The sequence below is a fragment of the Acinetobacter portensis genome, assembly GCF_010646905.1.
Taxonomy (GTDB): domain Bacteria; phylum Pseudomonadota; class Gammaproteobacteria; order Pseudomonadales; family Moraxellaceae; genus Acinetobacter; species Acinetobacter portensis.
In genome coordinates this window covers 2,076,175-2,998,920 of sequence record NZ_JAAARQ010000002.1, presented here as the reverse complement: position 1 = coordinate 2,998,920, position 922,746 = coordinate 2,076,175, and the positions used below count along the sequence as shown (strand labels likewise).

Below are 922,746 nucleotides of genomic sequence, written 5' to 3'. Positions count from 1 at the left end.
GGATATGGGTGCTTTAGAGCGTTTGGAAAGCCTTGAGCAATTACGTGTTTTGGAAAATGGACATAAAATTGCGATTGCCGTTGCAGAAGCGAATTTACCCCCTGGTGTTGATACTCAAGAAGATTTAGATCGTTTAAATGCGATGGATGTTTCTGCTTTTCTATAATTTAGGGATTTAACATGCAAGAACAGCGTGGGCAAGTGTATCCATGGCAACAACAAGTTTGGGAAAACTTAACATCACGCTTTCCTAAAATTGGTCATGGCTTGCTTTTTTATGGCAAAAAAGGCTGTGGTAAAGAAGCATTTGCGCAACAATTTCTTGCATGGGTTTTATGTCTGAATAGACATGAAAAAAATGAGCCGTGTGGAACATGTGGTAGCTGTTTATGGCTAAAAGCAGATACACATCCTAATTATGTCTATATTTCTACAGATGAAGACAATAAAAAGCAAAATGCCAAAATAAAAATTGAAAAGGTTCGAGACTTACAACCGTTTGTACAACAAACTGTAGATGGTTGGCGTGTGATTGTGATTGAGCCGGCAGAAGCACTTAATATGGCATCATCAAATGCGCTTCTAAAAACCTTAGAAGAGCCAGGTGAGCGAACAATTCTTATTTTGTTGGCAGATCATTACTTGAAGTTGCCTGCAACTATTCGAAGCAGATTGCAGCATTTTGCTTTAGATCGTATTGAAGAGAGTCAAACCACTCAATTTTTACTTGAAAATTTAGTAGAAGATTTACAACCCAAAATTCCATTACTAATGAATCTATCGAACCAAATGCCTTTATTTGCATTGGAATTGGCGGGAAAAGATTGGGTTGTTAAACGTGATTTATTTATTCAAGATTGGCAAAGATTGGTTATGCAAAAGAACATGCCTTTGGCCATTGCGAGTAAGTGGAATAAAGAGCTAAGTTTTACAGATTTTACGCAGATGTTTGAATATCTTTTAGCAGATTTAATTTGCGTTAAGTTGGATCAACAAATTAAAAATATTGATTTGAATTTTACTGTTTTAGCCGAGCAATATTCACTAGAAACACTATTTACGATATATTCAGAATTACAACAAGCAAAAAAACTCACCTTGCAGAATGTGCAAGGTAATTTAGTTATCGATCAACTTTGTATTAAATTAATGAATATTTAGGGGAACAAGATGCAACCACGTGGCGGTATTATCCAGGCAAATATTGTAGATAAAGACATGCTGTACCAGAGTTATATGCCTTACGTTGTAGGTGGTGGATTGTTTATTCCATCGAAACAAGCTGTAAAAATGGGAGAAGAAGTTTTTGTTTTGGCAACATTGCCTGAACAATCTCAGAAAATTCCACTTACAGGTAAGGTGATTTGGATTTCTCATAAGCAAAATGGCATCAAATTACAAGGTTTTGGTATTCAGTTAACAGGCGAAAAGGGTGTTTTTTATAAGTCTGAAGCAGAAAAAATGCTTGCAGGGTTTAAAGCTGTAGGTCGTAATAGTTACACTATGTAATTCAATTTATTTTAGGAAGTTATCGTGTTTGTAGATACTCATTGCCATTTAACGATGTTGGATTTAACACCTTATGATGGACAGTTAGATTTAGCTTTGGCACAAGCCCGTGAAGCGGGTGTATCCAAATTTATGGGTATCTCAGTCGATTTAGATGATCATATTGAGCTTGCTAAAATTGCAGCTCGTCATGATGATGTTGGTTATACGGTTGGTGTACATCCGTGTGAAGATCCTGCAGTAATGGCACGTGCAACAACAGAACACTTAATTGAGCTGGCACAAGCAGATAAAGTTTGGGCAATTGGTGAAACAGGTCTAGATTATTTTCATAGCACGGAATTTGTTGCAGAACAAAAAGAATGTTTTGCTCGACATATTCACGCATCGCAAAGTGTGAAAAAACCAGTAGTTGTGCATACTCGAGCTGCTAAGTCTGACACGATAGATATTATTCGCGCTGAAAAATCGACACATGGCATTTTGCATTGCTTTACGGAAGATTGGGAAACGGCAAAAGCGGTCTTAGATTGTGGATATTATATTTCATTTTCAGGCATTGTATCTTTTAAAAATGCTCAAGATTTACGTGATGTTGCGAAGCAAGTTCCATTAGATCGTGTACTTATCGAAACAGATAGTCCTTATTTGGCACCAATGCCCTATAGAGGAAAGTCTAATGAACCAAAGTACGTTCCCTATGTAGCCAAAGCCTTAAGTGATGTATATGATAAGTCTCTAGAGGAAATGGCTTTCATAACAATGAAAAATTTTGAAAACCTCCTAAATATGAAATAAATACCATCATTCGATGGCTAAAAGCAGAAGAGAGTTTATAGGGTGAAGATGGATCGTCAGGCTCAGTTTCGAGCAAGAGAAACCTTAATTTTCCAAGTTGCAGAACAATTGCTTCTAGAAAATGGCGAATCAGGCATGACGCTTGATGCTTTAGCCGCTGAATTGGATTTGGCAAAGGGAACGCTTTATAAACATTTTCAAAGTAAAGATGAGCTTTATATGATGCTCATTGTTCGCAATGAAAATATGTTGCTTGAAATGATTAAGGATGCTGAAAAAGCATTTTCTGAACATTTAGCATTTTTTATGTTGCATCACTTACATCATCCTGAAAGAACGGTTTTGTTTCACCAAATTGAAGAGCGTTTGTCGACTACGGGCGTGGGTGTAAATCATCTATTTACAGAGTTGTACCAAATTAGAAAACAGCGTTTACGAATTATCATTCGTATGACAGAAACATATTTGGAAACAATTGAAAGTGGAATGTCTGTCCGAGATTACTTGGCTTCAATTTGGGCATTAACATACGGTGCTGCGGCTATTTTAAACTCAAGTTTTTATCAGCGCTATTTAGGCTCGCGAGATACTTTACGTGTCGCTTATATCGACCAAGCATTAGCAATACCCAAACAAGGAAAATTATTAGATTTTGCAATCTGATTAATTTTTTATAAAAGGCGACGATTTATTTGGAAGAGATTATTTCAATAAATCGTCGTCTTTTATTTGTGCTAATTTTATCATGATGATTTTTATGTGAAATTTAAGGGGCGCATTTATTTAAATTTTCTAATTAAATTAGAGAGTAATTTTGAATTAGAAAAGCATAAAAATAATAGAACAACCTTTATTTTATAAAAGTAAAAATAATTTAATCAAAATTTAATTGTCGAGATAAGCACGATATGTTTTACCTATCATAATGAACTGTAAAATTAATGTGTGTAACTGATTTTTTGCATTATAATCAAATTAATCCATCCATATTTTACACGCCACGACATATGATTATTCGTAAGTTATTTAAGTTTGAAAACGCTCATGTTGTTCGCAATTGCACGTCAGACCGATGCAAGCGCTCTATACACGGCCATAGTTATAAGGTTGAGTTGTTGCTTAAAGCTACGAAATTAGATCATGGTCAAATGGTATATGACTTTGGTTTACTTAAAGGTGTAATTAAAGATTTAATCGATTCTTTTGATCATGCGATTTGTTTTTGGGGACATGATAGCCAAGAATATATTCAAGCATGTAAAACATTTAGTGCACGTTGGGTGTCTTTACCTGTATCTCCATCGGCAGAACAATTTTCACGTATTTTCTTTTATTTAGCTCAACAAGTTTTGGCTTCGACAGAAACTCAAAACGGAGAGGGTGATGTAGAAGTTTACTCTGTAATTGTGCATGAAACCGATACAGGATATGCACAAAGCTTTGCTGAAGATATTGATAATGAACAAATGGGTTTATTAACATTAGATCAAATTGAGTTTTCAGAGCAAATACAAGCAGAATGGGCAGATTCAGCGATGTATGATAAATTGAAGCAAGGGATTAAGTTTCAAAATCCAGTTGTAGATTTGCAAGTAAAACTTTAAATCGCTTTAGTAAAATTTTTGGACATTATTTTTAGGACTTAAGGAAAAGATATGCCTTTTACAGATCAACAGCTCACTAAATTAGAAAAAGTGCAGTTGGAGGCAAATTGGAAAGAGAGTTTAAGTGATTTTTTACTTAGCCCTAAAATGGATGAGCTGAAAGACTTTTTAAGACAAGAGAAAAAAGAAGATAAGGTTGTATATCCACCGAGTCATTTAATTTTCAATGCTTTAAATACAACACCTTTACCAAATGTAAAAGTCGTTATTTTGGGTCAAGATCCTTATCATGGGCCAAATCAAGCACACGGATTAAGCTTTTCTGTCCAAAGAGGGGTTGCATTACCACCATCTTTGCGTAATATTTTTCATGAATTACATAACGATTTAGAAGTCCCTATTTCAAAACATGGCGATCTAAGTCGTTGGGCGGAACAAGGTGTACTGCTTTTAAACAGTGTATTGACGGTGGAAGCAGGACAACCAACGTCGCATCAAAAACGTGGTTGGGAAGATTTTACAGATCACGTGATTGATGTTTTAAATGAACAGCGTGAGCATATTGTTTTCATTTTATGGGGAGCATATGCACAGCGTAAAGGACAACGAATCGATCAAAATAAACACATGGTGCTAAAAGCTGTGCATCCATCTCCATTGGCAGCAAACCGAGGCGGTTTTTTTGGTTGTAAAGTGTTTTCAAAAACAAATAATTATCTTAAACAAAATGGCATTGAGCCTATAGATTGGCAGCTGGACGCATGACTTATTCTCCCATATCAAAACAATATCATCCTGACTTAATTGTTGAGGAGGCAAATAATGGTTGGCGCATTGTTCGCTTAAATCGTCCAAAATCCTTGCATGCCTTAGATGAGTCTATTGTTTCTGCATTGTTGGAAGTTTTTCAAGATTTTCATGTCGATGATAGCGTTAAGGCAATTTGGTTAGATTCAACAACACCAAAAGCATTTTGTGCAGGTGGGGATGTTCGCAAACTACGCCAGCTTGTCATTAATAATGAAGTTGAAACTGCAAATCAATTTTTTGAGCAAGAGTATGCTTTAGATTTACTGCTACATAACTATGCAAAACCGGTACTTGTATGGGGTGAAGGTTATGTCATGGGTGGTGGTTTAGGTCTATTTATGGCTGCGCCATTCCGTTTGGTGACACCATATTCACGTTTAGCAATGCCTGAAATTAATATTGGTTTATATCCAGATGTTGGGGCAACTCGCTTTTTAGCTGATCGTGGTGCTATTGGGTTGTTCACAGGATTGACAGGTTCAATCATGACAGCAGCGGGTGCTTATGGTATTGGTTGGGCAACGCATATTTGTGATGCGCAGCGCGACTCAGTGTTAAGCAAAGTGATTAATATTGATTGGAATCATTATCCTGCAGGTGATTTTAGAGCAATTGATGATACTTTAAATAGTATGCATCGACCTGTTGGCCCTGGTCCACTGCAAAACTCTTTAGATGTCATTCAAAGTGTTTGTCGCGGTGTGAATTTTGAGCATGACTATGAATCTATTATTGGTTTGAGTGATGCGCGTAGTGATTGGTTACGTCAAGCAAGTGAAAATTTGCAAAAAGGTTCGCCAACGACAGCTGCTTTAACTTGGTTGTTATGGCAATGGGGTAAGCAAATTCATTCTTGGAATGAAGTTTTTGAACTTGAAAATCAAATTTCAAATTGGAAAATCCGTCACCCAGATTTTGTAGAAGGTGTTCGTGCGCGTTTGGTAGATAAAGACTTATCTCCAGAATGGCATAAGGGTCAGGATTTATCACTTAAAGGAATTTTAGGCGATCATCTTCCAGTAACAACAATTGAAAGCTGGAATATCTTGCTGAAACATTATGGTGTTATCAGTTAATTTATGGCAGAAAAGTTTACAGATGAATATTGGATGCAGCAGGCGATAGAACTTGCTGCTCAAGCTGCTTCAATGGGTGAAATTCCTGTGGGTGCAATTATTGTAAGTCGGAATCAAGTCATTGGTTCTGGCTTTAATGCACCAATATCTTCAAATGATCCTACTTCGCATGCAGAAATTGTTGCAATACGACAAGCATGTGCACAAATTGAAAATTATCGCTTACCTGAAGATGCCACACTTTATGTCACACTTGAGCCGTGTACCATGTGTGTTGGTGCGCTTATTCATTCTCGAATTAAACGTGTTGTATTTGCAACAACAGAGCCGAAAGCAGGTTCTTTGGTGAGTGCACGTCAATTATTAAATAGTGGTTATTACAATCATGTTTTTGAGTTTGAATCTGGTTGTTTAGCAGATGAATGTTCTGCGCAATTATCAGCATTTTTTAAAATGCGTAGAGAACAAAAGCGAAATTTAAAGAAGCAAGATTCATTATTGAATAATTTGAAATAATTAATATTCAGTCGACGTTGTCTACGAATCAATATTGCGAGGGATCATGTGAATTCAATACAAATTAGAAAAGATTTTAATGCGCCAATCGAGCAAGTATTTGAGTTGTTGTCTAAGCACGATACTTATAATGTAGCTTTCGCTCCCATGCAGGTTGAACGCATAAAAGATGCCTTAGATGTGAATCGACCAGATGGTGTGGGGTCTATACGTAAACTGGGTATTGGTAGGATAAAACCACTTCAAGAACAAATCACATTATTGTTGCCGAATGAGCGAATTGAATACAAAATTATTAAAAATCCGCTCGTTCAGCATCATATTGGCATCATTGAGTTCGAAGCTGTAGATGAAAAAACAACGCGCGTAACATATACCATTGAATTAAAGATGTATTTACCTTTTGTAAGTAAATTAATTCTTGCGCAGCTAAAATCTGGTATTAAACTAGGCTTCTCCAAACTCGCTAAAACTGTATAAGTTAAAACGGAAATGCAATGACAGTTCAAATTATTACGATTGATGGTCCAAGTGGTTCAGGCAAGGGAACACTCGCTGCAAAACTTGCAGAGCATTATCAATTCCATCTTCTAGATTCGGGTGCGCTTTATCGTTTACTTGGATTGTCATTAAAAAAGCAAGATTTACTGGAAAAATTAGAGACGCATTTAGAGCAATGCGTACACATTGCGTCACAATTAAACATTCAATTTTTAAGTAGCGAACAAGGTACAAAAGTTCTTTTAGATAATGAAGATGTATCACAGCAAATTCGTACAGAAGAAGTAGGAAGCTTTGCTTCAAAAGTTGCGGCAATTCCACAACTTAGAACTGCATTATTACAACGCCAACGCGATTTTGCACAAGCGCCTGGCTTAGTTGCAGATGGTCGAGATATGGCGACTTCTATTTTTCCACAAGCACAAGCGAAAATATATTTAACCGCTTCTGCTCAGTCTAGAGCCGAGCGACGAGTAAACCAGTTGCAGGCTATGGGGCTAGATGTTAAAATAAGCGACATTTTAGCTAATATCGAAGCTCGAGATAAGCGAGATATGGAGCGCGAAGTCGCTCCACTCAAGCCTGCAACTGATGCATACATGATTGATAGTTCAGCTTTGAACATCGATGAAGTATTCAAGTTAATGACAACTTATATCGACAAGAAATTAGTAAACTAAATAATTTTTTAGCAGAAGCATAGCTTGATCAGTCTTATACGGACTATGTGAACGCTCTATTAAACCGGCCTTGTCTGATCCAAGACCGCTGACTTTATCAGGTATATCATGACCGAATCTTTTGCAGCCCTCTTTGAAGAAAGCGAATTAAACCTCAACGTTGAAAAGGGTGCTGTCATCCAAGGCGTTGTAGTAAGCATTGACTCTGATTGGGTAACTGTTGACACTGGCCTTAAATCTGAAGGTGTTGTTGACCGTGCTGAATTCTTAAATGAACAACGTGAACTTGAAGTTCAAGTTGGCGACACTGTAGACGTTGTTGTTGAAGCTCTTGACAACGGTATGGGTCAAACAGTTCTTTCACGCGAAAAAGCTAAACGCGCTGAAACTTGGACTAAACTTGAAAAAATCTTTGAAGATGGCGAAATCGTTACTGGTGTTATTTCTGGTAAAGTTAAAGGCGGTTTCACTGTTGACATCGGTCCAGTACGTGCATTCTTACCGGGTTCTTTAGTAGATACACGTCCTATCCGTGATACTACTCACCTTGAAGGTAAAGAGTTAGAATTCAAAGTAATCAAACTTGATGCTAAACGTAACAACGTTGTTGTATCTCGTCGTGCTGTTATGGAAGCTGAATCTTCAGCTGACCGTGAAGCTCTTCTTGCTCAGCTTGAAGAAGGTCAAACAGTTACAGGTACTATCAAGAACCTTACTGATTACGGCGCATTTGTTGACCTTGGCGGTATCGATGGTCTTCTTCACATCACTGACATGGCTTGGAAACGTATCAAGCATCCATCAGAAGTTGTTGAAGTTGGTCAAGAAGTTACTGTTAAAGTACTTAAATTTGACAAAGAACGTAACCGCGTATCTTTAGGCCTTAAACAATTAGGCGAAGATCCATGGTTAGCGATCATGAACCGTTACCCTAAAGGTTCTATCGTTAAAGCTCGCGTAACTAACTTAACTGACTACGGCTGTTTCGCAGAAATCGCTGAAGGCGTTGAAGGTTTAGTACACGTTTCAGAAATGGATCACACTAACAAAAACATCCACCCATCTAAAGTAGTTCAGATTGGTGATGAAGTTGATGTTATGGTTCTTGAAGTTGATGAAGAACGTCGTCGTATTTCTCTTGGTATTAAACAAACTCGTGCTAACCCATGGGAAGAGTTCTCTAAAAACCATGATAAAGGCGAAAAAGTTTCAGGTACTATCAAGTCAATCACTGACTTCGGTATCTTCATCGGTTTACCTGGTGGTATCGATGGTCTAGTTCACTTGTCTGATATTTCTTGGAACGAACAAGGCGAAGAAGCTATTCGTCGTTACAAGAAAGGTGACACTGTTGAAGCAGTTATCTTATCTGTAGATGCTGATGGCAACCGTATTAGCCTTGGTATCAAACAAATGAACAACGATCCGTTCAATGATTTCTTAGCGACTAACGAACGTGGTGCTTTAGTTAAAGGTACTGTAACTGCAGTTGACGCTAAAGGCGCTACTATTAAGTTAGCTGACGAAGTTGAAGCGACTCTTAAAGCATCTGAAATCAACCGCGATCGCGTTGAAGATGCAACTAAGTTCCTTGAAGTTGGTCAAGAAGTTGAAGCTAAAATCATCAACGTTGATCGTAAGTCACGTGCTATCAACTTGTCTATCAAAGCGAAAGATGAAGCTGAAGAAAAAGAAGCTGTTGCAAACTTGAAAACTGCAGCAACTACTTCAGAAAATGGTCCTAAGACTATTGGTGATTTGATCAAAGCTCAAATGGGCAACTAAGTATTCGTTTTAAGGTATTGTTAATGTAAATTAACCAATACTTTTTACACAAATACAATAAACGGTAGCGTAGTATTAACTTATTACGCTACCGTTTTGTATTTAAACAGGTTATTATCATAGGTATTCTAAGGTAGCTTGATAATTAAAGAGGTCGTAGATGACTAGCGAAGCACTTAATAAGTCTGACTTAATAGAGCGAATTTCTCTAAAAAACCCACACTTGGCTGAACCCTTGGTGGAAGAAGCTGTTAAAATAATGATCGATCAAATGATTGCATCATTGTCTTCAGATGATCGAATTGAGATTCGTGGATTTGGTAGCTTTGCGCTACATCATCGTGAACCACGTGTTGGTCGTAATCCAAAAACTGGTAAATCAGTTGAAGTGGCAGCTAAAGCTGTACCTCACTTTAAACCGGGTAAGGCATTGCGCGACGCTGTGAACGAATCAGCAGAATAAATATATTTGAAGGAATATTTATGCGTTACGTCTTAGTCATAATTTTACTTGTACTTTTTGGGTATTCTCTTGCACTTGTTCTACAAAATAGTACGGAACTATCTGTAGACTTGTTATTTACACAAGTACCTGCAATGCGCTTAGGATTGTTGTTATTACTAACACTTTCTTTGGGTCTTGTTCTAGGATTGTTGCTTGGTGTTCAAATATTTAGAGTATTCCAAAAAAGTTGGGAAATTAAGCGCTTGCGTAAAGATATTGAATACCTTCGTAAAGAGCAAATTAAAACTGCTCAATCTGCAGCAGCGGAAGCGGCTGCGAATACACGACATGAGAAGACAGTTTTGGATATAAGTCCTGAGGATCGTTCAAGCAGTCTTTAAATATTGTGTGTCAAATATAATTTTTTGTTTCCTTTATTTAGGAAGCTTTTAATATAGTTGATAAAAAATTAAACACCCATAGAATTCTGATGGGTGTTTTTTTATGTCGATGAAAAGATGAAAAATGTAATTCAAACTAATTGCTTCATATTTCTTAACTTTTATTTCTTTTGTTCATGCAGGATTAAGCTTTATAATGTGCTTTCTTTTTGTCTGAACGATAGGTAAATCTCTTGAGTATCATTGTTGCATTAGATGCTAAAAGCCAATATGACGCATTAACAATGGCAGAGCAGTTAGATCCTGCATTATGTCGAGTAAAAGTTGGTAAAGAGTTATTTACACATGAAGGTTCAGCTGTTGTAAAAGCCTTACACGATCGTGGTTTCGAAGTTTTTCTTGATTTAAAATTCCATGATATTCCTAATACGACTGCACAAGCTGTATGTGCAGCAGCAGAAATGGGTGTGTGGATGGTGAATGTGCATGCTTCTGGTGGTCGTAAAATGATGGAAACATGCGTAGAACGTTTAAAAGCAGGTAATTACAATACACAATTAATCGCAGTAACTGTTTTAACGTCTATGGGCCGTGAAGATCTTCGAGATATTGGCTTAGATGTTGAGCCATTTGAACACGTAAAACGTTTGGCTGCTTTAACCAAAGATAGTGGTTTAGATGGTGTGGTTTGTTCTGCTCAAGAAGCGAAAATGTTGCGTGAAACATTAGGGAATGATTTTTCTTTAGTGACTCCGGGAATTCGTCCAGAGGGTTCAAATGCAGATGATCAAAAACGTATTGTTACGCCTAAACAAGCAATGTTAGATGGCTCTACTCACTTAGTGATTGGTCGACCAATTACAAAGTCTGAAAACCCAGGTCAGGCTTTAAAAGATATTTTAGCGACGCTTTAATAATCCCTGCCAACCCCCCTTTTGTAAGGGGGATTTTTTACTTTTAATCAAGAATAGAATTATAGATTTCTCTCTCCCATTGGGAGAGAGTTAGAGATAGGGCTATATGGCTGCCAATATACTCACCACAATGGGTGCGAGAATAGAGAGAATAAAACCGCTGACCATGGCATGCGGAATAAATTCATTACCGCATGCTTGTTTAACCATAGGTAATGTTGCATCCATTGATGTTGCACCCGCTGCTGCAATTGCAGATCTTGGGTATTTCCATCCCAGTATATACATGAGTAAAATTGCGATAATTTCTCTAAATAAATCATTCATTAAGGCAATACTTCCCAATTCAGCATTACGTAATTCTGTAATAACAATGCCTGTCATGGAATAAAATCCATATCCTTGTGAAAGCACAATCAGGTCTTTTAAGGCTATATTCTGAGTGATTAAAAGACTAAAACATGCACCCAATAAAGAACCAATAATTGCACCTACAGGAACAAGCAAAATTTTCCAATTGATCCAAGATTTATCGAGCGGTGAGTGGGCTAAATCTAGACCAATTAAGAACATAAAAATAAGAAGTAAATACCAAGAATTTAAATGTAGTGAATAATCTATAGATTGTAATAGTGATGCACTGAAATAACCTGCGGCAAGTGTGATAAGGGCGTAGCTAATATTAATTAATGATTTTAAAAATAAATCTAAAGAAACTTTACCGTGTGTTGATGAATATCCCACAGTTTTAAAAATGAGATAGCAACATATAAAAGTACCCAAAGTGGTACTTAATGAAAGTGCGAGGGCATTTTTAAGTATAAGTTGAGGGTGTGAAATCGTTTCAATGATTTGTGAAAATTCAAAAGCAATTGCGAATAGCAAAATATAAGAAAAATAGGGTAAAACTTTAAATGAAATTTTTTCTATAAATTTTGGAATGCGATGGGCACATAAAAAGCCCAATGCTAAACAAATAAGTAACTGAGTAATAAGCCAAATAGATTGCATATAAAAAAGTAGATTAAAAACACTCGGCTATTATGACTATTTTAATGTGTATTTGTTTTTATCATTTACATAAAGTTAAATTTTAACTCGATTATGGATATAAAAGACGATCATCATCAATTTTTAGCTTTCAGTTATTATTTGCATCTTTAGTCTGAATCAATTGATGACTTTATTGTATAGAATGAAAATTTCACATTGATGTTTTTTTGCTTTATCTTCTAGGGATGTCATGGATTAAGCATCGCCTACACCGAAATTTTTTGGTCTAAATGAAGGGGAATGTATATCTAATAGAACATCATGTATTTATTATTTTCTATATCGAATATTGATATAAATAGCTCATCACAGCAGTCATATGCTTCTATAGGCTTAAATATTGATAGTTTCGGCAATATGAAAGTTATATTAAATAGAGTAAAAAATACAAAAGCCTAAATATCGTTTTACATGAAAAGATCAATTCTGAGTTTATTGTATTTAATTCAAGGAATGCGTAAAGCAGGGATTGATGTCGACCAAAAATTAAAAAGAATAGGGTTGAGTGAAAGTGCGATAGACCCAAGCTCTATTATTCACCCAAGTTTGGAGCGAGATGTTTTAGAAATATTAGGTGAAGGACTTGAGCCAGAACAAGGATTAATAATTGGTCAGCATTATTCTTTAGTGGGTTATAGTTCATTGTTAATGTTGCTTGTTACAAGTGAAAATATTCAAAAAATGCTTGAAAAGGTTATGGAATATAGCTGTTTAACTCATTTAAGTGGGCAAATTCATGTTCAGTATTTGGACGATAAAGTTGCATTAATATTGAAACCTTTAGATTTGAAAACGCAGTTGGGGCAATTTTTGGCGCATTGTGAAGTTTCAGGTACTTATCGATTTATTCAAGACTTATACAATATGATGGATTTAAAATTTCCATCGTTAAGTGTGAATTTACCATTTAAATCTCCAGAAAAATCTTTTATAAAGCAAATGTATATAGATATATTTGGCGATAATATTAAATTTGATTCAGAGCATACCATCTTTTATTTTGACTCAGTGGTATTGAATGAGAAAGTAACATCTGCTGATCCAATTTCATTTAAAGTTTATGAGCAGAAATGTATCGCGGAGTTAATTCGTTTAAATGTACATTATTTGGAGCCATCACTTATACAGCGTGTTACAGATTATTTAGAGCTTCAAGTGGGATCAATGCCCACTATGGCTGAAACATCTAAGGTATTAAAAATACCTGAGCGAACATTGCGTCATCAGTTACAACAAATGCAAACGAGCTACACACAAATTCGTGAAGATATCATTAAATATAAAGCACTTAAATTAATAGAATATCAGGAATATTCTATTGAAAAAATTGCTGAATTACTGGGCTATTCAGAGCCAGCTGCGTTTAACCATGCATTTAAAAGATGGTTTGGACATAGCCCGCGGCAATATAAATAGCCTAAGCTTATTTATTCAAAAGTGTTATATAAAATGTATGAGAATCTTCGTTATAATCCATCAGCCCAAAATTAGTCTTGAAAAATATGCCAGATTTACACTCAATCAATACAGCGTTTAATCCGATGTCACCTGCAGACCGATATGCACAGGCAATATCTTCAGGACAATTTATGCCAGATGAGGCTCAAGCTCAGGCTGTGCATGAGTTAGATCGAGTATGGCAAGAATTAATTCAGCGCTATAAAGCATCTAAAAAAGCATTTCGTCGTTTTCGTAAACAAGTGCCGCCTAAAGGCGTTTATATGTGGGGTGGTGTAGGACGTGGAAAAACATGGTTGATGGATCAATTTTACGATTCAGTACCATTTCGTCGAAAAACACGCATGCATTTTCATCATTTTATGCAGCACGTACATAAAGAACTCAATAAACTTTCAGGGCAAAGAAATCCTTTAGATTTAGTTGCAGATCAAATTTATAAAGATGCTGTGGTGATTTGTTTTGATGAATTTTTTGTTTCTAACGTAACGGATGCAATGATTTTGAGTGATTTATTCCAAAAGCTTTTTGCTCGTGGAGTAACATTGGTTGCAACATCAAATATTGCGCCAGATGGATTATATAAAAATGGTATTCACCGCGATCGTTTTATTCCAACAATTGAGCTAGTTAAAACAAACTGTATCGTGCTAAATGTAGATGCTGGTGTGGATTATCGTTTGCGTGTTTTAAAGCAGGCACAATTGTTTAAATCGCCATTAACGCATGAACATAAATTGTGGATGTCTCAGCGTTATGCAGCATTAACGCAAACTCAAGTTCAGTCACAAGAGCCGATCATTATTAATAGTCGTATTGTGGAAACAATTAGCCATACTGAAGATGTTTTGTGGTGTGAATATTCAGAGCTTTGTTTAAAACCACGTAGTCCTGCAGATTTTATTGAAATTGCGAATGTTTATAATACTGTTTTGGTCAGTAATGTTCCGCATTTGAATGATTATTTATCTGAGGGGACGCGACGCTTTATTTATTTGGTCGATGAATTCTATGATAGAGGGGTAAAATTGCTTCTTACATCTGAAGATTCAATTATTGATCTTTACGAAGGTGAAAAATTAGCCTTTGAAATTGAACGCACGCGTTCACGGTTGCTCGAAATGCAGTCAGATGACTACTTAAATACTGAACATAAAAACATCTAAAGTCCTTAGGTTTTTAATTAAAAGCATCTAAATTTAGGTGCTTTTTTATTGTGTGTATTTTTGTTGATTGGGTCGACAAGTAGGGAATTTCATGGCTTAATCTTTGTCCATTTAGTTTAATGAACCCTAGGCTTTGTATAGTTTTAAAACAAAAATCTGAACTTAAGTCTAATTTCGTAATACAGAAAATTTATACATTATAAAAGAGTATTCAAGCGAATATTATTGTTGCATTTCTAGCTATAAATTTATTAAAAATATAGGTATCTATTTGATAATAAATGATGAATATTTAGCAATGTGATAATGCTATTCACTAAAGTATAAATGGGTATACTAGAAACTCTTGTATAAAAAGTAGCAATATCAGGAAAGACAATGACTGCACGTATTCAAAAAGGCAAGTTAGCAATTGCTAAAGAACTCTACGATTTTATCGAAAATGAAGCATTACCAGGTTCTGGTTTAAACAGTGACACTTACTGGAAAAACTTTGAACAAGTTGTCGTTGATCTTAGTCCTAAAAATAAAGCATTGCTTGCAAAGCGCGATGACATTCAAGCAAAAATTGATGAATGGCACCGTAATAACAAATTTGAATTGGGGGCTTACAAAGCTTTCTTAACAGAAATTGGCTACTTGCTACCAGAAGTAGAAGATTTTCAAATTACCACTGAAAATGTAGATGAAGAAATCGCACTTTTAGCAGGTTCACAATTGGTTGTACCAGTTCGTAACGCACGTTACTGCTTAAATGCAGCAAATGCACGTTGGGGGTCTTTGTACGATGCACTTTACGGTTTTGACGTAATTCCTGAAGATGGTGGTGCTGAAAAAGGCAAAGGTTATAACCCTGTACGTGGCGAAAAAGTTGTCGCATTTGCTAAAAACTTCTTAAATGAAACCTTCCCATTAGCATCAGGTTCGCATGCAGATGCTACAAAATATGCTGTTGATGGTAAAAAATTAGCTATAACGCTAAAAAATGGTTCGACAACGACTTTAGTAAAAGAAGCTCAATTTGTTGGTTTTAATGGTGATACATCTTCTCCAAAAGAAATCGTACTATTGAACAATGGTTTGCATGTCATTATTGAAATTGATGCGACAAGCCCAATTGGTCAAACAGATGCTGCTGGCGTAAAAGACCTTGTTCTTGAGTCTGCTGTAACAACTATTCAAGATTTAGAAGATTCAATTGCTGCTGTAGATGCAGAAGAAAAAGTAGAAGGCTACCGTAACTGGTTAGGCTTAATGAAAGGTACGTTGGCTGAATCTATTGAAAAAAATGGTAAAACAGTAACACGTACTTTAAATAAAGACCGTACATATAGCGATTTAAATGGTGGTGTTGCGAAACTTCATGGTCGTTCACTCATGTTACTTCGTAATGTTGGTCACTTAATGACGAATCCTGCAATTTTGGTAGATGGTGCTGAAATTTATGAAGGTATCATGGATGCCTTAATTACACCGTTACTTACTTTTGCAGACATTAAAGGCGAAAACGAAAATAGAAACTCACGTAAGGGTTCTATGTATATTGTTAAGCCAAAAATGCATGGTCCAGAAGAGGTTGCATTTGCTGTTGAATTATTTACTCGTTCAGAGCAAGCATTGGGCTTACCTGCAAAATCGCTAAAAATAGGTATTATGGATGAAGAGCGTCGTACATCTGTAAACTTGAAAAACTGTATTGCTCAAGCTAAAGATCGTACGATCTTTATCAATACAGGTTTCATGGATCGTACGGGTGATGAAATTCATACCTTTATGGAAGCAGGTCCATTTGTTCGTAAAACTGAAGTTAAATCGCAAATTTGGTTCCCAGCTTACGAAAACCGAAATGTAATGATTGGTTTGCAAACAGGTTTACGTGGTAAAGCACAAATTGGTAAAGGCATGTGGCCAAAACCAGATATGCTTTTAGATATGTACAAAACTAAAATTGAACATCCTGAAGCAGGTGCGAGCTGTGCATGGGTTCCATCTCCATCTGGTGCGGTAATTCACGCAATTCATTACCATCAATGTAATGTTTCTGAACGTCAAAAAGAGTTGCTACAAACCGAAGCACTTCCTTTAGATGATTTGTTAACACCGCCATTGGCTACAGATACAAACTGGACTGCTGAAGAAAAAACCAAAGAACTTGAAAACAATCTTCAAGGTATTTTAGGTTATGTTGTTCGTTGGGTCGATTTAGGCGTAGGTTGTTCTAAAGTTCCAGACATCAATAACGTTGGTTTAATGGAAGATCGTGCAACATTACGTATTTCTTCACAGCACGTTGCAAACTGGTTGCGTCATGGTGTTGTAAGCAAAGAGCAAGTTGAAGAAGTTATGCAACGTATGGCTAAAATTGTGGATGAGCAAAATGCGAATGATCCACTTTATACGCCAATGGCACCTGACTTTAATGGTTATGCTTATCAAGCGGCTTATGACTTAGTTTTTAAAGGGGCTGAACAGACATCTGGTTACACAGAGCCTCTATTGCATGCTGCACGTTTGAAGCTAAAAGGTTATACAGGTGATTAATTTCATCTGAGATCTAATTGTTAAATAAAAAAGCCTCTTTCGAGGCTTTTTTATGTTCAGTTGTTTTTAAAATTAAACCGTTAAATGGGGACTTTATTGTTGGAAATAATTTAATTTAAGGAGATATATTTTTTATTAAAAGAAATATTCCATACATTCTTATTGTATTTTAAAAGTATTAACGTGATAAGTTTTTGAAAATATGACGTAAAGTTTCAATCATTTTTTCAATTTGTAAAGGTGTTAATCCTTCGAAAGACTGTTCTAAAACAACGGCTGTTAGGTCGTTAATTTTGTTTGTCATTTCGTTTCCTTTATCGGTAAGAACAACACGAGTAATACGAGCATCATCTTCACAAGAATAAGTCTGTACTAGACCTTCATCCTTAAGGCGGTATACGATTTTAGTTGTTGTTGACATCTTAGATATAACCATATCTGATAAATCAGAAACACTAGCATCTGGCTTAGATTTTAATGCCATAAGAAGTCGACGGCGTGAATTATCTAGGCCATATTTCTTTAATGCATGATCAACTTGGTTGACTTGTTGAGAATAGACTTGAGAAATCCAATAATATGGAAATTGTTCTAATGAAAAGTTTTCTGAACTTGGTAGAAATTTTGTGTATTTTTTACTCATGGTTTTGCCTTTATATTTGAATTGTTTTCTAATTTTAGTTTCTGAACGGTTAATATTTTATGTGAAGTCGTTCACTATTTCAAGTATTTCTTAAAATTCTTTAATGTGGTCAAGGTATTTGTTTTTAATGGCTTAGGTAAATTGCTTCACATTATTGGTTAATTTAAATGTTATTTAATGTGTGTTAATGTTGTTTTATTGTATATTTTTATGAGGTGGTTAAATAAAAAAAATGGCTGCTATATGTGAAAATTACTCTAATTATAATATTTGAACTTAAAAAATTGTTGTGTTGTTTTTATTGTAAAAATATTATTAGTTATTAGTGGTTTATGAGATATTCTAAAAAAATAAATTACAAAATTAAAAGTTTATGCATAATAGTGTTAATTATTGTTGAATAGGTTTAAAACATGGATCCGTCGCAGCGCGCAGGTCTTTATACACAGTTTCCGACTAACCAAAATGGAGTAGTGGACTAATGGAGTTTTTATTAGATCCAGGAATTTGGGTTGGTTTAATAACACTAATAATTTTGGAAATTGTTCTTGGTATTGATAACTTAGTCTTTATTGCTATTTTAGCTGAAAAACTTCCTCCAGAACAACGAGATAAAGCACGTATTATTGGTCTTTCTTTAGCGTTATTTATGCGCTTAGGACTTCTCTCTGTTATTGCGTGGCTAGTCACTTTAACAAAACCCATCGTACAATTTGCAGATTTATCATTCTCTGGTCGAGACTTGATTCTATTATTTGGTGGTTTGTTTTTGGTGTACAAAGCCGTTACAGAACTACATGAAAAAATTGAAGGAAAGCCAGAAGTTCAATCAACCTCAGAAGTTGTATATGCTGGTTTTACCATGGTGGTTGCACAAATTGTTGTGCTTGATGCCGTATTTTCGCTAGATTCAGTTATTACTGCCATTGGTATGGTCGATAATATTTACGTGATGATGGCAGCTGTGACCATTGCTGTTATTGTGATGTTAATTGCATCTAAACCACTCACTGTATTTGTAAATAGACATCCTACAGTGGTCATTCTTTGTTTAAGCTTCCTTTTACTTATTGGTATTAGCTTAATTGCAGAAGGCTTTGGTTTCCATATTCCTAAGGGGTATATTTACTCAGGTATTGGCGTTGCAATTCTGATTGAAGCATTTAATCAATTTTCAAAGCGGAACGTGGTGAAACACGAGTCGAAAATTCCACTACGTCACCGTACTGCAGATTCGATATTAAAATTGATGGGCGGACAGCTTACAACTCAAGATGCTGATGGTCATGTTCGTGAGGCAAAAGAAACATTTGCTGATGAAGAACGTTACATGATTGGTGGCGTATTAACACTTGCTGAGCGTTCGGTTGCTTCTATTATGACGCCAAGAAGCCAAATTTCTTGGGTGGATTTAGACGATAGTCCAGAAGAAATCCGTGAAAAGATTTTATCTGTACCACACAGCTTATTTCCAGTGTGCCGAGGCAGCCTAGATAAAGTGATTAGTGTTGTTCGTGCCAAAGAATTACTGGATGTTGTAGATGATCAAGATCAGTTGAAAGATTTGATTAAGCGTCATCGTCCAATTTACATTTTCGAGAAAATGAAAGTGATTGATGCTATTAATACATTACGTACATCAAAAGGATCTTTAGTTTTGGTGAGTGATGAATTTGGCGCAGTTCAAGGTCTTGTTTCACCTTTAGATGTATTTGAAGCTATTGCGGGTGAATTCCCCGATGCAGATGAACAGCTTGATTTGGTGAAGCTAGATGAGACGACATGGAAGGCGAGTGGCATGCTTGATGTGTATCAGCTTGAGCTTGAACTTGGAATGTTAGATCTTGTTGAAGATGATGCAGGATATATTAGTGTTGCAGGTCTAATACTAGAAAAAATTGAAAGTGAAGTGCAGGTTGGTTCTACATTGAATTATCAAGGAATTAGCTTTGAAGTGACCGAAATGGATTCTAATAGAATCAAAACAGTTTTAATTCGTCACTAATTTTAAGCTGTAAATAAAAAGCCTCACGATTGTGAGGCTTTTTACATTTCGTAGTGCAGGGTTGGGTATTAATTTATGTGGAGCTCATTTTCAATAATTGACCATAAGTTTTGATGGGATTTCTTAAACATAAGCATATGCCCAATCGTTTTATGGTTATAAGCTTGAGGATTGAGTTCAATCATATGGGTTTGGCTGTTGGGGTATAAACGCAGTAAATCTTTTACATTGGCTTCGGTTGCAATTTTATCATCGGATGACCAAAGAGAAATGATAGGTGCGCTAATTTTTTCATGATAGTTGTCATTTACATGAACACTGTGCCCAATTGCATTGATGATATAGCCAGATTTACCGCAGAATTGAGCCCATTGTTTTGCAACATCTTTCGGTAGGTTTTCACCCATACCAATAGCATTTGTTGGGCCATAGCCAATACTGTGTCTTGCTAACGGGAAAACAGCTTTAAACATAAGAGGTGCAAGAATTTTTGTGCGACCTTTTAAGCCTTTCACATGTCCTGTAGAGCCTGATACAGCAACAACTTTAGCGACTTTTTCATAATTTGGCACAATCCCTAAAAGCTGTCCTCCAGCACTATGCCCTAAAATAATGACTTTCTCTGTGCCTGTTTTTGTTAATAGTGTTTCAATTGCCGCAGGAATATCGAGTTGACCCCATTGCACAATACTGGCTTTTGAGTCTTTAATTCGACCGTGAAGTGAATCTCCAATGCCTCTAAAGTCGAAACTTAATACGTTATAGCCTTGTTCACTTAACCATTCAGCAAATGAGTGATAGAAATTTTTTGTAATGCCTGTAGCAGGACAAATAAGAATGGGGTGGGAGTGTTTTGTATTTGATTTCGAAGGGTAGTATCGTCCTGATAATACATAATTATCGCGACATTGAATTTGGATATCTTCAAATGTGGTCATAGCGGGAATTCAGTCATTGAATGTAATTTATAGCCAATAATGTACACAAGTTCCCAAAAGAAACTGAATGATATTTTTGACTTGAAGGTCAGATGTTGAATGGAATGTGGATTCAAATATTGAAAATGCTGATAAGCTTTTCATGATTAGGTTGTATTTGTATTTGTATTTGTATTTGTATGATTTTGAAGATGGATGACGAGCATCCACCTTCTAATCAAATGTTTTACGCTTTAAGGTTTTACGACATTTGTGATCGATGATGTTCCACATAGCAAAAGCAAGTGAAACAACAAAAGCATATACAAAGAATTCAGGTTTTAAGTTGCCTTGAATGACGCCATGTATAGCTAAAATCATCATAAGAGCAAAAGTGGTGCTTAAATACGTCACCATGTGTTTGGTCTTTAGAGTGTTAATGAAGATTTCTTTGTTGAAATGTGTTGATAACATCTCCATCCCTCCTTAGGGTTTTACTAAATCATAGTATTTTGATCGGAAATTGATTTATTAGTTGTACGCTGTATTTGATTGTATTTCAATGGCTAATACTACCATTTACATAATAAATATTAATTGGTTACATAAATAAGGTGGCTTTAATATTTATCGAACAATGGATTTCATTAAAAATACATGAATAAAGTTAAAGCATAATGTATGCCAAATATATTGGATAAAAGTATTAAATTATTTTTATGTCAATTTTGTGCTTTGAATTGTGATCTATAAACAATAAAAGTCTGTTTGGGTAAAACTAGACAATTATTGATTATATGCAAAGTTATATTTGGGTAAAACATAACTTTAAAGAACAAAGGTTAATTTTGATTATTTTTTAACTTTGTCGATCACAATACAAATCACCAGTACGCATAAAGATGGGATAAGCCATGCTAAATTTTGTGAACTTAATGGTAAATGTGTGAGAGAAGCAGGTAGATATTGATCTAAACCAGCAACTTTTAAGCCATCTACAATACCAAAAAGAAATGCGATTGCTGTAACAGGTGTAATTACTCGAGATGGATTGTTGAAAAAATTCCAACAGAAACCAAGAAGAATCACGACAATAGCAGGTGGGTAAAGTGCGCTTAAAACAGGTACAGAGAATGCAATTAGTTTTGTTAAACCTAAATTAGAAATAACAAATGAGAAGCCAACTAAAATAAATACCCAGTATTTGTAGGCAAGTTTAGTAATCTGTGAGAAGTACTCAGCACATGCACAAGTAAGGCCAATAGCTGTAACCATGCATGCAATAAAAATCATCGCACTAAGGAAAATCGAGCCAAAGTCACCAAAAGCATGTTGTACGTAAGCATGTAAAATTACCGCACCATTTGCAGCATTTGCAGCAACTTCATGGCTACCTAAACCAAGTTTAAATAAACTTAAATAAACTAAAGTTAAGCCAACACCTGAAATTAAACTTGCAATAACAGCATAACGTGTTGTTAATTTTGCATCGGTTACACCACGTGAGCGAATTGCATTAATAATCACAATACCAAATACCAATGCACCTAAAGTGTCCATGGTTAAATAACCATTTACAAAACCTTCAGAAACTGGACTATTTACATAGTTACCAATGGCAGATGGTACAAAGCCCGATGGGATGAAACATGCAGCAACACCTAAAATAACCAAAGATAAGATTTTAAGTGGAGATAGGAAATATCCAATCGTATCTAAAATTTTATTTGGATATAAAGAAACAAGCGTTACAAGTGAAAAATAAATCGCACTGTAAATTAGTAAGCTTGAAGCAGATGTACCAAAATAAGAAGAGAAGCCAATTTCATAAGAAACGGTTGCAGTTCGTGGTGTTGCAAACAAAGGACCTACAGCAAGGTAACATGAGATCGTCAAAATAAGACTAGCCACTTTACCTAAAGGTGAACTGAGGTTTTGAATAGAACCTTCAACGCGTGAAAGAGCAATAATGGTAATTACAGGTAAGCCAACAGCCGTGATTAAAAAGCCAAAAGCTGCTAACCAAACGTGTTCACCTGCTTGCTGTGCCACGATAGGTGGAAAGATAATGTTGCCTGCACCGATAAATAGTGCAAAGGTCATAAAACCTAAGGCAATAATATCCCGTGTACGTAAATTCGTCATGGAGGAGATCGGTATTTAACAAAAATGGCGATTTTAGAGTAATAAGCTCTTATTTTCTAATCGAAATACAGTGAGATATGAGTGTTTTTAATATGCGAAATATAAAATTAAACTAAAATTAAAATATGATTTAAATTATACATATGATTTTAAAGTGTAAATTAAGAATAAATCATCATGGTTAAGCCAGTTTTGATAAATAAAGCATCTATTTAATTTTTTGTAAAAAATGGTTAAGTGTTTAAAAACCAACCTATGGTGGTGCTTGAGAATTTTGTACATTCGCTTACATGTAGGTTTAAAAGGACTATAATAAACATTCATGTAATTTCGGACATAAAGAGATGCGAGCTTCCGCTGTTAAAATTAAAACTGAGCAAGATATAGAAAAGTTGCGTATTTCTGGGCGACTGGCTGCGCAAGTTTTAGAGATGATAGGGGAATACGTAAAGCCTGGTGTCACGACTGAATACTTAGATGATATTTGTAATGATTTTATTGTTAATACATTAAAGGTAATTCCTGCCAATGTGGGTTATTACGGTTATACCAAAACCACATGTATTTCTGTGAATGAGGTGGTATGTCACGGTATTCCATCTCAGAAAACGGTATTGCAAGATGGCGATATTATTAATATTGATGTTGCAATTATAAAAGATGGATACTTTGGCGATACAAGTCGAATGTACTATGTAGGTGATGTTTCACCTGCTGCAAAAAAATTATGTGACACGACATATGAAGCCATGGTTGCGGGTATTCATGCGGTAAAACCAGGTGCAACATTGGGTGATATTGGTTTTGCTATTCAAAGTGTAGCACATAGAGATGGTTATACAGTGGTACGTGAATATTGCGGACATGGTATTGGCACGACTTATCATGAACAACCTAGTGTTTTACATTATGGTCAAGCGGGTCAAGGTATGGTGCTGAAAAAAGGCATGGTCTTTACCATTGAACCTATGATTAATGCAGGTAAATCTGGCGTGAAAGAGCTGAAAGATGGTTGGACTGTAGTTACAAAAGATAAATCTTTGTCTGCGCAGTGGGAACACATGGTTGTTGTGACAGATACTGGTTTTGAGTTGTTGACGCCATGGCCTGAAGGTGTAGGTTCATATCCTGAAATTTAAAAAGAACGAAATGCGTATATGAAAAAAGCCCATCCTATTTGATGGGCTTTTTATTGTCATTCATTTCTGAAAAACTTAGTGTTGGCTTAAGTGTTCAACAAGATAGTCAATAAAAACGCGAACAGCAGGTAGTAAACCACGTTTAGATGGATAAACCGCATGAGATATACCATGTTGTGATTTCCAGTCGGGTAAAACACGAACAAGTTGCCCATTTTGTACATAATCTTTTGCAATAGGGTCTGGAAGTAAAGCCACGCCACAGTTTTGACTTGTAAGCTGAGCAATCATGAGTAAATCTGATCCCATGATCGTAGGGTTTACTTTGATTTTTTTCTGCACATTTTGATTGTTATAAACGGTAATAAATTGATCTATATGCTCATCAGCCATACTTAATATTTGATGTTTTGTAAGATCTTCAGGTGTTTTGAGGTCGCCATGTTCATTTAAATAGGCTTGTGTTGCAAATAAATGTTGTTCAATATTTGCAAAACGACGAATGATTAGGCTTGGGTCATCATCTAGGCTTGAGCGAACACGTAAAGCAATATCAATCCCTTCATTGATAATGTCTACACGACGGTTTGTTACCATCATCTGTAGTTTAATTTCAGGGTATTTCTTGAGGAAGTCTGGCAAAATTTTTGCCATTTCATTTTGAGCAATTGATACAGGCAGGCTAATTTTAATTAAGCCACGAGGCTGGGTACTTAAATGATCCACTAATTCGTGTGCTGCTTGAGCTGCATTCAGCATAACTTGAGCATGGCGATAGATATTCATACCAATATCAGTCACAGCAAAATGGCGTGAACTGCGTTGAATTAAGCGAACACCTAAACGCTCTTCAAGATTATGTACGCGACGACTTAATTTTGATTTTGGTATGTCAGTTGCTCTTTCGGCTGCACTAAAGCCGCCATGTTCAACAACCATAGCAAAACAAGAAAAATCATCTAAATCTGTAAGCATTTTTATATTCTCTTTATGCAACAATATGCTCATTAAATTTTCATTGTTCTATAAAGTCAATTTTAATTTAGTAAAATTATCAATTTTTTTCGTGTATTTATAAGAGTTTAAATGTAGTGGAACTCAGGTTTTATGTTTTAAATAGTGTGATTTGAATTGTTTTATTTGTTGCTAATTTTACATTTCTCTAAGATTTGAAACTTCCACTTTTTGTAGTTCATATTATGCGTTATACGGCAGAACAAACCTTAGATATTTTAGTTGAAGGGAATCGTAAATTTAGCTCAGGTGAGATTGCTGTGCAACGTTTTGAAGATGCACATCAAATTATGATGGCGGATCAAAAGCCAATGGCTGTTATTTTGAGTTGTTCAGATTCACGGGTATTGCCCGAGCAAATATTTTCACAAGGTTTTGGTGATGTATTTGTGATTCGTGTGGCGGGGAATATCGCTAAGCCATCACAAATTGGAAGTATTGAATATGCCGTAAAGCAATACGAAATTCCCTTGGTGGTTGTTCTTGGGCATAGTGATTGCGGTGCAATTGCATCGACTATTAATGTGTGTCGTAATCCGAATAAAGTTTTACCTGAAAACTTACAGCAAATAGTTGATGATATTAAGCCAACGGTTATTGATGTTTATGAAAACAATAAAACCGCAGAATTAGCTGAAATTGCAAAATTAGCCATACAAGAAAATGCGAAGAATATTGTGATTGAGTTATGTGAGAATTCTTCATTCTTAAAGCAACGTGTTGAAGATGGGGAATTAAAAATTGTGGCGGCTAAATTCAGTATGGATACAGCAATTGTAGAATTCTTTGATTAATTTCTGCTGCATATTCTTTTATAATGTCGGATATTTAATTTTCTGTTGTGACTAAAATGGCTTATCAACTTATTCAAACCAATATGACTGCAACAGATAATATTCAATGTCCTCATTGTAAACATGCTGTAATTGACTGGACTGAGGAGCAATATGTTCAGCCGTGTGATCATGTTTTATTTATTGCGATGGACTTGGGTTTTGAATATATTTCAGATGAATTTGAACACAGTATGTCGCGTAGCGTAGATGAAATTCACGCACATGATGATCAGCTCAATATGTTTGAAGAATTGACCAATACAAATTATCCAAATTATGTGATTTATCAAAGCGATTTAGGTGCACAAAATCTTTCAAGATATGTCGGTTTTGTTCAAGCTTAAGTTTGATGAATAAATTGCTAAAAAGAATGTAATAAAAAAGCTCCATATTGGAGCTTTTTTATTTTAGATGTATTAAGTTAATTGGGAGTTTCTACTTCTTCTTCAACGTCATCATCTACAGTGTCCATACCTAATTCTTTTAGCTTACGTGTGAGTGTATTACGTCCCCAGCCAAGTAATTCGGCAGCATGACGTTTACGACCTCGAGTTTGTTGAAGCGCAGCATTAATGAGTGAGCGTTCAAACATTGGAATGGCGATATCTAAAATCTTCATTTCACCATTCTGAAGCTTTTGACCTGCCCATTGACCCAATAATTCATCCCAGTGATGAATCGTAATGCGCTCAATATTAGGTGGAATTTCACCTTCAGGCATTTTACTTAACGGAATTTGTTTAAGTTCCGATGGTAAATCTTCAGGATAAACTTCACGACCTGTAATCATCACCGTTAGCCAACGACACGTATTTTCAAGTTGTCGTACATTACCCGGCCAAGGTAGTTTTTGAATGTATTCTTGGGTTTCTTGACGTAAGATTTTAGGGCTAACACCAAGTTCTTTACCTGCGCGAGCAAGAAAATGCTGTGCAAGCATAGGAATATCTTCGCTACGATGTGCAAGTTTTGGAATATGAATACGAATCACATTTAAACGGTGATATAAATCTTCACGGAAACGTCCATCATGAACTAGCTTTTCTAAGTCTTGATGTGTTGCAGCAACAATTCGTACATCTACTTTTACAGGAATATGTCCGCCAACACGGTAGAACTCGCCATCTGCTAAAACACGAAGTAAGCGTGTTTGCGTTTCAAAGGGCATATCACCAATTTCATCTAAAAATAGCGTACCGCCATTGGCTTGTTCGAAACGACCTTGGCGCTGCGTATTTGCACCTGTAAAAGCGCCTTTTTCATGTCCAAATAATTCAGTTTCAATTAAATCTTTTGGAATGGCAGCCATATTCAGTGCGATGAATGGTTTGCTGCTACGTGGAGAATGGCGATGAAGCGCATGTGCAACAAGTTCTTTACCTGTACCAGATTCACCATTAATTAAAACAGTAATATGCGATTGAGATAAACGACCAATGGCGCGGAATACTTCCTGCATTGCAGGTGATTCGCCAATTATTTCTGTAGATTGAATTGGCGGTGCTGTTTTTGCAGATTCTTGTTGTTGTAGCTTAGTAATGTGCAAAATTGCACGATTTACCAAGGCAAGAGCTTCATCAATATCAAAAGGTTTCGGTAAATATTCAAAAGCACCTGTTTGATAACTTGAAACTGCAGATTCTAAATCTGAATGCGCCGTCATAATAATGACAGGAAGGTCGGGGAAGTTGGCTTTTACTTTTCCTAAGAATGTAAGACCATCAATTCCCGGCATACGAATGTCTGTTAAAATGACATCAGGTGCTTCTAATGTAAGTTGATCTAAAGCAGATTGAGCTTCTTCAAAACTTGTAACATCGAAACCTTCTTCTCTAAATGTTTTTTCTAATACCCAGCGCATGGCGCGATCGTCATCAATGACCCATATTTTATTTCTCGACATGATTCGACTCCCAAGGTAAATATAAGCTAAAGATTGTTTTTCCTGGAACTGATTGGCATTCAATCATTCCGTTATGTTGATGCATTATGTTTTGCGCGATACTTAAACCAAGTCCCGTTCCTTTAGCACGTCCTGTCACTAAAGGATAAAATACAGACTCTAAAATATCTTCTGGTACACCTGGGCCATTGTCTTCAATATCAATACGAACAGCAGAGCGGTTCAATACGCTATTAATGGTGACAAGGCGTTGAATTCTTGTTCTTAAAAATAGTTCTGGTTGATGGTCGACAAAGAACTCTTTATTTTCTGTCATGGCTTGTACGGCATTTGCGCCAATATTTAAAATGACTTGAATGAGTTGATCTCGATCGGCAAGGACATCGGGTAAAGAGAGGTCATAGTCACGTGTAATTTTGATTTTCTTTTTGGTTTGATTGCTAATCAGCGAACGTACACGTTCTAAAGGCTCATGAATATTCGTTGGTTCGTAACTTGGTAATTGTCTTGAACCTAGCATCGTATCTGCTAATACACGTAAACGATCAACTTCACTAATAATAATATCGGTAAATTCTGCGTATTGTGGATCGTTCAGGCTTCTTGCAAGTAGTTGGGTCGCACCTCGAATGCCTGCAAGAGGGTTTTTAATTTCATGCGCAACACCACGTATGAGTTGGCGTGCCACTTGATGTTGTTGAACGAATTTTTCTTCTTTTGATATTTTTAACATTCGATCAATCGGATTTAATTCGATCAACAGTAAAGGGTGATATGTTTTTGAGTAATTTAATAAAGAAACAGAGTAATCGACATGAATGTCTTTGAAGTTAACATTGATGGTTGCTTCACGACGTGTATAAGGTTGCCCCGTACGAATAGAATTATTTAAGGCTTCTTCTGTATTAAACTCATCGCTTGGAACGTGAAGTAAATTAAGAACAGGCTGACCCGCAGCACGTAATAAACTAATATCAAACAAGGTTTCGCAAGATGAGTTTAGATAAAAAATATTCAGATTACTGTCGACCAGTAGAATGGCAGTGGCCAAATTATCTACCAACAAACGATAGTCGATAGTCGAGTCTTGATCCATTTGTTATAAAGTCCTGTTTGCAAAATGCAGAAGCATCTTCGTAAAGCAATAATTCCGAAAAAAAGAACATAATTGATGCAAGTTACTGCAACATCTGAGCCAACTTGTTTAAATTGGGCAAAAATTGCTACTAAAAATTCAAAAATGCCCTTAAATTGTTCCGATCTACAAAGATATAGCGGATAGAGAAAACAATGTAAATAGTTTATGCACAATAATGGTGCGACTGTAATTATATGATTATTTTTATGGCTGTATTTTGGTGCGACATGTAAAGAGTGGGCTTTATAACTATTTTTATGTTTAGAAAAGACATACAATATGCGCATTATAGTGGAGCGCAGATTCATGAAATCCCCAAAGTCGGTTTTGTTTCTTTAGGTTGTCCTAAGGCATTGGTAGATTCCGAACGAATTTTAACTCAGTTGAAGACTGAAGGTTATGATGTAGCGTCAGATTATGACGGTGCGGATTTAGTTGTTGTAAATACCTGTGGTTTTATTGAATCTGCAGTACAAGAGTCTTTAGACGCAATTGGCGAAGCCATGAGCGCGAACGGTCGTGTTATTGTGACAGGCTGCCTCGGTAAAGACGAAGCAAAAATCCGTGAAATGCATCCAAATGTATTAAAGGTTACAGGTGCTGCGGCATATCAAGAAGTGATGGAAGCTGTGCACGAATATGTGCCTGAGCCACCAAAACACAATCCATTTATCGATTTAGTTCCAGCGCAAGGTATTCGCCTTACGCCTAAACATTATGCTTATTTGAAAATTTCAGAAGGTTGCAACCATCGTTGTACGTTCTGCATTATTCCAAGTATGCGTGGTGATTTAGTTTCTCGTCCTGTTGGTTCTGTATTAAGCGAAGCACAAGCATTGAAAAATGCAGGTGTGAAAGAAGTATTAGTGATCTCCCAAGATACTTCTGCTTATGGTTTAGATACTAAATACAAACTTGACTTCTGGAATGGTCAGCCGGTTAAGACTAAATTCTTCGACATGTGTGAAGCTTTAGGTCAGCTTGGTATTTGGGTTCGTTTACATTATGTATACCCATATCCACATGTAGATGCTGTTATTGATTTAATGGCACAAGGTAAAATCCTGCCATATTTAGACATTCCTTTTCAACATGCCAGTCCGCGCATCTTAAAACTGATGAAGCGACCAGCACATAGTGAAAATACTTTAGATCGTTTAACAGTATGGCGTGAAAAATGCCCTGATCTTGTTATTCGCTCTACATTTGTTGTTGGCTTCCCAGGTGAAACCGAAGAAGACTTCCAAATGTTGTTGGATTGGTTGAAAGAAGCTCAGTTAGATCGAGTGGGTTGTTTCACGTATTCACCAGTTGAAGGTGCAACAGCAAACGATTTACCAGATCATGTTCCTGAAGAAATCAAACAAGAGCGTTACGAGCGCTTCATGGAAGTCCAACAAGCCATTTCTGCTGCGAAATTACAAAAGCGTATTGGTAAAGTGATGACGGTGTTGGTTGATGACTTGGATGAAGAATTCCCAGTTGCAATTGCACGTTCATATGCGGATGCACCTGAAATTGATGGTAATGTTTTTGTTGAAGATATCGATAAGTCGTTAATTAAGTCTGGTGATTTACTTGAAGTCGAAATTACAGATGCAGATGAATACGATTTATATGCAAAACTGATCTCGATTAAATCTGCTTAAGATTTGAATACCTAATAATTTAAATTAGATAATTTGGAGTTTTTGATGATGGATTCTAAAAAGCCACGTTTTGGCCGCATTCTGTTAAAACTTTCAGGCGAAGCGCTTGCGGGTAATAAAGACATGGGGATCGATGCACAAGTACTCGATCAAATGTCTTTGGCAATTGCGCATTTAGTTGGTTTAGGTGTTCAAGTTGGTATTGTTGTTGGTGGTGGTAATTTATACCGTGGTAGCCAATTACAAAAAGATGGTTTGGTTGGTCGCGTAACGGGCGATCAAATGGGTATGCTTGCAACTGTGATGAACGGTTTGGCATTACGTGATGCTTTGGTGCGTCGTAATATCAAAACACGTTTATTGTCTGCATTGCCTATTGGTACTGTAGTTGAGTCTTACTCAAGCCGTGATGCGATTCGTCATTTAACACGTGGTGAAGTATGTGTATTTGTTGCGGGAACGGGTAATCCATTCTTTACAACCGATACAGCTGCATGCTTACGTGGTATCGAAATTGAATCTGATTTAATTTTGAAAGCAACAAAAGTAGATGGCGTTTACAACAAAGACCCAAGTAAATTTGATGATGCTGTTAAATATGACACATTAACTTTTGATCAAGTTCTTGACGAAAAATTAGGTGTGATGGATTTAACAGCAATTTGTTTATGTCGTGATCACAATGTGCCACTACAAGTATTCGATATGAATAAATCAGGCGCTTTACTTTCAGTCGTAATGGGTGAAAAAGAAGGAACTCACGTTACGAATTAATGTACGTGGGCCTGAAAGCTCTTTATACTACACGCTATTTTAGTAATTACATCTCAAAGAATTTAGTAAGGAAGATCATATGATTAACGATCTTAAGAAAGACGGCGAACAACGCATGCAAAAGACACTTGAGTCTTTAGACTTAGGTTTTCAAAAAGTACGTACAGGTCGCGCGCACCCATCAATTCTCAATGGTGTAATGGTGCCTTACTATGGTTCAGATGTGCCTTTGAACCAAGTTGCAAACGTAGGTGCTGAAGATTCACGCACATTACTTGTTCAACCTTTTGAACGTACAATGGTTGCTGCAATTGATAAAGCCATTCGTGAGTCTGACTTAGGTTTGAACCCTATTACAGCAGATGCAATTCGTGTTCCACTTCCAGCATTAACTGAAGAAACACGTCGTGACATGCAGAAAGTTGCGCGTTCTGAAGCAGAAAATGCAAAAGTTGCACTTCGTAATATTCGCCGTGATATTTTGGGTGATGTTAAAGCATTATTGAAAGAGAAAGAAATCTCTGAAGATGATGATCGTCGCGCAGGTGATGAAGTTCAAAAAATGACAGATAAATTCGTAGCTGAAGTAGATTCACGCTTGGCTGCGAAAGAAGCAGAATTAATGAAGGTCTAATTTAATGACCCAAGTTGAAGACTGTTTATATCTTCCGAAACATGTTGCCGTCATTATGGACGGCAACAATCGTTTTGCTAAAAAAAATCAATTGGATACAGGTAGTGGACACCGCGAAGGTAAAAATGTCCTAGATCCAATTGTTGAGCATTGCCGAAAAAGAAAAATTGAGGCACTGACTGTTTTTGCTTTTTCGAGTGAAAACTGGAATCGCCCTCAGTTCGAGGTTGATTTACTCATGCAATTGTTGGAAGACACAATTCTTGAGCAAATTCCACGCATGGAAGAGTTTAATATTGCTTTGCGTTTTATTGGGGATCGGACTCTGTTATCTTCAAAATTGCGTGACCTTATGTTGCAAGCTGAAGAAAGGACTGCTAAGTTCGACAGCATGACCTTAACTATTGCAATTAGTTATGGTGGTATGTGGGATATGGCGCAAGCTGCAAAACAAATTGCCTTAGATGTTAAAAATGATAAATTAAAACTTGATGACATCGATACAGAAGTATTTGGTCAATATGTTAGCTTGAGTGATTTACCAGCTGTGGATTTGTTGATCCGTACAGGTGGAGATTATCGTTTGTCTAATTTTTTATTATGGCAAGCAGCATATGCAGAGTTATATTTTAGCAAAACATTATGGCCTGAGTTTACTGTCGAAGAGTTCGATTTTGCGCTTGCAGAATTTGCAAATCGCGAACGTCGTTTTGGTAAAACTTCAGAGCAAATTCAACAAAAGAAATTTGAGAATTAATACATGTTAGAGCGGATTATTACCGCATTGGTTTTGGTGGCTGTGGTATTGAGTTGTATGTTTGCAACGCAATCAGACTATCCAATGCTGGTGTTGATGATTGTTGCTGCTGGGGTTGCTGGTTATGAGTGGTTTAAACTCATGCCTAAGACAACTGATAGTGTAATAAAACCAATGGCTTGGGGTTTTGGTGTAATTACAGTAGCACTTTCAGCGCTTGCTCTCTATTACAGTGATATTGCACTGTTGCTATGGATAGCATCTATATTTATCTGGTTCCTGAGTATTCGTTGGGTGAAGTCATACCCAGAATATGATGGTTGGTATAATATTTCCCTTCATTTTATTGGTTTTGTCCTCATTTCGGCAGCTATTACTGCAATTTTTTCCGTTTGGGATAGTTCTCCTTGGTGGTTAATGTACTTGTTCCTATTGGTTTGGGGCGCAGATAGTGGTGCATATTTTGTGGGGCGTAAACTAGGTAAACGTAAACTAGCACCTCATGTGAGCCCAAATAAATCGATTGAAGGCTTATTAGGTGGTGTGTTTGTAACTACAATTATTATTATTGTGGTTGAAGTGGTTTATCTAGATTTAACTCTGATTCAACATATTCTATTTTTGATTCTTTCAGTCATTACTGTATTTAGTTCAGTATTGGGTGACTTGTTAGAGTCAATGATCAAACGTCGTGCAGGCATTAAAGACTCAGGTCGAATTTTACCTGGTCATGGTGGCGTATTAGATCGTATTGATTCTTTACTTGCTGCAGCTCCAGTATTTGCAGTAGGTCTGTATGTTTTAAAACTTATTGGCGTAGATTTATAAATGTCTCAAACTGTTTGTATATTAGGTGTTACGGGTTCAATTGGTCAAAGTACCTTAAAAATACTAGAGCAACATCCAGATCAATATTCGGTATTTGCGGTTACAGCACATAGTCGAATTGATGAACTTGTTCAAATATGCAAACAGTTTCATCCTAAAGTTGCAGTTGTTCCTGCTCAAAAAGTAGATGAATTAAAGCAAAAATTAAATGCTGAAAAGCTTGTTGATATTGAAATCTTATCAGATGAGGCAGGATTAATAGCTGTTGCCGAACATTCATCTGTTGATATTGTGATGGCGGCAATTGTGGGTGCGGCTGGTTTGTTACCAACATTGGCTGCAGTGAAAGCAGGTAAGCGGGTATTGCTTGCAAACAAAGAAGCATTGGTGATGTCTGGTGATATCATGATGCAAACTGCACGTGAGTCAAACGCTTTACTCTTGCCTGTAGATTCAGAACACAACGCAATTTTCCAAAGTTTACCTCAAGATTATTTACAAACTGAGCGTAATGGAAAGCCAAAGCAAGGTGTTTCACAAATTTTGCTTACAGCTTCGGGTGGGCCATTTCTAAATCATTCGTTAGAGCAATTGGAAACGGTTACACCTGCACAAGCGTGTAAGCATCCAAATTGGTCAATGGGGCAGAAAATATCTGTCGATTCTGCGACACTAATGAATAAAGGTTTGGAGTTGATTGAAGCCTGTCATTTGTTTGCAGTAGAAGAACAATTTGTTACAGTTGTAATTCATCCACAAAGTATTATTCATTCTTTAGTTCAATATGTAGATGGTTCAACTTTGGCACAAATGGGCAATCCTGATATGTGTACACCTATCGCTCATGCTTTAGCGTGGCCTAAGCGCATTCAGACACATGTGCCACCGCTTAATTTATTTATGAATAATCAATTAGATTTTCAAGAACCTGATACAACACGTTTTCCTGCATTGGATTTAGCAAGACAAGCCATGAAAGTAGGTGGTTTAGCACCTGCAATTTTAAATGCTGCTAATGAAATTGCAGTTGCTGCATTTTTGAAGAATAAAATAAAATTTACAGATATCCCTAAAATTGTTGAAAAAACTTTAAATAGTATTGCAATTGCACCTGCTGAATCGATTGAAACAATTTTACAAGTCGATCAAGAAGCTCGTATAGTTGCTCAACAATTTGTGATTGGATGTTAACGGAGTAACAAAATGAATGCCATTTTTATGATAGTCGCAGCCATTTTATTGCTTGGTCCCTTAATTGCGATTCATGAATTTGGTCATTATTTTGTGGCACGTAAATTAGGCGTTAAAGTTCTTGTTTATTCCATTGGTTTTGGTCCAACACTTTTAAAATGGACATCTAAAAAATCGGGTATTCAATATCAATTATCTGCATTGCCTTTGGGTGGCTACGTCAAAATGTTAGACGAGCGCGAAGGTAATGTTTCAGAAGAAGATTTGCCAAAAGCATTTAATAGACAACATCCATGGAAACGAATTGCAATTGTTGCTGCGGGACCATTGATTAATTTAGCCTTTGCTGTGGTTCTATTTTGGATATTATTTCTTCCATCTCAAGAACAGCTAAATACACGAGTTGGTAGTATTGTTCCAAATTCACCTGCTGCAACTGTACAAATGCAAGTCGGTGATAAAATTACAGCAATTGATGGGACAGCTGTTTCATCTTGGGAAAAATTAAACTTTGCACTGGTTGATCGAGTAGGTGAAACAGGTGTGATTAGTGTTGATGCTGATCGTGCTGGCAAATCGGAAAACTTTAAACTTCCAATTCAAGATTTTCTAAAAGATCAAAGTCAATCACCATTAGAATCATTAGGTTTTACGCCATACCGTCCGCATATTTCAGCTTTTATTACCAAACTTAGTGATGATGGTGCTGCAATTCGTCAAGGGATGAAAGTAGGTGATAAAATTATTGCCATTGATAACATTAAAATGAATGATTGGTTTGATGTTGTTAAAGTGGTTCAATCTTCACCAGAAAAACTATTAAAAATAGATGTATTAAGACAAAATAAATTGGTTCATCTTGAGGTGATGCCTCAGGGTAAACGAGATAATATGGGTAATGTTTCTGGTGTTCTTGGTGTACAAAGTGATCCAGGAAAGGTTACAGTACCTGCTGAATATAAACAAATGATTCAATATTCACCTGTTGAAGCTTTGACTATGGCTGTTGATAAGACGGGTCAAATTTCAGGGATGATTTTAAATTCAATTGTTAAAATGTTTCGTGGTTTAATTGGCTTAGATAATTTATCTGGTCCAATTACCATTGCAAAAGTCGCTGGGCAAAGTGCAGAAATGGGATGGCAAACATTTATCTCATTTATGGCGCTTATGAGTGTAAGTCTTGGTATATTAAATTTATTGCCAATTCCTATGCTGGATGGTGGACATTTAGTTTATTATTTTATAGAACTAATACGTGGTAAACCAGTTTCTGAACAAATACAAATGGTTGGTTTGAAAATTGGTATGGTACTGCTTGGGAGCATGATGCTCTTGGCATTATTTAACGACTTTATGCGTTTATAAAAAAACGTGGATGATATAATTAACATTGGAAAATACTGGCATGCATCACAAAAACCTTTTTATGCCTTTAGCACTGATCAGTGCAATGGCAGCAGTACAACAAGTAAATGCAGCAAATGACTTTGTCGTACGAGATATAAAAATAGATGGACTTGTACGTTTAACGCCAGCCAATGTTTATGGTCTAATCCCCGTAGGTAGTGGTGATCGTGTAAATGATGCCACTATTTCCGATTCAATTCATGCTTTATACGCATCGGGTTTGTTTGATGATATTAAAGTGTCAAATGAAAATGATGTGCTTGTATATCGTGTTGTAGAACGCCCAATTATTTCTAAAGTGGAATTTAAAGGCAATAAACTCATTCCAAAAGAAGCTTTGCAAGAAGGCTTGAAGAAAATGGGTGTTGCTGAAGGTGAAGTTCTTAAAAAGTCTGCCATTCAAACACTTGAATCAGAACTTGCACAGCAATATATGCAACAAGGTCGCTATGAAGCAACTGTAAAAGTGATTTCAACACCTCGTCCAAATAACCGTGTAGATTTAACGGTAGAGTTTGCTGAAGGTAAAGCTGCAAAAGTTGTAGATATCAATATTATTGGTAATACAGTATTTAAAGACAGTGATATTAAACAAGCATTTGCGATTAAAGAAAGTGGTTGGAGCTCAATTGTTACACGTAACGACCGCTATGCACGTGAAAAAATGGCTGCAAGCTTAGAGTCATTACGTGCTTTGTATTTAAATAAAGGTTATATCAACTTTAACATCAATAATTCTAATTTAAATATTAGTGAAGATAAGAAAAATATCTTTGTTGAAGTATCTGTGGATGAGGGTGAGCAATTTAAGTTTGCTGAAACCAAGTTCTTGGGCGATGCTCTTTACTCATCTGATGAATTAAAAACGCTTCAAATCTATAAAGAAGGCGATATTTATTCACAAGAAAAAGTAAATAACGTTAAGCAATTACTACTGCGTAAATATGGTAATGCAGGTTATTACTATGCGGAAGTGAATGTTGTTCCTGAAATTGATAATGAAACAAAGCAAGTAGGATTAAACTACTACATCAATCCAGGTCAAAAAGTTACAGTACGTCGTATTAATTTCTCAGGTAATACAAAAACTGATGATCAAGTGCTTCGTCGTGAAATGCGCCAAATGGAAGGTGCATTAGCGAGCAACGAAAAAATTGATCTATCTAAAGTACGTTTAGAGCGTACAGGTTATTTTAAAACTGTTGATGTTAAGCCTGAGCGTGTGCCAGGTTCGCCAGACCAAGTCGATTTAAATGTTGCAGTTGAAGAACAGCATTCAGGTACAAGTACACTCGCTGTTGGCTTCTCACAAAGTGGTGGTATGACCTATCAAGCAGGTTTAAGTCAAACCAACTTCTTTGGTACTGGTAATAGTGTTGCAATTGATTTATCTCGTTCGCAAACTCAAGATTACTACAACCTTAGCGTTACAGATCCATACTTCACGATTGATGGTGTTCGTCGTGGATACAATATGTACTACCGTAAAACAAAACTAAACGACGATTACAACGTTAATAACTATGTAACAGATAGTTTGGGTGGTGGTTTAACCTTTGGTTATCCTATTGATGAAAATCAAAGCATTAGTATGGGTCTAAATATTGATAATACAGAAGTAACGACAGGCCCTTATGTATCTACATATATTCGCGATTACTTATTGTCACATGGCGGTAAAGTGACAGGGTATGGGGATTATTGCAATGCAACACCTGGTGGTGCTTCGTGTGGTGATTTTAAAGGGAATGAATTTAAGGGTGACTTCTTAACATTTAACCTGAATTTAGGTTGGTCATACAATACGTTAAACCGCCCAGTTTTCCCGACATCGGGTATGTCACATCGTGTGAATGCTGAAATTGCTGTTCCGGGTGGCGATGTTGAATATCAAAAATTAACTTATGATGCACAAGCGTTTTTCCCATTGGGTAAAGATTTTGTACTCCGTGGTTATGGTAAGTTAGGCTACGGTAACGATTTACCATTCTTTAAAAACTTCTATGCAGGTGGTTATGGTTCGGTACGTGGTTATGACAATAGTACTTTAGGTCCTAAATATCCAACTGTTAACTCTGAAAATGGTGGTGTAAGTACAGATTCGCGCTATTCGAATAATGAAGAAGTTGGTGGTAATGCTTTAGTGCAATTTGGTACTGAGCTTGCACTCCCTGTTCCATTTAAAGGTGATTGGGCACGTCAATTTAGACCAGTTATTTTTGCTGAAGGTGCACAAGTATTTGATACTAAATGTGATGTACCACAATCTGCGGAAAGTAAACAATTCTGTAAAGATAATAATGGTTTCGATATGGGGAATATGCGTTATAGCGTAGGTGTTGGCTTTACATGGATTACCATGATTGGTCCATTATCACTGAGCTATGCATATCCATTGAATGAAAAACCAGGTGATGAAACCAAAAATATTCAATTCGAAATTGGTCGTACTTTCTAAGTGCGGCTAAGTCTTTATATTAACTAGGAAACATATAACATGAAAAAAATATTATTAGCGTTGACTACAGGCTTGGCATTCACAGCAGTTCAAGCAGCAGATTATGGTATTGTTGATGTTGAAAAAGTGGTGCAAGGTAGCACTTACTTGAAACAACAGCAAAATACATTGCAACAATCTATTAAGTCACAAACAACTCAAATTGAACAGCTTCAAAAAGATTTAGCAGCGCTTCAACAAAAAGCGCAAACAGCTAAATTGACAGATGCTGAAAAGAAGAAAATGTCGACTGATTTCGAAGCGAAAGCGACTCAGTTGAATTCTTTACAGCAACAGGTTCAATCTAAAGTGCAAACCACAATGCAAGCAACGAACACAACATTTGAAACACGTGTGAAAACAGCTGCTGAACAAGTGCGCAAAGAAAATAAACTAGATGTGGTTTTAAATAAAAATTCAGTACTCGCTTCTGATGTTAGTGCTGATTTAACTGATAAAATTATTCAAAAGGTTAATGCAATTAAATAATATATGAAACATCAATTTTATCGCTTAGAAAGCCTTGCACAGAAAGTACAAGCGAAATATTCAGGGCAAGCCGATCTGCAATTAATGGGGTTGGCGAGTCTTGAGCATGCGAGTGAAAATCAACTTGCTTTTGTGAATGGCGAAAAGTATATCAATCAAGCGAAAGTGTCTAAAGCGGGTGCACTCATTGTCACACAAGCTTATAAAGACTTGCTTGAGGGATATCATTCAAACTTTTTAGTTGTGGATAGCCCATATTTGGCTTTTGCGATTTTAACCCATGTTTTTGAGCGTAAGCATTTAGAACGTGGTATTGAAAGTACAGCACAAATCCATCCTTCAGCAATTGTTTCAGAAACGGCATACGTTGGTCATTATGTCGTGATTGGTGAAAACTGTGTTGTGGGTGATGATTCTGTCATTCACTCGCATGTTAAAATTGATGATTTTGTTGAAGTTGGAAAAAATTGCTTTATTGACTCTCATGTTACGTTAACAGGCGAGTGTAAAGTAGGCGATCGAGTTCGTATTCATGCAAATACTGTTGTTGGGAGTGAAGGTTTTGGCTTTGCACCATATCAGGGAAAATGGCATAGAATTGTACAATTAGGTTCAGTACGTATTGGTAATGATGTGCGTCTTGGTTCAAATTGTAGTATCGATCGTGGTGCTTTAGACGACACGATTATAGAAGATGGTGTGGTAATTGATAACCTTGTGCAAATTGCGCATAACGTTAAAATTGGATCTAACACAGCAATTGCTGCAAAGTCAGCGATTGCTGGTAGTTCAATAATTGGCAAAAACTGTGTACTTGCAGGTGCTGTTGGTGTGGTTGGGCATATTCAAATCGTTGATAATGTAACGATTACGGCAATGTCAATGGTCACAAAAAGTATTTTAGAAGAAGGAACATATTCTTCTGGAACAGTAGTAATGCCAAATTCTCAATGGAAACGTGCAGCTGTAAGGTTGAAACAATTAGCAGATGTGCCATTGACCCAATTGGTCAAAAAAATTGATGATATGCAATCAAAAATTGAATCCCTTGAATCAACACTAAAATTGCGTAAATAATTATGATGACAGAGTCTACAGTTACAACGTTCACGAAACCAACGCTACCCATGAATATTAATGTAATTCGTGAGTATTTGCCGCATCGCTATCCTTTTTTACTCGTTGATCGTGTGACTGAGGTAACTGAAAATGCGATTGTTGGTTATAAAAATGTCACGATTAATGAAGAATTTTTTCAAGGACATTTTCCTGAATATCCAATTATGCCGGGTGTGTTAATTATTGAGGCTTTGGCGCAAGTTTCAGGCGTGCTTGGTTTTATTATGAATGATGAAAAGCCAACATCGGGTTCATTGTTCCTTTTTGCTGGCGCAGAAAAAGTTCGATTTAGAAAACAAGTCGTTGCTGGTGATCAACTTGTATTAAAATCTGAATTAGTAATGCAAAAACGTGGCATTTACAAGTATCATTGTACTGCTTCAGTTGATGGTATTGTTGCCGCAGCTGCAGAAATTATGATTTCACACCAAAGAACAGGGCAGGCATGAGTAATAACGAACTTATTCACCCAACGGCTATTATTGATTCATCAGCTGAAATTGCATCTGATGTACAGATCGGTCCATATTGTATTATTGGCCCTAAAGTAACCATTGGCTCAGGCACAAAGTTACACTCACACGTTGTTGTTGGTGGATATACTCGCATTGGTAAAAATAATGAAATTTTTCAATTTGCGAGCGTTGGTGAAGTTTGTCAGGATTTGAAATACGCTGGCGAAGAAACATGGCTTGAAATTGGTGACCATAACTCGATTCGCGAACACTGTAGTTTGCATCGAGGAACTGTGCAAGATAATAGCCTTACAAAAGTAGGTAGCCATAATTTACTTATGGTAAATACACATATTGCACATGACTGTATTGTGGGCGATCACAATATTTTTGCAAATAATGTGGGTGTTGCAGGGCATGTGCATGTAGGCGATTTTGTTGTTATTGGTGGTAACTCAGGTATTCATCAATTTTGTAAAATTGACTCTTATAGCATGATTGGTGGTGCATCTTTAATTTTAAAAGATGTTCCTGCTTATGTCATGGTGTCTGGTAATCCAGCGCATGCATCTGCAATGAATGTTGAGGGTATGCGACGTAAAGGCTGGTCGAAGGAAGTGATCCAAGGTCTTCGAGAAGCATTTAAACTTATTTATAAGGCTGGTTTAACAACAACCGAAGCGCTTGATAAAATTCGTAAAGAAATTTTGCCAGAAGTGCCAGAAGTTCAACGTTTAATTGACTCTGTTGAAGAATCTAAACGAGGTATCGTTCGTTAAGATTCTTTGTTTTAAGTCTAGAAAAAAGACACCTAAAGGTGTCTTTTTTTTATTTCTTCAAAAAGCCAGCTTCTTCAGATTTTGGATAATTTGTTAAGATTTGATTTTTATATTTATTGGCTAGAGCTGCATTCTTATCGACATTCAATGAAATACTATGGAGTCTATAGAGTGCGCTAGATGCTTTTGAAGAGTTTGGATACTTGTTGGCAACGATTTCAAAATTCTTTTTTGCATCTAAATAATTTGTAGGATCTGTCCCTAAATTAAACTCTGCTAACCAAAAATAGGCATTACTGATGTAAGCACTATTGGGATGGTTCTTAATAAATGCCTGCATCGGGGCAATGGCTTTTTTTGCTCCGCCTTGTTTATATGCTTCTAAAGCAACGGTATACGCTACTTTATCTGCTTCATCTTTATTCTTGCTTGGGTTGACTTGTGCAGATGGTGTACTTTGAGCTTTTACTGCTGTGGTGGTCGTATTTACAGCGGATTTTGTGTTTGTGCTGGGAGAAGTATCTTGTTGGTTATCCTCCTCTGGCTTAGCAACAGAATCTGGATCTACCTTTTCTTGTAGTAATTCTAAGCGTTGATCTAAATCTGTGTAGCGGTTTTGCAAATCGTGTTTAAGTTGAGCAATTTCATTGTCTTGCTCTTCCATTTTGCCTCTTAAACTACGAATATCATTTTCCAAACGTTCTGCTTTTTGCATTAATTGCCAGTTTAGATTGGTTGGTGTTGTCGTTACGCTATCATCTGCTGAATTTGAGGTGTTAATTGCAGTTGGTGTTGCTGCTACATAATTGCCTGCATCTTGGCTTAACCCTCTAGATTCAATTGGAATAGCGTATAGGGGAGCCGAGCAGAGCAAGGTAATTGTAAATAAAGTATGCTTTTTTAGCATAAGATAATTTCCATTTTAGATTAGTGTATAGGTCAAAACGTTATGACCAAAAATTATTTTGATCTTGATATTTAAAACGTCTAGACACTGAATTGCAATACGCTTTTACAATGTTGCCTTATTTTAAGCTAATAGATTGTAGCGAAGAAAATAGAAGATAAAATGTATATTTGATAGTTTTGTTTTTTTAATAATCAATTGGATGAATCATTACTGAAAATTAACTTTGTATGCTTGCAAGTTCATTAAAAATCTCTATACTCTGTCCTTGCAATGGTAGCCCTGCCGGTTACTTCGCAATTGTTCTCTGTGAACCCCGCCAGGACCGGAAGGTAGCAACGGTAACAGAATAGCGATGTGCCGAAGTCTTGCTGGTAGGGTTGCCACCAGTTTTAAAATAATAATATTCTATTGATCTTCTTTTTTAATTCCTACTTTAAGCTTTATTCAAAATCATTCGGTTTTCTTGTAATTGCTTTAATAATTGCATCCATTTCAAAACCTCGATACATCAAAAAGCGAATTTGCTTTGCTTTGATTTTTGGCTCTTTACTCACTTCTGTACCATATTTTTTGACTTTAAGTTCGTACGCTTGTTGCACCCAGTCTGTTTCTTTTAATTCTTCTGCAATTAATGCGCTATCAATTTTTTTATTTTTCAGTTTCATTTTAATTTGATTCGGGCCTTTGCCTTTACGCTTTTGACTTGAAAGCATAATTTCAGCGACACGTTGATCACTTTGATAATTTTCTTTTGAAAGCTCATCTACAAGTTCAAGAACCTCATTTCTTTGATCTGCGTATAAGGCGAGTTTTTCGATGAGTTCTGCTTTGGAGTATTCTTTACGTGTAAGTACGGCAAATGCGTAAGAACGCAAACGAGAGCCTGTTAGACCTGGTTTTTTATCTTCTTTGTGGTTATTTTCAAATAAACTTTCTTCGGGGTCAAACGCGAGTACAGAAGCATTGGTTGTGGGGGATGAAGGGGATTGATCTTCATCATCACCAAATTGCTTTTTTAAGCTTTCATAATCGAGCAGTTTATTAAACTTTGCGTCTGACATGATTCTCTCGGTTTAAATAACAAGAATATAGTAACAAAACGCCCCGTAGGGCGCTCTGTACTGATGCTTAAAGATTATTCATCTAACGTGCTATTTATTTAAAAAGCCTTATGCATCTAAAAGATCAGGTTCTTGCTCATCGGTATCTTCTTCAACCACTGTGCCGGTTGTAAGAAGTTGCTCGCGAAGTAGCTTTTCGATATTAATCGCTAATTCTTTATGCTCTTCTAAATGGCGGATGGTATTGTTTTTACCTTGACCAATTTTGTTACCTTCATATGAGTACCAAGCACCCGCTTTTTGCACAATTTCTTGTTGAACAGCAAGGTCAATTAACTCACCAAGATGGTTAACGCCTTTGCCGTAAAGAATTTGGAAGAATGCTTCACGGAATGGAGGAGCCATTTTGTTTTTTACAACTTTAACTTTGGTTTCAGAACCAATAATTTCATCGCCTTCTTTCACTTGACCGACACGACGGATATCAAGACGAACAGATGCATAGAATTTTAGAGCGTTACCGCCTGTTGTTGTTTCTGGGCTACCAAACATTACGCCAATTTTCATACGAATTTGGTTAATGAAAACAACCATACAGTTAGAGCGTTTTGCATTACCTGTAATTTTACGTAGTGCTTGGCTCATTAAACGTGCTTGAAGACCCATGTGCGAGTCGCCCATTTCACCTTCAATTTCAGCGCGTGGCGTAAGTGCTGCAACAGAATCGACAACGATCATGTCAATTGCACCAGAGCGTACAAGCATGTCGGCAATTTCAAGAGCTTGCTCACCGTTATCGGGTTGAGATACAAGTAAGTTGTCGATATCTACGCCAATTTTACGTGCATATTGTGGATCGAGCGCATGTTCAGCATCGATGAAAGCACAAGTACCACCCGCTTTTTGACATTCAGCAATTGCTTGTAATGTCATGGTTGTTTTACCTGATGATTCTGGACCGTAAATTTCAACGATACGACCTTTTGGTAAACCACCAATGCCGAGTGCAACATCAAGCGTTAATGAACCTGTTGAAATTGCTTCAACTGCTTGTACTGTGTTATCACCTAGACGCATTACTGTGTTTTTACCAAACTGTTTTTCAATTTGGCTTAGTGCAGCATTTAGCGCTTTACCTTTATTATCATCCATCTTATAGCCTCAATACGATGTCACTAAATTAATAATCAAGTGGATGTATTTCATTTAAACGTTTTCCACATGACTATAGTGACAGAAATTTTCCATATGTTCTATTGAAATCATATTGTGTACGACACAATATGACGCGTGTATCAATCATCATTATAAGACCAAGATTGGTCAAATTGTTGATCATTTTCTTGTTTAAACTTGCTGATATCTCTACGATCTTTTTTACTTGGGCGATGATCGGGTCGGGCTAAATTATGCATCTTTCTTTGGGTATTAATCAATTCTCGACGGGCAATACTCACTTCGGTTTCTTCGTAGAGTAATTGTGCAACAGGCGCAGGACCGCGAACATCAGACAGTGCTTTAATGATGACAGATTTTTTTTCTATGCCTTGTTGAATGGTGAGTTCCATGCCAACACGAACTTCTCTTGAGACTTTTACGCGTTCGCCATTTTGATGAACTTTACCGCCTTCAATGGCATGTTTTGAAATAGAGCGTGTTTTAAAGAAACGAGCAGCCCAAAGCCATTTATCAATACGCATGCCAACAGCGTCTGGCGCAAGATTCGATTTACGCATATTTTTCACGTTCCTCAGCTTGTTCTAAATATTGAATTAAATCGGTTAGGTTATTCAGCATTGGATATGTAAATTCCTTACGTGGTGCATTATCGGAAGAAGGTTGCTGAATGCTGAATAAGTTTTGAATTCCGAATTTTTTTGCACCATTGAGTACTTTTTCGGTGTCATCAATAAAATAGCAATGATTTGGGTCAAAAGGATGCTGATTTGCGAGTATTTGCCAAAATTCGATAAATTCTTTGGCGTGGCCAATGGTTTCAGAACTCACAATGACATCAAAATAATGTGCAAGATTTGTTTTTTCTAATTTAAATTTTAAGCCTGCTGCATCGGCATTTGTTGCTAACCAAATAGGATAATCATTTTCTTTTAAGTAGGTGAGTAGTTCTAAGCAACCTTCACGTTTTTTAACTTTATCTTTGTATTCAATTTGCATAGCTAAAACATCAACGCCAACTTTTGCTGTCCAAAAGCGTGAAGAGTACCAATTTAGCGTATGATTATGTTCTTGGTAAAATTGATAAAGTGTATTTTTACTTTGTTCGAGTGTGCATAGATGTGTTTCTGCATAACGAATAGGTAAAAGATAATTCCAAATAAAATCATCATAAGCAAGGTCGAGTAATGTCCCGTCCATGTCGAAAATGATTGTTGGTTTTTTAGATTGATTTGACATATTTAAAGGTAATCTATGTTTAAGCCTACAACAGCACCGCAAGACAGTTTGACTTTGCAGCTTGTGCCCATTTTGACACAAGCATGTGAAATTTTGCGAGAAGAATATCAACAATATTGTGCAGGTGGAACTTTTGATATTGAAAAGAAATTGGATAATTCACCTGTTACTCAAGCAGATTATCGGGTAAATACATTCTTAACTTCGGCATTGACAAAAATTTCAGATTTGCCATTACTTTCAGAGGAAGGTGATCATTTAACACGACAAAACTGGCAAAAGTTTTGGATGCTTGACCCTTTAGATGGTACGAAAGAGTTTTTACATAAGCGACCTGAATTCACCATTAATTTAAGTGTGATTGATGGTGAGAATACAAGTTTTGCTATTTTGGCAATTCCTTGTGAATACACCTTATATATAGCTCCTGAAACAGGCTTACCATTGAAATATGATGTTATAAATCAACAATGGTTTATTTATGCACACAGTGAGCAAGAGGAAGTTGTGAAAATTGGTTTAAGCCAAAGCAGTCAAAATAAGCCCCAATATTCTGAATACTTAGAAGCTATTGCACAATTATCATCATATTCAGTGTTTAAGGCAGGAAGTGCATACAAATTTTGTATGATGCTTGAAGATAAGGTGGATATCTATCCACGCTTTCATCCTACATGTGAGTGGGATACAAGCGCAGGTCAATGTTTACTTGAGCGGATTGGTGGTGGCTTGGTCGATTTTAAGGCGCGTACATTTCTGTATAACCAAAGAGAGACTTTTTTGAATGGTGGATTTATTGCATATCGAAATAAGCATATGAAGAATTTGGCATTTCAGGCACTAGAACTTATGGCTAGTAAGCATTGAGCAAATAATGCTTCATGCTATAGTGGAACAAATCTTTTCAATATTTTTATTATGGCATTAGATCTTCTTCCTGCAAGCATGTTAAAGGCTATCGATTTATTGCCCGATACAAAAATACCTGTCACATTATTTACACGTCATTCAATTCGGGAAGAAGTTGCAGGTAAGGGCTTAGCAGGATATGACTTGCAATTGACCAATCAAGGGCGAGATTTAGCAGAAGCTTGGGGTGGATACTTAATTTCTAATACAGATCGTTCCATTCAGCATTGTATTTCAAGTCCAATTCAACGTTGTATTGATACAGCTGCTTTAATGATTCAAGGCGCAGATGATATTGGTCAGGCATCACATACGCATCATATTGAAATTATTGAACAAGGTTTACTTGTAGAGCCGGGTAGCTTTGTACTGGATATTAAGCAAGCAGGTCCATATTTCAAAAAACAAGGTGCATTAGGTTTTATTAATAGCTTTGTGAACAATGCGCTTCCGGGGATGAAAAAGCCAATTAATGGTGCTGTAGATGTACTTGAGCTTATTTATAATACTCATCCTACACAAAATGGATTAAGTTTGGCTGTGAGCCATGACACCATTTTAGCGGCTATTTTGGCGGTTATATCAGGTCGATCGGTTATTACCAAAGAAGATTGGCCAAAAATGATGGAAGGCTTGTTTGTTTGGTTTGAGGGTGATGTATTTTTAGAATCTAAATTAAAATGGATTTGGCGTGGTGAATTGCATCAGTTGGATATTCGTGATTTTCAAAAATAAAAAATGAATCGAATTGAGTTTAAAAGACCAGTTAATTTTTAACTGGTCTTTTTATTTTAAATATTAGATTTTAATCATTTTTCAAATTTTAATAGGTTAATGGTAAAACCATCATCATTCAAAGGCCAAACATAGGTATTTACAGGAATACTTTGTTGATGGATGCGGTTGTATTTATCCGCAGCGATTAAGGTCGCAATATCATGATCTGGAATGGTATAGGCGCTTACAACATCTTTAGGGTATTGTGTGCGAGTATAGAACTCTTCTTCAGTCTCGCCTTCATGCAGGGCGAATATTCTTTCAATAGCGGGTAAGTAAACGCCATAGCCAAGCCAAGAGTCGACGCCTTGTGATGCTTGAATTTCAGCCGTACCTCTCATGTTGGAAATAACTTTGCCAACAATGTCGGTTTCACCTTTGGAATTGAAATATTCAATGTACTGATTTTCTGTTTCTTGGAATTTGTCGAGTGTTGGTAGAAATTTATTAATCATTGTGTTGTCCCAATTTAAGAAATTTTGCTTATATGGTATTTAACGACTAAAAAATAATACCATATTTTTTTTATGGGATTTGTTTAATCATGAGAAATATTTTTATATTGATTTTTGTTATAGATTAGATGTATTTATAAAACCGTAGGCAATAAAAAAAGCCCGAATAGGGCTCTTTTTATTGCAACAAATTAGTTAGCTAATGCTTTAATTTGTGCGTTCAAACGGCTCTTATGACGAGCAGCTTTGTTTTTATGGATGATACCTTTGTCAGCCATACGGTCGATCACAGGTACAGCAGTTTTGTACGCTTCTGATGCAACAGTATAGTCGCCAGCAGCAATAGCAGCTACTGTACGTTTGAGGTAAGTACGAACCATAGAACGCAAGCTTGCGTTGTGTTTACGTGCTTTAACGTTTTGACGAGCACGTTTTTTAGCTTGAGCAGAGTTTGCCACTCGTGCACTCCTTGAATTAGATTGGTCTGGGCGGGCTGAAATTGCATCTGAAAACCATCTCCAGAAGAATGATCACCAGCCCGTAAACAAGTGGCATATTTTGATTAAATTATGCAGTTAAGTCAAGTCTTGACTTGCTTTGACTCTATCTAAGATGCAGAAAAAACTGTAAGAAAGCGTTAGATTAATGAATATGAAGGGAGTTTGTTTTAAAAATGATCAATTCAATAAAAAGTGTAATAGTCATAGGTGCAACAGGTTTGGTGGGTAAGCATTTGTTGAATATGCTCAATGCATCGGAAAATTGTCACAAAATTACAGCAATTGTACGAAGTGAAAATTTAGAATTAAAAAATTTAAAAAAAGTGCATCAAATTGTGCTGAGTGACTTTTTTTCACTCGATCAGACACATCTTGATGAATATACACATGCATTTAGTTGTTTGGGAACGACCATTAAAAAAGCAGGATCAAAGGAAAATTTCTACAAAATTGATTATGAAATAAACTTTCACTTTGCAAAATTATTTCAAAATACAGAAACACACTATTTATTGATTAGTGCTTTGGGTGCGAATCCAAAATCTAAAATTTTTATAACCAAGTAAAAGGGCAATTAGAATTAGACATTCAAAAATTACAACTATCCAAAATATCGATCATTCAACCATCATTGTTATTGGGTGAGCGACATGAACAACGAGTTTTGGAAGATTTTACCCAAAAGTTATATTTAAAGTTTTCGCATTTAGTGCCCGATTCTTTTAAATATAAGCCTGTGACAGCGGAGCAAGTGGCTCATACTATGGTCGAGGCTGCCTGCAATCAAACTGAAAAAGTTAAAATTTATGATAATTTAGCTCTACATAAAACAAAATAGAGGGATTTTGCTGTGTCAAATGTAGCATTCGTAACTTGTGATTTATTAGATGATCATCCAGATTTAGATATTCAAGTGTTGATTCCATCTTTAGATGGTAAGTTTTTTAAAAGTTATGGCGCGCGTAAAAGTTTTAGCGGGCAAGTGGTTACTGTGAAATGCTTTGAAGATAATTCACGTGTAAAAGAGCTTTTAGCAACAGATGGAACAGGTAAAGTTTTGGTGGTGGATGGTGGTGCTTCAATGCGCTGTGCCTTAATGGGAGATATGATCGCTGAATCTGCGGTAAATAATCACTGGAATGGTGTGATTATTTATGGATGCATTCGAGATGTCGACGCGATTGCTGAACTGGATTTGGGGGTGCATGCTTTAGCTGCTATTCCTCAAAAGAGTAATCGTAAAGGCGTAGGTGAAACTGATATTGAAATTTCCTTTGGAAATGTTCAGTTTAATTCAGGTCATTATGTTTATGCAGACAATAACGGCATTATTGTTTCAAAAGAAAAATTAGTCGATTTGTAGTTTAAATATAAAGATAAAACATATAAGGATGGACTCGGATAGTTCATCTTTTTTTATATGTCATATAGATTCGCTTAAAAACAATTTGAGGAATAAAATACACAGCAAAATGCTGTATGAAGTTTGAATTGAAATGTTAAATAAAATTGTCGATTTCTTCAAAAGTGATAAAGAAACACCTGAACAAGTCTATTTAAAAGAAAATCACATTGAATATGATGTTGAGCGAGGTTTTATCATCAATGGTGTCATCGTTAATGAATGGTCGGAACGCTTGGAATATTTGTCGAATCGCAGACTGAAAAAATTTGATGACTTAAAAGCACTTTATGATGCGGGTATGATCATTAATGAAAAAATTGATTTAGAAATCTCAACGCAAAGATTTGTTGCGCGTTTAGAAAATACAAAAGAAAACTTAACTGAGTTTAAGCAGGTAGTGAAACTTTTGAATGATTATTATCGAAATTTTATTCGAGATAAAAAGTAAAAATTAAATTCTCTAGCTTGAAATGACAAGGATGTTATCTCAGCTTTGTTTATTTTCTATTATAAAAAGTAATCAATTCATAAAAATCATCGTGCTAATATATGAACCACGTTGTTTCCACTTTAAAAGCTAGATTAAATGTTCCAACAAGAAATATCTCAATTGAATTTGCAACGCCTTAAATCGGGCGAAAAACGCTGGATTGGTAATTTACAAGGTTCTGCGACAGCTTTGCTTTTTAAAGAAATCAGCAAGCAAAATAAGCAGCTATTTATTCTTGTCGCACGTAATAATCAGCATTTGGGGCAGCTTGAAAGCGAACTCGAGTTTTATGGTATAAAGCCGACTATTTTTCCCGATTGGGAAATTTTGCCATATGACCGATTATCTCCCCATCAAGATATCGTTTCAGAGCGTTTGTCTATTTTGTCTAATATGCCTCAGCAGGGTATTTTACTTATTTCAGCAACGACTTTAGCACAACGTGTCGCACCAACAACTTGGGTTTTAGGTGAGCATTTTGATATTGAAGTCGGGCAGAAATTTGACTTAGAAAAACAAAAAATCAGACTTATTCAAGCAGGATATCACCTTGTAGATACAGTCTATGATCATGGGGAATTCGCTGTTCGTGGCAGTATTATGGATATTTATGCGTCGGGGCAAAATGCGCCTATTCGTATAGATTTATTTGATGATGAAATTGAAAGCTTAAAGTTTTTTGATCCTGAAACACAGCGCACAACTGAAGCTTTAAAAGAATTTATTGTGTTGCCTGCAAAAGAGTTTCCTTTAAAAGAAGGTCGAGCAATATTTAGAGATCGTTATGCGGAAGTATTTCCATCTGCAAATCCTAAACGAAATCCTATTTATCAAGATGCTTTAGAAGGAATTGCATCACCAGGTTTGGAATATTATTTCCCATTGTTCTTTGAAGCAAAAGACATGGAAAGCCAAAGCACGCTAATATCTTACTTACCAAAGAATGGCATTGTCATTACAGATAAGCATTTAGATGATGAATTAACAAACTATTGGAAAGATATTGTTCGTCGCTATGAAGATCGTCGACACAATGTAGATCAGCCAATTTTGCCACCTGAACATTTGTTCTTACAACCGAATCAGGTGTTAGAACAAATCAATAGTTTTGGTCGAATTATTGCATCGTCTGAAGTTTTTGATGAAAAAGTGGGTGTTACCAATTTAAATACTGAAACTCCGCCTCGTTTAGCTGTAGATCCAAAACAAGAAAAACCATTTTTTGCCGTTAAAAAATATGTCGATGATGTGACTTATCCTGTCTTAATTGTGGCGGAAAGTGCAGGTCGACGTGAAACACTTAAAGATGCATTAAGAGCATCTTTGGGTGATATTCCGAATGTCGATACTTTTGATCAATTTCAAACATCTTTACATGCTATTGCAATTACAAGCGCACCTTTAGATCGTGGCTTGGTAATTTCAGGAAAGCTCAGTGTTATTTCTGAAAATCAATTGTATGAGCATCGTGTTGTTCAGCGTCGTCGTAAACGTCAACAGGAAGTCTCTGAAGAGTTTTTGGTTCGTAGCTTAACTGAACTGAGTATTGGTGCACCTGTGGTTCATATCGATTATGGCGTAGGGCGTTATGCAGGTTTAATTACCTTAAGTATTGATGATCAAGACCATGAGTTTTTACAGCTTGATTATGCCGATGCTGCCAAAGTGTATGTGCCTGTGACTAATTTGCATTTAATTAGCCGTTATAGTGGTGGTGACCCAGATTTAGCACCATTACATAAGCTAGGCACAGATGCATGGTCGAAAGCAAAACGTAAAGCCTTAGAACAAATTCATGATGTTGCAGCGGAACTTTTACATATTCAAGCACGTCGCCAAGCCAAGCCTGGTTTTGGTTTTGAACGTGATGAAAAACTTTATATGCAATTTGCTTCGGGCTTTGCTTATGAAGAAACATTAGATCAAGCAAATGCCATTGAAGCAACGCTTTACGATATGCAACTTGCAAAACCTATGGATCGTTTAGTCTGTGGTGATGTTGGATTTGGTAAAACAGAAGTGGCAATGCGTGCAGCATTTGTTGCCGTACAAAATAACAAACAAGTTGCGGTACTTGTTCCTACAACTTTACTTGCTCAGCAACATTATGAATCTTTTAAAGATCGCTTTGCAGATTGGCCTGTGCGTATTGAAGTGCTTTCACGCTTTGGTTCTACCAAAACACATAACAAAACCATTGAAGATTTAGCCGATGGTAAAGTTGATATTGTGATTGGTACGCACAAAATTCTTCAAGAAAACATTCAATTTAAAAACTTAGGTTTAATGATTGTCGATGAAGAGCATCGTTTTGGTGTGCGTGATAAAGAACGCATTAAAGCCATGCGTGCCGATGTCGATATGCTAACTCTAACCGCAACGCCAATTCCACGAACTTTGAATATGGCATTTAGTGGAATGCGTGATTTATCTATTATTGCGACACCACCTGCACGTCGTTTAGCGGTAAAAACCTTTGTACAAGAACACACGAATGATGCAGTTAAAGAAGCGATATTACGTGAGCTACTTCGTGGTGGTCAGGTTTATCTTTTACACAATGAAGTAGATACCATTGAACGTGCTGCTGAAAGTATTCGTAATTTAGTGCCTGAAGCCCGAGTTGCTGTAGCACATGGTCAAATGCGCGAGCGTGAACTAGAACAAGTTATGCAGCAGTTTTATCATAAAGAATATAACGTCTTGGTTTGCTCAACCATTATTGAAACAGGGATTGATGTTCCAAGTGCCAATACCATCTTAATTGAACGTGCAGATAAACTTGGTTTAGCGCAATTACATCAATTACGTGGTCGTGTAGGGCGTTCGCATCATCAGGCTTATGCCTATTTACTTGTGCCATCTATCAAGGGCTTAAAAGGCGATGCTGAGAAGCGTTTAGATGCTATTCAGCGTGCTTCTACCTTGGGTGCAGGTTTTATGCTTGCAACGGAAGATTTGGAAATTCGTGGTGCAGGTGAATTACTTGGTGAACAACAAAGTGGTTCTATGCAAGCGATTGGCTATAGTTTGTATATGGAAATGCTTGAAAAGGCGACTAAAGCGATTCAAAAAGGCAAAACACCAAACTTTGATGCACCGTTATCACTAACCGCCGAGATTAATTTACATATGCCAGCACTTATTCCAGATGATTATTTGGGTGATGTGCATCAACGCCTATTGTTCTATAAGCGTATTAGTAATACCGATACTCAAGAAAAGCTCGATAATATTCGTATGGAATTGATAGACCGTTTTGGTATTCCACCACAATCGGTTAAACAATTATTTGCAGTACATCAAATACGTTTAAAAGCAGAAATACTTGGAATGACGAAGGTTGATATAAGTGCAAATGGTGGATATGTTGAGTTTTCACCAGATACACCAGTTCAGGCGATGAGTATTATTCAAATGATGCAGAAACAGCCCACTTATTATCGAATGGATGGTGGGCAGCGTTTGAGAGTTATGGTGATGCTAGAGGATTATACGAAGCGTTTGCAGTTTATTAATGATTTGTTGAATCACTTAATTAAGGAACTCAAACCATCTTAAATGGATGGTTTGGAATAGGTCGTTGGTCATATTTTTTTAATATATTTCAGTAGATGCTTGTATTTTTCTAGAGAAAATATTACATATAAATGTATGACCAAGTTCAAAACAAATGATCAGTTATTTGTAATGAAACACGTTATATAGAATATTCACGTCCTTTGGGATGTGGTAGTATTAGCCATCATTCTAATTTGCATCATGAATAAAGATATGTTTAGTTTGCATCCACAACTTGCTCAAGACACTTTTTTTGTCGGCGACTTTCCGTTATCAACATGTCGTTTAATGAATGATATGCAATTTCCTTGGCTCATTTTGATTCCACGTGTGCCAGGAATTACTGAACTATATGAACTTAGTCAGGCGGACCAAGAACAATTTTTACGTGAATCTAGCTGGTTATCTAGTCAATTATCTCGCGTATTTCGTGCAGACAAAATGAATGTTGCAGCACTTGGGAATATGGTTCCTCAGTTGCATTTTCATCATGTTGTACGTTATCAAAATGATGTTGCTTGGCCTAAACCAGTTTGGGGAACACAAGCAGTTCCATATAGCAATGAAGTACTTGCGCATATGCGTCAGACTTTAATGCTTGCTCTACGTGGTCAAGGTGAAATGCCTTTTGACTGGAGAATGGACTGATCGATTCTATTAAGCCACGGGTAGTTTTCGTGGCTTTAATCCTTGGGGAGAAAGGATTTGTCATTAGACAGTTGGATGGACAGAGAGCCAAAGCAGTTTGAATATCTACATAGGATTGTAGGATATAGCAGCCTTGCGCTTATTTTGGTTGTTTATCACTTTACATATCCAGAAACTTCGTTCCAAATATATATTCCTGTTTTTCTTGTTCTTTTACTTATTTTTACACCAAAGTTAAGTCGTTGGCTTGATTATAAATATAATAATTCACGCATTAAGCGTAATGTATTTTTTATTATAGATATTGCAATTGTTGCAGTCATACTTTCTGCAATTCATTTGAATTTGGTGCTGACGTTTTTAGTTTTAATTGCACTTTTATATACTGTTATAAACGTTAAAGTTCCCTTTATTCTGATTGCGATATCAGGTCTTTTTGGTATTGTTGTTTTTTATTTTTCCAATATATTTTTATTTGGTTTTGGTCCTTATTTTGAACAAACGAGTAGTGAATTAACCATTCTTGCATTTTTATGCGTGATTGGTTTCTTTGGTATGGGCTCTATTTATCAAATTCGCCGTGTAAAAATGGCAACAGCAAAACAAGAATATTACTATTCACAGATGCATCGTTATATGGAATTTGCAAATCAGCTAAGTCGCTATGCGCCTTTACAGTTGTGGCAATCGATTATGAAAGGTGAGTCTGAAGCAAAAATTGAATACAAACGTAAGAAAATGACAATTTTCTTTTCAGATATTCAAGGCTTTACTGAATTATCTGAAACACTTATTCCAGATGATTTAGCATTTGTCTTAAATGACTATTTAAGTCATATGACTGAAATTGCAAAGCACTATGAGGCAACAGTCGATAAGTTTATGGGTGATGCCATTCTTATCTTCTTTGGCGATCCAAACTCTCAAGGTGCAGAGCAGGATGCTAAAATATGTGTGGAAATGGCTATTGCCATGCGTCAGCAAATGAAACTATTGCGCGAACGATGGATTAAGATGGGATATCCAGCCTTACATATTCGGATGGGTATTAGTACGGGATATTGCCACGTCGGGAACTATGGTGCGGCATATCGTATGGCTTATACTATTGTTGGACGTGATGCTAACTTAGCTGCTCGTTTGCAAAGTGCTGCTGAGGTCGATGAAATTTTAGTATCTGAAGGTACGTATAATTTAGTCAAAAGTAGTTTTTTATGTGCACCAAGAGCGCCAATTTCTTTGAAAGGTATTCAAGAGCCTGTGCAAACTTGGCAGGTGATGGAAAAGTACAAGTCAGATCTAGCCGAATATCAGCAATGGTTTGATTACGAATATAAAGGCTTCCATCTGCTATTAAATTTTGATGAAGTACAAAATTTTGAATATTCAAAGCTTATTCAAGTTTTAGAAAAAATGATTAAGCGTATTCAAACTCAACAAGAGCTTACCAATTCTCAAGGGATTGTGAAGCTTCGTTTAGCTGATGAAGTGATTGTTGAAGAAGATAGAGTTTAATATTTTATTGATGATATTTAAAATTTAAGTTGAGATATAAAAAAACCACGCTACTGCGTGGTTTTTTTATTTTGAAAATCGATTAGTGATTTTCAGAAGCATGATTAATGGTGTACTTCGGAATTTCAACTTCTAAGTCTTCATTAACTACTTTAACTTGGCATGATAGGCGAGAGTCAGGTTGTAAACCCCAAGCGCGATCGAGCAAGTCGGCTTCTACATCATTCATTTCTTCTAAGCCATCAAAGCCTTTACGCACAACAACGTGGCAAGTTGTACATGCAGCTGACATATCACAAGCATGCTCAATCTTAATGCCGTTTTTGAGTAAGCTTTCACAAAGATTGGCATTTTCTTCAACTTCAAACTCAGCACCTTCTGGGCAAATTTGCGCATGTGGAAGAACTTTAATACGTGGCATATTTTTTACCTTAAATTAGTTTGAGTTTGACCAGTCATCAAGCTTGGTGCCTTTTAAAGCGGCATCAATGTGTTGATTCATACGAGCAGCTGCAAATGCATCACTATATATTTTAAGCTGTTCAACCGAATCTTCAATAGCTTTGATTTCTGATGTTTCAAGTTGCGTTTCTAAATGTGTTTTTGCTTTTGAAAGTAGATTAAGCTTTTCACTATCTAAAAGATGAGCATCTACTTTTAAAGCTTGTTCAAGTGCTTCAAGTTCACGTTTTGCTTCAACTTTAGTTTCTTGTAAGTGACGAAGGTTTTTATCTTCTTCAGCAAATTTGAAACCATCAACAAGCAAGCGTTCCATATCGGTATCAGATAAACCATAAGATGGCTTAATATCGATTTGAGCTTGAACACCCGAAGTTGTTTCTTTTGCAGAGACACTTAATAAGCCATCTGCATCGACTTGATAAGTGACTTCAATACGTGCTTGACCCGCAACCATAGGCGGAATACCACGTAAAACAAAACGACCTAAACTACGACAGTTTTCAACCAAATCACGTTCACCTTGAACCACATGAATCAACATTGCTGTTTGACCATCTTGGTAAGTGGTGAATTCTTGACGACGTGCAACTGGAATGGCGGTATTACGTGAAATTAAACGTTCAACCAATCCACCCATAGTTTCTAAACCAAGTGATAGCGGTGTAACATCTAAAAGTAATGAGCCGTCTTTCGAGTTACCAATCAACTGATTTGCAGTGATGGATGCACCAATCGCAACAACTTCATCAGGATTAATTGTGCAAAGTGGTTCTTGATTAAAGACCTCACGTACCACTTTTTGAACAGCGTAAGAACGAGTCGATCCGCCCACTAAAACTACATTTTGAATATCATCTAATTCAAGTTTGGCATCACGCATTACACGTTTACAAACGCTAATGGTTTTGTCTAAAGCAACTTTAATAATATCTTCAAAGGTTGGGCGATCTAAAGTTAATAATTGATCGGCAAGTTTTAATTCGACTAATTCAATATCGGTTAAAGCTTCTTTTGCTTGGCGTGCCGATACAATTGCATGTGCGTATGCAACATCATCTAAAGTTTCAATGTTTAATTGTTTTTTAGCCCATTTCACAATTAAGCGATCTAGGTCATCACCACCAAGCGCAGTATGTCCACCAGTAGCTAAAACTTCAAATACGCCTTGTGAAAAACGTAAAATTGAAACGTCAAATGTACCGCCACCTAAATCATAAATCACATAGTTTTGGTCATGTTCTAAGTTTGCTTCTTGATCTAAACCATAAGCAACCGCAGCGGCGGTAGGTTCGTTTAGAAGGCGTAAAACATTTAAGCCTGCAAGTTGAGCAGCATCACGTGTTGCTTGACGTTGAGCTTCATCAAAATAAGCAGGAACAGTGATAACCGCGCCATTAATTTCATTTTTTAAGCTTGATTCTGCACGATCTTTTAATTGCTTTAAAATTTCAGCTGAAATTTCAACAGGTGTTTTATGACCTTGTGTAGTTTCAAAAGCAGGCATTTGATTATCTTCACCCACAAGTGTGTAGGGGTGTTGAAACTTAATATCAGCTTTTGAACGACCCATAAAACGTTTTACAGATGTAATTGTGTTTTTAGGATCTGTGGTAAGAAATGGTTTTGCATCATCGCCAAATTGCGTTTTTTGATTCGCATAATGCACGATAGATGGAAGTAACACACGGCCTTGTTCATCATTGAGCACTTTGGCTTTACCTGAAAGAACCGTTGCTACCAGGGAGTGAGTTGTACCTAAATCGATACCAATCGCAATTCTGTGTTCATGCGGTGCACTTGATTGACCTGGTTCTGCAATTTGCAAGAGAGCCATTGTGTTACATCCTTTGCACGTTAAAAGTTAAAAATTTAAAAAATGATTTAAGCTTAAAAGTCATCATCTAAGTCAAAGCTATCGTCATCTAAGAAACGATCTTCAGCTTTAAGGATGTCTGCTAAAACTTTTTGAAAGAAGCGAAGTTTACGAACAGTATCTCGGGCTTCTGCCCAATCTTCATCATCATAATCAATTTTGAATTCACGAACCAAGCCATCAATCCATTGTTGAACTTCTTTTTTAAGCGATTGAAGATCATCAGCAGAATTGGCTTCATCAAGTTGTTCACGAATTTCTAGCGCAGACTGAAGAAACTCAAAATCACCAATCGATTGATCAAGGTGATAATCTTGCTTTTTTAAGCTCAGTAAGTAAGCGGCACGGCTATCTACATTTGATAAGGCTTTATATGCTTGATTAATTTCACTTGATTTGATTAATGCTTGATCTTTATCTTCGGCTTTATCTGGGTGATATTGCTGTTGAAGTTTTAAAAACTCGGCTTTGAGTGTCGCTAAATTGATATCAAGTGCAACTGGAAGATTGAACAACTCAAAATGATTCATGGGGATTGGGTCCACGATAAATTTGAAAATCAGATACATTGAATACGATTAAAACAGTGTTGAACACTGTTTTAATTCGCAGAAAAGCTTATTAAATATTAAACTGTAAACGATTCGCCACAGCCACATTCGCCTTTCTTGTTTGGGTTGTTGAATTCGAAGCCTTCATTTAAGCCATTTTTTACGTAGTCCATCTCCATACCATCAAGATAAACTAAGCTTTTCGGGTCAATGAATACATTTACACCATGCTGAACAAACATTTGGTCATGTGTGTCGATTTCATCTACAAATTCTAGTACATAAGCCAAACCTGAACAGCCAGCAGTTTTCACGCCAATGCGAATGCCTTCACCCTTACCACGATTTTTCAGGTAATTGCTGATATGAGTTGCAGCATTTTCAGTTAAATTGATCATGAAAACTCCGTGATACTTTGTTCAATACGCAAAACAATTAAGCTTTCGCTTTTTTACTACGGTAGTCTTCTACAGCAGCTTTAATTGCATCTTCAGCTAAAACAGAGCAGTGTACTTTCACTGGTGGTAAAGCAAGTTCAGTTGCAATATCAATGTTCTTAATTTCTTGAGCTTGATCTAAAGTTTTACCTTTTAACCATTCTGTAACAAGAGAACTAGACGCAATTGCAGAACCGCAACCGTAAGTTTTGAAGCGAGCTTCTTCAATTACACCATTGCTATCTACTTGGATTTGTAAGCGCATTACATCGCCACAAGCTGGCGCGCCAACCATACCAGTACCAACATTTTCAGCGTTTTTATCTAAAACACCAACATTACGAGGGTTTTCATAATGATCAATTACTTTTTCGCTATAAGCCATGACGCTTCTCCAAAACTCGGGGTCAGCCTAGTATTAAATGGGGATGAAATTAAGTTTATCAACGAGACAAGTTCACTTGAATTTGTCTCGAGAGGGATGAATTAGTGCTCAGCCCATTCAACAGTTGAGAGGTCAACACCGTCTTTGTACATATCCCAAAGAGGTGAAAGATCACGCAATTTTTGAACTGCAGTTTTAGTCACTTCAAGAACATGATCAATATCTGCTTCAGTTGTATATTTACCAAAACTGAAACGAATTGAACTGTGTGCAAGTTCGTCTGAAAGACCCAATGCACGAAGTACATAAGATGGCTCTAATGTTGCAGATGTACATGCAGAACCAGAAGAAACCGCAGCATCTTTTAAAGCCATCATTAAAGATTCGCCTTCAACAAAGTTGAAGCTAGCATTTAAATAGTTTGCAACGCTTTGAGTTGGGTGACCATTTAAGAAAACTTGTTCTAAATCTTGAATGCCATTCCAAAGTCGATCGCGGAGTACACGAATACGGGCTTGCTCTGATGCTAAGTTCTTACCAGCAAGTTCAAATGCTTCACCCATACCCACGATTTGGTGAGTTGCTAAAGTACCTGAACGCATACCACGTTCATGACCGCCACCATGAATTTGAGCTTTTAGGCGTACACGAGGACTACGACGAACAAAGAGTGCGCCAATGCCTTTAGGGCCATAAATTTTGTGAGCAGAGAAGCTCATTAAATCAATTTTCATTGTAGAAAGATCGATTTCGATTTTACCAGCAGCTTGAGCAGCATCTACGTGGAAGAAAATTTTCTTAGCACGTGTGATTTCGCCAATTGCAGCAACATCAGTCACAGTACCAATTTCGTTGTTTACCATCATGAGTGAAACAAGAATTGTATCTGGACGAATCGCAGCTTCAACCATTTCAGGTGTAATTAAACCTGTCTTTGGTTGTGGCTCGATATAGGTAATTTCAAAACCTTCTTCTTCTAATTCACGGCAAGTATCTAAAATTGCTTTGTGTTCAATTTTACTTGTAATGATGTGTTTGCCTTTAGATGCGTAGAATTGAGCTACGCCTTTAAGTGCAAGGTTATCTGATTCAGTTGCGCCAGATGTCCATACGATTTCACGTGGATCTGCTTTAATTAAGTTAGCAACTTGTTCACGTGCATATTCAATTTTTTCTTCTGCTTGCCAACCGTAAGCATGAGAACGAGAAGCCGCATTACCAAAAGTGCCATCAAAAGTTAAGCACTCCATCATGCGCTCTGCAACTTGAGGGTCAACAGGAGTTGTTGCTGCGTAATCTAGATAAATTGGACGTTTCATGTCAAATACCTGTAACCGATAGTAAGTCTGAATCAAAAGAAGCTGAATTTTGGCGAATTGCAACGGTTTGTACGTTGTCTCGAGCTACAAGATCAGCAAGTGAGATCTTTCCTAAATAATCGGCGATGTGGTGGGAGAGTTCTTGCCATAAATCATGAGTTAAGCACATTGCACCATTTTGGCAGTTGCCTTTATGGTCGCAACGAGTCGCATCAACGGTTTCATTTACAGCTTCGATGATTTCTAACACAGTGATATCTTCGGCATTGCGTGCTAAGTGATAACCACCATTGGCACCACGAACACTCGAAACTAATCCATGACGTTTTAGTTTCGCGAATAATTGCTCAAGATAGGCTACAGAAATAGATTGACGAGATGCAATTTCAGCAAGAGTGATCGTTTGTTCAGTTGGCTGCAAAGCTAAATCAACTAGAGCAGTCACTGCGTAGCGACCGCGAGTGGTTAAGCGCATGATTCGATACACATGGTTAGACTAGATATGCTGATTTTATGAATCCTGACTAAAATAGTCAAGTTTTTTATGGTTGATTAATGTGTTTGGAAAGATTGAATTTTTTAGTAATAATTATGGGAGCATATTATATACTAAAAGTGTTGTTAAAAGCACAATTATTGAAATAAATAAAAAATTCATTTGTTTATGTTTGCGTTCAATACGACGTATTCTGTTTTTATATTGTTTAACTTCAACGTGTAATGAATTGATTTTTGAACGTTGTTGATCGATTTTTTCTAAAAGTGGTGCAATACGCTTTTTAGATGTAACAATATTTTGTTCATCGGTAGGTTCTTTTAACCACTGTTTCCAATCGGAAAGAATCTTGGGCGCATTAAATAGTAAAAGTAAATCTTTAAATTCATCTTTGAGCGTTAAATCACCATCAATGCGCATTGTTTTTATGCTGCGTTTATTTCCAAGTAAAAAGATCTTACAAAGATCCATTAGTGATGTGCGTACATCTAGATCTACCGCCTGAGCAGGAGCTTTGGCATCAAATAGAATGCCGTGTTCATTAAATTGAACATAAATGTCAAAAAATGGAATGTAACTATTTATTTTAATTGAAACTTTGTTGTCTACAAACTTTTTTGCTTGTAATGCAATTACACGGTCATGCTTTAGGATTAATGTAAAAATAGTTTCTAAAACAATTAGAACTGTGTTGAGCAACAAATGTGTATCATTTTGTTTTTGTTGCGATTCGCTCATGAAACTTAATCCCTTTAAAACAAGCGCGTCCTAAATTACGAATGTATGAAGGACGTTGAAAAAATACATAGAATGTTGCTTTGTAGAACAGTTTAGCAAAAGTCGCAAGCATTAGTTTTGCTATTATGGTGAAAATATGAGGATGTATATATCTGCTTAGGTATAAAACATTATGGAGAATTTTAAAGTGAAAAAAATATTAAATGCAGATAATGCGGAAGCACTTGATCAAGATTTGATGCATAAAAATAAATTAAAAACAAATAGTAATAAGAAATCTTCCTTGGATTTTAGAAAGTATACAAAGCAAATTTGGTTGGCTGGATTAGGTGCTTTTTCACGTGCAGAAGAAGAAGGAAATAAGTTGTTTGACTCATTAGTACAAGTTGGGGAGGAGCTTGAGTCTAAAACGATCGAAATGGCAGATTTGGCTGTTGAGCAAGTTTCGGTGAAAGTCAAAGATTCCGTTAGTGAAACTAAAAATCAATTGGAAAAGCGTTTAGACCAAAGTATTAGTCACTCTTTGAATAAAATTGGGTTAGTTTCGATAAAAGATCTTCACCATTTAGAGAAAATAGTATTAGAATTGAGCGGCAAAGTAGATTCTTTGTTAGAAGAAAATAAGGAAATAAAAAAACTCATTAAGGAAAAATGAAATATGTTGAATCATTTCACGATTTTTATCGGTTTTTTACAATTTATTTTGCATAAAAGGGTGGGGTAAGTATTGCTTTTACACTTAAACCATTGCTATAAAGGCATTACAGTAATTCAAATTAAACTTCTGTACTTTAAATAAACGAATTAAGAGGACTTAATCTTCATGAATAAATCAGAATTAATTGATGCGATTGCAGAAAAAGGGGGATTGTCTAAGACTGATGCAGGTAAAGCCTTAGACGCGACAATTGCTTCAATTTCAGAAGCTTTAAAGAAGGGTGATACTGTTACTCTAGTTGGTTTTGGTACTTTTGCTGTGAAAGAACGTGCAGCACGTACTGGTCGTAACCCACAAACTGGCGCTACGCTACAAATTAAAGCAAGCAAAGTACCAAGCTTCAAAGCTGGTAAAGGTTTAAAAGATTCTGTTGCTTAATCTTTTAAATTTATAAAAAGCGCGCTTCGGCGCGTTTTTTTATGAATAATGATAAATTACTGCTCGGATGCATTCTTTCATAGAGGGTTTTCGGTTAAAATCTCGCGTAAATAAAATTTGGAATACTTATGGAATCTTTTCGTAAAGTTATTAAAGGATGGTTGGGCAAAGCGTTGCTCGTTTTGTTTATGACCCCTTTAGCACTTGTAGGTATTGAAGGGTATTTTAGTGGTGGAAACTCTAAAGATTCAGTTCAATCGATAAATGGCCAAGATATTTCTGCAAAAGAATTAGAAGGGCTGACGAAATCGTTTCAACAGCAATACTTACAATATACAAATGGTGATGAGACGCTTTTAAATCAGTCTTTCATTAAAAATAAAGCTTTGGATATGCTTGTTGCGCGCACTTTATTATTACAACAAGCTGAAAAATTGGGCATTGCTTTAAGCGATACTCAAATTGAGCAAATGATTGCACAACAACCAAGTTTCCAAAAAGATGGTAAGTTTTCTGAAGAATTGTTTGCAAACTATTTAAGTTCTCAAGGCTTTCCAAATAGTCAGTCTTTTATTATGAATATTAGACAAGATCATGCTTTGAAAAACTTGACGACTTCTGTTTCTGATTTTGCTTTGGTCAGTAAAGTCGACCTTAAACAAATTGTCGATTTACAAACAGAAAAGCGTACCTTGCATTTGGCAAGTATTAAGCTTGATGACTATAAAAAGAACATCAAAGTAACACCTCAAGAAATTCAAGATTATTACAATAAGCATTCAAATACGTTCAAACAAATTGCAAGTGTAAATGCAGACTATATTCTTGTAACACCTGCATTGTTTGGTGCGAAAGAAGCTGTCATTTCTGATGCAGATTTGCAACAAGCATATCAAAAATTCATTGAAACTGAAAAAGCGAAAGTAGAACCTGTTATTAAGCATATTTTAGTGGCTACAGATGGTAAAACAGATGCTGATGCTAAAAAATTGATTGACACTGCTTATGCTGAATTGAATAAAGGTGAGTCATTTGCAACTGTTGCTCAAAAATTCTCAGATGATACAACGTCTAAGAATACAGGCGGTCAGTTAGCTGCCTACGATAAAGGTTTGTTTGGTGCTGAGTTTGATAAGGCAGTTGCAAGCTTAAAAGTAGGTGAGATTTCTAAACCATTAAAAACTCAATTTGGTTATGAAATTATTCAGACACAAACACCAAGCGTGAATGTCCCAAGTCTTGAAAGTCAAAAAGAACGTTTAACTGCTGAGCTGAAAAAAGCGAAAACAGAAAATGCTTTTGCTGATGCTGTGAATGGCTTAAATGAAATGGTGGTTGGCGCAGATTCTTTAGATGTGGTTACTCAGGAAGTAAAAGGCACTAAAGTTGAAGCGGTTAAAAACTTTTCATTAGGATCTCATCACGCAGTATTGAGTGATCCAACTGTTAAAGCGAAATTATTTAACGATGACGTTAAAAATGGCGATCGTAATGTAACAAGTAGCATTCAGCTAGCAAATGGCGATGTTGTTTGGGTTAAAGTTCGTGATTATCATGCTGCGGGTGTTCAAAGCTTAAAAGAAGCAACACCTCGTGTGAATGCTAAATTGATTGAACAAAAGGCATATTTAGCTGCTAAAGCTAAAATCCAAAAAGCATTAAATGATTTCAAAACAAAACCTGCTGCTGTGGTTGTATCTGAGAGTGGGATTAAATTTGAAAATGCAGGAACGTTTACTCGTGCTGATGGTTTGTTGAAGCGTCCAATTGAACGTGCTGCTTTTAGTGTAATGCCACCTAAAGCAGGTATGTGGTCTACAACTACAGCGGAGTTAGCAAACGAAATGGTTGTTGTTGCTGTATCTAAGGTTGAAGATCCATTGGAATCTGCATTACCAGAACAGCAAGTTCAAGAAGTGTCTAAGTTGTATCAACAGCTTCGCGCTCAGCAAGAGTTAGATGCTTATACAGCTTACTTAAAATCGAAAGCTAAAATTAAGTAATGTAGAAAATAATTTAAATGATGTAAAAAACTCGGATTTTAGAATCCGAGTTTTTTATGCAAGAAAGAAAATTAATTAAAACAATGTAATTGGAATATCTAGGAAGATACGCCATTCGTTGGTATTTGGCATGTAATTGTCACGATACGCCTCATCTGCACGATATATATAGTTTCTTGCGCGGAAGCTAACATCTTTAGCAAAACCAGATTGTACGGTGTATTTAATTTGGTTGAAAAATTCAGTTTCTTTGGCACTACTTGTAATTAGTTTTGTTCGATCTGCATTTGCGACATTAATATCCCAACCATAGACATAGGCTGATGTCCATGTTAGTCCTGGAATATTGAATGCACTAAAGTCAAAGGTATATTGAAGATTTACCGATTTTTCGCCTGCACCGGCAAAGTCAGATAAATATGAGTTCGGTAAGGCGATACTTGCGCCACCATCGCCATTATTGTTGTAGTCATAGCCTGTGTTACCAATATTTTGTTGGTAAGCCAACATCACATTATGTGGACCTGTGTTGTATGTAGCTGAAATTGACCAAATGGTGTTTGCACGATCATTTTTATCGTTTGTGGTTTCTGAATAGGTATTTCCGTCAGGATCCCATTTTGTGTGATAACCATTTAAATCGTAAGTGAGTGAGCGATCATTGCTTAAAGATTGTTTGAAGTTGGTATTTACATAATGACGTTTTAGGCGATCTTTAATATCTAAACCATAATATGAGGCATTGAGTTGCTCATTGATTTTATATTTAGCACCCCATGTAATGGCTTTATCAAGATTATTGGCATCTGATCCGACTTGACCAGAACGCACATTTTTTGTGTATTTACCTGCAGATAATTCAAGATTATTAATTTCATGACTGGTAATAGAAAGACCTTCGTAATATTCAGGTGCCAATCTACCTAAGTTGCTAGCAAATACTGGTGAATTTACAAGTTGTGTACCATAAACCAAGGTGGTATTAGATACTCGTGCTTTGATGTAACCACCACCACGAAGCCAATGATCTTTTGGTGTTACATGTCCAAACTCATCGGTTTTACCTTGATTTTCTGCAGGAATCATGTCTGGACCTGCGTTAAAATTGTTTCCAATTTTAAAGCCACCATCGGTAAGAATACCTGCACCAAAACCAATAGTTCCTTGAGTAAAGCCTGAATCTAATTTGAAGATTGCACTTTGACCTGCAGAATTTTGATCGGCTTTTCCATTTTTTTTATCTCGGGTATTTAATCCTGTACGAAAAAGAACAGAGCCATTTGCATCTTCTATAAAACCTTTTGCATCGCTTTGTTCGCTAGCATAAGTGTTTGAAACAAGTAGGGTGGGAATGAGTGTTGCAAAAAGAATTTTGGTTGATTTTTGCATTTAAAGAACCTTTTTTAATAGAGAAGACATTTGATAGATGCTTTCTAGGCAACATCCTGTTGCTTTGGAATTGATAGATCATTTTTTTTCATCGGCTTATTAGCAGATACAATATTTAATACCTGATTCGATTTTTTGAATATGTGTAGCATTAATGAGTATTTCGTATCGTTTCTTTATTTTTTATAATGTGATTGTAGCGGGGTATAAGTGTTTTTTTATGAATTAAATTGGAGTCTTATGAGTGGATTAGCAAATATATGAATATTTGTTATGATGTAAATTACTTATTCTTATCATTTAATTTTTCATTATATAAATATGTAAAATACTTATTTTATTAAGTTTATCCCGTATAAGCTTGAAAGATTGAATGTGGTTTTTTTGTAACAATAATCTATTAAATATAAAGTCATAACGCATTTATAAGATAAAAACTTAGTTTCAAAAAATTAAACCGATATCGCTAAAATGGTATATCGGTTTAAATTAATGTCATTATTCTATTCAGATCGAACTTTTAATTCGTAGCCTGTGTATTTACGAATGTTGATTACGCCTGTATCTAAAATGAGATATTGCCCTTTAATACCTTGAAGTTTCCCTCGAATAACGGGGGTTTTATCTAAATTATGTGATTTAACTTTTTCAGGATATTGGTTTACAGGGTAAATAAATTCGCGAGGGAGTTCATCTTCTAGAATTTCAACATTTTCGTTAAAATCTAAACTCATACTAAATTCATCACGAATTTCTTCAATTTGTGATTCAAACTCAATTAAAAGTTCATCTCTCAGTTGAATTAAATCTAAAGGCTCGGCTTCACCTTTTAGAAGTTTGCGCCAATCAGTTTTATCTGCGACCTGTGTGCCAAACATAGTTTCAAGCTGACCAGAGAGGCGACGTGAGCCTACTTTCATAATCGGCAGTGCTTGGGTAGCACCTTGATCTAACCAACGCGTAGGCATTTGCCCTAAGCGTGTAATGCCAACCTTTAATGCACTTGAATTTGCTAAATACACAATATGAGGCTGGAAGCATACTTCTTGCGCAAAACTTTCCTCTCGACACGTCCCTAAATGGTAGTGACAAGTTTCAGGTTTCATAATGCACATGTCGCAAGATGCTTTTGTTTTAAAGCATTTAAAACAGTGACCTTGAGAAAAAGATTTAGATGTTTTTGTACCACAAGAAATACAATAAATATTTCCTGAAGTTTCTAATTCAATTTCTTGACCTAAACTGAATGGAAGATCAAATTCTGTGCGATCTAAGATAAATTTATATTCTACATTTGCCTTGTGTGTCTGGTGATCGGTTACACTAATATCCTTGAGGCCTGCGTGCATTTTGTGGCAAATGCCTTGTAATTCCATGAAGATACTCACTTTTAAATAGGATGCAGTTATGGCTGAATTAAACGTCATCACTTCAATGCTAGACGATTTATCGAAAGAACAGCCCGTTCATACTGCAATTTGTATTGGTCAAAATTTAGAGCAATACGATCTTAATCAAACAATTCAATGGTGCTATTTTAACGTATCTGATTTTTTAAATCTGCCATTTACACAACGTTATGACTTAGCTTTTGTTTTATTTGATACAGATGAAACCTTAAATTTATCGATGCAAGATAAGTCAAAATTATTGGTTAAATTACGTGATTTGATGGCGAAAAGGTTAGTAGTTGTATCGAGGTTGGATGATGAAAAGCTACTTCGATCTTTAGGTTTCACGCAACTTATTGATAAAACAATGCATGACAATGACTTCGCTTTATGGCAATTTAATATTTTGACGTATAAGCATGTACCAGATTGGTTTAATTCTAAATTTTGGGCAAATCCTGAAAATTGGAATAAATTTAGATGGTAAGATAAATCATCAAAAATTTAAAAGATTGCAAATATTAACAATGTTAATGGCAAGATTTTAAATTTTTCATCGTATTCTTTTAACCTAAACAAACCATGGAATAAATAAAAATGACAAACTTAAATGATATTGTAGAAATTTTGGCAAAACAAGCACTTGGTAACAATCAACAGCAGGGGCAACAAGGCGGTTTAGGGGGAATCCTAGGGTCGGTTCTAGGTCAATTGGGTGGTCAATCTCAACAATCAAATACTGGTGGATTGGGTGGAGTACTTGGATCAGTTTTAGGTCAGTTGGGTGGTGGACAAACTCAGCAAAATTCAAATGCAGGTGGTGGTTCACAATTACTGATAGCTGTGCTTCCATTGGTACTTGCATGGATTCAAAAACAAGGCGGCTTACAAGGCGCTTTGGATAGTTTGAAAGGTCAAGGGCTTACAAGCCAAGTAGAAGATTGGGTTTCTACAGGACCTGGTGATAATGCGGCCGTAGATCCTCAGCATGTTCAAAACTTATTTTCAGATGCTGAAATTGAACAGGTTGCAGCGCAAGCTCAAGCACCTAAGCAAGATGTACTTAGCGCAATTTCAACTGTTCTTCCACAAATTATTGATTCTTTAACACCTAAAGGTGAGCAATCAAGTGGTACAGAAGCAAATGCAGATATTGCGAATGTGATGAATTTAGTTTCGGGTTTCTTGAAAAAGTAATATTTCATTAAATTTGAAGCATAAAAAAAACACGCTTATTGCGTGTTTTTTTTATGAAGCTTTAACTTAGAAGTCGTAACGTAAACCTAGAGATAGGGCGGTTGAATTTTCACCTTTTACGCCTGCTACAGAAGTACTTCGACCTTCTTTCCATGGCGTAATGTCTGAGTTGTCGCCATTCAGTGTAGTTGCCAAGTTGCTGTATACACGTAATGTTTTATCAATTTTATGCTCTACGCCAATTGCAATTAAGCTTGCATTTGCATCGTTAGCATCGACATCACGGTAGAAGTATTCACCACGAACAGATGTTTTTGGTGTGATTTTATATTCACCCGATACACCAAAGATTTGAACATCAGGATTGGCTTTGTCATCATCGTGTTGAGAGAATTGATACATTGCACCTAAATTAAATTGCTCTGTAAAATTATAAGCACCTGCAAGGCGGAAAGAGTCGCGTCCTGAACCTGCTTTATTTGATGCATTTTCTTCATATTTTTCATATGCAGCAGCGGCATCAATTGCGCCAGATTTATACGTTAAGGCGATGTCGTAAGCTTTATTGTTATTTTTGCCATCACCTGTATCGGTTTCTTTTTCAATTTGGGTTTTGTCATGCATTGAAAGTGCAGCAAGAACATTGAAACCATTACCAAAACTTGGTGATTTATATTCAATGGTGTTGGCATTACGCTCATCAAACTTCAAATTACCTTGACGTGTTACATTACGGACATCACCAACCATGTCGCCAAAATGGTTTACAGGGCTACGAGCAACTTTAAATGGGCTGTCGAAGCGACCTACGCGGACTTGACCATAGGCATTACTTTTTAAACCAACAAAAGTGTCGCGCGTGGCAAAATCAACACCTTTAGAATCGTTACCACCGCTTGCGAAGTTAATTTCTTGTTCAATTTGAGCAAATACATTTAAGTCATCATTTACTTTTTGATTTACTTTGAAGCCTAAACGTGAAGAATTTGATGATAGGTTGGCTTCACCATATTCCGCACCATCATTTAAATAATCTAGCGATACATGTGCGCGACCATAAATTTGTACGTCTGCTGCGGTTGCCATCATTGGTGTGAAAACTGTAGCCCCAATTGCTAATGCACAAAATGTCTTTTTCATGTGTAACTCCAATACAAGCTTTTTGTTAAATCGTCTTAAAAATAGTCAGCAGAAGTATTTTTATGTAACAACTGCACTTCATTTGAGCTTAGTATTGATGACAAATAAGTCAGTAAGATTAAGGATTTATTGCAGAAATATTAAAAGATAAGTATTGAAATTAAGCTCTAGAAGGGTTGTATTTAGGATAATTCCTTATTTATTTTAGGTATTTAGATGCAAAAAAAAGGAGCTAAAAAGCTCCTTTTTCAATTCGAAATTTAAAGTGCTGCTTTAATTTTTTCAGCCAAGACTTTAATTTTCTCTTGATCACCCATTTGTAATGCATGTTTACCAAGTTCATGAACTGAGCTTGGAATTAAATGGAAGTGAACATGCGGAACAGTTTGACCTGCAGCAGAACCAGAAAGTTGCATAAGAACAATGCCTTTCGCATCCAAACCTTTTTCAATTGCTTTTGCAACTTTTTGAACAATTTGGATGGTATATGCAGCCGCTTCTGGGTCTAAATCTAATAATGTTTCTGCTGGAGATTTAGGAATAACCAATGTGTGACCATCGGCTTGAGGCATGATGTCCATAAATGCAAGAACATATTCATCTTCATAAACCTTAATGGCAGGTAGTTCATCACGAAGAATTCTTGCAAAAATGTTTTGGTCATCGTAAGCCATTTTGACTCCTTGATTGAATATTGTGAATGTAATTAATTACATTTTAATTCTTTCTGACGATCCTTGATGGCGTCAAGCTTTTTTTGCTCTGCTTCAGAAAATTTTGGTTTATCTGTATAACAATCGGCATTGTCATTAAAGCGAGATTTTGCTTCAGGATCTTTAAAACAGAAACCTTTAGATGCATAAATCACATCTGAATCATTTTTCAGTTTTTTGCATTCTTGTTCAGAAGCAAAAGCAGTATTTACCCCAATTAAAGTTGTAAGGCTTGCAATGGCTGCAATGGTTAACTTCTTCATAAGAGTATCCTTGGTGATTGCTTATCGTTAATACACATCAAAGTAATACGTTTGATGCGTATTAATCAATGGCAGGACTTTAGCTAATTGTAATTTTGCTCCATGATTCATACAACTTTACAGCAGCGGAGAAGTCTGCATCTGCTTCAGCAGTTAGGTTTGCTGTTTGTATAAGGTTTTGAGTCAAACTCAAAAGAGGCGTAGGTAATTTAACTTCTTGGGCTAAATTTAAAGCAATTCCTGTGTCTTTTGCAAGCAGTGGTAGAGCAAAAGTTAAAGGAAAACTTCTATTTAACACACGTTGAGCCAATACATTTTCTGTTACGCCACTTTTACCACTTGATGCATTAATACAATCTAAGGCTTCCGTTAAATCTACACCATGGGCTTTTAGTGTGGTAAAACCTTCCGCTACTGACCATAAATTAACAGCAAGTAGCATATTATTGACGGCTTTTACGGCAAAACCAGCACCTGATGTTCCAACATGCTTAATAAGTTTTCCAAAAGCTTGTATTGCAGGTAATGCTTGCTCATACGCAGTTTCATCACCGCCAATCATTACGGTGAGCGTTGCATTTTCTGCACCAATGGTTTGTCCGCTAACAGGGGCATCTAAAAAGGCAACATGTTGTTCTTTTAATTGCTCTGCAAGTTGTTTGGCAGATTCAGGTACGCCACTTGTACAATCGACCCAAATTGCCCCTGCTTTTAATTGAACACCTGCAATTATGTTTTCAACATCTTTACTTGTAGGTAAGCATGAAAAAATAATATCGGCTTGTACCGCTTGTTGAAGTTCTACAGCTTGGGTGCCATATTCAATTGCATGTTGCTTGGCTTTTTCAAAGTTTCTGTTCCAAACATAAACTGTGTCGAAATGCTTAGGAAGATGTGCTGCCATTCTGTAGCCCATTGCGCCTAAACCAATAAATGCAACTGATTGAATCATGATGTTTCCCTATATCTGTGTAGATCTGAGTGCAAGCCAATTTGAAAGTTTTGGCCAAAATTGTTCAGCACTTTTTTGGCTCGACATTAAGCCTAAATGCCCGCCTGGAATGAGAGTAAACGTGACATCTTTACTATTTGTCAATTCAATTAAAGGCTTGGCTGCGGCTTCTGAAACAATTTGATCGTTATCTCCTGCGCCAATAAAGACAGAGCAGTCTATATTTTTTAATTCGATGAGCTTATCGACTAATTGTATATGACCATCTTTAAGTGGGTTTTTTAACCAAAGATTCAAAATCATGTCTTTGTTCACGCCACCTGGGTAATCAATCATATGATTTAAAAATTGCGACATTGTGGCATTTTCAGTTAAAAATTGGGCATCACCCAAATTTTTTAAAAGCTGTATTTTGCTGTCGAGCCAAGACTTTGGATTGATTAATTTGAAACCAATAGAATTAATGATTCCAGGAGTATGAATATATTGGGTTGCGATATTTTCTTTTAAAAATAGGCTTTGAAGTTTAGATTTTTTATTTAAAAATTGATGTGTAATATCGAAAAGTTTACCAATTTTACCAGATTTGTGAGCATTCATCGGGCTACCTAAAACAATTAAATTTTTAACATATTGAGGTCGATGAAGCGCCGTATAAAGCGTGACAAATACACCTCCCATACTCCATCCATGTATTGAAAGATCCTCGACTTGAGCATGCTTTTGAATGCGTTCAATACAGTTTGGAATTAAATCATCAATAAAATATAAAAAATTAAGTGAATGATGACTGTAATTGAAACGATCCCATTCAAGTAAATAAAGATCGAAACCCTGATTTTGAAAGTATTGAACTAAAGACCTGTGCGGATGTAAGTCGTAAATTGCTGTGCTAACCGCCAAAGGTGGAATAAAGACTAAAGGTTCTTTGTATTTTTTATTTGGAGATGCGTAATAGCGAATTTTGGTATTTTGATATTCATCAATGATTTCATAAGGCGTCTGTTCAGATTGAACCAAAGATTTTCGATTAAATACACGAATAGATAGATTCTTTAATTTTTCACTTTGATTATCGAGTATTAATTTTAATGCTTTCATATAAAAATCTATCAAATGAGATGCCGATTTGAACGAAGACTAAACAATATTTCAATATTATACCTTGACCATAAAGACCTTAGACGCTCAAAATGTTGGCAATTGTTTACAAAGGCAGTCTACAGACTGATTAATTGAAATGAGCCAACAAGACGACAGTCAATACCAATTAGAAACTTTAGCAATTCGCACAGGACATACGCGTAGTTTCGAGGGTGAACACGCAGAACCCATTTTCCTAACTTCATCTTTTGTTTATGAAAATGCGGCTGAAGCTGCGGCTAAATTTTCAGGACAAGAACCTGGAAATATCTATTCACGTTTTACCAATCCTACAGTAGCAATGTTTGAAAAACGTTTAGCTGCAATTGATGGTGCGGAACGTGCGGTAGCAACAAGTTCTGGTATGGCTGCAATTATGGCTGTTGCAATGTCATTCCTTAAAACAGGTGATCACGTGATTTGTTCACGTGCTGTATTTGGTTCAACAATAGCAATGTTTGAAAAATATGTTGCTAAGTTTGGCGTGGGAGTAACTTTTGTAGATTTAACAGATTTAAATGCATGGGAAAATGCAATTAAGCCTGAAACTAAATTGTTATTTGTAGAGTCTCCATCGAATCCATTGTCTGAAATTGCAGATATTCAAGCATTGTCAGATCTTGCGCATGCCAACGGTGCATTACTTGCGATTGATAATAGCTTCTGTACACCTGCATTACAGCAACCCATCAAATTTGGTGCTGACTTAGTGGTGTATTCAGCAACGAAATATTTAGACGGTCAAGGTCGTGCTTTAGGTGGTGCAGTTGTAGGAAATAACAAATTGCTTGAAGAAGTATTTGGTTATGTACGCACAACAGGGCCATCAATGAGTCCATTTAACGCATGGGTATTCTTAAAAGGTTTAGAAACTTTACGTTTACGTATGCGTGAACATTCTGCAAGTGCGCAAAAACTTGCTGAATTTTTAAATGCACATCCTAAAGTAGAAAAAGTATATTACGCAGGTTTGCCTGAGCATGTAGGTCATGAACTTGCAGCGAAACAGCAAACAGGTTTTGGCGGTATTGTATCTTTTGAAGCGAAAGGCGGTCGAGAAGGTGCTTGGAAAGTCATCGACAATACACAATTTATCTCTATTACAGGTAACTTGGGTGATGCAAAATCGACAATTACTCATCCTGCAACCACAACTCACGGTAAACTTTCACCTGAAGCAAAAGAAGCTGCGGGAATTCGTGAAGGTTTAATTCGCGTATCTGTTGGTTTAGAAGATATTGATGATATTATTGCCGACATCAGTCGTGGTTTAGATTTAATTTAAGATTTGTTCGGAGTTTTTTATGAACGTAAATATGTTAATGCAGCAAGCGCAGCGCATGCAAAAAGAAGTTGCGAACAACATGAAAAAGGCAAAAGAAGAACTTGCCCAAACTGAAGTTCATGCAGAAGCAGGCGGTGGCTTGGTTAAAGTAACAATGACTTGCCGCAATGTGGTAAAGCGTATCGAGATTAATCCTGAACTTCTTCAAGATGATGCTGACATGATTGAAGACTTAATTGCTGCTGCAATGAATGATGCTGCACGTCAAGCAGAAGCTGTTTCTGAAGAAAAAATGAAAGCTGCAAATTCTGGTATGGGTTTACCACCAGGTTTAGCTGGCTTGTTCTAAGGAATAGCCTCAGTGTTTAGTGATCGTTTTGATCAACTTGTACAAGCACTGCGTATTTTGCCAAGCGTTGGGCCAAAATCGGCTCAACGTATGGCATTACACCTCATTATGAAAAATAAAGAGGGCGCGGTGGGTTTGGCACATGCTTTGAATGAAGCTACAAGTTATATTCATGAATGCTCAATTTGTCATTCACTTACGGAAGATGAAATCTGTAATATCTGCGTATCTCATGAAAGAGATGAGCATTTGTTATGTGTAGTGGAATCGCCTGCAGATGTAATGGCAATTGAACAAAGTGGTAGCTTTAGAGGTAAATATCATGTTTTGGGCGGGCATTTATCACCGCTTGATGGCATTGGTCCAGACGAAATTGGTATTCCTTACTTGGTACAAAGACTCTGCGATGGTAAGGTTAAAGAAGTGATTCTTGCTACCAATGCAACCGTTGAAGGTCAAGCAACTGCGCATTATTTGGTAGAAGCGACAAAGCATTTACCTGTACATATGACACGTATTGCACAAGGCGTACCGCAAGGTGGCGAGCTTGAATATGTCGATAGTCATACACTCAGCCAAGCTGTTCATAATCGTATGCAAATGAAATAAGCTTTACGAAGTTTATTTCATTTAATTCAGAATATATCGATGGGTATAAAATATGTTTTGATTAAGAGCTTTTAAGTATAAATAGAAAATTAAAATGTGAATATTCACGGTAAATAACAATAAAAATACGATATTTTGTAATTATTCATATAGCTAAATTATATTTATTGTTTACAATACGATGAAGAGAATCGCTAATTAAATCTCGTCGTTATGTTTCAGTTTATTCAACAACAAAAAGACTTTGAAAATGTTTTAGCATTAATGAGTCAATGCAATACTTACGGACTTGATACCGAGTTTATTAAAGTAGATACCTTGTGGCCAAAACTTGGTGTTTTTCAAATAAATGTAAATGGTCAGGTTTATCTACTCGATGGAACAGCATTAGAACTGTCCGACTTTTGGAATAAATTATTTAACGCAAAACAAAACATTTTTCATGCATGTAGTGAAGATATCGACTTAATTTATCATTATGCGCAAAATAAAAATTTAACCAACGTTTTTGATACCCAAGTTGGCTTATCATTTTTAGGGCATGGCTTACAAGTAAGCTATCAAAATGCATTAAAAATGGTTTTGAATATTGATATTGATAAAGATCAAACGCGCTCCGATTGGTTAGCAAGACCATTGACGACGGAACAACTGAATTATGCAGCAAATGATGTGCTTTATATCATGCAGCTTTCAGATAAAATTCAGACCGAATTAACATCTAAGAATATTCTTTCTTTTGCTTTAGAAGATTGCCGTAATTTGACCCAAGAAATTGGTACAGAATTGCCCACAGAGCTTTTGTATACAGATATTGGTAATTACAGACATTCACGCCGTCAGCTTATGCAATTGCAACATTTGGCCGTGTGGCGCGAGCAAATGGCGAAAGCCTTGAATCAACCACGTAGTTTTATTTTAAAAAATGCAACGATGATTGATTTGGTGGAGAATAATCCTAAGAATAATTTTTTATTGGCGAATATAAAACAAATTCGTCCGAATATTATTCGTGAGCATGGTAAAACCATCATCGATTTATTGAAATTTTTACCACCTCAGGAAGAATGGCCGCTAAGAATGGCTCGACCTATTCGTCATTCCTCTAAAGAAGTTTCAGATAAGTTAGATGCTATTATTGACCGTGTTACCTTAGAAACAACGATTCCTAAAGAAGTGTTGTTGCGCAAAAAGTGGTTCAATGCTTTATATAAACACATTGTGTTTAAAAATGATGAACAAGATTTGCCATACTATTTGTTAGGATGGCGATACGATTTGTTAACCAAGCCATTAATTAATGCATTGCATAATGATGTGGATTATTTATCAACTCAAATGAAAGTTTCTGTATAAAACATACGCAAACTGTTCAAACTCTTTCTTTTTATACAAAATCTAGACTGATGCGTTAATAATCGTTAATGTATCGGTCTTTTTTTTGTTGTATGCTTTATCGTGCATTATATGGGTATTAATTCGAATATGTTGTGTTCAATCTACAAATCTAGCAAGAAAGATGAAATGTATCTTTACATTGCTCGTCCTGAAGTAAGCGAAAACCAAGCTGAAACAAATGATCCTTTAGAAGTTTTGCCTGAACCGATGCGTCCTGCATTTGGTCGTGCAACATTTGTAATGGATTTGGAGTTAAGTGAATCTCGTAAACTTGCACGTGTTAACGTTTTGCATGTAATGGATTCTATTAATACAAAAGGCTTTTTTATTCAAGTGCCGCCAGAAGGATTAATTGATCCAAATGCTGTTGCACCTGAAGGTTTACGTGGTGCTTAATTCAACTAGGGAGTTGTGCTGTGGATAGTTTTCTTTCAATGTTAGACGCAATTCCTGAAGGAATGATTGCAATTACCGTTTATTTATTGGGTAGTGTGATTGTTTTGGCATGTTGGTATGGTATTGCAATTCGACTGCCTAAGCTTTTAGGCGGTATGAGTTGGATTGTATTATTTGCTCTATTGCTTACACCAACAGCATCGGATGGTAATAATGCATCTATTGCACCTGCTGTTTTTGGTGTGCTTTTTGGTGTGCTAACTAAAGATTCACCACTTATTTGGTTGAATTTATCACTTATTCTGTTTGTGATTGGTTTAGGGGCAATTATTGGCTATTTATGGTCGAAATACACCTCAAACAAAACAGAAATCGAATTAAGTAAAAAAGATTTGCCACTGTAAATTAAAAAAAATAAGGTTCAGTCATGTCGGTCGATAAGCAACAATTTTCAGGTACAGATCAATATATTGCTACAGACAGCTTAAAGCTTGCAGTAAAAGCTGCGCGTAGTTTACAAAAACCACTTTTGGTTAAGGGTGAGCCGGGGACAGGTAAAACGTTGCTTGCAGAGCAGGTTGCATCGAGCCTTGGTTTAAAGCTGATGACATGGCACATTAAGTCTACAACCAAAGCACAGCAAGGTTTGTACGAGTACGATGCTGTTTCACGTTTACGTGATAGTCAGTTGGGGGATGATCGAGTTTATGATATTAAAAACTACATCAAACCCGGTAAGCTTTGGGAAGCTTTTACGAGTGAAGAGCGCTGTGTTTTATTAATTGATGAAATTGATAAAGCGGATATTGAGTTTCCAAACGATTTGTTGCACGAACTCGACAAAATGTCTTTTTATGTTTATGAAACAGGTGAAACGATTACTGCGACTCAGCGTCCCATTGTGATTATTACCTCAAACAATGAAAAAGAATTGCCTGATGCATTCTTGCGCCGTTGTTTCTTTCATTATATTGAGTTTCCAAATGAGGAAACTATGCGTGAAATTATTGATGTACATTTCAAGAATATTTCAGCGACATTGGTGAATGAAGCTTTACAAATTTTCTTTCAACTACGTAAAGTTCCAGGTTTAAAGAAACCACCTTCAACATCTGAATTAATAGATTGGTTAAGTTTGTTGATGGCTGATGATATGCCTGAAGATATTTTGCGTAATGCAGATAAAACCAAGTCTATTCCGCCGTTGTATGGTGCGTTAATTAAGAATGAGCAAGATGTTCAATTGCTTGAACGTTTGGCTTTTATGGCAAGACGTTAAGCATTTTGGTTGTGAAGAAACCCACGTTTATAGTGGGTTTCTTTGTTTAACAGCACAAGTAAGAGTTAAATATTATGTAAAAATTTAGCTATTTTTCGAATCTATGAGATGAAAGAGGTAAATAAATATCACAATTAATAAAGCTTAAATAGTTGGCAAGCATTGAGTTTAGTTCATCTGTTTTTTTAATTTTTATTTGGATATTTGTATTTTTGATTATTTCTAGATAAATGTTAGATATATTTCTTGAGTCTGTTTGTAGTCTTTCAATAACTTCAGAAATATTAATTTCATTAGGCACTTTATCTTCTAAACATAATAGATGCTTCCATATAATGTTTTTCCCCCACAAAAATGAAGAATGACTATCTTGAATGGGTAGTAATATATCGTCCAATCTTTTTGTGGGATTGAATAAATTTTTTTTTGTGAAGCTTTTTTGAAATTTTATTTCAAGTTGAAGTTTTTCTTTAAAAGATGCAATTTTTTCTATAGAGTTAAATATATTAGATTCATGTAAATTGCAGGAATTTAAAGCCTCTTCGATAAGGGTTTTTCTAATATTTGCATTATGGTTATCTCTCCAATCTGTAAATAAAAGTACAGCAGTATAGGCAGCAACTAATGTTGATATCCCACCAAAAAGGGAGCTAACAATACTCCAAGTGTCTTTTAAGGCATTGGCTGAATTTTGAAAATCAAAAATAATCCAAGTAAATGCGAATAGAAATAACAGAGAAATAAAGGCTATTGCAAAGCAATTGAGAATCTTATTTTTGATATCCATTTAATTTCCCCTGAATTTGAAAAAGAAGATAGTTATTATTTTCGAGACAATAAAAAGCCCCATGGTTAGGGGCTAGTCGTATTTAGAATCTAAGTCTAAATACTGTAAGAGGCTCATCTCATACTAAGTCTATTAAAACATAGAATGCTGAGAAAAGCATTAAGCAGACATGGCATCTATGCTCAATTCTTTTACAGTTGGTTTTGCTTTTTCAGCATTTATTCCTAACTTTTCAAATAAAATTTTATCTTTACCTTTACCTGCATTGGGTGTGGTTAAAAGTTTTTCACCTGAAAATAGCGAGTTTGCACCTGCCATAAATGCAAGTGCCTGATCTGAATCGGACATAGACTCACGACCTGCAGATAAGCGAATATAGCTTTTTGGCATAATAATACGCGCAACCGCAATGCTACGAATCCATTCGGTCACATCCAACTTTTCAACATTCGCTAAAGGTGTGCCTTCAATTGGCACTAACATATTGATAGGAACAGATTCTGGGTGAATAGGCAGGGTCGCAAGTTCATGTAACAAACCTACGCGGTCATTTTGATGCTCACCTAAGCCTAAAATACCGCCACTACATACTTTCATACCTGAATTACGTACAAAATCAATGGTGGTTAAGCGATCATCAAAAGTACGTGTACTAATAATATTTGAATAATATTCACGAGATGTATCTAAGTTATGATTGTAATAATCTAAGCCTGCATCTTTTAAACGTTCCGCCTGAGATTGATTAAGCATCCCAAGTGTCATACATGTTTCAAGTCCTAATGCTTTAACTTCTTTCACCATTTCTAAAACATAAGGCATATCACGTTCATGTGGGTTACGCCATGCAGCACCCATGCAAAAGCGAGTAGAGCCTGCATCTAAGGCTTGTTTGGCTTCTTCAATCACTTTGCTGACAGCAATGCGTTTTTCTGCTTCTAATTTTGAATCATAACGTGCAGATTGTGAGCAATACTTACAATCTTCTGGGCATTTACCTGTTTTTATGGAAAGTAATGTGCTGACCTGAACTGTATTTGCAGGAAAATTCTGGCGATGTACTTGTTGTGCTTGAAAAACCAAATCTAAAAAAGGTTGGTTGTATAATTCCTGAATTTCGTCGCGCGTCCAATCATTACGAATCGTCATAAAAATGTCCATGATTATTTTATCTTCATTTATCATACAGAAATAATAGTGAATCCAAAGGCATAAGATTTCAAAATTTCGCATCATTTTTGAAAATTAAATTTACTCTTTTAATAAATTTATGAATGTATATTTATCTGCAAAATTCAGCCTTATCCTACAAATATGCTCGCAAAGTTTTATTTTGTGTTTTTGTATATTGTTATGAATATGCAACTAAGATGAATCTATATTGCAAATTTTGCACTGAATAGGAATTTAAGATTTTACTGCGAAAATTGTTAGTACAAGTTAATAATTAAATTTCAAAATTGTTGTTTTAAGCGTTGTTCTTGAATTGCCCAATCAATATGGACTTGCACAATATCATCATGCAGTAATTTATTTTTTTCTAAATTGTCGATAATTGCCGAACTAAATGGCGCATTACCTAGTCCTATAGCAATATTCCGCATGAAACTTTGGTAGCCTGTTCTACGCAGTGGACTACCTTCGGTATTGGCTAAAAAGGTTGCTTCATCCCATTGCCATAAATCCAATAATGATGCTTGGTCTAAACCATGTCTAGGATGGAAATCTTCAATAGGGGTTGTTTTTGCAAAACTGTTCCAAGGGCAAATAAGCTGACAATCATCACAACCAAATACTCGATTGCCAATACCACGGCGTAAACTTTCAGGAATGATGCCTTGATATTCAATGGTTAAATATGCAATGCATTTTCGAGCATCGAGCATGTAGGGTTCAACAATGGCCTGAGTTGGGCAAATATCAATACATGCTGTACATGAGCCACAATGTTTGGTGGTTGGTGTATCAAAAGGCAATTCTAAAGATGTAAATAGTTCGCCTAAAACAAAAAAAGATCCTGATTTTTTATGGATAAGTAAGGTATGTTTTCCTGTCCAACCCATGCCTGCATTTTCAGCTAAAGATTTTTCAAACACAGGTGCAGAGTCTGCAAAAGGGCGAGATTCAAAATCGCCCACTTTTTCACGAATACGTGAAGCTAAAGTTTTTAAGCGTCCGCGCATAGTTTTGTGATAATCACGTCCACGTGCATAACGGGCAATAATGGCAGAATTGGGTTCATCTGGCACCAAACGCGCTTTGGGTGTTTCAACTAAATAATTCATGCGTACACAAATAATACTTTTTGTATTGGGTACTAAAAGTGTTGGATTGGCACGTTTTTCTAAATTCTCTGCCAAAAAATTCATATCTGCATGATAACCACGATCTAAATATTCTTGTAAACGTGGCAATTCCTCTTGAGCATCTGGACGCGCAATGACACAATCAGCAAAGCCTAATTCTAAAGCTTGAGCTTTAATCCACGCCTTGAGCGCTTCAGGATCCTGTTGATTCACAGAAATTTTTTGACTGGCTGTGGATGATGTCATAATGAAATAAAAAGGAAGAACAATGCATCAGCAAGTTTATCATAGCTACGATATTCAAGCATGGGAACAGCGTTGGTTTGCGCAACAAAATAGTTCATATGGCTTGATGCAACAGGTCGCTTGGTCAATTACACAGCGTCTTATTCCTTTATTAAAACAACGTGACATATCGACTATTACTGTATGTTGCGGGCAAGGGAACAACGCTGGAGATGGTTATCTTGTTGCGAAGTATCTAAAGCAAAATGGTTTTCAGGTAGATCTATATGCTGCAGAATTAGGTGAATCTTCAGATTTACAGCGCGCTTATCTTGAGGCAAAAGAAGTCGATCTTCCAATATTTACAGGATTTGATTTTCAAAAATCATATGGATGTATTGTTGATGCTTTATTTGGTATCGGCTTAAACCGCCAGTTAGATGAAAAGTGGCAAGATATTATTGCGAAGATGAATCAGCATTCAGCTTTAAAAGTTGCAATTGATATTCCTAGTGGTTTGCAAGCCAATACAGGACAGCCTTTACCATGTGCATTTAAAGCCGATTTTACATTTACAGTTTTAGGCTTAAAAGCAGGTTTATTTACAGGAAAAGCCAAAGAATATTCAGGTGAAATATCAGCAATATCTTTAATTCCATTAGATTCCGAAATTCACCCAATCGCACAACTTACACCATTAAAGATTTATTTGCCTAAACGACAGGCTTTTGGTCATAAAGGCAGTTATGGGCATGTGCTTGTTGTGGGTGGACATGAAGAAATGGGTGGTGCTGTGATTATGGCGGCTGAATCTGCTTTTGCAGCAGGTGCGGGAAAAGTGACGGTGATATGTCATGAACGGCATCATGTTGCAATACTTGCACGTGCGGCCAATATTATGTTGAAAGATATAAATAGCCTAAGCAAAGAGGATGTTCGGACTTTATTATCACAAATAGATGCAGTCTGTTTTGGTATGGGCTTAGGTCGAGATGAATGGGCTAAACAGCAATATAAAATGTGGTTTGATTTACTGATCAATTCAGATTTAGATATTGTATTAGATGCTGATGCTTTATGGTTCTTGGCTGAAAATCCACGAAAATTAAATCAAAAAACCTATTTAACGCCACATCCAGGTGAGGCTGCAAAACTTTTAAATTCTAGTGTTACAGATGTTGAGTCAGATCGAATTAAGGCAATTTATGAACTTAAAAATAGATATGATGGTCAATGGCTATTAAAAGGTTCGGGAAGTTTAATTTTAGAAAATGAGAAACTTTGGATGTGTACCGCAGGAAATGCAGGTATGGGAACGGGCGGTATGGGTGATGTTTTATCTGGGATGATTGCAAGCTTAAAAGCACAATTAAATGAGCAAATTGCTTTACATGAAATTGTGACTTTACATGCACTTGCAGGGGATGAACTAGCAAAAGAAGGGATGCGTGGTTTACAAGCTTTCGATATGCCAAAGGCAATTTACAAAATTATTAACGAGACATTGTAATTATTTGGTAATTACAATGAAATGCAAACTGTATTTAGTTTTAAATAGGGGAATGTTATGGATAAATATACAATTGTTTTAGTGGTTGTTCTGCTGTGCATTGCACTGATTATGTATACACAAATGGATGGAAGTTCATCTAAAAACAAATCATTCAAGCAAATTGTTCAAAGTGCTTTTCCAAAGTTTTCAGTAATTGAAAGAAATAGAACCATTATGATTTGCGAGATTAATCATCGAAATGAACCCGATGAGTTGGTCTTTATTCGTATTGATCCGAACCAGAAAAAGAATATTCGTTTTAGCGGAAGAATGCTGATAGCGACTTATCCTAAGCAACCGTCAGTAAGTGAAATGAAGAAAGATTTTACACACCATTTAAAGTTTTAGAGTTCGAGCCATTCACTCAATACCCATTTTTAATTTTTCGGAATTAACTTTAGATTTAAATACTTCTAATACTTCGCCTTGTTGGCTCATTTGACCTTGGCTTTTGATTAAAGCCTCAGCTTCTCCATTGGTGGTACGTATTTTTATAATTGCTTCTTGAGCACTTAAAATTCTGTCGATAATGTCATAATTTGCGTAGTGATTTTGCATGCTGAGTTTATTGCTTCCATCTAAATTTTCACTCCGTGTTGTACTATTTTCGGTATTTAAAATAATTTCCTGACCATCAATAAGTATAGATGCAGAGCGAATATTGACATGTAATTGTGCAATATGGCTTCTTAGTTGGAGTTTCTTAGGTTCGCCAGAATTCCATTTAGGTGTGACGACAGCACACATTTTTTGTGAACACGCATCTTTTTTAGGTTCTATAAATACAATGGTATTTACCCCATATTTTACAATTTGAGGTATTTCATAATTTTGGAGATATATTTCTGCATAAGTATGATTTGAATTGAACAATGATAAGGAAAATGAGGCTAATAAAAAGTGAAATTTCATTTTATCTATCCTTTGATGTTTAATATTATTTTTATCTTTAAGTAGCTATGCTATCAGGTTTTAAGATGTGCACATTATTACTTTATTATTCAATTAATTTAAGCCTTTATTTAAAATAAAGGCTCATGCAGAGCTAAATTTAGGTTCTATTATCTACGACGACTAGTACCTCTGCTTCGACCACGTGCCATACCAACGCCAAGTGCATTTAAAACAGCAAGTTTGCTCATACTACCTGAGGCATGTGCATGGCAAATGGCAGCGGCTAAAGCATCGGCAGCATCTTGTTGTGGCTTAACAGTTAAATTTAATAACTTCATGACCATCATTTGCACTTGTTCTTTGTCTGCAGCACCATAGCCAACCACTGATTGCTTAATTTGACGTGCAGTATATTCTGCTACATTTAAATCTAAATTGGTTAGTGCTGCAATTGCGGCACCACGTGCCTGACCAAGTTTTAAAGCTGAATCTGGGTTTTGCGCCATAAAAACTTGTTCAACAGCTGCTTCTGTTGGGCCGTGAAATTTTACAATGCGATCAATACCTGCAAAAATTCTTTTTAGGCGTTCGGGCATTTCAGTTGTTTCTGTTCGAATTGTTCCTGCATCGACAAAACGGAGTTTTGAGCCTTCATGTTCGATAATGCCATAACCTGTAAGACGAGAACCTGGATCAATTCCGATAATTAATGCCATGAATATTTTTATAAACAATATTAAAGTTAAACGGAATTTTATAATAAGTATGATACAGAAGATATGAATATTGAAAATATAGAACAATCAAAGATCAGGTTTTAACCTGTTCTTTGATTTGGGTTACTTAGCCTTATTATCCTCTGTGAATAATAGACTGATTCAGGGCAGAAACAACATCAGATATATAATTTAAATTTTGGCTAGACAATGCTTGAACTTCACCTGATGATGATTGTAATAATACTAATCCTGTAGGTTTGGCTGAATATGCAATCCAAACTCCAACTCCAAGTAAAAGTATTCCCCAAATTTTATTTCCACCATTTAGTGATAATAGAAGAATAAAACCAACAATAGCCATGATAATCCCTGCGGTTCTATTTGCAGGTTTTACTCCTTGTTTCACAGATGTAACACCATTCATTGCATATGTTTGATTTTCAACTATGAATCTTGCATTGGTGACTACTGTTTCATTTTGATTGAAAAATTCAATTTCATTTGATTGTGGTGAGTAAATACTCATTTATACTTCCCCTAAAAGATGAAAATTATGTAAAAAAATCAGCTTAAAGTATCATAATTTTATAAATATCAGGGGCTTTTATAGTTTTTTGTTAATAAAGTTGCTACTGTTTTATTAAAGCCCTTTAAAAATTGTAGAATGCCCATATTGTTACATAAGCGTATCAAAAAAAGCTTGATAGTGATTAAGCAGTTGATCAGCAGACCTTATTTATTTTATTGAGATCAGACTAATTTTCATGAAATTATTTCTTATTGTATTAGCAAGCTTAATTCTAGAAGTTTTTGTATGGATTGGCGTGGGCGACCTCGTGGGTAGCATGTGGTATGTATTCTTCTGGTATGTTGCTGCCTTCTTCATTGGCTTGAATATGATTCGTAAATATTCAGCAGGTGTTATGCCACAAATGCAGCAAATGCAAATGGGACAGATGGGTGCGAATCCAGCATTAACTGGAAATTTACCTAAAATTATTGCAGGCTTCTTACTTTTAATTCCAGGTCTAATTAGCGATGTTATTGCGTTACTTATCTTAATTCCAGGCGTTCAGAATGTCTTTAAGAAAGTGATGATGAACGCAATGATGAAACGTCAACAAGCCATGATGAATAAAATGATGGGCGGAATGATGGGTGGTATGGGCGGCATGGGTGGGGCGCAAGGTCAAAATCCATTTGCAGATATGATGCGTCAAATGCAAGATATGCAAAATCATCAAGGTGGACATGATTCAACCATTATTGATGGTGAAGCACGTGAAATTACACCTGATGCGAAAAAAATTGAAATGAAAGATGTAAATCCTAAATAAATAATTTAGATTTCAAAAATATTGAGCCGAGTATTTATACTCGGCCTTTTTATATAAAAGTTTAACTTTCCACCAAAGCCTTACAGATATTGCTTTTTTATGGCTGTATAATATTTAAAAGTTAAATTTATTCATTGCTAGAATTAGAAAATATGTCTTTGTTATTAACAATTTGTTTGCTTCATTTTGTGGCTCAGTTAAGTCCCGGTCCAGATGTTTTGATTATTGCAAAATGTTCAGCATCTACAACACGCACGAATACTTTAAAAATTGTTTTAGGTATTACAGCAGGAATTGTGGTTTGGGTTGTTCTTACACTCTTGGGTTTTACTGTACTGGTTGATCAATTTCCATGGATTCAACAAGTATTGATGTTTGTTGGTGGTTTGTTCCTCGCAAAAATGGGATGGGCAATGTTAAATGGTGGCTTAAAGTCATTAAAACAGAAGTTCAATTTGGAAAATGACATTGAATTAGACGTCCCAAAACAACAAAACTATTTTTTATTGGGTTTATTTACAAATTTAGCCAATCCTAAAGCATTGATTTATTTTAGTAGTGTCTTTTCTTTGGCATTGAGTGCAAATGCAGGTGAGTATTTAAAAACACAATTGGCTTTTATTATTCCAATACAAACATTTATTACCTTTGCATTGTTAATGTTGGTTTTATCTTTGCCTAAAATTAAACGTGCATATCAGCGTTCAGGTGGATATATCGATGTATTGTCAGGCTCTTTATTTCTAATCTTTGCAATTGTGCTGTGTTATGAAGCATTTGTCATGTTTTAAAGATTAGATGGTTTTATTTGCAATTCAGTTGATGATGGGGAAGTGGAAGCTTCCTCTTTTTTTTGCGCTTTTTCGTATGTGTTTGGCTTTAAAGTCGTTTCAGTATTTTCTGAACCTTGATATTTACGACTACGGTTGGCCCTTTCACGTAAGCCGCCTTTCTTAATTAATTGAACCATTTTCTACTCCATCTACATTTTTGATTGTACACATTTCTTAATGCGAGGGATATTTGTGTAATTGTGTAAGATTTAACAATAGTGACTTGATGGTCGATAAATAATCAAATATTGTTGATTGGCTGTATGAAATATGAGTAATTACGAATTTAAAATAAAAATAATAGGGAGGAACATGTAATGTTATCTATTCAATATCATTGTGGTTGCTGTAATCAGGTGGTGTCTTCAGCAGAAAAAGATTGCCCGAATTGCGGTTCACATAATATAAAAAGTCCTTATGGTTTTTGGATCTTTTGTTCATTAACCTGTTTGGCTCTTATTGTTGTGCTGAAATTAACACATTTATATTTCTCAGATCATCAGGAAGTACCTATTTCACAAAGTGTTTTACAAGTGATTAATGATAAGCATAAATAAATTGAGCACATTAAAAAAGCCTGCATCATGCAGGCTTTTTCATAGGTTAATCTAAAAAGATTATAGACCAGCAGATGCTTTAAGTGCTTCCACTTTGTCTGTTTTTTCCCATGTAAATGCAGTGTCAGAACCTTGACGACCAAAGTGACCATATGCAGCAGTTTGTTGATACATCGGTTGAATAAGGTCGAGCATACGTGTAATGCCGTATGGACGTAAGTCAAAGTGTTCACGTACAAGTGCAATAATCAAATCTTCAGATACTTTAGCAGTATTGAAAGTATTGACTGAAATTGAAGTTGGCTCTGCAACACCAATTGCATAAGAAACTTGAATTTCACATTTGTCAGCTAAGCCAGCAGCAACAATATTTTTTGCTACATAACGACCTGCATAAGCAGCAGAACGGTCAACTTTTGATGGATCTTTACCAGAGAATGCACCACCACCGTGACGTGCCATACCACCGTAAGTATCTACAATGATTTTACGACCTGTTAAACCACAGTCACCTACAGGGCCGCCAATCACGAACATACCTGTTGGGTTAATGTGGAATTTAGTGTCTGCATGGAACATTTCAGCAGGAATTACTTTTTTCACGATTTCTTCAATAACAGCTTCTTTCAACTGTGCTTGAGAAATAGACGGATCGTGTTGAGTTGAAAGTACAACTGCATCTAAACGAACAGGTTTGCCATTTTCATAAGCAAAAGTTACTTGGCTTTTTGCATCTGGACGTAACCAAGACAAAGTGCCTTGTTTACGAAGTTCTGCTTGCTTTTCCATTAAGCGGTGTGCGTATGAAATAGGGGCAGGCATTAAAACATCAGTTTCACGGCTTGCATAACCAAACATTAAACCTTGGTCACCCGCACCTTGATCTTCAGGTTTTTGACGGTCAACACCCTGAGCAATTTCAGGAGATTGTTTACCAATCATATTAATAATGGCACAAGTCGAACCATCAAAGCCAAGATCTGAATGATGGTAGCCAATACCATTTACGGTATTACGAACAATCGCTTCAAAGTCGACATTTGCAGTTGTTGTGATTTCACCGGCAAGTACAACCGCACCCGTTTTTACAAGCGTTTCACAAGCAACCCGCGCATATGGGTCTTCCTTTAAGATTGCATCCAAAATAGCATCACTGATTTGGTCAGCCATTTTATCAGGATGGCCTTCGCTTACAGATTCCGAGGTAAATACAGCGTACTCGCGCATAAGTCCTATCACAGTTAATAAATTAAAAGACGCAATATGGTACAACGACTTGCGATTTAGGACTAGTTCAAGTCATCGAAAATTGATGAAATTATTTCAATTTATGGACGTTTTATCTGATATTAACATCGGAAAAATTGATAATGGACTAAAATCTACATTTATAAGCTTGAAATTGAAATTATTGGGATTCATGAAGATGAAGCAAAAGGATGATTAAATTTACAATTGCTGTGTTTATATTGAAATAAATGGATGGTTTTTTAACCTTTTGTGTATCTAAGAGATAAATGTTGTCTATCGCACTTTACGGTGAGGTGTTTTTTTAAGACAATAAGGCTATCTTTGAATTTTTATTCATATCAACTTCTTTAAACGATTTATCTGGACACTGACCTATGACAACCCCGCTGAATGAACGTCGTATTGCAAATGCAATTCGTGTATTAGCAATGGATGCTGTGCAAAAAGCAAACTCAGGACATCCTGGTGCTCCAATGGGGATGGCAGATATCGCTGATGTCGTTTGGCGTGATTTTTTAAATCATAACCCGACAAACCCACAATGGGCGAACCGCGACCGTTTCGTATTATCAAATGGTCATGGTTCAATGCTTCATTATGCATTGTTACATTTGACTGGTTATGATCTTTCAATTGAAGATTTGAAATCTTTCCGTCAATTGCATTCTAAAACACCTGGTCACCCAGAATTAGGCTATGCGCCTGGTATTGAAACGACAACTGGTCCTTTAGGTCAGGGTATTGCAAACGCAATTGGTTTTGCACTTGCTGAAAAAACGTTAGCAGCGCAATTCAACAAAGATGACATTAAAGTTGTTGATCATTTCACTTATTGTTTCTTAGGTGATGGTTGCTTAATGGAAGGTGTTTCACACGAAGCATGTTCATTGGCTGGTACTTTGGGTCTAGGTAAACTTATTGCTTACTATGATGACAACGGTATTTCAATTGACGGTGAAGTAGAAGGTTGGTTCTCTGACGATACAGAACAACGTTTCTTGGCTTACGGTTGGCAAGTGATCAAAGTTGATGGTCACGATGCAGAAGCATTACGTGCAGCAACTTTAGAAGCGAAAGCTGAAACATCTAAACCAACGCTAGTAATGTGTAAAACTATTATTGGTTTAGGTTCACCAAACAAACAAGGTAAAGAAGATTGCCACGGTGCGCCACTAGGTAATGATGAAATTGCATTAACTCGTCAAGCTTTAGGTTGGACAGAAGAAGCATTTGTTATTCCTACTGACGTTTATAGCGCTTGGGATGCAAAAGATAAAGGTTCTAAATCTGAAGCTGCTTGGAATGAAACATTTGCTGCCTACGCTGCAAAATATCCTACAGAAGCGGCTGAACTTAAACGTCGTATGTCTGGCGATTTACCTGCTGACTTTGTTGCAAAAGCAGATGCTTATATTGCTGAAGTAAATGCAAAAGCAGAAACAATTGCATCTCGTAAAGCGAGCCAAAATGCGATTCAAGCATTTGCACCACAACTTCCAGAAATTTTAGGCGGTTCTGCCGATTTAGCAGGTTCAAACCTTACACTCTGGAAAGGTGCTAAAGGCGTTCAAGATGACGCTGCTGGTAACTACGTTCATTACGGCGTACGTGAATTTGGTATGACTGCAATCGCCAATGGTGTTGCACTTCACGGTGGTTTCATTCCTTACGTAGCGACATTCCTTATGTTTATGGAATATGCGCGTAATGCAGTACGTATGTCTGCACTGATGAAACAACGCGTAATTCATGTATACACACATGACTCAATTGGTCTTGGTGAAGATGGTCCTACACATCAACCTGTAGAACAAATTGCATCTTTACGTGGTACACCTAACTTAAATACTTGGCGTCCATGTGACACTGTAGAAGCTTCTATTTCTTGGAAATCTGCATTGTTACGTTCGGAAGGTCCAACTGCGTTAATTTTCTCTCGTCAAAACTTACCATTCCAAACACGTACAGATGCACAAATTGCTGATGTTGCGAAAGGTGGTTATGTTCTTGCGAAAGAAAAAGGCGAATTGAAAGCAATTATTATTGCAACGGGTTCTGAAGTTTCATTAGCAATGGAAGCTTATGCACAACTTGAAGGTGTGCGTGTAGTTTCTATGCCATGTGCTGAAGAATTTGTTAAGCAAGATGCTGCTTACCGTGAAGCTGTTTTACCTGCTGCCATTCGTGCACGTGTTGCAGTTGAAGCTGCACATGTAGACTACTGGTGGAAGTTTGTTGGTCTAGATGGTCGTGTTATTGGTATGACGACTTATGGCGAATCTGCACCTGCGAAAGATTTATATCAACACTTTGGTATTACCACTGAAGCTGTTGTTGCTGCTGTAAAAGAAATTACTGCTTAATTCTTTTTAGAATTGAATAAAAAACCGCCTCAATTGAGGCGGTTTTTTATTTTGGAATAGAATTCACAATTCTCTCGGCAAAATTTTGAACATCAATAATTTCATGTTCTGGCTTGCCTTTACCTGTTAAATCTCTAAATAACTTAGCATAAGAGCCATGATTACCTATACTGACATATTTGTCTGATTTGTAGCTTGCAAGTTCAATATTATTTGCTGTGATTGTGGAATTGTACTGAATTTCACTTGTTGAATAATTCCCGACAAGGACTTCTTTACCAACCCTAGAGAATCCTTCACCCATAAATACGCGCTTTTGATTAATTTCTAAATTTAAATTAATGGGTATAGCTGTATTTTCATCAGCAAGCATATTCTTTTCTTTTAATTTACTTTCAATTTGTTCTTTATAAAGTGTCGTCATACTTTCCTGATTTAAATATTCGGGTCTCTCCATACGACTTGTTAAATTCACTTTTAAGTCATTAATTTTATAAAGACGAGGTTGAATGTTTTCAACAGTTTCAGTGCTTTTATAAGGTTTGTAAAATTGAGTGGGTTTTGAAAAAGAGTATGTGCTAAGCATGGTTGTAATGATGAGAGTCGATGCTAAGCTAATATTCCGATAAAGGCTCATTTTAATCTTCTGTATTGTGAATAAAATTTTATGTTTGGTTAATTTTACAATTTTAGAATATAACGTGTTTTTTGACACTATCAAAAAAACTCAAAACGTAGAATGCATTGCAGTTTTTATTAATCAGTATATAGTATTGCGCTTCATTAAATATTCAGACAATTGGTAATCAATTTGCCAGAAGTGAGGGAAATATGAGCCTATATGATCAAATTAATGATGAAATTGTATTAATGGATGCTGGTGAGCAAAAGTGGATTGGGCAAGATTTAGCACTTGAGTCAATGATGGCAGTAGAATTAATGCTTCAAGACTTACAAGAAGATAAAGTGCTTAAAATTCGTCGTAAAAACCACGAAAAGCAAACAGGTAACAAGCATGTAGATCGAATTTTGGTTGAAAAACTGTAAAATTTGAAAAAATAAGGCCTCTTTTTAGAGGCTTTATTTTTATTTGGTGACAGCGCAGTCCAAGAAACATTCTTTACTCATTATCAGCAATTTAAGATAATGGTTTGAGTAAGCATAATGCTTTCATGCCTGATATTTAGATATATAGCGCATTGTTTTGAATTGAAAAAGGAATTGGCTCGCCATGTTTGTGCGATTATTTTATACATTAAGAAAATATGGTGTTCCAGTTTCAACTCGAGAGCTGATTGACTTAAATCAGGCTGTTGCAGAAGGTTTGTTTTTTGCAGATCAAGAAGAATTTTATCAGCTCGCAAAAACAATTATGGTCAAAGACGAACGATATTTCGATAAATTTGACCGTGCCATGAAAGACTATTTTGATGGTATTTCAACATTCGATTTAGATGATTTGTTAAATCAAGTTCATAAACTTCCTAAAGATTGGTTTGACCTAGAACTCATAGAAAAACATCTTAGCCCAGAGCAACGAGAAGAACTTAAAAAAGCAGGCTCACTTGAAGAGCTGATGAAAATGCTTGAAGAGCGTTTGCGCGAACAGCATAAAAAGCATCAAGGTGGAAATCGAATGATTGGTACAGGTGGCACATCGCCATTTGGTGCTTATGGTGATCATCCTGAAGGTGTGCGTATTGGTGGGCCAGGGCGTAAACGTTCTGCTGTAAAAGTATGGGAGCAACGTCAATATCGTAATTTAGATGATGAGCAAATTCTAGGAAGCCGCCAAATGCAAATGGCATTACGTCGTTTGCGTAAATTTGCACGTCAAGGTGCAGCAGAAGAACTTGATATAGATGGTACAATTCGTGAAACCGCCAAACAAGGCATTTTAGATGTGCAACTTGTACCCGAGCGCCGTAATCGTATTAAAGTTTTAATGTTGTTTGATATTGGCGGATCTATGGATGCACATATTGCGCAATGTGAAAAACTCTTTAGTGCAGCCAAAACAGAATTCAAAACCCTCGAATATTTTTATTTCCATAATTGCTTATACGATTACGTTTGGAAAGATAATCTCCGTCGCTCATCTTCAAGAATGAATACTTGGGATTTATTCAATACTTATGGTCGAGATTACCGCGTGATTGTTGTGGGGGATGCAAGTATGGCGCCTTATGAACTTCAATCTGTTGGTGGTTCTGTGGAATATATGAATGATGAAGCAGGGCATGTTTGGTTACAGCGTTTACGTCAACATTTTGAAAAAACAGCGTGGTTAAATCCTGAAGAAGAAAACTATTGGCATTACACGCATACTATCGGGCTAATAAAACAAATCTTTGAAGATAAAATGTATCCAATGACATTAAAAGGCATTGAAGATATGACCAAATATTTGGCACGTTAATTCTATTTATCTATAAGTCACTTTATTTATATTTATTAGTACTTTGAAAAAAATTGTCTTAGTATAAAGATTACTCATCTTTTATAGATTTTTATATTCAGGGATTACGATGAATCATCAAATTAATGGCATTGCTTTACCAAACGAAGAAGGCTTTTTTGGTACTTATGGTGGACAGTTTATTCCGCCAGATTTAAAACAAGCCATGGATGATATTAATATTGCTTATGAAGAAATTCGTAAAACCCCTGAATTTCAAACTGAACTTAATGAGTTATTTGCGCATTATGTGGGGCGTCCAAGTCCGTTATTTCATGCAAAGCGCTTATCTGAAAAGCTAGGTGGTGCACAAATTTATTTAAAACGTGAAGATCTAAATCATACAGGTGCACATAAAATTAACCATTGTTTGGGTGAAGCTTTACTTGCCAAATATATGGGTAAAACTAAAGTGATTGCTGAAACAGGTGCGGGTCAACATGGTGTGGCATTGGCAACAGCATGTGCGCTTGTAGGTATTCCATGTGAAATTCATATGGGGCAGGTTGATATTGAAAAAGAACATCCAAATGTTGTCAAAATGAAAATTTTGGGTGCAAACTTAATTGCTGTAACACGTGGTACGGCAACGCTAAAAGATGCGGTAGATAGTGCATTTGAAGAATATTTAAAAAATCCAAAAGATTATATTTATGCCATTGGCTCAGTTGTAGGACCACATCCATTTCCAATGATGGTTCGTGATTTTCAAGCCATTATTGGTGATGAAATTAAAGTTCAAACCAATGAACGTTTTGGTTCAAATCCTGATTATGTGGTTGCTTGTGTAGGTGGTGGTTCTAATGCAATTGGTGCATTTACGGCATTTTTAAATGAACCAAATGTGAAATTGGTTGGTGTTGAGCCAGCGGGTCATGGTCTGGATACAGACATGCATTCTGCGACTTTAACTTTGGGTAAGCCAAGCCAAATTCATGGTATGGCGTGTTATGTGCTTGAAGATGAAAATGGCGAGCCTTTGCCTGTTCATTCAATTGCATCAGGGTTAGATTATCCGGGTGTTGGACCTCAGCATAGTTTGTTGAAAGATTTAGGTCGTGTTGAATATACAACAGCAACAGATCAAGAGTGTTTAGATGCCTTTATGACGCTTTCTCGTGTAGAAGGTATTGTTCCTGCTTTGGAAAGTTCTCATGCTGTTGCTTGGGCTTTACGCGAAGCACCTAAATTGGGTAAAGATGTGAAAATTGTCGTAAACGTATCGGGGCGTGGTGATAAAGATGCTGATTATGTCGCTGAAAAATTAGGTTTGAATTAAGTTTTGAGATAAAAGAGCCCTGAAATTTTCGGGGCTCTTTTATTTTCTAGTATAAGTAATGATAATAATTTTATATTTGTAAAAGTGCTAAGGTAGGGGCGTTGTGGGGACAATAAATTGGGATGTATTTGGAAGTTTTGCGAGTGCTACAGCTACTTTTACAGGGGCAGGAGTTGCTTTATATATTGCGAATCTATGGCGAAAACAAAAAGGCAGTGAAGTATCGTCTGATATTTCAACAAAAATCTACTTTAAGCTTGATACGATAATATTGAAAATTGAAAAACTAGATGCATCTATTTATGTTTTTATGGATGATTTTTGCCAGAAAAATCAATTAAATATTAGTGATTTTAGGATTGGGTTTATAGATATTATGGATGATAGTAATTATATCAAAAGTTTAATTAATATTATTATTACGTATAAAAATAATACTTTATTGAAACAAAAAATGGATGATTATGATAAAAATGTTTCTGATTTATTTGAATTTATTGATAGCTTAGATCTGCTTTTCGAGGATTGGGATATCTCGGATGTGGTATTGAGGGAAAACTTTCTTAAAGAGCTACATGAAATAATAAAAGATTTAAATACATCTATTACTAGTATTAAAGAATCTTTATTACCATATATTTATCATAAATATTAATAAAAGAACGCATAGTGTATTTTATTTTTATATAAATGAATGCACAGTAAAAACAGCATGACTTATCTACTTTAAAAAATCATGCTGTTTAACTAAATCAATCAACCTGAAATATATTGCTGTAACTGATCAATTAATTTCTTTTGGTCATCCATTGCAGTTTTAACTAAATCGCCAATAGAAATCAAGCCTAATAACTCTTCATTTTCAACTACAGGTAAATGACGCAAATGCTTATCAGTCATCAACTTTAAACAATCTTTTACGGTAGATGTGGTGGTAACTGTAAGAACCTTTGCGGTCATGATTTCACTTACCGTTGTATCTTTAGATGTACGTTCCATCAAAACAATTTTACGTGTGTAATCACGCTCAGAAAGAATACCCGCCACTTTGTTGTTATCATCGGTCACAACAAGCGCACCAATTCCTTTTTCGGCCATGAGTTTAATGGCATCAAGTACAGTTGAATTCGGCTTTACGGTATATATAGCAGGGTTGCCTTTATCCTTTAAAACATGTGCTACATTGCTCATTAAAATTATCCTCTTCTCATTGTTCTTGTTGGTTCACTTTTAACTTAACGTGAAATTTTACAAATACAAAGACCTTTATGGTCAGATTTTGTGAATATGGAATACATCCCTGTATTGTTTATATAAGTATTTAATACTGCTAGGCAAGTAAATTGTCGGGTTTATTAAAGAAAAAGTATTTCATCATTTGTGATGAAAATTTAAACTTCTGTTGATTTGAATTATACAAAGTAGGTGTCACATTCAAACGAACAAGTGTGGGTAATAATGATTTTTGAAAATCTTCGGGCGTAATTTTACGTGGCGTATAATTGGGCCAATGCTTTTGTGCATGCTTTTCTGCTTGCGCGCAACTTAACCAAAAAGGGAAAATATGATGTTCTTGATCGGAAGTCATTGCCCAACCTTGACGGTATAAACCCCAAAGTACGCCACAATACATCATCGATTTTAAAATAGTAATTTTCAGAAAAAAATCTTTGGGTAGGAGGTGTAGCTCATTCACCTTATTCATAATCGTTCTAAGTGGTTTGTTTGATTCTATTGTACGGACTTATGATGACAGTATTGTTTAAGCTTTGCGTAGAATCGTAAAATTATATGAAAAAGGTCGTAAAAAAACGCCACCTGAGTGACGTTTTATTATGCTTGCATGGTGGCTAGGTTTTGCCAAAATTGTGCTTTAAGCGAATCGCGTTCTACACGGAAACCTTGATAATAAAGTTCTGCTAAGAACATTGCCGCTTTACCATGTCCAGCTCGTGCTGCACCTTCCAACTGTGAAACTGCATCTGAAAAGTTCATTTCGTATTGGATTGTATTTACTGCATCTGCGTAAACATGTTCTAAGTCTTGTTGAGAGAATTGTTGAATCATATATAACTCCTTATTGTAATTATGTTCAAACTATAAAGACCAATCTTGAGTCTTTAGATATTTTTAACACTCTATTATTAAACTATTATTACAATTTACTTGAAGTGTCAAACAAATTGGCTTAAAAATAGTATTTGAATGTGTTTAGATGATTAAATATTGATCGTGTGTGTAAAATACACGTCAATGATTAAAGAAAAGTTAAAAAGGGAGATAATAATGACAACGACAATAGATGGATTTTCTTTAGATTTACCACCAATAAAAGCTCAAATTATAGGTTTGGCTCAATTGCATCGAAAGCAATTAGATGAAGCGATTTATCATAATGAACTTCGATTGGGCGATTTTTGCCTAGCACAAAGAAAACGTGTTTATGATTACACACGTGAGTTGAATGAAGAGCAGCGTGCTGATTTTTATCAAACCTATAATAGTGAATTACAGCGTTTGGCTATAGATGAAAGTCCACATCAGCATGAAAATGAAAATCCAGCCAATGTAAAAGTGATGATAGGTGTTTTGGTTGTTATCGCAATTGTTTTATATTTTGTGTTTTTAGCGCCAGTTTTACATTAATTAAAATTTAAAGCTCAATTCTATGCATAAATATGGGTGGAATTGAGCTATATATCTTGTGAATAATTTTAGACACCCATAAACTACCTCTAATCGAGGTAAGTCATGTACAACGCAATTCAAAAAATGAGTCAATTTTATGCTCAGTTAAGACTTGAGCAAATTTATAATGCTTTCATTATTTTTATTATTACGGTGATTTTAGTTATTTCAACAGTTGCATTATACCGTCCAATAGATGCGAATAAATTTCAGCAAGTCAAAATTATTGCAAATCAGCCTATACATCCTGAAAGCCAAGAAATGGCGGAACATTTATTACAGAAGCAATCTATTTTATTTGGGCAGTATCTTCGCCTTATGCATGCGCATCAAGTAGAAATGAAAAAAGCAACCGAGCTTCCAGCATTGTCTATTGAAGACCAATAGGGCTTTATCTTCAAACTTATCTTGCTAAATCAATACAACGTAAAACGATATGGTTTATGCTAGACTTTCACTTTTATTTTAATGCAGTATTTTCAGGGATTCGGCATGCAACAACAATCTAATGGGCAGAGTAAATTTTTAATTGATGCTGACATCGGTGATGACGATGTTACCTTACCGAATTTACCTTCAGTTAACGTGCCTATTGTTGAAACAGCTCCAGTAGCAGGAAATGTTTCGGCAAAAGTTGCACAAGAAGAAACAAAATCCCAAGGTGGTTTCTTTAGCCGAATGAAAGATGGGTTAACGAAAACCCGTAAAAACCTTGCTGATGGGATGGTGAATATTCTCATTGGTGGTAAAGAAATTGATGATGAGTTATTAGAAGAAGTTGAAGAGCAGTTACTTGTTGCAGATATTGGTGTGGAAGCAACAAAAACAATTATTGCGAATTTAACTGAACGTACAAATCGTGGCGACTTAATTTATTCACATTCTTTATATAAAGCATTGCAAGAAGAACTTGTGGCTTTGTTAGAGCCACGTGTAAAACCTATGCATATAGACCCGAACAAATCACCTTATGTGATTTTGGTGGTAGGTGTAAATGGTGTAGGTAAAACAACAACCATTGGTAAACTTGCAAAACGCTTACAAGGCGAAGGTAAAAAAGTCATGCTTGCAGCGGGTGATACATTCCGTGCAGCAGCGACAGAACAGCTTCAAATTTGGGGTGAGCGTAATAATATTCCTGTGGTTTCACAAGGTCATGGTGCAGATAGTGCATCTGTGATTTATGATGCCTTTGAAAGTGCGCGAGCAAAAGGTATAGATGTTCTTATTGCAGATACAGCAGGGCGTTTGCACAACAAAAGCCATCTTATGCAAGAGTTAACCAAAGTTAAACGCGTTATGCAAAAAAGTGATGCGACTGCACCACATGAAGTGATGTTGGTTGTAGATGCAGGTACTGGTCAAAACGCAATTAATCAAGTTGAAATGTTTGATGAGGCTGTTGGTTTAACAGGTATTACTATTACCAAGCTTGATGGAACAGCAAAAGGCGGTGTTTTATTTAATATTGCAAGTCGTACACATGTGCCTATTCGCTTTATTGGCGTGGGTGAAAAAATTGACGATTTACGACCGTTCTCTGCAAAATCATTTGTTGCTGCACTTTTTGAAACAGATAAATAACAACTTATCTTTTCATCTTTAGAATATTCAGTACTGCACATAAACTCCGCGAAATGCGGAGTTTATTGTTTTTTGGCTAAGTGTTTGATTTAAAATACATCAAGAATAAGCCTTATAAGTAAATAATTGAAAATAAAACCATTACAATAATAAAGGGATTCATGCCAATTTTTGGGGAAAATTAAGGTAATGGCATTGTTAGATAAAATTGGTCATGTTTTAACGTCAGACATCACCAAAGATTTTCGATTTAAAAAGAGAAATATAAGTTTTGATGAAAATCTTACATTTATTGATCAGCTAAAGAAACGCAGAAATGTAAGCGATTTAGGTAATAAAATACGTTTTAGTCAAACCTATCTTACAGAGCTTATTCAAGAGTCTGTGCGGAGTTGTCCATCTGCTTATCATTCGCAAAGTACGCGTGTGGTTATTTTGTATGGAAATTCACATAAAAATTTTTGGGATATTGTGCGGGAAATGCAACGTAAAATTGTGCCTGCACATATATTTGAAGGTATTGAACTTAAGATGGATCAGTGTGTAAAAGCCTATGGGACGGTTTTGTTTTATGAAGATCAAAAAACCATTCAATATTTACAAAAGAAACGTCCTTTCGATGCCAAAGAATTTCCAATTTGGTCAGAGCAAACATCAGGAATGGCACAATTTGCAGTTTGGACAGCATTAGCAGATTCAGATATTGGCGCATCTCTTCAACATTACAATCCAATTATTGATGAAGAAATTGCCAAAAGTTTTGCTATAGATGAAAACTGGAAATTACGTGCGCAACTTGTTTTTGGTTCCATTGAGCAAGAAATAGGTGAAAAACCACATATAGATTACGCGCAACAATTTAAGGTTTTTTACTGATGAAGCTACGCATATAACGATTTTTGTTATATGCGTAAGTTTGATTTACTAGATTGTTCCATTAATAAAACACTATGTTATGAAATTGGGTGTTTATCTAAAAATTAAAAATAATAAGATGTATCTAACGAATTAAGCGTGATCGTGAGATCAAAGAGGAATCCTAATGTCATTTTTAAAACACTTAGAAAAACGCCGTACAATTTATGCAATTGGTAATAAAGTAGAACTTGCAAACGCAGAAATCGAAAAAACAATTCAACAAGCTGTACGTTTAAGCCCGTCATCATTTAACTCACAATCTTCTCGTGTTGTGACTTTACTTGGTGAATCGCATGCTAAATTTTGGAATATCACTTTAGAAACATTACGTAAAATTGTACCTGCAGAAGCATTTGCACCAACTGAAGCAAAAATTCAAAGTTTTGCGGCAGGTAAAGGCACAGTTTTATTTTATGAAGATCAATCTGTCATTAAAAATTTGCAAGATAATTTTGCATTGTATGCAGATAATTTCCCAGTTTGGTCTGAGCATTCAACAGCAATTGCGCAATTTGCAGTTTGGACAGCATTGGCGGAACAAAACATTGGCGCATCATTACAACATTACAATCCAATTGTAGATGTAGAAGTTGCAGAAACGTTCAATATTCCAGAAAGTTGGAAATTACGTGCACAGCTTGTGTTTGGTTCTATTGAAGCACCAGCTGGTGAAAAAACATTTATTGATGATGCGGAACGTTTTAAATCATTCAATTAATATTTAAATCATTGTAAAAAAGAGTGCGAATGCGCTCTTTTTTTTATATAAAAGAATGTGATGTTTGGTTGTAATGAAAGTGTCATCTCGTTCATTCATAGTTTCATCAAATTTAAAAAATGATGAGATAAGTATTGATGAATAAAAGATGGTCTTTAAGCTTAGCTTTATTGATGATGGCTTCGCCTGCATTTGCAGCAATTACATTAACAACACCAGAAGAAATTAAAGTTGCAGCTATTAATGGGCAAGAAGTAAATACAAGCTTATTTAGTTCTAAGAAAAATGCACATCAATTAAAAGCTGGTGAAAATGTTATCTCTGTGAGATATACACAATATTTTGAAGAAAATCGAAATATTGGCACGCATGAAATTGTTCGATCAAATATCGTTAATATTAAAACACCATTATTAGAAGATAATCAAAATTACGTTTTAGCATTAATTAATAACCCAAAAAACATAGATGTCGCTAGAGAATATGCTAAACAGCCCATATTTGGACTGTATGACAGTAAAAATCAACTACTTGTTAAACAGCAGGGTGCAAAATCGTCGAACTTGGGCATTGTGAGCAATTTATTTACTGAAGGTGAATCGGTAGATAAATCTCAAGTGAACATTCAACCATCGCCAGAATACACTTCACAAGCCAAATTGAACGCACCAATAGCAAAAACACAATCGAATATTGGTGTACAAAATGGCGAAGCTCAACAGTTGATTCACATTTGGAAAAACACAACAAAAGCTGAAAGACAGAAATTTATGACTTGGCTTGCAGAGCAATAAAACCAATATGTAAATTAAAGCCACCATAAAAGGTGGTTTTTTTATGAAGGTAGTGGTGATTAGTAATGTGTAAAATAGGTAAAACAAGCTGATTTTATAGTTTTTAAGGTTGTTTTGTATGAAAAATAATCATGCAAACGTAATTATTAGATTATTTAAGAAAAAGGGGTTGCGCTCGTGAGTAAACTCTATAGAATACGCAGCACACCAACGCAGTGAACGAAACGAATGGTTGAGTTTAGTGTGTTGTTCTTGCTACTGACGAAGTAGCAAGAAGATCATTAAGAGATTATGAAGAACAACTTGTGTGGATTTTTACTGGTTGATCGATCGAAATTATTTTCATTGATTGAATGGTAGAAATTACTCGAAGTTTATTTGAGAAATATTTGTCAGAAAATTGATGAGCCAAGATTGGTGCCCTTTAAGGCACTAAGCAATATTAAACTGAAGAGTTTGATCATGGCTCAGATTGAACGCTGGCGGCAGGCTTAACACATGCAAGTCGAGCGGGGAAAGGTAGCTTGCTACCTAACTTAGCGGCGGACGGGTGAGTAATGCTTAGGAATCTGCCTATTAGTGGGGGACAACAGTTGGAAACGGCTGCTAATACCGCATACGCCCTACGGGGGAAAGCAGGGGATCTTCGGACCTTGCGCTAATAGATGAGCCTAAGTCAGATTAGCTAGTTGGTGGGGTAAAGGCCTACCAAGGCGACGATCTGTAGCGGGTCTGAGAGGATGATCCGCCACACTGGGACTGAGACACGGCCCAGACTCCTACGGGAGGCAGCAGTGGGGAATATTGGACAATGGGGGGAACCCTGATCCAGCCATGCCGCGTGTGTGAAGAAGGCCTTTTGGTTGTAAAGCACTTTAAGCGAGGAGGAGGCTACTTAGATTAATACTCTAGGATAGTGGACGTTACTCGCAGAATAAGCACCGGCTAACTCTGTGCCAGCAGCCGCGGTAATACAGAGGGTGCGAGCGTTAATCGGATTTACTGGGCGTAAAGCGTGCGTAGGTGGTCTTTTAAGTCGGATGTGAAATCCCTGAGCTTAACTTAGGAATTGCATTCGATACTGGGAGACTAGAGTATGGGAGAGGATGGTAGAATTCCAGGTGTAGCGGTGAAATGCGTAGAGATCTGGAGGAATACCGATGGCGAAGGCAGCCATCTGGCCTAATACTGACACTGAGGCACGAAAGCATGGGGAGCAAACAGGATTAGATACCCTGGTAGTCCATGCCGTAAACGATGTCTACTAGCCGTTGGGGTCTTTGAGACTTTAGTGGCGCAGCTAACGCGATAAGTAGACCGCCTGGGGAGTACGGTCGCAAGACTAAAACTCAAATGAATTGACGGGGGCCCGCACAAGCGGTGGAGCATGTGGTTTAATTCGATGCAACGCGAAGAACCTTACCTGGTCTTGACATAGTAAGAACTTTCCAGAGATGGATTGGTGCCTTCGGGAGCTTACATACAGGTGCTGCATGGCTGTCGTCAGCTCGTGTCGTGAGATGTTGGGTTAAGTCCCGCAACGAGCGCAACCCTTTTCCTTATTTGCCAGCACTTCGGGTGGGAACTTTAAGGATACTGCCAGTGACAAACTGGAGGAAGGCGGGGACGACGTCAAGTCATCATGGCCCTTACGACCAGGGCTACACACGTGCTACAATGGTCGGTACAAAGGGTTGCTACCTCGCGAGAGGATGCTAATCTCAAAAAGCCGATCGTAGTCCGGATCGCAGTCTGCAACTCGACTGCGTGAAGTCGGAATCGCTAGTAATCGCGGATCAGAATGCCGCGGTGAATACGTTCCCGGGCCTTGTACACACCGCCCGTCACACCATGGGAGTTTGTTGCACCAGAAGTAGGTAGTCTAACCGTAAGGAGGACGCTTACCACGGTGTGGCCGACGACTGGGGTGAAGTCGTAACAAGGTAGCCGTAGGGGAACCTGCGGCTGGATCACCTCCTTAACGAAAGATTGACGATTGGTAAGAATCCACAACAAGTTGTTCTTCATGAAGATGTATCTGAGGGTCTGTAGCTCAGTTGGTTAGAGCACACGCTTGATAAGCGTGGGGTCACAAGTTCAAGTCTTGTCAGACCCACCAAATCTGACTAACGCAGTATGAGAGTACTGAGCAAACAGAAAGCAAAGATACATTGAATCTAATGATAAGCTGGGGACTTAGCTTAGTTGGTAGAGCGCCTGCTTTGCACGCAGGAGGTCAGGAGTTCGACTCTCCTAGTCTCCACCATCACATCATTGACTACTTGGTAGTCAAATGAATGTAAGATGAGCTAAGAAACATACAAACAGCTAGATAGCTTATAGAGATTAACAAGTATAAGCGTTAATATACGCGGACTTGGTAATCTCTGTGATTTATCACAGTTTCTAGACCTGACGAAGGCTAGAGCAATCATTAACAGATTAATTTGAGTTGAAATAAATTGTTTAAGGCTCAGAACTGAATTGAATTTAGCAGTAACTTGTTACTGTTGAGTGAAATGAAGAACTGAGAAACTAGCGATTAACTGAATCAAGCGTTTTGGTATATGAATCTAATAGAAGCTGTACTGTAGTTAAATCTACGGACAACAAACTGTATGAGTGTGTTGAAAGACACAATCTGTTGTTATCCTCCTTGTAGGGATTAACGACTGTTTGGGGTTGTATAGTCAAGTAATTAAGTGCATGTGGTGGATGCCTTGGCAGTCAGAGGCGATGAAAGACGTAATAGCCTGCGATAAGCTCCGGGGAGGCGGCAAATATCCTGTGATCCGGAGATTTCTGAATGGGGAAACCCACTTAGCATAAGCTAGGTATCATACACTGAATACATAGGTGTATGAGGCGAACGAGGGGAAGTGAAACATCTCAGTACCCTTAGGAAAAGAAATCAATTGAGATTCCCTCAGTAGCGGCGAGCGAACGGGGAACAGCCCATTAAGTCATATAAGCTTTAGTGGAACGCTCTGGGAAGTGCGACCGTAGTAGGTGATAGTCCTGTACACGAAAGGGCTTATATGATGATGACGAGTAGGGCGGGGCACGTGAAACCTTGTCTGAATATGGGGGGACCATCCTCCAAGGCTAAATACTCCTGACTGACCGATAGTGAACCAGTACCGTGAGGGAAAGGCGAAAAGAACCCCTGTGAGGGGAGTGAAATAGATCCTGAAACCGCATGCATACAAGCAGTGGGAGCCGGCATTGCGTCCGGTGACTGCGTACCTTTTGTATAATGGGTCAGCGACTTATGTTCAGTAGCGAGGTTAACCGAATAGGGGAGCCGTAGAGAAATCGAGTCTTAATAGGGCGAATTAGTTGCTGGGCATAGACCCGAAACCAGGTGATCTATCCATGAGCAGGTTGAAGGTTGGGTAACACTAACTGGAGGACCGAACCCACTGTCGTTGAAAAGCCAGGGGATGACTTGTGGATAGGGGTGAAAGGCTAATCAAACTTGGTGATAGCTGGTTCTCCCCGAAAGCTATTTAGGTAGCGCCTCGGACGAATACCATTGGGGGTAGAGCACTGTTTCGGCTAGGGGGTCATCCCGACTTACCAAACCGATGCAAACTCCGAATACCAATGAGTACTATCCGGGAGACAGACTGCGGGTGCTAACGTCCGTAGTCAAGAGGAAAACAATCCAGACCGCCAGCTAAGGCCCCAAAATTGTAGTTAAGTGGGAAACGATGTGGGAAGGCATAGACAGCTAGGAGGTTGGCTTAGAAGCAGCCACCCTTTAAAGAAAGCGTAATAGCTCACTAGTCGAGTCGGCCTGCGCGGAAGATGTAACGGGGCTAAAACTACATGCCGAAGCTGCGGATTTGCAATTTATTGCAAGTGGTAGGGGAGCGTTCTGTAAGCCGATGAAGGTGTATTGAGAAGTATGCTGGAGGTATCAGAAGTGCGAATGCTGACGTGAGTAACGACAAAGCGAGTGAAAAACTCGCTCGCTGAAAGACCAAGGGTTCCAGTCCAACGTTAATCGGGGCTGGGTGAGTCGACCCCTAAGGCGAGGCCGAGAGGCGTAGTCGATGGGAAATTGGTTAATATTCCAATACTTCTGTGTAATGCGATGAGAGGACGGAGAAAGTTAAGTCAGCCTGGCGTTGGTTGTCCAGGTGAAAGGTTGTAGGCATGTATCTTAGGCAAATCCGGGGTACTCTATGCTGAGAACTGATAGCAAGCTAATTTATTAGCGAAGTGGCTGATACTATACTTCCAGGAAAAGTCTCTAAGCTTCAGTTACACAGGAATCGTACCCGAAACCGACACAGGTGGTCAGGTCGAGTAGACCAAAGCGCTTGAGAGAACTCTGCTGAAGGAACTAGGCAAAATGGTACCGTAACTTCGGGAGAAGGTACGCTGTCGACGGTGACGGAATTTACTTCCTGAGCGGTTGACAGCCACAGAAACCAGGCCCCTGCAACTGTTTATTAAAAACATAGCACTCTGCAAACACGAAAGTGGACGTATAGGGTGTGATGCCTGCCCGGTGCTGGAAGGTTAATTGATGGGGTTAGCGTAAGCGAAGCTCTTGATCGAAGCCCCAGTAAACGGCGGCCGTAACTATAACGGTCCTAAGGTAGCGAAATTCCTTGTCGGGTAAGTTCCGACCTGCACGAATGGCATAATGATGGGGGCGCTGTCTCCAGCAGAGACTCAGTGAAATCGAATTCGCCGTGAAGATGCGGTGTACCCGCGGCTAGACGGAAAGACCCCGTGAACCTTTACTGCAGCTTGACATTGAACTTTGATCTTACTTGTGTAGGATAGGTGGGAGGCTTTGAAGTCGTGACGCTAGTTGCGATGGAGCCAATCTTGAAATACCACCCTGGTAATATTGAGGTTCTAACTCTGCTCCATAATCTGGAGCGAGGACCATGTCTGGTGGGTAGTTTGACTGGGGCGGTCTCCTCCTAAAGAGTAACGGAGGAGTACGAAGGTGCGCTCAGCGTGGTCGGAAATCACGCGTAGAGTATAAAGGCAAAAGCGCGCTTAACTGCGAGACCCACAAGTCGAGCAGGTACGAAAGTAGGTCTTAGTGATCCGGTGGTTCTGTATGGAAGGGCCATCGCTCAACGGATAAAAGGTACTCTGGGGATAACAGGCTGATACCGCCCAAGAGTTCATATCGACGGCGGTGTTTGGCACCTCGATGTCGGCTCATCTCATCCTGGGGCTGAAGCAGGTCCCAAGGGTATGGCTGTTCGCCATTTAAAGAGGTACGCGAGCTGGGTTTAGAACGTCGTGAGACAGTTCGGTCCCTATCTACCGTGGGCGTTGGAAATTTGAGAGGATCTGCTCCTAGTACGAGAGGACCAGAGTGGACGAACCTCTGGTGTACCGGTTGTGACGCCAGTCGCATCGCCGGGTAGCTATGTTCGGAAGGGATAACCGCTGAAAGCATCTAAGCGGGAAGCCTACCTCAAGATAAGATTTCCCAAGGACTTTATGTCCTCTAAAGAGCCGTTGAAGACTACGACGTTGATAGGTTGGATGTGGAAGTGCAGTGATGCATGAAGCTGACCAATACTAATTGCTCGTGAGGCTTGACTATACAACACCCAAACAGTTGTTGTTTCGAAAGATTTCAAAGCAAAATGCTTGATTTAGTGAACGCTAGAACTTAAACTTTAACTCAAATATCTGTTAATAACTCATTTGACGAAAGCTAGGCATGCGAAAGCAATTAAGACCATAGCGAGTAAGCATAAACAGTTGTGCTGGCGACAATAGCAAGAGTGAACCACCTGATCCCTTCCCGAACTCAGAAGTGAAACCTCTTAGCGCTGATGGTAGTGTGGGGTTACCCATGTGAGAGTAAGTCATCGCCAGCTCATTAATTCTAAAACACCCCCTGTCTTATGACAGGGGGTGTTTTTTTATGTATATAAAATTAGAAATATGAAAAATAATGGAATTATAGCTAGAGCCTTAAAATTAGAAAATCACCATAAAAAATCCCGAATAAATCGGGATTTATAATCAAACTTATAGGCTAAGCGTTATTTAACTGCCTTCTTGAATATTTAATAGTCAGGGGGGATGCAAGGGGGAAAGAAAAAGAAATTATTCACATAATATATAAATTTTTATTTAAAAGTAAAATTAATACTAGATTTTTCAACATAACTAGCATATTGATATATAAATGATTTAGAAAATTTAAAAAGGGGTAAAAATGAAAGATCTGAAAAAAAAGTTACTATTAACTGCTGGATTAATGCTTGTGGGAGAGTTATCAATGGCATGCACACGTGTTGTTTATTTAGGTGATGAACAGAATGTGATGACAGCACGTTCAATGGATTGGAAAGCAGATGTTGGCTCAAATATATGGGTATTGCCAAACAATGTTAGCCGAGATGGGGCAGCAGGGAAAAATCTATTAAATGGGTATCTAAATATGGCAGTGTGGTGACGACAGGTTATGATATTGCAACTACAGATGGGTTAAATGAAAAAGGTTTAGCTGCTAATTTATTGTGGTTAGTTGAGTCGGAATACCCAAATGTAGATAAGAATAATAAACCTACAATTAGTATTTCTTTATGGGCACAATATATTCTAGATAATTTCGCAACTGTAGATGAGGCAGTTCGTGCTTTAGAAAAAGAACCTTTCATTGTTGTTTCAGATGCTGTCCCTGGGGAAGCGAGATTAACCACGTTACATTTATCAATTTCAGATGCTTCTGGCGATAGTGCAATTATTGAATATGTCAAAGGTAAGCAAGTAATACATCATGACCGTAAATATCAAGTTATGACAAATTCTCCATTATTTGAAAAGCAACTTGCTTTAGATGAATATTGGAAACAAATTGGGGGAACTACAATGCTTCCTGGTACAAATAGAGCTGCAGATCGTTTTGCACGAGCATCTTTTTATATCAATGCCATCCCGAAAAAAGCGACACCAGAGCATTCGTTAGCAAGTGTGTTTAGCGTTATCAGAAATGTTTCAGTACCTTTTGGATTGAATACAGAGGAAGAACCGAATATATCTTCGACTCGTTGGAGAACAGTAGTAGATCATAAGCGTAAATTATACTTTTTCGAATCTGCAGTATCTCCTAATACATTTTGGATTGATTTGAAAGATATTAACTTTAGTGCAACCCAGCCACTAAAATTAGATTTAGGCAAAGATCAAACGATTACTTATGCAGGCAAAGCAAATAGTTCGTTAAAGGCAACGCCAGCATTTAAATTTTTAGGTATTAATTAAGATATTGGAATTTTGAATGAATAAAAATATATGGGTATTAGCTGGAATGGTATTTTTAGGTGCCTGTACAACATTGCCACAAGAGAATGTTGGAACAAAAGGGTTGCCATTGTGTACAGATAACGAGCTTTGTCCTTTAATGACAGTAAGTTGGAATGATCAGAGGAAAGATAATTTTCAAGTTAAAGTCAGTTTAGATAGTATTTATCAATATTATGACATTCAAAAAGTGACGTTTAGTAATGATGAGAAATCATATAGTTTCAATCCTGAAACTAAGACCACTCAAGAGTTAATTTTAAATTTACGTCATTCGAAAAACAGTATTGTTGTTCCTAAAAACTTAATGGCAGATCTAAAATCGGATCGTATTTCAATTAATATACATACAGACCAAGGTGTAATTTCAAGATTTGTTTATAAGGATGGTGTTGAATCTTCAATTTATAAACAATTTACAAGTGTATATAATCCCTAGATTAAATAGAGCACCTTCGGGTGCTTTTTTTAATAATTTGAATGGACTAGCAATAAAACCTATGGTTTTGGGGTTTAAATTATTGAGTGAATATTTAAATAATATATGTAATCGATGTTCATTATTTTAATTAATTTGAAGTGTGATATTGGAAAATTTTTAATTTAATATAAGCTAGGCAATATTCATTTTAATTGTTTATCTAAATTATGGCTAAAAATCCACAACAAACTTCAGCATTGGCTGAACTCATTGCAGAACAAAAGCTTCTATGTGAAGAATTTGGGTCTGCTTACATAGAAGTCAGTGGAGACGATGTCATTGCCGTTGCTGTTCAAACATTAAATAAAGATCCGTTGGTGGGCATTCGTAAAAAAACAGAAACTGAAGATAATGTTAGTTGGTATATTTACGGTGGAGAACTTGAAGACGGTACAGATCATTTTGAAACAATGACTGTTCGTGAATTACAAGAAATTGCACCAGACGTTCTTCCATATTTAGCTTTAGACGTTGGTTATCGCTTTATGATAGATGGTGATGACTATGAGGACGTTTGGAAAGAGGGTGATGAGGCTTAAGATATATGAAACTTTACTTTAAGTTTCTTATAATTGTGTTTAGTTTTTTTGCATCATTTACGTATGCAGAGAAACTGACGCAAGAAAAATACGATTTTTTATTGAATGAATACATGACTATTATTCAAAATTCAAAAGCGATTTTGGATGATGATATGAGTCAGGCAACATCAAAAGAAAAGAGTAAAGTATTTTGTGAACGTATTAAGGCGTATGAGAATATTAAAAAAATATCTGAGCAGAATAAACAATTAGAAAATGCTTCTAATATGTGGATTGCATCGAATTATTATTTAGATAGACAGAACAAAAGTCTGCAATTGACTGGAATTTCTGAGTCGACTTTTTGTAAAACCAAATAGCCTAAGTAAATTGTGGTAATTCAATCGTCACAAGATAACCGCTAAAATTATTTTATTTAAGCAGGTATCAAAATAAGAAAACTCATAATTAAGTTTTAAATCTAATCTTTAATAAAGCTATTTTAGTTATAAGTATACAAGGCAATATTGGGGCAAGATCTAAGCGCTTGCTTAGATCTTTTAATTCAAAAAAAAACACTAATTCGTTAAAGATAGCATGAAGTTTTTAATAATTTGATTTGCAGCAGGTTCAAGTTGCGGTGCAAAAGTTTGATTATCTTCCCGTAATTTTCCGATATTAATATCAGCATGTCTTAACTCACAGGTATGCCCAATGAGCCATTTTTCCATGCTATCTGCTGATGCTTCAATGTGAAACTGCAGGGCAAGAATGTGTTTACCAATTGAAAAAGCTTGGTTCGGATAAGCCTCTGTACTTGCGAGTAATTTTGCATTTTTAGGTAAATCGAATGTATCGCCATGCCAATGTAAAACATCTATATTTTGAAGTAGATTGAGTGGATTAGAAATTTCATTGGATAAGGTTAATTTACTCCAACCGATTTCCTTATTTGAACCTGCATAAACTTTTGCACTTAAAGCGTGTGCAATGAGTTGTGCACCTAAACAAATTCCAATTGTTGGTAAATTATTATTTAAACGAACTTTTAGTAAGTCTATTTCTTTTTGTATGAAAGGGTAGTCTTTAGTTTCATTTACCCCAATTGGACCGCCTAAAATAATGGTTAATCCCTTGTGCTCATATGCCTTTGTGAGATCATCAATACCTGCTTCAAAATAGCGAACACGGAATCCGAGTTGATAAAATGTATCTTCTAAAGAACCTAAATCCTCAAAAGCAACATGTTGAATGGCATAAATGGTATCTGGGAAATCACGCATAAAATTAGATATTTTGAATAATAGAAACGCTTTCAGATTATATGATCTAAAGTTATTTTTCTATGTGTGAATTAACTCAATTATTTAGATGCTTTATAATTTTTTTATAAATTTTAGTCAGAATATATTTCTAAGCACTAATATTCTTTTAAGATAAAATAAATGCTGTAAAGTGGTTTTAAAACAGCATCAATATACATCGAAGATGGATCTTAAAATGTTGAATCAAGTTCAAGTTAGAGCTGCAAAAATAGAAGATATAAATAGTATTGCTTCATTGCTTGCACAAATGGGATACCCGCAAGATTTGTCCATATTAGAACCTAAAATTAAGCGACTAATTGAGGATGGAAATGAGGTGTTATTAGTTGCTCATATTCAAAATCAAGTCTGTGCCTTTATTTCCATGCATTATGTACCCCAGTTGGCGGTTGAAGGTGATTATGCTCGTATTAGCTATTTCTGTGTTGATGAAAAATTCAGAAGTTTAAAAATAGGGAAAATATTATTAAGTCATGTGGAGCAACTCGCTCAAGCACGTAGATGTGATCGGGTAGAACTCAGAAGTGCAGATTATAGAAAAGATGCTCATCGTTTTTATTTAGCAAATGATTATCTAGATTCACCTAAGTTTTTTATTAAAAAATTTAATTATTCAGATGATTAATCACAAAAAAGCGAACCGTAGTCCGCTTTTAAAAATCTAAAATAACAGTTTTGGTTTTTCATGTATTTCTACACTTTCAATGATGTGATCGTCTTTTAGATGAACACCCGAAATGGAGTGTTTTTTTGAGTTTATCATGAGGCCCATTAAACGTTGAGTTGCAATTTCAATACTCAAGCCAGCAGGTCTTATATTTGAAATACAATTACGAGTTGAATCTAAATTTCCTTTTTTCGCACCCCATGTGTAGTAAATCCCCATACTATCAGGCGAGCTTAAGCCAGGTCTTTCGCCAATCATCATAACAAGCATGGGAATGTCTAAAAGTTCAACGACATGATCACCTAAAGCAACGCGACTTCCTGTTGCTATAATAATGGGGGCTAAACTCCATCCTTGTTTTTCAAATTGTTGTTTTAACGCTATAGCCATTGAAAATGCATTTTCCTCTATGGCTAGAGCAGATAACCCATCTCCAATCACAATACAAACATCAAACTTTTGCCGATTATCTCGTTTGTATTGTTTGCACTTTTCAACTGATTCATCATTCAAAATTCGACCTAAATCTGGGCGTTTAAGAAAGACTTCTTTGTTTTCTGCAAGGCTTTGTACTGTGAAGCTATCTATATTTTTTTCTCGAAACAAATGTTGAAGATGTGTTGTATCAAGGGGTTGAAATACGGCATCCCGCGCTTGAGCATGGGATAGTTGAAAGTCGAGCATCGGTTTTGTAGGAATGCTACAGCCAGCACGACCTAATGCAATACGAGCATCTGTATAATTTTTAAGTTGCTCCCAAGCATCTTTTTTAGTTGAAAGCTCAAATTTTTCTAGTGAGTCTAATTCAATTTTTGTCATGTTGAATATCCTCAAGTAAGTAAGCTTGCAAACTGAGAAGGCATTTTATCTGCCCATCGAATATGTTGATTAGATTGTTGCATAACACCTTGTTGTTCTAACCAAAGTTCAAATTCAGGTGCAGGTTTTAAACCTAATAATTGACGAAGATAGAGCGCATCATGAAAAGATGTTGTTTGATAATTCAACATGACATCATCTGAACCAGGTATTCCCATAATAAAATTGATACCAGCTGTACCAAATAATGTGAGGAGAACATCCATGTCATTTTGATCTGCTTCTGCGTGATTTGTATAGCAAATGTCACAGCCCATTGGCAAACCTAACAGTTTTCCGCAGAAGTGATCTTCTAAACCTGCTCGAATAATTTGTTTACCATCGTATAAGTATTCAGGCCCAATAAATCCAACGACGGTATTGACTAAAAATGGATTAAATTTTCGTGCAACAGCATAGGCTCGAGTTTCGATGGTTTGCTGATCTACACCATGATGAGCATTGCTAGATAATGCACTACCTTGTCCTGTTTCGAAGTACATGACATTGTTCCCAATAGTGCCACGGTTTAATGACAACGTTGCTTCATAACCTTCACGTAACATTTCTAGTGAAATGCCGAATCCTTCATTGGCAAGCTGTGTGCCTGCAATAGATTGGAACATGATATCGATAGGGACATTTTTTTCGGCAAGTTGAATGCCAGAGCTAATATGAGTGAGTACACAAGATTGTGTCGGTATTTCATATTTGTGAATAACATGATCTAAAAGTTTTAGTAGCTCTGATAGATTGTGTAGGTTGTCTGTTGCAGGGTTAATACCAATTACTGCATCGCCATTTCCGTACATCAATCCATCTAAAATACTTGCTGAAATTCCTAATAAATCATCGGTGGGATGGTTCGGTTGTAAACGTGTTGATAAATGTCCTTTAATACCAATGGTGTTTCTAAACTGTGTAATGACTTCACATTTATTTGCAACGTAGATTAAGTCTTGATTTCGCATAATCTTACTTACAGCTGCAACCATTTCAGGTGTAAGCCCTAAAGCTAATTTCTGCAATTTTTCAGGTGTTGCATCTGCACTTAAAAGCCAATTACGAAAATCACCCACGGTAAAATGTGAAATGGGAGCAAATAGGTCTGCGCGATGATCATCAATAATTAATCGAGTAATTTCATCTTTGTCGTAATCGACTAATGTTTCATTTAAAAAGTTTTTTAAAGGAACATCGGCAAGGGTAATTTGCGCAGCAACACGTTCAGTCGCATTTACTGCGGCAACGCCCGCGAGTTCATCACCTGAACGTAGCGGAGTTGCTTTTGCCATCAGTGTTTTTAAATCGGCAAAGACATAATTCTGATGGGAAATTAATGTTTTGTATGACATGAGTAATTCCTTTTATAACTCTGCTTCGGCTTTACGAATGTTTTCAAATTCTTCTTCAGGTGTCCCATTTACAAGGTTGTGGCGACTGAAAATGAGGAAATAAGCGATAAAGGCAACATAAATACCCGCAGCCATAAACCAAACTTTTGGATCTACTAAAAAGCCTGCAACAACAGCAATAGAAGCAAGAACCAAGGCAATCGATGAAGTCACAATACCACCTGGTGTTTTGTATGGTCTTACTAGTTCAGGGCGAGATAAACGTAATTTGATGTGCGATAGCATCATTAAAACATAAGAAATAGTGGCACCAAATACAGCCATTAAAATAAGTAAGTCACCTTCACCTGTGAGTGATAAAGCAAAACCAATAATGCCCGGAATAATGATGGCTAAATAAGGCGCTTTGTTTTTGTTGGTGAGTGATAATGAAGTTGGTAAGTAACCTGCACGAGATAATGCAAAAATTTGACGTGAATATGCGTAAATAATAGAGAAGAAGCTCGCAATTAAACCTGCCAAACCGACAAAGTTAACAAAGCTTGCTAACCAAGTATTTGTGCCATATACGGCAACCAATGCATCAACAAGTGGTGCTCCTGAGTCTTTTAATAAGTCTGCACCCGCAGCACCAACACCTAAGACTAAAATAAGTAGGGCAAAGGCAGCCAAAATAAGCATAGAGCCAATTAAGCCTCGTGGAAGAGATTTAGTTGGATCTTTTGCTTCTTCAGCAGCTAAAGGAACACCTTCAACAGCTAAGAAAAACCAAATTGCATAAGGAACAGCAGCCCAAATACCCATATAGCCAAAAGGTAAAAATGAACTTGCTCCTGCTTTATCTGTCGCTGCAATATTGAATAAGTTTGCACTGTTAAAATGAGGCACCATGGCAATAATGAATACGAATAAGGCAACAGCAGCAATAGCTGTAATGACAAAGATAATTTTTAAAGCTTCACCAGCACCTTTTAAATGAATGCCCATAAATACAAGATAGCAAATAAGATAAATAATCCATCCACCAATGCCAAATAAGGATTCACAATAGGCACCAATGAAACATGCAATGGCAGCAGGCGCGATTGAATATTCAATGAGAATCGCTGTTCCTGTTAAGTAACCGCCCAAAGGTCCGAAAGCTGTGCGTGCAAAGCTATATCCGCCACCTGCTGTAGGTAACATGGTTGCCATTTCAGACATAGATAAACACATACATAGATACATGAATGCGACAACAACTGTTGCAATAAACATTCCGCCCCAGCCACCTTGAGCAAGACCGAAATTCCAACCCGCAAAGTCACCTGAAATAACGTAAGCAACACCTAAGCCAACTAAAAGTAACCAACCAACGGCACCTTGTTTAAGTTGCCGTTTCGCGAAATATTCTTGTTGTGATTCTGCGGCAGGCACAGTTGTAGAATTGCCGATGTGGGAATCTGACATGATAAACTCCAATAAATTTGTTGATATGCGTGTTAATGCAATTTCAATACCAAGCCAGATAGACGTCCTGTCATATTTGGAAGATGTCGAGGCATCTCATTTTTGTTTTCAGATATCTGATAATGAAGCTTTGTTTGCGGGCAGTCTGTCCGCAAACAAAGAATTAAGATAATTTAGAAGAAACCAGCAGGTTTAGTTGAATAACTTACGAGTAAGTTTTTGGTTTGTTGATAATGATCGAGCATCATTTTATGATTTTCACGACCAATACCAGATTTTTTATAACCGCCAAAAGCAGCATGGGCAGGGTACATGTGATAACAGTTCGTCCATACTCGACCTGCTTGAATTGCACGTCCTGCACGGTATGACGTATGCGCTGAACGTGACCAAACACCTGCACCTAAACCATAAATGGTGTCATTGGCAATTTTAATTGCATCATCAAAGTCTTTAAATGTCGTGACTGCAAGTACGGGTCCAAAAATTTCTTCTTGGAAAGTACGCATGTTATTTGTACCTTTAAAAATAGTGGGTTCAATATAGAAGCCTTCACCAACTTCATGACGCGCTTCGCCACCTGTTAAAATTTGTGCACCTTCTTCACGACCTGTCGCAATACATCCTAAAATTTTATCTTGCTGTTCTTGCGATGCTTGTGCACCAATCATTGTGGTTGTATCTAAAGGATGACCTGTTTTAATACGCTTAACACGTTCAACCGCTTTTTCTAAAAATTGATCTGCAATGCTTTCTTGAACTAAAGCACGAGATGGACAAGTACAAATTTCACCTTGGTTTAAGGCAAACATTGCAAAGCCTTCTAATGCTTTATCAAGATAGTCATCTTCACGATCCATAATATCTTCAAAGAATAAGTTTGGTGATTTACCGCCAAGCTCTAAAGTGACAGGAATAATATTTTCTGTCGCATATTGCATGATCATTTGACCAACAGCGGTTGAACCTGTAAATGCAATTTTCGAAATACGTGGATTGGTTGCAAGTGGGCGACCAACTTCGACGCCATAACCATTAACAATGTTAAGCACACCAGGTGGTAAAATATCTTGAATGAGTTCAACAAGAATTAAAATACTGACAGGTGTTTGTTCTGCAGGTTTTAAAACAATACAGTTACCTGCTGCAAGTGCAGGTGCAAGTTTCCAAGCAGCCATTAAAATTGGGAAATTCCATGGAATAATTTGTCCAACAACACCTAAAGGTTCATGGAAGTGATAGGCAATGGTGTCTTCATCAATTTCAGAAATTCCGCCTTCTTGTGCACGAATACAACCTGCAAAATATCTAAAATGGTCAATACACAGTGGAATATCTGCCGCTAAGGTTTCACGGATAGGTTTACCATTATCCCAAGTTTCTGCAACTGCAAGTAGTTCTAGGTTCTCTTCTAAACGATCTGCAATTTTTAATAAAAGATTAGAGCGCGTTGTAGGTGATGCGGAATTCCATTTAATTTTTGCTTCATGGGCTGCATCTAAAGCCAGTTCAATGTCTTCCACAGAAGAGCGAGGTACCTTGGTAAAAACCTGCCCATTTACGGGTGAAATATTATCAAAGTATTGTCCTTTTACAGGTGCTACCCATTTCCCGCCAATAAAGTTTTCGTATTGAGATTTAAATTGTACTTTTGAGCCGTCTGTATTTGGATCTGCATAGCGCATAACAATTTCCTTTTTGTTTCTCGATGTACTATCGAAGTTATGATTAGATTTTTCCGTAGTTTTTGAGATTAGAACGGAAAAGGTTGGAAAAAGGTTGGATTCAAACTAAGTCAAAAATGCATTCGCATTTTAATTTAGTGTATGCCTACTACATGAACGTTATATTTAATTATGTTGACGAAATGTCACAATAAAATTGAAGACAAAAGTATAGAACTGTAGTTAATTATCTAAATGGGAAACTGTTCAAAAATAAAAAAAATAAACAATGAATGGAAATAATGACTGTCTATATGAAAGGAAAAGGCAGATGATCGGAATTCATAAATTAATTCAAAAGCGACAAGAAATTGAACGGTTAAGACAAAGTAGTACTTTGTCATTACAACATGCAAGTAGGCTTGAACAAAGTATTATCAGTTCATGGCATCGTTCTGAATCTGCATTCATTCCATCTGACCGCACTGCAGCGCCATTGACTAACGCCGTCCCCAATAAACAGAAAAAAATACCTTCTGCCAAATTAAAATGTGCACTTCAAATCTGTGAGGATGAGCTTAAACATATTGCTGATCAATCTTCGATGGTACTTGCCGTGGGTGATGTTGGAAGTACGATTATTTGGAGTGCTGCGAGCAAGCAAATGCGTTCGGCTGCTGAACAAGTTCATTTTATTGAAGGCGGTCAATGGCGTGAAGATTTAGTCGGTACAAATGCCTTAGCATTAACCTTAAAAACTCAACAATCGAGCTGTGTATTTTCCAATGAACATTATATGGAATCTATACAAGATTGGGTCTGCTATGCAGCACCTGTGGTCGATCCATCGACTCATCAAATATTAGGTGTTATCGATTTATCTACCGTGTGGAAAAAGCATAATAGTTTAGGTTTACTTGCTGCGGAACGCTGCGCATCTATTATTCAAAATGCATTATTAGATTTAGGTCAGCACAATATTTATATACGCGGTTTTTCATCGCCCCAAGTTTTAATAAATGGCAAAGTGATTGTTTTAACACCAAGACAAATTGAAATTTTATGTATTTTAGCTTTATGTCCTACAGGCTTAAATTTAGAGCAATTACATCAGGCATTATACGGTGAGCGAAAAATTAGTATGGGTACATTAAAAGCTGAAATGTCTCAAATTAAGGACATTTTGGGTGATTTAATTATTTCACGACCATATCGCTTTCAAGCAATTGTTGAGGCAGATTTTCTGCACGTTGAAAGTGCTTTAGATGCAGGTTATTTAGAAGCAGCATTAAAACAATTTAATGGAGCTTTTTTAGCAAAAACAGAAAGTCCATTTTTATGTACATGGCGTGATTGCATTGAATCTCGTTTAAGTGAAGCTATTTTTAATGCGCAAAATACAGATATTTTATTAAAGCATTTGGCTCATTATCCTGAAGCTGTGGATGCTTTAGAACGGTTATTAGAATTAGTGCCCAATGATCATCCTGCGCATCATAAAATTTTAAAGTATCAAAATTAATGTCATGTCGCAGGATTTTCTAGTTTATGGGGCTAATAAAAAAGAAGGATGCGTCTATTAATTTTAATGTTTAAGCCATTTTAAGATTCAACCACTTAAACAATTCTGTATATACTTTTTCGCGTACAGGAAGTGCAGATAACACTAAATCGTGTACGCCATTTTCAATTGAACATACTTGAATATTGCCTGACATTTTCAGTGCATATTTTTCAATGTCTTTTACGTCTAAAATAATATCACTACTTTGAGCATCAACACCCCAATTTTTAGGATTTGTTGTGCGATGAGAATACATAACTAAAGTGGGTACACTCATATACACACCCTTATGAATCTCTTTTTGTGCTTCATAAATAGCACGTACAAAACTAAGATGCGCATAAGGATAGCGTTCTTTTTTCCACTCTAAATTAAAGTTCCATTCACCATGTAAACTAATATGTAAGCTTGATGTATACCAACGATTTAAACCACTTGGAAATTTTAAGTTAGGCAAAAATTTTCCCAATAGACTTAGATTTGGAATCCCTAATTTTTTTTCGATAGTTGTTTTATTAAAATCATAGAATGGACTATTTGCCCATAATGCTTTAATGAGTGGATGATAAGGATGATGTGCAGCATAAAGCGTTGTGATTAGTCCACCTGTAGAGTGACCGCAAAGTAAAACAGAATCATGTTTTTCTGAGCCAATAATATCTAAAGCTTTGCTAATTTCGGCATCATATTCAGAAAGATGACGCACATTATAAAACTGTTGATGGGAAAGGTGAGAGCGTCCGTATTTTCTTAAATCTAAGCCATAAAAATCGAAGCCTTGTTCATTAAACTTTTCAGCCATTTCAGTCTGAAAAAAATAGTCGATAAAACCATGAATATATAGAACAGCTTTACTTGTTTGCTTTTTCGCTTTTTTCCGAACTAAAGTAGCAATAACTTTCCCTTCATAATCATCGGGAAATTCAAGATCTGTACATTCATAACCTGTACCTAAAATATCGGGTCTATATTCTATTTTTTGTACTGTTGCTGTCATATTTTGCTCGAATAAAATGTCATCATTAAAATGATATCTATTCAATATCAAAGAACTGTAAATACTTGTCAAATGAAGTTTATTATTTACGCTTAAATCATTTTATGATTATAGTTATTAAATATGAGGATTTCCTGAAAAGGGAGTGTGATGAAAAGAAATAAAGAACAGCAATCACATATTGTTCTGCAAGATTTAGCCAATCAAATGATAAAAATATCAAAAACGGCAGAAACTATTTATTTAGATCAACTTGATATTTTAGGGCGTTTAGATACGCATCATGTTTTTCAAATTGATCGTTCAAAACGAACGATTTATTTAATGAATCAACATTTTAAGGTTGGGTTTAGTGATGATTTTCTTGATGTTGATTTTACATTTAAAAATATGATGGCATCTCAAATAGAAATATTTGTTATGGAAGAATTACAATTTTTCACGCGTGACGTAGATAATCATAATCCAATTTTAATGAGAGAACAGGCTGAAAAACTTCGCCAATTAATATGTGAACAGCTTTATATTTGGGTAAATGGGCAGCAAAGAATAGCGCAATGGTTAAATAATTTATCTGTAGTACAAGCTGAAATTATTGATCATTTAATGATTAAAGCGGGCGTGTATAAAGGTAAATTATTTTCAAAAAAATGCACTAAATTAATTGAAATTCCGAATGAAATTTCTAGTATTTTTGCGCAGTTATTTCGTTTAGATGTTGTTTTAGGCGATAGTTTTTTAGCGATTCAACCCTTAATACAGAGCTTAATTGACTTGGGTTCTAGTGCAAAAGAGCTTTTGCCAAAAGCACATTTTCGAATCATGGGTATCATATTTCCCAGTTCTTTTAGTTTAAAAGATTATTTAAATAGTCAATCGGAAATACTAGCGCGATTAAAACATGCAGAACAGCATTCAAATCTTTTCGGTTTCACTCAATTAATGAATAAAGATCGGTGGTCTAAAACCGATATTTTTGCAAAGAAAAATTTTTATGGTGTTGAAAAAGAGCTTTGGCTTTCACATTTACAACAACCCTTATTTGAGTATCCTAAAGATGTAAATTGGCTATTTAAACAAGATCAGTCTGTTGTTGATTGGGTTGTTGAGTCCATTCAGCATACGAGTGTGAGAGTTACTATTAGTGCCATGAGCTTTATAGATTGCAGTCGTTTTCATTCAAGTATTATTTTGGCATGTTTACAGTATTTTCAATTTTCTTCTGCTCGGATGTTTATATTTAGTTGTGTTTTTTGTGATATTCAAGGGAAGTTTAATAAAAACCATCCATTAAAAAATAGTCAGCAAGCATCTTCTCAAAATTCTATTATTTCTCCTTCAATTTTATATTTAGATGAATGGATTAAGCTTTTAGCGAAGCAAGCCAAACAAGATGAATCAATTATTAAGCGTGTTTACGTGAATTTAAGTCGTGTAATGCAAGCTTATATGATGCATTTGCAACAGATCACAAGCCATTTACCAAGTGAACTTATGGCATATATATTGCCAGAAACGCAAAAAGGTGCCGATTTTATATATGCATTAAAACGGCATAATATTCAGATCAATGATTTTAGGCAGATTTTTTATTTAAGAAATCATCATGTAAGAGAATCTGTTTTTGATTCATATGTTCGTGATTATTTAATGCACTCTTTTAGTGAAAACTCGCAGATATCTAAAGGTGTTACGTGGGTTGGGTTATTTCATAAAGCTGTTGAGTGGCATCATCAAATTCATAAAAATGAAATTCTAGAAAAATTAAAGTCAGATTTTTCACAGTTCAATTGGACTTCATTTACGCAGCTAAAATCTATTACATTTAATCATTGGCAATTTGAGGAGTTAACAAATTTAGATCGTATTATCGAAGAATCTCAACGTTTTCATCACTGTTTAGCATCGAGTTATGCAGAGCAAATAATATATGGGGAATACGTGGCATTTCATATGTCATCTCCACATTATGAAGATCATTTAACGCTAGGTTGTCATCTTCGACATGGGATATTATATTTCGATCAGTTGGAATATCCCAATAATAAAAAGGCTGAACAACTACTAGTGAGTGTTGCAAAACAATTTATTGATGAATTAAATCAAAAGAAAAACAATTAAACAAAATTGAAAGACATGCTTTGTCGTTTATCCAATTTTTAACCTTAACTTTTTAGTCAAAAATCTGTAGGCTATAGCGGTTCATTTATGGTTATAGGTCTTATGAAACAAGAAACTGCACTGAAGTTATTAAAAGCCGGTGAGAACGTATTTTTAACAGGATCGGCTGGTGCGGGGAAAACCTATACGCTTAATCAATATATTAATTATTTGAAAGCTCGCAAAGTGACTGTGGCTATTACGGCTTCTACAGGTATTGCTGCGACACATATGAATGGTATGACCATTCATACATGGGCAGGGATTGGTATTAAAGATGCGATTTCAGAAGATGAGCTGAAACGTTTAAAAGAACGCAAATATTTAAAAGAGCATTTAGAAAATGCCCAAGTTTTAATTATTGATGAAATTTCCATGCTTCACGCCAAACAACTGAACTTGGTAAATAAAGTTCTAAAATTTTTTAAAGAAAGTGATGAAGCTTTTGGTGGAATTCAAGTGATTGTTGCGGGTGATTTTTTCCAGTTACCGCCTGTAGGTCGCAACGATGAACGTAACCGAGATAAATTTTGTTTTATGTCGGAAGCGTGGGTTGAAGCTAAGTTCCGAGTTTGCTATTTAACCGAGCAGCATCGTCAAGGCAACGACTATTTAAACGATATTTTAAATGCCATTCGTAGCCAATCCATCAGCCAAGAACACAAACAAGCTTTAATTAATACGCGCGATCAAGATATTGGCGATACGTTCACACGTTTATATACGCACAATATGGATGTCGACACCATCAACTTTAAGCATTTGAATGAAATTGAAAATGATGGTCGTCAGTTTGATGCGCAATGTGATGGCAACGACAAACTTATTGATACTTTAAAATCTTCCGTACGTGCGCCTGAGAATTTAACTTTAAAGAAAAATGCCAAAGTCATGTTCGTAAAGAACAATTTTGACATGGGCTACATTAACGGTAGTTTGGGTGAAGTTATTGGTTTTGAAGAAGATGATGAATATGGCTGTTTACCTAAAGTAAAACTAACAGATGGTACGACTTTATTGGTCGAGCCTGAAACATGGTCTGTAGATAACGATGCAGGCAAAACCATTGCCAGTTTTTCGCAAATTCCTTTACGTTTGGCTTGGGCAATTACCATTCATAAATCTCAAGGGATGACTTTAGAAGCCGCTGAAATTAATTTAAGTCATACCTTTGAAAATGGGCAAGGCTATGTTGCATTGTCTCGTTTAAAAAGCTTAGATGGCTTACGTTTGCTTGGTTTTAATGAACAGGCTTTAGAGTTAGATAGTTTAGCCATTAAAGCAGATCGACGTTTTCAAGAGCTTTCTGATGAAGCAGAAACACATTATCAAGAGATTGATTTAACTCCGCAACATAAGGCGTTTATTCGTCATTGTGGTGGTACGTTAAATGAAGTTGAAATTGAGCGTAATGAGAAAAAAATAGCGAAAACAGGGGGTAAAACCAATTACGCTGCTGCAACTTTAGATGAAACGAAAGCACTCTTTGTTGATGGTTATGAAATTCAAGATATTGCGGTTGAGCGTGGTTTAACGCCTGCAACCATTATTAATCATTTAGGGCGTTTGCATAAAGAGCAGGGGTTAGATATTTCTGTGGCAAGCCCAGGTGAAGAAGTCGTTGAGCAAGTGCGTAAAATTTATAAGCGTTTAATGAAGCGTAAAGATTCAAATCATTTTAATGATGATGGTTCTATTAAACTTCGTCCGATTGTAGATTTAACAAGTCCTAAATTGGGTTATGACCAAGTTCGTTTGGCATTGTTATTTGTTAAATAGCCTAAGTTTGGTATAGATGAATTAAGTACAATGAAACTTTATTAAAATCGTAAACGTGAAACATAGATAAAATATTTAAAAAGCCTAGAAAGATGTATCTAGGCTTTTTTATGTGATAGTGATTTGATTTAAAAGAAAATAAAAAAGTATTCCGTATGGCTGTATTAAGTTGATTTTAGAAAAGCTATCTCATTAAAAATTTAAATTTTGGCGAAAAAAAAATCGTGCATTTATATTCTCATTTAACTAATATGTTACATATTGTAACTCAAGCAGAAGACATGCTTCATGATCAACGTTGAGCAGATGGCCATTATTCTGGATACTTTGCCAGATCCTGCCTTTATTCTGACCCGAAGTGGAAAATATGTTGCGGTATTTGGTGGTCGTGATAAGCGCTATTACCATGATGGCTCCAGTCTCGTTGGTCGATATATATCGGATATGATAAAGCCTGATAAAGCCAACTTGTTTATGAAACTCATTAGCCAAGCGCTAGAGTCTAAAAAGCTTCTTATTGAAGAATATGAGTTGAGCAATAGGGATGTGAAAGGTCTACCCGATTATGGCCCTGAAGCACCAATTTGGTTTGAAGTACGCATCCAAGCCCTGAGTTTTTTGGTGGAAGACGAAGAAGTTGTACTCTGGGTTGCAAGTAATATTTCAAAACGACACGATTTGGAAATTAGACTGAGAGAACTGGGTCATACCGATCAATTAACGGGGCTTTTCAACCGTAGAAAACTTGAGCATGACTTGACACTACATTATGAGTCATACGTACGACATTTAGTGCCGACCTCCATCTTGATGTTCGATCTCGATAACCTAAAAAAAATTAATGATAGTCGGGGGCATCATGTGGGGGATGAAGCAATTCAAGCAGTAGCAGATGTTCTTCGTTTGACAATTCGAAAGACTGATTGTGCATGTCGCTTAGGTGGTGATGAGTTTGTGGTTATTTTGCCTAATACTGGGTATGAGCAGGCAATTCAGCTTGCCAAACGGATACATGACTGTACTAGAAAAGAGTTAAGCCAGTTTTCTGTAGATGATGAACTTGTTACAGCTAGCATAGGCGTGACCACTATATTGCCTGAAGATCGTTCATACAAAGATACGCTTAAACGTGCCGACATAGCTTTGTATGAAGCTAAAAACAAGGGGAAAGACAGGATTATTGCTGTTTAAATTGGTTCTATTAAACTTCGTCCGATTGTGTAATTAACAAGCCCTAAATTAGATTATGAGCAAGTTTGTTTGGCGCTTTTGTTTGTGGAGTAGTTAATAGGTTTAATTTAGTGAATGAAACATTGATTAAATATCAAATTTGAATTGTGAGCTAAAATATAAACTATTAAGAAATAATTTAAACTTATTAATTTGGAAACTAAATTGTGAACTTATTTGAAATTAATTGGAGAAATTTTAGAAAGCCACGTGGCACACTTTATTTTTTAGATAAGAATGTATTACAACTTATTCATACTTTACAGGAAGATAAGCAATTATCGAAGCCTAATGAAATTGAAATGCAAAGTAGATTAAAAAGTATTGATAAATCAACCAATATGGTTAGTTTGATGTTATCTATCATTGAAGGTAGAAGGGGGAGAAAAGAAACTTTAGTAGAGAAATCACAAACTATCATTGAAGAAATAAACATTTTAAAAGGTTTCTTTAAACATGCTAATACGGATATAGCTTTTTTTGAAAAAAGATCTGAGTTAAGTTCGGATGTTTTAAGTAGGGGGTATATTGAGTCAGACGAGGCTTTATACGTTAGTTATTTAAATATTTTTTTTAATTTATGGGGCTCTTATAATGAAAACTCAAGTATTCCCCCGAAAATTAGAGCTGAATTTACTGATAAGTTAATTGAATATGCAAAAACAATAAATATGCAACCTCAATATTTAGTTGTAATATTAACGATTGGAGCGGTTTACGGAAAGTCAGAAGCATTACAAATTTTGAAACCAAAAGATAAAAACTCACATAATGCTTATGCTGATATTGCAGTAATAACAAGACTAGGAAACCATATGGTACGCTTTTCAGAGACGTATAATTGTGATTTTCTAACCATGGATAAGGGATTATTAGCTTGTTTTAAAATTATCAAAATTACAAGTGTCTCTCTGATGGTTAATAAAGACGAAGGTGAAACAACTAAGCTAGAAATAAGCATAGATAAAAGTTTTTTACCTGATCATGTATTAAAAAAATTAAATATAAAACCATAATTTTTAATTAAGAGAGTTTATGTAATTGTTTTAAAATATGTTTATAAAGAAAAAAAGCCCCGAATTCGGGGCTTTTTTACAGCAATTTTTTAGTCTTTCTTTAAATTTTCATTTAATAAAAATTCAACTAAAGCTTTTTGAGCATGTAAGCGGTTTTCAGCTTCATCCCAAACCACAGCATTTTTATGCTCTAGCATATTTTCAGAAATTTCTTCACCACGGTGCGCAGGCAAGCAGTGCATGAATAAACAATCTGGGTGAGCCAAATCCATCAATTTTTCATTGACTTGGAAATCGGCAAATGCCTTTTCACGAATTTTTTGCTCTTCTTCTTGTCCCATGCTCGCCCAAACATCAGTCACGATTAGGTCAGCATTCACAGCAGCATCTTCAGCAGAATCTACAAGCTCTACACAATGTGCAAATTCAGCCAAGAATTTATCTTGAGGCTCGTAACCTTTAGGCGCAGCAATTTTTAACTTAAAGCCCCACATATGTGCAGCTTCAATATAAGAATTACACATGTTGTTGCCGTCACCAATCCAAGCAACCGTTTTACCTTCAATCGAACCACGATGTTCAACATAAGTTTGAACGTCAGCTAAAAGTTGGCAAGGGTGATGATCATCCGTTAAGGCATTAATGACTGGAACTTTTGAATAAGAAGCAAAACGTTCAACAATGTCATGACCAAAAGTACGAATCATTACAATATCAAGCATGCTTGAAATGACACGAGCAGAATCTTCAACAGGCTCACCACGACCCAATTGAGAGTCACGTGAAGAAAGGAAAATTGCGCTACCGCCAAATTGGCTCATACCTGCTTCAAAAGATACACGTGTACGAGTACTCGATTTTTCAAAAATCATGCCCATGACTTTACCAACAAAAGGTTGGAAAACTTCATTGTTATGCTGCTTTCGCTTGAGCTCAATACCACGCTGGATAATTTGGTTAAGTTCTAGAGTAGATAAGTCGCGTAAAGTAAGAAAGTGACGTAGAGCCATGGTTACTCCACAATAATTGCTGAATAGAAACAACAATTAGTTGTTGGTTGGTTGATGAAAAAAGGAGAATCGAACACTCTATACCATAAGCATACAAAAATGCAAAAAAACTAGCGCTTTTGATGACCGTCTAAGAAGCGATCTACAGCATAATTCACGTAGTTGAGTACTTCCTGATCATTTTGATCGAGTGGAACGCCAATAATAATACGCCATTCTAAATTACGTAAAATTCCAAAATACAATTGCGCTGAATAAATTGGGTTTTCACAAAACAATAGACCATTTTCATGCGCTTGTTTTAAGCTGTCTGCAACCACTTGTTGAATTTTAAGTGGACCATTTTCATGAATATGCCGTGCAATATCTGGGTTACGCTGACCTTGTTCCATAATCAGTTTCATGAAAGATGCATTTTCTGGTTTTTGGATGTGCTCATAAAAGTTGAGTAATGTAGTAATTAAATTGGTGCGTAAATCCATGGAATTTTGATCGCAAGTCCGACTAATATCTTTAAAAAATTGGATACGTCGATAATCACAAATCGCTTTAAACAAACCATCTTTATTGCCAAAAAATTTATAAATAGATGCTTTTGAACCACCCGCATGATTCACAATGTCGTCTAAAGAAACGGCGTCGTAGCCACGACTTAAAAACAATTCAGTTGCGCTTTCAAGAAGTGCGACACAACGTTCATGACCACGTTTTGTTTGTGGAACATCATGAACAGATTGTTGAAACTGAAAAGTATTGAGCATTAGCATCATCATTTAGCGAGTCTAAATAGAATTATACCAAATATTATATAAAGCATGGCTTTTCATATGGGGTATATATCGACAATATATTTGCATGAATATTCATCTATCTTGTGACTAAAGTTTTAGAGTATTTATTCCATAGTGGGATAGATCAAAAATTATTTATAGATATACTCAAGACTCGATAAATAATATTGATACTGTGGAAAGGACAATGACACAACAAAAGTCTGCAGGTTTAGCATTTAGACAAGCATTGGATGCAGAAAAACCATTACAAATTATGGGTACGGTAAATGCTTATGCCGCAATGATGGCAAAGCAAGTCGGGTATAAAGCAATCTATTTATCGGGTGCGGGAGTTGCAAACTACTCTTACGGTCTACCAGATTTAGGCATGACTAGTTTAGACAATGTTTTAGAAGATGTTCGTCGTATTACAGAACGTGTAGATACGCCATTATTGGTCGATATTGATACAGGATGGGGCGGTGCATTTAATATTGCACGTACTGTGAAGCAAATGATTGCTGCGGGTGCTGCTGCTGTTCATATTGAAGATCAAGTCGCACAAAAACGCTGTGGACATCGACCAAATAAAGAAATCGTGACGCAACAAGAAATGGTAGATCGTGTAAAAGCCGCGGTAGATGCCAAAACTGATTCAAATTTTGTGATTATGGCACGTACAGATGCTTTGCAAAAAGAAGGCTTAAATGCCGTGATTGACCGCGCTTGTGCCTGTGTCGAAGCAGGTGCAGATGCTATTTTTGCTGAAGCTATGACTGATATCACCATGTACAGAACGGTTTGTGATGCGGTGGGCGTACCTGTATTGGCAAATATCACAGAATTTGGTGATACGCCGTATTACACGGTAGATGAACTTGCAGAACAAGGTTTACGCATGGTGCTGTACCCACTTTCTGCAACACGTGCAATGCAAAAAGCAGCATTAGAAGTGATGCGTGCTGTTCGTGACCAAGGAACACAGGTCAACGTATTAGATAAAATGCAACAACGAAAAGAACTCTATGAATTTTTAGATTATCACACCTTTGAAAATACCTTAGATAAACTGTTTAAACAGGAGAATTAAAAAAATGGCTGAAGGAAAAGTACTTACAGGCGCAGGGTTGCGTGGTCAAGTTGCAGGAAAAACGGCTTTATCTACCGTAGGTAAAAGCGGTGCGGGTTTAACCTACCGTGGTTACGATGTGCAAGATCTTGCTGAAAACTGCCAATTTGAAGAAGTAGCCTATTTAATTTTCTTTGGTGAATTACCAAATAAAAAAGAACTAGAAGCTTATAAAGCAAAGTTAAAATCTTTACGTTCATTGCCACAAGCATTAAAAGAAGTTTTGGAGCGAATTCCTGCCAATTCACACCCAATGGATGTGATGCGCACAGGTGTTTCAATGCTAGGTAACTTGGAAACAGAAGCTTCTTTTTCAGACCAACAAGACGTTGCAGATCGTATTTTAGCGACTTTGCCTGCCATTATTTGTTATTGGTATCGTTATAGCCACGATGGTATTCGTGTAAATGAAAATACAGATGATGATTCAATTGGTGCACAATTTCTGCATTTATTACGTGGTGAAAAACCAAATGCATTACATGAACAAGTGATGAATGTTTCACTTATTCTGTATGCAGAACATGAATTTAATGCATCAACATTTACGGCACGTGTTTGTGCATCAACATTATCGGACATGCATTCATGTATTACAGGTGCAATTGGTTCGCTTCGTGGACCTTTACATGGTGGTGCGAACGAAGCTGCTATGGAAATGATTGAAAATTGGACATCTGCCGATGAAGCTGAACGTGAAATGTTAGGGAAGCTTGAACGTAAAGAAAAAATCATGGGCTTTGGTCATGCCATTTATAAAGACAATGATCCACGTAATGGCATCATTAAAATTTGGTCTGAAAAATTAGCCAAAGATGTAGGTGATACGGTTTTATATCCTGTTTCTGTGCGCTGTGAAGAAGTGATGTGGCGCGAGAAGAAATTATTCTGTAATGCAGATTTCTTCCATGCTTCTGCTTATCATTTTATGGATATTGCAACGAAACTGTTTACACCAATATTTGTAATGTCGCGCGTAACTGGTTGGGCGGCTCATGTCATGGAACAACGTGCAGATAACCGTATTATTCGTCCAAGTGCAGATTATACAGGACCAGAACTTCGCAAAGTTCCACCTATTGATGTACGATAATGTACTGAATCATTAACATCATAAAAGCTCCATAGGGAGCTTTTATTTATTCGGGATTTATACATTAGTTTGATTGGATAATTTTCTTCAATAAAATAATCACTTAAAAATGCTATTGTGTTTTAAGAACTATCTTTAAGATTAATGGGTAGACTTAGCAAGGCACTTTAACTCATATAAAAAGTAAATAGATCTCTATTTGATTATTGATTAAGCTATTTTTGAAATTAAAGGTTTCTTCATGGGCTAAACAGTGGTAAAAATAAAAATAAAGTGTTCAGTGAAAGTAGGTACATCTTATGAAAACCACAGTGAAGTATGTTGTATTAAAAAGTATGGATTACCAATTGGGAACACCATTATTTCAAGAAGAAATAGATGCCGATGCTCAGTATTTCGATCAAATTCCTGCTGTAATATCCTTTCAAAATCATCAATTCAAAGTAAAGTCGAAAGAGCAAAAGCGCGTCTATCTAGCGGAAGAGCAGGAAGACACGCAGACAATTATTGTTAGAGTGATTTCACAGGCTTAATTTTTGATTATTCAGATTTTATAAATTCAAAAATTTAGAATAAAAAAGCTCGCAAATTGCGAGCTTTTTTACATGAATGATTATTAGATTGTAACTTCTTCTGTTTTGCTAATCAGCACTGCGGTCAATATGGGTACACCAAAACTAGGAAGCATTAATAAAATCCAAAACTCAACGACATTATGGTCGCTGAAAGCTTTAATAAAAACGGTACCTAATACAAGTACAAGCGCTAAACAACTTGCAAATAAAACAAAGAATTTTTTAAGCATAAAAATTATTCCATAAATATTTTAAGGATTTAAATACTATACACTTAATATAAATAAAATACAGGTCAGGGATGATTGAAAAAAACACATGATTTTAATAAGGGAATCGTTTCTTTATTCTTAATTGCTTCAAATAAGTCGGTTTATTTTAAGGTGGTGAATGAGTGATTAAAGTCATCTCATTTATAGCTGTATCATTTCAGGTAATGATAATTTAAGGCGATGATGTATGATACTTCTAGCCTTATTTAGCATTCATTTGAATAATTTATATGAGATAAAACACAAAATCTCGCTTTCGAGGCGAGATCAAGGTTAGTTTAAAATATAAAGTGAACAACTGATTAAAAGAAGGCGTTACTTAGCTGGAGTAGCAACCTTGTCTGGTTGAGTGGGTTTGTCTGTTGTTGTTGCTGGCGTCTGACTTGGTTTTGAGTCTGTCTGCTTAACAGGTTGAGTGCTATTACTAAACTTGGTTGCTTTATTTGCAAAATCATTAAAATTAGACATTTTGAATACTTCTTCGTTAATTGCTGAATAGTTAATATGCGCCTTTAAAGCATTAACACTGTGGTAGTCCTAAGAGGAATCTGTGGTGATATGTAGGATCTAAATGTTTATATCTTATTTATATTTCAAGATTTTTCTTTTCTATGCTTCATGAGTATGATTTAACTCAATATGTAAAAAATATTATAAATATAGTGATTATGACCAGTTACATGATCATCACATAAGTCCAAATAGGCTAAAATTAGTTAGATGATTTAGTTGTTAATTTTTCTTTTATGAGGGTAATTGCTTGCGTTACTTTTGCCGATTGCGAATTTCGTTGTGGCATTACAGCCCAAACATTCATCATACCTATATCCCAATCAGGCAAGATTGAAATAAGTTTACCATCAATAACCGCTTGTTCTGCTTCAAATGTACTTAATGCGCAAACACCAAAAGCTTGTTCACACATTTCACGTAATACACTAATATTATTGATAATATATTTTGGTTTTATTTCCAATGGGTAATAAGTCTGTGATTCTTTATGGGTAAAATATTTTAGTATTGGTAATTTCAAATTCGTTGACTCTAGAAGAAGAATATCAACGTTAGCCAAATCTTTTGGATGATTTATAGGTGGGTGATTCTTAATCCAAAAAGGCGAGGCATAAAGTTTTAAATGCATTTCTGAAATTTTACTTGCAATATAAGATGAGTCAGGCATTTCGCCAACGCGTATAGCTAAGTCTATTCTATTTTCAATTAAATCTATATGTTGATCGAGTACGAGTAGGGTGATGGTTAAATCAGGTAGTCTTTGAGCCCAATCTTTAAGGCTACTTATAAAATAACTTGCTAAACCAACAGGAGCTGAAATTCGAAGCTCTCCAGAAGGTTCTTTAATTTCAGAATCTAAAAATGCTTGAGCGTTTTCTGCAGCATCACAAAGTTGCTTACAGTAGTAATAATATTGCTTTCCAGCTTCGCTTAAAGATAATTTTCTTGTTGAGCGATGAATTAACGTGACATTGTTGTCCTCTTCTAAATAACGAATTTGTTGACTTACGGCAGATGGCGACATATCTAATAATTTTGCAGCAGCGCTCATTGAGCCTAGTTCAATCACCTTTGTAAAAATTGCCATCCGTTTTAAATTTTTCATTTTTAACTACAGCTTCAAAATCTTTTATATTAAATCCTACTAGTTCCGAGTAATTCGATCAAATACTATTTAATCACTTTCAAGTACTTATTTATTTTTAATTTGATTTAAACAGGATGGGACGATATTGATTACGCTCTCTGAATCAAAACAGATTGTTGATTTTTCTTTAAAGCTTTGCGCGCAAAAACAATTGAACATTTGTGTCGCTATTTATGATCCCCATGCAAATTTAATTGCTTTTGAACGCATGGATAATTCGATGCTTGGCTCTATAGATTTAGCAATGCGCAAAGCTAAGACTGCCTGTTTATTTAAAGCTGCGACTCATGTTTTGAGAGAGCTTTCTCAACCTAATATGCCAATTTGGTCGATAGAATTGAGTAATGGCAAACTTACAACAATCGCAGGTGGTATCCCAATTTTTATACAGGATGAGCTATATGGTTCTATAGGGATATCAGGCGGAACAGCAGATGAAGATTATGAAATAGCAAAACGATGTGTGAATTTCTTTTTGAATAGTAAGGTTAAATAAAATGAATAAAATATTGGTTACAGGTGCAGGAACGGGTTTAGGAAAATTGATGGCTCTTGCTTTAGCAAACAAAGGTTATCAGGTTATTGCAACAGTTCACTCTTTGGAGCAGGTTGCATTATTAAAACAAACGGCTTTAGAAAATAAAGTTGAACTTACTGTTGAAAAGCTAGATATTTCGGATGTTTTAGATCGTGAGAAAGCTTTTAAATGGAATGTTGATGTATTAATCAACAATGCAGGTATTGCAGAAACAGGTCCATTGGCTGAAATTCCTATGGAGTATTTTAGAAGAAATTTCGAGGTTAATGTATTTTCCACATTAGCTCTTACTCAGGGCATTGTGCAGCAAATGGTACATCGAGGTATTGCAGGTAAAGTCATTTTTATATCATCTATAGCAGGTATTATCACCAAGCCGCTGACAGGTCCATATTGTGCGACTAAGCATGCGTTAGAAGCGATGGCTGAAGTTATGTCTGAAGAGTTAAAAGATCATAATATTCAAGTTTCTTTGGTTAACCCTGGTCCATATGACACAGGTTTTAATGATGCGCAAATGCAAGAAATGAAAAAATGGTATAACCCTCAAAAAAACTTTACTCGTTTAACAGAAGATAGCTTTAAGTTTCCATTGAAACAGTATCAGCCTGATGAACTCATTGAACGTATTGTTCAAATTGTTTCAGGTGAGGTTCAGTTATTTAGAAATTTATTGCCAGAAAGTTTTGTTGATGTCGTAAAGGACTACCAATCTAGTTTATGGACTAAAAATTCGTAAGCTGATTTAAATGTTATTAGAAAGCTCCCTGTGGGGAGTTTTTCTATTTAAAGTTAAGATAAAAGATAGGTATGTAACGAATAAGAAAATGGGAGAGACATGTTTATTCGTCCCTTAGAATATTTTAAAAATGATAACATTAGCGTCCTTATGAAATAGTCTAAAAGTGAAAAGCTCTTGTTAATTTATTTTTAGATTGTTGGATTGAAAACTAGGCAAATTCAATACAAGTTAAGCCAACTTGTTTGTTTTTAAGTTATTGAATTTGTATGGAACTAAGATTATATGCAAGCTCTTGCAATTCATCATCGTCTAAGTGGTTTTTACTTCTTCTACTATGCAATAGTTGGTACATTCATGCCATTTTGGAGCCTTTATCTAGAAGAGCAGGGCTTTAATTTTCAAGAAATAGGTCTGTTGTCATCCATAGCGATTATCACACGCTTTTTTGCACCTTTTATTTGGGGCTGGATAGCGGATAAATCTGGCAAAAGAATGTTGTTAGTACGTATAGCAACATGGATGGAAGCATGTGTATGGTTTTCAATTTTTATTATTCCAAATAACTTTCAATCTGTCGCATTGCTCATGCTTATTTTTAGTTTCTTTCAAAATGCAATTTTGGCACAGTTCGAAGGTGTAACTTTATTTTGGTTAGCAGAGAAACGTACAGAGTTGTACGGGAAGGTACGTAAATGGGGCTCTGTTGGTTTTATTGTTGGTGTATTTGGAATAGGCGCCTTATTGGAAATTATTCCAATTTCTATGTTGCCCATTTTATTATTATGTATAGCATTTTTAGCATTTATTTGGTCATTTACGATTAAAGAGCCAAATAAGGCACCCGCATCACAGAAAAAATTAGAACCTTTATTGCCAATACTCAAAAAACCAGTTGTGTATTCTTTCTTTATTATTGAATTTATTATGCTGTTTTCACATGCGCCGTTTTATAGTTTCTATAGCAATTATTTAAGCCATTCAGGCTTTCAAACATCATCAATCGGTTTTTTATGGTCTGTGGGAGTTGTTGCTGAAATTATCATGTTTGCTTATGCGCATGTATTTTTTAAACACTATTCTTGGCGATTTTTAGTGATACTTTGCTTATTATTTACAGGACTACGTTGGGGGATTGTTGGGGTGTTTTCAACGAGTTTTGTGGCACAATTTTCAGCACAAATGATCCATGCCTTTAGTTTTGGTTTATTCCATATGATTGCAATGCGAGTAATTTTTCAAAATTTTTCTATGGGACAACAAGGCAGAGGACAGGCAATATATAGCACAATGTGGGGGCTTGGCGTTGCAATAGGTAGTCTTTTAGCAGGGCATTATTGGGTGCAACTCACAGGTTCGGTTATCTTTATAGTTGCAGGTTTATCTACAATTATAGGGCTATTTTTTGTAAAAGGTTTGCCAAATCACATTATAAAAACGTAGTCTGAATTTATAAATAAAATGTGATGAGTATTTAGAATATCAAGCTAAAACGACATTATTTCGCCCATTGTTTTTAGCTTGATAAAGTGCTGTATCGGCTGAATTGATAAGTTGTTGTAAATCTAAAATTGTGGGTAAGTGAGTGTGAGAAATACCCATGCTCACGGTAATATGAATAGGCTGTTGTTGGTGGATATTAATGCTTGTTTGCGCAAGATGTATTCGAATACGTTCAGCAATCATAAAAGCTTCAGCTTTGTCTACATTGGCTAAAAGAACGACAAATTCCTCGCCACCATGTCGACAAAATAAGTCTTCATTTCTTAAGTTTTCTTTTACAAGCTCTGCAAATTTTTTAAGAACGATATCTCCAGCATAATGACCATAGCCATCATTGAGATTTTTGAAGTGATCTATATCTAACATAAGAAAGCATGCTTGTTTATATTTTTTATTGCTTAATAGTCGTTCACTGAGTTTAATAAAACTTCGACGATTCATGGTTTCAGTTAAAGTGTCATGATTTGCGAGATAATAAACTTCTTTAAAAAGTAATTTACGATTTTGACTAATAATACATAGAATAATAGTCGCTAAACCAAGAATGGCTAAACCTATACGAATAGATGTAATTTCTTTTAAAAATGAATTTGTTGTATCGTAAAAATATAAAAATGAAACACTGTGATATAAAGCTAAACAAACGAAACTATTAATAACTGCAATATTAAAAAGACTATAAACTGAAGCTGCCCATATTAATGTTGCTAATGGATACAGTAATGCACCAGGCCCATAATAAGTATGGGTTAATATCATGGATAGAATAACTGCGAAAAATGGGAATGTATCAAAAACATTTAATGATAATGAACGTTTATCTGTAAAAAAATTCTTAATTTCGATAAATTTCGGAAATGCTAATACCAACGGTAATACGATTACAGCATTTAGAAACTCGCCACTCCACCAATTTATAAAATCAACCATTAATTGTTTTGTTGACATAAATGTATGCGGTACATATGGAATTGTATTTATAGCAAATAGAGCACCTAAAAATGTGCCACAAATGAGTGCAAATATATATGGATAAACAATAACTGGGCCACCACTAAAGGACCTAAGTTTAGATTTTACATACAATAAAATGCTTAATGTAGTCAAAACAGCGATAAAATTTGTGATTGTTAATATAAATGTTAAAGCTAGTTCATTGCCTGTTAATAAGTCTGCTAGCATATATCCAGCAAATGCACCTAATAAGGCACTGCCATTGCGCATTTTAGGAAATCGAATAAGAAGCCCTAAAAATATGGGATTTGCAGGCCAAAAGAATGCAGAGTAAGCAAGTGGCCGTGTAAAAATACCAAGAAGTGCTGCAATAAAAATCGCAAATGTAAAAACAACAAACATGAATGAGAATTGCTGAATTTGTTTGTTGGTCAATTGGACTAATTTAGCTTGCAAATCAGATCTCTCTAGAAACTTATGTTAATTATTAAGTTAAATTTAAAGTATATGTTTATATTTTATATCAAAATTCTTTATATATATTGATATGTATAAAATACTACAAACAAAATTATTTTTAAATTAGGGATAAAATTGTTTGTATTTGTATTTGTAATATATCATTTTTTTTTAAATATGATAACTTTATTGTAAATGGAATATCTCTGAAAAGTTATGAAAAGAATAGCATTGTTAATGTTGATTAATTTATATGGTTCTACTATTTATGCTGAAACGACAAAGTCATCTGAAGTGCAACAAAAAACAGGCGCTGCACAAGCGATAAGTGAAAATACAATCCGTATTCAAACAAGACCTGAAATCGTTGGACTTTGGGGAATGGGGATTCAAAATAAAAAAAATAAATGTACTGAATATTATAATTTTAAAAGTAATAGCAATGTTGTAATCAAAAGTGGAGAAGAGTGGTCAACAGGTGTTTATGACTATCAGCCTACTCCTGATCCGGATTCAGATTTATCTGCTTTAACACTTCAAGTTCAATATGATAATAATCAAGTTGATTGTTCAGGAACTCAGGAAGATCAGTCTGGTGAAGTTACACAGTATTTTGTGAAATGGAAAAATGATCGCACATTAAGTTTATGCAGTAGTGAAAATTCTGAACAGTGTTTTGCAACATTACAGCGAGTTTTACCTTAATTAAAAAACCATCCAAGATATAAAAAAACCGCTTACTAGAAGCGGTTTTTTTATTCAATTTAGAAGATATTAATCTTGATGACCTTCTAACTGTTTTAATAAATGCTTTTCTAGATAATGAATATCCATCGCTTTTTCGCAAAAGTTTTTATCTTGCAAGATAAGATCTTTATGCAACGGAATATTGGTTTTAATTCCCGTTAAAATCATTTCATCTAAAGCTTGTTTCATACGTGCAATAGACGTTTCACGATCTTTACCATGTGCAATAAGTTTAGCAATCATTGAGTCATAGTAAGGAGGGATGCTATAACCTTGATAGATATGAGAATCTAGACGAATACCTGCACCGCCTGGTGTGTAAAAATGCTCAATTTTCCCTGGAGATGGTAGGAAAGTTGTTGGATCTTCTGCATTAATACGACATTCAATTGCATGCCCTTTAATTTGAACATCCTTTTGTTGAATGTTTAAACCGAGACCGCCTGCAATTCGAAGTTGTTGCTCAATAATGTCAATACCTGTCACCATTTCAGTCACAGGATGTTCAACTTGAACACGTGTATTCATTTCAATAAAGAAGAATTCATCATCTTCAAACAAGAACTCAAATGTACCAGCGCCACGGTACTGCATAAGTTCACAAGCTTTTACGCAAGCTTCTAAAATATCTGCACGAGCTTTTTCAGGTAAGTTTGGAGCAGGAGCTTCTTCTAATACTTTTTGATGGCGACGTTGTAATGAACAGTCACGGTCATATAAATGAATTGCATGACCATTACCATCTGCAAGAACTTGCACTTCTACATGACGTGGCTTTTGTAAAAAACGTTCCATATAGACAGTATCATCACTGAACCACATTTCAGCATCACGTTGAGCGGCTTGAACAGATTCGAGTAATGTATCTACGCTTTCAACAATACGCATACCACGCCCACCACCGCCAGAAGCGGCTTTCACGATCAATGGAAAGCCAATTTCTTTTGCTTCTGCCATTGCATTCGTTGGTGTTACTGCGTGAGCAGAACCAGGAACTGTAGGAACACCTGCTTTACGCATTGCCGTAATTGCCGAAACTTTATTCCCCATTAGGCGAATATGTTCAGGGCGAGGGCCAATGAAAGTAAAACCTGAGTTCTCTACAATTTCTGCAAATTCAGCATTTTCAGATAAGAAACCATAACCAGGGTGAATGGCATCAGCACCTGTAATTTCAGCAGCAGTAATAATCGCAGGGATGTTTAAATAGCTTTCACTACTTGCACCTGGACCAATACATACTGCTTCATCACAGAAACGAAGATGCATGAGATCTTTATCGGCATCGGAATAAATACCAACGGTTTTAATTCCTAAAGTTTTGCAAGCGCGTGTAATGCGTAAAGCAATTTCACCACGGTTTGCAATTAAAACTTTTTGCAACATTGTGAATCCCCGAGGTCTTAAGCGCGGTAGCGGAATAATGGTTGACCGAATTGAATCACTTCGCCATTTTTAACTAAAATTTCTTCAATCACGCCACTTTGAGTTGCTTCAATTGGGTTCATGATTTTCATTGCTTCGATAATACCCAAAGTATCACCCGCAGAAACGGTTTGACCTACTTTGATAAATGTTGGCTCACCAGGGCTAGCTGCTGTATAGAAAACACCAACCATAGGCGATGTTTCAACAGCACCGCGAGGTGACTTTTTAACAGGAGCAGCTTCTACAGAAGATGTAGGCATTGCTGGAACTGCTGCCGCGACAACCGGATTTCGACGAGTTAAAGCGATAGATTGATCACCTTCTTTAACTTCGATCGCCTGTAAGTCAGACTCAATCATCAAATCGATGAGTTTCTTGATTTTACGGATATCCATGAGACAGTATTCCTAATTTAAGATTGTGTAGAAGATTGAATTTTTTCGATGGCAAAGTCGAGAGCAGAGGCATAGCCTTTTGCACCTAAGCCACAAATGACGCCAACAGCTTTATCTGATAAATATGAGTGATGTCTGAATGCTTCACGTGCATGTACATTAGATAAATGAACTTCAACAAAAGGTATTGCTACACCCAATAGTGCATCTCTGAGCGCTACCGAGGTGTGTGTAAGTGCTGCTGGATTAATAATTATAAATTGTGTACCGTCTTGTTTCGCTTGATGAATGCGATCCACAATTGCACCTTCCCAATTACTTTGGAAAGTGTCTAAAGAAATAGAGGCTTTTTGTGCTTGGTTTGCGAGCTGTAAGTTGATATCTTCAAGAGTAAGATAACCATAAACTTCAGGTTCGCGCTTTCCCAATAAATTTAAATTCGGTCCATGAATGACCAAAATGGTCGCACTCATTCAGCTTGCTCCAATTATAAGTTGCAAAGTTACTTTGCAAGATCTCTGCAAAGTTTGCTAATTATGGCATAAAATTCTACATTTTTTTTATAATTTCTTTTAAATGACGCAGAAGTGTCGTGCCAAAACATGGCTATATAATGTAAATTTTGCAGATAAATGGCAATGTTAAAAAATGACAAATTATCTATTTGTTACTAATTTTTACATTGTAGGACAATTGGCGAAAATGATGAATTGAAATTATGTAGCCTAAATGTATTCAAATGAAGCAGATTAAAATTCAATGTGATCGTGATTTTGTTTTATTGGATTGCCTAATAATTTTACCCAGATTTACTCGATATATTTAAGAAAAATAAGTCTATTTTTTATCTTTTAACATTTGAAATAAAATTTTAAAATTAAGATTTTATTACATTGTTTTTGTAAATATAATCTTAAAAACAATGATTTATGTGTTTTATGTTGAGTGTTGGATTAAGTGATATAGTTGTGAATTAAGTGATAAATCAATGGTTCTGTTTCAATGTTGACATTTTATGAATATAAAATGGAGAACAACCAAAATAAGTCTGGGATATATCGATGTTCAAAATGCCATTTTTTGACTTCTTGATTTAAGAAAAAAGAACTGACGATTTATCTCAAATCTTGATTATTTTTAAGCTGAATTCGGATGATTTAATATTGATTGATTGGCAAAAGGTGCATATGTGTGGATTGAAAACTATTGAACTTATGATTGATCTCTCTGTTATATCTAATGATAAAGGCTGAACTTAAATATTCAGCCTTTATAAAATAAGTTATTGTATTATTTCAATATCTGCATAATCTTGAAGTTTTTTTGCATTCATTGTGTAAATTTCATCTATAAAAGCGACGTTAAAACCACCTACAGATTGTGTCTTCTCAAATGCTAGTTTACCTGCAACTGCAAAGTGAATATGCGCTGTAATAGCAGCAATACTCGGTTGCGTGATTGCTGAATAGGCTGCAATTAATGCACCTAAGGCACAACCTGTTGCAGTTACTTTAGGTTGTAAAAAAGAGCCGCCATTAATTTTCACTACAGCTTGAAGGTCTTTTGTAATAATAAAGTCCGATTCACCTGAAATGGCAACACATTCTGTTTGAGTGAGTAAACTTTTTGCTTGCGTATAAACATCAGCACTATTTAAGGTGCTATCGACACCTTTAGATTGATTTTGATTACCTGCAAGCGTACTTATTTCAGATGCATTGCCTCGAATAATGCTTGGCTTATATTTAACTAATTCATCCACGGTTTCAGAACGCCAAGCTAAAATTGCGCTATAGCCAACAGGGTCAAGCACCCACGGTTTATTGTTTTCAAAACAGGTTTTTGCCGCAATTTTCATGGCTTCTGTTTGTTCAGATGTGGGCGTTCCTGTATTAATGCTAATTGCACCTGAAATTTTAGCAAAACTTTCAGCCTCAAAAGGGTTGTCAATCATGGCGGGAGATGCGCCTGCGGCCAAAAGAATATTGGCAACATAATTTGCTGCAACGCTATTGGTGATGCAGTGTACTAGTGGTTGTTGAGCTTGTAATTGAGTCCAAGCTTCAATGACTTGATCTAAAATTTGTGCTTTAAGTTGGGCAGAAGCATTCATAACTTATCTATAGCTCGCAATAATTTCTATAAAACTGGGTGCTTAATGAGTGAAATAATGGTCTTGATGTTTGCAGTTACGGCAATACAAAGAAACGTAATCTTCAGCATCATAATCGACAGTTAATTCATTTGAACCACAGTACATACAACGTTTTAACGAATAGAATTTCAAACGTGGCTCGATTTTTTTCCATGAGCGCCAGAAGGGTTGGAAAAAGATTTTTTCGTCGTAGCCTAAAAATCTATAAAATAGAATTTCACTCATTCTACTCAGTGGAATGTTATGAGGGCGGGGTAATGTAGATGTTTCCCACTTTTCTGTCAGGGCACGTTCACGATACTGCTGTAAGGTTTTTTTCAATAAATTTGTATTAATGAAATTTTCATTTCGAGGCTGTAATGCTTTTTGTGTATGTAAGTATTCCAAAGCATTTTGAATTAAATAATAAATTTGCCCCACTGCAAGAGATTCCATTAGACGGAAGCAAAAAGCTTGGAAACTTAGATTTCCTGCAATTTGTACGCCCCAAGTTCTGCAATAGAATTGCATGAATTGTACAATTTCTTGGTAAAGTAAAAGGTGTAAAGTATCTTTCACTTCATCGGAAGATTTGAAGGGTACACCTAAAGCCAAATTTTGATAAAACCAATTTCTCAATTGTTGAGTAATACTGAAAAGGCTTGGTTCTGAATATCCATCTAAACGTATATTTATATAATATTGTTGGGCAGAATCACTGAACTCTTTAGCCACTAAAATATTATCTTTCACCAATTGTTTGACAAGGTGGCTTTGAAAAAAATAATTCGGACTGATTGGGCGGTATTTAAGTTGATCCCAATCTATAAACTCTTGATGTCCAGTGTGTTCATCGACTAACTCATCTAATAAACCAAGCAAAAATAACTTATTTAAAAAACTGAGATGGTTAAGGTCGTATTCAACAATATCTTTGCTTTTTTTCTTAATTTTTTGTTGTTCTTGTTGCATGGTTTCTTTCATGAGCTTTTTACGTTGCGATGTGCAGGTATCGCAATGGCAATTGGTTTTAGCGTCTTGAAAAACTTTATGTGAACAACTGATACATTCGTGATAATAAATTTCTTTATCGAACTCTTCTGCTTCAATCCAATTCATAGATGCACGACACAAAGGACATTGTGAACTTTCATCAAGTTGTTTTTGGAGAATTTGAAGCATAATAATCCATCTAAATAATCGTCTTATTTGATTATACACAGAAGCGATGAAGGATAAATTTGATTTGCGGTATTTAAGGTCTATTCATGGAGTTATGATTGAAAGATAGGCAATAAAAATACGGTATAAAACCGTATTTTTATCTGATTCATCTTAAATTACACAGGACATGGAAAGGTATCATCATCTTCACTGAGCTGTTTGGCTTTAAGTAAAGCTTGAACTTTTTTTGAAGGAATTTTTTTGCTACCCAAAGAATCAAAGCTATTTAAAATAGCACTTACCTCGAATTCTTTAAGCGGAATTCCTTCACAGGTCATAAACAGCGCAATGACTTTATGGTTAATATTTACTGCATCTAATGCATGCAGAGTTTTAATATTTTCTATGCGTACGATATGATCTTTAATATACATTTTATACCCCAGATTTTTTGTTTTAAAGGTTTGAGATGATGTGCATTTGCACTTGATTTTAAATAAGCAAAAATCGTGCACAAAATGATCAATTTTTAAAAATTATTAAAATAATTGGTTTTTGATTTAGGTGTATTTGTATCTAATCTGTTTCAAGGGGCTGTTCAATTTTAGAAATTAGAATTATAAATCGAATAAATTCAATTGTTTTATATTGAAAAATTGCGTCAAAGTCCCATATATAAAGGCAGATGAATTGCAAAGACAGATCTTGGAAGTTGACGTATGATCGTAAATCTTGACAAGAAAGTCTGAGCTAAAACAACAGTAGGATACAACATGAATATTGCGGCAAACCCAATGGTACAGGCAGATCAGACTGTCTATTTAAAAGATTATCAAAAACCATCTTTTCTGGTCGACTCTATTCATTTAGATATTCAAGTTTTTGCAGATCATACCAATGTAAATACAAAATTGGTGATGCAACGCCAAACAGCAGGCGATTTAGTACTTTTAGGTCGTGATCTAGAATTAAAATCTATTCTACTTAACGGTAAGCAACTTACGAGTAGTGAGTATAAGCTCGATTCTGAACAGCTTGTGATTGAAAATGCACCAAATGATGCCATTATTGAAACTCAAGTAATTATCCATCCTGAAACAAATACCATGCTTGAAGGATTGTATTTGGCAGGTTCAGATTTATTTGTGACCCAAAATGAACCAGAAGGTTTCCGTAAAATTACTTTCTATCCAGATCGTCCGGATGTTCTTTCATTATTTACCACACGTGTAGAAGCCGATAAAAAATATCCTGTCTTACTTGCCAATGGTAACTTAATTGAAGCAGGTGAAACGGGTGAAGGTCGTCATTATACAATTTGGCAAGATCCAACCAAAAAGCCTGCCTATTTATTTGCTTGCGTTATTGGTGATTTGGCGGTACTTAAAGATCGTTACGTGACATCTGAAGGTCGTGATGTTGCCTTGGAAATTTATGCAGAAGAAAAAGATATTCCAAAATGCCATATCGCAATGGAAGCTTTGAAGCATTCTATGCGTTGGGATGAAGAGCATTACGGTCTTCCATACGATTTAGATAACTACATGATTGTGGCAACAAGCGCATTCAACATGGGTGCAATGGAAAATAAAGGTTTAAACATCTTTAATACCTCATGTGTATTGGCTGATGAAGAATACACAACTGATGCAGCAATTATGCAGGTTCAAGCGGTGATTGCGCATGAGTATTTCCATAACTGGACAGGTAACCGTATTACTTGTCGTGATTGGTTCCAATTGTGCTTAAAAGAAGGCTTAACAGTTTTCCGTGATCAGTCGTTCTCAGAAGATTTACAATCTGCTGCGGTACAACGTATTGATGATGTGGCTGTTTTAAAAGGGCATCAGTTCCCTGAAGATTCAGGTCCATTGTCGCATCCGCCACGTCCAGATCACTTTGTGGAAATTAATAACTTCTATACAGCAACAGTTTATGAAAAAGGTGCGGAAATTAACCGCATGATGGCAACACTTTTAGGCAAAGAAAAATTCCGTAAAGGTACAGATGAATATTTCAAACGTCATGATGGTCAAGCCGTAACTGTTGAAGATTGGGTTGCTGCACTTACAGCAGGTTCGGGTGTCGATTTATCGAGCTTCTTAACTTGGTATAACCAACCAGGTACGCCAAAATTAGAAGCAAAAGGTGAGTATGATGCGACTACGCAGACATATCGTTTAAGCCTAAAACAAAGCTTAAAAGCACATGCAAAATATCCAAATTTAAAAGCAGTTCCAATTCCTGTCGCATTGGCTTTATTTGATGCGCAAACGGGTGAACAGCTTGTACTTGATTCTGAAGCACTATTTGAAAATGGTGTGAAAGATGGTGTGTATTTGTTTGAGCAAGATGAAGCGACGATAGAATTTAAAAATGTAATGACAAAACCAGTAGTGTCATTACTTCGTAATTTCTCTGCGCCTGTAAATCTTGAGTTTAACTATTCAGATGAAGATCTTGCGTTCTTATTGCAATATGAAACCAATGGTTTTAACCAATGGCAAGCAACCCAAACATTGTTAGAGCGTATTTTGTTGAATGGTCATGCATCTGATATTTATATTCAGGCAATGAAAAATACAGTGCCTGAAGTTATGCAAAAAGATCCTTTGCTCGCTTCACGTTTGTTTGATGTGCCAACAGAAGGTTATTTGGGTAGCCGTATTGATGCAAACTATAATCCTGTCGATATTCAAACGAAGCGTAATGATTTACTTGTGACTTTAGCGCAAGCTTTTGCTGACTTTAGCAAAGATGCATATTTAGCATTAGATCCAGATTCACAAAGTGAGTTTTCTCAAGCAATGGGTGTTCGTGCGCTTAAAAATATTCTTTTAGCCATGATTGCTCGTCAGGGCGATGAGTCTGCATTTGAGCTTGCAGATGCGCAATATAAATCGACTAAAAATATGTCTGAGCGTTTAGGTGCTTTGCGTGTGTTGGTTTGGAACGATGCACCTCAAGCGGAAGCAGCATTAATCGATTTCTACTTACGTTTTAAAGATGAAGCTTTATCTATGGACCAATGGTTTATGGTGCAAGCGGCACATCCTAAAGCAAATGCGGAAACTATTGAGTATTTAACTTCACATCCTGATTACGATTTAGGAACACCAAACAGAATTCGTTCTGTAACAGGTGGCTTAAACGCTAATCCTGTGAACACTTGGAGCTTTGGTGTTCAGCATTTTATTAATTTAGCGAAGTACTTAGATGAGAAAAACCCAATTGTGGGTTCTCGTTTACTTCAAGCTTTATCGCGTTGGTATACGCTTGCTGAACCACAACGTTCACAAGTGAAAGCTGAACTTGAAGCATTGAAGCCGTTAGTTAAATCTAAAAACGTATCTGAAACTTTAAATAGCATGCTAAATGTTTAAATTAAAAGCCGTTTAAATTTGAACTCTTTACTATTTCGGTAGTAAAGAGTTTTTTAATTGGATAAATCAATAAAGTTGTGTTATAATACCTACACAGACAATAAAAACATTCTATTTCTCCTCTCATTTATCGTTTTAGCGATATTTCTAGATGTCTAATTCTTCTGTTATAAATGTTCCAAAGTGAACGCGTAAATCTAAATTAAATTGGTGTAAATATTGAGTAATAGTAATCAATTGGTTGCGAAAGCAATTAATGGTAGTGAAATTGTAGTATCCCTAGTACCTTCAAAAAAAATGCAAAATACGCGCGAAGGTTTTATTTGGGTAAATGTTGGATTAAATATTTTATTAGAATCTGGTCGTGAAATTGAATTAAATCAAGACCGTCGTAGTTTTTATACAGCTTTAAACCAAATGTACTATCTACCACATCGCGTATAGTTCGTTAATCTATAAAAAGCCCGTTTAGACGGGCTTTTTTGTGTTTTAAGATATTTATTTTTCACTTAAACTTTAATAATGAGTACAGGAATAGGCGATTGGGTTAGTACATTTTGTGCAACGCTGCCCAAAACCATTTTCTTAAAACCTGTATGTCCGTGAGATCCCATAATAATTAAGTCTGCGCTCACTTCATCCGCTATGCCAATAATACCTTCAGAGGCTGAAACGCCACGAATGACTTTAGTATTGACAGAAATTCCATCCCGAATAAAAAGACGTTCAATATCTGTTAAACGTAGCTGAGCATTTTTTTCAGCTTGCATGAAGTAGTCCGTAATTGCAGGTGCAATTTTATAAAAGTCGATGCCAACCAAAGGGTCAATTGCAATTACACTCATGACAGTAACTTCACTATTCAATTCTTTTGCTAAGGATAGCGCTTGCTCAACAGCAGCATAAGAAATAGGAGACTCGTCGACAGGGACTAAAATATGCTTATAAGTTGTCATCATTATTTCCTTAATTTCTAATCAATAAAAATTTAAATTTGGATAATTTTTCACGTAAAAATTCTTGTAGTTTTTTGATGTTTTGAAATTAAGCCCAAGATTAATTGGGCTTAATGGTTTGTTCTAATTTTTTACAATAAGAACAGGAAGCTCAGTTTTATTTAAAACATCTTGAGCAAAACTACCTAACATTAACTTCTTAAAACCTTTACGGCCATGTGATCCCATGACAATGAGATCTACATTTTCATCTTTCGCTGCATTTGAAACACCTTCAGCACTCACTTGTCCTTTAATGATTTTTAATTCAGCTTCAACACCTTCAGCAGTTGCAAACTCACTTGCTTCTTTGAGTGCTGCTTCCGCATTTTGGTAAGCTTGTACAAAATAATCTCTCATAACCGCTGAAGAATAATAGAAGTCTGCATCTGTAAAGGGGTCTTCCGCAACAAGACTAATTAAACTCAGTTTGCCATTGAATGCCTTCGCAATTTGAGCAGCTTTTTTAACGGCTGAAAAAGAAATTTGTGAACCATCTACGGGAACTAAAATATGATTGTATGACATAAAAATGCTCCTGAAAGTTATCGTTATTTACCTTATTAATTCATTGATAACACATTGCTAGATTGGGTTCAAATGTTATGGAGATATAGTTGAAAATGCATTGAATTTTAAGGAATTATTGTTAACTGCTTGACAGAATAATTATATGGAAATAGTCGGGATTATGGTTCTGAAAAAGAAGGAAAATTTACATATTTATATAGGTGAAAATTTGAATATAAATTACACTCAAAGAAATTTATATATATGAATTAAGGGTGTAGCGGTGCAATTAAAATTTGCTGTCATGAGTTTGGTTTTATCTTTAGCAATAAGTGGCTGTCAAAGTACGCAAAATAATAGCAAGATTATTGCGGGTGCATTCAATGCATCAACCAATATTCAAAAGAAGCTTATAGATCGGCATGCCCCTGAAAATATTATTGTCACTCCTAATATTGAATATATGACAAGCCCAAATTTACATTTTGATTTGTATCAGCCTGAAAATATTAAGCAATTGAGTAAACGACCAGTCGTTGTTTGGATTCACGGTGGTGGTTGGATTTCAGGTTCAAAAGAACATGCACGAGGCTATTTTAAACGTTTAGCGGAGCAAGGTTATAACGTGATTTCGGTTGAATATCAATTTGCACCAACAGAAATCTATCCTCAACAATTGCAACAAATAGATAATGCTCTAGATTTTATTACGAAAAATGCGAGTAAATATCAAATTGATGCAAATCAAATTTACTTAGCAGGTGATTCTGCAGGCGCAAATATGGTAAGTCATTATGCAGCACTTATGGCGAATCCAAATTTTGCAGATGCATCATCGTTACATCCAAAAATTTCAATATATCAGTTAAAGGGTTTGATTCTTCATTGTGGTATTTATGATTTGGAAAGCTTCGTAAATAAAGGTTCAGATGAAATTAAATTACTTGAATGGGGCATTAATAATTTAGTTCAAGCATATACGGGTGGTAAAAAGGATGATGCTCAATTTTTAGCAAGTATTTCGCCAAATCAACATTTAACCGCAAATTATCCACCTGTATTTATTAGTGGTGGCAATAAAGACTTTTTAACTGAAAGTCAGTCTGTACCATTTATTCAGGCTTTAAAAGATAAGAATATTCAGGTTACCGAAGTTTTTTATCCAGACTCCAAGGAACTGCTTGTACATGAATATCAGTTCATGATGAGTAAAAAAGCAAGCCAAGAAACATTTGTTAAAACCATAGATTTTTTGGAACAAACTTCACATTAAAAATTACATTCTAAGCTTGCATATTTTTTTGCAAATGCATAACATACCGTTCGGTTGGTATCTTTTATATTGAGGTTTTATATGAGTCCTGTAATGTTTGCTTATGGCTTGCTGGCTTTAGCAATTGTGACTGAGGTTACGGGTTCGACATTTCTAGTTAAGTCAGAAGGTTTTACTAAGCTTTGGCCATCTTTAGCTGTTATTGTTCTATTTAGTATTGCTTTTTATTTGCTATCTCAAGTGATTAAAGTGATTCCATTAGGTATTGCTTATGCAATTTGGGCAGGTGTTGGTATTATTCTTACCGCAGTTGTAGGCTACTTTATTTTTAAACAAAGTTTAGATTTTGCTGCTCTTATCGGTATTGGTTTAATTGTTTCAGGTGTTGTGGTTATTAATATGTTTTCAACATCGGCAGGGCATTAATAGGTAAATGAATGGAAAATCCACATCAACGTAAAAAAGAACCTGAAGTTGTTCGTAAGAAAATTTTAGATACGGCAATTGAGCTTGCATCTCAAAAAGGTGTAATGGGCGTTTCAATTCAAGGTATTGCAGATTTGGTTGGAATCACCAAAGGTGGGGTTTTTCATCACTTTCCAAATAAGCAAAAACTGCTCGATGCGATGCTTGTTGTGTTATTCCAAAAGCTTGATGATGTTTTTGATGTGCATATTAAGAGTGATCCTGTGCAATATGGACAATTTACTCGTGCATATATTTCCATCACGTTAAGTAAAGAAGTTGAAGGCATGGGAAGTTTGTGGGATGCAATATCTATGACCATGCTCACAGATCATACCTTTAATGAACATTGGATTGATTGGTTGGATTCAAGAGTGCAAAGACATCATCATACAGATGGCGATTTAGACTTATCAATTTTACGCTATGCAGCAGATGGACTTTGGTTGACAACATTTACAGATGTGGAAAAGCCAGAAGAGGCAGTGAAACTGAAAGCTGAACTCATTCAGCGTACTTATCCAAAATAGCCTAAGCAATCTTAAGTAATTAAAAAGCAAACCTAGATTTGCTTTTTTTTATACTGATATTTTGATTTAAGATTTTTTCGCTTTAAACTTGAAAATCAGTGATACAGCAAAACCAAACAATAATCCCCAAAATGCAGAACCAATGCCAAAGAATTGAACACCTGAAGCGCTAAATAAGAAAGTGAGCAACGCTGCTTCACGTTCATCTACATTGTGAAAGGCGATTGCAATGTTATGTCCAATAGTGCCGAATAGCGCAATACCTGCAAGTGCTGTAATAAACACTAACGGGAATGCCATTAAAAAACTAGTTAAAGTGGCTGCAAAAACCCCCATGAGAATATAGAAAAATCCACAGCTCATGCCTGCAATATAACGTCTTTTTGCATCTGGATGTGCTTGATCATCTAAACTAATGGCAGCGCTAATTGCTGCAATATTTACACTAAAACAGCCAAAAGGCGCAAGTACAGTTTGTGCAAGACCTGTCACACCAATTAATGGATTCACATTAGGTTGATAGCCATAACTACGAATCATTGCCAAACCTGGTAAATATTGTGATGCCATGTTTATGACAAATAGGGGTAAAGCCAATCCTAAAAAGGCAGAAACGGAAAATTCAGGATTAATCCAAACAGGTTTTGCAAATGCCAATTGAATATGTGGAGTGGCGAATGTCATAAACATTGGGCATAAAATCACGCCTGCAATAACGGTAATGACAATGCTATAGCGTGGCCAAAGTCGTTTTGAAATCACGTAAGCTGCAAGTAATGAAAGAATAAATCCCCATTCTGTTTGCATGGTGGCGAAAATACCAATCCCAAATTTAAGAAGTACGCCTGCAAGCATGGCACTGGTTAAACTTTGCGGAATATATTCCAATGCTTTTTTAAATACACCAAAAAAGCCAAGAACTGCGGTAATGAGACCACAAATTAGAAAAGCACCAATGGCTTGATTAAGTGTGTAACCGCTGCCTGTGGCAATAATTAGTGCTAAACCTGCTGTAGACCAAGAGGTCGCAACAGGATATTTGTACTTCCAAGAAAGAAATAAACCACTGATCCCAATGCCAAGTCCTAAAGCCCAAAACCAAGAGGTAATTTGTTCAGAACTAGCACCCAAAAGTTGTGCTGCTTGAATGACGAGTACAGATGAAACGCTAATACCGACTAAGAAAGTAATAAAACCTGCAAATACGGCAGGAACGGAGAAATCTTCGAGTAGCTTTTGCATGAGTCCTTTGCAATCTTTATTTATAGTGGTTGAAATGTGCTCTAATCATACGCTTTTCATACTATTGATCAAAGAATAGTTTTGCTCATCTTTATTAAAAATGCGTATATGTTATAGGGTTGAAGTGGCTAGTTTTAGTCCAAATCCACAGAATAAAATTCCAACACTTGCAACGCAAATTGCCGTAAGTTTATAACGATTTGAAAAATAAGATGCTAATTTTGCACCTGAAAAAATTAAAATAGTTAAATAACTCATACTAATAATTTGTAAGATAATCGCAAGTGCGGTAAATGTAATTGCAGGGTATGAATACGCAGGGTCAACAAACTGCACAAAGAATGATAAATAAAATAAAATCGCTTTAGGATTGAGAATGCTAATGGTCAGCGCAGTACTAAAGGGTTTGACTTGTTCTAATGATTGTTTTTCTTCTATTTTTTCAGGACGATGTACAGCTTTCCATGTGTGATATGACGCAATTAAAAGTTTTATCCCTAAATAACTTAAATAGGTTGCACCAACCACTTTTAGTAAAATAAATAACCAAGGAAAAGCATGTAATAAAGATGCCGCACCTAAAGCCGTTAAAATAATTAAAATGAGGTCGCCTGTATAAACACCAAAAGCACCTTTATAACCTGCTTTAATACCAAATCTAGAGGCAACAGACATCACAAAGAGTGAGTTTGGCCCAGGAAGTACCACAATTAAAATTGTACCAATAATATAGGTTGTTAAATCTGTGATACCAAACACGAAACCGTACTCAAATAAAAAGCCGATGCGATTATAGCAACATCGGCTTTAAAAAATGTTTTAAAAAGGTGATTAAGCTAGTATTTCAGCATCAACACCAAAAGATTGGCGCAACAAAGTACTAAGTTGTTCACGCGCTTTAATAAAGCCATCAATACCGCCTTGCAATAATTGCGATGACATCAAATCATTTTCTAAGGCATGTTTAAAGCTTTCTTTATTTAAAACAACAAGGTCATGCTCGCAATGTGCGTGTGCATGATTTGCTGTTAATTGAGCTTCTACAACACGTGTATCTTTTTCAAGTTCAGCAAGTAAATTTGGCGCAACTGTGAGTAAATCACATCCTGCAAGTCCTAAAACTTGATCGATACTACGGAAGCTTGCACCCATAATTTCAGTTTTAATATTGTGTTGTTTGTAGAAGTGATAAATCTGTTTTACAGACAATACACCAGGATCTTTATCAATTGGGTAAGTATCTACATTTTCAGCTTTCTTGTACCAATCTAGAATACGACCAACAAATGGGGAGATTAGCGTGACTTTGGCATCTGCACATGCTTGCGCTTGGTGTAAACCAAATAAAAGTGTCAAATTACAATGAATCCCTTCGGCTTCTAAGGCTCTCGCTGCTTGAATACCTTCCCATGTCGATGCAATTTTAATTAAAATTCGATCTTGATTTACGCCGTATTTTTTATATAAAGCCAAAAGGTCTTTCGCTTTGGCAATCGTCGCTTTTGTGTCATAAGATAGGGCAGCATCGACTTCGGTAGATACACGACCTTCAATAAGCTTTAGAATTTCTACGCCAAATTTTACCGTTAAAATATCGATTGTACGTTCAATTAAGAAATCACCTTCATAATTTTCATTTTTGGCTTGGGCAAATGCGCTTTCAATCAGTTCCAAGTTTTCAGATTGATTTGCAGCAGCGGTAATTAATGATGGATTGGTTGTTGCATCCAAAGGACGGAATTTTTCAATTGCCGATAAATCGCTACTGTCTGCAACAATGGTGGTTAAATTTTTTAATTGGTTTAAGGCTGTAAGTGTCATTTCTACATATTCTTTAAAGTTGTTTACCCATCATTTATTTATAACACAAACTTTATTATGGCAAAGTATATTCCATAATTTAGATGAATTAATTCGTGTTTTTTCTATCATTTCTAATGTGATTAATCAAAAAACGAGCAGCTGCGCCCAATTGATTTTCTCTACTCCACACTAAATCGACAAAATACTCAAATTTAGGTGTGAAATCGGAAAAGTTTAAAATTTTCAATTTACGCTTAAGCTCAGGGTTTTCATTAAACATTTCAAGTGGTAAAACACCCCAAGCTAAATTTTGTAAGATAATAGAACATGCGGAATGATGGTTGTCTGTACGCCAATAAGATTTTGAATATAACAATTCAGGCTTAATGGTTCTGTCTCGGCTGGCAACCACAATTTGTCTGCTTTGTAGTATTTGTTCGAAACTCACATGATCAAATTTGGCAAGTTCAAAGTTTTTGGATGAAACAGGAACTAAAACTTCACGTTTTAATTCCACAAATTGCTCATGACCTTCTAATTGTTCGCGTTCAAACATTAAAGCCAATTGTGCATTACCATTGATTAACATTTTTGTGGCATCTTCTTGTGGAGCCGTGAATATATTAATTTGTAATTGTGGGAATTCTGATTCAAGTAAAGAAATATAGTCTGTCCAGTTGGTATGTAGAAGCTCAGAAACAACCACAATATTAAGTGAAGACTCAAGTCCATTACTCAGTGCAAAAGCGTGCTGTTTCCATTGTTTCATCTCAACTAAAAGCTGGTCTGTTTTTTCATATAGAACCAAGGCTTCTTCGGTAGGAACAGGTTCGCGCCCAACTCTTTGAAAGAGTTGTAAATTCAAATCTATTTCTAAATTGGCAATCGACATGCTTACTGCCGATGGAACTTTTCCTAGCTTTCTTGCCGCTGCGGAAAATGAACCTGTTTCTATGACAGTTTTAAAAATAAGCAGTTGATCTTGATTGATGTTCATAATTTGATTGTTGTTTATCTTTCAAAATATTTGATAGATTCTAACTCGATTGATCAATAAAGTGGAAATATAATTCACTCATCTTAAATAAAGAATGTTAGAGAGAATTAAAATGTTGATTTCCAAAAGAAGGATTATTCATGCATTAAGCTATGAAATAATCCTATTGGTGATCATTGCTATAGCTTTGAGTTTTATTTTCCGTATGCCATTAGAAGTTACAGGTTCCTTGGGTATTGCAATGGCGGTAACTTCTGTGATTTGGAACATGATTTTCAATCATTTTTTTGAAAAATTTGAAGCCAAGCGGAAGTTAAAAAGAACAGTTGGAGTTCGTATTCTGCATGCGATTGGTTTTGAAGGTGGTTTAATGCTCGCCACTATTCCAATGGTTGCCTATGCAATGAATATGACAATATGGCAAGCTATTTTGCTCGATTTTAGTTTGACCACTTGTATTTTGGTTTATACCTTTATATTCCAATGGTTTTACGATATTATTGAAGAACGTTTAGGGGCAAAACCTAAACACTTACAAGTTTAAAAAAAGCACCTTTCGGTGCTTTTTTTTTACATTTTGGTCATATAAATTTTATATTTTGTATTCAAAATATAGTCATAAAATTAATTGAATAATGAAGATTTTTTAAAATGATATTTTCTCAAAAAGTACGCGCGGAAAATTTTCCGAATAAAATTAGATGGCAGTATAGGGATACTTTTGCATTATTACTTGTACCTTTAATTTTTATAAATGCATGGTTAGCAGGATTAATTTTTACAGATCAAATAAATATTGCTATCGCTGATAGTTTTTTTAGAGGGATTTTATTTTTAATTTTATGTTTTATTTATAAAAACATGTTGGTCGATCATTGGTTATATTTTAATAAGGCAAAATGGAAATCTTGGGGATTAGTCATTGTTGGTGCTGTCTTATTACAAGTCGTGATTAGTTTAACTAGATCAATTTTACCTGTTTCATCTATAGGTGAAAGTGCCGAAAGTGATGTAGATCCACAATCTCTTGCATTTTTAACACTGTTGTTTATTTCTTTAGGGCCACTATTCATGGCACTAATTGAAGACATTGTATTTAGATATACTTTGCTTCATAAATTATTTATTCCAAATACATTTTTTAGAATTGTGGTTGTACTTTTAAACTCAATTTTATTTGGGTTGATTCATTATAATAATTTTGGTGGTGATATTGTTGCGACCACAAGCTTTATGGTTGCGGGATTATTCTTAAACCTTATTTATATTTGGACGCGAAATATTTGGCATGTGTTACTTATTCATTTTGTAAATAATGCTGTTTTATCTTTGGGTGGCGTCATTTTATTAAAAGTTGTGACCATACTGACTTAAAGTAAATAGAACTTAAAAATTCATATAAAAAAGCACCTCAAAAAGGTGCTTTTTTATTTTAAGTGTTCAATTATTTTTCAATAATTGCGGTAACACCCTGACCACCAGCAGCACAAATCGAAACTAAAACACGACCTGAACCTTTTTGGTTAATCAGTTTTGCAGCAGTTGCGATAATACGACCACCTGTTGCAGCAAATGGATGACCTGCCGCAAGTGAAGAACCTTTTACATTCAATTTAGTACGATCAATTGAACCGAGTGGTGCATCTAAACCTAAACGCTCTTTACAGAATTTAGGATCTTCCCACGCTTTTAATGTAGAAAGTACTTGAGATGCAAATGCTTCGTGAATTTCGTAATAATCGAAGTCTTGAAGCTTTAGACCAGCACGATCAAGCATACGTGGAACTGCATAAGCAGGTGCCATCAATAAGCCTTCTTTTTTATTTACAAAATCTACCGCAGCAGTTTCAGTAAATGTTAAGTAAGCTAGAACTTCATGACCATTTGCTTTAGCCCATTCTTCAGATGCTAAAAGTACGCAAGATGCGCCATCTGTAAGTGGAGTAGAGTTACCCGCAGTCATTGTGCGTGCATCGCCTTTACCAAAAGCAGGGCGAAGTTTTGCAAGTTTTTCTACAGTAGAATCTGCACGTAAGTTATTGTCACGTTCTAAACCTAAGAATGGCGTGATCAAATCATCAAAAAAGCCTTCTTCATAAGCAGCAGCCATTTTTTGATGTGAAGATGCAGCAAGTTCATCTTGTGCTTCACGTGAAATACCCCATTCAAGCGCAGTCAATGCCTGATGATCGCCCATTGAAAGACCTGTGCGTGGCTCACCATTTTTAGGTGCATCCATCAAATCTTTAACATTGATTTTTGCTAACGCTTTAAAACGATCTTTTGCAGTTTTTGCAATGTTAAGTTCAAGTAATGCTTTACGTAAGCCATCACCTAAAGCAATAGGGGCATCTGATGTTGTATCTACACCACCTGCAATACCCACTTCAATTTGACCAAGCGCAATTTTATTTGCAACTAAAAAGGCAGCTTGTAAACCTGTACCACACGCTTGTTGTAAATCGAAAGCAGGTGTTTCTGGTGCAAGTGTTGTATTTAAAACACATTCACGCGTCATGTTAAAGTCACGGCTATGCTTAAGAACAGCACCCGCAACCACTTCACCTAATCGTTGACCTTGAAGATTAAAGCGTTCGATCAGACCATTTAACGCAGCAGTAAACATGTCTGAGTTTGACGCTGAGAAATATGCACCGTTTGAACGAGCGAAAGGAATACGATTGCCGCCAATAATAGCAACGCGACGAACTGTGTTTTGACTCATGGATTGACCTTGTTGAACTTTAGGTTGGGTTTTTGGTTTAACTGTTTTTGTTGATGTTGCTTTTGTAGAAGCATTAGTACTTGCTCTACGTGTAGAAGTAGTACGTGTCGTTGTTGTTTTAGTCGTTGTGTTTGCTGCTTTAGCAGTTGTGCCAGTACTTTTAGCGCGAGTTGTACTTTTTGATGTATTTGACACAGGCTTTGCTGCAATATTTTCGACTGCTGGATTATCTTGAGTTGTCTTGCTCATAAGGCTTTTCCAAGCATATTGATCATCAATTTATAGTGTACATTATCATAATAGAGAAAAAGCTCAATTGACTAAAATGACGCGGGGGTATGCATTCAGGTCAAGACATCTAGACTTTAACTCAAGTATTATTCAAGAGAAACTGATGGATCTGTTGAAATATAAGTATTTGACATCATATTGACGTTAAAGGATGACGTTCAGATCCATCAAAAATTAATTTGCATGAGAGATAATAAACATGAGTGACCAATATCAAGCATTCGCAAAATCTACCATTGGTAAACTTGTCATTAAAAACCTAGGTTTACCATCGCCAACTTCTTTAGATCGTTTTGTATCGGTTACTCCTGTGGTTCAGGGTGCAGTTTTATTGGGTGCGGCATCTTCAAGTAGTTTGTCAGGTTCGATTGCTCAAGTATTGGCAAATGTTCATGCAAATGCTTATGCTGGTAATAATGCAGAATTGCAACAAGCTGCGGCTAAAGTTGGTTTAAATCTAAGTGCATTTAATGAAGGCGATAAAGAGTCTAAATTTAAAGTCGTTATTTTTGATGCTTCAGGTATCGAAAATTCAGAACAACTTCATGAGTTATATGCATTTTTCAACCCAATTTCACGTCAAGTTCAAGCTTCTGGTCGTGTTGTGATTGTGGGTATTAACCCTGAATCTGCAAAAACTGTAAAACAAGCAATTGCTCAACGTGCGCTTGAAGGTTTTGTAAAGTCTGTTGCTAAAGAGTTTAAAAAAGGCATTGCAGCAAACTTGGTCTATGTCGATCCAACTGCAAAAGATAATTTAGAGTCTGCGTTACGTTTTACGATTTCACCACGTTCTGCTTATGTTTCAGGTCAAGTCATTCGTGTGTCTAAAGCCAAAGCTGTAGATGTAGATTGGGCAAAACCACTTGCAGGTAAAACGGCGGTTGTAACAGGTGCAAGTCGTGGTATTGGTGAAGCAATTGCACATGTACTTTCACGTGATGGTGCACATGTTATTTGCTTAGATGTACCACAACAACAAGCAGATTTAGACCGTGTTGCAGGTGAAATTGGTGGTTCTACATTAGCCATTGATATTACCGCTGCTGATGCAGGCGAAAAAATTAAAGCGGCTGCAGCTGCACAAGGTGGTTTAGACATTATTGTGCATAATGCAGGTATTACACGTGATAAAACTTTGGCGAATATGAAGCCTGAGCTTTGGGATTTAGTAATTAACATTAACTTGTCTGCAATTGAGCGTGTTAACGATTACTTATTGTCAAACGATGGTATTAATGCCAATGGTCGTATTGTTTGCGTATCTTCAATTTCAGGTATTGCAGGTAATTTGGGTCAAACCAACTATGCGGCATCTAAAGCAGGTGTGATTGGTGTTGTGAAATTTACTGCGCCAATTTTGAAAAATGGCGTAACCATTAATGCTGTTGCACCTGGTTTTATTGAAACTCAAATGACTGCTGCAATTCCTTTTGCGATTCGTGAAGCAGGTCGTCGTATGAACTCAATGAGCCAAGGCGGTTTACCTGTAGACGTAGCTGAAACTATTGCGATGTTCGCATCTACTGCATCTTCAGGCTTAAATGGTAATGTTGTACGTGTATGTGGTCAAAGCTTATTAGGGGCTTGATAGAATCATGTGAAAGTTCCCTCTCTTTTAAGGAGAGGGCTAGGGAGAGGTAACTGATTTATGATGACCCTCATCCCAGCCTTCTCCTAGAGGGAGAAGGGGCTTTTTTATAATATGTAATAATAGAATTTCAAAGGCTCATTATGAATACACGCCATTTTAATCAACTTCCGAAGCCTTATTTGGCTTATCCAAAAGTCATCCAAGGCTTAATTTTTAAAAAGCCAAAAGGTGAAAAAGTACTACCGCAAGTTGAATATGTGGTGGATTCATTTAAAGTCGATGCAAAACATCTTAAAGCTTATAATGAAGTGACAGGCTTTAAAAATAACGGTTATATTCCTGCAATTTACTTGGCTGTTTTATCGCAAAGCTTACAAATGCATATGATGACGCAAGAAGCGTTTCCCTTTGCTATTTTAGGTTTGGTGCATATTCGTAATCAAGTGAAACAATTCCGTAAAGTAGGAGTGAATGAACAACTTTCTTTGTCATGTAAATTTGGTGAGTTAAAACCACATGATAAAGGTGTTCAATTTGACTTTATTACCACAGCAAAAGTAGATAATGATGTTGTGGTTGAATCTTTAACCACATATTTAGCACGTCAGAAAACCACAACAAGAACTTCAACTAAAGAAGTTGAAGCGAAAAAGCCTGAGTATCAAGTAGTAAGCGAATGGGATATATCTGAAAATACAGGTCGTCGTTATGCTTTAACGTCGGGCGATTTTAATTTAATTCATATTCATGCAATTACTGCAAAAGCCTTTGGTTTTAAGCAAGCAATTGCCCATGGTATGTGGAGTAAAGCAAAAGCTTTGTCTAATTTAAGTTTGCCAGATGCTTATGAAGCAGATGTTCAGTTTAAATTACCAATGTACTTGCCATCTAAAGTTGAGTTTTTAACTGCACAAGATGGAAAAGAAACAAGTTTCTTAATTCAAAATGCAAAAAATAAGAAACCACATGTGGCGGGAAGTTTAAAAGCACTTTAAGATAAAAAACCTAAATCAAGTGATTTAGGTTTTTTTTATAAGGCTCAATTTATGCAAAGGATTGTGTAGATGGAACGTATTCCACAATATTTATTCGCAAATCAAAAAAATTATAAGGGTTATGTGGATCCACGATTTAAAGATTTAGCGAAACAGTTCAGTCAAATGCAAGATGCACGGACAGGATTTGGTGGTGCGGCACTCGTGATTTATTTTCAATCTGAAAAAGTGGTCGATATTTTTACGGGGAAAAAATCACTCAGTGAAAATTGGCAATCGGATACATTGTCTGTCTGTTATTCAACAGGAAAAGGTGTACTTGCAACATTAGCGCATATTTTAGTGAGTGAAGGTTTTCTCGATTACGATACGCCTGTTGCACATTATTGGCCTGAATTTGTACAAAATGGTAAAAGTAAAATTACATTAAGGCATATGTTGTGTCACCAAAGTGGTTTATTTGATATTCGGTCAAATATTCATGATGCTTTAGAGATGGCTGATTGGTCACATATGCTTAGAGTGATTGAACAATCAACACCAAGGTTTAATGCAGGAGCTGATGCTGCATATCAACCATTTACATTTGGTTGGCAAGTGGGTGGTTTATTGGAAAAAGCCACCAATAAATCACTTACGGAATTAATGGAAAAATATTTGGTAAAACCGCTTCAATTAGATGGTGCATTTTATGGTGTTCCTGCTGATGAAATAAAGCGAGTTGCTAGACCATTAACGATAAATAAAGAAGAGATGAAGCCATTTAATCCGAATGCAAAGAAAATAAAGCGTAAAAAAACGCATTTAGATCGCTTGTTGGAATTTAGCGGACATAATCCATTAGATTTTCAAGATGCCATGATTCCCAAAGGTATGAGTAAGTTAAGCATGTTTGATGATCGTGCATTACAAGCTGTTATTCCTGCTGCAAATGGTGTATTTACTGCAAATAGTTTGGCAAAAGTATATGCGATGCTTGCCAATGAGGGTGAGTGGAATAATAAACAATTTATCAAACCAGAAATATTCCAAAATTTATCGACAATTCAATATATAAAACGTGATCGTGTGATGCCCATTGCTATGCATTGGCGTTTGGGATATCACCGTTTATTAACCTTGGGTAAAAAAGCACCGCAAGGTTTTGGTCATATTGGTTTTAATGGTTCAGGTGCTTGGTGTGATCCTCAAAGGAAATTAAGTTTTGCTTATACGCATAATTTTCAAACAGGTTCTATCACTGGAGATTATCGTTTATGGGGGCTGACACAAGAAGCTTTGCGCTGCGCAGATGCAGAATTGCAAGGCTATAAAGGTTGGTTTTAATTAAAACTTAATGTAAAGCTTATGTATCGACATGGGTTTTTATGCGATTCATGTTATATTATATCAATCAATTGATTGATCCTGTTTGTTCTTATTGAAATGAAAAATCGCATTCTTATTCCATTATTTGCATCGTCTGTTTTATTGGGTTGTCAGGAATCGAATCAGACAAAAAATGAAAGTGCAGATTCTAAAAATGTCAAAAATACGATTGAAGAAAAGCAAGTTCAGCCTTTATGGGTGGGAAATTATCAGGGAACTACGCCGTGTATGGGGTGTTCTTCTAGATGTGAAGATTGTCCAGGAATGGCGGTAGATTTAGAACTTAAAGGTGATATGACTTATGTACTTCAGCGTGAAAGTTTAAGTGGTCATAATGAAGTTGAAACCTTAAAAGGTAAGATCTTATTTAAAGATGCAGCACAAACAAAATTAGAACTATTGAATGTTAAAACACGGAATCAATTGTTTGTAGATGTAGAAAATCAGTTATTAGAGATTCGTGTTGATAAAACAGCAGAACCGTATCAAGCACAAACTGATTTTTTATTGGATCTAGTTTAGATCTATGCATAAAATATAAAAGATCACAGAAGTGATCTTTTATATTAACGGTCACCTAATATATTCATTGAACATTTTCGTTACTATCTTTTTTAAGATTTTCCTCATTCTGTTTATCTATAAGTCTTTTTATTAAATCATCAGTTTGAGTCTTAAATTGATTTGCGCATTCGGTAATAATTATTTCTCTTTCATCAGCAATAAGTTGATAATCGTTCGCTTGCCATTGTTCTAAAGGATAGGCTTTGCTTTGGTAAATACAGTTTTTTAAATAGTTCTTAGAATATTCCGCACCAAAAAAAAGAGCATATCCATTTTCTATAGTTTTATCACTTTTATCATAAATTAAAGACCAATATGGTCGTGTGGGTTTGATGTAGTATGATTTTATGTCTAAATCTTTAATGTTTTTATGTTTATTTACGACCTCGTCTGAGTATGCTTTTGTAAGAGGTCCTATATCAAATAATGGATTTTTTAACTTATCTCTACTTATCACATCCTCAATTTTACTTCCTTTAAGTTGGTCTTTGGATGTACCTTGAAAAGAGCCACCAGCAAGTAATATGAGCACTGTTCTAGCTGCTGTTGTTTTAACTGTGTCGGAGTATTTGACGATTTTTAGTTCAGTTGAGTTTCCGTAAATTTCTTCAGATTTATTAACGGTAGACCGATTAACCTCTTGTGATTGATAAGTAGGTAAAGAAGCAACGGCTTTATAAGAATTCGCAAAAGAAGCTGAATTGATTGCTAGAAGTAGAGTCGTTAAAAGTAGTTTCTGTTTCATATTAGGGATGGTTGTTATAAAATTTTGCTAAATATACTGAAATTTAAAATAAAATTCAAAACTACATAAGTCTTAATTTGGCTGATGATTTAATTGAAATTCCAAGGAAACAAATACACATTAGATTGATTGAAATTAATAAAGTCAAAAAAAATTGTGGCAGAAGTGAGCCCTAATCAATAGTTTTCATTCACTCTTTATTAAAAAAACAGTATCCTTAGACCTATAAAAAGGAGCATACATGTATCAAGTACTCGCACGAAAATACCGTCCTCGTAATTTCAATGAATTAGTTGGGCAAAACCATGTGTCACGTGCACTAACAAGCGCATTGGAACGTGGTCGTTTGCATCATGCTTATTTATTTACGGGTACGCGTGGTGTTGGTAAAACAACAATCGCACGTATTTTAGCTAAGTGCTTGAACTGTGAAACAGGTGTGACATCTACGCCGTGTGAAGTATGCCCAACATGTCAGTCGGTGAATGAAGGTCGTTTTATCGATTTAATTGAAATTGATGCGGCATCACGTACAAAAGTAGAAGATACACGTGAATTATTAGATAACGTACCGTATGCACCAACTCAAGGTCGTTTTAAAGTTTACTTGATTGATGAAGTACATATGCTTTCAACGCATTCTTTTAATGCTTTATTAAAAACATTAGAAGAACCACCTGAGCATGTGAAATTTCTTTTCGCAACAACAGATCCTCAAAAGTTGCCAATTACCGTAATTTCACGTTGTCTGCAATTTACGTTACGTCCTTTAGCTGTAGATGAAATTACGACACATTTAACAGATATTTTAGGTAAAGAAGATATTCAAGCAGAACAAGATGCGCTTTGGCAAATTGCCGAATCTGCTCAAGGTTCTTTGCGTGATGCATTATCTTTAACAGATCAAGCCATTGCTTATGGTCAAGGTGCAATTCAGCATCAAGACGTAAAAGAAATGCTGGGTTTAATTGATCGTACAATTATTTATGATCTAATTCTTGCAATTCATCAAAATCAAAAGCAACGTGTAAGTGATTTACTTATTCAATTTAGACAACAAGCTTTAGATGTATCGTTAGTACTTGATCAATTCATTTCGACTTTGCATGAACTTGCTTTATTGCAATATTTACCAGATTTAAGCCTTAAATATAGTGCTGAAATCAACCAAAAAATCATGCAATTATCGCAATTGGTTTCTGCACAAGATTTGCAGTTGTACTATCAAATTGCCTGTAAAGGTCGTGCAGATTTACAACTTGCGGTAACGCAAGAGCAAGGTTTTGAAATGTGCGTATTACGTTTACTCGCATTTAGACCATTACAGCCAAATGAAGTGGTTGTAACGCAACAACACGCGTCACCTCAACAAAATACTATAGGCGTTCAAGCACCTTTAAAGTCACAACAAGAAACGGTACATCAAGCGATACCTCCTCAACAAGTAACTCAGCCTTTAGCCGTTCAGCAAGATGTAGCTGAGTATGTTGCAGAAAAAATCATTGAGAATTCTGTTCAAATTGAAGCTCTACACACTGCGGAAACTAAAGATGAGCACCAAATAGAAGATCAAGTAGCAAATCTTCCACAAACGGAACAAATTGTATTTGATCCATCTACGGGTGATGCGTTATTTGGATTAGATGAATCTGAAGCTGAAGAATCTGCTGTACAAGTAGATGAGCCATCAAGTGATGACTTTTTAGAAGATGATTTTAGTCTTAGTAATTTTGATGATCATCCTGTTCAACAAGTTGTGAATACTGTAAATGAAATAGATCAGCATTCTGAAATGACGGTGGAAACATTAGAGCCATCTATAGCGCAAGTTGAAATTACAGAAGTAGTTGAAGAGTCTGAGTCTGTAGAAAAAACATCTTTAATGCCACAAGATATTCTACGTTTACAAGATCAAAGCTTGGACGGTGAATGGACTGTAGAAAAGTGGGAATTTTGGTTTAGAAATAGTGGTCTTTCACCTGCAGTTCAAGAGCTTGCTCAATATGGTGTGATGCAAGGTCATATTAATGGTGAATCTATATTTCATATTCCTGAACAGTATCAACACTTGTTGACTCAAATGCAGGGTAATTTAGAAAATGCATTGAAAGAGCAATGGTCAAATACGCTGTTTAAGGTTCAATATGGTGAAGTGAGTGGAATGACACCATTTACAATGCAACATGCTCGTAAAGATCGAGCTTTTCAGCGCACTGTAGAATTGTTGAATGAAGAACCTATTATTAAAGATTTAATGAAATCTTTTGATGGTGAATTGCAGAATATTCAAATTAAGTCTTAATGTTTTTTATAAAATTTGAAGCATAAAAAAACAGGCTAAATAGCCTGTTTTTTTTACATTTATAATCTAGTTAAAGATTAGAAACGGTAACCAAGACCAACGTAAGTTATGATTGGATTGATTTCAATTTCACTTTTACCTGTAACGAGTTTGCTGCCAGTAGAAGAATTAATTGTTAGTGTTGCATCAGTAGAAAGATGAGCATATGAAACAGATGCTGTAGCAAACCATTCTTTATTGATATTGTAATCAACACCAGCAACAACTACAGGCGCAATAGCATCATCTACAGAGACATTACCAATTGTTGCACCCATTGGCATAGCAATGTTTGGATCAGTTTTAATATCGCTGAAATGTGCATACATCAAACCACCACCAAGGTAAGGGCGGATTTTGCTGTTAACTGTGCCAAATTGGTATTTTGCTAAAACAGTAGGCGTGTATGCACGAGTAGTAGCAATGTTGTCATAGTCACCTAATTCAACACCAAGATTACCGATTAAGTTTACTCGTCCAACACCAGATAATTTCATTTTAGGTGGTGCACCCAAAACCATTTCTAATGATACATTGTCATTTACAAAGTAATCAAAAGCTAAACCAGCAGTATCTGCATCTTTTACTTTAAAGCCTGCATTATCTGTCATATTCCAATTGTTACCAAGCTGATTGTTAACACCTTGTTCAGAGCTTTGAGGCATTACATGTAACCAACCTGCAGAAACACCAAATGTTTTGCCATCTGAAGTTTCAGCATGAGTTGCAGTTACAGCAGTTAAACCTAAAAGTGCGATTGGAAGAATCGTTTTAATTGAAGTCTTCATATATATTCCCTTAATAGAAGTAGAAGATGATTTTGAATCTAATGCGCAGTGTATGTATTTAATTTTGAATTTGAATATTAAGTTAATAAAAATTACATAATAATGAGTATTTTAAGAAAACAAGCCTGATGAAAAATCTTATAAAAACAGATGTATATCATTTATTATAAATTCATATATTGATATAAGTTATTGTTATTATGATGTTTTGTTTTAGAGTGATTATTCGATTAAATTTTGCGCAGTTGTGTTATGTATTTGTAATTTATAAATAAGAATAAGAATCTATTAAGTATTTTTAATAAGTCGTCTAAGTAAGATAAGTAACGTTAATTTCAATTTTTTGCGTGTAACTTTCATTCCAAAATATAATATTTCTATGTGGTCGCTTAAAATTACTTTCGTTATTAAAGTAGTTTATTTCAAAATAAGTTTTTATAAAAATATACTGTTTAGAATAAAATCATCATCATTTTATTATGAAAAATAATACCAAAATCAACATTATTCTCTATATTCTATATAGGATTAAGCCTCTAAATCACTTAACATAAGACGCTTGAAATAAATGTTTCGTTGAGGTTGTTATGTCGTCCAAAACGCCATATAAGGTGTTATGTGTCTGTTTGGGAAATATCTGTCGCTCTCCTACGGCAGAGGTAGTTCTTAGATACTTTTGCGAACAACAACATTTAAATATCAGGGTCGATTCTGCGGGTACAAGTAATTATCATCCGAATAAAGCTCCCGATGAACGAAGTCAGAAACATGCATTAAAACGTGGTTATGATTTATCATCTTTAAGAGCAAGACAATTAAATGTGCAAGATTTTATCGAATTCGATTTGATTCTGGCGATGGATAATGAAAACTTAGACAATATTCAAACGCTTCAGCATCAAGCTGAATTAAAATTTGGTAAAAATAAACTTCGTGCAAAAATCGCATTAATGAGCGAGCATGATGAAATCTATAAGCAGCAAGCATTACCAGATCCATATTATGGCGGTGCAAATGGCTTCGAGCGAGTGCTTGATCAATGTGAATCGAGTAGCAGAGCTTGGGTAAATATTTTTAAAAATGAATTAGCTGTATAAGGTTTCAAGACATGAATATTCAAACACAAATTCAACTTAAACCTTTTAATACATTAAGTTTGGATGTCATTACATCGCACTACATGAAAGTTCAGTCGCAAAATGAGCTTATTGAAGCTTTGGCATTTGCAGAAGAAAATCAACTGAACGTGATGGTTCTATCGGGCGGTAGTAATATGTTATTGCCCAAAGAAATAAATGCACTTGTTATTCATATGGATATTCAAGGTTTTGAAGATATTACAGAAGATGCAGAATCTAAAACGATACGTGTCGGTGCAGGTCAAGTTTGGCATGATTTTGTTTTATGGACGACATCGCAAAACTTATATGGTTTACAAAATCTAGCGCTGATTCCTGGTTTGGTGGGTGCATCCCCAGTACAAAATATTGGTGCATATGGCGTAGAAGCAGGTGAATTTATAAATTCTGTGCAGGTTTATGATCGCTATTCAAAAGAATTTCGTTCGATTTTAGGTGCAGATTGTCATTTTTCATATCGTCATAGTATTTTTAAAGATGACCCAAACAAATATATAATTGTGAGTGTGGAATTTAAGCTTTTAAAACAGCCTCAATTAAAATTAAATTATGGTGATCTTAAAAATGCAGTAGCTGAAGACCAAACTGCGTTAAATTTACAAAACCAAGTCATTCAAATTCGTAAAGCGAAATTGCCAGATCCGAAAGAATTTCCAAATGTCGGAAGCTTTTTTAAAAATCCTGTTGTAGATTATTCTATTTATCTTCAATTGGCTGAAAAATTTCCAAACTTACCGCATTATCCGCAACCAAATAACCAAGTTAAAATTGCGGCAGGTTGGTTGATTGATCAATCGGGTTGGAAAGGTAAAAAGCTAGGTGTTGTAGGTATGTTCCAAAAACAAGCTTTGGTTTTGGTGAATTATGCAAATGCGAACTTAGAAGATGTTCAAAATACCTATAAAGCTGTACAACATGATGTTTATGCTAAATTTGGTGTATCTTTAGAGCCTGAGCCTGTTCTATATAACGAATTAGGCTTAATTCGAACACACCATGTCATTACAGAACATACAGGATAGTATATGGCTAGAAAGCATTTAATGGTCAAATTGGTACAAATAGCATCGTTGTTATTTGTATTTTTAGGTTGTCTAATGCTTTTTGTTTATTCACCTTATTATTCAAAGTTGGTGGTTAAAGCTTTGAATACATTTGTGCCTGTAGAGGTAAATGAATTGGCTGCTGAAAGTCAGAAAATGGCATCTTTAAGTGAAAATGATACTTTAGAGCCGGGTTCAGATTTGTGGATTGCACGCCAAGCATATTTAAAAGTCATGGAAAAAGAGCTTAATAAAAGTCAAATGACAGATTTAAGCACCATTCAAACACGTTATAAACTTTTGCAGAACTCAATTATTGAAGAACAACAAAAAGAGCAAAATAATGAACCCATTAAGCCATCTATTCCTTTGCTAGAGGTTTCTGCAAGCTCTGAAGTTCAAACGGAATCTACGCAAGCTGTACGTGAATTATTAGAGTTAAACAATGCTGATAATAAAGAAAGGATGGATAAATATATTCATTTTCTTTTAACGCATGAAATTGTCGAACCCATAATAGAACCTGTGAATACAGAAACTTTGCAAGATGTTCAACATATTCAGGATCAAAATACCGTTCAAAGTAGCGTAGAGAAGTCAAAACCTTATGCTATTGTGGTTTTAGGTGGTGGTTTAACTTTTGATAAAGATGCTAAAACCATTGTTGTGAATGATTACACAAGACTAAGATTAGAAAAAACCTTAGAAATAGAAAAGCAATATCAACTCCCAATTGTTCTTAGTGGTGTAGAAGCACCTTATATGCAAGCATGGCTGAAAGATCGTGGAATTGATGCAAAATTATTAGAAGATAGAAGTATGAATACTTGTGAAAATACTCGTTTTAGTTCACTACTTTTACAAAAAAAAGGTGGTGCTCCAACCGTTATTTTAGTGACGGATGAATACCATATGCCACGAACACGACGCTTATTTGCCTTAAATGGGATTGAAACGATTCCTGTGGAAGCACCGATGCCCACTCAACTGACACAATGGCGCCCTAGTGTTAAAAATTATGATCATAGTCGTAGAGCAAATTATGAAATGCTTGCATCTATTCGAGATGTTTTCTTGGGATCAAGTGATTGCAGGGAAGTTCCATAATGCCTGAAATTCCATTTTCAAATCCGAATGAACTAAAATTATTAGATTTACCTGTACCTAGTCGAGAGACAACGCCTCATCAACTAAATGCTTTAAATTTAAATCGTCAGTTTTCACCAAATGCAGAACTTCAAGCATATCGAAAATTATATGGCTTTGACCTTTTAGATTGTGAACATTGGCAAGGTTATGTGGAAATTCCCTTGTTCAAATTGCATGTTCAGGTTTTTCAACCCAATTTAAAATCATCGCGCTATAGTGAAATTCAAGGTACGGTATTTCTTTTACATGGCTATTTAGAACATAGCGGTATTTATCAACCCATTATTAAAGAGTTGATAGATCAGGGTTTTAGTGTAATTACATTCGACTTACCAGGTCATGGTCTAAGCGATGGTTCACCAGCGAATATTAAAGATTTTGACCATTATCAAGATGTTTTACATGCCGTTTATCAATATGTGAAGACAGCAGATCAATTACCAAAACCTTGGCTTGGTATTGGGCAAAGTACGGGTGCAGCTATACTCATGCATCATGTGTTAGATTTTGCTCAGCGTCGTGTAAATCCATATGTAGACCGAGTTTTATTATTGTCACCATTGGTTCGACCTGCAAAATCTGCTTGGTGGCATAACTCAGTAGGTTTAGGCATTATTCGTCGTATTAAAAAGCAAGTACCACGTCATTTCCGTAGAAATAATCATAATCCTGAGTTTTTACGATTTATTCGACTAAAAGATCCATTGCAGCCAAAAATGATGGGAATGGATTGGATTCTAGCCATGTCTAAATGGATGCAAGAAATGGAGCAACGACCATCTTGTCGTATTCCTGTTTGGCTAGCGCAAGGTGCGCAAGATCAAACGGTCGATTGGAAATATAATATAGAGTTTATTCGTAATAAATTTCGATTACAGACTTTACTGATGTTGGAAGAGGGTTCACATCAACTCATTAATGAACGTGCAGATATTCGTGCTGCATTAACGGGTTTAATTCCTGCATTTTTACATGCAAAGCAAAGTAAAGTTTATTATTAATGTAGTTCACTATGAAATTAGATTAAACATTAAAAAGCTCAAGTTGATGACTTGAGCTTTTTATTTTGCATAAATGATTTATTCAATAATCAGCATATCTTGCTCATCAAATTTCCAATCTGCTGAATAGGCAATTTCCCAATAATAACCATCTAAATCTTTGAAATATCCACTATAACCACCCCAAAAAACTTTTTGAGCAGGTTTTACAATGGTTCCGCCATGAGTTTGAACCAATTGTAGAATATCATCGACTTCTTTTTCAGACTTTGTATTGCAGGCAAAAGTGATACCACTAAATCCTTGATTGATAAGCGGTGGATTTTCAGCATTAATATCTTTAGCTAATTGTTCTAATGGATAAAGTTCAAGTTTTGATCCTTGATTATCAAAGAATACAATGGCTGGGCTTGCTTGAGTTTCGTATGTTTTAAAGCCTATATTTTTATAAAATGCTAAAGATAATTCAATGTTTTTTACACCTAAGCAAATTAAATTAATTCTGTTCATTATTTTAAAACTCCAATAGATGGAATATTGATGAGTTTATGTTAGATGAAAAATTCATCAAAATAATAGAGTGTTTACCAAATTCAACACAATAAAAAAGAGGCCGAAGCCTCTTTAATTTGCAATACTCAATTTTAAAATTTATTCACGTCTGCAACTTTCCACATACGGTAATAGAAATTATCCGTTTCTGATTGATCGCAATTTAGAAGTTCACCTTCTTTAAGCCAGAAGTGTAACTGCCCATAGTTGTTAATTTCACGATCATTTACACGCTGTGCTAAATGATGCGGTTTAATGTCTGATGGGTGCTCTAAGCCAGCAGATGCAAGTAATTCAGCTAAAGCGCGCATGGTGTTCTTATGGAAGCTGTAAACACGGTCAGCTTTGGTTGGAACATGAATTGCTTTTTGACGTTCTTTATCTTGCGTTGCAACGCCTACAGGGCATTGGTTGGTATGGCAGCTTTGCGCTTGAATACAACCAACTGCAAACATAAAGCCACGAGCTGAGTTTACCCAGTCTGCACCAATTGCAAGAGTACTTGCGATATCAAAGGCACTAATGAGTTTGCCACTTGCACCAATTTTCACTTGTTTTCTCAAACCCGCACCAATTAATGTGTTGTGAACTAAGCGTAAACCTTCACGCAAAGGGACACCCATATTGTCAATTAATTCGATAGGTGCAGCACCAGTACCACCTTCAGAACCATCTACCACAATAAAGTCAGGGACAATTTTCGTTTCAAGCATGGCTTTAACAATTGCCATAAATTGCCAAGGCTGACCAATACAGAGCTTAAAGCCGACAGGTTTACCATTCGATAATTCACGTAATTGCTGAATAAAATGCATCAACTCAATTGGGTTTGAAAATGCAGAGTGATTTGATGGTGAAATACAATCTTCTTCACGGCTGATTCCACGAATTTGTGCAATTTCTTCTGAAATCTTATCTTTAGGTAAAATACCACCATGACCAGGTTTTGCACCTTGAGAGAGTTTAATCTCGATCATTTTAACTTGTGGTAGTTGTGCCTGTTTTGCAAACATTTCAGGAGAAAATTGACCATCAATGGTACGGCAACCAAAGTAACCACTGCCAAGTTCCCAAACAATATCGCCATTATTTTCTAGATGATAAGGACTAATACTGCCTTCACCTGTGTCGTGGTAGAAATTACCAAGTTTAGCGCCTTTGTTTAATGCGCGAATGGCATTGGCACTTAAGCTACCAAAACTCATTGCTGAAATATTCATGATCGATGAGCTATACGGTTGTGTACATTGCTCATTACCAATAGAAATTCGGAATGTTGATGGATCGGCAGGTTTACATGGCGACATCGAATGCATAATAAAGCGATAATCTTGCTGATATACATTGATGATTGAACCAAAAGGTTTATCTGCATTTTCATTTTTTGAACGCTGATAAACCAAGCTACGTTGCATACGTGAAAACGGTAATGCATCTTGATCAGATTCAATGAAATATTGACGAATTTCAGGGCGAAAATCTTCAAATAAATAACGAAAATGCCCCATAATTGGGTAGTTTTTTAGAATTGCATGACGCTTTTGTAGAATGTCATATACACCTAAAAGACTGAGTGCGATGGTACTCAGCCAAATGGTATTTAATACAGTATCTGAGAAGAAATAGTGTAAATAATGAACTTCAGAGAATACTCTTAACCACGTAATTGAGACAGCAATAATAATGCTGACAAACCAAACCGAGTGTCTTGAGAAAAAAGTATTTAAAAACTTATGTCTTATGCTTTGAGATAGGCTGGACACTTTTTAATCCGAAAAATTAAATATGTGCTAACACTGCAACTTTTCGACATAATTTTCAAGTGCTCATTTGTCACTTTGTAGATAAGCTTAATAAGATATGTAGTTGAAATATCAACAAATAAATCGAGTCTAGTCAAGGTTGTTAGCTAGACTCGATTGTAGCTTTATTCAGCAGGTACAAGCATAAGAATGGAATCATTCAGTAATTGAGCGATATCTTCTAAAATGTCTGCATCATATAAATCTTGGTTCAAATTGACAATTTGTCCATCTGCCAATTGTTTTAAATGCGCTGTGAATGCTTCAGAAACACAAACTCCTTCGCCATTTGCCCAGAATAAAACATCATCATCTTGTTCTGTATAAAGTAGGCGAGAAGAGGGTTCTAAACAAAGTTTGTAGCCTTCTTCTAATGCTTCTTCTAAATCGCCTGCGCCAATTTCTTCAGCTTCAGGGATATTTTCAGGATATTTAGGTTCAGACATTAAAGTCATAATTGCATCTTCAAGTACATTTGAGTTTTGAAGTTGCTCCATAATTTTATCTTTAAGATATTCTAATTCGTTACTGCTCACCTCACCAATAGAACCGACTTGGTCACGAATAATATCTATTAATGGATTGCGTAGAAGTTCATTTTCAGAAAATTTATCGCCCACACGATCCATCATATCGCTGACATTTGGCATACGGAAACCAAAAGAGAAGGTTAAACAGTCATCTTCAGCAACGCCATAATGTGACAAACCCGGTGGTACATACAGTAAATCGCCTGGTGCTAAAACTTCATCAAAGTGAATATCCATTTCAGCTAATAATTTAAGCGGTTGTCCTGCAACAAAATCAGTTTCAGCATCACACATTTGCCCCAACTGCCAACGACGATGTCCATAACCTTGCACTAGAAACACATCGTAAAAATCGAAGTGCTTACCTACAGAACCGCCTTTAGGTGCATAAGACACCATGATGTCATCACGGCGCCATTGTGGAATAAATGGAAATTTCTTCCAAAGTTCTGCAAGGTCAAAAGAATAATGATCTACAGCTTGAACCAACAAAGTCCAAAGCTTAGGCATCTTTTGAAAATCTGCTTTTAATAGTGGAGATGATTTTACCGACCATTGATTTGGATCGCGGTCTTTTTGCTTAATTAAACGAGCTGTGACATTTTCGTCTAATGCAAGCTCCATAACATCTTTTGGCTCTAAAAGACTTGCAATTTCAGGCATTGCATTACGAACAAGGAGCGGTTTTTTTTGCCAATATTCGGCAAGAAATTGTTCAGCGGTAATTCCACCTAAAACATCAAGAGTTTGGGACATAAAGATAACTACATAAAATTTTCTATATTGTCCCTTGAGTTCTATATAAGCGCAAGTTCAATGCATTGAAGATATGATTTTTATTCTTTCAAAATTGTTATGTTCATCTACGTTAAAAATAGGGTAATAAATAATAGGAGATAAATTTAGCGGGTTCTACATTGTTCAGTTTGTGTAAATAATTCTCATTTACTAATATATTTATATATCATACATTCTTTTATTAAAAATGCATTATTTCTCACAGATTCAAATGTATTCATCCATTAGGGAATATCATGAAACCACGACAATTTAGACTTTCAATATTAACAATTTGTTTATTATCAACATCAATTTATGCAGCAGGCAACAATACCAATATACTTGCACCAATTACACTTCAAGCGACGGGCAATTGGCTTGAAGATGCCAATGCAAATAAAGTTCTTAATCATGCAGGCGCACGTACGATCTTAAATAAACAAGAATTAGATGCGAAGGGTACAACGTCGGTTAAAGAAGCTTTACGTCAAATTCCGGGTGTGCAAGCACCTGAAAATGCAGGAACAGCGGGAAGTGATGCATCATTGAGTATCGGTGTTCGTGGTTTAACCTCCAGATTTTCACCACGTTCACAAATTATGGTCGATGGTGTTCCTTTGGCATTTGCACCTTATGGTCAGTCCCAATTATCACTAGCGCCAACAACCTTAGGTAATATTGAATCTATAGATGTAGTACGTGGTGCAGGTTCTGTACGCTTTGGGCCGCAAAATGTAGGCGGTATTATGAACTTTAATACTCGCGCTATTCCTAAAGATTTTGCAGGTACTGTTGATATGACGACAGAAATTGCAAAAAACGGTAACGTGAAATTTAATCCAAACTTATTTATAGGCGGAACAACAGAACAAGGCTTAGGTTTGGCTTTACTTTACTCGGGTGCAAATGGCGAAGGCTTTCGTGATAGCAACGACAAATCTAAAATTAATGATATTCGCTTAAAGGCAGCGTATGACTTTAATGATTATGAAAAAATCGAAGCAAATATACATCGTTATGATGCCGATGTAGATATGCCAGGTGGTTTAACGCCATCGCAATATGCTCAAAACCCATATCAATCTTTACGTAATGATGATTATATGAAAGGACATCGAACAGATGGTTCTATTAAATATAGTTATAAAAAAGATGACAATGCTTTTGAAGTTTTAGCTTATCACACAGATACTTTCCGAGATGCAGGCATGGAAAGAAGTGGATCTGAACTTTATCAAACTGCTCCGCGTAATTATAAAGTCACCGCAATTGAGCCTCGCTATTCACATGCTTATCAACTTGGTCAATCTCAAAATGAAGTGTCTGTAGGTTATCGTTATTTACATGAAACCAGTGAAGAGGCGGTAGATCGTGCAAATTACGATTCTATTTCAGGACCTGCGGAAAGTTTTGGTTGGACTAAAGCTGACGGTAAAACAGATGCACATGCATTTTATGTAGATAACCGTACAGATATTGGTGCATGGTCATTTACCCCAGGTGTACGTTTTGAAAAAATCAAAACCACTGAGAATATGTACAAACTGAATAAAGATTATTCGGTTATGAATGGCGTTCATGCAGCTAAGTCATATGATTCTGTATTGCCAAGTTTTTCTGTGATGTATAAAGCAAATGATCAATGGAATGTATTTGCCAATTACGGAAAATCTTTTGCACCGTTTCAATATAGCCAAATGGTAAATAATGATAAAAATGGTGCCTTTCTCACTATGGATGGTTTACAGCCTGAAAAAGCCGATAACTATGAAATTGGAACACATTATTTAGATGATTATTTATCTTTAGAGTTCACACTTTTCTACATTGATTTTGCAGATGAATTAAAACGAAATGATGCGACACAAACCTATTCAAATTTAGGTGCAACCAAGCATAAAGGTGCAGAATTAGGTTTTAAATATAATTTTGCTGGTCTCAATGATGCTTTAGAAAATGTATCGATGTATGCAAATGCGACATATACAAAAGCAACAGCATCTGCAGGAGAAAATGCAGGAAAAGATTTAGACTTTTATTCGAACTGGGTGGGTAATTTAGGTCTCGATTATAAGATTAATCATTGGACATTAAATACCAATATGTATTTCCAATCGGGTCAAACTGCTTCAGGTAAAAATGATGATACAGGACGCTATGGAAATATTTCAGGTTATGGCGTAGCAGGTATCCGTGCAGCCTATGATTTTTCAGATACAAGCTTAAAAGGTTTGAAAGTTGGTGTAGGCGTTAAGAATTTATTTGACCGTGAATTTTATACGCGTTCAGCAGATCAGACTGGTGGTATGTACGTAGGTCCATCACGAACGTATTATTTGCAAACATCATATGATTTTTAATTTTATAATTTGAAATTATATGTTTGATTTTTGATAGAAAATCTAGGGTTTAAAACACGATCTTTATTCGTAAGCTCTAATGTTTTAAACCCTATTACAATGAATACATCATTAGGGAACTTGAATATTTAATTCACGTAATATTCCACATAGTTTAATCATTGGCATGCCCATGAGCGTCGTTTGGTCTTGACCAATCATTTCTTCAAAAAGGCTAATCCCCAAGCTTTCACACTTAAAACTACCTGCACAATGTAAAGGTTGTTCTACTTCTACATAGCGTTCAATTTCAGCAAGCCCAAGTTTACGAAATTTCACTTTGTAGTGTTCAACTAAGGTTCTTTCGAAGCCTGAAGATTTCTGTTGTACGCTTAAAGCTGTACTGAAATATACAATTTTGTCAGAGTTTGCTTGAAGTTGTTTAATGGCTTTTTCATTACTTAAAGGTTTTCCAATAAAAATATCAGGAGCACCTTCACGCCAAGCGACTTGGTCTGAACCAATCACAATTGCATCTGGATATTGATCTGAAATAAATTTTGCTTTTTCAAAAGCAAGGCGCATTGCTAAATCATCGGCATGGTTTTCACCACGTGGAGATTCATCAATATCGGGAACAATAGATTGATATTCTATGCGTAAACGATCCATTAATTCTTTACGAGTTTGGCTACTTGAAGCCAAAATAAGTTGCATATTGTTCATTACACTGCGTAGTCCATAAGAACATCAAGCGGAACATAAGCTAATGCCGCTTGGTGACATGCTTGAATTTTAATGGGGGGTGCGCAACCATCTTGGTAGGCATCTACCCAACGGGTCACACAAATACACCAAAAGTCGCCTGGTTTTAAACCTGGGAAGCCTGCCTCAGGAAAAGGGGTAATTAAATCGTTACCAACTTTTTGAGAATAATTGAGAAATTCAGATGTCATTTGCGCACAAACAGTATGTTGACCTAAGTCTGTTGTGGCTGTGTGACAAAAGCCATTGCGGAAATATCCAGTAATTGGATCGAAGCAACAACTTGAAAGTGGCTCGCCAAGAACATTTAAACGATTGATATTTGGGTCTGGATGAATAGACATAAGTGCATTTTAGTAGTGACCTTGTCCTATCATAATCAAAAGTTTGGCTTTCTACATCTTTTATGCAAAAGAAGCTAAGCATTTTTTTGCATAATCATTTAAAATCTTGGCGAATTTAATATCTATACAGTGAGCTATACATGAACTTTCAGCGTATGACTGACCTCGACTTAGCAGGCAAGCGTGTTTTAATCCGTGAAGATTTAAACGTACCTGTTAAAAATGGTGTGATTACAAGTGATGCACGTTTACGCGCAGCATTACCAACAATTAAAGCTGCCGTAGCGAAAGGCGCAGCAGTAATGGTTTATTCTCACCTTGGTCGTCCTGTTGAAGGTGAGCCAAAAGCTGAACAATCTCTTGCACCAGTTGCTGCTTACTTAACAGAAGCATTAGGTCAAGACGTTAAACTTTTCACAGATTACCTAGATGGTGTAGAAGTAGAAGCAGGACAAGTTGTTCTTTTAGAAAACTGTCGTTTCAATGTGGGTGAAAAGAAAAACAACCCTGAACTTGCACAAAAATATGCAGCGCTTTGTGATGTGTTTGTGATGGATGCATTTGGTACAGCGCATCGTGCAGAAGCATCTACTGAAGGTGTTGCACGTTTTGCTAAAGTTGCAGCAGCAGGACCTTTACTTGCTACAGAATTAGATGCTTTAGGTCGTGCGCTTAAAAATCCTGAAAAGCCAATGGTTGCCATTGTTGCAGGTTCTAAAGTTTCAACTAAGTTAGATGTACTCACTTCACTTTCAGATATTTGTGATCAAATTATTGTTGGTGGTGGTATTGCAAATACATTCTTAGCAGCTGCGGGCTTCAATGTTGGTAAATCACTTTGCGAAAATGATTTAATCGACACAGCAAAAGCAATTGCTGCAAAAGTTTCTGTACCACTTCCTACAGACGTTGTTGTTGCAGATGCATCTGAAATTGATTTTGCAGATTTCTTGGGTTCATTGGCTGCGGCTAAAGCAGTTGTGAAGAAAGTTGAAGATGTAGCAGACAACGACATGATTCTTGATGTTGGTCCTGAAACAGCAAAAGCATTTGCAGAAATTATTAAAAACTCAAAAACAATCCTTTGGAATGGTCCTGTAGGTGTATTTGAAGTTGATCAATTTGGCGAAGGTACAAAAGCACTTTCATTGGCAATTGCAGAATCTAATGGTTTCTCTATTGCAGGTGGTGGCGATACTTTAGCAGCAATTGATAAATACGAAGTGGCTGATAAAATTGGTTATATCTCTACAGGTGGCGGTGCATTCCTTGAATTTGTTGAAGGTAAAACACTTCCTGCTGTAGCTGCACTTTTAGAACGCGCTTAATCGTTCATTCAAAGTGAAAAAAGGTTGGCTTCGGTCAGCCTTTTTTTGTTTAGATAATCGTCATAAAAATGCAACATCACTGTCATATTATGCCTTTAATGAATTCAATCATTCGATATAAGGTATGTGTGATGAAACAACAATTAGCATTGGCTGCATTATTAGCAACATCTTTAACTTTAGCAGCATGTTCAAAACAAGAACAGGCACCTGCATCAGAAGCCGATGCATCTGCAGTAGTTACAGAGTCTGCCCAAGCTACACCAGAACAACAAGCCGCAATTGATGCAATTGATAAACCTGTGTTAGATGAGAAAAATACAGATGTTCCTGCTGAAATTGCAAATGCACCTGCAGATGCTGCAACAGCGCATGAAGAAAAATAAGCCATAAAACTCGCTCAATAGGGCGAGTTATGGTTATTTTTGTAAAAGTCCTCACGATATGAGGACTTTTTTTTTAAAAGATACGAATTGTTGCTGAATTGAAACAAATCCCAATGTAGAATATGGGACATTACCTGGGAGGATATTATGGCTCTTATTTCATTGCGCCAGCTCTTGGATCACGCCGGCGAACATGCTTACGGCGTACCAGCATTTAACGTAAACAACTTAGAACAAATGCGTGCAATTATGTTAGCTGCTGATGCAACTAATTCACCTGTTATCGTACAAGCATCTGCCGGTGCTCGTAAGTATGCAGGCGCACCATTTTTACGTCACCTAATTTTGGCTGCAATTGAAGAATGGCCGCATATTCCAGTGGTTATGCACCAAGATCATGGTACAGACCCTGATGTATGTCAGCGTTCTATCCAATTGGGCTTTTCATCTGTAATGATGGATGGTTCTTTGGGTGCAGATGGTAAAACACCAACAAGTTACGAATACAACGTAGATGTAACTCGTCGTACAGTTCAAATGGCGCATGCTTGTGGTGTGTCGGTTGAAGGTGAAATTGGTTGCTTAGGTAGCCTTGAAACTGGTATGGCTGGTGAAGAAGATGGCGTAGGCGCAGAAGGCGTTCTAGATCATTCTCAACTTCTTACTTCTGTTGAAGAAGCACGTAGCTTCGTTGCAGATACAAATGTAGATGCATTGGCGATTGCTGTAGGTACTTCACATGGTGCTTACAAGTTCACTCGTCCACCTACAGGCGATATCTTAGCGATTGACCGTATTAAAGAAATTCATGCTGCGTTACCAAATACGCATCTTGTAATGCACGGTTCAAGCTCTGTTCCTCAAGAATGGTTAGCTGTAATCAATGAATTTGGCGGTAATATCGGTGAAACTTACGGTGTTCCTGTTGAGCAATTGGTTGACGCAATCAAACACGGTGTTCGTAAAATCAACATCGATACAGACTTACGTTTAGCGTCTACAGGTGCTATGCGCCGTATGATGGCTGAAAAACCAAGCGAATTTGACCCACGTAAATTCTTCTCTGCAACTGTTGATGCAATGAAACAAATTTGTATCGATCGTTATGAAGCATTTGGTACTGCGGGCAATGCTGACAAAATTCGTCCAATTTCTTTAGAGAAAATGGTTGAACGCTATAAATAATTGCGAAAGTAAGTGTTTATAAAAATAAAAGCCCACAAATTGTGGGCTTTTATTTAACAAAAAGAATTCTATAAGCAAAAACATAAGTAGATGAAAATATGGAATTAATACTTGCAGCTGCATTGTGTAGCGTCTTTGTCTCAATTTTTCTAAAAGTTATGAAAAATAGGGGATTTGACTCTATTCAAATGATCACTTGGAATTATGCGATTGCGAGTGTTTTGTGCTTTTTATGGTTTAAGCCAGATTTACAACATATTTCTTTGGTGAAAACGCCGTGGTTACTTATTATCGCTTTGGGTATTCTTTTACCGAGTGTTTTCTTATTTTTGTCTAAATCCTTACAAACAGCAGGTATTCTAAAAACAGAAATTGCTCAGCGATTATCTGTTGTTTTATCGCTTTTAGCTGCGTATTTTATTTTTAATGAACAATTCAATAATTTAAAAATTGCGGGAATAGTCTTAGGAATATTCGCAGTATTACTCATTTTACTCTCAAATAAATCTAAAGGCAGTGGTAGTAATCAAAGCATTGTGTATTTGGCTTTGGTTTGGGTGGGTTATGCCTTAATAGATGTATTGCTAAAATACACAACAGGTTTGGGTTTGCAGTTTTCTGTGGCTTTAAATTTGATGTTTATTTGTGCGTTTGTCTTATCTTTAAGTTATATTTTTATTAAATTTAAAAGTATTGGTCAATTTAAAAATATAGGCGCTGGCGCACTACTGGGTTTTATGAATTTTGCCAATATTGCATTGTATGTAAAAGCACACATGTTGTTAAAAGATAGTCCTGCTGTGGTTTTTGCAGGAATGAATATTCTTGTTGTCGTGTTTGGTGTTTTAAGCGGTTTAATCTTCTTTAAAGAGAGATTAAAAACCGCTTCGGGTATTGGTTTAGTTCTAGCTATTACAAGTGTTGCTTGCTTGGCTTATTCAATGATTTAAAAATACTACAGACTAAATCATAAGGATGTTTCAGTAAGTCATCTGGTTCTGCTGTACCCATAAGTAAGCCATTTTTATGGCAATGAGGGCAGTTGGGATAATGCAGCTCAGAATCTTTGTAATGTTGATAATACTGATGCTGACATGCAGAACATTCAAATTTTAAAGGCATAAGTGCAAGAGCCATATTTATTCTCCAGTTTTTTATTTTGTATAAAAAATAAGCAATAGCTATGCCAAAAAATAGGGACATGAAGTCCCTATTTTTTAGATTCTATTTAAAGATGAGTGAAAATTTCTTCAGCACTTAAACGTGATTTTGGCAACTTTGCATTAAAGTCATTTTCGCTATGGAAACCTAAAGTCATAATGACAGAAGGAACTAAACCTTTTTCTGCTAAGCCTAGTTCTTCGGAAATGATTGCTTCATCGAAACCGCCAATTGGCGTTGCATCTAGGTTTTCAATACCTGCTGTAAGTAGCATCTGCCCAAGCGCAATAAATGTTTGGTTTTCTGCCCAACGTTGAATATCACCTTTTTCATTACGGTAATAGTCTACATATCCTGTACGAGCATCTTTCTGGGCTTGTTTCGCGGTTTCATCTTTAAAGCGACCGCTTAAATCATCACGATTAAGTAGGTTTGCTAGGTGTTCTTTTGTAATGTCTGCTTTTGTACAGAATAAAATAGTATGTGAAGAATCTAGTACTTTGGGTGCGTTATAGGCGTATTTACCAATGAGTGCTTTGGCAATACGCTGTTTTGCAGCTATGTTGTCTGCAATAAAATAGTGCCAAGGCTGAATATTGATTGAAGATGGTGCAAAACGTAAAATTTCTAATAAACGTTCAAATTGTTCTTGAGAGATTTTTTTGCTTGAATCGTATGCTTTTGTTGCATATCGAGTTTTTGAAACGTTTAACAAATCCATGGAGTTGAATCCTCTTGTGTAATATTTCATATTTTACGCAATATCATTTTGGAAGTAATAGTAGAAGAATTACTGTTGTATATATTTCTATGTCTATATGTCACAGAGCTGAAATTTAAAATATTAGAATTATAAAAACAAGAAAAATGTACTTTAGTCGAGATTAAGTTATGGGGATCTTAATTGTATGACCTCAGAATATTAATTTAATTATTAAGTAATTCTTAAAAATAAGAGGTGTTTAAAGTTGCACTTATTATTGTTATTTTGAATTGATTTTTAGTTTTTAATCGCCTATAAAGATTAAAAAAGAGAGCAATTAAAGTTCAGATTTGAGTCTGAGTGAGGAGCTTTTTATTCGTTGGTTTTGCCTATGTGAAAAAACTGATTTAAATTTGAACTGTAATATTATTGTGAGAAAAATACATTAAATACAACTCTTAAATTAGATTAAAAGGTTAATTTTAGATATAACGTATATATATGGTCAGGGAAAATATGAGTTTTTTTGTACCAGTGAAAGAGCTCAAGAATGATTTATATTTTTATATTAGAAAATTATGATTTTTCTAATACTGTATTTCTCACTAAAAATTTAACTAGGAATTAATTTTTTTTTTAAATATACTGCCTTCGAATTTTTAAAAGCGGAGACCCTCTGTGGGAAGTTGTCAAAGTTGTAGGTGTTTTAATAACACAGATTTATCCATCTAAACGCAACAGACTCCACAAAGGATGCTGTCTTGCAATGAGATGGCTTAAGTCCAATAAAAGCTTATACTTTAATGAAAATAATCATTTTATCATTTTGATAACGTGATTGTTTATCTCACTTGGTCATATTCCGCCTCAGTGATGGGGAGTATCGTGTGCCTTATATTTTCTTTACAGCATCATTTTATGTATCGCTTCTGTTTTTAGCCGTATTTGGGCAAAAAACGTGGGCGGCACCTTTGTTAATTACCGATGATGCGGGAATTGTAGATGTTAATCAGTGTCAAATTGAGCTATCACACAATTCACGAAATCATTCAAGTAATATTGAATTAACACCTGCATGTAATTTATTTAACCAATTGGAGTTTTCTGTACCATTATCTTCGGAAGATGGTTTAAATAGTTATGCATTTCAAATAAAAAAGCCTTTGATTATGCATGATTATTTTGCTGTCGCAGCGAGTGTACAATATCAACCAAAACAGAATGAGACTTTGGAACAGTGGCAATTTAATGTGCCATTATCACTATATCTTGCTGAAAGTTTACAGTTGGATGTGAACATGGGATGGACTCAATCTGATCATCATTTAGATAAGATGTGGAGTCTGGCATCTACATGTAACTTCAATGAACTCAATAAGTTGAGTTTGGAATTCTACAAGTCTGATTCAGACTCGGTTACATCTACACAGCTTGTATATCACTATCAAATCATACCAGAAAAACTATCTATCTATACCTCATATGGGCAAACGCTACAGTCTAAGCCTCCCTCATGGGTTGGTATTGGCCTAAGCTGGGCTTCTGCTTCCTTCTAAATTTAGTTTACATCCTTACATAAAAGTTGGTTTTACCTTTGGTAAAGCTAAGAGATTTCTATTGTCTAAAGTAGGAGAATCGACATGATTCGCAACCTCTGGCAACAAATATTTTTACGTTTTTTGAAAAAATTTCATCTAACACAACATTTTTTAAAAGCTACATCGCTACGTGAATTGCAACAATCTAGTTATGCGCAACAGGTTGGAGAACAACTTTCACAAAAATTGAAACATGATGCATTGAAAGACACAGAGGAACTTTTTATAGATTTAAAAACTCACTCTGATGGATTATATGAAGATGAAGTTGATAGTCGTCTTCAAAAATATGGCATTAATGAGCTGAATCATGAAAAGCCATTGCAATGGTGGCAACACCTTTGGTACTGCTATAAAAACCCTTTCAATATTTTGTTAACGATTTTAGCAATTATTGCAGCATTGACTGAAGACACAGAAGGTACAATCATTATTTCTATTATGGTGATTTTATCGACTTTACTACGTTTTTGGCAGGAAGCTAAATCTAATAAAGCTGCGGATACTTTACGGTCAATGGTGAGTAATAAGTCTCACGTAATACGCAGAAGAAAGGATACTAAATCAACACCATTAGCAACTGATGTTGATGATTTAGGACAATCTAAGACTATTGAAATTCCAACAAAATATTTGGTTCCTGGTGATATTATCAAACTTTCAGCAGGTGATATGGTTCCTGCAGATTGTCGAATTATATTTGCAAAAGACTTATTTGTTTCTCAAGCAACAATGACTGGCGAATCAATGCCTGTAGAAAAATTTGCAACGCATTTACAGCAAGATGTAAGTAATGCGATGTCTTTGGATAATATTGTTTTTATGGGAACCAATATTGTCTCTGGTACTGCAACCGCAGTTGTACTAACAACAGGAAATCAAACATATTTTGGTGCTATTGCTAAAAGAGTAACGAATAATGATCGTGTGACAACTTCATTTCAATTGGGGGTTAACCAAGTTAGTTGGCTGTTAATTCGCTTTATGTTGGTTATGGCACCCATTGTATTATTCATTAATGGATATACAAAAGGTGATTGGTCTGAAGCACTGTTATTTGCTTTGTCTGTAGCTGTTGGTTTGACACCTGAAATGTTACCCATGATTGTGACTTCAACCTTGGCTAAAGGTGCAGTCTTTCTGTCGCGTAAAAAAGTTATTGTAAAGCGGTTAGATGCAATTCAAAATTTTGGTGCAATGGATGTTCTTTGTACAGATAAAACAGGTACATTAACACAAGATAAAATTATTTTATCTAAGCATATTGATGTAATGGGAGATCATTCTGATCATGTACTTTTATTAGCATATATTAATAGTTACTATCAAACAGGATTGAAAAATTTACTTGATGTTGCAGTGCTAGAGCATGCTAATACAGAAATAAAAATGGAGAAGCTTCGCTATAGTAAATTAGATGAAATCCCTTTTGACTTTGAACGTCGACGGATGTCGGTTATTGTTAATACACCACAAAAGAACGTTAGAATTATTACGAAAGGCGCAGTTGAAGAAATGCTTCAAATTTGTAGCCAAGTAGAAATTAATCATAAAATTGTTGATTTAACTCCTGAGCTTATTCATAAAATCCAAAAGAATAGCCAAAGCTATAATAGTGATGGATTGCGTGTTATTGCCTTGGCATATCTTGATGTTGAGTCTCAAAAAACCGACTTTTCTGTTGCAGATGAAAGTAATCTAATATTGTGCGGGTTCTTAGCATTTTTAGACCCTCCAAAAGATAGTTCACGTCAGGCAATAAAAGCTTTAGATGATCATGGTGTAACAGTTAAAGTTTTAACTGGAGATAATGAATATGTTACACAAAAAGTTTGTGCGGATATTGGTCTAAAAAGCGACAAAGTTATACTTGGTGATCATATAGATGAGATGGATGATCAGGCTCTTAAAGAAGCTGTTCAAAAATATCATATTTTTGCTAAATTAAGTCCATTGCATAAAGAACGAATTGTCATACAGCTCAAGCAAAATGGACATGTTGTTGGATTCTTAGGTGATGGTATTAATGATGCTGCCGCGTTAAGAACAGCAGATATTGGTATTTCTGTAGATACAGCTGTAGATATTGCGAAAGAGTCAGCCGATCTTATTTTACTTGAAAAAAGCTTAATGGTATTAGAGCAAGGCGTTTTAGAAGGAAGACGAACATTTGCTAATATGTTGAAATACATAAAAATGACGGCAAGTTCAAACTTTGGTAACGTTTTTTCTGTATTGGTTGCTAGCGCATTCTTGCCTTTCTTACCTATGTTACCAATACACTTATTGCTACAAAACTTACTATATGATGTATCTCAAATTGCAATTCCATTTGATAATGTTGATGAAGAGCTTTTAAAAGAACCTCAACGTTGGCAACCAAAAGAAATTGGTCGTTTTATGATCTTTTTTGGTCCAATTAGTTCGATCTTTGATATATTGACTTTTGCTCTTATGTGGTATGTTTTTTCAGCAAATACAGTTGAGAATCAAACATTATTTCAATCGGGTTGGTTTGTTGTTGGTTTGCTCACCCAAACACTTATTGTACATATGATTCGTACATCAAAAATACCTTTCATTCAAAGTCGCGCTGCTTTGCCACTTATTGTAATGACGGTCATTATTATGTGTATTGGTATATTCTTACCAATGGGACCTTGGGCGGAATACGTTAAATTACAAGCATTACCACTTCAATACTTTATTTACTTACCACTCATTTTATTGGCTTATATGCTGTTAACTCAAATGATGAAGAGTTTCTATGTTAAGCGTTATGGTTGGCAATAAGACATATGAAGTTTCTAGAGTATATTCATATTGATAAAATCGCAGATACTTTTTTAAGTCTATTAACAGCCTTTATATTAGGTGGTTTAATCGGATTTGAAAGACAGTATCGGCAACGAACTGCAGGCCTGCGCACCAATGTTTTGGTTGCGTTAGGCGCTGCCATCTTCGTAGATATTGCAGTTTCGCTACATGGGAGCGATGGTGCTGTTCGTGTAATAGCTTATGTTGTATCTGGCATCGGTTTTTTAGGAGCTGGTGTCATTATGCGGGAAGAAGGTAATATTCATGGTTTAAATACTGCTGCAACTTTATGGTGTTCTGCTGCAATTGGTGCTGCTGCAGGTTCTGACTTAATTGCAGAAGCTATATTAGCGACTATATTTATTCTTGCTGCAAATATTTTATTGCGTCCAATTGGCCATGCAATTGACCGTAGACCTTTAGATGATGAATCTGAACTTCTAAATGTTATTTATATCATTTGTGATAGGAGATTTAGTAAGCAGGTGATGGATAGATTAAATGAAGCTTTAAATCGGTACAATTATCCACCACAAGATATTGAGGTTGATCTTTTTGGTGAGGAGGATGTGGAGATTGCAGCAACTTTAATTGCAACATCAACAAATGCTGAGGATATTACTCAAATTATTAAATGATATGCCAGAAGTGAGACATGCTTATTTAGACAAGAATAGTATAGCTTAATTAGGCATAATTTTAATCACGTTTATCAATACCTCCAAGTTGTTAATGTAACTTTAGAGGTATTGATAGGGGTTTGAACTTCTAATATTTGTGCTTCATGTTCGCGCCAATCACCTAAAACAATTCTTTTTTTCCCATTTACATCATGAATTTGGGGGCGGTGAGTATGACCGTGAATCAGTAAATCTACTTGCTTCAAAGCATCTTCTACAGCATGTTGATTCACATCCATAATGTCATAAGACTTTAATTCTTTAGTTTCGGAACTTTTTTTACGAAAGCCGTTGGCAAGTTTTTGTCTAAAACTTAAAGGCATACTTTTTAAAAAGCCTAAAAGTAGCGGATTGCGAATAACTTTACGAAACTTTTGATAAGAGATATCATCTGTGCAAAGTAAGTCGCCATGTTCTAGGCGAATTTTCACATGAGAAAGTTCTAAATAATCGACATCTTTTAATAAGTGACCATTAAATTTATTTAAAAATTTTTGACCAAGTGCAAAATCCCGATTACCAAATTGGAAATAAATTTCATTTCCAGATGCATTAAATTTTTGCAGTGCTAAAACAATTTCATCTAGCCATGGGGCGCTGTAATCATCGCCAATCCAAGCATTAAACCAATCACCAAGAATATAAAGTTGTGTGTTTTTATTTTCGTATTCTTTTAACAAATCCAAAAACCCTCTAACAAGTAGAGGGTGATCGGGTGACAAATGTAAATCTGAGATAAACAGATAGGTCACGAATCTTTTCCTTTTTAGAATCTCCCTAAATCCCTCTTTATAAAAGAGGGACTTTCTCCTCCCTTTAAAAAGGGAGGTCGGGAGGGATTCTTATTCAGAAATGATTTTAGCAGATTCGATTACAACGTTCTCTAAAGGAACATCTGCATGGTAACCGCGGTTGCCAGTACGAACGCCTTTAATTGCATTCACAACATCTAAACCTTCAGTTACTTTACCAAATACTGCATAACCCCAACCTTGAGCAGTTTTGCCAGAGTGGTTAAGGAAACCGTTGTTGCCAACGTTAATGAAGAATTGAGCAGAAGCAGAGTGAGGTGCTTGAGTACGCGCCATAGCGATTGTACCCAAATCGTTTGTTAAGCCGTTGTCAGCTTCGTTTTCGATTGCATCACGTGTTGCTTTTTCTTTGAAGTTTTCATCCATGCCACCGCCTTGGATCATGAAACCATCAATTACACGGTGGAAAATCACGCCATCATAGAAACCGTCACGAACGTATTCTAAGAAATTAGCAACTGTGATAGGTGCTTTTTCAGCATTCAGTTCAAGAACAATACGGCCTTTATTGGTGTTTAATTCAACTTGAGGAAAACTCATTGTGTAATCTCCTTTACATGGACATGAAAGCCATGGGTTTTTTGGTTGTGAGAAGCATAAGCAAACTGTAAACTACAAGGCAAGTAAAAACGTTATTTTCTTTGTTAAAAATACAGAAAAGCGTTTTAATTATCCAATTTTTTATTTTAAAAGTGATTTTACTACTATGAAGCCAAATGATGTTGTTTCATCTCTGCCGAACAATCCGACACCAAGTAACAATGCCTCTGTCGATGCTGTGCAGCAAGAACAACAGCCAGGCTTGGACTTTGTACGTCAAGTCATTACAGACGATTTAGATGCTGGCCGCGCACAACAAGTTGTAACACGTTTCCCGCCAGAACCAAATGGTTACTTGCATATTGGTCACGTGAAGGCAATTTGCTTAAACTTTGGTATCGCAAAAGAGTTCGAAGGTTTATGTAACCTTCGTTTTGACGATACAAACCCAGATGCCGAAGAACAAGAATATGTTGATGGTATTGCCAATGACGTGAAATGGTTAGGTTTTGAATGGAATGGCGAACCACGTTATGCATCTAGCTATTTCGATCAGCTTTATACATGGGCTGTTCAATTGATTCAGCAAGGCGATGCTTATGTAGATTTACAAACTGCTGAAGAAATTCGCTTAAACCGAGGTAACTTTGTAGATCTTGGTAAAAACTCTCCGCAACGCGATGCAACTATCGAAGAAAACTTAGCGCGTTTTGAACAAATGCGTAATGGTGAGTTAGGTGAAGGACAAGCTGTTCTACGTGCCAAAATTGATATGGCATCTCCAAACATCCATATGCGTGATCCTATTTTGTACCGCGTACTTCATTCTGAACATCATCAAACAGGTGATAAATGGAAGATGTACCCAATGTACGACTATGCGCATCCATTATCAGATGCCATTGAAGGTGTAACGCATTCACTTTGTACATTAGAGTTTGTCGATCATCGTCCATTTTATGACTGGGTTGTAGAGAAAGTTAAATCTCCTGCTGTTCCACATCAGTATGAATCTAGCCGTTTAAATGTCGATTACACCATTACTTCTAAACGTAAGCTTCGTAAGCTTGTAGAAGGTGGCTTTGTAACTGGTTGGGATGACCCTCGTATGCCTACAGTTGTTGGTATGCGTCGTCGTGGTTTTACGCCAGAAGGTTTACGTGATTTTTGTAAGCGTGTGGGTGTAACCAAAGTTGATGGCAGTATTGTAGATGTTGCAATGCTTGAATACTGCATTCGTCAATCTTTAGAAAATACCGCAGCGCGTGGTATGGCGGTGTTAAATCCACTTAAAGTGACTTTAACGAATTTGCCTGAAGCGATGGATTTGGTTCATTCACGTCATCCAAACGTAGATATGGGTGAACGTGTTATTCCGTTAACATCTGAAATTTATATCGATCGTAAAGACTTTGAAGAAGTCCCACCAAAAGGTTTTAAGCGTTTAACGACAGATGGTGAAGTACGTTTACGTCATGCTTATGTAATTAAGTGCGATGAAGTGATTAAAGATGAAAATGGTGAAGTTGTAGAACTTAAATGTTCAATTGATCCTGAAACTTTAGGTAAAAATCCTGAAGGCCGTAAAGTAAAAGGTGTTGTACATTGGGTTTCTGCTACTAAAGGTATTCCTGCAGAAGTTCGTATCTACGATCGTTTATTCACAGAGTCTGATCCTGAAGTGGGGGGTGACTTCCTTGCAAACTTAACGCCTGAATCACTTAAAGTGGTTCAAGCGGTAATTGAGCCTGCATTGGCACAAGCAAACCCTGAAGATCGTTTTCAGTTTGAACGTGAAGGTTACTTTGTAGCAGATCAACATGATCATACAAGCGGAAAACCTGTGTTTAACCGTATTTTAGATTTAAAAGATAGCTTTAAACCTGCGAAGTAATTTCGTGAAATAAAAAAACCGCCTAAATGGCGGTTTTTTTATTGAGAAAAAACTTAAAATTACCGATTTTTGTGGTCTTGTTCTTTTAACTGAAAATAAGCTGCAAGCTGTGCTTTTTGCGCTTTGGCTTTTTCACGTAACTTTTTCTTAATATATAAAACTAAGGCTAAGCATGTTGTGGTCACTGTAAGCATCATGCTGTTCATATAACTCATGACTGAACTAACGTAGCCAATAGTTGTTAAGCGATTCATCATCTTAATGACTTGTGGACTGCTTTCTACACCTGTAATTGCCCACGTACATAAGTGTTCGCAGTTATTAATAATAAGATGATAGTTATTTTCATGCATGCGGCTACGCATACGGCGTACCACTTTACGACCTGTGTATCTAGGGTTGTTGTATTTTTGGACTTTTATAGGTTTCCCGAAACTGAACTTGTCCATTGAGGTGATTTCAATAGGGTGTTTTTTAAAAAAATGGGCAAAACCTGAATAATGAATGACACGCCCACGACCAGCGTAAATCCCGTGATGGGTATAGCCAAAGTGGGTAACAATGAGATGAGACCCTAATGGAAATCGCTTTTTCTGCTGTTGCATTGACGTATTTACCAATAAAGTTACAAATGTATTTTAAGTTGATATTTTACAGCGTTTGATTTCAGATTACGATAGCGCTATGCGAATACAAACATCATGATACAAATGCCAAAACTCACAATAAAAAAGAAAATTCAGAAAATTGTATATGTCGTAATTTTAGCGACTTTGTCGAGTACATTACAAGCCGAGTTTCAGACATGGATGTTTAAGAATAACGATATTGATGCAGATGTGATTTTTCTATCAAATAGCAAAAATTTAAAATTATTTTTAAAAAAACCTGAAAATGGGTCAATGTATAAAACATTTCAAAATGTAGAAAATAGTCTAAGCAATTGTGAGAGAATTAATTTTTTGATGAACGCAGGAATGTTTCATTCAAATTATGAACCTGTAGGGTTGTATATAGAAAAAGCGGAAGAAAAATATTCAATCAATACACAAATTAAAGGATTTGGTAATTTTTTTATTCAACCCAATGGCATATTTGCATGGAATGAAAATAAATTTGATATCTTTACTACGCAAGAATTCTCTCAATCATTAGAAAAATATCAATATGCCACTCAGTCGGGTCCAATGTTGATAATGAATGGACAGATTAATACTCACTTTGTAAAAAACTCAAATTCTTTGAAAATTCGTAACGGTGTGGGAGTTAATGAGCAGGGTATCTACTTTGTGATTAGCAATAAGAAGATTAATTTTTATAATTTTGCAAATTTTTTCAAAACAGAATTAAACGTAAATAAAGCACTTTATTTAGATGGTTCAATATCTGCCGCCCTAATTCCTCAATTAGGACGATATACGCAATATCGCTATATAGGCCCAATGATTGCAGATATCGACGGGACTCAATGTTTAATAGGGAAATAGGGCTTATTTGCTGAGTTCTAGAATAGAGTTTTGAGAAGCGCAAAGTTGAGTCGCTGTTTTTGGATCCATCTGGCTAATTTTTTCTTCAAAATCCGTTTTTCTTTGTGCTAATTCCTCTTTGGGAACACCTAACTTTTTACCAAATTTCTCCATTTTGTTCCAAGACTCTTGGCACTCGCTTGGCATTTTGCTGCAAGCCGTTAAAGATGCAAGTGTAATCCCCATACCTAGTAAAATGAGATTTTTCATATTTATCCTTAGTCTTTTTTATGTGTTTATTTTAAGCACTTTAATTAAATCATAAAAAACGAAGATATGTAAATTATCTAAAACATGAGGATATGAATTCTGCAGATATCTTTAGATAGACCATAAAAAGAAGGTATTTAGTCTTAGACTAAATACCTTCTTGGTCATTCTTCACTACTATTGTAGTGGTAAATGCTGAAGTTCATTTAACTCTTTACGGCTATAACCTCGAGAGGCTAAAACCTTTTTAATGCCGACAATTACATCTTCATCTGTTGCTTTAGATAAAGCTTCAATTAATTGTTCATTTGTCTTACAAGAGCAATCATTTTCAACACAAGAAATTTGGTTCTTATGTTCGTTGTGTTGTTCATTCGAGAACAACTTTTGCCAAAAACTCATAGAGCCTTCATACGCAACCTAACATAGATCGAAATATAGCCAAATTAAAAAATAATGCAAGTCCTGTTGATAGATTATTTCACCACTTGAACGGGTTATTTTTGTAACATTGGCTTAAAGAGTAGACAGTTTTTATGTTTTTACGTATCTATAATTATAAGTTATTCATTTATATGAAATAAAAAAGAGGTGTGGATTTACACCTCTTTGATGACATTACTATTTCATGAAACAAATTGTTTAAATTTTTTCAAGTAATACGCCAGATTCTACGTGATGCGTATATGGGAATTGGTCGAACATTGCAAATTTAGTAATACGATGTGTTTGACTTAATAATGCAAGATTGTCATGTAAAGTATCGGGGTTACATGAAATGTAAATAATGCGTTCAAAGCGCTGTAATAGCTTTAAAGTGTCATCATCAATACCTGCACGTGGTGGATCTACAAACACAGTATTGAAGTCATAGCTTGAAATATTTATTTCAGCTTCTTCTAAGCGTCTAAATTCACGTTCGCCATTGTAGGCTTGAGTAAATTCTTCAGCAGATAAACGTGCCACTTGAATGTTGTCTATTGCATTCTTTTCAATATTCCACTGTGCTGCATATACAGAAGACTTTGCAAGTTCTGTCGCCAATACACGGTTAAACTTTAAAGAAAGCGGAAGGGTAAAGTTACCATTCCCACAATAGAGTTCTAATAAGTCTTTATCTGTTTTTTCTGCACAATTACATGCCCATTCAAGCATTTTTTGACACACTTGAGCATTTGGCTGAGTAAAGCTACTTTCAATTTGTTTGTATGCAAATTTGCGGTCAAAAACTTGTAGTTCTTCTACCACATAATCTTCAGTCAAAATAACTTTTTGACCACGGCTACGACCAAAAATTTTGATATTAAGCTGTTCTGATAATGCTTTTGCTGCAATTTCCCATTCTTCTTCAAGTTTGCAATGGTAAATAAGCGTGACAAGCATTTCACCGCTTAATGTCGCAAGAAAATCGACTTCAAATAAGCGTTTTGCAAGAATAGGTTCTGCTTTTAAAGCTTCGAGCAGTTTTGGCATTAATAGGTTAATGCTTAAGTCTGCAATTGGAAATTCATCAATACGGACAACTTGTTTTTGATTGTCTTCATCGCGCTCAAACATTGCATAAAACATATCATCATCTGTATGCCAAATACGGAATTCTGCACGCATACGGAAGTTTTGTTCAGGTGATGCAAATACTTCTAATGAGGGAGGATTAAATTCGGCAAATTGCGCTGAAATACGTTCAACTTTTGCTTCAAGTTGTTGCTGATAAGATGAAGTCATAATGCAGTAAAAATCACAGACATGTTCAAAACAGGGATGTTAACAAAGTTTGCAGTTGAACACTAAAGGAATTGGTAAAAATCTCGAAAAAACTGTATGTGCTGGGTGGTGTGAAAAAAATGTTTAATGATTAGAATAGTGATTTGAAGTCATTTAGCTTAATACTTGTTATGTGAAATCCATCAAAATTAGGATGAACGGACTTGTATATTGTACTTGATCGAATACAATAGGGTGAGAAGAAAAGGAAGCTTCATGATTGAAATTAAACGTCTACCTGAATTTGATGAATGGTTAGATGGAATTAAAGACAATATGACCCGTATTCGCTTGAACCGTAGATTGGATAAGGTTCAACGTGGAAATTGGGGAGATATTAAACCTCTCCAAAATGGTGTTTGGGAAATGAGAAAGTTCTTTGGTTCTGGTTGGCGGATGTACTATATCCAACATGGTGATGTTGTGATTGTAATGCTGGGTGGTGGTGATAAGTCTACACAGCAGCAAGATATCGATCGAGCAGTCAAACTTTCAAAAATATTGGAGAATTAAAATGGTTAAAGTTGCTGATTTACCAAGTTTTGACATGGCTGAGTCTCTCAAAACTGAAGAAGATATTGTCATGTATCTTAATATGGTTCTTGAAGAGAATGATCCTGCTGAGCTTGCTCATGCGCTTGGTGTAATTGCTAAAGCAAGAGGAATGACTCAAATTGCAAAAGAGGCAGGTATTGGGCGTGAAGCTCTTTATAAAGCACTTCGTCAGGATTCTGCACCACGTTTTGATACGATTAATCGTGTGGTGAATGCTTTAGGTTTAAAACTTACAGTACAACATTCTTAAAATGTGAGAAATAAGTACCAACTAGCATTGTTAAGGTAATAGAACAATCACATATTCCAAATAATATGCTAAAGGTAACCTTGCTAGCTGTATAAAATTAAAAGCTGGTTTTCGACTTGTATATCAGGTTAAAGATGATCAAGTTATTATTTTATTAATTACTGTTTGAAAACGAGTAAACAGTATGTAGCTCATATTATATTAATTTTAGAATTTATAATGATATTATGAAAAAATACCTTAAGTTATCACCAGAATTTATGTGCTATCCCATTTGGCTGGAACAAGATAATTTTTTCAGCCAATAAATCACTACGAATTAAATATATCCGCTGAATTAAAACAAAAAATTGAAAATTGGGATGATAAATATCAATCCATTTATGTAGATAATTATCCACCTGATTCAAAATTTCAAACAGCTATAGCTGAAAAAGAATTTATTAAAATAGGACATGAAATGAAAAAAGAATTACAACAAGAAATTGGAAATGATTACGAAATATTATATCGACCTTAAATTAATTTATTAAAAAATTCGATTACTGCAAATATTATTGTAAGTCCAAAAAGTTAAATGTAATAAAAAAGCCTATAACAATAAAGTTATAGGCTTTTCACTTTATATGAAATGAATTAATTCATAGTCATTAAGCTTGCATTACCACCCGCAGCAGCAGTGTTAATACTAATTGCACGTTCAATCACAAAACGTTCTAGTGGAATGTTGTAGTCACCTGAGTTTAAGTGAGTAATACCAACAATCGCACCTTTACGGCTTGCAATTTTCTTCTGTAATTCAAGTAATTCAGAAGCATCATTATGATGTAATACTGCTTCAAAATCGCCAGTTACAACGTCAGTTACAACCTTAATATTATCAATTACAGCTTTTGGCATACTAGACATATACTTCAAAATAAATGTATTTTCCGCAAGAACAACCGCTTGGCTACCTACAGCAAAAATAGAAAGTAACTGTTGAATTTGGTCTCGTTCATTCGTTGCTAAAGACAATACACGTTCACGTGGCACAACAACATATTGGTTGCTTTCACCAGTAGGGCCGTGTAATTCATAGCTATTGCCTACACAGAATGCTTGAGGCATTTGCAATTCATATTGTGGGAACGTTTTTTGCGCCCAAGTTTTGAATTGTTCCAATACAGAACTATTGTCTGTTAATGGTGTAATTTCGCCTGTTGCATATGGTGTAGCTAACTTTTTACGATCACAGTTTTCCATTAAGCGATATAGATAAATCGGGCCACCAGCTTTAGGGCCAGTACCAGACAAGCCTTCACCACCAAACGGTTGAACGCCAACTACAGCACCAACAATGTTACGGTTGATGTATAAGTTACCTACTTGAGCCTTAGCAACTACAGATTGAATTGTTTCATCAATACGAGTGTGCAAGCCCATAGTTAGGCCATAGCCTTTAGAATTAATATGATCTAAAAGTTGTTCTAATTGACCGTATTTATAGGTAATTAAGTGTAGAACAGGACCAAATACTTCACGTTCTAAGTCGTCAAGGTTTGGAAGCTCAATTAGTGTTGGTGGAACGAAAGTACCATTTGTAAGATCATCATGATTTGCATTACGCATAAGTTGATGAACTTTATGACCTTTAGCGCTCATTTTTTCAATGTGCTTGCTAATAATACCTTGAGCTTCAGCATCAATTACAGGGCCAATATCTGTTTTAAGTAAACCAGGATTGCCCACACGTAGTTGTTGCATTGCACCTTTAAGCATTGTAATTACGCTTTGAGCATTATCTTCTTGAACACACAATACACGTAAAGCTGAACAACGCTGACCAGCACTGTCATAAGCCGAGTTCACAACATCTAAAATAACCTGTTCAGTTAAAGCAGATGAGTCAACGATCATGGCATTTTGACCACCAGTTTCCGCAATTAACGGAATAGGCGTGCCATTTTTACTTAAACGGTTAGCAACAGTTTTTTGCAAGATTTTTGCAACTTCTGTAGAACCTGTGAACATGATGCCTTTAATGCGGTCATCTTGGCTAAGTTGTGAACCAACAGTTTCACCACGACCAGGAACAAGCTGTACAACAGATTGTGGTACGCCCGCTAACCATAAAATACGAATCGCTTCAGCTGCAATTAACGGTGTTTGTTCAGCAGGTTTTGCAATAACGGTATTACCCGCAACAAGTGCAGCGGCAATTTGACCCGAGAAAATCGCAAGCGGGAAGTTCCAAGGACTAATACATAACACTGTACCTAATGGTTCAATGTTTGTATTTTTGTCTAAATCGATGATTTGTGAAGCGTAATAACGTAGGAAATCTACAGCTTCACGTACTTCAGCAATCGCATTGGCAGATGTTTTACCACTTTCACGGCTAAGAAGGATCATGAGCTCTTGTAAGCGTGATTCCATGATGTCAGCAGCACGTAATAAACAACCTGCACGAACATCTTTATCTGTGTTAATCCAATCGCTTTGTGCATTTGCAGCAGTATTTAAAGCCACATCAACTTGAGCAGAAGTGGCTTCATGAACTGTACCTACAACATCATTATGATTTGCAGGGTTAATGATGTTAAGAGCAACAACCGATTCATCTGCAACAATTTCTTTGCCTAAAGGTGCGGCATTCCATTGATGAGATTGTAGTTTAGTTGCAGTCGCATTCAGTTCTAGCAAATCTTTATCGTTCGCAAGGTCTAAACCTGAAGAGTTTTTACGGTTAAAGCCGTATAAATCGATAGGGAAAGGGATGCTAAGATGTTTTTGACCAACTTTGCCTTCTTTACGCTGTGCTTCTGTAATCGTTTGGCGAGGATTTTCAATTAAATCTTCAACTTTAAGATTTTTATCTGCAATACGGTTTACGAAAGATGTGTTTGCACCATTTTCGAGTAAACGACGTACAAGGTATGCCAATAGTGTTTCGTGGTTACCTACAGGTGCGTAAATACGGCAAGGAACGCCTAATTTATTTTCGTTTTTAGGACCTACAACTTGTTCGTATAGTGGTTCACCCATACCGTGTAGGCATTGGAACTCATATTGACCAGGGTAGTATTTAGCAGGATCAGCCATTTGGTAAATGGTTGCCAAAGATTGCGCGTTGTGTGTCGCAAACTGAGGGTAAATATGCTCTGGTGCAGCAAGTAGTTTTTTAGCACACGCGATATAAGACAAGTCTGTATGCACTTTACGTGTGAAAACAGGGTAGTCTGACATACCTTCGATTTGCGCTTTTTTAATTTCGCTATCCCAGTAAGCACCTTTAACCAAACGAATCATTAAGCGTTTTTCGCTACGTTTCGCTAGATCGATAATATAATCTACAACGTAAAAACAACGTTTTTGGTAGGCTTGAATGACAAAGCCAATACCTTTCCAATCTTTAAGTTTTGGTTCGAAGCAAAGACGTTCCAAAAGCTCTAAAGAAATTTCTAAACGATCTGTTTCTTCAGCATCAATGTTTAAACCAATGTTGTATTGTTTTGCCAACAATGCAAGGTTATAAACTTTGCTATATAGCTCATCATGAACGCGGTCAATTTGCGCACGGACATAGCGAGGGTGTAAAGCAGAAAGCTTAATTGAGATACCTGCGCCATCATAAACATCTTTATCGGCAGCAGCTTTACCAATGGCATGAATTGCATTGGTATAGTCTTGGTAGTAACGTTCTGCATCGTGATCTGTTAATGCAGCTTCACCAAGCATATCGTATGAATAACGGAAACCTTTTGCTTCAAGTACTTCGGCATTTTGTAACGCTTCGCCAATGGTTTCGCCTGTCACGAATTGTTCGCCCATCATACGCATAGCAACATCGACTGCTTTACGGATAATGCCACGGCTTGAACGTGCAAGTAAGCCCGTTAAAACACTGCTTAAACTTGTTTGTTTTGGTGTTTCCATCAACTTGCCTGTAAGCATTAAGCCCCAAGCAGCAGCGTTTACAAACATGAGGTTACTATTGCCTAAATGTTCTTTCCAGCTGCCTTGATTGATTTTGTCACGAATAAGTAGGTCACGAGTTGCTGTATCTGGAATACGTAACAATGCTTCCGCAAGGCACATTAATGCAATGCCTTCTTGAGAAGAAAGAGAGAATTCTTGAAGTAGACCCTGAACGATACCAGCCTTGCCATTAGAACCTTTACGTTCACGTAATGCATGCGCAAGTTGGAAAGCAAGATCTTGAATATTGCCATTTAGTTCGTCTGAAAGTTCGCTATGTGCAAGTAAGTTTTCTACACAATCGCTTTCGTCAATACGCCAAGCAGCATTGATTTTTTCTTCGTACTCATTCTTTTCACGAAACTGAGAGATATATTCTAAATGGGGTTTTGAGCTATCAATTTGAAATTCGTTTTCAGTGATATTCATGTCAGCATCCTGTGACTACAAAAAATAATAGGTAAGAAACCAGATATAATTTATGATTACAGAAATTTTGACGAACAACTCACTATAATTTTTCTGTTTTTTAGAGAATAATTCTGATGACAAACCATGTTTCAACCCTAGATCGTATAGATATCAGGATGTTAGATATTCTACAAAACGATGGGAAAATTTCAAATATTAAGCTTGCTGAAGCTGTTAACTTGTCGCCTACCGCGGCTTTGGCTCGTGTGCAGAAGCTCAAAAAGGAAGGTTATATTATAGGGTATGGAGCTAAGCTCAATCCAGATAAATTGAATTGTAGCTTTGTGGTGTTTGTGGAAATTCTTCTCGATAAGACGACACCTAATGCACTGGATGGTTTTTCAGATGCTGTGGTTCATTATCCTGAAATTGTAGAATGCCACATGATTAGTGGTGGTTTTGACTTTCTTGTAAAAATTCGATGCTCAAATATGGAGGAGTTTCGGAAAATTTCAGGTCAGGTGCTATGGCAATTGCCAGGTGTAAAAGAAACCCGCAGTTATCCTGTGATGGAAGTGATTAAAGAATCGAGCCAAATTAAACTTAAAGTACAGCCAAAACCTGTGGTTTAGCTATTTTTTAAAGCAATAAAATAAGGGGCATATAGCCCTTATTTTATTTAATCAATAAGAATGAAATCTTATTTTTTGTCTGTTTTCATTTCGTGCATTGCTTGCGCATAAGTTTTTTCTGCAAGCTCAAAACGATCTGTAACATCTTTTGCAGGTGCTTTACCTAGTAAACTTACTACAACAATTGAAAGCGTAGAAAGAATGAATCCAGGAACGATTTCGTATAAGCCTGTATCTGCAAAATAAGTTTTCCATGCAATTACAGTCACAGCACCCACAATCATACCAACAATTGCACCATTTAACGTCATACGTTTCCAGAACAATGAAAGAATAATGAGTGGACCGAATGCAGCACCAAAACCAGCCCAAGCATAAGCAACTAAGCCTAAAACTTTACTATCTGGGTTCATACCTAGGCAAATTGCAACAATTGCAATTAGGATTACCATTAAACGACCAACCCAAACTAATTCACTTTGAGATGCATTTTTACGGAAAAAGCCTTTGTACAAATCTTCAGTTAATGTTGTAGAACATACAAGTAATTGACAGCTTAGCGTACTCATTACAGCAGCTAAAATTGCCGCTAAAATGACACCTGCAATCCATGGGTTAAATAGAACTTTAGTCACTTCCATGAATACGATTTCAGGATTTGCATCTACCACTGCACCAAATTGTGGATTCGCGTGGAAATATGCAATACCGATATAACCTACAGCTACAGCACCACCTAGGCAAAGAATCATCCACGTCATACCAATACGGCGAGCGGCAGGGATTACTTTTACAGAATCTGCAGCCATGAAACGTACAAGAATGTGTGGTTGACCAAAGTAACCCAAGCCCCAAGCCATTGACGATAAAATCGCAACTACGCTTAAGTTTGAAACGATGTTGTTTGCATGTGGACGTGCACTTTCAATAAGAACAGTAACGCTTTGTGCATGATCACCAATCGCAAGGTAAGTCACAATTGGAGCAAGTAATAATGCAAAAATCATCAAACCGGCTTGGAAGGTATCTGTCCAGCTAATTGCAAGGAAGCCACCAATACATACATAACTGATTGTTGCAATTGCGCCAATCCATAATGCAGTTGTGTAGTCCCAACCAAATAGGCTTTCAAATAATCGAGCGCCAGCAACCATGCCTGAAGCACAGTAAATTGCGAAGAATACTAGAATTACAACAGCAGAGATTAAACGTAATATTTTTTTCGTATCGCCAAAACGACTAGTGAAATAGTCAGGGAGGGTTAAGGCATTATTTTGAATTTCAGTGTGCGTACGTAGGCGTCCTGCAACAAGTAACCAGTTGAGCCAAGCACCAACGACTAAGCCAACTGCAATCCATGCTTCAGATAAACCTGAAAGATAAATTGCACCCGGTAAGCCCATCAATAGCCATCCGCTCATGTCGGATGCACCTGCAGATAGAGCTGTTACTACGCTACCTAAGCTTCGTCCACCTAAAATATAGTCATCAAAATTTGTTGTGGCTTTATAGGCATATAGCCCAATACCAATCATAGCCACGATATAGAACATAAATGTTACTAATGTGGGATTCAGTTGGCTCATCATTTTGCCATCCTTTGTCAGTCCTAAAAGAATCATCTATCCAAGATGAATTTTTATGCATTTTTAGCAAGTTGCTGATTCAAGCACAAAGTTGAAATTACGCTCTGTAACAATTGAGTGGCTCTTGTATATTGTTTGTGCAACGAAATGTAATTTTGGTTACAAAGTGGGGTCTACATGAATTTTATGATCTGAATAATTTTATTATGGTTTGATGTGAAATGATGGTGGAAAAGTAATAACATTCTTATAATGCGAATATGGAATTAAAAAAAATTAGCTGATCAAATATTTGTTTACGAAGAGTTTTACCTGGGGTAATAAAATTGAAAATTAAATTAATCTGCTTAACTGTTCTATTGATAAGTGGATGTCAGACAAAATATGAAAATTCACTTGCTAGTGCTAAAAAAACAATAAGCGAGTTTGATGGCTCTACTACTATCAATAGTCGGATTTCTCAGTCATGGAGTAAAAGTGGCTGGATGAGTGCAGGGGTCGGTTTTAATGGATTTGCAACTAAAGGAAATTTTCATTCTATGGTTGCCGAAGTTACCTTCATCAATTCGATTACAAACCTTAGTAAACTATATTTAAATATAGATGGAGTTTTTACTGAATATGAACCTGTGAGTACGCATACTAAAGTTACATATGGGCCGGCAACTAAAATTCCTATGAGTACTCGTGGATTTGTTATACCTGTTTTAACAGTGGTTAAAATTAAAGAAGCTAAATATGTCCGCTATCGAGTTACAACTTTATCTGATGGTTCTCGTGAAGGTGAGTTAGTTAGAGATGGAAAACTTTCACCTGCTGCTAAAAGTTTAATAAATGTAGCAGAAGCTATTAAGTAATAAAAAAGCCTCTATATAGAGGCTTTTTTATGTCAAAAGTTTAAAGAAAAAAAATACATGATCTAGTTCTGTAAAGCATAATTGATGTTTAGTTATTGGTTTATAAAATAATTTCATTGGCTTGCATAGAAACTCCTAAATTATAGTGACTTCACCTGATTCATTTTGTTCATAAAAAATACTTATTTTTATGGGTTAGGCGGTATAAAAAATTAAAATATATACAAGGAAGTTATTTAATTATGAATCCGTTAAAAAAGTATCAAACGATTACAGTCACATTCCTCTTATTAATAGGAATTATTAATTATTTAGACCGTAGTGCTTTATCTATAGCAAATACATCAATTCAAGCCGATATGCAGATAAGTCCATCAGAAATGGGGGTTTTATTGTCAGCCTTTTCTCTTGCATATGCCTTTGCACAACTTCCTTTAGGCTTAATTATTGATAGATTAGGCAGTAAAATCGCTTTAGGTGCTTCATTGGTTATTTGGTCTGTTGCACAAACAGCTACGGGGCTAGTGAACAGCTTTGCAGGATTTATGGGACTTCGTATTGCCTTAGGTTTAGGTGAAGCTCCGATGTTTCCATCTGCGGCAAAGGCTTTGTCAGAGTGGTTTGATGCGGAAAAACGAGGAACACCTACGGGTATCGTTTGGTCTTCTACCTGTATAGGGCCATGTTTGGCTCCACCTGTATTAACCATTTTAATGATTAATTTTGGTTGGAGAGGAATGTTTATTATTACAGGTGTGGTTGGCGTTCTAGTGGGTATATGTTGGTTTGCATTTTATAAGAGTAAAGCTGAATATTTAGCGCAATATCCAGAAGCTGGAACAAAGGCGATTACAGAATCTGTAAAAGTGAATGATGAATTAGCAAAACCGAGTGTATTTGCTAATTGGGTAGATTTATTCAAGCATAAAAGTACTTGGGGAGCAATTTTAGGATTCATGGGGGTCATTTATATGCTGTGGCTTCAATTGACTTGGTTGCCAGGTTATTTTGAACGTGAGCATGGTTTGAATCTTTATAAAACCGCATGGCTTGTATCTCTAGCTTATTTCTTTGGTGCAGTAGGTACATTAACGGCTGGACGATTATGTGATTGGTTGGTTTCAAAAGGTGTAAGTAATATTAATAGTCGTAAGAGTCTTGTGATTACAGGATTATTACTTGCAGCAATAGCAAGTTTACCTTTGGCGTTATCACCGAGTTTAACAACGTGTGTGGTTTTATTATGTATTGCTTTATTTAGTATCAATATGGCAAGTGCGACAGCATGGATGATTGTAAATACAATTGTTGAAACCAATCGTGTTGCCTCTTTTGGTTCTATACAAAACTTTGGTGGTTATATTGCTGGATCGATAGCACCTATTGTTACAGGGTATTGTATTGAATATACAGGATCATTCTCTATCGCATTTCTTATTTCATCTATTGTTGCTATTAGTTCTGCTTTAGCTTATTTCCTTCTGCTAAAGAATCCTATTCTGACACAATCTGCCTAATTTGCTTAAAAAAAAGCCTCCGCTATGGAGGCTTTTTTTATAAAAAGATAGAAAACTTATTTCAAGAAACGTTGATAACCTAAGTTATTGGTAATTTCATCATATGGATAAGTAATACTTTCTAATGTTTCAATTAAACCATCTGGATTTTGTTTCGCATCAGAAGCTTCTAAACCAACTAAAACACGACCTTCGGCTGCACCGTGGTTACGGTAATGGAAAAGAGTAATGTTATGTGTTGGTCCTAAACGCTCTAAGAAAGTGAGTAGTGCACCTGGACGTTCAGGGAACTCTACACGGAATAAACGTTCATTTTCTAAATCTGCATGACCGCCAATTAAATAACGAATATGTAGCTTAGCAACTTCATCATCAGATAAATCATCTACATCAAATTGAAGTTTTAATGCTTCATAAATATCTTGGCGTTCTTTTTCACCAGCTTTAAGACTAATACCCACAAACACTTGTGCCGCTGTTGCATGGCTTGCACGGTAGTTAAACTCGGTAATATTACGACCTTGTAAAGCACGGCAGAAATTCAGGAATGAGCCTTTTTCTTCAGGAATCGTCACTGCAAAAATGGCTTCTTTGCGTTCACCAAGCTCTGTACGTTCTGCAATATAGCGTAAACGGTCAAAGTTCATGTTTGCACCGCAAACAATAGAAACTAAGTTTTTGCCTTCTAAGCCATGTTCGGCTACGTATTTTTTAATACCTGCTAAAGCCATTGCACCTGATGGTTCAACAATGCTACGACATTCATCATAAGTATCTTTAATTGCAGCACAAATTTCATCTGTATTTACCAATACAACATTTGGCTCAACAATTGGCCCTGAGTTATCTGATTTTTGTAGGCGAATCACGTCAAATGGTTTTTCACCAATTTGTGCAACCGCTGTACCATCGGCAAATAAACCAACAGCAGGTAAAATTACACGCTCATTTGCTTCAAGTGCTGCTTTTAAACATGCAGATTCATCATATTCAACAGGAATGACTTTTACATGTGGTGCAACATCACCTAAGTAAGCTGCAACACCTGCAATTAAACCGCCACCGCCAACAGCAACGAATACATAATCTACATCACGCCATTGACGTAAAATTTCATTACCAATGGTGCCTTGTCCTGCCATAACGAGCTCATCGTCATACGGTGGAATAAAAGTCATACCATCTTCGGCTGCACGTGCAATTGCGTATTTATTGGCTACATCAAATGAATCGCCATGTAATACAACTTCACCACCTAAGCGTTTAACCGCTTGGACTTTAATGTCTGGTGTGGTTTTTGGCATCACGATAATGGCGCGAATTCCTAACTTTTGACCAGATAATGCCACGCCTTGTGCATGGTTACCTGCTGAAGCAGTAATAACGCCACGTTCTAACTGAGATTTCGGTAACTGACTAATACGGTTATAGGCACCGCGTAGCTTGAAAGAAAAGACAGGTTGTAAGTCTTCGCGCTTAAAGCGAATATTATTATTTAGCTTTTCACTAATTCGTGGCGCTGCTTCGAGTGGGGTTTCGATTGCAACATCGTATACGGTTGCTTGTAATATTTGTCGAACCAAACGAGACAGCATGTTAATTTTCCATCTAACAGTTTAAAATAGGCGCTTATTGTAACAAACCCAAATACATTTAGGCTGTAAAATCAGCAACAAATGTCGAAAATAGTTGAGTAATGTAATGAGTCTATATGCAACCCAAGATGAGAAAAAGCAAGCCGCGGCAAAAGCTGCTTTAAAACACTTACCAAAAGGTGGCATTTTAGGCGTTGGTACGGGTAGTACTGTTAATTTTTTAATTGATCTTTTACCTGAACTTCAATTAGAAGCAGCCGTTGCAAGTTCTGAAGCAACTGCACAACGTCTTAAAAAACTAGGTATTGAAGTTGTTGATATGAATAGCGTGGGCGGTTTAGATGCTTACGTAGATGGCGCAGATGAAATTGATCGTCACATGCATATGGTAAAAGGCGGTGGTGCTGCACTTACACGTGAAAAAATTGTGGCTTCAATTGCGAAGAAATTCGTGTGTATCGTAGATGATTCAAAATGGGTTGAACAATTAAGCCGTGAATTTCCACTTCCTGTAGAAGTAATTCCAATGGCGCGTTCTGCCGTAGCTCGCAAAATTGTTGCTTTAGGCGGTGACCCTGTATATCGCGAAGGCGTAGTGACAGATAACGGTAATGTTATTTTAGATGTTTATAATTTAAATATCTTAAATGCACTTGAGCTTGAAAGAACCTTAAACGATATTCCTGGTGTTGTATGTAATGGTATCTTTGCATTAAACAAAGCTGATATTGCGATTGTTGCAACAGATAACGGTATTGAAGAACGTACTGCGGTTTAAGAGAAATTTTCTACACCAAGAATCCCTCTAAATCTCCCTTTTAAAAAAGGGAGACTTTAAAACCGTTCTTATAGAAGAATGGAATTCCCCCTGAATAAAGGGGGTTAGGGGGATTTAAATAAGAAAAGAACAAAAATGACATTATCTGATTTACCTGAAATTCAAATTACACGCAATATTCGATCTACACGGCTAAGACTTCGTGTTGAACCCACACGTATTCGCTTAACTGCCCCAGTTTTTTGCACAAAAAAGCAAATCCAGAATTTTATAGATCAGTCTGAAACGTGGTTGCTTAAAACATGGCAAGCGCAACAACAAAATATTGTTCATGTGGATAGAACTCGACCTACAGAAATTCAATTATTTAATTTAACTCAGCCAATTCAAATTGAATATTTAACGCAGAAAAATAATTTTATTTTTGATGTTGAAAATATGATTTTAAAGATAAGTGATCGCACACCTGAAAAGTATTTAAAAGCTTTTGTTATTGAATATGCCAAAGAACAATTGCCTAAGTACTTAAATAGCGTAAGTGCGGAAATAGGGCTTAAATTTACTGAATGCAGTATTAGACAACCAAAGACAAGATGGGGAAGTTGTTCAGCACAACAAAAAATTATGCTGAACAGTGCTTTGGTTTTATATAACAAAGACGTTGTACGTTATGTCTGTGTTCATGAACTTGCGCATACGGTTCATTTTAACCATAGTGCGCATTTTTGGCAGTTGGTACATAAGCACGATGTAGATTTTCAACAAAATCAAAACGTATTGAAGAAAATGCCAACGCCGTATTGGTGGAATAGTATTTAAGTTTTATACATTCGTTAGATTTTTTACTCCTCTAACTTCTTTTCAACTTCTTCACTCGTAATCGCATCTTTAAATAAAAAGCCTTGTCCCTGAGGGCAACCCATTTTTATGAGCATATCGAGTTGTTTTTGGTTCTCAATGCCTTCAGCAATAACATTCATGCCTAAAAGAGGTCCTAATTTCACAATACCTTCGACAATTGCGGCAATAGGTTTTTTCTCAACAATTTTAGAAATAAAGCTATAGTCTATTTTAATACTGTCTACGGGTAGGTCACGTAAATGCGTTAAAGATGAATGACCTGTACCAAAATCATCAAGTGAAATACGAATTCCTGCTTCTTGCAGTTTTTTGAGTGCACGAATTACGTAACCTGCACTACGATCTGAAAATAAATGTTCTGTGATTTCTATTTCAATATGCTGAGGGGAAATGTCTGCATCTTGAATGCGTTGCAGTAGTGTTTCTGCGTAATTATCTCTAAAAAACTCCACAGGCGATGCATTAATAGCAACAGGAATAATTTTTTTACCTGATGATTGCCATTTTTTAATATCTGCAAAAATTTTATTTTGCATATTTGTGCTAATTTTGGTCGATAGCTCAAAATCATTAAAAGCTTCGGTAATTGTTTCGGGACTAAAGATTGTTTTTGTTTCGGGACAATACCAGCGTAGTAACGCTTCTAAGCCAATCACTTTTAACGTTGATAGCTCAATTTTAGGTTGATAATACGGTGTAATTGTATTTTCACGAAGAATACGCCGTGCTGTTTCTATTTGAATGGCTTTATTACGCGTGATATTAAACATATTTTCGTTAAAATATTGTATTCCGCCACGACCACGTGTTTTTAGGTCACTTAGTGCTGTATCTGCACATTGCAATAAGTTTGAAAAGTTATCTGCATCTTGTGGGAAAATGGCAGATCCAATACTCATGCTACTACTCAGCATTTTACCGTTATAGTCATAAGGTTCATTCATCAAATTGAGTATTTTGTTTCCAATATGGCTAAAAGTATCAATATCTTGTATGCCGTAATAAACAACTGCAAATTCGTCACTGCCTAGTCGAGCAAGAATGCTTTGATCTTGGAATTCTTTTTTTAATCTTTTAGCAAAACTTTTAAGGATAAAATCACCCGCTGTGTAACCTTGGGTATCATTAATATTTTTAAAATGATCTAAACCGATAAGAAATAATCCAATATGCCCATAGCTGTTTTTATTACTTTTAAAGAGACTTTGTACATTGGCTTTTAAACCATATCGATTGAGTAAACCTGTAAGTTCATCTGTCTCATTCGAAATGCGTAATGCATTTTTAACTTGGTTGCTCATTTCCTTTTGAGTCTTGAGCTGCATCAATACATCTTTATGAGATTGATAATGTTCTTGTACGTTAATTAGCGTAATAAACCAATCTAGCGTTTTAGAATCATTTAAGTTTGCTTTGGCTTGTATAAGAAACCATTGATATTCATTGTTGTTATTTTTAATTCGATATTGTTGTTGAATGCTTTCAGGTCGAGGTATTTTACTATTAAGTAATTCACTAAATTTAACAGCATCTTCAGGATGAAATGCTTCTAAAACATCTTGAAGCTTTAGGTCTGACTTTTCTTGCTTTAAAAATTTTCGAAATTCTTGATTTATATGGATATTATTGGATTTGATAATCAAGGCGAAATTAGGCATTTGATCTAATATATGCAAGCTTTGCTCTGAAGTAGAGTAATGAATAGGCGGTAGCGTTGTTTGGGGATCTGTGTTGCTGTGATCTATTGTTTTATTTGGTGTACGCACTATGTTTCGACCCTATTCGAAGTACTTGTGAAACTAAAGAGTTCCACGTATAAAATTTAGTATTTTTAATCATTAAGTTTATATTTAAATATGACTTGTTTAGCATTGTATAAGTCTTGAACTTATTCATAATCATGTAAAATAATGATGCTTAATATACACAAAATTTGTATATTTGGCTTTTAAATTCTCGTGAAAAATTATGTGAATCACATAAGGACAATGCTATAAAAGAGTTAAAAAATCAACAAACTCGTTCAAAATTGTTCAGAAAGTTTTTAAACCCTGCCATACTAAGCAACGGACATATCAATAATTTATTTAAATTGAGGTAGCTAGCGTGATTTCTGTCGGGATTGTTGGTGGAACAGGTTATACAGGCGTTGAATTATTACGTCTTTTATTGCGTCATCCAAATGTGCAGGTTACTGTTTTAACTTCTCGAACTGAAGCTGGTCGCCGTGTAGATGACATGTTCCCAAGTTTACGTGGGCAAACAGAGCTTAAATATTCAGATTTAGACATTCAAGAATTAAAAAAATGCGATGTTGTTTTTTTTGCAACGCCACATGGTGTAGCAATGAAATATGCAGAAGATCTTTTGGCTGCAAATACTAAGGTCATTGACCTTGCAGCAGACTTTAGATTGCAAGATTTAGCTCAATTTGAAAAATGGTATGGTTTAGAACATGCATGTCCAGATGTATTAAAAGCATCTGCCTATGGTTTATCTGAATTAAACCGTGAAAAAATTAAACAAGCGAATGTAATTGGTAACCCAGGTTGTTACCCAACAACGGTTCAATTGGGTTTAGCGCCTGTATTAAAAGCAACTGAAGCTTTAGTGAAACCTGAAAGTATTATTATTGATGCTAAATCGGGTGTGTCTGGTGCAGGGCGCAAAGCAAGCTTAGGCATGATTTATTCTGAAAATGCAGATAACTTTAAAGCCTACGGTGTAGCGGGTCATCGTCATCATCCTGAAATTGTAGAAGCTTTGGAAAATATTTCAGGGCAAAAAGGTGTTTTTGATCATATTCTTTTTGTTCCGCATTTAGTTCCAATGATTCGCGGAATGTTCAGTACCATTTATATTGATTTAACAGAAGCAGGTCAAACAGCAGATTTACAAAGTTTATATGAGCAGTTCTATGCGAATGAGCAATTTGTAGATGTAATGCCTGCAGGAAGCTCACCTGAAACTCGTTCTGTACGTGGTGCGAATCAATTGCGTATTGCACTATACAAACCTCAGCCACAAAAACTAGTGATTTTGGTTGTACAAGATAACTTAGTGAAAGGTGCAGCAGGTCAGGCTGTTCAAAATATGAACTTAATGTTTAACTTTGCTGAAAATGCAGGTTTAGATGTTATTGGGTTATTACCATAAGTAACGCTTTTCAACTACACAGACGGCATTTTTTCGAATTAAATCTGTGCTTTGAAAAACATTTTAAAAGAGATGACGATGAGCAACATTGAATCTAAGACTGAAGAAAAACAATTAAAGTCAAATAAACTGCATTTACAAGGCAATATGCCACTTGTTGTCGGTGCTGCGGTATTGATTTTAGGCAGTGGCTTTTTAGGCTATAGCGTTGGGCATCGTCAAGGTTTAACAGTGTCTGGTTATGATGCGGATGCTCAACAGCTTGTAGAAGTGGTAGGGTTACAAAAAGATCGCTTAGAAACCTTAAATAAATCATTGAATGCTGCTGTTCAGGAACGTGATGTTGCTGTGAGTAACTCAAATGATTTATTTGCTGCTGTTACTCAAGCAAAGGCCGATAAGGTTCAATCGGATGGTATGTTAACAATTTACCGTGAAGTATTAAGACAACGTGGTGGATTAAGCCTGACCGTTCAAAACTTAGGTGTTAAGCCATTGGCTGATAACTCATATGAATATCAGCTCGATTTAGTTCAAGTCAGCCCATCTAAAAGTATGACGTCTGGGAATGTAGAATTGCGTGTTATTCGAGGTTCTGAAGTGCTTGTGATTCCAATGGAAAAAGCAAACTTTAACTTTGATAACTTCGAGCGTTTAACAGGACGTTGGACATTACCTAAAGGTTTTACACCGCAGTTCATTGAAGCGCGTATTACTGGTACAGGGTTGGCACCTATTATTAAACGTTTTAGTTGGGTAAGAGGAAAACCTGTAGATGCTGTATCAACGTCTATAGCAGATATTCCACAAGTCAAAGCAACTGCTCAATAGTGTATTCAAATTAAATATGAGTAATTTAAAGCGTCAACTGTGTTTGACTGAAATTAAGAATGGATTCTCTCAATCGGGCTTAGTCGATTGGCACTTAGATATTCGTACGAATATGCAAGATGGGAATTATGAGGAAGAAGGCGATACAGTTGTACAAACTGCACCGCCCGAATTTAAACGTCCGCCAATGTATGTTGTACTTCTTTTGAATGACGATTACACACCAATGGACTTTGTTATTGAAATTTTACAAGAAAAATTCGCAATGAATCTTGACCAAGCTACTCAAGTAATGCTAACTGTACATTACGAAGGTAAAGGTGTTGCTGGCGTCTATCCAAGAGACATTGCGGAAACAAAAGCGAACCAAGTCAATAATTACGCTCGATCACAAGGTCATCCTTTACTTTGTCAGATAGAGCCTAAAAATTAAGGGGATCACATGCTAAGTCGACAACTAGAAGTATCATTACGTTTGGCTGTTAGCATGGCTCGTCAAAAGAGACATGAGTTTCTGACAGTTGAACATTTGTTATTGGCATTATTAGATAACGATTCTGCGGTAAATGCTCTAAAAGCATGTGGTGCAGATATTATTGTACTGCGTAAAGAACTAGAAGAATTTGCAGAACAAAACACGCCTAAATTATCTGAAGATAGTGACTTAGCACCGCATCCGACAGAAAGTTTTGATCGTATTTTGCAACGTGCAATTTTTCATGTTCAGTCGAGTGGTGGAGATCGTACCGTTGAGGGTGCCGATGTTCTTGTTGCTATGTACTCAGAACGCGATACTTTTGCGGTATATCTATTAAAACGTCATCAAATTAACCGTCTTACATTAACGCAGTATCTTTCTCATGGTGCACATAAACAAGAAGAGCATGCAGAGGAAGAAGTCGAAGATTTAGATGGTGAACAACTATCATCTTCTAATGCAGGGCCTTTAGAGCTATATACGGTTAACTTAAACCAAGAAGCGCAAAAGGGTAAAACTGATCCTTTAATTGGTCGTGAAAAGGAAATTGAACGTGCAGCGCAAATTTTATGTCGTCGCCGTAAGAACAATCCTTTGCTTGTTGGTGACCCAGGTGTAGGTAAAACTTCTATTGCAGAAGGTTTGGCTTGGTTAATTGTGAATGGTAAAGCACCAAAGCCTTTAGAAAATGCAGAAGTCTTTAGTTTAGATATTGGTGCATTGGTTGCAGGAACAAAATATCGTGGTGATTTTGAAAAGCGTTTAAAACAATTATTAAATGCTTTAAAGAAAAAACCAGAAGCAATTTTGTTTATTGATGAAATTCACATGATTATTGGTGCAGGCTCTAGTATGGGCAGCACAATGGATGCATCAAACTTAATTAAGCCTGCGCTATCTAATGGTAGTTTACGTTGCATTGGTTCAACAACATTCCAAGAATATCGCCAAGTTTTTGAAAAAGATCATGCATTGTCGCGTCGTTTCCAAAAAATTGATGTGAATGAACCTTCTATTTCAGAAACCATTGATATTCTACGTGGCTTGAAATCTAAGTTTGAAGAATTCCATCACGTTAAATATGATGATAGAGCATTAGTAACGGCTGTAGAGCTTTCTGCCAAATTCATCAATGATCGTTTCTTGCCTGATAAAGCCATTGATGTGATTGATGAAGCAGGTGCGCAACGTCGTTTAAAAGCAGAACAAGACGATACTTTAATTACTGTAGAAAACGTAGAAGATATTGTGTCTAAAATTGCACGTATCCCTGCAAAAACAGTATCTAAAGATGATAAGACTGTATTGGGTAATCTTGAGCGTGATCTTAAACGCGTTGTGTTTGGTCAAGATGATGCCATTGTTGCACTCGCATCTGCCATCAAGCTTTCTCGTGCGGGCTTAAAAGCACCAGATAAGCCTGTAGGTAGCTTTGTCTTTGCAGGCCCAACAGGTGTAGGTAAAACAGAAGTTACTAAACAGCTTGCGAAGTTGTTAGGTGTAGAGCTTGTACGTTTCGATATGTCTGAATATATGGAACGTCACGCCGTATCTCGTTTAATTGGTGCGCCTCCGGGTTATGTTGGATTTGACCAAGGTGGTTTGCTAACAGATGCGATTCATAAAAATCCGCATTGTGTATTATTGCTTGATGAAATTGAGAAAGCACATCCAGATGTGTTTAATCTATTACTGCAAATTATGGATCATGGCTCATTAACCGATAATAATGGTCGTAAGTCAGATTTCCGTAATGTTGTTCTTGTTTTAACAACAAATATTGGTGCAGAGAGTATTTCACGTACGAATATTGGTTTCATGGAACAAGACAATAGTAATGACAATCAAGATGCAATGAAAAAAGCATTCTCGCCTGAATTCCGTAACCGTTTAGACAGCGTTATTCAGTTTAAAGCATTGCCAACAACTGTTATTGAAAACGTAGTAGATAAATTCCTTACAGAGCTTCAAGCGCAACTTGATGAGAAAAAAGTGATACTTGAAGTTGGGAAAGCTGCACGTGCTTGGTTAGCTGAAAATGGTTATGACCGTTTAATGGGTGCAAGACCGATGCAACGTCTTATCCAAGAGCATTTGAAAAAGCCTTTAGCTGAAATGATTTTGTTTGGTGAATTGGCCGAAAATGGCGGTAATGTTTCAGTTACGGTTAAAAAAGAAAAAGGCAAAGCGGTTGGTTTAAAACTTGCTGTTTTTGAAGATGAAACAGCAGAACCTGCTTAAAATCTATAAATGATGAAAATAACTCGTGTCAGCACGGGTTATTTTTTTATTAGAACCTTAAAAGTCGTTGTTGTGAGTAGATTGATGGATATTCAGATCACAAAGATAATCACTACATTTTTTTTGTTTTTTATTACCGCTATTGCTGAAATACTCGGATGCTATTTCCCGTATTTAATTTTGAATCAAGGGAAAAGCCATTGGTTGTGGATTCCAACAGTATTCAGTCTCGCCGTGTTTGTTTGGTTGTTGACCTTACATCCTGCAGCTTCGGGTCGAATTTATGCCGCTTATGGTGGGATTTATATTTTTACCGCACTTATGTGGCTTAAATATATAGATCAAGTCAGTTTAAGCCGTTGGGATATAATGGGTGGATTAGTGGTGATGATTGGCGCTGCGATGATTATCTTACAGCCACAAGGGCTTATTCGCTAAATCTTAAGTCAATGAAGGATAAAAAAGGATGCATATATACATCCTTTTTTATCATCACACGAGCAAAATTAAAGTGCGTGTTTTAAGTCTTTTCTATGCTGTTTCACTTGTTTTGCGTAGCGTTTGCCTTGTTTCTTCATTTGTCGGTTGGTGTTATAGCCTGTTGGCCCAACATTATAATAAGCCAGAGCTTTAGGCATACTTCCTGCTGATGCTTCATATTTTTTTAGAATATAAGTACCACAATTTACATTGGCTGTTTCATCAAATAAATCACCTGGGCAAGTTTGTTGCCAAAAGCGAGGAATTATTTGAGTTAAACCCACTGCGCTTGCATTTGAAACCACAGTAGGACGATAAGAAGATTCTTGGCGAATAAGAGCCGCAATAAGGAGGGGATCCATATCGTAGCGATCTGCTGTAGCTACAATAATAGGAGATACACGATTTGCCGTAGTTGGATTTACAGAATATGCGCGTTGAATACCAGCAGATAATTTTGTGGCACGTTTTTCTACAGAGCCCATACCTAAAGATGAACACCCTGTAAATAAAAGCGCAGTAATAGAAATTCCCGCAATTTTGAAAATATCAGATTTTGTTATTTTACGAATAAAATTAACGCTTTTTAAAGTCAACAAAATACAAACCAACTCAGACAAAATATTGCATCGAATATAAGTAAAGCATGCATTAAGCGTCAAGAGTATATTCGCAACGATTTTATAGCGTTTGTTTACAGGAATTTTACTAAAATAGGATTCATACAAATTAACATCCTTTTTTAAAAGGCATATAATTCATATCATGATGATTTGTGATTGAATAACCGATGACACCTGCATGTAAGATCTTAAAATCAAACAAAATTGAATATAGTATTCATGAGTATGAGCATGACCAAAATGCTAAAAGTTTTGGTTTAGAAGCTGCCGAAAAATTGGGGCTAGATGTAAACGAAGTTTTTAAAACTTTAATGGTGACCGATGATAAAGCCTATTTTGTTGCGGTATTACCTGTGAATCATCAACTAAATTTAAAGAAAGTTGCGAGTGCATTGGGGTGTAAAAAACTGCATATGGCAGACCCGAAAGATGCAGAACGTTTAACAGGATATTTGGTCGGTGGGATTAGTCCCGTAGGGCAGAAAAAACGCTTAAAAACAGTGATTGATTCCACGGCAGAAACTTTAAATAAAATGTATGTAAGTGGCGGAAAGCGTGGTCTAGATATTGGTTTAAATCCGCAAGATTTAGCAAAAGTATTAGGTGCAACCTTTGCAGAAATTCTAGATGTATAACCAATGAAAGTAGGGGAATAAGGCTTAGTTTGATTGTAATCAATTAAGCCTTTTATTTGATTAAATATTAGCTCTTATTTAGTTGAACTTTAGAGTAATTTCAAGCTGATAGAAAATCCTCGGGATATATCTCGTGAAATTATGGTATTGGTTAGTTTTGTTACATAAAAAATCTATGGTTTACCCTTTAAAAGAGCACTTGTTATAATGAATTTAATAAAATAGCCTAAGCAAATTTATAAAATATAACCATCAACTTCCCAAAAAATAGAAAGATAGCAGCGGTTTTCAAAATGAAATATAGAGAGGGAGTAAGTTCTAAAAGAGGAACGGAAGTATTAATAGTGTTGTTATAAATAGCCTAAGTAAAAAATATTTTTTGAAAGAAATCACATCAAATATCAACTATAATCAAAATCAATTTAATTTTCTTCGACCTATTTAAATCATGATACTAAATTATGAATTTCATAAAAACCCAAAAACAAATGAGTCTGAAACAATTGTATTTATACATGGTTTATTTGGAAATTTAAGTAATTTGGGAATGCTAGCAAGGGCATTTTTAGAAACACATCATGTTGTTCAAATAGATGTTCGTAATCATGGTAAGTCTGAACATTCAAGTGAAATGAATTATGTCTTAATGGCTCAAGATGTTTTAGAAACATTAGATCATTTAGCCGTTCATAACTTTAATGTTGTAGGGCATTCTATGGGCGGAAAAATTGCCATGAAATTGGCAGATTTTGCAAAAGATCGTCTTCAAAAATTAATTGTGTTAGATATGACACCGTTCGCATATCAAGAAAGTCATCATGATTCTGTTTTTAAAGCTTTAATGGCTGTTGAAAATGCTCATATTTCTTCACGACAAGAAGCTTTAGTTATTATGCGTGAAATTTTATCTGAAGAAATGGTGATTCAATTTTTAATGAAATCTTTTAATAAGGGTAAATTCTTATTTAATGTAAATACATTATATGAGCATTATTCTGAAATTCTTGCATGGGAAAATATCTGCTGTGAAACTTCAGCTCTGTTTATTCGTGGTGGTGCATCACCTTATCTGAAAAAAGACATCCATGTTGAAGCTGTTCAGCAACAATTTCCAAATGCTAAAATTGAAACTGTTGACGGCGCAGGGCACTGGCTACACGCTGAAAAAACAGCTGAAGTTTTAGTTTTAATAAAATCATTCTTAAATTAAGAATGATTTTATTTTGCTATATATTTGAAATTACAAGCTTATAAGCTTTAATTAATATTTATGCATAACCCTAACGGTTATAAAAAGTGTAGTTATGGGTTTGTATATTGAGGCAATACTAGGTATTATTGATAATAATTATCATTTGCAATAATACCGTATGCCTAATTCCGTAGAATCTTTGTATAGACACCATCATGACTGGTTACATGGTTGGCTATCTCGTAGATTACAACAAGATGCTTTGGCTGCAGATTTAGCGCATGATACTTTTATCAAAATTATTCAACATTATGATCGTTACAGCTATGATCATCCTCGGGCATTACTCACTACAATTGCTAGAAATTTAGCGAATAAATGGTGGCAACGCAAAAATATAGAACAAGCCTATCAAGAAAGCCTTTCTTTAATGGATGTTGAAAGTCATCCATCTCCAGAACAAGAGTTAATTGTGATTCAAGCATTATTAGAGCTAACGCAGTTGCTCAATAACCTCGATGATAGAACAAAGAATGTTTTTATTTTATGGAAAATTGAGGGGCTAACGTATTCATCTATTGCTGAAAAACTTGATGTTTCATTAATTACAGTAAAACGAGATATTAAAAAAATATTACTCAATTGTATGCATATTTTTGAAGTCGATTAAGAGTTAAGTTTGGATTGTATTGAATGAACATTAAGGATAAAGATGATTCGATTATTCTCGAACAAGCCTTAGATTGGCTCTTATTGATGGATGAAAATGGTTTAAGTGAAACGCAAAAAATAGAATTCGAACAATGGAAAAATTTAAGTATTCAACATCAAAAAAATTGGCAAAAAATAGAAAATGTTCAAAATAAATTAAAACAAAATACAGAAAAAATTCCTAAAAGTATTGCAAGAGATCTATTAACTCATCAAAAAATAACTCAAATTTTACCGCTTAATTTAATGCTTATTATGATATGTAGTGTTGTTATAGCATCTATTTACTTTGCTCATGAACAAGCGTGGACATCTGATTATAGTACTACTTATGGCGAGCAAAAAGAGATTTTATTAAATGATGGAACGAAAATTCATTTAAATAGTAAAACAGCTATTGATGTTCAATACGGCGAAAAACAACGGAATATTATTTTAAAATTTGGTGAGATTTATGTGGAAACAGGCAAAGATGAGAAACATCGTCCATTTACTGTTTTGAATAAAGATGGTGCGATGTTAGCGCTTGGAACAGCATTTGATGTACGTCAAGAAAATGAGTTTACAACGCTTTCTGTGACTCAACATAGCGTAGAAGCGACAACACAAAGTACCAATCAAAAAATTAAGTTAGAGACTGGTTATTCCATGGATTTTAATAAAACACAGTTTTACCCAAAACAAAAAATAAATATAGAAAACATGTTGTGGCGTCATAGTTTGATGATGGTTGATCGAATGAATTTAGCCGAATTTAGTAAAGTTATTGAAAAAAATTATGGTCTAAAAGTAGAAGCGGATACGACATTAAGTCATCAAGCAGAACTCAAAATTTCAGGTACATATCCAATGAATGATTTAGAGCGATTAATTACGTTGTTAGAAGATACTTATGGGTTTGAGATTAAGAAAAATATTTTTGGAAATAAGCTTTTGATTAAAAAGACGATTTAACATTCAGGTTAAAATAAACGGAAAATAAATGATACTTTTTTTGTTTTCACGGATTAAGCCTTATAAGAGCAATAGATTTTTATATCAATTCTGCTATTGCGTTAATAACGAATAGGGTTCTAGAAAATGAAACAGTTCTTTGCACGTCCTTTGGCACTTGCAATACATCAGGCAATATTTTTAGGTGTTATAGCAACATCTAGTATTGCCATAACACAAACAGTCAATGCGAAAGAAACACTTACATATAACTATAATATTCCTGCAATGTCCTTAGATCGGGCAATTTCATTGTTTAGTGCACAATCTAGAATTGTATTTGCATTTGATCCTATACAAATTCAACATTTACAGAGCAAAGGCTTAAAAGGAAGTTTTAGTATAGATGCTGGGTTTAAAGCCTTACTTTTTCCGCATGGTTTATATATCCAAAAAACAACTCAAGGTTATGTCATCGCTAAAATAGCTCGCCCGCAAACAGATTTAAGCACAGGAAAAAAGGATATAAGTAACGTTGTATTACCGTCCATTCATACCAAGGCAAATTCTTCGACTCAGTCTGGAACACAAATATCTAGAGCAGAAATAGACCGTTACGGAAATATTTCCGCAGGTGATTTATTTAAAGGTGTTGCAGGTGTTCAAGTTGGGGATAGTCGTAATGGTGGTGGTGTAGATATTAATATTCGTGGTATTCAGGGACAAAGTCGAATTGCTGTGACGGTCGATGGATCTCAACAAGCCTTAGATACCTATAGAGGATATGGAGGAACGCAACAACGAAGCTATTTTGATCCAGATTTAATCAGCCAAGTTGATATTACCAAAGGTCCAAGTGGTGCTGCATCTCCTACAGGTGGTATTGGTGGAACAGTTGCAATGTCTACCTTAAAGGCAAAAGATATCTTATTAGCAGATCAAAAGTCTGGTGTTCGTATTACAGGAGAATTTTTAGATAATAGTGTCAATCCTGCATATAAAAATACAAACAAAGCAGATGGTGTTGAACTTACGGAAATACCGCATAGTGGACGAGGTAATTTTTTAAATAATAGTGCCAAAGCAGGTACAGCGGCATTTGCATGGACAAGCGATACACTCGATATTGTTGCGGCATATGCCAAACGTAAACAAGGTAACTATTTTACAGGTAAACATGGGCTTGAACGTTACCGTATTTTTGATGGAAGCTCTGAACAAAATTCAACTGCACAATCATATGCTGCTGGAGAAGAAGTTTTAAATACTTCGGCTGAAACTGAATCTTGGCTTTTAAAAGGTACATTAAGACCTAAAGAAGGACATGAACTAGAGTTAAGCTACCGACGTTTTGATGGAAAATATGGTGAAATTATGCCATCTGATATTTTCCGTAATGGTACAGCAGGTATTTATCAGTATCCATTAGGTGAAATTAAAATGGATACGCTTAGTGCACGCTATGTTTTAGAGCCAGAAAATAACGATCTTATTCATCTAAAAGCAAATGCATGGTGGAATCAAACCAAAAGCGATCAATTAAACGGCTCATTCTTTTCTCCAAGTTCTCAGGAATATATGAGTGATCGTTCATGGGTGCGAATGGACAATGAAAGAATAGGAGGAGATATTTCTAACCGTTTTGATTTTCCATCTAAATTGGGTTTATTTAGCTTGAGTGTTGGCAGCTCATTCCAACATGAAAATATAAGCCCACAAAAGAATGTGCTGATTTCAGAGTCAGATATCCAAATGAATAAAGTGATGCGAGATGGATCTCGAACAGCATTTAACATGAATGCTCAACTCAATTATAGCCCTGTAGATAAACTGAATATTTGGGCAGGTACAAAATTTTCGAAATTTAGCTCACAAGATAAAAATAAAGAATACAAAGCCATTCGTAAAAATATGAAAGCAAAGCAAGTGAGAGCTTATAAAAAAGAAGGTGAGTGGGGCGATTCTATGTATTGGTTCCCAGATGAAAATGGAAACTATACCGATGCAACAGATCCACGTTTAAATAATGCTATTGTTTTTAGTAATACAAATAATCCGTATGATGGCACACCATATAATGAATATGGCGCTGTTGGTTCTGTTGTATATGATGAGCAAACGACAAATATGGTCGTTGGTTTTAGTCATAAAGAAGCGCTGTCATCTAAAGATCATGGCTTTGCACCTGCGTTTGGTATTAATTATGAAATCTTGCCTCAAACCAATCTTTATGCAAGCTATACTGAAGGTCTGCGTATGCCTTCACTTTTTGAAACGACCTTTGGTACGCAACAAGTTTCACCTATTATTGGACTAAAACCAGAACGTTCACGGGTATGGGAAATTGGTGCAAATACAAGTATTGATAATGTCATTACACAAGATGATTCTGCATCTTTTAAAATTGCATATTTTGATACGAAAATTAAAAACTATATTACGCGTTATTATGACTCACAAACATTTGGTGCAATGTATATGACCAATGCAGACAGTTATTCAGCCAATGGGCTTGAGTTTCAGTCTAGCTACAATAGCAATCGATTCTTTACAGACTTATCTGCAACCTATTATTTGAAAACTGAAACCTGTGATGCAAAATTTGCACAACATTTGCGTTTAACCGCATCGGAATATCAAAAAACATATAACACGCCAAATTGCACAGCTGGAAGTTATATGGGTTCTTATACCAACACGCAAAACCCACCAAAATTTTCAGCAAATATCACTTTAGGACAACACTTTTTAGATCAAAAATTAACAGTGGGTGGGCGAGTGAGCTATATGTCTGGGCCTACAGAAGTCATTAATCAACCGTGGCAAACAGGTGCAACAACACCGCAAATTGAATATCAACCTGTAACGCTTTTAGATGCATTTGTTAGTTATAAACTCAACAAAAATATGACTTTAAATACGTCTTTGCAGAACATTACCAACCGCTATTACTTAGATGCTTTAGCGCAAAGCTTTATGCCAAGTCCAGGGCGTACATTTAAAACCGGTTTTACCGTGAAATTTTAAAGATTAGCGTTTTATTGTACGAAAAACAGAAATATACACTTAAAAATTGGATGGATTACAAATGAATAATCAACAAAATACAGCAACAGATTGTTCAATTTCAGCACGATTAAAAGCGGAAACATCGCATGAACATGATCGAATGGAAGTTTTAATGGCTCAAGCAAAAGTCTTTGATAGTAGAGAAAATTATATAAAATTCACCTTATCACAGTACTATTTCCAAAAAGATATTGAACATCTATATACATATCCTGAAGTTTCAAAGCTTATTCCTGACTTAGAAATTCGTGGCCGTTCTGAAGCTGCACTAAAAGATTTAAAGGATTTAGATGCGATTCCAAAAGGTAAAAGTGATTTAACTTCCATAAAATCAGTAGATTATTTACAGGCATTGGGTTGGATCTATGTTTCTGAAGGTTCTACATTGGGTGCTGCATTTTTGTTCAAGGAGGCACAAAGTAAACTAGGTTTATCTGAAACATTCGGTGCTAGTAATTTAGCTGCATATCCTGAAGGTCGTATGCGTGTATGGAAAAGATTTAAACAAGCATTAGATCAGGCAGATTTTACTCAAGATCAGCAGAATAAAATTGTTGATGGAGCATTACAAGGATTTGCACATTTTGGTCGTGCATTAGAAAACATTCAGCAACTTAGATAGAGCGATACAAGTTATAAGAAACTAAAGAATATTTCATTCGAAGTGTTCTTTAGTTTTTTCATTCTAAATAGGTTGTATTGGTTTGAAAATAAAACAACAACTTATGCGAACTGTGAGCACGGACATCTTATTTGCTTTAAACAGATATATTTGTGCAAGCAACAGAAAATAATGAACAATCGATAGTATTCAGTATGTAGAATTCTAAGGTTGATTTTGTTATTCACCAATTAAAATGTCTATGCGATAAACCATTTAAAATGTCCTGTTTTTAACCACAAGAGTCAAGCACAGGATTTAACTTTCTTTGTTCAATAATGGCTTTCTGAGCTTTACGACTCGGCATACTTTTCTTGGATCTAGAGCGTTTGTTTTGCTTATCCAGTTCTTCATGCTGTTGCTGAATATGGGCTAGAACTGAACCTAATCTTTTATTCTCCACCACTTCATTTTGTTGTAATCCAAGCAGTTTATTGAAGATGCTGTAGTTAAGCTTTCTTCCCTTATGCATCATGGCCACAGTCCCATCTGGGTATTCCAAGAATGCAATGTGCTGTCCTATGAGCGTTTGATTTAATTCTGTCGGCTCAAGTAGGTAAATACATTTGTCATAGCTAATCGTTAGGCTCTTCGTCACTTTACGTGGTTCTTGCCAGGTAAAAATATCATCTAGTTCAAGATTAGATTCCGTTAAGGGCCGATGTAAATTCTTCGGATTTCTCGCACACTTGGCAAACTTCTGATTGAACTGCTCAATAAAGCAGGGCAGCCATGTATTGGCTTCTGCAATGCTATTGATACCTTCAAGGCGCATCTCTTTAATCAGACGATCCTGAAGGGTTCTATTGGCGCGTTCTACGCGACCCTTGGCCTGTGGGGAGTTGGCGAAGATAATATCAATATTTAACTCATTCAGAATTCGACCAAACTGAGTCACCTTCGTTTGTTGTGTACTACTTTGATTCACCCTAAATACTGAATGTTTGTCGCTATAAAAGGCCAAAGGCTTGCCGTATTGTTCAATATAGGCTCGGGTTGAAAGCATATAGTCAAAGGTCGTTTCAGCCTGACAGAAGCGCAGATGTAACAGCTTGCCCGTCGCATCATCGATATAAACCAGCAAGCAGCATTTAGCAGCCCGACCTTCAAACCAGTCATGATATGAGCCATCAATTTGAATCAACTCACCGAGACAATCACGGTTATAGCGCGGTTGATATGGACGTTTCAGGCGTTTGGAGCGTGGAATCCATAGCTCATTAGCCGTCATCCAACGCCGAATCGTTTCTACTGGGATAGTCAGGTTAAACATACTGCTGAGCTTCTCATGCGCTAAGGTAGGACCAAAGCCCAGCAGATGTTCAGAAATAATGGAAAGACATTTTGATTTGACCAATTCATCATGGCGATGATGACCAGCTTGACCACGACTAGCATGGGCCATAGCTGAAACACCATCTTGATTGAGCTTCTGCAATAGTCGGGTAATTTGACGAGTTGATAGGTTCAGAATTTCAGCAGCACGGACTTGGGTAATACGATGATCTCGAACGTCTTGCAGGACTGCAAGACGTTGAATTTCTTTATTAGACATAGTGATTAGCATCTATATTTATATCCAGTCCATGATGATAAAAACCATCATAAACCAGACATTTTTATTGGTGAGAATATAGACACTTTAAATGGGTTTTAACAGATTTTGTTATTCCAAAGTAGAAATGTCCTACCTAATAACCAAATAGAAATGTCCTATAAGGACATTTCTAAGTCAAGCGCAGGATTTATATTTCGTTGTTGAATTACTGTTTTCTGTGCACGTCTGCTTGGCATTTTTTGAGAGCGATTACGTTTGTTTTGTTGTTCTAATTCCTCATGCTGTTGTTGAATATGCGCTAAGACAGACCCTAAACGCTTGTTCTCAACTACTTCTCGCTGATTCAGCTGACTTAATTTATCAAAGATGCTGTAATTGATCTTTCTTGCTTGATACTCAATGCCAACCGTACCATCTGGATATTCTAAGAACTCAATATATTTACCCATCAAAGTATGGTTTTGTTCAATATTTTCTAAAATATAAATGCACTTATCGTAGGTAATGGTGAGGCTTTTACTGACTTTACGTGGTTCCCGCCAAGTAAAAATACTATCTAATTCCTGAGGGGTTTCAGTGCTGCAGCGATGTAGGTCTTTGGGATTCGATGCCACTTTGGCAAACTTACGATTAAATTGCTCAATAAAGCAGGGCAACCAGGCGTTCGCCTCTGCAATGCTATTGATACCTTCTAGGCGCATCTCTTTAATCAGACGATCCTGAAGGGTTCTATTGGCGCGTTCTACACGACCCTTGGCCTGTGGGGAGTTGGCAAAGATAATATCAATATTCAATCTACTCAGCACACGTCCAAACTGCGTTATTTTAGTTTCTTGTTTACTGCTCTGATTCACTCTAAATACTGAATGTTTATCACTATAAAAAGCCAAAGGCTTGCCATGTTGTTCGATATAGCAGCGTGTCGAAAGCATATAATCAAAGGTTGATTCTGTTTCACAGAAACGTAAGTGCTGTAATTTACTGGTCGCATCATCAATATAAACCAGTAAACAGCATTTAGCGGCTCTTCCTTCAAACCAGTCATGATATGAGCCATCGATTTGAATGAGTTCACCCAAGCAATCACGGTTATAGCGGGGTTGATATGGGCGTTTCATGCGTTTGGAGCGTGGAATCCATAAGCCAGCTGCAATCATCCAGCAACGTAGCGTTTCCACTGAAATATCCAACCCATGTACAGTGCTAAGCTTTTCATGTGCTAGGGTCGGCCCGAAACCATAGAGTTGTTCTGCAATGATAGTCAGGCAGTGTAATCTTAGTTCTTCTGATCGCTTAGAATTACTCGATTGACCACGACCGGCATGAGCCAATGCTGCGGGACCGTGAGCTTTATAGGCTTGAATTAAGCGCCGGATCTGGCGTTCTGAGAGTTGTAAAAGCTCTGAAGCTTTAGATTGCGTTATGCGTCGATCACAGACTTCTTGTAAGACTGACAATCGTTTAAGTTCTTTATCCGACATAGACACCAACATATTAAATCGTCCGCTAAGAAAATCTCTAGTTGAGTATTCTAAAAGCGGACATTTCTACTTTGGAGAAACCGGACATTTCTATTTGGGACTTACAGATTTATTTCGTATAATGTATATTATGTTAAATAAAATATACTGGAAAATAGCTTCATATACCTACTGCTCGTCACGCGACAGATAAGTTGTCATTTGCGACAGATGTTATGTCATTCAAATGTATATTACACGTAACATACATAAATTTATTGGTCTGACTCTTAGACTCAACTTTTCTCCTATATTCCATAACGTCTCACCTAAGAAGGCTCCTAGCAATTCTTTTAGCTCTAATAAAATACTACTTGGCTACTGTTTTATTAAAAAAACTCCTGAATATTTCATATTTATAGGACTTACGCATTGACGGATTCAAAAAAGTATTAAAATACTTTATAAAGTATCTGTGATCAGACGAATTAAAAATGCTTCTACAGCAACTTGTACTCTACCCATTTATATGGGCTTTCTCATGACAGAACCGAACTCTATTAGCTGCACACAACTTGCCGAGACTTATAATATCTCGCATGATAGTGTAAATCGCTTTCTAGAGCGTGAAGACTACACACCTCACGACCTATATCAGGAAGCAATTCAACATATTGATAATAATAAACTTATAGTCAGTATTGATGATACTGTTTTAGATAAACCGTATAGTCAGCATATGGACTTAGTTAGCTATTTTTGGTCAGGCAAACACCACCGTTCCGTCAAGGGTATTAATCTCATTACCTTGTATGCGACAGATCAAAATGGTCAAAATATTCCAATTAATTTCCGAATTTATGACAAATCTGAAAGTAAAACCAAGAATGATTACTTTATGGATATGTTAAGTGAAGTACTCAGTTGGGGTGCAAAGATTCAATTTATTACAGGTGATAGTTGGTATTCATCGACTGGAAATCTAAAAACCATAAGAAAATATGGTATTCGATTTATGTTTGGTATCGACTGTAACCGTAAGGTTTCCCCAGAAAAAGGACAATGGTTTCAACTGCGCTTATTGCCAGATTTCCATCAGGGTCAAGTGGTCTGGCTCAAAGATTTTGGCTTTGTACAATTATTTAAGACTCAGTTAAAAGAACAGCAGAGGTTTTATATTGTGCATCAAGATGAAGATGATTTATTGTCCTTTGAAGGTTTTCATGAATTACATTCAAGTCATTGGAAAATAGAGCAATATCACCGGGTGATTAAACAGGTTTGTCATATTGAAAAGTTTCAAGTAAGACGATCTAAACTGATTTTGAATCATATTTTTTCAGCCTTGATGGCCTACGTTGAGATACAAAAGAACCAGTTTGAGCGGATCTTTGAAAATATATATCGTTGGCAGAAGAAATTATTTAGACCAATTATCAAAAACTTCATTGATGACTTTATTCTCGATAAAAATCATCTGCTACCACAGAGAATCTATAAATGATAGTGCGTAAGTCCTAATTTATAAAAAATATTTTAGGAAAATGTAATAAAATATTTCAATGTCTTAAAATACTTTTGTCCCTTTTCCTAGGCTTTTTAAAATATATTCATGAAGCGTTAAAAGTATCGTTGGGGTTTAATAAAAATATATTTAAATCCCTCTATCTTTATTAAGTATATAAAAATATTAGAAAATTAATTCTGCTTAAAACCTTAGTTATAAGTTAATAATAACTATTTAAAAAAAATTAAACTTAGCTCTTAAACTCTTAAGATATTTTAGACAAGATATTAAAGGCCTTTGACTTTTAATAATTCATATTTAGTTAATAAAAACAAAATCTTATGTGTAATTATTACTCTATTTTTTGATTTTTATGGAAAATTTTGGTCTTAAACAAGAAATATAGAAAATTGTAGTTTTTATAAAATTACTATATTTTTATAAAAAATTTAGGAGCTTTCGAGATGATAAAAAGTATCCAGCAAGTAAAAGAAGAATTTAATAGTTCTGGTATATCAATTGCGGAATGGTCAAGGGAAAATAATTTTCCTGCTCCATTGGTCTACCAAATATTAAATCACACACGCATTCCGCAAAGAGGAAAAAGCCATCTGATCGCTGTGAAGTTAGGTATAAAGCAATAGAAATTTATTCTTATAGGTTTCTATAAAAGAAAACGACTTATGTCGGCAAACATAAGTCGTTTGATTCCAATACAGAAGCACTGAAACACAGTAATTTAAGTATCTTCTGTATTGGGTAATTCGTCAAGCCCAACATTTTGTTTTTTACAAAGTGAATAAACAGGCTCGTTTCTGAATAGCAGCCCTGCTGTTTTATTTTTAGCGAGTTTGTTAAGGAAGATACTCAAAATGAAAAAATATAAAGATGATCCAAACTCAAATTTTCATGAGCAGATCGAACTTGCTTTTAAGCGTGGCTCTGATATTGCAGGTGTCTTGCGCGGCATCAGGAAAATTCATCAAGGTAGCGTAGGTAAACGTACATCATTATTTCCTAGTAAGAAAAATGCTGGAATGATACCTGTTGAAAGTAATTTGGAATTAGCATATGCAATTGAATTAGAGAGAGATCTTTCTGTTGTTTCCTATCGGACACAAGCATTAAAAATCCAATTAAGTCAAAGTGAATCAAATTATCCTGACTTTTTAGTTAAATACTCTGATGGCCGTGTTGAAGTCCATGAAGTAAAACCAGATAAACATAATTTGACAGAAAAAAAAGCTAAGAAACACCATCGAATTAAAAAAATAATAAATTACCATAACATACAATATAAGGTAGTCGATAAAAATGATGTTGTGTTGGGATTTAACCAAACTGCATTATTATATTTTTATCAACGCTTAGGAATACAATCGTGGACAGATCAGCTGATAGATAAAGCAATAAAAGTCATTCCTACTCATGGTCAATTACTATTCACAGAAATACAAAAAATACTTGAAAACAATAGTTTGCCTGTTGATATAGCATATTACTTAATATTTTATAAATATATTCCTATGCCAGTTTACATCCCAGCTCTAGTAGAAGCAGTTAGATCTCGGGGGCTACTATGAACTCACATTTGTTAATTCCAAAGATAGGGTTAAGATTTTTACTAACTGGAACCTCCTTTGAAGTTAGTTGGACAAGTCAAGGGATGGTACGTTACTCAGCAATCACTGGGGGAAAAATCTACTCAATTAGTATCGAAAAATTTACTGAAAAATATCATTCAGGTGAGATCAAATTAAATGGAGATTTATCTGACTCAGTATTAAGTAAGGAAAAAACTAGAGATCTATTGAGAAAACAAGAATACATTAAAACCGTGTTAAATTCAGTTAGTCATCCCTATTCACATTCTAATGTTTATAAGACAATTATCGATGTTTCAAGACGAATAAAGGACCATTCTCCTCCCTCACCCCGTTCAGTCATGAGGTGGATAAAACTGTATTTAGATAATGACAAGGATCTCTATGTTTTAAATAAAATCAAGCCGGGAAATAAATTCCTTCGCTTCAATATTGAAATTGAACAAATTATAACTCTTGCAATTAAAGAGTGCTATTTAGAACCGAAAGAACGTCGAAGTAGCATTGATGTTGTTTCATTTATCAAAGCAAAAATGCTTGAGCAAGATATAAATGTTAATCAATGTCCATCATTACGTACTATCCAACGAAGAATTAAGCAGTTGGATCCTTACCTCGTACTACGAGCAAAAAAAGGTACAAGAATTGCAAATACAACATTTAAAGCTGCTGGAATAAAAAAAGAAAGCCAATTTGTAATGGCAATAGTCGAAATTGACACTCATTATTTAGACATATTTATTATCGATGAAGAGTCAAAAGAAGTTATGGGGCGTCCTTTTCTAACGTGCGCTATTGATATCTTTACTCGTTGTATTGTTGGATGGTATCTAAGTATGTTACCAGTTAATGCTTCAAGTACTCTTGCAACCATTAAAGATATGTTAGACAGACCACATCAGGGTCTTCCTGGTGGTATTCCCAGTTTGATTATCCCTGATAATGGTGTGGAATTTAAAAACAATACAATGAGCAAAATATGCTGTGAATTAGGTATTACGATTCAGCCAGCTCAAAATAGAACCCCAGATGATAAAGCTAAAATTGAACGTTTTTTTGGGACAATAACTCATAATCTGATTCAGAAAATAAAGGGTACTACATTCTCAAATCCTCGAGAAAAAGCTGATTATGATCCAAAAAAAAATGCTAGCATTACTTTAGCCAATTTAAGATCCTATCTAACCGAATGGATCGACGAAATTTATCATAAAAGTATACATTCAAGTATAAGTCGAGCACCCATACTTGCATGGAAAGATGCGGTTAAAATAAGCCCTCCTATTTTGCTCTCAAAATATCAGATTGATGTCCTTACACGGAAAACTTTTAAAAGAAATATAAATCATGGTCAGGTTAAATTTCTGTATTTAACTTATAAATCTCATGTACTCGCAACATTGTCAGCTCAGGGGATACTTGAAGTTTTCCTTATGGTAGATGAATCAAATCTAGAATATATTTATTTTCAAGATCCATTAGATAGTAGTAATTATATTCGAGCTGATTCAACTGATCCAACCTATACAAGAGGATTGACATTGTATGAACATGAATTAGTTCTCGAAGAAAAAAAGAAAATATCAAAAGCAGATAAAGAAAAATTAGGTGAACATATAACAGATTTTGCACGATGGGCTTTACATCAGCGTATTCAATCAGATGTTAAGCTAAATAAAAAAGCGAAACAACTTAAGATTGAGCTGCCAAATCATTTAAAAGTTCTTTTGGAGGATCCAATAGAATTTAATCTAGATGAACAAAAAAAAGATTGTTTCAGTACTTTACCGCTGATGTCATCACAAGCCAAAGACTTAGTTTTAGATAGTTTATCTGATAAAAAAGATAACTATTCAGATTTTTTGACTTGGGAGTTTGATAATGAATAGTGATCAAATTATTTTAGATAAAATTAATAAAATCATGCAACTAGTTGTAGTTTCATCTGAATTTAATACAGCTTATAAAGGGATTTTACTTTGTGCAGAAAAAAATAAAACATACGCGCAGCCATTTGGTTGTTTGCTATTAGCAAAAGGTGGCTTAGGAAAAACAACTCTCTGCCAAACTATTGTGAAAAAGCATCCCCCTACTTATCGGACTGAGGAGGGATTTAAGAAGTCCATAGTCCCTGTGTTTTATATAGAAGTACCCTCACCAGCTACTGTAAAATCTGTTGCAAGTTGTATGTTAAATGCTTTGCATGATCCTGCTCCTTTTTCAGGAAGCACAGCGCAGATGAATCACAAACTTGTAGCACTGTTAAAAGTATGTGAAACAAGGCTGATATTTATTGATGAATTTCATCATTTGTTTGATCTTCAAACTTCGACTAAACGAATGAATACAGTGGTATGCAACTGGATAAAAACCTTGGTAAATGAAACTGGTATTTGCTTTTGCCTAGTAGGTCTACCTGAGTTTGAGTCGTTATTGAAGATTGACAGTCAGCTTGCACGAAGATTCTCACAAACCTTTAAGCTGAATCAGCTTAGAGTTACAAAAATAGATGAACCAGGGACATTACATGCTTTCCTTCATCAGATTTCATTAAATATAGAAAAATATTTACATATTAAATTTGAACCTTCTTTAACAAGTCAACTATTAGCTTTACAGATTTATATAGCTACAAATGGTCACCATGCCTACCTAATGCTTCTTTTAGAAAATTGTCTTTTCCAAGTCATGAAAAAAGATAAATATATAATAACGATTGAAGAGTTTATTAAAGCATGGGATGACGGTATTACTTCCTATGTAAGTAAAACTAAATCAAATCCATTTCGTCTAGATATGACTAGTATTTCTTCGAAAATAAGAAACTCTTAGCTCTGATTATATGTGTAATCATACTTTCATTAAGTAGAGTAAAAGCAATGGATAAGCCAAATTTTAATAGAAAATTTCTTGTCATCCCTATACCAGAAGAAGATGAATTTATTCTGAGTTTTTTAAACCGTATAAAAATAGCTAATGCTTACCCTTCACTAAATTCTGTTATAAAAACAATTTTTGATAAGAAGATAAATATTATTAATATAGTTAAAGGAAATTTTGACAAGTCGGTTTTTTACAAATTTACAGACTTAGCAGAAGATGATATAAATAAATTGTGTATAACTAATAAAAACAATTTTTATATAGTTAGTTGTCTATTAATTTGTCCATATTGTATTAAGCAGAACTGTTATGTCTCTCTTACTGGATATAAAAGAAATGCGATATGCCCCACCCACTCGATTCCATATATAAGTAGGTGTCCCCACTGTAATAAGTTGTTAGATTGGAATGCTGAAAAAATTGAAATCTGTAAATTCTGCAAGATTTCTGTTTATTCAAATATTAGTGATTATATCGTTGAATATGATGAAAAAATAAGCCAAAATGATATTTTTATAATTTATAATGATTTTTTAGATTTGAAAGGTATATCGCCTAGCAGGAGTGAGCAGTATAGTTTAAATAATTTATATAAAGGATTGAGAAAGTCTATTGATTTTTTAATGCAACCCGATCTGTTTATTATCAAAGAGTTTAGAGAGTTATTCATAAGAACTGATATTCGATTTCCTAATTGTAAAGCAGTTAGATATGAATTTTTCTTATTAGTGCTTAGAATAATTAGATTGATAAATAGCATTTCTTTAATTGGTTTGAAAATTAGAGAGAGTCTTTCGAATATTGTGGGATTTGAGTTGGTTGAAAATATTTCTAATAATTACGACAAAGAGTTATATAACTTTTTGAATTATTACAATATAAGTTTTGGTCAAAGGGAAGTTGATTTAAATATTAAAAAAATATTGAACACAACTGATGATGTTTCAGATTTGGTAATTAATAAGTATTTTGAAAAATATAATAAAGATAATAAGATTAAATTAGAAGATTTTATTCACTTTTGTAAAAGTTTATCTAAAAATTTAAGCTTTGAATATATTAAGGGTGAATATATTTTTCTTCATAATTTTCCACCAAGCAAACAATTAGAATTGCTTGATAAAATATTTTACAGTCCTATTTTTTTGTATAATTTTAATTATAACGAAGTTTTGATGGGAGTTAAAATTAAAAAAGTAGATTTAAACTTAGTTGAAAAAAACTTTTAGATTCATGATTATACACTACCCAAAACATACCTATATGACTGATTTTACATATTTTTAATTTAAGGTTGTAGTCGGCTTTGTTGCACAAACTTATTCATAGTGGCTTATAACACAAAGCAATGCCGTCATCTCATTGCAGATCGACAAGCAAATGCGGTGATTCCGCCAAGAAAAAATGCAAAGCCTTGGAAAGCTATAAAAGTTCATTCGCTAGAGCGAAATGAACTACTTCAAACAGTTAAACGTTTCGGCAGGATGCGATGGAAAAAATGGTCAGACTATCATCGGTGTAGTTTGGTTTAAACTAAGATGCACTGATCAAAACTAATTTTTGGCAATCAATCAACATAGCGCTGCAAGAGCACCTAACTTCTTGAAAAACAAGTGTTTATAAAAAATAGTATCAACATGATGATATAAAATACTCAAATATCCAAAAATTGGTCGTACAATTGATAAGCTGGTTGAGGGTAATGGTGTCTTCTACAAAAAAATTGATTTTGCGATGAAAATTTAAGACAAAGATGGATGATTTGGAAAATCACTTTTAATCTCTAGCATTAAACTATCAATACTAATATTTTCTCCACCACCGCCTTGTTTTAAGATTCGAAGCGCTGAAAACCATTGTGCACGCCCTGTACCATTTAATCTAAGCCGAGAAATATCCCCTCCGGCTCTTTGCCATATATCTTGGTCAATCGGTCCCGCTGGATACAGTTCAGCAATTATATCTTCTAATTTTTTATCTCTAATCAGACTAATTGATGTTTCGTTAGTTGATACTTGCTTTATGACACCTCCACACCGTAAAGCTACTGGGAAATTATTTTCCAAATTACTTTTAAATACTGGATGTTGTGGATGGTTTCTAGTTGCTGCTTCTACAGATACTGTTTTTTCCAAATAAGAAAAAATATCAAATACACGAACGACATCCTCATTAGAAGGCCCAGCTTCTCCTTTTAGAGCAGATAAAAAATGTTTCGTAAACAAACTATTCTTATCGCCAGGTAAAATTATGGATGTTTCTGAATCTCTTGATGAAGCTATTAACACTTTACCGCGTCCTTGTGATAACTTTTCTAAAGATTTATCTGAAAATCCTAAAGTTACATTAGGTGTAAAATTTTTAATAGTAGCCACACCAGCAGAATGACAGGCATCAATAATAAATAATAATCTTTCGGAGTTAATATTTGACAATAAGCTAGATAATTCGGTTGCGGATAGCATTCCTCCGTCAGGTTGATTAAAGTCTACAGGAACTAACGAACAATCTGGATTAGCTGCATCACTTTTATTGTAGCCATGACCAGAAAAATAGATAAAAACAGAATCATCTGAAGTAGCTTTTTGAGCTATTTTAATAATTTCATTTTTTATATTTTCTAGAGTAGCTTCAGAATTAAGAAGCATTTTAACTTTTGACGCTTCATAGCCACAGTAGTTTTCAGCCGTAAGTATACTCGCTACATCACAAGCATCTTTTGTTACTATTGAAGGTAATGCATTGACACCTTCATATTCAGCGATCGCAATGATAAGTGCATATGCTTGAGGAAATGTTTTGTATTGATTCATTTTTAACTCTTAGAATAAGTTGCCTAAAATAGAAACTTTTTCATTATTAGGAAAGTCGGACTTCATTTCACGGATTAAATTTGAAGGATGTGGCTTACTTCCGTTTCGAATTTTCCTTATAGCATCCCTCCAATTTTCACGACCAGATCCCAATACTCGAAGAAAAGAGGTTTTTCCTCCAGCTCTAGCCCATATATCTTGATCATCTGGACCTTTAGGATAAAGTGACTCTAGTAACACCCAAAAAGCCTCCCAGCGATCATTATCACTTACGTTGCCGAGTGTTAAACGATTCCAAATTGATAACAATCCTTTGCACGAGTTCAATATAGGATTCAAATTTAGAGTTAATAGTTTTGATTCGTTAAAAACCACAGTAGCGGCCTTATCCCATCTGTTTTGATTAATAATCTGACCAATCATCTTCATATCAGCTTCTATTTTTTGCGAAGATGAATTAAGCCAGAAAATTAACCAATCTATAAACTCAGATTCGGAGAAAAGATTGATAGAAGAAAAAATTGTAAGTACACCTTTAACATTATACAAGGAATCCTGTTTTAATCTCTCGTTTAAGCCAGGTATCTCACAAACTGATTTCTCCAATATACTATCTAAATCAATATGATTAGACTCTAATGCTCGACTATACCAACCAAGAGCCGTCTGTTTCAGAAAGTTATCACAAAGAGTCTTATCTTCTAGATTCCATATATGAATACGATTCAAAAAATCGCATAGATCTGCTACAGGGCTATTGGAAAGCAACCGTATTAGTTCAACATGATTTGACCCTCTTGAAGTCAAATATTCATTCAGCAATGAAAATAGAATCTCCTGAGAATTTTTTGGTGCATTCCAAACCTCTGGATTATTAATTAAAACCTTAGTCCAAATAAAAAGAGAGTTAGGTGATGAGAAATTAACATCCTTAAGTATATGTGGATTTTTAGCCGCTTGTCTTACCACAATATCATTGATACGTTCATCATTCATATCTAGGCAAGCTTGTAATAATTCTGATGCCTTTGCTCTGCTCGTAAGAGCCTCCAATCCAGTTGTAAATGATATATCTCTATCAATTAATAACTGCTGTCTAAAAGCCTCAAGAGTAGAATACTGAGTACCCACAATTAAGCCATGTAAGTGAAGCAAGTTACGATCACGCAAAAATGGAATTAAAAACTCTTCAATTTCCTTAGAAATATTCCTTGGAGCATGGACTACTAACTGATCTTCAATAACTGGCGATATAGTGATTGTATCTAACAATTGCAATATCAATTGAGGGTTGAGATTTAACCACCTCCAGGTGGACAAAAAAATTGATGTGTTTAGATTATTAAAGGCCAAGCTAAATCCCAATTGGACAGAATCTTTCCAATTATTTGAGGACCCATTTTCAGCATCTAAAGCATCCCCTAACACCTCAATGATAAAATGATCATCATCTGTTATGAATTGATCGTTCTCTATCTTAGATACTATTGCTTGCCAAACAACTTGAAAATTACTGAAACCATGACCTTTTAAATTTCTTAGTTTTAAGATATCTTCGATTTTAGATCCTTTTATTAAATTCTCAAATTGTCTTATGAGAAGTTGCTTACCAGCATATCCTGCTGTACTGCTTGGTGAAAGTACTTCAATAAATCGTACTAGATTTAAGAATTCAGAAAATTTATTAAAATTAGTTGTGTATTTCTCTTTAGCCTGCACTAATAAATTTAAGGATTGTGGGTTTTTTATTTGAATTCCGAATTTTTCAATAAAATCTTTATATTCATTGTACCCAGAGCACAAAGCCTGAGCTGCTGATGATGTCGACTCAATTTTGAAAGCCTGATTAATTCTTTTATAATCTTGATTCCAACGAGCAACTAAGGCTTCTGGTATACAAACTAAGTTTGGTAATGCTGGTTCAATACAGTCTCCAGGTCTCAAACTTAATCTGAAAATAAAGTTTTTACGCATACTTGGCCACAGTATTGCCCAAATTGAAATAACTGATTTATCAAAATCTAAGTGGCCAACATGAATAAAAGGTTCTTTCTTTCTACCAACTAATAGCTCTGCAAGCTGAATATTTGAATATCCATTAATTACATTGATATTTCGGGAGATATTAAAAACAAGAGCTTGATTTAGAAAATCATTTTCGTTAATAGGTTCATTAGGAAGTAAATCAATTAAATGATTAATTTCATTTAGATATACTATTTCTTCTAAAGGTATGGCTAATGTATAAACAATCACCATCCCAGCTCTCGACGCATTGACATCTAAAAATGTTTTTGCGATTACATAATAATTTTCTAAAGGAAACCCTGAAATATAGGGGAATGGGTTTACTCCAGAAGGAATAACATCTGGAAGATCAAGCAAAGGGCTAGCCTTGTTAAAAAAATCTTTATTTGAACTAAAACATCGCAAACCATGTCCTTGATTTACCTGACCAAAAATTGCTTTTTCTATTTTTATTGTATCCATTGTTCTACCTTTTAATTCATTCAATTAAGTAGTTAATAGGTAAGGTAAGATCAGAATTATGGACACCATCAATCTCTACAACATAACCGAATTTTTCAGGACCAGAAGTTTGGTAGTCACTGTCATTTATTTTTTTATCTAATGCTTTCCCTAGAGCAGATAACCCCATAATTAAAGGTTTTTCCCATTTAGAATGAATAAACTCTGATAGCATTGGTAAATGTTTTTGTAAAAACTCAAATGGTTTTTCTTTCACATTTAATTCATCCCAGCAACTTATCAAAAAACATACTTTAGGAGTTTTCGAGTTAGGATTAGATTTACTATATAGATATAAAAATATTTGTAGTAACTCTATGAAACGAGATTGATCAGAAAGCTCTCCTGTTTCAGTAGGAGAATTCAGTTCAGAATTATTTTCAGATGATTTGGAAAGCATATCCGCAGATATACGATACAAATGTGGTCGAATGATAATTATCCAGGATGAACTTTCTACAATGCGTTGATGCCATTCATTTGAAATATTATGTGATATAACAATATTAGATACATGTTCTCCAGCATAATCAGGCCAAATCAACTGACCTGTATAGCCATTCTTACTTTTTACAGGCCATACACTTTCAACATAGGTTTTCAATGGTGTATGCTCTGCTGTAACGCCTTCATTCAGGCGATCCATCGCCTCTATAAACGGTTCAAGATTGGTCGCTGCTCCATCCATACTTAATTGACCTAGATTTTGTTGTAACCGCATGAGTAACTGTGCACCAAAATGAGTTTTTCCTACTCCAGATTCACCAATAATTAGTATTGAGTTTTTCATATTAAAACCCTCGACCAAACATAAACAAAGGATCATTTCCTTCATATTCAAATGCTGGTAATTTACCTTTCTGCTTTTTTTGGACTAAGACCCAGTCTAGAAGATTTAGAATATTATTCTCAGGAGAAGAGCTTGGATTCTCATTCGCAAGTATCTGTGTTTCAAATTCAGTCGTTTGGGGCATTACAGAAAAAGTGCTTGTTCTAATACTATTTTCAATAATCTCGTCCTTAGGCATATCACTTTTAGACCATACTAATGCAATAGGACGATTTTGAAGTATCCCTCCTACTCTTTGAATTAAACGATTAAGTTCTGATCTAGCACGACCTTTCGCATCTCCTGATAGAGCTTGCCTATCAACTACAAGCAGAAACATATCAGCATTAGTTGATAGCCAACGGGCACCCTCCGCGTCTGGTGCTTCTGAATTTGCAGCCCATTTACTGAACCATTCTCCAGGCGCATCAGCAAATAAATAATCTTCAACTGTACCATCACTTTTGTTTTTAAAAGCCATATGCAATAAACCTGGTGCTCTTTTAATGCCGCTGGGTGTATGGGCAGGAAAGCAAGGGATATGTCCTGGTTCCCACCTTAAGTTAGCAGAGACAGCCTCCCAACCTGCTAAAGAGTAAGATCCTGCAAATTGACTTTGAATATTTAATGAAAGGCCTCTTGAAATCATCAAATACCAAGCAGCTAATAACGAAGTTTTACCAGCATTTTCGGCACCTAAAATACCAACAATCTTAGGTTTAGAGCATCCACTTAAGAATCCAACATCAGTTAATCCAAAAGCTGCTCCAGTCCAAGGTAGAAGTATATCTGTGGCTAGAACAAAATTTGACGCTTTATCTTCATTGATTTCACAATTCCAATGCTCACATTTGGATAAATCTGGCGTACCTAAGGAGCAACCAACATCTGGTGCATAACAATCAGGATTTGAGCATTTACTCATCCTCATCTTCTCCTGAGATTACTGCTCTTATAGCCTGTAATTCATTAAATACCCAACTAGCCCATTCTGCGTTAGAAAGTTGTATATCTGGTGTTAAACCCGTTAGTCCCCTAAATTGCTGATCATCTGGGTTTATGTTGGATCCAAGTAACTTTAATAATGGTCCACGCCCCTCAAGATCTTTATATTTCTGATTGATATATTTACGAAGAGGTTCGACATATTCCGATTGCTTTACATCTTTAATCCTCTGCCCTAATCCCATACTTTTTTCTTTTTGAGAATTTGTAATTAATGATATTGATTCAAATAAGAATGCTGAAACACTGGCTGGTGAGTGAAGTGGAATCATCTTGAAAAGATCGAAAGCCATTACTGTCGAGGCCACTGTAACTGGCATTTTTCTATAACTACAAAAAGTACTTTGAGAATAAAGAGATTCTTTCCACCAAATTAAGTTACTACGACGCTGTAAGCCAGCTGTTGCTCTACTTACTGCTTCTAAAGCAATGTCAAGATGAGTACCCACAGCAATAGATAGGTCTTTTAATGGTTTTGAAAGATCTATAGGTTCAATCTTTGCTTGTGCTAAAGCACTATCAACAACATCAGAAATAGCAGATACCATGAGCGGGCTAAATTCATTAACCCAATGAGTTGGGCTATTAGGCCAGTGAGGATTACCATTTGTTGTCTCATTCTTTTTGTTTTGAGGTCCAGCAGCTTTTTCAATTCCAATTTGAAGAGCATCACGATTTAATATCACATCTGCTGCTGATATCTTTATTTGTTTTGGTGGTGAGTATGAAAAAGTCTTAATGTAAATATTCTCGGGAGTCGCCCACTCTTTCTCTGCTGCTATGTTTAATTCAGACTCAAATCTAGCAACAAGCTTATGCCACATATCTATTTCATTACCAATTTCTATATGTGGTAAAACATTACGAGTAATTGATACAAAGGCTATTGCTACCTGTTTATTTTCTTCTGCACTAATAACTAATGCTTGTAGTAACAAGGCTCTAACAACCTGAATTGGCGTACTAGCGAATGTATTAAAGTAGGTAGTCCAATTTTCCTCAAGGATAGAAATTGTTTCTTGTACAACAGGATCATTTTCAGGAGCTTTAGGGTCAAGAGCAATTAATGTATAAGCTAGTGCTTTTGATGGACTAAGTTCTAAGATTTTTGCTAGTGAAATTGATGTTGTTTCAAGTTTATCTAGTTTTTCATCACTCCCTTGAAGATCTATAAGCCCTAATTTTAAAAACTTCATTAAAATTTCTGTAGACACCGTACAAATTCCTATTATGTTCAAAATTTAGTTCTTAGATTAATGTATATAAGCATTAGTCCTCACAAGAGAGAATATACCATGAAATATTAAAAATGTCTTTTTTTAAACATCAAATGATGCTATAAAAAAGACATTACTTATACCTTATTTGGGATAAAATATGAATCTTAACCTTCTTGACAAAGATTCTCTAAACGACTCAGAACCTACTCCCTGTGACTTTTTTTTTGGTGAGAGTGGTCGGTTAAAAGCTTTAGAACTAGGATTACCTGATCCAGAATTAATCAAACAAGCCATTATGATTGGCGATGCGAACTTTAGACTGGATACAATTTATCATAAGTCTAGATTTATCTCCCGCTGGGGGAAAATTGGTGAACAAATTGCGCTCTTACTAAGAAAAACAGACCTCGCGTGGGAGTTTCATAACGATAGTCAGCCGAGAATTGAAAATACAGCTAAAAATATCCAAATTATTTTTATGAGTGGTAACTTAGCATTAGGACTCCAGGATCAAGTCCTTTCTGCATCGTGTGTAAAAGGTTACATGACTTTAAAAAACATTAAAGAAAATCAATCTACTTATGATGATGGATCAAAGTTGCGTACATGGATTTTATATTTCCCATCTACTTCTCATCCAGCTTATAAAGCAACCGATATCCCAGCTATTCCTTTTGAAATTGCTTATCCTACCAGTTTTGTTCAAACACCAAATAAAACAAAAATCGACATTTTACCTAGCAATCACTCTTGCAGAATTGCTTGTGAAATAGATAATACACTCCCAATAAAAGTTGATACCAAGCCTGTGTTAGAACCATCTAATGAAATTAAGCCAGATGATTTTGATATTCAGCTTGTAGGATAGGTTTGAGGTTAAAGTGTTTAATAAGGATCGTTTACGTATTGCTAAAGAATTACGTGGTCTTAGCAACTCTGAATTTGCAGAAAAACTTGGTTGTTCTACATCTAAAGTAAAACAACTATTAGATGCAGATAAAGAAATTAATGAAAATGATCAAGCTTCAATTTGTGTTGCTTTGAATTTGCCAATGTCTTTTTTTATCACTGATGATGGATTACAACCTCAGCAAACTGAACATATTTTTTATCGTTCTGTTGCACGAATCAAAGCCCAACATAGAAAGTCCAATGAAGCCCATACTCTTTTAGCAATGAATATTAATAAATATTTGACTCAAAGAATGAAATTACCAGAGTTTCATCGACCGGATTTAGATATTACTGAGGCATTAGGTCAAAAAAATTATCCAGAAAAAATTGCTTCAGATCTAAGAGCCTTATGGGGATTAGGAAATCAACCTATTAACAATGTCATTTCTTTATGTGAATTAAAAGGAATTAGGGTTTTTAGATTGCCACTTGAAATTAAAGAGATTGACGCATTGTCGTTCTTTGATGACGAAAGCGGCAGTCCATTTATGTTTGTAAATAATTTTAAATCTGCCGAAAGGTCACGTTTTGATTGTGCCCATGAACTTGGGCATATTGTTATGCATACTCACAATAAAGATATTCGTTTCGAGAGAGACAACAGAATTCTTGAGACAGAAGCTGATCAATTTTCATCAGAATTCTTAATGCCAACAGATGCTTTTTTTGCCACCGCTCCGCGCTATCTATCTATTGATAACATGATCGAGTATAAAAAAACATGGCGAACATCTTTAAAAGCTATAAATTACAAGGCTCATAAGCTAAAACTAATTAGTGATTGGGTTAATCGAAGCAACTCGATGAAAATTACCTCAATGGGATATCACACAAATGAACCAGAAGAAACTCATCGTGATGAAAGTGTGATGTTACCAAAAATCATTGGCTTACTTGCATCACAACCTGGCTTTGATAAAAATAAAATGCTTGATGAGATAGGTATATCTGAAAATGATTTTAATCAACTTACATTCGACTCACTAGCTAAATTAGAGCTACCAAAGAAAAGACCTTTATTAAGAATTCTGGATTAAAGAGACAATCCTCTCAAGAATGTGAACCGTACCGGGTTTGTCGGAGACTTTTTATTTAAGTTAGGCCACCTGACCTAACGGGTTAATCTTATCATAGTACATTGCTTCAAAATCAAAAGGCGATACATAACCTAGTGCACTGTGTACACGCTTTTTGTTGAACCAATCTACCCAGTTTAGTGTCGCAAGTTGTACATCCGCTAAACCTTGCCAATCTGCTTTTAAATATTCAATCACCTCTGTTTTGTATAAGCCATTCACCGTTTCAGCCAAAGCATTATCGTATGAGTCACCCGTTGTACCGACTGAAGCTCGTAAATTTGCTGCTTCTAAACGATTGGTATAGCGAATGGAAAGATATTGAACACCTCTATCGGAATGATGAATCACATTCTTTGGCATGCCTCGGTCATGCAATGCTTGCTCCAATGCATCCAGGACCATGTCTGTATTCATACGTATTGATACTTTCCATCCAACAATTGCTCGTGAGAACACATCAATAATAAAGGCGGTATAGACCCAGCCTGAATGAGTTTGAATATACGGGTGAGTAGACCAAGGGAATTTCACCCTTAGCCCCTCGCAGAACCGGACGTGAACCTCTCAGCTCATCCGGCTCCCATTATCCAACCGATGGTAAACATCCCATTTTCCAGTGCACAAAGGCATTTGGAAAATCACGCGCAAGTCGCCCTAAGGCATATCTAGCCCGTCTTTTATGACGGGCCAAGTTTTTATACTTACGCCTCATCCAGCGTATAAGATAAGCATTCATGTGTTGCCAGATCGCTGACATTGCTGAACCATGGAATCGACCATAGTATTGCTGCCAAACTTGAAGAATTGGATTGAATATTGCAGATAAATCACTTAATTCGCGATTACACATCAGATGTAGATGCCATTTCCGAATAGTCTGTCGCATTGTTTTAAGTGCATCACGACTGACTGCAGGAGAGAAATTTACATAAACTCTTTTATACTTGTCCACAGCCTTACGGGGCCTAAACGTGTACCCGAGAAAAGTAAATTGAACATCGGGATATGCTTTACGACGATTAATATCTTGGCAATAAACAATCTTTGTCTTGTCTGGATGCAATTCGAGACCACATTCACGAAATCGTGCATCGATCTTTTGTAAAACAAGTTTGGCTTGAGATAAACTCCGACAATGAATTACGCCATCATCTGCATAACGGCAGAACCGTACACTTTGAAGATGTTTCGTAATCCACATATCAAAAGCATAATGCATAAATAAATTCGCCAATAAAGGACTCACAACACCACCTTGTGGTGTGCCGCGATTCCTTTCTAAAAGATGGCCATTTATGTGTTGCATTGGTGCTTTTAACCAACGTTGCACATATAAAAGAATCCATGGAATTTCACAGTGTTTCTTGAGTGCACGCATGAGTAAATCATGGTCGATGTTATCAAAGAGACCTTTGATATCAAATTCCACAACCCAGTCATAATCCCAACTTCGTCTCCTCACTATCGCAATTGCATCATGGGCAGAACGCCCCGGACGATATCCATATGAGTTTGGATGAAATAATGGATCAATTTTCGGCTCTAATAAGAGCTTAACTGCTGTTTGCGCGACTCGATCTGCAACTGTTGGAATACCTAGTATACGCACGCCACCTGACTTCTTTGGAATCGGAACAGCCTTAACTGGCGGTGGAAAATAACTGCCAGAACAAAGTCGATTCCATAGTTTGTATAGGTTGTTCTTTAAATGCTTTTCGAATTGCTCAATAGATTCATGATCAACGCCTGGAGCGCCACCATTCTCTTTGACTTTCTTAAATGCCTCCCAGATTAACGCTTTAGGAATGTTAAATGGTTTGGTCATAAAGTTTTGCTCCTCCTGCTTGCACAGTTGACAAATCCGTAGACCTGGATAATGCAACCCCTTCGCTCCATTACCATTACAGTAACTTCAACACTACTACGAGTTGCTCCGCCCCTTGGTGACGCATTGCTATTATCAGCCTTGCCTTTTGAGCTTGTGCCTTTCGCTTGACATCGCCACCGAAGGTTCCCGCAGTTCAACGTAAGAGCCTGAATTAGGATCGCGCTGCCTCTACGCCGGACACCGAATGGCCCGTAAGCAGGTAACGGCCAAACTAATCGCGGGGTAACTTCCATCCCCGGTTTTGATGTCATTTGAGTACTTTCGACACTTGAACGGCAGTTCACTGTTGTTCGCCTTCCTAATTCTTACCTGACATCTCTACGATGCCTTTTCCATAACGCTCACGACCGGGACTTTTGATCCAAGCCGCTTATGGTGGTTTGCTACCTGCTCCTGCAAGCCGATAGCGAGGGGCCATACCCTCATCTCTTACGCCGCTTGCTGCGGCACACTAAAGTCAGCGACCCACAGCTGATCTGGATGATCAGCACTAAAATTACGTTTCACTAAATCATCTGCTCTTTTTTGATCATCTCGGTTACGGGTGGTTTGTTTATTCTTACCACGCCAAACACCTTGTATACCTAGCTTTTGCATCAATCGAGCAACTGTACAGCGTGCAATAACATAGCCTTCACGTTTCAGTTGTTGCCAGACCTTACGCACACCATATCGACCTGAACTTTCTTTCCAAATTCGTTTAATTTGTTCAGCATGATGCAGGTCATGCAGATCCCGTTTCGCTCGATGTTCTGGATTTACTGTGAGATCTAAAGTCCGGTAATAGGTTGAAGGGGCAATCGGTAAAATCTTACAAATCGCCTCAACACCATATAGCGCCTTATTGCTATGGATGAAATCCACCATTATTTGTGTGGGCGGTCGAGCTCCGCCTGGGCGAAAAAAGCGGCTGCTTTACGTAGAATTTCATTGGCACGCTTTAATTCTTTAATTTCACGTTCCATTTGCTTCATTTTTTCTTGATCAGATATCTGTTGTACTTTAATAGGATTTTGCTGATCTAAATGCTTTTGATGCCAGGCACGAAGTGTTTCAGGAGTACAACCAATCTTAGGCGCAATTGCTGTGATTGCAGCCCAAGTAGAAGGATAATCTTTTTCAGATTCAATCAATAATTGAACCGCTCTTTCTCTGATTTCAGGGGCATATTTTAATTTTGTCATCGGGATAGTCTCTCAGAATATTGAGTCTCCGACAAACCCGGTACGGTTCAATGTTCTAGGAAAAAAGACTATCTATAACAAACATTATAGACTTTACACCGATCTATTCTTTCAAAGAATTCTTTGCAGGCTGAATCATTTATTAAGCTCTTGCCATTTTTTTAAGAGCTCTGATTCTTCTTCCTCTACAGTTTTTTCACCATTTAATATTCTTCTTAATCTTAAATTTGAATTTTTTCGACAAGCTTTGACTACTTCTTCTGGAAATGCTTGCCGAACATTCGCTTGCGCACTTAACCATGCACTTCTAATTTTCTTTTGTTCAAGAGTTAAGTTTTCAAATTTACATTTTGCTTGATATAACCATTCTTTTACATGATCGGATTGTTCTTGTGGTAAAAGCTTTATGGCTTTCTCAAGTAGTTCATAAACACGTTTTTTTTTATCAGTATCTTCTGGCATATAGTCATCAAAATCATGTAATGAAATATATCTAAATAGTTTACTGCCATTTAGTTCTATAGCCAAAAAAGCTTCTGCAATAATTTTATCGGCAATTGCTCTAGCATGTGTGGCAGCAAAAACTGTGGGTGAAAAAATTGGAATTCCCATTGTCCGTAAGATTTCGCTAGCTTCAAATACTCCCTCTTCACCTAAATATACATTTGTATCAAATAAAGCAATTTTTCCCTCTCCCATAATATGGAAGGAACTTAAATTAGAATCAGGATGCCATGTCTCATGTACATGCCAATCACCTGTTAAAAATTCATAGTCATTGATATTTAAAGCTCTCATACCACTTATGTAGAGTTGCTTTGAAAATTGTATTTTTGCTAGTTCGTCATAGAGCATATCCTTTCACCATTTTTAGTTTATATATTTAAAAACATACACATAGATCTAAGTTAACCCAAGAAATTTTCGTTTTTCACTTGTTAATTTACTTATATTAATATCTAACCCACTTGGCCCGAAGATATTTAAAAGTATTTTTTGTTGTAAATTCTCTAACTGATTTTCAAGTTCATTATAATTAGTAATACAGTCAGCGTAAGCTGCTTTATAGCCAGAAATCCGAGAATCTATAGCATTTCCTAAGTTTGCTAACTTTATATTATTATCTAAAAGCTGTTGAATTGAACCTAATTGCAGGAGCTCAGTTCTTATTGCATCTATCTGCTGCTTGGTTAGAATCAACTCATAATCTGCACCTGATCTTTTGGTACTTAATCCTAATCCCAAGAACTCAACTGTTTCATTCGGTTTATAAATAACAGTTTTTGAGTTTTTCTCTTCTAAATGTGGAATAGTTAAGTCTAATTTTTTCAATTTTTCACGACAAAAATTGTCTATTAATAGGCATTCCGCCTCTGTTTTTGCAAAAAAAAATTAAATCATCCGCATATCTAACTGCTTTAAGGCCTGTAGCTTTAATTTCATTATCGAATGATTCTAAAAATAAATTAGCAAAAAATGGAGATAACGGCATGCCTTGTCGAATACCAAGGCCTCTTTGAATACCAAGTTTTTTAATTCTTTTTTCTTGCGCCAGCGACGTTGTCTGTACTTCTCGACTTACAGCTAAGAATAAAAGTTTATGGAGAGAGCGATGTTTAATAAAAGACTTTATTTTCTCAATCAATTTTTCACGATCGATATTATCAAAAAAAGCTGAAATGTCTGTTTTATACACCCATTGATGTGTTTTTCTGAGCATACAGGCTTGAAGAGCTGCATCCTTAACAGTCTTTTGACTTATAAAACCATAACTAATCCCATTATCAAATTTTTTATGATAATACTGATTTAGTACAAGTAGTAAGGCACGTTGGACAATTCGATCTTCAATTGTTGGAACACAAATTAGTCTAAATTTTCCATTCGGTTTTGGAATCAAAAAAGGATGTAAGTTGTTAAAATTATAATTTCCCTCAACTAGTTTTCGGGAAATTGACCTTAATCTATTTTTCTTATCTAAATTGAAGTCATTTAAACTGAAGTTATCTAAATCTAAAGAGTTTTTAGATTGTCTTTTAGCATTTGCCCAAATATGGACCCATGCTTGTTCAAGATTTGAAAACTCAGCAACCTGAGCTAAACAAGTTTTATTTTTCTTAATCATTTTAACTCTTGTCGCAAACGTCTTAACCCTAGGGTTTGCGCTAAAAGGAAAGGAATGACCGCCCCACTCTCCACGTCATGCGCGAATGAATAGGCCAGAGACACGCCTGTGACACATGACCAACTAGTGACCTTGGTATCACATTGCCGCTTGGATACGTGCAGCGCAACTCGCAAAGATGGAAGTTGAAAGCTACATTTTGAATATTTTGAGTTACTTCTTTAATTTTCAAGGGTAAAAATAAATTTTATAAGAAATATGGCTATTAAATTTTACTGAAGATTACTACGTTCATGCTAAAGACTTGAAGAGTCATGCATATTATTAACTATTTGTTTTAAGTAATAAGATTTCGCTTTTTAATTTTATAAGTTCCCCCTATAGCAATTTTTGGGGCTGGATCTGGGTTGCGTCCAGACAAATGTTTAATTAAGTTGGGATTGCTATTGTGAATGATGCTGGGCCGATTTTTTGAAGTAATAGCCCGCCTAGCAAACCTCCTCCGGCAACAGCCAAATTAAAGACAGTAACTAACATGGATTGAGCAACATCAGCATCTTCACCGACAGTACCAGCAATTGCTGTTTGCACAAAGTTGGAGCACCACCTAATGCTATTAGAATAGCAACAACAGCAAAGCCTACTAAACTTAACAAAGTTAATTAGCGTAATGATCTCTCAACCCAAATCCCAATGATTGAGGATACGTCAGATAATAAAATACTGGGTCCACCCGGTCACCAAGACCTACTGAGGTGAAATAAAGGTATACAAAACATTATGTGCAAGTATCCATAAGAAGATTACTGCTAATACAGAGCGAACACCTCGATGTAAAAAAATCTCTTTGATTGACTGGCGTTTTTCTGCAATTTGTACAGGAATGTTTGGAATTGCAACTCTAATCCAGATTAATAGAAGTAAATCGAATAGAGAAATGATCCAAAATACACCTCTCCAATTCTTAAGTACTTCACTTTCTTAACTTAAGTATGTATCTTTAAAAGAACAATATATACAAATTTTTAGATAAATAATTTAGAAAATTGGGGTAATTGAATGCCAACTGTTTATTCACAAATCCAGAATGCAAGTAATGTTATTTCACAGAATATTGAAGTACTTACAGAACAAAGAGAAATACTTTCTCAAAATATTCTCTCCCAGCTACGGAACTTAATAGAAGGTGTAGCAGTTCTAATAGAGACACAATCACCAAATACAGAATTTAATTACCATGTTATTGAGTCTGGATTATCCTTTGTTAAAGGAAAATCAAAGTATAATTTTATTGGTAGGTTTCATAAATTAATCCAGATTAGTTCTTCTCATTATACATTGGATGGTGATTCATCTGAAAGATTAATGCTGAAGTATTATGAATATTTATATCGAATACGAAGTTTATTACTACATATTTTCAATATTTCAATATTACCCAATCTAGAATTATTCCCTGTTGATCTAGATCCATCTCTACATGAGTATCACGAAAAAATTGCAAATAAAATAAATAGTAAAGATCGAAAAAACTATAATAGTGAAAGATACTATATTCACAAGACCCGTCCTTTTTTTATGGGAGGTAATATTTATTATGAGGTCACATTCTTTCGAGCTATCAATAAAGTTAACAAACACGATCGAATAATTGCCTTTACAAGTATAGATATATCTAAAAATTACGCATGTCTTTTAACTCTACAAAACACCTCTATTGAAGTGCTAGGATATCATATGCCAATTATTATTATCCGAAACTGGCAAATAGCAATTAGACAATGTGAATTCAATAATTATGCAAAATTATTGGGGTTTCAAATACAAGTTAACACGAAATCAAATGAATATAAGTTCTTAATGAGTTGGCTCACTGAAAGATCATGTAGTTTACTAGAACTAATTGATAAAGAGGAGGAAATATATTCAAATATTAAATATTTTTCAGTAGACAACGATCTAAACAACATTCAAATATTTAAAATTTTAGATAGGATTAGATATTTAAGTGAGAATAAATTTTCAGGTCACAATGTTCTTAGATATCTGCTTTTAAAAATGAATAATCAAACTATCAAGGCACAATATGATTCTAGAGGCTGCTCACCTCTTTCTAATCTAAAGCTTTCATATAGTTGCATCCCGTTTGAAGAAATGCCTTTTTGCACATCATTAAAAGGACATAATCCTAAATTAAGAGATTTAATAGAATGTATTACCTCAGAGGAAAGAAATCAGGAGTTTTTAGCTAGACGCATAAAAAACAATATTGAACAAAATGGTATTCTTTATACATCCTTAGCAGAATTAGAACATTTTAAGTTACCCCAAGAACTAATTGATAAGTATAACAATCAGCTCTATCACTCACACAAAGAAAATAGAAAGTTAGTTTTTGATAAAGGGCACATATTCATCAATCAGTATGAGAGCGATACTTATAAGATTATAAGAAAACTACAAAGCTATTCTGATTCAGGCATAGCTGGATACTCTCATGCTGTAGGAATCTGGTTAAATTCACCTTTAATAACAATTGATGATCCACTTAAAATTAGTGCTATAAAACAATTATTTAGCGAATCTAGAGTAGCTATAATTTATGGGGCAGCAGGTACAGGTAAATCTACTATGGTTGACCATGTGGCACATTATTTTAATGACAAGCAAAAACTTTTTCTTGCTCATACAAATCCTGCTATAGATAACCTGAAACGAAAAATAAGTGCCCAAAACTCAGAATTTCGTACTATTAAAAGTCATATTAGCAGATATAACTCTACCGAATATGATCTTATGGTTATTGATGAATGTAGTACGGTAAGTAATACTGACATCTTAAATGTTTTAGAAAAAACCTCTTGTAAATTAATAGTTCTTGTTGGAGATACATATCAAATTAAATCAATACAATTTGGCAATTGGTTTAATATAATTAAGTCATTTATCCCTAAAAAATCTATATTTGAACTAACTACCCCTTATAGAACATCTAATCAAAATTTATTAAATTTTTGGAATAAAGTTAGGTATATTGAAGATGATATTGCTGAAACAATGGTACGTAATAACTATACGACAATATTAGATAATGCATTGTTTGAAAAAAAATTTGAAGATGAAATTATCCTCTGTCTTAACTATGATGGGTTGTATGGGATAAATAATATTAATCGTTTTCTTCAATGTAGTAATCAAGGGAAAGCCGTTACTTGGGGAGTGTCTACTTATAAAGTGGGTGACCCAATATTATTTTCAGAAACAGAAAGATTTAAACCAGTGATCTATAACAATCTTAAAGGAAAAATTATAGATATTATTGAAATTACTGGCGGCATTCAATTTGAAGTAGAACTAGATAGATCTCTAGATGAATCGAGTGTTTGGGGCACCGAACTGGTTTGGATAAGAGATTCAATTGTTAGCTTTTTTGTTCTCAATTCACTTTCTAGTGACGAAGATGATGATTCTTCGTATTCTACTATTCCCTTCCAAGTAGCTTATGCTGTTTCTATCCATAAAGCTCAAGGACTCGAATATGATTCAGTCAAGGTGGTAATTACTGATGCTAATGAAAATGAAATAAATCATAGTATTTTTTATACAGCTATTACCAGAGCTCGTGAACATTTGAAAATTTATTGGACTCCCGAAACTCAACAAAATATTTTAAAGGAACTTTCTATAAATTCTAATTCAAAAGACACCCATCTTCTTGCAAGTCGAAAAAATTTAAAACCTGTAAATTAAAGTAATGGACTTTACAAAAAAGCCTCCAGTTCTAAATTCCTAGTTAAATAACCTTAGCAATTAATGTAAATCGTAAAAGGCCAAAGATATTGTCTATGCAGACTTAGCAGGTGAGCATGAAGAACAAGCTAAAAATATTATCGCAGTATTAACAATCTAAGTTATATAAGAGGAAGTATTATGACATCGGTAATCCTCCCATAAATAACCGAAGTTAAAAGTAGAGGTTAAGCAGCCATTAGAGGTGGCCTTCCTTTGTTTGCTTGGTGTGGTCTTTCATAGTTGTAATGCCACAGCCAACTCGTTGCATAATCTTGTACTTCTTCCAGTGTGTCAAATAGATGCTTGCTTAGCTAGCTATAACGTATAGTCCGATTATAACGTTCAATATACGCATTCTGCTGTGGCTTACCTGGTTGAATATATTCAATACGAATACCTTGTTCAGTTGCCTAGCGTACAAATTCATGACTGATAAACTCCGGGCCTGAGCAACACTGTTGCGCAAGACACCGAATAACTAGAGCCTGTAAATTATTTATAGACTCAAAACTATCTTTCTCTTAAAGCCTCTTGCGCTTTATTCAATGGTTTTATTAGATAATCTAAAATCGTTTTCTCCCCTGTTTTAATATCGACTGTTGCAACCATGCCAGGAGTAATACTGAATTGTTTGCCTGCTTTATTCATCAATTTTCCTGAATCCGTTCGAATATACACTCGATAATAAAATTGATCTTGCTTAACTTCATCTCTCAATGTGTCTGGTGAAATAATTGAAACTTTTCCTTTCAACCCACCATAAATAGAATAATCATAGGCAGTGATCTTCACGAGTGCATCTTGCCCAGGATGAATAAAAGCAATATCTCGCGGTGAAATACGTGCCTCAACCAAAAGTTGTTCATCCAGCGGAACAATTGTCATCAACTTGCCATTTTGAGAAATCACTCCGCCAATAGTCATAACATCAATTTCTTTAATAATCCCTCGTACAGGTGATTTAAAAAGAGTACGATTTAAAGAGTCTGATTTACCTTTTACGACTTGTAATTGCGTTTCGATATCTGTGTTGGCTTTTGCCAACTCTTCTCGAGCTTTTACCAAATATTGATTTCTCACATCATTCATTTGATTGCGCAAATCTGTTGCTTGGCGCTTGAGCCGCAATACTTCGACCTCACTAGCTGCACCTTTCGCTACTAATGGTTCAGTCATTTGCAGCTCTTCTTCAACTAAAATAAGTGCTTGTTGTAAACCTGACAAAGATTCTTCTAGATTAGATCGTCGTGAATGATAGAGTGCTGTTTCTTCTTCAACTAAATCTCGCTCTTTAAGTACTTCACTCGGAAATTTTAAACTAGTTCCATTAACTTCTGCACGTAGTCGCGCTGCTGTTGCTTGTGATGCTAGTAGTAAGGATGCAGATTCACCAACATTTGATGCAAAGCGAGTTGGGTCAAGTTGAGCAAGTACCTGCCCTTCTTGTACGATTTGTCCTTCATGCACATAAAGCTTTGTTAAAATTCCACCTTCAAGAGACTGTACTACTTGCTCTTTAGAAGATGGAATAACTTTGCCAATTCCTGTTGAAACTTCTTCAAGTTTAAAAAGCCATGCCCAGATGAGTAATGACAAAAGACCAATACAAATAATCCAGATAAATAAGCTAGCTCTCGGTAATGCAGGTTCTAATTCTTTAGCCTTTACAGTATCACTTTTTATATATTTTCTAATCATGATGCTGTACTCGCTATATTGGTTTGAGTATTACCTAATACTTGCTCTTTAGGACCATCCATAACAATTTTTCCATCATGTACTACAATAATTCGATCCACCAACTCAAGTACTGCTCGACGATGCGTTGCAATGACCAAAGTTTTTTGTCCTAACCAGCCCTTAAGGTTCTCAATCAATTGTTTTTCAGAAACGTCATCTATCGCGGCTGTAGGCTCATCAAGCAATAAAATATTTGGTTGGCGAAGTAATAATCGAGACAAAAGTAAAGCTTGACGCTGGCCACCAGAAAAACCGACACCACCTTCTAAAATTTGATGATCTAAACCTTCTTTCTTATCTAATACAAAGCTTAATGCCCCTGTGAGCTTGAGCACATTTAAAAGCTCTTGGTCAGTCGCCAAAGGTGAACCTAATGTTAAATTTTCACGTACAGAACCAAAAAACAAATGTGCATTTTGATTGAGTAAGCCCATATCTCGACGTACATCCGTTGGATCAATTAACCCCAAGTCAACCCCTTCTAATTTGATTTTCCCTTGAACAGGTTCCTGCATCCCTGATAGCAACTGTAATAGCGTTGATTTACCTGCACCATTACGACCTAAAATCGCAATTTTCTCACCCGCTTGAATTTCAAGTTTAGGAATGATGAGAGTAGGTTTTGCATCGTTTTCACTATATTTGAAGACAATATTATTAAGTTCATAATGTCCATTCAAAACAGGTCTATGAATTAAATGTGCATTTGGTGCTTGGTCAACTGGTTTCTTCATAAGCTCATCTAAACTTGTCTTAGCAACTTTAGCTTGTTGAAAACGCCCTAGAACTCCTGAAATCTGTGCAATTGGTCCAAGCATGCGCGATGATAAAATTGAACAAGCAACTAATGCACCTGTAGTCATTTCCCCTTTCATCACAGCAAAACATCCAACAAGGACGACAAGCGCAAAAGTAAGCCCTTGCACTTTCTGAGTCCACGCCCCCATAATTCCAACTAATTTCCGCTGGCGCATTGAAATATCTGCAGCAGCTTCATTCATGTGATTCCATTGGTTCTGAAATCGAGATTCCGCTCGCAATAACTTAATATCTTCTATACCTTGAACAGCTTCCACCAGTGTTGCATTGCGAATAGCACCTTCACGCATTCCTTCAGATGCTAATTTTGCCAATGGCTTTTGAATCAAAATTCCAGGAATAATCATTAAAGGTACAACCAAAACCATTACCCAAAACAGATTGCCACCGATCAGCCAAAAAATTGCCAAAAACAAAAAGAAGAAAGGCAAATCTGCAATCGCTGAAATGGTTGTAGAAGTGACTAATTCACGAACACCTTCTAATTCACGTATTTGCGAAATAAACGTACCTGTGGATTTGGATCGCTCTTTATTTTTAATTCTTAAAGCATGACCAAATACCTTATCTGAGATTTTTAGATCTGCACGTTTTCCGATAATGTCTGATAAATAAATACGTGCGACTCGTAAACAAAATTCAAATATTGCTGCAATGAGTACACCACCGGCTAATACCCATAAAGTTGGAACAGACTGTGCAGGAATAACTCGATCATAAACATTCATTGAAAATAAAATTGTCGCCAAGGCAAGGATATTGGCCATTAATGATGCAAACATCACATCCAAATAGCGCTTCCAATCTCTTAGTACAATCGTCCAAAACCAGTTCTGCTCATATGGTTTAATATACTCATCAATACGGACATCAGGAATTGATTTCTCAGGTCTTAAAATATAAACATTGTTCACATTTTCTTTTAATAACTCTACAGTAAGTACTTGTGCTAATCCCTGATCACCACTGAACTGAATATTCGCATTCCCATTGGCATCGAGTTGATTCAATACGCCAACTTGCCCATCTCTCATTTGAATAAGAAGTGGTAAACGCCACGGATTCAAAATATCTTCACTAAATTCAGTTTTTCTTAGACTCATCCCGATCTGACGGCTCACCAAAATCAAAATATCATCAAGTGACTGGCTCGGATTCCAATCGAGTTGCAAGCGTAAACGCTCTTCAGATGGTTCGATACGATAATGTTTTGCAATTGCTAGAACGGCTTGAAGCCATGGCTGATAATTCATAGTTTTGCTCATGGTAAAATTTCAAACCCTTGAATAGAAGTATTATTTAGTTGATAAAATGCTCTTGAAGCACCAGTAACATAGATATACTGAATTAGGGCCGCGTAAATATCATATCTTGCATTTTCAATTTCCTGTGCGGCAGCATGAATTGCTTGTTCAGAATTCAATAAATCCACCACTGTGCGGGTGCCTAATTTATATTGTTCTTGATACAACTCTTTTGTCCGTGCCGTGGTTTCTTTTCTTAAAGCTAGAACATCCATTTGCTTTTGCTTATTTTCGACCTGCACACGAATGAGCTGTACCTGATCCAAAACATCTAAATAAACTGTGTTAACTGCTGCTTTTGCTGCTTCTTCCGCATAATTAGCAGAACGGAGTTTTGATCGGGTTGCCCCGCCTTGGAAAAAGTTGCTATTCGCTTCCAACATGACAGAGCTATAAAAACCATCATCTTCATTATTATTTGGGTTTTTCCCATTCAAAGCTTGATTTAAGCTACCTTTAATATTAATTGTTGGATATGTACTTAGTTTTGTTTGTTCTTTTTGAAATTTGGCAATTTGTACTGCTGCCTGAGCTGCTATCATCTTAGGAAGATGCGTAAATTCAGGGTCATTGTATAAACCTGCATTACGAATAATAGTATTTGGAATCCTCATCTTTAAATGGGACACATCATAGCCCAGCAGCATTTGTAACTTTTGCTGATACTGCTTTAACTGCGTTTCTTGTATGAGTAAATTTGACTGCGCCGCTTCTAAATTTGACTGTGCCTGAATCGGATCTGCCTGACTACTAATACCCGCTTTAGCCCGTAAATTAGCGATTTCTGCAATTCGAGCAATTCCTTTGATTTGTTGATTAGCAATACGAACGATTTCTTGATAACGGTTAATATTGACCATCGCATTCGCTGTTTGATATGCAATATCATCAATGCTATTTAATGTATTTGCTTGTTCTCGTAATAACTTCGCTTCTTCTATATTGATATCGCTTTTGATTTTTCCAAAATCATATAAAACCTGTGTCGCTGATAAACTGTAAAGCTGTCTTCCCCGTTCGCCAGTCGTTAAATCAGCTGTACTAATACCACCAGAGATTTGAGGAAAATATTGTGCTTTCGCCGCATCAATGTTTGCACCTTGGCCTGCAATAGTAGCAATACTCTGAGTGATTTCAGGTCGACGCTGTAGCGCTTGATGAATTGCATCAAAAAGTGTTAGCTCAGCTTCAGAGTTAATGCTTATATTTTCCATACCTTTAAGTTGTGGTTGAATACCACTCGATTTGATAACTGGCAAAGTATCTTGCGCTGTCTGCTCACCCCATGAGTATTTACTTAGTTCTTGAATACTCACTTGATTCAAATCTGCAGGTTGCGACGAAAAAAACTGTTCGATGTTTGCTTTAGCTGAGTCTAAATAATTTTTTGGTTTTGCTGCATAAATAGGCGTTATTGGTGCACAAAACGGAAGAAATAGCACAAGCCATATCTTTGATTTTATAAAATTCATGATTTAAGCATCTTGGTAAATTCATACCGTGGGAGTTTTCAAATGCTGTGTCATAGCATTAAATGAGTACTGTAATTGCAGCCATTTTCATTGCAAATTTTTATCTATCTTTGTCCAAAGTTAACTTAAGATAAATTCAAATTTAAAACGAATGAAAGGAGCGTTATGTTTGACATAACGCTCCTTGTGAAGGATTAGCCTAAAACCAATCCATCACTTAGCGATTAGCCAATGATGATTTGGTTATTAATTAAATCCTGTAATTCCGATGCGGTTTTACCTTCAATAATTAACAAATCTGCCCAATCATGGGTTGTACCACCAGTTGCATCAGCAGCACCATCACGGTCGACTTTCAATACTGCTTTGCCGTTTACATCTTCAACTTTAATGTATTCAGAAATATTCGACTTATCAGCAAGTAGACCTTCAAAGAAATCTGCACCAAACTCAATTTTGTCATTAGCTGCATAATCAACCCATGTATCTGTGCCATTTCCACCTTTTGCATCCGCAGCATTGAGAACATCATACATAATGGTGTCATCACCTCGTCCAGTTGAGATAATGTCATTGCCTGAACCACCATAAATAATGTCATTTCCAGCACCAGCAATAATAATGTCGTCGCCCGAACCACCATAAATGGTGTCATTACCACCTTTTGTTGCTGGATCAGCAGCATCAGCAGCAATAAAGTCTCGATAATTAGCTTTTACAAAATCATAGATTTGTTGCTGTGTTGGTTCTGCTCCACCTGTTTCTGTCGCTTTTAAATGTGCAATTAGTTTCGAATAACCTGAATACTTTGGATATTGCAGAGAATCTAGACCTGTAATCCAATCTGTATTCATGGCATCACCAAACAGAATGTCATCGCCCGCACCACCTTTGACAACATCATTTCCAACATCAGCTGGAATAAAGTTTTCAGATCCACCGATAAGATAAGCGATCAATTTGCTTGCATCAGCAATGGCTTGTGCCGAACCAAAATTACTATTACCATTCCATGTATCAGTAATTTTATCACCATTCACATTAGTGTTATCGTAACGTGAGACTGTCTCATTACTTACAGAAGAACTCACTCCGACAGCAAAAACTTTACTAGTTTCAGCTAATGGTTTGAATGCATTATCTAGTGTTGTCTGATCCGTATTTGGCTCCCCATCAGTAATGTAATAGGTCTGGTTTTCATAACCATTTGACTTAATATCAGTTGAATTAAACCAATCTGTAGCTTCTTTAAAGCTTAGCTCTGGATTAGTACCTCCACCTGCTGTTAATCCATCTCCAGCACCACCTTTACCACTACCAATATGCTCAAAAATTTCATCAATATTATCAGTAGTAATATTTAAGAAAACTTTATCCCATTGAGGGTCGTTACCCACGCCATTATTTGCGGAGAATGTAGATATCTGTAGATTAATCACCCCATCATGATCTGCCATTTGCGTTATAAAAGCTTTTAATCCAGCTTTAGCAATTTCCAAACGTGACAACATTCCATTTGGAAGCACCCCTGTCGGACTGTAATCATCCTGACCAGTTATTGGATTTTTAGGTCTTGTACCATCCATTCCAAAGTACATGCTTCCAGACAAATCTAGAACTATCGAAACATTATAATTAGCGCCTGCTACAAAGTTGGTTTTTAAACCTCCTGTATCACCTGCAAGTACATCATTACCAGAGGTTCCTATTAGACTATCATTACCATTTGTAGTTACTTCAGTAATTGGCTTTTTGGTATCCTCATTGTCACTAACTGGTTTACCATTGTTATCAAATGAATCAGCTTTTACATTAATTTGATCTGTCAGGCTTGTTAAATCCTCAGGTAATTGAGCTTCATAGCTACCATCTGGCTTAACTACTGTCGTTACTGTTACTGGTTTTCCTGTTACTGGGTCATTAATTTGACTACCGGTATGATCTTTGAAGGTCAGAACAACATCACTGCCTACTGGCACATCAGTAGTTTGGCCTTTTACCACTCCATCTTCATTAATTTCGGTAATCTCTAACAATCCATCAACGCGATCTAGGCCGCCTTGGTCTGGTGTGCTTGGATCATTGTCATGATCAGTCTTGCCTTCAACCGCATCTGTTGCTGGACCTACAGGCTTACCATTACGGTCTGTTGTATTCGCCTCAACATCAACGGATGAACCGTCTGCAATTTCTGCTGGCACATCTGCTTTATAGCTACCGTCTGGCTGAACAATTGCTTCAACATCTTTCGATACTGGCTGGCCGTCTTTGTCAAAGCCTTCAACAGTAATAATTACTTTCTCGCCAGGCTTAACATCTTCGGTTGTACCCGTGATCTTGCCTTTGTTGTCAACTTCAACCGTGATCTTGCCATCAACGCGATCTAGGCCGCCTTGGTCTGGTGTGCTTGGATCATTGTCATGATCAGTCTTGCCTTCAACCGCATCTGTTGCTGGACCTACAGGCTTACCATTACGGTCTGTTGTATTCGCCTCAACATCAACGGATGAACCGTCTGCAATTTCTGCTGGCACATCTGCTTTATAGCTACCGTCTGGCTGAACAATCGCTTCAACATCTTTCGATACTGGCTGGCCGTCTTTGTCAAAGCCTTCAACAGTAATAATTACTTTCTCGCCAGGCTTAACATCTTCGGTTGTACCCGTGATCTTGCCTTTGTTGTCAACTTCAACCGTGATCTTGCCATCAACGCGATCTAGGCCGCCTTGGTCTGGTGTGCTTGGATCATTGTCATGATCAGTCTTGCCTTCAACCGCATCTGTTGCTGGACCTACAGGCTTACCATTACGGTCTGTTGTATTCGCCTCAACATCAACGGATGAACCGTCTGCAATTTCTGCTGGCACATCTGCTTTATAGCTACCGTCTGGCTGAACAATCGCTTCAACATCTTTCGATACTGGCTGGCCGTCTTTGTCAAAGCCTTCAACAGTAATAATTACTTTCTCGCCAGGCTTAACATCTTCGGTTGTACCCGTGATCTTGCCTTTGTTGTCAACTTCAACCGTGATCTTGCCATCAACGCGATCTAGGCCGCCTTGGTCTGGTGTGCTTGGATCATTGTCATGATCAGTCTTGCCTTCAACCGCATCTGTTGCTGGACCTACAGGCTTACCATTACGGTCTGTTGTATTCGCCTCAACATCAACGGATGAACCGTCTGCAATTTCTGCTGGCACATCTGCTTTATAGCTACCGTCTGGCTGAACAATTGCTTCAACATCTTTCGATACTGGCTGGCCGTCTTTGTCAAAGCCTTCAACAGTAATAATTACTTTCTCGCCAGGCTTAACATCTTCGGTTGTACCCGTGATCTTGCCTTTGTTGTCAACTTCAACCGTGATCTTGCCATCAACGCGATCTAGGCCGCCTTGGTCTGGTGTGCTTGGATCATTGTCATGATCAGTCTTGCCTTCAACCGCATCTGTTGCTGGACCTACAGGCTTACCATTACGGTCTGTTGTATTCGCCTCAACATCAACGGATGAACCGTCTGCAATTTCTGCTGGCACATCTGCTTTATAGCTACCGTCTGGCTGAACAATCGCTTCAACATCTTTCGATACTGGCTGGCCGTCTTTGTCAAAGCCTTCAACAGTAATAATTACTTTCTCGCCAGGCTTAACATCTTCGGTTGTACCCGTGATCTTGCCTTTGTTGTCAACTTCAACCGTGATCTTGCCATCAACGCGATCTAGGCCGCCTTGGTCTGGTGTGCTTGGATCATTGTCATGATCAGTCTTGCCTTCAACCGCATCTGTTGCTGGACCTACAGGCTTACCATTACGGTCTGTTGTATTCGCCTCAACATCAACGGATGAACCGTCTGCAATTTCTGCTGGCACATCTGCTTTATAGCTACCGTCTGGCTGAACAATCGCTTCAACATCTTTCGATACTGGCTGGCCGTCTTTGTCAAAGCCTTCAACAGTAATAATTACTTTCTCGCCAGGCTTAACATCTTCGGTTGTACCCGTGATCTTGCCTTTGTTGTCAACTTCAACCGTGATCTTGCCATCAACGCGATCTAGGCCGCCTTGGTCTGGTGTGCTTGGATCATTGTCATGATCAGTCTTGCCTTCAACCGCATCTGTTGCTGGACCTACAGGCTTACCATTACGGTCTGTTGTATTCGCCTCAACATCAACGGATGAACCGTCTGCAATTTCTGCTGGCACATCTGCTTTATAGCTACCGTCTGGCTGAACAATTGCTTCAACATCTTTCGATACTGGCTGGCCGTCTTTGTCAAAGCCTTCAACAGTAATAATTACTTTCTCGCCAGGCTTAACATCTTCGGTTGTACCCGTGATCTTGCCTTTGTTGTCAACTTCAACCGTGATCTTGCCATCAACGCGATCTAGGCCGCCTTGGTCTGGTGTGCTTGGATCATTGTCATGATCAGTCTTGCCTTCAACCGCATCTGTTGCTGGACCTACAGGCTTACCATTACGGTCTGTTGTATTCGCCTCAACATCAACGGATGAACCGTCTGCAATTTCTGCTGGCACATCTGCTTTATAGCTACCGTCTGGCTGAACAATTGCTTCAACATCTTTCGATACTGGCTGGCCGTCTTTGTCAAAGCCTTCAACAGTAATAATTACTTTCTCGCCAGGCTTAACATCTTCGGTTGTACCCGTGATCTTGCCTTTGTTGTCAACTTCAACCGTGATCTTGCCATCAACGCGATCTAGGCCGCCTTGGTCTGGTGTGCTTGGATCATTGTCATGATCAGTCTTGCCTTCAACCGCATCTGTTGCTGGACCTACAGGCTTACCATTACGGTCTGTTGTATTCGCCTCAACATCAACGGATGAACCGTCTGCAATTTCTGCTGGCACATCTGCTTTATAGCTACCGTCTGGCTGAACAATCGCTTCAACATCTTTCGATACTGGCTGGCCGTCTTTGTCAAAGCCTTCAACAGTAATAATTACTTTCTCGCCAGGCTTAACATCTTCGGTTGTACCCGTGATCTTGCCTTTGTTGTCAACTTCAACCGTGATCTTGCCATCAACGCGATCTAGGCCGCCTTGGTCTGGTGTGCTTGGATCATTGTCATGATCAGTCTTGCCTTCAACCGCATCTGTTGCTGGACCTACAGGCTTACCATTACGGTCTGTTGTATTCGCCTCAACATCAACGGATGAACCGTCTGCAATTTCTGCTGGCACATCTGCTTTATAGCTACCGTCTGGCTGAACAATTGCTTCAACATCTTTCGATACTGGCTGGCCGTCTTTGTCAAAGCCTTCAACAGTAATAATTACTTTCTCGCCAGGCTTAACATCTTCGGTTGTACCCGTGATCTTGCCTTTGTTGTCAACTTCAACCGTGATCTTGCCATCAACGCGATCTAGGCCGCCTTGGTCTGGTGTGCTTGGATCATTGTCATGATCAGTCTTGCCTTCAACCGCATCTGTTGCTGGACCTACAGGCTTACCATTACGGTCTGTTGTATTCGCCTCAACATCAACGGATGAACCGTCTGCAATTTCTGCTGGCACATCTGCTTTATAGCTACCGTCTGGCTGAACAATTGCTTCAACATCTTTCGATACTGGCTGGCCGTCTTTGTCAAAGCCTTCAACAGTAATAATTACTTTCTCGCCAGGCTTAACATCTTCGGTTGTACCCGTGATCTTGCCTTTGTTGTCAACTTCAACCGTGATCTTGCCATCAACGCGATCTAGGCCGCCTTGGTCTGGTGTGCTTGGATCATTGTCATGATCAGTCTTGCCTTCAACCGCATCTGTTGCTGGACCTACAGGCTTACCATTACGGTCTGTTGTATTCGCCTCAACATCAACGGATGAACCGTCTGCAATTTCTGCTGGCACATCTGCTTTATAGCTACCGTCTGGCTGAACAATTGCTTCAACATCTTTCGATACTGGCTGGCCGTCTTTGTCAAAGCCTTCAACAGTAATAATTACTTTCTCGCCAGGCTTAACATCTTCGGTTGTACCCGTGATCTTGCCTTTGTTGTCAACTTCAACCGTGATCTTGCCATCAACGCGATCTAGGCCGCCTTGGTCTGGTGTGCTTGGATCATTGTCATGATCAGTCTTGCCTTCAACCGCATCTGTTGCTGGACCTACAGGCTTACCATTACGGTCTGTTGTATTCGCCTCAACATCAACGGATGAACCGTCTGCAATTTCTGCTGGCACATCTGCTTTATAGCTACCGTCTGGCTGAACAATCGCTTCAACATCTTTCGATACTGGCTGGCCGTCTTTGTCAAAGCCTTCAACAGTAATAATTACTTTCTCGCCAGGCTTAACATCTTCGGTTGTACCCGTGATCTTGCCTTTGTTGTCAACTTCAACCGTGATCTTGCCATCAACGCGATCTAGGCCGCCTTGGTCTGGTGTGCTTGGATCATTGTCATGATCAGTCTTGCCTTCAACCGCATCTGTTGCTGGACCTACAGGCTTACCATTACGGTCTGTTGTATTCGCCTCAACATCAACGGATGAACCGTCTGCAATTTCTGCTGGCACATCTGCTTTATAGCTACCGTCTGGCTGAACAATTGCTTCAACATCTTTCGATACTGGCTGGCCGTCTTTGTCAAAGCCTTCAACAGTAATAATTACTTTCTCGCCAGGCTTAACATCTTCGGTTGTACCCGTGATCTTGCCTTTGTTGTCAACTTCAACCGTGATCTTGCCATCAACGCGATCTAGGCCGCCTTGGTCTGGTGTGCTTGGATCATTGTCATGATCAGTCTTGCCTTCAACCGCATCTGTTGCTGGACCTACAGGCTTACCATTACGGTCTGTTGTATTCGCCTCAACATCAACGGATGAACCGTCTGCAATTTCTGCTGGCACATCTGCTTTATAGCTACCGTCTGGCTGAACAATCGCTTCAACATCTTTCGATACTGGCTGGCCGTCTTTGTCAAAGCCTTCAACAGTAATAATTACTTTCTCGCCAGGCTTAACATCTTCGGTTGTACCCGTGATCTTGCCTTTGTTGTCAACTTCAACCGTGATCTTGCCATCAACGCGATCTAGGCCGCCTTGGTCTGGTGTGCTTGGATCATTGTCATGATCAGTCTTGCCTTCAACCGCATCTGTTGCTGGACCTACAGGCTTACCATTACGGTCTGTTGTATTCGCCTCAACATCAACGGATGAACCGTCTGCAATTTCTGCTGGCACATCTGCTTTATAGCTACCGTCTGGCTGAACAATTGCTTCAACATCTTTCGATACTGGCTGGCCGTCTTTGTCAAAGCCTTCAACAGTAATAATTACTTTCTCGCCAGGCTTAACATCTTCGGTTGTACCCGTGATCTTGCCTTTGTTGTCAACTTCAACCGTGATCTTGCCATCAACGCGATCTAGGCCGCCTTGGTCTGGTGTGCTTGGATCATTGTCATGATCAGTCTTGCCTTCAACCGCATCTGTTGCTGGACCTACAGGCTTACCATTACGGTCTGTTGTATTCGCCTCAACATCAACGGATGAACCGTCTGCAATTTCTGCTGGCACATCTGCTTTATAGCTACCGTCTGGCTGAACAATTGCTTCAACATCTTTCGATACTGGCTGGCCGTCTTTGTCAAAGCCTTCAACAGTAATAATTACTTTCTCGCCAGGCTTAACATCTTCGGTTGTACCCGTGATCTTGCCTTTGTTGTCAACTTCAACCGTGATCTTGCCATCAACGCGATCTAGGCCGCCTTGGTCTGGTGTGCTTGGATCATTGTCATGATCAGTCTTGCCTTCAACCGCATCTGTTGCTGGACCTACAGGCTTACCATTACGGTCTGTTGTATTCGCCTCAACATCAACGGATGAACCGTCTGCAATTTCTGCTGGCACATCTGCTTTATAGCTACCGTCTGGCTGAACAATCGCTTCAACATCTTTCGATACTGGCTGGCCGTCTTTGTCAAAGCCTTCAACAGTAATAATTACTTTCTCGCCAGGCTTAACATCTTCGGTTGTACCCGTGATCTTGCCTTTGTTGTCAACTTCAACCGTGATCTTGCCATCAACGCGATCTAGGCCGCCTTGGTCTGGTGTGCTTGGATCATTGTCATGATCAGTCTTGCCTTCAACCGCATCTGTTGCTGGACCTACAGGCTTACCATTACGGTCTGTTGTATTCGCCTCAACATCAACGGATGAACCGTCTGCAATTTCTGCTGGCACATCTGCTTTATAGCTACCGTCTGGCTGAACAATTGCTTCAACATCTTTCGATACTGGCTGGCCGTCTTTGTCAAAGCCTTCAACAGTAATAATTACTTTCTCGCCAGGCTTAACATCTTCGGTTGTACCCGTGATCTTGCCTTTGTTGTCAACTTCAACCGTGATCTTGCCATCAACGCGATCTAGGCCGCCTTGGTCTGGTGTGCTTGGATCATTGTCATGATCAGTCTTGCCTTCAACCGCATCTGTTGCTGGACCTACAGGCTTACCATTACGGTCTGTTGTATTCGCCTCAACATCAACGGATGAACCGTCTGCAATTTCTGCTGGCACATCTGCTTTATAGCTACCGTCTGGCTGAACAATCGCTTCAACATCTTTCGATACTGGCTGGCCGTCTTTGTCAAAGCCTTCAACAGTAATAATTACTTTCTCGCCAGGCTTAACATCTTCGGTTGTACCCGTGATCTTGCCTTTGTTGTCAACTTCAACCGTGATCTTGCCATCAACGCGATCTAGGCCGCCTTGGTCTGGTGTGCTTGGATCATTGTCATGATCAGTCTTGCCTTCAACCGCATCTGTTGCTGGACCTACAGGCTTACCATTACGGTCTGTTGTATTCGCCTCAACATCAACGGATGAACCGTCTGCAATTTCTGCTGGCACATCTGCTTTATAGCTACCGTCTGGCTGAACAATTGCTTCAACATCTTTCGATACTGGCTGGCCGTCTTTGTCAAAGCCTTCAACAGTAATAATTACTTTCTCGCCAGGCTTAACATCTTCGGTTGTACCCGTGATCTTGCCTTTGTTGTCAACTTCAACCGTGATCTTGCCATCAACGCGATCTAGGCCGCCTTGGTCTGGTGTGCTTGGATCATTGTCATGATCAGTCTTGCCTTCAACCGCATCTGTTGCTGGACCTACAGGCTTACCATTACGGTCTGTTGTATTCGCCTCAACATCAACGGATGAACCGTCTGCAATTTCTGCTGGCACATCTGCTTTATAGCTACCGTCTGGCTGAACAATTGCTTCAACATCTTTCGATACTGGCTGGCCGTCTTTGTCAAAGCCTTCAACAGTAATAATTACTTTCTCGCCAGGCTTAACATCTTCGGTTGTACCCGTGATCTTGCCTTTGTTGTCAACTTCAACCGTGATCTTGCCATCAACGCGATCTAGGCCGCCTTGGTCTGGTGTGCTTGGATCATTGTCATGATCAGTCTTGCCTTCAACCGCATCTGTTGCTGGACCTACAGGCTTACCATTACGGTCTGTTGTATTCGCCTCAACATCAACGGATGAACCGTCTGCAATTTCTGCTGGCACATCTGCTTTATAGCTACCGTCTGGCTGAACAATCGCTTCAACATCTTTCGATACTGGCTGGCCGTCTTTGTCAAAGCCTTCAACAGTAATAATTACTTTCTCGCCAGGCTTAACATCTTCGGTTGTACCCGTGATCTTGCCTTTGTTGTCAACTTCAACCGTGATCTTGCCATCAACGCGATCTAGGCCGCCTTGGTCTGGTGTGCTTGGATCATTGTCATGATCAGTCTTGCCTTCAACCGCATCTGTTGCTGGACCTACAGGCTTACCATTACGGTCTGTTGTATTCGCCTCAACATCAACGGATGAACCGTCTGCAATTTCTGCTGGCACATCTGCTTTATAGCTACCGTCTGGCTGAACAATTGCTTCAACATCTTTCGATACTGGCTGGCCGTCTTTGTCAAAGCCTTCAACAGTAATAATTACTTTCTCGCCAGGCTTAACATCTTCGGTTGTACCCGTGATCTTGCCTTTGTTGTCAACTTCAACCGTGATCTTGCCATCAACGCGATCTAGGCCTTCGCTTTCATCACCTGGAGTTGCTGGATCATCAGTTTTGCCTGTGCCCAATTTGTCTTCTGCAGTGATCGTATTGCCATTGCGATCAATAACTTCAGACTCAACAACTAAGTCACCATCTGCAAAATTTGGTGGCACATCCGTTACGTAATTGCCATCCTTATCAACTTTAACAATATCTTGATATTCAATATTATTCCCATCTTTATCTTTGCCGCTAATAGTAATTTTAACGTCAGTACCTTCAGGGATATTCTCTGTTTTACCTGTAACTGTACCATCTGTATTTACTTTAAGCGTATTAGTGCCATTCGGGATCGAATCTGTCTTATCCTTGTCATTGTGGTCAATAATCGCCGCAGCACCACCAACTACAGCAGCGCCGACCAACCAAGGTAACAATCCAACAAGTTTACTGCCTTCAACAGCAGGCAATAATGCTTCTAATCCTGGAATGCCTTTAAAACCCGATACGCCATCAAACCAATATAGAACACACCCATCTTCTTCAAAAACCAAATCTGAAGCGACATCGTCATATGTTATAAAAAAATTCTCAATAACAACAACTTCACCATTTTTTAACTTAAGCACTAAGTTATTGCCATCACGGATAAATTCGTCGACGTCATCACGGCTCATTTTAGTATGAACAATAGAAGCTTCGGTTAATGTAATCTGTGTCGCATTTACTGTAGACTTATTTAATGAGTCTTTCTCAATTACAATAAAATTAGTCATATTTTTACCCAAAAAATTATATTCTTTTATCTTCTAAAACTTTAACTATTTAGTAATGCCTGTAATTTCGACAGTTACACGGCGGTCAGGCTGTAAACAAGCTTTGAGTTCTTCACGCTGTTTTACATCAAAACAACCATTCGTCACAGGCTGGCCTTTACCTGCGCTTGCAGTCGAAATAACATTCCCTGCCACACCATTTTGAACCAACAGGTTGCGTACTGTGTCTGCACGGTTTTGCCCCAATTGATTGTTATAGCTATCACTTCCCAAACGATCTGTGTGACCAACTAAATTAATGCGGCTTACAGAAACGAAGTTGTTATGAATTTGCGAAGCAACATTCAAGACCTCTTGACGCCCCTTTGGCAGTAAATCATTCAAGGAAGAACCGTTAAATTTAAATAAAGTGTCCGCAGCTAAATCCACTCGTATTATCTGTTCCTGAGCAGCAACCTGATGCTTCACCTCACAACTTAAAGGCTGACCATTATTGGAAATAAAAGGTTTACCGTCTGTATTGACAGAGAGTAAAAATTCATTGCTTGTTAGCTTTCCTACGTTTAAGTCAACATCACAACTTTGGCATGATTCTTCAGTACAGTTTTTTACTTTGAAATTATATGTTTCTGGTTTCAATGCATATTGAGCCGAATTATTTATATAAAAATTTCCAGCTTTAATACTGTCAATATAAAATTCAATCGGGCAATTTTGCTGTTCTGCTGTATCACCACCACACAGCTTCTCATCTCGCTTTAATACAATAGGTTGATTATTTTCTTGCGTTTTTTTCTGAAAACGTAAATCTGATGGCTTCGTATATGGGCTTGATGTGCAAGCCGCTACTCCCAATGAAGCTACAACAGCTAAAAGTGACAATCTCAACATAACTACCCCTTGTGGACTTAGAACAATTTAAGGAACAATTTCAAGCACATTTCCTACACAAATATCTTTCCATGAATCTACTGAAAAATTATTATTGTGACGCAGTGCACATTTCAACATCTTTATATCAAAATAAATGTGTATTTTGAACATTTATTTTTTGTGTCAACTGTATCACTTTATAGTTTTATTAGAAATACTTAACTAGATAGTCCTAATTAAACGAAGATTAAAAATCAAATATATCAACAAGATGCAACTAAATTCAAAAAGTTTCCACCTATTCACTTGATCAATATTGGTCGCCATAAAAAAAGCTCATCAAATTTCTATTTTGATGAGCATTACAAAAATCATACAGAGCACATGGTATAAAGAACGCTTCTTTACAGCAACCTTAACCTAAAAATTTCAGCTTATTAAAAGCTTTAATAGGCAGACGTGATGTTTACCTAGGTAGTTTATTACGGGAAAAGAATCTACTTAAAAGGCGCAGTCCACTCATATAAGCTAATAAATAACCATATAGACCAAAATTCCACATCGAAATAGGATTTGAAATTACTACAAACTATTTCTTCAATGGTGAACAATCAGACTTATTATTGTTGGGGTTATTTCATTCGTACAAGTTTAAAAAAGCAAGTTAAGCTGCTGCATATGTAGATTTGGTTCCAGTACATCAGCTGTTTGGCAGTTCGGCCAACAAGCAAAAGTCACTTATCAAAAGCAGATGACAGTAAAATACGCTCAGTATTGTATATGTCAACCTTAACAGCGATTCAATAGAATCCACACATTGAAGCTTTATATCAATAATTATTAAGTCAGGATAAAAATTAAAGGTGTGCTTTAGGTGTTGCAATGCGCAAGCTTATACGTCTGTGTTATGGCGTTTTAAAACATCAGACTGCCTATCAAAAAGATTATTTATTGGTCTAATAATCTCAAAACCTGATTGGTTACCAAGACGGCATCTTGTTTTTTACGGTGTTTTCTAAATAACTGAAAATTATGCACATTACTTTGTGCAATGGCTGTTGATATAATCTGGCTAGTTTTGTAGTGCATCGTCAGCTAGGCTTTGATCGTATGACGTTTTTTCTTGCCGCTATAGTAATTTTTCTATTTTTTTGGGACGTTCTATCGTCATTTCAGTGGCATCAATCACGATAACTTCCCAATCTACACCTTCACCTTTTGGTAACTTTTTAGGTAAATGAAATTTATCGGATTTAATTAAAAGGTTTTCAATCTTTTGAATAATGCGTGAAGCCCTTGATTCATGGATACCATAGGTCATCGCAACATGGAAAAGTGTGCGATATTCGTGCCAATAGCTTAAGGTCATCAACAGCTGATCTTCAAGCAAAAGTATTGAGGGTCTTCCTCGTCGACTATCACTTTGAGCGGCTCTCAATACTTCAAGCATTTCTGCAAAAGTTGAGGGTTGTATTCCGATAAGTCGTTTAAACTGCTGACTTAGCAGTGTTTTTACTTTTGAGTAGTTCATGCAACAACGATAACCGAATACGGCTTATTGATCGCTACAAAAAATTATCACTAGATTGGTCGTTTTTTGATTTATGCAAGAGATCTATTTTATAGTATAATCAAAAAATACAATCATTCTTTATTTTTAATATGTTTAACAAAGTATTAAAACAAATTACCGTAATTTCTGTTGTTTTGGTTACTGGTTGTGGTGAAGAAAATTATAGCGTTGGAGTAAGTGTTGGAGGTTCAGGCTCTGGGCAGAATACTGACTCTGGCCCGATATCTCCTCCCTTACCATCAAGACCACCAACAACCCCTCCGCGACTACCGGAGGATGAAAATGAAATGCAAGACAGGTTTGTTGTATGGACTCCTGTAAATAATATGCATTATTGTGCTCCCTTAGAAATTTCATTTCATCTTGTAAACAAGACAACTAACGAAATACTTCCTGATGGTTACGGAACTGATCTAAGTTATACGGAGTCGAATGATTTACATAATTTACATTTACAAGCACATATTAAGAATTCAAGCTCAGAAACTATTTACCAATATAATCAGGACTGTAAATCCGGCTTTACTTTACTAGATCAAAACCTGATTCCGTTCAATGAAAATATTGAAGTATCTTGTACTCAGAATCAGAGTTTACAGATATATAAACCGTATGAAGAAAAAATATTTGATCTTAAGTATGATTTGCCTTTTAAAGATCAAACATGGACTATCAATTATAGAACTTTTTTCAGCATAAATCGCGTTGTAGATCGACCAAACTCTCAAACTTGCGAGGCTAGGGAAATTTCATTAAAAATTGAAGAAATGTGATGTAAAGTTTTTTAAAATATAATATAAAAACTTTTTAGATGGGCTATAAAGGCACAATGGAAATGGGCTATAAAGGCACAATGGAAAGTAAATTTAATTTGAATGAATCTGATGTAGATGCTTATTTAGTTGATAAAAATAAAGTCCTCTCATCAGAATCAAAATCTACATTAGAATATACACTAAAAGTTATGGGAGAACTTACTCATTGGTTAGTCAAATCAGGAATTGGCTATAGTGAGTTTTCTAATGCGATTCGTCCCCTCTTCTATAATGAGGCTATTAAAGAATTAGAACATCTAGGTCAAAAAACAACTGACTCTTCAATTAGTTTACTTTCAGGTTTAAATAGACGGGATGTTAGTCAAATTAAGCAAGAGAATGGAGGTAAACATACTATAATCCCTCTGACTTATAGAAATACTATGCCAATCAGCGTGCCTGCTCGAGTCGTTGCATTATGGGTGCACCAAGATTTGCCGTATATATTACCCCTTACTGGTAATGAAAATAGTTTTGAAGGGTTAGTCAAACAAATTTCTAGAGACAAACATCCCCGATCTATTTTATTAGAGTTACAGAGGATTGGACTAGTAACAGAAGCAGGGGGAAAAGTAATTTTACATCAAGAAAGTTTTACACCTGCTTCTGAAGCTCATCAAGCAAAACAGATTCTGGCTGAAAATTTATCTGATCATATCGCTGCTGGCGTTCATAATTTGACTGAAAATCAAAACTATTTTTTAGAACAAGCAATTTTTGCAAATGAATTGACTGAAGAGTCTATTAACTATTTGAAAGAAAGGGTTGTTGAATTATGGGGGAAATTTTCCAAAAGTTTATTGGCCGAAGCAATAGAGCTTTGCCAAAAAGATGAAGGTCAAATTGATATACGCTGAATTATCAGGAGACTTTCCCTTGGGAGATTCTAGGCAGCCAACTTATAAAAGTCTTCGGCCATTTGATTTGGTGTCTTAAAACCCAAACCCTTTTGAATTCTTCGATGATTATAAAATAATTCAATGTATTTTATAATATCTGCTTTGGCTTCTTCTCTGGTTTGATAGTTGTAATGATGCACTAACTCATTTTTCAGTATTCCCCAAAAGCTTTCAATCGGTGCATTATCGTAACAGTCTCCGCGCTTGCTCATTGAACCTTGAAAACCATATTGCTCAAGTATATTTCGATATTCATGGCTGCAATATTGACTTCCTCTGTCTGAATGCACAATCAGTTCTTTGGTTGGTTTTTGATTGTGAATAGCCATATTTAGCGCATTACAAACAAGCTGTGTTGTCATGCGCTCATTTAAGCTATAGCCAACCACTTGCTTCGTGTAAAGGTCTTTTACCGCTGCTAAGTACAGCCATCCTTCAACAGTCCATATGTACGTAATATCACTTGACCATGCTTGATTTGGTCTAGTCATTGAGAATTGTTGCTCCAGCAGGTTTTCATAGATCGCTCGATTATGGTCACTATTCGTAGTCCTTTTAAAAAGCTTGTGTCGCTTACAATACAGGTGGTTCAGCGCTTTTATCTGACGTACAGCGTACATACTCATTTTTATGCCCTGAGCTTGTAAGTATTTGGTTAATCGAATATAACCATAACTCTGCTTTGTCTCCTCATGGGCTATTTTCACCAATATCGTCTGTTGATTTCGTTGAATCGTTCTTTTGCTCACGCCTCTCTTGAGCCAATCATAAAAACATGAAACTGAAACATGAAGTAATCGAGCCATTAAGGTAATTGGAAAAGAATATCTTTTTTGTTTCATATAGGCGTACCTTACTGACTTTCTTTGGCAAAGTACGCTGCTGCCTTTTTTAAAAATTCACGTTCCATTTCAGCTATTTTGAGCTGTTGTTTGAGTTTTTTATTTTCTTCGAGTAGAGCGTTTAGATCAGGTGAATACTGTTTTGTACCTGCTAAAGTTCCAGCCTTTGCTTTGGTATTCCAATTTGAAAGAGTTTGCATTGAAATGCTAAGTTGTCTGGCTGTTTCCGAGACATTGCCTTGATTGGCTTCAATTAATTTGATGGCTTCAGCTTTAAATTCTGTGGTGTAAGTCTTGTGTTTCTTGCTCATGGTAAACTCCTGATGAGTGTGTTTAGTTTACCAAGTTAAAACCTCCTGTTTTTTCAGCACACATCAAATTGATGCAAATCGTCGATTTAGAGTCGGAATTTTTGAGTATGATACAATGGATATAAATAAAAATTAATATCGTAGTCTTTTAATAAGACTTACGCATTATTATTTATAGATTCTCTGTGGTATTAGATGATTTTTATCAAGAATAAAGTCCTGAATGGGTTAGATCTGTATGCCTATTTAAGTTCTGTGCTCAAAAGGTGATCCTAGACAGTATCGTGGACAACAAATCCCTCTAAATTCTTAAAATATTTCTGTTCAAAGGCTTCTGGGCTTAACCAGCCGTTTGCGGAATGCCTTCTGACCCGATTGTAATAAATCTCAATATAGTCAAACAAGACTGTATTCCCAAATGATACGAAAATCACTTGCACACTTCATGATTTTAGTAATAAAGAGTATTTAATAATAGGCGACAGAAAAGACGAAATCGAAACCCAAATTGAAAACTTTAAAGAAAATATAGACAGTGATTTATTAAAGAGACGAGCACCCTTATATACTTTAGCTCAAGTAATTCATGAACATAATTATCTTACAATAGGTGGCTATCTTCAGTTAGTTAGATGTACAAAATTTGGTTGTAAAGTAATGGCCCTAATGAGAGAAGATAGTACAGCAACTTATATTGGTTATAAATTAAATAATTTTACTAACAATCAAATGGTAATCCCTAGTTATGGGAATTTTGCACTTAGCCCTTCAATCATGGTTTACCCTAATGAAAATGATGCTATGACGTACAGATAGAATTTATAAATTTAGGGGCTACTAGATAAACCTAAATATTTGTCCAAATGTGTAGTGTTTCTAACTATCCTTTTGGACTGCCATAGCTGTTAGGAGTAATTTTCCAGTTAATAATTTAAAAATGTATTGTTGTTTTGAAAATTCTATTTTTGCTAGTTCTTCATAAAGCATGTTGTTTTACCATTTTCTAAATTTATATAATTATGAATTACGTTATTTTTGTAGAGGTCTGCTTAGTATGAACTATTTGTTTTATGTACTAATATTCCGTTTTTTAATTTTATAAGTACCTGATCTAGCATTTTTTTTGGTTAGCTTAGGGTTGACTCCAAATATTTTTTAATTAAGACGGGAGGGCTATTAGGAGCCTTGCTCCATATTGCATCATTCTCCACATAAAGTACTGTGTTGATACGTGCATTCTCAATAAAACTTTTACAAAGTTCCCTAACTGCTGCGGTAGCTATATCACTTTCATCCTCTAAGCTGTTAATTTTCATATCTAAAACCTTATTTTGATTAAATTTGGTTAGGCTGGCGAATAACATAATAGCTATTTTAGCCTAATGTCTTATAAAAATAGTGAATTAAATAAAAATCTTTTTGGATAAAAGTAGTTTTGAAGAATATATATGAGTGCTTAATTGATTTTTTGAAATATTTACTTCAAGTAATTGAATACATTGAGTATAAAAATGACAACTTATGTGTCGTTGATTGCTGACATTCTTTGTCATTTAAAGCCTTAAGCTATTGATTATTAGACTGCAGAAATGGCAACTTATATGCCGCATGACGCTGCTACAATACATTGCAGATTTAAATCATGAATTCCATACATACATTAAAAAGCTTTCTAGTTATTAATTATTTTAAATACTTTATGCATCTTCCAAAGCTCTCATTTTCCAACTAGCTCAGGTTATAATAATGGTCTCCCACAATATGGTTGTCTACTATGAACACCTCCAATGACCCTTTACACGGCAAAAAACTTGCTGACATTTTAGAAGAATTATTAGATTACTACGGTGGCTTTGAAGGTTTAAGTCATAAAATTGAAATTAGATGTTTTTGCATAGATCCAAGTGTTAAATCATCATTGCGATTCTTACGTACCACACCATGGGCACGTGAAAAAGTAGAAAGCTTATATTTGTATGTCTTACGCCAAAAAGCCAAACAGAATTAGCCTGCACACTACACATCATCAGATATTTCTCCTTCAATATTGTTTCTTTCATTATTTATCTTTTTAGACGTTCTAACGCCTAGATGTAGATTAATCACGCTGTATTTATACAAACCTGCGTGTATGATGAAACACATATTATGAATCTTCCATTTTTGCATGAACAATCCATTTTTAGATAATCCTCAAATTAAAGTCGTGAATGACTTCCCTGAATTGGTTAATACAACATTTCAAGGATTAAATAATGCGATTTGCTGGCAAAGGAATTTGTTTGGAGATTTCGAAGAGATTGTTTGCAAACTTTCATTAGAAGAAAATATCACAGAGATTTCAATTGAAGATCTATTGGCGTTAAATCTGTCTGAAAATGGAAATTTAGCTCGAAAAATAATTTTAAGCGATATTCAGCTTTTAACCGATTTTGGAGCCTCTCCTTCTTTGAATTTGCTTAAATGTTACGAACGTGATGATGAACTCGATTTTATTTCAACAGATGTGTACTCATATCATGTTGATCGTTCGCCTATAGCAACAGATACTTTTTTATGTACATATTATGGTGCTGCAAGCGATATTATTGCGAATGATCAAGTTGAACAAAAAATATTAATTCCTGAAATTAGAAAAAAACTGAAAGACTTATATGATGGACAAAATGATCAAGATGCTGAATTTGATCAATTTTTAGAAGAGTATTTTTTTGATTTACACTATCAACCCAAACCAAATGCCAAACCTACAAATTTAGCGACAGGACATTTATGGCGTTTAGCGGTTGATCATCCTACACAACAAGTTTTACCTTGTGTTCATCGAGCGCCTATTGAAAATGATGGTGAGTATAGGTTGTTATTAATCTGTTAAATTTTTATTATTTTTATATTTAAATCAATTAATTATCTATTTTTTGAGTGATTAAAACCCATATTTTTATATGGGTTTTATGTTTTATTTAAGCATTTTCTAATTGACCAACTTGATGATAAGCGCGGTTAAAATAAACCAAAGCTTGCTCCTGCTGGCTTTGTTGTATGGCAACCACACGACACATAAAAATACTATGAGTTCCTATCTGTTGAATTTGATCAATTTCACAATCAAAACTTGCTAAAGCATTTTTTAAAACAGGCGAACCAGTTTCTAGTGTTGTCCATGAACCAAGTTTAAACCGCTGATCTGAAGTGAATTTACTCGATGCAAATGCATTAGAAATCTGCTCATGTTGTGCGCCCAAAACATTCACAGTCAGAATTTCATTTTCAATAAAATGCATGTGAGAACGTGATGATTGATTCATGCAGACCAATAATGTCGGTGGTGTATCGGTAACACTACATACTGCAGAAGCTGTAAATCCATGCATACCAGATGTACCTGCTGTAGTTACAACATTTACGGCACTTGTTAATAAAGACATTGCATTTTTAAAGTCTGTTGCTTGAATCATCACTTTGTTCCTAGGTTCTACATCTGAACCCTCGTTTTTTGGTTTCGCAACGCACCCAATTTGCTCATATGGGTGCATGTGCTGAAGGTGTTTTTTATATCTCATGTGCTATTGATAGCTAAAAATTTATTACTGAGCACCAAGTTCTTGACGAATAATTTCTGCGCCTGCACTTAAAGCATTGAGCTTGCCACGTGCAACTTGACGAGATAATGGCGCCATACCACAGTTTGTTGAAGGATAAAGTTTATCTGCATCTACAAATTGAAGTGCTTTACGTAAGGTATTTGCGACTTCTTCAGGTGTTTCAATAGTATTAGAAGCAACATCAATTGCGCCAACCATCACTTTTTTACCACGAATTAGCTCAATTAAATCCATTGGTACATGTGAGTTTTGGCATTCTAAAGATACGATATCAATTTTAGATTGTTGTAGTTTAGGAAATGCCTCTTCATATTGACGCCATTCAGAGCCTAAAGTCTTTTTCCAATCTGTATTTGCTTTAATACCGTAGCCATAGCAAATATGTACAGCAGTTTCACATTTCAGGCCTTCAAGTGCACGTTCTAATGTTGCAACACCCCAATCATTCACTTCATCGAAGAACACATTAAATGCAGGTTCATCGAACTGAATAATATCTACACCCGCAGCTTCTAATTCACGTGCTTCTTGATTAAGGATTTTTGCAAATTCCCAAGCCAATTTTTCACGACTTTTGTAGTGACCATCATATAGCGTATCAATCATAGTCATTGGGCCAGGCAACGCCCATTTAATTGGTTGATTGGTTTGGCTGCGTAAAAACTTAGCATCTTCAACAAATACAGGCTTTTGACGGCTTACCGCACCAACGACCGATGGCACACTTGCATCATAACGATTACGAATTCGAACCGTTTCACGCTTTTCAAAATCTACGCCATCTAAGTGTTCAATAAAGGTTGTCACAAAATGCTGACGAGTTTGTTCGCCATCACTCACAATATCAATGCCAGCATGTACTTGTTCTTGTAATGACAAACGCAATGCATCTTGCTTTGCTTCTAACAATTCATCGCCTTGTAATTTCCAAGGTGACCAAAGCTTTTCAGGTTCGGCAAGCCAAGATGGTTTTGGTAAGCTGCCTGCTGTTGATGTTGGTAATAAAATTGCCATGTCTAATCTTCTTTCTCTAAATTCGTAAATAACGGTGATGTATTAAGCAGCGTGATCTTGCTGAGCTGTTTTCACTTTAAAGTTTGCAGCCCATTTATTCAGGATGTCGTTATAAGGCTTGATGAAATTTTCCTCAGTCCACTTCCCTTGTTTAACTGCAAGTTGACCACGCTCTTCACGGTCATAGACAATTCGAGTCAATGAATAATCTTGATAGCTCAAACTTGGCTGATACACAACGCCTGCAACTGAATTGCTGTTATAAATTTCAGGACGATAAATTTTTTGAAAGCTTTCCATGGTACTGATCGCGCTGATTAATTCGAAATCGGTATAATCACGGAGTAAATCGCCTGCAAAGTAGAATGCTAAAGGTGCATTACCATTTTCAGGTTTGAAATAACGAACGCTTAAACCCATTTTTGCGAAATAGTCGTCTGTACGTGAATGTTCATCATTTTTATACTCCACACCTAATACAGGATGAAGATTTGCCGTACGGAAATAAGTTTTAGATGTTGAAACACTCAAACAAATCACAGGTTGTTTGCTAAATTCGGCTTTAAACACATCTGAATTTACTAAATGTTGATAAAGTTTCCCGTGTAAATCACCAAAGTTTTCAGGTTTTTCGCCTGTTTTGAAGCCATTTTCCAATAAAACGACGCTAAAATCGTAATCACGTACATAAGATGAAAAGCTATTACCAATCATGCCTTCAATACGTTCATTGGTTTTGTGATCTGTAATGGTACTTTTCAGCATTTCAATGAACGGAAACGTTTGACCATTACCTTCGATATCAATTTCAGCAGAAATGATGTCAATTTCAAGTGAATAACGATCGGCTTTAGGATTATCAACACTTGCCAAAGTATTGAAACGATTATTGATCATCGCTAATGTTCTACGAAGATTTTCTTGGCGACTTTCACCACGAGCCAAATTGGCAAAGTTAGTTGTTAAACGTGTATTATTTGCTGGCTCATAGTTTTCATCAAAGCGAATACGCTTAATTGAACACTCAAATTTCTTACTCATGAAGATTCACCCTAAATTTTTATAAAAAGCTAAATTTCTGTATGAGCTTATTTAAGCTTGAATCAAAAGATGAGTAAAACGATATAAATTCAATAAAAGATGAGTAATATTCATGTTTGTGGTTTTTAGATTTGATTAATCATCAATTTATAAAGCATAAAACTGAGTATTTGTATTTAGGTCCTATTTTATATGTATGGGTTTGGGGAGTTTTAATGATCAAACAATCATAAAATACTAGAATTGATTGATCATATTTGTATGTATTTTAAACCGAACGTGTAATGCCACCATCAACACGGATATTCTGTCCCGTAATATATCCTGCACCTTTAGATGCTAAAAAACTTACGGTTGCTGCAATTTCTTCACTGGTACCATATCTCTGTAATGGTACAGATATACGGCGATCTTCGGATTCAGGAAGACTATCAATCCAACCAGGTAAAATGTTATTCATTCGAATATTTTTTGCCGCATATTGATCTGCATATATTTTGGTAAATGAAGCTAAACCTGCGCGAAATACAGCAGATGTTGGGAACATATCACTTGGTTCAAAAGTCCAAGCACTTGAAATATTAATAATCACACCTGAATTTTGTTTTTCCATTATTGGAGTGACAATTCGAGTTGCTCGAATAATATTCATGAAGTAAGTATCTAATCCTAAATGCCACTGATCATCTGTAATCTCTAGAATTGGCGCACGTGGTCCGTGCCCTGCACTATTGACTAAAACATCAATACGTCCCCATTTTTGATATGCCAATTCAACAAGCTTTTTGATATCTTCTGTAGACTGATTTGAGCCTGTAATTCCAATACCATTTAACTCTTTTGCAAGTTTCTCTCCCTTTCCAGAAGATGAAAGAATACCTACATGAAAGCCATCTTGATGTAATTGACGCGCAGCAGCTGCACCCATGCCACTACCACCTGCTATAACTAACGCTACTTTTTCTACAGTCATGTGTGCTATCCTAAAATTCAATTAATGTTATATATTGCTCTATTTAAAACAGCATAGCATGTTAGTTTTTATTCTTTACCCAAGATTCTCTTTGTTTTAACTGTAGAAAAACTACTGTATATATTTATGAAAATACTAAAAAAACTCCCTTCATTAAATGCTTTAAAAGCATTTGAGTCAGCAAGTCGACATTTAAGTTTTAAATTGGCAGCGAATGAACTCAATGTGACACAAAGTGCTGTTGCACAACAAATTCGCAGTTTAGAAGAAGAGTTAGGTGTAAAACTATTCGAAAGGCATTCAAAAGGTGTTTCATTAACAGCGAATGGGCGAAATTATGCTTATAGTATCCATCAAGCTTTTGCTTTAATTCATGAAGCAACTCAATCTTTTGTCCATGAAAAGCAACATATCACCATTAGTGCGACACCTACTTTTGCTTCTAAATGGTTAATCCCAAGGCTTGCCGACTTCACGGCGATGCACCCTGATATTGAATTACAAATTTTGGCAACTGAAAAAATATCTCATTTTCAAAATGACGGTGTAGATTTAGCAATACGCTATGGTAGCCCTCCATTGGGAGGAGGTTTGAATACAGCATTACTTTTGCAAGATTCTTTTGTTATTGTTGCAAGTCCGCAATTAGTAAAGTTAGAAAATCAATACTTAAGTTTAGATAATTTATTCAACTATACCTTCTTACACGATGCACATAATTTATGGTCTATTTTTTTAGAAAAATCTAACGTGGAATTACCATTAAACACACTTAAGAATATTCGCTTTAATCAAACAACTCTTGCGATTGATGCCGCAATTTCCGCACAAGGAATTGCGTTGGTAAATCCAATTTTTATTCGTGAGGAATTACAAACTAAAAAGCTGATTCAAGTTGTTGAGCATACTTTAAAGATGGAAACGGGCTTTTATTTAGTTTCACCTCGTCATTCATCAAATACTGAAAACCTTATGAAAGTTTATAATTGGTTGGTTTCTCAATTTGTAGACAATCATAATGATTAAGATAAATATTATGCTGTACGATTTAACACTCTAAATTTTTTAACTGCTTACAAATTAGAGCCAACCAAAGAATATTGGGAAGCTCTAATAATCTAATCCTAAGATGTTAGTTAGTAGTTAATGGTATAACTTAGCGCAAATGTTCGACCTTCCGATGGAATACGCAATAAACCATTATCATTGGTCATTGCTGCCTGTTGTGCAAAAACAGATAGATACTGTTTATCCCAAACATTGTAAATACCAAAATCTACACGACCTTTTGCAATCGGAAAATGTGCGAGGATATCCATAGTGGTATACCCCCTAATTCTAGCTGCACTATTACTATCATTTTTTGCTAAACCTAATTCATCTAATTTTAAGTCATCGTTATACGCTTTGTCAGTGCCTTTAATTGCCTGCATTTGTGCACGAATACCAGAACCTTCTTTATTGTCCCATTCAGCAAAAATCGTTCCCTTTACAGGCGATACGACAAAAGAATTAAGTTCATGCCATTGTTTGGCTGCATCTTTGTATTGACCACGTGTATAACCTAAAGTTCCGCCTACTTTAAAGTTCTCAAGAAATGGATATGATGCTGTTGCTTCTAGCCCATAAATCCGTTGGTCGGTATCTACAACATTCACAGAGCGGTTAGAATTAAATTGAACGACTTTATCTGAGGTATTATAAAAACCTGTAAGCCCTAAATTAAGCCCTTTATTCTGGTCTAAACGCCAACCTAGTTCATAACTATTTACTGTAATGGGTTCTATACCCGATGTTGTTAGAGTATAAGCTGCGACATCACGTAATACACGTTGCACATCTGGATAGCTAAAGCCTTGTGAAAAATTGGCATATATTTGTTGTTCATCATTAATTTTATAAACAGACCCAATATTAAATAGGAATTTTCCTGAATCGGTTGAATCTGCAGGCATCCAAGTTGCAGGGTCACGTGCAGTTAAATAGCCTTTTGTATCTGCTTGCACATATTGATAACGTACACCTGCTTGAATATTGAGTTGATCATTTAAAGCAAAGTCACCTTGCACAAAAGTCCCAATATTTTGAATTTGTGTGTCTGGTCCCTGTCCTTGTTTTTGCCCTGTAGGGATATATTCTAAACCTTGATTATTAGCGATATATAAGTCAGCCCATTGATGATCTTTTTCCCAATCATAATCTAGACCGTAATTTAATGTTAAATCTCGATCTGCAATTTTAAAGTCAGATTGAATCGTACTGCGTATACCTGCAAAATCGACATTAGATTGACTTTGTTTGACTGTTTTACCATCTGCTAAATAACCATAAGGCACAAATCGAGATTTTTCATTTCGATAATATGCTTCTATATTCAGGTTTTGACCCAAGAAATCTTGGTTTTGATATTGTGAGTTAATCGCATAGCGCTTGGTAAAGGGTTGATTGGGTAAATTCCACCCTTTAATTGCTTGATGTGATGGTGGAGTTTTATCTGCAATATAACGATAATCTGGCCCGTAATCTGTATCTTGTTTATCTTGATAGTACTGAGCACCAACACTTAAAGTTTGTGTATCAGTTAAATTGAAATTCAAACGTCCATTTATATCAATTGTATCTGTATCCATAGTGCTGCCTTGCCAAGGACTTAATGAAATTCGATTAGCTTGAGCATCGAACTGAGAACCTCGACGAGTATAATCAATTCCGAAGAAGCCATCGACCTGATCTTGACTAAAGGACATGGTTTGACCCACGTTATACGCTAAACTATCGCCACGAAAATTATCAGCAGATGTAATTCCTAGTTTTGTTTCAAAACTAAGTGGTTTTTCTTTATTGGCACGTTTTGTAATAATATTAATAATACCGCCTGTCGCACCCGAACCATAAATACTTGTTGCACCTGAAACGACTTCAATATGATCAATCATATTTGGGCTAATACTATTTAATTGACGTGCAACATCACGTGAACCTGTTTGTGAAACACCATCAATCATAATTAAAACATTACGTCCTCGCATGGTTTGCCCATAATTACTTGTAGTTCCACTACTTGGTGCTAAAGATGGTACGAGTTGTGCTAAAACATCGGCAAGTTTACGCCCCGCAGCAGCTTGTTGACTAATTTCATCACCACGAATGTTCTGAACAGTGCCTGCAATTTCTGCAATGCTTTTTGGGGTTCTTGTTGCCGTCATAATAATGGGTGCTAGTGTTTTACTTTCGGACGAAGTATTTTTCACTTCGTCTGCATAACTCAGCATACTTGTCGTTGTCGCTAAAATACTGATGGTTAAATAAGACAAACGCATTTTTTTAATCCAAAGTTCAACTTTTTGTATGCGTATATTACGTGCTAATTCATCAATAATGATTATCATTATTATTTAAATTACAAAAAATATAACGGACTCCCGATGTTTAATTTTTTATAACAAAGCTTTTCAATTTTATAGATCTTCATTTACGCCACATCCATATCAGTACACAAGCCATACATGCAATTGCAGGATAAACAAACCAAGGATGTGGAATTGTCCAAATCATGAGTCCTGCCGCAACGCTCATACTCATTGTAGACATATACTTTGCTTTTTTAGGAATACGACGATGTTCTTTCCACTCGTGAATAATAGGTCCTATAAATCGATTTTTTAAAAACCATGCATGCAGTTTTTCTGAGCCTTTTGCAGAAAAAATAACAGCCAATAAAATAAAATCTACCGTGGGTAAACCAGGAATAAAAATGCCCAATACGCCTAAAAAAATACAGATCCAAGCAAGACAAATAAATATAATTCGCCAAAATAATGAACGAGCCAATTTGCTTTCTGGTTTTTGAGTTTGTGCGTTGATATTATTCAATGTATTTTCCATTTCAGACATTATTATTCCTAGTTTTATTTGCGATATCCTTTTATTTATTTCAGCTCTTTAAGTTGAATAAGCGCTTGTCCGAAATATTCAAAAGCATCTAGTGCACCTTGTACAACACGATTCTGTAGCTTTGGATCAAATCCTGAATCATCTAACGCTTCTACAAACCGTTTCCACACTTTTGCACGACCTTCAGGATATGCAGCTAAATTTCTCGCAGCATAGCTTTCAGACAAACCTAATTTTTTCTGAGCTTCTTTAAATAAAAATGCTGCGCCCAAAGTTGAACCTTCAGACACATAAATCCAGCCAAGCGCTTCGGGTAATTTGATGTGCTCAGTTTGCAAGCTCTGTCCTTGTGGCTGAATGTTTAAATCGCTTAAATCTTGCAAAGCTTTATCTGAACGCCCACGAATACCTAAGTCTGGAATAAGTTCTGCTATACCCTCTTTATCGAATAAATTTTCAATTTCTTTTTGGAAATAATATTGAGATAAAGTGAATTTTCCATATTGTTCTTGGCTTGAAAAAACATCTGCTTTTGCCATCAATTGATGCATACGCTCATGTTCTGAAGCCGTTTCATGCTTTAATCTGTAAGATAAGCTTTGTGTATTTTGTATATTTACTGATGTATTCATTATCATTCTCCTAAAATGAATTATTAATCAATCAAACTTAATTGTAGAAAATCATCAATTCACCTTAAAACCGATGTTCGAGTTTTAAACTAAGGTTTTGTTTGTCATAGGAATACAACCAATCAACATTGCTTTTATTGTGGTTATATCTATAGGTTAAGCTAGGTGTCATTCCATAAAATTTGAAGCGTGGCATTTGCAATACAAAAGTATAATTTTCTTCAAAATCATGACGGCGTGTGCCAAAAGTTGCGACATGTTCATCGAATTGTCGCCAGCGATACGAGCTAAAGAGTGTGGTGTTAAAACCAGTATTCCAAACTTTACTTAAACCTAAGCGCACACCTTGTTGTTGGTAAGATGCTAGAAATTTCTCTTTGGTATTGTGGTCAAGTACATCTACACCACTAAAGAGCGTCCACCGCTTAGGTAAGATTTTCCAAAAGGTAAATAATGCCGAAGTTTCTAAGCCATCTAAGTTTTTAAATCTTTGATAATCTAAATCTTTTGCTTCCGCCTCAAGCTTGAATGCCTTGTCATTGGAGATGAATCTCATCCATTCTGCACGCACGCCCCAAGCATTGTATAAACTGTTATTGCCATAATTTTTATGTTCAAACAAAGGACTGAACGTAATTTGGTTTTTCTGATCGAAATAACTATAGCCTGCGGCAATGTTTATAGTTGATTCGTTATATTGAACGTAATCATCATAAGATTGACCAAAAGCAAGCCCACGAATTGAAAGTCCATGATTCCCTTTAATTGAAAATCTTTTGATTAGGCTTGCATCAAAATCGACACCATTTGCAGATTCAGCCGCAGGGCTTCCTCGTGTAATTTGCTGAACTGGAACTACATTTTTATCTTGATCTAAGCCATATAAAGTCCAAGTTTTACTTTGTTCAGATGAACTATTTAAATTATTGGCATATGTAGGTCCTATAGCCATTGAACCTTGCCATGAATCTCGCTTTTCAATTGCCTTTTGAAAAATATCGATAGTCTTTAAAATTTCAGGCGGTATAACTCGCTGATCACTGATTGTAGATTTTTCTTGAATTTGGCTAAATAACAGAGAGGCATCTTTATTTTTTTGTTGTTCGAATAGAACGCGTGCCAATTCAAGTTCACAAATTAAGTTATTTGGCTGAATGGATAAACTGTTTCTAAATTTTTGTTCTGCTTGTTTTAACTTAGCCTGCGCGCGCAACATCGCACCTTCGGCAAATTCAGTCAGTGCTTTATCGTAATTCTCGAACTTTTTATAATTTTCTAAATAGATGGGTACATTAGCCCAGTTTTTTTGCATAACAGTAAGATAAAGTGCTTTTGCCAAATCATCTTCGCTTTGTTCTACATGATATTTTTGCCCATTAATTTGTATTTGTGGTAATTCATTTAAATTTTGAATAGATAGATCTTGTTTCAACGCTTGTTGCTGTTGTAAGAGTTTCTGATCTAAGTTTTGATTTAGACGTAATTGTGTTTCGTTATCTGCATGTATATGCGTATAACTGAATAAACTTAGACAACACAAAAAAGTACGCTTCATACGCAATGAACAACCAATTTAATTACATTGAAAAATAAAAAAGGAATCTACACATGTAGATTCCTTTTGTTAAAATTAATTCTTAGCACCACCAAATGAGGTGTTGTATGAGGCGTCATTAAATTGAGCAATACCTGCCAATGCTGCAGCATCGGCACCAAAGAATTGACCTGTTACAAGACCTGATTGATCCAAGCCCGCAGTGCCATTTGCATTTGCACCACCAGAAAATGCAGCACTTCCTGCATTAAATGTAACGCCATCTAATGTTAAATTAGACACCGTAGTCCCTGTTCCTGCAAGAGAACCTTCAAGTGTTCCCGCACCAAAATCTGCTGTGAAATTACCCGTTAATAAGTTTGTTGCAGAACCATTTATACCTGCAACAGAATACGTTGCCGTTCCAGCAGTTGGAACCGTCGTATTACTATTGTCTCCTGCATAATAAACAGTATGACTTGCGCTTTCTGGTGTATCACCTGCCTTCCACCAATCACCGAAAAAGACTTCTTGTGAACCAACTTGTGCAAAATTAAAATTACCTAATGCACTGTGTGTTGGTGGAACAGCAGTGACAGGAATATGAGAAACATTAAAGCTAGCAGAACCCGCTGTTACATTAGTATTACTTGTCCCTTGGTCAGAGAATCGTTGAGCCATGCCTTTTAATGCGTTAAAACCTGTGAATGCGTCATAAGGAGCACCCGCTGCTTTAACAGCTAAGGCAGCTGTACCACCTACATGATTCGAGCTTGTTGAAGTGCCAACTGCAATGTTATTTTCATTGCTTGTCGCGCCATCAATGCCTGCATGTGTTAAAAATGCAGAACAAGCAAATAGACCGACCAATACTTTAGAAACTTTCATTTTTGTTACTCCGTCTTTAATTGACTTATTTATTGATTAATTAAGTTTTCTTTATTGCGTTATAGAGCAAGCAAAGTGATAAATGCTTACTTTTATTTTGTAAATAATAATCATTAATCCTTTATTATTTACGCCCATCAATTTCAACTATTGTGTTGAAATTAAATTCTTTTAAATATTTTGCTAGAACTTCGTGGTCCAACTCATTTTTAGCGTTCGACCTGGTGCCGCCATTGCACTTCGCGTCAATGGGTCTATATAAAATTGATTGGTAACGTTATTTCCTACAAGCTCGAATGTGTTGTATTCATCAATTTGGTATCGTGCATAGGCATCAAAAATCCATGTATCATCCCAAGCCAATGGCACACTTAGGTAATAACCTTGGTTAATACTAGAATCACCACCTGTACGAATTGGACTTTCATAACCTTTGTAAAAAGTTGCACGTGCACCTAGCTCCAGTTTTTCATCGAAGAATCGAGCCCCAAATAATCCATGGAAGCTAATTTTGGGTGTAGCCATCGTGACTAAATATCCATTTGGAAAACCATCATCAACACAACGTTCGTATGGAAGGACAAATTGAACGCCTTGATCTGTTTGTACAGTACGACTATTAATGGTTCTTAAAATGGCACTATTGGTATCACAAACTTCATTTTTTAAGTTATATGACATGCTTAAGTCTGTGAAAAAACCGCCATTATCAAATCGACTTTGTAGTTCCAAGCCAGAAAGCTTTTGTTCTTCCATGTTGGTAAAAATTAAGTTTTGATTTCGTTCAATGACATTTTTAGTCTTGTTGTAGTAATACGCGAGTTTTAAGTCTGCATTTCTTGCACTTTTGAATAAATCACGCATGTCATACACATAACCAACTTCATAGTTAAAAGCATGTTCAGGTTTAATTCCTTCATAAGGAATAAGTGCTGAAAAGCCAACAGTACTTTCAAATAAACTTGGTAAACGATATTCTTCGGCATAGCGCGCATATATTCTATTATTTTGTGTGATTTGAACCGATGCGCTTAACTGTGGCGCCCAACCACTGTCTTTTACTTTTTCAACTGAAGTAATAGGAATAAGTTCATTTTTTATCGGTGAAAAACTTCCATTGATAAACTTTTCGCCAGAGGCATTAAGTTGATCAAGTGGATTATTTTCTAAAGAGAACTTTCCATTTTCATCTGCTTTCCAAACAATTGAATTTTTTTGGGTCCAAATTAAGCGTTGTAATAAATTTTCAGTTTTAGGTATAGATGCTAAATTGCCATCCCAATCAGGATTCTTCTTTGCATAATTTGGAATAAGTCGATCAAGTTGACGTTGTTGAGCTGGTGTGTACGAATCTGGCATTGTCATGTAGTCGTACGTATATTCTGTCGACCTTACTTTTTTAGTAAATAATGGATTTAGTTTAGGATCTACTTGACCATTTATAGATCTATTTTGGAAATCATCAAATGCCCAATAAGAACGATGACGCATTCCTGCATTCAAACTAAGCCAAGAAAATGGTCGATATCCTATATTAAAATCGAATGATGTTTCTTCCCTACGACCTGCTCGTGGTAATGCTTGAAATAAAGCAACATATTCACCAAAATTACCATAAACATCTTTAGAGCTAAGTTCTTCTTTTAAAAAACTGGCACCTAATGTTAAATCTAAATTATCTGAAAAATTAGATTTATTACTTACCGTAATACCTTGCCGTTTATTATCTGAATAACTAATAGCAGTGTTAATAAGCTTTTTAGTATCGTAATCAATTTCCGTTGGCCAACCACCACGTGTATATGTCTGACTTTCTGTATCTGTTTGCCATAAGTTTGCATAAAAATCGATCCACGGCGATGCTTCAGGATTATATTTATATTCCAAACTGTAAGCTTTTGAACGAACATGACTTAATGGCCACTGTGGAACGCCAATTTCAGGTGTTACTCCCCACGTAATGCGTGAAGGCATAATTTCACCAAACTGGTTTTTTGTATCTCTAAAAGTCAGCTTTAAAGTATGGTCATCGGTTGGTCGATATGTTCCTTTAAATAACCAAGACTCCATATGGCTTGATGTATTTGGGACTTCATCACCGGGTTTATATGCATACGCAAAATAAGGAATGAAGTCTAAACCACCACTTGGTTCTGCTCTTTTATAGTAGTCTGAATTTTTTTTACCAGAAAAATAATTACCACGTTCACGAACAGCATAAACAGCCAATAAATCAAATTTATCTTGTTTAGTTGCAAGTGCTAAACGACCCGCTAAATCATCACCTGAAAAAAATGAATTATCATCCGTTGTTCTATTTTTCTTGTAAATATCTGGGTCAAATGAAGCCCCATTTACTTTAATCCACGGAACAGTATCATCATAATTTTGCCCAATTTTATTCATATTAGGTAAAGATGGATCAATTGAATTAGAAGAACCTTCAACTTTTAGTTCTGCACCAAAACTTTTGCCAGGGCGTACAATATCTTCTGCTTCTAAGGTCTTCACGACCACACCACCACCAACCGATGTAGTCTTATTACGTTCTAGAGATGGACCTTTTACAACCTCAATATTGGCAATTAAGTTGGGATCAATATAGTTCCGATTATTCACCCCGTTATAGCCACGCCAAACAGCAATAGATTGTTCTGTACCGTCAATGGTCAAAGGAACACGACCAACGCCTTGAACCCCACGAATACTAGGATCTAATGCACCGCTATTACGCGCATCACCACTATAAACACCCACCATGCCTTGTAGCACATCTGCAGGGTTTGTGCCTTTGAAGCGCTCTACATATTCTTTACCTGCATAAACCGTAGAATGATTGGCTTCATAGACTTTGTTATAACCTGCAACATCTTTATTTTCTTGCCCCGAAACAACAATAGTTGAAAGTTTTACACTGGGTTTTTCTAAAGGATTAACAAGATTTGTTGTCGATATATTGCTTGATGATTCTTGTGATGGTATTGATGTATTTTTCTGAATGGGTTGAGCGGTGCTTTTAGTCAGCACATAACCTTGCCCCACTTTAACCACACTAAATTGTGTTGTACCTAAAAGATGCTTAAAACCTTGTTCTACCGAATAACGACCTTGTAGACCCGAGCTATTTAAGTCTTTTAATTGTGTCGCATCTATAGCAATTGAAGTATTCGATTGTGCTGCAAACTGATTCAGCACATTCGCCAATGTTCCCTTCGAAATATTATAAGATTTCACCGCAACCGCTTCTGCATGGGCTTTTTGCATAGGGATTATGATACTACCTAGGCATATTGTATTTATTGCCAATGCAAGCGCTGAAAATCGGAATAAATCCCGACGATTCATGGAGCTATGCTTTTTTATCTTCATTACATATTTTCCAATTAAAACGTAATAAGAATCATTCAATAATCGTAATTAAAATGAGTCAATTGTTTTGCTTCTACTTAATATGACGAATGAGATTTAAAAAAGTGGAACCAAAAATTAGAATTATTTCTAAATTATTTTATTAAAACATTCAAAAACTAATTTTTTAATGAAATAACAATAAGATAAGGCGTAATTTTTTTAATAGCTAAATTTGGGAAAACCGTATTAAGTAATTGAAGTGCATCTTGTGTCTGATCTAAAGGTAGAACTGCACTTACTTTTATGTTTTCTAGCTCTTGTTTATTAAATATGATTTTTCCTTGATAATTTTGATCTAACTCTTTCAATACTTTACTTAAAGACAAGTTTTCGACCAGTAATTTGTGTTTTTTCCATTTCTGAGTTTCGTTATAAACATTGATCTCTTGAATCGCTTGTATCCCTTGTTGATTCATTTCGACACCTTGCCCTGAACGAACTACCGTTGAATTTAAATGCCTATTCATCTCTTTATGTAAAGGTAAAGATTCAACACGAACTTTAGAATGCAACATTTTTAATTCGGTTGATGATGGCGAATAAGCCACACTAAATGCAGTCCCCAGTGCTGTTATCGATCCGTGAGATGTTTCAACAATAAAAGGTCTGGTTTTATCTTTGGCGACATCGACATACATTTGCCCTTGGACTAATTCAATACTTCTCTGCTCTTGATTAAATGTAATATTTACAGCGCTTTTTCCACGTAAAATCAGCTGAGATCCATCTTTAAGTGTGGTTGTTGTCCACGCATTAGAATTACTTTTTATATCTGCTGTTAAATAACCTATAGATGTATCGGTGAATTGCATATACCCATAACACGCAATAAAAAATACGCATGCTAAAGCTGTTGTGCTTAATATGTGCTTATATTGTTTCCCTGAATTTAGACCTGCATTTAATGCTGTTTTGGCAATTTTTTTATGTTGCGTTGTGCTGCCTAATTTTTGAATCGAATTCAAGCAATGTTCAATATCGGTACCAATTTTAAGATGATCTTTACTCTTTAATTTCCATTCATTAAATTTTAATTGTGCTTCTTGTTGTATATCTAAATCATCGGAACTTAATAAGACCAACCATTCCGCTGCTTCTTGAATAAGATGTTGATGAATAGATTCATGCTTATTTTCTATTGCCATTTAAAAATACAATCCATTTCTGAACGTACTTGATAGCAACGTACCAAACAAGCTGCCAAATATTTTTGAATCATTTTAGTCGAAACACCAATCTTTTCCGCAGTTTCTTTATGGGTATACCCTTCCAAATAATGCAGAATAAATGCATGTTGGGCTTTTTGTGAAACATCGTCTAAAGCCTTACACAATTGATTAATTGCTTGAATAATTTCTAATTGATCTTCAGGAGATGCTACCGTCTCAAGCATATATTCCAGTTGACTCAAACCATCTAAATAAGCTTGTTCAATTTTTTTACGGCGAACTTGATCGATAAGTAAGTTTTTTGCGATTGACGTTAGATATGCACGTGGTTCTTTCACTCCCAATAATTCATCACGAGTTTGTATAAGCTTAATAAAGGTGTCTTGAACAATATCGGCAGCTTGATCTGCATTTCCTAATTTATATTTTAGCCATTGATGAAGCCAACTTTGATGATTTCGATATAACTGATCTATATGTATTGTAAAATTGTTCACTTCGATCAGACTCTAAATAAATACCGATCAAATGATAATAATTATCATTAACAAAAGTCAAGAATCTTGCGGATCTTTGCTTTACACCAATGGTTTTTGTTTTTCATAGTCTAATACATTGTAATTTATATAAATTATATTGTTAATATTTTGAAATACTCATCTTACTTACACGGTATCATTTCATGCTGCACTTCAAGCAATTGATATATAGTCAGATATTATTTAGTAAATTTTTAGCTTTAATAACAATTAAAAAGTCTAAGCTCTGTGCGGAATCATGTTCTCTGTTCAATATTTATAAAAAGTTAAGAAAACAGAATAAAAAAGCCCTAATTTTTTAGGGCTTTTTATATCTAAAATTTCTATGTAAGCATTTTAGAATCAACTTGCTTTTTTGAAATACGGAATTGAACCATTTACCGTTGCACGGTGCATAATTCGATGTGCATCTCCATAATCAAATAAAGCCTTGTGTTGCGTACAGCGATTATCCCAAATTGCGACGTCGCCCTCTTGCCATGTCCAACGTAAATGAAATTCTTCTTTTACGGCATGTTCAAATAGGAAATTTAACAATTCATCACTTTCAGCTTCAGAAAGCTCGTTAATTCGAGTGCTAAACCCTTCATTGACAAACAGAATATCCTCACCAGTTTCAGGATGGCTTCGTACCACAGGATGCACTACAGGTGGATTTTTACGGAATGAGTTTTCTAAACGCTCGCGATCCTCAGGTGTTGTACCAAAGCGTTCTATTGGAAATGATTTACGAATGTCATGGGTCGCAGTTAAGCCACGAAGCTTATTTTGTAGATCACTCGTTAAAGCATTAAATGCAGCAGTACCACTTGCCCAAAGCGTATCACCGCCAAATTCAGGAATTTTAATGGCTTGAAGTACACAACCTAATGGTGGTGTTTGGCTGAATGTCACATCTGTATGCCAAAGATCATTATCACGTAAATCTTGTCGATGACTATCTAGAACAATCACTTCAGGCGCATCATCCATAGATGGATAAATAGGATGAATATGCAAAGTTCCAAAAGTTTTTGCTAATTGAACTTGTGATTGAGCAGTGAGTTGCTGCTTTCTAAAGAAAATCACTTGATGTTTCAATAAAGCACTATGAATATCTTGAATAGATTGATCATTGAGTTGGTTTAAATCTAAACCTTCAATAATTGCACCGATGTTTGGGTTAATTTCTTTAATTTGTAATGACATAACTAATCTTCTACAACTGTTGTCCATACCAAGGTGCTAACTGTTTTTGTAACCACCGAAGTAATATTTCAAAACTCACCGCCACAACCGCAATCACGATAATGCCGAGAATAACTGTATCTGTAATTAAAAACTGTGCCGCAGACTGCACCATAAAACCAATTCCACGATCTGCTGCGACTAACTCTGCAGCTACAAGTGTTGACCAACCTACGCCAAGCCCAATGCGAATACCCGTTAGAATATGAGGTAATGCTGTAGGTAAAATCACATACTGTAAAACTTGTAAGCGTGTTGCACCTAAAGACAAAGCTGCACGTTCACGGTTTTGTTGATGGCTAATCACGCCGTGTGTTGAACTAATAATGACTGGCGCTAGAATTGAAAAGAAAATTAAGAGAATTTTCGTAGTTTCACCAATACCAAACCAAATCACCAATAAAGGTAAATATGCCAAAGGTGGAATTGGACGCAATAATTCAACCAATGGATCTATTACAGCACGTACCCATTTATTTAGTCCCATCCACAAGCCGACAGGAACGCCAATTACAACTGCTGCAATTAATGCAGTGAAAACACGACCAATACTTTCCGCAAGATGTTGCCAAAGCGTCGCTTTCATAAAGCCATCTTGGCTAACGGTTATAAATTTTTTCCACACTGCTGCAGGGCTTGGTAAAAACAATTCAGGAACAATATGTAATGCAGTAATTAAGAACCAAAGTGCAAGAATGCTGAGTACACTTGAAATACTTAAAACTAAACTCAAATGCCCTTTCACATATTGCTGAATTTTACGAGAAAGCGTGACTTTTGCCTGCAGATGTTCTTCGTTTATAGTCGAGATAGATTTCTGAGCAATCTGTTGTGTTTGAATACTCATTTATATCTCCAATGCATGTAACTTTTGATTTTTTAAACGTTCAAATAGCTGTTCACGAAGTTGAATAAATTTCGCATCAGACTTAATTGAACGAATTGACTCACCATTTTTATATCGTTGAGCAAAATCTAAATGTAATGTTTCAACAATTGTTCCTGGTCGAGCCGTCATTAAAACCAATTGATTACTCAATAACAAAGCTTCTTCAATATCATGCGTAATGAGGAAAAAACCTTTGTTTTCCTTAATCCATAAATTTAGGACAAACTCTTGCATGTTTTCACGTGTAAACGCATCTAAAGCTGCAAATGGTTCATCTAATAAAATAAAGGGCGCATGACTAATTAAAGCGCGAGCAATACCAACGCGTTGCTTCATTCCACCAGAAAGCTCCCAAATATTTGAATTTGCAACGTGAGCTAAACCAACGGTATTTAGAATAGAATCGACTTGAGTTTTAATTTCATTCGCTTTTAAGCCTTTAAGCTTCAAGGAAAATGCGACATTATCTGCCACACTTAACCAAGGCAATAATGCGTGTTCTTGAAACACCACAGCACGGCGTGCATCAGGTGCGACAAGAACTTCATCATCAATTTTTACAGCGCCAGAGTTTACTTTCTGAAAACCTGCCAAAATATTTAACAAAGTGGTTTTACCGCAACCTGATTCTCCCAAAATCACCGTTAAAGATGATTCATGAATCTCTAAGTTAATATTTTTCAGTACAGAAACGTCCTGATTTGGGTACGTTAATGTAATGTTTTCAGCTTTTAAGATACTCATTTTTACATCCTTAAGGCTTAACAAACTCAGAAGTTACATTGTCTTTGTAGCTTACTTTTACTGCATCTACTTTGCCTTGAGTTTTTAAGAATGTTGCTGTATCAAAAATATTCTTCGCAAATTCACCATCAAAAATTTGCGCTTGTTGAGCTTGGTTTAAATAAATATTTCCCGATAACAACAATGGAATATCTTTGGCATCTGAACCTGTCAAATCTGCAATTTTTTTCAAATTCTCTGCATTCGCTTCAAATGCTTTAGAATCTTGATTGTATTCATCTATTTTCTTTAAAGATGTTTGAGCAAATGATTTTAAGAATTGTGGATTTTTCTGTGCAAAGTCTTTACGTACAACCCATACATCAAATGTTGGAGCGCCCCAATCACCGACTTGTTTAGAATCTGTTAAAACTTTACCTGTTGCAGATGCTTTACTTAGCGCAGGTTCCCAAACATAAGTTGCATCAATATCACCACGTTCCCACGCTGCTGAAATTTCAGGTGGACGTAAGTTCACAATTTTGACTTGAGATTCTGAAATATTCCAATGCTTTAACGCAGAAAGTAAGCTGTAATGTGCTGTAGATACAAAAGGTACAGCAATGGTTTTACCAATTAAGTCTTCAGGTTTTTGAATGCCTGATTTATTGCTCACAACTAAAGCTTCAGAGCCACCTAATTTTGCAGCAACAAAGAAAACTTCGATTGGTAACTCACGGCTTGCGGCAGCAGCAAGAGGGCTTGTTCCGATATTACCAATATCGACATCACCAGATGCAAGTGCATTTACAACATCGGCACCTGTATCAAATTTTTTCCATTGAATGGACTGTTGACTATCTTTTTCGTATTCACCATCAGCTTGAGCAACTTTTGATGGATCTACCCCTGTTTGATATGCAATAACAACTGCTTTTTCTGATTTATTAGATGTATTCGTTGTATTGTTTTCAGTGCCTTTATTTTGGAAATAGAGAAAAGCAGCAATTGCGATAACCGCAATGACCGTCACAATTAACGGTTTTGATTTATTCGTCATATCTTTTTCACTAAATGCGATAACTAGCACATATGCTAAACATTTGGCTTTATTATGAAAAATAACTTTATTTCCTTTGAATATATTTTTTTACTATTTAATAAATACAGATTTATATATCTCTAATATTCATAAGTTTTACATTCTTATATTGAATAATATGATGTTTGATTATTCTAAATGAGTATCTACAAATAAAATAAGCCTCATAAATGAGGCTTAAACTGAATGACGATTTTTTCAATCATTTTCTAAAGAGTGAAACTATTCAACTAAACTTTTCACATCAATAACGAATCGATACTTCACGTCACTTTTCAGCATGCGCTCATAAGCATCATTAATACTTTGCATATCAATCATCTCAACATCTGAAACAATATTATGCTTCCCACAAAAATCGAGTAATTCCTGAGTTTCTTCAATACCGCCAATTAAAGAACCTGCAACAGATTTACGCCCCATAATGAGTGGAACGGTATTTGTGCTGATTTCACCTAAATATCCGACAAGTACAATCGTTCCATTTAAAGACAATGTTGGGATATATGGTTTTAAATCGTGGTTATAAGGAACAGTATCAATAATCAAATCAAAATGATTACTCACATCTTTCATTTGGTTTTTATCTGTAGACAACACCACATGATGAGCACCTAAGATTTTCGCATCTTTTTCTTTATCGGCAGATCGGGTGAATAATGTAACTTCTGCACCTAAGGCATGTGCCAATTTAATTGCCATATGACCCAAACCACCTAAGCCCACCACAGCAACTTTAGAACCTGCCCCAATATTCCAATGGCGTAATGGCGACCATGTAGTAATTCCTGCGCATAATAATGGTGGAACGGCTTTGGTATCTAAGTTTTCAGGAACTTTTAATACAAAAGCTTCACTACATACAATCGTTTTTGAATATCCGCCATACGTGGTACGACCATCATGTCGATCGACACTGGCATAAGTGCCTGTATTTCCTTCTTCACAATATTGTTCAAGCCCTGCATCGCAAGATGAACAGGTACGGCAAGAATCGACCATACAGCCAATACCAACCAAATCACCGACCTTAAATTTTGTTGCTTTCACGCCAACTTGAGTTACACGACCAACAATTTCATGTCCAGGCACAATTGGATAGGTACTAAAACCCCAATCATTACGTGCTTGATGCAAATCTGAATGACACACACCACAATATTCAACATCAATAACAACGTCATCTTCTCGTGGGTCGCGACGCTCAAAGGTATAAGGTGCGAGTGGGCTTGTAGATGTTTCGGCTGCGTAACCCAATACTTGAATTGGCATGATTATTCTCCAAAGTATTTCTATTTTAATCAGTTTTAAGTTAATAAAATGATACTGTCTATCTTTATATCAGCTACTCATTCAATATACATGAACAATCAGGTGAATATTATTTTAAAGGTTAATCGAGTAAATCTTCATTAATCGCTTTAATCTAGCCTGTATTGTATGTATTTTATAGGCACAATAATTTTCTCAAATGGATTGGGATACATATATGTTCAAAAGAAGTTTAGGTTTAATTAGCTTATTTACTATATCTAGCTTGGCAATAGGCGCAGATCCATTACATGGAACAAAATGGAAAACTATTGATGATAAAGCGCAAAAAGCTGTTTCTGTTGTGCAATTTACCGAAACATCAAATGGTGTTCTTTCCGCTAAAATTATTGAAATTTTAAATCCTAATGATGTTGCGAAATGTGTAGACTGTACGGGTAAATTTCAAAATAAACAGCTACAAGGTCTGCAAATTGTTTCAGGTTTACAGAAAGTTGATAAGAATAGTTATGATAATGGAAAAATTATTGATCCTAAAAATGGTAAGACATATAGCTTCAATGCAAAATTATCTGCAGATGGTCAGACACTAAGTGGTCGTGGTTATATTGGAATTTCTGCTTTAGGACGTGGTCAGACTTGGGTTCGTACTCAATAATTCTAAATTGAATTTGGCTTAAAACCAAAACAATAAAATAGCTCCTTTTTGTTGAGCTATTTTATTTAGACATTTAAAAGAAAATCACTTGTGAAAGAAATATCATCATTATTTATTTACGCCCAAATGACTAAGGTCGCAGCAATTACAACCCAAAATAATCCCCAGTGATCTGTAGATACTAATTTTTCTTTAAATAAGTACACCGAAATAAGCAAACTAAACAAAATTTCTATTTGCCCAAGTGTCGTCACAATGGCAACAGATTGCATACTCATGGCGGTAAACCACCCCATTGATGCAACACAACTACTAAAACTAATTCTGAAGACAAGACCTAAGCGATTCCACAATGCCCATAATGTGGCACGTTTAAAAATCAATAAAAAAAACAGCAAAACAAAACATTGTATACCTGTAATGGTAAATAATACCCACGCTGCACGGTGCAATACAGGTAACATATCAAGCTGTAAACTTGCTTGACGTACCAATAACGATGTAATGGCAAAACATAAACCACTACCTGTGCCAATAATTAAGGTATTCCAAGAAAACTTCGTACTTTGAATTCCACCTTTGCTTAATAAAAAAATCGCAAATGCACCTAAAAAGACCCCTAACCAAGCCAATAGGCTTAAGTGTTCACCCAACAATGCAACACCAATAATTGCCGCAAGAATGGCTTCACTTTTTGCTAAACCAACACCAATCGCATAATTTTTTTGCTTAAATAGTTGTACGAGTAAAATAGTCGCTAAAATTTGACTAAGTGATGCAATGCCAACATATAACCAAAACTTAAAATGAAAACTTACGATATGACTCACAGGTTGCTGATAGTATAGAAATGATAAATACAAACCTGCCAATGGAAATGCAAAAATAAATCGTGCAAGTGTGACGCCATAAGCATCTACAGTGACACTAAGTTGTTTTTGAAATGCATTACGCCATGCCTGCATAAAGGCAGCCATTAATGTAAAAAGTATCCAGCTTATTGCCATGACAAATATGGGGTTCCTATAAAGTACGGCAAATGTACTCCCTTCACACTGTCATTTCTAATTGATTTTTAAAAATAAAGATTGAATGTGTAGGAATTATTCATTTGATTATTTTACTAAAATATCATGCAACATTTTACGCAACCATTGATGGCTGGTTTTATGATGACACGACATATGCCAATACTGTTTTACTGCGTATGTTGGAAATGAAATTGGCGCATTAAAAATTTGCAAATTACCACGCGATAAAAGTACTTCACTTAAATAATAAGGCACAGTGGCAATGGCATCAGTTTCTTGTACAACTAAGCCTACACCTAAATAACTGGGTAAACGCATTAAGATATTACGCTTTAAATCTAAATTTAAAAGCTCATTTTCAATATGGTAATGACCAATTCCTGCATCAATATCAATATGCGATTCTTTTAAATATTGCTCAGTTGTAATGTTTTCATCGGTTAAGCGAGGATGATTTTTTGATGCAATCACAACGTAATATTGCTCAAATAGTTTTTGTTGATAAAAACCATTTTCTAAATGTGGCAAAAATCCGAGTGCAAGATCAATTTCACCATTCGCCATTTGATACGTTGTTTCGGTAGTAATTTGACGTACATTTAAACGAATATGTGGGGCGTATTTTTTTAAGTATTGAGAAATTTTTGGTAATAAAACCAAATGCGAAACATCGGTCATTGCTAAGGTAAATTGCTGATGAGATGTGGTTTCATCAAATGCGACATTAAAATTATTAATGGTTTCGACTTTATTTAATGCTTCACTAATCAACGGAAATAATTGTTTAGATAACTCTGTTGGCATCATTTCATTGCCAATGCGTAAAAATAGAGGATCGTTATAGTGTTGGCGAATTCTATTTAAGATATTACTCACGGTCGGCTGAGTCATACCTAAGTGTTCTGCCGCAATAGACACACTCTTATACTTATAAATGTATAAAAATATATTGAGTACTTTGCAATCGAGATCGAACACTTAAATTAATTCCTTTTTATGTCAATACAGGTCTCTATCATCTGCTTTTTGGAGTCATTTTCAAGGTGAAAAATTGACAATATTCTTTGTTATTTTAATCTTATACTTATAAAAAAGTAAGAACCTATACTTGATAAGTTCTTACTTTAGGTTAAAAGGACTAATTCGTGTTATTAATCGGCTGAAATGTCTTCAAAAAGTACAGAAGATAAATAACGTTCGCCTGTATCAGGAAGAATAGCAACAATGGTTTTTCCTGCATTTTCAGGACGTGCCGCAAGTTTTGCAGCAGCAGCTAAAGCAGCACCACTTGAAATACCCACAAATAAACCTTCTTGCGTTGCAGATTTACGGGCAAATTCAATTGCTTCAGCACTTTCAATTGCAATGACTTCATCAACCAAGTCTAAATCTAGGTTTTTAGGAATGAAGTTTGCACCAATACCTTGAATTTTATGTGGTCCAGGGGTTAGGTCTTCGCCTTTTTTTGCTTGACCAATAATTGGAGATTCCGCAGGTTCAACAGCCACAGAATAAATCGCTTGTCCTTTTACTTTTTCAAAGTAACGTGAAATACCTGTAATGGTGCCGCCCGTACCTACGCCAGCGACAAGAATATCAACTTTACCTTCAGTCGCTGCCCAAATTTCAGGACCTGTTGTTTCTTCATGAATTTGTGGGTTTGCAGGATTGGCAAATTGTTGTGGTAAGAAATATAACTCAGGATTCTCAGCAACAAGACGTTCAGCCTCCTCTACTGCGCCTTTCATGCCTTTAGCAGGTTCTGTCAGCACTAAATTAGCACCTAAAGCTTTTAACACTTTACGGCGTTCAATACTCATACTTGCAGGCATGGTTAAAGTAATCGCATAACCTTTCGCAGCAGCAACAAAAGCCAAAGCAATACCTGTATTACCACTTGTAGGTTCTACAATGTGCATACCTGCTTTAAGTACACCACGTTTTTCGGCATCTGCAATAAGTGCTGCACCAATACGGTCTTTTACAGAAAATGCAGGATTACGACTTTCAACTTTTGCTAACACAGTTGCGCCATTTGTTAAGCGATTAATACGAACTAACGGCGTATTACCAATTGCTTCCGCGTTATTGCTATAAACTGCAATTCCAAGATTATCGGGAGTTTTGAATGCTGAATCGGTTGTCATTTTAGGTTCCTATATCATTATTGAATCTATAAGATAAAATTATCATACATCTTTATGAATATAGAAGGACTAACTTTATATAATAATAGTTACAAGAAAATATGATTAACTTTCAACAAAATATGAATAAGATTTAGATTTTTTACTCTATTAAATTTGAAAAATGTCTGCAAAAACCTCATATAGGGTTAAACTTATACCGTGATATCAAGATGATAATTAAATTCTGTTATTAAACTTCTTTCTATACGGTTTATATGCCCTGTTTATTTTCTATCGTATGTGAAAAAAATAGATATATAAAAGATAGTTTTTTAACATGATTTAAGACCTGCAACCATCTTCGGCAGCAATAATATTTAGGGAACATAATGTCTAACACACGCTATAGCAAAATTTATCGTAATCTCACAAAAAAAATTCTAGATAAAATTGTGTCGCCTCAAGTATTAGGAAATACAGCAGAACTTGAACAAAAAATTGCACAACAATCAGATAAAACAAAAGTTTGTTATGTCTTAGAAGATTCCTCTTTAAGCAACACCGTTCTTATTGATAAAGAAGCGTTAGAACGTGGTTTGCCTTCAGTATTTTCACAGTTAAACATTGCCGATATGAATGAAGCAGATTCAATATTAGCCTTAAATGAAACTGAGCAAAAAAATGAAAGTTACCATTATTCTGCAAAACTCATTCGTTTAATTGAAGCCTTAGAAAAAAATAACGAGTACGATATTGAACTTGTTCCTGTCACTGTACTTTGGGGGCGTTCTCCTGCCTATGAAAACTCATGGCTTAAAGCTTTATTTGCCGATGCTTGGGCAAAACCCAATAAAATCAAACAGACCATTAATGTCTCGTTATATGGACGCGATAATTACATTGAATTCCATAAAGCACTTTCTCTACGCGAATTAATTGAAAAAGCTAAAGCCGAACGTCCAAACTTCTCTCCTGCTCACCTCATTGTTCAAGAGCTAGATGAAAGCTTTCACAAGCATAAAGAAGCTATTTTAGGACCCGATTTATCGGATCGTCGAAACTTAATTAATAAATTAATGAAAACTGAAGCCGTTCAAACGGCTATTCGTAAAGAAAGCATCGATAAAAAAGTCAGCATGTTTGAAGCAGAAAACCGTGCTAAAGGTTACTTAACAGAAATTGTTTCTGACTTTTCATATTCAACTTTACGCTTCGCAGAATTGGCATTAACCAAACTTTGGACACAGCTTTATGATGGTATTGAAGTTCATAATTTTGATACTGTTCGCGAACTTGCCAAAGATTATGAAATTGTCTATACGCCGTGCCACCGTAGCCATATCGACTATTTATTATTATCTTATGTGATTTTTAACCGTGGTTTGATGGTTCCGCATATTGCCGCAGGCATTAATTTGAATTTGCCTGTCGTTGGGCAAATTATGCGTGGTGCGGGTGCTTACTTTATTCGTCGTACATTTAGTGGTAATGCGCTTTATTCATCGGTATTTAAAGAATATTTACATAGCCTTTTATTGCGTAATACACCACTTGAATACTTTATTGAAGGTGGACGTTCTCGCACTGGCTTATTGCTACCGCCTAAAAAAGGCATGCTCGCCATGACCATTGAAAGTCATTTACGTGGTTCAACGAAACCCATTGCTTTTATTCCAACCTATTTCGGCTATGAAAAGCTGATGGAAGGCACATCTTATTTAAATGAGTTAAATGGCAAACCGAAAGAAGCAGAATCTTTATGGGGTATTTTGAACTCTGCACGTAAAATTGAGAAAGTTTTTGGGCAAGTTTATGTGAATTTTGGCGAACCTATTCTTTTAAATGAAGTTCTAAAAGATAACGATGCTGAAAATGTAAAATTAAACTTGAATGATGATTTACCTGAGTCTGTTTCAAAAACAGTGGATCAAACTGCGAATGAAATTCTAGAAAATATTAATAAGGCGGTGGTGATTAATCCAATTTCAATTATTTCGCTTATTCTTCTTAATACAGAAAACCATACACTTTCACAAAGTAATCTTGTTGAACAAATTGGTATTTTCCGTGATGTTTTAAAATCATTACGCTATGACGATCGAATGATTATTACCGATTTATCTGATACCGAAATTATTGAATACGCGCATAAACTTAAACAAGTTGAAATTTTCACTGAAAATGAACAACAATTTGTTCGTGTTTCAGAAAGTCAAAAAATTCTACTGAGTTATTTTAGTAATAATATTCTGCACTGCTTTATTTTACCTTCGCTGATTTGTGCACTTATTGTGACTCAGCAATTTAATTCAGTTTCCTCTTTGAAAATGAAAATTCATCAACTTTATCCATTTTTTAAAGAAGAGTTTTTCTTAAAATGGAACGATGCAGAATTGAATGATGAAATTGATAGAATACTCAATAAATTGAGTTCATTGAATGCCGTTAAGCTTCAGCACGATATGATTGAGTTCTCATCATCAGGAAATCAGCAAATTGTAATGACATTCGCTGTACTTTCTCAGTTAAGTTTAAACAATATGGTACTCATTTCTCAGTTAATACCACGTTATAGTTCAAACATAGAATTAGATATCAAAGTACTCGAAAAAATGGCAAAAGTAGTCTTAAAGCGTCTATCTACACATCAGGACTTTAAGTCGGGTTATTATTTTGATAGTGCAACACTTAGAAGCTATATCAATACTCTAAAACATATGACTTTGGTTAATGTAGCAAAACAAGGAATTCAACCTAGCGCAGAATTTGAATTGATTACGAAAGCGCATTTGTCTTGGTACAATCCTGAACTTCAGCAATTAATTTATTCTTTTGGTGATTTCGCAGAGAAAGAGTTAAAACAGCTAAAAGATACGGTGAAGAAATAGTTTTTTATATATTAAGTTTAATGAATTTATTATATTTACTTATCATAAAAAGTTGTAAGCATATAATAAATACCCATTAAAAATACGACTAAATGCCCATGAACAAAGGGTTCTAGCATCATATACTAGAGCTCTTTTTTTAAGGGGAATAGTGATGAACAGTGGCTTTCAGATTCATTCTATACAGGATTCTTCCGAGCTTTTGGTTAATGTTCTAAAGTCAATTGCAAATACGGATCGTCTTCTCATTTTATGTCATGTTTCTAAAGCAGAACTTAATGTTTCTCAAATTGAAAAATTGACTAAAATTAGCCAACCAACGCTTTCTCAACAGCTCATGGTTTTAAGAAAAAATAATGTAGTGCAAACACGACGAGATGGTAAACAAATCTTTTATAGTATAAAAGACCATAAACTTGTCGAAGTTCTTAAAGTGATGCACCGTTTGTACTGCGCATAAGCCATTCAAACTATTCAACTTTAAAAAGTTAAGATATCTTTCAAGATTTCTTAGCTTTTTTTGTGCATAATATATATGAATTTATGATTTAAAGTTTTTTATGCAAAATAGCAAGCACTCACTTCTTAAAAAGATCCCTGCTTGGTTGTGGTTACATCATTACAATCAAAATGCTTTTAAGTCCGACTTGCTTTCATCTCTTATTGTAATTGCAATGTTAGTACCACAAGGTATGGCTTATGCAATGTTGGCAGGTTTACCACCTGTAATGGGACTATACGCAAGTATTGTCCCTATGATCATTTATGCATTGGTGGGCAGCAGTCCAACGTTGTCTATCGGGCCTGTTGCCATTATCTCAATGATGACTTTTGCCACCCTGAATCCACTGTTTGAAGTGGGTTCACCTGTTTATATTCAAGCAGCTTGTTTACTTGCACTTATGGTTGGAGTCATTTCTTTGCTTTTAGGAATGATGCGTTTTGGCTTTTTAATTCAGCTGATCAGCCATCCTGTCATTAAAAGTTTTATTATTGCATCAGCACTTTTAATTGCATTGGGACAATTAAAGTTTTTATTTGATGTTCCTTTACAAGCCAATAACATCCCCGAATTTTTAATAAGCATCTTTGAATATTTTTCCCTAATTCATTTGCAAAGTTTGTTCTTGGGCATTGCTGCAATTCTATTTTTAATTTTTATTCCAAAAGTTTTTAATCATCCAACAATTGCTGGTTTGTTTAAATCTAGTGCTTTTCTATCTCGTGCAGTACCCTTGTTTTTAGTTGTTATATCTATTGGTTTGGTTTATTTCTTAAATCTACAAAATATTGGCATTAAAACCGTAGGCGTTATCCCTTCTGGTTTCCCTCCGCTGAGTATGCCTTATTGGACTTGGGATTTAGTGATTACCTTGTTCCCTGGTGCAACCATGATTGCAATGATCAGTTTTGTCGAGTCTTTATCAATTGCTCAAGCAACAGCATTGCAACAACGTAGCCAATTGAATAGTAACCAAGAACTCATTGCCTTAGGTTTGGCGAATATTGGTGCCGGAATCACCTCTGCATTTCCTGTAACAGGCAGTTTATCTCGAACAGTTGTCAATGCCGATGCCGGTGCAAAAACACCCATGGCAGGTGTTTTATCTTCTTTATTTATTGTTATCGTTAGCTTATATTTTACAGGCTTTTTTAGTGACCTACCTTTAGCGGTATTGGCAGCCACCATTATTGTTTCTATCTGGAAGCTTGTAGATTTCAAGCCTTTTTTTGAAACTTGGCAATATTCGAAAGCCGATGGTATTGCCATGTGGGTGACTTTCTTTGGTGTGATCTGTATTGATATTTCTACAGGTTTGATCATTGGTATTATTTCAACTTTTATTTTGCTTTTATGGCGTATTAGTCGACCTCATATTGCTGTTATTGGTTTAATTGAGGGTACCCATCATTTTCGTAATGTACAAAGATATGATGTTGTGACCAATCCTCATATTTTATCTATTCGTGTAGATGAAAATTTAAGTTTTTTAAATGCAAATGCACTTAAAGGCTTTTTAATTAATGAAGTTAGTAAAAATCACGATTTAAAACATGTTGTTTTAAACTGCTCCAGTGTAAGTTCAATTGATTTAAGCGCTTTAGAAATGCTTGAAGACTTAAATTTAGAATTGGCTAAATTAAATATTTGCTTAAACCTATCCGAAATCAAAGGACCTGTTATGGATAAATTACAACAGTCGAAACTCTTGGCACAGTTGAAAGGTCAAATTTTCTTAACGCACTATAAATCGATACAAGTACTTTCCAAGGACTTAAATATCGAGTAGATTATTGCTCACAAAAACAACTAAATCTAAGAATTTAGTAAAAACTTTGGTGTTATATTTTTTTAAATATGATGTAAAACAATAAAATTTGACTGTAAAAATAAGAGCTTATTTTTTATATTGAAATTATTTTTTTAGCTATATCTATTTTCAGTATAAAATACGCAACTAATTTTATATATGTCCTCGTAGTTTCTGACAAGGCCCTCCTATGTTTTCTGCTTTTACGCGATTAAGTTTAGTACAACGAATTATTCTTGCCATCATTCTTGGTGTCGCAGTTGCAGTCGTTTTCCCCAATGCAGCACCATATTTAAGTTTACTTGGTGACTTATTCATTAAAGCGCTTAAATCTGTAGCACCTATTCTTGTTTTTGTTTTAGTTCTTGCATCTATCGCAAACTTCAAGGTTGGAAGTAGTAATGCTTACATTAAACCAATTATGGTGATGTATGCCGTTGGTATGTTTTTAGCGGCTTTAAGTGCAGTTATTGTCAGCATGATCTTCCCAAGTCAATTAATCTTAGATCTTGCTAAAGCAGATATGTCGCCTCCTGGTAGTTTGGCTGAAATCTTAAAAAACCTACTCTTAAGTTTTGTTGCAAACCCAGTAACTGCTATTAGTGAAGCAAACTTCATTGGTATTTTGGCTTGGGCTGTTGCACTTGGTGTTGCTTTTCGTCATGCATCTGAAACAACAAAATCATTCCTTACCGATGCCGCTGATGCTGTAAACCGTGTGATTCGTTTAGTTATTAGCCTTGCACCAATTGGTATTTTTGGTTTAGTTGCTGTGACTTTTGCAGATTCAGGTTTAAAAACACTTTCAAGCTACATGCACCTTCTTGCGGTACTACTCGGCACAATGTTCTTTGTTGCTTTAGTCATCAATCCAATTATGGTTGCAATGATGACGCGTTCTAATCCGTATCCGTTAGTTTTTCAATGCTTACGTGAAAGTGGTATTACCGCGTTCTTTACACGTAGTTCAGCTGCAAACATTCCTGTGAATTTAGACCTTGCAAAACGCTTAGGTGTTCCTGAATCAACAGCGAGTGTTGCAATTCCGCTTGGTGCTGCAATTAACATGGCAGGTGCTTCTGTAACAATTACTGTTTTAACATTAGCAACTGTTCATACTTTAGGTATTTCTGTTGATTTCACAACAATGTTAATTTTGTCTGTTGTTGCCACAATTTCTGCATGTGGTGCTTCTGGTGTTGCAGGTGGTTCATTACTACTTATTCCTGTTGCATGTGGTTTATTCGGTATTAGTTCGGATATCGCAATGCAAGTGGTTGCCGTTGGTATGGTCATCAGTGTTCTACAAGATTCAACCGAGACAGCATTAAACTCTTCGACTGATGTATTATTTACAGCAGCAGTAGATCGTGGTTTAAAATAAGTTAATAAAATGATTAACTTAGTATAGATGTCGCTATGCCATTTCAAACTTTGCCATATTGGCTACAATTTGGGACTTTTTTCCTCGCTATTAATGCAGGAATAGTGAATGTATTGGGTCTAGTGACCGTACTTCATCAATCTGTTTCACATATGACGGGTAACGTCAGTATGTTTGCAATGGCACTGCTCGATTGGAATCTATCACAGCTTCTCTATTTATTTCTTATTGTTGTTTGTTATGTTGTTGGCTCATTTTATAGTGGGCTGATTCTTGGAAATAGTCACTTCAGCTTAGGTCGCCGTTATGGTTTTCCGCTAAGCTTGGTGGCTTTTTTTATTTTATTATGTTGGATATTTCTACCCTATTTCCCGCAATATGCTTTACTTTGGGCAAGTGCTGCAATGGGTGTGCAAAATGCAATGATCAGCCATTACAAAGGCACCATCATTCGTACAACACACTTATCTGGCGTATTAACAGATTTAGGGCTCGCATTAGGTTATCGCCTGCGTGGTTTAGATATCGATCTAAAACGAGTTGTTCTACATTTACTCATTTTGATTGGTTTCTTAATTGGCGGTATTATTGCGGCATGTATTTATCCACGTTTACAATTAGATTCATTCCTCATACCTGCTAGTTTAAGCCTTGTATTAAGCTTCATTTATTGGGGCGTTTATTTCCATTATCGACACAAAGTATAGGTTTATAATTTCTTATGGTTAAAAATGCACTTCAAGCTCAGTTACTCAAAGCGGGTTTAGTCGATAATAAAAAAGCGAAAAAACTGTCTAAACAAGCTGTTCATGAAAAACGCACGGGCGATAGTCATGATGCTGAAATAAAAGCAAAGATTGAACAAGATAAGCAATCTAAACTTGCTAAAGATCAAGCAATTGAACTAGAGAAAAAAGCTATTCTGCAAGAAAAAGAGCTATATGCTTCTATCTTACAAATGATCAATCAACATAAAATTCGTAATACTGATGGCGATGTTTCGTATCAATTTATTGATGATAGTAAAATTAAAAAAGTTTATATCAATCAACAAATTTATAATGCCTTAGTTGCAGGTAGCCTTGTTATTGCAAAAGATGGTGAAAGCTATGCGTTTTTACCCAAAGCACTTGCTGACAGAATTAATAGTAAGTTAGAAGGCTTTATTATTGTGAATAATTCAGAGAAAAATGAAGCCATTACAGATGAAGAAGATCCGTACGCTGCTTATGTTATTCCAGATGATTTAATGTGGTAAAAAGCATTCACTGACCTCATTAAAAAAGCCCCAATTTTTAGGGGATTTTTTAATTCTTTTTAAATATTCAAGGCATTAAAAAGTGGAATAAGTGACCTTATTCCCAAGGAATTGAAAAACCTACAGACCCAGGTCCTTTAGGTTGATTGTACATTTTAAGATTTTGCACTTCTCTGTGATATTTTTTATTACTAATTTTTCCATCATCACGTGCTTTTTTAAGTGCATCAGCTCTTTGGATATTCACTTCATGATTCAAGGCAGAGTAATTACGTTGATTAAATAAATATTGCGATCTGTCGTGTTGGCTCATATTAACCGTATCTGAAGAATCCCAATTGGGTGTTGGTAGAGGTTGTTCGTTTTTTTTAGCCAACTCAAAAAAATCAACTTTATTATTGTCTTTAATTTCGTTACTAGTCTCATCGTTTTGTTGAATAAAAAGTTTACTTTTAACATTTGCATTCGCAGATGCATAAAATGGCAGAGTCATAGAACTCATTATTAGAAATGAAACAAATTTTTTCATAAAATTCTCAAATTAATTTAACAGTAAACCTTTTTATTGAGCATTATTTTAAAGAATTTCTACAATATCATTGTTGTATTTATATAAATTTCACAAAAAACATCATGTGAATATACGGTTTTTACAATTTAATTACATGTTTAGAACGGTCCCATTAAATCTAGAATTTCATGATAAACTTGCATTTAATAAATAAACTTAAATGAAATTCTAATAAAGAATGTAATTTAAGTATTTACAGCACATTAAAGTGAGTTTGAATATGTTGAAGTGGTTTGAAAAATTATTAAATCCTTATCCAAATGAAGGGCTTAATAAACCGCTTCCAACTCGCTTTTTTCCTTTTGTTTGGGAGGCCTCAAAAGGTGTTCGCCCCTATTTATTGATTCTTGTACTATGTACAGCAGGTGCAGCAAGCTTTGAAGCACTCTTTTATGCAAAAATTGGCGATTTAGTCAATTGGCTCAGTAAAAGTCAGCCTGAAACATTTTTAGCGGATCACAAAACAAATTTAACACTTCTAACGTGTATTTTAATTGCAAACATCTTCTTTGCTAATTTCCAATCAATTATCAAACATCAAATTCTTTATAGTACTTTTCCAATGCGTCTGCGCTGGAAATTTCATAATTTACTTCTACAACAAAGTTTAGATTTTTTTCATAATGATTTTGCTGGACGGTTATCGTCAAAAGTCATGCAAACAGCTTTAGCTATACGTGAATTTTGGGTCATTTTGGGTGATATCCTAGCCTATGTATTTATCTATTTCTTCACCATGATTTTAGTTTTAGGCTCAATATCACCTATTTTAATTATTCCACTTTTGGTTTGGTTTACACTTTTCATTTGTGCTGCACTTTATTTCATTCCACGTTTAAGCAAAATTTCACATGCTCAAGCAGATGCTCGCGCCGTAATGACAGGTCGCGTAACAGATGCATATACTAATATTCAAACAGTAAAACTTTTTGCACATGCGGGTCGTGAAAGTCAATACGCAAAAGACTCGATGAAAGAGTTCATGACCACTGTTTATAAGCAAATGCGTTTAGGCACAATGTATGAAATCAGCATTAATATGTTGAGCATTGTTTTATATGTTGGTGTTTTAGGTACTGCCATTTGGCTTTGGACAATTGGTAAGGCCGAGTTAGGTGTAATTGCCGCTGCAACAGCTATGATTTTAAAACTTAATAGTATTGCAGAATTTATTATGTGGCAGACCTCCGCATTATTTGAAAATGTAGGCACAATTCAAGATGGTATGAAAACATTAGGGCGCCCTATTAGTATTCAAGATAAAAAAGATGCTAAAGAGCTAACCGTTAATAAAGGCGAAATTTTATTTGAAAATGTAAATTTTGCTTATAACGATAAAAATGTGATTGAACAGTTGAATTTAACCATAAAGCCAGGAGAAAAAATTGGTGTTGTGGGACGTTCAGGAGCAGGAAAATCTACACTTATTCAGCTGCTTCTTCGCTTTTACACTTTAAACCAAGGCCGTATTCTCATTGATGGTCAAAATATTGAAGATGTCACACAAGATACATTAAGAAAAAGTATCGCACTTGTAACGCAAGATACATCTTTATTACATCGTACTGTATCTGAAAATATTAAATATGGTCGTCCAAATGCCACAGATGAAGAAATGTTTGAAGCTGTTCGCAAAGCCAAAGCTGAAGAGTTTATTCCATATTTAACCGATTTACGTGGCAAAAAAGGTTATGACGCTTATGTTGGTGAACGCGGTGTAAAACTTTCAGGTGGTCAACGCCAGCGTATTGCAATCGCTCGAGTTTTCTTAAAAGATGCCCCTATTCTAATTTTAGATGAAGCCACAAGTGCATTAGATTCTGAAGTTGAAGCAGCAATTCAAAGTAGCTTAAATGAATTAATGAAAGGAAAAACGGTCATTGCAATTGCACATCGTCTTTCGACTATTGCTCAAATGGATCGCTTAATTGTTCTTGATCAAGGTCATATTGTAGAACAAGGTACGCACGATGAATTGGTTGCTAAAAATGGTATTTATGCGAAGCTTTGGCAGCGTCAAACAGGCGGATTTTTAATAGATCAATAGCAACTAAAAGCAAAGGAACCTAATGAATGTTGTATCTAGAAGATTTAAATATTGGTGATAAATTTATTAGTCGCGACTATTTGGTAACTCTTGATGAAATTAAAGAATTTGCATGTAAATACGACCCTCAAGTTTTTCATTTAGATGAAGAAAGAGCTAAAGATCATCCAATATTTCAAGGGATTGCAGCAAGTGGTTGGCATACATCTTCTATCGTTATGCGGTTATGGACAGAATGTTTTCCACTTGCAGATGGTTTAATTGGTTCTGAAGTTAATATGCGTTGGCCAAGACCCACTCGACCAAATGATATTTTGCATGTTGAAGTTGAAATTACAGATATTATTCCATCTCAGTCAAAACCTGATCGTGGTATTGTGATTTACAACACTCAAGCTTTAAACCAACATGATGATGTATTACTTAACTCATCCACTAAAATTTTGGTTTTTAGAAAGCCCAAATAAGCCATTTTTATGCTGAATATCGTCCCATTCGCAATGCTGACATAGCCTATTTATATTTATTTGTTAGAGTGATTGAAGTCTAAACAGTTGATCTCTATATCTTTGCGAATTCAGCTTTTGTTTTGCTGTAAAAACATGTATAAATCATAACAAATGTTATTTTGCCGTATTTTAAGGAGTTACCACAATGAATCACCCTACAGAATTGAAGTATGCGACAACGCATGAATGGGTTCGTATTGAAGGTGATCTTGTTGTTACAGGTATCTCAGACCATGCACAAGATGCATTGGGCGATTTAGTTTATGTTGAAGCTCCTGATGTAGGTCAGCATATTACTGCGGGTGAACAAGCAGGTGTGGTCGAATCTGTAAAAACAGCTTCAGATATTCATGCACCTATTTCAGGTACAGTTGTAGAAGTAAATGCTGACTTAGAAGATGACCCAGATTTTGTAAATGATGCGCCATATAGCAAAGGTTGGATTTATAAAATTAAGCCTGACAATATTGTAGATGTTGAAGCATTACTTTCAGCTGAACAATACGAAGCTGGCTTATAATTTAAATATTTATAAAACAACATTCGTAAAAATAAATAAAAAGGCATCTTATTCGATGCCTTTTTTTATGATGATTCACTTTAATTTTAAAGTGTAGATTTATGAATCATCAGCTTTATGATTCATACTAAATGAAGATGATTTTGTTGGGATACTTGAATCTTGACGTGTCGATTTTAACTTAATTTGTAGACGCAATTCATTGAGTGAATCGGCATTACGTAATGCTTCTTCATATGAAATTTCACCATAATTATATAAATCGAATAATGCTTGATCAAAAGTTTGCATGCCCAATTCACGTGAACGTGACATCACTTCTTTTAACTCATGGAAATTACCTTTATGAATTAAATCTGCAACCAATGGCGTATTCAACATAATTTCAACAGCAGCTCGACGCCCCTTACCATCTTGGGTTCGAATTAACCGTTGTGAAATAATGCCTTTTAAATTACTCGATAAATCCATAAGCAATTGATTACGACGTTCTTCAGGGAAGAAGTTAATAATTCGATCAAGTGTTTGGTTTGCATTATTTGAGTGAAGCGTACCTAAACATAAATGCCCTGTTTCAGCGAAAGCAATAGCATGTTCCATTGTTTCAGTATCACGAATCTCACCAATTAAAATAACATCTGGTGCTTGGCGCAGCGTATTTTTTAAAGCATTGTGCCAAGAATGACAATCTACACCGACTTCACGATGTGTAATCATCGATTTTTTGTGTTTATGTACATACTCAACGGGGTCTTCTACGGTAATAATATGCCCTGCCGAGTTTTCATTGCGGTAATCAATCATCGCAGCTAAAGATGTCGATTTACCCGAACCTGTACCACCCACCACTAAAACTAAACCTCGTTTTTCCATAATCACGCTTTTTAGCGTTTCAGGAAGTTTTAGCTTTTCAAAATTTGGAATTTCAGCAGTAATGGTACGAATAACCATGCCTACATTTAATTGTTGCTGGAATACATTGACACGAAAACGAGAAACATTGGGAATGCTAATGGCAAAATTACATTCAAGTTCAGTTTCAAATTCTACTCTTTGACGTTCATTCATCAAACTATAGGCAAATAACTTTGTTTTTTCATATGTTAATTCTTGCTGACCGAATGCCTTCATTAAACCTTGATGTTTAATGCTAGGCGGAAAATCTGCGGTAATAAATAAGTCAGATCCGCCATACTCAACCACTTTGGTGAGCATGTGGAACATAAATTTACGCGCTTCGTCGAGCAATTCTGTGGTGTACATTTAATAAATTCACTTTAAAATTATATGAAATATTAAAAATATTGCTTTAATTAACAACATTTTATATTTTATCTAAAGTCATATTCTTATAATTTGTGTTGTGTTACGAGATGTAAAAACCTGAAGTATTTCACATATTTATATTTAAATGAAAATTAATCTAAACTTCATATTGTTTTTCATCTGAAATAATAAAAAAAACCTCTAAAAGTTAGAGGTTTTTTTTAAACAAATAACAACTTAGGCACTAAGCTTGATTTCACGGCATCTTAAAGTATCAGCAACATCGTTTAAAAGTTGTGCCGTTTTATCCCAACCTAAACAGCCATCGGTTATAGATTGACCGTAGGTCATTTCATCCGAAATTTTCTGATTTCCATCAACCAAATGGCTTTCAAGCATCACACCGCGAACATTCGTACTTAAGCGTTCTGCAACAATGGTTTTTAAAACTTCAGGCTGATTTAACGGATTTTTACTACTATTACCATGACTACAATCAATCACTAATGCAGGTAATTCACCTTTTGCTTTTTGTTTGATTTTTTCAATTTCAACCAAAGCAAAGTTTGCACCTGTATTTGAACCACGTAAAATTAAATGTGCATGTGGATTTCCATCCGATTCAATAATAGATGGTAAACCTGATTGGCTTAAACCTAAAAATTGATGCGAATTTGATGCCGATTGAATGGCATCTAAAGCAATTTGAATTGAACCATCTGTACCATTTTTGAAGCCAATACTAAACGGCATATGACTTGAAATTTCACGGTGAATTTGAGATTCACTTGTTCTTGCACCAATTGCACCCCAAGCCAATAAATCATCAAAATATGCTGTTGCCATAGGGCTTAAAATTTCAGAAGAAATGGGTAAACCCATTTCAATTATTTCTAAGTAAAGCTGACGCGATTTTTCTAAGCCTAATTGCATATTTGCAGATCCATCTAGGTTTGGATCGTATAAAAAGCCTTTCCAACCCACTGTTGTACGCGGTTTTTCTATGTATGCACGCATCACAAGGAAAATTTGGTCAGATACTTGTGCTTGTAATTTTAATAAATTTTCAGCGTATTCAAATGCAGAAATCGGGTCATGAATAGAACATGGACCTGTAATCACCATCAATCGTTTATCTTTTCCATTTAAGATATTTTGAATGGTTTGGCGTTGTTCAGAAATTTGATGTACTAATTTTGCAGATAATGGTAACGCTGCCTTTAATTCTGTTGGCAAACTTAAAGTCGTTTCTTTGTTGGTTGTTTTTTCTAATGTATTTACTAAAGCATTCATTTTTCATTCCTTTGGACTGTATTTTTTCAGTCCGATCATTTATTTGAGCATATTGGGTCTAGTGGATTGCGTCATAAGTTGATTAAAGTAAAACCAATAAGAGTTGCTAAAATATGACAAAGTTAATGTTTTCATGAAAATTCTCCAAAATATAAATTAAAAGACATAAAAAAACCTGATCGGGTTGCCGATCAGGTATAAACTGGTGGGCAACCTATTTATCTGCCCAAACGCGTTCAGGCAATTATCTAAATTGCCAGAAATAATAAGTTGCGTTTGAGATAACAGGTTGCTTTAACATCTTTTCATCTAATAAAAATAAGCTTTTAACCAAAATACCTGTAATGACTAGCTTTGACAAGATATTTTTTGTTTCATAGCAAAAAACCTACATTTCACAAAAACATATTATTGGTAAGCATGTCTTTTGCCAGATTTTCAGGTACTGCTTTACTAAATAGAAAGCCTTGCCCCACACAGCATCCAAAGGATTTTAGATTCTCTAACTGTTCTTTTGTTTCAATGCCTTCAGCAATAACATCGAGTGACAAAATAGGACCTAGTTTAGTAATGCCTTCTACAATGGCGCTTACGGATTTTTCCTTATTTAATCTATGAACAAAATTGTAATCAATTTTTAAACAATCGACGGGATAATCGGTTAAATGCGCCATAGAAGAATGCCCTGTTCCAAAATCATCTAAAGCAATACGTATTCCTGCATTTTTTAATTTAGTTAAAGCTCTAATGACGTACTCCGAACCTCTCGATTCAAGAACATGCTCAGTAATTTCTACTTCAATTAATTTGTGCGGTATTTTATATTTTTCTAAACGTTTCAAAATTAATTCTGCATAGTCATCCCGCATAAATTCAACAGGTGATGCATTAATTGCAATTGGAACAACGTTTAAACCTAGCTCAATCCACGTTGATAAATCTTGGAAAACTTGAGTTTGGATAATTTCGCTAATTTGACTCGCCAAATCATAATCATTAAAAGCATCAGCAATTGTTGAAGGAAATTGAATGCATCCTTTTTCATCTTTCCATCGTAAAAGTGCTTCAAATCCTACTAATTGTAATGTTTCTAGATTAACTTTGGCTTGGTAAAAGGGTTCAATATTATGATTGCGAATAATTTGACGTGCCGTGAATAATTGTTGCGCCTTTAAATGGACATCTTTCATCATTTTAGAGTCATACAATCTGAAACCACCTCGTCCTTGTGATTTTAAATCATTTAAAGCAGTATCTGCATATTTCAATAAATGCGTAATATCTTGGGCATCCTTCGGAAATAAAGAACAACCTATACTCATCCCTGCACTGAGTATTTTTCCTTTGTATTTAATGGGTAATTGAATTTGCTTTAAAATCACTTTAGATGTGTTGCTTAAATCACTTAAGTTTCGGACATTTTCAACAACAACTGCAAATTCATCTCCACCCAATCTTGAGATATAGGTATTTTCAGGTAATTTTTTAAGCAGTCTTTTAGATAATACTTTGAGTAAGTGATCGCCTGCATGATGCCCTAATGTGTCATTAATATGTTTAAAATGATCTAGATCAATAATCATCACCGCAAAAGATAAGTCTTTAGTTTTTGCATGTTTTAATGTTTTATAAATGCGTTTTTTTAATGCTCGTCGATTCATTAAGCTTGTAAGCTCATCGGTTTCACTTGCTAATCTTAATTTTTGTTCTGCTAGACGTTGTAATGTGATATCTCTCGAAACGGATAAAATACGTGTTGTCTGGTTTTTATCATTGAGCACAGGCGTTAAAATATTGTCCCAGTACATGATTTTTCCACCTGCTGTACTTTTTCCTGCAAATCGAGCATTTTTTCCATGCGCTGCTTTTTTAATTGCTTTACGACCTTCTTTTTTTGCTTCAGGTGGCAATAGACTCAACCATTCCATGCCAAATTTATCGACACGATCTTGACCTAGTAAAGCATTACATCCTGATCGATTCATGTGTGAAACATGACCTTCTGGTGTAATGACTTTAATACAATCAACACTTGCATCGAGCATACTTGTATTGGTATTTAAGGCTTCTGTAGTTTCACGTAATGCAATTGCGCTATTGTGAATATTGGTGCAACTGACGAACCAATCCAGTTGATTTTCAGAATTTTTCGTACTTTTTGCAATCAGTAAAAACCATTGATAAAGTCCGTTTGCATCTTTAATACGACATTCTTTTTTAAAACTTAAACCTGTTTTTTTTGCATCATTCCAAAACGTATAAATATATTCTGCATCTTTGGGATGAATTGCTTTTAGCGCATCTAGCACTTGAAGATCATGTGTAGGATGCCCAAAATAATTTCTCATTGCTGAATTGCAATAATTTTGCTCTGATTTATGCACCCAGATGAGTTGCGGTGTCATTTCTAATATTTGTTTAAGATCATCACTGAATATAATTTTTGAATCTTTATGACTCATGGATGTTTCTGCCAGATTCGTTTTGGAATCTTGAGAAATACGTAAATGAGTCATATAAAATCCTAATATTAAATAAAAAACCAAATAGAAACTATTCAGCAATAATAATATGAGATTTAAGGAAATCTATATATAGCAAGTTGTTATCCATTTTATTTTATTTATGTTAATTTTTTACATATTATCGATTACTTTATTTTATTAGAATTTCACTAGATTTCCTTCATAAATCACTTTTCTAATTACCAGAAAATTCATAACTGAAGTCCGCTCTCCTATAAAGATTAGCTTTTATCAAAAACCACCTTCATATTCTTACTGAATATATTCTTTAGCCTAGAGACGATAGAACTTTCATTCGTAAATTGAATATTAATGAATGATCATTATTTGATTCATGAAAGAATTTTGAGGCATATAAAAAGCCTAATGATTTAGGCTTTTTATAAACTCACGAAAAGGTTAAATTTTAAAAATGAACAACCGAGCGAATCGATTTACCTTCATGCATTAAATCGAAAGCTTCATTAATTTTTTCTAATCCCATTGTATGCGTTACAAAAGGCTCAAGCTTAATATCACCCTTCATTGCTTCTTCAACCATTTCTGGCAATTGTGAACGGCCTTTCACACCACCAAAAGCACTTCCTTTCCAAGTACGACCTGTAACCAATTGGAATGGACGTGTCGAAATTTCTTGTCCAGCACCTGCAACACCAATAATAATTGATTGTCCCCAACCACGGTGAGCAGACTCAAGTGCAGAACGCATTACATTGACATTACCAATACATTCGAATGAATGATCTACGCCCCAGCCTGTCATTTCTACAATAACTTCTTGAATAGGTTTATCGTAATCTTTTGGATTAATAAAATCTGTTGCACCAAACTCTTTTGCAAGTTTGAATTTGTCAGGGTTCATATCGATTGCAATAATTTTACCTGCTTTCGCTTTTTTTGCACCCTGAACAACGGCAAGACCAATACCACCTAAACCAAATACCGCAACAGAATCACCTTCTTGAACTTTTGCTGTATTTTTAACAGCGCCTAAGCCCGTTGTTACGCCACAACCAAGTAAGCAAACATGTTCAGGATTTGCTTCAGGATTAATTTTTGCCAATGAAACTTCTGCAACCACTGTATATTCAGAGAATGTAGAGCATCCCATGTAGTGATAAATAGGTTCGCCTTTATAAGAAAAACGCGTTGTGCCATCAGGCATTACGCCTTTACCTTGTGTAGCACGAACAGACACACAAAGATTGGTTTTCCCCGATTTACAGAATAAACATTCACCACATTCTGCTGTATAAAGTGGAATAACATGATCACCTGGCTTCACGCTTGTAACGCCTTCACCAACTTCTACAACAATACCTGCGCCTTCATGACCAAGCACAGCAGGAAAAACACCTTCAGGATCATCACCAGATAAAGTGAATGCGTCTGTATGGCATACGCCTGTATGGGTAATTTTTACCAATACTTCACCTGCTTTTGGTGGTGCGACATCAATTTCAACAATTTGTAATGGTTGACCTGGACCAAATGCGACAGCTGCACGAGATTTCATGGAATGCATTCCTTTATTTAATGACCGGCTTACAGTTAATTTACAGTATCGTTATTTTATTCGCAGTTTCAACCTTTAACATACGTTATATTAAAGAGAAATTAGATTTAATCATCCATATGAATATATTTTTAATGAAAAATGGAAAATTTCTTAAAATTACAACACTAATCATATTACTTACAGGATGTAGTTTGCCAATGAATGAAGCACAAAAACAAGCACAAGCTTCTGCCGATCTTAAAGAAAATAGCGCTTATTGGTTGCATGGCAAAAACTTTAATACGCAACTTGAACAAAATCTGACGGCATATTTAGCTTTAGATGATGCATTTTTAAGTATTGCATCTAGACTTCATATTATTAATAAAGCCAAACATAGTATTGATTTACAATATTATATTTGGGAAAACGATAGCATTGGACAACTTTTACTTTCAGAACTACTAAAAGCTGCGGATAGAGGTGTAAAAGTTCGACTATTGATTGATGATCAAAATGGTATACAACTCGATTCAACATTGAAACAGTTGGCACAACATCCAAATTTTGAAATTAAACTATTTAATCCTTACAAATTTAGAAAATTACGTGCAATAGACTATTTATTCAGATTTAAAAATGTAAACCATAGAATGCACAATAAACTAATCATTGGTGATGGTGTCATTGCAGTAACGGGTGGTCGTAACATTAGCCGTGAATACTTCGATGCTAGCGACCAATTTCAGTTTACTGACTTAGATATTATGTTTTATGGTCCATCTGTTTTACAGGCAAATCAGGTTTTTAGTACTTTCTGGAATGATGATTTGAGTTATTCGGTAAAGCAATTATTGGGCGCAGGTTCAGCTGAAGCTCTTAAAGAATTACGTGATAAATATGAATTAGATGATTTAAGAAAAACGCAACAAGAACAGAAAGTTTATAATGCCGAAAAAGTGATTCGTGACACCTTAAAAAGTAGTGCTATTCACTGGGCAAAAGCTCATTTTTTAGCAGACTCCCCAAATAAAATTAGAGCAAATGCAGCAGAACAAGAACTGATTCATACGCAAATATTCAAAATTATGGGACAACCTAAACAGCATATGGATCTTGTATCTGCATACTTTGTGCCACAAAAAAAAGGGTTAAAATACTTACAAAGCATTCAGAGTCAAAATGTCACGACTCGTGTTTTAACCAACTCCTATTTGGCAAATGATGTACCTGTTGTGCATGCTTTTTATCAAAAATATCGAAAAGATTTACTTCAATCTGGTGTACAACTGTATGAGTTTAAACCGTATATCGAACGTACAAAACGCACATGGTATGAAGTGGCAACAGGAAATGTCATACCTGCTAAAAATAAAAATGCATCTCGCTTACATGCTAAATTTTTCGATATAGATGGAATGGTCTTTATCGGCTCTTTTAATTTTGATCCAAGATCAGCATATTTAAATACTGAAGTCGGTTTAGTTGTTGAATCCCAAGACTTAGAAAATGAAATCAGTCAAACACTTAATGAATACCTTCCAGTAATTGCCTATGAACTAAAACTAGATGAAAAAGGTAATCTTATTTGGTTAGACCATAAATTTGATGGTTCTACTGTTATTCATAAAACAGAACCTGAAACGACGAAATTTCAACGTTTTGCCTTTAAAGCCGTATCCTACTTACCTATTGAATGGATGATGTAATGACAAAGGAATTACTTTTGCGCTTATATTTCTAAAAATGAATCCTAAATTTACTTATGTCGAACTTTGTATTTAATTAAGTGCATATTTAATTTAATATTCACACTTTATTTATCTCCCTTTTATTTGTAATGCAATTCTTTGATTTAAGTCGCCAATTTAATTTAAGTAATATTTTAACGCCCTTTCAGACTCTAGAAGATTTAAGCCAGCAAGAATGGTTTTTATCTAAAGTTCGTGTAGATGACGACTGTGAAAATGATAATGAAGTTTTGGAAGGACAAATTGTTTTAAAATCCAATCATAATATTCAAATTGAATTGGAATGGTTAATTCAAGATACAGGACACGAATTACAAGTATTATTCAAAGGCATTGAAACACCAGCTAACCATGAAACATTAGCTATTGTAAAAGGTGCACAATTAGTTGATGAAAATGAACAAAAGCTTTCAACACAAGCTTTAATTTTATGGATCGACGGCACACTTTTAACAATGATTCCAGACTTGCGTAAAGAAATTAAAGCCCGCTTAAACCTTTGGGATTATGTGGAATACGATCATTAATTTTGAGCTTAATTTTCTTGCTGTAATTCTTGAATAGCATTGGCAAGTACATCAAATATTTTCTTATCTATACATTGTGCAACGTTAAAACGCATATAATTTTCAGCCCCTTCAGATTGGCTAAACGCATTTCCAGGGGCAAGAATAATATTTTGTTTTAAGCATAATTGTGAAAGCTGAGAAGCATGAATACCTTCAGGTAATTTACACCAAACAAAAATCCCTGCTTTTGGAATAATCCATGGTTCAATGCCTAATTGTTCAAGTTTGATTAAGGTGTCTTTCGTGAGCTTAAGTAGCTGTTTTTTAAGCCAATCAATATGTTTAGGAAAACTTGTATCCATGAGAGATTGATAAATAATCTCTGCATTTAAATTACTATTACTAAAATTTGTTGAAATTCTTAAATCAATTAAAGAATCAACAAGTTTCAAATTAGAAATAATATACCCGCAACGTACAGCAGCAGATAATGTTTTTGTGTAGCTTCCTATTTGAATCACATGCTCAAAACCCGCTAAAGATGCGTATCTTGGTGCCGGTGTATATTCAAAATCTGCAAATATTTCATCTTCAATAATCATTAAATTTACTTGTTCAGCTAATTTTGCGATTTGATATGCTGTTTGTAATGAAAGAATCGCACCTGTAGGGTTATGTATACCTGTATTGGTTAAATAAATTTTAGGTTTCAAACTGAGTGCTTGCTTAAATTTTTCAATATTTGGACCATGTTCAGTAAATGGAATAGTTACCGCTTTTAAATGATGAGTTTTTATTAACGTTTGAAAGTTAAAATAACAAGGATCATCAATTAAAATGACATCACCTGCTTGTAATAAAAGCCTAAAAATCAGGTCGATGGATTGTGTTGCAGAATCTGAGATAAGAATTTGATTTGGATGAACTTTTAAATCATATACTTCTTTTTTTCGTGCGATAAGTTGTCTTAGCGGTAAATGACCATGTGGAACAGCATAATTCATTAATAAAGATGTTTCTGATTTTGCAACGAGTTTTAAAGCTTTTCGAATAGTTTGTTCAGGCATCCAATCTTCAGGTAGCCATCCACAACCAGGTTTTAAGGCATCATTAGATGCTTCCAAAGCTTGCCTTGAAATCCATAATGGATCAATTTCTCTTTGATAATTAAATTCTTGCTCAATGTAGTCATAGCTCGGTCTATGACCCAATACATAATAACCAGCACCAATTCTTGATTCTAAAATACCTTCGGCAACAAGACGTGCATAAACTTCAACAATTGTAGATACAGAACAATTCATTTGTTTTGCAAATTGACGTACAGATGGCAGCCTTGAGCCTGTAATCAAACTTTTATTGGCTATTTGTTGCTGAATAATTTCTGTAACAGATTCTATTTTCGTTTTAGTCATAGTTTGATTTCATGCTTTTTTAAAATTGTACTGTAATATCTACCATAACAGTTACTTTAAATTGTATTGGATTGTATATCCAAATAAGATGATCAATATCGTTTAATCAGCTTGTGATTAACGAGTATTGAACAATGAATAGTACTAATGACGGTTTTTTATATGGTTTTATTGGCGTTGTAATATTTGCAGGCTCACTACCTGCCACACGTATTGGTGTTATGGATTTTAGTCCTGAATTTATGACATTTGCTCGAGCATCTATTGCAGGAATTATTGGATTAATTTGTTTAATTGCGACAAAACAAATAAAACCTAATTATCGTCAATTTAAATCATTACTTATTGTTGCTTCGGGTGTTGTGATTGGTTTTCCCCTGCTTACTGCTTTGGCTTTACAAACCATTACCGCAGCAAGATCAATTGTTTTTGTAGGAATGCTACCGCTTTCAACTGCTATTTTTGCCGTGATTTGTGCAAATGAAAAGCCTAAACCTATATTTTGGCTATTTGCAATTTTAGGAAGCTCTTTTGTTGCAGGTTATATGCTGCTACATGATCAAGGGCAAATTTTACAAATAGGTGATTTGTACATGATTGCTGCGGTTTTAATTTGTGGTTTAGGATATGCAGAAGGTGGAAAACTTTCACGCGAATTAGGTGGTTGGCAAGTTATTTGTTGGGCTTTAACCATCATGCTCCCTATTATGCTTGTTCTCTCATATTTATATGCACCTATAGATTATTCAGTCGTTCAAATTGGACCAATATTAAGCCTTATTTATGTCGCATTATTTAGTACGCTAATAGGCTTTTTCTTTTGGTATAAAGGCTTAGCTATAGGTGGAATATCCAAAGTTGGGCAAATTCAGTTAATGCAACCTTTTATTGGTATGGTTTTATCGGCAGTAGTTTTACATGAAAATATTGACCTTGCCATGATTGTAGTGAGTATTGCTGTTGTTATATGTGTTGGTTTAGCGAAGAAATATGCTTAATAAAAAGAAATAGGCTTACTTATAGTAAGCCTATTTCTTTAAATAATACATTATATGCTTCAGCTTTCTTTTCTAAAGCCAATGGATAAGCACGAGATGAAGAAGGCATACGGTATAAATTTAAAGCTCTATTATTAAAAATGCATGTAGATGACTGACCAATTTGTGGTTTCAACACTCCTTCAGGCATAGACAACATTAGCGTGTCTGTTGCTTTATCACCTGTAGTAACAATAGAAAAACAGTTTGGCATTTCACTTAATAAAGCTTTTATATTCGTTACTGTTTCAATTTGCAGGAACTTATCAGCAGCATTCGCTTGTAAACGTCGTACCTGATACGCCGTATCAAAAATACCAATGCCTTTTTCATTTAAAAATTCAACAATTTTATCGAGATGGAAATTTTTATTTGGTAAATCTAAAAAATAATCTTTATTTTGAAAAAAACAAATTCCAAAAATACGCCACATATCATTTTGATAATTCGGATAATAAAAATCCATTTTCCAACGTGTTTTAGGTGGTGGAAAACTTCCGAGCATAAGAAGCTTACCGTTTTTTGGTAAAAATGGCGCTAAGGGATGTGTTTCAATTTCAATATTCTGCATATTTATGCAATCATCATTTTAAATAAGCACTCAGCTATATTAAAAGTTTTTACGGACTTTATCAGCGGCTTCTTTTGCCCAAATTTGATAAATTTCTTTACTTGGATGAAAACCATCATGTGCCATGGGTAAATTCAGATGCTGATATTTTACAATATCGTATTCAATCCATTCTAAATACGCTGTTTTTTCTACTAGTTTTTGTAGTTCTTCATTCATTTTTTTCGAATATTGACCAAATAACCATCCTAAAGGATTGGGTAATGCAGGAAATAGATTCATGGGTGGAACACCTGCTGCAATCACTAAACTTGGTTGAAATTTATTTTGAATAAGCGCATAGAGCTTTTCTTGTTTTTTTATCCATATATCTGAAGACATTAATTTAGTCACATCATTTACACCAACAGATGTAAGCACTACATCAAAATGCTGATTAGGTAAGGCTTCTGTTGCACGTATAATTTGAGATGTCGCATCACCAGATTTTGCATGAAGTTTCCATGTAATTTCATAATTATCTTTCAATTCTGAAAGCACACCACCAAGCAAAGCATCTTCTTGTGTTTTTACACCAACACCTGCTGCTGCAGAATCTCCCAAAATTAAAATCGAAAGCTTTTTCCCTTGTCCTGTTATACCCTCACGGACACCTTCAGGTTCAGGCAAACGTGGTGTATTTTTCTTCACTTTTTTACCTTGAATAATCAGCGCAGGGATTAAAGCGATGGTGGCAGCTTTTAAAAACATATCAGTTCTTTGGAGTGATTTTTATAGATAAATTGTATGATTTATCATGATTATAGACATTGACCGAAGTGTCCAAAAACCACAATAAATAGCTGATTATTCATTTATTTAAATAAAGCTCGTTATTCTTAATAAGAATCATTATCATACTTAAGTTTGCTTTATGAGTTGAATATATATGCTTAAAAAAATGAGAACAACCCTATTCACTAGTATATTAAGTATAGTGAGTTTAGAAATTTATGCGGAAAGTTCATCAACAAGTTTATTGCAATATGCTCAGCCATGTGAAGATGTAAAACCTCAAAGCAAACTTCTATTAAATTTACAGAATCAAATTAATATAAACTATTTAAATAAAGAAAAAATAATCGTTCAATTTTGGAAAAACATTGAAAAATACGGTGCACCAATGATTGAACGTATCGATTCAAAACATAGCCGTATTATTTATTTATGGAAAGGTGCTCAGCAAAATGTTCGTTTAATAGGTGGTCCTAGCAATGACCACGAATGGTTAACACGTTTAAAAGATACGGATGTTTGGTTTAAGGAAAGTATTGTAGATAATCGCTTTATTGGTAGTTATAGTTTTACTGTGGATTTACCTAATATTGATGGATATTTATCTCATTATTGCCCACATTTAAACGTAACTTTAAAAGAATCTAGAGCTCAACGCCGTGCTGTATTACAGGTTCAAAAACTAGATCCTTTCAATAACAAAACATTTTTAGCTGTAGATGATTCATCACAATTACGAAACGAAAATATTTTAGCTTTATCTAATGTTCCAAATTTTGTAGATCCGCAGAATTATCCTAAACATAAACAGCCCGAACTTGTAGCATATACAGTACATAGTCAAATATTAAAAAATGATAGAAAAGCCTACATCTATAAATCTAAAGCTATAAAAAATAAGGACTACATTACGGCTATTTTTTTCGATGGAGAAGAATATGCCAAACTTTTAAATGTTTCAAAAGCCCTTGATATTTTAGTACAACAAGGAAAGCTTCCTCCTATTCAAGCTATATTTGTTGCGCATCCGAGCAGCACTGAACGACCGAAAGAATTAACCCCAAATGCTGAGTATTCACAATTTTTCCGTGAAGAACTTATTCCTTGGGTAGATCAACAATTAAAAAATAGAAATAAGCAAAAAACCGTGATTTTAGGTTCAAGCTTAGGTGGATTAAGTTCTGCTTATTTAGGCTTACAAAATCCAAATGAAATTAGTCATATCGTACCTTTATCAGGTTCATTTTGGTGGCAAGAAAACTCGAATGATTTACCCAATGGTATGAGTAAAATTATTCGTGAACAAATAATTCAGCCACCACAACATTGGTATATTTCAGCAAATACATATGAATCATCACGTAATAATAATGAACTCAGCATTTTGGAAACTGCACCCATTGTTGCTCAAGACTTAAAAAGTAAAGGACATGATGTCACGTTTAAGTATTATGTGGGTGGTCATTCTTATGCAATTTGGCAAGTCATTTTACAAGATGCTTTAATTGACTTTTTTGCTGAAAATAAATGATATTTAGATAAATATGCAATAAAAAAATCCCGCTTTTATTACGGGATTCTTTATTTGAATATACTTAATTTTTAATTCCAACGATTCACTCGTTTAAATGTTCCAATATCATTAAAACGAACACCTACTTCTTTCATGACTTTATGTGCTGTTTTAGCTGTTAATTGACGTACATAAAATGGCTCTTTTACCACAAAATGATGAATTGCATGCGTAGATCCAAAATTACAGCAGAACAATTGGAATGGCATTAACCACCAAGGATTTAACACTTGAGTTTGCTTAATGACATCACGTGGGTCGATATCACCATAATAATGCATATTCGAGCTAATAAATTGCAAACTAAATGAGCGTATAAAATTAGGAATAACCCAAACAACAGCTAAGAAATTAATGACAGGCATGGCTTTAATTAGGCTTGTAGACCAAGTAATGCTCTGACCCAAAATTGGTGCAATACCATTTGCTACGTGATAAATAACAAAGATATACCACAAACCGTAGTAAATAACGCTTAATGGTATAAAACCTAATAATTGAGAAATGACTGCAGATTTACGTTCCTTTTCAGGCTGTTTTTCGATAAAAAGACCAATCATTTTATACATTTGAAATGGGCGTAAATATACCGTCATTAACTGGTCACTAATGACCAAAATACGACGAATGCCCCATGGCATGCCATTACTAATGCCACGTTCTTCTAAGTCGTATTCGGAACCTGAATATTTATGATGATGTAGATGTAAACGTCTACGTGTCCAAGGATTAACGGTATTTGGACGAGCCAACCAAACTAAAGCCATCATTAAATGATGTGCCCATGGTTTTTTCTTAAAATACATATAATGAATTAAATCATGTTCTAATTCATGTGTTAAAGATGCAAATATTGCAATTAAAGGAATACATGCCCATACAGGTAGATAATCATAAGCATAACCTACTGCACATAAAACCATACCTACAAGCGCAACAAATAAAATGCTCGCGCCAATAAAATTTTGATGTTTAAGAATAGGAAAACTTTGACGTAAATCTTCTCCTGCTTTCATCACAACAGATCTGACTTTCGAGATTTTTTGTTGATCTGTCATTTCTGAAGAAAAAGACATATGGGTGAACCTTAAATTAATGGACAGTTGTACATTAAAGTATTTTAATAAAAATGAAACGTGTTTTAATTAAATACATAATCATTTGATTATCTTTTCATCACATTGATTTTAAATTAGATTTTTTACTCTAATTTACTTCGTATATAAAAATGCCTGTAAAATTTACAGGCATTTAAAAACTTAGCGACGCATATTAGGCTTAAAGTTTATATCGCATTTTCCTGCAATATTTTTACCGTTCAACTTTGCAACAACTGCACTTCCTTTCGCTTTTGCTTTGCATGCATTTTGAATTGCTGGATCACGTGAAGCACTACGGTCTAAAGCATTTGGATTTGTTGCTTTAAAGCCAATTTGACAAGTTCCTTCAATCGTTCGATCGCCATGTTTAGCTGTAACTTTGCTATTAACAGCTTTACCCTGACATAAATTGCCAAAATCTGGACGTTTTCCTTGTGAATCTGGCGCTGCATTTGCAGTCGTCATTATCAATAATGCTGTAGTTATTACAAATATTGCTCTTTTCATTTCAAAATCCATTTTATATATGATATTGGTTATCATTTATTATAAAGTGGAAATGTGAAGATATTCGTAAGAAACTTATTTTTATGAAGGAATTAGCCTAATTTATTCACCAACTTCAAAGGCAGTATTTTCATCGCTAAACCAATAGGCAACCAAGGCCATTTAGGTACATAGGCTTTAACGGGTGCTTTTTCAATTTCAGCTGCTAATAAGCGAGAGCCTGTTTTTTCATCAACCTCAAAAGGTAATTTTTTAGCACCTTCATTAATTTCAGTACGGATATATCCAGGGAAAATGGTCGTAACTTTAATCGGTGTTTCAAGTAGTTCAGCACGAATTCCTTCAGCCAATGCAGCAACACCCGCTTTACTTGCACCATAAGCCGTTAAATGTTTTGGCATTCCACGAATAGCACTCATAGATGAAATAACCACTAAATGCCCTGCATTTTGTTCACGAAAAATTTCTACAGCAGCTTCGCATTGTGCTAATGCAGAAATAAAATTAGTTTCAACCGTAGCACGGTTTATTTCAAACCGACCTTTACCAATACGACGACCATCACCAATACCAGCATTCACGATGACACGATCAATATGTCCAAGTTCTTGTTTAAATGCGTGGAATACTTCAAAAACTTGCTCATAATTGGTCACATCAAGTACTTTTGTTGATACTTGAACGCCAAATTTGGACTCTAACTCTTGTTTTAATGCCTCTAAACGTTCTAAACGTCGCGCACAAATAGCCAAGTTATATCCTTTTTGTGCAAATTCACGTGCCATTCCTGCACCAATTCCTGAACTTGCACCTGTAATTAAAATTGTTTTTGTCATGGCGATATCATCATCCCTATATTTATATCAAAATGTTTATCAAACCCAAGTCAGCAATTGCGGATCTATTGCTTTTAAATACTGATGCTCATTCAAGCTCAAAAGTTGTGGTTCATTGCCCACTAAACGCAATGTTGTAATACTTGTATTGGCAATTGCCCAAGTCAATGCAAACGTTTTTTCTACAGATAAACCCAATAATTTTCCAATTAAAATCGAAATAACCCCTCCTGAAGTATAAACAACGGCATAGGGAGGTTTTGTTTCTATCAATTTCTCACAAAGACTATTTAGGGCATTTTCAACACGATTCTGAAATTCAGGCCAAGATTCATCATAATCTTGATGTTCATTTGCAGTCCAACGCTTAACTGCATGACCAAAAACTTCAGATAAAAACTGATGTGGATTTTCAGATTGAGCAAAGCTTTGTTTTAAAGCTTGAGGGTTTGAAAAGCTAGGATCATATCTTTCAAAAACTTGCTGATGATTAAATTCATTCCAAGCATCATTGGTTTCAATATTTACTTCAGGGAAATATTCAGCCAAAGAAATTTTTGCGGTTTGTTGATGTCTTTGCATAGAGCCCGCAACAACATAAGGCTCTTCTTTTAGTATTTTATCTAAATACTGCCCCAATACTTTTGCTTGAATTTCACCATTGGGTGATAACTTGTCGTAACTTTCAGCACCGAAAGAAGCTTGTCCATGGCGAACAAGGTAAATTGTAGTCATTTAGGCATTAACTCTTTAAATTTAGCGATATATTTTTGTGCAATTTCATTGGCTTCAATTTTTTGTAAACCAATGAGCTTCAACGCACGAATGTGTAAGGCATGAATAACAATCCAAAAATCTTTAAATGCAGGATTATTGGTTTGCTTATGATAATAACGGTAATAAATTTGCTGAGCGATCACGGCTAAACGGAATATCCCAAACACTTCATAGAATGTCCAATTATCCGTTTTTAAGCCTGTTTTATTTAAGTAATATTCAACAATTTCGGCACGCGTAAACATGCCTTTTAGATGTGTCGGTTGGCGACGTGTGGCTTTAAAAATAGCATTATCAGAATCTTCAACCCAATATGCCAATGCAGAGCCTAAATCCATTAAAGGATCACCCAAAGTTGCCATTTCCCAATCTAAAACACCAATAATTTTTGTAGGATCTTCAGGATCTAAAATAATATTGTCAAAACGCCAATCATTATGAATTACACACGTTTTTGAATCTTCAGGAATATGATCTTTCAACCAATTACGAACATATTTAAAAGATGGCACATTCAGGGTTTTGGCTTTCTTATAACGACTGTCCCAACCTTCAACTTGACGATGGCAATAACCATCCCCCTTGCCTAATTTTTCTAAATCTGTTCCTGCATAAGGCACTTGATGAAGTTCAATTAATTTATCAATGAAATTGCGACAAAGTTCTTGAATTTGGCTTTCATCAAAATTAATGTCTTTAGGCAAATTTGCGCGTGGAATAATTCCCTCAATTCGCTTCATGACATAAAAATCGCAACCAATGACAGAGTCATCCTGACAAAGTAAAAGCATTTCGGGTACAACGGGATAATATTCGGTAAGCGCGCGCTGTACGTGATATTCACGTGACATATCATGTGCAGATTTGGCTTTTGTTCCATTCGGCGGACGACGTAAGATTAAATCCGCATTTTCATATTTTAGGCGATAAGTCCAATTTGAAGCGCCACCTGAATATTGGGTAACTTCTACAGGACCTGATATTTCCTCACCATGTTCGATCAACCAATTACCGACAGCACGAGCATCAAGTTCTTCGCCATTTCGAACATTTCCACCAACATCAATTGCTGACATCTTTCTTTCCTAATACCCTAAAATTTCATTTTTTATGTTTAGTATCATTTGTTATAGCATGTTTTTTACCGCAAAGTCCTTTCAAAATCATGCTATATATCATCGTGCATTATTTTTTAGAACGTGTGCTGTATCCACGCTTAGCAAGCTCTAGTTTTGCAATCATGCCTTTATGTACTTCATCAGGCCCATCTGCTAAACGTAAAGAACGTGCTTGTGCAAAGAAACCTGTGAGTGGCGTATCTTGTGAAAGACCTGCGCCACCGTGAATTTGCATTGCCATATCCACCACTTTTTCTAAAACACTTGGCGCAACAACTTTAATGGCTGAGATCTCAGTCAGTGCAGCCATATTGCCCAAAGTATCCATTTTATAAGCAGCATAAAGGGTTAAAAGACGCGCTTGATCTATGGCAACTCGAGCTTCTGCAACACGTTCTAAATTACCACCAAGTTTTAAAATTTCTTTACCAAAAGCGGTACGACTCATGCCTCGATCAATCATCAATTCAAGTGATTTTTCCGCAGCGCCAATACAACGCATACAATGATGAATACGCCCTGGCCCTAAACGCCCTTGTGCTATTTCAAAGCCTTGTCCTGCACCGCCAATAAAGTTTTCTATAGGCACACGCACATTATTAAAACTGACTTCGCCGTGTCCATGAGGTGCATCATAATCACCAAAAACAGGCAGCATACGCTCTATTTTTACGCCCGTAGTTTCAATAGGAACTAAAACCATTGAATGTTGATGATGACGGTCTTTTGTTGCATCTGGTGTATGTGCCATAAAAATAATGATTTTTGCATTTGGATCTCCCAAACCTGAAGACCACCATTTACGACCATTGAGTACAATTTCATCACCATCAATAACGGCAGTCGCTTCCATATTTGTTGCATCACTTGAAGCAACAGCAGGTTCAGTCATACAAAAAACTGAACGAATTTTTCCATCTAATAAAGGCATTAACCATTGTTGTTTTTGTGCTTCGGAGCCATAACGCCAAAGTACTTCCATATTGCCACTGTCTGGTGCATTACAGTTAAAGACGATGGGTGCAATTAAGCTTCGACCTGAAAGTTCTGCAATATGTGCATATTCTTGAACAGATAAACCCTGACCCAATTCAGGACACGGTAAAAACATATTCCAAAGATTGGCTTGTTTGGCTTTTTCTTTCAGTATTTCTAATTGCTGTGGCCATTGCCATTTTGTCCAATCGGCACCAACATTTAGTGTATGAACCTCTTTCCAAAAGTCACTTTCAATGGGTTCAATTTCATCTTTTATAAATTTTTTTGTTCTTTCAAGATAATCTTGTGCACGAGCGGAAAGTTCAAACATCACAATATCCTTAAAAATATTTATATATATCCTTTACACACATTAACTCGAAACTTACTATGAATAAAATGATTTAACTAAATATATTGCTATGAATAATTTGCATAATAAAAGCGTCATTGATTTATCACTATTTCATAAAATAGATATCAATTTATATCCTTTATTTATTGCGATCTATGAACATAAAAACATCTCAAAAGTGGCTCAAATGTTGTGTATTAGTCAATCTGCCGCGAGTCATGCTCTACAAAGATTAAGACAACAATTAAATGATGATTTATTTGTACGTGCAAGTGGTCAAATGCTCCCGACGCCTTTTGCAGAACAAATTTATTCATCCATTAAAAAAGCGCTTTCGACCATTCAAAATATTTCAGTTCAGAAAAAAGTATTTGAACCGAATATGGTTCAAAGTTTAAAAATTGCGATACATGATGAAATTGAGCCGATGATTTTTCCCAAGCTCGTTCAACACTTTCAGCAACATAATTTAGACATTCAATTTTTAAGTAGTAAGTTAGATAGAAAGACTGTTTTAGCTGACCTTGCCTCTCAGCAAATTGATTTTGTCATCGATTTAGAACGTCATTTTGATGAAAAAATTCAGTTTACAGCGTTAATGTCAGATCATTTTGTTGCGTGTTCACAATTGAGTTTTATAGATCAAAATGTCTATTTGAACTCCCCTCATATTGGTGTTTCTTCACGACGCACAGGAATGTTGGTTGAAGATATTTATTTGTCTAAAAAGCAACATTCAAGACAAGTTTTTTTGCGCTGTCAGCATTATTCAACTGCCTTACAAATTTTGGAACAATATCCAAATGCAATTTTAACTATTCCTAAAAATGTACTGATGCACTTACAAGCTGCTGAAAATCTCAACTTTTTTGATGTTCCTGTAGACATGCCAGAATTGAATATTGGGATGTATTGGCATAAAGATTTAACTGAAAATAGTCGGCATATTTTTTTGAGGAAGGAAATCAATCAAATTTTTGCTTAGGCTATTTTAAGTCGACTTCTATACGCACAAAAAAAATCGAGTCTTAGACTCGATTTTTTAATTTAAAAGTTAAAACGTTCAAAGAATATTTAAAATTGCTTTCACCGGATCTTCACTATTTCCAGCCAATAACTTTTTATGCATCGTCAGATTTTGCATGACTTGTATTTGAGATTTTTCAACATCCATCAATTTTTCAATTTCAATTGCCAGTTTTTCAGGCGTGGCATCTTGCTGAATTAATTCCTTAATAATCCTCTTCCCTGCAATAATATTAGGTAAAGAATAATAAGGAATTTTTGCCAATAATTTAATAATAATATAGCTTAACCAATTCAGCTTATAAAATGTCACCATTGGTCTGTGTAATAACATTGCCTCTAACGTTGCAGTTCCTGAAGCTAAAGCAATGATGTCAGATGCATTCATCACCTGACGACCAATTTTAGATTCTGTATCCGTATTCTCCATCAATTTAACATTGGCTTTAAAATCATTAGGATATTTATTTAATAATGCTTCAATTTGCTGTTTACGTGCGTCATTAATTGCAGGAACAAGAAATATATATTCAGGATATTTTTTATAAATAATTTGTGCTGCGTCTAAAACTAAAGGTCCTAAGCGCTCAACTTCACCACGACGACTTCCTGGTAATAATGCAATATGCTTTTGTGCAATATCTAAATCTAATTCTTGTTTTGCAGAATTTAGTGGGTTTTCCAAAGGTAACTGGCTTGCAAGTGGATGACCAACAAACGCTGCAGGTACTTTAAACTTTTGATAAAAGGCTTTTTCAAAAGGAAATAAACATAAAACTAAATCAATATTGGCTTTAATGCCATGAACACGCCCCTGACGCCACGCCCAGACAGATGGACTCACATATTGCACTGTTTTAATGGGTAAATTCTTTTGCTTAAGGCTTTTAGATAAACGTAAATTAAAATCTGGTGCATCAATACCAATAAATACATCTACAGGATTTTTAGTCCATTTTTCAACTAAACCATCACGCACAGCAAATAATTTTTTAATATCTTTAAGTACTTCAACAATCCCCATTACAGACAGAATATCCATTGGGTAAGCGCTTTTAAAGCCTTCTGCAATCATTTGAGGACCACCAATACCTTCAAATTCGGCATCTATTCCTTGCTCACGAAAACTACGTATTAGTTTAGCCCCAAGCGTATCACCTGAGACTTCCCCAACCACAATTCCAATTTTAAGCTTTCGATTTTGCAAATCCAGTTCCTTATTTTATCTATGCAGATTGAATTGAATTTTAACATAGTCCTTAAAATTTAAACGAAATACAAATATTAGATTTAACCTATGCATAAAAAACACGCTCTTGTATGTCACACGAATCACATAAAAACATTGATATAGGAAAATAAAATTGCAAGTAGTAAGTTTAATTTACGTTAATAATAAACCTTCTATTCAAAAGATAATAATTATCATTTAAGATGATGCTGTTTAACATTACATGTATATAAGCGATGAAAACCCAATTAAAGCCTCTCATTTTGATGATGGCATGCATATCATCTACTACACTCATAGCTCACACAAATGCCTATGCAGATGATGAATTACCAAGTAAAACTAAACAAGATAATGATTCTGTTACCCTCCCAACAATTGTGGTTGGCGCAGCACAAAAAACAGGTGATAGTCTTCTTGATCAACCATTATCAGCAAATATTATTACTGAACAAAAAATTAAAGATGATGGTACAAAAAAACTAGATGCTGCTTTACGTTATGAGGCCGGTGTTTTATCGCAACCCTATGGTCTAGATAATAAATCTCAATGGTTTAAAATCCGCGGTTTTGATGCTAGTCAAACATTAGATGGTACAGCATTAGCGCCCAATGGCTTTTTTTTATGGGAGCCTGAAATTTATGGCTTAGAACGCTTAGAAGTTGTTAAAGGTTCTAATTCATTTAACTACGGTGCTACTGGTTCAGGGGGAAATGTTAACCTTGTATCAAAACGCCCAACGAAAACACCTCAAGGTGAGTTTAATCTAAGTGCTGGTAATTTAGATCAACGTGAAGCTAGTGCAGACTATAGTGGTTTACTCAATGAAGATGGCTCATTACGCTATCGTGTAGTCGGTTTATACCGTCAGGCAGACAGCCTTATGGATGGTGCTTATATGAAGCACTATTATTTTGCACCTAGTTTTGCATGGGATATTTCAGATAAAACTAATCTTACTGTTTTAACCAGTTATTTAAAGAAAGATGGTGTGCCTACCTCAGGCTTTCTCCCTATTTGGGGTACTTTAATTAATACGCCACACGGTACAATTAATCCTAAAGACAATTTAGGTGAACCAGATACAGATCGCTTAAAGCTAGAGCAAGTTTCTGCCGGTTATGAATTTTCACATGAGTTTGATAACGGATTAAGTTTTGCACAAAATTTCCGTTTTGGTCATATGAATAACTATTTAACTAGTACTTTCGTTTATGGCTCTGATAATGATCGCATCGGTAAGCGTGGTTATAGTCTTACAGATGGTACATCTGATACATATAGTATCGATAATCGACTCATTAAAGAATTTAACGCAGGAATTTTTACCAGTAAAATTATGGCGGGTATTGATTACCAAAAAAATAAAACAGATGGTGTAAATAATGGATTTGGGAGTGCTCCCGATATTGATCTATTTAACCCAGTTCATACACCTAATTTTGCTAGAACTGGTGATATTTATACCCAAGATACAAAACAACTCGGTTTCTATTTATCTAACCAAATGAATTGGAATGATTTAGTTGAAGTCAATGTCGGTGTACGCCACGATAAAGCTGAAGGTGAATCACAGCAAGGTGCTACACACGATAGTTATAAGGTAAATCACACTTCTTATAACACTGGTGTTATATACCATGCGCCATATGGTATTTCTCCATATATTAGCTATTCAACATCTTTCAGACCATTAACTGGGCAAGACGCTAATGGTCGTGGCTATAAACCATATGAAGGTGAACAATATGAAATTGGTTTAAAATACAAACCTACGTGGATTGATGGCGATATCACACTTGCTTACTTCGATTTAAAAGAAAAAAATGCACTTGTTGCTGATAGCTCGAACATTTCTGCTCAGGTTGGTAAGCGTACAAACAAAGGTGTAGAGTTACAAGCTAACTTAAATGTGACAGATAACCTATCTACACAATTTGCTTATACCCACAACAACTCTAAACAAGATTTATCAACTACAAGTACCATTCGCACTCCTGCTATCCCTAATGATCAATTCTCTGCAAAACTTCAATATTTATTCTTAGGGAATCATCCACTTGATGGATTACGTATTGGTGCAGGCGTACGTTATGTTGGTAGTACTGATGATCAACAATATTATGCGGGATATAAAGTAGATTCCTATACATTAGTCGATGCAATGGCAAGCTATCCTTTAAATGAACAGCTTAATATCCAACTCAATGCAACGAACTTAACCAATAAACAATATGTAAGTTCTTGTTCATTCTATTGTTACTATGGCACATCTCGTTCTGTAGATATGCGTGTAACGTATAAGTGGTAACTAAACTTTCTAAAATATACGGTCTGTAATTGCAGACTGTATATTTTTATTTCAATACTTCGCACCAATCACTATTCAAATGTTATAGAAGGTAAAATGATCAGTACAGACTCTAAGCATTGGCACGCTTTGACCATTTTTTATCGATTTTTCTTAGCATTTATCGTTGGTTGCCTATGTGCTAACTATTTTGCTTTTAATCTTACCTTGCTATTTCAATTCATCATGGGAAATGCTGAAGCAATTTATCTTGCCGCATTTATTACGATCTTCTTTTTTATTATTTTTGTTATTTATAGTTTTATTATTCAATCTCTAATGAAACTCACAATCTTCAGTCTCATTTTATTTAGCTTGCTATTTATTTTAAGCAAAACTTTAGGATAAATAATGAAAAGCTCTGCTCGTCAATCTATGGCATGGTTACATTCTTGGATCGGTCTTCTTTTGGGTTGGTTTTTATTTACTATTTTTTTAACTGGTTCTTTAACCTATTACCGCCATGAAATTAATTTATGGAGTCAGCCACAACTTGCCAATATGCAAGTCAAGCAAGAAGTAGCTGTTAATAGTGCATTAAATTATTTAGAAAAAAATGCATCAAATGCTAAAAGCTGGTACTTGCAAATTGCAAATGAAAATAACCCTGTAAATAAAATATTTTGGCAAACACAAGATGGACAATTTAATAGCAAAGTTTTAGATCCAAATACAGCAAAAGAATTAGAAGTCTCAAACAACCAAGCAGGTGAATTTTTATATTTATTTCACTTTCAGCTCTATGGCATGCCTATTTTACTTGCTCGCACAATCGTATCATTTGCTGCATTTATTATGCTCATCAGTTTAATTTCAGGGATTATCACACATAAAAAAATATTCACAGACTTCTTTACCCTTCGTGCTTTTAAAGGACAACGCTCTTATTTAGATGTACATAATGTTAGTTCTGTAATCGCTTTACCTTTTTTTCTGACCATTACATTTACAGGCTTAGCTATCTTGTTTTACCTATATTTCCCCTTAGGAATACAAAAGACTTATCCAGAAAATAATTTCCAATTTTTTGAAGAAATACGTAATGTAAAAACAATTGAAAACCCCAGTTTTCAAACAGAAAAAATGTTAAGTTCTATACAAATGCAAAATCTTGTACGGAAAAATATGGGCGATGTTTCTCTCAATATTATTACTATCAAAAATCCAAATACATCCGAAGCCATAGCAACATTCAGTGCATTAGAAGATCACACCATTACGCAGAATGTCGCACAAACTACATTCAATGCTGTCACAGGTGAAATTCGACCAAGCATTAAAAATCAAAGCGCTGTAGCTAAACTAAGTGCTGGTGTTTACGGCATTCATATGATGACCTTTGCACAACCCTTTTTACGAATCGCACTATTCATATCTGGGATTTTAGGCTGTGTGATGATTGCTTCAGGACTTTTGCTATGGAGCTTAAAAAGACAAATTCAGAAACACACTCAAGCATTTCATTTTGGGCATTATTTGGTTAATCGACTAAACATTACAGCTCTCATTGGCTTAGGAATTTCAATATTAAGTTTCCTTTTGACATATCGACTAAATTCAATATTTAAGCCTATATGCACAGAAACATTCGTATTCTTTAGCGCGTGGCTCGTATCATTTATTCTTTCATTATTTATTGCCAAACAGTATTTATGGAAAATATTTTTAAAAATATTCATTGTATTAGGTTTTACATTAATCATTGTAGATGCAATATACATATCAGAATTTTTAGTAAAAACAGCCCATTTCAGCTATTGGAAAATTGTTCGAATAGATATTTCTATTTTAATGTTTATCCTTTTTGCCATTTTTCTTTATAAGCGAATTGAGCCCATAAAATTCAAATCTCATGAAAAAATAAAAGCCAAAATTGCAAAAGATAAAGCGAATAATGGATATACAAAATGAAGATTTTTCTCCTCGTAATGAGTTTGTTTTTTATTCTTTTATCTACTTATGGCTTTTATTACTCAAGCGAAAAACAGTGTAAAAAAATATTAAATAGCCCATTAAAATATTTCTCTAAAAATACAAAAAGAACTAAAATTATATCAAGCTTATTTTTTATTTTAGCATTGATACTTTTAACATATGTATATGGTTTATCAATAGCTTTTTTAAGTATTTGGATTTTCACAACACCTATTTTAGCCATCTTTATTTTATTTAAAAACGATTTAAAACCTAAAATCAAAAATTAGGATATTGATCATCAATAAGATTCTTTAGCAATTTTTTGCATAAGCAAATCGTTAATCAAGACAACAGCTTATCTTTTAAAGTCATAAGATATGCACGTTTTTTCATAATTGGCGATTTTTCATGGCTGGCCCAATCGAGTTTATTTTAGCAGGTGTTTTAGTTGGTTTCTGTGTAGGAATAACGGGGGTTGGTGGTGGTTCGCTAATGACACCAATTTTGATTAGTCTTTATAAAATTGAACCGCATATTGCTATTGGTACAGACTTACTTTATGCCGCAATTTCTAAATTTTGCGGTTCTTTGGTTCATGCTAGAAAAATGAATATCGTATGGCCAATCGTTATTTGGTTAGCTGTTGGTAGTATTCCTGCATCATTTGCTACACATTGGGTCTTAGATAATTATCTAAGCCAATCTTCAAACTATAAATCAGTTTTAACAACTGTTTTAGGTTTCATGCTAACGCTTACAGGCATTTCAATTATATTCCGTGGTCATATTGAGCGATTTTTCAATAAATTGCGTAAGCAACATCAAACAGAATTAACCGATGATATTGAAATCATTAAACAACAAGCAAAATCAAAACGTCCTTATATTATTTTTATGGGTATCGTTTTAGGTGTCTTTGTCACGCTTTCTTCTGTAGGTGCTGGTGCTTTCGGCATTATGGCACTTATTTTAATGTTCCCGAATTTACCCATGATTCGTATTATTGGCTCAGACGTTGTACATGCAGTTTTACTGACCTTAGTTGCAGGTTTAGGTCATATGAGCTCGGGTAATGTAGATTTCACATTATTAGGATGGTTGCTTTGCGGTTCTATTCCAGCAATTGTTGTGGGTACTTTAATTAGTTCACGCATGCCTGAAAAACTGATTCGTAAAATATTAGGAATTACATTATTTGCACTGGGTATAAACTTCATGTTGAATCCTGTAAAAGCAAAACCTGTTGAAAAACCAACATCTGCAATGGTTTTAAATATTGAAAAAAATCAGCTCGGTTAAATTAAATACCCGATTCATCACTTTTTTTTCAAACTAGTATTCGTCTTTTTTATAACAAAGATGCATGGCATTCATGTTATATTCGGGCTATTAAGCAACCTTTTGTATAATCAAACCAGTGACGGCAATGAATACTCTACAGTCAAATCAAATTACACAGCCAGATATCGACGACGTGAATATTGAAAGTTTTCAACCACTCGTAACTCCAGCACAATTAAAAACAGAACTACCTTTGACTGAAACTGCTTATCAAACAGTACTTCATGGTCGTGAAATCATTCGTAATATTTTAGATGGTAATGACAAACGATTATTTGTTGTTATTGGCCCGTGTTCTATTCATGACCCTGTTGCGGCTCATGAATATGCAGATCACTTAAAAGTCTTAAGTGAAAAAGTTAAAGATACTTTATACATTGTTATGCGTGTTTATTTTGAAAAGCCACGTACAACAGTTGGTTGGAAAGGTTTAATTAACGATCCAGACATGAATGATTCTTTCAATATTGAAAAAGGCTTACGTATTGGTCGTAAACTTTTAGTTGAATTGAATGAAAAAGGTCTGCCTTGTGCAACTGAAGCACTTGACCCGAACTCACCGCAATATTACCAAGATTTAATTTCATGGTCTGCAATTGGCGCACGTACCACAGAAAGCCAAACTCACCGTGAAATGTCTTCAGGTCTATCATCTCCTGTTGGCTTTAAAAATGGTACAGATGGTGGTTTAACTGTTGCAACCAACGCAATGCAATCTGTTAAACACAGTCATAGCTTCCTTGGTTTGAACGAAAATGGACAAGTTTCCGTAATTCGTACAAGCGGCAATCCTTACGCACACGTTGTATTACGTGGTGGTAATGGTAAACCAAACTACGATGCAGGCTCTGTTGCAGACACTGAAGCAGCTTTAGCTAAAGCAAAAGTAAGTGGCAAAATTATGATTGATACAAGCCATGCAAACTCAAATAAAGACCCGTACTTACAATCTCTTGTGCTTCGAAACTTAACAGAACAGATTGTAGAAGGTAATAAGTCTATTGTTGGTGTTATGGTTGAAAGTCATTTAAAAGGTGGTCGTCAAGACATCCCTGCTAATCTATGTGACCTCGAATACGGCAAGTCTGTAACAGATGGCTGTATCGACTGGGAAACAACTGAAAAAGTGCTTCTAGAAATGGATGCAGCTTTAAAAGATGTATTACCTCATCGTTAATAGAAAGAAAATTCAAAAACGCCATCGATAAGATGGCGTTTTGCTTTATAGTAAGGTTCATATTGGTTTAAAAAGAAAGACGATATGAATGACATTGAAAATAAATTATCTGAAATATCTAATTTTCAGTTTATTCATGAACACTTATTTAGTTCTGGGCAACCATCAGAAGAACAGTTCAAAGCGATTAAAGAATATGGCATTACATCAGTCATTAATTTAGCTTTGGTGGATGCAGATCCACATTTAGAAAATGAAGATCGTATTTGTTTAGAATTAGGTTTAAATTATTTTCATGTGCCTATTCTTTGGGATACACCTTCAGATGATCAGTGCTTACTTATTCTAGACTTGATTGATCATCTTGTACAAAAACAAATGGTTTGGATTCACTGCGCTCAGAATCATCGCGTTGCTAGCCTTATGTACTTATATCGTCAATATTATATGAATATTGATATGCCAACTGCACAAGAACAGTTTCATCAAGTTTGGGAACCAAATGAAACGTGGACTGGCTTAATTCATGCTGTTGCCTTACAACTTCAAGGTCGTAAAGCAACACAAGATTTACAACAATCGTTAATTAGCCCCGATCATTTTGCGTGAGCAATAAGAACTGTTGCCGTAGATAGAATCCCTTCTTGACGACCTGTAAAACCTAGTTGTTCTGTGGTTGTGGCTTTAATACTAATTTGAGTCACATCTACATTTAAAACATTAGCGATACTTTGACGCATTTCTAAATTATGTTTTGCAAGTTTTGGGCGTTCACAAGCGACTGTAATATCTGCATTGTTTAAGCGATAACCACGATCTAGAATAAGCTGATATACATGTTTTAAAAGTACTTTACTGTCAGCACCTTTAAAATTGGGGTCTGTATCTGGAAAATGCTGTCCAATATCACCTAAAGCCAATGCACCCAATAAGGCATCGCATAAAGCATGTAACACAACATCACCATCTGAGTGTGCTTTTAGACCATGCGTATGTGGAATTTGAATGCCCGCAAGCGTAACAAAATCACCTTCCTCAAATGCGTGAACGTCAAGACCTTGTCCAATTCGAATTTGTGCAATCACATTCAGCTCCTTCATAAATAAATCATCGAAATCTTGTATTCATGCTTTCTATTTCGCTATAGTAAGCAAACAACGTAGTGAAAGTATAAGCGATCATGCTGTTGAAAACAGACATTAATCTTTTTAAATATTTAGGCTCAATATTCTTTTTGAGTTGCATGGCTTCGCCTTCAGCATTTGCCCAAGGCCTGAATTGTTCTAGTCAAAATAATTCTGCTCTAAAATTAGCATGTTCAGCTCAATATATAACTGAACGTAATGCAATTGAAGAAAAGACATTAACAGCAACTTTAATAACAGATGCCCCACTACGTTTAATTGAAGATACAGAGAAACTTTGGGTAAACCATTTAAAACAGTGCAAAAGTTTTAATTGTTATAAACAACAATTTGATAATCGCCTTGAGCAACTTAATTTTTATACATCAATGAATCAAAGTTTAACTCAGCATTATTTAAAATATGAAAATGGTGAAATAGCATTTCAACCTATTTATATTCAAATTCATCAACTCACTAAAAATAATATAAAAGTTGAAGGCATTGCATATCGTAATCCAAATAATAAGTTAGAAAAGCAAATTATTCCTTTTTTAGCCTACTCAACAACTGAGCAAAAAAATAATATTACAGACAATGAAAATGACTGTAAGTATCAATTTAATTACAGTAAAGCTTATTTATTGGTAAAAACTGAGCAAAAAAATTGCGAAAGATTTGTCGGAATTTATAGACTTTATGATTAATACTGATGTAGTAAAAAGCAGGTTCATTAATCTGCTTTTTTAGATTAATCACTTTCTTCATTAAAAAAGAAAATACAAAATAATAGGTAAACTAAGCGCAGCAAATACCGTTTGAATACTAATTATACTTGCCATTAAACGGCTATCACCACCTAAAACCTTGGTTAAAATATAAGAAGAAGATGCTGTTGGTAATGCAAAAAACAATACTAATATTTGTGTTTCTAATTTTGGGATATTAAATAGGTAACATAAAACAAATGCTAAACTTGGCATAATAAACATACGTGCCAATGTATTCGATGTTATTGGTAATATATCTCGCCCTAAACCTTTAAATTGTAGAGCGGCACCAACACACATTAGACCCAAAGGCAAACTACATAAGGCTAACTGCTTCAAAAAATTTTCAAAACCTACCCAAAGTGTTAATCCTGAAATATTAAATAAACCACCAACTATACAGCCCATAATTAATGGATTTTTTAATAAAGAAATAAACACCTTTAAGGGTTTCATCTGATCTGCACTTGTAAAAGCCAAAACAGATAAAATATTCACGATAGGAATGCAAAATACTAAAATAATTGCAAAAATTGTCATTCCTTTTTGCTGAAATAATGATGCAACAACAGCTAAACCAATATAAGTATTAAAACGAAGAATACTTTGAACATAAACACCAAAACGTCCAGATGATGTTTTGTTTATACTTTTTAATAAATAAAGTACGCTCATCGCTACTGCAAATGCAATACCAATGACTAACATGATTTGATGAATTGCATTCGCATTAATATCGGCAGATGCTAAATTCAGAAATAACATTGTGGGAAAAAATAGATAATAATTTACTTTTTCTGCACCTTTCCAAAATACATCATCAACAAATAGTTTTTGCTTAAGTACATACCCCATTACAATAAGTGCAATAAGCGGAAATAAAGATACAAAAATCAATAAAGACATGAATACAAATACTTTTTTATTTAGTGAAAATAGAAGTGTACATAAAAAATCATGTTTCTCAATCTGCAATTCTAAGTATTTTAAAATTGATTGAAAATAAATGAAGTATTCAAATTATTCGTTATTAAAAAAAGCATTAGCCTTTGATTAACCTAATATAAAGCTTTAGATTGGACTTGCTGTAAAAAATAAAGCCCGTGTTACACCAGCAACACAGGCATTTATTGATATTGCTTTACAAGTATTAAAAGACCCATAAAGCATTTAATATTTACACAGGATGTTTCGCGTGGATAATCTGACTAATCATTGCAGCGGTTACCGCAGACAAAGTCCAACCTAAATGACCATGACCTGTATTATAGAAGACGCGCTCACGCTTACCTTCACGAACAACAGGCATCATATTTGGCATCATTGGACGTAAACCTGACCAAGGAACTGCATGTTCCGTGCACACATCAAAGTTACGATTTACCCAATCGACCAAAGGCTGAATTCGGTCTGCGCGAATATCACGGTTATAACCATTATATTCCGCAGTTCCTGCAATACGGAAACGATCTTCGCCTAAACGTGAAGTAACAATTTTTGCACTTTCATCGAGTAAGCTAACCCAAGGTGCATTTTCAACACTTTTGGCATCGTTTAAATTTACCGTAATTGAATAACCTTTTACTGGATAAATATTGACACGATCACCCAACATATCTGCAAGCTGGTAACTTCCAACACCACCACAAACCAATATCGCATCTGCTTTCAAAGATGTAGATTCAAGATCTTCATCTTTCATGTTTTCATCACTTTTACTGTAAATGACTTCAACATGATCTGAATGATGTTTTACATCTGTCACATTGGTGCCGAATAAGTATTTAACACCTTTATTTTCAGTAACTTTCGCCAATCCTGTACTGAATTTATGAATATCGCCTGTCGCATCACCTGGGCAATAAAAACCACCGTAGTAGTCGCCTGTTAATGTTGGCTCAATTTCTTTAATTTCTTGATTTGTTACACCGTGTCGCTCAAGACCGCTTTTACACAGCATGTCATTCACTTTAATCGCAACATCATAATCATATTTATTATGATAAAAATGCAGAATCCCACGCTTTTCTAAATTGAAATCGATATTTTCTTCATCTGCAATTTCAAACAAGCGTTTACGCGCCAATAAAGCCAAACGCACTGTTTCATGTGTATTCGCTTCATAATGAGGAATATTCCCCATAAACTCAAATAACCAACTGTATTTATGTAGACTGAAAGATGGATTGAGTAAAAGTGGTGCCGACTTTTGCGACATCCATTTAATCCCTTTCAGAATTGTAGATTTCTGATTCCAAACTTCAGCATTACATGCTGATAGCTGACCACCATTTGCAAAAGATGTTTCCATTGCGGGATATAAATGTCGATCTAGAACTGTCACTTGATAACCAAGTAATGAAAGTTCATATGCAGATGTAACACCTGTAATACCAGCACCAATTACAATAATATGTGGCATAAGCACTCCTTTGGACGCTCTGTTCCTTGTGTATGCCCCATCTGTCATTTGTACCTGAGAGCTTCGATCTATCATTAAAAATGAATCAACCATCCCCTTCGGTGAGTGCCTTTATATGCACTTCTCTCCAGATTTTTTGATTATTACAGTCCTTTTGCCTGAGAGTTTCCTGGGGTGTTGCTCCTTCGGCGAGCACTTCTATGTGCTTCTCTCCTGCAATAATCTATTGTCTTAATACGAGCAATTCTTATACCAATTTAAAGTTTAAATTCTTTTAATTTCTAAGATGTCTAATTTACGCTCGGAATAAGCTTATAGATTAAACAATGTAAATACAATAGAGCTGCATTGAACTATTGTTACAACTTAAGTCGTATATTTTTATGCTTTTAACCGATCCATCTGACATAAAAAAAGCCCTTTTTCAGGGCTTTGATCATCTTATTAATTTTATTTATGAGTATGAATTGACATGACTATACCCATACTTGCAAGCAAGCTAATAACAGCCGTTCCACCATAACTCAACAATGGCAATGGATCACCGGTAACAGGTAAAATACCACTGACCATTCCAGAATTTAAAAATACAAAGAAAAAGAATGTCAGACCAATTGCACCTGCCATCAATCTGCCAAAATTATCGTAACTATTCATGCTGATATATAAGCAGCGAAAAATAATTGCGGCATATAAACTAAATAATAAAAATACACCAATAAAGCCAAATTCTTCTGAATAGGTCGATAAAATAAAGTCTGTATGATGTTCAGGCAAATAACCCAAATGAGATTGTGTTCCCTCTAAGAACCCTTTCCCCATTAAGCCACCAGAGCCAATTGCAATTTTTGACTGAATGATATTCCAACCTGCACCAAGTGCATCTGCTTCAGGATCGAAAAGCGTTAATATGCGCTTTTTTTGATATTCCTGTAAAACAAACATCCAAATGACAGGCATTGTTATAGCAAATGCTGTAAGCGCCCCACCAATCAAACGCCAAGACATTCCACTTAAAAAAAGAACGAAAATACCTGGAATAATCAGACCAATATTTAAATCGGGTTGTAAAAGAACCAGAATAAACGGAATCATCATTAAAACAAGCGCAATGATGATATGTACTAATTTCGGTGGGAAAGCACGTTTTGCAAAATACCAAGCCATCATCAGTGGCATTGCAAACTTCATGACCTCACTGGGTTGCATACTCCCAATGCCCGGCAAGGTAATCCAACGTTTTGCACCTAATCTTGTTTCACCAATCACGAAAACCAAGAGCAGCATAAATATGCCGAATATATAAAGATATGGGCTGACTGCTTGATAAACTTTAGGTGGAACTTGGGCGCATAAAAACATTATGACAAAGCCACTACCAAAGCTAATTGACTGCCTTAGCAACATACCCGAGTCTTCGGCAGTTGCACTGTACACAACCATTAAACCAAGAACTGCATTTAAAATTAAAAAGCACAACAACCATGGGTCTAAATGTAATTTAGTCCATTTTGATGATTTATCATTAATGCTTCTACCATCACGTAGTGCGTGACGTAAAAAACGATACTGCTGTGATGGTATCATTAGCTTTCAAGTTTATTTTAGGTTCCGAATACATCTAATTATATGAGCAATATCTAGGAGTTGGAATCGGAAATATGAGCGTTATGATTGATAATTGCTTTAATAAACATAAAATTTATTTTTGTGATTGTAAAATCAGCGATGCAAGCACTAAATCATCAGGATATGTAATTTTGAGATTATCCGCTCGCCCTTGCACAACCTTAACAGCATGACCCGCATATTCTAATGCACTGGCTTCATCTGTAATGACAATATTATCGAATAAAGCTTTTTCAATTGCCTTTTTTAAATCGCCTAAACGAGCAATTTGTGGCGTTTGCGCTTGCCATAAATGATCACGGCTGACCGTCTTATCAATTTGATGATGTTCAGCGACAGACTTAAGTGTGTCACGAACTGGTATTGCCAAAATAGCACAAGTATTTTGTGATACAGCTGTTTCTACGAGTTGAATTAAAGATGCTTCACTTACACAAGGACGTGCTGCATCATGCACAAAAACCCAATCATCTTCCGATGCAATTTCAATTAAATAATTGAGTGCATTTAATACAGAATGAACTCTTTCTTGTCCACCAATACAAAAATGTGCTTTATCTTTTTCTGCTAAATCTAAAGTTTTGGCAACATTATCCTGCTCACCTATGGCAAGTACATAACCTGACAATGGCAATTGATTTAAACGCTGAACAGAATGCTCAAGAACAGTTTTATCCAAAATACTTTGATATTGCTTCAATTCTGTTTTAGAAAATCGACTTCCCGAACCTGCAGCAGGAATGACAGCCCAAAGCTTATTGGTTTGGAGGAAGCTCTTCTTCTGATTCATTTGTTCTTAAGTCTGAGTTTTGATAAGGATTAACATATAAGGGTTTATATTGCGTACTAATTGTACTCATTTGAATAAACGTTTCATGTGGCTTAATTAAGCCTAAATCTAAGCGAGCATGTTCTTCAATGGCTTCTACACCATTTTTCAAATCATATACTTCTGCCGCTAAAATGCGATTACGTTCTTTTAAATCTACATTAAGTTCTGTTTGTTGTTGTATCTTTTGAGTCAGTTTTTGATGGTCTAACGCCCCACCTTCACCGAAATAATAGGCATACTGAAACCCCGCGATCAAAATGATCGCGAGGCCCAATAACACTTTACTCGAAATTGAGTCGAATAAACGTAGTATTAACATATAGTCGCTTAGTTTAAACCTTTAAACTCAGCTTTACCGCGATAAGCAGCTTTAGTCAACTCTTCAATACGAAGTAATTGATTATATTTCGCTACACGGTCAGAACGGCAAAGTGAACCAGTTTTAATTTGACCTGCGCCAGTACCCACAGCAAGATCTGCAATTGTAGAATCTTCTGTTTCGCCTGAACGGTGTGAAATTACAGTAGAGTAACCATTATCTTTCGCAAGATAGATTGCATCTAGAGTTTCAGTTAACGTACCAATTTGGTTGTATTTGATTAAAATCGAGTTACCAACTTTTTCATTGATACCACGTTGTAAAATCTTAGGATTTGTAACGAATAAATCATCACCAACCAATTGGATTTTGTCACCAAGAATTTCTGTTAGGTAAGACCAACCTTCCCAATCAGACTCGTCCAAACCATCTTCAATAGAGATAATTGGATATTGGTTTACAAGACCTGCAAGGTAATCAGAGAATTGATTGCTAGTGAATGCTTTGTTGCCTTCACCTGCAAGAATGTACTGACCATCTTTGTAGAATTCTGAAGATGCACAATCAAGCGCAAGCATAATATCAGAACCTGCTTTGTAGCCTGTTTGACCAATTGCTTCAAGAATAACAGTAATCGCTTCTTCGTTAGAACGAAGGTTTGGCGCAAAACCACCTTCATCACCAACTGCAGTATTTAAACCTTTTTTGTTTAAAACTGATTTTAAAGAATGGAAGATTTCAGCGCCTGCACGTAAAGCTTCAGCGAATGAAGTGAAGCCAACAGGCTCAATCATAAATTCTTGAATATCAACATTATTGTCCGCATGTGAACCACCATTAATGATGTTCATCATAGGTACAGGCATGATCAAGTTCGTATTGTTACGAAGATCTGCAATGTATTGGAACAATGGAATTTTCTTTTCATCAGCAGCAGCACGAGCAACAGCCAATGAAACAGCTAAAGTTGCATTAGCACCTAATTTTTCTTTATTTTCAGTACCATCTAACGCAATCATCGTATTATCGATGTCTTTTTGTTCGAAGACTGATTTACCTAATAAAGCATCACGGATTAAAGTGTTTACGTTATTAACCGCAGTTTTAACACCTTTACCCAAATAACGAGCTTTGTCGCCATCACGAAGTTCTAAAGCTTCACGAGAACCAGTTGAAGCACCAGATGGTGCACATGCACGGCCAACCACGCCAGATGCTAAGATTACGTCAGCTTCGATGGTTGGGTTACCACGAGAGTCTAAAATTTCACGTGCACGAATGTCAACGATTTGACTCATGAACAATTCCTCTGTTGATTAATAACGAGATGCTTTAGAAGGCATCAATGTGTCTATAATTAATGTGTATCGAGCTTTTTAAAGCCTTTTACCAAGGTATCTAATTCTTTAAGCTGAGCTAAGAATGGTTCAAGTTGCGACATACGCAATGCGCAAGGACCATCACACTTCGCTTTTTCAGGATCTGGATGAGCCTCTAAGAACAAACCAGCCAAACCTGTTGCCATACCCGCACGTGCCAATGTTGTAATTTGAGCACGACGACCACCCGCAGAGTCAGAACGTCCACCTGGAGTTTGAAGTGCATGTGTTACATCAAAGAACACAGGAACATTCATTTCTTTCATATGATCGAAGCCAAGCATATCTACAACAAGGTTGTTATAGCCAAATGCTGAACCACGTTCACAAAGAATAAGCTTGTCATTTCCAGCTTCTAAACATTTATTTAGAATATGACGCATTTCATGCGGTGCTAAAAACTGTGCTTTTTTGATGTTGATAATGGCATCTGTTTTTGCCATCGCTTCAACAAGGTCAGTTTGACGGCTTAAAAATGCTGGAAGTTGGATAATATCAGCAACTTCTGCAACAGGTGCAGCTTGATAAGGTTCATGTACATCAGTAATGATTGGTACATTGAAGTGTTTTTTAATGTCAGCTAACCACTCAAGTCCTTTTTCCAAGCCTGGGCCACGAAAAGAGGTTAAGCTTGAACGATTGGCTTTATCAAAACTTGCTTTGAACACGTAAGGAATACCTAAACGTGTACAAATATCGACATAAGTCTCAGCAATTTCAAAAGCTAAGTCTTTCGACTCAAGTACGTTCATTCCACCAAATAATACAAATGGTAAATGATTCGCCATTTGAATATCGCCAAGACTTACAATTTCTTGTGGTTTTAATGCTGACATTTAAATTTCCCTAGTTTGATCCTAAAAACCCATTATTTAGTTTTTTTTGTACTGCTGTTTAGCAGCGTCAATAAAGCTAGCAAATAATGGATGTCCATCACGTGGTGAACTTGTAAATTCTGGATGGAATTGTACAGCGATAAACCAAGGATGTGCAGGAATCTCAACAGTTTCTACTAAGTGTTGTACCGGTGAATAACCTGAAATTTTCATTCCTTTTTCTTCTAGAGCAGGAATAAAACGGTTGTTCATTTCGTAACGATGACGGTGACGTTCGATGATTTCAGCATGACCATAAACTTCACGTGTTTTAGTGCCTTCAACCAATTCAGATTTTTGAGCACCAAGACGCATTGTGCCGCCAAGGTCAGATTCAGCATTACGTTGTTGAACTTCACCACGCTCATCTAACCATTCTGTAATTAAGCCAATGAGTGGTGACTTAGTAGAACGGTTAAATTCTGTAGATGTCGCATCTGCAATGCCCGCAACATTACGTGCATATTCAATTACAGCCAACTGCATACCTAAGCAAATACCTAAGAACGGAACTTTGTTCTCACGAGCAAATTGAATTGCTTTCATTTTACCTTCAGTACCACGTTCACCAAAACCACCTGGAACTAAAATTGCATCAGCATCTTTTAACACTGTCGCAACATCTTGGCTTTCAAGCTCTTCAGCATTGACATAGTCAATTTGAACTTTAACGCGGTTTTTAACGCCAGCATGTAAAAGTGCTTCGTTTACAGATTTATAAGCATCTGGAAGTTCAACATATTTACCCACCATTGCAACACGAACCGTGTATTCAGGGTTTAATAATGCTTCAACAACATTATCCCAATCTGTAAGATCGGCTTCTGGTAAATCGTTATAACCAAAACGTTCACAAATTAAATCGTCAACATTTTGTTCATAGAACGTACGTGGAATTTGATAAATAGATTTTGCATCTTTACATACAACCACTGCACGTGCTTGTACGTTAGTGAATAATGCAATTTTACGAATTGTATCCGCATCTACATCGTATTCTGTACGACAGATTAAAATATCGGGTTGAATACCAATCGAAAGCAATTCTTTAACAGAATGCTGAGTTGGTTTTGTTTTAAGTTCTGCTGCAGACTTGATGTATGGAAGCAATGTTAAATGCATGAGCATAGTGCGGTTATGACCAAGCTCAACCATTAACTGACGTACAGATTCCATAAATGGAAGTGATTCGATATCACCTACTGTACCGCCAATTTCCACAATCGCAACGTCATAGCCTTCGCCTGCACGAATTACACGTTCTTTAATATTATCCGTAATATGCGGAATAACCTGAACTGTACCACCTAGGTAATCACCACGGCGCTCTTTGTTCAATACGTCTTGATATACACGACCAGATGTAAAGTTGTTTAACTTTGTCATCTTCGCGCGACGTAAGAAACGCTCGTAATAGCCCAAGTCTAAATCAGTTTCAGCACCATCCTCTGTGACAAAAACTTCACCGTGTTGGAATGGGCTCATTGTCCCTGGATCGACATTAATGTATGGATCCATTTTGACCATGGTTACTTTTAAACCACGAGCTTCTAAAAGTGCAGCAACTGAAGCAGCTGAAATACCTTTACCTAGTGATGATACAACACCACCAGTAACGAAAATAAAATGGGTCATTGGGTTTCTCATACAAACGAGCCTAAATCGGCTTACAATGTTGCGTGATTTTACTTTACCTTGTACCCATAAAGCAAAGTCATTCCGCATCTATTCTTCGAACATTCGACAATTGATCACTTTATAATCATTTTTGCTTTATGTCATTCCAATCATTTATAGGATTTTCATATTTTAATTTACTGCTATAATAGTAAAATCCATTCAAGCTACTATTTTTACCATTATGAATAAAAAACTTTTAATTTGTGCAGCAATTGCGACCGGCTTATTATTAACAGCATGCGTAAAAAAAGAAGCACCGAAAGAAGAAGAGCAAACTGATGTTGCCTCATCTGAACCTGTAAATCTTCAACCACTTGAACAGCCTGTTGAAGAAGCTCCTCAAGCTATCCCTGAGACTGTTCAGATTGAGCGTACTGAAACTCAAAATACAACAACTGAAATACGTCGCTCTGTTCAAGAAGCACAACCTACTGAAACAACAGAAAGCGTAACTCCTGCTCCTATTGCAGCAGTAACACCAAAAGTTGAAGAAAAGCCCGCTGTTCAGCCTAAAGCAAACCGTAGCACGAGCAATCAATCTGAAGATGATGCAGTCGCAGCAGCAATTGCAGCAGCAACACCTGCTTTAGAAAACTAAGTTATTATTTTTATAAGACCTAGCAAATTAGAAATAAAAAAAACCAGCTTTTGCTGGTTTTTTTTATTTCTGACACCTTTATTCAAATTTCTTTAAAAAATCACTTATTAATTTTGTCGCCCAAGAACGTGAATGAAGCCCTTCATAAAATCCACAATGACTGCCTTTTTTGGTTGTAATAACAGCTACATCATCCATAGATTCAATCGTTTGCTGATAGGGATAGAAATTTTTAATATGACAAACAGGATCATCTTCAGCATTTAAAATAAGTAAAGGGACTTTAATATTTTCAAAAACATAAATTGGATTTGTTGCTTGAGTATAACTTTCATAATTTTCAAAACCTGCCAAAGCAAAATAAGCTTTTTCAAATTCCACCAAGGTTTTAGTTTGTAATACTTCTGCGACAGACTCCGTCGAACTCCACGTTTGCCGATAAGGCACAATAAATCTTTTAAATAACTTCTGCGTCATGATTTTACTATAAACAGGATGAACATTTGCAAAGCCCAATTCGGTGTTATAACCCGGACATAGCGCAAAAGTTGCTTTCAATGGGGTTTTATCACCTTCCTCACCCAAATAACGGACAAGTAAACCCGTACCTGCAGACGAACCGACACCATACAAATTTGATTTCGGAAATTTATGTTGAATATAAGAAATTTGTTCTTTTAAATCTGCAGTTGACCCAAAAAGATTCATCTGAGGCACAGTTAAAGGTAAATCTGCATGACCACGGCGTAAACATAAAGCAATTCGCCATCCTGTGTAATCATGTAAATCACGCACCAACTCACGCATACTTTCAGGCGAACCTGTTATTGTATGCATGACCACAATTGTAGGTGTCTCAGAGGGTAAATGGAGACCGTACCAAGCAATACCCGTGATACCACCGTCTTGCATTTCAAGTTGCTCAATCAAATCATATTCAAGATGTACAAATCTTTTTTTGATTAAATCGAAATATAACAAATGTGCATGCGTATTACTTAACCATGGCGTTGGTCGATATTTTTGAGATAGCTGTGGCAATTGATCCAAAATGTCTTTCAAATACCCATCAGGCTTACAATAAAGTTTCGGCACTTCTGCGCCAGTGACTTTATCTAAGGTCATGGAAGATATTTTACGAACATTCTTAACACTCAATTTCATTTTATTGATCTACCAAAATTAACCCAATATTGACGTTCAAAAAACATGCCTATCTCAAAAACAATTCATTCAACACAGCTATTTCATATTTTGCATACGTTGCCCCATAAGGACAGCTAAAGCTTCTAATCCACTTTTTGGTCGAATCATCACTTCAAAATCTATAATTTTTCCTTGATGATTAAATTGAATCATATCGATGCCTTTTAATTTTTTCTCACCAATACTCGCGGAAAATTCAAGTACCACATTCAACCCATCTTCACTTAAAAATTCACGATGATATGTAAAATTTTCAAAGACCTGAATGACATTACTCAGAATAAAAAATACAACCTGCTTACCTGCATAAGGGTTATATGCCACAGGTGAACGAAATACAACATCATCGGCTAGCAATTCATTAAGGATGCTCATATCACGTGTTTCTAACATTTCATGCCAACGTGCAATGGCTTTTTCGGTGGTTTCTAACGTCATTTTAAATTCCTTTTTTTGTTATCTTCCATCTTTAATGAGCCCCCTTTAGCAAAGGGGGCTCATCAACCACAATCCCTCTTTAAAAAGGGAGGAATCTATTTACTTTTAAATTGTTGCAGCCAATTCTGCACCTTGACGAATAGCACGTTTGGCATCAAGTTCACCCGCCTCTTTTGCACCACCAATCAAGTGAACATTTTTACCCAAACTTTCAAGTTGTTCATACATTGCAGTATAAGATTCTTGTCCTGCACAAATCACAATATTGTCGACATCTAAAATAGTTGGATGATCATTTACCGTAATGTGTAAACCTTGATCATCAATTTTGTCGTAACTTGCACCTGCAATCATTTTGACATCACGGTGTTTTAAACCTGTGCGATGAATCCAACCTGTGGTTTTTCCTAATCCACCACCCACCGAACTCGCTTTACGTTGCAATAAATAAACTTCACGTGGTGATTCTTCAACTTTTGCCTGTTTTAAGCCACCAATATGTTCATAAGAAGTATCAATTCCCCATTCATCATAGAATTTTTCAGGATTTAAGCTACCACTATCTCCCTCATGAGAAAGATACTCCGCTGTATCAAAACCAATACCGCCTGCACCAATAACAGCAACACGTTGACCTACATCTTTCTTATGTTTCAATACATCAATATAAGAAAGAACTTTAGCGTTATCGATCCCTTCAATATTGAGCTTGCGTGGTGTTACCCCTGTCGCAACCACAATTTCATCATAATTTGAGTTTGCTAGTTCATCGTAAGTCGCAAGATGATTAAGCTTTAATTTAATATTCGGTTGTAATTCTATTTTGCGTTTGAAATAACGCAATGTTTCATAGAATTCTTCTTTTCCCGGAACCATTTTCGCAATATTAAACTGCCCACCAATTTGATTAGACGCTTCTAAAATTGTGACTTTATGCCCACGGTCTGCGGCATAAATTGCAAAACTCAAACCTGCAGGTCCTGCCCCAACAACCGCAATATTCTTAGCCACAGAAACATCTTTAAAAATAAGTTCAGTTTCATAACACGCACGTGGATTAACCAAACAAGATGCAACTTTCATTGAAAAAATATGATCTAAACAAGCCTGGTTACAACCAATACAAGTATTAATTTCATCACTACGTCCTTGTTCTGCTTTTTCTACAAAAAATGGATCTGCAAGCATTGGACGTGCCATAGACACCATATCTGCATGCCCCGAAGCCAATACATGTTCAGCCATTTCAGGCGTATTAATACGGTTAGATGTAATCAGTGGAACTTTGACTTGTCCTTTAAGCTTTTCAGTAACCCAGGTAAATGCAGCACGAGGAACTTTTGTTGCAATAGTTGGAATACGTGCTTCATGCCATCCAATGCCTGTATTGATAATCGTTGCACCTGCTTTTTCTATTTCTTTTGCAAGCTTAACCACTTCGTCAAAAGTAGAACCACCTTCCACCAAATCCAACATTGAAAGTCGATAAATAATAATAAAGTTTTCACCAACTTCTTCACGTGTTCTTTTTACAATTTCAATAGGAAAACGAATCCGATTTTCATAAGATCCACCCCACTCATCATCACGATGATTGGTACGTGCAGCAATGAATTCGTTAATTAAATAGCCTTCCGACCCCATAATTTCCACACCATCATAACCCGCATATTGTGCCAATTTTGCACAATTCACAAAATCTGCAATGGTTTGGTTCACTTCTGCTGAAGTTAAAGCATGTGGTTTCGTTGGATTAATAGGTGCTTGCATTGCAGATGGTGCAACGTTTTCAGCTTGATATGAATAGCGACCAGTATGCAAAATTTGCATGGCAATTTTACCGCCCGCGTCATGCACCGCTTGCGTAATAACCTTATGTTTTTCTGCTTCTGCTGTGGTATCGAGTTTTGATCCGCCTGCGAATGTAACACCTGCATCATTTGGGGAAATTCCTCCCGTCACAATTAAAGCCACACCACCTTTTGCTCGTTCTGCATAAAATGCCGCCATACGGTCGTATCCACCAGGTGCTTCTTCTAAGCCCACATGCATAGAACCCATCAACACACGGTTTTTAAGTGATGTAAAACCTAAATCTAAGGGTGCTAATAAATTTGGAAAATTCGACATACATACTCCTTGGCGAGCTTTGTGCTGGCTATTTTTATGTTTAATGCAACTTGTTGCATACTTTTATATTCGAGATTTGATTTTTATGCAACATGTTGCATAATAAAACCCATTAAAAATTACATGATGTACCTTTATGTCTTTAGCGCATGTGTTACTGACCAGCTTATTAGAAAAACCAAGTACAGGTATTGAGCTAGCAAGACGATTTGACCGATCAATGGGCTTCTTTTGGAATGCAACGCATCAACAAATATACCGCGAATTAAATGCAATGCTACAAAAAGGTTGGATTTCAACCCTTGAGGATTCTGACTATGCTGGTCGCACAAAAACCTATCAAGTTGAGTTATTAGGTCGAACCGAACTGGCACATTGGATGGTCAAACATAGCGAACCCGCTCAATTACGTGAAGAATTGATGGTGCGCCTACGTGCAGAAGCACAATTAGGTGGAAATACCGTTTTACCTGAACTTGAACAACATTTAATTCTACACAAAGAAAAATTACAGACTTATCAGCAAATTTTCGCTAAAGATTTTGATGATAAAGATGTACAAAGCCGCACGCTTTACATCCATAAAATGATTTTACAATTGGGTATAAATTTAGAAATTGGTTGGATTGAGTGGCTAGAAGAAGTTATTCCTGAACTTAAAAAGTTCAATGATTAATCACACAAATATTAGGACAATCTTATGCCTTATTACACCATGCAAGATAATGAAAAATTATATGTTCGTGAATTTGGGCAAGGTCAACCTGTTTTAGTGCTTTCTGGTTTAGGTATGCAAAGTTGGCAGTGGCTACCGTTTCTTTATGCTTTAAAAAATCAATTTCATTTTATTATTCCAGATTGGCGTGGTTTTGGACGCTCAAGCCAATGTGCAATTCCCCAACTCGATGCCATTTCAAGTCATTGGCAAGATTTAAGTACACTTATCGACAAAATGCAGCTTAAAGATTTTCAATTGATTGGCTATTCTATGGGTGCAACAACGGCAATGCACGGCATGCAATATGGCAATCTTTCAGAACATTTACGCAGTTATTTACATATCGATCAAACACCTAAAATCACAGTAGATGATTCATGGCAATATGGTCTGTTTGGTCAAGAACATCAGCAATTTAAATTATTATTAAAGAAAATTTCTACTTTTCTAAATCAGCATTCCACAACAGTTTTTATTGAAGATTTAAGTGAAAAAAGTCGGAATAAATTAGTCAAAATATGGGCTGAGTTTATTGCCTTTCAATCGAGCAATAAAATTAGTCCATTTCTATTCAAACTGGCAGAAAAGCAACCAAAACTGCAAAAATATGTTTTACCGATTCATCGCCTCGATTATTTAAAGTGGTATATCGATAACTACTTGTATCATAAGGAAGATTATCGTCAGACAATTTCACAGCTAAATTGCCCAACCACCTTTTTTAGTGGTGAAAAATCGACGTTATACCCCATTCAAGGGCAAAAGATCATTGCGAAAAGTGTGGCGAATTCACATCAAGTCATCTTTAAAAAATCTGGACATACTCCACTTATCAATGAACCAATAAAATTCACACGAGCATTACATCTATTTTTAACAAATCGATCTTCACCATGATTTTTAAATATCACTATCAAGATCTGTATTAATTCGATATATTTTTCATCTCAGCATATATAAAACAACATACTGAATTAACATGTTTCACCTATAGCAAGCAAAATAAACACGCTAAAATTCATGGCGATTTAAACATCACAAAACATTTGATTTAAGGAAAAACTATGGCGCAGTTTGCAGTCATTGGATTGGGTAGTTTTGGTGCAACTGTTGCAACAGAGCTAGTCGGTTTAAAACATGATGTGATTGGCATTGATATTGAAAAAAAGTATGTAGAAAATATTTCTGATGTACTAACACATTCTGTGATTGCCGATGCAACCGATGAACATGTTTTAGATGAACTTAATATCACGCAATGTGATGCTGTTGTTGTTGCCATTGGTGAAGATATCGAAGCCAGTATTTTGTGTGTTTTGCATCTTAAAAATTTGGGTGTAGAAAAAATTTGGGTAAAAGCTAAGTCTAAAGCGCATCACATGATTTTGACTCACTTAGGGATTTGTAAAATTATTCATCCCGAAGAAGATATGGGCGTTCGTATTGCACAATCTTTGAGTTATCCGATGGTTAGCCGTTATATGGCATTAAATGATGATCATTACTTAGTAAAAGTCGATATTACCGAAAATTTAAAAGGAACTCGTTTTCATCATGTGATGGATCATGTACCCGAAGTTCGTGCCATTTTGCATAAACGTGAACAAGAAATTAGCTATATCATCGATCCTAATTTAGTTTTACAAGAGGGTGATATTTTAGTGATTGAAGGTGCTTTAGAGCCTTTGCGTCGCTTATCTAAACACTTCACTGCGAAATAGGAACATCGCTATGAAGCAGCTTCGCAACAAAAATAATAATAGCGTTAATTTAAGCCCACCAAGTTTATTAGCACTTGGTTTCCTTAGTTTTATTATTATCGGAACACTACTATTAAAATTACCATTTTCAAATCATGGTGATTTGTCTTGGTTTAATGCTCTATTTACAGCCACATCAGCCGTGACCATTACAGGTCTGTCTGTGGTCAACGTAGGCGAAGCGTATACGGCCTTTGGTAAAGTCGTGATTATGTTGCTCATTCAATGTGGCGGTTTAGGCTTTATGACCTTTGCCATATTGGCTGCATTAAGTTTGTCACCTAAAATTGGTTTAAAACAGCAAGTCATGGCTCAAGATACTATTGGACAAACCAGTTTAACCAAAGTCTCTTTCACCATAAAAGGTGTCTTACTTTATTCCTTATTTTTTGAAGCAATTGGCACTGTTATTTTAACCATTGCATGGATGCAAGATTACGATTTTGCAAAAGCTTTTTTCTATGCCGCGTTCTATAGTGTTTCGGCATTTAATAATGGTGGATTCTCTTTATTTCCCAATAGCTTAATGAGCTTCCACGACAAGTATTTTATTACCTTTACCATTAGTATGCTCTACATTATTGGCGGTATTGGCTTTGTGGTACTGATGGATATTAGGCGTGCCAAACGCTGGAAAAAGCTTTCAGCCAATAGCAAACTGATTATTTCAACCATTGCAGGTTTAAATTTAGCAGCATTTATCATTTTATGGGCAATAGAAGCAAATAACCCGCTCACCTTAGCACCTATGAGTATGGGTGATCAGGCTTTAAATGCTTGGTTCCATGCCACAGTTCCTCGCTCTTCGGGCTTCAGTAGTTTAGAACTCAGCAATATGAGAGATGCTTCAACATTAGTCACCATGGTACTTATGTTTATTGGTGGTGGTTCTTTAAGTACCGCAGGTGGTATTAAAGTTGGCACATTTATTATTGTGGTTTTAAGCGTCATCACCTTTTTAAGACGCTCTGAAGAACTGCGTATATTTAACCATTCTGTTGCCAAAGCAACCTCATTTAAAGCACTTGCTGTTGTTTCAATTACAGGTATTTTGATCTTTATTGGATTGTTTAGCTTATTGCTTTTAGAACCCAATCATCACTTTTTAGATTTACTATTTGAAGCTGTTTCCGCTGCCTGTACCGTTGGTTTATCGCGTGGTATTACAGGTCAATTACAACCCGCAAGCTTGTTTATTTTGATGTTACTTATGTTCGCAGGGCGTTTAGGACCTTTAACCTTGGCATATTTAATTGCTACACCTAAGAAAAGTCGCATTAAACATCCCCAAACAGACATACAAATTGGTTAATCTTTTCTAAGTCATCAATTAGACATAAAAAAGCCACTTTTAAAAGTGGCTTTTTTTTGAAACTAAAACTTAGAACCAATCGAGTAAAGATACACCCAAACCGACATAAGTGGCTTTATGATTATAATCAATTAAGCTTTCACCATAGCCATGGAATAATTGAAACTTACCACGTAAACGACCACTAATTGGGAAGTTCCAATCGAACTGAGCAGCACCACGTGAGTCATCACCACCTTTTAAGCTATGACGTAACATCAAGGTAAAATCTTGCTCTTTATAACGGTAAAATGCAGTTAAATCACCACGACCAATATAGTCTTCAATATCTGGATTATTATCATCTTTTGCATTCTCCTCAATGCGATACCAAGGACGAATCATCAACGCAAAATTTTCACGTTCAAAACCTACATTGAAGATGACACGATTCCAACTACGTGACCAAGGATCTGAGCGACCATTCGATTGATGATTAAATGTCACTCCCAATAAACGACCATTTAAACCAAACATTTCGTAATTGGTACGGAACATTAAGCTTGCTTCAGGCTCGTAATTGGTTTCACGAAATGGACGAGATTCATCCGCATTGTACATTTGCCAACGAGATGATTGCGTATAGCCCAACCATAAATCACCGTTATCGCCAAAAATATTCTCAAAGGCCTTGGTTTTCAATGAAAGTTGATATTTCATTTCCATTGAATCTAGCGGCACGATTTCATCAGAAGCAACTACATTTTGAGGATTTTTACTTACAGGTTGTTCATTTTTTTTAGATGTCCAAAATGCAGGTAAAACATAAACAGGTTTGTACGCTCGAACTTGCCATGTGCCAAGTTTACTTTCGGGTGAAAGCTCCCAACGACTATCAAGTAAAGATGTATTTGGATCAAATTTTGGTGCATCAACAGCAACTACATTATTTTTAATTTTTTCTTTAAAACTTTCGGTTTCAGTTGAAATAGAACGTGCTGCTTCACGCTCCGAAACCAAAGAAGATGTTTCTGATGTTGGAGCTTTAAATAGCGCGTCATAACAAGCCAGTCGCTCTGGATTCGATTGTAATGCCACACATGCATCTGCACTTGCAGGTGAAACTGCATTAGCCGCATGAAGTTGCTCGATACACCCAGCACCAAACATAGCTGTGCTTAAACTCAATAAAATTGGTTTATGTTGAAACGCCATTTAAACTTCCCCGAAAAAATTAATTAACTTGCTTAATATCGAAACCAAGTTGTTGTAATTGCTCACGTTTAGCTACAGGTGCTACAACAGCTTTAGTTGGCTTTTTATTGCGCAAATATACATCAGCAACACGCTTCAAGTCATCTAAATTTACAGCCAATAAGCGTTCACGCAACAATGCTCTAAACGCAGGTGTACGTGCATGCAATAATGAATAACATGCTGTAATCGCTTCACCAGCAGGTGAACCTGGTTTATCCATGCCTGCAATTAAACCCAAAATGGCTTCTTCTAATTGATGCGGTAATTGTTCAGCATTAAACAACCAATCTACACTTGCTTCAAAGTCTTGGAATGTTTCAACTAATCGTGGATCACGATAGCTATAAAAACGGAAAGAACATGCATTGCCGTCATAGCTTGCTCCACCACCATAAGCACCACCTTTTTCACGAATAGCACTATGCAAGAAACCGTTACGTAAATAAGCAGCCAAAATCATTAAAGGCGCAGCATCGGGATGTGAAACTTCTACAGCTGCGTAAGCAGATGAACAGAACTGAACATTGGCTTGAATGAGCCAAGCTTCATCTTTATCGCTATTTTCAAAAGAAACTTGAGTCAGTTCAGCATCAATATTTGGAATTGACAACTTATCCCAAACATTTTGAACTTCTTCAATTAAACGATCTGACTGATGCTCTTCACAGACCAATAAGAACTGTTTTGGTGCTTTCAATAAACGATTATGAATGACTTTTAATTCTTGAATCAGTTGATCATAAGCAGCATCATCTTTTTCAATATTGCTAACCAATTCACCTAACCAATTTAAAGCACCTAAACCTGTTGTATTGTAATCACGCAACGCTAAGGCACTGTGGTTACGACCTGCGATTTGCATTGCATAACTATGACCAGAACCAGAAAGACGTGAAGACCAACGCGTTTTACGTTGTTGTAAAAGCTCAATAATGCGATCTTTTTCATCGAAACGTAATTGTTCAAAAGCAACTTTTAACAAACGAATTGCTTCAAAATTATTGACCAATGATTTAGTCGTAAGGGTTAACCATGCCGTAATTTTACCTTTATCGTCCACTTTTGAACGTAAAGATGCACCCATACCAATGCCACCACTTACAGCAGTTTGCAGTTGTTGCAACTCTAGATAATCGTATTCACCTGCGCCCACTTCACCCATCAAAATAGACAATAAACTAAAGTAAGGAGATTTTACGATGTCATCTGGAATTTGAATTAGTACTTGATTGTAATAAATACCATTAGTGCCTGCATGGTATAAATTTAAAGGCGTATCGGTTTGATTCGAAATAATTTCACGAAGTTGACCTTGCACAATTTGAATTTCAGCGGGCACATCTTCCAAGCCAACTTTTGGCAATAAGTTCAAATCATCTGGTGTATCTTGACGAACTTTTAAAGCTTCAGTTTGCGCAATAATTTCTGCTTTTTCAGCTTCTGTAAGTTTTGCACCAATTGCAGCTAAACGCGCTTTTTCTTCTTCCGCTTCTTTTGCAGATTTTGTTGCATCTGGCACTAAAGTCATTTGCACACGATGTGGATTATCAATTAAATGTTCTTTAATTAAGTTTGATAACCACATTGGGTCTTTCAATTCTTCTTTCACATTGGCAATTGCTGTATCTACATCCCAAACATCGACGGGGTCTGTATGATGAATTGCACTGCTTAAACCATTTAAAATCAGGCTTAAACCATAAGGCATACCATCGCCATTAATTTCACGTTGATGTAATTCAATTTGATGCAAAATTGCATCTACCATTTGTGAGTCAACAGGTTTAGACGCCACATCTTCTAAAATATTGAATACGCCATTTTTAAATTCTTCAGCATGTTCAGGATTAGAACCTTGAACGCCACAGAAGAATGTCATTTCATAATTAGAATCATCTACACCCATAATTGGACCTGTAGATTGTGCGTATCCGCACGTTTCTAAATAATGACGTAATGGCGATGCGGAATCTTCAAGTAAAATCCCTTCTACAAGACGCATACCTAAACGAATTTTAATATCGCTTGCTTGTGGCAATAGCCAAGAAATAATGTGATAAGTCTTATCATTTAAATCTTCAGCATCTACCGCATAAGTTTCTGTAACTTCAACAGGCGCAGTCAAACGTGTTTCAGGCTTAGATTCTAGCGTCTGACCTTTATCGAATTTTGCCAAAGCTAAAGTTTCGAATTGCTCTTGAAGCTTATATGCAGGCTCATTACCAAAAGTCATAAATACAGCATTACTTGGATGGTAATGTGATTTATAGAAATCAACTAACTCATCGTAAGTTAAATCTGGAATATCTTTAGGATCGCCACCTGAATTGTAGTGATACGTGGTTTCAGGGAATAAATGATGTGCTAATTGATGATATAGCTGATCTGATGGCGAACTCATCGCACCTTTCATTTCATTAAATACTACGCCTTTATAAACAGGCTCACCATTTTCAAGTTCAATGCGAATACCTTCTTGTGCAAAATCTAAAGGATTTAAATTTGCGGCAAAAGTTGCATCTAAATACACTGAAAGTAAGTTTTGAAAATCTTTTTTATTCTGTGTCGCAAATGGATACGCTGTCCAATCGGCAGACGTAAATGCATTCATAAAGGTATTAAGTGAACGACGAATCATTAAAAAGAATGGGTCGCGTACAGGAAACTTTTCTGAACCACAAAGTGCTGTATGTTCTAAAATATGCGCTTCGCCTTTTGAATCCATAGGCTGTGTGCGAAAGGCAACTAAAAACACGTTTTCATCGTGATTGGTTGCTAAGTGATAATGCACTGCACCCGTCACTTTATGTTTATATTCGCATACTAATATGTCTAAGGCTTCAACATGGTGTTGACGTACCAACTGAAACGCTGGATGAACAGTTTGAGAAATAGTTTCAGTGACATCTACAGTCATGTGATCTCCAAATTTAATGCTTTTTTAAGTGTGGCGATTATACCTTAAAAAAGCCTTGGAAATGTCACAATCTCTGTATTCCTAGTTTTTTAGTGCGTATTAGAATAAGTATTCTAAAAGACACAATTATTCAGATTAAACGTGATGAAATCATAACGTTTCGTTTATAAATTTAACCATCAAAAAGCATTACGAGCACACAACCCGTAATGCTATAAAAACTATATCAAATACTTAAAATAATTATAGTTTGGATGATTTTCCACAAATACATAATTCATTTTTTGGTAAAATTTTTCACCAGATTTTGTATCTGTGTTTAGACACAATGCAGAAAAATTAGAAATTGCCTTTTTCTCTAAATATTGCAGTAATTGCTTACCTACACCATGTTTACGATATTGGGGTAAAACATAAAAACGACGTACACGCCCAATACGCGTCTCAACATCTTGGTCATTCCATTGCAAGTTTAAGCCACCACATGCAATTAGTTGACCATCATCATAAGCCATAAGCAGAAACTCGTTCGGCTTATCAAATCTATTTTTTCCACTCTCAAACTCTTCAATCATTCGCACAACAAACTCAAACCCCTCTTTGTTTGCTTGTTGCGCTAGCTTAGAAATTTCTTCTGGTAGTTCCTTAACTTCTTTCACATCTATTGTCATATTAATTCCCTTAACCGTCATACAAATATGTATACCAACACACCCATTAAATGTTGAATTTTATTCATGAATCTATTGCTATTTTGAGCATTGGTGTAAACTCATCATTCTAAATTTTTACGTGACTGAAGAACATGGCAACTGTTGATCTTTTTGCAATTGGTAATGCGTTAATTGACCAAGAATTTAAAGTCTCTGATGACTTCCTTATTCAACAAAACTTGCAAAAAGGCACCATGCAATTAACAGATGGTGAAACACAAGCAAATTTATACAACAACTTACTCAAAACTCAAAGCTATAAAGGTCAAGCTTCTGGTGGTTCTGCTGCAAATACAACAGTTGCTTTTAGCGCATTAGGCGGTTCAGCTTTTTATGCTTGCCGCGTTGGTAATGATGATCTTGGCTCAATTTATCTAAATGGCTTAAATGACGCAGGCATCTTAACCTCTACAAAATCAATCAGTGAGGGTGTTACAGGGACTTGCATGGTACTGGTCAGCGAAGATTCTGAACGTACAATGCATACTTACCTTGGTATTACTGCCGAGCTTACAGATGCCCAAATCGACTTTACACCATTAAACACTGCAAAATGGTTATATCTTGAAGGTTATTTATCTACAAGTGATTCTGCACGTTTAGCCGTAAAACAAGCACGTGAAATTGCCAAGGCAAATGGCGTAAAAATTGCTTTAACTTTATCCGATCCCGCAATGGTTCAATATGCCCGCCAAGGCCTAGATGAACTCCTTGATGATGGTGTAGATTTACTATTCTGTAATGAACAAGAAGCTTTAATGTATACAGAAACTGACAACATTGATGCAGCATTAGCTAAATTAAAATTACTTAGTCAGTCCATTGTCATTACATTGGGTGCAAATGGCGCACTTATTTCAACTGCACAAGAAACATTTACAGTTGCAGGACGTAAAGTCGTAGCCGTAGATACCAATGGTGCTGGCGATGCATTTTCAGGATCATTCTTGTATGCTTTAAATGCTGGATTAAATGAAAAAACAGCAGCAGAAATTGCAATATTAATGTCGAGCCAAGTGGTTTCTCAATTTGGTCCTCGCCTTGCTGTAAACCAATATGCTGACCTACTTAATGGCTTTAATCAGGAATCTGCTTAAATGAATCGAATTTGCATGATGGAAGAAGTTCCAGAACGTGAGGCACGTTCTTTTGAACTCTCTGATGGAAATACTATTTTTGTGACTCAACGTGATGGTGCATTTTATGCCTATCAAAACTTATGTCCGCATTTACAAGTCGAACTTGAGTTTCTTGAAAATCAGTTTTTAGACCGTGATCAAGAATATATTGAATGTTCTAGCCATGGGGCTTTATTTGTTGTGGAAACAGGTGAGTGTATTTCTGGGCCATGCCAAGGCGAATCACTTGAAAAAGTAGGAATTTCAGTACATTCTGACGGTGGTATTTACTTAACCGAAGAATAATTTTTTATAGGTTTTCGCCATGCATGCATTCTTAACAGATGTTGACTTATTTCCTTTCCATTTAAGCTTAACCATCTTAATTGTGCTGAGTATGGCGGAAACTATTGGTTATTATATTCATATTAAGCCCAGCAACCTATTCAACCACCTTTTCCCTAAACGCCTGACAGACTCCCCCTTAATCAATGTTAAATTTTCCAAACTGCTTATTTTCATCTTTCTATTATTAAATTTCAGCGTTGCTGGCTATTTCATTCAGTTCTTTATTTTCGCTAAACATCATTCATTTGTGCCATCTTATTACATTATTCTACCTGCTTTAATTATTGCAGTATTTTTTACTGTATTTATGATTCACTGCTTAGACCAAGTCATTAAACCTAAAACACTTAAACAAAATATTAGCTTAATTGGTCGATTAGCCACCATTTCAAGCGGACATGCACGCCCAGGCTCTTCTGCCCAAGCGCGTGTTCGAGATCAATTTGGACAACTTCACTATGTACAAGTAGAGCCAGAATTTGGTGAGCTCGAGTTTCAGACTCAAATTATTATTGTGAGAAAAAAACAATCTCACTACATTGCTCAGAAAATCTCGAAGTCTAAAGACTTATTCAAATAAGTCATTCAATGAGGCAATTCGTTTAGAATCCTTTAGTTTCTAGAAACTCGCCTCATGCAACAAATCTATTGAAATTTTGATTTATCATCAGTTTTATTTTTCTAAAATTTCAGCCAAATCTCATACATAAAAATCAAAAAAATAAGACAATGAATTTTTCAACACTTTTTCTCCTTAAAAAATGCTAACACACCACACTGCCTAGTAAATTGACATCATATAGAAGTATTAAAATATAGACCAAGTCACATATATTTAAAACTTGCAATTTTAGTTTACACTTAAAACCAACCAATTTGGTTTGCTTTAAATCAACATAATATTAAATAATTTATTATCAAAGCATTTTAGTTGGTTTTAAATATATTAATTCAACCAAAATACTCGGATTTAATTAATAAAAAAAATTAGTATAATAAAAAACAGTGTGTTTATAAGTTATTGTTTATATTGATAATAATAAATTATTTTTATTTATACCGTTCAGTCTATTTATTTTACATATCAAATGTTTAATAATATAAATATTGTTTAATTTTAAGACTTAGTAAAATGAGCTTAGTCCCCAAAAATCTGAATAAAAGAATCACTCGAGAAATAGCAATCATATTAATTATTAAGATTGTTATTTTACTCATCATCAAAAATATTTGGTTTGACGCCCCAACTATCCCTAAAAATTTTGACAATCAAGTTGCCGAGCGTATTGCTGGCAGCACATCCCAATCTAAGGAGACACGTTGATGATTTCTGAAAGCGTGGTCGATTTATCGCGGTTCCAGTTTGCCATGACTGCGATGTATCACTTTATTTTTGTTCCACTGACTTTAGGTCTTGCATTTATTCTTGCCATTATGGAAACCACGTATGTGATTTCAGGTAAAGAAATTTACAAAGACATGACTAAGTTTTGGGGCAAACTATTCGGTATTAACTTCGCGCTTGGGGTAACTACTGGTTTAACTATGGAGTTCCAGTTCGGAACAAACTGGGCATATTACTCACATTATGTAGGTGATATTTTTGGTGCTCCACTTGCCATTGAAGGTTTAATGGCCTTCTTCCTCGAATCTACATTCATTGGCCTATTCTTCTTTGGATGGGATCGCCTATCTAAAGGACAACATTTAGCAGTAACTTGGCTTGTAGCGCTAGGCTCGAACATGTCTGCTCTATGGATCTTAGTTGCAAATGGTTGGATGCAAAACCCAGTCGGCTCAGCATTCAACTATGAAACTATGCGTATGGAGATGATGGACTTCGGTGCACTTATCTTTAACCCTGTTGCTCAGGTTAAATTTGTACACACAGTCTCAGCAGGTTATGTGACGGGTGCAATTTTCGTACTTGCCATTTCAAGCTACTATCTATTGAAAAAACGCGATCTACCATTTGCTCGTCGTTCTTTCGCAATTGCTGCAATCTTTGGTTTAGCATCTACATTTTCTGTCATTTTACTTGGTGATGAATCGGGTTACGAAATTGGCGATGTACAAAAAACTAAACTTGCTGCCATTGAAGCAGAATGGGAAACCGAACCTGCTCCAGCTGCATTTACTTTATTTGGTTTCCCGAATAAAGAAACAATGACAACAGATTACGCTGTGAAAATTCCATATGTCATGGGGATTATCGCGACACGTTCTACAGATACGCAAGTTACTGGTATTAAAGATCTGATTGCTCAACACGAAGTTCGTATCCGTAATGGTATGGTTGCTTATTCACAACTTGAAAAATTACGTGCAGGTGATCAATCTGAAGAGCTAAAAACTGCATTTGCTGAATCTCAAAAAGATTTAGGCTATGGCTTACTTCTTAAAAAATACACATCAAATGTTGTAGATGCTTCTGAAGAACAAATTAAATCTGCTGCAAAAGACACTATTCCGCACGTACCAAGCTTATTCTGGTCATTCCGTGCAATGGTTGCTTCAGGTTTCCTAATGCTCGTGTTATTTGCTTTCGCAACGTTCGCTGTCGCTAAACGTAATGCTGAAAACAAACCATGGTTATTAAAATTCGCCCTATTCTCTTTACCACTTCCTTGGATTGCTGCGCAAACAGGTTGGTATGTTGCAGAAGTTGGTCGTCAACCGTGGACAATTGGTGAAGTTCTTCCTACACACTTATCTGCATCTTCATTGAGCACAGGTGATGTTTGGGGTTCAATCATCGCATTAGCATCGTTCTACACTGTTCTACTTATCATTGAAATGTACTTAATGATTAAATTCTCTCGCCTAGGGCCAAGTTCGCTTCACACTGGTAAATACCATTTTGAAAAACTTGAAGCTGAACAAAAGGCAAAAGAGGAGTCTCAAGCATGATCGAATATGAACTACTCAAAATAATCTGGTGGGTATTGGTCGGTGTTTTACTGATTGGTTTCGCACTTACAGATGGTTTCGATATGGGCTCGATGGCACTTATGCCATTCGTAGGTAAAACAGATAATGAACGTCGTGCGGCAATTAATACCATTGCCCCACACTGGGACGGTAACCAAGTTTGGTTCATTACAGCAGGTGGTGCATTATTTGCTGCATGGCCAATGGTTTATGCAACAGCATTCTCTGGCATGTATTGGGCGCTGTTACTGGTTCTGTTTGCCCTGTTCTTGCGACCCGTCGGATTCGACTACCGATCTAAACTTGAAAATACTCAATGGCGTACGTCTTGGGATTGGGGTTTAGCTGTAGGTGGTGCTGTTCCTGCACTCGTATTTGGTGTTGCATTTGGTAATATGTTCTTAGGCGTACCGTTCACATTAGATGAAACTGTACGTTCTACATATACAGGTAGCTTCTTTGCCCTCCTTAACCCATTTGCGCTTGTTTGCGGTATCGTAAGTTTATCTATGCTGTGTGCACATGGCGGTGCATGGTTAATGCTTCGTACAGATGGTGATTTACGTGCACGTTCTGCAAAAGCAACTCAAATTATGGGTATTGTCTTCTTAGTTTGCTTCTTAGGCGCAGGCGCATGGTTATACTTTGGCAATATCCAAGGTTACACGCTTGTTCAACCTTTTGATACAAATGGTGTTGCGAACCCACTAGCTAAAGAAGTTCTTACAAATGCAAACCCTGGTTGGATGAATAACTACAGTACTTATCCTATTACTATTATTGCTCCTGTTCTTGCCATTTTAGGTGCATTAATTGTGATTCCTGCTGCTGGTAAAGCAAAAGCTGGTTTAAGCTTCTTGGGTACAAGTCTTGCTGTGATTGGTACAATCTTAACCGCTGGTTTTGCATTATTCCCATTCCTAATGCCATCAAGCATTAACCCAACTGTAAGCTTAACAATGTGGGATGCCGTATCAAGTAAAAATACACTCACTGTGATGACAGTTTCAGCATGCATTTTTGTGCCATTGATTCTGATCTACACAACTTGGTGCTACTACAAAATGTGGGGCGTTATTACAAACAAACACGTTCAAGACAATACGCATAGCCTGTACTAAGGCTATGTTTAGGAGAAGAAATTATGTGGTATTTTGCTTGGATTCTCGGTGTTTTGATGGCATGTTTTGCAGGTGTTTTAAGTGCCCTTTACATTGAACACAATCAAGATTTAGATGAGGAATAAGACATGACTGAAGTGACAGTGGCAACAACTGAAGAAAAAAAACCTAACAAATTTGTGATGGTCATTTCATTTTTGTTGGCATTGCCACTTGCGGCAGTTTTATTGGTGCATCCAGCAGCAATGTTGGATGCCAACGGTGAATATAGCCATCGCGCCATGATGTTTATTATGATTGGTATTTCTGGTGGTTTTATTCATGGTGTAGGTTTCACACCAATATTTTGGTTCTGGAAATGGCTTTTTAGCCCTTTTCTTTCATGGCCTTTAATGCTATGGGGTTACTACACTTGGTTCTTGGCTTAAGCCTTCCTCACCAATAAAAAGAGCGCTTTATGCGCTCTTTTTTACAAATTTTAATAAGCTTAATTAAAGTTTTTCTTTATGCACACCTGTAAAATCTTTATACTCCAAATTGAAATTTTCATCTATTCTTACATACTCATTTTTTCCAACAGCAATCTTTTTTTCCTCTATTTTTAGTTTTATTATTCCATTACCTAACCATTATATTCATATAAATAAAGTCATTTAAAAAATATTTAACTTAGCAAATTTCAAAGTAAGCTATCATTAAAAATAGTTTTACACCTCAAATAACAATCCAATCATTATATTTTTTTAAAAAAATCAGGCTGTTTTTTAGAGAAAATATAACATTGGTCTTCTACATTTATATCATTATCACCTTCATAAAATAATGTACCACTTAAACATACCTTATTACTGTCTTTTGAATATTTTATTAATGCTGGATCACTTAAATCTTCTTCCAACCTATTATTAACAAAATTCCCTACAACCTGATAAAAAGGATATATTCTTTCGCCTTCTGGATCATAAACAACAATAAAATTTAAACTTCTTGGCACACCATTATATAAAGTAGTATTTTTATTAATTACAATTAAAACCTTGTCCTTGTCAAAATTCAATCCTTTATTAATTTTATTTTGATAAATTTTAAGTTTTTCATCATCACAAAAATCTGTATTTTTTAATCCATCAAAAGTACATTTTACAACCTGCGAGGCTACAATATTGTCCTGATTCTTATTTAAGCTTATGGGTATATCTTTGGCATTTGAACACCCATTAAGCACAAAGAAAATTATTATATAAAAAGTTTTTTTTAACATATTATTCATCCGCTATTGTTCATGGATTTGCTTTATCTTTTCCAATATAGCTCTGACCTTTTTGGTAGAACTCATACTAGCTTTATTTGTAGCTGATTGATGATAACCAATAGTACCATCAGAAATTACACCAAATTTATTCTTATAACCTTTAGGTAAAGCGATTGAAGCCCACTCTCGCGCTGCACCCACCATTGCTTCATCAACACTCACACTATTGCTATCAAGAAATAGTTTCATATTTTTTTGTTTTCGTGCCAAGTATTCTCGAAAAACTCTTTCTTGCATTTCAGCATCATATAATTCATTACCACTCAATCCCATACTTTTCTTAGCTTCCATTAATGTAGCTGGAATTGTCTGATACTTTCCTGTTGCAAATCTACGTCTATTATCTTCCCATGTATATTCTTTTGAGGCTTTATCTAATTGATTGATTGTCTTAGCTGTAATGGTACCAGGAACATCATTCATTTTACCATACTTCACTCTTTTCCCTTCAGGAGCACCAGAATTCCAAGCTTCATAAGTTCCTTCACCACTAGAAATTGCATCACCTAATTCTACTAACAAATCATTTATTGATTTATTATCTTTAGTGGATCCTAGGATAACCCCACCACAACTTAATATTTTTTCAATTTTCTGTTCTTTAGCAATATCCGCTAGTTTCTTACCATTTAGTTTTTCAACACCTATTTGAAATAAATCATCACTCTTATATTTTGAATCCCACATATATACATCATAATGCACCCAGTTAGTCGCTCCTGATTTACCATCTTTAAAAATTCTTGGTTCCATATGAATTGTATTTTTATCAGTTCTTACTTCTGTAGCATTCATCTTTTTTGCCATTACATTTTTACGAACATATTCCATATCATCATGAGCTATAGTTCTAACTCCATTCTTATTAATATGAATATCTAATGCCATTCCCATATGATTTACTGTTGGTCTATCTGTTTGTTCATTACGTTCAATACACCTGTAGCCTGACTCTATATATGCTACTTCCATATTTTTCGCACTAAACTCTGTTTTTAAATAAAAATTCAATGCTTTCAGAATCCATATTACAGATCTATGCATTCCTGGATACTCATTTGCAATTCTTCCCTTAATGCTTACATTTCTTGTGTTATTCCCATAGCCTTTGCATTTTCCACATGGGCATGCAATATTCTTCATCAAAGAACTGACTGGATAGTCATAATAGAATTTGTCTAATGCAACCAATAATGAACCGCATATTTTACCTGTTTCTTCCACCCCCATATAATCTCGTTGGAACTGTTTAATACATTTTTCTGTTAATTCCGTAAATTCATCACTCGGTAGCGCCCCGCCAAAACCAGCTAAACGAATATTTATTTCACGTATTAACTCTCCCTTACCACTTGTAATACATTGAGCATTACTTTTACATAAATTTTTAACATCCGTTTTAGGCGAGGTCGATTGTTCACTTCGATCTTCAGTGGTTAAAATTTTTTGTTGCTCACTTACTACTACATCTACTTTTTGTTTTAAGTCTTCATAAACTTGTTCGAGTTTTTTCTTTGCTTGTTCTAAAAATCCATCATCATTATTTGTTTTTTTTGGCTTAGTTGCTGTTGAAGGCTTTTCACTTTTTTTACTTTCTATCGCTTTAGGTTTATCTTTGTATGTTTTATTACCTGTTGCTTGTATTTGAACTGGTAGCCTAATAACTTGTCCAATACTTATAGCATTTGGATTCTTTATATTATTCAAGTTTGCTAAAGCCCTAACTGTTGTATTATTTTTTGTTGCTATTTCCGATAATGCATCTCCTTTTTTTACAGTATACGTTTTTCGTTTATAGCTTCCATTAGCACCTTTATTTTCTAATGTCTTTATATCCAATAATATTTTTGGGCTTCTAAATTTCACAACCATTCGTTCTTTAGACATAGTAAAACTTTGAATTTTTACCATCTCATCTTTAAACATACTTTTTAAATATACATCTAGCGTAGTACCAATATCTCGACTAATTTCTACTATTTTTCCTGCCTTATTCGTATTTCCACTCGCGATTAATTGCCCAGTTTTTTGATTTTTTATCTGATACTGTGCATCGGAGATAGGATTACTCAGCATATCTACAATTTGAATTGTCACTAATGATTTTTTTGTCATCTTTATTCTCTAAGTTATTATTTATGATATATTATCGTCAATAAAATCTTCTACATCATACCCTTCCATATCAATCCCCCATTCATCATCTGTACCTATCAAAATTTTCATATTAGCTGACTCTGGCGTTATTATCTTCTGTGTTCTACCATGTTCATCCAATTGTCCTGTACCAAAACAATTATTATCCTCATTGATGACTTTATATTTATATTTACTGAAATCCATATTCCACAATAATTCATACAAATCTACCTTATTACTAAATAACGTAGCTTTAGGAAGTTCAGGTAACTGATACGGTACTTTAGCTTTATTTTCAAATACATGATTAGCCGCCTTAACCTCAAAAACACCTTCGGTTTTACCAAATATACCTTCTTGATTCAACACAAACTCGGTACCACCCGCATTAAAACTAATTTCCTTTGAGCTAATAATCTGTATTTTATTTTCTGTAGAAACAATCTGAATATCGCCTAAAGAGAATATTCCAATATTTCCCTTGTGTGCATGAATATCAATATCATCATTGGAAGCAAAAGTACGTATACCACCATCCATTGCATGCATTTGAATCCCATCATTCGCACTTACAGACAAACGCTCATCTATTGCCATAGACACATCTTTACCACTGGTTAAGGCAATATTTTCATTCGAATTAATATGAATATCATCTTTGGCTAAAAATGCCATACCCGCAGGTGTACTCGTCACAATATGTGGCTTTTCCAACTCTTCTAACTTTTTAGCCCCTTTAATTTGCTTTTCTTGTTTATCTAATTCTGGATGTGCTGTACTCGATAAAGGGCGAGTTTCTGTTTTACTCTTAATTAATGCTTCAATTTGACGCTTTTGTTGCTCTACCGCTTGTGCAAGTTGATTCACTGTTTCTTCTAAGAACTTAACATGATCTTTTGTCTTTTCTTGTTCATAAGTCGTTAAAACCAGTCCATCACCTGCCCGTACCACGCCATGCCCATCTGTTCTTAACTCAAAGCCTTCTCCTCGGAAGTCCTTTCTTCCGCTTGAATCGGGGATGCGGGTAATGTGTCCTAAGTTAAGTTCACTCGATTGATGATCACTCTTCAAGTGAAGTTGTAAGTTTCCTGGCGTGTCGTCCATCACCAATTGATTCGACTGATTACCTTTAAATTCTTTGGACTTAATTCCGCTAAGTGCTTGTTGTGACGGTAAGTTCCATACTGGCATGTTGTCTGGGTTGGTTAAGCGTCCTATTACAAAGGGCATGTCTGGGTCGCCATTAAAGAAGTCAATAACCACTTCATGTCCTATTCGTGGTAAGTGTATTGTTCCGTAGTTGTTGCCTGCCCATGCTGTGGATACGCGTAACCAACAGGTATTGGTTTTGTCATATTTTTCGGGTTTGCTGTTGTTGTAGGGGTTGTGTCTGTCATCTTTGTCTGTTCTGTCCCAGTGGAACTTAACTCTTACTCGTCCATATTTATCGGTATAAATTTCTTCGCCTTCTGGTCCAACAACAATTGCAGTTTGTGCTCTGCCTATGGGTTTGTTAATACTGCGTTCTGGGCGGAGTACTTGTTCATCGGGTTGTACTATAAATTCGACTTGGGAGTCGTAGTATTGGTTGCTGTTTTGTTCTTGGCTAATATCTTGGATGGTGGTTTGGGTTCCTAGTACAATCCAGCCGCCATTCGATTGGCTGTTGGGATGGTTATTCAGCTCAAACTTGAAGCCTGTTTGTAGACCTTTGAGGTGTCCTTTGCCTTGGGCTCTATAGCCGTGTTGATAAACGCGTTCTATGTATTGTCGTGCTTTGTCTTGTCCGCCTTCTTTGGCATCGAAATAGTCCCCTTGGTTCCATTCGTATATTTCGTTTTCTGCATGCAGGTGTTCCCACATAAATTGTTCTTCTGCAATTTGTTTGAGTTGTGGGGTTTTGAATTGGTAGTCGCCTAAGTAGACTTTGCCACTCACCAGTTGTTGGGCAGGTTCAAAAAACTCGATGTATTCGGCTTTATTGGGAAAGCGTTGGTTCGGTGGGTAAATGTCTAGCTGTTGGTAGCCTTCGGCTTGCATGGGTTTAAAGGAGGAGTTGTGGTCGGAAATCACGAGGGTGAGTTCGTTGTGGCTGTGTTCGAAGTGGTAGTTTATTCCGTGTTCTTGCATGAGTCGGCTAATGAAGTCAAAGTCGCTCTCTCCATATTGGACTTGGTAGTCAAGTCCTATGAAGTTGCCACTAATGCGGTATTCAACGGGGTATGGATATTTTTGTAATATGTCTTCAAGAATCGTGGTGACTGATTCATCTTGGTAAATACGGTAGTTCGTGGTTTTTGTCAGGAGCCACAGCCATGGTACGAGGGTGATTTTATAGCAGGCATGGCGGTTGCGGACTGGAAGTACTTCGACTTTATTCACCATACCTCTAAAGTATCTTGCCCCATTGATACTGTTTTGGTAGGTGTGGTCTTGGTTGAAGTTGTTAATTTGGCTCAGTTGGGAGATATCGAGTTTTAAGCCATCTAGGCGCATACAGATCGTAAGTTCTGTACCTATTAAACTTTGCAGGTTTAAGTCTGATGCGGGTGTGCCACTGTTTTTTGCTTGTTCTGGTGAAATATAGCCTTCTAATCCCATATATCCGTGGGCAGGATTACCGTATTCATCTCGTATTTTTACTATCAGTTGGTATTCAAAGAGTTCATTTAGTTTTTCTACGCCCGTTAAAGAGTCGAACCAAAAATATGGGGTGCCAAACATACTTACAGGCAAAGCTTCGCCTTTAATTGTGATTTGATGGGTCATTGTTATATGGGTTATTCTTATCCAATATTGTATTGAATTTTAACATGTAGTGCCCACATGTGTGACTTACATCACATTTCAATTATTTTTAGCATTCAACCTCCTCTTTATTAAATTCATTTAGATATCATTTACAACCTCAAAAAATGCCAATTATTTTTTCTAAATATCTAAATTACAACGGTATAACAATTTTAAAAATATATTATGCCTATAAAAGTACAATATATAATTCATAATTTTATGTAATATTCCTATATTAATTAGAAAATTTTTTTAACTTCTCATCACTAATTAAATTATAAATCTCAATAAAATGATCATATACATCAAAAAAAACCAGACACTAGGTCTGGTTTTCAATTCAAATTAATTTAAATCGGTTCAAATGGTGCAACCACATCGGCATTTTGTGCACGATGACGCATGAAATGATCCATTAATACAATTGCAAGCATGGCTTCCGCAATTGGTGTAGCACGAACACCAACACAAGGATCATGACGACCCTTAGTCAATACATCTGCATTTTCACGATCAATCGTAATGGTTTTACCTGGTGTAGTAATAGATGCTGTTGGTTTTAGAGCAATCGCAACACGAATGTCTTGACCACTTGAAATACCACCTAAAATACCACCTGCATGATTTGCCAAGAAACCATCTGTAGTAAGTTCATCTCGTGTTTCATGACCAAATTGTTCTGCAACAGCAAAACCATCACCAATTTCAACGCCTTTCACAGCATTAATTGACATCATGGCATGCGCGATATCTGCATCTAAACGATCAAATACAGGTTCACCCCAACCTACAGGAACTTGTGTTGCAACAATTTCAAGTTTCGCACCACAGCTTGTACCTTGTTCACGCAATGAAGTAACAAGCGCTTCAAAACGAGGAACTGCATCAGCATCACCACAGAAAAATGGATTGTTCGGAACTTCATTCCAATCGAGTTTTTCTGTTTTTTCTGTGCCAATTTGAGTGACATGACCACGAATTTCAATGCCGAATTTCTCAAACAAGAATTTCTTAGCAATTGCACCAGCTGCTACACGCATTGCTGTTTCACGTGCGCTTGAGCGACCACCACCACGGTAATCACGGAAACCATACTTCTGTGTATACGTATAATCTGCATGACCCGGACGGAACGTTTGTGCAATATTGCCATAATCTTTCGATTTTTGATCTGTATTGCGAATCAGCAAACCAATCGATGTACCTGTTGTTTTACCTTCAAATACACCCGAAATAATTTTTACTTCATCGGGTTCTTTACGCTGCGTTGCAAATTTAGATGTGCCCGGCTTACGGCGGTCTAAATCTTTTTGCAAATCTGCTTCAGAAAGTTCAATTCCTGGTGGAACCCCATCGACAATGGCCATCAAACCAACGCCATGAGATTCACCACAAGTCGTTACACGGAACAGTTGCCCTATACTATTACCTGCCATGCTTCACGACTCCTTATGAATTGATAGATTGAATAAATAATTCGCGATACTCACGACATTGTGCTGCTGTTAATGCAAAAATGCCTGAACCGCCTTTTTGGAACTGTAACCAGTAGAAATCAACTGTATTGAAATTTTGCTTCATTGCCCATTCAGAGTTACCCACTTCAATAACAATTAAGCCATCTTCAGTTAAGTAGTCTGCTGCTTGCGCTAACATTTTACGAACCAAATCTAAGCCGTCTTGACCTGCAGCAAGTGCCATTTCAGGCTCATGATGGAATTCATCTGGTAAATCTGCCATGTCTTCTGCATCTACATATGGCGGATTAGACACGATCAAATCGTATTGATTTTCAGCAGGAATTTTTGCAAACAAATCAGATTCAAGCAATGCAACATTGAACTGTTGATTGTGATGTTCACAGTTAATTTGTGCCACTTCTAAAGCATCTTTAGATAAATCTGTTGCATCAACTTCTGCTTCAGGGAATGCATATGCTAAAGCAATTGCGATACAGCCCGAACCTGTGCACATATCTAAAATACGGCGTGGCATTTTAGCATTTGTATTTTCAGGTAGATTATTCACGCCTTCACGAGGCTGATGATTTTCATCTAAACAATAAGGTGCAAAACGATTTTGAATAAGTTCTGCAATTGGTGAACGTGGAATAAGCACTCGTTCATCAACATAATACGGTTTGCCATCGAAGTACGCTAAATTCAACAAATAAGATGTTGGCATACGTTCGTTAATACGACGTTCAAGCAAACTCAAAACTTCTGCTTTCTCGCTTGGCAATAATTTTGAATCTAGGATTTCTGGATTTGCGCTCCAGTCCAAAGACAAGGTTTGCAATACCAATGCTGAACTTTCAGCAACATAATCTTCTGTACCTTGCCCTAAGTGCGCATCGTGTTGACGTAATGCTGTAACACCAAAACGGATAAAATCACGAATGGTTGTTAAATTTTCAGCGGCTTCCTGAATGTGTTCAGGGCTAATAGTCGGTCGATCCACTTTAAGGCGTCTCCAAAGTCATATTTTTTAAACGCCTTATGATACCCTGTTTTCACAGTTTTTTAATATTTTGATAACCGATTTTCCAAAATTATCTTCTTAAGTTTTTATTCGCCACTTGAACTTCCAGCATATCTGCACGTGAACTTGTGATTTGTAAGGCGCATCCTATACTTGCAGGGCTTAATGCTTTGATTTTTTTATTTTTCAAACCACAAGATAACTCACGTTGCGATGCCCATTGCATTTGAATACGGTTTAAATCTACTTTTTCTTGTGGATTTGAAAATGACATATTCTTTTTAAAGAGTTTTTTAAGGCGTTTATTTTGATATTTATACTCTTTAATTTGGCAAACTGAAGTTGTATTTGCTTGATTATTTGAAGATCTCATACATTCCACATAATCTTGTGAATACCCCATTGAATAGGTATTCATGGCATATCCGCCAGCTGTAATTATCAACAAAACTTTCAGCAACTTCATATGACCCCCAAAAAATTAAACCAATAATTTCAATTAATTATTAAAACTGTATATAACACTTTTTCAGCGCGCTTTCAAAAATATCATTGAATCTTTTTCAAGAAACCCTATATACATAAACCTACTTCAAAGTTTTTTATTTCTATGAGCTATAAACACAATAACTTAATGGCAATGCGTTTAAATTATTGGAATGATACCCAAACCCCTTCTGTGTTGGTTGAAAAAGAGTTCTTTCAACTCACTTTAGCCGAGTTAAATATTTATCCTGAACCATCTTTTGAAGATGCAAAATATCTCTTTTTTAATTTCCCGAGCATCATTATTGTGAAAGGTTATGCACTAGGTTTTATGAATGACAACGTAAAAACCATGATTCATCAATTTATTATTGAACATAAAACTGAACTACAAACAAAAGCTGAAATTAAAATGAAATATCGGATGTAAAATAAATGATCAACTTGCTTAGGCTATTTACTTATAACATAAACAGCCCTCGTAAATACACTTAACGCTCATACTCTTGAACACGAATATCCTCAAATTCAATTATTTTTTCACCTTGTTGAAAATATACCGCTGTATAGTCTTCATCAATAATTTCAACTACGATTTTAAATTTTGACCTAAAGTCAAGATATTCTTTAAAAAATTTATAAGGCTTGTTAAATATTATATTTAGTCTTTTCACCTTTTTATCGTGTACATAATCGAAAGCTATTTCTTTTGGTAATGACTTTATCATTTCTTGAGTAGGATTTTTTAATACATGCGTATTTTCACCGTTTAAGGTATCTGTCACATAAGCTAGCAATTCTTCATCGCCTTTCATCGAAAGTGACCAAGAAACTGGTCGGAAATAATCTTCATTATAAATATTTTTTAAATTATTTATTAATTCAACATCATCATCCGCCATTTTGACGTATTCATCACGTGGCTCTATGACATCTTGAGTTAACCACCATGTGTCCTTTGCATGTTGCTCCCAGTCATAATTAACAGCTTTGGCTTGGTAGGTTCCAATATGCTTTACTGCAAAGCCCCCTACATAAACATAAACTTCTCCTTGTGGTGCTACATTTACAATAATCTCATCATATTTATCGTGCATAACTCCTTGGCGAGTTGAGAATAAATCCAAAAGTTTTTCTTTATTTAATAAGCGAGTAAGCTCATCCTTTGGTAATTCAAACTCACCTCGCCAAAACTGATTTTCCGTAAATGAAAACCACATCACTTCTATTTTGGATGGAATTTCTGTTAATTCATTCGATGAATTTTGTACACCATGCCCTAACTGACCTGCAGTAGCATTACGCCCCCCAAAATGGGTAATAATTTCATTTTTTTCATTTAGCAACACTGAATGTGCATTGTTAAATTCAGAAATATATCCTGTTGGATAACCAATATAAACACCATATGTTTGAGTTTTCATTAAATCTTTTCCAAAACCATAAATTATGACTAAAAATAACAAAGGTAAAACTACATAATATTTTTTCATCTAATTATCGAAATCCTTTCGTAACTTTTGGTCTAGTTGGCTTTGAGTAATTCAAAGTACTATCTGCATTTTTAGTTTTATTTAATACTATCCCTTTATTATCTATAGCATTATAAGTTAGTGAGCTATGAATATATTCATTAAATATTTTTTTCATTTCCGCTTCTGCTAAAAATGGAACTTTATGACCACCTGTATTTTTTGTATAATTAGCCAATACATAATTTAAAGCACCATCATGAAACTTCTTTAAAAGACTTATATTTTTCATTTTTTTTAAGTTATCTAGATAATCAGATTTGTCTTTAAGCACATAATTCGCTTTTCTTTTGGCAATTTCATACATAATATTGCAAGGAATAAGCTGATAATGGAACTTAATGGTTCTATTGGCATATAACGCCATTTTAGGTACATATTTACCATTGATATCTAAATAGCTTCTTGTTTTCTCAATAATTTGTTTAGGTAAATAATACCCCTTATTGATAAACCAATCATAATCAATATATTCATTTCTTATTGGACTTAAATTTCCAATATTTAGTTGTTTTTCTTTAAACCCTAAAAATCTGTTTATTTCATCAGTGGTTTCAGAATATCCTCCTCCAATATCTGAATGTGCTCCAGGTAGGCTACATTCAAAACCTATACCATCCTTTATTGCACCATGTATAGGCGTGAGTGGAAAATGCTCTCTATAATCATTTTGTGCCGTAAGATGTGCAAGATAATTAATACCTTGTGGTTTACCAATATCAAGCCCCAATTCTTTTACATCATTATAATGCTCTAATGTGTCAGACGAAACTGTATCAAAAATACCCACAAAATTAATTTTGCATTTACTCCAATTCTTAAATGAAAAGTTTTTTAGAAGCCAACAAAAGTGTCTCGCCCAAGCTGCTCCTCGACTAAAGCCATAAACATTTAGAACAACTTTACTCTTATCTATTCTTCCTACAAGCTTATTTAAACTATTTATAGCTTCTTCAACTCTAGCAATACGACCTGTAGATGAACGAGCGAGACCTAACCCGAAACTATCATCTTTTTTTTCTTTCTCTGTCCCAGAGCCTTGAATATATATTTTTTTTACGTCGTTGAACTCTTGCATTGCCATAAAGAGCAATGCAACATTTGAATAATAATTTTCATAACTCACACTACCTTTGGGTGAGTTATTATTATTTACTCGGTGCGATGCTGTGTTGAATCTATTATTCCCCGTACCATCAAAAAACACATGAACGGTTAATTTTTCAAGTGTTGCTACTGTATAAGTTCCACCAGGGATAGTTGTTTTACTGGTTGCTAAAACTTGCTCACCAGGCTTCTTTTCATTCGTAATCAAACTTATATTCCTTTGAAGGCATATTTATTTTTGTGATATTCGTCACAATTTACAACATATGATTTAGGAATGAAAGTAATCCCCGCTTTTTAATACCATAATTGCTTAGGCTATTTTATAAAAACCTAAACTATTGACTCTTTTTAAGGACTTAAACTTTTTTAATACGTGAAGTCCTTGTAAAATTTAGTACAATCTAACCAAACTGCAAATTGCTTATTAAAGGTTTAATTTACATGTCGGATCAGCACGATAAGCTCAAAAATCTTAAAACCTCTTCTATGGATCGACGCTTATCCATAGCTAAAGCGTCCTTACTTGCTGGTACTCGTTGGGCTGCTTCAAATGCGACATCTATTTTTTCAAGTGAAGAAGAAAAAGAAAAAAAACGTAAAAAAGCAACCAAAGAACAAGCTGATTATTTGGTTGCTGAAATTGGAAAATTAAAAGGTTCAATTGTTAAAATTGGACAAATGATGGCTTTATATGGTGAGCATTTTCTACCAGAAGAAGTGACTCAAGCTCTAAATACATTAAACAACCAAACCGTTGCCCTTGCATGGCCTGCAATTCAAGAACAACTTCAAGCTCAGCTTGGCGCAAAATTAAATGATCTTACGATTGATCAAGAACCCATTGGCACAGCTTCACTTGCCCAAGTTCACCGTGCAATCCGTAAGTCCGATGGTTTAGAACTGGTACTAAAAGTTCAATATCCTGGTGTTGCCGATGCTATAGATTCTGACATGAATCTATTTAAAAACATGCTTAAACTTACTCGAATTGTGCCGCAAACACGCGAATTCGACCAATGGTTCGATGAAGTTCGTGAAATGATGCATCGCGAAGTAAGTTACGACATTGAAGCAGAAACAACGCGTAGATTTGGCGAACGCCTAAAGGATGATAAGCGTTATCGCGTTCCAGAAATTATAGATGATTATTCTACCAACCAAGTGTTATGCATGACATTTGAACGTGGTGTTCCAATCAATAGCCCTGTCATGCTGTCTTTACCACAAGATCGTCGTAATAAATTAGGTGAAGCATCACTTGAAATTGCTGTTCGTGAAATCTTCGAATGGGGTGAAATGCAAACCGATCCGAACTTTGGTAATTATCTTGTTCGTTTAGGAAACGGTATAGATATTGAAGATAAAATTGTTCTTTTAGATTTTGGTGCAATTCGTCAATTCGATGAACACTTACTTTCTGTCGCTAAAAGCCTCATTCAAGCAGGTTATCATCACGATCCATTAGAGATGGTGAATGCAATGACAGGTTATGAATTCTTCGATTCAATTCCGCAAAGCATTAAACCTGATATGGCGAAAGTTTTTTTATTGGCGACGGAAGCTTTTAGCAGCCCTGAAAATAATGACAACTTACCTGAAGGCGTAATGGATGAAAATTACCGTTACGATTGGAAGAAAAGTATGTTGCATAGCCGTGTAATGCAACGTGCATCTAAGTCTATGGCTTCACGTTATTTCAGCGTTCCACCTAAAGAATTTATGTTTATTAGCCGTAAATTTATTGGTGCATATACCTTTATGACCGTCATTGAAGCAAAAACCAATGTTCGCGCAATGGTTGCCAAATACATTTAAGTTTTAAACTCAAACATTCTCATTATTTTAAAGTAGCAAATTTATGGGATTTTTATTTTATAAAATGATATAAAAATCCCGTGTCTATAAACATTTAAGTCTATTTCCTTTATGTACACTCTACGTCCTATTCAAATTAAAGATAACGCTCAACTTGCACAAATTATTCGTGAAGTTTCCAAAGAATTTGGTTTAGCTCCTGAAGCAGGTTTTGCTGTTGCCGACCCAATTTTAGATGACTTATATAGCGTATATTCACAAGAAAATTCGCAATATTGGGTTGTAGAAAATGAACAAGGTCAAATTTTTGGTGGTGGTGGTGTTTCACCTTTAAAAGGTGATGAAACCATCTTAGAAATTCAAAAAATGTATTTTTTAGCTGAAGTTCGTGGTTTGGGCTTTGCTAAAAAAATTCTGGAAAATGCTTTCGAATTTACTCAAAAGCAAGGTTTCAAATCGTGCTATTTAGAAACAACAAAAGAGCTTTGGCAAGCGGTAAAATTGTATGAAAAATTAGGTTTTGAGCATTTAACAGAACCCAAAGGAAATACAGGTCATAGTCATGCCTGTGAAATTTGGATGAAAAAACAACTCTAAGCTCTTACCATCATCCATATGCTTTCATTCTTTGTTTGTATATGGATGAATAATCGAATCATACAAGACGATTCCCCATCATTTAAACGCACTTTAACCCTTAAAATTGCTCAAAAATTAGTTTATTAATTACATTTTAATTCATCTGCTTAATTATAAAACGCTCGTTTTTTTTATTTCAATTAGAATTCAACTCTTTTTTATGATGACCGTACTTATTCATTGTAATAAGGCGGATTTTTGCCTTTATGCTTTCAAATCTCTCAGCAGGTTGGTTACTTACGATTGGTGTAATCGTGGGTATCTTATGTATTTTTATTTTTCGAAAAATTTATAATTTTACAGTCGATTTCTTTAAACCATTTAAAAAGGGAAAAACCTATTGGTGCAGAGTCACTGCGGTCAGCGATGGCGATACACTCACCTGCTATCGACTGAATTTAAGACGCTCTAAAACCAAAATTCGTTTTGCTTATATTGATGCACCAGAATCCAATCAAGAATATGGTGATGAAAGCCAAAAACTAGTTAAAAAATTAGTTTATCGTAGATTAATTCGTGTGAATATTACCGATGTTGATCGTTATGGTCGCTGTGTTGCGGTGGTCTATCGTAGAACACGTAATGTAAATGAAGAATTGGTGAAACGTGGCGCAGCTTGGGTGTATGAAGAATACATTAAAAATGCCAATAAACGTCAGCATTGGATGGCATTGCAAAATCAAGCGCAAAAACAAAAGAAAGGTTTATGGAAAAGCTCAAAGCCTGTTCGCCCAAGTGTTTATCGTAAACAGCATAAGTAACGATTTATATTAAAATTATTTATTTTTATGAAATATACAGATAGCAACCATCTGCATATCTCTTGATTATTATCTTATTTAAGCGTAAATTTAGCTTAATTTAGTTAACCAAGCTAACCAAAATGAATTCACTTCCAAAATTCCGTGCATCACTATTACAAACGGCACGTTTAATGAATGATGAAATTAATAATCTACTTTTACCTCATCAACTGAATAGTTCATTTTGGCAGGCTTTATACGTGATTCATCAAAAAGGTGGCTGCACATCTATTGAAATTGCAGACTATTTGAATGTTTCAAAGCCCTCTATTGCAAAGCGTATGAATGCTTTAATCGATTTAGAATTATTAGAACAAATTCCGACTGAAGACAAACGTCAAAAAAAATTCGTACTTAGCCCAAATGGTAAAATATTGTTTAAAACCTGCTCTGCACTTATTGATGATTTTGAATCTGAACTATTACAAGATTTTGCTCAAGATGACATTGTAGTTGCCAAAAATTTATTAAATCAGTTAAGCGACAAACTTATTCGCTCAAAACAAGGTCTTTAATATGAGCGATTTAAAACAACCTTTATGGACTAAAAATTTCATATTAGTCAGCGCAATTAACTTTCAATTGGTACTGATCTTTTATCTTTTGGTGATTGTGATTGTTGGCTATTCCGTTGCTGAACTTGGCGCATCTACAGCACAAGCAGGTTTAGTTTCAGGTCTATTCATTATTGGTACGCTCATTGGGCGTTTTTTAGTGGGTAAGTTTCTCGCACGATTTGGTCAAAAACTTACATTACTTTCAGGTTTAACAGGATTTCTACTGTTTTCTGGGCTGTATTTTATAAAATTTGATTTAGGCATGCTTTTGCTTGTTCGCTTTATGCATGGCTTTATGATGGGCGTAGCATCTACCGTGTTGGGAACCATTATTGCGCAAATTATTCCTGCAACACGGCGTGGTGAAGGTATTGGTTATTACAGTTTAAGTAGTACTTTAGGTACTGCAATTGGTCCATTTTTAGCAATTTGGATGATGCTACATATTGGTTATGAAGCAATTTTTGCCATTTCAAGTGTAATTGCTTTCACATGCTTAATTGTGGCACTTGGCATTAATATTCCTACGCATATCACATCGAATAAAGCTGTTTCTGTTAAATCTTATAAAAAAGAAAGTTGGTTATCTCAATTTATTGAAATTAAAGCCTTACCTATTGCTATGATTATGTTTTTAGCATCTATTTGTTATTCAGGTGTTTTATCATTTATCAGCTTTTATGCAAAAGAAGTAAATTTGGTTGAAGCTGCCTCTTTATTTTTTCTGATGTACGCCATTGCTATTATGGCTTCTCGCCCATTTACAGGTCCATTGATGGATCGTAAAGGTGAAAACATCATCATGTATCCTGCTTTTATTATTATGGCTGTCGGACTTATTCTACTCAGCTTTAGCCATGAATCTTGGATGTTATTACTCAGTGCTGCTTTACTTGGTTTAGGTTACGGTAATATTCAATCTGTTTGCCAAACAGTCGCTGTAAAAAGTACTTCTGTAGAACGCATGGGATTTGCCACATCTACCTTCTTTATTTTCTTAGATGCAGGCTTAGGTTTTGGACCATATTTCTTAGGGATCGCACTGAATTCAATCAGCTTTGCAGAACTTTATTTGTATAGCAGTTTTGCAGTCTTTACTTGTATTGCGGTGTATTACCTTTTACACGGAAAAGCTTCAGCAAAAACAAGAAAAGCTTAAATTTATAAACTAAAAAGAGGTCAATAGACCTCTTTTTTATTTCACATTTCAATAAATTATTTATTTAAATACCTTAAAACGCTCAGCATCATCTAAATATTCTTTTGTACGAGCTTCTCCTTCCACAGAGCCAAATACCAATTGCGCACGTAGTTGCCAGCTTTTCGGAATATCCCACTCTGCATGAACTTGTTCATCTACAATTGGGTTGTAATGCTGTAGCGATGCGCCTAAACCTTCTGTACTTAATGCCGTCCAAGTTGCAAATTGAGCAATAGCGGTTGAATGCTCCGCCCAAATTGGGAAGTTTTCCGCATAAGATGGGAAGCCTTCTTGCAAACCTTTTACTGTATCTAGGTTCTCAAAGAATAAAACAGTACCTACGCCTGCAGCAAATGTGTCAATTTTAGCCGCAGATTTTTCAGCTGATGCTTCATCTTTAGCGCATGCTTTTAAAGTTTCTTTAACAAAATTCCAGAACTTTTCATGTTCTGTATTAAATAAAATCACTGCACGTGAAGATTGTGAATTGAATGATGATGGACTTTGCTTAATCGTATTTTGAATCAAGTCTGTTAAATATTCAGGAGATTGTTCTACATTCTTACCAATGGCATAAATAGAACGACGTTTTGAAATGAGGTCTAAAAACTGATTCGACATTATAAAATCCTTAAATACGCTATCTTTGTTAGATAATTTTTCACACATTCAACAATGAAAATTTCATTGAATCTTCAACTATAACAACATAAGCAAAAACGGTTCTTTTTACTATTTTATTTTCTTTATATGCTTATATTTCAGCTCAATAAGCGTATTTATTTAAAAAAAATCCTCCATTTAGGAGGATTTGATTATTCTAAATTAAAGAGTTAACTCATTTAGAATTTTGCGTTTAATACATTTTCTGAAACTTTGCTTTTCCAAAGATCACGTAATACGGGTAAATAGAATTTTTCACCTAAATCTACCAATTCTGCATCAATGAATGCATTCACTTCGTGCATAAATAAATAGTCTAAATCTACTGATGAAAGTTTCACTTGTGACTTTTTGTATTCTTTCACTTTTTGCTGTGCTTTTTTCACTAAGCTATCTGCAAAAGATTTATCTTTATATTGTGAAATTGCATTTAAGCGTAATTCGATTACACCCCAACCACTCAATAACATTTTGAATGTTTCAAAGTCAGCAGTAGTCGATTCCCAAGTCATTTCATCTAAGTTTTCACTTTCAGGTAAAACTGGAAGTAATAGTTCCATTACACTTGGGAAAATCTTTTTGAAACTTAAAACAAATTTAACAGGATGTTCACCTGGATAATCTTTAAATTGAACCTTTTTTTGAACATCTGTTAAATAAATATCGAGCATTGAAAATTTCCTAAATTGATTACTGTTGTAAGTAGACAGCAGTAATTTAAAACGAGGCGCATTTTAACAATTATGGCGTACGAATCAAAGTAAAAAAGTCCGAACTTGAGACTTTGTTTTCTTTCTCCCAATAATTGTCATATATAAAAAATTCGATAAGCTATTTTGACTCAACCCAAATATCAATTTAGCTCTGTTAAATAATTCTTACAAAACTTTGAAAATAGCTTGTATTAAATTTCCATCATGTACACACCCAATAGCTAACAATAATATTAAAGTGAATTTTAATGTTATTTTTTATTACTTTATCGAGAAATTACTACTCACCATTAAATACATAACGTAAAATCAAATTTAATGCTTTCAATTAAAATCATCAATATAACCAATAAGTTCCAAAAATATTTACTATACAACCATCAAGGAATAAATATGAAAAATATTATATGTACAACTATAGTAGCGCTATCTTTTTCAGGATTTGCAAATGCAAATAATGGTGTTTATACATCATTAAAAGCAGGAATTAGTGATACTAAATTAAAAAACAATGAAATTAATTATAATACTAGTACAGCAACTGGTAGCGAAACTCACCAAATTGAAAATCAAACTAAAGCTATATATCCAAATATTGCAGTCGCTGTAGGTTACGACTTTAGTGCAATAAGTCCTGTCAATGTTCGAGCTGAATTAGAATATACTTACAAAGATAAAACCACATTTGATACAAATGCATCTAGTATCCGTACACATAACTCTTATACAGAAAATGTATCAACACCATATACAAATACATTAACAACTCAATCATTAATGTTAAATGGTTATTATGATTTTAAAAATCAATCAAAATTCACACCCTATATAAGTGCAGGTGTTGGTATGACTCGAATTAAAAATAATTTAAAAAATACAAACTACCCTGATAATGAATATTCTTTCTCAAAATCTGACAATCAATTCACATGGGCAGCTGGTTTAGGTATTGCTTATAATCTTTCACAAAATGTAGCTCTAGATTTAAGCTATCGCTATATTGATGCTGGTAAATTTGAGTTTAAGCATGATCATTCCGCAGTTGAGAACACCTTAGTAAATTTCAAACAAACATCAAATGATTTCGCTGCAGGTATTCGATATAACTTTTAAAACTTAAAAATAAAAAGCCCTCACATCGAGGGCTTTTTATTTTATTCAATATCACTTCACATTGGGTGAAATCATTTGCTCTGGTCTTACCACCTCATGAATATCCATTTGGAACGATATTTTTAAAATAATCCTTTAATAAAAAAGAAAACTCGACTGGTTAGAAAACAACCGTGCCTAGCATTATCTGTGTTTCAATCGTACAAATTTATTTCTGTTTACTTGTATCAGGTGCGTGCATTGCTGAATTAAGCAAATCTCGCTCCTTATTCATTTCCACCTGATAACAAACATCTTTACTTATACCTTTAGCTTCACATTTAGCCATTCTTTCATCAAGTGTTGGAAAAATCGCACAAGATGTAACTGTTAATGAAACAACAACTAGAGCAAAAAAATTAATATTCATTAAGCTACCTTTATTTAATTGATAATAATTAAGCTCAATTATGAAAAACAATTAAGCATATATCCATACTAACTATATGGGTATTTTGTAATCATTAAAATAAGACATCTTCAATTCCTACAGGTGTAAAATATAAATTTTAAGTAGTTACAATTTTTAATAACTTAATTCAAGACCAATATCATTATTGAGTCAGTCATTATATGAAATTCGCCTTATTCTAAACGTAATAGAAAAGCCCTCACTTAGAGGGCTTTTCTATTTAATTCAAATCACTTCACATTGGGTGAAATCATTTGCTCTGGTCTTACCACCTCATCAAACTGCTCTGCGGTTACCAAATTAAGTTCTACAGCAACCTGCTTTAAAGTTTTATTTTCCTTATAAGCAGTTTTCGCTACTTTTGCCGCATTTTCATAACCAATTACAGGGTTTAAAGCCGTTACAAGCATTAAAGAATTATGTAAAAAATCATCAATTTTATCTTTGTTTGGCTCAATACCTACAGCACAATGATCATTAAAACTATTACACGCATCACCCAATAACTGAATTGATTGTAAAAGGTTAAATGCAATAACAGGCATAAATACGTTTAACTCAAAATTACCCGAAGCACCTGCAACATTAATGGTTGTATCATTACCCAAAACTTGAGCAACCACCATCGTCATCGCTTCACTTTGAGTTGGATTCACCTTACCTGGCATAATACTTGAACCAGGCTCATTTTCAGGAATACGAAGCTCACCAAAACCACAACGCGGACCACTTGCTAACCAACGAATATCATTGGCAATTTTATTTAAACTTACAGCCAAAGTTTTTAAAGCACCCGAAGCAAATACAGCGGCATCACGCCCTGCTAAAGCTTCAAATTTATTGGGCGCAGTCACAAAAGGTAAACCTGTTAAAGCTCCCAATTGATCTGCTGCTTTAACTGCATAATCTACATGTGCATTTAAACCTGTACCAACTGCTGTACCGCCTAAAGGTAATTCATATAAACCTGTTAAAGCTTGTTGTAAGCGTTTTAGCCCATGATCAAGTTGAGATACATATCCACTAAATTCCTGCCCCAAAGTTAAAGGCGTGGCATCTTGTAAATGCGTACGACCAATTTTCACAATATCTGAAAATTCTTTTGATTTTTGATCTAAAGTGTCACGTAAACGCGTAACCGCAGGAATTAAAAGCTCGTTAATTTGTAAACTTGCCGCCACATGAATAGCCGTTGGGAAAGAGTCATTTGTAGATTGCGCACGATTCACGTGATCATTAGGATGTACAGGCTTTTGCGCACCTAAAGGATTGCCCAATTTTTGATTGGCAATATTGGCAATAACTTCATTACAGTTCATATTACTTTGTGTACCTGAACCTGTTTGCCAAACCACTAAAGGAAATTGTGAATCCCACTTTCCTGCAATCACTTCATCCGCCGCACCCACAATATATTGTGCAAGTTCTTCAGGAATTTGATTAAGTTCTGCATTGGTGATTGCCGCTGCTTTTTTCACCAAACCCATGGCACGAATCATAGGACGTGGTAAACGCTCTTGACCAATTTTGAAATTCTGTAAGCTGCGTTGAGTTTGTGCCCCCCACATTGCTTCACTTGGAACTTCAACATCACCCATTGTGTCATGCTCAATACGTGTTTGCATTTACTACCCCTATATTCTTTTGTTTAATTGTTGCGTTGGCTACTTCAACAAATCTTGCTTACATTTGATCTTATTTAAAAAGCAACAAATTGTAAATGATAATTATTTACAATAACTCATTTATTAAGCATTTAACTGCTTTTGGAAAAATAGCCATTCATCTTCAATCATGTTTTGAATAGATTTTTGAGCTTGCCAGTTTAATATTCTTTTGGCTTTTTCAGAAGATGTTCCTATTTGAGATATCTCCTCACCATCATCTATATCAAGATCCACCGTTAGAATAGGCGTACCCGTAACCTTAGAAACATTATCTAAAAGCTGCTGAATTGAACTAAGTTCACCACCTACATTAAAAATTTCATAGACATTATTTTGATAATAAAGCCATTGCAAAGAAAGACTGACAATCGAGCACACATCCATCACATGTACAAAACTTCTTTCTACAGTTTGATCTTGAGTTTTGGCTTGTTTACGCAACTCAATATATTCGCGTTGTCCTGCTGCAACTTGCATTGCTAAAGGCAAAATATTTTTTGGAAATGGACGTATTAACTCACCTAAAACAGTATATTCAAAAGCCCCTGCTACATTACCCAACCGAAGATTGACAATTTTCCATTCAGGGTCTGTGATGTAAGTATCTTTTAGAATTTCCTCCGCCATTTGCTGAGATTTAACATAGGGATTATTAAAATGATAATTAAATGAATCTTCTTCTTTTAAGTCTAAACTAGATGTTCCATATACAGCCAAACTTGATAAATGAACCAAACTACGAACACCTGTACGCTGCATGGCGCGTAATAAGCTCATCATGCAACTTACATTGGCATTGTAATATTCAAGTGGTTTAAGTAAAGATTCTGTTAATGATTTAAAACCTGCTGCATGAACTACACTGTCTACGGCATATTGCTGAAAAACGCTCATTAAGGCAGGCGTGTTTCGTACATCAACTTTAGCAAAAGGAATGCTCATACCTGTAATCGATTCTAAGCGCTCTAAGTTACTCATATCGGTATTCGATAAATTATCGACAATAAGTACTTCTTGCCCTTGTGCCATTAGGCTTAAAGCAATATGAGAACCTATAAAGCCTAATCCACCTGTCACTAAAATCATTGTATACTACCTTTTTCTTATCAAGTCAGAATGTCTCCCTATCGTTGGAAACTGTTCATGTGTGAATTTCGATGAGTACTTTATTACTAATAACGTCTGCACCAACTTCTGTTCAAGCTTGGCATGCCTTAGGTTTAGCTCAAGCTTTACAAAGTAAAAATGAAGATTTTCGTGTTTTCTTCTATCAAGATGGCGTCTCTGTTGCCAATGAACTGCAATGGGTTCCAGATGACCAAAGAAACTTAAAAGCTGAATGGCAAAAGCTATCTATTCGTTTGCCTGTATGTGTCAGTGCTGCGCTTGCACGTGGAATTTGCGATGAAGAAAATGCAAAAAGACATCAACTTAGTCAGCACAATTTGGCACAAGGTTTCGAATTAGTAGGCTTAGGTGAGCTTGCCGATGCAGTTCAATCTACAGATCGTCTACTTCAATTCTAATCTTTTTTTAACCCAAACTTGTTGCATTTAAAAGGTAAATTGTGTGAAAAATGTACTCATAATTTTAACTCAAGCCAATTTAGCAAGCTCACAAACACATGAAAGTTTATCTGCAACAATGGTTCTAGCAACCTTTGGATGTGAAGTTAAAGTTGTTTTGCAAGATGCAGCGCTAAGCCTTCTTCAATCAGATTTACAGTTCGATCAACTAAAACATGTATTTAAAGTTGCATCTAATATGGTCGATAGTTTTGAGTTTTATGATTTAAGCCCTATTTTTGTAGAAAGTGAAAATCAGGATTCTTTTTTTGTAAAAAATAGCACTCAAAATATTGAATTTATTGAGCTAAATACTGAATATATTCAAAAATTTGATCATGTATTGTATTGGTGAAAAGGGACAATGTAATGACAAACAATACACTTTATTTAGTCCAATCAAGCTTCAATACAACCCCTGCCATGCTGAAAAAGCTTAAACAACTTTATGCTGAAAATGATGCTGTAGTTTTAATGGGTGAAGCTGTTTTACATCAAAATGCTGAATTTATTCAAAATTTAGATCATGTTTATGTTTTAGAAACTGAAGCTGAAAATTTAGCGCAAAGTGATTTAGCAAATATTCAAGTAATTTCATATGCACAATTTGCAGACGTGGTCTTAAATTTTAAGCGTAGTATTCGTTTACAATAACCCATCTATCACAATATTTTTTGACAAGTTTAAAGGCAATTTATGAGTTTAGAATTGGATCAAGATGGTCACTTAGTTGATTACACCATTTGGAATGAAGATGTTGCACAGGAACTTGCAAATTCACTAGATTTAGAACTCACAGCATGGCATTTTGAAATACTCAATGCGGTACGTCAGTTTTACGCACAATTTGGGCACTCTCCTGCAACACGCCCAATGATTAAGTTTTTAATGAAAACGGTTGGTCCCGAAACAGATAATGCGATGCTTCAGGACAAATTTAAAACAGGTTTAGTCGCGCGTCATTTAAGCCGTTTAGCAGGTATTCCAAAACCTGCAAATTGTTTATAAACAAAAAGTTTAAATTAAAAAAGCACCCAATTGGGTGCTTTTTATATGGCTTAGATTCAATACTTATCCAAAGAAACCAATGGAAAGTTGAATGACCACGGCATTTACGATATCAACAAAAAAAGCACCCGTGAGTGGAATCACCAAAAAGGCTCTATGCGATGGACCATAAGTATTGGTTACTGCTTGAATATTAGCAATTGCCGTTGGTGTTGCCCCTAAGTTCACACCACATTGCCCTGCGCAAAGTACCGCAGCATCGTAATTACTCCCCATCACCCTAAAGGTCACGAAGTAAAGATAGAGCGCCAATAAAATAGTCTGAGCAATAAGAATAATCACCAATGGACCTGCCAAATCTGCAAGCATCCAAAGCTGCAATGACATAAGAGCCATAGCTAAAAATAATGACAATGAACCGTTACCAAATACATCGATACAACGGTCAAACATCTCAATTTTGAAAATATGTTCAAAAATATTACGTAAAACCACACCGCACATTAAAGCCCAAACAAAGGTCGGAAGTTCAAACCATTGACCTTTTGCAAATGTAGCCATGAAATATGCAAAACAAATACAGGTCGCAAACATCCCCATTGTTTTCACTGCATCATCAGCAGTAATTAAACGTGTTTTTTCAGGATATTCGAATGGCGCTGTTTCAGATGCTGGTGGTGCTTCATTACGCCCTGTTTCAGAAACAATTTCTTCAGCAAGCTTGAAGCGACGAATCAGGAATTTTGCCACAGGCCCACCCATCATACCGCCAATGACTAAACCAAATGTTGCACTAGCCATACCTAAAACAACTGCGCCTTGTATGCCATGATCTTGCTCGAATACTGTTCCCCATGCACCTGCTGTACCATGTCCACCTGTTAAGGTTACCGAACCTGTAATTAAACCAATTAAAGGATCTAAGCCCAACATTTTGGCTAAACTAATACCCAATGCATTTTGCAGCAGTACAAAAATAACAACACAGACAAGAAAAACGACTAAGGTTTTTCCTCCCTCTTTTAATTTACCTAAACTCGCGCTCAAACCAACAGAGGTGAAAAACATCAGCATGAAGATTTGTTGAATTTGCGCATCAAAATTCACGGTAATATTAAATTGCTTAAATAAGATATAAGTCACTACAGCAGCGACCAAACCACCTGCAACTGGTTCTGGAATATTGTATTTCTTTAAAATGCTCAGTTTATGAACGCACACATACCCAATTAAAAGAACCAACACTGCAATGACAATCGTCATAAAGGCATCAAGTTGATAATCCATCTCATATCCTTCTTATATTTCCTATACTTATATACAAATAATGGATTTTTTTCTGCTTTAAAAATGTAACTTTCGATATAAAATTTAGTCAATTAATCTATTTTCTAATCATAAAGCATAAAAAAAGCACCGAATTCGGTGCTTTTTTTAGCTCAAATAACTTACTTTTTAGCAGGAACAGATGCTTCAGTCGTAATATTTACTGTGATCTTATCACCCACATTTGGCACATATGCACCTACACCAAATGCAGAACGATCGAACGATGTTGTTGCATTAAAGCCAATAGTTTCTAGCTTAGACATTGGATGTACAGCTTGTTTATTTAATACAGCATCTAGAACAACAGGCTTAGTCACATCTTTAATCGTTAAGTTACCTGTAATTTTGAAATTCTTTTTGTCTGTTGTTTCTACTTTTGTACTTTTAAAAGTAATGGTAGGATATTTTGCAGCATCAAAGAAATCTGCTGTTTTTAAATGATCATCTAAAGCTTTTACATTTGTATTTAAGCTAGCAAGTGGAATGGTCACATTTACAGATGATTTTTCTGGCTTCGCGTTATCGACATTAATTGTACCTTGAATGTCACTAAAGTTAGCAGATGGCGTAGAAAAACCAAAATGATTCCAATTAAATACAGTTGCTGTATGCGTTGGGTCAATTTGGTAAGCAACAGGTTTTGCCATTGAAAGTGTTGCAGCCGAAGCAAGTGCCAAACCTAAAGAAAGTGCTTTAAAATTCATTTTGTTAATCCCTCAATCGAATAATCATTAGTCTATAGATATTATTTACAAATACATTGATAAAGATAAAACGATTTGTTGCAACTATAGAACGATTAATCGTTGATTTTTTGTAAATAAATACCTGAATTCCATAATAAAAATATGTGATTATTACAACCCTTTATTTTCATGCGTTTCATGAAGCCATGCGTTATAAATACATTATTTTTTTATTAAACATTCAATATATAATTCACCTAATACTTACACAACTTCACGAAATACGCTCATTATCTTCTTTATCATTTACATATAAGTCAAATAAATATCAGGCGTATTATGAAGAAGTTTCTTAAATATCTAGTTATTCTGATCATTGTATTATTCATTATTGGGCTCATTTTCTTATTCAGACCTATTGCATCCAAATCTGTTAAATCTACAGCCAATGAAAAAGTTGTAGATGTTGTGCTTATTGGTGGCGGTATTATGAGCGCAACATTGGGTACTTACTTGAGTGAGCTTGAACCCGACTGGAATATTCAAATGTATGAACGTTTGGATGCAGTTGCTCAAGAAAGCTCAAAAGGTTTAAACAATGCAGGTACAGGTCACTCTGGTTTTATGGAGATGAACTATACTCCTGAAAAAGATGGCAAAATTGATATTAAAAAGGCAATTGATACAGCATCTCAATTTGAAGTGAGTAAGGAATTCTGGTCTTATCAAGTGAAAAATGGCGTACTTGGTCAACCAACAAGCTTTATTAATCCTGTTCCTCATATTGCTTTTGTGTGGGGCGATAGCGTTCCATATATGAAAAAACGCTATGAAGCGATGACTCAAAACCCAATGTTTGAAGGAATGAAATATTCAGATAATCCTGAAGAAATTAAGCAATGGGCGCCTTTGGTTATGCAAGGTCGTGATGCTTCACAAAAAGTTGCAGCAACACGCATGGATGTTGGTTCAGATGTGAACTATGGTTCTATTACGACTCAATTAGTGAATAACCTGAACAAACAGCCACAATTTAAACTTGAAACATCAACTGAAGTGACAGGTATTAGCCGTAACGATGACAATACTTGGACTGTTTCTGTTAAAAACTTGAAAACGAATACAACAAGTCATGTGAAATCTAAATTTGTATTTATTGGTGCAGGCGGTGCAGCAATTCGTTTGCTTCAAATGACAGGTTTAGAAGAAACTAAACAATATGCAGGCTTCCCTATTGGCGGTATTTTCTTAATGACCGACAACCCGAAAGTAACTGCAATGCACACAGCCAAAGTATATGGTAAGCCTGAATTGGGTGCGCCTCCTATGTCTGTTCCGCATATTGATACACGTTATATTGATGGTAAAAAATATGCGTTATTCGGTCCTTTTGCGACATATTCAAATAAGTTCTTAAAGCATGGTTCACAATTTGATTTAATGGATTCTGCGAATAAAAATAACGTGATTCCTATGGCAACCATTGGTTTAGAGAATTTAGATTTGGTTAAATATTTAATTAGCCAAGTTGCGATGTCTAAGGAAGATCAGTTTAACGAGCTTAAAAAGTATTATCCTGAAGCGAAAATTGAAGATTGGACATTAAACCAAGGTGGTCAGCGTGTTCAAATTATTAAGAAAGTGCCAGGTAAAGATGCAACATTGCAATTTGGTACTGAAATTTTTGCCTCTAAAGATGGTTCTGTAACAGCTTTATTGGGTGCTTCTCCGGGTGCTTCGACTTCTCCTTACATCATGTTAAGTTTGATGGAAAAGGCTTTCCCTGAACAAGTGAAAGGTAAATGGAATGGCAAGTTACATGAAATTGTTCGTTCTTATGGGCAAGATTTAAGTGCTAACCCTGCTCTTTTAGATCAAGTTCGTACTTATACAAGTTCAACTTTAGGTTTGAATTATACGCCTACGCGTCATGCGGCAAATGATTCTACTGCGGTTGTTCCTGCTGTTGCGAATGCGAAATAATTAATTTCCAATTCAACAAAAAAGATGAGCTTCGGCTCATCTTTTTTGTTGCTTTAAATAGTGTGATTATTCGATGTCATAGACCCACTTTTTGGCTTGTAGATCGGTTGTATCTTCACACACGTAGTAGTCATGATTCCATGAATCTGGATGGAAGATTTCAAGTTTTCGGTAAGTCACATTTTTAGACTTTTCGACACAGACAAAGCTGTCGCCTTGGTCTTTGACTTGGGTTCCATTGAGAAAACCACCAATACAGAGGAATCGAGATTGTTTTGCCATTGTTACATCAACTTGTTCAATCATTTTTCAATGTGAGGATTAAACGATTTATTAAGTGAGGTGTAAAGTACAAGGAATCCTTTATCACCCATATACCCACTTATATTAAGCTACTTCCCGTATATCAGCATACAACCTACTAATACTCTTATATAAATCAGCTAAATAATTAATAGACATATCGACAAGAGGCTCGAACATAAAAGAATTGATGTGAATATGTTCAGGTGTTATTAAATTAACTTTATTTATTGACTTTAATATCCTTTTATCCAATCCTTTATTTACACATAACTTATACAGTTGCGAAGTTTGATTTGTTTCAATGGAATTAACTTCTTCTGGATCAAGTTTTGAAAGCATAAACATTTCAGCTTTTAATCTGCAAGCAATTGCCAAAACTAATTTATCTTCTAAATCAATAGAATGCTCTGAAATATTATTTAGAATTAAATCACTTTCCTCAAAAACCATATCAAGATAATTCTTATCTTGAAAATCCAAAACAATATCAGATTTAGATCTCAATACTCTTATTAGATATTCGTGAATATCACATACTTTTATTTCACTTGTAGTAGACTTAATATGTAAACAGCTTGTTAAAAAAGTTTTACCTTCTTCATCAGATAAATAGTCAAATAGGTTTCGAATAAAAGGAATTAATCCTATAAAATTTTTACGAATTTTATATTTTTTTACGAAAACATTATTAAAGACATCTTTTGTATACTTACCTGCAAAAAGTTTAACTTTTCCTTCATTACATTTACTCGCCATAAATCCACGTTCTTGAATTAACAACCTACTATGTAATGTTCTGTAGAAATCAAAATTATGTGTAAGTATTAATGCATTAACGCTAGGATTTTCTAATAAATCCTTAATATATTCTATAATTGCATACTTATTTTTATAATCAAAAGAATCAGCAACATCATCAAAAATAAGCATAAGTTCTTGACCATCACTCAGACGAGACTCAATTTCAAACAAAAATTTCAAAATAAAATATGCTCTACTTTCCCCTCGGCTTAACAGATTCAGAAGGGTTGTTTCATTATTATCTTCTAACTTGCTTCCTTTATAAGTAAATGTCAATTTGGGTACTGCACTCTGAAGAATTATATCTGATTGATTTTCAAGACCAACTGTAAATGGAACGTAAAATCTTGAATTAAATAGCTCTATTGTTTCTTTCCATTTTTCAATTTCTGCATTTGCACTACTGATAATAGCTTTTAGTTCATTTTTTCTAATTTTATATAATTCTACTATTCGATTACTTTCATTTTTTATATCTGATATATAACTTAACCAGATATACTTCCTAAACCCCTCATAATTTTTTAATTCTATTAGCAAAGTTTGATCTTTTTCAATCACATTTTTAAAAGATCTCAATGCTGGATTTTTAGATAATGCATTATCAATTTTTGCAAACATTTTTAATAGTTTTTCATCTTTTAAAATTTGATCCATTTCATTTTTAATTAAAGTAGTGAAATCATCTTTTGAAGAAATAATTTCATCTGTACTTAAACTAATAGTATGACCTGCTTCAAAAAAAGAATTATCACTAACTGATTCAAGAAGACTATTGGCTTGCAAAGTACCAAAAGAATTATCTGATTTTCTAAAAAAATTAGATTTTGTAAGCAGTTCATTATAACGCTGAAAATAATCATCAAGTAGGGATTCATTGTCACTTATAAATACTTTTACCTTATTTGTCTTATCAAAAACATCATTATACTTAAAGTCATAGCTCTGATATTCCTTTCCTAAAAGAACGTCTATTCTCTCTAAATAATCAAAAATTGTTTCACCATCTTCAAATGCTGATTTCATCTCAGATTCACAATCAGTACTTCTAGACTGTTTTCTTAAAATAGTAATAAACCTATTTTTTTCTTCTGATAATTCATCATAAATTTCCTCATATCTCCTTTTTAGATCACTACTTGCTATAAATTTTGTTATCGATTTCACGGTATCTTTATTATTCGCATTTATAACTAATATGCTATTTTTATCAATAGGTTCATTATTTATTTGAATATCGACAACAGGAACTTTTTCTATAAACACTCTATCTTTTATCTCATTTTTTTTATCTGCTGACAAAAGCTCAAATACATTTGATAAGGACGTTTTCATTGTTCCATTAGGTGCATATATTAATTGAACATTTTTATCAGTTGAAAACTTAAAGTCATGTTTCAACTCCCCGATACCAAAACAATTTTCCAAATTTATTTTTAAAATTTTATTCATTTTTTATACTCAAAAAATAAGGGCTGATTAATCAGCCCTTATTTTTAACTCATATTACTTTAATTTTCAACAAATTAAGACAATTGAGCAGCAGCAATTTTCTTCGTATCAACATCTTTAGCAGCGTCTGTATAGTCGCCCATTTTGTCGAAGCTTAAATATTGGTAAATATCAGCAGACATGCTGTCAATTTGAGCAGCATATTCTTGATATTCAGCAGGTGTTGGTAATTTACCAAGTACCGCAGCAACAGAAGCAAGTTCAGCAGAAGCTAAGTAAACGTTAGCACCTTGACCTAAACGGTTCGGGAAGTTACGAGTAGAAGTCGAAACACAAGTTGTGTTCGGAGCTACACGTGCTTGGTTACCCATACATAATGAACAACCTGGCATTTCAGTACGCGCGCCAGCTTTACCATAAATGTTATAGAAACCTTCTTCCATCAATTGGTGTTCATCCATACGAGTTGGAGGAGCAATCCAAAGACGAGTATTCAACACGCCACCAGGAACTTTCTCAAGCAACTTACCAGTTGCACGGAAATGACCAATGTTTGTCATACATGAACCAACGAATACTTCGTCAATTTTCACGCCTTGAACGTCAGATAACAATTTCGCGTCATCTGGATCATTTGGACAGCAAAGAACAGGTTCAGTAATTGTAGCAAGGTCAATTTCATACACTTTAGTGTATTCAGCATCAGCATCAGCTTTAAGAAGTGATGGATTCGCTAACCATTTTTCCATGTTCTCAACACGACGAGCCATAGTACGCGCATCGCCATAACCTTCAGAAATCATCCACTTAAGCATAGTGATGTTTGAACGAAGGTATTCAGCAACTTTCTCTTCAGAAAGTGTGATAGAACAACCAGCAGCTGAACGTTCAGCAGAAGCATCAGAAAGTTCGAATGCTTGCTCAACAGTTAAGTCAGTTTCCATTTCTGTTAAGTCGATTTCTAGAATACGACCAGAGAAGATGTTTTTCTTACCTTTCTTCTCTACAGTTAAGTCACCTTGCTGAATCGCAACGTAAGGAATTGCATGTACTAGGTCACGTAGTGTGATACCAGGCTGCATTTTACCTTTGAACTTAACAAGAACAGATTCAGGCATGTCAAGTGGCATAACACCAGTTGCAGCAGCGAATGCTACAAGACCAGAACCCGCAGGGAATGAAATACCAATTGGGAAACGAGTATGCGAGTCACCACCAGTACCAACGGTATCTGGAAGAAGCATACGGTTTAACCAAGAGTGAATAATACCGTCACCTGGGCGTAAAGACACACCACCACGGTTCATGATGAAATCAGGAAGCGAGTGTTGCATTTGAACGTCAACTGGTTTTGGATAAGCAGCTGTATGACAGAAAGATTGCATAACAAGATCAGCAGAGAAGCCTAGGCAAGCCAAGTCTTTCAATTCGTCACGAGTCATAGGACCTGTAGTATCTTGCGAACCTACAGTTGTCATGCGTGGTTCGCAGTAAGTACCCGGAAGTACACCTTGACCTTCAGGAAGACCACAAGCGCGACCAACCATTTTCTGTGCTTGAGTAAAACCTTTGCCTGTAGCAGCAGGTTGAACAGGAACACGGAATAAAGTAGAAGGTGCAAGACCTAATTCTTCACGCGCTTTAGTTGTTAAACCACGACCAACGATTAAGTTGATACGACCACCCGCACGAACTTCATCAAGAAGAACTGGAGTTTTAAGTTCAGCTTCAGCAATTACCGCACCGTCTTTAGACGCAGAAACTTTTGCAGCAGCATGATCAATTTTAAGAACGATTTCATCGCCCATGTTCATGTTTGCAACATCAATTTCAATTGGTAACGCGCCTGCATCTTCCATAGTGTTAAAGAAGATTGGAGCGATTTTAGAACCTAGGCAGTAACCACCGTCTTTTTTGTTCGGGATGTGCGCAATGTCATCACCAAAGAACCAAAGAACAGAGTTAGTTGCAGATTTACGAGATGAACCTGTACCAACAACGTCACCAACGTAAGCAACTTGGTTGCCTTTCGCAACGAGTGCTTTGATTTGGTTTAATGGACCAACTTCACCTGGTTTTTCAGGGTTGATACCATCACGTTCGTTTTTCAACATTGCATTTGCATGTAATGGAATATCTGGACGGCTCCAAGCGTCTTGTGCAGGTGACAAGTCGTCTGTGTTAGTTTCGCCAGTTACTTTGAAAACTGTAAGTTTGATTTCTTCAGGAACGTCTTTACGGCTAGTGAACCATTCAGCATCAGCCCAAGATTGAAGAACTGCTTGAGCGTTTTTGTTACCCGCTTTTGCTTTATCTGCAACGTCATGGAACGCATCAAATACAAGAAGAGTTTTCTTCAATGCTTCAGCAGCTAATTCTGCAAGTTCTGCATCATCAAGAAGAGTTACTAAAGGCGCAACGTTATAACCACCAAGCATAGTACCTAGTAAGTAAACAGCGCGTTCTTTAGAAATTAAAGGAGATTTCGCTTCGCCCTTTGCCAATGCAGCCAAAAAAGCAGCTTTAACATAAGCAGCTTGGTCAACACCTGCAGGAATACGGTTTTCAAGCAAATCAACTAAAAATGCTTCTTCACCTGCTGGTGGATTTTTTACTAATTCAACTAATGCAGCTGTTTGAACATCATCAAGTGGCTTCGGTGGGACTCCGAGTGCGGCACGTTCTTCAACGTGTTGGCGGTAAGCTTCTAGCACGGTTTATTCCTCTTCTTTAAAAAATTATCTACAAATTCCAGCCATTCACAGGCTTCGTAAATAATATGGACGACTCGATTTTACTAAAATTCCAGTTAAAAGTTAATGCGCTACAAGTGTTTCTTCGTGATGCTCATTATTTATTAACTAAATGATGCTCATATTGATTATTCGATAAACGAATTGCGATAAATATGTACATCAAAGATATATGTTTAACACTTTTTAGTCAGAAATTAATCATTAAAAAGGCAACATGATGTTGCCCCTTTTGTAAAAAGAATCATATTCAACCTTAGTGTACAGTACTGGTTAAAATATATTGTTCTAAAGTTGCTCTACAACCTTCGAATTTAATCTGAATTTCATCTTCATGCATCATTTTATGCGCTGAACTTGCAAATGAAATTTTGACAGAAAAGAGTTTAGCTTGTTCATCTATAGCATTTTGAATATAGACTTTATCGCCTAAACTTAGCACGTAACTACTACCACAAATAATGGCAACGCCTTGCTCATCTTCTAAGAGCAAATCTGCATTGTGAAGATATTCAACCACTTCCATTCTGCGCTCCTTTTTTATTTGTTATTCACTCTAATATGACAAAAAAAGATAAGCTTTTCTATAAAATTAATTTAGATTTTGTAACTTAGAGCTTGCTTAGGCTATTTTATTATTTATATAAAAAAACCGTTCCTTAGAACGGTTTGTAATCTGGCATTTGATCATGCGGTGTCGCAATACATCTTTCTGTTACTTTTGCTTTAAGTTTATCACGTGAACCTTCAACATCATTTTTCATTTCTGCTACAGGTATTGCGTAAGCTTCATCAATAATTTTTAAAATAAAACCTTTGGTGGTTTCATCATCAATTTTATCTGCATGCTCAATTGCTTTGTCTTTTTCAATGCCGTTTTGACGGTCTAAAACAATAGAACGTGCTGCATTACCAACGCTTGTACAGTAACCGTGCCACTGCTCTTGCGGAGTTAAAGGTTTCTTTTCAGCACAGCCTGTTAATGCAACAAGAATGCTTAAAGCAAGTAACTTTTTCATTCAAAATCTCCTAATCCGCATATCATAATCAAATTTATGTGAAATAAGAAATTTCATGAGCTTTAAATACAAAAAAGCCCCAATTAGAGCTTTTTTAATACTTAAATTAACGTATTTAATCTTTTCACTGTTTACATTCACAATGGAATATTTACACGCTTGTTTTCAATAGATTTGAACAATTTAATCCAATATATAAACAACAAGCATAGAAAATACTAATTCGTGTTTGCTTCTGTTTTAAATAATGGATGTAACGCTCTATAAGCAGTTAAAAGCCTTTTTTCGGTATCTAGGAAGGCTTTATTTTCCTCAGTCCATGTTGATTTTCGCGTATCAAAATCTGAGTTTTTGAGAAACCAATCAGAAACAACGCCATAAATGAATGTGTTATCAGAAAATACAAATTTTGCTGTATTGCGAGCTTTAGCATTAAGAAAAATTTTATGAGTGGGTAAAGAGCCGAATACACCTAACTTTGTATACCGATACTCATACAAATCGACCATAAAAAAAGAATCCAATAACTAATTCTCTATAGTATCTTAATTCGCGAAATTAAACTTATTGGAGTCTTTTTAATACTGAAATAAATATCTTTAAAATTTTACCCGCACGATGCTGTTATAACTTTTTGAGTTATTGGATCAACCGTAACTGTAACACGATCTGAACGATAATCCATGGTGACAGGCTGACCTGGTTTTACAATACGAACTACTGAAGATTTGGTTTTTCCTTTAATTTGCTCTTCTGTTAAATTTTTAAGTCCAACCAGTTTTTTCGCTTCTTCAGATACGCATTCTGCTTGGCTTTTTCTAAAAAATTCCCACTCTTCAATTACTTGCCCGTTTGATAAATGGCAATAGCCAACTTGACCATTCGCTTCATTTTTTATAGACAGTTTCCCGCCTTGCTGTACACAATACTGACTAGCAGGATTAGGCATACCTAACTTAGGTGTGGTGTCTTGTTGAGTTTGTGCCGTTGAACATGCGGTAAGAGATGCAAATAATGCACCGATTAATAATGTTTTTTTCATGGCTTATTATCTACTCGTTAAAACTAAAATTTATCAGATTCCAAATATTTATGTACTGATTATTTGCAATTATTACAGTAAATATTTTTCCCATTATCTCAATATACGACTAAAGTAAATTTATAAATAATCTTAATTACAGTCGGCAAACTTTACTTTTTTAGATTTAGCTATAAAAAGGAATCAGGGAATTCTTTGAGATTTAAAAACCAAATCCAATTAAAGATCATGGCTCTTATGGACTTTTGAAGTGCTATGATGAAATTTTAACACGTCTCATTTCAACCATTAATCTATGAAGTAAAAACACATTATCTTTATTTTTAAAATAAAAACCATGCGTATCATCCTTTATATTTTGAAAAGTAACTCTTAAGTTAGGCTTCACCACTTCACGTAATTTTTTAATATTAGGAGCGTCCAATTGATTATCTCCGTACGCACAAAACCATTGCACATTTACATTCTGCATTAATGTAATTTTATCATTAATATTAACCCAATTTTTTTCTACTTTTCTTAAAGTATTTTGTAAATCAGACCATGCATTATCAAAACTACTTTTGAAATCAATCTGCGGGTTACTAACAATAGCATTTGTATTGAGTTCTAGACTGTGAAAAAGTGCTCCGTACCCAGACATAGAACTTCCAAATAAAGTTATATTTTCACACCCATATTTTTTTACAAATTTTTGTAAAAGTCTTTGGTATGATGCACCTTGATCCTCCTCAAGATAGTACGAGTTGATCGGATCAGTAATGAAAAGTAAACTGCATTCGCAACTCTCACATAATCCACGAAGCATATAATAGTTTTCACCAAAATTATGTGTACTCATGGCAACTATTAAAGTTCGATTAACTTCATTTGCTATATAAACATATTTTTTATTTTCAAATTCTCGCTCATGCCTTTTAACTAAATAATCAAGATCCATATTACACCGTGTACTTTTTCAAAATACCAATATCCACTGTATGTAGAATTACAATACAGTTAATGTGAAAATATTGCTTACATCTATATTTTAAATCTGAAATCACCAACGGGTTAAACGCAAATAACACACACTCAGACTTCAAATAAAAATAGATTTTTACAATCAATCATGTTTTTTTAAAATTAGAATCGCCAGTTATAGAAGAAATCGATTGCACGTTCTAATGACTGGCTTGCTTCCATATATAACCGTTGGTTCATTTGATAACGAAGTGTTAGTTTATTTACAGGTGTAAACACACCTACACCATAACGAATAAATAAATCTGGTGTAATGTAGCCCGTTAAGCTCACTTGCGTATCATCACCTGTACCTTGCGCATCTAAAGCCAAACCACTTAAACCTAACGTTCGACCAATTTGATTGGTCAGTGCACGTGTTCCACCCAAGCCCATACTAATACCTGCTGCTGCAATTGTATTATTTACATCAGACTTAAAGCCTTCTGTTTGGCTTAAACCACTTGCACCTTCATTAATACGACCTGTAATAATCGCATTTAATGCTTCTTGCTCAGATAGACCTGCATCGTTATACACTTGAATACTTGGGCTTGTTGCTGTTCCCGTAACCCGAATACCAACCAAACTTCCTTGAATATTTTTATTGGTATCTACATCTAACGTTGGATTAGACAATGCACCATTAAAACGAGCAATCGCACGGTTTAAATCTAAACTTTGTCCATAGGCTTCAATTTTAACGCGCTTACTCACACCAATTGCGCCATTAGCACGCATTGCCGTTTCAGAGCCACGTTGCGTTAAATACAATCGACCCACCAACGGAATACGGCTATCAAAGCCTTGGAAAACCACTTGATTCCCTAAACTCACATCTAAGTCAGCATTAATATCCCAAGGTTTTGCCGCTTTTAAAATGGCAAGTTGATCTTGCCCTTCATGCACAATGCGAACATCTGAAGATACATTCACAACACTTGCTGTAGATTCAGGCATAGAAATAAGTGCACGTGGTACATCAACTTTACCTTTCACAGACAACTTGCTGAGGAATGGATAAGCTTGCACAGAAACATCTGTATTCACAATTGCCGTAATTAATGGCGCTTGGCGAACCAGTAAATTATCACCTTTTAGATTCAAATTAATACGAGGCTCACCTTTCCAATCGAACTCACCCGTTAATCTGCCTACACCACGCCCACTATTAAATGCGCCATTAATTGCGGCATTATCTTGTCGAATAGATGAATACAACTGAATATTGGTCAAATTCACAGGCAATGAAATCATACTAATTACGCCATCTTTCAAACGCATTTCACCTGTTAATAATGGCTTAGAAAGTGAACCACTGACTTTTCCTGCAAATGACAAACTACCATCTAAACGGCGCACATCGGCAATAAATGGTTTTAACACCTTTAACTGTAATTCGTTAAATGCAATATCACCACGCATGGCTTTATTGGCAGAATATGGGTCGATCACAACATTGGCATAACCTGTACCAATTGCAGGCGTTTTCACATCTAAACGAAGCTGCAAACCTTGAGCTACGCTTTTCGCAATCAGAGAAATTTGGTCATATCTTAAGTTTGAACCAATTTCTTGAGGGTCATCACCTGTAATACCAATAATACCGTTACGTGTTAAAAGTTTTACATCAATTTTAGGTTTTTGATTTTGCGCCCAAGATGCTTTTGCATATCCATTGACCTTACCTGTAATTGCTAAGCCATCAGGCATAAATGCAGCAAAATCATTTAAGTCTAGGTTTTGGGTAACAAAGGAAACGTTACCTTTCGTTTTACTTGTACGAATAGGCTGATCGAAACATAATTGGCTTTGCTGACTCACCCAACAATGTGCACCAATAAAGAGTTCACTATTTTTAGAATGATAAATAACCGATGCATTTTCTTTTTGCACTAAGCGTGTTCTGAGCGAATCAAAATCACCTTTTTGAATTTGACCAAACCAATCATTATTCGCATTAAAACCACCGGCCAATTGCACATAGAACTGACTCAGTTTATTTTCCGCTTTCACTTTTAGAATATGTGCTTTACGTGTACCCGCAACAGAAACTTCACCTTGTTGAATTTCACGATCACCACTGCGCAATGAATTCAATTTCGCAGTTAAAATGGTTGGCGTGGTATCCGACGTTGGTAATTCACCTTGAATACGTAATTGCTTAACACTGAATAAATTATTAAAACTAAAACCATCTACAGCTAAATTCGCAGTTGCTTTTAATCTTGGCTGAGCTTGAACATTTAAATAGCCATAAGCCTTACCACGCAAACCACTATAAATTTCATAGAGCGCAGGTGCATTAATCTTAATTTTTAAGTTTTGTGCATTACCTGTCGCTTGAATTTGGTTTTGTGCATACGATAAAAATAGATCATTCGCTTCAAATTGCTGAGGCAATAAACCCTTTTGTTGGGAACTAAGCACCATCGCCAAATTACCCGTACCACGAATAGGCTTGTTGTTAATCCGACCTGCTAAGTTTAAACGCGATATATTAATACGTTTAATTTTATCTGACCAAAGCCCTTGAGTTTTAACAACACCTGAAACTTCACCTTGTACACTCGATACAAAATATTGTGGTTTAAAGCGAATAAGTGATGCGTTAACATCCCAACCAATGCCATGCGTTAAGTTCACAATACCATCAGCAGCGATTTGTCCTGCAACACCATTATGACTAAATTGATTAATCTTAATATATTGTGATGTGCCTGAAATTTTCGCTTTTAAATGACCTTCGCTACCTTCAATGCTACTGGCATTCAATGCACCATCATAATCTACAGCAAAGCTTTTAAAAGCACCGCCATGCTTTTCATCATGGAATAAAACTGCAGCTGTACTTTTACCCGTTAAACGAATCGTTTCGTTTTGATCTGCTAAACGACCCGTTAAATTAATTGGGTTTAAATGAATAATCTGTTGATTTGGCTTTGCATAGCCATTGGCTTTTACACGACCATTCAATAAATTAATTGGCGCAGCACTTGTCACCGTTTGCGGATTGAAATTATTTGCATCAAGTAATGCATTCCATTTAAGTTGACGCTTATCTGTTGGAAGTTCAACAAAAGCACTGCCTTTCAAACCACCTTGACCTGCACTAAAACTAAAACTTGGAACATTTAAATTATTATTTTTAATATTTAACTGCGCTACATATTGCCCCGCAGGTAATGATGATTTTTCATGTTGTTTTACCACTGTTGCAACATGAATATTTTGCTGATCTTCAATTAAAGTCAGATTTACATCACCTGAATCGCTTTTTAACCAACCAATGTACGGCATTTCACGATCTAAACCCTTCCATGCCACATTCATTAACATTGGTTCAGGTTTTTTGCTTTTTTCTTCTTTTTGATCGAGCTTTAAATTCCATGTTTCATATTTATCGAAGTCGACATTAGCCGTTAAATGCAAACCATCTTCCAATAAACCTGTAGATGCTAAATTGGCATCTAATGATGGTGGTAAGAAATCTCGCACCACTTGAGGAATAATTTTATCTGTTGGTTTAATTTTATCTAAGCGACCTTTCATATCCCAAGTCACATGATCTTTCCAACTAACAACACCTGCAACATTTACGGCACCATCTAGAATTTGTCCATTTAGATTTTCAATATCTAACTGATTAACTAAATCTGTATGCATTGATGCGGTATAACGACCTTCGGGAATATCTTGACCACTTAAATCTGTATTTAAATCGATATTTAAACGTTCAATATCACCATAGTATTTTGCTGTCCCTTTTTTTGCAAAAAGCTTTTGATCTGTGAGTAATGGAAGATGGTAATTTCTGAATTTTACTTCACCTTTCATTGGAACATGGTCACGAAGTGGATGTACAACTCCCCAACCTGTGAGTAAATCTGGCGTATTGGTTGCAAAACCTGCTTCAATGGTTTCTAAAGTACCATTAGCAACAACATGAATACCGTGAATATTCAAACTATCATTAAGTGACGGAATATTGACATCAGCTGTTGCTTTAATTGGATATTTACCTTGATCAAAGGTCATACCACCATTGGCATTTTTAACATTTAAATATCCCATATCCATACGAGTATTTTTAAATGTAAGTTTGGTATCCTTCCACAATGCCTTTTCTAGATGAATATCAAAAAAATCGACCTGTGTTGTACCTGTATGAATTTCTAATTTATCAACATCAGCTTTATCTACACGTAAAACAAATGGTAGTCGAATTTCGTTATATTTGAATGGTTCATCCGAAGATGGACCCTTTGTGGTAATTTGCAGATTTTGAACATCGGCATGCGTTAAATGAATTTCTTTATTTACAATTGCGCGCCAACCTAAAGACACATCGGCACGATCAATTTTCACATCAACAGATTCTAAAGTCACAAGCACATTTTTTAGAATAATGCCGTTAAGTAAGTTTCCATCTTCATATTCATAGTGAATAATTTTCTGGCTTTGTAGCACACTATCGAGTAGAAATTTACTCCCCCGATCTGTAGAAAACATAACTGCTAAAGCAGCAACAATAAATAGAATCACAAAAAGAAGTGACTTCAGTACACTTCTTATAATTTTCCGCTGTTTAGGCAAAGGTGTTGGTAATTCTGGTTGCTGTTCCACTTCAGCCATAAATCTTCTCTAGTATTAAATTATAGTTGTGAACCAATAAAGAAATGTAAACGAATGGGTTTACTTTCATCCGATAAACCACTTGCGACATCTAAACGAATTGGACCAATTGGAGATGCCCAACGAATACCTACACCCGCGCTATAAGCCGCAGGCGTTTTAAAATCTGCATCATAGGCATTACCAAAATCTGTAAATACCGCAGCGCGCCATCCTTCAGAGAATTGATAGTTATATTCTAAAGAACCAACAGCAAGCGCCTGACCACCGACTTTAAATCCGTCTTCTCTTGGTGAAAGGCTCTTATAGTCAAAACCACGCATGGTTTGATCACCACCAGTGACATACCGTAAATTATACGGTACACGGCTAAAATCATCTGTAAAGATATAACCTAAGTCAGCACGACCGACAAATTGATGATCAAAATTATCACCCACTGAATAAATAAAACGCCATGAAGCATTAGCAATTGCCATATTGACATCGGTCATGAGATTCTCACTACCAACTTCAATTTTATAGGTTTGTTTAAATCCACGAGATGGATTTACGCGTTTATCTGAATCTGTACGAGATATTTCATAACCAAATAATAAAGATTCTTGTTCTGTATTTCCTGTCCCTAAGAAACTATCAGGAATATCATTAACATCAAAGACACCTTGTCCTGTTAAACGATCTAAACGATAACGCACACCCATCACATGTTGCCAACTTCCGCGCGGGTTTTTAATCACTCGGTCTGCACCTAAAACAGCAGATTCAATAAGTAATCCACCTGTATCGGAAATATCTTTACGTTCTTCACGTTCGTAACCACCGACCAAAGAAATATAATCATTCAAAGGATGGTTATAAGGAATGTTATATCGACCATCAATAGATTGACGTTTTTGTGATAATTCGAAGTTTGCATCAAATGAATGACCACGTTTGTTCACAATTGCACGGCGATATTGACTACGTAAACGCACACCTGTATCTGTACCATAACCTAAACCAAGCTCGGCATTATTTAACTTATCTGCATTTAAAGTCACAATGACAGGCACTTTTTTATTTTCACGCGCTTGTGCTTTTAGGCGTTCAGTTTCTTGTTCTTTGGTTTCTTGCTGTATTTGTAATTTTTTAACTTTACTGTTGCTTTCTTCAACACCCGAACCTGCAAACTGATCTTCATTCACTACATTCTGCGTCACTTCAACTGAAGATGCTGCCGAAACTTGCTTTTGCTGAGGTTCGCTAGAAGTAGTACCATTTGCCAAATTATCTAAATCTATTAGGGCTTGAAGATCTGGTGCATATTCTAATTTCTTTTCAATTGGATCTGGACGTGCAGCATCAACCAATGTGTAGTTAAAATAACGCGAGTTGGTTAAGTTATTTGCCAATGTATTGACACGCCAAAATGCATAATCTTGACCGTCTGTCCAAGGCACTAATTTTTCTAAAATATCTCGGTCTAGAGGGAATTCCTTATTAGGATCACTCATTCGGAATTCAACAGCACCTAATTTATATCGGTCACCTGTTTCATATTTTAAATTAATATCTGCTGTATCTTGTGGCTGCGAAACTTTAACGTCATGCATGCGCCAATATGCATCAAAATAACCATTATTGGTTGCTGCATCTGTAATTCTTTGTTTGGTTTTGTCATATAAACCATGATTAAAAACATCATCTTCAGCAAGATCTGGCAAAATTCCAATGACCTGAAATTGAGCCTGATTTTCACCTGCACCACTAAATTCAACCGTATTACTTTTCACAAGCACAGGTTTATTCGGCACAACTAAAACTTTAACTTTTCCACTGCCAACTTTTTCAAACTTAAACTCTGCATTATAAAAACCAACAGCTTGAGCTGCTTGATTAGATAAGCTTCTGAGTTGTGATGTTGCAGAAATAAAATCTTCAAATGCCTCTACCGTATAACTAGATAGTTTGGCTTTTACATTTGCTTTTAATGCGGTAACGGCTAATTTTTCTTTATTTGTAAATGTGTCTAAACTACCATCTGCAACCACAACATCTGCGCTAATACGCTCAATCACTTGTGCATTTACAACTTGTTGAGGTCTAACTTTATAATAAAGTTTTTTAAAGAAACCTACTTTTTCTGGTTCAACAGTTTCAGAATCTAAATTAAGCGCACTTAAAGTCCGTCCGCTTTCATTCGCTTCTACAATAATTTTGCTGTCTGAACGAATACTTTCCATTAAGCCATCAACATTAATTGGCGCTTGATTAATTTCTGCCAATTCTTGCTGTGTTGCATCATTCACTAAAATTTCTTTAGATTGTTCAGCTCGATTTTTCTCAGCATCTTGCTTTGCCTGCTCCGCAACTTTAAAGATGTCATTCACCATCTGATCATCTGCTGAAATCTCAGGTAAATTTTCTAAGTCATCAATATCAATCGGTGCAAATTCTTCGACTGGAGCTGGTGATGAAACTTGATTCTGAAGCATCTGATAGCTGTCAAAATCTTCATCAATAGCGTACAAATTTTTATTGGGTTTCTGTTTTATCGCATTATTTGCCTTAAGCGCATTTGCTTTTATTTCTTCTTGATATTCTATAGGCAATTCAATTGGGCTTAAATTTGGCTTAGCCTGAACCTCAGCAAATCCATGCTGTGCCATGAAACTTAAAAAAAAGCCCATACATATATGCTTATGATTGATTCTTCCTGAAATGGAATGAATACTTAAACACAATGTCGATTTTTTAAACTTTAAATTTTCAGGCATAAAACTACGAACCAATTTAATATTTTTAATATGAAGTCTTTGTAAATATTATCACACGAGTAGAAATACTATATGACTTTCAATACATAATAGACTTAAAATATCATACATGAATTTTATAGTATTATAGACATCGCTCACATTTCTTAATAAAACTTTTAAATAAGTGCCAATATTATGGACAACAAAGAACATCTACTCGGTACACGTCGCTTCTTACCGATGTTTATCACGCAATTTTTTGGTGCATTAAACGATAACGTTTATAAACAAGCTCTTTTATTGGTCATTACCTACGGATGGATCCAACAACAAACTGCAGATGTAAGCACACTGAATAATTTTGCAGCACTTTTATTTATTTTGCCTTACTTTATTTTTTCTGCAACAGCAGGACAAATTGCAGACAAATATGAAAGATCACAACTCGTACGTTATTTAAAAGCAGCTGAAATTTTCATTATGATTCTTGCCACAGCAGGTTTCCTCATTGGAAATTTATGGCTGTTATTACTTGCATTATTTTTAATGGGTACACATTCAACATTTTTTGGCCCAATTAAATACGCAATTTTGCCTGAAATTTTAAAACCCAATGAACTTATGTCAGGAAATGCCTTATTTCAATCTGGCACGTCTATGGCAATTTTAATTGGGATGATTTTAGGCGGTGCTGTTATTTCCTTATCGCAAGGAAATTTAGTATGGATTAGCGCGACAGTCCTGATCATTGCAATTTTAGGTTATATCTCTAGTACATTTATCCTGAAACAGAAAGTAACAACAAATAACATTCAAGTCGATTGGAATTTTTTCAGAACCAGTTTTCAAACACTTAAATATGCTAAAAGCCTCCCTCTTATTTTTACCATTCTTTTAGGAAATTCTTGGTATTGGTTTTATGGGGCAACCTATCTCACTCAAATTCCACAACTCACACAAGAATATCTTTATGGCAATGAAAACGTAGTGAGCCTTTTACTGACTTTCTTCTCTGTGGGAATTGGTGTTGGTTCGCTACTTTGTAGAAAAATTGGCGGTTCTGAAGTAAATATTAAGATGGTTCCTATTGGTGCTATCGGTTTAACTATTTTTGCTTATTATTTAGCAATGAGCATATCTTTTGTACCTACACATACAGGTGAACTTCTTACACTGAGTGAAGTTTTCCAACAAGGTGCAAGCTATTATCACGTGATGATTGCTATTACTTTATTGGGTATTAGTGGTGGTTTTTACATTGTGCCGCTTTATGCCATGATGCAAGCCTATTCACCCCGATCACATCGTGCTCGAGTAGTTGCAGCAAACAACATATTAAACGCAATTTTTATGGTCAGTTCTGCTATATTTTCTATTATTGTATTAAGTATCTTAAAAATAGATATGAAAGTACTATTCTGTATTACAGCAACTTTAAGCGCAATATTTACAGTTTGGCTATTATTTAGACTAAAGCCATTACTCAAAACGGCACAGCTCTCGTTGGAGGATTAATTCATGCGTCAATTTACAGGTATCGATAAGCTTATCAATTCATTCGATCAAGCTTTACGCAGCTTAGTACCAGGTGCAACATCTGCACACCGTGAAAATCCTGCAAATGAAGTCGATACTCAACTTGCTGTAAGCGAAGCACGCCATGTTGCAGGACTAATGCGTGTCAATCATAGCGGTGAAGTATGTGCGCAAGCTTTGTATCACGGTCAAGCTTTAACAGCAAAGTTACCCAACGTACGTCGAGAAATGGAACATGCAGCAATTGAAGAACAAGATCATCTAGCATGGTGTGAAGATCGTTTAAAAGAATTAGACAGCCATACCAGCTTATTTAACCCTGTTTGGTATAGCCTTTCTTTTGGTATGGGTGCATTAGCAGGTATTGCTGGAGATAAATACAGTCTTGGTTTTGTTGCTGAAACTGAACGTCAAGTGAGCTTGCATTTAATTGATCATATCAACCAATTACCATCCCAAGATGAACGCTCACGTAAAATATTAACGCAAATGAACGAAGATGAATTGCAACATCGAGATACCGCATTAAATGCAGGCGGTGTAGATTTACCTTTACCTGTACGTATTGCGATGACAGGCATTTCCAAATTAATGACCAAAACAAGTTATTACATTTAAGACTGTTTGATTCACAAAAAACAAAAAAGGCTCAGAATTCTGAGCCTTTTAATTCATAATTAGAAACGATAGCCAATACTTGCATTCCAACCATTAACTTTAATACGCAGCTCATCAGCAAATTTCAAATTTGTACCTTCATAACCTAAATTAACAGTGAAGTTACGCGTTGGATTTACAATCAATCCTGCACCATAAGCTAATTCTGTCTTAGACGTTTTTGTAGGGTCTGCAGGCTCTGTAGTCCCACCTATGGTAAAATCAGTACTCTTAAGTTTAATATTAGAAATACCTGTAGTCGCATAAATACTTACATAATTATTAAAACGATAAGCTGGTCCCATCATATATGTAAAATATTTGACATCAGTCTTATATACATCTAGGCCATCTTGCTCTGATACATCACCTTTTAAATAAGAAACAGAAGAAATTAAACTAAAAGGTGAGTTCCACTCGTAACGGTATTGAGCATTTACACCTTTTAAATCTAAATCGCTAATTTTACTTTGAGCATATCCCAAACTAAAAGAGTGATTATCAGCAAATGTATATGAAGAAGCAGTCATAGCTATTAATAAAGAATATTTTAAGTATTTATTCATAATATTAAGTTCCGATTTTTAGTATTCGTAATGTCGATCAGGATGAATCGATTAATGCATATTCTACAACACATTTTTAAATATATAACTAATGTGTCACATTTCAAGTTTTTAAAAATTTTGCATATTTTATTTAATAATCAGATTGTAAATTTTTACACTAAACAAAAAAGGCTCAGAATTCTGAGCCTTTTTTTAGCAATCTTTAAAATTAAAAACGGTAACCAACACCAATGTTAAAGCCTTTTGCTTTAGCTCCGTCAACCTTGGTACCTTCATACCCTAAGTTCACAGATACATTATCTATTGGATTAATTTTTACACCCACACCATAAGCAAAATTAGTTTCTTTTAAAGAATCATTAAAATCCTTTGTATGACCTGTACTATTTACCCACGTCTGTTGACCTTCAATTTTAGAATGTGCAAAACCTGCAAGGGCATAAACACCTAAGAAATCATTAATCTTGTATTCTGGACCTGCCAATAATGAAAACTGTTTAACATTATATTCATCATGATACATATCATAACCATCAGTATATGATAATTTATTATCACCCTTTAGATATGAAGCTGAAACAACAAGATTTACAGGAGAATCCCATTCATAACGATACTGAGCATTTACACCCTTAAGCTTTACATCTTCTATTTTAGAATAAGCATAGCCTACAGACACTGTGCTTTCAGCAAATGCCGTTGATGATAAAGCAGCAGTAGCCAACAATAGGCTATATTTTAATGTTTTGTTTAACATACTATTTTCCATATTCAATTAAGGGTAGATATTTTTAGCCATAAATAGAGCGAATAAAATATGGACAAATCTTAACCCAATAAGCAAAATATGAGAAATACATCACACTTTTCAATTAATAAGCATTCAATTTTTTTTAATTTATACATTTACAACATTAAATTTTATTCCATTACTAATTAATAACTTATGACTCAATATCTCAGATAAAGGAATTTTCACATCTAAAGCCAATGGCATTTTTTTAGGATTAAATTGCATTTCATTTATGTGACATCCCCATGCAATTAGGTCTATATCTAGTGAAATCTGATGGGATGGGCGTACTCTCCCTGCCTCAGACTCCATATTTTTTACAATGAGTAATAATTCGTCAACAGAAAGACTACTCTTTAAAATACATGCAGAATTCCAATAATCTTCACCAATGCCATCACGACATGGAATTAAATATATATTTGAAAACTGCACATTACCCAAAGATTGGATTCTTTTATAGGCTTTTTCAAAATTAGATTCAGGCTCGAAATTACTCGCTAGTGCTAGCGCGAAAATCGTTTCGGTGTCGTTCAAGACGAATTCCTACAGAATTTGCTTGCGGGATAATGGCAGGCTTACGGATCGTGATGATAATTGATTCAATTGCTAAGAACTCTGTAAATAAAGCATTTATCACGAGTTTTGCAGCATGTTCAATCAATTTTGGTTGAGCATCTTGAATGACTTTTGCCGATATTTCACAAATTTCGGCATAGTTCATTGTATCTTCAAGTTCATCGGAATTTGAAGCTTGTTCAAGATTTGTTTGCAAGGTCAAATCTAACATTAAAGGTTGAATAATTTGACGTTCCCAATTGAAACATCCAACAACCGTATCAACTTTTAAGCCTTCAATGATGATTGCATCCATAACTCAACCTTGTTCTAAAAGTAGATCTTTATTAATGTTTTAATAAAAGATTTGGATCTATAGTTTGCACCATCTGCAAACGTTGGTCTGCATAAATATCGGTATATGGTGCTAGAATGCGCATAAAGCGATCAAAATACAGCATTTGCTTAAAGAGTAATGCAAAATCACGTGGGAATCGAATACCATGACGCTCACCCACTGCGACCATATCCATCATGATATCGTTTAAATCGGCAGGATTTGACGACAAAATCTCTTGTGGATCTGCAAGTAAAACGCCGCTAAATAGGCGTTCTAAATCTTCCGTCAAAACTTTGGTATCAATTTCACGATCAGTCATGCCCATTTTCAGCATATTTTCAGCCATTAATGGAAAATCTGTTTTTTGCAGCGCATCCATAAATGCAATACATGCTGTCCAAACTTCAGGTTTTAACTGACCTACAATACCAAAATCGATAAAGCCAACGCGACCATCTTCAAGCAACATAAGGTTTCCTGCATGTAAATCTGCATGGAAACTATTACACATCATTAAACTACCAAACCAAGTATTCATAGCTGTAATAAGCACTTGAGATGGATCTTTAGATAGTTTTTTTACCACATTGAAGTCTGTTAACGGCACGCCAAAAAAGCGTTGCATGGTCAGAACACGACGTGTTGAATATTGATGATAAACTTTGGGTGCTGTGGCTGCTTTATTTTGTGTGATTTCTAAATACTGTACAAAATCATCAATATTTTTTGCTTCTTCAATAAAGTCGACTTCACGAACCATACGGTTTTTAATTTCTTCGACAATATCGGCTAATGATGCAAATTTTACTTTTGGAACGACTTTTTCAAGTACTTTTGCAGACCAATGTAAGACATTTAAATCTGTATAAAGGATGGTTTCTACACCAGGTTTTTGCACTTTAATGACAACATCTTCGCCACTAACTAATTTAGCAGCATGAACCTGTGCAATTGAAGCAGATGCAAGCGGTGTTTCATCAATAGATGCAAAAATTTCACCTAAATCTCGCCCTGCAAATTCAGATGCTAAAACACTTTCAATATAGCTAAAGGGCAATTTTGGTGTTTGATCTAAACAGCCTTGAAATTCTTCGACATATTCACGTGGAAATAACGATGGCGTACTGGCAATAAATTGACCAAGCTTAATATAAGTTGAACCGAGTGATTCAAAAGTTTCACGCATAAGTTTTGCGTTACTTGGTTTTTCAGTTGCATATTTAATGCCTGCTTTTGCAGCAACAACCGCAGTTTCACCCATACGAGCAACTGACTTAAGTCCATCTAACCAAATTTTCTTTTTCATAATGTCTTAGGAAAAAATAATTGCACCGAGTGTAGCAAAATTTTAAGGTTTTGCAGGATTATATTGCCTGACAAAGAGAACAATTCGTATCAATTTGGAAATTAACAATGCGTTGTTTCATGCTTAAACCATCCCAAAGCAAGAGCTTTTGCTTTAAAGGCGTTAAAGCCAAACCCAAATATAATAAGGCATGATGTGCCTGCAAACTTGCCATGACATTTGGCGTGGTTGCCAATACCCCAGAATCTGCACATCTAAGGCTTTCATTGATATGATCTTCTTTTGGGAAAAGGCATTCATAACATGCTGAATCTCCTTCCACCATAAACATTTGACCTTGAAAGCCAATCGCAGAAGCGCTAATTAATGCAACATTGTGCTTTTTAACAGATTCATTGACTAAATAACGTGTGGTGAAATTATCACAACCATCTAAAACTAAGTCTTGTTGAACAATCAATTCATCTACATTCGATTCATCTAATTTTTCCACTTTTATAATGACATCTATATGTGGATTAATTGATTTTAATCTTTTAGCCAATACTTCTGCTTTATAAAAACCAACATCTTGAACCGTATAAGCAATTTGGCGTTGTAAATTACTCATTTCCACAGTATCTGCATCAATAAGTGTAATTTTCCCAACACCTGCACGTGCCAATAATTCTGCTGTTGTACAGCCAATACCACCACATCCCACAATTAAAACATTCGCAAGTTTTAACTTTTCTTGCGCTTCAATATCCCAACCATCAAGTAAAATTTGGCGTGAATATAAATGCATTTCTGCATCAGAAAGTTCTAAGTCTGTATCTAAGTTGTTGTCTAATACTTGTGTCAAAATAATTACCCAGCCAAGTTTGTGGAAGATGATACAAATAAAGCATCTAAAGTCTGTTCTATTTTTATAAATATTTCATCAAAATTAATTTTCTCACCCACCATTAAAGTATCTATAAATGGTTTGGCAATTGAAGCACCAAATAACATATCTGCCAGAATTTCAGCAGAGAGATGAATCTTGTAGTGATTTTTTTCAATTTTTTGAATGGCTTCAATTAAGTGATCACGACTTTTAGAAATACCAATTTCATAAAATGTATCACTTAAACCTTCTATACCAATGCTTTCAGAAATTGCCAAACGGCATAATTTAATATGACGATCTGATAACACATGTTCTGCACACACTTTTAACCGATATTTTAAAAGCTGAATTGCAGATAAATTTTGCTCAGGTAATGCACTTTCTTCCCAAATATAAGAAGATAGAATCAAGTCTTTAAGCAGTTCTTTTTTATCCTTAAAATAGACATATAAGGTTTTTTTAGACATCCCCGTTTCAGATGCAATTTCAGACATCGTGACATTTTCAAAACCTTTTTCACCAAAAAGCTGTTCAGCAATATTAAAGATTTCCTTACGGCGATCTTCAACTTTCATCGCCAATGGACGACCTAATTTAGCCATATCTTCAACTCTTGACTTAAGAAACCCATAAGTTTCATAATGCGCCACTCAAAAAAAATCATCAGGTAATTATGACAGCATCATCTAACCGTGCAATGCCTATTCTTATTGCATTACTCGCGGCAATCGGTCCTATGGGAATCGATATGTATCTTCCTAGTATTCCTGCTATGGCAACATCTTTAGGAAGTAGCGAAGGTGCTGTTCAACTCAGCTTAATGACTTTTTTTGTAGGCTTGATGCTTGGTCAATTGGTTTATGGACCATTATCTGACAAATTTGGTCGAAAACCACTCATTTACTTAGGTTTATCTATTTTTGTACTTGCTTCAATTGCATGTGCTTTTTCTCAAACGGTTCAACAACTTCAAACCCTTCGTTTTGTTCAAGGTTTAGGTGGATCAATTGGGATGGTCATTGCCTTTGCCATTATTAAAGACCAATTTCAAGGTCCTGAAATGGGTAAAATGATGTCGATGGTTTTGGCAATTTTAGGATTATCTCCTGTTGCTGCACCACTCATTGGTGATGGTTTACAAGCCTTAGGTTCATGGCGCAACATTTTCTTCTTTTTAGCAGTCTATTCTTCTATCGTGATGATTTTGGTTTTTGCGCTTTTGCCTGAAACGCGTAAAGTAGAAGATCGAGCAACATTTAAATTATCACAAACTTTTCATCATTATTTAAACATCATCACAAACCGTAAATTTATTATTTTTGCTTTAACACTTTGTATCGCACAAGCAGGTTTTTTTGCTTATATCGCAGGCTCTGCAAGTGTATTCATTAGTGAATATCAACTTTCTTCTACCCAATTTAGTCTTATTTTTGCGATTAATGCATTTGGCTTAATTGCTGCGGCAATTTTAAATCCTAAATTGCATGAAAAATTTGGTCCATTAAAAGCTTATAAAATCATTAATATTGGCTTTTTTGTGGTGATTGCAATTTTACTTGCATGTTTCTTAATGGGATTGAATCACTTAGTTGTACTTTGTATAGGTATGTTTATTGCAGTTGCACTCCTTGGATTTATTATGCCTACAGGTAGCCAACTGTCATTAATGTATCAGCATAAATTAGCAGGAACAGCTTCAGCATTATTAGGTTCTATGCAATTTTGTTTTGGCGCAATTATTACAGCAGTTACAGGCTCATTTGTTTCTTCTGGCAGTATTGGGCTCATTAGTATTATGACTATTTGTGCTTTAGTTTCAGCTTTAATGTGCTTATTGATATTCCCGAAAAAGCTATAACATAAACTCGAAACGAGCCTCGCTTTAAAATAAGATGCAAGCCGTGATTACCCATTATGAATCACGGCTTTTATTTTTAATGAAGTAAAATCTAAAGATATTGTTTTAATTTAACCACACCAAAACAACACACAAAGTAATTACATTTAATTGAAAATTCTGATTATTCCATATAATTGTAATTACAAAAAGTAAAATAAGTTTAATTACCATACAAATTTGTATTTTTTAATGAACTGAGCGTTCATCTTATCTTCCTTGTATATACACGCAAAATAGGTTAATTTTCAATCAACTTAAAGCATTTGCTTAACCCGATTTTTTATAAATCACCTTACCCTAGAGGTACTCCCATGTCTAAGATGATTGATTTATTCGAACAAAACCTTGTTCAAAACTTTGCTCAATTTTTCTTTTCTAAAGCAGATCATATTGAAGATCAGTTACATCAATATATTCAAAATACATCTGAAAATGATCTTAAATCGATGATTGCGAATTTCTTTGCACAACCTCAAGCACAAGAAACTGCCCTTGCTTTAGATTTACAAAAAAATGAAATTCAAGCTTTACTTGCAGGTGATGCTTTAACAAAAACTCACTTAAAAAGCACAGCTAAAATTGCGACTTATTATTTAGCAATGGAAACAGATGCTTTTTCAAAAGTAAATGTTTTTGATAGCTTAAAAGATTACCCAATGTAATTTTCCATAGCACATAAAAAAGCGACTTTAAAAGTCGCTTTTTTATTGGAAATAAAATTTGATGATTAAAACAAATTAATGCATCCAACAACCTAAAGTCACACGATCATTGCCGCCATAATCTTTTACCGTACGAACTTGCTTATAACCTGCTTGTCTAAACAAATGTTGCACTGCATCTGCTTGGTCATAACCATGCTCAAGTACCACCCAACCATTGACAGTTAAATGCTTTTTCGCTTGAACAATAATCTCTTCAATATCCGCCAAACCATTTTTTGCTGAAACTAAAGCACGTTCAGGTTCTGTTGCCAAATCCTTCATATGCACATCATTGGCATCAATATAAGGTGGATTCGATGCAATTACATCAAAAAACTGACGACCCAAAGGTTTTAGCCACGAACCCAATACAAACTCAACATTTTCAATATCATGCTGTTCTGCATTAAACTCAGCTACCTCTAAAGTTGGCGCATAAATATCTGAAGCAATAATTTTCCATTCAGCACGCTCAGAAGCAAGTGATAATGCAATTGCACCTGTTCCTGTGCCTAAATCTGCCACACGAGCATCTTCAGGTAAATCCAGTTTAAGAACAGTTTCAACCAAAACTTCCGTATCTGGACGTGGTACTAAAGTATCTTTCGTTACTTTTAAATCTAAAGTCCAAAAAGGTTGAGAGCCTGTGACATAAGCAAGTGGCTCACCTGCTTCAACACGTGACAAACCATCTTTATATGCTTTTTCTTGCTCAGAAGTTAACACTTGATCTTTTTTCATAATCAAGTCAAAAGAATCTATTTTCGTGATGTGTTCAAGTAGCCACGCATTTTCTTGGCGTTCGTAACTTTCTGCTTCACCACGTAAGGCTAATGCCTGTCCAATATTCAATTAACCACCATTCTGCTGTGCAAGCATTGCTAGCTGATCTGCTTGATATTCACGGTGTAAACTATCAAGAAGTTCTGTTAAATCACCTTCCATCACCGCATCTAACTTATATAAAGTTAAATTAATACGATGATCTGTCATACGACCTTGCGGATAATTATAAGTACGAATACGCTCTGAACGGTCACCCGAACCAACTAAGTCACGGCGCATTTCTGATGTCGCAGCATCAGCAGCAGCACGTTTGGCATTTTCTAAACGAGACACCAATAACGCCATCGCTTTTGCTTTGTTCTTATGTTGTGAACGCTCATCCTGACATTCAACCACTGTACCTGTTGGAAGATGCGTAATACGAACAGCAGAGTCAGTTTTGTTAATATGCTGACCACCCGCACCCGAAGCACGATACGTATCAATACGTAATTCAGATGAGTTAATTTCAACCGATGTATCTACATCAATTTCAGGCAAAATTGCGACCGTACATGCCGATGTATGAACACGACCTTGAGATTCTGTTGCAGGTACACGTTGTACACGATGCGCACCACTTTCGAATTTCAAACGACCATAAACACCATCGCCATTAATCAGGCAAATCACTTCTTTATAGCCACCATGTTCACCATGGTTTTCCGATAGAATTTCTAAACGCCAACCTTGCGATTCTGCATATTTACTATACATACGATACAAATCGCCAGAGAAAATCGCCGCTTCGTCACCGCCCGTTCCCGCACGTACTTCCAAATATGCCGAGTTTGCATCATTTGGATCTTTTGGAATCATCAAGATATTTAAATCAGCTTCAAGCGATTCAATTAAAGCTTTATTGTCTTTAATTTCTTCTTGCGCCATTTCTTTAAAATCTGGATCAGATAACATCGCTTCAGCAGTCGCTATATCTTCCTCAGCTTGTCTATACTTTCTCCAAACATCTGTAATTTCAGATAAATCACTATGTTCACGTGATAATTGGCGAAAGCGTTTGTTATCTGAAATTACTTCAAGATCTGCAAGTAATGCATTCAACTCTTCATGACGGTCAGTAAGCTGATCTAATCGTAAACGTAACGATTCTTTCATTTTAAAAAAGATCTCAATATAAAAGCCATTCCTTGTATTTCCACAAGATCGGCATAATAAAAAATTGGGCCTAGTTTAACGATTCTTTGATGTAAATGACATATTTAACTTGTATATAAGATTGGGTATAAGAAATTAATGACTGAATAAAACTTTATATTCAGTCTTCTTTATAAAATGAAAGGAGATCAATTGAGATACAAACTAAAATAGATATTTCAGTCCAATGCTAAGTCCCATATTTTCTTGTGAATGATTTGCTAATCTAGCATTCACCATAAACCATGAAGAAAAATTATTCCTTAATTGCGCATTGAGTCCTACATTCACATTGAACCAATCTTTTTCTGGTTTATAGCCACTCATTTCAAAACTACCATTCATTGTTTTTAAGCCCGCTTTCACGGCAAGAGCATCATCTTTAAATTCATGACTCCATGATGCTTCTAAGGCAGGTGATAATATGTAGTTATTTAACTTCCAGTCACTTTGAAATCGAACACCTAAACTTGAAGTGAGGGACTCTCTGTTTTGATCCTCAAACCACATTGCAGTACTATCAGCTTCTTTTTCTTCAAAACCATTTATTCTGACTTTTTGCCAATCTAATGAAGTAAATGGTGTAATTTTGATATTTGAATACACATCAAACACATGACCAAATTCTAAACCAACACCATATTGAGAACCTTTGGTTTCAGCAGTTTGTACTCTTTGCATTGGACCAATCTGAATTTGACGTGATATATCCTTGTAGTCTAAACGTCCAACATTCGCATATGAACTTAGATAATTTTTATTTTCTTTATAAATACCAAATAAAAATCCATTGATAGATCTTAAATCATAAGATCCTATTTGATGACCAAAATCACCTTTTTGCTGATTCAAACTGATACCAACTCCCCCCGAGACTTGTGAACTTAAACGATAATTTAGCCCCACGTTTAAATTCACATCATTTGTACTTAATTCAGGATTAGATGGTGTTGCTTTAATTTTTTGATGATTATAGTCCGTATTAATAAATACATGTGTATCTTCACGCTTTATATCTTTTAACATTTCTTGGCGTATGACACGCTTCTGAGAATCTCGTGCCATTAATGGAAGCTCTGCCAACAAAGACATTTGTTGAGGGGCAGCTAATGTAGACAAAACAACTTGTGCTAATAGTTGATGGGTTTCAGATGTTGGATGTACACCATCCGCAAACATATAGCCTTGCCCATTCGCGGTACAACCCAATGAACTGCCACCACATGCTGTATCCGAAATATTATTGATAATTCCATAGTTATATGGATTTTGGTTAATTTCACCCAGTAAACCATATACATTAACAGGTACAATATTCAAACCTTTTGTACTCATTTTCTCTAATTCAGCATTTAATTGAGTATTATAAGAATTAGAAAGTTGAGACATAAATCCAGCAACCATAGGACCACTAGCATTTGCATCTGGTGTTAACCCCATATCGGGTAAATTATAAACAACAACATAACGAGCACCAGCATTATATAAACTGTCTAAAATCAACACTTCTTTATTTGAAGTATCCATTAAAGATAATTGCAATTGTTGTAAATTTATAGAACCTGTTTGAAATTGTGAAACCAAATTAAAAATATCATTACCCCCTCCCCAGACTTGATACAGGGTATTTTCATTCGCCTGTCCTCCATTGCTTGATAAATATTGTCCGAGTTGTTGTTGTAAATTCGGTACCTTTTTTTCCAAATCTGAAACAGTTGCACCACCCCACGCATAGTTTTGACCACCCAATAATGATGCGGTGGTATGATGACCAATACGATCTGCCACAATTTCTGCTGTAGTCATACCTGGATTCGTTGTGAATTTAGTTGCTTGACCTAGTGTCGCAAGTCCAACATTTCCGCCATCACTCAAGCTATCACCAAATATTACGGAACCGTTAAAGTTAGATGCATTTACATATACTGCATTGCATAGAATTAATGATGTAAACATCCATTGTTTATGATTGAAAAACATTACCCTTCCTTTTGTGATGTACTACTTATTATTCTGTTTTATCTGTAAATTTAATCACAAAATATCATTAAATTCATTTTCAACACAAATTTAAAATCGTTTTCACACTATCTCATCAGAAAAAATGAATCATATGCTGAAACATTGAACACATCATTCATATTTACTTCACCTTTCACGTGTTAATTAACAAAGCGCAACAAAGCAAAAACCAAACTACTTAAAAGCCTTTGGATCTCTTCACATTGTGGAATAAACCCTTTGATAAATTAGCGATCAAGATAAATATTTAAAATCCATAAGGATTCGGAGATACCATGAAACTGAATGCCATTCTATTAAGCACAGCACTTGCAACAGCTTCAATGTTTGCAATGACCGCTCATGCAGACAACACAACTCGCGTTGCAGCAGCAAGTGCATTAGGAAGTGTTGCTGGAACAGCAATTGGTAAAAATATGGGTGGCAATACAGGCGCAACGATTGGTGCTGCCCTAGGTGGTGCTGGCGGTGCAGCTGTCGCAAGTGATAAACGCAACCGCACATCATCTGCAGTTGGTGGTGGTGCTGGTTATACCGTAGGTAAAAGCATGGGCGGTACAAATGGTGGATATATCGGTTCTGCACTTGGTGCAGCAGGCGGTGCTGCTTTAGGTAATAAAGTATCAAAAGATAAACAATACACCAGCAGCAAAAATAGCAAATGGAAAAAACACAACCGTAAGCGTCGTTAATAATTCCTCAATGTTATAGATTTACTCCATTCGCACCTTCGGGTGCTTTTTTTTGCTTAATAAACACTGAATAATCATGAAGAAATATAGAGGAAATATCATTTATTTTTTACCAATCGAAACAAAGCAATGAGCTTTTTCTCCATCGTTTATTCTCACTCTTTAACTACATTAGATGCAATAAACAACAGATACCTTGCTAGGGCTAAAAAATGAAAATTCAATCTATATTAATTGCTAGCATCATTACAGCATCTGCAATAACAATGACTACAGCACAAGCAAGTGATAGTACTCGTGTTGCTGTGACTTCTGGTTTAGGCGGTTTAGTGGGTGCAGCCATTGGTAATAAAATGGGTGGACAAACAGGTGCAATGATTGGTTCAGCTATTGGTGGTGGCGCAGGTGCTGCAGCATCTTCAAGCAAACGCGACCGTAATGGTGCAATCATTGGTGGCGCTTTAGGCGGTGCTGGCGGATATACCGTAGGTAATAGCATGGGTGGAAGTAATGGCGGATACATTGGTGCAGCAGCAGGTTCCGCAGGCGGATCAGTCTTAGGCAAAAAAGTAAGTGAAGATCGACGTTATGATGATCGATACGACCGTCGCAACAACAACTATCGAAATAATGATTACCGCTACAACAACCGTGGTCACCGTAATGACAATGGACGACATAATGGTTGGTATAAAAACGGCAAACGCTAATTATTTCAGAATCTAGTACAAATTAGCTATTCATCTAAAAAAGCATCTTCGGATGCTTTTTATATACATATTTTACCGATGCATAAACAATATATCGTTTTTTTTCGATATACAAACTTAAAATCAAGTCGTATGATGAAAATAGTTTTTAATTTCGGAATACATCATGCGTTCATTGCAAGAGACTAAATTTTCTATTCTTGAACTCGCCCCCGTTCGCGACGATCAATCTGTGCAATTTTCTTTACAACATTCTTTAGAACTTGCTCAACATGCTGAAAAGTTAGGTTATGACCGTTTATGGTTAGCAGAACATCACAATATGGATGGTATTGCGAGTTCAGCAACTGCGGTTTTATTGGGTTATATTCTTGCCAACACCAAGACCTTAAAAGTCGGATCTGGCGGAATTATGTTACCAAATCATGCACCACTCGTGGTTGCAGAACAGTTTGGTACGCTAGCAACTTTATATCCGAACCGTGTTGAACTTGGTTTAGGTCGTGCACCTGGTACAGATCAAGTGACCATGCGCGCTTTAAGACGCGGTCGCCAAGAAACTGAAGAACAATTTCCGCAAGATGTTTTAGAAATTCTCAGCTATTTTGCAGATCCTCAACCCAATCAAAAAATTGTAGCCACGCCAGGTCAAAGTACACATGTCCCCGTTTGGCTTTTAGGATCAAGCTTATTCAGCGCGCAACTTGCTGCACGTTTAGGACTTCCCTATTCATTTGCCTCACATTTTGCTCCACGCATGTTAGGTCAAGCGATTCAGCTTTATCGTGAGAACTTTCAACCTTCTGAATATCTAGATCGACCTTATGTTTCTATGGGCGTTCCAACTGTAGTCGCAAATAGCAATGAAGAAGCTCAATATTTAGCGACTAGTGCGTATCAACGCGTACTTGGACTCATGCGCGGTCAGAGCTTGAAACTCAAAGCCCCAGTAAAAAGCATGGATGAATTATGGTCTTCTGCAGATAAAATGGCGGTTAATAATTTTTATGCAATGGCACAAATTGGCGATCAACAAACCGTTAAAAATGGTTTAGAAAAGCTACTTTGCCAATTCGATGTTGATGAGTTTATCTTTACTTGTGATATTTATGACACAGATAAAAGATTAGAAAATTTTGATCATCTTATTCATCTAAAAAACCAATAATCATTGATTCCCCTACAAGGCTTATGGAAACCCATAGGTCTTTGTTTTTTATTTTCTTTATAACAATAAAAAAGTGATTTGCGATTAAAGAAAATAACTGTATAAATATTGTTCAAAATTAAAATTTCAAAAAATAAAAATCCTTGGGGAATGATCATGGCCATTAAAAGTCAACGGGAAATATTCGCATCTTTTCAAAACTTAAAGGAAGATTACTCAGAATTTCAAGGAAAAATAATATCGTCCGATGTCATTACACAACATAACTTTGAACATTTAAATGTTGCAATTATTGGCACAGACCAATTTATTGTGATGCACTTAGAGAATATTTGCTTAGCTGCAAAAAACATTAAAGTTTTTCAAATTTCGCCACAATATATTTTACCTAAAACAGATAAAGGCTTGCATCGCTTAATTAGTCATCCTTTACTGATTAAAAATCGTCGTTTATTTAGCAATAGAATTAAAGCCCTTTTGTCTTTACGTTTTTTAGAGTCTCAAGTAATTGACCCATGGTTAAGACGCTTACTTACACCCAATAGTGCAAATTTACCCAAAAACATTCTTAAATCGGATAGTTATTACGCAGCATTACAGCGTGAAAATTGCAGCTTAAATGCTTGGCCAATTCAAAAAGTTTCAACCTCTGCCATCCATAGTATTGATAGATTGGCTTATTTTCCCGATATCATCATCACGACATTCACACAAAAATGCTAGTTTTTTAATCACTTACAATCTTTTATTTATATTTTTTTATGATTACCTATTCATTATTTTTAATAAAAAAAAGAGCCACATTTTGACTCTTTTTTAAATATAAAAACTTATGTTTTAGCTAATACGACGTTTTAGTCCCGTCATCTGAAGTACACGTGTAGAAATTTCTTCAATCGACATTTCAGAGACATTTAAGTGCTTAATTCCTTCTGAAATATAAATACCTTCAATTGCACGAAGCTCCATCTGACATTGACTAAAACTTGCATAACGACTATTTGCTTTACGCTCTGAACGTATTGCTACTAAACGATCTGCGTCAATCATTAGACCAAATAATTTATGCTTATGTTCTTTTAAAACAGCAGGCAAACGGTTGTCATCTAAGTCTTCTTCAGTCAAAGGATAGTTTGCAACACGAATACCAAATTGTAATGACAAGTAAATAGATGTTGGCGTTTTACCCGAACGAGACACCCCAATTAAGATCAAATCTGCCTTGTCGTAATGACGTGTTCTTGCCCCATCATCGTTATCTAAAGCGAAATGAACCGCATCAATACGTGACTTATAAGACTCAGAATCTGTCACCGCATGGGTTTGTCCGACTAAAGTTGTAGGCGCAGTACCTAACTCTTCAGACAATTTACTAATAAGCCCTTCAAATACATCAAGATTTACTGCTTTTGCAGTATTAATAATGTCACGAACATAGGGGTCGACCAAAGTATCAAATACCAAAGGCTTTTGCCCATCCAATTTTGCTCTTGCATTAATTTCTGCTACGACATTAGTCGCAGCCTCTTCAGAGCTAATATAGGGAATAATATGAATGTCAAAATTAACATGTGGAAACTGCGCTAATAGCGAGTGGCCAAGGGTTTCAGCGGTAATTGCAGTACCATCTGAAACAAAGAAAACACTGCGCTTAATTTGTTTAGCTTCTGACATTAAAATTCTCCCGAAACATTTGTCTTAGTGTCATTAAATCTTTATAGTAAGCCATCTTACATGACTGTAACTTAGTTCAATAAAATTACTAAGTAATTTGTTATAATTTCATGCCAAGATAGTGATAAATACTGCAAAAGTGGAGTAACAACTTTGGAAGCGCGCGTAATTGGTCTAGAAAAATTAGGGAAACATGATGTTGAGCTTGTAGGTGGGAAAAACTCATCTCTAGGCGAAATGATCAGCCATCTTTCTAATGCTGGTGTATCTGTCCCTGGTGGTTTTGCAACAACCGCTCAAGCTTATCGTGAATTTCTCGAGCAAAGTGGCCTAAACGCTAAAATCAATGCAGAGCTAGCAGCACTCAATGTAGATGATGTTGTCGCTCTTGCTGAAACTGGCGCAAAAATTCGTCAATGGATTGTCGACACTCCACTGACTGCTGATCTTGAAAAAGAAGTTCGTACTGCATTTGAAGCGCTTTCAAACGGCAACCCAGACATCGCGGTTGCCGTTCGTTCATCTGCGACTGCAGAAGACTTACCTGATGCTTCATTTGCGGGTCAACAAGAAACATTCTTGAACATTCGCGGCATCGACAACGTACTTGTTGCAATTAAAGAAGTATTTGCATCGTTATATAACGACCGTGCTATTTCTTACCGTGTACACCAAAACTTCGCACATGACGTTGTTGCGTTGTCTGCGGGTATCCAACGCATGGTTCGCTCTGAAACTGGCGCTGCGGGCGTTATGTTCACACTCGATACTGAATCTGGCTTCCGTGATGTTGTTTTCATTACAGCATCTTATGGTTTGGGTGAAATGGTCGTTCAAGGTGCAGTAAACCCTGACGAATTCTATCTATCTAAACCATTACTAAACGCAGGTAAACATTCTATCTTGCGTCGTAACTTGGGTTCTAAACATCAAAAAATGATTTACAGCGAAGATGCTTCTGCGGGTAAATCAGTGTCTATCGTAGATGTTGAAAAAGCAGAACGTCAACAATTTGCGTTAAACGATCACGAATTACAAGAACTTGCTAAACAAGCGCTCATCATCGAAAAACATTACGGTTCTCCAATGGACATCGAATGGGCTAAAGATGGCGATGATGGTGAAATCTATATCGTTCAAGCACGTCCTGAAACTGTAAAAAGCCGTGAAAATGTCGGCACAATGGAACGCTACCTACTGAAACAAAAAGGTACTGTTGTTTGTGAAGGTCGTTCAATTGGTCAACGCATTGGTTCTGGTAAAGTTCGCATTGTGAGCTCAATCAAGGAAATGGATAAAGTACAAGACGGTGACGTGCTTGTATCTGACATGACAGATCCAGATTGGGAACCAGTAATGAAACGCGCTGCTGCGATTATTACAAACCGTGGTGGTCGTACTTGTCACGCTGCAATTATTGCGCGTGAACTTGGCGTTCCTGCAATTGTAGGTTGTGGCAATGCAACTGAAATTCTAACCGATGGTCAAGAAGTTACGGTTTCTTGTGCCGAAGGTGATACAGGCTTTATTTACGAAGGTGCGTTAGATTTCGAAATTCAACGCAACTCTATCGAATCTATGCCTAAACTTCCGTTCAAAGTAATGATGAACGTAGGTAACCCTGACCGCGCATTCGATTTCGCAACTATTCCTAACGAAGGTATTGGTCTTGCACGTTTAGAATTCATCATCAACCGTATGATTGGTGTGCATCCTAAAGCATTATTGAATATTGAAAGCTTACCGCGTGAAACACGTGCTGCTGTAATGGCTCGTACTGCAGGTTACTCTTCTCCTATCGATTTCTATGTAGAGAAATTAGTAGAAGGTATTTCAACACTTGCCGCTGCGTTTGCAGACAAACCTGTTATTGTTCGTATGTCTGACTTTAAGTCAAACGAATACGCAAACTTAATTGGTGGTAAGTTATACGAGCCAGAAGAAGAAAACCCAATGCTTGGTTTCCGTGGTGCAAGTCGCTACGTTTCTGACAATTTCCGTGACTGCTTCGAACTTGAATGTCGTGCATTGAAAAAAGCACGCGATGAAATGGGTCTTACAAACATCCAAATCATGATTCCTTTCGTACGTACAGTTGCAGAAGCGAAACGTGTTATTGAATTGTTAGCACTTAACGGTTTAAAACGTGGTGAAAATGGTCTTAAAGTGATCATGATGTGTGAGCTTCCAACAAACGCATTATTGGCTGAACAATTCCTTGAACATTTCGATGGTTTCTCTATCGGTTCAAATGACTTAACTCAGTTAACACTTGGTCTAGATCGTGACTCAGGTATTGTGTCTCACCTATTTGATGAGCGTGATGCTGCTGTGAAAGTACTTCTTTCAATGGCAATTCAAGCATGTCGTAAAGCAGGTAAATACGTGGGTATTTGTGGTCAAGGTCCTTCTGATCATCCTGATCTTGCAAAATGGCTCATGGAACAAGGTATTGAATCTGTATCTTTAAATCCAGACTCAGTATTAGAAACTTGGTTCTTCTTAGCTGAAGAAGAAAAGTCTCAACAAGCATAAGAAACTGTGTTAAAAAAGACCCTAATTAGGGTCTTTTTTCATTTATACTCTTTGTTCGTTTTTCGAGATTTAAAATTTATGCAGATTTACTTGGCGCGAAATAATCAACAAGCTGGTCCATATACAATTGAGCAAGTTAACCAAATGCTTGCAAGCCAACAAATCCTACTTACAGATTTAGCTTGGCACCAAGGCATGGTGGAATGGAAAGCTTTAGGTGAACTTACACAAGGAAAACTCATATACGAACCTGCAGGTTATATAACACCTTCACTTTCTACATCTGCACAAACACCAAATCAACAAACGCAAACAACGTTTAATCCAAGCATTCAGAACAACCGTTCTCATAGTAAAGTAGAACCTGAACTTGCATCTCTGGGTTCACGTGCTTTTGCAAAAGTTTTAGATATTCTACTTTGGATTCCTGCTGCAATTATTCCATCATTTTTCTTGAATCAAAATCAAATTACAGATCTTGCTTCAATACAACAAAAAATGCAGACAGCAACAACTTCAGAGCAAGCGCTTCAAGTTCAGTCAGAATTATTTCACCTTATTCCACAAGAAGCTTGGATTGCTGTAGGGCTTTACATCTTAATTATGCTTGCAATTCAAGCGGTGATGCTTGCAAAGCATGGACAAAGCATGGGCAAACGTTTAGCTAAAATTCAAATTGTAGATGCAAATACCAACGCTAAAGTTCCATTAATGCGTAGCTTCACATTACGCAGTGTTTTGTTTGTTTTACCTACAATTTATTTATTCCCCTTATTTTCCATTATCGACTGGGCATTTAGTTTTGGCAAAAAACGTCAAACTTTGCACGATAAACTAGCAAAAACTAAAGTCACTAAGCAATAAATTACCTAAAATACACAAGGGCATAAACATGTCCTTGTTACTACACACTTCATTGATATTACGAATAAATTTTTATAAAAATAATCAATCCCGACCAACAAAATTGGTTTTTATTACAGTCATTTAAAGCATCTTTACATATAGCTTAGTTCTTAGATATAAGGCATAATGCCCTACAACGTAGCGGTGTCTAATGATTAGAAGCTATTTCATGTTTTTATCAAACATCAAAGCGCTCAGTTATACGGCACTTTAATCGCTATCCCATATTTAATTTAGGGAATGGGACTCTTCACCGAGGTTGTAAAATGAGACAAACGACTTTAGCTGTATTGTCTTTATCAATGATGGCCGCACTCTTAACAGGTTGCGGTGGTGATCTAGTACTTCTAAACTCAAAAGGTCCAGTAGCAGCAGGTCAAAGTGGCTTGATGATGACTGCGATTTGGCTAATGCTTTTGGTGGTAATTCCATCAATTGTTATGGCTTTATGGTTTGGTTGGAAATATCGCGCGTCAAATAAAGATGCAGACTACAAACCGACATGGGCACACTCAACTGCAATTGAAATTGTAGTATGGGGTATCCCCGTGATTATTATTGGTATTCTAGCGGTTCTAACTTGGGTTGGTTCACATAAATATGACCCTTACAAGCCTCTTGAATCTGATAAAGCTCCAGTAACTGTTCAGGTTATTGCTGAACAATTCAAATGGATCTTCATCTACCCAGAGCAACAAATTGCGACTGTTAACGAACTTCGTTTCCCGGAAAAAACACCTGTAAACCTTCGTTTAACTTCTAACTTCACGATGAACTCTTTCTTCATCCCATCGTTAGGCGGTCAAATTTATGCTATGGCGGGTATGCAAACTCATCTTCACTTGTTAGCAAATGAAACTAGCCCAGCCGAAGGCTTCCGCGGTTTCTCTTCTAACTATTCAGGCTATGGCTTCTCACAAATGCGTTTCCGCGCTCACTCTGTGACTGATGCTCAATTTGCTGAATGGGTAGCAGCTGTTAAAGCAGGTAAAGGCACTTCAGTAAATCCAGAAGCGGTTCAAAAAACTGTTTTAGACAAAACTGAATTTGCAACTTTACGTGACGGTAACCGCTCTGCGCACCAAATTGAAGTGATGGATGCCAATGCAACTACTGATCTAGAGAAGAAACTTGCTGCGACTGCTAAAGCAGAAGGTCCTTACCCGACTAAGCCACATCCTGTGACTTACTATTCTTCTGTAGAGCAAGGTTTGTTTGAATCTGTAATCAATACTTACATGTCAAACTATCATGGCGCTGATCATTCAGCTTCTGAAGCACATGCAACTGCTTCTCAAGGGGAATAACACATGAGCTTATTAGGTAAGTTAGGTCCTGATGCAATCCCTCACGATCCGATCGTGTTGGTGACGATTGCATTCATGGTTCTAGGTGGTATTGCTGTAATTGGTGGTATTACTTATTTCAAAAAATGGACTTATTTGTGGAACGAATGGTTCACATCTGTAGACCATAAAAAAATTGGTATCATGTATCTTCTCGTATCTATCATCATGCTACTTCGTGGCTTTGCTGATGCGATTATGATGCGCCTTCAACTGTTCCTCGCTCGTGGTGGCGGTGAAGGTTACTTACACCCTGAGCATTACGATCAAATCTTTACAGCCCATGGCGTAATTATGATCTTCTTCGTAGCAATGGGTCTTGTAGTTGGTTTAATGAACATCTCAGTACCACTTCAAATTGGTGCTCGTGACGTTGCATTCCCATTATTAAACTCTTTAAGCTTCTGGTTATTCGCTGGTGCTGCTGGTTTGATGATGGCTTCTCTTGTTCTAGGTGAATTTGCTGCGACTGGTTGGATGGCTTACCCTCCACTTTCAGGCATTCAATATTCTCCTGGCGTAGGTATGGACTACTACATCTGGGCATTGCAGGTTTCTGGTCTTGGTACATTGTTAACTGGTGTTAACTTCTTCGTTACCATTATCAAAATGCGTGCGCCTGGCATGGGTCTTATGGATATGCCGATTTTCACGTGGACATCTTTATGTACTGCTGTGTTAATCATTGCATCATTCCCTGTGTTAACTGCAACGATTGCAATGTTAACGCTTGACCGTTACTTCGATTTCCACTTCTTCACTAACGACTTAGGCGGTAGCCCAATGTTGTACGTGAACTTGATTTGGACTTGGGGTCACCCAGAAGTTTATATCTTAGTATTACCTGCTTTTGGTATTTACTCTGAAGTTGTTTCAACGTTCTCTCGTAAAACGTTATTCGGCTACAAATCTATGGTGTATGCAACAATCGCGATCACAGTACTTGCGTTCGTGGTATGGGTTCACCACTTCTTTACGATGGGTGCTGGTGCCAACGTTAACGCGTTCTTCGGTATCATGACCATGGTTATTGCGATTCCTACAGGTGTGAAAATCTTCTCTTGGTTATTCACAATGTATAAGGGTCGTATTACCTATACAACACCAATGCTTTGGACACTTGGCTTCCTTGTGACTTTTGGTATCGGTGGTTTAACTGGTGTATTAATGGCTGTTCCGCCTGCGGACTTCCTTGTACACAACTCTTTATTCCTTATCGCTCACTTCCATAACGTAATTATTGGTGGTGTAGTATTCGCAATGTTTGCGGGTATCATTTTCTACTGGCCAAAAATGTTTGGTTGGAGATTAAATGAAACTTGGGGTAAAGCATCTTTCTGGTTCTGGTTCTTCGGTTTCTACTTTGCATTCATGCCGCTTTATATCCTTGGTTTCATGGGTATGACTCGTCGTTTGAATACATATGACAACCCAGAATGGGATCCGTACTTAGCAATCGCTTTATTTGGTTCAGTACTAATCTTGATTGGTATTCTGTGCTTCGTTATGCAAATTGTTGTTGGTTTCTTACAACGCAATCAACGTATCGATTACACAGGCGATGCTTGGGATGGTCGTACACCTGAATGGTCTACTTCTTCACCTGCTCCGTTCTATAACTTTGCTCATCTTCCAAAAATCAATGGTATTGATACTTTCTGGACTGACAAAGAAAACGGTGTTGCATACGTTAAACCAACTCAATACGAAGACATCCACATGCCTACTAACCGTGCCGCTGGTATCGTTATTGGTCTAATCATCACAACTATGGGCTTTGCTTTAATTTGGCACATTTGGTGGTTAGCGGTTGTTTCTTTCGTTGCTGCAATTATTAGTTTCATCGTTTCTTCATTCACGAAGAAAGTTGATTACTACGTACCTGCTGCCGAAGTTGAGCGTATTGAAAACGAACGCTATGCGATTCTTGAAAAACATTTGAAGAAGGACTAAGACAATGGCTGACGTACTTCATCACGAAAACCATGGACACGATGAGCATCATCACCACGATGATACTGACATCACTGTCTTTGGTTTTTGGACATACTTGATGAGTGACTTGATCCTTTTCGGTACACTCTTCATTGCATTCGCTGTTTTAAGTAGCCATATCCCTGTTGGCACTCCAAGTGCAAAAGATTTATTTGGCGATTCTTTAAGTTTCGTTTTAACTGAAACTTTCGCTCTTTTAATCTCTTCAGTAACATTTGGTTTTGCGGTTCTTGCTGCATACAAAAAGAATGTTACTCAAGTATTAACTTGGTTAGCTGTAACTTGGGTATTTGGTGCATCGTTTATCGGTATGGAACTTTATGAATTTCATCATTTAGTTCACGCTGGTCATGGTCCAAGCACTTCTGCTTTCTTATCTGCGTTCTTTACGCTGGTAGGTACGCATGGTATCCACGTAACTTCAGGTTTAGTGTGGATGATCGTGTTGATGGTTCAAATCAAGAAAAATGGTTTGACTCTTCCAAACACGCGTCGTCTTGCTTGCCTAAGCTTATTCTGGCATTTCCTTGATATCGTTTGGATTTGTGTATTCAGCGTAGTTTACTTATTAGGAGTACTATAATGAGTCACGAACATAACGCTGCTGGTGCTGCACACGGTAACGCTAAACAATACACAATTGGCTTCATCCTTTCAGTTATCCTAACCTTAATTCCTTTTGGTATGGTAATGGCTGGTGGTTTTAGCCGTGGTTTATTGGTTGCGGTTATTGCAATTACAGCAATTGCACAGGTACTTATTCAATTAGTTTACTTCTTGCACATGAACTCATCTTCTGAGCAACGTTGGAACGTAATTGCTTTTGTTTATACAATTCTTTGTATTGCTGTGTTATTGATTGGTTCTGTGTGGATCATGAACTACTTACACCTCAACATGATGATCTAAACTGATTGTCATGCTGAAAAAGTATTTATTCCTGACTAAACCAGGAATTCTCTTTGGTAACTTTGTTACCACTTTGGGCGGCTTCTTCTTAGCCGCCCAAGGTTCTGTAGATTTCCTTCTCCTACTCACCACCCTCATTGGTACAACACTTGTTGTTGCCTCTGGCTGTGTGATCAATAACGTCATTGATCAAGACATTGACCAAAAAATGCAACGCACAAAAAATCGTGCACTTGTTCAAAAAACCATTTCTGTTCCTGTCGCATTGGTATATGCATTTGTTTTAGGTCTTATTGGTTTTAGTATCTTATGGTTTGCTATTAATGGTTATGCCTTTTTATTTGCTGTTATTGGTTTTGTAGTTTATGTGTTCTTTTATAGTCTTTGGACAAAAAGAACCACAATTCATCAAACAGTTATTGGAAGTATTTCAGGCGCAAGCCCTCCTGTTATTGGTTACACGGCTGTTGTAGCTCAATTTGACTTAGGTGCTTTAATACTCTTTATTGCTTATGCGCTTTGGCAAATGCCTCATTCTTGGGGAATTGCAATTTATCGCTTTGATGACTACAAAAATGCAGGTGTTCCAATTTTACCTGTAGCACGCACAATATTACGCACCAAAATCGAATCTTTGATTTATGTTGTTTTATTCACCATTACAATGAATCTTCTATTTGTATTTGGTTATGCAAATTGGATATACCTTGTAATCTTAAATGCGCTTTGCATTTATTGGTTGTATATTGCTGTTATTGGCTTTAGAACACAAAATGATCAACTATGGGCAAAACGTTTTTTCCTATTTTCGGTTATTTTAATTACTGTTGTTAGTATTTGCTTCAGTTTTAGCTCCATTGCCCCAACAACAAATATCGTACTTTTTTAAAAGATAGAGCCCTCTCTATCTTTTAATAGGGTATTTTTCCATTCAACAATTAAAATTAAAATTAAAATTAATACTTAAATTTGGCTATTTCTTTCCACCTTTTATCTCCAAATCCTATTTATTAGTTTATTGCCTTCATCTCTTGTATTTTCTAGCTAAAAGCACTAAAATTACGCTTCGCAATTTAGCGACACAACTTTGGTTGTGACTCCTTGCCTTTAACTTTAGTTATAGGCTGCATAATCCGTAAGGAGCTGACAATGCGTCACTACGAAATCGTACTTTTAGTACACCCTGATCAAAGCGATCAAGTAGTGGGTATGGTAGAACGTTACCTAACTCACATCAAAGAAGCTGAAGGTCAAATTCACCGTCTAGAAGATTGGGGCCGTCGTCAATTGGCTTACCCAATTAACAAGATCCATAAAGCTCACTACATTCTTATGAATGTTGAGTGTGGTCAAACGACTCTTGATGAGCTTGAAGAATTGTTCCGTTATAATGACGCGATCCTTCGTAACCTTATCATCCGTCGTGAAAACGCAATTACTGAAGAGTCATTATTGGCTAAGAGTGCTGAAGAAAAACGTGCGCGTAAAGCTCAACGTGAAGAAGCACAACAAGTTAATCAAGACTCTGCTGAAGCTTAAGGAGAACATTCAATGGCACGTTTTTACCGTCGTCGCAAGTTCTGCCGCTTTACAGCAGAAAAAGTTGTGTATATCGACTACAAAGATATCGATACATTAAAACAGTACATTACTGAAAACGGCAAAATTGTTCCTAGCCGTATTACAGGTACTAAAGCTCGTTACCAACGTCAATTAGCGCTTGCTATTAAACAAGCTCGCTACTTGTCTTTGATCCCTTACACTGACAATCATAAGTGAGGTTGAGCTGTGGATATTATCTTATTACAACGCATTAAAAACCTTGGTAAATTAGGCGATAAAGTTTCAGTTAAAGCTGGTTACGGCCGCAACTACCTTATCCCTCAAGGTCAAGCAGTAGCAGCGACTGAGTCGAATACTGCTGCTTTTGAAGCTCGTCGTGCAGATCTTGAAAAAGCTGAAGCTGAAGTTTTAGCTGCTGCTCAAGCACGTGCTGACCAATTAGACGAAGTTAACATCGTTATCACTGCGAAAGCTGGTGATGAAGGTAAACTATTCGGTTCTATCGGTACTCGTGATATTGCTGACGCTTTAACAAACGCTGGTCTTGTTGTTGACCGTGCAGAAGTTCGTTTACCGAACGGTGCACTTCGTCACACTGGCGAATTTAACATCGCAATCCAATTGCATCATGATGTTACTGCTGAAGTTCTCGTTACTATCGTATCTGAGTAATTTCTTGCAAAAAAAAGAGCATGCTTTCGCATGCTCTTTTTTTATCTTTTAAATACCCTTCTCTATTATTTTTTATATTTCACGTTATTTACAACTGCTAAAAAACTGAAATTCAATTCGCATTTTTTATGTAGAACACGTATGATTTAAATTCAATATTGATAATTTAATGATTATTCAAACATTAATAATTCTGCATATACTGTTTTAAAAAATCAGGGATTTATATGTCACAGGCGAATGCCACTGCTAAGCAAAATTCAGCGAAAACAAACACTTTGAGCAATGAAAATAGTCAACTTAAAGAGTTTCGTACGCCACCACATAATTTGGCAATTGAACAAGCAGTACTTGCCGCATTAATGACGGTTGCCGAGTCTTTTGAACAAGTCGGTGATGTAATACAAGAGTCTGATTTTTATGCAACGCGCCATAAATATATTTTTAGAGCAATTGATACTTTAACCAAAGAAAACTCACCTTACGATGCTGTTTTGGTGAATGATTGGCTCATTAAGCAGAACCTATTAGATGCAGCTGGCGGTGAAGAATATTTAATGCAGTTGATGGCAGACTCCCCATCAAGCTTCTATAACATTGAAACCTACGCAACCAAAATTAAAGAATTTGCAACTTTAAGAAACATGATTAAAGTCAGTTCTGAAATTCTACAAAATGCATATGATACAAAAGGTCGAAATGTTAGTGAAATTTTAGATCTTGCAGAAACTAATATTTTCCAAATTGCAGAGCAACATAATAACAATAAGAAAAATGTCGGCCCTAAAGCAATTAATACCATTGTTGCAGATGTTTTCGATAAGCTAAATGAATTATCGCAACAAGAAGGTAGCATTACAGGTTTAACAACTGGTTTCGTTGAACTCGATAATAAAACATCTGGTATGCAAGCAGGTGATTTAATTATTGTTGCTGCTCGTCCATCTATGGGTAAAACTACTTTTGCGATGAACTTAGTTGAAAGTGTATTATTTAACAACAACTTACCAGCTCTTGTTTACTCAATGGAGATGCCCGCAGATTCAATTGCAATGCGTTTAATTTCTTCATTTGGACGTGTGCATCAGGGACATTTACGCGCAGGTAAAATGGATAGCGATGAATGGTCTAAAGTAACCAGTACCATCGTCCATTTACAAGAAAAAAATCTGTATATCGATGACTCATCAGCATTACCACCAACAGAATTACGCTCTCGTGCTCGTCGTATTGCCAAGCAGCATGGCGGTAAGTTGGGATGCATCATGGTCGATTATCTTCAATTGATGAAAGTACCAGGTATGGGCGATAACCGTGTTGGTGAGATTTCGGAAATTTCCCGAAGCCTAAAAGCACTCGCTAAAGAAATGCAATGCCCTGTTATTGCTCTTTCACAGCTTAACCGTGCGCTAGAGAATCGACCAAATAAACGCCCTGTAATGTCCGATTTACGTGAATCTGGTGCAATCGAGCAGGATGCCGATTTGATTATGTTTATTTACCGTGATGAGGTTTATAACAAAGAATCAAAAGAAGCAGGTACTGCCGAAATTATTATCGGTAAGCAACGTAATGGCCCTATTGGTACTGTTCGCCTTGCTTTCGAAGGTCAATATACGCGTTTTAGTAACTTATCTCCTGAGTTCTATTCGCAATACGATGATGAGGAATAAGTTTTTCATCTGTCATTATTGTATATATTATTAGGTCTCAAAATAACTTAGGATGAATAGCTCACCAATTCAATTGATTTTCTATTCATCCTAAAACTATAACGAAGAGCTAATATTATGAATAAGTTTTTATTTTCCATCTTTATTCTTCTTAATTTCAACAGTACAAGTATGGCAAACTCAAACTTTACTGGTGAAAGTGCTTCTGACCAAATTCTTAAACAAGACATTAAAAAAGTAATTTCAAAAACTTTAACAACTTGGTTTGGATCAAGCTGTAGAAAAATTGATTCAATTCAAACTCAAATTTTCAAAATTGACCAAACACCAGAAGGACAAATTAAAGAAGTCATTGAGTATTGGACTGTAAGTGCATGTAATAATAGTAAAACCTACTATATTAGTTTACGTCCAGATACAAATGGAGAAGTAGATTTTTCCGTACGCTTACCACCCAAATAACTTTTTAACCATTTAGAAAAAATACACAACAATAATGACTAAATATTCAAAAATATTAGATATAGGCATACAATAACAATTGCATTTATAACGATTGTTTATTTAATTTCAATTGTATGAAATGCCTAAGATTCTCACTGTAATTTACATCACCTCATCAAGTGATACCAAATTCAGCATGTTTTATTCCGCATTGGTCATTGAATAAAATTTCACTTACCTTTTTCCTATTTAAAGGAGTTCTTCGGGTGCGCCAAGCAACTGTTTATATTGATAGTGAAGCACTGCAATATAATTTAAACCGCGTTAAACAACTTTCCCCAACCGCTAAAATTGTCAGCATGGTCAAAGCCAATGCTTATGGACATGGCGTTAAAGACTGTTTAGCAGCCTTAGCAAATACAGATGCTTTTGGTGTCGCTTGTTTAGCAGAAGCCATTGAAATACGTGAATTAGGCTACCAACAGCCCATTACACTTATTGAAGGTATTTTTTCTGCAGAAGAAATGCAAATTGTGATAGATCAGAATATTGAGTTGATTGTTCACCACCAACAACAACTTGATTGGTTGCTTACACATAAAGATGCTTATATTGCTAAAAATTTAAAAGTTTGGGTAAAACTCAATAGCGGCATGAACCGCTTAGGTTTTAAAGTCGACGACATTATAAGTGTCATTCATACGCTAAAAGCCGAAGGATTTACCTGTGTTTTAGCTATGCACTTTGCAAATGCCGATGCAGAAAACCACCCATTAAATGAACAACAAAAATCACAATTTTTACGAGTAAAAGAAGCCTGTGAACCTATTATGGCATCTTGCTGTAATTCCGCAGCTATTTTCAAATGGCCTGAACTTAATTTTGACTTTGTTCGTCCTGGAATCATGTTATATGGTGCAAGCCCTTTTGCCGATAAAACTGCACATGATTTAGATATTAAACCTGTCATGACTTTCACTGCTGAAATTATTGCTTTAAATACCATTCAAGCTGGTGAATCTGTAGGTTATGGTTCTACCTTTATTGCAGAAAAAGAAACTGAGCTGGCTATTGTATCTATTGGTTATGGAGATGGTTACCCACGTGCTTTTCCAAAACAAAACCATGTTGCAATCAATGGGCGGAAAGTAGCTGTTATTGGTCGTGTTGCAATGGATATGATTGCAATTGATGTGACAGGCATAAATGCACCCATTGGTACAGAAGTCGAACTTTGGGGCAAAAATCGCTTAGTTGATGATGTTGCTGAAGCGAATGGTACCATTGGCTATGAATTATTATGCCGATTAAGTCATCGCCCTATTCGAAAAAAAATCTAAATACATAAAAGCCCAAGTGATCTTGGGCTTTTATCTGTCTAATACAGTTTTTCATAAAACAGGTTTTAATTTATAAAAAAAGATCCAACAATGCTTTCTCTAATCTTTTATATCTGCTAATAATAAAACCAATTCATCGACCTGATTTAGTTGTAATAATTTTGGTCTAAATAACTCAAAGCCATGATCACGCATATATTGCTGAATCACACTATTTCTTTTCACGTATTTCATAGACCAATCTACAAAATGCTGCTTTTCAATCGGCTTATATTCAAAAAGTGTAAAGCCTTTATGGCGATTATCCTTTTTAATCATTTCACATAAAACATCTAAATCAGCCTTATCCCCTTCCAAACATTGAAAAAAATAACCGTCTGCAAAATAAAGAACACCTGTAATTTGATGTCTAACATTAAAATCACGCGCTTCTTTCAATGTATTCCTAAGATCTTCTAATAATTTTTCACCATCCGATGTTGCACAACTGGCATAACATAATTGGTACATTTATGCTCCTCTTATTATTGTAAAAAATTACAATACTTTATCTAACCAACGTCATTACTTTAACAAAAAATACAGAAATTAATCGAAATAATCATGGGTTGGCTTAGGCAAATCTTGTAACCCCTTTTTCAATGTTTCAGACCATTGCTTGCTAATTTTTTCAAAATATTCATCTGATTCATTAATTCGCTTACCTTCTGGAAGGTTTAAGCTATCTTTTTTATAAACCAAAACATCAAGCGGCATTCCAACAGATACATTTGATCTGAGCGTTGAATCAAATGAAATAAGAGCGCATCGTAAAGCTTCATCTATTGGCATATCATAACTAAGTGCACGATCTAAAATTGGCTTACCATATTTACTTTCTCCAATTTGGAAAAATGGCGTGTCTTTGGTTGCGCTAATGAAGTTACCTTGCGGATAAATGTTATAAAGTTGCATAGGTTCTTCGCCTATTTGCCCACCCACAAGTAAACTACAATAATAATTACTTTGCTCTAACGTATCGGCTGTCACATCTGCAATGACTTTTCTAAGTGTGTGACCGACCAATTCAGCCACTTCAAACATCGTATTTACGCTATATAAATTAGGCTCTTGATTTAATGTTAACTGATTTTTTAAATAACCAATCACCGCTTGCGTTGTTGCCAAATTACCTGAAGTTTGAATGGTGAAAAAGCGTTTTCCCTCTATACCAAAGATATATAGTTTTCGAAAAACAGAAATATGATCTACACCCGCATTTGTACGCGTATCGCTGATAAAAACCAATCCATCTTTTAAACGTAGCGCACAACAATAAGTCATAACATCCTCTTTTTTATTTTTAACATGCTAAAACTTGCACAATAGAATGCATTGTTTCTAGCCCGCCCTTTTCGCGCATTCCACGAACAGGAGCAACATCCCAATAATCACGCCCAACAGCAACATAAATATGTGAACTAGGTGTAAATAATTGATTACTAATGTCGAAACAATACCATAAATCATTTAAAAAAACTTCTGCCCATGCATGACTCGCTAGGTGAGAAGTATTTGGTACAAATAAATAGCCAGATACATAACGTGCAGCAAGCCCTAAAGACTTACACATTGCAATAAAAACATGACTATGATCTTGGCAAACACCTTGTTGATGCTCAAAAGCATCTACTGCAGTCGTATTTACATTCGTCGTATAAGAGATATAAGGAATTCTTTCAAGAATTGCAGCAGCCAAATGCATCAAATTTTCACGGCTTACAACAGGCACATAACGGTGTGCAAATTCTTTCATTTCAGGATTACATAGAGTACTTGGCGTCGGTTGCATGAACAAATAAGGATTCATCTGATCATCTAAACCATTTTCAGATGTTAAATTTAGCTCTACGATTCCTTGTGCCATAATGGTCATTTGCTGATATGCAAAACGCTGTGAACTTGTAATCCAAATATTATTAAAAGCATCTCGCTTCATTTGCATTTCACCAGGAACACTAATATCCCAAGATTTCACGTTCTGATGGCTATTATTAAATGGCATCATTTTAATATATTGAATACTATTCGACGCTTCTTCACTATAACTATAATGCGTTTGATGATTTACCATGAGTCTCATGCATTCACCTCGAACATTTGATGAACTTGATCACTGAACCGATAAAAATTTTCCGAACTTGAAGAGTTTTGTAAGTCTCTCCAAGTATCTGCTAATGAATCCCAACCTAGTTCTTCCAGCAATTTAACGACAATGCTTAACGCCTGTAAAGCTGCACTTAAATTTTGATTTAAACGTATTTGCCTATCAATTTGCTCGATGCTTTGCCCTAATTTAAAAAATAGAAATACATCATGTGACTCAGCTTCTAAAACATCTAAACACTCACCCACCACATCACAAATGTATCCCGGATTTTCACTTGCCGTTTTAATCAGCTGATTTAATTCTGCATAGCCATACGCTGTAAGCACACCACGTAATTCGTGAATATTATCTTTTGCGTAAAGAAACTGCTGTTTAAATGAAACAGCATGACTTTCGTTTAAAACAAGTTCATTTAAAGACATTGCATCAAATGCAGGTAAACAAAAAGCTTTTGCATATTCTGCTGCTTCAGCATCTTCTTTAAATGGAAATTGATGACACAAATATTGAATACGTGAAATATAACGTCCCAACCAAAAAATATATTCTGCACTAGAATTTAATAAAATCATTCTTATCTCCTCAGTATCGCAAACTTATGAATGTAAAGAATCGACAACCCATGTGTCTTTAATACCGCCACCTTGAGATGAGTTCACCACCAAAGAACCTTCTTCCATTGCGACACGTGTTAAGCCACCTGGAACAATTTCAGTCCTATACGGAGAACTCAACACAAATGGACGTAAATCAATATGGCGTTCCGCAATACCTTTTTCAGTTAAAGTTGGAGATACAGAAAGTTCTAACGTAGGCTGTGCAATATATAAATGCGGCGTTGCTATGAGTTTATCTCTAAAAATAGCCAATTCTTTTTCACAGGCATGCGGTCCAATCAACATGCCGTAACCACCCGAACCTTGCGCTTCTTTTACCACTAATTTTTCAAGATTTTCCAAAACATAATCTAAATCTTGTTGTTCACGGCATTGATACGTTGGTACATTTTTAAGAACAGGTTCTTCGCCCAAATAAAAATGAATCATTTTATCGACATAAGGATAAATAGATTTATCATCTGCTACACCTGTTCCCGGTGCATTTGCAATCACCACATTGTTTTGCAAATACGCAGACATTAATCCCGGAACACCGAGCGTACTATCAGGCTTAAAGCAAAGCGGATCGATAAAAGCATCATCCAAACGGCGATAAATCACATGAACTTGCTGACGACCACGAACAGTTTTGACATAAACCTTATCATTTTCAACAAATAAGTCTTTTGATGTCACCAATGGCACATCCATTTCTCGTGCTAAAAATGCGTGTTCATAATAAGCACTGTTATATCTACCCGGAGTCAACACCACTATCATCGGGCGATCGACATAAGCATTTTCCGCAAGAATCTCTCTGAGTAATTGCGGATATTGCTCTATGGCTGAAATATTGTTTTGCTTACACAACTCAGGCATCAGCTTTTGACTAATTTTTCGCCCTTCTAGCATATAAGACACGCCTGATGGTGTTCTTAAATTATCCTCAAGCACATAAAAGTCACCTACTTTGTCTCGAATAATATCAATACCACTAATTTGACTATATATTTTCCCTTTTAAGTCATGTGCATACATATGTGGTTGATATGCCTCATGTGTAAGCACTTGAAGCTCAGGAACAATTCCTGCTTTTAGAATTTCTTGTTGATGATAAATATCATGTAAAAATAAATTAAGTGCACGAACCCGTTGCGAGCAACCTAAAGCAATTGTATTCCATTGTTTTTTAGCAATAATTCTTGGAATCACATCAAATGGAATGGTTCTCTCTGAACCATCTTGCTCTCCATATACCGAAAATGTAATACCTTCATATAAAAAATGTGATTTTGCAGCATCATTTAATGACTGCAAATCTGTAAGACTATGTTGAGATAGCCAGTTTTCTATTTTCTCACCAGCATTTCCCGACATCGTTTTATCATCAAACAATTCATTGAAAAATTGCTTTTTAATTTGTTCAAATAAGCCATGCGTATTTTTTCTAGTACTTGAATCTAACGTAGACCCAACATTCATTTGATTTGTAGCTACATCATCTAAAACTGTAGTAACAGCATGATCTTCTTTAAGCATACAAACCTCTTCATTGTAATTTTATGTAATTATGTGTAAGCAATTTAAATGCCAATTATTTTTCATATTGAATAAAACTTATTTAGTTTTTAAGGAAATTGCAAATTTAGAGTAAAAATTGATTGAATAGGATTTTGTTAAATTTACTTGCTAAAAGTAAGTAGTTTTCTTATTGTGTCCTGTATTCAAGCAATACTTTTTTCTCAATTCATCGTACTTTGATCTATTATGCAAGCACAAGAAAAAGAAACATCGAATACCTTATATCGCCAATGGCAAATTCTTTCACGCTTATCTACAGGAAAATGGATGGGTACGCGTGAGCTACAAGAAATTTTGCAACGCGAAGGCATTGATATTAGTTTGCGTACTATCCAACGTGACTTGAACCAAATATCGCAACGCTTTCCTATTGAAAATAACGGCACTGTGCCACAAGGTTGGCGTTGGCGAGCAGATGCACCTATTCAAAGTTTACCGCATATGACCAGCTCACAAGCGGTGACATTTATGATGGTTGAAGAGCATTTAAAGCATTTACTTCCGCCTAGTTTAGTTGAAGAAATGAATCCTTGGTTTGACCTCGCACGTCGTAGCCTTTCAACACAAAACAATGTACGCCAATGGATTAATCGTGTTCGTATTGTTCCTGCAAACCAACCACTTATTCCACCATTGGTTGAACGGGGTTCTCAGCAAGCCATTTATGAAGGCTTATTACAAGATAAGCAGCTTGAATGTGTTTATCATGCGCGTACTGTCGGTGCAGAAGAAAAAACTTATGTTCTCAATCCTTTAGCATTGGTTCAAAAAGGTGCGGTTATTTATTTAATATGCACTCGTTTAGACAAAACCGATATTCAAACTTTTGCGTTGCACCGTTTCAAGACAGCAAAAGTGCTAAATTCTCGTGCATTGCATCCTGTTGATTTTGATATAGATAAATATATTGAATCTGGTGCATTAGGCTTCCGTGTCGATTATTCTAAGCCCACAGATCTCATTGAGTTAAAACTAATAATGACAGATGTAAATGCTGCATATTTTGAAGAAAGCCAACTCAGTAAAGATCAGGTTTTAGAAGATTTAGGCAATGGTCTTGTTCAAGTTCAGGCTTCAGTTCCTTTTACATCTCAATTGGTTTGGTGGTTGCGTAGTTTTGGTAGTCGTATTCAAGATATTCAACCTATAGATGTTTATAACGCAGTTCATGAAATCGAAGATTAAAAAAAAGCCCCTTTCAAGGGGCTTTTATAGTTTTATATTTATATTGTTATCGTTCTTTGCGCTGTTGGTTTATAGAAATCGAAGCTTGTAAACAAGACAACCGACATTACAAACTTCATTGTTCTTTATATTTGTTATTTTACAGTTCAGTTTTAACATTGGCAGGCTAAATCTGAATTGTTATAACGAATACGCTTCATAGTCATGGTATTTACCTCGTGTTTTGAACATGAAGCTAATTTAAACTTTCCTATAATTTTTGTGAAATAAGTTGATGTGAAACTTAAATCACTTTTTATCTTTAAGAACTAATGTGTACTTTTTATACAAAAAATAGATAAGCCTTTTTACTTTTTCAATCAGATACTTAAATTCACCAATATTTCTCAGATAAAAATTCATTCATTAAAAAAGCCCGCATTATGCGGGCTTTTTATCACTTCAAAATCTTATGCAGATTTTTTAGCTTGGTTATTTTTACGAATTGTAATCATCACCAATTGAACCGCAGCAGGTGTAACACCCGGAATACGACTTGCTTGCGCTAAAGTTTCAGGACGAATATCTTTCAATTTCAAAGTAATTTCACGAGATAAACCAGAAACAACGTCATAATCAAAATCGGCAGGAATACTTGTTTCCTCAAGACGCTTCATTTGAGCAACATCTTCTTGCTGACGGTTAATATAACCTGCATATTTCACAGCAATTTCAATTTGCTCGCCCACAAATGGCGTAACTTCAGAACCCGTTAATTCTGCAATTTGAGCAAAGTTAATATTTGGACGTTTCAACAAATCAATTGCTGAACATTCTTTAGATAAATCTGCACCCGTCATTTCAACGAACTTTTTACCCATTGGGTTATTTGGCGCAGCCCAAAGGTGTTGCAAACGACCTGTTTCTTTCTCTACTGCTTCCATTTTGTCACAGTAAGAAGCCCAACGCTCATCATCTACAAGACCCATTTCACGACCAATCGCTGTTAAACGCTGATCGGCATTGTCTTCACGAAGCATCAAACGGTATTCAGCACGTGATGTGAACATACGGTACGGTTCTTTAGTACCTAAAGTAATGAGGTCATCAACCAATACACCCATATACGCTTCATCACGTTTTGGTGTCCATTGCTCTTGATCCCATGCACGACGCGCAGCATTCAAGCCTGCAAGTAAACCTTGTGCACCAGCCTCTTCATAACCAGTTGTACCGTTAATTTGACCTGCAAAATACAAGTTATTAATGGCTTTAGTTTCTAAAGAGAATTTCAACGCTTGTGGGTTGAAGTAATCGTATTCAATAGCATAACCCGGACGCATAATATGCGCGTTTTCCATACCACGAATTGAGCGAACCAATTCAAACTGAACATCGAATGGTAAAGATGTAGAAATACCATTTGGATAAAGCTCATGCGTGTCTAAACCTTCAGGTTCAATGAACACTTGATGCGAATCTTTATCTGCAAATTTATGAATTTTATCTTCAATCGATGGGCAGTAACGTGGACCAACACCTTCAATAACGCCTGTGTACATAGGTGAACGGTCTAAACCGCCACGAATAATGTCATGAGTGCGTTCATTGGTATGCGTAATATAGCAATTCACCTGTTCAGGATGCATAGATGCATCACCCATAAATGACATGGTCGGAGATGGGAAATCACCCGGCTGTGCTGTCATCACAGAAAAATCGACCGAACGTGCATCAATACGTGGAGGCGTACCTGTTTTTAAACGACCTACAGGTAAGTTCAATTCACGAAGGCGCGCAGCCAAAGAAATTGAAGGAGGATCACCCGCACGACCGCCAGAAGCGTTGTTTAGACCAATGTGAATCACACCGCCTAAGAATGTGCCTGTGGTTAATACAACCGTTTTCGCATCGAAGCGAACGCCCATTTGCGTTACAACACCTTTAACGGTATCGCCTTCAACAATTAAGTCGTCTGCTGCTTGTTGGAAAATATCTAAGTTGGCTTGGTTTTCTAATGTTTCACGAATCGCAGCTTTAAAACGCACACGGTCAGCTTGGGCACGAGTTGCTCGAACCGCTGCACCTTTACGTGAGTTTAGAATACGGAATTGAATACCGCCTTTATCGGCAGCAAGTGCCATTGCACCGCCCAAGGCATCAATTTCACGCACAAGATGCGATTTACCAATACCACCGATGGCTGGATTACAGCTCATCTGCCCTAAAGTCTCAATGTTATGAGTTAAGAGTAAGGTTTGTCGACCCATACGTGCCGCAGCCAATGCCGCTTCTGTACCTGCGTGACCACCGCCGATAACAATGACATCGTAAACTTTAGGATAATGCATAATGGTAAATGAGAGATAAAAATAATGACTGCAGATTGTAGCAAAAAATAGTGTCTAAGTTGACAATTTAAGTCGAATTTATCGTAATAAAAAAATACGTGATTCATACAATACTTTAAAAAAAGAATATTTCTCAAAACCGACCATTGCAGAGCAGTCACTTTTTAGTATTTACAAGCCCTATATAAGTATGGTTAATATCTATTTATATTCAAATAATTAAAAATTTATAAGCGACAAGCAAAGCATCTGGATGATGCGAAAACGATAAAATTAAAAGGAGTTTTATATGAATATGGGAATAATTACCGTTCTTCTACCTTTAGCACTTGCCATTATTATGATTGGCTTGGGTTTAGAACTCACCCTCAACGATTTCAAACGTGTATCTAAACATCCTAAAGCTGTACTCATTGCCCTATTCTGCCAATTAGTCATATTGGTGGCGCTTGCCTTTATTCTTTGTAAAGTGCTTTCCTTACCACCATTACTTTCCGTGGGCTTAATGTTGTTAGCAGCATCCCCTGGTGGTAGTACCGCAAACTTATTTAGCTATTTATTTAAAGGTGATATTGCACTGAATATTAGCCTAACAGCAATTAATTCAGTGATTGCAGCATTTACACTACCTTTAATAATGAATTTTGCAATTTTGCACTTTATGCAAGAAAGTCAGCAAATCTCTTTACAGTTTTCTAAAATCCTTCAAGTTTTTGCAATCATTATTATTCCTGTGGGCATTGGAATGTTGATTCGTCATTACGCACCAAAACTCACCGAGAAATTAAATAAACCATTACGAATATTTGCGGTGATCTTTTTAATTTCAATTATCGCCCTTGCTATTTTTGCAGAGCGTACAAACATCGCCACTTATTTAACCCAAGTTGGACTTGCAACAGCAATATTCTGTGCATGTAGTTTAGCCATTGGTTACTTTGTACCACGTGTTTTAGGTATTAGTAGTACTCAAGCACGTGCATGTGCCTTTGAAATTGGTATTCATAACAGTACATTAGCCATGACCATTGCATTAACTGTTATGGCGAATACAACGATTGCAATGCCTGCCGCAGTCTATTCAATTTTTATGTATGTTTTTGCTGCAATATTCGGCTTTATGATTACACGCACAAAAGAATCAACCAACGATATGACGTGATTAAATGAAATAAATTTAAAATCGGTGCAGTATCTTCTATTCACTGTGCCGATTTTCAAGCAGTCATCATGCAGATCGGCTACAATATGCAAGATATAAAATTTTTTAGGTTATTCCCGTGAAGTGGTTACAAATTCATATTACCGTTGATCAAGCACAAGTTGATTTTACAGAAACGCTTTTAGAATCTCTTGGCGCAGTAAGCGTGACTTTAGATGATGCTGAAAATCAAGACTTACTTGAACCACTTCCAGGCGAAACGCCACTTTGGAATAAAGTGATTGTTACAGGTATTTATGCTCAAGAAGATGATGAAGAAATAGATGTTGCTGCTTTAGAAACATTTATTCGCACTCAACTTCCTACAGAGCCTATGCGTAGCGAATTCATGGAAGACCAAGAATGGGAACGCACTTGGATGGATGCATACGAGCCAATCCAAATTGGTGAGAAATATTGGATTGTTCCTGAATGGATGCAACCACCCGAAGCAGATGCTGTAAATATTAAGTTAGATCCAGGTTTGGCATTTGGTACAGGTAACCATGCAAGTACATTCCTTTGCTTACAATGGCTTGGACAAACCGACGTAAAAGATAAAATTGTGATTGATTATGGCTGTGGTTCAGGTATTTTAGGTGTAGCAGCACTATTATTAGGTGCTAAAAAAGTATATGCGACCGATATTGACCCTCAAGCTGTTTTAGCAACAAAACAAAATGCTGAACTCAATGGCGTATTAGATAACTTATTTGTTGGTTTACCCGACGAGTTTAATGAAACACTAAAAGATCAAAAAGCAGATGTGTTTGTGGCAAATATTCTTGCTGGCCCACTCATGATGCTTGCACCACAATTTGCGACACTTGTAAAATCTGAAAGTGAATTTGCACTTGCAGGTGTTATTCAGGAACAAGTTGATGATGTTTCTAGCGTTTATTCTGAATTTTTTGATATATTGCAAGTTGAAACGCGCGACGAATACTGGTGCAGAATTTCCGGGAAACGTCATTCATTCTAATACCACTATTAGTATAAATTATGAGTGAAAAACAAACTAAATGTCCTGAGTGCTTATCTACTTATAAAGTAACTGTTCCGCAGCTTACTGCGGCTCAGGGCATGGTTTGTTGCCCTAAATGTGAAGCAACCTTTAATGCCATTTCATATTTAACATCTACTCTCTCAGATTCAAACGAGACAATCTCATATCAAGAAAATCGACCTGATCAGCACATTAACAATGAAGACATTTCATACACCCCGCTATTAGCAAAGAATGTTCTCAATATTTTTGAGCAAAAAGTTGAAAACTCTAATATCAATTTAAAAACATATCTTAATAATTTGAATGCGTTCAACCCTGAACCTATTAGTGCATTTCCCACTTTAAATTTAGCAAAAGATGCAGACTTTAATCCTGAAAAGAAAAACACGACGCGTTATTACACCATCTGGGGAATCATTAATTTTTCTTTAATCGCTATATTTGTACTTCAAATTGTAATGATTAACCCTAAAATGCTAAATAACAACTCTCTTATTAATAGTGCTTACACAAAAATATGTGGCATGTTCCAATGTGAAAGTTTAATTGAGCAATATAAGTTAGTAGATTTTGTAAATGTAAAAGTCACCCCTATTCATAAAACATCATCAAATGTTTCAGGTTACATTATTAACCACAATGAACACAGTTTAGCGCTACCTTTAGTAAGTATTACTTTCTTTAAGAATAATGTTGCAGTTCATTCTCAAACCTACCGCCCAAAAGAATACTTAATTAAAAGTCTTATTAATATTGAACGAATTCCTCAGAACAGCCCATTTAACTTCAATATTATTGCGCCTATAGACAAAAAAGACTTCGATAATTACCACTTGGAAATTATTCGCCCCTGAACATTGAAAAAAACTATTAAAAATTGCAAAAAAAAGTAAAAAAAATGCAGTTTTCTTGCTCACTTTTCCTTATACAATGGTATTATACGCGCCACGAAAGCTTTGTGCTGCAAACTCCTCGCAAAATTCACAACAAATACTGATCAACAAAATGCGCCTTATCAACCATAATGCGTATGAGTAGATTTTTTTGTTTTGATATTGGTCTGTAACAAATCTTTAACTATTGTTACGCTTAAATTTCGACCAAAGCCCTGAGTTGTGGCAAGCTATATACCAGTTTTAAAATATTCTGTTTTAGGATCTAAGACAGAATATTCGTTAAATTTTATAGACCATATTTATATATCACTTTACCCAAGTGATATTTGTTTCGGATTAATTCGCATGAATAGCAAATCTCCTATTTTTACTGCTCAATCTGATGTTGCTCTTCGTATTCACGTAGATCGCGCAGTTCGCCACTACTTTGCACAATTGCAAGGTGAGCAACCATCACAAGTTTACGACATGGTGTTGGCAGAAATGGAGAAACCTCTTTTATCTGTGGTTCTAGAATATACGCGAGGGAATCAAACCCGCGCTGCTGAGATTCTAGGACTTAACCGTGGTACTCTACGTAAAAAGTTGAAAGCTCACGGTTTAATGAGTGAATAAATGATAAAATGCTTGCGGCTTCCGCGGGCATTTTTTTTATCTGTATATTGGCTAATTTGTTTTAATCTGTTCCTTAAAGACTGTGACGAAGATCATGACTATGAAACGCGCTTTAATCTCTGTTTCCGACAAAACTGGTATTGTTGAATTTGCACAAGAACTTGCTGCTCTAGGGGTAGAAATTTTATCTACTGGTGGTACATACAAATTGTTGAAAGACAATAATGTTGCCGTAGTTGAAGTTTCAGAGCACACAGGTTTCCCAGAGATGATGGATGGTCGTGTTAAAACACTACATCCTAAAATTCATGGGGGTATCTTAGCTCGTCGTGGTCTAGACGAAGCTGTGATGGCTGAACATAACATTGATGCAATCGATTTAGTTGTTGTTAACCTTTATCCATTTGCTGCAACTGTTGCTAAACCAAACTGTTCACTTGCAGATGCGATTGAAAATATCGACATCGGCGGTCCTACAATGGTTCGTGCTGCTGCGAAAAACCATGCATCTGTAGGTATTGTTGTAAATGCATCTGACTATTCAACTGTAGTTGCTGAACTTAAAGCTGAGGGTGCTTTATCTCATGCGACACGTTTTGACTTAGCAGTTAAAGCATTTGAACATACAGCACAATACGATGGCATGATTGCTTCTTACTTAGGCGCTCGCGTAGGTAAAGAAGAAGGTCAAGCTGACAAATTTGCACGTACTTTCAATACTCAATTAAATAAAGTACAAGATCTTCGTTATGGCGAAAATCCACATCAATCTGCTGCTTTCTATGTAGAAGACACAGCTTCAGAAGCTTCTGTTTCAACAGCAACGCAGTTACAAGGTAAAGAATTATCTTATAACAACATTGCAGATACAGATGCTGCACTTGAATGTGTTAAATCTTTTGTAAAACCAGCCTGTGTTATTGTTAAACATGCAAACCCGTGTGGCGTTGCAGTTTCTCTAGATGGTATTCACGCGGCTTACGATCTTGCTTATGCAACAGATCCTGAATCTGCATTTGGTGGCATCATTGCATTCAACCGTGAATTAGACGTTGCAACTGCTCAAGCAATTGTTGACCGTCAATTCGTTGAAGTAATTATTGCACCTAGCATTGCTGAAGGCGTTCTTGAAGTAACAGGTGCGAAGAAAAACGTACGTGTACTTGTATGTGGCGAACTACCGAACATTGATGAACGTGCTGCACAACTTGACTACAAACGCGTAAATGGCGGCTTATTAGTTCAAGACCAAGACTTAGGCATGATCAAAGCGTCTGATCTTAAAGTTGTAACTAAACGCGCACCAACAGAAGCTGAAATTGATGACATGATTTTTGCTTGGAAAGTTGCGAAATACGTTAAATCTAATGCGATTGTTTATGCAAAAGGTCGTCAAACGATTGGTGTTGGCGCAGGTCAAATGAGCCGTGTAAACTCTGCTCGTATTGCTGCAATTAAAGCTGAACATGCAGGTTTAGTGGTTGAAGGTGCTGTAATGGCGTCTGATGCATTCTTCCCATTCCGTGATGGTATTGATAACGCTGCGAAAGCAGGTATCAAATGCATTATTCAACCGGGTGGTTCTATGCGTGATGAAGAAACAATTGCAGCTGCTGATGAAGCAGGTATTGCAATGGTATTCACAGGCATGCGTCATTTCCGCCACTAATTAATTATAAGTCGTATTTATAAATCCCCCTAAATCCCCCTTTTCAAAAAAGGGGGACTTTTCACGAAATAGAGTGTACTTTAACTTCGTGATACTCCTCCCTTTTTAAAGGGTGAGAATCCTCAGAATATATTCTGAGTTCGCAAGGGGGATTATCATTTTCGAGGGATTTTTTAAATGAATATTTTAGTATTGGGTAATGGCGGTCGTGAACACGCCCTCGCTTGGAAAATCGCACAAGACGATCAAGTAACAAAAGTATTTGTTGCACCAGGCAATGCAGGTACAGCAACTGAAAATAAATGTGAAAACGTAAACTTAAGCATTTTAGACAATGCTGCGATTATCGAATTTGCAAAAAATAATACTGTTGAAATGATTATTGTTGGTCCTGAAGCTCCCCTTGTAAATGGTGTTGTCGATGCTTGTCGCGCGGCAGGTGTTAAAGTTTGGGGTCCAACTCAATTTGCTGCACAACTTGAAGGCTCTAAAGCTTTCGCTAAACATTTCTTAAAACGCCACAATATTCCAACAGCTTTTTATGACGTATTTACAGAAGTAGATGCTGCTAAAGCCTTTGTTGAAAAAAATGGCGCGCCAATTGTGATTAAGGCGGATGGTCTTGCTGCGGGTAAAGGCGTCATTGTTGCCATGACCAATCAAGAAGCATTCGATGCGATTGATGACATGCTTTCAGGCAACAAATTTGGCGATGCAGGTTCTCGTGTTGTGATTGAAGAGTTCCTTGCAGGTGAAGAAGCATCTTTCATTTGCATGATTGATGGCGACAACATCTTGCCAATGGCAACATCCCAAGATCACAAACGTATTTTTGAAGGCGACCAAGGTCCAAACACAGGTGGTATGGGTGCTTACTCTCCTGCTCCTGTTGTAACTTCAGACGTGTTTGAAAAAGCAATGAATGAAGTGATGCGTCCAACTGTTGAAGGCATGAAAAAAGATGGTCATGTTTACACAGGTTTCTTATACGCAGGCTTGATGATTGATGAACAAGGTCAACCAAAAGTCATCGAATTCAACTGTCGTTTTGGCGATCCTGAAACTCAACCAATCATGATGCGCTTAAAATCATCTTTGGTTGATTTAGTTCAAGCAGGTTTAGACGGTAACTTACCTGCGGAAGCACAATGGGATGAGCGTAAGACTGTAGGTATCGTTTTAGCATCTAAAGGCTACCCTGAAACTTCAAGCAATGGCGATGTCATTACAGGTTTAGATACAGTTATGACTGATGCTAAAGTTTTCCATGCAGGTACTAAAGCCAATGATAATGGCGATATCTTAACTGCGGGTGGTCGTGTACTTTGCGTAACTGCGTTAGGTAATACGATTGGCGAAGCACAAGCAAAAGCTTTGGAACTTTGCGAAAAAGTAACGTTTGATGGTGTTCAATACCGTAAAGATATTGGTTACCGCGCAATTGCTCGTGAAAATGCTTAATCTAAATTTAGATTAAATAAAAACCCCGCTTAGTGCGGGGTTTTTTATGCCACAATTAAATCAACAATTTTATTTAAAAATTTAAAAAATGAATGATGAAGAAAAATTTTGTTTAAAAATAAGATTGATTGTAGGACTATGTACAGCAAAAGACATTCAATATTGGGCAGAAGCAACCCTTCTAAAAGACGTCCATAACGAATTTGCGCTTAATCTCTGTTTTATGGAATCAGCAGATAAAATTCAAAAATATTTTATCGAGATCAATCCGCAACTTTTAAAAATCGATACAGGAAAAATCGCTCTGTCCGTTTTAGAAGAATATGTACAAAAAAAGTTGCCACACAATTTAGATCATCAATATGAATATCATCTTGATAATTTAGTGTTTCTCTCCGAATACTTACATGAATTTAGCGACAAATTACATGAAGGCAATTTATATACCCACATCATTATCTATGATGATCAAATACAATTAGTTTCTAACACGACAGCTCAACATATATATAGAGAATTATATAAATTTCTACTTAAATGGCTTCAAAATGTACATACAATTTAATTTCAAAGTGACTAAAAATGATTAATTCATTAGAAAATGCTTTTCCTTTACATTGTAGGAATGACATCAATTCCATAAAAAATTATTTAGTTTTAGACGATATCGATGCATGTCGTAATATTACTTTGAATCAAAATTTCCTTCAAATTCCTTATCGAATTTATAATAAACCCTTAACGATGGCTCAACTCGATTCATTCACATGTCACCAACAACTCATAATAAATTGTATTTTTACGCGTCATCACAATGGATTTATCCGTCATGAAGTTATTAAAAATATTATGCAAATTCATCCCCTATTAGAAGAGGACGATTTTGTTATTCCTTATATTTTTATGCTCTTAGGCGAGTATGTTGTGGAAATTTGTGAGGATCTCTACCCGTATATAAAAGCAAATAAATCTGTTATTAATAAATTTATTCAGCAAAATAAAGAATTCTGTTATCTGACTTATCAAAGATCTGTAAGTTACTGGAATGAATATTATCGCCTATCTACATATAAATATTTACGTGACTATCCTGTTAGAAAAATTTTTGATCTCTTTCCTTTTGCATATAAAAGAAAGTCTTAAGTTTCCAAGCAACAAAACCCTCTTTCCCTCTTAAATAATAAGCAAAATGAAAATATATAGAGTTGCGATTGAACATAGAATACATATTTCTTTTACACAAGCATTTTATAAGGCTTCATTCATTCAACATTTTCATTTATAAGTTTACTTCTATATTCATTTTTCATCTTTATATCAGATAAAATCTTATAAAGATGAATAAAGACATTACTATTAAGCTAAATTAAATTAATATTTAGATAATTTATTGTTTTTAAATAAATTTAATAGAATAAATTACAACCCTTATTCAATAATTAAGCTAAGTATTCTGTTTTTCATCACTATATCGAATATTTATTTATTGTTATGATATTGCCAAGTTATGAACTGTTCCAAAGAAAACAAAATTTGCCTTTATTTAGTTCAATCTATAAAGTCATTGTTTAGTATGGAAACTGCCATATAAGTAATTGATTATTAAATAACGCTCACGTTAGCTTCAACACGCTAAGGCTTTATTTAACCTATAATCTCTCCAACATTGGTTATCGTAAATTTATCACTTATAAATTTACTTAGGACGAAGAAATGAAAAAAATTCTTGGACTTATTTTAGGTCTTACAGTTGGCTTAACAGCTTGTTCAAAGCCTGAAGCACCTGCAACTGAAGCAGCGCAAAAAGAAACAACAGAATTACAAAAAGTTGTTATGGCTTCTACAGGTTCAGATGCTGATATTTGGAACTTTATTGCAAAATTACCTGAAACGAAAGAAGCAGGTATTGATCTTCAAGTGAAAAGCTTTACAGATTACGTTGCAATGAATACCGCTGTTGCAAACAAAGAAATTGATATCAATGCATTCCAATCTTATGCATATCTTGTTGCATTCAATGCATCAAACAAAGATAAAATTGCACCTGTATCTACAACTTACTTAGAGCCAATGGGTATTTACTCAAGCAAAGTTAAAAAAGTTGAAGAGTTTGCAAATGGCGCAACAATTGCTATTCCAAACGATGCAGCAAATGAAGCACGTGCTTTACTTCTTCTTCAATCTGCGGGTTTATTGAAATTAAAAGCTGACTTTGACCCTGCAACTGGTACACCAAACGACATCACTGAAAATGCTAAAGCAATTGTGATTAAACCTATTCAAATGGCAACTGCTGTACGTGTTAAAGACGAAGTAGATGCAATTGTTTTAGGTAATACACTTGCACTTGAAGGTGGTTTAAACGTTCTTAAAGATTCTGTTTTTTATGAGCCAGTTGACCAAAGTACAAAACTTAACGTGAATGTTCTAGCTGTTGTTGCAGATCGTGCAAATGATCCTGTATTACAAAAAGTTGGTGCTTTATATCATACTGAAGCCGCTCAAAAGTTCATTAAAGAGAAATTTGAAGGTACTAAAGTTGACGTAAATAAACCAATCAGCTATTTAACTGAAACTAAATAGTAATATAATTAATAATAACTAAAACAGGCAAATCTCTTTGCCTGTTTTTCATTCCAGATTAATTTTGACGATATGATTGAATTTAAAAATATTTCCAAGCATTACACGCTCAATGGCCAAACTATTCGTGCCTTAGATCAGATCAACCTTCAAATTCCAGATGGCAGTATTTTTGGCATCATTGGCTATAGCGGAGCTGGTAAAAGTACTTTAATCCGTCTGATTAATCTTTTAGAACGTCCAAATGACGGTCAAGTGATTATCAATCAAACCGATTTCACCGCTTTAAGCGCTTCTGAACTTCGTAGCGAACGTGCCAATATTGGCATGATTTTTCAGCACTTCAATTTACTGCAAACCAAAACGGTTTCTGCAAATATTGAAATGCCAATGAAACTGTTGGGCTACAGCAAAGCTGAGCGTGAAAAACGTTTAAATGAATTATTAGAATTTATTGACCTTAAACATAAAGCCAATGCCTACCCAGATGAACTTTCGGGTGGTCAAAAGCAACGTGTTGGTATTGCCCGTGCCCTTGCCAATCATCCTAAAATTTTACTTTGCGATGAAGCAACAAGTGCACTAGATCCTCAAACAACTAAATCTGTTTTAGCTTTATTGAAAAAAATCAATAAAGAGCACGGTATTACCATCGTAATGGTTACCCATGAAATGGACGTAATTGAAACTGTTTGTGACTATGTGGCTGTAATGGAACAAGGTAAGGTCATTGAATCAGGTTCAACTTTAGAAATTTTTAGTCAACCGAAACATCCTACAACCAAAAATTTCATTCAAACAGTTTTACAGCAACAATTACCTGTAAATATTTTGAGTAATTTAGAAAATCAAAATCATAACAGTGTGTATTGCCTTAAATTCTTAGGTAGTTCTGCACAAGAAACAGTTATTCAGGCAGTTATTAAACAGTTTGATATTAGTTTGAATATTCTTTTTGCCAATATGACCGAAATTAACGGTACTGTGATTGGACAAATGTTTATTCAACTTCTAGGTGATGATGCACTTATTCAACAAGCCATCGATTTCTTAAGATCTCACGGCGTAGAAGTTGAACAATCAGGAGTAATCGCATGAGAGAGCTCATTGTTCAATTACTGACACAAATGACAGCACCGTTTTGGACTAGTTCAGTTTCAATGGATCAGTTTGTTACCGCATTACAAGAAACATTTAGCATGGTGTTTTTTGCAATGATTTTTGGAACAATCTGGGGCTTCATTCAAGGGATTATTCTTGTTATGACGCGTGCAGACGGTATTTTGCCCAACTCTAAAATTTATTATGGCTTAAACCCAATTATTAATGCATTGCGTTCATTACCTTTCATTATTTTAATGATTGCGGTTTATCCTTTAACAAAATTTATTACAGGTACAACCATTGGTACTTGGGCTGCAATTGTGCCTTTAACCATTTATGTCGGGCCATATATTGGTCGCTTGGTTGAATCTTCTTTGCTTGAAGTGAATAGCGGTATTGTTGAATCTGCTCAAGCAATGGGTGCAACACCATTACAAATCGTGTTTAAGTTTATTGTTCCTGAAGCACGTAGCTCGCTTATTTTAAACTTAACCACTGCCCTCATTAGTTTAATTGGCGCAACTGCAATGGCTGGTGCAATTGGTGCAGGCGGTATTGGTGACCTTGCTATTTCATATGGTTATCAACGCTTTGATGATAGCGTGATTTATTTAACCGTAATTGTGCTGATTATTCTGGTTCAAATTGTTCAGTCTTTAGGTGAATGGTTATCTCGTTTAAGATAATACCTATTGCAGATTTTTTTCTTGATGAAATTTGAAAAATAAAAGCCCTCAATTGAGGGCTTTTATTTTAGCTCATCTATTTTATCGTTTAGAAAAACCATCAAGATCTCCCGCCTTTTTAGATAAAACATCCAAATTCTATAGTTTTTCATTTGTTAATGTTTTGATCATGTTATATTTCTATAAAATATTAGATAAAACTTCATCAATTCAATTCAATTACACTCAGAATAACAATAGAGCGTGCTAAAATAGCGGGTGTTTTTGCAGGGACTCATTTATGCACTTTGTACATCTTGGTATTCAAACAGAATTTTCAATTACGGAATCTATTGTTCGTATACCTGAACTTGTTAAAGTTGCAGCAGATGATCAAATGCCTGCACTTGCCATTACCGATTTATCAAATTTACATGCTGCGGTAAAGTTTTATCAGAAATGCTTGGGCAAAGGCATTAAACCTATTTTAGGTGCAACATTACGTTTAAATGATGCAGAGCATCGTGTTGCTTTATTGTCTATGACCAATAAAGGCTGGCGCAACCTCACTGAACTTGTCTCTGAAGGTTATATTTCAGGACAACAACTCGATATTCCTTGTGTAAAAAAAGAATTAATTTTAGAACAAAACCAAGACTTAATTGTTCTTTTAGGCATGCAAAGTGATGTCGGCAAAATGCTATGTACATCTAATCCGCAAAAAGCCGAACCACTATTAGAAGAATGGGTTGAAAAATTTGGTAATCGAGTTTACTTCGCGCTCTCTCGTACAAATCATTCTGGTGAAGAAGATTTCATTCACGAAGCGGTAAAACTCGCAAAAAAATATAATATTGGTGTTGTTGCACATAATGATGTTCACTTTATTAAAAGTGAAGATTTTGAAGCACATGAAGCACGTGTATGTATTGCAGATGGTTATGTGCTTGGCGATAATCGCAGACCAAAAAGTTACACCCCAGAGCAATATTTCAAAACATCTGAGCAAATGATTGAGCTGTTTTCGGATATTCCTACAGCAATTGAAAATACGTATCACATCGCAAAACGTTGTAACGTAACATTACGTTTAGGTTTTAACGACTTACCCGATTATCCAATTCCTGAAGGTCATACCATTGGCTCATTCTTCGCACATTTATCGGAAGAAGGCTTAGAGGAACGCTTAGATTTCCTTTATCCACCTGAAAAGCGTGGAGATGATTGGGCTGAAATTCGCAAACCTTACGATGAACGTTTAGCTTTTGAAGTTAAAATCATTCTAGATATGGGCTTCCCCGGCTACTTCCTTATTGTCATGGACTTTATTCAATGGTCTAAAGGCAATGGCGTACCTGTAGGCCCAGGTCGTGGTTCGGGTGCAGGTTCACTTGTAGCTTATAGCTTAAAAATTACCGATCTTGATCCATTACGTTATGACTTACTTTTCGAACGTTTCTTAAACCCAGAACGTGTATCCATGCCCGATTTCGACGTCGATTTCTGTATCGCAGGTCGTGACCGTGTTATTGACTATGTTGCACGTACCTATGGTCGAGATGCTGTATCGCAAATTGCAACTTTTGGTACTATGGCTGCCAAAGGTGCAATTCGAGATGTTGCCCGTGTATTGGGTAAATCTTATGGTTTAGCCGACCGTATTTCAAAAATGATTCCAACCAAACCTTTAGGTTTGAGTTTAGAAGAATCAATTGAAGCAGAACCTCAACTTAAAGATATTGTGACTAACCCATCTAACCCAGATAACGATGATGCATCTGAAATTTGGGAAATGGCACTCAAGCTTGAAGGTATTACCCGTAATACAGGTAAACACGCAGGTGGTGTTGTCATTGCACCTACCAAGCTAACTGACTATTCGGCTGTCATGTGTGATGCAGATGGTACAGGACGTGTTGCACAATTCGATAAAGACGACGTGGAAGCCGCAGGCTTAGTGAAGTTCGACTTCTTGGGTTTGCGTAACTTAACTGTTATTGAAGATGCGATTAAGCATATTAATGCACGCACAGACGTAACAGAACCTGTGAATATTTCATATATTCCATTAGACGATAAACCTGCATACGAAATTTTTGCAAAGGCAAACACAACAGCGGTATTCCAGTTTGAATCCGTGGGCATGAAAAAAATGCTCAAGGAAGCACGCCCAAGTAAATTCGAAGAAATTATTGCCTTTGTATCGTTATATCGTCCAGGTCCAATGGATCTTATTCCAGACTTTATTCACCGTATGCATGGTGGCGATTTTGAATACTTACATCCACTGTTAGAAAAAGTACTCGAACCGACTTACGGTATTATGGTTTACCAAGAACAGGTTATGCAGGCAGCACAGTTCTGTGCAGGCTATAGCTTGGGTGGTGCAGACTTACTTCGTCGTGCCATGGGTAAGAAAAAACCTGAAGAAATGGTGAAACAACGCCAAATCTTTATTAAAGGTGCTGCTGAAAAAGATATTGATGAAGCAACAGCGAACCATATTTTCGACTATATGGAAAAATTCGCAGGCTATGGTTTTAACAAATCACATGCTGCCGCTTATGCCCTCGTCGCTTATCAAACAGCGTGGTTAAAAGCGCATTATCCTGCTGAATTCATGTCAGCCGTTTTAACCTCTGAAATGCAGAACACAGACAGTATTGTGTTCTTAATTGATGACTGTCGTATTAATAAGTTAGAAGTGCTTCCACCTTCTATCAACATGTCTATATACCAATTCCATGCAAGTAGCCCATCAACCATTGTTTATGGTTTAGGTGCAATTAAAGGCGTTGGTGAGGCTGCAATGCAGTCTGTCATCGATTCACGTATTCAAGATGGTCCATATAAGGATTTATTCGATTTCTGCCATCGTGTAGACATGAAAAAAATCAATAAACGTACCTTAGAAGCGCTGATTCGTGCAGGTGCAATGGATTGTTTAGGCATTGAACGTGCAAGTCTAATGGCACAACTTCCAGAAGCTGTTCAAGCAGCAGATCAGGCTCGTTCGAATCGTGAAACAGGTATTATGGATTTATTTGGTGAGGTTGAAGAAGTTCAACGTAAACCTGCAAAACCCGTAAAACCTTGGTCAGATGAAGTTCGCCTAAAAGGTGAAAAAGACACTTTAGGATTGTACTTAACAGGACATCCTATAGATGTTTACAGAACAGAACTTAAATCTTTTGTATCGAATAAAATTAATGAATTAACACCAACACGTCGTGGCGTAACCACAGTATTTGCAGGTTTAGTGGTAGATATTGCCAACTTCCCTAACCGCATGATGGTCACACTTGACGATGGCACAGCACGTATTGAAATTTCAGCCAATCACGAACGTTTCCAACGTTTTAAAGATGTGATTGTGAATGAAAAAGTTGTGGTGATTGAAGGTGAAATTTACGAGCGTGAAGGCTTTGACCGCCCTATGGGTCGTTTAACCAAAGCATTTAACCTCAATGAAATTCGCCAAAAACGTGCCAATAGTATTCAAATTAAATTAGCACCTGAACATATCAGCAAAACTTTAAATAAAGATCTGCAAAATATGCTTCTTCCGTACTGTAATGTCGATATGCATACGCACATTCCTGTACAGTTAAAACTTGATTTTGCATATGCTTCAACCGAATTGCATCTGGGAATAAACTGGAAAGTTGCACCTTTAGATGAACTTCTCAGTAAAGTAAGAGACTATTTCGGTAAAGAAGCCTTACACATTGAATATCAAGTGAAATCGAAAGCTGCAAAAGTCGTAAGCTACGAAGCTACAAAACCTACTCAAATTGCACCTCCACCAGATGGTATGTCTATGGATGATGCAATGGAACAATATCAGGCTGAAGCCGAACAATTTTCTTAAAATTAAGACTGTCAAATTGGAATTATTATGAGTCATATTGACAATGCTGCTGTTTCAGCACATCTCTCCCATGTGCGTATTGTCATGGTAAACACCACACTACCTGCAAATATTGGGAGTGCTTTACGTGCAATGAAAACCATGGGCTTATCTAAGCTTGTTTTGGTTGCACCAAAAACATATCCGCATCCAGATATCAATGCACTTGCAGCAGGCGCAACCGATTTAATCGACAATATTGAAATAGTAGACACTTTAGAAGATGCCATTAAAGATTGTCACATTGTATTTGGTACAAGCGCACGTAGCCGCACAATTCCTTGGCCACTTTTAGATGCACGCCCTGCGGCTGAAAAATCATTAAAAGCCGTAATAAATGACAAACAAGAAGTTGCTGTTGTTTTTGGTCGTGAAGATCGTGGTTTAACCAATGATGAACTTGCTCTTGCAAACTTTCATGTGACCATTCCTGTAAATACAGATTATGGCGTTTTAAATGTTGCACAAGCCATTCAAGTCATTTGCTATGAAATGCGTATGGCAGCCATGGACACAATGGGCAAAGAAGTTGATCTTGAAGCGACCATGCATGTAACAGATACCGAAGATATGCAATGGGATGAACCACTTGTAACACATGAACAAATGGAACAGTTTTATCCGCATATTGAAAAAATGTTAGCTGAAATTGAGTTTTTAGACCCTAAAAACCCACGATTACTTCCTTTACGCTTGCGTCGTCTATTTGGTCGTATACAATTAGATCGTATGGAATATCATTTACTTCGTGGCATATTTAGCCGTGTTCAGGCATTAAATAATGGCACATGGAAACAGTCGAAGTCTGAAAAATAATGGGGATCAATCCAATGCTAAAACAGCTTAAAGAAGATATAAACGCTGTCTTCGCGCGCGATCCTGCCGCACGAAACACACTTGAAGTCTTAACCACATATCCTGGCATTCATGCATTAATCATGCATCGTGTTGCACATGAATTATGGAAAAAAGACTGTAAAGGATCAGCACGTTTACTTTCTTCATTTAGCCGTTTTTCAACTGGTATTGAAATCCACCCTGGCGCTAAAATTGGTCGTCGCTTTTTTATCGATCATGGCATGGGTGTTGTGATTGGTGAAACTGCTGAAATTGGCGATGATGTGACGCTTTATCATGGCGTGACATTGGGCGGCACAACGTGGAACAAAGGTAAACGCCATCCGACACTTGAAGATGGTGTGGTTGTAGGCGCAGGTGCAAAAATTTTAGGGCCTTTTACTGTGGGTAAAAACTCTAAAGTCGGTTCAAATGCTGTGGTAACAAAGGAAGTTCCTGAAAATACCACGGCTGTTGGAAATCCTGCGCGTTTTATCACGAAAAACAAACCCAGTGAAGAAGAAGCACGTCGTCGTGATTATGCAGAAAGCATTGGCTTCCAACCCTATGCTGCAACACAAGACCAATCTGACCCAATTCTTGATGGTATGCGTGTTTTATTGGATCGGATTCAACAAAATGAAAAACGGATGAATACATTATGTCAACGTTTATCCTTACTTGACCCTACATTCAAAAAGCAACATGTAAAAGAACAACCTTTTAGCGCGGAAGAATTGAAAATAATTGAAGATGTTAGACGTGAATGTGAAGCTCAAAGTAGCCAATCTAAAGCATAAGCGTTTGACTTCACAAATTAACAAGCCGTAACTTGCATATTTTTTTTCGTTTTTCTAGACTGATGAAACGAATAGATATGCTCCAAATCACACTTTAAAATAAATGAATGGATGAATCATGATGATGCTTAAGCCGTTGGCATGTACAGTACTATCAGCTGCACTTTTATCTGCTTGCTCAGTTCTACCAACAAGTAACGAACCAATCGTTTTCAAAGAACCATCCCTTTCTGCTCCATTTTATGCACTTAATCCATTTAATTATAATGAACCACCTGCATTTGAATTAGAGTTGAAAAAAGTAGGCTCAAGTAAAAATCGTTTAATTGTTCCTGCAACAAACAGTAAAACGCGTCAAGTTTCTTATGCAACATCGGCATCTAGCAACCAAATAGATGTGACTGAAATTGATGATTTTTTACAGTTAGTTGAGGGTAAAGCTCGTCATTACCCACCTCGCTTTACAGAACGCCAAGAACGTAAAGGCTTTGAAGCAAAACTAAAACAAGTCAATCAACAACTTGAAACTTTAACAGCAAATAACAATGCATCTTTTGATGTACTGATTCGCGCATTTAAAGCAAGTGTTATGGCACGCAACCTAGACTTAGGTTCTGCATATACCACTAAATCTATGGATTATGCACAACGTCTTCAAAAGTTAAATAAAGAAGATCCTGAACTTAACTTCTGGTTTGGTTTTGCACTATCTGAAGGTGGTGGTCAACGTGAAGCTATTCCATATCTAGATAAAGCAATGAAAGCTGGTGTTCAAGAAGCGTATCTTTCTGCAACAAACAATTATTTAGCAATGGAACAGAAGAAGAATGCTGTTCAAATTCTAAAAAATTATAAATTACAGTACTCACAAGAAGCACATGTAGCGGATCAACTTATTCAAGAAATTGAGAAGAAAGGTCGTTGGAATGTATGGCAAGTGATGAATCCATCTAAGTAATTTACTCTGTTAACAAATTAAGACCGTTTAGACGGTCTTTTTTTATATTTGTAGATTGAAATAATAACGAAAAATCGTATGATGAAATTTGCACATTTAATATATTAAGTCCATGACTCCACTTATAAAAAAAATAACATTCCTTGCAGCCTTTAGTACCTTGTTACTTTCAGGCTGTCAGGTTGTCAGTGTTAAAACCGTCTCTCTCAATGCCACGATTGCAACAGAACGTGACAGTATTTTATCACGCAACAAACTCAGTGAAGCCAGTTTAAATGTGCTTTCCATGACAGGTCGTGAAGCTAAAATTTGCTCAGATGATCCTGATCATTGTGTAAAAGAACTCAAAGAAATTGCTCAAATTCAAGATGAACAATTATTTTCCACCGCAAGTGAGCTGTATTTAGCCAAAGCACTTGCTTATGAAAACTCATCAAATTGCAAAACAAGTATTTTAACGAGCCATCGTTCAGAAGAGAAACAAAAAACTATTCAGCAAGCTTATGACACCTGTTTAGATAATCAGCTTCACATGCTTGATCAAAGTATTCGTTATAGCTATGCATATATGTTTAAAACAAAACGTAATGTAAATGATCGAATTTTTGACAACAGACAAGTTCAAATACGAGACTTTTACAACCAAGCCATTGCAAAACTTTCAAATGCGCATGCTTTAAAATATAAATACACAACATTTCAACCAAGTATGACTGTTGGCAATAGTATTTACAAAATCAATTTCGATAACTACCCCTTACTTAAATCACAAAAAATTGAAAATGTAATGTCGACCTACAACATGAACTTTTCAGGGTTAAGATCTATTACACGTCGAGATGGTTTTGGTTCTGAATTTTTAATGGTGTTACAAGATCCTAATGAAAATTCAATGAATACAAAAACCGAATACATTACAGATCCTTTACACCACAAATACCCTAATGGTAGCAACCCCAATATTCACAATGCACGCTACTTAGCTGTTACTGTTACAGTTGAACCAGAAAAGGTATCTTCGATAGATGATATTCTCTATGGCAAAGTTTTAAACCTAAAAGTCTATGATCCTTATAATCATGATAGTGTAAAAATTTCAGGAAACTCATATCCTTTAGCAGCAAACTTTTCAGCGCCTTATGGATTATGGCTTGCTCAAAATAATTTATTACGTTCAGCATATTTATCACTTATCGATCGTGATGATAATTTAACCATGCCACATCTATTCATGCTAGAACCCTATAATCCGAACAAAAAAGTGATTGTTTTGGTTCATGGTCTCGCAAGTAGCCCTGAAGCATGGGTACGCTTAACCAATGACATGATGGGCGACCCTGTCCTTCGCGACAACTATCAAGTTTGGCAAGTATTTTATTCAACCAATATGCCAATTTTGGAAAGTCGTTTCCAAATTCATGCACTCATCACACAAACATTCAACCAAGTTGCACCTTCAGCATCTGCCAAAAAAGATGCTGTATTAATTGGTCATAGCATGGGTGGTATTATTTCTAGATTATTAGTCAGTGATGCAGATTTAGTAAAACCTGCACTGACATTATTAAACAATAGTCGCGCAAATAAATATGCCAATGATCCATTATTCAAAGCACGTTTAGAAATGCATCATATACCTAATTTCAGTCGTGCAATTTTTCTGGCAGCACCCCATAGAGGAACTGCATTTGCAGATCGTTGGTTTACACTTGCGGCACGAAAAATCATTCGTTTACCTGTAGCCTTTTTAGGAGCACTTGCAAATTCAATGCAAGATGGTAATGCGAATATGAAAAACTTTGCCAAAGAAATTGGACATGGACTAATTCAAAATGGTCCAAGTGATTTAAGTAACAATTCGAAATTCACTGAAATCACCAAAAATGTAATGCCTTATAAAGGATTTAAATACCACAGCATTATTGGTAATAATACAGCGAGTGATGATATAAATATTATCTCTGATGATATTGTTCCCTATAAAAGTGCACATTTAGATGGTGCTCTTTCAGAAAAAATTATTAAAGGTGGGCACTCAATTCAAGAAACACCAGAAGCAGTTTTAGAACTTCGGCGAATTCTAAAATTACACTTGGTTGATTTAGGCTTACATAAACCCTAAGAATTCAATTCATAAAAACCAATCTAAATATAGATTGGTTTTTTTAATACTTGCATATTCCAAATTAAATATGCTATTTCTTTAACTATAGAACTTAAGCATAAATATTAATCTAACTATAAGTAATTCAATATGAAACTACACGGTACAAAAAACTTAAATCGTGATCAAATTGATGCACTCATTGCGAGCCGATTAAATATTTTACACTTTTCAAAACCTATAGAGAAAATGTACCGCAAGCAATATCGATCGGCTGCTGCTTACGAATTCCGATATCGCGCACCGATGGTTTTGTTTTTATATACCTTCTTGACAGTTGGTGTTTATAATAATATTTCAGACTTATATATACGTTCCGAATGGCTGTCTTTGTATAAGTGGGTCGGTATTATTGTTTCTATTGCTTGGTTCTGCTCATTTAAAAAATCTTGGTCAAAGTATTTTGATTTATATACCTCTCTTGGCGCTATTGGTGCTGTTTCTATCACCTTTGTGATTATCAATTTATTAGCAACAGCATATAACACAGCCCTGCTTCATGCCGCGATGATGTACGCAGTTGTTATTATTTATAGCTTTATTGGTATGCGTTTCTATACCGCAATTATTGCAGGTTGGCTGGGTGGAATAATTGGCATCATATTCTCTAATTATTATAATTTATATATAGATTGGACATACTTAAATCACACTTATATTTTTAGTAGTTTTTTAGGGATGTCTTTATGTTACGTCATAGACCGACAGCATAGAGAAAACTATTTACAAAATTGCATTATTGAAGCAACACAACAAGAAATCACTGAGCAATCAAAATTACTTGAAGAGTTATCATTACTCGATCCACTCACAGGTTTAGCCAATAGACGATATTTAAATCGTATTTTAGAAGCGGAATGGACTTTAGCACTCAAGCAACAAACCCCCATGTCTATGATTATGCTAGATATCGATTATTTTAAAAACTATAACGATACATTAGGACATATTTCAGGAGATCACTGTTTACAAGCAATTGCATTGGTCTTAAAAGCCATTACAAATAGTGGTTCCGAAATTGCAGCCCGATATGGTGGAGAAGAATTCATCTTGGTTTTCCCTCAGACGAACTCTGCCAAGGCAAAAGAAATTGCAAATTCAATTATGGATCAAATTCATAAATTAGAGATTCAGCATCCTGATAGCCCAATTCACCCATATATCACGGTAAGTTTAGGTATTGTTACTGCAGTTCCACAAAAAGATGATCTACTTAGTGATTACATTGAACTAGCCGATAAAAAATTATATGAAGCAAAGAAATCAGGGCGTAATTGCTATCAAATTGCGCATAACTCTGACACCATCATTTGATTGTTTTTAAATCGCATTAAACGCTATCTAAGGGTAATTTTCCCTTGAAAGGTTGCTAAAATCGAATGGATAAACTATTCAATTAATATGATGAAGAATCTTTCTAACCATACACACGGCCCATACTGCTTTCAAGATTGTGATGCTTGAGATATGTCTGCCATTCATGATGGTGTATTGGCTATCTTGATCAGAATGAATCAGGACTTTGTTCTTTGGGCTTCGTCGCTACAAAGCCATCAGTAAAGCATCTAAAACCAAATCTGTTGTGATTCTCGACTTCATAGACCAGCCAACGACTAACCGTGAGAATAGGTCGATTGCTACTACAAGATACAATTATCTTTCATGAGTACGAATATAATGGTCTCAAGTCACAGTGATGAATATCTAAAGTTAATCATAAACGTCGAATCGGCAATATATGCTGGTTGTCCTGAATAAAGGCATACCTCACATAATTTATACACCAAGCGTTGCCCCACCATCCACCACGATTTCTTGCATAGTAATTTGTGCTGCATTTTCTGAGAGCAAAAAACAGACTGAATTTGCGATATCACTAGGTTCAGCCATTTTTTTAAGTGGAATACCAGTACGAAATTGTGCCAAATCACCTTCTAAAACAGCCAAAGGTGGTCTATCGTCACTCCAAAGTTGCTTTTGCATTTGTGTCAAAGTTGAGCCTGGTGAAACGATATTGACTCGAACATAAGGTGCAACCTCTAAGCCCAAGTTTCGACAAAAATGACTCAAAGCTGCCTTCGTTGTTGCATACAAACCCAATTGTGTTCGCGGCATACGAGCGCTGTTTGAGCTGACTGTCACAATAGCGCCTTGCTTATTTGCATAAAAATGTCGTGCAACTTGCTGACTCAGCATAATTGGTGCTAGCAAATTAACGTGTAAACTGTCTTGCCATTGTTTAAGTGTTGCATCAAACAACGAAGTCATCGTTAAGATCCCAGCGACATTCACCAAAGCAACCACATGATATTGTTCGAGCACTTGCTCTATAAGCTTTTCAGTATCTTCAAATGCAGTAATATCTTGAGAAAAAGCATGCCAATTTTCTCGATATTGCTCCATGATCATTTGATTGACTTCCCAATGTTTAATATCTGGATGCCGATCTAAACCTATAACACTATAACCTTCTTTTAATAATTGAATCACTACAGCAGCACCAATACCTTGCGCTGCACCTGTCACGATAATACTATTTTGCATGTTGTATATGTTCCGTTTTTAAGATTTGTTTTGATTAATGCAATTGAAATACATTTAACATGGTCTGCATCTTAGCTTCTGTCTCAAACCATTCTTTATCTGCCTCTGAGCCTTTAACAATGCCTGCTCCTGCATAGAGACGCATTTTGTTTTCACTTAAAAGTCCACAGCGGATTGTCACCACCCATTCACCATTGCCTTCAGCATCCATCCAACCGACCAAGCCTGTGTAGTAATCTCGATCATATCCTTCGTGATCTAAAATAAATTGCTTCGCCGCTTCTGTCGGCGTACCACAAACTGCCGGTGTAGGATGTAATTCAAGAGCAAGATTGAGAACATTAGGTGCCGTTTTTTTTAGGATGCCTTGAAAATTTGACGATAAATGCAGCATTGTCGAAGTTTCTAATATGTCTGGACTTTCAGAAACTTTGAGCTCAATGCAGTAAGTCACCAAATTTTTCAGAATATTCTCCACCACGATCTGATGCTCATGTTGATCTTTTTCTGATGCCTGCAATTCTTGCTTCGCTATCGCATCTTTTTCAAAAATAAAACTGCGAGGTCTAGAACCCGCCAATGGATTGCTGCATACCAAACGATCTTGCTTGGATAAAAGTAATTCTGGGCTAGCACCAAAAATATAGCGATTTTGTTCCACAGGAATTACAAAATTATAAGCATAAGGATTTTGTCTAGATAAAGTTTGTGATAAATGTTCAGGTTGTTGCTTTTGATCAAACTCATATTCAATTGCTTGCGAAAGTACAACTTTTTTAACTTGCTCTCGATCAAATGCATCTAGTGCCATTTGCACTGTATTTTCAAATTTCTGTCGTTGGATTAGAGTTTTCTTCTGAATAATATCTATCCCATCAATAGACTTTGCAGAAACTGGTGCTTGTTGTGTCACACTTTCTTTTAAAGTCTTTTCTGTTTTTTGGAAATCTGCATAAAAATTCAAAGTACAGTTTTGGGAAATATCAAAGGGAATCGCACCAATCAAAATTGGATTTTCACAACCAGATTGTTTCAATTGTTTAAAATATTCAGCAACTTCTGCATTAAATTGAGTCGTTTTCTCAACAGGTGTATGTAGCGTCTTGAGCAATCGATTAGCCGTTATATGATAATTTTTCGTGGAAAAACAAGAAAATTTTTCTTGAGATGTTATTGCAAGCTGTTGTTCTTCTGATAATTCTGTAGATATCATTTTTTTCACCTCTATTCATTAATAAATTTCAAGCGGATTGAATGATGTGATTATTCTAAATACGCAGTGCAATCATATTAATGCAAATGATTATTATTATCAATTAGTATATCTGGTTTAAATGCAAGCTATTGTGATGAGCTGTTGATGATTTTGAAAATACGTTACTTTTGCAATAAAAAAGTGTAAATCGTCTTCGTTTATTTTGACTTTAAAATGCAGCTCATGCTTTAAAAATTGCTGAAGCTGAATGGATTTAAAATTAATTATTGTTTTATATTTATTGAAAACTGCCTTGATAATACTTTCTTTGGCTGAGAATATAACAAGCTCCTTTGTCTTCTCATTATCACGATATCGTGATTTTAATATTTGTATTTTTAATTGCTCTTCTTTATCTAAAAATACATCGATAACCTCGGCTTGATTAATCAATAAATTTTGATGTTTATAAAGCTCTATATCTATCCCAATATAAGCCTGATTTCCGCTAAAATTTTGTATAGCACAAATAGCAATATAATCATGTCTATCATTTACATGGCTAATACTGCCTTGAATATGCTCAGGGAAAATCGGTTCTCCATATTCTCCTTTTACAATATTAAAACTTGCTAGATTGTATTTTTTTAATGCAAATCTAGCAGCCAATCTTCCCATAAAATAATCTAACTTTCGAGAAAAATGACTTTGTATAACATCATCTGGTTGTAGGATATCAAACGCTTGATATAAATCATCAAGTTCACATTTTTTTATAAAACTCGCTAAATGTACCTTATGTATTTCAATATTACTCAGCATAATCACTGTATGCTCAAGCTTTATAGAGTGGGTATTTTCAAGTAACATTTAAGATGTTTTTCTCTACATTATTTTCAATATGTTCAATAAGTTGATCCAATATCTCTTTGTTTAAAAAATAAAAGTGATCACCTTCTAGCTCTATACTTCCCAACCATTGTTCAGTATGTTGCTGCCAAGCTTTCATCGCTTTTTGATCAGGTATATCAGGATCATCTTTTCCATGAAATGTCAAAACTGGAATCGATGTTTTTAAAATGTTTTCACTGAGTAATTGATCACTCAGCAAAAAGTCATTACGGATAATTTTTAGAAAAAATGCTAAAGCATCTGCATGCTTTAATATTTCATCAGGAAAATGATTATAGCGTTTTAAATTACTAATTATCTCTTGATCAGAAAATTGCCTTTTATCTTTAATATGCTGAATATATTGATGTTCTGGGCGACTACTAATCACCATCATTTTAAGTAAATACAGCTTATTTATATTTTCAAGCTGATCTTTAACTTTCCAAATTAATCCCCCACCAACACTATGCCCAAATAATATAAAAGGCTTTTCTTGATAAGTTAAAATTTCATCAACTATGTTTTTTGCCAAAATATCAGAATTATTGATTAATGCTTGCTGCATTTTCATACCATGCCCAGCATATTCAATCGGAATTATATCGAAATACTGACTCTTCATTTTTTTCCATGGGTAGTAAATACTGGCACTACTTCCTGCTGGTGGCAAACAAAACATATGATACGGTTGTTGCTGCATATTTCCCTCCCAATTAACGTATTTTCCATTTTAAAATACGTTAATTTACATCGCCCAAATCTATATTTTGTGTTGCCTGCCAAAGCACGGTATCTCTATGACTCACAAAAATAAGTGTTTGACTCATTGCTAAAATACTGTGTATGACTGCTTTTTCAGTCGCTTCATCCAAAGCTGAGGTCGCTTCATCCATGATGAGTATCGATGACTTTTTTATCAAAGCTCGCGCGATGGCAAGACGTTGACGTTCTCCGCCTGACAATGTTGCGCCTTGTTGTCCTACGCTTTGATGAATTCCCTCAGGCTTACGCTCGATGACATTTCCTAGCTCACAACGTCTCGCAATCTCTTCAATCTCTGCATCACTTGCATCTGATTTTCCTAAACGTATATTATCAGCCAGAGTGCCTGTAAAAATAATCGCTTCTTGGGATACATAAGCAATATGCTTAATTAAATCTTGATATTGAATATGCGAAAGTGGAACGCCACCAAGCTTAATTTCACCCTGTTCTGGATCATCAAAACGCATTAACAGCTCAAGTAATGTACTCTTCCCACTACCACTTCTGCCTCGAACATTTACTCGAGCTCCAAATGGAATAACGATATTGAGCTTTTTAAGTGCAGGCATATAACTGACCTGATCAAGCGTAAAATCATATTGATTTGGAGCTTCTGATACATCAGGTTCACTCAACACTGGTGCATGGGTGACTTGATAGAAATCTCGTAGTGAATTTACAACATCATTAATACTCAAACCTGCTGTAGCCAACTCAGCCAAAGGTGCGGAGGCACGACCGATGAGTACAATCAATGCCAATAAAAGTGCAGCATTATCCTGCTCAAAGTAAAGCCAATAAACAGCAAGTCCAACGATTGGAAATACGCCCGCATATGTCGCTATCGCAGTTGCCCAAGCTGCACTTAAATTGATTTTTTTAAAAACATTTTCTTGAGATAACCAACGATGTTCTATTCGCTCTAGTATTTTTTCAGGTCCTGCAGCGCTTTGTAAAAGCTCAAGATGGTCTACCAATTCGATCGTTGCTGCCGCTGTTTCCAATTCTGTTTGATGTCTATTTTTATCAGACTTCATTAGGCTAAGCTGTGCCAAAACTTGTGAAAAAAACGCAATCAACACTAGTAGCAATGCCACTACCATGACCTTCCATCCAGCTAAAAATGCCATCCCTATCAAAATAAAAATAGGTAAACACGGTGCATGTAAAAATGTTTGAAATTGATGCGCAGGAATACTCATAAAACCAGGAATCACCTGACCAGCTATCTTACCGATCTGCGCACGTTTTTCCTGACTAAACCAAGACAACTTTGCACCAGTCAAAGATTTGCCCAAATCTGCAAATAAATCACCTGCTAAACGCACACCAGTTAAATAGCCCGCACGTGTAACAATGATAGTCATCAAAATTGCTACCAATGCGCTGAGTAGAACCCATTGTGGTTGCCAATGCCCCACAATCGAAAAAGCTAAAATGATATAAGCAACGGCTTCAAAAAGTGCGATACCAATCCAACCCACTGCCACCCCCAAAAGCCTGTATTTTGAAGCTTGAGGCAACATTGAAATGATAAAATTATTTTTGGAAATGCTCTTATTCATGATGGATTCCTTGCCCCTCGCAAAACTAAAGTGGACTGAGTATTTGCTAGAAGCGACGGGTCATGCGACACAATTAACAAGGTTTTATGTTCTATTTGTGCAAGTTCTTGCAAAGCTTGAATTAACTTTTCAGCATGCATTTGATCCAAAGCACTAGTCGGTTCATCCAATAAAATAATATTAGCTTGAGTTAAAAATACTCGAGCAATATTCAAACGTTGTTTTTCACCTCCAGAGAGTAAAACAGCATCTGTATCGAGCATTACATCCAGCTGAGCTTTTGTTAAAGCTTGGAGTAGCTGTTGATCTGTCGCATCAGGAGCACTCAATGCAAGATTGGAACGCACAGAACTAGCCAGAACATCCATTCCCTGAGGAATCAATAAAATATTTTGATGCCGTGCGTGTGCATTTAAATCAGCTAAATCACTATCACCGACTTTAATCTTGCCAGATTTTAATGGCTCTAAACCTGCGATAAGTCTTAATAAAGTACTTTTACCAACACCGCTTATTCCAGAAACCATGGTGATGCTATGTTGAGGAAATACAAAATTTAAATTTTGTAAAATATTGCGATCTTCAGTCGCATAAGTCACATCCACCAAGCTAAGCGCAGCTTTATGATCTGGTAAATCTTTCATCTGCCCAGAAGTTAAAATAGGTTGCTGTAAAAACACTTCTAAACGACCAGCTGCAGCCCGACCTGCTGCCACATAATCCAGACCATGTCCCAAACGTAAGGCAGGTGTGACAATTGCCAAACTAAACAATAATGTCGTAGCCAAAGTCATTGTGTCATATTGAAAAGCAAGCCAATAAGCAATGGCAAAAGTTGCAACTGCCTGCAACAATGCCACAGCAATTGCAGCGAATATCGCCACTTTAGCGACCCACATCACCATCGTTTTAGTAAAGTATTCTGTTGCTTTGTTATACGCTGCCAATGCCCCGGATTGCTGACCATAGATACGATTGATCCTGATTCCTCGCACATAGTCGTCAGCTTTAGCGATAATATCGAACATGACTTGCATACGCGCTACACCATCACGCTTACTGATATAAGGTACGACAATCAGATAATAAAGTGCAGCAAGACATCCTGGCAGTAATACCCAAAGTGCAGATACACCAACTGTGGCGATCAATATCCCGATAGAAAGCAAGGGAATGACAGTGAAAATTGCAATTTCACTCGGTAAATGCGCCACCATGTGATGCAATGTTGCAATATCGTCCGATACCAAACGCTTAAGTGCATGATCATCTTGTTTATGACGTGCACTAGTAGGTAACCGAACCAAATGCTGAGCGATTTTTCGACGTAACTTTCCAGAAAAACGTGCTTCAGCATCATGAACCCACCATGACGAACACGCTGCGAATAGCGCGGCAACGATCCAAAGCAAAACTGAAAATAAAAGCCATTGTCCCGAAAAATCCCCGATGAATCGTACTAAAGACCACAGTGCTGCTAGCATGGCTACACTTGATATTACAGCTGCAAAAGTTCCTGCAAATAATTTTGGAAACGCTACATGAAGTGCTGGGCTTAATACCGAACCTGTAAACAAAGTGCGTAAATTTGGATCACTCATGTTTCATTTCCTGAACAAAAGTTGTGAATATTTATTGGGATATATTTAAGAATCAAACTGTAAATAAAACTTATCTTAAAGAAAAAATAGTGGATTAGTTTGTTAAGATTAATACTTTAAAATTAACCACCTAACCTCAATTTGTATAAAAATAAGTTATGCTATTCGCTGAGTTTTCCCGCTTAAATCTTCGATCACATCATCAATCAACAAATCAATTTTCTGGGTATCTTTGTGATGTGCTGTGGTAATCAGATGTGCCATATTTTCTGAAGTTGCCAAATAGTGTTTTTTCCAGACAGCTTCCGAAGGACAAGGAAAAACGACTGTGATGGAGTTTGGATTACGCCATGCATTAATTCCATTTGCTTGGAAACGCTCTACAGCATATTGCGCCATTTTCAGACAATGCATTACGCGTTGTTTCTTTTGTAAAAAAGTTTGACTACGTATCGCTGCCCACATCAAAAGTACGGTATGCCCATTTCTCGAACCGCTAATGGTTTGATCTCGTGCAGAAATATAATCAACATTGACTGAAATTCTTTCGACATTTTCACGTTTTGCCAACACAATGCCGCATGGAATCGGAGAACCAATCATCTTGTGCCCTGACACACAAATCGAATCAATACCATCAGCAAATGAAAATGCTTGAGGCTGATCAACAAAAGGTAAAATCATGCCACTAAGTGCTGCATCTGCATGTAAATAATATTGATCTCGTGTAATCCCAAGCTGTGCTATACCTGTTTGGATTTGAGCTATGTTGTCAATTGCACCAGACATCGTGGTTCCAATATTGGCAAAAATAATCGGATTTTTTTCGTGATTGTTCTGTATTTTTCTAAGCAAATCCGCAACATCAACTTCACCATTTTCTAAGCAATCCACCACACAAGATTTCATTTGTAGAAGCTTGGCTATTTTCAATACTGAATAATGTGTTGCTTTTGAATAATATAAAGTGCCTTGTGCAAATAACTCTCGGGCTAAATAGCAAGCAAACATATTACCTTCCGTCCCACCATTGGTCACATAACCCCAACTGTCATCGAACGGAATCCGAAAATATTCTGCAAAGTAACGCATCACATCTTTCTCAAAATCAAAAGAATTCAGCGCATAGTTACTGGGTTCTTTCCAGTCGCCACAATTATTGATAGAAAAATCAAAGAATCGATACAAAGAGGAATAATCAAAATCTGCTGATTCAGGATAACCGATATTAAAATATTGATGCTTTTGACAATAAGCCCAAAAATTTTCAATTCGTTCGTAATCTGACGCTGATAAAATCATGTTTTTCTCCGTTTTATTCTGATGATTGAGTGCCAGCATATATTTCAATCTAAGCGACTTTTGCAGCTTGCTTAGACTGGATTAAATTCCACCAATGCTCTATCGATGGTTCTTGTCCCAATTCTTCAAAATAAATATCCAAACCATATTGTTTGAGTTCTGCGGAAAACTGCATGATGCGTAATGAATCTAGACCGTACAAAATCAAATTTTCGGCAGGATCAAGCTCTTCTTCCTCAACCAACTTCTGTACTTTTTCGTATAACCATTGCTCGGTTAACTTTGGCATAGTAGATGCCGTAATGGCTTGAGTATTGGTCACTTGACCGCAGCGTGAAGACACATATTTCAGCGCATCTAAATGCTCATGCTCTGAAAAATCTGCCAGTGCATCTGCAACAAAAAATGCCTGAATATCATTCATAAAGGCATCAATCGCAGTTACCATACAGCCGATATGCGCATAAACACCACCGATAATCAGCTGATCACGTTGCCAATTTTGCATGCGTTCTTGCAAATTAGATCGTTGAAATGCGCTATAGCGCCATTTGGTCAGGACAACATCACCCTCTTTCGGTGTTAATACTGAAATAATGGCTTGCTGATCAGGTGTTGAAGCAGGCAAACCAGCTCCCCACATGGCATTCAGCAAGGCACGATCTTCTGCAGATTGTTCATAAGGCTGTGCGGTGTAAACCACAGGTACGCCATGTTGGTCTGCCCATTGACGTAACTGTTCTAAATTTTGAGTCATCGTCTTAATTAAACGACTGTCAGCATCATAGAAATTAATAAAATAACGCTGCATATCATGTATGAGTAATACTGCTCGATCAGGATCAAGTTGCCAGTTGGTTTTATTTTTTGGATAACGACTTGGGTCTGGCATTGAATATTCAGAAATCTTTGCAATGGTCATATTTTTCTCGATATTTTTTACTGAGCCGCTTAAGCGATTTGGAAATTACTTAAATTTTCACGTAATTGTTTTTTATCCACTTTACCGACAGCAGTCAGTGGTAAAGCATCTATAAAGAGTATTTGATCGGGCAATTTGTATTGAGCAATACCCAAATCTAAAAGATGGCGCTTCAAATGTATTGCTTTTAATTGAGGATTATTCGATATGATAAAAGCACAGCTTTTTTCACCAAAATGCGTATCAAAAATTGCAACCAATGCTGCATTAACCACATCTGAGTGTAAAATCAGCAATTTCTCAATTTCTTCAGATGCAATTTTTTCACCACCACGATTGATTTGATCTTTGATACGTCCAACCACTTTTAAATTGCCTACTTGGTTGCGCACCACCAAATCACCTGAGTAGTAAAATCCTTCAGAATCGAAAACTTGAGTATTATGTTCAGGGCTTTCGTAATAACCACAAAATGTATAAGGTCCGCGTACTTTCAACATGCCAACTTGGCCATCGGCAAGTTCGTTACCCTGTTCATCCACAATAAAAACTTCATCATCCTCACTAATCGGACGACCTTGAGTACTAACAATTTGTTCTTCTGGATCATCTAAACGGGTGTAATTTACCAAACCCTCAGCCATACCAAAGACTTGTTGTAACTGACAACCTAAACCTATCGAAACTTGTCTTGCCAAAGACTCTGGAAAACTTGCACCACCAACTTGAAGTAACTTTAAAGATTGAATTTGTGTTAAATGTTGTGGTGCTTGTTGCAACCACATAATGACAGCACTTGGAACCAATGAAGCCATATTGACTTGATTCCGTTCGATCAATGCAAAACATTGGAGGGGTTCTGGTGTAGCAGCCATGACAATAGAGCCACCCGAATGAAACACCCCCAATGCTCCCGGAGAACTGAGCATAAAATTGTGCGCTATCGGTATAGCACAAAGTAACCGCGTGTCTGAGCTTAACTGGCAAATTTCAGCACTAGCCCGCACACTATAATAATAGTCATTGTGCGTCCGAGGAATCAGCTTCGGTGTACCTGTGCTACCACCCGATAATTGAAAAAATGCGACCTCATTAGCTGGAGTAGATTGATATTCAACTTGTTCCGAACTAGCTCTTTTATAAGATGCTGTCAAATCCAAATCATGCTCATTTGCACCCAGCATGACAAATAATTCTGGACTTAAACCTAAACCTTTTAGATCATTTTCAAAATGATCTGTAGCAAAAACTTCATGTGCACGAGATGCGATCACAAGTTTGGGACGAATTTGCTGAATAAAAGCCTTTAACTCAAGTTGCCTATGACTATACAAGGCATTTAGAGGAGCAATACCAACTTTCAATAAAGCAAAAAATACAATATAAAACTCAGCAATATTAGGTAATTGCACCAGTGCTGTATCACCAATGCCATATCCTCTTGCGACAAAATGTGATGCTAAATGATCTGAAAATTGATTGAGATCTGCATAACTGAATCGCCTTTCACCACAAATAATCGCAGTGGAATGCGGTGTTTTTTCATTTGCTTCGGCTAAAATCCTCGTCAGAGGTTGATCGATCCAATAACCTTTTGCCCTGTATTTTTGCGCCAAATCCTCTGGCCAATGCGTATATTTAATCATTTGATTCTTCATTTTTGAAATACTGAACGGGAGTTTGTGCCGTAAAAGCACTCCTATTTCCGCTTTAAAATTTCCATCTAGAAATAAAACAACATAGAAGTTAGAGCATGCTTTTTCATTTCAGATTGACGATATTTAATTATAGTAAGTAACAACATATTTGGTAATGATTCTTAAATACAACTAGTAATCATTCTCATTTATATTTATAGTGCTCAACAATTATTCATTTGTCAACTGAGCAATTAAGCAATGCGTGAACTCACTCCGATGCAAGCGGCCTGTTGGTTTGGACGCTCAAGTGAAGCAACCTTAGGTGGGGTTTCAGCTCATCTTTATAGCGAATTTGATGGTCAAGATATTGATCTAAAAAAACTAAATCTAGCCATTAAACGCCTCTATCAACGACATGAAATGCTACGATTACGGCTCGCCCCTGATGCTATCCCAAGTATCATTTCAGTTGATCGGGACTTAGAAATAGAAGTTAATGATTTTTCAAAACTCACAAAAAACCAACAAAAGCAAAACCTCGAAACCAAAAGACAGTGCTGGACGCATCAAAAACTAGATTTGACCCAAGCAGAGACTGTGAAATTTTCGATCAGCCTTTTAGATGAACAACATTTTCGACTACATGTTGATGCTGACATGATCGCCATTGATCCCTCTAGTTTTCGTATATTAATGGAGGATCTTGCACTTTTTTATGAAGATGCAGATGCTGTATTACTGCATACAGCTGATTTTTTCTCATGGAATACCCAACTAAAATACGATCCAATTTGCCAAAACAACGAAATCGTGACCGTGTGTGGTGGAAATCACGTATAGCTGACATTGCTCCCCCCCACCATTCCACTTAAACAACCAACTTCAGCTGTAATACAAAGTCATCGGCTAAGTACCACCTTAAATACACAGCAACGGCAAGCTTTACAAGCGATCGCCAAACAGCATCGGCTGACTTTTTCTGCATTATTGATGGGGATTTTTGCCTATTGTTTAGGAACAAAGACGCAAGATCCAAGTTACCGTCTCAATGTTCCAACTTTTTGGCGTGAGCCTGTGATGCAAGATATTGAAGTAACCATTGGTGATTTTGCCAATGTTTCAATTTTAAATATTGATATGTCTATAACTGAAAATCTCGCTCAGTTTTGTAAAAATCTCGCTAAGACATGGATTGAAACACTTGGGCATTATCAATATTCAGGTGTGCAAGTAATGCGTGATCTTTCCCGTTATCACGGCACTGCCCAAACTGCGCCAATTGTGTTTACCGCAGCGGTAGATCTTACAGGAGGAGAACTATTTTCAAAAAGAGTGCATCAAATCTTTGGTCAGATGAATTGGACAATCTCACAAGGTCCTCAAGTGGCTCTAGATGTTCAAGTGGTCAATGTAGCCAATGAACTTCTGATCAATTGGGATATCCGTCTTGATGCATTACCTGAATCATGGATTAACCCACTATTTGAAAATTATATAGATTTGCTCAAAAAAATAGCATCAAGTCCAGACATATTCACCCAAGATCTACAGTCACTTTCATTCAAGTTCCCAAACCAATTGATCAATAAAAGACATAGTGAAACACCGCTCAATGATCTACAAAAAGCATATTTATTAGGTCGAACTACAGCTTTTCCCCTTGGCGGCATTGCCATGCAAGAATATCGGGAATATGAGGGAATACTAGATCTTGAGAAGTTTAAGCTGCAATTAACCGACATGGTCAGCCATCATCCAAGCCTTAGAACCTATATTGATGAAAAAAAACTGTCGCAATATATCAGTGATGAAATCGTCGTCAATCTCAACATTATTGATTTAATCAACTTTGAGAAAACTATAGCAAATGAACATCTTTCCTCATTTCGAGATCAATACCGACAAACATTATTTGATTTAAATCAATCACCATGGGATGTTACAGTATTTAAATTGTCAGATAATCAATTTAAAATATTTGTTCGTTTCGATGCACAAATTTTAGATGGTCGTGCGATTGCTTCATTAATGATAGAGTTATTTTCAGCTCAAATACCGACGCAGACTAGTCAAGATTCAAAACCCAACACCATCACAGCACAAAATCGTACTAATGACCAAAAATATTGGCAAAATAAACTCACCAATAATGTTCACATCCCGAAATTGCCGTGGTGTAAACCATTAGACAATATCGCCACTTCGCTCTATCGTCGCCAAAGCTTGCACATCAATTGTGAAAAGTTTAAACAATTGAGTAAACTCGGAGCATGTAAAGGCTTATTTAAAAATTCGTTGATCATGGCATTGGTCTTGGAAATACTCTCTCAACGAACAACTGATCAAACTCTAGCAGTTGGTATCCCTGTCCTGCCTCTATATGACAGTGCTTTTTCCAATCAATCTACGTTTATCGTTACAACATGGCAACAAGCTACTGACTTCGTTCAGCATGCTCAGCAATTACAAAAAAATGTACTCGAATCCCTACAACATTTAGCATTTTCAGGCGTAGATTTGTCGAGAATGTTGTTCGAAAAATACAAGTCGTCCCCTGTACTCCCTATAGTCATTACCAATGGTCTGTCTTGGCCAAGTTTGCCGGAATCAAATCCAATCAAACATATTGATGGGCTAACGCAAACACCTCAAGTCGCGATTGATGTACGCTTTAAACTGCAGAATGATGGCGCACTCATTTTTGATATTGATTATGCACAAGCCGCTATTTCAGATCAGTTTATCGCTGACTTTCTGTTGCAACTTGAAAAAAGCATAGAACAGTTATTAAAGTTTGGTCTGGAAAACGTAGATCTTAAACTGCATTTTGAAAACAATCAGAATCAGATCAATCAAGCTAATATTCAACGTGATCAAATCCTGAAAATTTATTTGAATCACTTAAATTTACAGCCTTCAGATGTATCGCATCATGACATGCAATTTAGCCATATGGGACTACGTCCTTCACATCTCAAAATGATTACTAAACAAATCAATGAAACCTTTGAAATAAGTTTAACGCCTCTGCAATTAATCCATTGCCAAAATGTTGTAGCTGTCGAAAAACTCATTTCTACACATACAACGCAATCCATTCATTAAATATTGAATTAATAAATGAATTTTTTCACTCCTTATATATCAATAGATCTGGAATAATAGAAATATGAAAAATATAGATATCTTGGGTATCGGTATTGGTCCGTTCAATCTTGGGCTTGCCTCATTACTTTCTCATCATCAAGAAATTAAAGCCGTTTTTTTAGACAAGAAACAACAATTTCACTGGCATGAAGGGTTGCTTTTAGAAGGCACAACCTTGCAAATTCCATTTTTTGCGGATCTGGTGACGATTGCCGATCCTTGTCATCCTTTGAGTTATATTAATTTTTTACATCAACATGATCGTTTACATCAGTTTTATTATTATGATCATCTTTTGATCCCTCGACGAGAATATGATCATTACTGTCGCTGGGCATCCAAACAATTGCCTGATTGTCATTTTGGTGAAAATGTCCTTGATGTTACTTATGATGAAAAGCGTGACAAATTTATTATCGAAAGCCAGTCGAGTAACGAACAGAATCATTTTTATCTCAGCCAAGATTTGGTGATTGGTATCGGTACACAGCCACATTATCCAAAATGGTTAAGCGCTTGTGTTCATCCTTTAGTCAAACATGCAGCCGAGTTTGCCACGTTGCAAAAAGAATTAAACCAATGCAAACAAGTGACTGTCGTTGGTTCAGGTCAAAGTGCTGCAGAATGTGTTCTTGCCTTATATCGCACACTTAGTCCCGAAAAAATTCAGGCAGGCGCATCGATCCGTTGGATCACTCGTTCAGCAGGTTTTCATCCAATGGAGTTTTCTAAGTTAGGGCAAGAATGTTTCACCCCTTCTTATATGCAATACTTTCAGAGCATTCCTAGAGAGAAAAGAAGAGAAATCGCTGCAGGCCAAGGATTGATTTATAAAGGCATCAGCTTTTCAACTATTGGTGAAATCTATGATCTACTCTATGAAAGAACGGTGGCAGGAGCCGATGCAGGCTTAACTTTGTATTCAAATTGTGAAGTTGAAGATTTGCAAGTTTCATCATCGGGTCAGATCAATCTAAGCTGCTTGCATACGCAACTTGATCAACGGCAAACCATACAAAGCGATGCTGTAATAGCCGCTACAGGTTATCGCCACCATTGGCCGAAATGGTTTGAAAAACTTAAAAATAAAGTGCTTAAAACCGATGAGTATAATGACTGTTTAGTACAGGAAGATTTCACTGCTGAACGCTGTGATCAAGGCAAAGGACGCATTTTTATACAAAATGCAGAAATTTTTCAGCAAGGCGTGGGATCACCAGACTTGGGAATTGGAGCCACTCGAAATTCAGTGATTATCAATCAATTGCTTGGACGTGAAGCTTATCGTATTCCGAAACGCTCAGCATTTCAGCATTATGGTTTGGTCGAATAAACCAATATTTTATATATAAACTAACATTAAAAAAAATCGCCATATTTGGCGATTTTTTTTAATATCAAACGTCTAAAATCAAAAATCGTATGATGCTGAAAGCATAAATGTACGTGGTGCACCTAAAGCTAAATTAGATAATTGTGGCATCCCCCAATAGGCTTTATTGGTCAGATTATAAATATTCCCACGAATTGTAACAGGACGATCAGCAATTTTAGTGCTATAACGTGCGCCTACATCATACAAAGTTCGCCCAGCGACAGATAAAGTATTTTCCTGATTGATATATTGTTTTGAAACAGCAGTAGCATTTGCTGATAAGGTTAATATGCCATCTCCAACATTATTATCCCATTCAGCTCCTAATTTGACTTGAGTTTTAGGTACTCCTGTCGCCATATTTCCTTGATTTGCTTTATTCGCTACTTTAGTTAACTCAGGTTCGATATAAGATGCACCTCCCATCATGCGTACATTTTCTATCGGTGAACCAAAGAAATTCCACTCTATTCCTCTATTTCGTTGCTCACCACCCGATGTAAAAATATTTGTTACAGGATCTGTATAACTATTTGGCTTTTCGATTTGAAACACACTGAAACTATTGGTAAATGTACCCAAATCTAACTTAGTACCAATTTCACTTTGTTTAGTTTTATATGGTGAAAATGTTGTTGGGTAGTTTGCCGCAGTCAATGGAGCAGATTCTCCTTTTGTTAAACCTTCAATATAATTGGCATATACTGAAACTTTATCATTTACTTTAAATAGTATCGCTGCGCCTGGAGTTATTGCACTTTCTTCATATTTTGTTAGCGCTGGTGGTGTTGACAAAAGGCTCAAACTAGTACTTTTCACTTCTTGATAACGAGTCCCAAGTGTAAGTTGTAAGCGATCCTCAATGAAAGATAAAGTATCCGCGACACCATAACTATTCAATTCAAGAGTTGAATGTGAAATCTGTGGCGCATTAAATGGAACAGGTTTACCCCAAACTGGATCATAAATATTAGTTGTCCAATTCGCTCCTGCAACACTTCTAACTCCATAATCATCTTGTTCATGTCTATAATAAGTACCATTGACCACCCATTGATGCTTAATCGATCCCGTTTCAAATGTTCCTTTTACACCAACATCCGCAGATTTCTTATCTACATCAAAAGCTAACTGACCAATCACAGTCTGAAATGTCCCTTTATTGTCTAGAACGGTTGCAGACATTGCACCATTGTATTTATATTCAGTTTTGCTTTGGCCATAAGTTGCATAAGCTGTAGTCTTATCAGTTAAGTCATACTCACCCTTAAGAATAGCCCCTTTATCTTTGTTCTCTACATAAGACCAATCCGGGTTCAGTAATAGCTCAGCTTTGGGTGGTTTGGGTATGGCAACGCCTGCTGCCAGATTCAACCCACGTGTTACGCCATCAACACGATCATCTGCAGTGTATAAGTCTGCCGAAATTCTGGCGCGCTCACCACGCCAATCGAGCCCTAAAGAAAATTGATCAGTCTTTTTATATTGATTATTTACAGCACCCTCACCATCACGGTATACACCATTGAACCGTACTCCAAACTCCTTGTTTTCACCAAATCTACGACCTAGGTCAATATGTCCTCCAAACTGAGAATCAGACATATAAGTCGTCGTAAATCTCGCAAGAGGTTCATCTCCTGCTTTTTTAGTTACCAAATTGACCGTACCACCCACTGAACCTGCAGGTGGCATGCCATTAAGCAATGCTGATGGCCCTTTAAGTACTTCAACACGTTCAAACATTTCAGGAGATGTTCGATAAAATGGTGTAATACCAAATAAACCATTCATTGACATATCACTAGTATTCGAGGCAAAACCACGAATGTAATAGTTTTCGCTCCACCCCCCACTAGCACCATTGGTAAATACAGATGGATCTGTCGCAGCAATGATGCTCGTAATGTCCTTAGCTTGCTTATCCTCTATATATTTATCTGTATAACTAATAGTATTAAATGGAGTTTCCATAAATTTCTTATTGCCTAAAAAGCCTAACTGGCTACTTTTAGCTACTTGCCCACCCGCATAAATTGTGTCCTCCGTTGCAACTACACTGATCCTTGGAAGCTGTGAATTGGGCTGTATTTCATTTTGGTTTTTCTTCAGTGTCTCAATGCTATCAATCGTCGTATTTGCATAAGTAGAAGGTACACAAATAAAAACTGTCCCTACACTCACGCCCATCAATAACGCCATTTGTGAGGATGCAATATGATTTAACACAAATGATTTTGTTGACTGCATCATTGTTTGTGCAGCTTTTTTTCTATTACTGCGAACATCATTTCTCATCAGAGTTTCCTTATATTTTTCAATCAGGTTTTACTTATTAAAATTTTGTTGGTTTGAAACTTTGTTGTTTGGCATAAGTACTTATTTTTGATAGCCTTTGAGCACATCACTGATTAGTATTTTCAATGATGTCGGACTTGCCCCAGTGATATACCAAGCATCTGCATCAACAAAAATCACACGACCGTTTTTCCAAGCCTTAGTTTCTCGAAGCAAAGGATTGCTAACATTCTCAGCATTGATAATTGGACGATGCTCCATGACGGCAGTACGATCGATGATATATAAAACATCTGGATCAGCTTTTTTAATAAATTCACTTGAAATCGGTTGACCATGCAGACTCGTATCAACAACCGTACTGGCAGGTTTCACCCCTAAGTCATGAAAAATAAAACCATAACGTGACTGCACACCAAAGTTGCTAAATGCACCATTGTTATGTAAAACCACTAAAGCTTTTTCTGGTCGATTTGATGTGACCTCTTGAACCTTCTTCACTTCAGCATCTAACTCAGCCACTTTTGCACGCGCCAAATCATTACGATTAAAAATCTCACCCAACGTGATCAAATGATTTTTCACCATTTCAATATGATTCTTTTGGCTGTTTTTAAAGTTGATGTCGTAATGTAACGTCGGTGCGATCACTGACAATTCTTTATATTTATCCTCCTGAATAGGTGTCATTAAAATTAAATCTGGTTTTAATGCATGGATACGCTCCATATTGGGCTGTACGATTGATCCCAAATCTGAAATATTTCCATCATTTTTATATTTATCTAAAAAATGGGGAATAAAATCTTTTGGCATTCCTGCGATTGGGATATTTAACTGATCAAGAAAGTCAGCCTCATTCATATCTAAAACCGCGATACGTTGAGGAATATGATCGATAGTAGTTATACCAAGCCCATGTTTAATGCTGATTGGAGCATTTAATTTTTCAGCCACTTGGGTCTGATTTTCAGTTTTTTTATCACAGCCTGATATCGAGATGGCAACTGCTGTTGCAATAGTTATTACCCATTTTTTATGTTTCCAGTTCATGTTCAAGCTCCAGATGAGTTGAAGTAGTTGCACATATAACCTTGTTCGTTAGATGTGATTTTGAAATCAAGCTCGTATAAATCACGCAAAAGTGATTCGGTTAAAACTTGCGCTTTTGCACCGCTAAAACAAAGTTCCCCTTGTTTCAGTGCAACTATGTGATCCGAATAATTCGCAACAAAATTAATATCATGCATCACTAAAATCACAGTGCGACCTTGTTCATCACATAAACGGCGCATGGCATGCATGATCTGAACTGCATGTTTCATATCCAGATTGTTTAGCGGTTCATCGAGTAAAAGAATTTCGGTCTGCTGTGCGATGCTCATTGCCAACAAAGCCATTTGTCTTTGTCCACCACTGAGCTCATCGACATAAGCATCACGGAGTGAATCCAAAGATAGAAAATCCAACGATTCATCAATCACCTTGTGATCATTGGCAGTTAAGGCTCCTCGGCTATAAGGAAAACGCCCAAAAGACACTAATTCTTCAACCGTCAGACGTAAATTAAAGTTTGTTGATTGCCTGAGGGTCGCAACAGTTTTGGCATAATCGGCAATACTGATCTCGGCAATATTTTGTTGATTGAAAAAAATATCGCCTTGGGTTGGACTAAGCAGCCTTGCTAACATCATTAACAAAGTCGATTTCCCAGCCCCATTGGGTCCAATCAAAGAAATTACTTGTTGCATCGGCAGTTCGAGATTCAGCTCAGAAATTACGTTTTTGCTACCATAGGACTTGGAAATATTTTCAATACGAATCATGTGATACCTCGAGCACGCACCATCAATATAAGGAAATAAACACCACAGACTAAATTAATCAAAATGCTGACCGCGGTTTTATAATTGAAAATGTGCTCTACCAAAATTTGAGCAAAAAGGAAGACTAAGATGGAAATCATGCTTGCGAAAAATAATGTAAATTTATGTCGATAGTTGCCTGAAAATGCATAAGCGATATTGGCAATAAATACCCCCATAAATGCAGTAGGTCCGACTAAACTGGTTGAAACGGCAACTAAAATTGCAATCAAAGCAAAGCAGATACGTAAATATTTCTGATGATCGACACCCAGAGAAATAGCTTGTTCACGCCCCAGAGACATCAAATCCAAGATCGGTAAATATTTACGACCGATCCAACAGACAGCAAGTACAGCGATCAATGCATAAAATAGTGTTTCAGGTTGAGAACGATTGAAAGAGGCATAATTAAAGCCTTGAAAAACAGAAAATTCACCGGGACTAATTTTAAGTTGAATAAACTGGGTCAAGGTCAAAATGACCATGCTGAGTACCAATCCGAACAACAACAATATAAACAGATCATGTCGTGCTCTTGGTAACAACCAACGATGAATCAACCACGAATACAGCAACATTAAAATGATTGACACAAAAAAGTTGCCATTTAGACCGAGCATATTTAGCCCATGTGTTCCTACGAAATACAACAACAGCACCTGCCAAAGCAGAAAAACTGATTCATAGCCCATTATCGCAGGCGTCAAAATTCGATTAGAGACCAAGGTCTGAAAAACAACTGAAGAAAAGGCAATACAAACACTTGCCAAAATAATCGTCCCCAAACGCAATAAGCGTTTCGGGATCACATATTCGAGATCTAATCCCGAATCAAACAATACAAAAAAGATTGCCAAGCACAGGACAGTGCCACATAAAATCCAAAGTTTAGTTTGCATTATCGAAGCCCCCTCAAAATTAAAATGAGGAATATTACGCCTCCAACAACACCAGCAGTCAGCCCGATTGGAACTTCAAATGGATATATAATTAACCGCCCAACAATGTCACAAATCAGCAGCAAACATGCCCCACCGAGTGCAATAATCGGTAATGTTTTAGATAGATTTTCACCATATTTAAGTGCAACCAAATTGGGGATAACCAAACCAACAAAAGGAATTGCACCTACAGTAATCACTGTTGCTGAAACTGTTACAGAAACCAAAATCAAACCTAGTGCCGCCATTCGTTTAAAGCTCAACCCTAAACTTGAAGCTGCTTCTTCACCCATACCGAGCAAAGTAAAACGATAGGCAAAAACATAAGTCAAAATAATTGAGGGCACTATGAAATAGATCATTTCATAGTGCCCTTGAATGATTCTGGAGAAATCACCCAACAACCAACCTTGAACACTTTGTAAGAGATTATTTTTATAAGCATAAAACTCAGCAATGGCACTCAATACACCGCCATACATTAGCCCGATCACAGGGATCAAGACTGTATTACGAAAACGAATCCGTGCAATAATTACGATATAAATTAAACTTGCTATGAAGCAAAAAAACATTGCAAACAAGGCTTTACTAAAAACACCAACAGAGGGAATCATCGTCAACGAGACCATAATTCCCAGTTTTGCGGCATCTAAACCTCCTGAGGTACCTGGCTCAACAAATTTATTTCGAACAATGTGCTGTAAAATCACCCCACAAGTAGATAACCCAACCCCTGTCAAAACAATCGCAATCAAACGGGGAATACGACTTACAGTCAAAGTCAGCCAACTATCCCCCGAAAAATTGATCAGTTCAGCCCACGATAAAGGCATTGCACCAAGCAGTAACGAGATCAAACAAAGTACAATAAATATACTCAACAGCCCCAAACGCATCAGGTACACACTCCATAAAAACACTGGCTAAGCCATCTATTGATAGAAGAATTGATGCCTCGATCATGGATATAACCTAGCCACAGGAACTGTATTCTCAGTTCTGGCTTCTGCTGAAATGGGTCGCAGATACCAACGCCTCTATTTCTTTCCATTGATCAGCTCTACTTGTTATATTCCTGGTAAATATTGCATTTGACCTATATAAAAATCTGAGAAATTACCTAATATCAGTTACTTCTAGAAAGGTTAAAAAAACAACTTTTTCTAAGTTATTATTTTTACTTCGGAATAAAAATGATAATCTTATTGCAAATGATTATCATTATAATAATATACTTTGGACAAAATGTAACCCTCACATATTTGAATAACGAATAACTCAAGTAATTTACAGTGGCATAAAGCCTGCGATTGTGAACGAGATAAAACTAAATAAATGAAATGTTTTGTCTTTCAATAGATTTCAAAAAATGAAAAAAAAGCTCATCAAAATCAGCTTTATAAAATAGGATTTATTCAATGTTAGAACAGTATTATGAAGCATCACCCCTAGCGGTCAGTGAACACGAGGAATATATCTGGATGCTACAATTGCAACAACCTGAACAGGTTGTTCAACATTTTTATTTGTTTAAATTTGTTACCGAGCCTGAGCTTTCTTTGCTCAAACTGAGTATTAGAAATGTCATCGAGCATCATCCCGATCTCAATAGTCGCTTCATATTCAGTCAAGATGGAGAACTAAACAAAAAGATTGATCTTTCTTTTGATCTTGGTATCCATACATTAGAACTGAATGTCGATCAGCTCGAACAGACCGCATCCGATTTTAAAAATAAATCATGGAATGCAGAAACTGACCCACCATTTAGTGCCCTCATTATACAAACTGAACAAGATACTCTACTGGCGCTGCGTCTTCATCCGATCTTAGAAGAAACCCACCAACTAAATGATATTATTAATGAAATAGAATTTCATTATAATAAAAAGCAAAACCATAATAAATTACAAACTATCGTACTTGAGACTTCAGAACAGACACCGAATAGTCAAACTCCAACAATCAATGATCAAAATCACGATTATCAACTGGGCAATAAAATTAGTCAAAACGAGATCAGTCAGATTATTTTAACGGAGTTTAGAAAAATACTTGCTGAACCGGAGATGACAGCAGAAAATGATTTCTTTGATTTTGGTGGCCATTCTCTTTTAGCTACACGTGTGATTGGATATTTACAAAACCGTCATGGCATTGAGCTCAGTTTTAACGATTTTTTTAAATCGCCAACTGCATCAGCTTTAGCCGAATATGCCTCAGTAAAAAATACAACGATTCAAAAAAATTCACATGAAAAACTTGAGCAAGCCCCCTTAACATTTACACAAGATTTCTTATGGCAAGCTTATTCTGCTTTTGGTTTTAGTCCAATTTATAACCTACCTTTTGCAATAGAATTTCATGATCAAATTGATGAAAAGATATTCTTCGAAGCCTTTTATGATCTCGTTATCCGCCATGTCGGCTTACGGACTTTATTTAAAATAGAAAATACAAAAGTTACCCAATCTATAGTTCCCCTTGCATCGCTCGATCAATACAAATGGTTTTGGAGCAGTAGTGAAAGTCAAGGCATTACACTCGCTAAAGAAGCAGCTTATAAATTTGATCTTTCGCGTGAACTTCCAATCAGAATTTGTTTTCTCAAAAATGCAAATGAGCAACAGACATTATCCTTTTTAGTACACCATATGGTGATTGATGAATGGTCTCTCAACAGCATCATGTCTGATCTTGAAACAGCATATTATGCACGTTCAAATCAACGAACACCGCTCTGGAGCATACCTGCAAATAGCATTCATGAATTGGCGATCTCACAACAAAAGAATGGCTTAAATCCTGAACATATCCAGTATTGGAGAAAGATGTTAGAAGGTGCGACGTATGGTTTAGATCTAAAAAAACCAGCAACTTCAACTGCCAAATCAATGCTTAAACCGAAAGTCGAATGGCTAGAGTTGAAATTTAGTCCAGAGACTTATCAAAGCATTTCAGCATTTTCTAGGTTGCATCATTCCTCTATTTTTAGTGTGATTTACACTGCAATTATCAGCGCACTACAAAAGGCTGGCGATCTAAAAGAGATTGTGATCGGAACATCCGCTTCTGGTCGTACAGATCCATATTTCTTTGATACTGTCGGTTATTTAACCACAATGGTGGCGCATCGTACTCTGTTCTCTCCTGAACAAAACTTTGCACAGCTTCTTGAAAAAACCAGTCAGATGTTGAATGAATCGATGGCTTATGCAGATATCCCAATCAATTACATTCAAAAAGCTTTGGGCTTGGCTGATGACTATGGATTAATCTTTGATGTTTATATCCATATTCACTCAAATAATGCACTCAATGGAGCATTTAAAACACCTCAAGGTGATATTCAATATCGACAAATTTTGCCTGAGCGTAATGAATCTATGTTTGGACTACATTTTGAAATCATGGACAATCTCATCAACGATCAACATCAATTAAGTCTCATTGTGACTTATCAAACGCATCGTTATCCAACAGCGCTTGTTGAGCAAATTAGCAAAACCATTCAAAAAATCTTGAATGAATTAAATATCAAATAAACGGTTTAGATCGTTTATCCATTTAATAAAAAGACCAAACATCCTTCTCTCTGATCAAGAATCAAAGCACTGCTTTAATCGCAATGCAAGATACAGTCAGAAGAAGGCTTACCCTTTAACAAAATAGGTATCCACACAAACGAATTAACTGTGAGAATTCTTTAATCCCCCCTTACGAAGTAGCTCTTCCCCCTAAAGGGAAAGGACTAAACGATTTGAATTAAATTAAGCGAATATAAAATAAATTGAATAGGTTTCTTATTGAAATGAAATTCTAAATTTAACTTGCGATATCAACTACTCAAATCCGAATTCACGATAGAATCTACTACCGTGACAAAGTAAAATTCCGTTCGTTGGACAGGGATTACAAGAACGTAGTCCATCTGCCCAACAGAGATTTTTTGCAGCCTCATCCTTAAAAGTTAGGTAGATTACCTACACAAACCACTCATAATCAAAAAGACAAAATAATGGCTGTGTAATCATCATTTTTTATTTAATGTTATTAAAGTAATATTCCGCATCTACAGAAAATTTATTCTATATTTCTAATAAATTAACTAAATCTCTCAACGATCAATTTAATCTCTTTCTTTGTACTTGATTGACCACGTCTTGTACGGTCTTACAACTGGCAAGTGCGTAAAAGTCCAAACGAATATCATATTTTTCAGAGATTTTTTCAGCGATTTGTTTTAATTGTTTAGTACGGATTCCGAGTCGAAGAATTTCAGTTTGATAAAAAATATTAGATGAAAATTCATGTTTAACAATTTCCCGAAAAATATCCATAACCGTATCTGAAATATGCTCTAAAGCAATGTGCTTATTTTTTAAATTTTGAGCTTGAGGATACAGTTGTTCCTGAGCTATTTTTTGCAATAACTTTCGATCAATTTTGGCATTTTGCGTTAAAGGTAAATGATCTACACAATACCATTTTGTGGGAATATGTGAATGAGGTAGATAATTTTTTAACTGGCATTTCAAATCTTGAATATCTATTTTTTTTTGGACATTTGTCAAACTAAACATCGCAACCAATTCAGTAATCTCAGTTTGAGGATGAGTGCAGCAAACTATCACGATTTCTTGAATCGGTGTATATTTCATCAAAGCCATTTCTACTTCAGTTGCTGAGATACGCACCCCCTTAACCTTGAGATACCCTTCCTCTCGTCCAGCAAAAATGATATTTCCATCTGTTCGAACATAACCTAGATCACTCATTCTAAATGCAATCTCAGTTGTGCCAACTGAAATGCTGATAGGTACGAAATCTTTTTGGCTGATTTTTCCATCTAAAAGATAACCGTTAGATAAATTTGTCCCGATCATATACATACGACCAACTTCACCCACCTGACAAACTTTCATTTTTTCATTTAAAATAAAATATTGATTATGTTTCAGTGCTTTACCATAAGGGATAATATCCTGATCAGCATTTTTTATCTCATGCCAAATACTCCAAATCGTAGTTTCGGTCGGTCCACCTAAGGAAAATAATCGAGCATTGGGTAAATGTAAGCGTAATTTTTCAATCAAATTTACTTTGATATAGTCCCCACCTTGCGCAATCAAACGCAAAGACTGCAATTGAGCTGGATAGGCGACACTACACAACATATCTACAATTGCAGGTACACTAACCCATATCGAGATCTGGTTTTTTTCTACTAACGTTGCCCATGCCAGCGCATTTTTACTTTGTTCTGCCGTTGGAATCACTAAAGTTGCTCCCAATGACATAGATGCAAAAACATCAAATACAGACATATCATGATGAAATGGCGTGACAGCCATAATCACATCATCCGCAGTCATCTGCCATTTTTCAATACTTTGCTCAATCACATTGGCAGTTGCTCGATTATTAAGAACTACACATTTAGGTGTACCTGTACTGCCTGAGGTATATAGATAATAAGCTGCATCACGACTCATGCTATAAGTCATCAGAGACGTTGGATTAACTTTTTCAGTACTTAACTGTGAAAAATTATGCGTATTTTCACTAAATATTTCATCTGTCAACACATAACAATAATTTTCAATCGACTGCTTCGAAACGACCAAATCAACTCGGCTATTTGCCAATAAATATTCACGTCGTAGTGCTGGTGAATCCATGTCTATCGGTAACCAGATCAAACCTTTTAAAGCACAAGCTAAAACACTATAAATATATTCGGGGCTTTTACCTAATTGAATAGCTACCACTGCGCCTTTTTTGAGTTGAAGTCGATCCAATGCCAACATCATCTGATTAACTTGATGTGCTAACTCAGTATAGCTAATACATTTTTCATCATAAATTAGTGCGGTTTTACTCAAGGGCTGAAAAAACAAATGCTGTTGAATGCAATGTAGATAATCTAAAACACCAGCAAGGTCATGATCATTTTCTATAATTTCAAGCTGTGATTTAACCGTATTTTTATATGAATTATTCATTTCAAACATGTGATCAATATCTACTTTCATCAGTAAATTTCCTCTATCTTTTTTATTTAATACTGTAATTGAGAGAGACTAAAGCCTACTAGGAACAATGATTAGGATCTGTGTCTAAGTCTGCCTTTTGCCTAATCGAAATATATTAAACCGTTTTAAGCACCTTTTAAATGATAATAATTATTATTTACATTTATACCATCTTACTTTATCTTAGTGAACTGAATGGCTCAAATAAAAGATCACCAACTTGCGTGTTTTCGATCTTCAAAAGGTTATTAGCATGAGTACAGTAACATCTAAACAAAATTCAAAATCATTAACAGATAAAAATGCTGCGCGTCATGATATGCAACAAATTGAAATGTCCATCGTCTCAATCACTCAACCCTTTTCATCTATCTCAAGAATTAGGGGTAAAATTGACACTTCTCAAGCTGAATTATGGCTACTTCCCAACGTTGCTTTAAGACTGCTCTTTACCAATAATGACGGTCATCAGCCTATTTCTCGTGTTTATACTGTAAGAGCATTTGATGCAGAAAAATCTGAAATAGAAATTGATTTAGTCAAACATGCAGACTTTAGCCCTGCTATGCAGTGGTTAAATACAGTTCAGGTTGGCGATAGTATTAATATCATTGGACCACGCCCACATTTTTCCCCTAATTTCTCCCCAGATAAACACGTCGTGATGTTTGCTGATGATACGGCGATCCCAGCGATTTATTCTATTTTGCAACATTGGCAGCATGGCGTCAGTGCTGATCTTTATATTGAAAGTTTTGAAGAAAATATTATTCAGCAATTAGTTATATTCGATCAAATCCAAATTCATTTTCATCATAAGACCAATCATCATCAAAAGGGCTGGTTATTTGCTTCAGCATTACAAATAAATGATTATACAAATAAAACGATTTGGGCAGCTTGCGAACGGAGTGAAGCTCGAGCATTACGTGATTTCTTTTTAGAAAATCAAAAAATGGATAAAAATGATGTGAAGATTTCAGGATATTGGAAAGCAGGTGTATCAAGCTCAGTGTTGGATAAAGTCCGTGAAAACCATTATTTACAACATACTCAACAAGGTAAAAATTTGGCGGAATATGATGATTTAGATATGCCGAATTAAGAAATGTAACGATGTTCTAAAAAATATAACAGAATTTAATGCAAATAAAGGAATGGTCAGGCAAAAAGTCCTTACTCCTACTTTACTATAATGCACTCTTAACCTTATATACTATCCAATATCTGATTTATCTGTATTACCTACTTTCATTTTTTCAATAGCTTTCACTAAAAGTACTTTTTTTATTGTATTTGGATGATCTTTTGCACGATCTATTCTAACACTCAGAGAAATATTGACTTTTTTTGTTATCCTTTTTCAAACTGCCGATTTTCCAAGATTGATCAGGAATGGTCGGTAGTTTAAACTAAAAAAATCTATACTAAAGCCGCCTACACTAATGTTTTAGTTTAGATCGAATTTCATCAAATTCACTAACACACCTTCGGATATTATTTTTATGTTAAAAACTATCAAACACATTGTAAATAAAGGGTTTTATAGCAATGAAAGATAATAATAGCATAATAAATATTGAAAACCACACACCCATGATGCAGCAATACCTTAAAATAAAAATGCAGCATCCTCACTCATTAATGTTTTATCGCATGGGCGATTTTTACGAATTATTTTTTGATGATGCAAAAAAAGCAGCCAAATTATTAGGTATTACACTTACCCATCGTGGAAAAGCCAATGGTGACCCAATTCCTATGGCTGGTGTACCCTATCATGCAGCTGAAGGGTATTTGGCTCGTTTAGTGAAAAAAGGCGAGACCGTTGTAATTTGTGAACAAATTGGTGAAGTAACAGGAAAAGCACCTGTAGAACGTGGCGTTGTACGAATTATTACACCAGGCACGCTCACCGATGATGCGCTTCTTACGGCACACCAATCTTCAAATCTTGTTTCTATCTGTATTCAACAAAATGAAATTGGTATCGCTTTACTTGATATCAGCGCAGGTATTTTTAAAGTCCAACAACAAGCGCTTCAAATAGATCAACTTAACATCGAACTTTCACGTTTAATGCCAAGTGAAATTTTGGTTGATGAGAATATTGTAGATCCAAATATTATTGAAAATATTAAACAACTTTTAGACTGCCCTATTACCAAGCGTCCAAATGTTGATTTTAATTTTAACAATGCTCAGAAAACCTTATGCGATCAACTTGGTGTATCTACGCTTTCTGGTTTTGGTATAGACCATTTACCGCTTGCGAAAGCTGCTGCAGCTGCATTAATTCACTACGCCAAAGAAACTCAAAAAACAGCCTTACCACATATTCGTTCTATTAAGCTCGAACAAAGTAGCGATTTTATTGCATTAGACCCTGTGACCCGTCGTAATTTAGAGTTAGTTGAACCTTTATTCGAACATGGCACATCATTATTCCAGCTCATTAATGATTGCCAAACTGCAATGGGTGGTCGCTTATTGAGCCGCACACTGATGCAACCGCTACGTGATACCGCTATTTTAGATGAGCGCTTAGACGGAACTTCAGTATTACTTAAAGGCTATCACGAAGCACCTGTACGTTTAGTTTTAAAAGAAATTGGGGATGTTGAGCGAGTTTTAAGCCGTATTGCTTTAGGCAGCGCGCGTCCACGTGATTTAGTACAACTACGTCAAACATGTGCTCAAATTCCCTTTTTAAGACATGCACTTCAACCGATTATTTCAGCAAATCAATCTAAATTACTTCAACAATTAAATGAAGAGTTAGGCGATTTTCATGGATTACATACACGCTTAATATCTGCAATTGTTGAGAATCCACCAGTTTTACTTCGTGATGGAAATGTCATTGCAGAAGGCTTTGACAGCGAACTTGATGAACTCCGTAAAATCCGAGATCATGCAGGTCAATTCCTTATTGATTTAGAAATTCAAGAGCGTGAAAACACAGGTATTTCTACTCTAAAAATTGGCTATAACCGTGTAAGCGGCTATTACATCGAATTAACACGTTCGCAAGCCGAGCAAGCTCCCGATCATTATATTCGTCGTCAAACGCTCAAGAATGCAGAGCGATATATCACACCAGAATTAAAATCATTTGAAGATAAAGTCTTATCAAGTGAATCACGCGCACTTGCACGTGAAAAAATGCTTTTCGAAATGCTATTAGAAGAATTACGTACCGATATTGGTCATTTACAAATGATGAGCAGTGCAATTGCTCAAATTGATATGATTGCCAATTTTGCTCATCAAGCGCGTTTACGTCGTTGGAATAGACCTGAATTTAGCCCTGAAATTGGTTTCAAAATTGTTGCAGGTCGTCATCCTGTTGTTGAAGAGTTAAGTAAATCTGCCTTTACACCAAATGACACCACTTTAGATTTTAGTCATCGCATGGCAATTGTGACTGGGCCAAATATGGGTGGTAAATCTACCTTTATGCGTCAAACTGCTTTAATTGCCCTACTTGCATACTGTGGAAGCTATGTTCCTGCTCAATCGGCAATATTAGGTCCTATTGATCGTGTCTTTACACGTATTGGATCTGCTGATGATTTATCTACGGGCAAATCAACTTTTATGGTTGAAATGACTGAAACCTCGCAAATTCTTCATCATGCCACCAACCAATCTTTAGTGCTTATGGATGAAGTAGGTCGTGGAACAAGTACATATGATGGTTTATCTTTGGCGTGGGCATGTGTTCTAGATCTCACAAAACGTATTAAATGTTTATGTCTTTTCGCTACGCACTATTTCGAATTAACTGAACTCAGTAAAGAAATAGGAATAGACAACTACCATGTAACAGCCAAAGAATTAAATGGAAATTTGATTTTATTGCATAAAGTTCAGCAAGGTCCTGCAAGTCAGAGTCATGGTTTACAAGTAGCAAAATTAGCAGGCATACCTGCAAATGTCATTAAGGATGCACAAAGCCGATTAAAAATTCTAGAAAAACAACAGCACAAAAATGTAAATACATCGGTGCAAAATGATTTATTTACGATAGAACCCGAAGTTGAAGTTGTGGAGCGTATTATTGAAATTGAGAAGCAATCTCCTGCTTTAGAATATCTTCAGTCTATTGATGTCGATAATTTAACGCCAAGACAAGCGCTTGAACAATTATATGCATTGAAAGAAAAACTTTAATTTACACTTCCCTTCAAGTAAAAAATAAGGACTTGTATCATTATTACAGGTCTTTATTTTTTATATTTGTACACAAAAACAACAAATTAATAATTAAAAACGTAAAGTTAATCACATTATTTTAATATAAAGTATATTTTTATTCATAAATTATAGGCTTTATATAATGAAAAAAAGTCAAGCTGCTTTGCTAATTGTTATTAGCTTAGCGATTGGTTCAATTGCTGGTTATGTTTCTTATTCACAATTAACAGCTCGATATGTTGCTGCAACAACTGCATGTACAATTATCACCCAAGCTGTTGACAACAAATTACTTACAGCTGAACAAGTAAAAGAACTTGGTACTTTAACAGGTCAAGAACTGAATAAAAGCTATGCTTCAGTTGCATCAAAATTGGCGCTAACTAAGGCACAAGTTGATGCTGCTTCACCTGATTCTACATGCAGTCAATTCTTAGTTGGCATTAACCAAGCTAAGTAATATCGATTTAAGATACGTAATCGATATTACTCGATTACGTATCTTTGCATTAATAATAAAAACAATTAGTCTCTATTTTATTTTTATAACTTAGATTATAAAAAAATTTTGCTTAGTACTTCATTATTCCTTAAAGTACTGCACTTTCAGACAATCCTATATCACTTATGAACTTCAAATTTTTTGCCTTTGGAATGAGCATGTTATTTGCCATGGTGATTTGTGTTGTCATACTAACCATGATTGGCAATTTGTTCCTGACAAAAGATCAGCTTTCACAATTTATTGAACCTATATTCTTTTTAGGTTTTGTCTTTGTTGGATATTTTATTTATCAAAAAGCAATACCCAATAAATATATTCATGCATCTGCTTTATCTTTGGTACTTATTGCATTCATAGCATTATTTCTAGATGTGATGAAACAAGTCCCTACCCATTTATGGAAGTTTTTAGGTTTCAGCTTTATTCTTTTACAGCTTGGAATTTGTATAAATTTAACCATTTCTTATTTTAAAAAATCTTAATTTAAGATGAAAAAAAGCTCATTTTTATGAGCTTTTTTTAATTTAATGATGAACAAACTTAGAAATAAACATTATTCGGCAAATCAGTACCATTCACCCATAAATTTCCCACTGCATACGCTTTAAATTGAGCAGGATTATGCGAAGCCAGCGTTCGAATATTGCGCCAATGACGGTCTAAATCATATTTTAAGCGTGTAGATGAAGCACCAGTAACATCAAATAATAAACTTGCTGCTTTTAATGCCAATGGTTCAATTGATATTTTAACCAATGATGCCTCCAATGCAGCTTGATGACTGAGTTGATAATCTGTAATACCATCCTTCGTTGTTTTAAATGCTCGATCTTGTGCATGTGCTGCACTTAATACGGCATTTTCAACAATATATGAAGATGCAACAATTTCACCAACTTTTTCCAACAACAAAGGATCTTGTTTTGGGTCTTGATGAACCGCATAAACAAAAGTCCGTTGACGGCTTTTAACTAAATCTGTTGCTTCACGTGCAATGGCTTTCACAATTCCTGCAATCACAGAATGTAATAACAATTGGGTAAATGGTTTAAATTTGACTTGTTCAGCCTCAATAGGATGAATTTCGTCTGAATTGACAATTACTCTATCGAATTTTGTTGTTCCACTTGCCGTAAATTTTTGCCCTATTCCATCCCAATCATCTAAACGTAAAACACCTTTTCTATTTGTTGGAACAATGACAGATAAACCTAAATTATTTTCATCACTTACACGAATAGATACATAGTCTGCATAAAGTGTACCTGTAGAAAATATTTTAGTGCCCGTTACTTCGTAGTGATTTTCTACTTTTACTAGTCTTGTTTGATACTCTCCACTACCAACAACAGCCGAACTGACAGGCTCAGTAAATGCATTACCAATGACTTTTCCTTTAAGAATCTCTTCAATCCAATGTGCTTGAAATTTTGCATGATTCGATTTTAATAAATCTTCAACAAATTGAAAATGTGAGCGTAATATTTGTGGAATATCATTATCAAACTGAGCAATTTCAATAAAAATTTTAAATAGTTCCTCAATACTTACGCCTTTTCCGCCAAGTTCAATCGGTAGTCTTAACGCACCTAATTTAAGTTCTTTTATTTTCTCAATAGCTTTATAGGGTGCAGCCCCACCCAATATTTGACGTTCATTGGCATCTTGTTCTAAAAAGTTTAAAAAGTCTTTAAATTCCTGACTCTCAATATAGTCATATTTTCTATTTATTTTATTTTGACTCGGGTCAATAAATACAGTCATCCATATTCTCCAAAATTTAAAACGCTCTATTTTGTTCAAGGTTATTTTTAAAATGAGAAAATACCAACCAAGCAAATGTGATTAAGAATGACGTTTTTTAGATATATTTTTAATCGATTTCCATTACAATAAAAATGGTAAAACCATCCGTTTCATTTTTTTAAAACCATATAAATGATCCTTTTATTCAAAAATATATAAGTAGATGTGAGCTATATTTTAAAAATTAAAATTTCAAAATAAAAAAGAGGCATTAAGCCTCTTTTTTATTTATAAGATTCTCTGATGAAGTTTAACTAAGCCTGATTCGGATTTGTTAATTCCGTCATTGGCCAACGTGGTGTAGTGGTTACAGATAAACCATCCGTTTGCCCGTTTTTCAAACGTTGATAACCTGCAAATGCAATCATCGCACCATTATCAGTACATAAAGCAGGTTCTGCATAATAAACCTGTGCTTTAATTTTTGATAAACCTGCTTCTAAACGTTCACGCAAACGCTTGTTCGCACTTACACCACCAGCAATCACTAATCGCTTTAAACCTGTTTGCTTTAAGGCTTTTACAGATTTTTTCACCAAAGTATCTACAAGTGCTTCTTGGAAACTTGCTGCAATGTCTGCATCATGCTCTTCACCATTAAGCTTTTTAAGCTGTACGGAAACTGCTGTTTTTAAGCCGCTAAATGAAAAGTTTAACCCTTGATGCAACATTGGTCGTGGAAACTCAAACGCTTCTTTATTCCCTTGTTCTGCAAGCTTGGAAATGTTTGGACCACCTGGATATGGCAATTTCAACATTTTCGCTACTTTATCAAATGCTTCACCTGCTGCATCATCAATAGACTCACCGAGTAGCTCATATTGCCCAATTCCATATGCAGCCATCAATTGTGTATGCCCACCAGAGACCAATAAAGCGACAAACGGAAATTCTGGAGGAGTTTCAGACAATAATGGCGCAAGCATATGACCTTCCATATGATGAACGCCAATTGCAGGTTTATTTAAAGCAAAAGCTAAGGTTCGACCAAATAAAGCTCCTGTCATTAATGCGCCCATTAAGCCTGGACCACGAGTATAAGCAATCGCATCAATTTCAGATTTCTTTAAATTACTTTCTTCAAGCAATTGATTTATTAATGGAATTAACTTTCTAACATGATCACGAGATGCAAGCTCTGGTACAACACCACCATATTCAGCATGCAATTTAATTTGGCTGTAAAGTACCTGCCCTCGTAACCCTAACTCGCTGTCATACAACGCAAGTCCTGTTTCATCACAAGACGTTTCTAAGCCCAAAACGATCATTAAATTGCCTATAAATTGTATCAAATCAAATGCGAGACCTATTATAGACTTGTGGTATGAGATGTAAATGAGTAAAATACTGCACTTCACTTGTGATCTAAGACAATCCAGTCTAGATCTTATCCATAACTTAATGAGGATTCTTCATGCCACAAGTTAAATTGAAAGAAGGCGAACCAGTAGACGTAGCTATCCGTCGCTTCAAACGTTCATGCGAAAAAGCTGGTGTTTTAGCTGACGTTCGTAAACGCGAATTCTACGAGAAACCAACTCAAGAACGTAAACGTAAAAAAGCTGCTGCTGTTAAACGCTACCAAAAGAAATTGGCGCGTGAATCAGTACGTACTACTCGCCTTTACTAAGATTAATTTGTGATTGACTGCCTGGATAACTAAATGACTACTTTAAAAAACCAAATAACAGACGTTTTGAAAGCAACAATGCGTGCTAAAGAAATGTCAACGTTAACGGTAATTCGTGGTCTGCAGGCGGCAATTAAGCAAATCGAAGTCGATGATCGTGTTGAACTTGACGACGCTCAAGTTCTTGCGGTCATTGAAAAGCAAATAAAACAACGTAAAGAATCGATTAAAGCCTTTCTAGGTGCTAATCGAGATGATTTAGCTAGTAAAGAACAAGCCGAACTTGAGGTTTTATCTCAATTTCTACCAGAAGCTATGACTGAGGAAGAACTTGATTCTATCATTGCGCAAACTATCTCTGCGCAAGAAGCTACTAGCATGAAAGATATGGGTAAGGTGATGAACTCTCTGCGTCCGCTCATAGCCGGGCGCGCCGATCCTTCTCTAGTTTCTAGCAAAATTAAAGCGAAACTGGCTTAATATCTTAAATCAGTGAAATTACGTTGAACTGTCTTTGTAGAAAGTCAGTTCATAACGTCAAATTTAAAATACCACTAAAATAAAATAATTACCCCCTTTAAACTCATTACCGTTTCTTTTTATACCCTATACTGCCTTTCTTTTTGCATTTCAGTTAAACGCTTTTTAATTGTCTCCGACATGGCTAAATTTTCCTTAGATAAACGCTGCGCATGTAATAAAGATTTAATCGCGTCATCCTCCCAACCTGTCCAATACTGCACTTCTGCCCTATATCTCAATACATTAACGGTTCGTAAAGGATTTGTCTTATCTGCATTAGCAGATTGCTGCATCAACAACCATGCTGCCGAATCGATTGGATTCTTTCTTATAAATCTTTGAATTGCTGCCTGAGCTTCCGATTGCATATTTTTTCGAATCAATACTTCTGCAAGCTTAAAATTTAATGCACGATTTTCTGGAGTGACATTCGCTAAAGATTGAATTTCATTCAATGCTAAATCAATCTTATTTTGACCCAAGTAAATATCCGTTTGAATTAACGTTAATAAGTTATGAGATTTATTGTGTTTTTTAGCTTCATTTAATGCATTTTGTGCAGCAACATATTCACCTGAATTTAAATAATACGCAGCAAGTGCAATATAACTTGCCACACTATTTGTAGATACCAAATTTTTAAGCTGTTGTTCAGTACGTTGATTCGATAGCACTGCCGTATATTGTTTTAATATTTCAAAATCAGTCTGATCTAGCTTTTGTCGTACTTTGGGTAATTGCCTCGCCCGTAAACGTGCCTCACTCATTCGTTCTGTTGTAAGTGGATGTGTAAACCAAAAATCAGGTAAATAACTTACACGAGCAGTGGCACGGTTCATCACCTCAAAAAAGTCCGCCATACCCTCAGGGTTATATCCTGCAGCATACATATATTGCATACCAATACGGTCAGCTTCACGCTCTTGATTACGACTATAAGAAAGCTGTTTATCAATAAGCGCAGCCTGCGAACCCAACATAACAGCAGCACCTGCATTGGAGTCTGATTGCGTAGCAACCAAAGCCCCCACCAGAATACCTGCAAGCGCTAATAATCCTTGTCCTTTGAATGCTTCTTGCGAACGACTGTAATGACGTTGTGTAACATGTGCAATTTCATGCGACATCACCCCTACCACTTCGTCCATTGTTTTTGCAGATGTAATAAGACCTGTATTTAATGCGAATAAACCACCAGGTACCGCAAAAGCATTAATTTGATTATCATTAACCACAACCAAACCCACCGGTTTAGAAAGCTGAGTTTGACTTAAAATTTGAGTAAATATGGAAAATAACTGATCTTCCAACCATGGATTGTGAAGTACAGGCATTTGACGCTGTACTTCACGGTAAACTTTTTCGCCAATAAATTTTTCTTTTTGTTGATCTAAAAGTCCAACACCACTCCCAATTTCAGGAACATCAAATTGAGTTTTTTGATTAAATGAATGATCATCTGCACATGTCATTACCGAACTTAAACCAAGTCCAATTGCACATATAATTTTTTTCAAAATTAATCTCTATCCATGATGTCTACCTATTAAAATATAGCATTCAAATATGAATAGATATGCAATGATGTGTTATTTCATTGATAACAATGAAGCATTCACAACATATTGTGGTTGCTTCCCATCTAAAACATCCACCAAGTTTTGGTAAGCAAGTTCTGCCATTTTTTTACGTGTGCTTGCGGTTGCTGAGCCAATATGCGGTAGCGTAACCACATTATCGAGTTCAAATAACTCAGAGCTTTGTAATGGTTCTGTTTGATAAACATCCAGACCTGCTGCAAATATTTTTCTATTTTTCAAAGCTTGAATTAATGCATTTTCATCAATAACAGCACCACGAGAAATATTAATAATGACGGCATGTTTCTGCATTAAGTTGAGTTCTTTTTCACCAATTAATGCTTGAGATTCTGCATTTGAATCTACCACCACAACAACATAATCGGAACGCTGCAACAATTCAGTCAAACTACAATATTGCGCACTTAAAGAATGTGCAATCTCTGGTTTTGGCTTACGGTTATGATATAAAACATTCATATTAAAGCCATAAAACCCCCGTCTCGCAATTGCTGCACCAATATGCCCTAAACCAATAATACCCAATGCTTTGCCATGAATATCCTGACCAAACTCATCAGCTCCGATTGTACGTGTCCATTCACCATTTTTCACCCAACGATCAAGTGATGGGACTTTTCTTGCAGCACTCATCAGTAATGTAAATGCCAAGTCAGCGGTACTTTCAGTTAGAACATGCTGGGTATTACACAGCAGAATATTTTTATCATTCAAATAATTTAGGTCGTAATTATCATAACCAACACTTACGCTAGAAATCACTTTTAGCTTTGTTGCAGAATGTAGGTTACTTTCATTTAGTAAGCGACCTGCACCAATTAAGGCATCTGCATGCGTAACTTCTTTTAATATTTGTTCATTTAAATCACCCAGTTTAGGGTTGATTACACTTACATCATATTTTTCTTTAAGTTTTTCTAATACTTCTAAATCTATTTGGCTAAATACCACGACTTTTTTACGCATTGCTTTCCCTTTCATCCCGTTTTAGTTTGTATAAATTTCCATAACCTTTTTTTCAATAGAGGCTCATCTAACATTTCTTGCAAACTTGCCAAATGTGTAATGTTCGATTTTTGATAATGGGGAATTTCCCCCAAAGTTAAGATATTTTTATCCATGGAAATAACATCCAAGAAACCTTGGATATAACTTTCAACAGCATAACCATCTTGTAAATCTGGTAGCGCAAATGGCCAATTTAATTCAGAAAATTCAGCATGAATGCCACGCTGTATATTTGCCCACAAAAGTTGTTGGTCAGCAGTAATATTCGACCCTTCCATTAAAATAACCAAATAAGGTAAAACCAAAGCCTGAATATTAAATGACTCTATTTTCAGTGCAGGACGAACATCTTGCTCAATAATAGGCTCAAGTGGTTTTTCTTTTGATTGCTCAAGAACTTTTTCAGACTCAAAAGATACAATTGGATCTGGTAAAAGTGGAACTTTTTCAATAATCGGCTGGTGATGAGGAATTTGTTCCATCACAAGCTCTACAGTATTTTGATCGCGCCAAATACTTGGGTTTGATAATTCTTGGCACACAGCTCCTCTAGAAATCCAAACATCAATTCCTAAGCTTGCTAATACTTCACGTGAATGCCCAATCATCAAATTTTCTACACTAAATTATCTATTAAATTTCTATGCCTATTCTAACGACAATACGTTTAATTTTCTCTTATATTTAAACCACTAAATTAAATAATGATCAAACTGTTTTTCTTATGCATCAATTCCACAATTTCATCGCTTTCAAAACCTAGTCGCCAATATAAAAGTTCTAAAACATCAAGCTCATCTTGCGTGATAATTCGATCATTCCATAAACAAACTTCAGCAATACTTAGAATATTTAAGCGTTCTCGCAATAATAAACCCGACATATCTTGTAATATATCCGCTAAATCTATCGGCTCGTCCGAAATATCTTCATAAAAAACCACTTCCTCTGGAGTTAGAATTCGACTTAATATTCTCTCTCGAACTTCTAACTGACTTTCACTATTAATTTGTTGAACATGTAAAAGTGCATCAATTAAGCGGACGATATGAAGTTTTACTTCTGCTAAAGATGTTGGAATATGGGTTGGTAAAAGGTTTAACTCATATTTTACACGCTCTAATAGCAAAGCATCTAATAAGCCAATTTCACCATCTTCTTGAATGATTTTTGCCAGTTTTGTTAAAAATTGACGCGCAACACTCAAAGGCATTCGACCAATATTGCCACAAGCCTCATGAAAAATAGCGACATGAATACGTCCATCTTCATTTAATAATGCATCAACAATTGCACGACTTACTTCTGCATCTGCAGGAATAAATTCACGATATTGGCGAATCATGAGAATGGCAACCATCACTTCACGTGAGCCTGTAGAAGTTTGTAGCGCACGTTGAATTAACTCTGGGCGAGTCATGTTCGCACGAACCTCAGGATTCAAAGGCTTAATGGCATCTTTCAATGCAAAACTAATGGGAGACAAGCGCAGCAATGGCAGTGGCTGTGGTGATTCCCATGGCGTGGCATAATCTGCACTCAACTCTTCTAAAGAGCGAAATAAACTAAACCAAGGTAAATAACGAATTTTTTTTAAATTTTCGAGCTGTAAATCTTTAACCAAAGCTGGATCTAATTCAAAAATCCTCGCTTCAATACTTGGATGAATATTCATCCAACTTTGTGGGCTTAAAGAGTTTGCAAAACACATATGTGAGATAGATTCTGAAAATTCACTATGTATTTGCGAGCCTGCATGATGCACATAAATACGCAATAAAATTTGAATATTGGCATTATTTTTAATCAGTTTTTTTGTATTTAAATCATTTTCAAATGTACGCCCGCTTAATGTGATGTATTTAACCAATCGATTAATCAAAACACCTAAGCTACCCACCAACCAAATTACACCACCCAATGCAATAAAAGCCGTTGAAAGCTTATGCGGATCTTGCATATAGTTCCGATTAAACCCTCTTTTCGCCAATTTACTTCCCAACTGGCTAAACGAGGTCAAACTACTATATAAAATTTTAATTTTTGTATTTTTTGCAGTTTCGCCAGATAAAATACGATTAAATTCATGACTTAACAGACCATATAACTCTTGTTGATCTAAATTTTGTAATGCCCCCCACGTTAAGATAATCACGATATCTTTAGGATGAAAACCCGCTGTTAAGGCATTCACACCCACTTCATCTGGCAAGACATATACAGCAGGTGTTTCTATTTTAAATTTTTTCGCTAAGTTTGAAACAATTGTTAATGCTGCATATTCTTCTGGCGTACTTTCTAAAAAATTCAAAGATCGTGCTTTTAATTTTTTTGCTAAAGAATGTCCACCCGACCGATGGATATAGCATTCAATGGCTATAGACACACACATAATAGAAAAAATAATAATGACAGAACACAGACTAAATTCATTCAATAAGATGGCTTGGCTCTGATCAAAATAATGAACAACAACCCCAAGAAGAATATTAAATATCCCAAGCGTTAAAATGACCGCAATAGCCCAAATACAGGTTGTTAAAACCATATTTTTATTTTTTATAAAATAATAACTTACATCCTTCAATGTAAATTTTCCCAATATTTTTGCTGTCTATAGGAACATCATAAATTAAAAAAGCGGGAATTTCCCGCTTTTCTATGAACAAGAAAAAATTTATTCTTCTTGCAAACCTGTCAAATCTACAGATGCCGCATCAACATTTACGTCAATATAACCATCTTTACGTTTTTTTGCGCTTTCGTTACGTTGATTTTGCAAATTATCTAAATATGCTTCATCAATACCGCCCGCAACATAAACACCATTAAATACCGAGCAATCAAAGTCTTTAACTTCAGGTACTTTTGTGGTTCTTACTGCATCTTTTAAATCTTCCAAATCTTGGAAAATTAAGCGATCTGCACCAATAATTTCACGAATTTCTTCAACGCTACGACCTGATGCAATAAGCTCAGTTCTTGCTGGCATATCAATACCATAAACGTTTGGATATTTTACCATTGGCGCTGCTGAAGCAAAAAATACTTTTTTTGCACCTGCATCACGCGCCATTTGGATAATCTCATTACACGTTGTACCACGCACAATGGAGTCATCCACAAGTAAAACATTTTTGTTTTGGAACTCAAGCTCAACAGGGTTCAGCTTTTGACGAACCGATTTTTCACGTTGTTGTTGACCAGGCATAATAAATGTACGACCGATATAACGGTTTTTCATAAAGCCTTCACGGAATTTCACACCCAAGAAGTTTGCAAGTTCTAAGGCTGAAGTACGCGATGTATCTGGAATTGGGATAACAACATCAATATCATGTTCTTCACCCCACTCACGCGAGATTTTTTGCGCAAGTTTTTCGCCCATTTTCAAACGCGCTTTGTAAACTGAAATACCATCAATAGTTGCATCTGGACGTGCGAAATAGACATATTCAAAAATACATGGACGATATTCAGAGTTTTCAGCACATTGTTTTGTGAATAATTGACCATCTGCATCAATAAAAATTGCTTCACCAGGAACAACATCACGTTCTGTTTTAAAACCTAAAGACGTTAATGCAACAGATTCAGAGGCCAAGATATATTCTTTACCCAATTCTGTGTCACGTGAACCTAAAATTAATGGACGAATACCATTTGGATCACGGAAACCAATAATGCCATGACCTGTGATCATTGCAACAACTGCATATCCACCTTTACAACGCTCATGTACACGCGTTACAACATGGAAAATATCTTCTGCTGTTGGGTTTAACTTACCACGATTTTGCAGCTCATGTGCCAATACGTTTAGCAACACTTCAGAGTCTGAATCTGTATTCATATGACGTAAGTCAGTTTTGAATAAGTCATCATGTATTTCTTTTGCGTTGGTTAAATTACCATTGTGTGCCAAGGTAATACCGTACGGAGAGTTTACGTAAAAAGGTTGTGCTTCAGCACTGCTTGAAGAACCTGCAGTAGGATAGCGTACATGACCAATGCCGTAATTACCTTGTAATGCACGCATGTGACGTGTATGAAACACATCACGAACCATACCATTGTCTTTACGAAGGAATAAACGCCCTTCATGACATGTCACGATACCCGCCGCATCTTGTCCACGATGTTGTAACATCGTCAAAGCATCAAACAACATTTGGTTAACAGGCGATTTACCAGCTATACCAACAATTCCACACATAACAACCTCGCAGACAAGCTAGGATTAATAAAAAGGATTATTTGTTGATTCATCTGATTTTTCACTACTTTTTTGTGAATGTTCAGATGATAAACCCGAAGATTTCGGAGCATCTTCAGGTTTCATGTGCTTTAAAGCTTCATTTGCAGCTTCTTTAGACAATTCAGTTGCCCAAGGTGCATACGGAAGTAAATGTTGTATGAATTTAGATTGTTTCCAATGCGGTGAGCTTTCAACCCAAGGTCCAATCCCTTGCATTGTGACAAGCACAACCAATAATCCTTTCAATGTACCAAATGCACCGCCAGCCAATCTATTTAATGGCCCAAGCTTAAGCGATTTCAGTATTCCATTTAAAAGGGATGTCACAATCCATGTTGATACAATAATCACTAAAACAATGAAAGCAAACGCAGATATCTTTTGAACGACTGGATCTGAGCTCAGTGGAATCATGAGAGGCGCTAGGCTTGAAGAGTATTTTGCAGCAATAATGAGTGCAAAAATCCATCCAACCAAGTTCGCAAAGGCTTTAATGAATCCTTGTCGCAAACCGTTTAGCCCTCCAATGAGCAGAATGATCAATATAAAGACATCTAATGTATTCATATTACAGCGCGTTAATACAATCTTTAATTAAGTCTGGACCTGTATAGATTAAACCACTATACACCTGAACAAGACTTGCACCCGCTTCACGCTTCGCAACAGCTTGTTCACCAGACAGGATTCCACCCACACCAATGAGTGGAACTTGACCATTTAATGCTTTGGAAAAAGCAGACAAACATGCCGTACTCTTTTCAAATACAGGCGCACCAGATAAACCACCCGCTTCTTCGCCAAAAGGTAAACCTTCTACACCTTCACGAGATAAAGTGGTATTTGTAACGATCAATCCGTCAATCTTAAACTCAATCAACTGTTTCGAAATAAATTGAATGTCTTCAGCTTCTAAATCTGGCGCAACTTTTAAAACCAAAGGAACGTAATGTTGATGTTCTTCAGCCAATTCAAGCTGACGATCTTTCAAAGTTGAAAGCAATTCTGTTAAAGCATCGCCACTTTGTAAGCTTCTCAGGTTTTTCGTATTAGGCGAAGAAATATTTACCGTAATATACGATGCATAGTTATAAACTTTTTCTAAGCAAATGAGATAGTCATCTACTGCATTTTCAACAGGCGTATCCGCATTTTTACCAATATTAATCCCCAAAATTCCTTTGAATTTTGATGCCTTAACATTTTCAATGAGTTGATCCACCCCATCATTATTAAAACCCATACGGTTAATAATGGCTTTCGCTTTTGGTAAACGGAATAAACGAGGGTGTGGATTACCTGCTTGTGGACGTGGTGTGATGGTACCAATTTCAATAAAGCCAAAGCCTAAATCTGCTAATGCATCTATATATGCACCGTTTTTATCTAGACCTGCAGCCAAACCAACAGGGTTTGGAAATTGAATTCCCATACACATTACAGGTTTTGAGGGAACATTTTTTCGCATCAAGCCCATTTTATGGGTTGATTTCAATAAAGATAATGTCAGCTCATGTGCACGCTCTGGTGCTAAAGAAAACAACAAAGGGCGAGCAAGAGAATACAACATATCGGTAAAAGTCTACTGCTTTTTAAGTCGACACATTATAGGCATAGGTCGTAGAAAACACCATGCTTTGCAGTGTTTTATTTTTACCAGTTGATGCCCTATTGCCGATAATTCATACGATCAACTTTAAGAAATTAACACATATCAACACTTAATTTTTATTGTGTTATTTATGTAATAAATATCAATACAACATAGCATTTTTACATTTCACAAAATTTCGATACTAAGACTGAGGAATAAAGGCTTTTAATTGTGTAGATAACCCTGCCGCAATAACAGCTTGATCATAAATTCGTGCCTCAGCTAAAGAAAATGGCTGAAATGAATCTGACGTTAAAATTGAAGAAATATACGCAATGACATTCATATGACAAACCACTGCAATCGATTCATAAGGCAATTGTGACAACCACTCTACTGCAACTTTTGCATCGTCTTCAGGTTTAATGGTATTGCAAATTACCACAGGTACATCTTGAAAATGTTTTTGCAAATGAGCGAGTGTTTCTTGTGCTCTTAATAAAGGACTAACGACAAAAACTTCAGGTTTTATTATGTTTTTTAAATAATCTGCAGTTTCTTCTGCTTGTATATGACCACGAGGCGTTAATGGTCTTTTTTCATCATTACCAAAAATTGCAGGAATCGCTTCGCCATGGCGAACTAGTGTGAGCTGCATAAAAATATCCCTATCTGAATATACAAAGAGTATAACCTGCAGATGATGACAATTTGATATCATAAATTATCATCATCTTATTCATTTTTTAGCTACGTTGATGTGGCAGTACAAATTCAACATCACTTCGATGCCCTGTTTTCATCATAGAAAATGCGATAGATATTGGTGGCGCACCTTCAAAAACAATTTCATATAAAGCACAGGTAATTGGCATATATACACCAAGCGCTTCAGAACGTGTTCGAACTTGAGCAATAGTATTAATACCTTCTGCCGTTTGCCCCAATTCAGTGGTTGCTTGTTCTAAAGTTTTCCCTTTACCGAGTGAAAAACCCACTTGATAGTTCCGACTGAGTGGACTATTACAGGTTGCAAATAAATCACCCACACCAGATAAACCTAAGAAAGTCAGTGGATTCGCACCTAATTCAACAGCAAATCGGCTCATTTCCGCCAAAGCACGTGTCAAAATCATACTTTTGGTGTTTTCACCCACTTCAAATGCGGCAGCCATCCCCATTGCTACAGCATAAATATTTTTAAGCGCACCACCTAACTCGACACCATTTACATCATCACTTGCGAATACGCGAAATAAAGCACTATGCAAGGCTTGCTGAACTGCGCTGCGCACAAGCTCTGAATCACTTGCAATAACAGTTCCCGCAGGTTGTCCCGCTACAATTTCTTTGGCTAAGTTTGGCCCTGAAAGCACCCCAAAAGGAACTTCAGGAAGTTCTTCTTGAATAATGTCACTCATAAAACTAAAAGTATCGGCTTCAATACCTTTTGTTAAAGATACAATTGCTTGTGAACTAATAAATGGTTTAATTTGACGTAAAACATCGCGGAAAGAATGACTCGGAATTGCCACTAAAATAATATCGCGATCGCGTACCGCCACTTCAATATCAGAAACCGCTTTTAAATTTTTCTCTAATGGAAAATCTGGCAAATAACGTTTATTGATATGTGTTTCGTTTATTTCTTTTGCTGTTGCTTCATCACGAATCCAAATGATCGTATCGCAACCATTACGCACAGCCGTATTTGCCATTGCCGTTCCGAAACTACCACCACCTAAAATCGTTACACGCAACCCTGTTTGCTTATTCAGATTTTCTGTACCCGCTAAGCTCGCAAAATCCAATTCAGACATTTATTTACATCCTAAAATTTATAATTTATTTATTCCAAAAACGAACAAAATCATGCGTATTTATTTCTGTACGTGGCGGAATTGCTTTAACTGCCGTGCCAATATAAATAATGCCCGAAATTAAATCATTCTCACCCAACTTCAAAGCTTGTTTGAAATGTTTAGATTCAACAACAGCTCCACTACGCCACATGGTCGAAAAACCTTGTGATTGTAAAGAAAGTAAAAAGTTTTGAATGGCAGCACCCGTACTTAAGGTTTGCTCAAAATAAGGTACTTTTGCATGATCAACAAATTGAGTTAAAGCCAAAACCAATAAAGGCGCACGATATGGATGATGCTTAACACGCTCTAATTGTGCAACTTCAGTCTGTCCCATATCTGCCAAAGCTTGTGACAACAACTCACCAAAAGCATCTCGCTGATCTTCTGGAATAATGACAAATCTGGTTGGTTTGAGTCTATGATGATCTGGTGCTGTAAGTGCCGCAAGAAATGCTTTTTCTAATTGTTCTGAATTTGGTGCTGGCTCAACCAAGTGACCAATAGACTGACGTTGATGAATATTTTGATGAATGATATCGACCGCTGTATCCGTCATTGACTTCTTAATCTGCTTAAAAATTTAATTAAGATTAGCATAAACTCATCCATACGCCACATGAGTTAATTTTTATTTGATCACCCAATAATGCATTAAAATAAATGTAAATTTAACTCAACCACAGTTTTCTACCATAATGTTTATAATTTCATACAATTACTTCACTATAAACACTAAAATCTATGTTCAAATAAATGAATAACACCACTTCGAGATAAAACAAAATGAAAAAAATACTTACAATCAGCTCAGCATTTTTAGCCACTTTAGTATTAAGTGCTTGTAGCTCAAACCCAACAATGAACACGCTTGCGATACAAAAAGCAGATAATCAATACGAAGTGACAGGTTTAGGTAAGTCTGAAGTCCTTGCTAAAAATAATGCTGTTATTGCTGCAAATAAAACCTGCGGAAAATTAACCGCTATTATTTCAGATCAGAAAACAACATATAACGGTGCTTTAAAAAGCATCGTCGATGAGCAAACAGGTAAAATGATTCAAGCTGCTGCAAGCGTACTTGGCACAATTGCAGGTAAAAGCGCAGATATTTCTAAAGATGATGATTACCAAACAACGCTAACCTTTAAATGTGAAGCAAAATAACTTAGCCACATAAATTACAAACATAAAAAAACCGCTTATTAAAGCGGTTTTTTAAAGCTAATAATTCGAAATTAACAATAACCATCTAAACGAGTAAGTGGCAATTTTTGACCAATTGCTTTTTCAATTTCAGGAAGATAGAACGCATCATCTTCAGATAAGAAACTAATACTTACACCACTTGTTCCCGCACGACCTGTACGACCAATACGATGTACATAATCATCAGACTGTTCAGGTAAAGTAAAATTAATGACATGTGAAACACCATCAACATGAATACCACGCCCTGCAACATCTGTTGCAATCATAATATTATGCTGACCATTTTTAAATTGATCGAGCATTTTCAAGCGTTTGTCTTGTGCAATTTCACCCGACAACATCACCACTTTATAGCCATCACGCTTTAAATGATCATACAATTTACGCACTTGATCACGTCGATTTGCAAAAATCATGACTTTTTCAATGGGTTCATCACGTAGAATTTCCTCTAACAGTTTATATTTATCTGTTTTAGCAACCATATATACACGTTGTTCTACGTCTGCATTGGTTTTCTTTTCAGGTTCAATTTCAACCGTTACAGGATCACATAGCCATTGCTGTGCAAGATTTAAAACATCATAGCTAAATGTTGCAGAGAACATGAGTGTTTGACGTTGCTCTTTACGTGGCGAATAACGAACAATACGTTTTACCGATGGAATAAAGCCCATATCAAGTAAACGGTCTGCTTCATCAATCACCAAAAATTCAATCTGATCTAACCAAACTTCTTTTTGTTCAACAAAATCGATTAAACGACCTGGTGTGGCTACAATAATATCGACAAAGTTTTTACTTAATTCTGCTTTTTGCTTTTCAAAATCTACACCACCCAATAAAGTGACTAAATGTAGATCTGTATATTTTGTTAATTCTTTCGCATCACTTTCAATTTGCAATGCCAATTCACGTGTAGGCGCTAAAATAAGTGCACGTGTTTCACCACGAAATCGTTGTTCTTTAATCGGGTTATTTAATAAGTCATTAATTACACTTACAAGAAAGGCAGCAGTTTTACCCGTGCCTGTTTGTGCACGACCAATTGCGTCATGTCCTGCTAACGTGAATTTTAAAACCTTTTCTTGAATTGATGTCATTTTAGTGAAGCCTAATGCATCAATTGCCTTTTTCAAATTTGGATGTAAATTTAAGGTTTCAAAACCAGCTGACATATTAATGTGCACTCACTCATAAATAGAAATATTTTAATCATTATAAACAAAAAAACGCTCCAATAAACATTGGAGCGTTTTTTATTAGTCTAATTTTTCAATTAGTCTAACGGCTGAACTTCTTCAGCTTGGAAGCCTTTTTGGCCTTTAACAACACTGAATTCTACGCGTTGGCCGTCACGAAGTGAACGGTGGCCATCGCCTTGAATAGCGCGGAAATGAACGAATACGTCATCACCGCCATTGCGTTGAATAAAACCAAAACCTTTAGTGTCATTAAACCACTTAACTACGCCTTGTTCGCGAGCAGCTGTCATAAGTTAATCCTCATAGACTTAATTGAAGGACCACCCGGTGTTGCAAGCAGCAGACCAACAAAGCCTAAAAATTTCATTCTTTCTAAACTTATAATCATTCTGTGAAACTATTAACAAAATCCGGTTACATCCATTTCTAACTAGGTTGCCCAATAACTTTATAGTTACCGTAACCCCTAATTCATTTCGAGCTTATCATGGGTTTCTGACAAATAATAGAGTTTTTTCATATATCTTATTCAGATTTAAGCCTATTTATTTATCATGAATTAATTTAAGCATTTAATCTTGTTCAGAATAAATAAAAAAATCACACTTTCGCTTTTTTATGCCATTTATTAGTATAATTGAAGCGTTTTTAAACGGTTTTAAAACTTAATGGAAGATGTAAAACAAGCAATAGATATCATTGATGCCATGGGGAAACCCTGCCCAATGCCACTATTAATGCTAAAACGTGCCTTAAAAAGTGCTTCGAGTCAGCAGTTTTTACTCAAATCATCTGACCCACATAGCCAACAAGATGTTCTACGTTATTGCCAAATTAACAATCTAAAATGTGATATACAGTGTATTTCAAAGCACGAATTTCATTATATAATTACGCGTTAATTGCATTTTTTGATCTATTGGCATAAAAAATTACATTTCTTCACCATTTCCACTTAATTTAGTCGGTTATTCGCATTAATATGAATGTCATTGATATTTCATCGACACATCCTAAAGGAGTTCCTATGAGTGACAGCAGCAATCAGTTGATGCCCCTGTCATTATCAGCGCCAGGTTCAAACCTTGGGGCTTATATTAGTACTGTCAATCAAATTCCAATTTTAACTGCCGAACAAGAAAAAGAGTTGGCTGATCGCTATTTTTACGATCAAGATTTAGACGCAGCAAAAATGTTAGTGATGTCTCACTTACGTTTCGTGGTTCATATTGCCCGTAGTTATGCAGGTTATGGCTTACCACAAGGCGATTTAATTCAAGAAGGTAACTTAGGTTTAATGAAAGCTGTAAAACGTTTTGACCCAACTATGGGCGTGCGTTTGGTTTCATTTGCTGTGCATTGGATTAAAGCCGAGATTCATGAATATGTAATTCGTAACTGGCGTATTGTCAAAATTGCGACCACAAAAGCACAACGTAAATTATTCTTTAATTTACGCAGCTTAAAAAAATCGAGTAAAAAACTTACTTTAGCTGAAGCACAATCTATTGCGAAAGACTTAAATGTGACCGCAGAGCAAGTGCTAGAAATGGAAGGTCGTTTAACTGCCTACGATGCTGCATTTGAAGCATCTGGCGATGATGACGATGAAGGTTCTACTTATGTAGCCCCTGCACTTTATTTGGAAGATAACCGTTACGATCCTGCAAATTTAGTTGAAAATGAAGATTATGAAGAACAAAGTACTGCCGCGCTTCATGATGCCATGGGACAACTTGATGATCGCTCACGCACTATCCTACAACGTCGTTGGTTAGATGATGATAAATCTACCCTACATGAACTTGCTGCCGAATATAATGTATCAGCAGAACGTATTCGCCAATTAGAAAAAAATGCCATGGAAAAAATTAAAGTTGCAATGTCTTCGAATTAATTTTCTTCAAAATAAAAATGGGCTTCGTGCCCTTTTTTATTGTTTAAAATTTGTTTTGAGCATCTATACCATTTAATCAAATAAGAAAATTATGCTAAGGTTAAGCGCAAATTTTGTATAAGTGAGATGACTTATGTGGCTTGCTATTTCCGCTTTAAATTTAGCATTTGCAGTCATACTTGGGGCATTTGGGGCGCACGGACTAAAAGCACATGCAACAGAAGCTCAATTAAGTTGGTGGCAAACAGCAACTGACTATTTTTTCTATCATGCTTTAGGGTTGTTGGCTTTAGCGATTATTGCGAAAGTTGTGCCAAACTTACCTATTAAAACCAGTTTTCTACTCATCCAAATAGGTATTTTCTTTTTCTGTGGTTCTTTATACATCATGGCTTTAGGCTTACCACGTGGTTTAGGTGCAATTACCCCTATTGGTGGCGCGTTGATGATTGCAGGATGGTTAATTCTTGCATGGAATGCATTTAAATACGCCAAATAATGGCAAATTAGGGAAACCAAAGTGCAAATTTACTTAAATGGCGAACTTCAAAATACTGCATGTTCCAACTTATTAGAACTTATTCAGGAACTTGCTCTAGAGGGCAAACGCTTTGCTGTTGAACATAATGAAATGATTATTGCGAAAAGCAAATTACAGCAAAGTATCATTAACGATAAAGATCAAATAGAAATTATACATGCCGTCGGTGGCGGCTAAATTGGAGCTTCCATGGAAGATACCCCCCTTATTATTGGTTCACGTACGTTTAATTCTCGCCTGCTTGTAGGGACAGGTAAATACAAAGATTTAAACGAAACCGATCTTGCTATTCAAGCAAGTGGTGCAGAAATTGTGACTGTGGCAATTCGACGCGTGAATATTGGTCAACATCCAGATCAACCCAATTTACTTTCTGTTGTGCCTCCTGAAAAGTATACAATTCTCCCAAATACTGCAGGTTGTTTCGATGCAAATAGCGCTGTGCGTACTTGTATGCTTGCTCGTGAATTGTTAGATGGTCATAACTTAGTAAAACTTGAAGTTTTGGGTGATGAAAAAACCTTATATCCAAACATCACAGAAACCCTAAAAGCAGCGCGTACTTTAATTGACGATGGCTTCGAGATTATGGTGTATACCTCGGATGACCCGATTGTTGCGCAAGAACTTGAAAGCATGGGCTGTGTTGCGATTATGCCACTTGGTAGTTTAATTGGTTCTGGTTTAGGTATTTTAAACCCACATACTCTTTCTATTATTAAAGAAAATGCGAAAGTTCCTGTACTTGTAGATGCAGGTGTAGGTACAGCAAGTGATGCAGCTATTGCTATGGAGCTTGGTTGCGATGGCGTATTAATGAATACTGCTATTGCTGCTGCGAAAAACCCTATTTTAATGGCTTCTGCCATGAAAAAAGCGGTTGAAGCAGGTCGTGAAGCATTTTTAGCAGGTCGTATGCCACGTAAACGTATGGCAAATGCAAGCTCGCCTGAAACAGGTTATTTTTTTAAATAGCTTTTTTAAATAATCATTTGAATATTTAAATGAAGAATAAATAAAAAAGGACTCATCTGAGTCCTTTTTTATTTCACAATATTCAATAGATTTCTTTCGCAAGAAAATGAAAGATCTTGAATAGATTAAGGAATTAAACCTTCATCTCGCATTGCAATTTGCACAGACTGACGTGCAGCCACTTTATTACGCAGCGCAACAACATTTTGGTATGGCGTTAAATCATGATGAATTAAGTTTGACCAATTGGTAATCACAAATAAATACGCATCTGCAGGGCCAAAATTATCATCAACTAAATATTCATTGTCAGATTTCGCAATCGTGTCATCGATATATTTCAACAAACGATCAATTTCAGCATAGGCTTTTTGCTTCGCTTCATCATCTAATGTTGCACCAAAAAATACGGCATAAGCATCATGTAATTCTGAGTTTAGGTAGCCTAGCCACTCTAAAACTTTTGCTCGCCCCAAACCCGATGGTGGAATAAGGTCTTGTTTAGGATCATGTTGTGCTAAAAAAGGAAGAATTGCGACATTTTCAGTTAAAATTAAACCCGGATTAATTTCCAATGCAGGCACATAACCTTTCGGGTTAATGGTGTAATAATCTGTGCCTTTTTCTGTGATATGTGTTTTTGTATTAACGCGCTCTAAATCAAAATCTACATTAATTTCATTTAAAATAATATGTGATGCAAGTGAACATGCACCCGGTGAATAATAAAGTTTCATTCTTGATCCTTGTTATATCTCTATACTCTGTTTTAAATTGCTTCTGTCAAACTTTCAAGTGAAGAAACTTACTTATTTTTAGAAAATCGTAACTGTTAACTGCACATTTACATCTTCAATATTGTTCAATTGAATGAATTAATCAAGTCGAATATTCATACTTTTTTAAACAAAGTTGATTTAACATAAGCGACTTTAAAGTTTATTGAATATTGCACGTGATTAGCTTAAAAAAAGATGAATGGTTTTCCAACATACGCACCGATGTTTTGGCAGGTTTGGTGGTTGGCTTAGCTTTAATTCCTGAATCAATTGCATTTTCTGCTATTGCAGGCGTAGATCCTCAAGTCGGTTTATACGCATCTTTTTGTATTGCTGTTTCTATTGCATTTTTTGGCGGACGCCCTGCCATGATTTCAGCAGCAACAGGTGCGCTTGCCTTGTTGATGATTACACTTGTAAAAGAACATGGTTTGCAATATTTACTTGCCGCAACCGTACTTACAGGCATTATTCAAGTGATTGCAGGTTATTTTAGAGTTGCCAAACTCATGCGTTTTGTTTCGCAATCTGTGGTGTATGGTTTTTTAAATGCTTTGGCGATTTTAATTTTTGTCGCTCAACTTCCTGAAATCAGTAAAATGGATACCACAGCATATCTATTTGTGGGCTTAGGTTTAGCCATTATTTATTTATTCCCCTACCTGCCTAAAATTGGAAAAACTATTCCATCACCGCTGATTTGTATTGTAGTTTTAAGCTGTTTAGCACTTTTTTTAGGCGCAGATATGCGTACAGTAAGCGATTTAGGTACATTCCCAGATACTTTACCTATTTTCCTCATTCCGCAAATTCCACTCAACTTTGAAACACTCAGCATTATTTTTCCGTATTCCATAACTTTAGCAACTGTTGGCTTACTTGAAACCATGATGACAACAACAGTGGTGGATGAAGTTACCCAAACCGAAAGTGACAAACATAAAGAATGTCGTGGTCAAGGTTTTGCCAATATTGTCAGTGGCTTTATGGGCGGTATGGCAGGTTGTGCCATGATTGGTCAATCGATTATTAACGTGAGTTCGGGCGCACGTACACGTCTTTCTACACTTGTTGCAGGTATATTCCTACTTTGTTTGGTTGTATTTTTAAAAGATTGGCTTGCTTATATTCCTATGGCTGCACTTGTTGCCATTATGATTATGGTGTCATTTACCACTTTCCAATGGCATTCAATTCAGCAATTTAAAAACCATCCATTGTCTTTTAATGTGGTGATGATTGCTGTGATTATTGTAGTCATTGCGACACATAATTTGGCACTTGGTGTATTTGTTGGTGTTCTACTGTCTGCATTATTCATCATTAATAAGCTAGAAAGTTCGGTAAAAGTTGAATCTACACTTCGTAACAATGAACGTAAATATATTGTTTCAGGACAGATTTTCTTTAGCAGTTCAGATAAATTTTTCCAATTTTTCGACTTTAAAGAAAATGTTAAATCTGTAGAACTTGATTTAACCCATGCACATATTTGGGATGTAACTTCTGTGAACATGTTTAACAGCGTGGTGAAGAAATTCAATGAGAAAAATATTGAAGTGAATATTGTTGGATTAAATGAAGCAAGTAGCACCTTAATAGATAAATATAATTAGTTTGAAAGAAGAAAAGAGCCTATTTGGCTCTTTTCTTGTATTTTTTGTTCAATTTTTAGATAAAGCCATATAAAAGTTTGACTTGTCAGGCTCAGCACTTAAAATATCGCATTCGTAGTTTTTAACATTGCCAAAATTATGTCGAACGATCAATTAGACCAGCAAGTCGTAGAGCTGGAAAACCTGAATGAGAACCGTGAAATCGTAACTTTCATGCGTCGTTCATCTCCACTAAATACTTCTCAACGTACTGCGCTTGAACAATACGGTCAGCTAATTTTGGAATACCCAGTGGGTGATTTACGCCAACACTTTGAACATCCAGAACGCCCGCTAACTGTGGAAATTGGTTTTGGTATGGGACGTTCATTGGTACTTATGGCAAAAGCCAACCCTGAACGCAACTATGTGGGTATTGAAGTACACATTCCTGGTATTGCACAGTGCGTATATGAAGCAGGTATGGCAGGCTTAACAAATTTACGCTTACTTGATGCAGATGCAATTCAAGTATTACGTGAAATGCCTGATAACAGTATTAATGCTATTCAATTGTACTTCCCTGACCCTTGGCAAAAGAAACGTCATTTCAAACGTCGTTTTGTTTCACATGACCGCATGCCATTGGTTGAGCAAAAGTTAGAGATGGGTGGTACATTCCATTCTGCAACTGACTGGGAACCATATGCTGAATGGATGTTAGATGTTTTAGACAACCGTCCAAATCTTGAAAATATGGCAGGAAAAGGCAACAGCTACCCTCGTCCAGATTGGCGCCCACAAACGAAATTTGAGCGTCGTGGTTTAGAAGAAGGTCATAAAATTAACGACTTCCTCTTCAAGAAAATCAAATAAGATTTAAGGGCTCAATAAGAGCCCTTTTTCTTGGATAAATTTTGCTACAACACAACTAAAAGCAATCTAATCTCTATTGATGTCGTTGTAAAATTTGCTGACTGAGCAATTGATACACCGCTTTTAAATCTTCTCGTTGATCTTGCTTTAACATATTTGTATGCATGTGAATGATATTTTCATCGCCACGCATTGCAGGCCCTGTTTGCATATCTTTAGGGTCATTGACCAATGCTTTATGGGCTGTTTCTTCAATTAAGGGATACAACAAACTGAAATCGACATGTTTATCATCTACAATTTGTTTTGCCATGTCACAACAATAATTACTAAAGTTACAAGCAAAGACAGCGGCTAAATGTAAACTTAACCGTTGCTCTGAACTGTAAGAATACACTCTATTGCTTAGGCTATTTGCTAAATCAAGCAAACATGCTAAATCTTGCTCATTCATAGCTTCCACAAATAATGGTGTATTTTTCCAATCTATTTCACGTTCCAAACTAAAGGTTTGTAGCGGATAAAAAACACCTGATTTTTCATGTTTTTCACCCAATATGTTTAAATGCGTACTTCCTGAAGTATGCACAATACAGACATCTTTCAAATATGGGCTAATTTGTCCAATGACATCTGCAATCGATTGATCACTTACCGCAATAATCATTAAATCAATATTGGCATGGATCGATTTAAAATCTGCAATGGCCTCTGCCTGAACTTGGTTCGCAAGCCACTGTGCTTTCTCTAAGTTTCGACTAAAAATTTGCACAATTTGATGATGCTCACTTAAAACTTTCGCTAAATGATTTGCAACACGTCCTGCACCAATAAAACTAATTTTCATAATTTCTACACAACATTCCTTTGTTACAGCATGCCAATAAAAAAAGGCCGAATCAATTCGTCCTTTTTTTTATGTTTAAATATTAACTTGCAAATATTAATTAGAAATTTCATCCAATACATCTGCACGTTCACTGGTACGCTCAATAAAGCATTTGTTGTACTGCATTTGCGTGTTTTGAGCTTCTAAAGCTTCATCCCAATAACGTGAATGTTTCTGATAAGTTTCTTTTTCAGAATCTGATAATTGATATACAGACTTTTGTGAAATCACTTTACAGTCTACATCTCGTTTTTCAAACCAAGTTACTTGCTCTTGTTTATACTTTGCTTTTAATTCAACACTTAAATTATCCCAAGATTGATTTAATCGCTCAACTCCAGATAATTTCTCTTTATCTAATTCTTTTTTACGAATTTCGAGTGCTTTCTTGGCTAAATCTTTTTGTTCAGCTTGCTCTTTTTGGCTCTTTTCAATTTCACGGTTTCCTTCAGCATTTTCTTTTACATAAGCTTCATACTGAGCTGCAGTTTTCGCAACAAACGCAATTGCATTAATTACCGCACTTTGAGATGGAACCGTTAAACTCAAACCGTCTTTGTCTGTTTTGGTAATGCTATATTTTAAACTACCCACCAGTTGATCATTTGCAAGACTTAAATCATTTTCTCTATCTTCAAGATAATCATGAAGGTTTGTATAGCCATCCCCTTCATATCGACCACCACAATATTCACCCTCATCTGCACATGGCATTTCTTTATATGCATTTTCAGAGCGCTTTTGTAAACCTTTGGGCAAATGAACAACCAACTGACTTGAGCACTCTAAAATATTGGTATTTTTAATATCTTGAGTAAGCGTGGTCACACCTTTTAGTTCAAATTTAATACCCTTTTGAATCGTCGCTAAAATATCTTGATTGGCTTCGTAATGAGAGTTTCGAAGACTACGATCTAATTCTTTTAAATAATCTTCTTTTAAACGGTTTTGAATTTGATCGATATTCGCCTGAGCTGTACAACTCCAATCTGAAACTTCTTCTTTTACCTCACTTGCAGCAACTTCCTTTTCTTTTGGTGTCGATTTATTACAACCCACCATTAAACTTGTTGAAATAGCTAAGCTATAAATTAAAAATTTATTCATTTTGATTTTCAACCATGATTGTCATTATTTTCATGCGCATTTAAGCAAACAATTGATTAAAAAACGAGTCATAGATATCAATAATTAACAAACTTTATTAAGATGCATTAATCAAAATTCAATAAGTCATTCTATTCTATAATTTTTTCTATTTCAGAACTTGATGCAGGTTGAACCGCTTTTTCTATTTCAGGTAATGGATTTTTAACCAATACTGTTGAAGCTGCTTGCTCATCTATTTTAGGTGCATATGGTTGAGATAAAACCTCAGATGCAACATCGTTATTTTTAAGCTCTGAACTTTCAGAATTATGCTGAAAAAGTGACTTAATCACCAAAATCAAAAGTGCAATGACAATGAACAGCACTACATATTGCAATGGAAATGGTTTTTTCTTTTTATTCGAACTTGTTGAAACAAAGGCTTCAGGCTTTTTCAATTCTTCCCGAATATTTTCTAATGAATTTTTTATACCTGCCATAGCAAGCAAATCGACAGACCAATGTGGTAATGCATTTAACACCAATGGCATTTGCCCTTTAATTAAATGTTCAATCACTTGAATATCACCCGATCCTGCTTCACTTACCAACAAATTCAGAACAGGTGCAAGAGATGCATTGAGATGATGATTAACCTCTTCTGTAGATGCCTCACCACTAATATAATTTAAGATCTGCTGTGTAATATCTGAGTTTTCATCAAAAATATCAGTGATATCTGGCTCAAGTTGATTACGTAGTTTTTCAAACAATTCAGGTTTAGAATTAATAGCTGCCAATAAAATTGGATAAAAGCTAGTGAGTGCTTGTTTTTTAAATAATAAATCATCTGTTTCTTTTACAAGAACGATAGGTGTAACGTGTTGTTGTAATAGATTAATTATATTAAAAGACATCTCGCCCCCACGATTTTTAAATGTCATTACATTGTAGTTATAGGATATTTTTTAATCTATGTAAAATATTTTATTAAGCTCCTTTTATATTTCTGTAACAAAAAAGTCAGCCGAAGCTGACTTTTCATTAAATCATTTCAAAATTACGCAGTAAAAGTACGCACTGCTTTTGCTTGAACAGTTTGATTAATTAACGGCGTATTTTTACCTTGAGAGATAATTGAATCTTTATTCAGTGTCAATTCAAGTTCAGGATCAATTAATACTAAACCAGATTCAGCCACCCAACGATCATACATATTGGCCACTTTTGCAGGTGCAACAGTCACTTTTTCAACCCACTCTAAAGGCTCGAACAAACCCTCTTTCACAAGTTGAATGCCAAATGGAATATAAGTATCAAATGCTGTAAAGCCCGGAAGTGTTTCAGCAAATGGCGCCATTTTCGCAGAGCTACTTAAAGGTTCATGATGTGTACAAATCGCATCAATTACACCATCTTTTACGCCTTGGCGAAGCAACTCTTTGTCTTTTTCAGAACGAAGTGGCGGACGTACATGTGCAAGTGAATTGAAGCCATCAATCAATTGATCGGTTAAATGCAATTGGTGCATTGCCACATCACAGGTGATATTTAAGCCTTTGTCTTTTGCAATTTTAATAAGCTCTACAGATGCGCCACATGACAATAAGCCAAAGTGAGCACGTACGCCTGTAGCTTCAATCATCAACAAGTATTTTGCAATTGCAATGGTTTCTGCCAAAGCAGGAATTGTTGGTAAACCTTGACGAGATGCAACAAAACCTTCATGTACACAACCATCCTTGGCAATTTGATGTTCTTCTGCATAGAACACGACAGTCATGTCTAAACCAGCCGCATATTCTAAAGTACGAAGTACAACATCATCATCTTCAAATGTTGCATAAGCATTTGAAACAGACGTACAACCGCCCTTTTTCAAACCTGCCATATTTGCAGGTTGCTTGCCTAATAAACCTTGAGTTTGTGCACCAATCACTTGTAAATAAATGCCACCATCCAACATTGCTTTTTCAACTAAGCCGTGGATTAAAGCACCATTATCTTGAACAATTGGTTTTGAATCTGGTGGAGTAAATACGTGCAAAATACCGTTTTCACGTGCCGCTTTACCTTCAGATTTTAACGTACCATGTTGTTGCTGACCCGGTTCACGTAAACGCGCACACAAATCTAACATGGTTGGCATTAACCATTTGCCTTCACCATTAATGGTTTCTGCAACATTGCTTGATTCAGCAACCAATTTACCATTTTCGATATATACAGTTTGTACGCTGTCCGTTTTAGCAATTGGGTCTAAGACACGTACATTTTCAATTTTAACAATACTCATGACTATCCCTTATACCGCAATCGCTTCTAATAAACCTTTTTCTTGCAATTGACCTTGCATAGACAACGCCAATACTGCCATACGAACAGCAATACCGTTTGTTACCTGATTCAAAATCACCGATTGCGTACCATCTGCAATGCTTGAATCGATTTCTACGCCACGGTTCATAGGTCCTGGATGCATCACGATGCAATCTGGTTTTGCTAATGCAAGACGTTCTTTATTTAAGCCGTACATTTTGTAGAATTCAGATTGTGACGCCAATGCAGGAGAATCGATACGTTCGTTTTGAATCCGTAAAGTAATAATCACGTCGCAATTTTGAATACCGTCTTCCATATTATTGAATAAACGAACACCTTCGCCATATTCACTAAAACCATAAGGAAGTAATGTATTTGGTGCAATCACACGAATGTCTTTACAGCCCAATGTTTGCAATGCTGCAACATCCGAACGTGCAACGCGTGAATGCTTAATATCACCAATAATGGCAATAGAGATATCTTCAAAGTTTTTCTTGGTTTCACGGCGAATGGTGAGCATATCTAACATTGCTTGCGTAGGATGTGCATGACGTCCATCGCCCGCATTAATAATGGCGATGTTTGGACATACATCTTTTGCAATGAAATGTGCTGCACCAGAAGATGAATGACGCACCACGAAGATGTCTGCCGCCATTGCTTCTAAATTCCAAAGCGTGTCACGTAAAGTTTCACCTTTAGATGTACTTGAACGTGCGATATCAATATTTAAAACATTGGCAGAAAGACGTTTTGCAGCGGCTTCGAAAGTGGTACGTGTACGGGTAGAATTTTCAAAGAAGAGATTCATTACCGTACGACCTTCCAGAAGATTGTTGGTAATAAGCTGATTTTGGTCATTAAAAAAGGACTGTGCAGTGTCCAATATTTTTGTAAGAGTTTCTTTAGATAGACCTTCAATGGTCAAAAAGTGCTTTAGGTTTCCGTTTTGGTTGAGCTGAATCTGGCTCGGGGTATGCAGTGCCGCCAAATACATGGTGGATTCCTTATATGCTAAGTCAACATATTATACAGACATTCACGCTAACTTTGCAGTGAAATAAGGCACCGAATGATCAAAATACATTTAACAATTACAATTAAAAACCCAATATCCAATAATAATTTCAATTAGATAGTTTTATCAAAATTTATAAGTATCGAATTTCAAACATGAATTTAAGTATACAGAGAATTTTGAGATAGGCTTATTTTGAATAAGGGTTCTGTTCAACATATTTTGCATCGTAAATCAAAAAATATGAACTTATAATCTTTTTACAATAAATCCGTTTTAATAGACCTCCACAATTTAATTGCCTAAATCGCCCCTATTTTATTGCTATTTATCGGATCTAAGCCGAATAATGAAGGAACTTTGAAAAAAAATTGGCGATATACAATACTTTCAAGCCATCTTAAAGCATAATAGCGTTATCCATATTTTGTATTTTTAAGATTTAATGAGAAATCATGTTATTTCTCCATCGAATAAATCTTAAGCATTTCTGTATTTATCCTTATTAAAGAAGCATTTTTATGAAAATCGTCATTCTTAATAAACCTTATGACGTTCTCTCTCAATTCCGTGCTGACGAAAAACATCAAACGATGGCAGATTTCGTTAACGATCCTGACTTGCGTCTTGCAGGTCGTTTGGACATGGACTCTGAAGGTTTAGTATTTTTAACCGATCACGGTGGTTTAAACCAATATATTACTAATCCTGAAAATAAGAAATTTAAAACTTATTTGGTTCAGGTTGAAGGTGATGTAACTGAAGAAGCGCTTGAGCAACTTCGTAAAGGTATCGAACTTAAAGATGGTATGACTTTACCTGCGAAAGCGGAAAAAGTTGAAGAGCCTGAATGGTTATGGGAACGTGTTCCTCCTGTCCGTTTCCGTGCTTCTGTGCCTACGTCTTGGGTTGAAATTTCTATTTGTGAAGGTCGTAATCGTCAAGTTCGTCGTATGACTTCTGCGGTTGGTTTCCCTACTTTACGTTTAATTCGTACTAAAATTGGTCAAATCGATTTAGTTCAAATGGCGTTAAAACCAGGTGAAACGAAAGAAATTGAGCCTTTGTTATATCCTGATTTTCAAAATGTTCCTGCGGAAGAGCCGTACCGTTCACGTTCTTATGTGAAGAAACCAGGTGGTACTGGTGGTAAGCCTATGGTTCGTAAGAATAAAGATGGTTCTGTGAAGAAGTCTTCTGGTACGAAGCGTATTTGGCAGATGGATGATAGCGAGAAACCGAAGCGTAGAACCAATGGTACGACTCGTCCAAATACGAAAGCGCCACGTGGTCGCGGACGTAATGCTCGTTAAGATTTAAAAATTTGTTATAAATTAAACCCCTCAATTGAGGGGTTTAATTTGAGTATATGAAATATCAATTTGATCACCATTTGGATTTTTCTGAATACTCATTTGCCAATATTTATTATAGTTTTTGCCATACCTATTCTTATAATTAAAGTTCAATTTCACACAAACACTTTGATAGTTTGAAATTCTCACTCTATCTTCATCTGATAAATCAATCGCTACCAGCTTAATCTCACCGCCCTCCCAAACTTCAGCTATAAAATGCTGACTGCCATTATTATCCTTAATTTTAGCTTTTCTCGCTTCTTTTCCTTTATTCATAATATCTAAATACACAATAAAACGTTCTTTGTGACCTATTAAGTCTATAGAATTTCCAAACTCATCATATTCATAAATATCATCTACAGTTTCTTCATAATGATAACCCTTGATTTCCCAACAAGGCTCTACACTTATATTCATTGCTTCATATTGCTTATTTTGTACATCCACCATTTCTCTCTGCTGTTGAACACTCTCTTTCATTTCCATGATTTGCAAATTCAGTGCTTCAGCTTGTTGTTTTAAAGAATCCGCTTGCTGATTAATCGCAATGGAATTTTACTCTAACTGCTTACTTTGTTGTAAATAACCTAAAATCAGCCAAAAAAATGCTATCGGCGCAACTATTCCTGCTAATGCATCGCCTAACTCATTTAAAGAGTTTGGTAACTCATAACCCTTTAGAACAGCAAATAGAAAAATAAGAAGCAACCAAGTAACTGTTCCAACCATTCCCCAAATCAAACTTTTAGAATTCACTTTATTTTTCTACTCATAAATAATTAATTTTAGGCAATAAAAAACCCATACCTAAGTATGGGTTTTACATGAACCTTCAACTATATGCAACTAAGCTTTAAGCCATTTTTCAGCTTTTGTCGCATCTTCAACTTTAAGTTCAACTTCTGTTAAAACAGAACCCGAAGCATTCACTTCAAACTGCATAAACTCATCACGGCGGAACGCATAAACAGTAAATACACCTTGTTCTTTCGCATATTGCTCAAGTAATTTTGCAGATGCTTTCACACCATCAATAGCAATAATCACATCTTGAGCAGAAAGACCTGCTTTCGCCCCCACACCATCACGACGCGCAGACTGAACCACAACACCTTCAGGCTTATCGGCAAGTTTCAAACCAAATGGCAAAGTCTTATCATTTTTTAAAGTATAAGAAACACCAAATTCAGGGAATAACTGATCTAAAGGCAATTCATCTGTTGTATTAATCAAGTGATTAATCTGCTCAGCCCAATCATCACCTGTAAGCGCATTGCACAATTCATAAATGGTACCTTCATTCACTTGAATACCATTTTGTGCATTTTCATACAATTTACGCATTAAGGCATCTAAGCTAGAACCACGTAAACGCAAGCCCAAATCTAAACAAAGCGCAACCAAACAACCTTTGTTGTAATAGCTTGTACCTGCATTATTCGAGTTTTCATCTTGACGATAAAACTTCACCCAAGCATCAAAACTACTTTCTGCAACCGTTTGAACTTCACGACCTGGGTTTTGTAAATAACGATCAATTTGTGCTTTTAACAATTTAATGTATGAATCTTGGTTAATTACACCGCTACGAAGCAAAATTAAATCATCGTAATACGAAGTGAAACCTTCAAAAATCCACAATAAAGACGTATAGCCTTCACGGTTTAAATCGTAATTCACAAAGTTTTCAGGACGGATAAATTTCACCAACCACGAATGAAAATATTCATGGCTACATAAACCTAAAAAGCGTTGATAATTTTCAGATGGTTCTACAGGCTCATTAGCTTTTGGCAAATCATCACGCGGGCTAATTAAGCTTGTACTGTTCGGATGCTCTAAGCCACCATAACTATTGGCTGTTGCCATGGTCATAAAAGTATAGTTTTCGAATGGCGCAGAACCAAACATTGAAATTTCAGTTGAACAGATTTTTTCAATATCTTGTTTCATACGTTCAGCATTCATTTTATGCTGACCCGAAACAACAAATTCGTGTGCAATACCATTTGTGTCAAAACTAAAACGCGTTTGATCTGCCAATTCAAATGGAGAATCGATCAATTGAGCGTAGTTTTTCGCTTTTAAAGTATAACGACCTTTCACCAAGCTTTTAGACTCTAAGCCCGTTGCCAATTGGAAATGTTTTAACTCAGGTGGTAAGAACACTTCAACTTCAACAGGTTTATCTTCCTGACCTTCTAAACCAATACATGCACAAGCAGGATTAATATATAAACGGTTTTGATCTACATATGCGCCACGTACAGATAAGTCATACGCATATACCTCATATTCAACCGTAATTAGCTCATGATCTGTATTAAACAAACGCCATTTGTTCTTTTCAAATTTGCTAATTTTTAAAAGGCGACCATCTTCATCCGATGCTTTTACAGATTCGATATGCTTAGAAAATTCGCGAATTAAATAGCTACCCGGAATCCAAGTCGGTAAAGTCAGAACTTGTGTCGGATCTGCCAAAAAGCGAAGTGTTACGTGTACAAGATGTTGACGATAATCGTCAAATTCGATTTGATAATGAAGCATAATAGGCAATTCGAAAAATATTTTACAAAACTTATATCTAGCTTATCATTTTTTTCAAATACAGTGCTGAACTGTATTAAATGTCTACATTTTTGACTAGTCAGCTTGAAAAAAAAAGCATAGCATTTACCCTCTTTTGCGCTACTACAGTCACGGCCTGACTTGACTAAGGATTTTCATTGAAAGCTGTTATTTACGTGCTCACAATTTTGAGCTTATTGTGTTCAACTTTAACCCAAGCTGGGTTAATAAATATCGTTCCACAAAGTGTGGAAGCCGAGGCTTGGACCATTTTAGACCCACAATCAGGTCAAGTGATTGCAGAACATAACAGCCATGTGCAAAGAGCACCCGCATCTATGACCAAAATGATGGTCGCTTATATTGCATTTAAAGAAATTGAAGCAGGTCGTTTGTCTAAAGATGAAATTATCACGGCAACACCTGTAGTGAATATGGTGCAATGGGATGAGTCTCAAATGTACCTCAAGCCGACTGAAACGATTTCTGTAGATCAGTTACTTGCAGGTTTAATTGTAATGTCTGCAAATGATGCTGCGGTAACACTTGCAGAACGTATTTCAGGTTCTGTTCCTGCATTTGTTCAGCGCATGAATAAAGAAGCACAAGCTTTGGGCATGAAAGATACGCATTTTTCAAACCCTGCGGGCATTACTATGGATGATCACTTTTCATCTGCATACGATATGGCGCTTTTAGGTCAAGCCGTAACAAAACAAACGCCTGAATATTTACATTATTCAGTAATGCCAAGTTTTAGCTATAACCAACGCTTTCATCGTGCAACAAACTTAGCTTTAAAAACTGACCCAAGTGTAGATGGTTTAAAAACAGGTTTTACCCGTGCAGCAGGTTATAACTTAACTTTAACTGCACATCGTCCAACCGGTGATTTAAATGCGCCTGAACGTCGTTTAATTGTGGTGGTGATGGGGGCTAAAAGTGCCGTAAAACGTGCCGAAGTTGCGCAAACTTTATTAAACCTCGCTTATACCTACACACGTAACGAAGTTGTGGTAAAAGAAAAACAAACTATTGCAGATATCCCAGTGGTTAAATCGACATTAAAAATGTTTAAAGTGACTGCAAATCAACCGAAATTAGTTACAACATCTTTATATAACCAAACTTATGCCATCGATCTTCAAACTTACGACAAAGTAAATCAACGTGTGATGTTAAATACAGGCAATGGAACAATCCAACAAATTGACCCTTTAACTGAAACCAATACTCGTGCTGAAGTTCAAGTCAAAGAAAATCAAATCATTGCGCCTATTGCAAAAGTCATGCAACTTGCAACAGTTCAGGTTTATCAAAATAACGTACTGATTAATACGCTTCATTTAGATCAAAATGTTCAAGTTGAAGAAGCCAATATTTTCCAAAAAGTGATGATGTGGTTCTCTAGTCTATTTTCTAGCAATGCCAGTAAAGCAACAGTTTATCCAATTCAACTTTAAATGCTCATCTAATCATTCAAAAAAAACTCAAGTAACTGTCTAAGGTTACTTGAGTGGCTTAAACTTTAATTTGTATTTATTTTTCTTTTGTTTTTTATCGTTATTTATCTATTTCACTTCATTTAAAATTCATCTAAACATAAAGAGTTTAGTATTAACGTAAGCTTCCAATATAGTGATGTGATACTTGTGCTTGATACACCTCTTCTTCCGTGGCTTGATAACTTGGTTCAAGTTCCTGCGCCTCTGTTAACGGAGATTTTTTTTGCGTAGACAATACGTTTTGCTCTTCAACAAAATCATCACCAAAACCTAAGGCATGTTTTAATTTTTCAATATACTTCAATAATTCTGCATCACCACTTGATTGAATAAGTGCATCAACATGTTGAGCATATTGAATATTTTCAGATAAATATGATGCATCGACCACACGACCTGTAACGCGTCTTAAACGTGTATAAATTAAAATTGCTGTATTAAATGCACTATTTTTAGCGACTAATCCACCCAATAAATCATCTTCCATTTATATCCCCCGAAAACAAATAACGCTTTAAAATATTTATGTTTTTAATGAAGCAAAAGCTATACCAATTTATGAATTTTCATAAAATTTTTAGCATTAATAGAAGTAAATTTAAAAAATATTTTTATCTTCATTTCATCATTTGCATAACAAGATTTGAATTTTCATACATATCTTCGAAACTTCATCAGCCCAAAAGCCCTAAAATACGTTAAAATAGTCGATTGCTTTTTTGCTTTTGGAAATTTACATGAATTCGAAACCCCGTCTCTCTACATATTGGGTTACCTGTGCAGATGGACTTGAAACCTTACTCCAAGAAGAAATGGAAGGTTTAGGTATTCAAAATATAGAACGTCTACCTGGTCGTTTAATTTTCCAAGGCAATCAAGAAAACGCATATCGTATTTGTATGTGGTCACGATTGGCTTCTCGTGTGCTTATGCCTGTTCATAAACATGAACTTGATTTCACTCACGATGCTCGTGATGTTGCAGAAGAGCTTTATGAAGGTGCAATGAACTTTGATTGGTCGCTTCTTTTTGCACCACAAAGTACCTTTGCTATTCGCTTACACGTTGAACGTGATATTAAAGTGAATACTCAATTTGCTACGCTTCGCACCAAAGATGGCGTGGTCGATTCATTTATGGAAGCGGTTGGTCGTCGTCCTAGCATCGATACAAAACAACCAGAAATTACTTTATTCGTTTTAGCAGGTAAAACTGAGCATACTTACTGCCTAGATTTATCGGGTGATTCTTTGCATAAGCGCGGCTACCGTCAATACATGACAGATGCGCCTATTAAAGAAAACTTAGCTGCTGCAATCTTACAAAAAGCAAAATTAAGCGAAAAAAACCCAGATATCATTCTTGATCCAATGTGTGGTTCAGGCACATTTATTATTGAATCATTATTTATTTTCACAGACCGCGCACCTGGTTTAGTTCGTCGTTTTGGTTTCAATGGCTGGAATGGTCATAACCATGACTTGTGGATGTCTATTAAAAATGAAGCTGCTGAACGTCATGCTGCTGCATTAGAAAAGCCTCTTCCAAAATTTTATGCATACGATGCAGATTGGGAAGCAGTTAAAGCAACCAAACAAAATATTATTGCGGCTGGTTTTGAATCAATTCTAGATCAAATTCGAATTGAAGAACGTACGCTTGCAGATTGGCCAAACTTTGAAAATGAAGGTAAAACGTCATTCATCGTTACCAATCCTCCTTATGGTGAGCGCTTAGGTGAAAAATCATCGAATCGTGCATTATATTTAGGTTTATCTGCTTTATTACAAAAGCATTTCCCAAATCAAACTGCGGCAGTTATTGCATCGCAAGTTGAACAAGCCGATGTTCTTGCTTTCAGTGATCCACAACTTTTACGCTTGATGAATGGTAAATTACCAATTTACATTCGTTTTGGCACAATTAAGCCTGCACCTGTAGCGAAACCATTCCTTGAAGAATGGCAGCCACAACAATTTGAAGAAATTGAAGGTGCAATGGAGTTTGCAAACCGTTTAACCAAGAACATGCAAAACCTTAAAAAATGGGCTGTAAAAGAAGGCATTTACTGCTTACGTTTATACGATGCAGATTTACCTGACTTTAACGTTGCAGTCGATTTATACGGCGATCGTTTACACGTTCAAGAATATGCGCCACCAAAAATTATCGATCCTGAAAAAGCAAAACGTCGTTTTAACCTTGCATTACAAGCAATTCGTTCTGTAACAGGTTTAGGTCGTGATGCAATTTTCATCAAAACACGTGCGCGCCAAGAAGGTAAAAACCAGTACACGAAACAAAGTACTGCATCTAAGCGCTTTATTGTGCAAGAAGGCAAAGCTAAAATTTTAGTGAACTTAACAGACTATTTAGATACAGGCTTATTCCTCGATCATCGTCAAATGCGTTTACGTATTGCCGCAGAAGCGAAAGGTAAGCATGTTCTTAACCTTTATAGCTACACATCTACTGCAAGCTTACACGCTGCTTTAGGTGGTGCTGCAAGTACAACAAGTGTCGACTTATCAAACACGTACTTAAACTGGTCTAAAGAAAACTTTGTATTGAATGGTTTAACTGTAGATCATGCAGATCAACAGCATCAATTCTTTGCTAGTGACTGTTTTGAATGGTTAAAAGAAGGTCATGAACAATATGAATTAATTTTCATCGACCCTCCTACATTCTCAAACTCTAAAAAGTTCTACGGTACTTTCGATATTCAACGTGACCATTTGTCATTGCTCAAACGTGCAATGAACCGCTTAACCACAGAAGGTACACTGTACTTCTCGAATAACTATCGTGGTTTTGAAATGGATGAAGAAATTTTGGCATTCTACGATGTAGAAGAAATTTCTAGCGAAACCATTGGTCCTGACTTTAAACGTAATACAAAAATTCACCGTGCGTGGAAAATTTCACATCCACAAAATGAGCAGAACAAATAATAAAGTTTAGCTTTGCATAAAAAAACCGAGCCAAGGCTCGGTTTTTTTATCTTTTAAATTTAAGTAAACAGAAGCAAGCTATAAATAAGTTAATTACTTACTATTTAATAGTTACTTTCTAAATTAATTTAGTTTTAACTTCTGAAAACTTAAATGACCATCTTCAGATTGAACCAAAATTGTATCTCCTGCAATAAAGTCAGCAGCTAATATTTTCTGAGCCAATGGATTTTCAATTTGCTGTTGAATTGCACGTTTTAACGGACGCGCACCATAAACAGGATCAAATCCAGCATCAATCAATAAATCAAATGCAGAATCATCTACAGTTAAACTTAAATCACGTTCGGCTAAACGCGCACGTAATCGATCTAACTGAATATCAGCAATGCCGCGAATTTGTGATTTTTTCAACGAATGGAAAATCACCAGTTCATCAATACGGTTAATAAACTCTGGACGGAAGTGTTGATTTACAGCACCTATTACAACAGTACGCACTTCATCCTCAGATGCACCCTCGCCCAATTCACGAACATCTTGTGAACCTAAGTTCGATGTCATCACAATCACCGTGTTTCTAAAATCGACCACACGACCTTGCGAATCTGTTAAACGACCATCATCCAATACTTGAAGCAAAATATTAAATACGTCTGGATGTGCTTTTTCCACTTCGTCAAATAACACCACGCTATATGGTTTACGACGTACAGCTTCAGTTAACACTCCACCTTCTTCATAACCGACATAACCCGGAGGTGCACCTACTAAACGACTTACACTGTGCTTTTCCATAAACTCTGACATGTCAATACGAATCATCGCATCATCACTATCGAATAAGAAATTCGCAAGTGCTTTAGTCAGCTCAGTTTTACCCACACCTGTTGGGCCAAGGAATAGGAATGAACCACTTGGACGGTTCGGATCAGACAAGCCTGCACGTGAACGACGCACTGCATTCGACACTGCAACCACAGCTTCACTTTGACCAACCACACGTTTATGTAAAAAGTCTTCCATTTGAAGCAGTTTTTCACGTTCACCCTGCATCATTTTTGCCACAGGAATACCTGTTGCAGCACTCACTACTTCTGCAATTTCGTTGTCTGTGACTTTATTACGTAAAAGTTTTGGTTCAGGTTTATCTTCAACAACTTCTTCTTCACTTAAACGTTTTTCAAGCTCAGGAATCACACCATATTGCAAACGTGCCATTTCAGATAAATCGTTTTCACGTTGTGACTTTTGTAGTGCAACTCGTGCTTGATCTAGTTCTGCTTGGGTTTGCTGATCACCTTGAACCAAACGCTTTTCAGCAATCCAAATTTCTTCTAAATCGCTATATTCTTTTTGCACTTCATCAATCTGATTTTGAAGATGCGTTATTTCAGCTTTACTGCCTGCATCTTCATCTTTTTTCACTGCTTCAAGTTGAAGCTTCAATTGAATAAGACGACGTTCAAGCTTGTCTAATGGCTCAGGTTTTGAATCCAATTCCATTTTAATACGTGAAGCCGCTTCATCAATTAAGTCGATGGCTTTGTCAGGTAATTGACGATCTGTAATATAACGATGCGACATTTTCGCAGCAGCAATAATCGCTGAGTCTAAAATTTTTACACCATGATGCACTTCATAGCGCTCTTTTAAGCCACGTAAAATTGCCACTGTATCTTCTACAGAAGGTTCATCGACCTGAACTTTCTGGAAACGACGTTCAAGTGCAGCATCTTTTTCAATGTATTGACGATATTCATCAAGCGTTGTTGCGCCCACACAGCGAAGCTCACCACGTGCCAATGCAGGTTTAAGCATATTACCTGCATCCATTGCGCCATCGCCTTTACCTGCGCCTACAAGCGTATGTAGTTCATCAATAAAGAGGATAACTTCGCCATCTTGTTTCGCCAGATCACTCAAAACTGCTTTTAATCGTTCTTCAAATTCACCACGGAATTTTGCACCCGCAAGCAATGAGCCTAAATCTAAAGATAAGACGCGCATCCCTTGTAAACTTTCAGGCACTTCACGATTAATAATACGTTGCGCCAAACCTTCAACAATGGCTGTTTTACCTACACCCGGCTCACCAATAAGAACTGGGTTGTTTTTTGTACGACGTGATAAAACCTGAATGGTACGACGAATTTCATCATCACGACCAATAACAGGATCAAGTTTGCCTGCCGCTGCACGCTCAGTTAAATCTATGGTGTATTTACTAAGTGAGTCACGCTGATCTTCATGATTATTACTCATCACTTTGTCATTACCTCTCATTTTTTCAATTGTACTGCGTAAGTTGTCTTTGCTTACACCAACGCTTATTAACAATGATTTCGTTATACTCACTTCAATAAATGCAAGCATGACCCAATCTGTCGAAACAAATTCATCACCTGCTTTTTGTGCATAGCGATCTGCTAAATTTAAGATTTTTACAGCATCTGGGCTTAAATGTAGATCACCTGTTGGATTTGCCAAGGTCGGTGCATCGGCAATCGCTTGTTGAAGCTTTTTTTGCAATTCTGGGAGATTTGCACCTGCTTGCTGCAACATGCTTAGGTTAGATGCTTCTTCTAATAAGATGGTGAGAATATGAATTCCATCTATAGAAGTATGGTCTTTACCCATCGCAAGAGATTGAGCATCTGATAGAGATTGCTGCAGGCGGTTTGTAAATTTTTCAAAACGCATTTTTGTTTTACCTCACAACAAATTTTCACTTGAATCTTATATGGAGGTACTTTTAAAAATTTCAAATCCATTAAACTTAATTTAAATTATTTTTTATTTATATTTTTCAAATATTTATTTTATAAATTTAGGCAAATAATACAGTTTTAATATGGGTATTCAATTTATTAATTTCAAGGCTCATTATTATTTTTATTATTGCATCATCTAACTTTATTTAATTATCTTGACGACTACTTAGCCAATTTCCTTAGAATAATCCATCATATAGCCTAAAAAAAGACCGATTAAAAACCGATCTTTTGCAATTATTACAAACTGTTACAATTTCTATTATTCAACATCAATAATTTCAAAATCATGTGTAATTTCAACACCACCATCTGATAACATTTTGCTAGCAGAACAGTATTTTTCTGCCGAAAGCTCAACTGCTTTTGCGACCTGCTTCTCTTTAACAGCACGACCTGACACAACAAAATGCAAATGAATTTTAGTGAATACAGCAGGAATGGTATCAGCACGATCAGCCTTCAGTTGACATACAACATCCGTCACATCTTGGCGAGATTTCTTTAAAATAGTCACGATATCGAATGAAGCACAACCACCAAGACCCATTAATATAAGTTCCATGGGACGTGGTCCTCGGTTTTCACCACCATATTCAGGCGAACCATCCATAGTAATTGTATGACCGCTATCCGATTTTGCCTCGAAAGCAACATTCTCTAACCAATGAACGCTTGTTTGCATTGCAAGTCCCTAAAAAAAGCTATAAATTTACAGTGTACTGTACACTAACATAATTTGGGTTGATACGGAATTTCAGCCCATGTGTGACACGCGTTCATACTAGGTCTTGTGCGATCTACTATTTATCCATTTTCGGAACTGTTAGCATGACTTCAAATTTTTCACAACTAAGCACCGATGCCCTCTCACCAGGTCAATTGCCTGACTCAGTTAAAGCATTACTAAAGCGTGCATATATTAACCGTTATCCAAAGCGTACAACCATTATCGATTCGGGGTCAGAATCTAAATCTTTATATTTAATTCTTAAAGGTTCTGTGTCTATCATTCTTCGTGAAGATGATGATCGTGAAATTGTTGTTGCTTACTTGAATCCGGGGGACTTTTTTGGGGAAATGGGTCTATTCGAATCGAATCCACAACGTACTGCAGAAGTTCGCACTCGAGACGTATGTGAAATTGCCGAAGTGACTTATGAAAACTTTCATGAACTAAGCAAGCAATATCCAGATTTAAGCTATGCGGTATTTGCTCAACTTGTTCGTCGTTTAAAAAATACAACACGCAAAGTAACAGACTTAGCATTTATTGATGTTTCTGGTCGTATTGCACGTTGCTTGATTGACCTTTCATCTCAGCCTGAAGCTATGATTTTACCGAATGGTCGTCAAATTCGTATCACGCGTCAAGAAATTGGTCGTATTGTGGGTTGTTCTCGCGAAATGGTTGGTCGCGTTCTTAAAACATTAGAAGAACAAGGCATGATCGAAACTGATGGCAAAGCAATCTTAATCTTTGATGCTTCTTTAGAAGCCGTTGAAGATGCGTATGCAGATGCTGAGAAATAAGCGATAAACGCTATATAATTCTCTAAGTAAAAAAAGCAAATCAAATGATTTGCTTTTTTTACACCCATCATTGTTCAGCTATTTTTTTCACAAACTTTTAACAATTTATGATTTCAATATATACATTGACTCCATTAGCCTAGAACATCAAAAATACATCTAAATTAAGAGCCATATCACATGCAATTTCGACCACTTGCTAATACAGGTATCCTTTTACCTGAAATCTGTTTAGGTACCATGACTTTCGGTGAACAAAATACACAAGCTGAAGCATTTCAACAACTTGATTATGCTTTAGATCGTGGATTGTATTTTTGGGATACTGCAGAAATGTACCCTGTTCCCCCAAAACCTGAAACACAAGGTTCAACTGAAAGCATCATTGGAAATTGGATTCAGCAACATGGTGGTCGTGAAAAATTATTTTTAGCTTCAAAAATTGCAGGGCCATCACAAGGTGGTAGTCATATTCGTGATGGTCAAACACGCTTTAATGCTTCAGACATCTCTTCTGCTTTAGATGGTAACTTGAAACGCCTACAAACAGATTATATCGATCTTTATCAATTGCATTGGCCACAACGCCCCACTAATTTTTTCGGAAAATTAGGTTATGACAATCAAGAAGCTGAAAATACAAAAGAAGTCACATCTTTGGAAGAAACGCTCAGTGCTTTAAGCGATGAAATTAAAAAAGGTCGTATTCGCTATATTGGTCTTTCCAACGAAACACCTTGGGGTACGATGAAGTTTTTGCATTTGGCTGAAAAATTAGGCTTAGAAAAATTTGTCAGTGTACAAAATCCATATAACCTATTAAACCGAACTTATGAAGTAGGCATGTCTGAAATTGCGAAATATGAAGGTGTGGGCTTACTTGCTTATTCCCCCCTTGCATTTGGCTACTTAACAGGAAAATTCCGTAATGGTGCTCGCCCTGAGAATGCACGTGTAACACGTTTTTCTCGTTTTAGCCGTTACAGCAACCCAGAAAGCGAATTGGCAACTGAACAGTACGCACAGCTCGCTGAACAGCATGGTTTAAGCCTAACGCAACTTTCACTCGCATTTATCAAACAACAGTTCTTTGTAACATCAACCATTATTGGTGCAACAAATTTAGACCAACTAAAAGAAAACATTGATGCATTTGATGTCAATTTATCTGAAGAGGTTCTAAAAGGCATTGAAGCCATTCACAAGCAACAACCAAACCCCGCTCCCTAATTTAAATTTGAGGACTCCTTCAAATTTAAATTAGAAATACAAAAAGTACTGCTTTAATTTATTTTAGAAACACACGAAAGCTGTTTTAAATTTAAGTTAGCAATAAAAAAAGGATGCCATGGCATCCTTTTTTTATCATCAAAATAGACTTATTTTTTAACGTTTAATTGCGCTTTTGCTATATAAAGCTTGTGCAGCTGGCAAATTCTCACGCATTGCTTGAATACGTTGTGAATTTGATGGATGCGTCGACAAGAATGATGAATTACCACCACCCGATTGTTTTTGCATTTTTTCCCAAAGTGTAATGGCTGCTTGTGGATTATAACCTGCTCGCGCCATCAACATTAAACCGCCTTGGTCTGCGCGGCTTTCTAAATTACGTGAATACGGTAAACCCACACCAATTTGGCTACCCAATTGCGCTGCAGCTGCTGCACCCTGACCCGCACCCGCAGCACTTAAACCAACGCCTAATGCGATATTTGTAAGTGCATCAGCACCAATTTTTTGCTTAGAATGCTCTTCTAAAGCATGCACCATTTCATGCCCCATTACAGCAGCAATTTCAGCATCGGTAAGATTCAGCTTATTCACAATACCTGTATAGAATACAACCTTACCGCCTGGTGCAACATAAGCATTCACTTGATCAGACTTTAATACAGCCAATTGCCAATTAAACTTCACCCCAGTTTGATTCAACTGATCTGCATAAGGTTTCAAATTTAAAAATACAGCATTAATACGCTTATAAACAGCAGATGAAGTATCTAAAGTATTTGCTGAACGCGCCTCTGTTAAAGTTTTATTAAAACCTTCTGTTGCAACCGCATTTAATGTTGTTGTATCTGCACCTGCCATTTCAGCAAAAGTAGCACACCCCGAAATTGTTACTACACCCGATGCACACAGCGCCATCCACAGTTTCTTATTCATTGTATTTTTCTCCACAATATCAAACTTATTTTTAAATTATAGTCAATTAATCATATACAAAATAGGATATTCAACAAGTATTTATTATATTTCAGTATCATATTTGTGCTTAGATTAGAGCATAAATTGAATTACCAACCAAAACACCAAACACAATGCATTTAACACAAAATAAAACTGTGAAAATGGCTTAATTTTTTGCTCTAAATTTTGATCTTTTCGCTTAAATAATAAATAGGCATTTTGAATTAAAACTAAAGGAACAAGGATACAAGCAATCATCACTGTCAATCCAATAAAAACCTGATAAAACACATTTGGATCGACTTGTTGAGTTTTAATCATCAACATTGCGATGGTTGGCGCACCGCCCATTGCAAACAATAATGAATAGAAAATTGTGCTCGCGATATTGTTCTGCATCCTGCATATCTCAATATTTATTTAAATTATAGAAGATGCCTATTGTAGCAACTGTTCATGTTTTGCATAGCCGAAGAACTTGCAACTTTAGTCGGCTTGCTCAAACTATTCACATAAAAAAGCCCCACAATTGTGAGGCTTTTAATGTCTTACATTCTTTGCAAATTATGCATCAAATGGATGACGTAATACGATAGTTTCATCACGATCAGGACCAGTAGAAACGATATCGATTGGACATTCGATTAACTGCTCAATACGTTTGATGTAATTGATTGCTGCTTCAGGCAATTGGTCTAAAGATTTAGCACCAAAAGTAGACTCAGACCAACCTGGCATAGATTCGTAAATTGGTTTTAAAGTTTCGAATGCAAGCGCATCAGAAGAACCAACACAACCAGAATCTGCAGCTTCATAACCTACACAGATTTTCACTTCTTCTAAACCATCAAGAACGTCAAGTTTAGTTAAGCAAATACCTGAAAGTGAGTTAACTTCTACAGAACGACGTAGAATTTCAGCATCAAACCAACCACAACGGCGTTGACGACCAGTAGACGCACCAAACTCAGAACCAACAGTACCAAGGTGTTTACCAATTGCATCACCAACATCGTTAGCAGCATCGTAAACAAGTTCAGTTGGGAATGGACCTGCACCTACACGCGTTGTGTATGCTTTAGTAATACCCAATACATAGTCAAGGTGCAATGGACCAAGACCAGAACCTGAGCTTACGCCACCCGCTGTTGTATTCGATGAAGTTACATACGGATAAGTACCGTGGTCAACATCAAGAAGTGAGCCTTGAGCCCCTTCAAACATGATGTTTTCACCCGATTTACGGTATTTATGAAGCTCACCTGTTACATCAATAACTAATGGAGCAACCACTTCACGCCATTGGTCGCAAAGTGCAAGTACGTCTTCTAATTTAACCGCTTCTACACCGTAGAATTGAGTCAATTGGAAGTTATGGTATTCAAGAAGCTCTTCTAATTGAGCTTTAAGATGATCACCACCACGAACCAAGTCAGCAACACGAACAGCGCGACGAGCAACTTTATCTTCGTACGCTGGACCAATACCACGACCAGTTGTACCAATTTTCGCGTTACCACGTTTTTTCTCACGCGCTTGGTCAAGTGCGATGTGGTTCGGCAAAATTAAAGGACAGTTCGGTGAAATACGTAGACGTTCTTTAACAGGTACGCCTTCTTTTTCAAGAACAGCCATCTCTTTAATTAGCGCTTCAGGTGATAAAACAACACCGTTACCAATTAAGCAAAGTACGTTTTCACGTAAAATACCAGATGGAATGAGGTGTAATACAGTTTTCTTACCACCAACTACGAGAGTATGACCTGCATTATGTCCGCCTTGATAACGAACTACCGCAGTCGCTTGATCCGTGAGCAGGTCGACGATTTTACCTTTACCTTCGTCGCCCCATTGGGTACCAAGTACCACAACATTCTTGCCCATAATAGCCTCATTACATCATGCTGTTAAAATTGAAAACTCAACTGAATGACAGAAACATTCAGTAAAGTGATTAAATTACCGTGATTGTCCACTCGTCATTTACACTCACCAATTGATGAGTAGCATATGGAATAGAGTTTAAATCATCATTACCTAATAATTGAATTACACTTAAGCCTTGTGCACGAGCATTTTGAATTGCATTTTGTAATGCTTCATCTAGGCCTCTAGGTGCAACAACAACTTGAACTTGATCGAACTTACCCACACTTAGTGCATACAAGTCACAAGAGAAACCTGTTGCTGGACGCGCACGACCAAAGTGTTCACCAATACCATCGTATCGACCACCTTGTGCTACAGGTGCCGCACGATTTGGTGCATATACTGCATACATTAAACCAGTGTGATAATGATATGAACGAAGTTCAACAACATCTATACCAATATCTAAATCTGGCCAACGTGATTGAATTTCTAGTTTCGTCGTAAGTAGCGCATTAAATGCTTGTTTAAATGCTTCATCTGCAAGAAGTTCAGCACTTAAATTTGCTTGTAAAGCATCTAAATCACTAGAGAAGCGACCTAACGTATAGAAATCTGAACCGAATTTAAGATCTTGAGTGAATTCTGCAAGTTCTGGTAAAGCTTTACGTTGGTATAAATCTGACAATTGATTTTCAGTCGACTTACTTAAACCCGCATGCTTAACCAAGCTACGGAACAAACCAACATGACCTACATCTAGATGGATGCCGTGATCAAAACCAGCTGTTTTAAGTAAATTCAGCATTACGTCGATCATTTCTACATCGGCATCAATACTGTCTGAACCAAAAAGTTCTGCACCCAATTGTAATGGCGCACGTGTGGTATTAAACCCTTGAGGTTTCGTATGTAAAACCGTTCCTGCATAGCAGTAACGAGCAACACCTTGAACTTGATGTACATGTGCATCAATACGAGCCACTTGTGGTGTCATATCGGCACGCACACCAAGTAAGCGACCAGACAACTGATCGATCACTTTAAAAGTGGCTAAGTCTAAATCTTGATTCGATTCTGAAAGAGAAGATAGAGATTCTATGTATTCGATGAAAGGCGTGTACACCAATTGATAACCTCGAGATGCGAGGAAATCCAATGCGTCACGTCGCAAAGTTTCGATAACTTGCGCTTGCTCTGGTAATACATCAGCTACACCATCAGGTAATAACCATGTCTCTGAAATGGGCATGTTGTAAACCTAAATCCTGTCAGTGCGGAACTAATCCGCATAAAAAAATCGGGAACACACCCGATTCCTCTAAGTCTAGCACGATAGTTTTAGCTCTGCACCGACTTTTTAAAAATTCCACAAGATTTAACCAAAGTTTAATCAACCCTGATATTTAATGAATTAAACATTTAATTCATAATCATTTTATGACATAAAAATCAAATAAATATCTCTTATTTTACGTGTCTTTTGAATATCAAAATTGAATGGATGTTTGAGTTTTCAATTAATAAAGGGGCAGCTCTGTTGTTTTTTTAATACCTTGCAATGGAATTTCTGTTTTAACATTTTGAATACTCGTAATTTTATTTAAATTGTTAATTTGAAATGTTCTATAAGCATCTAAATCAGCAACAACAATTCTTAAAAAAAAGTCACAGTCCCCTGCCATTAACTGACATTCCACAACCTCAGGCATATCATGAATAGCTTCTACGAATTGATCGACTGTTTTTGCATCTTGTTCTTTTAACCAAATACGGGCAAATACTGTTAGTCCCAAATTAATTTTATTGGCATCTAACAAAGCAACATATTGTTGAATGACTCCGCTATCTTCTAGTTGCTTCACGCGCCTTAAACATGGTGATGGAGATAAGCCAACTAAGTGAGCCAAGTCATTATTTTGGAGTTTGCCATTGCGTTGAAGCTCTTTCAGTATTTTTTTATCAATTAAATCCATTTTCTCAAACCAGTGAAGCATAATATATTAACAATGTAATATTTTATAAAATAAAGTTCCAATAATAACAATATATAAACCCAACAAAGACCACACATTTCAACTTTAAAACAATATAATTCTCACACCCCAAACCCAAGTTTCTTAAACCCATGCAAACTTTAAAGAATCTAACTCAAACACAACTTTCTATCGTTGAATTCTCAAACTTTAAACGTGGCATAAGAACATCTATTCCCATGCTTCTTGGCATTATTCCTTTTGCTTTAGTACTTGGTGCACAAGCCACAAATAAAGGTTTTAACTTAATTGAAGTCCCGCTATTTACGGGTTTAAATTTTGCAGGGGGTTCTGAGTTTGCAATTTTGGAAATATGGACAAATCCACCGAATATTTTAATGCTGATGTTTATTACCTTCTTAGTGAATAGTCGGCATTTATTAATGGGCGCAAGTCTAGTGCCTTATTTAAAACATCTTCCAAACAAGAAAGTCTTTCCTGCTTTATTCTTTATGTGCGATGAAAGTTGGGCTGTTTCATTAGCAGATGCACAAATTAAACAACCACACAAAGGTTTCGAACACGCATTTTCACTACCATTTTATGCAGGATTATGCTTCGCACTTTATATCATGTGGGTCAGCTTCACGACACTTGGCGCTGCCATAGGACCAATACTGGGTGACATTAGCCGTTTTGGCTTCGATATGGCATTTCCTGCCGTTTTTTTAGTCTTGCTACGTGGTATGTGGAAAGGTGCTCGTGCTGCACGACCATGGCTTGTTAGTTTAATTTGCGCAGCTTTGGCTTATTTATATTTACCTTCAGGATGGTATGTTCCAATTGGCGCAATCAGTGGAATTATTTCAGCTTTTTTCTTTTTAGGTGATGACAACACATGATCCACACACCCACCTTAGTTGCCATTTTATTTATTGCAGGCACAACCTATTTGACGCGAGTTTTAGGCTATATTTTATTGAAAAATAAAACTTTAAATAACAAGCAAAGACAAATTTTGGAAGTGATTCCCGGATGTGTGCTTATTTCAGTTATTACACCCTATTTTGTAAAAGATAATCCTGCCGATTTAATCGCTATATTTATCACCGTGCTTGTAGCAACACGCTTTTCACTTTTACCAACGGTAGTTATCAGTATGGCTTCTGCAGCGCTATTAAGAATGTTTTTAATATTTTAGATATTCAAACGAAGTATAAAAAAATGCCCTCATCTTTTAGGGCATTTTTTATCTAAAATATTCAATGAAGATTCTTGAAAAATTCATTTAACTATTAAAAGACTCACACAAATCAAGTAAACGATTCGCATAACCCCACTCGTTGTCATACCAAGCAAATACTTTTGCTTGTTTGCCTACCACCATGGTTTGCGTTAAATCGACAATTAAAGAATAGGGAGAGTGATTAAAATCGCTTGAAACCAATGCTTCATCGGTCACTTGCATAATTTCAGCATAATCATGTCGTGCAGCAGCAACCAATGCATCATTCACCGTTTGTGAGTTTATGTCCGATTGGGCAATAAAAGTTAAATCAATTGCTGCCACATTAATGGTGGGTACACGAATTGAATAACCATCTATTCTATTTTCCATTTTAGGCATAACACGCTTAAGCGCGCCCAAAGCTGAAGAAGTGGTTGGAATAATATTTTGCCCTGATGCGCGCGCACGTCTTAAATCTCGATGTGCGTGATCAAGCACAGATTGATCGGCCGTTACCGCATGAATTTCGGTCATAAGTGCGGTATCAATACCAAATGCATCATCTAAAATTTTAACAAGTGGTACCAAGGCTTGAGTTGTACACGAAACGCCTGAAATGATTTGATCAGTCGCCTTTACTTCATGATGATTTACACCATACACAATCGCAGCATCTACCGTATCGAATGGCGCAGCACCAATAATTACACGTTTTGCACCTGCAGTAAGATGCTTGGTTGCTGCTTCACGTGAACGAAACAAGCCTGTACATTCCAAAACCACATCGACCTGAAGCTTTTTCCACGGAAGCTGTTCAGGATCTTGGCAGTTATATACCTGAACATTTAACGTTAAAGATCCTGCGGAAATTTTCAAATAAGCTTGCTGATCGATATAACAAAGCTCTACATCACCTTGAAATCGACCATGCGTTGTATCGTATTTAAATAAATGAATTAAAGTTTCTACATCTGCAACATCATTAATCGCAACAATTTCAAAAGCAAAATTTTTCGGATTTTCAAACCATGCGCGTAAAACATTACGCCCAATTCGACCAAATCCATTTATCGCCACGTGTTGCATGAAGAGACCCTTTAACCATGTGAAGTATTACAGCTACAACTATATGTTAATAGATTTCGTCTGAATACAGATATAAATTCTGAGTTTAATACAAGTCAGTAAAATTGATTTAACGCATTAATTCTTATCAACACATTGTATTTGTAGAAAGTATGGCAAATTTTAAGCGCCATGTTCACTTTAAAAACAATATTTCTTTGCTAAATAACGGGAATGTTAAACAAATTAAAGACTTTTATTCATTCTTGTCTTTATCAATTTTACCAAACATTGTATAAAACTATGCGTTAAATAGAAAAGTCATCAAAAGACCTTAAAATCATTGGTGAGACGTATATTTTCCGTTATAATTTGGCGTTTTAAAATTTTTAAGCCCCCGTGTGCTGTGGTGAATCATTTTTAAGATGACTTTACACAGTTACGCATTAGCCAATACAGAATCTATGGAGTGACTTGGTTGTGAGTACTCGTTTTATGACATCAGCTGAAATTCGTGAAGCATTTTTGCGTTACTTTGAATCGCAAGGGCATACACGTGTCGCGTCGAGTTCACTAGTACCCGCCAACGACCCGACCTTATTATTTACAAACGCAGGGATGAACCAGTTTAAAGACTGCTTCCTTGGTTTGGAAAAACGTGACTATGTTCGCGCAACATCTTCACAAAAATGTGTACGTGCAGGCGGTAAACACAACGACTTAGATAACGTTGGTTATACAGCACGTCACCATACTTTCTTTGAAATGTTAGGTAACTTCTCGTTTGGCGATTACTTCAAACGTGATGCAATTACTTTCGCTTGGGATTTCCTTACAGGCGACAACTGGTTAGCGCTTCCTAAAGACAAACTTTATGTCACTGTTTATCACACAGATGACGAAGCTTTTGATATTTGGAACAAAGAAGTTGGTTTAGATGCAAGCCGTATCATCCGCATTGGTGATAACAAAGGCGAAAAATACGCATCAGATAACTTCTGGGCAATGGGCGATACTGGTCCTTGCGGTCCTTGTTCTGAAATCTTCTTTGACCATGGCGACCACATTTGGGGCGGTCTACCAGGCACACCTGAAGAAGATGGCGACCGTTTCATTGAAATTTGGAACAACGTATTCATGCAGTTTAACCGTACTGCTGATGGTGTGTTACACCCTCTTCCTGCTCCATCTGTAGATACAGGCATGGGCTTAGAACGTATTTCTGCTGTTTTACAACATGTAAACTCAAACTACGAAATCGACCTATTCCAAAACTTATTAAAATCCGCTGCTGAAATTATTAGTTTAGATACCTCTGCAATTGAAGCTGAAGCTGCTGCAAACAACAAACCTGTTGAATATCCAGCATCTTTAAAAGTGGTTGCAGATCATGCACGTTCATGCTGTTTCCTTATTGCAGATGGCGTAAACCCTTCAAATGAAGGCCGTGGTTATGTACTGCGTCGTATTATTCGTCGTGCAGTTCGTCACGGTAACAAATTGGGCGCAACAGGTTCATTCTTCCACAAAATGCTTCAACCATTAATTGATGTAATGGGTGCAGCATATCCTGAACTTGAAGCTCAAAAAACACGTATTGAAGCGCAACTCCTTAAAGAAGAAGAGCAATTCGCAAAAACTTTAGAGCAAGGTTTGAAATTGCTTGAAGGCGAACTTGCGAACCTTAAAGGTTCTGTGATTCCAGGTGAAACAGTATTTAAACTATACGATACTTATGGTTTCCCAACAGACTTAACTGCCGACATCGCACGTGAACGTGATTTAACCATTGACGAAGCTGGTTTTGAAGTTGAAATGGCTGCACAACGCCAACGTGCACGTGATGCGGGTAAATTTGCAATCGATTACAACTCAATTGTAAATGTAGATAGCGAAACTCAATTTGATGGCTACGATGCAACTCAAGGTCAAGGTCAAATTATTGCAATCTATAAAGATGGCGAGCAAGTTGATGAAGTAAATGAAGGCGACGAAGCCCTCATCGTATTGAACCAAACACCTTTCTACGCAGAAAGCGGTGGTCAAATTGGTGATACAGGTATCTTCAAAAACGAAACAGGCATTTTTGAAGTTCAAGACACGAAAAAATCTGGTGGTGCATTTGTACACCAAGGTATCGTGACGATGGGTAGCTTAAAAGCGACTCAATCTGTTGAAGCAATTGTTAAAGCAGATTTACGTGATGCAACTGCACGCAACCACTCTGCAACTCACTTGTTACATGCTGCCCTTCGTCAAGTATTAGGCTCGCATGTTCAACAAAAAGGTTCATTGGTTGCATCTGATATTTTACGTTTCGATTTTGCAAACGATCAACCTGTAAGCTTTGAACAACTTCAAGAAATTGAACGTATTGTTAACCGCGAAGTGATTGCAAATACCGCTGTTTCAACTGAACTTTTAGATATCGAATCTGCGAAATCTAAAGGTGCGATGATGTTGTTCGGTGAAAAATACGGTGAAGAAGTTCGCGTACTTTCTATGGGTTCTATCAGCGATGATAAAAACTTCTCGATTGAACTTTGTGGTGGTATTCACGTAAAACGTACAGGTGATATTGGTTTATTCAAAATTACCTCTGAAGGCGGTGTTGCTGCTGGTGTACGTCGTATTGAAGCAGTTACAGGCACTAAAGCAATTGAAGTAGCTCAAAAAGCAGATCGCGACATTCACGCAATTAACGATTTACTTAAAGCGCAAAAAGATCAAACTTTAGAAAAAGTTGAAAACCTTGCATCTACAGCATCTAGTTTGCAAAAACAAATCGAACAATTGAATCAAAAGCTTGCAAACTTCCAAGCATCTGAACTTTTAAGCCAAGTTCAAACAATTGCTGGTCGTTCAACATTAATCACTACCGTTCAAAATACAGATGCGAAATCACTTCGTAACTTGCATGACGGTGTGAAATCTAAATTAGACAATGCAGTCATCGTACTTGCAGGTGTAGATGGCGATAAAGTAAGCCTAATTGCATCTGTAGCGAAGGAATTTACTGCGTCTATTAAAGCGGGTGACATCATCAAACACTTAGGTCAAGAACTAGGTGGTAAAGGTGGTGGTAAACCCGACTTGGCACAAGGTGGCGCGCCACTTAACGAGAAGTTAGAACCTGTTATGGCAAGCTTAGTTGCTTGGCTTGAAGCAAAATAACTTCACCTTTTGTGTAACTGACCCTGATAGGTAAATCAGGGTCATGGCTTTTATGGAACAACTATGGCACTAATCGTTCAAAAATATGGCGGTACCTCAATGGGTACTCCCGAGCGCATTTTAAATGTTGCTCGTCGTGTGAAGCGCTGGCACGATCATGGTCACAAGGTAGTGGTTGTGGTATCAGCAATGAGTGGCGAAACCAATCGTCTACTTGCTTTAGCGAAAGCCATAACCGAAACCCCCGACCCACGTGAATTAGACCAAATGGTGTCTACAGGTGAACAGGTAACGATTTCCATGTTAGCGATGGCACTTAATACCATTGGTGTTAAAGCAACATCGCTTACTGGTCGCCAAGTCGGTATTCAAACAGACAGCGCTTTTACAAAAGCACGTATTGAATCCATTGATACAGATGTCATGACAAGCTACTTAGATGCTGGTCAAGTCATTGTAGTTGCAGGCTTCCAAGGTTTCGATGCAAATGGCAACACGACAACTTTAGGTCGTGGTGGTTCGGATACTTCAGGTGTCGCACTTGCTGCCGCACTTAAAGCAGACGAATGCCAAATTTACACAGATGTTGATGGTGTTTATACCACCGACCCACGTGTAGCACCAAAAGCTAAAAAAATTGATCGTATCTCTTTTGAAGAAATGCTTGAAATGGCATCTCTTGGCTCTAAAGTTCTTCAAATTCGCTCGGTAGAATTTGCAGGCAAATACCAAGTGCCTTTACGCGTATTATCTAGTTTTGATAATGACAATGATGGCGCATTCGACGAAGACTTCAAACAAAATGTCGGAACACTAATCACTACTGAAGCGGAAGACAACATGGAACAACCAATTATCTCAGGTATCGCGTTTAACCGTGACGAAGCAAAATTAACGATTCTTGGTGTACCAGACGAACCTGGTATTGCTGCGAATATTTTGTGCCCAATTGGCGATGCTAATATTGAAATCGACATGATCATACAAAATGTTGAAGAAGATGGCACAACTGATTTCACGTTTACCGTAAACCGTGGTGAGTTAAACAAAGCGAAAGCAATTCTTGAAGCAACAGCACAAGAAATTGGCGCTCGTGAAGTTGCAACACGTTCAGATATCGTAAAAGTATCTATCGTTGGTGTTGGTATGCGTTCACATGCAGGTGTTGCAAGCAAAATGTTTACTGCACTAGCAAAAGAAGGTATTAATATTCTGATGATATCGACTTCTGAAATAAAGATTTCAGTCATCATTGATGAAAAATACTTAGAACTTGCTGTTCGTGCACTTCATACAGCTTTCGATTTAGATCGTGAGAGCGGTGAATCAAGCGTTCGCGCTTAAACATAATAGTATTTAACACTACTATGTAACATTTTATATATAAAACCAACAGAGCCTCTAGTATTTATATTCGTGGCTCTGTTATATTCAATTATAGCTTTATAAAAAATTTAAGCAGTTTTGTATCAGACACCATGTTTGCGACAGGATTTCTGTTAAAATTTAATCGTTTTAGGGTTGTGTAATTTCCTATTTTAAATATTTGCACGTTTAGCACATTGCAAGGAGATAAACATGCTGATTCTTACCCGACGTGTCGGTGAAACATTAATGATTGGGGATCAAGTCAGTGTTACTGTTCTTGGTGTTAAGGGCAATCAAGTCCGTATCGGTGTAAATGCTCCCAAAGAAGTATCGGTTCATCGTGAAGAAATTTATCAACGCATTCAACATGAACGCGCTATGCATGAACATCTTCAACATATCGACCAAGATTATCAACCTTCTGTAGAAGATGATAATATCCAACAAAATGATTTTAATCGTTAAGATAATTTTATTTTGTGAGTATAAAGCGGCTATATTGCCGCTTTAAATTTGCCTAAAATTTACAGAACTATCTATTTTCCATTGCTTCCAATACTTTACGCACTGGTCCAAAGCTTCTACGGTGTTCATCAATCACACCATGTTCAGCAATTGCTTCAAAGTGTGCTTTGGTCGGATAGCCTTTATGTTTAGCAAAACCAAATTGCGGATATTTTTTATCTAACTCAACCATATCATGATCGCGTGTGACTTTTGCTAAAATACTTGCAGCAGAAATTTCAGCATGAATTGCATCTCCACCAACCACAGCTTCACAACTCATCTGTAAACCTTTCGGTTCTTTATTGCCATCGACCAATACATGATCTGGTTGAATTTGCAGTTTTTCAATAGCACGACGCATTGCCAATAATGATGCTTGTAAGATATTCAATTCATCAATTTCTTGCGCACTCGATTCTGCAATTGCCCATGCTAAAGCTTTTTCTTTAATTTCAATAAATAGTTTTTCACGTTTTTTTTCCGTGAGTTTTTTTGAGTCGTTTAATCCTTCAATTGGATTATTAGGATCTAGAATAACAGCTGCCGCGACCACTGAACCAACCAATGGTCCACGCCCCGCTTCATCTGTTCCTGCAATTTTACGCATAATTTATAACCTTAAAAAAAATAGGCTGAACATGTCAGCCTATCTTATAACAATAATAAAATTTTAATTATTTTACAGATTCAGCAACACATGCATTTATTGTTTTAGTTACTGCATTTGAAACAATTGTAGTACGTGCAGCAGGATCTAATGCAGCTGTTGCTAAATCCACAGCAGTTACACTTTGTGGTGCTTTTTCGCTAACACAACCACAAATTTCAGATTCAATGCTTTCCTTTTTCTCAGCAGTCATTAAAACAGTCGCTGCTTTCCACGCTTGGATATTATTAAGTTCAGTTGTACATTTTGCATTTACTGCAATTTTAAGTGCAGCTGTACCCAATTGTTGAGTTGCTGATGTAGTGCCCGTTGTATCCGTTGTCGCACATGCAGATAAAATAAGTGCCATTGGAGCAAGTACAGCAATTAACTTTTTCACAGAATTATCCTTTTTATACAAAATAAATGTAATGCCATTTTGCCCAAATTATACCAATTAAGGAATAAGTAAATTCAGCTTTTGAATCGTCTGAATAATTTCCCAACAAGTTTAATCGTTTCAGAATATTAACGATGCGTTGCATAAATACTATTTTTAAGACAATCTAAATTCATTAGCATACAGAATGCGCATCAAACAACTTAATATTATGAAAAACAATTCTGAATACTACACTCGAACAGCTCAACTTTTGCATTGGTTAATGGCCATTATTTTTATTGTTGCATGGATTATTGGCTTTTACAGTGGTAATTTTTTAAGCTATGACATAGATGGCAGCTTTAAAGGCAGTGTGATTACACTGCATAAAAACATTGCAACCACGATTATCTTTTTAGTCATGATTCGTATTTTTTGGCGATATACACACCCAGCACCCGAACTACCCAATACAATGTCACCAATAATGAAACGTTTTGCTCATTTAGGGCATTTAGCACTGTATTTCATGCTTTTAGCATTGCCTATTACAGGTTGTTTATTTAGCTGGAGCGCAGGACATCCTGCACCTGTTTTGTATTTATTTAACCTACCAACACTCGTTGCAGAAAACCCAGCAATTACCGCTATTGTTAAGCCTTTACATGTTTATATTTCATGGGCAGCAGGCTTATTACTTGCAGGTCACATTCTTGCAGCCTTAAAACATCACTTTGTAGATAAAGACAATGTTTTAAATAGCATGACCAAACAACCCAAATAAATGTTTACTCACGTAATTTAGAACAATAAAAAAGCCACATTCAATGTGGCTTTTTTTGATTTAATTTTTATCTAATGCTTGTACAACACATCCACGAATACTATTCACAATGGCTTTAGATACAAGTTGATCTTTGGCTTTTTCATCAATTAATGCATTGAATAATTCTTTAATCGACACATCATCGGACGCGTGTTCCGACACACACCCACATACCTGAGATAATGTTTGATTACGATCATCTTCAGTCATAAAGATTGAGGCAGTTTTCCAAATTTTGGTTGTCTGTAATTCCGCCTTACATTGATATTCAACCACGGGCTTAAGTGCTGTTTTGGTCATAACTGTAGGATGAGCTATTGCCAAATATGCAATTACAGCGACAATTAAAAATATTATCATCAATAAAAATTTAAGAATTTTTTTCATATCTATTTATACAACCAAAAAAGGCAGCAAGAAAACCGACTGCCTGAAATACCAAATAATTAAACCACTAAGTTTTGGATTTTACTTATCCACTTTTCTTTATCTTCACGTGAAATAAAAGATGCTTCAAAAGAATTAATTGAAAGTTGCTTTAATTCATCTGTAGTTAAATCTAATGCTTCTGTAATCGCAATAAAGTTATCATTCATGTAGCCACCAAAGTACGATGGATCATCTGAATTTACTGTTACATGCACACCTTGCTGTAATAAACGACGAATATTGTGTTTCGCCATATCATCTACAACACAAAGCTTTAAATTACTTAGTGGGCAAACAGTTAAAGGCATTTTTTCTGCAACCAAACGTGCCATTAATTTTGGATCTTCCTCAGAGCGAACACCATGATCAATGCGATTTACTTTAAGTAAATCTAAGGCTTCCCACACATATGCGGCAGGACCTTCTTCGCCTGCATGAGCAACAATCAAGAATCCTTCTTCACGTGCTTGAGCAAAAACACGCTCAAACTTAGATGGTGGATGTCCTAATTCACTTGAATCTAATCCGACACCAATAATTTGCTCTTTATATGGTAATGCTTGTTCAAGTGTTTTAAATGCAGCCTCTTCGCTTAAATGACGCAAGAAACACATAATCAAATGCGATGTAATCCCTAGTTTTACTTTCGCTGCATCACAAGCACGTTGTAAACCATTGATGACTGTTGCAAATTCAATCCCACGATCTGTATGTGTTTGGGGATCGAAAAACATTTCTGTATGCACCACTTTATCTTCTGCACATTTTTCAAAATATGCCCAAGCAAGATCATAAAAATCTTGCTCATGAATAAGTACATTTGCACCTGCATAATAAATGTCTAAAAAAGACTGTAAATTATGAAAATTATAAGCTTGTTTTACTTCTTCTACAGATTTATACGGGATTTCAATTTGATTACGTTGCGCAATTGCAAACATAAGTTCTGGTTCAAATGTCCCTTCTATATGCACGTGCAACTCAGCTTTTGGCAATGCACGGATAAAATCTAATTGACTCATTTATATCCCTCAAAAATAAAAAAGGGTGCAAACAAAGTTTACACCCTTTGCATTCATTGGTGTATTTAGCCACCAAATAATGCGAACTTCAATGTCCAAAGTAGCGCAACAATCCAAACCATATATGGAACAGATTTCGCTTTACCTGTGAACAATTTAATTAATGCATAGCTAATAAAGCCCATCGCAATACCATCTGCAATTGAATATGCAAAAGGCATGAAAATGATGGTTAAGAATGCTGGAACAGCTTCTGTAACATCATCCCAATCGATGTTGGTAATGCCTTGAATCATCAAAACACCAACAAATAATAATGCTGGTGCAGTTGCAAAACCAGGAACAGATTGAGCCAATGGTGCCAAGAATAAGCATAAAACAAATAGAACACCAACAACAACCGCAGTTAAGCCTGTACGACCACCTGCCGCAACACCCGCTGAAGATTCAATATATGGTGTTGTTGAAGAAGTACCTAAAGCAGCACCCGCAACAATAGCTGTTGAATCGGCAAATAATGCTTTTTTCAAACGTGGTAATTTACCATCTTTAAGCAAGCCTGCACGATGAGAAACCCCAACTAAAGTACCCGTTGAATCAAATAAATCGACCAAGAAGAATACAAAAATCACACCTACTAAACTTGCTGTAAAGAGTCCTTCAAAGTTCATTTGCATAAATGTCGGCATAATTGATGGAATTTCACCAACCACGCCTTGGAACTCGTTATAACCCATGATTGTTGAAATGGCTGTAATTGCAAGGATACTAATTACTATTGCCCCACGCACTTTAAAATTATGCATGATTACAACAAGAAGGAATCCTAAAAGGGCAAGTAAAACAGAAGGTTGCTTCAAGTCACCCAAACCAACCAAAGTCGCTGGATTATCAACAATAATTCCTGCATTCTTTAGCGCAACCAATGCAAGGAATAAACCAATACCACCACCAATTGCAAGTTTCAAAGACATTGGAATCGCATTTACAATGGCTTCACGAATCTTAAACATGCTGATTGCAATAAAGACAATCCCTGACACAAAAACTGCTGCTAAAGCCGTTTGCCATGGCACTCCCATACCCAAACAGACTGAATACGTAAAATACGCATTTAAGCCCATACCTGGTGCAAGAGCGATAGGATAATTTGCAACAATACCCATAACTAAGCAGCCAATTGCAGCTGCAAGACATGTTGCTACAAAGACAGCCCCATGATCCATCCCTGTTTCGGATAAAATCATCGGATTGACAATGATAATGTAACTCATTGCTAAAAATGTCGTTACACCTGCTAGAACTTCTGTACGAAAATTTGTTTTATTCTCGCTGAGCTTAAATAAGCGCTCTAGCATACTCTCTGAAGACGGATTAGGAGTCGTCATGACCTAGCCCCTGTTTAATGAATAAACTTAATGCCAAGAATTTAGGCAAATATGCATCTAAATGAATATTGCGTGAAATACTTACTGCAATGGTTATGCCAAATATTTAAAAAATGAAGTATCGATTAACCTAGGAACAAGTTTTTATCAATAAAACCAAAAACTATTGATTTACCAACAAGGTTTCACTTAAAAAAGCGAACAAAAAAGCTGCATATAAATTATGCAGCTTCACCTACCTTCATGAAATCAAATACTTAATTTTTGAAATATTTTGATTGAACCATCCTATATATAAATTATATCACATTGATTTTTTAAAGTTTCTAAAATTTTAAAATTCATGTTTTTGATATTTTCACTCAACAAATATTCCACTCTTATCAATAAGGTTCAACAACTCTATCCCTTTGCTTATTTGGAATATAATAATGCTTATTTTTTTCAATGTTATTAATTGAATACTTAGCACTGTCAATAAGTTGCTTTATCTCTTGATGACGTTTTTCTTCAATGTCTCGATAGACCAAAAAACCCAAGACAAAAACAATAGAAAGAATGCCTATTATATAATATTTCAACGCAACCCCCTAGATAGCACCAATTATTACTATCCTTAATTACATAACTATTCTTTTAATTAAGTTTAAATTTATAGTTTTCAAAAAATTAATTTATTGTGTTTTATATCACAAATATCAAATATTTCAAAACCCATTCATCTTAATAATTATTTTATCTCAATATAAATATGATTCGTTTTCACATAAAAAAGCCGATGCGAATGCACCGGCTTTTCAACATCATCAACTTAAGCGTTAATAATGAATATATGCTTACTTAAACTGCAGCAAGAATCGCGTTAAGTGTAGCACTTGGACGCATTACAGCATCTACTTTCACTTGATCTACAGCGTAATAACCACCAATATCTGCAGCTTTACCTTGAACAGCAGCAAGCTCAGCAACGATTTTATCTTCATTTTCAGCAAGTGCTTTTGCAAGTGGAGCAAATTTTGCTTTCAATTCAGCATTTTCGTCTTGAGCAGCAAGTTCTTCAGCCCAGAATTTTGCTAGGTAGAAATGACTGCCACGGTTATCAAGCTCACCTGTACGACGTGATGGAGACTTATCGTTATCAAGAAGTTTGCCTGTTGCTTGGTCTAAAGTTTTAGCCAATAACTTCGTAGCAGCATTGTCTTCTTTAATACCCATTTCTTCTAAAGAAACAGCCAAAGCCATGAACTCACCTAAAGAATCCCAACGTAAGTGGTTTTCTTCAACAAGCTGTTGTACGTGTTTAGGAGCTGAACCGCCTGCACCTGTTTCGTACATACCACCGCCCGCCATTAATGGCACGATAGACAACATTTTCGCAGAAGTACCTAATTCCATGATTGGGAATAAATCTGTTAAGTAGTCACGCAGAATGTTACCAGTTACAGAAATCGTATCTAAACCACGAGCAACACGTTCAAGCGTATAACGCATTGCACGTACTTGTGACATGATTTGAATATCTAAACCGTCAGTGTCATGATCTTTCAAGTATTCTTCAACTTTCTTGATCAATTCATTTTCGTGTGGACGGTACGGGTCAAGCCAGAAGATTGCAGGCATGCCTGAGTTACGCGCGCGAGTTACCGCAAGTTTTACCCAGTCACGAATCGGAGCATCTTTAACCTGACACATACGCCAGATATCGCCTTCCTCAACGTTTTGCGACATCAATACTTCACCTGTTTCTAAGTCAACGATGTTTGCAACACCATCTTCAGAAATTTCGAAAGTTTTGTCATGAGAACCGTATTCTTCAGCTTTTTGCGCCATCAAACCAACGTTAGGTACAGTACCCATAGTACGTGGATCGAAGTTGCCATTCCATTTACAGAAATTGATCATTTCTTGGTAAATACGTGCGAAAGTTGATTCTGGCATTACTGCTTTACAATCGTAAGGTTTGCCGTCAGCACCCCACATTTTACCGCCACCACGGATCATTGCAGGCATTGAAGCATCTACAATCACGTCGTTTGGTGAGTGGAAGTTTGTGATGCCTTTTGCTGAGTCAACCATCGCTAAAGCAGGACGGTGTTCTTGGCAAGCGTGTAAATCTGCAATGATTTCTTCACGTACAGATGTTGGTAAAGTTGCGATTTTCTCGTAAAGACCAGCCATACCGTTATTTACGTTAACGCCTAGCTCATCAAACAATTTACCGTGTTTTTCGAACGCTTCTTTGTAGTAAATTTTCACACAGTGACCGAATACGATCGGGTGTGAAACTTTCATCATGGTTGCTTTAACGTGTAAAGAGAACAAAATGCCCGCTTCACGACAATCTTCAAGTTCTTTCTCGTAGAAATCGCAAAGTGCTTTTTTGCTCATGAACATTGAATCGATGATTTCGCCATCTTTCAATGCAACTTTTTGTTTAAGAACGATTGTTTCACCATTCTTAGTAACAAGTTCCATCTTCACATTACGTGCACGATCAAGTGTCATAGACTTCTCACCATGGTAGAAGTCACCTTCATCCATATGTGAAACGTGAGTCTGTGACCATTGCTTCCACTCGCTCATAGAATGCGGATGTTTTTTCACGTAGTTTTTAACTGCAGCAGGTGCACGACGGTCTGAGTTACCTTCACGTAAAACAGGGTTTACAGCAGAACCTAAACATTTGCTGTAACGCACTTTAATTGCTTTTTCTTCTTCAGTTGTTGGATTTTCTGGATAGTCCGGAATCGCAAAACCTTTAGATTGAAGTTCTTTAATACATGCCGTTAATTGGCCAACAGAAGCACTAATATTAGGAAGTTTGATAATGTTAGTATCTGGGTCTTGTGTAAGACGACCTAGCTCTGCAAGAGTATCAGGTACTTTTTGTTCGTCTGTTAAATAGTCTGCAAATTCTGCGAGTACACGTACAGCTACAGAAATGTCACTTTTGACAATCTCTACGCCAGCTGGCTTAGTAAAGGTCTCAATGATCGGCAGTAGTGAGTAAGTTGCCAATAATGGCGCCTCGTCGGTCAGTGTATAAATGATTTTTGACTTTCCACCAGCCATATATAGCCCCTTGAGATAGATTAAGTTTTTTAGAAGCGAGCTTTTGACTCAGCTTCCGTGAACCGGTTTGCTTGAATAAAACATAAAGAGTATCGATGCTCAAAGCATATCAGTCAACGAAATATCATTTCATATTGTGATGTAACTTGTTGTTTATTTGCATCTGTACCACTTTCTTGTACCCATATTCTACTCGATTCCTTACCCTTTTCGAAGTGCAAAATGTTAGGTATTCTCAAATGTGATAGCACTAAAAATTTAAACACTTATAAAGCAAGTTGTTAATTAATATAACAATATAATTAAAACTTTTATTCAGCGCACAACATACGCTGTACATAAAATGAACAATCTAAATGCTTATTTTTATCACCCTAAAGTCTATATAGACTAAAGTTCTTCAATTTTTTAACAAAAACTAGCATTCACCAAATAAATGTTTGCACAGATTTAAAACATATTTTTTAAATTAATAGAAAAAGTATCTTATAAATAGATGTTTATTCTTCATTTTTTCTTGCATCTGACAAAGCGTCAGAAATTGGATATTCATTAATCATTACTTAATTTAAAAATGAAAGACTTTTTATGACCTTTAACTGAAGAATAGATTCAGCAAAAGAATGAGGCATTTTTTAGATACCCTCTTCCGATTCTTGCAGGTAAAATACCCGCCGTCTTTGTCAATTTATTCATGCTCAAAAAAATATAAAAATAAAAAATAAAAAAACTAATTAAGGGTTCATAAAATATATTTAAACCAACTTATTTACTACAGTATTAGCAATAATTATAACAACAAATAAAATATTTTTTTAAAAGATATAAATACATATATTTAAAAAACAAATAATATTAACAATGTATTATTTAAGTATAAATAATAAAATTTTAATAAAATTTATATTAATATTGAGTCACAAACAATCAAGAGGGTTTTAAAATGAAAAAATTATTATTTTTATCGATAATTATGAGCTTTAGTTGTGTTACTTTTGCTGGGCAAAGTAAACAGAATAATTGTGTAGCAACAGGTGTACCAAGTAAAGGGTGTATCTGCTGGCCAGATGGCGTATGCGTTGATGTTGGTGATATTGGCACGCACCCTTAATATATTAAACATATAAAATTTAAATGATAAGTGAGTAAAAGAAATTTATATGCTTTTACTCACAACCATTATTTACTCAATTAAAATCTCTATTTAAAATATTCCTACAAAATAAAAATAATCAAAATTATTTTAAATTCTAAGTAAAATCTAAAACCAACAATATTATTAAAAATACAAATCAACATTAAATTTTAAAATAATATTATTAAGTTTATTTATCAACCAAAAACACTTTGAAAATTAATATTTATTATCACATTCCTATTTATATTGATATTTTAATTGGTCATTCTCAACGTAAATTGATACTACATTAATTTTAACATCACAAGCCATATTAGATAATAATGTCAAACTTATTTCAGGAAGAATACTATTGGTTAATAATGAATCGATCATACTCCCACCAGACTCCAACTCTGTACAACGCGCGACTATATAACTCAACACATCCAAACTATATTCCAGTTTAATTTCATGGTTGTTTTTAATGCGTTTGACAACTCTATTTAGCTGTATATCAACTATTTTTTCTAACATTTCAGTTGAAAGTGGATAGTACGGAATTGTTTGAATACGTCCCAATAAGGCTGCTGGGAAAACTTCAAGCAAAGGCTCTCTTAATGGTTTTTGTAAGCCTTCAACTGTTGGTTTTAACTCATCATCTTGACATAAATCCATGATCAATTCTGAACCAACATTCGTAGTCAGAATAATCACCGTATTTTTAAAATCGATATAACGCCCTTCTCCATCTTCCATCCAACCTTTTCCATCACCAGATTCAACATATTCATAAAACCATTGCTTAATAATTGCTGGGTTCACTTAAACCTCATTCATTTCAATTTTCGTATATACGACAAAAACGTGCCCAAGCATGAGCACGTTTAAATTTTTAAGCTTCTTTCTTCGCCCGTTTTTTTCACAGGCTTACTCGCTTCCAGTTCCACCTGAATTTTAGTAAGCAAGCTTTCCGCACTGTTTACCCCTGTAATCATGCTATTCACGCCATTCGGCAGTAAGTTCACCGCTAAAGGCTTTTGCTAAAATAGATTGAGTTAGTAAGTTCACTCGTTTTTGGGCTGATTAAACTGTTTGTTCAACAGCATCCATATCATTAGTTGCCTCTACACTAGTCAACAGTGCCTGCATCAATGGATCTACGCCCTTTAAAAATCTAACTGCAATACCAGCCAAAACCATCATATTCTTCGCAACTATCTGTATTTTGTTATGCTTTTATAAAAAGCTACCCTTTGAAGTAGCATAACAGTTTGCGTTATTTTCATTAAGAAAAATCTTTTGTACATAAATCAGTATTAAGAACTTTGTATATGTTGTGGTATATACAAGTGAAGAAACCTAAATCACGACGTAGTCTCCAAAAGACTAAACTGCTCCCGCATAAGTTTGTAAGCTATGTCTCAATATCTTAGCTCAAAACCAAATTAGGTTTTCCAAATTTTATAACTCAATCAAAAATCAACACACTTTTTATTTGAAACTCATTTTTTAGGTCAAATTTGTTTATTTTTTACACATATCTACCGTTACACGATATTTGTAATGGTGTTACACCATATTTAGGGGGCATTACACTATGTTTTTTTTGGGTGTTACACTATATTTTGAAGGGTATTACACTATATTTAGAGGGGTGTTACACCATATTTTGAATAGCATTACACTATTATGGGCAAATCATTACACTATACTTTGAATACCATTACACTATTATGAGCAAACCATTACACTATATTTGTATAAAACCACAATTTAAGATCACAATATTAGTTCTATTTTTACCTTAAAATGGCATCAAAACTCTCTAATTTGGCACTAAAAGCACTGTGAATGGCAGTAAAAATAACATTAATACCAATAATTGGATCAACGTACCACTTTATGCCACATAAATTACGATACATACCTTTAAATATCATTCAAAAACCAATATAAACCACTTGTATGGCACAGATTGGCTGAACATGGCAAAACATGGCTTGGAAATGAGAAAAATTGGTTGCGTATAGCTTTAAGTGGCAGATTAATTTAGAAAATATAGAAGTTAAAACTCATATTATGCGATCTCAAAAAATTTAAACTCCATTCTCTCAGAAGAAGAAAATATTGCATTTCTATATTCTTTAATTCATAGCACTTTCGCTATGCAAACGAAGAATTATCCCCATGCACATTCAATATAACCGCCCACCATCAACTCATCCTGGCCCTGGTGGCAATTGGCCAAGTACAACAGGTCGCCCATCAGGTGGCGGGCGTGGTAATGCCAAATAAGCATTAAGGGGAGCAATCCCCTTAATCCAGGATTACCGATGAAAAAGTACAGTAATGACAAAGAGCTGAACAAGTTTATTCGGCAACTTATTAAGGATGGTATTGCATCTTTTAGACCTGGCAAAAAACATGATTTTTTGCTTGTAAATCAGATACAAAAAATTACGATACCAGGCACGCCTAGTGACCGAAAAGCCTATTTAAACTTTAAGACAGATATACGCAGAGCTTTACAATGCCAAAGAATACCTTTCCAACAACTATAGAAATTGTTCGTGATTTATTTAGCCACATGGATACCAAGAGCCAACTCTCAGAGACGGACTCTAAACACTTAGATGGTTCATCAAACAAACTATTCACATCGCACTATGATACTGACTTATTTTTAGATCAATTATGCCCAAAAGAGTTTTCTGATCGTACAGATTTACAGTTCATAACATTGCTTAAACGCAATGTGTTAGAGCGTTATAATGCAATGCTATTACATGCTCGCTTAACTGCCTTGATGAATGTTGATTCTATCCGAACTTCACTATGGTCGAATTACTTAGTTCCATCTCTTCATCAACTCATAAGCTTTTGCATTACACAAATGGGTATTACTAAGCACTGGAAAGGTGAAAATTTTATTCAAGAAAGCTTAAGTTATCTAAAAAATAATGATGAAAACTTTGCTAATTTTTGGAAAAGTGATGATTTAGATCCTGATGAGAAAAATTACATCAGCAAATTTGGTCGCCCAGATGCATTACCTACGCCGTCGACCTTAAAACGCCTATTTTTGACCAATACGGAATCATCGCAGACGCATTATGAATTGTTGTGTTTTGCACGCTTGCTACAAGCCTTAAAAATTAAATATGGGTTCTCATTGCAACATGGAAACTTTATCCAGTTTTTGGCCGAACAACACAACCAAAAATTGAAGTCTCATCGTATTTCGCAACATGATACCCAAGCTCTTACATTTAGAGTGATGGCTATTGCCAATGCACAAACGCATTTTCCTTTTTTAATGGAAATCCCTCTTTCATATCAAAAACTAACTCAAGTATTTTTTGATAAAACGCATGTTAAACGTATTGATCAAACCGATGCCCGTTTAGCATCAATTGTCTATAGCTCAACAGGTGAGACAACTTTTCAACTCAATACATTGATGATAAACCAAATAGATAAATACCTTACTGAGCACCAAGAAGTCGGTCATCTTCTTCCATATATACATTGGGCTAAAGCAATTAATTTGGTATATCAATATCAATTTAAGGAAGCACTCGCTGAATATGAACTATGCTTGGATGGTTTGTTATATCGTGATATGCGTTACTTAGAAGTACTGCTGAATGAGATGCTTTGCATTGCTTCAGTTGTAGAAAGCCAAAATAAACTCATTGGAAAGATCTCAAATTTAGCGATCCAATTCGAGCTTAAGGTTGGAATATTTGATCCAATTGCACGCCCTGACCGCTTTAAAACTGACTTTGTTTTTGAAGAATGGGAAAAAGAAGCAACCCTAGTTGGATTCTTTAAATATTTTACTGCCGAGACGTTTAGCGACAAAGGTATTGAAATTAAAAAATTAATTCCAAAAATCGGCAACCTTGTAGTTCCTATGGATATTAGCCCTGACTTTAAAAAAGTGAATGCAAGCATTTACATTGATATTGAACGAAGACGTAAATGGCCTCAACTTCAGTACTTTGTCGCTATCGGAGATTTTTCTACAGCTAGAAAGCTTATTGAAGCTGGCGCCAACATAAATGCTTTAACTTCGAATAACGAAAGTATTGTGCTGTTGGCATTAAACCACATTACAGCCAAATCCGATGAAACATACGCATTCATCCAATATGTATTCAAATGTGGTTTTGATAAAGAGCTTTTAAATAAGCGTACAGCGAAAAAGCAGACTTGCCCTTTAAACCTCGCTGTTGAAGAAAATCTACCAAAACTGGTAAATCTCTTATTGGAGAATGGGGCTAATCCTAATATTACAGGTCTTTATGGTATTTCCATGCTTTACCAGAATTTAGGTGTGATTGGCATATTGAATGGTCATAAAGTTGAACAAGCCAATGATAAATATCTTACTGATTCAATTAGACGCCATTCTAACGGAGGTAGTGATATAGATAGCTACAAACAAATTCAGAGCCTACCAAACCATGATCCGAGAAAGGTATTATTTGAAGAGGTGAAAAAATTCTCTCTTGGAGACAAAAAAGTTTGCGATGCCTACGAGATTTTTGAATTGCTTTTACAATATGGTGCCGATCCAAATCAAAATACAGCTCAGTATCCAATCAAAGGCTATACACCCTTCATGCTAGTCGTTGAGAAAGATAATGCTTATGCTGTCGATCTGATGCTAAAGCACGGCGCACAATTGGAACAAAGCTATGTAAAGGCTGACGAAGGACGCCGTATTTTTTTGCATGAAATAGCTGACTTCTTCAAAGCGAATCAAGCTAAAACATTAATTGGAATAGCATGATTTATATCCCCCTCTTTTATCTCATCCAAAGAGGGGGATGCTTTATTTAGAAAAATTAGCACTTAACCTATTTAAGGTATCAAGATTCAAGAATTTCATTGACACCAAAATCTGTCTAATTTTAGCACGCTTATAAGCAATTACTTCTTGATATTCAAAGATATTATTTTTTTTAAATAATTCTTGCTTCAACTGTGTTGAGTAAAACAAAGTGTCATACAATCTTCTTATAATATAGTAAATGTTTGTTGATCTTACTTCTTTTAAAGACTGTTGTCTTGAAGTGACTATTTTTCTAGTCGAGTTAGTATCACCTAAAATCCTATTATTTATTTTCACACCACTATAGGCCAACCAAATAAAGATTAAATTTACTAAATTTTTATTTTCAAGTGAACCATGAATTTTTTCAAAATCTGGACCAATTTTAGTTTGACGTTGAAACTTAAAATATGCCTCTAAGAAATCTTCTACCTGACATCTTATTTTTTCTTTAGAATAATTTTCTCCCATTAAAAGATTATTAAATATTTTTTCTACAAAACATCTTCAGGTAAAGAGAAGTTTAAATCAAAATTAATATCATTAAACATTTCTTCAATTAAACTATTTACTTCACAACCTATTCTATAAAGTTCGTCAAACTCAATTATTGAGCGATTTATAGAAGAATTTATCATGATTTTCTCCCATATAGAATCCTCACTATTAATGACTTTATTCTTCTCGATATAGTTAAATAAAGCTGTGTAGGCTCTATCTACTACCTGCATTATTTGATTCAAATCTAATATTAAATTTTCAGCATCTGGGTTCTGATATTCCATATAATCCATTTCATCGGATTCATATTGATGGTATAAAAAATTAAATTGATTTTCGATTTGCAATGTTAATTTATAAACTCCATTTTCGAATGTAGGAGCAATTGTTTCATCTTCTATTATTTTAAGAAGTTTTTCTTTTTTATGAATCTTTTCTTCAATTTTTTTTAAAATATTAAGTCTTTTTTTATAATTACTTCGTGCAATATCTGAAAAATTATTTGGGTTTAATGAGTTATCAAATTGAGCACTAGCATTTTCCAATGATGGCTGATCTAAACAATCTGCTTTTAGCTCAAAGCTTAAGGTTCTACGCAATTTATCACTAAACCCCTCATTCAATAAGTCATTTAATACTTTTTTGACTTCTTGAAAAGATTCAGATTGTACTGGAAGCATATCATTTACTTGTGTTGATTGAAGACTAAGTATAGATGCCATAGCATTCGTTATACTTCTATTTTCCAACTCAATATCACTAAAATTTTCTTTTGACATTTTAATATTCCCATAATTCTAGGTGGAGGGTAATTCCCCCACCTATCTGTATTATTCCTCAGCCTGCAGGTTGAAAGTTGAGCCCATCATCAGATTGTTGTTGTAACTGATAACGTGCATTTCTATTTGGCAAGTAATTACTTTGTAAATATAAATGGTAGTGATATATAGCTGTAGCTTTTTGCATAGCGTCAACATATGCTAAACTCTCATGAGTCATAATATCAGTTGCTAATGCATGCAAATGATCTTGTTCTGAGTATGTCTGACGTATTTGATTGAAATGGTAAACCTCTTTCGCTGCATTCCAGGTAGCACTCATGCGTGTCTCCAAAATAACTCTAACGAATTGTTAGCCATTAAACATTAACAAGAGCTTAATTAAACGCATAAGTCCAAACTTATATTTTTCTTTGTTCTGAATGCAAATAATTGATTAGTGCATCGCACATCCCAACTTCCCAATAATTTACGAAAGGTGCATCTTCAATATCCGGTTGAATAACATCATCAATAATTTCCTCAATACTGACACCTCTATCTAATTCCCTTTTAATTGATCTTAATTTAGATTTCAGAGAGGATGTAGCTCGTTTAGCATATCTATTAGCTATATTAAAATCCTTAAAATACTTCTCAGCCCTTTGCTTATCTACATCACTCCAATGACTTGGTGTATTCACGTGATATCTAAACTCACCAGGCTCATCTAAACTTGAATCAGCAATGTAATCCGCTGTGATCCACTGCTCTTCAAAAAAGATAGCTTTATCCAAATATGGATGTATCGTTTGCTCTTCAGCAGATTTTGCATAACCAACTTTCTTTTCCCCCATATTACAATCACGACAAGAAGGTACTAAATTTGAAGGATAAATACTAAATTGAGGAAACTCCGCTTTTGGTAAAAAATGATCCAAATTTGAAGGATCACCTAAACCACCGCAAAAAGGACACTCACCTTTCGCTGATGTTAAAATTGCATCGTAGATCACTCTAGTTTTTTTGGCTTTAGGTACGAAGTATTGCGTGTATAGCTTTTCATAATCGTCTTTAGTACTTTTAATGCACATTGCGTCATGAAATCTAATTAATGGAGTATATGTATAAATTTCCCCCTGATTAATTTTAGTATCGTATATACTAGCATCTAAAATTAGATTTTTTCTATTTGCAACAATTCTAGGCTTCATAGCTTGAGTATCAGCAATGCCTTCAATACATAAATCAATCAAATCACTATAGTTATGATTAGGTGTAGTTAACCTTTTCATTGTTGAACATCCCTATCTCTTTCACTAATCATTACCTTTAGTAATGCTCGACCTTCAAAACCAATTTGGTGATTAAATTCTTCTAAAATCTCTTTATAGTTTTTGCCTTCATTTACAGATTCCTGTAGTAAATTATGGAATCCGGAATGAGTAACCTCCAATCCAAAAATTTCAGTAGTTAAATCACTTACACTTTCTGCAAAAGTTTCAATTTTGGGTCTTGAAAAATCCATTTTTTTCCCACTTCTAAATAATTTCCAGACGCAGTTACTTGGAACTTCTTGAAGCACTACAGGTGAGTGAGTTGCAATAATCGATACAGCATTACAATTAACTAGTAAATCCGATAGTGCTCTAATTAATGCTGACAATAAGGGTGGGTGTAAATGTGTCTCTGGTTCATCAAATAGAATTAAAGTTTTCTCATCCACTTTTTCAACCAGTCGCGTAATTGTCATAAAAACTATTGCATGGCCAGAACTCATTCTTGAGAGATAAGGAATGAAAAAAATCTTAAATTTATTCTTTATATATTCACTTTTCTTTTTATTGGCTTCTAAATCATTCGAATTAATTTCAAATGATTCAGAAAACTCTCTCACTGTATTTCTATATATTGATAACAATTCTTTTAGGTTCATCATAAAAAAATTTGAGTCAGAACCAAGTTTATCAATTGCATTGATCCATCTTCTTCTCTTTTTTTTATTATTAAAGCAATTAATTAAGGAATCTAAACAGTTTTCTCTAAGCTCACCAAAGCTTTTTAAGCTGTCATTTTCATCAAGATTCTTCAAACCTAGATAATAAAAACACGTTCCTTTAGCCGGATCATTTTGTTCAAGAGGTGGCCTAAATGTGTCAAATGCACTAAATGAAACTAAAAATAATGCACTAAAATAATCTTTACTAATGACTTTTTCACTATAGCGACTCAGATCGTAGAAAGTAGCTGAATCATCAGAGCTATTATTCATTATACTAGCTATCATACTATTGATAAGAGTCGTTTTACCAACACCATTCCTACCAATAATTGCATGTAGATTACTAGATGGCTTAGAACCAACTTCTACATCAAACTCTAATTGAACGCCTCCAATTCTTTCTGTATCAATACTTTTAAATTTGAAATTAAAAGGTGTTAATTCATTACCACCTTCTAGTACATTTTTAAATTGACCTTTTATTGAAGTTAAACTGATATCTCGAATTAGTGAATACCCAAACACTTCCTCTTTTGAAATAGCATCAATCAAATTTGGTTGATGAACCAAATCATTAAGTGCATCCAAATATTCTTTTCTACTAGATTCAGAAACATCGTAAAGCTTTTGGTAGTATTCAACACTTTGACCTAATGAGAAAAAACTATCGTCTAAATATTTAAAATGATTATCTAGCTTTTTATAAGTAGGAAAATTAGCGTCCCTAGGCTGACCTTTATATCCAATTTTAACTTCCCCTAGCTCAACCCCAACACCTTTATCATCAAATAGCTTCACAGAAAATTGAGTACAAAAATCATAATCATCCCAATGATCAATTTTTAAGTATGCAATATTTTTACCTTCTAACTTAAACCACTCTCGGTTTCCTATGACTATAAAATCCATCTTAATAATGCTCCTTGATATACCCATAAGCCTTTTCAAAAAGCTCTTTATCTTTCCCTAAACCAAACTTATTCAGGGTAATAATCAAGGCTTTTTGCACCTCACGCGGACCACTTACCGAAGTCTGCCATCCATCAAAACGAGTGACTTTCACAATCTCATCAATCTGCTCAACAATCTGACGGATAATATCTGGTGTTTTTTCAGGTCGGGTTTCAATAAACAGCTTGGTTAGAGCCTCTTTGTTATCAAGCTCAGTGACTGGTGCATCCCCTGTTTCACGTTCTGCTTGAACAGCTTCTTTTGCAGTTTCGAGCAAGCCTTTTAACCAATCAATGGCTTTGATCACCCCTGCTTCATAGTCTTGACGGAGCTTTTCTAAACGCTCACCGAGTTTTACAAAGCGTGGATCATCATGACCACGTAAGCGACCAAGCAAATTGATTTCAAGCTGTCTTGCTTTACGCTCTTGCTCTTTTTCCGTAAGGGTAAAGATTGCATGTTCATCCATGGTCAGTGAGCTAATATCATCACGAATACGGTTTACATCCGTATTCTCGTGAATCATCTGAATCACTTGAGGACCAAGTGCTGCCCAGATTAACGAACCTGTACCTGTTGCAGGACGAATGCTTTCATAAATTTGTGCAAGCCATTTAAAGTCTTGTCGATACGGATTCAAGAAGTTATCTGGATAAATCGCTGTCCAAAGTTTATTCACCACACCAAACGCACGAGCAAAGTTATCTCGTTTTTCATTGTTTGGCAGACATTCCTGTGCAGCCATAATGCCTTCAAAACCCTCAACGGTGCGATCTACACCCGGGAAGAAATCAAAACACTTTTTTAACGCAGGCTGAAATAGCTCTTTAAAGCTCTCGATTGCCTCAACCACCTTATCAATATCTTCAGGGTCATAAGCGAGCGCCGTGCGTAAGTTTTCAAACACACCAAGATAATCAACAATTAAGCCCATCTCTTTTTTAAATCCGTCCTTTTCATACAGACGGTTGGTTCGACACATCGCTTGAAGTAAGGTGTGATCTCGCAGTGGTTTATCCAAATACATGCAATAGCAAATCGGCGCATCAAAACCTGTCAGCAACTTCGCTGTCACGATAATAATCTGTAATGGATTTTCAGCGTCTTTATAGCCTTCTAGAATATCTTTCTGTGTTTGGCTATCTGCATCAATTTTTTGCCAACGCTCGAAGTCATCTTTTTCTACAGGTAATTTGAGCTCTTCTGTCCAACGGCGCCAGTCTTTATTAAGCTTTCCTTTCTTATCACCATCAGTCACTTCAATTGGCGCACGGTCCACATTCATAATGACTTCAATACTGTCCTTACCGAGTTTTTCTTTCAGTAAATAGTACATTTGCACACAAGCGTCACGATCATAAACCACCACCATCGCTTTTAGTTTTTTAGGCTTTACGTGTGCATTAAAGTGCTTAACAATATCTTCACTGATACGTGCCATACGCTTAGGTGCTTTCAGCATGAGAGCCAACTTACCTGCACGACGTGAAAGCTGTGCTTTTTGTTCATCAGTAAGCTCATTTTCTTGTGCGAGTTTTTCAAATTCAGCATCAATCGTTTCACGATCTACACGTAGCTCAGCCAAACGAGGCTCAAACTTCACAGGATTGGTTGCAGCATCACGAATAGACTGTTTATAGCTATATTTATTCATATAGCGACCTTCATCTTCTTCTGCACCAAAAAGCTTAAAGGTATTCTTTTCTAGTCCTGAAATTGGTGTGCCCGTTAAACCAAAGAAGAACGCATTTGGTAAAGCCCAACGCATTTTCTCACCCAGTGAGCCTTCCTGAGTACGGTGTGCTTCATCCACAAGTACAATGATATTACTTCGCTCATTTAAGCCTTTGGCATTGTCTTGTTCAATCTCAACATCTTGGAATTTAAAGATGGTGGTAATGAGAATGCCACGACTGTCCTGTTCAATATGCTGACCTAGTTTTTTACAGCTTTGTACCGGTACAAGATTCTTAATATCTGCACCACCAAAGGTGTCATTGATCTGACCATCTAAGTCTTTACGGTCTACTACAACCAATACAGTTGGATTCTTGAGCTGTGCATCGGCACGTAGCATTTGCGCTGCATACAGCATGAGTAAAGATTTACCTGAACCTTGGAAATGCCAAATTAAACCTTTCTTTGGATAGCCTGCTTTTACACGGTCTACAATTTGTGAGGCAGCTTCAAACTGTGGGTAACGAGGCAGAATCTTAATTTTTGTCGGCGCTAAGTTCTTTCCGATTTTCACCGATGAATATAGCGTGAATGATTGCAGTAGTTTTAAAAGTGTATTCGGATTGAGTAAGCCTGCTGCGCTTTCAAGTACTGATGCCAATCCCGGTAAAATTTCATCTCGCTGTTCAGTTTTATGCCAAGGCCCCCAATCTTTTAGGCGTGCGTTGATTGCGCCGTAGGCGAATGTTTTACCTTCTGATGCAAAACACAGTAAGTTAGGCACAAAAAAAGGAGCAACATTACTCCAATAATTTTTTGTTCCACCACAGAAATCAGCAGCGCCATCTTCCCAGCTTATTGCAGGACGGGTTGCAGTCTTCATTTCACCGACGACTAACGGTATACCGTTTACGTATAGGACAATATCGAAATACGCTTCCGTGGTTGCAATAAAGTGGACTTGTTTGGATACCACATAATGGTTGTTTGCAAGATTATTGTAGTCAATCATGTGAATGGTGACATGCTCACCATGCTCACCAAACGGTAATGACTTCTCTGCTTTTAACCATTCGTAGAAGTTTTCATTGGCTTTGACCAAACCTGTATGTTTGGCATCTATAAATACCGCACGCAGCTTATAGATCACTTCATCCGCATAGTCTGGATTGGCTTGGATGGCAGGGTTGAGTTTAATCAACGCCTGCTTAAGCCAAGTACCCACCAACACATCCTGCGGAGATTTAGGAATTGCATCCCCCGATACAAATTCCCACTTTACCTCATCTAAATTTTGTAGTTTTTGGACAATTGCTTCTTCTGGTCCATTTGCTTCATTAAACATCTTAATTTCTCTAAATGATTTGTTTCTTAAATCTTATTAAGTTTTCAATTTTTTTACTCAATTCTGAACCTATATTGAATAAAGACTTATATTGACCTACTACAATTTTTTGTTCCTCGATATTTGGAACCTTAAGTGTTAATTTAGCTATTTGTTGCGCATTAATATTTGGCTGAGCTCCACCCCTTGCAGTAGCTTCAACCCAATCCCAATAATAATTTGATTTTGTAAATACATCTAAATATTCTGGCAATAACACTTCTGGATTAGGTGTGACCTTTATTAAATAGCCGGCGAAAATACACTCACCAAAATCTTCTGTATATAGCAATGTTTTCCCTACCGTATTACCACTACGAGCAAATAAGAAATCATCTTTTTTTAACAAATAATCTAGGGAAATACTTTTACTGACACCTTTTAAGTCATCATTAGATAAAGTCCCTAGATCAGTAATATCTGTAATACGGATATAACGATATTTAGTATCATCATATTCTTCACCTTTTTCTGGTGCACCATATTGTGGATTATTTTTAATACACGAACTCAAATCTCTAATTGGAGCAGTTGTTTTTTCATAGAAATTCCCAAACCAACTATTTAACAACTTCTTCAACTTATTCAAAGCATCAAAACTAAAATTTAAAATTACATCTAATTTTTGATAAATTTCTAAGATAATTTTTTGACCGTCAATCGTAGGTATTTTGAATATTTGCTGTTCTAATATTTTCCACTTAATGGTTGGTGATAACGATCCTTCTGAAATTTCAACTGCTCTTTCCATAAACTGGTTAGACTGCATAAAGAACGGTAAAAACTCAGGTAGAATTTTTCCTGGAATGGCTTCAAGTACCATTGCATGTGCTGAACAAATACAATCCCAATCCGATACAGCAACCTTACGCTGATACGCACGGCGCTTACCAAAAATAATCTGCCCTTTTTTAACCAATAATTTTTGACCAGCCACATCACTCGGTACGCCGTGGCGAGTAATCTTCAAACTATCAGGATCAAGGTGTTCCAAGCCTACATATACATCTAAGGTCGTTTCACTAGGCTCAACACGTTTGGAAATATGCTTGGCAATCTCACCAAACTTTACTTCTTGATATTCCATATTCAAATCAGTACTCATACATCTTGCTCCACTGATTGAACATCTAAACTTTTTAAATCTTTCATCAAATCTGTAACTAAATCTTTTAACTGTTTACGGTTATCTACCCAATCATCCAAAAGCTGATCCATAGATACCGTTTCTTGTTCTTTCTTTAAAGACACATATAAGGGAATAGAAAGGTTATGGTTGTTTTGACGAACTTCATCTAAATCCACCAAACGTGCAATTTCACTTTCTTCAGGTTTAAAGTAAGCATTGACCAATACGTCTAAGTCTTTTTCAGAAAGACGACTATGCGCACGCTCTCGTGTCACATGCTCGACACCATTGATAAAGAGAATCTTATTTTTGCGTTCTTCAGGCTTATTGGTCCCCAAAACAACAATACAAGACTCCATTGGCGAGTTATAGAACAGGTTTGGACCTAAACCAATGACGGCATCAATAATGTCTGATTCAATCACTTGCTTACGAATTTCAAACTCTGAATCACGGAACAATACGCCGTGCGGCCATAACATCGCACCACGACCTGTATCCGGTTTTAAACTCTTAATGATGTGCGTATAGAAACCATAATCGGCACAGCCCTGTGGCGGTACACCATACATATTGCGATGGAAAGGATCTGCTGAGAATTTCTTACGATCCCATTTTTTAATCGAATATGGCGGGTTCGCTAAAATCACATCAAACTGTTTAAGCTGATCGTTTTCAATAAACTTAGGCTCACCTAAAGTATCACCACGGCGTATATCAAACTCTTCAATGTCATGTAAGAACATATTCATACGTGCAATGGCAGAGGTGAGTAAATTCACCTCTTGACCATAGAGCTTCACGCTACGCCACTCTTCACCTTTCTCACGAAGGTCCATCACTGCATTGAGCAACATCCCACCCGTACCGCAAGTTGGATCGTAAGCGGTTTCACCTGGTTTTAATTCCATGATCCGTGTCATGAAATGAACCACAGTACGGTTGGTATAGAATTCCGCCGCCGTATGGCCTGAGTCATCGGCAAATTTCTTAATCAAGTATTCATAAGCCTGGCCAAGATCGTCTTGCTTGACCTTATGTAAACCCAAATCAATCTTACTAAAGTGCCCAATCAAGTCTTTGAGCAAATGATCTGGTAGACGTTCTTTATTGGTCCACTGCGCATCACCAAATACGCCAGCTAAACGCTCATTTTTAGCTTCAATCGTGCGTAATGCTGTTTGAATAACTTTACCAATATCTTGAGTGGTTTCTTTAACGGTTTTCCAACTTGCTTCACTCGGAATCTCGAAACGATGAAATTGTAAGAAGCCAAACAGGTCATCTGTACCCATTTCTTTTTTGGCATCTTCAAGTTCATCATCATACACATCCGACAAACGCTTAAAGAACAGAAGCGGAAAGACATATTGTTTATAGTCAGAAGCATCAATTTGCCCACGTAGGAACTCAGCTGCACCCCACAGTAGGTCTTCTAATTTTGCATTTTCATTCGCCATTTGACTTAACCTACATCCTTAATTTTAAAACCTTGGGCTTTTAACAATGTTTCCAACTCTAGCTCAGCTTTTTCTAAATCTGCCATTTTAGTCGTGAAGTCACTTAAAGCCTGCTCTAAAGTCATAGTCTCTTGCTCTAAAGGCTTCTGAACATAACGTGCAATATTTAAGTTAAATTCGTTTTCTTCAATTTCAGAAAATGGCACCCAACGAGACTGACCAATAATTTCCTGTCCTTCGTCTTTTGCTTTGATGTAAATATCATAAATTGCATCAGATTGCTCATTGCTCAATGTGTTTTGCGCACGACCTTTGGTAAAGATCTCTTCAGCATTAATAAAGAGTACAGGTTCATTGACTAATGTCCCATCTTTCTTTTGATAAGGTGTTCTATCTTTACGCAGGACCAAAATACAAGCTGCAATCCCTGTTCCATAGAAAAGGTTTTGTGCCACACCAATCACTGCTTCAAGCTGATTCGACAATAAAAGCTGTTTACGAATTTCAAGCTCTGAACCACCTCGGAATAATACGCCGTGGGGCAATACTACCGCCATGCGACCATTATCTTTGACTGAAGCCAACATATGTTGAATCCAAGCAAAATCGCCGTTGGTTTTTGGTGCTAAGAACGTCTTACGTACCAATTTGGTTTTTTCAGGGTCTTCACTGCTTTCGTCAGGCTCTTCTACCATATAGACATTGCGTGCATATGGGTCTGATGACCATTTGTTATACCCCCATTCTTTTAAACTAAATGGCGGATTGGCAATCACACAGTCAAATTGCTCAAGCTGATCATTTTGCAGAAATTTAGGCTCTAGTAGCGTATCACCACGTACAATTTGGAAGTCTTCTTGTCCATGTAAGAACAAGTTCATACGTGCGATGGCTTCTGTTGTCAGGTTCTTCTCTTGGCCTTTCAATGTCAAAGAACGTGGATCACCACCATTTTCTGTAACATGATGAATGGTTTCTAATAACATACCACCTGTACCGCAAGCTGGGTCGTATATACTCTCGCCCGCTTTTGGATCGAGAATATTCACTAGCAAGCGCACAATAGAGCGTGGCGTATAGAATTCCCCTGCTTTTTTATTGGCTTTATCGGCAAAGCGTTTAATCAGGTATTCGTACGCACGACCCATATCATCATTACGTACCTTACTCACACCAAGATGATATTTATTGAAATGACCTAACAAAGTAATTAATAGCTCGTCAGATAGACGATCTTTATTGGTCCAGCTCGCATCACCGAAAATGCCATATAAGTTTTCATTGGCCTGTTCGATTTTGTTGAAAGCTTCTTTTAAATGCTGACCTACATCTTGCGTATGGGCGATGACATCATTCCAATGACACCCTTCAGGAATATCAATACGGTGAAACATGGGACCACGAGCAAGCTCTTCATCGCCTATTTCTTTAATCGCATCTGCTAATTCTTCATCATAAACATCACAAATACGCTTGAAGAACAGAATTGGGAAAATATAGGTCTTATAGTCTGACGCATCAATCGGACCAGTAATAATATGCGCCGCTTCCCACAAATGGGTTTCTAAGTCTTTTAAATCAAGAAGAGTCATAGGTTTACTACATTTAATTTATATGAATATGGATAGGTTACTTTTGCAAAGACAGGATGAATTTCTGAATCATCTCTCTTTCGGTCTCTGGTAACGCTTGAATCGATTTAGCAATTGGGTCTGTACCTAAATCTGAATACTGATCAGTACGCCCTAATAGATAATCAGCAGAAACATTCAAAACAACCACAAGCTTGTAAAAATTCTCTAAAGATGGCTTTCGAGAGCCTGCTTCAATATGTGAAATAGATGTTGAAGGAATACCCGTTTTTTCAGCAATATCCTGCTGTGTCATTTTTCTTTGTGTTCTTATTTCTTTAAGCCGTGCACAAAACAGCTCAGAATCCATCTCAATCAACATAAAACACCATAAATCGACAATAAAAACTTGACTATATCGACAAGTTTTCATATATATATTGTCAGTATTTTATTGTCTATTTCGACAAAAAGACATCATCAAAAGAAATTAAAAGAGGAAATTTAATATGAAGCATAGTGTATGTGCATGAGTGTCTTATCTCGACAATAAAACACTCATGCTTTTCATCTCAAGTTACTGAAATGAAAGATGTAAAATTTCGACGTTTTACTACTACATTCTTTCATAACAGACGATTTAAGTAAAATTATCTTGGAGTCTATTATGAGCAGTTCACTAAGCCATATACCTACCGCAATCCACCCGGTAATTAAAAATCTAAATGTACGTCAAATTTCTAAAATAATAGCTACAAAGATTATTGAAACTACGGCGTTACAACTTCAGTTTAATAGCTCTTTTTGTCAAGAGCTTGGAGTTGCTGAACACCTTAATACCTATCAAGCTGTTGCATACTTCACAGACAATCAATATTTTGAAAAATATGGATTTAGCCCCAAAACGCTGCTCAATTACCAAGAGCTATACGAGGATTTATTGTCAATTTTTTATACATTTTTACAATCTGAGTAAATCATATTTTCTGAAAGAAAAGGCACCTTAAATTTATATTTAAAATTACAGTACTCATTAAAAAACCACCCAAAGGTGGTTTACAACCTCATTGTATTTTAATCTACTGCCATCAATCCAAGTACGTCCCTCACACTATAAGATCTAAATTTTCATCCAAGCTTTAGCAAAATTTTATCGTCCGTAGTTCTTGTTGCTCATCGTCAGTTAATTCTTTTTTGCCGTATATCTGTTCTACGATTTCATCCAATCTGACGTATTTAAGATGCATGTACATACACAACGCCGTATAGCCACAAAATAGATACGTCTCCTTGTTCATCTCAATCCAAAATCCCTCTTGTAATAAGATTGGCTTTTTTTGTTTATTTTCTAATATGTCATCAATATCAATTTGATTAACGGTCATATTGATATAGGGCTGATACATTTTGGTAACGACTGCATATTCCTTAGTTATCTGACATTTACCATTTTTTTTGGCCACTGCAAAAATCCTCTTAAGCTTCTTAAATTGTCTCATTTTGACCTCGGCACCTTTTTTTAAAATCTTGATACCAAGATTCAATTTCCTCGCGATCAAAATAAACAGCAGCTTGACGTGATTGCCCCATTTTCAACGGTACTGGAAAGCTATCATCCTTCTTCATTAAGTTTCTCAATGTATTTCGTTCTATACAGAGAAGCGCACATACAGTGTTGTAACTTAGTAAGAAAGGCTTTATCTGAACAATGTTGAATACTTCAGTCTGTTCAGTATTTTCACTGAAATCTGATTCGTTTCTATCAATCACACAATCCATTTCGAATCTCAAATAAAGATATTAAATTGAGCGTATCAGAGACCAAAATTTGAAAATTGTTTTGATATAAAACTCGAAAAAAAGTCACCACATGGGGGTGACTCTTAAATTTTCTCAGGAATTGATTAACTCAATGAATAAACATAGTCTGCCCACCACTGCATAAGCTCAGCTCTTTCCTCAAAGTGCTCCGCTTTGTCGTATATACCTTTTGTTCCCTTTTTGATATGTGCTAGAGCTGCTTCAATTATTTGAGATTTACTGCTTAAAGCTTCATTAAGTGCCGTAGAGGCAAGATGTCTAAAACCATGGGGATCTTGTTTCCCTCCATAACCTAAAGAGCGTAGAGCATGATTAAATGCGCCATCCGAAAGCGGTTGTATTCGTGTACCTCTTCCTGGGAATAAATAATCCGATTCTCGTTGAATTTGTTTTAACCGTTTTATGAGATGTACCGCCTGTTCAGACAACGGTACTTTATGAGTTTTTCTATTTTTTGTAAGCTCTGCGGGCTTCATCCAAACCCTGTGATCTAAATCAAAATGCTCCCATTTAGCTAACCTCAATTCACTAGGTCTAGGAAACAAAATTAACATCAGCTCAAGTGCTATAGAAACTGTTTCCTTTGAATATGATCTGATACTTTGTATTAAATTTGGTAGCTCTCTAATTTCAATAAACTTAAAATGATTACACTCAAATTTATCTAAACGTTTTTTTAAATTTTCAACTGGATTTTCTTTAAATCCATGACTAATGCTCGCCCAATCATAAGCATCCTTCACGTAATAAAATAGTTTTTCTACTTGGCTAGTAATACCATTATATCTCTGCAAATTCTGAAAAAAATCGAACCATTCTTTAGCAGTTATATATCTAAAATCACGCTCTGCAAAGTTACAGTAAATATGTTTTTGAATAGATGCCTGTGCCTTTTGGAAGGTTTTATTTTCCCAGTTGATTCGCTTGGTGTTAAGCCAACTTTCCATTAAATTTCTCAGAGAATAAGTTTGAGCTTCCTCTTCTCTATTTTTGAAAAAAACACCATCTGCTATTTCATTTAAAAAAGTACGTACAATTTTTCGAGCTTGGCTAGACTTCACTTTTGGATATTGACCGAGTCCTTTCCAAGTCCATCCCCCAATTTCATTCTTATATCTAAATTGCCAACTTTTGTTACCAGTTTTTCTGACATAAAAATATAGTCCGTCACAATCTTTCAACCTGTAGTCTTTCTCTTCCACTTCTAGTGCCGTTAAAACAGTATCTGGAAAATTTCCTAATTTCTTTAAATCTACTCGTTTCATTACAACTTTTTATCACAACATATTAATAACAGTTGATCACAGCACTTTATTTCTTTAGAAATTCTTTTATCAAAGTTCAAGAAAAAGGTTTACTTTTTAGGTCGTCATTTCATCTAAATAATCAGCCCACCATTGCATCAGCACACGGCGCTCATCCAAATGCTGTGATTTATCACAAACACCCTTTACACCTTTTTTCTTATGTGCCAAGCATACTTCAATCACTTGTTCTTGGTGACTAAACTGATCATTCAAAACCGTACTAGCAAGATGTCTAAAACCATGTGGGTCCTGCTTACCTTGATAGCCCAAACGGCGTAATGCCAAGTTAAAAGTCATATCACTAATTGTTTTATGAACTGAAAGACGACTTGGAAATAAGAACTCTGACTCTGGTTGAATTGACCTCAACTCATGAAGTAATACAATTACTTGCTTTGATAATGGGACTTGATGTTCCTGACGTGTTTTGGTCACCTCTGCAGGTTTAGTCCATAATGCTTTTTTAAAATCGAACTGTTCCCACTTTGCCATCCTAAGTTCACCAGGGCGTGGAAATAGCATAATAAGCAATTCAAGGCCTATTCCGATCGAACGCTTTGCATTACCACGAATTTTCTTCAACATCACTGGCAGTTCTTCAATATTCACAAAATCCATGTTCCCAGATTCATAGACATCTAGATGCTTACTCATTCCTTCAATTGGATTTGAATTTATCTTACCTTGAAACTTTGCCCAATCGTAACACCCACGCACATATGAAACTAATTTCTCAGTTTGTGTATGAATACCTAAATTACGTTGTAGGCTTTGGAAAAAGTCAAACCACTCTTTTGGTGTAATCTCTTTGTAATCACGTTTACCAAATATTGGAAGAATATGCTTTTCAATGGATTTCTGAGCTTTTGTATATGTGGCCACACCCCATTTACTTGATTTAGTATCCAGCCATTCTCTCATCAGATTTTCAAAGTAAAAGCTCTCTCGCTCTTTTCGTTCTGCAACTAATTCTTTATTGGATTTAAGGCTTTCACCTTTAGAAAGTGCTGTACTAAATTCTCGTGCTTTTTGACGTGCAAGTTGAGCACTCACTTGAGGATAAGCACCTAAGCCCATCCAAGCCCATTTACCTTCAGAATTCTTGTAACGATACTGCCAATTTTTAACACCTGATTTTTTGACTAAAAAATATAAGCCAGCACCGTCCAATTCACGATAGTCTTTTTCTTCAGATTCTAAAGATGCTAAGGTTTTTTCACTAAGCGGTCTTTTTTTTTATATCTTTCCGTAACATGTACTAAACCTTGTATCACCGAGTTAGATTATTAAACAGTGATACACGCGGTGATACAAATAGGGCTGTACTATACAGATCCATATAAATACATATAACATAAAAAAAGCTCCTAAATTATTGAATTTAGGAGCTTTTAGTGACCATATATGTACTTATAAATACATCTTTAATCATATCTTGGTAGGTATATCCAGATTCGAACTGGAGACCTCTACGATGTCAACGTAGTATCTTTCCAACATAATCAATAATTTAATTTAATATGACGTAATATTGACGTAAACACAAGATTATCCACAGTCTGTAATTAGCTGTGTAACAACATTATAACATGTCTAATCAAACTAGCTAATCTTCCTCTTTCAAACTTTTCACACCATTAACAGATGTTTTAAAACCAACGCTCTTGTCAATATTATGTGTACATTGCTCAACAATCCAATCACCAGCAATGCCCTCTCTAAAATTCATAAGTGTTATTGGCATCTCTGCTGAAATTTGCGGGTTACCAGGTAGATTTAAACTTAGACTTTCTTCACCACGGCGTGACTGGTCAAGTGATGCTTGAGCTGCTGCATATGCGCTTTTCTCATCTTGATAACTATGTCTTAATCTTTTTACAGGCTCACCATCCCCAACTTTTACTTCCTTTTTCTTTGCGCCTTTTTTATCATGCCAATAAGCAATGACAGTACCTGCACTATCACTTGTACCTGATGTCATCTCCCAATCGCTCACTTGTTCCTTAGCCAAAACTAAATTTGGTAAATCAATCTCACCACGTTTTACAAAAAGCAACTTCCCACCTGCAGGTTTGCAGATCACATCGTACCTTTTAGCGATACGTAATAAAAAATTTAAATCCGATTCATCAGACTGATCAAAATGTGGGAGTTTAATTTTAGCAATCGCGTCGCTTACAAATGGATCTAAACCATGCTCTCGTGCAATTTTAGTGACTACTGCCGATACGCTTGTATCTTTTGGCCATGATCTTGTTTTTTGAGATGCTAATGAAGTAATTCCATTTTTACTTGTAAGTTGCGGTACCGCACGACCACGAATAATCATTTTTTCAGGTGGTCCAGATAACGAAACTTCACTAACAATAAAAAGCCCCATATCCACCATTGCCAAGTCATACCCCATAGAGATTCTTAACTCAGCACCTTTTTTAGGTAATTCAATAGGGCGAATGGGATCATCAATTAAAGATATTTCACAAGTATCTGATTCATAACCTGTACCATCAGTAATAGAGATATATTCGTATAAATCTGAAATGATGCCTGTAATGTCTTGTTCATTCGCAATGACAGAGAAGCACGGCTTTAATCCCATAATTTCACCTTCTGCTTTTCAGTTGATTGCTTTACTTCAGGCAATTCAATCAAGATACCAGCTGGCAATATTGATGGATGATCTGTAATGCCAAAATTTGCTTCAATGATGTTTTCCACGACTTTATTATTCGTGTTTCCATAATAGCGATAAGCGACTTCATCTAAAGTATCACCATCTTTCGTTGAATATTGAGCCATTTATATACCTATTGCATTCATTACTGTGCCAAGTAAACCTAAGCGCTCAGGACTATCAGAGTATTTACGCATATTCACCGTAAATTCTTGACGCCGAGGAACACCAAAAGCAGCAAATTTGGTTTGACCTTCGGTAATACTTCCAATCGCCCAATATCCAAGAATTTTACCAGTACCGCTCACAAGTAATTGAGGTTGTCCAGTTGCAGCTAATGCTCTTAGATCGTCAATTTGCCCTGTTCCACCTTTAAACTCTGGATAAACTACACCAGTTAATGAAATTGCATCCTCACCTGGTCCCAAATACTGTAAGTTGTCCCATCCACCAAAGACTGCTTGCTCTCCCCACTTATAATTTGTGGTGCGGTTTAATTCTTGATATGCCGCGGTATAAATACAGAATTTAAAAGTACCAAGGCGCATCATTGATAAATATGTACCGTAAATTTGACCATCCATTATTGTGCATACCCCGCATCTAACATTGAACCGCGCTGAGCCACACCATTTGCTCTATTAATTTTTTGCATCACAATATTGGCAATTTCATTTGGATTTTGCCCTGGTGCAGCATTAATTGTGAATGACTGAGTAATATTTGGTTGTGACACAATGCTTTTGGTATTGGCTCCGCGAATTTGTGGTGCTAGTGTTGATCTGTGCGGAATAGGAGTTGATGGTGCTTTGGATGGCGCACTATTTCCTCCAGTGAAGAATGCTTTTGTTTTTTCATACGCCTTTCCAACAGCTCCACCAATGCCACCCAAAATGGCAGCTCCACTATCTTTTATCCATTTAAACATATCAATGACGGGTTGAATTTTTGCTTTTATAGAGTCCCATACAGCCCCCATAGCTTTGCCGAAATCCGCAAATTTAGCTTTTGTTTTATCAACAAATTCAGCAAAAAAGACTTTTATTTTATCCCAGTGTTTATAAATAAGATAAGCAGCACCCACCACGACAACAACGATGGCTGTAATTGCTAAAATCATCGGATTGGCAAGCATTGCTTTACCAACTATAGCGAATACAGTACCAATCATCTTAATGGCGGAAACCATTTTAAACAGCAAACCAACACCAAACTTACCCACAAAGCCCAGCACCGTACCAATCATTTTAATTGGGGCAATCATCTTGGTCAGCATTCCAATAGCCACCCCTGCACTTCCACCCAACACAGAAAAGCTACTTATCGCTAGTGCAATTGGCCCAATAACTGTTGTCACACCAAGAGCCACCGCAGCAATACCACCAACAACCGCAACAGCCCCTACGGCAACTTTCGTTAAAGTCGATGATAGCTCTGGGTTCGCTTTAGACCATGCTGATACTTTGTCTACAACTGTTCCCATTTTCCCAAGAAAAATATTTAATGGTGGGAGTAAAACTGATCCGATACTTATACCTAGTTCAGCTATTTTATTTTTAAAAAGAATAATATTGTTGGCTGTCGTTTCAGCTCTTGCTTTATATTCATCATTCATAGATCCAGCATATTTAGTAGCATCACCAACTTTTTTTAAGTTTTCCTCTAAGGCGCCCATATTAGTGAGCAGAGGTGCAATTGCACTTAAAGATTCCTTGCCAAATAAAGTTGCAAGCATTGCGCCTTGCTTTTCTTTTGGCAAAGCTTTAATTAATTCCAGAATTTTTAACGTGGTTCCTTCGGCATCTTTTTGCATTGACTTAGCGACTTCTTCTGAATCTAATCCCAAATCAATCATTGCACTACGTTGTGATTTCGTTGCAGATTCACCTGCTATTAACGCAAGCATCATATTTTTAATGCCTGTAGCTGCGATTTCTTCTTGCACCCCCATACCGCGCATAGTTGCACCAAGAGCCGCAATTGATCCAGATGCAAAACCACCAACCTCTCCTAATGGCCCAATACGCTGAACAATCTCCATGATTCCTTTTGCAGCAGCAGGTGTGCTATTGCCTAAAAAATTTATTTTATCGGCTAAAGTTATTACCTCATCTTGTGACATTTTAAATGCTGTACGCATCTCAGCCATGCTTTGACCGGCCTCCTCAGCGGATACATCAAATGCCACCCCCATTTTTACAGCAGATTCGGCAAACTTCGTTAATTCATTTGCTGCAATTCCTGATTGCGCTCCAGATGCTACAATTTTTGCAATGTCTGTTGCTGCCATTGGCAATACTGTTGACATTTTCAAAACTTCATTTGTAATTGTTTTAAATTGTGCATCAGTACCACTAAATACTTTTTTTACATCTGCCATTGAGCTTTCAAAATCAATTGCTAACTTTACAGGTACTATCATTGTTGCAGATGCAGCCATAGCTCCGCCCAATACTTTTGCTGATCCATTGCGAATAGCGGTATTTTGTTGACGTAGTTTTTCAACTCGATTAAGTCTTTCTTGCGCTTTAGTAAGCCTATTGAGTTCATCCGTTACAGATGAATATCGTGCACGCAGATTATCAACATTCTTACCCATGCTTCCAAAAGTACGAATGGATTCACCCAGCATAGATTGTTGTTTTTTAACGCGCTGAATCTCTGACCCAATCTTTCCTAATTGAGACGTGGTACTACCTATTGCAGTGCGTAAAGAGCCTGCAATTTCACCACCAATCGTGATAATGGCATTTAATTTCTTATTTGACATTTCATCTGACACAATTAAACCAATGTGCCATTTTGTTATTTTTAATGCCTTTTATTCATTATTCACTTATGCAAAGAAAAACCGCATTTAAGCGGTTTCTCTTGGTAATCCCTCACACCACCAAATCAATCGTGAAATTGGTAACTTCTCAATTTCAGTCAATGACCATGATGTAAATGATGATAGTGCAATTACATGCTGACGAATGTTATTTGCACTTAAGATGTAAAAAGTCGATATGAATCCTGAATGCGACCATAATCACGTAAACCCAAACCTTTAATAAAATCAGGCTCAATTTCGCAAAGATTTGCAAACATCGTAATTTCTTGTTCAGCACTGGACTTACCTTTGCTTTGTAATTCAGCTGTCAGTAAATCTTGCACTGTTGGCTCACGCATATCTACAAATTGAATGCCACCATAAGGGCGACTTAATTCAATTTTGTTTTTGCCTTCCCCTTCCTTAATATAAGCTTTTTCCTGATTTTCCATCTTTTACATTCCTAATGCTGAGCGAATATCTGCAAGCACATCTGTACCGTTAATAATACGAACCATGTTAATCACATCAACTTCATGGATAACCTGACCACCAATCGTTTGCTTGTAATATGTCAAAGACAAGTCATATTTATCTTTAGGTGCTTCACCAGCTTTTGAGGTGCCTTGGTTAATTTTGACAATTTTACCCGTCAAATTATGAACCACGGCTGTTACTGTGCCGTCAAATGACTCCATTGCCTCACGTACTGTAAATGAAGTTTGACTACCTTCTTTCACACCAAACAAAGACAAGACATCACGATCATGTGCATTCAAAGTAAAGTCAGCAACTAACTTTTCCATCCCCATTGTGATATCAATCGGGGCATCCATACCACCAGCGCGGTATTCTTCAGTTTGTAAAGACAATTCAGGCATATTGGCTTCATCTGTGTTACCAGCATAGCCACGACCATCAACAAATAAATTAAAATTCTTACGAATATCCTTTGCTACACCCATCTCAAATACTCCTTAAGAAAAAATCTCTTTGATATAGTCATTAACCAAGTGAGAACGGAAAATAATATGCTCAGCTGGATACACTGGAGTAAAGTCAAAATCGAAATAGATTTTCCCTTGTGCAATTTGATCTGCTGAATTTAGATCAGGGTCTGCCCAACAAGAACCACCCAAAATAGCACCGATGTTTGTGAGGTAACGCAAGTAAGCATTCACACCCTCAATCACATCATCTACATAAGTTTTTGTAATGCCACGATCTACAGCCCAAAGATGTGAAGCTTTTAAAGATTCATCAATCATATCGGCTGTACGTACTACACATAAAAATGCCCACTTCGGATCAGTGGAAAGTGTACGGTTACCCCAAAGACGATAGCCTTGCTGACGAATAATTGTTGTGATGTTATTTTCATTGAGCAAATTAGCGCGACAGTTTGCATCACCCATTGCAAAATCAATTGCACGGGCTGTACCAATAATACCATTAATTTCTTGGTTAGACGGAGACCACCACCAGCCGCGATCATTATCTGATTTAGCAATTAAACCAGCAACACATGCACTTGCCCATTCTTGAGAAGTTTCACCAGTAACTGATTTTAAAACTTTAGGATCAACAAGGAATACGCGTTTAGAACCAAAGTCTTTTGAGTATGCAATTGCATCAGCATCATTAGTGTTAGGACCATCGGCAACAATGACTGCTTTTAAGCGCTCAGCAATACCAATTAATTCCGCAACAACTGGGTTTGATGTAGCTGGTGTTTCGCCAACTGCTTCTGTACGTGTATGAGTAAAGCCAGGTGCAATCAAAATTTTAGGCACAAAACCCGTGATGTTTTCAGATGCTAGGAATGCATGTACACCTTCATATGTACCAGTGTTTGCATCTACACCACCAATTACATTTGCTAATGTAGCTGGAGCTGTTTCTTCCTCATCAATACGCACAACAATAACCACGGCGCCAATTTGATCAAAAATAGAATCAAGCGCTTGTGGCAATGTTCCTTCTACACCAAGCTTTGCTGCAAGCGTGCGTGACCCCGCAATTAAAACAGGTTTGTTCAGTGGAAAAATTAAAGGATCGGCCTCTGGTGCAGATCCAATCAAACCAATAGTGGAACTACGTACAGTAGTAATGGGACGCGCACCATCATCTACCGTGACGTTTTGAATCCCATGTAAAAATAAATCGCTCATTAACCGCAATCTCAGTTGAAGATTTTAGTTAATTTTTACGCTTTAGCCTGTAATTTTCATTATTCACAATTGCGCTAATAACCTTAAAAATTCTGTGCAATTAAAGCTTTATTTTTCTAGTTGCTATAAAATAGCCAAGATTTCGTCATTCAACATTTTAATAAGTTGTCATAAATGAATTTTAGATACGATATAAATGGACTTAGAGCAATAGCCGTACTGGCTGTTGTTATTTTTCACTTTAATCCACAATGGTTACCTGGTGGATTTGCAGGGGTAGATGTTTTCTTTGTCATTTCTGGTTTTTTAATGACATCAATTATTTTCAGTGGTGTAGAAAAAAATACTTTTAATTTATTCAAATTCTATAATGCTAGAGCAAACAGAATTGTTCCCGTACTAGCTGCAATGTCTGCCGTATTACTTGTATTTGGTTGGTTTTACCTGCAACCAACTGACTATCGTGATTTAGGCCGGCAAGTAGAAAAAAGCTCTCTATTTATTTCGAATCTACTATTCGCAAAAGGTGGTGGTTACTTTGATACTGCAGAGCATACCAAATGGCTTCTTCATACTTGGTCTTTATCTGTTGAATGGCAATTTTATATTTTCTTCCCAATCATAATTATTGCTCTAAAGAGATTTTTAAGCTTTAGTAATTTAAAACGTGTAGTTTTAGGCTTATTTTTAGCAAGTTTCATTTACTGTATTTATGCAACTTACAAAGATAGTAAAACTGCTTACTTTTTACTTACAAGCCGTGCATGGGAGATGCTTCTTGGTGGATTAGCATTCTTATATCCTTGGTCACTCAAAAGCAAATTTTATCAAATTCTTACCCAATGTTCAGGTTTAATATTAATTATTGCCTCATATTTTTTAATTTCAAAAGATACGCCTTGGCCTGGCTACATGGCACTTATTCCTGTACTTGGCGCATATTTAATAGTGGTTGCTAACTATCAAAATAACTTTTTAATAAATAACCCTATTTCAAACTATATTGGTAAATGGTCTTATTCTATTTATGTTTGGCATTGGCCGCTTGTGGTTTTAGGTTTCTATTTCGCATTTGAAAATTGGTGGGTATACGGTATTCCACTCTCCATCTTACTTGGATTCTTAAGTTATCAATTCATTGAAAAGATTAATTTCTCACGATATTCATCATGGAAAGAAATATATAAAGTTAAACCTTTTTATATATTTTTAGTTATTTTAGCCTGTGGTCATACTATAAAAACAACTGATGGAATAGCTTCACGACTTTCAGAAATAGCTCAAATTGCTGAAAAAGAAAAACGTAATTCAAACCCTTATAAATGCGATAAGCAAGAACTCTATGAGTGTATTATAGGGAAATCTTCTAATATTAAAGCTATTATTATCGGCGATAGTCACGCTGACTCATTAACAACATCACTATCTTCTATTTTTGATTTAAAATTGGAAGGGGTAGTTTCTTTATCTACATCTTCATGTCCTTTAATTTTAAATTTACAATATTATAATAAAAAGAATCTTTGTCCTGAAATTAATAAACAACGATTAGCATTAATTCAATCTCAAAAATACAAAAATATTCCTATTATTTTAGCAGGAAGATACCCAAGCTATTTAATAGGAGAGAATGATCCTGACCGCATACCTGCCGAAGGATCTAAGCCATTAATTTATTTTGAAAATAATCCAAGAATTTCTCAAAATAATAGATTGGCTGCATTTGAAAAAAACTTAGAGCAAACTTTATGTAAGATTGCCACAAACAATCCAATTTATATTATTCAACCTATCCCAGAACTAGGTTTTAATGCTCCACAAAAGATTATTAAAAATTCTTTTTATGGAGAGAATGAAAAAACATCAATTTCATATGATAGCTATTTGAATCGATCAGAAGAAATACGACAAATTATTAATAGAAGTGCCAATAAATGTAATGTGGAAGTTTTAGATGCATCTAAAATATTATGTAAAAATAATGAATGTATTTCCACATACAAGAATAGACCTATTTATCGTGATGGAGATCATTTAAGTGAATATGGAAATAAACTCTTAACCCCTATGTTCAAGAATATATTAAATCCATAATAATTAAGCCCTCAATGAGGGCTTAATTTATAAGTTTAAAGCGAACTCCCAAAACTCATCAATTTCTTCATCTGTTCTTTTCAACATATCACGCATAACATCAATACTTGGGTCTGTACGGACAAAGTTAGTCGCGTCTTTAAAACCGATCATGGTCAATTCACGTGTGTATTCATCTTCAATGAGCATGATTTTAGCTTCAATGTCTGAAGGCTTATAACCATATTCAAGCATGCCACGCATGAATTGGTAGCGTTTGAGCTTTGGATACTGTGATCGCTTGAATATGAGTTTTTCTTCTTCTGTGCGTGGATCTATCCAATTTCCACCATCCCAATTGTGATGCGCGGTTGGTCGAGGTGATGTTGCTGTTAGATCGGGTAAAATGATGCAGCCACTATTTAGTGCGTTTAATATATTTTGGTGTTCATCAAATGATATTTCAACATCATCATCATGTAGTTTTTCATTGATTCGTAATTCTTGAGCTTCTAAATTAAAATAACATTTCATTAAAATATCCCCACAACTTCTAAATAACCGTCAACTTCCTCACGCGCAGACCCACGCCACCCTGTCAAATGTACACCGACTTTTGATTCGGTTACACCATTGGAACCAATTGGGTCACATTGAACAAGCCATTCGCCAGCCTCATTGATCCAAGACGCACTGCCACTTGCAGCTGCAAGCAAAAAATCAGCAGAAATTCTTTTCTGAAGTGTGATTGGGAGTGTGATTAGAGCTTTGTAATAACCACCGGCTTCGTCAACAGTAAAAACACCACTACCATCAACGGTCTTGTTTGTAAAAACACGCATTCTTATAATTGCAATTCTGTTCGAATCATTATAGGTGATTGTGTAATTTGAACCAGTAACTTCACGAATAGCGCTATTGGCAAGTTTTAATCCAGTAGCAACCCCTGATACACTATTAAGCTTATTGTCGCTCAATTCTTTGCCCTGAGCAGCGGTTAATGCTTCACTCATGCTTGTGCTTGTTAGTGTGTTATTGAGTTTTACTACGCCTTTTTGCTCCGTGCTTGCATCTTTTAAATCGGTTTTATCAAGCTTATTATCTTGCAGTTCTTTTACTGTTCCTGCAGAAGCAACTTTGTTTGCATCATTGGTTGTTAAGTTGTCTACGATTTCACTTCGATTAATGAAATTTTCTTGAGTCCAACTTTCAGTTGCATTAATTAAGTCACTTTCAATTTCAACAACTTTAAGTCGATCTGATTCAACATTAATGTAAGGCTTCAGACGATATGTATTCACAGTATCATCAGATGCTTCTTTAAAAGTTGGGGCTAATGAACCATTGCAGATTAAAACACCATCGAAATAAATACCAAACTCACGAATCCAAAACCCACCCACATTATTAGGTATAACCACATCAACAATAATACTATTTGTTAAAGTTGGATGTTTTTGTAATTTGTTGGCAGGTCTGCGATGTACTTCATTTACTAGTGCTGTACGTGCAGGGTTCGGTGTTGGGACTGAACCATTACCATCACCAAATGCAATTTGAATGTTTTCAAGTGCAGTATCAGATGTGATTAAGTCTGTAATCTTAGAACGCCCAAGATTGGTTAAAATATTGTAGTAATCGCTCATATTGATCTCGTATAACTAGATACCGTCACTGCTCGTTGATAACCAGTGGCAATATAAACTGGAACAGGTGAATTGGTCGTAAATTGAATGTCAGTAACATGCCTTGATGCAGCTTTAGTCTCACCAACAAGACGATTGATTTCTGCTGTAGTATCAGAGTTGAGAGGTTTCCCAATTAAATCGATTTCTAATTTAAAAGTACCTGGTACTAAATTAGGCTCTACTTCAAACCATTCAATAATATTGACTTCATATCCAAACGGTTCTAAGGCTTTTTTAATTGCTGCAGGTGTGCCTTTTAATCGGTGCAAATCTCTCGATTCTTTAATGACTTTCCGCTTTAATTCTTCTTGCCAGTTATCATCCCAATAATCGACTGATTTTTGCCAAGCAATAAAAGGTAAAAATTGCGATGGCACATGATCAATATCTTTGATTATTCGAATCGATGGTAAATCAAAAGCATCTTTACCGACTTCAGCAAGTTTTCGTTCTAGTTCTGTGGAATTTGGAGGAAGTAAACTTGTCAAATTACACCTCCAACCGTAATACTTTTAGCTGTGCAATATGGATGGTGATAACTGTCCATTACCAAATCCGAAGCTGGTGCAATAATTTCGACTCTCTCAATACCGTCTACATGCAATGCAGCATAAATTGCAGATAAATAAATGCTTTCACCGTTTTTTTGAGCATTTTTAATGTATTTATCTAAACGAATATTTGCTGCTTCAAGTAACAATGCATCCTCAGCATTTTTACCCACATATAAAACTGCTTCAACTTGGTAATTTGTTGCGATACTTGATTTAACTGTTGGTCTATCACCAACTGGACGCACTGTATCAGGATCTAAGGCGGTTTGAATAATTTGAATTAATTCTGCTGATGCTTCACCATTTTCACTATCGACTTGTGTAATCACAATATCTAAAAAACACGGTGTTTCTTCATCTGATTTGACTTTAATTCCATCCACTCGACCGTCTGCTGATAATGTGAAATAGCGATATGCATTAGCAGAGCCTGCTGTATTCATACCATCAAATGATAAAATACAACGTTCACGTAATCGCTCATCAGATTCATTAACAGCTTCAACTGGTGGAATTACTGTGTTATCTGCAGGTGTGACGACTAAGCGTGTTAGTCCATATTCTGTTAAAGCCAGATGATCTAAATCTGATTTTTCTGCATAAGCAAGTAATAAAGATCTAGCATCAGCATTGCATTTTGCTTGATATAGCATTTCCAGATATGCATTTTCTTGTAGTAACTTCACTACTGGTTCAGATTCACGTTGTAATAACTCTCGTACTGCTTGTTGTTCAGATGCATCATATAGAGATATAAAACTTTCTTTTCTTTTTGTAAAAATGGCTTCGTAGCTTAATTCAGTGATTAAGCTAGGCGGTAAAAGCTGTGAAAAATCGACTGTACTCATTTGCCCACCACAATGCCGTCCAATTGAACAGTTTTTCCATCAAGTTTGTATTTACCAGTAATTCTCAGAACAATTTGCCCCACCACTGCTCCAGTCACATCTACAGCACTCACTACAAGGCGATCTTCCCACTTCATCAGTGCTTCTGCAGTTTCTGCAACAATATCAACCACTGTACTTCTATTAATTGGTGCATCAATTAACTCAAATAATCGAGAGCCATAATCACGACGCATGATTCGTGAACCAATCGGAGTATTTAGAATATCGGCTATGGATTGTTTAAGATGTTCTAGCCCTGTCAATTCTCGACCTGTCTGAGCATTCATTCCCATTAGTTCACGCCTCCTGAGTTGCCACCACCAGTTTGAACACCTTTATGCGTATGTGATTCACCAATATTTTTCCCGTCATGGGTTAATGAACCACCACTAAAGGAGACATCTCCTTTCAACGTCGCAGCTCCACCGCTAGCACCCATGCTTAAGGATTTCTCTACAGTCAAATTTCCAGTACAAATCGTATTTGGTGCATCCATAGTGATTGTTGATTCAGCTTGAATTTGAGCACTATTACATTGAATAACCACATGACCACCAGAAGCTGATGCATCAATTAATAGCGTGCTACTGGTTTTGTCGTACTCAATAACGGTTCCATCTTCAAAAATCCGTTTTGGGTTTTTATCATTGCCAGCATGAGGAAATGCATCTTGTGAGATTGATCCAGTAATAAAGCCCTGCGATAAATCACCAGATGGAGATAGCACTAAAACTTGCTCACCTTTGCTATAACCGCCATTCCATGAACGATCTGTGCCAGCACGTGACTTAGCCCATTCAATACCAGCAACCAATTCACCATCAAAATCTACTGTTGCTGTACCAGCATCAAAATCAATGCTATCTACACGACCTATTTTTATAAGGTTTGCAAGGATGCGATCCATCTGTGCTAATGCATAACTCATGGCAGTATCTCCTGATAAGCACTTGAATGAGCGCTACCAATTTCAGGTGACCAACTAAACCATGCAGTAGGCGTTACACCTTCAGATTTCCAAATACTCTCACCAATATGAATAGGTATGGAAAAATCCACACGCCAAACATCGTAGCGATCTAGTCCAGGATAAAATGCATCTTCAGTCACATCTAAAAGAGTTAATGGACCTGTTTTTAATTCGTGAAAATGTTTATTTTTAAAAAGGTATTGCGCGAGTTTTAAGGCAAGTGTTCTTACCTTTAATTTTGCAAAAGTTGGATTGTCTTGTTCTTTTTCCATCGCATCAATGACAACTCGTGCTTCAATGCGAGCAAACATAGCCAATTGCTCTGTACCCGCATCTGCTTCCAAATTCAATTCAAAGTCAGGAACCTCAAGCAACAATGCTGGTAAATTTTCTTTTTTTAATGGCTTACGATCATTTTCACTTCGATAAAATTCAATCAGCTTGAAATCATCTTTAAATTGATCTGAAAGTTTTTTTACAATGTTGTCATGCATTGCAACAATATCTGTTCCTTCTATCGCATCTGCCATTTCAATTCATGCTCCAAAACTTTAAAAAATTGCTCCTGGTACCCATTAGAAAAAGCTTGGCCATCTAAATATGAATCTGCTTTTTCTTTAATTTCTAACGTTTGCTTTTCAAGTGGCAAACGCCCTTTTCCTTGTCTTTTAAAAACTTGACCTTTGGCAATAAAAGCACTGTCTCGCTTATGTCTACCAGCAGTCACACCGCGTTTAGTTTCACGCGCATTTAAATGAATGAGTGATATTTCGTTTAAGCCATACCAGAGGTTGATCGTCCAACCTGTGTTTGTTTTTTGAATCGTCGTCTTACGCATTCTTCTGCGTAAAACCTTCTGCATAACTTGAAGCTCTGCACTCAAACCTTTTACAGTTCTCGTTTGAATCCACCTGGCCATCTTATTTAAAGTACGGCTTAATGCAGCATTAACTTGTTTTTCCGTAGGCTCTAACTCGGCAATAATTGATTCAATGCCTTGAGCACTAATATCAAGTGAAATCATTCATTCACTTCAAGCTTAAGGATTGACATTCCAGTGCCATCTTGCTGTGGATACGTCATCACATGAAATTTTCGACCATCAGAAAGTAACAAACCATCACCGCGTGCAACACCTTTAACGTCACTTGATTTGCATGTAAAGCGTGGCTGAGCATCATCAACTTCATATTCACCGAGCTGAGCATTTAAATACGGCTCATCAAATATGCCTGTTACTGGCTTATCATCAGATCCATTTGCAAGCTGAACCGTTGCAGTAATAGCAAAACCACCTACGGCATCAGTTTGTAGAAAAACGTCTAAATTTTCCCAGCTCGGCGCAGTCATTATTCGTCTGCCGCAGCTGTTTGAATTGCTTCGATCAATGCATCTTTGTTAAGTGATGCATCAAGTTCAATTTCATATTCATGCAGTGCAAATTCAACTAATTGGGCTTTTGTCATTTTAGACAAATCAATTTCGTCATCTGCCGCCTGGGTAGTATCAGAGGCTTCAACCAACACCCCACGACCACGAGTCAATAAATCTTTTGCAAGATCTTGATCAACTTCAACTTCATCACCAGCAACACGAATTTCACCATCAATTGCAACAGCGGAAGTTAAAGCGATAACTACAGTAATTTTCTTAACCATTTTTATATGCCTATATAGAGTCTAAAGACAGGTTAGAAACCAGCTTTAAGCTGGTTTCTTGCCGTAACAGATTGATGCGGTATTACGCAGCACAAAGTCAACGTCTTGGAATGCAACAATTCGCAAACCACCCGATGAACTTAAAGAGCTTGAGTCAACAATAATGTCGAGACCGCCCCACAGCGCAATGATCAAGTCAGCAAAGTTACCAAAGAATACGTCTCCAGTTGCAATTTGATTTGACACTTCTGCACGGTAACCATTCACTGTATTACCTGGTTCCCAAATTGTGCTTTCTGTACCAGATCCAAAACGTGCTGTTGTTTTTGCATGACCACGCATTGCTGAGTTAAATACATAAGCCATGCGATCCGCTTCAGCATTGTCGGCAGCAATTTCCGATTCCATTTGCACCAATTCAGCAAAAGTAGGATTATCCGCAGCAAAATTCACGGCGTTAATGCCTGAAATATTTTTTAATCCGAGTGGCTGATTCGTTGCACCTGTACCATAATAAGCAGCATGATCAAGCTTTAATGCAATTGAGCGGTTTAAGTCGCTCCATACCAAGTTTTCAGCATCTGGTGATGACTGCTGAAGCAAGCGACGAGTAATATCCACTTTACCCGCAACGGTTTTTGGCGATGCTTTCAGTTGCCCCACTGTCGGTTGTGATCCTGTTGCGTCAGCACCTTCACCAACCCAGTACGCTTCAGACGCCCCTGTTTGCTTTGGAATATCAATGTCACCAACCAAACCACCCATAACTTGGCCTAATTGCATGATGGTTGTATTATTTTTCAACATCTCAATAAACAGGTCAGCACGGTGATCTTCTGCAACTGCCCCAACACCTGAACTGGTGGTGCCACCTTTCTCAAAAGCGCGACCTAATACATCCGCCGGTACTAAAATGCCTTGAGCGCTACGACCATACGCCTGTTGTGCAGCACGACTACATTCAAGCTCAAATGCAGCAGCTTCACGATCAGCATTGGTTGCATTCGGCAACATGGCACGAATTGCACGCGCTAAGCTAAAACGCTGAACTTCTGAATCAGACAAACCAAGGTTACTATCACGCGTCTGTTCTCGTAACGGTTTACTTTGTTTTTCATGGGTTCGTTCTAAAATTGCAGCTTGCAAATCTGCTGCTGTTTTATTTTCATCAATAAATTGACGAACTAAATCACCTGCACCAAAACGCTCACCTAAAGCAATAATATCGCTTACACGTTTACGCTCTGCTTGCGCGCCCTGCTCTGCTGTATCACCAACAGCACGAACCATTACAATTGCACCAAAACGCTTACCATCTGCATCTACTTGTTGACGTACTTGGTTGCCCTTTTCGTCAGTAAAATATTCCCAATTCATAATATGTGTTCTCTGTTGATGAGGAATTTGAATATTGTTTATTTTTTCATTTTGCAAATTCGCAGGTACGTTTTCATTATTCACAATTGCAGAACGACCCACGCCTACTGCTGTGTCTGCTGGTATAGAAACTAGTGAAATCTCATAAGGTTGCCACTCTGTAATTAAATACACGTCTTCATTTTCACGTTGTTCTTTTAAAATGGCTTTTTTAATGCTGTACCCAACACTGATGTTTGTACGAATCATGTCATTAATATCTTGTAGAATTTCCTCACCACGAGCAGACCTACTTAGTCTGACTAATGCACGACCTTTACGCTGAGATTGATCCAGCCATGCATTTTCGACAACGCCCGTTTGATCACGATCATTATGATCCATTAAAAATGGTGCTCGACTATGCAAACGAGTGAAATCAATAGCACCAGGACTATGATCTAGAATTTCAGTACCAAACCAGCGCCCTACCTCTGTTTCACTTGAAAAAGAAAGCTCAACAGTTCTCTTTTCCATATCCACTTTAAAATCATCTACAACATAATTACGAAGCAAAGTTTCTTTGTTAAAGTCTGGTAGAGGCTTCGTTTGTGATGCATCACGTGTCAATGATGTACCCACTAATGCTAAAGCCATATTCATGCGTTTAAGTTTCATTAAATACCTTCCTTCGGACGACCAACCGCCCCTGATTGTTTGCGCCCCATGCTGGCAAGCACCATTTCTTCTGCGGTTTCAGCAGAAAAACCTTGATTAATGTATTCGTCTTTCATTGTTTTTAAATCACGCGCGGATTCAGCCCAAACAGTCTGTGGATCTTTACCTTGTTCACGAATGACCGCACCAGGTGAAGTCAGCATGTTATTTTTTGCTTTTTCAGCTGCAGCAACTTCACTAGATGGATCAATCCAAGACCAACGACGTGGTTGCCATGAAACTTTGCTTAAGCGATCAAACTCCATTGCAGAATAAGGTGTGCCGTTTTTCTTTTTGATATAACCTCTCAATAATGAGTATTTCAGCCATTCCATAAAAACAGGCTCAATAAGAGATTCAATTAACCACTGTTGAAGTTCTTTCCAATGCTCTCTCTCATCCAATGTTCCTTGGCGAATACTTGAGAAATTTACGTTTTCCAAATCTGAAGCAAGGTTGTTGTATAAAACCCCCATACCTGCCGCCATCGATCTAAGCATTGCTTTGTGAAAAGGTAAGAACTCACCCGTCGGATAATTTGGAGACCATTCTTTTAGTTCTGCACCTTCTGGTAATACAGGAAACTCACCAGCTTGTGACTCAATTTGAATTTCATCTTCTTCCTTATCAAACTCAGGACCAAATCCTTCTTTCCATTGAATAAAGCCCATTTTGTTAGCAGAAACACGTGCATTCACAATGGCTGAGTCTTCAAATTCTGAAATTTGATGTAAGCGAAATAAACTTGTAGAAGTCCAAGGCAAGCCACGCTTTTGACCTGTCATTTCTTCTAAAAAACCATGTATAACGTCTGCTGCTTCAACTCGCGTATAGTTATTTGTGGCCGTGCGATAATGAACATCATCTCCATTTGTGGCACTGAAGTAATAAGCAATAGGTTTCCCATATTCATTAAACTCAATGCCCTGACGAATAAAACGACCATTATTCAACTTTGCGTTGTAATCAACAGGACAACGCTGAGCATCAATAAGCTGTAAAGAGAATCCCCACTCGCTTGCTAAATCGCCCCGAATGATTCTTGCAAAAAATTCACCGTCTTTAGCTGCGGAAACAACACATGAACGTTGAATGGAACGCCATGTTTGAAGATTTCGAATGTCACAGTTTTTCTTTTTATTCCATTCCAACCATGCAAACTCAATCGCGTCATTTGCATGAGAATCGAGCTTCCCATCTGTTTTTTTAACTTGTGCCTGTAAAGTTACGCCTGTTGGACCAACAACGTTTTGATGAACCATTCGTACGAAGTTTTTTGCATAATCATTGTTTGAACATTGCTCACGACTACGTGCCACTAATATTCTTTGACTACGCTCAACAACATGATCTGCATTAATAGGCGTGGATGGCCACTTACTATTTAAACGACTTGTTGCTGCCGCCTTAAATGTACGAACCATATTTCGGTAAAGTTTTCTAGGTTTACTTATTACCGTATCGCTAAGCTCTGCCACATGTGGTGTTCTAAGCTGCTCTTCTTTTTTAAATCCAAACATAACCTACCCCAAACGCACACGTAATGATTTACCAAACATACTTTTGCCAGCAAGTTTTGCTTCTTCACGGCTGACTTCTGCTCGATACTGATCACGTAGTTTCTTTAAAGTTTCTAGTGGTGTTCGATATAGTTCACGGTTGTTAATTCTGTATCGTTCTTGGTCAAGACTTGCACGCCCTTCGATGGTTGCTTCAATTGCATCTAATGTTTTACGTGCATGGCTTCTTAAATCTTGGCTCGTAGATACCGTTGCTAAATCTGCTTTAATCTCAACAGCACCAGCTTCAAGTTCATCAACTTCACCAGATTCAGTTTGAATTGCTCGAAGTGAATAGCCGTAATGACCCGCTTTGTATTCTTTAGTAACCAAAGCTGAAATATTGAAAATATGCATATTGCCCTGTGGTTCTGCCTGCATATCAATTGCATCAGCACCACGTAAATAGGCGTGAATTATCCAATTGGAGGCGGGGTAAGCAGTCAAATTCAAACTAAATTTAAACGTGGTACCTGCTTTGATTTGGTTTGGAAATTGCTGACCACTCATGTATTTTTAACCAAAAATGCGTGTTTTCTTGGTTTTATCATCATTTTTTAAGTGGTTTTTTTCATTATTCACAATTGTAAAAGCCGCCTAAAAAGGCGGCTTTTTCTAAGAAAAATCTAATTTAAGAGCAAGCACCTGCTTGTTGGGCTCCATAAGTTGCTTGATCCTTTGTATATTTATCACCAGCACTCGATGAAAGTTGATCAATCAATCCCTTACAAGAGAAACCTGTCATTTCTAAATAACGCTTTGCAGAAAGGGCAGCTTGTTCATCCCAATCAACGCTTAGACTATCTACAGCAATTGTTGCATCGGCTTTATCATAACCATCACCAGCACTAGATGATAATTGATCAATTAAGCCATTACGTGAAAAGCTAGAAAATGAAAGGTACTGCTTTGCAGATCTAATTGCATTTAATTGTGGGCTTGTAAAGCTTTGTTCTGCCTCAGCCACCTTTTTTGGCTCAACAGCTTCAATAGTCTCTGTTACTTGTTCAGTTTTCACAGGTATTACTTGCTCAACTCCTTTATTCTCAACAACGCTTACTGATTGTTGTTTTTGCTCATCTGACATTGTTATATTAAAAAGCAACCCTGAAATAATCATTGCAGAAAAAAATATTAAAAAAACTTTCCCTCTTGTTTTTAATTTAACAATACTAGGTTTAATCAAGCCTATAATCAGTAAAATAAAAAAAATAACATTTAATAGCGCAAAAACCCCATTTAAAATAGCCATACATTCCCTATTCAGTACAGTTTAAAAATAAACCAATACTGTAACAAAATTTAATCACTTTTTATTACCAAATATCCTCTTTTTCTTAATAACCGTATTCTTGATAGCTGGCATGACTATTTTTGCTTGTGGCTTTTTAACAACCTTACGTTTAACAACAGTTTTAGGCTTAGATTCGGTATTCTCTTTATTTTCAATCACAGGTTGATCTGACACATCTATTGATACACGCTCAGCTACACGCTTTAAATTCGGCTGCATAATTTTTAAAGCAGCCAAAGCATATACACGACAATCCAGTGCTTCATTTCGTGCACGATCAGGTTTGTGCCACTCACGAATTGGCTGACCTTTTACATAACGAATAACCAGTTTTTCAGCAGTTAATTGTCTGTACCACTCGCTTTCTCGATCATGTGGGAAATGACAATAACCTGGTCCTTTCTTTTCTAGATCTAAACGGCGCATTACAGTAAGTTTCGCCTCATCCACACCCACAATAAATAAATCAACTTTTCGCTTATCTTTACCCGATTGCTTACGCTGTGGACTTTGCACTATTGGCATGCCCCAACCTGCACGCCCTTTAATTGCAAACAACTTTCTATTTCTACGACTTTTTACATATTCATAAGCACGTTGTGTATAACCAGCTGTACCACCGGTATCTAAACATGCGGCAGAAATACTCAGTTGTGCACCAGATTCATGTAAATATGTAGCTTCAAGTATATCGTCTAACTCTTCCCAAATTTCGTCACCAAGGGGATCACCCCAAAGTACACGGTAATCAATAGACCAACTTTCCTCACCAACTCCCCAAGCAACAATCTCAAGCTCTAAACGATCCATCTGCATATCAATACCGCACGTTAAATACACACCTGCGTTAGGCACACGTGCGACATATTCTTCGGCACGTAATTGGAGTACTTCAGGATCTGCCTTATCACCATTTTCTTCGTACGTTTCACCTAGTGATACGTTTACAAATACTTGCAAATCATCAAGTGCCAACTTATCCAAATAAGACTGCACAATGTCACGCATTTTACGAAATGTAGAAAGCATCTCTGGTGCATGAAAACTAACATGACCCTTAAATGGTTTTTCTGCTTTCCAACCATGGCCAAGCTTTTCAGCATTACGAATTGAAACAATACGTTCACCATCTGACCATACTTCACCACAGCATTCACATTTATAACCTGCTGTCTCAACATCATGCTCTTGATCTAAATCTTCTTTAGCATCTTGAATATTGGTAGATTTACGCCCCTGCCAAGTGACATTTTCCCATCGCAAGAATTGAGCTTCACCGCAATGTGGACAAGGTACATAATAACGGCGCATATCGCCTTGCCTATATGCATTTTCAATGCGACTTGCACCTGCGATTGTAGGAGTACTTGATTCAGTTCTTAGTGCTTGATCTCCAAATGTCGCAGCACGTTGAGCTAACAATTCATTAGCGTCACCTTCAGGTGTTGTTTCCATACCATCTATTTCATCAGCATGAGTAACTGGTGCCGATCTACCTCTTAAAGTTTTCGGTGATCCAGCCCATGAAAACATGAGCCAGCCACCCACGTATGAAATCATACGACTGTTATTCACACCGTCACGACTTCGTGGCTTGGCCATCTTTTGAGAAATAGATTTGTTCGCTTCAATCATTGGTCGAAGCTTTGTTTCTAAGAATGTTTGTACATCACCTTGCGTTGGTTGTACAAAAATTTGTGACTTCGGCTCATAAGCAATAAAATAACTGGTAGCACATTGCTGAATAGTAGTTTTACCAAGCTGTGCGCCTGTCATGTAAGTTACACGACGTACCCCATATTCTTTAATGGCATCAATCATTCCTCTTTGATAAGGTGCATTATCAAAATTAATAGGACCTGGTATCGCATTACCCACAGGAATTTTAATATTTTTTTCTGCCCACTTACTTGGCAGAATATCTGGTGGCGGTACCAGATGATGCATAGAGCGTTTTACAGCATCAAGAACAGATCCATAATTACTGAATATAGAAAGATCACTCAATCTCTTCCTCCTCCAGCTCTTCTTCAGCTGAAGTTTCAAGTGCTAAGATCAGCTCAGCTTTTAATTTTTCTTTAAATGTACGCTCGTCCGTTTCACCTAATAATTGTAAAACGGCACGTTGTGGCACATTCATAATATTTGCACGTATAGCAGCGAATACCATAGATTGAGCACGTTCAAATTCCGCAATTAAAGCCACTTCACCTTTTTTTTCAGCAAGCTCCAATTCAGCAAGTTCAGTTTCTGCTTTTTGTTTCCGAAGCTTAAGCTCATCCATATCATCTGGAATATCACCTGTTGCGCGATCAACTGCTTCGTCTTGTAGCCATGATGAAATTTGGGCTGTATTAAACTTCCATTCTTGCCCTTTTCCATGACCACGGACTACTACTGGACAACCTTTTTTCACCCATGAATCTACTGTTGTTAAGGCAACACCAAAAACATCTGCAAGCCCTGCTCTACTTACGTTTTGACCCTTTACAGCATTCGTCATGACAAGACATCATCCAAACCTATTTATATTTGAGAAGTAGTAGTATGTTGTGATTTTGAAATTCACGCAGATATGAAAACCTGCGAGGTCTTTGCCCCCGCTTGGGGTGCCCCTCTGGAAGTACCTTTGGAAACTATTTTATTTGGGATATTAGATATATCGGTCTGACCGTTACAAAGCTCTCTGTCTTGCTTGATGAGAGCTTGAGCACTCTTGAGTTGCTCTGCTACGGCGTCTGCTCTTGTGGCATACCGAATAAGAAACTCGACATCTCTGTCGTGAAGTCCGCCTGTTGTGGTTGCATGATTGCCGCTGGTGCTGTTGGCAGTGCTGGACACATCGGGACATTGCTTGGCTTTAAGTGAGTCGCGCAACCTGAGGTTGTTAGCGTGATACTCATTAATAAGATTCGTTTCATTGTCCTTCATTTCCTTAAGTTTTTCAAGATACTTAGACTCAAGACCCTCTTGTATTTTGTAACTTTGTCGCTCTCTATCAAGCGCTGTGCTAACTTGAGTTTCCAGCGTACGAATTGTTTCTTCATAAGCTTCAATTTTATTATTCTCAGCGCTGTTATAACCATAGTCATAACAACACCAGCCAATAAAGGTAGCCAGTAGTACAAAGCCAATAACGATAATGAGTCTGATATTCATCACATCCCCGACTTAAATTGCCATACACCTGTACGCATTTGTTCTGACATTCGTTTTGCACGTGCTGGTGTTTGCTTCGCCCATAATGAATTCAGCATACCTTTCGCAGCATCCGAATAACGACCAGACTGAATCATATTTAATGTGTTTTTAAAACCTAATAATCCGTCTACACCCATCTGAAATGCCATGTTTACCAACACCCCACGGCGTGCTTCATCGAGTGTCTCCCACCACGAAATACGCTTATCCAATTGTTCAACGATCTTATCGATATCGTTATTCAGTAAATAAGCGGACTCTTCTTTAGTGATGCCCCCACCTTTACGTTTATCTATTAAACGACCAACACCAATCGTTGAGTAACCCAAATGATCTTTGTATTCTGTAAGTACTTCACCTTCTTCACCACGTAACGAACGAATTAAATTTCCTTTCATTTTTTACTACCTCCCTTCCATTTTTTAAGCATGTCGATAAAGAAGTCTTTAAAGCTAACCTCCTTATAAGCACCCGATTTAATCCAAGCGAAAAGCTCTTGAAAGATCAAACCACCTAAAGCACCGGTTAAGAAACCAATACCTCCAGCATGTGTTGGAGCCAAATCAAAATAATGCATGATTAGAGAAGTAAGGTAATGAGCTGAAAAAGCACCTGATAACAAGAAGAAGAGGTAATCACCAAGTGTTTTAAGTTGTTCTTTGTTATATCTAGTAGCCACTGTTGCCCCCACCAAACCCGCAATCCAATACTGCATCACACTTATAGAGTCACTTAGGAATTTAAGTATAGCGACCCACCATTCGTTTCCACCCATTACACAAATACCTGCGATAATTTTTTTTATTGTTCAGTATCACTATGAAGTTTTCATTATTCACAAGTTAAAAGTCATTTGATGACTACATAATTCAGCTTCATAAATTCTTGAAACAACCCGCTCAGACGCGTTAAAAATATTTACAAGGTCATTGACATTAAAACCAACTCTAATCATTTCTCTAATGCCATTATCACGAGCTCTTAAAATAATCTGCTTACATTGAGCCAATACGAGTAATTCACCACCAAATTCTTTAGAAAGTTTTTCTGCATCTGGATAACCAAGAGTTTTTACAAGAAAGTGATTCATTTCGAGTCTTTTCAGTGTTGGCACATAAAGAAACAATTGTCCCTGTCCTGCACGTTTCTCTGTTTTGTATCGTGGGCATTGACTGACAAGATAAAGCGCATTATGTCGACCAATGACCTCAGCAATACTTCTTAAATCTCCATTCAAATCATCAATACTTTCCATATCAAACCCTATCTAGTGTTTAGCTATACGGTGAAAAACCAGCATTGCTGCATCACGAGCATGCTCGTTTGTACGACCCAGCCACCCTGTTCTTTTTTTAAATACATCTGCTTTTGTTTTTGTTGCGTTTGCTTTTGGATGGATCATGATGTAATTCAAATCTTGTTCTTTACACCAAGATTCCCAAATTTGAGCATCACGCTTAACAGATCCAACCCCTTGCGCCTTTTCTCGCCCACCTGTAAACCAAGTTCGTAAACGTGCATCTTCGATATAAAGTTTTATGTTTTCTTTTCCATGCTCAATTACCAACTCATTAATGTTGGCCATAGCTTGAGTAATGGATACAGATTCAACTTTTTGCAGGTCTCCACCGTTGCCACTATCGATAGCAACGGCAAAACCTGTGTTTACTCCTGTATCAATACCGATGAGTATTTTTTTATTCACGATTCACCTCGCAAAGCTCTTCTTATTCTTTCCAATACTGTGTAGAGATTATTTGCTGGTAAAAAAATATTTGTGTTAAGTGCTATATCAAAAGCACCGTCCACACATTTCTTTAGATGATCACGCTCGGATTTAAGCGAATCCACCATAGTGTTTTTTTTATGAAGTAATATTTGAGCTCTTTCATTCGCACCTGCTAGATCAACCTTCAAACACTCAACTTGTGATTTATACTGACCCAACAAATTAAAATCAGGTCGATCACCCAATGGTGGTTTCATTAATTCACCACCTTGATCCGAGTATCCCAATTTTGTTAACTGTTCTTTCAGTTTCAATACTTGTGTTTGTCGTTCGTCACGTTCTTTTTTTATTTGGATATAACACTGTTCCATGTTGTCCAAAGATTTAGTTCGACTTATCCAAACTTGGTATGCCATCTGCACTGGCAATACTCGATAAACATCACCATCTTTACTAAACAAGTTATCACCATGAATGAAGCGCATATTTGTGTAGAAGTCTTGGTTAATAAACCAATGCTCAAAATCCAAGCTTGGATTGATTAATAATTCACAATCACTTTCAAGGCACATGAAAGGCTTACCACACTCTAATCGACCAAATACATATCCATCTTCACAGCGATCTACTACACCAAAACCTTTAATTTCATCACCTGAAAAATGCGTTGTTGACTCAGATGTAAATTCAACTTTTACTCTGTTTCCTTTTTCAATCTTCATTCGCTTCCCACCCCTGCTCCAACAACAATTCTTCTTCTAAATCCCTGTTCATACCGCCACCCAAAATAATTGTTTTGCTTTGTCTGTCGCTTTAAATCCCAATGGCTTACACCCATCGGAAATCAAATAACCCTCTTCAACCAACTGTCTTGAAATCACGTTTGCAGAAAATCTTGATAAACCTGTCCATTCAGCAATATCCATCGTGCTAAATCGCCCTTTGCTTTGAATCGCATTCTTAAGAACCAATACAATTTTTTCTGTTTGCTTTACGGCGCTGAATTGCTTTTTCATGCTTCACCCGCTCCTTTCTCATACGCTCAGACCTGCGTAGTGCTGACGCCTTATTGCATGAAAAACAACTTGCAGTACTTGTATATTTAAGTGTTGAGCCACAAGCTCGACATGGTTCACCGTGATAGTGTTTTAAGTCTTTTTCTCTCGCCTCATTTCGTGCGATTACGTTTGGTTTGTTATTTCTAGCGTGGGCACTTGCAACCGATACAGACATGATTGATCGCATTTTTTGAGTTGGTTTAAGCTCATCGCTTAATCCTGAATAACCACGCGGTAGAGTCTCCACCTTTCCGCCATTTTTTAAGAAAGCCTCAAGATCACTATCTAGTTGCTCACGTAGACTTCGTTTAGCTTCAATCTGAGCATGAGTTATATTTCGACCCGCTTGCACGGATTCGATACGTTGTTGTAGTAATTCGTTCATGCGGCACCATCCTTGGCACAACCTTCGTCGTAAATCCAAAGAGTTGGCTTACTTCCAAGGCGCATGCTAATCACGCCAGTTCCTTTGGTACGAATAATCACACTTAAGTCATAAGAGCATTGGCGCTCAGTTATGTCATACCCTTTGGCTTTCATTCGATTTACCACGCCTCTGGTGTAAGGTCTTTTGCCTTGTGCTTTTGCATCCTTAACACATTGCAGTACTTGGTATTGACGATCAGTAAGATCTAATTTCACACCCCACCCCCAACTCTTGAATCTTCTTGAATACCCACAAAACGACAAATATCTAAACGATCTGCAACTCGTGCAATTCCCTTTTTACCGTGACGGTTTTTCCCAACAATGATTTCAGTAATGCCTGTAGGCTCATCGTCATTAGGATTTACTACTGGGTGCACTAATAAAATCTGGTCTGCATCCTGCTCAATCTGACCTGATTCTTTTAAATCGCTTGGCTTTGGACGCTTACCCTTTTCCGATTCACGGTTAAGCTGTGCAAGTGCAATCACAGGACAATCAAATTCTTTCGCCATAGCTTTCAAATCACGACTGATTGAACTCACTTCCTGATAGCGGTCTTTCTTACTTGGATCACGTACAAGCTGTAAGTAATCAACGATGATGCAACCTAATTTTTTATAATTGCGCTTTGCTTTACGTGCATACGAGTGAATTTCAGAGATTGTTGGCTTTTGCTTATCTTCAACATGAATCTTTAATTTCCCTAATCGCTCTTGAGCATCCACGAACAAATGTGTTTCGTTTTCAAGTTCAGCATTATGAATATGCGAAAAAGGAATCTGTGATACAGCAGAGATACAACGGTTAGTGAATGTCTCAACATCCATTTCAGCAGATACAACCAATACAGCCTCTTGGAACTGCATAGCTGTTTGAATCGCTACCATTTGAGCCAAAGTAGATTTACCCGAGCCAGGACGACCACCTATCACACAAAAATGGCCTTTCTGGATCGTTCCGACCAAGTTATCTAAGTGAGGAAGGTTGAACTTCACTCCTACAAATTGCTTAGTTGCTTTCGCTTGTGCTTTTTGAATCAGTTGCTCACCTGAACGCTTCACTGCTTCTTCAAATGTAAAGCTTGTTTTTTCAGCCTTATCGCTTGTTGATCCTTGGCTTAGAATGTTTTCAGCAGCGTTATGAATATCAGTAACCGATAAATCTTTAGCTACCTCCTGAATACTGCGACCCATCACTTCAACTTCACGATGGTTTTTAAACTTCACCAACTCAGCAACATAGCTTTCAAGGTTGTAAAAACTTGATGGAGCCTCTGCCATCATCTGCATAAGGTATTCAGTTGCATCAAATAACGTATTTTCTTGATTGAGTTGTTGCTCAACCATCAAAACGTCATACGGCTTGTTTTTATCAGCAAGGCTTACTATTGCTTTGTAAATATCCTGATGCTTGTTTGCATGAAAACAATCTGTTGTTAAGTCGCCCATTACAGTTTCATAAGAATTTTGAACTGTCATCAGTGCTGCTAATACACATTGTTCGATTGAGATATTGTGAATATTGCTCATTACCAATCTCCCATGTCAGCAGTGAAGTTTTGAGGGATGTTTGGTTGATTGGCCTGTGGATTCTCCAATTGCTCAATCTGATTGTTTGCTTCTGACCAATTCCAAGTAGCGTTAAAAGACTCCCAGCCTTTAAATACGATTATTTGGAATACACGCTCATTGGTCAGTTTCGCTTCTGCAGCTTGATTGAAGATGATTTTCAAAGAACGCTCAGTAATGGTTTTACGTTTCTTGTTTTTAAGATCAATAAACTCTTGAGCTGTTTGTTCAGATACATCATTTTCAATTAAGAATTTCTTAGGAGAGAATTTGTGTGCTTTAGGAGCGTCAGCACCTAAATTAATATCTGTAGTATTCTCTGTAGTATTCTCTGTATTAGATTGCAGGTTTTGTGCATTCTTGTTTGCAGGTTTAGCACATTCTAGTTTGTAGGTTTCCTGCATTCTAGTTTGTAGGTTTCCTGCAAACTGTGAAGAATCAAGGCTTTCAGAGTATTCAATCAATGCTTTATATAGGTTTTCACGTTCAACGCAAAAGAAAACTCGACACGGAACACCCTGCTTTTTCTCTTTAATGAAATTAAGCTCTAGTAGTTTTTTACGAGCATTTTCTTGCTCGGTTCTTGTTAGCCCTGTTTCCTGAGTCCACTCAGTTTGGGTCTTATAAATCCACCCATCTGCATCTTTAGTGCGAGCAGTCCAGTACACCAACTGAGAAAGCATTAGTGCACCATTGATTCCACAACCAATAAATACATAATGTTTATTAAAAGCGATTGGTTGATCGTTCATAGCTTCAATTAATCTGATCATTGAAATTGATTGATTCATGCATCACCTCGCATGAAAACAAGTAAGTCGTGCTTTGCTTTCGCAGTATTCGACATGTTTTCCAAATTAGGAGCTTTAATGCTCGCTCTAAGAGCTATTTCCAAAAGTTGGATTTTTTGAGCAAGTAATCGCTCTTGATATGTAGGCTTTTTCAAGCTTCCTCCAAGTTGTTCACTTGGTTTTATTTGTGTTAGAGTATTCATGTTCATTCCCTCATAAGTTTGAATTAAAAAGCCTGATCCCCAAGATCAGGCTTTTTCTTTTTCTACACATGCACGTACTTGTGCATCAAGTTTGGCAAGCACTTCATAAAGCGCATGAATTACTTTTGACATATCTGTTGCTTCACCTTCTGTAATACGACCATCCGCCATCATTTCTTTGAAGACAGATTGAATATCACCACCACCAATGCCCATACTTAAAACAAGTTCTGTTAAAGCCATGTCTTGGCATTCAGGAATCTTTGGTAAATCAATTGCGATCTTTCCGTGTTCAGCATTAAGGTTTTGCAAAACACGATAATCACCAGTAATCGCCATTATTTTCGATGCTTCTAACAGCGTTAAATGATGAGTGTCAGTATTTGGATTCACCTTGCTGTTGAGTACGGCGGGGCTTTTAATTCCTATGCGTGGTGCAAGTGCATTAGCCCCACCAGGAAAATCATGCACTGTGTTGTATGCGGCATCTAATATGTTCATTGCATGTTCCTTTGAACGTTTTTATCTAAATTTGATTGAGCAATAATTCGTTTTAAGTAGTTAAAGCATCCAGATCGGCCTTTAATTTGCCTTGGGATAAAACTTCAAAAGTCGCTTGTGTGCGTGGTGGAATTCCATTCTTCTCCCACTTCCACAAAGTGACTTCAGAAAATCCTGTTTTTTTGGACAGCTCACGTCTTGTTTTGCAACCAAAATGGCTCATTAGGTCACTGGGTTTCATTAAAGCCTCAACTTAACTATAGTTAATTAACCAAAGTTACCACATGATAACCACTGTTTCAACTTAATGTATTAACATTAGTTAAGATTATTTCTTGGATTTGATTATGTCTTTCCATCTACGCCTACAAGAAAAACTCAAAGAAAAAGGTTTTAAGCCTGCTGACTTAGCTCGAGCTGCTGACGTATCTGGTGTAGCAGCTGGAAAGTGGATTCATGGTGAAAGCCAACCTAAGGCGGGAAAGCTAAAACTAATTGCCAGATTTTTAGGTGTTAGTGACGACTGGCTCCTTACAGGTAAAGAAGCACCTCCTAGGCTTGACAACAATATTAATTTAACCCAAAAGATTGCTCTTGAAGGTCGCCCTGTCCCTGTTATTTCTTGGGTAGCGGCAGGTTCATTCACAGCTATTGAAACTGTAATTAAAGACGCAGAAATAGACGAATGGCTTCCACCAAATAAGGACTGTGGGAAAAATGGGTATGGCTTAATTGTTACAGGCGTTTCAATGTCGCCTAAATTTGAAATTGGAGATCGTATTTATGTCAATCCAGATGTTCAGACTTTCGATCTACAGTCAGATGATTTAGTTATTGTTTCTTGTTCTGGTGATACAGAGGCTACATTTAAGCAATTGATTACTGAAGGTGGTTCACAATACCTAAAACCATTAAACCCTAACTGGCCTGAGCAAATTATTAAATTAAGCGAAGATTGCCGTTTAGTTGGAAAAGTTGTTGGGTTGTATAGAAAAATATAAATTTGAATTAAGTAAAAAGGATTAGTAATGGATAACGCATATATCATTATTATTGAAAACAAAGATGCTAAAAATCTAAGCAAAGTAACCAATTATTTAACTGAAGAAAATGTCGACTTTTGTATTTTGTTTGATGGTATTTATGTGATAGATATAATTCCCGACCTATTTAAAGAATTCACTAAAAATATCAACACTCTCATGGATGATAATGGTGTTATTTTCTTTGCTCCAATATCTATTATTGAGGAACAATGGGAGGCTTTCCGTATTAGCTCTCCCGTATTAGAAAAACTTATTGAATTTCAAATCACTTCATCAAGGGATCATGAATGAACTGATTTTTGAGCGAGGTTCAATTAAGTTGTTAATTTCATCAATAGATTTTCCTTTGACTTTTTCTATTAGATGATTAAGCAAATATGGTTTTGAGCTTTCAATAACTTCAATAATTTTTTTCACATCATTACAACCAGATCTCAAGTGAATGCCTGTCATTCGAACCTTGTGAATTGTTTCAATATGTTCTTCAGGGCTTTGTGGTGTGTAATTAGCATACTCACCATTAAAAAAATAATGCTCGAGTTGTTCAGCTCTTTTTACAAGTTCATTAAGGTCCCATAGCCCTGTATTGCTAAGTCTAACTAACAACTTAGATCTCCAGTCGCTATTAAGCAGAAGCCAAAGGTCTGCATGATCATTATTCATATTTTAAATTCCTTATTTAAATGTACGTATTAAATTAATTGACAATTAAATCTCTATAAAAATTATTTCACCAGTATCTGAATTAAAATCATACCCAGTATAACGAGCATCTTTATCCATTGGGATTAGATACGGAAAGCACTTAGTTGATCCATTTTCATCAAGAATTGTGGATATATAGAAACCATGTTTGAGGGTTAATATATTTAATTCATCTAGAAACTGCATTATTTTTTCTTTTCCAGTATTAGTAATTATTTCATGCATTTGCTTTTCAGCCTCATCAAATGTTTTACCACTCATAACAAACTCCATCTAACCCATCCAGTGTGGGTTTTCTTTTGTCTAATATAAACCAATAAATAATTAAAGTTAATTATAGAATTAACTAATGTTAATTTTATTGTTGACAGAAATATTAACCTTAGTTAACATTTATCTCACACACCAACCCAATGTGAGTAAATAAAATGGAATTAAAAAGTCATCTAATAAAGTGCTCATTGGCTTTAGCTTTAATTTTCATATTAGCAAGCGCTTATGCTCTTGCCCCAGCTAAAACACAAACAGAATTGCTACCAGAACCTAGTGAAGAAATCGAAATTCACGCTGACAAATACCAGGTAGTTAAATCAAATCCTCATTGTCTTGGTTGGTGCAACGCAACACTTAAAGCTGGTGAATACCAAATAGAACTCGATTACAACATTGTTGATGGTGAAGTTGAGCAAATTGACGAAGTTAAAGCATCTATCCACGGCGCTCCTATCGCTAATGTGTACATAGACCGTAATGAATACACAAAAATCAGTAACGCCGTGAGTAATCAGTCATGAGCTATCAATATTCATCCATAACACGTGTCTTACTCGTACAGCACAATGGCCGTGAAAAGCTTTACAAGAATATCGATCTTTTCGGCATTGAAGATTGCATTAAAGACTTTGTTAATAGTTGGGGCTTTCGTCATGGCTAAACTCGCAAACTCAATATCAGGTGCATTCCTAGAATGGCTTGAGCGTGGTGGACATAAATTGACTGTTAAAAAGCACTTAATGATTGCAGTCAAGGGTGATAAGCGCGGTGTTATTCCTTTTGAGCATCACAAAATTCAAGAACTCTACGAACTGGATGAATACCTTTCTGAGCGTTATGAATTGTTCTTAAAGCAATGGCTCAACAATGGAAAGAGCTTCATTTACGAGTTACAGAATGCGATTGCTGGCAAATATTTCAGGGCACAGCATCAAAACAAATTAATGAAATTGGCGAAGGTGGCGTGATGAGTACATTAAAAGATTTAAATAAGCATTTGTTTGATCAGTTGGGTCGTTTAGCTAAGGCTGATAAGGATAGCCTGGATTCTGAAGTTAAGCGCGCCCAAGTCATTTCACAAGTGAGTGAGCAGATTGTGGATGCACACAAAACTCAATTGGAAGCTGTGAAACTGGTGGCTCAATACAAAGGCCTTAACTCGAATCAGGAAGCACCACAGATTGCAGTTGGTGATATGAATCTGGAGGTGTGATATGTCGAAAGGTAAACCGATCAAATACACCGAAGAAATGCTGATGTTTTTACGTCAGCATGAGGAAACGCCACGTGCTGAGCTAACTTGCAAATTTAATGAGAAATTTGGCTACAGCCTTTCAGTGGACAGCATAAAAGCAAAGTGTTTACGCATGGGGTTAAAGACTGGCCGAAACGGTTGTTTTTCACCTGGTCAGGAATCCTGGAACAAAGGTAAAACTGGCTATATGAGTGCAAACAAAACTTCATTTAAAAAGGGTCACACTCCGCACAACCACAAGCCTGTTGGTTTTGAGCGAATCACTGTTGATGGTTATGTCGAGATTAAAACGGCTGAGCCGAATGTTTTTGAGTTGAAGCACAGGTGGATCTGGGGGCAACAACATGGACCAGTCCCTGACAACCATGTCCTTGTTTTTAAGAGTATGAACAAGCAGGACTGTCGGTTAGATAATCTGATGCTGATCACCAGAGCTGAACTTGCTCGATTGAATCAATCTTTTTCAAAGCTCGCCACGCCAGACACAAATGAGACGTGCATCCTGATGGCAAAACTTAAAGATAAAACACATAAATTGAAGGTGGCGTGATGGATATTCAAAGAAAAGAATTTGAAAAATGGTATTTCAATGAAAATTACAAAGACACGACAGCGTGTAAGTTAAAAGTATTTGAAGTTCTTAGTGGTTTGGTTGGTGTGGAATCACCGTACAACGGCACGTACCTAAACTACAATGTTCAGACTTCTTGGAAAGTATGGCAACAAGCCCAAAAGTCGGCTGTGCATGATGTGTTGGAAAATGACTGCATGATTAGCCAGACTTGGTTCATGAAAGGATCACCTGTTTCAGCACTAATTAAGCATGCAGAAAATGTGTATAAAGCTGAAGTGATTGCTCAAAGCTCAAAAATCAAATTCGGCACAGATGATAATGAGCACTGGTTTGCTCATGATGTTCCTTTTTATGGAAGGGTTCAAATTGATCGCATTGAAGAACATGGCTTAGTTGAGTGGGACATTTTCTTCAATGAATGCTGGCAAGGGCCATTCAATACTAAATCTGAATGTATTCGTCATTTAGAAGAATGTATTAAAGAAATGCGTGAAGAAGCACAGGAGCCAACCAATGACTGAAATTGAATTTGCACAGGTTGGCGACTTTTCTGCCGTGAGTGCGGCTGAAAACTGGTTACGTGAACATGGTTTTAGTTACGGCTCTATGTGTATGGATATGCCTATCGGTATTTTAAAGGGTGATTGGTGTATTGCGAAGTGGCGCAACTTAACAGCAAAAGAACGAAATCAGCTTGATGGAAAGCTTCTTTCAAGTGATTTCCGTTCAGGTCCTGTAGTTCTGCAACTTAAAGAACCTGCAACAACTGAAGAACTTATATCTGGTCTTCGAATTAACCAGGAAAAGACCCATGACTGAAATTCAAAAAAACATTGCTGTAGCGAATTTAGTCATCGATGAGCTTCATAAAGATAAGCCGTTTGTTTTGAAGCTAAATATTGAAGAGCGTAAGCATTTCTTATTGGTTTTAGGTGGTGCAAAAATTGATTTTAAGATCATCCATCACGCTAATGGGTGTGACATTTTAATAGAAGAATCTATTGTGCATCCGCTTTATGAAGTCATGGCTACTTATATTGCTGAGCATGAAAAGCCTAACGATATTGGTGAATTTATTCAAAGCGGTGAATTTGATAAAGCTTTTAAAAATGTGTTTGGGTTATCAGAGAGTGTGGTTAAGAGTTTGAAGGAGGTAAGTTGATATGGCTGTTTTTCAAATTACAGCAACTGGTGATGAGCTTCAACTCTTCATTGGTGCAGTTCTTGAAGGTGGTGCAAAGGTTGTTGAAATTAAAGACGTCAGCCCTGTATTTGTATCACCACAAGAATTAGCACTTAAGTATGGAATTAGTGAAGATACAGTTCGAGCAAAACTTGCATCAATCAATAAAGGGGTTGGTCGTAAATGTAAATATGTACCTAAAGAAGCAGATTTGATTTTAGGACAAAAAGCCTCAAAAAATAGACGACCAAGAATAAACTAAACCAAATGCCCTCTAGTGAGGGCTTTTTTACGCATCTAGCATATCAGCAATATCATTTACATCTGGATTGTAATAAGTATTCACAAGCATTTTTATATTCTTATGTCCTGTTACTTTAGCCAATACCTCAACTGGTAACTTCTGATTATTTACAAAGCGTGTAATTGCTTCATGGCGTGCATCATGAAAATGAATATCTTCTAATCCAACTTTCGCCTTTCTTCTTTCCCACATTAATCTAAATGCATTTTCTGACTGCGGAATAAGTTTAGATCCATCATGCTCAATCAGATCTAATAGCGCCAAAGCTTTTTTAGTTAACGGCACGTTACGAGAATCGCCATTTTTTGTTTTTGGTAAATGTACATGACGATCAAAAATATCTGTCATCTGAATACCAAGTATTTCACCACGGCGCATTGCTGTCTCAAGTGCAAATAAGAATGCCCAAGCAACGTAGTGTTCAGGAAGTGTTGGTGTTTGCCCCTCACGATAATTTAAAGACTCAAGAATAAGCTGTATTTCATTATCACGAATACGACGATGACGTGCCTTTGGCTTTACAGGCTTTTTAACATTGGTCCAAGGATTCACATCAAGTAAAAATAGTTCTTTTACTGCATAACTAAATACAGAACTATATAAAGCCATTTCGCGAAGCAATGTGTTTGCCCCTACTTCTTTTGCTCGTTTATTTCGCCACGCTGTTAAATGTTTTGGCGTGATGTCATGAATCGACATTTCAGCCAGTGCACCAAACTTTTCTTCAAATGGTTTTAATTGTTCTTTGACGTAAATTGAACCACGAAGTTTTTTACCCACTTCTTCATAGTATTTATAAAAAAGAGTCTTGAATGGATAGTGTTGTTTTATTCCATTATCTTCGGCAAGTTTATTTGCCTTCGCTTCAAGAAGTTTTTGAGCCGCCCACTGTTCACATTCTCTTGCAGTATCACGAGTTGCAGATGAGCGTTTTCCATCGATCATAATTTCAATGTAATAAGCTTCACCGCGTTTTCTAGGTTTTGGAATCTTCATGACGTAAAGCTCAAAATTCTTGACGTAAATTTGACGTAAATTTTACGGCTAACTAGGTATATTTCACCCTTTTAACCGACTGTGCAGATATTAGCATATATTATTATAGACATAAAAAAAGGGCTTTAAGCTACTGATTTGGCTTAAAACCCTTACTATTTCTAGCTTTGAATTTTGGTAGGTATAAGCAGACTCGAACTGCTGACCTCTACGATGTCAACGTAGCGCTCTAACCAACTGAGCTATACACCTAAAGTGGCTGAAATCATATTCATTTTTATTTTTTAAGACAAGCTTTTTTTATATTGAGCAAATACATTCGAACAACGATTAATCAACTTTAATAAAACTTGAATATCTTTTTCATCTTTTAAAAAGCCATACATATAATTTTGATGCTTTTCAATAATTTCATTAACCAAATCTTGATCATCAATATTCATATTAAGCTCAGCAACCACATGATTTAACCACCCAACAATGGACTCATATGATTTTTTTTGTAGATGATCAGGTAATTGCCTCAACAACTGATTTAAAGCCCATTTCACCCGATCTCTACGCTTAAAATTTAAATAGCATATCCAAGATAAATAAATACAAATGACAATCAAAGTACCAAAAAATAACACTAAAATTGCAGTATAAGTACCATTAAAACCTAAACGATCAAACCATCTTTTTTGACTTTCAACATCATAACCAACAACTTTACTTTGCCACTGATAAGTAACGTAATCGCTCCACACTCTAAGCTTATTTAAAAGGCTAAACTGCTGATATTTCCATTCAGACCGACCCTCACCAAAAACACGTTGATTATTCGCAATTAAACTTTGCATTCCATTACCAATTCGATCGGGTGCTATCATCGATGTGGGATCATATCTCACCCAATTTTCAGCTATTAAAACCTCTGTCCATGCATGTGCATCGAGTTGACGAACTTCCCAACTTTCCCCATCAGGAGATAAATGACCTCCTTGATAACCGACAACCACACGTGCAGGAATACCAACATAACGCATCAGCATGACAAAGCTTGAAGCATAATGTTCACAAAACCCCTGTTTTGATTTAAATAAAAATTCATCTATTCGGTTATGCCCTAATAATGCAGGATTTAATGTATAAGTAAACTTATTTTCTTTATACCATTTCAGTAAATTTTGAATATATAAGCGTGGATCTTCTTTGCTTTTTTCAAATAATTCACGTGCAAATTTCTGTGCTTGTAAATCCACTTGATTTGGAAAGTGAGTATTACTACTTTTTATCCAATTAGGTACAGAATCAGTTTTTGAATGAAATGCTGCATCACCAATCCACTGCATTTTTACAGGTTGTATCCGTCCATTTGGACGTACAGGCACCACACCCCAATCAGTCCTCAATATATATTTTTCTTGAATAGGAATAGATTTTTCTAAAGACATCACCCATTTTGTACGTACATCCGCAGCTAAATATTGATATTCAAAATGTGAATTATTCTTGTGAAATTTATTATTTAATGAAGCTTGTTGATTGATGAAATTACTTGTCCATTGTTGACCATCATATTGATCTAAAACCAAGCCACGCCAATACAACTCAGACTGATTTGGTAAATCTTTCATATTGCCAATTATGCGAAATGCGAGCGCTGAAGATTGTGACAACTGCGCAATATCTCCGGGAGACATCGTTTCGCTTATTCCCGTAACACCCTGAGTATTGTCTGGAATAGGAATATGCCAAAGTGGTGGTAGTCGTGGAAAAAACAGGAATAGTAAAATAAAAAATGGCAGTGAAGAAATGATAAATTTTGCGACATGGCGTACATCGCTAAGCACACTAACTTCAAGTGAACTTTCTTTAATAAATTCTGATATTTGTAAACGATATAAACCCACCAAACAACTCATTAAACATAGAACAACTAGTACCGTCATCCATAAAGTTTGGCTATATAAAAAACTACTCGCACTAACAAATAATGCAAAATTCAAAAGAATAATCACATCACGTTTGGCTTTAATTTCCATAGCCTTAGCAAATAAAAATGTTGTTAATACTGCAACACCTGCCTCAACACCAATAAAGCTTTTATATGAAACATAAATGACAGCCAATATTGAAACAACAAATGCAAATGTAATTACTTTGGATGTACGTTTTTCTGGCTTTAGTAAACTAAAATAGAGTATAAATATGATCAAAAAAAACAGAGCAGAAACAACTAAAGGAAGAAAAAAGCTTTGTGTTATTAATATGATAGTAAGGGTTAAAATGATTGAATTTTTAATTGATTTATTCATTGTCATTACGCCTTTGCCAACAAAAGCTTAGCTTTGAGTAATTGCGTCTCTCCTACACCTTTTTCCAGTTCGCAATGAGGTAAAATCAAGCTATATTCATGTTTGAATTGTTCACAATGTTCAACTAACCCCATCATTAAACCAAGTCGTTCTTCATGTGAATTTGCAGGCATTTGCTCATAAACAATATTCACGTGATGTTGATCTTCGAATTGCTCAAATATTTTAACATATAAGCCTTGACCACGTGCAGCCTGCTTCCATGAAACCGCATGTAATGAATCCCCCGATTGGTAATCTCGAAGCTCCCTAAAATCATCGACATCTTGTGAAAAATTCTGCTGAACATATTTATTCTCTGTTTGGAATTCTAGTGATTTCGGTGCAATCCAAACATGATTTTTTAAATACAAATATGTCCAAGCACGTACTAATCCAAATGGATAAACCGCATATATTTGTACATTCGGAAACTGAAATTTACCGCGTTCATTGGTATAGAAATTTAGTGTAATTTTCTCTTTTGAATTTTGAATTAATATTTTTTCTAAATGCTGATCTGTTTTAATCCAAAGATAACGATTTTGCTTAACATTTTGTTGAAAATATAATGTGAGCTGTACAGAATTTCCCACTTGTCCAACTTCAGACATCGCAGATGTAATTTCTAATCCATGAAGCTGTTTAAATGTTAAATAAAAGCTAATACACAAAATAGAACCAATTAAAAAGCAAAAACCTAAAATAAGATTATTCGCGTAATTCACACCTGCAATAAAGGTAATAAAAATAAGAATAAGATATAAATAGCCCTGCTGGTAAATGAAGACCAGAATATCCTTTTGCGTCATTTTCTTAGATTTTTCAAATCTAAATCTTTTATTTGCCCAATTTTGCCAATATTGCTTCAGCATCCCCCATTAACTCACACGTACTTGTTTCATTAAATGCAATGTTTCCGATTCTGAAAGCCCTAAACGATGTGAGGCAACCGCTGTAAATACTTCTTGAATATCATCGGCTGTAACAAAAGCACGTTGCATGATTAATGCATGAGCTTGGGCAGCTTTTTTCAAGGCTAGAACGCCGCGTGTCGATAATCCATGCTGTCTTTTTCGTGACTCCTCAACCAAATCTAGAAGATAATCTAACGCCGCATTTGAAATAAAAATGTCTTTTACCTTTGCTTGAAGCTCTACTATTTCAGATTCTGTAAATACATTTTGCAAGGTTGAAATTAAGCTCTGTCTTGAGCTCTGTTGAAGAAGTTGCTTTTCTGCCTGTCGTGATGGGTATCCCAAAGATAAACGCATCAGAAAACGATCTAGCTGAGATTCTGGCAAGGCATAAGTTCCACTTTGAAAAAGTGGGTTTTGTGTTGCCATCACCCAAAATGGTTGCGGAAGTTCGTAACGTGTACCATCAATGGTGACCAAGCCCTCTTCCATTGCTTCAAGCAAAGCACTTTGGGTTTTTGGACTACAGCGATTAATTTCATCTGCAAGTAATATTTGTGTGAAAATTGGACCTTGTTTAAACTCAAACTGATGTTCTTTTTGATTAAACATATTTACCCCAATTACATCGCTTGCAAGCATGTCATTGGTAAATTGAATACGTTGAAACTGTAGTCCTGCAAGTTTAGCTAATGCGCTTGAAAGTGTTGTTTTACCTAAACCTGGTAAATCTTCAAAAAGCACATGCCCACCAGCAAGTAAACAACAGAGCGCAAGCTTAGTTTGCTGTTCTTTGTCTAAAATAATTTGATTTATTTGCTTTAGAAATAATGTGATTTTTGGAAAGAATTTTTGTATAGAAATAGCCAAATCTTGATAATTGGCATCAGAAACATCTTCATTTATTTTTTTCATTCCCCAAATCACATTTATTCCCCAATAAAATCAGTGCATGATTAACATACATGTTTTCATATTTTTTTGAAAGATAATTATTTATATATCAACCTATTAGAATTAAATCACTTATTTACCAACTTACTTAACTGACTCTTCAAATCTTTTGCTAAAATTACGTCGATAGAATTAGATTTTTCTTTTTGCTTGATACATTTTAATAAATATTCATTAACTGGCGCTTCTTTACCAATCTTGTTTGCTAATTTAATTATTTCACCATTAATCCAATCAACTTCAGTTGGTTTACCTGATAACAAATCATCTTGCATTGAAGAACGCGCTAAAGGATCTATTTTAAGTGTTTTATGACTTATTATTTTGAATAAAGAATTTGGTAAGCTCAGTATATAAGGAATAATATCCGGAGAAATTACTGTTAATTTTGCAGGCTTTATTTGATATATTTTTAATAAATTAAGCGCTTCTTTATTCGCCATCGCTAGGCATTGTCTATACGCTCTTATTGATAATTGCTGTTTTAATGGAAGACCTGAAATTGCATTAATTGAATTATTTAAATTCAATAACAATTTTGCCCATTGAATTTCAAGCATCGCATCTGAAAATTGAATATCTAAATTTGCTTTTTTAAACTCTTCAATTAGACCTTGATTTAATTCAGATGATTTTACAATAAGTTGTCCTTCCGTACCTCGATGGAAATGCATCTCACTTTGCATGGAAATATTATATGGAACCATGCCTTCTAATATTTTATATTCCTTTAGAATATCTTTGAGCATTGGGACATTACTTACTCCATTTTGAAAACTAATCAATATAGGTCGATGAGAAATGAACTCCTTTTAAATTTCATAAGCGACTTCTTCCGTTGATGCAGATTTTACACAAATAAGTACAACATCCATTTTAGACATCTCTGAAATATCTGTCGTCAACTGCAATGCAGATGATTCTATTTTTTCTAAGAATCCATGTAAGTCAGATATTATTAATCCTTTTTTACTTAGAATATTATAAACTTTTGGTCGACATAAAAATGTCACATCACAACCTGAAGCAGCTAATATTCCACCTAAAAAGCAGCCTATTGCGCCTGAACCATAAATTCCAATTTTCATAACCTATCCATCTCTTTTTTATTATTCAGTATAGTTAAATCCTATATTTATATTTGTCGGCTAACAGACAAATTAAATGATCATTTCTTTTGATGTAAAAAAACGGCATATTAAATGCCGTTTTTTTACATTCCTATCAACAAGGACATTTCTTCATATCACCACCAGCACTTGGATAACGAGCATCCACGCAATAGCGATAAAAAGTTTTCGCATCCATAGCTTCCAAATCTGGATGATGTTTTGCCATGTGTTCCAAATAGTTTTGGTAGTCAGGCACACCCACCATCAAGCGGAAACTTTGCTGTAAACGCTGCCAAAGTGTCGCAATTCTCGACCAACTCTTAGGATTAAGAATCAGCTCTTTTTGTGACATAATGGTCATCTTGATGATTTTATAAATCACCGTTTTACCACTTTTAGCAAACTTCAGGTTCATTTAAAGCTCCCCCTTAATGTGCAGATTTTGATGGCTCAATTTCAGCAGGATCGCGGTAAATAGCTTCCGATTCATTCACTGTTGGTACTGGACTTGCCAATGCACGGCGAATCACACGTATTGCAGCAAATAACATTACGAATGCAACAATCATAAAGAACGCACATAACGCTGCGTTAATTTGATTCGACAGTACAATCGTTTGCATTTCTTCAAGCGTTTTTGCAGGTTTTAGAATTTCACCACGTGCAATTGCATCAGAGAAACGATTCGATTGAGCTAAGAAACCAATTTTTGGATTTTCGTGGAAAATTTTCTGCCAACCAGCGGTCATTGAAGTAATGAATAAGAAAACTGTTGGAACAATAGTGACCCAAACATATTTTTCTTTCTTCATCTTGAACAGAATTACCGTACCTAACATAAGTGCCATTGCTGCAAGTATTTGGTTACCAATACCAAAGAGTGGCCATAAGCTATTAATACCACCTAAAGGATCAATTACGCCTTGGTATACAAAGAAACCCCATCCTGAAACAGCAACTGCGGTACCCAACAAATTACCAAAGAAGTTACGTGAGTTTTTCACTGCGGGAATAACAATACCAACGGTATCTTGAACCATGAAGCGACAAGCACGCGTACCCGCATCTACCGCAGTTAAAATAAATAATGCTTCAAACAAAATGGCAAAGTGATACCAGAAAGACATCATTTCACGGCTGTTAAAAATTTCAGTGATGATATGTGCCATACCAATTGCAAATGTTGGCGCACCACCTGTACGAGAAAGAATTGAGTTTTCACCTACTTCTTGTGCAAGCAACGTTAATGCTTCAGGCGTTACAACAAAACCTAAGTTACGAACAGCTTCAGATGCTGTTTCAACCGTTGTGCCTAAAACAGCAGCTGGCGAGTTAATTGCAAAATACACACCTGGTTCAAGTACAGTTGCACAAACCAAAGCCATAATTGCAACAAAAGACTCCATCAACATGCCACCATAACCAATCATACGAATATCACGTTCGTTATTGACTAGTTTTGGTGTTGTACCCGATGAAACTAAAGCATGGAAACCTGAAATTGCACCGCAGGCAATAGTAATAAATAAGAATGGGAACATTGAACCTGCAAATACAGGACCTGTACCATCAATAAACTGGGTGATCGCTGGCATTTTCATTTCTGGCATCGCAAAAATAATACCTACTGCCAAACCTGCAATTACACCAATTTTCAAGAATGTAGATAAATAATCACGAGGCGCCAATAACAACCAAACAGGTAAAACCGATGCAATGAAGCCATAAGCAATTAAGCACCACGTTAACTCAGTACCTGTTAGTGTAAATAATTGTCCCCAATAAGGATGTTGTGCAACATTCTCACCATAGATAATCCCCGCCATCATCAGTACAAAGCCAATGATTGACACTTCTGCAATTTTACCCGGACGGATAAAACGCATGTAGATTCCCATGAACAAGGCAATTGGAATAGTTGCCGCAATACTGAACACGCCCCAAGGACTATTCGTTAATGCTTTAACAACTACCAAAGCCAACACAGCAAGAATAATGACCATTACGCCTAAGGCGCCAAGCATTACGATGACACCGGCAAAAGAACCTAGTTCTTGCTTTGCCATTTCACCCAATGAACGCCCATCTCTACGCGTAGAAATAAAGAGAACTAAAAAGTCTTGTACAGCACCTGCAAGTACCACCCCGACCAATAGCCAAATTGTACCTGGCAAATAACCCATTTGTGCTGCAAGGATTGGACCTACAAGCGGACCTGCACCTGCAATAGCAGCAAAATGGTGTCCAAACAATACGCTTTTATTGGTTGGAACGTAGTCTAAACCATCGGCTAAGCGATGCGCAGGAGTTAAGCGTCTTTCATTTAACTCAAAAACTTTATTGGCGATAAATAAACTATAGAAACGGTATGCAATGCTATATACACAGATGGCTGCAAGAATAAGCCAAACTGCATTCACATGCTCTCCACGACTTACTGCGAGTATTCCAAAAGATACCGCACCTAATATGGCAACAAGTAACCATATTATTTTCGAAGTTGTTGTCAACTTTGGTTGAACTGATTCCATGTAAATCCCTCATAAATGTATGTACTAAATCAGCTTAATTATTTTTTTAGAGATACAGCTGTTTCGTCCTGCACAACTGTACTCTTCACATCCTTTTTTTTATCTAAGACTTTGGCATAAAAAAAGGGATGATTTTCATCATCCCTTTCGATAATAGTATATTTCTATACCATTATGCACGCTCTAAATAATCACCCGTACGAGTGTCTACACGAACGCTTTCTTCTTGCTGTACAAATAATGGAACACGTACAACTGCACCTGTTTCAAGCTTAGCAGGTTTACCGCCACCGCCTGAAGTATCACCACGTACACCTGGATCAGTTTCAACGATTTTTAATACAACGAAGTTTGGTGCAGTTACGTTTAATGGCACGCCATTAAATAACATAATTGTACATTTTTCGTTAGAATCGTCTTTTAACCATTTAGCAGCATCGCTCATTGCTGTTTTATCAGCAGCGATCTGTTCAAATGTTACAGGATCCATGAAGTTCCAAAGTTCACCGTCGTTGTACAAATATTCCATTTCTACTTCAACAATATCAGCCGCTTCTAAGTTTTCGCCTGATTTAAATGTTTTCTCTAGAACTTTGCCACTGCGAAGGTTACGCAATTTAACACGGTTGAATGCTTGACCTTTACCAGGTTTAACATATTCGTTTTCCATGATTGAACATGGGTTACCATCAAGCATAACCTTAAGGCCTGACTTGAAATCATTCGTAGAATAATAGGCCATGAATGGCACTCCAAACTTACTAACTTTAATCTTTAGTGCTATGGGCTATACGAAGTCATTTAGCAAGCTAACTCGCACTTTTTTGCCACACGCACATTAATGTGATGTGACGTATTCTAAATGACCAATACACCATGCCGCAATGAAAAATTCCTGATTAACCGACTTAAGCTGTTTAAGTTCTGTTCAGACATCAAATAGAATTGTTTATACGGTGACTATAAAGAGGTAATATTCATGAAATTCAAATTCAATTTTCATAATGTGATGCCCCGTCTCTCACTTATATCTTTTAAATTTTCTCTTTTTTAATTGGGTTTTGAATAGACCTTTGGCTTTGAACCTAAAATCTCCTTTATCTTAAATTAAGCACGAACATGACAAATTATCTGTATCAAGAGCAAAATTGGCAATCGCAAATGAGCGATTTAATAACCGATCCTAAAGAATTGTTAGATATATTAAAGTTATCATCCGATCAACTTTTATCGGGTGCAATTTTAGCTTCTCAAACTTTTAAACTTCGTGTTCCTCGTGCTTTTGCTGAAAAAATTGAAGTGGGTAATCCACTCGATCCACTTTTACTTCAAGTTTTGCCACATCATTTAGAGTTAGAAGATTTTGAGGGTTTTGTGACAGATCCTTTAGGTGAAGAAGATGCAAATCAACAGCCAGGTGTTTTGCACAAATACAAATCTCGGTTTTTACTCACTCTTACCGGTGCTTGTGCCGTTCATTGTCGATATTGTTTTAGACGACATTTCCCCTATCAAGAAAACCTACCTAAAAATGATGATTGGGTGAACATTAAAAACTATATTGAGTCTAAACCCGATATTAATGAAGTGATTTTGAGTGGTGGTGATCCACTAACGCTTTCGAACAGAAAGCTACAATTGTGGATTGAGCGATTATCATCAATTGAACAATTAAAATACTTGAGAATTCACACTCGTGTGCCTGTTGTTATTCCTAGTAGAGTTGATGAAGAGTTTATTTCTATCTTAAAAAACAGTAGGCTACGTGTTATTCTAGTGATACACTCAAATCATGCTTCAGAATTAGATGAATTTACTTGTTCAAAATTAAGTGAACTTGTACATAATAAAGTAACCGTATTAAACCAAGCTGTTTTATTAAAAGGGGTAAATGATTCAGCTGAAATTTTAACTCATTTGAGTTATAAGTTATTCGATACAGGCGTAATCCCTTACTATTTACATGTCTTAGACAAGGTAAAAGGGGCTCATCATTTCGATTTAGATACTAATGAGATTAATCGAATATATACTGAACTACTTGCAAATTTACCGGGTTATTTAGTCCCAAAACTTGTAAGAGAAATTGCCGGAGAAAAAAACAAAACCCCGCTTTTTGGAACTGAAACTTTTTGAGTTAGATAAGAACTATGGATATAAATAAACCTGATATATTTCAAACAACCAATGAACTAAAATTGGATCAGCTTAGTTTTTGCCAAAATTCTGTAAAAAGTATCCAACAATGGTCAGCAACCTTAGAAATTCACCATTTAGGTGATTCTGCTCGGTCTTTATTTAATGCGATTATCGAAATAGCTGAACTCAAATGCCAAGAAACGCTGCGTTTTGACTTAATTCAAACCATTCATCCTCTTATTGACAATATTTTAAATAGCTTAGAAAAACATTTTTTTAATCAATCTTTAATTTCTGACAATAGAAATAAGCAAATTATTGAGTTAGCTTTCTCGCTTAGAATTCATTTATCTAAAATTTATATTGATATCGCTCAACGTAGTAATCAGCAATTAGAAAATCAAAGTTTTTCTTTATTTTCATTTAAGTTAAAGAAGAATTTACAAACGGCTCGAATTGTTTCGACATATTATGCATTACAGCAATTATCTTTATTACTCTATCACCAGCAAATGCTTTATAACACTGTATTGCCTGGTCAATGGTTGATTGCACATAAACTTTTAGATTGTGCAATGAAACATAATTTTAATATTGATAATATTAATCAAATTTTAGGTACAACCCATCAAATTAAAAATATTAATCAAGCCTATGCGCAATTGATTTTACTTGATATTTTTAACACACATCAAATTCGTCCTGCCGAAATTCAAGGTTTATATTTATGCAGTTTTGAGTGGGCTAAGCTTATTCATATTTTACCTAAAGAATCTACCTTATCTCGCTATGTTGTGGATTCTACAAAAGACCACCCTCCTATTTACAATACAACGTCAGGAAATAACTGTAATCCGAGTATTTATATTGCAACACAGGCGCTTCTTAATTATTTAAATGAAAATCAAGGTCGGAAAAATGAAAAACTTACAGCAAATGAAAAATTATTTTTAACGCCTGCGCTGCATTTCCATATTCATAATATTTTAACCAATACAGCAGAACGGCGTCATGAACGCTATGAATATAATGCACGTATTAAAATATGCTTTGGTTTGAGCGTCGCACACTTTTATTTAGCTAAAGCTAAAAACTTTAAAGAAACTTTAGAATTGGGTGCAAATTACCAATTAAAAAGTGAAAGTGTTTTTGTAGATTCACATGAAAATACACCTCATTTCGATTTAAGCTCAATTAAAACCATTGATCGTGAATCTAGAAAAATACATCAAGTCGATGTTCTTGATATTAGTGTCAGTGGTTATCGTATTAAGTGGACGGGAGAAACACCTGCAAATTTAAAAACAGGTGAGTTTATTCTGGTTCAAGAAAATTCACGTAGCCCTTGGCGTGGTGGTGTTATCCGATGGATTAAACAATCCACTGAGCAAAGCTTAGAAATTGGTCTAGAAATATTAGCTCAAGAAATTGCACCTTGTGCCTGCTACCTACAAATAGACAGAAATACGGGACATTACCACCCTGCTCTAATTATGCAAAATGCTCAGTTAGATGAAGTATCAACCACACTTATTTTACCCGGCATTGGCATATTAAAAGATAAGCAGTCTATTCAATTACGATTAGGGCAGGATGAATTAAAAGTCTTTTTAATGAAGCCATTATTAATTACCCAAAGCTTCATGCGCTTTGATTTTGAATTATTAAATGAGCAACAAAGACCAGTTTTGGATAATTTTATTCATAAGCAATTTAATGAAGTAAAACATCATGATTTATGGGAAACATTAAAGTGAGAAATCCACTATTTTCAAAAAAGCTTAAACGTTCTGAAGCACGTTTACTCATTATTGATGACAATCAAATTAGATTTAATCAAATTTGTAATCAATTAAAGGAAAACAATCTTACTGTTGCTGCAACCTTATTAGATGATGTTAAAAACTTTGAAAAACAACTAAATTTCACTTGGGATATTGTTATTTTTGGTCGTGCATACGATTTAAAAGTAGATCAAGCAATTGCTTTGATTCGCTCATCAACACAACCAAATCTTCCCTTATTGTTATTAAACCCAGATGATTATGAATATGACCAATACACCAGCTATATTCATAAAGGTCTATATGATGTATTAAACATAGACTACCCTGAACGCTTCTATTACGGTGTAATCCGCACACTCGCTTTTAGCCGTATGCAACAACAACAAGAAAGATTAGTAGATGAACTTGAAACTGCTCAAACCCAAGCACAATCTTTAGTTGAAGATAGCAATAAAGCTTTAGCCATTATTCAAGAAGGTATTCACGTTCAAGCGAACCCTGAATATTTAGAACTTTTCGGCTTTCAATCTGAAGATGAAATTATTGGCTTACCGTTACTTGATTTACTTCAGCCTAAACATTTAGCTGAATTAAAAACGCGTATTAAAAAAGCATCACAAGGACAACTGGATGCTGGCACTTTTAGCTTAGATTCTTTAAATAGCAAAATTGCATCAAAGAATCCGCTTACAGTCGAGTTCTTAAAAGCCACAGAAGAAGATGCTATTCAAATTACAATTGATACTGAATCATCAACTACTGCCATTTCACCAAACACAGCAACAGAAAATTCTGCACCAAAACCAAATATTTTTCAGCAGATCAATCGAAGCTTACACAAAAATCCTGCATCATCGAATGCACTTGTTACATTTTCGTTATCAGCTTGTCCTGAACAAATTTTTCAAGCAGATTGGCTCACATCTAAAACATACTTCCAAAATATCCGTAGCTTTTTAAAAGAACAAACACAAGTTCCATTATTTAAAGTAGATACACTGGTATATGTCGCACTGTTCCAAGCAGAATCTCAAGCTGTTTTAGATTCTAAACTTACAGGTTTAAGTGCATTAACTAAACCACAATTAATTGATGTAAATGGCTCATCTTATCCTTTAAATTTGCGCATGGGTTATAGCGTACTTAATGGTGATATTAAAGATGAGACACATCTAGATCATTATATTTCGCAAGCATTTGCGACTAAACTCCCTATTCCATGCGAACAAACATCTATTCCTTTAGGTTTGGATTTAGATTTAGACTTTTCACCGAAAATTGAAACACCATCATTAACCACGGATGCACCCGTTGTATCTATTCAATCGACAAATACAGAAACAAATGTACCTGTACTCCTTACGTCATTAGACAATAGTACACTCAGTCGTATTTCTGAATGTTTAGACAAAGGTGAAATTCACCTAAAATATCAACAGCTTTACGATAAAGAAGATTCTAATCTTTATACCTATGAAGTGACCAGTAACTATATCGATGGTTCTTCATGGAAAAGTTGTTCTGATATTTTAGATCTTTCTGAAGACCCTGAACTTTCTATTAAGTTGGATCGTTGGATTTTAGTAGAAGCCTGCAAACAATTGCATAACTTTATTACTCAATATCCAGATGCAAAACTTATTATTAATTTGAATAAACATATTTTATTGAAAGACAAAAACTTTCCTGAATTTGTTTCGAAGCTTATTACGATTATTGGTAGCACAATAGAACACCCTCTTATTCTTCAGTTTGCAGAAGAAGATTTACATCAGCATTTAACAGAAGTACAAAAGAAAATTGCAGAATTACAGCTACACGGTGTACAAATTGCCATCCGTAATTTTGGACGCTCTATGTACAGTGAAACCTTATTAAAGCAAATTAATGTTCAATGTGTTGCATTGCACCCAGAGTTAACTCAAATGCTCAATGATGAAAATACAGCACAAGAGCTCACTGAAAAATTAACAGCATTCCAAGAAACTCGTTCACTTCAAATTTTATTGCGCGAGCTAAATGACATGACTTTATTTGCAAATGCATGGAACGTTGAAGCCCGCTTCATTCAAGGCGATTACTTCCAGAAAAAACTCGATCATCTTATTGATGTACAAGACCAATAATAAGGTTTTGTACACTTGTATCTGTCACTTACTTGGTAATTTAAATAATCCACAAGTAAAGTGACAGGCACAAAAAAACGGGCATAAAGCCCGTTTTTTTCGTTTCAGTATTAATCGCGTTTGATAGAACGTGACATACCAGAGAAACGTTGTTTGAACTTGTCGATACGACCGCCAGTGTCAACATTCTTCTGTTTACCAGTATAGAATGGGTGGCAAGCTGAACATACGTCTAGGTAAACAGTTTCTTTACCAATTGCAGAACGAGTTTCGATAACGTTACCACATGAACAAGTAGCAACTAATTTTTCGTATTTTGGGTGAATATCGGCGCGCATCGTCGATTCTCCTAAGATTAAAGAAGGTTTTGCTGTCATCGCAATTGATCACTCTCACCGAAATGAGGAAAGAAAAATAATTAAATTATTTAACAGATCAACACCACAACAGACCATTCTTTTGGCCCACCGAGACGGATACCGTCAGAGCTAAGCACAACAAGTGGGCGTTATTATACTTTAAATTTGATATAAAGCGAACTATTCTTTTTCTTCGACTTTCACTTGTTTAGACCAGTAATTTGCAATTACACCGCATACCATGAGTTGAATTTGATGGAAAATCATAATCGGTAAAACAATCATGCCAAGTGGTTGTCCTATAAATAAAATTTGCGCCATAGGCACACCGCTCGCCAAGGTTTTTTTCGAACCACAGAAAAAAATTGCAATCTGATCTTCTTTATTAAAGCCCAACCATTTAGGAATATATAACGCTAAAAGCATAACAATCGTCAGTAGCACCGAACATGCCAATATCAACAATATAAGCGTATTCAAGCTCACCACTTTCCAAAGGCCTGCAACCACTGCCCCACTAAAAGCACCATATACCACCATCAAAATTGAACCTTGGTCAAATGCTTTCACAAGACTTGGCACTTTTTGCATTTTTGGAAAAATCCAAGGTCGTAAAATTTGCCCTAAAACAAATGGCACAAATAATAATAAAGTAATTTGAATAATAGATGCTGTAGGATTGAAGTCGTGCTTCACCTGCCCTAATATAAAAATACTCACCAATACGGGCGTAATAAACATCCCAATAATATTGGAAAAAGATGCACTACATACGGCGCTTGCAACATTGCCTTTAGCCACAGAAGTAAAAGCAATTGAAGATTGTACGGTTGATGGCAAGAAACACATGAACAAAAAGCCCCAATACAATTCTCGCCCAAGCATGGGTTCAAGTATGGGTTTTGCCATTAAACCAAATATTGGAAACAAAGCAAAAGTCAGTGCAAATACAAGTGCATGAAGCTTCCAATGCATAATGCCTTGTACTACGGCTTCGCGTGATAACTTCGCACCATGTAAAAAGAATAAAATTGCGATTGCCACTGTAGTTAAAATACCAAAGTAATATGCGGCTTGACCTGAAACTGGTATGACTGATGCCAATATCACCATCATTACCAATAAAACTGTAAAACGGTCTAAAGCCAATAATTTCAACATTACTCTTTCCTTGTATTGATCTACTGCCACTCAAAGTTACTGCCAACAAAAAGCTCAGTATGAAAATTTACCATGCGATAAACCATCTTACTGAGCTTTTAAATTTTTGCGACCACTTCATGTGAAATGTTCACTATTTTATTTTACTATAGTGTCGAACTTAGTTGTTCTGAGCATTTACATCTTGTTGAATTAGCTCAATTTTATAGCCATCAGGATCTTCAACAAAAGCAATAACCGTTACACCGCCTTTCATAGGCCCTGCTTCACGTACAACATTACCGCCACGTGCTTTAATGTCTTCACACGCTTTGTAAGCATCTTCTACACCAAGTGCAATATGACCATAGCCATTGCCTAAGTCATAACTAGATGTATCCCAGTTATGCGTTAATTCTATAACCGTATTATTTGCTTCATCACCATAGCCAACAAAAGCCAAAGTGAAACGACCTTCTTCATAATCACGTTTACGAAGCAAAGTCATACCCAGCACTTCAGTATAGAACGCTAACGATTGTTCTAAATTGCCTACGCGTAACATGGTATGCAGCATTCGCATATTATTCACCTTCATTTGCAGTAAGTTTTTGATGATTTTTCAATAGAACTCCAACCCAAACAACCAAAACTAAAATAGGAATACCAATTAAAGTGGTCATAAAGAAGAAGTTTGGATAACCAATATTGGTGACTATAGTACCTGAATAACCACCTAAAATCTTAGGTGTAAGCGTCATTAATGAGCTGAAAATCGCATATTGAACTGCTGTAAATGACACGCTAGTTAAACTTGATAAGAATGCAATAAATGCAGCACCCGCCAAACCTGAAGCCAAGTTATCAACAATAATGGCAAAGTAGAGCCAACCGCTACTATATGGCTTAATCACTTTTCCTGAAACTTCAACACTATCATTTGAGCTGGCATTAATGACAGGAAGTGGCTGTAAATCGACATCTAAACCATTTTTCTGTGTAGATGTATCTACATCATAACGATGCTGAACTTGCGATAAAGCTTTACCGTTTTCATCAATAAATGCTGTGATGTTTTTAGAAGGTGACTGAACTAGTTTTTTTGCATCAATTGCTGTGCTAAACATGCCATCTTTATCTAACTTAGCATCAAATTTTTCGCCATCTAAAGTCACAACAATTTTTTGTTGATCATTTAAGGACTGTCCAAAATATTGCCCACGAACAACCAAACTACCATTTTTTTCTTTTTCAGAAATACTGTTATTACTTGTCACAGGCAATAACTGCATAACCGCATTTTGGTTACTTTGCACTAAGTAAGGTAAGCTTGCAATCACAGACTCATTCGATTTTGCATAACTTGCTTTCACATCTAATTGATGACTTTGCGCTAAAACCTGACTTGGAATATTAGCTTTCCAATAACCGACTTCATCAACTTGAGCAGTATATTTTTGCGCACCAACTTGAATTTGAACATCATTCAGTTGCTCACCCGACTTCACCAAACCAATAAAAATTAGATTGGTCGATGATGCTAAAATTGCGCCCACAAACATCAATTTCATAATGTTCATGCGCTGTGCAAGCAAACCTCCTAAAAAGCCACCTACTAAACTAAAAATCACACCATAAATTTTAACAGCTTCAGCAATTTGTTCTTTGGTGAAGTTTAAATCTTGATAGAAAACGTTAGAAATAACACCTGCAATAATGTCTGAAATTCGGTAAAAACCAATCAACAACAGCAAAACTAAAGCAAGTTTTACCCCATAGCGTTTAAAGAAATCTGCAATTGGATTCACCCAAGTTTCAAATGCCATTTTTTTATTTACAGCACCCGCTTTAACCAAGGCAGCACCCATAAATACAGCAACGGCACCTGAACCTATAAAGCGCAAAGCTTCAAAACAAAACAGTAAAAATGAATCTTTTATTTCAAATTGTGCTTTTAAACTTTCTGTTAAATTACCTGAGAAGATATAACTAAAAACAAAACTCATCACAGCAATGAAAAATACAGCCACTAAGCGATAATAATCACTACGTTTATAATCTTTAGATGCTCGATTAACTTGAGACTCACGAATACATAATGTGGTGATAATACCAACCAACATAACCGCAGCCATCGCCAAATAAGTAATTTTCCACGCACTGTAAATGTAATTACCTTTTGCCGTACCTAAAGATGCTGCTAAAAATAATGCACCTGCACCTGCAACAATCATCCCAATTCGGTAACCTGCATTATAAGTCGATGCCAAAACCGTTTGCATTTTGGTTTCTGCAAGCTCAATACGATAAGCATCGATCACAATATCTTGCGTGGCAGCAGAAAAGCCCAGTAATACAGCCCCCACCGCCATTTGGTAAATATAGCTTTGACCTAAAGATGGGTCGGAAAATGCCATAATACAAATAGCGAGAATAATTAAGCATTGTGCAACCAATAGCCATGCTCTACGCCTACCCAAAGCTTTGGTTAAAAATGGCAGCGGAAGTTCATCGACTAAAGGTGCCCAAACGAATTTGAATGAATAACCTAAAGCAGCCCAACTGAAAAATGTAATTGCGCTTTTATCTATACCTGCTTCACCTAACCATAAAGATAAGCTAGAAAAGATCAGTAAGATTGGAATACCTGCTGAAAAACCCAAGAACAACATGATTAATGCACGTCGATCTAAAAATGCTGTAAACGCAGATTTCCATCCTGTGGTTTGTGTTGTCATTACTTAATTATTTTCTGCAAAATGAATAATTGCTATTCAAACGCTTAATACAAATAGATTCAACATCATTTATGAAAACATTCTTATTTTTATAGAGAAAAATATTCGGTTTGCTTGAATTTTTTCATTAAACCTGTATATCTTAAACTTCTCATGTTTAATTTTGTTTTGGATCTCAACTGTGCCCAAAAAACTCGATCAAGTTAATTCTGCTGTATCTGCTAACACAACAAACCTAAATCAAGACACGACACAAACTAGCCTTTTATCAGCATTTGATCAAAACGAAATTCAGAATACGCTTGTACAAACCAAACTTGAAGATAAACAGCTTACACATAGCCCAGACATGGAAAAAATTCCATCGTCTACAAAAAGAATAAAGCCTTTAAATAATTTTCTAGGTCAAGACCGCGCTCGTGCATCTGTTGAAGCAGGTATTGCCCTGCCATATTCAGGCTACAATATTTTTGCTGTAGGTACGGCGGGTTTAGGTAAACGCACAATGATCAAGCGTTTACTTCAACAACATGCCAAAACAATGCCTACACCCAATGACTGGGTTTATGTCTATAACTTTCAACATCCACGCCAACCTATTGCCCTACAAATGCCTGCGGGACAAGCACCAAAATTTCAAACACAATTACATCAAACTTGGCAAACCGTACTGAAACAGCTTGAACGACGTTTTACAGCTGAAACTTATCACAACCGTATTGAGATGATTCGCCAACAAACAGGCGATGAACAACAACTTGCATTGATTGAACTAACTAAAGAAGGCGAAGAATTAGATTTAAAACTCATTTCAAGCAATGAAGAACATTGCTTTGTTCCAATGCATTTAAAAGACAATAAAATGCAGGAAATGACGCAAGCCGAAATTAATGCATTAAATACGAAAGATCGTGCTGAAATTTCAGCAAACATGCGCTATATGGATAAAAAGCTTGAGCGTTTAGGCATGCATTTGGGTGATTTAGAAGATCATGCACGTGATAAAGTTCAAGTTCTAAACCGAGATATTGCAAAAAAAGTAGTTGTTCCACGCATTGAGTCGATGCTGAATAAATTTAAATATATCAATGATTTAGCCGACTACCTTAAACATTATGCAGAAGACATTATTAACAATGTTGAAGTGGTACTTGAACAAGAGGAAGATGATTTTACCGCGGGCTTATTCAGTCGTGTTCCTGCCCGCTATCAAGCCAATATCGTGGTTACACACAAACCTAATTCTGGCATGCCTGTTATATTTGAAGACTTCCCAACCCACTACAACTTATTGGGTCACGTAGAACAACTCACTCAACAAGGTACAATTACCACAGATTTCACATTAATTCGACCAGGTTCATTACATAAAGCCAATGGCGGATTTTTAATTCTAGAAGTCGAGCAATTGCTTGAACAACCTTATGCATGGCAAGGTTTAAAACGTGCTTTAAAATCTGGGCAACTCAAGCTTTCATCTTTAGAACATATGATTACCCTAACAGGTAGCATTTCTATAGAACCTGCGGCAATTCCTTTAAATATTAAAGTGATTTTACTTGCTGAACCTGAAATTTATTATGAAATTTTAGAACTTGAGCCTGAACTTGGCAGTATTTTCAAAATTCGTGCAGATTTCACCGATACTTTGCAACGTAATGAATTAAACGAACAAGCCTATATGCAGCTCATTGCAGACTATGTTCAATCAGACAAGTTACTTCCATTTGACCGTAGTGCATTGGCCGCTTTACTCACAGATTCAAGCCGTCAAGCAGAAGATCAAAGCTCATTGTCATTACATGCTTTAACGCTTGGTGATTTAATTCGTGAAGCACATCATCATGCTGCTAAAGCTGAAGATAAAATGGTGACTGAAGCACATATCAATACCGCACTCGATCATCGTAAATATCGCTTAGGTTATTTACGTGAATTGTATTGGCAAGATTTATCACGTGGCACACAACTTATTGAAACGCGTGGACATCGTCTAGGACAAATTAATGCCCTTTCTGTTATTCAATATGCAGATGTAGAATTTGGCTTACCATCACGCTTAACAGCATCTGTTTATCAAGGTGGCGGAGATATTCTAGATATTGAACGAAGTGTAGAACTTGGTGGTTCGTTACATGCCAAAGGCGTGTTACTCATGTCTAGTTTCTTAAAAGCACATTTTGGTCGTGAACAAATTCTTCACTTCTCAGCAGCACTCGCATTTGAACAAAGCTATGGTCAAGTCGATGGTGATAGCGCAACCGTTGCCGAGTTATCAGCGCTTATTTCCGCAATTAGCCAATTACCAATCGATCAATCTTGGGCAATCACAGGTTCTATGAACCAATTGGGTCAAGTACAGCCAATTGGTGGTGTAAACGCTAAAATTGAAGGTTTCTTCGATGCATGTAAACTACAAGGTTTAACAGGCAAACAAGGTGTGATTATTCCACGTCAAAACATGGAACATTTAATGTTGCGTAAAGATGTGATTGAAGCCGTACAAGAAGGTCAATTCCATATTCATGCCATTGATACCATCGACCAAGCGCTTGAAATACTGATGGCGCGCCCTGTTGGAAAACTCGATAAAAAAGGTCGCTATACCAAAGGTTCTATTTACGCAGCTGTTATGGCTCAACTTGAGTATTGGCAAGCCATTGAAGATGGTGCCGTGCTTGAAGAAGTTAAGCCAAAGAAAAAGAAGAAAAAAAATAAAGATAAGAAAAAGGATAAAGCGAAGTCGAAAGAAGCTGAAACTAAAGATGTTGAGCAGAAATCAGAACCTTTAGATTCAAAATCTGATGAAAATTAAATAAGCCCCATAAAAAAAGCGCCATCTAGGCGCTTTTTTTTCGATTCAACAACTGAATTAAGCTTCAGGTGCTGCGCTATATTGTTCAACTAGGGTTTTTAATTCACCTGTTTGGAACATTTCTAGCATGATATCGCTACCGCCAATCAACTCACCATTGATCCACAATTGTGGAAATGTAGGCCAATTTGCAATTTGTGGCAACATTGCGCGAATATCTTGGTTTTCCAAAATATTTACATAAGCAAATGGACGACCAATTTGACTAAGCGCTTCTACCGCACGTGCAGAGAAACCACATTGTGGAAATTGTGGAGTGCCTTTCATGTAAAGAAGAACGGCATGTTTAGCAATTTGGTCACGAATTAACACTTCGGTATCGCGTGCTTGTTCAGTCATTGATAAATCCTCAATAATTCTGTTTCGCATTATACCCAAATCTACACAAAACAATATGTCAAAAGTAATAAATCCATTTTTATTTACAATCGGGCTTTAATTTTTAGGTAGATTTTGCTTATATAGAACATCTTAATGCCTTTGATCTATCTGGCATTAATATCCAAATTTCCCAATCAACTAACAGATAAGAGTTAGCCATGAATAACGTTACCTTTGCTCCCGTGAAAACTGATCAACCATCACATTTGATGCCTGTATTTGGCCGTCAGCAGATCAGCTTTGTCCGAGGACAAGGTTCTTATCTATATACCGCAGATGGTACTGAATATTTCGATGCACTTACAGGTATTGCTGTTTGTGGTTTAGGTCATTCACACCCTGCTGTAACAGAAGCAATTGTTGATCAAGCATCAACTTTACTTCATACAAGTAACCTATTTGAAGTACCTTGGCAAACTGCAGCTGCGCAAAAACTTGCAGAAGTTTCAGGTATGGAAGAAATCTTCTTCTCGAACAGCGGTGCAGAATCGAATGAAGGTGCAATTAAAATTGCACGTAAATTTGGTCATCTACAAGGTATTTCAAACCCTAAAATTATTGTTGCCGATCATTCATTCCATGGTCGTACTATGGCAACGCTTTCTGCAACAGGCAATAAAAAAGTTCAAGATGGTTTTGGACCATTGGTTGAAGGCTTTATTCGTGTGCCATTTGGCGACATTGAAGCGATTGAAGAAGCAGCCATTAATCATCCAGATATCGTTGCGATTTTAGTTGAACCTATTCAAGGTGAAGGCGGTGTAAATACTGCACCACAAGGTTTTAGCTACCTTGAAGATATTCGTCAAATTTGCAATCAGCACAATTGGTTAATGATGCTTGATGAAGTTCAAACAGGGAATGGTCGTACGGGTAAATACTTTGCGTACCAACACACCAACATCATTCCTGATGTAATGACGACAGCTAAAGGCTTAGGTAATGGCTTCCCTATTGGTGCTGTGATGACTCAAGGTCGTGGCGTTGGTGTTTTAACTGCAGGGAATCACGGTTCTACTTATAGCGGTACACCACTTGGTTCACGTGTTGTTTATACCGTTATTGATACTATTCAAAAAGATAATTTAGTAGAAAATGCAGCAAACATGGGTACATATATTGTTGAGCAGTTTAAACAACAGCTTGACGGTCAAAACGTCACTGTTCGTGGTTTTGGTTTAATGATTGGTCTTGAACTACCAAAACCATGTGCCCAACTTGTAGATGTTGCTCGTGATGAATATAAGCTTATTCTTAACGTTACAGCAGGTTCTGTCATCCGCCTACTTCCTGCTTTAAATATTGATAAAGCTCAGGCAGATCAACTGATTGAACGAATTGTGAAAATGGTTAAAGCATTTTTAGCTTAAATCTAAATCACATAAAAAAAGCCGCATATGCGGCTTTTTTTATGTATCAGTATTATTTCAAACTACGGTAAATCTTGAAAAGTTCTTCCACCAGGTAGCTGACTAAAATATTGTTTTAGCGCATCTAAGCAACGGTGAATTTTCATGGGCTGTTGATCATGTTTAGATGTAATTGCATTTAAGGTAAAAGCAGGCAATTTCCATTCAGGTAAAACTTCAATCAAAGCGCCAGTTTGCAGCTCTTTTTGTACATCAAGGCAAGATAATCTTGCGATACCTAGCCCTTGTAAACATAAAGATTTAGCAACCATGACATTATTCGTTGTAAAACGAGAATCCATTTCTAAACTTACAGTTTCGGCATTAGAAATATGCTTAAAATCAAAATTTTGAGCATTCTTCGTTAAACTCACAGGTATTAAATCGTGATTACGAAAATCTTCTGGACGAGAAACAAGTGTAGATTGATTTAAATAACTTGGTGAAGCAACTAAAACTTGCTCAACTCGTACTAGTGGAAAAACTTGTAAATTAGTATCTTCGTTTTTTAGACTCATACGAAGTGCAATATCAATGCGCCCTTCTATTAAATCTATACATTGATTATCTGCTTCAATATGAATTGATAAACCACGATGAGCTGACATCCACTGCGACAATGCAGGAATAACATGATTTGCTCCGAGTTCTGGTGTTGTTGCAATACGCAACCCCCCCACCAAATCATCACGCAATTCATTAATTCGAATTTTCCCACGTTCAGCTGCCGCAAGCATTTCTTTACAACTGTGGAAAAAAGCTTGCCCTGTTTCAGTTAAACTCAATTTTCGGGTAGAACGATGCAGAAGCGTGACTTCCATATCATTTTCCAAAGAACGAATTTGCTGACTTACCGCACTCGTCGTAATTCCTAACTGACGAGCTGCGCCACTAAACGAACTTTTTTCAACAACGCACGCGAATACGCCCATTGCACGAAGTTGATCTAACATAAATTTCCCTCTGAAATCATGAGAAACTTCCATCTTCCAATAAAAGCAACTCATTGTATTATACGGTGAAATTTATGCTTTGTATTACAAAAAATTAATTAATTGGTAAAATTTTTGCAGGGTCAATTGGCTTACCATCAAGGCGCACTTGAAACTCTAACATTGTGCGTGTAGTTCCTGTAGAACCCATCTCTGCAATTTTTTGCCCAGCTGTCACATTTTGACCACTTTTCACTAGCATTTTACTGTTATGTGCATAAGCCGTAATGTACCCATTAACATGCTTCACCAACACTAAATTACCATATTCCTTTAAACCATCTGCGGCATAAACCACTTGTCCATCGGCAGCAGCAAAAATAGGATCGCCCACGTTTCCGCTATAACGAATTCCCTTCACATTTGGTGCAGAGTCAAATCTAGAAATAATTGCACCATTGGTTGGTTTTACCCAACGTAAAGAAGATGATGAAGATGTTGCAACAGCTGTCGGTGCAGTAACAGGTGCTACAGTTTTTGCAGGTTGATTTGTGGGAAGATCAATTTTTTGACGTTGAATAGGTGCAACTTGTGTCATCGCCTGAGTATTTGTTGTACGTGGTGCACTACCCTTTTTCAAACGTAATGACTGTCCAACATAAATTCGGTAAGGCGCTGCAATGTCATTCATTTCAGCAACGCTGATATAACTTAAACCATAACGTGCAGCAACACCACTTAATGTATCGCCCGTACGCACAGTATAATAATTTGGTGCTGCTGCATAACGCGTAGCATTATTTATCTGTGGTTTAGACGCACAACCGCTTAATACGACTGTCGCAATCACCGCTGTTGATATAACGATCGTTTTTAATAATTTAAATGGCATAGCTTTTCCACGATAATTTGACACCAAAGGCATTCATCTTCCCCACTAATTTTTAAATTAATTCCACGTATTAGCACTAAGAGTAGCAAAAAAAAGTACATAAAAATTCGAGATAAAGTACTTTTTCACAAAGTTATAACATTCCAGTCCATCAATCGTTCATATTTTATTTTAATGTACAAATAAAATATTTAAATACAGATTCCCAAATACATTACTTATTTAAAGCAAAGTCTAATTCACTTAACACTGAATAATTGGTTGCATCCATTTGAATTGGCGTAACGCTCACGTAGCCATTTTCAATAGCGAAAAAGTCAGATTCAATACCATTCAAACCTTTTTTCTGTTCTGTGACAGACTCACCTGAAAGTCCAATCCAAAAAACTTGACGTCCACGAGGGTCAACATGACTGGTAATAGGCTTTGACTGACTTCTCTGCCCTTGATACGTCACTTTCGCACCTTTTAACTCGGCAACATCTGGAATATTAATATTTAAAATATGACGTGATGGTAATTCAGGTAAACCTTTGGCAATAAAATCATGAATCCATTGTGCCGCAACCGCATAGTCTTTTGGTTCGTTATATGAACGTACATTTGCACCTGCCAACGAAACTGCAATTGCAAGTTGTTTCATTAAACGCCCTTCAAATGCCGCACCAACCGTTCCTGAATATAAAACATCATCACCCAAATTTGCACCGCTATTAATACCACTAACAACCAAGTCAAATTCAAAATCGAATAAACCATTCATAGACAAATAAACACAGTCTGCAGGTGTGCCATTTACAGCCCAAACATCGTATGAAATTTGAATAGGTCTCAATGGTCTATCTAAAGTTAATGCGCTTGAAAACCACTTCTTTCACTTTCTGGCGCAACAACGACTACTCGACCTAAAGGTTTTAATGCTTGTGCCAAAGCTTGTATGCCTGGCGCAAAAACACCATCATCATTTGATATGAGAATATTCACGTAAAACTCTTTCACTTAATTGAATGACCAATCAGGTCAATTTATTGAAATATAATAAATATTATATATATTGTTGCGTCAACATCTACCTAAATATTGAGATAAAATGCAACTTCCTATAAAATTAGGCTATTCATTCTATTTGGCTATAACACTTGCAATGACTCAATCTATTTATGCAACAACAGATCTAAGCCTAGCAGAAAAAAATAGTATAATTAAAGAAGATGTTGCCTCAGCTCAAATCATGCAAGAAGTGTGTCCGACACTAATCGGTAAAAATGCCAAATTCGATCAAAATATTAAAAACCTCATTTCTGAATACTTAGCCGATTATTCAGATAAAAACATTTCCTTAGAAAAATTAAAATTAGACGCTGAGTATAAAATTTTACTTCAAGAGGCACGCGAAGCACTGAAAGACGCATCGCAAGAAGAAAATCAATTTGCGTGTACTGAAGTTTCAACAATAGAGATGTAATTGCTTTGGGTTGGATACAACATCATTCAACCCAATTTCCATCATTCATCCTTATTTCTGACAAAATCTTTGCACTTTCAACATCTTTTATACATTCAGTATCTTTTCATTTGCATAAAAATATACAATCATCATAACCTTAAAAATATAAACAAATTTTTAGGCAATCCAAAGTTATGAAATCTCAAATTGTAAAAACACTCACTGCAATTGCATTTGGTTTAAGCTTAAGCCAAGTTTCAAATGCAAAAGATGAAAATATTGAAGTTACCCCTATTCAAGATATCACTCATCAAGAACTTGCTGCAATTTATGTTTTATCTGAAATATGCCCGAGCCAAATTTCAGATCAGAAAAAATTTGAAACAGGCTATAAAAAATTAGTGACGGAATATTTACCTAAAGAAAAAGACCCTGTTGCAGCTTTAAATTTATTGTCTAAACAGTCAAGTTTTGCACCTATTTTAGATGAAGCAAAAGCAGATGCGAAAAAAGCGGGCGATGAAAAAAACAAAGCAATTTGTGAAGATGTAGCCACTTACAGCAATTAATTTATTTTCGTTACAATACTTTTGAAAATTAGCTGATTTTTCCCGTAGAAGTCAGCTTGCATTTGCCCTAGAATGCATGAACGTTGTGCTTATATCAGAATATTGGAACCACCTAAAAATGACCGGAAAAAGCGCCCTTGCTGCATTAATATTACTACCTAGTCTTTCATATGCAGCGACTGTTTTACCAACGCCACCAGAACTAAATAATAAATCTTATGTTTTGATGGATTATGAAACAGGGCAAATCCTAGCTGCAAAAAATGAAAATGAAAAATTAGCACCTGCTTCAATGACAAAAATGATGACAAGTTTCATCATTGAACAAAAGTTATTGAGCGGTGAACTCACGGAAGATGAAAAAGTACGCATGAATGAATCTGCATGGTGCCGTGGCAGTAGCTCGGAATCTTGCATGTATGTTCCACTTAACGGTACTGCAACTGCTTTAGAAATGCTCCGTGGTATTATCATTCAATCGGGTAACGATGCCTCAAAAGCAATGGCTGAACACATTGCTGGTAATGAAGGCACTTTCGTTCATATTATGAATGAAGAAGCCAAAAAAATTGGTATGACGAATACACAGTTTATGAACTCTACAGGTATGCCTGCGGAAGGTCATTATTCAACAGCAAAAGACATGGCAACGCTTGCAAAACACATTATTCATGACAGTTCAAAATACTATCCACTATATTCAGAAAAAGAATTTTCGTTTAACGGTATTAAGCAAGGTAACCGTAACGCACTTCTTTACACTGACCCAAGTGTTGATGGTTTAAAAACAGGTCATACCAATGAAGCCGGTTATTGCTTAACCACTTCTGCTAAACGTGGGCCAATGCGCTTAATTTCTGTGATTTTTGGTACACAGAGCATGAATGAACGCGCATCTCAAACACGTGAGTTATTGGCTTGGGGCTATGCAAACTTTGAAACTGTAAAAGTTCAACCTGCAAATCAAGTTTTAGCAAAATCTAAAATTTGGTACGGTAAAGACAGCGACGTTCAAATTGGTCTAGCTGAAAACTTTAATGTGACTATGCCTAAAGGCAAAGCAAATGCCATTAAAACTCAGCTTGTAGTACAGCCTAAATTGACTGCACCCCTTCAAAAAGGTCAAGTTGTTGGTAAATTCGTAGCAACTTTAGATGGTAAAGTAATTGCAGAAAAACCGCTTGTCGCTTTACAAGCAGTTGAAGAAGCTGGTTTCTTCTCTCGCATGATCGATCATATTAAGCAATTCTTTGCTAACTTATTCTAAGAACTTATCTTTTAAGATATTGTCATCTTAGACTTAAGATAAAGCATCTATATTTCGATATAGATGCTTTTTTATTTATACTACATTCATTCTAAACATTTGATTTTAACCATGACTAAAAACATTCGTCCTTATTTAGACACTGCCCCACAAATTGATGCTTCTTGTTATATCGATGATTTATCTGTTGTTATTGGTGATGTCATTTTGGCAGAAAATGTTTCCGTTTGGCCTTTTGCTGTGATTCGTGGTGATGTAAACCATATTCATATTGGTAAAAATTCGAATGTTCAAGATCATTCTATGCTTCACGTAAGCCATAAAAAAGCAGATAAACCTGAGGGTTCGCCTTTAATTATTGGTGAAGATGTTACGGTTGGTCATCATGTTAAATTGCATGGTTGTACAATTGGAAACCGTGTGCTTGTGGGTATTGGTACTATTATTTTAGATGATGTGATTGTTGAAGATGATGTGATGATTGGCGCAGGTTCTCTTGTTCCACCCAATAAGCGTTTGGAAAGTGGTTATTTGTATGTGGGAAGCCCTGTTAAGCAAGTGCGTAAATTGACTGAAAAAGAACTCGCTTTTTTACCTTATTCTGCACAAAATTATGTGAAAGTTTCAGGGAATTATAAATAATTTACTAGTTGGATAAATATATTTTAACTTTAATAACGAGTAACAATTCATGAAATTAAAGTCAGCTCTATACAGCATACCATTCATTTTATTAACAACAATAAGCCATGCAGGTCCTTATCAACATAATCTTGAACAATGTTTAGACAACAATATATCTAAAAATGATAAATCACAATTAGCTAAATATATCTTTTTCTCCATAGCTTCTAATCCTGATTTTTCAAAATATGTCAGTATACCCGCAAATGAGTTAATCAGTTCAGATAAGAAAATAGCTAAAATTTATGAACGAATTCTAATTGAAAATTGTAGTACAGAAATTCGTGATGTTATTAAAAATGAAGGGACTAATGCTTTAGAAAGTGCATTTGAATTTTTGGGTCGTACATCCATGGTAAATATCATGTCCAATGAAACCGTACAAAATAGAATGCTAGGACCAAGTCAACACATGAATGACAAAAAAATCTCAAAAACAATTAAAGAACAATAACCTTTCTCATCAAAGCCTGATTAATATTTATTGGGCTTTTCATTTCAAATTAACCACCTTCTACTACAGAGATAATCACATACAAAAACATTCCATTATTTTATAGTTTAAGATCTCTACTTTCAAAAAATAAGGTTCATGTTTTGAAAAAAATATTACTTTTACTCGCAAATGGCTTTGAATCTTATGAAGCAAGTGTGTTTACAGACGTATTTGGTTGGAACTCATTTGAAGGCGATGGCTCTGTTCAGCTAGATTCTGTCGGACTACATCCCATTCTTGAATGCACATGGGGCTACAAATGCATACCGCATTTCACCTTGGATAATATCAATTTAGAAGATTACGACGCTTTAGCCATTCCTGGTGGATTTGAAGAAACAGGCTTTTATATAGATGCCTTTGATGAAAGATTCTTAGATGTGATTCGATACTTCGACCAAGAAAACAAATTAATTGCCTCTATTTGTGTTGCAGCTTTAAGCATCGCCAAAAGCGGTGTTTTAAATGATCGCAATGCCACAACATATAACTTTGAAGGAAGCGTAAGAAGAAAACAATTACAAGACTTTGGCGTAATATTAAATGATGAAAGAATTGTTCAAGATAGAAATATCATTACATCATCTTCACCTGAAACAGCATTAGACGTTGCATTTATGACACTTGAACAACTCACATCAAAAGAAAACATGTTGAACATTAAAAACCGAATGGGTTTTAAAATGCTCAACACATAAAGATTTAGAGTTTAGCTTAAATTATTTTAAAACAGCTTCAATTTCTTCTGCTGTTTCCAAACCATTCATATGTGCACCATGTACTGTGCCTGCATATTCCAAACTACAATGCTCACCAGTAAAGAAAATACGGTTACCAATCGCTTCATTCAAAGTAGCGACCAAACTTTCATTATGATAAATAGAAGGAAAACTAAATGAGCCATAACTAAATTCATCTACGCCCCAACGGGTAATGAATATTCTTTTTGGCTTATTCGGCAATTTTTTAAGACTTGTATTTAAGTTTTTATAAATAAAATCCCAAACCTCTTTATTCGTCGCATTATCTACAAACTCAGACAGCTTTCCGCCAAATAACATTAAATAAACAGGCTTTTTATATATTTTAGATAAATCTAAAACGTTATACCAAGTATTACCAACCCAATAATAAAAGCTATTTGCATCAGAGTTCTTTTGTAAATCAAGTGATTCATCTAATTCAAAAAATATTTTATTAAAAGACCCAAAACCTACAGCATCAATTGCATATTGATGCTGTTCTGGTAATTGAGGACTAAATTCAATACTTTTATTTTTCAAAACACCTAAAGGTACACTCACCACCACTTTAGATGCTAAATATTCTGTATTGTTATGATCGACAACTTTGACAACATCTTTATCATAAAGAATTTTCTTTACGGCAGAATTGGTTTTGATATTAATATCAATATCACTCGATACATCATTTAAAATTTGTGAATAACCGTGTGGAAATATGACTTCATCACCTTCAAAGTATCCTTCATATTTTTGATATTGTGAAAACAGCCCATACAAATCTGTCGCATATGGGTCATTGGCATATTTTTCAAAAAACGAAAAGATTAAATGCTTTAAATGATCAGGCGAAAAACTTTCACTTTCTATTTCTAAGTTATTCAAAATTTCACGTAATGAAACCAAAGCAGAAACATCCGTCGCTTCTGTAAGTTTCTCTTCAATTTGCTCTATATAAGACTCAAACTCTTTCTTTTCTTGAATAGTAAATGGTTGACCATTCTCATGAAAGAAATCTGAATCTACATAATTAAAGACAGCTGTTTCAATATTATTTTTTTGGGCAATATCCCAAATTGGATTATTTTCAATACCATGAATCCAAGATGCACCTAGATCAAACACATCATCCTTATTTTTCATAGAATGCAAACGACCACCTATTCGGTCTTTTGCCTCTAAAACAATGACATTTTTTCCTGCTTCTTGAAGTTTTTTTGCACATGAAAGGCCAGAGATACCTGCACCAATCACAATGATAGGTAATAAATTTCCTTGTGTTTTTAACATAAAAATAGAATTTCTAATTTAAAATAAATACTTAATTTAGAATATAAATAAAATATTTAAACCGTGTGTTAGAGTTTCGTTCTAAGTCCGAATCTTGCTTTTAAAATTAAAAAATAGCTTTAAAGAAAAAACCCACTGCCATAGCCACACACCTCAAAATTTTATACAATAGTACATCCTTATCCATGGTGTTTTTTAATGACCGCTTGGACAGCTCACGTGACTGTTGCTACCGTTATCGAAAAAAACGGGAAATTTCTGTTTGTTGAAGAACATACAGAAGGTGTAACGCATACTGTATTCAATCAACCTGCGGGTCAGGTTGAATGCGATGAAACGCTTATTCAAGCTGCCATTCGTGAAACTTTAGAAGAAACTGGGCATGATGTCGAAATCGAATCATTGCTTGGTATTTATACTTATACACCTCCTATGTTTCCAGACCGCACGTACTATCGTTTTTGCTTTTTAGCTAAAGATGTTCATCATCATGAAAATGCGAAATTAGATACAGATATCGTCGGTGCTGTATGGATGACATTGGATGAACTTAAAGAATCTGCACGCGCTCGTAGTCCTTTGGTGATTAAAGCCGTTGAAGATGCTTTAACAGGTCAAAAATATCCTTTATCGCTCATTTATGAGCACCAAAATTCTCCCCTATTTACAAATTTGGATGCCTAGTCCTATGCAACAACGTGTCATCGTCGGTATGTCTGGTGGTGTAGATTCATCTGTTTCTGCTGCACTACTTCTTCAACAAGGTTATCAAGTTGAAGGTCTTTTCATGAAAAACTGGGAGGAAGATGACGGCACGGAATACTGTACGGCAATGGAAGATTTAGCCGATGCACAAGCCGTTTGTGACAAAATTGGCATCAAACTTCATACTGCTAACTTTGCTATGGAATATTGGGATCGTGTATTCGAACATTTCTTAGCAGAATATGCAGCTGGTCGTACGCCAAACCCAGATATTTTATGTAATAAAGAAATTAAATTCCGCGCATTTTTAGATCATGCAATTAACCTTGGTGCAGACTTTATTGCAACAGGTCATTATTGCCGTCGTGGTGAAACTTTAAAAAATTCACGTGGTGAAGAATATGCGCCTTTACTTCGTGGTTTTGACCAAAATAAAGATCAAACTTATTTCTTACATGCGGTTCATGGTCGTGAAATTAACAAAACCTTGTTCCCTGTAGGTGAAATTGAAAAACCTGAAGTGCGTCGTATTGCAGAAGAATTAGGTTTAGCAACAGCCAAGAAAAAAGATTCAACAGGTATTTGTTTTATTGGTGAACGTCGCTTTAATGACTTCTTAAAACAATACTTACCTGCTCAAGCAGGAAAAATTGTATTAGATGATGGCAAAGAGGTTGGTGAACATCACGGCTTAATGTACTATACGCTCGGTCAGCGTGGCGGTATTGGCTTAGGCGGCTTAAAAGGTGCTGCTGAAGGCGCATGGTTTGTTTTATACAAAGATATTGAAAATAACCGCTTAGTGATTGGTCAAGGTCATGAACATCCTCTTATGCAAAGTTCTATACTTTGGAGCGAGGAAATTGATTGGGTTGCAGGCGAACAAGAGATTCCTGAAACAGGTTTCCGCTGTACAGCGAAAACGCGTTATCGTCAGCCTGACCAAGGTTGTGTGATTTACAAAGATGCCGACATGCCAAATGGCGTTCGTGTTGAATTTGATGAACCACAACGTGCTGTAACCCCAGGACAAAGTGTAGTGTTCTACGCAGATGAAGTTTGTTTAGGTGGCGGTGTGATTCATCATACCAATGCCCCGAAACCTGATTTTATTTAAAGGAATATTTGGCATGACAGAGTTACCGTTTCAACCGCTTCAAACTCTGAATGTACGTCAAAATAGAGCGTTGGCGTTGGCTGCTGTTTTTCAATCTGCGCAGCTTACCCATATGACAGCACTATCTGGACGACAGAGCACAGGCGAAAACGGTAACTTTTATTTGGAACAGTTGATTAAAGCCAGTTTAAATATTCGACCACAAACCAAACCGTGTTCGCAAACTTTAGATTATTTTAATCAACTTGCCGATATTTCATTAGGTTTAAAAACTTTAGAAAGTAGCATCACCCAACCCTTCAATCCATCGCCAAAATCTAAAATTCCAAAATTTTCTCAAACCAAATTACCCATGTCCTATGCAATGTCACTTCTCCATTTAGAAAAGAAGGTTTATAGCAATCCTAAATTTGTAGAAATTATTGAAAAATCACAACAAAAAATTCTGAAACAACTTTCATTTTTCGATAATAATTACTTACACCCAAGCATCCTTGCCAATTTAGCCCAAACTTATGTCGATACCGCAGGTCAAATTAACCCGCGTATTATGGTCAAAGGCAATGCTGAGGCATTTAAAGATAGCTCGCATACCAATCGTATTCGAGCATCCCTATTTACTGGCTTACAAATGGCGCATTTGTGGCGTCAATCTGGTGGAAGCTCATGGACGATGATCTTCACCAAACGTAAGCTTTTAAAAGATATTCAGGATCTGGCTCGATTACAGTTTCAGGTGGTTTAACTGATGCAAATCGAGTTTTTGTTTTTTCGTTTAGTTCCAAAGTTTAAGGAATCGCTATGAACGCTTTAACCGCACTTTCTCCATTAGATGGACGCTACGCTAGCAAATGTGATGCTTTGCGCCCTTTCCTCTCTGAGTTTGGTTTAATCCATGCTCGTGTGACTGTTGAAGTACGCTGGTTACAAGCACTTGCAAACCGTCCTGAAATTACTGAAGTTCCTGCTTTTAGTGCAGAAACAAATGCAGCGCTTGATGCAATTGTTGCGAACTTTTCAGAAGACAATGCAAACCGCATTAAAGAAATTGAACGTACAACAAACCACGATGTTAAAGCGGTTGAATACTTCCTTAAAGAACAAATTGCAAATATCGCAGAATTAAAAGATGCAGGTGAGTTCATTCACTTTGCATGTACTTCTGAAGACATTAACAACTTGTCTCATGCATTAATGCTTAAAAATGGTCGTGACGTTTTAGTCACTGCGATGCAACAAATCATCGATTCAATTGTTGCGCTTTCTGAAAAACATGCAGAACAACCAATGTTGTCTCGTACACATGGTCAAACTGCTAGCCCAACAACGTTGGGTAAAGAAATGGCGAACGTGGCTTACCGTCTTGCACGTCAAATCAAACAATTCAAACAAGTTGAATTATTGGGTAAAATTAACGGTGCTGTAGGTAACTACAACGCGCACTACTCTGCTTACCCAGAAATTAACTGGCCTGCACATTCACAAGCATTTGTTGAATCTTTAGGTTTAGCATTCAACCCGTACACAACTCAAATTGAACCACATGATTACATGGCGGAACTTTTTGATGCGCTTCGTCGTTTTAACACTATCTTAATCGACTTTAACCGTGACGTTTGGGGCTACATCTCACTTGGTTTCTTCAAACAACGTTTGAAAGAAGGCGAAGTTGGCTCTTCAACAATGCCACATAAAGTAAACCCAATTGATTTCGAAAACTCTGAAGGTAACCTAGGTCTTGCAAATGCAGTATTGGGTCACTTAGGTGAGAAACTTCCTGTATCTCGCTGGCAGCGTGACTTAACTGACTCTACTGTTCTTCGTAACATGGGTGTTGGTTTTGCACAAAGCTTAATTGCTTTTGAAGCTTGCTCTAAAGGTATTGGTAAACTTGAATTGAATGCTACGCGTATTCTTGAAGATCTTGATCATGCTCAAGAAGTTCTTGCAGAACCAATTCAAACAGTTATGCGTCGTTATGCAGTTGAAAAACCATACGAAAAATTAAAAGCCCTTACTCGTGGTCAAGCAATGACACGTGAGATGATGGTTGATTTCGTAAATGGTAACGAACTTTCTGCTGTTCCTGCTGAAGATCGTGCGCGTTTAGCAGAAATGACACCTGCATCTTATACAGGTAATGCTGCTGAACAAGCTCGCAATGTTGCTGATCTTATCTCTAAGATCTAAGTCTAAAATCTAATTTTAGATGATATAAAAAAGCGAAGCTTAGGCTTCGCTTTTTTATTTATACTTCCCTAACTTTTTGATGTTGCATCGTACCCTCTCTCCCTTTGGAAGATGAGTAGCACTGCTTCGTAGGGAATGAAGGCATTAACATCTCCCTAACCCTCTCCTACTAGGAGAGGGAAATTTAGGCCAAAAAGTTATTCCAAAGGACAGTAGTTAGCAAAATCATCTTTCATACGTTGCAATTCACAACCTGTCAAAATATCACTGTAATAAATATAATATGTCGCTTCGGGATATTGAATTTCATGTCGGAACATCATGCCACGTAAAGAAATAGAAAGCTCTTCAGGAAAATCCCCATCCAACTGATTCAATTCCTCAAATTCATAATTAAAATAACAATTTTGAGTTGCGATAAATGCTTCCATTCCCGCCATGTCGTATACCCCCAAATTTAAAAATAGAGTTTAACGGATTCAATAAATTTCGGTAATGCGTGATAGCGAAAATTGCTTCATTCGAATATTTCTTTCCGTTTCACATTTGAATATACTAGCCAAAATTTTCCACTTATAAAAAGAAAACAATAACTATGATTTATCACCAACTCACTTCAAAGCATTGGCTAAGCTTAGCTATTCTTGCCACGTGTATCGTCATTGCATCGATTCAACATTTAGAATTTTCATCTTACCTGCTCCATCAAATCGGTACGGTGTTAATGATCATTGCCCTTTTCATTTGCTTGAAAAAAATTGGATTAACTTTATCAAGTTTTGTACTTTACTTAGGCTTTTTGGTGATTCATGTTTTAGGTGCTCATTATCTGTATTCTTATGTGCCATATAACGAATGGTTGATTCAATATCTAAATTTTGACTTGAATCAAGCGATGGGATGGACACGCAACATGTACGATCGTTTGGTGCATTTTGCTTATGGGCTATTGCTCTACCCTTTCTTTTTAAGACTATTCCAAATTTGGTTTCCAACGCTTTCAGCCAAAGTCCTATTCTTCCTCACAGTACAGTTCGTCATGGCAACCAGTTTGATTTATGAATGGATTGAGTGGCTACTATCTATAGGCTTATCGCCTGAAGAAGCTGAAAACTACAATGGTCAGCAAGGCGACATGTGGGATGCACACAAAGATATGTTGATTGCTACACTCGGTGCAATCATTACGGGGCTCATCATGCTGTTTAGTCGCTGCGACAAAAGATAAAAAACGCATTAAAAAAGCCCACTAAAGTGAGCTTTTATACGGTTTAAATCGAGATAATATTAAAGTTTTGGATCACGAATTTGCACCAGACTTGAACTTGCTTTGCTTAAAGTTTCCATCACTTTATTCAAAACTGTAGGAATAAGCGAATCTGCAATTTGTGCTGCCTGAAGACCTAATTTCTCACCTAATGTCGGTTTTTTACGTGTTTCAATGACATAAACATCATGTTTAGCCAATAAACCTAAAATGTATTCATCTGAAGTTTTTAAGCTATCCACCAAGTTTAAATCTAAAGCATCTTGACCGTACCAATGCTCGCCTGTTGCTACTTTTTCAACATTTAATTGTGGACGATACTTTTCAACAAAGTGCTTAAATAAGTTATGCGTTTGCTGTAACTCTTCTTCAAACTTCGCTTTGCCTTCTTCAGTATTTTCTCCAAACATAGTCACAGTACGTTTAAATTGACCTGCAGTATAAAGTTCAAAGTCAATTTTATTGTCTTTTAGCAAACGGTTAAAGTTTGGTACTTGTGCAACCACACCAATTGAACCAACGATAGCAAATGGCGCAGAAACAATTTCAGATGCAATACATGCCATCATATAACCACCACTTGCAGCGACTTTATCGACACAAATACTCAGTTTAAAGCCTGCATCACGTAAACGAACCAATTGTGCAGCAGCAAGTCCATAACCATGAACCATTCCACCTGGGCTTTCCAAACGTAAAACAACACGGTCACGCCCTGCTTTTGCAGTAGCTAAAACCAATGTGATTTCTTCACGTAATTGTTCTACAGCAGAGGCAGCTGTATCGCCTTTAAAGTCGAGTATATAAATTTTTTCATTGGTTTTTTTACGTACTCGTGCTTCTTTAATCAGTTGCTGACTTAATTGTAAAAGTTCAAATTTTGATGCTGTTGTTTGAGCTATTTTTTTCCGTTGTTCATTCACTCGAGCATTTAAGTGATGCACACGAATTTCAGCAGGAAGTTTGGTCGCGTGAAATAACATATAATTTAAGCTCATCAAATACATATTTATGATTTATAAGATGTGGTCTTTAACACTAAAAATCAATGCCTATTTGAAAATAATTCTCATTGGTTATTCTTATTCTTATATTCGTAAAAAAAGGAGCCTTTCGGCTCCTTTAATTTCAGCAATATATTAACCAAAGCGCCCTGTAATATATGCTTCTGTTAGTTGATGATCTGGCTGAGTAAATACTTTTTCAGTTGCATTTACTTCAATTAAATCACCTAAATGGAAGTATGCTGTACGGTCTGAAACACGTGCTGCTTGTTGCATCGAGTGCGTTACAATTGCAATGGTATATTGTGTAGAAAGCTCAGAAATAAGTTCTTCAATTTTTGCAGTTGCAATTGGGTCTAACGCAGAACAAGGCTCATCCATTAGAATAACTTCTGGCGAAACAGCAATTGTACGCGCAATACATAAACGTTGTTGCTGACCGCCAGACAAACCTGTTCCCGGCTGACTTAAACGATCTTTCACTTCATTCCAAAGACCTGCTTTATTTAAGCTATTTTCTACAATTTCTTCTAAATCGTATTTATCACGTGCTAATCCATGTAATTTTGGACCATAAGCGACATTATCGAAAATTGACTTTGGAAATGGATTCGGCTTTTGGAATACCATTCCAACTTGCGCACGAAGCAATACAACATCAAGATTAGGATCGTAGATATCTTGATTATCCAACAGCACCTTACCCGTAACACGACATGAATCAATCGTGTCATTCATGCGGTTTAAAGTACGTAAAAATGTAGATTTACCGCAACCTGATGGTCCAATAAATGCAATCACTTCATTTTCGTAGATATTAAGGTCAATGCCTTTAATCGCCTCAGATTCACCGTAGTAAACATGTACATCTGAAGTACTCAATTTCACATTGGTAGACTTTGGCGTTTTCTTTGCCGAAGCCTGTGTATCAAACTGAGATACAAAAGAAGTTGATGGTTTTTGATCTACATTTTGCGATGTAAATTGTGTATGTTCTGAATTCACCGATTTATCCTGTTCTAAGGAATTTGTTTTTGTAGCATTTACTGTATTCATCATCATGCCCCGAATTACCAACGAACTTCAAACTTTTTACGTAACCAAATAGCAAGACCGTTTAAGCCAATCATTAATGCTAAAAGTACGATAATTGCAGCAGCTGTACGCCCTTCAAAGAAGTTACGAAGCTCATTCCCTTGCCATAAGAAAATTTGCACAGGTAATGCTGTAGATTGATCAAATGGAGTTGCAGGTACACTTGCAACGAATGCACTCATACCAATAAGAAGTAGCGGTGCCGTTTCACCCAGTGCTTGCGCAACACCAATAATTGCACCAGTTAAAATACCTGGTAATGCCAATGGCAATACGTGATGAAACACCGTTTGCAAATTAGAAGCACCTAAACCCAAAGCTGCCTGACGAATAGAGGGTGGCACAGCTTTTAAAGATGCGCGTGTGGTAATAATAATTGTTGGTAAAGTCATTAAACTCAGCACTAAACCACCTACTAACGGCGCAGAAAGTGGCATGTGCATCCATCCAATAAAGATGGCAGCACCAAGCAAACCAAACACAATTGATGGTACAGCAGCTAAGTTATTAATATTGACTTCAATAATGTCAGTAATCAGATTTTTAGGTGCAAACTCTTCTAAATAAACCGCAGATGCAACACCAATTGGAATTGAGATCAGAATCACGATAAACATCATGAATAATGAGCCCATAAATGCACCAGCTAAACCTGATGTTGCAGGTGAACTACGTGAATCTGGACTAAAGAAAATATTAGTATTGAAAGTATTCTTAATAATACCTGCTGCCTTTAAACCATCTGCTAACTGTCGTACTTCTGGGCTAAGTTGTTGCTGATCATCAGGTAAAGATCGATCAATATTTCCTGCTAACCAAACATCAATATTGGCATCAGCAAGTACTTTTACGTCTTTCTTTTGACCAATAAGAGCTGGGTTTTCAAGTACCATATCTCTTAAACGATATGCTTCTGAGCTGGTGTATAGTGACGCAACTTCATCTCGCTTAGATTCCAATTTAGGATCTTCTGCAATAATGCCGTTCACCAATAACAAGTCCCAATCAGCCATTCCCATTTGGGTTTGCCATGCAATTAAACGTTCCTGATATTTCGCAGGTGCTTCATTGACCTGTTGTTTTGGTTTCGGTCCAGCATTAATCACACTTGGGTCGAAATACACAGGCACTGTTAAACTACTTTGCCAAAATGATGGTAAACCTTTTGCAAGAATACTACCGAACAACAGCGCGACAAAAAATAATCCTGCAACAACAGCCGAGAAGCCCAAAACACGAAACGTTTTTTCTTTACGGTGACGTTTTGATAATGATTTTGCAATCGTATTCTTACGCTTTTCTCTAAGCTCAGCGGCCCTTTGGGGATCGCTTGTAGCCAATGTATTTGTATTCGTATTGCTCATTAGTCGTATTGCTCGCGATATTTACGCACGATGTAAAGTGCAACAATGTTTAAACCTAAGGTAATTACAAATAATGTCAGACCTAAAGCAAAGGCAACCAATGCTTGTGGACTTGCAAAATCTGTATCTCCCGTTAATTGATTCACAATGGTAATCGTGACTGTTGAAACAGCTTCTAGCGGATTAATATGTAGTAGTGGACTATTACCTGCGGCCAATACCACAATCATGGTTTCACCAATTGCACGTGAAGCGGCAAGTAAAAATGCACCTATAATTCCTGGTAGTGCAGCAGGTAAAACCACCTGACGAATAGTTTCAGACTTTGTCGCACCTAAACCCAATGAACCATCACGTAATGAGCGTGGTACTTGAGTAATGATGTCATCTGAAAGTGATGATACAAATGGGATAATCATAATTCCCATGACAAAACCTGCAGTTAAAGCACTCGTGGCATTTATGTCTAAGCCAATATAAGCACCCGCTTGTTTTGCAAAAGGACCAATAATCATTAAGGCAAAAACACCGTACACAATAGTTGGAATACCTGCCAAAACTTCAATGGCAGGTTTTGCCCATGAACGGAAACTTGAAGATGCATATTCAGCAAGATAAATGGCAATCATTAAGCCAACAGGCACTGCAACTAAAAGTGCAATACCACTCACCATAAGTGTGCCCCATAACAATGGAAGCAAACCATAACTACCTTCTGCATGACCTGATGTACTAAAACCAGGGTTCCATTCTGTACCAAAGAAGAAATCAAATGGATTAACAAAATGGAAGAATCTTAAAGCTTCACTAAACATCGACATTACAATGCCAACAGTCGTTAAAATTGCAACGCCTGAACATAATGCAAGCGCGAGATTCATAATTTTTTCGACTTGGTTTCGCGCGCGGAATTGTTCTGAAATTCTCTTCTTCGCCCAAACCAAACCTAAAAGTGCAGCACAAATCACCAAAGCCATTTTTGCAAATGTACCTATGGTTTGAAATTTTGCTAATTGTTCTGCTGCTGCAACTTCATAACTTGCTGGAATATCACTTACCCCAAAACCTGAAGCAATGGCTTGAACACGATCGACCAAAACACCCGTGGTTGCAGGATCTAAATTTGCTGCAATATTTGCAGGAACATTATTTAATACAACATGCGTTAAAATACTTGGTTCAACAATATTCCAAACCAATAAAATCAAGAATGCAGGAATACCACACCATAAAGCGACTAGTGCGCCATAATAGCCCGGACGCGAATGCAACTGCGCAGAGTTATTTCCCTTACCTGCTAGTGTGCGGCTTTTGGATAATCCAATTTGATAAGCGATAGCAATAACTGCTAACAACACACCAATAAGTAGCAGATTCATTTATTTTCCACCAATTTCCAATTATTTTTTGAATATTGTGACACTAAATAGAAAGCTGATGATCAGTTGTACCAATCATCAGCTTAATTATATTATTTTACAGCTTTACCCGCTTTAAAGTTCGCAAGCACTTGCGCACGTTCTTTATCTGACATTGAAATCAGACCTGCTTTATCTAACTTAGAGCCCTTACCAGACACTTTTTTACTTAAGAAGTATTCAGTAAATTCTGGTAAACCTTTAATTGACTTAAGATGCTCACCTTTCACGTAGAAGAATAACGGACGTGATACAGGATAAGATCCATTTAAAATTGTTTGTTCAGATGGTGAAACATTATTGACTGTAGCAACACGAAGTTTGTCACGGTTTTGTTCATAGAAACCTAAACCGAATACACCAACGGCACTTGGAGATGTTTTAAGTCGTGCCAATGTTTCTGTGTAATCACCTGAAATTTCAATTACTTTTCCATCTTTACGGAAAGTTGAACACACTTTCTTTTGCGCATCTTTATCTAAAGCTTTAATTGCTGAATATGTTTCACAACCTGCATCTACCATTTTTTCTTGGAACACTTCACGCGTACCGTGGTTTGATGCTGGAATAACTAAAGTAATCGGTTCATTTGGAAGCGATTTATCAATTTGATTCCAACGTGTATAAGGGTTTGCAACCATTTTACCATTTGATGGTAATTCTGCAGCTAAGGCAGCGAATACATGTTGTGGACGTAATTTGTAAGATGCTTTCTTAGAGTTCGATGCAAAAACAATACCGTCATAACCAATCTTAATTTCTAAAACTTGGTTCACACCTGCTTTTTTACAAGCAGCTAATTCTGAATCTTTTATTTTACGAGATGCATTACCAATATCAATGGTGTTATCACCCACGCCATTACAAAACTGTTTTAAACCACCAGATGTACCACCTGAACCAACTACAGGTGCTTTAAACTGTGGAAATGTATTACCAAACTCTTCTGCGACAATACTTGCGTATGGCAAAACAGTTGAAGATCCTGCGATTTGAATTGTGTCACGAGCTGCATTTGCTGTTGTTGCTACAGCTGCCCCTGAAACTGCTAATGCAAGTGCAATATGTGTATAGCGCATTTGAATCTCTCTTTTATGCAAATTTGGAGTACGCCACTTTTTTATTCAGTTTTGTACTTGTTCTGTGTTATTGCATTTTGAGCAGATAATATGACAGATAAGTTACAGCTATATTACGTTTTTATGATACTTAAAAATTTTGAACTTTATAGAAACTTGTAATACTTAAATAAGTAAAATTCAATTGTGTAATATTTAAATGATTTATAAAATTTTGACAAAAAAATTCGACGAGCTGAAACAAATCCAGACTCGTCGAATTGTGTTAAGCGATTACTTAATCGGTTGATTCAGCCAATCTACTTTCACAGGTTTAGTCTTTTGGTTTAAGTGATTTGTTACAACCACACCATCCTTCACAACCAATTCAATATTTTGTAGCGCAGAGATATCTTGAATTGGATTACCATCAATCATAATTAAATCGGCAATTTTACCCTTTTCAAGCGTACCCAAATTCTTTTGACCTAATGCCTTTGCTGCTTCACTTGTTGCTGACAAAAGAATAGTTTTATTATCAATCCCCTCACCTTTCATAACATGTGTTACCAAAGGAACCACTTGTTGTGGTGGTATTCCAGGAATATCAGAGGTAAACAACGGTACAGCACCTGATTTCAGCATCACCTTAACGTTGTTTTCTAGAATATTGTAATCATTCTTATCTTTATCAGATGCATAACCAAGCTTGATATATCGCTCCAAGAAACCTAGCGTAACTGCAATTGGCGTACGTTGCTCACCAAGTCGTTTCAGCATAGTCCCATCAACATCTTTAGTGACTGTTGGCGGATGAATAAACCCATCAACACCTGCATCTAACATTGTATTTACATCTTTTGCATTTGTATTATGCACAAGAACTTTAAGATTATTTTTATGCGCTTCATCTACAATTGTTTTGATAACTTCTTTATTGATGACTGTTTGATTGGTGACACCATCAAATACAACCACATCTGATTTATTTTTTTACCAATTCTTGTACAGAAGCACGAGCTTGTGCCGGTGTATCCATAGGTAAGCGTACATGGTCATTACACCATTTTAGCTCCTCATCTTTTAGATCACCACAAGCATAATAGCTACCTGCATTTAAAAGAACAGGACCCGCCACAAATATACGTGGACCAATAATCTCACCTTTCTTTATTTTATCTCTTACTTGATAAATATAAGGTTGAAAATCGATAGGTGAAAACGTAGATGTAAAACCATTTTCTAAATGCCCACGTAATCTAGTGGTCAAATCTCCATTAATGAAAGCTTGTGCTGTTACCTCACTTCTTGCCGGCATTTGCGGAGGCATATCATAAAAATCCCAAAACAAATGTAAATGCGCGTTAATTAAACCCGGCATAACTGTTTTGCCTTTAGCATCGATAATTTGCTTTGCTTTTTCCTTTATTTTTCCTGTTTCAATGGCCTTAACTTTGCCATTTTCAATAATGACATTTGCATTTTTAATTAGGTCTGAACCCGTACCATCGAATATCGTTGCATTTTTAATAATAAGATCCGCTGCATTGACATGCCCGCAAACCATTGCAGAAAGTAAAAGGGTTTTTGTGATTATTTTATTCAATTTCATTTTTATCTCCAATCTTATAGATTGTTTACAACTTCATAGTTTTAGTTTTAATAAATGATTTATTAACTCATTAATTATTGATGAATAATACAACAAAAATATATAAATTACATACTACATCACATTTAATCTATTTACATTGACACCCCTTATTCTTTTTTCTATTTAAGCTATCAATTAAAAAAGGCGCTCTATAGAGCGCCTTTTTTACACAAGCAAATGATTAATCAATTGCAGGTGTATATGTACCGTCTGCGATTGCATCTTTAATACGATCCGCTTCTGCAAGCACAAGTGCAAGCAAGTTCTTCACGTTATCTAAAGTTGCAACTGGGCTTAAAGTCGTCATTTTCAATGATTGATTTTGACCGACTTTAGTCACACCAATATTCGCTTCACCACGCGCAAACAATTCGTCTGCCACGTTTTGGTTCAGTGTATCGAGTAATTCTGTAGGATAACCTTCAGGAATCACACGGAACAATACAGAGGCGAATTGTGGATCAACCAACATTTCTAGACCATCCGTTGCATCGATGTACGCTGCAACATCACGTGTAAGACCTACACCGTGATCGATCATCGAACCGTAAAGCTCTTCACCCAATGCTTCAACTGTCATCCACAATTTCAACGCATCAAAACGACGAGTTGTTTGTAGTGACTTCGATACAAGGTTAGGAACACCGTGCTCTTCATCATACGCAGAGTTTAAATACTCAGCTTCATAATGCATGAAACGATAGTTCGCTTCATCTTTCAGTAAGAATGCGCCACAAGAAATCGTTTGGAAATAATGCTTATGGAAATCAAGCGTGATTGAGTCAGAAAGCTCGATGCCATCTAACATACCACGGTAATCATTCGATAAGATTAAAGCACCACCCCATGCCGCATCGATATGCATCCACGCGCCAAATTTGTTGGTGATTTCACGAATTTCTTTCAGTGGATCAATCGCACCCGCGTCAGTTGTACCCGCAGTTGCAACCACACATGCCACGATTTTGCCTTCCACTTGAAGGTGCGCCATGGTTTGCTCTAAAGCAACCACATCCATCTGCGCGTTGTCGTTCACAGGAACAGTCACCACAGATTGGAAGCCCATGCCCATCATTGCCATGTTCTTTTGCACAGAGAAGTGTGCATTTTCAGAACAGATGACTTTAACGTTACGCATAGCCTCATTAGGTACGCCATCACGCTGAACAGACCACGGATTGCCGTTTTCGTCTTTCCAGTTTTTCGCGATGCACGCATCACGCGCAAGCAAAACGCCCATCAAGTTAGACTGCGTACCGCCAGAGGTGAACACACCTGCTTGACCTGCACCGTAGCCCACTTTTTGGCGAAGCCAGTCGATTAACTGAACTTCCATCAAAGAACCAGCCGGGCTTTGATCCCATGAGTCCATTGATTGGTTGGTCGCGTTAATCAACACTTCTGCGATTTGGCTAGTGACCATTGTTGGGCAATGCAAATGCGCTAACGAGTGTGGATGATGTACTTTTAAGCTTTTATTTAAGAAAAGCTCAACCATACGATCAAGAGACTTCTGTACCCCATACCTGCTTTAGAAGGATTGAACGCGATTGCAGAGCGAAGCTCTTTGATGCTACCGCCTGTGTACATTTTGTCATTTTGCAACCATGCAGAAACGGCTTTCACCGCCTCGCCCATTACTGACTGATAGTCAGCAATGGATTGTGCATCATTGCAGAATAACGCTTTACGATGTTCTGCAAAATCAACCATGTCTTACGCGCCTCGAGTTGCAACAAGCGCTTCAGCGATTGCTTTCTTAAAGCGAGCAACAGCTTCAACACATTCGTCATGCGTGATAATCAGTGGGCAAAGTAGACGAATCACAGTACCGTTACGACCGCCTTTTTCTAACAATAATTTATTGTCGAAGCATGCCGCTTGAATTGCTGCTGCCAATTGACCATCACCTGGCAATGAGCCCATGTGATCCGCCGCTTGACGTTCATCAACAATTTCAACACCAAGCATCAAACCACGACCACGTACGTTGCCGATACATGGGAATTCTACTGCTAATTTTTTAAATTCAGCTTGTAAGAAATCACCACGCTCTTGCGCATTTTGAGCCAAGTTTTGTTCTTTAATGGTTTTGATTGTTGCAAGACCAGTACCCATAGCCAATTGGTTACCACGGAATGTACCCGTGTGACCCGCTGGCTGCCAAGCATCAAACTTACGTTTAATACCAAGCACTGCTAGAGGTAAGCTACCACCTACCGCTTTAGACATCACCACAACATCAGGTTCAATACCTGCATGTTCAAAGGCAAACATTTTACCTGAACGTGCAAAGCCCGCTTGAACTTCATCAAGAATCAACACGATGTTGTGCTTTTCAGTCACTTCACGGATTTTCTTCAACCATTTAACCGGTGCTGTTACCACACCGCCTTCACCTTGAATTGCTTCAAGAATTACAGCTGCTGGTTTAGTTACACCGCTTTCAACGTCTTCAATGAAGTTTTCGAAGAAATAAGTTAATGCATCAACACCCGCTTCACCACCAATACCCAATGGGCAACGGTATTCATGCGGATACGGCATAAATTGAACACCCGGCATTAAGCCATTCACAGCATTTTTAGCAGACAAGTTACCTGTCATTGCTAAAGAGCCGTGAGTCATACCATGGTAACCACCTGAGAAGCTGATTACAGAACTACGACCAGTGTAAGTTTTTGCTAATTTAATTGCTGCTTCTGTACCATCTGCACCAGACGGGCCACAGAACTGTAGGCAATACTCAGCCTTACCACCAGGTAATTGCTCAAGCAGTGCTTCAGTGAAAGCATCTTTTAAAGGTGTTGTTAAATCCAAAGTATGCAACGGTAAACCGCTTGCAAGTGTGTCTTGGATACTTTGAATGACCGCAGGGTGATTATGGCCTAATGCCAATGTCCCTGCCCCAGCTAAACAATCGAGGTACTCTGTACCTTCAACATCGGTAACCCAGCAGCCTAAGGCTTTTGCTATCGCAAGTGGAAGTTTACGTGGATAGCTACGAACATTAGATTCCATTTGACTTTGGCGAGTTAAATAGTATTCGTTAGTAGACTTAGGGGCAGGATTTACTGAAGAAACGCTCATATCGAATTACCATCTCTGATATGGGTTAAAAGAAATAAGTCGGGTGACTTGCGGTCTTTTGACTCGGTGCTTTATGGTTCTAGTTCGTACGTTTTTTTGTGCATCGTAACTAGAGGGCGGATAATACCTAATTTTTCTAAAAAATAAACACTTTTAAGAAATAAAGTTATCCTAATTTTATCGGAAAGTTATCTTAGTCTAACCGATAGAGTGAATTATCATCTTAGCCTATGACAAATGAAAGAAAAGCCTATTTTTTGTTATATATTTCCAATACGAACAATCAATTTTAAATAACTCTCTAAGATACTAAAATTTAATGCTTTTATTAAATGGAATTTACGAGCAATAAAAATACTTTTTACATACAAACTACAGTTTATGCATAAATCAAACATAAAAAAAATTTATGCTATAAACCATATAACTACAGCTAAAAATTAGGAATAAATATGCGTTATTTTTACACCACTTTAGCACTTGCATTAACTACTGCCATTTCTGCACCTGCATTTGCACAAGATAATAATGCTTTAAACTACAATGTACTCAATATTCAAGCAGAAGCATCTCGTGAAATTTCAAACGATGAAATGACCGCTGTTTTATATATAGAAAAATCAAATAAACAACCTGCTCAACTTGCATCTGAAATTAATCAGCTGATGACGCAAGCAATAAATACTGCTAAAAAGTATTCTCAAATAAAGTTTGAAACAGGTTCACAAAGCACCTATCCAGTTTACGATAATGATAATCGCAAAGTAAAAGAATGGCGCGGACGTGCTGAAATTCGTTTGGAAAGTAAAGACTTTAAAGCTACAAGCCAACTCATTAGTGAACTACAACAAAACTTCCAAACGCAATCGATCAATTTTAATGTTTCAGATAGTCAGCGTAAAAAAGTAGAAAATGAACTGATGGTTGAGGCATCGAAGAACTTCCAACAACGTGCACAATCTTTAGCTCAAGCATGGAATAAATCAAGCTATCAACTTATCAATATTAATTTAAATACAAATAGTTATAGCAATAGACCTGTGCCTCTTATGGCAATAATGAAAGCTGCAAGCGCAGATGTTATTCCTGAACAGGAAGTGGCGAGTGGTGAATCTCAAATTACTGTCAATGCGAACGGATCTATTCAATTAAAGTAATCAATGTTGTATCAAAACTGCATGAGTCACTTGCAGTTTTGATCTAATTTTATATGAATATTATTAAAACAACTCCAACAATAACTCTATTTAATTTTAATTTTAAAACAACTAAAGTAGCACTTCGAGTTTGACCTTACTCTTTATAACCAATGCTTATACAAAATCTAAATCTCTATTTATTTCATATTTTTAATGTTCCTGAAAATGCATCTAATTTCATGATGTCATATGCAACTTTTATTGCACATGACTTGATATATATTCTATTTATCATGTTTATTCTTGCTTGGTTTATTGGCAATAATAAAATTAAAAAGAATATTTTAAAGGCTTTTATTTTCACAACGATTACATTATTTATTAGTGAACTTTTATCTTATGTTTTAAATACGCCAAGACCATTTGTCATGGATATTGGTGAAACTATTCTAGTACACGCTCCTACAGGCTCATTTCCTAGTAATCATATGAGTATTTTGAGCGGACTCGCTTTCTCATACTATTTTTCATCACAACGACAATTTGGTAAATTACTGATTGCAGTTGCTTGGCTTGTGGCATGGGCGCGTGTTTATGTAGGTGTTCATTTCCCTATAGATATGTTTGGTGCCTTCTTCTTTGCTTTTATTGTTAATATTTCAGGTTTGAAGCTTTGGAATATATATAAAGATCGCCTTATGGAATGGGTGATGATAGTTCACCGCAAAGTATTCGCCTTTTTAATTAATAAAGGTTTAATCCAATAAGAGAAAGTAATCAATCAGCATATATTTAGATTATGGCTAATCACCTAATTACAGTGATTGATCACCCCTATTCCTAAAAAAAAGCTCCCTAAGGAGCTTTTTATTCATTAGTCATCTTTGGTTTCAAAGCCATTTTTAAATAAGTGGTTCGGCACCTTTACAATCAATGAATCCACTTTGGTATGCATATTCAAATCTTTATTTGGATAATCTAATTGCTGTAAAAAATAACGAATACAATTCAAACGTGCACGTTTTTTATCATCAGATTTAATAATTGTCCAAGGTGCATCGGCTGTATGCGTATGAAAGAACATTTGATTTTTGGCTTCAGTATATTCATCCCAACGATCAAGAGACTGAATATCAATGGGTGACAATTTCCAATGCTTCAACGGATCATCACGACGTGCAATAAATCGTCTTAATTGCTCTTCACGACTCACCGAAAACCAAAATTTAAACAAATGAATACCTGAATTTACCAACATACGTTCAACTTCAGGAGTTTGTCTCATGAATTGAAGATATTCATGTGGCTCACAAAACCCCATAACACGTTCAACGCCTGCTCGGTTATACCAAGAGCGGTCAAAGAAAACCATTTCACCCGCTGTTGGTAACTCTTTCAGATAGCGTTGGAAATACCACTGACCTTTTTCTAAATTATTGGGCTTATCTAAAGCAACAACGCGAGCTCCACGCGGATTTAAATGTTCCATGTAACGCTTAATTGTGCCACCCTTACCTGCAGCATCACGCCCCTCGAATAAACACACAATTTTTTGTCCAGTTTCTTTAACCCAACTTTGAACTTTCAATAACTCTATTTGTAATAATTTTTTTTGAGCTTCATACGTTTGCCGCGTCATTCTTGTTTTATATGGGTAATTTTCTGGTAAATCATTTCTTGAACCATCCTCAGACTCTTGCTTCCCCTTGTAGGCTAAAACCGTATTTTCAAAAATAGGTAAATGCTTATTATCTTGACTTTCAATGACTTCAAATGGTCCTAATTGATGTTGATTCATCTAATTTCCCTTATCCACACTCCTAAGTTTTAATTAACTATCTGGCTTTAATATAAGTTCTTTTTACATGAATAATTCACTAAAAAGGATGCCATATGACACGATTATTAGTAAAAAAATTTGATATTTTTATGCTATAATTTAGTGAAGAGTGTATAGGCTTATTCTATTTCAATCTCCGTAAATAAATTAAAAACCAGACAACCATAAGCACATAACTACTTAATTTTAAACACAATATCTAATAAAAAATTTAATTCATTATGAACAATATAAAATTAAAGAAGAAGCTAAAGCAGAAATTACAAACACATCTCGTTGTTTTATTATCAACATAGAAATACAGATTCGAATTTAAAATCCCACAACCAAGTGGCATAGTCATTTCATAAGAAATTATTTAGAATATATTCATTTAATTTTTATAAGATTTAATTTGAGATGTAGTTTTACTAAAATTGACCAATAACAAAAAAGGCTTAACTCTTTACAGAATTAAGCCTTTCAGTATTTATCAAAAAACTAATTAATAAATTGCCATATGATTTCGATGAATCATCTCAAGAGAACGTGCTTCACCTAAAACCTGATGAACTTTATCTGAAGATAAGCCTTTTACGATTTCAGCTGAACGTGAACTAAAATTCACACGACCAACCGCAACGCGCCCACCATCGACATCTACACATTCAACCACATCACCACGCTCAAAGTGCCCCTCAACCGCTTTTACACCCACAGGCAACAAACTACGATGGTTCTCTTTAATGGCTTTTACAGCGCCATGATCAATCACCAAACGACCTGCTGTTTGTAAGTGCGCAGCAAGCCATTGTTGATGTGCTGTCATACGGTCATTATCTGCAATAAATAATGTTCCTAATAGCTCACCAGACATTAACCGTGAAAGCACACGCTCACTTTCGCCACTTGCAATGAGTGTTGGACAACCCGATTTTGCAGCTAAACGTGCAGCACGAACTTTGGTCAACATACCACCACGACCAAACTTACCGCCACCACCTGCCATATCGAACAGACTTTCATCTAAGGCGCGAACTGTGTCAAAAAGTTTAGCATTAGGATTCGAGCGTGGATCTGAATCAAACATACCTTGTTGGTCAGTTAAAATGATGAGTAAATCACCATGCACCTGACCTGCCACCATTGCAGCCAAAGTATCGTTATCACCAAAGCGAATTTCATCTGTAGATACTGTGTCATTTTCATTGATCACAGGAATCACACGCCAATCAATTAAGTGTTGCAATGCATCACAAGAATTTAAATAGCGTCGACGATCTGCCAAGTCATCATGGGTTAAAAGCACTTGTGCAGTTTGAATATTCAATTGCGCAAGGATGCTAGACCAAGTTTGGATTAAACCCATTTGACCAATGGCAGCACACGCCTGAAGACTGGGTAGATCGGTGGGTCGATTCTCAAGTTTCATTCGAACCATACCTTCAGCCACAGCACCCGATGACACAAGAATGATCTCGTGTCCTGCATTGTGTAGATCTGCAATTTGTTTCGCCCAATGCGAAATTGCATTTATATCTAGACCTTGCCCGTTTGCTGTGAGTAAAGATGATCCGATTTTAACAACGATTCTTTTACAACCCTTAAGCTGACGCTGCCCATCTACCACTTCTATCATCGTGTCCTCATTAACTCTTTAGAGCTTAACGTACGTAATGCACTTCTACATCGTTATCGTCGTCTTCATCATCTTCATCGTCATCACCCAAAATACCGGCAAGACGTTGTTGACGACGCATTTCGCGATACGCTTCTTTAGCAGCAAGCGTTTGTTCACGTGTTTCAGCTTCAAGCTGATCACGGAATGCTTTCATTTCTGCTGCATATTCTGGATCTTCAACTTCGCGTTCACATTGTTCTTCAATCTGATCCATTAAGTAGTAAACCACGTCTTTCGTGCCTTCAGCCGTTAAGCCAGAAGTCTTAAAGACAGGGCCATCCCACTGTAATTCTTCAAGAATGTGATTACACCACTCTTCACGCGTTTCTTCAGCCAATTGATCGACTTTATTCAAGACCAATACCACTTGTAGTTTTGCAAGTGTTGGTGAGAAGTTTGTTAACTCTTTCAAAATTGCTTTTGCGTTATAAGCTGGGTCTGAACCATCAATTGGTTGAACATCAACAATGTGCAACAAGATACGAGTACGTGCCAAATGTTTAAGGAAACGAATACCTAAACCTGCACCTTCAGATGCACCTTCGATTAGACCTGGAATATCCGCCATTACAAATGAGCGATAACGGTCAGCATCTACCACACCAAGATTTGGAACCATTGTGGTAAATGGATAATCTGCAACTTTTGGTTTTGCAGCAGAAACTGCACGAATAAAGGTAGATTTACCTGCATTAGGCATACCCAACAAGCCAACATCCGCCAATACTTTAAGTTCTAAACGCACTTCACGGAATTCACCTTTTGTTCCGTGTGTACACTTACGTGGTGAACGGTTTGTTGATGATTTGAAGTGTGTATTACCTAAACCACCATCTCCGCCCAATGCAACCATTACGCTTTGACCGTTTTCGACCAAATCGCCAATAATATCACCAGACTCTACATCAACAATAGTTGTTCCAATTGGAACTTTTAGAAATACTGATTCACCACCACGGCCTGCACAGTTTGCGCCACGACCATTTTTACCACGTTCTGCGCGGTATCTACGGGTATAACGATAATCTACAAGGGTAGTTGTGTCGTCGCCAGCTTGAATATGAATGCTGCCGCCACGACCACCATCACCACCATCTGGACCACCAAATGGTACGAACTTTTCACGGCGAAAACTGGCTACGCCATTGCCACCGTCGCCAGCCTCTACGGTAATGACTGCTTCATCAACAAAGCGCATATTGCCAATCCTCTAAAAACTTTAAAACCCCATATTCTGCCACATTTTAAAGAATTTCTCGAATAATAATTTTCATCTATTCACTAAATATTACTCATTTTAAATGGTTCATTTATATTTTAAGTCATTAAGATTTAATACTGCTTCCATATAAAGCCGACAAGTACCTTTAATCTCAACTCGATCATTGTCTAATAATCGGCAATACAACACCCCGCCACGACTAGAAGCCTGATAAGCAATAATTTCATTTCTACCTGTTTTAGTAGCCCATAATGGTATTAATGACGTATGTAAAGATCCTGTTACAGGATCTTCATCAACCCCCATCGAAGGGGTAAAATATCTTGAAACAATATCATAATCTTTTAAATTTTCATGCTTATGATCGTTCAAGGCCGTAATTGCTACACGTTTTCCACCTAAAGCCTTAATCAAGTTAAAGTTTGGAATTTCATTTAATATACAATCTGTATCTCTATAAATAACAATGTAAGCCTGTGGATTCTCATACACTTCCAAAATCTCAGAATTCAATGCTTCTATAAGTAATTCTGGTGGTTGTTCTAGTTTTTGGGGAATTTGGACAGGAAAGTTCAGTGATATTTTTTCATTACTTAGTTTTTCGACAAAAAACTGCCCAATATCTTTCACATGAAAGGTTAAAGAACTGATATGTGGGAAATTTCTAAAAATAATAAAACTCGTCGCAAGCGTTCCATACCCACAGAATTGGACTTCTTTTACAGGTGAAAACCAACGTATTTCATAATTTAGATCATCTATTCTTTTAGCAAAACTCGTTTCTGAAAGATTATTCTCTAAAGCAGTATTTTGCATTAAAGCATCTTCTAACCACTCATCTAATAATAAAACGGCAGCAGGATTACCCTTAAAAAGCTCATGACTAAACGCATCGACTTGGTACATTTTCATTTAAATTACCTCTTTACGTCAGTTTAGTTTTTGCCATTCACACGCGCTTTATTTTCAATAATTTCAGGTAAACTTTTCTCAATCCAATCAATCAAATAATTCACTTTACTTGCTGCATCTGAACCTAAAATTGTTAGTTGATATTCCACTTTTGGTGGCACAACAGGATAAACCGTACGTAAAATAAAACCATCTTGCTCTAACATTTTTAAAGTTTGAGAAAGCATCTTTTCACTAATACCTTCTATACGCTGTTTTAATTCACTAAAACGATGCACACCACCACTTAAACAACGCAAAACTAAAACAGACCACTTATTAGTAAGATGTTCTAATATTTCTCTAGCAGGACAATCTGTAGATAAAACTTGTCCTAAAACTTTACTTGTTTCATAACTTGACATAAAAATCCTTCCATTTAGTAATAGACTTACTTTTTAGTACGTACTTTCTTTTAGTAAGTTAACAGATTATGATTTAACCATCAAGTTTATTTATTCATCAGAAAAAAGCGAGATTAAAATGAAAATTGCAATTACAGGTGCAACGGGTCAACTCGGTCAATTCGTTATTCAACATTTATTAAATAAAACCCAAGCAGAAAATATTGTTGCTCTAGTCCGTAATGTAGACAAGGCAGAAAATCTAACAGCAAAAGGAATCGAAGTTCGTCATTTCGATTACGACACACCCACTACGCTTGTTCCCGCTCTACAAGGTATTGATAAAATTTTACTTATTTCAGCGAATGAAATTGGTCGTCGTACACCACAGCACAAAGCTGTTATAGATGCGGCAGTTGAAGCTAAAGTTCCATATATTGCTTATACAAGCCTACTGCGTGCCGATAGTTCCCCACTAGGGCTAGCTCAAGAACACCGTGAAACTGAACAATTAATTAAAGAAAGTGGATTAAGTTATACCTTCTTAAGAAACAACTGGTATAGCGAAAACTATTTAGCAGGTTTAGCTCACAACATTGAAACTGGCATTTTATATGGCGCAGCACAAGATGCCTTGATTAGTGCAGCTCCACGCACAGATTACGCAGAAGCAGCGGTAAATGTTTTACTGAGTGATGGGCATAAAAATAAAACTTATGAATTAGCAAGTTCCACCTCGTTCACTTTAGAAACTTTAGCAAAAACCATTTCTGACCTAAGTAATAAAACTGTGGTTTATACCAATTTATCTGCGGAAGATTATACACAAGGTCTTTTACAAGCAGGTTTACCTGAAGGTTTAGTCAATGTTGTAGTGGAAGCAGATGTAGAAGCAGTAAATGGTGCACTACTAAGCGACCGTAAAGATTTAGAAACTTTATTAAATCGTCCAACCACATCACTTGAAAATACGATTAAATTTTTGCTTTAATTATTTACTCTTCATAAAAAAAAGAGCCTCAAATGAGGCTCTTTTTTTAACTTAAAACAAATTATGCATTTGTTTCAGCAGGAACTTTAAGGTAGCTTACGCCGCCCATTTGTTCAGCAATACGTAATACTTGGCAGCTATAACCTACTTCGTTATCGTACCAAACATAAGCAGTTAAACGGTTACCTGAAGTGATTGTTGCTTGCGCATCAAATACACCTGCAGTACGTGAACCGATAAAGTCAGAAGATACAACTTCTGTAGAGTTTGTATAACCAATTTGACCTTGTAGCTTAGAATTGATTGAAATTTGACGAATATATTCGTTCACTTCATCACGATCTACATCTTGACCTAAAGTAAGGTTAAGAATAGCCAAAGATACGTTTGGTGTAGGAACACGTACAGAGTTACCTGTTAATTTACCTTGAAGAACAGGAAGCGCTTTAGCAACAGCTTTAGCAGCACCAGTTTCAGTAATAACCATGTTCAACGTTGCAGCACGACCACGACGGTCAGCTTTATGGTAGTTGTCGATTAAGTTTTGGTCGTTTGTGAACGAGTGAACTGTTTCAACGTGACCATTAATCACTGTGTATTTGTCGTTTAACACTTTAAGTGTTGGTGTAATTGCGTTTGTAGTACAGCTCGCAGCAGAGATGATTGTATCTTCATCTAAGATGTCAGTTTGGTTAACACCGTACACAACGTTCTTCATTTCACCTTTACCAGGTGCAGTTAAAATAACACGTGCAGCGCCTGGGCATTTAAGGTGTTGAGCAAGACCTTCTGAATCACGCCATTTACCCGTATTATCAATTACTAATGCATTGTTAATACCATAAGTCGTGTAATCAACTTCAGATGGGTTAGATGCATAGATCACTTTAATGAAGTTACCGTTCGCAATAATTGCTTCGTTTTCTTCATCTACAGAAATTGTACCTGCAAATGGGCCATGAATTGAGTCACGACGAAGAAGTGAAGCACGTTTTTCTAAATCACCATCAGATGATTTACGAACAACAATTGCTTTAAGGTTTAAACCACGACCCAAACCAGATTGGCTGATGATTAAACGCGCTAAGATACGACCAATACGACCGAAACCATAAAGAATAACATCTCTATGTTCTACAGCTGAATCATTACCTTCTAAAGGTTTAACAGCATCTGCAACAAATGCATTGATGTCGCCACCTTTCGCATTGAATTCAACTGCAAGTTTACCTAAGTCAACTTCTGCTGAACCAATATTTTCAATTTTAGCCAAAGCTTCAAGAATTGGATAAGTATGAACTGCAGAAAGCTCTACATCTAATACACGAGTACGACGATGCGCTTTTAAAATCTGGATTACAGAACGGTTAATTAAAGAACGACCGTAAACTGTAACTACGATATTTTTTTCACGATATAACTGACCTACTAGGGCAATCATACGTTCCGCAAGTTCTTCACGGTTTTTCCAGCGACCTTGGTGCTCTGCATGTAGGGCAATGATACTGTCTTTGCTCACAGATACGTCCTCTAATTAATGGTAAATCATAAATTTCAAAACCCCATAATTGTAATGGAATTAGAGGCAACTTTGTATCAAAAGCTGAATAAGACTGTACTATTTTCTTGTATATTCACTATAAAATTATGAAATAGTTGTAATTATTTTTATGATTTCAAAAATAAAACCGCAAAATCTGATAGATAGCGGTTTAAAAAGGTTATTTTTCAAATGTTGATTTTACACTCAATTTTGAACATCAAGTGCTGTATGAAATAGGTGAATGATCGTCTAAATTAATTTTTTCTGCTCTTGAAGATGCCGAAAAGTTCAAATCGTATTGAATAATGGCATTAAATTCTTCAACATCAAATTCTGTATAGGTATCTGGCACACCCAATAAAACAGGTAAACGCGTTAAACCATTATCGCCACACGGAAATGCATAATGACGTTGTTTATCGGTAAAATTATGCATACTTTCAAATTCTATAAATACACTCGCATTTGGATATGATCGAGGGATTTCTAGAATATTCATGAAAATTTTACGTTTTAATTCTATTGCAGATTTTTGTGCATCTAATAAATCATTTTCTGCCTGATCTGACTTCAATATTCGTTTTAACAAAGAAGTCTGTTTTGTCGCTTGTTCTCGTTTTAACTTATTCATAAACATTGTAAGTTCACGATAATCGACTAAATTCTGACTAATAGTTGCTTGTAATACTTTAATTGGTTGCATAGAACGTTCATGCATAAAGTTCCAATCATTTTCATTCAGCGGAACAAAACATTCTTGTTTGCGTTTTTCGAGCAATTTCACATAGGCAAATAATTTATATTCAAACATTTGCACATAATGGTTAAAAACCAAAGAAGGCTGCGCTTTAAATTCACGATAATAAGCCAGTAATTCTGACAACAATCTATGTCCATTTAAATATAAGTAATCAAACTCTTCTATATGTGATAAATGTTTTTTAGAAGCCACATGCATTAATGCAAAAAATTCACCTGTGAGTACATTTTCAAATTTCTTTAAGTGCATTTGCGCAACGACATCGGCATTTTTCGCAACAAACTGAACAGGTTCAATTAATAAAGGAATCAGTTTATCTTCGTAAATTTCTTCTAATTGATGAACCACATCAATCACATCTAAGTTAATTTGGCTTTGAATGGTCACCATTCGCTTAATCAAATCTTTTAGATGTTCTATATATTCAATTTCATCTGTTTGAGATAAATCCAACACAATAGCATTTAAGAATATTTGATCTGGAAGTGCACCCTGCTCTTCTATTAAAAAGCGTCGAATTGAGTATGGGTTATGCTCTGCATGCATAACGGGTGCAACCAAGTAAATCAGCTCAGATGTTTTTACAATATGAAAATGTCGAACTTTCTGTTCACGTAAAATCAAATACCTAAAAACAGGAAGTTTATTCAGCTTAGAATCTTTTTTTTAATAAGGGCTTATGCCAATAATCTAGTAATTGTTGTTTGATATAAACTTCAACAATAAAACCTTTAATTTCATCTTCTGTCAGCTTTCTTAAACCGCGTGGTTCATCTATTTTTATTCTTCTAATAATTTTGGCAGCATTGAGTAAAAATGTACGATGAATCAGTATTTTTTCACGCTGAAGCACAAAATCTTCTTCAACTTGTATTTGATTAATCTGCTCAATTGCATTTTCTAAATAATCCGCAATTTGCAGACTATCGCTAAGCTCTTTTAAACTCTCTAAAGACTCACTTAATGTTTTAGCAAACTCGCCCATTTTAGGATGAGTTAAACGATGACGTAAAATTGCTAAACTCGTATTGGCTTTATACTCAAAAGTATTCGCAACCCTATTCCAATAAATTTCTTTCGGTTTTAATATTTGATTATCAATATCATCACAAAGTTGTAAATCTGCATCTTGAAGCACTTCAAGTAATGCAAGATGCCAATCTACATCTAGACTTGGTTCTAATTGCAAAAGTTTTGCACGTATTTGATATGGAATAGCATTCGCTTGCATACCAAGTCCCCTGATTTTGTAGATAACTGATTTAAATATATTATTTTAATGAATAATAACTTATTTTTGATATGTTTTTTATATTTCACATAAAAAATATCTGATTAAATAGAATTAATTCGGTTTAATTTAAAGCAATTTTCAGGCTAAATTATTTGCAATAAAATATTTACTTACATTTTTAACTATTCATCTCGACCTATTCTTTTTTCTAAGTTATTTGCATTTATTTTCAGTTCGTCTTGCTTATTCTTTTGTTTCATTAAATGCAATGTACCCTCGATAACAAGTAACAATACAGCGCACCAAATTGGAATATATGTGAACCACTCCGTAGCACTCACACGCTCACCTAGCAGTATAGATGCAAAAGCGAGAAGAACTGGTTCCAAATAACTCAATAATCCAAAAATAACAAAAGGTAAATAACGACTTGCAAGGATATAACTCCCCAAACCTAATGCACTTAAAAAACCCAACCCAATTACTGCCAAAATAAGATGTGGAAACACTGCAATAAGTGAAACTGTATCACTATAAATAAATGCAAGATAAATTGAAACTGGGATTATTAATGCTAAATCCCACCAAAAACCGCCTAAATTATCGGTTTTAAATACACGGCGTAAAAAGAAATATAATGGATAAGCGAGAGCAACATAAGCTGTTTCCCAAGCTATAGATCCTATACGCCATATTTCATGTCCAACACCTAAAACAGCAAGTACAATTGCTGCAATCTGCCATTTTGATAGTTTTTCTTTATATAAAACACAGCCTATAAGCACCATCACCAAAGGCAAAAGAAAATAACCTAAAGAGACCTGTAAGCCTCGTCCATTAATTGGTCCCCATAAAAAGAGCCATAACTGGGTGGTACATAATATGGAACTTAAAATAAGCCAAAGAATAAATGTAGGTTGTTTTAAAGCACGTTTTAGAATGTCCGCAATAAGTTTTAAATCACCCATCGACCACATTAACAAAGTTAAAAATGGGATCGTTGCGAGCATGCGCCATGCGAATGTTTCTTCGCTATTCAGAGGTTTTAAAAATTCTGTATAAAAATACAATATGCCAAAAGTGATAGATGCCAAAACAGACAATGCTACGCCTTTGTACATATCACACCCCTATTCACTTAATATTATGATCTAAATTCCTTTCTTAGTCAGTATATCTATTTCAATGGACTAAATCTTTATCATCACTATAAATAATTTAAACATCCAATAAAAAAAGCCATGTAAAAACATGGCTTTTTCATATAAAGACTTAATCTTTTTTAGTATGTGGTGTTTGAATCAAGTCTGATAAATCATAACCTACAGATTTTGCATAATCTAAATATTCATTTAATACTTCTGGCTTAACTTCCGTATCACGTGAAAGTACCCACATATATTTACGGTTTGGCTCACCAACAAGTACAGTTTTGTAGTCTTCATCTAATTTTAGAATCCAATAATCACCACGGCCTACAGGTAACCAACGGATTGCTTCTGGTAAGAAACTTACTTTTAATTTCGAATTAAAAGGTGCATTTTGCACATAAGCCTCACCTAAAGATTTACTTAATTGACCTTCTTTGTCGTAACAACGGTTATCTACAACAACATTACCATTTTCATTTAAGGTATAACGCGCTGAAATATCACGTGCACATTTTTTCTGGAAAGATAAAGGTTTTCGAGCAACCTCATACCAAACACCTAAATACTTATCTAACTCAACCTTTTCTACAGTGCTTAATGGCTTTGGTTGCGCATATGCCATTGTTGCCATACCCAAACCTATTAAAACAGCACCACCAAGTGCAATTTTCGCAAGTTTATAACTTGCGTTTGTAACGCTTCCTTTTGTCATAAATACACCTTTGGTTAAATTCAAAATGAGATCATTATTAAGATAGCTTGTTTTTTAAACAATAAATGTTGCGAAATGTAATAGAAAATTCAATCATTTACATGACCTGCAACATATTTGCTTTTAACCTCAATATCTCATCACGCAAACGAGCAGCTTGCTCAAACTGTAACTCTTTCGATGCTTTAATCATTTCTTTTTCAAGTTTGGTTAGATGTTTTGCAAAAAGTTTCGGATCTGACATTAAATGTCTTTCATCTGCTGAAATTGCTTTATCTTCATCTGAAATTTGACGTTCTATTTGATCATCATCAAGCACTTCACCTGTATCAATTTCTTTGATGACTTGGCGAACAGCGCTCCGTGGTGTGATTCCATGTTCTTTGTTAAATTCTTCTTGCTTCGCACGACGTCGATCCGTTTCATCAATGGCTTTTTGCATTGAATCGGTAATACGGTCTGCATATAAAATTGCTTTACCTTTCAAATTACGCGCGGCACGACCAATGGTTTGAATTAAAGATCTTTCTGAGCGTAAGAAACCTTCTTTATCTGCATCTAAAATAGCCACTAAAGAAACTTCAGGCATATCTAGACCTTCACGCAAAAGATTAATACCAATCAGTACATCATGCACGCCCATGCGTAGATCATGAATAATTTTTACCCGTTCAACCGTATCAATATCTGAATGAAGATATGCCACTTTTACACCATATTCTTTTAAATAAGATGTTAAATCTTCTGCCATTCTTTTTGTCAATGTCGTGACAAGAACACGTTCATTTAAAGCTGCACGAATATTAATTTCAGAAAGTACATCATCAACTTGGGTTAAAACAGGTCTAATTTCAATTATGGGGTCTAACAAACCTGTTGGACGCACAACCTGCTCAACAATTTGCTCAGACTTTTCTAGCTCATAACGTGCAGGCGTTGCACTCACAAAAATAGTCGTTGGAATAATGCGTTCCCATTCCTCAAATTGCATTGGACGGTTATCCAAAGCACTTGGCAAACGAAAGCCATAATTTACCAAGTTCTCTTTACGTGAACGGTCACCTTTATACATGGCACCAATTTGTGGAACAGTCACGTGAGATTCATCAATGATGAGTAATGCATCATCGGGAATATAATCAAATAATGTAGGTGGTGCTTCGCCCGATGGTCGACCTGAAAGATGACGTGAATAGTTTTCAATGCCGTTGGTATAACCCAATTGCTGCATCATTTCTAGATCATAACGGGTACGTTGCTCAATACGCTGTGCTTCAAGCAACTTGTCATTTTCACGGAAAAAAACTAAGCGCTCTTTGAGTTCCGTCTTAATCGTTCCAATGGCACGTTCTAAGTTATCTTTTGGTGTTACATAATGACTTTTTGGATAAATGGTTACGCGTGGCACTTTCCGTACCATTTTTCCTGTAATTGGATCAAACCAACGAATTGAATCGACCTCATCATCAAACAGTTCAATACGAATGGCGTGTTGTTCAGATTCCGCAGGGAAAATATCTATAATTTCCCCACGAATACGGTAAGTACCACGTAAAAATTCAAGTTCATTTCTTGAATATTGCATTTCAACCAAACGACGAATAATGTCATCTCGATTCAAAAAATCGCCCTGCACTACATGCAATAACATACTCATATAAGCATTCGGATCACCCAAACCGTAAATTGCAGAAACCGATGCAATAATAATGGCATCACGACGTTCTAATAATGAACGTGTCGCAGAAAGACGCATTTGATCAATATGATCATTAATAGATGAATCTTTTTCAATGAACGTATCTGAAGATGGCACATACGCTTCAGGTTGATAATAATCGTAATAACTCACGAAATATTCAACCGCATTATTGGGGAAAAATGCTTTAAATTCGCCATAAAGTTGTGCAGCTAACGTTTTGTTATGCGCCATGACAATAGTCGGTCGTTGCGTTTGAGCAATCACATTTGCCATGGTATAGGTTTTACCCGAGCCTGTAACACCTAGTAGCAATTGATCATGAAGACCTTGCTCAACACCACGGACTAGCTTTTCAATCGCTTGCGGCTGATCACCTGCAGGCGCATAGTTGGTTACTAATTCGAAAGGTTGATGGTCACTCACTTGATCTATTACCCATATATTTTTAAAGAAAAGATTTTAGCAGATTCAAACCAAGAACATTGAATAATCCTTATTTTTTCATCATTTTCACATCGATAAATAACATTCACATTTCACAAAATTTAAAGTTTTTTATTCTAATCATTCCACCAATTTTTTCTTGACCACTCCGCTATTCAAAGGCAACATGAAGTGAAGAATCTAGATACAGTAGCATGCCATGACTTACCAATATCACGATGAAAGCATTGTCAAAAACTTAGCGGAACATACGACGTTTGTATTCGGTAGCAATATGGCAGGTGAACATAGCTCTGGCGCTGCAAAAATAGCTTTGGAAAATTTTGGCGCACTAAAAGGCGTTGGTCGTGGATGGTCGGGACAAAGTTTTGCTATTCCAACCATGAATGAGCATTTACAGCAAATGCCACTGTCACAAATTCAACACTATATTGATGATTTTAAAATCTACTGTAAAAATCATCCTAAAAATAAATACTTCTTAACTTCTATTGGATGCGGTACTGCAGGCTATACCGTTGAAGAAATTGCACCTATGTTTAAAGGCATTAGCCACAACGTAATTTTCCCTGCATCTTTTCGACCATTTGTAGAAAAAACACTCCCAAAGCTTAATCAAAAATTCTTACATACGCTTTTTAATGAAGAACGTATTTTTTCAGCACAAGAAGATAACTCGATGCTTGATCAGTTAGATTTATCTGACAATGAAATCAGCCTAGCGAAAATTATCGTGAATACGCAAATGTACCCAAATGACAGTAATGGTCGTGATCGTAGCTTTGAAATTGAAGATATTTTGCATAATCTAAAGGCAAAAGCGATTCAATTCCCTGACGCTCTAGAAGCACGTTTTATTATTGGTGGCGCTGTATTGGCAACGCTTGAACTTTATAATATCAATGAATCTGATTTTATTGATGCTTGGACGGGTATTCACGAAATTGCACCTCCACGCCCAGCTCATAAAGCAAAAAAATAATTTTTAATTTACATAAAAATAAAATACCAAGACAAACTGCATACCACCTTATAATAGGTATGCAGTTTAAAAATCGATTAAGACAATAAAAATCATAGATATTTTATAGAGTCCATATCATTATTCATTTGTTCTTTTTAATTTTTTAGTGATATATTTCACGTTATTAAAACGTATAAAAATATTAGGTATTTATAAATGGAGATTCTCGATTCTTCAATTTTTGATTTATCACCAATTCCTTTTTGGCTTGAAGATTTTAGCGAAGTCAAAAATCAATTTGATATTTGGAAAAATGATGGGGTAGAAAACTTAGAAGACTTCTTAAGAGAAGATATGTCTAGAGTTTTACACTGTGCAAATTTAATCAAAGTCCTTAAAGTAAATCATAAAACTTTAGAGCTTTTTGAAGCAAAAAATGTAGATCATCTTCGTGAAAATTTAAGTCAAATTTTTAGCAATGATATGGCAGAAAGCCACATACACGACTTACTAGCTTTGTGGAATAATCAATCACATTTTTCCAATACAGCGGTCAATTATTCACTAACAGGAAAGCGCCTTGATATTCATTTAAGAGGAACTGTTTTACCAGGTCACGAAGATAATTTATCTCTGATTTTACTGAGTACAGAAAACATTACCTCTTATCAGGATGCTTGTCGTTTAGAAGCTCACAGTCGTTCGATTGCAGAAGCACGTTTCACCTATTCGCCAACATCTTTATGGGTAGAAGATTTTAGCCGTATCAAAACCCGTCTTGATCATTTAAAAGCAATTGGTATAGAAGACTTTGTAACGTTTTTAGATGTACACAATGATTTTATTATTGAATGTCTACGTGATATTTCAATTATTGATGTAAACCAAGCGACACTTAATTTATTTGGTGCTTCATCTAAAGATCATTTACTACAAAATATTTATACCGTATTTGGTCATGAAACATTAAACACCTTCCGTGGGCAACTCATTGAATTATGGAAAGGTAATATTCACCACCAATGTGAAGCTGTAAATTATGCGCTAGATGGAAGTATTAGACACGTTCTACTGCAATTTACCATTTTCCCAGGTTTTGAAGATAATTGGAGTATGGCGCAACTTGCGCTTACTGATATTACTGCACGTAAAAAAGCTGAAAATTATCTAGAATATTTAGGCAAACATGATGTGCTCACCAAACTTTATAATCGCTCATTTTATAGTTCTGAAATAAACCGAATTGAACGCAGTACGCTTCGACCTGTTTCTTGTATTTATATTGATATGAATGGGTTAAAAGAAATAAATGATACTCAAGGACACGATGTTGGTGATGACTTATTAAGACGTACAGGCGCAATCTTAACTCAACTCATTCACAATACACTTTATAGCGCATCACGTATTGGTGGTGATGAGTTTGTTGTACTTCTACCCGGTGCTGATGAAGCGGCATTACAAAGTAGTCTAGATGCGTTATATGAACTCATTCATATAGATAATCAATTTTACTCAACCCAAAAGATTAATTTTGCAATTGGTTCAGCGTCATCTCAGAACAATGAACGCATAGAAGATATGCTAAAACGTGCAGACAAAGCGATGTACTTACAGAAAAGAGCATTTTACCTCTCTCTGAAACATGAAAAAGAAAGTGTTTGAAAATTGAATATAAAAATAGGTGCTTATAGCACCTATTTTTAATTAGCGTTTACCCATTGAACGACGTGTCCCACGCGGAGGCATCCACGTACGATCTGCATAAGGTTGCGGTTTTGGACGTAAATCCTCTACTTCTTCATCTGCATTTTTAGCGTCATTCGCTTCTTTGATAGGAAAAGGTAGCTTTACCATGGGCTTTTTCTTGGGAGTATTTTGGGTGCTCATTAGATTCACTCAATTATAACTGTACATATTGTACGGAATTTTTAAAAACTGTGCGACCCCTTCCCCCTAAAAGCCACAATCATTTCCTTAGACTTCAACGAAGTTCATCATATTTTTAATTTTTTTATGATTTTGTAAAAATTATGTACGCCTAATGGCTTCATTTTAGGATAAGATAATATGCTTTTTATTTTTTAAACCCCATAAGAAGGAATACTGCCGTGGACGTACGTCTCTCTGATCGTGTAAATGCCATCAAACCGTCCCCTACACTAGCTGTTACCAATAAAGCTGCTGAATTAAAAGCTGCGGGTAAAAATGTTATTGGCTTAGGTGCGGGTGAACCGGATTTCGATACACCGCAACACATCAAAGATGCAGCAATTGCAGCAATCAATAATGGTTTCACAAAATACACGGCTGTTGACGGTACGCCAGGTCTTAAAAAAGCAATTATTGCTAAATTTAAACGTGACAATAACCTTGACTATGCTGCAAACCAAATTTTGGTTTCTTGTGGTGGTAAACAATCATTCTTTAACTTAGCTTTGGCTTTGTTAAACAAAGGTGATGAAGTTATTATCCCAGCTCCATTCTGGGTAAGCTATCCAGATATGGTAATCATCGCTGAAGGCGTGCCTGTTATTGTAAAATGTGGTGAAGAACAACGTTTCAAAATCACACCAGCTCAATTAGAAGCTGCAATTACTGACAAAACACGTTTGGTTGTTTTAAACAGCCCTTCTAACCCGACTGGTATGATCTACACGAAAGCTGAATTAGAAGCTTTGGCTGAAGTTCTTCGTAAATACCCAGAAGTTTATATCGCTTCTGATGATATGTACGAACCAATCCGTTGGGATGATGAATTCTACAACATCGCAACTGTTGCACCAGACCTTTACGACCGTACAATCGTTCTTAACGGTGTATCAAAAGCCTATGCAATGACTGGCTGGCGTATTGGCTATGCAGCGGGTCCTGCAAAACTTATTGGTGCAATGAAAAAAATCCAATCTCAATCTACTTCAAACCCAACTTCAATTTCGCAAGTTGCTGCTGAAGCTGCATTGAATGGTCCCCAAGATGTTCTTGAGCCAATGATTGAAGCATTCAAACGTCGTCATGACTTAGTTGTAAATGGCTTAAATACAATCAACGGTATTTCTTGCTTACCTGCTGATGGTGCATTCTATGCATACGCAAATATCCGTCCGTTAATTCGTGCGAAAGGTTTAAAATCTTGCACAGAATTCTCTGAATGGTTATTGGAAGAAACTGGTGTTGCTGTAGTTCCTGGCGATGCATTTGGTTTAGGCGGTTTCATGCGTATTTCTTATGCAACTGCTGACGAAGTTCTTGTTGATGCACTTGCTCGTATCAAAAAAGCTGCTGATTCAATTGAAGGCGTAGACGCTGCGATTGCTTCAATTGCTGCTGAAAAATAATCTGGATTAACAACAGATTTAAAAAAACCCGCGTTCTTCGCGGGTTTTTTATTACATATATGAATCAGATAAACATGTGCTGAATTACATTTTCACAACTCAGTGTCATCACTCATATTCTATAATTCTAAGAACAGTAAACCTCTTTTATCAATCATAAAATGAAAAAACCTTAATAAATAACATTAAATAAGAAGGATATAACAATGATCTTAAATAAAAATAATCTTAAAATTTTAATACTTGGCACATTAATTGGCGGAATTATAAGTTCATTGGTGAAATGGGGTAGCGAAGTTAATATGCCCCCTCGTATGCAAGGTGATATTTCCCCTCCTGCTGCACATATAGATGCTTGGCTTGGTCCCTTAGGTTTCCATTCAAATAGCTTAGATTATATCTATCAAGGACATACTATTTCTGGTGCAGTCACTTTATATCATTGGTTATTTAGCTTTGCCTTTGTGTTTATATATATTTTAATTTCAGCTTATTGGCCTAAAATTCGTATGGCTTATGGTGCGCTATACGGTCTTATTATTACTGTTGTCATGCATGGCTTTCTTATTCCTGCTCTAGGTTTTCGAAATCCTATTTATGCAAATGGTGAAAAAGGTTGGCTATGGAATTTAAACTCAGCTGAATTATGGAGCGAAATTATTGGACATATTTACTGGGCTGTATCGATTGAGATCTGCCTCGTTTTTGTATTAGCTTTGGCTGCAAAACCGATTCGTGGTTATTGGACATAATTTATACTTTTCAATAAAAAAGCACCCGAAGGTGCTTTTTTTAAACTCTTTATTTTACTTATGGTTTTACAACAACCATCACTTGAATAGCTTCTGGTGTTACCGCTAAACCATCTAACAAGCTAATTCCTTCTTTTTGGAATTTTTGTAGACGTGCAATTTCATCTTCACGAATGCTTGGATTAAATTGTTTTAAGTAAGTTAAACGGTCAATTTCATATTGCCATTTATTACCATACACTTCTTTCGCTTGTTGCTTGAAGTTCGGCAAAGCTGATTTTGCAATTTCTAATGCTTGAGCATAGCGTGTTTCAATAATTTCATGACGCGCTTTCACAACTTGACGGCAGCTATTACCATCTAAATGATGTAAATAAGGTTTTAAAATTTCAGGTGCAATTTTTTGCGATAAATCCTGACCTTTTTCACTTAATAATACACGTACCAATTGTTGCGGTAAGCTTGATGGCAAATTCAATGCTTTTGGCGCAACAACATCTACCTTGAACCATACTTCAATAAGTACCGAACCTTGCGGTAAAGCCGCAGATTTAAGTACAGCAACGTTTGTACTACCAAAACCTTGTGTGCTGATCATTTCCATTACACTTTCAGTAAATGGATGTTCTAGCGTTAAGTATTGTGCATCTTCACGAATTTGCGCTTGATCACGGTAGAACGTAGCCGTCATACCTTCTTCATCAAGTGTAATTCCTTGAACTTGCATTTGGTCTGTTGGTTTGATGATAACCGTACCGTTGCTTTGCTCATCAAAATCGATATTTGTAGACGCCATAAAGCGTTTCATAAACATCGGCAAAGTTGTATTGTCATCATAGTCTTCAAGTGCAGTCACAATTTCTTGTGCAACAATTGGACGGCAAGAGTTATATTCAAGCAAACGGTCACGACCGTTTTGAAGTTCAGCTTCTAACGCTTCACGCTGAACCACAACCGCTTCAAGTAACTCTTCAAACTTTTGCCCCATATCTGCAAGCAAACAATCTTTTAAATCTACAATAAAGTTTTCTTGTAGTGTTTGCGCCGTTGGTGAAATATTACCAAAGATGTTTAAAGCTTCGTTGTACCAACGGAACATACGTTCTTGCGCGGTACCTAACAAATAAGGCACATGAATTTGAATACGGTTTTCTTGACCAATACGGTCTAAACGACCAATACGTTGTTCAAGTACATCTGGGTTTGCAGGTAAGTCGAATAAAATTAAGTCAGATGCAAATTGGAAGTTACGACCTTCTGAACCAATTTCTGAACATAATAAAATTTGTGCACCATACGAATCTTCTGCGAAATATGCAGCAGCTTGGTCACGCTCTAAAAGGCTCATGCCTTCATGGAACATTGCAGTACGAATACCCGCATGAATACGAAGTGCATTTTCTAAAGCTTCAACGACTGGGCCACTACGTGCAATAAGCAACACTTTTTTGTGTTTCAACTGCGTACGAAGCATTTCCATAACCCACGAAACACGTGGATCAGTTTCCATCCAAGCACCGTCTAGTTGTGCTTCTTCAGGCCACATTTGTTCACGCAATTTACCATCTTTAGACCATTTTTCTGGTGCAGGTAAAGGTGCAGGCTGACAATCACGCCCTGGGAAGCCTTGAATTGCTTCACGTGTATTGCGGAATAAAACACGACCTGTGCCATGACGATCTAATAATTCATGAATCGCACGGAAACGTTGTTCAGGGTTATCTTCAATGCGACGACCCAATAATGCTTCAAGTGCAACCAAATGTGCTTCTTCTAAAGCAAGATCAGACATCAACACTTCAGCAATTTTCGCTGTTTGTTGATATTGCTCTTCTTCATCTAAGAAGCGATCTAGAGAATTAAAACGTTGCGGATCGAGTAAACGTAAACGAGCAAAGTGTGATTCCACACCAAGTTGTTCAGGTGTTGCAGTAAGAAGTAATACACCCGCAGTTTGTTGAGCAAGTTCTTCAACTAAGTCGTAACGATCGTTACCACCATCTTCTTCGCTCCACATCAAATGATGTGCTTCATCGACAACAAGAAGGTCAAAACCTGCTTCCATTGCTTGCTCACGCAAATCATCATGGTCAATCATTAAATCGACACTTGCGATAATGCATTGTTCTGTCAAGAATGGGTTTAAATCTGGATCATGTTCTTTAATAGACGCAGTACGTGTTAAATCGAACAATGAAAATTGAAGATTGAAACGACGACGCATTTCAATCATCCACTGATATTGCAGTGAATCTGGCACTAAAATCAGGATACGTTCAGAACGACCTGTTTTAAGTTGTTGATGAATGATTAGACCTGCTTCAATGGTTTTACCCAAGCCTACTTCATCTGCAAGTAAAACACGTGGTGCAAAACGCTGACCCACTTCATGTGCAATATAAAGTTGATGCGGAATAAGACCAACACGTGAACCAATCATGCCGCGTAATGGGCTAGATTTCATGTTCGCTTGCATCAATAAAGATTCAATTCGTAAGTCGTACCATTCTTTATAATCGATTTGGCTTGCAAGTAAGCGCTCTAAAGGCTTAGATAACTGAATGCTTGCACCAATACGTGTTTCATTTAAAGACTTACGTTCTTCCGTTCCATCTTCAAGCGTACGATTCACATTATAACGAATGACACCATTACGATCTTCAAGAGAATCCACAATCCACGTTGTGCCTTCTTGATCCATCACTTCATCTTTAGCTTTAAAGATAATACGAGATAAAGGCGCATTGCTCCGTGCATACACACGAGTTTCATCACTTTTGGGGAATAAAATGCTGACCGATCGCTCATCTACATCAATAAGAACTCCTAAACCAAGTTCTGTTTCTGTGTCTGAAAGCCAACGTTGACCAATAGCAAACTGCTGCAATTTTTTCCACCTTTATCTAAGAAGTTAGGATGTGTTTTTCATTCAATACCATTGATTAGCATTTGACCAAAAAACAACACCTTTAAGCAATATATTTTGACATAAAGCCCACCAAAAAGTGAGCTAAATTAAATCTCTTGAAACACTTTCACCCTAAAAAGGGACTGCACAATAAAACTCAACAGATTGTTCTGTTTTAGGATGATGAAAGCTTAATTTTTCCGCATGTAAACATAAACGTGGCGAAAGCTGTTGTTGCTCTGGCGTTGCATATAAGGTATCTCCAATAATTGGATGACCTAAATATTGCATATGTACACGGAGTTGATGAGAACGACCTGTAATTGGCGTAAGTTGAACGCGCGTTACATCTTGTCCTTGAATTTGAAAATGTTCAGTTGCCTGCCAATGTGTTAAAGCAGGTTTATTATGAGATGGTTCTGCAATATGCAATGGCGGTCTAGATGGATCATAAATGACTGGAACATCTACCGTTCCCTCATCTTCTAAATGACCTGCAACAATGGCTTGATAAATTTTTGAAGTTTGACGTTCTTGAAATTGGCGTGAAATGCGGTTTTGTCCGAATTTCGATAAACCAAAGACTAAAATACCTGAAGTATCTCGATCTAAACGATGAATAAGCAAAGTATTCGGTTCTACTGCAAGTAAACGATTGATCACACAATCTTGTAAATCTGGTGTTTTCCCAGGAACAGTGAGTATCCCTTCTGGCTTATGAATCACCATGAAATCTTCATCACGATGAATCAGGTGTTCGGTTAGAAAATTACTCAAGTTTCAATTCCAAGCTGATCACGAAAACAAGCGAGCAATGATAAGAATCTTAACTATAAAATACAATGTTCAAAGCGTTAATAACCGACGAAATTTCCGATTTAGCCAAATTAAATTTTCAATTTGTGTTTTTTTAATGCGGATTCACTAAATAATTCATTAGGCTTGCAAGCGTTAAGTCAGGTTTAAAATCTTCGTAACGAATATTTGAACCATTTACGCGCCACAATTCAACCAAACTGACTATAGAAACAGAGTTTAACCCATAACTGCTTAAATATTGATTCGGATCTATTTCTAAAGGCTCTATATCTAAGGCTTCGGCAATTACCAATAAAATACCTTTGCTCGACAGAATAAATTCTTTAGGCGCACTTAATGACCACAAACGCAATAAATTATACGTGTTTATATGATGGATTTTTTGCTTTGAAATGCTTTCAATCCATTGAATATGTTGTTCAATATTCGTAAGCAAAATTGCATCATCTATTACACAAATATTTTCAGTGACTGAATTTAGATATTCGAGTAATTGTTTGGCTTGCGCTGAAATTTTACCTGTCACGATAAGCTGTTTTCTTAGACTAAGTTGTTCGCCCAACAACATCATGCCTTGCATCATTTCATTTGCGCTTAAAGATACGACTGGAATATCTAAAGCTTTGGCTTTTTTCATCAACACATTGAAATGCTGATTTAATTCTGAATTTTGAAAATCATTTTCTTGCTGTAATTCATTTAAACCCAAAAGAAGTAAAACACTTTCTGTAGATGATAATGCCCATTTGGCTTGGCTCGCGTCGAGTTGAATTTTCTTTGGGAGTGGATAGAACATTGAAGAGCAATTTCATGTGATTTAAAGAATTATACAAATGAAAGATTTTTTGAGGTAGTTTTCAACCATAAAAATATGATCAAACAAAAAAATATTTATTTCGCTCAATTTAATCACATGATTTTATTAAGGCTGTATAAATTGATCTTTATTAATCTTTTCAGGTGTCTGACCTGTCATAGTATTTAAAGTGATTCCCGTACTATAAGTGGTATAGCCATTTCCATGATCCGTTCTATAAATAACATGTTGATGATTACTTTTATAAAATTGCGTTGAATACCCCCAAAATCTATCTAAACCCTGCCACTCCCCATCACCCGTTGCATATTCAATTGTATACTCACCTAAAGGAGCAAGTGTTTCCGCTTTACTATATTTGGGTAGTTGAACCACAACATGTAATGTATTTGTCATCTTATCTCTTACTAGAAAAACAGCATCTTTGTCTTTAGTTGTGAAAGTGAGAGAACCTTTTACAGAACCATCTAAAGGAAAGTTGTTCATGGTGTTTTGTACAAACGGTCGTGCATATTGGCTTTCTAATATTTTTTGTTGCTGACTAAAATCTTCGATTTCTTTCAAACCATTAACATTTGTATTTTCAATACTTTGTTGATTGGGAATTTGCTGATGATTTTCTTTAATTCTTTTTAAATCATCTTTATAGAATAAAAGCACCATGACACCAACAGCAATGATCATTCCACCAAATTGACTAAAGAATGAATTTTTATTATTCGCCCCCATATTTCCCCCAGAAATTGAAAAACAAAAAAAATTATCTAAGTTATTATTTTATATAAAATTTAAGCGATAGATAGATGTAATTTATAATAAATTTCTACTTTTCTATCTATCGCTTTTTTGAATTAATTCACTTGAGCTAAAAATTTCTCAATGGCATGTTGAGCAATTTCTGCATCTTGGAATGCTTGAACACCTGAAACACCCACAGCGCCAACCACTTGTCCCTCATAAACAATTGGCAAACCACCTTCTAACAAACCCACAAAGTTTGAAATTGAAAGGAAACCACCACGACCATTTTTAATCATATCTTCAAATGCTTTTGAAGGTTTATGACTAATAGCAGAACACTTTGCTTTCTCTAAACTTACTGTCGCACTAATGGGTGCTGCGCCATCCATACGTTTGAATGTCAATAAACTACCCGTCGCATCAACAACAGCAATACTGACATTAAATGAATGCTCAATAGCATATTTTTGTGCTTGATCTAATAAGAATTCTGCATCTGCTAAAGTTAAATAATGTGTAGTTTTCATAAAATGTCCTTAATTTATTCTAAAATTTGCTCAATAAAAAAGCCCGTAGCATATCAACTACGGGCTTTAGTTTAGCTAATTTCTAGCCTATTTGTTGTTTATTTCTGCAAAAACTTCTTTCGCCATTTGAATAGTATATTCAATATCTTCATCTGAATGTGCTGCTGAGAAGAAGCCTGCTTCAAAGGCAGATGGGGCAAGGTTTACACCACGTGACAACATCCCGTGGAAGAATTGACGGAATGCTTCAACATCACATTTCAACATTGAATCAAAGCTTGTGATGTCTTCTTGGTCGGTGAAGTACATACCAAACATACCACCCACTTGTTGAGTCTTAAATGGTACACCTGCATCTTTTGCTGCTGCTTCTAAGCCTGCAAGTAATGTTGCAAGTTTAGCGGTTAAGTTTTCATAGAAACCTTCAGCACGTAGATGTTTAAACATCTCAATACCCGCACGCATTGCAAGTGGATTACCCGACAATGTCCCTGCTTGATACACTTTACCAAGCGGCGCGATACATTCCATCACTTCACGTTTACCACCAAATGCACCCACAGGTAAGCCTGCACCAATGATTTTACCTAAAGTCGTTAAATCAGGTGTTACGCCGTAATGAGCCTGCGCACCACCTAGCCCCACACGGAAACCTGTCATTACTTCATCAATAATGAAGACTGAACCATGTTCATCACATACATCGCGAATAGCTTGTAAGAAACCATCAATTGGTTTTACAAGATTCATGTTGCCTGCAACAGGTTCAACAATGACCCCTGCAATTTCAGAACCAAATTTAGCAAAACATTCTTTTAAAGTTGCAATATCGTTGTACGGAAGCGTAAGCGTATGTTTTGCAAAATCGGCAGGAACACCTGCTGAAGTCGCTTCGCCCTCACCACTTGTCAATAGACCAGAACCTGCTTTCACAAGTAACGAGTCTGAATGACCGTGATAGCATCCTTCAAACTTAACAATTTTGTCACGCCCCGTATAACCACGTGCAAGACGAATTGCTGTCATTGTTGCTTCTGTGCCTGAGTTGGTCATACGAACCAATTCAATAGACGGCATAATTTCACAAATAATGTCCGCTAAAGTTGTTTCGTGTACCGTTGGCGCACCAAAACTTAAACCATCTACAGCAGCAGTTTGAACGGCTTTAATAATTTCAGGATGTGCATGACCCAAAATCATTGGACCCCATGAACCGACATAATCTACATAGCGTTTGCCATCTACATCGTACAAATAAGCGCCTTGCGCTTTTTCAATAAATACTGGCGTACCACCTACACCATTAAATGCACGTACAGGTGAATTCACACCACCTGGAATATGTTTGCTTGCTTGTTTGAACAATTGTTCTTGCTTTGGAGATAAACTCATGAAAATCACTCAACTCAAAAAATAAAAAAATTAAGCTTGTTCAGCAAATAGTTCTGACCAATCATATACACGTTGACCAACCGTAGACATTGAACGACCTAAAACATCACTAATCACCGCACATAAATCTGCACCCGCAGCAATCACTTCAGCACCGTTTTCAACGGTCAAACCACCAATTGCACAAATAGGCACATTCAACTTCGCTTTTGCTTGTTTTAAAGTTTCAAGACCGATATTACCCGCTTCAGGTTTTGTATCAGTGGCATAAATTGCACCAAAAGCAACATAGTTTGCTCCATCGGCAATGGCTTGTTCTGCCAATTCAATAGAATTATTACAGCTACGACCAATCAGAACATTTTTTGGTAAACGTGCTACTGCTTCTGCAATTGAGCCATCATCTTGCCCTAAATGTACCCCTACGCCATATTCAACTGCAGTATCTAAATCATCATTGATGACAAAAGGTACTTTGTATTGGGCACATAAATGCTTCATATAGCCAATTTCATAGGCTTGTGCTTCTTTTTGAACATTCTTACGACGATACTGTAAGACAGCCACTTCATAAGTTGCCATTGCACCTTCAAGCTTTGCTAACAAAAGCTCAATTGGATCATCGTTAGTAATTAAATATAAACCGCGCATCACATCTGCCGAAATTTGTCTTATGCCGAATTATCTCACAACCCTATGAGATAAATCATTTAAACATGTAGTAATTCATTATTTTTCTATTGAATTATTGATGCTTTATAAGCTTTTGGCATAAAAAAAACCTAGAGAGGTCGCTCTAGGTTTGGAAACTGGATATTTAACATTAAAAATAAATTAGTGTTTCAACACTCTACCCTATTTTTTAAAAATATTAGAGCTTTTATTTCAATTTTTTCATACTAATCATAAAAATAAATATAATTATTGCTATATTTTTCGAATATTTACATTAACTCTTAATTTTATCAAATGCTCTATCTCTTAAACTTAAGTTACCTCTTAATACATCCGAGAACATTTTCCAGTCTGAAATAAAGCTATAAATAGGTTGTTTAAAACTTGCAGGTTTATTTTTTTCAAAAACAAAATGCCCAATCCAAGCGCAGGCATAACCTGAAACTAAACCATAAACAAAATATTTAGCCTGACGCTGTCGAATGGCTTTGCTAAAAAAATACAACCCAATGCAACTACCTGCAACGTGTAAACGTCGACTCATGATATTTCGATGCTCGGTTAAGTAGAAGCGATAAAATTCATGATAATTATGAATGGGTAATTTCAATTCTGGCTGAATATTGACATTAAAATTTTGATCCATCTTTATATTCACTGATATCTTCCTGATACGTTTTAATCACGTTAAACCATTTTTCGCTTAAATTAAAGCCACTTCTTTGTAATCTAGATTCGTCAAGCCTTACATCAAAATAGATTTTCGATACAATCAAGGTTGAACATATACAACATTATTTTTGCGCTATACATAACTTTAATAACGCATATTCACGTGAACTGACTCATCTCACACATTGAGATTAAAACTAGGACAAAACTTATGACCGAAGTTGAATTAAAATTTCAAATTCATGAATCAAGACGAAATGCTTTACTTAAAGCTTTAGATCCTAAAAAGTCAGAAATCATTCAATTAAAAGCAAAATATTTTGATACGGAAGATCGTTTACTTGCACAAAATCATGCAGCATTACGTCTTCGCCTAGAAGGTACGTGTTGGATTCAAACTCTAAAAGCTGCGGGAAAAAGCCATATTCAACGCTTTGAACATAATTATGATTTAGGCGAATCTGAGATTCCACCTGAATTGAATTTAGACATTTATAAAGATGATGCTGAAGCAACACAAATTTTAACCAATGCTTTAGGACAAAATTTTGATGCGCTTAAACTGCAATTTGAAACGGATATTGAACGAACTTCACGTGTAATTCCATTTGAAGATACGCATATTGAAGTCAGTCTGGACATTGGTACAATTCGTGCTGAACATGGGGAATCTCCCGTTCATGAAGTTGAATTTGAACTGAAAGATGGTTCTATTAAAAGCTTACTTGCTTTTAGTTTTGAGTGGGTTAAGAAATATCAACTTTGGTTAGATGTACGTAGCAAAGCCGAAATTGGCAATTTACTTGCACAACAACAAATTGTTAGCCCTGCACAATACGCTAAAGAATTTCAACTCAGTAAAAAAGACAGTGCTGATATAAATCTACGCTTGTTAATTTCTCAACAACTTCAACATTTACTACCAAACATTGCCGCTATTTCTGCATTACTTGCGGAAAAGTCACATATTGAGCAAGCGCAAACTGCGTTAAATCATTTGTATTTAAGTTTGCATATTTTTAAAGATTGGAGCCCTTCTCTTTCAAATAAATGGACAAATCAGCTGAATGCTTTTAAACAGCAATTTGAAAATTTACAGCATTTACAACATATGCAAGATACTTTGGGCACATTTCTACAAAATCCAAATACATCTTCAAATTTGGAAAAAGATATTCTTTATGCCAAAGAAAAGCTGAATAATTTAGTTAAATCGACACAAAATGTTCATCACTTTCTTGAGCTTTTAACCTTTAGTTTAGAAACAAGTGAAGTATCTCAAAAGCAAGATTTAAAAGCTTTTGCACAAAATACGTTGCAACATCAGTATAAAATTTTGCAAGAAAGTTTGAGTCAGGCGGAGATTAGTAATTTTGAAAGCTTAGATTTACTTGCAACGCATATTAGTGAATTGAAATTTAGCTTTCCAATTTTAACCCATATTTATGATGTTAAAAATTTGCAAAAATACAGCAAAGCTTTAAATGATGCCCAACTGGCAGCACATGAATATTTGGTTCTATCTTCTTCGGCTTTATACATTCAACAAACAGAATTAGAAGCAAGCGATTGGTTTGTTTTAGGTTGGCTTACAGCCAAGCAAGAAGTTTATGCAGAGCGTTTACTAGAAGCAACAGAACAATTTATGGTGAGCCGTAAATTCTTGAAATAATTGATTTAGAATAAAAAAGCGAGGATGAATTCCTCGCTTTCTTTTAAATTTAGATTTTGTATAAGATGTTTTATGTTACATAGGAATAATTTAGTAGAAATTTTATAGTTAATATAATGTACTTTCCAAAACATATTTTCTAAGAGATTCATGAATACATGATGCATACTAATCAAATCTATTTAGATACGAAAATTGTTGCTCGTTTAGTTAAGGATCAATTTCCTGAATATCAAGAAATGGAAATTAAGCAATTAAATACCCAAGGAACAACTAATGCAATTTTCAGAATAGGCGTAGATCTAGTTGCTAAATTTCCTTTACAAAAAATAGATGAAAGAGAAAACGGTAAAATTATTCAAAAAGAAGCCTTGGCGATTGAAGAATTTTCAATACATTCAGATTTTCCTTGTTCAAAGATTATAAGTCTTGGCAGACCAAGCTCAATTTACCCAATGTCATGGATGTTACAAAGTTGGTTAGAGGGTGATATTGCAACACCTAATGATTTTTCTTCGTCTATATCTTTAGCCCAAGATATTTCAGCCCTTATAAAGTCATTAAGATCTATAAATGTAAATGATCGTATTTTTGATGGACAAGGACGAGGGGGAAATCTTCTTGATCATGATCAATGGATAGCTACGTGTTTAGAAAACAGTAAAAAACTACTAAATACCTCAATATTAAGCTCCTTATGGGAAAAATTTAGAATACTTCCAAAACTTGATAATGATGTTATGAGTCATAAAGATCTTATACCTGCCAACATACTTGTTAAAAATAATAGACTTATTGGGGTACTTGATTGCGGTAGTTTTGGTGTAGCAGATCCAGCTTTAGATTTAGTTTCGGTATGGCATCTTTTTGATAAAGAAAGAAGAGAGCTTATAAAAAATAATTTAGATTCAAATGACCTTGAATGGGAGCGTGGTGCGGCATGGGCATTTCAACAAGCAATTGGATTAGTTTGGTACTATGAGAAAACTAATCCAAGTATGAGTGAGTTAGGAAGATCTACTCTAAAAAGGATCCTTGATGACTTTAAAATATAATTAATAAATTTTAAAATTAACATAATACACCCATACAAAATCATTTTAATTATTTCTTTTAAATCAAAATCTTACCATACACCTAAAAGCCCAAGTACACACACTTGGGCTTTTCCGTTAATTATTCACGTTCCGCACCTACTACCTACTTTTAAGCAATGTTTTACAGTTTTATTTAGTCTCATTAAACACTCAATCAGAAAAAAAATATCCATATAAAATAAGCATAGATGACCAAGTCATTATTAATTTTACACTTAACGATATTTCCCAAATACTTTCCACGTATTGTTATCTGCCAATGGGTCGTTATAACTATCACTACGTTGCTTACGTGGCTTCTCTCGAGCATCGACCAATTCAAAGTCATTTTCTATACTAAGAACAATACCATTCACATAAAACCGTGTGCGTGTGTAATCACTTTGCCCATGTTGAAACACATAAGTTCTTAAATCAATAAACTCACGATGTGCAACTAAAGCAGCAGTATCATCACTGTCCAACCATTGCGACATTGCTTGTATTTGTTCTGGTTCAAATTGCCCACACTTTTCAATAAGGCTTGCAATACCACGAAAAGTTTTCGACTCTTTTGCACGTGTTTTATTAATACGAATTCGGTCTACATGAAAATAAAACAATGGCAAATTTAAATGACTCGGCAAATGAATTTCATCAAGCACTTCATCTTCCATAAACGGCTGAAATAAATCTTGCGCCCTTTCAATTAAGCCCGTCCATTGTTTGTAATATTCGTCTACTTCCGACTTTGTGCCGTAATAAATGGGTAAGCCTTCTACATTGGCTAAATTTGTAGGTGGCCAAGTATTTTGGCGCAATAAAGCGATATCACTTTTTAAACGTTGAACCGCAATGGCATCTTGCATTGAATATTCCATAATAATGCTTAGGCTATTTTTAGATTAAGCGAAAGGTTCCGTTTCTACAAGCCTTTGCCTATAATGCAGCATTAGATTTTTATACTAGGAAAAGCTCATGGTTCAAAAGATCGAAGCGACGGATGTTACTGAAGAAGAAGCTTTGAATGCTATTTTCTTTGAACGTGCTGATGAATTTATCAAACAAGCAAATGAGTTTTGCCGTGTAGAAAAAGGAACTCAAGAAAAGCCAACTGAAAAGCGCGGTCAAGTGAGTGCTGCAATGCTTTTTGGTACAGCTCGTTTTAACACTTGGGTTGCTGCCAACAATTTCAAAGATGGCAACGAAATGCGCGATGCCAAAGACCAAGTGATGTCTTATATTCTTCAGCAATTCCAAATGATGTTGGAAGATAACTACGATGAATATTGTGAACAGTTTGAAAACTACTTACGTTTCCGTCATAACGAAGAGTTTCATGCCAATAAGCACAATCACGAACATGATCACAAGCATTAATATTTAAATGCTATGTCATAAAAAAAGCCCTTTCGGGCTTTTTTTTTATTTGTTTCTAGAATGATCGATGAACAATTTATTTTGCTGCTTTACCATATTGGTCGGACATCACTTCAACAAATTGATCGAGCTTAATATATTTTTTAATAACAGCATCTACATCTGCTTTAGTCACTTGAGCAAAACCTTGATCTTGCTTTTCACGCGCATATAAATCGCGTCCACGCTCTAATTGTGAAGTAAGCATGCCATGAATACGACGTTCATCTTCCAACGCTGTAACACGTTTTTTAAAGATATCTGCTTTGGCTGCTTCAACCTCTTGTTCCGTTACACCATTTTTCAATAAATCATTGAGAACTTTATGAACAGCTTGTGAAACTTGTGTCGCCTTTCCTGCTGTGTAATTTGCACTGATGCCTAATGCACCACTTTCAATTTGGTCACTGAAGTTCAAAGTGCTGCCAAAACCATAAACAAGTGCATTTTTTTCACGTAATTCTTGAGCTAAACGAGAAGATAATTGCGATACACCTAAAATATTTCCAAACACAACAAGCGCAGGTCGATCAGGATTATCAGCGCCTACAGGAAATGGCATTACGCTGACATAACTGCCAAATTTACGTTGCTCTGCAAGCATATGATGTTTTTGTGCAGGATAGGTGGAATACGGACTCTGCAATTTTTCATAAGCTTCTTTACCATTCCACTTAGAAAATTCAGACTTTAATAATTTCTTGATTTTCTTCGCATCAAAATCACCAGTAATTGCAATTTGTGAATGATTCATCGCAAAAAACTGTTGATACAATGCTTTTACTTGCTCATTGCTTGCTTCTTGTAATTGCTTTTTAGCAAACTCAGGTTCGAAATGATAACGTAAATCACCGGGTTGGTTCTTCTCTACAATTCTTGTGATTGTTAAAGCAGAAACCATATCAGGTTCTGTATATGGACGGTCTAAACTTGAAAGCGATTGCGATTTAATTAAATCGAATTGGGTTTGTTCAAACTTAGGAGCTTTCATCAATTCAATTGCAAATTTAAAGAACTCTTCAAATTTCTCTTTCTTCGCAACAATTTGAATGTTTACACCATTACCACTCCCCGATGCTGAAACACCACCACCTGCTTCAATCGATTTATCAGCAATATCTTGTAAGCTATACTTATCCGATCCTCGTAGCATGAGATATGCCATTAAATCGATAACTTGACCTTTATTAAATAGAGATTCTGCCGTACCGAAATCTACATTAATGCTGGCATAAGTTTTATCGTCACGAGTAGATGTAGAATAAAGTGCATATTTCACACCATTTTTAAACTCACCACGCTCAATTTTCTTTTCTGTACTTTCAATATGTTTTTTAGATGAATCAACAAAAGCACTTACTTCTTTTTTATAGGTTGATATATCTTTTAATGGTTCTGGCTTTTCGTTAGAAGCATCTAAAGTTTTTGTATCTGTTTCATTTACATCTAAAGTGAGTGCTTTTTTCTGATCTTCTGGTGTCGGTTGAATATCACCAATAATTCGATTTTTAGGTGACAAGAATCCTTTATACACCTGATTAACATCATTTACTTTTAAGTTTTGAACATCTGTCAAATCTTTAAAATATCGAGTCCAATCACCATCATAAGCAATGGCATAATCACCTAAACGTGAACCTAATGCAGATGCGTTATTTTTAACGCTCTCTGCTTGGTTAATCGTCATTTTTTTAATACGATTTAACTCAGCCTCTGTAAATGGCTTATTCTGTTCAACACCTGTATTTAATGAGTTTTGAACTGTTTTTTCATTATGGTTAGGTGCATAAACTGCCCCCATAAACACCATATTAAAATCTTTATCTAACCATGTTGTAGATTGCGCAGCTGTCGCAATGCCAGTTTCTACAATACTTTGATATAAATGCCCACTTGGTTGTAAAGTATATAAAGTTGGAGACATTGCCAATGCTGTTTTCACATTTTCATTTGCTCCTGTTAAATAAATATTAAATTTTGCAAGGTCACTGCCTTTTTGAACCTTAAATACTTTATTTTGAATTTTTGTGCTGTCTAATGCAGGCACGGTCGCTTGTTTTGGAATTTTTCGAGTTTGAATTGAACTAAAACTTTGATCAATTTGCTTTAAAACTTCAGCTTTATCAAATTTACCTGAAATGACCATAATGGCATTATTTGGCGCATACCAATTTCTATAAAAAGTATTCAACTCGCTCATTTTAATCGACTGTAATTCATTTAAATCACCAATAGGTAAACGCCCTAAATGTTGATTTCCATAAGCAGTTTTAAACACTTGATCTAGTAAAACAGAAAATGGTTGATCTAAACGCACTTCACGTTCACGTTTTACAATCGCAATTTCTGAAGGGACAAACTTTTCTTGTAGAACAAGTTTATCCATGCGCTCAGCTTCAAGATGAATAATTTCGTTTATTGCTTTTTGTTCTGGACGAATAATATTGATATATTGAGTTGCATAATAATCTGTACTTGCATTATTCGATAAAGTGTACTGATTTAAACGACGTTGAAATTCTTCGCCTTTTATATTTTGCGTGCCTTTAAAAGCTAAATGCTCTAATAAATGTGCTAAACCACCCTTACCTTTAGGATCATTCAAAGAACCAGTGCGATAAATCGTGTTCATATACACTTTATTTTCTTTATCATTTTGTGCAAGGATGACACGAAAACCATTATCTAAGGTGTATTCTTCAATTTTCTGTTCTGCTTTAAACAATACAGGTTGAGCAAAAACAGATGAACCTACTCCCAAAAGAAAAAATGAAACAACACATTGGTTAAAGCGAAAAAGCATAATCACTCCAAAAGATTAATCTCTTTTTAAATACGTCATTCAAGACACAATTAAAATGCAATCTTTTTTATTTTATTAAAAAACAATAATTTAAATCAATAATCAAATTTAAACTGTAAAAATGGTCAGAATCGAAAATAGAGACCTAATTCCAATCTGACCAATATTTTAATTGTAAACAATTCTCAGTTAACAATCTTTATTTTTCACAGTTTAACAACCAATAAAAACATGAAATTTATTCTTTTTATTTCACATCTTTACCATATTGATCTGCCATAACCTCGACTAACTGATCAAGCTTAATGTATTTTTGAATAACAGCATCAACATCGGCTTTAGTCACTTTAGCAATATGTTGATATTTGCTTTGCAAATAAGACATATTACGATTGTGCTTGAGTTGAGGCGCTAATAATTCATGAATATTCGATGCATTTTCTAAACCTGTAGCACTTTGTTTTAATAAATCGGCTTTTGCTGCTTCAACTTCTTGTTCGGTGACACCATTCTTCAACAAATCATTTAGAACTTTATGAACGGCACGTGAAACCAATTCAGATTTACCAGCAGTATAATTCGCTGAAATTTCAAGATAACCCGAGTCTTCATAATCACTAACAGTCACAGATTCATTAAACCCATACACCAAGGTATTTTTTTCACGCAACTCTTGACCTAAACGTGAAGATAATTGTGATTCTCCCAAAATATAGCTCAATACATACATTGCCTGTGTGTCAGGACTATCAGCCCCCATCGCTATAGCTAGATTTGCTTTGTAATGACCAAACTCTCGTTGCTCTGCAAGTAAATGATGTTTTTGTGCCTTTACTGGCTGATATATTGCACCAATTGGGGCATAGTCTTCTTGTCCATTCCAGCTTGAAAGCTCTGTTTCTAACAAGGCTTTAATTTGTTGAGGATTAATTTCACCTGTTACTGCAATTTGAGCATGATGCATATTAAAATATTTCTTATAGAAACTTTTTATTTGTTCATTTGTGACTTTATTAATAGATTTTTTACTAAATTCTGGGCTAGAAAAGCCACGTAAATCGCCTTCAGGATATTGATTTACCAATTTACTCATAGCAAATGTAGCGACAGTTTCAGGCTCTGTATAAGAACGATCTAATCGATTTAATGATTTAGTTTTAATCTGATTAAATTGTGATTTATCGAATGTTGGAGTTTTAATTAGCTCTAGAACAAATTTTAAATAATCAGAAAAATGTGCTTTATCAGCCGAAACTCTAAACTCGATAGAATTACCATTGGGTACAACTAGAACCTCCCCATCGGCTTCAATAGATTTATCCGTAATGTCTTGTAATGAATAACGATCAGAACCACGCATCATTAAATATGCGGTTAAATCAATCACTTCACCTTTATTGAATAAACTTTCAGCCGTACCAAAATTTACGACCAAATTTGCATAGCTCTGATCATCTAATGTACTTGTTGAATAAAGTGCATATTGCAAACCATTATTTAACTTCCCTCGTACAATCTCAGATTCTGCCTCTTTGGAATGTTCAATAACGTCTTGTAAATAATGAGCACTTTCTTTTTTATAAACTGTCACATTTTTCAATGGTTGAGGCTTTTCATCAGCATTATTCATTAATGTATCTAATACTGTATGTGCATCTGCTTGCATTACTTTTTTTCGGATTTTGAAGTTGGGGTGATTTCTGAGCTAATACGATGATCAGGCTTGAAATAAACTCTTAATTGTTGATTAATCGTATTTACATCTAATTTTTGTGTTACTTCTCTATCTTGAAAATACTGAATCCAATTTCCCTTATTCAAAGCCACACTATCACTTAGTAATTCACCTATTTTTGTTGCATCTTTAAAATCAGCATCTGCACTATTTTTGAAAACAGTTTTAACACGGCTCAAATCTACATCATTAAATAATTGAAATTGCTCTACACTTGTAATTAATGATTTATCAATTTTTTTCACATTTTGTGATGGTGCATAATCAGCACTTACAATCATCAAATTAAAATCAGGTGTTATCCATGGAGACATCGTAGCATCATCCACAATCCCTGTATCCACCATATTTTTATATAATTGCCCACTAGGCTCAATGTTGAACAATAATGGTGTAATGCTCAAAATAGGTTCAATTTCAGGTTTTCTAGGTGTGATATAGATATTCATTTTCTGGTAGCTACTACCTTTTTGAACACTAAAATACTGATCTTTTATCTTTGTCAGATCAACCACTGGAACTACTGTTTGGTCTGGAATTTTTCTAGCAGGAATAGTACTAAACTTTTGATCTAAAACATTTAGTAAAGATGTTTTATCAAAATTACCTGTAATCACCATTACCGCATTATTTGGTGCATACCATTTCCGATAAAATTGATTTAACTCCGTCATATTAATTGATTGTAATTCACCTAAATCACCTATAGGTTCACGTCCTAAATCTTTATTGCCATAAATTGCTTTAAATACTTTATCGATTAGCAAAGAAAATGGTTGATCCGAGGTCAACTCACGCTCACGTTTAACAATCTCAATTTCAGAAGGCACAAATTTTTGTTGAAGTACAAGCTTATCCATTCTTTCAGCTTCTAAATAAATCACTTCATCAATGGCTTTTTGGTCTGCCCGAACCTCGTTGGTATATTGAGTCACGTAATAATCTGTACTAGCATTATTAGACAACGTGTATTGATCAAGTCGTTTTTGAAAATCGTCACCTTTAATATTCTGCGTACCTTTAAAAGCTAAATGTTCTAATAAGTGCGCCATGCCTCCCTTACCATTCGGATCATTTAGAGAACCTGTTTGGTAAATCATGTTTATAAAGGCTTTACGTTCTTTATTATTTTCAAACAGTATAACTTTAAGACCATTATCAAGTTTATATTCTTCAATTTGTTTATATGATTGCTGTAAAACAGGTTTTGCAAATATTGCAGTACTTAAACCTAGAGCCAATAAAGAAACCGTTAATGTTTTGAGTTTTAATTGCATGGAATAACCTATTTAAAAAATGATGTTTTATTTTTATCAGGCTTCAGAATATATCTTTCAGTCAAATAAACTCTGTTAAGTTTTACAAAAAAAACCACCTTAAAGGTGGTTAACTGAAGAATTCTAAAATTAAATATAAATGTCCGCTTTCATAAATAATGTTCCATATCCCGAAATTTCTATACGATCATTTTCGAGTATTTCGCAATAAAGCTCGCCACCTCTTTTTGAAGCTTGATATGCCAAAATTTTACTTTTACCTAGTTTCTCAGCCCAAATAGGTGCAATTCCCGTATGAATTGAGCCTGTAACAGGATCTTCATCTATGCCATTTGCAGGTGCAAAATAACGTGAGACACAATCGTATTTGCTTGAATTTGCGGTGATTGCAACATCTAAATCAGATGCATCTGCTGTGATTGCTGTTCTTAATTTTCCAAGATTTTTTAATAATTCTAAGTTTGGCTTTTCATTTAATATGTCTTGTACATTTTCATATTCAATTATGTAGGCTTGCGCATTTAAATAAACATTTTTAAATGGCTTCGAAAATGCCTGATCTAGTAATTCAGGATACTTTTCTAGCTTTTCTGCACGTCTAATAGGAAAGTTCATCATGATTTTCCCGTCATCCGCCTGTGTAACAATAAAAATACCTAAATGTTTAACATGGAACTTTATTTGCTTTTTTAATGTGTAATCTTTAAATAAAACAAAGCTACTTGCTAAAGTGGCATGCCCACAAAAATCGACTTCTGTGGTCGGTGTAAACCAACGAATTTCATAATTTTCATCATCAATTACTTTTACAAATGCTGTTTCTGCCAAATTATTCTCTAAGGCAATATTTTGCATAAGAGCTTCATCTAACCAAGAATCTAAAACTAAAACAGCAGCAGGATTTCCTTTAAAAAGCTCTGTGGTAAAAGCATCGACTTGATACATTTTCATGATGAGTGCCTGATATTAATCGTGTTATAACCAAACAATAAGCTAGATTATTCTTCACTTAAAGTAAAAGATCACAGTAATTTGTCAGTTATTCATTGAAATGACATTGAATTTGTTTAAACTGCCCATATAAATATCAAAACATCACAAAAATGTAGAATTTTGCTCAATTCTATTCTACATAATTAGCTTTTCGCTTTATGATGTACCCTTAAAATTTGACTGGATCAATAACATGACTGCTATTGCAAACAATCTTGTGGTTTCTTTCCACTACACATTGACTAACGCAGAGGGTGAAACTCTGGACCAATCTCAAGGTGAGCCACTTGCCTATTTGCACGGTGCAGGTAACATCATTCCTGGTCTTGAAAATGCTCTTTTAGGCAAAACTGTTGGTGAAAAATTCACTGTAAACGTTCCTGCTGCTGAAGGTTATGGCGAATACAACCCAGACCTAGTTCAAGAAGTTCCTGCTCAAATGTTCCAAGGTGTTGATAACATCCAAGCGGGCATGCAGTTCCAAGCTCAAACTGATGACGGTGTTCAAATCGTTACTGTTAAATCTGTTGAAGGCGACAACATCATTGTTGATGCTAACTTCCCACTTGCTGGTCAAGATTTAACTTTCGAAGTTGAAATCGTTGAAATCCGTGAAGCTTCTGCTGAAGAATTAGAACACGGTCACGTTCATGGCGTTGGCGGTCACCACCACTAAGTTGTCATTGAATAAAAAAAGGCAAAGTTTTCACTTTGCCTTTTTTTGTTTTCTTTGATTGATGAATTGAGCATTTCTTATCAAAGTAAACTTACTAAATTTAATTTAGCATTGGTTTCAAACTTCTCTTGAAAAAAAGGTGTTTTATAAATCATTTCCATGGAATAAAAATGCTCTAAAACTTTAGCCCTTTTCAATACATAGACTTCTTTTTTAACAGCTATATATTCATCCCCAATCTGCTTTTCATATTCCAAAAAACGCTTTTCATTCGATCCTAAAATAGCAAGGTCAATATCTAGAAAATAACTTAAATCTGAATCTTTAGAAGATTCATGCTTTTGGCTTGCAAGAATCCATTTAAAAATTTGATCAATTGCACACTCAGGAAGAAAATTAGAAAAAAATGCTTTCATTTTTTCTGCACTTTGTAATTCATTATCTTTAGCTAAAGGATCATAAACAACATCATGAAACCAAATAGCAAGTTCAACCAACAAAGGGCTATTTAAATTAGCCTTTATTTCCTGAAAATGGTCTAAGCATTCAATAATATGCTGTACCGTATGGTAATGACGATGTGGTTCCGTATACGCATTTAGAAGATATTCATAAATTGTACAGCTTCTGTCTTTTTCTATGTTAAAACGATGTGCAAAATCATCCCAATACAACTGAAATTGATGAAGCTGATCAATCATGAAAACATTCCTACACATATAAAATCAGGCAACTTGCTCATCACGTTTAAATACAAGTTCACCTTTTAATGAACTATCCGCATCAAAATAATAACCATCCGTATTAAATGATTTTAAATCATCAGCTTTTTCAATTTTATTTTCAATAATATAGCGCGCCATTAAGCCACGTGCTTTTTTGGCATAGAAACTAATTACCTTATATTTTCCATTTTTTTGATCCAGGAAAACAGGTTTAATAATTTCTGCATTAATTTTGCTTTCTTTCACCGATTTATAATATTCATCGGATGCGATATTCACCAAAATTTCAGATTCAGTTTTCGCTAAATCGTTATTAATTAAATTGGTGATGGTCTGTCCCCAAAATTCATACAGGTTATGACCACGCGCATTTGCAAGCTTCGTTCCCATTTCTAAGCGATATGGCATCATTAAATCAAGCGGGCGTAATAAACCATACAAACCAGATAACATTCGCAAATGATTTTGTGCAAATTCAATATTCTGATCCGTTAATTGATAGGCATCTAAACCTGTATATACATCACCTTTAAAGGCAAAAATTGCTTGGCGAGCATTTGAAAAATTAAAATCAGATTGCCAATCTTGAAAACGATCAACATTTAATTTTGCAATTTTTTCACTCACACTCATTAAGCTTGCAATATCGGTTGCAGATAATTTTTGACAATCTTGAATTAATAATTCTGAATGATCTAAAAGCCTTGGAATTGTATATTGATCTGTTGGCAAGGTTGTTTCGTAATCTAATGTTTTTGCGGGTGATATTAAGGCTAGCATAAAAGACCTGGTCAAAAAGTAACTAATCAGACTATAACAGTCGGTTTATTTTAATGCCAATTTGTGTTTTTTATAAACATAATCGGTAAAATATCGCCTTTCTCCTGCTATACACTCCCTATCCTATGTCCGAACAAATTTTCATTCAAGGTTCTGTGGGTAAAATCGAAGTTTTTGTTGATTATCCCCAAGGTGAAGTGAAAGGATTCGCAGTTGTTTGTCACCCGCACCCATTACAAGGTGGAACGCCACACCATAAAGTTCCTGCTCTTTTAGCACAAATGTATCTTGAACGCGGTTGTGTTGTTTATCGTCCTAGTTTCCGTGATTCTGGTTTAAGTGAAGGTAATCACGATGAAGGTCATGGTGAAACGGAAGATACATTATACGTCATTCAATATGCACGCTTAAAACATGTAGGTAAACCATTTTATGCGGGTGGTTTTAGCTTTGGCGCGCATGTTATGGCAAAAGCTTATGCTACTTTACCTGTTGAATTACAAGCAAAACAGATGATTTTATGTGGTTTACCTACTTCAACAGTTGCAGGTGTACGCCACTATGTAACCCCTGCAATTAAAGGTGACATCTTATTTATTCATGGTGAGGCAGATGATGTCACGTTGCTTGCAGACATGGTTGAATGGGCAAAGCCTCAACGTCATTTAGTGACTGTGTTACCAGGTGCTAATCATTTCTTTACAGGATATTTAAAGCAATTGCGTATTGCAATGTCACGTTTTTTAGCTTTGGGCTAATCAAGTTTAATTAAAAAAACCTCGCTTATTGCGAGGTTTTTTTATGGATTCATTTATTCAAAATAAACCCTGCTAAATCATCTTTATTCTTTTGCTTATATGCCTCTGCGACATTCAATCGATCAATTACACCTCTGTTTTGGCTGAGTTTAAACTTACCCACTAAACTTGAGATTTCAACACGTATAGCAGCAATTTTGCTTAATTGATCTTGAATGTAATCTTTCGGTGCATCTGACATTTTCCAAGGTTTCGGCTGATTACTTTCATGTTCCCGAGTTAACCTTGCCAAAATACCTCTTAATGTTTTTTCATCCTCAATAACTTCTGCTATCCCTTTGACATGTATCACTACATAATTCCATGTAGGAACAGCTCGATGATGTTCTAATTTTCCAGCATACCAATTTGGCGATACATAAGCATGATCTATACTAAAAACAACCAATACATTCTGAGACTGTTTTAATTGGACATACAATGGATTTTCTTTTGCTATATGGGCAAATAATGAATGTGACTTTTCATCGTATTCAAAAGGAAGATGGTTTGCATCTAATTCACCATCTGCATATAAAACCAAACATCCTAAAGCATGTTTTTGAATTAAATTCGTTAGAATTTCAGTCCTTGTTTCTTCAAAAACTTTCGGCAGATACATTCCGTTTAGTACTCACGTTTATATTGCTTTAAAGAATTACGTATTTTTCCATTCAAATTCACTCAAAGATTCGTGATCTTTCAATGTACTTTCTACTGCTTGTGCCAATTGGTTTAATAAACTTTGTTCTGTAATACGGTCTAACCAATCTTGATTTTCATCTGGATAAGATGAAATTTCACAAACCAAATGACCATCTTCACTACGTGATTCACAGCTCACTGAAAGCGGTAAAGCATGATCATCTACACTTACAGCCACTTGTGCCCCACTTTGTGACAATGTCTCAAACCCATGATTCACCAATTCATGTGCAAGTAAATCGGCAACATAGGTTTGAACTTCGCTAAAATCTTTTAATTGATTTTTGATTTCACGATTAGCCACAAATTTTAGTTTACGCATCACATTATCCAAAGGCTTTATTGTTGTATGGTTTTAGCATAAGCAATAAATGCAAAACAGCCAAGCATTAGCTTGGCTGTTTTGTTTCAAATTGAATGTTTTTTACGATGATATTTTATTCAGTGACTTGAATTGCAAGTCCTGCTTGGGTAGTAAGCTCAGTAAATGTAGGGAAACTTGTTGCAACCGTTTCTGTACCTACAATTTTAATTTCACCTGAAGTACGCAAACCTGCCATAGAGAAGCTCATCGCAATACGGTGGTCATGATGCGATTCAATTTCACCACCTGTGAAAATAGCATCCCACTCACCTGACTTACCTTTACCTTCAATGATGATACCGTCATCGGTAGGTGTGCAATCAATACCCATAATTTTCAAGCCATCTGCCATCACTTGAATACGGTCAGATTCTTTTACGCGAAGTTCAGCAGCACCAGTCAGTACTGTTTGACCTTCTGCGCATGCAGCAGCAACAAATAATGCAGGAAATTCATCAATCGCTAAAGGCACTTGATCTTCAGGCATATGAATGCCTTTTAACGTACGAGAACCTTTAATACGAATGTCTGCAATTGGCTCACCACCTGCAATACGTTCATTTTCAACTGAAATATCTGCACCCATTTGTTTCAGAATTTCGATGATACCTGTACGTGTTGGGTTAATGCCCACCGCTTCAAGTGTTACATCTGAACCTTCTGTAATTGCAGCGCCAACCATAAAGAATGCAGCAGATGAAATATCTGATGGAACTTGAATTTCAGTTGCCGTTAACTTGCCACCACCTTGCAGTGAAATACGGTTGCCTTCAGTTTTGACATCGTAACCAAATGCACGAAGCATACGTTCTGAATGGTCACGTGTTGGCTCTGGCTCTGTGACAACAGTTTCGCCCTCTGCCCATAAACCTGCCAACAAAATACCTGATTTCACTTGCGCGGAAGCCATCGGTAAATTGTAGTGAATACCCTTTAACTGCTGACCACCTGTAATTGAAACAGGCGGTGTCCCACGATCACCCGTGGTTTGTAATAAAGCACCCATCTCACGTAATGGTTTTGCAATACGCTCCATTGGACGTTTAGTCAGTGATGCATCACCCGTCATTACAGAATCAAATTTTTGTGCAGACAACATCCCTGAAAGTAAACGCATAGATGTGCCTGAGTTACCCATATACAGTGCGCCTACAGGAGCTTTTAAGCCTTGCATGCCCACACCATGAATGGTCACTTCACCATTTTTAGGACCTTCGATACTCACACCCATCGCACGGAATGCTTGAAGTGTTGCAAGTGCATCTTCACCTTCAAGAAAACCTGTGACATGCGTTGTGCCTTCTGCAATAGCACCAAACATGATAGAACGATGTGACACAGATTTGTCGCCTGGCACGCTAAATTTACCTTGGAAATTTTTCTTGCCTGGTAATATTGTAAATTGCTGTGTCGTCACTTTCTTTTTCTCCATCAATGGTCTATTTGCGAGCATATGATTAAAATGCTGTCGCGCGGCCTGCGCATGCCCTAACAAGCCCATCAGTGCTTGCGAGTCTTCATCTTCAATAAGTTTACGTATGGTTGCCAATTGTTTTTCAAAGCCATCTACGGCATTTAAAATGGCTTTTTTATTGGCAAAAAATATGTCATGCCACATTTGTGGATCACTTGCCGCAATTCGAGAAAAATCACGGAATCCACCTGCGGCATAACGGAAAATATCTAGGTTATCTTCTCTATTAGCAAGCTGTTCTACTAAGTTAAATGCCATCAAATGCGGAAGATGACTGGTATGCGCAAGCACTTCATCGTGCTTTTCAACATCCATGCAAATCACTTCTGCTTTTGAGGCTTGCCACAGCGTTACAAGTTTATCAATTGCCCAATTTGCGCTGCTTGGTAAAGGCGTTAAAATGACTTTATGGTTGGCAAATAAATCGACTTTACCTGCATGTACACCTGTATGTTCCGAACCTGCAATAGGATGCCCCGGAACAAAACCTTCAGGCAATTCATCACCATAAACTGCTTTTGCAGCTTCAACCACATTTGCCTTGGTACTACCGACATCGGTAATAATGGTTTTTGCAGACAAATACGGCTGAATAATTTCAAGCACTTTTTGTGTTGCACGTACAGGCAAAGCTAAAACGACTAAATCTGCACCTTGAACGGCATCAATTGGGTTGGTATAGCCCTCTTGAATTAAACCAAGGGCTTTTGCATCATCTAAGGTTTTTTGCGAACGTGTAGACGCAACAATTTGATTCGCTAATTTTTCAGCAACAATCACACGAGCAAGACTTGAGCCAATTAACCCAAGTCCAATAAACGCAACTTTTTCAAACAGTGGCAAAGACATATTTTACGCTGTAGCCTCTAAACTGAGTACTTTCGCCAATGCTGTTAAGAATTTTGCATTTTCAGCTTCTGTACCAATAGATACACGAAGATGATTTGCAATTCCAACAGGGCGAACAATGACACCTTGTTTTAATAAGGCATTAAACGTTTGTGCAGGATCTGCCTGAACATCAACTAAAATAAAGTTGGCACGTGATGGCACATAACTTAGACCTAAACCTTTAAAGCCTGCTTCAAGTTGCGCCATACCTGCTTTATTCACTACACGTGATTTTTCAATGAAATCTTCATCTTTTAGTGCAGCAACTGCAGCAACCATTGCAAGATGATTCACGTTAAATGGCTGACGAATACGGTTTAAAAAATCTGTCACTTCTACAGAAGCCAAAGCAAAACCAACACGAAGTGCTGCCAAACCAAAGCATTTAGACATGGTACGGCTAACAATTAAGTTTGGATATTTCGCTAAGAATTTTAAGCTATTGAAGTTTTCAGGAAAATATTCCACATAAGCTTCATCTAGCACAACAATGACATTTGCAGGAACTTTTTGCATGAATGCTTCAAATTCTGCTTCTTCAAACCAAGTTCCTGTTGGGTTATTTGGATTTGCAATAAAGATCAATTTTGTATTGTCTTTAATTGCTGTGACCATTGCATCTAAGTCATGTGAAAAACCTTTTGCAGGTACTTCAATGGCTTCTGCATTAATGGCTTGAGTCACTAAACCATACACAGCAAATGCATGTTGGCTATACACCACAGAATCGTTTGAAGATACAAATGCACGTGCAAAAATTTCAAGTAAATCGTTTGAGCCATTACCCAAAGTAATTTGGTTATGCGCAACACCAAATTGCTTTTGAACTTGGTCTTTTAAAATAAAACCACCACCATCTGGATAACGTCCAATTTCCGACAATTCAGCAGCAACAGCTTCTTTCACTTTATCAGAGCAACCTAAAGGGTTTTCATTTGACGCTAATTTGACAATATCTGTTAAACCTAACTCACGTTCAAGCTCGCTAATTGGCTTACCTGGTTGATACGGATTTAACTTTGCAATGCCTTCATTGGCTGGAACAAACGTCATTTTACACTTCCAAATATTTCAGGTGATGGTTGTGGCTAATCTCCCCTAGACATTAACCACAGATGTAATCTTATAAAACTGCAATTGGATAAGAACCTAAAACACGCACTTCTTTCACCAATGGACGAATTTCTTCAATTGCCGCTTTTACATTGTCTTGTTCAATATGACCTTCTAAGTCAATAAAGAATACATAAGCCCATTTTTCAGGGAGTGCAGGACGTGTTTCAATACTGGTTAAGCTAAGATTATGCTTCGCAAATGGAGCAAGAATTTCAAGTAAAGCACCTGCACGGTCATGAGCCGACACCAATAATGATGTTTTATCATTACCACTTTGTGGCACTTTTTCACGACCAATCACCAAGAAACGTGTTGTATTTTCTGGGTTATCTTCAATATTGCTGTGCAAGGTTTCTAAATTATAAATATTTGCAGCAATTTCAGATGCAATTGCTGCCGAATGCCATTCGTTACGAATACGGCGCGCAGCCTCTGCATTCGAACTTAAAGCAACACGTTCAACACCAGGGTAATGCGCATCTAACCAGCCACGACATTGCGCCAAAGTTTGTTGATGTGCATAAATTTGTTTGATGCTGTCTTTACGTGTATTTTCAGACACTAAAAATTGATGATGAATACGAAGTTCAACTTCACCAATCACATTTAAATGAGAAGATTTGAAACAATCTAAAGTATGGTTAACCACACCTTCAGATGAGTTTTCTACAGGCACTAAACCATAATGAGCACTTCCCGCTTCTACCTCACGGAATACTTCATCAATTGTTGGTAATGGACGAACCACAGCATCTTGACCAAAATGCTTAAGAACCGCTGAATGCGTATAAGTTCCTACAGGTCCTAAAAATGCAATGCTTTGCGGTGCTTCTAAAGCCAAACATGCAGACATAATTTCGCGGAATAAACGCGCCATTGTCGCATCAGATAAAGGTCCTTCATTACGCTCCATAACATTACGCAAAACTTGCGCTTCACGTTCAGGACGGTAAAACAAAGGTTTCTCTTCAGATGCAAATTTTGCTTTAGCAACGGCTTCAGCTAATTTTGCACGACGATTAATGAGTTGTTGAAGCTGTTGGTCTACAGAATCAATATCCTCACGAATTTTGCCTAAATCAAGAGAAGTAGTTGTGTTTTGATCGTCGTTGATCATTGTTATGATGCCCTTAAAAACAAGTTTTCGACAGTATAACAATAGTTAGCTTTCAATTGTTGTGCAATAAGACTTTGCTTTATTCAGCCTTAAATTTACACAGTTGAAGTTTTCACCAATTATTGTCTTTTTAGCTCTCAATATCATTCATTAAATCAAGCTGTTTGTATATTGAAAAGGTTTTATGAATATTAGAAGTTTAAGTGATAACTCTATCTAAATTATGACGATTTCATGTGATAAAAAATATATTCAACATATTGACTAAAACTTAGATTTAAGCCAACTTATAAAAATTAATTTATTGAAAAATAATTATAATTTTTACATTAAACACTTTAATCACGTATTTACTACAAAAGCATTCCCATTTTTTGCTAAAAATAGATTCAACGTGTTTAGCACTAAGCAATTCGAGGAATAATAATGTCAAAAAGAATCGCTGTTTTAGTCAGCCATCAATTTGCAGATGATGAATATTCTGAGCCTGTAGAAGCATTTAGAGCGGCACATCACACTATTACCAATATTAATACGCACGCAGGTCATGTGATTTATGGGAAAAAATACAAACATAGTATGACGATAGATAAAAGTATTGATGATGTTTCTGCACACGATTTTGATGCATTACTGATTCCTGGTGGGCAATCACCATCACACCTTCGTTTAGATGAAAGATTTATTAATTTCGTTCGTCATTTTGCCAATTTATATAAGCCCATTTTTTGTATTTGTCATGGACCACTTTTACTTATAGATGCCAATGTCATTAAAGGTCGCAGGCTCACCACACATGAACAGATTTCATCTGAGGTGATTGAGGCAGGTGCAGTTTATTTAGATCAAGCTGTCGTGAATGACAATAATTTATATATTACCTCTCGCTCACAAGCCGACTTGAATGCATTCATTAAAGAAAGCCTAAACGTACTTCGTCTATAAAATAAAAAGAGCGAAAGCTATTTTTATGGATAAAATCCTGAATCTGTAAAATTAGACTAATTTTCAGTTTTCTTAAAAAGGAAGCACATGCTTCCTTTTTTTATTTCTAAAATATGGCATATTGAGCATGCTTTTTTGAATGATAGTGAGTGACATGAATACCAAACGCAATCTTTACAAAGACTTTGAACATCCATTTGCACAATTTGTTCGTATTATTGGTAAAGGTAAAAATGGTGCACGTTCGCTGACTTATGATGAAGCCTATCAAGCTTTCTCAATGATTCTAAAAGATGAAGTTTTAGATGTTCAACTTGGCGCATTTTTAATGTTGCTTCGGGTAAAAGAAGAATCTGTCGATGAACTTACAGGCTTTGTGCAAGCCACTAAAGATCAGCTTAACTTCAAACCTTTGGATGTCGATTTAGATTGGTCATCTTATGCAGGTAAACGTAAGCACTACCCTTGGTTTTTACTTGCAGCACTCACACTTGCAAAACATGGCTATAAAGTAGTGATGCATGGTGCTTCTGGGCACACAATAAATCGTTTATATACAGAACAAGTTTTAGAATTCTTAGAATTTCCTATTTGCCAGAATTCCGATGATGTTGAAACACAACTTCAAGAAAAAAACTTTGCTTATTTACCACTCGAGGTTATTTCGCCTATTTTAAGTGATTTAATTAACCTGAGAAATGTAATGGGACTTCGCTCACCTATTCATACGCTTGCACGCTTAATTAATCCATTTAATGCAAAAGCGACTATGCAAGCAATTTTTCATCCTGCTTATAGAAGTTCACATCAACAAGCTGCATTTCAATTAGGCTATAAAAATAGCGCAGTGATTAAAGGTGAAGGTGGTGAGTTTGAGCGTAATCCAGATGCGAAAACTTTAATTTGTGGCATTCATAATGGTGAATTATACGAATACGAATTACCAAAATTAACAGATAACCGTAGCCCAACCGAAGAAGAGCTGAATTTAGATATCTTTAAAGCGGTTTGGGATGGTAAACAACATCATGAATATGGCGAAATTGCTGTTGTAGAAACCATGGGCATTGCTTTATATACCATGCAAGCTTGTTCAAATTTTGGAGATGCAATGGATAAAGCAAAAGAACTTTGGAATAGTCGTTTTATTAAGTAATGAATACATTATTTGAATGACTGAATCATAAAAGGATTGAAAATCACTCAAATTAAATGCAAATGATTTTCAATCTCCTTAATGGAAAGTGCATGATTTTTCAACGATCATTATGTTTGTTTAATTTTTTAAATTGTAGAAACCGGCCATCAATATCACTATGAAATTCACATAACATTTAAAATAATTAACGAAACTCATAAAAACGTATTTATATATTTAAAATGAAATTAATTACTTTATTCAGCTTCATTCTTTTACTTAGCGGTTGTTCAGCAATGAGTATTGAGGAATGTAAGGTTGCTCACTGGGAAGATGTTGGTTATAACGATGCTTCACGCGGATACGATAAATTAAGATTTGCACGTTATACCAAAGCATGTGCCAAAGGAAATATTGTCCCAAATCAGAGCCGTTATGACACAGGTTATGATGCAGGATTAAAACTCTACTGCACCCCTCAAAATATTTTTGATCGAGGTCTTTACGGAAGTGGCAATTACACCATTTGCCCTGCCGACGAACATTCATATTTAAAACCATATTCTGATGTTAGTTATGCTTACTACAAAGCAAAGGATGAAAAAAAATCATTACTTAAAGAAATTGATCGTTATGAAAAATTACTAGAAAACAAAGATATTAAAGAAGATCTTAAAAAGTCCTATAAAAGTAGCTTGAGTAGTTTAGAAAACAAACGTGGCCGTATTATGAGAAATTTCTATGATGCAGAAGATAGAATGGAACGCTTTAAAAGAGCAAAAAATCTGGACTCTTGGTAACTTACTTTTCTAATTAAAATCACTTTTTAAATCCATCATTCACAAAAAAGCCCGATTAAATATCGGGCTTTTTTGCTTAATTGAATCATCAATTCAAAGATTTTGATTAAACAAAACGAATCGGTTTAAACTCTTCTTCAACATGTGAATCGCAATGTTCATCTTCTTCTTTCGTACCACGATCAATATAACCACTACGCTCTGTTTCAGGAAGATTTTTCATTTCCCATGCGTAAACTGCTTGCATACAAATTTGACGTTGTTCTTTCGTTAATACAACACCATTTGGCCATTTACCAATTTCAATTGCAGTTTTTAAACGACCAACAATTTCAGGATCGAGTACCGCTAGCATTTGTTCAATATTCATGATTCATCCTGTTGTTGCAAAGATTCAAAATCTTGATTCCATCCTAACTTGGTACGACAAGCCATATAAAAGTCGTATCCTGGTGGATGGAGTAAATTTAATTTATAAGGATGTTTACGGATATGTAACGTATCACCTACACCCAATGAAACACTTTGTTGACCATCGGCACTGACCATTGGCATCACACGGTTTTCACGAACTTCAATTTTAATTTCGCTTTGTCCACCCACTACAATGGGCCGAGAAGACAATGTATGCGGATGCATAGGTACAAGTGCAATTGCATCCATACTCGGATGTAAAATTGGTCCACCGCCCGATAAAGCATATGCGGTTGAACCTGTTGGCGTAGAAACAATTAAACCATCGCTATGCTGACGATACACATGCTGACCATCAATACTTAAATCGAAATCAATCATATGTACGGTTTTACCGTGCAAAACAACATCATTCAGTGCAATGGCTTCATAAATAATTTCACCCTTTGAACGCACTTCCATTTCAAAAAGGAAACGACGATCTAACTGAAATTGACCCTTTAAAACCTGATCGAGTTTAAAGATCACTTCAGTAGGTTTGATGTCGGTTAGAAAGCCTAAACGACCACGGTTTACGCCTATCACAGGCGTATTAAATTTTACTAAAGCACGTGCAGCATGTAGTAATGAACCATCACCACCAACCACAATCACCAAATCGACCACTTCACCAAGTAAAGCACGACTCACAGTTTGCGTATTTTTATACGGTACAAGCTCGGCAGTTTCCGAGTCAAAAACTGGATGTAGACCAATACTAATTAAATGGTCATGAATAAGACTAATAGTTTCTACAACTGAAGATTTATCGGGACGTCCAATTAAACCAATGTTACGAAAATTCTTATGTGAAATTTGCACCAGCGATATCGCTCCACTACGATTCGTTATCTATAATATCACTATCACAGAAGATTTAAAAAAAATTAGGACGAGAAATTTATCTCAGTAATACATGAGTTTTTTGTGTTTATAAACATATTAATCATTGCAAATTGATTAAAAGCTTCGCATGATTAGCGTAATTTACTAATATTTAATTCTGATATATGAAGTCTGAACGTGGCATTGGCATATTTGCCCTTCTTTTTTGTATTGTTGTTATCGGCTTATTTGTAGCTTTCAGTATCTACTTGATTCGTATGGATAACATTGTTCGTGACAAATTCGAAGGAAATCGATGGGATATTCCTGCAAAGGTTTTTGCTCGTCCTTTAGAAATTTATAGCAATGCCCCCGTTAGCCAGCAAGACCTTCTTCAAGAATTAAATTTCTTGGGTTATAAAAACTCAGATAACTATACAAAAACAGGTAATTACACAAATTCAGGTAATTCTGTTTATGTACATACGCGTGGCTTCGATTTTGGCGATAGTGTTGAACCTGAGCAAATTTTAAAAATTTCATTTAATGAAAATAATATTTCTGAAGTGAGTGCAACAAAACCCTCTTCAACAGGTATTGCACGTTTAGAGCCTATGCTCATTGGTGGTATTTACCCTCAGCACAATGAAGATCGTGTACTTACAAAATTAGACAAAGTACCAAAACCACTGATTCAAGCATTAATTGCAACAGAAGATCGCAATTTCTATAGCCATCACGGTATTTCTATTCGTGGTACAGCTCGCGCACTTGTGAGTAATGTGACGGGTGGTAAACGTCAGGGCGGATCAACGCTCACTCAGCAATTGGTTAAAAACTTCTATTTATCTCCTGAAAGAACTTTAAAGCGTAAAGTAAATGAAGCTTTAATGGCTATTCTCATTGAGCTTCACTACGATAAAAATGAAATTTTAGAAGCCTACTTAAATGAAGTGAATTTAGGTCAAAATGGTAGCTATTCTATTAATGGTTATGGTTTGGCAGCACAATTTTACTTTGGTATGCCCCTTCGTGAATTGAATATTGCCCAACAAGCGTATTTAGTCGGTTTAGTTCAGGGACCAAGTTTATTTAACCCATGGAAAAACCCTGAAGGTGCGCTTAAACGTCGTAATATTGTTCTAAATAATATGCTAGTGATGGGCTATTTAACAGAAACTCAATATGACACTGAAGTTGCTCGCCCACTCAATGTCATTGATAAGCCAACTTTAGGGCCTTCACGCTTCCCAGATTTCATGGACATCGTGCGTCGCCAATTACGTGCAGAATACCAAGAAAGCGATTTAACCAATCAAGGTCTTCGTATTTTCACCACGCTAGACCCTGTTGCTCAGACCAATGTTCAAAATGCGTTTAAATCTTCTGTTGCTCGTTTAGCAAACGGAAATCCTAAACGCTTAAAAGATCTTCAAGGTGCTGTTGTCATTACACATCCTGAAAATGGAGAACTTGTTGCTGCTGTAGGTTCAACTCAAGACTTTACTGGCTTTAACCGTGCATTAGATGCGAAACGCCAAGTTGGCTCATTATTAAAGCCTATTATTTACCTCAATGCTTTAGACTCGGGTCGTTATAATTGGGCAAGTCAAATTGAAGACAGCTACATTAGCATTCCTTCAAATGGTAAAAATTGGACACCGAAAAACTATAGTGGTGGTGAACATGGCGTAGTTCCTATGGTTCAAGCGCTTGCAAACTCTTATAACCTTTCTGCGGTTCGTTTAGGTCAAGAATTTGGTGTAAGTAGTTTCCGCAACCAACTCATGAAATTTGGTATCGATGGTAATAAAATTCCAAGTTATCCATCAACTTTCTTAGGTGCTGTAGATTTATCACCTTTAGAAGTTCTTGGTATTTATAACAACTTCGCAACTGGCGGTTTCCAATATCCTGTGAAGTCTATTCGTACGGTTGTGGATGCAAAAGGTCGTTTACTAGATCGTTACAGCTTAACGGTTCAACAAACCATGAATCCATCTTCTGCATATATGTTGAATTACGGTTTACAACAAGTTATTGCCTCAGGTACGGGCCGTTCTGCAAATGCATCTTTATCGCCTGCTTTAAAACTTGCAGGTAAATCTGGCACAACAAACGATACCCGCGACTCTTGGTTTGCAGGCTATTCAGGTAATTATGCCACTGTCGTTTGGCTAGGTTTAGATGACAATGCAGTTACAGGGTTAACAGGCTCTACAGGCGCACTTCCTGTGTGGTCAAATGTAATGAAACAGCTTCGTCAAAAACCTGTGAATTTACGCCAACCAGATGATGTTCAATGGTTATGGTTAGATCGCTATTCGGGTTATTTATCTGCACCAAATTGCGAAGGTGCAATGCATGTTCCTGTTCTACGAAATAAAGCGCCAAGTCAGGCAACTGAATGTGGATTGCCTTATTATGATACTGGCGCATCTTACAACTCTAATACGCAAATGAACGATGAAAATACTGAAGAATCTGACAGTATTGAAAATCTCATTCGCGAGAGTGATAGCACGGATGAAAATGGTGGACGTGTTATTTCTAGCGGTGGATTTTTAAATTAAAGGTTGTTCAATGTATAAATTTTCGATTGCTACATGTGTTGTTCTAGGTTTAGTCGGTTGTCAAAATTTACCGTCTAAACCTGAGCCTAAAAAAGCTGAATCTGCATCTAAGCCTCAGGTCAAAGAATACCGAAATGAGCATGGCGTCGTTATTAAAACGTATGAGCTAGATGAAATTAAACGGGAGAAATTACATACAGCCCCTCCCTCATCGAATAACAAACAAAAGTTGGAAGATGGTGAGTCATTACCTGCTTATAAAAGTTTAATGAGCCAAGCCAAAACAAGCTATAACGCAGGTCAGTTCAATAAAGCTGAAGGTCTTATTCTTCAAGCTCAACGCCTTGCCCCACAATCTGCCGATACTTATTTGTATTTATCGCTCATTTCTTTAGAAAAAAATAATACGAAAAATGCAGAATCTTTGGCAAGACGTGGTCTGAGCTTTGCGCAAACCAACACAATGAAGCGCCAACTTTGGTTGACTATTAAACGTGCTGCGCAAAAGCAAAATAATACAAAAGCCGTTTTAGAGGCAAAAAATGCATTAAAGTCACTTTAGACTTTAATGCATTTTCAATCTTCGAATAATAAAAATACAGATTAAAAGCTTCTAATTCCCGCAACACCATAAGCATGATGTTTGATGGCTTCATCTAAATGATTTGGTGATAATCCACCTAACGCATATACCACCATATTCACTTGAGACGCCATATCAGCGAAAGTTTGCCATCCTAAGCCTTGTACATCAGGATGTGTTTGGGTTGCCAATACAGGGCTTAAAAATGCAGCATCGGAACCAATTTGCGCTGCATGTTGTAAAGCTTCTAAATTATGACAGGCCACAATATATCTTTTTGAGCGAATTAAATCTTTCTGATGTAACTGTAAAAGTTGATTTTGCTTGAGATGAATAGTCTGAATGGCATTTTGATGTAGATCTGTCAATTTATTCCAAACTTCAATATTCACGATGAGTTTAGCCAGTTTTTCCACGCTATATTCAGCCAAAACCTCATTCATATTTTCTGTTGTATTGGTACGCCAATACAATAAACGATCACTCGCCAAATCATTTAAAACAGATAAATCTTCACTAATTTTAATAAAGCGTTGCCAATAAAGGCGCTTTACAATGGTCGCATTGGCTTTAGGGAAATTTAATTCAACTAATTTTTCACGTGATACCCACATCCACGGCGCTGCAATTTTTTGGCTTTGTTCTGTAGATACATCACTAATAAAAAAATGTAGCTGCACGATCACATCATCATATTCATGACGAATAAAATCGAATTGGCTCCAACTTTTTATATTTAAGCCCACTTCTTCAAAAATTTCACGACGACACGCTTCCACAGGCGTTTCCCCTGCTTCAACCTTTCCACCAGGAAATTCATGTTTATTTCCTTGATGCTGATTTGCGGCTCTCCATCCAACCAAAATTTGGTTTTGATGCACCAGAATACCAATTGCAACATCAAGATTAGGCTTTGACATGAATTTATCCTTTCCTATATTTCAGGTAATGAAGTGTAAGCGATTTAAAGTATTTCATAAATTTTTTAAATATACATTGACAGGCCTATTCGATAATGATTATCATTTAAATCGTTCACCACACACCACGGAGTTGACAAAATGAACGCACCATTTAGCCTATTCACTCGTAACGAAACAGCTCATTCACTACCAATGTTACATTCAAATAATTTATTTTCTTTAGGCCGTGAAATTAGAATTATGCATGCTGGGGAAGAATACCGCTTACGCTTAACACGTAATAATCGTCTAATTCTCACAAAATAATAAACACCAAAATAATAATAAGCGTGGGAACAAGCAGTATGTATCAGCGCATACTGCTTTTTTAATTTATACATACTCAAAATAATGATTGATACAACAAAGTCATAAATTATAAATATTTAGTGAAATTACTCATGAAGTCGATAAGTAAATTTTCACCGTTAAGCCACAATGTTCATTTTTAATAAACTCAATATCACCTTGATGCAACTCTATAATTTTCTGACAAATTGAAAGCCCCAAACCTGAGCCAGTGGTTTTTGTTCCCAATGCGCGATAAAACCGTTCACCTAAACGCTGAATTGTTTCATCGGTAACGCTATTTCCATTGTCTATAATGATAATTTCAACTTGATGACTAAGCTCGTTCACTTGAATATTAATTTCACCATTCACAGGAATATAACGAATAGCATTGTCTACAACATTTCGAACACATGTAAAAATAAGTTCTTTGTTCATGTTCGGCTGAATATTAGATGAAATATCCGCGTGAATTTTTATCTGTTTTTCATCTATAAATGGTTTTAACGCATGAATGACATCTTCAATGAGTGTCTTTAAATTTGTCTTCGATTTTGGTAAATCATTGGTCTTGCTCGGATCTAAACGTGCAAGCAATAACAAGTTTTCTAAAACCAAAGTCCCTCGACTTACATCTTGCTGAATTTGTTTTAAGTCTTTTTGAATGACTTCATCTGCTGCATATTTTCGATTTAAAAGCTGCAAGCGCATTTGAATGGCAGATAAGGGTGAACGTAACTCATGTGAAGCATCTGCGGTAAAGCGTTGCTCTGCTGCTAAAGATTGTTGCAAGCGCGCCAACAATTGATTCAATTGATGAATCATCGGCTGTAGTTCTTGAAATTCAACAGGTCTATGCTGAATAGGTGCTAAATCATCTGCACTTTTTTCAGAAATCTGCTTGGTCAGTAAGTTAAAACTTTTAAACTGATGCTTGAGAGTAAAATGAATAAAAATCCACTGAATAGCCCATAACAACAAAAGAATTGCTAAATAAATAACGAAAGTATTCAGTAAATCTTTCAGGCGATATTTTATAGGCTGAATAACAAAGCTCACCATATCATGATCGGACTGAATATACGTACGCCACAATTGATGGTCATGCCAAATAAAATCGTAATCTTTATTTTTATTGCTTTGCGATAAATTAGAAAATGCCGAATTAAAATCTTCAGATTGTGTAAGCAATTGATTTTGATGTTTCAATTGATATTGAATTTCAAATTCTTCACTTAGTTCATCAAGCTGAGAACCTGAAACATTGGAAATATCTGTAATTAAAAGCATATCTGAGATTTCATCCATAATCTCATCTTGTACGCTCATGGTTTGATAAATGGATATACCAAGCAATAATAAGAACGCAATAAGTCCCGCAATAACTGAGCCTAAAATTGAGCTTTTGACTAATTTTTTTTGCAAAGAAACGGTGCGCTGTACTGTTGCCATGCTTATACGTCCTGACTCATTCTGTAGCCCAAACCACGTACAGTTTTAATGTAATGACTGCCTATTTTTTTACGAATTTGGTAGATAAATACTTCAATTGCATTACTTTCTATTTCATCTCCCCATGCATATAAAGATTCTTCTAATTGTTCACGAGTGACAATATGAGTTGGGTTCTGCATGAGTTTATTTAATATTTGAAATTCTTTCGCGGTTAAATCGATGACACAACCATCTTGTTTTAACTGCTTAGCTTGTACATCGAGTTCCAAATTTGCAAATTGAATAGTCGATGTTGCAACTGTTTGCTTTTGACGTAATTGGCTTCTTACTCGTGCGGACAATTCTTCAAGGCTAAAAGGTTTAACCAAATAATCATTTGCACCTAAATCTAATCCATCTACACGGTCTTGAATACTGTCTTTAGCTGTTAAAAAAATCACAGGAATATTCGACTTTTTCTGCCGCGTTACTTTTAAAATTTCATCGCCCGTTGCTTGAGGTAAACCTCGATCTAATAACAAACAATCATATTCATGTTGTTCTATTGCCAAAATTGCATAATCACCACGCTCTACCCAATCGACAGTATAACCATCCATCTCTAACCATGTTTTTATGCTTTCAGCTTGTGAATGATCATCTTCCGCCAATAAAATTCGCATAAACCACCCTATAAAATTTTAAATGTGCCGTGTTTGAGTAGATGTCTTTATGGTTAGAGCTTATATGAAAAAACCACATGCGTTCATGTGGTTTTTATTGTAAATATGAAATTAAAATTTCACAGCATCTACATCAATTTCAACGCGTTTCATCGGTTTGTAGTCAATATCTACCTCACCGATAATAACAACAGGTGTTTTCGCAGAAATTGCTTTACCCATCCAAAGTTCATCATCAATATCGACTGTAATTGAACCTGTTTGATCGCGAAATTCGTATTTTTCATCACCAACAGATTTAACCACATAACCTTTCAATTGCACTTTTGCATCATCTTCCATGCTTAATGCTTGTTTTACGGTTACGGCTTTATTAAATGCTTGCTGATTAACTGCTGTATTCGCCATTGCAACAGATGCACCGCTCATTGCAGCAACCATTAAAATTGTTTTCGCTAATGTTTTCATCTTCAGCCTCATATGTTGTTGTGTCTTTTCAATGAAGTCATTAAAACAAACGAATATGAGGTGAATCTTAAGATGAAAAATATTTTAATTTAAGGGTACAACGCGAAGTACTTCTTCTAATGTGGTTAAACCCGCCATCACTTTTCTAGCACCTGCAACACGTAAAGGTTCGATTCCCTCTTTTTTCGCTTGGGCACGAACATCATTTAAGGTGGCATTTGTACCAATTAAATGCTTCATATCTAAGCTTAAAGGCAAGAACTCATAAATACCTACTCGTCCTTTATAGCCGGTATGACGACATTCTTCACAGCCTACAGCTTTAAAAACAAATTCAGGCATAGCAATTGGATAATCTGCAACAAGATGCTTCCATTCCTGATCATTGATAAAAGTTTCAGTTTTACAATGTGGACAAAGTGTTCGCACTAAACGCTGTGCTAAAACGCCTAGAATAGTTGCAGCTGTTAAAAAGGGCTGAACACCTAAATCGTGCAAACGCGTTAAGCTTGATGGCGCATCGTTTGTATGTAATGTAGATAAAACCAAATGACCTGTTAATGCCGCCTGAATTGCCATATTCGCAGTATCTTGGTCGCGTATTTCCCCAACCATAATAATGTCAGGATCTTGACGCATTAAAGCACGCACACCATCTGCGAAGCCTAAATCGATTCCTGTATTCACCTGCATTTGATTGAAACTTGGTTCTAACATTTCAATGGGATCTTCAATAGTACATACATTGACTTGATCGGTTGCAAGCTGTTTTAAGGTCGAATATAAGGTGGTGGTTTTACCCGAACCTGTAGGTCCTGTGACTAAAATAATACCGTGACTATGTGTGGTTAACGCTTTCCAACTTTCAAGCAAATGCCCTTCAAAACCAAGCTGTTTGAAATTACGCACCAAAACATCTGGGTCAAAAATACGCATAACAAGCTTTTCACCAAATGCAGTGGGTAAAGTTGCTAAACGTAATTCTGTTTCTTGCCCTTTTGGGGTACGAGTTTTTAGGCGTCCATCTTGCGGTTTACGCTTTTCCGCAACATTCATTCGACCTAAAATTTTAATCCGAGAAATAACTGCCATAAGCGTATTTGCAGGCATGTTATAAACCGTATGTAACACGCCATCTATACGAAAACGAATTTTCCCCTCGCCTTTACGTGGCTCCAAATGAATATCGCTTGCACCTTGTTCAAAAGCAAACTGTAAAACCCAATCGACCAATTTCACAATGTGTTGATCATTTGCATCGGGATTTTGTGTATCGCCCAATTGTAAAAGTGCTTCTACGCCTTTGTTATCACGTTCATAAGCTGATGATTTTTGTGAACCTGAAACAGCACGGCTCACTTGATAATATTCAATAATGTAGCGTTGTAGTTGTTCTGGGTTTAATAAAACACGTTTGATTTTTTTGGGTGATAAACTGCTTTCTAAATTGGAAATCCATTCTTTTTGATAAGGCTGATCGGTTGCAATTAAGACTTCATTTGCACTCACTTCAACCGCAAGAATACGATTTCGTAATGCAAACTCTTGCGACATCACTGCTGTTAATGCTGTTACATCTGCTTTAAGCGGATCGATAATATAAAAAGGCAGTGCAGATTTTTCCGAAAGCCACTGACATAAACGATTCAGCGTTAAAGTTGATTGGGGATGCACCTGATCGTTCAAATTAAAATTGGCAATCCATTGTAAAGCATGCCACTTCAACTGATTTCTTTGACGATGTGTGGTTTGAATTAAGCCACGATCACGCTCTGTAATCCGTCCATCTTTTAATAATTGTTCTAAGCACCAAGTGGTATCAATTTCAAAGTTAAATGTCATAACGTTTTCCCCAAAACTGCGACCACTATAGCAAATTCTTAAACTCTACAGATGCTTTTCATTTGTTTTACGTCGACTCACAATCAATTTTTAAGACCATGATGTGCTCATCATTGACTTGAAAAGACACATCAAATGTTGCAAAACGCATTTTATAAATTCGAGTTGGATCTTCCTGATATGCAGGTCGTGGGTCTAAACTTAGAACTTGTTCTAACTCATTGATCAATTGCAGTGTAATTTTGTTTTGTTTTAACGCATTTTCTTGCTGATTTTTTGCATCAGCACTCCAAATTACAGTTTTACGTTGAGGCTCATCTTGCGCATAACCACTTTTTGCATCTAAAACCGCATCTGAATATTGAATATAAGGTTTAATATCTATAATAGGTGTGTCATTGAGTAAATCACTTCCTGTGACATATACACGAACGGACTTCCCTACTTTTTCTACTTTATTCAGTTTGACTACAGACAGTCCCATAGGTGAAGGTCTGTACATACTCCGCGTTGCAAACACGCCAATTTTCTTATTTCCGCCTAAGCGTGGTGGACGCACTTGTGGTCTAAATTTTTCGCTATCTTGTTGATTTTTATTATCATGAAACTGCCAAATGAGCCAAAGATGACTAAATTCTTCAATCCCCTCAAACGCCAATAAATCATTATAAGGCGCGATCATTTCTACATAAGATTCGATTTGAACCAAATTTGGCTGACGTGGAATACCAAATTTTTCTGTGTAGGGAGACTTCATATAACCAATTATTGGCATTTTTAGACCAGTCATAATCACTTTTTCTGATAAGCTCAATTAAATATATTCAGTTTATCGAGAATGATTTTAGATTAGAATAGCAAGCTGTTCTAATTTGATAATTATTGAGACCTTTAATGGCTGCTTTCAACGTCGAAAAGATTACTCACGTCCACCACTGGAATGACACTTTATTCTCTTTTAAAACGACTCGTGATGTTGCATTGCGTTTTAAAAACGGACAATTTGTAATGATTGGTCTTGAAGTAAATGGCAAGCCTTTAATGCGTGCTTATTCTATTGCTAGTGCCAACTATGAAGAAGAACTCGAATTCTTCTCTATTAAAGTGCCAGATGGTCCTTTAACTTCTATTTTACAAAAAGTTAAAGTGGGCGATGAAATCTTAGTTTCTAAAAAACCTACAGGTACTTTGGTTCTAGATGACTTAAACCCAGGTAAAAACTTGTACCTTCTTTCTTCAGGTACTGGTCTTGCGCCTTTCCTTTCTACAATTCGTGACCCTGAAACCTATGAACGCTTTGAAAAAATCATTGTTGTTCACGGTACGCGTTTTGTTTCAGAATTGGCTTATCAAGATTTAATTGAAAATGAAATCCCAAATCACGAATTCTTTGGTGAATTGGGCGCTAAAGAAAAATTAGTGTACTACCCAACGGTTACCCGTGAAGATTTCCATACGCAAGGACGTGTAACAACGGCTATTGAAACAGGTGATTTATTCGAGAAAATTGGTTTACCTCGTTTTAACCCTGAAACTGACCGTGCAATGCTTTGTGGTAGCCCTGCTTTCCTTGATGACGTTGCTGCGCTTCTTGACCAACACGGTCTTAAAGAATCACCGAAGATGGGTGTTCTAGGCGATTACGTGATTGAACGTGCATTCGTTGAAAAATAAAATTCTTTAGAATCTGAAAACCGAGCTGAATTGCTCGGTTTTTTATTGGACGATATTTTTGTTTTTGCATAGAATGAAAAATACACAAATAGAAAGAATATAAGACATCATGACATTTCCAACGCTTAGTTTTGAACATTACTTACATCCTCGTCCAAAACCTAAGGGCATAGATGTGAATTGTAGCCTTCAACATTTTGCTTTAATTACTTATGCCATTGATCCTCTTCGTTTTGAAAATATTATTCCTAAACGCTTTAAATTAGACACTATTGAATACCAAGGTAAAACTTGTGCGCTCATGTCTGTTGTACCCTTTATAGATATTGATTTTACTTCGGCAGTTTATCCTTTTCCCAATTTTACAATGGGACAAACAAATTATCGTGTTTATGTGATAGATCAAACAACACAGGAACGGTGTGTTTGGTTTATTGGCACAACTTTAGATTCATGGACAGTTGCTGTCCCTCGATATATATGGCAATTGCCCTGGTATAAAGCATCTATTAAGTTCGACTGTATTCAAAATAAAGAAGGTCTTTATTCACAATACAAAATGAAAACGTTATGCGATTGGGCTACATCCGAAGTTCATTTAGAACAAGCTGAAACAGATCCATGGCAATTCGAAGGCTTTCCAAATCAAGAAACCTATCAAGTGTTTTTAACTCATCCCCTTGCAGGATTTTATCATCGCTTAGATGGCAAATTAGGAACTTATAGAGTCTGGCACGATCGTTTAAAACCAAAACCTGCAAAACTTATACATGCAAAATTTGAGCTATTGGAACGTTTAGGCTTAGTCAGTTTTGAAGATCAACTCGAACCTTATAGTGTACTTATTGAGCCGATAAATGAATTCACAATTTATCTTCCGCCTACAGTTTTATAACTAAAAACCGAGCGTTTTAGCTCGGTTTTTTATTTCTTAGATCATCAAATATAAATTTAATTTACTTCTAAGCGCTGATTCATTTTTCTTTCATTTTGCGCTCGTGTAATCACCTGATAACCACCAACCAAACCAAGTCCTGCCATAATGACCGCAACAATTAAATCGGGCAACATGCTACCTGTACCAAATACACCAACAGCCGCTAAAATAACTGCGACATTACCAATAGCATCGTTACGGCTACACAACCAAACTGACTGCATATTCGAGTCGCCATCTCTGAACGCATATAAAACAATAGCTGAAATCACGTTTGCAACTAAGGCTAAAATACCAATTGCACCCATAGTAATTGCTTCAGGTGGAATTCCAAGCACGTAGGCGTAAATTACTTTACCAATAACAACAAAACCAAAAGTCGCCATCACAATGCCTTTTACCAAAGCCACTGTTGCGCGCCAATACAAGCTTGCACTCAATACAGCAAGCGATACACCATAATTCACAGCATCACCAAAGAAATCTAAGGAATCTGCCCAAAGTGAAGATGAATGTGCATATGCCCCACCCGCCAACTCAACAAAGAACATTGCTGCATTAATAATAAGAGCAATCCATAATGCGGTACGGAATTTACTATTTGGCTTTTGCGGTGCTGGCTCACAACTGCAAGAACATGCCATTTACACAACCTCTATAAATATTCAGATATTTTGTATTATGCTGATTCAAAACTATGGAGTAACTCCAAGGTCAAGCCTATGAACACAATAAATTCTGCGAATGAATATTTAATGAAAGATTTAGTCCAAAAAACAGGACTAAGTGCAGATACTATTCGCTTTTATGAAAAGAAAAATTTAGTTCAGCCTAGTTTTCGTGGCGACAATAATTATCGCTATTATCATGATGATGCCCTAAAACGACTTGTTTTTATTAAACGCTGTCGCGCCTTAGATATGACATTAAAAGAAATAGATTATTTAATAGAACTTGAGCAAAATCCAAAACAAGATTGCTGCGTAGTGAATAATTTAATTGATGAACATCTACATCATGTAGAAAGCAAAATTGCTGAATTACAAAAATTTCAAATGCAACTACAACAACTCAGACAATCTTGCTCTACACAAACCACCGTAGATGATTGTCAAATTTTAAAGCAACTTGAAGCAGACACTTCAAATGCCTAAATACGACAAATAACGATATGCTTGAATTCGTTAGATCGATTTCTGATTAACACGCTTCGATAACTCTTCAGCAGATTCCTTACGCTCAGAATAACGATTTGTTAAATAATCTGTTTGACCACGTGTCAGCAAAGTAAACTTATATAACTCTTCCATCACATCAACAATCCGATCATAAAAGCTAGATGCTTTCATTCGTCCATCTTCCTCAAACTCTAAAAATGCTTTTGGAATAGATGATTGATTGGGGATGGTGATCATCCGCATCCAACGTCCTAAAACACGCATCTGATTTAAACTATTAAACGATTGAGAGCCACCACACACCTGCATAAGTGCTAATGTTTTCCCTTGTGTCGCACGAATTGCACCTGCGGCTAATGGAATCCAATCTATTTGTGCTTTAAAGATGGAACTCATTGCACCATGACGTTCTGGAGAACACCAGACCATCCCCTCTGCCCAAGCCAATAATTCATGTAACTCTTGAACTTTTGGATGTGTTATTTCCGCATCTTCAGGTAAAGGCAAACCTTTAGGATGGAAAATTTTCACTTCTGCGCCAAAATGCTCAAGAATTTTTCCTGCCTCAAGTACTGCTAAACGACTATATGAACGCTCTCGGTTTGAACCATAAAGCAATAATATTCGAGGAGGATGTTCCAACACTTTCGCTTGAATTTGTTCAAATTTTGGTGTTTCAAGCAAATCTAAGTCTATATTTTCAAATGACATTTAAACCTCAGAAAAATATTTCTTTTTTAATAACAAAGACACGCTTACCAATAAAATAAGCACAGGAACTTCAACCAATGGTCCAATAATTGTGGTAAATGCAACAGGCGATGCAATGCCAAATGTAGCAATGGCAACAGCTAATGCCAGCTCGAAATTATTTCCTGCGGCAGTAAATGAAATAGCAGTGGTTTTTGCATAATTATTCCCCATCCACCGACTCATAAAGAAACTCATTAAGAACATAATGACAAAGTAGAGTGTTAAGGGAATTGCAATGCGCATTACATCAAAAGGCAAGCCAATTACATCTGCACCCTTTAAACTAAACATCGCAACAATAGTAAATAACAATGCAATTAAACTGATGGGACTAATTTTAGGAATAAAGCTGTCTTGGTACCATTGAAGCCCTTTTTCTTTTACAAGAATGAATCGTGTAATAAAACCAAGTAAAAATGGAATCCCTAAATAGATTAAAACTGCATTAGAAATTGTCCAAAAATTAATGCGAATAATTTGACCATCAACACCAAAATACGGGGGTAAAAAACTTAAGAAGAGCCATGCATAACTACTAAAAAATAGAATTTGAAAGATACTATTAAATGCGACTAAGGCTGCAACATATTGATTATCTCCACATGCCAAATCATTCCACACCAATACCATTGCAATACAGCGTGCAAGACCAATAAGAATTAGTCCTGTCATATATTCAGGATAGTTTTGTAGAAAGATAAGTGCTAAAGCAAACATTAAACAAGGTGCAATAAGCCAATTTTGCACCAGTGAAAGTATTAATGTTCTTTTATCTTCGAAGACTTTTGGCAAAGATTTATAATCTACTTTTGCAAGTGGCGGATACATCATGAGTATCAAACCAATCGCTATTGGCAAATTGACCGATCCTGCATGCATATTTTGCATTTGCCCAGATATTTTTGGAAAGAAAACAGCAATAGCGACACCAACTGCCATCGCAATAAAAATCCAAAGTGTTAAATACCGATCTAAGAACGAAAGCTTTTTTGTAGTCATCATATTTTTAATTTTAAGTTAAATCATTTCTGCAATTTTCTGCATTTCTTTACTCAATTCTTCACGAGATAATTTTGCTAAATCTAGGGCAAAAAAAGCATTAAAACGTCGTTGAATATGAGCAACCGTCATTTGAAATGCTTGTAGTTTTTCTTGCTCAGGCAAATCTAAATGTGAAGGATCATCCAATCCCCAATGCACTTTTAACGCTTTCCCTAAATACAAAGGACAAGCCTCTTGAGCAGCAGAACTACATACTGTAATCACAATTTCAGGATTAAATGGCTCACAATCCTGCATACTTTTACTCCTTAAATTTTGAGTATTTATATGCAAATTTTCTAAAGTTTTAATCGTAAGAGGATGTACTTTTCCAGAAGGCTGACTCCCTGCACTACATGCGCAATACCCTACAGGTGCTTGAGCATTAAATAGCGCTTCAGACAAAATACTTCGACAACTATTTCCTGTACATAAAAACAATATATTCATGTATTTACCTCACTTAATTACAGCAACTATTTACATTCGATTTAAATAAATCTGCATTATTAAATTGCAGATTCTGTGCTGAAATAATGTTTAAAATTTCAAAACACCATGTCGATAAATTGTCATGTAAACGATAGTAAACCCACTGTCCTTCTCGTCGATCTTGCAAAATTTTCGTACTTCTTAATAGTGCAAGATGCCGCGAAATTTTAGGTTGGCTTAAATCTAAAGCTGCGGTCAAATCACACACACATCTTTCCCCTTGCTTAATGATGAGCAAAAGAATATGTAACCGTGTTTCATCTGACAGACACTTAAAAAATTCTATTTGAGTCATGAGTAACATATATGAATATCCGTATATTCACATATGTTACATTGAATCATTTTAATTTTCTATAAATAAAAACTTAAACTAAATTAAGAATATGATTTAAAAAGATATAAATCCGAGCTTTTTACTAGGTTGAATCTTTTTTCTAAATTCATACAATTAAGCCATATTACTTATATGCCTTTTTTAGACATGACCATTTCCCACGTAACTGAACTACTTTCTCCTGCTGGCTCACTTAAAAATATGCGCTACGCTTTTGCCTATGGAGCAGATGCTGTTTATGCAGGACAACCCCGTTACAGCCTACGTGTTCGAAATAATGCTTTTGACCATGACAATTTAGCCATTGGTATTAAAGAGGCACATGAATTAGGTAAAAAATTCTATGTTGTTGTCAATATTCAGCCACATAATTCAAAATTAAAAAACTTCATTCGTGACTTAGAACCTGTTGTGGCTATGCAACCCGATGCATTAATTATGTCCGATCCAGGCTTAATTATGATGGCTCGTGAAAATTTTCCAGATGTTGATATTCACCTTTCTGTACAAGCCAATGCCGTAAACTGGGCAACAGTAAAGTTTTGGAAAAATATGGGGTTAACTCGCGTTATTTTGTCACGTGAATTATCTATCGAAGAAATTGAAGAAATTAAAAATAATGTACCCGATATGGAAATTGAAGTTTTCGTACATGGCGCATTATGTATGGCATATTCAGGTCGTTGCCTACTTTCAGGCTACATGAATAAACGTGATGCTAACCAAGGCGCATGTACAAATGCATGCCGTTGGGAGTATCAAATTCACGATGCTAAAGAAGATGAAACAGGTGATGTGATTCCTGTAAAACAAATTGAAGAAAATTCAAGTTGTGGATGTTCGGGTTCTCAAGCAGATGCCGATGAACAACACATGATGGCACAAAATCAATTTAATGAACCTGTGCTTTTACAACGTAATGAAGAAGATATGTTTGCCGCAGAAGAAGATGAACACGGCACATATTTCATGAACTCAAAAGATTTACGTGCAGTTCAACATGTTGATCGCTTAGCAAAAATGGGCATTCATTCATTAAAAATTGAAGGTCGCACAAAGTCATATTTCTACTGCGCTCGTACCGCTCAAATTTATCGCAAAGCAATTGATGATGCACTATCAGGCAAAGCATTTGATCCTGCGCTTATGACACAACTTGAAGGTTTGGCAAATCGTGGTTATACCGAAGGTTTCTTGCGTCGCCATGTGCATACTGAATATCAAAACTATGAAAATGGTTCTTCAAGTTTCGATCATCAAATATTTTGTGGTGAAGTTTTAGAACGCAATGGTAATTACATCAAAATTGATGTGAAGAACCGCTTTGTTGTGGGTGATTCTTTAGAGCTAATGACCACATCAGGCAATATTACATTTACTCTTACTGAGATTTTAGACAAGAAAGGCAACTCCATTGAAGATGCAAAAGGTTCAGGTCATATCGTAGATATTCCTGTACCTGCAGATGTTGATATGAACTTCGCCCTTCTTATTCGCAACCTACCAAATTCTACTGCTGATATTTCAGCATCGTCTTTGGCTTATCAAGCGGTTTAGGATTTTAACATGGCGTTGCTCATAACTGACAAATGTATCAATTGCGACATGTGCTTACCCGAATGTCCCAATGATGCCATTTATGAAGGTTCAAAGGTCTATGAAATTGATGTAGATCGTTGCACTGAATGTGTTGGTTTTTATGATCATCAAACTTGTGTTTCTGTATGTCCAATTGAGTGCATTATTCCTCATCCTGAGCATATAGAAACACAAGAACAGTTAGAAATTAAGTTTAAGGCATTGAATTTATTCAGTACACCATAAATTTAATGCATGGCATATATATTGCTTTAAAAGATAATAACCAGAGGGAAAACAACTAAAAGCAAAAGAACAAAAAGATATAAGGGATAAATTCAAGGTGTTTGGGGAACACCTTGAATTTCTAACTTAAAATAAAAAAAGGGAACTTTGGTGTTAGCATCCAAAGTTCCCAAAACAGAAAAATATGTTTAAGCAGTTAAGAGGTCAAAGTGTTTGGGGACGCTTTGACCTCTCCTATTTCAAAACTTAAAGACCACTACGAATAATGTAATCAAAAGCAGATAACGATGCTTTCGCGCCTTCACCTGTTGCAATGATGATTTGTTTGTACGGAACTGTTGTACAGTCACCTGCAGCAAACACACCTTGTACATTGGTTTCGTTGCGTTCGTTAATTACAATCTCACCACGGTTTGAAAGTTCAACAGCTGTTTCTTTTAAGAAATCGGTGTTTGGTAACAAACCAATTTGTACAAAGATACCAGCAAGTTCAACCGTTTTAATTTCATCTGTTGCACGGTCTTTGTATTTCAGTGCAGTCACTTGTGAACCATCACCAACCACTTCTGTAGATAACGCATTTTTGATTACAGTGGTGTTTGGCAAGCTGTTTAATTTATCTTGAAGCACTTGGTCAGCACGAAGTTTTGTATCAAACTCAACAAGTGTTACATGTTCAACAATACCTGCAAGGTCAATCGCAGCTTCTACACCTGAATTACCACCACCAATCACAGCAACACGTTTACCTTTGAACAATGGACCATCACAGTGTGGGCAGTAAGCTACACCACGTGTACGATATTCTTGTTCACCCGGAACGTTCATTTCTCTCCAACGTGCACCTGTCGAAAGAATCACAGTTTTAGATTCAAGTTTGGCACCGTTTTCTAAAGTGACTTCAACTAAACCATTGGCTGTTTGATCTGCACCTTTAATGTCAGATACACGTTGTAGGTTCATGATGTCTACACCATATTCACGAACGTGTGCTTCCATTTCAGCAGCAAACTTAGGACCTTGTGTTTTTTGAACTGACGTGAAGTTTTCGATGTCCATCGTATCCATCACTTGACCGCCCATACGTTCAGCCACGATACCAGTACGAATGCCTTTACGAGCAGCATAGATTGCAGATGTGTTACCTGCAGGGCCACCACCAATCACCAATACATCAAATGCTTCTTTGGCATTTAATTTTTCAGCATCTTTTGCAGCAGAGTTTGTATCTAATTTTGCAATGATCTCTTCTAAAGTCATACGACCTTGACCAATGTGTTCACCGTTTTGGAATAACATTGGAACCGCCATGATTTTGCGTTCTTCAACTTCATCTTGGAAGAATGCACCATCAATCATGGTTGCTGTTGTACCTGGGTTGTTAATTGCGATTAAGTTAAGCGCTTGAACAACATCAGGGCAGTTATGGCAGCTTAAAGATACAAATACATCAAAGTCAGCTGTTAAGTTTAAAGCTTTGATAGAAGCTAAAACATCGTCAGATACTTTTGGTGCATAACCTGAAACTTGTAACAATGCCAAGATCAAAGATGTGAACTCATGACCCATCGGTAAACCTGCAAAGTTTACACGTGGTTGTTCACCTACTTTTGCAATACCAAAACTTGGCGCACGAGCATTCGTACCGTCAAAACGAGCAGTCACTTGATCAGAAAGCGCAGCGATTTCTGAAACCAATTCTTTAATTTTGTCTGATTTGTCAGAGCCATTTAAAGTAGCGACAATTTCGATAGGGCTTTCAAGGCGTTCAAGAAGTGTTTTTAATTGAGCTGAAGTATTTTGATCTAACATTGCTAACGTCTCCAAAGGAGTAAATGTTTATTTGATGAGAGAATCATAGAACAAACCATTAAATAGGTGAAACAGTTTGTTTTTATGCTAATAATCGGTTTTTTGGATAGTAAATTTAAATCATCTATTTTCACTCAGTATCTTTTTTGCAACAGTCCTTTGCATTGCTGAACCTGTCTTTCAGCAAAGGTAAAAGCTAAAGTAAATTTAAATCCTTGAGTGAAAAAATAAAATGAAAGCAATACAATTCAGCCAATATGGCGCAGCAGATGTTCTACAAATTCAAGATGTTGATCAGCCTAAAATTCAAGCAGGACAAGTGCTTGTACAAGTGAAAGCATTTGGTATTAACCCAATCGATTGGAAATTACGTAGCGGTGCAATGAAAGCATTTATTCCCCTACCACTTCCTTTCATTTTAGGTTCAGAACTTTCGGGCATTGTGACTGAAGTAGCCAATGACGTTAAACATTTAAAAGTTGGCGATAAAGTATATGGTCGAACACAACATGCATATGCAGAATATGCCCTAATAGATGCAGACAACGCACAAATCATTCCTGAGTTTTTAAACTTTAGAGAAGCAGCAAGTTTACCAAGTGGTTCTCAAGTTGCTTATTCCGCTTTAAAAACTGTAGGTAATATTCAAAATAATCAAAAAGTTTTAATACATGCAGGTGCTGGTGGTGTGGGTACAGCAGCCATACAAATTGCAAAAAGCTTTGGTGCGCATGTCACCACAACGGTATCTACACGTAATGTTGAATTAGCAAAACAATTAGGCGCAGATGAAGTTGTTGATTACAGCAAAACAGCACTGACAACATTAACAAAAGATTTTGACCTGATTCTTGACAGCATTGGCGGACAAACTCAAATTGATTCTTGGGATTTATTAAAATCTGACGGTACATTAGTTTCGCTTGTTTCAGATGAAAGTGCTCAATTTCAAAGTGCAATGCAAAATCGAACATTTAATTTTATGCGTGGCGTTCAAAAAAACTCAACGAATGAAGTACATCAACTCATTGAAGCAGGAAAAATTAAAGCCGTAATTGACCAAGTCTATGATTTTCAAAATGTCGCTGATGCACATGTAAAAAGTGAATCGGGACGTTTATCTGGCAAATTAGTTGTGATTATTTCATAAGGAGCATGAACATCATGAAAATTGAATTTGTATTTGATGTCGTCTACCCTTTTAGCTATATCGCATTTCAACAACTGAAAAAAACATGGGATCAACCAAATTTACATCAAGTTGAATTGCTACCTGTAAAAATGCTTCCAGAAATTTCAAATGATGGCTTAGATATTCTTAAATATTTGAAAGATAAATATGGTACTGATGCAAGTTCCAAAAAATTTGATGAAGTGAAATTTGCGGCATATGAGCAAGATTTAGTGATTGATTTAGAACATATGAAACATATGCCAAATAGCACACTTGCTCATCAGGCAATTTTAGCCGTTGACCATCGCTTCGATCAATTTGCACTCACTCAAGCGATATTTCACGCAAATTTCGTCCGTGGTTTAGATATATCTAAACCTGAAATTATGAAAGAAATCATTGATGGTGCAGGCTTAGATGCAACTAAAATTTTGCGCAACATTCATACCAAAGATACCGTGCAACAACTGCAAGATATTCAACAGCGCATCGCCCTTTTACCCAGTCATCCTACGCCTTATTATTTAGTCGATGATGAAATTTATGAACTTGATGGCTCAACATCAGCCTTACAAAATTTACTCAAAATTAGCTAAGAAAAAGCCCCTTTCGGGGCTTTTTTAATACTTAGATTAAAACATTCTATGTTCAATTCTAAGGGTACGTTTTTTTAATCTAGATGCCAAAGCATATAAAATTAAACTAACAATAAATGAAAGACTCATAATGACATATATAAAAATTTGAGCATATTTAGAAAAAATTTCAGCCTTATGCGCTTCTTGATCTACACTTTTTGCAAGTGGTGTTATCGTTTTTCCATACAGCTGATTTTGCAATGTCCACAGTTGTTCTGGCTTAAAACCATATTCTAAAAATTTGCTATCACTTTTTTCAGCATTCACTAATCTTTGCGTATGAACCATCGCCAATGCTTTATCGGCAGGTTTATGTAATAAAGCAGTTTGCGCCAATAAATAATCATTCACAGCTTGAGGAAGTTCAGCATTTTTTAAATATTGTGCAATCTCACTTTCTTGAATATGACTTTCATATTTAACCATTTTTTCGATAGCATTTGCTTGTTGATTGCCACCATCGTATTGCACATAAGTCAAACTTGACCAAAGTAAAATGAATGCAATGAGCCATCCTACAAACTTCAAAATAAAAGATTGAAAGCGAACATAAAAAAATCTAATTTTTTTCAAAAAATGAATAACGAAAAAAGATCCAATAAACGAAACAAAAACTTTAAGTACAAACCAACCAAACCAAGACAATAAACTCAAGAAATAATCTGTTGAATGGTCAGTATTTACGTTCAAACTAGGTACAAGATGAAGTTGCTTTATTTCACTCGATAAGCCCAAAAAACCATACACTAAATCGTGTTGCACAAATACTGAAAGAACAGATGCAATAAAAATGGTCGATGAAACCATGGTAAGTAACATCAAGTTTCTTTGACGTTTTTTGAGTACAGCAACACCTTGTTCAATCTGTTGAGGATTTAAAGCATATTCATCTAAGGGAGGCAAATTAAACTCCTAAAGTGACCTATAAAACATCAAGCTAAAAACATTCTAAAACTGATCCCTAAAGAACCACTGAAACTCAATTTTAGAAGATACAGTTTTAAGACTTTTTAGAGTCACTTGAACTCGATTCAAGAACCAATTGATTCAAATTATTCTGCAAAGTACGTAAACGATCACTTGCTTCCTCACGTTTTTGCACACCTTCTTTCTGAATTTGAATCACGTCATTTACGGTTTTAATCAGCGTATTTTGTACATGTTCAAGCGTTTCAATATCAATAACTGAACGTTGATTCGCTTTTGCGGTATCTACAGAATTTTGATGTAATAAGTCTGCATTACGTTTTAGTAAATCATTAGTCGCATCATCAATTGTATTGGCAAGTTGTACGCTATTTTTTTGCTCTTGCAATGAAATTGCCAAACTAATTTGGTTTTTCCATGCAGGTAAAGTAATGTTTTTTATTGCATAAAACTTGTCGACCAACATTAAGTTATTCGACTGAATAATACGAATCATCGGCAAAGTTTGCATTGCAGATTGCTGTAAAATTTGTAAATCGCTGACACGCTTTTCTAAATTATTCGCAATATGATTGAGGTCGTAAATTTTTTGCGTGGTGGTTTGATTTTGAGTTTGATTGGTTAACGTTGCAATTTCCTGTTGAAGTTCTTGTTCCTTTAATTTACCCGCAGCAACATAAATACCAAGTTGCTTATATTCATCTTGAACACCATCAAACATTTTATCCAAAGTGCTTACACGTGCTTTCAAACCATTTTGTGAAGTTTCAATTTCCTTGACCAAAGCATCAATTTGTTCTTTGGTACTATTAAAATGATGATCGAAATTTTGTTTAGCACCTTTCAATTTATTAAAGATACTGCCTAAAAAGCCTGAACTTTTAGCTTTATTTAGAATGCTCGATGTATTTAATTGCTGTGCAACTTGAACCACTTGATTCAACTTTTGCCCTGTTGCATCTAAATCTTTATTTTGCACAAGATTGAGTAATTCATCTGTATATGTTGATGTTTTAGTTGCAATATTCTTCCCATATTCAGCAACAGAATTGTGACTTAAATCTGAAAGTTCTTTTTGTGCTGCAAGTACCTCGTTGAAATCTGTAACTTGTAAACCAATTTCTTGCAAATTCAATTGCTGAAATTTTTGTTCAACTTGTTCAATTGGCATTTCGACAGCAACAACTTTATTTTCAGAATTTGTCATATTTCACCTAATAACATTATGAATTAGAGGGTTTCTCTAATGATTTTTTTAAGTTTTTAATTAAAATTTCTCGACTATTATCAAGCTTTTCTAGTTCAATTGTCGAGTTACTTTGTTGGCTTTGTTTGACATGATATTGCCAAGCAGGAATTAAGACTTGCTGTGCTTCTTTAAAACGATCTAATAAACCAAATGAAAGCTGTTGTGATAATTGCATTTGTGTAATTGCAATATCATTACTAACTTGAAGTGTTTGCAAGGTATTAATTTTCTTAGATAACCGTTCAGAAAAATTATCTAAAGGATGTACATGAGTCACAAAACTAGGATATTCCACTAGAAATTCTTCGGCAGCAACAATATATTTCGACATTTGCTCACGTAAACCAATCAACTGCTGAAAACGTGCTTGTGATTTTTGAATTTCAAGTTGTAATTTTTGACTTAAATGATTTGCTCGATCCAGCAATGAATCGAGATTTTTATAATATTCAATTTGGCTTGAACCATACTCTATATCTATACCCAACCATTTTTGCAATGCATTAAATTTACGTTTATTTAAATGCTTTTTAGAACTCGCTAAAATCTGAATTAATTGTTCAATCGTTTGGCTCAGTTGATAGGTTAACTCTGGATCCACACCGTTTAATAGTACAGATTGAGCTTGAATAATCGAGTCTGCATAATGATTCAGTTTATATTGATCATTTAAAAGTGGCACTAAATCATTGCGCTTAATTAATAACACATCATTTCGATCAACCCTAATTTCTTTTATTGGAACTAAGATATCAATTTGCGACATGATTCAAAATGCTCATAAATACATCACTTTATAGTACTGAATCTATCATATGAGTTTGTGGCGTTTTTGCAATTAAATATTCTATTTAACTTCATACTTTTATTACATATATTCTTTGCATAAAAAAGCCATGTTTATACATGGCTTTTTCTTCTAAACCTTAAATGATGATTATAAATAATCACCTTCACGCTCAGGTTGATAAAGAATTTTTTCAATTTTTACTTTCATAATGTGACCATCTGGTTGAGGCCATTCTATTTCTTGACCTTCCGATAATCCTAAAATTGCAGCACCTACAGGTGCAACAACATTCAACTGACCTTTTTCACCGTTAAAGTCATGTGGGTAAACCAAAGTAACTTCGGTTGCTTCTATTGATGGTGCAAGCGTAATCAAAACCTTAGCATTCATACTCACCACATTGGCAGGTACATCTTTTGGTGCAACAACTTCAGCACGTGCTAATTCATCTTCTAGATGTTTCATTGTTGGCGTTAATTCATTTTGATGTTCCAACATGGTTTCTAAACGATGTAAGTCTTGTTCTGAAAGAATAATATTGGGTTTTGACATTGAATATGTTCCTATAATTTTATAAAGCTAAATTCATAACAGCCAATAAATTTATTGTTATCTCTCATTCTTTTATATCAGAAATAACAAAGATGAGTTAACTTTTCATTTTTTAATAGCAATAAAAAAAGCCCCCTTGAGGGGGCTTTTCTCAAGTAGAAATTAGTTAGCGTAAACTGGGAATTTAGCGCAAACAGTTTCAACTTTCGCTTTAACAGCGTTAATTACAGCTTCATCGCCTTTCGCATCTAAGATGTCAGCGATCCAACCTGCAAGGTCACGTACTTCTGCTTCACCAAAACCACGAGTTGTCACAGCAGGTGTACCAATACGGATACCTGAAGTCACAAACGGAGAACGTGGATCGTTTGGTACAGAGTTTTTGTTCACAGTGATGTGAGCAGCACCTAACCAAGCATCAGCTTCTTTACCTGTAATGTCTTGTTTAATTAAAGACAATAAGAATAAATGGTTTTTCGTACCACCAGAAACAACTTCATAACCACGTGCAATTAATACTTCAGCCATCGCTTGAGCATTAATAACAACTTGTTGTTGGTAAGCTTTATATTCAGGTGCCATTGCTTCTTTGAAGCAAATAGCTTTAGCAGCAACAGCGTGTACTAATGGACCGCCTTGGTTACCTGGGAATACAGCAGACTGTAATTTTTTCTCGATTTCTTCGTTTGCTTTCGCAAGGATTAAACCAGAACGTGGACCACGAAGCGTTTTATGCGTTGTCGTTGTCGTTACGTCAGCAATTTGAACTGGGCTTGGGTAAACGCCAGCAGCAACTAGACCAGCTACGTGAGCCATATCTACAAATAGGTAAGCGCCAACTTTGTCCGCGATATCACGGAAACGTTGCCAATCAACAATTTGGCTGTACGCAGAGAAACCTGCAACAATCATACGTGGCTTGTGTTCTACAGCTAAACGTTCAACTTCTTCATAATCGATTTCACCTGTTTCTGGGTTTAAACCGTATTGAATTGCGTTGTAAGTTTTACCAGAGAAGCTTACTTTTGCACCGTGAGTCAAGTGACCACCGTGAGCAAGGCTCATACCCAAAACTGTGTCGCCTGGGTTAAGAAGTGCTAAGTAAACTGCTGAGTTCGCTTGTGAACCTGCATGTGGTTGAACGTTAGCGTAATCTGCACCAAAGAGTTCTTTAGCACGGTCAATTGCCAATTGTTCGATAACGTCTACGTATTCACAACCGCCATAGTAGCGTTTGCCTGGGTAGCCTTCTGCGTATTTGTTTGTAAGTTTTGATCCTTGAGCTTCCATTACTGCTGGTGAGCAATAGTTTTCTGAAGCAATTAACTCGATGTGCGCTTCTTGGCGAGCATCTTCTTGAGTAATAGCTTTCGCGATTTCTGGATCAAATTCAGCAACTGAGATATTGGCAAACATTAGCGAGGTCCTATTAAATTAGGGCTTTTAAGCCGTGCTAAGATTGGCGCATAGTGTAGCATGAAGTTTATAAATTTTGAGAATGAACTTTGCTCACTTTTACATAAAATTTACGTATGTTTTCAAAAAAAATCTCATTTTAAGTAAAAACAACTTATTGAAATGATATTGAAGTTTTGAAATATTGATTTAAATCATCAAAATATAATTTTGCAAAAAAACATAATGATGAGCAATCACCCAAACGGCTTTATTCTGTTTAGATATTTATTAAACAAATTCAATTTTAAGACAAAAATTCTAGTTTAGACCAAAGATTCAAACATAAAATTGAAGTCATTGTTTTCATAAGCTATATTCTAATTTTTACTTTGATTAAAAAATCATGTATGCGCTTATTCTGTTAATACTCGGTTTTATATTGGGCTTTTTCACAAGAGGCTTAATCAGCAAACCTACCTATCAGCAAAAGAAGCGCTCATATTATCGCCCACTAACTCATCAACAAAAATTACAACTCAAAAGTTTTCACCAAACAGATAGCGATAGAATTCGTGAATTAAATTTACTCAGCACCAATGAAAGTTCATTCCTAAGATTACTTAAACAAACTTTTATAGATTTTGATGTCGCGATTAAACAAAAAAGATTCATTATTTTAGACAAAGACAAAATGCCATGTGCCATTTTTGAATATAGAGATGGTACTCAAGCCATTAAATTGGTCGATAAAGAAGATGGTATTCCGCTACATCTATATAAAGGTTTAATCTCTAGTTCAGAATTAAAAATAGACTATCAAAACATTATTTCAGCATATAAATAAAAAATCGTTTCAATGTTCCCTCATTCAATTGTCACTGAACAAACGATAATGTTAAATTCAACAGAATTACTAATTCTTTTGGAATGCGATATGCAAGCCATTATCCTCGATACAGAAACACACACATTAAATGGTCAACCCATTGAAATTGCATACGCACCTATTCAAATAGAAGATGGTAAACTGACTTTAGATAAATCTAAACTTTTTGATCAGCTGTATTCTGTAGATGAACCAATTTCATTTGCGGCAATGGCAGTTCATCATATTTTAGAATCTGACTTAGTCAATCAGCCACATTACACCACGTTTAAACTACCTGCCGACACCACTTACATTATTGGTCACAATATTGATTACGATATTCGCGCCTTAGAAAAATGTGGTGTCGATAGTTCAAATATTAAAGCCATTTGCACACTTGCTTTAGCTCGAAAAGTTTGGCCAGATGCTGAAGCACATAATATTTCTGCACTTATTTATATGATTACCAAAGGCAGTGAAAAAGCCCGCGATATGATTAAAAAAGCGCATCGTGCAGATATGGATATTATTTTAACTGCGAATATTTTAATGCATGTGGTTCATCAATTAAAAATTAACAGCATGGAAGAATTATTTGAAATTTCTGAAGATGCTCGTATTCCACGTACCATCAATTTTGGTAAGCATCGTGGAACGCAAATTTCCGATTTACCTGCCGATTATATTCAATGGCTCATGCGTCAAGATGACCTAGATCCTTATCTTCGAAAAGCTTTAGAAAATAAAGCTATTTCAACACCTTAATAGATTTAAATCTACTTAAAGACCGTTATTACTTACAAGAGAATTTTTCATTTAAAGCAAATAAACGGTTCTCTTGTAAAAATTGCTAACAAATAATTTAGAGCTTTTATATTTAAGCCGATTCATAATGATAATTAAAATAATAGAAGTAGATCCTCCTCCAGTCTACTTCTATATTTTTATGTATTTAACAATAAAACTAACGCGTACATTCATCATCGACCTAATTTTAAAGTTAACTTCTGTTGTATTTCATTTGAGAATCTAAGAAATAAAAAAGCTCGCATTTCTGCGAGCTTTAGGTTGGAAGGCTAGTGCTGATTTCTTGTTTAAATTAATTAAACGCAATGAGCTGTCAATGATCCGTCCAACTTCTTTGTAGCGTCTATACACGACCTACTGTAAGTTCAATATAAAACCTGATGCTTAAATCGACAAGTCTTCAACACATTTCTAAACATCATCCCTCATAGAATCATCTTGAGTTTTTCTAGAAAAAGTTCAGAATATTACGTGGAATATTTATACAAATTTAAATTTCTTTATATTTTAAGTACTTTGTTTTTAATTCTATCTGTATTTGTTCTAAAATTGGCAAACTTTCCATAGGTATTCAAAAAGTACCTGCCCTTTTTCGGAAAACTTAATGATCTTCCAATATATTCTTAGTGATCTTTATAGATACTGCGGTAACACATCACTTCAATCTTTTATTAAAAATTACTTCTTTAATCGAGGTTTTAATTTCAGTTTTTGGTTGCGTATTGCGAGTTCTAAATCGTGGATGGGGAAATTAGCTTATCCAATTTTTTATTATAAAAAGAAAAAATACGGTATTGATATTCATTGCTCAACTCAAATTGGCTATGGCTTATATATTGGTCATGGTGGCCCTTTGGTCGTGAATCCAACAACTATTATTGGTAACAATGTGAACTTATCTCAATTCACAACCATTGGTGCAAATGGTGGAAAACAAGCCGCTGTAATTGGCGATAATGTTTATATTGGTCCAAATGTTTGTATTATTGATCATGTGAATATTGGTAATAATGCAACCATTGGTGCTGGCAGCGTTGTAACCAAAGATATTCCTGAAAATGCAACTGCTGTTGGAAATTATGCAAAAGTCATTAATTACAATAATGCAGGCGAATCTGTAAATAGACGTTGGACTATTCAATAATATTTCCAAATAAAAAAAACCGCCTAATTGGCGGTTTTTTTATTAAAGCAATAAATTAGAATGCTACACGAACACCAAAACCATAAGATACGCCATTGATATCAGCAGAACCTTCTTTTCCATCAACTAATTTCACACCATTTTCATAATATTCAACATCACGGTTATAGAACCATTTATAGCCAAGCGAAGCATATGCGCCTATATTATTTGTAAACATATAACCAGCTTCAACACTTACAGGAATAAATAAGTAATCTGCATCAAACTTATAGCTCACTGCATTATCAACACCAGATTCTTTTATATTTGCATAACCTAGACCGGCTGCACCTAAAACATATACATTATTTTGGTTATAAAATTTGTATTGAGCACCTGCAGAATATTGATCTGTATCTACAGCACCATCATCTTGGTTTTCATATTTAGCCCAAATACCAAAATCATTGAAGTCATATGCACCTGCAATTTCAAAACCATTTAGACGTGCTTTGCCTAAATTTGAAGAATCAAGTTTAGTTCCTGCATAACCTAGTTTTACCGAAAACTTGTTTTCATCTACTTGAGATTGGCTAGATACATAATTTGGAGAAGTACCTAAAGTCGCAGGTGTGCTGCTTTGAATGATTAATGGCTTGTCTGCAAATGCTGTTGCTGAAACCAAACCAACTACCCCAGCTAAAACTAACTTTTTCATATAATTACCAAATATTATTAAACAAAAAAAAGAGCTATCAAGATACAGTAAATACTTATAAAATATATAGTTAATTATACCAAAGTTTAAATATTTCATGCCCAATCTAAAATATTAGTTTAATCATAATATTTCATTGACCACCTAATCTAGTAATACAGAAAAATTACGTCCACTCTCAGCCCATTGAATAAGCATTTGTGTTGAATGTGCAGTGCCGAATTTATTTAGGTTGGATATTTGCAATGCCACATTCAGGCAAAGGTCGCTCGGCATACAGCAATTCAATATTTTGTTAATTTCATTCATCAATAGTAACTATGGGGAACTTTACTCATATTTAGCTTGGTTTTATTCAACATAAAAAAACCAGCCGAAGCTGGTTTTTCAATATGCTTAAATCAAAAAATTTACCATGTGTATTCAAGACCAAAATTCACATGATCTGTTTTTGAGCTTGATGAAGAGAACTTGCCATTGTATTGACCAAACAGCGATACATTGGCTTTTGTATTCATCTTAAAGCCTAAGTTCACATCTACACTTGTTTTTTGTGGCTCACCACCATTTATCGTAAATAAGTAACCTGGTGCAGAAACAAAATTTGCTTCAACTTCACGATCTGTCGATAAATCATGATTTAGACTGAAACGTGCATACGGTTGTAATACCCCCATATTCAATTCGTAATTCTTATCGAACTGAACACCTACAAATAATGGAGCAGAATAGTTACGGTTACGTTCATATTTCAAACCAATATCAGTACTCGCACCTGTTGTTTCTTTTTCTGTTGTTCCATCGTATTGCGTCATAGCAAATTGTGCACCCACAAATGGTGTCACATTTATGCCATCTACAAGGTATTTGTAACCAGCCTCTAAACGCGTCGTCAGCATTCCACCTTTGAAATCTGCTTCCACTCTATTTTGAATGTCTGCTACAGGAGGAGTTGCTTGATCATTCCCTTTTAGATAAATGTCACGCGTTGTGGTTGCTTTTAACCAGTCATATCCCAACATACCTTTAACGTAGTATTGTTCAAAGTCTTTAATACCAAAGAACGTTACACCCGTACTTTCTACCGTACCCGTTGATGCTCGATCTTTAATTTCATAACGTGCTTTACCATCAACAAATGCCGCACCAATTAAAGTGCTTGGATCTATTTCATAGTCTAATGCGACCATTAAACGATTTGAATTTGAGGTTACATCTGCAATTCCATCTCTTGATTTCCCACTCAGTGTTTGGTGCCCATCATTACCAGCTACCCATAAACGCCATTTGTTGCTATCTTGGCAATTTTTCACATCTGCACGAGATGAACCTGAAGCATCTTCACTAGAACAAGTTAATGCCACTGAACTATTGGTTTTCACTAAGTTAGACTTAGAACGCCAAAAATCCATTTGAGTTGAAATATCATTGACAGAATCATTTACTAATGTAAATGCTGATTGATGGATTGCAGCAGAACCTTCACCAGATATTGCATTATAATTAGCTTGTAGTGTTTCTAAATCTGGGCTGTAGTAAATCACATTAGCAATGCTTTCAAATGCAGGTGTATTTTGCACCGTTTGAATTCTATTAATAACATCGCCCATACGAACACCATTCGGTGTTAAACCATCTTGAATGTAATTATAGTTAGATAGTAGCGACATGCCACCATTACCATTATTCTGCAAGTTGTAGCGAGAAATTGCAGATGGTAAGAACACCAATTGCAAGCTATTTGATAGATTCAATTCATTAGCATTAATGAAACCCAGATTAAAATCACCTGGTGTAACCAAACCAGAATTCATCACATTAATCGCAATTGTTCCGTCCAAATTCACTGAACCAGACACATCCATCGTATCGTATGTTCCAATAGTTGAATTTGTACTCGACATCGTCATCATACGACCTAAATCGCCAGCATTACCGCTATTACGATCTGCATTATAATCAAGATAGAATACCCCTGAAGATAACTGCGTAAAATCACCAACCACATGGGTTGAACTGATTTCATCCACCCCTCCAATTGACCAGTTTGCATCATTAATAACTTGACCAACTTGTGGTGTAGTATTTCTAAACATCATACGTGACGTTGGATTTGGTTCATTTGAAAACTGCATAAGTTGTCCAGTAAGCACCCAACCATTATTTTGATTGATCAACGTACTCGAACCATCAGGTAAATAGATGCTTCCTGTAATAAAACCACCATCATTGGTAATGGTATTGCTACTGTTATCACCAATAATTGCAAATGAATCTGAATAGCCTACTCGCTCTAAACGAATATCATCATTTACATAATGGCTGTTAATTGTTCCTGTACCTGTCAGATAACCTTTATTAAGAACTGTATTGTCTTTACCATCATATAATGCCAAGGCAGCACCATTACCACTACCACCAATAATGACAGTATCTTTCGCAATATCTATTTCAATATTACCATTTTGACTACCAGCACTTTGAGCTAAGACGCCTATTGAGCCTTCACCCGATGTAATGATACGACCATCAAGTGCTATAGAAACATTTCCTGCTTCACCTTGACCGCCCACTGTACCCGAGAAAAAGCCACTAATATTGCCATCACTATCTATTAAGTTCGCATAACCACCACCGCCAGCAAGCGATTGCGCAATAATACCGTGAGCATAATTACCCGCTGTATAAATAGAGGCTACTTTTTTAATTGGCGTAATTGCAACAGAGTCATCATCTGGATCGTTGTTTGGTTGAGTTTGCTGAGATAGTGCCACTACTGGCATTGGTCCAAGCTTGATAATCACATCACCAGCATCGCCTTTCGCAGTATTACTTACATTATTATTTGGAGAGTTGTCTTGATCCACACCAGCAGCATAACCTCCACCTCCGCCAATCGATTGCGCAACGATTGCGACTGCACCATCACCTTCAGTGGTTATAAATCCTGTGCTAATTGCTTCAACATCATTCGCTTGTCCAGCATCATTTATGCTTGCATCAACCACATTACCAAATTCGAGATAATGACTTAAACCTATAATACCGCCACCGCCAGTAATAGATTGCGCAACAATAGCAGATGATAATTTGCCCGCTGTATACAAAATATTGTCATTGTTTACTTTGACTTTACCGCTCTGGCCTGAAGCACCTTCCCCACCTAAAACAGCATATGATGAAATATTATCTAAACCGCTAGTTAGGCCACCACCGCCAGAAATTGATTGTGCAACAATGGCAGAAGAATGCTCCCCCTCTGTAAGTAATATTCCACTATTAGATGCAGTAATTAAGTCTGAATCACCTGCACCACCATTATAAGCACCCGACACTAACAATCCTTTTGCACTGCCCGTTGTACCACCACCACCTGCGATAGACTGAGCAGCCATTGCTTCAGAACCATTTCCAGAGGTACGGATAATACTGTTAGCAGCATTCGTTAGTACGACTTTACCTGATGAACCACCATTTGAAGGCGAAGCTAAATTCTTATAATACAATTCTAAAGGTGTTGAAAGTACACCAATAATTGTATTTGCCGCACTACTCAAACCTGATGCTAATTTATTCGATAAATTATGCACACTGTAAATAGCACCATTACCTAAGCCCGCTGCTGCTGCACCTTGATCAAAGGTTGCTAAAACATTTTGAGTATTGTCATTAATAATATCTGATACATCAATACCATTAGCTTCTCCACCCATACCACCGCCACCAGCGATCGATTGAGCAACAATACCTTTCGATTGATGATCATTAGTCACGATATAGTCTGCAGTGTTATTGACTTTCACGTCGCCTGCATCACCTGCACCTGCTCCATTTCCACCAATAGCAACATATGCACTTTCAATGGTTGTAGTATTGGCTTCTTTAGTTACAACACCACCATCGCTAGAACCACCCTTACCGCCACCACCTGAAATCGATTGTGCAACAATTGCAGATGCATTTCTTCCTTTGGTGAATAGATTACCGGCATTTTGTACATTTACATTGCCACTATCTGCACCATCTCCACCAAATCCACCAATAGCAACGGAAGCTGAAGCTCCACCACCTAAACCACCACCACCAGCAATAGACTGGGCTAGTATAGCTGTTGAATCAACTTTTGAAGTCGAAATTTGACCCGAGTTCTGTACGGTTACGACACCCGATTTACCACCTAAACTACCAAAGCCACCAATGCCTAATGTTCCAGATGCATGTCCACCAATACCACCACCACCACCTATCGATTGAGCGATAATACCTGCTGAGTTTGTACCTTTAGTTTTTAAATTTGCTTCATTGGTCACGAAAACTTCGCCACTTTCGCCAGCATTTGAACCAAAACCACCTAATGATAGTGTCCCTGTAGCATTACCACCTTTACCACCACCACCAGAAATCGATTGTGCAACAATCGCTGCGGAATCATTCGATTCAGTCTGAATTACAGCATTTTCTAAATTATTTACAGTAACCTTGTCACTATGACCACCATTCGCTGTAAATGTTGGAACACCAATTCGATTCAAAATATTTTCAAGTGCACCACCACCAATTGCGACAGTAGCTTGTTCTACACTTCCACCAATACCACCACCGCCACCAATAGACTGTGCCAAAATCCCTTCTGATCCATATCCTTTTGTGACTATGATGGCATCATTAATAACCTTAACTGTTCCACCATGACCTGCACTACTACCAGAACCACCAATACCTACCGTTGATTCACCAGTAACGTTACCTCCAGCACCACCACCACCACCAATTGATTGGGCAATAATGCCTCGTGAGCTTTCGCCTAAGGTCATTAAATCAATTTGGTTATTGATAGTGACAGCTTTAGCATCACCTCCAGCTCCAGCTCCACCACCTATTGCTAATTTTCCTGAAGCACTCCCGCCAATACCACCACCGCCACCAATAGACTGAGCAAAGATGGCATCTGAATATGCTCCTTTGGTGATAATGCTAAAAATTTCATCTGCTAATACGCTACGTCGAGTCGTAATTTCTACCGTGCCAGCATCACCTGCTGAGCCTGTTATCCCCGAGGTATCAACAGTTTCACCTAATAACCCAGCAATAGCACTCACACCTACTGCAATCTCTTGCTGTAAAGCACCACCACCAACACCAACCGTAGCACCGAATGCATTACCACCATTACCACCGCCACCACCAATCGATTGCGCTAAAATACCTTTTGCATTAAGACCTTCAGTGTAAATAGATGCCGAATTGGTAATTTTCACTTCATCTGCATTTGCAGCTGTTCCCTTATAGCCCCCCACAGCCAATGTCATTGAATGTGAATTAGATTCGCGACTATTGATATTGAAAGAACTTGCATCTACAAGTGCATTACCTCCATCTCCACCACCACCACCAATGGATTGCGCATAAATACCATTCGAACCATCCCCTTTGGTTCGTAACTCTGAAGAGTTCGTAACTTCTACTTTATTACCTATATTGGCATTACCACCAAAACCACCAACACTAAGTGAAATATTTGTATCAGACTCAGCATTAGGATCATCAATATCACAACCACTGTCGCATTGGAGAGAAAGTGCTTTAGTTGTTGAATTCCCACCGTTACCACCACCACCGCCTATCGACTGTGCTTGGATTGCACTCGAAAATTCACCTAAGGTGTAAATATACTCACCTGTACTTTCAACCTTCACAACTCCTGAATTATTTCCAGAACCACCAAATCCACCTACAGAGGCTGCTAATGTGGTTGCAGAACTTTCATTATTTAAGAAACCACCTGGATTAAATGTCCCTGAATAACTCGAACCACCATTACCACCACCACCACCAATCGATTGTGCCAATATGCCTTGGGAACCATACCCTTTGGTAAATAGGTTAGCTTGGTTTTTTACATCAACGAGTTTAGATAGGTTGCCTGTTCCACCAAAACCACCGACGCTTGCTGCTACATTAGTTGCCGAGTCTTTTGTGAATGCAGTCGCACTAATAGCAACCGATGAACCACCGTTACCACCACCGCCACCAATAGACTGTGCTTTGATTGCTTGCGCTTGGTCACCCAATGTATAAATATTTGATTTATTTAATACATTAACTTCACCAGCTTCATTTCCTCTACCACCAGATCCACCTAATGCAAATGCAACCGATGTTGTATCTAAAAGTGATCCTGTTAATGAAATAGCACTACCACCATTACCACCACCACCACCAATAGACTGTGCTGTTATACCTGTTGCAGAATCGCCAAATGTATATATTTCACCTTCGGCTTCACGTAAAACAGTCACTGTATTCGCCATTCCACCGACACCACCTTTTCCACCAATTGCAACACTCGCTTGCATTGATGAATCTCTACTTGCAGTAAGTGTTGCAGCAATACTCATACCACCATTACCGCCACCACCACCAATAGACTGTGCCAATACACCATGTGATGAATCACCAAATGTGATTAGTGTTCCTAAAGAATCAACATTCACGGTGCCTGCTGAGTTTCCTGAACCACCTTGACCACCTAAGCTTACATTGGCGCTGTATGCACCACCTTCAGCACCGGCACTCACAGTCAAGGTACCAGCTACAGCAGTACCTCCATTACCACCACCACCACCAATCGATTGCGCTAAAATTGCATTTGAATCTTGCCCTAATGTAGTGATGTTGTCAGAACTTTCGACTTTCACATTACTCGCCGATCCACCAGAACCACCAGAACCACCAATTGCAACCGCAGCTGTTACAGCATTATTAAGCGATCCAGCAATAGAAAAACTTCCAGCTAAACCACCATTACCACCACCACCACCAATCGATTGGGCATTAATACCGTTAGATGAGTCATTTTGAGTCAATATCGAAGATATATACTTTGCTGTTAAATCTTTTTCATGTTCCGCAATAGAAACGCTATTTTGAACATGTTTTATATTGTCTGAAATAACTGTAACGTCTGAAGCTTTATTCCCAGAACCTCCAGAACCACCGACACTTGCACTTAATGCTGCCGCTGTGTCTTTTGAAATGGCAATGCTACCCGCAACAGCTAAACCACCATTGCCACCATTACCACCAATCGATTGAGCATTGATACCATGTGATGACGTACCTACTGTCTGTATAAGTGCATTTATATTCTGGACAGTTACAGTGCCTGCAACTCCGCCAGTACCACCTTCTCCGCCAAGACCAACAGCAATACCTGCTGCCATATTGGCGCTACCCGCTGCTGCAGCGCCAACAGTTAGACCACCGACACCGCCATTACCACCTATTGACTGTGCACTAATACCATCTGAAAAATTACCTGTTGTTTTAATACTATTATTTGAATTATTTACCGTTACTTTATTTTTATATTCTGTTTGAGAAGCAATATCACCACCTTTACCACCTAAAGTTACAGTTGCTGCAAGCGCCTTATCTCCAGATCCCGCAATAGAAGCACCTACAGAAATACCACCAGCACCACCATTACCATTGATAGACTGAGCTAAAATACCATGTGCAAAGTCACCTTGTGTTGTAATATCACCGAAATTATCTACCGTTACAGAATCTGCAACGTTTGCTGTACCACCATCACCACCAACAGCGGAAGACAATGCAACAGCACCTGTCGCCCCGCCTGCAACACTTGCACCAATTGCTAAACCACCATTACCGCCATTACCTCCAATGGACTGTGCAACAATACCTTTAGAATGATCCCCCTGCGTAAATAAATCACCATAGTTTGTTACACTTACAGTATTTGCAATCGCACCTGCACCTGCTTGCCCACCTATAGCAATTGAAGCACTCACAGATACTGGGCCTGAAGAACCTGATGCAGCTGCTGCAACTGAAGTCCCACCATTTCCCCCTGAACCACCAATCGATTGTGCAACAATTGCTGACGAGCTTTGTCCTAGGGTCTGAATTTTGTGATCAGAAATTAAATTAACTTTCCCTGCAGTTCCTCCAGTACCACCTTTTCCACCAAATGCAAGACTCAGTGCGCCACCACCTGTAATATTACCATTTGCTGAAGCAGCAATTGATGTACCTCCATTCCCTCCAGAACCCCCTATAGATTGTGCAAGCACACCTGAAGAGTTATCTCCAATGGTAGTAATTAACTTCGGATTCACCAACTGAGCGATAGACTGATTAGTTGTTGTAATCAAACGCTTCTTATCTGCTTCGGATAAGTTATTACTTTCAGTTAATATCCTTGTATTTTCTTCAATTAGTGCTCGACTTTCATCTGATAACAATGTCACATCTACTGTACTAGATGAACCACCGCCCCCGCCTTTTCCACCTAATGCCAAAGAAGCTCCAGCAATACCAGAAGCAGATGCAGCTACACTAAAACCACCATTACCACCTGCCCCACCAATCGACTGAGCAATTACAGCTGTTGCATTATGACCTCGGGTTTCTAAATTTGCTTTTGAGTCGATGATGACATTCCCAGCGTTGCCACCAACACCACCAAGTGCCCCAGGCCCAAGTGCCAAACTAATACCACCAATACTGCCCGCTATTGAACCACCAGCATTACCACCCTCACCACCAATAGATTGACTCACAATTGCAGAAGAACCATCACCTTTTGTCAAAATGCCAGCAGTATTCGTAATCTTCGCTTCTTTACTTGTTCCACCTACAGCACCATTGCCACCTAATGCAAATGATGCACTCGTTGCTCCAGCACCTATAGCCACAGACAGTCCACCTGTACCACCACTACCGCCAATGGATTGCGCTAAGATACCTGTGGAATCTAGACCTTCTGTTGTAATAATTGCATCATTCTTTACTTCCACATTGCCTGATTTCGCACCGCTACCACCAGAACCACCTAAACCTATATTTATCGCAGTCCCTACAGATACACCCGCAGCAATTGCCATTCCACCATCACCACCAGCACCACCTATAGATTGAGCTGTAATACCCGTAGAACGGTCACCATGAGTAGAAATAATTGTATTCTTAGAGGTTGTCACATTTACTTTACTTGATTCAGCCCCTGTGCCACCGCTACCACCCAATGCAATTGAAGCGCCAACCCCAGTCACACCTATATTTGCAGAGATAGCTACACCACCATTACCACCTCCGCCACCAATCGATTGAGCTTTAATTGCTGAAGAGTTATTTCCCCAAGTTGTAAGTTCAGTTTTATGTTCAGTAGTCGCATTTTTACCAACTTCGACTTCAACGACTCCAGCTTTTCCACCGCCGGCACCACTACCACCGACTGCTAAGCTGAAACCAGCTCCCCCACTTATTGCTAGACTTCCGTTACCACCACCGCCACCAATTGATTGAGCTAAAATAGCTACGGAATTATCTGACAGAGTCTTATTGTTTTCTTTGCCTGTTGTAATGTTCGCATCATTTTCAACTTTAACCTTATCTGAATCATTCCCAGCCCCACCATCACCACCAATAGCTACACCAACTAAACCAGCACCAATAGTTAAACCACCATTACCACCACCACCACCAATTGATTGTGCAACAATGCCATGCCCATTTTTGCCTAAAGTTGTAATGTCACCAGAAGAAGTATTTCTAACCTCAACTTCTCCCGCTGTTCCACCACTTCCACCGCGTCCACCAATCCCAACTAAACCTGCACTTAAACCTGCATTACCACCACCACCACCAATCGATTGAGCTAAAATTCCGTAAGAGCTATCCCCTTTGATTTGTAATTTACCCTGATTTACAACAGTTACAGTACTACCATCTCCACCAGCTTTACCTGCTGCACCAAGGCTAACAGCACCAACCGTCGAACCACCATTACCACCACCACCACCAATCGATTGTGCTGTTATAGCGTACGAGTTATTACCTGTAATAATAATTTCAGCTTCAGAATTTACAGTTGATGTATTTGCATTCCCCCCCATACCACCATTACCACCAAGTGCAGCAAGTCCAATACTTGATCCACCATTACCACCAGCACCAGCAACTGACTGAGCCAAAATACCATTCGAGTTATGACCAACAATTTCAATACGTGTTGCATTGTCTGTTGTAACGGAAACAGCACCAGCTTGCCCTGCTGTATTGCCTCGTCCCCCACTAGAAACAATGCCACCAGCATTACCGCCATTACCGCCATTACCCGCCGCACTTATTGCGGCAATACCTGAAGAATTATTATCTTTAATATAAATATCTGTTGTTTTTACATCTGCATATGCATTTTTACCTAAACCACCACCACCACCGTTTCCACCACCAGCAGCAATCGTATATGAACCTCCACCTTTACCACCATTCCCACCTTGTGATAAAGCTAAAACACCAATGCTTCCTTTATTTTGAGTAGATTCAATATTAATTTTTAAATGATTAACTTGAATCTCTGCATCTGATGCATCTCCACCTTTACCACCTTTTTTTCCATCTCCACCTAAGTAATAACTACCACCACGTCCACCATCCCCCCCTTTACTAATTGAATAAACCGCTGCTTTATTAGCTGTGCTTGTTGTACTTGAATTAAAGGTTATTTCCTTACCATTACCATTAACAATCGTTGTAAATGGAGCACTTACACCATTACCCGTATCAACAGTAATGCTATCACCAGAAGCTGCATCTACATCATTTGAAAAATCACCCTGAATACTCCAACCATATTTATCAGATGAAATTATTACTGCAGCAGAACCTGAGTCAGGATTTGACTCAACGATATTTACAACAATACTTTCGCTTATCGCTGGATCACTATTCGCAGTAAAAACTCCATTCTCATATTTGCCATATTGTTTACTTACAGCCATAGTTTTTGTAAGTCCCAAATAGAAATGTCCGGTTTCTCCAAAGTAGAAATGTCCGCTTTTAGAATACTCAACTAGAGATTTTCTTAGCGGACGATTTAATATGTTGGTGTCTATGTCGGATAAAGAACTTAAACGATTGTCAGTCTTACAAGAAGTCTGTGATCGACGCATAACGCAATCTAAAGCTTCAGAGCTTTTACAACTCTCAGAACGCCAGATCCGGCGCTTAATTCAAGCCTATAAAGCTCACGGTCCCGCAGCATTGGCTCATGCCGGTCGTGGTCAATCGAGTAATTCTAAGCGATCAGAAGAACTAAGATTACACTGCCTGACTATCATTGCAGAACAACTCTATGGTTTCGGGCCGACCCTAGCACATGAAAAGCTTAGCACTGTACATGGGTTGGATATTTCAGTGGAAACGCTACGTTGCTGGATGATTGCAGCTGGCTTATGGATTCCACGCTCCAAACGCATGAAACGCCCATATCAACCCCGCTATAACCGTGATTGCTTGGGTGAACTCATTCAAATCGATGGCTCATATCATGACTGGTTTGAAGGAAGAGCCGCTAAATGCTGTTTACTGGTTTATATTGATGATGCGACCAGTAAATTACAGCACTTACGTTTCTGTGAAACAGAATCAACCTTTGATTATATGCTTTCGACACGCTGCTATATCGAACAACATGGCAAGCCTTTGGCTTTTTATAGTGATAAACATTCAGTATTTAGAGTGAATCAGAGCAGTAAACAAGAAACTAAAATAACGCAGTTTGGACGTGTGCTGAGTAGATTGAATATTGATATTATCTTTGCCAACTCCCCACAGGCCAAGGGTCGTGTAGAACGCGCCAATAGAACCCTTCAGGATCGTCTGATTAAAGAGATGCGCCTAGAAGGTATCAATAGCATTGCAGAGGCGAACGCCTGGTTGCCCTGCTTTATTGAGCAATTTAATCGTAAGTTTGCCAAAGTGGCATCGAATCCCAAAGACCTACATCGCTGCAGCACTGAAACCCCTCAGGAATTAGATAGTATTTTTACTTGGCGGGAACCACGTAAAGTCAGTAAAAGCCTCACCATTACCTACGATAAGTGCATTTATATTTTAGAAAATATTGAACAAAACCATACTTTGATGGGTAAATATATTGAGTTCTTAGAATATCCAGATGGTACGGTTGGCATTGAGTATCAAGCAAGAAAGATCAATTACAGCATCTTTGATAAATTAAGTCAGCTGAATCAGCGAGAAGTAGTTGAGAACAAGCGTTTAGGGTCTGTCTTAGCGCATATTCAACAACAGCATGAGGAATTAGAACAACAAAACAAACGTAATCGCTCTCAAAAAATGCCAAGCAGACGTGCACAGAAAACAGTAATTCAACAACGAAATATAAATCCTGCGCTTGACTTAGAAATGTCCTTATAGGACATTTCTATTTGGTTATTAGGTAGGACATTTCTACTTTGGAATAACAGTTTTCGAAGAGTCAAAAATATAAGATGTATCACCTGATGTATTAATAGGTGTAAATGTAACCTCATATGCATCTGTTGAGTTTGAAGCCTTATAAGTCACTTTTAAAATATTTGTATCTGGATCAAAGTCAGGTTTTTCAATATTATATTCAACCCCATTAATAGATTCACCCTTACCACCACCACCAGGTGGCACAAATAAAGCTCCATTACTACCATTACTACCATTTGAACCTGAAATAATAGCGCCTACAGATTTATTATTAAGTACACCTGTATTAATCGAAATAGTACGAGTAAATCCATTTGAATTTGATTGACATGAAACACCATTACCATTTGTACAGTCGACTCCAGCATTTACAGAAAATAAACTTTGAACTGTCGCAATTAGAACCCCACCCATTACGAGCTTAGAGCTACGCTTTCCTTTACGTTTTACATTTTCAGCAACTGCAACCCAAGTCCCTAGAGTTTCACTCCAAATAATACGATAAATGTGATTCATGTCCTTACCTCAAGTAAGAGCGCTTGTCCCGTATCCAATAAAAAACTAGTAATATATAAACAATTATTTATATTGAAAAATTTAACGAGATAGCAACGTATTCCTAATTAACTAAACCAATACTTTATCTACAAAAGCACATGGTTTTCCCTAGTTTGAATTACACTACAGACATATAAATTTACATATCACTACAATTTGGTATTTTTAATACCTAATCACATAATTTTTTAATTGGTTATTCACATTAAAATTTATGAATTTAATATTAAATACAACATCTTATATAAAATAAATTAAGTTTATTTTTGCAAATTAAAGTTTTTCAAATCTTTTTTTATTTCTTAAAAACTGTAACTATATGTTGAAATATCGTGTATAAACTCACAAATAGATCCTTATAAATATGATTTGTCTTTTTATAAGTAACTGAGCTACAGTGAAAAATAAAACACACTAATACTTAGTCTCTACTATCTGATTTTCTCTTAAATAAACTACAGGAAAAGGAATATATTTTATGGAACAACATGAAATGATCTTACCAACACCTGTCTTAGTCTTAGAAGATGATATTTCCATGCAACAACGCGCGGAAAATCTATTGATTGAATTGGGTTATAAAAAAAAGGACTTTATTTTCTCTCAGTCAATTCAAGATGCTAAATACCAAATTTCACAGCATCAAATTGGACTCGCCTTAATAGATTTGGGGTTACCAGATGGATCTGGTCTAGAAATTATTAGTCTACTCAACCAACTTAATCCTGATATTCCATCTTTAATTATATCAACATGCAATACTCAAGAAACGATTTTGCACGCAATCAAAAATGGTGCTACAGGCTATTTTTTAAAAGAGCGTGATGACTTTGAAATTTTACTCTCTATCCGTAGTGTAATTCGTGGTGGAGCACCAATAGATCCATTTATTGCTCAACGAATTTTAGAAAAAATTTCTTTTCAATCAATAGAAAAAGATACTAATACGGTTCAGAATGATTTACTCTCTAAAAGAGAAAAAGAAATTTTAAATTTAGTATCCTTGGGGATGAGTAATAGAGAAATTGCCGAATCGCTATTTCTCTCAAAATATACAATCGAATGCCATATAAAGAATATTTATCGAAAATTGTCTGTAAGCAACAGATCAAAAGCCATTCATACTGCACGCAATTTAGGCTTATTAGCTTAGTAATACTGTGTCTAATATCTTTTAGTTGCCAAATACATGCAAATACAAAAAATATTAAACAAATTTGCAAACCTCAAATCACCTCAGTTCAAACAGCTAAAGCGCTTCCACAAAATCAAGATATACGCCCTTCAACTGGATGGGTAAATGTACACAAATTTCCAGATTTCACAAAGTTTCATTGGCCAAATTATAAAGGTGATATTTGGTATCAAATACACTGGTCTGATCAATGTCCAGATGCAAAAGAACCTCTTGGTCTGGTTATTAGTCACATCAATATGGCTGGCAAAGTATATTTAAATAATGACTTACTTTGGCAAGATCAATCTTTAATTGAACCTTTATCTCGCAGTTGGAATGTACCTCGTATTTGGTCACTTCCTCGATCAGAAATACAACAGAAAAATAATACGCTTTGGATTTATGTTGCAAGCTCTCCTATTCAAGAAGCGAATCTAGGTCGAATTCATCTTGACACCTATAATCAAGTGTTACCTCTTTTTAATAAATATCAATTTAATCAACGGACATTAATTACTATTGGTTTTCTCATCAATATTATTGTCGGTATTTTTTACATTATGGTCTGGATTATTTACCGTAAAGAATCAGCATATTTATGGATTAGCATTAGCGTACTATTTTGGGTTTCTTATTCATCATTTTTTATTATTACTTCTCCATCACTAACTACATTCCAACTTGAAAGATTTTTAGCATGGTTATTTTCAACCTATACCATAGTTTCTTGTATTTCAATTTGGAGATTTGCCAATTTAAAATTTCCTAAAATTGAAAAACTACTATTCGCTATATTTCTTATTGCAACAATTGTATTTATTTCGACTCCCGATCTATACCTTAAACAAGCCATTCAAGCCTTTTTTATAATAAATATGATTGTTTTTTTATTAGAAAATTCCACTTATCCATTTTTAATTTATAAATCTAAGCAAATTGAAATTTATTTAATGGCTGCTTTACATGCTTTCTTTGTGCCTGTTGCATTACATGATGCTTATATAATATTGACGTATCAAAATGAGTTTTGGTCGCCATTTATTACACCATTTACTGCTATATTTTTAGGATTATTATTAGGACTCAGATTGTATCGCAATAATAATGTGATTTCTAAATTCAACCAAACACTGACTGAAGAAATTAATCATGTAACACTTAAATTAAGTACATCATTAAATTCTCAATATAAACTCGCTTTAGATAATATTCTACTACAAGAAAGAATTAACTTATCAAGAGATCTTCATGATGGAATTGGTGGTTCACTTGTACGTTCAATTGAATTTGTGAATAGAAATGAGCATCTAGAAAAAGATAAATTTTTATCAATTCTAAAGCTACTTCGTAATGATCTACGACAAATTATTGATCAAGGCTCTAGTTTAGATGCTCAGACACCTGAAAACCCAATTTTATGGGCGGCTTCTACCCGATACAGATTCATGGAAATCTTTGATGAACTTTGTATTGTTGCACATTGGAATTTACCACTGGAATGGATTTATCCACCAACCTCTTTGCAATGTTTAACCTTAACTCGCGTACTTGAAGAAGCACTAACTAATATTTTAAAACATAGCCATGCAAAAATTATCCATATATCTCTCATTCAAACCCAAAATGATTTAACGCTAAATATAGTAGATGATGGTATTGGATTCGATACCGATTTGGTCTCAAATGCTGCACATGTAGGATTACATAGTATGAAAATGCGAGTGATCCGCCTTGAGGGTCTATTTGAAGTTAAATCTTCAAGTAATGGAACAATCATTAAAGTAAGATTTAAAAAATCATAAAAACTATATTGTAATAAAGCTTATTATTCATTTTTATTAAAGAAATGGTGCGCTCAGCGGGACTCGAACCCACGCCACAGGCTTCGGAGACCTGTACTCTATCCAGTTGAGCTATGAGCGCGCGACGCACATCATAACAAAAAAAACCAGAAGGTAAAGCATCTATATATAAGTAACTATTTTTAGTGCTTATACTTTATACAACGTTCTAAATTTACAACAGAGTATTTCTCTTTATTGGCTTGGTTTCTGAACCAAGATCACTCACAATATGCCTATTATTCACCTAGCGAGAAATACATGACTGATGCACTAGTGCTAAAAGATCTGTCTAAGACCTATAAAAATGGTTTTCAAGCTTTGAAAGGCGTAAGTTTAACTGTACCAGAAGGCGAATTTTATGCACTTCTAGGACCAAATGGTGCAGGAAAATCAACGACCATTAGCATCATCAGCTCATTGACTAAAAAAACTTCGGGTTCTGTAGAAATCTTTGGTCATAATTTAGATACCCATCCATCGCAAGCAAAACAATGCCTTGGTATTGTGCCTCAAGAATTTAACTTTGGTCACTTCGAAAAAACATTCGATATTTTAGTGACTCAAGCAGGTTATTACGGCATTCCTAAGAAAGTTGCAGAACAACGTGCAGAACAATATTTAGAAAAATTGGGGCTTTGGGATAAACGAGCAGTTCAAGCTCGCATGCTTTCAGGCGGTATGAAACGTCGCTTAATGATTGCCCGTGCCATGATGCATAATCCTAAACTTCTTATTCTAGATGAACCAACAGCAGGTGTAGATATTGAACTTCGACGTTCTATGTGGGATTTCCTCACAGAAATGAATGATCAAGGCACATCTATTATTCTTACGACACATTATTTAGAAGAAGCAGAAATGCTGTGTCGTCGAATTGCAATAATTGACCGTGGTGTAATTAAAGAAGACACCTCAATGAAGAACTTCTTAAATCAACTTAATGAAGAATCTTTTATTTTTGATTTAGCACAACCGATTCAAGCTCCTGCTTTAGACATTATTGGTGTGCATTTCAATTTAATCGATGCTGTAACTTTAGAAGTTACTATGGATAAAGCCCATAGCTTAAATGAACTCTTCCAATTACTTGAAGCTCAAGGAATACAAGTTCGTAGTATGCGTAATAAGTCGAATCGTCTTGAAGAGTTATTTGTCAAAATGGTCGAAAAGAACCTAGATGGAGCAGCGCAATAATGAATTTCACTCAACTTAGAGTTGCGCTTTATACCCTTGTTCATAAAGAAATCCGTCGTTTTATGCGCATTTGGCCGCAAACATTATTACCGCCTGCCATCACCATGAGCCTTTATTTCGTGATTTTCGGTAATTTAGTCGGGTCACGCATTGGACAAATGGGTGGCTTTAGCTATATGCAATTTATTGTGCCTGGTTTAATTATGATGGCGGTTATCACCAATAGCTATTCCAACGTATCTTCAAGTTTCTTTAGTGCTAAATTTCAAAAAAGCATTGAAGAATTGATTATGAGCCCTGTACCTCTGCATGCCATTTTATGGGGTTATGTTTTAGGTGGTGTTGCTCGAGGTGTGCTTGTTGGTATTATTGTTACAGCAATGAGCTTATTTTTTACAGACCTTTATATTACCAATTGGTTTGTGACTATATATACAGTACTTATCACCTCTTTCTTATTTTCATTGGGTGGCTTTATTAATGCTGTTTATGCAAAGTCATTTGATGATATTTCAATTATTCCAACCTTTGTACTTACACCACTCACCTATTTAGGTGGCGTATTTTATGCCATTTCAGCATTAAGCCCATTTTGGCAAAATCTATCTTTAGTTAACCCTATTGTTTATATGGTCAATGCTTTCCGTTATGGCATTTTAGGTCATAGCGATGTGAATGTTGCTCTATCTTTAACAGTCATTACATTATGTTGTGCTGTGCTTTATGGCATAGCGTACTATTTACTTTCTCGTGGTTCAGGAATGCGTGAATAATGAGCGTAGAAAAATCTTTATTGGGTAAAGACACCCATTACCCAACACAATATCAACCCGATATTTTATTTCCCATCTCTCGTGAACAAGCACGTGAGTCTTATAGTCATATCAATCATATTCGTCAGGGTAAGGATTGGTGGCATGTTTTTGAAATTTCATGGTTAAATGCACATGGAATTCCTCAAGTGGCGATTGGTCGTTTGACACTTCCAGCATCATCACCCAATCTCATCGAATCGAAATCTTTAAAGCTGTACTTTAATAGTATGAACTTTACCAAGTTCGACTCTAAAGAAGCTTTTATTGCTACTGTAGAAAAAGATTTATCTGCGGCTGCCGAAGCTGAAGTGACAATTGACTTATTTGATGCAAATGATTTAGACATTGCACAGCCTGAAGGCATTTGTATTGATGATCTTCTACCTGAGCGTTTGGAAAATCATCCAGATTCATCTTTATTAAAACTTGATGATTCAAATGAAGATGTTGAAGTTCAGCTTTATTCACATTTATTAAGAAGTAACTGTCCAGTCACTGGACAACCCGATTGGGGTACTGTATTTATACGATTTAAAGGTAAAAAGCCTTGTTACAGAAGTATCTTGGCTTATATCATTTCGTATCGTCAACATAACGGTTTCCACGAACAATGTGTGGAACAAATGTTTGCCGATATTTGGCAAAACCTTAAACCTGAAAAGTTAATGGTTTATGCAACTTATACACGTCGTGGCGGTTTAGATATTAATCCATGCCGTGTATCTGACTTAACATGGATGCCTCGCCCAATTCGATTGGCACGACAGTAAAATAAACAACATTGAGGTTGAACAACTATGCCATTTTTTGGATTTATTCCATCTAAAGAACTTTTAGACAGCATTGAAATAGCACAGCAAAAGAAAAATTCAAGTGAGCCACTTTATCCACTACGTGATAAAACAGCTTTACTCATTAATGATGAGATTATTGATGCAATTTTGACTGAGCTTGTTCGTCATTTTCCACCAAGTGATAAACGAGATACCGCTGAAAAATTGGCAGGTTATGTGAAATCTACTGTTGCAGTTTTACTTAAACAGCTCATGAGCAAAGCTTCTAATGATGTTGTGAAACAATCTATTGAATTTTCAAAAAGTAGCTTATTTAAAGATGCTGATGGAAATTTACGTGTTGGTGAGAATCTAGATGCAAGTTTGGTGACAAACTTAAAGATGACTTTCGCTGAAATTAAAGCTGGAAATGATGTGAATAAAGCAGCTTTGTCAGAATTGTATAAACAATTTGCTGAAGCAACTGTTCGTCACTTTATGATCGACTTTAATAAAACACTCGATTTAGGCATGATTAAACGCAAAGCTGCCGATCTTGGTGCTTCTGCCGTAACAAAAGCCGTGCATATTGCAACCGACAAAATCTTTCTTAATTTAACTAAAGATGAATTACTGACTGTTGCTGAATATCATGACAGTTTGTTTCACAACTAAACACCTTTATTCTCTTATCTCCATTAAAACCTAGCATTGCTAGGTTTTTTTGTATCAATATTTTTAGATTCATTATCACTCTATAATTTCCTGTGATAGCATCCAAAACATTACAATTAATCCTATATTTAGCTATGTCTTCAGACATCCAGTATAAATTTTTGCGCTATTCGCCTCGAAACGGTTTAGGCAAATCAAATAAAATGTCTTTTTTCCAACGTCTACATTTAGACCCTTGGCTGTGTTTGTATATTTCACTTACTGCTTTACTTGGATTTGTCACGCTATATAGTGCATCTGGTGAAAATGTACTCATGCTATCTAAGCAAATCATGAGCTTTGGCATTGGTTTTATTGTGATGTTTATGCTTGCACAAATACAGCCTAAAATTTATGAATCTTTTACACCGTTTTTTTATGGTTTTGGTTTACTTGCATTAGCAGCTGTCTTTGTTATTGGTGAAGTGCGTATGGGGGCACAGCGCTGGATCGACATTCCTGGTTTTGGTAGCGTTCAACCCAGTGAGTTTATGAAAATTGCTATGCCAATGATGGCTGCATGGCATTTATCGAGAAGAAGCTTACCACCGTCTTTCTTTCGTATTACTACTACTTTAGCTCTCACCGTTTTACCGTTCCTGATGATTGCAAAGCAACCCGATTTAGGCACATCTGCATTAGTACTTGCCAGCGGGATTTTTGTTCTTTTCCTAGCTGGCTTATCCTGGCGTTTAATTGCTGTTGCAAGCACGGCTGTTGCAATTGTTGTTCCCTTTCTTTGGGAGTTTTTACTACACGATTATCAAAAGAAACGGGTCATGACTTTATTCAATCCTGAAGCAGATGCATTAGGATCGGGTTGGAATATTATTCAATCTAAAATTGCCATTGGTTCTGGCGGTATTTCAGGTAAAGGTTTTTTATCAGGTACACAATCACATCTACATTATTTACCCGAAGGTCATACAGACTTTATTATTGCGGCATTTTCTGAAGAGTTTGGTTTTATTGGTATTCTTATCTTAATGCTACTTTATTTTGCAATTATCATGAGAACTATGCAAATTAGCATGTGTTCTCCAGATAATTACGGTAAATTGCTTTCAGGTGGCTTAGGACTCGCCTTTTTTGTCTATGTTTTTGTGAATGCAGGCATGGTTAGCGGTATATTACCTGTTACGGGAATCCCTTTACCGTTTATGAGTTATGGCGGTACGGCAATTATTACGTTAATGGCATCTTTTGGCATCGTTATGTCAATCCACACACACAGATAATATGTTTGGAAATTTGTATTTATGTTTACTCAAAAATTTTATAAAAAAATAATGCATTTACCTTTAATACTCGGGGCTTTTTCACTAACGAGTTTTTGTCATGCCAATGACTTTAAATCAAACCCTGAGTACCAAAACTTTAAACAAAAAACCATGCAAACTTACGGTTTAAGTGATGTTCAAATAGATTGGGCAATGAATGGCGCCAAGAATCTTCCCAATATTATTAATATCATGAATCGTCCAGGTGAAAGTAAACCTTGGTATTCATACAAAACTAATTTTCTATCCGAAGGTACGATTCGTCGTGGTGTTACATTTAAAAGCCAATATGCAGATACATTAAACCGTGCTGAACAGCAATTTGGTGTGCCTCAATCCGTTATTTTGGGAATTTTAGGCGTAGAAACAGGTTATGGCTCAAATAAAGGATCTTTTATTACCCGAGATGCTTTGGCAACTTTAGGCTTTGGCTATGAACGTCGCGCACAATACTTCCAAGATGAACTCGCTGCACTCATTGCTTGGTCTTATAAAGATGGCGTTGCTGCAAACTCAATAGTCGGTTCTTATGCAGGTGCTGTTGGTTATCCTCAATTTATGCCAAGTAACATTCCAAGATTTGGTTTGGACTATGACAACAACGGACATGTCGATTTAAGAAACTCCGCGGTTGATGCGATTGGTTCTATTGCAAATTATTTAGCACAAAATGGTTGGCAACGTGATCAACCAATTGCCTTCCAAGCGCGTTACACAGGTAACAATCCTGATTCCATTATTTCTCAAGATTTAAAACAACCGATCCCTTATGGTGTTTTAAAAACACAAGGAATTACCCCACTTAACCCACTAGTCAAAATTGACGACCTAGATTTAGTGAATGTAATTCAACTTCAAGAAAGCTACGGACCTGTTTATTACATTACTTATCCAAACTTTCAGGTCATCACGACATATAACAAAAGTCGCATGTATGCCACAGCACTATGGCTTTTAGGTACCGAAGTTACTGGTCGTTAAGGCCAGTTTTTTAATCCATACAAATAAAGTCAAGAATTTTATTTGGTTTATTGATTATTTTTTAAGCATAATATATACTCTGTTACATATTTGTTTATTTTTTAATCAAACAAACTACGCTTTTGATACTTTTTACAACTATTTGTAGATTCAGACTAGACACCTTTGTATCTGGATGAATATTATCCTACTCGTCAAATGTAGTTGCAAAAGTGAAAAATTTGGCATCACCTCTACTTTTCAATATCACAAATTATTGAAAATTTAGAAAAAAATGCCTAGGAGTTTAATCAATAATGCATTCTTCGCTGAAATATTTAATAGCCACATCTACTGTCTTATTTAGCTTAAGTCAGTCGCAAGCAGAAATGGTGCAATCTTCATCATTTATTCATGAATCTGAAAATTCAGGTTTAGCTGCTCGTGTGCTTAATAAAGATGCTCAGAATTTTAATTCTCATCTTTCTAATCTTAATAGCCTTTCAATCACCGAACGTTCTGCCGACAAAATTCGTCGTCAAACTATTGCTGCGAAAATTGAAATTCCAGCAGAAGAGCCTTCTGTGATTGAAAAGTTAAACTCTGTTGCTTCAAATACAGTTCGTAAGTTTAGCCAAACAGGTGTTGCTTCTTGGTATGGTCGTCAGTTCCATGGCCGTAAAACAGCAAGTGGCGAAACATTCGATATGAATGCAATGACTGCTGCTCACCGCACATTACCTTTAAACTGCTACATTCGTGTAACAAATAACGCAACAGGTAAAAGTGTCGTTGTAAAAGTAAATGACCGTGGCCCATTCCATGGTAACCGTGTTCTAGATTTATCTTATGGTGCAGCGAAGCAACTTGGCTTTACAAGTGCAGGTCAAACTAAAGTAAGTATTGAGCGCGTAGCAGGTCCAAACTCTTAAATTTCACTTAAAACTATATTTGACAAAAAGCCACGAAAACGTGGCTTTTTTTTAAACTTACAATTACAAGTCAAGATATCTACAACAAAACCCATTAAATTTCGCTCTCTATTCTCACCTACGGTGGTTTTTGATTTTTTTGCTACCTAACTAGCTCTTTTAAAAAATAGAGCTTAAATTTCGCAAAATACAGACTTTTGGTTTTTTAAATTTATTTAATGGTTTTGCCATTATGTTTTAACCATCCATCTGGGTGTTTTTTTCGTGGATCATGATGCGTCCAATGCACAACGCCACCTTTTGCAGAATATTCATATTCGCCAAAAAATTGAACCATATCACCCTTACTCAAATGCTGAAGACGTGATGCCAAATCAATATTATGTGCAATCAAAATAGTCTGCCCACTCTCTAATTCTAAAATAAATTTTTGATGTCTCGAACCCTCATTATCATCGGGTAATATTGCTACAACTTTTCCAACACCTTCAACCTGAACATTACTCAGTTTATTTTTAAACGCATTTTCAATAATGCGCGTTCCACTCTTTTGCGCAGACGAAGTGACTTGTACTACTTTTCGTTCAGAAGGTTTATTTTCGTTGGACAGTTGATCAACAGTATTGTTTTGCTGGATATCGTTTTGCTGAACATCCATACCAAAATATGCAGCAACCAATACTGCAACAACCCCACCTATTGTTAAATTTGCTTTATTCGCCATAAGATTTTCCTATTTTTATTTATTTTAATCATAAAAAAAGCCCCGTATGGGGCTTTTTTTAAATAATTTACTTATTCAGTAAAATTATTTAGCAGCAGCTTGAGCAGCAGCAACTTCTTCTGCAAAGCTCATTTCAACTTTCTTCTCAATGCCTTCGCCTACTTCAAAGCGAACGAATTGAGCAACTGTAGTACCAGTTGATTTAAGAATTTCTGAAACTTTCTTATCGTTGTCAATTACGTACATTTGACGCTCAAGAACAACTTCGTTCAAGTATTTCTCAACTGAACCAGTTACCATTTTCTCTACGATGTTAGCAGGCTTACCTGATTCAATCGCTTTAGCTTCAGCAATTTCTTTTTCTTTCGCGATAAGCTCAGCAGAAACACCTTCAGCATTAACAGCAACTGGGTTGAATGCAGCAATGTGCATAGCCAAACCTTTACCAGTAGCGTCATCACCAGCGTAAGAAACAACAACACCGATACGAAGACCGTGTTTGTAAACTGCAAGGTTGTCGCCTTCAACGATAGTTGCGCGACGCACTTGGATGTTTTCACCGATTTTTTGAACAAGAGCAATACGCGCTTCTTCAACAGTTGCGCCATCTTCAAGTTTCAATTCAGCAATTTGAGCAGCATCAGTTACGTTAGCAGCAAGAGCAGCAGCAGCAACTTTAGCAGAGAAACCAGCAAAGTTTTCGTCTTTAGCAACGAAGTCAGTTTGACAGTTAACTTCTAAAATTAGTGCTTTATTACCCGCTTGAGCAATTGTGATTGCGCCATCAGCAGCAATGTTACCTGCTTTTTTAGCTGCTTTTGCTTGACCAGATTTACGAAGGTTATCAATCGCTAATTCGATGTCACCACCAGCTTCTGTCAAAGCTTTTTTACATTCCATCATTGCAAGACCAGTACGATCGCGCAATTCTTTAACCATGCTTGCTGTAACTGCAGTCATGAGAATCTCCTAAATTCGGTAGAAAATGAATTCTTTTTAGAACAGAAACGGCCCAAAGGTATCCAATGGGCCGTCTGCATACATAACGCTTAGTTTGCCACGATCACATGTCGCAAAAATGACAAGCCTGCGTCAAACGCATTAAGCCTCAGAAGCAGGAGCTTCTTGAGTTTTAGCTTGTGCATTTGCTTGTGATTGAGCATATTCTTTACCAGCAAGAATAGCATCAGCCATAGCAGAAGCATAAAGTGTTACTGCACGGATCGCATCATCGTTACCAGGAATAACGTAGTCTACGTTGTCTGGGTTAGAGTTTGTATCAACGATACCGATTACAGGAATACCAAGGTTTTTAGCTTCTTTGATTGCAATTGCTTCGTGATCAACGTCGATTACGAATAATGCATCAGGTAAACCACCCATGTTTTTAACGCCGCCAAGACCACGTTCAAGTTTTTCCATTTCACGAGTACGTTCTAAAGCTTCACGTTTAGTAAGCTTAAGGAAAGTACCATCTTCAGATTGAGCTTGAAGGTCTTTTAGACGGTTGATTGACTGACGAAGAGTTTTCCAGTTAGTCAACATACCACCTAACCAACGGTGATCAACATATGGTTGACCAGCGCGTTGAGCTTGTTCACGAATGATCGCAGAAGCAGCACGCTTAGTACCAACGAACAATACTTTGTTCTTTTTGCTAGCTAAGTTGTTAACAAAGTTCAAAGCATCGTTTAACGCAGGAACAGTGTGCTCAAGGTTAATGATGTGAATTTTGTTACGTGCACCAAAGATGTATTCACGCATTTTTGGATTCCAAAAACGTGTTTGGTGACCAAAGTGCGCGCCTGCTTGAAGAAGGTCACGCATACCTACGTTGTAATCTGCCATTTTCTTTACCTTAAATGTTTGGGTTAGGCCTCCATATATCCGCATTCTCCACCTTTATAAAAAGGCACCCAGAGATATGTGTCGATATATGTGCGGATTTTATTGCCCCATCGCACAAAGCCCGTGAAATTAATTCACGAAAAAGCATTTGATAAAATGGGCGACTATTTATACCATAGTCACATATAAATTTCCAAAAGTTTTTAAAGATCATGAGCAATACTTACGAAGCACCCCGTCGTTTAATTAAATCTGCGGAAGATATCGAGAAGATGCGTGTTGCAGGTCGACTGGCTGCAGAAGTCTTGGATATGATCAAACCGCATATTGTTCCGGGTGTAAGCACACTTGAACTTGATACGATTTGTCATGACTACATTGTCAATAAACAAGATGCCATTCCTGCATGCTTAGGCTATGGCGCAGCCCCTGGTCGTCCTGCATTCCAACATGTAATTTGCACATCTGTGAACCATGTTGTATGTCACGGTATTCCATCGGAAAGTAAAATTTTGAAAAAAGGCGACATCTTAAATATTGATGTAACCGTGATTAAAGATGGCTTCCACGGCGATACCAATATGATGTACATCATTGGTGGTGAAACATCTATTCTTGCAAACCGTTTATGTAATGTTGCGCAAGAAGCAATGTACCGTGGTATGGCAGTGGTTAAGCCGGGTGCAACAATGGGTGATATTGGTCATGCCATTCAAAAATATGTTGAATCTGAACGTTTCAGTGTAGTGCGCGAATACTGTGGTCATGGTATTGGAACAACTTTCCATGATGAACCACAAGTACTTCATTATGGTCAACCAAACACAGGTATGATTTTAGAAGAAGGCATGACATTTACCATTGAACCTATGGTGAATGCAGGTGTTTGGCAAACTAAACTTTTAGGCGATAAATGGACTGTAGTTACTAAAGACCATAAGTTATCTGCGCAATATGAACACACACTTCTTGTAACAAAAACAGGTGTAGAGGTTTTAACAGCTCGTCCTGAAGAAGATTTATCTCGTTTTAATGTTTAATTTAGAATATTAAATGACAGAAAAATGGTTACTTAGGTAGCCATTTTTTATAACTAAATTTTATTGATTGATCAAATATAATTGATCGTTATTACATCTCGAATCGAATACTATAATTAAAAGCAAAAAATATTCACGGAAGAAATATGTCGAATACTCAATTCTCCAAGCCATTAATCTATATGTTAATTGGTAGTGCCATAATTTTGGCGCTTTCATTGGGTGTACGACATGCTTTTGGTTTGTATCTTGTTCCAATGAGTCATGAATTTGGTTGGGGGCACAATGTTTTTAGCTTAGCCATTGCCATGCAAAACTTAATTTGGGGTGCAGCTCAACCATTTACAGGTGCATTGGCAGATAAATACGGCAGTAAAATTGTTGTGGCTATAGGTGGTTTTCTTTATGCGGTTGGCTTATTACTTATGGCGGTCAGCTCAACAGGATTACTACTCAATTTAAGCGCAGGTTTAATTTTAGGTTTAGCACTTTCTGCAACCTCTTTTTCTGTTTTACTTTCTGCTGTTGGTCGCGCTGCACCACCTGAAAAACGTAGCTTAGCAATGGGTATTGCAAGTGCAGCAGGTTCGTTTGGACAATTTATAATGTTGCCATCGACCCTACTCCTTTTACAAAATATTGGATGGTCTGCTGCATTGGTTGTAAGCGCCATTCTGATTGCATTCATTGTGCCTTTAGCATTCATGCTCAAAGCCCCTGCATATCAAGATCCAACTGCTCAAACATCTGCAAATACTAAACCTGCACTTAGCTTTAAACAAATTTTGGTCATTGCTAAAAATCACAAACCGTTTTGGTTCTTGGCTTTAGGCTTTTTAGTGTGCGGTTTCCAAGTGGTCTTTATTGGTATTCACTTACCCGGTTATTTAATAGATCACGGCTTTAATGCAACAACAGGAACAGTTTTCTTAGCACTTGTTGGTTTATTTAATATTGTCGGAACATATAGCGCAGGTTGGCTTGGTGGAAAATACTCAAAACCTATGCTTTTAATGTGGCTTTACGGATTGCGTGGTGTTGCCATTATCGCTTTTTTATTGCTTCCACTTAGCGTATGGACAGTTTATGCCTTTGGTATCATTATGGGCTTATTGTGGCTATCTACTGTGCCTTTAACCAATGGTATTGTGGCAAATATGTTTGGTATTAAATACCTTTCAATGCTCAGCGGTATTGTATTTTTTACCCATCAAATTGGTTCATTCTTTGGAGGATGGCTAGGTGGCGTAAACCATGATATGACAGGCAATTACAATATGATTTGGATGTTCTCTATTGTATTAAGCATAGTCGGTGTTATCGTACATTTTTGGGTGAACGAGGAAAGTATTGTTCATGACTGATTCATTATTTTGGATGAAATTTCTCATTCGCTGTGGCATTGTTATTCTCTTTGCCATAGCGCTTTCTTTGTGGCTTAAAACCCCTCAATTATTTGAATATTTCAATCAAGCTTTTTGTGCACATTAAGCTTGAATATTCAGTTTTAAATATAAAAACGACATATCTTTAAAATTTCCAAACTTAGCATTTCTTTTAATTTCATATTTCCCATGAATTTGCATACATTCTAAGCAAGATAAAAATGTGAAAAAATAAAATGACCGCTTTAACACAACTTTCTCAAGCAATTAAAGATGCGCCCCGTTGGCATCAAGAAGATCAATTTCAAAACTCAAATGAAATTAAAATTGTGCCACTTGAAAATGAAGCATTAGGTGCTGAAGTGTGGGGACTCGATGCGCGCAAAGCACAATCAGGTGAAACCATTTATAAACTAAAACAAGCGTTGGCTGAACACTTAATTCTCATCTTTAAAAACCAAGTTTTAGATGACGCGCAATACTTGTCTTTCGCAAGTTATTTTGGCCCAATTTTCCGCCCAACAGCAGACAACCCTGTTTTAGGTTATCAAGCAGATACAGGCACACCACCTGATGTTGTTCCAGTTTCCAATGGTGTCGATCAAGGTGATTACACGGGTCATTCTGAGCTTTCGCCACATGCAGATCATCAATGGACACCACAGCCCTCTTTTGGTTCTTTGCTGTATGCCATTCAGCTTCCGCAAGATGGTGGTCAAACCACGTGGTATAACACCATTAAAGCTTATGATGCGTTGGATGATGAAACCAAACAACATATCGATCAGCTTCAACTTATTACGTATAACCCATTTGTACGCGCGCAAAACAATAAAGGCTGGAATAGTAATAAAACAGAAATGCCACATTATCGCTTTAAAGATCAACCAATCATTGGTCATGCGTATGCACATCCGCTTGTACGTACTCATCCTGAAACAGGTCGTAAAGCACTTTGGCTCAATACACGTACTGAAGTTGAATTGGTTAATTATGATGATTTAGCAGGAAGTGAGCTTATTGCTAAATTACGTGAACATTTACTTAAACCCGAATTTCAATATGAACATCATTGGCAAGCGGGAGATATTGTATTTTGGGATAATCAAGTCACGCTACACTCTCGCAAAGCTTTTCCACCTGAACAAAAACGATTATTAAAACGTATTAGCCTTGCAGGTGGTCGACCTTTCTAATAAGTAAGAATCACCCATTAAAATAAAAAAAGGGAGCTAAATACTCCCTTTTTTTGATTAATTCATATCTAAAGTTTTAAATTTTTCTAATAAGAAATTAAGCAATTCCCTTACTGCAGGCAACATTCCTTGTCTAGATGCATAGGCAACATGTATCACACCTTCAGGAAGTTTCCATTCAGGACACAATTCAACAAGCTCACCCGATTTTAGTTCATCTTTCACAAATATTTTGGGTAAAGATGCGATACCAATACTCGCCAATGTTGCAGATTTCATTGCAGAAAAACTATCTGTTTTTAAGCGAGGTTCAAATGGAACTTGTTTAATAACATCGTCTGTTTCATGTCTAAAATCCCAATAATGCTTTGGTCGGTTAAAACCAATCTTTGGTAAAGTCGACAAGTCATCTAAAGTTTTAGGTATTCCAAATTGATTTAATAATGACTGAGATGCAACAAGCACATGTTCCCATGCATCCAAACCTCGTACAACTAAATCACTATCTTCTAAAGGTAGATGACGTACCCGAATCGCTAAATCAATGCCTTGCTCAATAATGTCTATGCGTTCATTGGTTGCAATTAGTTTCACATGTACATCTAAATGCTGTTGCATAAATTCAACAACCATTTTCCCAACAGGAAATTCCACCAAAGCAACAGGACAGGAAATATTGACTGTTCCACAAAGCTCATCTTGTAATGTACTGTGAATAAAATTTTCAGCATCGCTCACATTTTCTAGAATTTTCAAGCAATGTTCATAGAACTGTTGCCCAATTTCAGTCACCGCAAATTTACGCGTATTTCGCTGAATTAAGCGCACAGATAAACGCTCCTCTAAACCACTGATGTGTCTAGAAAGCTTTGATTTTGTAATAGATAAAGCTTCACTTGCCTTACTAAAACCTTGGTATTTTACTACCTGAACAAAATAGTAATAGTCGTTTAAATTTTGCATAATTGTTGCATTTTTGGAATTATCTGTTGAATTAATCGCCCTGTCATTCTTGAACTATACCGCAATAATAAGAGCATAACGATATAAAAATTTAAGGTATTAATATGAATACAATTCAACGTGTATATAGCAGTGATAGAAGCACATGGGTTGGTGATGGCTTTCCAACAAATTCGATGTTACCTATGCATGAAATGGGCAACGCAACAAGTCCATTTCTAGTCATGGGCTATACAGGTGAATACCAATTTTCGCCAACAGATCACCAACGTGGTGTTGGCATGCATCCTCACCGTGGCTTTGAAACAGTAACCATTGTTTATGATGGTGAAGTTGAACATTTCGACTCTAAAGGTAATAAAGGTCAAATTGGCAAAAATGAAGTGCAATGGATGACTGCAGGTAAAGGAATTTTACATGCAGAACATCACTCAAAAGCATTTGCTAAAACTGGCGGTACATTAGACATGGTTCAGCTTTGGGTGAATTTACCTAGTACTGCAAAAATGACCGAACCACGTTATCAAGAGTTAACCGAAGCCAATATTCCTGAAGTTAAGCTTGATGATGAGCACGGTATAGTTCGTGTCATTGCGGGTGAATATACTCAAAATGATCAAACACTCTCAGGCCCTGCTCTAACATTTAGCCCTATGAATGTTTTAGATGTTCGTTTAAATGCTAATACTGAACACAGTTTTGACTTAAATCCAAACTGGAACACAATGATCTTTATTTTAAGTGGTGAAATCAGTGTCGATGGAAAAACATACCATTCCATGCAAACACTTTATGTCAATGCCAATACATCAGCCGTTAAGGTAAATACATTATCTAATGCTAAATTACTCATTTTAAGTGGTGAGCCTTTGAATGAACCTGTTGTTGCACATGGCCCATTTGTCATGAATACAGAGGAAGAAATTCAAAAAGCATTTACTGACTTTAGAAATGGTGATTTTTAATACCATAAAAAGCTCCTCATTTTTAGGAGCTTTTTTATTTCTTAGGTTAAAATTTAATCATTTAGTGATATTGCTTGTTATATCAACCGCGTTACAATTATTAAAATTGCACTGGCATACATAATCAATGGTAAAAATAAAAACCACAATAATGCATATTTATTTGCATTAAATACATTTTTTACCGCAACATAACTCACCCAGCATGAATAAATATTAAAAAATATTAAAATAAGTGCCGAATACATTTCAGGTGATAAAAATGCCTGTTCATAATTTGGATATACAGCTGTTTGCACCAATGTAATTATAACTACAGGAATTGCCATAATAGACAATTGCATAATATTTACTTGACGAATGAGGGTCGATGACTGATTTTCTACACCCGACCATTTCAAGCGCATTTCATACCACCAGCCATAAACAAACCAAATAAAGAATGCAAAAAATATCGCAATAATTGCAGTAAAGCCCCAATATTTAATCCACGTATGAATCAACCAATCATACTTTTCTAGGCTTCCACCATTTAAAACATCATTTTTAATTAATTGACTATCCACCCTATCCATAAAAACGGACATAGCGACAATATATGCAAAGATATATGAAGATTCTCGATTTAAGTGTTTAAAATCACTAAAAAATTGCTTAGGACGAATAAATAATTGAACCAACCGTTTTATACTTGATATAGATTCAGTTGATCTTGGTTCATCAACATTCATTAAGCATCTCCTATTTTTAAATTATAAATTTTCACTTTTATTTAATTCATTATATTCTATATGGGATTAATATTCAGCAATAAAAAACCGCATATTTAATGCGGTTTTTTATTCATCATTTATGCAAATTAGAATAAACGATTCATACCATTTAAAGTTGCTACACGGTACGCTTCTGCCATTGTTGGGTAGTTAAATGTGGTTTCAACAAAATACTTAATCGTATTGTTTCCACTTTGCATTACTGCCTGACCAATATGCACAATTTCAGATGAGTTATTACCAAAGCAATGCACACCTAAAAGCTCTAAAGTATCACGATGGAACAATAATTTAAGCTCGCCTACAGTATCACCCGTAATTTGCGCACGCGCCAAATGACGGAAAGATGCTTGACCTACTTCATACGGAATTTTTTCTTCAGTTAACTGCTGCTCAGTTTTACCAAAGAACGAAATTTCGGGAATCGTATAAATACCTGTTGGAATATCTTTAACAGGTTTAACATTTTCTTCACCGCTCATGTTCGAACCTGCGCAACGACCTTGGTCATATGCAGCAGAAGCAAGCGAAGGCCAACCAATCACATCACCAGCAGCAAAAATATTTTCAACTTCTGTTTGATATTGATCATTCACAGCCAACTGACCACGGCTATTTGGTGTAATACCTACATTCTCTAAGCCTAGACCATCGGTATTACCCGAACGTCCGTTACACCATAAAATGGCATCGGCTTTAATTTTCTTACCGCTTTGCAAATGCAACACAACATGATCATCAAAAGTTTCAAGATGATTAATCTGTTCGTTATGACGAATCAATACACCTTGTTCACGTAAGTGATATGACAATGCATCTGCAATTTCATCATCTAGATAACTCAATAGCTTTTGCTGCGTATTGATTAAATCAACTTTATGATCTAGACCAATAAAGATCGATGCATATTCACAGCCAATAACACCTGCGCCATAAATAATAATTTTACGAATCGAGTAATCTAAATCTAAAATTTTGTCTGAATCAAATACACGTGGATGATTAAAATCTAGACCCTGTGGATGATATGGGCGTGAACCTGTCGCAATAACAAGCTGTTTAAAAATAATAGTTTCAGTGATGCCTTCTTGGCTAAATACCAATACTGTATTTTTATCTTGGATATAAGCACGACCATGAAAAACATCAATTTTATTACGGTCATAAAAGCGTGAATGCGTATCTACTTGTTGTTGAATCACTTTGTGTGCATTACGCAGCACCTGTTTCATGGTGAATTGCTTCCACTCACCAACTTTTTGGAACATCGGGTCACGTTGATAACGAATGATACTAGACACAGTTTGACGTAATGCTTTACTTGGGATAGTCCCTACATGTGTACAGTTACCACCTAGTTGTTCACGTATATCGATAATTGCAACACGCTTGCCTGACTTGGCAAGTTTCATCGCAGCACCTTCACCGGCAGGGCCTGAACCAAGGACTACAGCATCGTATTTCACGAAATTCCCACTCACGACCTCTTTTTTACGCGCCATTCAATGCTCCTTAATCAAATTCATCTTTAATCATTGCCATATTATGACTGATATTATTTCAAATTGGTGTATTTAGCTCACACATATTATGTGATAACAACATTTATTAAATGAATACCGTTTTCCCCCTATTTAAAACGAACTTCGCTATAATAAAGCTATATTTTTGTATATCTCCTCATATTAAAACAGTGGAAAAGTTGCATATGTCAGAAAACCGTAAACCAGAACAGGGTGTCAAACTTCGTGGTGCAGAAAAAGTCGCTCGCATACCTGTAAAAGTTATTCCTACGGTTGAAACACCGCGTAAGCCAGATTGGATTCGTGTAAAAATGGCTGCGCCTGATGAAGTTCAGCGTATTAAAACGACTTTACGTGCTCAAAAACTTCATACCGTTTGCGAAGAAGCAGCTTGCCCAAACTTACCTGAGTGTTTTGGTGGTGGTACTGCAACCTTTATGATTATGGGTGATATTTGTACACGTCGTTGCCCTTTCTGTGATGTTGCACATGGTCGTCCAAATGCCTTAGATCCAGATGAACCACGCCATATGGCAGAAACCATTTCAAATCTTGGTTTAAAATATGCAGTGATTACTTCTGTAGACCGTGATGATTTATTGGATGGCGGTGCTCAGCATTTTGTTGACTGTATTAAAGAAGCTCGCGATCTTAGTCCAAAAACACTATTAGAAATTTTAGTTCCAGACTTCCGTGGTCGTATGGATATTGCACTTCGTATTATGACGGAATGCCCTCCTGATGTATTCAACCACAACATTGAAACTGTGCCACGTTTGTACAAAGCAATGCGCCCAGGTTCTGACTATCAACATTCATTAAACCTATTAAAAATGTTTAAAGAATACTGCCCAGATGTTCCAACAAAATGCGGTTTGATGGTCGGTATTGGTGAAACAGAAGAAGAAGTGATTGCACTACTTGATGATTTACACGCACATGGTGTGGACTACATCACGATTGGTCAATACTTACAACCATCAAAAGAACATGCACCTATTGATCGCTTTGTAACACCAGAAGAATTTGAACGCTACACAGCACATGGTCAAAAATTAGGTTTCCGTAATATTTGGGCAGCACCTATGGTTCGTTCAAGCTACTTTGCAGATCGTCAATATTATGGCGAACCTGTTCCTGTTGTACGTCGTAAAGCTGATCCTGCTAAAAAAATTGCAGTTCAAACAATTGAAGCTTAAAACAAAGAAATAAAAAAAGCCCTCACTTGAGGGCTTTTTTTATTTAAACGAATTTAGAGCATGAACCAACTCTTCATTAAATTAATTCCAATGCACATTAAAATTATAATAAAGCTCTTTAACTTCAAATCGAACGATATACCCCAATTCAGTCAAATTCGAAGTCAAACAACGGATTTCACTTAAAGTTAAATGTTTAGGTAAAACAGTAAAAACAGCCGTATTTCCACTTTCAGCATTATCTTCAATTAACTGCGCTAAATGTTGCTTATATATACTTATATCGTAACTTATATTTTGTGCAAAATTTTTTTCTTTATCAACATTCAAAAAAACCGACATATTCTTAAATTCATAACATACTAATTAATAAGAAGAATAATTTTTGATTAAATTCCATACAAGTTAGTAACTGTAAGGTTCTGTTACTTTATGCATCTGATATATTTTTAGCATTTACTCAAGTAAACTTTCATTTTACACACATTTCATTATCATTTTCAGCTGTAAAAAGCCGTTATAGCGGTCTTTTAACCAAATGATATAATCGAGTACTAGCCCAATAAACAATTTATTCTAATATTTATATTATCAATATGAAGATTAGCCCATATTATTCATCAATAATAACATACAAAAACCTCTAAAAAGTTTACTCTAAATTACACTCTAAATCACAACCCCTTCTACTTAATAGATATTGGACTATTAAGAATAAAGAAATAATTAAGTTATACGCTCTTAATCTCTTGTTTTTTAAAATAACTAATTGCTTATTTACTGTTTTAACTTTTAATAATAATTGTTATCATTATCGTTACCAATTTTCACATTCACCTACATCCGATATTCCACTTATGAATAGCTCACAAATAGATGCCATCTCTACAATGCCTGTTTCTAGCTCATCGTTAGCAAAAACCAAGGCAAAGCCATCCATTTTTACGTATCGATTAATGATTTTTTACCGCTTTGCACTCGCACTTGTGGGTGGATACGCTCTTGCTACGCTCTCAGCTATTGTCATTGCACAAACTTTTTCTGAAGACCGAGGTAATGCAGCCATGAGTGCAACATTAGTTGCCTTTACGCTTTGGGCATGTGCATTTATTTGGGTGTTTATGGTGAATAAAACACTAAAAGCGAGCTTAGGCATCATTATTCCAAGCATTTTATTGTTTACAGTTTATTATTTTTTAGGGAATTAACATGCGTGTAGATGCAAAACAGGAAGGTCCTCGCCAATCTATGGCTTGGCTACACACATGGGCAAGTCTAATTTTAGGTTGGTTGCTTTATGCAATTTTCCTTACAGGAACATTAAGTTTTTTTCAAAATGAAATTACTGTTTGGATGAAACCAGAACTTCATCAATCTGTCCCGCAAGAATCTCAAATTCAACAAACTCAAGTCGCTTTAAATTACTTACAAAAAAATCACCCAGATGCGGGTAGTTGGAGCATTCAACTTCCAAACTCACGCCAAAACACCACACAAATTACAATTCGGGAACAAGGTGAAGACCCACGTGCACGTCGTGGTGGAACTCGAATTGCAATTGATAGTGCAACAGGTGAACGCTTAGAAGCTCGAGAAACTCGTGGTGGCAGTTTTCTTTATCGTTTCCATTTTGAACTTTATGGCATGCCTCGTATTTGGACACGCTGGTTTATTGGAATAGCAACCATGTTTATGTTGGTTGCTATTATTAGCGGTATTATCACCCATAAAAAAATCTTTAAAGATTTCTTCACATTTCGCTCAGGCAAAGGACAACGTTCTTGGCTAGATGCGCATAATGCAACGGCTGTTTTTGCCCTACCCTTTCATATTATGATTACCTTTAGTGGTTTGCTTTTACTACTATTCACAATTATGCCTTGGGGAATAGAGCGCATATATGAAAATCGTGGTGCATTTTTACAAGAACAAAACCGTGCCCTCATTGAAGAAAATAAACCGCGTTCTGAAAAATCTGAAAGATCTCATTCAGAGAATACTCAACGAGATGGGCGTTCGGCAGATCAGCAACAAGTGCGTGGCGACGGTGATAAAGCAGCTCAAAATAACCGCGAAAACATGAGTGAACCACGCGGTGAATCTAGAATGAATCGTGGTGAATCTGCTAGAAATGGTGGTGAGGTAAGAAACAATCATGGTGAATCTGGTGAAAGTCGTGGTGAGCGACGTCGTGGACGTGAAAAAGCAGAATTAAAACCTGCTGAACTTGTCAATATTGCACCTATTGTGAGTGAAACTCAAAAACAATGGGGTTCTAATCCTATTGGAACCATTAATATTATTGCGCCAAATACCAATCAAGCCAAAATTGAACTTCGTGCATTAAATGGTAAAAGTGTTGCTTATCGTAATGTTTATGAAAGTTTAGAGTTTGACGGCGTTACAGGTAAAAACATATCGGATGAAAATACTCGCTTAAAAAATCCTTCTGTTCCTATGGGCATTTATAATGTTGTCACAACATTACACGAAGCTCGTGGCGTAGATTTAGCTCTACGTTGGCTTTTATTCTTATCAGGTATTGTTGGCACAATGATGGTGGCAACAGGTTTAATCTTATGGTGTGTAAAACGTGCCCCTCAACAGCAAAAGCAAGGTTACAAATCTTTTGGATATCGTGTTGTTGAAGTAACAAACATTGCCGCAATTATTGGTTTACCTATTGCATGTGCTGCATATTTTTACGCCAATCGTTTTATTCCTGCCGATATGGAAATGCGTTTAAATTGGGAAATCCGTACATTCTTTATCGTGTGGTTAATCACTCTAATTTATCCAATATTCCGTACACATCGCCAAGCTTGGTTAGAACTTTTAGTTCTTGCAACTGCCCTTTTTGCCTTATTACCTATTCTTAACTTTTTGACAGGTGGTCAAGCAATTTGGAACACCATTGCAAATGGTCAGTGGGTCATTGCAAGTTTTGATTTAGCAATGTGGGTTTTGGCAATTTTGTTTTTCTTTTCTTATCAAAAAGTTAAAAAGCATCAAGGTATAGGAAAGAAAAAAACGAATAAGACTGCAACATCAGTGGAGTCTAAAGCATGATGAGTTTTCTCTTGATTTGGTCTTTAAGCAGTTTAGGTTTTGTTTCTTTGGCTGCATCGATGTCTAAACATCAAAAGCAAATTTTTGCTCAAGAACTTGACGCATCTAAAGGTCATTTAGCACAAGTTTGTGGTTGGATTTTACTTGCAATCTCACTGGTATTGAGTGTAAGTCCAAGTACTTTAAGTAATGGCATCAGTTATTGGATGGGTGTTTTAACATTCTCAGCTCTAGCTGTTGGACTTTGCTTGAGTTATTACAGCCATAAAATGAAATTATTCACGTTAATTCTAGGATTTATTGTGATTTTGAGCGGAGTATTCCACCTCATTTAGAAAGCACGCTATAATGTGAAAGCCAATCTTCGGATTGGCTTTTTTATTGATCTTGAGTATTTACAAATACTGCCGTGGAATTCATATGTCAGAACCTATTTCAATCCCTTCTGCTCTTGCTAATTTAGCCTTAGCAGGTCATGCAAAAGCACAATTTGAACTTGCAGAATTGTATATGGAAAGTGAGCATGACGATGACATCATTCTTGCGGAAGAATGGGCTTTAAAAGCTGCTGAAAATGGTCATGTGGAAGCCATGTATTGGTTGGGTGAAGGCTATACCGTTTATGCAAAAGACCTTTCTGAAGAAGATCCTGAAGAATCAAAAGCACATTTTGAATTGGGCTATTACTGGTTAAGTAAAGCCAATATGCAAAAACATCCTGCTGCAACTTTAGAATTGGCAGGATATTACCGTCGTGGTGATGTCATTGAAAAAGATGTCGAAAAATCAGTAAAACTAGTTAAACAAGCCGCTGAACTTGGTGAAGTACAAGCAATGCGAGATTTAGCATTTATTTATGAAAATGCTTTAGGTGTAGATGCTGACGAAGAAAAAGCAGATTATTGGCATCAAAAAGTCCAAGACGCTGAAAAATAATATTGAAATAAAAAGCCCAATTTATATTGGGCTTTTTTAGAGAAATATATAAACAGATTAGATATGATTTGCATCTACAACAATGGCTTGTCGACAAATACCTTCCACTTTTCGTTGTTGCTCAAAAACTTCTTTTGCCATCGCATCAAAACTATCAAAGAAACAAATTTCAGATTGGTTAACATCGTACACAAGCGAATGATTGCCTAGTCCTTCTAAAGTATCGTAATACACAATCACAAATTTATTTTGCTCAAATGCTTTTTGAATGTCTGAATATTCAATTACAGGCAACACAGGTAAATCAAGTGCTTTTGCTTCAGCATAGTTCAGTTTTTCTTGTTCCTGCATATCAGGATCTTCTTCTGTATAAAACTGAACATTGAAACCAAATTTCTTTAAACCAACAGCTAAACCAATGGTTGTAGAACCATATTCAATATCATGCCCACAGACTTGAATGAGTTGTGAAATTTCAGCATCGATACCTAAATGTTGGAGCAACATCCAGACCGCATAAATTCCGCCATTCGCTTCAAGATTTGCTAACTCTTCAGGTATTTCTAATGACATGTCTTCCCCTTTAAATACAAGCAATCATACAGCTAAGTGCTATTTATCGCATTTAATATCGATAACGCAAACCTAAAGAAAGGAGTGAATCTCTATTGTCGCCTTCATCTGCTTGCACATTTTTAATACTATAACTGGCTACAGCAGAGATTTTCTTTGTTAAATCTGCACTTAATGCACTACGGGAACGCAGTACTTTGGAATCTTTCCCGAGCTCAAATGAAATGTCCTGATTAAATTGTATATCTTGAGAAATTTGATAGGTATAAAAGCCTGCCAACGTTCCCGTTCCTTCATGCATTGCTTTACCATCTTCCGATTCTTGCAACTGACTATATCGATAACCACCGCCCATTTCTAAAGACAAACTCACTTTATCACTTTTTAAAACATCAACTCCCCACCCAATTGATGTTGTAATTTGATGATCAAAAATGCTTGTTAAGTCTTTTTCAGCCGTTATTTTCCCAAATCGGTAAACGACATTTGAACTCCGATGCAAAATCTTTCCTGAAAGATAATAGCGTTCTATATTTTGAGCAGAACTATTCCCATGCGTACTCACGGCATCTGCAATAAACTCTTGCCCCCAATCATCTGATTTTTTTTGGAATAAGATATGAGCTGTCAAGTTATCTTGCTTTGAACTTCCATTTTTAGAACTACTGTTATTCACTAAGTATCCTAAATCTGTTTCTAAGCGAAAATCTTTATCTACTGTAATTGCACCAGGATCTGTTCGTTTAGGTTCTAAAACACCTGCATAAGCACTATGCATAACAAAAATACTTGCAACTAAAATCAATATTTTTTGCATGTCATCATGCCTGCATTGAATAAAAACGCGCAAAAATATCACAGCTTCATAGTGAGAATAAAATAAACTCACTTAAATCTACAAATGTGTACTCAATCATTGTCTAGCCTTACAAACCTTCACTTAATTTTTAACTGCCTTTTATTCACTGTTGCGTTGAAAAACATACTTTATTGTTATTTTTTGATCTGCTATTGGTTAATCTAAGATTGGAACTCAATCATTTTCCAAGTAGAATAGTTCACTAGTCGAGGGGTGCTGCGACTTTTTCACAAGCTAATTTTTTTCAAAAAAAGCAACGTGAAATCGCTAGGCTCGACCATCGGTTTATTCATTTTAAGAAAAACCAACAACGGCATCCGCGAACATCATGATCCTATCTATTTTTATTGTTATTTAATAACAAGGAGATCCTAATGAACGCGGTTAATGCTTCATTTACAGATTATAAAGTTGCCGATATCAATTTAGCTGACTACGGTCGCAAAGAAATTAAACTTGCTGAAGCTGAAATGCCTGCACTTATGGGTTTGCGTAAACGCTATTCAGCAGCTAAACCCCTTGCAGGCGCGAAAATTCTCGGCTGTATCCACATGACCATTCAGACTGCTGTTTTAATTGAAACATTAGTTGAATTAGGCGCAGAAGTTCGTTGGACTTCATGTAACATCTTCTCTACTCAAGACCACGCTGCTGCTGCAATTGCGGCTTCTGGTGTTCCTGTTTTTGCTTGGAAAGGCGAAACTGAAGAAGAATACATGTGGTGTCTTGAACAACAAATTAATGTGAATGGTACACCTTGGGATGCCAACATGATTTTGGATGATGGCGGTGACTTAACTGCTGTTGTTCACGAAAAATATCCAGAGCTAATTGCTAAAATCCACGGTATTACTGAAGAAACAACAACAGGTGTTCAACGTCTTCTAGAAATGTGGAAAGACGGTTCACTTAAAGTTCCAGCAATCAACGTAAACGATTCTGTAACTAAATCTAAAAATGACAACAAATACGGTTGCCGTCACTCATTAAACGATGCAATTAAACGCGGTACAGATATGCTTTTATCTGGTCGTCGTGCGCTTGTAATTGGTTATGGTGATGTGGGTAAAGGTTCTGCTCAATCTCTTCGTCAAGAAGGCATGATTGTTCGTGTAACTGAAATCGATCCAATTTGTGCTATGCAAGCTTGCATGGACGGTTATGAAGTTGTATCTCCATACAAAAATGGCGTTCAAACAGGTAAAAAAGAAGATGTAAATGTTGATCTTCTTAAAAATACCGACTTAATCGTAACAACAACGGGTAACTACCACGTTTGCGATTCAGCAATGCTTGATACATTAAAAGCAGGCGCAGTTGTTTGTAACATCGGTCACTTCGATACTGAAATCGACACAAACTACTTACGTGGTTATAAGTGGGTTGAAGTTAAGCCTCAAGTTCACCAAGTTTACCGTTCAGAAAATGACAGCGATTATTTAATCCTTTTATCTGAAGGTCGTTTGGTTAACCTTGGTAATGCAACTGGTCACCCATCACGTGTAATGGATGGTTCTTTTGCCAACCAAGTATTGGGTCAAATGCATTTATTTGCTGAAAAATTTGCAGATCTTCCTGAAGATCAAAAACAAGCAGCTATTCGTGTAGAACTCCTTCCTAAGAAATTAGATGAAGAAGTTGCTGCGGCAATGGTTGTAGGTTTTGGTGGTGTGTTAACTCAATTAACTCAAGTTCAAGCAGATTATTTAGGCGTTCCTGTTGAAGGTCCGTTTAAATCTGAGACTTATAAATACTAAGTTTTAATTTTACCCTTATCCTAGCCTTCTCCCAAAGGGAGAAGGAACACATCCTATTTTAATCTAGGTGTAAAGTTCCCTCTCCTATCAGGAGAGGGTTAGGGAGAGGTTAAATCAAATCAGTATTTATAAATAGGATTTAAAATGTCTAAACGTGTTCCAATTTCATTTGAATTTTTCCCATCTAAAACTGATGCAGGTGCGGAAAAATTACGTACAGTTCATAAAGAACTTCAGTTACTGAATCCTGAATTTTTCTCTGTAACATATGGTGCAGGTGGCTCAACTCGCGAGCGCACTTTATCTACATTGAACGATTTTAATGGTAAAGGTACACCTGTCGCTCCTCACCTTTCTTGTATTGGTGACGACAAAGCTCGAATTACTGAATTATTAGATATCTATAAATCACAAGGTATCGACCGTATTGTGGCACTTCGTGGGGATTTGCCATCTGGTCAAGTGGGCTTAGGTGAATTACCTTACGCACAAGATCTTGTTCGCTTTATTCGTGAACATTCTGGGGACTACTTCAATATTGAAGTTGCTGCTTATCCTGAAATGCACCCTCAAGCAGATAGCTTCGATGCAGACATCAAACGTTTCTGTGAAAAAGCCAATGCAGGTGCAAATTCAGCTATTACACAGTTCTTCTTTAATCCAGATGCTTATTTCTACTTTGTAGAACGCATTCAAAAAGAAGGTGTAAATATTCCTGTTGCCCCAGGCATTATGCCAATTACCAATGCAAGCAATTTAATTCGCTTTGCCGATGGTACAGGCGCTGAAATTCCACGTTGGATTCGTAAGCAACTTGCAGCTTATGGTGATGATGTCGAAAGTATTAAAGCATTTGGTCATGAAGTGAACTTAAAACTCTGTGAACGCCTGATTGAAGGTGGTGCACCTAGTCTACATTTCTATACAATGAACCAAACTGAACCAAACCGTCAGCTTGTTCTAGACTTAGGTTTAGCATAAAGCTACCACCCATTTGAGAGAGATTAAATGCCTCGTTTTTTTATTGAAGCAGACCTAAATGTAGAAACAACTGTAGAACTTACAGAAACAGTTTTTCACCATTGGGTTAAAGTCTTACGCGCTCAAGTGGGTGAAACTGCCACTTTGTTCAATGGACAAGGTGGTGAATATGAAGTTGAACTCACCGAGGTTGCGAAAAAATCTGCTTCTGTTTTTGTCAAAAGTTTTAATTCAGATAATCGTACGCCTAAATTTACCGCCCTACTTGGTCAGGTGATGAGTAAAGGTGACCGCATGGATTATGCCATTCAAAAAGCCGTTGAATTAGGTGTATCTGAAATCCAGTTACTCACTTCTGAACGTTGCGAAATGCGCTTGAAATATGATCGCGATCAAAAAAAATTAGATCATTGGCAAGGTATTGCAATTGCAGCGTGTGAACAATGTGGCTTAAACACTGTGCCAAAAATTCTTGCACCATTAAGCCTAGAAAAATGGCTAGATACTCAACTACCCACCACAAAATTAGTCCTTGCACCCAATAAAGATGAAGTGAATGTACTTCAAAATGCATCTAAAGATATCGCCTTACTGATTGGTCCTGAGGGCGGTTTAAGTGAAGCTGAAATTGCATTATCAAACAGCAAAGGATTCATCAATTGGTGTATTGGCGAGCGTGTTTTAAGAACTGAAACTGCACCTATTGTTGCCCTGTCTATTTTGAACTTTAATTTAAATTAATTTTTAGGTTAAAATCGTCATATTAGTGATTGATTTTTCAAGTAATTCAAATTAACCTGAGATGCTTGATTAAAATAAATATACATATCACCGATCAATACAAATACGAAAATATTTTACGAAGTTTCGTAGGTAAATAAGGTTTATTTCATGGCAGAAATACAAGATCAGTCATTTGATCAATACCTTTATGCGACTCAAATATCAGATACGCTACACGTATTTCGGTACTTTTTAGCAAGTATTTTTGCAATATCTTTATTTATTCACGTTATTTACACCTTTTTTTATTATTCTTCATATCACCTCAATATTTGGATGATATTAACAGCTTCTTTTATAGGTGTTAATCTACTCTTATTATTTCAATACTTTAAACCCGATCAATACAACTTAAAAATTGCAAATTATTGGATTCACTTTATTTGTTTTAGCAGCGGTGTTTTAATCGCATTAGGTATTTATCTCCTTTATGCGCATCTTCCTCATCTAACTCAAGGATTTAATTTATTTGAAGCAGTTGCATTAGTCACGCTTTTGGTGATTGTTTGTTTATTATTTGCAATTACTTTTTTAACGCAACGAATTCGTTATTTCTTACTTTTCTTTTTCCCAATTATAACGCCACTGACAATTTTAGAATCTGTATTAACTTTAGATAAATACCCACTGTTTTTATTTACCATCAATTTCGCGCTCATTATGTTAGTCATTTGCGCCTACATATCTACAACTTTTCAGCAACATCTCACCAGATTTAATTTTAAGAACCAACAACTTGCTAAAGATGCCGAGCTACAAGTTGATATAACTAAACAGTTAAATGAACAGATCAATATTGAAATGAAGAAATCACAAGAAGCTGGTTTCAAATTACAAAACTATTCCCAGACACTGGAAGAAAAAATCAAAGAACGTACAAAAGATTTAGAAAACATTCATCGGGATTTAAAAAATAAACAAACTAACCTTGTTCTTGCCCATGACATTGCAGGTTTAATCCCATGGGATTGGAATATCACAGATCAAAAAATTACATTTACAGATAAATTAAACAAAACGCATCTTAAAGATTCAGATGTGCACCGTGCTAAATTAATGAGCCTCATCCACCCCGATGATATAGAACATTTTAAAACGGAAATGCGCTTACATTTACGGGGTATTACAGAACGTTTTGAAGCGACATATCGGGTAAAAAGATCCGATGACAAATGGTTTTGGGTACATGACATTGGTAGTGTTATTTTACGTGCCCCCGATTCAAATCACCCTTTACACATGGTCGGAATTCGACGTGACATTCATCAAGAACGCCAAGATCAAGAACGTTTAAAACTCACAGCAAGTGTTCTACAACAAGCGGCTGAAGGTATTATTGTTTTAGATGAAGATTTTAACTACATTGAAATTAACCCATTCTTTGAAAATATGGTGGGCTTTCAACGTGAACAAATTATTGGTAAGCATATTTTTGATATTTCAGAAAATTATAAAGCACACCAACGTAGCAACCACAATAAAATCATCGCTGAAATTATGCAGCACGGTATATATGATGGTGAAGTCACTGAAAAGTTTTTATCTGGAAAAAAAGTTTCTATTCGATTTCATATCAATGCAGTAAAAGATGATCAAAATAGAACCATTAACTATATTGGTATTATTTCAGATCTGACAGAGCATAAACGCCAAGAACAACGTCTATCTTATTTAGAAAACTACGACAAACTAACTGATCTCCCAAATCGTCTTTATTATCACGAACAATTACACCAATATTTAATGAATCAGCAAGATTCTATTCAACAGCTGGCAATTATTCGTTTAAATATCGATAGATTCCGCCCAATCAATGATTATTTAAACAACAGTGGTGGAGATGAATTACTACGTCAATTTGCACAACGTTTAAGATTAGCGACAGCTGAAGCTCTTATTGTTGCGCATTTAAATAGTGATAATTTCGCAATTGTATATGAAGTTTCACACATTCGACCATCCATAAAAGAACACTGCGATCGCATTATAAAATCCCTTCACACCCCTTTTATTTTAAATGATGAAGAGCATCTTATTACTGCTTCTATGGGAATTGCACTTTACCCTGAACATGGTCGACAAATTGATTATTTAAACAACTGCGCAGAACAAGCTTTATTTGAAGCAAAACGTTTAGGCGGCAATACAATTAAAACCTATTCAACTGGAATGAGTAAATTAGTCGATAATAATGTTCAACTCGAACGTGAATTAAGACATGCCATTCATAATGATGAACTTATTGTTTATTATCAGCCAAAAGTTTATTTTTCAGATCATCATATTCAAGGTTTTGAAGCACTTGTTAGATGGCAACATCCAACCAAAGGCATTATTCCACCCAATATATTTATTCCTATTGCGGAACAAACTAGTCTCATCTCTGAAATTGGTCAAATTGTCATTGCTAAAACAGCTAAACAAATTCAAATTTGGAAAACAATGGGATATGACAATATTCGCGTATCTTTCAATGTTGCTGCACAACAATTACATCGAGGTAACTTATTAAGCACTATTGATGAGGTAATGAATAAATATCAAATCTCTGGTCAAAACCTAGAACTAGAACTGACAGAGTCATCTTTACTTGAAAATTCATGTGCAATAAGAACGACCCTTAATGCCATTAGAGAGCGTAATATTCAAATTTCGCTTGATGATTTTGGAACAGGATATTCATCTTTATCTTATTTAACCGACTTTCCAATTGATATTTTAAAAATTGATAAAAGCTTTGTCTCTAAAATTGGTGAGCAAAAACAAGAAGCGGTCATTAGTGCTATTGTTGCCATGGGGAAAGCCATGGGAATGACTATTGTTGCTGAAGGAATTGAAACTCGTGAGCAACTGAATTTTTTAAATAAATTAGATTGTCATCTTGCGCAAGGTTACTTATTTTCTAAACCTTTAGCAGAAAATAATGCAACAGAATTTTTAAAATCAAACAGTACGTTAATACACCCCTCTATCTGATACAAACGCATACATGAAGCACTCAAGAATGCAGGAATTTTGAGCTTCTTTGTCTGTCCGAATAGATCAACTAATGGTATATTCCTAAAGGAAAGCACGTATCCGCTAGATGTACTAGCAATAATGTAACAAAAGAGATAAAGATGGACGATCAATCATTAAAGCAGCAGGCTTTGTATTACCACGAATTTCCTACTCCGGGAAAAATCAGCGTTACTCCAAGCAAACAACTCATTAACCAGCATGATTTAGCACTTGCTTATTCACCTGGTGTTGCTGCACCTTGCTTAGAAATCGAAAAAGATCCATCAAAAGCAGCTTTGTATACAGCTCGCGGAAACCTTGTAGCCGTTGTGAGTAACGGTACTGCAGTTTTAGGCTTAGGTAACATTGGACCTTTAGCATCTAAACCTGTTATGGAAGGTAAAGGTGTACTTTTCAAAAAATTCGCAGGTGTAGATGTATTTGACATCGAAATTGCTGAAAATGATCCTGACAAAATTGTCGATATTGTTGCGGCATTAGAACCTACTTTTGGTGGTATTAACCTTGAAGATATCAAGGCACCAGAATGTTTCTATATTGAGCAAAAACTACGTGAACGCATGAATATTCCTGTGTTCCATGATGACCAACACGGTACATCTATTATTGTTGGTTCAGCATTATTAAATGCATTGCAATTGAATGGCAAAAAAATTGATGAAATCAAAATTGTTGCTTCAGGTGCAGGTGCTGCTGCCCTTTCTTGCTTGAACTTACTTTGTGCACTTGGTGCGAAGAAAGAGAACATCGTTGTTGCTGATTCACGTGGTCTATTAACGACTCAACGTCAAGGTCTTGATGAATCTAAAAAAGCATATGTACAAGATATTGAAGGCACACAACTTGCCGATGTAATGTCAGGTGCAGACATGTTCTTAGGTCTTTCTGCTGCGGGTATCTTGACGCAAGATATGGTGAAGCAAATGGCGAAAGATCCAATCATCTTCGCTTTAGCAAACCCAGATCCTGAAATTTTACCTGAGCATGCACATGAAGCACGTTCTGATGTCATCATGGCAACAGGTCGTTCGGACTATCCAAACCAAGTAAACAACGCACTTTGTTTCCCATATATTTTCCGTGGTGCTTTAGATGTTGGCGCAACGACAATTAATGAAGAAATGAAAATTGCCTGTGTACATGCAATTGCCCGTATGGCACATGTTGAAGCAGATGCTGCATCTTATGGTGAAAAATCTGCATCATTTGGTCGTGATTACTTAATTCCACGCCCACTTGATCAACGCTTAATTCTTGAAATTGCACCTGCAATTGCACAAGCAGCAATGGATTCTGGTGTTGCAACACGTCCTATTGAAGACTTTGCACATTATCGTCAACGTTTGTCTGAGTTTGTTTATAACTCTGCATTCATGATGAAACCTATTTTTGCTCAAGCAAAAACAGATCCTAAGCGTATTGCTTATGCTGAAGGTGAAGATTTACGTGTTCTTCGTGCCGTTCAAATTGCTGTAGATGAAGGCTTAGCAACACCTATTCTTGTTGGTCGTACTGCGGTAATTGAAGCAAATATTAAGAAATTAGGCTTACGTCTTGAACATGGTGTGAACATCACTATCGTTGATCAAGAAAAAAATCCTGATTACGAAAAATTTGCAGATGATTACTACAGCATCATGCAACGCAAAGGTGTTACACCTGAATATGCACAGCGTGAAACTCGTCGTCGTTCTACACTTATTGCGGCAATGCTTGTTAAACACGGTTTAGCAGATGGTATGTTATGTGGTACTTATTCTAGCTATGACATTCACCTAGACTTCGTGCGTAACATTATTGGCTTAAAAGAAGGTCGTAATAACTTCTTCACGCTGAATGCATTAATGCTTGAAGATCGTAATTTATTCATTGCAGATACTTATGTAAATACAAATCCTACTGCTGAACAACTTGCTGAAATGACTATTTTAGCGGCTGAAGAAGTACGTCGTTTTGGTATTACGCCACGTATCGCATTACTTTCGCATTCTAGCTTCGGTTCAGATCAAACTGATCCTAGCGCACAAAAAATGCGTAAAGTATTTGAAATTTTACAAGAAATTGCACCTGAACTTAATGTTGAAGGTGAAATGCACGGTGATGCTGCACTTGATGAAAATATTCGTCATTTTGCATTCCCGAACTCACGTTTCAAAGGTTCTGCAAACTTATTAATTATGCCTAACCTTGATGCAGCCAACATTTCATTCAACTTGTTGAAAGCAACTTCTGGTAATAATGTAACAATTGGCCCTATTCTTTTAGGTGCTGCAAAACCAGCGCATATTTTAACGCCAACAGCGACAACGCGTCGTGTGGTGAATATGACTGCTTTGACTGTTGCAGAAATTCAAGAAAACGAAAAAGAAGCACTATAATCTGTCTGTAAAGACAGCTTTTTAGACTTGAGAAAACCTCTATTCTGTTGCATGATGGCTTCAAGAATAGAGGTTTTTTCATGCAAGTTTATTTAGTAGGCGGTGCTGTTCGAGATCATTTACTCGGTTACCCCTATCACGAAAAAGATTATGTCGTTGTTGGTGCAACGCCTGAACAACTTATCGCCTCGGGCTATCAACCTGTAGGTAAAGATTTTCCTGTTTTTTTACATCCAGATACTAAAGATGAATATGCCTTAGCCCGTACAGAACGCAAGTCTGGACATGGTTATCATGGCTTTTCTTTTTATACAGACCCAAGTGTCACACTCGAAGAAGATTTAATTCGTCGTGATTTAACCATTAATGCGATTGCAATGGATGATGACGGTAAAATCTACGATCCTTATAATGGTCAAAAAGATTTAGACCATAAAATTTTACGCCATGTATCGAATGCATTTATTGAAGATCCTTTGCGTGTACTTCGTATTGCGCGTTTTGCTGCACGTTATAAAGCCTTAGGTTTTAGCGTTGCACCTGAAACATTAGCACTGATGCAACAACTTGCAGAATCGGGTGAGTTAGAGGCATTAACCACTGAACGTGTGTGGAAAGAAACTTCTCGCGCGCTTATGGAAAATCATGCAGATGAGTACTTTGAAGTATTGCGTAAATGTGGTGCTTTAAAGGTTTTATTTCCCGAAATAGATGCGCTTTACGGTATTCCGCAGCGCCCTGAATATCATCCTGAAATTGATTGTGGTATTCACACCATGATGTCTTTACAGCAAGCGTGTAAAGCGAATTATAGTTTAGATGTTCGCTTTGCTGTTTTGGTTCACGACTTAGGTAAAGCTCTTACACCTAAAGATGAATTACCACGTCATATCATGCATGAAGAACGTGGCGTTAAACCTGTCACCGAAGTCTGTGATCGTTTAAAAGTTCCAACAAATACCAAGCAACTTGCACTTGCTGTTTGCAAAGAGCACTTGAAGTGCCATCAGGCTTTAACTTTAAAACCTGGGACTTTGTGGCGTTTACTACAGCGTTTAGATGTTCTTCGTAGACCTGAACGTGTTGAAGCTTTTGTTCAAGCATGTGAATGTGATTCACGAGGTCGTTTAGGTTTAGAAAACCGTGAATATCCGCAATCTAAATATATTTTCGATGCCATTCAAGTGGTTCGTAATATTAAAGCACAAGACTTACCTGCCGATGTTAAAGGTCAAGAAATTGGTGAGATGTTGATTGAACGTCGTATTCAAGCCATTGCTGAACTTAAACATCAATATGAATAAATTGAACTTTTCCTAAACAAAAACTCCTCAAAAAATTTGAGGAGTTTTACTAAAAAAGCATTAATATTATGATAAAAAGAACACCAAAATTTAAAGAATTTCAAGTAGTCCAATTAATTTTCGATTTCAGGTATATCCCTATTGGAACAAAAGGAACTATTTTACACATTTATGAAAATGAATTTGATTTCGCCTATGAAGTCGAATTTATCGACAAGTCTGGAAAATTTATAGAGGAAACTTTTGCGATCAAAGAATCTTTTCTCACCTTTTGTACAGAATTTTAAAAATAAATACAATAAAATTTTAAGTGCCTAGTTAAATTACCTAGACACTTCAAAATTAAGACATATCCGCTGGAAACGTAATTACTTTTTCAAGCTTCATTTGCTCAGTTGCAACCATCAATAACCGATCCACCCCTAAAGCAATACCTGAACATTCAGACATATTCGGCAATGCTGCAAGTAGATATTCATCAATTGGCATGACATGTAAACCTAGCTTCGCTCTCTCTTCGTTATCCGCCACAAAACGCGAACGAAGCACATCTGCATCAATGAGTTCATCATAAGCATTGGCAAGCTCTAAACCTTCAATATAAAGCTCAAAACGTGCTGCAACCAATTCACCATCTTCATCTACTTTAGTTTTTGCAAGTGATGCAAGTTCAGGCGGAAAATCAGTTAAAAAAACAGGCGTATCAAAACCTAAACTTGGTTCTACAAAATGCGAGAAAAGTAAATCGATATAACCTAATCGATCATCACCTAAATCTAGATTTAATCCCACACGATTACAGCAATCTTTCAGTTCTTTCAAACTGGCTTGCAATGGGTTTAAATCTAGACGATCCATAAAAGCATGCTTATAACTTAAGATGGTTGGACGAACTTCACCAAAGCGCTGTTTCAAAGTCACGTTTAACAAATCGGTTACTTCGAACATCAGCTCTTTTAAGCTCATATTCGGACGGTACCATTCCAACATGGTAAATTCGCTATTATGTTTACGCCCATGTTCATCATCACGGAAAACTTTGCAAATTTGGTAAATTGAACCCACGCCACTTGCCAATAAACGCTTCATGGCAAATTCAGGCGAAGTTTGTAAATAATGCGTTTGCTTTTTGCCATTTACATGACGCTGTGCTTGCACAGAAGACAAATAAACATCGGTCACACCTGCTTGCGATAAAATAGGGGTTTCCACTTCCAAAACTTCACGTTCATCAAAAAATTGGCGAATTTGTGAATACATTTTTGCACGCGCACGAATTGCCTGAATATCACAAGTCGGTTGATATTGAAGGTTTAACTGACTCATGCTTTTGGTCCTCCATGTGCCGCCCATTCACGGCGTAGCGGATACGTTTTTCTTAAATAATCAAATGCTTTTTGCTCAACCTTTCCATCTTTTAAACATGCACGTAAATTTTTATCATCACGTGAAATATCATAAATTTCTGTAAGATGTTGAATCAGCACTTCTTTCAAATTTTCATCTTTAAAGAATTGCTCACACGCAGGAAGCTGTGTTTCAAACTTTTTATTTGGCGTATATTGAAGTTCTTCACAAAAAGCATCGTAAATCATTTGCGTACCACGCGCCTTACCTTCCAAGCTATAGCCTGCAATATGCGGTGTAACCAAAGTAATTAAATCTAATAATTCTTCTGAAATTTCAGGTTCATGTTCAAATACATCTAACACCACTTTTCGTTGTGTATTTTGAATATCTTCAATTAATGCAGTTTCTTCAACCACAGACCCACGTGCAGAATTAATTAAAATCGTGCTCGATTTCATCTGCGACAAAGCATATTTATTAATTAAATGATAGGTTGAATGTTCACCATATTGAGTCAAAGGCACGTGAATAGAAATGGCATCAGCTTGTGTTAATAAGGTGTTTAAATCGACTTGATTAACATGATCACGGTTCACAAAAGGGTCTGAACCAATTACATTCCAACCCAATAATTTTGCCATAACAGCCAAACGCGAGCCAACATTGCCTAATCCAATAATCCCTAAAGTAAAGGTTTCATTGGCATGAATAAGTTCAGGTTGTAATTTTAATAATGCGGTAATGACATATTCAGCGACAGCTTGAGCATTGCACCCTGCTGCATTTGACCATGTAATGCCTTGTTGTTCGATTAGCGGAATATCGAGATGATCTGTACCAATAGTCGCACTTCCAACGAATTTCAGTGCTGTATTGTAAATAAGGTCTTGATTCACTTGAGTGACTGAACGCACCAATAAAGCTTCTGCATCTTTCACATCAGCATGTGTCAAAGTACGTCCAGCTTTGTGTTGAATATCACCAAACTCTGAAAAGAAATATTCGGTGAATGCCAGATTTTCATCTGCAACGATTTTCATAATGCATTCCAATTCTGTAATGCCATTATGATAACGCTTGGATATTACATTGACCATGCCATACCCAAGCATTCAATAAAATTACTCGACTAATAAATCTTTCGGATTAATAGTGTCGCCATAAACAGGTTTTAAAGTTTTTTCATAAGCTTGCTGAATAACACCCTCTTTTGAAAGTTTCTCTAAATCTTTGTTTAACCAATCTAGCAATTCTTTATTACCCTTTTTAACCGCAGGTGCAATTAAATCGTGCTCACCAAGGCTTGTAATACCTACAGTATAGTTAGGATTTTCTTTCGCCCAAGCCAATACAAGTAAGTTGTCATGCGCTAAAGCAACACCACGTTTATCTTTTAAAGCATCAAAAGTTTCGGTGTTTTGCTCATATTTTTGTAGATTGATTTCTTTATGCTGTTTGCTAAAGAATGAATCTGCTGTTGTACCTTTATTGACCAATAAAACTTTATCTTTCAACTGAGCAATATCGGTAATTGGTGCATCTTTAGGTGAAACCACACCCAAAGCTACTTTTAAATATGGCTTAGAAAAATCGACCACTTCTTTACGTTCTGGCGTTACCGTAAAGTTAGCGAAAATAATATCGACTTTATTGGCTTTAAGATATTCAACACGGTTTGCGGCTTCTGTTAAAACAAATTCAACCTTGTTTTCATCACCCAATAAATCTTTGGCAACATGTTTCGCAATTTCAACATCGAAACCTTGGTTTTTACCTTTTTCATCTAAATAGCCAAATGGTGGTTTATCGCTAAATACACCAATTCGTACTACGCCATTCTTTTTAATCTGCTCAATACTTGATGTTGCAGATTGATCTTGTGCAGTTTCTTTTTTTGTTTCTGAGTTTTGACCACAAGCTGCCAAACCTAAACCTAAGAGTGAAACTGCAAATAATTTTTTTACATGAGCAAATGTTGTCATTGTTATCCCCTCTGGATATTTTTATTACAGCGTTAATTATTTTCCTTCTACATCTAAGAAAATTTTCGAATCAACTTTTCCACCATAAATTGGCTTTAAAGTTTCATCATAAATTTTCTGAATTTCACCGCTCTTACGAAGTTGTTTAATTTCAGTATTCAACCAATTTAGCAATTCAACATTACCTTTGCGTACAGCTGGTGCAATGAAGTCTTCATTACCAATTTGTGGAATACCTACAATGTAGCCCGGGTTTTGTGCAGCCCATGCAAGTGCATAAGTGCTGTCTTGTGAGATTGCATCGCCACGACCATCTTTTAGCGCATTGAATGCATCTGTATTTTGTTCAAATTTAAGGAGCTTAACTTTTGGATAATTCTTTGTGAAATAACTGTCAGAACTTGAACCTTTATTCACAATGAGTGTTTTATTTTCTAAGTCTGCAACAGAGTTAATAGGATTTTTTTGAGATGATGCAACCCCTAAAGATGCTTTTAGATACGGTTCAGCAAAATCAACCACTTCTTTACGTTCTGGCGTAACAGAAAAACTCGCAAGCACAACATCAACTTTATCTGACTTTAAAAACTCAACACGGTTCGCTGCTTCAGTCACCACATATTCAATTTTGTTTTCATCACCCAAAAGATCTTTGGCAATATGTTTTGCTATAGCAATATCAAAACCTTGGTTTTTACCCTGACTATCGACATAACCAAATGGAGGATTATCGGCAAATACACCAACACGAATCACATCGTTCTTTTTAATTTGTTCAATAGAAGATGTTTGATCATTTTGCGAATTTGTCTTGTCACCACAAGCCGTTAGACCAATGGCAGAAAGCGTTAAACCTGTAGCCAAAATGAGAGATTTTTTAGAAATCATTTTGTTTTCCTATTTTATTAATAACTTAAGATGTTTAAGAAAGCCTTTGCACGTTCCGTTTGAGGCTGTTTAAAAAATACGTCTGGTGTTGCTTCTTCAATAATGTTGCCTTTATCCATAAAGATAATTCGGTCTGCAACTTTTTGAGCAAAGCCCATTTCATGCGTTACAATCAACATGGTCATACCTTCATTGGCAAGCCCTAGAACTACATCTAACACTTCACGTACCATTTCAGGGTCAAGTGCTGCGGTAATTTCATCCATCAACATGACTTTGGGTTGCATCACCAATGAACGAACAATAGCAATACGTTGCTTTTGCCCACCCGATAAATTACGTGGATAATCTAGCTTTCGATCAAACAAGCCCACACGTTTCAATAATGCATCGGCAACTTTTTCTGCTTCTGCTCTCTCACGTTTTTGTGCTTTTAGTGGCCCAAGTAAAATGTTATCAATCACGTTCATATGACCAAATAATTCGTAGTTCTGAAACACCATGCCTACATCTTGACGAACTTTAGTCCATTCAACATCTTGACCTAAAACACCTCGACCTTCTAAACGGATTTCACCTGCTTGAATCTCTTCCAAACCATTAATACAGCGCAATAAAGTACTTTTACCGCAACCTGATGGCCCAAGAATCACCACCACTTCACCTTGCGCTACATTGAGGTTAATGCCTTTTAAAATTTGGGTATCAGCAAAGGATTTTTTTAAATCTTTAATTTCTAATAACGACATGGCTTATTCCCAAACTTTTTCTAAATAACGTGATGCAAGAGATAACGGATAACAAATAATGAAATATAGAATAAAAATTAATCCATAAATCCAAAGTGATGCATTTGGTACCGTAAGTAACGAGTTTTCAATAATCTGCTGACCCACTTTTAAAACTTCAACTACACCAATTAATACCGCTAAAGAACTGGTTTTCACCATACGGGTAAACAAGTTAATAACCCCAGGTGTAATGCGTTTTAAACTTTGTGGAAAAACCACTTGAGTCAATACTTGAACTTCGTTTAAACCTAAAGCAAAAGCTGAATCTCTCTGGTGCTTGTCGATAGAGCTAATACCTGCGCGGACTAAATCGCCCATTTCTGCTGTGCCCCAAAGCACAAAAACAAAAATACAAACCCAAAAAGATGAGAACTGCCAGTTAAACCATGTTGCAAAACCAAAATAGAAAACAAACAGTAAAACCAAAATTGGAATTACACGAATGGCTTCTAAATAAATACGGCATAACACTTTAATAAATGGATTTTTTGACGTCATGATGACACCAAAAATTGCACCCAGTATTGCCGATAAAACCACAGAAATAATGGCAATTTGAATGGTTTGCCAAAGTCCTAAAAATAAGCGCTCTAGATGGCTAGGCTGAAATAAATACTCAATTCCCATGGCTCACCTTTCTACTTCTATATTCCAAATAGCTTGTGAGTGCAGACACAGGTAAAAGAATAATTAAATATGCACAAATCAATAAAAATAAGGCTTCTGTGGTTTTGTAATCCATACCAATTAAATCTTTGGTCACGAAAAGCAATTCAACAATAGCAATGGCACTGAGTACTGAACTTTCTTTAATTAAAAACAAACAGTTCGCACCAATTGCAGGAATAGAAACTGCCATTGCCTGAGGTAAACTTACATAACGGAAAATTTGGATTGGGTTTAAACCAACACTTTTTGCTGAATCTATTTGCCCTTTAGAAACGGACTGTAAACCTGCGCGAAATACTTCAGCCATATAACTTCCACCTAAGAAAGTAAGACCGATAATCCCACAAGTAAAACCATCTATTTTAATGCCAATTTTAGGTAAGCCATAATAGAGAAAGAAAAGCTGAATCAGCAGTGGAGTATTTCTCGACAATTCGATATAACAAGCAACAAGCTTGTCTAAAATAAAAAATTTATAGGTCAAAATAATGCTAGAAATAAGACCTACAATAATGGAGAGAAAAATACTGATAACAGAAATTTCTAGCGTAGTTAGGGTTGCCGCATAAAATTGGGGCCAAACGCTTTGTATATAAAGCCAGTCCAAAGAAAACATCCACAAATCGATTTAAAGTAGTGTTCAACCTTGATTAAACGCTTTTATTTTATTTTGATAACAACATCACTAAAACCATTTTTTATTAATAAGCTTTTCTAAATTTCCTATTTAGAATGGCTAATTTTTGACAATTAAAAATATAAACCTCGATGTATTTATAAACTATTATTTTTTACACTTATTAAAAAAATTATTTTTATTCTTTTTAAACAAATATTTAAGAAAAATAAGGGCAGTATAAGACACAAGAATATTGTCAAGTAATCTTATGTTTTCCTGTTTTTCAACATAACTAACTCTATGATCCTTATGCAATGAATTGAATAAGAACCTTCAGTAATCTCCTTCAACTTTTTATGTGGCTTCTAATTAAGACAAAATTAAAATCAAAAAAAAGACCCTTGATTTCTCAAGGGTCTTTTCGAATTTGGCGGAAGCGGTGAGATTCGAACTCACGGAGGGGGTAAACCCTCGTCGGTTTTCAAGACCGGTGCATTAAACCGCTCTGCCACGCTTCCATGTGCGCCATAATACGGAGCTTTTCGTATTATGACAAGAGAAAAAACCATCTAAAGCATTCAAATGAATATTGTTTCGCCAAAAATGCTAAAAAAACTATAATTTGGCTACTAATTCAGCACCTTCACGTATTGCACGCTTCGCATCTAACTCGCCTGCAAGCTTTGCACCGCCAATAATATGGTACTTCGCTAAAGTATTTTCACCCTCTAAAGGCATCAATTCTTTAACAGATTCTTGTCCTGCACAAACAACAACCGTATCTACACGTAAAAGTTGATCTTGCCCTGCTGTTTCAATCCATAAACCTTCATCTGTGACTACTTTATACTGCACGCCACGTAACATACGAACATTATGCTTTTTCAATTGCGCACGATGCACCCAACCCGATGTTTTACCTAAGCCCGCACCTAATGGTGTGGTTTTACGTTGCAATAAATAAATTTCGCGAATCGGTGCTTCAATTTCAGCGCGGACCGTACCACCTTCAGTAATATAGTTAGGATTTGAATCTACCCCCCATTCACGCTTCCATTCATCTAAAGCTTGAGGTTGTTGTTGATGTGGTGGTTTAAGCAAGAATTCTGAAACATCAAAACCAATGCCACCCGCACCAATCACCGCAACTTTATGCCCAACTTCGGCACCTCGCAAAACTTCGGCATAAGATAGAACTTGAGGTGCATCACTTCCTTCAATTTTTAAAGCACGCGGAACAACACCTGTCGCAATCACAACATCATCAAAACCTTCACGTTCTAATTGCTCACGGTTCACTTTGGTATTTAAGCGAAGTTCAACCCCAGTTTTTTCAATTTGAACTTTGAAATAACGAATGGTTTCGTGAAACTCTTCTTTACCGGGTACAACTTTGGCTAAATTAAATTGTCCACCGACTTCATTACTTGCTTCAAATAATGTGACGTTGTGACCTCTGCTTGCTGCAATTGTTGCAGCCGACATACCTGCAACACCACCGCCTACAACTGCAATTCGTTTTGGTTTTTTTGTTTTTAAATAAAGTAATTCCGTTTCATAAGCCGCACGTGGATTCACCAAACAACTGACACGCTGATTTTTAAAAGTATGATCTAAACACGCTTGGTTACATGCAATACAAGTATTAATTTCATCGACACGGTTTGTTGCAGTTTTATTTACCCAATATGGATCTGCTAAAAATGGACGTGCCATTTGAATCATATCTGCTCTGCCTGACGCTAAAATCTCCTCAGCTGTTTCAGGCATATTAATTCGATTCGATGCAATCACAGGAATCGTTACATGCTTTTTCACTTCTGCCGTGTAATCGACAAATGCTGCACGTGGTACAGATGTCACGATAGTTGGGATACGTGCTTCATGCCAACCAATACCTGTATTTAACAAAGTCACGCCCGCTTGTTCTAATGCTTTTGCAACGGTGATGACTTCATCCATGGTATTACCATCGTGAACTAAATCGAGCAATGACAAGCGAAAACAGATAATAAATTTTTCACCAACTTCTTGGCGAATAGCTTTTACAATTTCCACAGCAAAGCGCATACGGTTTTCAATTGAACCGCCCCACGCATCTTCACGTTGATTGACATGTCGACTTAAAAATTGATTGAGTAAATAGCCTTCTGAACCCATGATTTCTACACCATCGTAACCTGCTTTTTTGGCTAAGTTTGCAGAGTGTGCATAGTCTTTAATGGTATTTAGGATGGTTCTTTCACTCATTTTTCTAGGTTTAAATGGTGAAATTGGAGATTTTATTGCGCTTGATGACACCACAAATGGCTGATAGCCGTAACGCCCTGCATGGAGTATTTGTAGTAAGATTTTTGCGCCATGTTTATGTACGGCACGGGTAACTAGTCTATGAGGTACGATGTCGCCCAAAGTATTCATGGTTCCGCCTGCAGGCAACAACCAACCTTGTCTATTTGGGGAAATACCACCTGTAATGATTAAGCCTACGCCACCTTTTGCGCGTTCGCCAAAGTATGCCGCAAGTTTTGGATAATGATAAAATCGATCTTCTAGACCTGAGTGCATTGAACCCATCACAACGCGGTTTTTAATTTTGGTAAAACCTAAATCTAGTGGTTTTAAAATATTTGCATAGCTAGTCGTCATGTGGAATTCCTTTTAATTTTGGCTTTGCAACTTGTTGCATAATACTTTAGCTGATTTTACTTTTTTGTTTATGGCATTTTTATGCAAATCTGTGAATGTTTGGTCAATACAGATTGATCTTTTTTTGATTCATGAAAAGGTGCATTAAAAATTTTAAATATTTATTATGTCGAAACCAAATTATAAGAATAAGAAAATATCATCTAAATCACTATAAAAACCCGAATAACATCATCTCAATAAATACCCATCCTATAATTTAAGTTTGAAACCTTGTGCCATAGGACAAAAAAGTGATTATGATAAAATTCTCAGCCTGCAAAACACGGCTTTTATCTAATATTTTCTTTATTTATATAAACAAAATTTGAGTAAAAAGCTTTCATAGCACTTTGAAATAATGAAATGGAATACCAAAATGGCGAATAAATTCGAATTCAACATTCGTGTATATATTGAAGATACAGATGCAGGTGGCATTGTTTACCATGCAAATCATATTCGCTTTATGGAACGCACACGCACAGAATGGCTTCGTGCTTCAGGTATAGATCATTATTGGCATCAAAAAGACTATAATTTTGTTGTACATAAAATTAATCTTAAATATTCACGCCCTATCCTTATGGATGATCTAATAACAGTCACTGCAAGTGTTGTTTCTTGTAAAGCATCATCTTTTGTGTTGCAACAGAATATTTATCGTGGTGAAATTATGTTGGCATCTGGCGAAGTCGAATTAGCATGTATAAATGCAGATATGCGACCATGCAGACTCCCAGAAGAAATTCGTGAACTGATTCTAAAAGAATTGGAACAAGACTAAAAAAAATTAATTGGCTCAATGTAATTATGGCAACACAACTAGAATCTACCCTGCACGTTTCTGATCTTATTCTTCAAGCAAGTCCAGTCGTACAAATAATTATGCTTATTCTACTTTTAGCATCTTTATTTAGCTGGTACTTAATTGCCAAATTACATATGAGCTATAAAAAAGCGCAGGCAGATGATGACCATTTCCAAAAAATATTTTGGTCTGGTGCAGAATTAAATACGCTTTATAACAATGCTCAGCTTAATTCTAAACGTATTGGCTTAGAAGATATTTTCTATCAAGGTTTAGGTGAATTCCTAAAACTTAAAAAACGTAATGCCTCACCCGACCAAGCTATTGAAGGTACTGAACGTATTTTACGTGTGGGTTTAAGCCGCGATCAAGGTCATTTAGAACAAGGTATTGGCGTACTTGCAAGCATTGGCTCAGTTGCGCCTTATATTGGTTTATTTGGTACAGTTTGGGGCATTATGAATGCCTTTATTGGTCTTGCAGATGTCGATCAAGTTACTTTAGCAACTGTAGCACCAGGTATTGCCGAAGCACTTATTGCAACAGCTATTGGTCTTTTTGCTGCAATCCCTGCTGTATTGGCATTTAACCATTTCACAGCTAAAGGTGAAACAATCTATTCAGATCGTGCTTTATTTGCTGAAGAAATGATTGCTTTATTACAACGTCAATCTTTAGATTCAAATCAGGATCAAAATTAATGGCGATTCAACGTTCAGGACGCTTCGAGCGTATAAAAAAACCACTGAAAAGTGACATGAACGTCGTGCCATATATTGACGTTATGCTTGTACTTTTAGTGATTTTCATGGTGACCGCGCCAATGATCACAAGTGGTATTAAAGTTGACTTACCTCAAGCCAATAGCACGCCTATCGAATCGAAAGATGCGCCTGCTATTGTCAGCTTAGACAAAGATGGACAATACTTCTTACAATATAAAGATCAAAAAGCAGATCAACCATTAGCATTACAAGAACTCACCGCTATCTTAAGTGAAGCTCAACAAACAGCTCAAACTGAAAACAAAGAACTAAACGTGGTGATTGAAGGTGAAAAAACACGTTCATATGGTGAAGTTATGTCACTGATGAATAGCCTTCAAGAAGCAGGATTAACTCAAGTAGGTTTACTTACAGAGCCTTTAAAATAATTTATGAAAGATTTCAACAAGCCTCCTTTCAAACAAAATTCAATTGCAATTGGCTTCACACTTGGTGTGCATGTCATTGCAATTGTTGGCTTGCTTTATTTAGGCATGAGTAAAGCTCCTGAACCTCCAAAGCAAATCAAAACTGTTTTAATTAAGCCTGAAGATTTAAAACCTGTTACCCGTGAAGTAACCGAATTTGAAGAAACAGCACACACCAATGTAAAAGAAGAAATTACACAGACGGCTGAACCTAGTGTTGAAGCTCCTGTTATACCAACAACTCCCCCTATAGACACTCAAAAAGCCAAGCAAGAAGCACAAAAAGCTGAAGCCAAGGCTACTGAAGATGCAAAAGTTGCAAACGCGAAAGCCAAAGCCGCTACTGAGGCAAAAGCTATTGCAGAGGCACAAGCAAAATCGGCAAATGATGCCAAATCAAAAGCTGCTGCCGAAGCGAAAGTAAAAGCCGCAAATGATGCCAAAGCTGCTGCCGAAGCGAAAGTAAAAGCTGCGAATGACGCCAAAGCAAAAGCTACTGCCGATGCGAAACTCAAAGCTGCTAATGACGCCAAAGCAAAAGCTGCTGCCGATGCGAAACTCAAAGCTACTAATGACGCCAAGGCGAAAGCTGATGCAAAAGCCAAAGCTACTGCAGATGCTAAGGCGAAAGCTGCAAATGATGCTAAAGCAAAAGCTGCGAATGATGCCAAAGCGAAAGCTGATGCAGATGCTAAGGCAAAAGCTGCAAATGATGCTAAAACAAAAGCTGCCGCAGATGCTAAGGCAAAAGCTGCGAATGATGCCAAGGCGAAAGCTGATGCTGACGCAAAAGCCAAAGCTGCAGAAGAGGCCAAAGCATCATCTGCAAAAAAAGCAGCTGAAGAAGCTGCAACTAAAAAGGCTGAAGCAAAACGTATTGCATCATCTGCGAAACAAGATTTTGAAAACAAAATTAAACGTGCTTGGGATACACCTTCAGGTTCATCGGGTAAGCGAGCAACTGCCCGTGTCACATTAAGTGATAGTGGTGCTGTACAATCTGTAGTTGTGAATTCAAGTGACCCAGATATGAAAGCAAGTATTGAAGCTGCCGTTCGCTCTGCTGCTCCATATCCTATGCCTTCAGACCCAGATGCAAGACGTGAGGCAAGATCATTTACCTCAAGTTTCACATCAAAATAGTACGTTCACTCACATAAAATAAAGCCATAGGCTAGAACTATGGCTTTATTCAATAAATAATTTTGAAAATTTTTGCTACTTTTTCAAGCATTTTCATACTGTTTTAACAGTTCTTAATAATCATGTACTTTAAATATAATAAATTCGTGCCATTATGTAGAACAAACACAATAAACCATTTGATTTGAGTTAATAACGAATGATGGAAAAAACTCGGAAACATCTGCTCTGCCTAGCTATTCTTACTTCTCTAGGGGCAACAATTTCAATTAATGCTCAAGCACAGCTACATTTAGAAATTGCCAAAGCACCTGAAGAAGCTCCCAAAATTGCGATTGTTCCATTTGCTAACGATTCTAGTCTTTACCCGATTATTGAAACTGATTTGAATCGTTCTGGTAAATTCTCAAGCGCATCGCAAAATTTACCAGCTACAGCAAGCATGAATAATCCAAATGCAGCAGCGTGGCAAAGTGCGGGTGTACCTTATGTTGTGACAGGCACAACAAAGCAAAATGCTGAAGGTGCATATGAAATTCAATACCAACTGTATGATGTACAAAAACAGCAATATTTATTGAATGAATTACTCACTGTTCCTGCATCTCGTATTCGCTCTGCAGCACATATGATTAGTGACACAATTTACGAAGCACTTACGGGCATTAAAGGTGACTTTAGTGGACGAATAGCTTATGTGTTACGCAATCCTGCAACACCGCAAGAACGCTATACACTACAAATTGCAGATTCAGATGGTGCACAACCTCGTACAGTACTTACATCTCGAGATCCAATCCTTTCCCCAGCTTGGACACCCGATGCAAAGAAAATTGCTTATGTGTCATTTGAAACCAAACGACCTGCAATTTATGTACAAGACTTAGCAACAGGTCAGCGTGAAAAATTGGCAAGCTTCCGTGGTTTAAATGGCGCTCCAAGCTTCTCACCAGATGGTCAAAGCATGCTATTTACAGCATCTATGCATGGTAACCCTGAAGTTTACCAAATGAATTTGCAATCTCGCGAACTCAAACGCATGACCAACGACAGCGCCATTGATACAGAAGCGCGTTATGCTCCAGATGGAAAATCATTTATTTTCACATCCGACCGCGGTGGTTCTGCACAAATTTATACTTATGATTTAAATTCAGGTTCAACTAAACGCTTAACATTCCGTGGGGCATTTAATGCACGTGGGACATTAAGTGCAGATGGTAAAAAATTAGCTTTAGTTCACCGCCCAAGTGGCAGTAACTACAAAGTGGCGATTCAAGACCTCAACTCGGGTATTACCAATATTTTAACCCCAACAAGTTTAGATGAGTCTCCAAGCTTCTCGCCTAATGGTCAAATGGTTGTGTATGCAACACGCGAAGGTAATCGTGGTTTACTTTCTATTATGTCTTTAGATGGTCGCTTCCGCATGAATTTACCAAGTGAACAAGGTGAAGTTCGCGAACCTGCTTGGGCACCTAAATAATTTTAAAATTTCAAACTAACTTTTATAGAGATGAATAATATGAAAACACTTAAACTTTTAGCTTTACCGCTTTTAGCAACAGCTTTAGTGATGACAGGTTGTGCAAGTCGCAAACCTGCAAATGTCATTGATGCTACACAAAACCCAAATGGTGCAGGCACTGTAAACACTCAAGGTCTAAGTGAAGATGCTGCTTTAAATGCTCAAAATTTGGCAGGTGCTTCATCTAAAGGCGTAACTGCTGAAAATAAAGCATTTTTAGCAAAACGCGTTGTACATTTTGATTACGACAGCAGCGACTTAACAGCTCAAGATTATCAAACACTTCAAGCACATGCTCAATTCTTAATGGCAAATGCAAATTCACGTGTTGCTTTAACAGGTCATACAGATGAACGTGGCACACGTGAATACAATATGGCTTTGGGTGAACGTCGTGCTAAAGCAGTTGAAAGCTTTTTAGTAACAACTGGTGTAAGCGCTAATCAGCTTGAAGCTGTAAGCTATGGCAAAGAAATGCCAATTAATTCAGCTAATAATGAAAGTGCTTGGAAAGAAAACCGTCGCGTAGAAATTAACTACGAAGCAGTTCCACCGCTTTTAAAATAATACCGTATTGAAAAATATTTCAATTATAAAAAAAGCACTTCATCTTTGAGGTGCTTTTTTATATCTGTAACTTTAAAAAATATTTAAGAATGCGACTCTTCTTCCGAGCTTTGCATGGCTTCAATTAAATCATGTTTATTTACTTTTTTATACTCAGGTTTAGCATCGTAATCTTTCCATGCTGCTTTCACGCTATCTGTGGAAATACCGTCGAGTTTAATTGCCTCGTTGGGCGTTGGAGTCTTATCAAACTTTAACGTTGTCATTTTTTCACTCTCCAATATTTATTCATTATTTATATCAACATAGCATTTTCTAAAAGAGTTGCAAGGGTAAAATCACGTCAAATAGTGTAGTTTAATTTTTCTTTTAGCGCGTTCTGCTCTAAAATAGCCCCAATGTTGTTTTTGATAAGTCTTATCAAACCTATTTGCGGAGTTTCCCAACCATGTCATACCTCACCCTCGCCCAATTCTTACAAAAACAAAGTGGTAATTTAACACCTGAACTTTCTCAAGTGATTGAAAAAATTGCTAATACTTGTAAAGATATTGATCAGCTTTTACAAAAGGGTGCTTTAGCTGGTGTACTTGGAAGTGCGCAACACGAAAATGTACAAGGCGAAGAACAAAAGAAACTCGATGTCATTTCAAATGATTATTTAATCGATGCACTTAAAGTTCATCCACATGTAGGCGGTTTGGCTTCTGAAGAATTAGATGAATTCACTCCTGCTCAAGAAAATGGTGAATATCTTGTTTTATTCGATCCATTAGATGGTTCAAGCAACATTGACATCAACATGTGCGTAGGGACAATTTTCTCTATTCTTCCTGCAAAAAATGCAAAAACTCAAGCTGAAGATTTCATGCAAGCTGGTGTAAACCAAGCAGCTGCAGGTTATGTACTTTATGGTCCATCTACAATGATGGCATTAACCGTAGGTGCAGGTACTGTATTCTTTACATTCGATCCAGAAACAAAAGAGTTTTTACTGACTTCAGAAAATATTCAAGTTGCTGCAGATACCAAAGAATATGCAATTAATGCATCGAACCAACGTCATTGGGAAGCACCTGTAAAACGTTATATCGATGAATTACTTGCAGGTAAAACTGGTCCTCGTGAAAAAGACTTTAATATGCGTTGGGTTGCATGTATGGTGGGTGATATTCACCGTATTCTTTGCCGTACAGGCATCTTCATGTATCCGTACGATACTAAAGATCCGAAAAAAGCAGGTCGCCTACGTTTAATGTACGAAGCAAACCCTATGAGCATGCTCATGGAACAAGCTGGTGGTGCATCTACAACAGGTCGTGTTCGTATTTTAGATATTCAGCCAACAGAACTACATCAACGTGTTCCTGTTGTGATTGGTTCTAAAAATGAAGTCGATCTTGTAACGCAATACCATAACTAATTTCAAAAAATGAAAGTAAGCGATTTATCTAATCTGCTTACTTTCATGGATAAATCTCCCATGCCAGCTTTTTTTCTAGATTCAAAAGACAATCCTAAAATTAAACATTTACGTGGTCTAATCGATCAAAGTTCATATCGTAAAAAGAATCGCCAAACTGTACTTGAAGGTACGCATTTAAGTCTTGCTTGGTTAGAGCAAAAACGTGCAATTACTTCTATTTTTACCACTGAAGCTGCATATAGCCACCCAGATTTAGAAAAAATTGTATCGCTTTATGATGGTAATGTTTTTGTGCTCAGCGAATCTTTATATAAAGATTTAAGTACTTTAGGCACATCTTTGGCTTGTCTTGCAATTGTAGACTTACCTACATCTCGCGAAGCGCTTAATTTTGAAGAAGACACTTTAATTCTAGATAACATTCAAGACCCAGGCAATGTAGGAACTTTATTACGTTCTGCTGCTGCTGCAGGTATTGAGCAAGTTGTTTGTACTAAAGGTTCAGCTTCTATTTGGTCTCCGCGTGTTTTACGTGCAGGTATGGGCGCACATTTTTCATTACATACATATGAAAATGTTGAACTTGAAGACATTATCAACCAATTCACTATTCCTGTTTATGTAACAAGCTCTCATCAATCAGAAAGCTTATATACAAAAAACTTAAGAAAACAATGTGTTTGGATTCTTGGAAATGAAGGTCAAGGTGCTTCAAACTACGCTTTAAAAAATGCAGAAGCTGTTGCCATTCCACAACCTGGTGGACAAGAATCATTGAATGTTGCAATTGCAGGTTCTATTTGCTTCTTTGAAATGGTACGTCAACGCATCTAATAAGCGAATCTTATTGTAAATAGGCTCGCGCTTATTTAAAAATAGATTACACTAGAAAAATAATAACTTGTAATGTCAACCTAACCATTATTTTCAACGTTATATAGTATATAAACTTGTTAATAATGGTGGGTATCCAATGACAGGATTTTCCATCTCTATGGATTCAGCACCTGAACAGTCTCGGACACAAACAACAAGTACTCCAAAGAGTACTGCCGAACTGCGCCTAAAAAACTTCATGAATGAAGTTACAGGTCGTGCTTTAGTCATGATGGAAAGTGCAACCCAAGGTCATCATGGTATTGCAATGGATTTAGTACAAGAGGCGTTTATCTCTTTACATAAATCTTATTCAGACAAAACCACAGATGAATGGTATCCCCTGTTTTACACCATTTTAAATAACAAATTACAAGATTGGCGTCGAAAAGAAGCACGTCGTGTTCAACCATTTTCTTTCTTTAAAAAAGTAAATTTGGATGATGACGATGCAGAACAAATCGATATTGTCGATGAAAGTACGCCTAATCCTTTCGACTTTTTAGATCAAGCAGTGACTGCTGAAGAAATACAAGAAGCGATTGCTCAGCTTCCCACGCGTCAGCAACAAGCTTTTATGCTTCGCGCTTGGGAAGGCTTTGATACGAAAACCACTGCACAAGTCATGAATTGCACAGAAGGTAGTGTAAAAACACATTATCACCGCGCAATACAAGCTTTGCGCTTAAGTTTGTCACATATGAATCCATATACAGGAGGATCATCCGAATGAAACAAGATGATTTCTTAAAACAAGTTTCTTCTAAACTTGATGGACTCGCACAGCATCATCAAAATAAGCCAGCTGTGATGAACCATGTTTTGGAAAAAATCCAAGCTAAAAAGTCATCTAGATATAGCTTTTTCAAAATGTCTGGATATGCCTTAGCAGCCGCTATTACAGGTTTTGTTATTATTCCAAATGCATTGGATATCTCAGCACAACCTGAAAATCAGGTTATTGTAAATCCAAAACTTTCACCGCAAATGGTAGAAGATTTGGAAATGTTAATGGTGATGGGTGAGGACAAAGCTCCACATGATAGCTAAAAGATTAGTGCTTACTTTTTGCATACTTGGCTTTTTACAAACAAGCTTTGCTGGTTTCGATCGTTTTTGGATTTTTTCTAAAGATGCAGATACACAGGTCGGTGATGCTTGGGATAGTATGAGTGATGAAGAACAGCAAGCACTCATTAAACGCTATCAATCATTAAATAAAGAACTTCCCGAATCTGCACGTAATTCATTACAACAACGCATGGATTGGTTCACTCAATTACCTGAAGCTGAAAAACAGCAAATGCGTGAAGCTTGGCAAAAAATGAGTACCCAAGAACGTAAAGATCTAAGTCAACGCCTACAAAAAGCTACGCCTGAAAACCGTGCTGTTATTCGTGAAGAATATATCCACAAATATAAAACGATTTATAATAATTAAGCTTTTTTTAAGCTTCTAAACATCAAAAAAGGTCTCATATGAGACCTTTTTATTTTTTAGTAATGATTAATTTTAATCATACTCATCAATAAGTGCATATATTTGTCGAATATTTGAACCGCTTAATTTGGTTTTCTCACCTTTTAGCAATTGAATCAATTTTTCAATTAGTTGCAATAATAGTGAGGTTTGATGTGGGCCATGAGCAAGCAAATAATCTACAATTTGTGGATCCATATGAACGCCTCTACGTTCTAGGACAGAATTAACCAAAGCAATTCGATCTGCAAATAAACTGCCACTCGGGACTTTACCACTAACCGCTTGCGTGAGACGTGATTGTAAATCTGGAAGTTCTAGCTTTAACTCAATAGGGACAAAACGTGATGAAAAAACAAGTTGACCGCCCATTTCATCATTATAATTAATTAAATGGAATACAGCACGCTGCCAATGTGGAACACCACTAATAGCTTCAATGTCATCTAATGCGACTAAATCGTACTGTTCTAATGAAGTAATGGCTTCGGTTGGCGCATCGAGCAATTCAAGAAGCGAAACGTGAATTGCTGTTTTACCCACTTCTAAATAAGAATCGCAAATAGCAGAAAGCAGATGACTTTTTCCAGTACCTGCCCCGCCATAAACATAAAATCGATTCAAAAGACCTGCGTGTAATTGTCTTACAGCATCTACAACATGCCCCCAACTCGGCCCCGAAAAATCACTAATTCGGGCATCAAGTTGTGGTTCTATGTCTAGTTGCAATTGACGCATAAATATATTTTTGCCTTAGGAATCTTTATTATCTGAAGCTTCAATCTTACCTGAATTTTCAGTCTCTTGCAGTGCTTTTACATCTTGCTTTTTAAGTTCAATATCAACATCAATATCTTGTGTTTGAATGCTAATTGAGCCTGTGCTTGCATCTTGTGAAACAGCCACATGTCGTTGATACATTTGACTCTGCTCGTAAAAATCTCTGAGATGTTTAAGTAGTACCACAATAACTGCAGCAACAGGTAAAGCAAGCAACATACCTAAGAAACCAGCAAGTTGTGCACCCGCCAATACAGCAAATACAACAGCAACTGGTGACAAGCCAATTTTATCACCCAATAAAAATGGCTGTAAAATATACCCTTCTACCGCCTGACCAATCATAAAGACCACGCCAACCAATAAAAGTTGCATCCAATCTAGACCAAATTGGAAGAATGTTGCAATAGCTGCTGCAATAATCCCAACAGCAAAACCAAGATAAGGAATAATACTAGCAAGCCCTGCAATCATGCCAATAATCAGACCAACTTCCAACCCTATCAGTTGCAAACCAACAGCATAAATCACGCCTAATAAGAACATGACAAGGAACTGACCTTTAACAAAAGCCCCTAAAATGCTATGACATTCACCTACAATTTGAAGGGTCGTTTTTTCATAAGGACGAGGAATGAGGCGACGCAAACTATCCAACATTTTTTCCCAATCGAGTAAAAAATAGAAGGAAATAATTGGGATAAGAACAACCACCCCACCCACTTGAATAAAGCTCAAGCCAGATTGTGCTAATCTGGCAATAACACTTTGAATACTGTCTGCACTATAGTTTGTTTGAATATACTCCATGACCGCAGCTGAAATTTGATCTACATCTAATTCCATAGGAACTAAGTCAAAGGTATGCGATGACCATGGTAAAAAGGTATAATTAACCCAATGAATTCCAGCAGGAATACTCGATTTTGCATACATTAGCTGTTGCCAAACGAGCGGTGCTAAATACCACATTGCCCAAGTAACAACTAAACCTATGCCAATAAAAACAATACTAATGGCAACCCAACGCGGCAAACCAATTTTATGAATTTTATCAACTAAAGGGCTAAATAAATAAGCAATGAGAAATGCGCCTACAAATGGAATAAGCACTGGCTTTAATAAGTATAAAATCCAAAGAAATAATCCAATTCCAACCAGGACAAAAATTCGACCTAAGGTGCGATCTACCATAAGAACTCGCCTTTTTTAAGTATATTCATTATAGAAAATAAAATATTTAAACAAAGATAACATTTTAGTATAGAAATTACATAAGAGTTTCGTATATTCAGGTTATAATCCCCGCGCGAATGCGGAGACTTCAATATGAGCAACTCAACTTCTACCCCAAACACTGGTTTAAGCTACAAAGATGCAGGTGTCGACATTGAGGCGGGCGACGCGTTAGTCGATCGTATCAAATCTGTCGCTAAGCGCACTGCACGTCCCGAAGTAATGGGCGGTCTAGGTGGCTTTGGCGCACTTTGTAAAATTCCTAAAGGTTATGAAGAACCTGTTCTCGTATCTGGCACGGATGGTGTTGGTACAAAATTACGTTTAGCATTGAACTTAAACCGTCATGACACAATTGGTCAAGACTTGGTTGCAATGTGCGTAAACGATCTTCTTGTGTGTGGTGCAGAACCATTATTCTTCCTCGATTACTACGCAACTGGTCACTTAAATGTAGACGTTGCAGCAAATGTAGTAACAGGTATTGGTAAAGGTTGTGAACTTTCAGGCTGTGCGTTGGTTGGCGGTGAAACTGCTGAAATGCCAGGCATGTATGAAGGTGAAGACTATGACCTTGCAGGTTTCTGTGTAGGTGTAGTTGAACAAAGCAAAATTATTGATGGTTCAAAAGTTAAAGCGGGTGACGTTTTAATTGGTGTTGCATCATCTGGTGCTCATTCAAACGGTTACTCACTTCTCCGTAAAATTTTAGATGTTAAAAATGTTGATTTAACTCAAATCGTAGATGGTCGTCCGCTTGCAGATGTTGCAATGGAACCAACACGCATTTACGTTAAACCAATTCTAGAACTTCTTAAACACGTTGATGTTCATGCAATGGCACACATCACGGGTGGTGGCTTACCGGGCAACCTTCCACGTGTATTACCAAATGGCGCACAAGCAATTGTGAATGAGTCATCTTGGGAGTGGCCTTCACTATTCCAACTTCTACAAAAAGAAGGTGGTGTTGAACAATTCGAAATGTACCGCACATTTAACTGTGGCGTAGGTATGGTTCTAGTTGTTGATGCAGCAGATGCAGATAAAACTGTTGAAATGCTAAATAGTCTTGGTGAAAAAGCATGGACAATGGGTCATATTACTGACAATGCAGAATCTGTTTCAGGTGCTGACGAAAAAATCCGTGTGATTTTCGCGTAATAGACATCCCATGATTAAAATTGCTGTACTTGTTTCAGGCAGTGGTAGCAACCTACAAGCCTTGATTGATGCAAATCTTTCGGGGCAAATTGTAGGTGTTATTTCCAATAAACCTGATGCATATGCTTTAGAACGTGCAAAAAATGCAGGCATTCAAACAGCAGCCATTGAACACAAGCAATATCCTACTCGTGAAGCCTTCGATGCAGTTATGCATCAACAACTTCTAGATTGGGATGTTGATTTAGTGATTCTTGCTGGTTTCATGCGAATTTTAAGTGCTCAATTTGTGCAATCTTGGAAAGGGAAAATGGTCAACATCCACCCTTCTTTATTGCCAAATTACAAAGGTATGCATACGCATAAACGTGTTTTGAACACAGGTGATGTTTTTCACGGATGTACTGTGCATTACGTGACAGCTGAACTTGATGCAGGTCAAGCACTGGCTCAAGGTGTGGTAAAAGTATCGAACCAAGATACCGAAACATCTTTAGCAAATCGTGTTCATGAGCTTGAGCATATTATTTATCCTCAAGTTGTTGAATGGATTTGTACTGGCGCGTTAAAACATACTTCAAATGGTGTGATCTATAGAGATCACCCAATGAAAGCACCCGTTCAGTTTTGTAAGTTCTAAAATTTAAATCATAAAAAAACGCATCCGAGGATGCGTTTTTTTATTGTCAAAATTTAAGTATTTTGCTTGATGAGATCTTTCAACATTTGTGCAATTTCGATTGGGCGTTCTAAAGGAAACATATGCCCGCCCTCTTCTACACTAAATGGAATACCAAATTTCTTTTGTGTAATTTGCGGGAATTTACGTGCTAAAAATGGACCATCTTTCGCAACAACCAATTGCACAGGAACTTTGGGTTTTGCCTGAGGCAACCACCATAAAGATGGATTGGTACGGAAAATTTCAACTTCATCATCACGTGAAATGGTGAGTTCAACACCACCACGAACAGAATCATCCTTCAAAGCATATTGAATATAATCATTAAAACAATCTATATCAAAATGCTGATAGAAACCTTTTGGACGCAATAACTCAGCTGCTTGTTCACGAGAATCCCAATGATCACGACGACGTTTCGATAAACCTGCGGGCGACATTTTATCAAGTGCCTTTAAGCGCAGTAATTTAGCAATATGAAATGCAAAACCATCCTTACCTACAATTAATGGTGGATCGAGCATAATCACTTGCTCAAACAGTTCTGGGCGTTGTAATGCTGCCTGAAAAGTCAGAACTGAACCCAATGAATGCCCTAAACCAATTACTTTACGTCCATTTGCTTGACGTACAATGCTATCAATCACTTGCTGAGTTAAGCTTTTCCAATGATTATCAATTGGGTATCGCTTATCTGGACCAAGCAATGGCACATAAATAATGTCAAAATCATCCTTAAGTGCATCAAATAACTTTTGATATACCTTCGATGGCACGCCATTGGCGTGCGCAAAATGAATTAATGGCTTCATTGAATTTTCGCACTTTGTTCAGTTTGAACTTGCTTAGAAAGTGAAGTCGCAAAACCCTCACCAACTGAAGCCCCCATACGATCCAAAATAGAATCAAATGGACTATATTCAACTGTATAATTTACAGCAGTGTCTAACTTAAGCTCACGTTTAAGTGTATTTAAGCTACCTGTTTTATCTGCAATACCCAATTTAACCGCTTGTTCACCTGTCCAGAATAAACCAGAAAAAATTGCTGGATCTTGAGATTTTAATTTTGCACCACGACCTTCTTTTACTGCATGAATAAAGTGATCATGAACATTATCTAACACTCCTTGAACATGCGCTTTCTGTGCTGCATCTACAGGTTGTGTCATCGACAACAATGCTTTGTTTTCACCTGATGTCATGGTTCTATCTTCAACACCCAATTTGTGCATTAAATTGTTCACGCCATAATTCGGCATAATGACACCAATCGAGCCAACAAGACTTGATGGATTAACAATAATTTCATCTGTAGCTGAAGCAATATAGTAAGCACCTGATGCACCTGTATCGCCAATAATTGCATAGATTTTTTTATCTTTATGCTGTTTTTTCAGATACTGAATTTCTTGCCAAATTTCATCAGACTGAACAGGTGAACCACCTGGTGAATTAATATTTAACACCACAGCTTTACTACTGGTATTTTCAAAAGCTTTGCGTAATGACTTAATGGTATCGCTACTATTCACGCTTTGTTTGTCAGCAGCAATGGTACCTATGATATTTACAACGGCAATATGTGGCTCTGAGGCAGGAGAAGATGCATTATTACTACAGCCTTTACCCATAATCACGAGTAATAAAAAAATATAACCAAAGGTTAAAAATTTGAAAAATATTCCCCATTTACGTGCTTTTCGCTGTTCATCCACAGACACCAAAATAACTTTTTCTAACAACTTCCATTCTTCGCCAGTAGGCTGTTGTTGAATTTTTTGACTATTTTGATCTTTATCTTGTGGGTTTGGCGGCCAATCCGACATAAAAATATTCCAAAATTTATTAATATTGCCAACATTATATACAATGATGGTGCGTTCTATATTTATACATCACAAATTACCTTATAATAAATTGAATTATTTCTCACGCCCCTAAGCTTTCTACAAAATTTAAGACAATGACTCAAAAAAATTCAAATTTTACACGTTTAATAAATTTTGTAAGTCGCCAACCTCTTACTGTTGCTCGCTTTACTGCAAAGTTTCTTGCGTTATTGGTGAATACTTTAAAGTTAACCAAAACATCTCATGTTATTCGTTTGAATTTAGCAATTGCATTACCACACTTGAGTCAGGCTGAAAGAAATCGAATTGGGCAAAATGCCATACAAAATGAATTGATTTCTTATTTTGAGTTTTTTCATATTTGGGGCGCAGAAAGTCATAAAAATGTTGTGCGAATTCATCAAGTTCATCATGAGCATTTATTCCATAATGCACTTGCCCAAAATAAAGGTGTGGTTTTAATCATGCCGCATTTTGGTACTTGGGAAATTATGAATGCATGGCTGGCACAGCACACTCAAATGACCATCATGTATAAACCCATTAAGAACCAATCTGCCGATGATTTTGTTCGTAACGCACGAAGCCGTGAACAAGCGAATTTAGTACCTACAGATGAATCTGGCGTTCGTCAAATTTTTAGAGCGCTTAAACAAGGTGGTACAACCGTCATTTTGCCAGATCATTCACCCGATTCTATTGGCGAACTCGTTCCTTATTTTGGTATTCCACTTTTTTCAAGTAATTTAAGTGCGAAGCTTATTCAAAAAACCAAAGCTGCTGCATTATTTATGTACGCACTACGCAATGAAAATAGTTCTTTCGATATTTTTATAGAAGAAATCGACCCTTCTATTTATTCACAAACAGCCGAACAAGGCACAGAAATTATTCATAAAGCCATCGAAACTTTAATACTTAAAAATCCAGAAAATTACCATTGGAGCTATAAACGTTTTAGTGCAAATCCTGAGCTTTTTACAATTTATGATATTCCTACAGAGAATGCTTTAACATTGGTTGAAAAAGTACGTCAGCAAGACCCTATGATCTAAGATTATTTCTTTTTAACCAAAGCCTTTGATCACGTTCTTTATTAATGTATATATCGCCTTTTTTATTCTGTGAAAATTGTATCGTTCCATTTTCAATCGTGCTTAAAAATGGAATATTCAATTCATTCAAACGAGTCTCTACAATTGCGCTAGGATGCCCATAACGATTATTGAAACCTGCCGAAACAATTGCCATTTTAGGTCGAATTTTTTCTAGAAATGCATAAGAAGAACTATGCTGACTTCCATGATGACCAAGTACCAATACATCTACCTTTAGATTTGGATATGCCTGCAAAATCTCATATTCAGTTTGCCAGCCTGCATCACCCATTAATAAATAATTTTGATAGTTTTTGGCATTCAATACCTGAACATACAACACACAAGAATTTTCATTTTTATCAAATTTTGCAACAGCTAATTGCTCCGCCTTTGGCGAGAGTACTTCAATTTTTATATGAGGATTAATATGAAAAACTTGTCCTTTTTGACAATACTCAAACTTAAAAGATGGTGAAATATCAAGTTGTTCATTTGAATAAACTTGCTCAAAATTCAACTTATTTTTCAAATATGAAAATGCCCCACTATGATCTTGATCTAAATGCGTAAGAAATAAATGACTCACTGTACGGAAGCCTTTTACAGATAAAAATGGCTGAATAATTTGCTGACCCACACTAAATTTTTCTTCATCATAATATCCACCTGTATCCACCATAACAGTGTGATTTTGAGCTTGGATAAATATAGATTGCCCTTGCCCTACATCTAAAATAGAAAGTTCAAATGGATGCTTAGTATTTTCACTCAAAATAAAGGGTAACAAACAAATAGCAGCCCAAAATTTTGGCACAAGTCCTTGAGGTAAAAATAGAATAATAAATGATAAAATCACACATAACATCATCCAAAAATTCATTGCTATAGGAATCAGCTGTGGAGATAAAATAGCATAAATGCCATTCATTATAGAAAGAAGCAAAGCAATACACAGATTATTAATTTGAAAAAATAACTGACTTAAAGGCTCAAATAAAAAGTAACTCATTCCCGCTAAAACATCTAAAGGCACAATAATTAAACCAATAAAAGGAATAGCAAACAAATTACTTAATGGTGTAATCCAAGCGATCTGTTTAAAGAAAATGATCATTAATGGAAATAATGCAACGAAAATTTTCCACTGAGATTCCACTAAAATTTTTAATGCTTGAATCACTTTTTCAGTAATATTTCGACTTTCAAAATTTTGTTCTTGTATGGTTTGATAAATTCTTAATAATACAAAACACGCGCCATAAGACAGCCAAAATGCTGCGGATAGAATACTAAAAGGATCGAATATTAATAATAATGATGCACTTAAGAGCAATAAAGTTAGGGCTTTAATAGGAAATTTAAATAGAATCCATACACTCGCTAACAACGTTACCAACAAAGTTCTTAATGCAGGAATTTCAAAACCCACATAAGCACAATATAAAAATACACAGCTTAAAAATGGAAAAATCAATAAATATTGCTTGGGAATTTTTAAATAAATTTGCGGGCAATATTTTTGAATTATTTGATGAATAAGCCAACACATCATACAAGCAAAAATTAAGACATGAGGCCCTGAAATTGCGAGTAAATGACTCATTCCAAAGCGTTGAAATTGCGCTTCTATCTGTTTATTGAGAAAGCTTTCATCGCCTGTTAATAATGCAAGTGTAAGACCTTTATGTTGTATGGGTTGTTTCTGAATAAAATGACGAATATCTAAACGCTGAAGCTCTACCCACCGTTTAAACTTTGCCAAGAAGCTTTGGTTTTGCTTCACATAAGCGGTGTAACCAAGCGTTTTTATATCTTGCTCAGAGAGCTTTTCAACCGCTTTAATTTGAAAATTCCCCATCCAGTTTTGCTGTATATACCACTGCTCAATGTCAAATACACCTAGCGTTGCATAACTATGAATGGGTGAAACTTTTCCTTGTAAGCGATAATATTGCCCAATTTCTAGCGCTTCATGCTGCTCAATTTTAAGTGAACTGTTCCAAATAATAGGTTTTTCAAATTGATTTAAAACCACCAATTGCTGTTGAATTGTTTCAGGTTTCAATTGATTTAAGGAGTTTACTGCAACAACAATCTCTACATCATCTGTTTTTTCTACTCTATATTTCAGTCGCTCTAGTAATTGATGGTTTGAAAAACTCATCCCTAAAACTGTTGCAATTGCACATGCAAAAAGTGCATTCATCAGCCTTAAATAGTTATTACTGATACGTAGATGAATTACAAATTCAACCACAAGCAAGGTAGCAAAAAGATAAAAACTAATCGTTGATAACTGAAAAAATGGATGAATATTTTTACCTAAAAAACTGATGCCGAAGATCCATCCTGCACAGATGATTTGAATCATTATTGTTATCTAAATTTTAATTATTGGACGCAATAATAAAGCCCACCTAAGTGAGCTTCAAGGTTACTTGTCGTATTTTTGGATTTATTCGTTTACCCAAACACCATCTTGCATATGCAAAATTTTATCGGCAGATTGTGCAAGTGCTTCATCGTGCGTGACAATCAGCATTGCCATATTAAACTCATTACGTAAATCGCTTAATAATTCGAAAATTTTAATTGCTGTTTTACGGTCTAAGTTACCTGTTGGTTCATCTGCAAGCATAACCGCAGGTCTAGCAACTAAGGCACGTGCCATTGCGACACGTTGACGCTCACCACCCGAAAGTTCACCTGGCTTATGTGTTAAACGGTGTGATAATCCTACACGATCTAACAAATATTCCGCCTGTTCTTTCACTTTCTTGTAGCTTGTTCCATCACGTAGCATTAAAGGCATTGCGACATTTTCTAGCGCTGTAAATTCAGGCAACAAATGGTGGAATTGGTAAACAAAACCTAAGTGTAAATTACGCTGAAAACCACGTTCAGATTCACCTAAATTATCGAAGCGTTGTCCGTTTAAAAACACCATACCTTCTGTTGGACGTTCTAAACCACCCAACACATGCAATAAAGTACTTTTGCCCGAACCACTTGAACCAACAATAGAAACAAACTGCCCTTCTTGTACTTGTAAATCTAGGCCACGAATCACTTCTACCGTTGTTTTACCATCTGTAAAATGCTTCGATACATTTTTTGCTTCAAGGACGACTTTACTCATAACGTAATGCCTCCGCAGGTTGAATTTTCGCAGCACGTAAAGCAGGATAAATTGTTGCTAAGAAACTTAAAATTAAAGATAAGCTCACAATAACTACAACATCTTGCCATCTTAAATAAGACGGTAAGTAATTAATAAAGTAGGCATCAAATAGATTTAAACCAAATACACTGCTGATCCAACCCACTGCACTACTAATGCTTGAAGCCAAAATGACTCCTAAAATTGCACCCGAAACTGTACCAATAACACCAATCACAGTTCCTTGAACCATAAAGATTTTAGTAATGGTTGCAGGTGAAGCACCTAAAGTTCTTAAAATGGCAATATCCGCTTTTTTATCGGTGACCACCATCACTAAAGAAGACACAATATTGAATGCCGCAACCAATACAATAAGGAATAACAGCAAGCTTACCATTGCCTTTTCCATTTGAATTGCACTGAACAAATTACCGTGGGTAAATGTCCAATCTGATGCATAAAAATTAGATGGTAATTCACGTACAATTTCATTCGAAACAATTGGTGCTTGGAAGATATCATCCAACTTCATTCGAACACCTTGCGCGCCATCTGGAAGGCGTAGAAGTGTTGAAGCATCATTTAAAGCGATATAGCCCATCATTGAATCGACTTCGGCACCAATACTGAAAATACCCACAATTTTAAATCGTTTAAAACGTGGCACAACACCCGCTGGCGATGGCGTTGCTTCAGGTAAAACCAAAGTCACATTATCATTTAGGCCTAAACCTAAGGCATCGGTCAGCTGTTTGCCTAAAACAATACCAAACTCACCTTTTTTCAGGCTATCAATACTGCCTTCAACCATATGATTTTGTATGATAGAAACCTTCTTTTCATACTTTGGTTCTATACCCGTAACCATAATGCCAGAAACTTGCCCTTGAGCTGTTAACATCCCCTGTAATTGTGTGAAAGGTGCTGCACCTGTCACATGTGGATGTTGCTCAATTTTTTTTGCAAGTTCAGGCCAATCTGTTAATATTTGAGTTGAAGAAACAGTGGCTTGTGGCACCATCCCAAGAACACGATTCTTAAGTTCGCGATCAAAACCATTCATTACAGAAAGGACAGTAATGAGTACAGCAACACCAAGGGTGAGGCCGATCATAGAAACCAAAGCAATAAAAGAAATAAAATGGTTACTGCGCCTAGCGCGAGTGTATCTCAACCCTATATATAGCGAGATTGGTTTAAACATACCATCTAGTCCGAGGTAATATTATGGAAAAATTTCAGCATCAAAGTGGTCAAAATGACCGCAGAGTGATGTCACGCATAGATGCTGCCTTGAGAATCAACTATCAGGTCATTTCTGAAGAAGTTGCGCTAAACGACCCGTATGATTCAAATTTTGTGTTGCCACGTTATTTTCTTCTACTTGCAGAGTTAGATCAATTCGATCTTGCTTTAGACCACGAAATAGAACAAATATCTGAAAAAGATCAACAGATTGCACGCATCTTATCGCTATTCAATCAAAAGTTAAACCTCATCACAGGTACTTTGTACGATGCAATTGTACAATCCTTGTTACCAGTACCAGCAAATGTGAATATATCTGAAAGTGGTATTAGCTTTTATTCAGACCAAGCACTTGCCGATAATTCTTACATTCACATTACACTAAGCCATCCAGAAAACTTCTTTCATATTGCCGCCATTGCACAAATTGTTCATTGCCGCCAAGAAGAAAATGGGACATATCGTACTGGTGCTTATTTTATTAGTTTACTTCCACAAGATCGTAGCAAATTAAGCCAAGCTTTAGAACTTATAAAATCTCAGCAAAGCTGATCTATTCAATAGATTCAGCTTTTTTGACAGACTTACTTTGAATAAAATCTTTATAAAAGTAAATAAACAAACCAAACAATAAAATGCTTGTTCCAAAGAAAATCATGCCTGTTAATTTCTCATTGTTTAATAAATCACCAAATAACATTGCAAGCATCGGTGTCATCACCGTAGTTAATGACAATGTTGTGGCTTTAATATTTTGTACCAATTTGAAGTAACAGAACATCGCAAGTAAAGAAGCCATAATCACGGCATAAAACAAGCCAATTAAAGACTTTGTACTTGGAAGATGCGTCGGTGCATACTGCCAAATGAAGGGCAACAAGCACAGTGCGAAAATACTAGAAACAATAATTGAACCCGAAGCTTGTGCCATTGGCTCTAGCGGAGCATTGACTTTTTTGACCCAAAAAATTGACATGCAATACACAAAAACGCTAATCAGCATTAAAACAATACCGAGTGGCTGAACATGATGATCACTACCACCAATACAAATCACACCTAAGCCAATAACAGCAACAAACATGCCTAGCCATTGCAATCGATGTAAATGAATATTAAAAACAAAACGACCAATCAGCCCTGTCATAATAGGTGCTAAGCCAAACATTAAAGCAATAATGCCCGAGCTTAAATATGATGTTGCTAAATAAGTGAAAATTTGCGAACCAATAAAACTAAAAGCACCCGCAATATAACTATGAATTGAAATTGTATTTAATTTTAACTTCACTTTTAACAGTACAAGCAAAGCTAAAGATAACGGTAATGCAATAAAAAATCGTAATGCCAATGCCCACAAGTTATGAATGTCAGCAACACTCCAAACAATGGCAAGAGGTGTTGTCGACCAAATGAATATGAGTAACACATAGGTCGACATTAAGTTCGCTTTAGACGGCATCTTAAACTCTTAGGCTGTTTTTCTTTTTTGTTTTTGAATCGTTTGATCTAATGCACTTGAAAACTCGCGTTTATCTCGCTCTACAAGCGGTGGAGGCCCACCTGTTTGCACACCTGCGCCACGTAACGTATCCATAAAATCGCGTAAATGTAAGCGAGCTTTAATATTTGAAGTCGTATATATTTCACCTCGAGGATTAATTGCGACTCCCCCCTTTTCAATGACTTGAGCCGCCAAAGGAATATCTTGAGTAATCACAATATCGTGCTCCTTCATTCGATCTACAATTTCTTGATCGGCTACATCTGCCCCACTCATGACCTGAATAGAGTTAATACGAATTGAAGGTGTAATGCCCACACTTTGGTTTGCCACAAATGTCACTTCCATTTGATAACGATCCGATGCACGAATAATCACATCTCTTAAAATACGTGGTAAAGCATCGGCATCAACCCAAAGTTTAAATGGCAGCACAAGTTAATCCTGAAATGAGTGTGGGATAAGTTTAACAAATTTGATTAGGCTATATGATAGATAATCTCTTTTAAACTCATCTAAGTAGATTTGTATTTACACTTGCCATCTATTTAGAATTTGATTAGCTTTAAATGAGTCTTTTGTAACTTAAAAGATATAATTTCAGTTTATTCGATGCTTCGACTTGAAAATTCTGAATAACCCTCGATCTAATAGATAAATACAACCCGAAATCAATTGTGCATATGAAAAATCAAAATAGTCCTGAACGGATCACCATTGAAGAACAAAGCTTCGGTAGCCATGTAGAACATTGGAATCTGTTAACAGATAATCCTGCAACAGATGTACCAAAATGGCTTGGTTTGGCACTTGATGCGCCAATTATGCCAATGGGGTTGTGTAAAGAAGAGTGTGAAATGGATGCACAATCTTGGTTAATTCAAGGCCCAAATAAAGCGGCTATTTTACTAAATCAAGTCATTGATGTTGAAGATAATAAACCCAAAGCGGTCAAAACTGCTTTTCCAACCTTTGAAAGCCCTTACAAGGTTGATGCAAAAATTGAACGTATTATTTGTGGAAAATCGAATACACAAGCCGTACTTCAATTAAACGTAGGTGCTGGCGTTGCCTATGCATTTGACAACTTATACAGTGTCAATCACCTGAAATACAACAAAGACCAAACTTATACAGTGCAATTCAATGGTTGGGCTTATGAATTAGAAGCCGTTTCAGATCATGAACAAATTGTTGTCGATGATCCTGCTTCAATTAAGCATCATCGCGCACTCAATGATATTTTGGCTGAAAATGGCGGTGTTGCACCTGAAAATCTTCAAGCGTTATTAGATGCTTGGGAGCCTAAATCTGATGATGATAAAGAACCTGTTACCGTAAATTTTACAAAAATGGTGGCATATCTTTATGGCGAAACCATGGGACAAGAAGATGAAGCTTGGTTCCAAAGTAAAATTGTAGGCAAAACATCAATGAATTTCATGGATAATGAATATACATTATACGATGTCACACTTTTCTTAGAAGAAAATCAACCTGCAATTCTTGCGCGTATTGCCACAAAGAATCCTGAATATAGTCGCTTTGAAATTGGACAATACATTCGCGGAAACATCTGGCTACAAGTAAGTATTTTTAATATAAAACAATAATTTAAGTACAACCAAAACCTCGATTATTTTTTTGCTTTTGCATCATAAATTTCGAGGTTTTGTTTATTTTAGATATTTATATTTCATTGTCACTATTTAAATTTTGATTATTTTATCCACAATTAAAGACTGTTTTTTAATCAATTTAAATTCAAAAAATAATCAGTTACCCACAGTTTTAAATTCAACATCTCATTTTTAAATTCAAATAACTGTGGATAATTTTTATTCTAAACCAATTTTATAAACATAATCTGAAAGCCTGAATTTACGCGGTTTTTTATAATAATGAGCAATTCAATGACTAAAATAAAAACTTTATTAAGTTAATTTGAAATAGTACTTTATTTAATCAATTTTTTATGTTAAAAATATGACAAACCTATGAATCAACGATAAATAGATCATCGGAAATAATATCTATGAGAATCGTGCAAGAAGAAAATTTACAGCAAGTGGAACATCGAATTGGAAATCGCTACCAATTAGATTTTATGTCATGCCTATTTTTTGTATTGGGGATGCTTGCTTCTGCTTATTTATTACATACTTTCGTTTTCTAAGACCTTATTATTCTCGTTTAGATTCGACCAAATATAAAAAAGCCCATCATTTGATGGGCTTTTTGTAATTCTGCTTAAATAAACTTATGCATTACGTTTCGCAAAATCATCCATGAAGTTTACAAGAGCTTGTACGCCTTCTAATGGAACTGCGTTATAAATACTTGCGCGCATACCACCCACAGAACGGTGACCTGCTAAGTTAAGAAGATGATTTTCTTCTGCTTCTTTCAAGAATTGTTTTTCAAGTTCAGGATTTGCCAAAGTAAATGGCACATTCATAATTGAACGGTTTGCTTTGGCAATTGGATTTGCATAGAAATCGCTTGCATCGATATAACCATAAAGCAGTTCTGCTTTTGCAGTATTGGCTTTATGAATTGCTTCAACACCACCCTGCTCAAGTAACCATTCAAATACCAAACCAGATAAATACCATGCATAAGTAGATGGCGTATTCACCATTGAATCATTTTTCGCTTGTGCTGAATATTTCAAAATACTTGGAATTTCAGGTTTTGCTTGATCGAGTAAATCTTCACGAACAATGACAATAGTTAAACCTGCAGGCCCAATATTTTTTTGCGCACCTGCATAAATTAAACCAAATTTAGTGACATCAATGGGCGCAGATAAAATACTTGAAGATAAATCTGCAACTAACGGCTTGTCAGTTTCTGGAATACTTGCAAACTGAATACCACCAATAGTTTCATTTTCAGCATAATGAACATAAGCTGCATCTGCAGATAAGTTCCAAGTGCTTTGTTCTGTAATTGCAAGTTTACCATCAATTGTTGTACCTGCTTCAACCACATTGATATCGCCATAACGCTGCGCTTCTTTCAATGCTTTTTCAGACCAGATACCAGTATGAATGTAATCTGCTTTATTATTTTTACCTAAAAGGTTTAATGGAATTGCAGAGAACTGTAATGATGCACCACCCTGTAAGAACAATACTTTATAGTTCTCAGGAATATTCATGAGTTTACGTAGGTCTGCTTCAGCCTTTTCAGCAACCGCAACATAGTCTTTACTACGATGGCTCATTTCCATGATCGAAAGACCTTTACCTTGCCAGTCCAGCATTTCAGCTTGAGCTTTTTCTAAAACAGCAGTAGGTAATGCAGCAGGACCAGCACAGAAGTTGTACGCGCGCATGATTTTTCCTTTCAGAGTGAAACACAATAAAATGATGGCATTTAACCACATATAGGCTATATGTGCAGTATTTAAAGCTGAAGAAATTTCAATCTTGTCGGACATTTACAATCAAAATCTCAATCGTTCTGATACATCTGCATTGGAATGATCCAAAAAAACTATTTAATTCAATAAATTGAAAAATCCAAATTATTTTAAAGAGTTAATTTTTCCAATTTATCACCACCCTCTCCAATGCATACCTTTAAGATAGCTAAAATGTTATATAAATGTATTTTCTTTATTGTTCGCCAAATATTGTTAAACACCAATTCAAATGAATACTTTATACTGCTGTTTTTATTCTATTTCTAAGAGTAGAAATGATGTTAAGCCAATTTGAACAATGCTTTAAAACAACGAAAATGCATATATCTATAAAAAGTATGGTGCAAGTTAGCTTTGTTTCATTCGCATCTTTAATATCTTGTGAACTTTATGCTCAACAAAGCATAAGTTATATGCAAGCAGAACAAGCTGTATTAAAAGAATCATTTACAACGCAAGCCAATACAGCACTTGAGCAAGCCGCAAAATTAGAAGCGGAAGCCGTCAAAAATATCGCTTTACCTCGTGTAGATTTAAACGTTCGTGCCTATGCCTTACATAAAGAAATTGATATTCCTTTAGGCGCATTAAAAAATCATCTAGATCAATCACTCACTCAAGGTGTCGATTCACAAATCAATCAGTGGCAACAAGGTTCTGGGGCAAATATTTCAGGTTTGCAAGATGGAATAAACCAAGGAATACATGACGGTATTGGTCTGATTCCAAATCAATATCAAGTCAGTTTGGATGATGAGGTAATCCGTCCAACGGTGTCATTCATGATGCCCATTTATACAGGTGGATTAACCACAAGCGCCAAAGAAGTTGCCAATATTAATGCTGAAAGAAGCCAACTCAATACACGCCAACAACAAGATACTCAACGCTTCGAAATTATTCAGGCGTATTTTAATGCACAATTACAAAAGCAACTTGTTGAGAGTAGCCAATACAACTTCAATGCGATGCAAACGCACTACAACAATGCTTTAAAACTCGAAAAACAAGGTTTTATTAGCAAAGGTCAGCGCATGCAATTTGAAGTTGCAAAAAACAATGCACAGCGAACTTACCAAAATTCAGATGCATCATATAAAGCAAGTTTATTTCGCTTGAATAATCTTTTACAAAGTAGTGATGTCACTGCTTTAACCACACCATTGTTCGTAAATACCACACAAAATCAATCTTTAAATAACTTGCTCAAAAGCTTTCCTGAACAATCTGCATTAATTCAAAAAATGCAAAAAGATACCCAACTTGCAAAAGCCAATGTCAAAGTTCAAAGCGCTGCGAAAAAACCCAACGTTTTTGCTTTTGGCGAATATAGCCTAGATAATAAACAAGATTGGATTGTCGGTATTGCTGCAAGATATAACCTTTTTTCAGGAATCGACAGCAATAAAAATGTGCAAGCAGCAGAATTACAAAGATATGCAACCGAACTACTTACCTCTCGCACCAAACAAGAAATTGAAAATATTATTTATACCTCTCATAGCGAAGCTATAACCGCACAGCAAAGTGATACTTTACTTCAACAAAACTTGAAAGCTGCTCAAGAAAATTTACGTATTCAAGAACTTTCTTTTAAAGAAGATATGGGCACAGCAACTCAAGTGATTGATGCACAAAATAGTTTAAGTGCATTAAAAGCAGAAACAGCGTTAAATGCTTATAAATATGTGATGTCTTTAGCGACATTATTACAAAGTCATGGCTCGATAGATCAGTTCCAAAGCTATATTAATCAACCTAATACACGTTATATCCGTTAATTTGGAGAGGAAAATAAAATGACTCAAGATCAAAATTTGAATGATCCTGCGAATGAAATCATTTCATCTCCAGATGCAACTACGGATAAACTACCTGAACCTGAGAAAAATACTGAAAATCAAAAGAAAAAAATTCTTCTTCTTGCGCTCATTCCTATTGTTTTAGGCATTATTGCGTTTGGACTTTGGAAAGCATATCAACCGAAAGCAGTTGAAATTCAGGGTCGCGTTGAAGCCGAAACTGTACATATCAGTACAAAAGTGCCAAGTCGTATTGAAGATATCTATGTACAAGAAGGTCAAGCTGTCAAAAAAGGGCAAATGCTTGTTCGTTTGCATAGCCCAGAAGTGGACGCAAAAAAACAACAAGCACTTGCCTCTTTACAATCAGCATTAGCACTTCAATCGACTACTAATCGTGGTTCACAAGAAGAAAATATTGCAAGCTTATATGCAAATTGGCAATCTTTAAAAGCACAAGAATCTTTGGCTAAAACGACTGATCAACGTGGTGCGAACTTATATAAAGAGGGTGTGATTTCACGCCAACGTAAAGATGAAATGCATGCTGCGGCAATTTCAGCATCTGAAATGACAGAAGCAGCATATCAACAATATTCACGTGCCCAACGTGGCAGTACACCTCAACAAAAAACCACCGCAGATGCACAAGTGGATATTGCCAAAGCCGCTGTTGCCGAAGTCAATGCTTTAGAAGCAGAAACTCAATTACTCTCGCCTATTGATGGTATTGTCTCAAAAACCTATGGCAAAGTATCTGAACTGGTTGCTATGGGCGTGCCTGTTGTAAGTTTGATTGATCAAAACTTTTGGGTGAGTTTAAATATTCGTGAAGATCAATATGCAAATGTTTATAAAACGAAACAGCTTGAAGGATATGTTCCTGCACTCGATAAACAGGTGCAATTTAAAATTAAACACATTGATGCCGAAGGTGACTTTGCAACCATAAAAACCACACGTCAAACAGGTGGTTATGACATTCGCAGTTTTAAAGTTCATTTAGTCCCGACTCAAGCACTCCCCGACTTAAAAGTAGGCATGAGTGTGCTGTTTAAAGTCCAAGAGTCAAAATAATGTTTACTGGCATTTGGCGTGAACTCAATTATTTAATTCAACATAAATGGGATTTGTGTCTAGTCACGCTTGCGCCTTTATTTATTGTGGTTTTATTCAGTTGCATGTTCGCCCAAGGCAAGCCTGAACATTTACCTATTGCGATTATTGATCAAGACCAAAGCACTTTAAGCCGAAATATTGAAAGATACATTGCGCTTAACCACACCCTACATATTAAAGATCAAACACAAAGCCAAGATGAAGCTGAACACTTACTCAACCAAAATAAAATTTGGGGTTATGTTCATATTCCAAGTGGTGCAGAGCAACGTTTAGTTCAGGCAAAAGATGCTGAAATTAGCATTGTTTTTAATCAAAGTTATTTTAGTATTGGCAATGCTATTTCATCGGCAATGCTGGTCAGCACCTTAGAAGCTTTAGCCAATTTCATGGGCAAAGATTATTTAGAAAATGATATTCCTTATTTAGATGTTCCAACGCCAAATGTAAAAATATCTCCGCTTTATAACCCAGAATTAAATTATGAATTGTATTTAGAGCCTTATATGATTCCTGCCATTCTGCATTTATTGATGTGCTGTTGTGTCGCATTTTCTGTAGGTCAGGAACTTAAATATAAAACCACAAAACAATGGTTGAATGATCAGACATTTGCTCAAGCAATTTTGTCTAAAAATTTGGTTTATATTTTAATCTTTAGTGCATGGACTTGGCTTTGGATGATTTGGCTTGTCGGAATTCGTGGTTGGTTTGTCGCAGGACATTTGTGGCTGATTTTATTGGGTCAGGTTTTCTTTTATTCAGCCTATGCATTTATTAGTACCGTCATTGTTTTAATCACAAAAGATTTAAGTAAAACCTTTGGCTTAATTGCGGTTTATGGTGGTTCATCTTTGAGCTTTGCTGGGGTAACTTTACCTTTGAATAATGCCCCACTTTTCACCAAATTTTGGGCGCATATTATTCCATATACACCTTATGCCAAATTACAAACAGAACAATGGGTTATTGGTAGTCCAGTTGCTTCGTCCATTACACCTCTTATTGTTCTATTGATTTATGTCATTTTCTATTTTTCTTTGGCAGTTTTCCTTTTTAAAAAATATATAAAAGGAATGCAAGCATGAAAGACTTTTTGAAATATTATTTTAAGACGTTTAAAGATATTGCATCAAATCAGTCTATTCTGACCACGCTTATTCTATCGGTCGTATTTTATAGTTTCTTTTATCCTACAGCGTATAAAGCTCAACAAGCAGAGTTTTTGCCTATTGTCATTGTCGATGAAGAGCAAAGCGTAACCACTGCAACCATTGTGAATCATGTTGCTAGTAGCCCAAATGTCGATATAAAAGCAATTACCAGTAATTTTGCAGAAGCTGAACAAATGCTGAAAGAGCAAAAAGCCGATGGAATTTTACTTTTACCTGAAAATTTATCGAATAGTTTAAGGCGTGGTGAAGTTGGTGGTGTTGGATTATATTTAAGTGCTGCCAATTTTTTAAAAACAAAGCAAATAGGTTTAGGACTTGCTACAGCAATTGAAAATACATTAGCGACTCAAGCAGAAAAATTTGGCAATGTGTCACATTTTTCCCCTGCAATGTCCATCCATCAAATTCCTTTATTTAACACACGTTCAGGCTATGGCAGTTATGTATTCCCTGCAATTGCGCCTTTAATTGTGCATCAAACGCTTGTTCTAGGACTTTGTATGCTTATTGCAGGTTATAGACAATTTAAATGGCAACCTCAACACAGTGAATTTTGGGGTATATTTTTTGCCATTTTCACTATTGGATGTTTAAGCGCGTTTTATTTATTTGGTTTTACCTTTTGGCTTTATGATTATCCGCATGGCGGTAATTTCTGGGGAATGTTGCTTGCTGTACCTATTTATGTAAGCTGTGTTACTGCCATAGGTTTATTGCTTGCTAGCTTTTTAGATATACCTGAGCGCGCAGGACACTTAATTGTATTTACTTCTATACCACTCTTTCTGCTTTCAGGCACAGCTTGGCCACATGCGGCTATGCCAATTTGGATGCAGTATTTAGGAAATGCTTTTCCATCTACTCAAGGGATTCAAATGTTTATTCAATTGAATCAAATGGGTACTCCCACCGCAATTGTAATTCCCAAATTAATTTACTTATTTAGTTTCTCTATAGGCTGTTTAATACTGGCTTGGTATCGTTTAAAAAACAAACACATCGATTAAAACAAAGCGAACAACTATCCAAAAAACCAATTAAACCCTACAATTAGATTGAATTACCAACTAAAACTGTTAAATAATTAACCAAACGATCCATGATTTACTAAAAACAACAGCCTATTTATTAGATTAACTGCAAAAATAAGCCCCATCCGAATTCGCTTACAAATTTCACATAATATCTTCTTATTTTATAGGAATTCATTATGTGAATTTGCCAATGAATTCTTTTAACTAATCTATATTTTCAGAGCTGAGTATGAAAAAAATTAAGATTAGCCTTGCTTGGCAGATCGTAATTGCCCTTATTGTTGGTGTACTGGTAGGCTCTATCCTGCACTATTCTCCTGAATATCGCGATGATTTAGTAACGAATTTCTTGAATCCTTTAGGTTCAATTTTCATTACGCTAATTAAAATGATTGTTGTGCCACTTGTGGTATCTATGTTAATTCTAGGTATTGCAAATAGTCACGGTCAGAGTCTTGGTAAGCTCGGTTTCAAAACAATTTTATATTTTGAAATTATTACAACAATTGCAATTGTTGTTGGTCTTGTTGCCGCAAACGTATTCCAGCCTGGTACTGGTATCGATATGTCTACGCTTACACAAGTCGACATTTCTAAATATGCTGAAACGACACACCAAGTAAGTGAAGCACACCATGGTTTAATACAAACCATTCTTTCGGTTATACCATCAAACTTCTTTGCTGCTTTAAATAGCGGTCAAATGCTTCCGATTATTTTCTTCTCGGTAATGTTTGGTATTGGTTTAGGTGCGCTTGATCAAGAAGTTAAACGACCATTACTTAATGTATTAAACGCTGTTTCTGAAACAATGTTTAAAGTTGTTCACATGATCATGAAGTTTGCACCAATTGGTGTATTTGGTCTAATTGCAGCAACTGTTGCTAACTTTGGTTTCGCATCGCTACTACCATTGTTAAAACTTGCACTTCTTGTATATGGCGCAATTTTCTTCTTTATTTTTGTTGTCTTAGGTGTTGTTGCTAAAATTTGTGGCTTCAGTATTTGGACTATCATCAAAATTCTTAAAGATGAATTGATTCTTGCCTATTCAACTGCAAGCTCTGAAACTGTTTTACCGCGAATCATGGAAAAAATGGAAGCTTATGGTGCGCCAAAACCAGTTACAAGTTTCGTGATTCCGCTTGGTTATTCTTTTAACCTTGATGGTTCGACTTTATATCAAAGTATTGCGGCAATCTTCATTGCTCAGCTTTATGGTATTGATTTAACGTTAACTCAAGAAATTACGCTTGTTTTAACTTTAATGATTACCTCTAAAGGTATTGCAGGCGTTCCTGGCGTTTCTTTTGTTGTGTTATTGGCAACTTTAGGCAGCGTGGGTATTCCACTTGAAGGTCTTGCTTTCATTGCTGGTATTGACCGTATTCTTGATATGGCGCGTACTGCATTGAACGTTGTTGGTAATGCTTTGGCAGTACTGGTAATTAGTAAATGGGAAGGCGTATTTGACCAAGATAAACGTAAAGAATATGAGCTTGAGTTAAACAGCAAATAATTCTTTATGATTAAAAAAAAGGATGCTTCGGCATCCTTTTTATTTTATAAAAATAACGCTATATTGTTTAAATATTAAGCATTTTATTTGCTGGGGATTTAAATGGATAACTTTATAAGTAAATTAAATAATCATATAGAACATGTAAAAAGAGTGGGAACACATTGCTCTACAGAAGAAACAACAAAACAAGCCTTAATTTTACCTTTATTAGAAATATTAGGTTTCAACCCCTATGACCCTACAAAAGTTCTAGCAGAGTTTGCCGCAGACTTCCCTGGTGTTAAAGCAACAGAGCGCGTTGATTATGCTTTATATTGTAATAACCAACCTGTAATGTTTATAGAAGCTAAGGCTTATTCAGCCAATTTAACCAATCATGCGCCACAACTCTCTAGATATTTTAATAGCAGTTTAGGTGTCACCATTGGTGCAATTACCAATGGACGTGAATGGCGTTTTTTTACAGACTTAATTAATCCAAATGTTATGGATGAGAAACCCTTCTTAACGATTGATTTTACGAAACACAAAGCTGAAGAACTTACTCAATTAGCAGAGTTTAAACATGATAACTTTCATGTAGAAAAATTACGTTTTTTCGCTGAAGAAAACCAATATATCCAACAATTCAAATCGGTTATAAAACGCAGTATCAATGAAGTAGATTTAGACTTTGTTCGCTATATTGCTCAGCAAGCTAATATTCAACGCCAATTAAATGCAAAATTCTTAGAAACCATACAACCCTTCGTCAAACAAGCCGTTGAACAAGCTATTAGTGATACCGTTGTTAAAGGATTATCTTCCCCCACTATTATTACAGCACAACCGATTGAGCAGAATCCAACGATCAATGAACACATGGAAAATTGCCCTGAAGATACACTTAGCGATCAAGTAAATAATGAGAATGATAAAATCATTACAACGGTGAATGAACAACTTCTTTTTCAAATTGTCCAAGAACTTTTGCCAGACATTGAATTAACCCCCAAAGATACTGAAAGTTATTTTTCTGTTTTATATCAAAATAAAAATAACAGATGGTTGTTTAGATATGATGTAAATCGCAAACGACCAACCATTCAATTTATTGTACCTGTAGATGAAAAGAGAAAAGCCGAACTTATTCGTTCGGGCTTAGATGTTCAATCCAATGGCTTAATATTTATAGATAAGCCTGAATATCTGTATCGTATGGTGGGTATCTTGAATGACTCAATTTCATTTTGTATAAGTGATGAAAACTTTAAACGCTCATCATAAAAAAAGGACGCTTCAGCGTCCTTTTTTACAATCAATATTTCATAATTAGTTGGTAGATTCACCAAATACCGAAACATTGAGGTCACGAATTTTGGTGCTACCATTCGGCTTATCGAAGCTTACATCGTACTGAACCAAGTTTTTATCATAGTTATATTCATAAGTGACCGTGTATAAACTTGGCTTATTGGTCGATTTTTCAATTTGCTTAGACACAATTTTCTTATGCTTTAGCTCCGACTTTGGTAAAGCAGATGCAAACTTATGCAAAGTTTTCGTATTTTTATTAAATTCAGCCTGTAATTCAGGTTCTAAATAAGTAAGAAATTGATCGAATTTTTTATCACGTAAATCATTATAAGCATCTACAGCAACCTGTTCCTGTGCAGGACTTGGGTTTGGAATAGAATCCATTGCCTTTTGACCAAGCTTGTCACAACCTGTTAAAGCAAACAGACTACTTAAAAGCAATATTTTTACTTTCATCATTTACACTTTCATTAAAATCTTAGATGCTCAGTATATAAAAAAAGGACGCCTAAGCGTCCTTTTTTACACAATAAAACTTAATCTTCTTCTGATGGATTTACATCAGATTCAACTTCAGTTTCATCTACATTTGTTGTTTCAACGTCAGAAGTTTCACCTTCAATTTCTTCAATAAAGTCATCTTCTTCTACAGCTTCAACAGAAACCACACCAACAAGAATCTCTTCATTACCTAAACGAATTAAGCGAACACCTTGAGCATTACGACCCGTTGTTGCAACTTCAGATGCACGAGTACGAACCAAAGTACCACCATCTGAAATAAGCATTAATTCTTTCGTTTCATCAATAGAAACCGCACCAACCAATTCACCGTTACGTTCAGATGTTTTAATTGCAATAACACCTTTACCACCACGTTTTTTGGTTGGGAAATCGCCTACTGGTGTACGTTTACCATAACCATTTGCACAAGCACAAAGTACTTCGCCAGTTTCTGGTACAACAACCAATGAAACAATACGACTAACAAATGCCGAATCTGAAGTATCTTCATCATCTGAATCTACATCTGTTTCAACATCATCTTCTACAACAGATGCTGCAAATGTTACGCGCATACCACGTACACCTTTTGCAGAACGACCCATTGAACGTACGTCAGTTTCAGCGAAGCGAATAGCTTTACCTTCGTTAGAGAACAACATAATTTGCTGTTCGCCATCGGTAATTGCAACACCAATTAAGGTATCTTCTTCTTTCAACTCAATTGCACGTAAACCATTTGAACGAACATTACTAAATTGTTCTAATTCAACACGTTTAATTGTTCCTGAAGCTGTTGCCATGAAGACATAGAAGTTCTTACGAACCGCTTCTGCTTGCTGAGCAAAATCATTGATGATGTCATCATCAAGATCAGTTGTAGATAACTCTAAACCAAGCTGTTTTAACTGAATACGCAATGCATCAGAAATATCATCTGCACCATCTTCTGACTCAGTTAATGCCGCTTCAAGCTCTACATAATGACTGTTGATCACTTCATTGGTTTGAAGTGTTGCAGCATTGGCTTTCACAAATGCTTTGAAGTCTGCCAAACGTTCTTTGAATTTCTTAGGTGCATCAATTACAGGTAAAATTGCTGTAATTGTCTCGTTTTCATCCAGTGGCAATAAGTTCACCATTGGACGACCTTTCGATCCGCGAGAAGCTTGTGGCACATCATACACTTTCAGACGGTAAACTTTACCAACGTTGGTAAAGCAAAGAACCGTTGCATGATTCGATGTTACAATTAGATGCTGAATGTAATCATCTGATTTCATTGAAGTTGCAGACTTACCACGACCACCACGACGCTGCGCAGCATAATCAGACAATGGCTGAGTTTTTGCATAACCTGTTTGAGAAACAGTTAACACCATTTGCTCTTCAGGAATCAAATCTTCACGAGAGAAGTCGATACGTGATTCAACAATTGAAGTTTTACGCGCATCGCCATATTGCTGAAGAATTAGTGCAAGTTCTTCACGAATAACATCCATCAATAAATTGAAGTCATTCAAAATTGCAGTTAATTCAGCAATTGTTGCCAAAATTTCGCTATATTCTGCATGCAACTTGTCTTGTTCAAGACCCGTTAAACGATGCAGACGAAGTTCCATAATCGCATTCACTTGCGTTGGAGATAAACGGTAAATATCACCAGCCAAACCAAATGGACGGCTTGGATCTTCACCTTCAATTTCATCTGGACGAACTGAAACAGAACCTGCTTTTTCAAGTAATGCGACAACGCCACCACCTGCCCACTCACCCGCTTGTAAACGCTCGCGTGCTTCTTGTGGATTTGCAGATGTTTTAATGGTTTCAATAATTGCATCGATATTTGCTAAAGCAACAGTCAAACCTTCTAAAATATGACCACGCTCACGTGCTTTACGTAATTCGAACATCGTACGACGCGTTACCACTTCTTGACGATGACGAATAAATGCAGCAATGATGTCTTTCAAATTCATCAATTTTGGTTGACCGTTGTCTAGGCAAACCATGTTGATGCTGAATGAATTTTCTAACTGAGTGTTTTGGAACAAGTTGTTCACAATCACTTCAGCATTTTCACCACGTTTTAAGTCAATGGCAATACGCATACCATCTTTATCAGACTCATCACGAAGCTCTGAAATACCTTCAAGTTTTTTCTCTTTCACTAACTCAGCAATACGTTCAATCGTTTTTGCTTTGTTCACTTGATAAGGAATTTCAGTGAAGACAATGGTAGTACGACCTGTTTTTTGATCTTCTTCAAAATGGTATTTACCACGAATATGTAAACGACCTTTACCTGTGCGGTAAGCATCTACAATTCCTGATTTACCATAAATAATACCGCCAGTCGGGAAATCAGGACCAGAGATATACTCCATCAAACCTTCAATGCTGATATTTGGATTATTGGCATAAGCTAGACACGCATTCACAACCTCAGTCATGTTATGCGGCGCCATATTTGTTGCCATACCAACAGCAATACCCGTTACACCATTAATCAATAAGTTGGGTACACGCGTAGGCATGACTTTAGGAATACGTTCCGAACCGTCGTAGTTATCTTCCCATTCAACTGTATCTTTTTCTAAATCAGCTAAAAGTTCATGAGTTAACTTACGCATACGGACTTCGGTATAACGCATTGCTGCTGCACTGTCACCATCGACAGAACCGAAGTTACCTTGACCATCAACCAATTGGTAACGCAAACTAAAGTTTTGCGCCATACGAACAATCGTTTCATAAACAGCAAAATCACCATGAGGGTGATATTTACCAATTACGTCACCGACCACACGGGCAGACTTTTTGTACGCTTTGTTGTAGTCATTGCCCAATTCGTGCATTGCGAAAAGCACACGACGATGAACTGGTTTTAGACCATCTCGTACATCAGGCAAGGCACGTGATACAATCACGCTCATTGCATAATCTAGATACGAGTTTTTGAGTTCATCCTCAATGGCAATCGGTCTAATTTCCGATACGCTCATGCATACTCCTTGTTATACAAGCAGAATTCTGCCCGCATTTATATATCGTCAAATCAGTGAAAAGTTAGTCAAAAATGACCTAACTAAAAATAAAACATAGTTAAATATTATAGCATAAAAGCCAATGTCTTTGTGCCAAACAAAATTAACTATAACCATGATTTTTTGCAGTTATTTTAATCAATTTACCTAATTTTTAGCTAAAAAAAACCTCCAAGAATGGAGGTTTAAATTTTTATATATGATTCTTTTTACATTCAAGAATAATTTAGCCAACTAGACAAAATTTTATTAAATAATGACTTAGCTTATTCGCTTATCTTGTTTCATTATTGGTAAAGCAATTAAAAACAATCCAATAATAAGTGGAAATTCGTATAACTCTTCCATGAAATCTTGATACTTCAAGTTATGTAAGAATACTGGCGCAATCATTCGCCCATGCTCAATGCTATCTGCAATAATCAAACCTAAAACAGCAATGACAATTGCCCAAGCCGATAACTTTGCTGTTCTCAGCTTATTTACAATTTCATGTCGCAAATATGGTGAAAAAAGCATGAATACAACGGGTGCTATTACAAAAATAGAAATTACTCGAAAGTAAGATCTTGGAACATCAGGAAAATAATCACGCCCCCAACTTGTACTACGACCAAATAAAAGCACCCACCAAAAAATAGCCCACAACCAAAATTGTTTTTGACCATTTTTAAGTTGCAAAGGCTTCATATAAACATATGTAAAAATGGCAAAAAATAGTAATAGTAAAGCTTGGACGGCTTCTATAGATGTAACCAACATTCCATTAAATAATGGTATATGTAGATCGGCTAAGAATGGGAAGATAAAAATTAATACAGCAAATACAATAACGGGCCACGTTATACGATATTCAACTAACAAGGGAGTCACTCCACATCTTATGAGAATATTCATAAGAAATGTTTTAAGATAATCGAGAATATTAACATAAATTAACAAAAGCCATAAGTGCAAAAAGGAAGATCAAAAAGACAAGGTTTGATTTTTTATTTTTAAATATCAATATGATACATAAAATATGTAGATTTTACAATCAGCTTAATATTGGTATATCACTCTAACAATACGCTTACTATTAAAAATACTTAAATAAATTAACAACATACAAATTATTCTTTTTTTAGAATTGCATGTTCTATTTTTAGTGTTGAATTTAATCTAATTTTCATAGCAATAAAAAAGCACTCATTAATGAGTGCTTTTTTAAGTCATTCAGAATTAGATTTTAGAAACCAATTCAGGAACAACAGTATTTAAATCGCCTACTAACCAGTAATCAGCAACTGCATTAATCGGTGCTTCTTCGTCTTTGTTAATCGCAACGATCACTTTAGACTCTTTCATACCTGCCAAATGCTGAATCGCACCTGAAATACCAACAGCGATGTACAAGTCAGGTGCAACGATTTTACCAGTTTGACCTACTTGCATATCATTTGGTACGAAGCCTGCATCTACCGCAGCACGTGATGCACCTTGAGCAGCACCAAGCTTGTCAGCTAATGGATCAAGTACAGTGTGATAGTTTTCACCTGAACCTACACCACGACCACCTGAAACAACAATACGAGCCGCTGTTAATTCAGGACGTTCTGATTTCACAATTTCTTCAGAAATAAACTTAGAAATACCTGCATCACCTTGCGATGCAGCAGCTTCTACAGATGCAGAACCACCTTCTGTAGCAACAGGATCAAATGCTGTACCACGAATAGTTGCTACAACAATCGCTTCACCAGATTCTACAGTTGCAATTGCATTACCTGCGTAAATTGGGCGTTTAAACGTTTTAGCACTATCAACAGCAATAACATCAGTAATCATGCTTACATCTAACAATGCAGCCGCACGAGGAAGAACGTTTTTACCTGTTGTTGTAGAAGCAGCAAGGATATGTGTATAACCTTTACCTAATTCAGCAACTAATTTAGCAACGTTTTCAGCCAATTGATTTGCATAAGCAGCATCATCAGCAAGTAATACTTTGCTTACGCCTGCAACTTTAGCTGCTTGGTCAGCAACTGCTTGAGCGCCAGAACCAGCTACTAATACAGTGATATCACCACCAATTTTTTGCGCAGCAGCAACAACATTTAAAGTTGCACCATTAAGTGCTTTGTTGTCGTGCTCAGCGATAACTAAAATACTCATGATTTTTATCCTTCTGTATTAGATCACTTTCGCTTCATTTTTCAATTTTTCAACAAGCTCATCTACAGATTTCACTTGTACGCCAGCTTTACGTTCAGCAGGAGCTTCAACTTTAACTGTTTTAAGTTTAGTTGTTGAAGTAACGCCAAAATCAGCAGGTGACTTAGTTTCAAGCGGTTTTTTACGCGCTTTCATAATGTTTGGAAGCGCAGCATAACGTGGCTCATTCAAACGTAAGTCAGTTGTGATAATAGCTGGAAGCGCAAGCTCAACAGTTTGCAAACCACCGTCGATTTCACGAGTTACTTGTACCTTGTCGCCTTCAACTTTAACTTCTGAAGCGAATGTACCTTGACCTGCACCAAGAAGTGCACCAAGCATTTGACCTACTTGGTTAGAGTCATCATCAATTGCTTGCTTACCAAGAAGGACAAGTTGAGGCTGTTCAGCATCTACAACGCCTTTAAGGATTTTTGCAATTTCAAGAGCACCCAGTTGGCTGTCATCAGCTTCAACTAAAATACCGCGGTCAGCACCAAGTGCCATAGCCGAACGGATTTGTTCTTGAGCTTCTTTAGGACCAATAGAAACAACAATGATTTCTGAAACAGTTCCTTTTTCTTTTAAACGAACCGCTTCTTCCACTGCGATTTCACAGAATGGGTTAATTGACATTTTAACGTTAGTAAGGTCAACCCCACTATTGTCCGGTTTAACGCGAACTTTAACGTTGGCATCAACCACACGTTTTACAGCAACAAGAGCCTTCATGTAATCCTCGGCTGTTTTAGCAAATGTAAATGTTGAGAAGAATATTAGAACTCTTCACTTAAATTTTTTAGGTGTCCTATCTTGCAATGCGTATGGCATTTCGGTCAAGTCACAATTCAATAAAGACCTGTAAAAATGCGTAAAAATAGCTGAACGATGCGTTCACATTTTTTTATTGGAGAAACATCAGCAATAAATACCTAAAAATAAGTTATTTTTTAACCATTGATTTATATTATATTTTTATTTGATTTATATCATCAAAAGTATTGATTTCTATGAAGCGATAAACATTGCAAATTAAGTACACTTTTAAACTAAAGTATGGTCTAAAAAACAAGAACATGTCATTTAAGTGAAACTTCCAAGCAACGTATGTATGTTTATTGAGAACAAATTTTTAAATAAAACATTTCAAAAAAAAGCATATCAACTTGATATGCTTTTTATCGTATTTAAATTAATTAATCATGAGCCATGTTGCAGCAGCTGCCAATAAGCCACCAGAAGTCCCATCTATTATTTTTTGTTTACGTTCATCTATATGTGTTTTTTGCGTAACTTTCGCAAAGACAATACTTAGTGCGCAATACACAATAAATATTAAACCAATGAAAATAAAAGATAAAACTAAACCTTGGCTTACAGTATTTCCTGTTTTATCGATAAACTGAGGCAATATTGCAAAATAAATCAACATGCCTTTTGGGTTCAATAATGCTGTAAAAAAGCCTTTCTTGATTGGATTAGACGTACTTTTTTTCTCAATTTTGAGCTTTTTAGTCCCAAATAAAGACTTCAATAAACTCGCAGATAAATACAACAAATATGCAATCCCTAGCCATTTTATGGTTTCAAATAAAATAGGGAATGAAACAATAATTGCTGCAATACCTAAAGCAACAAGAATTGAATGAACCAAATATCCTGAACACACGCCTAATGTCGCCATCATGCCCGCTTTTGCATCCTTACCCATCACTTGTGACAGGATAAAAAGCATATCTGGTCCTGGTGTGAAAATAAGAGGAATTACCGTTAAGGCAAACAATGCAAATACAGACATATCCTTTTCCATTTCTCTAGCGTCTGAAAGTGAAATAGTATCTGTGAAAAGCTTTAAAATAGGATTTCAAATATTCTATAATTGATCTTATTTTTCGAATTAAATTCTAATTTATGAAAATTATATCTAAGTCTATTTCAGTAAAACTAGATCGCATTGATAAAAGTATCATTTTTGAACTACAGAAAAATGGTCGTATTCAAAACAATGACCTAGCCAAAGAAATTGGTCTATCTCCATCATCATGTTTACGTCGTGTGAAACTTTTAGAGGAAGCAGGTGTCATCCAGCGCTATACAACTATTGTAGATCAACATAAAATTGGCTTTAAATTGATTTTATTTTCACGTATTTGGCTAGTAGGACAAGATGCTGAAACCATTGACACCTTTATTGAAGCAATGAAAGAGCTTCCTCAAGTTATGGAGTGCTACATTATTTTAGGTGAATGCGATGCAATGTTAAAAGTTGTCGTGCCCGACTTAGAACACTACAGAAAATTTCAATCTATACATTTAACAAAGAAAAATGGCATTACCAGTGTAAAAACAGATTTACCAAGTCAAATTATTAAACAAAGTACACAATTGCCTTTAGATGATTTATAAAATTTGGCATTTAAAACAATCAATAAAGTGCTTTTATAAATCACTTTTTGAAAGAGATCTAAAAAAAGCATAGGCTAAGCTATGCTTTTTTAGTTTGAGATACATGCTCATTCAAGCAGAAAGAGATTCTAAAAAATCTCGATGTACATGGCTCAAATCGATTAATTCGTATGATTTTAAATTAAAAATTTTCCAAACCTCAATAACATCTTCTTTTAAGTCTATGTTTTCATTTGCAATAGGATGTTCTTGCCACTGTGAATCTGAAATCCATATATATGTTTGATGTGTTTTTACATTAATTGCTTGTACTTTCCCATCTGCATTAATACCTTGAACATAAGCGCCTTCAGGTAATACTGCCTCAATTTTAGGCAAACTAATTTCAACAAAATGCTTTACTTGACGTAAGCCATATCCAGCAAAAATATCTTTTTGTGCAGAAGATAATTGATCATACTTTTCTTGAACGTCTAAAATCATTTTTATACCTTGTTTTAACAACAATTATTTATCAATACATCCAGTGGAACGAAAAAATCATCTATTTTCATGAAGCCACTTTCATTTATACACTAATCTTATACCGCAAAAATTGACTTCTTTTTATTCTACGTTAGTTCAAAAAGTCATCTTTATGCACATCAAACATAGCATTAAAATGCTAAAAACAGCAGTTCAAAGATTACTTTTATTTGTTACTGCTTTTTACTTGAGCTCGAGGGTGTGCTTGATCATAAACTTGCGCCAAATGATCAAAATCGACATGCGTATATATTTGTGTTGTTGTTAAATTGCTATGTCCAAGCATTTCTTGAACGGCACGTAAATCTCCGCTATTCGACAACATATGGCTTGCAAAACAATGTCTGAGTAAATGTGGATGTAAATCTACATTCACCCCTGCTCTTTGCGCTTGAAATTTCACTCTATTTTCAATTTGACGCGCACCTAAAGGATTTCCCTTTTGTGTGATGAAAATATTGGCTTCAGGCACAAAATCGCCATGCCATGATGGATAAATCTGCAACCATTTCATCACTGCATCTTTTGCTTTCCCACCAAATGGAACAACACGGGTTTTATTACCTTTACCTGTAATTCTGAGTAACTGCCGATTAAAATCGACATCTTTAATTCTTAAACCTTGTACTTCTGCCAAACGTAAGCCACTTGAATAAAGCAATTCGAGTATTGCTTTATCTCTCACCCACATTTGTTTTTGAGCATCTAGTTCAGGTTCAGGCTGATCTAATATTTGATGAATAGTTTCAATATCAATCATACCAGGTAAAGGTCGAGGCTGACGCTTTAGCTGAAAATCATCCGTTGCATTAAATTCTAAATATTGTCCTTGTTCTGCCCATTTCATAAACTGCCGAACAGATGAAAGCATGCGCTGCAAACTACTTGAGCTTAATTGATGACGTTCAACTTTATTGGCTAAATATCCACGTAAATCTGATGTTTCTATATTATTTAATTCTAATTTTTGATGTTCACAATACGTTAAAAAATCAGACACATCTCGAAAATATGCCTGTAAAGTATGTTTAGACTGACTTTGAATTTCTCGTTCTTTTAACCACATGGAGAGTAGTTGCATGGGTTGTTGTTGCACCTGAGCATCCTCCATTAACATTTCCCTTTTCTATAAAAGTCAGTGTAACAAATTTATATTTAATCTTCTTTTTTATTCTAAAAACAATTTAAATAAGAAAAAAAAGCCCCGACGAATCAGGGCTTTTAAAACATCTTTTATTAAGATTGGAAATAGCGTAAGTCTAATCGACCCTCAAAAACAGTTGCTGTTGGACCTGTCATCCAAACAACATCGCCTTCTTTCCATTCAATTAAAAGTTTACCACCCGCCAATTCAATTTCGACTGAACTTGCAAGCAAACCACGGCGCATCCCTGAAATAGCGGCTGCACACGCGCCTGTACCACAAGCAAGTGTTTCACCTACACCACGTTCAAATACTCGCAAACGCGCATGTTTTTCATCAACAATTTGCATAAAGCCTGCATTTACACGCTGAGGGAAACGCTCATGAGACTCGACTTGTGGGCCAATTCTAGCGACATCTGCTGTTAGCACGTTGGGTACAACAGTTACCGCATGCGGATTACCCATGTTCACAACATCAATCGTTAACTTTTCATCATTTGCTAAATTAATGTCGTATAAAATTTCAGGTTCTTCCGCAATGAATGGAATTTCTTGTGGTAAGAATTTTGGATAGCCCATGTTTACACGAACCCAGCCATTTTGACCAAGTTCAGGCTCTACTATACCTGCTTTAGTTTGAACTTTAATTTTAGTTTTATTCGTCAGTTTACGTTCATGAACAAAACGTGCAAAACAACGTACACCATTACCACATTGTTCAACTTCTGAACCATCTGCATTAAAAATACGATATTTAAAATCTGCATTTGGAACATCGGGTGGTTCAACAATAAGGAGTTGGTCGAAGCCAATACCAAAATGACGATCTGCTAAACGCTGAATAGTCAAAGTATCTAAAAATGCTTTTTGGCTAATAAGGTCAACCACCATAAAGTCATTGCCTAAACCATGCATTTTAGTAAATTCTAATAACATCTAAAATTACTCCTTAAGGCAATAAACGCTCATTTTCCCATAATGATTCAATCGTTTCACGCTCACGAATTAAATGAGCTTGATCACCACTGACCATGACTTCTGCTGCACGACCACGACTATTATAGTTCGAGCTCATAACAAAACCGTAAGCACCTGCACCTAAAACAGCCAGCACATCATTTTCTTGAATCGCAAGCTTGCGCTCTTTCCCTAAGAAATCGCCAGTTTCACAAATTGCACCGACTACATCCCATTCTTTTGTTTCCACATCTGTACGAGGTGTTACTTCTTGAATGTCCATCCATGCTTCATACAAAGCAGGACGGATTAAATCATTCATCGCTGCATCAATAATGGCAAAGTTACGGTGATTGGTTGGTTTTAATAAATCCACTTTCGTCAATAACACCCCTGCATTTGCAGAAATGCTTCGACCAGGTTCCATATACACTTTTAAGCCTAATTTTTCTAAAGCAGGTTTAAGTGCATTGGCATATTCTTCAACTGTTGGCGGTACTTCATCTTTATAAGTCACACCTAAACCACCGCCAATATCGATGTGTTTTAGATTAATACCTAATTTTTTCAGCTCATCAATCATCACAATGACACGATCTAAAGCATCGACAAAAGGTTGAGTTTCTGTCAACTGAGAACCGATATGACAATCGATACCCACAACATCTAAATTTTCTAAAGATGCAGCATATTGGTAGGTTTCATACACAGTATCTGAAGGAATACCAAACTTATTTTCTTTTAAACCTGTCGAAATATAAGGATGTGTTTTTGCATCTACATCTGGGTTTACACGCAATGAAATAGGTGCTTTTTTACCTAATTCAGCAGCAACTTTTTGTATACGATCGAGTTCCGAATAAGATTCAACATTAAAACAAGCAATACCCACTTCTAATGCTTTTTTAATATCTGCTTCTGTTTTACCTAAACCTGAAAATACAATTTTAGAAGCATTGCCGCCTGCTTTTAATACGCGTGCAAGTTCGCCACCTGTCACAATATCAAAACCAGCGCCAAGCTTGGCTAATACATTCAATACCGCAATATTAGAGTTTGACTTTACCGCAAAACAAATTTGATGATCGATAAAGCTAAAAGCACGATCCATATCTAAAAAATGCTTTTCAAATGTTCCTTTTGAATAAACATAAAGTGGTGTGCCAAATTGCTGCGCGAGCGTTTGTAATGAACATTGCTCTGCGTGCAATACCCCATTAATGCGGGTGAAACTCATGAATGTATCCTTGCGTTGATCGAGTTAAGGTGTAGTCGGTGTATCAGAACTTGATGGTGCAGCAAATTGTTGCTGTATAGGTGCTTCCACTTGTTCTTTTTTCTGTTCCGTAGAATTAGAATCTGAATAAAGTAAATATTTCGCTCGCTTATCATAATTTTGATCTTTGGCTAATTGTAATGTGCCAGATTGACCACAACCCACGAGTGCGTAACTTGTAACTAAAATACCGATACCGCAAATGACTAAACGCATCTGACCACCTATCCATTAATTTTGGTAAAGTATACCGTGATCATGTGCTTGACCAAAGTACTAAACGCAAGAGATTATCTTTAGAAATAAAAAAACGCCAGTTTTAAACTGACGTTTTTTTAATAATAATTGATTATTTATGTTTTGGCTTATAAAAACCAAAGTAACCAATCGCTAATATAACCAGCCAAATTGGACTGACCATAAGGGCTTTCATTGTGTCAGCTTCAAGTGACAATACATAAATTACGCCAACAAAGAAAATAATTACAACCCAACAAGTAAATAAACCACCCGGTAATTTAAATGTCGATTTTGCATGAAGTTCAGGGCGTGTTTTGTAATACACCATGTAACTCCAAATAATCATCAACCATACACAAATGAATAAAATTGTTGATAATGTTGTTGCAAGCGTAAATGCCAATACTGTATTTGGTACAAAATACTGTAATGCAGCGCCAAGCAATAAACATACGGTAGAGAAATACAATGCATTTGCAGGAACAGCACGTTTATTCAATTTACCAAAAGCTTTTGGACCTTGTTCTTCACGAGATAAACCAAACAACATACGGCTTGTAGAGAATACACCACTGTTCATTGAAGACATTACAGATGACAGAACCACAAAGTTCATAATAATCGCAGCGGCAGCAATACCTGCTTGGCTGAACAAATTAACAAATGGACTAATGGTTGGATCAATTTTATTCCACGGCGTAACTGACATTACAATAACCAATGCCAATACATAGAAAATAATGATACGAATTGGAATCGAGTTCACTGCTTTTGGTAAGTTCTTTTCAGGATCTTTCGTTTCTGCAGCCGTTGTACCTACAAGTTCAACACCCACAAATGCAAAGATTGCAATTTGGAAGCCTGCTAAGAAACCTGTTAAGCCTGTTGGGAACATCCCGTTGTGGCTCCAAAGATGTGAAAAAGATGCAACCTGACCAGAAGTTGATGTAAAACCTGTAAAGATCATCCATCCACCAACAGCAATTAGCACCAAAATTGCAATAATTTTCACCATTGCAAACCAGAACTCCATCTCACCGAACAATTTTACGGTCGCTAAGTTCAAGCACATAATGAATGAAATAGATGCAATACTAATAAGTACGCCCTCTAATGGTGAGAATGATACCCCTCCATTAAAGAACTGTAAGTAATAAATAATGGCTGATAAGTCTGCAATACCAATGGTGATCCAGCATAACCAATAGGTCCACCCTACAAAATAACCAGCCCAAGGACCAATTAAATCGGTTGAAAAATCAATAAAAGATTTGTACTCAAGATTTGATAACAGCAATTCTCCCAATGCACGCATTACAAGAAAAACCATGAAACCAATAATCATGTAAATAAATAGAATGGAAGGTCCAGCTAGACTAATTGTTTTCCCTGAGCCCATGAAAAGCCCTGTTCCTATGGCTCCGCCAATCGCAATCAACTGTAAATGTCGATTTGATAAGCTTCTTTTTAAATCGCCTTCTTCTTCGGCAGGCGAATTTATTTTTTGCTCTGACATTTTTTAATTCACCTTCAATGTATAACAAGCTCAAATTAACTTACTTTTTAAATAATGCAAAAGAAAACATCCTACGATCAGTATTTCCTTATTAATCGTAAATCTTGATTTATTTTACTTATCTGCTTTTTTTAGTGATTAATACATCTATTCTGTATGTTTTTTAATAAATTTTGTTCTTGTAAAAACCCCCTTTATGTGTGAAAAATATACAAATATAGAGCAACTAATCACCACCCTATATTACATAAATTAATAAGAAAAGAAATGGCATAGCAATTGCTTAATGTAAACAACAAATAATTAGGATGAGAAAAAATATATATGCAAAATTTACAATCAATCATGGAAACATTAAGTGGATGGGTATGGGGCCCATACATGTTAGTACTGATCGTAGGTACTGGTGTATTTTTAACTTTCCGATTACTTTTCTGGCAATTCAGAATGTTACCACTTGCGTTTAAACAAGTATTTGGTAAACACCCTAACAATAAAGATTCAGGTGATATTTCACAGTTTGCGTCACTAATGACAGCACTTTCAGCAACCATTGGTACGGGTAATATCGCAGGTGTTGCTACCGCCTGCGTTTTAGGGGGACCTGGTGCTGTTTTCTGGATGTGGATGACTGCGCTATTTGGTATGGCTACTAAATATGGTGAAGGTGTACTTGCTGTCAAATATCGCCATAAAAATGAAAACGGCGAAATGAATGGTGGTCCAATGTATTACATCGAGCGTGGTCTTGGTACAAAATGGAAATGGCTCGCTGTATTATTTGCATTATTTGGTACGCTTGCTTCATTTGGTATTGGTAGCTCGGTTCAATCAAACACTGTAGCACTTGCTGTTGAAAACAGCATGGGGATTGAAACTTGGATTACAGGTGTTGTCATTACTGCTTTTTCAGCTTTGGTTATTTTAGGTGGGATCAAGACTATTTCTAAGGCATCCACCGTCATTGTTCCTTTAATGGCAATTGGTTATGTTGCTGGTGGTTTAGTGATTATTCTAAATAACTTAGAACTTGTTATTCCTGCACTAAAAATGATCTTTAGCTACGCATTTACTGGTGAAGCTGCTGCTGGTGGTGCTATTGGTGCAGCAATTCGTTACGGTGTTGCACGTGGTGTATTCTCTAATGAAGCTGGTATGGGTTCTGCTCCTATTGCTGCTGCTGCTGCAAAAACAGATCACCCTGTGCGTCAAGGCTTAGTCTCTATGACAGGTACTTTCATCGACACTATTATTGTTTGTTCTATTACAGGTATTGTACTTGTAATGGGCTTCATTATGGCTGGGAATTCATTTGGCGGTGAAACAGGTGCCGTACTTACAATCAAAGCATTCGACCAATTACTACCTGGTGTTGGTGGCTGGGTTGTGACTTTCGGTATTATTTTCTTCGCTTATTCAACTATTTTAGGTTGGAGCTACTATGGCGAAAAATGCTGTACTTATCTACTAGGTGAAAAGTACGTCTTGATATATCGTATTATCTACATTGCATCTGTATTTGTAGGATGTGTGGCAACACTTGACCTTGTATGGCTATTTGCAGATACATTCAACGGCTTAATGGCTGCACCAAACTGTATCGCATTATTATTACTTTCAGGCATTATTGCCAAGGAATCGAAAGACTTTATTGCAAAACGCAAATCTGGCGAATTGTACTAAGTTTAAAAACCAATCTAAGAATTAAAAAAGCCACCTCAGGGTGGCTTTTCTTTAATATCCATTTTTATTTTAAGATGGCGTACCGTTCCAAGTATCATCTTCAAAATCAGGTTCAAAATCAGACTCAAACCCCATTACACGTTCTGCTTCTAGCTCAATAGCAGTTTCTAAATACAAAACAAAGAAGAAAACACCTTCAATTTTCATCTCGCCTTGTTCATCTTCCAAATAATCACTCAAAAGTAAATATTGCTGATTCTCTAAATCAAATGGAATATCAATATAAATATCACCTAAATAACTGTCGACCAAGCCTTCTTCTTCAAGTCCCATACAAGAAACATAAGGAATGCTATTTTGCTCTAACCAAGTCAGTACTTTCTGGCGATTTGAATCTGGATTTTGATCATCTTTTTCATAATTTTCAAAATGTACAAAAAGCACATCACGGTTCTTTTCGCGTGAGATCGCATCAATATGTTGCAATAATTGCGGCATGATGTATTTCCATTTCAAAATAATGAGAGCCATATTATAGAACGCGATCACAACTTAATGTCAGATAATTCTATTCAGGCGTCAAAGCTTGTCGTAAAACGATAATTTTTCATACGAAACACTTGGTTTTGCACTACATTCACCGCTATGCTGTTCAATAATTTCGAACAATAACATCAACATCATTATGGCAAAAGCGAAAAGTGTTTATCGTTGTGAGCAATGCGGTACAGATCACCTAAAATGGGCGGGTCAATGTTCTGATTGTGGCGAATGGAATAGCTTAACCGAAGTCAGTATTGCACCAACTGTCACACATCGAGCGCAATCTAAAATGGGCGGAGGTGGCTATGCAGGTCAAGCGGCCAATGTCACGACATTAAACCAAATTACGGTTTCTCATGAATCACGCCTAGCCACAGGTATTAGCGAATTTGATCGTGTGTTGGGTGGCGGCTTGGTTACAGGTTCTGTCGTTCTGATTGGTGGTGACCCTGGCATTGGTAAATCGACTATTCTTCTACAAACTGCCACATATATGGCAGCCGCAAAAAACTCGGCTTTATATATCACAGGTGAAGAATCACTTTCTCAAGTTGCTTTACGAGCGAATCGCTTAGACCTACCTACAGATAAACTTCGAGTGATGGCAGAAACTTGTGTAGAACGTATTTGTGATGTTCTTGCTCAAGAACGCCCTGCTGTTGCCATTCTCGATTCGATTCAAACATTATATACAGAAAGTTTACAATCTGCGCCTGGTGGTGTATCTCAAATTCGTGAATCTGCTGCAATTTTAACGCGCTTTGCAAAGAATAGTGGTACGGCTTTATTTATTGTCGGTCATGTAACCAAAGAAGGCTCACTAGCAGGTCCACGTGTTTTAGAACATATGGTCGATTGTGTTTTGTATTTTGAAGGTCAATCTGACTCACGTTACCGCATGATTCGTGCCGTAAAAAACCGTTTTGGTGCAGTCAATGAACTTGGTGTTTTTGGCATGACCGATAAAGGTCTTAAAGAGGTAGCAAATCCATCTGCTATTTTTTTGAGCCGTTATGATGAAGCAATTCCCGGTTCTATTGTAATGATTAGCCGTGAAGGTACTCGCCCACTTTTGGTCGAAGTACAAGCTTTAGTTGATGATGCTCATGGTCAACCTAGACGTGTTGCACTTGGTTTAGAACAAAACCGTTTAAATATGCTACTTGCCGTTATGCATAGACATGGTGGTGTACAAACTTCTGGGCAAGATGTCTATGTAAACGTTGTTGGTGGCTTAAAAATTACTGAAACAGGTTCTGACTTAGCGGTTCTTTTAGCATGTGCTTCAAGTTTGCGTGGCAAAGCATTACCTCAACAGCTTGCCGTTTTTGGCGAAGTTGGTCTATCTGGTGAAATTCGTCCTGTTCCAAATGGTCAAGAACGCTTAAAAGAAGCCGTAAAACACGGTTTTAAATATATTATCTTACCAAGGGGAAATGCACCGCAAAAAGCCATTCCCGGTGTTAAGGTCATTGCCGTTGCTCGCCTACATGAAGCATTAACTGAAGCCATTAATTTGGATTAACTTAAACATAAGGTAAAATATCAATTTGATTATTTTATGTTCAATCTAAAATATATTCTTCTTTTGTCATTGAAAAACATTTGAAATGACTGCATAAATAGACTGTTATTTTTTATTTTTTTTATTAGGAAACTTTAATGGAAGTTCGACAGCGTGGTTTGATTGCTGGTCTTTTGACAGCAGCATTATTGGTAGCACCTTTAGCAGCAGAAGCAAAACGTGCAGGTGGCGGTAAAAGTCATGGCATGAGCCGTTCTTCAGCTCCATCTCAGTCTTACCAACAACCTCGTCAAGCGACTCCTGCTCAACAACCTGCTGCTCCTGCTAAATCAGGTCCAGGTGTGGGTGGCATGGTTGCTGCTGGTGTTGCTGGTGCTGCAATTGGTGCAGTTGCTGCAAATGCTTTAGCAGATGACAAAGCGCCTGCATCTTCTGAAGCTCAAGCTGCTCCTCAACAGCAAGAGGAAAAAGGTGGTTTACCTAGTTGGATTTGGATCTTACTTGCTGCAGCTGCTGCCTTCTTCGTTTTTCGTAAGATGGGCGCAAAAAAAAAATTAGCAACAAATAATCCTTTCTCTCCAAATAGCGGTGCGAATAATGCACCGTTTGGTCAAGCACCATCTACGGGTCGTCCTTCAAATGACAACAGCAATATTTTTGGTCAAAACGTAGGTGGTTCTGCTCCTGTAAACAATGCACCTTTTGGAGCTGCATACACAAACAGTGGTAGCCAATTACCAGATGGTACTGAACCTGCAACTTTCTTACGTGTTGCTCGTCAGCGTTTTAACCATATTCAGTCTATGAATACAGCAAGTAACATTGCCGAAATTCAGCGTTACTTAACACCAGATCTTTACCAGTCGATGTATAACGACATCATGGCGAATCAAGACCAAGACGTTGCTGAGTTTTCTAACTTAAATGCAATGGTTTCAGATTCTGCAAATGAAAATGGTCAATATGTTGTAAGCGTTCGTTTTACAGGTACTGTAAGCGAAGACTTAAACAGCTTGCCACAGCCTTTTGCTGAGGTTTGGCATTTTGTTAAACCTGCTGGTTCAACTCAAGATTGGCTAGTTGCTGGTATTCAGCAAGAAAGCTAATATTCTAAATTTTAAAAGCGAGCTCTAGAGCTCGCTTTTTTACTTATCATCAATAATGAAATCTACTATTTTATTCACATGAATTTCTGTTGAATCAAATATCGGTACAGAAATATCCTCATTTGACAGCAACATACCAATTTCAGTGCATCCGAAAACAACACCTTGCACCCCTTCTTGAACAAACTCATTAATAATTGAAATATAATCTTGTTTAGATTTTTCCAATACACGTCCTAAACATAATTCATCATAGATAATGGTATGTACAACTTCTTGTTGATCAATATTTGGGACAACAACTTCAATTCCTTTTGAATTGAGCTTATTTTTATAGAACTCTTTTTGCATTGTAAATTTTGTGCCTAACAGCAAAACCCTATTTTTTTCATTTTTAACTATTTGATCTGCAACAGCATCTGCAATATGAAAAAATGGAACAGAAATTTGATCTGTAATTTGATTTGCCACTAAATGCATCGTATTCGTACACAATACAACAACATCCGCACCAATCAACTCAAGCTTTTTAGCCACTTCGCTCAAGTATATTCCTGCGTCATCCCAACGATTTTCCGATTGCATTTGTTCAATTTTTTGAAAGTTCACACTATACAAAATCAAGTTTGCCGAATTTAGCTGACCCAGCTTTTCATTCACGAGCTTATTTATTTTTTGATAATACAAATCGGATGATTCCCAACTCATCCCACCAATTAAACCGATTGTTTTCATGGAGTATCCTTCCTCTTGCATTCATTTATGGTAATAAAAAAGCCCCTTTTTAGGAGCTTTTTTCTGTATCAATTTATTGTTTTGGAAGCGGAATAAACTGTTTATCTTTATTGTTTTGAGCTTTTCTTTCCCCAATCACAACAGATAAAGTCAGCTTTTCATCTCCACGCTGAACAACCAAAGTCACCGTGCTTGATGGTACTTGTAAAGCAACATAATTAATAAGATGCGATGGTGTAGTAATTGTTTCACCGTCAACACTTAAAATAATATCACCGCGTTTTAATCCAGCTTGAGCCGCAGGACCCTCTTTTAAAACATCGGCAACAGACACACCTTTTTGTTCAGAAATTAAAATATCATCTTGCTGAGTTGGCAATAAACTAATTCCTAACCAACCTCGTACAACTCGTCCATCTTTTAAAATTGAATTTAAGACTTGCTGACAAATTTTAGCAGGAATAGAAAAACCAATACCTAATGATCCACCTGATTGCGAGAAAATTGCTGTATTTACACCAATTAAATTACCTGCAACATCAATCAGCGCACCACCAGAATTACCTGGATTGATTGCAGCATCGGTTTGAATAAAGTCTTCGTAGGTATTAATACCTAAATCTGAACGACCTGTTGCTGAAATAATACCCTGCGTAACCGTTTGACCGACCCCAAATGGATTGCCAATTGCCAAAACAACATCACCCACTTCATTACCACTAAGTTTAAATGGCAACACAGGTAAATCATCTAGCGCAATTTTAATGACCGCTAAATCTGTATCAGGATCTGTTCCAATCACTTCAGCAACAGCACGACGACCATCCTGCAATGCAACAACAATTTGATCTGCTTGTGAAATCACATGATTATTCGTTAAAATATAGCCATCTTTACGAACAATAACACCAGAACCTAAACTATTTTCATTAGGACCTTGTTTGAGTTGATCTGGCAATTCATTACCAAAGAACTCTCTAAAAGCAGGGTCATCTAATAAAGGATGGTTAATCTGTTTCACTTTTTGGGTGGTAAAAATATTTACAACGGCTGGCGCTGCAACTTTCACAGCTGCACTATATGAAACCACGCCACCTGTACGTGTTGTATTTATAAGTGGCTCTACTTTTTCAGCTGCCATTTTCACACCATCGGCAGCAACAGGCGCTTGAGGCTTATGCATAAACTGCCAACCTAAAAAGCCAAAAATGACAATAACAAGTAACACCCATGGTAACCAAGTAAAGGTACGGCGCACGATTTTGTCCTCTAAAATATTTTAATTCGTTGATGACTAAAGTAATTTATGCCCTATTGTAAAGCGAAACACAATTAGATACATAAAAAAGCCCAATAGTTTTGTCTTGCTTTAGTTACAATTTAAACTGTATGTTGATCGTTATATTTTTAAGGCTTTATAAATTTATGGCAAAGCTGAATGACATTATTCAATGGTGTAATAGCACTTTAAAATCTGCTGAATTTAAAGATTACGCACCCAATGGTCTTCAAATTGAAGGCAACCCTGAAGTAAACAAAATTTTATGTGCGGTAACCGCATCTCAAGATGCAATTGATGCTGCCATTGCCCAAAATGCAGACTTACTTTTGGTACATCATGGTTATTTTTGGAAAGGTGAAGCCTACCCAATTACAGGCATGCGCGGGCAACGTATTCGTAGTTTAATCAAGAATGATATTTCTTTAGTCGGCTATCACCTACCTTTAGATTCACATCCAACTTTGGGTAACAATGCAGCAATTGCTGAAATTCTAGAATTAGAAAATATTGAAGCGTTGGATACAAGTGAGCGTCATCCTATTGGAAATATTGGTTATTTAAAGCAAGCCATGACACCTGAAGGCTTTAAAAACTATTTAACTGAGCGTTTAGGATTCGACACTATTCATCTTAATGCAGAACGAAACACCATCCAAAAAGTTGGTTTTTGTACTGGTGCAGCCCAAGATTACATCACCAAAGCGTATGAACAAGGCTGCGATGCATTTATTTCAGGTGAAGTAAGCGAACGTACCTTTTATGAAGCGAAAGAATTAAATGTTCACTACTATGCATGTGGTCACCATGCGACAGAACGCTACGGTGTTCAACGCTTAGGAAAAGCCATTTCAGATCAATTTGATATCGAATATAGTTATTTCGAATTAAATAACCCTATTTGATAGAACGGTCATCAAATATATTTAAGATAAGCTCTTATTCAAATAAATTTAGGCTTTATTCGCTATTGTTATTAGTACTCAATGCGCAATTTTAGCTAAGAATCTATTACAATAAGACCACTAACTGTCAAAACCCAGCAAAATGCAAGGAATTGAAAAATGACTACGATTACTTTACCAGCATTACCATATGGTTACGAAGATCTTGCTCCTCATATCAGCAAAGAAACTTTAGAATTCCATCACGACAAACACCACAATACTTATGTTGTTAACTTAAACAACCTAATCAAAGGTACTGACCTTGAAGGTAAAACTTTAGAAGAAATCATCACTGCTACTGCTGGCGATGCTTCTAAAGCAGGTGTTTTCAACAATGCTGCTCAAGTTTGGAACCACACGTTCTACTGGAACTGTTTAGCTAAAAATGGTGGCGGTGCGGCAACTGGCGCGTTAGCTGCTAAAATTAACGAAGCTTTCGGTTCTTACGAAAAATTTGCTGAAGAATTTGCTGCTGCTGCAACAACTCAATTCGGTTCAGGTTGGGCTTGGTTGGTTGCTGACAAAGTAAATGGCGAACTTTCTATCCTTAAAACTGCAAATGCTGATACTCCACTTGCTCATGGTAAAGTTGCTGTATTAACAATTGACGTTTGGGAACATGCTTACTACATCGATTTCCGTAACGCTCGTCCTGTTTACATCAAAACTTTCCTAGAAAGCCTTGTAAACTGGGATTATGCAAATGCTAAATATGCTGGCCAAGCTGCTGGTGTTGAAAAATAAGATTTAAATACTTCTTATTTTTAGTATAAAAAATCACCCGAATTGGGTGATTTTTTATTTTTTAAGCAATAAACGAATACTTATAAAGCAAACAATTCATTTCTTTACATTATCTGGTTGACGACTTGTCATTTCATCCCTAAAATGCGCATCAGATTCTCCAATAGCTCAGTCGGTAGAGCGACGGACTGTTAATCCGCAGGTCCCTGGTTCGAGCCCAGGTTGGAGAGCCATCTATTCTTCCATAGCTCAGTCGGTAGAGCGACGGACTGTTAATCCGCAGGTCCCTGGTTCGAGCCCAGGTGGAAGAGCCAAGATTCTAAAAAGCCCAAGCATTGTGACTTGGGCTTTTTTATATCCCAATTTAAGGAAAATACACTCCCCCCTATTTCATCTAACACATTGTTCAATGAAAGATTTTTAGCTATCTTAAATATAACGAAAAACAATAGTTAAAATTATGGATACACCTTGGTTAAAGTCTCTTATTTTTTGGGCAATTGTGATTACTGTAATTTTTGCAGTTTTTCAATGTTCGCAAAAATCTGAAAATAATAAACAAGCCTCTACCCTGATGTATGAACGCCTATACCAATGTACACGTGATTTAAAAGTTGAACATAAACCACTATTAAATACGATTCAGCAAAATTTAAATGCCAATTTACCCCAACAAGAGATGGTTAAACTCATTAATGATTGTAGAAAAGTAAATCCTCTCAAAGACAAACTTCAATATATAAAACTTATTCAATCGAGTTAAATAACTCAGATATTCAACATCAAAATCTATTTTGACATCTATTCTTATTTCACCTGAATATATTTTACTTTCGTGCTAAATGAGACTATATAAAACCATGGAATCTAAAAAACCCAAGTAGAGATGCTTGGGTTTCTTGATACAAGATAAGGCTATGATTTATATTAAATAGTAATTCTTCTTTCGTATAAAGTGTATTAGGTTAATTTTAGCCTAGTTAACAATTTGCATTAAATTATTATGCTTAATACACCACTCCCAAAATAATATGACGTTCTCTAATTCAAAAATAGCTTTATCCAATAGGCGCACTTCAATACTTTCCATACTAAACCCCAAAGAAGTTGAAATCATCGTATCCACTAAGAATGAATGAGCCATATTATTTCTATTGTCTCTGTTCTTTTCCAATAGTTTGATGATATCTGGACGCACCTCTTTTTCTTTTAGAATCCAAACAGCTTGACCAAACGTTTTTCGTTCTAATTTTTCTAGCTCATCTTCAGATGTATAACCAAATTGGCGATGGATGATTTGTTTCATTTGCAATTCTAATATCTGCGCCATTCCCATATACAAGGCGTATTTTTCTATAAAACTTTTCCCCTTATATTTCTCTAATCTTTGATCACTAAGATGTATTATCTCATCAAAGGCTACTTCTGTCTGAGCCATTACTTTTTCAAAATCAAAACCCATCTACACCTCTTACTCGGATTAAAAATATCTTTCATTTAACACAAAACCTCTTATACAAAACCCCAATAAAATAGAAACTATTTGTGATATTAAACACCGTATCCAATAAAAATTCAGCCTCCCACCCTCAATACGCCTAATTTTAAAACATTCAATTCAAAAACAGCATGTTTTTTTGAATTCTCGCTTGACCGAAGTTCTTTAGCCACATAGAATGCGTATCAGATTCTCCAATAGCTCAGTCGGTAGAGCGACGGACTGTTAATCCGCAGGTCCCTGGTTCGAGCCCAGGTTGGAGAGCCAAATTCTAAAAACCCACTCATTACGAAGTGGGTTTTTTATTGCTTAAAGATCCTGCCGTGTTTGAATCGATTCAATTTACCTTTTTCATTATTGGATGTATCGCCTCTTTGGCTTTATTCATCCTCGTTGTTCAGCGCTATGCACGACCAACTCAAAAATACTTCCCTCGCCCAGTCATTACAACCTTTGAAAGTAAGATGTTTCATCGACTCAATCAAAGCTTTCCTGAATATCACATTCTTGCGCAAGTGGCATTTAGTGCACTCATCACACATCATAATTTTAAAGTTCGATCTAAGTTTAATCGCAAAGTAACCGACTTTGTCATTCTAGATAAAAAGATGAATGTGATTGCAATTATTGAACTGGATGATCCAACCCATATAGGCAAAGAACAGGAAGATGCAGAGCGTGATGCCATGCTGTTACAAGCAGGTTATCAAGTTTATCGTTATACCGATATTCCAAGCCCACAAAGCTTAAGACGAGATATTCTGAGTCACTCTTAAAACTACTTAAACATAAAAAAGCGACTTTTATGTCGCTTAAAATAACAAACCAAAAGAAATAATGAGCTTAATTATTTTTAGATGCTAAAGCTTCCGAAGCAGCACGCTCCCTCGCTTCTCTCGCTTTCACTTTTAACATAATTTCTTCACGTTGCTGTTTATATTTTTCCTGATTATTTGCATCACCACTTACGGCTAAATAAGACATTGCGACTAAAAATAAAGGAATGATTAATCCTAAACTTGCTAACAATATCGTCTTTTTAGAAATTGGCTTTTTTGTAGATTGCGTCATTTAAAGTCCATCATGCAAGGAACAAAAGGTCGTTCAATATACGTGAATATTTAAATCACAACCAATAAAAAAAGCACCCGATTAGATGCTTTTCATTATTTAAATAAGTCTTATTGTAAAGCTACGGCAATACCTATAAAAATCATTAAACCAATCCATCTATTATGTCTAAATGCCCAGAAACAAAGCTGTGGATCTCGCCCTTTCGTTTTAGACCACTGATAAATAAAATCGGCAGCAACACATAACAAAGCAATTAAGCCGAATGGAATGAGTAAGCTTTCTATATATAACGCTGTTCCAATCAAAATAATACTTATCAATTGAAGCAGTGAAATAATTTCGATGTCATATCTACCAAATAAAATAGCCGTAGATTTCACACCAATTTTTAAATCGTATTCACGGTCTGTAATCGCATATTGCGTGTCATATGCAACTGTCCAAGCCAAATTACCAAAGTAAAGCAACCAACAGGTTAAGCCTAATTCCTGCCCTACAGCCGTATATGCCATGGGAATTGACCATGAAAATGCTGCGCCTAAAAACACTTGTGGTAAGTTCGTATAGCGTTTCATAAATGGATAAATAAAAGCTAAAAACAATGCACCAAATGAGCAATAAAACGTTTCTATAGGTAAAAAGAACAACATACATGCACTTGCAGCCACCAAAAACAAGAACACATAGATGGCTTCTTTCGCACTAATAATGCCTGTTGCCAAAGGACGTGTTTTCGTTCGTTCAACATGGGCATCTACTTTTCGGTCAGCAAAGTCATTAATTGCACAACCTGCCGCACGCATAAAAATTGTGCCCAATATCATTGGAATTAAAATACCTATTTCAGGCATGCCTTTATTTGCAATCCAAAGCGCCCACATGGTTGGCCAAAATACCAACTCTGTGCCAATTGGTTTATCGAAACGGCACAAATAATAATAAGCTTCTAAACGCTCACGCCAAGTGATCTGTTGCGCAACAGACATAAATATCCCTTAACCTTGCTGAATAAACTGCTCAAAAGCAGGTAAAAAAGTTTCTTGCACGATAAATTTGCAACCGTGCCAAGTATAGCAACTTTGTCGTGTCCAACCATCTTCAAGTAAAAGAACACGTCTTTCACATTTAGGATTTGTTCGATCAAACAAAAACATGCCTATTGGTTTTTTCCCAATATGCTGAAATATTCGTGCTTTTTTTTGTAGGCTTAAAATAGGAAAAATACTTTTTGCTTTTACCCAAGGCTGTTTTTCTGAACCATATAAAAAGCTTTCACGCACCCAAGATGTATGATGATGTGGCATATTCATCCACTTCGCATCTAAATGCGTTAAACGCACAAAACTTTCTTGAGTAGGTTCAACACGAAATTTCCCACCCGCTAAATCGGTTAATTGCTGAGTTAAAGAACCCGATGCATATAGCCATGTACGTAATTCAGGAGGTATTTTACCTCCCAACATTTCACACATTTGCTTGTTGCGCATAAGCTCATTACTCTTTTAAATAATCATTAATTTTAACTTAATTTAATCTTTATAAATGCTGTGATCATAAGCAATTGGTCATTCACTTATGAATTTTACACAGTATAAAACTAACAGTTGTCAGTTTTAGCAATGACTTCAAATTTGCCTTGTGGCGTTTTAATTAAGATAAAACCTTCAGCACTTAAATAGAAACTTTGCGGATAATCAAATTCAAGCGCCAATTCAGGATTTTTTAATGCTACAAATTCCGCTTGCTTATATCCTTCCACAGTTCGACCAATTTCCATATAAGTCACTTCAGAAAAGTTCAACTTAAAACCTTTATCGTGATCTTTAGGATCATTCCATGGAAAAAATCCAGTATGCTTTTTACGAGGCTTTGCCATAACAACTCAAATATCAAATGAATAGATTCATATTAACTCAAGATAATAAAAAACCCGCGACTAGCGCGGGTTTTTTATCGTGAAATTCTAAAAAAAGAATTACAAGCTGTAGTACATATCAAATTCAACTGGGTGAGTTGTCGTGTTCAAACGACGAACTTCTTCAGTTTTAAGCTCGATATAAGCTTCAAGCATTTCTTTAGTGAATACGCCACCTTTAAGTAAGTAGTCGTGATCCGCTTGAAGTGCTTCAAGTGCCATATCAAGGCTGTGTGCAACTGTAGGGATTTTCGCTTCTTCTTCAGGAGGAAGATCGTACAAGTTTTTGTCAGCAGCTTCACCTGGGTGAATCTTATTCTGGATACCATCAAGACCCGCCATCAACAATGCCGCGAAACCTAAGTACGGGTTCATCATTGGATCTGGGAAACGTGCTTCAATGCGCTTGCCTTTAGGGCTAGAAACGTAAGGAATACGGATAGAAGCCGAACGGTTACGTGCTGAGTAAGCAAGCATAATTGGTGCTTCATAATGCGGAACTAAACGTTTGTACGAGTTAGTCGATGGGTTTGTAATTGCATTCAATGAACGAGCGTGTTTAATCACACCGCCAATGAAGTAAAGTGCCATTTCTGACAAACCTGCGTATTCATCACCCGCAAACAAGTTCTTGCCGTCTTTTGCAATCGACATATGAACGTGCATACCAGAACCGTTATCGCCAACCATTGGTTTAGGCATAAACGTTGCTGTTTTCGCATATTGATGCGCAACGTTCCAAACAGCATATTTGAACTGTTGTACTTCGTCGGCTTTACGAACCATCGTATTGAAGCTCACACCAATTTCTAATTGGCAAGATGCAACTTCATGGTGATGTACTTCTACACGACCAGGACCCATGATGTCTTCAATTTTTGCACACATATCTGCACGCATATCATGTGAAGAATCTACAGGAGGAACTGGGAAGTAACCGCCTTTAACACGTGGACGATGACCTGAGTTACCTGCTTCGTAATCTTTACCTGTAGACCAAGCAGCTTCTTCAGCGATTAATGTATGGCGAGCGCCAGACATATCGATATCCCATTTCACTTCGTCAAATACGAAGAATTCCGGCTCTGGACCGAAGAATGCAGTATCACCAATACCTGTAGATTTTAAGTATTCTTCTGCACGGCGAGCAATCGAACGTGGATCACGGTCATAACCTTGACCAGTTGAAGGCTCAATAACGTCACAAGTTACAACGACAGTTGGCTCTGCGAAGAACGGGTCTAAGAAACATGTTTCAGCGTCTGGACGTAAAATCATGTCAGATGCTTCGATACCTTTCCAACCTGCAATTGAAGAACCGTCAAACATTTTGCCGTCTTCAAATGTGTCTTCGTCAATTGTATCTGCTGGGTAAGTTACGTGTTGCTCTTTACCCTTGGTATCAGTAAAGCGAAAATCGACCCATTTTGCGCCACTTTCTTGGATGAGTTGAAGGACCTTGTTCGCCATGCTCATTTTGCTCCGATGTTTTTTTGTTGCACTTGTGAAGTGCATGTTAGTAGTTGACTAGTATTAAGCAATTACCGTACCAACTTTTAAAACCAATACCAAAATACTGAATTCCTTATCAGAAAACATGCAATATGGGCTTGGCTTAGGCTCTATTATACTGTCTGTACACGGAAATGCACCATATTCACCCACTCTTCATCGTATTTGTTTAAAAAGATTTTCCGATAGCACTAATTTAGTGCAACGATTGTTTTAAAATCATGATCTGACTAAATTTATTCGTTGAATTCCACCAAATAATACTCAAAAATATTTTTTATTATTTTTAAACTATATTTTTCATAAATTAAGTTTAAACATTTGGTGAAACTTATACATGCTTCATTTTGGGTCGTCTCTATATATTTAAAAAAAGGCTTTTAAAGCTCAAAAAATCTTTCAGGCATCAAAAAATTATCATTATTTAATATATTAATGAAAGAGCTCTGATATCGCTTTCATCAACGAAATATAAAGCGATTATTTAAGAAACCTATCTCCCATCATCTATACTTATACAATCCAACTCATAAGGCTTAACAACGATTATCATATAAATAGTTCAGCCGAAAATGATTATTTTTTGCTATGATGATTCGCGATTCATTTTATACCAATGAATATCAACAACATGCTAATTTCTTAAGCTTTCATGTTGATAGAATGGATACTACTTCAAACAATTAAAACGCAATAATATGCGTAAATTTCAATAGGTTAGCTCATGCTCTTAATGATCGACAACTATGACTCTTTTACTTATAACATCGTCCAATATTTTGGCGAGTTAAATCAAGAAGTGAAAGTAGTACGTAATGATGCCGTGACATTGGAGGATATTGAGCGATGGCAACCGAAGTATTTGGTCATTGGTCCTGGCCCTTGTTCACCATCTGAAGCAGGTATTTCTATTCCCGCAATTCAACATTTTGCAGGGAAAATTCCATTACTTGGTGTGTGTTTAGGGCATCAAAGTATTGGACAAGCTTTTGGTGGTGATGTTGTTCGTGCAAAACGAGTAATGCATGGTCGTTTATCTGACATGTATCACAGCGACAAAGGCATTTTCAGCAACTTACCTTCTCCATTTTCAGCAACACGCTATCATTCTTTAGTGATTGATCAAGCAACTTTACCTGAATGTTTAGAAGTCACCTGCTGGACCAATGAAGCAGATGGTTCCATGGAAGAGATTATGGGTGTTAAACATAAGACATTACCTATTGAAGGTGTGCAGTTCCATCCTGAATCTATTTTGAGTGAACACGGTCATCAAATCTTCAAAAACTTCTTAGAAATTTATGCATAGAGCGTAGCCCAAGATATGAATATTCAACAAGCTTTAAGTAATATCACTAAAAACATTCACTTAACACAAGAACAAATGGAAGATGTAATGCGTAGCATTATGTCTGGCGAAGCAACTGACGCACAAATTGGCGCACTCATGATGGGCTTACGCTTAAAAGGCGAAAGCATTGATGAAATGACAGCTGCTGCACGTATTATGCGTGAATTCGCCACTAAAATAGATGTCAGCGATACCCCTTATTTAGTGGATATTGTAGGTACAGGTGGCGATGGTCAAAACATCTTTAATGTATCCACAGCATCTGCATTTGTGATTTCTGCCGCAGGTGCAACGATTGCTAAACATGGTGGTCGTGGCGTTTCAGGTAAATCAGGATCAACCGATTTATTAGAACAAGCAGGTATTAATCTCGATCTTAATATGCAACAAACAGAACGCTGCATTCGAGATATTGGCGTAGGCTTTTTATTTGCACCCAACCATCACAAAGCAATGAAATACGCTGCTGCCCCACGTAAAGAATTGGGGATTCGCACATTATTTAATTTACTTGGCCCGCTTACGAATCCGGCTGGAGTAAAACGCTTTGTGATTGGCGTATTTTCGAATGAATTATGTCGTCCAATGGCAGAAGTTTTAAAACAACTTGGTGCTGAACATGTAATGGTGGTGCATTCTAAAGATGGTTTAGATGAAGTCAGCTTAGCTTCGGCAACCTATGTTGCAGAACTCAAAAATGGCGAAATCACAGAATGGATGATTCAGCCTGAAGATGTCGATATTGAATCTCAAACATTGGTTGGCTTAACGATTGATAGTCCTGCTGAAAGCTTGGCGCTCATTAAAAATGCATTAGGCAAAAAGAAATCTGACATTGGCGACAAAGCTGCCAACATGATTGCGCTCAATGCAGGTGCAGGTATTTATGTTTCAGGTTTAACCAACTCTTATAAGCAAGGTGTTGCCCTTGCCCATGACATTATTTATGGCGGTCAAGCTTTAGAGAAAATGGATGTGCTTTCAGAGTTCACCAAAACATTAAAACAGTACGAAGCTTAAGATTGAAGGAACATCATCATGGTTGATATTGCAAATACGATCTTAGGTAAAATTGTTGATCGTAAACAAGAAGAATTTGCCGTTCGTTTAAAACAACGTAGCTATAAAGATGTTGAAGAGCTTGCTCAAGCAGCAACGCCTATTCGTGGTTTTGCACAATCGTTATTGAGCAAACGCCCAGGTGTAATTGCTGAAATTAAAAAAGCATCACCTTCTAAAGGGATTATTCGTGAAAACTTTAATCCTGCGGAAATTGCTCAGCAATATGAAGATGCAGGTGCTGCATGTTTATCTGTTTTAACCGATGTCGATTTTTTCCAAGGTGCAGATGAAAACATTCAAATTGCACGTAATAATTGTGCCCTTCCTGCACTTCGTAAGGATTTCTTAATCGATCCTTATGGTGTGATTGAAGCTCGTGCTTTACATGCAGATTGTATTTTGTTGATTGTTGCTTGCTTGTCCGATCAGCAGCTTGAAGAAATGTCGAAAACTGCATTTGAGCAAAATTTAGATGTGCTTGTAGAAGTACATGATGAATATGAGCTTGAACGTGCATTGCGTCTTTCAGATCGTTGTTTATTGGGTGTGAATAACCGCAACCTTAAAACTTTTGATGTCGATTTAAATACATCTTTACGTTTAAAAGCACTGCTTGAACCATCTCGTTTATTGGTTACTGAAAGTGGTATTGCAACGCCTGCTGATGTAGCGATGATGCAAAAAAATGATATTCATGCATTTTTAGTCGGCGAAAGCTTTATGAAACAACCACGCCCTGATCATGCATTTAAAGAATTGTTTGGCGTTCCAACATCTGTATAAAAACAAAAAGCTCAGAGTGTTCGCATTCTGAGCTTTAATCTCTACTATCAAGCATCCTAATGAATTAAAAAAAGAATCTTTGAATAAAGATTATGAAGTTATTTTTTATCATTAATTCAAAATAACATAGAAGCTCTTAAATCTTTAGGTGTAACTGATTTCGATCTTATTATAGATGTCTATTACTCCGATCAATGTAATTTTGAAATCCTCAATTTTTCTACTATCTCAATAAATATCAAATTAAATTCCCCATCAGTGTTTACTGATACTCCTAAAGCATAGGCTAATGATTCTTTGATCCCATATTAAATTAACGCCTATTCATTTAAATCCATTACAGTTCAAATCCATACAAATAAAGATTATAATCACTCATCTTTTGGCTAATCTGCTTATTTCCCAATACTATGAGTAAAAATGATTCCTCCCTTTCTAAAGACCAATTCAACTTACTGAAAGCCTTTAAAAAGCAAATCACCAATCCTCATTCAACAGCAATCAAAAAAGCTGCTGAGGAAAAAGCTCAAGCAATACCCGAGCCTGAAGATGATATCGAAATTTTTCGCAAACAAATGCAAGGCGTCCAAAAAATGGATACCAGCAATATTGCGAAAATAGAAAAAACAAATACCAAAAAACCCAATGCTCAAGTACTTGCAAAACGTGCCGCAGCAGAAGGCGCAATGGAAACAGATAATGCAGAATTGTCTGATACGCAAGCCATGCTCAACCCTGTTGCAAGCCAAGCATCGTTAAGCTATCGCATTGGGACACTTCAGCACAAAGTATTTGAAGATTTAAAAGCAGGTAATTTACGTTGGTTTGAAGCTGTCGACTTACATGGCTGTACGGTAGAAGAAGCTCGTTCTGCGGTTTTACAAATTATTCAAATTGCCAAAGATGAAAACCAAAATGTCATTAAAATTGTTCATGGCAAAGGTCCAGAAGCAATTCTAAAAACCTATGTAAATAGTTGGCTTCGTCAACACAGAGATGTTTTAGCATTTGTCAGTGCACCTGAAAAACAAGGTGGCACAGGCGCAGTTTTAGTTTTACTCAAACGTGCTGAAAAGAATCCTAAATTTAAAGATTAGTCCAATTTATCCCCAAAAAGAGGCATTGTAAAAGTTTTCTGATACAATGCCGTCCTTGTTCAATATCAGTGTAAGTGAACACGTCTTATGTCTATGCAGCAAAACTACGCAAATATCCTAACCGCCATTGGCGAAGACTTAGATCGCCCAGGTCTTAAAGATACGCCTGTGCGTGCTGCTAAAGCTTTTTCGTACTTAACGTCTGGTTATAGTAAAACACTTGAAGAAGTGACCAATAATGCGGTCTTCCCTTCAGACAACCGTGACATGGTTCTAGTAAAAAACATCGAGTTTTATTCTCTATGTGAACATCATTTACTTCCTTTCCACGGTCGTGTGCATATTGCTTATTTACCAGAAGGCAATGTTTTAGGTTTATCTAAATTTGCCCGTATTACGGAAATGTTTGCACGTCGCTTACAAATTCAAGAAAACTTAACGCAAGAAATTGCGCAAGCTGTGGCTGAAGTCACCAAAGCCCGTGGCGTTGCCGTAATGATCGACTCTGCACATATGTGTATGATGATGCGTGGTGTAGGTAAACAAGAATCTACAACTCGAACCGTTTCATTTGTCGGTGATTTCAAAACCAACAAAGAAGAACGTCGCGAGTTTTTAAGCGCTGTTCCTGAAAGTTACTAATTTTCAAAATGCCTCAACTTTTGTTGGGGCATTTTTTTGCTAAAATTTTAACTCATATCTAAAAATTAAGATCTAAGGATGAAAAACAATGCCATCAGTATTCTTAGCGGGTCATGGTTTAACGCAAAATGATAAAACAGTTGATTACCCTCGCCCCGACAGACTGGTAAAAGGCAATCCCAAACGCCTAGCAACAGAATTGTATAACCACCCAAATATGAACTGTGGTATTTGGGAGTGTGAAGTGGGTGCTTGGAATATTGAATTTGCATCAAACAAACAAGAATTCTTTCAAATGATTGAAGGCGTTGCTCGTTTGCATGATGCTCAAACGGGAGCGTTTATTGAAATTACTAAAGGTGAAGCAGGGATTATTCCACCATCATTCAAAGGTACTTTTGAAGTAATGGAAAAGGTTCAAAAATACTATGTGGTGGTGGAAGTCTAAAGCCTATTTATAATAAGCAAGATGCTTTTAATTCAGTCTTAGAGACATAAACCCGATTGCGTCCAGAATTTTTTGCGGTATACAAACTCACATCTGCGGCATCTAAAAACTTTTGATAATCTAGATGTCCATCATATGCTTGCACACCAATACTCACAGTAAATTTAAACGCAACATTATCAATTGTATATAAAACAGATGCTTCTATACTTTGACGAATACTTTCCGCAATCACTTTAGAACGCGCAACATCTGTATCAACAAGCAACACAAGAAACTCTTCGCCACCCACTCTAAATGCGTAATCACTGCCTTTCGTATATTTCGTTAAAATTTCAGCGATATATTTAAGTGCTGTATCACCTGCTGCATGACCATAACGATCATTAACCAACTTAAAGTAATCCGCATCAATTGCCAATAAACATAATGGTGTATTATTTTTACGTGCAAATTCAATTTCTCTAGATACAACTGTATCTAAATAGCGACGGCTCAAGAGCTTAGTTAGGGAATCATTCCCCACATCAATATAATCTGCAACTTGGAAAAGTTGATCTAACAAATACTGAATCTCACGGTTCTTTTGACGAACATATTGAATAGTTTGATGAATATGTGCCTTATCCACAACATGACTAATTTTTTCAATAAGTTCATCTACCTGCGCAATAACATCTAGAATAACTTGAACTTGCTGTGAGCTAGAAAAAGCATATGATGCTTTGTGAATAAACCATAAACCGAATTCAGATTTAGACAATAAAGGATGAAAGATATTTTCAGGCAAAGAGAATGCTTTAAAAATTAATTCATTCTCCCAATCTAACAAGCTACTGCGTTGCTTATCTTTCTGGACTGAAACATCTTGCATGGCAGAAAATAAGCGATAACTATGCTTTTCCTCTTGATGAACTTCTGTTTTTTCCTCATAAGATCGGCACATAATTTCAGTTGAAAAGCTTAATAATTCAATTATATAGCCCATCATTGATAAAATATTTTCTTTCGCTTGTTGCGCTAACGCAATTTCAAAAATTTTCTTTTCGATTTCACGTACACCACGCATGATCAGCCATGATGGAATACCAACGCGCGCATGTACATGCCCAACGAGCTTTTGCTTTTCAACTGCTTCGACATAGTTCTGTTTAATGGCAACACCAAAGCTCTCTAATAGCCATTGATGTAACGTCGTTTGTAAACGCTCTTGAATGAGATCATCAGAAAAAAATTCTGCTGATTCTTTTTCAGTAAGCATTTTTTTATAAAACTCATAAACTAAGACTGATGCATGTTGTTGTATAAAATGAAAAGCATCTAATACGTCAGATGCATCATATCGTTTACACAAACCTTCCCACTGTCCAGTCAATTCATTTAAAATTTCACTATCCATTGACCGTTACCCCAGATCAAACATCAATTAATAAACACGGCAAAGCCTTCGCCCAAAATCAGAACGACTATTATTTTTCATTTACCCCATGAAAAAATAAAAAATGATGAGCTCAATCACTCATCATCTACTGACTTTAATTTAACTTCCAAAAACCATTTGGCTTACGCTGCCCCAAAACCCCCAGCACAAGAACCAAACTTAATAATAGTAATAAATACCACGACCCCAATTTACCCCATCCCACCATATGCCATGCATCAACCTGACTTGGGTACAACCAAATTTTATAAAATGTACTAATATTTTCAGCAATCCAAATTAAAAATGCCAAGAGCATTAATACAGGCAACATCGGCACTTTGAATTTTCTATCTTGTATTTCAAAACCAATTTTTGTATTCCAAAAAATTATCGCGCTCCATACAAATAGGAAGTAGCGAATATCAGGAATAAAGAACTTGGTCATGAAATTTGCATAAGACAGCACAGCCAATGCCATCATATTATTAAAACTTGGTAAATACTGAAAATGCACTTGATATAAGCGCAAAGAACGTGCAAAAAAACTCCCCACAGCAGAATACATAAAGCCTGCAAATAAAGGCACAGTTAAAATTTTAAAAACAGCAGGTTGTGGATATTGCCACGATGCAATATATGGACTTGTTAGAAAAATTTCCATGCCCATTGCCATAATATGAAATAAGGCAATAACTTTAGCTTCAGCCCAAGATTCTAACTTTAAGTACAGCAAACATACTTGAATCGCTAAAGCATAAAACAACAAATAGTCATATCGAAAATAACCAAAATACTCGTGGCTTCCCATACTTGCTGTGACAGCAAAAGCAATGAGCAACAAAATACCAAATAAGGCAGCCGAAGCTGCCTTAAATGAAAATTGGATCAACGAACCCAAATTTTGAATCACGGAATATCCTTATAAATATTTAGCGCTATATTCATGCACGGTATCAATGAATGCTTGCGGGCGAGATGGATCAACCCATTGTGTAATACCATGTCCTAAGTTTGCGATATAACCTGTTTTTTCACCATTTGCATAAGCATCGTCTAGCATTGCTTTAGTTGCTTTCACGATGTTTTCAGGTGTGCCATATAAAGTTGCAGGATCTAAGTTCCCTTGCAAAGCGGCACGACCATTTACAGTTTGACGCGCAACATTCAGTGGCGTTGTCCAATCTAGACCAAATGCATCTGCACCCGTCGCAATCATTGGCTCTAACCACTGACCGCCACCTTTAGTAAATAAAATCACTGGAATTTTGCGACCATCTTTTTCACGCTGTAAGCCAGCCACAATTTTTTGCATGTATTTAAGTGAAAATTCAAGATATTCACGATGTGCTAATGCACCGCCCCAACTATCAAAAATTTGAACCGCTTGTGCACCTGCATCAATTTGAGCATTTAGATAATCAATAACAGCATCTGCCAGTCTGTCTAATAATGCATGTAGAACTTCTGGTTGTGCATACATCATATTTTTAGTGAAGCGGAAATCTTTACTTGAACCACCTTCAACCATATACGTTGCCAATGTCCAAGGGCTACCAGAGAAACCAATAAGTGGAACTTGACCACCCAATGCAGAACGAATCGTAGATACTGCATTCATTACATAATCTAGATCAGATTTTGCATTGAATTTTGGTAAGTTTGCGACATCTTGTTCTGTACGAACTGTTTTATGGAATTTTGGACCTTCGCCTGCTTCAAAATATAAACCTAAACCCAATGCATCTGGCACAGTCAAAATATCTGAAAATAAAATAGCAGCATCAAGTTCATAACGACGCAAAGGCTGAAGTGTTACTTCACAAGCAAATTCAGTATTTTTACATAATGAAAGGAAGTCGCCTGCTTTAGCACGAGTTTCACGATATTCTGGTAAATAACGGCCTGCTTGTCGCATCATCCAAACTGGAGTTGTATCTACGGGTTCACGTAATAAAGCACGTAGAAAACGATCATTTTTTAAGGTCGTCATTTACTTTCCTAATTCAATTTTTAATCTTGTGAACATCATAACAAAAAGGTTTAAGTTTTAATAATCTGAGCGTATGTTAAAAAACGATTGGAATAAATGATAAAACCCATATTTAGAGAAAACATTTACTGCAACGCTTGTTTTTTTCTGTAATACTTATGTTGTTTTTTCACAATATTAATGAATTATTCTTAAGGTTGAATTACATGTTAGTTCGCTCAATACTTGCAATGAGTTTAAGCTGCATTTTTGCTAGTTCTGCATTTGCGGCATCAACTGCTGAAAAATCATTAAATCCTACAAAGATTAAAGATGTTGCGATTGAAGATCCTATTGATCCTCTAGCAATCAACAAACCAGCAGAACAAGCATCTTCGGAAGCGAAAATTACTCAACAAGAACAACAAGATTTAAATCAAGCTTCTAAAACGCTAGATAATCTTCAAAGTACAGAAGACAACACTGCTGATATTGGCACAGCGCCTACATCAACAACGTCGTCTACATCAACAAGTGCTACCGCATATAAGGGTTCGTGGTCTTTAGACAGCCTAAACAATGCACAGTGGTCTGAAAATATTGGTAAAGGTCAATTCCCTGTTTATGCACGTGCGCATGTAATGCTAAATAATGCACATGCATCTCCTGGTGCAATCGATGGCTCAAGTGGTAAAAATACCCTTAAAGCAATTGCATCATTCCAGCAAATGAATGGTTTAAAACCAACGGGTACACTCACAAAAGAAACTTGGGATGCCTTAGTTGCAAATCAAGGTTCTAAGCCTGCATATGTAGAATACACGATTACCGCTGCTGACCTAAAAGGTCCATATGCAAAATCAATTCCACATGACTATGCACTTCAATCTAAAATGCCTGGTTTGTACTACACACGCGTAACAGAAATGTTGGGTGAGAAATTCCATATGGATGAAGAGTTCTTGAAAAAGATCAATCCAAAAGCGAATTTCAATAAAGTTGGCGAAAAAATTATTGTTTCAAGCGTTCGCAATCAATTACCTGAAGATATTCATTTAATTGTTGCGCATAAAGGTGCGAAACAACTTTATTTATTCAACAGCAAGAATAAGATGATTGCATCTTTCCCTGCCACTATTGGTAGCTCAGATACACCATCTCCAACAGGTACATATAAAGTGACTGGCGTTACTCCAAACCCATGGTATAGCTATTCACCAAGTAACTTTGTACAAGGTAAAAACTTAAAACCTCTTTCTTTACCACCAGGTCCTAATGGTCCTGTAGGTAATATTTGGATTGGTTTAAGCAAAAAATCATTTGGTATTCATGGTACGCCAAACCCTTCAAGTATTTCTAAAACAGCATCACATGGTTGTATTCGTTTAACCAACTGGGATGCCAACGATTTAGGTAAAAAAGTGAAGTCTGGTGTAACTGCTAAGTTCTTAGAATAATAGATACCTATCTATTGTTTAAAAAAGCCTGCATTAATGCAGGCTTTTTTATACCCAAGCAATCATCATCCTACAAATAGAACAATATGTTGCTTTTCAGGGATATGTAAAGATAATTTAAAACAGTAAAATTATTCCAAGTTCAAATAATAATGGAGTATTCACATGAATGCTTACTTACATCGTAGTGAAGATCGTGGTCACGTTAAAATGGCTTGGCTAGACACCAAACATAGTTTCTCATTTGGTAGCTGGCACAATCCAAAATATATGGGTGTTAGCGCATTACGTGTTATTAATGACGATACCATTGATGCTCATAAAGGCTTTGGTACGCACCCACATGACAACATGGAAATTTTAACCTGTGTGCTAGACGGCACCATTTCTCATAAAGATAGTATGGGAAATTCAGGTGGAATTACTGCGGGTGAATGGCAATTGATGAGTGCAGGTACGGGTGTTCAACATAGCGAAATGAACCAAGGTGATACGCCTGTTCATTTATTACAAATTTGGATTCATCCTGATATTCGTAATGCTGAACCAACCTACCAACAAATTAAGTTAGATCCTAAAGATCAACCAAACCAATGGCACTTAATTGCAGGGCCAAATGACAATGCACCTATGCATATTCGCCAACAAGCTGAAGTAAAAACTGCTGTCTTGGAACAAGGTTTATCTTTAGATGTAAAAGCCACTCAAGTATTAAATTATGTTCACGTGATTCGTGGTGAAATTAGCATTGATGAACACGTTGTAAAAGCTGGTGATGCACTTCTATTTTCAGAAGATTCAACTCTTATAGCAAATGAAGAAAGTCAGTTTATTTGGTTCGATTTACCGAAGCAGTAATTTACATTATAAAAAGGCGCCTAAATAGGCGCCTTTTTATATCAGTACTCTTTTAATCATTCAGATTTTAAATTTTAATTCAATTAAAACAGCCAAGTTAAATTCGCTTTCACACTATTGTCTTTATAGTTCTTCGAAATCAACCCGTTATATCCTAAAGAAACAGATACATTATTTTTTAAAGCAATTTCAGAACTTAAATTTACAACTGCACCATCACGTGTAAATGGCACAGCACCAATATCAAAAGACCTACCACCACTAAATGATAAATTCGCATCACTATTTAAATTACCATAGTGATGTTGCCAACCTAAAGTTCCTTTTAAAGTCATGGCACTGTTTTCACTCAGCTTTAATTGATTAGCTAAATGAACACCCATTGTAGAAGTTGTTAAATCGTTGTTCTGATTTTTGATTTCAAGTGATGCTGCTCCACCACGTTCTTTTGCCCGTTTTGAATTAAAATTCACATAACTCAGGTTAACAAATGGCTCTAGTGATACTGCATTAAATTGAAGTGCATATCCTGCTTCGCTAAAAAACTGATTCGTGTATGCCTTATAACTTGCTTTATTCTGATCAGATTGGTTCATATAAGCCACAGAGCGCTGTGTATCTATATCATGGAGTGTAAAGCCATAACCTGCTTTCAATGTCAGATGATCAATTTGTGTACCACCATAAATACCTAAATGGAAATTATCACTTTTAGCTGTAGATTTATAACCATCCAATGAAGATCGTGTATAGCCACCCATTAAACCAATTTTAGTTTGATCATTAATTACAGATGTTTCACCACCTAAAAAGAACCCATCTATAGATGCTTCATAACCTGTTGCATTTTCATCATGCAATGCTTTTTGCTCTGAGTGTAAGTAATTTGCCCATACCGCTTTTTCTGCTTCATTATTTGCAGTTGTTGAAAGCTGTAAGCGATTCAGTCCTGCATCTCTTAAATAACGACTACTACTTAGTTGATTGGAAACTACATCTGCATGAATTTGCCCTGATAGGGCTTTAAATGCACTATTTACCTCTCCTAGATTCGAACTCAACATAACACTCTCTAAAATAGGATTGCCTATATTCAGTCCATCAATGGCTTCTGCAACTTGTCTATTATTCGCTGTGCTTGCAACGCTCGACATCGTTCGATCATTGCGTACAATTTTTAAATTTACTTCATGAGCAACATTGGTGGAGTTTTGAGAATTGATACTGTTCGCCAATGAACGGTTAATTGGAATATCATTATTGGCTATTTTGTTGTCGCTATAATCTAATGCTGTTCCAAAAAATACATAGTTCGGCTCAACAGCATCAAATTTACCTTGGATGCCATTTTGGGCTGTTAAAATTTTATATTGAGATCCAACTAAACTACGCACTTCAGATTCAGATAATAAGTTTTTCGTATTCTCTAATGATATTTTAACCTGTCCTCCATTTAGGGTAACTGTGTTACCACTTTCTATCACATCACTTTGTCCTGTATTACCAATGTTCACTAAATAGCTCGAACCTTTTTCAAAGCTAATGTTATCTGCTATTTTAATTTTTCCTATTGCGAGTTCGCCTGGAGAGATTGAACCACCTTGATTAATTTCAGCACTCTTAATCAAGCCATTACCAATAATTAAACCATCTCTATCAATCGTTGTTTGTGCATTCACTTTCCCATCTAATAATTCAAGTACACCGCCATTTCCCACACCTAAACCTGAGTTAAGCTCTCCACTAATAGCTAAACTACCTCCTTTCACATTTGATACAGCTTTATAGTCATTGATGCCTGTCAGCATTAAACGTCCAGATTCAACATTTACGCGATCAAAAGTATTATTTCCTGAAAGAACCAATGTTCCATCCCCCTTTTTGACCAATCCCCCTACGCCATCAATGTTATTTTTCCAAATATCAAATGATGTAAAGCCCCCCATATCATAAGCTAAGTTTTCTTTATCCTGATGAACTTCAAAATCACTGGTAAAATTCGTTGGACCGTTATAAGCCTTAGGTAAATTAATTAACCCCCAAGTAGAGTTAGAATTTCCCTTTTCATAATTCCAACCTGCCAAAGAATTACTCGGATAAGCGGTACTTGCCAATATTTCACGCATTTGCTCTTGCTTCAAATACGGAAAGCGTAAACGAAGTAATGCTGACGATGTTTCAGGTATTTGGTCTGCTGTAAGCATTGGCGCTATTTCAGGATCTTTCTTTTTATAATAACCGGCTTCTTCATTATTGCTCTTTGATGAATGCACTAAACAATCTTTAACTGCATTTCCACAAGATTGTTCTACATTTGCTCTGACATCTTTTGCTAAATCAACAAAAGTTCTTGCTGTCTCGTCATTAGACAACAATTGAGCCAAGGTATAATAATTGGCTACACGAGATGCTATTGTATCTGTGCCAAAATGTGCACCAACAATGACACGGCTTTCGCCATATTCTATTGCTCGATCAAAAATTTCATCTGCTTTTTCAGGGAAAAGTATGGCTAATGTAGCAGCCTGTCTAAAGCCATTAAATGTATGACCACTTGGGAATGATGAACCCTTAATACTGGTGTAGTTATCTTTATATTCTCCATTTTTATCTAGTACTTGATAAGGACGACCACGACCAAAATCATCCTTTAGAATAAAGTCTATAGATCTATTTTTAGATGTATCCGGATCTTTTGCATAAGTTGCTAATTTATATAATTGTTCGATCTTTTTAAAAGATTCACTTTTTTTAATATCTTTATCCTGTGAACCATCACCAAATATTCTATCTATATAAGTACCATAAACATAGCCGTGGTCCTGCTCTTTATCAGCTTCTGCTAACCGTAATCGCTCTCCTGTGATTTTTTGATATTCATTACTCACCAAACGATCCCATTCTGCTGTTTTTGAGCCTTTTTCTGGAATATGTGTGATCACATTTTTTCTTAAATCAGAAAACCACTCACTTGTTTGACTTGTTATAAAATGACTTGTTTTTTCTGTATCTACAGAAGCTACAACATTCCCGCCATATATAAAACTTAAAAAACTTATAGATAAAAGTGACAATTTAAAATCTTGCATAAAAAGTATCTTAATTATTAAATAAGAGTTAAAAATAGACACGTTTTATTAAGTTAATATGAATATTCTTCAAACAAAATACTTTATTTTAATTTTTGACTCAAAGCCCTATATTTCATATTTTCACTTAAATATTCTAAAAGTTATTATTTTTTTGAGATAAAAAAAGACCCTTGATTTCTCAAGGGTCTTTTCGAATTTGGCGGAAGCGGTGAGATTCGAACTCACGGAGGGGGTAAACCCTCGTCGGTTTTCAAGACCGGTGCATTAAACCGCTCTGCCACGCTTCCAATGGCGGCTATCATATAAATAATTTGAAGCCTTGGCAAATACTTTTCTATGTTTTTTAGTTTGTATGCTCAAAATAAAAACAAAAATCAACAATTTGGTTATTTATTCGCTTTTTTCATAGCGAATTGCATTCACATACCACAGTTTTTTACCTAAAGGCGTGACCACTTCAACTTCATCATCCACCTGTTTAGACAACAAAGCGCGTGCCATTGGTGAATCTATGGAAATATGCTGAGGATGATGATCATATATCTCATCAACGCCCACAACTCTTAGCGTCTTTTGTTCACCCTCATCATTTTCAATATCGACCCAAGCACCAAAAAATACTTTTCCATCTTGTTCAGGTGAATAATCAATAATTTTAAGTTCTTCTAGTCGTTTTCCAAGATAACGAACGCGTCGATCGATCTTACGTAAAATTTGCTTATTATAGGGTTATAAAATCGAATCTGCATTTTCACTTCGATCTCCAAGGCTAGCAGCCCAGTTTACTTTCTTGGTAATTTCGGGACGTTCTTCATGCCATAAGTGCTTTAATTCAGCGACTAGAAGGTCATACCCGGTACGAGTAATTAAGTTTGATTTCATGATTTCAGACACTATTTATTACACTTGTACAGCATTAAATATACCTCTTTTATTATAAAATTTATAACCAACAAATATACAAAAAAATATAACATTTAAATTCAATAACTTAAAATACACTTTTTAAAATAATTATGAGCAAAATTTGACATCTTAAAATTTCATCTTTATTATTCGCTCAACTTTTAGCTTAGATCACTTTTTAAACAATGTAGTTTTTCTACATTTTTCCCATTAATCCCATGTCATTTTGAATGACGTCATGACTGCCCACCCCCTTATTGAATTTATCAAACTTTAAAAAGATGGAAGCTTTTTTTAGCTTTACTTTTTGGGCATAAATTACTTGTAGCGGAGACAACATGCACAGTAGTTCAACATCTGGGTCGAGGCCTTGCCTTAACTCTAAAAAACTCTCTCTCTCCCTGAAAGCACTTGCATTAACTAGCCTTATTTTTCCATTTCATGCAATTAACGCAAGTAAAGCAACTTATCAATTCGACAACGTTGTTAATGAAAATAAGTTAACCGTTGTTTCAGTTGCCAACCCATCTGCTGTATTTGAAGATGGTGAATATTTTCATGGTTTCGGCTACGATTTAGTCCGTAACTATGCAGATAACTTAAATGTACAATTAGAGTTTCAAACAGTAGAAGATAATGCTACTGCATTGAAAATGGTTGCAACGGGTAAAGCAAACTTTGCAATGACCACAGCAACGACTCAAACGATTGAGACGAAAAAACTGACTTCACTTCCTGCAACATGTGGCGATTTGAACAGCTTAGAAAAAAATGGTTTGAACACTGAATTAAATTGGGTGTTTAAACATGCAGATGATCCACTGACTCAAACAGCAAGTGGTTATATTTGTAAAAGTAAACAGAATGGCTCAACCAACCAATTGGCTTCTTTTTACAACCGTAATGTCGTTCAAGAAGAGTCTTGGGATGGCATTCAGAGCGATTTAAGTAAACGTATGCCTATTTACAAAGCTAGTTTCAAAAAGACAGCTCAACAATACGATTTAGATTGGCATTTACTTGCTGCTATTGGTTATCAAGAATCTTATTTAAAACCGACTTCTGTTTCTCCCACAGGTGTTCGTGGTTTAATGATGCTAACCAATAGTACTGCAAAAGCAATGGGCGTGAATGACCGTGCTAATGCAGCGCAAAGTATTCAAGGTGGTGCGAAGTATTACGACTTAATGTTAAGCCGTTATGAAGACATCCCTTTCCCAGATCGTAACTGGTATGCCCTTGCTGCTTATAATATGGGTCCTGGAACTGTTAACCAGATTCAGAAACGTATTAAATCTCAAGGTAAAGATCCAAATAACTGGGTGAACTTCTATGCTTACCTAGACCGTAATAAAGTCAGTAATGGTCAATATAGACAAGCTGTGCAATACGTAACACGTATTCGTGCTTATCTTGAGCATATTAAAACAACACCTCAACTTGTGAATATTTAATTTTTTAGTTGAATATTTATCATGAACATAAAAAAAAGCTTACCCATTGGTAAGCTTTTTTTTGACTTATCTTCTAAAGATTAAGCAGTATGCTCTAATACTTTTTTAAATAAATCTTTCTGTTCTTGGCTTGGTTTTGCCGTTTGTAATGCCATAAGTTGCGACATATCACCTTGAACTTTGATTTTGCCTGTCATGAATGCTTGCATTGCCGCAGCCATATCAAACTCAAGGAATACTTTACGTAATGTTTCCCCATCCATGTTCAATGTTGTTTTAGCATTAGAAGACAGACCTTTTTTGATCGCTCCACCATCTAATGATAATTCAGTATTACCTGAAGCATCAGCAACCACTAAATTAATTGCAAGATTTGCAAGTGCAGGCGGTAAGTTTAAATCACCAGCTTGAGCTGTAAGCGTCTCTACAGTTGAAAACCAATCATCAGTTAAAAAAGCAGGCATGATCTTTCCTCAATTTATTTATTCGTCTTGTTATCTATCCAGACAACATAGTTCTAAAGCAATTTTTGCTTGTCGCCTGTTATAGCATGTAATTTTGAAATTAGGATAAGAAAATATGTACGAAGCGTTCAATTTTTTATTTTTAAATCATTTTTATTTGTTGTTATTTTATTTGAATTAGGCGCTACCCCCTAAAGAATAGCACCAGCTCAATCAATTAATCTGCCATAAAGCCCAAATTGACCATATTGATACGCTTGTTCGCATCTTCTGGCTCTTCCGTTGAGCAGCTTTCTTTAAAGTCAAATTCGCGTTCAGAATCTAAAGCTTCAAAGTCAAACAATTCACGGTCGGCCAATTGCGATGGCGAAACATTTTGCAAAGCACCAAAAATACTATGTAAACGTTTAGGATATTCTTTATCCCAAGTACGCAACATGTCATTTAAAATTGCGCGCTGTAAGTTCTCTTGAGAACCACACAAATTACATGGAATAATTGGGAACTTTCGCATTTCTGCATATTTGATAATGTCTTTTTCTTCAACATAAGCCAAAGGACGAATCAAAATATTCTTTTTGTCAGATGACAATAATTTTGGTGGCATTGCTTTTAAGCTACCGCCATGGAACAAGTTCAAGAAGAACGTTGCCAAAATATCATCACGATGATGACCTAACGCCACTTTCGTTGCGCCAATTTCTTGTGCAAATCCGTATAAAGAACCACGACGCAAACGTGAACACACTGCACAGTAAGTTTTACCTTCAGGTGTTAAACGCTTCGTAATACTATAAGTATCTTTTTCAAGAATATAATACGGAATATTATTTTCTTCTAAATAACGTGGTAATACATCTTCAGGAAAGCCTGGCTGTTTCTGATCAAGGTTGACAGCAACCACATCAAAATTAATAGGTGCAATACGTTTAAACTGCAACATGATATCTAACAAGGTATAACTGTCTTTACCACCAGAAATACACACCATGACTTTGTCACCTTCTTCGATCATTTTAAAATCACGAATAGCATGACCGACTTGACGGCGGAGTTTTTTCAACAAACGATAATATGCCGAACTGGTTGGCAATTCAGGTTTGAAATTAAATCCTTGTTCGGACTCAACTGGTGAGAACATAGACGAAATTAACCATAATAAAAATACTGCGCAATTTTAGCGGAAATAGTGTCAAATCGCACCAAAAGAATGTAATAAAAAAATAATTGTATTTGTCATCAATTTGCCTTCGAAAATTTGTAATTTTGAACGTTACAGTTCAATTTATATTCAAGATGCCTATCTTTTGGACTTTTCCACAGTTTTCCACAAAAGCTGTGGATAACTTTGTGGATTTAAAAGCACTTGACAAGGTTTTAAACCCTGAAATTAAGGCTTCCATTTAAATTGGTTATTTTTTGATCAATTTAAATACTCTTTAATTTCAATGCATTAAGTGTGTCAAGCAATGCTCATTAAAAAAAAATAAATATTTTTTTTGATTACTCAATCAACAAAATGACTTGCTTTTTGTGAATAAGCAATCCGAAAAAAATGCTTTAGTGCTTCTATTTATATTTATATTTGTTAAACTCGTTTGTATTAATGTTGCTGTATATAAACTGCCATAGCGCTAATGATTAAAAAATTGAGATTTTCTTCACTTTCTTTGATGGGGTTAACAACTGCTATATCTTTTATGGCATCGCTTTCTTACGCGGGTCAGGTGTACATGTATAAAGATAATAATGGCAGCACATTACTCACCAATAAAAAAAATTCTGATCAATCTTTAAAACGCGTGAAAATCACCTATTACGCAGACAGTAATATTCACAGTTATTCAAATTGGGGTTCATCAGAAGCTTCCGTTTTAGCAAGTTACAGTAAAAATAAGAATGCTTTTGATCATATTATTAAGCAAGCAGCATCAACACATGGTGTGTCTGAAGGTTTAATTAAAGCTGTTATGCACACAGAGTCTGGTTTCAATACGCATGCACGCTCCCCTGTTGGTGCTCAAGGGCTTATGCAATTGATGCCTGCTACGGCACAACGCTTTAATGTTTCAAATGCCTATGACCCACATCAAAACATTATGGCAGGGGCAAAATATTTAGCTTGGTTAATGAAACGGTTTAACGGGAATACCTCTTTAGCACTTGCAGGTTACAATGCAGGTGAAGGAAATGTCACTAAATATGGTGGCATTCCGCCTTTTCGTGAAACCCAAGATTATGTTCGTCGTGTAAATAGTCGTTTTCACAATTTGTATTCAAGCGGTGTTGGCTTATCTGCAGGTTCATCTTCAGAACACCCTGCATCTGAAATCAATGTGCAAGCTAAACATGTCGAAACAAAACAATCTTCCAATATTAATTTGGCACAAGCATCGACAAAGCAACAAAGAAAAATTATTCAAACGAGCGATGGTACTTTTACCTATGCCAATGCCAGCCCTCATTAATTTAATTCAGATATAAAACCCAATATACTTTTTTTTATTCTTCGTATCTTTCTATTTTATTCTTGAAATTTTGCGATATACACCGCATATTTAAGGATAGATTTATTATTTTAAATCTTATCTATTTATTTTTAAGAGGATTCTTTCAATGATGCGGATTGGTTTGTTCTTGCTTACCAACCTCGCGGTACTGGTTGTAGCTGGCATTATTTTGTCACTCTTCGGTGTCGGTAGTTACCATGGCGCGGGTGGCTTAAATCTAGGCAACCTTTTAGTGATCTGTTTTGTCTTTGGTATGGTTGGTTCTTTAATTTCACTATTCATGTCTAAATGGATGGCGAAAAAAACCACGGGTACTGAACTCATTGACCCTAATGCACCTCGTAACCAAGCTGAAGCGTGGTTATTACAAGAAGTTGCACAATTAGCGCAACGTGCTGGTATTAATATGCCAGAAGTTGGTATTTTCCCATCTTATCAATCAAATGCATTCGCAACTGGTTGGAACAAAAACGATTCTCTCGTTGCTGTTTCTACAGGTTTGCTTGAACGTATGAATAAAGATGAACTACGTGCTGTACTTGCCCACGAAATTGGTCACGTTGCCAATGGTGATATGGTGACACTTGCCCTAATTCAAGGTGTAGTGAACGCATTTGTGATGTTCTTTGCACGCGTTGTGGGTGACTTTATTGACCGTAATGTTTTTGGTCGTCAAGATGGTGAAGCACCTGGCTTAGGCTATTTTGCAATTACTATCGTACTAGATATTGTATTTGGTATTTTGGCATCTTCAATTGTGATGTGGTTCTCTCGCCAACGCGAATACCGCGCCGATGAAGCAGGTGCTCGCTTAGCTGGTAAACAAGCCATGATTTCTGCATTACTTCGCTTACAAGCAGAATCTGAATTACCAGATGCAATGCCAAAAGAGATGAAAGCTTTTGCTATTTCGGCAGGTAAAGAAGAAGGTTTCAGCTTAGCTGCCCTCTTCCAAACTCACCCATCTATTGAACAGCGTGTTGCTGCTTTACAACAATTAAATTTGCCTTAATTTAAACACTTAAATTAAGCATTAAAAAAGCCTCCAATTGGAGGCTTTTTTAATGTGGGAAGTATTTATGTATTCTTTTTATGAGCCCATATTTTGTAGCCACTGAATCACTAGACTTCCACCAAGCCAAATTGCATAAAAAAATACAGCAAGAAATAAAAGCCCTAGAATATCTGGAATGTGTAGCCACAACCAAGCGACAACAGGATTACGCCAAAAGGCAGAATCACGTTGTTTCTTTTCTAAATTTTCATGTAAAAATGGATGAACAACATGATGATCTGAAGTTACCTGATACTCCACACGTATATGTTCATGTACAACATCTAAAGCTTTATGACTTGGACGTATAAAAACATCGAATATTGTGCCAACAATTGGAATAACACCCACAAAAGCATCAATCACAGCCATTTTCATGACAGGTGTGAGTTTATGTTGTGGTACACCAATTTGCTTGGCTTTATATATGGCATAACAAGTCAATACAAAACCTGCTGCATCACCTGCAATAGGAATGGTACTTAAAGCTGCATCCGCCCCTACGCCCTGCTTGGTAAATGGAATTCGAACAACGGAATCCATCATATTGGCGTATTTTGCAAGATCACGCTCAAGCTGAATGACTTCGTGCTGACTTAATTTTTTTTGTTTTTGCATCTCAATCCATCATTATTGAAGCAATACCCTTGAGCATAAACGATATTGATCTATATTTTGTATCTTAATTACAATCGATCACTTTCATCAATTTCCCTTCATCTTATTTTACTGTTAAATAAAAGAAAATGATGAAAGTTGTCTAGTCGCTTAAAATAAAATAATAGAAGCGATAGATAAATACACAAGAACACCCGTTGCATCACATATAGATGTTACCAAAGGTGCAGATGCACTTGCTGGGTCAAAACCAAATTTATTTAAAATAAAGGGCAAGCTCATACCAATTAAACACCCCAATAGCACAATGCCAACCATGCTAATTGCAAGTACTAAAGCAACAAGTTCATCGCCACGGTAAAAACCAAGGAAAGATACAGCTAAAGCCATGGTTAAACCTAAGCAAAGTGCAACTAAACTTTCACGCCCCAATAGGAAGAACCAATCTTTAAATTGAACATCACCTGTTGCCAATGCACGAACCATTAATGTTGATGATTGCGAACCTGCATTACCACCACTTCCGACAAGTAAAGGTAAGAAGAACACCAATACAATATTTTGCGCAATAATATCTTCAAAATGTGCGATACCAATCCCTGAAAGCAAGCTTCCAAAGACCAGAAAAACAAGCCAAAACACACGATTTTTATAAAGCTGTATAATTGGTGTCGATTTTAAACTCAGTTTAGATGTCGCACTAACGGCACCTGCTTTTAAGAAGTCTTCCGTTGCCTCTTCACGTGCAACATCCATAGCATCATCATGGGTAACGATCCCCACCATAATGCCCTTTTCATCGACAATGGGCAGTGCAAGCAAATCATAACGCGCAATGATTTTTGCGACTTCATCTTGATCTGAATCTACTTTTGCAAAAAGAACATCGGTGACCATCAAATCATTAATATTTTGTTGTTCTTGTGCCAAAATAAGTTGTTTTAGGGAAATCACACCCAGCAATTTACGTGCTTCATCTAAAACGTAGGCGAAATAAATCGTTTCTGTATCGGGTGCTTCCGTACGCAACATCTTAATCGCATCTGCTACGACCATATTAGGCAATAAGGTTGCATATTCGGAGCTCATAATGGCTCCTGCTGTACCTTCTACATAAGATGATAATAAACGAATATCTTCACGTTCTGCTTGAGCTAAAGCAGGAAGCAATGCATTTTGCTGATTTTCATCTAAGCTTTTAAAGACATCAGCTCGCTTATCTGAAGACATCTCCCCCATAATTTCTGCTAAAACTTGGCGCGGTAAAACTTCTGCAAGCTCAACTTGAATATGGGGAGGTAAATGTGAAAAGACATATGAACGATCAGGCAAGTTCAAAAGTAGCTTTTGAATATTTTCAATAGGTAATTGAGCGACGACATCTGCAACATCTGCGGCGCGAAAAGTTTTTAATGACTCAAGTGCAAGTTCGATATGATTATTTTTAACTGCATCATTTATTAGATACAAAAAGTTGTTGTAGCTCATGTTGGTCCCTGATTGCTTCTCACGCAGCAACAAAGGCAACATGGCAATTTAGTTCATTGCCAACAGAAAACCTTCACCCTGTATGAGATGAATATAACATTTTGAAAAATAAAATAATTGACAACTATGCCTGTCCATTTAAGAACGAGATCCTCTATATACCGTTTATACGGCGTGCAAATACTACAAACAACTTATACATTACTCAACCAATAAAACAAAAAGTATACAATTCAAGTGATTAGACTTCTTTCATAAATCTCTTTTACACTCTATTAATACCAGCTTCAAGCATGGCTTGAAAACTTACTTTTAAAGTAAATATCAGCTAAATAAAAGCAATCATTTCAGTTTAGATACTTTTTGCTTCGATTTAAAAATACTGCGAATAAGGACATACATAAATGGAATGAAAATAAGGACTAATACAGTACCAAATATCACGCCCCCCAAAACACTCACGCCAATTTCTTGACGGCTTGCCACACCTGCACCAAAGGCAAAAACAAGGGGTAAAACACCTGCACCAAAAGCAATTGAAGTCATTAAAATTGGACGTAAACGCAAACCTGCTGCACTTAATGCTGCATCAATCGCAGATTTTCCTTGTTGTTGTGCCATTGAAGCAAATTCGACAATTAAAATTGCATTTTTACAGGACAAACCAATTGTTGTTAACAAGGCAATTTGAAAGTAAATATCGTTTGGAAAACCTGAGAAATAACTAAATAAGATATTGCCACCAATCCCCAAAGGAATAGCGGTCATAACCGCAGCAGGAATAGACCAACTTTCATATAAAGCAGCTAAACATAAGAAAATAAAGCCAATAGATACCAAATAAAGTAAAAGTGCCTGATTACTCGATTTATTTTCTTCAAATGACATTCCGCTCCAAGCTAAATCTACACCTGACTGAGTATCTACCAGTTTTTGCAGATCTTGCATGGCTTGACCAGAACTCACATTGGTAGCTTTATCTGCCTCTAGCTCAAGTGCGGAATAACCATTAAAACGATTCACAATTTCAGGGCCACCTGACCAATGTGTTTCGGAAAAACTGGAAAATGGCACCATTTCATTTTGATTGTTTCGTACCGACCAAAACTGTAAGTCGTCGGGATTCGATCTAAATAATGCGTCGCTTTGCATCATGACTTTTTTAATACGTCCTCGATCAATAAAGTCATTAATGTATTTTCCACCTAAAGCCGCAGACAAAGTACTGTTGATATCCGTTAGCGATAAACCTGCTGCCATCGCTGCTTTTTGATTAATTTGAACCACAAGCTTTGCACGATCTGGCACAGCTTTTTTATCTAAATTTTCAAAGCTTGTATAAACTTTTGCTTCATCTTTTAGTTGCTTAAATTTTTCATTTAATACAGCTCGACCCTGCCCTTCAATATCACGTAACCAAAGGTTCACACCATTGGTATCGCCTAGACCATTTACAACAGGTGGCATCATAACCATCACATTGGCATTTTGATTTGCTTTGAAATATTTCATTGCACGTTCTTTCACAGCATTTGCACTGTTTTCTTTGCCGCTACGCTCATCCCAATGTTTTAATTTTACAAAACCTTGCGCTAAGTTTTGCCCTGTTCCACCACGGCTACGTCCATAACGTAACATCACCAAATCTACATTGGCTTTTTCATATTCTAAAAAGTAGCGTCTAACATTTTCACCCACTTCAATGGTTTTCGACATTGGCGCATTATCTTGCAATGACACTTGAAGCATCAGCGTACCTTGATCTTCGTTGGGCAAGAAACTTGTAGGTAAAACACGATAAAACAACGCAAATGTAATAATCAAAGCAAATGCAATAACAAGGGTAATTAAACGATTTTCAATAGTTTTAAATGAAACAGAAATATATTTGGTTTTGACTTTATCTAAAAATGAATTAAAACGATTTGCCCATTGGTAAGGCTGATGATTAGGTTTCAAAATAAGTGCACATAATGCAGGTGTGAGTACCAAAGCAACGGCTAATGAAATTGCCATTGCAGTTACAAGCGTAATAGAAAATTGACGATAAATAACGCCTGTAGAGCCACCAAAAAATGCCATTGGAATAAACACAGCACTTAAAACCAATGTAATTCCCACCAATGCACCACTAATTTCCTGCATAGATTCAATAGAAGCTTGTTTTGCACTTAGTCCTTTTTCATGCATTAAACGCTCAACATTTTCTACGACAACAATGGCATCATCCACCAACAGACCAATTGCCAAAACCAAAGCAAATAAGGTTAAAGTATTTACACTCATTCCCGCAGCAAATAACACAGCCATTGTGCCTAAAACAACAACGGGAACTGTAATGGTCGGTATAAGCGTTGCGCGCCAATTTTGCAAAAATAAAAAGATAACAACAATAACCAATAAAATAGCTTCAAAGAGTGTTTTTACCACTTCTTTAATCGATTCTTGAACAAAAGGTGTGTTATCTCTTGGATAAACCAATTTATAGCCTTCAGGCAACTTTTTAGAAATATTCGCAACAGCTTCATCAATCAGTTTCGATGTTTCAATGGCATTCGCACCCGATGCTAATGAAACTGCCATTCCTGCCGATGGATAACCATTAATGGTGTTATACGCTTGATAATTCTCTGCGCCAATTTCAACACGTGCCACATCTTTCAAATAGACATAGCTGCCATTTTGCGTGGCTTTAATAATAATATTGTTAAATTCTTCAACTGTTTTTAAGCGTGAGCCTGAAGTTACTTTTGCATTTAAATATTGTTCTTGTGCAACAGGTAACTCACCTACACCACCGGCTGCAACTTGAGTATTTTGCGCTTCGACTGCTTTTTGAATATCACTTGGGATCAGTTTGTAATCTTTTAATTTATTTGGATTTAACCAAATTCTCATCGCAAATTGAGAACCAAATACATCTAATTCACCCACGCCTTCTACACGTGCAATTTCAGATTCTAAATGTGTCTGTAAATAATCTGACAAGGCAATATTGTCGCTTTTACGAGATTCATCATACAAACCAATGACCCTATGCGTATCGCCTAAAGACTTTACAACATTCACCCCTTGTCTTTGCACATCTTCAGGTAAACGATTTAATGCACCATTAATGGCATTTTGCACTTGAACTTGCGCGGTATCAGGATCTGTTCCGTTATCAAAACTAATTTGAATACGGCTTTTTCCTGTCGAGTCACTGTTTGAACTAAAATATAGAAGATGATCTAAACCTTTAATCTGTTCTTCTAATATTTGGGTAACACTTTCTTCTACAGTTTCTGCATCTGCACCTGAATAGTTTGTATTTATTGAGATTTTTGGTGGCGCTATGTCAGGATAACGCTCTATAGGCAAATTAAGTATCGAAAACATGCCTAAAGCCATCACAAAGATAGCCAAAACACCTGCAAAAATTGGGCGCTCAATAAAATATTTAGACAACATATGTCTTATTCACACTTCCGATGTAGATGTTATTTCATCTTTAAGCGATGAAATTCGTATTTAAAAAATCGTTTGCGATCTTCTGTGACAAAAGCTTAAAATACAAGAATAGATTACAGAAAAAAATCGAATAATTTTAATTATGAAGAAACTATGTAGAACTTTAATGAATTCTATTTCTACTTTACAAAACAAAATAAATATCCATAATTCATCAAGTTTTAGTTAATGTGTATTTTTTATAAGATTAAGCGATTTTGCTTAAATTAAATAATAATTTTTTAAGGCTGATACTTTATTGTGCCTAAAAACTTCGGAAATATTTCAAGATGAATCAAAATTCTCCTTTCAAAGGTAAAACAGGCGTTAAACGTATTTTGAATGCAACACAATACTCTATAGATGGTTTTAAATCTGCTTTTCAAAAAGAAGCAGCGTTTCGCCAAATTATCTTAATCAATATTATTTTAATACCAATAACATTCTTTTTAAATGTAAGCCCTGCTGAACAAGCGATTATGATTATTGTATGTTTACTTTCAATTATTGTTGAACTTTTTAATTCTGCAATTGAAGCCGTTGTAGACCGAATTTCATTAGACAAACATGAACTTTCTAAAGATGCCAAAGACATGGGAAGTGCTGCTCAATTTGTATCTTTAGCTATTATTTTTGCAAGCTGGTCAATTATTTTATTACGGTAAATATCTTCAAATATTTAAGGGCAATTTTCAGCCCTTTTCTTTTGCGTAGACTTTTGTAAATTGTCACTTACCTGTAAACCTAAAAACCAATACTGCCTTGCATCTAAATATGAAGATGCTAAAAATCATGCAAAAAACATTGCTTACTCTTTTAATTCTGGCTTCTTTAACCGCATGTAGCCAACTCCCAAAACCACAAGATCAAATAAATCTACTTATTCCAACATCGCAACAACATCAAGAACCTAAAATCATTATTATTGGTCATCGTGGTGCAAGTGCTTTACGCCCTGAACATACTTTAGCGTCTTATCAAAAAGCCATAGATGATGGCGCAGACTTCATTGAACCTGATTTGGTTCCAACCAAAGATGGTTATTTGGTTGCTCGTCATGAAAATGATATTACAATCACAACAAATGTAAGTGAACTTTCACAATTTAAAGATCGCAAAACAACAAAAGTAATTGATGGTGAAAGTCATACAGGATGGTTTACCGAAGACTTCAATTTAAGTGAACTAAAACAATTAAAAGCTCGTGAACGTATTCCTGATGTTCGCCCTAATAATGCAAAGTACAATGATCAATTCGAAATTCCAACTTTAGAAGAAATTATTGCTTTGGCGCAAAAACACTATGAGCAAACAGGAAAATTAGTGGGTTTATATATTGAAACCAAGCACCCCACCTATTTTCAAAAAATTAATCTTGCACTAGAAGATCGCTTACTCAAAACGCTATCTACACATGAATTTACACGTGATTTAGCGCCTATTTATTTACAATCTTTTGAAGTTACTAATTTGCATTATATAAAAGAACAATTACCAAAATACAAAGGTTTAAAACAAGCACAATTAATACAACTTTATAGTGATGTTGATGAATCTCCTGCAGACTTCATTGCTCAAGGCATTCACAAAACCTATGGTGATTTAGCTACGACTGAAGGCTTAAAAAATGTGGCAACTTATGCTCAAGGTATTGGCCCAAGTAAAAACTATATTGTAAATAATGCAGGTGAACTTACACATTTTGTTCAAGATGTTCATGCACAAGGCTTAAAAATACATCCTTATAGTTTACGTCCTGAAAATAAGTTTTTAATTGACTCATTAGATTGTAATAAAAATGCAAATGAGCGATGTATTCAAGGTGCAATGGCTGAATATCAAATTTTCTTTAAAGCAGGTGTAGATGGCGTATTTACAGATGATCCTGCTTTAGGTCGTAAAGCTGTGAATGCGTTTTTGCAAAAATAATTAAATCTCTTTCCAATAAAATCCCCGCTATTTGTGGGGGTTTTATTAATGACGAGGTACATGCTTGAAATATTATTCAAATTATTAGATTTTTTCATCATTGGCTTAAAGTTAGTCATTATGAAAAAACTATGTATCAGACATCAATCAGCAGGTAAAAGATCTTATGTTTATTGATCATCTTTTTGTGAATATTAAATCAAAGAAAACCACAATAAAAGAACATAAAATTACTTATTTAAACTATATCTTCTTTGAATTTACATCAAATATTAAATAAACAATATTGCTGGAAATATAAAATGAAAAATAAAGTTTTTGCTTTCATGTTATCCGTAAGTAGCTTTTCTGCTTTAGCTGCCTCAAATTTAAATATTGAAACATTTAATCCTGGTAAAGATGCCATCTTTAATGTGAGTTCAACACTCATTAGTGGTGATAAAGATGCTATTTTAATTGATGCCCAATTTCAAAAACAACATGCAAAAAAACTGGTCGATTTAATAAAAAAATCTGGGAAAAACTTAAAATACATTTATATATCTCATAGTGATCCTGATTATTACTTTGGAATTAATGAAGTAAAAAAAGCGTATCCAAATGCCAAAATTATTTCTACAGCACAAACAGCTTATTTAATACAAGCAACCAAAGATGCAAAACTAAATATTTGGAAAGATCAACTTAAAACGGATATACCAACTCAACTTGTCGTACCAGAAGCTGTAGAAAAAAATAAGCTTAATATCGATGGGCAAGAAATTGTTATAAAATTAGATCCAAATGATTCAGCACACAGCTTCTTATGGATTCCATCTTTAAAAACAATAGTTGGTGGTATTTCTGTCAGTAAAGATGGACATTTATGGACAGCAGATACGCAAAGCGTTCCTGAAATAAATGCATGGATTAAACAAATTGATGATATGAAAGCTTTGAATCCAAACAAAGTCATTCCAAGCCATTTTAATACTGCCGACGACTCACCAAAAACACTAGATTGGGTAAAAGGATATTTACAAAATTATAAAGAGGCTGTAACGACTAAACACTCGTCTAAAGATGTTATCAACTTCATGACCACAAAATACCCAAACTTAGCAGATAAACAGTCTTTAGAATTAGGAGCAAAAGTTTTTAAAGGTGAACAAGAATGGCATACCAATTCTGCCTACCCTCCAATTGGTCGTACAGCAAAAGTTAATTTTGGTAATGGAACAGCAGTCTTTGATCTAAATTTCAAAGATAATAAAACGATGAGTTTTATTGGTACTGACGGCCCTTTTAAAGGTGTAACAGATACTGTTCAATATATGCCTATTGAAGTCGCAAAAAATGTATTTATGGTGTACTGGCATGAGCCATCGACAGGTTCAAATGTAGTGCATGTACAAAACTATAATACAGGTACTGCATATACCAATATTGCTGCCAAAGATGGTTCGTTCACCAATTTAAGCGGGACAATTAAAGTGGTAAATAAATAGTTCCAACCGTTATTAATCAAATTTACTGCTGTTAAACTTCAGCATAAAATTCAAGCAAATAAAAAAGGTCGCTAAATTAGCGACCTTTTTTACATGAACTATGATGAATTACATCATACCGCCCATACCACCCATACCGCCCATATCAGGCATTGCAGGTTTGTCTTCTGGAATGTCAGTAATCATACATTCAGTAGTAAGCATTAAGCCTGCAACAGATGCAGCATGTTCAAGAGCTGAACGCGTTACTTTCGCAGGGTCAAGAATACCCATTTCTAACATGTCGCCATATTCAGAAGTCGCAGCATTGTAACCGAAGTTACCTTCACCGTTTTTAACTGCATTAATTACAACTGAAGGCTCATCGCCTGAGTTAGAAACGATTTGACGAAGTGGTGCTTCAATTGCGCGACGTAAAATATTGATACCTACGTTTTGATCATCGTTTGCACCAGTTAAGCCTTCAAGTGCTGCTGCTGCACGAACTAACGCAACACCACCACCAGCAACCACACCTTCTTCAACCGCAGCGCGAGTTGCATGAAGCGCATCATCAACACGGTCTTTCTTCTCTTTCATTTCAACTTCTGTTGCAGCACCAATTTTGATAACAGCAACACCGCCAGCCAACTTAGCAACGCGTTCTTGAAGTTTTTCTTTGTCGTATTCTGAAGTAGATTCTTCAATTTGCGCACGAATTTGAGTTACACGCTCAGCAATTTGAGCAGCATTACCTGCACCATCAACAATTACAGTGTTTTCTTTAGAAACCGTAATTTTGTGTGCTGTACCTAAATCTTGAAGTGAAGCAGTTTCTAAAGACATACCTACTTCTTCAGAAATTACAGTTGCGCCAGTTAAGATCGCAATATCTTGCAACATTGCTTTACGACGATCACCAAAACCAGGAGCTTTAACAGCACATACTTTAATAATGCCACGCATGTTGTTTACAACAAGAGTTGCCAATGCTTCACCATCAACATCTTCAGCGATGATAAGAAGTGGTTTACCCGATTTAGCAACAGCTTCTAATACTGAAATCAATTCACGAATGTTGCTGATTTTTTTATCAACAAGAAGAATGAACGGATTTTCAAGTTCAGCTGTTAATGTTTCTTGTTTGTTTGCAAAGTACGGGCTGATATAACCACGGTCAAACTGCATACCCTCTACAACATCTAGAGAATCTTCGAAGCTTGAACCTTCTTCTACAGTAATTACGCCTTCTTTACCTACACGTTCCATTGCTTGAGCAATAAGCTTGCCCACAGTGGTATCTGAGTTTGCAGAAATTGAACCCACTTGTTCAATTGCTTTCGTATCAGAAGCTGGTTTAGCTGTTGCTTTGATATTTTCAACAACTGCACGAACTGCAAGATCGATACCGCGTTTCAAATCCATTGGGTTCATACCTGCAGTTACAGACTTGATCCCTTCATTTAAAATTGCTTGAGCAAGAACAGTTGCAGTTGTTGTACCGTCACCTGCAATGTCATTGGTTTTTGAAGATACTTCACGAACCAATTGAGCGCCCATGTTTTCAAACTTGTCTTTTAACGCGATTTCTTTAGCAACAGTTACACCATCTTTAGTGATGTGCGGTGCGCCAAAAGAACGGTCGATTACAACGTTACGACCTTTAGGGCCTAAAGTTACTTTTACAGCATCTGCAAGTACGTTTACGCCTGCGATCATTTTTGAACGCGCTGAATCACCGAATTTTACGTCTTTAGCTGACATGTTTAACTCCAAATATTTTTAAATTTTTTATCAATCTGTGTCGTACAGATTTGAATTTACTTTTAAAGATTAACCTGCAAGTACCGCTAAAATATCAGATTCTTTCATGATAAGAAGTTCTTCACCATCTACTTTTACTTTAGTACCCGCATAAGTACCAAACAAAACAGTGTCGCCAACTTTAACATCTAAAGCACGTACGCCATTGTCCGTTACTTTACCATTACCCACTGCGATGATTTCACCTTGCGCTGGTTGCTCTGCTGCTGAAGTACTTAAAATAAGACCACCAGCAGTTTTAGTTTCCTTTTCAACACGGCGAATAACAACATTATCGTGTAAAGGACGAATATTGCTCATAGTAAACTCCATCAGACTCATGTCTTTTATTTAGTTAAATGATGATGACAATTTGATTTCCATACATCATCATCAGAAAATCATTTTGATGACTCTGTTGTGGGGATGGAAAATATCGCTTCAAGGGTAAGCACTAAAAAAAATGCGCTTTTTTGTATAAGTTTTATTCAAAACAACCATTCATAAGCTGAATTGATCTAAAAGCATTTCTTACTATTGTTTTCATATCTATTTGATTGACTATTTTTAATTGGGTAGTTCCACCCACTTAAAGAATTTATACTTTTATATATAAATACAATGAAAGTAAATAATTGACTTATTTCATCAATCTATCTAATTTTTCTAAACTCAGTTTTAAGGTATTGCTTAGACCTTATTTCAGAGCAATAAGGATAATTTAAGTTCTAGATTTTAAATCACTTAGAAATAGTCAATTTAAATAAACCCTTCTGTTAAATTAGAAAACCATCATGACGCATTATTTAATTTATAAATGAACGTTCTCGCTCAGCCAAAAAATCTCCGTAAAAAGATATAAAATATTTATGTTATTTTATGAGTGCAAAATGCTGTAGTTAAGAAAAATCTAAAGATAAAAGTGCAATTTTACAAAGAATATCTCCGATTCCTTAGAGCTAAAATTATGTTTTCCAATGCTTCTTATTCTAGATTAATATAAATTTACGATCTCTTTAGAATTTATTCTGATTTCAATAACTTAAATATTAATCAATTTATAGTTTTATACAAATTAGGAATTACCACCATTTATTAAATCAATAATGAAATTGCAAAAAACAAACACAGTAAGCTACTGTTTTAATTAACCATAATTAAAATAAATACCATGCATTGTAGTTGGAAATACCAATTATTTTGAAAAAAAATTACATAAGATATTGTTTTAATTAATATTAATCAAAAAAACACAGTTCTATTGCCAAAATATGAACTAATGCTTAAGTCTTATTTTTTTTATCATTTTATGCTTTAATAGCGCCACTTTTTATATTTCATCTTTGCAATGTATCCCATTGCACAGAATTATACTGTACAGCTTGTACACATTTGAGATAGGCCTCATCATGACCCAAGTGAACGCACCAGAATTCGTTCGTCACCCTAAGCTTATTGCTTGGGTGGAAGAAATTGCAAAATTAACGAAACCAGCGAAAATTGAATGGTGTGACGGCAGCGAAGAAGAAAATCAACGTTATATCGACTTGATGATCGCTAACGGCACTATGCAAGCGCTTAGCCAAGAGAAACATCCTGGTTCTTACCTTGCTAATTCTGATCCTTCTGACGTTGCTCGTGTTGAAGGTCGTACATATATTTGTTCTGAAAAACAAGAAGATGCTGGCGCAACAAACAACTGGGAAGCTCCAGCTGAAATGCGTACTCGTCTTAACGGCTTGTTTGATGGCTCAATGAAAGGTCGTACTTTGTACGTTGTTCCTTTCTCTATGGGTCCTCTAGGTTCTCATATTGCTCATATCGGTATCGAATTAACAGATTCACCTTACGTTGCTGTAAGCATGTCTAAAATGGCACGTATGGGTAAAGCGGTTTATGACGTTCTTGGTACTGACGGTGAATACGTTCCTTGCGTACACACTGTAGGTGCTCCGCTTGAAGAAGGTCAAAAAGACGTTGCATGGCCTTGCAACCCTGATAAATGGATTGTTCATTATCCAGAAACTCGTGAAATCTGGTCTTACGGTTCTGGTTACGGTGGTAACGCATTACTTGGTAAAAAATGCCTAGCATTACGTATTGCATCTTACATGGGTCGTCAACAAGGTTGGTTAGCTGAACACATGCTCATCCTTGGCGTGACTAATCCAAAAGGTGAAAAACACTACATCGCAGCTGCATTCCCTTCTGCTTGTGGTAAAACAAACTTCGCAATGTTGATTCCACCAGCAGGCTACGAAGGTTGGAAAATTGAAACCGTAGGTGACGATATTGCTTGGATCAAACCAGGTGAAGATGGTCGCTTATATGCAATTAACCCTGAAGCTGGTTTCTTCGGTGTTGCTCCTGGTACAAATACTAAGACCAACCCGAACTGCATGTCTACTTTACATAAAGACGTAATCTACACAAACGTTGCTGTTACAGATAATGGCGAAATTTGGTGGGAAGGTCTGACTAAAGAAGCGCCTGCTAACCTGACTAACTGGAAAGGTCAACCGCATACTGGCGAAGAAAAAGCTGCGCATCCAAATGCTCGCTTCACAGTTGCTGCAGGTCAATGCCCTTCTATTGATGCTGACTGGGAAAATCCAGCGGGTGTTCCAATTTCTGCATTCATCTTTGGTGGTCGTCGTGCAGACACAGTACCTCTAATTGCTGAAGCAACTAATTGGGTTGATGGCGTTTATAAAGCTGCAACAATGGGTTCTGAAACGACTGCTGCTGCTGTTGGTCAACAAGGTGTTGTTCGTCGCGACCCATTTGCGATGCTTCCATTTGCTGGTTACAACATGGCTGACTACTTCGCTCATTGGTTAGAAATGGGTGAGCAAGTTGCTGCTAAAGCTGAAGCTGCTGGCAACAAGCTTCCAGGTATTTACAACGTAAACTGGTTCCGTCGTGATGCAGAAGGCAACTTCGTGTGGCCTGGTTTTGGTCAAAACATGCGTGTTCTTGAGTGGATCATTGACCGTTGTGAAGGTCGTGCTACTGCTGTTGAAACTCCAATTGGTCGTGTTCCAACTTACGAACAATTGAACTGGACTGGTTCAGACTTCACTAAAGAACAATTTAACCTTGTAACTTCTCAAGACAAAGATCAATGGATCAAAGAGCTTGAAAGTCATACTGAATTGTTTGACAAGTTAGGTGAACGCCTTCCAGCTGCATTAAAAGCTCGTCAAAATGAACTTTTAGAAGCTGTTAAGAAATCTGCTTAATTAATACTTAAGTATAAAGGTCGCGTAAGCGGCCTTTTTTTACACTAAAATGTGCGCTTTATTTTTTACTATTTTAGAAAGGGGAAAATACCTACATGAATATGAACAAGATCATTATTGCTAGCCTAGCTGGTCTTTTTATTACAACAACTTCACATGCAGAACTATCTACAACAGTTACACCAGTTCAAACGAATAACGTAACAACTAATAATGTTGAAGTTGCAACACCAAATGATCAAGCAAAAATGATCTGTCTTATTGAGGGCAATCCATCAAATACCGACTACAAAGTCATTAAACGCATTAAGGCGGGTAAAGGCACTTACGGCTCTGTAGTCGATCTATATCCGACAATTTCAACAATTGCAACGCGCTATAAAGCAGATGCTGTAATTAACTATAATGGTAGCCAACGCTTTGGTTTTTGGCCATGGAGAATTGTTCGTCCTGTCATCACAGGTACGGCTGTAAAATTCAATTCACCAATCGACTGCCAACAACTTAATGGTAAATTGATTTAATTTGATTTTTCCCAAAAGGTCGCGTAAGCGGCCTTTTTTAATACTCATGAAATAAGCTTTAAAAAATCCGACAAATGGCGCACTACAAAAATGCACTATTTTTATATATATAAACTCACTCAAGCACTATAAAAAGCATCAAATTTAAGCAATAACTATGGATAAAAAAATAGGATATATTTACAGCCAATTATTTAAATTATATTTTAAGTTGAATATTACATCAAAATATTTAACTTAAAATACTGACAATGTATATGGATAAATCAATAATTTTTATATGGACCATGCAAACATCATCATCCTTATTAAAAATTTGATACTCCAAAAATTATGGAGAAAACGATGAGCAATGAAGCTCAAATAGAACAACCAACCATCGATCGCAAAACACGCGTTAAATCTATTATTGGTGGTTCAGCAGGTAACTTAGTTGAGTGGTATGACTGGTATGTATACGCCGCATTTACCTTATATTTTGCACCTAAATTTTTCCCTGAAGGTGACAGCACAGTAAAACTTCTACAGGCTGCCGCTGTTTTTGCCCTTGGTTTCCTGATGCGCCCCATTGGCGCATGGATTATGGGGGTTTACGCAGACCGTCATGGTCGTAAAGCAGGCTTATCTTTATCTGTTTCCTTAATGTGTGTGGGCTCTTTAATTATTGCTTGTACGCCAACTTACGAAACTATTGGGATGCTCGCGCCCGCAATGCTTTTATTTGCACGTTTACTACAAGGTTTAAGTGTTGGTGGCGAATATGGTTCAAGCGCAACTTACTTAAGTGAAATGGCAGGTAAAAATCATCGTGGTTTCTTCTCAAGCTTCCAATATGTAACACTTATTTCAGGTCAACTTTTAGCACTTTGTACTTTAATTATCTTACAACGCACTTTAAGCGAAGATGCCTTAGGTGAATGGGGATGGCGTGTTCCATTCTTTATTGGCGCAATTTTAGCCATTGTTGTATTCTGGATTCGTCGTGGACTGGTTGAAAGTGAATCTTCAAAACAAGCTCAAAAAATGGCGAAAGAAGGTGGTCCTAAATCTGGATTTGTCGAACTTTTCACAAAACACCCCAAAGCTGCATTTACCGTTATTATGCTCACCGCTGGCGGTACATTAGCCTTCAATACATTTACAACCTATCTTCAAAAATATTTAGTAAATACCTCAGGCTTCGAAAAAACAACAGCAACCGAAATTACAACTGCTGCTATTTTTATCTTCATGCTGATTCAGCCTGCTATTGGCGCTTTATCAGATAAAATTGGTCGTAAACCCATTATGATTGCCTTTGGTGTTTTAGGTGTAATTTTCACCATTCCAATTTTCAATCATATTGGTGCAACCAACAATGCAATGACTGCATTTATGCTGTGTATGAGCGGTATGATTATTGTGTCTGGTTATACAGCCATTAATGCCGTGGTAAAAGCAGAGCTATTCCCTGCTCATATTCGTGCATTAGGTGTTGCTTTACCATATGCCATTGCCAACACCTTATTTGGTGGTACAGCAGAGTTAGTTGCGCTTAGCTTTAAAAATGCAGGTTATGAACACTACTTCTTCTACTACATTACTTTCATGATTGGTCTTTCTTTAATTACCTATATTTTCATGAAAGATACTAAAAAACATTCTATGATTACAGATAATTAATTCCTAAAAAGTCTTAATATTTTTGTACATAAAACCCTCAAATTGAGGGTTTTATTCATTTTACATCTTAGTAATTAGGCTTTAATTCAATTTACATCTTAAGTTTTCCTATAATTTCAGACTAAAGTCGAATGAAGAATTAAGACAAAAAGCGTATAAATACTTCATCTAATGTTATCTCCCTCAATTCGACAAAATATATTTTTTTAAGTTTTATCACTCAGAATTTAAAAGGATGCATTTTGCCCACACTCCTTGGAGAATGCTGTGTCAAACTCATCATCTCAGGTTGCAGAAGTGCCACTTGATCGAAAAACACGTGTCAAATCTATCTTAGGTGGATCCGCAGGTAACCTTGTCGAATGGTACGACTGGTATGTTTATGCAGCATTCACCCTCTATTTTGCAAATCAATTTTTCCCAGATGGTGATAGCACCGTCAAACTTCTTCAAGCCGCAGCAGTTTTTGCACTTGGTTTCCTAATGCGCCCTATTGGCGCTTGGGTTATGGGTATTTATGCAGACAGAAAAGGACGTAAAGCAGGCTTAACTGTTTCAGTTTCATTAATGTGCCTTGGCTCACTCATGATTGCTTGTGCACCAACTTATGATTCTGTAGGTATGCTTGCACCTGCAATTTTACTATTGGCACGTTTAATTCAAGGCTTGAGTGTTGGTGGTGAGTATGGCTCAAGCGCAACGTACTTAACAGAAATGGCTGGGAAAAATCATCGTGGTTTCTTTTCTAGCTTCCAATATGTAACACTTATTTCAGGTCAATTACTTGCGCTATGTGTATTAATCGTACTACAACGCACACTTTCTGAAGGTCAACTGACTGAATGGGGCTGGCGTATTCCTTTCGCCATTGGTGCTTTACTTGCAATTGTCGTATTCTGGATTCGTCGTGGATTAGTTGAAACAGAATCATCAAAAAAAGCACAAGAACAAGCCAAAAATGGTGGCGAAAAATCGAGTGCTTTGGCTTTATTCACCAAATATCCAAAACAAGCATTCACCGTAATTATGCTCACAGCGGGTGGTACTTTAGCCTTCAACACATTTACAACTTATCTTCAAAAGTATCTTGTAAATACATCTGGTTTTGAAAAAACTACTGCAACTGAGATTACCACTGCTGCAATCTTTATCTTCATGTTAATTCAACCTGCAGTTGGCGCATTGTCAGATAAAATTGGTCGCAAACCCATTATGATTGCCTTTGGTGTATTGGGTGTTTTATTCACTATTCCAATTTTTAATGGCTTAGGATCTACCACAAACCCAACAACAGCCTTTATTTTATGTATGAGCGGAATGGTCATTGTTACTGGTTACACAGCAATTAATGCTGTAGTCAAAGCAGAACTTTTCCCTGCACATATTCGTGCGCTTGGCGTTGCACTTCCATATGCAATTGCAAACACTTTATTTGGTGGTACAGCAGAATTAGTGGCTTTAAGCTTTAAAAATGCAGGACATGAAAATTACTTCTTCTACTACATTACTTTCATGATTGGTATTTCTTTAATTACCTATATTTTCATGAAAGATACCAAGAAAAATAGCTTAATTACTGATAATTAAAGAATCAGGCATTTTCCCTAAAATAAACCCTCAATTGAGGGTTTATTTTTTGGTTTTTTTAAAGATAAATCACAAAATAAATAAAATGAAAACTTTGTAAAACTATCATCGTGAAATCAACAACCTTATGGCATACTCAAACAATATAAAAACATGTGGAACTTTAAAGATGGATAACACTTATAAACTTTTAGGATTAGGTTTACTTGCTTTAGGTCTTTCTGCTTGCCAAAGCACGCCTCGTCAATATAACGGCAATGTAGGCTATCAAATTGAATCTCAAACAGCAGATTCAGCAACAATGGCGTACACACTTGCTGGTCGCCAAAATCAACAACTAGATGAAACAAAGCTACAACGTGCTTGCCAAAAAGTTTTAGGTGCATCTAAAACATACAAGCTGAGCATTCTAAGCGTGAATGAAATTGCCAATCCGCAACAAAATGTTGAGTTTGGTCGTCAAATTGGACAAAGCCGTACAAGCGTTGGTTTATCTAATACTCAAAGTTTATATAGCGACCAAGACTATGCAACTCGCCAAGCGCTTGAAGCTCGCCCAGCTACACTGCGTGTTGTTCGCTACAGCTGTTCTTAATATTTTAAGCATTAAAAAGGGCAATTTAGATGCCCTTTTTTATTTCTAGCGTTTTATAAAAACTGACATTTCTAAATTCTGGTGATTCATCTAAATCAGGCCAAGTTGTCGCACTACGCTCATCAAGCTTGATATATTGAGGATGACTAAAATTCTTCACACGACTATCAGCAACCCATACTTCAGGTGCAAACTTTAAAAACTCATCCAAAAAGAAGCGATTACATTGATCATAAAGTACATCCGCTGCTAGCAAAATATCAATCTGTTCTGCTTTATACAAGTCGTCTAAATACTCTAATTCAACACCATTTAATTCTGCATTGGCACGACAAGCATCTAAACTTACTTTATCTATATCACAACAAATAACGCGCTTTGCTCCTGCCATTTTCGCAGCAATCGCAACTACGCCTGAACCTGCACCAAAATCTAAAACCACTTTATCTTTCACATGATGTGGTTCCGCCAAAAGCCACTGTGCCATCGCCAAACCAGATGCCCAACAAAAAATCCAATACGGCGTGTCATTCCAAATTCGACGAATGACTTCATCATCTAATTTATCGGTAGGAAAAACAGGTGGAATCAACCAAAGAGAAATTGGCGTTTCAGGAAGTTGTTGTGCAAGAAGATTACAATGCGGAATAACCTCATGCAAGGCTTTAATTAAATGTTCGGGTGCTTTAGAAAATCGGAGGGTACAGCTCATGGGATTTTTATTCTTTATCTGTTTCAGAGAACTATTATGCTTGATGTATCACCCTCATCCCAACCTTCTCCCAGAGGGAGAAGGAGCATCCATTATTTTCACAACGAATTCCCCTCTCCTTTTAGGAGAGGGTTAGGGAGAGGTTTCCCTCATCCTAGCCTTCTCCCAATGGGAGAAGGAACACTATAGGAATTAACCCAACGCTTTTTCAGCAGCTTCCACAGTTTGACGAATCAAAGTTGTGATTGTCATAGGGCCTACACCACCTGGAACAGGCGTATAAGCAGAAGCAACGTCTTCGATACCAACCAATTGAATATCACCAACACCACCGCCATCACGTGGATGGAAACCAGCATCAACAACAACTGCACCTTGCTTAATCCAATCTTTTTGGATTAATTCAGCTTTACCCACAGCACCTACAATAATGTCAGCTTGCTTAACAAAGCTTGCTAAATCTTGAGTACGTGAATGGCAAATCGTTACTGTCGCATTTGCTTCTAGCAACATTGCAGCCATTGGTTTACCCAAAATTGCAGAACGACCAACAACAACCGCATGCTTACCTGCAATTTCAATGTTGTTTTCTTTTAAGATTGTCATGATGCCCGCAGGTGTTGCAGAACCATAAGCTGCCTCACCCATTGCCATACGACCATAACCAAGGCAAGTTACGCCATCTACATCCTTAGCAAGTGAAATTGCATCAAAACATGCACGCTCATCAATTTGTGCAGGTACAGGGTGTTGTAACAAAATACCGTGAACATCTGGATTTGCATTCAATTTTTCAATTTCTGCAAGTAACTGCTCTGTTGTTGTCTCTGAAGACAATTCAACTTTTAATGAATCCATACCGACACGACGGCAAGCATTCCCTTTCATACGTACATAAGTTGCAGATGCTCCATCGTCACCCACTAAAATAGTCGCTAAAATTGGAGTACGACCTGACTTTGCTTTTAACGCTTCTACGCGAGTTAACAAGTCAGCTTCAATTTTTTTCGCCAATGCACGACCATCTAAAACTAATGCCACGGCACTTCTCCCAAGTGTTGATATGAATCAATTTTGCACATTCTACAACATTATTTTAATTATTTTTGTCAATATGATGTTTTTCTGCACATACAGCACCACTATGCTATTGTTTTTTTTTCAGAGCTTGCTAATATACGCATCAACAAGACATGGCGGGGTGGCAGAGTGGTCATGCAGCGGACTGCAACTCCGTGTACGCCGGTTCGATTCCGACCTCCGCCTCCATCTTGTTAAAATGCCCGAGTGGTGAAATCGGTAGACACAGGGGATTTAAAATCCCCCGCCCACAAGGCGTGCCAGTTCGAGTCTGGCCTCGGGCACCATTCTTCAACTTAGAAGATGGTGTAATAAAATTTCCAGCCTAGCGCTGGTTTTTTTATATCTAAAATTTAGTAACACATCGCTTACCCTCTTTTTTTATTGTAATTTCAGAACTATATTTTTATTAATAATCAAACCTCATCTTCCTACTTCCCCCATCACAGTATATTGAAATCAATAATCACCCTTTCACAATCCGCATATATCGAGTATTCAGTATGGAATTAGACTGGACCAGTTTATTACAAAATTATGGATACTTAGCTGTATTTATAGGCAGCTTTTTCGAGGGTGAAACTGTACTTTTATTAGGTTCTTTTGCAGCACATCAGAATATTTTAAATATTTGGTGGCTTGTGCTTACAGCAACCATAGGTGCTTTTATCGGAGATCAATTCTATTATCACGTTGGCTCAAAATTCGGCCACAATTTCATAGCTAAACACCCTAAATTAGCCAATAAATTTAATCAAGCAAGTTCATTTATTGAAAAACACCCAACAATAACAATTTTATGCATGCGCTTTGCATGGGGGTTAAGAACTGTAATTCCTATTAGTTTCGGAATCAAAAAATATAATTATTTGCATTATTTTGTCATAAATATTTTTGCATCATTCATTTGGGCAATGGTCATTATCTTTATTGGTGTACAAATCACCCACTTAATTCACCAATTATGGGGTTCTATATTTCATACGCACCTCACCATCGTCACTATATGTACAATTGCTATAATACTGCTCATCCTTTTTTATAAAATTTATATTTTAAAAAAACAAGCCAAGTAATTTACACTTGGCTTTATTGATTCAAACAATGCAATTAACCATTTTGTTTGCTGTGTAATGCATTGTCATAAGCACGTTGTTGCTCGTATTGAACAGGGTTATATGAACAAGCAGTTAAAAATACAGCCACGAATGCAATCGTTATTAATTTACTCATCACTCATCTTTCCTATATAAAGTTAGAAAAACAATGCGCAACTTTTGGGAGATCTGCTGTGCATCAATTTGTGCAATAAATATACTAGGACTTACGCATTGACGGATTCAAAAAAGTATTAAAATACTTTATAAAGTATCTGTGATCAGACGAATTAAAAATGCTTCTACAGCAACTTGTACTCTACCCATTTATATGGGCTTTCTCATGACAGAACCGAACTCTATTAGCTGCACACAACTTGCCGAGACTTATAACATCTCGCATGATAGTGTAAATCGCTTTCTAGAACGTGAAGACTACACACCTCACGACCTATATCAAGAAGCAATTCAACATATTGATAATAATAAACTTATAGTCAGTATTGATGATACTGTTTTAGATAAACCATATAGTCAGCATATGGACTTAGTTAGCTATTTTTGGTCAGGCAAACACCACCGATCCGTCAAGGGTATTAATCTCATTACCTTGTATGCGACAGATCAAAATGGTCAAAATATTCCAATTAATTTCCGAATTTATGACAAATCTGAAGGTAAAACCAAGAATGATTACTTTATGGATATGTTAAGTGAAGTACTCAGTTGGGGTGCAAAGATTCAATTTATTACAGGTGATAGTTGGTATTCATCGACTGGAAATCTAAAAACCATAAGAAAACATGGTATTCGATTTATGTTTGGTATCGACTGTAACCGTAAGGTTTCCCCAGAAAAAGGACAATGGTTTCAACTGCGTTTATTGCCAAATTTCCATCAGGGTCAAGTGGTCTGGCTCAAAGATTTTGGCTTTGTACAATTATTTAAGACTCAGTTAAAAGAACAGCAGAGGTTTTATATTGTGCATCAAGATGAAGATGATTTATTGTCCTTTGAGGGTTTTCATGAATTACATTCAAGTCATTGGAAAATAGAACAATATCACCGAGTGATTAAACAGGTTTGTCATATTGAAAAGTTTCAAGTAAGACGATCTAAACTGATTTCGAATCATATTTTTTCAGCCTTGATGGCCTATGTTGAGATACAAAAGAACCAGTTTGAGCGGATCTTTGAAAATGTATATCGTTGGCAGAAGAAGTTATTTAGACCAATGATCAAAAACTTCATTGATGACTTTATTCTCGATAAAAATCATCTGCTACCACAGAGAGTCTATAAATAACAGTGCGTAAGTCCTATATACTTAAAATAAAGAAATTGTTAAAACAGATTATTTTTCTAAATATGATTTGTTTTTTAGATTAATCTATCAGCAAAAAGCCCAAAAACTCTTTGGGCTTTTTGCTTCGTTTATTACAACTATTTAGATTTCTGTAATCTCAAGGCATTAATCACAACAGACAATGAACTTAAAGACATTGCAACTGCCGCAAGCATTGGTGTTAATAACAAACCTGTAAGTGGATAAAAAATACCTGCCGCGACAGGAACACCCAAGCCGTTATAAACAAAAGAGAATACAAGGTTTTGCTTCATATTTTTCACACCTAACTTTGCCATGTGAATCGCATCTGCAACACCTCGAATATCTCCTTTAACCAAAGTAATTTGAGCTGTTTGTTTGGCAATATCTGTGCCATTACCCATTGCAATACCAATGTTTGCTTGAGCTAAGGCAGGTGCATCATTAATACCATCCCCTGCCATAACAACAACTTTTCCTTGTTCTTGGTATTTTTTTACAATATCAAGTTTGTCTTGTGGCGTACAATTTCCATATACATATTGAATGCCTAATTCAGCCGCTACAATTTGTGCATTTTTCTCGTGATCACCTGTTGCCATAACCACTTCAATTCCATCAGCAATAAGTTGCTGAATCACGTGATGTGCATTTTCTTTAACAGCATCATGAATTGAAATATAAGCCAATAAAGTAGTTTCCGTTGCTAAGAGGCTAATCACTTGCCCCACATCGCGCAATTGATCTAAATGTGATTGAACCTCTTGAGGAATTACTACCCCTAATTGCTCAACAAGTTTTTGACTTCCAATATACACATCAAAACCATCAATCTGCCCTTTTACACCAAAGCCAGTTACATCTTCATAATTTTGAACATCTACATATTGTTGCGTAGGGACAAGTTTAGATAAAGTCTGTGCAATAGGATGTGTCGAGTATTGTTCAATTGAAGCAATCCACGTTTCAATTTGCGCTTGATCTAGCTCAGGAACAAGTAACTTAATTTCATTAAGGCTTGGCTTGCCTTCAGTTAATGTGCCCGTCTTATCAATAATTAATGTTGTAACTTTACTGAGTGCTTCAATGGCTTCCGCATCTTTAAATAAAACACCTTTTTGAGCTGCTCGACCCGTTGTTGCCATCACAGACATTGGTGTTGCCAAACCCAATGCACATGGACATGCAATAATAAGCACTGCTACGGCGCACATAAGCGCAATATCAAACTGAGCTTTCCCAAAGATCATCCATACAACAAAAGTCAGTACGCTAATTGCCAAAACAGTAACAACAAAGTATTTAGCAACGACATCTGCTAATCGCTGTAAAGGTGCTTTAGATCGTTGTGCTTCCGCAACGGTTTGAATCATTTTGGCAAGTGTTGTATTTGCACCAACAGCAGTGGTTTGAATGCGAATGCTACCTTGCTGATTAACCGTACCACCAATCACTTGATCACCCACTTCCTTTTTCACTTGAACAGGTTCACCCGTCATCATGGCTTCATCGATATAGGTTTTACCTTCAACGACAACACCATCTAATGGAACTTGTTCACCTGAAGCAATTTGCAAGATATCTCCTTGTTTTACCATAGAGATATCTACTTCTAGCAATTCATTTCCTTGTACAAGCGTTGCAGTATTGGCTTGTAAACACAGTAAAGATTTTAATGAGTCTGCTGTTTTAGCTCGTGCTTTTAATTCCATAATTTGCCCGAGTAAACTCAAGGAAACAATCATACAAGCTGCTTCAAAGTAGACCGCAACACCATGACCTGTTTTCGCTTCAACAGGAATAAGTGATGGGAAGATGGTGGCAATAACGCTATAAATAAATGCGGCAAGCACACCAACACCAATCAAACTCCACATATTTAAATTACGTGTTTTATAAGAGCTGATACAGCGTTCAAGAATGGGTTTTCCTGCCCAAAGCACAACAGGAATAGATAAAACCAGCTCAATCCACGGTTGAATATGTTGTGGAATAATGGCGTGAATATGCGAGCCCATCGCCATCACAAATACAAGTAAAGTAAAAGGCAATGTTTTCCAGAATCGATTACTAAAATCGACCAACTCAGGGTTTGGACCATCATCTAAAGTGGGTTGCATTGGCTCTAATGCCATACCACAAATTGGGCAAGTGCCTGGCCCTTTTTGTACAATTTCAGGATCCATTGGACAGGTATAATCCATATCCGCTGCACCTTCTGGCACAGGGCGCTCATCCATAGGAATGAGATAAAACTCAGGATCTGCCTTAAATTTTTCAACACAAGATGGATTACAAAAATAGTAAGTTTTATTTTTATAATCTGTTTTTAAATCGGTTGATGTATCTACCGACATTCCACATACCAGATCAATTTCTGTCTGTGAATGATCATCAGAATGTGTATGTTTTTTTCCACCACAACAACCCAACTTTTCAACTTTCACATCCTGTGGTTTTTCTTTTTGACCACCACAACAAGACTTTTTCACTTCAGGAATAGCATCTTGTTTTTTAGAACCGCAGCTAGATGATTTCACTTCTTTTGTATCTAAATTTTGATCTTCAATAACAGCTTTTTTTGAAGTGCAACATGAATTTTTTTTAGGTGTTACAATTTCAACATCGTCATGATGATTTACGTGTTGAGTTGCTAAATATTGATCGGGATTTTGTGAAAATTTAGTTTTGCATCCTGCACAACAAAATAAATAATGCTGATTTTCATACTCAAAATAATGTTCTGAATTTTCAGCCACAGTCATGCCACAAACTGGGTCTATATGAATGACATTCTCGGTTTGATTTTGCTTAGAACAGCATGAAGATTTTTTAGCTTGCTCCATGGGATGCACTCTCACATTTTTCTATTTATACTAGAATAAAGTCTGTACCTAGGTACAGAGTCAAGTCTTTTTCGAGGTACGAATATGTTTACAATTGGAAAGCTTGCAAAACTTACACATTCTTCGGTTGAAACCATTCGCTATTATCAACGTATTGGTCTTTTGCGTATTCCTGAGGCTCAAGGGAATTATCGTTATTATTCGAATCAAGATGTTGAAACATTAAGTTTTATTCAAAAAGGTAAAGATGCAGGTTTGCAGCTCAGTGAAATTCAAGATCTATTACAATTACAAATTAGCGACCGAGATCAAGTCAGATACGTTATAGAACAAAGATTAGAAAAGATTGATTTGCACATTAAAGAGTTAAAAGCTTTAAAAAAACGTCTAAGCTCTTGGGTAGATGAATGCAAAGCAACAAGTGAAAATTGTTGTCCTATTTTAAAAGAACTAAAAAAATAAAAAGCCCCAATCGGGGCTTTTTATTTACGTTAATTAATAAACAATTTGATTATTTGCAAGTAAATCATCCAAATCAAAAGCTTGCTTTTGATTTGTTAAAACGAGTAATTCTTGCTTGTCATAAATATCTTTAAGTTCACCATTACTATCAAGCTCCCCCTTACCATCACGATCAAGTGAAATTGTTGCTATATTTTTTTCACTGTCATATTCAATAAAAATATAATCATGTAAATTACTTTCTGTAGCAAAATCACCTAATAACCGTGAAACATCGATATTTTGCTTTATACCCAATTTAAAATGATCTTCCAGAAGAGCTTCTGTTTCTCCAGTTTGACTCAATAGCTTAGCAAGCGATTCTTCACTAAGAATAAGATCATGGTATGCCTCATTTTGTACTTCAACAGTAACATTCGCTGTTGCACGACCACCTTTTCCATCAGATACAGTATAAGTAAATATGGCATCACCAACATAATCAGCCGCTGGTGAAAAAGTAATAATCCCCGTTTCATAATCTACGCTAATTGTATTGCCTGTATTACCAGCATCTACACCAACAAGTTTAAAACCATTCTCTAAATATGCTGGATCATTACTTAAAACATCATCAAAAGTAATTTTAAGATTTTGTCCAGCTTTCATAATTAACGGATTTTGTTGAACAAATTGATTTTCACTTGAACCTAAAATGACGAATTTATCGACAATGTTAACAGCTTTTAAAATTTCAGTATTCTGATTCTGCGTCTTACCATTTAGACTTTCATTTAATTTTTCCGAATCAACACTAGACGCAATTTCAGCAAGCTCAATTTTTAATGTAGCTCGCTCAGCCTGATCCCAATAATAAATTTCTACAGGTTGCCAGCCAGCATCCTCCTCAGTCACTGTGACTAGGAAATAATCTGTTTTAGCATTTTGGTTGCCATCTTTAATTACAATTGCTTTACCATTCACTTTAATTTGATAGCCATCATCTCCTGTCACCCTAAAGATGTACGATCCTGCATTCAAATTCATATAACCTGTGAATTTAATCATGGCATCTGAAGTATTCTGATACCCTTTATATTCAATGTTTTCAGCATTTTTACCTAAAAAAGTAATAAGATGGTTTTGATCTTTAGTTCTACCTGCTTGTCCTAAGCCATAATTCGAAAGTTCAAAATCAAATGCCTTAGTTTCAAAAGTAACAGTTGGTGCATGCGTAGACATAAAATCTTGAACTTGTTTTAAACTCGTCAAGTTAGGACCATCGTATTTCGCACCTTCTCGGTACCCCCAATACTCTGATTTAAGCCCAGTTTTAACAGTTATAGAATGTCCATTATCATCTTTTACCCAATATGCTGGGTCACTCGTATCACTATCACCTATCCCTAGATTACCCGCTAAATCTGTATAACTTTCATCATTGACCGATACTTTAAGTGATTTGTCTGTTACACGACCTTCAATTTTAGCAGCCCAAACTGTAGGATCTTTAATATCTTGCTGTAAATCTATAATTTGACCCTGAGATAAATAAACATCGCTTTCCGTGAAGTCCTTAACTTTCTCAGAGAACTTAAATGTAACCGTATTATCATCATTTAAAGTAACAATTACGGTTGGTGCTACTGTTTCAACTTTCTGATTTAAAATCGATTTTTGCTCACCATTATTATTTGCATAATCTTTAAAGCCATTTCCAACATTTACACTAATAGACTGATCCATATTTTCAGGAACTTTAGCCGTATAAGTTAAACCATCACCAGAAACAGAAAATTCCAATGAAATAACTTCACCTTTATTATTTGTAACTTTTATATTGTCAGACTGAATGCTTTTCGGATCAACATCACTATCATACTGAACAGTGATGATACCATTTTCAGATATGCTGATATCTTTCACTTTTGGAGCAATAATATCAACTTCTGGTGTTCTTTCAGCTACATTTGAAACAATAGATGGCTTACCAGAAGAATCTAATTTATCTGGATCAACAAAATAAGCTTTAACATCGATGTCTTGATCTGTAAATAGTGCTTCTGAATAAGGTAGTGCTAAAGTCCACGTACCATCCACCTCATTCACAGTAAGTTTAGAATTAACACCTTGAACATATTCTTGATCATTAACTGTTACAACAAGTGCTGCTTTTGGATAATTTGAGTTGTTAAGCTTACCCGTAATCTCAACAACATTTTTTTCACGATACTCTGCATGTTCTTGGATATTAATAACATCATCTTTTGCTATAACATCAATAACAACAAGTGGAACTACAAATTCATCTTGATCTAGAGACACTTTGTCGCTGTCTTTTACTACAGCGATAACGGGTACTCCCTCTTTCAAAGTTTCATTTGTGGTCACACTCCAACTACCATCAGTATTTGATATAACTTCTATTTCTTTAGTCCGAGTTATGTCATCCTCAATTACTTCAAGCGATACAACAACTTTTTGTTTTGGCGCTGATGTTTGACCAGTGATAATTGTAACGCTTGTATTATTCTCTTTAGATGGAACCACACTTTCAATTTTGAGCGTAATAAGCTCATCATCAATAGCATTAGCAATATTTCCTGCTTTATCTTTATAACTTTCTGTATTTACAGAAACATCTAAAGGCTGACCTTTATCATAT

Annotated in this window: 837 protein-coding genes, 11 tRNA genes, 3 rRNA genes, 1 other RNA gene, 18 pseudogenes, 1 riboswitch and 1 other annotated feature (2 of these 872 cut by a window edge); of the genes and pseudogenes, 408 read left to right on the top strand and 462 right to left on the bottom strand. The window is 36.3% G+C overall.

Annotated elements, in window-relative coordinates; genetic code table 11:
* From kdsB to pyrF, 15 genes are all read left to right on the top strand, one after another.
* Positions 1-166 carry the final stretch of a 3-deoxy-manno-octulosonate cytidylyltransferase gene (kdsB, locus tag GTK57_RS14190; protein WP_163124391.1) on the top strand. It extends 596 nt beyond the left edge of the window, so the window shows 166 of its 762 coding nt (coding positions 597-762); its start codon lies beyond the left edge, outside the window; the stop codon is at positions 164-166.
* A 14-nt stretch (positions 167-180) separates the two neighbouring features.
* The gene (locus GTK57_RS14185) at positions 181-1,161 is read left to right on the top strand and encodes a DNA polymerase III subunit delta' (protein WP_163124388.1); all 981 of its coding nucleotides are present in this window, start codon (positions 181-183) and stop codon (positions 1,159-1,161) included.
* A 9-nt stretch (positions 1,162-1,170) separates the two neighbouring features.
* Complete coding sequence (locus GTK57_RS14180) at positions 1,171-1,509, top strand: PilZ domain-containing protein (protein ID WP_152873472.1); 339 nt, start codon at positions 1,171-1,173, stop codon at positions 1,507-1,509.
* Positions 1,510-1,533: 24 nt separating this feature from the next.
* On the top strand, positions 1,534-2,307 hold the full coding sequence (locus GTK57_RS14175) for a TatD family hydrolase (protein WP_163124385.1): 774 nt from the start codon (positions 1,534-1,536) through the stop codon (positions 2,305-2,307).
* A gap of 48 nt (positions 2,308-2,355) precedes the next feature.
* Positions 2,356-2,970 carry a TetR/AcrR family transcriptional regulator gene (locus GTK57_RS14170; protein ID WP_152873474.1) on the top strand — a complete coding sequence of 205 codons (615 nt, stop codon included), beginning with the start codon at positions 2,356-2,358 and terminating at the stop codon, positions 2,968-2,970.
* Positions 2,971-3,314: 344 nt separating this feature from the next.
* Positions 3,315-3,911 (top strand): 6-pyruvoyl trahydropterin synthase family protein, encoded by a 597-nt coding sequence (locus tag GTK57_RS14165; protein WP_163124382.1) that lies wholly within the window; start codon positions 3,315-3,317, stop codon positions 3,909-3,911.
* Between the two features lie 51 nt (positions 3,912-3,962).
* Positions 3,963-4,676 (top strand): uracil-DNA glycosylase, encoded by a 714-nt coding sequence (gene ung / locus GTK57_RS14160; protein ID WP_152873478.1) that lies wholly within the window; start codon positions 3,963-3,965, stop codon positions 4,674-4,676.
* On the top strand, positions 4,673-5,797 hold the full coding sequence (locus GTK57_RS14155; protein ID WP_163124379.1) for an enoyl-CoA hydratase/isomerase family protein: 1,125 nt from the start codon (positions 4,673-4,675) through the stop codon (positions 5,795-5,797). The genes ung and GTK57_RS14155 overlap by 4 nt, the downstream gene beginning before the upstream one ends.
* A gap of 3 nt (positions 5,798-5,800) precedes the next feature.
* The gene (gene tadA / locus GTK57_RS14150) at positions 5,801-6,313 is read left to right on the top strand and encodes a tRNA adenosine(34) deaminase TadA (RefSeq protein ID WP_152873482.1); all 513 of its coding nucleotides are present in this window, start codon (positions 5,801-5,803) and stop codon (positions 6,311-6,313) included.
* Positions 6,314-6,361: 48 nt separating this feature from the next.
* Entirely contained in the window at positions 6,362-6,793 is a 432-nt protein-coding gene (locus tag GTK57_RS14145; protein WP_163124376.1) for an SRPBCC family protein, read from the top strand.
* 17 nt (positions 6,794-6,810) lie between these two features.
* On the top strand, positions 6,811-7,494 hold the full coding sequence (gene cmk / locus GTK57_RS14140; RefSeq protein ID WP_163124373.1) for a (d)CMP kinase: 684 nt from the start codon (positions 6,811-6,813) through the stop codon (positions 7,492-7,494).
* Positions 7,495-7,602: 108 nt separating this feature from the next.
* Entirely contained in the window at positions 7,603-9,279 is a 1,677-nt protein-coding gene (rpsA, locus tag GTK57_RS14135; RefSeq protein ID WP_152873486.1) for a 30S ribosomal protein S1, read from the top strand.
* A gap of 160 nt (positions 9,280-9,439) precedes the next feature.
* Positions 9,440-9,742: an integration host factor subunit beta gene (locus GTK57_RS14130; RefSeq protein ID WP_152873488.1), complete on the top strand. Its 303-nt coding sequence runs from the start codon at positions 9,440-9,442 to the stop codon at positions 9,740-9,742.
* A 20-nt stretch (positions 9,743-9,762) separates the two neighbouring features.
* Positions 9,763-10,125, top strand: coding sequence for a lipopolysaccharide assembly protein LapA domain-containing protein (locus tag GTK57_RS14125; RefSeq protein ID WP_163124371.1), 363 nt, complete (start codon positions 9,763-9,765; stop codon positions 10,123-10,125).
* A gap of 233 nt (positions 10,126-10,358) precedes the next feature.
* The gene (pyrF, locus tag GTK57_RS14120; protein WP_152873490.1) at positions 10,359-11,039 is read left to right on the top strand and encodes an orotidine-5'-phosphate decarboxylase; all 681 of its coding nucleotides are present in this window, start codon (positions 10,359-10,361) and stop codon (positions 11,037-11,039) included.
* A gap of 102 nt (positions 11,040-11,141) precedes the next feature.
* On the opposite strand, the gene GTK57_RS14115 is transcribed toward pyrF, so the two are convergent.
* Positions 11,142-12,050, bottom strand: coding sequence for a lysine exporter LysO family protein (locus GTK57_RS14115; RefSeq protein ID WP_163124368.1), 909 nt, complete (start codon positions 12,048-12,050; stop codon positions 11,142-11,144).
* 453 nt (positions 12,051-12,503) lie between these two features.
* Between GTK57_RS14115 and GTK57_RS14110 the strand changes: the two genes are divergently transcribed.
* The 3 genes from GTK57_RS14110 (at position 12,504) to GTK57_RS14100 (ending at position 17,257) form a co-directional block, all read left to right on the top strand.
* Complete coding sequence (locus GTK57_RS14110) at positions 12,504-13,508, top strand: AraC family transcriptional regulator (protein WP_163124365.1); 1,005 nt, start codon at positions 12,504-12,506, stop codon at positions 13,506-13,508.
* Positions 13,509-13,594: 86 nt separating this feature from the next.
* Entirely contained in the window at positions 13,595-14,716 is a 1,122-nt protein-coding gene (zapE, locus tag GTK57_RS14105) for a cell division protein ZapE (protein WP_163124362.1), read from the top strand.
* A 378-nt stretch (positions 14,717-15,094) separates the two neighbouring features.
* Positions 15,095-17,257 (top strand): malate synthase G, encoded by a 2,163-nt coding sequence (locus GTK57_RS14100; protein WP_163124359.1) that lies wholly within the window; start codon positions 15,095-15,097, stop codon positions 17,255-17,257.
* 178 nt (positions 17,258-17,435) lie between these two features.
* Here the strand turns inward: GTK57_RS14100 and GTK57_RS14095 are convergent, their stop codons facing one another.
* Complete coding sequence (locus GTK57_RS14095; RefSeq protein ID WP_163124355.1) at positions 17,436-17,900, bottom strand: MarR family winged helix-turn-helix transcriptional regulator; 465 nt, start codon at positions 17,898-17,900, stop codon at positions 17,436-17,438.
* A gap of 481 nt (positions 17,901-18,381) precedes the next feature.
* On the opposite strand from GTK57_RS14095, the gene GTK57_RS14090 reads away from it, so the two are divergent.
* On the top strand, positions 18,382-19,905 hold the full coding sequence (locus tag GTK57_RS14090; protein ID WP_152873496.1) for a TerC family protein: 1,524 nt from the start codon (positions 18,382-18,384) through the stop codon (positions 19,903-19,905).
* 68 nt (positions 19,906-19,973) lie between these two features.
* Here the strand turns inward: GTK57_RS14090 and GTK57_RS14085 are convergent, their stop codons facing one another.
* From GTK57_RS14085 to brnQ, 3 genes are all read right to left on the bottom strand, one after another.
* Positions 19,974-20,843: an alpha/beta hydrolase family protein gene (locus GTK57_RS14085; protein ID WP_163124352.1), complete on the bottom strand. Its 870-nt coding sequence runs from the start codon at positions 20,841-20,843 to the stop codon at positions 19,974-19,976.
* Positions 20,844-21,056: 213 nt separating this feature from the next.
* Positions 21,057-21,296, bottom strand: a complete 240-nt coding sequence (locus GTK57_RS14080; RefSeq protein WP_163124349.1) for a hypothetical protein — start codon at positions 21,294-21,296, stop codon at positions 21,057-21,059.
* A 378-nt stretch (positions 21,297-21,674) separates the two neighbouring features.
* Positions 21,675-22,967 carry a branched-chain amino acid transport system II carrier protein gene (gene brnQ, locus GTK57_RS14075; protein ID WP_163124346.1) on the bottom strand — a complete coding sequence of 431 codons (1,293 nt, stop codon included), beginning with the start codon at positions 22,965-22,967 and terminating at the stop codon, positions 21,675-21,677.
* A 344-nt stretch (positions 22,968-23,311) separates the two neighbouring features.
* On the opposite strand from brnQ, the gene map (GTK57_RS14070) reads away from it, so the two are divergent.
* Entirely contained in the window at positions 23,312-24,106 is a 795-nt protein-coding gene (gene map / locus GTK57_RS14070; RefSeq protein ID WP_152873500.1) for a type I methionyl aminopeptidase, read from the top strand.
* Between the two features lie 75 nt (positions 24,107-24,181).
* On the opposite strand, the gene GTK57_RS14065 is transcribed toward map (GTK57_RS14070), so the two are convergent.
* Positions 24,182-25,081, bottom strand: coding sequence for a LysR substrate-binding domain-containing protein (locus tag GTK57_RS14065; RefSeq protein ID WP_152873501.1), 900 nt, complete (start codon positions 25,079-25,081; stop codon positions 24,182-24,184).
* 224 nt (positions 25,082-25,305) lie between these two features.
* Between GTK57_RS14065 and GTK57_RS14060 the strand changes: the two genes are divergently transcribed.
* Together GTK57_RS14060 and GTK57_RS14055 are read left to right on the top strand one after the other, a co-directional pair.
* Complete coding sequence (locus GTK57_RS14060) at positions 25,306-25,914, top strand: carbonic anhydrase (RefSeq protein ID WP_163124343.1); 609 nt, start codon at positions 25,306-25,308, stop codon at positions 25,912-25,914.
* Positions 25,915-25,970: 56 nt separating this feature from the next.
* Positions 25,971-26,300 (top strand): hypothetical protein, encoded by a 330-nt coding sequence (locus tag GTK57_RS14055; RefSeq protein ID WP_152873503.1) that lies wholly within the window; start codon positions 25,971-25,973, stop codon positions 26,298-26,300.
* A 77-nt stretch (positions 26,301-26,377) separates the two neighbouring features.
* Here the strand turns inward: GTK57_RS14055 and glnG are convergent, their stop codons facing one another.
* A complete protein-coding gene (glnG, locus tag GTK57_RS14050; RefSeq protein WP_163124340.1) occupies positions 26,378-27,859 on the bottom strand; it encodes a nitrogen regulation protein NR(I) in 1,482 nt (493 codons plus the stop codon).
* The gene (glnL, locus tag GTK57_RS14045; RefSeq protein WP_152873505.1) at positions 27,846-28,955 is read right to left on the bottom strand and encodes a nitrogen regulation protein NR(II); all 1,110 of its coding nucleotides are present in this window, start codon (positions 28,953-28,955) and stop codon (positions 27,846-27,848) included. Before glnL ends, glnG begins: the two co-directional genes overlap by 14 nt.
* A 299-nt stretch (positions 28,956-29,254) precedes the next feature.
* On the opposite strand from glnL, the gene rimO reads away from it, so the two are divergent.
* The 12 genes from rimO (at position 29,255) to lpxA (ending at position 41,579) form a co-directional block, all read left to right on the top strand.
* Positions 29,255-30,646 carry a 30S ribosomal protein S12 methylthiotransferase RimO gene (gene rimO / locus GTK57_RS14040; RefSeq protein ID WP_163124337.1) on the top strand — a complete coding sequence of 464 codons (1,392 nt, stop codon included), beginning with the start codon at positions 29,255-29,257 and terminating at the stop codon, positions 30,644-30,646.
* Between the two features lie 45 nt (positions 30,647-30,691).
* A complete protein-coding gene (gene pyrH / locus GTK57_RS14035; RefSeq protein WP_152873507.1) occupies positions 30,692-31,420 on the top strand; it encodes a UMP kinase in 729 nt (242 codons plus the stop codon).
* Between the two features lie 79 nt (positions 31,421-31,499).
* Positions 31,500-32,054, top strand: a complete 555-nt coding sequence (gene frr / locus GTK57_RS14030) for a ribosome recycling factor (protein WP_152873508.1) — start codon at positions 31,500-31,502, stop codon at positions 32,052-32,054.
* A gap of 4 nt (positions 32,055-32,058) precedes the next feature.
* Entirely contained in the window at positions 32,059-32,811 is a 753-nt protein-coding gene (uppS, locus tag GTK57_RS14025) for a polyprenyl diphosphate synthase (protein WP_163124334.1), read from the top strand.
* Between the two features lie 3 nt (positions 32,812-32,814).
* Positions 32,815-33,639 carry a phosphatidate cytidylyltransferase gene (locus GTK57_RS14020; protein ID WP_163124331.1) on the top strand — a complete coding sequence of 275 codons (825 nt, stop codon included), beginning with the start codon at positions 32,815-32,817 and terminating at the stop codon, positions 33,637-33,639.
* Entirely contained in the window at positions 33,640-34,830 is a 1,191-nt protein-coding gene (gene ispC, locus GTK57_RS14015; protein WP_163124328.1) for a 1-deoxy-D-xylulose-5-phosphate reductoisomerase, read from the top strand.
* 12 nt (positions 34,831-34,842) lie between these two features.
* Positions 34,843-36,198, top strand: coding sequence for an RIP metalloprotease RseP (gene rseP, locus GTK57_RS14010; RefSeq protein ID WP_163124325.1), 1,356 nt, complete (start codon positions 34,843-34,845; stop codon positions 36,196-36,198).
* A gap of 40 nt (positions 36,199-36,238) precedes the next feature.
* A complete protein-coding gene (gene bamA / locus GTK57_RS14005; RefSeq protein ID WP_152873513.1) occupies positions 36,239-38,698 on the top strand; it encodes an outer membrane protein assembly factor BamA in 2,460 nt (819 codons plus the stop codon).
* A 39-nt stretch (positions 38,699-38,737) separates the two neighbouring features.
* On the top strand, positions 38,738-39,226 hold the full coding sequence (locus GTK57_RS14000; protein WP_163124322.1) for an OmpH family outer membrane protein: 489 nt from the start codon (positions 38,738-38,740) through the stop codon (positions 39,224-39,226).
* Positions 39,227-39,229: 3 nt separating this feature from the next.
* Positions 39,230-40,303, top strand: a complete 1,074-nt coding sequence (gene lpxD / locus GTK57_RS13995; protein ID WP_152873515.1) for a UDP-3-O-(3-hydroxymyristoyl)glucosamine N-acyltransferase — start codon at positions 39,230-39,232, stop codon at positions 40,301-40,303.
* A gap of 5 nt (positions 40,304-40,308) precedes the next feature.
* On the top strand, positions 40,309-40,794 hold the full coding sequence (fabZ, locus tag GTK57_RS13990) for a 3-hydroxyacyl-ACP dehydratase FabZ (RefSeq protein WP_152873585.1): 486 nt from the start codon (positions 40,309-40,311) through the stop codon (positions 40,792-40,794).
* Complete coding sequence (lpxA, locus tag GTK57_RS13985; protein WP_163124319.1) at positions 40,791-41,579, top strand: acyl-ACP--UDP-N-acetylglucosamine O-acyltransferase; 789 nt, start codon at positions 40,791-40,793, stop codon at positions 41,577-41,579. The genes fabZ and lpxA overlap by 4 nt, the downstream gene beginning before the upstream one ends.
* A 49-nt stretch (positions 41,580-41,628) precedes the next feature.
* On the opposite strand, the gene GTK57_RS13980 is transcribed toward lpxA, so the two are convergent.
* Positions 41,629-42,486 (bottom strand): YbgF trimerization domain-containing protein, encoded by an 858-nt coding sequence (locus GTK57_RS13980; RefSeq protein ID WP_163124316.1) that lies wholly within the window; start codon positions 42,484-42,486, stop codon positions 41,629-41,631.
* Positions 42,487-42,769: 283 nt separating this feature from the next.
* On the opposite strand from GTK57_RS13980, the gene ffs reads away from it, so the two are divergent.
* An RNA gene (ffs, locus tag GTK57_RS13975) (signal recognition particle sRNA small type) lies at positions 42,770-42,866 on the top strand.
* A 63-nt stretch (positions 42,867-42,929) separates the two neighbouring features.
* Here ffs and GTK57_RS13970 read toward each other — a convergent pair.
* The 4 genes from GTK57_RS13970 to GTK57_RS13955 all read right to left on the bottom strand — a co-directional run bounded on the left by GTK57_RS13970 (position 42,930) and on the right by GTK57_RS13955 (position 45,965).
* Positions 42,930-43,550: a regulatory protein RecX gene (locus GTK57_RS13970; RefSeq protein ID WP_163124313.1), complete on the bottom strand. Its 621-nt coding sequence runs from the start codon at positions 43,548-43,550 to the stop codon at positions 42,930-42,932.
* A gap of 108 nt (positions 43,551-43,658) precedes the next feature.
* Positions 43,659-44,702, bottom strand: a complete 1,044-nt coding sequence (recA, locus tag GTK57_RS13965) for a recombinase RecA (RefSeq protein ID WP_152873519.1) — start codon at positions 44,700-44,702, stop codon at positions 43,659-43,661.
* 143 nt (positions 44,703-44,845) lie between these two features.
* Positions 44,846-45,286, bottom strand: a complete 441-nt coding sequence (locus tag GTK57_RS13960) for an RNA-binding S4 domain-containing protein (protein WP_163124310.1) — start codon at positions 45,284-45,286, stop codon at positions 44,846-44,848.
* Positions 45,279-45,965: an HAD-IA family hydrolase gene (locus tag GTK57_RS13955; protein WP_163124307.1), complete on the bottom strand. Its 687-nt coding sequence runs from the start codon at positions 45,963-45,965 to the stop codon at positions 45,279-45,281. The genes GTK57_RS13960 and GTK57_RS13955 overlap by 8 nt, the downstream gene beginning before the upstream one ends.
* A gap of 15 nt (positions 45,966-45,980) precedes the next feature.
* Here GTK57_RS13955 and GTK57_RS13950 point away from each other — a divergent pair, with 15 nt between their 5' ends.
* Both GTK57_RS13950 and GTK57_RS13945 read left to right on the top strand, forming a co-directional pair.
* Positions 45,981-46,832 (top strand): 3'(2'),5'-bisphosphate nucleotidase CysQ family protein, encoded by an 852-nt coding sequence (locus GTK57_RS13950; protein WP_163124304.1) that lies wholly within the window; start codon positions 45,981-45,983, stop codon positions 46,830-46,832.
* A 51-nt stretch (positions 46,833-46,883) separates the two neighbouring features.
* Positions 46,884-47,609: a histidine phosphatase family protein gene (locus GTK57_RS13945; RefSeq protein WP_152873523.1), complete on the top strand. Its 726-nt coding sequence runs from the start codon at positions 46,884-46,886 to the stop codon at positions 47,607-47,609.
* Positions 47,610-47,683: 74 nt separating this feature from the next.
* Here GTK57_RS13945 and GTK57_RS13940 read toward each other — a convergent pair whose 3' ends face one another.
* Both GTK57_RS13940 and rpsT read right to left on the bottom strand, forming a co-directional pair.
* Positions 47,684-48,106 (bottom strand): hypothetical protein, encoded by a 423-nt coding sequence (locus GTK57_RS13940; protein WP_163124301.1) that lies wholly within the window; start codon positions 48,104-48,106, stop codon positions 47,684-47,686.
* A 191-nt stretch (positions 48,107-48,297) separates the two neighbouring features.
* Positions 48,298-48,564 carry a 30S ribosomal protein S20 gene (gene rpsT / locus GTK57_RS13935; protein WP_163124298.1) on the bottom strand — a complete coding sequence of 89 codons (267 nt, stop codon included), beginning with the start codon at positions 48,562-48,564 and terminating at the stop codon, positions 48,298-48,300.
* Between the two features lie 215 nt (positions 48,565-48,779).
* On the opposite strand from rpsT, the pseudogene GTK57_RS13930 reads away from it, so the two are divergent.
* From GTK57_RS13930 to GTK57_RS13905, 6 genes and pseudogenes are all read left to right on the top strand, one after another.
* Positions 48,780-49,444, top strand: a pseudogene (locus GTK57_RS13930) (NAD-dependent epimerase/dehydratase family protein).
* A 12-nt stretch (positions 49,445-49,456) separates the two neighbouring features.
* Positions 49,457-49,969 carry a ribonuclease E activity regulator RraA gene (gene rraA, locus GTK57_RS13925; RefSeq protein ID WP_163124295.1) on the top strand — a complete coding sequence of 171 codons (513 nt, stop codon included), beginning with the start codon at positions 49,457-49,459 and terminating at the stop codon, positions 49,967-49,969.
* Positions 49,970-50,102: 133 nt separating this feature from the next.
* Positions 50,103-50,459: a hypothetical protein gene (locus GTK57_RS13920; protein WP_163124292.1), complete on the top strand. Its 357-nt coding sequence runs from the start codon at positions 50,103-50,105 to the stop codon at positions 50,457-50,459.
* Positions 50,460-50,597: 138 nt separating this feature from the next.
* Complete coding sequence (gene mfd / locus GTK57_RS13915; RefSeq protein ID WP_163124289.1) at positions 50,598-54,062, top strand: transcription-repair coupling factor; 3,465 nt, start codon at positions 50,598-50,600, stop codon at positions 54,060-54,062.
* A 213-nt stretch (positions 54,063-54,275) separates the two neighbouring features.
* Positions 54,276-54,710: an HIT domain-containing protein gene (locus GTK57_RS13910; protein ID WP_152873528.1), complete on the top strand. Its 435-nt coding sequence runs from the start codon at positions 54,276-54,278 to the stop codon at positions 54,708-54,710.
* Between the two features lie 57 nt (positions 54,711-54,767).
* Positions 54,768-56,225, top strand: coding sequence for an adenylate/guanylate cyclase domain-containing protein (locus GTK57_RS13905; RefSeq protein ID WP_163124286.1), 1,458 nt, complete (start codon positions 54,768-54,770; stop codon positions 56,223-56,225).
* A gap of 82 nt (positions 56,226-56,307) precedes the next feature.
* Here the strand turns inward: GTK57_RS13905 and fdx are convergent, their stop codons facing one another.
* From fdx to GTK57_RS13865, 8 genes are all read right to left on the bottom strand, one after another.
* Entirely contained in the window at positions 56,308-56,646 is a 339-nt protein-coding gene (fdx, locus tag GTK57_RS13900; protein WP_152873530.1) for an ISC system 2Fe-2S type ferredoxin, read from the bottom strand.
* 15 nt (positions 56,647-56,661) lie between these two features.
* On the bottom strand, positions 56,662-58,521 hold the full coding sequence (gene hscA / locus GTK57_RS13895; RefSeq protein ID WP_163124283.1) for a Fe-S protein assembly chaperone HscA: 1,860 nt from the start codon (positions 58,519-58,521) through the stop codon (positions 56,662-56,664).
* A gap of 53 nt (positions 58,522-58,574) precedes the next feature.
* Positions 58,575-59,090, bottom strand: a complete 516-nt coding sequence (hscB, locus tag GTK57_RS13890; RefSeq protein ID WP_152873532.1) for a Fe-S protein assembly co-chaperone HscB — start codon at positions 59,088-59,090, stop codon at positions 58,575-58,577.
* A gap of 98 nt (positions 59,091-59,188) precedes the next feature.
* Entirely contained in the window at positions 59,189-59,509 is a 321-nt protein-coding gene (iscA, locus tag GTK57_RS13885) for an iron-sulfur cluster assembly protein IscA (protein ID WP_163124280.1), read from the bottom strand.
* 37 nt (positions 59,510-59,546) lie between these two features.
* Positions 59,547-59,933 (bottom strand): Fe-S cluster assembly scaffold IscU, encoded by a 387-nt coding sequence (iscU, locus tag GTK57_RS13880; RefSeq protein WP_152873534.1) that lies wholly within the window; start codon positions 59,931-59,933, stop codon positions 59,547-59,549.
* Between the two features lie 101 nt (positions 59,934-60,034).
* Entirely contained in the window at positions 60,035-61,252 is a 1,218-nt protein-coding gene (locus GTK57_RS13875) for an IscS subfamily cysteine desulfurase (protein WP_152873535.1), read from the bottom strand.
* Between the two features lies 1 nt (position 61,253).
* Positions 61,254-61,727, bottom strand: coding sequence for an Rrf2 family transcriptional regulator (locus GTK57_RS13870; RefSeq protein WP_163124266.1), 474 nt, complete (start codon positions 61,725-61,727; stop codon positions 61,254-61,256).
* 114 nt (positions 61,728-61,841) lie between these two features.
* On the bottom strand, positions 61,842-62,486 hold the full coding sequence (locus GTK57_RS13865) for a hypothetical protein (protein WP_163124262.1): 645 nt from the start codon (positions 62,484-62,486) through the stop codon (positions 61,842-61,844).
* 172 nt (positions 62,487-62,658) lie between these two features.
* Between GTK57_RS13865 and GTK57_RS13860 the strand changes: the two genes are divergently transcribed.
* The 3 genes from GTK57_RS13860 to GTK57_RS13850 all read left to right on the top strand — a co-directional run bounded on the left by GTK57_RS13860 (position 62,659) and on the right by GTK57_RS13850 (position 65,585).
* Positions 62,659-63,141, top strand: a complete 483-nt coding sequence (locus GTK57_RS13860; protein WP_407925922.1) for a phasin family protein — start codon at positions 62,659-62,661, stop codon at positions 63,139-63,141.
* A 168-nt stretch (positions 63,142-63,309) separates the two neighbouring features.
* Positions 63,310-63,582 (top strand): HU family DNA-binding protein, encoded by a 273-nt coding sequence (locus tag GTK57_RS13855; protein WP_152873538.1) that lies wholly within the window; start codon positions 63,310-63,312, stop codon positions 63,580-63,582.
* Between the two features lie 128 nt (positions 63,583-63,710).
* Positions 63,711-65,585 carry a SurA N-terminal domain-containing protein gene (locus GTK57_RS13850; protein ID WP_152873539.1) on the top strand — a complete coding sequence of 625 codons (1,875 nt, stop codon included), beginning with the start codon at positions 63,711-63,713 and terminating at the stop codon, positions 65,583-65,585.
* Positions 65,586-65,660: 75 nt separating this feature from the next.
* Here the strand turns inward: GTK57_RS13850 and GTK57_RS13845 are convergent, their stop codons facing one another.
* Positions 65,661-66,974, bottom strand: a complete 1,314-nt coding sequence (locus tag GTK57_RS13845; RefSeq protein ID WP_163124259.1) for an OprD family outer membrane porin — start codon at positions 66,972-66,974, stop codon at positions 65,661-65,663.
* A 503-nt stretch (positions 66,975-67,477) separates the two neighbouring features.
* Positions 67,478-68,350: a DUF2797 domain-containing protein gene (locus GTK57_RS13840; protein WP_152873541.1), complete on the bottom strand. Its 873-nt coding sequence runs from the start codon at positions 68,348-68,350 to the stop codon at positions 67,478-67,480.
* A gap of 31 nt (positions 68,351-68,381) precedes the next feature.
* Between GTK57_RS13840 and GTK57_RS13835 the strand changes: the two genes are divergently transcribed.
* Entirely contained in the window at positions 68,382-68,852 is a 471-nt protein-coding gene (locus tag GTK57_RS13835; protein WP_152873542.1) for a DUF6231 family protein, read from the top strand.
* Between the two features lie 110 nt (positions 68,853-68,962).
* Positions 68,963-69,562, top strand: coding sequence for a YidB family protein (locus tag GTK57_RS13830; protein WP_163124256.1), 600 nt, complete (start codon positions 68,963-68,965; stop codon positions 69,560-69,562).
* A 66-nt stretch (positions 69,563-69,628) separates the two neighbouring features.
* On the opposite strand, the gene GTK57_RS13825 is transcribed toward GTK57_RS13830, so the two are convergent.
* The 5 genes from GTK57_RS13825 to GTK57_RS13805 all read right to left on the bottom strand — a co-directional run bounded on the left by GTK57_RS13825 (position 69,629) and on the right by GTK57_RS13805 (position 73,731).
* Complete coding sequence (locus tag GTK57_RS13825; RefSeq protein WP_152873544.1) at positions 69,629-70,702, bottom strand: porin; 1,074 nt, start codon at positions 70,700-70,702, stop codon at positions 69,629-69,631.
* 260 nt (positions 70,703-70,962) lie between these two features.
* Positions 70,963-71,376, bottom strand: coding sequence for an HIT family protein (locus GTK57_RS13820; protein ID WP_163124253.1), 414 nt, complete (start codon positions 71,374-71,376; stop codon positions 70,963-70,965).
* Between the two features lie 32 nt (positions 71,377-71,408).
* On the bottom strand, positions 71,409-71,678 hold the full coding sequence (locus GTK57_RS13815; RefSeq protein WP_152873546.1) for a YARHG domain-containing protein: 270 nt from the start codon (positions 71,676-71,678) through the stop codon (positions 71,409-71,411).
* Between the two features lie 79 nt (positions 71,679-71,757).
* On the bottom strand, positions 71,758-72,630 hold the full coding sequence (locus GTK57_RS13810; RefSeq protein WP_163124250.1) for an NAD(P)-dependent oxidoreductase: 873 nt from the start codon (positions 72,628-72,630) through the stop codon (positions 71,758-71,760).
* A 9-nt stretch (positions 72,631-72,639) separates the two neighbouring features.
* A complete protein-coding gene (locus GTK57_RS13805; protein WP_163124247.1) occupies positions 72,640-73,731 on the bottom strand; it encodes an alpha/beta fold hydrolase in 1,092 nt (363 codons plus the stop codon).
* Positions 73,732-73,870: 139 nt separating this feature from the next.
* On the opposite strand from GTK57_RS13805, the gene GTK57_RS13800 reads away from it, so the two are divergent.
* From GTK57_RS13800 to GTK57_RS13770, 7 genes are all read left to right on the top strand, one after another.
* Complete coding sequence (locus GTK57_RS13800; RefSeq protein WP_152873549.1) at positions 73,871-75,058, top strand: O-succinylhomoserine sulfhydrylase; 1,188 nt, start codon at positions 73,871-73,873, stop codon at positions 75,056-75,058.
* Between the two features lie 19 nt (positions 75,059-75,077).
* Complete coding sequence (locus tag GTK57_RS13795) at positions 75,078-75,407, top strand: YbaB/EbfC family nucleoid-associated protein (protein ID WP_163124245.1); 330 nt, start codon at positions 75,078-75,080, stop codon at positions 75,405-75,407.
* Positions 75,408-75,419: 12 nt separating this feature from the next.
* A complete protein-coding gene (gene recR, locus GTK57_RS13790) occupies positions 75,420-76,016 on the top strand; it encodes a recombination mediator RecR (protein WP_163124242.1) in 597 nt (198 codons plus the stop codon).
* A 213-nt stretch (positions 76,017-76,229) separates the two neighbouring features.
* Positions 76,230-77,372 carry a ribonuclease D gene (locus GTK57_RS13785; RefSeq protein ID WP_163124239.1) on the top strand — a complete coding sequence of 381 codons (1,143 nt, stop codon included), beginning with the start codon at positions 76,230-76,232 and terminating at the stop codon, positions 77,370-77,372.
* Positions 77,373-77,501: 129 nt separating this feature from the next.
* Positions 77,502-77,810: a YcgL domain-containing protein gene (locus GTK57_RS13780; protein ID WP_163124787.1), complete on the top strand. Its 309-nt coding sequence runs from the start codon at positions 77,502-77,504 to the stop codon at positions 77,808-77,810.
* Between the two features lie 20 nt (positions 77,811-77,830).
* Positions 77,831-78,214, top strand: coding sequence for a hypothetical protein (locus GTK57_RS13775; RefSeq protein ID WP_163124236.1), 384 nt, complete (start codon positions 77,831-77,833; stop codon positions 78,212-78,214).
* A gap of 23 nt (positions 78,215-78,237) precedes the next feature.
* Positions 78,238-79,089: an AAA family ATPase gene (locus GTK57_RS13770; protein WP_152873552.1), complete on the top strand. Its 852-nt coding sequence runs from the start codon at positions 78,238-78,240 to the stop codon at positions 79,087-79,089.
* Positions 79,090-79,177: 88 nt separating this feature from the next.
* On the opposite strand, the gene GTK57_RS13765 is transcribed toward GTK57_RS13770, so the two are convergent.
* The 3 genes from GTK57_RS13765 to queG all read right to left on the bottom strand — a co-directional run bounded on the left by GTK57_RS13765 (position 79,178) and on the right by queG (position 82,428).
* The gene (locus GTK57_RS13765; RefSeq protein ID WP_163124233.1) at positions 79,178-79,876 is read right to left on the bottom strand and encodes a hypothetical protein; all 699 of its coding nucleotides are present in this window, start codon (positions 79,874-79,876) and stop codon (positions 79,178-79,180) included.
* Between the two features lie 159 nt (positions 79,877-80,035).
* Positions 80,036-81,025: a biotin synthase BioB gene (gene bioB / locus GTK57_RS13760; RefSeq protein ID WP_163124230.1), complete on the bottom strand. Its 990-nt coding sequence runs from the start codon at positions 81,023-81,025 to the stop codon at positions 80,036-80,038.
* Between the two features lie 305 nt (positions 81,026-81,330).
* Positions 81,331-82,428, bottom strand: coding sequence for a tRNA epoxyqueuosine(34) reductase QueG (gene queG, locus GTK57_RS13755; RefSeq protein ID WP_199287347.1), 1,098 nt, complete (start codon positions 82,426-82,428; stop codon positions 81,331-81,333).
* 22 nt (positions 82,429-82,450) lie between these two features.
* On the opposite strand from queG, the gene GTK57_RS13750 reads away from it, so the two are divergent.
* Together GTK57_RS13750 and GTK57_RS13745 are read left to right on the top strand one after the other, a co-directional pair.
* Positions 82,451-83,917 carry an NAD(P)H-hydrate dehydratase gene (locus GTK57_RS13750; RefSeq protein ID WP_163124227.1) on the top strand — a complete coding sequence of 489 codons (1,467 nt, stop codon included), beginning with the start codon at positions 82,451-82,453 and terminating at the stop codon, positions 83,915-83,917.
* Between the two features lie 57 nt (positions 83,918-83,974).
* Positions 83,975-84,307, top strand: a complete 333-nt coding sequence (locus tag GTK57_RS13745) for a hypothetical protein (protein ID WP_163124225.1) — start codon at positions 83,975-83,977, stop codon at positions 84,305-84,307.
* A gap of 12 nt (positions 84,308-84,319) precedes the next feature.
* On the opposite strand, the gene GTK57_RS13740 is transcribed toward GTK57_RS13745, so the two are convergent.
* The 3 genes from GTK57_RS13740 to GTK57_RS13730 form a co-directional block, all read right to left on the bottom strand.
* Complete coding sequence (locus GTK57_RS13740) at positions 84,320-84,871, bottom strand: hypothetical protein (protein ID WP_163124222.1); 552 nt, start codon at positions 84,869-84,871, stop codon at positions 84,320-84,322.
* Between the two features lie 149 nt (positions 84,872-85,020).
* Positions 85,021-85,569, bottom strand: coding sequence for a crossover junction endodeoxyribonuclease RuvC (ruvC, locus tag GTK57_RS13735; protein WP_152873559.1), 549 nt, complete (start codon positions 85,567-85,569; stop codon positions 85,021-85,023).
* A 136-nt stretch (positions 85,570-85,705) separates the two neighbouring features.
* Positions 85,706-86,098: a DUF6232 family protein gene (locus tag GTK57_RS13730; protein ID WP_163124219.1), complete on the bottom strand. Its 393-nt coding sequence runs from the start codon at positions 86,096-86,098 to the stop codon at positions 85,706-85,708.
* A 238-nt stretch (positions 86,099-86,336) separates the two neighbouring features.
* Between GTK57_RS13730 and GTK57_RS13725 the strand changes: the two genes are divergently transcribed.
* On the top strand, positions 86,337-86,909 hold the full coding sequence (locus tag GTK57_RS13725) for an FxsA family protein (RefSeq protein WP_163124216.1): 573 nt from the start codon (positions 86,337-86,339) through the stop codon (positions 86,907-86,909).
* A 152-nt stretch (positions 86,910-87,061) separates the two neighbouring features.
* Positions 87,062-87,700 carry a LysE family transporter gene (locus GTK57_RS13720; protein WP_152873561.1) on the top strand — a complete coding sequence of 213 codons (639 nt, stop codon included), beginning with the start codon at positions 87,062-87,064 and terminating at the stop codon, positions 87,698-87,700.
* Here the strand turns inward: GTK57_RS13720 and GTK57_RS13715 are convergent.
* The gene (locus GTK57_RS13715; RefSeq protein ID WP_163124213.1) at positions 87,697-87,879 is read right to left on the bottom strand and encodes a hypothetical protein; all 183 of its coding nucleotides are present in this window, start codon (positions 87,877-87,879) and stop codon (positions 87,697-87,699) included. The two genes, GTK57_RS13720 and GTK57_RS13715, sit on opposite strands and share 4 nt — an antisense overlap.
* 180 nt (positions 87,880-88,059) lie before the next feature.
* Between GTK57_RS13715 and GTK57_RS13710 the strand changes: the two genes are divergently transcribed.
* Positions 88,060-88,299, top strand: a complete 240-nt coding sequence (locus GTK57_RS13710; RefSeq protein ID WP_152873563.1) for a hypothetical protein — start codon at positions 88,060-88,062, stop codon at positions 88,297-88,299.
* Between the two features lie 60 nt (positions 88,300-88,359).
* Here the strand turns inward: GTK57_RS13710 and metK are convergent, their stop codons facing one another.
* On the bottom strand, positions 88,360-89,526 hold the full coding sequence (metK, locus tag GTK57_RS13705) for a methionine adenosyltransferase (protein WP_152873564.1): 1,167 nt from the start codon (positions 89,524-89,526) through the stop codon (positions 88,360-88,362).
* Between the two features lie 398 nt (positions 89,527-89,924).
* Here metK and tkt point away from each other — a divergent pair, with 398 nt between their 5' ends.
* Positions 89,925-91,913, top strand: coding sequence for a transketolase (gene tkt, locus GTK57_RS13700; protein ID WP_163124210.1), 1,989 nt, complete (start codon positions 89,925-89,927; stop codon positions 91,911-91,913).
* Between the two features lie 46 nt (positions 91,914-91,959).
* Here tkt and GTK57_RS13695 read toward each other — a convergent pair whose 3' ends face one another.
* The gene (locus tag GTK57_RS13695) at positions 91,960-92,550 is read right to left on the bottom strand and encodes a hypothetical protein (RefSeq protein ID WP_163124207.1); all 591 of its coding nucleotides are present in this window, start codon (positions 92,548-92,550) and stop codon (positions 91,960-91,962) included.
* A gap of 194 nt (positions 92,551-92,744) precedes the next feature.
* Here GTK57_RS13695 and GTK57_RS13690 point away from each other — a divergent pair, with 194 nt between their 5' ends.
* The 4 genes from GTK57_RS13690 (at position 92,745) to GTK57_RS13675 (ending at position 96,305) form a co-directional block, all read left to right on the top strand.
* Positions 92,745-92,960, top strand: coding sequence for a hypothetical protein (locus GTK57_RS13690; protein ID WP_152873567.1), 216 nt, complete (start codon positions 92,745-92,747; stop codon positions 92,958-92,960).
* A gap of 184 nt (positions 92,961-93,144) precedes the next feature.
* A complete protein-coding gene (locus GTK57_RS13685) occupies positions 93,145-94,332 on the top strand; it encodes a vWA domain-containing protein (RefSeq protein WP_163124204.1) in 1,188 nt (395 codons plus the stop codon).
* A 109-nt stretch (positions 94,333-94,441) separates the two neighbouring features.
* Complete coding sequence (trpB, locus tag GTK57_RS13680) at positions 94,442-95,650, top strand: tryptophan synthase subunit beta (RefSeq protein WP_163124201.1); 1,209 nt, start codon at positions 94,442-94,444, stop codon at positions 95,648-95,650.
* Positions 95,651-95,753: 103 nt separating this feature from the next.
* Positions 95,754-96,305: a hypothetical protein gene (locus GTK57_RS13675; RefSeq protein ID WP_163124199.1), complete on the top strand. Its 552-nt coding sequence runs from the start codon at positions 95,754-95,756 to the stop codon at positions 96,303-96,305.
* A gap of 101 nt (positions 96,306-96,406) precedes the next feature.
* Here the strand turns inward: GTK57_RS13675 and GTK57_RS13670 are convergent, their stop codons facing one another.
* From GTK57_RS13670 to GTK57_RS13660, 3 genes are all read right to left on the bottom strand, one after another.
* A complete protein-coding gene (locus GTK57_RS13670) occupies positions 96,407-96,841 on the bottom strand; it encodes a CBS domain-containing protein (protein WP_163124196.1) in 435 nt (144 codons plus the stop codon).
* Between the two features lie 139 nt (positions 96,842-96,980).
* Positions 96,981-97,355 carry a DUF2750 domain-containing protein gene (locus GTK57_RS13665; RefSeq protein WP_152873572.1) on the bottom strand — a complete coding sequence of 125 codons (375 nt, stop codon included), beginning with the start codon at positions 97,353-97,355 and terminating at the stop codon, positions 96,981-96,983.
* 128 nt (positions 97,356-97,483) lie between these two features.
* Entirely contained in the window at positions 97,484-97,717 is a 234-nt protein-coding gene (locus tag GTK57_RS13660) for an SEL1-like repeat protein (RefSeq protein WP_152873573.1), read from the bottom strand.
* Between the two features lie 219 nt (positions 97,718-97,936).
* On the opposite strand from GTK57_RS13660, the gene GTK57_RS13655 reads away from it, so the two are divergent.
* The 15 genes and pseudogenes from GTK57_RS13655 (at position 97,937) to GTK57_RS13585 (ending at position 111,030) form a co-directional block, all read left to right on the top strand.
* The gene (locus GTK57_RS13655) at positions 97,937-98,296 is read left to right on the top strand and encodes a hypothetical protein (protein ID WP_163124193.1); all 360 of its coding nucleotides are present in this window, start codon (positions 97,937-97,939) and stop codon (positions 98,294-98,296) included.
* A 105-nt stretch (positions 98,297-98,401) separates the two neighbouring features.
* On the top strand, positions 98,402-98,725 hold the full coding sequence (locus GTK57_RS13650; protein ID WP_152873575.1) for a hypothetical protein: 324 nt from the start codon (positions 98,402-98,404) through the stop codon (positions 98,723-98,725).
* A 105-nt stretch (positions 98,726-98,830) separates the two neighbouring features.
* Positions 98,831-99,922 carry a signal recognition particle-docking protein FtsY gene (gene ftsY / locus GTK57_RS13645; RefSeq protein WP_163124190.1) on the top strand — a complete coding sequence of 364 codons (1,092 nt, stop codon included), beginning with the start codon at positions 98,831-98,833 and terminating at the stop codon, positions 99,920-99,922.
* A 189-nt stretch (positions 99,923-100,111) separates the two neighbouring features.
* Entirely contained in the window at positions 100,112-100,798 is a 687-nt protein-coding gene (locus tag GTK57_RS13640; RefSeq protein WP_163124187.1) for a nitroreductase family protein, read from the top strand.
* 166 nt (positions 100,799-100,964) lie between these two features.
* A complete protein-coding gene (locus tag GTK57_RS13635; protein WP_163124184.1) occupies positions 100,965-101,558 on the top strand; it encodes a nitroreductase family protein in 594 nt (197 codons plus the stop codon).
* Positions 101,559-101,695: 137 nt separating this feature from the next.
* Positions 101,696-102,352, top strand: a complete 657-nt coding sequence (locus tag GTK57_RS13630) for a DUF2057 domain-containing protein (protein ID WP_163124181.1) — start codon at positions 101,696-101,698, stop codon at positions 102,350-102,352.
* Positions 102,353-102,796: 444 nt separating this feature from the next.
* Positions 102,797-104,333, top strand: a 16S ribosomal RNA gene (locus tag GTK57_RS13625).
* 61 nt (positions 104,334-104,394) lie between these two features.
* A tRNA-Ile gene (locus GTK57_RS13620) sits at positions 104,395-104,471 on the top strand.
* Positions 104,472-104,542: 71 nt separating this feature from the next.
* Positions 104,543-104,618 (top strand) — tRNA-Ala (locus GTK57_RS13615).
* A gap of 422 nt (positions 104,619-105,040) precedes the next feature.
* Positions 105,041-107,936 (top strand): 23S ribosomal RNA (locus tag GTK57_RS13610).
* Positions 107,937-108,101: 165 nt separating this feature from the next.
* Positions 108,102-108,216, top strand: a 5S ribosomal RNA gene (gene rrf / locus GTK57_RS13605).
* The 16S, 23S and 5S rRNA genes sit together here with 2 tRNA genes alongside, the layout of an rRNA operon.
* A 344-nt stretch (positions 108,217-108,560) precedes the next feature.
* Positions 108,561-109,609 (top strand): annotated as a pseudogene (locus tag GTK57_RS13600) (linear amide C-N hydrolase).
* 16 nt (positions 109,610-109,625) lie between these two features.
* The gene (locus tag GTK57_RS13595; RefSeq protein WP_152874939.1) at positions 109,626-110,087 is read left to right on the top strand and encodes a hypothetical protein; all 462 of its coding nucleotides are present in this window, start codon (positions 109,626-109,628) and stop codon (positions 110,085-110,087) included.
* Between the two features lie 209 nt (positions 110,088-110,296).
* Positions 110,297-110,668, top strand: coding sequence for an immunity protein Imm33 domain-containing protein (locus GTK57_RS13590; protein WP_152874938.1), 372 nt, complete (start codon positions 110,297-110,299; stop codon positions 110,666-110,668).
* A gap of 5 nt (positions 110,669-110,673) precedes the next feature.
* On the top strand, positions 110,674-111,030 hold the full coding sequence (locus GTK57_RS13585) for a hypothetical protein (RefSeq protein ID WP_163124178.1): 357 nt from the start codon (positions 110,674-110,676) through the stop codon (positions 111,028-111,030).
* Between the two features lie 198 nt (positions 111,031-111,228).
* Here the strand turns inward: GTK57_RS13585 and GTK57_RS13580 are convergent, their stop codons facing one another.
* Positions 111,229-111,933, bottom strand: a complete 705-nt coding sequence (locus GTK57_RS13580; protein WP_163124175.1) for a glutamine amidotransferase — start codon at positions 111,931-111,933, stop codon at positions 111,229-111,231.
* Positions 111,934-112,150: 217 nt separating this feature from the next.
* Between GTK57_RS13580 and GTK57_RS13575 the strand changes: the two genes are divergently transcribed.
* Positions 112,151-112,600, top strand: coding sequence for a GNAT family N-acetyltransferase (locus tag GTK57_RS13575; RefSeq protein WP_163124172.1), 450 nt, complete (start codon positions 112,151-112,153; stop codon positions 112,598-112,600).
* A gap of 36 nt (positions 112,601-112,636) precedes the next feature.
* On the opposite strand, the gene eutC is transcribed toward GTK57_RS13575, so the two are convergent.
* From eutC to exaC, 4 genes are all read right to left on the bottom strand, one after another.
* Positions 112,637-113,452 carry an ethanolamine ammonia-lyase subunit EutC gene (gene eutC, locus GTK57_RS13570; protein ID WP_228720342.1) on the bottom strand — a complete coding sequence of 272 codons (816 nt, stop codon included), beginning with the start codon at positions 113,450-113,452 and terminating at the stop codon, positions 112,637-112,639.
* 20 nt (positions 113,453-113,472) lie between these two features.
* A complete protein-coding gene (locus tag GTK57_RS13565; protein ID WP_163124166.1) occupies positions 113,473-114,855 on the bottom strand; it encodes an ethanolamine ammonia-lyase subunit EutB in 1,383 nt (460 codons plus the stop codon).
* A 12-nt stretch (positions 114,856-114,867) separates the two neighbouring features.
* Positions 114,868-116,304, bottom strand: coding sequence for an ethanolamine permease (gene eat / locus GTK57_RS13560; protein WP_163124163.1), 1,437 nt, complete (start codon positions 116,302-116,304; stop codon positions 114,868-114,870).
* Positions 116,305-116,477: 173 nt separating this feature from the next.
* Complete coding sequence (exaC, locus tag GTK57_RS13555; protein ID WP_163124160.1) at positions 116,478-117,989, bottom strand: acetaldehyde dehydrogenase ExaC; 1,512 nt, start codon at positions 117,987-117,989, stop codon at positions 116,478-116,480.
* Positions 117,990-118,299: 310 nt separating this feature from the next.
* Here exaC and GTK57_RS13550 point away from each other — a divergent pair, with 310 nt between their 5' ends.
* Positions 118,300-119,490: a transcriptional regulator gene (locus tag GTK57_RS13550; RefSeq protein ID WP_163124157.1), complete on the top strand. Its 1,191-nt coding sequence runs from the start codon at positions 118,300-118,302 to the stop codon at positions 119,488-119,490.
* Between the two features lie 70 nt (positions 119,491-119,560).
* Here the strand turns inward: GTK57_RS13550 and GTK57_RS13545 are convergent, their stop codons facing one another.
* Entirely contained in the window at positions 119,561-120,529 is a 969-nt protein-coding gene (locus GTK57_RS13545) for an alpha/beta hydrolase (protein ID WP_163124154.1), read from the bottom strand.
* Between the two features lie 150 nt (positions 120,530-120,679).
* Here GTK57_RS13545 and GTK57_RS13540 point away from each other — a divergent pair, with 150 nt between their 5' ends.
* From GTK57_RS13540 to GTK57_RS13525, 4 genes are all read left to right on the top strand, one after another.
* Complete coding sequence (locus GTK57_RS13540; RefSeq protein ID WP_163124151.1) at positions 120,680-122,650, top strand: PcfJ domain-containing protein; 1,971 nt, start codon at positions 120,680-120,682, stop codon at positions 122,648-122,650.
* Positions 122,651-122,752: 102 nt separating this feature from the next.
* Complete coding sequence (locus tag GTK57_RS13535; RefSeq protein WP_163124148.1) at positions 122,753-124,468, top strand: AAA family ATPase; 1,716 nt, start codon at positions 122,753-122,755, stop codon at positions 124,466-124,468.
* A gap of 288 nt (positions 124,469-124,756) precedes the next feature.
* Positions 124,757-125,659 (top strand): GGDEF domain-containing protein, encoded by a 903-nt coding sequence (locus GTK57_RS13530; RefSeq protein ID WP_163124145.1) that lies wholly within the window; start codon positions 124,757-124,759, stop codon positions 125,657-125,659.
* A gap of 206 nt (positions 125,660-125,865) precedes the next feature.
* Positions 125,866-126,714, top strand: coding sequence for a hypothetical protein (locus GTK57_RS13525; RefSeq protein WP_163124127.1), 849 nt, complete (start codon positions 125,866-125,868; stop codon positions 126,712-126,714).
* 89 nt (positions 126,715-126,803) lie between these two features.
* Here GTK57_RS13525 and argF read toward each other — a convergent pair whose 3' ends face one another.
* On the bottom strand, positions 126,804-127,724 hold the full coding sequence (gene argF, locus GTK57_RS13520; protein ID WP_163124124.1) for an ornithine carbamoyltransferase: 921 nt from the start codon (positions 127,722-127,724) through the stop codon (positions 126,804-126,806).
* A gap of 110 nt (positions 127,725-127,834) precedes the next feature.
* Positions 127,835-128,485, bottom strand: coding sequence for a TetR/AcrR family transcriptional regulator (locus GTK57_RS13515; RefSeq protein ID WP_152875679.1), 651 nt, complete (start codon positions 128,483-128,485; stop codon positions 127,835-127,837).
* Positions 128,486-128,702: 217 nt separating this feature from the next.
* On the opposite strand from GTK57_RS13515, the gene prpB reads away from it, so the two are divergent.
* From prpB to GTK57_RS13500, 3 genes are all read left to right on the top strand, one after another.
* Positions 128,703-129,587, top strand: coding sequence for a methylisocitrate lyase (prpB, locus tag GTK57_RS13510; protein ID WP_163124121.1), 885 nt, complete (start codon positions 128,703-128,705; stop codon positions 129,585-129,587).
* 4 nt (positions 129,588-129,591) lie between these two features.
* Positions 129,592-130,719, top strand: a complete 1,128-nt coding sequence (gene prpC, locus GTK57_RS13505) for a bifunctional 2-methylcitrate synthase/citrate synthase (protein ID WP_163124118.1) — start codon at positions 129,592-129,594, stop codon at positions 130,717-130,719.
* Positions 130,720-131,018: 299 nt separating this feature from the next.
* Positions 131,019-131,252 carry a hypothetical protein gene (locus tag GTK57_RS13500; protein ID WP_152875674.1) on the top strand — a complete coding sequence of 78 codons (234 nt, stop codon included), beginning with the start codon at positions 131,019-131,021 and terminating at the stop codon, positions 131,250-131,252.
* 83 nt (positions 131,253-131,335) lie between these two features.
* On the opposite strand, the gene GTK57_RS13495 is transcribed toward GTK57_RS13500, so the two are convergent.
* The 3 genes from GTK57_RS13495 to GTK57_RS13485 form a co-directional block, all read right to left on the bottom strand.
* Entirely contained in the window at positions 131,336-131,524 is a 189-nt protein-coding gene (locus tag GTK57_RS13495) for a hypothetical protein (protein WP_152875672.1), read from the bottom strand.
* A 357-nt stretch (positions 131,525-131,881) separates the two neighbouring features.
* Positions 131,882-132,034, bottom strand: a complete 153-nt coding sequence (locus GTK57_RS13490; protein WP_163124115.1) for a hypothetical protein — start codon at positions 132,032-132,034, stop codon at positions 131,882-131,884.
* A 244-nt stretch (positions 132,035-132,278) separates the two neighbouring features.
* Positions 132,279-133,184 (bottom strand): LysR family transcriptional regulator, encoded by a 906-nt coding sequence (locus GTK57_RS13485; protein ID WP_163124112.1) that lies wholly within the window; start codon positions 133,182-133,184, stop codon positions 132,279-132,281.
* A 127-nt stretch (positions 133,185-133,311) separates the two neighbouring features.
* On the opposite strand from GTK57_RS13485, the gene GTK57_RS13480 reads away from it, so the two are divergent.
* The 3 genes from GTK57_RS13480 to GTK57_RS13470 all read left to right on the top strand — a co-directional run bounded on the left by GTK57_RS13480 (position 133,312) and on the right by GTK57_RS13470 (position 135,946).
* Positions 133,312-133,722: a GlcG/HbpS family heme-binding protein gene (locus GTK57_RS13480; RefSeq protein WP_152875668.1), complete on the top strand. Its 411-nt coding sequence runs from the start codon at positions 133,312-133,314 to the stop codon at positions 133,720-133,722.
* A 1-nt stretch (position 133,723) separates the two neighbouring features.
* Complete coding sequence (locus GTK57_RS13475) at positions 133,724-134,503, top strand: SDR family oxidoreductase (protein WP_163124109.1); 780 nt, start codon at positions 133,724-133,726, stop codon at positions 134,501-134,503.
* A 285-nt stretch (positions 134,504-134,788) separates the two neighbouring features.
* Entirely contained in the window at positions 134,789-135,946 is a 1,158-nt protein-coding gene (locus GTK57_RS13470; RefSeq protein WP_163124106.1) for an MFS transporter, read from the top strand.
* A 39-nt stretch (positions 135,947-135,985) separates the two neighbouring features.
* On the opposite strand, the gene GTK57_RS13465 is transcribed toward GTK57_RS13470, so the two are convergent.
* Positions 135,986-137,362: a GGDEF domain-containing protein gene (locus GTK57_RS13465; RefSeq protein WP_152875663.1), complete on the bottom strand. Its 1,377-nt coding sequence runs from the start codon at positions 137,360-137,362 to the stop codon at positions 135,986-135,988.
* A gap of 273 nt (positions 137,363-137,635) precedes the next feature.
* Here GTK57_RS13465 and GTK57_RS13460 point away from each other — a divergent pair, with 273 nt between their 5' ends.
* A complete protein-coding gene (locus GTK57_RS13460) occupies positions 137,636-138,124 on the top strand; it encodes a hypothetical protein (RefSeq protein ID WP_152875661.1) in 489 nt (162 codons plus the stop codon).
* Between the two features lie 69 nt (positions 138,125-138,193).
* Here GTK57_RS13460 and accC read toward each other — a convergent pair whose 3' ends face one another.
* The 6 genes from accC to GTK57_RS13430 form a co-directional block, all read right to left on the bottom strand.
* Positions 138,194-139,552 carry an acetyl-CoA carboxylase biotin carboxylase subunit gene (accC, locus tag GTK57_RS13455; RefSeq protein WP_152875659.1) on the bottom strand — a complete coding sequence of 453 codons (1,359 nt, stop codon included), beginning with the start codon at positions 139,550-139,552 and terminating at the stop codon, positions 138,194-138,196.
* A 17-nt stretch (positions 139,553-139,569) separates the two neighbouring features.
* Positions 139,570-139,989: an acetyl-CoA carboxylase biotin carboxyl carrier protein gene (gene accB / locus GTK57_RS13450; RefSeq protein WP_152875657.1), complete on the bottom strand. Its 420-nt coding sequence runs from the start codon at positions 139,987-139,989 to the stop codon at positions 139,570-139,572.
* A gap of 17 nt (positions 139,990-140,006) precedes the next feature.
* The gene (gene aroQ, locus GTK57_RS13445) at positions 140,007-140,462 is read right to left on the bottom strand and encodes a type II 3-dehydroquinate dehydratase (RefSeq protein ID WP_152875655.1); all 456 of its coding nucleotides are present in this window, start codon (positions 140,460-140,462) and stop codon (positions 140,007-140,009) included.
* A gap of 809 nt (positions 140,463-141,271) precedes the next feature.
* Positions 141,272-142,102 carry a hydroxyethylthiazole kinase gene (gene thiM, locus GTK57_RS13440; protein ID WP_152875654.1) on the bottom strand — a complete coding sequence of 277 codons (831 nt, stop codon included), beginning with the start codon at positions 142,100-142,102 and terminating at the stop codon, positions 141,272-141,274.
* Positions 142,103-142,144: 42 nt separating this feature from the next.
* On the bottom strand, positions 142,145-143,308 hold the full coding sequence (locus GTK57_RS13435; protein ID WP_171522173.1) for a hypothetical protein: 1,164 nt from the start codon (positions 143,306-143,308) through the stop codon (positions 142,145-142,147).
* 155 nt (positions 143,309-143,463) lie between these two features.
* On the bottom strand, positions 143,464-143,721 hold the full coding sequence (locus tag GTK57_RS13430; protein ID WP_163124103.1) for a hypothetical protein: 258 nt from the start codon (positions 143,719-143,721) through the stop codon (positions 143,464-143,466).
* Positions 143,722-144,060: 339 nt separating this feature from the next.
* Between GTK57_RS13430 and pepN the strand changes: the two genes are divergently transcribed.
* Positions 144,061-146,670 (top strand): aminopeptidase N, encoded by a 2,610-nt coding sequence (gene pepN, locus GTK57_RS13425; RefSeq protein WP_163124100.1) that lies wholly within the window; start codon positions 144,061-144,063, stop codon positions 146,668-146,670.
* A gap of 219 nt (positions 146,671-146,889) precedes the next feature.
* On the top strand, positions 146,890-147,114 hold the full coding sequence (locus GTK57_RS13420) for a hypothetical protein (protein ID WP_152875646.1): 225 nt from the start codon (positions 146,890-146,892) through the stop codon (positions 147,112-147,114).
* Positions 147,115-147,179: 65 nt separating this feature from the next.
* Here the strand turns inward: GTK57_RS13420 and GTK57_RS13415 are convergent, their stop codons facing one another.
* Positions 147,180-147,626 (bottom strand): universal stress protein, encoded by a 447-nt coding sequence (locus GTK57_RS13415; protein ID WP_152875644.1) that lies wholly within the window; start codon positions 147,624-147,626, stop codon positions 147,180-147,182.
* A 123-nt stretch (positions 147,627-147,749) separates the two neighbouring features.
* Positions 147,750-148,193 carry a universal stress protein gene (locus GTK57_RS13410; RefSeq protein ID WP_163124097.1) on the bottom strand — a complete coding sequence of 148 codons (444 nt, stop codon included), beginning with the start codon at positions 148,191-148,193 and terminating at the stop codon, positions 147,750-147,752.
* A 286-nt stretch (positions 148,194-148,479) separates the two neighbouring features.
* Between GTK57_RS13410 and GTK57_RS13405 the strand changes: the two genes are divergently transcribed.
* The 3 genes from GTK57_RS13405 (at position 148,480) to GTK57_RS13395 (ending at position 150,443) form a co-directional block, all read left to right on the top strand.
* Entirely contained in the window at positions 148,480-149,448 is a 969-nt protein-coding gene (locus GTK57_RS13405; RefSeq protein WP_163124781.1) for an alpha/beta hydrolase, read from the top strand.
* 93 nt (positions 149,449-149,541) lie between these two features.
* Positions 149,542-149,874 carry an SMR family transporter gene (locus GTK57_RS13400; RefSeq protein WP_378226900.1) on the top strand — a complete coding sequence of 111 codons (333 nt, stop codon included), beginning with the start codon at positions 149,542-149,544 and terminating at the stop codon, positions 149,872-149,874.
* 11 nt (positions 149,875-149,885) lie between these two features.
* A complete protein-coding gene (locus tag GTK57_RS13395; protein WP_152875639.1) occupies positions 149,886-150,443 on the top strand; it encodes a TetR/AcrR family transcriptional regulator in 558 nt (185 codons plus the stop codon).
* 66 nt (positions 150,444-150,509) lie between these two features.
* Here the strand turns inward: GTK57_RS13395 and GTK57_RS13390 are convergent, their stop codons facing one another.
* From GTK57_RS13390 to aceR, 4 genes are all read right to left on the bottom strand, one after another.
* Positions 150,510-151,685, bottom strand: a complete 1,176-nt coding sequence (locus tag GTK57_RS13390; RefSeq protein ID WP_163124094.1) for a benzoate/H(+) symporter BenE family transporter — start codon at positions 151,683-151,685, stop codon at positions 150,510-150,512.
* Positions 151,686-151,796: 111 nt separating this feature from the next.
* A complete protein-coding gene (gene leuE, locus GTK57_RS13385) occupies positions 151,797-152,444 on the bottom strand; it encodes a leucine efflux protein LeuE (RefSeq protein WP_163124091.1) in 648 nt (215 codons plus the stop codon).
* Between the two features lie 72 nt (positions 152,445-152,516).
* A complete protein-coding gene (gene tal / locus GTK57_RS13380) occupies positions 152,517-153,506 on the bottom strand; it encodes a transaldolase (protein ID WP_163124088.1) in 990 nt (329 codons plus the stop codon).
* A gap of 88 nt (positions 153,507-153,594) precedes the next feature.
* Entirely contained in the window at positions 153,595-154,485 is an 891-nt protein-coding gene (gene aceR / locus GTK57_RS13375) for an HTH-type transcriptional regulator AceR (RefSeq protein ID WP_152875634.1), read from the bottom strand.
* Between the two features lie 112 nt (positions 154,486-154,597).
* Here aceR and aceI point away from each other — a divergent pair, with 112 nt between their 5' ends.
* Positions 154,598-155,029, top strand: coding sequence for a chlorhexidine efflux PACE transporter AceI (gene aceI / locus GTK57_RS13370; RefSeq protein WP_163124083.1), 432 nt, complete (start codon positions 154,598-154,600; stop codon positions 155,027-155,029).
* Between the two features lie 107 nt (positions 155,030-155,136).
* Entirely contained in the window at positions 155,137-155,859 is a 723-nt protein-coding gene (locus tag GTK57_RS13365; RefSeq protein ID WP_163124080.1) for a CPBP family intramembrane glutamic endopeptidase, read from the top strand.
* A gap of 70 nt (positions 155,860-155,929) precedes the next feature.
* Here the strand turns inward: GTK57_RS13365 and GTK57_RS13360 are convergent, their stop codons facing one another.
* Positions 155,930-157,459 carry an acetyl-CoA C-acetyltransferase gene (locus GTK57_RS13360; protein WP_163124077.1) on the bottom strand — a complete coding sequence of 510 codons (1,530 nt, stop codon included), beginning with the start codon at positions 157,457-157,459 and terminating at the stop codon, positions 155,930-155,932.
* Between the two features lie 241 nt (positions 157,460-157,700).
* On the opposite strand from GTK57_RS13360, the gene GTK57_RS13355 reads away from it, so the two are divergent.
* From GTK57_RS13355 to GTK57_RS13340, 4 genes are all read left to right on the top strand, one after another.
* Positions 157,701-159,092, top strand: a complete 1,392-nt coding sequence (locus GTK57_RS13355) for a 3-oxoacyl-ACP reductase (protein WP_163124074.1) — start codon at positions 157,701-157,703, stop codon at positions 159,090-159,092.
* A gap of 143 nt (positions 159,093-159,235) precedes the next feature.
* Positions 159,236-160,090 (top strand): MaoC family dehydratase, encoded by an 855-nt coding sequence (locus GTK57_RS13350; RefSeq protein WP_163124072.1) that lies wholly within the window; start codon positions 159,236-159,238, stop codon positions 160,088-160,090.
* A 69-nt stretch (positions 160,091-160,159) separates the two neighbouring features.
* Entirely contained in the window at positions 160,160-161,416 is a 1,257-nt protein-coding gene (locus GTK57_RS13345) for a serine hydrolase domain-containing protein (protein WP_163124069.1), read from the top strand.
* A 99-nt stretch (positions 161,417-161,515) separates the two neighbouring features.
* Complete coding sequence (locus GTK57_RS13340) at positions 161,516-161,980, top strand: copper resistance protein NlpE N-terminal domain-containing protein (protein WP_163124066.1); 465 nt, start codon at positions 161,516-161,518, stop codon at positions 161,978-161,980.
* Between the two features lie 64 nt (positions 161,981-162,044).
* On the opposite strand, the gene GTK57_RS13335 is transcribed toward GTK57_RS13340, so the two are convergent.
* A complete protein-coding gene (locus GTK57_RS13335) occupies positions 162,045-162,767 on the bottom strand; it encodes a hypothetical protein (protein WP_163124063.1) in 723 nt (240 codons plus the stop codon).
* Positions 162,768-163,008: 241 nt separating this feature from the next.
* On the opposite strand from GTK57_RS13335, the gene dnaX reads away from it, so the two are divergent.
* The gene (gene dnaX, locus GTK57_RS13330; protein ID WP_152875619.1) at positions 163,009-165,069 is read left to right on the top strand and encodes a DNA polymerase III subunit gamma/tau; all 2,061 of its coding nucleotides are present in this window, start codon (positions 163,009-163,011) and stop codon (positions 165,067-165,069) included.
* Positions 165,070-165,146: 77 nt separating this feature from the next.
* Here the strand turns inward: dnaX and GTK57_RS13325 are convergent, their stop codons facing one another.
* The gene (locus GTK57_RS13325) at positions 165,147-165,896 is read right to left on the bottom strand and encodes an OmpW/AlkL family protein (RefSeq protein ID WP_163124060.1); all 750 of its coding nucleotides are present in this window, start codon (positions 165,894-165,896) and stop codon (positions 165,147-165,149) included.
* Between the two features lie 587 nt (positions 165,897-166,483).
* Between GTK57_RS13325 and GTK57_RS13320 the strand changes: the two genes are divergently transcribed.
* Genes GTK57_RS13320 through GTK57_RS13305 form a run of 4 tightly spaced genes read left to right on the top strand, consistent with a single transcriptional unit; the run spans position 166,484 to position 170,228 of the window.
* On the top strand, positions 166,484-166,993 hold the full coding sequence (locus GTK57_RS13320) for a low molecular weight protein-tyrosine-phosphatase (RefSeq protein ID WP_163124057.1): 510 nt from the start codon (positions 166,484-166,486) through the stop codon (positions 166,991-166,993).
* Between the two features lie 11 nt (positions 166,994-167,004).
* A complete protein-coding gene (gene murB, locus GTK57_RS13315; RefSeq protein WP_152875614.1) occupies positions 167,005-168,057 on the top strand; it encodes a UDP-N-acetylmuramate dehydrogenase in 1,053 nt (350 codons plus the stop codon).
* 3 nt (positions 168,058-168,060) lie between these two features.
* A complete protein-coding gene (locus tag GTK57_RS13310) occupies positions 168,061-169,185 on the top strand; it encodes a YdcF family protein (protein WP_152875612.1) in 1,125 nt (374 codons plus the stop codon).
* Positions 169,185-170,228, top strand: a complete 1,044-nt coding sequence (locus GTK57_RS13305; protein ID WP_152875610.1) for an alpha/beta hydrolase — start codon at positions 169,185-169,187, stop codon at positions 170,226-170,228. Before GTK57_RS13310 ends, GTK57_RS13305 begins: the two co-directional genes overlap by 1 nt.
* A gap of 78 nt (positions 170,229-170,306) precedes the next feature.
* Here the strand turns inward: GTK57_RS13305 and GTK57_RS13300 are convergent, their stop codons facing one another.
* The 3 genes from GTK57_RS13300 to GTK57_RS13290 form a co-directional block, all read right to left on the bottom strand.
* The gene (locus tag GTK57_RS13300) at positions 170,307-170,738 is read right to left on the bottom strand and encodes a VOC family protein (protein WP_163124054.1); all 432 of its coding nucleotides are present in this window, start codon (positions 170,736-170,738) and stop codon (positions 170,307-170,309) included.
* 134 nt (positions 170,739-170,872) lie between these two features.
* A complete protein-coding gene (locus GTK57_RS13295; protein ID WP_163124050.1) occupies positions 170,873-172,543 on the bottom strand; it encodes an FMN-binding glutamate synthase family protein in 1,671 nt (556 codons plus the stop codon).
* A 164-nt stretch (positions 172,544-172,707) separates the two neighbouring features.
* The gene (locus GTK57_RS13290) at positions 172,708-173,868 is read right to left on the bottom strand and encodes a ribosomal protein uL16 3-hydroxylase (RefSeq protein ID WP_163124048.1); all 1,161 of its coding nucleotides are present in this window, start codon (positions 173,866-173,868) and stop codon (positions 172,708-172,710) included.
* Positions 173,869-174,146: 278 nt separating this feature from the next.
* Here GTK57_RS13290 and GTK57_RS13285 point away from each other — a divergent pair, with 278 nt between their 5' ends.
* The gene (locus GTK57_RS13285; protein WP_163124045.1) at positions 174,147-176,252 is read left to right on the top strand and encodes a TonB-dependent receptor family protein; all 2,106 of its coding nucleotides are present in this window, start codon (positions 174,147-174,149) and stop codon (positions 176,250-176,252) included.
* A gap of 111 nt (positions 176,253-176,363) precedes the next feature.
* Here the strand turns inward: GTK57_RS13285 and GTK57_RS13280 are convergent, their stop codons facing one another.
* Complete coding sequence (locus tag GTK57_RS13280; RefSeq protein ID WP_152875603.1) at positions 176,364-176,957, bottom strand: Maf family protein; 594 nt, start codon at positions 176,955-176,957, stop codon at positions 176,364-176,366.
* On the bottom strand, positions 176,957-177,340 hold the full coding sequence (locus tag GTK57_RS13275) for a DUF2237 family protein (protein ID WP_152875602.1): 384 nt from the start codon (positions 177,338-177,340) through the stop codon (positions 176,957-176,959). Before GTK57_RS13275 ends, GTK57_RS13280 begins: the two co-directional genes overlap by 1 nt.
* A 140-nt stretch (positions 177,341-177,480) precedes the next feature.
* On the opposite strand from GTK57_RS13275, the gene GTK57_RS13270 reads away from it, so the two are divergent.
* From GTK57_RS13270 to GTK57_RS13255, 4 genes are all read left to right on the top strand, one after another.
* Positions 177,481-178,668: a phosphoglycerate kinase gene (locus GTK57_RS13270; RefSeq protein ID WP_163124040.1), complete on the top strand. Its 1,188-nt coding sequence runs from the start codon at positions 177,481-177,483 to the stop codon at positions 178,666-178,668.
* A gap of 131 nt (positions 178,669-178,799) precedes the next feature.
* Positions 178,800-179,054 (top strand): hypothetical protein, encoded by a 255-nt coding sequence (locus tag GTK57_RS13265; protein WP_163124037.1) that lies wholly within the window; start codon positions 178,800-178,802, stop codon positions 179,052-179,054.
* A 147-nt stretch (positions 179,055-179,201) separates the two neighbouring features.
* Entirely contained in the window at positions 179,202-180,239 is a 1,038-nt protein-coding gene (gene fba, locus GTK57_RS13260) for a class II fructose-bisphosphate aldolase (protein ID WP_152875597.1), read from the top strand.
* A gap of 98 nt (positions 180,240-180,337) precedes the next feature.
* A complete protein-coding gene (locus GTK57_RS13255; protein ID WP_152875595.1) occupies positions 180,338-181,189 on the top strand; it encodes a DMT family transporter in 852 nt (283 codons plus the stop codon).
* Here GTK57_RS13255 and GTK57_RS13250 read toward each other — a convergent pair.
* Together GTK57_RS13250 and nfsB are read right to left on the bottom strand one after the other, a co-directional pair.
* Positions 181,152-181,376 carry a hypothetical protein gene (locus GTK57_RS13250; protein WP_152875593.1) on the bottom strand — a complete coding sequence of 75 codons (225 nt, stop codon included), beginning with the start codon at positions 181,374-181,376 and terminating at the stop codon, positions 181,152-181,154. The genes GTK57_RS13255 and GTK57_RS13250 overlap by 38 nt on opposite strands.
* Before the next feature lie 91 nt (positions 181,377-181,467).
* On the bottom strand, positions 181,468-182,121 hold the full coding sequence (nfsB, locus tag GTK57_RS13245; RefSeq protein WP_152875592.1) for an oxygen-insensitive NAD(P)H nitroreductase: 654 nt from the start codon (positions 182,119-182,121) through the stop codon (positions 181,468-181,470).
* A gap of 869 nt (positions 182,122-182,990) precedes the next feature.
* Here nfsB and GTK57_RS13240 point away from each other — a divergent pair.
* The 3 genes and pseudogenes from GTK57_RS13240 to GTK57_RS13230 all read left to right on the top strand — a co-directional run bounded on the left by GTK57_RS13240 (position 182,991) and on the right by GTK57_RS13230 (position 187,205).
* On the top strand, positions 182,991-183,659 hold the full coding sequence (locus tag GTK57_RS13240) for a hypothetical protein (RefSeq protein ID WP_163124034.1): 669 nt from the start codon (positions 182,991-182,993) through the stop codon (positions 183,657-183,659).
* Between the two features lie 84 nt (positions 183,660-183,743).
* A complete protein-coding gene (mgtA, locus tag GTK57_RS13235) occupies positions 183,744-186,494 on the top strand; it encodes a magnesium-translocating P-type ATPase (protein WP_163124031.1) in 2,751 nt (916 codons plus the stop codon).
* A 5-nt stretch (positions 186,495-186,499) separates the two neighbouring features.
* Positions 186,500-187,205, top strand: a pseudogene (locus GTK57_RS13230) (MgtC/SapB family protein).
* 25 nt (positions 187,206-187,230) lie between these two features.
* Here GTK57_RS13230 and GTK57_RS13225 read toward each other — a convergent pair.
* The gene (locus GTK57_RS13225; RefSeq protein ID WP_163124028.1) at positions 187,231-187,950 is read right to left on the bottom strand and encodes a UDP-2,3-diacylglucosamine diphosphatase; all 720 of its coding nucleotides are present in this window, start codon (positions 187,948-187,950) and stop codon (positions 187,231-187,233) included.
* A 90-nt stretch (positions 187,951-188,040) separates the two neighbouring features.
* A complete protein-coding gene (locus GTK57_RS13220; protein WP_152873001.1) occupies positions 188,041-188,550 on the bottom strand; it encodes a peptidylprolyl isomerase in 510 nt (169 codons plus the stop codon).
* 166 nt (positions 188,551-188,716) lie between these two features.
* Here GTK57_RS13220 and GTK57_RS13215 point away from each other — a divergent pair, with 166 nt between their 5' ends.
* On the top strand, positions 188,717-190,444 hold the full coding sequence (locus GTK57_RS13215; RefSeq protein WP_163124025.1) for a glutamine--tRNA ligase/YqeY domain fusion protein: 1,728 nt from the start codon (positions 188,717-188,719) through the stop codon (positions 190,442-190,444).
* Between the two features lie 59 nt (positions 190,445-190,503).
* Here GTK57_RS13215 and GTK57_RS13210 read toward each other — a convergent pair whose 3' ends face one another.
* Positions 190,504-191,049, bottom strand: a complete 546-nt coding sequence (locus tag GTK57_RS13210; protein WP_163124022.1) for a lecithin retinol acyltransferase family protein — start codon at positions 191,047-191,049, stop codon at positions 190,504-190,506.
* Between the two features lie 105 nt (positions 191,050-191,154).
* On the opposite strand from GTK57_RS13210, the gene GTK57_RS13205 reads away from it, so the two are divergent.
* Positions 191,155-191,931, top strand: coding sequence for a phosphodiester glycosidase family protein (locus GTK57_RS13205; protein WP_163124019.1), 777 nt, complete (start codon positions 191,155-191,157; stop codon positions 191,929-191,931).
* A 3-nt stretch (positions 191,932-191,934) separates the two neighbouring features.
* On the opposite strand, the gene GTK57_RS13200 is transcribed toward GTK57_RS13205, so the two are convergent.
* From GTK57_RS13200 to trmA, 3 genes are all read right to left on the bottom strand, one after another.
* Positions 191,935-192,180: a hypothetical protein gene (locus GTK57_RS13200; protein WP_163124016.1), complete on the bottom strand. Its 246-nt coding sequence runs from the start codon at positions 192,178-192,180 to the stop codon at positions 191,935-191,937.
* 177 nt (positions 192,181-192,357) lie between these two features.
* On the bottom strand, positions 192,358-192,582 hold the full coding sequence (locus GTK57_RS13195) for a hypothetical protein (RefSeq protein ID WP_152872991.1): 225 nt from the start codon (positions 192,580-192,582) through the stop codon (positions 192,358-192,360).
* 240 nt (positions 192,583-192,822) lie between these two features.
* Complete coding sequence (trmA, locus tag GTK57_RS13190; RefSeq protein WP_163124013.1) at positions 192,823-193,905, bottom strand: tRNA (uridine(54)-C5)-methyltransferase TrmA; 1,083 nt, start codon at positions 193,903-193,905, stop codon at positions 192,823-192,825.
* Between the two features lie 255 nt (positions 193,906-194,160).
* Here trmA and GTK57_RS13185 point away from each other — a divergent pair, with 255 nt between their 5' ends.
* The 3 genes and pseudogenes from GTK57_RS13185 to GTK57_RS14855 all read left to right on the top strand — a co-directional run bounded on the left by GTK57_RS13185 (position 194,161) and on the right by GTK57_RS14855 (position 194,918).
* Positions 194,161-194,457, top strand: a complete 297-nt coding sequence (locus GTK57_RS13185; RefSeq protein ID WP_163124010.1) for a type II toxin-antitoxin system RelE/ParE family toxin — start codon at positions 194,161-194,163, stop codon at positions 194,455-194,457.
* Position 194,458: 1 nt separating this feature from the next.
* The gene (locus GTK57_RS13180; RefSeq protein ID WP_163124007.1) at positions 194,459-194,749 is read left to right on the top strand and encodes an addiction module antidote protein; all 291 of its coding nucleotides are present in this window, start codon (positions 194,459-194,461) and stop codon (positions 194,747-194,749) included.
* A 26-nt stretch (positions 194,750-194,775) separates the two neighbouring features.
* A pseudogene (locus GTK57_RS14855) lies at positions 194,776-194,918 on the top strand (type II toxin-antitoxin system RelE family toxin).
* 467 nt (positions 194,919-195,385) lie between these two features.
* On the opposite strand, the gene putA reads toward GTK57_RS14855, so the two are convergent.
* The gene (gene putA / locus GTK57_RS13175) at positions 195,386-199,138 is read right to left on the bottom strand and encodes a trifunctional transcriptional regulator/proline dehydrogenase/L-glutamate gamma-semialdehyde dehydrogenase (protein WP_163124004.1); all 3,753 of its coding nucleotides are present in this window, start codon (positions 199,136-199,138) and stop codon (positions 195,386-195,388) included.
* A 116-nt stretch (positions 199,139-199,254) separates the two neighbouring features.
* Between putA and GTK57_RS13170 the strand changes: the two genes are divergently transcribed.
* The gene (locus GTK57_RS13170) at positions 199,255-199,752 is read left to right on the top strand and encodes an Lrp/AsnC ligand binding domain-containing protein (protein ID WP_152872975.1); all 498 of its coding nucleotides are present in this window, start codon (positions 199,255-199,257) and stop codon (positions 199,750-199,752) included.
* Between the two features lie 68 nt (positions 199,753-199,820).
* Here the strand turns inward: GTK57_RS13170 and putP are convergent, their stop codons facing one another.
* Positions 199,821-201,338: a sodium/proline symporter PutP gene (gene putP, locus GTK57_RS13165; RefSeq protein WP_163124778.1), complete on the bottom strand. Its 1,518-nt coding sequence runs from the start codon at positions 201,336-201,338 to the stop codon at positions 199,821-199,823.
* 326 nt (positions 201,339-201,664) lie between these two features.
* On the opposite strand from putP, the gene GTK57_RS13160 reads away from it, so the two are divergent.
* Positions 201,665-202,195, top strand: a complete 531-nt coding sequence (locus GTK57_RS13160; protein ID WP_163124001.1) for a hypothetical protein — start codon at positions 201,665-201,667, stop codon at positions 202,193-202,195.
* Between the two features lie 242 nt (positions 202,196-202,437).
* A complete protein-coding gene (locus GTK57_RS13155) occupies positions 202,438-203,712 on the top strand; it encodes an MFS transporter (RefSeq protein ID WP_163123998.1) in 1,275 nt (424 codons plus the stop codon).
* Between the two features lie 56 nt (positions 203,713-203,768).
* Here the strand turns inward: GTK57_RS13155 and ilvA are convergent, their stop codons facing one another.
* Positions 203,769-205,307 carry a threonine ammonia-lyase, biosynthetic gene (gene ilvA / locus GTK57_RS13150; RefSeq protein ID WP_152872969.1) on the bottom strand — a complete coding sequence of 513 codons (1,539 nt, stop codon included), beginning with the start codon at positions 205,305-205,307 and terminating at the stop codon, positions 203,769-203,771.
* A gap of 106 nt (positions 205,308-205,413) precedes the next feature.
* Here ilvA and rpiA point away from each other — a divergent pair, with 106 nt between their 5' ends.
* Together rpiA and GTK57_RS13140 are read left to right on the top strand one after the other, a co-directional pair.
* On the top strand, positions 205,414-206,085 hold the full coding sequence (rpiA, locus tag GTK57_RS13145; RefSeq protein WP_152872967.1) for a ribose-5-phosphate isomerase RpiA: 672 nt from the start codon (positions 205,414-205,416) through the stop codon (positions 206,083-206,085).
* A 135-nt stretch (positions 206,086-206,220) separates the two neighbouring features.
* Positions 206,221-206,904: a M48 family metallopeptidase gene (locus GTK57_RS13140; protein ID WP_163123996.1), complete on the top strand. Its 684-nt coding sequence runs from the start codon at positions 206,221-206,223 to the stop codon at positions 206,902-206,904.
* A gap of 23 nt (positions 206,905-206,927) precedes the next feature.
* On the opposite strand, the gene GTK57_RS13135 is transcribed toward GTK57_RS13140, so the two are convergent.
* Positions 206,928-208,712, bottom strand: a complete 1,785-nt coding sequence (locus GTK57_RS13135; RefSeq protein WP_163123993.1) for a bifunctional diguanylate cyclase/phosphodiesterase — start codon at positions 208,710-208,712, stop codon at positions 206,928-206,930.
* A 340-nt stretch (positions 208,713-209,052) separates the two neighbouring features.
* Between GTK57_RS13135 and argC the strand changes: the two genes are divergently transcribed.
* The 5 genes from argC to GTK57_RS13110 all read left to right on the top strand — a co-directional run bounded on the left by argC (position 209,053) and on the right by GTK57_RS13110 (position 214,090).
* A complete protein-coding gene (gene argC, locus GTK57_RS13130) occupies positions 209,053-210,102 on the top strand; it encodes an N-acetyl-gamma-glutamyl-phosphate reductase (protein ID WP_163123990.1) in 1,050 nt (349 codons plus the stop codon).
* Between the two features lie 78 nt (positions 210,103-210,180).
* Complete coding sequence (locus GTK57_RS13125; RefSeq protein ID WP_152872961.1) at positions 210,181-210,933, top strand: DUF6776 family protein; 753 nt, start codon at positions 210,181-210,183, stop codon at positions 210,931-210,933.
* A gap of 16 nt (positions 210,934-210,949) precedes the next feature.
* The gene (gene clpS / locus GTK57_RS13120) at positions 210,950-211,366 is read left to right on the top strand and encodes an ATP-dependent Clp protease adapter ClpS (protein ID WP_163123987.1); all 417 of its coding nucleotides are present in this window, start codon (positions 210,950-210,952) and stop codon (positions 211,364-211,366) included.
* Between the two features lie 9 nt (positions 211,367-211,375).
* Complete coding sequence (clpA, locus tag GTK57_RS13115) at positions 211,376-213,652, top strand: ATP-dependent Clp protease ATP-binding subunit ClpA (RefSeq protein WP_163123984.1); 2,277 nt, start codon at positions 211,376-211,378, stop codon at positions 213,650-213,652.
* Positions 213,653-213,736: 84 nt separating this feature from the next.
* The gene (locus tag GTK57_RS13110) at positions 213,737-214,090 is read left to right on the top strand and encodes a YnfA family protein (protein ID WP_163124775.1); all 354 of its coding nucleotides are present in this window, start codon (positions 213,737-213,739) and stop codon (positions 214,088-214,090) included.
* Between the two features lie 68 nt (positions 214,091-214,158).
* Here the strand turns inward: GTK57_RS13110 and GTK57_RS13105 are convergent, their stop codons facing one another.
* On the bottom strand, positions 214,159-214,617 hold the full coding sequence (locus GTK57_RS13105) for a lytic transglycosylase domain-containing protein (protein WP_152873007.1): 459 nt from the start codon (positions 214,615-214,617) through the stop codon (positions 214,159-214,161).
* A gap of 305 nt (positions 214,618-214,922) precedes the next feature.
* On the opposite strand from GTK57_RS13105, the gene ybaK reads away from it, so the two are divergent.
* From ybaK to GTK57_RS13075, 6 genes are all read left to right on the top strand, one after another.
* Positions 214,923-215,390: a Cys-tRNA(Pro) deacylase gene (gene ybaK / locus GTK57_RS13100; protein WP_163123981.1), complete on the top strand. Its 468-nt coding sequence runs from the start codon at positions 214,923-214,925 to the stop codon at positions 215,388-215,390.
* 448 nt (positions 215,391-215,838) lie between these two features.
* Positions 215,839-216,600, top strand: a complete 762-nt coding sequence (locus GTK57_RS13095; protein WP_163123978.1) for an alpha/beta fold hydrolase — start codon at positions 215,839-215,841, stop codon at positions 216,598-216,600.
* 160 nt (positions 216,601-216,760) lie between these two features.
* On the top strand, positions 216,761-217,252 hold the full coding sequence (locus GTK57_RS13090; RefSeq protein WP_163123975.1) for a sigma-70 family RNA polymerase sigma factor: 492 nt from the start codon (positions 216,761-216,763) through the stop codon (positions 217,250-217,252).
* A 23-nt stretch (positions 217,253-217,275) separates the two neighbouring features.
* Positions 217,276-218,247, top strand: a complete 972-nt coding sequence (locus GTK57_RS13085) for a FecR family protein (protein ID WP_228720325.1) — start codon at positions 217,276-217,278, stop codon at positions 218,245-218,247.
* A gap of 126 nt (positions 218,248-218,373) precedes the next feature.
* Complete coding sequence (locus tag GTK57_RS13080; RefSeq protein WP_163123972.1) at positions 218,374-221,253, top strand: TonB-dependent receptor domain-containing protein; 2,880 nt, start codon at positions 218,374-218,376, stop codon at positions 221,251-221,253.
* 61 nt (positions 221,254-221,314) lie between these two features.
* Complete coding sequence (locus tag GTK57_RS13075; protein ID WP_163123969.1) at positions 221,315-221,917, top strand: biliverdin-producing heme oxygenase; 603 nt, start codon at positions 221,315-221,317, stop codon at positions 221,915-221,917.
* A gap of 271 nt (positions 221,918-222,188) precedes the next feature.
* Here the strand turns inward: GTK57_RS13075 and GTK57_RS13070 are convergent, their stop codons facing one another.
* The gene (locus GTK57_RS13070) at positions 222,189-223,523 is read right to left on the bottom strand and encodes an ISNCY family transposase (protein ID WP_163123966.1); all 1,335 of its coding nucleotides are present in this window, start codon (positions 223,521-223,523) and stop codon (positions 222,189-222,191) included.
* 146 nt (positions 223,524-223,669) lie between these two features.
* Positions 223,670-224,995, bottom strand: a complete 1,326-nt coding sequence (locus GTK57_RS13065; protein WP_171522146.1) for an ISNCY family transposase — start codon at positions 224,993-224,995, stop codon at positions 223,670-223,672.
* A gap of 454 nt (positions 224,996-225,449) precedes the next feature.
* On the opposite strand from GTK57_RS13065, the gene GTK57_RS13060 reads away from it, so the two are divergent.
* The 7 genes and pseudogenes from GTK57_RS13060 to GTK57_RS13030 form a co-directional block, all read left to right on the top strand.
* Positions 225,450-226,478, top strand: a complete 1,029-nt coding sequence (locus GTK57_RS13060) for an IS701-like element ISAba11 family transposase (RefSeq protein WP_163123964.1) — start codon at positions 225,450-225,452, stop codon at positions 226,476-226,478.
* 467 nt (positions 226,479-226,945) lie between these two features.
* Entirely contained in the window at positions 226,946-227,125 is a 180-nt protein-coding gene (locus GTK57_RS13055) for a DNA-binding protein (protein WP_004911030.1), read from the top strand.
* A 228-nt stretch (positions 227,126-227,353) separates the two neighbouring features.
* Positions 227,354-228,064 (top strand): TnsA endonuclease N-terminal domain-containing protein, encoded by a 711-nt coding sequence (locus tag GTK57_RS14835; protein WP_330221025.1) that lies wholly within the window; start codon positions 227,354-227,356, stop codon positions 228,062-228,064.
* Positions 228,061-228,654 (top strand): annotated as a pseudogene (locus GTK57_RS14745) (transposase); the annotation flags it as partial. The gene GTK57_RS14835 and the pseudogene GTK57_RS14745, both read left to right, overlap by 4 nt.
* A 1,312-nt stretch (positions 228,655-229,966) precedes the next feature.
* Positions 229,967-230,917, top strand: coding sequence for a TniB family NTP-binding protein (locus tag GTK57_RS13040; protein ID WP_163123958.1), 951 nt, complete (start codon positions 229,967-229,969; stop codon positions 230,915-230,917).
* A gap of 47 nt (positions 230,918-230,964) precedes the next feature.
* Positions 230,965-232,197 (top strand): hypothetical protein, encoded by a 1,233-nt coding sequence (locus GTK57_RS13035; protein WP_163123954.1) that lies wholly within the window; start codon positions 230,965-230,967, stop codon positions 232,195-232,197.
* A 102-nt stretch (positions 232,198-232,299) separates the two neighbouring features.
* A pseudogene (locus GTK57_RS13030) lies at positions 232,300-232,500 on the top strand (IS5/IS1182 family transposase); the annotation flags it as partial.
* Positions 232,501-232,710: 210 nt separating this feature from the next.
* On the opposite strand, the gene GTK57_RS13025 reads toward GTK57_RS13030, so the two are convergent.
* The 5 genes from GTK57_RS13025 to GTK57_RS13005 are packed head-to-tail and all read right to left on the bottom strand — an operon-like array spanning position 232,711 to position 239,358.
* The gene (locus tag GTK57_RS13025; RefSeq protein WP_163123951.1) at positions 232,711-233,781 is read right to left on the bottom strand and encodes a caspase family protein; all 1,071 of its coding nucleotides are present in this window, start codon (positions 233,779-233,781) and stop codon (positions 232,711-232,713) included.
* Between the two features lie 9 nt (positions 233,782-233,790).
* On the bottom strand, positions 233,791-236,271 hold the full coding sequence (locus GTK57_RS13020) for a GAP1-N1 domain-containing protein (protein ID WP_163123948.1): 2,481 nt from the start codon (positions 236,269-236,271) through the stop codon (positions 233,791-233,793).
* 16 nt (positions 236,272-236,287) lie between these two features.
* Complete coding sequence (locus GTK57_RS13015; RefSeq protein WP_163123945.1) at positions 236,288-237,100, bottom strand: TRAFAC clade GTPase domain-containing protein; 813 nt, start codon at positions 237,098-237,100, stop codon at positions 236,288-236,290.
* A gap of 1 nt (position 237,101) precedes the next feature.
* Positions 237,102-238,064 carry a TRAFAC clade GTPase domain-containing protein gene (locus tag GTK57_RS13010; protein WP_163123942.1) on the bottom strand — a complete coding sequence of 321 codons (963 nt, stop codon included), beginning with the start codon at positions 238,062-238,064 and terminating at the stop codon, positions 237,102-237,104.
* Positions 238,057-239,358: a GTPase-associated system all-helical protein GASH gene (locus GTK57_RS13005; protein ID WP_163123939.1), complete on the bottom strand. Its 1,302-nt coding sequence runs from the start codon at positions 239,356-239,358 to the stop codon at positions 238,057-238,059. Before GTK57_RS13005 ends, GTK57_RS13010 begins: the two co-directional genes overlap by 8 nt.
* A gap of 163 nt (positions 239,359-239,521) precedes the next feature.
* Between GTK57_RS13005 and GTK57_RS13000 the strand changes: the two genes are divergently transcribed.
* Together GTK57_RS13000 and GTK57_RS12995 are read left to right on the top strand one after the other, a co-directional pair.
* Positions 239,522-240,232: a hypothetical protein gene (locus tag GTK57_RS13000; RefSeq protein ID WP_163123936.1), complete on the top strand. Its 711-nt coding sequence runs from the start codon at positions 239,522-239,524 to the stop codon at positions 240,230-240,232.
* A 13-nt stretch (positions 240,233-240,245) separates the two neighbouring features.
* Positions 240,246-241,355, top strand: coding sequence for an XRE family transcriptional regulator (locus GTK57_RS12995; RefSeq protein ID WP_163123934.1), 1,110 nt, complete (start codon positions 240,246-240,248; stop codon positions 241,353-241,355).
* A 60-nt stretch (positions 241,356-241,415) separates the two neighbouring features.
* Here the strand turns inward: GTK57_RS12995 and GTK57_RS12990 are convergent.
* The 7 genes and pseudogenes from GTK57_RS12990 to GTK57_RS14730 form a co-directional block, all read right to left on the bottom strand.
* Positions 241,416-241,901, bottom strand: a pseudogene (locus GTK57_RS12990) (IS3 family transposase); the annotation flags it as partial.
* 79 nt (positions 241,902-241,980) lie between these two features.
* On the bottom strand, positions 241,981-243,222 hold the full coding sequence (ltrA, locus tag GTK57_RS12985) for a group II intron reverse transcriptase/maturase (protein WP_163123931.1): 1,242 nt from the start codon (positions 243,220-243,222) through the stop codon (positions 241,981-241,983).
* Positions 243,223-243,726: 504 nt separating this feature from the next.
* A pseudogene (locus GTK57_RS12980) lies at positions 243,727-244,469 on the bottom strand (IS3 family transposase); the annotation flags it as partial.
* Positions 244,078-244,194, bottom strand: a sequence feature (AL1L pseudoknot). It overlaps the preceding pseudogene by 117 nt.
* 135 nt (positions 244,470-244,604) lie before the next feature.
* The gene (locus GTK57_RS12975; protein WP_163123928.1) at positions 244,605-245,324 is read right to left on the bottom strand and encodes a hypothetical protein; all 720 of its coding nucleotides are present in this window, start codon (positions 245,322-245,324) and stop codon (positions 244,605-244,607) included.
* A gap of 48 nt (positions 245,325-245,372) precedes the next feature.
* On the bottom strand, positions 245,373-245,801 hold the full coding sequence (locus GTK57_RS14740) for a hypothetical protein (protein WP_228720324.1): 429 nt from the start codon (positions 245,799-245,801) through the stop codon (positions 245,373-245,375).
* Positions 245,802-245,805: 4 nt separating this feature from the next.
* On the bottom strand, positions 245,806-246,594 hold the full coding sequence (locus GTK57_RS14735) for a reverse transcriptase domain-containing protein (protein WP_228720323.1): 789 nt from the start codon (positions 246,592-246,594) through the stop codon (positions 245,806-245,808).
* Positions 246,595-247,023: 429 nt separating this feature from the next.
* Positions 247,024-247,185 carry a hypothetical protein gene (locus GTK57_RS14730; protein ID WP_228720322.1) on the bottom strand — a complete coding sequence of 54 codons (162 nt, stop codon included), beginning with the start codon at positions 247,183-247,185 and terminating at the stop codon, positions 247,024-247,026.
* Between the two features lie 468 nt (positions 247,186-247,653).
* On the opposite strand from GTK57_RS14730, the gene GTK57_RS12960 reads away from it, so the two are divergent.
* The gene (locus tag GTK57_RS12960) at positions 247,654-250,344 is read left to right on the top strand and encodes an ATP-dependent DNA helicase (protein WP_163123925.1); all 2,691 of its coding nucleotides are present in this window, start codon (positions 247,654-247,656) and stop codon (positions 250,342-250,344) included.
* A 227-nt stretch (positions 250,345-250,571) separates the two neighbouring features.
* Here GTK57_RS12960 and GTK57_RS12955 read toward each other — a convergent pair.
* From GTK57_RS12955 to GTK57_RS12920, 7 genes and pseudogenes are all read right to left on the bottom strand, one after another.
* Positions 250,572-250,841: pseudogene (locus tag GTK57_RS12955) on the bottom strand (integrase core domain-containing protein); the annotation flags it as partial.
* A gap of 55 nt (positions 250,842-250,896) precedes the next feature.
* The gene (locus tag GTK57_RS12950) at positions 250,897-252,084 is read right to left on the bottom strand and encodes an HlyD family type I secretion periplasmic adaptor subunit (protein WP_163123922.1); all 1,188 of its coding nucleotides are present in this window, start codon (positions 252,082-252,084) and stop codon (positions 250,897-250,899) included.
* Complete coding sequence (locus GTK57_RS12945) at positions 252,081-254,210, bottom strand: type I secretion system permease/ATPase (RefSeq protein ID WP_163123920.1); 2,130 nt, start codon at positions 254,208-254,210, stop codon at positions 252,081-252,083. Before GTK57_RS12945 ends, GTK57_RS12950 begins: the two co-directional genes overlap by 4 nt.
* Entirely contained in the window at positions 254,207-255,721 is a 1,515-nt protein-coding gene (locus GTK57_RS12940) for a TolC family outer membrane protein (RefSeq protein WP_163123917.1), read from the bottom strand. Before GTK57_RS12940 ends, GTK57_RS12945 begins: the two co-directional genes overlap by 4 nt.
* A gap of 224 nt (positions 255,722-255,945) precedes the next feature.
* A complete protein-coding gene (locus tag GTK57_RS12935; RefSeq protein WP_163120764.1) occupies positions 255,946-266,511 on the bottom strand; it encodes a BapA/Bap/LapF family prefix-like domain-containing protein in 10,566 nt (3,521 codons plus the stop codon).
* 45 nt (positions 266,512-266,556) lie between these two features.
* Entirely contained in the window at positions 266,557-267,402 is an 846-nt protein-coding gene (locus GTK57_RS12930; RefSeq protein ID WP_163123914.1) for an OmpA family protein, read from the bottom strand.
* A gap of 1,111 nt (positions 267,403-268,513) precedes the next feature.
* Positions 268,514-268,915: a helix-turn-helix domain-containing protein gene (locus tag GTK57_RS12920; protein ID WP_163123912.1), complete on the bottom strand. Its 402-nt coding sequence runs from the start codon at positions 268,913-268,915 to the stop codon at positions 268,514-268,516.
* Between the two features lie 131 nt (positions 268,916-269,046).
* Between GTK57_RS12920 and GTK57_RS12915 the strand changes: the two genes are divergently transcribed.
* Both GTK57_RS12915 and GTK57_RS12910 read left to right on the top strand, forming a co-directional pair.
* Positions 269,047-269,730, top strand: a complete 684-nt coding sequence (locus GTK57_RS12915) for a hypothetical protein (RefSeq protein WP_163123909.1) — start codon at positions 269,047-269,049, stop codon at positions 269,728-269,730.
* Between the two features lie 62 nt (positions 269,731-269,792).
* Positions 269,793-270,629 carry a DUF6502 family protein gene (locus GTK57_RS12910; protein WP_330221024.1) on the top strand — a complete coding sequence of 279 codons (837 nt, stop codon included), beginning with the start codon at positions 269,793-269,795 and terminating at the stop codon, positions 270,627-270,629.
* A gap of 29 nt (positions 270,630-270,658) precedes the next feature.
* On the opposite strand, the gene GTK57_RS12905 is transcribed toward GTK57_RS12910, so the two are convergent.
* The 3 genes and pseudogenes from GTK57_RS12905 to GTK57_RS12895 form a co-directional block, all read right to left on the bottom strand.
* A protein-coding gene (locus GTK57_RS12905) for an IS3-like element ISAba22 family transposase (RefSeq protein WP_163123906.1) occupies positions 270,659-271,824 on the bottom strand; the annotation gives its coding sequence in 2 pieces (ribosomal slippage) (positions 270,659-271,566 and positions 271,566-271,824; 1,167 coding nt in all).
* A gap of 272 nt (positions 271,825-272,096) precedes the next feature.
* Positions 272,097-272,228: pseudogene (locus GTK57_RS12900) on the bottom strand (IS3 family transposase); the annotation flags it as partial.
* Between the two features lie 664 nt (positions 272,229-272,892).
* Positions 272,893-273,140, bottom strand: a pseudogene (locus tag GTK57_RS12895) (hypothetical protein).
* A gap of 458 nt (positions 273,141-273,598) precedes the next feature.
* Between GTK57_RS12895 and GTK57_RS12890 the strand changes: the two are divergent.
* Both GTK57_RS12890 and GTK57_RS12885 read left to right on the top strand, forming a co-directional pair.
* Positions 273,599-273,832, top strand: coding sequence for a VF530 family protein (locus tag GTK57_RS12890; protein WP_152872939.1), 234 nt, complete (start codon positions 273,599-273,601; stop codon positions 273,830-273,832).
* Between the two features lie 159 nt (positions 273,833-273,991).
* The gene (locus GTK57_RS12885) at positions 273,992-274,699 is read left to right on the top strand and encodes a DUF1826 domain-containing protein (protein ID WP_152872937.1); all 708 of its coding nucleotides are present in this window, start codon (positions 273,992-273,994) and stop codon (positions 274,697-274,699) included.
* Between the two features lie 88 nt (positions 274,700-274,787).
* On the opposite strand, the gene GTK57_RS12880 is transcribed toward GTK57_RS12885, so the two are convergent.
* From GTK57_RS12880 to GTK57_RS12865, 4 genes are all read right to left on the bottom strand, one after another.
* On the bottom strand, positions 274,788-275,282 hold the full coding sequence (locus GTK57_RS12880) for a flavin reductase (protein ID WP_152872935.1): 495 nt from the start codon (positions 275,280-275,282) through the stop codon (positions 274,788-274,790).
* Positions 275,283-275,411: 129 nt separating this feature from the next.
* Positions 275,412-276,443: a methionine synthase gene (locus GTK57_RS12875; protein WP_152872933.1), complete on the bottom strand. Its 1,032-nt coding sequence runs from the start codon at positions 276,441-276,443 to the stop codon at positions 275,412-275,414.
* A gap of 42 nt (positions 276,444-276,485) precedes the next feature.
* Entirely contained in the window at positions 276,486-277,484 is a 999-nt protein-coding gene (locus GTK57_RS12870) for a putative oxygenase MesX (protein WP_152872931.1), read from the bottom strand.
* Positions 277,485-277,752: 268 nt separating this feature from the next.
* On the bottom strand, positions 277,753-278,457 hold the full coding sequence (locus GTK57_RS12865; RefSeq protein ID WP_152872929.1) for an SDR family oxidoreductase: 705 nt from the start codon (positions 278,455-278,457) through the stop codon (positions 277,753-277,755).
* A 126-nt stretch (positions 278,458-278,583) separates the two neighbouring features.
* Between GTK57_RS12865 and GTK57_RS12860 the strand changes: the two genes are divergently transcribed.
* The gene (locus GTK57_RS12860; protein ID WP_152872928.1) at positions 278,584-279,483 is read left to right on the top strand and encodes a LysR substrate-binding domain-containing protein; all 900 of its coding nucleotides are present in this window, start codon (positions 278,584-278,586) and stop codon (positions 279,481-279,483) included.
* 110 nt (positions 279,484-279,593) lie between these two features.
* On the opposite strand, the gene GTK57_RS12855 is transcribed toward GTK57_RS12860, so the two are convergent.
* From GTK57_RS12855 to GTK57_RS12795, 13 genes are all read right to left on the bottom strand, one after another.
* A complete protein-coding gene (locus GTK57_RS12855) occupies positions 279,594-281,777 on the bottom strand; it encodes a TonB-dependent receptor (protein WP_163124766.1) in 2,184 nt (727 codons plus the stop codon).
* 148 nt (positions 281,778-281,925) lie between these two features.
* Positions 281,926-282,351 carry a YbaN family protein gene (locus GTK57_RS12850; protein WP_163123904.1) on the bottom strand — a complete coding sequence of 142 codons (426 nt, stop codon included), beginning with the start codon at positions 282,349-282,351 and terminating at the stop codon, positions 281,926-281,928.
* A gap of 35 nt (positions 282,352-282,386) precedes the next feature.
* Entirely contained in the window at positions 282,387-282,983 is a 597-nt protein-coding gene (locus tag GTK57_RS12845; protein ID WP_152873218.1) for a biliverdin-producing heme oxygenase, read from the bottom strand.
* Between the two features lie 64 nt (positions 282,984-283,047).
* Entirely contained in the window at positions 283,048-284,538 is a 1,491-nt protein-coding gene (locus GTK57_RS12840) for a surface lipoprotein assembly modifier (protein WP_152873216.1), read from the bottom strand.
* Positions 284,539-284,613: 75 nt separating this feature from the next.
* Positions 284,614-285,405 carry a Slam-dependent surface lipoprotein gene (locus GTK57_RS12835; RefSeq protein WP_152873214.1) on the bottom strand — a complete coding sequence of 264 codons (792 nt, stop codon included), beginning with the start codon at positions 285,403-285,405 and terminating at the stop codon, positions 284,614-284,616.
* A 183-nt stretch (positions 285,406-285,588) separates the two neighbouring features.
* A complete protein-coding gene (locus GTK57_RS12830; protein ID WP_378226891.1) occupies positions 285,589-288,774 on the bottom strand; it encodes a TonB-dependent receptor in 3,186 nt (1,061 codons plus the stop codon).
* A gap of 158 nt (positions 288,775-288,932) precedes the next feature.
* A complete protein-coding gene (locus GTK57_RS12825; RefSeq protein ID WP_152873210.1) occupies positions 288,933-289,961 on the bottom strand; it encodes a FecR family protein in 1,029 nt (342 codons plus the stop codon).
* The gene (locus GTK57_RS12820; RefSeq protein ID WP_163123901.1) at positions 289,952-290,482 is read right to left on the bottom strand and encodes a sigma-70 family RNA polymerase sigma factor; all 531 of its coding nucleotides are present in this window, start codon (positions 290,480-290,482) and stop codon (positions 289,952-289,954) included. The genes GTK57_RS12825 and GTK57_RS12820 overlap by 10 nt, the downstream gene beginning before the upstream one ends.
* A 384-nt stretch (positions 290,483-290,866) precedes the next feature.
* Positions 290,867-291,712 carry a taurine dioxygenase gene (gene tauD, locus GTK57_RS12815; RefSeq protein ID WP_152873206.1) on the bottom strand — a complete coding sequence of 282 codons (846 nt, stop codon included), beginning with the start codon at positions 291,710-291,712 and terminating at the stop codon, positions 290,867-290,869.
* Positions 291,713-291,722: 10 nt separating this feature from the next.
* A complete protein-coding gene (tauC, locus tag GTK57_RS12810; RefSeq protein ID WP_152873204.1) occupies positions 291,723-292,598 on the bottom strand; it encodes a taurine ABC transporter permease TauC in 876 nt (291 codons plus the stop codon).
* Complete coding sequence (locus tag GTK57_RS12805; RefSeq protein ID WP_152873202.1) at positions 292,599-293,384, bottom strand: taurine ABC transporter ATP-binding protein; 786 nt, start codon at positions 293,382-293,384, stop codon at positions 292,599-292,601.
* Between the two features lie 10 nt (positions 293,385-293,394).
* The gene (gene tauA / locus GTK57_RS12800) at positions 293,395-294,423 is read right to left on the bottom strand and encodes a taurine ABC transporter substrate-binding protein (RefSeq protein WP_152873200.1); all 1,029 of its coding nucleotides are present in this window, start codon (positions 294,421-294,423) and stop codon (positions 293,395-293,397) included.
* A 264-nt stretch (positions 294,424-294,687) separates the two neighbouring features.
* Positions 294,688-295,737 (bottom strand): NAD(P)-dependent alcohol dehydrogenase, encoded by a 1,050-nt coding sequence (locus tag GTK57_RS12795; RefSeq protein WP_152873198.1) that lies wholly within the window; start codon positions 295,735-295,737, stop codon positions 294,688-294,690.
* Positions 295,738-295,954: 217 nt separating this feature from the next.
* Here GTK57_RS12795 and GTK57_RS12790 point away from each other — a divergent pair, with 217 nt between their 5' ends.
* On the top strand, positions 295,955-296,395 hold the full coding sequence (locus GTK57_RS12790; RefSeq protein WP_152873196.1) for a DUF2147 domain-containing protein: 441 nt from the start codon (positions 295,955-295,957) through the stop codon (positions 296,393-296,395).
* A 116-nt stretch (positions 296,396-296,511) separates the two neighbouring features.
* On the opposite strand, the gene GTK57_RS12785 is transcribed toward GTK57_RS12790, so the two are convergent.
* The 3 genes from GTK57_RS12785 to cysK form a co-directional block, all read right to left on the bottom strand.
* Complete coding sequence (locus GTK57_RS12785) at positions 296,512-297,402, bottom strand: DMT family transporter (RefSeq protein ID WP_152873194.1); 891 nt, start codon at positions 297,400-297,402, stop codon at positions 296,512-296,514.
* A gap of 108 nt (positions 297,403-297,510) precedes the next feature.
* Entirely contained in the window at positions 297,511-298,404 is an 894-nt protein-coding gene (locus GTK57_RS12780) for a LysR substrate-binding domain-containing protein (RefSeq protein ID WP_163123898.1), read from the bottom strand.
* Between the two features lie 173 nt (positions 298,405-298,577).
* The gene (gene cysK / locus GTK57_RS12775; protein ID WP_152873193.1) at positions 298,578-299,573 is read right to left on the bottom strand and encodes a cysteine synthase A; all 996 of its coding nucleotides are present in this window, start codon (positions 299,571-299,573) and stop codon (positions 298,578-298,580) included.
* A 371-nt stretch (positions 299,574-299,944) separates the two neighbouring features.
* Here cysK and plsB point away from each other — a divergent pair, with 371 nt between their 5' ends.
* From plsB to GTK57_RS12745, 6 genes are all read left to right on the top strand, one after another.
* Positions 299,945-302,443 carry a glycerol-3-phosphate 1-O-acyltransferase PlsB gene (gene plsB / locus GTK57_RS12770; protein WP_152873191.1) on the top strand — a complete coding sequence of 833 codons (2,499 nt, stop codon included), beginning with the start codon at positions 299,945-299,947 and terminating at the stop codon, positions 302,441-302,443.
* A 154-nt stretch (positions 302,444-302,597) separates the two neighbouring features.
* Positions 302,598-302,903, top strand: coding sequence for an ArsR/SmtB family transcription factor (locus tag GTK57_RS12765; RefSeq protein ID WP_152873189.1), 306 nt, complete (start codon positions 302,598-302,600; stop codon positions 302,901-302,903).
* A gap of 100 nt (positions 302,904-303,003) precedes the next feature.
* Entirely contained in the window at positions 303,004-304,734 is a 1,731-nt protein-coding gene (locus tag GTK57_RS12760; protein ID WP_152873187.1) for a SulP family inorganic anion transporter, read from the top strand.
* Between the two features lie 211 nt (positions 304,735-304,945).
* Positions 304,946-306,139: a serine/threonine transporter SstT gene (gene sstT, locus GTK57_RS12755; protein WP_152873185.1), complete on the top strand. Its 1,194-nt coding sequence runs from the start codon at positions 304,946-304,948 to the stop codon at positions 306,137-306,139.
* A 35-nt stretch (positions 306,140-306,174) separates the two neighbouring features.
* Positions 306,175-306,846 carry a YoaK family protein gene (locus GTK57_RS12750; protein ID WP_152873183.1) on the top strand — a complete coding sequence of 224 codons (672 nt, stop codon included), beginning with the start codon at positions 306,175-306,177 and terminating at the stop codon, positions 306,844-306,846.
* A 14-nt stretch (positions 306,847-306,860) separates the two neighbouring features.
* Positions 306,861-307,397: a DUF2058 domain-containing protein gene (locus tag GTK57_RS12745; RefSeq protein ID WP_152873181.1), complete on the top strand. Its 537-nt coding sequence runs from the start codon at positions 306,861-306,863 to the stop codon at positions 307,395-307,397.
* Between the two features lie 97 nt (positions 307,398-307,494).
* Here the strand turns inward: GTK57_RS12745 and GTK57_RS12740 are convergent, their stop codons facing one another.
* Positions 307,495-307,926: a hypothetical protein gene (locus GTK57_RS12740; RefSeq protein WP_152873179.1), complete on the bottom strand. Its 432-nt coding sequence runs from the start codon at positions 307,924-307,926 to the stop codon at positions 307,495-307,497.
* 262 nt (positions 307,927-308,188) lie between these two features.
* On the opposite strand from GTK57_RS12740, the gene GTK57_RS12735 reads away from it, so the two are divergent.
* The 3 genes from GTK57_RS12735 (at position 308,189) to gcvH (ending at position 311,044) form a co-directional block, all read left to right on the top strand.
* Positions 308,189-310,015: an ABC transporter ATP-binding protein gene (locus GTK57_RS12735; protein WP_152873178.1), complete on the top strand. Its 1,827-nt coding sequence runs from the start codon at positions 308,189-308,191 to the stop codon at positions 310,013-310,015.
* Between the two features lie 26 nt (positions 310,016-310,041).
* Positions 310,042-310,482, top strand: a complete 441-nt coding sequence (locus tag GTK57_RS12730; RefSeq protein WP_152873176.1) for a MaoC family dehydratase — start codon at positions 310,042-310,044, stop codon at positions 310,480-310,482.
* Between the two features lie 187 nt (positions 310,483-310,669).
* Positions 310,670-311,044 (top strand): glycine cleavage system protein GcvH, encoded by a 375-nt coding sequence (gene gcvH / locus GTK57_RS12725; RefSeq protein ID WP_152873175.1) that lies wholly within the window; start codon positions 310,670-310,672, stop codon positions 311,042-311,044.
* Between the two features lie 99 nt (positions 311,045-311,143).
* Here gcvH and GTK57_RS12720 read toward each other — a convergent pair whose 3' ends face one another.
* From GTK57_RS12720 to GTK57_RS12705, 4 genes are all read right to left on the bottom strand, one after another.
* Positions 311,144-312,307, bottom strand: a complete 1,164-nt coding sequence (locus GTK57_RS12720; protein WP_152873174.1) for a PilT/PilU family type 4a pilus ATPase — start codon at positions 312,305-312,307, stop codon at positions 311,144-311,146.
* A gap of 240 nt (positions 312,308-312,547) precedes the next feature.
* Positions 312,548-313,603, bottom strand: a complete 1,056-nt coding sequence (locus GTK57_RS12715) for a 3-deoxy-7-phosphoheptulonate synthase (RefSeq protein ID WP_152873173.1) — start codon at positions 313,601-313,603, stop codon at positions 312,548-312,550.
* 395 nt (positions 313,604-313,998) lie between these two features.
* Positions 313,999-316,119 (bottom strand): sensor domain-containing protein, encoded by a 2,121-nt coding sequence (locus GTK57_RS12710; RefSeq protein ID WP_163123895.1) that lies wholly within the window; start codon positions 316,117-316,119, stop codon positions 313,999-314,001.
* A gap of 415 nt (positions 316,120-316,534) precedes the next feature.
* Complete coding sequence (locus GTK57_RS12705; RefSeq protein WP_152873171.1) at positions 316,535-317,644, bottom strand: S-(hydroxymethyl)glutathione dehydrogenase/class III alcohol dehydrogenase; 1,110 nt, start codon at positions 317,642-317,644, stop codon at positions 316,535-316,537.
* A gap of 134 nt (positions 317,645-317,778) precedes the next feature.
* On the opposite strand from GTK57_RS12705, the gene GTK57_RS12700 reads away from it, so the two are divergent.
* Together GTK57_RS12700 and GTK57_RS12695 are read left to right on the top strand one after the other, a co-directional pair.
* Entirely contained in the window at positions 317,779-319,335 is a 1,557-nt protein-coding gene (locus GTK57_RS12700; protein WP_163123892.1) for a phospholipase D family protein, read from the top strand.
* A 131-nt stretch (positions 319,336-319,466) separates the two neighbouring features.
* Positions 319,467-319,904: a hypothetical protein gene (locus GTK57_RS12695; RefSeq protein WP_163123889.1), complete on the top strand. Its 438-nt coding sequence runs from the start codon at positions 319,467-319,469 to the stop codon at positions 319,902-319,904.
* An 8-nt stretch (positions 319,905-319,912) separates the two neighbouring features.
* Here the strand turns inward: GTK57_RS12695 and GTK57_RS12690 are convergent, their stop codons facing one another.
* The gene (locus GTK57_RS12690; RefSeq protein WP_163123887.1) at positions 319,913-321,301 is read right to left on the bottom strand and encodes an aminotransferase-like domain-containing protein; all 1,389 of its coding nucleotides are present in this window, start codon (positions 321,299-321,301) and stop codon (positions 319,913-319,915) included.
* A 134-nt stretch (positions 321,302-321,435) separates the two neighbouring features.
* On the opposite strand from GTK57_RS12690, the gene GTK57_RS12685 reads away from it, so the two are divergent.
* Positions 321,436-322,299, top strand: a complete 864-nt coding sequence (locus GTK57_RS12685; RefSeq protein WP_152873166.1) for a DMT family transporter — start codon at positions 321,436-321,438, stop codon at positions 322,297-322,299.
* 19 nt (positions 322,300-322,318) lie between these two features.
* On the opposite strand, the gene GTK57_RS12680 is transcribed toward GTK57_RS12685, so the two are convergent.
* Complete coding sequence (locus GTK57_RS12680) at positions 322,319-322,909, bottom strand: uracil-DNA glycosylase family protein (RefSeq protein WP_152873164.1); 591 nt, start codon at positions 322,907-322,909, stop codon at positions 322,319-322,321.
* 39 nt (positions 322,910-322,948) lie between these two features.
* On the bottom strand, positions 322,949-323,659 hold the full coding sequence (locus GTK57_RS12675) for an SGNH/GDSL hydrolase family protein (RefSeq protein ID WP_152873162.1): 711 nt from the start codon (positions 323,657-323,659) through the stop codon (positions 322,949-322,951).
* 226 nt (positions 323,660-323,885) lie between these two features.
* On the opposite strand from GTK57_RS12675, the gene GTK57_RS12670 reads away from it, so the two are divergent.
* The gene (locus GTK57_RS12670) at positions 323,886-325,214 is read left to right on the top strand and encodes an alpha/beta hydrolase-fold protein (RefSeq protein ID WP_228720320.1); all 1,329 of its coding nucleotides are present in this window, start codon (positions 323,886-323,888) and stop codon (positions 325,212-325,214) included.
* A 71-nt stretch (positions 325,215-325,285) separates the two neighbouring features.
* On the opposite strand, the gene GTK57_RS12665 is transcribed toward GTK57_RS12670, so the two are convergent.
* From GTK57_RS12665 to GTK57_RS12640, 6 genes are all read right to left on the bottom strand, one after another.
* On the bottom strand, positions 325,286-326,332 hold the full coding sequence (locus tag GTK57_RS12665; protein WP_152873158.1) for a fatty acid desaturase: 1,047 nt from the start codon (positions 326,330-326,332) through the stop codon (positions 325,286-325,288).
* Positions 326,333-326,515: 183 nt separating this feature from the next.
* The gene (locus GTK57_RS12660) at positions 326,516-326,821 is read right to left on the bottom strand and encodes a hypothetical protein (protein ID WP_228720319.1); all 306 of its coding nucleotides are present in this window, start codon (positions 326,819-326,821) and stop codon (positions 326,516-326,518) included.
* A gap of 134 nt (positions 326,822-326,955) precedes the next feature.
* Positions 326,956-327,699 (bottom strand): SDR family oxidoreductase, encoded by a 744-nt coding sequence (locus GTK57_RS12655; protein WP_152873154.1) that lies wholly within the window; start codon positions 327,697-327,699, stop codon positions 326,956-326,958.
* Between the two features lie 39 nt (positions 327,700-327,738).
* A complete protein-coding gene (locus GTK57_RS12650; RefSeq protein WP_152873152.1) occupies positions 327,739-328,434 on the bottom strand; it encodes a histidine phosphatase family protein in 696 nt (231 codons plus the stop codon).
* Complete coding sequence (locus tag GTK57_RS12645; RefSeq protein ID WP_152873151.1) at positions 328,431-329,552, bottom strand: phosphotransferase family protein; 1,122 nt, start codon at positions 329,550-329,552, stop codon at positions 328,431-328,433. Before GTK57_RS12645 ends, GTK57_RS12650 begins: the two co-directional genes overlap by 4 nt.
* A gap of 109 nt (positions 329,553-329,661) precedes the next feature.
* Positions 329,662-330,903 carry an acyl-CoA dehydrogenase family protein gene (locus GTK57_RS12640; protein ID WP_152873149.1) on the bottom strand — a complete coding sequence of 414 codons (1,242 nt, stop codon included), beginning with the start codon at positions 330,901-330,903 and terminating at the stop codon, positions 329,662-329,664.
* A gap of 91 nt (positions 330,904-330,994) precedes the next feature.
* Between GTK57_RS12640 and GTK57_RS12635 the strand changes: the two genes are divergently transcribed.
* Complete coding sequence (locus GTK57_RS12635; RefSeq protein WP_152873147.1) at positions 330,995-331,912, top strand: LysR family transcriptional regulator; 918 nt, start codon at positions 330,995-330,997, stop codon at positions 331,910-331,912.
* 78 nt (positions 331,913-331,990) lie between these two features.
* Here the strand turns inward: GTK57_RS12635 and lpxB are convergent, their stop codons facing one another.
* Complete coding sequence (gene lpxB / locus GTK57_RS12630) at positions 331,991-333,160, bottom strand: lipid-A-disaccharide synthase (protein WP_152873145.1); 1,170 nt, start codon at positions 333,158-333,160, stop codon at positions 331,991-331,993.
* Between the two features lie 260 nt (positions 333,161-333,420).
* On the opposite strand from lpxB, the gene GTK57_RS12625 reads away from it, so the two are divergent.
* From GTK57_RS12625 to GTK57_RS12600, 5 genes are all read left to right on the top strand, one after another.
* Positions 333,421-335,496: a TonB-dependent siderophore receptor gene (locus GTK57_RS12625; protein ID WP_152873144.1), complete on the top strand. Its 2,076-nt coding sequence runs from the start codon at positions 333,421-333,423 to the stop codon at positions 335,494-335,496.
* Positions 335,497-335,886: 390 nt separating this feature from the next.
* Positions 335,887-337,446 carry a PepSY-associated TM helix domain-containing protein gene (locus GTK57_RS12620; RefSeq protein WP_152873140.1) on the top strand — a complete coding sequence of 520 codons (1,560 nt, stop codon included), beginning with the start codon at positions 335,887-335,889 and terminating at the stop codon, positions 337,444-337,446.
* 414 nt (positions 337,447-337,860) lie between these two features.
* Positions 337,861-338,751 carry a sulfite exporter TauE/SafE family protein gene (locus GTK57_RS12610; RefSeq protein WP_152873138.1) on the top strand — a complete coding sequence of 297 codons (891 nt, stop codon included), beginning with the start codon at positions 337,861-337,863 and terminating at the stop codon, positions 338,749-338,751.
* A 127-nt stretch (positions 338,752-338,878) separates the two neighbouring features.
* Positions 338,879-339,970 (top strand): 3-deoxy-7-phosphoheptulonate synthase, encoded by a 1,092-nt coding sequence (locus GTK57_RS12605; RefSeq protein ID WP_194240566.1) that lies wholly within the window; start codon positions 338,879-338,881, stop codon positions 339,968-339,970.
* Between the two features lie 84 nt (positions 339,971-340,054).
* Positions 340,055-340,579 carry a protein tyrosine phosphatase family protein gene (locus GTK57_RS12600; protein ID WP_152873134.1) on the top strand — a complete coding sequence of 175 codons (525 nt, stop codon included), beginning with the start codon at positions 340,055-340,057 and terminating at the stop codon, positions 340,577-340,579.
* On the opposite strand, the gene ispF is transcribed toward GTK57_RS12600, so the two are convergent.
* Entirely contained in the window at positions 340,567-341,055 is a 489-nt protein-coding gene (ispF, locus tag GTK57_RS12595; protein WP_163123878.1) for a 2-C-methyl-D-erythritol 2,4-cyclodiphosphate synthase, read from the bottom strand. The genes GTK57_RS12600 and ispF overlap by 13 nt on opposite strands.
* Positions 341,056-341,150: 95 nt before the next feature.
* Here ispF and GTK57_RS12590 point away from each other — a divergent pair, with 95 nt between their 5' ends.
* Positions 341,151-341,801, top strand: coding sequence for an A1S_1983 family putative colistin resistance protein (locus GTK57_RS12590; protein WP_152873131.1), 651 nt, complete (start codon positions 341,151-341,153; stop codon positions 341,799-341,801).
* 60 nt (positions 341,802-341,861) lie between these two features.
* Here the strand turns inward: GTK57_RS12590 and GTK57_RS12585 are convergent, their stop codons facing one another.
* The 8 genes from GTK57_RS12585 to GTK57_RS12550 form a co-directional block, all read right to left on the bottom strand.
* A complete protein-coding gene (locus tag GTK57_RS12585) occupies positions 341,862-342,770 on the bottom strand; it encodes an AEC family transporter (protein WP_152873129.1) in 909 nt (302 codons plus the stop codon).
* Between the two features lie 271 nt (positions 342,771-343,041).
* A complete protein-coding gene (locus tag GTK57_RS12580; protein WP_152873127.1) occupies positions 343,042-344,286 on the bottom strand; it encodes a D-amino acid dehydrogenase in 1,245 nt (414 codons plus the stop codon).
* A 136-nt stretch (positions 344,287-344,422) separates the two neighbouring features.
* Positions 344,423-344,512: riboswitch (glycine riboswitch) on the bottom strand.
* Positions 344,513-344,736: 224 nt separating this feature from the next.
* A complete protein-coding gene (gene rodA, locus GTK57_RS12575) occupies positions 344,737-345,873 on the bottom strand; it encodes a rod shape-determining protein RodA (protein ID WP_152873125.1) in 1,137 nt (378 codons plus the stop codon).
* Between the two features lie 115 nt (positions 345,874-345,988).
* Positions 345,989-346,705, bottom strand: a complete 717-nt coding sequence (ispD, locus tag GTK57_RS12570; protein WP_152873123.1) for a 2-C-methyl-D-erythritol 4-phosphate cytidylyltransferase — start codon at positions 346,703-346,705, stop codon at positions 345,989-345,991.
* Entirely contained in the window at positions 346,671-347,066 is a 396-nt protein-coding gene (locus GTK57_RS12565; protein WP_152873121.1) for a septum formation initiator family protein, read from the bottom strand. Before GTK57_RS12565 ends, ispD begins: the two co-directional genes overlap by 35 nt.
* 8 nt (positions 347,067-347,074) lie before the next feature.
* Positions 347,075-348,364 (bottom strand): phosphopyruvate hydratase, encoded by a 1,290-nt coding sequence (gene eno, locus GTK57_RS12560; protein ID WP_152873119.1) that lies wholly within the window; start codon positions 348,362-348,364, stop codon positions 347,075-347,077.
* A 59-nt stretch (positions 348,365-348,423) separates the two neighbouring features.
* Positions 348,424-349,281 carry a 3-deoxy-8-phosphooctulonate synthase gene (kdsA, locus tag GTK57_RS12555; RefSeq protein WP_152873117.1) on the bottom strand — a complete coding sequence of 286 codons (858 nt, stop codon included), beginning with the start codon at positions 349,279-349,281 and terminating at the stop codon, positions 348,424-348,426.
* Between the two features lie 36 nt (positions 349,282-349,317).
* Positions 349,318-350,955 carry a CTP synthase gene (locus GTK57_RS12550; RefSeq protein ID WP_152873115.1) on the bottom strand — a complete coding sequence of 546 codons (1,638 nt, stop codon included), beginning with the start codon at positions 350,953-350,955 and terminating at the stop codon, positions 349,318-349,320.
* Between the two features lie 226 nt (positions 350,956-351,181).
* Here GTK57_RS12550 and GTK57_RS12545 point away from each other — a divergent pair, with 226 nt between their 5' ends.
* Positions 351,182-351,598, top strand: a complete 417-nt coding sequence (locus tag GTK57_RS12545; protein WP_152873113.1) for an internalin — start codon at positions 351,182-351,184, stop codon at positions 351,596-351,598.
* Between the two features lie 78 nt (positions 351,599-351,676).
* On the opposite strand, the gene GTK57_RS12540 is transcribed toward GTK57_RS12545, so the two are convergent.
* From GTK57_RS12540 to GTK57_RS12530, 3 genes are all read right to left on the bottom strand, one after another.
* Positions 351,677-352,762 carry a YheT family hydrolase gene (locus tag GTK57_RS12540; RefSeq protein WP_152873111.1) on the bottom strand — a complete coding sequence of 362 codons (1,086 nt, stop codon included), beginning with the start codon at positions 352,760-352,762 and terminating at the stop codon, positions 351,677-351,679.
* 78 nt (positions 352,763-352,840) lie between these two features.
* Positions 352,841-353,242: a nuclear transport factor 2 family protein gene (locus GTK57_RS12535; protein WP_152873109.1), complete on the bottom strand. Its 402-nt coding sequence runs from the start codon at positions 353,240-353,242 to the stop codon at positions 352,841-352,843.
* A 105-nt stretch (positions 353,243-353,347) separates the two neighbouring features.
* Positions 353,348-355,372, bottom strand: a complete 2,025-nt coding sequence (locus GTK57_RS12530; protein ID WP_152873107.1) for an NADPH-dependent 2,4-dienoyl-CoA reductase — start codon at positions 355,370-355,372, stop codon at positions 353,348-353,350.
* 136 nt (positions 355,373-355,508) lie between these two features.
* On the opposite strand from GTK57_RS12530, the gene GTK57_RS12525 reads away from it, so the two are divergent.
* The 4 genes from GTK57_RS12525 to GTK57_RS12510 all read left to right on the top strand — a co-directional run bounded on the left by GTK57_RS12525 (position 355,509) and on the right by GTK57_RS12510 (position 359,162).
* The gene (locus tag GTK57_RS12525) at positions 355,509-356,048 is read left to right on the top strand and encodes a PadR family transcriptional regulator (RefSeq protein WP_152873105.1); all 540 of its coding nucleotides are present in this window, start codon (positions 355,509-355,511) and stop codon (positions 356,046-356,048) included.
* Positions 356,049-356,072: 24 nt separating this feature from the next.
* The gene (locus tag GTK57_RS12520; protein WP_152873103.1) at positions 356,073-356,987 is read left to right on the top strand and encodes an alpha/beta fold hydrolase; all 915 of its coding nucleotides are present in this window, start codon (positions 356,073-356,075) and stop codon (positions 356,985-356,987) included.
* A gap of 167 nt (positions 356,988-357,154) precedes the next feature.
* Positions 357,155-357,811: a potassium channel family protein gene (locus GTK57_RS12515; protein ID WP_152873101.1), complete on the top strand. Its 657-nt coding sequence runs from the start codon at positions 357,155-357,157 to the stop codon at positions 357,809-357,811.
* Between the two features lie 10 nt (positions 357,812-357,821).
* Positions 357,822-359,162 carry a TrkH family potassium uptake protein gene (locus tag GTK57_RS12510; protein ID WP_163123875.1) on the top strand — a complete coding sequence of 447 codons (1,341 nt, stop codon included), beginning with the start codon at positions 357,822-357,824 and terminating at the stop codon, positions 359,160-359,162.
* Positions 359,163-359,231: 69 nt separating this feature from the next.
* Here the strand turns inward: GTK57_RS12510 and GTK57_RS12505 are convergent, their stop codons facing one another.
* The 3 genes from GTK57_RS12505 to GTK57_RS12495 all read right to left on the bottom strand — a co-directional run bounded on the left by GTK57_RS12505 (position 359,232) and on the right by GTK57_RS12495 (position 363,986).
* Positions 359,232-360,311, bottom strand: a complete 1,080-nt coding sequence (locus GTK57_RS12505) for a phospholipase A (protein WP_228720340.1) — start codon at positions 360,309-360,311, stop codon at positions 359,232-359,234.
* A 64-nt stretch (positions 360,312-360,375) separates the two neighbouring features.
* The gene (locus tag GTK57_RS12500; protein ID WP_152873095.1) at positions 360,376-363,315 is read right to left on the bottom strand and encodes an insulinase family protein; all 2,940 of its coding nucleotides are present in this window, start codon (positions 363,313-363,315) and stop codon (positions 360,376-360,378) included.
* Between the two features lie 221 nt (positions 363,316-363,536).
* Complete coding sequence (locus GTK57_RS12495; protein ID WP_152873093.1) at positions 363,537-363,986, bottom strand: GNAT family N-acetyltransferase; 450 nt, start codon at positions 363,984-363,986, stop codon at positions 363,537-363,539.
* 134 nt (positions 363,987-364,120) lie between these two features.
* Between GTK57_RS12495 and GTK57_RS12490 the strand changes: the two genes are divergently transcribed.
* The 8 genes from GTK57_RS12490 to GTK57_RS12455 all read left to right on the top strand — a co-directional run bounded on the left by GTK57_RS12490 (position 364,121) and on the right by GTK57_RS12455 (position 369,974).
* Positions 364,121-365,125 carry an adenosine kinase gene (locus GTK57_RS12490; RefSeq protein ID WP_152873091.1) on the top strand — a complete coding sequence of 335 codons (1,005 nt, stop codon included), beginning with the start codon at positions 364,121-364,123 and terminating at the stop codon, positions 365,123-365,125.
* 15 nt (positions 365,126-365,140) lie between these two features.
* Complete coding sequence (locus GTK57_RS12485; protein WP_171500224.1) at positions 365,141-365,452, top strand: Rieske (2Fe-2S) protein; 312 nt, start codon at positions 365,141-365,143, stop codon at positions 365,450-365,452.
* Positions 365,453-365,471: 19 nt separating this feature from the next.
* Positions 365,472-366,074 carry an OB-fold-containig protein gene (locus tag GTK57_RS12480; protein WP_152873087.1) on the top strand — a complete coding sequence of 201 codons (603 nt, stop codon included), beginning with the start codon at positions 365,472-365,474 and terminating at the stop codon, positions 366,072-366,074.
* A 552-nt stretch (positions 366,075-366,626) separates the two neighbouring features.
* The gene (gene cydP / locus GTK57_RS12475; protein WP_152873085.1) at positions 366,627-366,818 is read left to right on the top strand and encodes a cytochrome oxidase putative small subunit CydP; all 192 of its coding nucleotides are present in this window, start codon (positions 366,627-366,629) and stop codon (positions 366,816-366,818) included.
* Positions 366,818-368,404, top strand: a complete 1,587-nt coding sequence (locus GTK57_RS12470) for a cytochrome ubiquinol oxidase subunit I (RefSeq protein WP_152873083.1) — start codon at positions 366,818-366,820, stop codon at positions 368,402-368,404. Before cydP ends, GTK57_RS12470 begins: the two co-directional genes overlap by 1 nt.
* Positions 368,401-369,546 carry a cytochrome d ubiquinol oxidase subunit II gene (gene cydB, locus GTK57_RS12465; RefSeq protein ID WP_152873081.1) on the top strand — a complete coding sequence of 382 codons (1,146 nt, stop codon included), beginning with the start codon at positions 368,401-368,403 and terminating at the stop codon, positions 369,544-369,546. The genes GTK57_RS12470 and cydB overlap by 4 nt, the downstream gene beginning before the upstream one ends.
* Before the next feature lie 23 nt (positions 369,547-369,569).
* The gene (gene cydX, locus GTK57_RS12460) at positions 369,570-369,671 is read left to right on the top strand and encodes a cytochrome bd-I oxidase subunit CydX (RefSeq protein ID WP_152873080.1); all 102 of its coding nucleotides are present in this window, start codon (positions 369,570-369,572) and stop codon (positions 369,669-369,671) included.
* Positions 369,672-369,674: 3 nt separating this feature from the next.
* Positions 369,675-369,974: a cyd operon YbgE family protein gene (locus tag GTK57_RS12455; protein WP_152873078.1), complete on the top strand. Its 300-nt coding sequence runs from the start codon at positions 369,675-369,677 to the stop codon at positions 369,972-369,974.
* Between the two features lie 305 nt (positions 369,975-370,279).
* Here GTK57_RS12455 and GTK57_RS12450 read toward each other — a convergent pair whose 3' ends face one another.
* The 6 genes from GTK57_RS12450 to GTK57_RS12425 all read right to left on the bottom strand — a co-directional run bounded on the left by GTK57_RS12450 (position 370,280) and on the right by GTK57_RS12425 (position 378,737).
* Entirely contained in the window at positions 370,280-370,807 is a 528-nt protein-coding gene (locus tag GTK57_RS12450) for a hypothetical protein (protein ID WP_152874013.1), read from the bottom strand.
* 12 nt (positions 370,808-370,819) lie between these two features.
* Complete coding sequence (locus tag GTK57_RS12445; RefSeq protein ID WP_152874012.1) at positions 370,820-372,973, bottom strand: muramidase family protein; 2,154 nt, start codon at positions 372,971-372,973, stop codon at positions 370,820-370,822.
* A gap of 21 nt (positions 372,974-372,994) precedes the next feature.
* Complete coding sequence (locus GTK57_RS12440) at positions 372,995-375,766, bottom strand: type VI secretion system Vgr family protein (protein ID WP_152874011.1); 2,772 nt, start codon at positions 375,764-375,766, stop codon at positions 372,995-372,997.
* Positions 375,767-376,140: 374 nt separating this feature from the next.
* A complete protein-coding gene (gene aroC, locus GTK57_RS12435; RefSeq protein ID WP_152874010.1) occupies positions 376,141-377,226 on the bottom strand; it encodes a chorismate synthase in 1,086 nt (361 codons plus the stop codon).
* 13 nt (positions 377,227-377,239) lie between these two features.
* Positions 377,240-378,250: a 50S ribosomal protein L3 N(5)-glutamine methyltransferase gene (prmB, locus tag GTK57_RS12430; RefSeq protein WP_163123873.1), complete on the bottom strand. Its 1,011-nt coding sequence runs from the start codon at positions 378,248-378,250 to the stop codon at positions 377,240-377,242.
* Between the two features lie 91 nt (positions 378,251-378,341).
* Entirely contained in the window at positions 378,342-378,737 is a 396-nt protein-coding gene (locus tag GTK57_RS12425; RefSeq protein WP_152874009.1) for a lysozyme inhibitor LprI family protein, read from the bottom strand.
* Between the two features lie 144 nt (positions 378,738-378,881).
* Between GTK57_RS12425 and GTK57_RS12420 the strand changes: the two genes are divergently transcribed.
* On the top strand, positions 378,882-379,187 hold the full coding sequence (locus GTK57_RS12420) for a hypothetical protein (protein ID WP_152874008.1): 306 nt from the start codon (positions 378,882-378,884) through the stop codon (positions 379,185-379,187).
* Between the two features lie 61 nt (positions 379,188-379,248).
* Here the strand turns inward: GTK57_RS12420 and GTK57_RS12415 are convergent, their stop codons facing one another.
* Both GTK57_RS12415 and GTK57_RS12410 read right to left on the bottom strand, forming a co-directional pair.
* Positions 379,249-380,250 carry a DUF2931 family protein gene (locus tag GTK57_RS12415; RefSeq protein ID WP_163123870.1) on the bottom strand — a complete coding sequence of 334 codons (1,002 nt, stop codon included), beginning with the start codon at positions 380,248-380,250 and terminating at the stop codon, positions 379,249-379,251.
* Between the two features lie 4 nt (positions 380,251-380,254).
* Positions 380,255-381,604, bottom strand: a complete 1,350-nt coding sequence (locus tag GTK57_RS12410) for a phospholipase effector Tle1 domain-containing protein (RefSeq protein ID WP_152872865.1) — start codon at positions 381,602-381,604, stop codon at positions 380,255-380,257.
* A 236-nt stretch (positions 381,605-381,840) separates the two neighbouring features.
* Here GTK57_RS12410 and GTK57_RS12405 point away from each other — a divergent pair, with 236 nt between their 5' ends.
* From GTK57_RS12405 to GTK57_RS12385, 5 genes are all read left to right on the top strand, one after another.
* On the top strand, positions 381,841-383,214 hold the full coding sequence (locus tag GTK57_RS12405; RefSeq protein WP_152872864.1) for an ABC1 kinase family protein: 1,374 nt from the start codon (positions 381,841-381,843) through the stop codon (positions 383,212-383,214).
* Positions 383,215-383,325: 111 nt separating this feature from the next.
* Positions 383,326-383,811 (top strand): GNAT family N-acetyltransferase, encoded by a 486-nt coding sequence (locus tag GTK57_RS12400; RefSeq protein WP_152872863.1) that lies wholly within the window; start codon positions 383,326-383,328, stop codon positions 383,809-383,811.
* Positions 383,812-384,059: 248 nt separating this feature from the next.
* Positions 384,060-384,614, top strand: coding sequence for a thermonuclease family protein (locus tag GTK57_RS12395; protein ID WP_152872862.1), 555 nt, complete (start codon positions 384,060-384,062; stop codon positions 384,612-384,614).
* Between the two features lie 122 nt (positions 384,615-384,736).
* Positions 384,737-385,171: a MarR family winged helix-turn-helix transcriptional regulator gene (locus GTK57_RS12390; protein WP_152872861.1), complete on the top strand. Its 435-nt coding sequence runs from the start codon at positions 384,737-384,739 to the stop codon at positions 385,169-385,171.
* Between the two features lies 1 nt (position 385,172).
* Positions 385,173-386,372 (top strand): MFS transporter, encoded by a 1,200-nt coding sequence (locus tag GTK57_RS12385; RefSeq protein WP_152872860.1) that lies wholly within the window; start codon positions 385,173-385,175, stop codon positions 386,370-386,372.
* A 60-nt stretch (positions 386,373-386,432) separates the two neighbouring features.
* Here GTK57_RS12385 and GTK57_RS12380 read toward each other — a convergent pair whose 3' ends face one another.
* Both GTK57_RS12380 and GTK57_RS12375 read right to left on the bottom strand, forming a co-directional pair.
* Positions 386,433-387,035, bottom strand: a complete 603-nt coding sequence (locus GTK57_RS12380) for a nitroreductase family protein (RefSeq protein ID WP_152872859.1) — start codon at positions 387,033-387,035, stop codon at positions 386,433-386,435.
* A 221-nt stretch (positions 387,036-387,256) separates the two neighbouring features.
* Positions 387,257-387,748, bottom strand: coding sequence for a hypothetical protein (locus tag GTK57_RS12375; RefSeq protein WP_152872858.1), 492 nt, complete (start codon positions 387,746-387,748; stop codon positions 387,257-387,259).
* 435 nt (positions 387,749-388,183) lie between these two features.
* Here GTK57_RS12375 and GTK57_RS12370 point away from each other — a divergent pair, with 435 nt between their 5' ends.
* Positions 388,184-388,903: an outer membrane protein gene (locus tag GTK57_RS12370; protein ID WP_163123867.1), complete on the top strand. Its 720-nt coding sequence runs from the start codon at positions 388,184-388,186 to the stop codon at positions 388,901-388,903.
* A 208-nt stretch (positions 388,904-389,111) separates the two neighbouring features.
* Here GTK57_RS12370 and GTK57_RS12365 read toward each other — a convergent pair whose 3' ends face one another.
* From GTK57_RS12365 to GTK57_RS12355, 3 genes are all read right to left on the bottom strand, one after another.
* Complete coding sequence (locus GTK57_RS12365; RefSeq protein WP_152874585.1) at positions 389,112-389,312, bottom strand: hypothetical protein; 201 nt, start codon at positions 389,310-389,312, stop codon at positions 389,112-389,114.
* Between the two features lie 272 nt (positions 389,313-389,584).
* On the bottom strand, positions 389,585-390,979 hold the full coding sequence (gene fumC / locus GTK57_RS12360) for a class II fumarate hydratase (RefSeq protein WP_152874584.1): 1,395 nt from the start codon (positions 390,977-390,979) through the stop codon (positions 389,585-389,587).
* Between the two features lie 123 nt (positions 390,980-391,102).
* Positions 391,103-392,107 (bottom strand): SDR family NAD(P)-dependent oxidoreductase, encoded by a 1,005-nt coding sequence (locus tag GTK57_RS12355; protein ID WP_152874583.1) that lies wholly within the window; start codon positions 392,105-392,107, stop codon positions 391,103-391,105.
* A gap of 71 nt (positions 392,108-392,178) precedes the next feature.
* Between GTK57_RS12355 and tusD the strand changes: the two genes are divergently transcribed.
* Genes tusD through GTK57_RS12335 form a run of 4 tightly spaced genes read left to right on the top strand, consistent with a single transcriptional unit; the run spans position 392,179 to position 393,594 of the window.
* Complete coding sequence (gene tusD, locus GTK57_RS12350) at positions 392,179-392,547, top strand: sulfurtransferase complex subunit TusD (protein ID WP_152874582.1); 369 nt, start codon at positions 392,179-392,181, stop codon at positions 392,545-392,547.
* A 43-nt stretch (positions 392,548-392,590) separates the two neighbouring features.
* Positions 392,591-392,941 (top strand): hypothetical protein, encoded by a 351-nt coding sequence (locus tag GTK57_RS12345; RefSeq protein ID WP_163123864.1) that lies wholly within the window; start codon positions 392,591-392,593, stop codon positions 392,939-392,941.
* A gap of 14 nt (positions 392,942-392,955) precedes the next feature.
* Positions 392,956-393,240, top strand: a complete 285-nt coding sequence (locus tag GTK57_RS12340; protein ID WP_152874581.1) for a DsrH/TusB family sulfur metabolism protein — start codon at positions 392,956-392,958, stop codon at positions 393,238-393,240.
* Between the two features lie 42 nt (positions 393,241-393,282).
* Complete coding sequence (locus tag GTK57_RS12335; RefSeq protein WP_152874580.1) at positions 393,283-393,594, top strand: TusE/DsrC/DsvC family sulfur relay protein; 312 nt, start codon at positions 393,283-393,285, stop codon at positions 393,592-393,594.
* Between the two features lie 63 nt (positions 393,595-393,657).
* Here GTK57_RS12335 and gltS read toward each other — a convergent pair whose 3' ends face one another.
* Both gltS and GTK57_RS12325 read right to left on the bottom strand, forming a co-directional pair.
* Positions 393,658-394,881 carry a sodium/glutamate symporter gene (gene gltS, locus GTK57_RS12330; RefSeq protein WP_152874579.1) on the bottom strand — a complete coding sequence of 408 codons (1,224 nt, stop codon included), beginning with the start codon at positions 394,879-394,881 and terminating at the stop codon, positions 393,658-393,660.
* Between the two features lie 161 nt (positions 394,882-395,042).
* Positions 395,043-395,627, bottom strand: coding sequence for a YceI family protein (locus GTK57_RS12325; protein WP_152874578.1), 585 nt, complete (start codon positions 395,625-395,627; stop codon positions 395,043-395,045).
* 321 nt (positions 395,628-395,948) lie between these two features.
* On the opposite strand from GTK57_RS12325, the gene mqo reads away from it, so the two are divergent.
* Entirely contained in the window at positions 395,949-397,592 is a 1,644-nt protein-coding gene (gene mqo / locus GTK57_RS12320) for a malate dehydrogenase (quinone) (protein ID WP_152874577.1), read from the top strand.
* A 66-nt stretch (positions 397,593-397,658) separates the two neighbouring features.
* Here the strand turns inward: mqo and GTK57_RS12315 are convergent, their stop codons facing one another.
* The 10 genes from GTK57_RS12315 to GTK57_RS12270 all read right to left on the bottom strand — a co-directional run bounded on the left by GTK57_RS12315 (position 397,659) and on the right by GTK57_RS12270 (position 413,361).
* Positions 397,659-397,874, bottom strand: coding sequence for a hypothetical protein (locus GTK57_RS12315; RefSeq protein ID WP_152874589.1), 216 nt, complete (start codon positions 397,872-397,874; stop codon positions 397,659-397,661).
* A gap of 105 nt (positions 397,875-397,979) precedes the next feature.
* Positions 397,980-400,151, bottom strand: coding sequence for an ATP-binding protein (locus tag GTK57_RS12310; RefSeq protein ID WP_152874576.1), 2,172 nt, complete (start codon positions 400,149-400,151; stop codon positions 397,980-397,982).
* A gap of 74 nt (positions 400,152-400,225) precedes the next feature.
* A complete protein-coding gene (locus tag GTK57_RS12305) occupies positions 400,226-402,865 on the bottom strand; it encodes a bifunctional aconitate hydratase 2/2-methylisocitrate dehydratase (RefSeq protein ID WP_163123862.1) in 2,640 nt (879 codons plus the stop codon).
* A 295-nt stretch (positions 402,866-403,160) separates the two neighbouring features.
* Positions 403,161-403,430 carry a hypothetical protein gene (locus GTK57_RS12300; RefSeq protein WP_152874575.1) on the bottom strand — a complete coding sequence of 90 codons (270 nt, stop codon included), beginning with the start codon at positions 403,428-403,430 and terminating at the stop codon, positions 403,161-403,163.
* A 133-nt stretch (positions 403,431-403,563) separates the two neighbouring features.
* Positions 403,564-403,923, bottom strand: coding sequence for a hypothetical protein (locus tag GTK57_RS12295; RefSeq protein WP_152874574.1), 360 nt, complete (start codon positions 403,921-403,923; stop codon positions 403,564-403,566).
* Positions 403,924-404,141: 218 nt separating this feature from the next.
* Positions 404,142-404,432, bottom strand: coding sequence for a hypothetical protein (locus GTK57_RS12290; protein ID WP_152874573.1), 291 nt, complete (start codon positions 404,430-404,432; stop codon positions 404,142-404,144).
* A 98-nt stretch (positions 404,433-404,530) separates the two neighbouring features.
* Positions 404,531-404,965, bottom strand: coding sequence for an I78 family peptidase inhibitor (locus GTK57_RS12285; RefSeq protein ID WP_152874572.1), 435 nt, complete (start codon positions 404,963-404,965; stop codon positions 404,531-404,533).
* Between the two features lie 253 nt (positions 404,966-405,218).
* Entirely contained in the window at positions 405,219-405,905 is a 687-nt protein-coding gene (locus GTK57_RS12280; protein ID WP_152874571.1) for a YqiA/YcfP family alpha/beta fold hydrolase, read from the bottom strand.
* 185 nt (positions 405,906-406,090) lie between these two features.
* Positions 406,091-410,602: a translocation/assembly module TamB domain-containing protein gene (locus GTK57_RS12275; RefSeq protein WP_152874570.1), complete on the bottom strand. Its 4,512-nt coding sequence runs from the start codon at positions 410,600-410,602 to the stop codon at positions 406,091-406,093.
* 20 nt (positions 410,603-410,622) lie between these two features.
* Positions 410,623-413,361: an autotransporter assembly complex protein TamA gene (locus GTK57_RS12270; RefSeq protein ID WP_152874569.1), complete on the bottom strand. Its 2,739-nt coding sequence runs from the start codon at positions 413,359-413,361 to the stop codon at positions 410,623-410,625.
* A gap of 174 nt (positions 413,362-413,535) precedes the next feature.
* On the opposite strand from GTK57_RS12270, the gene GTK57_RS12265 reads away from it, so the two are divergent.
* Entirely contained in the window at positions 413,536-414,858 is a 1,323-nt protein-coding gene (locus tag GTK57_RS12265; RefSeq protein WP_171522172.1) for an MFS transporter, read from the top strand.
* Between the two features lie 3 nt (positions 414,859-414,861).
* On the top strand, positions 414,862-415,497 hold the full coding sequence (gene coq7, locus GTK57_RS12260) for a 2-polyprenyl-3-methyl-6-methoxy-1,4-benzoquinone monooxygenase (protein WP_152874567.1): 636 nt from the start codon (positions 414,862-414,864) through the stop codon (positions 415,495-415,497).
* 59 nt (positions 415,498-415,556) lie between these two features.
* On the opposite strand, the gene GTK57_RS12255 is transcribed toward coq7, so the two are convergent.
* From GTK57_RS12255 to GTK57_RS12225, 7 genes are all read right to left on the bottom strand, one after another.
* Positions 415,557-416,102, bottom strand: a complete 546-nt coding sequence (locus tag GTK57_RS12255; protein ID WP_152874566.1) for an Ail/Lom family outer membrane beta-barrel protein — start codon at positions 416,100-416,102, stop codon at positions 415,557-415,559.
* Positions 416,103-416,313: 211 nt separating this feature from the next.
* Positions 416,314-416,862: an Ail/Lom family outer membrane beta-barrel protein gene (locus GTK57_RS12250; protein WP_152874565.1), complete on the bottom strand. Its 549-nt coding sequence runs from the start codon at positions 416,860-416,862 to the stop codon at positions 416,314-416,316.
* Positions 416,863-417,003: 141 nt separating this feature from the next.
* A complete protein-coding gene (locus GTK57_RS12245) occupies positions 417,004-417,435 on the bottom strand; it encodes a 2-amino-4-hydroxy-6-hydroxymethyldihydropteridine diphosphokinase (protein WP_152874564.1) in 432 nt (143 codons plus the stop codon).
* The gene (gene folB, locus GTK57_RS12240; RefSeq protein ID WP_152874563.1) at positions 417,392-417,772 is read right to left on the bottom strand and encodes a dihydroneopterin aldolase; all 381 of its coding nucleotides are present in this window, start codon (positions 417,770-417,772) and stop codon (positions 417,392-417,394) included. Before folB ends, GTK57_RS12245 begins: the two co-directional genes overlap by 44 nt.
* Positions 417,773-417,803: 31 nt before the next feature.
* Entirely contained in the window at positions 417,804-419,102 is a 1,299-nt protein-coding gene (locus GTK57_RS12235) for an ABC1 kinase family protein (protein ID WP_152874562.1), read from the bottom strand.
* A gap of 58 nt (positions 419,103-419,160) precedes the next feature.
* Positions 419,161-419,889: a HesA/MoeB/ThiF family protein gene (locus GTK57_RS12230; protein WP_152874588.1), complete on the bottom strand. Its 729-nt coding sequence runs from the start codon at positions 419,887-419,889 to the stop codon at positions 419,161-419,163.
* 62 nt (positions 419,890-419,951) lie between these two features.
* The gene (locus tag GTK57_RS12225; RefSeq protein WP_152874561.1) at positions 419,952-420,575 is read right to left on the bottom strand and encodes a TetR/AcrR family transcriptional regulator; all 624 of its coding nucleotides are present in this window, start codon (positions 420,573-420,575) and stop codon (positions 419,952-419,954) included.
* Between the two features lie 71 nt (positions 420,576-420,646).
* Here GTK57_RS12225 and GTK57_RS12220 point away from each other — a divergent pair, with 71 nt between their 5' ends.
* Together GTK57_RS12220 and GTK57_RS12215 are read left to right on the top strand one after the other, a co-directional pair.
* The gene (locus tag GTK57_RS12220; RefSeq protein ID WP_228720318.1) at positions 420,647-421,831 is read left to right on the top strand and encodes a multidrug effflux MFS transporter; all 1,185 of its coding nucleotides are present in this window, start codon (positions 420,647-420,649) and stop codon (positions 421,829-421,831) included.
* A 353-nt stretch (positions 421,832-422,184) separates the two neighbouring features.
* Positions 422,185-422,535 carry a hypothetical protein gene (locus GTK57_RS12215; protein ID WP_152874560.1) on the top strand — a complete coding sequence of 117 codons (351 nt, stop codon included), beginning with the start codon at positions 422,185-422,187 and terminating at the stop codon, positions 422,533-422,535.
* 75 nt (positions 422,536-422,610) lie between these two features.
* On the opposite strand, the gene prmC is transcribed toward GTK57_RS12215, so the two are convergent.
* From prmC to GTK57_RS12200, 3 genes are all read right to left on the bottom strand, one after another.
* Positions 422,611-423,429 carry a peptide chain release factor N(5)-glutamine methyltransferase gene (gene prmC, locus GTK57_RS12210; protein WP_152874559.1) on the bottom strand — a complete coding sequence of 273 codons (819 nt, stop codon included), beginning with the start codon at positions 423,427-423,429 and terminating at the stop codon, positions 422,611-422,613.
* A complete protein-coding gene (gene prfA / locus GTK57_RS12205) occupies positions 423,430-424,518 on the bottom strand; it encodes a peptide chain release factor 1 (protein ID WP_152874558.1) in 1,089 nt (362 codons plus the stop codon).
* A 204-nt stretch (positions 424,519-424,722) separates the two neighbouring features.
* On the bottom strand, positions 424,723-426,537 hold the full coding sequence (locus GTK57_RS12200; RefSeq protein WP_152874557.1) for an autotransporter outer membrane beta-barrel domain-containing protein: 1,815 nt from the start codon (positions 426,535-426,537) through the stop codon (positions 424,723-424,725).
* A 317-nt stretch (positions 426,538-426,854) separates the two neighbouring features.
* Between GTK57_RS12200 and GTK57_RS12195 the strand changes: the two genes are divergently transcribed.
* The 4 genes from GTK57_RS12195 (at position 426,855) to GTK57_RS12180 (ending at position 429,872) form a co-directional block, all read left to right on the top strand.
* Positions 426,855-427,271 (top strand): glycine zipper domain-containing protein, encoded by a 417-nt coding sequence (locus tag GTK57_RS12195; protein WP_163123856.1) that lies wholly within the window; start codon positions 426,855-426,857, stop codon positions 427,269-427,271.
* A gap of 212 nt (positions 427,272-427,483) precedes the next feature.
* Positions 427,484-427,981 carry a hypothetical protein gene (locus GTK57_RS12190; RefSeq protein WP_152874555.1) on the top strand — a complete coding sequence of 166 codons (498 nt, stop codon included), beginning with the start codon at positions 427,484-427,486 and terminating at the stop codon, positions 427,979-427,981.
* A 166-nt stretch (positions 427,982-428,147) separates the two neighbouring features.
* Positions 428,148-429,149 carry an LLM class flavin-dependent oxidoreductase gene (locus tag GTK57_RS12185; RefSeq protein ID WP_152874554.1) on the top strand — a complete coding sequence of 334 codons (1,002 nt, stop codon included), beginning with the start codon at positions 428,148-428,150 and terminating at the stop codon, positions 429,147-429,149.
* A gap of 150 nt (positions 429,150-429,299) precedes the next feature.
* Positions 429,300-429,872, top strand: a complete 573-nt coding sequence (locus tag GTK57_RS12180; protein ID WP_152874553.1) for an NAD(P)/FAD-dependent oxidoreductase — start codon at positions 429,300-429,302, stop codon at positions 429,870-429,872.
* Positions 429,873-429,986: 114 nt separating this feature from the next.
* Here GTK57_RS12180 and ppsR read toward each other — a convergent pair whose 3' ends face one another.
* The gene (gene ppsR / locus GTK57_RS12175; RefSeq protein ID WP_152874552.1) at positions 429,987-430,823 is read right to left on the bottom strand and encodes a posphoenolpyruvate synthetase regulatory kinase/phosphorylase PpsR; all 837 of its coding nucleotides are present in this window, start codon (positions 430,821-430,823) and stop codon (positions 429,987-429,989) included.
* 153 nt (positions 430,824-430,976) lie between these two features.
* Here ppsR and ppsA point away from each other — a divergent pair, with 153 nt between their 5' ends.
* The 13 genes from ppsA to alr all read left to right on the top strand — a co-directional run bounded on the left by ppsA (position 430,977) and on the right by alr (position 444,206).
* A complete protein-coding gene (gene ppsA, locus GTK57_RS12170) occupies positions 430,977-433,358 on the top strand; it encodes a phosphoenolpyruvate synthase (protein WP_152874551.1) in 2,382 nt (793 codons plus the stop codon).
* Between the two features lie 78 nt (positions 433,359-433,436).
* The gene (locus GTK57_RS12165; protein ID WP_152874550.1) at positions 433,437-434,222 is read left to right on the top strand and encodes an RDD family protein; all 786 of its coding nucleotides are present in this window, start codon (positions 433,437-433,439) and stop codon (positions 434,220-434,222) included.
* Between the two features lie 308 nt (positions 434,223-434,530).
* The gene (cyoA, locus tag GTK57_RS12160) at positions 434,531-435,571 is read left to right on the top strand and encodes a ubiquinol oxidase subunit II (RefSeq protein WP_163123853.1); all 1,041 of its coding nucleotides are present in this window, start codon (positions 434,531-434,533) and stop codon (positions 435,569-435,571) included.
* A 3-nt stretch (positions 435,572-435,574) separates the two neighbouring features.
* Positions 435,575-437,563 (top strand): cytochrome o ubiquinol oxidase subunit I, encoded by a 1,989-nt coding sequence (gene cyoB / locus GTK57_RS12155; protein WP_163123850.1) that lies wholly within the window; start codon positions 435,575-435,577, stop codon positions 437,561-437,563.
* Positions 437,564-437,567: 4 nt separating this feature from the next.
* Positions 437,568-438,188 (top strand): cytochrome o ubiquinol oxidase subunit III, encoded by a 621-nt coding sequence (gene cyoC, locus GTK57_RS12150; protein ID WP_152874547.1) that lies wholly within the window; start codon positions 437,568-437,570, stop codon positions 438,186-438,188.
* Complete coding sequence (gene cyoD / locus GTK57_RS12145) at positions 438,185-438,514, top strand: cytochrome o ubiquinol oxidase subunit IV (RefSeq protein WP_171522171.1); 330 nt, start codon at positions 438,185-438,187, stop codon at positions 438,512-438,514. Before cyoC ends, cyoD begins: the two co-directional genes overlap by 4 nt.
* A gap of 10 nt (positions 438,515-438,524) precedes the next feature.
* Positions 438,525-439,403, top strand: a complete 879-nt coding sequence (gene cyoE / locus GTK57_RS12140) for a heme o synthase (RefSeq protein ID WP_152874545.1) — start codon at positions 438,525-438,527, stop codon at positions 439,401-439,403.
* Between the two features lie 260 nt (positions 439,404-439,663).
* Positions 439,664-440,053: a 30S ribosomal protein S6 gene (gene rpsF / locus GTK57_RS12135; RefSeq protein ID WP_152874544.1), complete on the top strand. Its 390-nt coding sequence runs from the start codon at positions 439,664-439,666 to the stop codon at positions 440,051-440,053.
* A 12-nt stretch (positions 440,054-440,065) separates the two neighbouring features.
* Entirely contained in the window at positions 440,066-440,293 is a 228-nt protein-coding gene (gene rpsR / locus GTK57_RS12130) for a 30S ribosomal protein S18 (protein ID WP_152874543.1), read from the top strand.
* Between the two features lie 9 nt (positions 440,294-440,302).
* Positions 440,303-440,749, top strand: coding sequence for a 50S ribosomal protein L9 (gene rplI, locus GTK57_RS12125; protein WP_163123847.1), 447 nt, complete (start codon positions 440,303-440,305; stop codon positions 440,747-440,749).
* A gap of 227 nt (positions 440,750-440,976) precedes the next feature.
* On the top strand, positions 440,977-442,422 hold the full coding sequence (gene dnaB / locus GTK57_RS12120; protein WP_152874542.1) for a replicative DNA helicase: 1,446 nt from the start codon (positions 440,977-440,979) through the stop codon (positions 442,420-442,422).
* A gap of 117 nt (positions 442,423-442,539) precedes the next feature.
* Positions 442,540-442,884, top strand: a complete 345-nt coding sequence (locus tag GTK57_RS12115) for a hypothetical protein (protein WP_152874541.1) — start codon at positions 442,540-442,542, stop codon at positions 442,882-442,884.
* A 248-nt stretch (positions 442,885-443,132) separates the two neighbouring features.
* The gene (alr, locus tag GTK57_RS12110) at positions 443,133-444,206 is read left to right on the top strand and encodes an alanine racemase (protein ID WP_163123844.1); all 1,074 of its coding nucleotides are present in this window, start codon (positions 443,133-443,135) and stop codon (positions 444,204-444,206) included.
* A 99-nt stretch (positions 444,207-444,305) separates the two neighbouring features.
* Here the strand turns inward: alr and GTK57_RS12105 are convergent, their stop codons facing one another.
* The 5 genes from GTK57_RS12105 to GTK57_RS12085 all read right to left on the bottom strand — a co-directional run bounded on the left by GTK57_RS12105 (position 444,306) and on the right by GTK57_RS12085 (position 448,436).
* A complete protein-coding gene (locus GTK57_RS12105; RefSeq protein ID WP_152874539.1) occupies positions 444,306-444,716 on the bottom strand; it encodes a BLUF domain-containing protein in 411 nt (136 codons plus the stop codon).
* Positions 444,717-444,794: 78 nt separating this feature from the next.
* Entirely contained in the window at positions 444,795-445,529 is a 735-nt protein-coding gene (locus tag GTK57_RS12100; RefSeq protein ID WP_152874538.1) for a proteasome-type protease, read from the bottom strand.
* A gap of 19 nt (positions 445,530-445,548) precedes the next feature.
* A complete protein-coding gene (locus GTK57_RS12095) occupies positions 445,549-446,328 on the bottom strand; it encodes a transglutaminase family protein (protein WP_152874537.1) in 780 nt (259 codons plus the stop codon).
* Positions 446,325-446,927 carry an alpha-E domain-containing protein gene (locus GTK57_RS12090; RefSeq protein WP_152874536.1) on the bottom strand — a complete coding sequence of 201 codons (603 nt, stop codon included), beginning with the start codon at positions 446,925-446,927 and terminating at the stop codon, positions 446,325-446,327. The genes GTK57_RS12095 and GTK57_RS12090 overlap by 4 nt, the downstream gene beginning before the upstream one ends.
* A gap of 24 nt (positions 446,928-446,951) precedes the next feature.
* Positions 446,952-448,436, bottom strand: coding sequence for a circularly permuted type 2 ATP-grasp protein (locus GTK57_RS12085; protein ID WP_378226906.1), 1,485 nt, complete (start codon positions 448,434-448,436; stop codon positions 446,952-446,954).
* Positions 448,437-448,721: 285 nt separating this feature from the next.
* Here GTK57_RS12085 and GTK57_RS12080 point away from each other — a divergent pair, with 285 nt between their 5' ends.
* Positions 448,722-449,720, top strand: a complete 999-nt coding sequence (locus GTK57_RS12080) for a helix-turn-helix transcriptional regulator (protein WP_152874534.1) — start codon at positions 448,722-448,724, stop codon at positions 449,718-449,720.
* A 449-nt stretch (positions 449,721-450,169) separates the two neighbouring features.
* Here the strand turns inward: GTK57_RS12080 and mnmG are convergent, their stop codons facing one another.
* Positions 450,170-452,050 carry a tRNA uridine-5-carboxymethylaminomethyl(34) synthesis enzyme MnmG gene (gene mnmG, locus GTK57_RS12075; RefSeq protein ID WP_152874533.1) on the bottom strand — a complete coding sequence of 627 codons (1,881 nt, stop codon included), beginning with the start codon at positions 452,048-452,050 and terminating at the stop codon, positions 450,170-450,172.
* Positions 452,051-452,339: 289 nt separating this feature from the next.
* Here mnmG and GTK57_RS12070 point away from each other — a divergent pair, with 289 nt between their 5' ends.
* The 17 genes from GTK57_RS12070 to GTK57_RS11990 all read left to right on the top strand — a co-directional run bounded on the left by GTK57_RS12070 (position 452,340) and on the right by GTK57_RS11990 (position 473,236).
* The gene (locus GTK57_RS12070; protein WP_152874532.1) at positions 452,340-453,212 is read left to right on the top strand and encodes a bile acid:sodium symporter family protein; all 873 of its coding nucleotides are present in this window, start codon (positions 452,340-452,342) and stop codon (positions 453,210-453,212) included.
* 118 nt (positions 453,213-453,330) lie between these two features.
* Positions 453,331-454,233: a 50S ribosomal protein L11 methyltransferase gene (gene prmA / locus GTK57_RS12065; protein ID WP_163123841.1), complete on the top strand. Its 903-nt coding sequence runs from the start codon at positions 453,331-453,333 to the stop codon at positions 454,231-454,233.
* Between the two features lie 20 nt (positions 454,234-454,253).
* The gene (locus GTK57_RS12060; protein WP_152874531.1) at positions 454,254-455,114 is read left to right on the top strand and encodes a DUF3426 domain-containing protein; all 861 of its coding nucleotides are present in this window, start codon (positions 454,254-454,256) and stop codon (positions 455,112-455,114) included.
* A 387-nt stretch (positions 455,115-455,501) separates the two neighbouring features.
* Positions 455,502-455,771, top strand: coding sequence for a DNA-binding transcriptional regulator Fis (fis, locus tag GTK57_RS12055; protein WP_001086304.1), 270 nt, complete (start codon positions 455,502-455,504; stop codon positions 455,769-455,771).
* Positions 455,772-455,865: 94 nt separating this feature from the next.
* Positions 455,866-457,440 (top strand): bifunctional phosphoribosylaminoimidazolecarboxamide formyltransferase/IMP cyclohydrolase, encoded by a 1,575-nt coding sequence (gene purH / locus GTK57_RS12050; RefSeq protein ID WP_152874530.1) that lies wholly within the window; start codon positions 455,866-455,868, stop codon positions 457,438-457,440.
* A gap of 177 nt (positions 457,441-457,617) precedes the next feature.
* Positions 457,618-458,901: a phosphoribosylamine--glycine ligase gene (gene purD / locus GTK57_RS12045; protein ID WP_152874529.1), complete on the top strand. Its 1,284-nt coding sequence runs from the start codon at positions 457,618-457,620 to the stop codon at positions 458,899-458,901.
* Between the two features lie 88 nt (positions 458,902-458,989).
* Complete coding sequence (locus tag GTK57_RS12040) at positions 458,990-459,466, top strand: hypothetical protein (protein WP_152874528.1); 477 nt, start codon at positions 458,990-458,992, stop codon at positions 459,464-459,466.
* Between the two features lie 17 nt (positions 459,467-459,483).
* Positions 459,484-460,044, top strand: a complete 561-nt coding sequence (locus GTK57_RS12035; RefSeq protein ID WP_152874527.1) for a hypothetical protein — start codon at positions 459,484-459,486, stop codon at positions 460,042-460,044.
* Between the two features lie 570 nt (positions 460,045-460,614).
* A complete protein-coding gene (locus tag GTK57_RS12030) occupies positions 460,615-461,484 on the top strand; it encodes a MetQ/NlpA family ABC transporter substrate-binding protein (RefSeq protein ID WP_152874526.1) in 870 nt (289 codons plus the stop codon).
* A gap of 72 nt (positions 461,485-461,556) precedes the next feature.
* A complete protein-coding gene (locus tag GTK57_RS12025) occupies positions 461,557-462,582 on the top strand; it encodes a methionine ABC transporter ATP-binding protein (RefSeq protein ID WP_152874525.1) in 1,026 nt (341 codons plus the stop codon).
* Complete coding sequence (locus GTK57_RS12020; protein ID WP_163123838.1) at positions 462,579-463,274, top strand: methionine ABC transporter permease; 696 nt, start codon at positions 462,579-462,581, stop codon at positions 463,272-463,274. Before GTK57_RS12025 ends, GTK57_RS12020 begins: the two co-directional genes overlap by 4 nt.
* Positions 463,275-463,554: 280 nt before the next feature.
* Complete coding sequence (dnaE, locus tag GTK57_RS12015) at positions 463,555-467,124, top strand: DNA polymerase III subunit alpha (RefSeq protein WP_152874523.1); 3,570 nt, start codon at positions 463,555-463,557, stop codon at positions 467,122-467,124.
* Between the two features lie 27 nt (positions 467,125-467,151).
* Complete coding sequence (locus GTK57_RS12010; protein ID WP_152874522.1) at positions 467,152-467,979, top strand: RNA methyltransferase; 828 nt, start codon at positions 467,152-467,154, stop codon at positions 467,977-467,979.
* A 14-nt stretch (positions 467,980-467,993) separates the two neighbouring features.
* A complete protein-coding gene (gene cysE / locus GTK57_RS12005; RefSeq protein WP_152874521.1) occupies positions 467,994-468,800 on the top strand; it encodes a serine O-acetyltransferase in 807 nt (268 codons plus the stop codon).
* A 121-nt stretch (positions 468,801-468,921) separates the two neighbouring features.
* Complete coding sequence (locus GTK57_RS12000; RefSeq protein ID WP_152874586.1) at positions 468,922-469,758, top strand: ABUW_2363 family tetratricopeptide repeat lipoprotein; 837 nt, start codon at positions 468,922-468,924, stop codon at positions 469,756-469,758.
* Between the two features lie 112 nt (positions 469,759-469,870).
* Positions 469,871-471,880 carry an esterase/lipase family protein gene (locus GTK57_RS11995; RefSeq protein WP_163123835.1) on the top strand — a complete coding sequence of 670 codons (2,010 nt, stop codon included), beginning with the start codon at positions 469,871-469,873 and terminating at the stop codon, positions 471,878-471,880.
* A 132-nt stretch (positions 471,881-472,012) separates the two neighbouring features.
* Positions 472,013-473,236 carry a GGDEF domain-containing protein gene (locus tag GTK57_RS11990; protein ID WP_163123832.1) on the top strand — a complete coding sequence of 408 codons (1,224 nt, stop codon included), beginning with the start codon at positions 472,013-472,015 and terminating at the stop codon, positions 473,234-473,236.
* A 115-nt stretch (positions 473,237-473,351) separates the two neighbouring features.
* On the opposite strand, the pseudogene GTK57_RS14725 reads toward GTK57_RS11990, so the two are convergent.
* The 10 genes and pseudogenes from GTK57_RS14725 to GTK57_RS11945 form a co-directional block, all read right to left on the bottom strand.
* Positions 473,352-473,599: pseudogene (locus GTK57_RS14725) on the bottom strand (DDE-type integrase/transposase/recombinase); the annotation flags it as partial.
* Positions 473,600-473,698: 99 nt separating this feature from the next.
* Positions 473,699-474,466: an SDR family oxidoreductase gene (locus tag GTK57_RS11985; protein WP_152874211.1), complete on the bottom strand. Its 768-nt coding sequence runs from the start codon at positions 474,464-474,466 to the stop codon at positions 473,699-473,701.
* Between the two features lie 34 nt (positions 474,467-474,500).
* Entirely contained in the window at positions 474,501-475,679 is a 1,179-nt protein-coding gene (locus GTK57_RS11980; protein ID WP_152874210.1) for an isochorismate synthase, read from the bottom strand.
* 117 nt (positions 475,680-475,796) lie between these two features.
* Positions 475,797-476,531: a 4'-phosphopantetheinyl transferase family protein gene (locus GTK57_RS11975; RefSeq protein ID WP_152874209.1), complete on the bottom strand. Its 735-nt coding sequence runs from the start codon at positions 476,529-476,531 to the stop codon at positions 475,797-475,799.
* Complete coding sequence (locus GTK57_RS11970; protein WP_152874208.1) at positions 476,521-477,255, bottom strand: thioesterase II family protein; 735 nt, start codon at positions 477,253-477,255, stop codon at positions 476,521-476,523. The genes GTK57_RS11975 and GTK57_RS11970 overlap by 11 nt, the downstream gene beginning before the upstream one ends.
* A 40-nt stretch (positions 477,256-477,295) precedes the next feature.
* The gene (locus tag GTK57_RS11965; RefSeq protein ID WP_152874207.1) at positions 477,296-478,885 is read right to left on the bottom strand and encodes an ATP-binding cassette domain-containing protein; all 1,590 of its coding nucleotides are present in this window, start codon (positions 478,883-478,885) and stop codon (positions 477,296-477,298) included.
* Complete coding sequence (locus GTK57_RS11960; RefSeq protein WP_152874206.1) at positions 478,882-480,486, bottom strand: ATP-binding cassette domain-containing protein; 1,605 nt, start codon at positions 480,484-480,486, stop codon at positions 478,882-478,884. The genes GTK57_RS11965 and GTK57_RS11960 overlap by 4 nt, the downstream gene beginning before the upstream one ends.
* A gap of 156 nt (positions 480,487-480,642) precedes the next feature.
* Entirely contained in the window at positions 480,643-481,788 is a 1,146-nt protein-coding gene (locus tag GTK57_RS11955) for a histidine decarboxylase (protein ID WP_152874205.1), read from the bottom strand.
* Between the two features lie 49 nt (positions 481,789-481,837).
* On the bottom strand, positions 481,838-482,710 hold the full coding sequence (locus GTK57_RS11950) for an isochorismatase family protein (RefSeq protein WP_152874204.1): 873 nt from the start codon (positions 482,708-482,710) through the stop codon (positions 481,838-481,840).
* Between the two features lie 29 nt (positions 482,711-482,739).
* Positions 482,740-484,368 carry a (2,3-dihydroxybenzoyl)adenylate synthase gene (locus GTK57_RS11945; RefSeq protein ID WP_152874203.1) on the bottom strand — a complete coding sequence of 543 codons (1,629 nt, stop codon included), beginning with the start codon at positions 484,366-484,368 and terminating at the stop codon, positions 482,740-482,742.
* 165 nt (positions 484,369-484,533) lie between these two features.
* Here GTK57_RS11945 and GTK57_RS11940 point away from each other — a divergent pair.
* Positions 484,534-487,455: pseudogene (locus GTK57_RS11940) on the top strand (condensation domain-containing protein).
* Positions 487,456-487,519: 64 nt separating this feature from the next.
* Entirely contained in the window at positions 487,520-488,830 is a 1,311-nt protein-coding gene (basC, locus tag GTK57_RS11935; protein WP_152874202.1) for a putative histamine N-monooxygenase, read from the top strand.
* A gap of 78 nt (positions 488,831-488,908) precedes the next feature.
* Here the strand turns inward: basC and GTK57_RS11930 are convergent, their stop codons facing one another.
* From GTK57_RS11930 to GTK57_RS11910, 5 genes are all read right to left on the bottom strand, one after another.
* Positions 488,909-491,170 (bottom strand): TonB-dependent receptor, encoded by a 2,262-nt coding sequence (locus GTK57_RS11930; RefSeq protein ID WP_152874201.1) that lies wholly within the window; start codon positions 491,168-491,170, stop codon positions 488,909-488,911.
* A gap of 81 nt (positions 491,171-491,251) precedes the next feature.
* Positions 491,252-492,223: a siderophore ABC transporter substrate-binding protein gene (locus GTK57_RS11925; RefSeq protein ID WP_152874200.1), complete on the bottom strand. Its 972-nt coding sequence runs from the start codon at positions 492,221-492,223 to the stop codon at positions 491,252-491,254.
* A gap of 2 nt (positions 492,224-492,225) precedes the next feature.
* Complete coding sequence (locus GTK57_RS11920) at positions 492,226-492,996, bottom strand: iron ABC transporter ATP-binding protein (RefSeq protein WP_152874199.1); 771 nt, start codon at positions 492,994-492,996, stop codon at positions 492,226-492,228.
* Positions 492,993-493,940, bottom strand: a complete 948-nt coding sequence (locus tag GTK57_RS11915) for an iron chelate uptake ABC transporter family permease subunit (RefSeq protein ID WP_163124758.1) — start codon at positions 493,938-493,940, stop codon at positions 492,993-492,995. The genes GTK57_RS11920 and GTK57_RS11915 overlap by 4 nt, the downstream gene beginning before the upstream one ends.
* Positions 493,937-494,878, bottom strand: coding sequence for an ABC transporter permease (locus GTK57_RS11910; RefSeq protein ID WP_152874197.1), 942 nt, complete (start codon positions 494,876-494,878; stop codon positions 493,937-493,939). The genes GTK57_RS11915 and GTK57_RS11910 overlap by 4 nt, the downstream gene beginning before the upstream one ends.
* A gap of 522 nt (positions 494,879-495,400) precedes the next feature.
* Here GTK57_RS11910 and GTK57_RS11905 point away from each other — a divergent pair.
* Positions 495,401-497,527: a condensation domain-containing protein gene (locus GTK57_RS11905; RefSeq protein WP_163123829.1), complete on the top strand. Its 2,127-nt coding sequence runs from the start codon at positions 495,401-495,403 to the stop codon at positions 497,525-497,527.
* A 579-nt stretch (positions 497,528-498,106) separates the two neighbouring features.
* On the opposite strand, the gene GTK57_RS11900 is transcribed toward GTK57_RS11905, so the two are convergent.
* On the bottom strand, positions 498,107-500,017 hold the full coding sequence (locus GTK57_RS11900; protein WP_163123826.1) for an AMP-binding protein: 1,911 nt from the start codon (positions 500,015-500,017) through the stop codon (positions 498,107-498,109).
* Between the two features lie 253 nt (positions 500,018-500,270).
* On the opposite strand from GTK57_RS11900, the gene GTK57_RS11895 reads away from it, so the two are divergent.
* The 4 genes from GTK57_RS11895 (at position 500,271) to GTK57_RS11880 (ending at position 505,204) form a co-directional block, all read left to right on the top strand.
* Positions 500,271-501,122 (top strand): siderophore-interacting protein, encoded by an 852-nt coding sequence (locus GTK57_RS11895; protein ID WP_152873662.1) that lies wholly within the window; start codon positions 500,271-500,273, stop codon positions 501,120-501,122.
* A gap of 446 nt (positions 501,123-501,568) precedes the next feature.
* The gene (gene mutS, locus GTK57_RS11890) at positions 501,569-504,193 is read left to right on the top strand and encodes a DNA mismatch repair protein MutS (RefSeq protein ID WP_152873661.1); all 2,625 of its coding nucleotides are present in this window, start codon (positions 501,569-501,571) and stop codon (positions 504,191-504,193) included.
* 166 nt (positions 504,194-504,359) lie between these two features.
* Complete coding sequence (locus GTK57_RS11885) at positions 504,360-504,677, top strand: hypothetical protein (protein WP_152873660.1); 318 nt, start codon at positions 504,360-504,362, stop codon at positions 504,675-504,677.
* A 200-nt stretch (positions 504,678-504,877) separates the two neighbouring features.
* The gene (locus tag GTK57_RS11880; RefSeq protein ID WP_152873659.1) at positions 504,878-505,204 is read left to right on the top strand and encodes a hypothetical protein; all 327 of its coding nucleotides are present in this window, start codon (positions 504,878-504,880) and stop codon (positions 505,202-505,204) included.
* 58 nt (positions 505,205-505,262) lie between these two features.
* On the opposite strand, the gene GTK57_RS11875 is transcribed toward GTK57_RS11880, so the two are convergent.
* Positions 505,263-506,486 carry an acyl-CoA dehydrogenase family protein gene (locus tag GTK57_RS11875; protein ID WP_152873658.1) on the bottom strand — a complete coding sequence of 408 codons (1,224 nt, stop codon included), beginning with the start codon at positions 506,484-506,486 and terminating at the stop codon, positions 505,263-505,265.
* Positions 506,487-506,782: 296 nt separating this feature from the next.
* Positions 506,783-507,799, bottom strand: a complete 1,017-nt coding sequence (gene tsaD, locus GTK57_RS11870) for a tRNA (adenosine(37)-N6)-threonylcarbamoyltransferase complex transferase subunit TsaD (RefSeq protein WP_152873657.1) — start codon at positions 507,797-507,799, stop codon at positions 506,783-506,785.
* 146 nt (positions 507,800-507,945) lie between these two features.
* On the opposite strand from tsaD, the gene rpsU reads away from it, so the two are divergent.
* On the top strand, positions 507,946-508,161 hold the full coding sequence (gene rpsU / locus GTK57_RS11865; RefSeq protein WP_001136722.1) for a 30S ribosomal protein S21: 216 nt from the start codon (positions 507,946-507,948) through the stop codon (positions 508,159-508,161).
* 33 nt (positions 508,162-508,194) lie between these two features.
* Entirely contained in the window at positions 508,195-508,641 is a 447-nt protein-coding gene (locus GTK57_RS11860; RefSeq protein WP_152873656.1) for a GatB/YqeY domain-containing protein, read from the top strand.
* A gap of 119 nt (positions 508,642-508,760) precedes the next feature.
* Here the strand turns inward: GTK57_RS11860 and GTK57_RS11855 are convergent, their stop codons facing one another.
* From GTK57_RS11855 to GTK57_RS11810, 10 genes are all read right to left on the bottom strand, one after another.
* The gene (locus GTK57_RS11855; RefSeq protein ID WP_378226822.1) at positions 508,761-510,200 is read right to left on the bottom strand and encodes a M48 family metalloprotease; all 1,440 of its coding nucleotides are present in this window, start codon (positions 510,198-510,200) and stop codon (positions 508,761-508,763) included.
* A 72-nt stretch (positions 510,201-510,272) separates the two neighbouring features.
* A complete protein-coding gene (locus GTK57_RS11850; RefSeq protein WP_152873655.1) occupies positions 510,273-511,250 on the bottom strand; it encodes a 2-hydroxyacid dehydrogenase in 978 nt (325 codons plus the stop codon).
* Between the two features lie 11 nt (positions 511,251-511,261).
* A complete protein-coding gene (locus GTK57_RS11845) occupies positions 511,262-511,900 on the bottom strand; it encodes a hypothetical protein (protein WP_152873654.1) in 639 nt (212 codons plus the stop codon).
* Between the two features lie 89 nt (positions 511,901-511,989).
* On the bottom strand, positions 511,990-513,879 hold the full coding sequence (locus GTK57_RS11840; protein WP_152873653.1) for a M48 family metallopeptidase: 1,890 nt from the start codon (positions 513,877-513,879) through the stop codon (positions 511,990-511,992).
* A 90-nt stretch (positions 513,880-513,969) separates the two neighbouring features.
* Positions 513,970-515,508 carry an amidophosphoribosyltransferase gene (gene purF / locus GTK57_RS11835; protein ID WP_152873652.1) on the bottom strand — a complete coding sequence of 513 codons (1,539 nt, stop codon included), beginning with the start codon at positions 515,506-515,508 and terminating at the stop codon, positions 513,970-513,972.
* Between the two features lie 24 nt (positions 515,509-515,532).
* Entirely contained in the window at positions 515,533-516,117 is a 585-nt protein-coding gene (locus GTK57_RS11830; protein WP_152873651.1) for a CvpA family protein, read from the bottom strand.
* A gap of 1 nt (position 516,118) precedes the next feature.
* Positions 516,119-517,120, bottom strand: coding sequence for a quinone-dependent dihydroorotate dehydrogenase (locus GTK57_RS11825; RefSeq protein WP_152873650.1), 1,002 nt, complete (start codon positions 517,118-517,120; stop codon positions 516,119-516,121).
* A 226-nt stretch (positions 517,121-517,346) separates the two neighbouring features.
* Entirely contained in the window at positions 517,347-517,802 is a 456-nt protein-coding gene (locus tag GTK57_RS11820; protein WP_152873649.1) for a SixA phosphatase family protein, read from the bottom strand.
* An 88-nt stretch (positions 517,803-517,890) separates the two neighbouring features.
* Complete coding sequence (locus tag GTK57_RS11815; RefSeq protein ID WP_152873648.1) at positions 517,891-518,964, bottom strand: NAD(P)H-dependent glycerol-3-phosphate dehydrogenase; 1,074 nt, start codon at positions 518,962-518,964, stop codon at positions 517,891-517,893.
* Positions 518,965-518,989: 25 nt separating this feature from the next.
* Positions 518,990-519,565: a nitroreductase family protein gene (locus GTK57_RS11810; RefSeq protein ID WP_152873647.1), complete on the bottom strand. Its 576-nt coding sequence runs from the start codon at positions 519,563-519,565 to the stop codon at positions 518,990-518,992.
* Between the two features lie 227 nt (positions 519,566-519,792).
* Between GTK57_RS11810 and GTK57_RS11805 the strand changes: the two genes are divergently transcribed.
* Positions 519,793-520,173 carry a putative periplasmic lipoprotein gene (locus tag GTK57_RS11805; RefSeq protein ID WP_152873646.1) on the top strand — a complete coding sequence of 127 codons (381 nt, stop codon included), beginning with the start codon at positions 519,793-519,795 and terminating at the stop codon, positions 520,171-520,173.
* A gap of 71 nt (positions 520,174-520,244) precedes the next feature.
* Here the strand turns inward: GTK57_RS11805 and rhlB are convergent, their stop codons facing one another.
* Positions 520,245-521,396, bottom strand: coding sequence for an ATP-dependent RNA helicase RhlB (gene rhlB, locus GTK57_RS11800; protein WP_152873645.1), 1,152 nt, complete (start codon positions 521,394-521,396; stop codon positions 520,245-520,247).
* A gap of 101 nt (positions 521,397-521,497) precedes the next feature.
* Positions 521,498-521,713, bottom strand: a complete 216-nt coding sequence (locus tag GTK57_RS11795; RefSeq protein ID WP_004280099.1) for a cold-shock protein — start codon at positions 521,711-521,713, stop codon at positions 521,498-521,500.
* 378 nt (positions 521,714-522,091) lie between these two features.
* Here GTK57_RS11795 and GTK57_RS11790 point away from each other — a divergent pair, with 378 nt between their 5' ends.
* The 5 genes from GTK57_RS11790 to GTK57_RS11770 all read left to right on the top strand — a co-directional run bounded on the left by GTK57_RS11790 (position 522,092) and on the right by GTK57_RS11770 (position 524,836).
* Positions 522,092-522,325, top strand: a complete 234-nt coding sequence (locus GTK57_RS11790) for a sulfurtransferase TusA family protein (protein WP_152873644.1) — start codon at positions 522,092-522,094, stop codon at positions 522,323-522,325.
* A 125-nt stretch (positions 522,326-522,450) separates the two neighbouring features.
* Positions 522,451-523,320: an RNA polymerase sigma factor RpoH gene (gene rpoH, locus GTK57_RS11785; protein WP_152873643.1), complete on the top strand. Its 870-nt coding sequence runs from the start codon at positions 522,451-522,453 to the stop codon at positions 523,318-523,320.
* 133 nt (positions 523,321-523,453) lie between these two features.
* Positions 523,454-523,819 (top strand): DUF423 domain-containing protein, encoded by a 366-nt coding sequence (locus tag GTK57_RS11780; RefSeq protein ID WP_152873642.1) that lies wholly within the window; start codon positions 523,454-523,456, stop codon positions 523,817-523,819.
* A 21-nt stretch (positions 523,820-523,840) separates the two neighbouring features.
* A complete protein-coding gene (gene thiS, locus GTK57_RS11775) occupies positions 523,841-524,038 on the top strand; it encodes a sulfur carrier protein ThiS (RefSeq protein WP_163123823.1) in 198 nt (65 codons plus the stop codon).
* A 12-nt stretch (positions 524,039-524,050) separates the two neighbouring features.
* A complete protein-coding gene (locus tag GTK57_RS11770) occupies positions 524,051-524,836 on the top strand; it encodes a thiazole synthase (protein ID WP_152873641.1) in 786 nt (261 codons plus the stop codon).
* Between the two features lie 125 nt (positions 524,837-524,961).
* On the opposite strand, the gene GTK57_RS11765 is transcribed toward GTK57_RS11770, so the two are convergent.
* Positions 524,962-525,573 carry a glutathione binding-like protein gene (locus tag GTK57_RS11765; protein ID WP_152873640.1) on the bottom strand — a complete coding sequence of 204 codons (612 nt, stop codon included), beginning with the start codon at positions 525,571-525,573 and terminating at the stop codon, positions 524,962-524,964.
* A gap of 218 nt (positions 525,574-525,791) precedes the next feature.
* Here GTK57_RS11765 and GTK57_RS11760 point away from each other — a divergent pair, with 218 nt between their 5' ends.
* Positions 525,792-527,231 carry a SulP family inorganic anion transporter gene (locus GTK57_RS11760; protein ID WP_163123820.1) on the top strand — a complete coding sequence of 480 codons (1,440 nt, stop codon included), beginning with the start codon at positions 525,792-525,794 and terminating at the stop codon, positions 527,229-527,231.
* A gap of 138 nt (positions 527,232-527,369) precedes the next feature.
* On the top strand, positions 527,370-528,086 hold the full coding sequence (gene trmB, locus GTK57_RS11755; protein WP_152873638.1) for a tRNA (guanosine(46)-N7)-methyltransferase TrmB: 717 nt from the start codon (positions 527,370-527,372) through the stop codon (positions 528,084-528,086).
* Between the two features lie 73 nt (positions 528,087-528,159).
* On the opposite strand, the gene GTK57_RS11750 is transcribed toward trmB, so the two are convergent.
* From GTK57_RS11750 to GTK57_RS11730, 5 genes are all read right to left on the bottom strand, one after another.
* The gene (locus GTK57_RS11750; RefSeq protein WP_152873637.1) at positions 528,160-528,933 is read right to left on the bottom strand and encodes a Rossmann-like and DUF2520 domain-containing protein; all 774 of its coding nucleotides are present in this window, start codon (positions 528,931-528,933) and stop codon (positions 528,160-528,162) included.
* A gap of 96 nt (positions 528,934-529,029) precedes the next feature.
* Entirely contained in the window at positions 529,030-530,082 is a 1,053-nt protein-coding gene (locus tag GTK57_RS11745; RefSeq protein WP_152873636.1) for a DUF1311 domain-containing protein, read from the bottom strand.
* 131 nt (positions 530,083-530,213) lie between these two features.
* Positions 530,214-530,981 carry a hypothetical protein gene (locus tag GTK57_RS11740; RefSeq protein ID WP_152873635.1) on the bottom strand — a complete coding sequence of 256 codons (768 nt, stop codon included), beginning with the start codon at positions 530,979-530,981 and terminating at the stop codon, positions 530,214-530,216.
* A gap of 143 nt (positions 530,982-531,124) precedes the next feature.
* Complete coding sequence (locus GTK57_RS11735) at positions 531,125-532,360, bottom strand: dihydroorotase (RefSeq protein WP_152873634.1); 1,236 nt, start codon at positions 532,358-532,360, stop codon at positions 531,125-531,127.
* 9 nt (positions 532,361-532,369) lie between these two features.
* A complete protein-coding gene (locus GTK57_RS11730) occupies positions 532,370-533,386 on the bottom strand; it encodes an aspartate carbamoyltransferase catalytic subunit (RefSeq protein WP_152873633.1) in 1,017 nt (338 codons plus the stop codon).
* 542 nt (positions 533,387-533,928) lie between these two features.
* On the opposite strand from GTK57_RS11730, the gene GTK57_RS11725 reads away from it, so the two are divergent.
* Positions 533,929-534,720, top strand: coding sequence for an rRNA large subunit pseudouridine synthase E (locus tag GTK57_RS11725; RefSeq protein ID WP_152873632.1), 792 nt, complete (start codon positions 533,929-533,931; stop codon positions 534,718-534,720).
* A 30-nt stretch (positions 534,721-534,750) separates the two neighbouring features.
* Here GTK57_RS11725 and GTK57_RS11720 read toward each other — a convergent pair whose 3' ends face one another.
* From GTK57_RS11720 to GTK57_RS11710, 3 genes are all read right to left on the bottom strand, one after another.
* Positions 534,751-535,254 (bottom strand): hypothetical protein, encoded by a 504-nt coding sequence (locus GTK57_RS11720; protein WP_152873631.1) that lies wholly within the window; start codon positions 535,252-535,254, stop codon positions 534,751-534,753.
* A gap of 69 nt (positions 535,255-535,323) precedes the next feature.
* Positions 535,324-535,524, bottom strand: a complete 201-nt coding sequence (locus GTK57_RS11715) for a hypothetical protein (protein WP_152873630.1) — start codon at positions 535,522-535,524, stop codon at positions 535,324-535,326.
* 90 nt (positions 535,525-535,614) lie between these two features.
* Positions 535,615-537,318 carry a M61 family metallopeptidase gene (locus GTK57_RS11710; RefSeq protein WP_163123817.1) on the bottom strand — a complete coding sequence of 568 codons (1,704 nt, stop codon included), beginning with the start codon at positions 537,316-537,318 and terminating at the stop codon, positions 535,615-535,617.
* A 179-nt stretch (positions 537,319-537,497) separates the two neighbouring features.
* Between GTK57_RS11710 and GTK57_RS11705 the strand changes: the two genes are divergently transcribed.
* Entirely contained in the window at positions 537,498-538,802 is a 1,305-nt protein-coding gene (locus GTK57_RS11705) for a D-alanyl-D-alanine carboxypeptidase PBP6B (RefSeq protein ID WP_152873628.1), read from the top strand.
* 154 nt (positions 538,803-538,956) lie between these two features.
* Here GTK57_RS11705 and GTK57_RS11700 read toward each other — a convergent pair whose 3' ends face one another.
* Entirely contained in the window at positions 538,957-539,331 is a 375-nt protein-coding gene (locus GTK57_RS11700; RefSeq protein ID WP_152873627.1) for a hypothetical protein, read from the bottom strand.
* Between the two features lie 250 nt (positions 539,332-539,581).
* Here GTK57_RS11700 and rlmKL point away from each other — a divergent pair, with 250 nt between their 5' ends.
* Positions 539,582-541,798, top strand: a complete 2,217-nt coding sequence (rlmKL, locus tag GTK57_RS11695; RefSeq protein ID WP_163123815.1) for a bifunctional 23S rRNA (guanine(2069)-N(7))-methyltransferase RlmK/23S rRNA (guanine(2445)-N(2))-methyltransferase RlmL — start codon at positions 539,582-539,584, stop codon at positions 541,796-541,798.
* 123 nt (positions 541,799-541,921) lie between these two features.
* Here the strand turns inward: rlmKL and clpB are convergent, their stop codons facing one another.
* Both clpB and GTK57_RS11685 read right to left on the bottom strand, forming a co-directional pair.
* Complete coding sequence (clpB, locus tag GTK57_RS11690) at positions 541,922-544,501, bottom strand: ATP-dependent chaperone ClpB (RefSeq protein ID WP_152873625.1); 2,580 nt, start codon at positions 544,499-544,501, stop codon at positions 541,922-541,924.
* A 333-nt stretch (positions 544,502-544,834) separates the two neighbouring features.
* On the bottom strand, positions 544,835-545,257 hold the full coding sequence (locus GTK57_RS11685; protein ID WP_152873624.1) for an OsmC family protein: 423 nt from the start codon (positions 545,255-545,257) through the stop codon (positions 544,835-544,837).
* Between the two features lie 146 nt (positions 545,258-545,403).
* On the opposite strand from GTK57_RS11685, the gene crp reads away from it, so the two are divergent.
* Together crp and GTK57_RS11675 are read left to right on the top strand one after the other, a co-directional pair.
* Positions 545,404-546,105, top strand: coding sequence for a cAMP-activated global transcriptional regulator CRP (crp, locus tag GTK57_RS11680; RefSeq protein WP_152873623.1), 702 nt, complete (start codon positions 545,404-545,406; stop codon positions 546,103-546,105).
* Between the two features lie 180 nt (positions 546,106-546,285).
* Positions 546,286-547,335 (top strand): NADP(H)-dependent aldo-keto reductase, encoded by a 1,050-nt coding sequence (locus GTK57_RS11675; protein WP_152873622.1) that lies wholly within the window; start codon positions 546,286-546,288, stop codon positions 547,333-547,335.
* A 156-nt stretch (positions 547,336-547,491) separates the two neighbouring features.
* On the opposite strand, the gene GTK57_RS11670 is transcribed toward GTK57_RS11675, so the two are convergent.
* From GTK57_RS11670 to GTK57_RS11650, 5 genes are all read right to left on the bottom strand, one after another.
* Entirely contained in the window at positions 547,492-548,274 is a 783-nt protein-coding gene (locus tag GTK57_RS11670) for a M48 family metallopeptidase (protein WP_152873621.1), read from the bottom strand.
* 114 nt (positions 548,275-548,388) lie between these two features.
* Positions 548,389-548,697: a hypothetical protein gene (locus GTK57_RS11665; RefSeq protein WP_152873620.1), complete on the bottom strand. Its 309-nt coding sequence runs from the start codon at positions 548,695-548,697 to the stop codon at positions 548,389-548,391.
* A 165-nt stretch (positions 548,698-548,862) separates the two neighbouring features.
* Complete coding sequence (locus tag GTK57_RS11660) at positions 548,863-550,182, bottom strand: adenylosuccinate synthase (RefSeq protein ID WP_152873619.1); 1,320 nt, start codon at positions 550,180-550,182, stop codon at positions 548,863-548,865.
* A gap of 70 nt (positions 550,183-550,252) precedes the next feature.
* Positions 550,253-551,419 carry an ATP phosphoribosyltransferase regulatory subunit gene (locus GTK57_RS11655; protein ID WP_152873618.1) on the bottom strand — a complete coding sequence of 389 codons (1,167 nt, stop codon included), beginning with the start codon at positions 551,417-551,419 and terminating at the stop codon, positions 550,253-550,255.
* Between the two features lie 268 nt (positions 551,420-551,687).
* A complete protein-coding gene (locus GTK57_RS11650) occupies positions 551,688-552,143 on the bottom strand; it encodes an Lrp/AsnC family transcriptional regulator (RefSeq protein ID WP_152873617.1) in 456 nt (151 codons plus the stop codon).
* Positions 552,144-552,295: 152 nt separating this feature from the next.
* Here GTK57_RS11650 and GTK57_RS11645 point away from each other — a divergent pair, with 152 nt between their 5' ends.
* Positions 552,296-553,045: an AzlC family ABC transporter permease gene (locus tag GTK57_RS11645; protein WP_152873616.1), complete on the top strand. Its 750-nt coding sequence runs from the start codon at positions 552,296-552,298 to the stop codon at positions 553,043-553,045.
* A complete protein-coding gene (locus GTK57_RS11640) occupies positions 553,042-553,344 on the top strand; it encodes an AzlD family protein (RefSeq protein ID WP_152873615.1) in 303 nt (100 codons plus the stop codon). Before GTK57_RS11645 ends, GTK57_RS11640 begins: the two co-directional genes overlap by 4 nt.
* Positions 553,345-553,431: 87 nt before the next feature.
* On the opposite strand, the gene GTK57_RS11635 is transcribed toward GTK57_RS11640, so the two are convergent.
* Complete coding sequence (locus GTK57_RS11635) at positions 553,432-554,457, bottom strand: type I glyceraldehyde-3-phosphate dehydrogenase (RefSeq protein WP_152873614.1); 1,026 nt, start codon at positions 554,455-554,457, stop codon at positions 553,432-553,434.
* A gap of 459 nt (positions 554,458-554,916) precedes the next feature.
* On the opposite strand from GTK57_RS11635, the gene alaS reads away from it, so the two are divergent.
* The 3 genes from alaS to csrA all read left to right on the top strand — a co-directional run bounded on the left by alaS (position 554,917) and on the right by csrA (position 559,443).
* On the top strand, positions 554,917-557,610 hold the full coding sequence (alaS, locus tag GTK57_RS11630) for an alanine--tRNA ligase (protein ID WP_171522143.1): 2,694 nt from the start codon (positions 554,917-554,919) through the stop codon (positions 557,608-557,610).
* Between the two features lie 63 nt (positions 557,611-557,673).
* Positions 557,674-558,954: an aspartate kinase gene (locus GTK57_RS11625; RefSeq protein ID WP_152873613.1), complete on the top strand. Its 1,281-nt coding sequence runs from the start codon at positions 557,674-557,676 to the stop codon at positions 558,952-558,954.
* A 234-nt stretch (positions 558,955-559,188) separates the two neighbouring features.
* Positions 559,189-559,443 (top strand): carbon storage regulator CsrA, encoded by a 255-nt coding sequence (gene csrA / locus GTK57_RS11620; RefSeq protein WP_152873612.1) that lies wholly within the window; start codon positions 559,189-559,191, stop codon positions 559,441-559,443.
* A gap of 67 nt (positions 559,444-559,510) precedes the next feature.
* On the opposite strand, the gene rnhB is transcribed toward csrA, so the two are convergent.
* The gene (gene rnhB, locus GTK57_RS11615) at positions 559,511-560,092 is read right to left on the bottom strand and encodes a ribonuclease HII (RefSeq protein ID WP_152873611.1); all 582 of its coding nucleotides are present in this window, start codon (positions 560,090-560,092) and stop codon (positions 559,511-559,513) included.
* A gap of 67 nt (positions 560,093-560,159) precedes the next feature.
* On the bottom strand, positions 560,160-560,531 hold the full coding sequence (locus GTK57_RS11610) for a hypothetical protein (RefSeq protein ID WP_163123814.1): 372 nt from the start codon (positions 560,529-560,531) through the stop codon (positions 560,160-560,162).
* Positions 560,532-560,742: 211 nt separating this feature from the next.
* On the opposite strand from GTK57_RS11610, the gene GTK57_RS11605 reads away from it, so the two are divergent.
* Positions 560,743-561,297 carry a cytochrome b gene (locus GTK57_RS11605; protein WP_163124752.1) on the top strand — a complete coding sequence of 185 codons (555 nt, stop codon included), beginning with the start codon at positions 560,743-560,745 and terminating at the stop codon, positions 561,295-561,297.
* Positions 561,298-561,357: 60 nt separating this feature from the next.
* Here the strand turns inward: GTK57_RS11605 and GTK57_RS11600 are convergent, their stop codons facing one another.
* The 4 genes from GTK57_RS11600 to GTK57_RS11585 form a co-directional block, all read right to left on the bottom strand.
* Positions 561,358-561,726 carry a hypothetical protein gene (locus tag GTK57_RS11600; protein WP_152873610.1) on the bottom strand — a complete coding sequence of 123 codons (369 nt, stop codon included), beginning with the start codon at positions 561,724-561,726 and terminating at the stop codon, positions 561,358-561,360.
* 59 nt (positions 561,727-561,785) lie between these two features.
* Positions 561,786-562,790 (bottom strand): adenosine deaminase, encoded by a 1,005-nt coding sequence (locus GTK57_RS11595; RefSeq protein WP_163123810.1) that lies wholly within the window; start codon positions 562,788-562,790, stop codon positions 561,786-561,788.
* 65 nt (positions 562,791-562,855) lie between these two features.
* A complete protein-coding gene (locus GTK57_RS11590) occupies positions 562,856-564,178 on the bottom strand; it encodes an NCS2 family permease (protein WP_152873608.1) in 1,323 nt (440 codons plus the stop codon).
* Between the two features lie 840 nt (positions 564,179-565,018).
* A complete protein-coding gene (locus GTK57_RS11585) occupies positions 565,019-567,250 on the bottom strand; it encodes an NADP-dependent isocitrate dehydrogenase (protein WP_163123806.1) in 2,232 nt (743 codons plus the stop codon).
* 943 nt (positions 567,251-568,193) lie between these two features.
* Here GTK57_RS11585 and GTK57_RS11580 point away from each other — a divergent pair.
* Positions 568,194-568,361 carry a hypothetical protein gene (locus GTK57_RS11580; RefSeq protein WP_163123803.1) on the top strand — a complete coding sequence of 56 codons (168 nt, stop codon included), beginning with the start codon at positions 568,194-568,196 and terminating at the stop codon, positions 568,359-568,361.
* 264 nt (positions 568,362-568,625) lie between these two features.
* Here GTK57_RS11580 and GTK57_RS11575 read toward each other — a convergent pair whose 3' ends face one another.
* Both GTK57_RS11575 and GTK57_RS14585 read right to left on the bottom strand, forming a co-directional pair.
* Positions 568,626-569,192 (bottom strand): AAA family ATPase, encoded by a 567-nt coding sequence (locus GTK57_RS11575; RefSeq protein WP_228720317.1) that lies wholly within the window; start codon positions 569,190-569,192, stop codon positions 568,626-568,628.
* A 62-nt stretch (positions 569,193-569,254) separates the two neighbouring features.
* Positions 569,255-569,395: a hypothetical protein gene (locus GTK57_RS14585; RefSeq protein WP_199287346.1), complete on the bottom strand. Its 141-nt coding sequence runs from the start codon at positions 569,393-569,395 to the stop codon at positions 569,255-569,257.
* 1,505 nt (positions 569,396-570,900) lie between these two features.
* Between GTK57_RS14585 and GTK57_RS11565 the strand changes: the two genes are divergently transcribed.
* The gene (locus GTK57_RS11565; protein WP_163123800.1) at positions 570,901-573,168 is read left to right on the top strand and encodes an ankyrin repeat domain-containing protein; all 2,268 of its coding nucleotides are present in this window, start codon (positions 570,901-570,903) and stop codon (positions 573,166-573,168) included.
* 42 nt (positions 573,169-573,210) lie between these two features.
* On the opposite strand, the gene GTK57_RS11560 is transcribed toward GTK57_RS11565, so the two are convergent.
* The 10 genes from GTK57_RS11560 to GTK57_RS11515 all read right to left on the bottom strand — a co-directional run bounded on the left by GTK57_RS11560 (position 573,211) and on the right by GTK57_RS11515 (position 585,025).
* Positions 573,211-573,681 carry a hypothetical protein gene (locus GTK57_RS11560; protein ID WP_163123797.1) on the bottom strand — a complete coding sequence of 157 codons (471 nt, stop codon included), beginning with the start codon at positions 573,679-573,681 and terminating at the stop codon, positions 573,211-573,213.
* Between the two features lie 23 nt (positions 573,682-573,704).
* Positions 573,705-574,490 carry a hypothetical protein gene (locus GTK57_RS11555; protein WP_163123794.1) on the bottom strand — a complete coding sequence of 262 codons (786 nt, stop codon included), beginning with the start codon at positions 574,488-574,490 and terminating at the stop codon, positions 573,705-573,707.
* Between the two features lie 58 nt (positions 574,491-574,548).
* A complete protein-coding gene (locus GTK57_RS11550) occupies positions 574,549-574,812 on the bottom strand; it encodes a hypothetical protein (RefSeq protein WP_163123791.1) in 264 nt (87 codons plus the stop codon).
* Between the two features lie 79 nt (positions 574,813-574,891).
* Complete coding sequence (locus tag GTK57_RS11545) at positions 574,892-575,764, bottom strand: HNH endonuclease (protein ID WP_163123788.1); 873 nt, start codon at positions 575,762-575,764, stop codon at positions 574,892-574,894.
* Positions 575,761-577,380: an AAA family ATPase gene (locus GTK57_RS11540; protein WP_163123785.1), complete on the bottom strand. Its 1,620-nt coding sequence runs from the start codon at positions 577,378-577,380 to the stop codon at positions 575,761-575,763. Before GTK57_RS11540 ends, GTK57_RS11545 begins: the two co-directional genes overlap by 4 nt.
* A gap of 1 nt (position 577,381) precedes the next feature.
* Complete coding sequence (locus GTK57_RS11535; protein ID WP_163123782.1) at positions 577,382-580,444, bottom strand: type I restriction endonuclease subunit R; 3,063 nt, start codon at positions 580,442-580,444, stop codon at positions 577,382-577,384.
* Positions 580,445-580,454: 10 nt separating this feature from the next.
* Positions 580,455-581,588, bottom strand: a complete 1,134-nt coding sequence (locus GTK57_RS11530) for a restriction endonuclease subunit S (RefSeq protein WP_163123779.1) — start codon at positions 581,586-581,588, stop codon at positions 580,455-580,457.
* Positions 581,585-583,072: a type I restriction-modification system subunit M gene (locus tag GTK57_RS11525; RefSeq protein WP_163123775.1), complete on the bottom strand. Its 1,488-nt coding sequence runs from the start codon at positions 583,070-583,072 to the stop codon at positions 581,585-581,587. Before GTK57_RS11525 ends, GTK57_RS11530 begins: the two co-directional genes overlap by 4 nt.
* A 5-nt stretch (positions 583,073-583,077) precedes the next feature.
* A complete protein-coding gene (locus tag GTK57_RS11520; RefSeq protein ID WP_163123771.1) occupies positions 583,078-584,664 on the bottom strand; it encodes a type I restriction-modification system subunit M in 1,587 nt (528 codons plus the stop codon).
* A gap of 37 nt (positions 584,665-584,701) precedes the next feature.
* On the bottom strand, positions 584,702-585,025 hold the full coding sequence (locus GTK57_RS11515; protein ID WP_144724479.1) for a helix-turn-helix domain-containing protein: 324 nt from the start codon (positions 585,023-585,025) through the stop codon (positions 584,702-584,704).
* Positions 585,026-585,310: 285 nt separating this feature from the next.
* Here GTK57_RS11515 and GTK57_RS11510 point away from each other — a divergent pair, with 285 nt between their 5' ends.
* Positions 585,311-585,619 carry a hypothetical protein gene (locus GTK57_RS11510; RefSeq protein ID WP_144724480.1) on the top strand — a complete coding sequence of 103 codons (309 nt, stop codon included), beginning with the start codon at positions 585,311-585,313 and terminating at the stop codon, positions 585,617-585,619.
* A 163-nt stretch (positions 585,620-585,782) separates the two neighbouring features.
* Here the strand turns inward: GTK57_RS11510 and GTK57_RS11505 are convergent, their stop codons facing one another.
* The 11 genes from GTK57_RS11505 to GTK57_RS11455 all read right to left on the bottom strand — a co-directional run bounded on the left by GTK57_RS11505 (position 585,783) and on the right by GTK57_RS11455 (position 595,428).
* Positions 585,783-586,106, bottom strand: coding sequence for a hypothetical protein (locus GTK57_RS11505; RefSeq protein ID WP_228720316.1), 324 nt, complete (start codon positions 586,104-586,106; stop codon positions 585,783-585,785).
* A 22-nt stretch (positions 586,107-586,128) separates the two neighbouring features.
* Positions 586,129-586,422, bottom strand: a complete 294-nt coding sequence (locus GTK57_RS11500) for a helix-turn-helix transcriptional regulator (RefSeq protein WP_144724482.1) — start codon at positions 586,420-586,422, stop codon at positions 586,129-586,131.
* A 125-nt stretch (positions 586,423-586,547) separates the two neighbouring features.
* Positions 586,548-587,729, bottom strand: coding sequence for a tyrosine-type recombinase/integrase (locus tag GTK57_RS11495; RefSeq protein WP_163123768.1), 1,182 nt, complete (start codon positions 587,727-587,729; stop codon positions 586,548-586,550).
* A 96-nt stretch (positions 587,730-587,825) separates the two neighbouring features.
* Positions 587,826-588,941, bottom strand: a complete 1,116-nt coding sequence (locus tag GTK57_RS11490; protein ID WP_228720315.1) for a tyrosine-type recombinase/integrase — start codon at positions 588,939-588,941, stop codon at positions 587,826-587,828.
* Between the two features lie 436 nt (positions 588,942-589,377).
* On the bottom strand, positions 589,378-590,370 hold the full coding sequence (locus tag GTK57_RS11485) for a phage late control D family protein (protein ID WP_163123765.1): 993 nt from the start codon (positions 590,368-590,370) through the stop codon (positions 589,378-589,380).
* Complete coding sequence (locus GTK57_RS11480; RefSeq protein WP_163123762.1) at positions 590,361-590,570, bottom strand: tail protein X; 210 nt, start codon at positions 590,568-590,570, stop codon at positions 590,361-590,363. The genes GTK57_RS11485 and GTK57_RS11480 overlap by 10 nt, the downstream gene beginning before the upstream one ends.
* Positions 590,571-591,029 (bottom strand): phage tail protein, encoded by a 459-nt coding sequence (locus tag GTK57_RS11475; protein WP_163123758.1) that lies wholly within the window; start codon positions 591,027-591,029, stop codon positions 590,571-590,573.
* Positions 591,029-593,227: a phage tail tape measure protein gene (locus tag GTK57_RS11470; protein WP_228720314.1), complete on the bottom strand. Its 2,199-nt coding sequence runs from the start codon at positions 593,225-593,227 to the stop codon at positions 591,029-591,031. Before GTK57_RS11470 ends, GTK57_RS11475 begins: the two co-directional genes overlap by 1 nt.
* Before the next feature lie 206 nt (positions 593,228-593,433).
* Entirely contained in the window at positions 593,434-593,709 is a 276-nt protein-coding gene (locus GTK57_RS11465) for a phage tail assembly protein (RefSeq protein WP_163123755.1), read from the bottom strand.
* 3 nt (positions 593,710-593,712) lie between these two features.
* On the bottom strand, positions 593,713-594,222 hold the full coding sequence (locus GTK57_RS11460; protein WP_163123752.1) for a phage major tail tube protein: 510 nt from the start codon (positions 594,220-594,222) through the stop codon (positions 593,713-593,715).
* A gap of 12 nt (positions 594,223-594,234) precedes the next feature.
* Positions 594,235-595,428 (bottom strand): phage tail sheath subtilisin-like domain-containing protein, encoded by a 1,194-nt coding sequence (locus GTK57_RS11455; protein ID WP_163123749.1) that lies wholly within the window; start codon positions 595,426-595,428, stop codon positions 594,235-594,237.
* A gap of 174 nt (positions 595,429-595,602) precedes the next feature.
* Here GTK57_RS11455 and GTK57_RS11450 point away from each other — a divergent pair, with 174 nt between their 5' ends.
* Entirely contained in the window at positions 595,603-597,522 is a 1,920-nt protein-coding gene (locus GTK57_RS11450) for an acyltransferase family protein (RefSeq protein WP_163123746.1), read from the top strand.
* A 27-nt stretch (positions 597,523-597,549) separates the two neighbouring features.
* Here the strand turns inward: GTK57_RS11450 and GTK57_RS11445 are convergent, their stop codons facing one another.
* The 30 genes from GTK57_RS11445 to GTK57_RS11300 all read right to left on the bottom strand — a co-directional run bounded on the left by GTK57_RS11445 (position 597,550) and on the right by GTK57_RS11300 (position 617,908).
* Complete coding sequence (locus GTK57_RS11445; RefSeq protein WP_163123743.1) at positions 597,550-598,035, bottom strand: frataxin family protein; 486 nt, start codon at positions 598,033-598,035, stop codon at positions 597,550-597,552.
* The gene (locus tag GTK57_RS11440) at positions 598,035-599,147 is read right to left on the bottom strand and encodes a phage tail protein (RefSeq protein ID WP_163123740.1); all 1,113 of its coding nucleotides are present in this window, start codon (positions 599,145-599,147) and stop codon (positions 598,035-598,037) included. Before GTK57_RS11440 ends, GTK57_RS11445 begins: the two co-directional genes overlap by 1 nt.
* The gene (locus tag GTK57_RS11435) at positions 599,144-599,677 is read right to left on the bottom strand and encodes a phage tail protein I (protein WP_163123736.1); all 534 of its coding nucleotides are present in this window, start codon (positions 599,675-599,677) and stop codon (positions 599,144-599,146) included. The genes GTK57_RS11440 and GTK57_RS11435 overlap by 4 nt, the downstream gene beginning before the upstream one ends.
* A complete protein-coding gene (locus tag GTK57_RS11430) occupies positions 599,674-600,591 on the bottom strand; it encodes a baseplate assembly protein (protein ID WP_163123733.1) in 918 nt (305 codons plus the stop codon). Before GTK57_RS11430 ends, GTK57_RS11435 begins: the two co-directional genes overlap by 4 nt.
* On the bottom strand, positions 600,588-600,926 hold the full coding sequence (locus tag GTK57_RS11425; RefSeq protein ID WP_163123730.1) for a GPW/gp25 family protein: 339 nt from the start codon (positions 600,924-600,926) through the stop codon (positions 600,588-600,590). Before GTK57_RS11425 ends, GTK57_RS11430 begins: the two co-directional genes overlap by 4 nt.
* Positions 600,926-601,561 (bottom strand): phage baseplate assembly protein V, encoded by a 636-nt coding sequence (locus GTK57_RS11420; protein ID WP_163123726.1) that lies wholly within the window; start codon positions 601,559-601,561, stop codon positions 600,926-600,928. The genes GTK57_RS11425 and GTK57_RS11420 overlap by 1 nt, the downstream gene beginning before the upstream one ends.
* The gene (locus GTK57_RS11415; RefSeq protein ID WP_163123723.1) at positions 601,558-602,133 is read right to left on the bottom strand and encodes a hypothetical protein; all 576 of its coding nucleotides are present in this window, start codon (positions 602,131-602,133) and stop codon (positions 601,558-601,560) included. The genes GTK57_RS11420 and GTK57_RS11415 overlap by 4 nt, the downstream gene beginning before the upstream one ends.
* Complete coding sequence (locus tag GTK57_RS11410) at positions 602,118-602,627, bottom strand: phage tail protein (RefSeq protein WP_163123720.1); 510 nt, start codon at positions 602,625-602,627, stop codon at positions 602,118-602,120. Before GTK57_RS11410 ends, GTK57_RS11415 begins: the two co-directional genes overlap by 16 nt.
* On the bottom strand, positions 602,624-602,953 hold the full coding sequence (locus GTK57_RS11405; protein ID WP_163123717.1) for a head-tail joining protein: 330 nt from the start codon (positions 602,951-602,953) through the stop codon (positions 602,624-602,626). The genes GTK57_RS11410 and GTK57_RS11405 overlap by 4 nt, the downstream gene beginning before the upstream one ends.
* The gene (locus GTK57_RS11400; protein WP_163123714.1) at positions 602,953-603,261 is read right to left on the bottom strand and encodes a Rho termination factor N-terminal domain-containing protein; all 309 of its coding nucleotides are present in this window, start codon (positions 603,259-603,261) and stop codon (positions 602,953-602,955) included. The genes GTK57_RS11405 and GTK57_RS11400 overlap by 1 nt, the downstream gene beginning before the upstream one ends.
* A gap of 45 nt (positions 603,262-603,306) precedes the next feature.
* Positions 603,307-605,295, bottom strand: a complete 1,989-nt coding sequence (locus tag GTK57_RS11395) for a phage major capsid protein (protein ID WP_163123711.1) — start codon at positions 605,293-605,295, stop codon at positions 603,307-603,309.
* The gene (locus tag GTK57_RS11390) at positions 605,295-606,854 is read right to left on the bottom strand and encodes a phage portal protein (RefSeq protein WP_163123708.1); all 1,560 of its coding nucleotides are present in this window, start codon (positions 606,852-606,854) and stop codon (positions 605,295-605,297) included. The genes GTK57_RS11395 and GTK57_RS11390 overlap by 1 nt, the downstream gene beginning before the upstream one ends.
* A 3-nt stretch (positions 606,855-606,857) precedes the next feature.
* Positions 606,858-607,403, bottom strand: a complete 546-nt coding sequence (locus tag GTK57_RS11385; RefSeq protein WP_163123705.1) for a hypothetical protein — start codon at positions 607,401-607,403, stop codon at positions 606,858-606,860.
* A 121-nt stretch (positions 607,404-607,524) separates the two neighbouring features.
* Positions 607,525-608,145 (bottom strand): Ltp family lipoprotein, encoded by a 621-nt coding sequence (locus tag GTK57_RS11380; RefSeq protein ID WP_163123702.1) that lies wholly within the window; start codon positions 608,143-608,145, stop codon positions 607,525-607,527.
* Positions 608,146-608,199: 54 nt separating this feature from the next.
* Entirely contained in the window at positions 608,200-610,194 is a 1,995-nt protein-coding gene (locus GTK57_RS11375) for a phage terminase large subunit family protein (RefSeq protein WP_199287345.1), read from the bottom strand.
* On the bottom strand, positions 610,187-610,690 hold the full coding sequence (locus GTK57_RS11370) for a terminase small subunit (protein WP_163123699.1): 504 nt from the start codon (positions 610,688-610,690) through the stop codon (positions 610,187-610,189). Before GTK57_RS11370 ends, GTK57_RS11375 begins: the two co-directional genes overlap by 8 nt.
* Positions 610,691-610,752: 62 nt before the next feature.
* A complete protein-coding gene (locus GTK57_RS11365; protein WP_163123696.1) occupies positions 610,753-611,346 on the bottom strand; it encodes a lysis system i-spanin subunit Rz in 594 nt (197 codons plus the stop codon).
* On the bottom strand, positions 611,346-611,786 hold the full coding sequence (locus tag GTK57_RS11360) for a glycoside hydrolase family protein (RefSeq protein ID WP_163123692.1): 441 nt from the start codon (positions 611,784-611,786) through the stop codon (positions 611,346-611,348). The genes GTK57_RS11365 and GTK57_RS11360 overlap by 1 nt, the downstream gene beginning before the upstream one ends.
* Positions 611,783-612,163 carry a hypothetical protein gene (locus GTK57_RS11355; protein WP_163123689.1) on the bottom strand — a complete coding sequence of 127 codons (381 nt, stop codon included), beginning with the start codon at positions 612,161-612,163 and terminating at the stop codon, positions 611,783-611,785. Before GTK57_RS11355 ends, GTK57_RS11360 begins: the two co-directional genes overlap by 4 nt.
* Positions 612,164-612,223: 60 nt before the next feature.
* Positions 612,224-612,643, bottom strand: a complete 420-nt coding sequence (locus GTK57_RS11350) for a Mor transcription activator family protein (protein WP_163123686.1) — start codon at positions 612,641-612,643, stop codon at positions 612,224-612,226.
* Between the two features lie 12 nt (positions 612,644-612,655).
* Positions 612,656-613,093 (bottom strand): hypothetical protein, encoded by a 438-nt coding sequence (locus GTK57_RS11345; protein WP_163123683.1) that lies wholly within the window; start codon positions 613,091-613,093, stop codon positions 612,656-612,658.
* Positions 613,090-613,839, bottom strand: a complete 750-nt coding sequence (locus tag GTK57_RS14720) for a hypothetical protein (RefSeq protein WP_228720313.1) — start codon at positions 613,837-613,839, stop codon at positions 613,090-613,092. Before GTK57_RS14720 ends, GTK57_RS11345 begins: the two co-directional genes overlap by 4 nt.
* A 48-nt stretch (positions 613,840-613,887) precedes the next feature.
* A complete protein-coding gene (locus GTK57_RS14715) occupies positions 613,888-614,043 on the bottom strand; it encodes a helix-turn-helix domain-containing protein (protein ID WP_228720312.1) in 156 nt (51 codons plus the stop codon).
* A gap of 34 nt (positions 614,044-614,077) precedes the next feature.
* Complete coding sequence (locus GTK57_RS11330) at positions 614,078-614,560, bottom strand: hypothetical protein (protein ID WP_163123677.1); 483 nt, start codon at positions 614,558-614,560, stop codon at positions 614,078-614,080.
* Entirely contained in the window at positions 614,557-614,817 is a 261-nt protein-coding gene (locus GTK57_RS11325) for a hypothetical protein (RefSeq protein WP_163123674.1), read from the bottom strand. The genes GTK57_RS11330 and GTK57_RS11325 overlap by 4 nt, the downstream gene beginning before the upstream one ends.
* On the bottom strand, positions 614,814-616,133 hold the full coding sequence (locus tag GTK57_RS11320) for a replicative DNA helicase (RefSeq protein WP_163123671.1): 1,320 nt from the start codon (positions 616,131-616,133) through the stop codon (positions 614,814-614,816). The genes GTK57_RS11325 and GTK57_RS11320 overlap by 4 nt, the downstream gene beginning before the upstream one ends.
* Positions 616,133-616,963 carry a DNA-binding protein gene (locus GTK57_RS11315; protein WP_163123668.1) on the bottom strand — a complete coding sequence of 277 codons (831 nt, stop codon included), beginning with the start codon at positions 616,961-616,963 and terminating at the stop codon, positions 616,133-616,135. Before GTK57_RS11315 ends, GTK57_RS11320 begins: the two co-directional genes overlap by 1 nt.
* Complete coding sequence (locus GTK57_RS11310; RefSeq protein WP_163123665.1) at positions 616,960-617,166, bottom strand: hypothetical protein; 207 nt, start codon at positions 617,164-617,166, stop codon at positions 616,960-616,962. The genes GTK57_RS11315 and GTK57_RS11310 overlap by 4 nt, the downstream gene beginning before the upstream one ends.
* A gap of 45 nt (positions 617,167-617,211) precedes the next feature.
* Entirely contained in the window at positions 617,212-617,667 is a 456-nt protein-coding gene (locus GTK57_RS11305; protein ID WP_163123662.1) for a phage regulatory CII family protein, read from the bottom strand.
* Positions 617,668-617,719: 52 nt separating this feature from the next.
* A complete protein-coding gene (locus GTK57_RS11300; RefSeq protein ID WP_163123659.1) occupies positions 617,720-617,908 on the bottom strand; it encodes a helix-turn-helix domain-containing protein in 189 nt (62 codons plus the stop codon).
* Between the two features lie 106 nt (positions 617,909-618,014).
* On the opposite strand from GTK57_RS11300, the gene GTK57_RS11295 reads away from it, so the two are divergent.
* Both GTK57_RS11295 and GTK57_RS11290 read left to right on the top strand, forming a co-directional pair.
* The gene (locus GTK57_RS11295) at positions 618,015-618,668 is read left to right on the top strand and encodes a LexA family protein (protein ID WP_163123656.1); all 654 of its coding nucleotides are present in this window, start codon (positions 618,015-618,017) and stop codon (positions 618,666-618,668) included.
* A 27-nt stretch (positions 618,669-618,695) separates the two neighbouring features.
* Positions 618,696-619,004: a hypothetical protein gene (locus GTK57_RS11290; protein WP_163123653.1), complete on the top strand. Its 309-nt coding sequence runs from the start codon at positions 618,696-618,698 to the stop codon at positions 619,002-619,004.
* Here the strand turns inward: GTK57_RS11290 and GTK57_RS11285 are convergent.
* Both GTK57_RS11285 and GTK57_RS11280 read right to left on the bottom strand, forming a co-directional pair.
* Entirely contained in the window at positions 618,987-619,376 is a 390-nt protein-coding gene (locus tag GTK57_RS11285) for a hypothetical protein (RefSeq protein ID WP_163123650.1), read from the bottom strand. The two genes, GTK57_RS11290 and GTK57_RS11285, sit on opposite strands and share 18 nt — an antisense overlap.
* Before the next feature lie 45 nt (positions 619,377-619,421).
* Positions 619,422-619,679, bottom strand: a complete 258-nt coding sequence (locus GTK57_RS11280) for a hypothetical protein (RefSeq protein WP_163123647.1) — start codon at positions 619,677-619,679, stop codon at positions 619,422-619,424.
* A 167-nt stretch (positions 619,680-619,846) separates the two neighbouring features.
* Here GTK57_RS11280 and GTK57_RS11275 point away from each other — a divergent pair, with 167 nt between their 5' ends.
* From GTK57_RS11275 to GTK57_RS11240, 8 genes are all read left to right on the top strand, one after another.
* Positions 619,847-620,212, top strand: coding sequence for a hypothetical protein (locus tag GTK57_RS11275; RefSeq protein WP_163123644.1), 366 nt, complete (start codon positions 619,847-619,849; stop codon positions 620,210-620,212).
* A gap of 132 nt (positions 620,213-620,344) precedes the next feature.
* Complete coding sequence (locus tag GTK57_RS11270; RefSeq protein ID WP_163123641.1) at positions 620,345-620,659, top strand: hypothetical protein; 315 nt, start codon at positions 620,345-620,347, stop codon at positions 620,657-620,659.
* Positions 620,659-620,904 carry a hypothetical protein gene (locus GTK57_RS11265; protein ID WP_163123638.1) on the top strand — a complete coding sequence of 82 codons (246 nt, stop codon included), beginning with the start codon at positions 620,659-620,661 and terminating at the stop codon, positions 620,902-620,904. Before GTK57_RS11270 ends, GTK57_RS11265 begins: the two co-directional genes overlap by 1 nt.
* Position 620,905: 1 nt before the next feature.
* Positions 620,906-621,496 carry an HNH endonuclease signature motif containing protein gene (locus GTK57_RS11260; RefSeq protein WP_163123635.1) on the top strand — a complete coding sequence of 197 codons (591 nt, stop codon included), beginning with the start codon at positions 620,906-620,908 and terminating at the stop codon, positions 621,494-621,496.
* On the top strand, positions 621,496-622,041 hold the full coding sequence (locus tag GTK57_RS14710) for a hypothetical protein (RefSeq protein ID WP_228720311.1): 546 nt from the start codon (positions 621,496-621,498) through the stop codon (positions 622,039-622,041). The genes GTK57_RS11260 and GTK57_RS14710 overlap by 1 nt, the downstream gene beginning before the upstream one ends.
* Positions 622,034-622,339 (top strand): hypothetical protein, encoded by a 306-nt coding sequence (locus GTK57_RS11250; protein WP_199287344.1) that lies wholly within the window; start codon positions 622,034-622,036, stop codon positions 622,337-622,339. Before GTK57_RS14710 ends, GTK57_RS11250 begins: the two co-directional genes overlap by 8 nt.
* Complete coding sequence (locus GTK57_RS11245) at positions 622,332-622,682, top strand: hypothetical protein (RefSeq protein WP_163120763.1); 351 nt, start codon at positions 622,332-622,334, stop codon at positions 622,680-622,682. The genes GTK57_RS11250 and GTK57_RS11245 overlap by 8 nt, the downstream gene beginning before the upstream one ends.
* A 1-nt stretch (position 622,683) precedes the next feature.
* Positions 622,684-622,965: a hypothetical protein gene (locus tag GTK57_RS11240; RefSeq protein ID WP_163123631.1), complete on the top strand. Its 282-nt coding sequence runs from the start codon at positions 622,684-622,686 to the stop codon at positions 622,963-622,965.
* 27 nt (positions 622,966-622,992) lie between these two features.
* Here the strand turns inward: GTK57_RS11240 and GTK57_RS11235 are convergent, their stop codons facing one another.
* From GTK57_RS11235 to efp, 9 genes and pseudogenes are all read right to left on the bottom strand, one after another.
* Entirely contained in the window at positions 622,993-624,003 is a 1,011-nt protein-coding gene (locus GTK57_RS11235) for a tyrosine-type recombinase/integrase (RefSeq protein ID WP_163123628.1), read from the bottom strand.
* Positions 624,004-624,178: 175 nt separating this feature from the next.
* Positions 624,179-624,255: transfer RNA gene (locus GTK57_RS11230), tRNA-Val, on the bottom strand.
* Positions 624,256-624,287: 32 nt separating this feature from the next.
* On the bottom strand, positions 624,288-626,303 hold the full coding sequence (locus tag GTK57_RS11225; RefSeq protein WP_163123625.1) for a transglutaminase family protein: 2,016 nt from the start codon (positions 626,301-626,303) through the stop codon (positions 624,288-624,290).
* 5 nt (positions 626,304-626,308) lie between these two features.
* Positions 626,309-627,214: a DUF58 domain-containing protein gene (locus GTK57_RS11220; RefSeq protein ID WP_163124740.1), complete on the bottom strand. Its 906-nt coding sequence runs from the start codon at positions 627,212-627,214 to the stop codon at positions 626,309-626,311.
* Positions 627,215-627,223: 9 nt separating this feature from the next.
* Positions 627,224-628,186, bottom strand: coding sequence for an AAA family ATPase (locus GTK57_RS11215; RefSeq protein WP_407925921.1), 963 nt, complete (start codon positions 628,184-628,186; stop codon positions 627,224-627,226).
* Positions 628,187-628,281: 95 nt separating this feature from the next.
* Positions 628,282-629,301: pseudogene (locus tag GTK57_RS11210) on the bottom strand (2-dehydropantoate 2-reductase).
* Between the two features lie 136 nt (positions 629,302-629,437).
* The gene (locus GTK57_RS11205; protein ID WP_163123618.1) at positions 629,438-629,740 is read right to left on the bottom strand and encodes a YbdD/YjiX family protein; all 303 of its coding nucleotides are present in this window, start codon (positions 629,738-629,740) and stop codon (positions 629,438-629,440) included.
* A gap of 13 nt (positions 629,741-629,753) precedes the next feature.
* Positions 629,754-631,856: a carbon starvation CstA family protein gene (locus tag GTK57_RS11200; RefSeq protein ID WP_163123615.1), complete on the bottom strand. Its 2,103-nt coding sequence runs from the start codon at positions 631,854-631,856 to the stop codon at positions 629,754-629,756.
* 172 nt (positions 631,857-632,028) lie between these two features.
* Positions 632,029-632,598, bottom strand: coding sequence for an elongation factor P (gene efp, locus GTK57_RS11195; protein ID WP_152875864.1), 570 nt, complete (start codon positions 632,596-632,598; stop codon positions 632,029-632,031).
* Between the two features lie 377 nt (positions 632,599-632,975).
* Here efp and epmB point away from each other — a divergent pair, with 377 nt between their 5' ends.
* Genes epmB through GTK57_RS11180 form a run of 3 tightly spaced genes read left to right on the top strand, consistent with a single transcriptional unit; the run spans position 632,976 to position 637,908 of the window.
* A complete protein-coding gene (gene epmB, locus GTK57_RS11190; RefSeq protein ID WP_152875862.1) occupies positions 632,976-633,992 on the top strand; it encodes an EF-P beta-lysylation protein EpmB in 1,017 nt (338 codons plus the stop codon).
* Positions 633,993-634,006: 14 nt separating this feature from the next.
* Entirely contained in the window at positions 634,007-635,752 is a 1,746-nt protein-coding gene (locus GTK57_RS11185; RefSeq protein WP_163123612.1) for a GTPase, read from the top strand.
* Positions 635,734-637,908, top strand: coding sequence for an EAL domain-containing protein (locus tag GTK57_RS11180; RefSeq protein ID WP_163123609.1), 2,175 nt, complete (start codon positions 635,734-635,736; stop codon positions 637,906-637,908). Before GTK57_RS11185 ends, GTK57_RS11180 begins: the two co-directional genes overlap by 19 nt.
* A 110-nt stretch (positions 637,909-638,018) precedes the next feature.
* Here the strand turns inward: GTK57_RS11180 and rpmE are convergent, their stop codons facing one another.
* The 4 genes from rpmE to GTK57_RS11160 all read right to left on the bottom strand — a co-directional run bounded on the left by rpmE (position 638,019) and on the right by GTK57_RS11160 (position 642,145).
* Positions 638,019-638,246, bottom strand: a complete 228-nt coding sequence (gene rpmE, locus GTK57_RS11175; protein ID WP_152873669.1) for a 50S ribosomal protein L31 — start codon at positions 638,244-638,246, stop codon at positions 638,019-638,021.
* 201 nt (positions 638,247-638,447) lie between these two features.
* Positions 638,448-639,428 carry a bile acid:sodium symporter family protein gene (locus GTK57_RS11170; protein ID WP_163123606.1) on the bottom strand — a complete coding sequence of 327 codons (981 nt, stop codon included), beginning with the start codon at positions 639,426-639,428 and terminating at the stop codon, positions 638,448-638,450.
* 160 nt (positions 639,429-639,588) lie between these two features.
* The gene (gene gloA / locus GTK57_RS11165; protein ID WP_152873671.1) at positions 639,589-639,990 is read right to left on the bottom strand and encodes a lactoylglutathione lyase; all 402 of its coding nucleotides are present in this window, start codon (positions 639,988-639,990) and stop codon (positions 639,589-639,591) included.
* 1 nt (position 639,991) lies between these two features.
* Positions 639,992-642,145 (bottom strand): AmpG family muropeptide MFS transporter, encoded by a 2,154-nt coding sequence (locus GTK57_RS11160; RefSeq protein WP_163123603.1) that lies wholly within the window; start codon positions 642,143-642,145, stop codon positions 639,992-639,994.
* 181 nt (positions 642,146-642,326) lie between these two features.
* Here GTK57_RS11160 and GTK57_RS11155 point away from each other — a divergent pair, with 181 nt between their 5' ends.
* Positions 642,327-644,960: a Lon protease family protein gene (locus GTK57_RS11155; protein ID WP_163123600.1), complete on the top strand. Its 2,634-nt coding sequence runs from the start codon at positions 642,327-642,329 to the stop codon at positions 644,958-644,960.
* A gap of 57 nt (positions 644,961-645,017) precedes the next feature.
* Here GTK57_RS11155 and grxD read toward each other — a convergent pair whose 3' ends face one another.
* Positions 645,018-645,359 carry a Grx4 family monothiol glutaredoxin gene (grxD, locus tag GTK57_RS11150; RefSeq protein ID WP_163123598.1) on the bottom strand — a complete coding sequence of 114 codons (342 nt, stop codon included), beginning with the start codon at positions 645,357-645,359 and terminating at the stop codon, positions 645,018-645,020.
* Positions 645,360-645,559: 200 nt separating this feature from the next.
* Between grxD and GTK57_RS11145 the strand changes: the two genes are divergently transcribed.
* Positions 645,560-646,771 (top strand): aspartate aminotransferase family protein, encoded by a 1,212-nt coding sequence (locus GTK57_RS11145; protein ID WP_163123595.1) that lies wholly within the window; start codon positions 645,560-645,562, stop codon positions 646,769-646,771.
* Positions 646,772-646,833: 62 nt separating this feature from the next.
* Here GTK57_RS11145 and GTK57_RS11140 read toward each other — a convergent pair whose 3' ends face one another.
* The 3 genes and pseudogenes from GTK57_RS11140 to surE form a co-directional block, all read right to left on the bottom strand.
* Positions 646,834-647,763 (bottom strand): LysR family transcriptional regulator, encoded by a 930-nt coding sequence (locus GTK57_RS11140; protein WP_163123593.1) that lies wholly within the window; start codon positions 647,761-647,763, stop codon positions 646,834-646,836.
* A 94-nt stretch (positions 647,764-647,857) separates the two neighbouring features.
* Positions 647,858-648,667: a peptidoglycan DD-metalloendopeptidase family protein gene (locus tag GTK57_RS11135; RefSeq protein WP_163123590.1), complete on the bottom strand. Its 810-nt coding sequence runs from the start codon at positions 648,665-648,667 to the stop codon at positions 647,858-647,860.
* Between the two features lie 181 nt (positions 648,668-648,848).
* Positions 648,849-649,618: pseudogene (gene surE, locus GTK57_RS11130) on the bottom strand (5'/3'-nucleotidase SurE).
* 106 nt (positions 649,619-649,724) lie between these two features.
* Between surE and GTK57_RS11125 the strand changes: the two are divergent.
* From GTK57_RS11125 to GTK57_RS11100, 6 genes are all read left to right on the top strand, one after another.
* Positions 649,725-650,099, top strand: a complete 375-nt coding sequence (locus GTK57_RS11125) for an MCR_0457 family protein (protein ID WP_163123588.1) — start codon at positions 649,725-649,727, stop codon at positions 650,097-650,099.
* A gap of 176 nt (positions 650,100-650,275) precedes the next feature.
* Complete coding sequence (locus GTK57_RS11120; RefSeq protein ID WP_152873679.1) at positions 650,276-650,650, top strand: MCR_0457 family protein; 375 nt, start codon at positions 650,276-650,278, stop codon at positions 650,648-650,650.
* Positions 650,651-650,768: 118 nt separating this feature from the next.
* Positions 650,769-651,917 carry a D-alanyl-D-alanine carboxypeptidase PBP5/6 gene (gene dacC / locus GTK57_RS11115; protein ID WP_152873680.1) on the top strand — a complete coding sequence of 383 codons (1,149 nt, stop codon included), beginning with the start codon at positions 650,769-650,771 and terminating at the stop codon, positions 651,915-651,917.
* Between the two features lie 111 nt (positions 651,918-652,028).
* The gene (locus GTK57_RS11110) at positions 652,029-652,559 is read left to right on the top strand and encodes a gamma carbonic anhydrase family protein (protein WP_163123585.1); all 531 of its coding nucleotides are present in this window, start codon (positions 652,029-652,031) and stop codon (positions 652,557-652,559) included.
* Positions 652,560-652,608: 49 nt separating this feature from the next.
* Entirely contained in the window at positions 652,609-653,055 is a 447-nt protein-coding gene (locus GTK57_RS11105; RefSeq protein ID WP_163123582.1) for a hypothetical protein, read from the top strand.
* Positions 653,056-653,198: 143 nt separating this feature from the next.
* Positions 653,199-653,795, top strand: coding sequence for a DJ-1/PfpI family protein (locus GTK57_RS11100; RefSeq protein ID WP_163123579.1), 597 nt, complete (start codon positions 653,199-653,201; stop codon positions 653,793-653,795).
* A gap of 21 nt (positions 653,796-653,816) precedes the next feature.
* Here GTK57_RS11100 and GTK57_RS11095 read toward each other — a convergent pair whose 3' ends face one another.
* Positions 653,817-655,130 carry a flavin monoamine oxidase family protein gene (locus GTK57_RS11095; RefSeq protein ID WP_163123576.1) on the bottom strand — a complete coding sequence of 438 codons (1,314 nt, stop codon included), beginning with the start codon at positions 655,128-655,130 and terminating at the stop codon, positions 653,817-653,819.
* Positions 655,131-655,328: 198 nt separating this feature from the next.
* On the opposite strand from GTK57_RS11095, the gene GTK57_RS11090 reads away from it, so the two are divergent.
* Genes GTK57_RS11090 through purB form a run of 4 tightly spaced genes read left to right on the top strand, consistent with a single transcriptional unit; the run spans position 655,329 to position 659,142 of the window.
* Positions 655,329-655,814 (top strand): NUDIX hydrolase, encoded by a 486-nt coding sequence (locus GTK57_RS11090; RefSeq protein ID WP_163123573.1) that lies wholly within the window; start codon positions 655,329-655,331, stop codon positions 655,812-655,814.
* A 4-nt stretch (positions 655,815-655,818) separates the two neighbouring features.
* Positions 655,819-656,952 (top strand): tRNA 2-thiouridine(34) synthase MnmA, encoded by a 1,134-nt coding sequence (gene mnmA / locus GTK57_RS11085; RefSeq protein WP_152873694.1) that lies wholly within the window; start codon positions 655,819-655,821, stop codon positions 656,950-656,952.
* Between the two features lie 13 nt (positions 656,953-656,965).
* Positions 656,966-657,697 carry a high frequency lysogenization protein HflD gene (gene hflD / locus GTK57_RS11080; RefSeq protein ID WP_163123570.1) on the top strand — a complete coding sequence of 244 codons (732 nt, stop codon included), beginning with the start codon at positions 656,966-656,968 and terminating at the stop codon, positions 657,695-657,697.
* A gap of 56 nt (positions 657,698-657,753) precedes the next feature.
* Complete coding sequence (gene purB / locus GTK57_RS11075) at positions 657,754-659,142, top strand: adenylosuccinate lyase (RefSeq protein ID WP_163123567.1); 1,389 nt, start codon at positions 657,754-657,756, stop codon at positions 659,140-659,142.
* 197 nt (positions 659,143-659,339) lie between these two features.
* Here purB and GTK57_RS11070 read toward each other — a convergent pair whose 3' ends face one another.
* Positions 659,340-659,582, bottom strand: coding sequence for a hypothetical protein (locus tag GTK57_RS11070; protein ID WP_163123564.1), 243 nt, complete (start codon positions 659,580-659,582; stop codon positions 659,340-659,342).
* A gap of 155 nt (positions 659,583-659,737) precedes the next feature.
* On the opposite strand from GTK57_RS11070, the gene GTK57_RS11065 reads away from it, so the two are divergent.
* On the top strand, positions 659,738-660,370 hold the full coding sequence (locus tag GTK57_RS11065; protein WP_163123561.1) for a DUF2238 domain-containing protein: 633 nt from the start codon (positions 659,738-659,740) through the stop codon (positions 660,368-660,370).
* A gap of 59 nt (positions 660,371-660,429) precedes the next feature.
* On the opposite strand, the gene sohB is transcribed toward GTK57_RS11065, so the two are convergent.
* From sohB to GTK57_RS11020, 9 genes and pseudogenes are all read right to left on the bottom strand, one after another.
* A complete protein-coding gene (gene sohB, locus GTK57_RS11060) occupies positions 660,430-661,392 on the bottom strand; it encodes a protease SohB (protein ID WP_163123558.1) in 963 nt (320 codons plus the stop codon).
* A 156-nt stretch (positions 661,393-661,548) separates the two neighbouring features.
* Positions 661,549-662,472, bottom strand: a complete 924-nt coding sequence (gene pstB, locus GTK57_RS11055; protein WP_199287351.1) for a phosphate ABC transporter ATP-binding protein PstB — start codon at positions 662,470-662,472, stop codon at positions 661,549-661,551.
* An 11-nt stretch (positions 662,473-662,483) separates the two neighbouring features.
* Positions 662,484-663,872 (bottom strand): phosphate ABC transporter permease PstA, encoded by a 1,389-nt coding sequence (gene pstA / locus GTK57_RS11050; protein ID WP_152873690.1) that lies wholly within the window; start codon positions 663,870-663,872, stop codon positions 662,484-662,486.
* The gene (gene pstC / locus GTK57_RS11045) at positions 663,872-665,251 is read right to left on the bottom strand and encodes a phosphate ABC transporter permease subunit PstC (protein WP_163123541.1); all 1,380 of its coding nucleotides are present in this window, start codon (positions 665,249-665,251) and stop codon (positions 663,872-663,874) included. The genes pstA and pstC overlap by 1 nt, the downstream gene beginning before the upstream one ends.
* A 92-nt stretch (positions 665,252-665,343) precedes the next feature.
* Positions 665,344-666,369 (bottom strand): substrate-binding domain-containing protein, encoded by a 1,026-nt coding sequence (locus GTK57_RS11040; RefSeq protein WP_163123538.1) that lies wholly within the window; start codon positions 666,367-666,369, stop codon positions 665,344-665,346.
* Positions 666,370-666,642: 273 nt separating this feature from the next.
* Positions 666,643-667,326: an amidohydrolase family protein gene (locus GTK57_RS14815; protein ID WP_163123534.1), complete on the bottom strand. Its 684-nt coding sequence runs from the start codon at positions 667,324-667,326 to the stop codon at positions 666,643-666,645.
* A 7-nt stretch (positions 667,327-667,333) separates the two neighbouring features.
* On the bottom strand, positions 667,334-667,960 hold the full coding sequence (locus GTK57_RS14810; RefSeq protein WP_163123530.1) for an amidohydrolase family protein: 627 nt from the start codon (positions 667,958-667,960) through the stop codon (positions 667,334-667,336).
* Positions 667,961-668,183: 223 nt separating this feature from the next.
* Positions 668,184-669,715 (bottom strand): annotated as a pseudogene (locus tag GTK57_RS11025) (pyridoxal phosphate-dependent decarboxylase family protein).
* A 3-nt stretch (positions 669,716-669,718) separates the two neighbouring features.
* A complete protein-coding gene (locus tag GTK57_RS11020) occupies positions 669,719-671,092 on the bottom strand; it encodes a diaminobutyrate--2-oxoglutarate transaminase (RefSeq protein WP_163123527.1) in 1,374 nt (457 codons plus the stop codon).
* A 452-nt stretch (positions 671,093-671,544) separates the two neighbouring features.
* Between GTK57_RS11020 and GTK57_RS11015 the strand changes: the two genes are divergently transcribed.
* Together GTK57_RS11015 and GTK57_RS11010 are read left to right on the top strand one after the other, a co-directional pair.
* A complete protein-coding gene (locus GTK57_RS11015) occupies positions 671,545-672,249 on the top strand; it encodes an SIMPL domain-containing protein (protein ID WP_163123524.1) in 705 nt (234 codons plus the stop codon).
* 152 nt (positions 672,250-672,401) lie between these two features.
* The gene (locus GTK57_RS11010; protein WP_163123521.1) at positions 672,402-672,998 is read left to right on the top strand and encodes a phosphatase PAP2 family protein; all 597 of its coding nucleotides are present in this window, start codon (positions 672,402-672,404) and stop codon (positions 672,996-672,998) included.
* A 107-nt stretch (positions 672,999-673,105) separates the two neighbouring features.
* Here GTK57_RS11010 and ppk2 read toward each other — a convergent pair whose 3' ends face one another.
* From ppk2 to GTK57_RS10985, 5 genes are all read right to left on the bottom strand, one after another.
* On the bottom strand, positions 673,106-674,029 hold the full coding sequence (ppk2, locus tag GTK57_RS11005; protein ID WP_152875074.1) for a polyphosphate kinase 2: 924 nt from the start codon (positions 674,027-674,029) through the stop codon (positions 673,106-673,108).
* A 526-nt stretch (positions 674,030-674,555) separates the two neighbouring features.
* Complete coding sequence (gene proB / locus GTK57_RS11000; protein ID WP_152875075.1) at positions 674,556-675,689, bottom strand: glutamate 5-kinase; 1,134 nt, start codon at positions 675,687-675,689, stop codon at positions 674,556-674,558.
* A gap of 25 nt (positions 675,690-675,714) precedes the next feature.
* Positions 675,715-676,929 (bottom strand): Obg family GTPase CgtA, encoded by a 1,215-nt coding sequence (gene cgtA, locus GTK57_RS10995; RefSeq protein WP_163123518.1) that lies wholly within the window; start codon positions 676,927-676,929, stop codon positions 675,715-675,717.
* A gap of 108 nt (positions 676,930-677,037) precedes the next feature.
* On the bottom strand, positions 677,038-677,865 hold the full coding sequence (locus GTK57_RS10990; RefSeq protein ID WP_163123515.1) for a PhzF family phenazine biosynthesis protein: 828 nt from the start codon (positions 677,863-677,865) through the stop codon (positions 677,038-677,040).
* A gap of 23 nt (positions 677,866-677,888) precedes the next feature.
* Positions 677,889-678,269 (bottom strand): winged helix-turn-helix transcriptional regulator, encoded by a 381-nt coding sequence (locus GTK57_RS10985; protein WP_163123512.1) that lies wholly within the window; start codon positions 678,267-678,269, stop codon positions 677,889-677,891.
* Between the two features lie 118 nt (positions 678,270-678,387).
* Here GTK57_RS10985 and GTK57_RS10980 point away from each other — a divergent pair, with 118 nt between their 5' ends.
* A complete protein-coding gene (locus tag GTK57_RS10980; RefSeq protein WP_163123509.1) occupies positions 678,388-679,239 on the top strand; it encodes an SDR family oxidoreductase in 852 nt (283 codons plus the stop codon).
* A 61-nt stretch (positions 679,240-679,300) separates the two neighbouring features.
* On the opposite strand, the gene GTK57_RS10975 is transcribed toward GTK57_RS10980, so the two are convergent.
* The 6 genes from GTK57_RS10975 to uvrB all read right to left on the bottom strand — a co-directional run bounded on the left by GTK57_RS10975 (position 679,301) and on the right by uvrB (position 686,764).
* Positions 679,301-680,758, bottom strand: coding sequence for a glyceraldehyde-3-phosphate dehydrogenase (locus GTK57_RS10975; protein WP_163123506.1), 1,458 nt, complete (start codon positions 680,756-680,758; stop codon positions 679,301-679,303).
* Positions 680,759-680,999: 241 nt separating this feature from the next.
* Complete coding sequence (locus GTK57_RS10970; protein WP_228720310.1) at positions 681,000-682,166, bottom strand: hypothetical protein; 1,167 nt, start codon at positions 682,164-682,166, stop codon at positions 681,000-681,002.
* A gap of 28 nt (positions 682,167-682,194) precedes the next feature.
* Complete coding sequence (locus GTK57_RS14700) at positions 682,195-682,773, bottom strand: hypothetical protein (protein WP_228720309.1); 579 nt, start codon at positions 682,771-682,773, stop codon at positions 682,195-682,197.
* Between the two features lie 185 nt (positions 682,774-682,958).
* On the bottom strand, positions 682,959-683,897 hold the full coding sequence (gene rarD, locus GTK57_RS10965) for an EamA family transporter RarD (protein WP_163123503.1): 939 nt from the start codon (positions 683,895-683,897) through the stop codon (positions 682,959-682,961).
* A gap of 151 nt (positions 683,898-684,048) precedes the next feature.
* Complete coding sequence (locus GTK57_RS10960; protein ID WP_152875083.1) at positions 684,049-684,639, bottom strand: lipocalin family protein; 591 nt, start codon at positions 684,637-684,639, stop codon at positions 684,049-684,051.
* Between the two features lie 97 nt (positions 684,640-684,736).
* Entirely contained in the window at positions 684,737-686,764 is a 2,028-nt protein-coding gene (gene uvrB / locus GTK57_RS10955) for an excinuclease ABC subunit UvrB (RefSeq protein WP_163123500.1), read from the bottom strand.
* Positions 686,765-686,984: 220 nt separating this feature from the next.
* Here uvrB and GTK57_RS10950 point away from each other — a divergent pair, with 220 nt between their 5' ends.
* Together GTK57_RS10950 and GTK57_RS10945 are read left to right on the top strand one after the other, a co-directional pair.
* The gene (locus tag GTK57_RS10950) at positions 686,985-687,767 is read left to right on the top strand and encodes an A1S_2505 family phage non-structural protein (RefSeq protein WP_163123498.1); all 783 of its coding nucleotides are present in this window, start codon (positions 686,985-686,987) and stop codon (positions 687,765-687,767) included.
* Positions 687,768-687,965: 198 nt separating this feature from the next.
* The gene (locus tag GTK57_RS10945; RefSeq protein WP_163123495.1) at positions 687,966-689,414 is read left to right on the top strand and encodes a sensor domain-containing diguanylate cyclase; all 1,449 of its coding nucleotides are present in this window, start codon (positions 687,966-687,968) and stop codon (positions 689,412-689,414) included.
* A 42-nt stretch (positions 689,415-689,456) separates the two neighbouring features.
* On the opposite strand, the gene GTK57_RS10940 is transcribed toward GTK57_RS10945, so the two are convergent.
* Positions 689,457-689,639 carry a hypothetical protein gene (locus tag GTK57_RS10940; protein ID WP_152875087.1) on the bottom strand — a complete coding sequence of 61 codons (183 nt, stop codon included), beginning with the start codon at positions 689,637-689,639 and terminating at the stop codon, positions 689,457-689,459.
* Between the two features lie 221 nt (positions 689,640-689,860).
* Between GTK57_RS10940 and GTK57_RS10935 the strand changes: the two genes are divergently transcribed.
* Together GTK57_RS10935 and GTK57_RS10930 are read left to right on the top strand one after the other, a co-directional pair.
* Entirely contained in the window at positions 689,861-691,087 is a 1,227-nt protein-coding gene (locus GTK57_RS10935; RefSeq protein ID WP_163123492.1) for a pyridoxal phosphate-dependent aminotransferase, read from the top strand.
* 206 nt (positions 691,088-691,293) lie between these two features.
* Positions 691,294-691,839 (top strand): DUF1440 domain-containing protein, encoded by a 546-nt coding sequence (locus tag GTK57_RS10930; RefSeq protein WP_152875089.1) that lies wholly within the window; start codon positions 691,294-691,296, stop codon positions 691,837-691,839.
* Between the two features lie 58 nt (positions 691,840-691,897).
* Here GTK57_RS10930 and rapA read toward each other — a convergent pair whose 3' ends face one another.
* From rapA to GTK57_RS10890, 8 genes are all read right to left on the bottom strand, one after another.
* On the bottom strand, positions 691,898-694,726 hold the full coding sequence (gene rapA / locus GTK57_RS10925) for an RNA polymerase-associated protein RapA (RefSeq protein ID WP_163123489.1): 2,829 nt from the start codon (positions 694,724-694,726) through the stop codon (positions 691,898-691,900).
* A gap of 153 nt (positions 694,727-694,879) precedes the next feature.
* Positions 694,880-695,524 carry an RluA family pseudouridine synthase gene (locus GTK57_RS10920; protein WP_152875091.1) on the bottom strand — a complete coding sequence of 215 codons (645 nt, stop codon included), beginning with the start codon at positions 695,522-695,524 and terminating at the stop codon, positions 694,880-694,882.
* 133 nt (positions 695,525-695,657) lie between these two features.
* Positions 695,658-696,362 (bottom strand): phosphopantetheine-binding protein, encoded by a 705-nt coding sequence (locus GTK57_RS10915; RefSeq protein WP_163123486.1) that lies wholly within the window; start codon positions 696,360-696,362, stop codon positions 695,658-695,660.
* Between the two features lie 126 nt (positions 696,363-696,488).
* Positions 696,489-697,112 carry a hypothetical protein gene (locus tag GTK57_RS10910; protein ID WP_163123483.1) on the bottom strand — a complete coding sequence of 208 codons (624 nt, stop codon included), beginning with the start codon at positions 697,110-697,112 and terminating at the stop codon, positions 696,489-696,491.
* Positions 697,113-697,234: 122 nt separating this feature from the next.
* On the bottom strand, positions 697,235-697,651 hold the full coding sequence (locus GTK57_RS10905; protein ID WP_152875095.1) for a GlcG/HbpS family heme-binding protein: 417 nt from the start codon (positions 697,649-697,651) through the stop codon (positions 697,235-697,237).
* 87 nt (positions 697,652-697,738) lie between these two features.
* Entirely contained in the window at positions 697,739-699,043 is a 1,305-nt protein-coding gene (gene hemL / locus GTK57_RS10900; RefSeq protein WP_152875097.1) for a glutamate-1-semialdehyde 2,1-aminomutase, read from the bottom strand.
* A gap of 30 nt (positions 699,044-699,073) precedes the next feature.
* The gene (gene thiE, locus GTK57_RS10895) at positions 699,074-699,694 is read right to left on the bottom strand and encodes a thiamine phosphate synthase (protein ID WP_152875098.1); all 621 of its coding nucleotides are present in this window, start codon (positions 699,692-699,694) and stop codon (positions 699,074-699,076) included.
* Between the two features lie 298 nt (positions 699,695-699,992).
* Positions 699,993-700,364, bottom strand: coding sequence for a DUF962 domain-containing protein (locus GTK57_RS10890; protein WP_163123480.1), 372 nt, complete (start codon positions 700,362-700,364; stop codon positions 699,993-699,995).
* Positions 700,365-700,601: 237 nt separating this feature from the next.
* Here GTK57_RS10890 and GTK57_RS10885 point away from each other — a divergent pair, with 237 nt between their 5' ends.
* Positions 700,602-702,062, top strand: coding sequence for a CYTH domain-containing protein (locus GTK57_RS10885; RefSeq protein WP_163123477.1), 1,461 nt, complete (start codon positions 700,602-700,604; stop codon positions 702,060-702,062).
* A gap of 161 nt (positions 702,063-702,223) precedes the next feature.
* On the top strand, positions 702,224-703,117 hold the full coding sequence (locus GTK57_RS10880) for a phosphotransferase (RefSeq protein WP_163123475.1): 894 nt from the start codon (positions 702,224-702,226) through the stop codon (positions 703,115-703,117).
* Positions 703,118-703,374: 257 nt separating this feature from the next.
* On the opposite strand, the gene GTK57_RS10875 is transcribed toward GTK57_RS10880, so the two are convergent.
* Positions 703,375-704,007: a hypothetical protein gene (locus GTK57_RS10875; RefSeq protein WP_163123472.1), complete on the bottom strand. Its 633-nt coding sequence runs from the start codon at positions 704,005-704,007 to the stop codon at positions 703,375-703,377.
* Between the two features lie 109 nt (positions 704,008-704,116).
* On the opposite strand from GTK57_RS10875, the gene GTK57_RS10870 reads away from it, so the two are divergent.
* Positions 704,117-704,518, top strand: coding sequence for a DUF3144 domain-containing protein (locus GTK57_RS10870; protein WP_163123469.1), 402 nt, complete (start codon positions 704,117-704,119; stop codon positions 704,516-704,518).
* Between the two features lie 76 nt (positions 704,519-704,594).
* Here the strand turns inward: GTK57_RS10870 and GTK57_RS10865 are convergent, their stop codons facing one another.
* From GTK57_RS10865 to GTK57_RS10855, 3 genes and pseudogenes are all read right to left on the bottom strand, one after another.
* Positions 704,595-707,360, bottom strand: coding sequence for a M16 family metallopeptidase (locus GTK57_RS10865; RefSeq protein WP_163123466.1), 2,766 nt, complete (start codon positions 707,358-707,360; stop codon positions 704,595-704,597).
* 247 nt (positions 707,361-707,607) lie between these two features.
* A pseudogene (locus GTK57_RS10860) lies at positions 707,608-710,372 on the bottom strand (M16 family metallopeptidase).
* 129 nt (positions 710,373-710,501) lie between these two features.
* Entirely contained in the window at positions 710,502-711,323 is an 822-nt protein-coding gene (locus GTK57_RS10855; RefSeq protein WP_152875107.1) for a PhzF family phenazine biosynthesis protein, read from the bottom strand.
* A gap of 235 nt (positions 711,324-711,558) precedes the next feature.
* Here GTK57_RS10855 and GTK57_RS10850 point away from each other — a divergent pair, with 235 nt between their 5' ends.
* A complete protein-coding gene (locus GTK57_RS10850) occupies positions 711,559-712,041 on the top strand; it encodes an FKBP-type peptidyl-prolyl cis-trans isomerase (protein ID WP_152875109.1) in 483 nt (160 codons plus the stop codon).
* 80 nt (positions 712,042-712,121) lie between these two features.
* Here GTK57_RS10850 and GTK57_RS10845 read toward each other — a convergent pair whose 3' ends face one another.
* Together GTK57_RS10845 and yaaA are read right to left on the bottom strand one after the other, a co-directional pair.
* The gene (locus tag GTK57_RS10845) at positions 712,122-712,742 is read right to left on the bottom strand and encodes an HD domain-containing protein (protein WP_163123463.1); all 621 of its coding nucleotides are present in this window, start codon (positions 712,740-712,742) and stop codon (positions 712,122-712,124) included.
* 24 nt (positions 712,743-712,766) lie between these two features.
* The gene (gene yaaA, locus GTK57_RS10840; protein WP_163123460.1) at positions 712,767-713,546 is read right to left on the bottom strand and encodes a peroxide stress protein YaaA; all 780 of its coding nucleotides are present in this window, start codon (positions 713,544-713,546) and stop codon (positions 712,767-712,769) included.
* A 125-nt stretch (positions 713,547-713,671) separates the two neighbouring features.
* Between yaaA and GTK57_RS10835 the strand changes: the two genes are divergently transcribed.
* Positions 713,672-714,304, top strand: coding sequence for an alpha/beta hydrolase (locus GTK57_RS10835; protein ID WP_152875114.1), 633 nt, complete (start codon positions 713,672-713,674; stop codon positions 714,302-714,304).
* A 49-nt stretch (positions 714,305-714,353) separates the two neighbouring features.
* Here GTK57_RS10835 and GTK57_RS10830 read toward each other — a convergent pair whose 3' ends face one another.
* From GTK57_RS10830 to pheA, 5 genes are all read right to left on the bottom strand, one after another.
* Positions 714,354-714,965: an FMN-binding negative transcriptional regulator gene (locus GTK57_RS10830; RefSeq protein WP_152875116.1), complete on the bottom strand. Its 612-nt coding sequence runs from the start codon at positions 714,963-714,965 to the stop codon at positions 714,354-714,356.
* 36 nt (positions 714,966-715,001) lie between these two features.
* A complete protein-coding gene (locus GTK57_RS10825; protein ID WP_152875118.1) occupies positions 715,002-715,370 on the bottom strand; it encodes a hypothetical protein in 369 nt (122 codons plus the stop codon).
* Between the two features lie 115 nt (positions 715,371-715,485).
* Positions 715,486-717,735, bottom strand: coding sequence for a bifunctional prephenate dehydrogenase/3-phosphoshikimate 1-carboxyvinyltransferase (locus GTK57_RS10820; protein WP_163123457.1), 2,250 nt, complete (start codon positions 717,733-717,735; stop codon positions 715,486-715,488).
* A 3-nt stretch (positions 717,736-717,738) separates the two neighbouring features.
* A complete protein-coding gene (hisC, locus tag GTK57_RS10815; RefSeq protein WP_163123454.1) occupies positions 717,739-718,830 on the bottom strand; it encodes a histidinol-phosphate transaminase in 1,092 nt (363 codons plus the stop codon).
* Positions 718,831-718,900: 70 nt separating this feature from the next.
* Positions 718,901-720,010 (bottom strand): prephenate dehydratase, encoded by a 1,110-nt coding sequence (pheA, locus tag GTK57_RS10810; RefSeq protein ID WP_163123451.1) that lies wholly within the window; start codon positions 720,008-720,010, stop codon positions 718,901-718,903.
* Positions 720,011-720,436: 426 nt separating this feature from the next.
* Between pheA and GTK57_RS10805 the strand changes: the two genes are divergently transcribed.
* The 3 genes from GTK57_RS10805 (at position 720,437) to GTK57_RS10795 (ending at position 722,893) form a co-directional block, all read left to right on the top strand.
* A complete protein-coding gene (locus GTK57_RS10805) occupies positions 720,437-720,955 on the top strand; it encodes a type 1 glutamine amidotransferase domain-containing protein (protein WP_152875122.1) in 519 nt (172 codons plus the stop codon).
* Between the two features lie 154 nt (positions 720,956-721,109).
* Positions 721,110-722,111, top strand: coding sequence for a glycosyl transferase family protein (locus GTK57_RS10800; RefSeq protein WP_163123448.1), 1,002 nt, complete (start codon positions 721,110-721,112; stop codon positions 722,109-722,111).
* Positions 722,112-722,335: 224 nt separating this feature from the next.
* Positions 722,336-722,893: a DUF2799 domain-containing protein gene (locus tag GTK57_RS10795; protein ID WP_152875125.1), complete on the top strand. Its 558-nt coding sequence runs from the start codon at positions 722,336-722,338 to the stop codon at positions 722,891-722,893.
* A gap of 106 nt (positions 722,894-722,999) precedes the next feature.
* Here the strand turns inward: GTK57_RS10795 and GTK57_RS10790 are convergent, their stop codons facing one another.
* Together GTK57_RS10790 and GTK57_RS10785 are read right to left on the bottom strand one after the other, a co-directional pair.
* Positions 723,000-723,263: a YeaC family protein gene (locus tag GTK57_RS10790; protein ID WP_152875126.1), complete on the bottom strand. Its 264-nt coding sequence runs from the start codon at positions 723,261-723,263 to the stop codon at positions 723,000-723,002.
* Positions 723,260-724,168: an NAD(+) kinase gene (locus GTK57_RS10785; RefSeq protein ID WP_199287343.1), complete on the bottom strand. Its 909-nt coding sequence runs from the start codon at positions 724,166-724,168 to the stop codon at positions 723,260-723,262. The genes GTK57_RS10790 and GTK57_RS10785 overlap by 4 nt, the downstream gene beginning before the upstream one ends.
* Positions 724,169-724,356: 188 nt before the next feature.
* On the opposite strand from GTK57_RS10785, the gene mrcB reads away from it, so the two are divergent.
* Both mrcB and GTK57_RS10775 read left to right on the top strand, forming a co-directional pair.
* Positions 724,357-726,744 (top strand): penicillin-binding protein 1B, encoded by a 2,388-nt coding sequence (mrcB, locus tag GTK57_RS10780; RefSeq protein WP_163123444.1) that lies wholly within the window; start codon positions 724,357-724,359, stop codon positions 726,742-726,744.
* Positions 726,745-726,754: 10 nt separating this feature from the next.
* Positions 726,755-727,306 carry a tetratricopeptide repeat protein gene (locus GTK57_RS10775; protein ID WP_163123441.1) on the top strand — a complete coding sequence of 184 codons (552 nt, stop codon included), beginning with the start codon at positions 726,755-726,757 and terminating at the stop codon, positions 727,304-727,306.
* A 41-nt stretch (positions 727,307-727,347) separates the two neighbouring features.
* On the opposite strand, the gene GTK57_RS10770 is transcribed toward GTK57_RS10775, so the two are convergent.
* Positions 727,348-728,247, bottom strand: a complete 900-nt coding sequence (locus GTK57_RS10770) for an NUDIX domain-containing protein (RefSeq protein ID WP_163123438.1) — start codon at positions 728,245-728,247, stop codon at positions 727,348-727,350.
* Positions 728,248-728,388: 141 nt separating this feature from the next.
* Here GTK57_RS10770 and hemP point away from each other — a divergent pair, with 141 nt between their 5' ends.
* A complete protein-coding gene (hemP, locus tag GTK57_RS10765) occupies positions 728,389-728,556 on the top strand; it encodes a hemin uptake protein HemP (RefSeq protein WP_152875135.1) in 168 nt (55 codons plus the stop codon).
* Positions 728,557-728,688: 132 nt separating this feature from the next.
* Here hemP and GTK57_RS10760 read toward each other — a convergent pair whose 3' ends face one another.
* The 5 genes from GTK57_RS10760 to tsaA form a co-directional block, all read right to left on the bottom strand.
* Positions 728,689-730,032 carry a sensor histidine kinase gene (locus tag GTK57_RS10760; RefSeq protein WP_163123435.1) on the bottom strand — a complete coding sequence of 448 codons (1,344 nt, stop codon included), beginning with the start codon at positions 730,030-730,032 and terminating at the stop codon, positions 728,689-728,691.
* 2 nt (positions 730,033-730,034) lie between these two features.
* Positions 730,035-730,697, bottom strand: a complete 663-nt coding sequence (locus GTK57_RS10755; protein WP_163123432.1) for a response regulator transcription factor — start codon at positions 730,695-730,697, stop codon at positions 730,035-730,037.
* Between the two features lie 111 nt (positions 730,698-730,808).
* Positions 730,809-731,165, bottom strand: a complete 357-nt coding sequence (locus GTK57_RS10750) for a NirD/YgiW/YdeI family stress tolerance protein (protein WP_163123429.1) — start codon at positions 731,163-731,165, stop codon at positions 730,809-730,811.
* 84 nt (positions 731,166-731,249) lie between these two features.
* Positions 731,250-733,007 carry a GspE/PulE family protein gene (locus tag GTK57_RS10745; protein WP_163123426.1) on the bottom strand — a complete coding sequence of 586 codons (1,758 nt, stop codon included), beginning with the start codon at positions 733,005-733,007 and terminating at the stop codon, positions 731,250-731,252.
* 67 nt (positions 733,008-733,074) lie between these two features.
* Positions 733,075-733,797 (bottom strand): tRNA (N6-threonylcarbamoyladenosine(37)-N6)-methyltransferase TrmO, encoded by a 723-nt coding sequence (gene tsaA / locus GTK57_RS10740; RefSeq protein WP_152875176.1) that lies wholly within the window; start codon positions 733,795-733,797, stop codon positions 733,075-733,077.
* A gap of 104 nt (positions 733,798-733,901) precedes the next feature.
* Here tsaA and GTK57_RS10735 point away from each other — a divergent pair, with 104 nt between their 5' ends.
* Both GTK57_RS10735 and GTK57_RS10730 read left to right on the top strand, forming a co-directional pair.
* Positions 733,902-734,681, top strand: a complete 780-nt coding sequence (locus GTK57_RS10735; protein WP_152875140.1) for a ferredoxin--NADP reductase — start codon at positions 733,902-733,904, stop codon at positions 734,679-734,681.
* A gap of 109 nt (positions 734,682-734,790) precedes the next feature.
* Positions 734,791-735,576 carry a DUF2071 domain-containing protein gene (locus tag GTK57_RS10730; protein ID WP_163123423.1) on the top strand — a complete coding sequence of 262 codons (786 nt, stop codon included), beginning with the start codon at positions 734,791-734,793 and terminating at the stop codon, positions 735,574-735,576.
* Between the two features lie 56 nt (positions 735,577-735,632).
* On the opposite strand, the gene GTK57_RS10725 is transcribed toward GTK57_RS10730, so the two are convergent.
* Positions 735,633-736,262, bottom strand: a complete 630-nt coding sequence (locus tag GTK57_RS10725) for a cation transporter (protein WP_152875142.1) — start codon at positions 736,260-736,262, stop codon at positions 735,633-735,635.
* Between the two features lie 78 nt (positions 736,263-736,340).
* On the opposite strand from GTK57_RS10725, the gene GTK57_RS10720 reads away from it, so the two are divergent.
* Positions 736,341-736,772 (top strand): Cd(II)/Pb(II)-responsive transcriptional regulator, encoded by a 432-nt coding sequence (locus tag GTK57_RS10720; RefSeq protein WP_152875143.1) that lies wholly within the window; start codon positions 736,341-736,343, stop codon positions 736,770-736,772.
* 30 nt (positions 736,773-736,802) lie between these two features.
* On the opposite strand, the gene arsH is transcribed toward GTK57_RS10720, so the two are convergent.
* The 4 genes from arsH to GTK57_RS10700 are packed head-to-tail and all read right to left on the bottom strand — an operon-like array spanning position 736,803 to position 739,377.
* Entirely contained in the window at positions 736,803-737,507 is a 705-nt protein-coding gene (arsH, locus tag GTK57_RS10715) for an arsenical resistance protein ArsH (protein ID WP_152875145.1), read from the bottom strand.
* Entirely contained in the window at positions 737,508-738,548 is a 1,041-nt protein-coding gene (gene arsB, locus GTK57_RS10710; protein WP_152875177.1) for an ACR3 family arsenite efflux transporter, read from the bottom strand.
* A gap of 18 nt (positions 738,549-738,566) precedes the next feature.
* Positions 738,567-739,040 carry an arsenate reductase ArsC gene (locus GTK57_RS10705; protein WP_163123420.1) on the bottom strand — a complete coding sequence of 158 codons (474 nt, stop codon included), beginning with the start codon at positions 739,038-739,040 and terminating at the stop codon, positions 738,567-738,569.
* A 13-nt stretch (positions 739,041-739,053) separates the two neighbouring features.
* Positions 739,054-739,377, bottom strand: coding sequence for an ArsR/SmtB family transcription factor (locus tag GTK57_RS10700; protein ID WP_163124734.1), 324 nt, complete (start codon positions 739,375-739,377; stop codon positions 739,054-739,056).
* Positions 739,378-739,566: 189 nt separating this feature from the next.
* On the opposite strand from GTK57_RS10700, the gene trhP reads away from it, so the two are divergent.
* Both trhP and GTK57_RS10690 read left to right on the top strand, forming a co-directional pair.
* The gene (gene trhP / locus GTK57_RS10695) at positions 739,567-740,976 is read left to right on the top strand and encodes a prephenate-dependent tRNA uridine(34) hydroxylase TrhP (RefSeq protein ID WP_163124731.1); all 1,410 of its coding nucleotides are present in this window, start codon (positions 739,567-739,569) and stop codon (positions 740,974-740,976) included.
* A gap of 9 nt (positions 740,977-740,985) precedes the next feature.
* A complete protein-coding gene (locus tag GTK57_RS10690) occupies positions 740,986-741,243 on the top strand; it encodes a YfhL family 4Fe-4S dicluster ferredoxin (RefSeq protein WP_152875149.1) in 258 nt (85 codons plus the stop codon).
* Positions 741,244-741,489: 246 nt separating this feature from the next.
* On the opposite strand, the gene ahpF is transcribed toward GTK57_RS10690, so the two are convergent.
* Entirely contained in the window at positions 741,490-743,055 is a 1,566-nt protein-coding gene (gene ahpF, locus GTK57_RS10685) for an alkyl hydroperoxide reductase subunit F (RefSeq protein WP_152874402.1), read from the bottom strand.
* Positions 743,056-743,287: 232 nt separating this feature from the next.
* On the opposite strand from ahpF, the gene GTK57_RS10680 reads away from it, so the two are divergent.
* Complete coding sequence (locus GTK57_RS10680) at positions 743,288-744,205, top strand: NADP-dependent oxidoreductase (RefSeq protein ID WP_163123417.1); 918 nt, start codon at positions 743,288-743,290, stop codon at positions 744,203-744,205.
* A gap of 14 nt (positions 744,206-744,219) precedes the next feature.
* Entirely contained in the window at positions 744,220-744,825 is a 606-nt protein-coding gene (locus GTK57_RS10675; protein WP_152875153.1) for a DsbA family oxidoreductase, read from the top strand.
* A 36-nt stretch (positions 744,826-744,861) separates the two neighbouring features.
* On the opposite strand, the gene GTK57_RS10670 is transcribed toward GTK57_RS10675, so the two are convergent.
* The 5 genes from GTK57_RS10670 to glyA form a co-directional block, all read right to left on the bottom strand.
* Positions 744,862-745,770 (bottom strand): hypothetical protein, encoded by a 909-nt coding sequence (locus GTK57_RS10670; RefSeq protein WP_163123415.1) that lies wholly within the window; start codon positions 745,768-745,770, stop codon positions 744,862-744,864.
* A gap of 97 nt (positions 745,771-745,867) precedes the next feature.
* A complete protein-coding gene (locus GTK57_RS10665) occupies positions 745,868-747,001 on the bottom strand; it encodes a toxic anion resistance protein (protein WP_152875156.1) in 1,134 nt (377 codons plus the stop codon).
* A 16-nt stretch (positions 747,002-747,017) separates the two neighbouring features.
* Positions 747,018-747,809, bottom strand: a complete 792-nt coding sequence (locus GTK57_RS10660) for a tellurium resistance protein (protein ID WP_163123412.1) — start codon at positions 747,807-747,809, stop codon at positions 747,018-747,020.
* 171 nt (positions 747,810-747,980) lie between these two features.
* Positions 747,981-748,385 carry a nucleoside diphosphate kinase regulator gene (gene rnk, locus GTK57_RS10655; RefSeq protein WP_163123409.1) on the bottom strand — a complete coding sequence of 135 codons (405 nt, stop codon included), beginning with the start codon at positions 748,383-748,385 and terminating at the stop codon, positions 747,981-747,983.
* A 162-nt stretch (positions 748,386-748,547) separates the two neighbouring features.
* Entirely contained in the window at positions 748,548-749,801 is a 1,254-nt protein-coding gene (gene glyA, locus GTK57_RS10650; RefSeq protein ID WP_152875162.1) for a serine hydroxymethyltransferase, read from the bottom strand.
* Positions 749,802-750,222: 421 nt separating this feature from the next.
* Here glyA and GTK57_RS10645 point away from each other — a divergent pair, with 421 nt between their 5' ends.
* The 3 genes from GTK57_RS10645 to GTK57_RS10635 all read left to right on the top strand — a co-directional run bounded on the left by GTK57_RS10645 (position 750,223) and on the right by GTK57_RS10635 (position 752,602).
* Positions 750,223-750,627 carry a hypothetical protein gene (locus tag GTK57_RS10645; RefSeq protein WP_228720308.1) on the top strand — a complete coding sequence of 135 codons (405 nt, stop codon included), beginning with the start codon at positions 750,223-750,225 and terminating at the stop codon, positions 750,625-750,627.
* 90 nt (positions 750,628-750,717) lie between these two features.
* Positions 750,718-751,416 (top strand): putative quorum-sensing-regulated virulence factor, encoded by a 699-nt coding sequence (locus tag GTK57_RS10640; RefSeq protein WP_163123406.1) that lies wholly within the window; start codon positions 750,718-750,720, stop codon positions 751,414-751,416.
* A 646-nt stretch (positions 751,417-752,062) separates the two neighbouring features.
* Entirely contained in the window at positions 752,063-752,602 is a 540-nt protein-coding gene (locus GTK57_RS10635) for a serine O-acetyltransferase (RefSeq protein ID WP_152875166.1), read from the top strand.
* A 55-nt stretch (positions 752,603-752,657) separates the two neighbouring features.
* On the opposite strand, the gene GTK57_RS10630 is transcribed toward GTK57_RS10635, so the two are convergent.
* Positions 752,658-753,302 carry a porin family protein gene (locus tag GTK57_RS10630; protein ID WP_163123404.1) on the bottom strand — a complete coding sequence of 215 codons (645 nt, stop codon included), beginning with the start codon at positions 753,300-753,302 and terminating at the stop codon, positions 752,658-752,660.
* A 410-nt stretch (positions 753,303-753,712) separates the two neighbouring features.
* Entirely contained in the window at positions 753,713-764,113 is a 10,401-nt protein-coding gene (locus GTK57_RS10625; RefSeq protein ID WP_163123401.1) for an autotransporter outer membrane beta-barrel domain-containing protein, read from the bottom strand.
* A gap of 112 nt (positions 764,114-764,225) precedes the next feature.
* On the opposite strand from GTK57_RS10625, the gene GTK57_RS10620 reads away from it, so the two are divergent.
* Positions 764,226-765,551 (top strand): ISNCY family transposase, encoded by a 1,326-nt coding sequence (locus GTK57_RS10620; protein WP_171522146.1) that lies wholly within the window; start codon positions 764,226-764,228, stop codon positions 765,549-765,551.
* Between the two features lie 33 nt (positions 765,552-765,584).
* Here the strand turns inward: GTK57_RS10620 and GTK57_RS10615 are convergent, their stop codons facing one another.
* Positions 765,585-766,109, bottom strand: coding sequence for an ESPR domain-containing protein (locus GTK57_RS10615; RefSeq protein ID WP_163123399.1), 525 nt, complete (start codon positions 766,107-766,109; stop codon positions 765,585-765,587).
* Between the two features lie 520 nt (positions 766,110-766,629).
* Here GTK57_RS10615 and GTK57_RS10610 point away from each other — a divergent pair.
* Together GTK57_RS10610 and GTK57_RS10605 are read left to right on the top strand one after the other, a co-directional pair.
* The gene (locus GTK57_RS10610; protein ID WP_152875172.1) at positions 766,630-767,304 is read left to right on the top strand and encodes a response regulator transcription factor; all 675 of its coding nucleotides are present in this window, start codon (positions 766,630-766,632) and stop codon (positions 767,302-767,304) included.
* Positions 767,214-769,130, top strand: coding sequence for a sensor histidine kinase (locus GTK57_RS10605; RefSeq protein WP_194240565.1), 1,917 nt, complete (start codon positions 767,214-767,216; stop codon positions 769,128-769,130). The genes GTK57_RS10610 and GTK57_RS10605 overlap by 91 nt, the downstream gene beginning before the upstream one ends.
* Before the next feature lie 45 nt (positions 769,131-769,175).
* On the opposite strand, the gene GTK57_RS10600 is transcribed toward GTK57_RS10605, so the two are convergent.
* Positions 769,176-769,251, bottom strand: a tRNA-Arg gene (locus GTK57_RS10600).
* 179 nt (positions 769,252-769,430) lie between these two features.
* Here GTK57_RS10600 and GTK57_RS10595 point away from each other — a divergent pair.
* The 7 genes from GTK57_RS10595 to GTK57_RS10565 all read left to right on the top strand — a co-directional run bounded on the left by GTK57_RS10595 (position 769,431) and on the right by GTK57_RS10565 (position 775,840).
* Complete coding sequence (locus GTK57_RS10595) at positions 769,431-770,366, top strand: ABC transporter ATP-binding protein (RefSeq protein WP_163123396.1); 936 nt, start codon at positions 769,431-769,433, stop codon at positions 770,364-770,366.
* Positions 770,366-771,139, top strand: a complete 774-nt coding sequence (locus tag GTK57_RS10590; RefSeq protein ID WP_152874255.1) for an ABC transporter permease — start codon at positions 770,366-770,368, stop codon at positions 771,137-771,139. Before GTK57_RS10595 ends, GTK57_RS10590 begins: the two co-directional genes overlap by 1 nt.
* Positions 771,139-771,951, top strand: a complete 813-nt coding sequence (gene queF / locus GTK57_RS10585) for an NADPH-dependent 7-cyano-7-deazaguanine reductase QueF (RefSeq protein ID WP_152874256.1) — start codon at positions 771,139-771,141, stop codon at positions 771,949-771,951. Before GTK57_RS10590 ends, queF begins: the two co-directional genes overlap by 1 nt.
* A gap of 27 nt (positions 771,952-771,978) precedes the next feature.
* A complete protein-coding gene (locus GTK57_RS10580) occupies positions 771,979-772,629 on the top strand; it encodes a hypothetical protein (RefSeq protein WP_152874257.1) in 651 nt (216 codons plus the stop codon).
* A 134-nt stretch (positions 772,630-772,763) separates the two neighbouring features.
* Entirely contained in the window at positions 772,764-773,906 is a 1,143-nt protein-coding gene (gene rodA, locus GTK57_RS10575; protein WP_163123393.1) for a rod shape-determining protein RodA, read from the top strand.
* 21 nt (positions 773,907-773,927) lie between these two features.
* Positions 773,928-774,929: a lytic murein transglycosylase B gene (gene mltB, locus GTK57_RS10570; protein WP_152874259.1), complete on the top strand. Its 1,002-nt coding sequence runs from the start codon at positions 773,928-773,930 to the stop codon at positions 774,927-774,929.
* Between the two features lie 296 nt (positions 774,930-775,225).
* The gene (locus tag GTK57_RS10565) at positions 775,226-775,840 is read left to right on the top strand and encodes a septal ring lytic transglycosylase RlpA family protein (RefSeq protein ID WP_152874260.1); all 615 of its coding nucleotides are present in this window, start codon (positions 775,226-775,228) and stop codon (positions 775,838-775,840) included.
* Positions 775,841-776,051: 211 nt separating this feature from the next.
* Here the strand turns inward: GTK57_RS10565 and GTK57_RS10560 are convergent, their stop codons facing one another.
* The 3 genes from GTK57_RS10560 to rpsB form a co-directional block, all read right to left on the bottom strand.
* A complete protein-coding gene (locus tag GTK57_RS10560; RefSeq protein WP_163123389.1) occupies positions 776,052-776,564 on the bottom strand; it encodes a DUF3465 domain-containing protein in 513 nt (170 codons plus the stop codon).
* Between the two features lie 84 nt (positions 776,565-776,648).
* Entirely contained in the window at positions 776,649-777,524 is an 876-nt protein-coding gene (tsf, locus tag GTK57_RS10555) for a translation elongation factor Ts (RefSeq protein WP_152874262.1), read from the bottom strand.
* A 141-nt stretch (positions 777,525-777,665) separates the two neighbouring features.
* Positions 777,666-778,412, bottom strand: coding sequence for a 30S ribosomal protein S2 (gene rpsB / locus GTK57_RS10550; RefSeq protein WP_152874263.1), 747 nt, complete (start codon positions 778,410-778,412; stop codon positions 777,666-777,668).
* Between the two features lie 212 nt (positions 778,413-778,624).
* On the opposite strand from rpsB, the gene map (GTK57_RS10545) reads away from it, so the two are divergent.
* From map (GTK57_RS10545) to GTK57_RS10535, 3 genes are all read left to right on the top strand, one after another.
* Positions 778,625-779,452 carry a type I methionyl aminopeptidase gene (map, locus tag GTK57_RS10545; RefSeq protein WP_163123386.1) on the top strand — a complete coding sequence of 276 codons (828 nt, stop codon included), beginning with the start codon at positions 778,625-778,627 and terminating at the stop codon, positions 779,450-779,452.
* Positions 779,453-779,598: 146 nt separating this feature from the next.
* A complete protein-coding gene (locus tag GTK57_RS10540; protein ID WP_152874265.1) occupies positions 779,599-780,816 on the top strand; it encodes an MFS transporter in 1,218 nt (405 codons plus the stop codon).
* A gap of 257 nt (positions 780,817-781,073) precedes the next feature.
* Positions 781,074-782,033 carry a TauD/TfdA dioxygenase family protein gene (locus GTK57_RS10535; protein WP_163123382.1) on the top strand — a complete coding sequence of 320 codons (960 nt, stop codon included), beginning with the start codon at positions 781,074-781,076 and terminating at the stop codon, positions 782,031-782,033.
* Positions 782,034-782,090: 57 nt separating this feature from the next.
* Here GTK57_RS10535 and GTK57_RS10530 read toward each other — a convergent pair whose 3' ends face one another.
* Positions 782,091-782,996 carry a LysR substrate-binding domain-containing protein gene (locus GTK57_RS10530; RefSeq protein ID WP_163123379.1) on the bottom strand — a complete coding sequence of 302 codons (906 nt, stop codon included), beginning with the start codon at positions 782,994-782,996 and terminating at the stop codon, positions 782,091-782,093.
* A 104-nt stretch (positions 782,997-783,100) separates the two neighbouring features.
* Between GTK57_RS10530 and GTK57_RS10525 the strand changes: the two genes are divergently transcribed.
* Positions 783,101-783,961, top strand: coding sequence for a pirin family protein (locus GTK57_RS10525; protein WP_152874268.1), 861 nt, complete (start codon positions 783,101-783,103; stop codon positions 783,959-783,961).
* Positions 783,962-784,038: 77 nt separating this feature from the next.
* On the opposite strand, the gene GTK57_RS10520 is transcribed toward GTK57_RS10525, so the two are convergent.
* Together GTK57_RS10520 and sthA are read right to left on the bottom strand one after the other, a co-directional pair.
* Positions 784,039-784,692, bottom strand: coding sequence for a YIP1 family protein (locus GTK57_RS10520; protein ID WP_163123376.1), 654 nt, complete (start codon positions 784,690-784,692; stop codon positions 784,039-784,041).
* 128 nt (positions 784,693-784,820) lie between these two features.
* The gene (gene sthA, locus GTK57_RS10515; protein WP_152874270.1) at positions 784,821-786,236 is read right to left on the bottom strand and encodes a Si-specific NAD(P)(+) transhydrogenase; all 1,416 of its coding nucleotides are present in this window, start codon (positions 786,234-786,236) and stop codon (positions 784,821-784,823) included.
* A gap of 206 nt (positions 786,237-786,442) precedes the next feature.
* Here sthA and lipA point away from each other — a divergent pair, with 206 nt between their 5' ends.
* Positions 786,443-787,456 (top strand): lipoyl synthase, encoded by a 1,014-nt coding sequence (gene lipA, locus GTK57_RS10510; protein ID WP_152874271.1) that lies wholly within the window; start codon positions 786,443-786,445, stop codon positions 787,454-787,456.
* 81 nt (positions 787,457-787,537) lie between these two features.
* On the opposite strand, the gene GTK57_RS10505 is transcribed toward lipA, so the two are convergent.
* Entirely contained in the window at positions 787,538-787,798 is a 261-nt protein-coding gene (locus tag GTK57_RS10505) for a hypothetical protein (protein ID WP_152874272.1), read from the bottom strand.
* A 515-nt stretch (positions 787,799-788,313) separates the two neighbouring features.
* Here GTK57_RS10505 and GTK57_RS10500 point away from each other — a divergent pair.
* The 4 genes from GTK57_RS10500 to GTK57_RS10485 all read left to right on the top strand — a co-directional run bounded on the left by GTK57_RS10500 (position 788,314) and on the right by GTK57_RS10485 (position 791,461).
* Complete coding sequence (locus tag GTK57_RS10500; RefSeq protein ID WP_152874273.1) at positions 788,314-788,664, top strand: hypothetical protein; 351 nt, start codon at positions 788,314-788,316, stop codon at positions 788,662-788,664.
* Position 788,665: 1 nt separating this feature from the next.
* On the top strand, positions 788,666-790,525 hold the full coding sequence (locus tag GTK57_RS10495; RefSeq protein ID WP_163123373.1) for a PepSY-associated TM helix domain-containing protein: 1,860 nt from the start codon (positions 788,666-788,668) through the stop codon (positions 790,523-790,525).
* Positions 790,522-790,860: a DUF3325 domain-containing protein gene (locus GTK57_RS10490; RefSeq protein WP_163123370.1), complete on the top strand. Its 339-nt coding sequence runs from the start codon at positions 790,522-790,524 to the stop codon at positions 790,858-790,860. Before GTK57_RS10495 ends, GTK57_RS10490 begins: the two co-directional genes overlap by 4 nt.
* Positions 790,861-790,945: 85 nt before the next feature.
* Complete coding sequence (locus GTK57_RS10485; RefSeq protein ID WP_163123367.1) at positions 790,946-791,461, top strand: tetratricopeptide repeat protein; 516 nt, start codon at positions 790,946-790,948, stop codon at positions 791,459-791,461.
* A 57-nt stretch (positions 791,462-791,518) separates the two neighbouring features.
* On the opposite strand, the gene GTK57_RS10480 is transcribed toward GTK57_RS10485, so the two are convergent.
* Entirely contained in the window at positions 791,519-792,034 is a 516-nt protein-coding gene (locus GTK57_RS10480) for a cysteine peptidase family C39 domain-containing protein (RefSeq protein ID WP_163123364.1), read from the bottom strand.
* A gap of 52 nt (positions 792,035-792,086) precedes the next feature.
* Positions 792,087-792,851, bottom strand: coding sequence for a DUF481 domain-containing protein (locus GTK57_RS10475; protein WP_163123360.1), 765 nt, complete (start codon positions 792,849-792,851; stop codon positions 792,087-792,089).
* A 416-nt stretch (positions 792,852-793,267) separates the two neighbouring features.
* On the opposite strand from GTK57_RS10475, the gene ahcY reads away from it, so the two are divergent.
* The 7 genes from ahcY (at position 793,268) to GTK57_RS14850 (ending at position 803,404) form a co-directional block, all read left to right on the top strand.
* A complete protein-coding gene (gene ahcY / locus GTK57_RS10470) occupies positions 793,268-794,650 on the top strand; it encodes an adenosylhomocysteinase (protein WP_152874280.1) in 1,383 nt (460 codons plus the stop codon).
* 144 nt (positions 794,651-794,794) lie between these two features.
* Entirely contained in the window at positions 794,795-795,631 is an 837-nt protein-coding gene (metF, locus tag GTK57_RS10465; RefSeq protein ID WP_152874281.1) for a methylenetetrahydrofolate reductase [NAD(P)H], read from the top strand.
* 27 nt (positions 795,632-795,658) lie between these two features.
* Complete coding sequence (locus GTK57_RS10460) at positions 795,659-796,372, top strand: 16S rRNA (uracil(1498)-N(3))-methyltransferase (protein ID WP_152874282.1); 714 nt, start codon at positions 795,659-795,661, stop codon at positions 796,370-796,372.
* Between the two features lie 150 nt (positions 796,373-796,522).
* The gene (locus tag GTK57_RS10455; RefSeq protein ID WP_163123357.1) at positions 796,523-799,390 is read left to right on the top strand and encodes an EAL domain-containing protein; all 2,868 of its coding nucleotides are present in this window, start codon (positions 796,523-796,525) and stop codon (positions 799,388-799,390) included.
* 143 nt (positions 799,391-799,533) lie between these two features.
* Positions 799,534-801,813 (top strand): NADP-dependent malic enzyme, encoded by a 2,280-nt coding sequence (locus GTK57_RS10450; protein ID WP_163123354.1) that lies wholly within the window; start codon positions 799,534-799,536, stop codon positions 801,811-801,813.
* Between the two features lie 80 nt (positions 801,814-801,893).
* Entirely contained in the window at positions 801,894-803,117 is a 1,224-nt protein-coding gene (locus GTK57_RS10445; protein WP_163123351.1) for a multifunctional CCA addition/repair protein, read from the top strand.
* Between the two features lie 68 nt (positions 803,118-803,185).
* Positions 803,186-803,404, top strand: a complete 219-nt coding sequence (locus GTK57_RS14850; RefSeq protein WP_163123348.1) for a DUF4926 domain-containing protein — start codon at positions 803,186-803,188, stop codon at positions 803,402-803,404.
* 55 nt (positions 803,405-803,459) lie between these two features.
* Here the strand turns inward: GTK57_RS14850 and epmA are convergent, their stop codons facing one another.
* The 9 genes from epmA to GTK57_RS10395 form a co-directional block, all read right to left on the bottom strand.
* Positions 803,460-804,443 carry an EF-P lysine aminoacylase EpmA gene (epmA, locus tag GTK57_RS10435; RefSeq protein ID WP_163123344.1) on the bottom strand — a complete coding sequence of 328 codons (984 nt, stop codon included), beginning with the start codon at positions 804,441-804,443 and terminating at the stop codon, positions 803,460-803,462.
* The gene (locus GTK57_RS10430) at positions 804,440-805,507 is read right to left on the bottom strand and encodes a 4-phosphoerythronate dehydrogenase (protein WP_163124728.1); all 1,068 of its coding nucleotides are present in this window, start codon (positions 805,505-805,507) and stop codon (positions 804,440-804,442) included. The genes epmA and GTK57_RS10430 overlap by 4 nt, the downstream gene beginning before the upstream one ends.
* 81 nt (positions 805,508-805,588) lie before the next feature.
* Entirely contained in the window at positions 805,589-806,455 is an 867-nt protein-coding gene (locus tag GTK57_RS10425; protein ID WP_163124725.1) for a cysteine ABC transporter substrate-binding protein, read from the bottom strand.
* A gap of 30 nt (positions 806,456-806,485) precedes the next feature.
* A complete protein-coding gene (locus tag GTK57_RS10420; RefSeq protein WP_163123342.1) occupies positions 806,486-807,337 on the bottom strand; it encodes a transporter substrate-binding domain-containing protein in 852 nt (283 codons plus the stop codon).
* Positions 807,338-807,354: 17 nt separating this feature from the next.
* A complete protein-coding gene (locus tag GTK57_RS10415) occupies positions 807,355-808,086 on the bottom strand; it encodes an amino acid ABC transporter ATP-binding protein (protein WP_152875350.1) in 732 nt (243 codons plus the stop codon).
* Positions 808,087-808,089: 3 nt separating this feature from the next.
* Positions 808,090-808,755 (bottom strand): amino acid ABC transporter permease, encoded by a 666-nt coding sequence (locus GTK57_RS10410; protein ID WP_152875352.1) that lies wholly within the window; start codon positions 808,753-808,755, stop codon positions 808,090-808,092.
* Positions 808,745-809,404, bottom strand: a complete 660-nt coding sequence (locus GTK57_RS10405) for an amino acid ABC transporter permease (protein ID WP_152875354.1) — start codon at positions 809,402-809,404, stop codon at positions 808,745-808,747. Before GTK57_RS10405 ends, GTK57_RS10410 begins: the two co-directional genes overlap by 11 nt.
* Before the next feature lie 440 nt (positions 809,405-809,844).
* Positions 809,845-809,934: transfer RNA gene (locus GTK57_RS10400), tRNA-Ser, on the bottom strand.
* 97 nt (positions 809,935-810,031) lie between these two features.
* Complete coding sequence (locus GTK57_RS10395; protein ID WP_163123336.1) at positions 810,032-812,065, bottom strand: NADPH-dependent 2,4-dienoyl-CoA reductase; 2,034 nt, start codon at positions 812,063-812,065, stop codon at positions 810,032-810,034.
* A gap of 418 nt (positions 812,066-812,483) precedes the next feature.
* Here GTK57_RS10395 and ybgC point away from each other — a divergent pair, with 418 nt between their 5' ends.
* The 6 genes from ybgC to pal all read left to right on the top strand — a co-directional run bounded on the left by ybgC (position 812,484) and on the right by pal (position 817,345).
* Positions 812,484-812,891 carry a tol-pal system-associated acyl-CoA thioesterase gene (ybgC, locus tag GTK57_RS10390; RefSeq protein WP_152874142.1) on the top strand — a complete coding sequence of 136 codons (408 nt, stop codon included), beginning with the start codon at positions 812,484-812,486 and terminating at the stop codon, positions 812,889-812,891.
* A 26-nt stretch (positions 812,892-812,917) separates the two neighbouring features.
* Positions 812,918-813,616 carry a protein TolQ gene (tolQ, locus tag GTK57_RS10385; protein ID WP_152874143.1) on the top strand — a complete coding sequence of 233 codons (699 nt, stop codon included), beginning with the start codon at positions 812,918-812,920 and terminating at the stop codon, positions 813,614-813,616.
* Positions 813,616-814,068 carry a protein TolR gene (gene tolR, locus GTK57_RS10380; protein WP_152874144.1) on the top strand — a complete coding sequence of 151 codons (453 nt, stop codon included), beginning with the start codon at positions 813,616-813,618 and terminating at the stop codon, positions 814,066-814,068. The genes tolQ and tolR overlap by 1 nt, the downstream gene beginning before the upstream one ends.
* A gap of 3 nt (positions 814,069-814,071) precedes the next feature.
* Positions 814,072-815,250, top strand: coding sequence for a cell envelope integrity protein TolA (gene tolA, locus GTK57_RS10375; RefSeq protein ID WP_163123333.1), 1,179 nt, complete (start codon positions 814,072-814,074; stop codon positions 815,248-815,250).
* A gap of 202 nt (positions 815,251-815,452) precedes the next feature.
* Positions 815,453-816,736 carry a Tol-Pal system beta propeller repeat protein TolB gene (tolB, locus tag GTK57_RS10370; protein WP_163124722.1) on the top strand — a complete coding sequence of 428 codons (1,284 nt, stop codon included), beginning with the start codon at positions 815,453-815,455 and terminating at the stop codon, positions 816,734-816,736.
* 39 nt (positions 816,737-816,775) lie between these two features.
* Complete coding sequence (gene pal / locus GTK57_RS10365) at positions 816,776-817,345, top strand: peptidoglycan-associated lipoprotein Pal (protein WP_163123330.1); 570 nt, start codon at positions 816,776-816,778, stop codon at positions 817,343-817,345.
* An 83-nt stretch (positions 817,346-817,428) separates the two neighbouring features.
* Here the strand turns inward: pal and GTK57_RS10360 are convergent, their stop codons facing one another.
* Entirely contained in the window at positions 817,429-817,611 is a 183-nt protein-coding gene (locus tag GTK57_RS10360; protein WP_163123327.1) for an NF038105 family protein, read from the bottom strand.
* A 182-nt stretch (positions 817,612-817,793) separates the two neighbouring features.
* Between GTK57_RS10360 and GTK57_RS10355 the strand changes: the two genes are divergently transcribed.
* The 5 genes from GTK57_RS10355 to GTK57_RS10335 all read left to right on the top strand — a co-directional run bounded on the left by GTK57_RS10355 (position 817,794) and on the right by GTK57_RS10335 (position 821,088).
* A complete protein-coding gene (locus GTK57_RS10355) occupies positions 817,794-818,768 on the top strand; it encodes a class 1 fructose-bisphosphatase (protein ID WP_163123324.1) in 975 nt (324 codons plus the stop codon).
* 60 nt (positions 818,769-818,828) lie between these two features.
* Positions 818,829-819,605, top strand: coding sequence for a TrmH family RNA methyltransferase (locus GTK57_RS10350; protein ID WP_152874150.1), 777 nt, complete (start codon positions 818,829-818,831; stop codon positions 819,603-819,605).
* 160 nt (positions 819,606-819,765) lie between these two features.
* The gene (locus tag GTK57_RS10345) at positions 819,766-820,380 is read left to right on the top strand and encodes an RNA polymerase sigma factor (protein ID WP_163124719.1); all 615 of its coding nucleotides are present in this window, start codon (positions 819,766-819,768) and stop codon (positions 820,378-820,380) included.
* Complete coding sequence (locus GTK57_RS10340) at positions 820,377-820,697, top strand: hypothetical protein (RefSeq protein ID WP_163123321.1); 321 nt, start codon at positions 820,377-820,379, stop codon at positions 820,695-820,697. The genes GTK57_RS10345 and GTK57_RS10340 overlap by 4 nt, the downstream gene beginning before the upstream one ends.
* Positions 820,687-821,088 (top strand): DUF3106 domain-containing protein, encoded by a 402-nt coding sequence (locus GTK57_RS10335; RefSeq protein WP_152874152.1) that lies wholly within the window; start codon positions 820,687-820,689, stop codon positions 821,086-821,088. Before GTK57_RS10340 ends, GTK57_RS10335 begins: the two co-directional genes overlap by 11 nt.
* A gap of 72 nt (positions 821,089-821,160) precedes the next feature.
* On the opposite strand, the gene hda is transcribed toward GTK57_RS10335, so the two are convergent.
* Together hda and cxpE are read right to left on the bottom strand one after the other, a co-directional pair.
* Complete coding sequence (gene hda / locus GTK57_RS10330) at positions 821,161-821,865, bottom strand: DnaA regulatory inactivator Hda (protein ID WP_152874153.1); 705 nt, start codon at positions 821,863-821,865, stop codon at positions 821,161-821,163.
* 15 nt (positions 821,866-821,880) lie between these two features.
* Positions 821,881-823,101, bottom strand: coding sequence for a chloramphenicol efflux transporter CxpE (cxpE, locus tag GTK57_RS10325; RefSeq protein ID WP_152874154.1), 1,221 nt, complete (start codon positions 823,099-823,101; stop codon positions 821,881-821,883).
* A 135-nt stretch (positions 823,102-823,236) separates the two neighbouring features.
* On the opposite strand from cxpE, the gene purM reads away from it, so the two are divergent.
* On the top strand, positions 823,237-824,307 hold the full coding sequence (gene purM / locus GTK57_RS10320) for a phosphoribosylformylglycinamidine cyclo-ligase (RefSeq protein ID WP_163123318.1): 1,071 nt from the start codon (positions 823,237-823,239) through the stop codon (positions 824,305-824,307).
* Between the two features lie 10 nt (positions 824,308-824,317).
* On the top strand, positions 824,318-824,947 hold the full coding sequence (purN, locus tag GTK57_RS10315) for a phosphoribosylglycinamide formyltransferase (protein WP_163123315.1): 630 nt from the start codon (positions 824,318-824,320) through the stop codon (positions 824,945-824,947).
* Between the two features lie 53 nt (positions 824,948-825,000).
* On the opposite strand, the gene GTK57_RS10310 is transcribed toward purN, so the two are convergent.
* Both GTK57_RS10310 and sppA read right to left on the bottom strand, forming a co-directional pair.
* Positions 825,001-825,801, bottom strand: coding sequence for an alpha/beta fold hydrolase (locus GTK57_RS10310; protein ID WP_152874157.1), 801 nt, complete (start codon positions 825,799-825,801; stop codon positions 825,001-825,003).
* Positions 825,798-826,817, bottom strand: a complete 1,020-nt coding sequence (gene sppA, locus GTK57_RS10305) for a signal peptide peptidase SppA (RefSeq protein WP_163123312.1) — start codon at positions 826,815-826,817, stop codon at positions 825,798-825,800. Before sppA ends, GTK57_RS10310 begins: the two co-directional genes overlap by 4 nt.
* A 137-nt stretch (positions 826,818-826,954) precedes the next feature.
* On the opposite strand from sppA, the gene GTK57_RS10300 reads away from it, so the two are divergent.
* The gene (locus GTK57_RS10300; RefSeq protein WP_163123309.1) at positions 826,955-827,896 is read left to right on the top strand and encodes a lysophospholipid acyltransferase family protein; all 942 of its coding nucleotides are present in this window, start codon (positions 826,955-826,957) and stop codon (positions 827,894-827,896) included.
* Here GTK57_RS10300 and GTK57_RS10295 read toward each other — a convergent pair.
* The 3 genes from GTK57_RS10295 to GTK57_RS10285 all read right to left on the bottom strand — a co-directional run bounded on the left by GTK57_RS10295 (position 827,886) and on the right by GTK57_RS10285 (position 832,308).
* A complete protein-coding gene (locus GTK57_RS10295) occupies positions 827,886-830,312 on the bottom strand; it encodes a DNA internalization-related competence protein ComEC/Rec2 (RefSeq protein ID WP_163123306.1) in 2,427 nt (808 codons plus the stop codon). The two genes, GTK57_RS10300 and GTK57_RS10295, sit on opposite strands and share 11 nt — an antisense overlap.
* 84 nt (positions 830,313-830,396) lie before the next feature.
* Entirely contained in the window at positions 830,397-831,080 is a 684-nt protein-coding gene (locus GTK57_RS10290; RefSeq protein WP_163123303.1) for an ABC transporter ATP-binding protein, read from the bottom strand.
* Entirely contained in the window at positions 831,073-832,308 is a 1,236-nt protein-coding gene (locus GTK57_RS10285; protein ID WP_152874162.1) for a lipoprotein-releasing ABC transporter permease subunit, read from the bottom strand. The genes GTK57_RS10290 and GTK57_RS10285 overlap by 8 nt, the downstream gene beginning before the upstream one ends.
* A gap of 23 nt (positions 832,309-832,331) precedes the next feature.
* Between GTK57_RS10285 and GTK57_RS10280 the strand changes: the two genes are divergently transcribed.
* Complete coding sequence (locus GTK57_RS10280; protein WP_152874163.1) at positions 832,332-832,904, top strand: PilZ domain-containing protein; 573 nt, start codon at positions 832,332-832,334, stop codon at positions 832,902-832,904.
* Position 832,905: 1 nt separating this feature from the next.
* Here the strand turns inward: GTK57_RS10280 and GTK57_RS10275 are convergent, their stop codons facing one another.
* Positions 832,906-833,814, bottom strand: a complete 909-nt coding sequence (locus GTK57_RS10275) for a DMT family transporter (protein ID WP_163123300.1) — start codon at positions 833,812-833,814, stop codon at positions 832,906-832,908.
* Between the two features lie 9 nt (positions 833,815-833,823).
* Complete coding sequence (locus GTK57_RS10270) at positions 833,824-834,291, bottom strand: YaiI/YqxD family protein (protein WP_163123296.1); 468 nt, start codon at positions 834,289-834,291, stop codon at positions 833,824-833,826.
* Positions 834,292-834,539: 248 nt separating this feature from the next.
* Between GTK57_RS10270 and GTK57_RS10265 the strand changes: the two genes are divergently transcribed.
* Positions 834,540-835,469, top strand: coding sequence for a hypothetical protein (locus tag GTK57_RS10265; RefSeq protein ID WP_163123293.1), 930 nt, complete (start codon positions 834,540-834,542; stop codon positions 835,467-835,469).
* 422 nt (positions 835,470-835,891) lie between these two features.
* Positions 835,892-836,032, top strand: coding sequence for a hypothetical protein (locus tag GTK57_RS14575; protein ID WP_171500249.1), 141 nt, complete (start codon positions 835,892-835,894; stop codon positions 836,030-836,032).
* A gap of 84 nt (positions 836,033-836,116) precedes the next feature.
* On the opposite strand, the gene serC is transcribed toward GTK57_RS14575, so the two are convergent.
* A complete protein-coding gene (gene serC / locus GTK57_RS10260) occupies positions 836,117-837,196 on the bottom strand; it encodes a 3-phosphoserine/phosphohydroxythreonine transaminase (RefSeq protein WP_163123290.1) in 1,080 nt (359 codons plus the stop codon).
* Positions 837,197-837,624: 428 nt separating this feature from the next.
* Between serC and GTK57_RS10255 the strand changes: the two genes are divergently transcribed.
* The 6 genes from GTK57_RS10255 to GTK57_RS10230 all read left to right on the top strand — a co-directional run bounded on the left by GTK57_RS10255 (position 837,625) and on the right by GTK57_RS10230 (position 845,204).
* Positions 837,625-839,067, top strand: coding sequence for a TolC family protein (locus GTK57_RS10255; protein ID WP_228720339.1), 1,443 nt, complete (start codon positions 837,625-837,627; stop codon positions 839,065-839,067).
* An 18-nt stretch (positions 839,068-839,085) separates the two neighbouring features.
* Entirely contained in the window at positions 839,086-840,165 is a 1,080-nt protein-coding gene (locus GTK57_RS10250) for an HlyD family secretion protein (RefSeq protein ID WP_163123287.1), read from the top strand.
* Positions 840,165-841,295, top strand: coding sequence for an ABC transporter permease (locus GTK57_RS10245; protein WP_163123284.1), 1,131 nt, complete (start codon positions 840,165-840,167; stop codon positions 841,293-841,295). Before GTK57_RS10250 ends, GTK57_RS10245 begins: the two co-directional genes overlap by 1 nt.
* Entirely contained in the window at positions 841,292-842,389 is a 1,098-nt protein-coding gene (locus GTK57_RS10240) for an ABC transporter permease (RefSeq protein WP_152874168.1), read from the top strand. The genes GTK57_RS10245 and GTK57_RS10240 overlap by 4 nt, the downstream gene beginning before the upstream one ends.
* Positions 842,390-842,645: 256 nt before the next feature.
* Positions 842,646-843,935, top strand: coding sequence for a glutamate/aspartate:proton symporter GltP (gene gltP / locus GTK57_RS10235; RefSeq protein WP_152874169.1), 1,290 nt, complete (start codon positions 842,646-842,648; stop codon positions 843,933-843,935).
* Between the two features lie 102 nt (positions 843,936-844,037).
* Entirely contained in the window at positions 844,038-845,204 is a 1,167-nt protein-coding gene (locus GTK57_RS10230) for a type I restriction endonuclease (protein ID WP_163123281.1), read from the top strand.
* A gap of 45 nt (positions 845,205-845,249) precedes the next feature.
* Here GTK57_RS10230 and GTK57_RS10225 read toward each other — a convergent pair whose 3' ends face one another.
* From GTK57_RS10225 to GTK57_RS10200, 6 genes are all read right to left on the bottom strand, one after another.
* The gene (locus GTK57_RS10225; RefSeq protein ID WP_152874196.1) at positions 845,250-845,690 is read right to left on the bottom strand and encodes a DUF3887 domain-containing protein; all 441 of its coding nucleotides are present in this window, start codon (positions 845,688-845,690) and stop codon (positions 845,250-845,252) included.
* A gap of 80 nt (positions 845,691-845,770) precedes the next feature.
* Positions 845,771-848,743, bottom strand: a complete 2,973-nt coding sequence (gene gyrA / locus GTK57_RS10220) for a DNA gyrase subunit A (protein WP_163123278.1) — start codon at positions 848,741-848,743, stop codon at positions 845,771-845,773.
* Positions 848,744-849,046: 303 nt separating this feature from the next.
* Positions 849,047-849,658 (bottom strand): hypothetical protein, encoded by a 612-nt coding sequence (locus tag GTK57_RS10215; RefSeq protein WP_330221022.1) that lies wholly within the window; start codon positions 849,656-849,658, stop codon positions 849,047-849,049.
* 348 nt (positions 849,659-850,006) lie between these two features.
* Positions 850,007-850,939: an FAD-binding protein gene (locus tag GTK57_RS10210; RefSeq protein WP_163123272.1), complete on the bottom strand. Its 933-nt coding sequence runs from the start codon at positions 850,937-850,939 to the stop codon at positions 850,007-850,009.
* 18 nt (positions 850,940-850,957) lie between these two features.
* Positions 850,958-851,710 carry an electron transfer flavoprotein subunit beta/FixA family protein gene (locus GTK57_RS10205; RefSeq protein ID WP_152874175.1) on the bottom strand — a complete coding sequence of 251 codons (753 nt, stop codon included), beginning with the start codon at positions 851,708-851,710 and terminating at the stop codon, positions 850,958-850,960.
* A 460-nt stretch (positions 851,711-852,170) separates the two neighbouring features.
* Positions 852,171-852,776, bottom strand: a complete 606-nt coding sequence (locus GTK57_RS10200) for a LysE family translocator (RefSeq protein ID WP_152874176.1) — start codon at positions 852,774-852,776, stop codon at positions 852,171-852,173.
* A gap of 113 nt (positions 852,777-852,889) precedes the next feature.
* On the opposite strand from GTK57_RS10200, the gene GTK57_RS10195 reads away from it, so the two are divergent.
* On the top strand, positions 852,890-853,384 hold the full coding sequence (locus GTK57_RS10195) for an Lrp/AsnC family transcriptional regulator (RefSeq protein ID WP_163123269.1): 495 nt from the start codon (positions 852,890-852,892) through the stop codon (positions 853,382-853,384).
* Between the two features lie 111 nt (positions 853,385-853,495).
* Here the strand turns inward: GTK57_RS10195 and GTK57_RS10190 are convergent, their stop codons facing one another.
* From GTK57_RS10190 to GTK57_RS10165, 6 genes are all read right to left on the bottom strand, one after another.
* Entirely contained in the window at positions 853,496-853,867 is a 372-nt protein-coding gene (locus GTK57_RS10190; protein ID WP_152874178.1) for a hypothetical protein, read from the bottom strand.
* A gap of 208 nt (positions 853,868-854,075) precedes the next feature.
* Positions 854,076-855,020 carry a site-specific tyrosine recombinase/integron integrase gene (gene xerA / locus GTK57_RS10185; protein WP_163123266.1) on the bottom strand — a complete coding sequence of 315 codons (945 nt, stop codon included), beginning with the start codon at positions 855,018-855,020 and terminating at the stop codon, positions 854,076-854,078.
* Between the two features lie 125 nt (positions 855,021-855,145).
* The gene (dapF, locus tag GTK57_RS10180; RefSeq protein WP_152874180.1) at positions 855,146-855,991 is read right to left on the bottom strand and encodes a diaminopimelate epimerase; all 846 of its coding nucleotides are present in this window, start codon (positions 855,989-855,991) and stop codon (positions 855,146-855,148) included.
* Between the two features lie 13 nt (positions 855,992-856,004).
* A complete protein-coding gene (gene lysA, locus GTK57_RS10175) occupies positions 856,005-857,249 on the bottom strand; it encodes a diaminopimelate decarboxylase (RefSeq protein ID WP_163123263.1) in 1,245 nt (414 codons plus the stop codon).
* A 24-nt stretch (positions 857,250-857,273) separates the two neighbouring features.
* Positions 857,274-857,504 (bottom strand): hypothetical protein, encoded by a 231-nt coding sequence (locus tag GTK57_RS10170; RefSeq protein WP_152874182.1) that lies wholly within the window; start codon positions 857,502-857,504, stop codon positions 857,274-857,276.
* Positions 857,505-857,637: 133 nt separating this feature from the next.
* Complete coding sequence (locus GTK57_RS10165) at positions 857,638-859,044, bottom strand: amino acid permease (protein ID WP_152874183.1); 1,407 nt, start codon at positions 859,042-859,044, stop codon at positions 857,638-857,640.
* Between the two features lie 324 nt (positions 859,045-859,368).
* Here GTK57_RS10165 and GTK57_RS10160 point away from each other — a divergent pair, with 324 nt between their 5' ends.
* Complete coding sequence (locus GTK57_RS10160; protein WP_152874184.1) at positions 859,369-860,727, top strand: alanine/glycine:cation symporter family protein; 1,359 nt, start codon at positions 859,369-859,371, stop codon at positions 860,725-860,727.
* 69 nt (positions 860,728-860,796) lie between these two features.
* Here the strand turns inward: GTK57_RS10160 and GTK57_RS10155 are convergent, their stop codons facing one another.
* Positions 860,797-861,225: a hypothetical protein gene (locus GTK57_RS10155; RefSeq protein ID WP_228720307.1), complete on the bottom strand. Its 429-nt coding sequence runs from the start codon at positions 861,223-861,225 to the stop codon at positions 860,797-860,799.
* 187 nt (positions 861,226-861,412) lie between these two features.
* Here GTK57_RS10155 and radA point away from each other — a divergent pair, with 187 nt between their 5' ends.
* Positions 861,413-862,795 carry a DNA repair protein RadA gene (gene radA / locus GTK57_RS10150; RefSeq protein WP_163123260.1) on the top strand — a complete coding sequence of 461 codons (1,383 nt, stop codon included), beginning with the start codon at positions 861,413-861,415 and terminating at the stop codon, positions 862,793-862,795.
* Positions 862,796-862,932: 137 nt separating this feature from the next.
* On the top strand, positions 862,933-863,901 hold the full coding sequence (locus tag GTK57_RS10145) for a Tim44 domain-containing protein (protein WP_163123257.1): 969 nt from the start codon (positions 862,933-862,935) through the stop codon (positions 863,899-863,901).
* 39 nt (positions 863,902-863,940) lie between these two features.
* Here the strand turns inward: GTK57_RS10145 and GTK57_RS10140 are convergent, their stop codons facing one another.
* Both GTK57_RS10140 and GTK57_RS10135 read right to left on the bottom strand, forming a co-directional pair.
* Complete coding sequence (locus GTK57_RS10140; RefSeq protein ID WP_163123254.1) at positions 863,941-864,636, bottom strand: aspartate/glutamate racemase family protein; 696 nt, start codon at positions 864,634-864,636, stop codon at positions 863,941-863,943.
* 73 nt (positions 864,637-864,709) lie between these two features.
* A complete protein-coding gene (locus tag GTK57_RS10135) occupies positions 864,710-865,894 on the bottom strand; it encodes a S1C family serine protease (RefSeq protein WP_163123251.1) in 1,185 nt (394 codons plus the stop codon).
* Positions 865,895-866,061: 167 nt separating this feature from the next.
* Between GTK57_RS10135 and GTK57_RS10130 the strand changes: the two genes are divergently transcribed.
* The 5 genes from GTK57_RS10130 to GTK57_RS10110 all read left to right on the top strand — a co-directional run bounded on the left by GTK57_RS10130 (position 866,062) and on the right by GTK57_RS10110 (position 868,369).
* Complete coding sequence (locus GTK57_RS10130) at positions 866,062-866,820, top strand: Nif3-like dinuclear metal center hexameric protein (RefSeq protein ID WP_163123246.1); 759 nt, start codon at positions 866,062-866,064, stop codon at positions 866,818-866,820.
* Between the two features lie 159 nt (positions 866,821-866,979).
* Positions 866,980-867,606: a superoxide dismutase gene (locus tag GTK57_RS10125; protein WP_152874188.1), complete on the top strand. Its 627-nt coding sequence runs from the start codon at positions 866,980-866,982 to the stop codon at positions 867,604-867,606.
* Positions 867,607-867,763: 157 nt separating this feature from the next.
* A tRNA-Asn gene (locus tag GTK57_RS10120) sits at positions 867,764-867,839 on the top strand.
* Between the two features lie 5 nt (positions 867,840-867,844).
* Positions 867,845-867,920: transfer RNA gene (locus tag GTK57_RS10115), tRNA-Asn, on the top strand.
* A 146-nt stretch (positions 867,921-868,066) separates the two neighbouring features.
* A complete protein-coding gene (locus GTK57_RS10110) occupies positions 868,067-868,369 on the top strand; it encodes a hypothetical protein (RefSeq protein WP_163123229.1) in 303 nt (100 codons plus the stop codon).
* Between the two features lie 213 nt (positions 868,370-868,582).
* On the opposite strand, the gene GTK57_RS10105 is transcribed toward GTK57_RS10110, so the two are convergent.
* Positions 868,583-869,068, bottom strand: coding sequence for a hypothetical protein (locus tag GTK57_RS10105; RefSeq protein ID WP_163123226.1), 486 nt, complete (start codon positions 869,066-869,068; stop codon positions 868,583-868,585).
* Between the two features lie 227 nt (positions 869,069-869,295).
* Between GTK57_RS10105 and GTK57_RS10100 the strand changes: the two genes are divergently transcribed.
* Positions 869,296-869,371 (top strand) — tRNA-Asn (locus GTK57_RS10100).
* 56 nt (positions 869,372-869,427) lie between these two features.
* Positions 869,428-869,880: a DUF2726 domain-containing protein gene (locus GTK57_RS10095; protein WP_163123223.1), complete on the top strand. Its 453-nt coding sequence runs from the start codon at positions 869,428-869,430 to the stop codon at positions 869,878-869,880.
* Between the two features lie 67 nt (positions 869,881-869,947).
* On the opposite strand, the gene GTK57_RS10090 is transcribed toward GTK57_RS10095, so the two are convergent.
* From GTK57_RS10090 to glnA, 5 genes are all read right to left on the bottom strand, one after another.
* Positions 869,948-870,175: a hypothetical protein gene (locus GTK57_RS10090; protein WP_152874514.1), complete on the bottom strand. Its 228-nt coding sequence runs from the start codon at positions 870,173-870,175 to the stop codon at positions 869,948-869,950.
* 110 nt (positions 870,176-870,285) lie between these two features.
* On the bottom strand, positions 870,286-871,164 hold the full coding sequence (ubiA, locus tag GTK57_RS10085; protein ID WP_163123220.1) for a 4-hydroxybenzoate octaprenyltransferase: 879 nt from the start codon (positions 871,162-871,164) through the stop codon (positions 870,286-870,288).
* A gap of 9 nt (positions 871,165-871,173) precedes the next feature.
* Positions 871,174-871,665 (bottom strand): chorismate--pyruvate lyase family protein, encoded by a 492-nt coding sequence (locus GTK57_RS10080; protein ID WP_163123217.1) that lies wholly within the window; start codon positions 871,663-871,665, stop codon positions 871,174-871,176.
* Between the two features lie 110 nt (positions 871,666-871,775).
* A complete protein-coding gene (locus GTK57_RS10075) occupies positions 871,776-872,054 on the bottom strand; it encodes a hypothetical protein (RefSeq protein WP_152874511.1) in 279 nt (92 codons plus the stop codon).
* A 99-nt stretch (positions 872,055-872,153) separates the two neighbouring features.
* The gene (glnA, locus tag GTK57_RS10070) at positions 872,154-873,569 is read right to left on the bottom strand and encodes a type I glutamate--ammonia ligase (protein ID WP_171500265.1); all 1,416 of its coding nucleotides are present in this window, start codon (positions 873,567-873,569) and stop codon (positions 872,154-872,156) included.
* Between the two features lie 760 nt (positions 873,570-874,329).
* Here glnA and GTK57_RS10065 point away from each other — a divergent pair.
* The 6 genes from GTK57_RS10065 (at position 874,330) to GTK57_RS10040 (ending at position 878,988) form a co-directional block, all read left to right on the top strand.
* Positions 874,330-874,914 carry an anthranilate synthase component II gene (locus GTK57_RS10065; protein ID WP_163123214.1) on the top strand — a complete coding sequence of 195 codons (585 nt, stop codon included), beginning with the start codon at positions 874,330-874,332 and terminating at the stop codon, positions 874,912-874,914.
* A gap of 15 nt (positions 874,915-874,929) precedes the next feature.
* Positions 874,930-875,976, top strand: coding sequence for an anthranilate phosphoribosyltransferase (gene trpD / locus GTK57_RS10060; RefSeq protein WP_163123211.1), 1,047 nt, complete (start codon positions 874,930-874,932; stop codon positions 875,974-875,976).
* Between the two features lie 18 nt (positions 875,977-875,994).
* Positions 875,995-876,801 (top strand): indole-3-glycerol phosphate synthase TrpC, encoded by an 807-nt coding sequence (gene trpC, locus GTK57_RS10055; protein WP_152874461.1) that lies wholly within the window; start codon positions 875,995-875,997, stop codon positions 876,799-876,801.
* Positions 876,802-877,211: 410 nt separating this feature from the next.
* A complete protein-coding gene (locus tag GTK57_RS10050; RefSeq protein ID WP_152874358.1) occupies positions 877,212-877,898 on the top strand; it encodes a Smr/MutS family protein in 687 nt (228 codons plus the stop codon).
* Between the two features lie 93 nt (positions 877,899-877,991).
* Positions 877,992-878,540 (top strand): GTP cyclohydrolase I FolE, encoded by a 549-nt coding sequence (gene folE, locus GTK57_RS10045; protein WP_171500257.1) that lies wholly within the window; start codon positions 877,992-877,994, stop codon positions 878,538-878,540.
* A gap of 88 nt (positions 878,541-878,628) precedes the next feature.
* Positions 878,629-878,988, top strand: a complete 360-nt coding sequence (locus tag GTK57_RS10040) for a cupin domain-containing protein (RefSeq protein ID WP_163123208.1) — start codon at positions 878,629-878,631, stop codon at positions 878,986-878,988.
* 7 nt (positions 878,989-878,995) lie between these two features.
* Here GTK57_RS10040 and GTK57_RS10035 read toward each other — a convergent pair whose 3' ends face one another.
* From GTK57_RS10035 to hemE, 3 genes are all read right to left on the bottom strand, one after another.
* Positions 878,996-880,387 carry a diguanylate cyclase gene (locus GTK57_RS10035; protein WP_163123205.1) on the bottom strand — a complete coding sequence of 464 codons (1,392 nt, stop codon included), beginning with the start codon at positions 880,385-880,387 and terminating at the stop codon, positions 878,996-878,998.
* Positions 880,388-880,523: 136 nt separating this feature from the next.
* On the bottom strand, positions 880,524-881,318 hold the full coding sequence (locus tag GTK57_RS10030; RefSeq protein ID WP_163124713.1) for a DUF817 family protein: 795 nt from the start codon (positions 881,316-881,318) through the stop codon (positions 880,524-880,526).
* Positions 881,319-881,330: 12 nt separating this feature from the next.
* Complete coding sequence (gene hemE / locus GTK57_RS10025) at positions 881,331-882,401, bottom strand: uroporphyrinogen decarboxylase (RefSeq protein WP_152874362.1); 1,071 nt, start codon at positions 882,399-882,401, stop codon at positions 881,331-881,333.
* A gap of 206 nt (positions 882,402-882,607) precedes the next feature.
* Between hemE and GTK57_RS10020 the strand changes: the two genes are divergently transcribed.
* Both GTK57_RS10020 and GTK57_RS10015 read left to right on the top strand, forming a co-directional pair.
* Entirely contained in the window at positions 882,608-883,837 is a 1,230-nt protein-coding gene (locus GTK57_RS10020; RefSeq protein WP_152874363.1) for a L,D-transpeptidase family protein, read from the top strand.
* Between the two features lie 165 nt (positions 883,838-884,002).
* Positions 884,003-884,695, top strand: coding sequence for a pirin family protein (locus GTK57_RS10015; RefSeq protein WP_152874364.1), 693 nt, complete (start codon positions 884,003-884,005; stop codon positions 884,693-884,695).
* A gap of 83 nt (positions 884,696-884,778) precedes the next feature.
* On the opposite strand, the gene GTK57_RS10010 is transcribed toward GTK57_RS10015, so the two are convergent.
* The 3 genes and pseudogenes from GTK57_RS10010 to greB form a co-directional block, all read right to left on the bottom strand.
* Positions 884,779-887,784, bottom strand: a complete 3,006-nt coding sequence (locus GTK57_RS10010; RefSeq protein WP_163123203.1) for an autotransporter domain-containing protein — start codon at positions 887,782-887,784, stop codon at positions 884,779-884,781.
* Positions 887,785-887,984: 200 nt separating this feature from the next.
* A tRNA-Ser gene (locus GTK57_RS10005) sits at positions 887,985-888,074 on the bottom strand.
* Between the two features lie 103 nt (positions 888,075-888,177).
* A pseudogene (greB, locus tag GTK57_RS10000) lies at positions 888,178-888,669 on the bottom strand (transcription elongation factor GreB).
* Between the two features lie 362 nt (positions 888,670-889,031).
* Between greB and GTK57_RS09990 the strand changes: the two are divergent.
* Complete coding sequence (locus GTK57_RS09990; RefSeq protein ID WP_152874367.1) at positions 889,032-890,147, top strand: transglycosylase SLT domain-containing protein; 1,116 nt, start codon at positions 889,032-889,034, stop codon at positions 890,145-890,147.
* 80 nt (positions 890,148-890,227) lie between these two features.
* On the opposite strand, the gene GTK57_RS09985 is transcribed toward GTK57_RS09990, so the two are convergent.
* Positions 890,228-890,611, bottom strand: coding sequence for an SCP2 sterol-binding domain-containing protein (locus GTK57_RS09985; protein ID WP_152874368.1), 384 nt, complete (start codon positions 890,609-890,611; stop codon positions 890,228-890,230).
* Between the two features lie 217 nt (positions 890,612-890,828).
* Positions 890,829-891,752 (bottom strand): tRNA 2-thiocytidine(32) synthetase TtcA, encoded by a 924-nt coding sequence (ttcA, locus tag GTK57_RS09980; RefSeq protein ID WP_152874369.1) that lies wholly within the window; start codon positions 891,750-891,752, stop codon positions 890,829-890,831.
* A gap of 532 nt (positions 891,753-892,284) precedes the next feature.
* Here ttcA and GTK57_RS09975 point away from each other — a divergent pair.
* Both GTK57_RS09975 and htpX read left to right on the top strand, forming a co-directional pair.
* Entirely contained in the window at positions 892,285-893,079 is a 795-nt protein-coding gene (locus GTK57_RS09975; protein ID WP_407925933.1) for a lytic transglycosylase domain-containing protein, read from the top strand.
* Between the two features lie 148 nt (positions 893,080-893,227).
* Positions 893,228-894,133: a protease HtpX gene (htpX, locus tag GTK57_RS09970; protein WP_152874371.1), complete on the top strand. Its 906-nt coding sequence runs from the start codon at positions 893,228-893,230 to the stop codon at positions 894,131-894,133.
* A gap of 78 nt (positions 894,134-894,211) precedes the next feature.
* On the opposite strand, the gene GTK57_RS09965 is transcribed toward htpX, so the two are convergent.
* The 3 genes from GTK57_RS09965 to GTK57_RS09955 all read right to left on the bottom strand — a co-directional run bounded on the left by GTK57_RS09965 (position 894,212) and on the right by GTK57_RS09955 (position 899,731).
* Positions 894,212-894,793, bottom strand: coding sequence for a DUF4112 domain-containing protein (locus GTK57_RS09965; protein WP_163123200.1), 582 nt, complete (start codon positions 894,791-894,793; stop codon positions 894,212-894,214).
* A 150-nt stretch (positions 894,794-894,943) separates the two neighbouring features.
* Positions 894,944-896,281 carry a magnesium transporter gene (mgtE, locus tag GTK57_RS09960; protein ID WP_163123198.1) on the bottom strand — a complete coding sequence of 446 codons (1,338 nt, stop codon included), beginning with the start codon at positions 896,279-896,281 and terminating at the stop codon, positions 894,944-894,946.
* Between the two features lie 342 nt (positions 896,282-896,623).
* A complete protein-coding gene (locus GTK57_RS09955; RefSeq protein ID WP_163123196.1) occupies positions 896,624-899,731 on the bottom strand; it encodes a multidrug efflux RND transporter permease subunit in 3,108 nt (1,035 codons plus the stop codon).
* 329 nt (positions 899,732-900,060) lie between these two features.
* Between GTK57_RS09955 and GTK57_RS09950 the strand changes: the two genes are divergently transcribed.
* The 3 genes from GTK57_RS09950 to GTK57_RS09940 all read left to right on the top strand — a co-directional run bounded on the left by GTK57_RS09950 (position 900,061) and on the right by GTK57_RS09940 (position 903,186).
* The gene (locus GTK57_RS09950) at positions 900,061-900,435 is read left to right on the top strand and encodes a diacylglycerol kinase (RefSeq protein WP_152874375.1); all 375 of its coding nucleotides are present in this window, start codon (positions 900,061-900,063) and stop codon (positions 900,433-900,435) included.
* 127 nt (positions 900,436-900,562) lie between these two features.
* On the top strand, positions 900,563-901,699 hold the full coding sequence (locus tag GTK57_RS09945) for a glycerophosphodiester phosphodiesterase (RefSeq protein ID WP_407925920.1): 1,137 nt from the start codon (positions 900,563-900,565) through the stop codon (positions 901,697-901,699).
* A gap of 302 nt (positions 901,700-902,001) precedes the next feature.
* Positions 902,002-903,186: an MBL fold metallo-hydrolase gene (locus GTK57_RS09940; RefSeq protein WP_163123193.1), complete on the top strand. Its 1,185-nt coding sequence runs from the start codon at positions 902,002-902,004 to the stop codon at positions 903,184-903,186.
* A 108-nt stretch (positions 903,187-903,294) separates the two neighbouring features.
* On the opposite strand, the gene groL is transcribed toward GTK57_RS09940, so the two are convergent.
* The gene (groL, locus tag GTK57_RS09935) at positions 903,295-904,929 is read right to left on the bottom strand and encodes a chaperonin GroEL (RefSeq protein WP_152874378.1); all 1,635 of its coding nucleotides are present in this window, start codon (positions 904,927-904,929) and stop codon (positions 903,295-903,297) included.
* A 69-nt stretch (positions 904,930-904,998) separates the two neighbouring features.
* On the bottom strand, positions 904,999-905,289 hold the full coding sequence (locus GTK57_RS09930; RefSeq protein WP_152874379.1) for a co-chaperone GroES: 291 nt from the start codon (positions 905,287-905,289) through the stop codon (positions 904,999-905,001).
* A 1,088-nt stretch (positions 905,290-906,377) separates the two neighbouring features.
* Here GTK57_RS09930 and GTK57_RS09925 point away from each other — a divergent pair.
* The 5 genes from GTK57_RS09925 to GTK57_RS09905 all read left to right on the top strand — a co-directional run bounded on the left by GTK57_RS09925 (position 906,378) and on the right by GTK57_RS09905 (position 912,578).
* Positions 906,378-908,210 carry a phosphoenolpyruvate carboxykinase (GTP) gene (locus GTK57_RS09925; protein WP_163123190.1) on the top strand — a complete coding sequence of 611 codons (1,833 nt, stop codon included), beginning with the start codon at positions 906,378-906,380 and terminating at the stop codon, positions 908,208-908,210.
* A 101-nt stretch (positions 908,211-908,311) separates the two neighbouring features.
* On the top strand, positions 908,312-908,734 hold the full coding sequence (locus GTK57_RS09920) for a hypothetical protein (protein WP_152874387.1): 423 nt from the start codon (positions 908,312-908,314) through the stop codon (positions 908,732-908,734).
* Between the two features lie 345 nt (positions 908,735-909,079).
* Positions 909,080-910,396 (top strand): MFS transporter, encoded by a 1,317-nt coding sequence (locus GTK57_RS09915; RefSeq protein WP_152874381.1) that lies wholly within the window; start codon positions 909,080-909,082, stop codon positions 910,394-910,396.
* Between the two features lie 267 nt (positions 910,397-910,663).
* On the top strand, positions 910,664-911,983 hold the full coding sequence (locus GTK57_RS09910; protein ID WP_163123187.1) for an MFS transporter: 1,320 nt from the start codon (positions 910,664-910,666) through the stop codon (positions 911,981-911,983).
* A gap of 169 nt (positions 911,984-912,152) precedes the next feature.
* Positions 912,153-912,578, top strand: a complete 426-nt coding sequence (locus GTK57_RS09905) for a hypothetical protein (protein WP_152874383.1) — start codon at positions 912,153-912,155, stop codon at positions 912,576-912,578.
* A gap of 25 nt (positions 912,579-912,603) precedes the next feature.
* Here GTK57_RS09905 and GTK57_RS09900 read toward each other — a convergent pair whose 3' ends face one another.
* A complete protein-coding gene (locus tag GTK57_RS09900) occupies positions 912,604-913,290 on the bottom strand; it encodes a class I SAM-dependent methyltransferase (protein ID WP_163123184.1) in 687 nt (228 codons plus the stop codon).
* A gap of 192 nt (positions 913,291-913,482) precedes the next feature.
* Positions 913,483-914,331 carry a bifunctional methylenetetrahydrofolate dehydrogenase/methenyltetrahydrofolate cyclohydrolase FolD gene (gene folD / locus GTK57_RS09895; protein WP_163123181.1) on the bottom strand — a complete coding sequence of 283 codons (849 nt, stop codon included), beginning with the start codon at positions 914,329-914,331 and terminating at the stop codon, positions 913,483-913,485.
* A gap of 154 nt (positions 914,332-914,485) precedes the next feature.
* Between folD and GTK57_RS09890 the strand changes: the two genes are divergently transcribed.
* The 3 genes from GTK57_RS09890 (at position 914,486) to GTK57_RS09880 (ending at position 915,446) form a co-directional block, all read left to right on the top strand.
* Positions 914,486-914,559, top strand: a tRNA-Cys gene (locus GTK57_RS09890).
* Between the two features lie 12 nt (positions 914,560-914,571).
* Positions 914,572-914,657, top strand: a tRNA-Leu gene (locus tag GTK57_RS09885).
* A 216-nt stretch (positions 914,658-914,873) separates the two neighbouring features.
* A complete protein-coding gene (locus GTK57_RS09880) occupies positions 914,874-915,446 on the top strand; it encodes a DedA family protein (protein ID WP_152874385.1) in 573 nt (190 codons plus the stop codon).
* A gap of 34 nt (positions 915,447-915,480) precedes the next feature.
* Here the strand turns inward: GTK57_RS09880 and GTK57_RS14805 are convergent, their stop codons facing one another.
* A complete protein-coding gene (locus GTK57_RS14805) occupies positions 915,481-915,603 on the bottom strand; it encodes a hypothetical protein (protein ID WP_267313486.1) in 123 nt (40 codons plus the stop codon).
* Positions 915,604-915,744: 141 nt separating this feature from the next.
* On the opposite strand from GTK57_RS14805, the gene GTK57_RS09875 reads away from it, so the two are divergent.
* A complete protein-coding gene (locus GTK57_RS09875) occupies positions 915,745-916,773 on the top strand; it encodes an IS701 family transposase (protein ID WP_082188993.1) in 1,029 nt (342 codons plus the stop codon).
* Positions 916,774-916,910: 137 nt separating this feature from the next.
* On the opposite strand, the gene GTK57_RS09870 is transcribed toward GTK57_RS09875, so the two are convergent.
* Complete coding sequence (locus tag GTK57_RS09870; protein WP_163123178.1) at positions 916,911-919,640, bottom strand: heavy metal translocating P-type ATPase; 2,730 nt, start codon at positions 919,638-919,640, stop codon at positions 916,911-916,913.
* 84 nt (positions 919,641-919,724) lie between these two features.
* Here GTK57_RS09870 and GTK57_RS09865 point away from each other — a divergent pair, with 84 nt between their 5' ends.
* Positions 919,725-920,102: a MerR family transcriptional regulator gene (locus GTK57_RS09865; RefSeq protein ID WP_163123175.1), complete on the top strand. Its 378-nt coding sequence runs from the start codon at positions 919,725-919,727 to the stop codon at positions 920,100-920,102.
* Between the two features lie 33 nt (positions 920,103-920,135).
* Here the strand turns inward: GTK57_RS09865 and GTK57_RS09860 are convergent, their stop codons facing one another.
* On the bottom strand, positions 920,136-922,746 hold the 3' portion of the coding sequence (locus GTK57_RS09860) for an Ig-like domain-containing protein (RefSeq protein WP_163123172.1). It continues 524 nt past the right edge of the window; the window shows 2,611 of its 3,135 coding nt (coding positions 525-3,135); its start codon lies off the right edge, out of view; its stop codon occupies positions 920,136-920,138.

Coding starts and splice junctions, on each gene's coding strand:
- GTK57_RS14185 (WP_163124388.1), top strand. CDS start 181: ATGCAAGAACAGCGTGGGCAAGTGTATCCATGGCAACAACAAGTTTGG.
- GTK57_RS14180 (WP_152873472.1), top strand. CDS start 1,171: ATGCAACCACGTGGCGGTATTATCCAGGCAAATATTGTAGATAAAGAC.
- GTK57_RS14170 (WP_152873474.1), top strand. CDS start 2,356: ATGGATCGTCAGGCTCAGTTTCGAGCAAGAGAAACCTTAATTTTCCAA.
- GTK57_RS14165 (WP_163124382.1), top strand. CDS start 3,315: ATGATTATTCGTAAGTTATTTAAGTTTGAAAACGCTCATGTTGTTCGC.
- ung (WP_152873478.1), top strand. CDS start 3,963: ATGCCTTTTACAGATCAACAGCTCACTAAATTAGAAAAAGTGCAGTTG.
- GTK57_RS14155 (WP_163124379.1), top strand. CDS start 4,673: ATGACTTATTCTCCCATATCAAAACAATATCATCCTGACTTAATTGTT.
- tadA (WP_152873482.1), top strand. CDS start 5,801: ATGGCAGAAAAGTTTACAGATGAATATTGGATGCAGCAGGCGATAGAA.
- cmk (WP_163124373.1), top strand. CDS start 6,811: ATGACAGTTCAAATTATTACGATTGATGGTCCAAGTGGTTCAGGCAAG.
- rpsA (WP_152873486.1), top strand. CDS start 7,603: ATGACCGAATCTTTTGCAGCCCTCTTTGAAGAAAGCGAATTAAACCTC.
- GTK57_RS14130 (WP_152873488.1), top strand. CDS start 9,440: ATGACTAGCGAAGCACTTAATAAGTCTGACTTAATAGAGCGAATTTCT.
- GTK57_RS14125 (WP_163124371.1), top strand. CDS start 9,763: ATGCGTTACGTCTTAGTCATAATTTTACTTGTACTTTTTGGGTATTCT.
- GTK57_RS14115 (WP_163124368.1), bottom strand. CDS start 12,050: ATGCAATCTATTTGGCTTATTACTCAGTTACTTATTTGTTTAGCATTG.
- GTK57_RS14110 (WP_163124365.1), top strand. CDS start 12,504: ATGAAAAGATCAATTCTGAGTTTATTGTATTTAATTCAAGGAATGCGT.
- zapE (WP_163124362.1), top strand. CDS start 13,595: ATGCCAGATTTACACTCAATCAATACAGCGTTTAATCCGATGTCACCT.
- GTK57_RS14100 (WP_163124359.1), top strand. CDS start 15,095: ATGACTGCACGTATTCAAAAAGGCAAGTTAGCAATTGCTAAAGAACTC.
- GTK57_RS14095 (WP_163124355.1), bottom strand. CDS start 17,900: ATGAGTAAAAAATACACAAAATTTCTACCAAGTTCAGAAAACTTTTCA.
- GTK57_RS14090 (WP_152873496.1), top strand. CDS start 18,382: ATGGAGTTTTTATTAGATCCAGGAATTTGGGTTGGTTTAATAACACTA.
- GTK57_RS14085 (WP_163124352.1), bottom strand. CDS start 20,843: ATGACCACATTTGAAGATATCCAAATTCAATGTCGCGATAATTATGTA.
- GTK57_RS14080 (WP_163124349.1), bottom strand. CDS start 21,296: ATGTTATCAACACATTTCAACAAAGAAATCTTCATTAACACTCTAAAG.
- brnQ (WP_163124346.1), bottom strand. CDS start 22,967: ATGACGAATTTACGTACACGGGATATTATTGCCTTAGGTTTTATGACC.
- map (WP_152873500.1), top strand. CDS start 23,312: ATGCGAGCTTCCGCTGTTAAAATTAAAACTGAGCAAGATATAGAAAAG.
- GTK57_RS14065 (WP_152873501.1), bottom strand. CDS start 25,081: ATGCTTACAGATTTAGATGATTTTTCTTGTTTTGCTATGGTTGTTGAA.
- GTK57_RS14060 (WP_163124343.1), top strand. CDS start 25,306: ATGCGTTATACGGCAGAACAAACCTTAGATATTTTAGTTGAAGGGAAT.
- GTK57_RS14055 (WP_152873503.1), top strand. CDS start 25,971: ATGGCTTATCAACTTATTCAAACCAATATGACTGCAACAGATAATATT.
- glnG (WP_163124340.1), bottom strand. CDS start 27,859: ATGTCGAGAAATAAAATATGGGTCATTGATGACGATCGCGCCATGCGC.
- glnL (WP_152873505.1), bottom strand. CDS start 28,955: ATGGATCAAGACTCGACTATCGACTATCGTTTGTTGGTAGATAATTTG.
- rimO (WP_163124337.1), top strand. CDS start 29,255: ATGTTTAGAAAAGACATACAATATGCGCATTATAGTGGAGCGCAGATT.
- pyrH (WP_152873507.1), top strand. CDS start 30,692: ATGATGGATTCTAAAAAGCCACGTTTTGGCCGCATTCTGTTAAAACTT.
- frr (WP_152873508.1), top strand. CDS start 31,500: ATGATTAACGATCTTAAGAAAGACGGCGAACAACGCATGCAAAAGACA.
- uppS (WP_163124334.1), top strand. CDS start 32,059: ATGACCCAAGTTGAAGACTGTTTATATCTTCCGAAACATGTTGCCGTC.
- GTK57_RS14020 (WP_163124331.1), top strand. CDS start 32,815: ATGTTAGAGCGGATTATTACCGCATTGGTTTTGGTGGCTGTGGTATTG.
- ispC (WP_163124328.1), top strand. CDS start 33,640: ATGTCTCAAACTGTTTGTATATTAGGTGTTACGGGTTCAATTGGTCAA.
- rseP (WP_163124325.1), top strand. CDS start 34,843: ATGAATGCCATTTTTATGATAGTCGCAGCCATTTTATTGCTTGGTCCC.
- bamA (WP_152873513.1), top strand. CDS start 36,239: ATGCATCACAAAAACCTTTTTATGCCTTTAGCACTGATCAGTGCAATG.
- GTK57_RS14000 (WP_163124322.1), top strand. CDS start 38,738: ATGAAAAAAATATTATTAGCGTTGACTACAGGCTTGGCATTCACAGCA.
- lpxD (WP_152873515.1), top strand. CDS start 39,230: ATGAAACATCAATTTTATCGCTTAGAAAGCCTTGCACAGAAAGTACAA.
- fabZ (WP_152873585.1), top strand. CDS start 40,309: ATGACAGAGTCTACAGTTACAACGTTCACGAAACCAACGCTACCCATG.
- lpxA (WP_163124319.1), top strand. CDS start 40,791: ATGAGTAATAACGAACTTATTCACCCAACGGCTATTATTGATTCATCA.
- GTK57_RS13980 (WP_163124316.1), bottom strand. CDS start 42,486: ATGCTAAAAAAGCATACTTTATTTACAATTACCTTGCTCTGCTCGGCT.
- GTK57_RS13970 (WP_163124313.1), bottom strand. CDS start 43,550: ATGTCAGACGCAAAGTTTAATAAACTGCTCGATTATGAAAGCTTAAAA.
- recA (WP_152873519.1), bottom strand. CDS start 44,702: ATGGATGATAATAAAGGTAAAGCGCTAAATGCTGCACTAAGCCAAATT.
- GTK57_RS13960 (WP_163124310.1), bottom strand. CDS start 45,286: ATGCGTAAATCGAATCTTGCGCCAGACGCTGTTGGCATGCGTATTGAT.
- GTK57_RS13955 (WP_163124307.1), bottom strand. CDS start 45,965: ATGTCAAATCAATCTAAAAAACCAACAATCATTTTCGACATGGACGGG.
- GTK57_RS13950 (WP_163124304.1), top strand. CDS start 45,981: ATGTTTAAGCCTACAACAGCACCGCAAGACAGTTTGACTTTGCAGCTT.
- GTK57_RS13945 (WP_152873523.1), top strand. CDS start 46,884: ATGGCATTAGATCTTCTTCCTGCAAGCATGTTAAAGGCTATCGATTTA.
- GTK57_RS13940 (WP_163124301.1), bottom strand. CDS start 48,106: ATGATTAATAAATTTCTACCAACACTCGACAAATTCCAAGAAACAGAA.
- GTK57_RS13920 (WP_163124292.1), top strand. CDS start 50,103: ATGTTAAATAAAATTGTCGATTTCTTCAAAAGTGATAAAGAAACACCT.
- mfd (WP_163124289.1), top strand. CDS start 50,598: ATGTTCCAACAAGAAATATCTCAATTGAATTTGCAACGCCTTAAATCG.
- GTK57_RS13910 (WP_152873528.1), top strand. CDS start 54,276: ATGTTTAGTTTGCATCCACAACTTGCTCAAGACACTTTTTTTGTCGGC.
- fdx (WP_152873530.1), bottom strand. CDS start 56,646: ATGCCACGTATTAAAGTTCTTCCACATGCGCAAATTTGCCCAGAAGGT.
- hscA (WP_163124283.1), bottom strand. CDS start 58,521: ATGGCTCTCTTGCAAATTGCAGAACCAGGTCAATCAAGTGCACCGCAT.
- hscB (WP_152873532.1), bottom strand. CDS start 59,090: ATGAATCATTTTGAGTTGTTCAATCTTCCAGTTGCACTTGATATCAAT.
- iscA (WP_163124280.1), bottom strand. CDS start 59,509: ATGATCAATTTAACTGAAAATGCTGCAACTCATATCAGCAATTACCTG.
- iscU (WP_152873534.1), bottom strand. CDS start 59,933: ATGGCTTATAGCGAAAAAGTAATTGATCATTATGAAAACCCTCGTAAT.
- GTK57_RS13875 (WP_152873535.1), bottom strand. CDS start 61,252: ATGAAACGTCCAATTTATCTAGATTACGCAGCAACAACTCCTGTTGAC.
- GTK57_RS13870 (WP_163124266.1), bottom strand. CDS start 61,727: ATGCGCTTAACCACTCGCGGTCGCTACGCAGTGACTGCTCTAGTTGAT.
- GTK57_RS13865 (WP_163124262.1), bottom strand. CDS start 62,486: ATGAGCGAATCGCAACAAAAACAAAATGATACACATTTGTTGCTCAAC.
- GTK57_RS13860 (WP_407925922.1), top strand. CDS start 62,659: ATGGAGAATTTTAAAGTGAAAAAAATATTAAATGCAGATAATGCGGAA.
- GTK57_RS13855 (WP_152873538.1), top strand. CDS start 63,310: ATGAATAAATCAGAATTAATTGATGCGATTGCAGAAAAAGGGGGATTG.
- GTK57_RS13850 (WP_152873539.1), top strand. CDS start 63,711: ATGGAATCTTTTCGTAAAGTTATTAAAGGATGGTTGGGCAAAGCGTTG.
- GTK57_RS13845 (WP_163124259.1), bottom strand. CDS start 66,974: ATGCAAAAATCAACCAAAATTCTTTTTGCAACACTCATTCCCACCCTA.
- GTK57_RS13840 (WP_152873541.1), bottom strand. CDS start 68,350: ATGGAATTACAAGGCATTTGCCACAAAATGCACGCAGGCCTCAAGGAT.
- GTK57_RS13835 (WP_152873542.1), top strand. CDS start 68,382: ATGGCTGAATTAAACGTCATCACTTCAATGCTAGACGATTTATCGAAA.
- GTK57_RS13830 (WP_163124256.1), top strand. CDS start 68,963: ATGACAAACTTAAATGATATTGTAGAAATTTTGGCAAAACAAGCACTT.
- GTK57_RS13825 (WP_152873544.1), bottom strand. CDS start 70,702: ATGAAAAAGACATTTTGTGCATTAGCAATTGGGGCTACAGTTTTCACA.
- GTK57_RS13820 (WP_163124253.1), bottom strand. CDS start 71,376: ATGGCTTACGATGACCAAAACATTTTTGCAAGAATTCTTCGTGATGAA.
- GTK57_RS13815 (WP_152873546.1), bottom strand. CDS start 71,678: ATGAAGAAGTTAACCATTGCAGCCATTGCAAGCCTTACAACTTTAATT.
- GTK57_RS13810 (WP_163124250.1), bottom strand. CDS start 72,630: ATGATTCAATCAGTTGCATTTATTGGTTTAGGCGCAATGGGCTACAGA.
- GTK57_RS13805 (WP_163124247.1), bottom strand. CDS start 73,731: ATGAAAGCATTAAAATTAATACTCGATAATCAAAGTGAAAAATTAAAG.
- GTK57_RS13800 (WP_152873549.1), top strand. CDS start 73,871: ATGAGCCAACAAGACGACAGTCAATACCAATTAGAAACTTTAGCAATT.
- GTK57_RS13795 (WP_163124245.1), top strand. CDS start 75,078: ATGAACGTAAATATGTTAATGCAGCAAGCGCAGCGCATGCAAAAAGAA.
- GTK57_RS13785 (WP_163124239.1), top strand. CDS start 76,230: ATGTTTCAGTTTATTCAACAACAAAAAGACTTTGAAAATGTTTTAGCA.
- GTK57_RS13780 (WP_163124787.1), top strand. CDS start 77,502: ATGTTGTGTTCAATCTACAAATCTAGCAAGAAAGATGAAATGTATCTT.
- GTK57_RS13770 (WP_152873552.1), top strand. CDS start 78,238: ATGTCGGTCGATAAGCAACAATTTTCAGGTACAGATCAATATATTGCT.
- GTK57_RS13765 (WP_163124233.1), bottom strand. CDS start 79,876: ATGGATATCAAAAATAAGATTCTCAATTGCTTTGCAATAGCCTTTATT.
- bioB (WP_163124230.1), bottom strand. CDS start 81,025: ATGACGATTCGTAATGATTGGACGCGCGACGAAATTCAGGAATTATAC.
- queG (WP_199287347.1), bottom strand. CDS start 82,428: ATGACATCATCCACAGCCAGTCAAAAAATTTCTGTGAATCAACAGGAT.
- GTK57_RS13750 (WP_163124227.1), top strand. CDS start 82,451: ATGCATCAGCAAGTTTATCATAGCTACGATATTCAAGCATGGGAACAG.
- GTK57_RS13745 (WP_163124225.1), top strand. CDS start 83,975: ATGGATAAATATACAATTGTTTTAGTGGTTGTTCTGCTGTGCATTGCA.
- GTK57_RS13740 (WP_163124222.1), bottom strand. CDS start 84,871: ATGAAATTTCACTTTTTATTAGCCTCATTTTCCTTATCATTGTTCAAT.
- ruvC (WP_152873559.1), bottom strand. CDS start 85,569: ATGGCATTAATTATCGGAATTGATCCAGGTTCTCGTCTTACAGGTTAT.
- GTK57_RS13730 (WP_163124219.1), bottom strand. CDS start 86,098: ATGAGTATTTACTCACCACAATCAAATGAAATTGAATTTTTCAATCAA.
- GTK57_RS13725 (WP_163124216.1), top strand. CDS start 86,337: ATGAAATTATTTCTTATTGTATTAGCAAGCTTAATTCTAGAAGTTTTT.
- GTK57_RS13720 (WP_152873561.1), top strand. CDS start 87,062: ATGTCTTTGTTATTAACAATTTGTTTGCTTCATTTTGTGGCTCAGTTA.
- GTK57_RS13715 (WP_163124213.1), bottom strand. CDS start 87,879: ATGGTTCAATTAATTAAGAAAGGCGGCTTACGTGAAAGGGCCAACCGT.
- GTK57_RS13710 (WP_152873563.1), top strand. CDS start 88,060: ATGTTATCTATTCAATATCATTGTGGTTGCTGTAATCAGGTGGTGTCT.
- metK (WP_152873564.1), bottom strand. CDS start 89,526: ATGCGCGAGTACGCTGTATTTACCTCGGAATCTGTAAGCGAAGGCCAT.
- tkt (WP_163124210.1), top strand. CDS start 89,925: ATGACAACCCCGCTGAATGAACGTCGTATTGCAAATGCAATTCGTGTA.
- GTK57_RS13695 (WP_163124207.1), bottom strand. CDS start 92,550: ATGAGCCTTTATCGGAATATTAGCTTAGCATCGACTCTCATCATTACA.
- GTK57_RS13690 (WP_152873567.1), top strand. CDS start 92,745: ATGAGCCTATATGATCAAATTAATGATGAAATTGTATTAATGGATGCT.
- GTK57_RS13685 (WP_163124204.1), top strand. CDS start 93,145: ATGTTTGTGCGATTATTTTATACATTAAGAAAATATGGTGTTCCAGTT.
- trpB (WP_163124201.1), top strand. CDS start 94,442: ATGAATCATCAAATTAATGGCATTGCTTTACCAAACGAAGAAGGCTTT.
- GTK57_RS13670 (WP_163124196.1), bottom strand. CDS start 96,841: ATGAGCAATGTAGCACATGTTTTAAAGGATAAAGGCAACCCTGCTATA.
- GTK57_RS13665 (WP_152873572.1), bottom strand. CDS start 97,355: ATGAATAAGGTGAATGAGCTACACCTCCTACCCAAAGATTTTTTTCTG.
- GTK57_RS13660 (WP_152873573.1), bottom strand. CDS start 97,717: ATGATTCAACAATTCTCTCAACAAGACTTAGAACATGTTTACGCAGAT.
- GTK57_RS13655 (WP_163124193.1), top strand. CDS start 97,937: ATGACAACGACAATAGATGGATTTTCTTTAGATTTACCACCAATAAAA.
- GTK57_RS13650 (WP_152873575.1), top strand. CDS start 98,402: ATGTACAACGCAATTCAAAAAATGAGTCAATTTTATGCTCAGTTAAGA.
- ftsY (WP_163124190.1), top strand. CDS start 98,831: ATGCAACAACAATCTAATGGGCAGAGTAAATTTTTAATTGATGCTGAC.
- GTK57_RS13640 (WP_163124187.1), top strand. CDS start 100,112: ATGGCATTGTTAGATAAAATTGGTCATGTTTTAACGTCAGACATCACC.
- GTK57_RS13635 (WP_163124184.1), top strand. CDS start 100,965: ATGTCATTTTTAAAACACTTAGAAAAACGCCGTACAATTTATGCAATT.
- GTK57_RS13630 (WP_163124181.1), top strand. CDS start 101,696: ATGAATAAAAGATGGTCTTTAAGCTTAGCTTTATTGATGATGGCTTCG.
- GTK57_RS13595 (WP_152874939.1), top strand. CDS start 109,626: ATGAATAAAAATATATGGGTATTAGCTGGAATGGTATTTTTAGGTGCC.
- GTK57_RS13590 (WP_152874938.1), top strand. CDS start 110,297: ATGGCTAAAAATCCACAACAAACTTCAGCATTGGCTGAACTCATTGCA.
- GTK57_RS13585 (WP_163124178.1), top strand. CDS start 110,674: ATGAAACTTTACTTTAAGTTTCTTATAATTGTGTTTAGTTTTTTTGCA.
- GTK57_RS13580 (WP_163124175.1), bottom strand. CDS start 111,933: ATGCGTGATTTCCCAGATACCATTTATGCCATTCAACATGTTGCTTTT.
- GTK57_RS13575 (WP_163124172.1), top strand. CDS start 112,151: ATGTTGAATCAAGTTCAAGTTAGAGCTGCAAAAATAGAAGATATAAAT.
- GTK57_RS13565 (WP_163124166.1), bottom strand. CDS start 114,855: ATGTCATACAAAACATTAATTTCCCATCAGAATTATGTCTTTGCCGAT.
- eat (WP_163124163.1), bottom strand. CDS start 116,304: ATGTCAGATTCCCACATCGGCAATTCTACAACTGTGCCTGCCGCAGAA.
- exaC (WP_163124160.1), bottom strand. CDS start 117,989: ATGCGCTATGCAGATCCAAATACAGACGGCTCAAAAGTACAATTTAAA.
- GTK57_RS13550 (WP_163124157.1), top strand. CDS start 118,300: ATGATCGGAATTCATAAATTAATTCAAAAGCGACAAGAAATTGAACGG.
- GTK57_RS13545 (WP_163124154.1), bottom strand. CDS start 120,529: ATGACAGCAACAGTACAAAAAATAGAATATAGACCCGATATTTTAGGT.
- GTK57_RS13540 (WP_163124151.1), top strand. CDS start 120,680: ATGAAAAGAAATAAAGAACAGCAATCACATATTGTTCTGCAAGATTTA.
- GTK57_RS13535 (WP_163124148.1), top strand. CDS start 122,753: ATGAAACAAGAAACTGCACTGAAGTTATTAAAAGCCGGTGAGAACGTA.
- GTK57_RS13530 (WP_163124145.1), top strand. CDS start 124,757: ATGATCAACGTTGAGCAGATGGCCATTATTCTGGATACTTTGCCAGAT.
- argF (WP_163124124.1), bottom strand. CDS start 127,724: ATGGCTCTACGTCACTTTCTTACTTTACGCGACTTATCTACTCTAGAA.
- GTK57_RS13515 (WP_152875679.1), bottom strand. CDS start 128,485: ATGCTCAATACTTTTCAGTTTCAACAATCTGTTCATGATGTTCCACAA.
- prpB (WP_163124121.1), top strand. CDS start 128,703: ATGACACAACAAAAGTCTGCAGGTTTAGCATTTAGACAAGCATTGGAT.
- prpC (WP_163124118.1), top strand. CDS start 129,592: ATGGCTGAAGGAAAAGTACTTACAGGCGCAGGGTTGCGTGGTCAAGTT.
- GTK57_RS13500 (WP_152875674.1), top strand. CDS start 131,019: ATGAAAACCACAGTGAAGTATGTTGTATTAAAAAGTATGGATTACCAA.
- GTK57_RS13495 (WP_152875672.1), bottom strand. CDS start 131,524: ATGCTTAAAAAATTCTTTGTTTTATTTGCAAGTTGTTTAGCGCTTGTA.
- GTK57_RS13490 (WP_163124115.1), bottom strand. CDS start 132,034: ATGTCTAATTTTAATGATTTTGCAAATAAAGCAACCAAGTTTAGTAAT.
- GTK57_RS13485 (WP_163124112.1), bottom strand. CDS start 133,184: ATGAAAAATTTAAAACGGATGGCAATTTTTACAAAGGTGATTGAACTA.
- GTK57_RS13475 (WP_163124109.1), top strand. CDS start 133,724: ATGAATAAAATATTGGTTACAGGTGCAGGAACGGGTTTAGGAAAATTG.
- GTK57_RS13470 (WP_163124106.1), top strand. CDS start 134,789: ATGCAAGCTCTTGCAATTCATCATCGTCTAAGTGGTTTTTACTTCTTC.
- GTK57_RS13465 (WP_152875663.1), bottom strand. CDS start 137,362: ATGTTTGTTGTTTTTACATTTGCGATTTTTATTGCAGCACTTCTTGGT.
- GTK57_RS13460 (WP_152875661.1), top strand. CDS start 137,636: ATGAAAAGAATAGCATTGTTAATGTTGATTAATTTATATGGTTCTACT.
- accC (WP_152875659.1), bottom strand. CDS start 139,552: ATGTTGCAAAAAGTTTTAATTGCAAACCGTGGTGAAATTGCTTTACGC.
- accB (WP_152875657.1), bottom strand. CDS start 139,989: ATGGATATCCGTAAAATCAAGAAACTCATCGATTTGATGATTGAGTCT.
- aroQ (WP_152875655.1), bottom strand. CDS start 140,462: ATGAGTGCGACCATTTTGGTCATTCATGGACCGAATTTAAATTTATTG.
- thiM (WP_152875654.1), bottom strand. CDS start 142,102: ATGAATGCTTCTGCCCAACTTAAAGCACAAATTTTAGATCAAGTCATT.
- GTK57_RS13430 (WP_163124103.1), bottom strand. CDS start 143,721: ATGTATATTAAAGATCATATCGTACGCATAGAAAATATTAAAACTCTG.
- pepN (WP_163124100.1), top strand. CDS start 144,061: ATGAATATTGCGGCAAACCCAATGGTACAGGCAGATCAGACTGTCTAT.
- GTK57_RS13415 (WP_152875644.1), bottom strand. CDS start 147,626: ATGACAACTTATAAGCATATTTTAGTCCCTGTCGACGAGTCTCCTATT.
- GTK57_RS13410 (WP_163124097.1), bottom strand. CDS start 148,193: ATGTCATACAATCATATTTTAGTTCCCGTAGATGGTTCACAAATTTCT.
- GTK57_RS13405 (WP_163124781.1), top strand. CDS start 148,480: ATGAGTTTGGTTTTATCTTTAGCAATAAGTGGCTGTCAAAGTACGCAA.
- GTK57_RS13400 (WP_378226900.1), top strand. CDS start 149,542: ATGTTTGCTTATGGCTTGCTGGCTTTAGCAATTGTGACTGAGGTTACG.
- GTK57_RS13395 (WP_152875639.1), top strand. CDS start 149,886: ATGGAAAATCCACATCAACGTAAAAAAGAACCTGAAGTTGTTCGTAAG.
- GTK57_RS13390 (WP_163124094.1), bottom strand. CDS start 151,685: ATGCAAAAGCTACTCGAAGATTTCTCCGTTCCTGCCGTATTTGCAGGT.
- tal (WP_163124088.1), bottom strand. CDS start 153,506: ATGACACTTACAGCCTTAAACCAATTAAAAAATTTAACCACCATTGTT.
- aceR (WP_152875634.1), bottom strand. CDS start 154,485: ATGAACATCAATCAAGATCAACTGCTTATTTTTAAAACTGTCATAGAA.
- aceI (WP_163124083.1), top strand. CDS start 154,598: ATGTTGATTTCCAAAAGAAGGATTATTCATGCATTAAGCTATGAAATA.
- GTK57_RS13365 (WP_163124080.1), top strand. CDS start 155,137: ATGATATTTTCTCAAAAAGTACGCGCGGAAAATTTTCCGAATAAAATT.
- GTK57_RS13360 (WP_163124077.1), bottom strand. CDS start 157,459: ATGAGCAAGACAACTCAAGATAATCCAGCAGTCGAAAATATTGCAGCA.
- GTK57_RS13355 (WP_163124074.1), top strand. CDS start 157,701: ATGAGTGACCAATATCAAGCATTCGCAAAATCTACCATTGGTAAACTT.
- GTK57_RS13350 (WP_163124072.1), top strand. CDS start 159,236: ATGAATACACGCCATTTTAATCAACTTCCGAAGCCTTATTTGGCTTAT.
- GTK57_RS13345 (WP_163124069.1), top strand. CDS start 160,160: ATGGAACGTATTCCACAATATTTATTCGCAAATCAAAAAAATTATAAG.
- GTK57_RS13340 (WP_163124066.1), top strand. CDS start 161,516: ATGAAAAATCGCATTCTTATTCCATTATTTGCATCGTCTGTTTTATTG.
- GTK57_RS13335 (WP_163124063.1), bottom strand. CDS start 162,767: ATGAAACAGAAACTACTTTTAACGACTCTACTTCTAGCAATCAATTCA.
- dnaX (WP_152875619.1), top strand. CDS start 163,009: ATGTATCAAGTACTCGCACGAAAATACCGTCCTCGTAATTTCAATGAA.
- GTK57_RS13325 (WP_163124060.1), bottom strand. CDS start 165,896: ATGAAGACTTCAATTAAAACGATTCTTCCAATCGCACTTTTAGGTTTA.
- GTK57_RS13320 (WP_163124057.1), top strand. CDS start 166,484: ATGTCGTCCAAAACGCCATATAAGGTGTTATGTGTCTGTTTGGGAAAT.
- murB (WP_152875614.1), top strand. CDS start 167,005: ATGAATATTCAAACACAAATTCAACTTAAACCTTTTAATACATTAAGT.
- GTK57_RS13310 (WP_152875612.1), top strand. CDS start 168,061: ATGGCTAGAAAGCATTTAATGGTCAAATTGGTACAAATAGCATCGTTG.
- GTK57_RS13305 (WP_152875610.1), top strand. CDS start 169,185: ATGCCTGAAATTCCATTTTCAAATCCGAATGAACTAAAATTATTAGAT.
- GTK57_RS13300 (WP_163124054.1), bottom strand. CDS start 170,738: ATGAACAGAATTAATTTAATTTGCTTAGGTGTAAAAAACATTGAATTA.
- GTK57_RS13290 (WP_163124048.1), bottom strand. CDS start 173,868: ATGTCCCAAACTCTTGATGTTTTAGGTGGAATTACCGCTGAACAATTT.
- GTK57_RS13285 (WP_163124045.1), top strand. CDS start 174,147: ATGAAACCACGACAATTTAGACTTTCAATATTAACAATTTGTTTATTA.
- GTK57_RS13280 (WP_152875603.1), bottom strand. CDS start 176,957: ATGAACAATATGCAACTTATTTTGGCTTCAAGTAGCCAAACTCGTAAA.
- GTK57_RS13275 (WP_152875602.1), bottom strand. CDS start 177,340: ATGTCTATTCATCCAGACCCAAATATCAATCGTTTAAATGTTCTTGGC.
- GTK57_RS13270 (WP_163124040.1), top strand. CDS start 177,481: ATGAACTTTCAGCGTATGACTGACCTCGACTTAGCAGGCAAGCGTGTT.
- GTK57_RS13265 (WP_163124037.1), top strand. CDS start 178,800: ATGAAACAACAATTAGCATTGGCTGCATTATTAGCAACATCTTTAACT.
- fba (WP_152875597.1), top strand. CDS start 179,202: ATGGCTCTTATTTCATTGCGCCAGCTCTTGGATCACGCCGGCGAACAT.
- GTK57_RS13255 (WP_152875595.1), top strand. CDS start 180,338: ATGGAATTAATACTTGCAGCTGCATTGTGTAGCGTCTTTGTCTCAATT.
- GTK57_RS13250 (WP_152875593.1), bottom strand. CDS start 181,376: ATGGCTCTTGCACTTATGCCTTTAAAATTTGAATGTTCTGCATGTCAG.
- nfsB (WP_152875592.1), bottom strand. CDS start 182,121: ATGGATTTGTTAAACGTTTCAAAAACTCGATATGCAACAAAAGCATAC.
- mgtA (WP_163124031.1), top strand. CDS start 183,744: ATGATTCGCAACCTCTGGCAACAAATATTTTTACGTTTTTTGAAAAAA.
- GTK57_RS13220 (WP_152873001.1), bottom strand. CDS start 188,550: ATGAGTTTTCCTCAAGTTGAATTAAACACCAATAAAGGCCGTATTGTT.
- GTK57_RS13215 (WP_163124025.1), top strand. CDS start 188,717: ATGAAGCCAAATGATGTTGTTTCATCTCTGCCGAACAATCCGACACCA.
- GTK57_RS13210 (WP_163124022.1), bottom strand. CDS start 191,049: ATGCAACAGCAGAAAAAGCGATTTCCATTAGGGTCTCATCTCATTGTT.
- GTK57_RS13205 (WP_163124019.1), top strand. CDS start 191,155: ATGCCAAAACTCACAATAAAAAAGAAAATTCAGAAAATTGTATATGTC.
- GTK57_RS13200 (WP_163124016.1), bottom strand. CDS start 192,180: ATGAAAAATCTCATTTTACTAGGTATGGGGATTACACTTGCATCTTTA.
- GTK57_RS13195 (WP_152872991.1), bottom strand. CDS start 192,582: ATGAGTTTTTGGCAAAAGTTGTTCTCGAATGAACAACACAACGAACAT.
- trmA (WP_163124013.1), bottom strand. CDS start 193,905: ATGACTTCATCTTATCAGCAACAACTTGAAGCAAAAGTTGAACGTATT.
- GTK57_RS13185 (WP_163124010.1), top strand. CDS start 194,161: ATGATTGAAATTAAACGTCTACCTGAATTTGATGAATGGTTAGATGGA.
- GTK57_RS13180 (WP_163124007.1), top strand. CDS start 194,459: ATGGTTAAAGTTGCTGATTTACCAAGTTTTGACATGGCTGAGTCTCTC.
- putA (WP_163124004.1), bottom strand. CDS start 199,138: ATGAATATCACTGAAAACGAATTTCAAATTGATAGCTCAAAACCCCAT.
- GTK57_RS13170 (WP_152872975.1), top strand. CDS start 199,255: ATGACAAACCATGTTTCAACCCTAGATCGTATAGATATCAGGATGTTA.
- putP (WP_163124778.1), bottom strand. CDS start 201,338: ATGAGCCAACTGAATCCCACATTAGTAACATTTATGTTCTATATCGTG.
- GTK57_RS13155 (WP_163123998.1), top strand. CDS start 202,438: ATGAATCCGTTAAAAAAGTATCAAACGATTACAGTCACATTCCTCTTA.
- ilvA (WP_152872969.1), bottom strand. CDS start 205,307: ATGCTGTCTCGTTTGGTTCGACAAATATTACAAGCAACCGTATACGAT.
- rpiA (WP_152872967.1), top strand. CDS start 205,414: ATGAGTCTATATGCAACCCAAGATGAGAAAAAGCAAGCCGCGGCAAAA.
- GTK57_RS13140 (WP_163123996.1), top strand. CDS start 206,221: ATGACATTATCTGATTTACCTGAAATTCAAATTACACGCAATATTCGA.
- GTK57_RS13125 (WP_152872961.1), top strand. CDS start 210,181: ATGAGCAACATTGAATCTAAGACTGAAGAAAAACAATTAAAGTCAAAT.
- clpS (WP_163123987.1), top strand. CDS start 210,950: ATGAGTAATTTAAAGCGTCAACTGTGTTTGACTGAAATTAAGAATGGA.
- clpA (WP_163123984.1), top strand. CDS start 211,376: ATGCTAAGTCGACAACTAGAAGTATCATTACGTTTGGCTGTTAGCATG.
- GTK57_RS13110 (WP_163124775.1), top strand. CDS start 213,737: ATGGATATTCAGATCACAAAGATAATCACTACATTTTTTTTGTTTTTT.
- GTK57_RS13105 (WP_152873007.1), bottom strand. CDS start 214,617: ATGGGCTCTGTAGAAAAACGTGCCACAAAATTATCTGCTGGTATTCAA.
- ybaK (WP_163123981.1), top strand. CDS start 214,923: ATGACACCTGCATGTAAGATCTTAAAATCAAACAAAATTGAATATAGT.
- GTK57_RS13095 (WP_163123978.1), top strand. CDS start 215,839: ATGATACTAAATTATGAATTTCATAAAAACCCAAAAACAAATGAGTCT.
- GTK57_RS13090 (WP_163123975.1), top strand. CDS start 216,761: ATGCCTAATTCCGTAGAATCTTTGTATAGACACCATCATGACTGGTTA.
- GTK57_RS13085 (WP_228720325.1), top strand. CDS start 217,276: ATGAACATTAAGGATAAAGATGATTCGATTATTCTCGAACAAGCCTTA.
- GTK57_RS13080 (WP_163123972.1), top strand. CDS start 218,374: ATGAAACAGTTCTTTGCACGTCCTTTGGCACTTGCAATACATCAGGCA.
- GTK57_RS13075 (WP_163123969.1), top strand. CDS start 221,315: ATGAATAATCAACAAAATACAGCAACAGATTGTTCAATTTCAGCACGA.
- GTK57_RS13070 (WP_163123966.1), bottom strand. CDS start 223,523: ATGCTAATCACTATGTCTAATAAAGAAATTCAACGTCTTGCAGTCCTG.
- GTK57_RS13065 (WP_171522146.1), bottom strand. CDS start 224,995: ATGTCGGATAAAGAACTTAAACGATTGTCAGTCTTACAAGAAGTCTGT.
- GTK57_RS13055 (WP_004911030.1), top strand. CDS start 226,946: ATGATAAAAAGTATCCAGCAAGTAAAAGAAGAATTTAATAGTTCTGGT.
- GTK57_RS14835 (WP_330221025.1), top strand. CDS start 227,354: ATGAAAAAATATAAAGATGATCCAAACTCAAATTTTCATGAGCAGATC.
- GTK57_RS13040 (WP_163123958.1), top strand. CDS start 229,967: ATGAATAGTGATCAAATTATTTTAGATAAAATTAATAAAATCATGCAA.
- GTK57_RS13035 (WP_163123954.1), top strand. CDS start 230,965: ATGGATAAGCCAAATTTTAATAGAAAATTTCTTGTCATCCCTATACCA.
- GTK57_RS13025 (WP_163123951.1), bottom strand. CDS start 233,781: ATGAATCAATACAAAACATTTCCTCAAGCATATGCACTTATCATTGCG.
- GTK57_RS13020 (WP_163123948.1), bottom strand. CDS start 236,271: ATGGATACAATAAAAATAGAAAAAGCAATTTTTGGTCAGGTAAATCAA.
- GTK57_RS13015 (WP_163123945.1), bottom strand. CDS start 237,100: ATGAAAAACTCAATACTAATTATTGGTGAATCTGGAGTAGGAAAAACT.
- GTK57_RS13010 (WP_163123942.1), bottom strand. CDS start 238,064: ATGAGTAAATGCTCAAATCCTGATTGTTATGCACCAGATGTTGGTTGC.
- GTK57_RS13000 (WP_163123936.1), top strand. CDS start 239,522: ATGAATCTTAACCTTCTTGACAAAGATTCTCTAAACGACTCAGAACCT.
- ltrA (WP_163123931.1), bottom strand. CDS start 243,222: ATGACCAAACCATTTAACATTCCTAAAGCGTTAATCTGGGAGGCATTT.
- GTK57_RS12975 (WP_163123928.1), bottom strand. CDS start 245,324: ATGCTCTATGACGAACTAGCAAAAATACAATTTTCAAAGCAACTCTAC.
- GTK57_RS14735 (WP_228720323.1), bottom strand. CDS start 246,594: ATGATTAAGAAAAATAAAACTTGTTTAGCTCAGGTTGCTGAGTTTTCA.
- GTK57_RS12960 (WP_163123925.1), top strand. CDS start 247,654: ATGCCAACTGTTTATTCACAAATCCAGAATGCAAGTAATGTTATTTCA.
- GTK57_RS12950 (WP_163123922.1), bottom strand. CDS start 252,084: ATGATTAGAAAATATATAAAAAGTGATACTGTAAAGGCTAAAGAATTA.
- GTK57_RS12945 (WP_163123920.1), bottom strand. CDS start 254,210: ATGAGCAAAACTATGAATTATCAGCCATGGCTTCAAGCCGTTCTAGCA.
- GTK57_RS12940 (WP_163123917.1), bottom strand. CDS start 255,721: ATGAATTTTATAAAATCAAAGATATGGCTTGTGCTATTTCTTCCGTTT.
- GTK57_RS12935 (WP_163120764.1), bottom strand. CDS start 266,511: ATGACTAATTTTATTGTAATTGAGAAAGACTCATTAAATAAGTCTACA.
- GTK57_RS12930 (WP_163123914.1), bottom strand. CDS start 267,402: ATGTTGAGATTGTCACTTTTAGCTGTTGTAGCTTCATTGGGAGTAGCG.
- GTK57_RS12920 (WP_163123912.1), bottom strand. CDS start 268,915: ATGAACTACTCAAAAGTAAAAACACTGCTAAGTCAGCAGTTTAAACGA.
- GTK57_RS12915 (WP_163123909.1), top strand. CDS start 269,047: ATGTTTAACAAAGTATTAAAACAAATTACCGTAATTTCTGTTGTTTTG.
- GTK57_RS12910 (WP_330221024.1), top strand. CDS start 269,793: ATGGGCTATAAAGGCACAATGGAAAGTAAATTTAATTTGAATGAATCT.
- GTK57_RS12890 (WP_152872939.1), top strand. CDS start 273,599: ATGAACACCTCCAATGACCCTTTACACGGCAAAAAACTTGCTGACATT.
- GTK57_RS12885 (WP_152872937.1), top strand. CDS start 273,992: ATGAACAATCCATTTTTAGATAATCCTCAAATTAAAGTCGTGAATGAC.
- GTK57_RS12880 (WP_152872935.1), bottom strand. CDS start 275,282: ATGATTCAAGCAACAGACTTTAAAAATGCAATGTCTTTATTAACAAGT.
- GTK57_RS12875 (WP_152872933.1), bottom strand. CDS start 276,443: ATGGCAATTTTATTACCAACATCAACAGCAGGCAGCTTACCAAAACCA.
- GTK57_RS12870 (WP_152872931.1), bottom strand. CDS start 277,484: ATGAGTAAGAAATTTGAGTGTTCAATTAAGCGTATTCGCTTTGATGAA.
- GTK57_RS12865 (WP_152872929.1), bottom strand. CDS start 278,457: ATGACTGTAGAAAAAGTAGCGTTAGTTATAGCAGGTGGTAGTGGCATG.
- GTK57_RS12860 (WP_152872928.1), top strand. CDS start 278,584: ATGAAAATACTAAAAAAACTCCCTTCATTAAATGCTTTAAAAGCATTT.
- GTK57_RS12855 (WP_163124766.1), bottom strand. CDS start 281,777: ATGCGTTTGTCTTATTTAACCATCAGTATTTTAGCGACAACGACAAGT.
- GTK57_RS12850 (WP_163123904.1), bottom strand. CDS start 282,351: ATGTCTGAAATGGAAAATACATTGAATAATATCAACGCACAAACTCAA.
- GTK57_RS12845 (WP_152873218.1), bottom strand. CDS start 282,983: ATGAATACATCAGTAAATATACAAAATACACAAAGCTTATCTTACAGA.
- GTK57_RS12840 (WP_152873216.1), bottom strand. CDS start 284,538: ATGAAGCGTACTTTTTTGTGTTGTCTAAGTTTATTCAGTTATACGCAT.
- GTK57_RS12835 (WP_152873214.1), bottom strand. CDS start 285,405: ATGAAAGTTTCTAAAGTATTGGTCGGTCTATTTGCTTGTTCTGCATTT.
- GTK57_RS12830 (WP_378226891.1), bottom strand. CDS start 288,774: ATGAAGATAAAAAAGCATAGCTCCATGAATCGTCGGGATTTATTCCGA.
- GTK57_RS12825 (WP_152873210.1), bottom strand. CDS start 289,961: ATGGCAATAGAAAATAAGCATGAATCTATTCATCAACATCTTATTCAA.
- tauD (WP_152873206.1), bottom strand. CDS start 291,712: ATGTCATTACAAATTAAAGAAATTAACCCAAACATCGGTGCAATTATT.
- tauC (WP_152873204.1), bottom strand. CDS start 292,598: ATGAGTATTCAAACACAACAGATTGCTCAGAAATCTATCTCGACTATA.
- GTK57_RS12805 (WP_152873202.1), bottom strand. CDS start 293,384: ATGAGTATCTTAAAAGCTGAAAACATTACATTAACGTACCCAAATCAG.
- tauA (WP_152873200.1), bottom strand. CDS start 294,423: ATGACGAATAAATCAAAACCGTTAATTGTGACGGTCATTGCGGTTATC.
- GTK57_RS12795 (WP_152873198.1), bottom strand. CDS start 295,737: ATGCCAATTCAAGTATTGGGTTACGCAGCCGAAACATCTACAAGCCCA.
- GTK57_RS12790 (WP_152873196.1), top strand. CDS start 295,955: ATGTTCAAAAGAAGTTTAGGTTTAATTAGCTTATTTACTATATCTAGC.
- GTK57_RS12785 (WP_152873194.1), bottom strand. CDS start 297,402: ATGGCAATAAGCTGGATACTTTTTACATTAATGGCTGCCTTTATGCAG.
- cysK (WP_152873193.1), bottom strand. CDS start 299,573: ATGACAACCGATTCAGCATTCAAAACTCCCGATAATCTTGGAATTGCA.
- plsB (WP_152873191.1), top strand. CDS start 299,945: ATGTCTAACACACGCTATAGCAAAATTTATCGTAATCTCACAAAAAAA.
- GTK57_RS12765 (WP_152873189.1), top strand. CDS start 302,598: ATGAACAGTGGCTTTCAGATTCATTCTATACAGGATTCTTCCGAGCTT.
- GTK57_RS12760 (WP_152873187.1), top strand. CDS start 303,004: ATGCAAAATAGCAAGCACTCACTTCTTAAAAAGATCCCTGCTTGGTTG.
- sstT (WP_152873185.1), top strand. CDS start 304,946: ATGTTTTCTGCTTTTACGCGATTAAGTTTAGTACAACGAATTATTCTT.
- GTK57_RS12750 (WP_152873183.1), top strand. CDS start 306,175: ATGCCATTTCAAACTTTGCCATATTGGCTACAATTTGGGACTTTTTTC.
- GTK57_RS12745 (WP_152873181.1), top strand. CDS start 306,861: ATGGTTAAAAATGCACTTCAAGCTCAGTTACTCAAAGCGGGTTTAGTC.
- GTK57_RS12740 (WP_152873179.1), bottom strand. CDS start 307,926: ATGAAAAAATTTGTTTCATTTCTAATAATGAGTTCTATGACTCTGCCA.
- GTK57_RS12735 (WP_152873178.1), top strand. CDS start 308,189: ATGTTGAAGTGGTTTGAAAAATTATTAAATCCTTATCCAAATGAAGGG.
- GTK57_RS12730 (WP_152873176.1), top strand. CDS start 310,042: ATGTTGTATCTAGAAGATTTAAATATTGGTGATAAATTTATTAGTCGC.
- gcvH (WP_152873175.1), top strand. CDS start 310,670: ATGAATCACCCTACAGAATTGAAGTATGCGACAACGCATGAATGGGTT.
- GTK57_RS12720 (WP_152873174.1), bottom strand. CDS start 312,307: ATGTACACCACAGAATTGCTCGACGAAGCGCGTAAATTTATGTTCCAC.
- GTK57_RS12715 (WP_152873173.1), bottom strand. CDS start 313,603: ATGAATGCTTTAGTAAATACATTAGAAAAAACAACCAACAAAGAAACG.
- GTK57_RS12710 (WP_163123895.1), bottom strand. CDS start 316,119: ATGACTCATTTACGTATTTCTCAAGATTCCAAAACGAATCTGGCAGAA.
- GTK57_RS12705 (WP_152873171.1), bottom strand. CDS start 317,644: ATGAAATCTCGTGCAGCTGTCGCATTTGGTCCAGGTCAACCATTACAA.
- GTK57_RS12700 (WP_163123892.1), top strand. CDS start 317,779: ATGAAAAATGGAAAATTTCTTAAAATTACAACACTAATCATATTACTT.
- GTK57_RS12695 (WP_163123889.1), top strand. CDS start 319,467: ATGCAATTCTTTGATTTAAGTCGCCAATTTAATTTAAGTAATATTTTA.
- GTK57_RS12690 (WP_163123887.1), bottom strand. CDS start 321,301: ATGACTAAAACGAAAATAGAATCTGTTACAGAAATTATTCAGCAACAA.
- GTK57_RS12685 (WP_152873166.1), top strand. CDS start 321,436: ATGAATAGTACTAATGACGGTTTTTTATATGGTTTTATTGGCGTTGTA.
- GTK57_RS12680 (WP_152873164.1), bottom strand. CDS start 322,909: ATGCAGAATATTGAAATTGAAACACATCCCTTAGCGCCATTTTTACCA.
- GTK57_RS12675 (WP_152873162.1), bottom strand. CDS start 323,659: ATGTTTTTAAAAGCTGCCACCATCGCTTTAATCCCTGCGCTGATTATT.
- GTK57_RS12665 (WP_152873158.1), bottom strand. CDS start 326,332: ATGTCTTTTTCTTCAGAAATGACAGATCAACAAAAAATCTCGAAAGTC.
- GTK57_RS12660 (WP_228720319.1), bottom strand. CDS start 326,821: ATGACGACTGCAAATGCAGCGCCAGATTCACAAGGAAAACGTCCAGAT.
- GTK57_RS12655 (WP_152873154.1), bottom strand. CDS start 327,699: ATGACAAAAACAATTTTAATTACAGGTGCAAGTTCAGGAATTGGTGCA.
- GTK57_RS12650 (WP_152873152.1), bottom strand. CDS start 328,434: ATGACTACAATTTACCTTGTTCGCCATGGACAAGCTTCTTTCGGTGCT.
- GTK57_RS12645 (WP_152873151.1), bottom strand. CDS start 329,552: ATGTCAGCAATTGATGTTGGTGGAAATGTTCGAAATGGCGAAGAACTT.
- GTK57_RS12640 (WP_152873149.1), bottom strand. CDS start 330,903: ATGTTTGAACTTTCCGCTCGTGCACAAGATTATCTTGAAAGAACAAAA.
- GTK57_RS12635 (WP_152873147.1), top strand. CDS start 330,995: ATGAATAATTTGCATAATAAAAGCGTCATTGATTTATCACTATTTCAT.
- GTK57_RS12625 (WP_152873144.1), top strand. CDS start 333,421: ATGAAAACCCAATTAAAGCCTCTCATTTTGATGATGGCATGCATATCA.
- GTK57_RS12620 (WP_152873140.1), top strand. CDS start 335,887: ATGAAAAGCTCTGCTCGTCAATCTATGGCATGGTTACATTCTTGGATC.
- GTK57_RS12610 (WP_152873138.1), top strand. CDS start 337,861: ATGGCTGGCCCAATCGAGTTTATTTTAGCAGGTGTTTTAGTTGGTTTC.
- GTK57_RS12605 (WP_194240566.1), top strand. CDS start 338,879: ATGAATACTCTACAGTCAAATCAAATTACACAGCCAGATATCGACGAC.
- GTK57_RS12600 (WP_152873134.1), top strand. CDS start 340,055: ATGAATGACATTGAAAATAAATTATCTGAAATATCTAATTTTCAGTTT.
- GTK57_RS12590 (WP_152873131.1), top strand. CDS start 341,151: ATGCTGTTGAAAACAGACATTAATCTTTTTAAATATTTAGGCTCAATA.
- GTK57_RS12585 (WP_152873129.1), bottom strand. CDS start 342,770: ATGTCTTTATTGATTTTTGTATCTTTATTTCCGCTTATTGCACTTATT.
- GTK57_RS12580 (WP_152873127.1), bottom strand. CDS start 344,286: ATGCCACATATTATTGTAATTGGTGCTGGTATTACAGGTGTTACATCT.
- rodA (WP_152873125.1), bottom strand. CDS start 345,873: ATGATACCATCACAGCAGTATCGTTTTTTACGTCACGCACTACGTGAT.
- ispD (WP_152873123.1), bottom strand. CDS start 346,705: ATGAATCAGAAGAAGAGCTTCCTCCAAACCAATAAGCTTTGGGCTGTC.
- GTK57_RS12565 (WP_152873121.1), bottom strand. CDS start 347,066: ATGTTAATACTACGTTTATTCGACTCAATTTCGAGTAAAGTGTTATTG.
- eno (WP_152873119.1), bottom strand. CDS start 348,364: ATGAGTCAAATCGTTGACATTCGTGCACGTGAAATTTTAGACTCTCGT.
- kdsA (WP_152873117.1), bottom strand. CDS start 349,281: ATGTCAGCATTAAAACCACAAGAAATTGTAAGTCTTGGCGATATTCAA.
- GTK57_RS12550 (WP_152873115.1), bottom strand. CDS start 350,955: ATGACCCATTTTATTTTCGTTACTGGTGGTGTTGTATCATCACTAGGT.
- GTK57_RS12545 (WP_152873113.1), top strand. CDS start 351,182: ATGAATAAAAAACTTTTAATTTGTGCAGCAATTGCGACCGGCTTATTA.
- GTK57_RS12540 (WP_152873111.1), bottom strand. CDS start 352,762: ATGAAATTGAGTGTTAAGAATGTTCGTAAAATATCTTCCATGACCTTA.
- GTK57_RS12535 (WP_152873109.1), bottom strand. CDS start 353,242: ATGACGTTAGAAACCACCGAAAAAGCCATTGCACGTTGGCATGAAATG.
- GTK57_RS12530 (WP_152873107.1), bottom strand. CDS start 355,372: ATGTCGAATTTTCCAAATTTATTAGCACCCTTAGATTTAGGTTTTACA.
- GTK57_RS12525 (WP_152873105.1), top strand. CDS start 355,509: ATGTCTTTAGCGCATGTGTTACTGACCAGCTTATTAGAAAAACCAAGT.
- GTK57_RS12520 (WP_152873103.1), top strand. CDS start 356,073: ATGCCTTATTACACCATGCAAGATAATGAAAAATTATATGTTCGTGAA.
- GTK57_RS12515 (WP_152873101.1), top strand. CDS start 357,155: ATGGCGCAGTTTGCAGTCATTGGATTGGGTAGTTTTGGTGCAACTGTT.
- GTK57_RS12510 (WP_163123875.1), top strand. CDS start 357,822: ATGAAGCAGCTTCGCAACAAAAATAATAATAGCGTTAATTTAAGCCCA.
- GTK57_RS12505 (WP_228720340.1), bottom strand. CDS start 360,311: ATGTTTGGTGCTGGGTGTATCGAGCAACTTCATGCGGCTAATGCAGTT.
- GTK57_RS12500 (WP_152873095.1), bottom strand. CDS start 363,315: ATGACTGTAGATGTCACTGAAACTATTTCTCAAACTGTTCATCCAGCG.
- GTK57_RS12495 (WP_152873093.1), bottom strand. CDS start 363,986: ATGACAATAGATGTGAAAGAAGTTAAGGAACTACCAGAAGAAATTTCT.
- GTK57_RS12490 (WP_152873091.1), top strand. CDS start 364,121: ATGGCAACTGTTGATCTTTTTGCAATTGGTAATGCGTTAATTGACCAA.
- GTK57_RS12485 (WP_171500224.1), top strand. CDS start 365,141: ATGATGGAAGAAGTTCCAGAACGTGAGGCACGTTCTTTTGAACTCTCT.
- GTK57_RS12480 (WP_152873087.1), top strand. CDS start 365,472: ATGCATGCATTCTTAACAGATGTTGACTTATTTCCTTTCCATTTAAGC.
- cydP (WP_152873085.1), top strand. CDS start 366,627: ATGAGCTTAGTCCCCAAAAATCTGAATAAAAGAATCACTCGAGAAATA.
- GTK57_RS12470 (WP_152873083.1), top strand. CDS start 366,818: ATGATTTCTGAAAGCGTGGTCGATTTATCGCGGTTCCAGTTTGCCATG.
- cydB (WP_152873081.1), top strand. CDS start 368,401: ATGATCGAATATGAACTACTCAAAATAATCTGGTGGGTATTGGTCGGT.
- cydX (WP_152873080.1), top strand. CDS start 369,570: ATGTGGTATTTTGCTTGGATTCTCGGTGTTTTGATGGCATGTTTTGCA.
- GTK57_RS12455 (WP_152873078.1), top strand. CDS start 369,675: ATGACTGAAGTGACAGTGGCAACAACTGAAGAAAAAAAACCTAACAAA.
- GTK57_RS12450 (WP_152874013.1), bottom strand. CDS start 370,807: ATGTTAAAAAAAACTTTTTATATAATAATTTTCTTTGTGCTTAATGGG.
- GTK57_RS12445 (WP_152874012.1), bottom strand. CDS start 372,973: ATGACAAAAAAATCATTAGTGACAATTCAAATTGTAGATATGCTGAGT.
- GTK57_RS12440 (WP_152874011.1), bottom strand. CDS start 375,766: ATGACCCATCAAATCACAATTAAAGGCGAAGCTTTGCCTGTAAGTATG.
- aroC (WP_152874010.1), bottom strand. CDS start 377,226: ATGGCAGGTAATAGTATAGGGCAACTGTTCCGTGTAACGACTTGTGGT.
- GTK57_RS12425 (WP_152874009.1), bottom strand. CDS start 378,737: ATGAAGTTGCTGAAAGTTTTGTTGATAATTACAGCTGGCGGATATGCC.
- GTK57_RS12420 (WP_152874008.1), top strand. CDS start 378,882: ATGAGCTATAAACACAATAACTTAATGGCAATGCGTTTAAATTATTGG.
- GTK57_RS12415 (WP_163123870.1), bottom strand. CDS start 380,250: ATGAAAAAATATTATGTAGTTTTACCTTTGTTATTTTTAGTCATAATT.
- GTK57_RS12405 (WP_152872864.1), top strand. CDS start 381,841: ATGTCGGATCAGCACGATAAGCTCAAAAATCTTAAAACCTCTTCTATG.
- GTK57_RS12400 (WP_152872863.1), top strand. CDS start 383,326: ATGTACACTCTACGTCCTATTCAAATTAAAGATAACGCTCAACTTGCA.
- GTK57_RS12395 (WP_152872862.1), top strand. CDS start 384,060: ATGCTTTCAAATCTCTCAGCAGGTTGGTTACTTACGATTGGTGTAATC.
- GTK57_RS12390 (WP_152872861.1), top strand. CDS start 384,737: ATGAATTCACTTCCAAAATTCCGTGCATCACTATTACAAACGGCACGT.
- GTK57_RS12385 (WP_152872860.1), top strand. CDS start 385,173: ATGAGCGATTTAAAACAACCTTTATGGACTAAAAATTTCATATTAGTC.
- GTK57_RS12380 (WP_152872859.1), bottom strand. CDS start 387,035: ATGTCGAATCAGTTTTTAGACCTCATTTCAAAACGTCGTTCTATTTAT.
- GTK57_RS12375 (WP_152872858.1), bottom strand. CDS start 387,748: ATGCTCGATATTTATTTAACAGATGTTCAAAAAAAGGTTCAATTTAAA.
- GTK57_RS12370 (WP_163123867.1), top strand. CDS start 388,184: ATGAAAAATATTATATGTACAACTATAGTAGCGCTATCTTTTTCAGGA.
- GTK57_RS12365 (WP_152874585.1), bottom strand. CDS start 389,312: ATGAATATTAATTTTTTTGCTCTAGTTGTTGTTTCATTAACAGTTACA.
- fumC (WP_152874584.1), bottom strand. CDS start 390,979: ATGCAAACACGTATTGAGCATGACACAATGGGTGATGTTGAAGTTCCA.
- GTK57_RS12355 (WP_152874583.1), bottom strand. CDS start 392,107: ATGATTTTAGTGACAGGTGGATTAGGCTTTATAGGTTCTCATATTGCT.
- tusD (WP_152874582.1), top strand. CDS start 392,179: ATGAGTACTTTATTACTAATAACGTCTGCACCAACTTCTGTTCAAGCT.
- GTK57_RS12340 (WP_152874581.1), top strand. CDS start 392,956: ATGACAAACAATACACTTTATTTAGTCCAATCAAGCTTCAATACAACC.
- GTK57_RS12335 (WP_152874580.1), top strand. CDS start 393,283: ATGAGTTTAGAATTGGATCAAGATGGTCACTTAGTTGATTACACCATT.
- gltS (WP_152874579.1), bottom strand. CDS start 394,881: ATGGATTATCAACTTGATGCCTTTATGACGATTGTCATTGCAGTGTTG.
- GTK57_RS12325 (WP_152874578.1), bottom strand. CDS start 395,627: ATGAATTTTAAAGCACTTTCTTTAGGTTTGGCACTTGCTTCGGCTGCA.
- mqo (WP_152874577.1), top strand. CDS start 395,949: ATGAAGAAGTTTCTTAAATATCTAGTTATTCTGATCATTGTATTATTC.
- GTK57_RS12315 (WP_152874589.1), bottom strand. CDS start 397,874: ATGGCAAAACAATCTCGATTCCTCTGTATTGGTGGTTTTCTCAATGGA.
- GTK57_RS12310 (WP_152874576.1), bottom strand. CDS start 400,151: ATGAATAAAATTTTAAAAATAAATTTGGAAAATTGTTTTGGTATCGGG.
- GTK57_RS12300 (WP_152874575.1), bottom strand. CDS start 403,430: ATGGAAGTGGTTGAATATCTTCACAATGCAGATTTGCTCTTAGAAGAT.
- GTK57_RS12295 (WP_152874574.1), bottom strand. CDS start 403,923: ATGAAAAAGTTACTTGCTTTAAGCATTCTTGTTGCATTAACAGGCTGT.
- GTK57_RS12290 (WP_152874573.1), bottom strand. CDS start 404,432: ATGGTCGATTTGTATGAGTATCGGTATACAAAGTTAGGTGTATTCGGC.
- GTK57_RS12285 (WP_152874572.1), bottom strand. CDS start 404,965: ATGAAAAAAACATTATTAATCGGTGCATTATTTGCATCTCTTACCGCA.
- GTK57_RS12280 (WP_152874571.1), bottom strand. CDS start 405,905: ATGGATCTTGATTATTTAGTTAAAAGGCATGAGCGAGAATTTGAAAAT.
- GTK57_RS12275 (WP_152874570.1), bottom strand. CDS start 410,602: ATGGCTGAAGTGGAACAGCAACCAGAATTACCAACACCTTTGCCTAAA.
- GTK57_RS12270 (WP_152874569.1), bottom strand. CDS start 413,361: ATGCCTGAAAATTTAAAGTTTAAAAAATCGACATTGTGTTTAAGTATT.
- coq7 (WP_152874567.1), top strand. CDS start 414,862: ATGCGTCAATTTACAGGTATCGATAAGCTTATCAATTCATTCGATCAA.
- GTK57_RS12255 (WP_152874566.1), bottom strand. CDS start 416,102: ATGAATAAATACTTAAAATATTCTTTATTAATAGCTATGACTGCTTCT.
- GTK57_RS12250 (WP_152874565.1), bottom strand. CDS start 416,862: ATGTTAAACAAAACATTAAAATATAGCCTATTGTTGGCTACTGCTGCT.
- folB (WP_152874563.1), bottom strand. CDS start 417,772: ATGGATGCAATCATCATTGAAGGCTTAAAAGTTGATACGGTTGTTGGA.
- GTK57_RS12235 (WP_152874562.1), bottom strand. CDS start 419,102: ATGAAAAAGAAAATTTGGTTAGATGGACTTAAGTCAGTTGCTCGTATG.
- GTK57_RS12230 (WP_152874588.1), bottom strand. CDS start 419,889: ATGCATTTATATTCACGCCAAATTTTACTTGATGGTTGGGATATTGAA.
- GTK57_RS12225 (WP_152874561.1), bottom strand. CDS start 420,575: ATGGCTAAATTAGGTCGTCCATTGGCGATGAAAGTTGAAGATCGCCGT.
- GTK57_RS12220 (WP_228720318.1), top strand. CDS start 420,647: ATGACAGCATCATCTAACCGTGCAATGCCTATTCTTATTGCATTACTC.
- GTK57_RS12215 (WP_152874560.1), top strand. CDS start 422,185: ATGTCTAAGATGATTGATTTATTCGAACAAAACCTTGTTCAAAACTTT.
- prfA (WP_152874558.1), bottom strand. CDS start 424,518: ATGAAAGAATCGTTACGTTTACGATTAGATCAGCTTACTGACCGTCAT.
- GTK57_RS12200 (WP_152874557.1), bottom strand. CDS start 426,537: ATGTTTTTCAATCATAAACAATGGATGTTTACATCATTAATTCTATGC.
- GTK57_RS12195 (WP_163123856.1), top strand. CDS start 426,855: ATGAAACTGAATGCCATTCTATTAAGCACAGCACTTGCAACAGCTTCA.
- GTK57_RS12190 (WP_152874555.1), top strand. CDS start 427,484: ATGAAAATTCAATCTATATTAATTGCTAGCATCATTACAGCATCTGCA.
- GTK57_RS12185 (WP_152874554.1), top strand. CDS start 428,148: ATGCGTTCATTGCAAGAGACTAAATTTTCTATTCTTGAACTCGCCCCC.
- GTK57_RS12180 (WP_152874553.1), top strand. CDS start 429,300: ATGATCATGGCCATTAAAAGTCAACGGGAAATATTCGCATCTTTTCAA.
- ppsR (WP_152874552.1), bottom strand. CDS start 430,823: ATGTCAGAAGCTAAACAAATTAAGCGCAGTGTTTTCTTTGTTTCAGAT.
- GTK57_RS12165 (WP_152874550.1), top strand. CDS start 433,437: ATGCAGATTTACTTGGCGCGAAATAATCAACAAGCTGGTCCATATACA.
- cyoA (WP_163123853.1), top strand. CDS start 434,531: ATGAGACAAACGACTTTAGCTGTATTGTCTTTATCAATGATGGCCGCA.
- cyoB (WP_163123850.1), top strand. CDS start 435,575: ATGAGCTTATTAGGTAAGTTAGGTCCTGATGCAATCCCTCACGATCCG.
- cyoC (WP_152874547.1), top strand. CDS start 437,568: ATGGCTGACGTACTTCATCACGAAAACCATGGACACGATGAGCATCAT.
- cyoE (WP_152874545.1), top strand. CDS start 438,525: ATGCTGAAAAAGTATTTATTCCTGACTAAACCAGGAATTCTCTTTGGT.
- rpsF (WP_152874544.1), top strand. CDS start 439,664: ATGCGTCACTACGAAATCGTACTTTTAGTACACCCTGATCAAAGCGAT.
- rpsR (WP_152874543.1), top strand. CDS start 440,066: ATGGCACGTTTTTACCGTCGTCGCAAGTTCTGCCGCTTTACAGCAGAA.
- dnaB (WP_152874542.1), top strand. CDS start 440,977: ATGTCACAGGCGAATGCCACTGCTAAGCAAAATTCAGCGAAAACAAAC.
- GTK57_RS12115 (WP_152874541.1), top strand. CDS start 442,540: ATGAATAAGTTTTTATTTTCCATCTTTATTCTTCTTAATTTCAACAGT.
- GTK57_RS12105 (WP_152874539.1), bottom strand. CDS start 444,716: ATGTACCAATTATGTTATGCCAGTTGTGCAACATCGGATGGTGAAAAA.
- GTK57_RS12100 (WP_152874538.1), bottom strand. CDS start 445,529: ATGACTTATTGTTGTGCGCTACGTTTAAAAGATGGATTGGTTTTTATC.
- GTK57_RS12095 (WP_152874537.1), bottom strand. CDS start 446,328: ATGAGACTCATGGTAAATCATCAAACGCATTATAGTTATAGTGAAGAA.
- GTK57_RS12090 (WP_152874536.1), bottom strand. CDS start 446,927: ATGATTTTATTAAATTCTAGTGCAGAATATATTTTTTGGTTGGGACGT.
- GTK57_RS12085 (WP_378226906.1), bottom strand. CDS start 448,436: ATGAATGTTGGGTCTACGTTAGATTCAAGTACTAGAAAAAATACGCAT.
- GTK57_RS12080 (WP_152874534.1), top strand. CDS start 448,722: ATGCAAGCACAAGAAAAAGAAACATCGAATACCTTATATCGCCAATGG.
- mnmG (WP_152874533.1), bottom strand. CDS start 452,050: ATGCATTATCCTAAAGTTTACGATGTCATTGTTATCGGCGGTGGTCAC.
- GTK57_RS12070 (WP_152874532.1), top strand. CDS start 452,340: ATGAATATGGGAATAATTACCGTTCTTCTACCTTTAGCACTTGCCATT.
- GTK57_RS12060 (WP_152874531.1), top strand. CDS start 454,254: ATGAGTGAAAAACAAACTAAATGTCCTGAGTGCTTATCTACTTATAAA.
- fis (WP_001086304.1), top strand. CDS start 455,502: ATGAATAGCAAATCTCCTATTTTTACTGCTCAATCTGATGTTGCTCTT.
- purH (WP_152874530.1), top strand. CDS start 455,866: ATGACTATGAAACGCGCTTTAATCTCTGTTTCCGACAAAACTGGTATT.
- purD (WP_152874529.1), top strand. CDS start 457,618: ATGAATATTTTAGTATTGGGTAATGGCGGTCGTGAACACGCCCTCGCT.
- GTK57_RS12040 (WP_152874528.1), top strand. CDS start 458,990: ATGAATGATGAAGAAAAATTTTGTTTAAAAATAAGATTGATTGTAGGA.
- GTK57_RS12035 (WP_152874527.1), top strand. CDS start 459,484: ATGATTAATTCATTAGAAAATGCTTTTCCTTTACATTGTAGGAATGAC.
- GTK57_RS12030 (WP_152874526.1), top strand. CDS start 460,615: ATGAAAAAAATTCTTGGACTTATTTTAGGTCTTACAGTTGGCTTAACA.
- GTK57_RS12025 (WP_152874525.1), top strand. CDS start 461,557: ATGATTGAATTTAAAAATATTTCCAAGCATTACACGCTCAATGGCCAA.
- GTK57_RS12020 (WP_163123838.1), top strand. CDS start 462,579: ATGAGAGAGCTCATTGTTCAATTACTGACACAAATGACAGCACCGTTT.
- dnaE (WP_152874523.1), top strand. CDS start 463,555: ATGCACTTTGTACATCTTGGTATTCAAACAGAATTTTCAATTACGGAA.
- GTK57_RS12010 (WP_152874522.1), top strand. CDS start 467,152: ATGAGTCATATTGACAATGCTGCTGTTTCAGCACATCTCTCCCATGTG.
- cysE (WP_152874521.1), top strand. CDS start 467,994: ATGCTAAAACAGCTTAAAGAAGATATAAACGCTGTCTTCGCGCGCGAT.
- GTK57_RS12000 (WP_152874586.1), top strand. CDS start 468,922: ATGATGCTTAAGCCGTTGGCATGTACAGTACTATCAGCTGCACTTTTA.
- GTK57_RS11995 (WP_163123835.1), top strand. CDS start 469,871: ATGACTCCACTTATAAAAAAAATAACATTCCTTGCAGCCTTTAGTACC.
- GTK57_RS11990 (WP_163123832.1), top strand. CDS start 472,013: ATGAAACTACACGGTACAAAAAACTTAAATCGTGATCAAATTGATGCA.
- GTK57_RS11985 (WP_152874211.1), bottom strand. CDS start 474,466: ATGCAAAATAGTATTATCGTGACAGGTGCAGCGCAAGGTATTGGTGCT.
- GTK57_RS11980 (WP_152874210.1), bottom strand. CDS start 475,679: ATGATATCTACAGAATTATCAGAAGAACAACAGCTTGCAATAACATCT.
- GTK57_RS11975 (WP_152874209.1), bottom strand. CDS start 476,531: ATGTTACTTGAAAATACCCACTCTATAAAGCTTGAGCATACAGTGATT.
- GTK57_RS11970 (WP_152874208.1), bottom strand. CDS start 477,255: ATGCAGCAACAACCGTATCATATGTTTTGTTTGCCACCAGCAGGAAGT.
- GTK57_RS11965 (WP_152874207.1), bottom strand. CDS start 478,885: ATGAATAAGAGCATTTCCAAAAATAATTTTATCATTTCAATGTTGCCT.
- GTK57_RS11960 (WP_152874206.1), bottom strand. CDS start 480,486: ATGAGTGATCCAAATTTACGCACTTTGTTTACAGGTTCGGTATTAAGC.
- GTK57_RS11955 (WP_152874205.1), bottom strand. CDS start 481,788: ATGATTTTATCAGCGTCAGATTACGAACGAATTGAAAATTTTTGGGCT.
- GTK57_RS11950 (WP_152874204.1), bottom strand. CDS start 482,710: ATGACCATTGCAAAGATTTCTGAATATTCAATGCCAGACCCAAGTCGT.
- GTK57_RS11945 (WP_152874203.1), bottom strand. CDS start 484,368: ATGAAGAATCAAATGATTAAATATACGCATTGGCCAGAGGATTTGGCG.
- basC (WP_152874202.1), top strand. CDS start 487,520: ATGAAAAATATAGATATCTTGGGTATCGGTATTGGTCCGTTCAATCTT.
- GTK57_RS11930 (WP_152874201.1), bottom strand. CDS start 491,170: ATGAGAAATGATGTTCGCAGTAATAGAAAAAAAGCTGCACAAACAATG.
- GTK57_RS11925 (WP_152874200.1), bottom strand. CDS start 492,223: ATGAACTGGAAACATAAAAAATGGGTAATAACTATTGCAACAGCAGTT.
- GTK57_RS11920 (WP_152874199.1), bottom strand. CDS start 492,996: ATGATTCGTATTGAAAATATTTCCAAGTCCTATGGTAGCAAAAACGTA.
- GTK57_RS11910 (WP_152874197.1), bottom strand. CDS start 494,878: ATGCGTTTGGGGCTGTTGAGTATATTTATTGTACTTTGTTTGATCTCG.
- GTK57_RS11905 (WP_163123829.1), top strand. CDS start 495,401: ATGTTAGAACAGTATTATGAAGCATCACCCCTAGCGGTCAGTGAACAC.
- GTK57_RS11900 (WP_163123826.1), bottom strand. CDS start 500,017: ATGAAAGTAGATATTGATCACATGTTTGAAATGAATAATTCATATAAA.
- GTK57_RS11895 (WP_152873662.1), top strand. CDS start 500,271: ATGAGTACAGTAACATCTAAACAAAATTCAAAATCATTAACAGATAAA.
- mutS (WP_152873661.1), top strand. CDS start 501,569: ATGAAAGATAATAATAGCATAATAAATATTGAAAACCACACACCCATG.
- GTK57_RS11885 (WP_152873660.1), top strand. CDS start 504,360: ATGAAAAAAAGTCAAGCTGCTTTGCTAATTGTTATTAGCTTAGCGATT.
- GTK57_RS11880 (WP_152873659.1), top strand. CDS start 504,878: ATGTTATTTGCCATGGTGATTTGTGTTGTCATACTAACCATGATTGGC.
- GTK57_RS11875 (WP_152873658.1), bottom strand. CDS start 506,486: ATGACTGTATTTATTGACCCGAGTCAAAATAAAATAAATAGAAAATAT.
- tsaD (WP_152873657.1), bottom strand. CDS start 507,799: ATGATCGTTTTGGGCTTAGAAACGTCTTGTGATGAAACAGGACTTGCG.
- rpsU (WP_001136722.1), top strand. CDS start 507,946: ATGCCACAAGTTAAATTGAAAGAAGGCGAACCAGTAGACGTAGCTATC.
- GTK57_RS11860 (WP_152873656.1), top strand. CDS start 508,195: ATGACTACTTTAAAAAACCAAATAACAGACGTTTTGAAAGCAACAATG.
- GTK57_RS11850 (WP_152873655.1), bottom strand. CDS start 511,250: ATGCGTAAAAAAGTCGTGGTATTTAGCCAAATAGATTTAGAAGTATTA.
- GTK57_RS11845 (WP_152873654.1), bottom strand. CDS start 511,900: ATGATTGGGCATTCACGTGAAGTATTAGCAAGCTTAGGAATTGATGTT.
- purF (WP_152873652.1), bottom strand. CDS start 515,508: ATGTGTGGAATTGTTGGTATAGCTGGTAAATCGCCTGTTAACCAAATG.
- GTK57_RS11830 (WP_152873651.1), bottom strand. CDS start 516,117: ATGAATACATTAGATGTCTTTATATTGATCATTCTGCTCATTGGAGGG.
- GTK57_RS11825 (WP_152873650.1), bottom strand. CDS start 517,120: ATGTTGTATTCTCTTGCTCGCCCTTTGTTGTTTTCTTTAGCACCAGAG.
- GTK57_RS11820 (WP_152873649.1), bottom strand. CDS start 517,802: ATGCAGCTCACACTAGTTCGCCATGGCGAAGCGATTCCTGCAATTTTT.
- GTK57_RS11815 (WP_152873648.1), bottom strand. CDS start 518,964: ATGTCTGAATTGGATTTTGCGAGCTTAGCGGGTACAGAAAATCTGAAT.
- GTK57_RS11810 (WP_152873647.1), bottom strand. CDS start 519,565: ATGACGGATACAGCGGTCGATATCATTCATCAAAATATTCATCAACGT.
- GTK57_RS11805 (WP_152873646.1), top strand. CDS start 519,793: ATGAAAAAAATACTTACAATCAGCTCAGCATTTTTAGCCACTTTAGTA.
- rhlB (WP_152873645.1), bottom strand. CDS start 521,396: ATGTCAGCTGGTTTTGAAACCTTAAATTTACATCCAAATTTGAAAAAG.
- GTK57_RS11795 (WP_004280099.1), bottom strand. CDS start 521,713: ATGACAGCTGCTCGCGAACAAGGCGTAGTTAAGTGGTTTAATGACACT.
- GTK57_RS11790 (WP_152873644.1), top strand. CDS start 522,092: ATGGAAGATGTAAAACAAGCAATAGATATCATTGATGCCATGGGGAAA.
- rpoH (WP_152873643.1), top strand. CDS start 522,451: ATGAGTGACAGCAGCAATCAGTTGATGCCCCTGTCATTATCAGCGCCA.
- GTK57_RS11780 (WP_152873642.1), top strand. CDS start 523,454: ATGTGGCTTGCTATTTCCGCTTTAAATTTAGCATTTGCAGTCATACTT.
- GTK57_RS11770 (WP_152873641.1), top strand. CDS start 524,051: ATGGAAGATACCCCCCTTATTATTGGTTCACGTACGTTTAATTCTCGC.
- GTK57_RS11765 (WP_152873640.1), bottom strand. CDS start 525,573: ATGAAACTTTATTATTCACCGGGTGCATGTTCACTTGCATCACATATT.
- trmB (WP_152873638.1), top strand. CDS start 527,370: ATGTCGAACGATCAATTAGACCAGCAAGTCGTAGAGCTGGAAAACCTG.
- GTK57_RS11750 (WP_152873637.1), bottom strand. CDS start 528,933: ATGAAAATTAGTTTTATTGGTGCAGGACGTGTTGCAAATCATTTAGCG.
- GTK57_RS11745 (WP_152873636.1), bottom strand. CDS start 530,082: ATGAATAAATTTTTAATTTATAGCTTAGCTATTTCAACAAGTTTAATG.
- GTK57_RS11740 (WP_152873635.1), bottom strand. CDS start 530,981: ATGTCTTTTAATATAATTAATCTATTACAACAACACGTTACACCTATC.
- GTK57_RS11735 (WP_152873634.1), bottom strand. CDS start 532,360: ATGAGTATTGTTAAAATTGAAAATGTACGTGTCTTAGACCCAATTGCT.
- GTK57_RS11730 (WP_152873633.1), bottom strand. CDS start 533,386: ATGTATTTGGCGGCACTGCATACCCCGAGCCAGATTCAGCTCAACCAA.
- GTK57_RS11725 (WP_152873632.1), top strand. CDS start 533,929: ATGAAAATCGTCATTCTTAATAAACCTTATGACGTTCTCTCTCAATTC.
- GTK57_RS11720 (WP_152873631.1), bottom strand. CDS start 535,254: ATGGAAATGAAAGAGAGTGTTCAACAGCAGAGAGAAATGGTGGATGTA.
- GTK57_RS11710 (WP_163123817.1), bottom strand. CDS start 537,318: ATGCTTCATTATCAAATCGAATTTGACGATTATCGTCAACATCTTGTA.
- GTK57_RS11700 (WP_152873627.1), bottom strand. CDS start 539,331: ATGGAAGATGATTTATTGGGTGGATTAGTCGCTAAAAATAGTGCATTT.
- rlmKL (WP_163123815.1), top strand. CDS start 539,582: ATGAATTCGAAACCCCGTCTCTCTACATATTGGGTTACCTGTGCAGAT.
- clpB (WP_152873625.1), bottom strand. CDS start 544,501: ATGCGTTTTGAAAAATTTACAAACCGCCTGCAGCAATCTCTATCAGAT.
- GTK57_RS11685 (WP_152873624.1), bottom strand. CDS start 545,257: ATGCAAACAAGCGTTCATTGGTTAGAGAATGTTGCTTTCGAGGCAAAA.
- crp (WP_152873623.1), top strand. CDS start 545,404: ATGACTTCAAATTTTTCACAACTAAGCACCGATGCCCTCTCACCAGGT.
- GTK57_RS11675 (WP_152873622.1), top strand. CDS start 546,286: ATGCAATTTCGACCACTTGCTAATACAGGTATCCTTTTACCTGAAATC.
- GTK57_RS11670 (WP_152873621.1), bottom strand. CDS start 548,274: ATGAATAAGAAACTGTGGATGGCGCTGTGTGCATCGGGTGTAGTAACA.
- GTK57_RS11665 (WP_152873620.1), bottom strand. CDS start 548,697: ATGCAGAACAATATCGCGAGCACAATTTTCTATTCATTATTGTTTGCA.
- GTK57_RS11660 (WP_152873619.1), bottom strand. CDS start 550,182: ATGGGCAAGAATGTTGTGGTACTTGGTACCCAATGGGGCGACGAAGGT.
- GTK57_RS11655 (WP_152873618.1), bottom strand. CDS start 551,419: ATGCCCATTTCAGAGACATGGTTATTACCTGATGGTGTAGCTGATGTA.
- GTK57_RS11650 (WP_152873617.1), bottom strand. CDS start 552,143: ATGGATTTAATTGATAAAAAAATACTGAAAGAGCTTCAACGCAATGGC.
- GTK57_RS11645 (WP_152873616.1), top strand. CDS start 552,296: ATGCAAACTTTAAAGAATCTAACTCAAACACAACTTTCTATCGTTGAA.
- GTK57_RS11640 (WP_152873615.1), top strand. CDS start 553,042: ATGATCCACACACCCACCTTAGTTGCCATTTTATTTATTGCAGGCACA.
- GTK57_RS11635 (WP_152873614.1), bottom strand. CDS start 554,457: ATGCAACACGTGGCGATAAATGGATTTGGTCGAATTGGGCGTAATGTT.
- GTK57_RS11625 (WP_152873613.1), top strand. CDS start 557,674: ATGGCACTAATCGTTCAAAAATATGGCGGTACCTCAATGGGTACTCCC.
- csrA (WP_152873612.1), top strand. CDS start 559,189: ATGCTGATTCTTACCCGACGTGTCGGTGAAACATTAATGATTGGGGAT.
- rnhB (WP_152873611.1), bottom strand. CDS start 560,092: ATGCGTAAAATTGCAGGAACAGATGAAGCGGGGCGTGGACCATTGGTT.
- GTK57_RS11605 (WP_163124752.1), top strand. CDS start 560,743: ATGAAAAACAATTCTGAATACTACACTCGAACAGCTCAACTTTTGCAT.
- GTK57_RS11600 (WP_152873610.1), bottom strand. CDS start 561,726: ATGAAAAAAATTCTTAAATTTTTATTGATGATAATATTTTTAATTGTC.
- GTK57_RS11595 (WP_163123810.1), bottom strand. CDS start 562,790: ATGAGTCAATTAGATTTTATCCGTGCATTGCCAAAAGCTGAGTTGCAC.
- GTK57_RS11590 (WP_152873608.1), bottom strand. CDS start 564,178: ATGACGACTCCTAATCCGTCTTCAGAGAGTATGCTAGAGCGCTTATTT.
- GTK57_RS11585 (WP_163123806.1), bottom strand. CDS start 567,250: ATGGCTGGTGGAAAGTCAAAAATCATTTATACACTGACCGACGAGGCG.
- GTK57_RS11580 (WP_163123803.1), top strand. CDS start 568,194: ATGAAAAAATTATTATTTTTATCGATAATTATGAGCTTTAGTTGTGTT.
- GTK57_RS11565 (WP_163123800.1), top strand. CDS start 570,901: ATGCCAAAGAATACCTTTCCAACAACTATAGAAATTGTTCGTGATTTA.
- GTK57_RS11560 (WP_163123797.1), bottom strand. CDS start 573,681: ATGGGAGAAAATTATTCTAAAGAAAAAATAAGATGTCAGGTAGAAGAT.
- GTK57_RS11555 (WP_163123794.1), bottom strand. CDS start 574,490: ATGTCAAAAGAAAATTTTAGTGATATTGAGTTGGAAAATAGAAGTATA.
- GTK57_RS11550 (WP_163123791.1), bottom strand. CDS start 574,812: ATGAGTGCTACCTGGAATGCAGCGAAAGAGGTTTACCATTTCAATCAA.
- GTK57_RS11545 (WP_163123788.1), bottom strand. CDS start 575,764: ATGAAAAGGTTAACTACACCTAATCATAACTATAGTGATTTGATTGAT.
- GTK57_RS11540 (WP_163123785.1), bottom strand. CDS start 577,380: ATGGATTTTATAGTCATAGGAAACCGAGAGTGGTTTAAGTTAGAAGGT.
- GTK57_RS11535 (WP_163123782.1), bottom strand. CDS start 580,444: ATGTTTAATGAAGCAAATGGACCAGAAGAAGCAATTGTCCAAAAACTA.
- GTK57_RS11530 (WP_163123779.1), bottom strand. CDS start 581,588: ATGAGTACTGATTTGAATATGGAATATCAAGAAGTAAAGTTTGGTGAG.
- GTK57_RS11525 (WP_163123775.1), bottom strand. CDS start 583,072: ATGGCGAATGAAAATGCAAAATTAGAAGACCTACTGTGGGGTGCAGCT.
- GTK57_RS11520 (WP_163123771.1), bottom strand. CDS start 584,664: ATGACTCTTCTTGATTTAAAAGACTTAGAAACCCATTTGTGGGAAGCG.
- GTK57_RS11515 (WP_144724479.1), bottom strand. CDS start 585,025: ATGTTGATTGAGATGGATTCTGAGCTGTTTTGTGCACGGCTTAAAGAA.
- GTK57_RS11510 (WP_144724480.1), top strand. CDS start 585,311: ATGAGCAGTTCACTAAGCCATATACCTACCGCAATCCACCCGGTAATT.
- GTK57_RS11500 (WP_144724482.1), bottom strand. CDS start 586,422: ATGGATTGTGTGATTGATAGAAACGAATCAGATTTCAGTGAAAATACT.
- GTK57_RS11495 (WP_163123768.1), bottom strand. CDS start 587,729: ATGAAACGAGTAGATTTAAAGAAATTAGGAAATTTTCCAGATACTGTT.
- GTK57_RS11485 (WP_163123765.1), bottom strand. CDS start 590,370: ATGGGATTAAAGCCGTGCTTCTCTGTCATTGCGAATGAACAAGACATT.
- GTK57_RS11480 (WP_163123762.1), bottom strand. CDS start 590,570: ATGGCTCAATATTCAACGAAAGATGGTGATACTTTAGATGAAGTCGCT.
- GTK57_RS11475 (WP_163123758.1), bottom strand. CDS start 591,029: ATGGATGGTCAAATTTACGGTACATATTTATCAATGATGCGCCTTGGT.
- GTK57_RS11465 (WP_163123755.1), bottom strand. CDS start 593,709: ATGGAAAATCAGGAAAAAGCTTATATTAAGGAAGGGGAAGGCAAAAAC.
- GTK57_RS11460 (WP_163123752.1), bottom strand. CDS start 594,222: ATGGGTGTAGCAAAGGATATTCGTAAGAATTTTAATTTATTTGTTGAT.
- GTK57_RS11455 (WP_163123749.1), bottom strand. CDS start 595,428: ATGAGCGATTTATTTTTACATGGGATTCAAAACGTCACGGTAGATGAT.
- GTK57_RS11450 (WP_163123746.1), top strand. CDS start 595,603: ATGAATTTTAGATACGATATAAATGGACTTAGAGCAATAGCCGTACTG.
- GTK57_RS11445 (WP_163123743.1), bottom strand. CDS start 598,035: ATGAAATGTTATTTTAATTTAGAAGCTCAAGAATTACGAATCAATGAA.
- GTK57_RS11440 (WP_163123740.1), bottom strand. CDS start 599,147: ATGAGCGATTACTACAATATTTTAACCAATCTTGGGCGTTCTAAGATT.
- GTK57_RS11430 (WP_163123733.1), bottom strand. CDS start 600,591: ATGAGTACAGTCGATTTTTCACAGCTTTTACCGCCTAGCTTAATCACT.
- GTK57_RS11425 (WP_163123730.1), bottom strand. CDS start 600,926: ATGGGAATGAATGCTCAGACAGGTCGAGAATTGACAGGGCTAGAACAT.
- GTK57_RS11420 (WP_163123726.1), bottom strand. CDS start 601,561: ATGAGTTATGCATTAGCACAGATGGATCGCATCCTTGCAAACCTTATA.
- GTK57_RS11415 (WP_163123723.1), bottom strand. CDS start 602,133: ATGGCAGATGCGATAGAAGGAACAGATATTGTTGCAATGCATGACAAC.
- GTK57_RS11410 (WP_163123720.1), bottom strand. CDS start 602,627: ATGATTTCACTTGATATTAGTGCTCAAGGCATTGAATCAATTATTGCC.
- GTK57_RS11405 (WP_163123717.1), bottom strand. CDS start 602,953: ATGACTGCGCCGAGCTGGGAAAATTTAGACGTTTTTCTACAAACTGAT.
- GTK57_RS11400 (WP_163123714.1), bottom strand. CDS start 603,261: ATGGTTAAGAAAATTACTGTAGTTATCGCTTTAACTTCCGCTGTTGCA.
- GTK57_RS11395 (WP_163123711.1), bottom strand. CDS start 605,295: ATGAAACTTAAACGCATGAATATGGCTTTAGCATTAGTGGGTACATCA.
- GTK57_RS11390 (WP_163123708.1), bottom strand. CDS start 606,854: ATGTTTGGATTTAAAAAAGAAGAGCAGCTTAGAACACCACATGTGGCA.
- GTK57_RS11385 (WP_163123705.1), bottom strand. CDS start 607,403: ATGAGTGGTCAGCAATTTCCAAACCAAATCAAAGCAGGTACCACGTTT.
- GTK57_RS11380 (WP_163123702.1), bottom strand. CDS start 608,145: ATGGCTATTTTAAATGGGGTTTTTGCGCTATTAAATGTTATTTTTTTT.
- GTK57_RS11370 (WP_163123699.1), bottom strand. CDS start 610,690: ATGACGAATGCTGTAAAGGGTCAAAACGTAAGTAGAGCAGGGCTTGCA.
- GTK57_RS11365 (WP_163123696.1), bottom strand. CDS start 611,346: ATGAATATCAGACTCATTATCGTTATTGGCTTTGTACTACTGGCTACC.
- GTK57_RS11360 (WP_163123692.1), bottom strand. CDS start 611,786: ATGAAAGGAAATTTAATTCGTTCGTTACGTGGTGAAGAAGGTGAAGTA.
- GTK57_RS11355 (WP_163123689.1), bottom strand. CDS start 612,163: ATGGGTGGAAACGAATGGTGGGTCGCTATACTTAAATTCCTAAGTGAC.
- GTK57_RS11350 (WP_163123686.1), bottom strand. CDS start 612,643: ATGGAAAGTATTGATGATTTGAATGGAGATTTAAGAAGTATTGCTGAG.
- GTK57_RS14720 (WP_228720313.1), bottom strand. CDS start 613,839: ATGAAGATTGAAAAAGGAAACAGAGTAAAAGTTGAATTTACATCTGAG.
- GTK57_RS14715 (WP_228720312.1), bottom strand. CDS start 614,043: ATGGATATTGCTGAATGGACAGGTTTATCAAGATTTTCTGCAAACGTG.
- GTK57_RS11330 (WP_163123677.1), bottom strand. CDS start 614,560: ATGAACGAATTACTACAACAACGTATCGAATCCGTGCAAGCGGGTCGA.
- GTK57_RS11320 (WP_163123671.1), bottom strand. CDS start 616,133: ATGAGCAATATTCACAATATCTCAATCGAACAATGTGTATTAGCAGCA.
- GTK57_RS11315 (WP_163123668.1), bottom strand. CDS start 616,963: ATGAATCAATCAATTTCAATGATCAGATTAATTGAAGCTATGAACGAT.
- GTK57_RS11310 (WP_163123665.1), bottom strand. CDS start 617,166: ATGAATACTCTAACACAAATAAAACCAAGTGAACAACTTGGAGGAAGC.
- GTK57_RS11305 (WP_163123662.1), bottom strand. CDS start 617,667: ATGAACATATTAGATGCCGCATACAACACAGTGCATGATTTTCCTGGT.
- GTK57_RS11300 (WP_163123659.1), bottom strand. CDS start 617,908: ATGAAACCCAGTGACCTAATGAGCCATTTTGGTTGCAAAACAAGACGT.
- GTK57_RS11295 (WP_163123656.1), top strand. CDS start 618,015: ATGTCTTTCCATCTACGCCTACAAGAAAAACTCAAAGAAAAAGGTTTT.
- GTK57_RS11290 (WP_163123653.1), top strand. CDS start 618,696: ATGGATAACGCATATATCATTATTATTGAAAACAAAGATGCTAAAAAT.
- GTK57_RS11285 (WP_163123650.1), bottom strand. CDS start 619,376: ATGAATAATGATCATGCAGACCTTTGGCTTCTGCTTAATAGCGACTGG.
- GTK57_RS11280 (WP_163123647.1), bottom strand. CDS start 619,679: ATGAGTGGTAAAACATTTGATGAGGCTGAAAAGCAAATGCATGAAATA.
- GTK57_RS11275 (WP_163123644.1), top strand. CDS start 619,847: ATGGAATTAAAAAGTCATCTAATAAAGTGCTCATTGGCTTTAGCTTTA.
- GTK57_RS11270 (WP_163123641.1), top strand. CDS start 620,345: ATGGCTAAACTCGCAAACTCAATATCAGGTGCATTCCTAGAATGGCTT.
- GTK57_RS11265 (WP_163123638.1), top strand. CDS start 620,659: ATGAGTACATTAAAAGATTTAAATAAGCATTTGTTTGATCAGTTGGGT.
- GTK57_RS11260 (WP_163123635.1), top strand. CDS start 620,906: ATGTCGAAAGGTAAACCGATCAAATACACCGAAGAAATGCTGATGTTT.
- GTK57_RS14710 (WP_228720311.1), top strand. CDS start 621,496: ATGGATATTCAAAGAAAAGAATTTGAAAAATGGTATTTCAATGAAAAT.
- GTK57_RS11250 (WP_199287344.1), top strand. CDS start 622,034: ATGACTGAAATTGAATTTGCACAGGTTGGCGACTTTTCTGCCGTGAGT.
- GTK57_RS11245 (WP_163120763.1), top strand. CDS start 622,332: ATGACTGAAATTCAAAAAAACATTGCTGTAGCGAATTTAGTCATCGAT.
- GTK57_RS11240 (WP_163123631.1), top strand. CDS start 622,684: ATGGCTGTTTTTCAAATTACAGCAACTGGTGATGAGCTTCAACTCTTC.
- GTK57_RS11235 (WP_163123628.1), bottom strand. CDS start 624,003: ATGAAGATTCCAAAACCTAGAAAACGCGGTGAAGCTTATTACATTGAA.
- GTK57_RS11225 (WP_163123625.1), bottom strand. CDS start 626,303: ATGAATAAATCAATTAAAAATTCAATCATTTTAACCCTTACTATCATA.
- GTK57_RS11205 (WP_163123618.1), bottom strand. CDS start 629,740: ATGAACCTGAAGTTTGCTAAAAGTGGTAAAACGGTGATTTATAAAATC.
- GTK57_RS11200 (WP_163123615.1), bottom strand. CDS start 631,856: ATGGAATCAGTTCAACCAAAGTTGACAACAACTTCGAAAATAATATGG.
- efp (WP_152875864.1), bottom strand. CDS start 632,598: ATGGCCTATTATTCTACGAATGATTTCAAGTCAGGCCTTAAGGTTATG.
- epmB (WP_152875862.1), top strand. CDS start 632,976: ATGACAAATTATCTGTATCAAGAGCAAAATTGGCAATCGCAAATGAGC.
- GTK57_RS11185 (WP_163123612.1), top strand. CDS start 634,007: ATGGATATAAATAAACCTGATATATTTCAAACAACCAATGAACTAAAA.
- GTK57_RS11180 (WP_163123609.1), top strand. CDS start 635,734: ATGGGAAACATTAAAGTGAGAAATCCACTATTTTCAAAAAAGCTTAAA.
- rpmE (WP_152873669.1), bottom strand. CDS start 638,246: ATGCGCGCCGATATTCACCCAAAATACGAAAAATTAGTTGCTACTTGT.
- GTK57_RS11170 (WP_163123606.1), bottom strand. CDS start 639,428: ATGTTGAAATTATTGGCTTTAGACCGTTTTACAGTTTTATTGGTAATG.
- gloA (WP_152873671.1), bottom strand. CDS start 639,990: ATGCGAATGCTGCATACCATGTTACGCGTAGGCAATTTAGAACAATCG.
- GTK57_RS11160 (WP_163123603.1), bottom strand. CDS start 642,145: ATGACAACACAAACCACAGGATGGAAATCTGCGTTTACAGCATTTTTA.
- grxD (WP_163123598.1), bottom strand. CDS start 645,359: ATGACTGAACAAGCACGCGATACCGAAGTGTTAATTCGTGACCAAATT.
- GTK57_RS11145 (WP_163123595.1), top strand. CDS start 645,560: ATGAATAACGTTACCTTTGCTCCCGTGAAAACTGATCAACCATCACAT.
- GTK57_RS11140 (WP_163123593.1), bottom strand. CDS start 647,763: ATGTTAGATCAACTTCGTGCAATGGGCGTATTCGCGTGCGTTGTTGAA.
- GTK57_RS11135 (WP_163123590.1), bottom strand. CDS start 648,667: ATGCCTTTGGTGTCAAATTATCGTGGAAAAGCTATGCCATTTAAATTA.
- GTK57_RS11125 (WP_163123588.1), top strand. CDS start 649,725: ATGCAACTTCCTATAAAATTAGGCTATTCATTCTATTTGGCTATAACA.
- GTK57_RS11120 (WP_152873679.1), top strand. CDS start 650,276: ATGAAATCTCAAATTGTAAAAACACTCACTGCAATTGCATTTGGTTTA.
- dacC (WP_152873680.1), top strand. CDS start 650,769: ATGACCGGAAAAAGCGCCCTTGCTGCATTAATATTACTACCTAGTCTT.
- GTK57_RS11110 (WP_163123585.1), top strand. CDS start 652,029: ATGACTAAAAACATTCGTCCTTATTTAGACACTGCCCCACAAATTGAT.
- GTK57_RS11105 (WP_163123582.1), top strand. CDS start 652,609: ATGAAATTAAAGTCAGCTCTATACAGCATACCATTCATTTTATTAACA.
- GTK57_RS11095 (WP_163123576.1), bottom strand. CDS start 655,130: ATGTTAAAAACACAAGGAAATTTATTACCTATCATTGTGATTGGTGCA.
- GTK57_RS11090 (WP_163123573.1), top strand. CDS start 655,329: ATGACCGCTTGGACAGCTCACGTGACTGTTGCTACCGTTATCGAAAAA.
- mnmA (WP_152873694.1), top strand. CDS start 655,819: ATGCAACAACGTGTCATCGTCGGTATGTCTGGTGGTGTAGATTCATCT.
- hflD (WP_163123570.1), top strand. CDS start 656,966: ATGACAGAGTTACCGTTTCAACCGCTTCAAACTCTGAATGTACGTCAA.
- purB (WP_163123567.1), top strand. CDS start 657,754: ATGAACGCTTTAACCGCACTTTCTCCATTAGATGGACGCTACGCTAGC.
- GTK57_RS11070 (WP_163123564.1), bottom strand. CDS start 659,582: ATGGCGGGAATGGAAGCATTTATCGCAACTCAAAATTGTTATTTTAAT.
- GTK57_RS11065 (WP_163123561.1), top strand. CDS start 659,738: ATGATTTATCACCAACTCACTTCAAAGCATTGGCTAAGCTTAGCTATT.
- sohB (WP_163123558.1), bottom strand. CDS start 661,392: ATGTTATTTCACGCGACCAAACTTCCTGCTGAAATTCGTGTGCATCAC.
- pstB (WP_199287351.1), bottom strand. CDS start 662,472: ATGATGAATACAGTAAATGCTACAAAAACAAATTCCTTAGAACAGGAT.
- pstA (WP_152873690.1), bottom strand. CDS start 663,872: ATGAGCAATACGAATACAAATACATTGGCTACAAGCGATCCCCAAAGG.
- pstC (WP_163123541.1), bottom strand. CDS start 665,251: ATGAATCTGCTACTTATTGGTGTGTTGTTAGCAGTTATTGCTATCGCT.
- GTK57_RS11040 (WP_163123538.1), bottom strand. CDS start 666,369: ATGCGCTATACACATATTGCACTTGCATTAGCAGTTTCAGGGGCAGCT.
- GTK57_RS14810 (WP_163123530.1), bottom strand. CDS start 667,960: ATGAAATTGAATAAAATAATCACAAAAACCCTTTTACTTTCTGCAATG.
- GTK57_RS11020 (WP_163123527.1), bottom strand. CDS start 671,092: ATGAGCGTTTCTTCAGTAAATCCTGCCCCTAAGTCTACTAACGAATAC.
- GTK57_RS11015 (WP_163123524.1), top strand. CDS start 671,545: ATGCGTTATTTTTACACCACTTTAGCACTTGCATTAACTACTGCCATT.
- GTK57_RS11010 (WP_163123521.1), top strand. CDS start 672,402: ATGCTTATACAAAATCTAAATCTCTATTTATTTCATATTTTTAATGTT.
- ppk2 (WP_152875074.1), bottom strand. CDS start 674,029: ATGAATCAACATCAATTAGGACCATTTGAAGTCATTGAAAGTCAAGAT.
- proB (WP_152875075.1), bottom strand. CDS start 675,689: ATGATAGAAGTGGTAGATGGGCAGCGTCAGCTTAAGGGTTGTAAAAGA.
- cgtA (WP_163123518.1), bottom strand. CDS start 676,929: ATGCGCTTTGTTGATGAAGCAGTCATTACCGTAGAGGCTGGCGACGGT.
- GTK57_RS10990 (WP_163123515.1), bottom strand. CDS start 677,865: ATGAAAATGTACCAAGTCGATGCGTTTAGTCATGAGCTTTTTAAGGGT.
- GTK57_RS10985 (WP_163123512.1), bottom strand. CDS start 678,269: ATGTCAAGTTATGAAACAAGTAAAGTTTTAGGACAAGTTTTATCTACA.
- GTK57_RS10980 (WP_163123509.1), top strand. CDS start 678,388: ATGAAAATTGCAATTACAGGTGCAACGGGTCAACTCGGTCAATTCGTT.
- GTK57_RS14700 (WP_228720309.1), bottom strand. CDS start 682,773: ATGCAAGCGAATGCTATTCCATATCAAATACGTGCAAAACTTTTGCAA.
- rarD (WP_163123503.1), bottom strand. CDS start 683,897: ATGTACAAAGGCGTAGCATTGTCTGTTTTGGCATCTATCACTTTTGGC.
- GTK57_RS10960 (WP_152875083.1), bottom strand. CDS start 684,639: ATGACAAAAGGAAGCGTTACAAACGCAAGTTATAAACTTGCGAAAATT.
- GTK57_RS10950 (WP_163123498.1), top strand. CDS start 686,985: ATGACTTACCAATATCACGATGAAAGCATTGTCAAAAACTTAGCGGAA.
- GTK57_RS10945 (WP_163123495.1), top strand. CDS start 687,966: ATGGAGATTCTCGATTCTTCAATTTTTGATTTATCACCAATTCCTTTT.
- GTK57_RS10940 (WP_152875087.1), bottom strand. CDS start 689,639: ATGAGCACCCAAAATACTCCCAAGAAAAAGCCCATGGTAAAGCTACCT.
- GTK57_RS10930 (WP_152875089.1), top strand. CDS start 691,294: ATGATCTTAAATAAAAATAATCTTAAAATTTTAATACTTGGCACATTA.
- GTK57_RS10915 (WP_163123486.1), bottom strand. CDS start 696,362: ATGTTCTATCCACTCCCAAAGAAAATTCAACTCGACGCGAGCCAAGCC.
- GTK57_RS10910 (WP_163123483.1), bottom strand. CDS start 697,112: ATGGGGGCGAATAATAAAAATTCATTCTTTAGTCAATTTGGTGGAATG.
- GTK57_RS10905 (WP_152875095.1), bottom strand. CDS start 697,651: ATGAAAACTACACATTATTTAACTTTAGCAGATGCAGAATTCTTATTA.
- hemL (WP_152875097.1), bottom strand. CDS start 699,043: ATGAGTTTATCTCCAAAGCAAGAACAATTGTTCAAACAAGCAAGCAAA.
- thiE (WP_152875098.1), bottom strand. CDS start 699,694: ATGCGCGGTTTATATTTAATTACTAACGATGATCCAATTGAGCTTTTG.
- GTK57_RS10890 (WP_163123480.1), bottom strand. CDS start 700,364: ATGGATCAAAATTTTAATGTCAATATTCAGCCAGAATTGAAATTACCC.
- GTK57_RS10885 (WP_163123477.1), top strand. CDS start 700,602: ATGACCGAAGTTGAATTAAAATTTCAAATTCATGAATCAAGACGAAAT.
- GTK57_RS10880 (WP_163123475.1), top strand. CDS start 702,224: ATGCATACTAATCAAATCTATTTAGATACGAAAATTGTTGCTCGTTTA.
- GTK57_RS10875 (WP_163123472.1), bottom strand. CDS start 704,007: ATGCAAGATGCCATTGCGGTTCAACGTTTAAAAAGTGATATCGCTTTA.
- GTK57_RS10870 (WP_163123469.1), top strand. CDS start 704,117: ATGGTTCAAAAGATCGAAGCGACGGATGTTACTGAAGAAGAAGCTTTG.
- GTK57_RS10865 (WP_163123466.1), bottom strand. CDS start 707,360: ATGCTTTTTCGCTTTAACCAATGTGTTGTTTCATTTTTTCTTTTGGGA.
- GTK57_RS10855 (WP_152875107.1), bottom strand. CDS start 711,323: ATGAAAATGTATCAAGTCGATGCTTTTACCACAGAGCTTTTTAAAGGA.
- GTK57_RS10850 (WP_152875109.1), top strand. CDS start 711,559: ATGACTGCTATTGCAAACAATCTTGTGGTTTCTTTCCACTACACATTG.
- GTK57_RS10845 (WP_163123463.1), bottom strand. CDS start 712,742: ATGATTGATCAGCTTCATCAATTTCAGTTGTATTGGGATGATTTTGCA.
- yaaA (WP_163123460.1), bottom strand. CDS start 713,546: ATGCTAGCCTTAATATCACCCGCAAAAACATTAGATTACGAAACAACC.
- GTK57_RS10835 (WP_152875114.1), top strand. CDS start 713,672: ATGTCCGAACAAATTTTCATTCAAGGTTCTGTGGGTAAAATCGAAGTT.
- GTK57_RS10830 (WP_152875116.1), bottom strand. CDS start 714,965: ATGTATCTGCCGAAAGTTTTTGAAGAAACAAGGACTGAAATTCTAACG.
- GTK57_RS10825 (WP_152875118.1), bottom strand. CDS start 715,370: ATGCGTAAACTAAAATTTGTGGCTAATCGTGAAATCAAAAATCAATTA.
- GTK57_RS10820 (WP_163123457.1), bottom strand. CDS start 717,735: ATGTCTTTGCCACTGTTTGAAAAAGTTGCGTTTATTGGACTTGGGTTA.
- hisC (WP_163123454.1), bottom strand. CDS start 718,830: ATGACGTTTGTTCCAGCCAATGAAGGCATTGCAAAGTTAAATCCGTAT.
- pheA (WP_163123451.1), bottom strand. CDS start 720,010: ATGATCAACGACGATCAAAACACAACTACTTCTCTTGATTTAGGCAAA.
- GTK57_RS10805 (WP_152875122.1), top strand. CDS start 720,437: ATGTCAAAAAGAATCGCTGTTTTAGTCAGCCATCAATTTGCAGATGAT.
- GTK57_RS10800 (WP_163123448.1), top strand. CDS start 721,110: ATGAATACCAAACGCAATCTTTACAAAGACTTTGAACATCCATTTGCA.
- GTK57_RS10795 (WP_152875125.1), top strand. CDS start 722,336: ATGAAATTAATTACTTTATTCAGCTTCATTCTTTTACTTAGCGGTTGT.
- GTK57_RS10790 (WP_152875126.1), bottom strand. CDS start 723,263: ATGAATATTGAACAAATGCTAGCGGTACTCGATCCTGAAATTGTTGGT.
- mrcB (WP_163123444.1), top strand. CDS start 724,357: ATGAAGTCTGAACGTGGCATTGGCATATTTGCCCTTCTTTTTTGTATT.
- GTK57_RS10775 (WP_163123441.1), top strand. CDS start 726,755: ATGTATAAATTTTCGATTGCTACATGTGTTGTTCTAGGTTTAGTCGGT.
- GTK57_RS10770 (WP_163123438.1), bottom strand. CDS start 728,247: ATGTCAAAGCCTAATCTTGATGTTGCAATTGGTATTCTGGTGCATCAA.
- hemP (WP_152875135.1), top strand. CDS start 728,389: ATGAACGCACCATTTAGCCTATTCACTCGTAACGAAACAGCTCATTCA.
- GTK57_RS10760 (WP_163123435.1), bottom strand. CDS start 730,032: ATGGCAACAGTACAGCGCACCGTTTCTTTGCAAAAAAAATTAGTCAAA.
- GTK57_RS10755 (WP_163123432.1), bottom strand. CDS start 730,697: ATGCGAATTTTATTGGCGGAAGATGATCATTCACAAGCTGAAAGCATA.
- GTK57_RS10750 (WP_163123429.1), bottom strand. CDS start 731,165: ATGAAAACATTAGCGAAAACAATTTTAATGGTTGCTGCAATGAGCGGT.
- GTK57_RS10745 (WP_163123426.1), bottom strand. CDS start 733,007: ATGACATTTAACTTTGAAATTGATACCACTTGGTGCTTAGAACAATTA.
- tsaA (WP_152875176.1), bottom strand. CDS start 733,797: ATGACTGGTCTAAAAATGCCAATAATTGGTTATATGAAGTCTCCCTAC.
- GTK57_RS10735 (WP_152875140.1), top strand. CDS start 733,902: ATGGCTGCTTTCAACGTCGAAAAGATTACTCACGTCCACCACTGGAAT.
- GTK57_RS10730 (WP_163123423.1), top strand. CDS start 734,791: ATGACATTTCCAACGCTTAGTTTTGAACATTACTTACATCCTCGTCCA.
- GTK57_RS10725 (WP_152875142.1), bottom strand. CDS start 736,262: ATGGCATGTTCTTGCAGTTGTGAGCCAGCACCGCAAAAGCCAAATAGT.
- GTK57_RS10720 (WP_152875143.1), top strand. CDS start 736,341: ATGAACACAATAAATTCTGCGAATGAATATTTAATGAAAGATTTAGTC.
- arsH (WP_152875145.1), bottom strand. CDS start 737,507: ATGTCATTTGAAAATATAGACTTAGATTTGCTTGAAACACCAAAATTT.
- arsB (WP_152875177.1), bottom strand. CDS start 738,548: ATGACTACAAAAAAGCTTTCGTTCTTAGATCGGTATTTAACACTTTGG.
- GTK57_RS10705 (WP_163123420.1), bottom strand. CDS start 739,040: ATGAATATATTGTTTTTATGTACAGGAAATAGTTGTCGAAGTATTTTG.
- GTK57_RS10700 (WP_163124734.1), bottom strand. CDS start 739,377: ATGACTCAAATAGAATTTTTTAAGTGTCTGTCAGATGAAACACGGTTA.
- trhP (WP_163124731.1), top strand. CDS start 739,567: ATGACCATTTCCCACGTAACTGAACTACTTTCTCCTGCTGGCTCACTT.
- GTK57_RS10690 (WP_152875149.1), top strand. CDS start 740,986: ATGGCGTTGCTCATAACTGACAAATGTATCAATTGCGACATGTGCTTA.
- ahpF (WP_152874402.1), bottom strand. CDS start 743,055: ATGTTAGATCAAAATACTTCAGCTCAATTAAAAACACTTCTTGAACGC.
- GTK57_RS10680 (WP_163123417.1), top strand. CDS start 743,288: ATGAAAGCAATACAATTCAGCCAATATGGCGCAGCAGATGTTCTACAA.
- GTK57_RS10675 (WP_152875153.1), top strand. CDS start 744,220: ATGAAAATTGAATTTGTATTTGATGTCGTCTACCCTTTTAGCTATATC.
- GTK57_RS10665 (WP_152875156.1), bottom strand. CDS start 747,001: ATGACAAATTCTGAAAATAAAGTTGTTGCTGTCGAAATGCCAATTGAA.
- GTK57_RS10660 (WP_163123412.1), bottom strand. CDS start 747,809: ATGTCGCAAATTGATATCTTAGTTCCAATAAAAGAAATTAGGGTTGAT.
- rnk (WP_163123409.1), bottom strand. CDS start 748,385: ATGTCAAAACCCAATATTATTCTTTCAGAACAAGACTTACATCGTTTA.
- glyA (WP_152875162.1), bottom strand. CDS start 749,801: ATGTTTGCCAATATCTCAGTTGCTGAATTTGATCCAGAAATCGCGAAA.
- GTK57_RS10640 (WP_163123406.1), top strand. CDS start 750,718: ATGCAAGCCATTATCCTCGATACAGAAACACACACATTAAATGGTCAA.
- GTK57_RS10635 (WP_152875166.1), top strand. CDS start 752,063: ATGATCTTCCAATATATTCTTAGTGATCTTTATAGATACTGCGGTAAC.
- GTK57_RS10630 (WP_163123404.1), bottom strand. CDS start 753,302: ATGAAAAAGTTAGTTTTAGCTGGGGTAGTTGGTTTGGTTTCAGCAACA.
- GTK57_RS10625 (WP_163123401.1), bottom strand. CDS start 764,113: ATGGCTGTAAGTAAACAATATGGCAAATATGAGAATGGAGTTTTTACT.
- GTK57_RS10620 (WP_171522146.1), top strand. CDS start 764,226: ATGTCGGATAAAGAACTTAAACGATTGTCAGTCTTACAAGAAGTCTGT.
- GTK57_RS10615 (WP_163123399.1), bottom strand. CDS start 766,109: ATGAATCACATTTATCGTATTATTTGGAGTGAAACTCTAGGGACTTGG.
- GTK57_RS10610 (WP_152875172.1), top strand. CDS start 766,630: ATGGAACAACATGAAATGATCTTACCAACACCTGTCTTAGTCTTAGAA.
- GTK57_RS10605 (WP_194240565.1), top strand. CDS start 767,214: ATGCCATATAAAGAATATTTATCGAAAATTGTCTGTAAGCAACAGATC.
- GTK57_RS10595 (WP_163123396.1), top strand. CDS start 769,431: ATGACTGATGCACTAGTGCTAAAAGATCTGTCTAAGACCTATAAAAAT.
- GTK57_RS10590 (WP_152874255.1), top strand. CDS start 770,366: ATGAATTTCACTCAACTTAGAGTTGCGCTTTATACCCTTGTTCATAAA.
- queF (WP_152874256.1), top strand. CDS start 771,139: ATGAGCGTAGAAAAATCTTTATTGGGTAAAGACACCCATTACCCAACA.
- GTK57_RS10580 (WP_152874257.1), top strand. CDS start 771,979: ATGCCATTTTTTGGATTTATTCCATCTAAAGAACTTTTAGACAGCATT.
- rodA (WP_163123393.1), top strand. CDS start 772,764: ATGTCTTCAGACATCCAGTATAAATTTTTGCGCTATTCGCCTCGAAAC.
- mltB (WP_152874259.1), top strand. CDS start 773,928: ATGTTTACTCAAAAATTTTATAAAAAAATAATGCATTTACCTTTAATA.
- GTK57_RS10565 (WP_152874260.1), top strand. CDS start 775,226: ATGCATTCTTCGCTGAAATATTTAATAGCCACATCTACTGTCTTATTT.
- GTK57_RS10560 (WP_163123389.1), bottom strand. CDS start 776,564: ATGGCGAATAAAGCAAATTTAACAATAGGTGGGGTTGTTGCAGTATTG.
- tsf (WP_152874262.1), bottom strand. CDS start 777,524: ATGACTGCAGTTACAGCAAGCATGGTTAAAGAATTGCGCGATCGTACT.
- rpsB (WP_152874263.1), bottom strand. CDS start 778,412: ATGGCAGATTACAACGTAGGTATGCGTGACCTTCTTCAAGCAGGCGCG.
- map (WP_163123386.1), top strand. CDS start 778,625: ATGAGCAATACTTACGAAGCACCCCGTCGTTTAATTAAATCTGCGGAA.
- GTK57_RS10540 (WP_152874265.1), top strand. CDS start 779,599: ATGTCGAATACTCAATTCTCCAAGCCATTAATCTATATGTTAATTGGT.
- GTK57_RS10535 (WP_163123382.1), top strand. CDS start 781,074: ATGACCGCTTTAACACAACTTTCTCAAGCAATTAAAGATGCGCCCCGT.
- GTK57_RS10530 (WP_163123379.1), bottom strand. CDS start 782,996: ATGCAAAATTTAAACGACTATTACTATTTTGTTCAGGTAGTAAAATAC.
- GTK57_RS10525 (WP_152874268.1), top strand. CDS start 783,101: ATGAATACAATTCAACGTGTATATAGCAGTGATAGAAGCACATGGGTT.
- GTK57_RS10520 (WP_163123376.1), bottom strand. CDS start 784,692: ATGAATGTTGATGAACCAAGATCAACTGAATCTATATCAAGTATAAAA.
- sthA (WP_152874270.1), bottom strand. CDS start 786,236: ATGGCGCGTAAAAAAGAGGTCGTGAGTGGGAATTTCGTGAAATACGAT.
- lipA (WP_152874271.1), top strand. CDS start 786,443: ATGTCAGAAAACCGTAAACCAGAACAGGGTGTCAAACTTCGTGGTGCA.
- GTK57_RS10505 (WP_152874272.1), bottom strand. CDS start 787,798: ATGTCGGTTTTTTTGAATGTTGATAAAGAAAAAAATTTTGCACAAAAT.
- GTK57_RS10500 (WP_152874273.1), top strand. CDS start 788,314: ATGAATAGCTCACAAATAGATGCCATCTCTACAATGCCTGTTTCTAGC.
- GTK57_RS10495 (WP_163123373.1), top strand. CDS start 788,666: ATGCGTGTAGATGCAAAACAGGAAGGTCCTCGCCAATCTATGGCTTGG.
- GTK57_RS10490 (WP_163123370.1), top strand. CDS start 790,522: ATGATGAGTTTTCTCTTGATTTGGTCTTTAAGCAGTTTAGGTTTTGTT.
- GTK57_RS10485 (WP_163123367.1), top strand. CDS start 790,946: ATGTCAGAACCTATTTCAATCCCTTCTGCTCTTGCTAATTTAGCCTTA.
- GTK57_RS10480 (WP_163123364.1), bottom strand. CDS start 792,034: ATGTCATTAGAAATACCTGAAGAGTTAGCAAATCTTGAAGCGAATGGC.
- GTK57_RS10475 (WP_163123360.1), bottom strand. CDS start 792,851: ATGCAAAAAATATTGATTTTAGTTGCAAGTATTTTTGTTATGCATAGT.
- ahcY (WP_152874280.1), top strand. CDS start 793,268: ATGAACGCGGTTAATGCTTCATTTACAGATTATAAAGTTGCCGATATC.
- metF (WP_152874281.1), top strand. CDS start 794,795: ATGTCTAAACGTGTTCCAATTTCATTTGAATTTTTCCCATCTAAAACT.
- GTK57_RS10460 (WP_152874282.1), top strand. CDS start 795,659: ATGCCTCGTTTTTTTATTGAAGCAGACCTAAATGTAGAAACAACTGTA.
- GTK57_RS10455 (WP_163123357.1), top strand. CDS start 796,523: ATGGCAGAAATACAAGATCAGTCATTTGATCAATACCTTTATGCGACT.
- GTK57_RS10450 (WP_163123354.1), top strand. CDS start 799,534: ATGGACGATCAATCATTAAAGCAGCAGGCTTTGTATTACCACGAATTT.
- GTK57_RS10445 (WP_163123351.1), top strand. CDS start 801,894: ATGCAAGTTTATTTAGTAGGCGGTGCTGTTCGAGATCATTTACTCGGT.
- GTK57_RS14850 (WP_163123348.1), top strand. CDS start 803,186: ATGATAAAAAGAACACCAAAATTTAAAGAATTTCAAGTAGTCCAATTA.
- epmA (WP_163123344.1), bottom strand. CDS start 804,443: ATGAGTCAGTTAAACCTTCAATATCAACCGACTTGTGATATTCAGGCA.
- GTK57_RS10430 (WP_163124728.1), bottom strand. CDS start 805,507: ATGAAAATCGTTGCAGATGAAAATCTGGCATTCACCGAATATTTCTTT.
- GTK57_RS10420 (WP_163123342.1), bottom strand. CDS start 807,337: ATGATTTCTAAAAAATCTCTCATTTTGGCTACAGGTTTAACGCTTTCT.
- GTK57_RS10415 (WP_152875350.1), bottom strand. CDS start 808,086: ATGTCGTTATTAGAAATTAAAGATTTAAAAAAATCCTTTGCTGATACC.
- GTK57_RS10410 (WP_152875352.1), bottom strand. CDS start 808,755: ATGGGAATTGAGTATTTATTTCAGCCTAGCCATCTAGAGCGCTTATTT.
- GTK57_RS10395 (WP_163123336.1), bottom strand. CDS start 812,065: ATGACGACTAGCTATGCAAATATTTTAAAACCACTAGATTTAGGTTTT.
- ybgC (WP_152874142.1), top strand. CDS start 812,484: ATGGCGAATAAATTCGAATTCAACATTCGTGTATATATTGAAGATACA.
- tolQ (WP_152874143.1), top strand. CDS start 812,918: ATGGCAACACAACTAGAATCTACCCTGCACGTTTCTGATCTTATTCTT.
- tolR (WP_152874144.1), top strand. CDS start 813,616: ATGGCGATTCAACGTTCAGGACGCTTCGAGCGTATAAAAAAACCACTG.
- tolA (WP_163123333.1), top strand. CDS start 814,072: ATGAAAGATTTCAACAAGCCTCCTTTCAAACAAAATTCAATTGCAATT.
- tolB (WP_163124722.1), top strand. CDS start 815,453: ATGGAAAAAACTCGGAAACATCTGCTCTGCCTAGCTATTCTTACTTCT.
- pal (WP_163123330.1), top strand. CDS start 816,776: ATGAAAACACTTAAACTTTTAGCTTTACCGCTTTTAGCAACAGCTTTA.
- GTK57_RS10360 (WP_163123327.1), bottom strand. CDS start 817,611: ATGACAACGTTAAAGTTTGATAAGACTCCAACGCCCAACGAGGCAATT.
- GTK57_RS10355 (WP_163123324.1), top strand. CDS start 817,794: ATGTCATACCTCACCCTCGCCCAATTCTTACAAAAACAAAGTGGTAAT.
- GTK57_RS10350 (WP_152874150.1), top strand. CDS start 818,829: ATGCCAGCTTTTTTTCTAGATTCAAAAGACAATCCTAAAATTAAACAT.
- GTK57_RS10345 (WP_163124719.1), top strand. CDS start 819,766: ATGGATTCAGCACCTGAACAGTCTCGGACACAAACAACAAGTACTCCA.
- GTK57_RS10340 (WP_163123321.1), top strand. CDS start 820,377: ATGAAACAAGATGATTTCTTAAAACAAGTTTCTTCTAAACTTGATGGA.
- GTK57_RS10335 (WP_152874152.1), top strand. CDS start 820,687: ATGATAGCTAAAAGATTAGTGCTTACTTTTTGCATACTTGGCTTTTTA.
- hda (WP_152874153.1), bottom strand. CDS start 821,865: ATGCGTCAATTGCAACTAGACATAGAACCACAACTTGATGCCCGAATT.
- cxpE (WP_152874154.1), bottom strand. CDS start 823,101: ATGGTAGATCGCACCTTAGGTCGAATTTTTGTCCTGGTTGGAATTGGA.
- purM (WP_163123318.1), top strand. CDS start 823,237: ATGAGCAACTCAACTTCTACCCCAAACACTGGTTTAAGCTACAAAGAT.
- purN (WP_163123315.1), top strand. CDS start 824,318: ATGATTAAAATTGCTGTACTTGTTTCAGGCAGTGGTAGCAACCTACAA.
- GTK57_RS10310 (WP_152874157.1), bottom strand. CDS start 825,801: ATGAAGCCATTAATTCATTTTGCGCACGCCAATGGCGTGCCATCGAAG.
- sppA (WP_163123312.1), bottom strand. CDS start 826,817: ATGTCGGATTGGCCGCCAAACCCACAAGATAAAGATCAAAATAGTCAA.
- GTK57_RS10300 (WP_163123309.1), top strand. CDS start 826,955: ATGACTCAAAAAAATTCAAATTTTACACGTTTAATAAATTTTGTAAGT.
- GTK57_RS10295 (WP_163123306.1), bottom strand. CDS start 830,312: ATGATTCAAATCATCTGTGCAGGATGGATCTTCGGCATCAGTTTTTTA.
- GTK57_RS10290 (WP_163123303.1), bottom strand. CDS start 831,080: ATGAGTAAAGTCGTCCTTGAAGCAAAAAATGTATCGAAGCATTTTACA.
- GTK57_RS10285 (WP_152874162.1), bottom strand. CDS start 832,308: ATGTTTAAACCAATCTCGCTATATATAGGGTTGAGATACACTCGCGCT.
- GTK57_RS10280 (WP_152874163.1), top strand. CDS start 832,332: ATGGAAAAATTTCAGCATCAAAGTGGTCAAAATGACCGCAGAGTGATG.
- GTK57_RS10275 (WP_163123300.1), bottom strand. CDS start 833,814: ATGCCGTCTAAAGCGAACTTAATGTCGACCTATGTGTTACTCATATTC.
- GTK57_RS10265 (WP_163123293.1), top strand. CDS start 834,540: ATGAAAAATCAAAATAGTCCTGAACGGATCACCATTGAAGAACAAAGC.
- GTK57_RS14575 (WP_171500249.1), top strand. CDS start 835,892: ATGAGAATCGTGCAAGAAGAAAATTTACAGCAAGTGGAACATCGAATT.
- serC (WP_163123290.1), bottom strand. CDS start 837,196: ATGCGCGCGTACAACTTCTGTGCTGGTCCTGCTGCATTACCTACTGCT.
- GTK57_RS10255 (WP_228720339.1), top strand. CDS start 837,625: ATGGTGCAAGTTAGCTTTGTTTCATTCGCATCTTTAATATCTTGTGAA.
- GTK57_RS10250 (WP_163123287.1), top strand. CDS start 839,086: ATGACTCAAGATCAAAATTTGAATGATCCTGCGAATGAAATCATTTCA.
- GTK57_RS10245 (WP_163123284.1), top strand. CDS start 840,165: ATGTTTACTGGCATTTGGCGTGAACTCAATTATTTAATTCAACATAAA.
- GTK57_RS10240 (WP_152874168.1), top strand. CDS start 841,292: ATGAAAGACTTTTTGAAATATTATTTTAAGACGTTTAAAGATATTGCA.
- gltP (WP_152874169.1), top strand. CDS start 842,646: ATGAAAAAAATTAAGATTAGCCTTGCTTGGCAGATCGTAATTGCCCTT.
- GTK57_RS10230 (WP_163123281.1), top strand. CDS start 844,038: ATGGATAACTTTATAAGTAAATTAAATAATCATATAGAACATGTAAAA.
- GTK57_RS10225 (WP_152874196.1), bottom strand. CDS start 845,690: ATGAAAGTAAAAATATTGCTTTTAAGTAGTCTGTTTGCTTTAACAGGT.
- gyrA (WP_163123278.1), bottom strand. CDS start 848,743: ATGAGCGTATCGGAAATTAGACCGATTGCCATTGAGGATGAACTCAAA.
- GTK57_RS10210 (WP_163123272.1), bottom strand. CDS start 850,939: ATGAGTATTTTAGTTATCGCTGAGCACGACAACAAAGCACTTAATGGT.
- GTK57_RS10205 (WP_152874175.1), bottom strand. CDS start 851,710: ATGAAGGCTCTTGTTGCTGTAAAACGTGTGGTTGATGCCAACGTTAAA.
- GTK57_RS10200 (WP_152874176.1), bottom strand. CDS start 852,776: ATGTCTGTATTTGCATTGTTTGCCTTAACGGTAATTCCTCTTATTTTC.
- GTK57_RS10195 (WP_163123269.1), top strand. CDS start 852,890: ATGAAAATTATATCTAAGTCTATTTCAGTAAAACTAGATCGCATTGAT.
- GTK57_RS10190 (WP_152874178.1), bottom strand. CDS start 853,867: ATGATTTTAGACGTTCAAGAAAAGTATGATCAATTATCTTCTGCACAA.
- xerA (WP_163123266.1), bottom strand. CDS start 855,020: ATGGAGGATGCTCAGGTGCAACAACAACCCATGCAACTACTCTCCATG.
- dapF (WP_152874180.1), bottom strand. CDS start 855,991: ATGTTATTAGAATTTACTAAAATGCATGGTTTAGGCAATGACTTTATG.
- lysA (WP_163123263.1), bottom strand. CDS start 857,249: ATGAGTTTCACCCGCATTAATGGGGTATTGCACGCAGAGCAATGTTCA.
- GTK57_RS10170 (WP_152874182.1), bottom strand. CDS start 857,504: ATGCGTTTAGTCATTTGCGGTATCGGTATTTTAGTTACAAGTTACGCA.
- GTK57_RS10165 (WP_152874183.1), bottom strand. CDS start 859,044: ATGTCAGAGCAAAAAATAAATTCGCCTGCCGAAGAAGAAGGCGATTTA.
- GTK57_RS10160 (WP_152874184.1), top strand. CDS start 859,369: ATGCAAAATTTACAATCAATCATGGAAACATTAAGTGGATGGGTATGG.
- GTK57_RS10155 (WP_228720307.1), bottom strand. CDS start 861,225: ATGCCGCAATTATTGCAACATATTGATGCGATCTCACGCGAAAAGAAC.
- radA (WP_163123260.1), top strand. CDS start 861,413: ATGGCAAAAGCGAAAAGTGTTTATCGTTGTGAGCAATGCGGTACAGAT.
- GTK57_RS10145 (WP_163123257.1), top strand. CDS start 862,933: ATGGAAGTTCGACAGCGTGGTTTGATTGCTGGTCTTTTGACAGCAGCA.
- GTK57_RS10140 (WP_163123254.1), bottom strand. CDS start 864,636: ATGAAAACAATCGGTTTAATTGGTGGGATGAGTTGGGAATCATCCGAT.
- GTK57_RS10130 (WP_163123246.1), top strand. CDS start 866,062: ATGGCAAAGCTGAATGACATTATTCAATGGTGTAATAGCACTTTAAAA.
- GTK57_RS10125 (WP_152874188.1), top strand. CDS start 866,980: ATGACTACGATTACTTTACCAGCATTACCATATGGTTACGAAGATCTT.
- GTK57_RS10110 (WP_163123229.1), top strand. CDS start 868,067: ATGGATACACCTTGGTTAAAGTCTCTTATTTTTTGGGCAATTGTGATT.
- GTK57_RS10105 (WP_163123226.1), bottom strand. CDS start 869,068: ATGGGTTTTGATTTTGAAAAAGTAATGGCTCAGACAGAAGTAGCCTTT.
- GTK57_RS10090 (WP_152874514.1), bottom strand. CDS start 870,175: ATGACGCAATCTACAAAAAAGCCAATTTCTAAAAAGACGATATTGTTA.
- ubiA (WP_163123220.1), bottom strand. CDS start 871,164: ATGTCTGTTGCGCAACAGATCACTTGGCGTGAGCGTTTAGAAGCTTAT.
- GTK57_RS10080 (WP_163123217.1), bottom strand. CDS start 871,665: ATGCGCAACAAGCAAATGTGTGAAATGTTGGGAGGTAAAATACCTCCT.
- GTK57_RS10075 (WP_152874511.1), bottom strand. CDS start 872,054: ATGGCAAAGCCTCGTAAAAAGCATACTGGATTTTTTCCATGGAATGAT.
- glnA (WP_171500265.1), bottom strand. CDS start 873,569: ATGAGCATGGCGAACAAGGTCCTTCAACTCATCCAAGAAAGTGGCGCA.
- GTK57_RS10065 (WP_163123214.1), top strand. CDS start 874,330: ATGCTCTTAATGATCGACAACTATGACTCTTTTACTTATAACATCGTC.
- trpD (WP_163123211.1), top strand. CDS start 874,930: ATGAATATTCAACAAGCTTTAAGTAATATCACTAAAAACATTCACTTA.
- trpC (WP_152874461.1), top strand. CDS start 875,995: ATGGTTGATATTGCAAATACGATCTTAGGTAAAATTGTTGATCGTAAA.
- GTK57_RS10050 (WP_152874358.1), top strand. CDS start 877,212: ATGAGTAAAAATGATTCCTCCCTTTCTAAAGACCAATTCAACTTACTG.
- folE (WP_171500257.1), top strand. CDS start 877,992: ATGCAGCAAAACTACGCAAATATCCTAACCGCCATTGGCGAAGACTTA.
- GTK57_RS10040 (WP_163123208.1), top strand. CDS start 878,629: ATGCCATCAGTATTCTTAGCGGGTCATGGTTTAACGCAAAATGATAAA.
- GTK57_RS10035 (WP_163123205.1), bottom strand. CDS start 880,387: ATGGATAGTGAAATTTTAAATGAATTGACTGGACAGTGGGAAGGTTTG.
- hemE (WP_152874362.1), bottom strand. CDS start 882,401: ATGACGACCTTAAAAAATGATCGTTTTCTACGTGCTTTATTACGTGAA.
- GTK57_RS10020 (WP_152874363.1), top strand. CDS start 882,608: ATGTTAGTTCGCTCAATACTTGCAATGAGTTTAAGCTGCATTTTTGCT.
- GTK57_RS10015 (WP_152874364.1), top strand. CDS start 884,003: ATGAATGCTTACTTACATCGTAGTGAAGATCGTGGTCACGTTAAAATG.
- GTK57_RS10010 (WP_163123203.1), bottom strand. CDS start 887,784: ATGCAAGATTTTAAATTGTCACTTTTATCTATAAGTTTTTTAAGTTTT.
- GTK57_RS09990 (WP_152874367.1), top strand. CDS start 889,032: ATGCACAGTAGTTCAACATCTGGGTCGAGGCCTTGCCTTAACTCTAAA.
- GTK57_RS09985 (WP_152874368.1), bottom strand. CDS start 890,611: ATGCCTGCTTTTTTAACTGATGATTGGTTTTCAACTGTAGAGACGCTT.
- ttcA (WP_152874369.1), bottom strand. CDS start 891,752: ATGTTCTCACCAGTTGAGTCCGAACAAGGATTTAATTTCAAACCTGAA.
- GTK57_RS09975 (WP_407925933.1), top strand. CDS start 892,285: ATGGGGTTAACAACTGCTATATCTTTTATGGCATCGCTTTCTTACGCG.
- htpX (WP_152874371.1), top strand. CDS start 893,228: ATGATGCGGATTGGTTTGTTCTTGCTTACCAACCTCGCGGTACTGGTT.
- GTK57_RS09965 (WP_163123200.1), bottom strand. CDS start 894,793: ATGCAAAAACAAAAAAAATTAAGTCAGCACGAAGTCATTCAGCTTGAG.
- mgtE (WP_163123198.1), bottom strand. CDS start 896,281: ATGAGCTACAACAACTTTTTGTATCTAATAAATGATGCAGTTAAAAAT.
- GTK57_RS09955 (WP_163123196.1), bottom strand. CDS start 899,731: ATGTTGTCTAAATATTTTATTGAGCGCCCAATTTTTGCAGGTGTTTTG.
- GTK57_RS09950 (WP_152874375.1), top strand. CDS start 900,061: ATGAATCAAAATTCTCCTTTCAAAGGTAAAACAGGCGTTAAACGTATT.
- GTK57_RS09945 (WP_407925920.1), top strand. CDS start 900,563: ATGCAAAAAACATTGCTTACTCTTTTAATTCTGGCTTCTTTAACCGCA.
- GTK57_RS09940 (WP_163123193.1), top strand. CDS start 902,002: ATGAAAAATAAAGTTTTTGCTTTCATGTTATCCGTAAGTAGCTTTTCT.
- groL (WP_152874378.1), bottom strand. CDS start 904,929: ATGTCAGCTAAAGACGTAAAATTCGGTGATTCAGCGCGTTCAAAAATG.
- GTK57_RS09930 (WP_152874379.1), bottom strand. CDS start 905,289: ATGAGCAATATTCGTCCTTTACACGATAATGTTGTTATTCGCCGTGTT.
- GTK57_RS09925 (WP_163123190.1), top strand. CDS start 906,378: ATGACCCAAGTGAACGCACCAGAATTCGTTCGTCACCCTAAGCTTATT.
- GTK57_RS09920 (WP_152874387.1), top strand. CDS start 908,312: ATGAACAAGATCATTATTGCTAGCCTAGCTGGTCTTTTTATTACAACA.
- GTK57_RS09915 (WP_152874381.1), top strand. CDS start 909,080: ATGAGCAATGAAGCTCAAATAGAACAACCAACCATCGATCGCAAAACA.
- GTK57_RS09905 (WP_152874383.1), top strand. CDS start 912,153: ATGGATAACACTTATAAACTTTTAGGATTAGGTTTACTTGCTTTAGGT.
- GTK57_RS09900 (WP_163123184.1), bottom strand. CDS start 913,290: ATGAGCTGTACCCTCCGATTTTCTAAAGCACCCGAACATTTAATTAAA.
- GTK57_RS09880 (WP_152874385.1), top strand. CDS start 914,874: ATGGAATTAGACTGGACCAGTTTATTACAAAATTATGGATACTTAGCT.
- GTK57_RS14805 (WP_267313486.1), bottom strand. CDS start 915,603: ATGAGTAAATTAATAACGATTGCATTCGTGGCTGTATTTTTAACTGCT.
- GTK57_RS09870 (WP_163123178.1), bottom strand. CDS start 919,640: ATGGAGCAAGCTAAAAAATCTTCATGCTGTTCTAAGCAAAATCAAACC.
- GTK57_RS09865 (WP_163123175.1), top strand. CDS start 919,725: ATGTTTACAATTGGAAAGCTTGCAAAACTTACACATTCTTCGGTTGAA.